The 726,553-nt window shown below is 68.0% G+C and carries 670 protein-coding genes, 9 tRNA genes, 1 rRNA gene, 1 other RNA gene, 3 pseudogenes, 2 riboswitches and 1 other annotated feature (1 of these 687 running past the window's edge); of the genes and pseudogenes, 409 read left to right on the top strand and 275 right to left on the bottom strand.

All coding sequences use genetic code 11. The features are described 5' to 3' along the window. Positions 1-769: a sequence feature (23S ribosomal RNA rRNA prediction is too short), on the top strand. A gap of 144 nt (positions 770-913) precedes the next feature. After that, positions 914-1,030, top strand: a 5S ribosomal RNA gene (rrf, locus tag J4E04_RS22150). 107 nt (positions 1,031-1,137) lie between these two features. Here the strand turns inward: rrf and J4E04_RS22145 are convergent. The 3 genes from J4E04_RS22145 to J4E04_RS22135 form a co-directional block, all read right to left on the bottom strand. Continuing rightward, a complete protein-coding gene (locus tag J4E04_RS22145) occupies positions 1,138-1,662 on the bottom strand; it encodes a gluconokinase (protein WP_490149640.1) in 525 nt (174 codons plus the stop codon). A gap of 1 nt (position 1,663) precedes the next feature. Further along, the gene (locus tag J4E04_RS22140; protein WP_490149639.1) at positions 1,664-3,046 is read right to left on the bottom strand and encodes a GntP family permease; all 1,383 of its coding nucleotides are present in this window, start codon (positions 3,044-3,046) and stop codon (positions 1,664-1,666) included. 111 nt (positions 3,047-3,157) lie between these two features. Then, a complete protein-coding gene (locus J4E04_RS22135) occupies positions 3,158-4,840 on the bottom strand; it encodes an ABC-F family ATP-binding cassette domain-containing protein (protein ID WP_490149638.1) in 1,683 nt (560 codons plus the stop codon). 94 nt (positions 4,841-4,934) lie between these two features. On the opposite strand from J4E04_RS22135, the gene J4E04_RS22130 reads away from it, so the two are divergent. After that, entirely contained in the window at positions 4,935-5,786 is an 852-nt protein-coding gene (locus J4E04_RS22130) for an HAD family hydrolase (RefSeq protein WP_490149637.1), read from the top strand. Between the two features lie 9 nt (positions 5,787-5,795). Here J4E04_RS22130 and J4E04_RS22125 read toward each other — a convergent pair whose 3' ends face one another. Continuing rightward, positions 5,796-7,886, bottom strand: coding sequence for an N-acetylmuramoyl-L-alanine amidase (locus tag J4E04_RS22125; protein WP_222647499.1), 2,091 nt, complete (start codon positions 7,884-7,886; stop codon positions 5,796-5,798). Between the two features lie 223 nt (positions 7,887-8,109). Between J4E04_RS22125 and glf the strand changes: the two genes are divergently transcribed. The 14 genes from glf to J4E04_RS22055 all read left to right on the top strand — a co-directional run bounded on the left by glf (position 8,110) and on the right by J4E04_RS22055 (position 30,897). Then, on the top strand, positions 8,110-9,309 hold the full coding sequence (glf, locus tag J4E04_RS22120; RefSeq protein ID WP_490149636.1) for a UDP-galactopyranose mutase: 1,200 nt from the start codon (positions 8,110-8,112) through the stop codon (positions 9,307-9,309). Continuing rightward, the gene (locus tag J4E04_RS22115; RefSeq protein ID WP_027507271.1) at positions 9,306-11,198 is read left to right on the top strand and encodes a glycosyltransferase; all 1,893 of its coding nucleotides are present in this window, start codon (positions 9,306-9,308) and stop codon (positions 11,196-11,198) included. The genes glf and J4E04_RS22115 overlap by 4 nt, the downstream gene beginning before the upstream one ends. Positions 11,199-11,217: 19 nt before the next feature. Continuing rightward, complete coding sequence (locus J4E04_RS22110; protein ID WP_056444193.1) at positions 11,218-11,763, top strand: phosphatase PAP2 family protein; 546 nt, start codon at positions 11,218-11,220, stop codon at positions 11,761-11,763. Further along, on the top strand, positions 11,760-12,665 hold the full coding sequence (locus J4E04_RS22105; RefSeq protein WP_027507272.1) for a decaprenyl-phosphate phosphoribosyltransferase: 906 nt from the start codon (positions 11,760-11,762) through the stop codon (positions 12,663-12,665). Before J4E04_RS22110 ends, J4E04_RS22105 begins: the two co-directional genes overlap by 4 nt. Positions 12,666-12,714: 49 nt before the next feature. Continuing rightward, positions 12,715-14,535, top strand: a complete 1,821-nt coding sequence (locus J4E04_RS22100; protein WP_490150594.1) for an arabinofuranosyltransferase AftB family protein — start codon at positions 12,715-12,717, stop codon at positions 14,533-14,535. Positions 14,536-14,933: 398 nt separating this feature from the next. Next, complete coding sequence (locus tag J4E04_RS22095; protein ID WP_490149635.1) at positions 14,934-15,890, top strand: alpha/beta hydrolase; 957 nt, start codon at positions 14,934-14,936, stop codon at positions 15,888-15,890. Positions 15,891-16,121: 231 nt separating this feature from the next. Beyond that, positions 16,122-17,981 (top strand): alpha/beta hydrolase-fold protein, encoded by a 1,860-nt coding sequence (locus tag J4E04_RS22090; protein ID WP_490149634.1) that lies wholly within the window; start codon positions 16,122-16,124, stop codon positions 17,979-17,981. 140 nt (positions 17,982-18,121) lie between these two features. Then, complete coding sequence (locus J4E04_RS22085) at positions 18,122-18,667, top strand: DUF732 domain-containing protein (protein ID WP_027507276.1); 546 nt, start codon at positions 18,122-18,124, stop codon at positions 18,665-18,667. Positions 18,668-18,677: 10 nt separating this feature from the next. Beyond that, positions 18,678-19,667 carry a cutinase family protein gene (locus J4E04_RS22080; RefSeq protein WP_490149633.1) on the top strand — a complete coding sequence of 330 codons (990 nt, stop codon included), beginning with the start codon at positions 18,678-18,680 and terminating at the stop codon, positions 19,665-19,667. 113 nt (positions 19,668-19,780) lie between these two features. Continuing rightward, entirely contained in the window at positions 19,781-20,785 is a 1,005-nt protein-coding gene (locus tag J4E04_RS22075) for an LLM class F420-dependent oxidoreductase (RefSeq protein WP_027507278.1), read from the top strand. 196 nt (positions 20,786-20,981) lie between these two features. Next, a complete protein-coding gene (gene fadD32 / locus J4E04_RS22070; RefSeq protein WP_027507279.1) occupies positions 20,982-22,877 on the top strand; it encodes a long-chain-fatty-acid--AMP ligase FadD32 in 1,896 nt (631 codons plus the stop codon). Positions 22,878-22,906: 29 nt separating this feature from the next. Next, positions 22,907-28,075 (top strand): polyketide synthase Pks13, encoded by a 5,169-nt coding sequence (pks13, locus tag J4E04_RS22065; protein ID WP_490149632.1) that lies wholly within the window; start codon positions 22,907-22,909, stop codon positions 28,073-28,075. Next, on the top strand, positions 28,072-29,613 hold the full coding sequence (locus J4E04_RS22060; RefSeq protein WP_056443109.1) for an acyl-CoA carboxylase subunit beta: 1,542 nt from the start codon (positions 28,072-28,074) through the stop codon (positions 29,611-29,613). Before pks13 ends, J4E04_RS22060 begins: the two co-directional genes overlap by 4 nt. A 24-nt stretch (positions 29,614-29,637) precedes the next feature. Next, the gene (locus J4E04_RS22055) at positions 29,638-30,897 is read left to right on the top strand and encodes a lipase family protein (protein WP_328813884.1); all 1,260 of its coding nucleotides are present in this window, start codon (positions 29,638-29,640) and stop codon (positions 30,895-30,897) included. Positions 30,898-30,907: 10 nt separating this feature from the next. Here J4E04_RS22055 and J4E04_RS22050 read toward each other — a convergent pair whose 3' ends face one another. The 6 genes from J4E04_RS22050 to dprE1 are packed head-to-tail and all read right to left on the bottom strand — an operon-like array spanning position 30,908 to position 43,364. Beyond that, positions 30,908-34,219, bottom strand: a complete 3,312-nt coding sequence (locus J4E04_RS22050) for an arabinosyltransferase domain-containing protein (RefSeq protein ID WP_490149631.1) — start codon at positions 34,217-34,219, stop codon at positions 30,908-30,910. Between the two features lie 50 nt (positions 34,220-34,269). Next, entirely contained in the window at positions 34,270-37,539 is a 3,270-nt protein-coding gene (locus J4E04_RS22045) for an arabinosyltransferase domain-containing protein (RefSeq protein WP_490149630.1), read from the bottom strand. Between the two features lie 47 nt (positions 37,540-37,586). Continuing rightward, entirely contained in the window at positions 37,587-39,302 is a 1,716-nt protein-coding gene (locus J4E04_RS22040) for a 6-pyruvoyl-tetrahydropterin synthase-related protein (RefSeq protein WP_490149629.1), read from the bottom strand. Further along, entirely contained in the window at positions 39,299-41,188 is a 1,890-nt protein-coding gene (locus J4E04_RS22035; RefSeq protein WP_490149628.1) for a galactan 5-O-arabinofuranosyltransferase, read from the bottom strand. The genes J4E04_RS22040 and J4E04_RS22035 overlap by 4 nt, the downstream gene beginning before the upstream one ends. Before the next feature lie 8 nt (positions 41,189-41,196). Next, positions 41,197-41,961, bottom strand: coding sequence for a decaprenylphospho-beta-D-erythro-pentofuranosid-2-ulose 2-reductase (dprE2, locus tag J4E04_RS22030; RefSeq protein WP_027507284.1), 765 nt, complete (start codon positions 41,959-41,961; stop codon positions 41,197-41,199). After that, on the bottom strand, positions 41,958-43,364 hold the full coding sequence (dprE1, locus tag J4E04_RS22025; RefSeq protein WP_056443121.1) for a decaprenylphosphoryl-beta-D-ribose oxidase: 1,407 nt from the start codon (positions 43,362-43,364) through the stop codon (positions 41,958-41,960). Before dprE1 ends, dprE2 begins: the two co-directional genes overlap by 4 nt. Before the next feature lie 47 nt (positions 43,365-43,411). Between dprE1 and J4E04_RS22020 the strand changes: the two genes are divergently transcribed. Beyond that, the gene (locus tag J4E04_RS22020; protein ID WP_082544389.1) at positions 43,412-43,873 is read left to right on the top strand and encodes a GtrA family protein; all 462 of its coding nucleotides are present in this window, start codon (positions 43,412-43,414) and stop codon (positions 43,871-43,873) included. Here J4E04_RS22020 and J4E04_RS22015 read toward each other — a convergent pair. Together J4E04_RS22015 and rfbA are read right to left on the bottom strand one after the other, a co-directional pair. Beyond that, complete coding sequence (locus J4E04_RS22015) at positions 43,870-44,427, bottom strand: dTDP-4-dehydrorhamnose 3,5-epimerase family protein (RefSeq protein ID WP_222641408.1); 558 nt, start codon at positions 44,425-44,427, stop codon at positions 43,870-43,872. The two genes, J4E04_RS22020 and J4E04_RS22015, sit on opposite strands and share 4 nt — an antisense overlap. Next, entirely contained in the window at positions 44,424-45,299 is an 876-nt protein-coding gene (gene rfbA / locus J4E04_RS22010) for a glucose-1-phosphate thymidylyltransferase RfbA (RefSeq protein ID WP_056443128.1), read from the bottom strand. Before rfbA ends, J4E04_RS22015 begins: the two co-directional genes overlap by 4 nt. Positions 45,300-45,356: 57 nt before the next feature. Here rfbA and rfbB point away from each other — a divergent pair, with 57 nt between their 5' ends. Further along, the gene (rfbB, locus tag J4E04_RS22005) at positions 45,357-46,361 is read left to right on the top strand and encodes a dTDP-glucose 4,6-dehydratase (RefSeq protein ID WP_056443132.1); all 1,005 of its coding nucleotides are present in this window, start codon (positions 45,357-45,359) and stop codon (positions 46,359-46,361) included. On the opposite strand, the gene J4E04_RS22000 is transcribed toward rfbB, so the two are convergent. From J4E04_RS22000 to J4E04_RS21980, 5 genes are read right to left on the bottom strand one after another with little or no spacing between them, the layout of a single operon-like run. Then, complete coding sequence (locus tag J4E04_RS22000; protein WP_222650539.1) at positions 46,362-47,210, bottom strand: glycosyltransferase family 2 protein; 849 nt, start codon at positions 47,208-47,210, stop codon at positions 46,362-46,364. It lies immediately after the preceding gene. Position 47,211: 1 nt separating this feature from the next. After that, positions 47,212-47,685 (bottom strand): GtrA family protein, encoded by a 474-nt coding sequence (locus tag J4E04_RS21995; RefSeq protein WP_231476428.1) that lies wholly within the window; start codon positions 47,683-47,685, stop codon positions 47,212-47,214. A gap of 60 nt (positions 47,686-47,745) precedes the next feature. Then, positions 47,746-48,687: an NAD-dependent epimerase/dehydratase family protein gene (locus J4E04_RS21990; RefSeq protein ID WP_056443141.1), complete on the bottom strand. Its 942-nt coding sequence runs from the start codon at positions 48,685-48,687 to the stop codon at positions 47,746-47,748. Beyond that, the gene (locus J4E04_RS21985) at positions 48,684-49,709 is read right to left on the bottom strand and encodes a glycosyltransferase (protein ID WP_056444213.1); all 1,026 of its coding nucleotides are present in this window, start codon (positions 49,707-49,709) and stop codon (positions 48,684-48,686) included. Before J4E04_RS21985 ends, J4E04_RS21990 begins: the two co-directional genes overlap by 4 nt. 38 nt (positions 49,710-49,747) lie before the next feature. Next, positions 49,748-51,994, bottom strand: coding sequence for a hypothetical protein (locus J4E04_RS21980; RefSeq protein ID WP_490149627.1), 2,247 nt, complete (start codon positions 51,992-51,994; stop codon positions 49,748-49,750). A gap of 153 nt (positions 51,995-52,147) precedes the next feature. On the opposite strand from J4E04_RS21980, the gene J4E04_RS21975 reads away from it, so the two are divergent. Further along, a complete protein-coding gene (locus J4E04_RS21975; protein WP_490149626.1) occupies positions 52,148-54,016 on the top strand; it encodes a glycosyltransferase in 1,869 nt (622 codons plus the stop codon). On the opposite strand, the gene J4E04_RS21970 is transcribed toward J4E04_RS21975, so the two are convergent. Genes J4E04_RS21970 through J4E04_RS21950 form a run of 5 tightly spaced genes read right to left on the bottom strand, consistent with a single transcriptional unit; the run spans position 54,009 to position 58,089 of the window. After that, positions 54,009-54,815 carry a class I SAM-dependent methyltransferase gene (locus J4E04_RS21970; protein ID WP_027506557.1) on the bottom strand — a complete coding sequence of 269 codons (807 nt, stop codon included), beginning with the start codon at positions 54,813-54,815 and terminating at the stop codon, positions 54,009-54,011. The two genes, J4E04_RS21975 and J4E04_RS21970, sit on opposite strands and share 8 nt — an antisense overlap. 39 nt (positions 54,816-54,854) lie before the next feature. Next, a complete protein-coding gene (gene glfT1 / locus J4E04_RS21965; RefSeq protein WP_056444218.1) occupies positions 54,855-55,742 on the bottom strand; it encodes a galactofuranosyltransferase GlfT1 in 888 nt (295 codons plus the stop codon). Beyond that, positions 55,735-56,559: a galactan export ABC transporter ATP-binding subunit Wzt/RfbE gene (gene wzt / locus J4E04_RS21960; protein WP_056443150.1), complete on the bottom strand. Its 825-nt coding sequence runs from the start codon at positions 56,557-56,559 to the stop codon at positions 55,735-55,737. Before wzt ends, glfT1 begins: the two co-directional genes overlap by 8 nt. Before the next feature lie 15 nt (positions 56,560-56,574). Next, positions 56,575-57,450, bottom strand: coding sequence for a galactan export ABC transporter permease subunit Wzm/RfbD (gene wzm, locus J4E04_RS21955; protein ID WP_027506560.1), 876 nt, complete (start codon positions 57,448-57,450; stop codon positions 56,575-56,577). A gap of 27 nt (positions 57,451-57,477) precedes the next feature. Next, positions 57,478-58,089 (bottom strand): bacterial proteasome activator family protein, encoded by a 612-nt coding sequence (locus tag J4E04_RS21950; RefSeq protein WP_051613544.1) that lies wholly within the window; start codon positions 58,087-58,089, stop codon positions 57,478-57,480. Positions 58,090-58,183: 94 nt separating this feature from the next. Between J4E04_RS21950 and J4E04_RS21945 the strand changes: the two genes are divergently transcribed. Then, the gene (locus J4E04_RS21945; protein ID WP_222647512.1) at positions 58,184-59,386 is read left to right on the top strand and encodes a cysteine desulfurase-like protein; all 1,203 of its coding nucleotides are present in this window, start codon (positions 58,184-58,186) and stop codon (positions 59,384-59,386) included. 10 nt (positions 59,387-59,396) lie between these two features. Here the strand turns inward: J4E04_RS21945 and J4E04_RS21940 are convergent, their stop codons facing one another. Beyond that, the gene (locus tag J4E04_RS21940) at positions 59,397-60,386 is read right to left on the bottom strand and encodes an NAD(P)H-quinone oxidoreductase (protein WP_490149625.1); all 990 of its coding nucleotides are present in this window, start codon (positions 60,384-60,386) and stop codon (positions 59,397-59,399) included. Between the two features lie 57 nt (positions 60,387-60,443). Here J4E04_RS21940 and J4E04_RS21935 point away from each other — a divergent pair, with 57 nt between their 5' ends. Continuing rightward, a complete protein-coding gene (locus J4E04_RS21935) occupies positions 60,444-63,692 on the top strand; it encodes an AfsR/SARP family transcriptional regulator (protein ID WP_490149624.1) in 3,249 nt (1,082 codons plus the stop codon). Here the strand turns inward: J4E04_RS21935 and J4E04_RS21930 are convergent. From J4E04_RS21930 to mgrA, 3 genes and pseudogenes are all read right to left on the bottom strand, one after another. Continuing rightward, complete coding sequence (locus tag J4E04_RS21930) at positions 63,674-64,438, bottom strand: ABC transporter permease (RefSeq protein ID WP_490150593.1); 765 nt, start codon at positions 64,436-64,438, stop codon at positions 63,674-63,676. The genes J4E04_RS21935 and J4E04_RS21930 overlap by 19 nt on opposite strands. 59 nt (positions 64,439-64,497) lie before the next feature. Next, positions 64,498-65,412, bottom strand: a pseudogene (locus J4E04_RS21925) (ATP-binding cassette domain-containing protein); the annotation flags it as partial. 117 nt (positions 65,413-65,529) lie between these two features. After that, the gene (gene mgrA / locus J4E04_RS21920) at positions 65,530-66,576 is read right to left on the bottom strand and encodes an L-glyceraldehyde 3-phosphate reductase (RefSeq protein WP_490149623.1); all 1,047 of its coding nucleotides are present in this window, start codon (positions 66,574-66,576) and stop codon (positions 65,530-65,532) included. A 79-nt stretch (positions 66,577-66,655) separates the two neighbouring features. Here mgrA and J4E04_RS21915 point away from each other — a divergent pair, with 79 nt between their 5' ends. The 3 genes from J4E04_RS21915 (at position 66,656) to J4E04_RS21905 (ending at position 68,488) form a co-directional block, all read left to right on the top strand. Beyond that, positions 66,656-67,831, top strand: a complete 1,176-nt coding sequence (locus J4E04_RS21915; RefSeq protein WP_490149622.1) for an alpha-hydroxy-acid oxidizing protein — start codon at positions 66,656-66,658, stop codon at positions 67,829-67,831. Positions 67,832-67,881: 50 nt separating this feature from the next. After that, positions 67,882-68,388: a MarR family winged helix-turn-helix transcriptional regulator gene (locus J4E04_RS21910; RefSeq protein ID WP_222633270.1), complete on the top strand. Its 507-nt coding sequence runs from the start codon at positions 67,882-67,884 to the stop codon at positions 68,386-68,388. 10 nt (positions 68,389-68,398) lie between these two features. Next, positions 68,399-68,488: transfer RNA gene (locus J4E04_RS21905), tRNA-Ser, on the top strand. Positions 68,489-68,555: 67 nt separating this feature from the next. Here the strand turns inward: J4E04_RS21905 and J4E04_RS21900 are convergent. After that, complete coding sequence (locus tag J4E04_RS21900) at positions 68,556-69,812, bottom strand: PucR family transcriptional regulator (RefSeq protein WP_261776324.1); 1,257 nt, start codon at positions 69,810-69,812, stop codon at positions 68,556-68,558. Positions 69,813-70,356: 544 nt separating this feature from the next. Here J4E04_RS21900 and J4E04_RS21895 point away from each other — a divergent pair. Next, positions 70,357-71,373, top strand: coding sequence for an alpha/beta hydrolase (locus J4E04_RS21895; RefSeq protein WP_056443162.1), 1,017 nt, complete (start codon positions 70,357-70,359; stop codon positions 71,371-71,373). A gap of 250 nt (positions 71,374-71,623) precedes the next feature. On the opposite strand, the gene hisC is transcribed toward J4E04_RS21895, so the two are convergent. Then, entirely contained in the window at positions 71,624-72,697 is a 1,074-nt protein-coding gene (hisC, locus tag J4E04_RS21890) for a histidinol-phosphate transaminase (RefSeq protein WP_490149621.1), read from the bottom strand. A 92-nt stretch (positions 72,698-72,789) separates the two neighbouring features. Between hisC and J4E04_RS21885 the strand changes: the two genes are divergently transcribed. The 7 genes from J4E04_RS21885 (at position 72,790) to J4E04_RS21855 (ending at position 77,278) form a co-directional block, all read left to right on the top strand. Beyond that, a complete protein-coding gene (locus J4E04_RS21885; RefSeq protein ID WP_027506573.1) occupies positions 72,790-73,503 on the top strand; it encodes a dienelactone hydrolase family protein in 714 nt (237 codons plus the stop codon). Between the two features lie 94 nt (positions 73,504-73,597). Continuing rightward, positions 73,598-73,687: transfer RNA gene (locus tag J4E04_RS21880), tRNA-Ser, on the top strand. Positions 73,688-73,730: 43 nt separating this feature from the next. Continuing rightward, positions 73,731-73,806 (top strand) — tRNA-Arg (locus J4E04_RS21875). A 121-nt stretch (positions 73,807-73,927) separates the two neighbouring features. Further along, positions 73,928-74,716: a crotonase/enoyl-CoA hydratase family protein gene (locus tag J4E04_RS21870; protein WP_027506574.1), complete on the top strand. Its 789-nt coding sequence runs from the start codon at positions 73,928-73,930 to the stop codon at positions 74,714-74,716. Positions 74,717-74,750: 34 nt separating this feature from the next. After that, a complete protein-coding gene (locus J4E04_RS21865) occupies positions 74,751-75,089 on the top strand; it encodes a DUF2834 domain-containing protein (protein ID WP_490149620.1) in 339 nt (112 codons plus the stop codon). A 34-nt stretch (positions 75,090-75,123) separates the two neighbouring features. Then, positions 75,124-75,762, top strand: coding sequence for a TetR/AcrR family transcriptional regulator (locus J4E04_RS21860; protein WP_490149619.1), 639 nt, complete (start codon positions 75,124-75,126; stop codon positions 75,760-75,762). Between the two features lie 145 nt (positions 75,763-75,907). Then, positions 75,908-77,278 carry a lipase family protein gene (locus J4E04_RS21855; RefSeq protein WP_490149618.1) on the top strand — a complete coding sequence of 457 codons (1,371 nt, stop codon included), beginning with the start codon at positions 75,908-75,910 and terminating at the stop codon, positions 77,276-77,278. Positions 77,279-77,309: 31 nt separating this feature from the next. On the opposite strand, the gene J4E04_RS21850 is transcribed toward J4E04_RS21855, so the two are convergent. The 3 genes from J4E04_RS21850 to J4E04_RS21840 all read right to left on the bottom strand — a co-directional run bounded on the left by J4E04_RS21850 (position 77,310) and on the right by J4E04_RS21840 (position 79,865). After that, on the bottom strand, positions 77,310-77,942 hold the full coding sequence (locus J4E04_RS21850) for a dihydrofolate reductase family protein (RefSeq protein ID WP_490149617.1): 633 nt from the start codon (positions 77,940-77,942) through the stop codon (positions 77,310-77,312). Between the two features lie 79 nt (positions 77,943-78,021). After that, positions 78,022-78,876, bottom strand: coding sequence for an LLM class flavin-dependent oxidoreductase (locus J4E04_RS21845; protein ID WP_222641225.1), 855 nt, complete (start codon positions 78,874-78,876; stop codon positions 78,022-78,024). After that, positions 78,873-79,865: a helix-turn-helix transcriptional regulator gene (locus J4E04_RS21840; protein ID WP_490149616.1), complete on the bottom strand. Its 993-nt coding sequence runs from the start codon at positions 79,863-79,865 to the stop codon at positions 78,873-78,875. The genes J4E04_RS21845 and J4E04_RS21840 overlap by 4 nt, the downstream gene beginning before the upstream one ends. Before the next feature lie 110 nt (positions 79,866-79,975). Between J4E04_RS21840 and J4E04_RS21835 the strand changes: the two genes are divergently transcribed. Next, positions 79,976-80,386 carry a VOC family protein gene (locus tag J4E04_RS21835; protein WP_490149615.1) on the top strand — a complete coding sequence of 137 codons (411 nt, stop codon included), beginning with the start codon at positions 79,976-79,978 and terminating at the stop codon, positions 80,384-80,386. On the opposite strand, the gene J4E04_RS21830 is transcribed toward J4E04_RS21835, so the two are convergent. Then, entirely contained in the window at positions 80,364-81,257 is an 894-nt protein-coding gene (locus J4E04_RS21830) for an amidohydrolase family protein (RefSeq protein ID WP_269320106.1), read from the bottom strand. The two genes, J4E04_RS21835 and J4E04_RS21830, sit on opposite strands and share 23 nt — an antisense overlap. Positions 81,258-81,342: 85 nt before the next feature. On the opposite strand from J4E04_RS21830, the gene J4E04_RS21825 reads away from it, so the two are divergent. Further along, positions 81,343-82,194 carry an SDR family oxidoreductase gene (locus tag J4E04_RS21825; protein WP_490149614.1) on the top strand — a complete coding sequence of 284 codons (852 nt, stop codon included), beginning with the start codon at positions 81,343-81,345 and terminating at the stop codon, positions 82,192-82,194. On the opposite strand, the gene J4E04_RS21820 is transcribed toward J4E04_RS21825, so the two are convergent. Beyond that, positions 82,191-82,802, bottom strand: a complete 612-nt coding sequence (locus tag J4E04_RS21820) for a TetR/AcrR family transcriptional regulator (protein WP_222626244.1) — start codon at positions 82,800-82,802, stop codon at positions 82,191-82,193. The two genes, J4E04_RS21825 and J4E04_RS21820, sit on opposite strands and share 4 nt — an antisense overlap. A 44-nt stretch (positions 82,803-82,846) precedes the next feature. On the opposite strand from J4E04_RS21820, the gene J4E04_RS21815 reads away from it, so the two are divergent. Genes J4E04_RS21815 through J4E04_RS21805 form a run of 3 tightly spaced genes read left to right on the top strand, consistent with a single transcriptional unit; the run spans position 82,847 to position 85,754 of the window. Next, positions 82,847-84,400: a thiolase C-terminal domain-containing protein gene (locus J4E04_RS21815; protein ID WP_490149613.1), complete on the top strand. Its 1,554-nt coding sequence runs from the start codon at positions 82,847-82,849 to the stop codon at positions 84,398-84,400. Then, a complete protein-coding gene (locus tag J4E04_RS21810; RefSeq protein WP_490149612.1) occupies positions 84,397-85,194 on the top strand; it encodes an enoyl-CoA hydratase-related protein in 798 nt (265 codons plus the stop codon). Before J4E04_RS21815 ends, J4E04_RS21810 begins: the two co-directional genes overlap by 4 nt. Next, positions 85,179-85,754, top strand: a complete 576-nt coding sequence (locus tag J4E04_RS21805) for a DUF6518 family protein (protein ID WP_490149611.1) — start codon at positions 85,179-85,181, stop codon at positions 85,752-85,754. Before J4E04_RS21810 ends, J4E04_RS21805 begins: the two co-directional genes overlap by 16 nt. 6 nt (positions 85,755-85,760) lie before the next feature. Here the strand turns inward: J4E04_RS21805 and J4E04_RS21800 are convergent, their stop codons facing one another. From J4E04_RS21800 to J4E04_RS21785, 4 genes are all read right to left on the bottom strand, one after another. Further along, on the bottom strand, positions 85,761-86,513 hold the full coding sequence (locus tag J4E04_RS21800; protein ID WP_081821384.1) for an NADPH-dependent F420 reductase: 753 nt from the start codon (positions 86,511-86,513) through the stop codon (positions 85,761-85,763). 10 nt (positions 86,514-86,523) lie between these two features. After that, entirely contained in the window at positions 86,524-87,282 is a 759-nt protein-coding gene (modA, locus tag J4E04_RS21795) for a molybdate ABC transporter substrate-binding protein (RefSeq protein ID WP_222626248.1), read from the bottom strand. Positions 87,283-87,350: 68 nt separating this feature from the next. Next, positions 87,351-87,890 carry a thioesterase family protein gene (locus J4E04_RS21790; RefSeq protein WP_051613550.1) on the bottom strand — a complete coding sequence of 180 codons (540 nt, stop codon included), beginning with the start codon at positions 87,888-87,890 and terminating at the stop codon, positions 87,351-87,353. 37 nt (positions 87,891-87,927) lie between these two features. Beyond that, the gene (locus tag J4E04_RS21785; RefSeq protein ID WP_027506590.1) at positions 87,928-88,368 is read right to left on the bottom strand and encodes a MarR family winged helix-turn-helix transcriptional regulator; all 441 of its coding nucleotides are present in this window, start codon (positions 88,366-88,368) and stop codon (positions 87,928-87,930) included. Between the two features lie 77 nt (positions 88,369-88,445). Between J4E04_RS21785 and J4E04_RS21780 the strand changes: the two genes are divergently transcribed. Then, positions 88,446-89,693, top strand: a complete 1,248-nt coding sequence (locus tag J4E04_RS21780) for a multidrug effflux MFS transporter (protein WP_082544391.1) — start codon at positions 88,446-88,448, stop codon at positions 89,691-89,693. Here the strand turns inward: J4E04_RS21780 and J4E04_RS21775 are convergent. Together J4E04_RS21775 and J4E04_RS21770 are read right to left on the bottom strand one after the other, a co-directional pair. Continuing rightward, the gene (locus J4E04_RS21775) at positions 89,677-91,053 is read right to left on the bottom strand and encodes a HAMP domain-containing sensor histidine kinase (protein WP_027506591.1); all 1,377 of its coding nucleotides are present in this window, start codon (positions 91,051-91,053) and stop codon (positions 89,677-89,679) included. The two genes, J4E04_RS21780 and J4E04_RS21775, sit on opposite strands and share 17 nt — an antisense overlap. Then, positions 91,050-91,754: a response regulator transcription factor gene (locus tag J4E04_RS21770; RefSeq protein ID WP_027506592.1), complete on the bottom strand. Its 705-nt coding sequence runs from the start codon at positions 91,752-91,754 to the stop codon at positions 91,050-91,052. Before J4E04_RS21770 ends, J4E04_RS21775 begins: the two co-directional genes overlap by 4 nt. A 158-nt stretch (positions 91,755-91,912) precedes the next feature. Between J4E04_RS21770 and J4E04_RS21765 the strand changes: the two genes are divergently transcribed. From J4E04_RS21765 to J4E04_RS21730, 8 genes are all read left to right on the top strand, one after another. Continuing rightward, the gene (locus J4E04_RS21765; protein WP_490149610.1) at positions 91,913-92,518 is read left to right on the top strand and encodes a hypothetical protein; all 606 of its coding nucleotides are present in this window, start codon (positions 91,913-91,915) and stop codon (positions 92,516-92,518) included. 535 nt (positions 92,519-93,053) lie between these two features. Further along, positions 93,054-93,524, top strand: a complete 471-nt coding sequence (locus tag J4E04_RS21760; protein ID WP_056443208.1) for a MarR family winged helix-turn-helix transcriptional regulator — start codon at positions 93,054-93,056, stop codon at positions 93,522-93,524. Continuing rightward, positions 93,521-93,898: a DUF5313 family protein gene (locus J4E04_RS21755; protein WP_204869587.1), complete on the top strand. Its 378-nt coding sequence runs from the start codon at positions 93,521-93,523 to the stop codon at positions 93,896-93,898. Before J4E04_RS21760 ends, J4E04_RS21755 begins: the two co-directional genes overlap by 4 nt. A gap of 45 nt (positions 93,899-93,943) precedes the next feature. Continuing rightward, positions 93,944-94,297 carry a YidH family protein gene (locus J4E04_RS21750; protein WP_231476430.1) on the top strand — a complete coding sequence of 118 codons (354 nt, stop codon included), beginning with the start codon at positions 93,944-93,946 and terminating at the stop codon, positions 94,295-94,297. Further along, positions 94,294-94,593, top strand: coding sequence for a DUF202 domain-containing protein (locus J4E04_RS21745; RefSeq protein ID WP_307107981.1), 300 nt, complete (start codon positions 94,294-94,296; stop codon positions 94,591-94,593). The genes J4E04_RS21750 and J4E04_RS21745 overlap by 4 nt, the downstream gene beginning before the upstream one ends. Positions 94,594-94,660: 67 nt before the next feature. Next, positions 94,661-95,350 (top strand): ZIP family metal transporter, encoded by a 690-nt coding sequence (locus tag J4E04_RS21740; protein WP_027506597.1) that lies wholly within the window; start codon positions 94,661-94,663, stop codon positions 95,348-95,350. Between the two features lie 108 nt (positions 95,351-95,458). Continuing rightward, positions 95,459-95,629, top strand: a complete 171-nt coding sequence (locus J4E04_RS21735) for a CsbD family protein (protein ID WP_027506598.1) — start codon at positions 95,459-95,461, stop codon at positions 95,627-95,629. Positions 95,630-95,840: 211 nt separating this feature from the next. Next, positions 95,841-96,104 (top strand): lipopolysaccharide assembly protein LapA domain-containing protein, encoded by a 264-nt coding sequence (locus J4E04_RS21730; protein ID WP_490149609.1) that lies wholly within the window; start codon positions 95,841-95,843, stop codon positions 96,102-96,104. A gap of 4 nt (positions 96,105-96,108) precedes the next feature. On the opposite strand, the gene J4E04_RS21725 is transcribed toward J4E04_RS21730, so the two are convergent. From J4E04_RS21725 to J4E04_RS21715, 3 genes are all read right to left on the bottom strand, one after another. Continuing rightward, the gene (locus J4E04_RS21725; protein ID WP_490149608.1) at positions 96,109-98,304 is read right to left on the bottom strand and encodes a putative bifunctional diguanylate cyclase/phosphodiesterase; all 2,196 of its coding nucleotides are present in this window, start codon (positions 98,302-98,304) and stop codon (positions 96,109-96,111) included. Between the two features lie 121 nt (positions 98,305-98,425). Then, positions 98,426-99,841, bottom strand: a complete 1,416-nt coding sequence (locus J4E04_RS21720; protein WP_037186465.1) for a fatty acid desaturase family protein — start codon at positions 99,839-99,841, stop codon at positions 98,426-98,428. A 38-nt stretch (positions 99,842-99,879) separates the two neighbouring features. Continuing rightward, on the bottom strand, positions 99,880-100,977 hold the full coding sequence (locus tag J4E04_RS21715) for a ferredoxin reductase (RefSeq protein WP_082544393.1): 1,098 nt from the start codon (positions 100,975-100,977) through the stop codon (positions 99,880-99,882). Positions 100,978-101,155: 178 nt separating this feature from the next. Between J4E04_RS21715 and corA the strand changes: the two genes are divergently transcribed. Next, positions 101,156-102,172: a magnesium/cobalt transporter CorA gene (corA, locus tag J4E04_RS21710; protein WP_027506603.1), complete on the top strand. Its 1,017-nt coding sequence runs from the start codon at positions 101,156-101,158 to the stop codon at positions 102,170-102,172. An 11-nt stretch (positions 102,173-102,183) separates the two neighbouring features. Here the strand turns inward: corA and J4E04_RS21705 are convergent, their stop codons facing one another. After that, positions 102,184-103,326 carry an NAD(P)/FAD-dependent oxidoreductase gene (locus J4E04_RS21705; protein ID WP_490149607.1) on the bottom strand — a complete coding sequence of 381 codons (1,143 nt, stop codon included), beginning with the start codon at positions 103,324-103,326 and terminating at the stop codon, positions 102,184-102,186. Between the two features lie 95 nt (positions 103,327-103,421). On the opposite strand from J4E04_RS21705, the gene J4E04_RS21700 reads away from it, so the two are divergent. After that, a complete protein-coding gene (locus J4E04_RS21700; RefSeq protein ID WP_222633288.1) occupies positions 103,422-103,961 on the top strand; it encodes a hypothetical protein in 540 nt (179 codons plus the stop codon). Positions 103,962-103,963: 2 nt separating this feature from the next. Here J4E04_RS21700 and J4E04_RS21695 read toward each other — a convergent pair whose 3' ends face one another. From J4E04_RS21695 to J4E04_RS21685, 3 genes are read right to left on the bottom strand one after another with little or no spacing between them, the layout of a single operon-like run. Next, positions 103,964-104,392: a very short patch repair endonuclease gene (locus J4E04_RS21695; protein WP_027506605.1), complete on the bottom strand. Its 429-nt coding sequence runs from the start codon at positions 104,390-104,392 to the stop codon at positions 103,964-103,966. Continuing rightward, on the bottom strand, positions 104,389-105,198 hold the full coding sequence (locus tag J4E04_RS21690) for a hypothetical protein (RefSeq protein WP_490149606.1): 810 nt from the start codon (positions 105,196-105,198) through the stop codon (positions 104,389-104,391). The genes J4E04_RS21695 and J4E04_RS21690 overlap by 4 nt, the downstream gene beginning before the upstream one ends. Further along, a complete protein-coding gene (locus tag J4E04_RS21685) occupies positions 105,198-106,358 on the bottom strand; it encodes a DNA cytosine methyltransferase (protein ID WP_222633431.1) in 1,161 nt (386 codons plus the stop codon). Before J4E04_RS21685 ends, J4E04_RS21690 begins: the two co-directional genes overlap by 1 nt. Before the next feature lie 313 nt (positions 106,359-106,671). Here J4E04_RS21685 and J4E04_RS21680 point away from each other — a divergent pair, with 313 nt between their 5' ends. Further along, positions 106,672-107,280: a putative glycolipid-binding domain-containing protein gene (locus J4E04_RS21680; protein WP_285189678.1), complete on the top strand. Its 609-nt coding sequence runs from the start codon at positions 106,672-106,674 to the stop codon at positions 107,278-107,280. A gap of 11 nt (positions 107,281-107,291) precedes the next feature. Here J4E04_RS21680 and J4E04_RS21675 read toward each other — a convergent pair whose 3' ends face one another. Further along, a complete protein-coding gene (locus J4E04_RS21675; RefSeq protein WP_490149605.1) occupies positions 107,292-108,251 on the bottom strand; it encodes a prephenate dehydrogenase in 960 nt (319 codons plus the stop codon). A 121-nt stretch (positions 108,252-108,372) separates the two neighbouring features. On the opposite strand from J4E04_RS21675, the gene J4E04_RS21670 reads away from it, so the two are divergent. The 6 genes from J4E04_RS21670 (at position 108,373) to J4E04_RS21645 (ending at position 111,715) form a co-directional block, all read left to right on the top strand. Next, positions 108,373-108,930, top strand: a complete 558-nt coding sequence (locus J4E04_RS21670) for a tRNA adenosine deaminase-associated protein (protein WP_027506608.1) — start codon at positions 108,373-108,375, stop codon at positions 108,928-108,930. Between the two features lie 32 nt (positions 108,931-108,962). Next, entirely contained in the window at positions 108,963-109,400 is a 438-nt protein-coding gene (locus J4E04_RS21665) for a nucleoside deaminase (protein WP_027506609.1), read from the top strand. A gap of 117 nt (positions 109,401-109,517) precedes the next feature. Further along, entirely contained in the window at positions 109,518-109,715 is a 198-nt protein-coding gene (locus J4E04_RS21660; protein ID WP_222633433.1) for a CsbD family protein, read from the top strand. Between the two features lie 69 nt (positions 109,716-109,784). Continuing rightward, positions 109,785-109,875, top strand: a tRNA-Ser gene (locus J4E04_RS21655). 67 nt (positions 109,876-109,942) lie between these two features. Next, positions 109,943-110,959, top strand: a complete 1,017-nt coding sequence (locus J4E04_RS21650) for an aldo/keto reductase (RefSeq protein WP_490149604.1) — start codon at positions 109,943-109,945, stop codon at positions 110,957-110,959. Between the two features lie 72 nt (positions 110,960-111,031). After that, a complete protein-coding gene (locus J4E04_RS21645) occupies positions 111,032-111,715 on the top strand; it encodes a YceI family protein (RefSeq protein ID WP_027506612.1) in 684 nt (227 codons plus the stop codon). 52 nt (positions 111,716-111,767) lie between these two features. On the opposite strand, the gene J4E04_RS21640 is transcribed toward J4E04_RS21645, so the two are convergent. After that, positions 111,768-112,649: a sterol desaturase family protein gene (locus J4E04_RS21640; protein ID WP_490149603.1), complete on the bottom strand. Its 882-nt coding sequence runs from the start codon at positions 112,647-112,649 to the stop codon at positions 111,768-111,770. 35 nt (positions 112,650-112,684) lie between these two features. Next, positions 112,685-113,746, bottom strand: a complete 1,062-nt coding sequence (locus J4E04_RS21635) for a fatty acid desaturase family protein (RefSeq protein WP_490149602.1) — start codon at positions 113,744-113,746, stop codon at positions 112,685-112,687. A gap of 351 nt (positions 113,747-114,097) precedes the next feature. Between J4E04_RS21635 and J4E04_RS21630 the strand changes: the two genes are divergently transcribed. The 7 genes from J4E04_RS21630 to tgt all read left to right on the top strand — a co-directional run bounded on the left by J4E04_RS21630 (position 114,098) and on the right by tgt (position 122,900). Continuing rightward, complete coding sequence (locus tag J4E04_RS21630) at positions 114,098-114,235, top strand: hypothetical protein (protein ID WP_155957101.1); 138 nt, start codon at positions 114,098-114,100, stop codon at positions 114,233-114,235. Between the two features lie 19 nt (positions 114,236-114,254). Continuing rightward, positions 114,255-114,836, top strand: a complete 582-nt coding sequence (locus J4E04_RS21625) for an antibiotic biosynthesis monooxygenase (RefSeq protein WP_027506614.1) — start codon at positions 114,255-114,257, stop codon at positions 114,834-114,836. A 93-nt stretch (positions 114,837-114,929) separates the two neighbouring features. Then, positions 114,930-115,568 carry a TetR/AcrR family transcriptional regulator gene (locus tag J4E04_RS21620; RefSeq protein ID WP_051613574.1) on the top strand — a complete coding sequence of 213 codons (639 nt, stop codon included), beginning with the start codon at positions 114,930-114,932 and terminating at the stop codon, positions 115,566-115,568. Between the two features lie 56 nt (positions 115,569-115,624). Beyond that, on the top strand, positions 115,625-117,955 hold the full coding sequence (locus tag J4E04_RS21615) for an MMPL family transporter (protein ID WP_222633292.1): 2,331 nt from the start codon (positions 115,625-115,627) through the stop codon (positions 117,953-117,955). 66 nt (positions 117,956-118,021) lie between these two features. Then, positions 118,022-119,755, top strand: coding sequence for an ABC transporter ATP-binding protein (locus J4E04_RS21610; RefSeq protein WP_490149601.1), 1,734 nt, complete (start codon positions 118,022-118,024; stop codon positions 119,753-119,755). Further along, positions 119,752-121,686 (top strand): ABC transporter ATP-binding protein, encoded by a 1,935-nt coding sequence (locus J4E04_RS21605; RefSeq protein WP_490149600.1) that lies wholly within the window; start codon positions 119,752-119,754, stop codon positions 121,684-121,686. Before J4E04_RS21610 ends, J4E04_RS21605 begins: the two co-directional genes overlap by 4 nt. Next, complete coding sequence (gene tgt, locus J4E04_RS21600; RefSeq protein ID WP_027506617.1) at positions 121,683-122,900, top strand: tRNA guanosine(34) transglycosylase Tgt; 1,218 nt, start codon at positions 121,683-121,685, stop codon at positions 122,898-122,900. Before J4E04_RS21605 ends, tgt begins: the two co-directional genes overlap by 4 nt. Before the next feature lie 89 nt (positions 122,901-122,989). Here tgt and J4E04_RS21595 read toward each other — a convergent pair whose 3' ends face one another. From J4E04_RS21595 to J4E04_RS21580, 4 genes are all read right to left on the bottom strand, one after another. Further along, on the bottom strand, positions 122,990-123,733 hold the full coding sequence (locus J4E04_RS21595) for a queuosine precursor transporter (protein ID WP_204869608.1): 744 nt from the start codon (positions 123,731-123,733) through the stop codon (positions 122,990-122,992). Positions 123,734-123,811: 78 nt separating this feature from the next. Beyond that, complete coding sequence (locus tag J4E04_RS21590; protein WP_027506619.1) at positions 123,812-124,528, bottom strand: RDD family protein; 717 nt, start codon at positions 124,526-124,528, stop codon at positions 123,812-123,814. Positions 124,529-124,632: 104 nt separating this feature from the next. Beyond that, the gene (gluQRS, locus tag J4E04_RS21585; RefSeq protein ID WP_490149599.1) at positions 124,633-125,523 is read right to left on the bottom strand and encodes a tRNA glutamyl-Q(34) synthetase GluQRS; all 891 of its coding nucleotides are present in this window, start codon (positions 125,521-125,523) and stop codon (positions 124,633-124,635) included. Beyond that, entirely contained in the window at positions 125,520-126,473 is a 954-nt protein-coding gene (locus J4E04_RS21580; RefSeq protein ID WP_261770339.1) for a LysR family transcriptional regulator, read from the bottom strand. Before J4E04_RS21580 ends, gluQRS begins: the two co-directional genes overlap by 4 nt. 128 nt (positions 126,474-126,601) lie before the next feature. Here J4E04_RS21580 and J4E04_RS21575 point away from each other — a divergent pair, with 128 nt between their 5' ends. Then, on the top strand, positions 126,602-127,987 hold the full coding sequence (locus J4E04_RS21575; RefSeq protein WP_027506622.1) for an MFS transporter: 1,386 nt from the start codon (positions 126,602-126,604) through the stop codon (positions 127,985-127,987). Positions 127,988-128,047: 60 nt separating this feature from the next. Here the strand turns inward: J4E04_RS21575 and J4E04_RS21570 are convergent, their stop codons facing one another. Together J4E04_RS21570 and J4E04_RS21565 are read right to left on the bottom strand one after the other, a co-directional pair. Continuing rightward, entirely contained in the window at positions 128,048-128,950 is a 903-nt protein-coding gene (locus tag J4E04_RS21570) for an alpha/beta fold hydrolase (RefSeq protein WP_027506623.1), read from the bottom strand. Between the two features lie 140 nt (positions 128,951-129,090). Continuing rightward, a complete protein-coding gene (locus J4E04_RS21565) occupies positions 129,091-129,630 on the bottom strand; it encodes a hypothetical protein (protein ID WP_222650581.1) in 540 nt (179 codons plus the stop codon). Between the two features lie 33 nt (positions 129,631-129,663). Between J4E04_RS21565 and J4E04_RS21560 the strand changes: the two genes are divergently transcribed. After that, positions 129,664-130,572, top strand: coding sequence for a DUF2797 domain-containing protein (locus J4E04_RS21560; RefSeq protein WP_261776328.1), 909 nt, complete (start codon positions 129,664-129,666; stop codon positions 130,570-130,572). Between the two features lie 50 nt (positions 130,573-130,622). Continuing rightward, positions 130,623-130,757, top strand: coding sequence for a hypothetical protein (locus J4E04_RS21555; protein ID WP_261770337.1), 135 nt, complete (start codon positions 130,623-130,625; stop codon positions 130,755-130,757). Between the two features lie 43 nt (positions 130,758-130,800). On the opposite strand, the gene J4E04_RS21550 is transcribed toward J4E04_RS21555, so the two are convergent. After that, positions 130,801-130,885, bottom strand: a tRNA-Ser gene (locus J4E04_RS21550). 82 nt (positions 130,886-130,967) lie between these two features. Between J4E04_RS21550 and ffs the strand changes: the two genes are divergently transcribed. The 7 genes from ffs (at position 130,968) to J4E04_RS21515 (ending at position 139,869) form a co-directional block, all read left to right on the top strand. Then, an RNA gene (gene ffs / locus J4E04_RS21545) (signal recognition particle sRNA small type) lies at positions 130,968-131,062 on the top strand. A gap of 41 nt (positions 131,063-131,103) precedes the next feature. Further along, positions 131,104-132,390 (top strand): aspartate aminotransferase type Ic, encoded by a 1,287-nt coding sequence (locus tag J4E04_RS21540; protein WP_222638984.1) that lies wholly within the window; start codon positions 131,104-131,106, stop codon positions 132,388-132,390. Between the two features lie 223 nt (positions 132,391-132,613). Further along, positions 132,614-133,489 (top strand): hypothetical protein, encoded by an 876-nt coding sequence (locus J4E04_RS21535; protein WP_490149598.1) that lies wholly within the window; start codon positions 132,614-132,616, stop codon positions 133,487-133,489. Positions 133,490-133,501: 12 nt separating this feature from the next. Then, positions 133,502-134,086, top strand: coding sequence for an HhH-GPD-type base excision DNA repair protein (locus J4E04_RS21530; RefSeq protein WP_027506627.1), 585 nt, complete (start codon positions 133,502-133,504; stop codon positions 134,084-134,086). Between the two features lie 46 nt (positions 134,087-134,132). Beyond that, positions 134,133-136,322 (top strand): DNA polymerase III subunits gamma/tau, encoded by a 2,190-nt coding sequence (locus J4E04_RS21525; RefSeq protein WP_490149597.1) that lies wholly within the window; start codon positions 134,133-134,135, stop codon positions 136,320-136,322. A gap of 176 nt (positions 136,323-136,498) precedes the next feature. Continuing rightward, positions 136,499-137,710 carry an acetyl-CoA C-acetyltransferase gene (locus tag J4E04_RS21520; RefSeq protein ID WP_027506628.1) on the top strand — a complete coding sequence of 404 codons (1,212 nt, stop codon included), beginning with the start codon at positions 136,499-136,501 and terminating at the stop codon, positions 137,708-137,710. 8 nt (positions 137,711-137,718) lie between these two features. After that, a complete protein-coding gene (locus J4E04_RS21515; RefSeq protein ID WP_490149596.1) occupies positions 137,719-139,869 on the top strand; it encodes a 3-hydroxyacyl-CoA dehydrogenase NAD-binding domain-containing protein in 2,151 nt (716 codons plus the stop codon). Between the two features lie 50 nt (positions 139,870-139,919). On the opposite strand, the gene J4E04_RS21510 is transcribed toward J4E04_RS21515, so the two are convergent. Next, a complete protein-coding gene (locus tag J4E04_RS21510; RefSeq protein ID WP_328813827.1) occupies positions 139,920-141,059 on the bottom strand; it encodes a lipase family protein in 1,140 nt (379 codons plus the stop codon). Between the two features lie 108 nt (positions 141,060-141,167). Between J4E04_RS21510 and J4E04_RS21505 the strand changes: the two genes are divergently transcribed. Then, the gene (locus J4E04_RS21505; RefSeq protein ID WP_490150604.1) at positions 141,168-141,356 is read left to right on the top strand and encodes a hypothetical protein; all 189 of its coding nucleotides are present in this window, start codon (positions 141,168-141,170) and stop codon (positions 141,354-141,356) included. On the opposite strand, the gene fadD5 is transcribed toward J4E04_RS21505, so the two are convergent. From fadD5 to J4E04_RS21490, 3 genes are all read right to left on the bottom strand, one after another. Beyond that, complete coding sequence (gene fadD5 / locus J4E04_RS21500) at positions 141,353-142,888, bottom strand: fatty-acid--CoA ligase FadD5 (protein ID WP_490149595.1); 1,536 nt, start codon at positions 142,886-142,888, stop codon at positions 141,353-141,355. The two genes, J4E04_RS21505 and fadD5, sit on opposite strands and share 4 nt — an antisense overlap. An 87-nt stretch (positions 142,889-142,975) precedes the next feature. Beyond that, complete coding sequence (locus J4E04_RS21495) at positions 142,976-144,295, bottom strand: class I SAM-dependent methyltransferase (RefSeq protein ID WP_027506633.1); 1,320 nt, start codon at positions 144,293-144,295, stop codon at positions 142,976-142,978. Continuing rightward, entirely contained in the window at positions 144,292-145,704 is a 1,413-nt protein-coding gene (locus J4E04_RS21490) for an FAD-binding oxidoreductase (RefSeq protein ID WP_490150592.1), read from the bottom strand. The genes J4E04_RS21495 and J4E04_RS21490 overlap by 4 nt, the downstream gene beginning before the upstream one ends. A 228-nt stretch (positions 145,705-145,932) precedes the next feature. On the opposite strand from J4E04_RS21490, the gene J4E04_RS21485 reads away from it, so the two are divergent. From J4E04_RS21485 to recR, 3 genes are read left to right on the top strand one after another with little or no spacing between them, the layout of a single operon-like run. After that, on the top strand, positions 145,933-146,367 hold the full coding sequence (locus tag J4E04_RS21485) for an SRPBCC family protein (protein WP_027506635.1): 435 nt from the start codon (positions 145,933-145,935) through the stop codon (positions 146,365-146,367). A 58-nt stretch (positions 146,368-146,425) separates the two neighbouring features. Then, on the top strand, positions 146,426-146,764 hold the full coding sequence (locus tag J4E04_RS21480) for a YbaB/EbfC family nucleoid-associated protein (RefSeq protein ID WP_204869622.1): 339 nt from the start codon (positions 146,426-146,428) through the stop codon (positions 146,762-146,764). A gap of 16 nt (positions 146,765-146,780) precedes the next feature. Next, on the top strand, positions 146,781-147,392 hold the full coding sequence (gene recR / locus J4E04_RS21475) for a recombination mediator RecR (RefSeq protein WP_027506637.1): 612 nt from the start codon (positions 146,781-146,783) through the stop codon (positions 147,390-147,392). Here recR and J4E04_RS21470 read toward each other — a convergent pair. Together J4E04_RS21470 and J4E04_RS21465 are read right to left on the bottom strand one after the other, a co-directional pair. Beyond that, on the bottom strand, positions 147,389-148,057 hold the full coding sequence (locus J4E04_RS21470; RefSeq protein WP_056444251.1) for a response regulator: 669 nt from the start codon (positions 148,055-148,057) through the stop codon (positions 147,389-147,391). The genes recR and J4E04_RS21470 overlap by 4 nt on opposite strands. Beyond that, a complete protein-coding gene (locus J4E04_RS21465; RefSeq protein WP_490149594.1) occupies positions 148,054-149,730 on the bottom strand; it encodes a sensor histidine kinase in 1,677 nt (558 codons plus the stop codon). Before J4E04_RS21465 ends, J4E04_RS21470 begins: the two co-directional genes overlap by 4 nt. 136 nt (positions 149,731-149,866) lie before the next feature. On the opposite strand from J4E04_RS21465, the gene J4E04_RS21460 reads away from it, so the two are divergent. The 4 genes from J4E04_RS21460 to J4E04_RS21445 all read left to right on the top strand — a co-directional run bounded on the left by J4E04_RS21460 (position 149,867) and on the right by J4E04_RS21445 (position 153,894). After that, entirely contained in the window at positions 149,867-150,853 is a 987-nt protein-coding gene (locus J4E04_RS21460) for a Bug family tripartite tricarboxylate transporter substrate binding protein (RefSeq protein ID WP_328814003.1), read from the top strand. A gap of 104 nt (positions 150,854-150,957) precedes the next feature. Further along, entirely contained in the window at positions 150,958-152,364 is a 1,407-nt protein-coding gene (locus J4E04_RS21455; RefSeq protein WP_027506641.1) for a CitMHS family transporter, read from the top strand. Positions 152,365-152,395: 31 nt separating this feature from the next. Beyond that, positions 152,396-152,797 carry a universal stress protein gene (locus tag J4E04_RS21450; protein WP_056443269.1) on the top strand — a complete coding sequence of 134 codons (402 nt, stop codon included), beginning with the start codon at positions 152,396-152,398 and terminating at the stop codon, positions 152,795-152,797. 20 nt (positions 152,798-152,817) lie between these two features. Beyond that, positions 152,818-153,894: an AbrB family transcriptional regulator gene (locus tag J4E04_RS21445; RefSeq protein WP_490149593.1), complete on the top strand. Its 1,077-nt coding sequence runs from the start codon at positions 152,818-152,820 to the stop codon at positions 153,892-153,894. On the opposite strand, the gene J4E04_RS21440 is transcribed toward J4E04_RS21445, so the two are convergent. From J4E04_RS21440 to J4E04_RS21425, 4 genes are read right to left on the bottom strand one after another with little or no spacing between them, the layout of a single operon-like run. After that, positions 153,891-154,592, bottom strand: coding sequence for a type 1 glutamine amidotransferase (locus J4E04_RS21440; protein WP_204869628.1), 702 nt, complete (start codon positions 154,590-154,592; stop codon positions 153,891-153,893). The two genes, J4E04_RS21445 and J4E04_RS21440, sit on opposite strands and share 4 nt — an antisense overlap. Then, on the bottom strand, positions 154,585-155,871 hold the full coding sequence (locus J4E04_RS21435) for a Mur ligase family protein (protein ID WP_027506645.1): 1,287 nt from the start codon (positions 155,869-155,871) through the stop codon (positions 154,585-154,587). Before J4E04_RS21435 ends, J4E04_RS21440 begins: the two co-directional genes overlap by 8 nt. Before the next feature lie 30 nt (positions 155,872-155,901). Further along, complete coding sequence (locus J4E04_RS21430) at positions 155,902-156,813, bottom strand: ABC transporter substrate-binding protein (protein ID WP_490149592.1); 912 nt, start codon at positions 156,811-156,813, stop codon at positions 155,902-155,904. A gap of 38 nt (positions 156,814-156,851) precedes the next feature. Then, on the bottom strand, positions 156,852-157,811 hold the full coding sequence (locus J4E04_RS21425; RefSeq protein WP_490149591.1) for an EamA family transporter: 960 nt from the start codon (positions 157,809-157,811) through the stop codon (positions 156,852-156,854). A 72-nt stretch (positions 157,812-157,883) separates the two neighbouring features. Between J4E04_RS21425 and J4E04_RS21420 the strand changes: the two genes are divergently transcribed. Next, complete coding sequence (locus J4E04_RS21420; protein ID WP_222633309.1) at positions 157,884-158,777, top strand: LysR family transcriptional regulator; 894 nt, start codon at positions 157,884-157,886, stop codon at positions 158,775-158,777. Between the two features lie 48 nt (positions 158,778-158,825). On the opposite strand, the gene leuA is transcribed toward J4E04_RS21420, so the two are convergent. Further along, on the bottom strand, positions 158,826-160,646 hold the full coding sequence (leuA, locus tag J4E04_RS21415; RefSeq protein WP_490149590.1) for a 2-isopropylmalate synthase: 1,821 nt from the start codon (positions 160,644-160,646) through the stop codon (positions 158,826-158,828). Between the two features lie 168 nt (positions 160,647-160,814). Next, positions 160,815-162,491: an FUSC family protein gene (locus J4E04_RS21410; RefSeq protein WP_490149589.1), complete on the bottom strand. Its 1,677-nt coding sequence runs from the start codon at positions 162,489-162,491 to the stop codon at positions 160,815-160,817. Between the two features lie 128 nt (positions 162,492-162,619). Here J4E04_RS21410 and J4E04_RS21405 point away from each other — a divergent pair, with 128 nt between their 5' ends. Both J4E04_RS21405 and J4E04_RS21400 read left to right on the top strand, forming a co-directional pair. Continuing rightward, the gene (locus tag J4E04_RS21405; RefSeq protein ID WP_027506651.1) at positions 162,620-163,885 is read left to right on the top strand and encodes an aspartate kinase; all 1,266 of its coding nucleotides are present in this window, start codon (positions 162,620-162,622) and stop codon (positions 163,883-163,885) included. A gap of 7 nt (positions 163,886-163,892) precedes the next feature. Then, positions 163,893-164,936 carry an aspartate-semialdehyde dehydrogenase gene (locus J4E04_RS21400; RefSeq protein WP_490149588.1) on the top strand — a complete coding sequence of 348 codons (1,044 nt, stop codon included), beginning with the start codon at positions 163,893-163,895 and terminating at the stop codon, positions 164,934-164,936. Between the two features lie 154 nt (positions 164,937-165,090). Here J4E04_RS21400 and J4E04_RS21395 read toward each other — a convergent pair whose 3' ends face one another. Together J4E04_RS21395 and J4E04_RS21390 are read right to left on the bottom strand one after the other, a co-directional pair. Next, the gene (locus J4E04_RS21395) at positions 165,091-165,780 is read right to left on the bottom strand and encodes a hypothetical protein (RefSeq protein WP_056443289.1); all 690 of its coding nucleotides are present in this window, start codon (positions 165,778-165,780) and stop codon (positions 165,091-165,093) included. Between the two features lie 291 nt (positions 165,781-166,071). Beyond that, positions 166,072-166,269 carry a PspC domain-containing protein gene (locus tag J4E04_RS21390; RefSeq protein ID WP_027506653.1) on the bottom strand — a complete coding sequence of 66 codons (198 nt, stop codon included), beginning with the start codon at positions 166,267-166,269 and terminating at the stop codon, positions 166,072-166,074. A 183-nt stretch (positions 166,270-166,452) separates the two neighbouring features. Here J4E04_RS21390 and J4E04_RS21385 point away from each other — a divergent pair, with 183 nt between their 5' ends. The 4 genes from J4E04_RS21385 (at position 166,453) to J4E04_RS21370 (ending at position 171,451) form a co-directional block, all read left to right on the top strand. Beyond that, entirely contained in the window at positions 166,453-167,535 is a 1,083-nt protein-coding gene (locus J4E04_RS21385) for a glycosyltransferase (protein ID WP_490149587.1), read from the top strand. A 69-nt stretch (positions 167,536-167,604) separates the two neighbouring features. Beyond that, complete coding sequence (locus tag J4E04_RS21380; RefSeq protein WP_056443296.1) at positions 167,605-168,216, top strand: TetR/AcrR family transcriptional regulator; 612 nt, start codon at positions 167,605-167,607, stop codon at positions 168,214-168,216. Between the two features lie 56 nt (positions 168,217-168,272). Then, positions 168,273-169,748, top strand: coding sequence for a flavin-containing monooxygenase (locus J4E04_RS21375; RefSeq protein WP_051613577.1), 1,476 nt, complete (start codon positions 168,273-168,275; stop codon positions 169,746-169,748). Continuing rightward, positions 169,745-171,451: a GMC oxidoreductase gene (locus tag J4E04_RS21370; RefSeq protein ID WP_222633313.1), complete on the top strand. Its 1,707-nt coding sequence runs from the start codon at positions 169,745-169,747 to the stop codon at positions 171,449-171,451. Before J4E04_RS21375 ends, J4E04_RS21370 begins: the two co-directional genes overlap by 4 nt. 72 nt (positions 171,452-171,523) lie before the next feature. Here the strand turns inward: J4E04_RS21370 and J4E04_RS21365 are convergent, their stop codons facing one another. Next, complete coding sequence (locus J4E04_RS21365) at positions 171,524-172,672, bottom strand: hypothetical protein (protein WP_027506657.1); 1,149 nt, start codon at positions 172,670-172,672, stop codon at positions 171,524-171,526. Positions 172,673-172,872: 200 nt separating this feature from the next. On the opposite strand from J4E04_RS21365, the gene J4E04_RS21360 reads away from it, so the two are divergent. The 10 genes from J4E04_RS21360 (at position 172,873) to J4E04_RS21315 (ending at position 183,731) form a co-directional block, all read left to right on the top strand. After that, positions 172,873-173,958: an SMP-30/gluconolactonase/LRE family protein gene (locus J4E04_RS21360; protein ID WP_490149586.1), complete on the top strand. Its 1,086-nt coding sequence runs from the start codon at positions 172,873-172,875 to the stop codon at positions 173,956-173,958. Between the two features lie 161 nt (positions 173,959-174,119). Then, entirely contained in the window at positions 174,120-175,643 is a 1,524-nt protein-coding gene (locus J4E04_RS21355; RefSeq protein WP_027506659.1) for a catalase, read from the top strand. Positions 175,644-175,982: 339 nt separating this feature from the next. After that, complete coding sequence (locus tag J4E04_RS21350) at positions 175,983-176,654, top strand: SipW-dependent-type signal peptide-containing protein (protein WP_490149585.1); 672 nt, start codon at positions 175,983-175,985, stop codon at positions 176,652-176,654. Between the two features lie 36 nt (positions 176,655-176,690). Then, positions 176,691-177,365, top strand: a complete 675-nt coding sequence (locus J4E04_RS21345; protein ID WP_490149584.1) for a hypothetical protein — start codon at positions 176,691-176,693, stop codon at positions 177,363-177,365. 48 nt (positions 177,366-177,413) lie between these two features. Further along, complete coding sequence (locus J4E04_RS21340; RefSeq protein WP_490149583.1) at positions 177,414-177,944, top strand: signal peptidase I; 531 nt, start codon at positions 177,414-177,416, stop codon at positions 177,942-177,944. Further along, complete coding sequence (locus J4E04_RS21335; RefSeq protein ID WP_490149582.1) at positions 177,941-179,398, top strand: hypothetical protein; 1,458 nt, start codon at positions 177,941-177,943, stop codon at positions 179,396-179,398. The genes J4E04_RS21340 and J4E04_RS21335 overlap by 4 nt, the downstream gene beginning before the upstream one ends. Before the next feature lie 50 nt (positions 179,399-179,448). Then, positions 179,449-180,114, top strand: a complete 666-nt coding sequence (locus J4E04_RS21330; RefSeq protein ID WP_490149581.1) for an HAD family hydrolase — start codon at positions 179,449-179,451, stop codon at positions 180,112-180,114. After that, the gene (locus J4E04_RS21325; protein WP_222647555.1) at positions 180,111-181,919 is read left to right on the top strand and encodes a glycoside hydrolase family 15 protein; all 1,809 of its coding nucleotides are present in this window, start codon (positions 180,111-180,113) and stop codon (positions 181,917-181,919) included. Before J4E04_RS21330 ends, J4E04_RS21325 begins: the two co-directional genes overlap by 4 nt. A 6-nt stretch (positions 181,920-181,925) precedes the next feature. Beyond that, positions 181,926-182,726: an SDR family NAD(P)-dependent oxidoreductase gene (locus tag J4E04_RS21320; protein ID WP_027506665.1), complete on the top strand. Its 801-nt coding sequence runs from the start codon at positions 181,926-181,928 to the stop codon at positions 182,724-182,726. 15 nt (positions 182,727-182,741) lie between these two features. Beyond that, on the top strand, positions 182,742-183,731 hold the full coding sequence (locus J4E04_RS21315; protein ID WP_490149580.1) for an LLM class F420-dependent oxidoreductase: 990 nt from the start codon (positions 182,742-182,744) through the stop codon (positions 183,729-183,731). Between the two features lie 12 nt (positions 183,732-183,743). On the opposite strand, the gene J4E04_RS21310 is transcribed toward J4E04_RS21315, so the two are convergent. From J4E04_RS21310 to J4E04_RS21290, 5 genes are all read right to left on the bottom strand, one after another. Beyond that, on the bottom strand, positions 183,744-185,135 hold the full coding sequence (locus tag J4E04_RS21310; protein WP_490149579.1) for a nucleobase:cation symporter-2 family protein: 1,392 nt from the start codon (positions 185,133-185,135) through the stop codon (positions 183,744-183,746). Between the two features lie 78 nt (positions 185,136-185,213). After that, positions 185,214-185,492: a hypothetical protein gene (locus tag J4E04_RS21305; protein ID WP_027506667.1), complete on the bottom strand. Its 279-nt coding sequence runs from the start codon at positions 185,490-185,492 to the stop codon at positions 185,214-185,216. A 13-nt stretch (positions 185,493-185,505) separates the two neighbouring features. Next, positions 185,506-187,068 (bottom strand): DUF2207 family protein, encoded by a 1,563-nt coding sequence (locus J4E04_RS21300; RefSeq protein ID WP_490149578.1) that lies wholly within the window; start codon positions 187,066-187,068, stop codon positions 185,506-185,508. Between the two features lie 51 nt (positions 187,069-187,119). Next, entirely contained in the window at positions 187,120-189,387 is a 2,268-nt protein-coding gene (locus tag J4E04_RS21295; protein ID WP_490150591.1) for an FGGY family carbohydrate kinase, read from the bottom strand. Positions 189,388-189,389: 2 nt separating this feature from the next. Then, entirely contained in the window at positions 189,390-190,421 is a 1,032-nt protein-coding gene (locus J4E04_RS21290; RefSeq protein WP_490149577.1) for a LacI family DNA-binding transcriptional regulator, read from the bottom strand. A 75-nt stretch (positions 190,422-190,496) separates the two neighbouring features. Between J4E04_RS21290 and J4E04_RS21285 the strand changes: the two genes are divergently transcribed. After that, positions 190,497-191,714: an HAD-IA family hydrolase gene (locus J4E04_RS21285; RefSeq protein ID WP_490149576.1), complete on the top strand. Its 1,218-nt coding sequence runs from the start codon at positions 190,497-190,499 to the stop codon at positions 191,712-191,714. Here the strand turns inward: J4E04_RS21285 and J4E04_RS21280 are convergent. Beyond that, positions 191,703-192,713, bottom strand: a complete 1,011-nt coding sequence (locus J4E04_RS21280; RefSeq protein ID WP_027506670.1) for a LacI family DNA-binding transcriptional regulator — start codon at positions 192,711-192,713, stop codon at positions 191,703-191,705. The two genes, J4E04_RS21285 and J4E04_RS21280, sit on opposite strands and share 12 nt — an antisense overlap. Positions 192,714-192,753: 40 nt before the next feature. Next, entirely contained in the window at positions 192,754-193,494 is a 741-nt protein-coding gene (locus J4E04_RS21275) for an SDR family oxidoreductase (RefSeq protein WP_490149575.1), read from the bottom strand. A gap of 369 nt (positions 193,495-193,863) precedes the next feature. On the opposite strand from J4E04_RS21275, the gene J4E04_RS21270 reads away from it, so the two are divergent. From J4E04_RS21270 to J4E04_RS21245, 6 genes are all read left to right on the top strand, one after another. Next, positions 193,864-194,622 carry a nucleoside/nucleotide kinase family protein gene (locus tag J4E04_RS21270; RefSeq protein WP_490149574.1) on the top strand — a complete coding sequence of 253 codons (759 nt, stop codon included), beginning with the start codon at positions 193,864-193,866 and terminating at the stop codon, positions 194,620-194,622. Further along, positions 194,619-195,398 (top strand): ATP-binding cassette domain-containing protein, encoded by a 780-nt coding sequence (locus J4E04_RS21265; RefSeq protein WP_490149573.1) that lies wholly within the window; start codon positions 194,619-194,621, stop codon positions 195,396-195,398. The genes J4E04_RS21270 and J4E04_RS21265 overlap by 4 nt, the downstream gene beginning before the upstream one ends. After that, positions 195,395-196,492 carry an ABC transporter permease gene (locus J4E04_RS21260; protein WP_027506673.1) on the top strand — a complete coding sequence of 366 codons (1,098 nt, stop codon included), beginning with the start codon at positions 195,395-195,397 and terminating at the stop codon, positions 196,490-196,492. The genes J4E04_RS21265 and J4E04_RS21260 overlap by 4 nt, the downstream gene beginning before the upstream one ends. Before the next feature lie 72 nt (positions 196,493-196,564). Then, the gene (locus J4E04_RS21255; RefSeq protein ID WP_056443334.1) at positions 196,565-197,533 is read left to right on the top strand and encodes an ABC transporter substrate-binding protein; all 969 of its coding nucleotides are present in this window, start codon (positions 196,565-196,567) and stop codon (positions 197,531-197,533) included. 107 nt (positions 197,534-197,640) lie between these two features. Further along, positions 197,641-199,107 (top strand): mannitol dehydrogenase family protein, encoded by a 1,467-nt coding sequence (locus J4E04_RS21250; protein ID WP_285187064.1) that lies wholly within the window; start codon positions 197,641-197,643, stop codon positions 199,105-199,107. Positions 199,108-199,155: 48 nt separating this feature from the next. Further along, positions 199,156-199,521, top strand: coding sequence for a DUF1330 domain-containing protein (locus tag J4E04_RS21245; protein WP_328810858.1), 366 nt, complete (start codon positions 199,156-199,158; stop codon positions 199,519-199,521). Positions 199,522-199,590: 69 nt separating this feature from the next. Here J4E04_RS21245 and J4E04_RS21240 read toward each other — a convergent pair. After that, positions 199,591-199,664, bottom strand: a tRNA-Pro gene (locus J4E04_RS21240). 36 nt (positions 199,665-199,700) lie between these two features. Then, positions 199,701-200,666 (bottom strand): metallophosphoesterase, encoded by a 966-nt coding sequence (locus J4E04_RS21235; protein WP_051613580.1) that lies wholly within the window; start codon positions 200,664-200,666, stop codon positions 199,701-199,703. Positions 200,667-200,741: 75 nt separating this feature from the next. On the opposite strand from J4E04_RS21235, the gene J4E04_RS21230 reads away from it, so the two are divergent. Further along, positions 200,742-201,215, top strand: coding sequence for a GatB/YqeY domain-containing protein (locus J4E04_RS21230; RefSeq protein WP_027506679.1), 474 nt, complete (start codon positions 200,742-200,744; stop codon positions 201,213-201,215). A 30-nt stretch (positions 201,216-201,245) separates the two neighbouring features. Here the strand turns inward: J4E04_RS21230 and J4E04_RS21225 are convergent, their stop codons facing one another. Then, complete coding sequence (locus J4E04_RS21225; protein WP_027506680.1) at positions 201,246-203,615, bottom strand: penicillin-binding protein; 2,370 nt, start codon at positions 203,613-203,615, stop codon at positions 201,246-201,248. A gap of 285 nt (positions 203,616-203,900) precedes the next feature. Here J4E04_RS21225 and J4E04_RS21220 point away from each other — a divergent pair, with 285 nt between their 5' ends. The 3 genes from J4E04_RS21220 (at position 203,901) to J4E04_RS21210 (ending at position 206,137) form a co-directional block, all read left to right on the top strand. Next, positions 203,901-204,224, top strand: a complete 324-nt coding sequence (locus tag J4E04_RS21220; protein WP_027506681.1) for a WhiB family transcriptional regulator — start codon at positions 203,901-203,903, stop codon at positions 204,222-204,224. 576 nt (positions 204,225-204,800) lie between these two features. Next, on the top strand, positions 204,801-205,469 hold the full coding sequence (locus J4E04_RS21215; protein WP_056443346.1) for a DUF8020 domain-containing protein: 669 nt from the start codon (positions 204,801-204,803) through the stop codon (positions 205,467-205,469). A gap of 8 nt (positions 205,470-205,477) precedes the next feature. Next, complete coding sequence (locus J4E04_RS21210; RefSeq protein ID WP_328810856.1) at positions 205,478-206,137, top strand: chymotrypsin family serine protease; 660 nt, start codon at positions 205,478-205,480, stop codon at positions 206,135-206,137. Between the two features lie 10 nt (positions 206,138-206,147). Here the strand turns inward: J4E04_RS21210 and bagB are convergent, their stop codons facing one another. Both bagB and bagA read right to left on the bottom strand, forming a co-directional pair. Continuing rightward, the gene (gene bagB / locus J4E04_RS21205) at positions 206,148-207,272 is read right to left on the bottom strand and encodes an ATPase BagB (protein ID WP_056443351.1); all 1,125 of its coding nucleotides are present in this window, start codon (positions 207,270-207,272) and stop codon (positions 206,148-206,150) included. Further along, a complete protein-coding gene (gene bagA, locus J4E04_RS21200) occupies positions 207,269-208,315 on the bottom strand; it encodes an ATPase BagA (protein WP_307109624.1) in 1,047 nt (348 codons plus the stop codon). The genes bagB and bagA overlap by 4 nt, the downstream gene beginning before the upstream one ends. Before the next feature lie 41 nt (positions 208,316-208,356). Between bagA and sp36 the strand changes: the two genes are divergently transcribed. Continuing rightward, positions 208,357-208,521, top strand: coding sequence for a Sp36 family protein (gene sp36 / locus J4E04_RS21195; protein WP_197027831.1), 165 nt, complete (start codon positions 208,357-208,359; stop codon positions 208,519-208,521). A gap of 1 nt (position 208,522) precedes the next feature. Then, positions 208,523-208,984: a RidA family protein gene (locus J4E04_RS21190; RefSeq protein WP_490149572.1), complete on the top strand. Its 462-nt coding sequence runs from the start codon at positions 208,523-208,525 to the stop codon at positions 208,982-208,984. A gap of 10 nt (positions 208,985-208,994) precedes the next feature. On the opposite strand, the gene J4E04_RS21185 is transcribed toward J4E04_RS21190, so the two are convergent. Continuing rightward, positions 208,995-209,879 (bottom strand): Gfo/Idh/MocA family protein, encoded by an 885-nt coding sequence (locus J4E04_RS21185; RefSeq protein ID WP_490149571.1) that lies wholly within the window; start codon positions 209,877-209,879, stop codon positions 208,995-208,997. Between the two features lie 62 nt (positions 209,880-209,941). On the opposite strand from J4E04_RS21185, the gene J4E04_RS21180 reads away from it, so the two are divergent. Further along, entirely contained in the window at positions 209,942-210,742 is an 801-nt protein-coding gene (locus J4E04_RS21180; protein ID WP_490149570.1) for an MBL fold metallo-hydrolase, read from the top strand. Here J4E04_RS21180 and J4E04_RS21175 read toward each other — a convergent pair. Then, positions 210,739-211,413 carry a Crp/Fnr family transcriptional regulator gene (locus J4E04_RS21175; protein WP_027506688.1) on the bottom strand — a complete coding sequence of 225 codons (675 nt, stop codon included), beginning with the start codon at positions 211,411-211,413 and terminating at the stop codon, positions 210,739-210,741. The genes J4E04_RS21180 and J4E04_RS21175 overlap by 4 nt on opposite strands. A 150-nt stretch (positions 211,414-211,563) precedes the next feature. Next, the gene (locus J4E04_RS21170; protein ID WP_027506689.1) at positions 211,564-211,836 is read right to left on the bottom strand and encodes a hypothetical protein; all 273 of its coding nucleotides are present in this window, start codon (positions 211,834-211,836) and stop codon (positions 211,564-211,566) included. 184 nt (positions 211,837-212,020) lie between these two features. On the opposite strand from J4E04_RS21170, the gene nth reads away from it, so the two are divergent. From nth to J4E04_RS21140, 6 genes are all read left to right on the top strand, one after another. Beyond that, a complete protein-coding gene (gene nth / locus J4E04_RS21165; protein WP_081821412.1) occupies positions 212,021-212,707 on the top strand; it encodes an endonuclease III in 687 nt (228 codons plus the stop codon). Beyond that, on the top strand, positions 212,704-213,369 hold the full coding sequence (locus J4E04_RS21160) for a TlpA family protein disulfide reductase (RefSeq protein ID WP_490149569.1): 666 nt from the start codon (positions 212,704-212,706) through the stop codon (positions 213,367-213,369). Before nth ends, J4E04_RS21160 begins: the two co-directional genes overlap by 4 nt. Continuing rightward, on the top strand, positions 213,366-214,061 hold the full coding sequence (locus J4E04_RS21155; protein ID WP_374107175.1) for an NUDIX hydrolase: 696 nt from the start codon (positions 213,366-213,368) through the stop codon (positions 214,059-214,061). The genes J4E04_RS21160 and J4E04_RS21155 overlap by 4 nt, the downstream gene beginning before the upstream one ends. Further along, positions 214,058-215,248: a MarP family serine protease gene (locus tag J4E04_RS21150; protein ID WP_490149568.1), complete on the top strand. Its 1,191-nt coding sequence runs from the start codon at positions 214,058-214,060 to the stop codon at positions 215,246-215,248. Before J4E04_RS21155 ends, J4E04_RS21150 begins: the two co-directional genes overlap by 4 nt. A gap of 245 nt (positions 215,249-215,493) precedes the next feature. Further along, on the top strand, positions 215,494-216,627 hold the full coding sequence (locus tag J4E04_RS21145) for a GGDEF domain-containing protein (RefSeq protein WP_222633332.1): 1,134 nt from the start codon (positions 215,494-215,496) through the stop codon (positions 216,625-216,627). Between the two features lie 16 nt (positions 216,628-216,643). Then, on the top strand, positions 216,644-217,669 hold the full coding sequence (locus J4E04_RS21140; RefSeq protein ID WP_328810852.1) for an Rv1355c family protein: 1,026 nt from the start codon (positions 216,644-216,646) through the stop codon (positions 217,667-217,669). On the opposite strand, the gene J4E04_RS21135 is transcribed toward J4E04_RS21140, so the two are convergent. Both J4E04_RS21135 and J4E04_RS21130 read right to left on the bottom strand, forming a co-directional pair. Continuing rightward, positions 217,657-218,631 (bottom strand): alpha/beta fold hydrolase, encoded by a 975-nt coding sequence (locus J4E04_RS21135; RefSeq protein ID WP_222638941.1) that lies wholly within the window; start codon positions 218,629-218,631, stop codon positions 217,657-217,659. The genes J4E04_RS21140 and J4E04_RS21135 overlap by 13 nt on opposite strands. Before the next feature lie 24 nt (positions 218,632-218,655). Next, positions 218,656-219,186 (bottom strand): phage holin family protein, encoded by a 531-nt coding sequence (locus J4E04_RS21130; protein WP_056443376.1) that lies wholly within the window; start codon positions 219,184-219,186, stop codon positions 218,656-218,658. 356 nt (positions 219,187-219,542) lie between these two features. Between J4E04_RS21130 and J4E04_RS21125 the strand changes: the two genes are divergently transcribed. Further along, entirely contained in the window at positions 219,543-220,835 is a 1,293-nt protein-coding gene (locus J4E04_RS21125; protein ID WP_222628740.1) for an MFS transporter, read from the top strand. A 69-nt stretch (positions 220,836-220,904) separates the two neighbouring features. Here the strand turns inward: J4E04_RS21125 and acs are convergent, their stop codons facing one another. After that, positions 220,905-222,872: an acetate--CoA ligase gene (gene acs, locus J4E04_RS21120; protein WP_307096603.1), complete on the bottom strand. Its 1,968-nt coding sequence runs from the start codon at positions 222,870-222,872 to the stop codon at positions 220,905-220,907. 429 nt (positions 222,873-223,301) lie between these two features. Here acs and J4E04_RS21115 point away from each other — a divergent pair, with 429 nt between their 5' ends. From J4E04_RS21115 to J4E04_RS21095, 5 genes are all read left to right on the top strand, one after another. After that, positions 223,302-224,918 carry a peptide ABC transporter substrate-binding protein gene (locus tag J4E04_RS21115; RefSeq protein ID WP_027506698.1) on the top strand — a complete coding sequence of 539 codons (1,617 nt, stop codon included), beginning with the start codon at positions 223,302-223,304 and terminating at the stop codon, positions 224,916-224,918. A gap of 86 nt (positions 224,919-225,004) precedes the next feature. Beyond that, the gene (locus J4E04_RS21110; RefSeq protein ID WP_027506699.1) at positions 225,005-225,928 is read left to right on the top strand and encodes an ABC transporter permease; all 924 of its coding nucleotides are present in this window, start codon (positions 225,005-225,007) and stop codon (positions 225,926-225,928) included. 5 nt (positions 225,929-225,933) lie between these two features. Then, entirely contained in the window at positions 225,934-226,860 is a 927-nt protein-coding gene (locus J4E04_RS21105; RefSeq protein WP_051613564.1) for an ABC transporter permease, read from the top strand. Between the two features lie 5 nt (positions 226,861-226,865). Further along, positions 226,866-228,554 (top strand): ABC transporter ATP-binding protein, encoded by a 1,689-nt coding sequence (locus J4E04_RS21100; RefSeq protein WP_490149567.1) that lies wholly within the window; start codon positions 226,866-226,868, stop codon positions 228,552-228,554. Between the two features lie 21 nt (positions 228,555-228,575). Further along, complete coding sequence (locus J4E04_RS21095) at positions 228,576-229,328, top strand: hypothetical protein (protein ID WP_056443385.1); 753 nt, start codon at positions 228,576-228,578, stop codon at positions 229,326-229,328. A 376-nt stretch (positions 229,329-229,704) separates the two neighbouring features. Here the strand turns inward: J4E04_RS21095 and J4E04_RS21090 are convergent, their stop codons facing one another. Then, the gene (locus J4E04_RS21090) at positions 229,705-230,520 is read right to left on the bottom strand and encodes an HAD-IB family hydrolase (protein WP_027506702.1); all 816 of its coding nucleotides are present in this window, start codon (positions 230,518-230,520) and stop codon (positions 229,705-229,707) included. A gap of 338 nt (positions 230,521-230,858) precedes the next feature. Here J4E04_RS21090 and ssd point away from each other — a divergent pair, with 338 nt between their 5' ends. From ssd to J4E04_RS21055, 7 genes are read left to right on the top strand one after another with little or no spacing between them, the layout of a single operon-like run. Further along, entirely contained in the window at positions 230,859-231,917 is a 1,059-nt protein-coding gene (gene ssd, locus J4E04_RS21085) for a septum site-determining protein Ssd (RefSeq protein WP_490149566.1), read from the top strand. Beyond that, complete coding sequence (locus J4E04_RS21080) at positions 231,914-233,095, top strand: TadA family conjugal transfer-associated ATPase (protein WP_222638938.1); 1,182 nt, start codon at positions 231,914-231,916, stop codon at positions 233,093-233,095. Before ssd ends, J4E04_RS21080 begins: the two co-directional genes overlap by 4 nt. Beyond that, positions 233,095-233,868, top strand: a complete 774-nt coding sequence (locus J4E04_RS21075; RefSeq protein WP_490150590.1) for a type II secretion system F family protein — start codon at positions 233,095-233,097, stop codon at positions 233,866-233,868. Before J4E04_RS21080 ends, J4E04_RS21075 begins: the two co-directional genes overlap by 1 nt. Continuing rightward, a complete protein-coding gene (locus tag J4E04_RS21070) occupies positions 233,865-234,434 on the top strand; it encodes a type II secretion system F family protein (RefSeq protein WP_027506706.1) in 570 nt (189 codons plus the stop codon). Before J4E04_RS21075 ends, J4E04_RS21070 begins: the two co-directional genes overlap by 4 nt. A 57-nt stretch (positions 234,435-234,491) precedes the next feature. Further along, positions 234,492-234,692, top strand: a complete 201-nt coding sequence (locus J4E04_RS21065) for a DUF4244 domain-containing protein (protein ID WP_222633341.1) — start codon at positions 234,492-234,494, stop codon at positions 234,690-234,692. A 35-nt stretch (positions 234,693-234,727) separates the two neighbouring features. Next, positions 234,728-235,033: a TadE family type IV pilus minor pilin gene (locus J4E04_RS21060; RefSeq protein WP_285187117.1), complete on the top strand. Its 306-nt coding sequence runs from the start codon at positions 234,728-234,730 to the stop codon at positions 235,031-235,033. Then, entirely contained in the window at positions 235,026-235,370 is a 345-nt protein-coding gene (locus tag J4E04_RS21055; protein WP_222633342.1) for an Rv3654c family TadE-like protein, read from the top strand. The genes J4E04_RS21060 and J4E04_RS21055 overlap by 8 nt, the downstream gene beginning before the upstream one ends. 151 nt (positions 235,371-235,521) lie before the next feature. Here J4E04_RS21055 and J4E04_RS21050 read toward each other — a convergent pair whose 3' ends face one another. Then, the gene (locus tag J4E04_RS21050) at positions 235,522-236,133 is read right to left on the bottom strand and encodes a DUF998 domain-containing protein (protein WP_222633343.1); all 612 of its coding nucleotides are present in this window, start codon (positions 236,131-236,133) and stop codon (positions 235,522-235,524) included. A 113-nt stretch (positions 236,134-236,246) separates the two neighbouring features. Between J4E04_RS21050 and J4E04_RS21045 the strand changes: the two genes are divergently transcribed. Further along, on the top strand, positions 236,247-237,584 hold the full coding sequence (locus tag J4E04_RS21045) for a cytochrome P450 (RefSeq protein WP_056443404.1): 1,338 nt from the start codon (positions 236,247-236,249) through the stop codon (positions 237,582-237,584). Here J4E04_RS21045 and J4E04_RS21040 read toward each other — a convergent pair. Next, complete coding sequence (locus J4E04_RS21040; RefSeq protein WP_490150589.1) at positions 237,581-239,875, bottom strand: DEAD/DEAH box helicase; 2,295 nt, start codon at positions 239,873-239,875, stop codon at positions 237,581-237,583. The two genes, J4E04_RS21045 and J4E04_RS21040, sit on opposite strands and share 4 nt — an antisense overlap. 344 nt (positions 239,876-240,219) lie before the next feature. Here J4E04_RS21040 and J4E04_RS21035 point away from each other — a divergent pair, with 344 nt between their 5' ends. The 4 genes from J4E04_RS21035 to J4E04_RS21020 all read left to right on the top strand — a co-directional run bounded on the left by J4E04_RS21035 (position 240,220) and on the right by J4E04_RS21020 (position 244,866). Continuing rightward, the gene (locus J4E04_RS21035; RefSeq protein WP_005248460.1) at positions 240,220-240,423 is read left to right on the top strand and encodes a cold-shock protein; all 204 of its coding nucleotides are present in this window, start codon (positions 240,220-240,222) and stop codon (positions 240,421-240,423) included. Positions 240,424-240,551: 128 nt separating this feature from the next. Beyond that, positions 240,552-241,139: a hypothetical protein gene (locus J4E04_RS21030; protein WP_222638935.1), complete on the top strand. Its 588-nt coding sequence runs from the start codon at positions 240,552-240,554 to the stop codon at positions 241,137-241,139. A gap of 167 nt (positions 241,140-241,306) precedes the next feature. Beyond that, positions 241,307-244,255 (top strand): type I DNA topoisomerase, encoded by a 2,949-nt coding sequence (gene topA, locus J4E04_RS21025; RefSeq protein WP_222647573.1) that lies wholly within the window; start codon positions 241,307-241,309, stop codon positions 244,253-244,255. Between the two features lie 62 nt (positions 244,256-244,317). Beyond that, positions 244,318-244,866, top strand: a complete 549-nt coding sequence (locus tag J4E04_RS21020; protein WP_222650620.1) for a mycothiol transferase — start codon at positions 244,318-244,320, stop codon at positions 244,864-244,866. On the opposite strand, the gene J4E04_RS21015 is transcribed toward J4E04_RS21020, so the two are convergent. After that, complete coding sequence (locus J4E04_RS21015; RefSeq protein WP_490149565.1) at positions 244,863-245,168, bottom strand: hypothetical protein; 306 nt, start codon at positions 245,166-245,168, stop codon at positions 244,863-244,865. The two genes, J4E04_RS21020 and J4E04_RS21015, sit on opposite strands and share 4 nt — an antisense overlap. After that, positions 245,135-245,830 carry a type IV toxin-antitoxin system AbiEi family antitoxin domain-containing protein gene (locus J4E04_RS21010; protein ID WP_490149564.1) on the bottom strand — a complete coding sequence of 232 codons (696 nt, stop codon included), beginning with the start codon at positions 245,828-245,830 and terminating at the stop codon, positions 245,135-245,137. The genes J4E04_RS21015 and J4E04_RS21010 overlap by 34 nt, the downstream gene beginning before the upstream one ends. Before the next feature lie 194 nt (positions 245,831-246,024). On the opposite strand from J4E04_RS21010, the gene J4E04_RS21005 reads away from it, so the two are divergent. The 11 genes from J4E04_RS21005 to J4E04_RS20955 all read left to right on the top strand — a co-directional run bounded on the left by J4E04_RS21005 (position 246,025) and on the right by J4E04_RS20955 (position 258,173). After that, positions 246,025-246,978: a DUF808 domain-containing protein gene (locus J4E04_RS21005; protein ID WP_490149563.1), complete on the top strand. Its 954-nt coding sequence runs from the start codon at positions 246,025-246,027 to the stop codon at positions 246,976-246,978. 11 nt (positions 246,979-246,989) lie between these two features. Then, positions 246,990-248,177, top strand: coding sequence for a DNA polymerase III subunit delta' (locus J4E04_RS21000; RefSeq protein WP_027506716.1), 1,188 nt, complete (start codon positions 246,990-246,992; stop codon positions 248,175-248,177). Between the two features lie 62 nt (positions 248,178-248,239). Further along, positions 248,240-248,315, top strand: a tRNA-Thr gene (locus J4E04_RS20995). 304 nt (positions 248,316-248,619) lie between these two features. Beyond that, on the top strand, positions 248,620-249,426 hold the full coding sequence (locus J4E04_RS20990) for a type IV secretory system conjugative DNA transfer family protein (RefSeq protein WP_490149562.1): 807 nt from the start codon (positions 248,620-248,622) through the stop codon (positions 249,424-249,426). Next, positions 249,398-249,910 carry a DUF4913 domain-containing protein gene (locus J4E04_RS20985; RefSeq protein WP_490149561.1) on the top strand — a complete coding sequence of 171 codons (513 nt, stop codon included), beginning with the start codon at positions 249,398-249,400 and terminating at the stop codon, positions 249,908-249,910. Before J4E04_RS20990 ends, J4E04_RS20985 begins: the two co-directional genes overlap by 29 nt. A 51-nt stretch (positions 249,911-249,961) precedes the next feature. Beyond that, positions 249,962-250,711: a hypothetical protein gene (locus J4E04_RS20980; RefSeq protein WP_490149560.1), complete on the top strand. Its 750-nt coding sequence runs from the start codon at positions 249,962-249,964 to the stop codon at positions 250,709-250,711. Between the two features lie 36 nt (positions 250,712-250,747). Continuing rightward, positions 250,748-251,980 carry a type IV toxin-antitoxin system AbiEi family antitoxin domain-containing protein gene (locus tag J4E04_RS20975; protein WP_490149559.1) on the top strand — a complete coding sequence of 411 codons (1,233 nt, stop codon included), beginning with the start codon at positions 250,748-250,750 and terminating at the stop codon, positions 251,978-251,980. A 681-nt stretch (positions 251,981-252,661) separates the two neighbouring features. Then, positions 252,662-253,378 carry an SDR family NAD(P)-dependent oxidoreductase gene (locus J4E04_RS20970; protein ID WP_490149558.1) on the top strand — a complete coding sequence of 239 codons (717 nt, stop codon included), beginning with the start codon at positions 252,662-252,664 and terminating at the stop codon, positions 253,376-253,378. 92 nt (positions 253,379-253,470) lie between these two features. Next, positions 253,471-254,664 carry a sugar ABC transporter substrate-binding protein gene (locus J4E04_RS20965; RefSeq protein WP_490149557.1) on the top strand — a complete coding sequence of 398 codons (1,194 nt, stop codon included), beginning with the start codon at positions 253,471-253,473 and terminating at the stop codon, positions 254,662-254,664. 16 nt (positions 254,665-254,680) lie between these two features. Further along, positions 254,681-256,507: an ABC transporter permease subunit gene (locus J4E04_RS20960; protein ID WP_490149556.1), complete on the top strand. Its 1,827-nt coding sequence runs from the start codon at positions 254,681-254,683 to the stop codon at positions 256,505-256,507. A gap of 22 nt (positions 256,508-256,529) precedes the next feature. Continuing rightward, positions 256,530-258,173 carry a N,N-dimethylformamidase beta subunit family domain-containing protein gene (locus J4E04_RS20955; RefSeq protein ID WP_490149555.1) on the top strand — a complete coding sequence of 548 codons (1,644 nt, stop codon included), beginning with the start codon at positions 256,530-256,532 and terminating at the stop codon, positions 258,171-258,173. Between the two features lie 235 nt (positions 258,174-258,408). Here J4E04_RS20955 and hisD read toward each other — a convergent pair whose 3' ends face one another. From hisD to J4E04_RS20915, 8 genes are all read right to left on the bottom strand, one after another. Continuing rightward, positions 258,409-259,698: a histidinol dehydrogenase gene (gene hisD / locus J4E04_RS20950; protein ID WP_490150588.1), complete on the bottom strand. Its 1,290-nt coding sequence runs from the start codon at positions 259,696-259,698 to the stop codon at positions 258,409-258,411. Positions 259,699-259,805: 107 nt separating this feature from the next. Continuing rightward, positions 259,806-261,005, bottom strand: coding sequence for an MFS transporter (locus tag J4E04_RS20945; protein WP_490149554.1), 1,200 nt, complete (start codon positions 261,003-261,005; stop codon positions 259,806-259,808). Positions 261,006-261,060: 55 nt separating this feature from the next. Further along, positions 261,061-261,579, bottom strand: coding sequence for a VOC family protein (locus tag J4E04_RS20940; protein ID WP_490149553.1), 519 nt, complete (start codon positions 261,577-261,579; stop codon positions 261,061-261,063). Between the two features lie 120 nt (positions 261,580-261,699). Continuing rightward, positions 261,700-262,452, bottom strand: a complete 753-nt coding sequence (locus J4E04_RS20935) for a TetR/AcrR family transcriptional regulator (RefSeq protein ID WP_490149552.1) — start codon at positions 262,450-262,452, stop codon at positions 261,700-261,702. A gap of 16 nt (positions 262,453-262,468) precedes the next feature. Beyond that, positions 262,469-264,022 (bottom strand): NAD-dependent succinate-semialdehyde dehydrogenase, encoded by a 1,554-nt coding sequence (locus J4E04_RS20930; protein WP_490149551.1) that lies wholly within the window; start codon positions 264,020-264,022, stop codon positions 262,469-262,471. 123 nt (positions 264,023-264,145) lie between these two features. Further along, positions 264,146-265,495 carry a cytochrome P450 gene (locus J4E04_RS20925; RefSeq protein WP_490150587.1) on the bottom strand — a complete coding sequence of 450 codons (1,350 nt, stop codon included), beginning with the start codon at positions 265,493-265,495 and terminating at the stop codon, positions 264,146-264,148. Further along, on the bottom strand, positions 265,462-265,806 hold the full coding sequence (locus J4E04_RS20920) for a flavodoxin domain-containing protein (RefSeq protein WP_490149550.1): 345 nt from the start codon (positions 265,804-265,806) through the stop codon (positions 265,462-265,464). The genes J4E04_RS20925 and J4E04_RS20920 overlap by 34 nt, the downstream gene beginning before the upstream one ends. Before the next feature lie 60 nt (positions 265,807-265,866). Then, positions 265,867-267,141: an FAD-dependent oxidoreductase gene (locus J4E04_RS20915; RefSeq protein WP_490149549.1), complete on the bottom strand. Its 1,275-nt coding sequence runs from the start codon at positions 267,139-267,141 to the stop codon at positions 265,867-265,869. 257 nt (positions 267,142-267,398) lie between these two features. Here J4E04_RS20915 and J4E04_RS20910 point away from each other — a divergent pair, with 257 nt between their 5' ends. From J4E04_RS20910 to J4E04_RS20840, 15 genes are all read left to right on the top strand, one after another. After that, positions 267,399-268,907: an APC family permease gene (locus J4E04_RS20910; RefSeq protein WP_490149548.1), complete on the top strand. Its 1,509-nt coding sequence runs from the start codon at positions 267,399-267,401 to the stop codon at positions 268,905-268,907. Positions 268,908-268,998: 91 nt separating this feature from the next. After that, complete coding sequence (locus tag J4E04_RS20905) at positions 268,999-269,874, top strand: Gfo/Idh/MocA family protein (protein WP_490149547.1); 876 nt, start codon at positions 268,999-269,001, stop codon at positions 269,872-269,874. Positions 269,875-269,981: 107 nt separating this feature from the next. Further along, positions 269,982-270,950, top strand: a complete 969-nt coding sequence (locus tag J4E04_RS20900; RefSeq protein WP_490149546.1) for a cyclase family protein — start codon at positions 269,982-269,984, stop codon at positions 270,948-270,950. Beyond that, entirely contained in the window at positions 270,947-271,852 is a 906-nt protein-coding gene (locus J4E04_RS20895) for a hypothetical protein (protein ID WP_490149545.1), read from the top strand. The genes J4E04_RS20900 and J4E04_RS20895 overlap by 4 nt, the downstream gene beginning before the upstream one ends. Beyond that, the gene (gene iolC, locus J4E04_RS20890) at positions 271,849-272,844 is read left to right on the top strand and encodes a 5-dehydro-2-deoxygluconokinase (RefSeq protein WP_490149544.1); all 996 of its coding nucleotides are present in this window, start codon (positions 271,849-271,851) and stop codon (positions 272,842-272,844) included. The genes J4E04_RS20895 and iolC overlap by 4 nt, the downstream gene beginning before the upstream one ends. Positions 272,845-272,925: 81 nt before the next feature. Next, complete coding sequence (locus J4E04_RS20885) at positions 272,926-274,065, top strand: Gfo/Idh/MocA family protein (RefSeq protein WP_490149543.1); 1,140 nt, start codon at positions 272,926-272,928, stop codon at positions 274,063-274,065. Then, on the top strand, positions 274,062-275,069 hold the full coding sequence (locus J4E04_RS20880) for a sugar phosphate isomerase/epimerase family protein (RefSeq protein WP_490149542.1): 1,008 nt from the start codon (positions 274,062-274,064) through the stop codon (positions 275,067-275,069). Before J4E04_RS20885 ends, J4E04_RS20880 begins: the two co-directional genes overlap by 4 nt. 555 nt (positions 275,070-275,624) lie before the next feature. Beyond that, entirely contained in the window at positions 275,625-276,743 is a 1,119-nt protein-coding gene (locus tag J4E04_RS20875) for an NAD(P) transhydrogenase subunit alpha (protein WP_490149541.1), read from the top strand. Beyond that, positions 276,740-276,898, top strand: coding sequence for a hypothetical protein (locus J4E04_RS20870; protein WP_490149540.1), 159 nt, complete (start codon positions 276,740-276,742; stop codon positions 276,896-276,898). The genes J4E04_RS20875 and J4E04_RS20870 overlap by 4 nt, the downstream gene beginning before the upstream one ends. Beyond that, positions 276,898-277,239, top strand: coding sequence for an NAD(P) transhydrogenase subunit alpha part 2 (locus J4E04_RS20865; RefSeq protein ID WP_490149539.1), 342 nt, complete (start codon positions 276,898-276,900; stop codon positions 277,237-277,239). The genes J4E04_RS20870 and J4E04_RS20865 overlap by 1 nt, the downstream gene beginning before the upstream one ends. Then, positions 277,239-278,681, top strand: a complete 1,443-nt coding sequence (locus J4E04_RS20860) for an NAD(P)(+) transhydrogenase (Re/Si-specific) subunit beta (RefSeq protein WP_307091923.1) — start codon at positions 277,239-277,241, stop codon at positions 278,679-278,681. The genes J4E04_RS20865 and J4E04_RS20860 overlap by 1 nt, the downstream gene beginning before the upstream one ends. Before the next feature lie 143 nt (positions 278,682-278,824). After that, on the top strand, positions 278,825-280,291 hold the full coding sequence (gene pyk, locus J4E04_RS20855; RefSeq protein ID WP_490150586.1) for a pyruvate kinase: 1,467 nt from the start codon (positions 278,825-278,827) through the stop codon (positions 280,289-280,291). Between the two features lie 143 nt (positions 280,292-280,434). Further along, positions 280,435-280,755 carry a WhiB family transcriptional regulator gene (locus tag J4E04_RS20850; RefSeq protein WP_490149538.1) on the top strand — a complete coding sequence of 107 codons (321 nt, stop codon included), beginning with the start codon at positions 280,435-280,437 and terminating at the stop codon, positions 280,753-280,755. 9 nt (positions 280,756-280,764) lie between these two features. Beyond that, positions 280,765-280,929 (top strand): hypothetical protein, encoded by a 165-nt coding sequence (locus J4E04_RS20845; RefSeq protein WP_490149537.1) that lies wholly within the window; start codon positions 280,765-280,767, stop codon positions 280,927-280,929. A 236-nt stretch (positions 280,930-281,165) separates the two neighbouring features. Then, a complete protein-coding gene (locus tag J4E04_RS20840) occupies positions 281,166-281,474 on the top strand; it encodes a hypothetical protein (protein ID WP_490149536.1) in 309 nt (102 codons plus the stop codon). A 478-nt stretch (positions 281,475-281,952) separates the two neighbouring features. Here J4E04_RS20840 and J4E04_RS20835 read toward each other — a convergent pair whose 3' ends face one another. Beyond that, the gene (locus J4E04_RS20835; protein ID WP_490149535.1) at positions 281,953-282,522 is read right to left on the bottom strand and encodes a Pycsar system effector family protein; all 570 of its coding nucleotides are present in this window, start codon (positions 282,520-282,522) and stop codon (positions 281,953-281,955) included. Positions 282,523-282,612: 90 nt separating this feature from the next. Between J4E04_RS20835 and J4E04_RS20830 the strand changes: the two genes are divergently transcribed. Beyond that, positions 282,613-283,377 carry an adenylate/guanylate cyclase domain-containing protein gene (locus tag J4E04_RS20830; protein ID WP_490149534.1) on the top strand — a complete coding sequence of 255 codons (765 nt, stop codon included), beginning with the start codon at positions 282,613-282,615 and terminating at the stop codon, positions 283,375-283,377. Between the two features lie 684 nt (positions 283,378-284,061). Here J4E04_RS20830 and J4E04_RS20825 read toward each other — a convergent pair. From J4E04_RS20825 to J4E04_RS20790, 8 genes are all read right to left on the bottom strand, one after another. Next, the gene (locus J4E04_RS20825; RefSeq protein ID WP_490149533.1) at positions 284,062-288,102 is read right to left on the bottom strand and encodes an NACHT domain-containing protein; all 4,041 of its coding nucleotides are present in this window, start codon (positions 288,100-288,102) and stop codon (positions 284,062-284,064) included. A 397-nt stretch (positions 288,103-288,499) separates the two neighbouring features. Beyond that, positions 288,500-289,336, bottom strand: a complete 837-nt coding sequence (locus tag J4E04_RS20820; protein ID WP_490149532.1) for a hypothetical protein — start codon at positions 289,334-289,336, stop codon at positions 288,500-288,502. Positions 289,337-289,849: 513 nt separating this feature from the next. Further along, a complete protein-coding gene (locus J4E04_RS20815) occupies positions 289,850-290,779 on the bottom strand; it encodes a hypothetical protein (RefSeq protein WP_490149531.1) in 930 nt (309 codons plus the stop codon). Positions 290,780-290,851: 72 nt separating this feature from the next. Beyond that, positions 290,852-291,445, bottom strand: a complete 594-nt coding sequence (locus J4E04_RS20810) for a relaxase/mobilization nuclease domain-containing protein (RefSeq protein ID WP_490149530.1) — start codon at positions 291,443-291,445, stop codon at positions 290,852-290,854. Positions 291,446-291,720: 275 nt separating this feature from the next. Continuing rightward, positions 291,721-292,107 carry a VOC family protein gene (locus tag J4E04_RS20805; protein ID WP_490149529.1) on the bottom strand — a complete coding sequence of 129 codons (387 nt, stop codon included), beginning with the start codon at positions 292,105-292,107 and terminating at the stop codon, positions 291,721-291,723. Beyond that, the gene (locus J4E04_RS20800; protein WP_490149528.1) at positions 292,104-292,925 is read right to left on the bottom strand and encodes an alpha/beta fold hydrolase; all 822 of its coding nucleotides are present in this window, start codon (positions 292,923-292,925) and stop codon (positions 292,104-292,106) included. Before J4E04_RS20800 ends, J4E04_RS20805 begins: the two co-directional genes overlap by 4 nt. Positions 292,926-293,020: 95 nt before the next feature. Further along, positions 293,021-294,637: an MFS transporter gene (locus J4E04_RS20795; protein WP_222638929.1), complete on the bottom strand. Its 1,617-nt coding sequence runs from the start codon at positions 294,635-294,637 to the stop codon at positions 293,021-293,023. Positions 294,638-294,789: 152 nt separating this feature from the next. Then, positions 294,790-295,395, bottom strand: coding sequence for a TetR/AcrR family transcriptional regulator (locus J4E04_RS20790; protein ID WP_222633215.1), 606 nt, complete (start codon positions 295,393-295,395; stop codon positions 294,790-294,792). A gap of 153 nt (positions 295,396-295,548) precedes the next feature. Here J4E04_RS20790 and J4E04_RS20785 point away from each other — a divergent pair, with 153 nt between their 5' ends. The 5 genes from J4E04_RS20785 (at position 295,549) to J4E04_RS20765 (ending at position 302,070) form a co-directional block, all read left to right on the top strand. Then, positions 295,549-296,193 (top strand): hypothetical protein, encoded by a 645-nt coding sequence (locus J4E04_RS20785; RefSeq protein ID WP_261781762.1) that lies wholly within the window; start codon positions 295,549-295,551, stop codon positions 296,191-296,193. 38 nt (positions 296,194-296,231) lie between these two features. Then, positions 296,232-297,752, top strand: coding sequence for an alpha/beta hydrolase (locus tag J4E04_RS20780; RefSeq protein ID WP_490149527.1), 1,521 nt, complete (start codon positions 296,232-296,234; stop codon positions 297,750-297,752). A 154-nt stretch (positions 297,753-297,906) separates the two neighbouring features. Beyond that, positions 297,907-298,548: a DUF3159 domain-containing protein gene (locus J4E04_RS20775; protein ID WP_490149526.1), complete on the top strand. Its 642-nt coding sequence runs from the start codon at positions 297,907-297,909 to the stop codon at positions 298,546-298,548. Between the two features lie 55 nt (positions 298,549-298,603). Then, positions 298,604-300,547 carry a S9 family peptidase gene (locus tag J4E04_RS20770; RefSeq protein ID WP_490149525.1) on the top strand — a complete coding sequence of 648 codons (1,944 nt, stop codon included), beginning with the start codon at positions 298,604-298,606 and terminating at the stop codon, positions 300,545-300,547. A gap of 23 nt (positions 300,548-300,570) precedes the next feature. Continuing rightward, a complete protein-coding gene (locus J4E04_RS20765; protein ID WP_490149524.1) occupies positions 300,571-302,070 on the top strand; it encodes an alpha/beta fold hydrolase in 1,500 nt (499 codons plus the stop codon). 8 nt (positions 302,071-302,078) lie between these two features. Here J4E04_RS20765 and J4E04_RS20760 read toward each other — a convergent pair whose 3' ends face one another. The 3 genes from J4E04_RS20760 to J4E04_RS20750 form a co-directional block, all read right to left on the bottom strand. After that, positions 302,079-302,738: a sigma-70 family RNA polymerase sigma factor gene (locus J4E04_RS20760; RefSeq protein WP_490149523.1), complete on the bottom strand. Its 660-nt coding sequence runs from the start codon at positions 302,736-302,738 to the stop codon at positions 302,079-302,081. Positions 302,739-302,976: 238 nt separating this feature from the next. Continuing rightward, positions 302,977-303,489, bottom strand: a complete 513-nt coding sequence (locus tag J4E04_RS20755) for a MarR family winged helix-turn-helix transcriptional regulator (RefSeq protein WP_490149522.1) — start codon at positions 303,487-303,489, stop codon at positions 302,977-302,979. Positions 303,490-303,544: 55 nt separating this feature from the next. Continuing rightward, a complete protein-coding gene (locus tag J4E04_RS20750) occupies positions 303,545-303,901 on the bottom strand; it encodes a nuclear transport factor 2 family protein (protein WP_056443437.1) in 357 nt (118 codons plus the stop codon). Positions 303,902-304,148: 247 nt separating this feature from the next. Here J4E04_RS20750 and J4E04_RS20745 point away from each other — a divergent pair, with 247 nt between their 5' ends. Both J4E04_RS20745 and J4E04_RS20740 read left to right on the top strand, forming a co-directional pair. Beyond that, positions 304,149-304,313 (top strand): hypothetical protein, encoded by a 165-nt coding sequence (locus J4E04_RS20745; RefSeq protein WP_156380590.1) that lies wholly within the window; start codon positions 304,149-304,151, stop codon positions 304,311-304,313. A 45-nt stretch (positions 304,314-304,358) separates the two neighbouring features. Then, a complete protein-coding gene (locus J4E04_RS20740; RefSeq protein WP_200933861.1) occupies positions 304,359-304,517 on the top strand; it encodes a hypothetical protein in 159 nt (52 codons plus the stop codon). Positions 304,518-304,526: 9 nt separating this feature from the next. On the opposite strand, the gene J4E04_RS20735 is transcribed toward J4E04_RS20740, so the two are convergent. The 3 genes from J4E04_RS20735 to J4E04_RS20725 form a co-directional block, all read right to left on the bottom strand. Then, entirely contained in the window at positions 304,527-305,096 is a 570-nt protein-coding gene (locus J4E04_RS20735) for a maleylpyruvate isomerase family mycothiol-dependent enzyme (protein ID WP_490149521.1), read from the bottom strand. A 271-nt stretch (positions 305,097-305,367) separates the two neighbouring features. Continuing rightward, on the bottom strand, positions 305,368-305,757 hold the full coding sequence (locus J4E04_RS20730; protein ID WP_222650631.1) for a transcriptional regulator: 390 nt from the start codon (positions 305,755-305,757) through the stop codon (positions 305,368-305,370). After that, a complete protein-coding gene (locus J4E04_RS20725; RefSeq protein WP_490149520.1) occupies positions 305,754-306,248 on the bottom strand; it encodes a hypothetical protein in 495 nt (164 codons plus the stop codon). Before J4E04_RS20725 ends, J4E04_RS20730 begins: the two co-directional genes overlap by 4 nt. A 74-nt stretch (positions 306,249-306,322) precedes the next feature. Here J4E04_RS20725 and J4E04_RS20720 point away from each other — a divergent pair, with 74 nt between their 5' ends. Next, positions 306,323-306,799: a hypothetical protein gene (locus tag J4E04_RS20720; protein ID WP_490149519.1), complete on the top strand. Its 477-nt coding sequence runs from the start codon at positions 306,323-306,325 to the stop codon at positions 306,797-306,799. Further along, on the top strand, positions 306,796-307,461 hold the full coding sequence (locus J4E04_RS20715) for a hypothetical protein (protein ID WP_490149518.1): 666 nt from the start codon (positions 306,796-306,798) through the stop codon (positions 307,459-307,461). Before J4E04_RS20720 ends, J4E04_RS20715 begins: the two co-directional genes overlap by 4 nt. A 6-nt stretch (positions 307,462-307,467) precedes the next feature. On the opposite strand, the gene J4E04_RS20710 is transcribed toward J4E04_RS20715, so the two are convergent. Beyond that, positions 307,468-307,893, bottom strand: a complete 426-nt coding sequence (locus J4E04_RS20710; protein ID WP_037186314.1) for an SRPBCC family protein — start codon at positions 307,891-307,893, stop codon at positions 307,468-307,470. A gap of 95 nt (positions 307,894-307,988) precedes the next feature. Between J4E04_RS20710 and J4E04_RS20705 the strand changes: the two genes are divergently transcribed. Then, positions 307,989-309,227, top strand: a complete 1,239-nt coding sequence (locus tag J4E04_RS20705) for an AGE family epimerase/isomerase (RefSeq protein ID WP_490149517.1) — start codon at positions 307,989-307,991, stop codon at positions 309,225-309,227. A 130-nt stretch (positions 309,228-309,357) separates the two neighbouring features. Here the strand turns inward: J4E04_RS20705 and J4E04_RS20700 are convergent, their stop codons facing one another. Further along, positions 309,358-310,044, bottom strand: a complete 687-nt coding sequence (locus tag J4E04_RS20700) for a phosphonatase-like hydrolase (RefSeq protein WP_490149516.1) — start codon at positions 310,042-310,044, stop codon at positions 309,358-309,360. After that, entirely contained in the window at positions 310,041-310,799 is a 759-nt protein-coding gene (locus J4E04_RS20695; RefSeq protein WP_490149515.1) for a GntR family transcriptional regulator, read from the bottom strand. Before J4E04_RS20695 ends, J4E04_RS20700 begins: the two co-directional genes overlap by 4 nt. 185 nt (positions 310,800-310,984) lie before the next feature. Here J4E04_RS20695 and J4E04_RS20690 point away from each other — a divergent pair, with 185 nt between their 5' ends. From J4E04_RS20690 to J4E04_RS20670, 5 genes are read left to right on the top strand one after another with little or no spacing between them, the layout of a single operon-like run. Beyond that, the gene (locus J4E04_RS20690) at positions 310,985-312,118 is read left to right on the top strand and encodes a TIGR03364 family FAD-dependent oxidoreductase (RefSeq protein WP_490149514.1); all 1,134 of its coding nucleotides are present in this window, start codon (positions 310,985-310,987) and stop codon (positions 312,116-312,118) included. Between the two features lie 48 nt (positions 312,119-312,166). Then, positions 312,167-313,081: a phosphate/phosphite/phosphonate ABC transporter substrate-binding protein gene (locus tag J4E04_RS20685; RefSeq protein ID WP_490149513.1), complete on the top strand. Its 915-nt coding sequence runs from the start codon at positions 312,167-312,169 to the stop codon at positions 313,079-313,081. Next, entirely contained in the window at positions 313,078-313,878 is an 801-nt protein-coding gene (locus J4E04_RS20680) for a phosphonate ABC transporter ATP-binding protein (RefSeq protein ID WP_490149512.1), read from the top strand. The genes J4E04_RS20685 and J4E04_RS20680 overlap by 4 nt, the downstream gene beginning before the upstream one ends. After that, complete coding sequence (phnE, locus tag J4E04_RS20675; RefSeq protein ID WP_490149511.1) at positions 313,875-314,696, top strand: phosphonate ABC transporter, permease protein PhnE; 822 nt, start codon at positions 313,875-313,877, stop codon at positions 314,694-314,696. Before J4E04_RS20680 ends, phnE begins: the two co-directional genes overlap by 4 nt. Further along, entirely contained in the window at positions 314,693-315,724 is a 1,032-nt protein-coding gene (locus J4E04_RS20670) for a zinc-binding dehydrogenase (protein ID WP_490149510.1), read from the top strand. Before phnE ends, J4E04_RS20670 begins: the two co-directional genes overlap by 4 nt. On the opposite strand, the gene J4E04_RS20665 is transcribed toward J4E04_RS20670, so the two are convergent. The 5 genes from J4E04_RS20665 to J4E04_RS20645 are packed head-to-tail and all read right to left on the bottom strand — an operon-like array spanning position 315,701 to position 322,224. Beyond that, positions 315,701-316,342 (bottom strand): isochorismatase family protein, encoded by a 642-nt coding sequence (locus tag J4E04_RS20665; RefSeq protein WP_490149509.1) that lies wholly within the window; start codon positions 316,340-316,342, stop codon positions 315,701-315,703. The genes J4E04_RS20670 and J4E04_RS20665 overlap by 24 nt on opposite strands. Beyond that, positions 316,339-318,228, bottom strand: coding sequence for a hydantoinase B/oxoprolinase family protein (locus J4E04_RS20660; RefSeq protein ID WP_222650640.1), 1,890 nt, complete (start codon positions 318,226-318,228; stop codon positions 316,339-316,341). The genes J4E04_RS20665 and J4E04_RS20660 overlap by 4 nt, the downstream gene beginning before the upstream one ends. Positions 318,229-318,263: 35 nt before the next feature. Next, positions 318,264-320,318: a hydantoinase/oxoprolinase family protein gene (locus tag J4E04_RS20655; protein ID WP_490149508.1), complete on the bottom strand. Its 2,055-nt coding sequence runs from the start codon at positions 320,316-320,318 to the stop codon at positions 318,264-318,266. Positions 320,319-320,356: 38 nt separating this feature from the next. After that, complete coding sequence (locus tag J4E04_RS20650) at positions 320,357-321,562, bottom strand: CaiB/BaiF CoA transferase family protein (protein ID WP_056443476.1); 1,206 nt, start codon at positions 321,560-321,562, stop codon at positions 320,357-320,359. Next, positions 321,559-322,224, bottom strand: a complete 666-nt coding sequence (locus J4E04_RS20645) for a GntR family transcriptional regulator (protein ID WP_490149507.1) — start codon at positions 322,222-322,224, stop codon at positions 321,559-321,561. The genes J4E04_RS20650 and J4E04_RS20645 overlap by 4 nt, the downstream gene beginning before the upstream one ends. Positions 322,225-322,361: 137 nt before the next feature. Between J4E04_RS20645 and J4E04_RS20640 the strand changes: the two genes are divergently transcribed. Next, the gene (locus tag J4E04_RS20640) at positions 322,362-323,258 is read left to right on the top strand and encodes a hydroxymethylglutaryl-CoA lyase (protein ID WP_490149506.1); all 897 of its coding nucleotides are present in this window, start codon (positions 322,362-322,364) and stop codon (positions 323,256-323,258) included. Between the two features lie 193 nt (positions 323,259-323,451). Here J4E04_RS20640 and J4E04_RS20635 read toward each other — a convergent pair whose 3' ends face one another. The 4 genes from J4E04_RS20635 to J4E04_RS20620 all read right to left on the bottom strand — a co-directional run bounded on the left by J4E04_RS20635 (position 323,452) and on the right by J4E04_RS20620 (position 326,309). Next, positions 323,452-323,853, bottom strand: a complete 402-nt coding sequence (locus J4E04_RS20635) for an ASCH domain-containing protein (protein WP_490149505.1) — start codon at positions 323,851-323,853, stop codon at positions 323,452-323,454. 116 nt (positions 323,854-323,969) lie between these two features. Next, on the bottom strand, positions 323,970-324,479 hold the full coding sequence (locus J4E04_RS20630; RefSeq protein ID WP_490149504.1) for a GNAT family N-acetyltransferase: 510 nt from the start codon (positions 324,477-324,479) through the stop codon (positions 323,970-323,972). After that, a complete protein-coding gene (locus J4E04_RS20625; protein ID WP_328813752.1) occupies positions 324,476-325,687 on the bottom strand; it encodes an MFS transporter in 1,212 nt (403 codons plus the stop codon). The genes J4E04_RS20630 and J4E04_RS20625 overlap by 4 nt, the downstream gene beginning before the upstream one ends. After that, positions 325,665-326,309 (bottom strand): TetR/AcrR family transcriptional regulator, encoded by a 645-nt coding sequence (locus J4E04_RS20620; RefSeq protein ID WP_027506507.1) that lies wholly within the window; start codon positions 326,307-326,309, stop codon positions 325,665-325,667. The genes J4E04_RS20625 and J4E04_RS20620 overlap by 23 nt, the downstream gene beginning before the upstream one ends. Positions 326,310-326,459: 150 nt before the next feature. Here J4E04_RS20620 and J4E04_RS20615 point away from each other — a divergent pair, with 150 nt between their 5' ends. The 9 genes from J4E04_RS20615 to J4E04_RS20575 all read left to right on the top strand — a co-directional run bounded on the left by J4E04_RS20615 (position 326,460) and on the right by J4E04_RS20575 (position 334,433). After that, the gene (locus J4E04_RS20615; RefSeq protein ID WP_042574244.1) at positions 326,460-327,263 is read left to right on the top strand and encodes an SDR family NAD(P)-dependent oxidoreductase; all 804 of its coding nucleotides are present in this window, start codon (positions 326,460-326,462) and stop codon (positions 327,261-327,263) included. Positions 327,264-327,320: 57 nt separating this feature from the next. After that, a complete protein-coding gene (locus J4E04_RS20610) occupies positions 327,321-328,448 on the top strand; it encodes a DUF5938 domain-containing protein (protein WP_056443486.1) in 1,128 nt (375 codons plus the stop codon). A 1-nt stretch (position 328,449) separates the two neighbouring features. Further along, positions 328,450-329,982, top strand: coding sequence for an AMP-binding protein (locus J4E04_RS20605; RefSeq protein ID WP_490149503.1), 1,533 nt, complete (start codon positions 328,450-328,452; stop codon positions 329,980-329,982). A gap of 87 nt (positions 329,983-330,069) precedes the next feature. Next, positions 330,070-330,354, top strand: coding sequence for a hypothetical protein (locus J4E04_RS20600; protein ID WP_490149502.1), 285 nt, complete (start codon positions 330,070-330,072; stop codon positions 330,352-330,354). A gap of 179 nt (positions 330,355-330,533) precedes the next feature. Continuing rightward, positions 330,534-330,815 (top strand): hypothetical protein, encoded by a 282-nt coding sequence (locus tag J4E04_RS20595; protein WP_222638897.1) that lies wholly within the window; start codon positions 330,534-330,536, stop codon positions 330,813-330,815. A gap of 36 nt (positions 330,816-330,851) precedes the next feature. Then, on the top strand, positions 330,852-331,739 hold the full coding sequence (locus tag J4E04_RS20590) for a LysR family transcriptional regulator (RefSeq protein WP_056443500.1): 888 nt from the start codon (positions 330,852-330,854) through the stop codon (positions 331,737-331,739). A gap of 74 nt (positions 331,740-331,813) precedes the next feature. Continuing rightward, positions 331,814-332,941 carry a TDT family transporter gene (locus tag J4E04_RS20585; protein WP_490149501.1) on the top strand — a complete coding sequence of 376 codons (1,128 nt, stop codon included), beginning with the start codon at positions 331,814-331,816 and terminating at the stop codon, positions 332,939-332,941. A 35-nt stretch (positions 332,942-332,976) separates the two neighbouring features. Continuing rightward, positions 332,977-333,546 (top strand): hypothetical protein, encoded by a 570-nt coding sequence (locus J4E04_RS20580; RefSeq protein WP_027506500.1) that lies wholly within the window; start codon positions 332,977-332,979, stop codon positions 333,544-333,546. Then, a complete protein-coding gene (locus tag J4E04_RS20575) occupies positions 333,546-334,433 on the top strand; it encodes a polysaccharide deacetylase family protein (RefSeq protein ID WP_056443505.1) in 888 nt (295 codons plus the stop codon). Before J4E04_RS20580 ends, J4E04_RS20575 begins: the two co-directional genes overlap by 1 nt. Here the strand turns inward: J4E04_RS20575 and J4E04_RS20570 are convergent. The 3 genes from J4E04_RS20570 to J4E04_RS20560 are packed head-to-tail and all read right to left on the bottom strand — an operon-like array spanning position 334,414 to position 335,650. Then, positions 334,414-334,590 (bottom strand): hypothetical protein, encoded by a 177-nt coding sequence (locus tag J4E04_RS20570; RefSeq protein ID WP_155957085.1) that lies wholly within the window; start codon positions 334,588-334,590, stop codon positions 334,414-334,416. The genes J4E04_RS20575 and J4E04_RS20570 overlap by 20 nt on opposite strands. Beyond that, positions 334,587-335,138 carry a DUF2231 domain-containing protein gene (locus tag J4E04_RS20565; protein WP_027506498.1) on the bottom strand — a complete coding sequence of 184 codons (552 nt, stop codon included), beginning with the start codon at positions 335,136-335,138 and terminating at the stop codon, positions 334,587-334,589. Before J4E04_RS20565 ends, J4E04_RS20570 begins: the two co-directional genes overlap by 4 nt. Continuing rightward, the gene (locus J4E04_RS20560) at positions 335,135-335,650 is read right to left on the bottom strand and encodes an SRPBCC family protein (protein ID WP_490149500.1); all 516 of its coding nucleotides are present in this window, start codon (positions 335,648-335,650) and stop codon (positions 335,135-335,137) included. The genes J4E04_RS20565 and J4E04_RS20560 overlap by 4 nt, the downstream gene beginning before the upstream one ends. Positions 335,651-335,731: 81 nt before the next feature. Here J4E04_RS20560 and J4E04_RS20555 point away from each other — a divergent pair, with 81 nt between their 5' ends. Then, the gene (locus J4E04_RS20555) at positions 335,732-336,478 is read left to right on the top strand and encodes a 3-hydroxybutyrate dehydrogenase (RefSeq protein ID WP_490149499.1); all 747 of its coding nucleotides are present in this window, start codon (positions 335,732-335,734) and stop codon (positions 336,476-336,478) included. Here the strand turns inward: J4E04_RS20555 and J4E04_RS20550 are convergent, their stop codons facing one another. Together J4E04_RS20550 and J4E04_RS20545 are read right to left on the bottom strand one after the other, a co-directional pair. Beyond that, positions 336,479-337,291, bottom strand: coding sequence for a GAF and ANTAR domain-containing protein (locus J4E04_RS20550; RefSeq protein WP_056443510.1), 813 nt, complete (start codon positions 337,289-337,291; stop codon positions 336,479-336,481). 200 nt (positions 337,292-337,491) lie between these two features. Then, positions 337,492-337,950, bottom strand: coding sequence for a hypothetical protein (locus tag J4E04_RS20545; RefSeq protein WP_490149498.1), 459 nt, complete (start codon positions 337,948-337,950; stop codon positions 337,492-337,494). Positions 337,951-337,990: 40 nt separating this feature from the next. Between J4E04_RS20545 and J4E04_RS20540 the strand changes: the two genes are divergently transcribed. After that, on the top strand, positions 337,991-338,644 hold the full coding sequence (locus J4E04_RS20540; RefSeq protein WP_051613522.1) for a DedA family protein: 654 nt from the start codon (positions 337,991-337,993) through the stop codon (positions 338,642-338,644). Here J4E04_RS20540 and speB read toward each other — a convergent pair. Continuing rightward, positions 338,608-339,549, bottom strand: a complete 942-nt coding sequence (gene speB, locus J4E04_RS20535) for an agmatinase (protein ID WP_027506493.1) — start codon at positions 339,547-339,549, stop codon at positions 338,608-338,610. The two genes, J4E04_RS20540 and speB, sit on opposite strands and share 37 nt — an antisense overlap. A 75-nt stretch (positions 339,550-339,624) precedes the next feature. Between speB and J4E04_RS20530 the strand changes: the two genes are divergently transcribed. From J4E04_RS20530 to J4E04_RS20490, 9 genes are all read left to right on the top strand, one after another. Continuing rightward, a complete protein-coding gene (locus J4E04_RS20530; RefSeq protein WP_056443515.1) occupies positions 339,625-340,197 on the top strand; it encodes a helix-turn-helix domain-containing protein in 573 nt (190 codons plus the stop codon). Beyond that, on the top strand, positions 340,194-341,909 hold the full coding sequence (locus tag J4E04_RS20525; protein WP_490149497.1) for a flavin monoamine oxidase family protein: 1,716 nt from the start codon (positions 340,194-340,196) through the stop codon (positions 341,907-341,909). The genes J4E04_RS20530 and J4E04_RS20525 overlap by 4 nt, the downstream gene beginning before the upstream one ends. Before the next feature lie 62 nt (positions 341,910-341,971). After that, entirely contained in the window at positions 341,972-342,757 is a 786-nt protein-coding gene (locus tag J4E04_RS20520; RefSeq protein WP_490149496.1) for a M23 family metallopeptidase, read from the top strand. A 47-nt stretch (positions 342,758-342,804) separates the two neighbouring features. Beyond that, positions 342,805-343,656, top strand: a complete 852-nt coding sequence (locus tag J4E04_RS20515) for an esterase/lipase family protein (protein WP_490149495.1) — start codon at positions 342,805-342,807, stop codon at positions 343,654-343,656. Between the two features lie 191 nt (positions 343,657-343,847). Next, a complete protein-coding gene (locus tag J4E04_RS20510; protein ID WP_027506491.1) occupies positions 343,848-344,315 on the top strand; it encodes an RNA polymerase sigma factor in 468 nt (155 codons plus the stop codon). Further along, positions 344,312-344,884, top strand: a complete 573-nt coding sequence (locus J4E04_RS20505) for a methylated-DNA--[protein]-cysteine S-methyltransferase (RefSeq protein WP_027506490.1) — start codon at positions 344,312-344,314, stop codon at positions 344,882-344,884. The genes J4E04_RS20510 and J4E04_RS20505 overlap by 4 nt, the downstream gene beginning before the upstream one ends. 19 nt (positions 344,885-344,903) lie before the next feature. Continuing rightward, positions 344,904-346,682 (top strand): acyl-CoA dehydrogenase, encoded by a 1,779-nt coding sequence (locus J4E04_RS20500; RefSeq protein WP_056443525.1) that lies wholly within the window; start codon positions 344,904-344,906, stop codon positions 346,680-346,682. A 422-nt stretch (positions 346,683-347,104) separates the two neighbouring features. Next, positions 347,105-347,761 carry a GntR family transcriptional regulator gene (locus J4E04_RS20495; protein ID WP_490149494.1) on the top strand — a complete coding sequence of 219 codons (657 nt, stop codon included), beginning with the start codon at positions 347,105-347,107 and terminating at the stop codon, positions 347,759-347,761. A 10-nt stretch (positions 347,762-347,771) separates the two neighbouring features. Then, on the top strand, positions 347,772-348,983 hold the full coding sequence (locus J4E04_RS20490; protein ID WP_027506487.1) for an MFS transporter: 1,212 nt from the start codon (positions 347,772-347,774) through the stop codon (positions 348,981-348,983). Here J4E04_RS20490 and J4E04_RS20485 read toward each other — a convergent pair. Both J4E04_RS20485 and J4E04_RS20480 read right to left on the bottom strand, forming a co-directional pair. Then, the gene (locus tag J4E04_RS20485; protein WP_285187296.1) at positions 348,966-350,264 is read right to left on the bottom strand and encodes a M1 family metallopeptidase; all 1,299 of its coding nucleotides are present in this window, start codon (positions 350,262-350,264) and stop codon (positions 348,966-348,968) included. The two genes, J4E04_RS20490 and J4E04_RS20485, sit on opposite strands and share 18 nt — an antisense overlap. After that, a complete protein-coding gene (locus J4E04_RS20480) occupies positions 350,264-354,124 on the bottom strand; it encodes a Pls/PosA family non-ribosomal peptide synthetase (protein WP_490149493.1) in 3,861 nt (1,286 codons plus the stop codon). The genes J4E04_RS20485 and J4E04_RS20480 overlap by 1 nt, the downstream gene beginning before the upstream one ends. A gap of 163 nt (positions 354,125-354,287) precedes the next feature. Next, positions 354,288-354,403, top strand: a riboswitch (SAM riboswitch). A 63-nt stretch (positions 354,404-354,466) separates the two neighbouring features. On the opposite strand from J4E04_RS20480, the gene J4E04_RS20475 reads away from it, so the two are divergent. Continuing rightward, on the top strand, positions 354,467-355,720 hold the full coding sequence (locus tag J4E04_RS20475) for an aminotransferase class V-fold PLP-dependent enzyme (protein ID WP_490149492.1): 1,254 nt from the start codon (positions 354,467-354,469) through the stop codon (positions 355,718-355,720). A gap of 132 nt (positions 355,721-355,852) precedes the next feature. Beyond that, entirely contained in the window at positions 355,853-356,269 is a 417-nt protein-coding gene (locus J4E04_RS20470; RefSeq protein ID WP_037186306.1) for a hypothetical protein, read from the top strand. A gap of 3 nt (positions 356,270-356,272) precedes the next feature. On the opposite strand, the gene J4E04_RS20465 is transcribed toward J4E04_RS20470, so the two are convergent. Continuing rightward, complete coding sequence (locus tag J4E04_RS20465) at positions 356,273-356,764, bottom strand: YbaK/EbsC family protein (RefSeq protein WP_027506483.1); 492 nt, start codon at positions 356,762-356,764, stop codon at positions 356,273-356,275. A gap of 68 nt (positions 356,765-356,832) precedes the next feature. Here J4E04_RS20465 and J4E04_RS20460 point away from each other — a divergent pair, with 68 nt between their 5' ends. Beyond that, positions 356,833-357,663: a crotonase/enoyl-CoA hydratase family protein gene (locus J4E04_RS20460; protein WP_027506482.1), complete on the top strand. Its 831-nt coding sequence runs from the start codon at positions 356,833-356,835 to the stop codon at positions 357,661-357,663. A gap of 25 nt (positions 357,664-357,688) precedes the next feature. Here the strand turns inward: J4E04_RS20460 and J4E04_RS20455 are convergent, their stop codons facing one another. Both J4E04_RS20455 and J4E04_RS20450 read right to left on the bottom strand, forming a co-directional pair. Then, the gene (locus J4E04_RS20455) at positions 357,689-358,141 is read right to left on the bottom strand and encodes a nitrogen regulation protein NR(II) (protein ID WP_027506481.1); all 453 of its coding nucleotides are present in this window, start codon (positions 358,139-358,141) and stop codon (positions 357,689-357,691) included. Between the two features lie 109 nt (positions 358,142-358,250). Then, on the bottom strand, positions 358,251-358,742 hold the full coding sequence (locus J4E04_RS20450) for an inorganic diphosphatase (protein WP_027506480.1): 492 nt from the start codon (positions 358,740-358,742) through the stop codon (positions 358,251-358,253). A gap of 182 nt (positions 358,743-358,924) precedes the next feature. Between J4E04_RS20450 and dacB the strand changes: the two genes are divergently transcribed. The 23 genes from dacB to J4E04_RS20335 all read left to right on the top strand — a co-directional run bounded on the left by dacB (position 358,925) and on the right by J4E04_RS20335 (position 382,028). Continuing rightward, positions 358,925-360,313, top strand: coding sequence for a D-alanyl-D-alanine carboxypeptidase/D-alanyl-D-alanine endopeptidase (dacB, locus tag J4E04_RS20445; RefSeq protein ID WP_490149491.1), 1,389 nt, complete (start codon positions 358,925-358,927; stop codon positions 360,311-360,313). Positions 360,314-360,347: 34 nt separating this feature from the next. Further along, a complete protein-coding gene (locus J4E04_RS20440; RefSeq protein ID WP_027506478.1) occupies positions 360,348-361,370 on the top strand; it encodes a zinc-dependent metalloprotease in 1,023 nt (340 codons plus the stop codon). Positions 361,371-361,383: 13 nt separating this feature from the next. Further along, on the top strand, positions 361,384-362,379 hold the full coding sequence (gene tilS, locus J4E04_RS20435) for a tRNA lysidine(34) synthetase TilS (RefSeq protein ID WP_285187300.1): 996 nt from the start codon (positions 361,384-361,386) through the stop codon (positions 362,377-362,379). A gap of 10 nt (positions 362,380-362,389) precedes the next feature. Next, positions 362,390-362,944 (top strand): hypoxanthine phosphoribosyltransferase, encoded by a 555-nt coding sequence (gene hpt / locus J4E04_RS20430; protein WP_027506476.1) that lies wholly within the window; start codon positions 362,390-362,392, stop codon positions 362,942-362,944. Positions 362,945-362,948: 4 nt separating this feature from the next. Next, complete coding sequence (locus J4E04_RS20425) at positions 362,949-364,295, top strand: amidase (RefSeq protein ID WP_490149490.1); 1,347 nt, start codon at positions 362,949-362,951, stop codon at positions 364,293-364,295. A 204-nt stretch (positions 364,296-364,499) separates the two neighbouring features. Beyond that, positions 364,500-367,163 carry an ATP-dependent zinc metalloprotease FtsH gene (gene ftsH, locus J4E04_RS20420; RefSeq protein WP_490149489.1) on the top strand — a complete coding sequence of 888 codons (2,664 nt, stop codon included), beginning with the start codon at positions 364,500-364,502 and terminating at the stop codon, positions 367,161-367,163. 104 nt (positions 367,164-367,267) lie between these two features. Further along, the gene (gene folE, locus J4E04_RS20415) at positions 367,268-367,894 is read left to right on the top strand and encodes a GTP cyclohydrolase I FolE (RefSeq protein ID WP_027506473.1); all 627 of its coding nucleotides are present in this window, start codon (positions 367,268-367,270) and stop codon (positions 367,892-367,894) included. Positions 367,895-367,939: 45 nt separating this feature from the next. Further along, positions 367,940-368,767, top strand: coding sequence for a dihydropteroate synthase (gene folP, locus J4E04_RS20410; protein ID WP_490150585.1), 828 nt, complete (start codon positions 367,940-367,942; stop codon positions 368,765-368,767). Further along, a complete protein-coding gene (folB, locus tag J4E04_RS20405) occupies positions 368,764-369,129 on the top strand; it encodes a dihydroneopterin aldolase (RefSeq protein WP_328810809.1) in 366 nt (121 codons plus the stop codon). Before folP ends, folB begins: the two co-directional genes overlap by 4 nt. Continuing rightward, entirely contained in the window at positions 369,126-369,653 is a 528-nt protein-coding gene (gene folK / locus J4E04_RS20400) for a 2-amino-4-hydroxy-6-hydroxymethyldihydropteridine diphosphokinase (RefSeq protein ID WP_027506470.1), read from the top strand. The genes folB and folK overlap by 4 nt, the downstream gene beginning before the upstream one ends. After that, on the top strand, positions 369,650-370,117 hold the full coding sequence (locus tag J4E04_RS20395) for a DUF3180 domain-containing protein (RefSeq protein ID WP_490149488.1): 468 nt from the start codon (positions 369,650-369,652) through the stop codon (positions 370,115-370,117). The genes folK and J4E04_RS20395 overlap by 4 nt, the downstream gene beginning before the upstream one ends. Before the next feature lie 79 nt (positions 370,118-370,196). After that, entirely contained in the window at positions 370,197-371,252 is a 1,056-nt protein-coding gene (locus J4E04_RS20390; RefSeq protein WP_490149487.1) for a DUF6779 domain-containing protein, read from the top strand. Between the two features lie 140 nt (positions 371,253-371,392). Continuing rightward, complete coding sequence (locus J4E04_RS20385; protein WP_222646810.1) at positions 371,393-372,319, top strand: Rossmann-like and DUF2520 domain-containing protein; 927 nt, start codon at positions 371,393-371,395, stop codon at positions 372,317-372,319. Positions 372,320-372,329: 10 nt separating this feature from the next. Next, positions 372,330-373,259, top strand: a complete 930-nt coding sequence (gene panC / locus J4E04_RS20380; RefSeq protein ID WP_490149486.1) for a pantoate--beta-alanine ligase — start codon at positions 372,330-372,332, stop codon at positions 373,257-373,259. Positions 373,260-373,358: 99 nt separating this feature from the next. Further along, on the top strand, positions 373,359-373,799 hold the full coding sequence (panD, locus tag J4E04_RS20375; protein ID WP_027506465.1) for an aspartate 1-decarboxylase: 441 nt from the start codon (positions 373,359-373,361) through the stop codon (positions 373,797-373,799). Further along, complete coding sequence (locus J4E04_RS20370; RefSeq protein WP_490149485.1) at positions 373,799-374,593, top strand: type III pantothenate kinase; 795 nt, start codon at positions 373,799-373,801, stop codon at positions 374,591-374,593. The genes panD and J4E04_RS20370 overlap by 1 nt, the downstream gene beginning before the upstream one ends. Before the next feature lie 139 nt (positions 374,594-374,732). Next, entirely contained in the window at positions 374,733-375,269 is a 537-nt protein-coding gene (locus tag J4E04_RS20365) for a cysteine dioxygenase (protein ID WP_490149484.1), read from the top strand. Beyond that, positions 375,269-375,715: a rhodanese-like domain-containing protein gene (locus J4E04_RS20360; protein WP_027506462.1), complete on the top strand. Its 447-nt coding sequence runs from the start codon at positions 375,269-375,271 to the stop codon at positions 375,713-375,715. Before J4E04_RS20365 ends, J4E04_RS20360 begins: the two co-directional genes overlap by 1 nt. Positions 375,716-375,737: 22 nt before the next feature. Then, positions 375,738-377,270 (top strand): lysine--tRNA ligase, encoded by a 1,533-nt coding sequence (gene lysS / locus J4E04_RS20355; RefSeq protein WP_490149483.1) that lies wholly within the window; start codon positions 375,738-375,740, stop codon positions 377,268-377,270. Between the two features lie 111 nt (positions 377,271-377,381). Then, positions 377,382-377,735 (top strand): histone-like nucleoid-structuring protein Lsr2, encoded by a 354-nt coding sequence (locus J4E04_RS20350; protein WP_222633172.1) that lies wholly within the window; start codon positions 377,382-377,384, stop codon positions 377,733-377,735. 388 nt (positions 377,736-378,123) lie between these two features. Further along, the gene (locus tag J4E04_RS20345) at positions 378,124-380,658 is read left to right on the top strand and encodes an ATP-dependent Clp protease ATP-binding subunit (RefSeq protein ID WP_027506459.1); all 2,535 of its coding nucleotides are present in this window, start codon (positions 378,124-378,126) and stop codon (positions 380,656-380,658) included. A 103-nt stretch (positions 380,659-380,761) separates the two neighbouring features. Beyond that, positions 380,762-381,514, top strand: coding sequence for a VOC family protein (locus tag J4E04_RS20340; RefSeq protein WP_490149482.1), 753 nt, complete (start codon positions 380,762-380,764; stop codon positions 381,512-381,514). Positions 381,515-381,590: 76 nt separating this feature from the next. Beyond that, complete coding sequence (locus tag J4E04_RS20335; protein ID WP_027506457.1) at positions 381,591-382,028, top strand: OsmC family protein; 438 nt, start codon at positions 381,591-381,593, stop codon at positions 382,026-382,028. Here the strand turns inward: J4E04_RS20335 and J4E04_RS20330 are convergent. Together J4E04_RS20330 and J4E04_RS20325 are read right to left on the bottom strand one after the other, a co-directional pair. Next, positions 382,025-383,440: a serine hydrolase gene (locus J4E04_RS20330; RefSeq protein ID WP_490149481.1), complete on the bottom strand. Its 1,416-nt coding sequence runs from the start codon at positions 383,438-383,440 to the stop codon at positions 382,025-382,027. The genes J4E04_RS20335 and J4E04_RS20330 overlap by 4 nt on opposite strands. An 83-nt stretch (positions 383,441-383,523) precedes the next feature. Continuing rightward, the gene (locus J4E04_RS20325) at positions 383,524-383,850 is read right to left on the bottom strand and encodes an antibiotic biosynthesis monooxygenase family protein (protein ID WP_027506456.1); all 327 of its coding nucleotides are present in this window, start codon (positions 383,848-383,850) and stop codon (positions 383,524-383,526) included. Positions 383,851-383,886: 36 nt separating this feature from the next. On the opposite strand from J4E04_RS20325, the gene J4E04_RS20320 reads away from it, so the two are divergent. Then, positions 383,887-384,675 carry an alpha/beta fold hydrolase gene (locus J4E04_RS20320; RefSeq protein WP_490149480.1) on the top strand — a complete coding sequence of 263 codons (789 nt, stop codon included), beginning with the start codon at positions 383,887-383,889 and terminating at the stop codon, positions 384,673-384,675. On the opposite strand, the gene J4E04_RS20315 is transcribed toward J4E04_RS20320, so the two are convergent. Next, entirely contained in the window at positions 384,607-385,479 is an 873-nt protein-coding gene (locus tag J4E04_RS20315; protein ID WP_037186305.1) for an HhH-GPD family protein, read from the bottom strand. The genes J4E04_RS20320 and J4E04_RS20315 overlap by 69 nt on opposite strands. A 69-nt stretch (positions 385,480-385,548) precedes the next feature. Here J4E04_RS20315 and J4E04_RS20310 point away from each other — a divergent pair, with 69 nt between their 5' ends. Both J4E04_RS20310 and J4E04_RS20305 read left to right on the top strand, forming a co-directional pair. Next, on the top strand, positions 385,549-386,241 hold the full coding sequence (locus J4E04_RS20310; protein ID WP_051613514.1) for a carbonic anhydrase: 693 nt from the start codon (positions 385,549-385,551) through the stop codon (positions 386,239-386,241). 42 nt (positions 386,242-386,283) lie between these two features. Beyond that, the gene (locus J4E04_RS20305) at positions 386,284-386,997 is read left to right on the top strand and encodes a hypothetical protein (protein WP_490149479.1); all 714 of its coding nucleotides are present in this window, start codon (positions 386,284-386,286) and stop codon (positions 386,995-386,997) included. 332 nt (positions 386,998-387,329) lie between these two features. On the opposite strand, the gene disA is transcribed toward J4E04_RS20305, so the two are convergent. The 3 genes from disA to J4E04_RS20290 form a co-directional block, all read right to left on the bottom strand. Next, complete coding sequence (gene disA / locus J4E04_RS20300; RefSeq protein ID WP_490150584.1) at positions 387,330-388,421, bottom strand: DNA integrity scanning diadenylate cyclase DisA; 1,092 nt, start codon at positions 388,419-388,421, stop codon at positions 387,330-387,332. Positions 388,422-388,542: 121 nt separating this feature from the next. Continuing rightward, on the bottom strand, positions 388,543-389,964 hold the full coding sequence (gene radA, locus J4E04_RS20295; RefSeq protein WP_307109567.1) for a DNA repair protein RadA: 1,422 nt from the start codon (positions 389,962-389,964) through the stop codon (positions 388,543-388,545). Positions 389,965-390,017: 53 nt separating this feature from the next. Continuing rightward, positions 390,018-390,602 (bottom strand): copper chaperone PCu(A)C domain-containing protein, encoded by a 585-nt coding sequence (locus tag J4E04_RS20290; RefSeq protein WP_056443593.1) that lies wholly within the window; start codon positions 390,600-390,602, stop codon positions 390,018-390,020. A gap of 259 nt (positions 390,603-390,861) precedes the next feature. On the opposite strand from J4E04_RS20290, the gene J4E04_RS20285 reads away from it, so the two are divergent. The 8 genes from J4E04_RS20285 (at position 390,862) to J4E04_RS20250 (ending at position 397,232) form a co-directional block, all read left to right on the top strand. Further along, positions 390,862-391,350 carry a CarD family transcriptional regulator gene (locus tag J4E04_RS20285; RefSeq protein WP_027506450.1) on the top strand — a complete coding sequence of 163 codons (489 nt, stop codon included), beginning with the start codon at positions 390,862-390,864 and terminating at the stop codon, positions 391,348-391,350. Positions 391,351-391,357: 7 nt separating this feature from the next. After that, positions 391,358-392,038 (top strand): 2-C-methyl-D-erythritol 4-phosphate cytidylyltransferase, encoded by a 681-nt coding sequence (gene ispD, locus J4E04_RS20280; RefSeq protein ID WP_222633166.1) that lies wholly within the window; start codon positions 391,358-391,360, stop codon positions 392,036-392,038. A 10-nt stretch (positions 392,039-392,048) separates the two neighbouring features. Beyond that, positions 392,049-392,561, top strand: a complete 513-nt coding sequence (gene ispF / locus J4E04_RS20275; RefSeq protein ID WP_222638871.1) for a 2-C-methyl-D-erythritol 2,4-cyclodiphosphate synthase — start codon at positions 392,049-392,051, stop codon at positions 392,559-392,561. 11 nt (positions 392,562-392,572) lie between these two features. Beyond that, positions 392,573-393,979, top strand: a complete 1,407-nt coding sequence (cysS, locus tag J4E04_RS20270; RefSeq protein ID WP_027506447.1) for a cysteine--tRNA ligase — start codon at positions 392,573-392,575, stop codon at positions 393,977-393,979. Further along, positions 393,979-394,935, top strand: coding sequence for a 23S rRNA (guanosine(2251)-2'-O)-methyltransferase RlmB (rlmB, locus tag J4E04_RS20265; RefSeq protein ID WP_027506446.1), 957 nt, complete (start codon positions 393,979-393,981; stop codon positions 394,933-394,935). The genes cysS and rlmB overlap by 1 nt, the downstream gene beginning before the upstream one ends. A 216-nt stretch (positions 394,936-395,151) precedes the next feature. Continuing rightward, positions 395,152-395,700 (top strand): dihydrofolate reductase family protein, encoded by a 549-nt coding sequence (locus tag J4E04_RS20260; RefSeq protein ID WP_490149478.1) that lies wholly within the window; start codon positions 395,152-395,154, stop codon positions 395,698-395,700. Positions 395,701-395,719: 19 nt separating this feature from the next. Continuing rightward, positions 395,720-396,556, top strand: a complete 837-nt coding sequence (locus tag J4E04_RS20255; protein ID WP_490149477.1) for a DUF4436 family protein — start codon at positions 395,720-395,722, stop codon at positions 396,554-396,556. Positions 396,557-396,602: 46 nt separating this feature from the next. Beyond that, positions 396,603-397,232, top strand: coding sequence for an SOUL family heme-binding protein (locus tag J4E04_RS20250; protein WP_222638868.1), 630 nt, complete (start codon positions 396,603-396,605; stop codon positions 397,230-397,232). Here J4E04_RS20250 and J4E04_RS20245 read toward each other — a convergent pair whose 3' ends face one another. The 6 genes from J4E04_RS20245 to J4E04_RS20220 are packed head-to-tail and all read right to left on the bottom strand — an operon-like array spanning position 397,233 to position 402,024. Beyond that, entirely contained in the window at positions 397,233-398,078 is an 846-nt protein-coding gene (locus J4E04_RS20245) for a 5-oxoprolinase subunit C family protein (RefSeq protein WP_490149476.1), read from the bottom strand. Next, the gene (locus tag J4E04_RS20240) at positions 398,078-398,665 is read right to left on the bottom strand and encodes a 5-oxoprolinase subunit B family protein (RefSeq protein ID WP_374198537.1); all 588 of its coding nucleotides are present in this window, start codon (positions 398,663-398,665) and stop codon (positions 398,078-398,080) included. Before J4E04_RS20240 ends, J4E04_RS20245 begins: the two co-directional genes overlap by 1 nt. Before the next feature lie 2 nt (positions 398,666-398,667). After that, positions 398,668-399,423, bottom strand: a complete 756-nt coding sequence (locus J4E04_RS20235) for a LamB/YcsF family protein (RefSeq protein WP_027506440.1) — start codon at positions 399,421-399,423, stop codon at positions 398,668-398,670. 17 nt (positions 399,424-399,440) lie between these two features. Further along, on the bottom strand, positions 399,441-400,310 hold the full coding sequence (locus tag J4E04_RS20230; RefSeq protein ID WP_027506439.1) for a metal ABC transporter permease: 870 nt from the start codon (positions 400,308-400,310) through the stop codon (positions 399,441-399,443). Positions 400,311-400,312: 2 nt separating this feature from the next. Next, on the bottom strand, positions 400,313-401,116 hold the full coding sequence (locus J4E04_RS20225) for a metal ABC transporter ATP-binding protein (RefSeq protein ID WP_490149475.1): 804 nt from the start codon (positions 401,114-401,116) through the stop codon (positions 400,313-400,315). Then, positions 401,113-402,024, bottom strand: a complete 912-nt coding sequence (locus J4E04_RS20220) for a metal ABC transporter solute-binding protein, Zn/Mn family (protein WP_490150583.1) — start codon at positions 402,022-402,024, stop codon at positions 401,113-401,115. Before J4E04_RS20220 ends, J4E04_RS20225 begins: the two co-directional genes overlap by 4 nt. A 183-nt stretch (positions 402,025-402,207) precedes the next feature. Here J4E04_RS20220 and J4E04_RS20215 point away from each other — a divergent pair, with 183 nt between their 5' ends. Further along, positions 402,208-403,296, top strand: a complete 1,089-nt coding sequence (locus J4E04_RS20215; RefSeq protein ID WP_056444302.1) for a LacI family DNA-binding transcriptional regulator — start codon at positions 402,208-402,210, stop codon at positions 403,294-403,296. On the opposite strand, the gene otsB is transcribed toward J4E04_RS20215, so the two are convergent. Beyond that, the gene (otsB, locus tag J4E04_RS20210) at positions 403,293-405,845 is read right to left on the bottom strand and encodes a trehalose-phosphatase (RefSeq protein ID WP_222633161.1); all 2,553 of its coding nucleotides are present in this window, start codon (positions 405,843-405,845) and stop codon (positions 403,293-403,295) included. The two genes, J4E04_RS20215 and otsB, sit on opposite strands and share 4 nt — an antisense overlap. A gap of 232 nt (positions 405,846-406,077) precedes the next feature. Here otsB and J4E04_RS20205 point away from each other — a divergent pair, with 232 nt between their 5' ends. Both J4E04_RS20205 and J4E04_RS20200 read left to right on the top strand, forming a co-directional pair. Further along, positions 406,078-406,371 carry a WhiB family transcriptional regulator gene (locus J4E04_RS20205; RefSeq protein WP_027506434.1) on the top strand — a complete coding sequence of 98 codons (294 nt, stop codon included), beginning with the start codon at positions 406,078-406,080 and terminating at the stop codon, positions 406,369-406,371. A 130-nt stretch (positions 406,372-406,501) separates the two neighbouring features. Beyond that, a complete protein-coding gene (locus J4E04_RS20200) occupies positions 406,502-406,759 on the top strand; it encodes a DUF2277 domain-containing protein (RefSeq protein ID WP_027506433.1) in 258 nt (85 codons plus the stop codon). Here J4E04_RS20200 and J4E04_RS20195 read toward each other — a convergent pair. Beyond that, complete coding sequence (locus J4E04_RS20195) at positions 406,753-407,916, bottom strand: globin domain-containing protein (RefSeq protein WP_027506432.1); 1,164 nt, start codon at positions 407,914-407,916, stop codon at positions 406,753-406,755. The two genes, J4E04_RS20200 and J4E04_RS20195, sit on opposite strands and share 7 nt — an antisense overlap. 206 nt (positions 407,917-408,122) lie before the next feature. Between J4E04_RS20195 and clpB the strand changes: the two genes are divergently transcribed. After that, positions 408,123-410,669: an ATP-dependent chaperone ClpB gene (clpB, locus tag J4E04_RS20190; protein ID WP_490149474.1), complete on the top strand. Its 2,547-nt coding sequence runs from the start codon at positions 408,123-408,125 to the stop codon at positions 410,667-410,669. 10 nt (positions 410,670-410,679) lie between these two features. Here the strand turns inward: clpB and J4E04_RS20185 are convergent, their stop codons facing one another. From J4E04_RS20185 to J4E04_RS20170, 4 genes are all read right to left on the bottom strand, one after another. Continuing rightward, complete coding sequence (locus J4E04_RS20185) at positions 410,680-411,855, bottom strand: GTP-binding protein (RefSeq protein WP_490149473.1); 1,176 nt, start codon at positions 411,853-411,855, stop codon at positions 410,680-410,682. Positions 411,856-411,877: 22 nt separating this feature from the next. Then, positions 411,878-413,650, bottom strand: coding sequence for an EAL domain-containing protein (locus J4E04_RS20180; RefSeq protein ID WP_056695869.1), 1,773 nt, complete (start codon positions 413,648-413,650; stop codon positions 411,878-411,880). A gap of 65 nt (positions 413,651-413,715) precedes the next feature. Beyond that, positions 413,716-415,311 carry an MFS transporter gene (locus J4E04_RS20175; RefSeq protein WP_490149472.1) on the bottom strand — a complete coding sequence of 532 codons (1,596 nt, stop codon included), beginning with the start codon at positions 415,309-415,311 and terminating at the stop codon, positions 413,716-413,718. 106 nt (positions 415,312-415,417) lie between these two features. Continuing rightward, positions 415,418-415,786, bottom strand: a complete 369-nt coding sequence (locus J4E04_RS20170; RefSeq protein WP_222633156.1) for a VOC family protein — start codon at positions 415,784-415,786, stop codon at positions 415,418-415,420. A 95-nt stretch (positions 415,787-415,881) separates the two neighbouring features. Between J4E04_RS20170 and J4E04_RS20165 the strand changes: the two genes are divergently transcribed. Beyond that, positions 415,882-416,826, top strand: coding sequence for a helix-turn-helix transcriptional regulator (locus J4E04_RS20165; RefSeq protein ID WP_490149471.1), 945 nt, complete (start codon positions 415,882-415,884; stop codon positions 416,824-416,826). 32 nt (positions 416,827-416,858) lie between these two features. Next, complete coding sequence (locus J4E04_RS20160) at positions 416,859-418,391, top strand: HNH endonuclease signature motif containing protein (protein WP_490149470.1); 1,533 nt, start codon at positions 416,859-416,861, stop codon at positions 418,389-418,391. 18 nt (positions 418,392-418,409) lie between these two features. On the opposite strand, the gene J4E04_RS20155 is transcribed toward J4E04_RS20160, so the two are convergent. After that, entirely contained in the window at positions 418,410-419,816 is a 1,407-nt protein-coding gene (locus J4E04_RS20155; RefSeq protein ID WP_027506428.1) for an amino acid permease, read from the bottom strand. Between the two features lie 118 nt (positions 419,817-419,934). Between J4E04_RS20155 and J4E04_RS20150 the strand changes: the two genes are divergently transcribed. Further along, the gene (locus J4E04_RS20150; protein WP_490149469.1) at positions 419,935-420,825 is read left to right on the top strand and encodes a hypothetical protein; all 891 of its coding nucleotides are present in this window, start codon (positions 419,935-419,937) and stop codon (positions 420,823-420,825) included. Between the two features lie 82 nt (positions 420,826-420,907). On the opposite strand, the gene J4E04_RS20145 is transcribed toward J4E04_RS20150, so the two are convergent. Beyond that, the gene (locus tag J4E04_RS20145) at positions 420,908-426,376 is read right to left on the bottom strand and encodes an ATP-binding protein (protein WP_490149468.1); all 5,469 of its coding nucleotides are present in this window, start codon (positions 426,374-426,376) and stop codon (positions 420,908-420,910) included. Positions 426,377-426,590: 214 nt separating this feature from the next. Here J4E04_RS20145 and J4E04_RS20140 point away from each other — a divergent pair, with 214 nt between their 5' ends. The 4 genes from J4E04_RS20140 to pyrE all read left to right on the top strand — a co-directional run bounded on the left by J4E04_RS20140 (position 426,591) and on the right by pyrE (position 429,261). Beyond that, on the top strand, positions 426,591-427,220 hold the full coding sequence (locus J4E04_RS20140; RefSeq protein ID WP_056444305.1) for a type III secretion system chaperone family protein: 630 nt from the start codon (positions 426,591-426,593) through the stop codon (positions 427,218-427,220). A 55-nt stretch (positions 427,221-427,275) separates the two neighbouring features. Further along, positions 427,276-428,064, top strand: a complete 789-nt coding sequence (locus tag J4E04_RS20135; RefSeq protein WP_204869786.1) for an SDR family NAD(P)-dependent oxidoreductase — start codon at positions 427,276-427,278, stop codon at positions 428,062-428,064. Between the two features lie 69 nt (positions 428,065-428,133). Beyond that, entirely contained in the window at positions 428,134-428,700 is a 567-nt protein-coding gene (locus J4E04_RS20130; protein ID WP_222633151.1) for a hypothetical protein, read from the top strand. A gap of 24 nt (positions 428,701-428,724) precedes the next feature. Next, positions 428,725-429,261 carry an orotate phosphoribosyltransferase gene (pyrE, locus tag J4E04_RS20125; protein WP_037186299.1) on the top strand — a complete coding sequence of 179 codons (537 nt, stop codon included), beginning with the start codon at positions 428,725-428,727 and terminating at the stop codon, positions 429,259-429,261. A 3-nt stretch (positions 429,262-429,264) separates the two neighbouring features. Here pyrE and thiD read toward each other — a convergent pair whose 3' ends face one another. The 4 genes from thiD to J4E04_RS20105 all read right to left on the bottom strand — a co-directional run bounded on the left by thiD (position 429,265) and on the right by J4E04_RS20105 (position 433,494). Beyond that, a complete protein-coding gene (gene thiD, locus J4E04_RS20120; protein WP_056443661.1) occupies positions 429,265-430,053 on the bottom strand; it encodes a bifunctional hydroxymethylpyrimidine kinase/phosphomethylpyrimidine kinase in 789 nt (262 codons plus the stop codon). A 75-nt stretch (positions 430,054-430,128) separates the two neighbouring features. Further along, positions 430,129-431,604, bottom strand: coding sequence for a hypothetical protein (locus J4E04_RS20115; protein ID WP_490149467.1), 1,476 nt, complete (start codon positions 431,602-431,604; stop codon positions 430,129-430,131). 205 nt (positions 431,605-431,809) lie between these two features. After that, a complete protein-coding gene (locus tag J4E04_RS20110; protein ID WP_222638856.1) occupies positions 431,810-433,051 on the bottom strand; it encodes an MFS transporter in 1,242 nt (413 codons plus the stop codon). Next, the gene (locus J4E04_RS20105; protein ID WP_222638989.1) at positions 433,048-433,494 is read right to left on the bottom strand and encodes a MarR family winged helix-turn-helix transcriptional regulator; all 447 of its coding nucleotides are present in this window, start codon (positions 433,492-433,494) and stop codon (positions 433,048-433,050) included. Before J4E04_RS20105 ends, J4E04_RS20110 begins: the two co-directional genes overlap by 4 nt. 76 nt (positions 433,495-433,570) lie before the next feature. On the opposite strand from J4E04_RS20105, the gene J4E04_RS20100 reads away from it, so the two are divergent. Continuing rightward, positions 433,571-434,269 (top strand): lysoplasmalogenase family protein, encoded by a 699-nt coding sequence (locus J4E04_RS20100; protein WP_307109549.1) that lies wholly within the window; start codon positions 433,571-433,573, stop codon positions 434,267-434,269. Here the strand turns inward: J4E04_RS20100 and J4E04_RS20095 are convergent. Next, positions 434,190-434,696 carry a methylated-DNA--[protein]-cysteine S-methyltransferase gene (locus J4E04_RS20095; RefSeq protein WP_307109548.1) on the bottom strand — a complete coding sequence of 169 codons (507 nt, stop codon included), beginning with the start codon at positions 434,694-434,696 and terminating at the stop codon, positions 434,190-434,192. The two genes, J4E04_RS20100 and J4E04_RS20095, sit on opposite strands and share 80 nt — an antisense overlap. Continuing rightward, entirely contained in the window at positions 434,693-435,103 is a 411-nt protein-coding gene (locus J4E04_RS20090; protein WP_222646754.1) for a hypothetical protein, read from the bottom strand. The genes J4E04_RS20095 and J4E04_RS20090 overlap by 4 nt, the downstream gene beginning before the upstream one ends. A gap of 110 nt (positions 435,104-435,213) precedes the next feature. Here J4E04_RS20090 and J4E04_RS20085 point away from each other — a divergent pair, with 110 nt between their 5' ends. From J4E04_RS20085 to J4E04_RS20075, 3 genes are read left to right on the top strand one after another with little or no spacing between them, the layout of a single operon-like run. Further along, on the top strand, positions 435,214-436,002 hold the full coding sequence (locus J4E04_RS20085; protein WP_027506419.1) for an SDR family oxidoreductase: 789 nt from the start codon (positions 435,214-435,216) through the stop codon (positions 436,000-436,002). Position 436,003: 1 nt separating this feature from the next. Beyond that, positions 436,004-436,678, top strand: coding sequence for a TrmH family RNA methyltransferase (locus tag J4E04_RS20080; RefSeq protein ID WP_027506418.1), 675 nt, complete (start codon positions 436,004-436,006; stop codon positions 436,676-436,678). Positions 436,679-436,725: 47 nt separating this feature from the next. Continuing rightward, complete coding sequence (locus J4E04_RS20075; RefSeq protein ID WP_027506417.1) at positions 436,726-437,823, top strand: glycoside hydrolase family 76 protein; 1,098 nt, start codon at positions 436,726-436,728, stop codon at positions 437,821-437,823. Positions 437,824-437,849: 26 nt separating this feature from the next. Here J4E04_RS20075 and J4E04_RS20070 read toward each other — a convergent pair whose 3' ends face one another. Beyond that, complete coding sequence (locus tag J4E04_RS20070; RefSeq protein ID WP_051613508.1) at positions 437,850-438,527, bottom strand: DedA family protein; 678 nt, start codon at positions 438,525-438,527, stop codon at positions 437,850-437,852. Positions 438,528-438,542: 15 nt separating this feature from the next. Next, the gene (locus tag J4E04_RS20065; RefSeq protein ID WP_231476412.1) at positions 438,543-439,376 is read right to left on the bottom strand and encodes a DedA family protein; all 834 of its coding nucleotides are present in this window, start codon (positions 439,374-439,376) and stop codon (positions 438,543-438,545) included. Positions 439,377-439,567: 191 nt separating this feature from the next. On the opposite strand from J4E04_RS20065, the gene fbaA reads away from it, so the two are divergent. Beyond that, the gene (gene fbaA, locus J4E04_RS20060) at positions 439,568-440,608 is read left to right on the top strand and encodes a class II fructose-bisphosphate aldolase (RefSeq protein ID WP_027506415.1); all 1,041 of its coding nucleotides are present in this window, start codon (positions 439,568-439,570) and stop codon (positions 440,606-440,608) included. A 53-nt stretch (positions 440,609-440,661) separates the two neighbouring features. Here fbaA and J4E04_RS20055 read toward each other — a convergent pair whose 3' ends face one another. Next, positions 440,662-441,189 (bottom strand): Rv0361 family membrane protein, encoded by a 528-nt coding sequence (locus J4E04_RS20055; RefSeq protein WP_056695874.1) that lies wholly within the window; start codon positions 441,187-441,189, stop codon positions 440,662-440,664. Positions 441,190-441,246: 57 nt separating this feature from the next. Between J4E04_RS20055 and J4E04_RS20050 the strand changes: the two genes are divergently transcribed. From J4E04_RS20050 to J4E04_RS20015, 8 genes are all read left to right on the top strand, one after another. Beyond that, positions 441,247-441,663 carry a DUF3151 domain-containing protein gene (locus J4E04_RS20050; RefSeq protein WP_027506413.1) on the top strand — a complete coding sequence of 139 codons (417 nt, stop codon included), beginning with the start codon at positions 441,247-441,249 and terminating at the stop codon, positions 441,661-441,663. Positions 441,664-441,673: 10 nt separating this feature from the next. Beyond that, positions 441,674-442,846 (top strand): FUSC family protein, encoded by a 1,173-nt coding sequence (locus J4E04_RS20045; protein ID WP_204869801.1) that lies wholly within the window; start codon positions 441,674-441,676, stop codon positions 442,844-442,846. Between the two features lie 153 nt (positions 442,847-442,999). Beyond that, the gene (locus J4E04_RS20040; protein ID WP_328810788.1) at positions 443,000-443,872 is read left to right on the top strand and encodes a type IV toxin-antitoxin system AbiEi family antitoxin domain-containing protein; all 873 of its coding nucleotides are present in this window, start codon (positions 443,000-443,002) and stop codon (positions 443,870-443,872) included. Between the two features lie 129 nt (positions 443,873-444,001). Next, a complete protein-coding gene (locus tag J4E04_RS20035; RefSeq protein WP_056444318.1) occupies positions 444,002-444,916 on the top strand; it encodes a cation diffusion facilitator family transporter in 915 nt (304 codons plus the stop codon). Between the two features lie 57 nt (positions 444,917-444,973). After that, positions 444,974-445,120, top strand: a riboswitch (adenosylcobalamin (AdoCbl) riboswitch). 1 nt (position 445,121) lies between these two features. After that, positions 445,122-445,805: an energy-coupling factor ABC transporter permease gene (locus J4E04_RS20030; protein ID WP_027506410.1), complete on the top strand. Its 684-nt coding sequence runs from the start codon at positions 445,122-445,124 to the stop codon at positions 445,803-445,805. Further along, entirely contained in the window at positions 445,798-446,124 is a 327-nt protein-coding gene (locus J4E04_RS20025) for an energy-coupling factor ABC transporter substrate-binding protein (RefSeq protein WP_027506409.1), read from the top strand. Before J4E04_RS20030 ends, J4E04_RS20025 begins: the two co-directional genes overlap by 8 nt. Continuing rightward, positions 446,125-446,880 carry a cobalt ECF transporter T component CbiQ gene (gene cbiQ / locus J4E04_RS20020; protein WP_222633142.1) on the top strand — a complete coding sequence of 252 codons (756 nt, stop codon included), beginning with the start codon at positions 446,125-446,127 and terminating at the stop codon, positions 446,878-446,880. It abuts the gene before it with no gap. Continuing rightward, positions 446,877-447,719 carry an energy-coupling factor ABC transporter ATP-binding protein gene (locus tag J4E04_RS20015; RefSeq protein ID WP_222638848.1) on the top strand — a complete coding sequence of 281 codons (843 nt, stop codon included), beginning with the start codon at positions 446,877-446,879 and terminating at the stop codon, positions 447,717-447,719. The genes cbiQ and J4E04_RS20015 overlap by 4 nt, the downstream gene beginning before the upstream one ends. On the opposite strand, the gene J4E04_RS20010 is transcribed toward J4E04_RS20015, so the two are convergent. Then, a complete protein-coding gene (locus J4E04_RS20010; RefSeq protein ID WP_027506407.1) occupies positions 447,716-448,378 on the bottom strand; it encodes a hypothetical protein in 663 nt (220 codons plus the stop codon). The genes J4E04_RS20015 and J4E04_RS20010 overlap by 4 nt on opposite strands. Positions 448,379-448,670: 292 nt before the next feature. On the opposite strand from J4E04_RS20010, the gene J4E04_RS20005 reads away from it, so the two are divergent. The 3 genes from J4E04_RS20005 (at position 448,671) to yczR (ending at position 451,958) form a co-directional block, all read left to right on the top strand. Further along, entirely contained in the window at positions 448,671-449,960 is a 1,290-nt protein-coding gene (locus J4E04_RS20005; RefSeq protein ID WP_027506406.1) for an adenylosuccinate synthase, read from the top strand. A gap of 127 nt (positions 449,961-450,087) precedes the next feature. Beyond that, positions 450,088-450,450 carry an LGFP repeat-containing protein gene (locus J4E04_RS20000; RefSeq protein WP_051613506.1) on the top strand — a complete coding sequence of 121 codons (363 nt, stop codon included), beginning with the start codon at positions 450,088-450,090 and terminating at the stop codon, positions 450,448-450,450. Positions 450,451-450,494: 44 nt separating this feature from the next. Then, a complete protein-coding gene (gene yczR, locus J4E04_RS19995; RefSeq protein WP_490149466.1) occupies positions 450,495-451,958 on the top strand; it encodes a MocR-like transcription factor YczR in 1,464 nt (487 codons plus the stop codon). A 32-nt stretch (positions 451,959-451,990) separates the two neighbouring features. Here the strand turns inward: yczR and J4E04_RS19990 are convergent, their stop codons facing one another. Then, positions 451,991-452,152 carry a hypothetical protein gene (locus J4E04_RS19990; RefSeq protein ID WP_155957078.1) on the bottom strand — a complete coding sequence of 54 codons (162 nt, stop codon included), beginning with the start codon at positions 452,150-452,152 and terminating at the stop codon, positions 451,991-451,993. A 167-nt stretch (positions 452,153-452,319) separates the two neighbouring features. Here J4E04_RS19990 and J4E04_RS19985 point away from each other — a divergent pair, with 167 nt between their 5' ends. Further along, positions 452,320-452,553: a DUF3072 domain-containing protein gene (locus tag J4E04_RS19985; protein ID WP_490149465.1), complete on the top strand. Its 234-nt coding sequence runs from the start codon at positions 452,320-452,322 to the stop codon at positions 452,551-452,553. Here J4E04_RS19985 and J4E04_RS19980 read toward each other — a convergent pair. Further along, positions 452,550-452,948 (bottom strand): winged helix-turn-helix transcriptional regulator, encoded by a 399-nt coding sequence (locus tag J4E04_RS19980; RefSeq protein WP_222646749.1) that lies wholly within the window; start codon positions 452,946-452,948, stop codon positions 452,550-452,552. The two genes, J4E04_RS19985 and J4E04_RS19980, sit on opposite strands and share 4 nt — an antisense overlap. 144 nt (positions 452,949-453,092) lie before the next feature. Here J4E04_RS19980 and J4E04_RS19975 point away from each other — a divergent pair, with 144 nt between their 5' ends. After that, the gene (locus J4E04_RS19975) at positions 453,093-453,950 is read left to right on the top strand and encodes an NmrA family NAD(P)-binding protein (protein ID WP_490149464.1); all 858 of its coding nucleotides are present in this window, start codon (positions 453,093-453,095) and stop codon (positions 453,948-453,950) included. Positions 453,951-453,959: 9 nt separating this feature from the next. On the opposite strand, the gene J4E04_RS19970 is transcribed toward J4E04_RS19975, so the two are convergent. Further along, positions 453,960-455,894: an acetoacetate--CoA ligase gene (locus tag J4E04_RS19970; RefSeq protein WP_490149463.1), complete on the bottom strand. Its 1,935-nt coding sequence runs from the start codon at positions 455,892-455,894 to the stop codon at positions 453,960-453,962. A 204-nt stretch (positions 455,895-456,098) separates the two neighbouring features. On the opposite strand from J4E04_RS19970, the gene J4E04_RS19965 reads away from it, so the two are divergent. Continuing rightward, positions 456,099-456,464: an STAS domain-containing protein gene (locus tag J4E04_RS19965; protein ID WP_490149462.1), complete on the top strand. Its 366-nt coding sequence runs from the start codon at positions 456,099-456,101 to the stop codon at positions 456,462-456,464. An 8-nt stretch (positions 456,465-456,472) separates the two neighbouring features. On the opposite strand, the gene J4E04_RS19960 is transcribed toward J4E04_RS19965, so the two are convergent. From J4E04_RS19960 to J4E04_RS19950, 3 genes are read right to left on the bottom strand one after another with little or no spacing between them, the layout of a single operon-like run. Further along, positions 456,473-457,654, bottom strand: a complete 1,182-nt coding sequence (locus tag J4E04_RS19960) for a zinc-dependent alcohol dehydrogenase (protein WP_027506400.1) — start codon at positions 457,652-457,654, stop codon at positions 456,473-456,475. Positions 457,655-457,689: 35 nt separating this feature from the next. Beyond that, positions 457,690-458,604 carry an SDR family oxidoreductase gene (locus J4E04_RS19955; RefSeq protein WP_490149461.1) on the bottom strand — a complete coding sequence of 305 codons (915 nt, stop codon included), beginning with the start codon at positions 458,602-458,604 and terminating at the stop codon, positions 457,690-457,692. 45 nt (positions 458,605-458,649) lie between these two features. Then, entirely contained in the window at positions 458,650-459,711 is a 1,062-nt protein-coding gene (locus J4E04_RS19950) for an NAD(P)H-binding protein (protein ID WP_490149460.1), read from the bottom strand. A 95-nt stretch (positions 459,712-459,806) separates the two neighbouring features. On the opposite strand from J4E04_RS19950, the gene J4E04_RS19945 reads away from it, so the two are divergent. After that, on the top strand, positions 459,807-460,511 hold the full coding sequence (locus J4E04_RS19945; RefSeq protein ID WP_328810784.1) for a GAF and ANTAR domain-containing protein: 705 nt from the start codon (positions 459,807-459,809) through the stop codon (positions 460,509-460,511). Between the two features lie 9 nt (positions 460,512-460,520). On the opposite strand, the gene J4E04_RS19940 is transcribed toward J4E04_RS19945, so the two are convergent. After that, a complete protein-coding gene (locus J4E04_RS19940; RefSeq protein WP_490149459.1) occupies positions 460,521-461,435 on the bottom strand; it encodes a DAPG hydrolase family protein in 915 nt (304 codons plus the stop codon). Positions 461,436-461,662: 227 nt separating this feature from the next. Here J4E04_RS19940 and J4E04_RS19935 point away from each other — a divergent pair, with 227 nt between their 5' ends. The 6 genes from J4E04_RS19935 (at position 461,663) to J4E04_RS19910 (ending at position 464,429) form a co-directional block, all read left to right on the top strand. Continuing rightward, the gene (locus J4E04_RS19935; RefSeq protein WP_027506396.1) at positions 461,663-462,247 is read left to right on the top strand and encodes a TetR/AcrR family transcriptional regulator; all 585 of its coding nucleotides are present in this window, start codon (positions 461,663-461,665) and stop codon (positions 462,245-462,247) included. 101 nt (positions 462,248-462,348) lie between these two features. Beyond that, positions 462,349-463,026 (top strand): methyltransferase, encoded by a 678-nt coding sequence (locus tag J4E04_RS19930; protein WP_027506395.1) that lies wholly within the window; start codon positions 462,349-462,351, stop codon positions 463,024-463,026. 49 nt (positions 463,027-463,075) lie between these two features. Continuing rightward, positions 463,076-463,249, top strand: a complete 174-nt coding sequence (locus J4E04_RS19925; protein ID WP_082544411.1) for a CDGSH iron-sulfur domain-containing protein — start codon at positions 463,076-463,078, stop codon at positions 463,247-463,249. A 46-nt stretch (positions 463,250-463,295) separates the two neighbouring features. Next, positions 463,296-463,754: a Fur family transcriptional regulator gene (locus J4E04_RS19920; RefSeq protein WP_222638840.1), complete on the top strand. Its 459-nt coding sequence runs from the start codon at positions 463,296-463,298 to the stop codon at positions 463,752-463,754. Next, positions 463,751-464,188 (top strand): hypothetical protein, encoded by a 438-nt coding sequence (locus J4E04_RS19915; RefSeq protein ID WP_027506393.1) that lies wholly within the window; start codon positions 463,751-463,753, stop codon positions 464,186-464,188. Before J4E04_RS19920 ends, J4E04_RS19915 begins: the two co-directional genes overlap by 4 nt. Before the next feature lie 16 nt (positions 464,189-464,204). Next, positions 464,205-464,429, top strand: a complete 225-nt coding sequence (locus J4E04_RS19910) for a hypothetical protein (protein WP_056443734.1) — start codon at positions 464,205-464,207, stop codon at positions 464,427-464,429. Between the two features lie 110 nt (positions 464,430-464,539). Here J4E04_RS19910 and J4E04_RS19905 read toward each other — a convergent pair whose 3' ends face one another. The 3 genes from J4E04_RS19905 to J4E04_RS19895 all read right to left on the bottom strand — a co-directional run bounded on the left by J4E04_RS19905 (position 464,540) and on the right by J4E04_RS19895 (position 466,993). Beyond that, entirely contained in the window at positions 464,540-465,868 is a 1,329-nt protein-coding gene (locus J4E04_RS19905; RefSeq protein WP_490149458.1) for a lipase family protein, read from the bottom strand. A gap of 73 nt (positions 465,869-465,941) precedes the next feature. After that, positions 465,942-466,748, bottom strand: a complete 807-nt coding sequence (locus J4E04_RS19900; RefSeq protein WP_490149457.1) for a transglutaminase-like domain-containing protein — start codon at positions 466,746-466,748, stop codon at positions 465,942-465,944. Between the two features lie 171 nt (positions 466,749-466,919). Beyond that, positions 466,920-466,993: transfer RNA gene (locus J4E04_RS19895), tRNA-Gly, on the bottom strand. 72 nt (positions 466,994-467,065) lie between these two features. Here J4E04_RS19895 and dcd point away from each other — a divergent pair. The 4 genes from dcd to J4E04_RS19875 all read left to right on the top strand — a co-directional run bounded on the left by dcd (position 467,066) and on the right by J4E04_RS19875 (position 471,528). Then, positions 467,066-467,632, top strand: coding sequence for a dCTP deaminase (gene dcd, locus J4E04_RS19890; RefSeq protein WP_027506388.1), 567 nt, complete (start codon positions 467,066-467,068; stop codon positions 467,630-467,632). A 98-nt stretch (positions 467,633-467,730) separates the two neighbouring features. Further along, positions 467,731-469,284, top strand: coding sequence for an Hsp70 family protein (locus J4E04_RS19885; RefSeq protein WP_490149456.1), 1,554 nt, complete (start codon positions 467,731-467,733; stop codon positions 469,282-469,284). A 64-nt stretch (positions 469,285-469,348) separates the two neighbouring features. Next, the gene (locus J4E04_RS19880; RefSeq protein ID WP_490149455.1) at positions 469,349-470,470 is read left to right on the top strand and encodes a hypothetical protein; all 1,122 of its coding nucleotides are present in this window, start codon (positions 469,349-469,351) and stop codon (positions 470,468-470,470) included. A gap of 113 nt (positions 470,471-470,583) precedes the next feature. After that, positions 470,584-471,528, top strand: a complete 945-nt coding sequence (locus J4E04_RS19875) for an Hsp70 family protein (RefSeq protein WP_328810775.1) — start codon at positions 470,584-470,586, stop codon at positions 471,526-471,528. Between the two features lie 3 nt (positions 471,529-471,531). On the opposite strand, the gene J4E04_RS19870 is transcribed toward J4E04_RS19875, so the two are convergent. Together J4E04_RS19870 and J4E04_RS19865 are read right to left on the bottom strand one after the other, a co-directional pair. Next, positions 471,532-471,975, bottom strand: a complete 444-nt coding sequence (locus J4E04_RS19870; protein ID WP_051613502.1) for an ATP-binding protein — start codon at positions 471,973-471,975, stop codon at positions 471,532-471,534. A 49-nt stretch (positions 471,976-472,024) separates the two neighbouring features. Continuing rightward, a complete protein-coding gene (locus tag J4E04_RS19865) occupies positions 472,025-472,555 on the bottom strand; it encodes a DUF6328 family protein (protein WP_222633128.1) in 531 nt (176 codons plus the stop codon). Positions 472,556-472,768: 213 nt separating this feature from the next. Between J4E04_RS19865 and J4E04_RS19860 the strand changes: the two genes are divergently transcribed. From J4E04_RS19860 to J4E04_RS19850, 3 genes are all read left to right on the top strand, one after another. After that, positions 472,769-474,043, top strand: a complete 1,275-nt coding sequence (locus J4E04_RS19860) for an EAL domain-containing protein (RefSeq protein ID WP_490149454.1) — start codon at positions 472,769-472,771, stop codon at positions 474,041-474,043. A 76-nt stretch (positions 474,044-474,119) separates the two neighbouring features. Further along, positions 474,120-474,767 carry a phosphate signaling complex PhoU family protein gene (locus J4E04_RS19855; RefSeq protein ID WP_027506381.1) on the top strand — a complete coding sequence of 216 codons (648 nt, stop codon included), beginning with the start codon at positions 474,120-474,122 and terminating at the stop codon, positions 474,765-474,767. A gap of 292 nt (positions 474,768-475,059) precedes the next feature. Beyond that, complete coding sequence (locus J4E04_RS19850) at positions 475,060-476,463, top strand: sugar transferase (RefSeq protein ID WP_037186361.1); 1,404 nt, start codon at positions 475,060-475,062, stop codon at positions 476,461-476,463. A gap of 9 nt (positions 476,464-476,472) precedes the next feature. On the opposite strand, the gene J4E04_RS19845 is transcribed toward J4E04_RS19850, so the two are convergent. Beyond that, on the bottom strand, positions 476,473-476,742 hold the full coding sequence (locus J4E04_RS19845) for an ANTAR domain-containing protein (protein WP_490149453.1): 270 nt from the start codon (positions 476,740-476,742) through the stop codon (positions 476,473-476,475). Positions 476,743-476,926: 184 nt separating this feature from the next. Here J4E04_RS19845 and J4E04_RS19840 point away from each other — a divergent pair, with 184 nt between their 5' ends. The 4 genes from J4E04_RS19840 to J4E04_RS19825 are packed head-to-tail and all read left to right on the top strand — an operon-like array spanning position 476,927 to position 480,587. Beyond that, positions 476,927-477,673, top strand: a complete 747-nt coding sequence (locus tag J4E04_RS19840) for a GAF domain-containing protein (RefSeq protein WP_056443790.1) — start codon at positions 476,927-476,929, stop codon at positions 477,671-477,673. Next, positions 477,670-478,410, top strand: a complete 741-nt coding sequence (locus J4E04_RS19835) for a GAF and ANTAR domain-containing protein (protein WP_490149452.1) — start codon at positions 477,670-477,672, stop codon at positions 478,408-478,410. The genes J4E04_RS19840 and J4E04_RS19835 overlap by 4 nt, the downstream gene beginning before the upstream one ends. A 41-nt stretch (positions 478,411-478,451) precedes the next feature. Then, positions 478,452-479,822, top strand: coding sequence for a cytochrome P450 (locus J4E04_RS19830; protein WP_490149451.1), 1,371 nt, complete (start codon positions 478,452-478,454; stop codon positions 479,820-479,822). A 24-nt stretch (positions 479,823-479,846) separates the two neighbouring features. Next, positions 479,847-480,587, top strand: a complete 741-nt coding sequence (locus tag J4E04_RS19825) for a hemerythrin domain-containing protein (protein WP_490149450.1) — start codon at positions 479,847-479,849, stop codon at positions 480,585-480,587. On the opposite strand, the gene J4E04_RS19820 is transcribed toward J4E04_RS19825, so the two are convergent. Beyond that, positions 480,571-481,395: a GAF and ANTAR domain-containing protein gene (locus J4E04_RS19820; RefSeq protein WP_490149449.1), complete on the bottom strand. Its 825-nt coding sequence runs from the start codon at positions 481,393-481,395 to the stop codon at positions 480,571-480,573. The genes J4E04_RS19825 and J4E04_RS19820 overlap by 17 nt on opposite strands. 226 nt (positions 481,396-481,621) lie before the next feature. Between J4E04_RS19820 and J4E04_RS19815 the strand changes: the two genes are divergently transcribed. Then, the gene (locus J4E04_RS19815; protein WP_490149448.1) at positions 481,622-482,368 is read left to right on the top strand and encodes a GAF and ANTAR domain-containing protein; all 747 of its coding nucleotides are present in this window, start codon (positions 481,622-481,624) and stop codon (positions 482,366-482,368) included. On the opposite strand, the gene J4E04_RS19810 is transcribed toward J4E04_RS19815, so the two are convergent. Beyond that, a complete protein-coding gene (locus J4E04_RS19810; RefSeq protein ID WP_490150582.1) occupies positions 482,353-483,084 on the bottom strand; it encodes a TetR/AcrR family transcriptional regulator in 732 nt (243 codons plus the stop codon). The genes J4E04_RS19815 and J4E04_RS19810 overlap by 16 nt on opposite strands. 79 nt (positions 483,085-483,163) lie before the next feature. Here J4E04_RS19810 and bluB point away from each other — a divergent pair, with 79 nt between their 5' ends. From bluB to atzF, 8 genes are all read left to right on the top strand, one after another. Beyond that, a complete protein-coding gene (gene bluB / locus J4E04_RS19805; RefSeq protein WP_328813685.1) occupies positions 483,164-483,811 on the top strand; it encodes a 5,6-dimethylbenzimidazole synthase in 648 nt (215 codons plus the stop codon). Positions 483,812-483,820: 9 nt separating this feature from the next. After that, positions 483,821-485,167: a putative nucleotidyltransferase substrate binding domain-containing protein gene (locus tag J4E04_RS19800; protein ID WP_490149447.1), complete on the top strand. Its 1,347-nt coding sequence runs from the start codon at positions 483,821-483,823 to the stop codon at positions 485,165-485,167. Further along, positions 485,164-485,988 (top strand): Fic family protein, encoded by an 825-nt coding sequence (locus J4E04_RS19795; RefSeq protein ID WP_490149446.1) that lies wholly within the window; start codon positions 485,164-485,166, stop codon positions 485,986-485,988. Before J4E04_RS19800 ends, J4E04_RS19795 begins: the two co-directional genes overlap by 4 nt. Positions 485,989-486,090: 102 nt before the next feature. Beyond that, complete coding sequence (locus J4E04_RS19790; RefSeq protein WP_490149445.1) at positions 486,091-487,644, top strand: amino acid permease; 1,554 nt, start codon at positions 486,091-486,093, stop codon at positions 487,642-487,644. Next, positions 487,641-488,462 (top strand): urea amidolyase associated protein UAAP1, encoded by an 822-nt coding sequence (locus tag J4E04_RS19785; RefSeq protein WP_490149444.1) that lies wholly within the window; start codon positions 487,641-487,643, stop codon positions 488,460-488,462. Before J4E04_RS19790 ends, J4E04_RS19785 begins: the two co-directional genes overlap by 4 nt. Continuing rightward, on the top strand, positions 488,459-489,103 hold the full coding sequence (locus tag J4E04_RS19780) for an urea amidolyase associated protein UAAP2 (protein WP_222633116.1): 645 nt from the start codon (positions 488,459-488,461) through the stop codon (positions 489,101-489,103). Before J4E04_RS19785 ends, J4E04_RS19780 begins: the two co-directional genes overlap by 4 nt. Then, a complete protein-coding gene (locus tag J4E04_RS19775; RefSeq protein ID WP_490149443.1) occupies positions 489,100-491,091 on the top strand; it encodes a 5-oxoprolinase/urea amidolyase family protein in 1,992 nt (663 codons plus the stop codon). The genes J4E04_RS19780 and J4E04_RS19775 overlap by 4 nt, the downstream gene beginning before the upstream one ends. Next, complete coding sequence (gene atzF, locus J4E04_RS19770; protein WP_490149442.1) at positions 491,088-492,764, top strand: allophanate hydrolase; 1,677 nt, start codon at positions 491,088-491,090, stop codon at positions 492,762-492,764. Before J4E04_RS19775 ends, atzF begins: the two co-directional genes overlap by 4 nt. A 30-nt stretch (positions 492,765-492,794) precedes the next feature. Here the strand turns inward: atzF and J4E04_RS19765 are convergent, their stop codons facing one another. Then, positions 492,795-493,478 carry a TIGR00266 family protein gene (locus J4E04_RS19765; protein ID WP_051613494.1) on the bottom strand — a complete coding sequence of 228 codons (684 nt, stop codon included), beginning with the start codon at positions 493,476-493,478 and terminating at the stop codon, positions 492,795-492,797. Between the two features lie 111 nt (positions 493,479-493,589). On the opposite strand from J4E04_RS19765, the gene J4E04_RS19760 reads away from it, so the two are divergent. From J4E04_RS19760 to J4E04_RS19715, 10 genes are all read left to right on the top strand, one after another. Continuing rightward, positions 493,590-495,509, top strand: a complete 1,920-nt coding sequence (locus J4E04_RS19760; protein WP_490149441.1) for a hypothetical protein — start codon at positions 493,590-493,592, stop codon at positions 495,507-495,509. Next, positions 495,506-495,694: a hypothetical protein gene (locus J4E04_RS19755; RefSeq protein WP_222638821.1), complete on the top strand. Its 189-nt coding sequence runs from the start codon at positions 495,506-495,508 to the stop codon at positions 495,692-495,694. Before J4E04_RS19760 ends, J4E04_RS19755 begins: the two co-directional genes overlap by 4 nt. Positions 495,695-495,726: 32 nt before the next feature. Then, positions 495,727-496,140, top strand: coding sequence for a hypothetical protein (locus J4E04_RS19750; protein ID WP_490149440.1), 414 nt, complete (start codon positions 495,727-495,729; stop codon positions 496,138-496,140). Beyond that, positions 496,137-497,435 carry a hypothetical protein gene (locus tag J4E04_RS19745; RefSeq protein ID WP_490149439.1) on the top strand — a complete coding sequence of 433 codons (1,299 nt, stop codon included), beginning with the start codon at positions 496,137-496,139 and terminating at the stop codon, positions 497,433-497,435. Before J4E04_RS19750 ends, J4E04_RS19745 begins: the two co-directional genes overlap by 4 nt. Before the next feature lie 83 nt (positions 497,436-497,518). Next, positions 497,519-499,543: a CocE/NonD family hydrolase gene (locus J4E04_RS19740; RefSeq protein ID WP_490150581.1), complete on the top strand. Its 2,025-nt coding sequence runs from the start codon at positions 497,519-497,521 to the stop codon at positions 499,541-499,543. 70 nt (positions 499,544-499,613) lie between these two features. Then, positions 499,614-499,772, top strand: a complete 159-nt coding sequence (locus J4E04_RS19735) for a hypothetical protein (RefSeq protein ID WP_490149438.1) — start codon at positions 499,614-499,616, stop codon at positions 499,770-499,772. Between the two features lie 106 nt (positions 499,773-499,878). Next, on the top strand, positions 499,879-500,205 hold the full coding sequence (locus J4E04_RS19730) for a hypothetical protein (RefSeq protein WP_490149437.1): 327 nt from the start codon (positions 499,879-499,881) through the stop codon (positions 500,203-500,205). A 152-nt stretch (positions 500,206-500,357) separates the two neighbouring features. After that, positions 500,358-501,380, top strand: a complete 1,023-nt coding sequence (locus tag J4E04_RS19725) for an ABC transporter substrate-binding protein (protein ID WP_490149436.1) — start codon at positions 500,358-500,360, stop codon at positions 501,378-501,380. Continuing rightward, positions 501,377-502,393, top strand: coding sequence for a FecCD family ABC transporter permease (locus J4E04_RS19720; RefSeq protein WP_222646709.1), 1,017 nt, complete (start codon positions 501,377-501,379; stop codon positions 502,391-502,393). The genes J4E04_RS19725 and J4E04_RS19720 overlap by 4 nt, the downstream gene beginning before the upstream one ends. 96 nt (positions 502,394-502,489) lie before the next feature. Continuing rightward, positions 502,490-503,548 (top strand): acyltransferase family protein, encoded by a 1,059-nt coding sequence (locus tag J4E04_RS19715; protein ID WP_490149435.1) that lies wholly within the window; start codon positions 502,490-502,492, stop codon positions 503,546-503,548. Here the strand turns inward: J4E04_RS19715 and J4E04_RS19710 are convergent, their stop codons facing one another. Beyond that, a complete protein-coding gene (locus J4E04_RS19710; protein ID WP_490149434.1) occupies positions 503,549-504,196 on the bottom strand; it encodes a class I SAM-dependent methyltransferase in 648 nt (215 codons plus the stop codon). It lies immediately after the preceding gene. A gap of 176 nt (positions 504,197-504,372) precedes the next feature. Between J4E04_RS19710 and J4E04_RS19705 the strand changes: the two genes are divergently transcribed. After that, positions 504,373-504,696: a hypothetical protein gene (locus J4E04_RS19705; protein ID WP_222633100.1), complete on the top strand. Its 324-nt coding sequence runs from the start codon at positions 504,373-504,375 to the stop codon at positions 504,694-504,696. Positions 504,697-504,779: 83 nt separating this feature from the next. Continuing rightward, positions 504,780-505,961, top strand: coding sequence for an RtcB family protein (locus J4E04_RS19700; protein ID WP_490149433.1), 1,182 nt, complete (start codon positions 504,780-504,782; stop codon positions 505,959-505,961). 37 nt (positions 505,962-505,998) lie between these two features. On the opposite strand, the gene J4E04_RS19695 is transcribed toward J4E04_RS19700, so the two are convergent. Further along, entirely contained in the window at positions 505,999-506,811 is an 813-nt protein-coding gene (locus tag J4E04_RS19695) for an SDR family oxidoreductase (RefSeq protein WP_222646704.1), read from the bottom strand. Positions 506,812-506,828: 17 nt separating this feature from the next. Beyond that, entirely contained in the window at positions 506,829-508,502 is a 1,674-nt protein-coding gene (locus J4E04_RS19690) for an EAL domain-containing protein (RefSeq protein ID WP_307096291.1), read from the bottom strand. Between the two features lie 376 nt (positions 508,503-508,878). On the opposite strand from J4E04_RS19690, the gene J4E04_RS19685 reads away from it, so the two are divergent. From J4E04_RS19685 to J4E04_RS19675, 3 genes are read left to right on the top strand one after another with little or no spacing between them, the layout of a single operon-like run. Beyond that, positions 508,879-509,850 carry an AurF N-oxygenase family protein gene (locus J4E04_RS19685; RefSeq protein WP_490149432.1) on the top strand — a complete coding sequence of 324 codons (972 nt, stop codon included), beginning with the start codon at positions 508,879-508,881 and terminating at the stop codon, positions 509,848-509,850. Between the two features lie 4 nt (positions 509,851-509,854). Then, positions 509,855-511,507, top strand: coding sequence for an FAD-dependent oxidoreductase (locus tag J4E04_RS19680; protein ID WP_490149431.1), 1,653 nt, complete (start codon positions 509,855-509,857; stop codon positions 511,505-511,507). Between the two features lie 14 nt (positions 511,508-511,521). Next, positions 511,522-512,223 (top strand): TetR/AcrR family transcriptional regulator, encoded by a 702-nt coding sequence (locus tag J4E04_RS19675; protein WP_328813665.1) that lies wholly within the window; start codon positions 511,522-511,524, stop codon positions 512,221-512,223. 51 nt (positions 512,224-512,274) lie between these two features. Here J4E04_RS19675 and J4E04_RS19670 read toward each other — a convergent pair whose 3' ends face one another. Further along, on the bottom strand, positions 512,275-512,583 hold the full coding sequence (locus J4E04_RS19670) for an SRPBCC family protein (RefSeq protein WP_490149430.1): 309 nt from the start codon (positions 512,581-512,583) through the stop codon (positions 512,275-512,277). A gap of 124 nt (positions 512,584-512,707) precedes the next feature. Here J4E04_RS19670 and J4E04_RS19665 point away from each other — a divergent pair, with 124 nt between their 5' ends. The 3 genes from J4E04_RS19665 (at position 512,708) to J4E04_RS19655 (ending at position 514,529) form a co-directional block, all read left to right on the top strand. After that, entirely contained in the window at positions 512,708-512,974 is a 267-nt protein-coding gene (locus J4E04_RS19665) for a hypothetical protein (RefSeq protein ID WP_490149429.1), read from the top strand. A gap of 1 nt (position 512,975) precedes the next feature. After that, on the top strand, positions 512,976-513,614 hold the full coding sequence (locus J4E04_RS19660; RefSeq protein ID WP_490149428.1) for a DUF6226 family protein: 639 nt from the start codon (positions 512,976-512,978) through the stop codon (positions 513,612-513,614). A gap of 75 nt (positions 513,615-513,689) precedes the next feature. Beyond that, a complete protein-coding gene (locus J4E04_RS19655; RefSeq protein ID WP_222633089.1) occupies positions 513,690-514,529 on the top strand; it encodes a DUF72 domain-containing protein in 840 nt (279 codons plus the stop codon). On the opposite strand, the gene J4E04_RS19650 is transcribed toward J4E04_RS19655, so the two are convergent. The 3 genes from J4E04_RS19650 to J4E04_RS19640 all read right to left on the bottom strand — a co-directional run bounded on the left by J4E04_RS19650 (position 514,496) and on the right by J4E04_RS19640 (position 519,285). Beyond that, complete coding sequence (locus J4E04_RS19650) at positions 514,496-515,932, bottom strand: HNH endonuclease signature motif containing protein (protein WP_490149427.1); 1,437 nt, start codon at positions 515,930-515,932, stop codon at positions 514,496-514,498. The two genes, J4E04_RS19655 and J4E04_RS19650, sit on opposite strands and share 34 nt — an antisense overlap. Positions 515,933-517,442: 1,510 nt before the next feature. After that, complete coding sequence (locus J4E04_RS19645) at positions 517,443-517,784, bottom strand: hypothetical protein (RefSeq protein ID WP_490149426.1); 342 nt, start codon at positions 517,782-517,784, stop codon at positions 517,443-517,445. Between the two features lie 1,018 nt (positions 517,785-518,802). Next, the gene (locus tag J4E04_RS19640; RefSeq protein WP_490149425.1) at positions 518,803-519,285 is read right to left on the bottom strand and encodes an SGNH/GDSL hydrolase family protein; all 483 of its coding nucleotides are present in this window, start codon (positions 519,283-519,285) and stop codon (positions 518,803-518,805) included. A gap of 554 nt (positions 519,286-519,839) precedes the next feature. Between J4E04_RS19640 and J4E04_RS19635 the strand changes: the two genes are divergently transcribed. Genes J4E04_RS19635 through J4E04_RS19615 form a run of 5 tightly spaced genes read left to right on the top strand, consistent with a single transcriptional unit; the run spans position 519,840 to position 525,956 of the window. Beyond that, positions 519,840-521,183 (top strand): hypothetical protein, encoded by a 1,344-nt coding sequence (locus J4E04_RS19635; protein ID WP_490149424.1) that lies wholly within the window; start codon positions 519,840-519,842, stop codon positions 521,181-521,183. Next, the gene (locus tag J4E04_RS19630; protein WP_490149423.1) at positions 521,180-522,268 is read left to right on the top strand and encodes a glycosyltransferase family 4 protein; all 1,089 of its coding nucleotides are present in this window, start codon (positions 521,180-521,182) and stop codon (positions 522,266-522,268) included. Before J4E04_RS19635 ends, J4E04_RS19630 begins: the two co-directional genes overlap by 4 nt. Positions 522,269-522,328: 60 nt before the next feature. Then, the gene (locus tag J4E04_RS19625; protein WP_490149422.1) at positions 522,329-523,471 is read left to right on the top strand and encodes a glycosyltransferase; all 1,143 of its coding nucleotides are present in this window, start codon (positions 522,329-522,331) and stop codon (positions 523,469-523,471) included. Next, positions 523,468-524,652, top strand: a complete 1,185-nt coding sequence (locus tag J4E04_RS19620; protein ID WP_490149421.1) for a glycosyltransferase — start codon at positions 523,468-523,470, stop codon at positions 524,650-524,652. Before J4E04_RS19625 ends, J4E04_RS19620 begins: the two co-directional genes overlap by 4 nt. 47 nt (positions 524,653-524,699) lie before the next feature. Beyond that, the gene (locus J4E04_RS19615) at positions 524,700-525,956 is read left to right on the top strand and encodes a polysaccharide pyruvyl transferase family protein (protein ID WP_490149420.1); all 1,257 of its coding nucleotides are present in this window, start codon (positions 524,700-524,702) and stop codon (positions 525,954-525,956) included. 112 nt (positions 525,957-526,068) lie between these two features. Here the strand turns inward: J4E04_RS19615 and J4E04_RS19610 are convergent, their stop codons facing one another. Continuing rightward, complete coding sequence (locus J4E04_RS19610) at positions 526,069-526,860, bottom strand: WecB/TagA/CpsF family glycosyltransferase (protein ID WP_490149419.1); 792 nt, start codon at positions 526,858-526,860, stop codon at positions 526,069-526,071. A 232-nt stretch (positions 526,861-527,092) separates the two neighbouring features. On the opposite strand from J4E04_RS19610, the gene gmd (J4E04_RS19605) reads away from it, so the two are divergent. The 10 genes and pseudogenes from gmd (J4E04_RS19605) (at position 527,093) to J4E04_RS19560 (ending at position 536,996) form a co-directional block, all read left to right on the top strand. Next, a complete protein-coding gene (gene gmd / locus J4E04_RS19605; protein ID WP_222633076.1) occupies positions 527,093-528,115 on the top strand; it encodes a GDP-mannose 4,6-dehydratase in 1,023 nt (340 codons plus the stop codon). Between the two features lie 6 nt (positions 528,116-528,121). After that, a complete protein-coding gene (locus tag J4E04_RS19600; RefSeq protein WP_490149418.1) occupies positions 528,122-529,099 on the top strand; it encodes a GDP-L-fucose synthase family protein in 978 nt (325 codons plus the stop codon). A gap of 483 nt (positions 529,100-529,582) precedes the next feature. After that, a pseudogene (locus J4E04_RS19595) lies at positions 529,583-529,682 on the top strand (DapH/DapD/GlmU-related protein); the annotation flags it as partial. Between the two features lie 362 nt (positions 529,683-530,044). Beyond that, entirely contained in the window at positions 530,045-531,511 is a 1,467-nt protein-coding gene (locus J4E04_RS19590) for a hypothetical protein (protein ID WP_490149417.1), read from the top strand. After that, a complete protein-coding gene (locus J4E04_RS19585; protein WP_490149416.1) occupies positions 531,508-532,407 on the top strand; it encodes a glycosyltransferase family 2 protein in 900 nt (299 codons plus the stop codon). The genes J4E04_RS19590 and J4E04_RS19585 overlap by 4 nt, the downstream gene beginning before the upstream one ends. Next, on the top strand, positions 532,404-533,246 hold the full coding sequence (locus J4E04_RS19580; protein ID WP_490149415.1) for a glycosyltransferase: 843 nt from the start codon (positions 532,404-532,406) through the stop codon (positions 533,244-533,246). The genes J4E04_RS19585 and J4E04_RS19580 overlap by 4 nt, the downstream gene beginning before the upstream one ends. 1 nt (position 533,247) lies before the next feature. Then, positions 533,248-534,594 (top strand): lipopolysaccharide biosynthesis protein, encoded by a 1,347-nt coding sequence (locus J4E04_RS19575; RefSeq protein ID WP_490149414.1) that lies wholly within the window; start codon positions 533,248-533,250, stop codon positions 534,592-534,594. Between the two features lie 140 nt (positions 534,595-534,734). After that, positions 534,735-535,112: an acyltransferase gene (locus J4E04_RS19570; protein ID WP_307096247.1), complete on the top strand. Its 378-nt coding sequence runs from the start codon at positions 534,735-534,737 to the stop codon at positions 535,110-535,112. 2 nt (positions 535,113-535,114) lie between these two features. Beyond that, complete coding sequence (locus tag J4E04_RS19565) at positions 535,115-536,383, top strand: glycosyltransferase family 4 protein (protein ID WP_490149413.1); 1,269 nt, start codon at positions 535,115-535,117, stop codon at positions 536,381-536,383. Between the two features lie 4 nt (positions 536,384-536,387). After that, positions 536,388-536,996, top strand: coding sequence for a serine O-acetyltransferase (locus tag J4E04_RS19560; protein WP_490149412.1), 609 nt, complete (start codon positions 536,388-536,390; stop codon positions 536,994-536,996). Here J4E04_RS19560 and J4E04_RS19555 read toward each other — a convergent pair. Continuing rightward, entirely contained in the window at positions 536,986-537,912 is a 927-nt protein-coding gene (locus J4E04_RS19555; RefSeq protein ID WP_490149411.1) for a cellulase family glycosylhydrolase, read from the bottom strand. The two genes, J4E04_RS19560 and J4E04_RS19555, sit on opposite strands and share 11 nt — an antisense overlap. A 416-nt stretch (positions 537,913-538,328) precedes the next feature. On the opposite strand from J4E04_RS19555, the gene J4E04_RS19550 reads away from it, so the two are divergent. The 6 genes from J4E04_RS19550 to J4E04_RS19525 all read left to right on the top strand — a co-directional run bounded on the left by J4E04_RS19550 (position 538,329) and on the right by J4E04_RS19525 (position 541,936). Continuing rightward, positions 538,329-538,541, top strand: a complete 213-nt coding sequence (locus J4E04_RS19550) for a hypothetical protein (protein WP_490149410.1) — start codon at positions 538,329-538,331, stop codon at positions 538,539-538,541. Continuing rightward, positions 538,538-538,696 carry a hypothetical protein gene (locus J4E04_RS19545; protein ID WP_490149409.1) on the top strand — a complete coding sequence of 53 codons (159 nt, stop codon included), beginning with the start codon at positions 538,538-538,540 and terminating at the stop codon, positions 538,694-538,696. Before J4E04_RS19550 ends, J4E04_RS19545 begins: the two co-directional genes overlap by 4 nt. A gap of 30 nt (positions 538,697-538,726) precedes the next feature. Further along, positions 538,727-539,512, top strand: a complete 786-nt coding sequence (locus J4E04_RS19540; RefSeq protein WP_490149408.1) for a sensor domain-containing diguanylate cyclase — start codon at positions 538,727-538,729, stop codon at positions 539,510-539,512. 54 nt (positions 539,513-539,566) lie between these two features. Further along, positions 539,567-540,310 carry a polyprenol monophosphomannose synthase gene (locus tag J4E04_RS19535; protein WP_204869894.1) on the top strand — a complete coding sequence of 248 codons (744 nt, stop codon included), beginning with the start codon at positions 539,567-539,569 and terminating at the stop codon, positions 540,308-540,310. Positions 540,311-540,398: 88 nt separating this feature from the next. Then, on the top strand, positions 540,399-541,175 hold the full coding sequence (locus tag J4E04_RS19530; RefSeq protein ID WP_307097612.1) for a GAF and ANTAR domain-containing protein: 777 nt from the start codon (positions 540,399-540,401) through the stop codon (positions 541,173-541,175). Beyond that, complete coding sequence (locus tag J4E04_RS19525; RefSeq protein WP_490149407.1) at positions 541,172-541,936, top strand: GAF domain-containing protein; 765 nt, start codon at positions 541,172-541,174, stop codon at positions 541,934-541,936. Before J4E04_RS19530 ends, J4E04_RS19525 begins: the two co-directional genes overlap by 4 nt. A gap of 1 nt (position 541,937) precedes the next feature. Here the strand turns inward: J4E04_RS19525 and J4E04_RS19520 are convergent, their stop codons facing one another. From J4E04_RS19520 to J4E04_RS19510, 3 genes are all read right to left on the bottom strand, one after another. Beyond that, positions 541,938-542,126 carry a DUF2795 domain-containing protein gene (locus tag J4E04_RS19520; protein ID WP_056443925.1) on the bottom strand — a complete coding sequence of 63 codons (189 nt, stop codon included), beginning with the start codon at positions 542,124-542,126 and terminating at the stop codon, positions 541,938-541,940. 76 nt (positions 542,127-542,202) lie between these two features. After that, entirely contained in the window at positions 542,203-543,240 is a 1,038-nt protein-coding gene (locus J4E04_RS19515; protein WP_222633061.1) for a GGDEF domain-containing protein, read from the bottom strand. 149 nt (positions 543,241-543,389) lie between these two features. Continuing rightward, positions 543,390-543,872 carry an Lrp/AsnC family transcriptional regulator gene (locus tag J4E04_RS19510; protein ID WP_027506980.1) on the bottom strand — a complete coding sequence of 161 codons (483 nt, stop codon included), beginning with the start codon at positions 543,870-543,872 and terminating at the stop codon, positions 543,390-543,392. A 240-nt stretch (positions 543,873-544,112) separates the two neighbouring features. Between J4E04_RS19510 and J4E04_RS19505 the strand changes: the two genes are divergently transcribed. Continuing rightward, on the top strand, positions 544,113-545,738 hold the full coding sequence (locus J4E04_RS19505; RefSeq protein ID WP_490149406.1) for a tyrosine-protein kinase domain-containing protein: 1,626 nt from the start codon (positions 544,113-544,115) through the stop codon (positions 545,736-545,738). Positions 545,739-545,975: 237 nt separating this feature from the next. On the opposite strand, the gene J4E04_RS19500 is transcribed toward J4E04_RS19505, so the two are convergent. The 3 genes from J4E04_RS19500 to J4E04_RS19490 form a co-directional block, all read right to left on the bottom strand. Next, the gene (locus J4E04_RS19500; RefSeq protein WP_490149405.1) at positions 545,976-546,350 is read right to left on the bottom strand and encodes a hypothetical protein; all 375 of its coding nucleotides are present in this window, start codon (positions 546,348-546,350) and stop codon (positions 545,976-545,978) included. An 85-nt stretch (positions 546,351-546,435) separates the two neighbouring features. Then, positions 546,436-546,948: an arsenate reductase/protein-tyrosine-phosphatase family protein gene (locus tag J4E04_RS19495; protein ID WP_027506976.1), complete on the bottom strand. Its 513-nt coding sequence runs from the start codon at positions 546,946-546,948 to the stop codon at positions 546,436-546,438. 26 nt (positions 546,949-546,974) lie between these two features. Continuing rightward, positions 546,975-548,087, bottom strand: coding sequence for a GGDEF domain-containing protein (locus tag J4E04_RS19490; RefSeq protein ID WP_222650757.1), 1,113 nt, complete (start codon positions 548,085-548,087; stop codon positions 546,975-546,977). A 112-nt stretch (positions 548,088-548,199) separates the two neighbouring features. On the opposite strand from J4E04_RS19490, the gene J4E04_RS19485 reads away from it, so the two are divergent. The 3 genes from J4E04_RS19485 to J4E04_RS19475 all read left to right on the top strand — a co-directional run bounded on the left by J4E04_RS19485 (position 548,200) and on the right by J4E04_RS19475 (position 552,944). Beyond that, positions 548,200-549,522 carry an NAD(P)/FAD-dependent oxidoreductase gene (locus tag J4E04_RS19485; RefSeq protein ID WP_490149404.1) on the top strand — a complete coding sequence of 441 codons (1,323 nt, stop codon included), beginning with the start codon at positions 548,200-548,202 and terminating at the stop codon, positions 549,520-549,522. A gap of 137 nt (positions 549,523-549,659) precedes the next feature. After that, positions 549,660-551,216 carry a DUF7159 family protein gene (locus J4E04_RS19480; protein WP_056443954.1) on the top strand — a complete coding sequence of 519 codons (1,557 nt, stop codon included), beginning with the start codon at positions 549,660-549,662 and terminating at the stop codon, positions 551,214-551,216. A 255-nt stretch (positions 551,217-551,471) separates the two neighbouring features. After that, on the top strand, positions 551,472-552,944 hold the full coding sequence (locus J4E04_RS19475; protein ID WP_373425246.1) for a sugar transferase: 1,473 nt from the start codon (positions 551,472-551,474) through the stop codon (positions 552,942-552,944). 19 nt (positions 552,945-552,963) lie between these two features. Here J4E04_RS19475 and J4E04_RS19470 read toward each other — a convergent pair whose 3' ends face one another. Genes J4E04_RS19470 through J4E04_RS19445 form a run of 6 tightly spaced genes read right to left on the bottom strand, consistent with a single transcriptional unit; the run spans position 552,964 to position 558,455 of the window. After that, complete coding sequence (locus J4E04_RS19470; RefSeq protein WP_490149403.1) at positions 552,964-553,539, bottom strand: YdcF family protein; 576 nt, start codon at positions 553,537-553,539, stop codon at positions 552,964-552,966. 9 nt (positions 553,540-553,548) lie between these two features. After that, positions 553,549-554,682 carry a glycosyltransferase gene (locus J4E04_RS19465; protein ID WP_222647941.1) on the bottom strand — a complete coding sequence of 378 codons (1,134 nt, stop codon included), beginning with the start codon at positions 554,680-554,682 and terminating at the stop codon, positions 553,549-553,551. Beyond that, the gene (locus tag J4E04_RS19460) at positions 554,679-555,224 is read right to left on the bottom strand and encodes a DapH/DapD/GlmU-related protein (RefSeq protein ID WP_307096214.1); all 546 of its coding nucleotides are present in this window, start codon (positions 555,222-555,224) and stop codon (positions 554,679-554,681) included. The genes J4E04_RS19465 and J4E04_RS19460 overlap by 4 nt, the downstream gene beginning before the upstream one ends. Beyond that, positions 555,221-556,204 (bottom strand): GDP-L-fucose synthase family protein, encoded by a 984-nt coding sequence (locus tag J4E04_RS19455; protein ID WP_490149402.1) that lies wholly within the window; start codon positions 556,202-556,204, stop codon positions 555,221-555,223. The genes J4E04_RS19460 and J4E04_RS19455 overlap by 4 nt, the downstream gene beginning before the upstream one ends. Beyond that, the gene (gene gmd / locus J4E04_RS19450; protein WP_222633051.1) at positions 556,201-557,247 is read right to left on the bottom strand and encodes a GDP-mannose 4,6-dehydratase; all 1,047 of its coding nucleotides are present in this window, start codon (positions 557,245-557,247) and stop codon (positions 556,201-556,203) included. Before gmd (J4E04_RS19450) ends, J4E04_RS19455 begins: the two co-directional genes overlap by 4 nt. After that, a complete protein-coding gene (locus J4E04_RS19445) occupies positions 557,244-558,455 on the bottom strand; it encodes a glycosyltransferase family 4 protein (protein WP_308115514.1) in 1,212 nt (403 codons plus the stop codon). The genes gmd (J4E04_RS19450) and J4E04_RS19445 overlap by 4 nt, the downstream gene beginning before the upstream one ends. Positions 558,456-558,842: 387 nt before the next feature. Here J4E04_RS19445 and J4E04_RS19440 point away from each other — a divergent pair, with 387 nt between their 5' ends. From J4E04_RS19440 to J4E04_RS19405, 8 genes are all read left to right on the top strand, one after another. Further along, positions 558,843-560,132 (top strand): hypothetical protein, encoded by a 1,290-nt coding sequence (locus tag J4E04_RS19440; protein WP_490149401.1) that lies wholly within the window; start codon positions 558,843-558,845, stop codon positions 560,130-560,132. A gap of 122 nt (positions 560,133-560,254) precedes the next feature. Next, positions 560,255-561,535, top strand: a complete 1,281-nt coding sequence (locus tag J4E04_RS19435; RefSeq protein ID WP_222647938.1) for an MATE family efflux transporter — start codon at positions 560,255-560,257, stop codon at positions 561,533-561,535. Next, the gene (locus J4E04_RS19430; protein WP_490149400.1) at positions 561,532-562,959 is read left to right on the top strand and encodes an oligosaccharide repeat unit polymerase; all 1,428 of its coding nucleotides are present in this window, start codon (positions 561,532-561,534) and stop codon (positions 562,957-562,959) included. The genes J4E04_RS19435 and J4E04_RS19430 overlap by 4 nt, the downstream gene beginning before the upstream one ends. Beyond that, complete coding sequence (locus J4E04_RS19425; RefSeq protein ID WP_490149399.1) at positions 562,956-563,732, top strand: SGNH/GDSL hydrolase family protein; 777 nt, start codon at positions 562,956-562,958, stop codon at positions 563,730-563,732. The genes J4E04_RS19430 and J4E04_RS19425 overlap by 4 nt, the downstream gene beginning before the upstream one ends. Then, entirely contained in the window at positions 563,729-565,069 is a 1,341-nt protein-coding gene (locus J4E04_RS19420; protein ID WP_222633046.1) for a tyrosine-protein kinase domain-containing protein, read from the top strand. The genes J4E04_RS19425 and J4E04_RS19420 overlap by 4 nt, the downstream gene beginning before the upstream one ends. Next, complete coding sequence (locus J4E04_RS19415; protein WP_490149398.1) at positions 565,066-567,048, top strand: tyrosine-protein kinase domain-containing protein; 1,983 nt, start codon at positions 565,066-565,068, stop codon at positions 567,046-567,048. The genes J4E04_RS19420 and J4E04_RS19415 overlap by 4 nt, the downstream gene beginning before the upstream one ends. Then, positions 567,045-568,595, top strand: coding sequence for a glycoside hydrolase family 71 protein (locus J4E04_RS19410; protein ID WP_490149397.1), 1,551 nt, complete (start codon positions 567,045-567,047; stop codon positions 568,593-568,595). Before J4E04_RS19415 ends, J4E04_RS19410 begins: the two co-directional genes overlap by 4 nt. A gap of 147 nt (positions 568,596-568,742) precedes the next feature. Continuing rightward, positions 568,743-570,296, top strand: coding sequence for a glycoside hydrolase family 71 protein (locus J4E04_RS19405; RefSeq protein ID WP_490149396.1), 1,554 nt, complete (start codon positions 568,743-568,745; stop codon positions 570,294-570,296). Between the two features lie 2 nt (positions 570,297-570,298). On the opposite strand, the gene J4E04_RS19400 is transcribed toward J4E04_RS19405, so the two are convergent. Together J4E04_RS19400 and J4E04_RS19395 are read right to left on the bottom strand one after the other, a co-directional pair. Continuing rightward, positions 570,299-571,534 (bottom strand): lipase family protein, encoded by a 1,236-nt coding sequence (locus tag J4E04_RS19400; RefSeq protein ID WP_490149395.1) that lies wholly within the window; start codon positions 571,532-571,534, stop codon positions 570,299-570,301. A gap of 1 nt (position 571,535) precedes the next feature. Next, positions 571,536-573,386 (bottom strand): serine aminopeptidase domain-containing protein, encoded by a 1,851-nt coding sequence (locus J4E04_RS19395; protein ID WP_490149394.1) that lies wholly within the window; start codon positions 573,384-573,386, stop codon positions 571,536-571,538. A gap of 432 nt (positions 573,387-573,818) precedes the next feature. Between J4E04_RS19395 and J4E04_RS19390 the strand changes: the two genes are divergently transcribed. The 3 genes from J4E04_RS19390 to J4E04_RS19380 are packed head-to-tail and all read left to right on the top strand — an operon-like array spanning position 573,819 to position 578,713. Then, entirely contained in the window at positions 573,819-575,282 is a 1,464-nt protein-coding gene (locus J4E04_RS19390; RefSeq protein WP_490149393.1) for a DUF7159 family protein, read from the top strand. Positions 575,283-575,319: 37 nt separating this feature from the next. Next, entirely contained in the window at positions 575,320-576,312 is a 993-nt protein-coding gene (locus J4E04_RS19385; RefSeq protein ID WP_490149392.1) for a DUF1839 family protein, read from the top strand. Further along, complete coding sequence (locus tag J4E04_RS19380) at positions 576,305-578,713, top strand: glycosyl hydrolase 2 galactose-binding domain-containing protein (RefSeq protein WP_490149391.1); 2,409 nt, start codon at positions 576,305-576,307, stop codon at positions 578,711-578,713. Before J4E04_RS19385 ends, J4E04_RS19380 begins: the two co-directional genes overlap by 8 nt. 75 nt (positions 578,714-578,788) lie before the next feature. Here J4E04_RS19380 and J4E04_RS19375 read toward each other — a convergent pair whose 3' ends face one another. From J4E04_RS19375 to J4E04_RS19325, 11 genes are all read right to left on the bottom strand, one after another. Then, entirely contained in the window at positions 578,789-579,733 is a 945-nt protein-coding gene (locus J4E04_RS19375) for an amino acid--[acyl-carrier-protein] ligase (protein ID WP_490149390.1), read from the bottom strand. 2 nt (positions 579,734-579,735) lie between these two features. Then, positions 579,736-580,920: an acyl-CoA dehydrogenase family protein gene (locus J4E04_RS19370; RefSeq protein ID WP_307109467.1), complete on the bottom strand. Its 1,185-nt coding sequence runs from the start codon at positions 580,918-580,920 to the stop codon at positions 579,736-579,738. Between the two features lie 5 nt (positions 580,921-580,925). Then, positions 580,926-581,180 (bottom strand): acyl carrier protein, encoded by a 255-nt coding sequence (locus J4E04_RS19365; RefSeq protein ID WP_222647928.1) that lies wholly within the window; start codon positions 581,178-581,180, stop codon positions 580,926-580,928. Positions 581,181-581,323: 143 nt separating this feature from the next. Next, positions 581,324-582,577 carry a YibE/F family protein gene (locus J4E04_RS19360; RefSeq protein ID WP_056443987.1) on the bottom strand — a complete coding sequence of 418 codons (1,254 nt, stop codon included), beginning with the start codon at positions 582,575-582,577 and terminating at the stop codon, positions 581,324-581,326. A gap of 461 nt (positions 582,578-583,038) precedes the next feature. Beyond that, positions 583,039-584,046 (bottom strand): adenosine deaminase, encoded by a 1,008-nt coding sequence (gene add / locus J4E04_RS19355; RefSeq protein ID WP_490149389.1) that lies wholly within the window; start codon positions 584,044-584,046, stop codon positions 583,039-583,041. Beyond that, positions 584,043-585,314 carry a pyridoxal phosphate-dependent aminotransferase gene (locus J4E04_RS19350; protein WP_027506955.1) on the bottom strand — a complete coding sequence of 424 codons (1,272 nt, stop codon included), beginning with the start codon at positions 585,312-585,314 and terminating at the stop codon, positions 584,043-584,045. Before J4E04_RS19350 ends, add begins: the two co-directional genes overlap by 4 nt. An 84-nt stretch (positions 585,315-585,398) precedes the next feature. Beyond that, entirely contained in the window at positions 585,399-586,046 is a 648-nt protein-coding gene (locus J4E04_RS19345) for a hypothetical protein (RefSeq protein WP_222626572.1), read from the bottom strand. Then, positions 586,043-586,621: a hypothetical protein gene (locus J4E04_RS19340; RefSeq protein ID WP_490149388.1), complete on the bottom strand. Its 579-nt coding sequence runs from the start codon at positions 586,619-586,621 to the stop codon at positions 586,043-586,045. Before J4E04_RS19340 ends, J4E04_RS19345 begins: the two co-directional genes overlap by 4 nt. Before the next feature lie 22 nt (positions 586,622-586,643). Then, a complete protein-coding gene (locus J4E04_RS19335) occupies positions 586,644-586,916 on the bottom strand; it encodes a DUF4235 domain-containing protein (RefSeq protein WP_027506952.1) in 273 nt (90 codons plus the stop codon). Next, positions 586,913-587,284 carry a DUF3618 domain-containing protein gene (locus J4E04_RS19330; protein WP_490149387.1) on the bottom strand — a complete coding sequence of 124 codons (372 nt, stop codon included), beginning with the start codon at positions 587,282-587,284 and terminating at the stop codon, positions 586,913-586,915. Before J4E04_RS19330 ends, J4E04_RS19335 begins: the two co-directional genes overlap by 4 nt. Next, entirely contained in the window at positions 587,281-587,721 is a 441-nt protein-coding gene (locus J4E04_RS19325) for a phage holin family protein (protein WP_328813624.1), read from the bottom strand. Before J4E04_RS19325 ends, J4E04_RS19330 begins: the two co-directional genes overlap by 4 nt. Before the next feature lie 147 nt (positions 587,722-587,868). Here J4E04_RS19325 and J4E04_RS19320 point away from each other — a divergent pair, with 147 nt between their 5' ends. After that, positions 587,869-588,048, top strand: coding sequence for a DUF2613 domain-containing protein (locus tag J4E04_RS19320; RefSeq protein ID WP_235579024.1), 180 nt, complete (start codon positions 587,869-587,871; stop codon positions 588,046-588,048). 5 nt (positions 588,049-588,053) lie between these two features. Beyond that, entirely contained in the window at positions 588,054-589,070 is a 1,017-nt protein-coding gene (pgfA, locus tag J4E04_RS19315; protein WP_490149386.1) for a cell envelope lipid trafficking protein PgfA, read from the top strand. Here pgfA and galK read toward each other — a convergent pair. From galK to J4E04_RS19295, 4 genes are read right to left on the bottom strand one after another with little or no spacing between them, the layout of a single operon-like run. Next, on the bottom strand, positions 589,061-590,218 hold the full coding sequence (gene galK, locus J4E04_RS19310) for a galactokinase (RefSeq protein WP_490149385.1): 1,158 nt from the start codon (positions 590,216-590,218) through the stop codon (positions 589,061-589,063). The genes pgfA and galK overlap by 10 nt on opposite strands. Next, positions 590,215-591,360 carry a galactose-1-phosphate uridylyltransferase gene (galT, locus tag J4E04_RS19305; RefSeq protein ID WP_490149384.1) on the bottom strand — a complete coding sequence of 382 codons (1,146 nt, stop codon included), beginning with the start codon at positions 591,358-591,360 and terminating at the stop codon, positions 590,215-590,217. The genes galK and galT overlap by 4 nt, the downstream gene beginning before the upstream one ends. 55 nt (positions 591,361-591,415) lie before the next feature. Further along, positions 591,416-592,963, bottom strand: a complete 1,548-nt coding sequence (locus J4E04_RS19300; protein ID WP_490149383.1) for a hypothetical protein — start codon at positions 592,961-592,963, stop codon at positions 591,416-591,418. Beyond that, positions 592,948-593,721 (bottom strand): ABC transporter ATP-binding protein, encoded by a 774-nt coding sequence (locus tag J4E04_RS19295; protein ID WP_027506946.1) that lies wholly within the window; start codon positions 593,719-593,721, stop codon positions 592,948-592,950. The genes J4E04_RS19300 and J4E04_RS19295 overlap by 16 nt, the downstream gene beginning before the upstream one ends. Before the next feature lie 85 nt (positions 593,722-593,806). Here J4E04_RS19295 and J4E04_RS19290 point away from each other — a divergent pair, with 85 nt between their 5' ends. The 5 genes from J4E04_RS19290 (at position 593,807) to lhgO (ending at position 597,900) form a co-directional block, all read left to right on the top strand. Next, positions 593,807-594,493: an SOS response-associated peptidase gene (locus J4E04_RS19290; RefSeq protein WP_056444003.1), complete on the top strand. Its 687-nt coding sequence runs from the start codon at positions 593,807-593,809 to the stop codon at positions 594,491-594,493. Positions 594,494-594,562: 69 nt separating this feature from the next. Further along, positions 594,563-595,192 carry a nicotinamide riboside transporter PnuC gene (pnuC, locus tag J4E04_RS19285; protein WP_037186937.1) on the top strand — a complete coding sequence of 210 codons (630 nt, stop codon included), beginning with the start codon at positions 594,563-594,565 and terminating at the stop codon, positions 595,190-595,192. Beyond that, entirely contained in the window at positions 595,189-596,241 is a 1,053-nt protein-coding gene (locus J4E04_RS19280; RefSeq protein WP_490149382.1) for an AAA family ATPase, read from the top strand. Before pnuC ends, J4E04_RS19280 begins: the two co-directional genes overlap by 4 nt. Next, complete coding sequence (locus J4E04_RS19275; RefSeq protein ID WP_056444006.1) at positions 596,238-596,705, top strand: SRPBCC family protein; 468 nt, start codon at positions 596,238-596,240, stop codon at positions 596,703-596,705. The genes J4E04_RS19280 and J4E04_RS19275 overlap by 4 nt, the downstream gene beginning before the upstream one ends. 1 nt (position 596,706) lies before the next feature. Beyond that, positions 596,707-597,900: an L-2-hydroxyglutarate oxidase gene (gene lhgO / locus J4E04_RS19270; protein ID WP_490149381.1), complete on the top strand. Its 1,194-nt coding sequence runs from the start codon at positions 596,707-596,709 to the stop codon at positions 597,898-597,900. Between the two features lie 90 nt (positions 597,901-597,990). Here the strand turns inward: lhgO and J4E04_RS19265 are convergent, their stop codons facing one another. Together J4E04_RS19265 and J4E04_RS19260 are read right to left on the bottom strand one after the other, a co-directional pair. Further along, positions 597,991-598,905: a type IV toxin-antitoxin system AbiEi family antitoxin domain-containing protein gene (locus tag J4E04_RS19265; protein WP_490149380.1), complete on the bottom strand. Its 915-nt coding sequence runs from the start codon at positions 598,903-598,905 to the stop codon at positions 597,991-597,993. A gap of 326 nt (positions 598,906-599,231) precedes the next feature. Further along, a complete protein-coding gene (locus J4E04_RS19260; RefSeq protein WP_490149379.1) occupies positions 599,232-602,633 on the bottom strand; it encodes a (Fe-S)-binding protein in 3,402 nt (1,133 codons plus the stop codon). 493 nt (positions 602,634-603,126) lie between these two features. Here J4E04_RS19260 and J4E04_RS19255 point away from each other — a divergent pair, with 493 nt between their 5' ends. Beyond that, the gene (locus tag J4E04_RS19255) at positions 603,127-603,795 is read left to right on the top strand and encodes a DUF8020 domain-containing protein (protein ID WP_307109454.1); all 669 of its coding nucleotides are present in this window, start codon (positions 603,127-603,129) and stop codon (positions 603,793-603,795) included. 67 nt (positions 603,796-603,862) lie between these two features. Here J4E04_RS19255 and J4E04_RS19250 read toward each other — a convergent pair whose 3' ends face one another. The 6 genes from J4E04_RS19250 to J4E04_RS19225 form a co-directional block, all read right to left on the bottom strand. Then, positions 603,863-604,201 carry a hypothetical protein gene (locus J4E04_RS19250; protein ID WP_490149378.1) on the bottom strand — a complete coding sequence of 113 codons (339 nt, stop codon included), beginning with the start codon at positions 604,199-604,201 and terminating at the stop codon, positions 603,863-603,865. Between the two features lie 468 nt (positions 604,202-604,669). Next, positions 604,670-605,941 (bottom strand): S1 family peptidase, encoded by a 1,272-nt coding sequence (locus tag J4E04_RS19245; protein WP_490150580.1) that lies wholly within the window; start codon positions 605,939-605,941, stop codon positions 604,670-604,672. Between the two features lie 201 nt (positions 605,942-606,142). Beyond that, positions 606,143-607,252: a hypothetical protein gene (locus J4E04_RS19240; protein WP_490149377.1), complete on the bottom strand. Its 1,110-nt coding sequence runs from the start codon at positions 607,250-607,252 to the stop codon at positions 606,143-606,145. A 127-nt stretch (positions 607,253-607,379) separates the two neighbouring features. Beyond that, complete coding sequence (locus J4E04_RS19235) at positions 607,380-608,480, bottom strand: hypothetical protein (RefSeq protein WP_490149376.1); 1,101 nt, start codon at positions 608,478-608,480, stop codon at positions 607,380-607,382. Further along, the gene (locus tag J4E04_RS19230; protein WP_222640646.1) at positions 608,477-610,420 is read right to left on the bottom strand and encodes a LuxR C-terminal-related transcriptional regulator; all 1,944 of its coding nucleotides are present in this window, start codon (positions 610,418-610,420) and stop codon (positions 608,477-608,479) included. Before J4E04_RS19230 ends, J4E04_RS19235 begins: the two co-directional genes overlap by 4 nt. After that, complete coding sequence (locus J4E04_RS19225; protein WP_490149375.1) at positions 610,417-612,273, bottom strand: Hsp70 family protein; 1,857 nt, start codon at positions 612,271-612,273, stop codon at positions 610,417-610,419. The genes J4E04_RS19230 and J4E04_RS19225 overlap by 4 nt, the downstream gene beginning before the upstream one ends. A gap of 308 nt (positions 612,274-612,581) precedes the next feature. On the opposite strand from J4E04_RS19225, the gene J4E04_RS19220 reads away from it, so the two are divergent. From J4E04_RS19220 to J4E04_RS19210, 3 genes are all read left to right on the top strand, one after another. Next, positions 612,582-618,227 (top strand): IniB N-terminal domain-containing protein, encoded by a 5,646-nt coding sequence (locus tag J4E04_RS19220; protein ID WP_490149374.1) that lies wholly within the window; start codon positions 612,582-612,584, stop codon positions 618,225-618,227. A gap of 146 nt (positions 618,228-618,373) precedes the next feature. Next, positions 618,374-620,296 (top strand): dynamin family protein, encoded by a 1,923-nt coding sequence (locus tag J4E04_RS19215; RefSeq protein WP_490149373.1) that lies wholly within the window; start codon positions 618,374-618,376, stop codon positions 620,294-620,296. Beyond that, positions 620,293-621,762: a dynamin family protein gene (locus tag J4E04_RS19210; protein ID WP_027506933.1), complete on the top strand. Its 1,470-nt coding sequence runs from the start codon at positions 620,293-620,295 to the stop codon at positions 621,760-621,762. Before J4E04_RS19215 ends, J4E04_RS19210 begins: the two co-directional genes overlap by 4 nt. Positions 621,763-621,764: 2 nt before the next feature. Here J4E04_RS19210 and J4E04_RS19205 read toward each other — a convergent pair whose 3' ends face one another. Further along, a complete protein-coding gene (locus J4E04_RS19205) occupies positions 621,765-622,322 on the bottom strand; it encodes a hypothetical protein (protein WP_051613623.1) in 558 nt (185 codons plus the stop codon). A gap of 181 nt (positions 622,323-622,503) precedes the next feature. Between J4E04_RS19205 and J4E04_RS19200 the strand changes: the two genes are divergently transcribed. Beyond that, positions 622,504-623,799 carry a lipase family protein gene (locus tag J4E04_RS19200; RefSeq protein WP_231476455.1) on the top strand — a complete coding sequence of 432 codons (1,296 nt, stop codon included), beginning with the start codon at positions 622,504-622,506 and terminating at the stop codon, positions 623,797-623,799. 24 nt (positions 623,800-623,823) lie between these two features. On the opposite strand, the gene J4E04_RS19195 is transcribed toward J4E04_RS19200, so the two are convergent. Continuing rightward, positions 623,824-624,669 (bottom strand): hypothetical protein, encoded by an 846-nt coding sequence (locus J4E04_RS19195; protein ID WP_490149372.1) that lies wholly within the window; start codon positions 624,667-624,669, stop codon positions 623,824-623,826. Between the two features lie 151 nt (positions 624,670-624,820). Between J4E04_RS19195 and J4E04_RS19190 the strand changes: the two genes are divergently transcribed. Beyond that, positions 624,821-625,537, top strand: a complete 717-nt coding sequence (locus J4E04_RS19190; protein ID WP_490149371.1) for an SDR family oxidoreductase — start codon at positions 624,821-624,823, stop codon at positions 625,535-625,537. Positions 625,538-625,542: 5 nt separating this feature from the next. On the opposite strand, the gene J4E04_RS19185 is transcribed toward J4E04_RS19190, so the two are convergent. Together J4E04_RS19185 and J4E04_RS19180 are read right to left on the bottom strand one after the other, a co-directional pair. Beyond that, positions 625,543-626,670: an ABC transporter permease gene (locus J4E04_RS19185; RefSeq protein ID WP_490149370.1), complete on the bottom strand. Its 1,128-nt coding sequence runs from the start codon at positions 626,668-626,670 to the stop codon at positions 625,543-625,545. A gap of 1 nt (position 626,671) precedes the next feature. After that, positions 626,672-627,529 (bottom strand): ABC transporter ATP-binding protein, encoded by an 858-nt coding sequence (locus J4E04_RS19180; protein WP_490149369.1) that lies wholly within the window; start codon positions 627,527-627,529, stop codon positions 626,672-626,674. Between the two features lie 452 nt (positions 627,530-627,981). Between J4E04_RS19180 and dnaK the strand changes: the two genes are divergently transcribed. The 4 genes from dnaK to J4E04_RS19160 are packed head-to-tail and all read left to right on the top strand — an operon-like array spanning position 627,982 to position 632,106. Further along, complete coding sequence (gene dnaK / locus J4E04_RS19175) at positions 627,982-629,826, top strand: molecular chaperone DnaK (RefSeq protein WP_027506927.1); 1,845 nt, start codon at positions 627,982-627,984, stop codon at positions 629,824-629,826. Further along, positions 629,823-630,431: a nucleotide exchange factor GrpE gene (gene grpE, locus J4E04_RS19170; protein ID WP_490149368.1), complete on the top strand. Its 609-nt coding sequence runs from the start codon at positions 629,823-629,825 to the stop codon at positions 630,429-630,431. The genes dnaK and grpE overlap by 4 nt, the downstream gene beginning before the upstream one ends. A gap of 43 nt (positions 630,432-630,474) precedes the next feature. Next, on the top strand, positions 630,475-631,656 hold the full coding sequence (gene dnaJ, locus J4E04_RS19165; RefSeq protein WP_027506926.1) for a molecular chaperone DnaJ: 1,182 nt from the start codon (positions 630,475-630,477) through the stop codon (positions 631,654-631,656). Between the two features lie 27 nt (positions 631,657-631,683). Further along, positions 631,684-632,106, top strand: coding sequence for a heat shock protein transcriptional repressor HspR (locus J4E04_RS19160; protein ID WP_490149367.1), 423 nt, complete (start codon positions 631,684-631,686; stop codon positions 632,104-632,106). Between the two features lie 3 nt (positions 632,107-632,109). Here J4E04_RS19160 and J4E04_RS19155 read toward each other — a convergent pair whose 3' ends face one another. The 3 genes from J4E04_RS19155 to J4E04_RS19145 form a co-directional block, all read right to left on the bottom strand. Further along, positions 632,110-632,865 (bottom strand): FAD-binding oxidoreductase, encoded by a 756-nt coding sequence (locus tag J4E04_RS19155; RefSeq protein WP_490149366.1) that lies wholly within the window; start codon positions 632,863-632,865, stop codon positions 632,110-632,112. Between the two features lie 13 nt (positions 632,866-632,878). Further along, positions 632,879-634,354 (bottom strand): alpha,alpha-trehalose-phosphate synthase (UDP-forming), encoded by a 1,476-nt coding sequence (locus J4E04_RS19150; RefSeq protein WP_027506923.1) that lies wholly within the window; start codon positions 634,352-634,354, stop codon positions 632,879-632,881. A 119-nt stretch (positions 634,355-634,473) separates the two neighbouring features. After that, positions 634,474-634,641 carry a hypothetical protein gene (locus tag J4E04_RS19145; protein ID WP_200933864.1) on the bottom strand — a complete coding sequence of 56 codons (168 nt, stop codon included), beginning with the start codon at positions 634,639-634,641 and terminating at the stop codon, positions 634,474-634,476. A 163-nt stretch (positions 634,642-634,804) separates the two neighbouring features. On the opposite strand from J4E04_RS19145, the gene J4E04_RS19140 reads away from it, so the two are divergent. The 4 genes from J4E04_RS19140 (at position 634,805) to J4E04_RS19125 (ending at position 653,448) form a co-directional block, all read left to right on the top strand. After that, positions 634,805-635,617 carry an alpha/beta fold hydrolase gene (locus J4E04_RS19140; RefSeq protein ID WP_027506922.1) on the top strand — a complete coding sequence of 271 codons (813 nt, stop codon included), beginning with the start codon at positions 634,805-634,807 and terminating at the stop codon, positions 635,615-635,617. A 31-nt stretch (positions 635,618-635,648) separates the two neighbouring features. Further along, positions 635,649-651,743: an amino acid adenylation domain-containing protein gene (locus J4E04_RS19135; RefSeq protein WP_490149365.1), complete on the top strand. Its 16,095-nt coding sequence runs from the start codon at positions 635,649-635,651 to the stop codon at positions 651,741-651,743. A gap of 86 nt (positions 651,744-651,829) precedes the next feature. Beyond that, complete coding sequence (locus J4E04_RS19130) at positions 651,830-653,203, top strand: lysine N(6)-hydroxylase/L-ornithine N(5)-oxygenase family protein (protein WP_307109444.1); 1,374 nt, start codon at positions 651,830-651,832, stop codon at positions 653,201-653,203. Then, a complete protein-coding gene (locus tag J4E04_RS19125) occupies positions 653,200-653,448 on the top strand; it encodes an MbtH family protein (protein WP_027506921.1) in 249 nt (82 codons plus the stop codon). The genes J4E04_RS19130 and J4E04_RS19125 overlap by 4 nt, the downstream gene beginning before the upstream one ends. 3 nt (positions 653,449-653,451) lie before the next feature. Here J4E04_RS19125 and J4E04_RS19120 read toward each other — a convergent pair whose 3' ends face one another. After that, entirely contained in the window at positions 653,452-654,921 is a 1,470-nt protein-coding gene (locus J4E04_RS19120; RefSeq protein ID WP_373425300.1) for a threonine/serine exporter family protein, read from the bottom strand. 203 nt (positions 654,922-655,124) lie between these two features. Here J4E04_RS19120 and J4E04_RS19115 point away from each other — a divergent pair, with 203 nt between their 5' ends. The 3 genes from J4E04_RS19115 to J4E04_RS19105 all read left to right on the top strand — a co-directional run bounded on the left by J4E04_RS19115 (position 655,125) and on the right by J4E04_RS19105 (position 657,613). Then, positions 655,125-656,216 (top strand): GGDEF domain-containing protein, encoded by a 1,092-nt coding sequence (locus tag J4E04_RS19115; protein WP_490149364.1) that lies wholly within the window; start codon positions 655,125-655,127, stop codon positions 656,214-656,216. A gap of 160 nt (positions 656,217-656,376) precedes the next feature. Continuing rightward, the gene (locus J4E04_RS19110) at positions 656,377-657,513 is read left to right on the top strand and encodes a GGDEF domain-containing protein (RefSeq protein ID WP_328813596.1); all 1,137 of its coding nucleotides are present in this window, start codon (positions 656,377-656,379) and stop codon (positions 657,511-657,513) included. A 25-nt stretch (positions 657,514-657,538) separates the two neighbouring features. Further along, positions 657,539-657,613 (top strand) — tRNA-Thr (locus tag J4E04_RS19105). Positions 657,614-657,751: 138 nt separating this feature from the next. Here J4E04_RS19105 and J4E04_RS19100 read toward each other — a convergent pair. Continuing rightward, positions 657,752-658,600, bottom strand: a complete 849-nt coding sequence (locus J4E04_RS19100) for a tyrosine-type recombinase/integrase (protein WP_490149363.1) — start codon at positions 658,598-658,600, stop codon at positions 657,752-657,754. Positions 658,601-659,049: 449 nt separating this feature from the next. Then, the gene (locus J4E04_RS19095) at positions 659,050-659,547 is read right to left on the bottom strand and encodes a helix-turn-helix domain-containing protein (protein WP_490149362.1); all 498 of its coding nucleotides are present in this window, start codon (positions 659,545-659,547) and stop codon (positions 659,050-659,052) included. Between the two features lie 273 nt (positions 659,548-659,820). Between J4E04_RS19095 and J4E04_RS19090 the strand changes: the two genes are divergently transcribed. The 5 genes from J4E04_RS19090 (at position 659,821) to J4E04_RS19070 (ending at position 667,086) form a co-directional block, all read left to right on the top strand. Next, on the top strand, positions 659,821-660,018 hold the full coding sequence (locus tag J4E04_RS19090; protein ID WP_027506918.1) for an excisionase family DNA-binding protein: 198 nt from the start codon (positions 659,821-659,823) through the stop codon (positions 660,016-660,018). An 845-nt stretch (positions 660,019-660,863) separates the two neighbouring features. Further along, positions 660,864-661,664, top strand: a complete 801-nt coding sequence (locus tag J4E04_RS19085; RefSeq protein WP_490149361.1) for a ParA family protein — start codon at positions 660,864-660,866, stop codon at positions 661,662-661,664. Further along, positions 661,651-661,992, top strand: a complete 342-nt coding sequence (locus tag J4E04_RS19080; RefSeq protein WP_490149360.1) for a hypothetical protein — start codon at positions 661,651-661,653, stop codon at positions 661,990-661,992. The genes J4E04_RS19085 and J4E04_RS19080 overlap by 14 nt, the downstream gene beginning before the upstream one ends. Positions 661,993-662,155: 163 nt before the next feature. Further along, a complete protein-coding gene (locus tag J4E04_RS19075) occupies positions 662,156-663,289 on the top strand; it encodes a site-specific integrase (RefSeq protein ID WP_490149359.1) in 1,134 nt (377 codons plus the stop codon). 113 nt (positions 663,290-663,402) lie between these two features. Beyond that, positions 663,403-667,086, top strand: coding sequence for an NACHT domain-containing protein (locus J4E04_RS19070; RefSeq protein WP_490149358.1), 3,684 nt, complete (start codon positions 663,403-663,405; stop codon positions 667,084-667,086). 87 nt (positions 667,087-667,173) lie between these two features. On the opposite strand, the gene J4E04_RS19065 is transcribed toward J4E04_RS19070, so the two are convergent. After that, positions 667,174-667,890, bottom strand: coding sequence for a GAF and ANTAR domain-containing protein (locus J4E04_RS19065; protein ID WP_490149357.1), 717 nt, complete (start codon positions 667,888-667,890; stop codon positions 667,174-667,176). A gap of 185 nt (positions 667,891-668,075) precedes the next feature. Between J4E04_RS19065 and J4E04_RS19060 the strand changes: the two genes are divergently transcribed. The 9 genes from J4E04_RS19060 to J4E04_RS19020 all read left to right on the top strand — a co-directional run bounded on the left by J4E04_RS19060 (position 668,076) and on the right by J4E04_RS19020 (position 675,005). Beyond that, positions 668,076-668,315, top strand: a complete 240-nt coding sequence (locus tag J4E04_RS19060) for a hypothetical protein (protein WP_490149356.1) — start codon at positions 668,076-668,078, stop codon at positions 668,313-668,315. Between the two features lie 343 nt (positions 668,316-668,658). Then, on the top strand, positions 668,659-669,456 hold the full coding sequence (locus J4E04_RS19055) for a hypothetical protein (RefSeq protein ID WP_490149355.1): 798 nt from the start codon (positions 668,659-668,661) through the stop codon (positions 669,454-669,456). After that, a complete protein-coding gene (locus J4E04_RS19050) occupies positions 669,386-670,048 on the top strand; it encodes a GAF and ANTAR domain-containing protein (protein ID WP_490149354.1) in 663 nt (220 codons plus the stop codon). Before J4E04_RS19055 ends, J4E04_RS19050 begins: the two co-directional genes overlap by 71 nt. Before the next feature lie 204 nt (positions 670,049-670,252). Beyond that, the gene (locus tag J4E04_RS19045) at positions 670,253-671,083 is read left to right on the top strand and encodes a GAF and ANTAR domain-containing protein (protein WP_490149353.1); all 831 of its coding nucleotides are present in this window, start codon (positions 670,253-670,255) and stop codon (positions 671,081-671,083) included. 215 nt (positions 671,084-671,298) lie between these two features. Beyond that, positions 671,299-672,528, top strand: coding sequence for a molybdopterin-dependent oxidoreductase (locus J4E04_RS19040; protein ID WP_490150579.1), 1,230 nt, complete (start codon positions 671,299-671,301; stop codon positions 672,526-672,528). Then, on the top strand, positions 672,525-673,058 hold the full coding sequence (locus J4E04_RS19035) for a hypothetical protein (RefSeq protein ID WP_490149352.1): 534 nt from the start codon (positions 672,525-672,527) through the stop codon (positions 673,056-673,058). Before J4E04_RS19040 ends, J4E04_RS19035 begins: the two co-directional genes overlap by 4 nt. A gap of 163 nt (positions 673,059-673,221) precedes the next feature. Next, entirely contained in the window at positions 673,222-673,908 is a 687-nt protein-coding gene (locus J4E04_RS19030) for a hypothetical protein (RefSeq protein WP_490149351.1), read from the top strand. A gap of 208 nt (positions 673,909-674,116) precedes the next feature. Next, positions 674,117-674,818 carry a methyltransferase domain-containing protein gene (locus J4E04_RS19025; protein WP_490149350.1) on the top strand — a complete coding sequence of 234 codons (702 nt, stop codon included), beginning with the start codon at positions 674,117-674,119 and terminating at the stop codon, positions 674,816-674,818. 31 nt (positions 674,819-674,849) lie between these two features. Then, complete coding sequence (locus tag J4E04_RS19020; protein WP_490149349.1) at positions 674,850-675,005, top strand: hypothetical protein; 156 nt, start codon at positions 674,850-674,852, stop codon at positions 675,003-675,005. Positions 675,006-675,058: 53 nt separating this feature from the next. Here J4E04_RS19020 and J4E04_RS19015 read toward each other — a convergent pair whose 3' ends face one another. Next, positions 675,059-675,505, bottom strand: coding sequence for an excalibur calcium-binding domain-containing protein (locus J4E04_RS19015; RefSeq protein ID WP_490149348.1), 447 nt, complete (start codon positions 675,503-675,505; stop codon positions 675,059-675,061). Between the two features lie 277 nt (positions 675,506-675,782). Here J4E04_RS19015 and J4E04_RS19010 point away from each other — a divergent pair, with 277 nt between their 5' ends. From J4E04_RS19010 to J4E04_RS19000, 3 genes are all read left to right on the top strand, one after another. Next, the gene (locus J4E04_RS19010) at positions 675,783-676,271 is read left to right on the top strand and encodes a hypothetical protein (RefSeq protein ID WP_490149347.1); all 489 of its coding nucleotides are present in this window, start codon (positions 675,783-675,785) and stop codon (positions 676,269-676,271) included. Positions 676,272-677,151: 880 nt separating this feature from the next. Then, the gene (locus J4E04_RS19005) at positions 677,152-677,478 is read left to right on the top strand and encodes a hypothetical protein (RefSeq protein ID WP_490149346.1); all 327 of its coding nucleotides are present in this window, start codon (positions 677,152-677,154) and stop codon (positions 677,476-677,478) included. A 51-nt stretch (positions 677,479-677,529) separates the two neighbouring features. Then, positions 677,530-678,546, top strand: a complete 1,017-nt coding sequence (locus J4E04_RS19000) for a recombinase (protein ID WP_490149345.1) — start codon at positions 677,530-677,532, stop codon at positions 678,544-678,546. A 105-nt stretch (positions 678,547-678,651) separates the two neighbouring features. Here J4E04_RS19000 and J4E04_RS18995 read toward each other — a convergent pair whose 3' ends face one another. Next, positions 678,652-679,926, bottom strand: a complete 1,275-nt coding sequence (locus tag J4E04_RS18995; RefSeq protein WP_490149344.1) for a glycosyltransferase — start codon at positions 679,924-679,926, stop codon at positions 678,652-678,654. Between the two features lie 545 nt (positions 679,927-680,471). On the opposite strand from J4E04_RS18995, the gene J4E04_RS18990 reads away from it, so the two are divergent. Further along, a complete protein-coding gene (locus tag J4E04_RS18990; protein ID WP_490149343.1) occupies positions 680,472-680,714 on the top strand; it encodes a hypothetical protein in 243 nt (80 codons plus the stop codon). On the opposite strand, the gene J4E04_RS18985 is transcribed toward J4E04_RS18990, so the two are convergent. The 5 genes from J4E04_RS18985 to J4E04_RS18965 form a co-directional block, all read right to left on the bottom strand. Then, positions 680,690-681,964 (bottom strand): hypothetical protein, encoded by a 1,275-nt coding sequence (locus tag J4E04_RS18985; RefSeq protein ID WP_490149342.1) that lies wholly within the window; start codon positions 681,962-681,964, stop codon positions 680,690-680,692. The two genes, J4E04_RS18990 and J4E04_RS18985, sit on opposite strands and share 25 nt — an antisense overlap. A 125-nt stretch (positions 681,965-682,089) precedes the next feature. Beyond that, a complete protein-coding gene (locus J4E04_RS18980; protein WP_490149341.1) occupies positions 682,090-682,437 on the bottom strand; it encodes a helix-turn-helix domain-containing protein in 348 nt (115 codons plus the stop codon). After that, positions 682,437-683,567: a tyrosine-type recombinase/integrase gene (locus J4E04_RS18975; protein WP_490149340.1), complete on the bottom strand. Its 1,131-nt coding sequence runs from the start codon at positions 683,565-683,567 to the stop codon at positions 682,437-682,439. Before J4E04_RS18975 ends, J4E04_RS18980 begins: the two co-directional genes overlap by 1 nt. A gap of 78 nt (positions 683,568-683,645) precedes the next feature. After that, positions 683,646-684,110 (bottom strand): VOC family protein, encoded by a 465-nt coding sequence (locus J4E04_RS18970; RefSeq protein ID WP_490149339.1) that lies wholly within the window; start codon positions 684,108-684,110, stop codon positions 683,646-683,648. Between the two features lie 109 nt (positions 684,111-684,219). Further along, positions 684,220-684,531 (bottom strand): alkylmercury lyase, encoded by a 312-nt coding sequence (locus tag J4E04_RS18965; protein WP_490149338.1) that lies wholly within the window; start codon positions 684,529-684,531, stop codon positions 684,220-684,222. Positions 684,532-684,654: 123 nt separating this feature from the next. On the opposite strand from J4E04_RS18965, the gene J4E04_RS18960 reads away from it, so the two are divergent. Both J4E04_RS18960 and J4E04_RS18955 read left to right on the top strand, forming a co-directional pair. Next, entirely contained in the window at positions 684,655-685,083 is a 429-nt protein-coding gene (locus J4E04_RS18960) for a hypothetical protein (RefSeq protein WP_490149337.1), read from the top strand. Between the two features lie 84 nt (positions 685,084-685,167). Next, a complete protein-coding gene (locus J4E04_RS18955) occupies positions 685,168-685,803 on the top strand; it encodes a DUF305 domain-containing protein (RefSeq protein WP_328813569.1) in 636 nt (211 codons plus the stop codon). A 102-nt stretch (positions 685,804-685,905) separates the two neighbouring features. Here the strand turns inward: J4E04_RS18955 and J4E04_RS18950 are convergent, their stop codons facing one another. Then, on the bottom strand, positions 685,906-688,011 hold the full coding sequence (locus J4E04_RS18950) for a heavy metal translocating P-type ATPase (protein ID WP_490149336.1): 2,106 nt from the start codon (positions 688,009-688,011) through the stop codon (positions 685,906-685,908). A 258-nt stretch (positions 688,012-688,269) separates the two neighbouring features. Between J4E04_RS18950 and J4E04_RS18945 the strand changes: the two are divergent. The 7 genes and pseudogenes from J4E04_RS18945 to J4E04_RS18915 all read left to right on the top strand — a co-directional run. After that, positions 688,270-688,410 (top strand): annotated as a pseudogene (locus J4E04_RS18945) (ArdC-like ssDNA-binding domain-containing protein); the annotation flags it as partial. Positions 688,411-688,576: 166 nt separating this feature from the next. Continuing rightward, positions 688,577-689,002 (top strand): ImmA/IrrE family metallo-endopeptidase, encoded by a 426-nt coding sequence (locus J4E04_RS18940; RefSeq protein WP_490149335.1) that lies wholly within the window; start codon positions 688,577-688,579, stop codon positions 689,000-689,002. A 30-nt stretch (positions 689,003-689,032) separates the two neighbouring features. After that, entirely contained in the window at positions 689,033-689,362 is a 330-nt protein-coding gene (locus tag J4E04_RS18935; protein WP_490149334.1) for a hypothetical protein, read from the top strand. Continuing rightward, entirely contained in the window at positions 689,359-689,529 is a 171-nt protein-coding gene (locus J4E04_RS18930) for a hypothetical protein (RefSeq protein WP_328810612.1), read from the top strand. The genes J4E04_RS18935 and J4E04_RS18930 overlap by 4 nt, the downstream gene beginning before the upstream one ends. 1,465 nt (positions 689,530-690,994) lie before the next feature. After that, positions 690,995-691,291, top strand: a complete 297-nt coding sequence (locus tag J4E04_RS18925; protein ID WP_328810611.1) for a hypothetical protein — start codon at positions 690,995-690,997, stop codon at positions 691,289-691,291. 31 nt (positions 691,292-691,322) lie between these two features. Continuing rightward, a complete protein-coding gene (locus J4E04_RS18920; RefSeq protein ID WP_490149333.1) occupies positions 691,323-691,580 on the top strand; it encodes a hypothetical protein in 258 nt (85 codons plus the stop codon). A 138-nt stretch (positions 691,581-691,718) separates the two neighbouring features. Further along, on the top strand, positions 691,719-693,443 hold the full coding sequence (locus J4E04_RS18915) for a ParB/RepB/Spo0J family partition protein (RefSeq protein WP_490149332.1): 1,725 nt from the start codon (positions 691,719-691,721) through the stop codon (positions 693,441-693,443). 239 nt (positions 693,444-693,682) lie between these two features. Here J4E04_RS18915 and J4E04_RS18910 read toward each other — a convergent pair whose 3' ends face one another. Beyond that, the gene (locus tag J4E04_RS18910) at positions 693,683-694,057 is read right to left on the bottom strand and encodes a histone-like nucleoid-structuring protein Lsr2 (protein ID WP_490150578.1); all 375 of its coding nucleotides are present in this window, start codon (positions 694,055-694,057) and stop codon (positions 693,683-693,685) included. 152 nt (positions 694,058-694,209) lie between these two features. Between J4E04_RS18910 and J4E04_RS18905 the strand changes: the two genes are divergently transcribed. The 3 genes from J4E04_RS18905 (at position 694,210) to J4E04_RS18895 (ending at position 695,073) form a co-directional block, all read left to right on the top strand. Beyond that, on the top strand, positions 694,210-694,413 hold the full coding sequence (locus tag J4E04_RS18905) for a hypothetical protein (RefSeq protein ID WP_490149331.1): 204 nt from the start codon (positions 694,210-694,212) through the stop codon (positions 694,411-694,413). 120 nt (positions 694,414-694,533) lie between these two features. Then, positions 694,534-694,821 (top strand): hypothetical protein, encoded by a 288-nt coding sequence (locus tag J4E04_RS18900; protein ID WP_490149330.1) that lies wholly within the window; start codon positions 694,534-694,536, stop codon positions 694,819-694,821. Between the two features lie 72 nt (positions 694,822-694,893). Then, positions 694,894-695,073, top strand: coding sequence for a hypothetical protein (locus tag J4E04_RS18895; RefSeq protein ID WP_490149329.1), 180 nt, complete (start codon positions 694,894-694,896; stop codon positions 695,071-695,073). A 533-nt stretch (positions 695,074-695,606) separates the two neighbouring features. Here the strand turns inward: J4E04_RS18895 and J4E04_RS18890 are convergent. Next, positions 695,607-696,467, bottom strand: a complete 861-nt coding sequence (locus J4E04_RS18890; RefSeq protein ID WP_490149328.1) for a hypothetical protein — start codon at positions 696,465-696,467, stop codon at positions 695,607-695,609. Positions 696,468-697,537: 1,070 nt separating this feature from the next. Between J4E04_RS18890 and J4E04_RS18885 the strand changes: the two genes are divergently transcribed. After that, entirely contained in the window at positions 697,538-698,494 is a 957-nt protein-coding gene (locus J4E04_RS18885) for a DUF4192 family protein (protein ID WP_490149327.1), read from the top strand. Positions 698,495-698,642: 148 nt separating this feature from the next. Here J4E04_RS18885 and J4E04_RS18880 read toward each other — a convergent pair whose 3' ends face one another. Beyond that, on the bottom strand, positions 698,643-698,822 hold the full coding sequence (locus J4E04_RS18880) for a hypothetical protein (RefSeq protein WP_490149326.1): 180 nt from the start codon (positions 698,820-698,822) through the stop codon (positions 698,643-698,645). A gap of 232 nt (positions 698,823-699,054) precedes the next feature. Between J4E04_RS18880 and nrdH the strand changes: the two genes are divergently transcribed. Genes nrdH through J4E04_RS18860 form a run of 4 tightly spaced genes read left to right on the top strand, consistent with a single transcriptional unit; the run spans position 699,055 to position 700,315 of the window. Further along, on the top strand, positions 699,055-699,291 hold the full coding sequence (nrdH, locus tag J4E04_RS18875; protein ID WP_490149325.1) for a glutaredoxin-like protein NrdH: 237 nt from the start codon (positions 699,055-699,057) through the stop codon (positions 699,289-699,291). Between the two features lie 39 nt (positions 699,292-699,330). Beyond that, entirely contained in the window at positions 699,331-699,480 is a 150-nt protein-coding gene (locus J4E04_RS18870) for a hypothetical protein (RefSeq protein WP_490149324.1), read from the top strand. A gap of 11 nt (positions 699,481-699,491) precedes the next feature. Further along, positions 699,492-700,079, top strand: coding sequence for a DnaB-like helicase N-terminal domain-containing protein (locus J4E04_RS18865; RefSeq protein WP_490149323.1), 588 nt, complete (start codon positions 699,492-699,494; stop codon positions 700,077-700,079). Continuing rightward, positions 700,076-700,315, top strand: coding sequence for a hypothetical protein (locus J4E04_RS18860; RefSeq protein WP_490149322.1), 240 nt, complete (start codon positions 700,076-700,078; stop codon positions 700,313-700,315). The genes J4E04_RS18865 and J4E04_RS18860 overlap by 4 nt, the downstream gene beginning before the upstream one ends. A 129-nt stretch (positions 700,316-700,444) precedes the next feature. Here the strand turns inward: J4E04_RS18860 and J4E04_RS18855 are convergent, their stop codons facing one another. Further along, entirely contained in the window at positions 700,445-700,867 is a 423-nt protein-coding gene (locus J4E04_RS18855) for a DUF2690 domain-containing protein (RefSeq protein WP_490149321.1), read from the bottom strand. A 124-nt stretch (positions 700,868-700,991) separates the two neighbouring features. Between J4E04_RS18855 and J4E04_RS18850 the strand changes: the two genes are divergently transcribed. Beyond that, positions 700,992-701,723 (top strand): NBR1-Ig-like domain-containing protein, encoded by a 732-nt coding sequence (locus J4E04_RS18850; RefSeq protein ID WP_490149320.1) that lies wholly within the window; start codon positions 700,992-700,994, stop codon positions 701,721-701,723. Between the two features lie 25 nt (positions 701,724-701,748). Here the strand turns inward: J4E04_RS18850 and J4E04_RS18845 are convergent, their stop codons facing one another. The 3 genes from J4E04_RS18845 to J4E04_RS18835 all read right to left on the bottom strand — a co-directional run bounded on the left by J4E04_RS18845 (position 701,749) and on the right by J4E04_RS18835 (position 704,590). Continuing rightward, positions 701,749-702,729 (bottom strand): hypothetical protein, encoded by a 981-nt coding sequence (locus J4E04_RS18845; RefSeq protein WP_490149319.1) that lies wholly within the window; start codon positions 702,727-702,729, stop codon positions 701,749-701,751. Next, positions 702,726-703,142 (bottom strand): hypothetical protein, encoded by a 417-nt coding sequence (locus J4E04_RS18840; protein ID WP_490149318.1) that lies wholly within the window; start codon positions 703,140-703,142, stop codon positions 702,726-702,728. The genes J4E04_RS18845 and J4E04_RS18840 overlap by 4 nt, the downstream gene beginning before the upstream one ends. Before the next feature lie 188 nt (positions 703,143-703,330). Beyond that, positions 703,331-704,590: a pentapeptide repeat-containing protein gene (locus J4E04_RS18835; protein ID WP_490149317.1), complete on the bottom strand. Its 1,260-nt coding sequence runs from the start codon at positions 704,588-704,590 to the stop codon at positions 703,331-703,333. Between the two features lie 360 nt (positions 704,591-704,950). Between J4E04_RS18835 and J4E04_RS18830 the strand changes: the two genes are divergently transcribed. Both J4E04_RS18830 and J4E04_RS18825 read left to right on the top strand, forming a co-directional pair. Next, positions 704,951-705,331 carry a plasmid mobilization protein gene (locus tag J4E04_RS18830; protein WP_490149316.1) on the top strand — a complete coding sequence of 127 codons (381 nt, stop codon included), beginning with the start codon at positions 704,951-704,953 and terminating at the stop codon, positions 705,329-705,331. Then, positions 705,328-707,094, top strand: coding sequence for a relaxase/mobilization nuclease domain-containing protein (locus tag J4E04_RS18825; protein WP_490149315.1), 1,767 nt, complete (start codon positions 705,328-705,330; stop codon positions 707,092-707,094). Before J4E04_RS18830 ends, J4E04_RS18825 begins: the two co-directional genes overlap by 4 nt. Before the next feature lie 308 nt (positions 707,095-707,402). On the opposite strand, the gene J4E04_RS18820 is transcribed toward J4E04_RS18825, so the two are convergent. Both J4E04_RS18820 and J4E04_RS18815 read right to left on the bottom strand, forming a co-directional pair. Next, a complete protein-coding gene (locus J4E04_RS18820) occupies positions 707,403-707,822 on the bottom strand; it encodes a nuclear transport factor 2 family protein (protein WP_490149314.1) in 420 nt (139 codons plus the stop codon). Positions 707,823-707,967: 145 nt separating this feature from the next. Beyond that, positions 707,968-708,564, bottom strand: a complete 597-nt coding sequence (locus J4E04_RS18815) for a TetR/AcrR family transcriptional regulator (protein WP_490149313.1) — start codon at positions 708,562-708,564, stop codon at positions 707,968-707,970. Between the two features lie 214 nt (positions 708,565-708,778). On the opposite strand from J4E04_RS18815, the gene J4E04_RS18810 reads away from it, so the two are divergent. Further along, positions 708,779-710,974, top strand: coding sequence for an MMPL family transporter (locus J4E04_RS18810; RefSeq protein ID WP_490149312.1), 2,196 nt, complete (start codon positions 708,779-708,781; stop codon positions 710,972-710,974). 131 nt (positions 710,975-711,105) lie between these two features. On the opposite strand, the gene J4E04_RS18805 is transcribed toward J4E04_RS18810, so the two are convergent. The 15 genes from J4E04_RS18805 to J4E04_RS18735 form a co-directional block, all read right to left on the bottom strand. After that, a complete protein-coding gene (locus J4E04_RS18805) occupies positions 711,106-711,897 on the bottom strand; it encodes a GNAT family N-acetyltransferase (RefSeq protein ID WP_490150577.1) in 792 nt (263 codons plus the stop codon). A 493-nt stretch (positions 711,898-712,390) separates the two neighbouring features. Then, a complete protein-coding gene (locus J4E04_RS18800) occupies positions 712,391-713,947 on the bottom strand; it encodes a hypothetical protein (RefSeq protein ID WP_490149311.1) in 1,557 nt (518 codons plus the stop codon). After that, complete coding sequence (locus tag J4E04_RS18795) at positions 713,947-714,648, bottom strand: DUF4913 domain-containing protein (protein WP_490149310.1); 702 nt, start codon at positions 714,646-714,648, stop codon at positions 713,947-713,949. Before J4E04_RS18795 ends, J4E04_RS18800 begins: the two co-directional genes overlap by 1 nt. Continuing rightward, the gene (locus J4E04_RS18790) at positions 714,645-716,522 is read right to left on the bottom strand and encodes a type IV secretory system conjugative DNA transfer family protein (protein WP_490149309.1); all 1,878 of its coding nucleotides are present in this window, start codon (positions 716,520-716,522) and stop codon (positions 714,645-714,647) included. The genes J4E04_RS18795 and J4E04_RS18790 overlap by 4 nt, the downstream gene beginning before the upstream one ends. A gap of 43 nt (positions 716,523-716,565) precedes the next feature. Then, entirely contained in the window at positions 716,566-717,138 is a 573-nt protein-coding gene (locus J4E04_RS18785; RefSeq protein ID WP_490149308.1) for a hypothetical protein, read from the bottom strand. Further along, entirely contained in the window at positions 717,135-718,790 is a 1,656-nt protein-coding gene (locus J4E04_RS18780) for a peptidoglycan DD-metalloendopeptidase family protein (protein ID WP_490149307.1), read from the bottom strand. Before J4E04_RS18780 ends, J4E04_RS18785 begins: the two co-directional genes overlap by 4 nt. Further along, on the bottom strand, positions 718,787-719,104 hold the full coding sequence (locus J4E04_RS18775; RefSeq protein ID WP_490149306.1) for a hypothetical protein: 318 nt from the start codon (positions 719,102-719,104) through the stop codon (positions 718,787-718,789). The genes J4E04_RS18780 and J4E04_RS18775 overlap by 4 nt, the downstream gene beginning before the upstream one ends. Continuing rightward, positions 719,101-721,002, bottom strand: a complete 1,902-nt coding sequence (locus J4E04_RS18770; protein ID WP_490149305.1) for an ATP-binding protein — start codon at positions 721,000-721,002, stop codon at positions 719,101-719,103. Before J4E04_RS18770 ends, J4E04_RS18775 begins: the two co-directional genes overlap by 4 nt. A 53-nt stretch (positions 721,003-721,055) precedes the next feature. Further along, positions 721,056-722,549, bottom strand: a complete 1,494-nt coding sequence (locus tag J4E04_RS18765; protein ID WP_490149304.1) for an SCO6880 family protein — start codon at positions 722,547-722,549, stop codon at positions 721,056-721,058. Further along, on the bottom strand, positions 722,549-724,162 hold the full coding sequence (locus J4E04_RS18760; protein WP_490149303.1) for a hypothetical protein: 1,614 nt from the start codon (positions 724,160-724,162) through the stop codon (positions 722,549-722,551). The genes J4E04_RS18765 and J4E04_RS18760 overlap by 1 nt, the downstream gene beginning before the upstream one ends. After that, complete coding sequence (locus tag J4E04_RS18755; RefSeq protein WP_490149302.1) at positions 724,153-725,034, bottom strand: DUF8175 domain-containg protein; 882 nt, start codon at positions 725,032-725,034, stop codon at positions 724,153-724,155. The genes J4E04_RS18760 and J4E04_RS18755 overlap by 10 nt, the downstream gene beginning before the upstream one ends. After that, positions 725,031-725,666 (bottom strand): DUF8175 domain-containg protein, encoded by a 636-nt coding sequence (locus tag J4E04_RS18750; protein WP_490149301.1) that lies wholly within the window; start codon positions 725,664-725,666, stop codon positions 725,031-725,033. Before J4E04_RS18750 ends, J4E04_RS18755 begins: the two co-directional genes overlap by 4 nt. Further along, positions 725,663-726,007, bottom strand: coding sequence for a hypothetical protein (locus J4E04_RS18745; protein ID WP_490149300.1), 345 nt, complete (start codon positions 726,005-726,007; stop codon positions 725,663-725,665). The genes J4E04_RS18750 and J4E04_RS18745 overlap by 4 nt, the downstream gene beginning before the upstream one ends. A 40-nt stretch (positions 726,008-726,047) precedes the next feature. Then, complete coding sequence (locus tag J4E04_RS18740) at positions 726,048-726,329, bottom strand: hypothetical protein (RefSeq protein WP_490149299.1); 282 nt, start codon at positions 726,327-726,329, stop codon at positions 726,048-726,050. A gap of 43 nt (positions 726,330-726,372) precedes the next feature. Next, positions 726,373-726,553: the 3' portion of a hypothetical protein gene (locus J4E04_RS18735; RefSeq protein ID WP_490149298.1), read on the bottom strand. Its footprint extends 86 nt past the window's final position; only the last 181 of its 267 coding nucleotides appear in the window; its start codon lies beyond the right edge, outside the window; the stop codon is at positions 726,373-726,375.

The following is a 726,553-nucleotide window of genomic DNA, read 5'->3' as shown; positions in this document are numbered from 1 at the left end:
GAAGCATGCACGCCAGTGTGTGTGGAGTCGTTGTTGAAATACCACTCTGATCGTATTGGATACCTCAACCTCGGACCATGATCTGGTTCAGGGACAGTGCCTGGTGGGTAGTTTAACTGGGGCGGTTGCCTCCCAAAATGTAACGGAGGCGCCCAAAGGTTCCCTCAGCCTGGTTGGCAATCAGGTGTCGAGTGCAAGTGCACAAGGGAGCTTGACTGTGAGACTGACAAGTCGAGCAGGGACGAAAGTCGGGACTAGTGATCCGGCACCGGCAAGTGGAAGCGGTGTCGCTCAACGGATAAAAGGTACCCCGGGGATAACAGGCTGATCTTCCCCAAGAGTCCATATCGACGGGATGGTTTGGCACCTCGATGTCGGCTCGTCGCATCCTGGGGCTGGAGTAGGTCCCAAGGGTTGGGCTGTTCGCCCATTAAAGCGGCACGCGAGCTGGGTTTAGAACGTCGTGAGACAGTTCGGTCTCTATCCGCCGCGCGCGTCAGAAACTTGAGGAAGGCTGTCCCTAGTACGAGAGGACCGGGACGGACGAACCTCTGGTGTGCCAGTTGTTCCACCAGGAGCACCGCTGGTTAGCTACGTTCGGAAGGGATAACCGCTGAAAGCATCTAAGCGGGAAGCCTGTTCCAAGATGAGGTTTCTCACCCCCTCGAGGGGGTAAGGCCCCCGGCAGACCACCGGGTTGATAGGCCAGAACTGGAAGCCCAGCAATGGGTGCAGGTGACTGGTACTAATAGGCCGAGGACTTACCACAAAGAAGCTACGCGTCCACTGTGCAGTATCTGAGACAACACACGAGTTGTTCAGCAGATAACTGAAACCCGCACCACCGAACCGTCACCAGCAGCACCGGTGACAAGGAGACGTGTGTGCCTCGTGCTCTGTTGTTTCACAGAGTTTCGGTGGCCATAGCGGAGGGGAAACGCCCGGACCCATTCCGAACCCGGAAGCTAAGCCCTCCAGCGCCGATGGTACTGCACCCGACAGGGTGTGGGAGAGTAGGACACCGCCGAACAACCCTTCCCAGAAAGCCCCCCGACCACCGGTCGGGGGGCTTTCTGCATTCCCGGGTCATGCACCGCCAGAAGGTCTTTCGCCGTGCCCCCGCCGGCCGGCATGGTGCTACCGGGAGACGCCCACTGCCGTCACGGCAGCTGCGACCACCTTCTCGACGCCGTCGACATCCGGCACTCCCGCGCCGTGCTCGTCCGCCTGGAGGTCCTCCAGGGTGTCGAACTGCGACTGCAGCAGAGACGGGGGCATGAAGTGCTTCCTGCGCGACATGCGGTCGAGAAGCGTGTCGTAGTCCGCTTGCAGATGGACGAAGAACAGATCCGGGTAGCCCCCGCGCAGCCAGTCCCGGTACCGCCGCGTCAGGGCGGAACAGGCCGTCACCGACGTTCCACCCTCGCCTGCCACTCGTCCGATCTCACCTGCCACCGCGGCGAGCCACGGTCGACGGTCGTCGTCGTTCAGCGGGTGGCCTGCAGACATCTTGTCGATGTTGGCCTCGGGATGAAAAGTGTCGCCCTCGATGAAGGTGCTTCCCAGTGTCGTCGCCAGTGCGCTGCCGACGGTGGTCTTCCCGGTCCCCGACACACCCATCACGACGATGTGTCTCGGAATGCCGTCGGCGTGGTCCGTCACGTCAGAACACCACCCAGAGCAGTGAGGCGAGCGCGAAGACCGCGAGTCCCAATGTCGTTTCCATGACCGTCCAAGTCTTCAGAGTCGTCTTCTCGTCCATGCCGAAGAATCGGCTGACGAGCCAGAAACCCGAGTCGTTCACGTGCGAGAGCACGGTGGCTCCCGCAGCGATCGCGAACACGAGCAGTGCGATGTCGAAGTTACCCAACCCGAGCTCGACCACCTGAGCCGAGACCAGGCCGGCAGTGGTCGTCAGCGCGACCGTCGCGCTGCCCTGCGCGACACGGAGAGCCGCCGCGATGAGGAACGCCTGCACGATCAACGAGAACCCGAGATCCGACAGCGACTCCGTCAGAGACGCACCGATGCCGCTGGCGCGAAGAACTCCGCCGAACATTCCGCCGGCGCCCGTGATGAGGATGATCGCGCACACCGGGCCCAGGGCGTCGTCCATGAGCGACGTGGCCTTCGAGACGGAGAACCGTCCGGGTGCCAGGACCACGAGTGACAGGAGCACCGTCAGCAGCAGAGCGACGGGTGTCTGCCCCAGGAGAATGAGTGCGTCCGCCCATCCGGCGTCCTCCGAGACGATTCCGGCGGTCTGCAGCGTCGAGACACCGGTGTTCAGGCAGATGAGTATCAGCGGGAACAGGAGCAGTCCGAGGACGGCCAGGAAGCGCGGTGGCGCGACGGCAGGAGCGTCGGGGTCATCGGCGGCATCCGTGAACAGCGCTGCCGGGCTGGTGACGAACCGGCGACCCAGGCGTGTGCCGACCAGGTAGGAACCGAGGAACCACGCGATGATCGCGACCGGGAGCCCGACGACGAGAGTGACGCCGATGTCTCCGCCCATGAGGTCCGCCGCTGCCACGGGTCCCGGGTGCGGCGGCACGATCGCATGCATGGCCGCGAAGGCGCCGGCTGTCGGCAGCGCGTAGAGCAGGACGGATCCGCCGAAGCGCCGCGCCACCGAGAAGATGATCGGCAGGAAGATGACGAGACCGGCGTCGAAGAAGATCGGGAACCCGAAGATCAAGGCGGCGACGCCGAGCGCGAAGGGAGCGCGCTTCTCACCGAAGCGTGCGATGAGGGTGTCCGCGAGAACCTGGGCCCCACCGGTCTTCTCGAGGAGCCGACCGAGCATCACGCCCAGCGCGACGAGCAACGCGACGTTGCCGAGTGTCCCTCCGAAGCCCGAGAGGAGCGTGTCGGGTACGTCCGCGAGCGGGATGCCTGCGGCGACCGCCGTCACCATGCTCACCAGAACGAGCGACAGGAAGGCGTGGAGCTTCACCTTCATGATGAGGAAGAGCAGGACGGCCACGGCGATGGCCGCGACCGACAGCAGGTAGGCCGTTCCGTGTACCGGTTCCATGATGTCCACGCCGAGTCACCCTTTCGCGTGCCGAGATGTGTCCCGACACTAACGGCGCGACTCGCACGCACGGCGTTGCACGCGCCTCACCGTGTCCGAATCGTCACGTCCGGCGGGGTGTCATCGAGCGCGTGCCACGCGGCCCTCGTCCCACACCGGTTCACCCGACTCGTACACCCGACCGTCCGCCCCGAAGACGAGGAACCGGTCGAAACTCCGAGCGAACCATCGGTCGTGCGTCACCGTGACCACGGTTCCGTCGAACGCGACGATCGCGTCCTGCAGGGAGTCGGCCGACTCGAGGTCGAGGTTGTCGGTGGGTTCGTCGAGGAGAAGCATCGTGGCGCCGGACAGCTCCAACAGCAGGATCTGCAACCGTGCCTGCTGACCACCGGAGAGGTCGTCGTACCTCTGCTCCGCCTGGCGGGAGAGCCCGTAGCGGTCCAGTGCGCGGGACGCGGCCTCCCGTCCCATCCCGTCACGGTGCGAGGTCCCGCGGTGCAGTATGTCCAGCAATGTGTTGCCCTCGAGGTCGGGACGGGTGTGGGTCTGAGCGAACAGTCCCGGGCGGACCCGCGCACCGAGAGTGGCTGTGCCCGTGTGCGGTACGGGTGCCAGGTCGAGTTCGCCGACGGGAAGGTGCTCGAGGTCGGGATCGGTTCCGCCGGCAGCGAGCAGCCGCAGGAAGTGCGATTTGCCGGACCCGTTGGAGCCCAGTACGGCCACGCGGTCGCCGTACCAGATCTCCGTGTCGAAGGGCTGCATGAGTCCGGTCAACTCGAGTGACGTGCACACGAGTGCACGCTTCGCGGTCCGTCCTCCCGTGAGCCGCACAGCGACGTTCTGGCGGAGCGGCACCGCCTCGGGTGGGCCCGCCTCCTCGAACTTCGCGAGCCTCGTCCGGGCCGCCTGATAGCGCGAGGCCACACCGTCGTTGAACTTCGCCTTCTCGCGCAGCCGCAGTACGAGCGCCTGCAGTTTCACCCGCTCCTCGTCCCACCGCGCCTTCAACTCGTCGAGTCGCGCGTTCCGCCTCTCGCGTGCCTCGGTGTAGGTGGAGAAGCCGCCGCCGTGCACCCACGCCGAGGCGCCGTTGATCCCTGGCTCCAGTGTCACGATGCGAGTTGCGGCCGTGGACAACAACTCTCGGTCGTGGCTGATGAACAGTACCGACTTGTCCGACGCGGCGATGGTGCGCTCGAGCCACCGCTTGCCCGGCACGTCGAGGTAGTTGTCGGGCTCGTCGAGCAGCAGCAGCTGATCGTTGCCCGCGAACAGTGCCTCGAGCACGAGCCTCTTCTGCTCGCCGCCACTGAGCGTGGACGCGGCCCGCCATTTCGCGCGTTCGAACGAGGTGCCCATCGCAGACATGGTGACCTCGTCCCAGAACGGCTCGAGGTCGTACCCACCGATGTCGCCCCAGTCGGACAGCGCCTGTGCGTAGGCCATCTGGGTCGCTTCGTCGTCGTGCTCGATCATCGCGTTCTCGGAGTCGTCCAGTCGCCGGGCGGCCGTACGGACGGGCTCGGCGCACACGGACAGCAGGAGGTCACGCACCGTCGACTCGTCGCGCACCTGGCCGACGAACTGCCGCATCACCCCGAGCGTTCCGGAGCGCGTCACGCTCCCCTCGTCCGGCGACACGTCACCGGCGACGATGCGGGTGATGGTGGTCTTGCCGGTCCCGTTGGGTCCGATCAGTGCGGTCTTGGCGCCGTCACCGACCCGGAAGGACACGCCGTCCAGCAATTGGCGGCCGTCGGGCAGGAAGTAGTCGACGTCGGACAGTTCGAGATGGGACACAGGACGTCAGACTACGGCCGGTCGATCGCGTCCTCCACGCCATATTCGTGCGTCGCTGGAGACGTCGCGGAACCCCGTCGGGCAAACTTGACCGATGCAGCCCACACAGCGACCCGTCACTCCCGGCGAGACCGGACGGCCGCGGCTCGTCGCATCGGACGTCGACGGAACGCTCATCGACCACCACGAGCGCGTGACGGCTCGAACGAAGGCCGCGGTGCACGCCGTCGTGGCGGCCGGGGACACCTTCGTGCTGTCGACGGGTCGACCGCCGAGGTGGATCGGGCCCATCGTCGAGCAGCTGGGTCACGCGCCCATGGCCGTGTGCGCCAACGGCGCCGTGATCTACGACAGCGAGAACGACGTGGTCGTGTCGGCGCGGACGTTGAGCGTGACCAGTCTGGCCGAGCTGGCCGCTCTTGCGGAGTCCCTCATCGCCGGGTGCGGCCTCGCGGTGGAGCGGGTCGGCCGCAGCGCGCACGACGCGGCGACGCCGCAGTTCGTGAGCTCCCCCGGCTACGAGCACGCGTGGCTCAACCCCGACAACACCGAGACGTCCTCGGAGGAGGTGCTGTCCGCCCCCGCCGTGAAATTGTTGATCCGGCAGTCGTCGATGACGAGCGGGGACATGGCGGCCGCGCTGACGTCCCATGTGGAGCACCTCGCCGACGTGACCTTCTCGACCGACAACGGGCTGATCGAACTGAGTCCGCCCGGAGTGTCGAAGGCGTCGGGACTGCTGGAGATCGCGCGCACACTCGGCATCGACGCGTCCGAGATGATCGCCTTCGGAGACATGCCGAACGACGTGCCGATGCTGACGATGGTCGGCCACGGCGTCGCGATGGGCAATGCGCACCCTGCTGCGATCGCCGCGGCCGACGAGGTCACCACGAGCAACGCGGACGACGGCGTCGCCCGCGTGCTCGAACGGTGGTGGAGCTAGAGAGAACGATCAGCCGACGGGCGCTGCCTCGGGAGCCGGGGCAGCCTCGGGGGCCGGTGCGGGAGCGTCCACCGGCGCGCCGGCGTTCATCTCCGCGGTGTACGTGTCGGTGAAGGTCTTCACGACCGTCGTCACGATCCCCGTGATCTCGTCGAACGAGAGCGACCCGTTCTCGAAGTCGGACTGCCAACCGTTCGGGATGCGGTACTCGTCGGACGTCGGGAGTCCGAGAGATCCGGACTCCGAGCCCATGGCGACGAACTGCTTGAAGATCTGGCCGAGCACCGAGACCACCTGGCCGGTGGGCGTCGTGTAGATCGATCCGTTGGCGAAGTCCGCACGGGTCTGTCCCTCGGGTGCGGGGAGCAGTCCGGTCAGGGCGGCGCCGAGTCGACCCGACTCACCGCCCTCGGCGACCCACTTCTGCACGATCGGGTTCTGGACGCCCATCGCGAGGAGTTCGGACACGAGCCCGGTCAGCGTGTTGCCGGGTGCCGGTGACGACGCGTCGACACTCGGGGGAGCGGCGACGGGCGGCGCCACCAGGCCCTCGTCGGTCGAGGTCCCGGTACCGGGCTCCGCCGGTGTCGGGGTGCCGGTCCCGTTCAGGTTGGCTGCCGCGATGGACCGGATGTCGTCCATACGTGCGTACGCGGCGTCGCCCGGGCACTCGGTGTTGCCGACGTCGCGGTGCGCGAAGATCACCGGGAGATCGATCGAGCGGCCCTGCTGGACGAACGTGTACTGCGTGCCCTCGGACGTCATCGTGGTGGTCCCCTTCGGGTCCAGGCCGGCCTTGCCGAGACGCCACCCGAGGAACTTGCCGGCAGCGTCGAGCGACTCCTGCGTCGGCTGTTCCGAGCTGTAGTCGCCCATCAGCGCGATGCCCATGGTGTTCTCGTTGAAGCCGCCCGCGTGCGCGCCCTCGACGTTGCGATCGAGGCCACCTGCGCGGCCCTCGAACACCTGGCCGTATTTGTCCACCAGCACGTTGTAACCGATGTCGCACCAGCCGAGGGTCTGCGCGTGGTACGCGTAGATCGCCCGGACGATGCCCGCGGACTCGTCCTTGCTGTAGTTGTTGCTGCCCGCGGTGTGGTGCACCGTGGCGCCGCCGAGAGAGTCGTCGTACGTGGGCGAACCGCAGCGCTTCGACTCGTCCGCTCCCCACTGGGCGCGGGTGATCACGGCGGGGCCGGAGCCGTCGACGGGGGTCGCGATGTCACTCAGCGTGCTGTCGGCCGCCGAGGTGCCGGGCGTGATGAGCACGGCGGTCGCGTCCGCGAGGGCGTTCGCGATCGGCTGGGCCCGTAGCGGGCGGGACGACGACGCCGGGACGTAGCCGAGCTCGGGTGCCGGCGCGACGGGATCGGCCGCGTCGGGAGCGGGAGCCGCCTCGGGTGCCGGTGCCGCCTCGGGAGCGGGTGCCGGCGGCTCGACCGGGAAGGCCGGGTCGGCGGGGTTCAGCACGGCGCCGGCCGGGACGGTGGGGCTCAGCAGGAACTGGACGCGCTTGGTCAGGCCCACGTAGATGGGCTCCGTGCCGTTGGCGACGGCGGGCACGTCCGAATCGGTGCGACCGGTGTCGATGGACTGCGTCTCGTTCCACGGACCCCAGGAACCGTCGTCGAGCTGGGCACGCACACGGGCCACCGCAGAGCCGAGCTGGTCGGCCGTCAGCGCGACCATGCTGAAGGGGGTGTCCTGGGACACCTCCTTGACCACGGCGCCGTCCTGCGAGCCGTCCACCTCGGACGGCGCGGGGGCAGCCGGATCGGTGGGCGACGCGGCGGGCACCTCGGGAACCGTGAGTCCGGGGATGGACGGGATCTCGAAAGAGTCGGGCAGCGACAGATCGCGCAGCGACCCCAGGTCGATGTCCGGCAGATCCAGCCCGGTGAGTTCCTTCACGGGGATGACGATGTCGGGTGCGTTCGCGAGCGCCAGCTTGGCGATCTGCGTGGGAACGACGGTGGTCGTGTCGTTGGCCGCGCGCACTCCGGTGGTGCTGTCCCCGACGGCGTAGACCACGACAGGACTCGTGACCGCGAGTGCGGCGACGACACCCAGAATCAGTGACGGCTTCGGTCGACGGTGCAAGACGATTTCTCCCCTGGTAGACGTTGCCCCGCGATCACCGTCACATGTGACGGATGTGACTCATGTGATAGATGATGCGCAACAAGCGCCACACTAACCACAGAAACACCAACCATCAACCTCAAGTAGAGGGTTCGGCCAGGTGTTCGAACGATTCGCCCGTCGGGAGGGTCGACGTGCGGGTTGCGGGACGACTACACAGCGTCGGATACCCTGGTCACCCGTGACTGATACTTCGCGAGGACGGTACGACCTGATCGTCGTGGGGTCCGGTTTCTACGGCCTCACGATCGCCGAGCGGAGTGCCGCGGAACTGGGAAAACGAGTGCTCGTGCTCGACCGGCGCTCCCACATCGGAGGCAATGCCTACTCCGAACCCGAGCCCGGTACCGGCATCGAGATCCACAAGTACGGCGCCCACCTCTTCCACACGTCGAACGAGAAGGTGTGGGAGTACGTCACTCGCTTCACCGAGTTCACGGGCTACCAGCACCGCGTGTTCGCCCTGCACAAGGGCCAGGCGTACCAGTTCCCGATGGGCCTGGGCCTGGTGTCCCAGTTCTTCGGCCGCTGCTTCACTCCCGCCGAGGCGCGCGCGCTCATCGAGGAGCAGTCCAGCGAGATCTCGGTCGAGGATGCCGCGAATCTCGAGGAGAAGGCCATCGCGCTGATCGGCCGCCCGCTGTACGAGGCGTTCGTCCGCGACTACACCGCCAAGCAGTGGCAGACCGATCCCAAGGATCTGCCCGCGGGCAACATCGCGCGGCTCCCGGTCCGCTACACCTTCGACAACCGCTACTTCAACGACACCCACGAGGGTCTGCCCGTCGACGGCTACACCGCGTGGCTCGAGAACATGGCGAAGAGCGACCTCATCGAGGTCCGGCTGGACACGGACTGGTTCGACGTCCGTGACGAACTCCGGGCCGAGAGCCCGGACGCGCCGATCGTCTACACGGGACCGCTGGACCGGTACTTCGACTACTCCGAGGGCGAACTGGGTTGGCGCACACTCGACTTCGAGACCGAGGTGCTCGACACCGGTGACTTCCAGGGCACCCCGGTGATGAACTACAACGATGCGGACGTGCCCTACACGCGCATCCACGAGTTCCGGCACTTCCATCCCGAGCGCGACTACCCCGCGGACAAGACGGTCATCATGCGCGAGTACTCCCGGTTCGCGGAGTCGGGAGACGAGCCGTACTACCCCATCAACACTCCCGACGACCGCGCGAAGCTGGCGGCCTACCGGGCCCGCGCCAAGCAGGAGACGGCCGAGAACTCCGTCCTGTTCGGCGGCCGACTGGGCACCTACCAGTACCTCGACATGCACATGGCCATCGCCAGTGCGCTCACCACGTTCGAGAACACGTTGCGCCCCCACCTCGAATCCGGTGCTCCACTGGGTGATTCGGCGTGAGCGAGGACCAGTTGCTGGGGCGGTCGCTGCTCCAACGCATTCTGCTCCCGCGCGCCGGTGAGCCGCTCGACGTCCGCACCCTGTACACGGACGAGGCCCGCACCAACCCGCGCCGCGCGCATTCGCTCTCTCGCACCTCGGTGTCCATCGGATCCGAGTCGGAGGTCTCCTTCGGCACGTACTTCAACGCGTTCCCGGCGAGCTACTGGCGACGGTGGAGCACGCTGGATTCCGTCGTCCTGCGGGTCGAGCTGATCGGCCACTGCCGCGTCGACGTCTACCGCTCGAAGGCGGACGGGTCCCGGATCCACGTCCAGGGCGGCGACACCGACGACGCGACGACGGTCGACGGCGACGTCACGACTCTCGAGTTCGTCGTCGAGCTCGGTCCCTTCGAGGACGGCGGATGGATCTGGTTCGACGTCACCACGGACACCGACGTCGAGGTGCGGTCCGCCGGGTGGTTCGCACCCGTCGACGCGCCCGGACGCGCGTCCGTGGCCATCGGCATCCCCACGTTCAACCGGCCGACGGACTGCGTGAAGGCGCTGACGGCGATCGCGTCCGATCCACTGGTCATGGCCGTCGTCGACGCCGTCATCGTGCCCGACCAGGGCACCCGCAAGGTGCGCGACGAGCCCGGATTCGACGACGCCGCGGCCGCGTTCGGCGATCTCCTCAGCATCCACGACCAGGCCAACCTCGGTGGATCCGGCGGATACAGCCGGATCATGTACGAGGCGCTCGAGAACACCGACGCCGAGCACATCCTCTTCATGGACGACGACATCGAGATCGAGCCCGACTCGATCCTGCGGGCGCTCGCCATGGCCCGCTTCGCGAAGGTGCCGACACTCGTCGGTGGCCAGATGCTCAACCTGCAGGCACGAAGTCACCTGCACGTGATGGGCGAGAAGATCGACACCGGCATCTTCATGTGGGGTGGCGCCCAGAACGTCGAGTACGACCACGACTTCGCCGAGAAGCCGCTCCGCGAGTCGACACTGCTGCACCGCCGGATCGACGTCGACTACAACGGCTGGTGGATGTGCCTCATCCCGCGGGTGGTCGCCGAGACGATCGGTCAGCCGCTGCCGCTGTTCATCAAGTGGGACGACGCCGAGTACGGACTGCGAGCCCGCGAGGCCGGGTTCCCCACGGTGACTCTGCCGGGGGCCGCGATCTGGCACATGGCGTGGAGCGACAAGGACGACGCCATCGACTGGCAGGCGTACTTCCACCTGCGCAACCGCCTCGTGGTGGCGGCGTTGCACTCCCCGGGTTCCGCCCGCGGCCTCGTGGTGAACACCGTCAAGGCCACGATGAAGCATCTGCTGTGCCTCGAGTACTCCACGGTCGCGATCCAGAACATGGCGATCCGCGACTTCCTCGCCGGCCCCGAGCACATCATGGACATCCTGCCGACGGCGCTCGCCGAGGTGCACCGGGTACGCAGGCAGTACCCCGACGCCGTGGTCGTCCCGTCGTCGACGTTGCTCCCGCCGGCCAGCGGCGCGGACGTTCCCGCCGTCGCCGAGCCGGTCGGCGCCGTGGCCAAGGTGTCCCGGCTGGCGAAGGGCCTGATCCACAACGCCCGAGGTGCGCAGCGGCAGCACCACGACCGTCCCCAGCTCAACGTGCCCACGCTCGATGCGCGCTGGTACCTGCTCTCGCAGGTCGACGGTGTCACCGTCACCACCGCCGACGGACGCGGCGTCGTGTACCGCAAGCGGGATCCGAAGATCGCCTCCGCGCTGCTCGGAGAGGCGCTCTCGCTGCGCCGCGAGTTGGCGTCGCGCTTCCCCGAGCTGTCCGACCGGTACCGTCGCGCCGTGCCCGAACTCACCAGCAAGGAGCGTTGGGAACGTGTCTTCTCCTATCCGAACTGACAACCTGGTTCGAACCGACCTGCGGGTCCTCACCGCGGTGCAGGGCAGCGTCGGGTCACTGCCGGGCGCCGTGCGTGTCGCTCGGGGGATGTCGCACTTCGGTGAGCACGCCCTCGGGTGGATCGCCATCGGCGGTATCGGTGCCGTGGTCGACTCGGCGCGGCGCGAGCAGTGGGCGTCGGTCGCGGTCGGTGCCGTCGGTGCGCACGCGGCGTCGATCGTCGTCAAGCGCATCTCGCGGCGTCGGCGCCCGACCCATCCGTCCGTGCGCGTCGGCGTCTCCACGCCCAGCCGGTTCAGCTTCCCGTCGTCGCACGCGACGTCCACCACGGCCGCGGCGCTGCTGATCGGCCGCGCGAGCGGTCTGCCCGTGGCACCGGTGCTGGTGCCCGCGATGCTGGTGTCGCGCCTGGTGCTCGGTGTTCACTACCCTTCCGACGTACTCGTGGGCTCCGCGCTCGGCGCGCTGTCCGCGGCGGCGACGGTGCGAGCCGAGAAGAACGCGGCGGTCCGATTCGGCCTGACCGGCGGAGACGCAGCGGCCACGACAGCAGGAGCAGCATGAGCGAGGAACCCGCCGTCGTCGGCGCGCCCCCGAAGAACCTGGCCACGGGCATCGTCAAGGCGGTGCGCCCGCGCCAGTGGGTCAAGAACGTGCTGGTCCTGGCGGCGCCCCTGGCTGCCGGCTCGGTCACCGAGAGCTCGGTGCTCCTGCCGGTCGCGCTCGCGTTCCTCGTCTTCTGCATGGCCGCGTCGGGCATCTATCTGGTCAACGACGCGATGGACGTCGAGGCGGACCGGGCGCACCCCACCAAGCGATTCCGTCCCATCGCGGCGGGTGTCCTCCCGGTCAACCTGGCCTTCGCGATGGCGGTGGTGCTGCTCGGCGGCGCGATCGGGCTCTCGTTCCTGGCCAACTGGAACCTCGCCGTGGTCATGGGCGTCTACATCGCGGTCCAGCTCGCGTACTGCTTCGGCCTGAAGCACCAGGCGGTGCTCGACATCTGCATCGTCTCGTCCGGCTTCCTGCTGCGCGCGATCGCGGGCGGCGTGGCGGCCGACATCCCGCTGTCGCAGTGGTTCCTGCTGATCATGGCCTTCGGATCGCTGTTCATGGCAGCCGGCAAGCGGTACGCCGAACTGCAGCTCGCCGAACGCACCGGCGCCAAGATCCGCAAGTCGCTGGAGAACTACACCACCACCTACCTGCGGTTCGTGTGGACGCTCAGCGCCACGGCCGTCGTCATCTGCTACGGACTGTGGGCCTTCGACCAGGACGCGAAGAACGGCAGTTCCCTCTTCGCCATCTCGATGGTTCCCTTCACTGTCGCTATCCTGCGGTACGCAGTGGACGTGGACGGTGGCGAAGCGGGCGAGCCCGAGGAGATCGCACTCGGGGACCGGGTGCTCCAGATGCTCGCCATCGTGTGGATCGGAGTGGTGGGTGTCGCTGTCTACCTCGCATGAGGAACTGACAGAACGTACCGGCGACGAGCAGTCGCGGGCCGAGGACCGGGTGGGAACGCCCGGGTGGGCCCGAGCGACCGGCGTCGCCGGTATCGCCGTGGTCGCGGTGCTGACCTTCTGGGGCGCCTGGGACCGCCGTTGGATCGCGGACGACGGACTGATCGTGCTGCGCACGGTCCGCAACCTCCTGGCCGGCAACGGGCCGGTGTTCAACGCGGGCGAGCGCGTCGAGACCAACACGAGCGCCGCCTGGACCTATGTCGTGTACGCCTTCTCGTGGCTCAGCGGTGTCCGCCTCGAGTACGTGGTGCTGACCATCGCCCTCGTGCTGACGACGGCGGCCGTCACGGTCGCGATGATCGGCACGGCACGCCTGTACGCCGGGCGCGCGGTGCTCGCGCTCCCCGCAGGAGCGCTCGTCTACATCGCCGTACCGCCGGCACGCGACTTCGCGACGTCCGGCCTCGAGTCGTGCCTGGTCATCTTCTGGATCGCGGTCCTGTGGTGGCTGATGCTCCGGTGGGCGGACCGGCGGGTGGAGAACCCGTCGACGGCACTCGTGCTCGTCATCGCGTTCTGGGGCGGACTGTCGCCCCTCGTCCGCCCGGAACTCGTCATCGTCGGCGGCCTCGCGCTCCTCATGCTCGTCGTCGCGACGTCGGGATGGATCCGCCGCGGAGCCGTCGTCGTGGTCGCCGGTCTGCTCCCGGTGGGCTACCAGATCTGGCGCATGGGCTACTACGCGCTGCCGTACCCGAACACCGCGGTGTCGAAGGACGCCGGCGGCGCCAAGTGGGCGCAGGGTTCGACGTATCTGTGGAACCTCGTGGGGCCCTACGCCCTGTGGGTGCCCGCGGTGCTGGTCGTCGTGGCCGCGGCACTGGCCGCCACCCGGATCAGGCCCGGTGCGGCTCGCCGTGGCGAGGCGCCGCGCGGTCTCGCCGGACTGGTCTCCCGGATCCGGACGCCGAGCGCCGTGGTGATCTTCGCCCTCGTGTCGGGTCTGATCTCCACGGTGTACGCGGTGCGAGTTGGCGGCGACTTCATGCACGGCCGCACTCTGCTCCCCGCGCTGTTCCTGCTGCTGCTCCCGGTCGCCGTGGTGCCGATCCCGCTGCGGCGCGGGATCGTGGTGCTGGTGTCGTGCGTCGCGCTGTGGCTCGGCGTGGTCGTCTGGGCGATCTTCGCGGCCACCACCACCGGCATGCCGCAGGGCACGACGGTCGGGCGTAGCGGCATCGTCGACGAGCGGGCCTTCTACTCCGAGAACACCGGCCACCGCCATCCGATCCTGGCCAGCGACTACCTGGACTACCCGCGCATGCGGGCAATGGTGCAGACCATCGAGAACACGCCGGACGGCGGTCTGTTGCTGCCGTCCGCGCAGTTCACCTACTGGGACGTGGTGCCGCCGCCCCTGCCGATTCCCGAGGGCGGCGACGAGCACGTCGTCTACTTCCTCAACTTGGGAATGACCAGCATGAATGTGGGGCTCGACGTCCGGGTGCTGGATCAGATGGGCCTGGCGTATCCGTTGGCGGCGCACACGGAACGGCTCGACAACGGCCGCATCGGACACGACAAGAACCTGTACACGGACTGGGTGGTCGCGGACACCGGAATGGTGGACGTGCATCCCTTCCTGCCGTTCTATCTGGACGAGGAATGGGTGGAGCAGGCGCAGGTCGCGTTGACCTGTCCGGAGACGCAGGAACTGCTGACGTCCTACCGTTCGGAGCTCACGCGGGCCCGATTCGTGCAGAACTTCAAGCACTCGTTGGATCTCGCGGGGTACCGATTCGACCGGGTGCCGAAGTACGAAATACAACGGTGTAATTTGGAGATGCCCCCGGAGCGGCCCGCATCGTGACGATGTGCCGCAAGTGAGATCCGCGTCACAGTGAGATCACCGGGTCATGGCGTTTCGGTGTCGTGAGTATTCCGATTTCGACGTCCCGGCTGGATTCCGGCATCTCGTTTGTGTAACGCTGTCTCCGTCGGCGGAGATATGTGTAGATGATGTGCGTCGACGTGCAGGATCGCCCGCGGGGCAATCGTGCGCGGAAGACGAGACCGATGGTTCAGGTTCCGAGGTCTTCCTCGGAGCGTGACCGGATATCGATCGACGAAGCGGTGCGGCCGTCCGGCTGCACGGAACTGTGAGAGGCCGAATGTATGCGTGACGGGTCCGTTACCGATGTCGCTGGTGACGACAGCGCTCTGCCGCGTAAGGCTTCACGCCTGCGCACCCCCCGAGTGGGCCGACGTATGCGTCAGGCCCTCGTCTCCGTCGTGATGGCCGCCGCCATCCCCCTCGGCCTCGCGGTCGTGGGCACCGGAGCCACCGCCAACGCCGAGATCCGTGCCGGATTCGACGTCTGGTCCGACTCGTCCATGGGTCCGATCAAGAGTCGCGTCTGGCGCGCCGCCGACGGCAACACGTCGAAGGTCGTGTACCTCCTCGATGGTCTCCGCGCGACGCCGGACATCAGCGGCTGGGAGCACGAGACCAATGCGGGCTCGTTCCTCTCGGACAACAACATCAACGTCGTCCAGCCGGTCGGCGGTGAGTCCAGCTTCTACACCGACTGGTACGCACCGTCGAACTTCAACGGCCAGCAGATCACGTACAAGTGGGAGACGTTCCTGACGCAGGACCTCCCCAACCGTCTCGCAGCGGGTGACCTCGGCTTCTCGCGTCAGAACAACGGCATCGTCGGTCTGTCGATGGGCGGCAGCGCTGCGCTGACGCTCGCCGCGTACCACCCGAACCAGTTCAGCTACGCCGGCTCGCTGTCCGGCTACCTGAACATCTCGGCGCCCGGCATGCGTGAGGCCATCCGCGTCGCGATGCTCGACGCCGGTCGCTACAACGTCGACAGCATGTGGGGACCGCCCTGGAACCCGGCGTGGCTGCGCAACGACCCGTTCGTCTTCGCGCCGCGTCTGCGTGACAACGGCACGCGGGTCTGGGTCTCGGCCGCCAGCGGTCTCCCGGGCAACTACGACCGCCCGGGCTCGCTGCTCGACTACTACAACACCGCCAACGGCATGGGTCTCGAGGCTCTGGCGCTCGCCAACAGCCGCGCGTTCCAGGTCCGCATGGCCTCGATCGGCGCCAGCAACGTCACCTACAGCTTCCCCGCGCAGGGAACGCACCGGTGGGGTTACTGGTTCGATCAGATCGTGCAGATGATGCCCGACCTGAAGGCCAACATCGGCTGAGTCAGCTCGGTAGTCGACAGCCCCGGCCCTCGCTTCGGCGACGGTGTTCGGGGCTGTCGCATGTTCTGAGGCGACTCCAGTAACATTTGCACCACCAGTCACAGCGAGTCTCCCCGAGACCGTCGCCGTGACCGTGTAGAACAAGATCGGCGGCACTCTCGACGGACCGGACCTCTCCGGCACGCCGACGGCCCCGCACAGTCTGATGTTTCGAGGAAGCGAGTCCCACACATGCGAGTTCCGAACGGCCGGAGAGCGCGGATCCTGTCCGCCCTGGCGGTCACGCTGGTTCTTCCGCTCGCAGGGGGCCAGGCCGCCACGGCGGTCGCGTCTCCGGTCCACGCGGCACCGGTCCAGGCAGCGCCGCTGCGCGCGCAGGCGGATGCCGGCGCCACCGTGTCCGCGGTCGACTGGATCACCGACCGCCGTGTCGCGGTGTGGGTGAACTCGCCGTCCATGGGAGTTCCGATCCAGGTGCAGCTGCTGCTCGCGCGCGACTGGAACAAGAACCCGCAGGCCACGTTCCCGTCGGTGTGGATGCTCGACGGCATGCGCGCGACCGACACCGAGAACGGCTGGACCGCCGAGACCGATGCCGAGTCCTGGTTCGCCGACAAGAACGTCAACGTCGTGCTGCCCGTCGGCGGTCAGTCGAGCTTCTACTCCGACTGGGCCGAGCAGAACAACGGCCGGAACTACAAGTGGGAGACGTTCCTGACCAAGGAGCTCCCGCCCATTCTCGAGCGTGACTGGCGCTCCAACCAGACGCGCGCGGTCGCCGGTCTCTCCATGGGCGGCACCGCCGCGATGACGCTCTCGGCGCGGAACCCGGGCTTCTTCCGATTCGCCGGATCGTTTTCCGGCATCCTCAGCACCACGACGCTCGGCATGCCGCAGGCCATCGGGTACGCCATGCAGGACGCGGGCGGCTTCGACGCCGGTGCCATGTGGGGCGTGCCGTCGAGCGAGCTGTGGGCTCAGCACGACCCGTACGTTCTCGCGGAGAAGCTGAAGGGCATGAGCCTGTACGTCTCGAGCGGCAGCGGTACCGCCGGACCGTACGACCAGCAGTCCGACGTCCCCGGCATCAGCACGAACTACGCCGGCATGGGTCTCGAGATCCTGTCGCGGCTCACGTCGCAGACGTTCGCGACCAAGCTCAACAAGCTCGGCATCCCGGCCTCGATCAACTACCGGCCGTCCGGAACCCACTCGTGGCAGTACTGGCAGTTCGAGCTCCGCCAGGCATGGCCGCAGATCGCCACCGCCCTCGGCGTCGAGGTGGACAAGCCCGCGTGCAGCGTCGGCGGGAACATCGGCGGCACCGCGAGCGCCAACGGATGGCTCGGCGACTGCCTCACCTCCGAGTACGACGTCGCGGGTGGGCGCGCACAGGACTTCCGGTTCGGTCGCATCTTCTCCTCCGACGGGGGCACGAACGTGGTCGCCGGTGCGATCGGTGGCGCGTACGCGGCCAACGGTGGTCCGGCCGGTGCACTGGGCATGCCGCTGTCGGGTGAGCTCGGAACCCCGGACGGCCGTGGACGCTACAACTCGTTCCGCAACGGAATGGTCTACTGGACCCCGCAGACCGGTGCGCACGCAGTGCGCGGCGCGATTCTCGACGAGTGGGCCCGCCAGGGCTACGAGGGTGGGCCGCTGGGCTACCCGCTGCGCGACGAGGTGCAGACCCCGAACAAGCCGGGTGCGGTCCAGGGCTTCGAGATCGGTGCGATGTACTTCTCGCCCGACACCGGTACGCACGCCGTGATGGGCAAGATCATGGAGAAGTACGGCCAGCTCGGGTGGGAGAACGGGGCACTCGGCTTCGCGAAGACCAACGAGGTCCCGGTCCGTGACGGCGGTCGCTTCACCGAGTTCCAGGGCGGCAACATCTACTGGTCGCCCGCGACCGGCGCGTGGTCCATCCTCAACGGCCAGATATTCGACGCGTGGAAGAGCGTCGGGTACGAGAACGGTCGCCTGGGATACGTCACCAGCGATCAGTTCGACATCCCCGGCGGTGTCCAGCAGAACTTCCAGAACGGCTTCGTGACGGTGCGGGACGGCGTCGTCCAGATCGTTCCCTGACCCGACACCGGGCGGTGCCGACACGGTGGGACTTCGCCCCGCGGTCGGCCTCCGGCCTTCCCGCACACAGAGTCCTCTCAGACCGTGCCGGTACCGTCCGCTGTCAGTTGCCGTGCCCCGATGACAGTAAGGACGTTTTCGTGACCTCGAGGTTCGCCACCACCGTCGCTCCCGTGATGCTGGCCGTCGCGGCCGGTGCTCTGCTCACCGCGTGCGGCGGCGACGACTCCTCGGCCAGCAGCACGCCGTCCCTCACGTCGAGCGCCACCGCCGCTGCGACCACGACCGAGGCGCCGACCTCCACGTCCGCGTCCGCCACGTCGACCTCGCCTGGTGCGACCACGAGTCCGGGCGCGGCGGCGACCGCTCCCGACGAGGCGGAGCCGGTGCCCAGTGGCTTCCCCGGCCCGACCGAGGTGCCGATCGACGCCCGTGGAACCGCGTTCCTCGACGCTCTGAAGTCCCGCGGCGTCACGGTGGCCGGCAACGGCGACATCGCCATCGGCACGGCGAGCTACATCTGCGCCGCCCAGTCCGAGGGTGTGGCGGACGACCAGGTCCTCACCTTCGTCACCGCGAACGTCGGTGCCGAGGCGTCGGCGTCCGGTGCGACCATCAGCGCCGAGGACGCGTCGCGGACCGCACAGACGTACGTCGACGTCGCGCGCTCGACGTACTGCGGATAGGCGGCGCCTCGTGACACGATCCGGTCGGCCCGGGCCGCCGCGTCGGCGTTCGGTGGCACGCACACTGCTCGTCCTGCTCGCGGTCGCGCTCGTCGTCGTCCTCGTCCTGCTGTTGCTCTGGTACCTGCTCGCGGGTCGACTGACGACACCCGGTCCCGGTGAGCCGCAGGTTCCCGGTGCCGAGCCGCCCACCTCGCAGCCGGCGTCGTGCCCCGACGTGTTCGTGCTCTCGGTGCCGGGCACGTGGGAGTCGAACGCGGCGGACGATCCCTACGCTCCCACCGCCAACCCGATCTCGTTGATGCTGAACGTGACTCAGCCGCTGCAGCAGCAGTTCGGCCCCGAGCGCGCCGAGGTCTACACGGTTCCGTACGTCGCGCAGTTCTCGAATCCCATCGCGTTCCCGCCCGACGGCCAGGCCTCGTACAACGTCAGCCGGTCGGAGGGCGCCGCGAAGGCGAACGAGATCCTGGCGCGGCGGTCCTCGGAGTGCCCGCTCACGTCCTACGTGCTCGCAGGGTTCTCGCAGGGAGCAGTCATCGTCGGCGATCTCGCCGCGTCGATCGGCGCAGGGGCGGGTCCGGTTCCGGCGGAGCGCGTCCTCGGCGTCACCGTCATCGCGGACGGCCGACGCGACGGCACCAGCGCGCAGCAGATCGGCCCGCCGGTGGACGGCGTGGGCGCGGAGGTGGCTCTCGGCGGTCTCGACGTACCCGGAATCACCATGACCGGTGCCCGCCAGGGTGGGTTCGGTGCGCTCGCCGATCGGATTTTCTCGATCTGCGCTCCCGGCGACCTCATCTGCGCGGCGCCGCCCGAGGCCATGTCGCTCCGGAACATCCCGTCGTCGCTGACCGCACTGGCCGGTGCGGCGGGTAATCCGGTGCACGGCAACTACGCTCGGTACGTCGTCGACGACGCCGGCACCACCGCCACACAGTGGACGGCGAACTGGGCGGCGGGGCTCGTCGCGTCGGCTCCGACGCCTGCTCACAGCTGACGGAAGGTGCTGCGCGGGGCAACTTTGGTCTCGAGCCGGTAACGGTTAGAGTGGCGAGTCGGCTTCGACTCCGGCCACCGCACCTTCCCTCGACGCTGCAGGAGAGAAAATTCATGAGTTCTGCCGACGCCGCGGCCACCACTGCGCCACTGCGCACGTTCCGCTTCGCGGCAGGCGGTGAGGGCAACCCGGACGAGGGCGGCGCACGGCGTTTCGTGAAGTTGGCGCAGAAGGCGGAGGAGCTGGGTTTCGACAGCTTCATGATTCCCGACCACCTGGGCAACCAGGTCGGCCCCATCGCCGCGCTCGGCGCGCTGGCCGTCGCCACCGACAAGATCCGCCTCGGGACCGCAGTCCTCGCGAACGGTTTCCGTCACCCGGCGGTGCTGGCGAAGGACGCGACGACCATCGACCAGATCTCCGGCGGACGGCTCGAGCTGGGAATCGGTGCGGGCTGGCTCAAGGAGGAGTACGACAAGGCGGGCATCGCCTACGAGAGCCCCGGTGTGCGCATCGAGAAGCTCGACGAGTCGCTCACCATTCTGGATACCCTGATGCGTGGGCAGGAGTGCCACTTCCAGGGCAAGCACTACCAGGTGAACGGGTTGCAGGGCAGCCCGCGGCCGCGCCAGGGCCCCCGGCCTCCCATCGCCGTGGGCGGCGGCGGCCCGAAGATGCTCGCGATGGCAGCCAAGCACGCCGACATCATCTCCCTGGTCCCCAGCACCACGCGCGAGGGCAAGCTCAAGCTGTCCGAGATCACCATGGAGAAGAGCATCGAGCGCGTCGAGCTCATCCGCGCCGCTGCGGGCGACCGGTTCGCCGACATCGAGCTGAACTGGACCATCACGACCATCCTGATCTCGGACGATCGGGAGCAGACGGCGGAGATGGTCATCGGTGCGCTCGACAACGGCTTCCCGCCCAACATGGAGGTCGACACCCGTCTGACCGTCGAGCAGATCCTGGAGTCGCCGTACATCGCGATCGGGAGCTTCGAGGAGATCGCGGACCAGATCCGGAACGTGCGGGCCCGGACGACGATGTCGTACGTCGGTGTCTTCCCGACGCAGATGGACGCCTTCGCTCCGGTCATTCCGCTGCTGGCGGGAGAATGACGGTCGTCGCTCGGCGGGTCTGTACCATGCTTGTGGTTCTCGCTGTCACGATCGGTGAGCGGGACCGGTGAGACTTACCGGTGAGTAAGATGGCGACGCTCGAGAACGAGCGCGTGCATCCAGCAGACCGCGCCCACATCAGAACTGGGCGGTGTCGTGTAGCCGGCGGTGTCGCACTGCTTCGGAGGAGAGAATGATGAGTAACTCGTTCGACGATTTCGTCGACGACACCGGCAACATCGTGATCCGCGAGGATCTGACGCTGGTCCGCCACGTCGAGCAGAACGTCGCGGACAACGGCGACGACCTGGCCTACCGCTACGTGGACTACTCGCGGGAGCGTGACGGTGAGGTGCACGAGCTCACCTGGTCGCAGTTCGGTGCCCGTCTGCGCGCCGTGGCCGCGCGCCTGCAGCAGGTGACGTCGCCCGGTGACCGCGTGGCGATCCTCGCTCCGCAGGGTCTCGACTACGTCGTGGCGTTCTTCGGTGCCGTCTACGCGGGCACCATCGCGGTACCGCTCTTCGATCCGGACGAGCCCGGACACAGCGACCGCCTGCACGCCGTGCTCGACGACTGCTCGCCGTCGGCGATCCTCACCGCGACCAACTCGGCCGCCGGTGTACGCCAGTTCTTCCGCGCTCTTCCCGCGGCGCAGCGCCCCCGCATCATCGCGGTCGACGCCATCCCGGACAGCGTCGGCGCCACCTGGACCGAGCCGCCCACCGACATCGACGCGATCGCGTACCTGCAGTACACGTCCGGATCGACCCGCGTGCCGGCCGGTGTGGAGATCACGCACCGCGCCGTCGGCGTGAACGCCCTGCAGATGGTCGACGCGATCGAGCTGAACCACGACTCGCGCGGCGTCACGTGGCTGCCGCTGTTCCACGACATGGGCCTGCTCACCGTGATCCTGCCGGCGCTGGGCGGCAAGTACATCACCATCATGAGCCCGCGTGCCTTCGTGCAGCGGCCGTGGCGATGGATCAAGGAACTCGCCGCCGTGTCCGACGGTGCCGGCACGTTCGCGGCTGCACCGAACTTCGCGTTCGAGCACGCGGCACAGCGCGGCCTGCCGAAGAACGGCGAGTCGCTGGACCTGTCCAACGTCATCGGCCTGATCAACGGCAGCGAGCCGGTCACCACCACGTCGATGAAGAAGTTCAACGACGCGTTCATGCCGTACGGACTGCCGAAGACGGCCATCAAGCCGTCGTACGGCATGGCGGAGGCGACACTGTTCGTCTCCTCCACCAAGCACTCGGACGAGGCCAAGGTCATCCACGTCGACCGCACGGAGCTCAACTCCGGACGTGTCGTCCAGGTCGCCGAGGGAACGCCCAACTCCATTCCGCAGGTGTCGTGCGGCTACGTCGCACGCAGCCAGTGGGCCGCCATCGTCGATGCCGACTCCGCGTCCGAGGTTCCCGACGGGCACGTCGGTGAGATCTGGCTGCACGGCGAGAACATCGGCAAGGGCTACTGGGGCCGGGAGAAGGAGACCTCGGAGACCTTCCACAACAAGCTGGTCTCGCGCCAGACGGAGAACAGCCACGCCGACGGTGCGGCCGAGGGCGCGAACTGGATGCGCACCGGCGATTTCGGTGTCTACGTGGACGGCGAGCTCTACATCACCGGTCGCGTGAAGGACCTGGTCATCGTCGACGGCCGCAATCACTACCCGCAGGACCTCGAGGCATCCGCCCAGGACGCGAGCACGGCGCTGCGCCCCGGTTTCGTGGCGGCCTTCGCCGTGCCCGCGAACCAGCTTCCCGACTTCGTCTTCGAGCACGGCGGCGCCGGACTCACCCGAGACCCGGGTGACTCGTCGGAGCAGCTGGTCATCGTGGCCGAGCGGGCGCCGGGCGCCGGCAAGGCGGATCCGCAGCCCATCGCGGACACCGTGCGTGCGGCGATCTCGACTCGCCACGGCGTGACGGCACGCGACATCCTCCTGGTTCCCGCCGGTTCGATCCCGCGTACGTCCAGCGGCAAGATCGCGCGTCGGGCCTGCAAGGCGGCGTACATCGAGGGCACGCTGCGTGGTGGCTACCAGCAGACGGCGTTCCCCGACAATCCCGAAGACTGATCACCCGACGCGGGTAGTTTGGCGAGCTGATGGCTGAAGAAGAGACAACGACGTCCGCACCGGAGCCGACAGGTGACGCCGGGGCCCCGCAGGCGGGCGACATGACCGTCGCGCAGCTGAGGGACTGGCTCCGCGCCTGGGTCGCCGAGGCCACCGGCAAGGACGTCTCGGAGATCTCCGACGACCGTCCGATGGAGGAGTTCGGTCTCGCGTCCCGCGACGCCGTGGCGCTGAGCGGCGACATCGAGGATCTGGTCGGCGTCACGCTGACGGCCACGGTCGCGTACCAGCACCCCACGATCGCCTCGCTCGCGACACGCATCATCGACGGGGAGCCCGAGTCGGAGAGCGGCACCACCGACGACGCGTTCTACCTGTCCGGCACCACCGACGACAGTCACGACATCGCCGTCGTGGGCGTGTCCACCCGCTTCCCGGGTGCCGGCCACACGCCGGACGAGATGTGGGACATGCTGTCCGGCGGACGCGACGGCATCACCGATCTGCCCGAGGGCCGGTGGTCCGAGTTCCTCGGCGACCGTGCCATCGCCGAGGCGGTGGAGAAGACGGTGACCCGCGGCGGGTACCTCGACGACGTCAAGACGTTCGACGCGGAGTTCTTCGCCATGTCGCCGCGCGAGGCGGCCAACGTCGACCCGCAGCAGCGCCTCGCGCTGGAGCTCACGTGGGAAGCGCTGGAGGACGCGCGGATTCCGGCCAACGAACTCAAGGGCGCGCAGGTCGGCGTCTTCATCGGCACGTCGACCAACGACTACCAGATGATCGCCGTCAGCGATCCCGACCCGCACCCCTATGCACTGACCGGCACGTCGACCGCCGTCGTCGCGGGGCGCGTGTCCTACTTCTACGACTTCCGCGGGCCGTCCGTCGCGCTGGACACCGCGTGCTCGTCGTCCCTCGTCGCCGTGCACCAGGCGGTGCGCAGCCTCCGCACCGGCGAGTCGAGCCTGGCCCTGGCCGGCGGCGTGAACATGCTGCTCTCGCCCGCCGCGACGCTCGGATTCGGGCAGACCGGCGTGCTCGCACCCGACGGCCGCATCAAGGCGTTCTCGTCGGACGCCGACGGCATGATCCGCTCGGAGGGCGGCGGCCTGGTGGTGCTCAAGCGTCTCGAGGACGCCGAGCGCGACGGGGACACCGTGCTCGCGGTCATCGCGGGCAGCGCGGTCAACCAGGACGGTCGCTCGAACGGGCTGGCCGCGCCCAACCCGGACGCCCAGGCCGACGTCCTGCGGACCGCCTACCGCGACGCCCGCATCGTGCCCACCACCGTCGACTACATCGAGGCGCACGGCACCGGCACCATCCTCGGCGACCCCATCGAGGCCGATGCACTGGGTCGCGTCGTCGGCCGCGGACGCGACGCGGACAAGCCCGCGCTGCTCGGTTCCGCGAAGACGAACTTCGGCCACCTCGAGAGTGCCGCGGGCGCCGCGGGGCTCATCAAGGTGATCCTCGCGATGCGCGAGAACCAGGTGCCGCCGTCCCTGAACTACGCCGGACCCAACCCCTACATTCCGTTCGACGCGGCCAGGCTCCGCGTCGTCGACACCGCGACGGACTGGCCCCGGTACTCCGGCACCGCCATCGCCGGTGTCTCCGGCTTCGGTTTCGGCGGCACCAACGCGCACGTCGTGGTCCGCGAGTACGTTCCCGCCGCGTCGGCGCCGAGCGTTGCCGGCGCACCCGAGTTCGATTCGCCGGAGTTCGATTCGACAGCGGTCGATCCGGAAGCGCTGATCGGGGAGCCCGTGGGCGTTCCCGAGGAGACGCCGGCGGACATCGAGCGGGTACTCGCGGGTGTGTCGGCGTCTCCGGCCGCGTCCGAGGAGGCGCCGGAGCCGGGACCCGTTCTCCTCGCCGTGTCGGCGAGCATGCCGTCGCGCCGTCGTCGTGCGGCATCGGATCTGGCCGACTGGATCGAGTCCGAGGTCGGCAGCACCACGGACCTCGAGGCTCTCGGTCGGTCCCTCGCCCGTCGTAATCACGGGCGCTCCCGCGCCGTCGTGCTCGCCACGACGCGTGCCGAGGCCGTCGCCGGACTGCGCGCCGTCGCCGACAACAAGCCGGGCCCCGGCGTGTTCTCCGCCGACGCGCCCGCGTCCAACGGCCCGGTGTGGGTGTTCTCCGGCTTCGGTGCGCAGCACCGCACGATGGCGAAGGACTTCTACGCGTCCGAGCCGCTGTTCGCCGCGGCGCTCGATCGCGTCGACGCCCTCATCGAGGACGAGTCCGGGTACTCGATCCGGGCGATCGTCTCGGACGACTCGCTCACGTACGACTTCGAGAACTCGCAGGTCGGGATCTTCGCGATCCAGGTGGCGCTCGTCGAGACCCTGCGTGCGTACGGCGCTGCGCCGACCGCGGTGGTGGGCCACTCGATGGGTGAGGTCGCCGCCGCGTACGCCGCCGGTGGTCTGAACCTCGAGGACGCGGTGCGCATCATCGTGGCGCGTTCGCGACTGCTCGGCGAGGGCCAGGAAGGTCTCGGCGACGCCGAGGCCGGCGCGATGGCGCTGGTGGAGTTCTCCGCGCAGGAGGTCGCCGACCTCACCGACCGCTTCCCCGGGGTGGAGCCCAGCGTGTACGCAGCGCCGACGCACACGACCGTGGGCGGACCGGCCGAGCCGGTGCGACAGCTGGTCGAGTACGCCGAGTCGCTCGGCAAGATGGGCCGCATCCTCGACGTGAAGGGCGCCGGACACACCTCGGCCGTCGATCCGTTGCTGGGCGAGCTCGCGGCCGAACTGATGGGCATCGAGCCCACCCCACTCGCCGTGTCGGTGTTCTCGTCGGTGGACAGGGAAGCGTTCTACCGCGCGGGTCACGAGCCGATCCACGGTGTCGAGTACTGGACCAAGGGCATGCGCCATCCCGTCTGGTTCACCCAGGCGGTCAAGCTGGCCGTGGATGCCGGCTACACCACCTTCGTGGAGTTGTCGCCCAATCCGGTGGCGCTGATGTCCGTCGCCGCCACGGCCTGGGCGACGGGTGTCCCGGACGCGACGCTGATCGCGACGCTCAAGCGCAAGGAGAGCGAGCCCGCGACGTTCCTCGCCGCACTCGCCGACCTCTACGTGCACGGCCATGCCGTGACGATGTCGAGTCTGTTCGGGCCCGGCGAGTACGCGGACCCGCCACGCACCGCCTTCGTGCGCAAACACCACTGGATCGACGCCGCGGTGCACCTGGGCAGCGGCAGCGCCGGGGGCGCGCGAGTCGCGTTGCCCGACGGCCGCGTCGTCTGGGAGACACCGGTGGCCGGTGTGTCCGCCATCGGAGATCTGGTGTCGACACTCGCCGGCGAGGTGCTGGGCGACGTGACGGTCGGCGCCGTGGTCACGCAGCGCCCCGTGCCCACCACCGGTTCGCTCACCACCACGCTCACCCCGCATCCGGGCGGTGCGTCCCTCCAGGTGCACTGGAACGACGGCACCCTCTTCGTGCCGGTCGCCGACGCCGTGGTCACCGCGGCGGGCGGTGTCGGATCACTGGCTCCCGCAGGCGATTCCGCCGCGGCGGCTCCGTTCGTGGAGGAGGAACCCGAGGTCGTCGACGACTTCGGCGATCGCTGGATCCCGAACGGGACCCAGACGATGGAGGATCGTCTCGCGATCATCGTCGCCGAGTCGATGGGGTACGCGCCGGAGGATCTGCCGGCCGAGATCCCGTTGATCGAACTGGGTCTCGACTCACTGATGGCCGTGCGCATCAAGAACCGCGTGGAGTTCGAGTTCGACATCCCCCAGGTGCAGTTGCAGGCCGTGCGCGACGCCAGCCTGCGTGAGGTGGAGAAGTACCTCCGCTACGCGCTGGACAATCGCGAGGAGGTCGCGGCGCTCGCCGAGCAGCAGGAACGCGAGCGCACGGCCGAACAGGCCGCCGATCAGACGCCCGAGCAGGAACCCCCTGTCGCACAGCCGGATCCGGTGATCGCCGAGCCCGAGACGGCGGTCGACGAGACCGTACCGGGATCCGACAGCGGCCAGGCGGGCCCGACCACGGCGACGGCGTTCGAGGCGCCCGTGTCCGACGCGGTGACCGACGTGGGCGACGCACAGTCGTTCGCGGAGGCGACCGGGACGGACGTCGCACCGCGTGACGCCGCGGAGCGCCTCACCTTCGCGACGTGGGCCGTCGTGACGGGGCAGTCCGCCAAAGGCATTTTCAATCCCCTTCCCGTGCTGGACGATCCGACAGCCGAGAAGCTCGCGGAGCGTCTGAGCGAGCGGTCGAAGGGCGAGATCACGTTCGACGACATCCTCGACTCGGAGACGATCGAGCAGCTCGCCGACGTGGTGCGGCCGTTCCTCGAGTCGGGTGACGTCACCGGACTGGTGCGCACGCTGCGCGCTCGCCCGGAGGGCTCCACCGCGGTGCCGGTGTTCGTCTTCCATCCCGCGGGCAGTTCGTGCGTCGTGTACGAGCCGCTGCTCAAGCGACTCCCGGCGGACACGCCGATGTACGGCTTCGAGCGCACGGAGGGACCGATCGAGGATCGCGCCCGCGAGTATCTGCCCCTGCTCCGGGAGATCCAGGGCGACGGGCCATACGTGCTGATGGGCTGGTCCCTCGGCGGTGTGCTCTCGTACGCCGTCGCGACGATGCTCCGCGAGGAGGGCGCCGACGTGCGCTACGTCGGGCTCATCGACACCGTCATGCCGTACGAGCCGATCCCGGACACCGCGGAGGAGATCGAGCTCCGCTGGAAGCGCTACGCGCAGGTGGGCAAGAAGCTCTACAACGTCGACTACCCGCTGCCGTACGAGAAGCTGGCACAGGCCGACGACGACGGCCAGATCAAGATCATCATGGACATGGTCAAGATGAGCAGCGCCAAGATCCCCAGCGGCATCATCGAGCACCAGCGCACGTCCTGGTTGGACAACCGCGCGATCCAGACCGCCCGGCCCCAGCACTACGACGGGGACGTCACGCTCTACATGGCGGACAAGTACCACGACGACGCCATCGCGCTCGAGCCTCGACTCGGCAAGCGGGAGCCGCACGGCGGCTGGGCGCCGTTCGCACCGAATCTGGACATCGTGCACATCGGCGGTGACCACCTCGCGGTGATCGACGAGCCGTACATCCGCGCGATCGCCGCGGATCTGACGGGCAAGATGCGAGACATTTCGGCGTCGATCACGCCGGAGGGAAGCGAGTCGCACACGTGAGCACCACTGCCGCCAAGCTGGCCGAACTGCGCGAGAAGTTGGAGGTGGCGCGGGAACCCGCAGGGGACGTCGCCATCGCCAAGCGCGCGAAGAAGGGCATTCCGAGTGCGCGCGAGCGCATCGACATGCTGCTCGATCCGGGTTCCTTCGTCGAGATCGGCGCCCTCGTCCGCGCGCCCGGCAACCAGGACTCGCTGTACGGCGACGGTGTGGTCACCGGCCACGGCACGGTCGACGGCCGACCGATCGCCGTGTTCTCGCACGACCAGACCGTGTTCGGCGGCACCGTCGGCGAGATGTTCGGCCGCAAGGTCGCGCTCATCATGGAGTTCGCGGCGGACGTCGGTTGCCCGTGCGTCGGTATCAACGACTCGGGCGGCGCGCGTGTGCAGGACGCCGTCACGTCGCTGGCCTGGTACGCGGAGCTCGGTCGTCGGCAGGAACCGTTGTCCGGCATGTGCCCGCAGATCTCGGTGATCCTGGGCAAGTGCGCCGGCGGCGCCGTGTACGCGCCGATCAACACCGACATCATCGTGGCCACCGAAGAGGCCTACATGTTCGTCACCGGCCCGGACGTCATCAAGTCCGTCACCGGCGAGGACGTCAGCCTCCACGATCTCGGGAGTGCCCGGAAGCAGGCCGAGTACGGCAACGTGCACCACGTGGCTCAGGACGAGAAGGCAGCGTTCGAGTGGGTGCGCAAGTACCTGTCGTATCTGCCGTCGAACTGCCACGAGCAGCCGCCGGTCATCAACCCCGGTCTCGAGCCGACCATCACGGACGACGATCGTTCGTTGGACACCTTCATGCCGGACTCGGACAACGCCGGGTACGACATGCACGAGATCCTGCTGCGGATCTTCGACGACGGTGACTTCCACGAACTCACCGCACAGACCGCGTCCAACATCATCGTCGGGTTCGCCCGCGTCGACGGTCGTCCGGTGGGAGTGGTGGCCAACCAGCCGATGCACCTCAGCGGCGCGTTGGACGCGGCGAGCAGCGACAAGGCGTCTCATTTCATCAACATCTGCAACGCCTTCGAGATCCCGCTCGTGTTGGTCACGGACACACCGGGATTCCTGCCGGGGCTCGAGCAGGAGAAGATCGGCGTCATCAAGCGCGGTGGCCGGTTCATCTTCTCGTACGTGTGCGCATCGATCCCCAAGGTCACCGTCGTGATCCGCAAGTCGTACGGCGGCGGATACGCGGTGATGGGGTCGAAGCAGCTCGGCGCCGACATCAACTTCGCCTGGCCCACAGCACGTATCGCGGTGATGGGCGCGGAGGGTGCGGTGTCGATCATGGCGCGCAAGCAGCTGGCCGAGGCGGGCGACAATGCTCCGGCGATCCGTCAGGGATTCATCGACTTCTACAACGAGCACGTGGCGACGCCGTGGGTGGCCGCCGAGCGCGGTTACATCGACGCCGTGATCGAGCCGTCCACCACGCGTCTCGAGATCCGCAAGGCCCTGCACATCCTGCGCGACAAGGCCAAGGAACCGCGACCGAGAAAGCAGCATCTGTTCCCGATCTAGTTCCGCCGGGGCTATCGTGCTGCCATGAGACGGACCGTGGTCGTCCTGGCCTGCGTCGGAGCGGTCGTGGTGCTGGTGGTGGCCGCGGTGGTGGCGGTGGTGATCACGCGGTCGTCCACGACGTCTCGCGACGATGCGCGGTTCCAGGAGTCGATCGCGTCGTTCTACGAGTCACCGGACACGCCTGCCGCGCCGGGTGAGCTGATCCGCATCGAGCCGATCGACGATCTGGACGTGCCCGGCGGCACGGCCTACCGGATGCTCTACGGCACCCAGCGTCCCGACGGGTCGCCCGCCGTCTCGTCCGGAATGCTCATCGTGCCGACGGCACCGGCGCCGCCGGGTGGTCGTCCGGTTCTGGCGTGGTCTCACGGCACGCTCGGCTTCGGAGACGAGTGCACCCCGTCGCGGCGGTACCACCCGACGATGGACACCCTGGACTTCACGAACTGGTTGCCGTCCGTGATGGCGCGCGGGTGGGTCGTCGCGGCGACCGACTACACGGGCCTCGGCACTGCCGGTGACACCTACTATCTCATCGCCCGTAGCGAGGCGCAGGACGTTCTGAACTCGGTGCGGGCGGCGCGCGATCACGCTCCGGCGCAAGCGAGTTCGGTGTACGCCACGTTCGGGCACTCGCAGGGCGGTCACGCGGCGATCGGCACGGCGATGTTCGCCGACTACGCGCCCGAGCTCCGGTCGGTGGGCGCGGCGGCGGCAGCGCCCGCGGCGCTGCTGGGTCCGCTGTTCTCCGAGCAGTGGAACACGTTCGTGGCGTGGGGGATCGGGCCCAGCGTCGCGGTCTCGTGGCCGGTCGTGTATCCCGACCTGCCGCTCGAGGGGGTGCTCGGCGACGCGGCGATGTCGCGCTACCGGTCGCTGGCCGACGGGTGCATCACGGACGAACTGCCCGAACTGCTGCTCGAGCGCGCCGAGGGGGAGCAGTTCTTCGACTCCGACCCCATGCAGAACCCGGACTGGGCTGCCGCCGCAGCGGATCAGGCCATCGACCTCTCGCGCGTCGACGTACCCCTCTTCGTCGTCCAGAGCCTCGCCGACACGGTCGTCCTCCCGAACACGACGGCGCTGCTGGCCCGGACGGCCTGCTCCGCACCGTCTCCCGAGTCCGACGTCGCCTGGATCGGCCAGGTGGCACACCAGGACACGGCGAAGGTCGGCGGGCTGGTGGCGGTCGACTGGTTGCAGGACCGCTTCGACGGCGTCCCCGCGCCGAACTCGTGCTCACACCCGTCGCCGATCGCGCCGGCGGATCCCACAGGGTGACGAACGCTGTCTAGTAGACCCGCAGCGTCCCCGGCGACCACAGCCCGCTCCGGGTCTGCTCGGTGACCTCGACGGTCGCTGCGGACGCGCTCGGATCGAACCTGTCGTAGCGCTCGAGCGAACCCCAGTCGCGTCCCCAGTCGTGGTTCAGGTACGTCGGGACGGTGGTGGGTGTCGCCAGCATCTCGGTGAAGCCCAGCGGGCCACCGTTCTCCGCAGCCTGCCACGTGTCGGTGGACGAGACCGCCAACCCGCGATCGGGCAGGATGCGGAAGTTCGGCACCTCGGCGACGCCGTCGAGATGGTCGAACGGACGCTGGCACGGGAACTGCAGCCCCACGGCCCAGTCCAGCAGGACGGGCTGCGTCGTGCCTATCTCCTCCTGCAGCGGGACGACCACGGGCACGCGGGGCGGCGTGAAGGCCAGCCACTGGTCACCGGTGAGGTTGGGATCGTTGGCGACCACACGCACGGCATCCGCATCGGGGGAGAGCTCGTCGAGCGGGATGCGCAGGTTGCGCCACGACGGTGCCGGGCCGATGTCCTTGGGGAGGTAGTCGCCCTGGACCTGCACCGAGCCGTCCGGCTGCCGGACGCCGTACTCGACGCGGAGCGACTGACCGTACGTGTTCTCGCCGGTCTCCTGGTTCTCGGACCAGATGCGGCCGGCCGCACTGACCACCACCAGGGGCGCGTCGTCACTGCGCGCGGGGAGGCCGTACCAGCTCGACGTCGCGTAGGCCGGTGTCTGCACCCCGGTCTGGTACGAGCCGAGGACCGGTGTCGTGGCGGGGTCGAGCCCGAAGGGCAGGCGCGCGGTGGAGCCGTTGACGCCGGCGGCGCCGACACCACCCGCGGTACCGGAGGACTGGCCCTCCTCGAAGGACGCGCCCACGGACTGCTGGTCGGTGTTGCCCTGTCCGGGCTTGACCTCCACGGCGTCGGCACTGAGGTCGGTGGGGATGCCGTTGGGTGTGAAGCCGACGGGCTCGGCGCCGCCCAGTGGGCCCGTGGCAGTGTCCACCGGTCCCGGAATTGGCGACAGCACACCGGCGTTCGGGTCGGACTCCACGAGGACGTCCCCGGCCAGTCCGCAGCTGTTGCCGGCCAACGCCTGCACGTTGGAGCGACCGAGCGAGTAGGCGGGGTACTGCGAGACGGCACCCTTGAGGAGCGAGAGGATCTCGAACAGGACCAGCAACCCGGCCACCACGGTGAGCGGCGCGGCCGCGAACTTGCGGATGCGCCGCCCGCGTTCGGTTCCGGGCTTCGGTTGCGGCGCAGCGAATCCCTCGCGGAGATAGTGCCATGCCGCGAGTCCGACGGCGGCGAAGAACAGGATCAGCAGCACGGTGTTGGACTGGATCCCCTTGACCGAGACCACCTTGTCGAACCACGGCACGCCGTAACTCGAGACGTACCAGTACCCGTTGATGCCCGAGAACGACAGTGCGAGAACGAAGGCGAGACCGACGACGAAGACGGTGCGGTTGCGCCGCGACCGCAGTGCACTGGCCGAGACCGCGACGGCGGTGAGCGCCGCGAGCGAACCGGCGATGCCGGCGTACACCCCGAAGTGGTGGGTCCACTTCGTCGGGTTGAACATCATGAAGAAGATGGTGCCGAAGACGACACCGATGAGACGCCACGCCGGACCGGACGGGACGCCCGGGATCCGCTTGCGACGCAGCAGGACGAACACCGTGGTGAAGAGGCACAGCAGCATGGTCAGGAAGGCGAAGCGGCGGGCGACCGATCCGTCGACCGTCTGGACGAAGAGGTAGTAGTACCGCAGGAAGTCGTTGTACCAGGGCAGGTTCGGACCGATGAGCGTGCGCACACGCGTCGACTCCTGGACCGCCGCGAAGGTCTGGTCCCCGTAGACGACGATGAGGACCAGCACGCCGGCACTGGCGATGGGTGCCAGCAGCGGCAGCGTCCCGACCATGCGGTGCCGTTTGACGACGATGCGCACCAGCGGCCGGATGCCCGTCAGGATCGCGGCGACACACATGAGGCCGGTGGGTGCGGCGGCGAGGGTGAAGGCGCCGATCAGCGCTGCCATGGCGGCGGGGAGCAGCCGTCCGGTCGCGATGGCGCGCTCGACGGAGCACCACGTGAGCAGGGCACCGAGGGCCACGACGGGCTCGGGACGCAGCCCGTTGTTGTACGGCAGCCAGAAGGCGAGGAAGACCAGTCCGCCGGTCCAGACGGCGACCGAGTTGACGCGCACCGCGCGCCCGAGGCGCGGGACCACCTCGCGGCTGATGACCAGCCAGCACAGGATGCCGGCGATCAGCGCGGGCAGGCGCATCCAGGGGCTCGCCGTCGAGATCTTGGCGAACGCGGCCAGCACGTCGTAGTACCAGCCGAAGGGCGCCTCGGGGACACCGAACCAGCGGAAGTAGTTGGCCATGTAGCCGGCGTTCTCGGAGACGCGGGCCATGGTGAGCAGGTACCCGTCGTCCGCGGTGTTGGCGCCGAAGAAGTGCCAGCCGGCGAGTGCGCCGACCACCACCGCGTCGATACCGGTGACCTTCCACCAGTGCGCGGGGAAGAAGCGGCGGTGGGTGCGGCCGTCGACACCGTCGAGCCTGGCCAGCGCACTCAGTGCGAGCGCCGTGCAGGCGATGGCGGCAGCCATGGCGAGCAGCTTGAGCACGGTGGGCGACGACGAGAAACGGGAGTCGACGGCGATCGACACGTCGAGGCCCGGGTACTGCGCGGCGCTGCCGGCGAGGTCGGAGTAGACGCCGACCACCTGGGGCCGCAGGTCGCCGCCGAGCTGACCCGCGCGGGGATTTCCCTGTGCGTCCACGAGCCCGTCGAACGACGCGGACGTGGCATCGATGGTGGACGTGAAGGTGATCGCCCCGCACGCGGCCGACTGCACCTCGGAGCGTGGGGCGGAGACGATCACGACGTTGCGGTCGAGGACGTCGACCGTGTTCTCGCCGACGCGGACGAACATCGCGTTCAGCGCGGCGCCCTCGCCCTGCGGCGGCGCGGTGGAGAGGAGGATGCCGCCCGCGGCCGGCACGTCCGCGACGGCGCTGCAGGGGATGGAGACCGACATCGAGACCGGCACCTGGGACATCAGGGGTGCATCGACACTGTCGACGGTGCCGTCCTGCGGCCACTGGACGACGGCGTCGTCCTGCGTGACCGGAAGGAACGGGGTCAGAATCGCGAAGAGAACACCGAGAACCCCCGCCACCATCGCCACGAGGCGGGTGGTGCGGTACTGCTGTCGGACGTCCACCGAGCGATCCGGGCCGGCAGGTGTCGGCGCGGTCGGCGAAGAGGTGAGGGCGTCGGGCACGGCTCCCGATGTTATGCGACCGTGATCCGGTTGCTGCACCCGCTGGTTACTTACTGGTACTTGATGTGTCCGGGCGACCAGATGCCCGAACGCGACGACGTGGTCACGTCGGGTTCGACGGCCACCGCGTCCGGGTCGAGGGGCAGATAGCGCTCGAGGGATCCCCAGTCGCGACGGAGGTCGTCCGCCAGGTAGGTCGGTACCGTCTCCGCGCGCAGGACCAGTCCGGTCCAGCCCAGAGGGCCGCCGCCGACGGAGTCCTGCCAGGCGTTGGTCGACTCGGCACCGTTGCGGTCGGGCAGGATGCGCCACTCCGGCAGTTCGGCGACTCCGTAGCGGTGGTCGAACGGCCGCTGGCACGGGAACGCGAGTCCGACGGACCAGTCCAGCAGCACCGGGTCGGTGGACCCGACGACGTCGTTGAGAACGGTGGTCCGCGGTGCGCGCGGCGGGGTGACGGCGAGCCACTGGTCGCCCGCCAGATCCTCGTCGGAGGCGACGAGTCGCACAGCGTTCGCGGTCGGCGGGACCTGGTCGAGGGGGACCCGCAGGTTGCGCCACGACGGTTGCGGGCCGATGTCGATGGGCGCGACGCGTCCGAGGATCTCCTCGGCACCGTCCGCCCCGACCGTGGCGTACTCCACCTCGAGGCTCTGCCCCGGGGTGACGATGCCGTCGGTGTCGACCGAGCGGATACGACCCGCGGCGGTGACGGACAGGAAGTCTCGCTGCGCGGCGTCGGGCAGCGCGTACCAGCCGGACGTGAGGCTCGCCGGTGCGGCGTCACCGGAGCCGAAGCTGCCGAGCACCGGCGTGGTCGCGGGGTCCAGCCCGAACGGCAGCGCGATCCGCGAGCCGTTGACGCCGGTGCCGGCGGTGGTGCCGCCCCCGGTGCCCGCGCTGTTCGCGGTGGCCTGCTGATCGGTGTCCGAGGGGTCGACCGAGTTGGCTCCGCCCGTCGCACCCGAGCTCTCGCGATCGGCGCTCAGATCGCCGGCGACGCCGTTCGGGGTGAAGCCGACGCTGTCGGTCCCGGCGAGCGGGTCGGCGCCCGGCTCGGGGTTCAGCGGCTGGAGCATCGAGGCGTTCGGATCGGTCTCCACCAGGACGTCGCGTGCCAGGCCACACGATTGACCGAGGATCGAGTTCACGTTGGACCGGGCCACCGAGTACGCGGGGTACTGCGACACCGCGCCCTTCAGCAGGGACAACACCTCGAACAGCACCACGAGGCCGGCCACGACGGTGAGCGAGGCCCCGCTGAAACGCCGGGTCCGCGCCGGCTCGGCGCCGACGTAGGGAGCGCGGAAGTGTTGCCATGCGGCGTACGCCAGCGTCAGCACGGTGAGTCCGAGGAGCAGCGTCGCGAAGCCCTTGCCGGCGATGGACGGGGGCTTGTCGAACCACGGCACGCCGTAGCTCGAGACGTACCACCACCCGTTGGACCCGGTGAACGCCAGCGCGGTGAGGAACAGGACGGCGGCCGTGAACAGAGTCCGGTTGCGCGGTGAACGCTCCGTCGCCGACATCACGGCGATGGCGGCGAGCGCGGCGAGAGACCCTGCGAGCCCGGCGTAGACGCCGAAGTGGTGCGTCCACTTGGTCGGCGTGAACATCATGAGGGCGAGGGCTCCGGCGACGATGCCGAGGATGCGGCGGGACGGACCGGTCGACGTTCCCGGGATCCGGCCGCCGCGGCGCAGCATCACGACGAGACAGGTCACGAGGCACAGCAGCATCGCGAAGACGGCGAAGCGGCGGGCGAGCGATCCGTCGGGCGAGATGTTGAGCAGAGCGTCCCAGCGGTACCGCTCGTCGAACCACTTCACGTTGGGTCCGACCGCGGATCGGACACGGGTGGCCTCGAGGACGGAGGCGACGGTCTGGTCGGCGAACACGGCGAACAGCACCACGGTGCCCGCCGCGAGGATCGGGGCCAGCAGCGCGGGCAGTCCGACGGCGTGGCGCCGGCGGACGACGATCTGGATGACCGGGCGCGCGCCGGCCAGCAGCGCGGCGATCGCGATGAGGCCGGTGGGTCCGGCAGCGAGGGAGAAGGCGGCGATCACCACGGCCACGGCCGCGGGCAGCAGGCGCCCGGTGGAGACCGCGCGCTCGATGGAGCACCAGGTGAGCAGAGCGCCGAGCGCGATGATCGGCTCGGGACGCAGGCCGTTGTCGTAGGGCAGCCAGAAGGCCAGGAAGACCAGACCGGCCGTCCACACGGCCACCGGTCGGGTGCGCACCGCGCGACCGAGGCGCGGGATGACCTCCCGAGAGATGACGAGCCAGCACAGGACGGCCGCGATCAGCGCGGGCAGGCGCATCCACGGGCTGGCGGTCGACACCTTGGCCAGTGCGGCCAGCATGTCGTAGTACGGCATGCCGAAGGGCGCCTCGGGCACGCCGAACCACCGGTAGTAGTTGGCCATGTATCCCGAGTGCTCGGAGACCCGCGCCATGTTGAGCAGATATCCGTCGTCCGAGGTGTTGGCGCCGATGACGTGCCACAGCAGCAGCGTCCCCACGACCACGGCATCCACGCCGGTGACCCGGAGCCAGTGCCGGGGGAAGAACCGCCGTGCGCGCCGGCCGTCGGCGTCGTCGAGCCGGTGCAGTGCGACCAGCGACGCGACGACCAGGAGCGACCCCAGCACGATCGCGAGCAGTTTCAGCGTCGACGGTGAGGAGGAGAACCGGGAGTCCACGTCGACGCGTACCGACATGTCGGCCGGTGCGGATCCGGTCAGGTCGCTGAACACCCCGACGGTCTGGGGGCGCACGTCGCTCGGGGCCGTGCCGGTGAGATCGCCGACCGCCGCGGTGGTGCTCTCCGGCGTCGAGGTGAGAGTGAGCGCATCGCAACCGGCCACGGTGTCCGCGGGCACCGAGAGCAGCAGTTGGTCGCGCAGCACGACGGTGACGTCGCCGGCGTCGGTCCGTGTGACCACGAGGCCCACGCGCCGGGCGTCCGGTGACTGCGGCGCGACGGTGGACAGCACCAGGCTGCCCGGCGCGGCGTCGGCGAGAACGGAACACGGGACGGTGGCCGACAGCGAGAGCGGGTTGTACGAGACGAGGGGCGTCTCGACGCTGGTGAACGAGCCGTCCTGCGGCCAGGTGACGGACGCGGCGTCCTGCTCGACGGGCAGGAGCGGGGTGAGGATCGCCAGAAGTGTGCCGAGCAGACCCGTGACGATCGCGACGATGCGCGTGGTGGCGAACTGTCCCGACCGGCCTCCGGCCTTCCCGAAGGCGAATCGACTCGGTCTCGACGCCGGGGCCGGTGGTTCGGTCGTCGTCTCGGCGGTTGTCGGCACGCCACGATGCTAGGCGACGAGACCCGCCCCGCCAGAATCCGCGACCGTCAGCGGACGTCCCACACGTACGTGCCGTCGATCTCGGTGGCGGTGCGACCCAGCAGATCGTCGACGGTGTCGCGCAGTGCGTCCTGGTTCTCGGTCGGGGGCAGCATCACCACGGCGGCATCCCAGAACGCGAGGTCCTCTCGCGCCGTGCGTCGCTGATCGTCGTTCAGTGTCGGGACGACGCCGGTGCGTCCCGCGGTGCCGAGCAGCTTCGCGGTGGGTCGATCGATCGCGCCGTACTTCGCCTCCCCGTCCGGTTGTCCGCTCGGTCCGACGAAGTAGCCACCGGCGATGCGGTACTCGAGCCCGGTGTCCACCTGCCAGCGCAGCGCCGCGGCGGTGCCGGGATTCGGGACCGGCACGGTGACGATCGATCCCGGGTCGTCGGTGTCGACGTACTCGCGCCACGTCCCGTCCGCCAGGAACGACGGGGTCTCTCCCCGGTCGGCCGTCGGCAGCGGTGTCGGTGCGAGGGGGACGAGTGCGACGGCGAGAGCGCCCGTCCACACCACGGCGACGCGGCGCGACGCGGGTGCGGTCAGGACGTGATCGGTGACCATCGCGATCAGCAGCGCCATGGCCGGCACCGCGGCCAGTACGAACCGGGTCTCGAGGACGGACTGCAGGAGCGGGATCCGGTCGAGGTACTCGCCGGGCAGGGCGATGCCGGTCTCCGTCCCGTCGACCACGAGGGCGACGCCCAGTGAGGCGACGCCGAGGATCAGGATCGACACGAAGGCGGCCACCGCGATCGGACGGCGGCGCAGCACCACGGCGGAGACCACGACGAGAAGCAGCAGCGGGATGCCGAAGTACGCGTTCTGCTCGGTGGGGTTCAGGGCGACGTCGTCCATCGGAAACGCTGCACCCCAGAGCGACTGGGGCGGGAACCGGACGAGTGACACCAGATCGTTCCCGGGCAGATTGTGGTCGAGGTAGCTGTAGTGCTGTCGCCCGCGGAACTGCCACCACAGGGGTACCGCGACGAGCACCGCTGTCAGCAGTGCGGCACCCAGCACGGGCAGGGCCGCGTGCCGGACCATGGGGACGAACCGGCGCGGCCGGAACACCCAGTACAGCACCGTGAACAGGGCGACGGCGACCGCGAAGACGAGGAGCGGCTCTTCGCCGAGCATCACCTGCCACGCCACCAGGAGACCCAGGACGACGGCGTGACGGCGACGGCGAGTGTTCTCCGCGTCGGCCATTCGGACGAGCAGATACAGGATGAACGGCAGCACTCCGAGCACGACGAAGTTGGGGTGGGCGTTGGCGTGCGAGATCATGCCCGGCGCGAACCCGCAGAGGAGCCCGCCGAGACCCGCGGCCGCACGTGACCGGATCACGGTGCGAGAGAACAGGAAGTACCACCCGTAAGCGGTGGTCGCCAGCCCGAGCGTCAGGGCGAGGGTGAACGTGGCCGCCGGTCCGAAGGCCAGAGTGATCGGTGTCAGAGGTACCGACAGGCCGAGCATCGCGGTGTTGGCCATCATGTTCACGCCGTCGGGCGCGTTCTGCAGGTCGGAGAAGAACGGGTTGTCGAGATGGGTGACCGAGCGGGCGGTCACGGCGAAGAACCACTCCCACATGGTCTGGTCCTGGCCGCTGAAACGGAGGTACTGCGACTGCAGGTGCTGCCACTGGTTGTGCAGCACCAGCACGGACAGCAGCGTGTAGACGGTGGCAGCGAGGAGGTCCGCCCGGCGGGCGGTCACGTGCGCACGACGAGGACGAACGGACCGATCTCGCGGATCTCGAACCGAGGGTCGTCGAACAGCGACTCGGGGTAGGAGACGGTGTAGCGGCGCACGTTCGGATCGTTGGGGTACACGTCCTCCGCGAGACGCAACGTGTAACCGTCGGCGCCGCGACGGAAGAGGAACGCGTCGGGGGCGCGCCACGGCAGGGCATCGAGGGCGGCGATCAGTTCGTCGCTGCTGCGCAGATCGCTCCACGACTCGATGGCGTCGGCGCGGGCGGCGAACTCGGCGAGCGGGTTCGCGTAGTGCGACGTCAGCCCCTGGAACCCGAAATACGGGTGGTACGCGAGGAACGTCGTGTCCGAGGTGAGCAACACCGTGTCGGTCCGCGGACCGGGCCGCGCCTCCTGGAGTGCCGCGTCGACCTCGCCGTAGTACGACACGGCGCTCGGTGGTCTCTGATCGGCACGGACGCCGTCGCCGTCGGTGTCCGTGTACGCCACCGTGATCTCGTTCTGCAGGACGTGGGGGATGTCCTGGGCGAAGGCGACGGCGCCGACGATCCCGACCGCGACGGAGACGGTTCGGACCCGGGGCGACTCACTCGCCACCAGGTAGAGCGCCCGAGCGCCCTCCAGGAAGCCGAACACGCCCGCGGCGCCGAGGATCAGCACCAGCACCGCCTCGAGTCGGAAGCCGAGCAGGGTGGTACCCGCGACAGTGGCGAGCATCGACAGCAGGCACCACCCGTAGACGGCGACGACGCCGAGACCCAGGGCCTGCGCACGGCGAGAATCACGGACTCGCACCACGATCCACAGAGTGCCGACGAGGCACAGGGCGCCCGTGAGGGTGAACTGCGCCATCGGGAAGGGCAGCTCGGACCCGGACTCCGGCAGGTAGTGCAGAGCGGTACCGCTCTCCGCCGTGCTGCCCGTCAGCGACGCGAGCAGGTACGGCGCCCAGACGGTGAGCGCGAGCAGCCCGGAGATGCCTGCGATGACGACGAGGCGAAGTGCCGGGTCGAGCAGTACTGCGAGGGAACGGTTCTCCCGATAGCGCAGCACCGCCGCGACCACCGCCATGAGCACGACGGTGAAGGCCGCGATACCGAGATAGAGGGTGTAGACCGTCGCGGCGACACCGAGGAACAGGCCGGTGCCGACGACGGCTCCCCATCCTGCGCCGCGTGTCGACCCCGGGCGATGGAGTGCACCCCACGCGAGGATCAGCGCGGGCGGGATCATGACTGCGATCGTGGCGCCGTAGGCCTCGGGTGAACCGTAGGCCAGCATCAGGGCCGTCACGCCGAGCGCGGCCAGTACTGCCAGGTCCGCCCGAACGAGACTGCGCCACAGCACGAGCGAGACCACGGCGGCGACGGCGAGGGACGCGATGGCGTAGGGCTTGTAGGCCTCCCACCCGGCAATACCGAGCGCGTCCGCGACCCGGCCACCGACCCAGAACCACCCCGCGGGGTAGTACGGCGGGAGGTCGGCGTAGGTCATGTCGGCCAGTGCCGGCGAGTCGGTGAGGCGAGTGAGGTACTCGGTGCGGAACTCCTGATCCACCGAGATGCCGAACAGGTACAGCTTCGTGGCGGCCAGCGGCATGCCGAGTGTGACGGTGACGAATCCGGAGAGGCCGATCCACGACAGCAGGGTCGCGACACGGGGGGAGCGGCGCAGCCGGAGCATCACCACCGACGCGGCCAGCACCGCGAGGGCAGCCACCTGCCCGACCGTCGCGACGGCGCGAGTCACGTTGGAGGAGTTGAACGCCGGCCACTGCACCAGGGAGAAGGCGTACAGACCGACGGCCGCCACCGCGGCCGCGACGACTGCCGCGGCGACGGCCTCTGCGCTGGTACTCAGAGCCGTCCGCATGACTCTGTTCGGCATGGCCCTGCTCAGATGGGGAGTTTGCGGAAGATCGGACGCGGGACGTGCCGCAGCGCCATCATGACGAAACGGAAGGGCCCCGGAGCCCACACCAGATCCTTGCCCTTGCGGGACGCGGACACGGCCAGTTTGGCGATGTCCTCCTTGTCCACCGTCAGCGGCGCTTCCTTGACGTGCGCGCTGAACTTGGTGCGCACCATGCCCGGACGGATGACGGTGACGCGAGGACCGAACTCGCGCAGGGCTTCCCCGAGACCGAGGTAGAACCCGTCGAGTCCGGCCTTGGTGGAGCCGTAGACGAAGTTGGAGCGCCGCACGCGCTCGCCCGCGACGGAGGACATGACGATGATGCGACCGAAGGCCTGCGCCTTCATCTTCTCGCCGAGGAGCACACCCACCGACACCGACGCGGTGTAGTTGATGTTGGCCGTGAGCACGGCCTTGTTCTGGTCCTGCCACAGCAGTTCCGGATCGAAGTCCACCGCGAACGCCACGATCGCGACGTCGACGTCGCCCTTCGACCAGGCCTCGTCGATGACCTTCGGGTGCGACGCTGTGTCGAGCGCGTCGAAGTCGATGACCTCCACGGACTTGGCGCCCTTGGCCGTCAGCTGAGCGACGGCCGCGTCACGCAGGGGATCGTTGGGCAACGCCGCCAGAATCACGCGAGCCGACGACGTCGAGAGGTACTCCTCGGTGATCGCGAGGCCGATCTCGCTCGTGCCACCCAGTACGAGAATGGTCTGCGGGTCGCCCACAGCATCGATCGTCACAGCAGTTCCAACCTTCTGGCCATATCCGAGGCGAAGACGCCTGTGGGGTCGACGGATCGCCGAACGGCGATCCACTCGTCGATGCGCGGGTACATCGCGTGGAACGTGTCCGCGGACGTCCGGGAGTCCTTGGCTGTGTAGAGCCGTCCGCCGAACTCGAGCACCCGCCGGTCGAGGTCCGCGACGAACGCGCCGAGACCCTCCTTGATCGGGAAGTCGACGCAGACGTTCCAGCCCTCGATCGGGAAGCTCAGTGGCGCTTGGTTTCCCGGCCCGAAGAGCTTGAAGACGTTGAGGAACGAGTAGTGCCCCGAGCGCTGGATGTCGTGAATGATCTTCTTGAACTCGCCGACGGCCTGCGGCGGCACCACGAACTGGTACTGCAGGAATCCGGCCGGGCCGTAGGCCCTGTTCCACTCCCCGAACATGTCGAGCGGGTGATAGAACTGCGTCAAGTTCTGCACCTTGCCGCGGTAGGTACCCGACTTGCGGTACCAGAGCTCGCCGATGGGTCCGAACGTGTACTTGTTCGCGAGGCCGTTGGGGAACACGTCGGGGAAGGTCAGCAGCGGCTTCGCGCTGAAGCGCAGCGGATCCTTCTGCAGCTTCGCCGGCAGCTGGTCCAGGGTCGCGAGCGATCCGCGCGACAGCGCCGCACGTCCCAGCTTCGGCGGACCCGAGATGGCGTCGAACCAGGCGCTCGAGTAGTCGTACCGGCTCTCGCTGCCGTCGCTGTGGATCGCGATGGTCTCGTCGAGGCTCGCCGTCACGTCGCCGTCGGCGATGAAGTACGCGGTCTCGGTCGGCGTCATCTCGATGGTCGCTCGCAGGATGATGCCGGTCAGGCCGTTTCCGCCCACCGTGGCCCAGAACAGCGGCGCGTCGTCGCCGTCGGGCGTGATGTGGCGGACGGTGCCGTCCGCGAGCAGCAGCTCCATCGAGCGCACGTGATTGCCGAAGCTGCCAGCGCTGTGATGGTTCTTGCCATGGATGTCACACCCGATGGCGCCGCCGATGGTCACCTGACGAGTGCCGGGGAGCACGGGGACCCACAATCCGAACGGCAGTGCCGCACGCATCAGCTGGTCCAGGCTCACTCCACCGTCCACATCGACGATGTGCGTCTCCGCGTCCATCGAGTGGATGCGGTTCAGTGCGCTCATGTCGACGACGAGCCCGCCGCCGTTCTGCGCGTTGTCACCGTACGAGCGGCCGAGTCCGCGGGCGATGACGCCGCGCCGCAGATGGGACGGCTTGCTCTCGTTCTGCTCCGCGACCCGGAGGACGGCGGCGGCCACGATCTCGGGATCGGACGTGGTCAGCACCTGCGCCGTGGTGGGCGAGGTACGTGCCCACCCGGTGAGGGTGCGCGCACTGGTGGGTGGCAATTCGGTGATGGACATCGTTCGTCAGGTTACAGGCAGTGAGAGGGCCAGTACGCTGACGCTCTGTGTCATCAGACGATCACCAGCGCCTTCCTCTGCCCGTCGAGATCCCCGTCACGGAGAACACCGCCGACGACGCGCTGGATCTGCGGACCCAGATCGTCCGGTTCCTCGTCACCGGGGTGCTGTCGGCTGTCGTCGACTTCTCCATCACCATCGCGCTGCAGTACGGCCTGGACGTGCAGCTCTCGCTGGCCAAGGCCGCGGGATTCGTCGTGGGCACCACCGTCGCGTACCTGATCAACCGGCGCTGGACGTTCGCGGCACCGCCGTCGCGGGCGCGGTTCGTGGCCGTCGTCGTCCTGTACGCGGCGACGTTCGGTGTCCAGAACGTGCTGTACACGCTGTTCGGGCACCTGTGGCCCGAGACGATCCTCTACAGCGCCGCGGCGTTCGTCATCGCGCAGGGCACCGCGACGGTGATCAACTTCGTGGTCCAGCGAGCGGTGATCTTCAAGTTGCGCTAGGCCCAGTCCTTGAAGGCGGGTGCCGCGGCGTCCTTGTCGGAGAGTTGGTAGGTCAGGGGTGTGCCGTCGCGGCCGTGGGTGGGCCAGTCGATGGCGAGGTCGGGGTCGAGCGGGTGGATGTCGCGGTCCGCTCCGGGGGTGTACTCGAGGCTGCACAGGTACATCACCGTGGAGTGGTCCTCGAGGGAGAGGATCGCGTGCCCGAGCCCGACGGGCAGGTACACCGCGCGGCGGTCGACGTCGTCGATGAGCACCGAGTCCCAGGTGCCGTACGTCGGTGAGTCCTTGCGGAGGTCGACCACGACGTCGAGGAACGCGCCGCGGGTGCAGGTGACGTACTTGGCCTGCCCGGGTGGGTCGACGGTGACGTGAATCCCGCGGAGCACACCGGCGGCGGAGACCGAGCAGTTGGCCTGCAGCAGTTCCAGGGGGTGCCCGACGGCGGCGGTGAAGGCGGAATCCTTGTGCCATTCGAAGAACACGCCGCGGTCGTCGCCGAACTGGCGGGGAGTGAATTCGAACGCCCCGGGGACGCGCAGTTCGCGGAAGCTCACGGTCGGTGTCCTCTCTCGAGCAGGTCCAGCAGATATGCCCCGTATCCGGACTTGAGCAGTGTCTGCGCGCGGGCGCGCAGGTCGTCGTCGGTGATGAACCCGCGTCGCCACGCCACCTCTTCGGGGGCGCCGATCTTGAGGCCTTGGCGCTGTTCGATGGTGCGCACGTAGTTGGAGGCGTCGAGGAGCGATTCGAAGGTGCCGGTGTCGAGCCAGGCGGTGCCGCGGGGCAGCACCTGCACCTGCAGGGTTCCCGCCTCGAGGTAGTGGCGGTTGACGTCGGTGATCTCGTACTCCCCGCGGGCGGAGGGGGCGAGGTCGCGGGCGATGGCGATGACGTCGTTGTCGTAGAAGTACAGCCCCGGCACCGCGTAGTTCGACCGCGGGTGCGCCGGTTTCTCCTCCAAGGAGAGGGCGGTGCCGCGTTCGTCGAACTCGATGACTCCGTATGCGCTGGGATCGGAGACCTCGTAGGCGAACACCGCGCCGCCGTCGATGTCCCCGAACCGGCTCAGCTGCGTTCCCAGGCCGGGGCCGTAGAAGATGTTGTCCCCCAGCACCAGCGCGGCGCCCTCGGTGCCGATGTGCTCGGCACCCAGCACGAACGCCTGAGCGAGGCCGTTGGGTTCGTGTTGCACCTTGTAGGTCAGCGAGATGCCGAACTGGGAGCCGTCACCGAGCAGCCGCTGGAACTGCTCGGCGTCCTGCGCGGTGGTGATGATCAGGATGTCGCGGATCCCGGCGAGCATCAGCGTGGTCAGCGGGTAGTAGATCATCGGCTTGTCGTAGACGGGCACCAACTGCTTGCTCACGCCCTGAGTGATCGGATGCAGCCGCGACCCCGTGCCACCGGCCAGAATGATTCCTCGCATGATGGTCGAGTCTTTCAGACTGCGCTTCGCGCCGCTCTCCCACGTAAAGTGCCGCCCATGAGAATGCTCGTGACCGGCGGCGCCGGGTTCATCGGCGCGAACTTCGTGCACCTGACCGCCCGCACCCGCCCCGACATCGAGATCACCGTCCTCGACGCCCTCACCTACGCCGGCAACAAGGCCTCCCTCCAGCCTGTCGCCGACCGCATCACCTTCGTCCACGGCGACATCACCGACACCGCCCTCGTGAACCGCCTCGTCGCCGACACCGACCTCGTCGTCCACTTCGCCGCCGAATCCCACAACGACAACTCTCTCGGCGACCCCTGGCCGTTCGTGCACACCAACATCGTCGGCACCACCACCCTCCTCCAAGCGGTCCGCACCCACGACGTCCGCTACCACCACATCTCCACCGACGAGGTCTACGGCGACCTCGAACTGGACGACCCCGCCCGGTTCACCGAGAACACCCCCTACAACCCCTCCTCGCCGTACTCCTCCACCAAGGCCTCCAGCGACCTGCTGGTGCGAGCCTGGACCCGATCCTTCGGCGTCCGCGCCACCATCTCCAACTGCTCCAACAACTACGGGCCCTACCAGCACGTCGAGAAGTTCATCCCCCGCCAGATCACCGGCGTCCTCACCGGCATCCGCCCCAAGCTCTACGGCGCCGGACTCAACGTCCGCGACTGGATCCACGTCGAGGACCACAACACCGCCGTCTGGACCATCATCGACAAGGGCGCCCTCGGCCAGACCTACCTCATCGGCGCCGACGGCGAGGTCGACAACCGCACCGTCGTCGAGACCATCCTCGAACTCTGCGGCCACGACAAGGCCGACTTCGACTTCGTCACCGACCGCCCCGGCCACGACCTGCGCTACGCCATCGACAGCACCCGCCTGCGCACCGAACTCGGCTGGACACCCCGCTACTCCGACTTCCGCAGCGGACTCGCCGCCACCATCGACTGGTACCGCGACAACGAATCCTGGTGGGCGCCGCAGAAAGCCGCGACCGAAGCGGCCTACGCATCGGCCGGCGAACGGACGCTCTGATCAGACGGGTTCCGGCGGCTGGTGCGTGATGCGCCGCCGCAGCAGCACGTACACCGCGCGGCGCAGGAACGACGTCACGAGCGCGCGAGCATTACCGATACGAACGTCGTTCTCGGACAGTAGGTCCGGGTAGGCCGCGCGCAGTTTCCGATGGAATCCCGCGGCCTGCCCCGCCTGTTCCCGCGCCAGGCGCACGCTCCACTGCCCGGCATTGATGCGGAACGCCGCGAGCGACGAGCGGATGGCCACCACGTCACCTGTGAGTGCGACCTCCGTGAAGGTCGCCTGATCGATGAGGAACGGGTGGTCGTTGTCCCACCAGCCGATGTCGGCGAGGGCGTCTCGTCGCATCAGGACGCATCCCGGCTCACCGAAGATGTTGGAGCCGGCGAGCACCGCGGTGCGTGCGGCCGTGCGTCCGTCGACGAGGCCGGACAACTTTCCCAGGCCACGCGTGGCGATGATGGTCTTGCCGGCGGCGTCGACGAGCGTGCGTTGCGACGCCACCAGGACGGCCGACGGGTGCGCGTCGAACGCGGCGACCTGGTCGGCGATCGACGTCTCGGTGATCGTGTCGTCGCCGCACACGAGTTTGATGAGCTCGCCCGTGGCCAGTCGACTCACTCTGTCCCAGTTGCGTTTCGCGCCGCCGCCGGCCTCGGTGTGCTCGACGCGGATGCGATCGTCGTCGTAGCGGGCGATGACGTCGAGGGTGGAGTCGGTCGACGCGTGATCGGCGATCACCAGCTCGAAGTCTCGGTAGGTCTGACTCAGGATCGACTCGATGGTCTCGCCGATGAAGTCGGCGTTGTTGTACGCCGGGACCACGATCGACACGCGGGGTGCCATGTCAGGAACCTTTCACCGAGGACGAGCGCTTGAACGAGAAGTCGCGGTAGCCGAAGAAGCTGATGCAGGCGGTGAGCAAGGTGATGACCAGCTGGGACGGGATGGGTGCGAATCCGAGTACCGAGACGGCGACGGTCATCGCGGCGAGGTTCACCGCGAAGGCCCCGGAGTTGACCACGACGAACCGCCAGAAGTCGCGAAGCACGTGTCCCCGCACCCGGAAGACCAGGTAGCGATTCGTGCAGAACGCAGTCAGCACGTTGCACAGGTACCCGAGCACGATCGCGGCGTGATAACCGAGCGTGTCACCGATCGCGAGCTGCCAGACGATGAACCAGACGGTGCCGAGCACCGTGTTGAAGCCGCCCACCAGGAGAAAGACGAGTCCTTGGTTGCCCATCAGGCGGAGGAGCGGGCCGACCGGCTGCGCGTCCACGACGACACGGTCGTCGTCGGCAGGTTGATCGGCGGTCACCACGGCAGTGTCTCAGCAGCGTTCACCGTGGCACAAACTCGCGGACCCGCTCCGGGTTCGTCACCCGCGGTGGCCGGCGAGGAGCGAGGAGCGGATGGACTCCAGCGTCGAGGCGATGCCGGCGGGCAGCGTGCGGTGAGTCCTGCGATCGATCTCGGGCCAGACGGTGGATCGAAGACGCAGGTCACGGCCCTGGAGCGAGGACAACGGGGAGGCGGCCTGGACGACGAGCGGTCGCCGACGGAAGACGGACCTGCACGCGCCGAGAATGGCGCCGATGGTGACGGCATTCCCCGAGGCGAAGATCTTGGTGACGGGCTCCGTGCGCTCCCGCGCGGCGACGTCCAGGGCGTCCGCCACCATCTCTGCCGCATCGGAGATGTAGAGGTAGTCGCGCAGGGTGTCGATGGGCACATAGATCGAGATGGGTGATGCCAGTAGGTACCCGCGGCACAGGTGGGAGATGAGTCCCTGCGGCTTCGACAGGTTCTGTCCCGGTCCGTACAGGTTGGCGAAGCGGCCGACCACCACCGACGCATCGGTGCGTCGACCGAAGTCCACCGCTCTCTGCTCGGCGCGTAGCTTCGCGTGGCCGTACTCGCCCAGCGGCGCGACCGCGCTCGACTCGTCGTGCGGTGCGTCGGGCGTGCCCGCGTAGACCCCACCGGCGGACGACGCATGAAAGACGGTGACAGGCTCCGGCCTCGGGACCGCATACGACTCGAGCTGTGCCAACGCGTGCGCGAACAGGTCGTTCTCCCGGTCGAAGGCCGCGCGCGGCGTGCCGTTGACGCCTGCGCCCGCACACCACACGACATTGACGCGGCGTGCGTCGGAGGTGGCCACCGCTCGCGCGCGAGAGGTGATCACGGTGCGCGCCGCGTCCTCGTCGAGCCACGGGATCGTCTCGGTCACCACCCGGTGCCCACGACGGGCGAGTTCGGCGGAGACGGCCGAGCCGAGAAGTCCACCACTCCCGACGACCCAGGACAACGTCGTCACGAGAGGTCGGGGTTCTCGGCGTCCCGGTTCTCGGCGTCCGGGCTCGGGGACACCCGGTCGGCCCGACCCAGTGGCCCGGCAGCCGGATCGCCCACGATCAGATAGGGAGGCTTTCCCATCGCGGTCTTCACGTTGACGCCGACGTACTCGGCGACGACGCCGAGAGAGAACAGGGTGGCCCCGAATCCGAACAGCAGGACGACCATGGTGGACGCCCAGCCGCGGACCTCGGTGTCCGGGTCGAAGAACGTGTACACGACGAGGAGATAGGCGACCAGGACGAGGCCGAGAACGGCGAACACCACCCCCAGCACGCTGACCAGACGCAATCCCTTGGTGCCGCTGGAGAGGACCATGCGCCAGAAGTGGGACAGCAGGGTCCGCAGGTTGTAGCCGGAACGCCGTCCCTGTTCCTCGCGCAGCGTCACCGGGCTGGTGGTCACACTGCCGGCGATCCACCCGAGTGCGACGTCGAGGTACGCCTCGGATCCGGCGTAGGCGGCCACCGACCGTCCGACCTCGCCCACGACCATGCGGAAGCTGCTGTACTGCACGGTGTTCTCACCGGCCAACGCCTTGGCGATGAGCCACTTCGAACCCTTGCTCGTCGCGTTTCGCCACAGTCCGTGCGGGGCGGCGTTGGTACCGCGGGCGTAGACGACCGAGGCCTGCTCGTCGAGTGCGGTGTCGAGAAGTCCGCCGATGTCGGCGGGATCGTGCTGCCCGTCCTCGTCCATCGTGACGATCCACTCGCCGCCACTCGAGGCCATGCCCGCGAGCGTCGCGGGGTGCTGCCCGAAGTTGCGACTGAGCCAGATTCCGCGGACGAACGAGTGACGGTCCGCCAGGTCTCGGATGACGGCCGCGGATCCGTCCGGGCCGTGGTCGAACACCAACAGGACCTCCTCGACCACCGCGAGTCGGCGACCGGGGGTCAGAAAGGGCCGGGTGAGGGTCTCGAGCTCGTCGGTCAACGGGCCGAGGGTCCTCTCACCCTGGTAGACGGGAACGATGACCGAGATCCGGTGCGGAAGCTGATCGTCAGTCACGAGAGCCGACCCTATAACGCAGAGGGGCCGGTTGCCGACGAGCGAGCGGCCGACGACTGCGGTCGCGCGGAGAACCGTCGTCGGACGTCGAGCACGACGAGGCCCAGCAGAACGACGATTCCAGCGCCCAAGGCAGCCAGTCCGAGCCGAAACCCGGGCGGGCGGAAAGTCAGCTCGAGATCGGCGTCGGTGGTACCCGGGGGCAGGTCGACGTAGAGGAAGGTGTCGCCCAGCCCCTTGGTCTGCAACGGCTGTCCGTTCAGCGTGGCCGTGTATCCGGGCCAGGCGAGCCTGGCGAAGACCACGCTGCCGCCGGCGGCGGAGCTCACCCGCAGGCTCTCGTCGACGTCGCTCGAGCGCACCGGCTCGACGTCGGCGTTCACCGTCGCGGACACGGTGCCCTCCTGCGTCGACACCGGCCCGTCGACCCGTTCGAGGACGGCGACCTGGTCGGACTGCGGTCGTGGGACGTCGACCCAGCGCCATCCGGGAGGAACCGGCAGCTGCCGCCACATCGGGTACTGCGCCTTCTGGACGACGACGCGGTCGAGCAACATCAGATCCGCCGTGGTCCGCCCGGTGTAGACGTCGGGACGGAACACGTTGCGGTACGCATCGGGGCAGGTGGTGCCCTCGTAGGCGACGCACAACAGTTCCGAGAACGCCTGGTGGCCGACCGGCGTGTAGGCGCTGACGTAGTTCAGGTCGAGCACCTTGGCGTAGTTGCCGTACACCTGCGCACGCCAGCGATCCGTGGCGTCCTCGGGCGATCTGTCGGACAGGGCCCGATCGCCCAGTTGCAGCGTGGTCCCGGTCCAGTCCGGGAACTCCGCACGCGCCTCCTGCTGAGACGACGGAAAGTTCCACTCGCTCAGAACGGGCCGGTAGTTGTGGATCTGGTACAGCGCCACGGGAATGACAGACACCATGAGCAGCGCGGTGGCGGCGGTCGCCCTGCGCGCGCGGAAGACGGCGACGACGAGCCCGCCGAGAACGACGACGAAGAGGACGGACAGCAGGTGTCGGCCGGCCAGTTGCGGTCCGGACGACAGCGCGCGGATCAGCAGGACGCCCGTGATGACGCCGGCGGCGGTCAGTCGGCCGCGCAGACCGCGCAGGGTTCCGAAACGGCTCAGCAGAACTGCGGCGATGATGAGCAGGGCGGCAGCGACGAAGGGCAGCAGTCGTCCGGGCCAACGGATCGGCCCGATGTCGGACGGCCCCGCGGTGTACAGGAGCAGGGCGCCGAGAACGATGAGGGGACCGGACAGTTCGCGCACGACCGTCGGCACACGGCGCCAGTCGACGAATGCCACAGCCGGGACGAGGAACCAGGCGATGTAGGTGACCGGGGCCATGGTGGTCTCGCCACTCCACGACTCCATGCTGGTCACCGCCGACGGCAGGCTCGCGCTGAAGGTCTCCGACCAGGGGACCACGAGGAAGTTGTCGTTGAGGGTTCCCTCGGCGCCCGAGCGCCAGGTGACGCCCGAGGTGAGGACGCCGGGGAGGAACGTGACGGCGCCGCACAGGGCGGCGGCGATCGATACGGCCCCGAGTCGGATCACCGGCATCAGGACGCGCGCACGCAGGTACTCGCCGATCATCACCGCGCCCGCGGCGACTCCGGCCATGAGGGCCGCGTGGACGTACCCCACGCTGATGGCGAGGTAGAGAAACGCGAAGACCGGTAGCGGACCGGAGGTGCCGCGGGCATAGCGCACGGCACTCGCCCAGGCATTGATCACCCAGGCCATGCCGATCAGCGATGTCACCCAGGACGGCTGCTCGAAGAAGAGGGTGAATCCCGCGAACGGCGTGGCAGTCGCAGCGACCGCCGCCCAGGAGGGCCTGGATCCGTACTCGAGAGCCACGCGGTAGACGCCGATCGCCAGCACCACGGCGAAGAAGATCTTGACGACGGCAGCGAGCAGTGCCAGGTCGTCCACCGACGGTGAGATGAGGTTGACGATCATCTGCACGGGATTCCAGAGCCCACCCTGGCCCTCGACCGGGTAGTTGCCGGCCATCCACTGGGTGGTGACGAGGGGGAGGAACTGCCCTTCACGCAGCAGTCGGCCCAGAGCCAGCCAGTTGCCCACCGCGCCCGACTCGGTGTCGTCGAGGTAGAAGAAGCGATGGTCGCTCACGAGGATCGCGACGAATCCCAGCACCACCACCACACCGGATCCGAGACCCCAGGACCAGCGCTCTCGACGGGACGTCTCGACCGAGGTCACGACAGGCGTGTGCGTCACACCGTCCTCGCTTCCTGACCGACACGTCGTTCCCCGCAAGTGTCATGGACGCGACGGAACCCTCCCGGTTGTTATCGTAGGTCACAGACCGGTCTCATTTGTTACGGGGTGCGACGAGCACGCCTGTCTCTACTGTCAGGAGTTGGACAACCGATGCAGTCGACCGCGCCCGCGACGATTCCGCACAGCGGCCACGACAGGTTGGTCCTCCAGCGAGGCGTCTTCCTCGGCCCCTCCACCAGAGTGAATCCCGATCTGTACGTGCAGATCGAGAAGGGCAGCGGGGATCGCAGGCGCCACGACATGACGCTCGCGAAGAACTCTTTCGCTCACACCAACACGTACTTCGGGCGCTTCGCGGCGTCCTACTGGCAGCGGTGGACCACGGTCGGCGCGGTCACGGCGTCTCTGCGCATCGCGACGAGCGGCCGTGTCCGAGTGCGACTGCTGGCCTCGGACATCGCCGGTCACCGCCGCATCGTGTCGGTGCAGGAGACGCGGAGCGACGCCGTGCTGACATTCGAGGCTCCGCTCGACAAGTTCGTCGACGGGGGTGCCCTCTGGCTGGAGTTCGAGACGTTCGGCGAGTCCGCCGTCGTCGACTGCCTCGAGTGGATCCACGCCACCACGGTGCCGAGACGTCCGGTGGCCATTGCCATCTGCACGTTCAACCGCGCCACGGACTGTGCGCACACGGTGGCCGCACTGGCGTCCGACGACGTGGTGTTGTCGCTGATCGACACCGTGCACGTCGTGGATCAGGGCACCGACCTCGTGCAGGATCAGCCGGAGTTCGCCGATGCGCGGGCGCGGATGGGCGACACCCTGGTGTACCTCCGGCAGCCCAATCTCGGTGGTGCGGGCGGCTTCACACGCGGACTGTACGAGGTGACCGCGTCTCGGAGCGGTGTCGACGTCATCCTCATGGACGACGACATCCTGTGTGAGCCGGAGACGGTGCTGCGTCTGAGCGCCTTCGCCAACGTCACGGCGCAGCCGACCCTGGTCGGCGCGCAGATGCTGTTCCTGCTCAATCCCGACTACCTCAACGTCGGCGCGGAGGAGGTGGACTTCCTGCACCTGCAGCACGGCCGCACCGTCGGAAAGGCGTTGTCCAACAAGAGCATGATCAAGAAGAACCAGGAGCGCCGGGTCGATGCCGGCTACAACGCCTGGTGGACGTGCCTGATCCCGTCCGAGGTGGTCGAGGAGATCGGCCTCCCACTTCCCATGTTCTTCCAGTGGGACGACGTGGAGTACGGCGTACGCGCCGGTCGTGCTGGGTTCACGACCGTGACGCTGCCCAACGCCGCCGTGTGGCACGCCGACTTCTACTGGAAGGATTTCGACGACTGGGCGCGGTACTTCAGTACGCGTAACTCGCTGATCGTCGGGTCTCTGCACAGCGACCTGAACACGACGGTGTTGTCGCGAATGTTCCTGCGCCACATCGCCGAGTACGTCGTCGGAATGCAGTACGGTCTCGCCCACACCACGTTGAAGGGTATCGAGGACTGGCTGTCGGGGCCGGACCATCTGGCCGACGGCGGCATGGCGGCGATGGCTCGTATCCGAGCCGACCGCAAGGAGTACCCGGAGACGATCATGCACCCGGCGGCCACCGCGCCGGTGCCCTCCGCGGAGGTGCGGGTCTCGCGAGCGGGCGGGGAGCCGAGCGCGATGCGAGCGGTGTTGGCCAAGCGCGGTGTCGACCAGTTCCTCGGACGCACGATCGGCGGTCTCGTCGGCGTCACGCGCGAGGACGCGCACTGGTGGCACATCGCCAGGTTCGACCACGTCGTGGTCACCGACGCATCGCAGGGCGGCGTTCGAATCCGCAAGCGGGACAAGGCACGCGGGGTCGCGCTGATGGTGCGTGCCGTCAAGGTGATGCGGCGTCTGCGGCGGGAGGCTCCTGCTCTGCAGGAGCAGTACCGCGCGGCCGGTGCCGATCTCATCGCACGCGAGAACTGGGCCCGCCTGTACGACATCGACGATCCCGCAGCCGAATCGGTCAGGTGAGCCGGACCGCCACCTGCTCGTTGTTGGACGTGTAGGCGAGGTACTCGAACGTCACCCCGGTGCGGTGGACGAACTCGGTCCACGCCTTGTACTCGTGCAGGGCCCAGCCGGGGAAGTTGAAGAACTCGTCGAACACGATGACGGTGCCCGGCACCAGCCGTGACTCGAGACGACGCAGGACGAAGTCGGTCGACGAGTACAGGTCGGCGTCGAGGTGCAGGAACGCGACCGGGCCGCGGTTCTTCGACAGGAACGGCCCGAGGGTCTGCTGGAACATGCCCTTCACCAGGTGCGCACCCGGAACGTCCGGTAGAGCGTCCTGAGCGAAGGTCCCGGCCTCGAAGCCGGTGCGCCAGTCCTCCGGCAGGCCCTCGAAGGTGTCGAAGCCGGCGATGACTCCGACGTTGGCGGCGCGGCGCCACTCGTCGACGATGATCGCCAGCGTGGTCCCGGTGGCGACCCCGAACTCGAGTGCCATGCCGTCGATGGACACAGCACCCAGGGCGTGCCGCAACGTGAGGTCGGGACGGGTGAACGACGGCGTCCGCGGGAGGTGGTCCTCCACGAAGTCGGCACTCGAGGCGGTGGCCTCGAGGTCCGAGGCGAACGGGATGTCGCGGCGCATCCGGAACTCCAGCGTGGTGATGGATTCCTGGAGGTCGGCGATCGTCTTCGCCTGACCCGTGATCAGGTCTATCAACTCACTGTGACGACGGTCGGCCTCGGGTGCCACGGCGTCCTGGACTGCCTGCACGACCTTGCCCCGCGCCGAGGCTCTGACGCGTCGGCTCCACCGCATCACCCGCACCGTCCACTCGTCATGGGGACATACCGTAGTTCAGGGTTTGCGGAAGTACTCATCCCGGCCGAGCTTGCGCAGACGCAACCACTCGCGCAGGCCGCGGAGGTCCCGTCGTGTGACCACGAAGTACCACCCGAAGCGCACCCATTCCTGCGGGAGAAGCTTGCGCATGCCGGGTTGAGCCATCAGGTATCCGCGGTTGCGGTAGGTGAAGTAGCGCTTGGTGGCGTCGTCCGGATACTGCGTGTGCATCCGGCCGCCGAGGATCGGCTTGAACTCGTCGGCGCCGTTCGGATGCAGGTACGCGGTCTGCAGGCACGTGCCGAAAGCCAGCCCCGAGCGTGTGAGGCGACGGTGGATCTCGACCTCGTCGCCGCGGACGAAGAGCCGGAGGTCGGGGACACCGACGGCGTCGATCGCAGCGGCCGAGAACAGCGCACCGTTGAACAACGACGCGTAGGACGGCAACAACTCCTCGTCACCGAGTTCGGACCGCCACCGTCGCCACGCGGTGCCGCGTCGCAGCGGGAACGCGAGGTGATCGGGATCGTCGATGTCGCACACGACGGGGGAGACCTCGTCGAGGCCGTGGCGCACCGCGCAGTCGAGGAGCGTGGCGAGGACGTCCGGCCCCTCCGGCCTGCCGTCGTCGTCGGCTAGCCACACCCGCTCGGCACCGAGGGACAGCGCGTGCAGCATCCCCAGCGCGAAGCCGCCGGCCCCACCGAGGTTGTGCTTGCTCCCGAGGTAGGTGGTCGGCACGGCCGCGCTCTCGACGAGCTCGCGGACCGCGGTCTCGTTCGCGTTGTCCACCACGATCAGATGGTCGAGCGGACGGGTCTGCGACGTCAGGACGGCGAGGGACTGGGCCAGCAGCTCGCGGCGCCGGTGGGTGACCACCACGCCGACGATGAACTCAGGCATGCGGGTCGTGATCGGCCTGGCCACGATCCGCGGCCTCCAGCTCACGAATGACGTGCGCGACGTGGTCTCCCGCGTCGTCGCCCTCGTACGACCGCACGACCTCCTCGATGCCGCCCTGCTGCCGCACGTGGCCGTGATCGATCCACATCGCGGAATCGCAGAGCTGGGCGAGGAACTCGTTGGAGTGCGAGGCGAAGACGAGGATTCCCGAGCGCTGCACGAGCTTCTGCAGACGAGTGCGCGCCTTCTTCATGAACTCGGCGTCGACCGCGCCGATGCCCTCGTCGAGCAGCAGGATCTCGGGGTCGATGCTCGTGACGACGCCCATGGCGATGCGCACGCGCATGCCCGTCGAGTAGGTGCGCAGCGGCATGTCGAGGTACTCGCCGAGCTCGGTGAAGTCGGCGATCTCGTCGATCTTCGACATCATCTGCTTGCGTGTCTGGCCGAGGAACAGTCCCCGGATGATGATGTTCTCGTAGCCGGAGATCTCCGGGTCCATGCCGACGCCCAGGTCGAAGACCGGCGCGACGCGACCCCGCACGACGGCACTGCCGCGGGTGGGTTCGTAGATGCCCGCCAGCAGGCGCAGGAGCGTCGACTTGCCCGCACCGTTGTGGCCGACCAGTCCGACGCGGTCGCCCTCCTTCAGTGAGAGCGTGATGTCGCGCAGCGCCTCCACGACGACGACGTCACTGCTGTTGCGTCCGATGGTGCCGCCGGCCTTGCCGAGGAACGCCTTCTTCAGCGACCGGGTCTTGGCGTCGAAGATGGGGAAGTCGACGCACGCGCCGTGCGTCTCGATGCTGACTGTCATGTGTGTCTCGTCCGATCAGACCCAGTAGGGCACGCGGGCCCGGAACGTACGCATCGCCACCATGGTGACGGCCAGGCCGACCACGGTGAACGCCAGCACGATGTACCAGTGGTACGCCTGCTGGTCCTCGCCGATCAGGGGCGCGCGCAGGATGTCGAGGTAGTGGAACAGCGGATTGATCTCCACCAGCCGCGCGCGGTCCGCCGCGGCCCCGCCCATCTTCTGCAGATTCGCCGTGGTCCACACGATCGGCGTCATGAAGAACAGCAGCGTGACGACGCTGCCGAGGATCGGGGCCAGGTCGCGGTAGCGGGTGGCGATGATGCCGAAGAGCAGTGACACCCACACCATGTTGACGACGATCAGGCCGAACGCCGGGATCGCCATGACGATGGTCCAGTGCAGCTCGGGACGGAACACCGCGAGCATGATCAGGTAGATCAGCATGTTGTGGCCGAGGAGCAGCACCTGGCGCCACACGAGCCGATAGATGTGCACGCTCAGTGCCGACGGCAGTTGCTTGATCAGGCCCTCGTTGGCCACGAAGACGTCGGCGCCCTCGAGGATCGACGCGCTGATGAGGTTCCAGATGATGAGCCCGACGGTGACGTGGGGCAGGAACGACTTCAGGTCGATGTCGAGGAGGACCGAGTACAGCAGACCCATCGCGACGGCCTGCACACCCGTGGCGATGGTGATCCAGAACGGGCCGATGACGGAACGCCGGTACCGCTGCTTGATGTCCTGCCATCCGAGGCTCAGCCACAGCTCACGCTGGGCGTAGCCCTGCCGGAGATCGCGGACGGCCCGGCGGAACGTCTGCGAATCGGACGCGGGTGCATCCCCGGAGTTCGAGTCCCCGGTGTTCGAGTCGATCGCTGGTGCTGCCACGACCGACGACCCTACAGACGAGAACCGTCAGAGGTACTGGCCGGTGCCCTGCCCGTGCTGGCCCTGACCGCCGCCGCCGATGGACACACCGGGCGGAAGTGCACCCTGGCGCATCTGCTCGAGCTGGGCGCGCGCTGCCATCTGCTGAGCGAAGAGTGCCGTCTGGATGCCGTGGAACAGTCCCTCCAGCCAGCCCACCAGCTGTGCCTGGGCGATGCGGAGCTCGGCGTCGGACGGCACCGCGTCCTCGCCGAAGGGCAACGCCAGGCGCTGGAGCTCGTCGCGCAACTCCGGCGCGAGTCCCTGCTCGAGCTCACGGATGGAGGAGGTGTGGATCTCCTTGAGGCGGGTGCGGCTGGCGTCGTCCAGCGGTGCCGCGCGCACCTCCTCGAGGAGCTGCTTGATCATGGTGCCGATGCGCATGACCTTGGCGGGTTGCTCGACCATGTCCGCCAGCGATTCCTGGTCGTCGCCGTCCGACGAGTCGCCGGCCCCGGTGACGTTCGCGCGGGCCGCGGCGGCCGCCGCCTCGCGGGGACTGAGCGCGATCGGCTGCCCGTCCGGACCGATGACGACGACGTGGTCGGCGCTGTCGTCCGCGCGGCCGCCGTCCGAGTTCTGCTCGTGTGAAGACGTCATGTCTCCATCTTGACCCGGGTCGCTCACCAGGGTGGGGTCCGGGGCGTGCCCGTGCGTGCCCGCCCTGTCGCCGTCGGCGCCTAGAGTGTGCGGCATGACCTACGACGTCGCCCGCGTACGAGGGCTGTTTCCCTCGCTCGGCGACGGCTGGATCCACCTCGATCCGCAGCTGGGCATGCAGATCCCCGACCGGGTGGCCACGGCCGTGTCCACCACCTTCCGTGGGACCGCATCGACGCACATCGGTCGGCACCCCTACGCGCAGCGCAGCGCGAAGGTCGCCGACGACGCTCGGCAGGCCGTCGCAGATCTGGTCGGTGGAACCCCCGAGGGCGTGGTCCTCGGTCCGGACCACGGCATCCTCCTGACCGCTCTCGCGGAAGCCCTCAGCACGCGTCTCGGCCTCGGTACGGGCATCGTCCTGTCCCGGCTGGACGACGAGGCGAACGTGGCACCGTGGCTGCGCATCGCCAATCGGTACGGCGCCCAGGTGCAGTGGGCCGAGGTGGACATCGAGACGTGCGAGCTCCCCAGTTGGCAGTTCGGGGAACTCATCGCGGCGAACACTCGGCTCGTCGCGCTGACCGCGGCGTCGACGGTGGTGGGGTCGGCCCCCGACGTCCGTGTCGCCGCCGACCTCGTGCACGACGCCGGCGGGCTGCTGGTCGTCGACGCGGTGGGTGCGGCCCCCTACGCGGTGCTCGACATCGAGGAACTCCGGGCGGACGTCGTCGCCGTCAACGCCGCGGCCTGGGGTGGGCCTCGCGTCGGAGCGCTGGTGTTCCGAGACCCCGAGCTGCTCGACCGGTTGCCGTCGCAGGCGCTCGACACTGATGCGAAGGGTCCGGCGCGGCTCGAGGTCGCCGGTCTGCACTACTCACTGCTCGCGGGGATGACCGCGTCCGTCGACTGTCTCGCCGCCCTCGACGAGAACGCGAGCGGGACACGTCGACAGCGTCTCGAGATGTCCATCGGCTCGCTGCAGGACTATCAGGATCGGCTCTTCGCGTACCTGCAGGAACGTGTGGCGGCACTGCCGCACGTCATGGCCATCGGTCAGGCGTCCAGCCGCATCCCGTGCCTGAGCATCAGCGTGGACGGCGTCGACTCCGACAAGGTGGCGGCGCGACTGGCGGACAACAGGATCGACGTGGTCGGTGGCCTGCACGGCGGCAGCCGCCTGCTCGAGTCGCTGGGTGTCGCCGATGCCGGTGGCGCGATCACGGTGGGGCTGGCGCCGTACACGACGCGGCACGAGATCGACCAGCTCGTCACGGTTCTCGAGACGCTGACCTGATCCGCGCCCGTCAGCGGACGCGCAGGATCACCTTGCCCACCGTGGCGTGGTCGTCCAGCATGCGATGAGCCTGCGGTGCGTCCGACACCGGCACCTCCGCGTGCACGACGGGCACGACCGCACCGTCGGCGATCATCGGCCACACGTGCTCGCGCACCTGGCGCACGATGTCGGCCTTGCCGCCCTGGCCGGTGAGGGGGCGCGCCCGCAACCCGGCGCAGTGCACACTGCCGCGCTTGGCCATCAGCGCGCCGAAGTCGAACTCGGCCACCCGGCCGCCCTGCATGCCGATCGTGACCAGGCGGCCGTCCATCGCGAGCGCAGAGATGTTGGGAGAGAGGTACTTCGCGCCCATGTTGTCGAGAATGACGTCGGCTCCGTGCCCGTCCGTCGCGGACCGTAACTCCTCGGTGAAGTCCGAGGTCTTGTAGTCGATGAGGATGTCCGCGCCGAACGACCGGCAGATCTCGAGCTTCTCCGCCGAGCCGGCGGTGACCGCGACGCGCGCGCCGAGGGCCTTCGCCACCTGGATGGCGTGCGTGCCGATGCCGCTGCCACCGCCGTGGATCAACAACGTGTCCCCGGCGGACAAGCCGGCGTACATGACGACGTTGGACCACACCGTGCACGCGACCTCGGGCAGCGATGCGGCCACGTGCAGGTCGAGCCCGTCGGGAACGGGCAGCACCTGTCCGGCCGGCACCACCACCTGCTCGGCGTAGCCGCCACCCGCGAGCAGCGCGCAGACCCGATCGCCGACCTTCAATGCGGTGACGTCGTCGCCGACCTCCGCGATCACACCCGAACATTCGAGCCCGAGCACGTCGGAGGCGCCGGCGGGCGGCGGATAGTTGCCCTGCCGTTGCTGCAGATCGGCGCGGTTGACGGCGGACGCCGCGACGGAGATCAGGACTTCTCCCGGCCCCGGTACGGGATCGGGTACCTCGCTCCAGACCATGACATCGGGGTCGCCGTATTCGGTCAGTGTGATCGCATGCACAGGGTCGATGGTATGCCGCGGGGCGTGAGTTGCGACGAGGTCATACCATTCGACTCGGTGACCGGACGATACGATGCGAACGACGTGCGGCCCGGCATCGGACAACCGGTGGTGGGCCTGCTGGGTGACGTCCGCATCCGCGTCGGTACGCACTTCTCGGGTGTGCCGGGTCTGCGAGCGCGGACACTGCTGGCGCTTCTCGCGATGACTCCCGGCAAGTTCGTCTCGGTGTCGACGATCATCGACGAACTCTGGCCCGACGGCGGACCGGAGTCGCCGAAGTCCGCCGTGCAGACCCAGGTCTCGCGTCTGCGGTCGGTGGCACCGATGATCGAGACAGGACCGGCCGGGTACCGCCTCTCACTCGATTCGAACGACGTCGACCTGTGGCGAGCCCAGCTGCTCGCCGCGTCGGCATCGTCCCTGGAACCTGCGGAAGCACTCGACACGGTTGCCGACGCGGTCGCGCTGTGGCGAGGCGAGCCCGGAGGTGATCTGGGCGACAGCACCGTGGCGGCCGACGTCGCGAAGGCTGCGGCAGACATCCGCGACACGCTGGACTCGATCGCCGTGGCTGCGTCGTCGGATGTCGGTGACCACGCGTCCGCGATCGAGATCGCACGCCGACGCTGGCACCGCGACCGTGCCGACGAGACCGCGGCGTCGTCGATGATGAGTGCGCTGCACGCCGCGGGTCGCACGGCCGATGCGATCGCCGTGTTCGCCGAACTCCGTGAGCTGCTGGCAGATCGGTGGGGCATAGATCCGTCGCCGGTCGTCGCGGCACTGCATGCCGATCTGCTCGGCGCGACAGTTCCGGTCGAGCCGGTCGCGCTGTCGGGCTACCCGGTGGTGGGAGTCCGTCACGCCTCCACCGAGCTCGTGGGCCGGACGGACGACATCGCGGCGGTGGAGAGCCTGCTGTCGAGGGCGCGACTGGTGACCGTCACCGGTCCCGGCGGAAGTGGCAAGACGCGCCTGGCTCACGAGATCGGTCGTCGTGCGACACAACGGGTTCCGGTTGTCGTCGTCGAGTTGGCACCTCTGCGGAGTGGAGACGACGTGGTCGCCGCCATCAGTGGAACCCTGGGACTGAACGAGGCGGACGTCGTGATGGGGTCCTTGCCCATCGGTCCTGTCCATTCCGCGCGTGACCGGCTTCGGGACGCGCTGGCATCGCGTCCTCTGCTGATGATCCTGGACAACTGCGAACACGTGTCGACCGATGTGGCCGGCGTGGTGGACGAAGTGATCGGGGCGAGCGATCTGGTGCGCATCCTGACGACGTCTCGAACGCCGCTGGGTGTCGCTGCTGAGTCGATCTACCCCCTTCCGCCGTTGGTCGTCGATGCGGGCGGTTCACCGGCCACCGATCTGTTCATCGGCCGTGCGCGGGCGGTACGACCGACCGTCGTGATCGACCCGGACAGGATCGCACGGTTGTGCACCCGTCTCGACGGTCTGCCGTTGGCCATCGAATTGGCCGCGGCGCGTGCTCGGTCGATGAGCATCGAGGAGATCGACAACGCGGTGGCCGATCGATTCTCGTTGTTGCGCAGCAAGGATCGGACTCGACCGGAGCGGCATCGGACGCTGCATGCCGTCATCGACTGGAGTTGGCAACTGCTCGACGACGGTCAGCGCCGTGCGCTCCGACGGTTGTGCCGCTTTCCTGCCGGCATCACCTCGCATGCTGCGCGGGCGGTAGCCGAGTTCGAGCCGGGTGACCGCATCGACGACGCGGTGGACGGTCTGGTGGAGCACTCGTTGCTCACGGTGGACGAGTCGGACGGGATGAGATTCCACATGCTCGAGACCGTCCGCGAATTCGGCGAGGAGCACCTGGCACGCGACCCCGCCGAGCGCGACGCGGTCACCGACGCGATGGTCGCGTGGGCCTCGTCCGTCGCACGGCAGGCCCTCGAACTGCATCGGAACGGCAACCGCAACGCGGTCGTTCCGGCGATCGACGCCGAGCACGACAATCTGCTGGCAGTGCTCCGTATCGCGGCGGTCGAACAGCGCTGGTCCGACGTCTTCACGATCTTCCCCGCTCTTGCCTACCTGTGGTCTGTGCGGGGTGCGCACTCGGAAGTCGTCAATTGGTCGGTGCGCCTTCTCGATGCGACCGATGTCGATCCCCGCGGTGTCCCCGACGACATCGTCGTGTTCGCCTACGTCTTCATGGCGTCGCACCTGGGATACGGAGGCTCGCCCCGGCAGGCGGCCCGCGCGCGCACCGCGTTGCGACGCGTTCTGCGGGCCAGACCGGGAACATCTCCGGCCCTGCGGTTCCCGGCGATGCTGCTCCTGCACCGCGCCGACGGCACAGGGCTGGCGAGGGTGCTCGCGGAGGCGGTCAGATCTGCAGACCCGGAGATTCGAGGTACCGCGCTGATGTTGCGCGGATCGCTTCGGGAGAACCGCGGTGACCTGTACGGCGCGGAACGCGATCTTCGCGCCGCGGCGTCCATCTCGCACGATGCCGACGATCTGTGGGGCATGGCTCAGGCTGCTCAGTCACTGGGGAGTATCCACGGACAGACCGGGAGGCACGAGCAGGCCGCCGAGTTCTATCTCCACGGGGCGCAGTTGCTCTGGCGCCTCCACGCGTACGAGGAGAGTGTTCAGACGCGGACCTTCGCCGCTGCGTCTCTCGTCGCCGCGGACCGCGTCGGTGACGGGTTGGCTCTGCTGTCGGATTTCGGGCACGGCGATCGCATCACCACGGGGCTTGCGGTGGTCGCGTCCGACGAGGCGATGAGGCATCAGACGCGAGCCACGGTTTTCGGAACTCGGGCCGAGGCGATGCTGCGTGGAGGAGATGTGTCCACCGGTCTGGCGCTGTATCGGGACGCCGCCGAGCAGTGCCGGTCGGGGTGGGACGACATCGGAGATCCGTACGCCGTGATGTTGGCCTGCGCCTGCGTGGATGCGCATGTGCTGCACGGCGATCATGGCAGGGTGGAGGATCTGGTTCGGTGGATCCGCACCCGCGTCTGCGCTCCCCGCAGTGCTCTGGCGCGAGGGGATCTTCCTCAGCTCGGTGCCGTGGCCTGCGCCGTGGGGTCGTATCTGATCGCCTGCGGGCGATCGCACGAAGGACCGATTCTTCTGGCCGCTGCGACGTCCGTCGCGGCGCGACAGGACTTCCCGTCGATGACGATCGACCTGCATCTGGGTCTGGCGCGCCGAGTGCTCGGCATCGACGCGGTGGAGACGGCCCTGCTGCGGCGGCCCCGCACCCGGGCCGCCGCAGCGGAGTCGATCCTGGCCGCGCTGACGGATCAGGCCTTACGCATGTAGGTGCGCACGGTGAGTGGAGCGACGACCAGAACGATGATCGCCGCGCCCAGCAGCGACCACACCACATGGATTCCGGCGTGGCCGGTTCCGGCGAGTTCGCGCACCGCGGTGACCACTTGGGAAACCGGGTTCACGTTCACGAAGGCCTGAAGCCATCCGGGCATGGTGTCCACCGGGACGAAGGCGTTCGACAGGAAGGTCAACGGGAAGAGGATCAACATCGACACGCCCTGCACGGCGGACGCCTTGCTCATCAGGACACCCATCAAGGCGAAGATCCAGCTGATCGACCATGCGCACACGATCACCAGGCCGCCGGCGAGCGCAACTCCTACCGCACCGCCCTCGGGTCGGTAGCCCATGGCGAAACCTGTGGAGAACGTGATGACGGTGGCGATGACGTACCGGACGACGTCGGCGAGCAGTGCGCCCGCCAGCGGTGAGATACGTGCGATCGGAAGGGCTTTGAACCGGTCGAAGACGCCCTTGTCCATGTCCTCACGGAGTTGCGTGCCGGTGACGATCGACGTGGTGATGACCGTCTGGACCAGGATTCCGGGAATGATGACCGGCAGGTAGCTCGCGATGTCGCCGGAGATGGCACCGCCGAAGATGTAGGTGAACATCAAGGTGAAGACGACCGGAACGAAGACGACGTCGAACAGTTGCTCCGGGTTGTGCTTCAGCTTGAGCAGACCTCGATACGCCATCGTGACGGTGTGGCGAGCGGACATCGAGACGGAGATCCGCTCGACCGGGGCGTCGACGAAGCTGGGCGCCGAGGTGGGGCTGGGCAGGGTGGTGGTCACGCGGCGTTCTCCTCGGATGTGGCGGCCGCGGAGTCGGGCCGACCGGTGATGGACATGAAGACCTCGTCGAGGCTGGGTTTGGCGACGGTGATCTCGGCGACGTCGATCCCGATGTCCCGCAACGAGATCAGAATGTCCGGTGTCGCCGAGGCATCCTTCATTGGCGCCGTGACGCGGCCCGATCCGGTGGCCGCGGACGCGTCGAGACCGAGGCGGGTGCTGACCAGGACACGTGCCTCCTCGGTGCGTCCGGGGTCGGCGATCACCAGAGTCATCGTGGACGTTCCCACCGACGCCTTCAGACTGTCGGCCGTGCCGTCGGCGATGACGCGTCCCCGGTCGATGACGGCGATGCGGTCGCACAGCTGATCGGCCTCGTCGAGGTACTGGGTGGTCAGCAGGACCGTCGTGCCCTCGGACACGAGTCGGCGGATGGTGTCCCACATCTGTACGCGCGTGCGAGGGTCGAGGCCGGTGGTGGGTTCGTCCAGGAACAGCAGCGGAGGTGTCGAGATGAGGCTCGCGGCCAGGTCGAGTCGCCGCCGCATTCCTCCGGAGAAATTCTTCAACGGCTTCGACGCGGCCTCGGTGAGGGCGAACTCCTCGAGAAGGTCGTTCGCACGTCGTCGGCTCTCGGCACGGCCGAGGCCGAGCAGTCGGGAGAACACGACGAGATTCTCCGTTGCGGTGAGGTCTTCGTCGACCGACGCGTACTGGCCCGTCACGCCGACCAGGGAACGCACGGCCGTGGGCTCCGCGACGACGTCGTGGCCGAACACCCGTGCGCTGCCGCCGTCCGGGCGCAGCAGGGTGGCGAGCATGCGGACCGTGGTGGTCTTTCCCGCTCCGTTGGGTCCGAGAACTCCGTAGACCGCGCCGCGGGGAACGGTCAGGCTGACGCCGTCCACCGCGCGCTGTCGGCCGAAGTTCTTGACGAGGTTGTCTGCTTCGATGGCTGGTTGCATGCGCTCAGCGTGCACCGCCCCGCTGTCACGGCACTGTCGTGCCGGTGTCGTGCCGGTGTCGGATCAGATCCGTGACGGCTCTTCCCACAGGTTGATGCCGGACTCCTTGGCGTGTTCGTCGATGCGGCTCAGTTCGTCGTCGTCGAATCGGAGTTGCGCGAGTGCACCCACGTTGTCGTCGAGCTGTTCGACGGACGAGGCGCCGATCAGCACCGTCGTGACCCGCGGGTCCCGCAGCGCCCACGCCAACGACATCTGGGCGAGCGACTGCCCCCGCGCCGCGGCGATGTCGTTCAGCGCGTTCAGATGCCCGCGCATGTCCTCGGTCAGCCACTCGGGATCGAACGACTTCCCCTGTGCCGCGCGCGACTCGTCGGGGATGCCGCCGAGGTACTTGTCGGTCAGCATGCCCTGCGCGAGAGGGGAGAACGCGATCACGCCGACTCCCAGCTCGTCGACGGCCGGCAGCAGATCGGACTCGATCCAGCGATTGAGCATCGAGTAACTCGGCTGGTGGATCAGCAGTGGCACTCCCGCATCGGACAGCAGTGCCGCCATCCGGCGGGTGCGCGCCGCCGAGTACGAGCTGATGCCCACGTAGCGCGCCTTGCCCTGCTCGACGGCACTGACCAGCGCGCCCGCGGTCTCCTCGACGGGTGTGTCCTTGTCGGGGCGGTGGCTGTAGAAGATGTCGACGCTGTCGAGCCCCATGCGCTCGAGTGAGCGGTCCAGTGAGCTCAGCAGGTACTTGCGCGACCCGCCGAAGCCGTAGGGGCCCGGCCACATGTCCCAGCCTGCTTTGGTGGAGATCACCAGCTCGTCGCGGTACGGCCCGAAGTCCTCCCGCAGGATGCGGCCGAAGTTGATCTCCGCGCTGCCGTACGGCGGCCCGTAGTTGTTGGCGAGATCGAAGTGGGTGATGCCGAGGTCGAACGCCCGGCGGAGGACGGCGCGCTGGGTGGCGAGCGGCACGTCGTCACCGAAGTTGTGCCACAGCCCCAGCGAGATGGCGGGCAGCTTCAGTCCGCTCTCACCGGTACGGCGGTAGGGCATCGCGGTCGGGCGGTCGGTGTCGTAGCGGTCGGGGGAGGCGACATAGGGATCCGGCATGGCGCCATCCTGCCGGACATGTGACGCTCACCAGCGTGAAATCGTGTTGCCGGGCGTGCGCGTTCGCTAGCGTTTGCGTGTGAGCACTTTCGGCAACTTCCAGAACGAGATCTACCTGACCGGGCTCGGCGGCACGACCCCCGACCTGCCGATGACGGCCGACGGTCTCGAGGAGCGGGCGCGCGAGACGCTGTCCGCGGCCGCCTTCGCGTACATCGCCGGGAGTGCGTCCACGGAACGCACGGCGCGTGGGAACGTCGACGCGTTCGCTTCCCGCAGGATCGTTCCCCGGATGTGGCGCGGGGCCAGCGCACCGGACGCCCGCGACCTGTCGGTGACCGTGCTGGGGACCACCCTCGCCGCACCGGTGCTCACCGCGCCCATCGGCGTCCTCGGCATGGTGCACCCCGCGGCGGAACCCGCCGTCGGGTCGGCCGCCGCCGAGCTGGGGATCGGCTCGGTGCTGTCCACCGCGTCGTCCACCCCACTTGAGGACGTCGCGGCGGAGTCCGGCGAGAACTGGTGGTACCAGCTGTACTGGCCGTCGGACGACGGCGTCGCGGAGTCACTGGTGCGTCGTGCCACCGCGGCGGGAGCGAAGGTCATCGTCGTCACGGCGGACACCCCCGGCATCGGGTGGCGTCCGCGCGATCTCACGCTCGGTCATCTGCCCTTCCTCCGCGCCGAGGGCATCGCGAACTACCTGTCCGATCCGGTCTTTCGCTCACGCCTGGCGTCGCCTCCCGAGGAGAGTACCGAGGCGCTGCAGATCGCGGTGCTCACCTGGGTCGGCATGTTCGGCAACCACACGCTCCGCCCGTCCGACGTCGCGCGGGTGCGTGAGTGGACGCATCTACCCGTCGTGGTCAAGGGGATCCTGCACCCCGACGACGCCCGTGCCGTCGTCGACGCGGGTGCCGACGGCGTCGTCGTCTCCAATCACGGTGGGCGACAGGTGGACAACTCGATCGCCGCGCTCGACGCGCTCGAACACGTCGCCGCGGCCGTCGGGGATCACGCGACCGTGCTGCTCGATTCCGGTGTCCGCTCCGGCGCCGACGTGGTGGTCGCGCTGGCCCTCGGCGCCGACGCGGTGTTCTACGGGCGGCCGTGGGTGTACGGCCTGGGACTCGCGGGCCGGGAGGGTGTCGTCCATGCGCTGCGGTGCCTGCTGGGCGACCTCGACATCACCATGGGACTGGCCGGGCTGTCGTCGGTCACCGAGGTGGACGGGTCGATTCTGTACCGGTCCTGAAGATGCGCAGGTCGGCACGCGCGGGGGTCACCTCGGTCTAGCCTTCCGTCATGGTCGTTCACAGTGCGCGTCCCGAGGAGTCACAGACCGCGGCCCCGCCGGTGGCCTGGTTGAACGAGGCGGAGGCCCGCGCGTGGCGCGCGTTCATCGATGCCGACTACCGCCTCATGGACACCCTGAACCGCGACCTGCACACGCGAGAAGGTCTGACCCTGGCCGAGTACCGCATCCTGGTGCGACTGAGCGAGGCTCCCGACGGTTCGCTGCGGATGAGTCTGCTCGCCGACGGCGTGCTCTCGTCGAGGAGCCGGCTCACGCACCAGATCCGCCGAATGCAGGAGCAGGGCTTGGTCGTTCGAGACACCTGCGACGAGGATGGCCGTGGTGTCCTGGCCGTCATCACGGACGACGGACGCGCCCGCCTGGCGGCAGCGGCACCGTCGCACGTCGCCGCGGTACGGCGATGCCTGATCGATCTGCTCACGGCCGACGAACTCGCGACGATGGCCGAGGTGTTCGAGAAGGTCGATCGACGACTGCTCACGGGAGACCACTAGTATCGATCGCGGAAGCGTGGCAGAGCGGCCCAATGCACTCGCCTTGAAAGCGAGAGACGTGTGAAAGCGTCCGGGGGTTCAAATCCCTCCGCTTCCGCCAGTGCGCTGTGATCGACGACGAACGCCCCCTCCGTCCGGAGGGGGCGTTCGTGTCGGTCGGTGCCGCGTTACTTCTGCTTCGCGGCGGCGAGTCCGCGGGCCACGATGGCGGCCTGCAGGTAGCGCAGTCCCGAGGGCACGCTGGGATCGATGCCGGTGAGCTGGCCGATGCGCTTGAGGCGGTAGTCGACGGTGTTGGCGTGCACGAACAGGTGTCGCGCGGTGCGCTGGCGGTTGAGTTCGTGACCGATGTACGACGTCAGCGTGTCGAGCAGTTCGGGCGCGTCGTCGAGGGGCTTGAGAGCGCGGAGCAGCTGTTCCCGGCCGCGGCCCGGACGGGTGAGCTGGTATTCGAGCACCAGGTCCTCGGTGCGGTACATCCCGGCCGGTCGGCCGAGTTGCCGTGTGAGCGAGAGCAGTTCGTAGACGTGCTCGGCAGCACCAGGGATGTCCTCGCGCTCGGCCGACGTCATCGTGGCGGTGATCGGGATCTCGCCGGCGCGGGAGAGTCGCTCGACGAGGGTGTCCACCCACTCGCGTTCGCGCGGTGCGGGCAGGAGCACGGTGCCGCCGTCGGTGCTGAGCAGGGCCAGCGGCGACTTGCCGCACATGGTCGCGAGTTCCGCCTGGATGCGGCGCAGCTTGCGCCGTGCGGACACGGTGCGATCGACGACGGGGTTCGCCTCGTCGGGATGCTGCGGGAAGTGCAGCGCGATGACGAGGTACTCGTCGGCGAGGTCGATACCGCACTGCTGAGCGGTGGACAGGGCGTTCTGACCGCCGCTGAGCAACGTGGTCACCAGTGTGTGCGTGGCGGTGTGGTGCTCGGACGCGACGGAGCGGTACTCCTCCACGTACGCCATGGACACCTCGGTGGTGACGGCCTCGAGGAGGCTCACCAGGACGAGCGAGTTGTCGGTGACGTTCTCGATGTTCTGAGCCTTGGCGTCACGGCTGACGAGAGTGAGACCGAAGCGGAATCCGTCGTGATAGGCGCGCAGGATCGAGCGCAGGGGCACCCCCTCGCGAGCCCAGCGAGCGGCCGCGTCATGGACGTTGGCGAGGTCCTTGTCCGACGGCGTCTTGCCCGATTCGAGCATGCGGACGGCGAGACCCAGGCACTTGACGGTGACCTCGGTGACGTCGCCGTGCAGGAGCTCCCCGGGGAGCGTTCCGCAGGGGGTGTTGGCCTGGAAGTGATCGACCAGATGACGCGCCACCCCTCGCAGATCGCTCATCGCCAGAGAGTTTGTACGGGTGCCGGCGATCAGGCCCGCTTCCATGTGTCCCGGAAGCGGCTTCGGAGCTGTCTTCGGTGTGGTCATCGATCCCCCCATGACTGTGTAGTTCATGTCAGTCGTGCATGTTCTCGGGGTACCGTAACAATCATTAACGGGTCCCGAGATTGTTTCGAGATACCTATTCGAGAGCCACGGTATGCGCTCAGGCCCACTGCGGTGTCTGTTCCCGTTGTCAGGCCAACCGCTGTGACCTGCGATGACACCCCTGCATGACGCCTGTTGAGGCAAAACAAGTCGCGTTTTCACCTAGTTCCATCTTGCTTTCACACAATTGACGGTGACCCACTTCATGAAATGTCACACACGTGGGTGATGCCTCCAAGTCCGGTTCACGTGTCGTCCACCGTCTCGCGGTACGCTTTCGGCACGGTTCCCGGTCTCGGTGTCCTCGTCGCCGGTTCTTGTGACCGCAGACAGGACGTCGAGCAGTCTTTTGGACCTGAAGGCGGCGTACCTACCGGCAAGTAAGTTGGTACGCGTTCCCCTGGGCGCGCGGGACGTTCCGCGCGTCGTGTCTCTTTGTTCACCGGTGGCTCCACGCGAGCCACATCGGACGAAAGGTCTGTCGATGCGACGTCCCGCTCTGCTCGCCGCGGGGTGCCTCACCGCGCTGACGCTTCTCGGCTCCGCGCCGGTGGCGGGTGCGCAGCCCGGCGTTCCGACGCCGGCCGTGGACGCGTCGTCACCCACTCGCGTCGTCTCGGTGACCATGGCGACCGATCGCCGGGCCGTCATGTCGGTGTTCTCCTCGTCGATGAACCGCGAGATCCAGGTGCAGGTGTTGCTGCCCGCCGATCGATCGGTACCGCGTCCGTCGCTGTACATGCTGGACGGGGTCAGTGCGGGCGAGGAGTCCGGCTACACGGAGAGCACGTGGACGCAGAAGACGGACGCGGTCTCGTTCTTCTCGGACAAGGCCGCCAACATCGTCCTTCCCGTCGGGGGACGCGGTGCCTACTACGCCGACTGGGCCCAGCCCGATCCCGTGCTCGGAGTCAACAAGTGGGAGACGTTCCTGACGTCGGAACTGCCCCCGTTGATCGATGCCCGCTTCGACGGCAACGGCGTCAACGCGCTGATGGGTCTGTCGATGGGCGCACAGGGCGCGATGAACCTGCTGACCAAGCATCCCGATCTGTACACGGGCATCGCCGGATTCAGCGGCTGCTACGACAACCGCTCCAACGAGACGAAGAACGCGGTACGTGCCACCGTCGGGTCCACCGGGGGCGACGCCACCAACATGTGGGGCACGAACGCGGATCCGCTGTGGGCCGAGAACGATCCGAGTACCCGCGTCGAGACGCTCCGCGGCAAGCAGGTGTACCTGTCGACGGGCAACGGATTCCCCGGACCGTACGAGGCGGGTGGCGGTTTCGGTGAGGAGATCATCGACGCGCTGACCGTCGGCGGCCCCCTCGAGGCCGCCGCGAACATCTGCACCACCGGCTTCGCCGACACGCTGCGCGCGGCGGGGGTCCCGGCGACCATCGTGTTCAAGCCGTACGGCACGCACTCCTGGCGCTACTGGCAGGACGAGATGCACAACTCGTGGCCCGTCGTGGCCAGGGCGCTCGGCTTGTAGCTGTCAGGGGCGTACACCCTCTCCGTCGACCGCACACCCTCTCCCGCCGGCTGCGGAGGGTGTGCGCCTCACGCAAGGGGTGTGCACAGTCTCTGGTGCTCCGCCGTGAAGATCTTTCGGCGTGTGCCCGAGTGGTGCGCGTCGACCCGCCCGGTTGTCGGGGGTGTGCACACCCTCTCCGTCGACCGCACACCCTCTCCCGCCGGCTGCAGAGGGTGTGCGCCTCACGCACCGCGTGCGCACACGGGTCCTATCGCGAGGCCGTGGCCCCGGCGAACTGCTCGGCAGCCGACGCGGCGAACGCGAGGAACGCATCGTTCTCGTGTGGGTCGCCCACGGTCACGCGTACGCCGTCGTCCCCGTACGCCCGCACGATGACACCGGCCTCGGTGGACGCTGCGGAGAAGTCTCCCGACTCCGCCCCCAGCGGGATCCACACGAAGTTCGCGGACGACTCGGGCACCTGGAACCCCATGTCGCGCAACGAGTCACGGAGGCGCGACCGCTCGGCCGTCACGACTACCGTACGTGCGAGGAGTTCGTCCGAGGCCGCCAGCGACGCGACGGCGCCACTCTGCGCGACACTGCTCACGCTGAACGCGGTGTGCACCTTCTTCATCGACGTGATGATCGACGGTGCTCCGACGGCGTACCCCACCCGCAGTCCGGCGAGGCCGTAGGCCTTCGAGAACGTCCGCAGCACCACGACGTTGGGCCGGGTTCGTCCGATCTCCACGCCGTCGATCGCGCGGTCGGTGTACTCGAAGTAGGCCTCGTCCAGCACCACGACGATGTGGTCGGGGATCGCGTCGAGGAACCGTTCGAGGTCGGCGGGGTCCACCACGGTGCCCGTCGGGTTGTTCGGGTTGCACACGAACATGAGACGGGTCTTGTCCGTCACCGCTGCGGCCATCGCGTCGAGGTCGTGCACGTCGTCGTGAGTGAGCGGCACACGCACGGCGGTGGCGCCGGCGACGAGCGTGACGATGGGGTAGGCCTCGAACGAGCGCCAGCCGAAGACGACCTCGTCCCCGGCGTTGCAGGTGACCTGGACCAGCTCCTGGCACAGCGCGACCGATCCGCAGCCGACGGCGATGGTGGTGGCCGGGACGTCGAGGAAGTCCGCGAGCGCCTCGACCAGGACTGTCGACTGGTTGTCGGGATAGCGGTTCACTCCGGCCGCCGCCTCGGCGATGGCCTCGCGAACGCTGGGCAGCGGGCCGGCCGTGGTCTCGTTGCTGGCGAGTTTGATCGCGCCCGGGAACGAACGACCGGGTAGGTAACCGGGGATGGCATCGAGGTCGGGGCGCGTGCGTGGGGTCACGATCACCGATTATGCGCGGCGGTCGGACACAGTGTGGTCGCGGCTCTCGCTCGACCCTCGCTTTCGCCATTGTGTGCCATTACCGTGGAGCCATGTCGGGTCTCATCGAGGACACTGCGCCCATCCGCCCCCGCGACGAGGGTGCGGACACCGCCACGCTCGATCGCGTGCCGCTCACCGCGTTCGAGCCTGACAGCAGGGCTCGCGGCGGCATCGTGGTGTTGCACGAGGCGCGCGAGCTCCCGCAGGCCCTGCTCGAGTTCATGCGGTCCCTCGCCGCCGACGGCTGGTTGGTCGCGGCGCCGCACCTGTTCCACCGGGCAGCGGGCGACGACGAGGTGTTCGGCACGCCGTTGTTCGAGGACTTCGACGCCACCGTCGACTGGCTGCAGAGCCGGGGCGTCCCGACGGACTGCATCGGCGTCATCGGATTCGACGACGCCGGAACCGCAGCCGCCCTGGTGGCCACCGATCGAGCCATCGGTGCGGCGGTGAGTGTCGCGGCTCCCGGCATCGTCGAGGCGCTGACCACGGATGCGCTCGCTCTCGTCGACGCGGCGGCATCCCTCAAGGCGCCCTGGCTCGGTCTCTACGGACGCGACGACGTCCGCACTCCCGTGGAGCACGTGGAGCAGTTGCAGGAGGCCGTGTCGAAGGCGTCCGTCGCCACGCTCGTCGTCAGTTACGCCGGTGTCGAGCATCGTGCGGACGAGGAATCCGCCGTGTCGGAGGAGTCGGCCGGCGAGGAGGCGATCGTCGACGCCCAACGTCGCATCTTCGACTGGTTCGACAGTCATCTCCGATAAGACCGCCCCACCAGCCGTTTTGCGTCTACTCCGGGGCGTGTGTAATCTTCCTTCTCGGCGGTTCGCAAGGACCGGTGCCCTCGAAAGAGGTCCAGGAGGCGTGCCAGAGCGGCCGAATGGGAGTCACTGCTAATGACTTGACCCTTCACCGGGTCCGGAGGTTCAAATCCTCTCGCCTCCGCCACTTTCGACTTCGGTCGGAGGACAACTGAACAGCACCACAGCATGCGCCCGTAGCTCAACGGATAGAGCACCTGACTACGGATCAGGAGGTTAGGGGTTCGAATCCCTTCGGGCGCACCACAGAGAGCCGGTACCAGGATCATCCTGGTGCCGGCTTTCTGCATGTACGGGTCCGGCACCTCTGTGTACTATGCGATGGAACATATAACCGGGTTCCGGCCCGCCACAGGGGGAGTGTGTCGTGACCGAGTTTCAGACCATCACTGTCGAACCGCGTGGGCACGTCCTGCACATCGGGCTGAACAGGCCGTCGAAGCGGAACTCCTTCACCACCGACATGATCCGCGAGCTGTCGACGGCCTACGGAATGGTGGAGGAGGACGACGACCTCCGTGCCGGCGTGCTGTTCGCCCACGGTGAGCACTTCACCGCCGGTCTCGATCTCGTGGACGTCGCCCAGCACCTGACGGGCGATCGCCTGCCGTTCGCCGAGGGTGGGCGAGATCCGTGGCGCCTCGACGGGACGTGGACCACTCCGGTGGTGACGGCGGTGCACGGCTGGTGCATGACGCTCGGCATCGAATTGCTGCTGGCGTCCGACATCCGGGTCGCCGCAGCCGGAACTCGTTTCTCCCAGATGGAAGTTCAGCGCGGTATCTATCCCTTCGGCGGGGCGACCCTGCGCTTCCCTCGCGAGACCGGCTGGGGGAACGCGATGCGGTGGATGCTCACCGGCGACGAGTTCGACGCCGAGGAGGCTCATCGCATCGGGCTCGTGCAGGAGGTCTGCGCGGATCCCGCGGCGACGATCGAGCGCGCGATCGAGCTCGCTCACCGCATCGCGGAGACCGCTGCGCCACTCGGTGTGCGGGCCACGCTCGAGTCCGCGCATCGCAGCCTGATCGAGGGGGACGCGGCCGCGGCTGCGCAGCTGCTCCCCGACATCCGGGCACTGTTCTCGACGTCCGATGCGGCCGAGGGGATGCTGTCGTTCGTCGAGAGACGGCAGGCCACCTTCACCGGCAGGTGATACTCATCAGATCCACACCACGAACGGAGCATCGGTGACGACGTCGGACGAACGCAGACTCATGGCCCTCGCGGCAGTGGCGGGTGTCGCGCAGAACGCGATCGCCCTGCCCTACGTTCGGAAGCACGGGACACGATCGGCCGCCGACTTCTTCGTCGGGAAGATCTGGTCCACCGTGCCCGGACGGTTCGCGATGGTCGACCTGATCCTGGTGGTCGTCGCTTTCCACGTCTGGGCACTGCCGGAGGCGCGGCGACTCGGCATCGTCCGGTGGTGGCTGGTCACCGTGCTCCTCACCTTCGGCGTGGGCATCGGATCTGCGATCCCGTTCTTCCTCGCCGTGCGCGCGCGGACGGTCCGCCTCGCGGGCTGACGATCGACGAGAGCCGCTTCGATAGGGTTCTCACGTGGCAGAGGACGTGGATCGCGTCTACGGCGGACGGTCGATGACGGATCGACGTGCCGACCGGCGACGACGGTTCCTGCAGGCCGGCATCGAGGTGATCGGCGACAAGGGGTACGCCGCGACGTCCGTCGCCGACATCTGCTCGGCCGCGGGTCTGGCACGCAGCCAGTTCTACAGCGAGTTCGCCAATCGCGAGACGCTGCTCGTCGCCGTGTACGACCTCGTGCAGGACGATGCCCTCGCCGCGGTCGTCGCTGCGCTCGCCGACGCGACGGACCGCACCCGACGAGCGCTCGTCGTCGCCGCGATGACCGCGCTGATCGAGTCGTTGGGACGGGACCCACGTCGGGCACGCATCTCGTACCTCGAGATGGTCGGGGTGAGTGACGACGTCGAGCAGCACCGCAGCAGGCGCCGCGCGACCTGGGCCGAGTTCATCGAGGCGACGCTCCGTGCCGAGATCGGCGCCAACTTCGTCCCGCCGGGCGGTCACCGGCTCGCCGCCACCGCCTTCCTCGGGGCGCTCACCGAGTTGGTGTCGGACTGGTCGCGCACCCCGCCGCCCCGGCCACGCGTGGACGGGATCGTCCAGACGATGATCGCCGTCCTCGGCGCGTTCGTTCCTGACCTCGATCGATAGCGGGGATTGTTATCCAGCCCACAACGCTCTACAGTCCTGATCACAATCATGGACACGCGTGTCCAACATGTTGGATGTGCTGAACACTGTTGCCGGGCGCACATGCGACTGCTGTCGAGGCTCGGCGCGAGAAAGAGTGAGATCGATGTCCGCTCGTCGGTTCCGTCCTTCGTACGCACTCGCGGTGGTGGTGGCCGCTGTGGCTGTGTCCGCGACGGTGGTCACGCCCGTGTCCGCGGCGCCCACCTTCCCTGCGATCCCTGAGTTCGACACCGACTTCTACCTGCCGCCCGACGCCGTGGTCGCCGCCGCCGCACCGGGAGAGATCATCGCCGCGCGTCCCGTGGACCTGGCCACGCTGAATCTGATCCCGACGCAGGTCGACGCCTGGCAGTTGTCGTACCGGTCGAACAACGGCCGGGGCGAGCCGATCCCGGCGGTGACCACCGTCATCACCCCGCGCGGCGCCGCCTCGGCTCCGCGTCCGCTGCTCTCGGTGCAGATGGCCGAGGACTCACTGGCCGCGTACTGCGCGCCGTCGTACGTCATGCGCCTGGGTGCGATCCCGTGGCCTCTGACGGGTGCCGTGACGTCCGGCGTGCAGTTCCTCGAAGTGCAGGCAGCGCTGGCCCAGGGCTGGGCGGTGTCGGTTCCGGACCATCAGGGGCCGAACAACGCGTTCGCCGCCGGGCCGGTCGCCGGACGCATCACGCTCGACGGCATCCGGGCGGCGGAGAGTTTCGCTCCGATGGGACTGTCCGGGGTGGACACGAAGGTCGGGATGAGCGGCTACTCGGGCGGAGCGATCGCCACCGGACACGCCGCCGAACTCGCCGGGACCTACGCCCCGGAGCTGAGCATCGTCGGCGCCACGGAGGGCGGCACCCCCGCCGAGCTCGCCGCCCTGGTGAACAACGCGAACAACGCGCTCGGATCCGGCATCGTTGCGGCCGGCATCATCGGCGCCAGCCGTGAGGACCCCGACTTGGCGCGATTCGTGGACGAACACATCGATCCCGCGGGTCGGGCCCTCTTCGCAGCCAAGGACAACCTGTGTGTGGGGTACACCTCTGCCCTCCTGCCGTTCCTGAACCTGAAGGGTTTCCTGCGGACCGAGGGGGATCCGTTGGAGCAGCCGGTGGTGAAGAAGTCCCTGGACGCGCTGAACCTCGGTGGCACGACGCCGACCATGCCGGTCTACGTCTACCACTCGAACCCGGACTGGTTGGTTCCCGTCGGGCCGGTGAACGGGATGGTCGACGCGTACTGCAGTCGGCCCGGAGCGAACGTCACCTACACCCGCGACCACTTCAGCGAACACCTGTCGCTGGAGGTGATCGCGTTCCCGAGTGCCGTTCTGTGGATGCGTGATCGGTTCGCCGGTGTACCTGTGGAGCCCGGTTGCCGTACCGCCGACGTCGGGTCCATGGCACTGGACGAGCGCACCTATCCCGTCTGGGTCGATGCTGTGGGCGAGATCGTCGCGGGTCTGTTCGGGAAGCCGATCGGGGGATGAGGCATCTCGTATGACGCCCGCGACGGGCCGGTCAGAGTCCCCGGTCCGGAGCGCCCATGTCACCGGTCGTCGGCGTGCCGTCCGTCAGCGCGTACTGCAGGAGCACGGTGCCACCGGGGCTCGCCTGCGGTGGGGCCACGAGGGCGAGGCTCGTCGGCAGAGCGCCGGTGTCGAACACCGTCTTGCCGACACCCAGCACGATGGGGTGCAGCCACAGGTCGAGGCGGTCGAACAACCGCTCCCGCAGCAGCGTCTGCACCAGGTCCAGACTGCCCACGACCTTGATGTCCTGATGCCGCTCTCGGATCTCGCGCACTGCGGTCGGTAGATCCGGGCCCAGTACCGAGGATCCGGCCCAGTCGAGCGTGCGCGGATCGCGCGAGGCGACGTACTTGGGAATCCCGTTGAAGAGACTCGCGATGCCGTCGTCCGGTCCGCCCTGCTGGTGCGGCCAGTACGACGCGAAGATGTCGTACGTCCGTCGCCCGAGCAGTAGCGCATCGGTGCCGCGGTAGGCCGCATCGATCTGCGCGCCGGTGACGTCGTCGATCAGCGGCGCCTGCCAGCCGCCGAACGGGAACCCGTCCGGGTCCTCGTCGGGTCCGCCGGGAGCTTGCCCGACGAGGTCGAGCGTCGCGAACATCTCGATGGTGATCGTTCCCATGGCGTCACTCCTCGGTCGTGTGTGACGAGATGGACCACCGAGCGGTGCGGAAGTCATCGCGGAGGGCTGTGGCGACCGGCTACCGGAGTGCCGCAGCCGTCTGACCGAGCACCTCGATCAACCCCTCGAGATCGGGCTCGTCGTCGGTGGGGTGGGCGACGACCGTCGTGATGCCGAGGTGCCCCAGGCGGGCGACCTCGTCCGCCACCTCCGCCGCGCCGCCGGTGACCGCGAGCCCGCTCGTATCGGACTTGCCCCAGCGCGCGACCTCGTCGCGAATGCGGTCGTCCGCGCCGGCGCCCACCGCCACCAGTCGAGGCGCGATGACGCGGTGGTCGGCGGAGCGCCGCGCTGCGCTCACCTCGGCACACGAGGCGGCCAGCTCGTCGTCCGACATCGCGGCCGCGAACAAGGTGCCGTCCGAGTGGGATGCCGCGTAGCGCAGCGTCTTCGGACCGGTACCGCCGAGAAAGAACGGTTCGTCGGGCGCCGGCCACTGCAGCTGCACGGCATCGAGGGTGACGTACCGGCCGTCGACGGTGACCTCCTCCCCGCGCAGCAGCGCCTGTAGAGCGGTCGAGTACTCGTCCAGCAGCGTCATCGGAGACGCGACGCGGGCGCCGACCTGCCCCATCCAGTGCTGCACGCCGTGTCCGGCACCGGCGAGGAACCGGCCGGGGAACAGTCGATGCAGCGACGCGACCTCCATGGCGCACAGCGCGACGTTGCGCAGCGGCGCGGGCATGAGTCCGAGGCCGACCTGGATGCGCTCGGTGCTCGCCAGCACTGTGGCCGCGGTCGTCAGCCCACCGTGGCTGAAACAGTCCTCCCACAGCCAGAACTCGTGGAGTCCCGCCTTTTCCGCGGCGCGTGCGGCCGCGATGAGCCGGGCAGGGTCGTGGGCGGGGGTGAACACGATGCCGAGTCTCGTCACGAGTCAGTCGTAGCAGATCGAGCGCCCGCCGTGGGCGCGTCGGTTCGTTCGAGGCCGAGACGTGCCGCGACCGTGGCCATCGCCGTCACGAGATCGGGCGGGGAGACGTCCTCGAGGTCCGCGTCGAACCGTGCGAGGGACGCGGCCACGGCGACCCACGACCACGAGCCGACCGTCACGCGGCACCGCTCTGCGTCGACGTGTTCCACGGACTCGTCCGACTCGGTGAGGAACGGCCGCAGCGCCTCGACCGGCAGGCGGACGACCGCCTCGCCGACGCAGGGCCAGGTACCCGTCTCCGATCCGCGGAGTCGCGCCTGGAGCAGGCGACCGGCGGATCCGCCCGGGACGGGCCGCGGTGTGAAGCGTCGGCCGGTCGGTGGGCGCAGCTCCATGCGATCGAGTCGGAAGATGCGCCAGTCGTCGCGCGCCAGATCCCATGCCACCAGGTACCACCGCGCCCGCGCGGTCACGACGCCGTAGGGCTCGACGTGTCGCGACGAGGGTTCGGACAAGGGGGACGTGTAGGCGAACCGCAGTGCCTCGGTGCCGACCGCACCGGCGACCGCCAGCAGTGTTCGGCTGTCGACCAGGGGCGCGGACTCGGGCGGAGGCGTCGTCGCCACGCGGTCGAGTCTGTGGCGCAACCTGCTCGGGAGCACCTGACGCACGGTGGCGAGAGCTCGGGCGGCAGGCTCGGCCACGTCCACGCCGAGTGACGTGGCACCGCCGAGGGCGACGGCGAGTGCCACCGCCTGGTCGTCGTCGAAGAGCAGAGGCGGAAGGTCGGCGCCCGCGTCCAGGCGATAGCCCCCGTCGGGCCCCTTCACGGACGACACCGCGTACCCCAGCTCGCGGAGCCGGTCGACGTCCCTCCGGACGGTGCGCGGACTCACCTCGAGTCGCCGAGCCAGTTCCTCGCCCGGCCAGTCCCGTCGGTGCTGCAGCAACGACAGCAGCGTGAGCATGCGTGACGAGGGTGCGGGCATGCCGCCGATACTGCCCGAAGTAGCGGACAGAAACTGGCCGCTTCGACCGACACAGTGGGTCTGCAGGCGGTGATCGCCGCCCGCGAGAGACCACCCACGAGGAGAACCCCATGACCGTGACCAGCACCCTGCATCTGAACTTCGACGGCCACGCGCGCGCCGCGCTCGAGTACTACCACTCGGTGTTCGGCGGCGATCTCGTCGTGGTCCCGTACGGCGACACGAGCCCCGATCAGGCCGACCAGGTGGTGTGGGGCCAGGTCTCCTCGCCGGACGGCTTCCACGTGATGGCCTACGACGTGCAGCACGACCTCGTGCGGGACGCGGGCCGCAACGCCTTCTACTTCTCGTTGCGCAGCACCGACGCCGACGCGATCACCGGCTACTGGACGGCGCTCGCCGCGGGGTCGACCGTCGAGGTGGAACTCGGTCCGTCGGTGTTCTCCCCGCTGTACGGCAAACTCACCGACCGCTTCGGTGTCGTCTGGATCATCGTCGTCATGGTGCCGTACGGCGGCTGAACCGGGCCCAGTTGTCGTGCAGCACAGCGCGGGACCAGTCGTCACCGAGTCCGAGGCCGACCACGCTCTCGACCGCGTGCGCGTACGAGTAGGGGATGTTGGGGAAGTCGCTGCCGAACACGATCTTGTCCTGCAGGTCGCGCAGGCGCGGCAACGCCGATCGCGGGTAGGGCGCGAGCTGTTCGGTGAAATCGGTGAACACCATCGTGGTGTCGAGCCCGACGTTGTCGAACGTCTCGGCCAGGGTGAGGAAGTCCTCGTACTCGGGCATACCCATGTGTGCGATCAGCAGGGTGAGTGTCGGAAAGCGGTGCAGTAGTGCGCGGATCGGGTCCGGTCCGGTGTGGCGACCGGGTTCGGGTCCCGATCCGCAGTGGATGACGACGGGTACGGCGGCGTCGTCGAGAACCGCCCACACGTCGTCCAGGTACGGATCGTGGACGTCGATGTTCCCTACCTGCACATGGCATTTCATCACTCCGACCCCGTCCTCGACGGCGGTACGGACGTACCGAGCAGCGTCCGGTTCGGGGTGAAAGGTGGCGGTGCGTACACAGTCGGGTGTCCGGTCCGCGAACTCCGCGGCCCACCCGTTCAACCACTCCGCCATGCCGGGCTTGTGCGGGTACAGCAGGGACGTGAACGTCCCTACCCGGTACCTGCGCAGCAGGTCGGTGCGTTCGTCCTCGTCCACGCGGTACTCGATCGGCCACGCGGTACCGAGGCGGTCGTCCACGGAGTCGAAGTAGTTCCACACCTTGGCCAGAACGCTGTGCGGCATGAAATGCGTGTGCACGTCCACCAGTGACTCGAGGCGGAGGTCGTCGAGCACTCGGTGGACCCGGCGGATGTCGTCGTCACGGTTCTGCACGGGATCGATCCTCGCATCGCCGGGGCGGCCGCGACGGCACTCCGGACCCTTGACTTTGCGGACACTGCGTGTCTGTAATAAGACGATGACGGGATCACTGCAGGGACGAGTCATCGCCATCACCGGTGGCGCACGGGGAATCGGCCTCGCGACGGCGCGCGCGCTGGTCGCCGCCGGCGCCAGGGTGGCGATCGGGGACGTGGACGCGGACGCCCTCGCCGCCGCGGCCGAGTCCGCGCGGGTGCACCTGCACGGAGCACTGGACGTCACGGACCCGGCGTCCTTCGACGCCTTCCTCGACCGCGTCGAGCGTGAGCTGGGCCCGGTCGACGTCCTGGTCAACAACGCCGGAATCATGCCGGTCGGGGCGCTGACGGACGAGCCGGACGCGGTGGCACGCCGGATCATGGACGTGAACGTGCACGGCGTCATCATCGGCACCAAGTCGGCGCTGCACCGCATGGTGCCGAGACGGCGCGGACACGTCGTCTCCATCGCCTCGATGGCGGGCGAGACGGTGGCGCCAGGCCTGGCCACCTACTGCGCCAGCAAGTCTGCGGTCATCGCGTTCACCGAGGCGGCGAGGGTGGAGTACCGATCCTCCGGCGTCGAGTTCTCCCTGGTCCTGCCGTGGTTCGTCAACACCGAACTCACAGCGGGAACGAGAGACGTGCCCTTCATGAAGAAGGCCGAACCCGAGGACATCGCACAGGCGGTGGTCCGGCTCGTCGAGAAGCCGCGACCCAAGGTGCGCATCCCGGCCTCCGCCGGCGCGATCGTCGTCAGCCAGCGCTTCATGCCGCGCCGACTCGGTGAGTTCGTCAGTCGCCGTTTCGGATCCGAGCAGATCTTCCTCGGCGACGTGGACGCGGAACGGCGTCGCGCGTACGAGGACAGGGCGCGCGGGCAGTCGTCCGCTCCCGAGTCGACGCGCTAGCGGCGCACGCTCGCCAGCACCGCGTCGACCAGTCCGTCGATGTACGTGTCGTCCGCGGTGGCGGCGGACGGCGCCTCGGTCGCATCGTGTGCGAACAACACTCGGCTCAGAACGGCGCCCGTGAGCATCTCGAGCAGCAGTGTGGTCCGCACGTGTTCCGGTAACTCGCCGCGGGACACGGCGCGGCGGACGATGTCTCGGGTCGCGACGAATCTGCTCGTGCTGATGGTGGCGGTCAGCGCCTCGAGCAGATCGGGATACACGCGGGCGTCGAGGGCCACGCGCACGGCGATGAGCCCCGAGGAGTCTCGGTAGCCCCGCAGGAGTTGACGAGCCAGTTCCGTGAGATCGCCTGTCAGGGTGCCGGTGTCGATGGGGTCGACGAGGGGGAGCACGGTCTCCAGAGCCCCGGTGAGGAGTGCCTCCTTGGTGGGCCACCGACGGTAGATCGCCGCGCGGCCCACGCCACCGCTCTTGGCGACGGCATCGATGGTGAATCCCGCCCACCCGGTGCGCCAGTACACGTCCACGACGGCGTCGTACACCCGCGATTCCATGGCGGGGTCGCGTGGCCGCCCCCGTCGCGCCGTGCCGTCGGTCGACTCCATGCCATCAGATTACAGACAACTGGTGTCTGTAATAAGGTGATCCCATGTCACAGGAAGCAGACCGCATCCCGGTCGTCGTGGGCGTGGGCGATGTCGTGTCCGGCAGCGCCGGCGCTGCGGCCGACCCCGTGGAGCCGATGGAGCTCGTGCTGCGCGCGGTCCGTGCTGCGCTCGACGACAGCGGAACGTCGGCGCTCGGCGCCGCGGTGGACGCGATCCACGCCGTGCGCACGACGAGCTGGAACTACGACGATCTCCCGGCTCTGATCGCAGCACGGCTGGGGGCATCCGCGCCGACGCGGTCCACCAGCACCATCGGCGGTCACCACCCCGCGCGCCTGATGGACCGAGTGGGGCACGACATCGCCGCCGGTCGCAGCTCCGTGGCACTCGTCGTCGGCGGCGAGACGCAGGCATCCGTGCGAGCGCTGACGAAAGCCGGAACGGATCCCGTCGAGCTCGGCTGGGCCGTCGCACCGGGCGGCCCGCCGACCTTCGCACCGGACGACCTCGGCAGCGCCGAGATGCAGCGAGCGGGCATCCTCGCCCCCGTCCAGATCTATCCGCTGTTCGACCGCGCTCGGGCCGACCGTCTCGGTCTGCGACCCAGCGAGTCACTGACGGCGTCGGCAGAGCTGTACTCGCGGTTCTCCGCTGTCGCGGCGCGACATCCGGTCGCGTGGAGTCCGGTCGAGCGATCGCCCGACGACATCGCCGGCGTGGACGCGTCGAACCGCGCGGTGTCCGACTGCTATCCCCTCGCCATGAACGCCATGCCGTTCGTCGACCAGGCCGCCGCGGTGCTGGTGTGTTCGCTGGCGGCAGCGCGCGCGGCCGGGGTGGACGAGGACCGCATCGTGTACCTGTGGGGCGGCGCCGGTGCGTCCGATGCCCCGGACATCATGGCGCGCAGCACCTTCGATCATTCACCGGCGCTCCGCGCGGCGGTGCGCACCACCCTCGCCGCGGCGGGTGTCGCGGGTGCCGATCTCTCCTTCGTCGATGCCTACAGCTGCTTTCCCGTCGTCCCTCTCCTGTTGATGGACGAGCTGGGACTGTCGTCGGATGCCACTCCCACGGTCCTGGGCGGCCACTCGTTCTTCGGTGGGCCGCTCAGCAGCTACTCGTTGCACGCGGTCGCGGAATCGACCCGGCTGCTGCGACAGTCCCGCGGCGGACGCGCTCCGGCGGTCGCGATGGTGCATGCGAACGGCGGCTACCTCACCCACCAGCACACCATCCTGTTGTCGACCGATCAACACGAGGCCGGGTACATCGGGAACCCCGATGCGGTGACCGTGTCGGCGACAGCGGTACCCGTGACGCACGGCCACAGCGGTCGCGCGATCATCGAGACGGCGACTGTCATGTTCGGGCGCGGCGGGGAACCGGAACAGGCGCTCGTCATCGCCCGCACACCCGAGGGTGACCGCATCGCCGGTCGTACCGGGGCGGACGCCGCGGCGGCGCTTCATCGAGTGGTCACCGACCGCGACGTCTCACCGGTCGGCCTCACGATCGACGTGGTGGACGAGGGCGGGAACCTGGACATCACCCTCGACTCGATCACGGCGAACGGCAGGGGAGTACGGGCATGAGCGATCAGGACGTGGTTCTCACGGAACGCCGCGGACACGTGCTGATGGTGACGTTGAACCGCCCCGCCGCGGCCAACAGCGTGAACGCAGAGGTGCACACCCTGCTGGGCGAGGCGTGGGAACTGGCGGACGGCGACGAGTCGATCCGTGCCGTCGTGCTCACGGCGGCGGGCTCCGGCACCTTCTGCGGCGGAGCCGATCTGAAGGCACTCGGGACGCGGGGTCCCGACGGCGTGACCCCTCCGGAGACGGCGCACTGGGGCTTCGCCGGAGTCACCAGGCACCCGATCTCCACGCCGATCGTCGTCGCGGTCACCGGGAACGCACTCGGCGGTGGGACCGAGATCGCGCTGTCCGGTGATGTCGTGATCGCCTCCACCACTGCACGATTCGGGCTTCCCGAGGTGCATCGCGGGCTGATCGCGGGAGCGGGCGGACTCTTCCGGCTGGTCGACGCGATCCCGCGAGCGATCGCGATGGAACTGATCCTCACCGGTGAGCCCATGAGTGCGGACGACGCGGCGCGGTGGGGACTCGTCAATCGTGTGGTGGAACCGGACGCCGTTCTCGACACGGCGCTTCGGTTGGCGGAGACCATCGCGGCGGGAGCGCCTCTCGCGATCCGCGCCAGCAAGGTCATCGCCCGGGGCATCGTCGACGGGCGCATCCCGTCCGAAGCGGCCGCATGGGAGGAGACCGACCGCGCGCTCGCGCAGTTGTCCACGTCCTCCGACACGGTCGAGGGGATCATGGCGTTCATGGAGAAGCGCGAACCCCGGTGGACGGGGCGCTGATCGGCGCACGACGTCTCGTCGCGGCGGCCGCGCTCGGGTCCGCTGCGGGTGTGGCCCTCGTGGTTCTGTTCACCATCGTGCCGCCGCCGTGGGATGCGCTCGTGAACACGAGTGCGCTGTGGGGCTTGGTGCCGTTCGCGGTGGCGGCCCGGTCGCCGCACGGACGCGGTGTGGCAGTCGGAGTCGCGTCGATGCTCGCGCTCGTCCTTGTGTGGATCCTGCTGTCGCCGAACGTGATCACCGTGCGGGAAGTGCTGGTCTTCGTCCTCGTCGGACTCGGTGCGGCGGCGGTGTGCGGCGCAGCCGGTGCTGCTGTCGGGCGTGACCGCCGTGTGAGCGGGACGGTGGTTGTGGCGGGGATCGTGCTCGGTGAGGCCGTGTACGGGACTGTCGTGGTCGGCGGTCCGCACTGGTTCGTGGAAGCCGCGCTGGCGGGCATCCTCGTGCCGGCGTGTTGCCGCACCGCGGCGACACGAGTCCGTGCGGGACTCGGTGCCGCCGCGGTGGCGGGTGCGCTGTTCGGCGCCTACTGGGCCTACGACGCGGTGCTCACCACCTGAGGGGTGTCAGGCCTTCCACTCCGCGGTGCGTTCCGGGGTCGCCTGCGCCAGCGCATCGACCGTCGCGTCGACTCCGAAGTCCTTGCCGTACACGGGTGTACCCGGCTGCTGGCGCCAGGAGTCGGCCAACGATCCGGCGTCGACGACGTCGAAGCCGATCTCGTCGATGACGGCGGACACGATCTTCTTGGCGTCGGCATCGTCGCCGGCGATCGGCAGCGCGATGCGGCCCTCGGTGCCGGCCGGGACGCCCTTGTTCAGGAGGTGCTTCCACCAGATTCCGTTGAATGCCTTCACGACCGGCTCGCCCAGCAGTTCCGAGACCCACACGCTCTCCGGCGTGCCGTCCTCGATCGCGTCGATCTTGCCGTCCCGCTGCTGCGGGTAGTAGTTGTTCGTCTCGATCACCGGAGCACCGGGCTTGCGGGCCGAGAGGATGCCGGACGCGAGGTCCGGCGTGTTCTTCTGCGGGATGCTGACGATGACGAGATCCGCGTCGGTCGCGGCGTCCTTCGCCCAGACCGCGGTGGCGCCGGTCTCGGACGCCAGATCCGCGAGGGTCTCCGGATCCCGAGAGTTGGCGACGGCAACCTCGTGGCCCACGGCGCGCAGCCGTCGGGTCAGGGTTCCGCCGATGTCGCCTGCTCCGATGATGCCGATCTTCACGTGCTTCTCCTTCGGTCGTGCAACGAACGTCTCGTTCGGCCAACCCCGTCCGCGCGGGAATGATTCCCCCGTGGCGGCGGATCCTCGGCGCACCGGCGGTCTCTCAGGGCGCGCCGAACCCGGCGTCGGCCAGCACCTTCCGTCCGTCGGGACCGGAGACGAAGTCGACGAAGGCGCTCGCGATGTCCGGTGCGCCGGAGTCGGCCAGTGCGGCGATGGGATAGGAGTTCACCGCGCCCGACGCCTCCGGGAACGGCACGGTGACGACGGCGTCACCGGCGCCGGCCGCGTCGGTGACGTAGACCAGGCCGGCATCGGCCTGACCGGACGTGACCTTGCCCAGAACGTCCGTCACGGACGATTCCTCGCTGGCAGGGGTGAGGCTCACCCCGGCGGCCGTCTCGATCTTCTCGGTGGCGGCACCGCACGGAACCTGCGGCGCGCACACGACGACCGTGGCCCCGGACGTCGCCAGGTCCGAGAACGAGCCGATCCCGGCGGGGTTGCCCGGCGGAGTGACGATCGTCAGAGTGTTGGTCGCGAACGTGACCGGGTCACCGTCGATCAACTCGGCGTCCCGTGCCTTGTCCATGGTGATCGTGTCCGCCGAGGCCAGAACGTCCCCGGGCGCACCCTGCGACAACTGGGACACCAGATCGGACGACCCCGCGAACGTGAACGTCACGGTGGTACCCGGGCGGGTCTGCTCGAACTGCTCACCCAGCTCGGTGAACGACGCCTTCAGCGACGCGGCAGCGAACACGGTGATGCCGTCTTCGGCCGGTCCGGGCGAGGAGCACCCCGTGAGCGACAGTGCCACCACCGCCGCGCACCCCAGCACTGCGATCCTCGTCGTGACCATGTCGGCTCCTTTCGCCGCAGATGCGGTTCGAAGGAGACCATATAGGAGAGCATGCGCGCCCGGAGGGGTCAGACGTCCTCGAATGCGGCGACCACGAGATGCTGAGTGCGTCGGCCGAGCGGAATCTCTGCGTCCGGGCGGCGAAGTGGGGCTGCATCGCCGTCGAACAGGGCGACGATGTCGTCGGTCGGTACCGAGGATCCGCTGTCGTCGAGAAACCTGAGGGCGACGATCGCGGTCGCGTGGACACGTCCGTCGACGTCGAAGATCTGTTCGAGATAGGCGTTCTTCGCGTCGACACCGAGGAAGCGGGTGGACACCGAGAACTTCGTCCACAGGGTGAGGGAGCGGACGTACGTGATGGTCTGTGACGCGACGACGGGATGCCACCCGCGTCCACGCAGGGCTCGCCACAGGCCACCGCGCACGAACATGTCGACTCGACCCGCGTCGAGTACGGACAGGTATCGACCGTTGTTCATGTGCATCAGCACGTCCAGATCGGACGGTGCGACGCGGAACCACGTACGGGTCGGGTCGACCCGTACCGGCCCGCGTCCCGTGCGCCACGGCGCCATCTGTCGGAGCAGGCGGAGCGACATCAGCATGGCGTCACTATGACGGTTCGGTCGCCCCGCGGAGTCGTCAGGGTTCGGTCGGCATGGACGTGAGGTGCGCGAGGAGCGGCGCGGCACGGGTGAGCAGAGCCGCATCCTCCGCTGACATGGCCGCGAGTCGGCGTCCGACGGCGTCGATCCACACGTCGTCGATCATCTCACCGTGTCGACGTGCCGTGGCGGTGGAATGCAGCCGACTCGACCGTCTGTCACCGGGATCGGTGTCCCGCGCGAGCAGCCCCTTGTCGATCAGACGTCGCACCGTCGTGCTGACGTTGCTGCTGTGCAGGCCCAGCATGCGGGCGACGTCCGAGACGGTGGTCCCTTCGTGGCTGACCACCACACGCAGAACCTCGAGTTCGGAATGGGGGAGGGCGGGCAGTCCGGACTGTCGTTCGCCGAATCGGCGCAGCGACCACACGAGAGCCCGCACCTCGCGGGCGATGTCGATCACATCGGACTCGCTCACTGGACTTCCAGACGCCATGACTGACATTCTACTCATGTGAGTATGTATAAAGTTATATCCAATACGGAGGCCACCCGATGAGCGTCGACACTCGGTCCGGCGACACCGTCGACTCGACCGCCGCGCGGCCGGTGGCGTCCGGCGTGATCGCGATGCTGGCGCTCCTTGCCGCCGTCGCGCCCCTGTCCATCGACATGTATCTGCCGGCATTCCCCCGCATGGCCGAGGAGTTCGGTGTCAGCGCCACGGCGATCCAGCTGACCCTCACGACGTTCCTCGTCGGTCTCGCGATCGGCAACCTGGTGATCGGGCCGCTGTCCGACCGCTTCGGTCGACGCCCCTTGCTCCTCGTGGGCACTTTCGTGTCCATCATCGCGACCATCCTGTGCGCGTGGTCTCCGACGGTCGAGTGGCTCACCGTGTTCCGGTTCTTCCAGGGCTTCACCGGCGCCGCCGGCGTCGTTCTCTCCCGCGCCGTCATCAGTGACCGTGCACGCGGCGCGGCGGCCGCGAAACTGTTCAGCCTCCTCGTGCTGGTCAACGGAGTCGCTCCCGTCATCGCCCCGCTGCTCGGCGGTGCGGTCATCGGTCTGACAGGGTGGCGCGGCGTCTTCTGGGTGCTCGCCGGTGTGTCCGTCCTGATGTTCGTGGGTGTGCTCGCACTCCTGCCGGAGAGTCATCCCGCCGAGCTCCGCAGCACGGGCGGACTCTCCACCATGATCGCGGACGCACGGGAGGTGCTGTCCAACAAGCGATTCCTGGGCTATGCGGGCGCGTTCGCCTTCGGCTTCGGCGTCATGTTCGCCTACATCTCTGCATCGCCCTTCGTGCTGCAGGAGGTGCACGGGCTCTCGACCACGTGGTACTCCATCGCCTTCACGGCCAACGCACTCGGCATCGTCGTCACCAGTGGTGCCAACGCCAAGCTCGTCGACCGCGTCCGTCCGGAAGCGCTGTTGCGCATCGGTCTCGTCTCGATGGTCGCGTTCTCGGCACTGCTCGTCGTCGACGCGGTGGTCGGGCCCTACCTGTGGGCGACCCTGGTACTGCTGTGGTTCGCCGTCGCCAGCCTGGGTCTGGTGATCGCCAACGCGACGACTCTCGCACTGGGAGAGGCGCGCCGGGCCGCGGGCACGGGATCGGCCGTCATGGGCGCGGCCCAGTTCGGCCTCGCCGCGGTCATCTCGCCGCTGGTGGGACTCGGCGGCGAAGGCACCGCGGTGCCGATGGCCGTCACCATGCTCGTCAGCGCGATCATCGGCCTCGGCGGGGTGGTGCTCGGAACCCGTTCCCCCACAGAGCAGTCGGTCACCGAGGCACACTGAGGACGAAGGCGGTGCCGTCGTACACGACGTCGCCGCCGTGGGCCCGCGCGTAGGTTCGGGCGATGGTGAGGCCGAGTCCCGATCCCTCCGAGGTGCGAGCGCTGTCCAGCCGCACCATCCGGTCGAAGATCCGCTCGCGATCCTGAGCGCCGATGCCCGGTCCTTCGTCGGACACCCGGATCGTCGCGGTGGTACCGGCGTCGCGCACGTCGACGGTGACGACGCCGTCCGGCGGTCCGTGGCGCAACGCGTTGTCGGTGAGGTTGGCCAGGATTCGAGCGAGTCGTGCGGCGTCGACCGGCGCGACCACGCTCTCGCCGGTCACCACGACGGTCGAGTCCGGTGCGAGCAGCCGCGCCCGGTCGGCGTCGGCACGGGCCAGAGCGAGAAGGTCGTGGTCATGCCGATCCAACTCCACGTCGTCGTCGGTGCGCGCCGACATCAGCAGATCGTCGATCAGCCGGGATGCGCGGCGTGATTCACGAATCATCGACGCCAGCAGTCGTTCCCGCACGTCGCGCTCGGTGTCGACGCCGCCCCGCAGCAGCGTCTCGGCGGCGGCGGAGATCCCGGCGACCGGCGTTCTCAGATCGTGAGCAGCATCGTCGACGAACTGCCGTGTGCGATCGGCGGTGGCACGCTCGCGCGCCTCGGCTCCTTCGAGCTCGTCGAGCATCTCGTCGAATGCCGTTGCGGTCTCACCCAGCTCGGTGTCCGACCGGGTGGGAGCGAGTCGATCACCGCGATTACCCCGGGTGATCGAGCGGGCCAGTGCCGTCATGCTGCGCAACGGTCGGAGCGATGCGCCGACGACCACCGCCATGAGCAGTGCCGCCACCGCCGACGCGACGAGCACCAACGGAATCAGCACCACGAGCAGCTGCCGCTGCACCGCGTCGATCGAGGACGTGTCGACGGCGACCGTGAGAACCGATCCGTCGGTCAGGGTCGTCGTCGAGACCCGCGTCGGCCTCGTCTCCTCCGGGCCCGGTGGGGGTCCCGGCGGGGGACCGTCTCCCGGCGTCGTCGGGGGGCGTAGTGCGGGCGGCGGTGTCGTCGCTCGGAGCGCGAGGTCGCCGACGATACGGCCGTCCGTCGTCACCAGTTGCGCCGCCACGTTCTCTCCCTGTGTGGCGGAGACGATCTCGGTGGGATCGGCACCGTTGTCCAGCAGTTGCTGCGCGGTGGCGGTGCGGCCGGCGAGGCTGTCTCCCGCCGAGGCCTCGAGCTGGCGTTGCAGCAACACCGTCGTCGCCACGACGATGCCGACGAGCAGGACGAGCACCACCGACATCACCGACACCAGCAATCGCAGGCGCAGAGATCCGGTGCGGAGACCGCGACGGGGTGGGGTCGTCATGCTGTCGGACTCACGGTGTCGGCGGCCAACACGTAGCCGATGCCGCGCCGAGTGTGGAGGATGCGCGGGCCGAACTCCTCGAGCTTGCGACGCAGCGCGCTGATGTGGACCTCGACGAGGTTCTCGTCGTATGCGTCGTACCCCCACACCTGCGTCAGGATCTGGGTCTTGGACACCGTTCGCCCGCGCTGAGCTGCGAGGTAGGACAACAGCTTCCACTCCGTGGCTGTCAGGTTGAGTGCGTTGCCGCCCCGACTGGCGTCGCCCGATTCGGTGTCCACCGACACGTCTCCGCATTCGATCGAGGTGGCGACCGCGCCGTGTCGTCGGAGCACCGCGGTGACGCGGGCGAGGAGCTCCGCCATCGCGAACGGTTTCACCAGATAGTCGTCTGCACCGGCGGTGAGCCCGGTGACGCGGTCGGACACCGAGTCGCGCGCCGTGAGCATCAGCACCGCCGCGTCGCTGCTGCGGCGCGCGACCCGCAGGAGCTCGAGTCCGTCCCGGCCGGGAAGCATGATGTCCAGGACCACGAGGTGGGGTCGATGGTTCGCGAGCGCGGCCTCGAACGCGGAACCGTCCGCGTCGGACCGGACGTCGGCACCCAGGTCCGCGATCGCGGTGGACACGGACAGCCGCAACGTCTCGTTGTCCTCGATCACGAGGATTCTCGGGGTCGCTGCGGGTCGCCGTTCGGTCACGACACCACTATGCGGGTCCCGAGCTGAAGACTTGCTGAAGACGAGGCCCTGATCGCCGCGACTTCAGGCAGGCTTCAGGTCCACGATCGAGTGTCGACCTCACGAACGGCGCCGCCCGGTGCCGACGAGAGATGAGGACGACAATGTCGACAAGAGTCATGCGTGTCAGGACAGGCCGACTGATCGCCGGAGCAGTGCTCGCCGGTGGGCTGCTGCTCGGAGCGGTGGGAACCGCGTCCGCCGACGGCCCGGGCGAGGCGCCCCCGGTCTCCGAGAGCGCGGCGCCCGACGCCTCGGCGCCCGCGACTCCCGCACCCGACGCTGCGGCACCCGACGCCGGTGCGACGTGCGCGACGCCTCCGGCTCCGCCGGAGGATGCTCCCACTCCGCCTGAGGGTGCACCGACTCCGCCCGAGGGTGCGCCGACCCCGCCCGAGGGTGCTCCGACCCCGCCTGCTGCGGGCGAGGGTGGTCCGACCCCGCCCGAGGGTGCACCGACCCCGCCTGCTGCGGGCGAGGGTGGTCCGACCCCGCCCGAGGGTGCACCGACTCCGCCTGCTGCGGGTGAGGATGCTCCGACTCCTCCCGAGGGCGCCCCGACCCCGCCTGCGCCCGGTTGCGGTCCTGACGGTGGCCCGGCGGGCCCCGGCCATGGTGGTCCGGCCGGTCACGGGCCTGCAGGTAAGGGTCCGGGCGCAGCTCCGGGCGCTCCGGCGCCCGAGGGTGCTCCCGCACCGGCCGAGTGCGAGGCCCCCACACCCTGATCGTCTCGCGTGGTGTCGGCACGCGTTGCCGGCACCACGCGCACGGGTTCCAGCGCCGTGCACCCCGTTCAGCTGGCTGAAATGGGTGTTCACCTGCAGGAAGGGGTGCGCATCGCCCGGTGCCCAACCCGTTCGCCCGAATCGTGGACTTCTGCCACCGCTCTGCGGGGGTGACCGTCCACGATCACCGCCGTCCTTCGACCCGCACAGGCCCCAGCGCCGTGCACCCCGTTCAGTCGGCCGGAGTGAGTGTTCACCTGCAGTAAGGGGTGCACATCGCCCGGTGCCCAACCCATCCGCCCGAATCGTGGCCTCCCTCTCGGGGGGCCCGCAATCAGCGCCGCACCCGACCCGCACAGGCCCCAGCGCCGTGCACCCCGTTCAACCGGCCGGAGTGGATGTTCACCTGCAGTAAGGGGTGTGCATCGCCTACCGCATAGCCCACAGCGCCCACCCCCCGACCGACAGCACCCCGCCCAGCCAACCGTGAGCTATCGAACAGTACGTACTCTCACTATCAGCGTACGATGGACCCGTGACCACCACCGACCCCCTCGCGCTCGACCGTCAGGTGTGTTTCGCCCTGGCCGTCACCAACCGCGCGGTGCTCTCGGTCTACCGGCCGATTCTCGAACCGCTCGGACTGACGCACCCGCAGTACCTCGTCATGCTCGCCCTCTGGGAGCGGGCACCGATGTCGGCGGGGGAGATCGCGTCGGCTCTGCAACTCGAACCCGCCTCGCTGACGCCGCTGCTCAAGCGGCTCGACGCCGACGGTCTGCTGACCCGGCGCCGGAGCGACACCGACGAGCGCAGGCTGGTGATCGACCTGACCGACGAGGGGCGACAGTTGCGAGGTTCGGCGGAGTCCATACCGGGCGCCGTCATCGAATCTCTGGGTGTCGACGTGAGCGAGCTCGAACAACTTCACGCGGTGCTCACCCGGATCAATACCGCGGCCATCGCGGCCGGTGCACTGTCGACCGAGCGGAGGAGCACACGATGAGCAGGACTCGCCCGGGGCCGCTGCAGTGGATCGGTTATTCGTTCGGCCGCACGTTGCCCCTGTCCATGCAGGCCTGGGTGCGTGAGGACCTGATCGGTGATCGTGCGGTTCCGCGTCATCTGCTGCGCAGCATGGTGCCGTTTCTCCCCATCTTCGCGGCGTTCCTGCTGTTCCCCGGTGAGTTGTGGCTGCGCGGCGCGATGATCCTGCTGGCGGTACTGCTCGCGCTGTTCTACGCCGCCGCGTACATGGAACCCAACCGTCGCCGTCGTCTCAAAGCGCACGGGTTGTCACCGGACCTGCAGAACCCGAAGAAGGTCGCGCGGGACGAGGCGGAACGCCGCGCCTACGAGCGCTGGCACCCCAACCGCTGACACCCGCTGTGGCCCTGCGGGCCGTCGCCGACGAGAGTGGGTGCCGTGCGACTGTGGCCGACCGGACTGCGCGACGGCAGTGACCCCGATCCGAGATTCACGCTCGCGAACGAGCGGACGTTCCTGGCGTGGATCAGGACGTCACTCGGCCTCGTGGCCACGGCCGCGGCACTCGAGGCGTTCGGTGGGGATCTGCTGCCTCCGTGGCTGAGAACCACCCTCGTGCTGGGGCTGCTCACTCTCGCGGCGGTTCTGGCCGTCGGGTCGTTCGTGCGCTGGATCCGTATCGAGACGGCCATGCGCCGGCGGGCGTCACTGCCTCTCCCCGCTGCGGCGGCGCTGCTCGCGGGGGGTCTGGTGATCGCCGTGGTGGCGTTCGCGGTGGGGCTGTACCTGTGACGGAGGCACCGGGCCTGCAGGCCGAGCGCACCACGCTCGCGCGGGTGCGGACCGCACTGGCCATGGCGGTCACGGCCCTGATCGTCGCGCGTGCGGTGCGAGATCATCCACCGCTGGTGGCACTCGCAGTGTTGTGTGCCGTGCTCCCCGTGACGACCGTCGCCTTCTCGACGAGGGCCCATTCCCGACTCGTCGACGGGATGAACCGGGACGTGCTCCCCGGTGCCGCAGGCCGGCTCGTCGTCCTGCCCGTCGTCGTCGTCCTGCTGGCAGTGGTCACCGCGCTGGGTCTGTGAGAGCAGGTCGTCGGATGACTCGACGACGCGGACGGGGGTACTCCCCGCCGGTGACGAGACGATCGAGATGCTGACCGCCGCCCTGTACGGAATCGGCACGGCGCTTCCCCTGGTGATCGGTGCGGCGATCGGGCTGCGGTGGACACTGCCGAAACGGGTGTTGGCCGGTCTCATGGCCTTCGGTGCCGGGACGATGATCGCCGCCGTGTCGTCGGAACTGTTCGAGCCGGCGTTCCGTCAGGCCGGCATCCTCGTCGCGGGCGCGGCGCTGTTCCTGGGCGCGGGTGTGTACGTCGTGGCCAGCCATCTGATCGAGAACAAGCTCGGGCCCGCAGCGATCGGGTGGGCACTGATGCTCGGCACGATCCTCGACGGAGTCCCGGAGAACACCGCGCTGGGTGTCTCCCTGACGTCCGGTGGCGGGCTGGTGCTGCTGGTGGCGGTCGCGGTGGGCAACGTTCCGGAGGCTGTCGGTGGTGCATCGTTGATGCGGGACCGACACGACTTCTCCGCGGCTCGGGCGATGACCCTGTGGACGGCCACGGCGGTCGTGCTCGTGGTGGTCACCGTACTGGGCCACCAGTTGTCCGACGCCGTCCCGGAGGTCGGCATCTCGACGGTCCAGGCGTTCGCGGGCGGTGCCACTCTCGCCGTGCTCGCGGACTCCCTGATGCCCGAGGCCTACAAGGACGGCGGATGGTGGGTGGGCATGTCCACCGCGCTCGGCTTTCTCGTGGCGTTCGCACTCGGCGGATAGCTGTGACCGGGATCACTCTGCATGGACGTGCGCTTTCCGCGCCGGGCCTCGACTCACCTTTCAGAACGCGATGGTCACCCGCCGTCGCTCCGAACGAAAGGTTTCATCATGGGAATCGTCGACAAGGCAAAGAACGCAGCAGAAGACGCCATCGGCAAGGCCAAGGAAGTTGTCGGTGACGCCACCAACAACAAGGACCTCGAGGCCGAGGGCAAGAAGGACCAGGGTTCGGCCGGCGTGAAGAAGGTCGGCGAGAACGTCAAGGACACCTTCAAGTAAGACTGCACCACTCCACACCCGGGCGGCGCCGGACCCTCAGCGGGTCCATCGCCGCCCGTGGTGTGTCCGGACACTGTCGGGTTCGACGCACACCTCGCTCGAACCGACCGAACGGACATGTTTCTTCCGCGGGTCCGCGGACCATCACTCCTTCGAGCATCCGCTCACTCGATCGCCGGCCAGGACCGGCGACATCGCGAAAGGCACCACCATGACCGACACCACCACCCACGCACACACCGGACGTCGCCGTGCCGGAGGCTTCGTCTCGAAGCTGTCTCTCCTGATCGCGCTGCTCCTCACGATCGCACTGGTGATCTTCATCCTGCAGAACACCGTGCACACGACCATCAACTTCGTCGTGTGGAACTTCGATCTGGCACAGGGTGTCGCACTCCTCGGTGCCGCCGTCGTCGGTGCCGTCATCGCCTGGACCATCTCGGGCGCGGTCCGGGTCCGACGCGCCGTCAAGTAGCGCGTCACCGCGGCGATCGGACATCCTCTCGTAGGAGTTGTTCGATCGCCGCAGCGGGCATCGGGCGCGCCAGATGGAAGCCCTGTGCGAGGCGACCGCCGCATGCGCGATACGCCTCGGCCTGCTCGGCGGTCTCGATGCCTTCACCCACCACGTCCACTCCGAATGCAGTGCCCAACAACACGATCGCGGCCACGATGGCGTGTGGTCTCGCACCGGGTAGCGCGTTGACGTACGACCCGTCGATCTTGAGACAGTCGAAGATCGGATAACGGTCCAGATACGCGATGCTGCTGTGGCCGGTTCCCAGATCGTCGAGTGCGAACGACACCCCCATCGCGTGCAGCGCCTCGAGAGTGGTGGCCACGCGGGCGTTCTCCTTCACCCACACGGTCTCGGTGATCTCCAACCCGAGACGCGTCGCCGGCAGGCCGGTCGCGTCGAGAGTGCGTCGGACCGACTGCACGAAGTCCGGATCGTTGAGCTGGTGGGCGCTCACGTTCACGCGTACCGAGACGTCCTCGGGCCAGCGCACTGCATCCGTGCACGCGGTCTGCAGTGCCCACAGGCCGAGGTGTCCGACCACGCCGGTGCGCTCCGCCACCGCGACGAACTCACGAGGCGAGACGCTGCCGAGTGTCGGATGATCCCAGCGAGCCAAGGCCTCGGCGGCGACGACGGCGCCCGTCACGAGGTCGACGATCGGCTGGTAGACGAGCCGCAGTTCGCCGTCCACGAGAGATCGTCGGAGGTCTGCGGCGAGTCGGAACACGCGATCGGCCTCGTAGCGATCGCGCACGTCGTACACGTCCGTGGTCCCGGGAGCCGTGCCCTTGGCGCGGTACATGGCCAGATCCGCGCGGCGCACCATCTCCTGCGCGGAGGGCACATCGTCACCGGCCACGGCGATTCCGATGCTCGCACTGAACGGGATGGGCTGATCGCTCTGCGGATCGACGGTGGCCAGCGCTGTCGAGATGCGCACCGCCCGGCTCCGCGCGTCGGCCTCGTCCACCACGTGGTCGCACACGACGAGAAATTCGTCGCCGCCCAGCCTCGCCACCGTGTCGCCGACCGCCACCGTGCGCTCGAGCTTGCGCGCCAAGGTGATCAGCGCCGCGTCTCCACTCACGTGTCCGAGGCTGTCGTTGACGGTCTTGAAGTCGTCCAGGTCGGCCAGCAGGACCGCGACGGTGGTCTCGCTGTCCGCGGCGCGAGCCACGGCCTCGTCGATACGTCGGTACGCGAGCGCTCGATTGGCCAGACCGGTGAGCGGATCGTGGAGTGATCGGTACCGCAGTTCGTTCTCGAGCTCGATACGCCGGATCGCCGCGACCAGGATGTCCGTGGCCGTCCGCAGGAACGTCACGTCCCGATCCGTGTACTCCCGCGGAGCCGCGCTGTGCACGGCCAGCACCCCGGGCCGAGGCGTGGAGTCGAACGGGACGCAGACGGTGCTGAGCAGTCCGCGCGAGCGCATCGTCGTGGTGTCGAATCGCGACTCGGTCCGCGCGTCGGAACAGATGACCACCGTGCCGGAGGAGAGGGCGAGGCCCGGAGCCGAGCGGGTACCGGTTCCGAACACCTCGGGCCGCTCGCTCACCCCGCTGTAGGCGACGACGCGCAACGCGGTGCGGGTGTCGTCGAGGCGTGCGATCGACGCGCACTCCGTACCCATCAACGACGAGGCGGCGCTGGTCGTCGCGTCCAGAATGGTCGTCAGATCACCGTCGACCGCGAGCCGCCCCAACAGGCCGACAGCACTCTGCTCGCGAGCCCGGTGGGCGGCCGATTCCAGGACGTCGGTGAGGGCGCTCTCGTGACTGGTTCGCAGCCGTCGATCACGCATGATCGACGCGATCACCGGCTCGTCGCGCTCACCCGCGGGAACCAGGAACGTCGAGATGGAGACCGGTACGGGTTCTCCGGTGTCGAGCCGCCGGAGTTCGCCGACACCCTGCCAGTGGCCGGTGGTGTGCAGCGATCGTTCCACGTCGGGCGCAGCGAGCAGACCGACGTCGGAGAAGAAGTTCGCCGTGGTCAGGCGGAGCACGGCGTCGAGTGACGGTGCGCCGACGAGCGCGAGGCCCGCCGGGTTCAGGTGGAGGATGCGGCCGTCCCGTGCGGACAGGGACACCAGCTCGGGCGCGTTCTCGAACACACCCGTCAGAAGGGCGGGGTCCAGGCCGTCGAGCGCCACGAACGACCTCCGAAGTGGGAAACGACCGGCGTCTCCGGCCCGATTCACTCGGGTATCCAGAGAACGCCGGTCGAAACCACTCGTTCGTCAGATCAGTGCTGCCGTCACCGGCAGCGCGTCGTCACTCCCCGCGCGGAGGAAGCTTCGCCTCGACGCCGCCACCGTTGTGCTCGGGGCCCGAGTCGGGATGACCCGCCGGCACGCGGTTGCGGAAACGAGCCGCCTCGCTGGGCTTCGACGAGGAACCCCCGACGCGCTCGCCGCGGTACGGTCCGGGCTTCGGGGCCATCTTGCCGCCGGGGAAGGCGAGTCGAATGATGGTGCGCTGCACCGATCCCCACTGCTTCATCAAGGGGCCCGAGTTGTACGGAAGCTGGTAGCGCTCGCAGATGTCCTTGATCTTCGGCGCGACTTCCTTGTACCGGGTGCTGGGCATGTCCGGGTACAGGTGGTGCTCGACCTGGTAACTGAGGTTGCCACTCATCAGGTGGAACAGCGACGAGCCCTCGATGTTGGCCGCTCCGACGAGCTGGCGGACGTACCAGCCGCCGCGGGTCTCGTTCTCGGTCTCTTCCTTGCTGAACGTGTACGCCTGGTCCGGGAAGTGACCGCAGAAGATGATGCCGTGCGACCACAGGTTGCGGATGATGTTGGCGACGAAGTCCGCCGTCACCGTGGCGACGAAGGTGCGTTCGATGCCGGCACCGTGCTTGTCCAGAACCTTGGCCACGGAGTTGGTCGCCTTCGACGAGCTCAGCGAGCGCAACCGCGCACCCAGCTTCGACTTGCCGGCGCCCGAGACGCGTCCACCCGAGACGACCTGCACCGCGCCGTAGGCGAGCGCGCTGACCGCGGGCCAGCCGATGTAGTCCTTGACGATCTGACGGCGCGCCTTGGTCCCGATACCGCGCAGATCGGTGAGCAGGTCCTTCATGGGCTTCTCGCCCTTGCGGATGGCCTCGATGTCGAGGTCGTGGAGCGCGACGCCCCACTCGAAGAAGGCCATCAGCAGCAGGTTGTAGAACGGCTGCGCGAGGTAGACGGGCGACCACGGCTGGTTCGGGTCGATCCGCATGATCTCGTAGCCGAGATCCTTGTCCTTGCCGCGGATGTTGGTGTACGTGTGGTGCACGTAGTTGTGCGAGTGCTTCCAGGCCTCGGCGGTGGACGCGGTGTCCCAGTCCCACACCGACGAGTGGATGTCCGGATCGTTCATCCAGTCCCACTGGCCGTGCATGACGTTGTGGCCGATCTCCATGTTCTCGAGAATCTTGGCCACACCCAGGCAGGCCGTTCCGGCCACCCAGGCGGTGCGGCTCTTGGAGCCGAAGAGGATCACGCGCCCCGCGACAGCGAGCTGGCGCTGCGCCGCGATGACCGTGGTGATGTAGTTGCGATCGCGCTCACCGAGGTCGGCGTAGACCTCGTCGTGAATGGCGTCGAATTCCTTGGCAAGCTGTTCGATGGTCTCTTCGCTGAGATGTGCGAGCGGACTTTCGATGGACACTTCGGTCTTTTTCCCGGTGTCGATGCTCATGACGAACCCTCCCTGTTACTGCATGTGAATCGGTCTCGTCAGAGATCGATTTCGATATCTCCCTCGGCGGTGTTCACGCAGATGCGTACCGCCTGCCCCGTAGGCTCGGAGACTTCCCCATTACGTAGATCTCTCAAACGTCCCTTCTTCAGGGTTCCGGTGCAGGTGTGGCAGATGCCGATCCTGCAACCGAACTTGAGATCCAGCCCCGCTTCCTCCCCGGCCGCGAGAATGGGTGTGCCTCCGTCGCATTCGACGTCGGTGTCGCTACGGATGAAGCGGACAGTGCCGCCCTCTCCTTCTTCGTCACCGCCACCGATGACGGGTTGGAAACTTTCGTAGTGGAATTTCTCCGGGTCACCCTCGGATTTCCAGTAGTCGCGCAGATCGTCCAACAGGTCGCCGGGACCGGAGCAGAATGCCTCGCGCTCACGCCAGTCGGGGCACAACTCGTCCAGATCGGTGGCTTTCATTCGACCTCGCTCCTCGGTCACCCGAAGGTCGAGACGCAGCGACGAGTGCTTGCGATCGAGGCGCTCGAGGGTCTCGGAGAACATCGTCTGGTCGCGACTGTGCACGGAGTGGATGACCACGACGTCGTGCATGGCGTCGAGGTGGTCGAGTTCGCGCAACATGCTCATGATCGGTGTGATGCCACTGCCCGCGCTGATGTAGAGCAGTTTGGCGGGCACGGGATCGGGGAGGGTGAAGACTCCCTCGATCTCGCTCAGTCGCACGATGTCGCCCGGCTTGATCCCTTGCACCAGGAACGGGGACACCGTGCCCTCGGGGACCAGCTTGGGGCTGACGGAGATCAGGCCGTGGTCGCCGTGCGGGTCGGAGGTGATCGAGTAGGCGCGCCAGTGATAGCGGCCGTCGATGACCACGCCCAGTCGGAGGTACTGGCCGGGCTGGTGCCCACCCCAGTCGTACCCGGGCCTGATGAACACCGACACCGCGTCGGTGCCTTCCCTCTCGACCCGGTCGACCTTCCCGCGGAGCTCCTGGGTGGTCCACAACGGATTGATCATCTCGAAGTAGTCGTCCGGCCTCAGCGGGTTCGACAGATGTTTGAATGCCTTGAGCATGGTTCGGCGGAGTACCGAAACCTGGGGTCGTGCGCCGCGTTCTGCCACAGGTCACACGCTATCGCCACGGCGCGGATCCGCGTCCGTAAACGGACGATTGTGGACAGAAACGAGTCCGTTTCGCTTCCGTCGTCGCGGTGGACGAAGATTCGTGTCCGAGGTTTGGATGCGAGCGTCCTGGTAGCCGCCCGACGGGCGGCGGACGTGCGACGACGAGGGGTGAACTGTGCCGATCGTGGACAACGCCGTGTACGTGCACGGGGCGCGTACCGACGAGCCGGAGAGTCTGGATCGCACGTACGAGCTCCTGCGGGCGTGCGGCGGCATGGCGTGGATCGGGCTGTATCGTCCCGACAAGACCGAGATCGACTCGGTGGCAACCGAATTCGGGCTGCACCGATTGGCGGTCGAGGATGCCGTCCAAGCGCACCAGCGGCCCAAGCTCGAACGCTACGGCGATCAGTTGTTCGTCGTCCTGCACCCCGCGCGCTACATCGACGAGACCGAGAAGGTGGAGTTCGGCGAGCTCCACGTGTTCTGCGGTCCCGATTTCGTCGTCACCATCCGCCATGCCGAGTCACCCGACCTGGGCGTGGTCCGTAAACGGCTCGAAGGTGCGCCGAAGCTGCTCGAACTGGGAACCGAGGCCGTGCTGTACGCGATCCTCGACCAGGTGGTCGACGAGTACGAACCGGTCGTCGCCGGTCTGGAGAACGACATCGACGAGATCGACGACCAGCTGTTCACCGGCGATCCCGACGTCTCCCGTCGCATCTACGAGCTCTCCCGCGAGGTGATCGAGTTCCAGCGCGCGACCCACCCGCTGGTGTCGATGATCGAGGCCCTCGGCCGCGGATCGGAGAAGTACAACGTGGACATCGAGCTGCGGCGCAACCTGCGCGACGTGCTCGACCACGCGATCCGCATCACCGAGCGCGTCGACTCGTTCCGCGCCAATCTGCAGAACGCCCTGTCGGTGCACACCACCCTGGTGGGACAGCGGCAGAACGACGAGATGCGTGCGATGACCCAGGTGAGTCTGGAACAGAACGAGCAGGTCAAGCGGATCTCGTCCTGGGGCGCCATCCTCTTCGCGCCGACTCTCATCGCCGGCATCTACGGTATGAACTTCGAGCACATGCCGGAGCTGAGCTGGACGTTCGGCTATCCCGGAGCCGTCGGCGCGATGCTGCTCGCGTCGTGCGCGCTGTACATCGTGTTCCGGAGACAGAAGTGGCTCTAGCCCCGTGCGGCTCAGCGCAGCCGGCCCGGCGCCAGGTCTTCCGCGGTGACGCCCCGGTCGGTCACGTCGGCCGGTAACGGCTCGCCGCGGACCAGCGCCGCACCGACGCGCGCCAGTGCCGCGCACGTCTGGATGCCGTACCCACCCTGACCCGCGCACCAGAAGAAGCCCTCCACGCTCGGGTCGAACCCCACCACCGGTGTGCGATCGGCGACGAAGGAGCGCAGACCGGCCCACGACGACCGGACACGGCGGCTCGTCACCACGGTCGCCTCCGTGATCTCGTCCAGGGCGCGGGCGATCTCGAGATCGTCGGGCTTCGCGTCACCGGGCGGGCACGGTGTCTCGTCGGCAGGGGAACAGAGCAGACGGACACCCTCCGGCTTGATGTAGAACGACTCGTCCATGTCGCTGATCAGCGGGTGGTGGGTGTCGGCGATCTCGGGCGGCGCGTCCATCACGGCGATGGTGCGTCGTCGCGGCTGCAGGCCGATCCTCGGTACGCCTGCGAGGTCGGCCAGGTCGTCCGCCCAGGCACCCGCCGCGTTCACCACCACCGTGGCGACGAGAGTGTCGCCGGTCGAGAGATCGACCCGCCACTGCTCGCCGACGCGGTCGATCGCGACGACCCGCGCCCCGGTACGAACGGTGCATCCGCGTCGGCGTGCTCCGCGCAGGAAGCCCTGGTGCAGCGCGTCGACGTCCATGTCGAGTGCGCCCGGTTCGACGACGGCCGCCTCGACTGCCGCAGGCCGCAGGAGGGGCGCCCGGTCCACCGCCTCGGCGGTCTCGAGCAGGCGGGCATCGGGAGACAGTGTCCGCAGAGTCGTGAACATCTCCGCGAGAGCGTCGCCCCGACCCGGACGTGCGAACTGCACGAAGGGGCGCGGAGTCATGACCGTTCCGCGCACCATGTCCGGCGGGTCCACGAGGAAGGCCCTGCTCGCCGTCGTCAGGCCACGGATGACGTGGTTGCCGTAGGTCTCGAGGAACATCGCAGCCGACCGCCCGGTCGAGTGCATCGCCAGGGTCGACTCCCCTTCGAGGAGACACACGGTTCGATCGGACGAGAGTTCCCAGGCGAGCGAGGCACCCGCGATACCGCCGCCGATCACCAGTACGTCGAGGGCTCGAGAGGCGACATCGGTGGTCATGGCGGTCGAGGGTAGGCGGCCCGTGTGGAAATCGGGCGCCAGGGGTACCCCGTCCCGCGCGCAACCGTGCGCGCACTCGAACATCGGGAGCCGTCATGAACACAGCTGTCTGGATCGTCATCGCGGTCGTGGTGGTGTTGCTGCTCGTCGCCGTCGGCGTCGCACTGTCGAAGAAGGCGAAGCAGAAGCGCGTCGAGCAGGCCGGTGAGATCCGGGAGCGGGCCGCCGAGCGCAGCGCGGAGGTGGAGCGGTCGGAGGCGCTCGCGCAGAAGTCCGAGGCCGACGCCCGTCGTGCGCAGGCCGAGGCGGACGCCGCGGCAGCGGAGGCCCGCATCGCGCAGCAGCGCGCGCAGGAGCACCAGGGCACTGCCGCCACCGGGCGTGACGAACTGGACCGTGAGTGGGAGCGGGCGAACAAGCTGGACCCGACCGTCCACGACGACGGCACCCCGCGTCGACAGGACGCGAACGCGGCACAGCAGAACCAGAATCCCGCAGACCGGAACGTCACGGACCGGAACGTCACGGACCGGAACGTCACGGACCGGAACGTCACGGACCGCACCACCGGTCTCGGACACGCCGATGCGCCTGTCGTCGGCCCGCACGACACTCCGGGACGCCACGAGCGCTGACGTCAGTCGCCGGGGCGCACTGCCTCGGTGACCCGCTCCGCTGCCACGGCTGGATCCTCGTGCTCCCAGATGCGCACGACGGTCCAGCCGGCCTCGTCCAGTCGACGATCCGTGTCCCGGTCCCGAGCGACGTTGGCAGCCAACTTGTCCGCCCACCACTGGGCGTTGTTGCGCGGGTGGGTGGCGTGCTCCGGGCAGCTGTGCCAGAAGCATCCGTCGACGTACACCGCGACTCGGCGACGCGGGAACACCACGTCGGCCCGTCGTCGCATGCCCTTCAGTGGGGCCTTGTCGACGAAGTACCGCAGTCCCGCTCGGTGCAGTTCCTTCCGCAGGGCCACCTCGGGCTTGGTGTCACGCCGCTTCTGTTTCTTGAACCGGGCACTGGTCGCGGCGTCCGTCGGCGGCGTCGCCCGAGCGTCGGGCGTCATTCGTCGTCGTCGATCTCGGACCAGCTGGGGGCGAACCTGTTGCGCCGCTCCACTTCCGAGTGCACCACCTCGACGAACTCCTCGAACGAGAGTGTGGTGCGGTCCGACGGACGGCCGTTGCGCGGCGGCGCGTCGTCGACGTCGAAGAAGCGCACCTCACCCCGGTACGGACCGTCCGGCTCGTAGAGACCGATGAACACCTTCTCGAACAGGTCGTAGCGCGTGTCCTCGGCCCCGAGGTCGACCCACGCTCGGCCCGGCATGCCGACGACGGGGCGCTTGCCGCGGCCCGACCGCTTGGACAGCGTCGTGACGTGGTGCGCGAACGAACTCTTGCCGATGTCGCTGCTCTTCATGGGATCGCCGTCCTCGCACGTCGACCAGGGCTCGAACATCACGGCGACGAGCACGCTGTACGGCTGGCGCTGGTGCAGCACCATCGCCTCACCCCGCAGTTCGTGGTCGTTGCGCACGATGTTCTTGGTCCAGCGGCCGAGCCGACCGGACGTGGGGCTGTAGTCCTGGAAGCTGTAGGTCTTCACGGACACGCAGAGGATGAGGCCGAGCGTCGGATCGAGTGCCTTGACGTCGAGCCGCTTGCGTCCCTTCGCGACGTCCACCTGCGCTTCCTGGCCCAGGCCGTGCGCGTCGGGCGTGATGGACGGATACCGAGGCCTCAACGCATCGGCGACCACCTGCGCGAGGTTGTTGGACAGGCGCTGCGCGTAGTTCTTCTTCTCCCCGCGGTCGGCATCGGGCGCGGGACGGTCGCCGGCGAAGTCGAGTGCGAACGTCAACGGGAACATCAGGCCACGCGAACGGGTTCGGGGACGACGGGATCGTCGGTCATCCGGTGCAGGTGCGACTCGACCGTGTCGAGGAAGCCGGGGGCGAAGCGCAGCCGACCCGAGCGTGCGCGCTTGAGGAACCCGGCAGTGGCCCTGGCGGACAACAACTTCGACTCCTCCAGGAATCCGCTCAAATCCTCGTAGGGGTGCTGGACCGGCCAGGTGCTCGCGGGTACCCGGAACGCGCGACGGTCACGGCCCCACGCGGCCGACGGCCAGCTCTGGCCGGGTACGAGCTCGGTGTCGGACCCCTCGTCGTAGGGAGTGCGGGTGGCCAGCTGCTCACCGACCCAGGTCGCCATGCGCACGCTCACGGCATTGCCGACCAGCTTCCACCGATGCCCTGCCCGGACACCCGGGGACTCGACGGCGGGGGCGGTCCACCCGGCGTCGAAACCCTGCAGCCGCTCGGCGTCCGAGATGCCCGGGGTGACCAGCTCGCCGGACGGGAGCCGGACGGCCGGGGGACTGGCGATGCCGAGAGTCGATCCGCCCTTGAGCGTGGGCACCGCGTTGATCGCCCAGCCCAGGCCGCGCACCCCCTCGGTCCAGTAGAAGCCGCACGGGAGGACGTCGGCGTCGCCGGCCTCGGGGATGCCCGCGTCGGGTCCGAAGAGCACCTCACGCGGGTCGTCCGTACGTGAGGCGAGCATGACGACGCGCTGACGCCGCTGGGGCAGGCCGAACGAGCGAGCGTCGACGACGCGATACGCCCACATGTAACCGAGATCCTCGAGCGCGTGCGTGATGTGCCGCATCGCCGCGCCGCGGCCGAGCTGCAACATGAAGGGCACGTTCTCGATCAGCAGCCACCGGGGACCACGCTTGCGTGCGACGAGTCGGAAGACCTCGTCGACCAGACCCGATCGCGCGCCCGTGATGCCCGCCGTGCGACCGGCCTGCGAGAGGTCCTGGCACGGGAAACCGGCTGCGACCAGCTCTGTTCCGGCGGGGAGCGCCCGCAGCGTCGCGACGTCGGTGTGCAGCGGCACGTCGGGGAAGCGCGAGCGCAGCACCGCCCCCGCGCCGGCGTCGATCTCGCAGAGCTGAGTGGTGGACCATCCGCTGCGCGCCAGGCCCAGCTCCAGACCGCCGATGCCGGCGAACAGGCCGACCATGGCACCCTGGCTGGACACGCGTACCCCCGCTCACCGTCGTGTGCGACGGCGGCTCCGGACACCGACGTCGATCTCGAGTGAGGCTACTCGAGAACACCGACACGGCGTCCGACCGAGAGGGCGACACCGCTGTGAGCAGCGCCCGCAGACGGGGGCGTGGTGCGCCGACTCACGCCCACCGTCGATGAAAACCCTGCTCGTGACCGTTTCATCTCGCGAGAACGGGGCACTCGGTCGCTGACGGGGACGGGGATTCACAGGCAATTCGCCCGGCTCCGGTACTTGTCGTGCTCGTGTGATCTACCGTGAACGCGTGACCACACCCACCGCCGATTCCCTGTCGTCCGCCGACGTGACGGGCTCGTCGTGGCCGGCCATCCTGACGTGGCGCGCGCACAGCGCCCCGCGTATGGAGTCGGTGCGCGTCCAGCTCAACGGCAAGCGGATCAAGGCCGCCGGCCGGATCATCGGCGGCGAGTGCGACGAACACCCGGCGTTCTCCGCGTCGTACGACCTGGTCACGGACGAATCGGGAGTGACCAAGCGGTTGTCCGTGCGCGCGGCCGTCGCGTCGGGGGAGAAGCAGGTCTCCATCAGTCGCGACTCCGAGGGCTACTGGCTCGTCGACGACGGGTCACCCACCCGCAGCTCGTTCGGCGGTGCACTCGACGTCGAGCTGGTGTGGAGCCCCTTCTTCAACACGCTCGCCATCCGTCGTCTCGGCCTGCAGACGAACCCGTCCGATCATCAGGTGCCCGTCGTGTACGTGGGTCTGCCGGTCCTCACCGCCCGCGCGGAGACACTGTCCTACAGCCGCGGTCCGCACGAGTTCGAGGTGGTCTCGCCCGTCGGGACGTCGGCCGTGAGCGTCGACTCGGACGGGTTCGTCGCCGACTACCGGGGACTCGCCGAGCGCATCTGACGGGCCGACCGTCACGCCCGCCGGGGCAGCCGCTGGACCACACCGCCGCGGCGACCGGCGTCGACGAGGTCGCCCTGCCAGGACGGCGAGCCGACGACGACGTCGGTGATCTCCCACCACTGCAACTGCTCGTCGTAGCGCAACCGCGCCGCATGGCCCGCGGACACCAGTGTCTCGGTCGACGCGTCGGCGACGAGAGCGTCCCTGGCGCTGTGCAATGCGGCGAGCGCCTCGTCGAGCGCGTCGACCAGGGCGGGCGCGTTGGCATCACACATCGCGCTGACAAGTGCCGGAGCTGTTCCTGCCACACGGGTGCCGTCGCGGAACGAGCCGGCTGCCAGCCGCAACGTGAGCTCCCCGCCCTGCGCGCCCACCGCGGCGAGTGCTTCCGCCAGCAGATGCGGGAGATGGGACACGCGGGCGACGGCGCGATCGTGGTCGTCGGCTCGGGCCGGGACGACGACGGATCCGGAGGACAGTGCGAGATCGGCGACCGCGAGCCAGGCGTCGGGGTCGGTGTCGTCGTCCACGGTGACGACCCAGACCGCGTTGCGGAAGAGATCGACGTCGGCCGCGAGCCACCCCGAGGCGGATGTGCCGGCCATGGGATGTCCGCCGACGAACCGAGCGCCGAGTCCGGCACGCGCGACCGCGGCCGCCATCTCCGCCTTCACACTGACGACGTCCGTGAGCACGCAGTGCGGCGCGTGCGCGGCCACCGATTCCAGGACGGTGTCGACCGCCGGCATGGGTACCGCGACGACGACGAGAGCGTCCTCCTCGGCGGCACGCTGGAGGGCGGAGGCGATGTCCGCCGTGACGTCGTACCCGTCGGCGCGAGCGGCGTCCACGGCACCGGTCGATCGGTTCCAACCCCACGCCGGGCGACCCGAGTCGACCACGGCGCGCAGTAACGAGCCCCCGATGAGGCCGAGGCCCAGGACGCAGACGGGACGGTCGGGTGTGTTCACCGGGGGAAGATTTCCACATCGGCACCGTCCGCCGGGTGCACGACACCGAAATCTCCCGCTGTTTCCCCTGAACAGGGAGGTCTGCACGCCGGGGCGACGGTGTGGGACTACGGTTGCGCGCATGGCTGCACAGCGCGGAGGCAGTACCTCGTCCCAGGGTCGAGGTGACAACCGCTCCGACGACTACGACGATCTCGAGGGGTTCGCCATCGCGGTCGTCCGCGAGGAGGGCACGTGGACGTGCCGACCGTTGTCCGCGGACGCCCTGACGAGCCTCAGTGCCGCCGAGACCGAACTTCGTGAACTCCGCAGTGCCGGTGCGGTGTTCGGGCTCCTCGATGTCGACGACGAGTTCTTCGTCGTGCTGCGTCCGGCACCGTCGGGCACGCGGGTCCTGCTGTCGGACGCCACCGCGGCGATCGACTACGACATCGCGGCCGACGTCCTGGACCGACTGAACGTCGATGTGCCCGATCTGGATCCGGACGAGCTCGACGACGTCGAGCCCTGGGACGAGGGCGATCTGGATCTGCTGAGCGACATGGGTCTTCCCGAGCCGGTCCTCGGCGTCATCCTGGCCGAGTCCGACCTCTACCCCGACGAGCAACTCGGCATGATCGCCGCGCGACTGGGATTCGCCGCGGAGTTCGCCGCGGTGCTCGACAAGCTGCCCCGCTGACCGTGGTGCCTCTCCACCTGCGTGACGTCTGGATGCGTCGCGCCCTGGAGGTCGCCCGCACCACGCCGGCGGGCGACGTTCCCGTGGGTGCCGTCGTCGTGAACGCCGACGGTGACGAGATCGCGTCCGCGGTCAACGAACGCGAACGCCGCGGGGACCCGACCGCCCACGCGGAGGTGCTCGCGCTCCGCGCCGCCGCCGAACGGCACGGGGACGGCTGGCGACTCACCGGATGCACTCTCGTCGTCACGCTGGAGCCCTGCACGATGTGTGCGGGCGCGGCGGTGCTCTCGCGAGTCGACGGGCTGCTGTTCGGGGCCTGGGAACCGAAGACGGGCGCCGTCGGCTCGCTGTGGGACGTGGTGCGGGATCGGCGTCTGACGCATCGACCGGAGGTGGTCGGCGGCGTCCTCGAGAGCGACGCGGCCGGTCTGGTTCGGGACTTCTTTCGAACCGCGAACGACGTTTGACGCGATCCGTCGACGGGGTATTACTGCCCGGTAGAACACCAGGCGCGACGTTGCGTCGCCCGCCCCGCCGAAACGGAGGGGTGGATGACATGTTCTTCCGCTTCGAAGGAGCACCACATGGGTCTCGACGACAAGATCGGCAACAAGGCAGAAGACCTCAAGGGCAAGGGCAAGGAAGCCGCGGGCGATGCCACCGGCGACCAGGACCTGAAGGCCGAAGGCCAGGGCGATCAGACTTCCGCAGCGTTCAAGGACGGCGCGGAGAAGGTCAAGGATGCAGCGTCCAACATCAAGGACAAGCTCACCGGCCACTGAGTCACCCGCGTTGTGACTCCTGACGTCGCGATTTCGGTTCCGCGCCACCCATCCGGTAACGTATCCGCCGGTGGCGTGTCCGAGCGGCCTAAGGAGCACGCCTCGAAAGCGTGTGACGGGTAACCCCCGTCCGAGGGTTCAAATCCCTCCGCCACCGCCATGAGCCCCCCACCTGCCTCGGCAGCTGGGGGGCTTTGTCGTTCACCAACTTCGGGTACACCGACGAGATGAGAAACATGAACGCGATGGAGAACCGCACCCTGGGACGCACCGGACGGCAGGTGTCGTGCGTCGGACTCGGCACCTGGCAGTTGGGAGCCGACTGGGGCGACGTGTCCGAGCAGGACGCCGTGGCGGTGCTCGACGCCGCCGTGGACAGCGGCATCACCTTCTTCGACACGGCCGACGTGTACGGCGACGGGCGCAGTGAGCGGGTGATCGGCGGATTCCTGGCCGATCGCGGCCTGCGGGACACCGTCACCGTGGCGACCAAGATGGGTCGACGCGTCGACCAGGTGCCGGAGAACTACACGCTCGCGAACTTCCGCACGTGGGTGGACCGGTCGCGCGGCAACCTCGGTGTCGACACCCTGGAACTGGTGCAGCTGCACTGCCCGCCCTCTGCCGTGTACGGCGACGACCAGGTGTTCGATGCCCTCGACACCCTCGTCGAGGAGCAGGCGATCGCGCACTACGGCGTCAGCGTGGAGACGGTCGCGGAGGCGCTCGAGGCGATCCGCCGACCGAACGTGGCCACCGTGCAGATCATCGTCAACGCCTTCCGGCTCAAGCCCGTCGACGAGGTGCTGTCCGTCGCCGCCGATGCCGGAGTCGGCATCATCGCGCGGGTGCCGCTGGCCTCGGGCCTGCTCTCGGGGAAGTACGACGAGTCGACGACGTTCCCCGAGAACGATCACCGCAACTTCAACCGCAACGGTGAGGCCTTCGACGTCGGCGAGACGTTCTCGGGCGTTCCGTTCGACACGGGCCTTGCGGCGGCTCGTGACTTCTCCGCCCTGGTCGCGGACGCGGCTCCGGAGGGTACGACGCCCGCCGCCGCCGCCATCGCGTGGTTGTGGCAGCACCCGCAGATCTCGACGGTCATCCCGGGAGCCCGCAACGTGGACCAGGCTCGTGCCAACGCCGAGGCGGGGCGCGTCGCGCTTCTCGGGGCCGAGTTCGATACCGGCGTGCAGAGCATCTACGACCGCTACCTCCGGGACGTCGTTCACTCGACGTGGTGACGGACGCTTTCACAGGGGATTCCCAGGCCGCAGCGGTGGCCGCACGTTGAAGCGACAACTAAAGTTCGTCCCATGAAGAAGAAATGGTGGATCACCGGAGCCGTGGTCGTCGTCCTGGCGATCGTGGCGCTCGTCGTCGGACCGCGCATCTACTCGTCGATCGAGAGCAGCGATCCGGCGGCGTCGGTGTCCACCTCCGGTGCCGAGGCGGCGACGGGCGATCTGGACGGTGAGTGGACCGTCACGCCCGGTGACGCAGCGAATCCGACGTCGGCCGGGTACACCGTCGCCGAGGTGCTCAACGGTACCGACGTCACGGTCGTCGGCACCACGCCGGACGTCTCGGGAAGCGCCACGATCGCGAACCAGGAGCTCACTGCCGGTGAGATCGTGGTGCGCACCGAGACCATCACCACCGACAGCGATCGGCGCGACAACCAGTTCCGCGGCAACATCTTCGATGTCGCGAACAACCCCACCGCCACGTTCACGGTGACGTCGCCGGTGGACCTGTCCACCGTGCCCACCGACGGCACCACGGCGACCGTCACCCTCGACGGCACACTGACCCTCAAGGGCCAGACGCGCGACGTGAGCGTCGAGACGCAGGTGCTCCGGTCGGGCGAGACCATCGTCGCCTCGGGCAACATTCCCGCGACGTGGACCGACTACGGCATCGAGCCGCCGTCGCTGGGCTTCGTGACCGTGGATCCGACCGGCTCCGTCGATTTCCTGGTGACGCTCGGGAAGGCCTGAGCCGTAGCGGCCGCGGGAGTCCATCCGGGTAGGCCGGAGGCCGGTCGTCGTGTCAGGGCGGTCCGACGATGTAACCGAGTTTCTGTCGAAGAGTCGCCGCCGTCCGCACGTCCCGTGCGATGGCGGCGTACTCGTGTGTCTGGAGCTTCAGGATGTCGAACGTCTGCACCGGAGTCGTCAGCCCGTAGTGCGGTCGGAACGTCTCGTCGGCGTAGGTCCCGAACAGGCGGTCCCACACGATGAGGATGCCGGCGTAGTTCTTGTCCAGGTACTCCTTGTCGCGGCCGTGATGCACGCGGTGGTGCGACGGCGTGTTGAAGACGAACTCGAACCAGCGCGGCATCCGGTCGATGCGCTCGGTGTGCACCCAGAACTGGTAGACCAGGTTGATCGCGAACCCGGTGAACACCATCCAGGGCGGGACGCCGAGCAGGGGCAGCGGCAACCACATCAGGATCTCGCCGCTGTTGTTCCACTTCTGCCGTAGTGCGGTGCTGAAATTGAAGTACTCGCTCGAGTGGTGCGCCTGATGCGTGGCCCACACGATGCGCGTGCGGTGCGCGATGCGGTGATACCAGTAGAAGAGGACGTCGACGCCGAGCAGCAGGATCACCCACGTGTACCACTGGTCCGAGGGCAGCTGCCACGGTGCGACATACGCGAAGATCAGCGAATAGCCCAGCAGCGCCAGGGTTTTCCATGCGGTGGTGGTGGCGATGGACACCAGCCCCATCGCGATGCTGGCCCGGGCGTCGGCGCGGAGGTAGCTTCCACGGGCCGGTCGGCCGGGTTCGTCCGCGGTCTCGTCGCTGTGGCTCTCGAGGACGATTGCTGCGGTCCACTCGAGCGCGAGCAGAACGAGGAATGCCGGCACCGCGAGGGCGACCGGGTCGCGGAGCGCGGTCGGCAGACTGTTCCAGAGATCGGCGATCACCCGCCGCAGTCTACGTGACCGCGGTCACACCGAGCTCAGGCGCGGTACTCGCGTACCAGCGGGCAGTCGAAGGGGTTGCGCTTCGACAGTCCCACCTGGTTGAGGTAGCGGACGACGATGCCGTAGGACTTCACGAGCGATGTCTCGGTGTAGGTCACCCCGTGCTTGGCGCAGTGCTCGCGCACCATGGGCCGCACCTTCTTGAGGTTCGGCCGCGGCATGCTGGGGAACAGGTGATGCTCGATCTGGTAGTTGAGGCCGCCCATCATGAAGTCGGTGACGGGGCCGCCGTCGACGTTGCGCGACATGAGGACCTGGCGGCGGAGGAAGTCGATCTTCGCATTGGCCGGAACCAGCGGCATCCCCTTGTGGTTGGGCGCGAACGAGCCGCCCAGCAGAACGCCGAAGACGGCGAAGTGCACGAGGATGAAGCCGACCGCGAGCCCCGCCGGCATCGCGAGGAACGGCAGTGCGAACCCGATGGTGAGCCGCAGCGCGATGAGCGACAGCTCCAGCTTGCGGTGCTTGATCTCCTTGGAGCCGATCAGCGTGCGCACGCTGGCGACGTGGAGTGCGGCGCCTTCGAGGGTGAGCAGCGGGAAGAAGAGCCAGCCCTGGCGGCGGGTGAACGCGCCGTAGAAGCCGGTGCGCTGCGCGACGTACTCGGGGACGAAGGCGATGGGCCCGTTCCCGATGTCGGGATCCTTGCCGATCTGGTTCGGAGCGTTGTGGTGCTTGCTGTGCTTGCCCTGCCACCAGTGCAGCGAGAGTCCTGCGAACGTGCCGGACAGGATGCGGGCCGTCCACTCGTTCCACTTGGCCGAATCGAACATCTGGCGGTGGGCCCCGTCGTGTCCGAGGAAGCCGAACTGCGTGCTCACGACGGCGAGGACGACGGCGAGCGCGAGCTGCCACCACGAGTCGCCCAGGAGGAACGCACCGACCCAGACGGCGACGAAGGCCGCCACGGTGCCGATGATGCGGGACCAGTAGAAACCGCGGCGGCGGGACATCAGCCCCGAGGCGCGCACGGCGACGGACAGCTCGGTGTACGAACTGACGAATCGATCTCTGGGGCGTTCGGCGGTGACGGACACTGGTGCCTCTGTTCTGTGGACGGTCTGGCCACGGTGGCTGTCGGTCGTTCTGGCAGTCGATGCAGTGGTGAGAACCGCGGAGAGGGCGGGAAGTGCTCAGGTCACGCCTCTGTCACAAGTGTGACACAGGCAGGGCACGGCGTCGACAGTCCGAGAGTGTCGGTCGTCTTCTCTCAGTGCATCCACAGACGACGGTCGACGTGGCCGGGCGTGGTCGTACCGCGCCAGGTCGGCGCCGTGGCGTAGTGTTCGGATCACGAGCACGCCGCGGTTCTCACCGGCGCCTCGTTCTCCCCCTCGTGACGGACGACTCGTTCTCCTCACCACCGAACTACTGATGAAGGGGTTTCCATGGAACCCGAACTGATCTTTCTCGCACCCGTCACCGCCGACGCGGAGCCCGTCGAGGCTCCCGCGACGTCCGCTGCCAGGGACGTCGTCAACGCGGCGCCGCCCGTCTACACCCAGCTGTTCTCCGAGAAGAACTGACTCCTCTCGAACGCCTGACATGACTGAACCCCGGGACGATCGGTCCACGTCCACGAGTACTGCGGTCACGACCTCGGTGGCGCGGCGCATCACGCCCGGCCGTGAGCAGGACTTCGTCGCCTGGACCGATGCCGGAATCAGTGTGTTGCGCACGTTCGACGGGTTTCTGGGCGGCGGGTGGCTGCGCTCCTCGACCGATCCGTACGAGTACTACGTGCTCTACCGATTCGATTCGGACGCTCATCTGCAGGAGTGGCTCTCGTCGCCCTTCCGGCGTGCCTGGGTCGCGCGTGGTGTGGGTGTGGCGGACGACCATGTGACGCATCGCCTCACCGGGGTCGAAGGGTGGTTCGAGCCGCAGTCGACGCTCACCGACGCGGTCCGCGTCGTGGGCGCTCCGCCGCCTCGGTGGAAGCAGGCCATCGTCATCTGGTCGGCGTTCTTCCCCCTGTCTCTTCTGCTCAACACCCTTGTCTCCGAGTACCTCTCGCTGGGTCTTGTACTCCGGACCCTGCTCGTCACCCTCGTGAGCACACCCCTCATGGTGTACGTCCTGCTGCCGTTCATCACCGCCCGTGTGAAGCGCTGGCTCACTCCCTGACGGTTCGAAACACCGCGCGAGCGTGGTGAGCGTCACAAAAGTGCACACCACTGCAAACTTGCCGAGCCGTGCAAGTTCCGTACTGTGGGATTCGTGAGTTCCGGACTACGCGACCGCAAGAAGGCGGAGACCCGTGCAGCGCTCAGTGCTGCCGCGATCCGTCTCGGGCGGCAACAGGGTTTCGACACCGTGACCGCCGAGGCGATCGCCCGCGACGCGGGGGTGTCGACGCGCACGTTCCACAACTACTTCTCCAGCAAGGAAGAAGCGGCGCTGTACTACCTCGAGCAGGCAGCGTTCGAGTGGGTGGACCTGATCGAACACCGTCCGCAGGACGAGGACTTCTGGGACACGGTGCGCGCCATCGTCTTCGAGATCGTCGACGATCCCGAGCGCGAGTTGACCGAGACTGTCGCGGTCGCGCGGTTCGTCGAGGAGTCGCCGGCTCTGCTGGCGAAGAAGCTCGAGTTCGACCGCTCGCTCTCCGCGGCGTTCAAGAAGGCCGTGGCCCGGCGCACGGGGCTCGATCCCGATCGGGACCTGTACCCCTCGTTGGTCCAGGCCGCGGTGGGCGCCACCGTCAGCGCCGCACTCGGATTCTTCGCCGAGGCATCCGAGAAGGGCTCCACCACAGCAGAATCCGCCGGCGAGGTGGTCCGCCTCGCCATGCAACAACTCGAACGGGGCTTCCGAGCGCCGCTCACCGGTTCCACCCCGCTCCCGCCCGACTGATCGCGCGTCCGTCCGTCACCCGCAGCACGACACCCCCCCGAACGAGGAGAACTCTCATGGCCACCTTCCTGTATCGCATAGGACGGTTCTCGTACCGTCGGAAAGGCATCGTGCTGCCGATCTGGCTCGCCATCCTGGTGTTGGCCGGTATCGGCGCGGCCACGTTGTCCGGCCCGACGAGCACGTCGTTCTCCATCCCGGGAACCCCCGCCCAGGCTGCGCTGGATCTGCAGAAGGAGCGCTTCGGAGGCGGCGAGGATCCGCTCACGTCGGCGTCCGCGCAGTACGTGTTCCAGGCACCCGCGGGCACCACGCTCGACTCGCCCGAGAACACGGCGGCCATCGACGGCGTCATCGCGAACATTCGCGGCATCGCCGCCGTGAAGGACACGGCCAAGGCCGATCCCGCGGCCGGACCGGTGCCCGAGGGTGCCATGCCGCTCCTCGATCCGATCGCCGGCAACCAGGCGATCGTCGATCAGTACGCGGAGGCCGGTCTCGCGCCGGACGTCGCGGCCGCGAACGCCGCGGCCGTGTCGCCGCTCTCACCGGACAAGACCATCGGCATCCTCGACGTGCCCATCACCGGCACCGTCACCGATGTCACGGCCGAGATCCGCACCGAGCTGACCGACGCCGCCCAGCCCGCCCGTGACGCGGGGCTCACCGTCGAGATCGGTGGCAGCGCCATGCAGGCCGCCGAGCCGCCCGGCGGCACCGCCGAGCTGATCGGCCTGGCCGTCGCCGCCGTCGTCCTCGTCGTCATGTTCGGATCGCTCGTCGCCGCCGGACTGCCGCTCATCACGGCCATCGTCGGCATCGGCGTCACCAGTCTGACCATCACCACCGCGTCGGGCTTCGCCGAGCTCACCCAGTTCACGCCGATTCTCGCCATCATGATCGGCCTGGCCGTCGCCATCGACTACTCGCTGTTCATCGTCGCCCGGTTCCGTAACGAGCTGAGCGAGACGGACGACCGTGAGGAAGCCGCGGCACGCGCCGTGGGAACCGCCGGCAGCGCCGTCGTCTTCGCCGGCACCACGGTGCTCATCGCGCTCGTGGCACTGCGCGTCGTCGGCATCCCGTTCCTGTCCCAGATGGGTCTGGCCGCCGGCTTCGGTGTCTTCGTCGCCGTCCTCGTCGCGCTGACCATGCTGCCCGCCGTCCTCGGACTCTTCGGCGCGAAGGCGTTCGCCGGCAAGATCCGCACCGTGCCGGACCCCGAGCACGACGACAAGCCGACCAACGGCTTGCGATGGGTGCGCATGGTGATCAAGCGTCCCGCACTGGTGCTCATCGTCGGTGTCGTGATCCTCGGTGTCATCGCCGGTCCCATGACGTCGCTGCGTCTGGCGCTTCCGTCGGTGGCCACCGCCGAACCGGGTACCCCCGCTCGTGAGGCGTACGACCTGGTCGACCAGGGCTTCGGCCCGGGACGCAACGGTCAGCTGCTGATGGTCGTGGACGCGAGCAACGTCCCCGAGGCCGATCGGACGGCGGCCTTCCAGGCCGTCGTCGACAGGGCGGCGGCGGAACCCGACGTGACCAACGCACAGCAGGCCGGGCTCAACCCGGCGGGCGACACCGCCCTGGTGTCGGTGACTCCCAAGAGCTCACCGATCAGCGAGGACACGCAGAACCTGGTGACCGCGCTGCGCGACGCCCGGGGTGGTCTGGAATCCGAGTACGGCGTCACCTACGGCGTCACCGGCCAGACGGCGCTCGAGATCGATGTGTCGGATCGGCTCCAGAAGGCCCTGATCCCGTACCTCGCAGTCGTCGTCGGATTGGCATTCCTGCTGCTCATGGTGGTGTTCCGATCGATCCTGGTGCCGCTGACGGCGACGCTCGGCTTCCTGCTCAGCGTGCTCGCCACCTTCGGTGCCACCGTCTTCATCTTCCAGGAAGGTGGACTGGGACTGATCTCCAACCCGCAGCCCATCGTGAGCTTCATGCCGATCTTCCTGATCGGTGTGGTCTTCGGACTCGCGATGGACTACCAGGTCTTCCTGGTGTCCCGGATGAGGGAGGCGTACGTCCACGGGGCGACCGCGAGCGATGCCATCGTCACGGGCTTCAAGTACGGCGCCCGCGTCGTCGCTGCCGCGGCGGTCATCATGATCTCGGTGTTCGCGGCGTTCATGCTGGAACCGGACTCGTTCATCAAGTCCATCGGTTTCGCTCTCGCGGCCGCCGTGTTCTTCGACGCCTTCATCGTCCGCATGATCCTGATCCCCGCGGTCATGGCGCTGCTCGGCGACAAGGCCTGGTACCTGCCGAAGTGGCTGGACAAGATTCTGCCGAACGTGGACATCGAAGGTGAGAAACTCGTCCGCAGGACGGACGAGACCGCACCGGCGACCCAGCAGCCGGCGAACCGGAGCTGAGTCGATGAACTGCACCCACCACGCCTGTCGTCCGACGGGTCCTGTCGAGAAGGAAGGATGCACGACGTGTTGATCTCACTTCTCCGCCGGTATCTGGCGCCGTACCGCGGCGCACTGACAGGCGTGGTGGTGCTGCAGTTCGTGGCCACCGTGGCCTCGCTGTACCTGCCCAGCCTCAACGCCGACATCATCGACAACGGCGTGACGACCGGCGACACCGGGTACATCCTGTCGACCGGCTCGATCATGCTGGCCGTCTCCGCCGTGCAGATCGCGTGCTCGATCGGCGGCGTCTACTTCGGAGCACGCGCCGCCATGGCGGCCGGCCGCGACATCCGCGGGGCGCTCCTCGACCGCGTCGGCACTTTCTCGGCGCGCGAAGTCGGGACGTTCGGCGCTCCGTCGCTCATCACCCGCAACACGAACGACGTTCAGCAGGTGCAGATGGTGGTTCTGATGGGCTGCACCATCCTGGTGATGGCGCCCATCATGTGCGTCGGCGGCATCGTCATGGCTCTGCGCGAGGACTTCGGACTGTCGTGGCTCCTCGGTATCGCCGTTCCTGCGCTGGCGCTGAGCATGGGCTTCGTCGTGGTCCGCATGGTTCCGGCGTTCAAGGTCATGCAGAAGCGCATCGACACGGTCAACCGCGTTCTGCGCGAGCAGATCACGGGCATCCGCGTGGTACGCGCCTTCGTGCGCGAGCCGTACGAGGTGGAGCGTTTCGACGACGCGAACACCGCCCTCACCGCCACCGCACTGCAGGTCGGTCGTCTGATGGCGCTCATGTTCCCGGTGGTCATGCTCATCAGCAACGTCACCAGCGTCGCGGTGATCTGGTTCGGTGGTCACGCCGTCGACGAGGGACGCATGGAGATCGGGTCGCTGACGGCCCTGCTGAGCTACATCATGCAGATCCTGATGTCGGTGATCATGGCGTCGTTCATCGCGATGATGATCCCGCGCGCCAGCGTGTGTGCCGAGCGCATCACCGAGGTGCTCGACACGAATTCGTCCGTCGTGCCCTCCGCGAAGCCCGTCGTCTTCGCCTCGGCGCCGTCGACGGTGGAGTTCGACAAGGCCGGTTTCGCGTATCCCGCGGCCGATCACCCGGTGCTCTGCGACGTGTCGTTCCGGGCGACGGCCGGAACCACCACGGCCGTGATCGGCAGCACCGGCTCGGGCAAGACGACGCTGATCAACCTGATCCCGCGTCTCATCGACACGACCGACGGAGTGGTGCGCGTGGGCGGAACCGATGTGCGAGAACTCGATCCGGAGGCGCTGCGAGCGGAGATCGGACTGATCCCCCAGCGGCCCTTCCTGTTCTCCGGCACCATCGCTTCCAATCTTCGCTACGGCAAGGAGGACGCCACGGAGGCCGAGATGTGGGACGCACTCGAGGTGGCGCAGGCCGCCGACTTCGTCCGCGAGATGCCCGAGGGTCTCGAGACCGCCGTCGCCCAGGGCGGCACCACCGTCTCCGGTGGGCAGCGTCAGCGACTGGCCATCGCCCGCGCCATCATCCGGCGGCCGAGCATCTACGTCTTCGACGACGCGTTCTCCGCTCTCGACCTGACGACGGACGCGAATCTCCGAGCGGCCCTGCGCCCCATCACACGTGACGCCTGCGTCATCGTCGTCGCGCAGCGGGTGTCCACCATCCGCGACGCGGACAGCATCGTGGTGCTCGACGACGGCAGGATGGTCGGCCTCGGTACGCACGACGAGCTGCTCGAGACGTGTCCTACCTATGCCGAGATCGTCGACTCGCAGCGCACCGCAGCAGGTGTCGCATGACGCGGCCCGGCGGTCCTCCCGGTCCCGGTGCTCCCGGCACCAAGGCGATGAGCTTCGGACCGTCCGTCAGGCGGCTGCTGCGCCGGCTCCTTCCGCAGCGCATGCTGCTCTCGGTGGTACTCGTGTTCGCCGTCGCCAGCGTCGTTCTCACCGTTCTCGCCCCGAACATCCTGGGCCGAGCCACCAACCTCATCTTCGACGGCATCGTCGGCCGTTCGCTCGACCCCTCGTTGTCCAAGGAGCAGGTCGTCGACGGTCTCCGCGCCTCGGGTGAGGGCACACGCGCCGACATGGTGTCGAGCATGGACGTCGTCCCCGGTCGGGGAGTCGACTTCGACGCCGTCGGCAAGGTCCTGGTCCTCGTCCTGATCCTCTACATCGGGTCCGCACTGCTGTCCTGGGTGCAGGGCTACATCCTGAACATCGCGCTGCAACGCGTCATCAAGCGTCTGCGTACCGACGTCGAGAACAAGATCCACCGGTTGCCGTTGCGCTACTTCGACTCCCACAAGCGCGGCGACGTGCTCTCGCGAGTCACCAACGACATCGACAACGTCTCGCAGAGCCTGCAGCAGACACTCAGCCAGCTCGTGGTCTCGGTGCTCACGGTCTTCGGCATCCTGGGCATGATGCTGTGGATCTCGCCGCTGCTCGCACTGGTCGCGATCCTGACGGTGCCGCTGTCGATCGTGGTGACGGCGATGATCGCCAAGCGCTCGCAGCCGCACTTCATCGCGCAGTGGAAGCAGACCGGCGCGCTCAACGCACAGGTCGAGGAGGCCTACACCGGCCACGAGCTGGTCAAGGCCTACGGCCGCCAGCACGAGACGGCGCGGGTGTTCCACGAGAGCAACGAGGAGCTGTACCAGGCGAGCTTCCGGGCACAGTTCATCTCCGGAATCGTCATGCCCGCCATCATGTTCCTGGGCAACCTCAACTACGTCGCCATCGCCGTGGTGGGCGGACTGCGCGTCGCGTCCGGCACGCTGAGCCTGGGCGAGGTGCAGGCCTTCATCCAGTACTCCCGCCAGTTCACGCAGCCGCTCACGCAGATCGGCTCGATGGTCAACCTGCTCCAGTCGGGTGTCGCCTCGGCGGAGCGCATCTTCGAGATCCTCGACGCCGAGGAGGAGGGCGCCGATCCGTCGGCACCCGTCACCCCCACCACGCGCAGTGGACGCGTCGAGTTCCGGGACGTGTCGTTCCGCTACGAACCGGAGCGTCCGCTCATCGACGGGCTGTCCTTCGTGGCGGAACCCGGCCAGATGGTTGCGATCGTCGGCCCCACCGGCGCCGGCAAGACGACGCTCGTGAACCTCGTGATGCGGTTCTACGACATCGATTCCGGCTCGATCACGCTCGACGGTGTGGACACGCGTGACATGACGCGGGCGACGCTGCGATCGCGCACCGGCATGGTGCTGCAGGACACCTGGCTGTTCGGCGGCAGCATCCGCGACAACATCGCGTACGGCAACAGTGGCGCCACCGAGGAGTCGATCATGGAGGCGGCGCGGGTGAGTTACGTCGACCGTTTCGTGCACTCGCTGCCCGACGGGTACGACACCGTCATCGACGAGGAGGGCAGCAACGTCAGTGCGGGCGAGAAGCAGTTGATCACCATCGCGCGCGCGTTCCTCGCCGACCCGGCCGTGCTGATCCTCGACGAGGCCACCAGCTCCGTCGACACCCGTACCGAGCTGCTGGTGCAGAAGGCCACCGCGGCCCTGCGCAGCGATCGCACGAGTTTCGTGATCGCGCACCGCCTCTCCACGATCCGCGACGCCGATCTGATCCTGGTGATGGAGAACGGGTCCATCGTGGAGAAGGGCACGCACGACGAGCTCATCGCGGCGCGCGGCGCCTACCACCGTCTCAGTGCGTCCGGCCTGCAGGAGCAGCAGTTGGCGTCTGGTTCGATGGGGGCATGACCGACCTCTTCACAGTCGAGACCCGTATCGAGGACCATCTCGGTCGAACCGGCACCCTGCGGACGCCGCACGGCGACATCGAGACCCCCGCGTTCATCGCCGTCGGCACCAAGGCCACCGTGAAGGCGGTGCTGCCGGAGTCGATGAAAGAGCTGGGCGCACAGGCGGTCCTGGCGAACGCCTACCACCTGTACCTGCAGCCGGGGCCCGACATCGTGGACGAGGCCGGGGGACTCGGCACGTTCATGAACTGGGACGGCCCGACGTTCACCGACAGCGGCGGGTTCCAGGTGATGTCGCTCGGCGTCGGGTTCAAGAAGGTCATCTCGATGGACGCCACTCGGGTGGAGTCTGACGACGTCATCGCCGAGGGCAAGGAGCGCCTCGCGCACGTCGACGACGACGGCGTGACGTTCAAGTCCCACCTCGACGGATCGCGGCACCGCTTCACTCCCGAGGTGTCGATGCAGATCCAGCACCAGCTCGGCGCGGACATCATGTTCGCGTTCGACGAGCTGACCACGTTGATGAACACCCGTGCGTACCAGGAACAGTCGCTGGACCGCACGCAGGCGTGGGCGGTGCGGTGCATCGCCGAGCACGAGCGCCTCACGGCCGAGCGCGCCGACAAGCCGTACCAGGCGCTGTTCGGTGTGGTGCAGGGTGCGCAGTACGAGGACCTTCGTCGGAAGGCGGCACACGATCTCGAGACCATCGTCGGCGAGACCGGGCGCGGATTCGACGGCTACGGCATCGGCGGCGCTCTGGAGAAGCAGAACCTCGGCACCATCGTCCGCTGGGTGAACGAGGAACTGCCCGAACACAAACCGCGCCACATGCTCGGGATCAGCGAGCCGGACGACTTCTTCGTCGCCATCGAGAACGGTGCCGACACGTTCGACTGCGTGAATCCGTCACGCGTGGCCCGGAACGCGGCGATCTACACACCGGACGGGCGCTTCAACATCAACACCGCGCGGTTCCGTCGGGACTTCACGCCGATCGACGAGGAGTGCGACTGCTACACCTGCGCGCACTACACGCGGGCGTACATGCATCACCTGTTCAAGGCCAAGGAGATGCTGGCCTCGACCCTCGCCACCATTCACAACGAGCGGTTCACCGTGCGGCTGGTGGACGACATCCGCGCCTCCATCCGCGACGGGCGGTTCCAGGAGTTCAAGAAGGACACGCTGGCGCGCTTCTATTCCTGAGCCGCAACTCCCCGCGAGTACGCCCATAGTGTCGTGATGTCGTGCTCGACAACGACAGTATCGACGTACTCGCGGGGGGCGGGCGGGGGTCAGTCCGGGGAGTAGGTCGGCTCGCGCTTCTTGATGTACGCGATGACGGCGTAGGTGATCGGGAGCACGAGCACCTCGACGAGGGTCTTCCACAGGAAGCCGACGATGACGTAGTTCACGAAGTCGGCGCCCGTCGTGATGCCGATGACGCCGGCCGCGATGCTGCAAAAGATCAGGGTGTCGAAGAACTCGCCGACCACCGTCGACCCGATGAGGCGGGCCCACAGGTGCTTCTCCTTGGTGCGTTCCTTGATCTTCACCAGCACGATGGAGTTCAACAGCTGTCCGACGGTGTAACCGGCGAGACCGGCGAGGACCAGGCGCGGCACGACGCCGACGACGGTCTCGAGTGCGGCCTGGTTCTCGTAGAACGACGCGGCGGGGAGTTCGATGGCGATCCAGAAGCAGACCGATGTGAGCAGGAGAGAGCCGAAGCCCAGGTAGATGGCGCGGCGCGTCGCCTTGAGCCCGTACACCTCGCTGAGGACATCGCCGAGGATGTACGCGAGGGGGAAGAGGAAGAACGCGCCGTCGGTGTTGATGGGGAGGATCTGGAAGGGCCCGAGCGAGACGTCGGACGCGGCGAAGAAGGCGACACCCTTGCTGGCGGCCACGTTCGAGATCAGCAGTGTCGCGACGAAGAGCGCGACGATGGCGGGGTAGTAGCCACGGCTGATGTGGGCGAACGAGGCCTGTCCAGACGGAGTGTCGCCGTCGGTGGCGGTGGAGTTGGTTGCAGTCACCGGTCGATCCAAGCACCGAGACGACGACGGGCGCGAATCCCCGAAGGGATCCGCGCCCGATGTCGGTGTGTGCGGAGGCTACTTCTTGACCACCTGGGTGCCACCGGCGAACTGATCGTGCTTGCCCTGCTTGGTGGGGCTCGAGTTGACCGTGACGGCGATGACGATCACGGCGATGAACGCGAGCAGGCTACCGAGGAACGGGATGATGTTGAGCAGCGTGAACGCGTTGCGGATCGCGGACTGCTGCAGCGTCGGCCGCGGCGTGCCGGCGGGACCGTGCACCTGGAGTCCGAGGATCTTCTTGCCGAGTGTCGCGCCCTGGCTGACCTCGAGGCCGACGAAGTACGCGAACGTCAGGACGCCGGAGAAGAGTCCGGTGACGAGGATGTTGTCGGTCGCACCGAAGATCGCGGCGAGGATCAGCGCGACGATGCCGACGATGATCCCGTCGATGATGCGCGCGCCCAGTCGAATGCCGAGCCCACCGGGCTGACCGCCGCCGGGCACTCCACCGAAGTTCGAGCCACCGTAGTTGGTGGTGTTGTCGAACTGCGGGGGCGTCGGGTAGCCACCCTGCTGGGGGTAGCCGCCCTGCTGGGGGTAGCCACCCTGCTGCGGCGGGACGTTGCCCTGCGGCGGCGGGTAGTTGCCCTGCGAGGGCGGGGGGTAACTGCCCTGCGAGGGCGGCGGGTAGGACCCCTGCGACGGGGGCGGGTAGGAACCCTGCTGCGGCGGCGGGTAGCTGCCGGGGTTCTGCGGATCCTTGCTCGGGTCGAAACCGCCTGTGGTCATGATGTCCTTCTCGTACGGGTTGACGTGTCGGAGTCTTCTCGCGGCCACCTTACGTCCGATACGCCCCGACCGGTGTGCGATGTTCCGTTGCAACGGGGTCTCGATCAGTGACCGAGCACGAACCACGGCTCCCTCGGGAGCAGGTCGAGGGACCAGTGCGAGGCCAGGTCGGACAGCGATTCGTGCGTGCGCTCGGACGGAACCCCGATCGACGACGCGATCTCGGCGCGGACGTCGGACACGGTCTGCCCGGCGGCGAGTCGGTCGCGCAGGGTGACGGCGCCGTCCCGCTTGGCGAGGCGCTTGCCCGTCGGTCCGAGAGCGAGCGGGACGTGCACGTACTTCGGGATCTGCACGCCGAGCAGACCGGCGAGGTAGGCCTGACGCGGCGCCGACGCGAGCAGGTCGTCCGCGCGAACCACCTGGTCGACGCTCTGGAACCCGTCGTCGACGACGACGGCGAGGTTGTAGGCGGGAACGCCGTCCGTGCGCTGGAGGACGAGGTCGTCGACCACGCCCGTGAACTCGCCGACGAGGGCGTCGGTCACGGTGAACGACCGCGTGTCCGAACGCAACCGCAGCGCGGCGCGTCGGCCCTCGGCGCGGCGGGACGCGCGTTGCGCCTCGGTGAGGTTCCGGCAGGTTCCGGGGTACGCACCCTCGGGAGCGTGCGGTGCGGACGCGGCCTGCTGGATCTCGCGGCGGGTGCAGAAACACTCGTAGACACGGCCGTCGGCGGCGAGGGAGGCGATGGCCGCGGCATAGGACTCTCGGCGATCCGATTGCCGCAGCACCGGCCCGTCGACGGTGATGCCGACGGCGGCGAGATCGTCGAGCTGACGGTGTTCGGCTCCCGGTCGCACGCGATCGAGGTCCTCGACGCGCAGGACGAATCCGCGTCCGGTTCCGCGGGCGAGGAGCCACGCGAGCACAGCCGTGCGGAGGTTCCCGATGTGGAGGTCGCCGGAGGGGCTCGGTGCGAAGCGGCCGTTCACTCGCCGCGACCCATGAGCTCGTCCCGTCGGGACGCGACCTCCGTCCGCAGCGCGTCGACCACCACCCCGACCTCGGGGCGGCGCAGCGTCTCGCCGCGCACGACCAGCCAGTAGGCCAGGGTGACCGACACCTCCGAGCGCAGGATGCGCACGAGATCGCGGTGCCGGTCGGCCATGAAGCACGGCAGCAGGCCGATACCGGCGCCCGCCCGCGTGGCCTCGACGTGAACGAAGACGTTGGTCGAGCTCACCGAACTCCGCATCACCGGGACGTCCGACGACGGGGGAGCGTCGCCGACGGCGACCGAGCGCGCGAGATCCAGGTCGTCGACGTGGAGCATCGACTCGACGAAGTAGACGAGGGGATGGCCGGCGAGGTCGCGTCGGGTGGTGATGGTGTCGTGGTGCTCGAGGTACTCCGGAGTGGCGTACAGACCGAGGCAGTACTCGCCGAGGTGCACGGCCTCGGCGCGGTGCACCTGAGGCGTGCCGACGACGATCTCGATGTCCATTCCCGATCGTTGTTGCGAGGCGCGTCGCGTCGCGGCGACCAGTTCCACGGACACCTCGGGGTGCCGTTCCTGCACACTGACGGCGGCGGGCGCCGCGATGTAGGCGCTGAATCCGTCGGTCGCGGAGATGCGGACGACACCGCGCAGCGACGCACCGCCCGGGTCCACCAGGCCGCGCACCACGCTGTCGACCGTCTCGGCCGCGGCGAGTGCGTGTCGGCCCAGGTCGGTGAGTTCCCAGCCGCCCGAGGTGCGGACCAGTACCCGGCCACCGAGTGATTTCTCCAGTGAGGCGATGCGGCGAGACACCGTCGTGTGATTGACACCGAGGCTGTCCGCGGCGGCGGTGAAGCGGCCGCTGCGCCCGACGGCGAGGAGGACGAGAAGATCGTCCGCGCTGGGCGGCGTGTGCGCCGAGGAGCGTCCGGACGAGGTCATGTGTGCATCTTTGCAGTTCGGTCGTGCGCGCGCGGCCATTGTGCGGCGCGGTGATCTGCGTCGATACTCGACTCAGCGTGTGCCGTGGATCACTGTCCCGGCACCGGAGACTCAGCAAGGAGAATGTCATGTCGGTTGTCGACAGGGTGGATCGCGACGAGGAACCGTCGGGTCTGCGGAAGGTGGTCGCCGCATCCATGGCGGGCACCGTGGTCGAGTGGTACGAGTTCTTCCTCTACGGCACGGCGGCGACGCTCGTGTTCAGCAAGATCATGTTCGCGGAGGGAACCAGCGAACTCGACGCCATCCTGGCGGCCTTCGTCACGTACGCGGTCGGCTTCGTCGCACGACCGCTCGGTGGCATCGTCTTCGGTCACTTCGGTGACAAGTACGGACGTAAGAAGCTCCTGCAGTTCTCGCTGGTGCTGGTCGGCGCCGCCACCTTCCTCATGGGCTGCCTGCCGACGTTCAACCAGATCGGGTACTGGGCGCCGGCACTTCTGGTGACGCTGCGCTTCATCCAGGGCTTCGCGGTGGGCGGTGAGTGGGGCGGCGCAGTGCTTCTCGTCGCCGAGCACAGCCCCAACAAGAGCCGCGGCTTCTGGGCCAGTTGGCCGCAGGCCGGTGTCCCCGGCGGCAACCTGCTCGCGACGGTCGTCCTGTTGGTGCTCACCACCGTGCTCTCGGAGGACGCGTTCCTCAGCTGGGGCTGGCGTGTCGCGTTCTGGCTGTCCGCCGTCATCGTCTTCGTCGGCTACTACGTCCGCACCAAGGTCACCGACGCACCCATCTTCGTCGAGGCGCAGAAGCAGGCCGAGGTCATCAAGGCCGCGTCGTACGGCGTCTTCGAGGTCGTGAAGCGTTACCCGCGTGGCGTGTTCACCGCGATGGGCCTGCGCTTCGGCGAGAACGTCATGTACTACCTGGTGGTCACCTTCTCCATCACCTACCTCAAGGTCGAGGTGGGAACCGACACCAGCACCATTCTGTGGTGGATGCTCATCGCGCACGCCGTGCACTTCGCGGTGATCCCGTTGGTCGGTCGCCTGGCGGACACCGTCGGACGCCGTCCGGTGTACCTCGTCGGTGCGGTCACCGCCGGCACGTGGGGCTTCTTCGCCTTCCCCATGATGAACAGCGGCCACAACGTCGTCATCATGCTGGCGATCATCATCGGACTGGTGTTCCACGCCTTCATGTACGCCACGCAGCCGGCGATCATGTCCGAGATGTTCCCGACGCGTATGCGGTATTCCGGTGTGTCCCTGGGCTATCAGGTGACGTCGATCGTCGCCGGGTCGCTCGCGCCGATCATCGCGGTGAAGCTGCTGGACGTCTACGGCTCGTCCGTGCCGATCGCCTGGTACCTTGCCGCCTCCGCGCTCATCACGCTGATCGCCGTCGTGGTGGCTCGTGAGACCAAGGGCATCGCGCTCGAGAGCATCGACATCGCCGACGCGAAGAACCTGGCCACCGAGGCCGAGCTCGCGAAGGCCGGTATCCCGACGAAGTAGTCACGCACACAGCACCGCGCCCTCTCCCGCATCACGGGAGAGGGCGCGTTCGTGTGTGTGTCAGGCCTCGGCGACGAGGTGCGGACGCGAGGCACCGGCCTCGCAGTCACGCATGAACTCGGTGAAGATGCGGTCGAAGCGGTCGGGATTGTCGAGATGCGGGAAATGCCCTGCCCTCTCGAAGATCTCGACGCGGCCGTGCGGCAACTCGGCCCGAGCGTTCTCGGTGTGCGAGTTGGGGATGATGCTGTCGCGCGCACCCCAGACCAGCATCGCCTGGATGTTGGGGAAGTTGGCGAAGTGCGGTGTCGCACTGATGGTCTGACCGCGGAAGCTGATGACGGAGCGGGCGGTCGCGAGGAACGCGCGGCGGGTGCCGGCGTCCTGGACCGACCCGAAGCTGCGCCACGCCTCGGAGGAACTGGCGCTCATCAGGGGGAGTCCCAGCTTGTCGAGCCGATCGATCGCGAGATCGGTGAGGCCCCGCACGGTGCGGTTCGCCATCAGCGGGAGAACGAATTCGCTGCCCGGCAGGGTGGCCGCACGCAGGAGGGGGCTCACCTCGGGGCCGAGTCCGCCGCTGGCGATGAGCACCATGCGCTCGACCAACTCGGGGAACAGGTACAGCGTCTGCATCGCGATGCCACCGCCGAGCGAGTGGCCCACGAACGTCGCCGACGTGATGTCCAGGCTGTGCAGCAGGTCGCGCACCGTCGCGGCGTGGGAACTGATGGAGTAGTCCCCGGCGGGCTTGTCCGATTCACCGTGGCCGAACAGGTCCGGCACGATGACGCGGTACCGCTGCGACAGGGTGTCGATCTGCGGTTCCCAGTTGTGATGGGAGCCCAGCAGTCCGTGGATCAGGATGACCGCGGGGCCGTGTCCGATGTCCAGGTACTTCAGTTCGTTGCCGTGCAGACTGAGTGTCTGCATGTCCGGCTGTGCGGTATCGAGTGCCGCCATGGGAGATCCCTCCGTTGTACTACCGCTCCAGTGTGCACGCTGGTGGGCGGCGGGGAGCCGTTCCGCGAGCATGTGATCCCAGACATTCACTGCCCGGCGGCGGTGTCGGTCACAAGAGGTTTCGGTGGCGAACGACGCGATCAGTGCGTCAGATACACCTTCACCGCCACGACGATCGCGGCCAGCACTGCGGTGGCGATACCGGCCAGGACCAGGCGAAACGACAGTCCGCGGCCGCGCAGACGCTCGGCGACCACCGGGATCGACGCGATACGCAACGTCACCAGACCACCCGCGAGCCCCTGCGCGAGTGCGCCGGGCAGGATCTCGAGCCACGCCAGCGCCAGCAGCAACGACGGCGCGACGCCCGAGGAGGCGATCGGCAGCGAGTCCCGCAACTCCTCGCGCCAGTCGACGGTGTCGTCGTCGACGGTGCCGGCCGCGACGGCGTCCGCGAAGATGTGGGCGAGGAAGGTGGTGAGCGTGGTGCCGATCACCAACAACGCCGCCGTACCGTTCGCGATGGACGACGGACTGGCGGCGACCACCACGGTCATCACCAGGACGTTTCCGTAGACGTAGGCCGAGAGACGTCGGGTGGCGCGGTGCGGAGGCAGCACGCCGGCCCTGCGCGTCGTCACTCGGCGGTAGAGGGATCCGACGGGTCCGGGTGTGCTCATCCCGGGAATGCTGCCAGGTGGAGAGGAGTCGCGATGGCCCTGGTCGTGCGCGGTGTCGGGTGGCCACGCGGGGAGCCGCTGCTCGGAGTCACCGACACGGACACCGGCGAGGTGACGTCCCGGCCGGTGCTGTCGTCCGCACTGCGATACCGCGCGCTCGACGCGCCGGGTGTGCTCTGGTGCATCGGTCGCCGCGCCGAGGACGGCCGTCCCGTGGCCTGCCCGAACGGTGCGCGCGCCACCTCCGGGGTGCACTGCGACGCCTGTGTCGCGGCGGATCCGTACCGGTTCGTCCACATAGTCCACCGGCAGGACTTCCTGTCGAAGGGGCTCGAGAGCGTCGTGATGCAACCGCACTGGCTCTACGTCGCGACCTTCGCCGACGGGACGGACAAGGTGGGAACGGCGGCGGATCCTCGGAAATGGGGACGGCTCACCGAGCAGGGCGCTGTGGTCGGACGCTACGTCGCACGGGCGGTCGACGGACGCGTGGTGCGGCACCTCGAGGACGCGATGACCGACACTGCCGGTCTGCGCCAGGCCGTGCGCGCCGCAGCCAAGGCGGCGGGGTTGACCCGCCCGATCGACCTCGCCCGCCTCGACCGATCGAACGCCGACGCGGCGACACTGGCGCGCGAGGTGCTCGCTGACCTCGGTCCCGACTTCTCCGACGACGACTTCCGTGTCGTCGACGAGCAGTGGGAGCCGCCCGCGGGCCGAGAGGCGGCCTTCACGGGTCGGCGCACGGCCTATCCGCTGGACACTGCCGTCGGTGCGCACGGCCTGACCGTGCAGTGGTGCATCGGTTCCGCCGTCGGCGCCACGGTGTCCGAAGACCCGGACTCGCTCTACGTGGCCGACCTGTCGAGACTGCGCGGGCGGCGTATCGAGAGGGGCGAGTTCGACACCGCGCTGCCCGCCATGCAGGAAGCACTGTTCTGAGTTTGTCCCCGGCCGCCGCGTGGCATTCGTGAGCCATGCCGACCTATCGAGTGAGAGACACCAGCGACGACTCCATCCTGGCCACCGCCGAGCACGAGGACGTGTCGACGGCCGAGGCATGGGCGGCCGGCGTCGTGGAAGGGCTCGACCCGGCTCCCGTGACCTGGGTGCTGGACAGAGAGTGAGAACGAAGAAGACCCCCGTGCAGTGCACGGGGGTCTTTCTCTGCGGAGGATAGGGGATTTGAACCCCTGAGGGCGTTAACCCAACCCGCGTTCCAGGCGAGCGCCATAGGCCACTAGGCGAATCCTCCGTCGGCTACCTTACCGGCGACACCCCCGTTGAGACGAATCGGGTCGGTTCGGTGGTGCGCGGGGGATGTGGCTAGACTCGTCCACGGATCCCGCGCGGCGCGCATCCTGTGAACTCCCCCAGGGCCGGAAGGCAGCAAGGGTCAACGGGCTCTGCCGGGTGCGCGGGGTCCCCTTAACTTCCCGCCACGCGCAGTCGCCTCGAAAGGCCCTCCTCGCCATGACCGGCCAAGCTCAACTCGGACTGATGAACCCCGACGAGCTGGCCGCGGAGCACGAGAAGCGCACCGCCGAGTACGAGGCACTGGTAGCACGCGGACTCTCGCTGGACCTCACCCGCGGCAAGCCGTCCCCCGAGCAGCTCGATCTCGCGGCCGGCCTGCTCACCCTGCCCGGTGAGGACTACCGGGACGGCAAGGGCACCGACTGCCGCAACTACGGCGGACTGCAGGGTCTGCCCGAGCTGCGCGCCATCTTCGGTGAGCTACTGAACATCCCGGCCGCGAACCTGATCGCGGGAAACAACGCGAGCCTCGAGATCATGCACGACCTCGTGGTGTGGGGGCTGCTGCACGGCACCGTCGACTCGGTGCGTCCGTGGTCGGCCGAACCCGTCGTCCGCTTCCTGTGCCCGAGCCCCGGTTACGACCGGCACTTCGCCATCACCGAGAGCTACGGCATCGAGATGATCCCGGTGACGATGAACGAGGACGGCCCCGACGTCGCCGAGGTCGAGCGGCTGGTCTCGGGCGATCCGCAGATCAAGGGCATGTGGTGCGTGCCGAACTACGCGAACCCCACGGGCGCGGTGTACTCGGAGGAGGTCACCCGCGCTCTCGCGACGATGCCCACCGCGGCCGCCGACTATCGGCTGTTCTGGGACAACGCCTACGCGGTGCATCCGCTGGCAGACGAGTTCCCGCCCGCGTACGACGTGCTGAGCCTGGCAGCGGAGGCCGGTCACGCGAACCGTCCGTACGTCTTCGCGTCCACGTCGAAGATCACCTACGCCGGTGCCGGCGTCAGCTTCCTCGGTTCGTCGTCGGCGAACCTCGACTGGTACCTGGGCCACTACGGCAAGAAGAGCATCGGCCCCGACAAGCTCAATCAGCTCCGCCACCTGCGTTTCTTCGGTGATGCCGACGGTGTGCGCGCACACATGGCGAAGCACCGCGAGATCCTCGCGCCGAAGTTCGCACGGGTACAGGAGATCCTCGACGATCGCCTGGGCGCGTCGAAGGTGGCGTCGTGGACCGAGCCCGCGGGCGGGTACTTCATCAGCCTCGACGTGCTCGACGGCACCGCAGCGCGCACCATTTCTCTGGCGAAGGACGCCGGCATCGCCCTCACCGGCGCCGGCTCCGCCTTCCCGTACAAGCGCGATCCCGACGACCGGAACATCCGCCTCGCCCCCAGCTTCCCGTCCACCGACGAGTTGTCCGCGGCGATGGACGGCGTGGCCACCTGCGTGCTGCTGGCCGCGACGGAGAAGCTGCTCGGGTCGTAGTTCGGCCGGTCTCCGCACGGTGCTCCTGTCGTAGCCGGAGCAGGTTGCAGTAGCCGAAGCGGGTTCTGATACCTCGGCCGCCTGTGGACAACGTTGGCTGCACGTGCTCCGTGTCCCGCATCCTGCTCTGGTTGCAACCGGAGCACCTTGCAGAAACCGGAGCAATCAGCGGCCCTGTGGACAGATCAATTCACTGGTCGGCGAGATCGTTCACGATGAGCGCATGGCCGACGACCCACTCATCACCCGACGCGACCTGGTGCACCGCGGTGTCAGCGATTCCGAGATCCGCCGCGCACTCCGGTCCGGTTCGATCTCCTCCGTGCGCCGCGGGTGTTTCGTCGGTTCCCGCGTCATGGCGGACCTGTCTGCGGAAGCGCGCCACCTCCTCAGCGCCAGGGCCGTGCTGTCGGCAGGCGGGTCCGATCTCGTACTCAGCCACGAGTCCGCCGCAGTGCACTGGGGGCTGCCGTTGATCGGCGGGCCACCGCACAAAGTCCATGTCACTGCGACGAGTGGACGACGCGGACGTGTCGACGCGGACAGGTACCTCCACAGCCATTCCCTCAGCCCGGTCGACCTGACCACGCACGACCTGATGTGTGTGACGACGCTTGCGCGTACCGTCGTCGACCTCGCCTGTTCGCTGTCGTTCGAGGCTGCGGTGTGTGCGGGGGACGCCGCGTCGGCTGATGACGCCGACATCCGGGCGGCTCTGCAGCGATGTGGTCGACGCGCAGGTATCGCCCGAGCGCGACGTGTGGCCGACTTCATCGATCGTGCGAGCGAATCGGTCGGTGAGTCGCGGAGCCGGGTCTACCTCGACCGACACGGACTCCCCCGTCCTCGGCTGCAGGTCGAGATCGTCGTCGACGGACGCGTGTATCGGCCCGACTTCCTGTGGGACAACGTGATCGGGGAGTTCGACGGGATGGTGAAGTACACCGGTGGAGGCGAGGCGACCGAGACCGTGATGGTCGCCGAGAAGCTTCGGGAGGACGCTCTGCGTGCCGCCGGGTGGATCGTCGTGCGGTGGACGTGGGCGGACCTCGTCGACGGTCGGCTGGCGCAGCGCATTCGTGCTGCGCTGTCCGCGTGAAAGAATGACGCCATGGCCACGACGCTGCACTTGGTGGGGGATCCCGACGCCGACGCCCTGCTCGCCTCCGACCCGCTCGCGCTGCTGATCGGGATGTTGCTCGATCAGCAGGTACCGATGGAGTCGGCGTTCGCCGGTCCGAAGAAGCTGGTGGACCGCATCGGGTCGCTCGACGTCCGCGCGATCGCCGAGATGCCGGAGGACGACTTCCTCGCGATCTGCTCCACTCCACCCGCGGTGCACCGGTTCCCCGGGTCGATGGGCAAGCGGATCCAGTCGATGTGCTCGTACATCGTCGACGAGTGGGACGGCCGCGCCGACGCCATCTGGACGGACGGCGACCCGGACGGCAGAGAAGTGCTGAAGCGACTGAAGGCGCTGCCCGGGTACGGCGATCAGAAGGCGCGCATCTTCCTGGCTCTGCTGGGCAAGCAGATGGGTGTGGAGCCGGCCGGGTGGCGCGACGCCGCCGGATCGTACGGCGACGACGGCTCCCGACGATCCATCGCCGACGTGGTCGACGCGACCAGTCTGGGCGAGGTGCGCGAGTTCAAGAAGGCGGCCAAGCGGGCCGCCAAGGAGAGCGCAGGATCGTAGGTTCCCGCCGACCGTTCTGTCGGTCGACGTCGGTACTCTCTCTCGCGTGGCCCTGTACCGGAAGTACCGTCCAGCGACGTTCGCGGAAGTGGTCGGGCAGGAGCATGTCACCGAGCCTCTGTCCGTCGCACTGGACTCGAAGCGCATCAATCACGCCTACCTCTTCTCCGGCCCTCGCGGGTGTGGCAAGACGTCGTCCGCACGCATCCTGGCGCGGTCGCTCAACTGCGTCCAGGGTCCGACGTCGACGCCGTGCGGAGTGTGCGGCTCGTGTGTCGCGCTCGCTCCCGGCGGCCCGGGCAACCTCGACGTCATCGAGCTCGACGCGGCCAGCCACGGCGGCGTGGACGACACCCGTGAGCTGCGTGACCGCGCGTTCTACGCGCCTGCGGAATCGCGCTACCGCGTCTTCATCGTGGACGAGGCCCACATGGTCACGACGGCGGGCTTCAATGCGCTGCTCAAGATCGTGGAGGAGCCGCCCGAGCACCTGATCTTCGTGTTCGCGACCACGGAGCCGGAGAAGGTGCTGCCGACCATCCGCAGCCGCACCCATCACTACCCCTTCCGGTTACTGCCTCCGCTCGCCATGCGCGGTCTGATGGAGCGCATCTGTGCGGAGGAGAAGGTCACCGTGCAGGATGCGGTGTACCCGTTGGTCATTCGTGCCGGTGGTGGCTCCCCGCGCGACACCCTCAGCGTGCTGGACCAGCTGCTCGCCGGTGCAGGTGACGAGGGTGTGCAGTACACCCGCGCACTCACTCTGCTCGGCGTCACCGACGTCGCGCTGATCGACGAGGCCGTCGACGCACTGGCCGCCCAGGACGGTGCCGCTCTGTTCGGCACCGTCGAGAAGGTCATGGACGCGGGCCACGATCCCCGCCGGTTCGCGGTGGACCTGCTCGATCGACTCCGCGACCTCATCCTCATGCGTGCAGTCCCCGATGCGGGGGAGCGCGGACTCGTCGACGCCCCCGCCGACATGCTCGAGCGGATGCGCGACGAGGCGGAGCGCATCGGCCCGGCCACGCTGGCCCGATTCGCGGAGACGGTGCACGCCGGACTCGGTGAGATGCGCGGCGCCACGGCTCCCCGGCTGTTGCTGGAGGTCATGTGTGCGCGGATGCTGCTGCCGGCGGCGTCCGATGCGGAAAGTGCTGTGCTGCAACGGTTGGAGCGACTCGAACGGCGCCTCGACGTGACCCTGCCCGCAGGCGAGGCCGCTGCGGTCGAGGCCGAACATCAGCACGACCGCCTCGAGGCGGCGCAGCAGCAGACGTACCGCCGTCCGTCCGAGCGGGCGGCCGAGCCGGCCGCCGCTCCCGCGCCCGTCGTCGACGCCCCCGCAGCCAGAGTCGCTGCACCGGAACCGGTCACACCCGAACCTGCGCGCCCCGAACCTGCGCGCCCCGAACCTGCGCGCCCCGAACCGGTCGCAGCGCAGCCGCCCGCAGCACAGCCGGCCACCCCTGAACCCGAGCCGACCCCGGAGCCCACCCCCGTAGCCGTGGAACCCCCGGCCGCCGAACCGACGGCACCCGAGCCCGCCGAGAGGGCACCCGAGCCCGCCGCGCCGAGTCCCGCCGCGGCGGAGGGTCCGGATGCCGCGGACGTGCGCGCCGTCTGGTCCGAGGTGCGGACGAAGGTGCGGGAGCGCAGCCGCACCGTCGAGGTGATGCTCTCGGGCGCCACCGTGAAGTCTGTCGGGGACGGGGCGATCGTGTTGGCGCACGACTCGGTACCGCTGGCCAAGAGGCTGGTCGAGCCCCGCAACGCCGAGGTCATCAAGGACGCGCTGCGTGACGTCTTCGGCGTCGAGTGGACCGTGGTCTGCGAGGCGGGCGACGGCACCGCCCGGTCGGCGGCACCGGCGCCGGCATCCACCCCGGCCGAGCGCCCGGCGTCCACCGGCCCTCGGTTCTCGCGCCCGAGCAGGTCGGCGCCCACCCCGGAGCCGGCACGGCCGGCGCAGTCCGGCAGCGCCCCGGCGCGGTCGACGCCCTCGCGCCCGTCCGACGACGACATCCCCCCGCCGCCCGAGGAGCCCGACTATCCGGACGACCCGGGTCCCTCGCCGTACGACGGTCCACCTCCCCCGGAGAGCCCGGAGGAGCAGGAAGAGCTCATGAAGCAGGCGAAGGAGCCGGTCGATCCGTCGACGCGTCGCGATCCGGACGAGGTCGCGCTCGAGCTGCTGCAGTCCGAGCTGGGTGCCACCCCGCTCAAAGACGTCTGACCTGCTGCTGACGGTGTGAAACACCGGCAGGAGTGTCACAGTGCGCGCTCGTTTCGGTCCTTTCGGCAGCGCGGCTCCATGCCTAGGGTGAATGGCGTCGAGGTCTGTCCTCGTGGGCGCCGGTGTCTCCAGTGCACCGTGCTGCCCGAGTCTCACGTCGGAAGGAACTGTGTTCAGTGACCACAGAGGCATACATCTACGAAGCCATCAGAACACCGCGAGGTAAGGGCAAGAACGGGTCGCTGCACTCGGTCAAGCCGATCTCGCTGGTCACCGGGTTGATCGACGAGCTCCGCCGTCGTTTCCCCGACATGGACGAGGATCGCATCTCCGATCTGATCCTGGGCGTCGTCTCGCCCGTGGGAGATCAGGGTGCCGACATCGCCCGTACCGCGGTGCTCGCCGCGAAGATGCCCGACACGGTCGGCGGCTTCCAGCTCAACCGTTTCTGCGCGTCCGGCCTCGAAGCCGTCAACCTCGCCGCGCAGAAGGTGCGGTCGGGCTGGGACGAGCTCGTCATCGCCGGTGGCGTGGAGTCGATGTCCCGCGTTCCCATGGGATCGGACGGCGGCGCGTGGGCCATGGACCCGCAGACCAACTACGACACCTACTTCGCCCCCCAGGGCATCGGCGCCGACCTCATCGCGACGATCGAGGGCTTCACCCGTGAGGACGTCGACGCGTACGCCGCGCAGTCCCAGGAGCGCGCTGCAGCCGCATGGTCGGGTGGCTACTTCACCAAGTCCGTCGTGCCGGTCACGGACCAGAACGGTCTGCTGATCCTCGACAGTGACGAGCACATGCGCCCCGGCACCACCGTCGAGTCGCTCGGCAAGCTCAAGCCGGCCTTCGAGGGCATCGCCGCGATGGGCGGGTTCGACGACGTCGCGCTGCAGAAGTACCACTGGATCGAGAAGATCGATCACGTCCACACCGGCGGCAACTCGTCGGGCATCGTCGACGGTGCGGCCCTGGTCGTCGTCGGCAGCGAGGACGCCGGCAAGTCGATGGGCATGACGCCGCGCGCTCGCGTCGTCGCGACCGCCACCAGCGGCGCCGACACCACCATCATGCTGACCGGGCCGACGCCCGCGTCGAAGAAGGTGCTGGCCGCGGCCGGCCTGACGGTCGACGACATCGACCTGTTCGAGCTGAACGAGGCCTTCGCCTCCGTGGTCCTGCGCTTCCAGCGCGACCTGAAGATCCCGGGCGAGAAGCTCAACGTCAACGGTGGCGCCATCGCGATGGGCCACCCCCTCGGTGCCACGGGCGCCATGATCACCGGCACCGTGCTCGACGAGCTCGAGCGTCGGAACGGCCGCTACGCACTGATCACCCTGTGCATCGGCGGCGGCATGGGCGTGGCCACCATCATCGAGCGAGTCTGAGGAACAGCATGAGTGACAACATGATTCAGTGGGACCAGGATGCCGACGGCATCGTCACCCTGACGATGGACGACCCGAACCAGGGCGCCAACACGATGAACGAGCTCTACAAGACCTCGATGGGCGCCACGGTCGACCGCCTCGAGGCCGAGAAGGACTCCATCACCGGTGTCGTCGTCACCTCGGCGAAGAAGACCTTCTTCGCCGGTGGCGATCTCAAGAACATGATCAAGGCCGGCCCCGCCGACGCCCAGCAGATCTTCGACGAGGTGCAGACGGTCAAATCGCAGCTGCGTCGGCTCGAGACGCTCGGCAAGCCCGTCGTGTCCGCGATCAACGGCGCCGCACTCGGTGGCGGCCTGGAGATCACGCTGGCGACGCACCACCGCATCGTCGCGGACGTTCCCGGTGTCCAGCTCGGCCTGCCCGAGGTGTCGCTGGGCCTGCTGCCCGGCGGCGGCGGCGTCACCCGCATCACCCGCATGATGGGTATCCAGAACGGCTTCATGTCGGTGCTGTCCCAGGGCACGCGATTCCGCCCGGCCAAGGCGCTCGAGCTCGGTCTGGTGCACGAGGTCGTCGGCAGCGTCGAGGAACTCGTTCCCGCCGCGAAGGCATGGATCAAGGCCAACCCCGAGGGCGGCGTCGCCCCCTGGGACGTCAAGGGCTACAAGATCCCCGGCGGCACGCCGTCCAATCCCAAGCTCGCGCAGATCCTTCCGGCGTTCCCGTCGAACCTGCGCAAGCAGATCAAGGGCGCGCCGATGCCGGCACCGCTCGCGATCCTGTCCGCCGCGGTGGAGGGTGCGCAGGTCGACTTCGACAACGCGTCCACCATCGAGTCGCGCTACTTCACGTCGCTCGTCACCGGCCAGGTGTCGAAGAACATGATCCAGGCGTTCTTCTTCGACCTGCAGGCGATCAATGCCGGCAAGTCCCGCCCGGACGGCTACGAGCAGACGCAGTTCACCAAGGTCGCCGTGCTCGGCGCCGGCATGATGGGCGCCGGCATCGCCTACGTCTGTGCCAAGGCCGGAATCGACGTCGTCCTCAAGGACGTCGAGCAGGCGTCCGCAGACAAGGGCAAGGCGTACTCCGAGGCCATCGAGGCCAAGGCGCTCTCACGCGGCAAGACCACGCAGGAGAAGTCGGACGCGCTGCTGGCGCGTATCCACCCGACTGCCGATCCGAAGGACGTCGAGGGTGCAGACCTCGTCATCGAGGCGGTCTTCGAGTCGCAGGACCTCAAGCACAAGGTCTTCCAGGAGATCGAGGACCTCGTCGCACCCGATTCGCTGCTCGGCTCGAACACCTCGACGCTGCCCATCACCGGTCTCGCGACGGGTGTCAAGCGCCAGGAAGACTTCATCGGAATCCACTTCTTCTCGCCCGTCGACAAAATGCCGCTGGTCGAGATCATCCGCGGTGACAAGACCTCGGATGCCGCTCTGGCCAAGGCATTCGACCTCGTGCAGGCCATCAAGAAGACTCCGATCGTCGTCAACGACAGCCGTGGCTTCTTCACCTCCCGCGTGATCGGCACCTTCATCAACGAGGCCATCGCCATGCTGGGCGAGGGCGTCGAGCCCGCGACCATCGAGCAGGCCGGTCTGCAGGCGGGCTACCCGGCGCCGCCGTTGCAGCTCTCCGACGAGCTGACGCTGACGCTGATGCAGAAGATCCGCAAGGAGACCTACGACGCGATCGTCGCAGCCGGCGGAACTCCTCCCGAGGATGCCGCGGGCGCGGTCATCGACAAGATGGTCGACGAGTTCGAGCGTCCGTCGAAGGCCAAGGGTGCCGGCTTCTACGAGTACGTCGACGGCAAGCGCACCGGCCTCTGGTCGGGTCTGCGTGACGCCTTCAAGTCGGGTACCTCGGAGTCGTCGTTCGAGGACCTCAAGGAGCGCATGCTCTTCATCGAGGCGATCGAGACGCAGAAGTGCTTCGACGAGGGCGTGCTGAACACGACGGCCGACGCCAACATCGGCTCGATCTTCGGTATCGGCTTCCCGGCGTGGACCGGTGGCGTGCACCAGTACGTCGTCGGCTACGAGGCCGCGGACGGCTCGATCGGCAAGGAGGCGTTCGTCGCCCGTGCCGAGGAGCTGGCCAAGCAGTACGGCGAGCGGTTCACTCCGCCTGCGTCTCTGCGCTAGTCACGAGTACACGACAGCCCCGCACCTCCTGGTGTGGGGCTGTCGTCGTCTCAGCTCAGGACGCGCGCGGCGAAGTCGAGTGATGCGGGCATGGAGGCCATCAGGGTGCCGATGTGATCGGGCGTCGGAAAGGTGACCAGCTGGAAGTCCGTACCGGCAGCGGTCATCCGGGCCGTGTGGACGAACGTGAGCGGAGCCGGAACTGTCTGATCGGAGAGGCTCTGAGTCACGAGGAGCGGCCGGTCGTAGCCACTGACGGGGACGGCCTGCATCTGCTCGAGCACGGGGGCCAGCGGCGTCAACGGGCGCGTGAGAAGCTCCCCGAACTGGGCCGGGTGCGCCGACCGATAATCGCGGAACTCGGTGCCGCACAGCGTGGTCGCAGCGTCGAGATACTCGACGCCCTTCGGCGTCAGGTACTGCCGGACGTCGAGTTCCGGACGCTGGTCCGCCAGTCCGGCGAGAGTGTAGAAGACGTAGCCGAGAAAGCCGCTGGGGACGACCGGCGGGAGAACCGGACCGACCAGCGGGAGCACGGTGTCGAGCCCCGTCGGGCCGGCCACGGACACGGCGCCGCGGAAGTCGAGGTCCGGTGCGCGGGTGGATGCCGCTGCGGCGGTGAAGAAGGACGTGTTGCCGCCCTGGGACAAGCCGGTGGTGATCCATTCCGGCGAGAGCCGATCGCCGAGCATCGTGTGTGCTGCGCGGACGATGTCGATCGCGTTGGCACCGGCGGCGGGTCCGTCCAGATAGGCGTGCACACCCGGAGTCCCCATGCCCGCATAGTCGGTGGCCACCACGGCGTGGCCGGCGGCCAGCCACGCCTCGATCGCCGGACGCTCGTACTGCGCGGTGCCCGTCGCCGACGGTGCACACGAGTCGGCGACACCGGTGGTGCCGTGGGCGTAGGACACGACCGGCCATCCGTCGGCGGGAGCATCGCCTGTCGGCACGAACACCGTGCCCGTCGACTCCCCGGCCTGCTCGGCCGTCCGCAGCGTGGAGTAGCGCACCACATAGCTCTCCGCGGCGCCGGCGGGTGCCAGCGCGGGATCGAGCGCGGTGCTGGAGAGCACCGTGCCCGCGGCCGTCTCGGCGGACGCGGGAGCAGGGACGAGAAGGACGGACGACGCGAGTGCGACGCACGCGACGAGGACCGGTGGACAGAATCGTCGGGGAAGAGAAGTCACGGACAGCAGTCCATCATGTCGAGCGGCGTCCGTGGTGTGTCCCGTCGCGACGATGTGTCTCGTCAGGAGAACGGGCCCGACGCGGCATCAGGGGACTAAGTTCGACAAGTGAAGACTCCCGTTGTCACCGTCATCGGTGCCGTGATCGCCGTCATGGGCCTGCTGTTCAGCCTCCAGGGATTCGGGGTGATCGGTGGCAGTGCGATGAGCAACACGACCACCTGGTCGATCCTCGGCCCCGTCATCCTGATCGTCGGAGTGGCGATCGTGGTGGTGAGCAGGCGCCGACGGGTCTAGTCGGAGAAACGCCTGCGCAGGTCGACCTTCACGACCTTGCCGCCGGCGTTGCGGGGGAGCGCCTCCACCAGCACCAGGTGGCGCGGGTGCTTGTAGTGCGCGAGGCGTCCGTCCAGCCAGCCGACGAGGTCGGGAAGCGTGAGGTCCGGCTCGTCGGTGCCGCGCTGCGCGACGACGGCGACGGGCACCTCACCCCAGCGGTCGTCCGGGCGGCCTATCACTGCTGCTTCGAGGATTCGGGGGTGGGAGAACAGCACGTTCTCGACCTCGGCGCAGTAGATGTTCTCGCCGCCGGAGATGATCATGTCCTTCTTGCGGTCGACGACGAAGACGAAGCCCTCCTCGTCCTGACGCACCAGGTCGCCGGAATGGAACCAGCCGCCGTGGAACGCGTCCGACGTGGCGGCAGGGTTCTCCCAGTACCCGTGCATCAGCGTCGGCCCGCGATAGACGATCTCGCCGATGTCACCTCGCGGGACGTCGACCATGTCGTCGTCGACGACCCGAGCCTCCACCGTGGCGACGACGCGTCCCACGGACCCGAGTTTGCGGAGTGCGTCGCCGCCGTCGAGGACGCAGGTGATCGGCGACATCTCGGTCTGACCGAAGACGGCCACGGTGAGGGCGTCGGGGAAGGTCTGCGACATCGCCCGCAGGACGGTGTCCGACGCCGGCGCCGCACCCCACGAGATCACTCGCAGCGACAACGTCCTGGGGCGGCGCGCCTGTTCCGAGCAGACCGCCTGCCACTGCACCGGCACGAGGAACAGGGTGGTCACCGCCTCGGCCTCGAGGACGTCGAGCAACGCGGCCGGATCGAACGCACCGACGGGGTGGACGACGGTCGGGATGCCGAGCTTGAGGCTGGGGGCGATGCTGCCCAGGGCGGCGATGTGGAACATCGGTGACGCACAGAAGTTGATCTCGTCGACTCCGTACATCTGCAGGGCGCGAATGCAGGTCAGCGCCTGAGCCTGCATGTTGGAATGGGACAGCACAGCACCTTTGGGGCGGCCGGTCGTTCCCGAGGTGTACATGATCAGAGCCGGTGCGTCGTCCGGGACGTCGGTGTCCGGCGCGGGCGCGCCCTCGCGGATCAGAGCCTCGTAGGTGTCCCCGTCTCCGCCCACCACGATCGAGTCCGCGACGCCCACCGCCGCGGCGAGCGGCGCCAGAGCGTCCTCCACGACGATGAGGCCGGCGCCGCTGTTCTGCGCGAGGTAGGTGATCTCCGGGGCGCTCATCCGAAAGTTGACGGGCACGGCGATCGCACCGACGGCATTGATGGCGAGCACCGATTCGATGTACTCGGGCCGGTTGAGCATGAGGATCAGCACCCGGTCCCCGGCCGTCACGCCACGGTGGGACAACCCGCCGGCGAGTGCGTCGACACGATCGCAGAGGCCGCGCCAGGTGTGCGTCGTCCCGCCGAAGCGCAGCGCCACGCCCGCGGGATTCATCAGTGCGTGTCGTCGTACCTGGTTGTTCCAGTTGTCCCGCCGTGCACGTCCGGGCTGCGACTGATCCGCCATCTCGGGTGTCCTCTCGTGGAGTCGCACCCACTCGGGTGTCGACAGTCCCCGTGATTCGACACCCGAGACGGCGTCCGTGTCAGTGGATCAGCCGATCCACCAGGGCCGCAACGGAAGACCCGCGTCGTTGTTCTCGTCGAGCTTGACGGCGAGCACCTGGTGCAGCTGGACCACGTTGCGCTCGAAGCCCAGGCGTGAGCCCGCCATGTAGAGGCCCCACACGCGCGCGGTGCCCTCACCGACCTCCGCGACGCAGGCGTCCCAGTTGTCGACGAGGTTGCGGCACCAGTCCCGGAGCGTCATCGCGTAGTGCTCGCGCAGGTTCTCCTCGTGACGCACCTCGAGGCCCACGTCCTGCATCTCGGTGATGATGCGGCCGGATCCCGTCAGCTCGCCGTCGGGGAAGACGTAGCGGTCGATGAAGCCGCCGGCCCGCGCCGACGAGCGGTTGTCCGGGCGGGTGATGCAGTGGTTCAGGACGCGGCCACCCGGGCGCAGCTTTCCCTTGATGAACTCGAAGTACGCCGGGTAGTTCGAGACGCCGATGTGCTCGGTGAGGCCGATCGACGACACGGCGTCGAAGTCGCCCTCGACGATGTCGCGGTAGTCGCTGTGACGCACCTCCGCGAGATCGCTCAGACCGTCGGCGGCGATGGCGTTCTGCGCCCACTCTGCCTGCTCGCGCGAGAGCGTGGCGCCGATGACGTGGACGCCGCGGCGGGCCGCGTAGCGCACCATCGAACCCCAGCCGCAGCCGATGTCGAGCAGTCGATCGCCCGCCTTCAGGTTCAGCTTCTCGAACACCAGGCGGTACTTGTTCTCCTGCGCCTCCTCGAGCGACGCCTCGAGAGTCGGGTAGGCGGCGCAGGTGTAGGTCATCGACGGGCCGAGCACGTACTCGTAGAACGTGTTCGACACGTCGTAGTGGTGGTGGATGCTCTCGGCGTCCCGAGTCTTGCTGTGCCGCAACCCCTCGGCGATACGACGCCAACGTGGGAGAGATTCCTGGGGCGGGGGAGCGATGGGACGCAGCAACTCCCATCCGAGAGACCGGGTGACGGTCGCCAGTGCGCGCGCGGACGGACGTTTGAAGTGCAGGTCGTCGCCCAGCATCCGGAGCACGTCGTACGGGTCACCCGGGTGGGCGCCCTCGATCTCCAGATCGCCCGAGACGTAGGCGCGAGCCATGCCCAGGTCGCCGGGGGCGGTCGCGAGGTAGGTGGTGCCGCGGGGTGAGGTGAGCCTGAGCCCGTACTCGGAATCTTCGGCACCGGCCGTACTGCCGTCGTACGCCGAGAATCGAACGGGCAGATCACCTTCGGTGAACTGCTCGAGAATCTCGGCGATGGAGAGTTTGGGGGAACCGCCGGACAGGCCGGGGTTCCGTTGATCCTTGAATGTCGTCATCGACGATGCACCGCCTTCGAATACAGATCCAACAACCGCGAATCGGGGTCGTACTTCTCTTTGAGTCGGCGGTAACCGTCACCGCCGTAGAGGGCATCGAACTCGGCCCTGTCGTAGAACGAGTCCGAGTAGAGGGACTTGTGACCGTCGAACTCGGTCACCTTCTTCTCGATCCGACGGTTGGCGGCCCCGTCGGGTTCACCGGGGACCACGGGCACCGACGACCAGAAGCCGACGTTGACGTAGGTGCGGTGAGGTTCGAGCGGATAGAGGGGCCACCCGCGTACTCCGGCGTCGGAGTCCTGCGCGTCGGCGTACCCGTCGGGTTCGCGAAGTCGCAAGGGACACAGCCACAACGGCTCGATCGGGATCTCGTCGAGGAACCACGAGACGAACGCGGCCGTGTTCTCGATCGGCACCTCGATGTCCTGCACGACGCGCTCGCGGATCGGGTTGCCCTTGCGCTTCTCGAGACGGTCGGCGATGTCGTACTTCTGGTCGAGCGCGATCAGCTTCCAGTAGAAGCTGCTGCGCAGATACTTCTTCGGCCAGAGACGTCGGATGCGCGGGTTCTGCGCACCGAAGGCGCGCGAGCACCAGAACCAGTCGGTGTCCCACCGCCACAGGTAGTCGCGCACCGTCAGGCGGTCCGTTCGCGGTGCGGTGCCGTCGTGCTGGATGGACCGGTAGAAGATCGCCGAGTCGGTGTAGTCGCTCACCGGTCCCGGCTCGTCGGTCTGCCGGCCCAGGGTCAGATAGGCCTCGGTCCCGGAGAACACCACCCCGTCGAGGTAGTCGACGCGGTCACCCTCGTACTGCCGCTCCGCGACGATGCGCGCCATGACCGTCTGCACCGACTCGAGGTCGTGGAACCGGACGTGGCGCAGGGCGACGTAGGGAAGGACGGGCTCGAGTTCGATGCGCAACCGTGACGAGTAGCCGAGGGTGCCGTAGGAGTTGGGGAAACCTCGGAAGAGGTCGCTGTACTCGTTGTCGGGAGTGGCCGTGACGACGTCACCCGATCCGGCGAGAATGTCGATCTCGAGGACGGACTCGTGCGGAAGGCCGCTGCGGAACGACGTCGACTCGATGCCGAGGCCGGTGACCGCGCCGCCGAGCGTGATCGTCTTGAGCTGCGGCACCACCAGGGGAGCGAGCCCATACGCCAGGGTGGCGTCGACGAGGTCCTCGTAGGTGCACATTCCCTGCACGTCGGCGGTCATGGCGTCGGGGTCGACCGAGATGACGCCTCCCAACCCGGAGACGTCGAGTCCAGGGGCGGAGTTCTTCGGCCTGGCCCGGAAGAGGTTGGAGGTCTTCTTCACCAGGCGGACGGTCGCGTCCCGGGGAATGGCACGGTAACTGGCCAGAAGCCGTTCCACACCCGCCCGATGTCCCGCTTGTCCGATCTCGTGCGGACGGTTGCCGCCCCCGCCGGGTTCCCGCGCTCCCCCGAGCGCCGCATCGACTGTCTGAGCCACGCGAGAACGCTATACGGAGGTTGTTCGCAACGCTATGGAAGGTGCCTCCCGACGAGGAAACTTCACACGATCGTTGCGCTCGATTCGCCCGGGCGTGGACGTGAAACAATGAATGTCACCGTCCGTCCCACCCCGACATCAGGAGTTCTCCCCGTCATGGCCAAGGTCAGCGCGAGCAGTTCCCTCACCATCAGTGCGGCTCCCGACAAGGTCCTCGCGGCACTGTCCGACTACGAGACGGTGCGTCCGCGCATCCTGCCCGAGCAGTACCGCGACTTCGCGGTCGTCGAGGGTGGGCAGGGCGACGGCACCGTCGCTCGCTGGGTCCTGCAGGCGACCGAGAAGCGCTCGCGGAACGTGCTCGCGACCGTGTCGGTGTCCGGCGCGACCGTCACGGAGAAGGACGCCAACTCGTCGATGGTGACCACGTACCTCGTCGCCCCGAGCGGTAGCGGGTCGTCGGTCACCACCACCACGGAGTGGACGGGCGCCGGCGGTGTCGGCGGCTTCTTCGAGAAGACGTTCGCGCCCCTCGGACTGAAGAAGATTCAGGCGCAGCTCCTGCAGAACCTCTCGCGCCAGGTGGAGTGAGGCACGCGGCTACGCTCGACCGACACGATCTCGTCACCACTTCGGAAGGACACCCGCCGTGCAACCCGGTGAACAGCCCGACATGTCCCAGCTGCTGCAGCAGGCCCAGCAGATGCAGCAGCAGTTGATGGCAGCCCAGGCGGAGATCGCCGCGACGGAGGTCACCGGTCGCGCCGGCAACGGTCTCGTCGTGGCGACGGTGAAGGGCAGCGGCGAGGTGGTCGGTCTGACCATCGACCCCAAGGTCGTGGATCCCGACGACGTCGAGACCCTGCAGGACCTCATCATCGGTGCGATCGCCGACGCGTCCCGCGCCGCGGGTGAGGTCGCGTCGCAGAAGCTCGGTCCCCTCGCCGGCCTGGGCGGCGGCGGACTCCCCGGCCTGCCCGGCTTCTAGAACCGGGTCGAGAAGCGTGTACGAAGGTCCGGTCCAGGATCTGATCGACGAGCTGGGCAAACTTCCCGGTGTCGGACCGAAGAGCGCGCAGCGCATCGCCTTTCATCTGTTGGGGGTCGAGGCGCCCGAGATCGACCGTCTGCAGAAGGCGTTGCAGCGCGTCCGCGACGGGGTGCAGTTCTGCATCGTCTGCGGCACCGTCTCCGACAAGGAACTGTGCCGCATCTGTGCGGACCCGCGCCGTGATCGGACGAAGATCTGCGTCGTCGAGGAACCCAAGGACGTGCAGGCCGTCGAGCGCACCCGCGAGTTCAAGGGCAGATACCACGTGCTGGGCGGCGCGTTGGATCCGCTGAGCGGGGTCGGTCCCGATCAGCTGCGCATCCGGGAGTTGCTCACCCGCATCGGCAATCAGGAGGACGGCGTCGACGTCTCCGAGGTGATCATCGCGACCGACCCCAACACCGAGGGGGAGGCGACGGCCACCTACCTGCTGCGCATGATGCGTGATTTCCCCGGCCTGTCCGTCACCCGGCTGGCCTCCGGACTGCCCATGGGCGGCGACCTCGAGTTCGCGGACGAGCTCACGTTGGGCCGTGCGCTGTCCGGCCGCAACGTGATGAATTAGCGCTCGAGCCGATAGAGGCGCTCGGGTCGCCCCACGTTGCCGTAGTCGAGCGAGACGGTCACCCGGTCGACGTCGCTGAGGTACTCCAGGTAGCGGCGAGCGCTCGACCGCGACATCCCGGTCCTCTCGGCCATCGTGCTCGCCGAGGTCTCGCCGGGATTCTCCCGCAGTTGGTGCTCGACCATGGCCAGCGTCTCGGCGCTCAGGCCCTTGGGGAGCCGCGTCGCGGTCCCGCGCACGCCGAACGCCTTGTCGACGGCGTCCTGCTCCGCCTCGTCGATCGCGGCCAGCGACTCCCGTGTGCGGCGGTAGTGCTCGAGGCGCTCCTGCAGTGCCTGGAACTTGAACGGCTTGATCAGGTAGTGCACGGCGCCCGCGCGCAGTGCCTTGCGCACCGATTCGGCCTCGCGCTCGCTGGTGATCACCAGGACGTCGAGGTCGGGGATGATCTCCCGGAACGGGCCGATGAGATCGAGCCCGGTGACGCCGGGCAGATGGACGTCCAGCAGCACCAGATCGGGACGGGTGGACTCCACCTTCTCCAGCGCTTCCTGCGCCGTGTGCGCCACCCCGCACACCTCGAATCCGGCCACCTTGGTGACGAAACCGGTGTGCACCCGCGCGACCATGAAGTCGTCGTCCACCACCAGCACCCTGAGTGTCATCGCGTCCTCCCCCCGGATCCGGTGACGGCCCGGAAGACCGTCCACCGCCTACCGTCCTCGACTCTGTCACTCACGCCGACCTCACCGCCGCGTCGGCGGCACACGACACGCACGAGGGCGAGGCCGAAACCGTGCCCGTCGAGCGACGTCCCCTTCGTGCTCCACCCCTGCTCGAACACGCGATCGGCATCCTCCGTGCCGATGCCGGGGCCGTTGTCGGCCACCTCGACCTCGATCCCGTCCGCGTCCGCGACGATCCGGACGCGCACCACCGCGTCCACCGACTGCCCCTCGAGGACTGCGTCCACGGCCTGATTCTCGAGGACTGCGTCCACAGCGTTGTCGACGAGGTTGCCGACGACGGTGCAGAGGTCTCGGGAGGCATCGTCGTCGAGTCGCGGGAGGTGTGAGGCGTCGTCGAGTGCCACGGTCACCGAGCGGGCCGCGGCGGCGCCGATCTTGGCGATGAGCAGCGCCGCGACCCCGAGATCGTCGATGCGGTCGGTCACGGTGGACGTGAGGCGCTCACGATGCTCGGTGATGCCGTCGACGTACCGCTCCACCTCGTCGTACTCACCGAGCTGGACCAGTCCCGAGATGGTGTGCAGCTGGTTGTCGAACTCGTGGATGTGCTCCCGCAGTGCCGTCGAGCTGGTGCGGCTGATGTCGAGTTTGCTCTGGACCTCGCTCAGTTCGGTGCGGTCACGGAACGTGGTCACCGTGGCCACCTTCCGTCCGGACGCCTCGATCGGCACCGTGTTGAAGACGAGGATGCGATCTCCGGTGAGGACGAGCTGGTCGCCGTCGTCGCTCGGGTGACGCAGGACGTCGAGGACCCGGTCGTCGAGTCCGAGCTCCTCCACCCGCCGGCCCACACCGTCCTCGTCGAGGCCGAGCATGTCGTGTGCGCTGCGGCTCAGCAGGACCACCCGACCCGACGGATCCAGCGCCACCACGGCCTCCTTGAGGCCCTCGAGCATCGCCTGCCGCTGGCGCACCAGGTCGACGATCTCCCCGGCCTCCATTCCCATGGTCTGCCGCTTGACGCGTCGGGCCAGCAGGATCGACCCGACGGCGCCCAGAACGGAGGCCACGGCAAGGTAGATGACGAGGTCCGGGGTCGCCTGCGCGAGGCGCTCCCACACCGACGGGTACTCGCGGCCGACGATCGCCACACCGACGATGCGGCCGTCGGCATCGAGCACCGGGACCTGTGACTGCACGGACGCGTCGGGGGACACCGCGGTGTTGGCGCTCGTCTCGGCGAGACCGGTCCAGGATCGGCCCGTCCGCGCGCCCGCTCCCTCGGCCGCCGATTCCTGTCCCACCCGCGACGGGTCGGTCGCGACGACGATGATGCCGTCGGGGTCCGTCAGTTGCGCGTAGTCCAGACCTGAGACGGCCCGCACCGACTCGACCGCACCCTGCAGCGCCGTGCGGATTCGGGGCTGGGCGGAGGCGAGCAGTTGTCGCACGGTGGGACTCGCGGCGAGGTTCTCGGCAGCCGACTGGACGCGCAGACCCTGTTCGCGCTGGAAGGTCGCCGACGCCTGGGCCAGCGACAACCCGCTGATGACGACGAGCACCGCGACGATGATGAGAAGCTGCAGTGCGAGCAGTTGCGACGAGAGGGTGCGGCGTGTTCCGAAGATGCGCAGTCGCCGCCCGATCACGAGGTGAACCGTACCGCCGGGCGAGCGCGGAATTCGTGCATCTGCGTGCGCTACGGACGCTCACAATGAACACAATCCCGTTTGTGCACCAAAGGGTGACCACAGTCACAGGATCCGACACAGTGAGACCGTGCCCATGAACCGACGCCTCCGCATCAGCGCTCTCGCAGCGTTGCTCGCGGTGCTCTGCACGGCGACCGCGTGCAGTGCGGGGGTGTCGGCCATGGTGACCGGGGCGGAGGAGCCGGGACTTCGCGTCATCGCTCCGTCGGTCGCCGGTGGCGGTTACGACCTGACCGCTCGCAGTCTGGCCCGAGGTTGGGCCGCGGAGGGCGTCGTGGTGGACGACGTCCTCGTACTACCCGGATCGGGTGGTGTCGTGGGACTCAATCGTCTCGCTCTCGAACAGGGCAACGATCGACTCCTGCTGGTGATGGGGCTGGGTCTGGTGGGCGCACTGTCCACCACCCCGTCCGATCACGAGATCGCGGACGTCACCCCGATCGCCCGACTCGTCACCGAACCCGAGGTCGTCCTGGTGCCGGCAGCATCCCCGCTGCGGACTCTGGACGATCTCACGAACGCCTGGCGACAGGATCCCGCGGCTCTGCAGTTCGCCGGCGGCTCCGCGGAGGGTGGGCCGGACGGGTTGTTCCGGACCCAGCTCGCCCGCACCGTCGGTGTCGACCCGCGAGCATCCGAGTACCGCGTCTTCGACGGCGGCGGCGAGTTGCTGCCGGCCCTGTTGACCGGCGAGGTCGACGTCGCCACCACCGGCGTCAGCGAATATCTGGACCAGATCGCGTCCGGTACGGTCCGGGCGCTCGCCGTCTCGAGCTCCGAGCGCGTCGACGGCATCGACGCGCCCACTCTGCGGGAGCAGGGAGTCGACCTCGACTTCGACAACTGGCGCGGCATCCTCGCCCCGCCGGGACTGCCACCGGAGCGCGTCGACCGCCTGATCGCCGACGTCACAGCACTGGTCGGGTCGCCGCTCTGGCAGGAGATCCTGGCGCAGAACGGGTGGCGGGACGCGCTGCTCACCGGAGACGACTTCGCGTCGTTCCTCCGCGAGCAGGCCGACCTGGTCCGCTCGACCATCGATCCACCCACCGACGGCTGACGCCGCACACCTCCGTACTGCGCCACACCTGTGCCCGCAGCCTGCCTCGACACACCCTGCACTGATCGAACCCTGCACTATTCGAACAACGAGGAGTAGTAACCATGTTGGTGATACTCGGCTTCCTCATGGTTGCCGCTTTCATGTTCCTGATCCTGACCAAACGAGCGACCCCGGTGGTCGCCCTCATCCTGGTCCCGGTCATCTTCGGCCTGTTCGCCGGCGCTGGGCTCGGCATCGGCGACATGATCACGGACGGCATCAAGTCGCTCGCCCCCACGGCAGCGCTGCTGTTCTTCGCGATCATCTTCTTCGGCATCATGATCGACGTGGGTCTGTTCGACCCGCTGGTGCGCGGCATCCTCCGCCTGGTGCGCAACGATCCGATGAAGCTGGTCGTCGGCACCGCGGTGCTCGCCATGGTCGTGTCCCTCGACGGTGACGGCTCCACCACGTTCATCATCGTGACGTCCGCGCTGCTGCCGCTCTACCTGAAACTCGGTGTCTCACCGGTCATCCTGACGGTCGTCGCCGGCCTCGCCAACGGCACCATGAACATCATCCCGTGGGGTGGCCCGACCGTTCGCGCCGCGTCCGCACTGGGCATCTCGCCCTCCGACGTCTTCATCCCGATGGTCCCGTCGATGATCGCCGGCCTGATCATCGTGCTGCTCTTCTCGATCCACCTCGGCCTCATGGAGCGTCGCCGCCTCGGCTCGCTGATCTACGACACGGAGCTGGTGGGCGCCGGCGTCGGCACCGACGGCACCGGAACCGGAAACGGCAAGACCCGTCGCAGTACCGGAAGCGCCGACATCACCACCGGCGACGACGAGAACGACGGCAAGGCCGGCCAGTTCATCGACGGCCTGGACCCCAACCGCGACACTCTGCGTCCGAAGCTGCTGTGGTTCAACGCGATCCTGACCGTCACGCTGCTCGTGATCCTGGTCATGGACATCCTCCCCATCCCGGTGCTGTTCATGATCGCCGCCTCCATCGCGCTCACGTTCAACTTCCCGAAGGTCAAGGAGCAGGGCGAGGCCATCGCACGCCACTCCGCCTCGATCGTCTCCGTCGTCGCCATGGTGCTCGCAGCTGCCGTCCTCACCGGCGTGTTCTCCGGTACCGGAATGGTCGAGGCCATGGCCGAGTGGCTCCTCGGCGTCATCCCCGACGCGATGGGTCCGTTCCTGGCCGTCATCACCGGAATCCTGTCGATCCCGTTGACGTTCTTCATGACCAACGACGCCTTCTACTTCGGCATCCTCCCGGTCCTCACCGAGACCGCCGCCCAGTACGGCATCGAGCCGGTCGAGATGGCCCGCGCCTCCATCACCGGACAGCCGGTGCACCTGCAGAGTCCGCTGGTTCCCGCCATCCTGCTGCTGGTCACCCTGGCCGGCGTCTCGCTCGCCGACCATCACCGCAAGGTTCTGTGGCGCGCGACCGTCGTGTCCCTCACCATGCTCGCCGTGGGTGTTCTCCTCGGCCAGATCCCCTTCGGCTGATCAGCATCCACGAGAGAGAGGAGTCACCGACATGAGTGTCGCCGTCGTGCACAACAGTTCCGAGGAAGGCCGCAAGGCACTCGGATCGGCAGTCCAGCAGGCCCGGTCCGCAGGAACCGAACTGGTCGTCCTCCACGCCTTCTCCGGATCCGCAGATCCCTCCTCGGAGGCGAAGGAGACCACCGCGGTCGAGGACTCGATCCGCGCGTCGCTCGCCGCGCTCGGAGAGTCCGAGGCGCAGTGGACTCTCGCTGCGGCCCAGCCCGATCCGGACGCGACCACCACACTGCTCGCGCTCATCGACAAGGCGGACGCCGAGTTGCTGGTCGTCGGGTCGCGGCATCGGTCGGCCGTCGGCAAGTTCCTGATGGGACAGGCCGTCCAGCGCCTGCTTCTCGAAACACCGGTACCGGTGCTGCTCGTCAAGTCGTGAGCGGAGTTCGTACCGTCGCTGTGAGCGCCACCCGCTGGGTGGCGCTCACAGCCGTGTCCGTGGCCGGATGGTTCGCCCTCGACGCCGTCGGCCTGACGGCGCCGTCGTTGTTCGCGGCACTGGTGGTGGCGGTGGTCTTCGCCCTCACCGGAGTGGGACCGCGCGCCGTCCCGCGCGCGGGATCCATGGCGGCGCAGGGAACGTTGGCCGTCACCATCGGTCTCATGGTGGATGTCGAGACGCTGAGTGCACTGGGGGACAACTGGTTTCCTGCGGTCGCCATCGGGGTCGCGACGCTCGTCGTCAGCGCCGGCTGCGGTGCACTGCTCGCACTGAACAAGGACGTCACCGCGGCCACCGGGATGCTGGCGCTGATCGCGGGCGGGGCCACCGGTCTCGTCGCGACAGCGAGAGAGCTCGGCGGCGACGAACGTGTGGTCGCGGTGGTGCAGTACCTGCGGGTGGCACTGGTGGTGGTGACCATGCCTCTGGTGGTCACGTTCGTGTTCCACGCCGACACCCACTCGGTCGCGGCGGCCGCACCCGACGAGAATGCGCTGCCGTGGTGGGTGGGTCTGCTGTTCCTGCTCGGCGCTGTTCTCGTCGGCATCGCGGTGGGGCGGCTCGCGCGGCTTCCTGCACCGGCCACGCTGGGTCCGCTGATGGTGTCCGGCGCCTGCGCGCTGCTGGGCTGGCCCGTGGGCATCGAGGTTCCCATGATCGTGCTGCCACTCGCGTTCCTGGTCATCGGATGGCAAGCGGGACTGGCGTTCACGATGTCGAGCCTGCGCCTGATCGGTCGACTCTTCCCCTACGCGTTCGCGCTGGTGCTCGGCATCGGCGTGATCTGTGCGCTGCTCGGATGGGCGCTGTCCGCGTGGACCGGGACCAGCCTGCTCACCGGCTACCTGGCGACGACCCCCGGCGGGTTGGCGGCAGTGCTCGCGGTGTCCGCGTCCACCGGGTCCGATGTCACGTTCGTGGCGTGCGTGCAGCTCATCCGGCTGGTCTCGATGCTCGTGGCGGCACCGCTCATCGCCCAGCTCCTGATGCGCCGGGCGGCGCGGAGGCCGGCCGAGGATCCGGTCTCGGTCTAGCGGCGCAGACGCTCGGTGCGCAGTTGCTCGACGTCGGCCAGGTGCAACGGCTCGAGCGGGTGTCCGAGAGCGGTCTCGAGCAGGTGGTCGGCCAGCTCCGGGTTCCGTGCCAGCGCCGGCCCGTGCATGTACGTCCCGATGACCGATCCCTGGACGACCCCCTCGTTGCCGTCGCCCACTCCGTTGCCGATGCCGTGCTCCACTCGGGCGAACGGGGCCGCGTCGGGGCCGAGAGTGGTTCCGCCGCGATGGTTCTCGAAGCCGGTGAGTGTCTGGGTGAGGCGGTCCGACACCGGGCGGGTGATGACCTCGCCGATGGACCGCGTCGCCTGCGGCGCCGTGGTGACGTTCAGCATCGACACACCGTCGACGCGTTCGCCGGAGCTCGTCTCGTACCACTCGCCCAGCACCTGGATCGCCGCGCAGATGGCGAGCACCGGTGCACCGCGCTCGGCGGCGCGCTGCAGTCCGGGGTAGCGCGCGAGGTGCTTCGTCGCGAGTCGCTGCGCCGAGTCCTCCGCTCCGCCGAGCACGTAGACGTCGAGGGACTCGGGCACCGGATCGGCGAGGGTGATCGACACGATCTCGGCGTCGAGTCCGCGCATCAGCATGCGCTGGCGCAGGACGAGCGCGTTGCCGCTGTCGCCGTACGTGCCCATGACGTCGGGCAGGACGAGCCCGATACGGAAATCAGACACCGGGTGCCTCCTTCGCGGTCTCGCGCGCCAGTGCCCGGCCGAGGTCACGGAAGGCCGTGTAGTTCGCCAGGACCTCCACGCGCCCGGGTGGGCAGGAGGCGATGGCCCGCAACGGGTTCGGCACCACGGTGTGGTCGGCTCCGGCGTACGTCAGGCGAACTCCCAGGTCGGTCGCACGTTCACCGGCCGCCACCACCGTGGTGTTCTCGAAGTGCTCGAACCGCACGTCCCACAGCCACGACAGGTCCTCGCCGTCGGGCACCTGGCCGTTGACGGCGATCACCAGGCCGTCGGCGGCCGGGTCGATCATCGACAGTGCTTCCTGCCATCCGGCGGGGTTCTTGGCCAGCAGCATGCGCACGGTGTGGGATCCGTACTGGATCGAGCTGTAGCGGCCCGCCACCTCGTCGACCGCGGACACCGCGGCGACGGCCTGCGCGGGGTCGGCGCCCATCGTGACCGCGGCAGCGACGGCCTGCGCCGCGTTTCCGCGGTTGGCCCGGCCGGGCAGCGTCAAACTCATGGGAAGCACGAGACCGTCCGGGCCGTACAGGTTCTCGTCGTCGAGCCACCACTGCGGCTCCGGCCGCGAGAACTCCCGCCCGCCCTCCAGCAGACCTGTGCTGCGCCAGTGCGTGCCGTTCCACTCGATGGGTTCCCCGGTGCGGGGGCAGCTGACCGAGTCGCCGACCCACCCGCCGCCGGCGGCCACCCACACGGTCCGCGGAGCGTCGTACGCCGCGGACGTCATCAGCACGTCGTCGCAGTTGGCGACGACGACGGTGTCGGGATGGGCGACGATTCCCGCGCGGAGCTTGCGCTCGATCATGTTGATCTCGCCGACGCGGTCGAGCTGATCGCGGCTGAGGTTCAGCAACACCAGGACCTCGGGGTTCACGGCGTCGCACACGTGCGGGACGTGCAGCTCGTCGACCTCGAGGGCCGCCAGCGGCGCGGTGCGCCGTGAGTTCAGCGCGGCGACGATGCCCGCGTCCATGTTGGCGCCGTCGGCCTGCGTCGCCACCTCGCCCAGTGTCGCGAGCGCCGCCGCGGTCATCCGGGTGGTGGTCGACTTGCCGTTGGTACCGGTGATGACGGCCGTGCGTCGATTCGCCCCCAGGCGCGACATGAGGGCCGGGTCGATCTTCAGCGCGACGAGACCGCCGATCATCGATCCCTTGCCGCGACCGGCCTTCTGCGAGGCCCACGCGGCCGCGGAGGCCGCCGACAGTGCCAGGCGTCCGCGGGCTCCGAGGTGCCGTCTGCTGCTGTCGATCATGGTGTCCGATCCTCCCACACGGGAAGGAACTCAGGACGCCCCGAGGATCCGTTCGATGTCGTCGAGCACGGCCTGTCCGCCGCGAGGTCCCACGCCGGTGATCCAGTACGACTGGTCGACGAGGTGCGGATTCGGGAACGCCGTCGTGTTCGACGTGACGGGCGTGGGCATCGACGCCGGATCGTCCGGTGTCGCCGACGTCACGACCACGAGATCGGCGCGGGCCTCCGTCGCCAGTTCGGGGGAGACGTCGACACTGATCTCGTTCGACCACTCCGGGCGGGGCGGCGTGGTGAACCCGGCGCACTCGAGGGTGCTGCCCGCGAAGGACAGCGGTCCGTAGAGCGTGAGCTCCTCGTTGCGTGGCCGGATGAGCTGCGCCGTCGACCCGGCGGTGTCGAACCTGTCGGCGATCTCGTCGCACCGCGCGTCGTACTCGCCCAGCAACGGCTCGGCGTCACGTCCGAGGGCGCGCCCGACGAGGCGGACGTTGTCCTGCCACGGGTCGCTCTGCGACGCCATGAACACCGTCGGAGCGATCGCGGACAACCGCTCGTACAGCTCCGAGTGGCGCGTCTCCGTTCCCAGGATCAGATCCGGCTGCAGAGCCGCGATGGCCTCGACGCGAGGCTCCGCGACGGTGCCGACGGTCTCGATGCGCGACGCCTCGTCGCCCAGATACGGGGGCACCCCCGTCGCCTCGCTCAGCACCGACGTGCCCACCGGAACGACGCCGAGCGCGACACTCGTGTCGAGCTGGACGGGTTCGAGAGTGACGACTCGCAACGGCGACGAGGGCACCTCCGTGTCCCCGCGCGCATGGGTCACGGTCCGGGTGCTGTCCGCGGCGTCCTCGGCTGTCGCATCGGTCGAACACGCCGAGGCCACGAGGGCCGTCGCGGCGAGCAGGGTCGCCAGGACAGTACTTCTTTTTCCGAACACGCTTGCCGAGCCTCCGTCACAGTGATGGTGAGGGGACCCTAACCGACGGTGGCTCCGGACGGGGGAGTCACGATCCGGGGCTCGGTCGGTGTGGTCGTCGCGGATCGCGGCGAGTGGCTCAGACCCCACGTGCAGCCGCCGATCACGACGGCCGCACCGACGAGGGAGAGGACGCTCGGCGTCTCGTCGAGCACGAGCCAGGACGCACCGATGCCGACGACCGGGACCAGCAACGAGAACGGCGCGACGACGCCGGCGGGGTAGCGGCTGATCAGGACGGTCCACAGTCCCGAGCCGGCGATCGTGCCGATGACCACGATGTAGGCGAGCCCGATCAACCCGGAGAACTGCCCGGCCGACACCACGTCGCCGATGGCGGTCCATCCCGTGGTCGGACCCTCGACGACGGCCGACAACGCGAACATCGGCAGCGGGGGAACCACCGTCATCCACAGCATGAGTCGCATCGGCTCGACGGGAACGCCGGAGGCCGGTCGAGATGCTCGAGTCGCCAGTCGGTTTCCGAGATTGCCGAAGGCCCAGCTGAGGCCTGCCAACAGCGTCAGCAGCACGGGCAGGAGGGTGGCGTTGTGGGCACGATCCCACCCGATGAGAATCATGCCCCCGACGGCGATGCCGATCCCGATCCACTGGCGCGGCCCGACCTTCTCCCGCAGCAGCAGCGCGCCGAGAACGACGGTGAACGGCGCCGACGACTGGAGTACCAGCGAGGCCAGGCCGGTGGGCATGCCGGCGTTCATCGCGGCGAAGAGGAACGCGAACTGCAGCAGGCCGAAACCCGTGCCGTACAGCAGGAGCCAGCGCACCGGCACGGTCGGTCGGCGGACGAAGAGGACGACCGGAACGGCAATCACCGCGAACCGCAGCGCAGCGAAGAAGAACGGCGGGAACTGGTCGAGCCCGGCGCGGATGGCGAGGAAGTTCAGTCCCCAGACCACCACGACGATCAGTCCGAGCAGGCGGTCGCGAGTGGTCATGACCTCGAGTGTTCCGGGTGCGACTGCTAAGAACAATCGAATTGTGGTGACCAGTAGCTGTAGCGTTGCTACATGAATGTCGACCGGTTGCGCGTCCTGCGGGCGCTGGCGGACCGCGGCACGGTCGCCGCGGCCGCCGACGCGCTGTCGATGACACCGTCCGCGGTGTCGCAGCAGCTCAAGGTGTTGGCGAGGGAGGCGGGAGTCGCCCTGCTCGAACCCGACGGGCGCCGCGTGCGGCTCACCGCGGCGGGACGCGCGCTGCTTCCTCACGCCGACGACGTGCTCGCCGCCCTCGACCGGGCGTCGGAGGAGATGGCGTCGTACCGCGGCAGCGCACGCGGAACCGTTCGACTGGCGCTCTTCCCCTCGGGCGCCGCACTGTTGCTGCCGGGGGTTCTGGACCGGCTCACCGAGGCGGGTGTGGATGTCGACGCCCGGGACGAGGACGTGCCCGCGTCGGCCGTGCCGGCGTTGCTCGCGGACTACGACGTGGTGCTGACGCATCGGGACGAGCGCGCACCGAGCATCGCGTCCGAGCGGGTGGAGGTGCGTTCGCTGATGCGCGAGCCCATCGACCTGGTGCTGCCGCCGGGGCACCCGCTGGCGGAGCGTGATGCCGTCGACATCGAGGATCTGGCGGACGAGCGGTGGATCAGTGTCCGCGGAGGGTTCCCGGTGGACGACGTGCTGCTCTCCATCGCGACGGTCACCGGGGTGGCGCCGCGAGTGAATCTGCGGATCAACGACTTCCGGCTCATGGAGGAGCTGGTGGCCCACGGCCACGGGATCGCGCTGATGCCGCGCCACGCCTCGACGCACCCGGGTGTCACGCAGCGCCGGTTGGCCGGGGTGCGCGCGGCCCGCATCTACGACCTGGCGACCCGACCCCGCGCCGCGGAGCGTCCGGCCGTGCGGGCCGTGGTGGACGCGTTCGCGGCGCGGGTCGCGGAGGTCACTGCGTGACCCGTGCGCCTTTTGCGTATCCCTGGATGCGCAGAAGGCGCACGAGGGCTACGCCCCGGATCGTGCCGCCCGGTTCACGGCCGAGACCACGGCGCGCAGTGATGCCGTGGTGATGGAGGTGGCGATACCGACACCCCACACGATGGTCTCGCCGCCGCCGGGCAGCCGCACGGCCGCCTCGACGTAGGCCGCGGCCTGGGCGTCGTCGCCGGCGGACATGGCGTGCTCGGAGTAGTCGAGGACGCTGACGTCGTACCCGATGGAGCCCAGCGCGTCGACGAAGGCGGCGAGTGGACCGTTGCCGTCGCCCGTGATCTCCTGCTCGGCGCCGTCGACCTTGACGATCGCGGAGATCGAGTCGATTCCGCCGTCCTCCTCGGCCGCGGTGACGCGCTGCCGGATGCGCTCGAGGGGAACGATCGGGGCCAGGTACTCCTCGGAGAACACGTCCCACATGGCCTTGGGCGACACTTCGCCGCCCTCGCCGTCGGTGACGCGCTGCACGGCCGAGGAGAACTCGATCTGCAGTCGGCGCGGCAGCACCAGACCGTGGTCCGACTTCATGATGTAAGCGACGCCGCCCTTGCCGGACTGCGAGTTGACGCGGATCACGGCCTCGTACGTGCGGCCGACGTCCTTGGGGTCGACGGGCAGGTACGGAACCTGCCACAGCACGTCGTCGACGTCCTGATCCTGTTCGTCCGCAGACACTTTCATCGCGTCGAGGCCCTTGTTCACGGCGTCCTGGTGGCTGCCGGAGAACGCGGTGTAGACCAGGTCGCCGCCGTACGGGTGGCGCTCGTGGACGGGCAGCTGGTTGCAGTACTCGACGGTGCGCCGGATCTCGTCGATGTTGGAGAAGTCGATCTGCGGGTCGACTCCGCGAGTGAAGAGATTCAGGCCCAGCGTGACCAGGCAGACGTTGCCGGTGCGCTCACCGTTGCCGAAGAGGCAACCCTCGATGCGGTCGGCGCCGGCCTGGTAGCCCAGTTCGGCTGCGGCGACGCCGGTCCCGCGGTCGTTGTGCGGGTGCAGGCTCAGCACGATCGAGTCGCGACGTTCGAGATTGCGGTGCATCCACTCGATGGAGTCGGCGTAGACGTTGGGGGTCGCCATCTCGACGGTCGCGGGCAGGTTCAGGATCATCGGGTTCTCCGGTGTGGGAGCGATGATCTCGGTGACCGCGTCACAGACCTTCTTGGCGTACTCGAGCTCCGTGCCGGTGTAGGACTCGGGCGAGTACTCGTAGCGCCAGTGCGTGTCGGGGAACTTCGTCGCCTCCTCGAGCACCTTGCGGGCACCGTCGGTCGCGATCCTCTCGATGGCGTCGCGGTCCGCGCGGAAGACCACGCGGCGCTGCAGGATCGACGTGGAGTTGTAGAAGTGGACGATGACGCTGCGGGCGCCCTCGCACGCGACGAACGTGCGCTCGATCAGTTCCGGCCGGCACTGGGTGAGCACCTGGATGGTGACGTCGTCGGGAATCGCACCGTCCTCGATGATCTCGCGGACGAAGTCGAAGTCGGTCTGGCTCGCGGACGGGAAACCGACCTCGATCTCCTTGTAGCCCATACGAACCAGCAGTTCGAACATGCGGCGCTTGCGCGCGGGGCTCATCGGGTCGATGAGTGCCTGGTTGCCGTCACGCAGGTCCACGGCGCACCACTGGGGTGCGCGATCGATGACCTTGTCCGGCCAGGTGCGGTCGGGGAGGGTGAGCGGTTCGACCTCCTCGGCGAACGACCGGTACCGGAACGTCGGCATCGACGAGTTCTTCTGGGTGTTCCACGAGGGCTGATCGGCGGGCGCAGGCTTGGTGGGGGTAGTGACCGTGCGTGAGCCGGATACGAAAGCGTCGGCGGGTGACATCGATGATCTCCGTTGTGAGGAAGGGGACGACCGGCGCCGAAAAGACCCGCGACAGGGAGCCGGTCTGTGAATCAGACCCCGTCGCGGCGACGAAGGAGGAGGGCGAACCCGGCGCCGAACATGCGGGTCACCCTACTCCGTCGCCCGCGCGGACGACACCGGCACGTCTCACGGGCGCTGTGCCACGTCCGCCCACCGCTCCGGTTCCGCCAGCATGGCGCCGTCTGCGGTGCGCCAGCAGGCGGACAGGAGGTCGTACCCGGCCGCGTCGACTCGCAGGTGCGACTCCCACCTCGCCGACGTCCACTCCCGGTCGTCGCTGACGGCGTGCTCGGCGGCGAAGGCGGCCCCGACGAGCTCGAACTGCACGTCTCGCCGCGCGGTCATGGCGTCCGGATGGGTGGGTGTCACGGTGCGCAGCAGATCCGCCGTCCGGCGACAGGCGTCGAGAACGCGCCCGTCGCACCAGAGCAGGCACCGCCGATGAGCGTGACGAGCGACCACCCACATCGACGCCAGCGCGCACACCACACCGATGCACGTCTCGACGAGACGTTCGGTCGCGAGCGGCCACGCCTGCGCACCCAGATGGGACGCGCCGCCGATGAGCAGCGCCAGGGGCGTGATGAACATGACGGCGATGCCGTAGTTCCGAGCGATGACCAGTTCGATGAGGAACTGCAGTGCCATCAGCAGCAGGACCAGCACGAACCCGCTCGGTGACAGTGAGAAGACGATGGCGAAGAGCACCACTCCGACGGCCGTGCCCACCAGGCGGTGCAGGGCGCGGACGGTACCTCGTGGTCGGTCGAGGCCCTGTTGCAGCACGAGGACCGCACCGATGACAGCCCAGTCGGGCCGCCCGAGCCCGGCGACGACGGCGATCGCGCCCGAGGCCGCGGATGCGCAAAAGACGCGGAGCGCCGTGGTGGTGGCGTGGGAATCGACGTGCAGGGCCCGGACCAGCCGGAACCTGATCGTCGGGCGCGACATCGGGACGGAGGGCGTGTGATCCGGCGTGACGTGCACGGTGTCCGACGCGTGCTCGGGATCGAGCGGTGCGTCCCCGATGATGCGCGCGAAGTCGAAGTGGACTCCCCGTAGTCGCAGGACCAGCGGATCGTCGATCCGGCGAGCCGGTATCCCGGCGTCGTGCAGCGCGGCCCAGGCGCGATCGACCGCGACGGCGGCGCGGTGCCGGGCACCGACCGCGGGATCGCCCGCGGTGCGCGCCTCACCGAAAGCGGTCACGCTCCGCTCGGCGGCTGCCACGGCGTCGCGTTCCGGTTTCGACGCGTCGCGCAGTGCCGGTGCCATCGACACGACCAGGGCCCACAGCGCTCCGAGCGCGACGCAGGCGGAGTTGACCCACGCCGTCACCCCGCTCTGCGGGACGATGGTGGCGATCGCGCAGGTCAGGACGAAGAAGAAGGCACCGGGCGGTCCGAGACGGAGCGCATCCACCACGAAGGTCGCGACGGTGCCCAGGACGGTGAGCACCACGACGACGAGGACGGCGCCCACCACGGAGTTCCGCGGGTCGCCGTACTGGCCCACGAGGCCGCCGACGGTGGCGGACAGCACGAGCGCGAGACCGGCCCACAGGACGACCGACCAGCGGGACCGGAACGGCCGGCCCTCGCCGTAGACGACGGCGAACCCGCCTGCCGCGGTCAGCAGGGCCTCGGTGGGAAAACCGAGCGCGAGCAGCGCGAGTGCCGGAACAACGAACGCGAGCGCGGCGCGGAGGCCGCCGGGCCAGCGCGGCCCCACCGACGGCACCGCGACGAAGAGTCGTCGGCGCCGAGGACGAGGCGGTAGAGCGGACGGGTCCGGGGCTGTCACCACCTGATGGTAGGCACGCGATTCCCCCCGGACCCCCGCAGGTCGGTAGGCTGCTGACCGTTCCGGCGGCACCCGTCGCACCAGTGGATGTCCAGCGGGACGTTCTCGACTCGGGAGGTAGCACCAGCGTGGCACTCGTCGTTCAGAAGTACGGAGGATCCTCGGTGGCGACCGCCGAGCGGATCCGGCGCGTCGCTGAACGGATCGTCGAGACCAAGCGCAAGGGCCACGACGTGGTCGTGGTCGTCTCCGCGATGGGAGACACCACCGACGAACTGCTCGACCTCGCGCAGCAGGTGTGCCCCGCGCCGCCCGCGCGGGAGATGGACATGCTGCTCACGTCGGGCGAACGCATCTCCAACGCGCTCGTCGCCATGGCCATCCACTCCCTCGGCGCCGAGGCCCGGTCCTTCACGGGATCGCAGGCCGGCGTCGTCACCACCAGCGTGCACGGCAACGCCAAGATCATCGACGTGACGCCCGGGCGCGTCCGCGACGCACTCGACGAGGGCTCGATCGTCCTCGTCGCCGGTTTCCAGGGCGTCAGCCAGGACAGCAAGGACGTGACGACGCTCGGGCGCGGTGGCTCCGACACCACCGCCGTCGCGCTCGCGGCAGCACTGAACGCCGACGTCTGCGAGATCTACACCGACGTCGACGGCATCTTCACCGCCGACCCACGGATCGTTCCCGACGCCCGTCACCTCGAGAAGGTTTCTTTCGAGGAGATGCTCGAGATGGCGGCGTGCGGCGCCAAGGTCCTGATGCTGCGGTGCGTGGAATACGCCCGCCGCTACAACGTTCCCGTCCACGTCCGCTCGTCGTACACCACCAAGCCAGGGACCATCGTGTCCGGATCCATGGAGGACATTCCAGTGGAAGAAGCCATTCTGACCGGTGTCGCGCACGACCGGAGCGAAGCGAAGGTCACGGTCGTCGGCCTGTCCGATCAGCCGGGCTTCGCCGCCAAGGTCTTCCGGGCCGTCGCGGACGCCGAGATCAACATCGACATGGTGCTGCAGAACGTCTCGCGCATCGACACCGGCAAGACCGACATCACGTTCACGTGCCCCAAGGCCGACGGACCCACCGCGGTGGAGAAACTGACCAAGCTGCAGGGCGAGATCGGCTTCACCAAGGTGCTGTACGACGACCACATCGGCAAGGTCTCGCTCATCGGCGCCGGCATGAAGTCGCACCCCGGCGTCACCGCGACGTTCTGTGAAGCGCTCGCCGACGCGGGCATCAACATCGACCTCATCAGCACCTCGGAGATCCGTATCTCCGTTCTGACCAAGGACTCCGAACTCGACGAGGCCGTGCGCGTGCTGCACGCCGCCTTCGGCCTCGGCGGCGACGAGATCGCCGTCGTGCACGGCGGAACCGGAAGGTAGGAGCACCATGACCACGAATTCCACCGGCCTCCACATCGGAGTCGTCGGCGCGACCGGCCAGGTCGGCGCCGTCATGCGAACCTTGTTGGCGGAGCGTAAGTTTCCCGTCGCCTCGATCCGTTTCTTCGCGTCCGCCCGGTCCGCCGGCAAGACCCTGCCGTGGGGCGACGGCGAGATCACCGTGGAGGACGCGTCCACCGCGGATCCCACCGGGCTCGACATCGCGCTGTTCTCGGCCGGCGCCACCATGTCCCGCGAGCAGGCGCCGCGCTTCGCCGCCGCCGGCGTCACCGTCATCGACAACTCCTCCGCGTGGCGCAAGGATCCCGACGTCCCGCTCGTGGTCAGCGAGGTGAACCCCGAGGCGACGAAGAATCTCGTCAAGGGCATCATCGCGAACCCCAACTGCACCACCATGGCGGCGATGCCGGTGCTCAAGGTGCTGCACGACGAGGCCAGGCTGCAGCGGCTCATCGTCTCGAGCTACCAGGCCGTGTCCGGCAGCGGTCTCGCCGGTGTCGAGGAACTGGCGACGCAGGCGCGCGCCGTGGTGGCCGACGCCGAGAAGCTGGTGCACGACGGCAGCGCCGTCGCGTACCCCGATCCGACGGTCTACACCGCGCCGATCGCGTTCAACGTCCTGCCGCTCGCGGGCTCTCTCGTCGACGACGGAAGCGGCGAGACGGACGAGGACCAGAAGCTGCGCAACGAGTCCCGCAAGATCCTGGGTCTGCCGGACCTGCTGGTGAGCGGCACGTGCGTCCGCGTTCCCGTGTTCACCGGCCACTCGCTGTCGATCAACGCGGAGTTCGCGAACCCGCTGTCCGTGGAACGGGCGACGGAACTGTTGTCGTCGGCTCCCGGCGTGCGCGTGGTGGCCGTGCCGACGCCTCTGCAGGCGGCCGGCGCCGACGAGTCGCTCGTCGGACGCATCCGGCAGGATCCCGGTGTGCCGGACGGTCGCGGACTCGCGCTGTTCGTGTCCGGCGACAACCTGCGCAAGGGTGCTGCCCTCAACACGATTCAGATCGCCGAACTCTTCGTTCGGTAGTGCGGGAAGGCCGGAAGCCGGTCGGGTTCGGCGGGAAGGCCGGAGGCCGGTCGGGTTCGGCGGGAAGGCCGGAGGCCGGTCGGGTTCGGCGGGAAGGCCGGAGGCCGGTCGGGTTCGGCGGGAAGGCCGGAGGCCGGTCGGGTTCGGCGGGCGCTCAGCTCTCGAGGGCGCGCAGGGTGCGGTGCGTGTCGCGTGACGGCACGTACCCACCCAGGATCGAACTCCAGGTCCACAGGCGTCCGTCGAGTCGGTAGCGCCCGTGGGGGAGACCGGCGTCGAGCGCTGTCGCCTCGCCGCTGACCACGGCCGAGAGCATCACGCTCTCGTCGACGACACCGACCACCATCGCATCGACCGTGGACACCGGCTCGTCGGCATCGCGGCCCGACGAGTCGACCAGCGGCTCCATGACCGCCTCGGTGCCCTCGGGAGCGTGGAGGAAGCCGGAGTCGTGCGAGCACCCGTCGGCCTGACACTGTTCGAATCCGGCGATCACCTCGAGCCGCTCGATCAGTGGCCACAGGTCCTGCGAATGCCAGCGGGACAGTCCGCTCTCGCCGCCGTAGGCCTCGCTCCAGGACGCGAACACGGCGGTGAACTCCTCGACCACCGGTCCGTGCCGGTACCAGCAGCGGGGGATGCGCTCGGTCAGCTCGTAGCGGTCACGCAGCCACCACACCCAGTCGGTCACCTCGTCCCACAGGCGGGCGGCGTCGTCGGTGTCGAGATAGCGCCACGTGTAGCGACCGCGGGCGCGATCGGGACCGGGGAGAGTGCCCGGACGAGGTCGAGCGCCGCGGCCCGAAGGATCACCGTGGTGCGGGAAACCGCCGTGGTAAGACATCGTGTCCTTGCCGGCCGCGCGCCAGGGTGGTGGCGAACAGCCTGCTCGAGAGTGGCCGTGTGGTGCCGGGCGCCCCGGGGCTCGAACGCCTCGCACTTCGACGTGAGCGCACGGTGGACGAGGTGACGACACCGCACGTGCGACGAATCGACTTCGACAGTAGGTGCAGGTCAGTCGTGCCGCAAGTAGACCCTCTCCAACCGTTGGTCAAAGATGTTGTCGGTGATCGGAATACGAACCCGCCACGGGAACGGCGCCCGATGTGCACTCACTCTCGAACTGATCGAACTATCAGTAGGACGACTTGGGGATCGCGATCCACAGGACCAGGTAGATCACGAACTGCGGTCCCGGAAGGATGCACGAGAGGACGAACAGCAGGCGCACGAGTCCTGCGCTCAGACCGAAGCGCTCGGCGAGACCGCCGCACACTCCGGCGATGAGCTTGCTCTGACGTGAACGGGTGAGCCTGCGGGCCGGGCTGGTCATCGTGGGACCTCTTCTTCGTCGGTGACGTGTCGTCGCGGGTCGGACACCACGGCAACGTGCGGCGCCGGTGCCGGGTTCCCGTGCCGCCGTCGTGCGACGACGGGGAATGCTCGACGTGAGTGTTCGTGCGACGTTCTCGGCGCGGTCCTCGTCCGTACACGGCTCACCTCGACACTGGGCCGCATGCGCATCGTGCAGGTGGCCAACTTCTACGGACCTCGTTCGGGCGGTCTGCGGACGGCCGTGGACCAACTCGGAGCCGGCTATGTCGCTCGCGGCCACGAGGTGACGGTCATCGTGCCCGGCGACGTCCACTCCGAGACGATGTCCGCCACCGGGGTGCATCGCATCACCGTCCCGTCCACCCGGCTCCCGATGACCGGTGGCTACCGGGTGGCGAGGCCGTCCGTGACGGCCGACGTCGCGGCGAGTCTGCGACCGGACGTGCTCGAGATCTCGGACCGTCTGACCCTGCGTGGCCTCGGAACGTGGGCGCGCCACAGGGGGATTCGCAGCGTGATGATCTCCCACGAGAGGCTGGACCGACTGCTCGGACAGGTGTTGCCCGTCCCGGTGGCGCGCGCGGCGGCGGACGTCGCCAACAGTCGATCCGTCCTCGGTCACGACGCGGTGGTGTGCACCACCGCGTTCGCGCAGGAGGAGTTCGACCGGATCGGCGCAGACGCACACCGCATCGCACTCGGGGTGGACCTCGAGTTGTTCCACCCGTCGCGTCGCCATCGCAACGAGGGACGGATGATCCGGCTCGTGCACTGTGGACGGCTGTCGGTGGAGAAGCACGCCGAGCGGAGCGTCGACGCCCTGGCACACCTGCGCCGCGAGGGCATCGACGCACGCCTGGTGGTGGTGGGCGACGGTCCGCGGCGGTCCGCGCTCGAGCGGCGCGCCGAGGGTCTGCCCGTGCACTTCGCCGGGTTCGTCTCAGACCGCGAGCGCGTCGCGCGGTTGCTCGCCGAGGCGGACGTCGCGGTCGCTCCCGGACCGCACGAGACGTTCGGGCTGGCGGCCCTGGAGGCACTGGCGTCGGGCACACCCGCGGTGGTGTCGGGAACGTCCGCGCTGGCCGAGATCGTCACCCCGGACTGCGGCGCAGCAGTGGCCAATCGCTCTCGCGACTTCGCCGAGGGCATCGCCGCGACCCTGGCGCTCCCCTCGGGCGGACGGCCGACGGCCAGGGCGAGGGCGGAGCAGTACGGCTGGCCGACGGCGGTGGAATCGATGCTCGAGGTCCTGTCCGGGCGGTGACGGTCGGCCCGCCCTGAACTCCGGCGAACTCACTTACATTCAGTCTGGACTGTTTGTAAGAAAGCCGATATGGTCGCAGATGTGACCGAGACCACCGCCGTGACCGAGCCGGCTGCCCAGCCCGCCCGCCGGACGCAGGCGGAGCGCACCGCCGGCACGCGGGCCAAGCTTCTCGACGCCGCCATCGACACGTTGGTGGACGTCGGATACTCCCGCGCCAGCACTCAGGAGATCGCACGTCGGGCCGGTGTGTCCCGCGGTGCTCAGCTCCACCACTTCCCGACGAAGGAAGCGCTCGTCGTGGCGGCCGTCGAGCGGCTCGTCGAGCGACGCCTCGACGAGCTGGTCGGGGTCCACCGCGGTGGGCCCGTCGGCCCGGCGCTCCTGCTCGACGCCTTCTCCGGCCCGTTGTTCCACGCGGCGCTCGAACTGTGGGTCGCCGCCCGCACGGATGCGGCACTGCACGCCGCGGTGGAACCACTCGAGCGTCGAGTGACCGAGGTGTTGCAGGAAGGCGGCCGAGAGCTCTACGGGGACAGCATGTCTCCCGCTGCCTTCGACCTGAGTATCGAACTCGCACGAGGGATGGCCGTGTCGGCCATCTTCCGAACCCCCGAGGAGGAACACGCGATGCGTGCACGATTGTTGCCGGAGTGGGAGCGGGCGGTGACGGAGCTGTGACGACCACACTGCCCGCGCACGTCGATGTTCTCGTCGTCGGATCGGGATTCGCCGGTATGGGTGTGACGGCGCGGGTGCTCCGCGAGGACCCGTCCGCCGACGTGCTCGTGATCGAGCGTGCCGACGACGTCGGTGGGACCTGGCGCGACAACACGTATCCCGGTGTCGCGTGCGATGTTCCGACGTCGCTGTACTCGTTCTCCTTCGCCCCGCACTCCGACTGGAGCCACACCTTCGCTCGTGGACCGGAGATCCATCGGTACCTGCGCGGGGTGGCCGACGACTTCGGGATCCGAGACCGTCTCGTCACGGGTTGCGCGCTGCTCGGGGCGCAGTGGGACGAGGAACGCTGCGTCTGGGACGTCACCACGGAGAAGGGTGATCTGACCTGCCGAGTGTTGGTCGCGGCCACGGGAACGCTCTCGACGCCGAAGCTGCCCGCTGTGCCGGGCCTCGACACATTCGCCGGCCACACCTTCCACTCCGCGACGTGGGACCACGACTACGACCTGCGCGGCAAGCGTGTCGCCGTCGTGGGCACCGGTGCGTCGGCCATCCAGTTCGTTCCCGAGATCGCCCCGGTCACGTCGCAACTGCACGTCTTCCAGCGCACCCCGGCGTGGGTGATCCCGCGCATGGACCGCACGCGCGGTCCGATCGAGCGATGGTTCTACCGCCGCGCGCCGTGGACACTCGAGGCGCAGCGCGGTGCGATCTACGCGTACCGCGAGATGTACGTCGAGATGATGGCCAAGCGGCCCAAGCTTCTGTCGATCGCGCACACGATAGCCACGGGTTTCCTCCGACTGAAGGTGCGCGACGGCGGACTCCGGAAGCGCCTCACGCCGGGCTACACCATCGGCTGCAAGCGCATGCTGTTGTCCAACGACTGGTACGACACGTTGCAGCGACCGGACGTCGAACTGGTGGACAGCGGTCTGGCCTCGATCACGCCGACAGGTGTGGTGGACGCCGCGGGACGCGAGCGCGAGGTCGACGCCATCGTCTTCGGTACCGGCTTCACCCCCACCGAGCCGCCCGTCGCACATCTGTTGCGCGGCAGCGACGGTCGAACTCTCGCCGAGCGGTGGGGCGGCAGCCCGCGCGCCTACCGAGGTACGACGATGGCCGGCTTCCCGAATCTGTTCCTCATGTACGGGCCGAACACCAACCTGGGACACAGCTCGATCGTCTACATGCTCGAGTCCCAGTCGGCGTACGTCGAATCCGCTCTGCGCGAGATGACGCGTCGCAGCGTCGATGCCGTCGACGTGAGTCCGTCCGCGGTCGACGAGTGGAACGCGTCTCTCGACGCCGACCTGGCCGGCACGGTGTGGAACACCGGTGGGTGTTCGAGTTGGTACCTGGACGCGAGTGGACGGAACTCGGCCATGTGGCCGACCTTCACGTGGAAGTTCCGCAAGGCGACCGCCGCGTTCGACATCGAGAACTACCGCACGATGCGGGCGCGCGGAGGGCCGGACGTCGGCCGAACTGTGGGAAGTACACCGTCGGAGAAGGCAGCAATATGAAGAACACCTACGACGTCATCGTCGTCGGATCGGGTTTCGGCGGCAGCGTCTCCGCCCTGCGTCTGACCGAGAAGGGATACCGAGTCGGTGTCCTGGAATCCGGTCGTCGTTTCGAGGACGACGAGCTGCCCAAGACGAGCTGGCGACTGCGGAAGTATCTGTGGGCGCCCATGATCGGGTGCTACGGACTGCAGCGGATCCACCTGCTCCCCAATGTCCTGGTGATGGCCGGAGCCGGTGTCGGCGGCGGATCGCTGAACTACGCGAACACTCTGTACCAGCCCCCGAGCCGCTTCTTCGAGGATCCGCAGTGGGGTGACATCACCGACTGGGAAGCGGAGATGACGCCGTACTACAAGCAGGCGCGTCGGATGCTGGGCGTCGAGGACAACCCGACCATCACCCCCGCGGACAAGGTCATGCGCGACATCGCCGAGGAGATGGGCGTCGGTGACACGTTCAGCACCACACCGGTCGGCGTGTTCTTCGGTCAGCCGGGGCAGAAGGGTCGCGACGTCCCGGACCCGTTCTTCGGTGGCGTCGGACCCACCCGGACAGGCTGCACCGAGTGCGGTGCGTGCATGACGGGCTGCCGTGTCGGCGCCAAGAACACCCTGGTGAAGAACTACCTCTACCTCGCCGAGAAGGCCGGTGCCATGGTGCATCCGCTGACCACGGTCACCTCGGTGCGTCCCCGCGAGGGCGGTGGATACGAGGTGCGGACGCGTCGCACCGGTGCGAAGCTGCGGCGCAAGGAGACCGTGATGACGGCCGACCACGTCGTCTTCGCCGCCGGCACCTACGGGACCCAGAAGTTGATGCTGGCGATGAAGGAGACCGGAGATCTGCCCCACCTGTCGGACAAGCTCGGGTCCGTGGTGCGCACCAACTCCGAAGCGGTGCTGGCCGCGACGGCGCGTGACCGGCAGATCGACTACACGGAGGGCGTGGCGATCACCTCGTCGTTCCACCCCAACGATCACACGCACATCGAGCCGGTGCGATACGGCAAGGGCAGCAACGCCATCGGACTGTTGCAGACCGTTCTCAGTGACGGCGGCGGCAGGCTGCCGCGACCGCTGAAGACGCTGGGCGTCGCGCTGCGCCACCCGGCCGCCACCGTGCGCAGCCTGTCGGTGAAGAACTGGTCGGAACGCACCGTCATCGCGCTCGTCATGCAGACCGACGACAACTCGCTGGAACTCGGTTCCAGGAAAGGTCGATTCGGTCGGCGTCTGACCTCTCGCCCGGGAGGTGGCAGCCCGCCGCCGAAGTGGATTCCGGAGGGGCACATCGCGATCAGGAAGGCCGCGGACAAGATCGGCGGCGACCCGGGTGGCTCGTTCGCGGACGTGTTCGACATTCCCATGACCGCGCACTTCCTCGGTGGTTGTGTCATCGGTGCGACGCCGGAACGGGGCGTCATCGACGCGTACCACCGGGTGTTCGGGCACGAGGGTCTGCACGTCGTCGACGGATCGGCCGTGAGCGCGAACCTCGGCGTCAATCCGTCGCTCACCATCACCGCCCAGGCTGAGCGGGCGATGGCCCTGTGGCCGAACAAGGGAGAAAACGATCAGCGTCCGCCGGTCGGCACAGGGTACGAACCCCTCGCCCCGGTCCGCCCCGTCGCTCCCGTGGTTCCCGCCGAAGCACCCGGCGCACTGCGACTCCCGCTCACCGTGGTGGGTCGGAACCGCTGACTCGCGCGGGCTCGACCCCGAGACGACACAGGCCCCGACCTCCTCGCGGAGATCGGGGCCTGTCCCGTTCGGTCACTTGCCGGAGATGGGTCCCAGCAGCGAGGTGGTCCAGATCGCCGAGTTGGCGGACCCTGCCGGGTCACCGGCCGGCACCAGTCCGTTGATGGTCACCTGTCCGCCGGCCAGTCCGCGTGCGGGGTTCGGCGGGAGGGTGAGGCCGCAACTCTGCTGCACGTCGGCGATGCCGGGCAGCGAGTTCTGGCGGCACTGACCGCGTCCCTCGACCGTCAGCGGGCCACCGGGCAGGTTGTCGTACGTGACGGTCAGGGCAGCACCGAATTCGGGCTGCGCCGTCGGGGAGTAGCAGACACGCGCCGTCGCGGCCGTGATCTCGCTGGGCGAGGTCGAGGCCGCGCCCGTGGCCGGATCCACACTCGCCGCGTGCAGTTCGGTGGTGCGCTCGCCTCCCGCACAGGACGGCGACGATCCCACCGATCGGGAGTTCACCTCGCGTGTCACGTTGTAGGCGATCGGGCCCGTCGGCTGCGGGATTCCGGCGGGCGGAGCCGAATCGACGGGCGCGGTGCCCTCGCCGAGCGAGTACAGCGTCCACACCGATCCGGTGCGTCCACCGGGCAGACGCAACGGGTTGGCCACCGAGTTGCTGGTGGCGACACCGGCGCTCACACCGGACGCGTTGGGCTGGATGCGGAGAACGCAGTCGACGGCGCCGCGTCCGGGCGATCCGGGGTAGAGCTCGAAGCCGCACGGTCCGCGCATGTCGAGACGGCCGAGGCCGGGAGCATCGAGAGTGCCCCACTGGTCGAGGATCTGGGTTCCGTCGAGCCCCAGCCCGTCGCACACGTAGATAGGTCCGACGTTGCGCGCCGTCTCGGCGGTCAGCACGCCGGACGCGGGGTCCGACTGGAACGTGTACATACGGGCGTCGAGACGTTCGACGAGGAGGTACTGGGCCGGAACGCCGTACTGGGCGTTGCACCGCGCGGTGTCCTCGGCAGTCGGCCGATTGCCGCTGTCCACCGTGCGGAAGACGTGGAACTGGCCGGGGCCGTCGCTGATCGATCCGAGAAGGGTCGACGGTGCTACCGGTCCCGGGTCGGCCGAGGCGGTGCCCGTGAAGGAGGCGACCGCGGTGACGGCCGCAGCGGCGACGAGTCCCGCCCGCCGCAGAAGACCAGATCTGCTCGAACGACTGTGCATTGTTGTATTCCCCCCAGAACTGCTGCCATCTCGACGACCGAAGAGTGCCACACGAATCCCCCATCTCCGACATGTGTGTGACCTGGCACAATGCCCGCTACGCGGCCCTGGACGAGTGGACACGAGGGGACGGTCGGACTGACCGTAGTGTCCACCGGAGCAGCACAGTGCTGCGCAATTCGTGCCGGGGGGCTCCTGACGTGTCGACGTTCTCTCTGACCAGAGTCATGGTCACCGTGGTGGCAGTGGCCGCCATGACCGTGTTCGGGAGTGCCACGGGGAGTGCGGATCCCGCCGTACAACCGTCGCCGGCGCCCGGTGGCGCACGAACGTTCTCCGAGCTTCCGCTGCCCGGACAGCCGGAGGGCATCGCCGTCGATCCGTCCGACGGCAGCGTGTGGACGGGATCGAATCGGCCCCGATCGACGGGAACGGTCTGGCATCACGACGGATCCGGTGCACTGATCGGCACCTACGATCTCGTGGGGCATTCCCCGGACGCCGAGCACGGGGTCAACGGCATCGCGCTGGACGGTGCGGGCCGGGTGTACGCGCTCGACTGGTCGGGTGCGCGTGCGGTACGACTCGATCCTGCATCGGGAGCCCAGTCGGTCTACGCGACGTTCCCCGATCTGCCGTCCTGTGGTCGGGGGATCGTCCCGTGCGAGCCGAGCCCTGTCGATCGACCCGCGTGGCCCAACTACCCGGTGTTCGACGCGGCGGGCAATCTGTACGTGAGCGATCTGAACCAGGCCACCATCTGGAAGGTGCCGGCCGGCGGCGGTGAGGCTCGGATCTGGTACCAGAGTCCAGATTTCGCGTCGCTGTACAGCGTCAACGGCATGCAGTTCGACGCGCAGGGCCGCCTCGTCTTCGTGGTCACGATCTCCCTGACAGCGGACCCGTCGATCTTCCGCGGGAAGCTGTTCCGCCTCGGCGTCGACGGGAACGGTGGTCCGGGTACTCGCGAGGAGATCGCCACGACGTCACAGGGTGACGGCATCGCCATCGGGGAGTCGGGCCGCGTCTACGTGGCGGTCGCGAACCCGATCATCAACGACGTCGAGATCGTGGAGCCCGGACGTGGCGTCGTCGGCGCGCTCCCGTCCCCCGAGGCGAGGGCGGCGCTGGCGGTGCCTCTCGTCACTCCCGCATCGTTGGCCTTCCGCGGCACGTCGGTGTTGGCGACCAACCATTCCCAGTACGCGATCGACCCCCGCGAGTGGTCGATCCAGGAGTTGGGCGTGGGGGAGCGGGGACTGCCCCTCCTGTACCCGTCGCCATGACACCACGAACGTAACTGGACTGATTCCAGAAAAGGGGTCATACTGGAACGGATCGACATTCTGCGTGTGCGCGAGTCGCTGCCCGGGTATGCGGGTACGACGGACGTTCTGCGTCACACCGCGACGCTTCGCGTCTGCCACGAACAGGAGGCACTGGACTCATGACACAGCCGAGGCCCACGACCAACAACGCCGGTATCCCGGTTCCCAGCGACGAGCACTCCCTCACTGCGGGTGCGCAGGGACCGATCCTGCTGCACGATCACTACCTCATCGAGAAGATGGCGCAGTTCAACCGTGAGCGGGTCCCGGAGCGTGTGGTGCACGCCAAGGGTGCAGGCGCCTTCGGCACGTTCGAGGTCACCGGTGACATCTCGCAGTACACGCGGGCGGCGGTGTTCCAGCCCGGCGCGAAGACCGAGATGCTGGCGCGCTTCTCCACCGTCGCGGGCGAGCAGGGCAGCCCCGACACGTGGCGCGACCCCCGCGGTTTCGCGCTGAAGTTCTACACCACCGAAGGCAACTGGGACATGGTCGGCAACAACACGCCGGTGTTCTTCGTGCGCGATCCGTTGAAGTTCCAGGACTTCATCCGCAGCCAGAAGCGCATGCCCGACTCCGGTCTCCGAGACAACAACATGCAGTGGGACTTCTGGACCCTGTCGCCCGAGTCGGCGCACCAGGTGACCTGGCTGATGGGTGACCGCGGAATCCCGAAGTCGTTCCGCCACATGGACGGTTTCGGTTCGCACACGTACCAGTTCATCGCTGCCGACGGCACCAAGTCGTGGGTCAAGTTCCACTTCAAGACGGATCAGGGCATCGACTACCTGACACAGGACAAGGCCGACGAGCTGGCGGGCACGTCGCCCGATCATCATCGTCAGGACCTGTTCGGATCGATCCGCAACGGCGACTTCCCGAGCTGGACCGTCAAGGTGCAGATCATGCCGTACGACGATGCCGAGACGTACAGGTACAACCCGTTCGATCTGACCAAGGTCTGGTCGCAGAAGGACTACCCGTTGATCGAGGTCGGCACGATGACCTTGAACAAGAACCCGGAGAACTTCCACGCCCAGATCGAGCAGAGCTCGTTCGAGCCGTCCAACCTCGTTCCGGGCATCGGTGCGAGCCCGGACAAGATGTTGCTCGGACGCATCTTCAGCTACGCGGACGCGCACCGGTACCGCATCGGCACCAATTACGCGCAGCTGCCGGTCAATCGGGCGAAGGCGGAGATCAACTCCTACTCCAAGGAGGGTGCGATGAACATCCACTACAACTCCGCGGAGACGCCCGTGTACGCCCCGAACTCGTACGGTGGTCCCGCCGCCGACACGAACGCGTACGGCGACGACGGTGCCTGGGACTTCGAGCCCCGATTCGTGCGCACCGGGTACGTGCAGCATCCCGAGGACGGCGACTTCGTCCAGGCCGGCATTCTCGTGCGCGAGATCATGGACGACGACGCCCGCGAGCGTCTCGTGGGCAACATCGTCGGCCACGCGCTGAACGGTGTCACCGAGCCTGTGCTGCAGCGGGTGTTCCAGTACTGGAGCAACGTCGACCCCGAGATCGGCAAGAAGGTCGAGGAGGGTGTGCGCTCCGGACAGGGCGAGACCGCCCCCACGACCGGCGCCGGCGCGGTGGACGACCCGGCCGACGAGGCCGCGAAGGTCTGATCCGCTCCGATTTCCGACGCCGCCCGTCGCACCCTCAGCGGGTGCGGCGGGCGTTGCCGTGTGTGATGTAGATCACGTTTGAAACGTGTGGTCAGAATTCTCTGCCGGCTCGCTGCTTCGGGCACCGAAGCGGCGGTGGCAACGCCGACAGGCTCACGTCCCGGCCCGGTTCATCGAACGGCCTCGTCGTATCGCCCGATCGGTCTGTGTTACCTCGAGTACCTATCAATGGTTCGCGGAAATTGAAGAACGTTCGGTATGTGTGGTTTCGAGAATAGATCTACAGTTCGCTCGCAGCCATTGCGGTAATGGCTCGTCGAAGCGAAACGGGGACCTGCCATGACCACCGATCTCACCGTCGAGACAGAGCGTGACCAGCGCGATGTCCGTCGCCGCAAGGTTCGAGCGCTCCTCGCGGGCGGGCTGGTTCTCGGCGTGGGAGCGGCGGTGACATTGGCTGCATGGAGCGACAACGTGTTCGGCACCGCGCAGTTCACAGCGGAGAACTGGAACGTGCAGGGTGACTTCTCGGCCGCCGGCAGTGGGGCGTGGCAGGAATACAACACCGCCGAGACTGCGGGCACTTTCAACTACACGACGGGCTTCTCCGCGCTGAGCCCCGGCACGACGGTGTACGCGCCGGTTGCCCTGCGCGTCGGCTTGGGAACCAGTGCAGGCGGCGCATACGACGCGGCCGTGACCCTCCGAGGGGCCACGCCGACGACTGGGGCGCTGACACCCCTTCTCACCTATCAGGTCGTCAGCGGCGTCACCGCGGCGAACTGCGCGGCCGGAACGATCACCGGAGGCGCGAGTGTCGTCCCCGTCGGCAGTGCCCTCGGCACGGGAAGCGCCTCCAAGGCCATCACGCTGCCGAAGACCGGCACCGCTCTTCCTCTGTGCTTCGCCGTGACCCTGCCTGCGACCGTGACCGCGGACCAGGCGGCCGGTAAGACCACCAATACGGTCACCTGGCAGTTCCAGGCCGAGGCCGTGGTGCCGACGCCGTAATCGGCTGCTCCTCGTCACCCCATGTCTCGTCACCCCATGTCTCGTCACGCACCATCTCGGCACACTGCGGCGGAACCGCGGACGCACGACGCCGTCGTCGGACGACGGGCTCGGCTCGGTGCCGTGATCGGTCTGGTCGTAGGACTCGCCGTCGCGGCACTCTCGGCCACCGACGTCGCGGCGTCGTGGACCGACCGGGTCCTGGGCGGATCGGCATTCAGCACAACACCGTTCGGCTTCGAGTCGGCGACGCTCGGGGCGCCCTTCGCGACCCACTCGGAGGCCGCGCCTGCCGTGCTCTCTCTGCTTCCGGCTGCGCCGCTGCTCCCGGGTCAGTCGGTCTACGGCGCGATCTCGTTGCGTTCGGTTGCCGGGTCGCCGGCGGTGGCCGTGACCGTCGACGGCACGGCGTCGGTGCCCTCGGGCCTCGCATCGTTGTTGCAGTACGCAGTCGTTCGATCGCCCACGTGCGACAGCACCTCGTTCGGCTCGACGGCATCGTTCGTCGTCGGCTCGGTCACGGGCGGTGTCCCGTTGTCCGCCGATTCGGCGAGCGGGGCCGTCGTACTCCCGGCAGGATCGCCGACGACCACGGGAACCGTTGTGCCTCTGTGCTTCAGGATGACGCTGCCCGACACCCTCGCGGTGTGGACCGCCGGGGCCGCGTCGTCGACCCTTCGGGCCACGTGGACCTTCCTCGGTACCGCCTGAGTCCACGTGTCCGATCACCCCTTCGCGCCACCAGAAAGTGCTCACACCATGTCGACTCGTCACGCAGCGCCCCCTCGGCGTCGTTCGGCCTTCTCCCGCCTGGGTGACGCCGTTCTCAACGTTCTCGCGCTCGGCGGTGTCGTCTGCATCGTGCTGGTGGTTCTGTCGTTCACCCTGAACATCTCGTTGATCATGTTCAAGACGGGATCGATGGCACCGACGATGCCGACGGGGTCACTCGCGGTGGTGCGGGAGGTACCTGCGGACTCCGTCGTTCCCGGGGATGTCGTGACGATCGCACGGGTCGGCGAGCTGCCTGTCACGCACCGTGTGGTCGAGACCTCGCCCGGCCGCGACGGCGCAACGTTCCTCGAGCTGAAGGGCGATGCCAACGAGTACGAAGATCCGGCCGGATACGACGTCACCGAGGTGCGCAAGGTGCTGTGGTCGGTGCCCGGCCTCGCGAAGGTGGTGGTGTGGTTCTCGAGTCCCCTGGTTCTGGCGCTTCTGACCATCTCGATGGCGGCTCTCGTCGTGGCGATGTTCTGGCCGAGAACGCCGAAGCGGCCGGTACCGTGAGCCGCCCGCGCTCGGTGGCACTGGTCCTGATCGCTGCTGTGCTGACGGTCGTGTCGGTGGTCTCGAACACCGATGGCACCGTTGCCGCCTGGCAGGGGCGGGACCACGCAGCGGCCACCGTGTCGATCGGATCATGGCCCAGCACCGGAAGCGCGTACGCGGAGATCGGACGCGTCGGTTCAGCGTCGGGTCTCGCATTCGATCTGCTCGCGGGCGGAACGAACCCGCCGTGGCCCGGACCGGCAGCGACGCGATCGCAAGCGGCTCCGGGAACAGTCACCAGCACCACGGCCGGGCCGTACAGCAGCGCCGGGGTACTCGGGTTGGCCAACGAGCTGACTTCGCGAGGCGCTGCTCCGGGAACACCGATTCAAGGCTCGTCGTGCGCGGCCTACGGATGGGCGCCGAACACGCCGGCACCGTGCACGACGGTCCCGTCGCAGAGAGTGAACGCGCGCGCAACTCTGTCGTCCTACACGCTGTACGCGTCACTGCTGTCGCTTCTCGGCCTGGGGTCGACAGACGTGGTCTCGGTGCCGTCGCCTGTGACATCGGCCGCATCCTGTGACCTGACCACCTCCGGGCCGACCTACACGGCAACCCCTCCGAGTGCGGCAAACGTGACGACGCTGAACCCTCGGGGTTCGATCACCGTTCGAGGCGGAAACGCCGTCGCGATTCCGCCTGCGGGCGGCACGGTGTCGTTCGATTTCCCCCAGAGCGGGTCCACCGTCGTGGTGCCTGGCGTGTCGGGAACACTTCGCAGTGTCGTCGACAACTCGTCGTCTGCGCGCTCGAGCCTCGTGCTGGAGAACGGCCGGATCCTGAGGCTGGGACTGCTCGGGGGCATCCTTCTCGACATCAGGTTCACCCTGGTGCTGGTCGACGCGGCGTGCGGAGGCGGACCGACCGGGCCCGTGTCGATCACCGCCGCATCTGCGCGAGTAGCCGCAGCGGAACCACCGGCTGAGACGACACCGGTCACGACGACACCGGTCACGACGACACCGGTCACGACGACAGCGGCCGCGACGACAGCGGCCGCGACGACAGCGGCCGCGACGACACCGGTCACGACGACCAGCGCTCAGCCGTCGGCGTCCTCGGTGGTGTCACCGACCGACGCGACGACGATTCCTGCATCGTCGAGCACCGCCGCAACGACCACGACGTCTCCGGCGCCGACCACCACCACCACCACCACTCCCGCTGCAGCCTCCGCCACGGTGTTCTCCGGGGCGGGGCCCATCACGTCGATCACGACATCCGACGGGCTCGAATGCTCCGTCGGTCCTGATGCGGTCACCTTCACGTGTTCGGACGGCAGCACCCTCGTCTTCACTTCGGTGGCGCTGTCGCCACCTGGCATCGCCGCTGCCACGACCGACGGGCTCTGGTCGCCGAGGACGCTCACGGGGGAGACGGTGCCGGTGGAGGCGGCCACCCGGTCGTGACGCTGCCCTCCCGCCGTTTGTCGTCCCCCACCCCCGGGTAGTCGAGGGGGGTGACTTCTCCCGCCGTTCTGTTCGACATCGACGGCACGCTCGTCGATTCGAACTACGCCCATGTCCACGCCTGGGCTCGTGCCTTCTCCGACGCCGGTATCGCTGTGGACTCGTGGCGGATTCACCGCTCGATCGGCATGGACGGCACGAAGCTGCTCTCGTCGTTGGCGGGTGACGCACCCGAGGACGCGGCGGAACGCGCGAAGGAACTACACACGCAGTACTACGAGGCGATGTCCTCCCTGCTCTCTCCGCTGCCCGGTGCGCTCGACCTGCTCGGCGCGGTAGCGGACCGCGGGCTGCAGGTCGTACTCGCCACCTCGGCACCGGAGAACGAACTCGCGATCCTTCGCGGACTTCTCGGGGTCGAGGAGATCGTCTCGGAGTTGACGTCGTCGGAGGACGTCGAGACGGCGAAGCCTGAGCCGCGCATCGTCGACATCGCGCTGGACCGTGCCGGCGTCGGTGCCGAGCGCGCCGTCTTCGTCGGGGATTCCGTGTGGGACGTGAAGGCATCCGTCACCGCGGGCGTCCCGTGTATCGGAGTGCGCAGTGGCGGCGTCTCGAGTGCCGAGTTGACCGAGGCCGGCGCCACCGCGGTGTACGACGATCCTGCAGACCTGTTGGCGCACATCGACAGTTCGATGATCGCGCGCCTCGAATGAGAGAGAACGGCTACGCACCGATCGAGAACTACGCGGCGATCGGCGACGGCCGCACCGTCGCGCTCATCGCGGACGACGGGCGCATCGACTGGTTTCCCGTTCCCAATCTCGACACCGCGCCGGTGTTCGCGGCACTGCTCGACGCCGAGTCCGGCGGCTACATCTCGATGCGCCCGGCGGAGGAGTTCACGACCACGCGTCGGTACGCCGACGGCACCAATGTCCTGGTCACGACGTTCACCACCGAGTCGGGCGTCGTGAACGTCACGGACTCGCTGAACACCGGTGTGGCGGGACGCCTTCCGTGGACCGAGCTCGCACGGCGCGTCGAGGGCGTCGAGGGCAGTGTCGACATGGAGTGGTCCGTCGCTCCGGGGACGTGTCTGGGAACGGCGTCGCCGTGGTCGTACGAGACGGTGCACGGTACGGTGCTGCGCGTCGACGGTGTCACTCTGGGCGTGCGCACTCTCAATGCCGACGACATCGAGCTCGAATCTCGTTCCATCAGTGGTCGATTCACCACCGCGGTCGGTTCGCGCTCCCTCGTGGCCGTGGTCGGTACCGAGGTGGAACCGTTGTATCTCCCGGTGCCGGAGGACGTCGATTCGGGCATCGATCGCACGATCGCCAACTGGCAGATGTGGTCCGAGGAGTTCCGGTACGAGGGCCCCTGGCACGACGAGGTCCATCGCAGCGCCCTCGCACTGAAGCTGTTGCTGTACAGCCCGTCCGGTGCCATCGCGGCGGCGGCGACGACCTCGCTGCCGGAGCGGTGGGCCGGCGCCAAGAACTGGGACTACCGCTACGCGTGGGTGCGTGACACCGCGTACACGATCAAGGCGCTGATCCGCTTCGGTCTGCGCGAGGAGGTCCACGCCGCGGTGGCGTGGCTGCTGCGCATCATCCGCAGCAACGAGCAGATCACGCAGGTGTTCTACACCCTGAACGGTGAGATCCCGGGCGGCTCGACATATCCCGACGTGCCGGGGTGGCGCGGGGTCGGTCCGGTGATCAACGGAAACGAGGCGGCAACTCAGTTGCAGCAGGGGATCTTCGGTGACCTGTTCGACATCGTGTCCCTCTACGTCGACGCGGGCAACGTACTCGATGCGCCCACCGGTCGACTTCTCGCGGAGATCGCCGACACGACGTGTGACATCTGGCGCCGCAAGGACGCCGGGATGTGGGAGCTGCCCACGATCCGGCACTACACATCCTCCAAGATGGGCTGCTGGCACGCGCTCGACCGCGCGGTGCACCTCTCCGAGCAGGGCATGATTCCCGGCATCGCGGACAGGTGGGTGACCGAGCGCGACCACATCGCTCAGTGGATCGACGACAACTGCTGGTCCGAGTCGCGCGGCGCCTACGTCTGGTACCCGGGCACGGATGAACTCGACGCCTCCGTGTTGCTGCACGCGGGCAGTCGGTGCGTCGACGACGAGCGGATGTCGAGGACCGTCGACGCTCTGCGCGACGAACTCGGTTCCGGCGACCACCTCTACCGCTACTCCGGCATGCAGATGGTCGAGGGTACGTTCGTCGCCTGCTCGTTCTGGGTCGTCGGCGCCCTCGCCAAGCTCGGCCGCGACGACGAGGCCACCGCACTCATGGATCGACTGGTCACCAGCGGCAACGATGTCGGCCTCTTCGCCGAGATGATCGATCCCGACCGGTCGGCCGAGGACGAACCGTCGACCTTTCTGGGCAACTTCCCGCAGGGGCTCTCCCATCTCGCTCTCATCAACGCTGCGCTCACGCTCGCCAGCGGCCACGACCACACGACCTCCGACACAGGAAAGTAGGACCACATGGACCTCGGAATCACGGGCAGAACTGCTGTCGTCACCGGCGCGGACTCGGGAATCGGGTGGTGCACGGCGCAGATGCTGCTCGACGAGGGTGTCCGGGTCTTCGTCACGGACAAGGACCAGGACAAGCTGGCTGCCGGCGCTGCCGAGCTCACCGGACCGGAGGGTGCCGTCACGGCGTTCGCCGCAGACGTGACAAAGCCCGCCGACGTCGAGGCGATGCACGCGAAGGCGGTCGAGGCGCTCGGCACCGTGGACATCCTGGTGCAGAGCGCCGGCATCACCGGCGCACAGGGCATGTTCCACGAGATCGACGACGACGGGTGGTCGACGACGATCGAGGTCGACCTTCTCGGGCCGGTGCGCGTCGTGCGCGCCTTCCTTCCCGAACTCCGCGCGGGCGGATGGGGACGCATCGTGTTGCTCGCGTCCGAGGACGCGGAGCAGCCCTACATCGACGAGCTGCCCTACTGCGCGGCCAAGGCCGGCATCCTCTCACTGGTCAAGGGACTGTCGAAGACGTATGCGTCCGAGGGTGTCCTGGTGAACGCGGTGTCTCCGGCCTTCATCCACACCCCGATGACGGACGCGATGATGGACAAGCGAGCCGACGAGCGTGGCACCGACCGCGACGAGGCCATCGAGAGCTTCCTGAAGGAGGACCGGCCGTTCATGGAACTCGGCCGACGGGGTACCCCGGAGGAAGTGGCGTCGGTGATCACGTTCCTGTGCTCGGAGCGCGCCAGCTTCGTCAACGGCTCGAACTACCGCGTCGACTCCGGTTCCGTCGCGACCATCTAGAGAGGACCCACGCCCATGACACGTTTCGGCTACACCCTCATGACCGAGCAGAGCGGACCGAAGCAGCTCGTCGACTACGCCGTGAAGGCGGAGGACGTCGGGTTCGACTTCGAGGTGTCCAGCGATCACTACTCACCCTGGTTGTCGTCGCAGGGACACGCGTCCTACGCCTGGACGATGCTCGGCGCGGTGGCGCAGGCGACGTCCCGAGTCGGCCTCTACACGTACGTGACCTGCCCCATCATCAGGTACCACCCGGTGATCGTCGCGCAGAAGGCGGCAACGCTGCAGATCCTCGCCGACGGCCGTTTCACGCTGGGCCTGGGAAGCGGCGAGAACCTGAACGAGCACGTCGTCGGCGAGGGTTGGCCCTCGGTGGACAAGCGTCAGGACATGTTCGAGGAAGCGGTCAAGATCATCCGGCAACTTCAGTCGGGTGAACTGATCACGTGGCAGGGCGAGCACTACCGCGTCGACTCGGCGCGCCTGTGGGACACCCCCGAACACCCGCTCGAGATCGGCATCGCGGTCTCGGGGTCGAAGTCGATCGAGCGGTTCGCGCCGCTCGGCGACCACATGATCTCGACGGAGCCGAAGTCCGAGCTGGTCGAGGGCTGGGACAAGGCCAGGCACATCGGCACGGGCCTGAACCGGGAGTCGAAGAAGATCGGTCAGATCCCCATCTGCTGGGGTCCGGACGAGAAGGCGGCCACCGAGCTCGCGCACGACCAGTTCCGCTGGTTCGCGGGTGGGTGGGCCGTGAACGCGGACCTGCCGACGACGGCCGGTTTCGCGGGTGCGACACAGTTCGTCCGGCCGGAGGACGTGGCCGGAACCATCCCCTGCGGACCGGATCTCGATGCGATCGTCGAGAAGGTGGCGCCCTACTGGGAGGCCGGTTTCACCGACATCGCACTCGTGCAGGTCGGCGACGAGGCCCAGGAGCGCTTCCTTGCCGAGGCCGCCGGGCCACTGCTCGAGAAGCTCCGCGCAGCGTCGTCCTGACCGACGGATCGATCAGAGCGCCGGTCCACGCACAGCGTCGTGGGCCGGCGGATCCGTGTCGGTGGACAGCTTGTCGCGCAACGACTCCGAGTTCAGCAGCATGTTCAGGACCACCGCGCACAGCGCACCCGCGCTGATGCCGGAATGGAAGATGGTCTGGAACCAGTCGGGGAACCGGTCGTAGAGGTCCGGCGACACCGTGGGCAACAGTCCGACGCCCACCGCGACGGCGACCACCAGGATGTTCGTGTTGTTGAACGACACCTGCGCGAGCGTGCGGACGCCACTCGCGGCCACCATGCCGAACAGTGCGATGCCCGCGCCACCGAGCACGGGAAGCGGCACACCCTCCACCACGGCACCGAGTTTCGGCAGCAACCCCAGCAGGATGAGGATGCCGCCGGCGAACGTGGCCACATGGCGGGTCTTGACGCCCGTGATCGCCACCAGCCCCACGTTCTGCGCGAACGCCGTGTACGGGAACGTGTTGAAGATGCCACCGAGCATCGTCGACAGGCCGTCGGCGCGCAGACCGTCGGCCAGACAGCGAGGCGGAACCTTCTTGTCGACGATCTCGCCGACAGCGATGATGTCGCCCGTGGTCTCGGTCATGATGACCAGCGCGACGATGCACATGGTGATGATCGCGCTGACCTCGAACGTCGGGAATCCGAAGTGGAACGGCGTGGTCACGCCGACCCAGTCCTGTTCCCGCACACCACTGAAGTCGGTCATGCCCAGCGGGATCGCGATGACGGTGCCGGCGACGAGTCCGAGCAGGATGCTCAGTCGCTTGGCGGCCGGGGGAGCGAACCGTTCGATCAGCAGGATGATCAGCAACGTGAGTGCGCCCATCCCGATGTACTTCGGATCACCGAAGTCCTCGGATCCCGTTCCGCCGCCGAACCATCCGGCCGCCACCGGCATCAGCGACAGGCCGATGATCAGGATGACCGTGCCCGTGACCAGAGGCGGGAACAGGTGGAGCAGCTTCGCGAACACCGGCGCCAGCGCCATCATGAACACGCCGGACGCGATCACGGAACCGTAGATGGCGGTGACGCCGTACTGCGAGCCGATGGCGATCATCGGTGTCACCGCGGCGAAGGTGCAGCCCTGCATCAGCGGTAGTCGTACCCCGAAGCGCCAGAACCCGACCGCCTGGATCAGTGTCGCTATCCCGGCGACGAACAGGTCGGCCGTGATGAGGTACGGCAGGTCGCTCGACTGCAGTTCCCCCGCAGCGACCAGCGCGCTGCCGACGATGAGAGGGACGGCGACCGCGCCCGCATACATCGCGAGCACGTGCTGCAGGCCGAGTGGAGCCAGCACCGACAGCGGGGGAATGTGGTCGACCGGATGCGTGCCCGCCCGACCGCGAGTGAACCTCGACAACGACACCATGGGACACAGTGTCGGCCCTGCCCGTGTCGTTCGTCGGTCTTCTCGGTTTCCGCGCCGTTACGGCGGCACTCCGTCGGCTCAGAGGGTGGTGGCGGCGAAGGACACGAAGACGACGAACAGTGCGGCGCCGCCCAGCGCGGCTCCGATCATCGCCTCGCGGCCGTTGGTGGCCGTGCCGTCCTCGTCCCGGCCGATACCGACCCATCCGCACACCACCGCGAGGATGCCGGTGGGCACGGCGACGATGTCACCCACGAAGGGCACGAACGCGCAGACCAGCGCGACGATGCCCGCGACCAGCGCGCTGCTGCCCGCGCCGTTGCGATACGCGGGACGTGATGACGGAGTGTCGGTCACACCCGGAATGGTCTCAGGTGCTCCCCGCAGCGCCGCCACCGCCACCCGCGCCGGCCCCGGACACCGTGCCGGCGCTGCTGTTGGTCGAGGTGAACACCGAGGAGAAGACGACCCAGTTCAGCAGTGCCGGGTCCGAGGCGTGCAGTGATCCGGACGGTGAGGCGAAGGCACGCAGCGTCGTTCCGCCGTCCGCGTCCGTGGCCGCCTCGAGGCGCTTCGTGAACGTGGAGCCGAGCCCCAGCGCGACGATGTCGGGCAGTGCGTGGTCCAGATCGAGCGAGGAGTCGTCGTCCTTTCCCGACTGCTTCAACCCGTCACGGTAGGCCTCCCAGGGACGAGCGGTGTCGAGACCGGCAGCCGAGAATCGCGAGTAGGCGACCGTCATGACGAGGCCGGCGATCAGCAGGATCCCGCCGGGAATCGCGGCGACCAGCATGATCGGGGCCCCGGAAGCAGCGACCACGCCTGCGCCCACCATGACTGCACCGCCGAGAAGTGCCAGTCCGACCAGACCCCAGCGTGGTCCGGCCGTGCCGTGGCGCACCCACCCGTTCGCCTCGAGGTGCGCGTCGACGACGGCCTTCGTCGCGCCGTGACCCTGCGCGAGCGTCGTGAGCGCGGCGCTGTCCACCACGTCGCCCTCGGCCTTCTCGGACAGCATGGTCCAGACGGCGTCCTGCACGTCGCCGCGTACCTTGCCGCGGTCGAGCAGTCGGACTCGGAGCGTGTCCTTGCCACGTTTCTTCGACCCGGAACCCGGCTCGGACTCGAGAGCCACTGCGTCGGCCGCCGCGAGCGCCAGCAGCGTGGCCGGCACCGCACTCGCCTGCGCGCTCCGATGGACCAGAGCCGTGACGATCGCGGGATCGGTGGTGTGATCGGGTCGGTAGGTCGTCGGAGGCTGCGCCGACACCGTGGGCCGCGAACGGCGACGGTAGATCTGCGCCGCGCCCGCGGAGCCGACCAGCACGACGGCGAGACCGGTCCACGGGAGCCATGTCGACCCCGGCCCGGCGGCGAACTCGTCGAGCGCCGTCACCGGTGGCCCGACCAGGATGGAGGACTCGAGCCGGTCGATGCCGTTCGTCAGACTGCCCGCGACGTCACCGTCGCGCAGCGGCGGCACCAGGGCGTCCTCGACGATCGCTTCCTGCTCGTCGCGGGGAACATTGCCGTCGTCGAAGGTGGAACCGAGGAAGATCCCGGCCCGAGCCTCGTCGTCGGTACCGGGCTCGCGGTTGATCAGGATGGCACCGGCGACGTCCTGATCGACGTCCGCCGTCGACACCCACGCCTGCTGCAGTGCCTCCACCTGATCGAGGGTGTCGTCCGAGTCGGCGTCCAGCTCGCGGACGTACGCGACGACGTCGGCCCCGGTCTCGGCGCGCAGCGCGTCGAGTCGCTGCTCCAGCGCCTCGACGTCGGCCGGACCCAGCGAGTCCCCGGTGCGGTCGTACACGCGTTGACCGACCGTGAGCCCGTCGAACTGTGTGTCACCGGAGCTGTCGGAGCAACCGGCGAGACCGAGCACTGCTGTCGCCGCGATGAACGCGACCGCGAACCGGAACCGTGTCATGCCGTCATGATAGGCAGACTCGACGGTCCGGTATCGCGTGTCGCGTGTCGGTCAGCGGTTGTCGACGGCCTCGGCCAGCTCGCGCAGGCGCGGCAGCGCGCGGTCCGTCAGCAGCTGCTCGCGGGTGTCGGCCGAGACGGCCATGCTGTCCTTCCAGAGGGAGCGACCCGCCATCGCGCCGCTGGCGCCGTTCGCCACGGCGGTGCGCACCTGCTCGATGAACGTCTCGTGATCCACACCGGCGGACAGGACGGCCCACGGCACGCCGTTCGCGGCGGCGGTCACGGCGGCACAGGCTTCGGCCGATCCGGGGTACTGCAGCTTGAGCACCTTGGCACCGCACTCGACGGAGATGCGGGCGGACTCGGCCACGAGGGACGGGAAGCGCTCCGCGTAGTCGACGGCCGATTCGCCCTCGAGCCGGTACGTGAGGATCTCGACGATCAGCAGCAGACCCTCGGCCGAGCACGCCTTCACCAGTTCGGCGATCTCCTGGCCGACCCGCGAGTCCGCCGTCTGACGGTCGGGGCGCATGTACCACAACATCTTCGCGACATCGCCGCCCAGATCGCGCACCACGCGCGGGGTGACGCCGTCGACGAAGCGGGTGAACTTCAGGCCGTCCACGGTCTCGAATCCCGAGGCGTCCATCCCGACCACGAGCGCGGTGTCCCGCGACAACGTGCCTTCGTCGACGACGCGGGGGAGCGCCACTTCCGGGTCGAGCAGGATGGCGGGAGCGTGGTTGCCGAGGTACTTCACGAGATCGCCCTTGGCATCGGCGAGTTGATCCTTCGAGATGGAGTCCGGACCGTCCGGGGCGTCGTTCATGACGGCCTTCATGCCGTTGCGCTGGTCGCCGGCCACGATCAGCATGTTGCCGTTCGCAGTGGAGATGGCGGCCATGCCGCGTCGTTCCAGTGTGGTGAGGTCGTTCATGTCGGAGCTCCTGTCGGTGGTGCGAGGTGGGGTTCGGTCGCTCGAGTCGAGCAGTCTGGAGGCGAACAGGGCTGCGCCGTAGGCGGTGTCCTGTGTTCGGCCGGAGGTGGTGATGTCGGGCAGGACGGCGGCGCGGGCGTCGCGGACGCAGGCCATGCTCGCCCAGCCACCGGTGAGGATGCTGCGCCGTGCGGGCGGGACCTCACGGTCGAGCGCGGCGACCAGCAGGGCCACCTCGTCGTTCCCGTGGAGCAGCACGGCGCGGAAGAGTTCGGCGGCGTCCACCCCGTCGGTCCGGATGGTCAGTGCGAGCACACCGTCGTCGTTGCGTGCACCGGAGACGGTGACACCACCCTCGGCGACGGATCCCGCGGACGGCAGTGCCTGCACGCGCTGGTCCAGCCCGTCCCGCCCGGCGCGATCGGTGATGTCGCACAACTGCAGTGCGCGGCGCATGAGCAGTCCCGACTTCACACCGGCCACCAGCACGTACTTGCCGGGCACGACGTGGCGGACCGAGTTGATCAGGTGCTCGGCCAGTCGCGCGCGACTGGCCGCGGACGGTGGCGTGTCCAGGACGCGCAACAACACCTCCGCGGTACCCATCGAGACGAGGTAGGTGTCGTCGGCGATGTCGCCGCCGGACACCGCGGACACGAGGTGGTCGTGGCCCGCGACCGTGAGGGCGGCCCCGCGTACGAGCTCGGGAAGCCATGGCGCCGAGGCGAATCCGAGTGCGGTGCCGGCAGCGACGAGCGGCGGGAGGAAGGTGTCGTCGACACCGAGGTGCGCCAGCATGTCCCGCCAGGGGGCGCCGGTGTCCTGGTCGAGCAGCCCCGTTCGCGACGCCAGCGAGTACTCGCTGACAGCCCGTCCGCCGAGAGCGGCGACGACGAACGCGGGCAGATCCAGCCATCGGAGTCCGGTGAGGTCCAGTCCGCCGGACTGCAGATGCAGGATCTTCGCGACCGAGACCTGCACCCCGAGAGGGATTCCCGTGGTCGCTGCGAACGCGGCCCGCAGCGGCTCGGGCAGGGCGGCGACCTGCTCCCCGCCGCGCGGGTCGAACCACGCGAACGACGGCGCCACGACCTCCAGCCCTGCGTCGACGAGGAAGCCCGTCTCGCCCATGCCCGAGACGGCGACGGCATCGAGCCGGGCGTTCGGATCACCGGTGACGTCCGGCAGTCGGCGCGCGACGATCTCCACCAGGTGACGCACGGTGTCGAGGAGATCGTCCGCCGCCATGTCGGTGGTACCGCCGGCCCCGTGCGTCCAGGGAGTGGCGAGTTGCTCGATCAGGACCTCGGAACCCGAGGAGTCGCTGACGAGGATCTTGATTCCGGTGCTGCCGAGGTCGAGACCGGCGACGAGGGACATGCTCACGGGCGGTACCGCTTTCCAGCGCTGGGGGACTGTCGATTCGGGGGAGCGAGATGCGAGCTGCGCTCGACGAGAGTCGTGTCGGCGAGGCCGGCCACGGCGTCGAGGGTGGGATCGTCGAAACGCAGCAGCAGACGGTCGAACGCCGCGGCTCCGATCTCGTACGGGTTCTGGTCGATGCAGGTGACGGGCGGATCGACGGCGTCGGCCAGAGCGAAGCTGCCGAACGACACCATGGCCACGTCCGTGCGGTGGATCTCGTGCAGGACCGACACGACGGCACTGGCGTGGCGGGCGTTGGAGACGAACAGCGCCGTGGGGGGTTCAGGGAGGGCGAGCAGGTCGAGCACCACCGGGCGCACCGCGTCCGGCGACGGCGCCACTTCGGGAATGCCGTCGCCCGGGGCGCTGAGACCGTGCTCGGTGAGGACGTCGACGTACGCGTCTCGTCGACGTTGCGCCGTCTGCAGTCGCGCATCGTGGCCGACGAGGGCGATCCGCCGGTGCCCCGCGTCGACCAGCACCCGGACGGCGCGTCGAGCCGCCGAGTAGTCGTCGACGGTGACGGCGTCGAAACCCGGGATCGAGCGGTCGACGGTCACCACCGGCAGGGTGTGGCGGCGCGGGGTGAGGAACGACGAGTGATCGCCGACGGGGGCGAGCACGATGCCGCGCACGTGTTGACCGGCGAGGCGGGTGAGTTGCGACAGTTCGCGCTCGGGATCGAACCCGGTGCTGCCGACCATGACTCCCATGCCGCGATCGAGCGCACGCTCCTCGATCGCGCGTACCAGGGAGGCGAAGAAGATGTCGTCGATGGAGTCGACCACGATGCCGATGGTGGTGCCGGATCCGGACTTCAGTGATCGTGCGGCGGAGTTGGGAACGTAGTTCAGTTCCGCCACCGCCGCTTCGACGCGCTCGCGCAGCTCGGGGAGCACCGTGTCGACACCGTTGACCACGCGCGAGACAGTCTTGAAGCTGACGCCTGCCAGTGCGGCGACGTCCTTGATGCTGGCGCGGTGGGTCACGGGAGAACTCTCGATCGAGGGTGGGTGACGGTCCGGCATTGCTGCGAGACAACGTTGTCTTCTATGATCGTCATCGTGCACACCTCCTGTCAAGAGATCGCGTGGAACAGCGGCCCGCACGTGGTGATCGCCGGGGTCGCCGGCAGTGGCAAGTCGACCCTCGGAGCAGCGGTCGCCCGTGATCTCGCAGCGCCGTTGCTCGACCTCGACACCCTGACGGCGCCGCTGCTCGACGTGCTGAGTCCGCTGCTGGGCAGTGGACACTGGAACGACTCCGGCGACGCGGCGCCCCTGATCCGTGCCGGTCGATATGCCGTGATGCGTTCCGTCGCAGAAGAACTGACGTCGGTGGGCGTGCGGTCCGTGATGGTCGCGCCGTTCACCCGCGAACTGCAGGGTGGTGACGAGTGGGCGGCTCTTCTCGAGTCCGTGGCCCCTGCGCCGGTGGTCGTCGTCCATGTCGACGGCAGCGAGGCGTTGCTCGCCCGGCGCCGCGCGGACCGCGGTCTGGACCGGGATCGCCACCGCGCCGACACGCCGCACTCGAGCCCCACGGTCCCACATCTGCGCGTCGACGCGTCTCTGACCACCGCGCAGCAACTGTTCCGTGTCCGCCGGGCGCTGGGACTGGTGTCCCCGCCCGCGGACCGGGGTGGTGTCGTCGGGCGGACGTTCGACGCGATGCTGTTCGACCTCGACGGCACTCTCGTCGACTCCACGGCGGCCGTCGCGCGGTGCTGGGCCCAGGTCGGCGACGAGTACGGATTCGCGGTCGCGGACATCGCGCACGGAATGACGGCGGCGGAGTCGATGGCGCTGCTTCTCGGCGACGTGGAGGGGCCGGCAGCGGCGCTGCGGCTCGGTGATCTGGAGACCCGCGACGTGGCCGACGTGGTCCCCACCCCCGGTGCGCTGGAGATGTTCTCGGCACTGCCCGCCTCGCGGGTGGCGATCGTGACGTCGGGTGCACCCCCCGTGGCGCACGCCCGTCTCGCAGCGGCGGGTCTGGCCGCACCCACCGCGATGGTGACCTCTGCGGACGTGGCACACGGCAAGCCGGACCCGGAGCCCTATCTCCTCGCGGCGCGCACGCTCGGGATCGATCCGAGCCGCTGCCTGGTCGTCGAGGACGCGCCCGCCGGAGTGCTGTCGGCACGGGCCGCGGGCTGCACGGTGATCGGTGTGGGAGGCACGCACGACCGAGCCGACCTGGACGCGGACCTGCAGGTCGACACCCTGGATCAGCTGACGGTCACCCTCGCCGAGGGAGGCGTCACCGTGTCACTGCGGTGACGCGGCGCCGTCGGGGAGCGTGCACGATTCCCTCTCGATCAGCTCGACTCCGAGCACGTTACGGCGGCGGTAACGCCGGCGCGGGTTCTCGATGCGTCCGAGAATGCGATCGATCGCTTGGAGCCCGAGTTCGGCTGGGTTCTGGTCGATCACGGTGACGGGCGGGCACAGAGCGTCGGCCAGCGGGAAGTCGCCGAAGCCGACGTACGCGGGGCGCGTCGCTCCGCGCTTCTGCAGTTCGGGCACGCACGCCATCGCGGTGCGGGCGTTGGACAGGAACAGCGCCGTGGGCGGCGCGGAGGAGTCGAGCAGTGTGCGCATCGCCTCCCGTGCCTGATCGCGGCCGAGGACTCCGGTGACGACCAACGTGTCGTCGTACTCGATCCCGTTGCTCTCCAGCGCATCTCGATACCCGGAGAGGCGGTTGAACGCGGTGCTGATGGAGATGTCGTCGCCGACCAGAGCGATGCGGCGGTGGCCCCGATCGAGAAGATGGGTGGTGGCCGTCCAGGCACCGCCGTGATCGTCGTCGACGAACGTGTCGGCGGTGAGCCCGGAGGGCGCGCGGTCCACGAACACGGTGGGGGTGCGCTCGGCCCACCGTTTGAGATAAGCGTGATCGGTACCGATGGGCGCGATCACCAGGCCGCTGAGTTGTCTGCGCAGGAGCGATTCCACCAGTGAGCTCTCGAGGGACGCGTCGTGACCGAGGCTGGTCATGATGACGGCCATGTCGTGCAGCCGGGCTCGGTTCTCCACCGCACGCGCGATCGACGCGAAGAAGGGATCGTCGATGTCCGGAACGGCGACCCCGATGGCACCGGTGTGGCCGGCGCGGAACGACGTCGCGATGGTGTTGGGAACGTAGTTCAACGATTCGAGCGCCGCGTTGACCCGAGCGCGAGTCTCCGGATCGACGTGCGGATCGTCGTTGTAGACACGGGACACCGTCTTCGCGCTGACGTTGGCCAGTGTCGCGACATCCTGCATCGTGGTCATCGGGCCACCTTCTTCGTACGTGCCGGGACAGTATGACGGGTCAGCGGCTGGTGTACCCGCCGTCGACCGGAAGAGACACCCCGGTGATCATCGAGGCGTCGTCGCTGAGCAGGAACGCGATGGGGGCCGCGATCTCGGCCTCGGTGGCCCACCGACCGAGCGGCATCTGCGACAGGAACGGGCCCTCGATCTCCGGGCGCCCCCAGTAGAAGGCGGACATCTCCGTCATGACGACGGTGGGATTGACGCTGTTGACCCGGATGCCGTGCTTCCCGAGTTCCAGTGCCGCGACGCGAGTGATGTTGTCCAGGGCCGCTTTCGAGGATCCGTACGAGATGTGTCCGGGGAGCGCTGCGAGCGATGCCTGGCTCGAGACGTTGACGATGGCCCCGGCTCCGGCGGCGATCATCGCGGGAGCCGCGTACTTGATGACGAGGAGGCTGCCGCGCGCGTTGATGGAGATGACCTTGTCGAAGATGTCGATGTCGGTGTCCTGGGGGGTGGCGATCTCGCCGCCGAAGCCGCCGCAGTTGACCACGCCGTAGAGCTTGAGGCCCGACAGGGCCTCACGGATGCTGTCCTCCGACGTGAGGTCGAACGGCAGCGGACGTGCGCCGGTCTCCTCCTGCAGAGCAGCGAGCGCGGCCTCGTTCCGTCCGGACGCGATGACGTCGGCGCCGTCGGCGACGAGGCGCCGCACTGTGGCGGCGCCGATACCGCCGCTGGCCCCGGTGACGAGGATCGTGCGGCCGCTGAACTTCGACGGGGAACTCTGCGACATGTCGGTTCTGCCTTCTGGGGAGTCGTGGGTGTGGCGGTGATGCGATGTCATCGATGTCATGACCTCCGTTGCGGTGGTCCATGACATCGATGACACGGACCGTACGTCACCGTGTGCAATTCTGCGCCCGATTGCCGAGAAACATCGCTGAACTGCGCTGATCCTTCTCTCGGGAGTGTCCTCCACGAATGGGGGAGGCTCGACCGATCGGCGCCCATGTCACCGGTGACATGAATTTTTGCGAAACGCGTGACACGGCGAGTTGCGTGGGTCACACTGATCCGCATCGCGATGCGGCTCGGGCCGCACGACGACCCGCCCCCACGATGGTCGGGTCGATCGAGTTCCGCGATTCGACGAGGGACGGACATGTACGCAGCTTCGAACGACGCCGGCACGCCGGACGGCCGCGAGGACCGTCGGCGCTACGCGCCGGCCGATCTCACCGAGATGGTGAGCCACCTGGCGTCCGTGCTGCGCGACGGATCCGGCGGTCGCCGGCTGCTGGGTGTCACCGGTGCACCGGGCGCGGGCAAGTCGACCTTCTGCGCACTGCTTCAGGCGGAACTCGGTACCGACTCCACGCTGGTGGGGATGGACGCGTTCCACCTCGCCGACGAGGAGCTGATCCGGCTCGGGCGCCGTGGACGCAAGGGTGCGCCCGACACCTTCGACGTCGACGGATACGTCGCGCTCCTGCGCCGCCTGCGGAACCAGACGGCGGAGACGATCTACGCACCGCGGTTCGAGCGGTCGATCGAGGCCGCGATCGCCGGCGCCGTCCCCGTGCAGCGCGACACCGCGATGGTGATCACCGAGGGCAATTACCTCCTGCTCGACGACGGCGGGTGGGACGCGGTGCGCTCGGAGCTCGACGAGGTCTGGTACCTCGACGTTCCGACGACGGTGCGCGCGGAACGACTCGTGGCCCGACACCGACACCACGGCAAGTCGCGTGCGGACGCCGAGCAGTGGACCCGCGACGTCGACCTCCGCAACGCGGAGATCGTGGCCGCGGTGGCCCGCCGCGCCGACCTGATCATCGAGGTGCCGAACGACCCGCTTCTCGCACCCGCTCACGACACCGACTCATCACGCGACACCGACTCATCCGAGGAGCTCTCATGAGCAACCACCCCAACGGCGCCACGCCCGTCCTCGAGGCACGCGGGCTCTCCCGCAGCTTCGGGAACGTGCGCGCGCTCGACGACGCCGATTTCGACATCTACGCGGGCGAGGTGGTCGCACTCATCGGCGACAACGGCGCCGGCAAGTCGACGATGGTCAAGGCGCTGTCCGGCAGCCTGGCGCTGGACTCCGGCGAGATCCTCTACGACGGCGTGACCGTCGACCTGGACAACCCCACCGCAGCAGCAGATCTGGGCATCGAGACGGTGTTCCAGGACCTGGCGCTCGCTCCGCACCTCAACGCGGCCCAGAACATGTTCCTGGGGCGCGAGATTCCCGCGGCGGGCCTGCTGGGCAAGCTCGGCTTCCTGAACACGGCCGAGATGCGCACGCAGTCGCGTGCGGCGCTCGACGAACTGGGGGCCACCGTCCGCAGCCTCACCGATCCGGTCGGAGCCATGTCCGGTGGCCAGCAGCAGGCCATCGCCATCGCCCGCGCCGTGGCCTGGGCCAAGGGTGTGGTGTTCCTCGACGAACCCACCGCCGCACTCGGCGTGGTCCAGACCCGCAACGTGCTCGACACCATTCGTCGAGTGGCCGACAAGGGCGTCGCCGTGGTGTTCATCAGCCACTCGATGCCGCACGTCATGGAGGTCGCCGACCGCGTCCAGGTATTGCGCCTGGGCAAGCGCGTCGCGACGCTCGATGCCAAGAACACGACCATGGAAGCACTCGTCGGCGCGATGACCGGCGCGACGGTGGGAGCCGCGAGATGAGCAATCAGACCTTGCCGAAATCAGCGGGATCCTCGGCCCCCGAACCGTCGTCGAACGGCAGCTCGTTCGATCTGCGGAGCAGCCTCGCCGGCCTCGCCCGTGTCCAGGTGTTCCAGATCGTCATCGTGCTGCTGGCGATCAGCATCCTGTTCTCGATTCTCGCGCCGAACAGTTTCCCCGAGTGGGGCAACATCCGGCAGATCATCCAGAACGTCTCGATCCTCGCCGTCCTCGGCATCGGGATGACGTTCGTCATCGTCACCAGCGGTATCGATCTCTCCATCGGCTCTGTCCTCGTCTTCTCCGGCGTCGTCGCCGCGAAGGTGATGCGGGCCGTCGGCGGCGAGGGCTGGAGTGTGGCCGTCATCGGCATCCTCGTGGCCGTCGCCTGCGGGCTGGCGTGGGGGCTGCTCAACGGGTTCCTCATCGGTATCGCGAAGGTGCCTCCGTTGATCGCGACGCTGGGTACGCTCGGCGGCGCACTGGGTCTCGCCCAGGTCATCACCGGTGGTGTCGACATCCGCGACGTGCCGCCGGTGCTGGTCGACACGATCGGCTACGGCAACGTGCCCGCGACCACCATCCCGCTCATCTCCTTCATCGCCCTGGTGTTCGTCATCGTGTTCGGTATCGTGCTGCACCGCACAAGGTTCGGCCTGCACACCTTCGCTGTCGGGTCCAAGGAGCAGTCCGCCCGGCGCGTCGGCATCAAGGTCGACCTGCACCTGATCAAGGTCTACGCGCTGTCCGGCACGCTCGCCGGTCTCGCGGGCATCCTGTCGCTCTCGCAGTACGGCACCACGGCCATCGCCGGCCAGTCGCAGACCAACCTCAACGTCATCGCCGCGGTCGTCATCGGCGGCACCAGCCTCTTCGGCGGTGTGGGCACCATGTTCGGCACCGTCATCGGACTCTTCATTCCCGCCGTGCTCCAGAACGGCTTCGTCATCGTCGGTGTGCAGCCCTTCTGGCAGCAGGTCGCCGTCGGTGCCGTGCTCATCGCCGCCGTGTACTTCGATCAACGCCGCCGAGCCGCCGCCACCCGCGGGGCGTCGACGTCTTCACTGAAACGACTGTGGGCTCGAAACCCCTGACGTACCACCGTCGCTCGGCCTCATCGCACACTCCACTCACCACGCTCGGCCTACCGGAAAGATCACTCACCCATGCGTACATCCCGGACCGTCGCCGCCGCTGCGCTGGCAGCCGCGTCACTCTCCACCTTCGTGCTCGCCGGCTGTTCGTCCGACTCGGGCGGCGGTGAGAAGAAGCTCGCGTTCATCCAGGGCGTCAGCGGCGACGAGTTCTACATCAGCATGCAGTGCGGCATCCAGGACGCCGCTCAGGCCGCCGGTTACACGGTCGACGTCCAGGGTCCCGCCAAGTTCGACCCGACCCTGCAGAAGCCGATCGTCGATTCGGTCGTCGCCTCTCGTCCCGCCGCGATTCTCATCGCCCCCACCGACGTGTCCGCGATGCAGGCACCGCTCGACGCCGCCGCGCAGGCCGGAATCAAGGTCGTCCTCGTCGACACGACGCTCGAGGATCCGTCGAAGGCCGTGTCGGCCATCTCGTCGGACAACGAGGGCGGCGGCGCCGAGGCGTTCAACGCGATCGAGGGGTTGAACCCGAACGGCGGTAAGGTCATCGTCATCTCCACCGACCCCGGCGTCTCCACCACCGACGCCCGCGTCAAGGGATTCGAGGACGCGGCCGCGGGCAACTCGGCCTTCCAGTACCTCGGAGTGCAGTACAGCCACAACGATCCGGCCGAGGCCGCTCGTCTGATCTCCGCCGCCATCGCCAAGGATCCCGACATCGTCGGTGTCTTCGCCACCAACACCTTCGCCGCGGAGGGCACCGCGACCGGCGTCCGCCAGACCGGGAAGCAGGAGCAGGTCAAGATCGTCGGCTTCGACGCCGGCCCCGCCCAGGTGAAGCAGCTCCGCGAGGGAACGGTCCAGGCGCTCATCGCCCAGCAGCCGGCCACCATCGGCACCGACGGCGTCGAGCAGGCCGTCGCCTCGCTCGAGGACAAGCCCACCGAGAAGGACATCTCCACCGGATTCCACGTCATCACCGCGGACACGATCGACGGCGACGGCGCGCAGTACGTGTACAAGTCGGCCTGCTGACCGGCCGTCCCCAGCTGCGGTGGCGCTCTTCTGTCTCACCGGCTCGATCCCGGTGAACGGGAGCGCCACCGCGTTCCACGTCGTACCACTCGAAAGGCACCGCTGCCGTGACCATCTCGATCCAGGACGCCCTCACCGCACCGCCTGCGGGCGTGACGGTTCCGCGTCATCGAGTGGACGGCTCGACCCTGGTGTGCGGCATCGTCCACATCGGTGTCGGCGCCTTCCATCGAGCGCACGAGGCGATGTACGTCGACCGGTTGCTCGCCGCGGGGCACCTCGGCTGGGCGATCTGCGGTGTCGGTGTCATGCCCGCCGACGCGGCGGCGCGTGACACCGCCGCTGCCCAGGACCAGCTCTACACCCTCAGCACGGTGCATCCGGACGGCGCGAAGGACACCCGCATCGTGGGGTCCATCGCCCGCTACCTCTACGCGCCGGACGACCCGGATCTCGTCGTCGCGACGCTCGCGGCACCGACCACGCACATCGTCTCGCTCACCATCACCGAGTCGGGCTACGGCATCGACGACGCGACCGGTGCCTTCGATCCTCGGGACGACGCCACGCGCCACGACCTGATGTCTCTCGACGCGCCGGTCAGCGTCCTCGGGTTCCTCACGGTGGCACTCCGCCGTCGCCGCGACGAGGGCACCGCGCCGTTCACCGTCATGTCGTGCGACAACATCGTCGGAAACGGTGCCGTGGCCCGTGCCGCGCTGGTGTCGTTCGCCCGTCACCACGACGGCGCGCTCGCCGACTGGATCGACGACTCCGTCGCGTTCCCGAACTCCATGGTGGACCGGATCACCCCTGCGACGTCGCCGGCCGTGATCGACTCGGTGCGCCGCAGGACGGGCATCGACGACGCCTGGCCGGTGCGGTCCGAATCGTTCGCGCAGTGGGCTCTCGAGGACGACTTCTCCGACGGGCGGCCACCGTTCGAGGACGTGGGCGTCCAGGTGGTCACGGACGTCGTGCCGTTCGAGCGGATGAAGCTCCGACTCCTCAACGCCTCCCATCAGATGCTCGGGTACCTCGGTGTGCTGGCCGGGAAGACGTTCGTGCACGAGGTGATGGCCGACCCCGACCTCGGGGCCTTCGTGGCCTCCTACATGCGCCACGAGGCGGCGCCCACCGTGGGACTCGTTCCCGGCGTGGACCTCGACACGTACATCGACGATCTGCTCGCACGCTTCGGCAGCCCGGCCGTGCAGGACACGGTGGCGCGTCAGGTGGTCGACGCGACGTCGCGCATCCCGAAGTTCGTCCTGCCCGTCGTGCGGGACAGACTGCGCGACGACCGGTCGATCGATCACGCAGCCCTGATGCTCGCGGCGTGGTGCGCATGCATCGAAGGGGGAGTGGCGCTGCCCGACCGGGCGGCGGATCAGCTCCGCGCACTGGCGCGTGCCGACCACGACAGCCCCGGTGCGTTCCTGGCCCAACCCGACGTCTTCGGGGATCTGACGACGAGCGTGCGACTGCGCGTGGCGTACCAGCGCGCGAAGCGTCGGCTGCAGGACGACGGCCCTATCGGGACGGTCCGGCTGCTCGTGGCATCACCGGTCTGACGCCGGGATTCGGCTGTTCCGACGGCGAGTGTCTCTCATACTGGAGACATGGCCATCGATCCTCGTGGAAGAGACCTGAAGCGTTTCCTGGAAGACGATCCCGGGGGACCGGTGGTGATGCTCAACCTCCTCCGCTTCGCGGAGGGTGGTCGGGACTCGTACGCGGACTACGCGCGGGAGCTCGACGAGACCTTTCTCCCCCGCCACGGGGGCGAGGTCCTGTTCGCGGGCGACGGCTCGACACCGCTCGTCGCGGAGACCGGACAGAGCTGGGACGCGGTGCTTCTTGTCCGCTATCCGTCGCGAACGGCATTCAGCGAGATGGTGGCCGATCCGGAGTATCAGAAGGTGACGGAGCTCCGCACGACTGCGCTGCAGGAAGCCGTTCTGCAGGCCACGGTCCCCTGGCCCTGACCCCGACATGACGGAAGGCCCTGTACCGGCATCCCGGTGCAGGGCCTTCCTTCGTGTCTCAACCACGAGTCGGGGTGGCGGGATTCGAACCCACGACCTCTTCGTCCCGAACGAAGCGCGCTACCAAGCTGCGCCACACCCCGTGGCCGTTCACTCCCCGTCAGGGCAGCTCTGCAACTCTATCGCACCATGGCTTCGGAACGCGAAACGCCCTGTTCGGGTGAGGTCCTGGGCGGACGCTTCGCCGGAACGAGAGTGATCAGGGTGGCCTCGGGACGGCAGCAGAAGCGGTACGGCGCATACGGCGACGTCCCGAGTCCGGCCGAGACGTGCAGTCGGGTGTGGGCACCCCAGCGCGAGGGTCCCTTGACGCGAGAGCGGTCGAGCTCGCAGTTGGTCACCAGTGCGCCGTAGAACGGGAGGCACAGTTGGCCGCCGTGGGTGTGTCCCGCGAGCACCAGGTCGTATCCGTCCGCCGCGAAGCGATCGAGCACGCGCGGTTCGGGAGAGTGGGTGATGCCGATGCTCACGTCGGCGATGGGGTTCGGCGCGCCGGCGATGGTGTCGTAGCGATCACGCTTCAGGTGCGGATCGTCCACCCCGGCCGTTGCGATCCGGACGCCGGACACCTCGAGCTCGCGGCGGACGTGGGTGACGTCCATCCACCCGCGCTCGGTGAAGGCCGCCCGCAGGTCCTGCCACGGCAGCGGGTTCCCGAACACCTTCTTGTGATTCTTCGAGAAGTACTTGAGGGGGTTCTTGGGCACGGGCGCGAAGTAGTCGTTCGAGCCGAACACGAACAGCCCTGGCCGACCGAGGAGCGACCCGAGCGACTGCACCACGGCCGGCACCGACCGCTGGTGGGACAGGTTGTCGCCGGTGTTCACGACGAGATCGGGTTCGAGCCGATCGAGCTCACGCACCCAGTTCTGCTTGAGTTTCTGGTCCGGCATCATGTGCAGGTCGCTGATGTGCAGGACACGCAGCGTCGACGACCCCGGGGCGAGCACCGGCATGGTGGTCTCCCGCAGCGCGAAGGCGTTCCGCTCGATGGCCGTGGCGTAGGTCAACCCCACCGCCGCCGATCCCGCGGCGAGAGCCGCGATCCCTCCGGGAGTGGCGAGAGAACGCGCGGCCGACTGCAGACTCGGAAGCGAGTGCGCCGAGCGACGGGGGAACGCTGATGTACCGGACACCTCGTCGACAGTACCGTTTCCGACATGGCCGAGAACTGTGACATGGAAAAGCGCCTGCGGGCGGATCTGACGACATCGATGAAGGCGAAGGACAAGCTCCGGACGGCGACGCTGCGAATGCTGCTGTCGGCGGTACAGACCGAGAAGGTGTCGGGTAAGGAAGCGCACGAGCTCACCGACGAGGACGTGCTGCGCGTGCTGGCCAAGGAATCGAAGAAGCGCGGCGAGTCCGCCGAGATCTACACCCAGAACGGGCGCGGTGAACTCGCCGCCACCGAGCGTGCCGAGGCGCAGATCATCGACGAGTACCTGCCGACGCCGCTGACCGACGCCGAACTGGCCGACGTCGCCGACACGGCCATCGCGCAGGTGGCCGAGGAACTCGGTGAGCGCCCGGCGATGCGACAGATGGGACAGGTCATGAAGGCCGCCACGGCGATCGCCGCCGGCAAGGCCGACGGCTCCCGCATCTCGGCCGCGGTCAAGGCTCGGCTGTAGGGCACTCGCCGCCGCACGGCACTGCCGCAGCTAGCGCGGCGGTGCCGTCAGCCCGGGGATCGCCGGCAGGGTGACCCCGGGCGGCAACGCCGGAAGCTGGATCCCCGGCGCCGGGGCTGCCGGTGCCGCCCGGACGGACCCGTCGCTGATGTAGATCGTGACCGTCGATCCCGGAATGGCGGAACCCGAGGGTGACGTGCTGACCACGGTGCCCCGACCCTCCGACGACGCGGTGGTCGCCACCTGCACGCGGAACCCTGCGGCCTGCAACTGCGAGGTCGCGGAGTTCTGCGTCAGGCCCGTGACGTCGGGAACCTGGCCGTTGGCCGATCCGCGCACGTACTTCTGGTCGACGGCCGGGAGTCCGACGTCGCCGAAGTTCGTGGCCACCGGATCCATCGCGTCGTACCAGGTCCGTGCAGGCTCGTTACCGCCGAACAGGTTGCCCGAACCACACGGGCGCAGCGGGAACGAGCAGATCTCGCTGGGAGTCGGGGAATCGCCGTAGGTGTAGGCGGCGGCCGCGTACCGGTTCGTGAATCCGAGGAACCCCGAGGACCGGTGCGATTCCGTGGTGCCGGTCTTGCCGGACATCGGCAGCGACCAGCCCACCGAGCTCGCGGCGGACGCCGACGTGCCGCCGGGCTGATCGTCCTTGCTCATCGCGTTGGCCAGTGTGTTCGCCAGTCCCGGCTCCACGACCTGCTCGCACGCCTGCTGCGTGACGGGGATCTGCTTGCCGCTGCGATCGAAGACGCTGTCGATCGGGTTGGGCGGGCACCACTTGCCGCCGGACGCGAGGGTCGCGGCCACGTTGGACAGTTCCAGCGGATTGACGTAGGTCGGTCCGAGCGTGAAGGAGCCGAGGTTCGCCTCCTTCTGGTAGTCGGCGAGGCTCTGGTCGGTGCCCTGGCCGGCTGTTCCGGGCAGCGTGTACGAGCGCAGGCCCAGGCGGACGGCCATGTCGACCGTCGGGGTGACGCCGACCGACTCGATCAGCTTCACGAAGGCGGTGTTGGGGGACTGTGCCAGCGCGTCGGTCACCGAGAGCGACTGCGGGTAGTTGCCGGCGTTGGTCACGCAGTACGTCGAGGGAGGGCACCCACGCGCACCGCCGTCGCCGAGTCCCTTGACCTCGACGCGGTTGGGCACCTGCAGGACCGCGGACGTGCCGAGGCCCTTCTCCATCGCGGCGGCGGTGGTGAAGATCTTGAAGATCGACCCGGCACCGCTGCCCACCAGGGAGTACGGCTGCGGCTGGACGGTCTCGTTGGCGTCGCCGTTCAGGCCGTAGCGCCGTGACGACCCCATTGCGAGGATGCGGTGCGAGTCCTGCCCCGGCGCGATGACGTTCATGACCGTCGCGACACCGTCGAGATCCGGGCTGCTGTTCCCGGACAGGGCGGCGCTCGTGGAGGACTGCACGGCCGGGTCGAGAGTGGTCTTGATCAGATAACCGCCCTTGTCCACCTGGTCCTTGCTGATGCCGGCGTCGGCCAGGTACTGCAGCGCGTAGTCACAGAAGAAGCCACGATCACCGGCGGCGATGCAGCCGCGCGGCAACTGGTTGGGCTCCGGCAGCACGCCCAGCGGCTCGGCCTTGGCGGCCTCGATCTCCGCCGCGCGGTCCGGGATGTTCTGGATCATCGTGTCGAGAACGGTGTTCCGTCGCGCCATCACGCCGTCGTAGTTGGTGTACGGGTTGAGGGCGGAGCTGGACTGCACCATGCCCGCGAGCATCGCCGCCTGCGTCAGGCTCAGCTGGCTCGCGTCGATGCCGAAGTACGTCTGTGCCGCGTCCTGGATGCCGTAGGACGAGTTACCGAACGGCACCAGGTTGAGGTAGCGCGTGAGGATCTCGTCCTTGGTCAGCTGCTTGTCCAGCGTCAGCGCCATGCGGATCTCGCGGATCTTGCGCGCGGGAGTGGTCTCGATGGCGGCGCGGCGTTCGGCGTCCGTCTTGGCGACGACGAGCAGTTGGTAATTCTTCACGTACTGCTGATCGAGGGTGGACGCGCCCTGCTCCACCTGTCCGCTGGTGGTGTTGGTCAGGAAGGCGCGCACCGTGCCCTGCCAGTCGACGCCCTCGTGCTCGGCGAACCGGCGGTCCTCGATGGAGACGATGGCGAGCTTCATCTCGTTGGAGATGCGGTCGCTCGGCACCTCGAAGCGTCGTTGCTCGTAGAGCCACGCGATGGGGTTGCCCGCGGAGTCCACCATCGTGGACACGGCGGGCACCGTTCCCTCGACGAGTTCCGCGGAGACGTTGTCCACGGTGTCGGCGGCGCGGTTGGACGCGAATCCGAACCCGCCGGCGAGCGGGAACATGACTCCGGCGAGCAGCGCGCCGGCCAGGGCGGAGCACCCGGCGAGTTTGGCGACAGTCTTGGCGATCGGCACGAACAACAGAGTACGTGGCTCCTCCGGGACACAGCCCGTACCGGACATGTGGACGGCTGACCTGCTCAGATGTGACCGATCGCACGGGCGTACCAGAAAAGTGATCCCCCACCTTGCTTCCCGCGCGGCCTTTCCCCTACATTGATGGACACGATGTGATTCAGATAACAATCACATCAGTTAGTGGGGTGCTCCTCAGTTCGCTGTGCAGCGTGAGCTGCGTCGGCGGGTGGGACGCCCGGAACGCCAGGGAAACGGTGTTCGCCGACGGTAAGGGGTCAACGAATGCACACAGGAACGCCGAATGCAGCGCTCGACATCGGGGAAGCCGAAGCGCGCATCGCATGGGTATCGCAGGCGCGATGCCGGGGAGTGGATCCCGATCAACTGTTCGTCCGCGGCGCCGCGCAGCGCAAGGCCGCAACGATCTGCCGTCACTGCCCCGTGCTCATGCAGTGCGGAGCGGACGCCCTCGACAACCGTGTCGAGTTCGGCGTCTGGGGCGGCATGACAGAGCGTCAGCGCCGGGCCCTGATCAAGCAGCACCCCGAGGTGGACTCCTGGGCCGAGTTCTTCGAGACCCAGCGTCACCACCAGTCGGCCGTCTGACCCATGCCGCCGCCGGGCGACCGGCCACGGTTCCTGTGATCTCCCACCGCGATGTCCGATTCGCGGTGGGAGATCTCTCGTCGCACCGCATGAACTCTTCGTGAACGCCCGACGACGCGTCGGGACCCGTCCGGGGCGCGGGGTGTCTGTCACGCCCGCCCGTGTCGATCGACCACACGCGACAGCGCGGACGAATCGGACCTCCATCGAGTCTGTGTGCGTCACAACGGAATCGGTCGTATCGGAAGAAGCGTGACGCACGGTCGCTCGGCTGCCGCGCCCGCGCGGGAAGGCTTTCCACGCTCTGACCTGCGCCGTCGTCGAAGCGGACCGTGGGGGCGCCCGCTCGCCCGCCGCCGCGCCGGTCGTGCCCGGCACCGAATCGGACCCGGCGTTCGGTGCTCCGGCCGGGCCCGGTCCGTGTGTCGGCCCGTCCCTCGCGGTTCGCTTTCCGTTGTCTCGCACGTCGATTGACACCGTCCCACCGTGACCGTTGAATCCTGCTCGGCACTCGCCGCTTGACGGATCCGACGATCAGCGCGGATTCGCTCCCACTGCGAAAAGGACTCGACGGGCATGAAGATGAACAAGATCGCGGTTGTCGCCGCGATGACGATCGTGTCGCTGGGCACCGCCTCCGCGACCGCGTACGCCGATCCGGCACCCGCCGCTGCTCCCGAGGTGCACTGGAACGCCGTGGCCGCGGGCACCGGGCTGCTCGTGACCACCGACTCGGGAACCCTGAGCAACGAGAACAACCACCTGGTCATCCGCGACGACTCGGGTGTCGTCGTCGATTCGGTGCCGCTGGCTCTCGCCGTCGACGGACTGGCGCATCCCGTGTCCGCTCAGGTCGAGGGCAACACCGCGACCCTCGCGGTCGACGCCGCTGCGCCCGCCGCGCCGGTCTACGACATTCCGGGCCTGAACCAGGTGGACCTGCCCGCCGCGGTCGCCGGCGTCAAGGACAACCTGTCGCTCACCGCCACGGTCGGTGGATTCCTCGGTGCCGCAACCGGTCTCGTCGGCGGCTGCCTCCTCGGTGCGGCCGCGGCCGGCGTCGTCTCCGCTCCCGTCGCGCTCCTCTTCGGTGCGGGCCCGATCGCCGGATGCATCGGTGGCGCCCTGCTGCTCGGCGCCGGTGGATCGCTCGCCGGTACCGCCATCGGTGGTCTCGGTTCCGCCGTGGCCAATGCGCAGCAGTTCGTCACGCTGCTCGAGGCGCCGCCCGCAGTGAAGAAGTAGTCACACCGATGCGAGTACTTCTGGTCGGTCTCGCCGTCCTCTGCTCGCTCGTTCTCGGCGGCGGGGCTCAGGCCTCCGCCGCCGAGCGCGTGGAGCTGGGCGGGGGTTCCGGGCTGGTCCTGACGCAGGACGGACGAGAGACACTGTGCAGTCTCACCGTGATCGGTGCGGACACCGCCGGGCGCACCATCGGGCTCACCGCAGGTCACTGCGGGCGGGTCGGCGACACCGTGGCGAGCGAGAGCGATTCCGCCGCAGGAGATGTGGGCTCCGTCGTCGCGGCTCTGCCCGCGTACGACACGGCGATCATCGAGTTCGACGCGGAGCGGGTGGCCCCGGTGGCCTCCGTCGGCAGCACCACCATCACGGCTGTCGGGGATCCCGCACGGCTGGCCGAGACCGTGTGCAAGCAGGGTCGTACGACCGGTGCGACGTGCGGAGTCTCCTACGGTGACATCCTGAACTCCCAGCAGGTGTTCGCCCAGGTGTGCGTGAATGCCGGGGACTCCGGTGCGCCGGTGGTGCGGGGAACGTCCGTGGTCGGCATGGTGAACGCCTACCTCGTGGCACCCTGCATCGGCCCCGCCGTCGTCACCGACCTGGTGTCGATCCTGCGTGCGATCGACGAGAGCGGCGGCCCCGGCGCGGGCCTGCGGCTCACCGCCTGAGCGCAGAGGCTCAGGCGGTGCCGGTCAACTGATCGGCGACGGCACGCAGTGCGTCGAGATCGGACACCTCGAACGGCAGCGAGGGCACCCCCACGACGGGAACACGGGGGTGAGCGGCGGTGAAACGACGCAGCAGTCCGATCTCGCGCTTCGCGGTGACGGCCCGATGCGCGTGCACGCGAAGCACTCCCGCGGCCAGAGCGGCATCGGGGGTGCCTTCGGCGTCCAACTGGTCGGCGGCCGTGACGGCGTGGTCGGACGGCAGCGAACTCAGCGTCGGGTGCGTGCGGTTGAGCACCAGTCCGGCCAACGGCATGCCGTCCTCGGACAGGCGGGTGACGAAGAAGGATGCCTCCCGCAGCGCGTCGGGCTCCGCGGCCGCGACGACGACGAAATGGGTTCCGTCCTGACGCAGCAGGTCGTACGTGTGGCGCGCACGTTCGCGGAAGCCACCGAACATCGAGTCCAGCGACTGCACGAAAGCGGAAGCGTCGGAGAGCATCTGGCTGCCGACGATGGACGAGACGCCGCGCATCGCGAGACCCACGGCGCCGGTGACCACTCGGCCCAGCCCGCGACCCGGGGCCATCAGCAGCTTGATCATGCGACCGTCGAGGAACGACCCCAGACGCTGTGGGGCGTCGAGGAAGTCCAGCGCGTTGCGCGACGGCGGCGTGTCCACGACCACGAGATCCCAGTCACCGCTGGCGGCGAGCTGCCCCAGCTTCTCCATTGCCATGTACTCCTGCGTCCCCGAGAAGGACGACGCCACAGTCTGATAGAAGGAATTGTTCAGGATCTGCTGTGCCTTCTCCGGCGTCGAGTGCTCCATCACCATCTCGTCGAACGTCCGACGCATGTTGAGCATCATCGCGTGCAGTTCGCCGGTGGCGCCGGGCCCGAGGGCGACCGGCTGCGGAGTGTTGTCCAGCTCGCCGACGCCGAGAGCCTGGGCCAGGCGCCGTGCGGGATCGATCGTCAGCACGACGACCCGGCGCCCGTTCTCGGCTGCCCGCAACGCCATCGACGCCGCGGTGGTGGTCTTGCCGACACCGCCGGAGCCGCAGCACACGACGATCCGCGACGACGGATCGGTCAGGATGGACCCGATGTCGAGAGTGGGAACGGTGCTCATCGCACTCCCTGTTCCGTGAGGTGGTGGGCGAGCTCGTACAGTCCGCCGAGGTCCATGCCGTCGGCCAGAGCCGGGAGCGTCAGGCGCGGCACCGCGAGGTCACCGAGACGCTGTTCGCTCTCGCGCTGGGCCGCGAGCCTCGACGCGTGCTCGATGGACTCGGTCAGCAGGCCGGCGAAGTCGTCCTCCGACAGCGTGATTCCGGCATCGGCGAGTTTCTTCTCGATCGCGGCGGCGTCGAGGTTCCCGGAGGCCGCCTCGGCGAGCGCCTCCGCCGGAAGGAACGACTCCTCGGTGCGGTTGACGACCACGGTGCCCAGTCGGAGATCGGCCGCTGCGAGTTCCGCAGCAGCATCGGCGGTCTCCTGCACCGGCAGCGCCTCGAGCAGCGTCACCAGGTGCACCAGTGTCTGCTCGGAGTGGAGCAGCTTCACCACACCCTCGCTCTGCGATCGCACCGGGCCGGTCTTGGCGAGGTCGCGCATCGCCGTCGTCACGTCCAGGAAGCTCCCGATCCGCCCCGTCGGCGGCGAGTCGACGACGATCTCGTCGTAGAGCAGCCGACCGTTCTTCTCGGTGCGGACCGCACGCTCCTTCACCTTGCCGGTGAGGAGTACGTCGCGCAGACCGGGGGCGATGGTGGTGGCGAACTCGATGGCTCCCACCCGCCGCATCGCCCGGCCGGCGAAGCCGAGGTTGTAGAACATGTCGAGGTACTCGAGGAACGCGGTCTCGATGTCGATGGCCAGCGCGTACACCTCACCACCGCCGTCGGCGGAGGCCACCTTGGTGTCCACCGGGCTCAGCGGGGGGACGTCGAAGAGCTGGGCGATGCCCTGGCGTCCCTCGACCTCGACCAGTAGAACCTTGCGCCCACCTGCGGCGAGGGCCAGGGCGAGCGCGGCGGCGACGGTGCTCTTGCCCGTCCCACCCTTGCCCGAGACGAAGTGCAGTCGAGCGCGGTCCGCTTCGGGCGGCCATCCTCGCTCCGCCTGAGGGGACGATCCGGTGGGGTGCGACGTCGCACCTGCTGTCTCCGACACGTCCTCGACCTTACTGACCCGGTGCGCTATAGGCTCCTGCCATGAGCGCATCGACGACGTGGGAATACTTCACCGCACCCCTGCTGATCCACAACACCAAGGCCATCCTCGACAACTTCGGTGCCGACGGCTGGGAGCTGGTCACGGTCATGCCCGGCCCCACCGGCGAGAACCTGGTCGCCTACTTCAAGCGCCCGAAGAGCTGACATGGGTGTGACGGAGAAGCTCGCCGAGCTCGGGCTGACCCTTCCGCCCGTCGTGCCGCCGGTCGCGTCCTACGTTCCCGCGGTGCGGTCGGGAGATCACGTCTTCACCTCGGGTCAGCTGCCCATGGTGGACGGCGCGCTGACCGCCACCGGCAAGGTCGGGGCCGAGGTGTCGGCCGAGGACGCGACCGCCGCCGCCCGCGTCTGTGCGTTGAACGCACTGGCCGCGATCGACGCGCTGGTCGGCATCGACTCCGTGGTCCGCATCGTCAAGGTCGTCGGATTCGTCGCGTCGGCACCGGGATTCACCGGTCAGCCCGGCGTGATCAACGGTGCGTCGAACCTGCTCGGGGAGCTGTTCGGCGACGCCGGCATCCACGCTCGGTCGGCTGTCGGAGTCGCCGAGCTGCCCCTGGGCGCAGCCGTCGAGGTGGAGATGATCGTCGAGGTCTCACCCGCCTGACGGGTGTGCGTCACCGACCGCTCGCCACGAGGGTCCGGCACTGCTCGATGACGCGCTGCAGAGCGAGTCCGCGATGTGCCGAGCACTCGTGGCGGGTGCCGGTCCGGACGGACTCCAGGAACTCGTCGAGCAGTACCGCGTAACACCGGTCGGGTGGCGTGGTGCGGTCCGACAACTCGACCAGGCCGCCCGGTCCGCTCGCGCCGACCCGCAGCACCGACGGGCGCACAGGCGTCCGCATGGACAGCGTCACCAGGCTCGTCCGGACTCCGGCGGTGCTCCCGTGCTGCAGAGCCAGCGACCACGTGTCGGACGCGTCGTCACGCCTCGCCCACGCCACGGACTCGACCGGTCCGAGCACCTCCATCGCGAGATCGAGAACGTGCGGGCCGACGTCCATGAGGGCGCCGCCCTCCCGCCGCCACGTCGAGCCGGCGTACTCGCCGCCGAGCAGGGCGCCGGACAGCCAGGTCGCCGTCACGGTCGCGACCTCCGTGTCGCGCACGGCGTCGAGGAATGCTCGGGTCTCGGGTGCGAAGCGACGCGTCAGCGTGACCATCGACGAGACCCCGGCCTCGTCGATCGCGGCCACGAGAGTGGCCGCATCCGCCGCAGAACCGGCGATCGGCTTGTCCAACAACACATGTCGACCCGCGGCAGCCGCCCGACGGGCGAGATCGAACTGCACCTCGGGGGGTACCGCGAACGCGACGGCGTCGACGGAGTCGATCAGTGCATCGACGTCGTCGACGTACGGCACCTCGGGAGCCGTCTGTGCCGCGGCGTCGGGACGGCGGGCCCAGATGCCGGCGAACTCGACGTCGGGATGCGCGGTGAGTGCGGGTGCCGCGGCCTGACGAGCCCAGGGTCCGGCACCGATCAGACCGATTCTCATGGTGCGAGCCTAGGTTCTGTCCCGGTCGGCACCGAACCTCCGTCGGCTGGCACAGTGGTCGCATGGCGGAGAAGGATCCCACGGTATCGGAGAAGCACCCCGCGTACGGACGGCTGCGGCGCGTGACGTCGACCGCGTCCGTCCTCCTGGCCGAGAACCCTGGGAAGATGACGCTGGACGGCACGAACACGTGGATTCTGCGAGCCCCGGGGCACGAGCAGTGCATCGTGGTCGATCCGGGCCCGCGCTCCCGGTCGCACGTCGACCGCATCGCGGCGCAGGGACGCGTGGCGCTGATCCTGATCACCCACCGCCATCACGATCACACCGGCGGTATCGCCCGGCTGCACCGGTCGACGTCCGCGCCGGTGCGCGCGGTCACGTCCACGTACCTCCGAGGTGACGCCGCGCCGCTGGTGGACGGCGAGGTGATCGCGGCCGCCGGGGTGGAACTCACCGTCGCGGCGACACCGGGCCACACCGCCGATTCCGTCAGCCTGGTCCTCGACGACGCGGTGCTGACCGGGGACACCATCCTCGGTGCCGGATCGACCGTCCTGGACGGGAAGGACGGGGATCTCGGTGACTACCTGGCCTCACTCGACCGACTGGAACAACTCGGTGAGGGACGCGTCGCGCTGCCCGGCCACGGACCGGACCAGCCCGACACCGCGGTGCTCGCGCGCGCCTACCGGGCCCATCGCGAACAGAGACTCGACCAGGTGCGGGCGGCGCTCGACGTCCTCGGACCCGACGCCACCCCTCTGAAGGTGGTGCGTCACGTCTACGCGGACGTCGACAAGAAGCTGTGGCCCGCGGCGCGGATGTCGGTCAAGGCCCAGCTGACGTATCTGCGCGGTTAGCGTGCGCGCCGGGCGAGTCGCTCGGAGTCGGAGATGAGCACGCTCTTGCCCTCGAGGCGGAGCCAGCCGCGGTGCGCGAAGTCGGCGAGCGCCTTGTTCACGGTCTCGCGAGAGGCGCCGACGAGCTGAGCGATCTCCTCCTGCGTGAGGTCGTGGACGACGCGCAACGAGCCGGCCTCCTGGGTGCCGAAACGCTGTGCGAGCTGCAGCAGTGCCTTGGCGACGCGGCCGGGAACATCGGTGAAGATGAGGTCGGCCAGGCTGTTGTTGGTACGACGCAACCGGCGGGCGAGCACCCGGAGCAGCTGCTCGGCGATCTCGGGGCGCTGATCGATCCAGGCCTTCAGGGCGTCGCGATCCATGCTCACCGCGCGCACCTCGGTGACCGTGGTGGCGGTGGAGGTGCGGGGGCCGGGATCGAAGATCGAGAGCTCACCGAACATGTCGGACGGACCCATGATGGTCAGGAGGTTCTCGCGACCGTCGGGGGAGCGGCGGCCGAGCTTCACCTTGCCGCTGACGATGATGTACAGCCGATCGCCGGGCTCACCCTCGTTGAAGACCACGTGGCCACGCGGGAAATCGACCGGTTGCAGCTGCTTGGTCAGCGCCGACACCGCAGACGGCTCGACCCCCTGGAAGATGCCGGCTCGTGCCAGTACCTCGTCCACGTGTACTCCCTTGCCCTGAAAGATCGGCAGATCTACGAATGTGTCGTCTTCATGTGTCCGGTCGGAGTCTACGTCGCCGGGCGGCCACAGGAGTGATCACAGCCACCCTCGACGCGTCGGCGTCGGACCGGGGGCCGTGTCGGCGGGTGCTCAGCTGGCGCGGCGTGCCCTGTCGTCGAGAAGAGCGACGTCCTCCTCCATGACGTCGCCACCGCGGCGACGTCGGGTGCGGAACCGTGCGAGGGCGTTCGGGAAGCCTTCTGCGGCCAGGGTGGCGACCTCGGCGGAACTGGCGGCGTCCAGGAATTCCTGAACCTCCTGCTCGCGGACTCCTGCGCGGTTCAGCCGCGCCTCGAAGCGCTCCATGGCGAGGGCGAACAGCATCAGCAAGACCGGGAACAGAACCACAGCGAGTGCTTGCATACCGAGGAGTAAACACTGTCGACGTCTCGAAAAGAACACGGCGGGGTCACCGGTGCGGACACGACCGGAGCGTGCTGTCGGGGGCGTTCCGTAGAGTCGTGGCGTGCAGAAATCAGCCGCCGGTCCCTCTCACGTGGGCAAACGAGACGAGTCCGCCCTCGCGCTCACGCGCCGGGCACGCCGGATGAATCGCGACCTCGGCGTGGTCTTTCCGCACGTCTACTGCGAGTTGGACTTCACCACCCCGCTCGAGCTCGCGGTGGCCACCATCCTCTCCGCGCAGTGCACCGACAAGAGGGTCAACGAGACCACGCCGGCACTCTTCGCGAAGTACCGGTCGGCGCGCGACTACGCGGAGGCCGACCGGACGGAGCTCGAGGAGTACATCCGGTCCACCGGCTTCTACCGCAACAAGGCCAACTCCCTCATCGGGCTGGGCCGCGAGCTCCTCGAGCGGTACGACGGTGAGGTTCCCGCCTCGCTGAAGGAGCTGGTGACGCTGCCCGGTATCGGGCGCAAGACGGCCAACGTGGTCCTCGGCAATGCGTTCGACATTCCCGGCATCACCGTCGACACCCACTTCGGCCGACTCGTCCGCCGCTGGGCCTGGACCGAGGAGGAGGATCCGGTCAAGGTCGAGCACGCCATCGGTGCGCTGATCCCGCGCAAGGAGTGGACGATCCTGTCCCACCGCGTGATCTTCCACGGCCGCCGCGTGTGCCATTCGCGGACGCCGGCGTGCGGTGTCTGCCTGCTGGCGAAGGACTGCCCGTCGTACGGGCTGGGGCCGACCGACCCCGTCAAGGCCGCGGCGTTGGTGAAGGGGCCGGAGACGGACCACATCCTCGCCCTGGCCGGCATCGAGACGTGAGCAGGTCGTCCGCGGCGAGGTGGAGCCTGGCCGCGCTCGTGGTGGTCGTCGCCCTCATCGTCGCCATCTGGCCGCGCGGGGACGATCCGACGGGACCGACGAGCTTCGCCGACTACCGCGACACTTTCGGCGCGGCGCCCACCGACGACGCGACGGACACGGAGCTGGCCCCCTTGCGCGCCGAGGCCGCGCTCGCCGCGTGCCCCGTGCCGGCGGCCGGCGCCCCGGCGCCCGCCGGCCCACTGGCGGGTCTGCGCACCACCTGCCTGGCCGACGGAGCGCCGGTCGATCTCGGTGCGGCCGTCGCCGGCACGCCGACTCTGCTCAACCTGTGGGCCTACTGGTGCGGCCCGTGCGCGGAGGAACTGCCGTATCTGCAGCAGTACGCCGAGCGTGCGGGCGGTGCCGTTACCGTGGTGACGGTGCACGAGGATCCCCGCCAGGGCAACGCCCTGACCCGACTGGCCGACTACGGCGTCCGACTACCCGGCGTGCAGGATCCGTCCGCTGCCGTCGCCGCTGCCGTCGGAGCTCCGGCCGTGTTGCCCGTCAGCGTGCTGCTCGCCGCCGACGGATCCGTCGCCGCGGTTCTCCCGCAGCCGTTCCGCTCCGTCGACGAGATCGCGGACGCCGTGCGCACCCACCTCGGAGTCTCGGCGTGACGGATCCCGCGGGCACGCCGCCGTGGCTGTCCCGTCTGGCCGCCGTGCACACCGTGCGCGACGACGCGAGCAACCCGGTGATCGCCCGCCACGCACCGGACGGGGCGACGGGCAGACCGGCCGCGGTGCTGGTGCTCTTCGGCGGGCGGCCCGACGCGGCGGAGTTGCCCACCGACGCCACCGTGCTCCTGACCCAACGCGCGTCCTCGCTGCGGCAACATCGCGGTCAGGTCGCTTTTCCCGGCGGCGCAGCCGATCCCGGCGACGACGGACCCGTCGGCACCGCTCTGCGGGAGGCGCAGGAGGAGACCGGGGTGGACCCGGACGGCGTGGAGCCGCTCACGGTGCTCGACTCCATCTTCGTGCCCCCGTCGGGCTTCGAGGTGACACCGGTGATCGCGTACTGGCGCGTCCCGAGCGAGGTGTCCGTCGTGGACACCGCCGAGACGGAGCGTGTCGTCGCCGTGCCGCTCACCGATCTTCTCGATCCGGTCAACAGATTCGTGGTGCGCCACCCCCTCGGTTATCGGGGCCCGGCGTTCGCAGTGGGAGGAATGCTCGTGTGGGGTTTCACGGCCGGGGTGCTGTCCGGCGTCCTCGAGACGGCGGGCTGGGGTGCCCCCTGGGACACCGAGGACGTCCGGGACCTCGAGACGTCGCTCGCCGCCGTCGGTGAGGAGTTGCACCCGTGACGGGATCGACCTGGCTCGACATCGGTGTGGCACTGGTGGCGTTGCTCGCCGCGTCGTCGGGGTGGCGGCAGGGCGCGGTCGCGTCCGCCTTCGCCTTCTTCGGTGTCGTCCTCGGTGCCGTCGCCGGCATCCTGCTCGCACCGCGCGTCCTCGACCACGTCGAGGAGGGGCGGATGCGCGTGCTCGTCGGCGTCGCCCTCATCGTCGTCATGGTGATCGTCGGCGAGATCGCGGGCATGGTGTTGGGACGAGCGTTGCGCAGCGGGATCCACAGCCCGGCGGCGCGCTCGGTGGACAGCGTCATCGGTGCCGGTCTGCAGGCGGTGGCCGTGCTCGTCGCGGCCTGGTTGCTGGCCGTCCCGCTCACCGCGGCGTCGCAACCGCAGATCGCCGCGGCCGTGCGCGGATCGTCGATCCTCGGCGCCGTGGACGACGTGGCGCCCGAGTGGGTCCGCGAGATCCCCAACGAGTTCTCGGCTCTGCTCGACACGTCGGGTCTCCCCGACGTCATCGGCCCCTTCGGCCGCACTCCCGTGGCCGAGGTCGGTCCGCCGGATCCCAGCGTGCTGGCGTCGCCGATCGCGGCGGACCTCCAGGACAGCGTGCTGCGGATCCGCGGTATCGCCGAGAGCTGCCAGAAGGCGCTCGAGGGCTCCGGTTTCGTCATCGGGCCGGGCCGTGTCATCACCAACGCGCACGTCGTCGCCGGCACCTCGTCGGTGGCCGTCGACACCGCGGACGGCCCGCTCGACGCGGAGGTCGTCCTGTTCGATCCCGCCGTCGACATCGCGGTACTGAACGTGCCGGATCTGACCGCCGACGTCCTGCCGTTCGCGAGGGGGCGCGCGGAATCGGGAACCGACGCGGTGGTGCTCGGGTATCCCGGCGGTGGCCCGTACACGGCATCGTCCGCGCGGGTGCGCGAGACACTGAACCTCACCGGGCCGAACATCTACCGCACCGGGACGGTGGACCGGGAGGTCTACACCGTGCGCGGATCGATCCGTCAGGGCAATTCCGGCGGACCGCTGGTGGCCACCGACGGCACGGTCCTCGGCGTCGTCTTCGGCGCCGCCGTCGACAACTCCGATACCGGATTCGTGTTGACCGCAGCAGAAGTCGCCGACGAGGTGGCAACGGGGCTGCAGAACGGGCAACCTGCCGGTACGGGATCCTGCGTCGGGTGAGGATGCATCGGCTGTCACGCCGAGGAGCGCCCGCACCGCGTACCGTGATCACGAAGGTGGCGAGGAGACGACGTACTCCGCGTCCCCGGCTCGACGGGGGGAGCATCGATGGGGGTACGTCGACGCCGTGACGTGGCGATCACGACACGGGTTGTTCGAGGGGCGCGCGACGTGTGTCCGATTGGTCCGACGGTTCCCGGGGAATCATCCGACGGTCTGCGACGCGCGGACACGGGATGTGACGGGTGACGGTGACGACGGGAGACGAGGCGAGGATGGGCCGCCGCGGCGGTCGGCAGCTGACGGCGGCCGGCAACTACTTCGACACGCGATCGAAGGCGGTCATGGCAAGTGCCTCGGGGGCGCTGCCCCTGCTCGTCATCGCGATTCTCCAGCCAACGTTCCTGCGGCCGGGCACGCTGCCGCTCCTGGCCGTCATCGTGGCGTTCACCGTGGTCACCGTGGGCATCACCCTGCGTGCCGGTCGTCTGTCCGACCGGCAGTTCACGGTGCTGGGGTCGGGTGGCATGGTCGGCGTCGCCATCTCCGCCTATCTGATCGCCGATCCGTCGGGGTCCCGCGCGGTCACGGCGATGCTGGCGGTCGTGCCCGCCATCGCGGCGTCCGGATCGCCGCCCAAGGTCACGATCTCGCTCACCGGCGCCGCGGTGATCATGGCGACGGCACTGAGCATCAACGGCTCCGAGGGCGCGGTGCGGTTCGTCGCGGCCGGCGCCGCGGTCACCACCGTGGTGGTGCCGGCGGTGTTGATCGCCACCATGCGCAGCTCGCTCGAATCGGTGACAGCCCGCCTCGAGACCCTGGCGAACACCGATCCGCTCACCGGCCTGCTCAACCGCCGCGGCATGTTGCCGCGGGTGAGCGCCATGCTCGCGGAGGCATCGGAGAAGTCCGACGCCATCGTCGTCTCGCTCGTCGACGTCGATCACTTCAAGTCCGTCAACGACACTCGCGGTCACGCGGCCGGTGACGTCGTGCTCACCACGGTCGCCGAGGCGATAGCAGCCTACGTTCCCGAGGACGCGGTGGTCGCCCGGCTGGGCGGGGAGGAGTTCCTGGTGCTCGGCCTCAGCAAGTCCGTCGCGGGGCTCGAGGAGAAGGTGCTCGAGAGCGTCCGCTCCGCGTGCGACGTCACCGTCAGCATCGGAGTGGCGCAGGCGAACGTGGTGTTCGACGAGAGGGGCGGTAACGACGTCGAGGCCACCCTCGACCGACTGACCTACGCGGCCGACCGCGCGCTGTACGCGGCGAAGACGGCGGGCCGCGATCGAGTGGCGTTCGCGATGGAGGACGTCGTCCGGTGGTCACCGACCCTGACGCCGGTGCAGCGCCGCGACAAGACGGAACCCCTCCCGTGAGGGCAGAGGAGTGAGCATGCGCGAGCATCGCGTCCTGGACCCGACCGACCTCGGCGATCACGAGGTTCTCGATCGACTGATGTCCGAGATCGGGGACGACGCGATCCTGGACACCACCGCCGAGCAGCTCCAGTCGCTCGACGCACTGCTGCCCACTCCGTCGTCCGAGCTGCTGGACGAGCCGACCCGGTGGGTGCACTACCCCTGGCGTCGCTCGCTCGTGCGGGTGCTCGGTCCGCGCGGGTTCCGGTTGCTGCGCCTGGACCGGAACCGCAACAAGATCACCGTGGACGAGCAGAATGCAGCGCGGCGCCTGCGCGTCGGCGTCGTGGGTCTGAGCGTCGGCCACGCGGTGGCGCACACCCTCGCTCTCGAAGGGCTGTGCGGCGAGCTCCGGTTGGCCGACTTCGACGATCTGGACCTGTCGAACCTCAACCGTGTGCCCGCGTCGGTGTTCGACCTCGGCGTCAACAAGGCGGTGCTGGCGGCTCGCCGCATCGCCGAACTGGATCCGTACCTCGAGGTGACGACGTTCCCGACCGGGATCGACGAGGCGACCACGGACGCCTTTCTCGCCGACCTCGACATCGTCGTCGAGGAGTGCGACTCGATCGACGCGAAGGTGTTGGTGCGGCAGGAGTGCCGTCGCCGCGGGATTCCCGTGATCATGGAGACCAGCGACGGGGGCGTGCTCGACATCGAGCGCTACGACCTCGAGCCCGACCGACCGTACTTCCACGGGTTGCTCGGCGACGTCGACGCCGCGGCGGTCGCGGGGATGACGCCGCGGGAGAAGGCGCCACTGGCGGGGCGCATCCTCGAGATGGAGCGCATCACGCCGCGCATGGCGGCATCGTTGCCGGACATCGGTACGACGTTGTCGACGTGGCCGCAGTTGGGGAGTGACGTGGCGCTGGGCGGCGCGTCGGTGGCCGCTGTGGTGCGGTTGTTCGGGCGCGGGACACCGCCTCCGTCGGGACGCGTCCGTGTCGGTCTCGAGGCGATCATCGAGAGCACCCTCGTCGACCCCTACAGGGGCTGACCGCTCGCTCGAAGATGGCGCAGGAGAACGTCGGTGACCTCGTCCGGGCGTTCCTGGTGCACGTAGTGCCCCGATCCCGTCACGCGATGCTCCACGAGCTGCGGTGCCCAGTGGGAGTCGCGGCGCGCCGTTGTCGGCAGGACGTACGGGTCGGCAGATCCCAGGATCTGCAGCGCCGGTAGATCGACGGTCCGGTCGATCGCGGCGCGGAAGCGGCGACCGTCGGAACGGAACTGGCTGCGGAACGCCCAGCGCTGATACTCCAACGTGCTGTGTGCGACACCGGGGATGCGGACGGCCGACCGCATCCTCGACACGACGTCGCCGAACTCCGTGGACGACTGCCACTGCGCGGACGACCGGGCACGGACGAGTCGCTCCACCTCGGCACCGTCGTCGGCGACGAGCGTCTTTTCGGGTGCGAGCGGAACCTGGTAGCGCAGGAACGACGGCAGCAGCGCCGCGCGTTGCGCCGAGTCCCGGATCGCGGCCCGTCGCAACGAGATCGGATGCGGTGAGGCGAGCAGCGAGATCGAGCGAACAGCGCGAGGGTGCAGCGCTGCGGTCGCCCAGCACACGAGTCCGCCGTCGGCGTGCCCGACCAGATCCGCCTCGGAGTGTCCGAGCGCGCGGACGAGGCCGGAGATATCACCGGCGAGGGTCCAGCCGTCGTAGCCGCGAGGCGGCTTGTCGCTGTCGCCGTAGCCCCGCAGATCCACTGCCACGGCGTGATAGCCGGCGGCGCCGAGAGCGGTCAGCTGGTGGCGCCACGACCACCAGAGGTCGGCGAAGCCGTGGACGAGAACGACCAGCGGCGCCGGCCGACTCGGATCAGGGCGTCCCGGGTCGGCGGACGCCGAGGTGTCCGCCTCGGCGATGTGGAACCGGATGCCGTTGGCGCGGATGTCGCGGTGCTGCCACGGGCCGGGATATCGGACGGTCGACGGGTCGGGTGCGGCCACTGTCGTCGGTACGCGGGCGCGGTGTCAGCGCGAGAGCGGGGCGCGCACGTCGAGCGCGTCCAGCTGCTTCTTCGGCGATGCGCCGTCGCCCTGGCCCGGCAGCACCGAGGAGGCCGCCTTCAGCGAGTCGATGGTCTTCTCGGGCTTGCGCAGCTTCTTCACCCGGAGGTAGCCGAGGAACGCGAGCAGCGCCGTGATGACCACCATGATCAGGAAGACGATGAGGAACGCGAGCCACCGCGTGACCCACACGTTGAGCAGCTCGGCGAGGAAGAAGAAGAAGAAGAACGAGCTGAAGATCAGGACCGCGAGCGCGAGGATGAAGAGGACGCTGCCCTGCAGGCCCTTCTTGATCTCGCCGGTCACCTCGGCCTTGGCCAGTTCGACCTCGGCGCGGACCAACGTGGAGACCTGTGTCGTCGCGTCCTTGACCAGGGTGCCGATGCTGGCCGTGGCGGGGTTGCTGCGACTGTCGACGTCCGTCAGCGGGATCGAGGAGATACTGGCCGGAGCGGTCGTCCGACCGCTCGTGTCGGTGCCTCGGCTGCTGCTCACGTGCAAGTCCCTTCGAAGATGTTCGTCGCGCTCGACAGTGATCGTCCGGCGATACCGGCCAACCCTATGTCCTTACCCGTTCGGGGCTCACACTATCGCCGCCGGACGGGGCCGGTCCCGCCGGACGTCGGTCCCCGCGTGGTGAGCACTCACGAACCGAGTGGCCGGTATCGGCCCTCACGTCACGATGCGTCGGGTAACTTCCTGCTGACGAACCCGCCTCCCAACAGGAGAAACCCGTGACAAGCACTTCCGCGGACCGCGTTCCGAACCCCGACGGTTCGAACATCGCCGGTCCGGACTCCGATCTCGATGCAGTGGACGGCGTACCTCGCAGTCGCATCGTGATCGCCTCGATGGTCGGAACCTCCATCGAGTTCTTCGACTTCTACATCTATGCCACCGCCGCCGTCCTCGTCTTCCCCCGGCTGTTCTTCCCCGCGGGCAACGACACGACGGCCCTGCTCGCGTCGTTCGCGACGTTCGGCCTCGCCTTCGTCGCGCGGCCCATCGGTTCGGTGCTGTTCGGACACTTCGGTGACCGCATCGGCCGGAAGGCGACCCTGGTCGGGTCCCTGCTCACCATGGGCGTCGCGACCTTCCTCATCGGACTGCTGCCGACGTACGACAGCGTGGGCATCATCGCCCCGATGTTGTTGGCGCTCATGCGTTTCACGCAGGGTGTCGGCCTGGGCGGCGAGTGGTCGGGCGCTGCACTGCTCGCCACCGAGACCGCGAAGGAGGGCAAGCGGGCCTGGGCCGCGATGTGGCCGCAGCTCGGTGCCCCTATCGGCTTCCTGATGGCCAACGGGATCTTCCTCATCCTGACGTTGTCGATGGACTACGACTCCAAGACGTCCGGATCGGACCACGCCTTCCTCACGTGGGGATGGCGTGTGCCCTTCCTGCTGAGCGCGATCATGGTGATCATCGGCCTCTACGTGCGACTCAAGCTCGAGGAGACACCGGTGTTCAAGCGCGCCGTGGCCAACGGCCAGCGCGTCAAGACACCGGTGGCGGAGGTCTTCAAGACCAGTTGGCGTCCGCTGATCCTCGGCACGTTCGTCATGCTCGCGACGTACACGCTGTTCTACGTCATGACGACGTGGGTGGTCAGCTACGGCACCGGCAAGGTGGTCGATCACAGCGGTGTCGCCGTGACCATCGCCTACACGGACTTCCTGGGCCTGCAGCTCATCTCGGTGTTGTTCTTCGCCGCGTTCGTCCCGGTCTCCGGCTGGCTCGCGGATCGGTTCGGCCGCCGCATCACACTGATCGTCATCACGACCGCGATCATCCTGTTCGGCCTGTCGTTCAAGTGGTTCGCTGCTCCCGAGTCCGCCACCGAGAGTCGCATGCTGCTGTTCATGTGCGTCGGCCTGGCGCTGATGGGTCTGACCTTCGGACCGATGAGTGCTGTTCTGCCGGAGCTGTTCCCGACCAACGTGCGCTACACCGGATCGGGTATTTCCTACAACACGGCCAGCATCCTGGGAGCGGCCGTGGCGCCGTTCATCGCGACCTGGCTGGTGAACTCCTACGGTGTCGCGTGGGTGGGCGTGTACCTGGCCGTCGCCGCGGCACTGACGCTGTTCGCACTCGTCGTCATGAAGGAGACGCGCGGACGCGATCTCGACACCGTGTCCTGACGGACTGCCGACAGCAGAGAGGGGCTCGTGCACTCGGTGCACGAGCCCCTCTCTCTGCGTGACGCGTGGTTACTTCTGGCCGGCCTTGGCGATCGCGTCGAAGACGGCGGGATCGACGAGGGTCGAGGTGTCGCCCAGATCCCGGCCCTCGGCGACGTCGCGGAGCAGGCGGCGCATGATCTTTCCGCTGCGCGTCTTGGGGAGCTCCGGGACCACCGTGATCTGTCGCGGCTTGGCGATCGGCGAGATCTCCTTCGACACCTGAGCCTTCAGCTCGGCGATCAGCGCGTCGCCGGTGTTCTCGATGCCCTCGCGCAGGATGACGAAGGCGACGATGCCCTGGCCGGTGGTCTCGTCCGCCGCGCCCACGACGGCTGCCTCGGCGACGCCGGGGTGGGTCACCAGAGCCGACTCCACCTCGGAGGTGGAGATGCGGTGACCGGAGACGTTCATGACGTCGTCGACGCGTCCGAGGACCCAGAGGTCGCCGTCGTCGTCGAAGCGCGCACCGTCACCGGCGAAGTACCAACCCTCGGTGGCGTAGCGGGACCAGTAGGTGTCCTTGTAGCGCTCCATGTCGCCCCAGATGCCACGCAGCATCGACGGCCACGGCTCGTCGAGTACGAGGTACCCGTTGCCGCCGGGCCCGAGCATCTTCGCGTCGTCGTCCACGATGGCGGCCGAGATGCCGGGGAGCGGTGTCTGGGCCGATCCCGGCTTGGTGGCGGTGACGCCGGGCAGCGGCGAGACCATGATCGCGCCGGTCTCGGTCTGCCACCAGGTGTCGACGATCGGAGCGCTGCCGGCGCCGATGACGTCGCGGAACCAGCGCCACGCCTCGGGGTTGATGGGTTCGCCGACGCTGCCGAGCAGGCGGATCGAGGAGAGGTCGTGTGCGTCGGGGATCTGTCGTCCCCACTTCATGAACGTGCGCACGAGCGTGGGCGCCGTGTAGTAGATGGTGACGCCGTACTTCTCGACGATGTTCCAGTGCCGGTGCTCGTCGGGAGAGTTGGGCGTGCCCTCGTAGACCACCTGCGTGGCGCCGTTGGCCAGCGGGCCGTAGACGATGTAGCTGTGCCCGGTGACCCAGCCGATGTCGGCCGTGCACCAGTAGACGTCCTTGCCCTGCTTGTGGTCGAAGACGTAGTGGTGCGTGTAGGCGGTCTGCGTCAGGTAGCCGCCGGAGGTGTGGATGATGCCCTTCGGCTTACCGGTGGTTCCCGAGGTGTAGAGGATGAAGAGTGGGTGCTCGGAGTCGAACGCCTGCGCCTCGTGCTCGGGGGAGGCGGATCCGACGGTGTCGTGCCACCAGAGGTCGCGGCCCTCGGTCCACTGCACGTCGATGTCGGTGCGCTTCACCACCAGGACGTGCTCGATCGACGCGGCGCCGTCCACGGCCTCGTCGACCGAGTCCTTGAGCGGCGCGGCCTTGCCGCGGCGCCACTGGCCGTCGGTGGTGACGACGAGCTTGGCCTCGGCGTCGTCGATGCGCGAGCGCAGTGCGGAGGACGAGAAGCCTGCGAAGACGACGCTGTGGGTCAGTCCGAGGCGGGCGCACGCGAGCATCGAGACGATGGCCTCGGGGACCATGGGCATGTAGATGGCGACGCGGTCACCCGAGACGAGCCCGAGATCGGTGAAGGCGTTCGCGGCGCGGCTGACCTCGGCGAGGAGGTCGGAGTAGGTGATCTCGCGGCTGTCCCCGGGCTCGCCCTCCCAGTGGATCGCCACCTGGTCGCCGCGGCCCTCGACCACGTGCCGGTCGACGCAGTTGTAGGCGACGTTCAGTTCACCGCCGACGAACCACTTCGCGACGGGGGCGTCCGACCAGTCGAGCACCTGCTCGAACGGCGTGTGCCAGTGCAACCGGTTCGCCTGCTCGGCCCAGAACGCGAGGCGATCGTCCTTCGCCGCCTGGTAGAGCTCGGATCCGGCGTTGGCCTGCGCGACGAAGTCGTCACTCGGGGGATAGGACACCGGGTGCTCCGATTCCGTGTCCCTGGTCGCGCCGTCGTCGGTCACGGTCTCGGTCATCGTGGTACCTGGCCCCTCTCGGAAAAGCTGGTGTGTCGGTTCGGTGTGTCGCGACTGTGAGGGTAGTCACGTGTGACCGGCGCCGCACCGTTGCAGAGGGCTGCGACCCGGGACGTGCGGCGAGAGGTGCGTTCTGCGCGACGGGCGGTGTGCAGCAGCGATGGATGGTGACGAGACACGAAAATCGCCTCTCATCAGGCTGTCTGACCGGTGAGGTCCAGTCCTGTCAGGTTACGTCCGTATTTCGGGGCGGACCCGGGTCGTTCCGATTTCGGGGGAGTGCACGACAGACCTTTGTGAGTGTGTCTAAAGTCAAGCAAATATCCGGGTCACGCCGGTCATCGCCCGTGGCCCACCCGACACCCGCGGACCACCCGCGGACGGTGCGTGCAGTCGACCCTGTTCGTGCCGGATTCGATGGAGGACATGTTGAGAGTCAAGAAGACGATCGCGGTGGTCTCGGTGGCCATCGCCGCCGTGGGCATGCTCGCGGCGTGTGGTGGCGGGGGTGGGTCCTCGAGCGCCGAGGGCACCTACAGCCTGTACATCGGCCAGCCCGAGAACCCGCTCGTTCCCGGTAACACCACCGAGAGTGAGGGCAACCAGGTCCTCAAGGCCCTGTTCACGCCGTTGGTGAACTACAACGACGAGAGCAGCGAGGTCGAGTACACCGGCGTCGCCGAGTCGGTCGAGTCCGACGACCAGCAGAACTGGACGATCAAGCTCAAGCCGGACTGGACGTTCCACGACGGCACGCCCGTCGACGCGAAGTCCTACGTCGATGCGTGGAACTACACCGCGCTGAGCACCAACGCCTTCGGTGCCTCGTACTTCTTCGAGAACGTCCAGGGCTACGACGATCTGCAGGCCGCCGAGGGCGCTGAGCCCACCGCGACCACGATGACCGGCCTCGAGGCCGTGGACGACACCACGATTCGCGTGGCTCTGAAGGAGCCCTTCGCGATCTACCCGGTGACCCTGGGCTACAGCGCGTTCTCGCCGCTGCCCGAGGCGTTCTTCACCGATCCCGACGCCTTCGGACGTCGCCCGATCGGCAACGGCCCGTTCAAGGCCGACGAGGACTTCGTCGAGGGACAGGGCATCACCCTGACCAAGTACGACGACTACAAGGGTGAGAACCCGGCACAGTCGCAGGGCGTGCAGTTCAAGGTCTACACGGAGCTGAGCACCGGCTACACCGACGTTCAGGCCGGCGGCCTCGACGTCATGCTGGATCTGCCGCCGGATGCCTGGGCGACCGCACGTGACCAGTTCGGTGACCGGTACGGCGAGCGCGCTCGCCCCGACATCACCTCGCTCGCGTTCCCGACCTACGACCCGCGTTTCTCGGATCCCCGTGTGCGTGAGGCGTTCTCGATGGCGATCGACCGTCAGGCCATCACCGAGGCCATCTTCACCAACACCCGCACGCCGGCCACCTCCTTCGGTTCGCCCGTCGTCGACGGCTACCGGGACGATGCCTGCGGCACCAAGTGCGAGCTGAACGCCGCTCAGGCCAACACGCTGCTCGACCAGGCCGGCTTCGACAGGTCGCAGCCGGTGGAGCTGTGGTTCAACGCCGGTGCGGCACACGACACCTGGATGACCGCCGTGGGCAACCAGCTGCGCACCAACCTCGGAGTCGACTACGTGCTCCGCGGCGATCTGCAGTTCGCGCAGTATCTTCCGCTGCAGGACGCACAGGGCATGACCGGTCCGTTCCGTTCGGGCTGGATCATGGACTACCCGTCGCTGTACAACTTCCTGTCGCCGGTCTACAGCTCGGCAGCACTGCCGCCGGCGGGTTCGAATGTCAGCTTCTACTCCAACCCGGAGTTCGACGCCGCCCTCTCGCAGGGCAACAACGCGGAGTCGATCGACGCCGCGACGACCGAGTACCAGCGGGCCGAGGACATCCTGTTCCGCGACCTGCCGGCCACTCCGCTCTTCTACGGTCTGAACCAGGCCGTGTGGAGCGAGCGGGTCGACAACGTCAAGATCGACCTGTTCGGTGACATTGAGGTCGCGGACGTCACGGTCAGCTGACCTCTCTCTCGACTCGGTGGGGCGCCGTGCAGACGCAGGGCGCCCCACCGACGCGTGAACCGTGAGACCCCGAAGAGGAGAACCCAGTGGGTCGCTTCATCACGCGCCGATTGCTGTTGACCATCCCGGTCCTGATCGGCGCCTCGTTCCTGATCTTCGCGATGGTGTACGCCCTTCCCGGTGATCCCATCCGCGCGCTCGCGGGCGATCGCCCGCTCGCCCCGGCCGTCGTCGCGCAGTTGCGTGCGCAGTACAACCTCGACGACCCGTTCCTGGTGCAGTACGTCAAGTACGTCGGCGGGCTCCTGCAGGGTGACTTCGGTACCGACTTCGCCGGGCGCCCGGTGCTCGACACCATCTCCCAGCGTCTTCCGGTGACGGTGCGGCTGACCATCGTGGCCATCGTCTTCGAGGCCGTCATCGGCATCGCGGCCGGTGTGCTCTCCGGTCTGCGCCGCAACTCCTTCTTCGACAACCTCGTGCTGGTGTCGACGACGCTGCTGGTGTCGGTTCCCGTGTTCGTCTTCGGCTTCGTCGCCCAGTACCTCTTCGGCTACAAGTTCGACCTGTTCCCCATCGCGGGTATCAACGATGGGTGGTACAGCTACCTGCTGCCCGGCCTGGTCCTGGCGTCGCTGTCCATGGCGTACGTCGCGCGTCTCACGCGGTCCGCGGTGTCGGAGGCCATGGCGGCGGACTACATCCGCACCGCCCGCGCCAAGGGCGTGGGGTACCGGCGCATCGTCCTGCGTCACGCACTGCGCAACAGCATGATTCCCGTCGTGACGTTCATCGGCGCGGACATCGGTGCGTTGCTGGGCGGCGCCATCGTCACCGAGTCGGTGTTCAACCTGCCGGGCCTCGGACGCGCGATCTTCGACGCCGTGCAGCGTCAGGAAGGCGCGGTGGTCGTCGGCATCGTCACGCTGATGGTCTTCTTCTACATCTTCTTCAACCTCGTCGTGGACGTGCTCTACGCGCTCCTCGATCCCCGAATTCGATACGAGTAGGCGCTATGACCAACGATGCACAGCATGTCGCCGCCGAGGGCGAGCCGGGCAACGTCGTGACCGGTGAGGCACAGGAGCTGGTCGGCCAGGCGAGCCTGTGGGGTAACGCGTGGAAGAAGCTGCGGCGCAGCGTTTTCTTCTGGTTCGGTGCCGTCATCACCGCGGTGCTAGTCCTGATGGCCGTGGTGCCCCAGCTGTTCGCTCGCGGGATCGATCCGCGCGCCTGCGACCTGTCGGACACCCGGCTCTCGCCGAGCTCCGAGCACTGGTTCGGAACGGACCTGCAGGGATGCGACTATTACGCCAACGTCATCTACGGCGCCCGCATCTCGCTGACCATCGGACTGCTCGCCGTCATCGGCGTGCTGATCATCGGCGTCCTGATCGGCGCGCTCGCCGGGTACTTCGGCGGCGTGCTCGACAGCCTGCTCGCCCGCTTCACCGACATCTTCTTCGGCATCCCGCTCCTGCTCGGCGCGTTGGTCCTGCTCACCGTCACCAGTGAGCGGACCGTCACCACGGTGGCGCTGGCTCTCATCGCCTTCGGGTGGATGACGGCCATGCGACTGGTCCGCTCGTCGGTCATCTCGATCAAGCAGAGCGAGTACGTGCAGGCCGCACAGGCACTGGGCGCGAGCACGTTCCGCATCCTGGTCCGCCACATCCTGCCCAACGCCCTCGCACCCGTGCTCGTGTACGCGACCATCGCCGTCGGCACGTTCATCGCGGCCGAGGCCACGCTGTCCTACCTGGGTATCGGGCTGCAGTTGCCGGCGATCTCGTGGGGCCTGCAGATCAACCTCGGCCAGAACTACATCTCCACCTCGCCGCACCTGGTGCTCTTCCCCGCAGGGTTCCTGTCGGTGACCGTGCTGGCCTTCATCCTCATGGGCGATGCGCTGCGAGATGCGCTCGACCCGAAACGGAGCTGACGGACATGAGTGACGACAAGACCGGCCCGATTCTCGGAGTCTCGGATCTGACGATCGACTTCGAAGTCGACAAGACGTGGCGTACAGCCGTACGGAACGTCTCGTTCGACCTCGCTCGCGGTGAAATCCTCGCCATCGTCGGCGAATCGGGCTCGGGTAAGTCCACCACCGCCATGGCGGTGCCCGGCCTGCTGGCCGACAACGCCCGCGTGAGTGGCAGCATCACGCTCAACGGTCGCGAACTGATCGGCCTGAAGGAACGTGAGCTGAACTCGGTGCGCGGCAAGGACATCGCCGTGATCTTCCAGGAGCCGATGACGGCTCTGAACCCCGTCTACACCATCGGGTGGCAGATCACCGAGGCCATCCGCGCGCACAGCGAGCTCAGCAAGGCGCAGGCCAAGGACCGTGTCATCGAGCTGCTGCGGCTCGTCGAGATGCCGGAGCCGGAGAAGCGCGTCAAGTACTACCCCCACCAGTTGTCCGGTGGCCAGCGCCAGCGCGCGATGATCGCCCAGGCGTTGGCATCCGAGCCGTCCGTGCTCATCGCGGACGAGCCGACCACGGCACTCGACGTGACCGTGCAGGCCGAGATACTGCAGCTCATGCGCGACCTCCGCGGTCGGGTCGACGCGGCGATCCTGCTCATCACCCACGACATGGGCGTGGTCGCCGACATGGCCGACCGCATCCTCGTCATGCGCGGTGGCGACATCGTCGAGCAGGGCACCTCCGGCGACATCTTCCATCGTCCCGATCACGCCTACACCCGCGAACTCCTGGCCTCCGTGCCCCACCTCGGTTCCCGGACCGGGCAGGCGGGCACCGACGACACCCCCGACGTGCGGTACGCGCTCGAACTCGTCGACGCCGTCATCGAGTACCCGGGTTCGCGTCGCTCGGGTGGCTTCCGCGCGGTCGACGGTGTCAGCCTCACCATCGAGCCGGGCGAGGTGGTCGGTCTGGTCGGTGAGTCCGGATCGGGCAAGTCGACCATCGGCAAGGCAGCCGTCGGCCTGCTCAAGCTGCATTCGGGGTCGTTGTCCATCGCCGGAACGGACATCACGTCGATGTCGACCCGCGACCTGCGTCCGGTGCGCAGCAAGGTCGGCATCGTGTTCCAGGATCCGGGTTCGTCGCTGAACCCGCGGTGGCCCATCGGCCAGTCGATCGGCGAGCCGATGCTGCTGCACACCGAGATGGACCGTGGTCAGCGCAACACCAAGATCGAGGAGTTGCTCGATCAGGTGCACCTGTCGCGGGACATGCGCAACCGCTACCCGCATCAGCTGTCGGGTGGTCAGCGCCAGCGTGTCGGCATCGCCCGCGCCCTGGCTCTCGAACCCACCCTCCTCGTCGCGGACGAGCCGACGTCCGCGCTCGACGTGTCCGTACAGGCCAAGGTGCTCGAGCTCTTCCAGGAGCTGCAGCGGGAGTACGGCTTCGCATGCCTGTTCATCAGCCACGACCTCGCCGTGGTCGAGGTGCTGGCTCGCCGCATCGCGGTCATGAGTGCGGGCAAGCTGGTGGAGTTCGATCGGACCGACACCATCCTGCGCTCGCCGGCCGACCCGTACACGAAGCGGCTGCTCGCCGCGGTGCCCGTTCCGGACCCGGAGCAGCAGGCCGTCCGGCGCCGCGAGCGTGCCGAGTTGATGGCTGCCGAGCGGAACGCCGGATCCGCCGCGACGTAGGACCACCGATAGCCTGACCGGATGACCAGCTCAGCCACAGATCCCCTCGGCCCGATCCTGGAGCTCGAGGGGGTGCGCGACGCCGCCGAGCGGGCGCGGAACGCGTTGGGCGAGGTGCACCGACACAAGGCCAACCGGCGCGGATGGAAGGCGACGGCAGCCGAGGCGGCGGTCCGGGCCGCGCGGGCCTCCGCCGCGATGGAGGGTTCCTCCACGGCGATGCCCGAGGACGGTGAGGCCGCTCCGCCCCTGCTCGCCGGCGCGCTGCGGGTGGCCCAGGCTCTCGACGGCGACTCCCTGCCGATCATGGTGGGCGTCTGGCAGCGGGCGCCGCTGCAGGCACTCGCGCGGCTGCACCTCCTGGCCGCCGCGGACCTGGCGACGACACAGGACGATCTCGGACGACCCCGTGCGGACGCAGCCGACCGCCTGGCGTTCCTGGCGGATCTCGTGACCGGCGCCACGAAGGCGCCCGCCCCGGTGCTGGCCGCCGTGGTGCACGGAGAACTGTTGGCGCTGAAGCCGTTCGGCACGGCCGACGGCATCGTGGCCCGGGCGGCCTCGCGGCTGGTGGCCGTGTCCACGGGCTTCGACCCCCACAATCTCGGTGTCCCGGAGATCAGTTGGGCGAAGCGGCTCGCCGCGTACCGCACCGGCGCCGACGGTTTCGCCCGCGGCACCGAGCAGGGCGTGGGGAGCTGGGTGCTGTTGTGCTGCGGCACCTTCGAGGCCGGAGCAGCCGAGGCGACCACCATCGCGGACAACTCTGTCTGACGCATGAAACGGGCGACGCTGCCGAGTTCTCACCTCGACGACGTCGCCCGTCAGCACGAACGTCGGTTACCAGGCGTGCAGAGTGGGTTGCGGCGGAGCGGACTCCGCGAGGCCTCGGCGAGAAATCGTGCGCCCGGGACTCGTGTCCGCAACCAGTGCGAAGTTCTCATCCCTGATGCGCGACTTTCGCAGGCCCACAACGCTTGTGCCATCATAGCGGCGCGCTACGCGTGGGTACTGATCGGTCGTGCTGGGGAAAGCCCGGCTGGGAGAGCGATCCTTCTCTTCCGGCCCGCTCTTGGCCTTCCGTCTTCCCGTACGACCATTTGTACTCTGTGACTCGCGCCACAGCAAGGGTTTCGCGAACCCGATCGATTCAGCGTCGCCGACGCAGCAGCGTGTACGTCGCGGCGCCCGCGGCCAGGGCGCCGAACGAGACGGCGGCCATGCCGGCCACCGTGCCCGACGACGGGGCCTGGAACCGGGCACGCAGCGAGACCGGGTCGGAGAACGTGAGGATCGGCCATCCCCTGGCCGACGCCTCGCGGCGCAGGCCTCGATCCGGGTTCACCGCGGTGGGATGTCCGACCGCGTCGAGCATCGGCAGATCGGTGATCGAGTCCGAGTAGGCGTAGGACCGAGACAGGTCGTATCCCTCGCGCTCGGCCAACTCCTCCATGGCGGTGACCTTGCCGGGCCCGTAGCAGTAGAACGAGAGCTCGCCCGTGTACTTGCCGTCCTCGACGGCCATCCGGGTACCCATGTCGTGGTCCACGCCCAGAGCCTCCGCGATGGGCGCCACGACCTCCTCGCCGGAGGCCGAGACGATGACGACGTCGTGGCCGCGCAGCTTGTGGTCGGCGATGAGGTCGGCAGCCTCGGCGAAGACCAGCGGATCGACGATGTCGTGCAACGTCTCGGCGACGATGGCTCGGACCTGCTCGACGTCCCAGCCGGTACACATGTTGGCGATGTGGATGCGCATCCGTTCCATCTGGTCGTGATCCGCGCCCGACACCAGGAACAGGAACTGCGCGTAGCTGCTCTTGAGCACGCTCCGGCGGTTGATGAGACCCCCGTCGAAGAAGGGCTTGCTGAAGGCCAGCGTCGAGGACTTGGCGATGATCGTCTTGTCCAGATCGAAGAACGCGGCGACGCGGCCGGGGGCGTCCGGGCGGAGGGGTGTGCTCACCCCGTCAGCCTAAGGGTGCCCGGAGGTGGATCGCGGGTCACGGTGTCTCCACCTGCTTCGACGGCGCCACGGACCGACGGTCGTCCGTGTCGGTGCGGGTGGTCGGCGGTGTAAGATTTCGACTACCCGGTCTCGAACCGGGCGTGTTCAGCCCGACCCCCCGGGGCTGAACTCCGACGACCCCCGCCTCCTCCCCCCCTGGCGGGGGTCGTCCCCTACTTCCGGTGCGGTAGCACCTTCTCCGCGCTGGTGCAGGCGCCGTCCCCGGGTACCGAGTTGTCCACAGGTTCGGCTCGTCGCCCTGGCGGACCGACCGCGGACGCCGCACGATCGACGGCGTGACCGACCTCGATTCAGCACTCCTGGTGATCGTGCCCGACGCCGCACTCTCCGATCGCGTCCGGCGCATCGCCGCCGCCGCGGGTCGGGAGTCGTCGCACCTCGGCGCGCTGCCGGACCGCGCGCTGTGGCAGTCCTCGGACATCGTCGTGCTGGGAACGGCAGCTGCCGAACGAGCAGTGCGGGAACACCTTCCGAGGCATTCCGGTGTCGTCGTCGTGACCGACGGACCGGCGGACGTCGAGGCCTGGCAGAGCGCGTCGCGGCTCGGCACCTCCCGTGTGCTCGCGCTGCCGGCGCAGGAGGCCGATCTCATGGGGTTGCTGTCCGCGGCCGCACGCGTCCCCGTCGGTGGCGGTGTGGTCGTGACGGTGGTGGGCGGTTGCGGCGGCGCCGGTGCGTCCGTGTTCGCCGCGGCATCGGCCGTCGTCGCGTCCCGGTCCGGGCGCACCGTGTTGATGGACGGAGACGCGGCGGGCGGCGGGATGGACCTCGTCACGGGACTCGACGGCACACCGGGCCTGCGCTGGCCGGAACTGGTGATCGACGGCGGAACCGTCACGGCCGACGCACTGCATCACGCGCTGCCCGGGCGCGGCGATCTGGCGGTGCTCTCGACCCGGCGCGAGCAGACGAACACCATCACGGCAGCGGCCTGGCGCGCCGTCGTCGACGCCGGAGTCACGGCGGGCGAGGTCGTCGTGTGCGACGTACCGCGCGCAGGCCCCATTCACGAGATGTCCGTGCAGGCGGCAGATCTGGTGGTCGTGCTGGTCCCGGCGACGGTGCGGTCGGCCGTGGCGGCGCAGTGTCTCGCCCGGTCGATCACCTCGACATCGGCCAACGTGGGAGTGGTGGTCCGCGGTCCCGCGCCGTCCGGACTGACGGCCGCGGAGGTGGCCGACGTGGTGGGTCTTCCCCTGCTCGCCTCCGTGCGCCCCGAGCGTCGACTCGCCGCGATGCTCGACGGGCGTGGACTGGTCCTCGGCCGCCGATCTCCCCTGGCGCGAGCTGCCGGCGACGTCCTGGCGCTGCTCACCTCGGCGCCCACGACATGACGGGATGGGTGTCGACGGATCTGCTCGATCGCGTCCGGGTGCGCCTCGTCGACGCCGACCGGGATCCGACGCCCGCCCTCATCGCGGAGGCGCTCCGGGCCGAGGCGGGCGGCGTGCTCGGTGACGCGGATCTGCTGCGCGCACTGCATCTCCTGGACACCGAGTTCCGCGGTGCCGGCGTGCTCGACGCCGTCCTGCGCGAGCCCGGCGTGACCGACGTGTTGGTCACCGGACCCGACGACGTGTGGGTGGACCGGGGACAGGGTCTGCGGCGAGCCGGCGTCGGGTTCGGGGACGAGGCCGCCGTGCGCCGCCTCGCCCAGCGGCTGGCGCTGTCGGCCGGGCGGCGGCTCGACGATGCGCAGCCGTGGGTGGACGGTCGTCTGCCCGGAATCGATCCCGGGTCGTTCGGAGTGCGACTGCACGCCGTTCTCGCGCCGGTGGCGCAGGGCGGGACGTGCCTGTCGCTCCGCGTGCTCCGTCCCGCGACGCAGGGTCTGGCAGCGCTCGCCGCGACCGGCGCGTTCGCCGAGGGCGCCGAAGGTCTGTTGCGCCGCATCGTGTCCGGACGCCTGGCCTTCCTCGTGGTCGGTGGCACAGGAACCGGCAAGACGACATTGCTGGCGGCACTCCTCGGCGAGGTGGACGCGGCCGAGCGCATCATCTGTGTCGAGGATGCCGCCGAACTGGCGCCCTCGCACCCCCACGTGGTGCGGCTCGTCGCCCGGCCCGCGAATGTGGAGGGAGTGGGCCAGGTGGGAGTGCGCGATCTGGTGCGTCAGGCCCTGCGCATGCGTCCCGATCGCATCGTGGTGGGCGAGGTCCGCGGTGCCGAGGTCGTCGACCTGCTCACCGCGCTCAACACCGGACACGACGGCGGTGCGGGCACCGTGCACGCCAACTCGCCCGACGAGGTACCCGCACGACTCGAAGCGCTGGCGGCCCTCGGTGGGATGGACCGGGCGGCGTTGCACAGCCAGTTCGCCGCCGCGGTGCAGGTGGTGCTGCACACCGCCCGCACGCCGAGCGGGCAGCGTGTGCTGTCGTCCATCGGCGTGCTCGAACGGGACGACCGCGGGCTGTGCACCGTGGTCGACGCCTGGTCGCGAACGCGGGCACGAGGTCCAGGACTCGACGCTCTCACCGCGATCCTGCGTCGGCGGGAGGGGTCCGCGTGATGCTCGCGGCGGTCGGTCTCGCGGCGGCTCTGCTGGTGCTGCCCTGCACGGACGCGCGCCGGCGCCTCGGACCGGTGCGCCGACGCTGGCTCGTGTCCGTGCGAGTGCCGGCGCCTGCCTGGATACCCGTGGCGGCAGGTGCGGCAGCGCTGGGCCTCGGTGTCGCGGTGGGTGCCGCGGTGGCCGTCGTGCTGGGAACGGTCGCCCTGCGGCGCACCCGAGGCGCTGTGCGGTTGGACCGTCGCCGCGCGGGGGACACACTGGCGGCGGCGCTCGAGACGATGGTGGCCGAACTCCGCGTGGGAGCCCACCCGGCCACGGCCTGCCGCACCGCTGCACGCGAGCACCCCGGGCCGGTCGGCACCGTCTTCGCCGCGGCCGCGGCCCGTGCGGAACTGGGCGGCACGATGTCGGATGCCGTGCGTGTCGGCGGACACGGGCCGGCGTGGGATCGGGTGGGTGCCGTGTGGCGCGTGGCCGAGGTGCACGGGCTGGGTCTCGCGGCACTGCTCGACGCGGTGCGCTCCGATCTGCGCGATCGCGGACGCTCGGCCCGGCGCATCGAGGCGTCCATGGCCGGCCCGCGCGCCACGGCGATGGTCCTCGCCGCGCTGCCCGCCGTCGGCGTCCTGCTCGGCCAGGCCATGGGCGCAGCGCCCCTCGCGGTTCTCACCGGAGGCGGCGCCGGCGGCATCATGCTGGTCGTCGGAGTGGCCCTCGCCTGCGCCGGGCTGCTCTGGACCGACGCCATCGTCGCGAAGGTGGCACCGTGACGATCACTCTCGTGCTCCTCGCCGCCGCGGTGCTCGCGCTCCCGCCCGCCGTCGGTGTGCGCGCCCGGCTCCGGGTGCCGGGCGCGAACGGTTCCGCATCGGTGGGGGTGGCGCCGACGGACCACCACGCCACCGCGGGCGCGTTGGACCTGCTGTCCGCCTGTCTCCGTGGGGGACTCGACATCGGCAGCGCATCCTCGGCGGTGTCCTCCGTCGCGCCCGAACCCATGGCGTCGGCACTGCGCCGCGCCGCCCAGTTGCTCACTCTCGGAGCGGATCCCGATGCGGCCTGGTCGGCGCTGGCGGCGCATCCCGACACCGAGTCGGTGGCACGCGTCATCCTCCGCTCGGCGCGGTCGGGAACCTCGATGGCCGACGCGACCGCCGAGGCGGCAGCCGATCTGCGCGTGCGGGCCGACGATGCTGCCGCTGCCGCGGGCGAACGCGCCGGAGTGATGGTGAGCGGACCGCTGGGGCTGTGCTTCCTGCCCGCGTTCGTCTGCCTCGGCATCGTGCCCGTGGTGATCGGGCTTGCCGGGTCCGTCCTGAACGGCGGGGTGATGTGACCCCCGCCCGAGAACGCCGAGGGGGAACGTCCTCCTCGGAACACGAAGGGGGAGAACATGAGCAAGTTCCTGACCGAGGTGGGCGCGCGCATCCTGACGGTGGCGCGGGAGGACGACGGGATGTCGACGGCCGAGTACGCCATCGGCACCATCGCGGCGGCGGCGTTCGGTGCCGTGCTCTACACGGTGGTGACGGGCGACAGCATCGTGACCGCGTTGACGTCCATCATCGACAAGGCTCTGCAGACGCAGGTCTGACGGGGGACTCGGGTCTCACGGGCGACAGCGGGGCGGTGACGGTCGAGGCGGCGCTGGCGATCTCGTCGATCGTTGCCGTCCTGGTGTTGTGCCTCGGTGCGCTGGTCACCGTCACCGAGCACATCCGGTGCATCGACGCGGCGCGGGAGGGTGCCCGGCTCTCGGCGCTCGGAGACGAGAGCGCGGTGACGTCGGCGACGGCGGTGGCCCCGCCCGGTGCGCGGGTGACGGTGTCGCGCGTCGGCGATCTGGTGACGGTGCGGGTGGAGGCGTCGTCGCCGCTGCCCGGGTTGACGGTGTCGGCGAGTGCGGTGGCGACGGCGGAGCCGACGGGTGGATGACCGCGGTTCGGCGACTGTGCTGGGAGCGTTCGTCACGGCGGCGCTGGTGGTGGTGACCGCGGCGGTGGTCTCGGTGGGTGCCGCCGTCTCGGCCCGTCATCAGGCGCAGTCGGCGGCGGACCTCGCTGCGCTGGCGGGTGCCGCCGCACTGACGTCGGGGTCCGAGGCGGGGTGCGCGGCGGCGACGGCGTCGGCTGCCCGGATGGATGCGGTGCTGGACGGATGCGCGGTGGAGGAGTGGGACGTGCAGGTCCGGGTGCGGGTGCGGATCGCGCTGCTGCGCTTCGGGGAGAGGGATGCGGTGGCCTCTGCGCGGGCGGGGCCGGTGAAGGAGTGAACCAGCACCTCGGTATGTCGGTCAGCGCGACTCGGCGAGCCTGCGTACTTCCGGTGCGACGGGGCGGCCGGTCTTCACACTGGCGGCCACGGCGGCTCGTGCAGCAGCCCGCCTCACAGAGACACGCAACTGGTGTCCCGGTGATCGTGGACTATCGACCCCGGATTCCGGGGCCTGGATTCCAGGATCGCGCCAGCAGGAGCACGCCCATGCCGATGGTCCACACGTTCAGGGTGTCGAGGGCGAGCCGCTCGGTGACACCCGAGCCCAGTCCCCATTTCCCGGGGCTGAGGAAGGCGATGCCGCCCACCACGGCGATCGCACTGCAGGCGTAGGTGAATCGCGAGGCGACTCGACCGACGGATCGCGCGACACACAGCATTCCGGCGAGCTGCAGGCCGAAGTGCACCTGCGCCGCGACGGTGTGGGGGACCGGTGCGACGTCCATCGGGAGGAACCCGACGGCGCACGTCGCGAGACCGGAGAGCGCCACGAGGATCCACCCCGTCCGGGCGATGCCCACCGAGGGACGTACCAGGAGCGCCGCGCCCGCTGCGGTGGCGCCGCCCACGGCCACGAACGTCGCGTTCATGACGACGTGATCGGGCGAGCAGTAGTCGGTGCACGTCGCCGCACCGAGGGCGCTGATGACGTCGTCACGCCAGCTGTACGGGGTGGTCCAGGAACGCGAGACGATCACCTGCATCGGCCAGTAGAGGACTGTGGCGATCCACAAGGAGGCGACGCTCCGACGCAGGGTCATGACACGACGGTAGACACCGGCGTCGTGACCGGCGCATCATGAGGTGAGTCACACGTGTGACGTGCGGTAACGCGCAACCGGGTTATCGCAGGCCGAGCATCGGGGGAATCGGAATGTCGAGAGTGGCGGACGTCAAGGACGAGGCACGATCGCGGCTGCGGTGGTTCGCGGTGCACGGAGTGGTGCGCTTCTTCGCCAAACGCGGCATCAAGATCGGTGACCCGCAGGCCAAGCTCATCGCCGATCCGGTGACTCGCGCGAACCCCGGTGTCGTCTACCAGGAGATTCGCGACCGGGGAAAGATCGTCAAGGGCCGCGTCGCCTACCTCACCGTCGACCACGGGCTGATCTTCGACCTCCTGCGCTCGGACGACTACCGCACCGTCGTCGTGGGCGGCAATCTCCCGAAGCCGCTGCGGGCGATCGAGCGTCGCACCCGAACCGCCGCTCTGCACCCGCTGGCGCCGCCGTCGCTGCTGTCGGTCGAGCCGCCCTCGCACACCCGCTACCGCAAGCTGGTGTCGTCGGTGTTCACCGCGCGCGCCGTCAACGCGATGCGCGACAACGTGCAGCTGGTGGCCGACACGCTTCTCGACGAACTCGTGGCCGCGGGCGGCGGCACGGTCGACATCGTGTCGTCGTACTGCGCCAAGCTTCCGGTCGCCGTCATCGGTGACATCCTCGGCGTGCCGGAGGCGGACCGCGACAAGGTGCTCGAGTTCGGCGAACTCGCGGCGCCCAGTCTCGACGTCGGTCTGACGTGGTCGCAGTTCCGCGAGGTCGAGCAGGGCCTCGAGGGCTTCGACCGGTGGCTCGCCACCCACATCGCGGGATTGCGCGACAACCCGGGCGACGATCTGATGAGTCAGCTCATCGCGGCGTCCGAGGACGGGGTGTACCTGAACGATCGGGAACTCCGCGCCACCGCGGGTCTGGTGTTGGCGGCAGGGTTCGAGACGACGGTCAACCTGCTCGGCAGCGGCATCAATCTGCTGATGAACAACCCCGACCAGCTCGCGCGACTGCAGGACGATCCGTCGCTGTGGGGAACGGCCGTCGACGAGATGCTGCGGCTCGAGTCGCCGGTGCAGATGACGGCCCGCGTCGCGAAGGGTTCCGTCACCCTCGAAGGCATGGACCTCGAGGCCGGCGATCTGGTGGTGTGCGTCCTCGCGGCCGGTAATCGGGACCCGCAGGTCTTCGACGACGCCGACACTTTCGACGTCGGTCGGTCCAACGCCAACAAGCACCTGTCGTTCTCGGGTGGGCGCCACTACTGCCTCGGCGCCGCACTCGCGCGCGCGGAGAGCGAGGTGGGACTGCGCACGCTGTTCGACCGCTTCCCGCATCTGTCGTCCGCCGGCACCGGCGTCAAGCGGGACACCCGTGTGCTGCACGGGTTCCGCACGCTACCGGTGGCGCTCGGCGAACCGGCCACCGTGTCTGCCTAACCCTCCAGACAGGCGAGGACGGCGTCGAGCACGCGCACGGCGCCGTCCTTGTCCAACGGATCGTTTCCGTTGCCGCACTTGGGTGACTGCACGCAGGACGGGCACCCCGAGACACACTCGCACGACGCGATGGCCTCGCGGGTCGCGGAGAGCCAGGTGCCGATGACGGCGTGGCCGCGGTCGGCGAATCCGGCGCCACCGTCGTACCCGTCGTAGACGAAGACCGTCGGCAGACCGGTGTCGGCGTGCAGTGCCGTCGACACGCCGCCGATGTCCCATCGGTCGCATGTCGCGACGAGGGGCAGCAGACCGATGGCCGCGTGCTCCGCCGCGTGGAGCGACCCGGGGACACGTTCGGCGGTCACGCCGGCGGACTCGAGCAACTCCGGCGTGATCGTGTACATGACTGCGCGCGTGTGGAGTTCCTGCATCGGCATGTCGAGTTCCACGGAGTCGAGGATCTCTCCGGACGGCAGTCTGCGGAGGTATCCGACCACCTGGTGGCTCACCTGGACCTGCACCAGCGCGACGTCGACCTCCCCGTACGACTGCTGTTCGTGCACGTCCTCGATCACGATGTCGGTGATCTCGCGCGCCGAGGTGGTCCACTCGGGCTCCTCGGGGTGCACCACCGCGAGGCCTTCCTCGAAGTCGAGCGTGTCCACGACGAACGACTCGCCCTGATGGATGTGGACAGCGCCGGGGTGGGTCGTCGAGGGCGCGCGGCCGGCGTCGACGGTGCCGAGCATGCGTCCGGTGGAGCCGTCGACGATCGCGATCTGCGACCCGATACCGCCCCGGATGTCCACCGCCACATGGGGGGTCGCGTCCGCGGTGATGTACCACCCGTGCGGCCGACGGCGGAGCAGACCCCGGTCCGCGAGGGACTGCGCGACGTCCTGAGCGCCGAGCTCGATCACCTCGTCGTCGGTCAGCGGGAGTTCCATGGCCGCGCAGAGCAGCTGTGGCCCCAGCACGTAGGGGTTGGTGGGATCGGTGACCGTCGCCTCGATGGGCTTGTCCAACAACGCGGCCGGATGGTGCACGAGGTACGTGTCGAGCGGGTCGTCCCGGCCCACCAGGATCACCAGCGATCCCTGGCCGCGGCGACCGGAGCGGCCGGCCTGCTGCCAGAACGACGCGACCGTCCCCGGGAAGCCGGCGACGACGACGGCGTCGAGCCCCGCGATGTCGACGCCGAGCTCGAGTGCGTTGGTGGTGGCCACGCCGAGCAGGGTGCCGTCGGACAGCGACCGCTCTAGTTCGCGGCGGTCGTCGGCGAGGTATCCGGCCCGGTATGCCGCGATGCGCTGCGGCAGATCGGGATCGACGTCCGCGAGCAGCCGCGCGGTACCCAGTGCCGTCAGCTCCGCGCCGCGTCGGGAACGGACGAACGTCAGTGTTCGGGCGCCCTCGACGACGAGGTCGGCCATGATGCGTGCGGCCTCGGAACCGGCGGCGCGCCGGATCGGCGCCCCGTTCTCACCCGTGACGTCCAGAAGCGGTGGCTCCCACAGGGCGACGGTCCGGGGACCGTGGGGAGATCCGTCCTCGGTGATCTCCTCGCACGGTGCACCGACCAGGCGACTGGCAGCAGCCCCGGGATTCGACGCGGTGGCGCTGGCGAGAACGACGACGGGCGCGGCGCCGTAGCGCGCGGCGATGCGCCGGAGTCGTCGCAGGATCAGGGCGACGTTGGAGCCGAACACCCCTCGATACGAATGACATTCGTCAACGACGACGTACGCCAGGTTGCGGAAGAAGTGCGCCCACCGCTGATGGCCCTTGAGCAGCGAGATGTGCAGCATGTCGGGGTTGGTGAAGATCCACCGTGAATTCGCCCGGGCCCACTGGCGCACCTCGAGGGGTGTGTCGCCATCGTACGCACTCGGTGCGATGTCCGGGAAGCCCCGCGCGGCGAGCGAGTCCGTCATGTCCACTGCAGCCCGAAGCTGGTCTGCCCCCAGCGCCTTGGTGGGCGCGAGGTAGAGCGCGGTGGCACGCGCGTCGGTCGACAGACGGGACAGCACGGGCATCCGGTACGCCAGCGACTTGCCCGACGCCGTGCCCGTCGAGACCACCACGTTGCGGCCCGACCACGCGAGCGACGCGGCCTCTGCCTGGTGGGTCCACGGCTGCGGGATCCCGCAGTCCTGGAAGACCTCGACGACCGCGGGCTCGAGCCACTGCGGCCATGCGGCGTACCGGGACTCACGTCCCGGCAGCTCCGCCGCATGGGTCAGCGGAGACTCTCCCGGCGGCGTTCCCGCCAGCGCTCGTCCGAGCAGCATTCCGCCGAACGAGGAGGCCGGTGCGTCGGTCGTCGTGCTCACTGTCTCTCACTCCCTCGGTGCTCGTGTCGATCGTAGAAGAACGGGCGGACAGAGCCCGCGAGGATATTTACGAAGTTGTTGTCTCGTCGACTGTCGCGCCGCCGTCCGACGTGGTTCACTGTTCTCGGTCGCAGCTTCTGTGTTCGTTTTCACGCTCGCAGGATCTAATGTTGCGAGCGCGGTGCGTGAAGCTCTGCCCACGGGGTGACTCTTGGGGGGGATCATCACAGCGGTCGGAACCGGCCCGATGGACTGTAAGTGCCGTTCATCGCATCCGGTGTTCAAGAAAAGGATAGACAAGCATGGCACAGGGAACTGTGAAGTGGTTCAACGCCGAAAAGGGCTTCGGCTTCATCGCACCCGAGGACGGCTCCGCTGACGTCTTCGTCCACTACTCCGAGATCCAGGGCAGCGGCTTCCGCACCCTCGAGGAGAACCAGCGCGTGGAGTTCGAGGTCGGACAGGGCACCAAGGGCCCCCAGGCCACGGGCGTCCGCGCCGTCTGATCTCGATCGGACAGTCTCTACCGACACGTCCCCCGTCGCCTTCCGAGGTGGCGGGGGACGTCTCGTTTCCGTGACACTGCGTCGCGGACACCACGCCGGCGGGGCGTTCGTGGCTTACTGTCGCGATCGTGAGCCAGTTGTCCTTCTTCTCCGCCGAGTCGACGCCGCCCGACGCGGCCGACCTCGCCGGGCTGCTGGCTGCGCAGGGTCAGCCCGTGATCGTGTCCGGGCGCACGCGCATCTCCGTCGTCGTCGACGCCACCTGGCGTGCCCACGCGGTGGCCGACCTGATCGAGTCGTGCGGCTTCGACGCCGAGATCACGACGACCGACGAGGGACGGCCACTGGTCCGGACCGAGCCGGTGCCCGAGCTGGCGTCGCTCGCCGCGGAGTGGGTCCGGGGAGCGGTGAAGGCGGTGCCCGGGGGTTGGGTGCCCGGACCGCGCGCCCTGCGGGCCTGGGTGGTCGCGGCGGGACGGCAGGAGGCAGGCGGCGCCCGGTTCGTCCTCGGACTCGATCCGCACGCCCCCGACACGCATCCGGTGCTCGCCCAGTCGTTGATGCGCGCCGGTGTGGCGCCGACTCTGGTGGGAACCCACGGAGGGACGCCGGCACTCCGGATCACCGGTCGACGTCGGGTGACCAGGCTCATCGAGAACATCGGCGAGCCGCCACCGGGCGCTCTCGCCGCGGGCGGGTGGCCCGTCCTCGTGTAGAGGAAGAGGGGGACTCGGACGGAGGTCACCGATGGTCGATGGGCCGCGGTGTCACATACGAGTTGCACGTGTGTGTCACTCTGTAGTGTGTCGGCTTCGAACGGTTCGGGGTATCGACGCAGGTGAACGGGTTCCCTCTCGCGGGGACCAGGAAGGTTCGGCAGCAGGTGGCAGCAGGAGACAGCACGGGGAACTCGTCGTCCGGCGCGTCCGGGCTTCGGCGTCTCGTGATCGTCGAGTCACCCACCAAGGCCAAGAAGATCGCGCCCTATCTGGGCAAGAACTACGTGGTCGAGGCCTCGGTCGGGCACATCCGAGATCTCCCGCGTGGTGCTGCAGACGTTCCGGCCAAGTACAAGGGCGAGTCCTGGGCTCGTCTCGGTGTCGACGTGGACCACGACTTCGAGGCTCTCTACGTCGTCAGCCCGGAGAAGAAGGGCAAGGTCGCCGAGCTCAAGAGCCTGCTCAAGGACGCCGACGAGCTCTACCTCGCCACCGACCCCGACCGCGAGGGCGAGGCCATCGCGTGGCATCTCCTCGAGACGCTCAAGCCGAAGATTCCGGTTCGACGGATGGTCTTCCACGAGATCACCGAGCCGGCCATCCTCGCCGCCGCCGCCGACACCCGCGAACTGGACACCGACCTCGTCGACGCCCAGGAGACGCGCCGCATCCTCGACCGCCTGTACGGCTACGAGGTCTCGCCGGTGCTGTGGAAGAAGGTCATGCCGAAGCTGTCGGCGGGCCGCGTCCAGTCGGTGGCCACACGTGTCATCGTGCAGCGCGAACGTGAGCGCATGGCGTTCCGATCGGCCGAGTACTGGGACATCTCGGCGCAGCTCGACGCCGGCGCCGAGGCGACGCCGCGGGCGTTCGGTGCGCGCCTGGTCAACGTCGACGGCTCTCGTGTCGCGTCGGGACGCGACTTCGGTGCCGACGGCAAACTCAAGTCCGAGGGCGTCACCGTTCTCGACGAGGCGCGCGCACGCCGGTTGTCCGAGGCTCTGGACGGTGTCGATCTGACCGTCGCGTCGGTCGAGTCCAAGCCGTACACGCGTCGTCCGTACCCCCCGTTCATGACCTCGACCCTGCAGCAGGAGGCCGGGCGCAAGCTCCGTATGTCCTCCGAGCGCACCATGCGTATCGCGCAGCGGTTGTACGAGAACGGCTACATCACCTACATGCGTACCGACTCGACGAACCTGTCGGCGTCAGCGATCGATGCCGCACGTCGCCAGGCCACCGAGTTGTACGGCCCGGAGTACGTGCACGACACTCCGCGGCAGTACACCCGCAAGGTCAAGAACGCCCAGGAGGCGCACGAGGCCATCCGCCCCGCCGGTGATTCCTTCGCGACACCGGGCCAACTGCACAGCTCGCTGGACACCGACGAGTTCCGCCTCTACGAACTCATCTGGCAGCGCACGGTCGCATCCCAGATGGCGGATGCGCGCGGAACCACTCTGTCGCTGCGCATCTCGGGCACCGCGGGTACCGGTGAGGAGTGCACCTTCGCCGCGTCGGGACGCACCATCACGTTCGCCGGCTTCCTCAAGGCTTACGTCGAGAGTGTCGACGACCAGGCCGGGGGACAGTCCGACGACGCCGAGTCCCGGTTGCCGGTTCTCGAGCAGGGACAGGCGGTCACGGCCACCGGTCTCGATCCCGACGGTCACACCACCAACCCGCCGGCCCGCTTCACCGAGGCGTCGCTCATCAAGACGCTCGAGGAACTCGGCATCGGTCGCCCGTCGACGTACTCGTCGATCATCAAGACCATCCTCGACCGCGGATACGTCTACAAGCGCGGCAGCGCCCTGGTGCCGTCGTGGGTGGCGTTCTCCGTGATCGCGTTGCTGGAGGCGCACTTCGGCAGGTTGGTCGACTTCGACTTCACCGCAGGCATGGAGGACGACCTCGACGCCATCGCCGGTGGCCGCGAACGACGTGGAGACTGGTTGTCCGCCTTCTACTTCGGCGGTGAGAACGGCACGGAGGGGTCGGTCGCACGGTCCGGCGGACTGAAGAAGATGGTCGGCCAGAACCTCGAGGACATCGACGCTCGCGTCATCAACTCGATCCACCTGTTCGACGACTCCGAAGGTCGCGACGTACACGTCCGCGTCGGTCGCTACGGCCCGTACCTCGAACGGATGGTGCAGAACCCGGACGATCCCGACGGGGATCCGATCTCGCAGCGCGCCAACCTGCCCGACGACCTTCCGCCGGACGAGCTGACGCTCGAGTTCGCCGAGAAGCTGTTCGCGACTCCGCAGGAGGGTCGCAAGCTCGGTGTCGACCCGCTGTCGGGTCACGAGATCGTCGCCAAGGAAGGACGATTCGGGCCGTACGTCACCGAGGTCATCCCCGAGGAGCCCGAGCCCACCCCGGACATCGTTCCGGTGGAACAGCATTCGTCCGATGGGGGCGGCGGCACCGCCGTGGCCACCAAGGCGGCGAAGAAGGCTCCCGCCAAGAAGGCCGCCAAGAAAGCGACCGCACCGAAGCCGCGAACGGGTTCGTTGCTCAAGTCGATGGATCTCGCGACGGTCACGTTGGACGACGCGCTGAAGCTGCTGTCGTTGCCGCGCGTGGTGGGCGTCGATCCCGAGAGCAAGGAAGAGATCACGGCGCAGAACGGGCGCTACGGTCCCTACCTCAAGAAGGGCACCGACTCCCGCTCGCTGGCCACCGAGGACCAGATCTTCACCGTCTCCCTCGAGGAGGCTCTGAAGATCTACTCCGAGCCCAAGCGTCGCGGACGTCAGGGTGCGGCCACGCCGCCGCTGCGCGAACTCGGTGTGGACACTGTCAGTGGTCAGCCGATGGTGATCAAGGACGGCCGCTTCGGTCCGTACGTCACCGACGGTGAGGCCAACGCCAGCCTGCGCAAGGGCGACGAGGTGGGCACCATCACCGACGAGCGGGCCATGGAACTCCTCGCGGATCGTCGCGCTCGCGGGCCCGTGAAGAAGAAGGCCACCAAGAAGGCGCCGGCGAAGAAGGCTCCCGCCAAGAAGGCGGCAGCGAAGAAGACGCCGGCCAAGAAGGCTCCCGCGAAGAAGGCGGCCGCCAAGAAGACCGCTGCGAAGAAGACGCCGCCCGCCGAGTCCTGAGGACCGCACCTGTCCGCGATTGCCCCTAGCGTTCTCCTCACACACGAGGAGAGGGGCACATCATGGCGGGGACGTACACATCCGTGGGGCCGTCGGTCGACGTCACGGGCGAGAAGCTCGATCTGGTCACCATCCTGGCCGATCAGCGCGGGATGCTCGCGATCACGGCGCGGGGGATCACCGATGAGCAGGCGCGTCGGCGCACGACCGTCAGTGAGTTCACGCTCGCCTCGCTGATCGCGCACGTCGCGTCGGTGATCCGCGGGAACGTGACCATGCTCGAGGAGCGCGACGAGACTTCGACCGTCGACTTCTCGGGATCGGGCGAGCCCGAGGTGCCCGAGTCGATCGAACAGGTGCTGGCCGAACTCGACTCCGCCGGCCGAGCGCTGGAGCAGTGCATCGCCGCGCTCGGCAACCTCGACGACCTGATCCCGCAACCCACCGCACCGTGGGCGCCGGAGCGCATCTGGTGGACGGCGCGGCGCGTACTGCTGCACCTGTTGCGCGAGATCGCCCACCACAGCGGGCACGCCGACATCCTCCGCGAGGCTCTGGACGGGCAGTCGACGATGGGTGTGGTGGCGGGTGACATGGGGTTGGAGTTCTAGGCGCGATTGCCGTCCTGGACGCGCACCTCCCCGCAGTTCGCGACCGTCCCGTGCCTGCGCGTACTGCCGAGGGGTGCGCGTCCTTCTGCTGCTGTGAGCGCTGCCCGGAGACGATCGGCGAGAGCCGACGTCGCCAGGTCGTTCCACGTCCACCGTTCGATCCGCCACTCCAGTGAGCGCAACCGGTCCTCGCGCAGTTTCTCGGCGATCACCACATCCGCTGCATCCCCGTACTCGCGGTACTTCGCGAGCCCGTCGAACTCGCCGATCACTCCGTCGAACAGGAAGTCCGGCCGTCCCACGAAGCGTCCGCTCTCGTCGAGGACGTCGCATTGGAGCGCAGGAGCGGGGAGGCCGTGCCGGTGCAGGTAGACCCGGCTCCGAGACTCACCCACGCTCTCGGCGCCACCGTCCATGAAGGCGATGGCCCGCCGCGCCCTGTCGATCCCGCGACGACCGTGCGCTCGGGCCAGCGTCGCAGCCAGATCGTCCGCCGATGTTCGGCGCAGAGCAGCATCGCCTTTGAGCAGACCGAGGACTCGAACGGCCGACTACAGGCGAGGTCGACGACTGTTCTGGCGAGCGAGGTGACACGCACCCCGTCGACCGTCGTCACGTCGTCCGGGTGCAGTGGCGATGCGTGCACGACGCGCGACGTGCCGGCCCGACCACCGCCGGATCGATTCGCCGTCAGGTGTGCTCGACGATCGATGTCGGGCCACAGGTCGATGCCGTGGACCAGCGCTGCCGAGCTGTGGCTCACCACCAGATCGCTGTCGGAGGAGAGGACGGCGGCGCGTAGCTCGAGCAGTCGGCGGGTGCGGTCGTCGGACAAGTCGGTCGTCGCCGGATCGACGTAGACGCCGCGGCGCACGGGAACGATCGAACCGGACCGGACAGCAGCGCGTACCTCACCGTCGGACACGCCGCGTCGTCGGAGATCGGCTCGGGGGATCAGACACATGCATCGAAGGGTGCGCGATGCGGGCGTCGAGTCGTCGACCGTGATCCACAGGCTGGGGATGGAGAATGTACGCGCACCTCTCGGCAGTTCGCGACGGTCCAGGGCCTGCGCGAACTGCTGCGAGATGCGCGGCCGAGCCCACCCCCGGAGCGGTACTCTCACTCTCGAACCACTGACCTACTTCGGGAGTACTGATGGCCGGCGGACTCGTAGCCCTGCTCGACGACGTGGCAGCGCTTGCCAGGCTGGCGGCGGCGTCGATCGACGACGTCGGTGCCGCGACAGGCAAGGCGACGGCCAAGGCCGCCGGTGTGGTCATCGACGACACCGCCGTGACGCCGCAGTACGTGCGCGGCCTCGCCGCCGAACGCGAGCTCCCCATCGTGCGGCGCATCGCCCTCGGGTCGCTCCGCAACAAGCTGCTCATCATCCTGCCGATCGCGCTGCTGCTGAGCCAGTTCCTGCCGTGGCTGCTGACGCCGATCCTCATGGTCGGCGGTGCCTACCTCAGTTACGAAGCGATGCACAAGATCTGGGGCGCCATCTCCGGACACGGCGCTCACGATCACGAGGAGGACGGACCTCGCGACGAGGACACCGTCGTCGCCGGAGCCGTGCGCACCGACCTCATCCTGTCCGCCGAGATCATGGTCATCGCGCTCGACACCATCGCCGCCGAGGGTTTCTGGAGCCGACTGATCATCCTGGCCGTCGTCGCCGTGGTGATCACCGTCCTCGTCTACGGCGTTGTCGGTCTCATCGTGAAGATGGACGACATCGGTCTCCGGTTGGCCGACACCTCGTCGGGCATCGCGCAGACCGTCGGGCGCGGCCTGGTCAAGGGCATGCCCAAGGTGATGGCGGTGCTGTCCGTGGTGGGCACCGCGGCGATGCTGTGGGTCGGCGGCCACATCCTGCTCAACGGCATTGACGAGCTGGGCTTCCACCCGATCTACGAGTTCGTCCACCACATGGAGGACGCGGTCCACGACGTCGCCGGTATCGGGGGTGTGCTGGCCTGGATCGTCAACACGCTGGCATCCGCGCTGATCGGTCTCGTCGTCGGCTCGATCGTCGTGGCCGTGATGACCGGGGTGTCCTCGTTGCTGGCCAAGCGTCGCGGTGGGGCTGTCGCACAGGAGCACTAAGATCTTCTCCCATGGCGGGAGTGTTCGAACGGCTGGTCGGTCAGCACGAGGTGGTCGCCGAGCTGTCCGACGCGGCGGCGGCTGCGCGTGAGGGTGACATCGGTTCCCGCATGACGCACTCGTGGCTGTTCACCGGGCCTCCCGGGTCCGGCCGCTCCATCGCCGCTGTCTGCTTCGCGGCTGCGCTGCAGTGCACGGATCCGGACGTCATCGGGTGTGGCCACTGCCACGCCTGCACCACCACCATGCACGGCACCCACGGCGACGTGCGCCGCATCGTGCCGCAGGGCCTCAGCATCTCGGTCAAGGAGATGCGCGAGGTGGTGCAGATGGCAGCGCGTCGCCCCACCACGGGGACGTGGCAGATCGTGGTCATCGAGGACGCGGACAGGCTGGGTGAGCGCGCCTACAACGCGCTCCTCAAGGCGGTCGAGGAGCCGCCGGCCCGCACCATCTTCCTGCTCTGCGCACCGTCCGTGGATCCGGAGGACATCGCCGTCACCATCCGCTCGCGCTGTCGGCACGTGGCTCTGGTGACGCCCAAGCCCGACGACATCGCGCGCGTGTTGCGGGAGAACGACGGCCTGGACGAGAAGACCGCCGCGTGGGCCGCCTCGGTGGGCGGCGGACACGTGGGCCGTGCGCGCCGCTTGGCGACGGACCCCGAGGCACGCGAGCGACGGCAGCGGGCACTGGGCATCGCCAAGGCGGCGCTCCGCCCCGCCACCCAGTACGCGGTGGTCGAGGAACTGGTGAAGGCCGCCGAGTCCGACGCGGTGCAGATCAACGCCGACCGCGACGAGCGGGAGACCGACGAACTGCGGACGTCACTCGGCGCCGGCGGCACCGGCAAGGGTGCAGCGGGCGCGCTGCGCGGATCCGCCGGCGTGCTCAAGGAACTGGAACAGCGGCAGAAGTCGAGGCGCACTCGTACCGGTCGAGACTCGCTGGACCGGGCACTCATCGACCTCGCCGGGCTGTACCGCGACGCTCTCGCACAGTCGTACGGCGCCTCGTCGACGATGACGCACCCCGACATGGAGGACCAGGCCCGCGGCCTCGCCTCGGTGTCGACTCCCGAGTCGTTGCTGCAGTGCATCGAGGCGATCCTCCGGTGCCGCGAAGCGCTGGAGATGAACGTCAAGCCCAAGTTCGCGGTCGACGCGATGGTCGCCACACTGGGCGCGGCGGCCCGCTGACCCCCGTTTTGGGTTCGGGCGGGGGGACCGGTTAAACTTGCGATGGCTCCTCAGGGAGCCACGCCGCCTTAGCTCAGTCGGTAGAGCATTTCACTCGTAATGAAAAGGTCAAGAGTTCGATTCTCTTAGGCGGCTCCACAACGTACCCTGATCAGCGGTTATGCGCCTCGCATAGCCGCTTTTTCAGCTTCGCATGCTCCTGAATGAAGTGGCGTGAGTCCTTGGAGTACATGCCAGCACTGCCCTGACCAGCAAGTATTCGAAAACTGACCTTTTCATCCGGACTGTTGAGGTCGCCGGTCCCGGTGGCTCTGACCTGCGCTTTCAGTCTCGGTGACACGAGGGTGACACGATCCGTAACGGGACTAGTTGGTGTGCGGACGTGCGCGGACTCACGGTGGTCCGATGTGGCGGTGCACTGCTGCCGTGCCGGGCCGGATCCGTGCAACGTTCTTCGACAGCGTTCTCCGCCGAGGACGCCCCCACCCTGTTCTGTCTGTCGATGGAGGACGCCGCCCACGAGTGCGGCGCCCTGGTCACCGCATTGACGGTCGCCGTCACCGACGCCCTGGTGTACCGGGCCACCGCCACCCCCGCGAAGGAATCGCTGCCGGCGGGTCGGCTGCGGGTGCCGGCGACCTACGCCCTTGACGAAGCCGCCAACGTGGTGCGGTGGCGTCAGTTGCCGAACCTGTACAGCCACTTCGGCTCCCGCGGCATCACCGTCACCACCATCCTGCAGTCCTGGTCCCAAGGGGAGGAGTGCTTCGGTCAGGGCGGGATGAAGAAACTGTGGGGCGCCTCGACGATCCGCGTCTACGGCGGCGGCGGATCCACCGACGACGGCCGGTTCCTTGAGAACACCTCCGCCGCCCTCGGTGATCACTGGGAGATGAGTCAGACCGTCTCCAGCAACTCGACCGGGCGGTCGAGCTCGCAGCAGCGGCAGAAGATCCGCACCCTCCCCGCGGACGCTCTCGAAGCGATGCCGGCGGGGCGGGCGATCCTGCGCGCCGCGAAATGCCCACCCGCAATGATCGAGACGATGCCCTGGTATACCGGGCCGTTCCGGGCGCCGTCGCCGACGCCCGGGTCCGTGCCGGCAAGGACCCTGTCGCGCATCCCGCTGTTGACGACCCTGATCCAGCGGACGCGTCGCTCCGCCGGTCCCCGACCAAGCATCCGGTCGCAGTGCCGCGGTCGGACGCGGCGGTGGCCTCGTGAGCGACGAGTTCGATCTCGACACTGACACGAACGGCTCCTGGCCGGGTGATGCATCATCAGCCGACGACGACCGAGACGAATTGCAGAACAGTCACACCGACAACGAGGCAGGCACGGCGGGGGAGCAGGCCGACCCCGAGACTCGGGGCCCGTACTACCCGAACGCGTACCAGTTCTTCGCCGAGTTCCTCGCCCCCGCCTACCGGCGCAAGACCATCGACCACCCGGCGATGCGGTGGTGCCCCAGCTGGTTCCTGCACCCCGAAGCCCGCGCCCGCGTCGACGCACTCTGGCGGGCATGGGAGTACCTACGGCTCGACCCGGCCACCGGGATGAGTGTGTGGTGGAAGGACCACGCCGATCACCACATGTCGAGACTGCTGTCCCCGGACGGCACATTCAAGGACTGCACCCCCGACCACCGGCAGGTGCACCCACTGCCGAGCATCACCATCCCCGCCGAACTGTTGGCACTCCACACCGCCGATTCACCTGTGTCGTCCGCCTGACGGCACCCGTACCTGCCAGACACTCGTAACCCCCTGTACCGAGGAGCCATCATGGCCGACGACGAACACGAACAGCTCTCCCGCCAGACCGGCATGGTCCTGCGCACATCGATCCAAGTCGCGATGCAGGTCGTCGAGGCCATCGCCCGCCGGCGCGAGCAGAATCTCCGCACTGCGGCCGCCGCGTCGGAGGCACGCTCACGAGCCCTGGCCGGGCGGCTGAACGCCGAACAACGCTCCGCAGAGGCGTTCCTGCGCCGAACCGGTGACCGGCAGTGGTGGGCCACCGCCCAGGATGCGCAGATCGTCGACGCCGTCCGGATCGCGCACACCTGGAAGGACGCATCCCCGGTCGCCGAGCGGGCAGCGGTCACCATCGAGGACCGCCTACGCACCGACAAAGGCATCGACCTCACCGCGCTACGCGACACCATGAACACCGCAGTCGTCGCAGCTGCCGTCGAACGCGAACTCGCGGACCGCGCCGCACACGAACGCCAGGTCCATCAGAACGACGACCGATCAATTTACGGTACGTCGGAATCGCAGACTACGTCGTCAGCACACCACCTCCCGGCGAGCACCATCGAGTGGGACACCGCGCAGCGCCGAGAACGGCACCGAGCCGAGCTCACCACCGCAGGCCTAGACACCGAAGCGATCGACGCACACCTACTCACCGACATCGCCAACGCCGCCCCACTCGCCAGCGACTCTATGCGCAGGTCGGCAGCGCCTACGGCCACGCCGGGGGACCGAGGACCAGACGTCGATCACTCCATCGACCGAGGCGGTCGATAGGCCGGATAACTCAGTATCAAATGATACTGTTCATGAGTGCCATCAATACTGGAGCGGATCGTCGACCTCGCGGTCGATCACCACGGGTTCGTGACAACGCACCAAGCCCGTGAAATTGGAATCGATCCCGTTCAGCTGAGACTGCTCACAACCCGCGGACAACTGGAACACCGAAGTCGAGGTGTCTACCGAGTTCCCGGTACGCCCACCACTGAGCACGACAACCTTTCGGAAGCGATCGCATGGTCACGACATCGCGGTGTGGTGTCCCACGGATCGGCCCTGCACCTGCACGGACTACGCGCGGAAGACCCGACAAGCGTGCACCTGACAGTTCCCAAGAACGATTTCCCGCGCGCGGCTCACTCGGACCGCTACCTCCTGCATCGGTGCGATCTTCAGTCTTCCGACATCACGGAACGTTCCGGCATCACCGTCACCACGGTCGACCGCACACTGAGGGACTGCGCGAGCGCACAGATCTATACAGATGAGCTGCAGTCGATCATCGCTGCGGCAGTTGCTACGGGAGTGATCGATCGCCGCCGTGCTGACTCGATCCTCAGCGGGGAGGACCTCAGTGAAGAAGTCGGGGGACCCACATCCCGACGCGAGACCGCATTGGCAACGCTTCGTCTTCGCTCCCACGATGCGCCCGCATCGATGTCCCAGTCACGGCTTGCGGTCCTGCAATCCTTCATGAGACTGGTGGTCACGGATGGTTACGGCGGGGTGACCTTGCGGCGCTTGGCGTCCGATCTGGGCATGAAGGCACCTAGTCTGTACAGCCACTTCCCGGGCGGTCGAGACGAGATCGCTGCGGCAGCACTGCGCTGGAATTGCTTCGAATTCGCCCACAGTGCGGTGCGGGCGGTCGACAGCATCTCGGATCCTGACGACTTCTTCGATGCTCTCGTCCGAAACCATGCTGACCAGCAGTTCGGACTCGTTCAAAACGACATGTTCGATCTCATCCTGGCCTCCGACAGGATCAGCAACACGTTGCCTCGAGGTGTGCGCGACGAAGTTCTGGAGCTATCCGACGTGTACAGGAAGACGTTGGTGGCTGCGGCGTTGGATGCAGGATTCGCAGGTCACGTCACCCTCGGCGTCGATATCGCGATCACCGTCCTGGACGGGGTCACTTCATGGACTCGCCAACATCCCGACATGCAGCACAGTGATGTCGCCGAGACAGCCTTACGCACCGTTCGCGCCATCCTCTCGACGTCGCCACAGCCGGCCCGGACGGAACGCGCATTACGCTGAGGCACTCCGTGGCACCGCATCTTGATCCGCAGACCCGGCAGAAGGTCCAGTGTGTGGAGGCCGGACGAGCCGGCCGTCTCCTGCCCACGTGTAAATTCTGCGAAAAAGCTAACGAAAGTTAGTTCATGATCTGCGTCGCAGTGTTACGTTTTGTCCTGCCCGGCAACCCATCGGGTAACGACCCGCTCAGTGCGCACCGAGCGGATCAAGAAGAGCTGGACCACGGGTCGGTCAACAAGCCGTGTGCCCGCAGAAACAGTCTCAGCACGCGTCCGTTCGCTCAGAACTGGAGTTACGAATGACTTCGGAGCACTGCCCGATCGAGAACTAGCCACAGCGGGCGCCGAACGTTGCGGATGCAACCTGAGGCGTTTGATCCCGGGATGAAACCGCCCGATCCAGCAGTATCCGTGCGAGACCACAGCCGATGGTCCGCACTACTCAGGCCGCCCACCCTGACATCGGGACTATCTCGATCGCAGGGTCCATGTGACGTGACAGCTTCGGCTGCGCAACAACAAAGCCCGTCAACGACTGTCGGCGAGACTACGCACTCTCCGTTGACTCACTGGCGCATTCGCCGACCGACCTGACACAACTCTCCGAGAGGTGGCTAGACCTATGTCTACTGCGCTACAACACGATTCACCGACCATCGATCTCCGTGGACGACACGCCCTGGTGACCGGTGCGTCGTCGGGCATCGGCGCCGCTACGGTGACCGCACTCAAGGCTGCGGGAGCAACAGTGGTCGGCCTCGACCTCGGCGCCCCGACATCGACCGACGCCGACGACTTCATCGAAGGTGATGTGACCGATTCGACCGTGCGTGGCCGAGCGCTGGATCTGCTGGCCTCAACACCCGAGCACGCGATTCTCGTCAACAACGCCGGCATCGCACTGCAGAGGACATTCACAGACACAAGCGAGGCAGACACGCGGCGAGTGTTCGAAGTCAACGTCTTTGCGCCACTGCTCTTCACCCAGGAATTCGCAGCGCGTGGCTACGAGGGTTCGGTGGTGAATCTGGGATCCATCATGAGTTTCGGCGCCGAGACCGGCACGGGCGTCTATGCGGTGTCGAAAGCAGCCGTGGCGAACCTGACACGTCTCGCGGCGCTGGAGTATCGCGGACGGATACGCGTGAACGCAGTGTGTCCCGGGTCCATTCGAACCGAGATGGGTCTCGCATCGTGGATCGGTCAACACAGCGAAAGCGAAGTCGAAGCACGTCTGTCTGCCATCTATCCGACTGGTCGTATCGGTCTTCCTACCGAGATCGCACACGTGATCGCGTTTCTGGTCAGCGATCTCGCGACATTCGTCAACGGTGCCGCATGGACCGTCGATGGGGGATTGACCGCCGCGACCGCAGAACGCGGACTCGAGGTGCTCTGACGATGTCGAGCCAAGCCTCATCCTCTGCCACACCGCAACATGCAGCTCGGCTTCGAGCCACCAGGTCCCACCACACGACCGAGAAGAGAGCCATGACCACATCTTCACGCCGTTCGCCCGAGTCCGTCACCGGGCGCCGAGCGCGCAAAGCATTCTTCGCCCTGTCGATGTCCATAGCTGTACTCGCAGTCGCGTCGTGCAGTACCGGAACCGGTGCGGACTCCGACGGAGGAGGACTCGAGGCGCCGGCATCGCTTCCTCCGTTCGTCGCCGACACACAGTCCGGCGGGCCCACCGATCTGCCCCGTGTCATCGGAAATCCGCAGACGACCACGAACGAGTACGACAGCGATATCGTCGTCGGGCTCCGGGCGGGGGCAGCCGACACCGGTATGGAGCTGCAAGCGGCCGTCAGCGACGGAGATCCACAGCGACACACCCAGATCACCGACCAGTTCCGAACCTCGGGTGTCGGATCGATCGTGACCAGCGTGCTGGATCCGGCCGCGCAGGAACCGGGGCTGCTGGCCGCCATCGAGCAGGGCATCGCCGTCCAGACCGTGGTCCTGGGGCCGTCGACGTCGACCGCCAACGCCCCACAGTACGAAACGGGGAAGGCCCTCGCGCTGTCCGCGAAACGATTCGTGGAGAACACACTCGCCGGACAAGCGAAGGTCGCCATTCTCAACATCGACTCGGTCGAGTCCGTACGACCGCGCTACCAGGGCATTCGAGACGTTCTCAGCGAAATGCCCGGAGTCGAGGTCGTCGCCGACGTTGAGCCCGCCACCCAGGACAGTCAAGCCGGGTACGAGACGATGTCCACGCTCCTGCAGAAGAACCCACAAATCGACGTCGTCCTGGGCGAGGACTACTTCGGCCTCGGCGCCCTGGCAGCGATGCAGGCCAGCGGACGCGATCTGGAGAAGACCTTCATCGGTGGCACGAATGCATCCAAGGAAGCCAGGACCGACGTCGCGACGAACACCGCCTACCGCGCGGTCGTCAGTACCTCGCCGGCCATCATGGCGTACTCGATGGCCCGGCACGCCGCCGACTGGGTCGACGGCCGCGCCATCCCGCAAGGAATGTGCATCGTGCCACTCGTACTCGACACCCCAGGGGCAGTCGAAGAGTTCGAACGGGACATGAGTGACCTCAAGGGCACGTACGAAGATCCGGCACGCCTGTCCAAGTACCTCACATTCCAGGGAACGATCTCCTACGCCACCCGAGACCAGTGGTTCTCCGACACATGGACTCCGACCACGTGCACCGAGCAGTGAGAGAGGAAGGATCGTCGTGAGATCACCTTTGGCCAACGGCGCGCTGTCCGCTAGAACAGTGTCACCGGGACCGAACACGCGGAGATTGGGACTGCTGATCGTCGCGGCACTTCTCGTGCTGCTGTTCAGTATTCGGCACGATTCGTTCCTCAGTATGGACAACGCACAGACAACGCTGCTGAACGTCACCAGCATCGCGATCGCTGCCATGGGATCGGCCATGTTGCTGATCAGCGGTCATATCGATCTGTCAATCGGCGGGATGTACGCACTGGTGTCGATGATCGTCGCACTGGTGGCCGTACACGCCGGGATGCTCGCAGCTGTCGCGGCGGGACTGCTGGTGGGCGGCTGTCTGGGTCTCGCCAACGGGGCACTCGTTCGCGTTCTTAAGATCAGCCCGCTCATCGTGACGATCGGACTGATGTCGGTCTACGGAGGTGCAGCGTTCATCGTCGACAGCCGATCGATCTTCGGATTCGGTGACGACTTCCTCGCTGTCGGGCGCGGAAGCCTCGCCTCCATCCCGATCCCGACCGTCGTCGCCGTGATCACCGTCATCGTGATCGGGGTGTATCTGACAAGCACGGTCGGCGGGATGCGTCTCTACGCTGTCGGCGGCGACAAGCTGGCCGCGCAGCGTTCCGGAGTCCGAGTCGGCCGAACAGTTCTTTTGGTGTACGCCGCCAACGGACTGCTCATCGGACTCGCTGCTGTGCTCACCACGGCACAGCTCGGCAGTGCATCGCCCGCACTCGGCGCCAACTTCTCATTCGACGTGCTCACCGCTGTCATCCTGGGAGGTGTCGCGTTCGACGGCGGCGCCGGCAGACCGATCGGCATCGTCGTCGGCGTTCTCACCATCGGAGTCCTCAACGCCGGGCTCGTGTTCGAAGGTCTGCAGTACTGGTGGCAGGAAGTCGCAAAGGGCTCGATCCTGCTGCTCGCCTTGGCCGCAGATCAGGCCAGCGCCGCTCGACGCGCGCGCAATGCTGCCCGCGGCCCGACCGGAGCGGCCGCTCCGTCCGACACCGCTCAAACGCTGGCACCCGACTCGGGTCCGCTGACCCCGGACACCGGCTCGGCCGGCGACGTGGTGTTCGAAGTCAAGAATGTGTCCAAGACATACGGGGCGATGCAGGCGCTCGAACCCATGTCGATGACACTGCGCAGCGGGGAGATCGTCGCACTGCTCGGCGACAACGGAGCCGGAAAGAGCACCCTGACCAAGGTCATCTCCGGCGCTGTGAAGCCGACCACCGGCTCTCTCGTCCTGGTCGGCCGACCCGTCGAGTTCACCGAGCCCGCCGACGCACGCAGGGTCGGCATCGAGACCGTCTACCAGGACCTGGCGTTGTGCCCGAACCTCAACATCGTCCACAACATGACACTGGGGAAAGAGCCCACCAGGCGCAGGTTCGGACTCAAGTTTCGGGACGACCGCGCAGCCATGGCGGACACTGCGACAAAACTCGACAGGCTCGCGACGAGGACGATGTCCCCGCTGACACAGGTCGATGCCCTCTCGGGCGGTCAGCGGCAAGCAGTCGCGATCGCACGCGCGGTCGGCGACAACGTCCGGCTCGTGTGCTTCGACGAGCCGACCGCCGCTCTGGGAGTTTCCCAGACCGAGAACGTGCTGAGGTTGGCACAGGCCACCGCCCGCGAAGGATCAGCGGTGCTGATGGTGACCCACGATGTCGCCTCGGTGAAAAAGATCTGCAATCGGGTCGTCGTCCTCTCCCGCGGCCGGAAAGTGCACGACGGCCCCGTCGAGGACCTGTCCGAACACGAACTGCTCGACCTCATGTCGGGACGTGTGACCACCCTTGCCGCCGACTGACGATCCCGAGAGGAACGCAACAATGACAGACACCGACGACTACGAACGCGCGGCGTGCTATTTCGACTCCATGAGTGTCGCGCCGGGCGACCCGCTGACTGTTCACGCCGCAGTGCGCGGCCTCGACGAGTGGTACCTCGACATCTACCGCATCGTCGGCAATCAGGGCACCACGTTCTACCCGGAGGTCGAGTGGTGCCACCGAACTTCCGTCGATCCCGTTCGCTATTCCGCCACCCAGCCGGGCCCTCCCACGGTCGGCGGAGCCGACGCGAACGGATGCGGATGGCCCGCCCAGGAGGTCCTCTCGTCCGTGCCTGACGATTGGCAATCGGGCCTGTATATGGCGCGCCTGACCACGGAACCGCATGCAGCAGCAACGTTTTCGATGCGCTCGGCCAATCCGCGAGCCGCCGGTGGCCCCGGTGGGTGTTGCGCACTCTTCGTGGTCAGAGCAGGGACACCGAAACACCGGATCCTCCTGCAGCTGGGCGTCGCGACCTGGAATGCCTATCACCTGTGGAACGACCAGAACCTGTACCTCGGCGACGTCGGTGACATCTACGGTGAGGACAGTTACGAACTAAGGACGCCGATCGTGTCCTTCCAGCGGCCGGGAATCGGCTTGTCCGGTCGCAGCCGCATCCACACGTTTCCGCCGATCGCATTTCAGTACACCGTCCCGTTCGTGGAGTTTCTGCGGCAGGAGAAGATCGACATCGACTACTGCACGGGGATCGACATCCACTCCGGTGCAATCGACCTGCACGACTACGACCTGCTGCTGACCGTCGGTCACGACGAGTACTGGTCGGGCCGGCAACGGGATGCTGTGGACGCGTTTCTGGCAGGTGGGGGCAATGCCGCATATTTCGGCGGGAACCTGTGCTTCTGGCAGATCCGCTACGCCGACGACCTCACCAGCTACGAGTGCTACAAGCGGTCCTCGCATCTGTCGGGAGGCGAACCGCTCGATCCGCTGTACCGGGCGCCGGAAGAGAATCCCGATCACGACAACAGTGGTGTGACTGTCGAGTTCTGGACCGACCCGGTCAACCGCTCTCCGATCAGCACCATCGGCACTGAGATGCGCGCATTCGCCACCGACGCGGACGGTGCACGCGTACCCACGGTGGGGGCGGCCTGGTGGTGGGAGAACTATTACGGCCCAGCGCGGCCTCGCAAGGGGTTCACGGTGACTGTTCCAGATCACTGGGCCTTCGAGGGCACCGACTTGGGGAAGGGTGCGGTCTTCGGCGAAGCCCAGAAGATTGTCGGTTTCGAGTGCGACGGTCTCGATGTTCGATGGGTGGACGACGCGACGCCGGTGCCGATGCATCCGGAGATAGCAGCTGACACCACCATCGTCGCCTACGCGGACTGCAGTGACTGGGAGATCACCGCACAGGACCTCGACTCGGTGCCGGTCGGAGTTCAGGGGCGAGACATCGTCGCCTCCGCAGGAGGAATGGTCACCGTCGTGCACGCCAGAAGGGGTCCCGGTCAGATCTTCAACGCCCCGGTCACCGACTGGGCTCACACGCTGATCGACCTCGAGGACTACACCGAGATCTACACGTCGCCGCGGCCGGTGAACCCTGCATGCCAGGAAGCCCGGCGGATCACCCTCAACGTGCTGGACCGACTGGGACAGCGCAGGACCTGAACGGCGCGTCGCGGCCACTCTTACTCGGACGGTTCCATTTTGCTGCTGCCGGACACCCTTGTGGTGTCCGGCAGCAGTATTCGGCACCTCAGTTGGTGCCGGAGCGGGTTGTCTCACCGCACGCGCTATCAGTGCGGAGCCGGTATATCGGCGCTACGGTCCCGTTGACGGCCGCACCTCAATCCCTCAGGGGCGCAGCAAGTGATCGGTGCCGACTACGCCTCGTTGGCACTGCTCACCCGGCTGCGATCGTATTCTCCGCATCGTCGAGAGCGCCGAAACGAATCCGAACGGCGTCTCCGTGCGCTGGAAGGTCCTCGGCGTCGGCCAGTGCGATGACGTGTCTGGCCACATCGCTCAGGGCTTGCTCGGAGTAGTCGACGACGTGAATGCCTCGAAGGAACGACTGAACATTCAAGCCCGACGAGTGCCGCGCGCACGCTGCTGTCGGGAGTACGTGATTCGACCCTGCGCAGTAATCACCCAGGCTCACCGGTGACCAGGCACCGACAAAGATGGCCCCGGCATTGCACACGCGTCCCGCGACCTCTCGTGCGTTCTCGGTCTGAACCGAGAGATGCTCGGGGGCGTAGGTGTCGACCACGACGAGGCCGTGGTCGACATCGTCGACGAGGACGATTCCGGACTGCCGGCCGCTCAACGCGCTGGTGACTCGGTCGCGGTGCCTGGTATGCGCCAGTTGCCGATTCACAGCCTCGTCGACCGCGTCGGCGAGTTCGACTGCATCAGTCACCAGAACACTCGCTGCCATGGTGTCGTGTTCTGCTTGGCTGATGAGGTCGGCCGCGACGTGTACGGGGTCGGCCGTCGCATCGGCGAGTACCAGGATCTCGGTGGGTCCGGCTTCTGCGTCGATTCCCACGTGCCCGCGGCACAACCTCTTGGCCGCGGTGACGTAGATGTTTCCCGGGCCGGTGATCAGATCCACCGGTGCCAATTCGTCGTCGTCGGTGTCTGTTCCGCCGTAGGCGAGTAGGGCGACACCTTGAGCGCCGCCGACCGCCCAGACTTCGTCGACACCGAGCAGGTGCGCCGCGGCGAGGATCGTCGGGTGGGGGAGACCATCGAACTCCGCTTGAGGGGGTGAGGCCACCACGATCGATCTGACGCCGGCGATCTGGGCGGGTACGACGTTCATCACCACCGACGACGGGTACACGGCTCTGCCGCCGGGGACGTACAGCCCGACGCGCTGGACCGGTACCCACCGTTCGGTGACGGTTCCTCCCGGCGCGACCTTGGTGGTGCTGTCTGTAGGGAGCTGATCAGCGTGAACTCGGCGGGTGCGATCGATCGCTACTTCGAGAGCGTCGCGCACGTCGGCAGGAAGCGTGTCGAGCGCCTGCACCAACGCGTCCTGCGGGACCCGCACGCGGTCCGGACGTACTCCGTCGAAGCGTGCACACATTTCGAGCGCTGCGGGGACGCCGCGGTCACGCACCGCGGCGACTACCGGCCGGACCTGGTCCAGAACGCTGTCGACGTCGACAGCGCCGCGCGGCATGGCCTTGCGCAGTTCGGCGGTCGTGGTGATTCGGTGTCGTAGGTCGAGACGTTCGAGTGCGATGCGGGTGGACACGATAACTCCTCGGTGGCAGAGCGGCGCGCGGTCTATGTGGTCGCGTCGGCGGGTGGAGCCAGAACATTGGCTGCGCAGACGCAGACCACCATGGCGATGATCGGGAGCACGAACGCGGTGTTCAGGCCCACGATGTCAGCGAGCCAGCCGACGATGGCGGGGCCGGCGAGCACCGCGAGATATCCGGCGCCCACCACACGAGAGAGTTCCTTGGCGGACGCACCCGGAGTGTTCCCGGTGGCGGTGAAGACCTGAGGAACACAACCCGACAACCCCAGTCCGAGAATCACCCAACCCACGCAGGTCACAGCCAGCATCGGCGAGAGCACCACGATCGCGAGTCCGGTGATCGCGAGCACGGACCCGAGACGCAGGACGCGCACCGGGCCGGTGCGCGCCGCCACTCGGTCGACGGTGAATCTGCCGACCGTCATCGCTGACACGAAGCACGCCAGAGCCAGTGCGCCGGAGCTCGGTGAGCCGGCGAGGTGTTCCTGGGCGTGGAGGCTGCTCCAGTCCATGGCCGATCCCTCGGTCAGCAAGAGGAGAAACGCGAGTGTCCCCAGCAGGACGAGGCGGACTCGTTGCCGCGGTACGGTCGGGGACCCCGGGTCACCCGCGTCCTTCGGTCCGGTCGTGGCGGAGGCAGTTGTCGTTCTTCGGAGCAGTGTGGGTGCGGCCGCGGCGGCCATGATCAAGGCAAGGGCAGAGACGGTCAGAGCTGTTGCGGTGGTGCCGATCCCCACCGCGAAAGCCGCCGCGCCGAAGAGTGCGCCGAGCACGTTCCCGACGGAGAACATCCCGTGGAAGGACGCCATGATGGGTCGCTCGTAGTCGCGCTCGACCTCGACCGCAGCGGCGTTCATGCCTACTTCGCCGATGCCCACAGCAATACCGAGTATCAAGGCCGCGCCTGCGACCGCGGACCACGTCGTCATCAGCAGAGGCGGCAGCAAGGCCAGTGCCATGGCTGCCGCGCCGGCCAGTGCGACACGGCCGCTTCCCCACCTGTCGACCGCGTATCCGCTGGCCTGCATGCCCGCCAATGCGCCCACGCCGAGGATGAGCAGGATGATGCCCATGCTCGACGTCGAGGCGTCGATGGTCGCCTTCACGGACGGCAGGTGAGTGGCCCAGGTGCCCAGGACCAATCCGAAGGCGACGAAGACGCCGAAGACTGCCACTCGTGCGTGCAGCAATCGTCTGTCGGCTGTTGTCGTGGTAGTGCTCATGTGATCAACGGTCCTAGGTGAGGATGCGACCTTTCCCGAAGGTGGTCGCGAGGTGTCAGGCGAATCGGGGGAGTGCCATGCGGTGGGGCGTCTTTCGCTCGTACGGCATGCCGGGCTGCCACTGGATCAGTTCGAGAACAAGACCCCAGGTGGTGCGGAAGTAGGCCCACCTGAGGCCGTCCATGTCGTCTTCCTCACGGATGACCTCGGAGATCGCGTCGGTGTCGTCGCGTGCGGTCAGCTCGGCTCCTGCGGTCTCGATGTCGTCGACGTGCAGGCAGAGGTGCCATCCGCCGGGATCAGCAGGACGGGGTGCGGCGTCGGGGATTCGAACTTGGCGGTTGGTGTATTCGAGCAGCTCGAGGTTGAAGGAGTCGCCCAGCACCAGATTCGCTTGCCGCAGTGTTCCTGCTTCGGGTGCGGTCTCTCCGGGCCAGATGTATCCGAAGTCGTTGTACGGGCCGGCCTCGATGACGACGTCGAATCCGAGGGCGTCGACGAAGAACGCGACGGCTTCCTCGAGGTTGGGGACCGCCAGTCCGACGTGGTCGAAAGCTCGTTTGACAGTGATCACAGTTGCTCCTGGTGTGGTGGTTCGCTCGATGGGTGGCTAACTAACAGAAGTTAGCTACTCGATGATATGGGTTGACCTCGCGATGCCGAGCGTTTCGGGTGCGTAGGTTCGAGCCGGCTGTCAGGTGATGGGGAGCGCCAGAATGTCGCGGGACATCAACACGGCTTGGTCGGCGCCCTGGCGAACCTCGTCGTCCGTGCCATCGGTGCCGAACCAGCGGGTGGCGCCTTCGAGCAGAGTATTGACGATCTTGACGCGGCGTTCGCTGTTCTCGATGCCCATGTCACGAGCAGCGGCGACGTAGAGCGATTCGTACAGATCCACCCAGTGCGTGACCTTCTCGCTCAATTCCGTCGGGAGGATGTGCGCCGTGCGGTCGGTGGCGACGATGAGATCCCACAGGTTGCTTTCGGGCAGGCGTACCTGGCGGGTGAAATGCAGCCGGACCATCGCATCCCAGAACGACGGGGCGTCCGGTGCACGAACGACGGCGTCGACGAGGGCTCCGCAGAACTGATGGAAGTGCCACCTCAGGGACTCCGTGATGATCTCGTCTCGCCCACCGGGGAAGTGCGTGTAGATGCTGGGGGCTTTGATCTCGAGTTCTTTCGCCAAGGTGCGCATGCTGACCGACGCCATACCGTGGATCACGCAGAGTTTGAGAAAAGCTTCGACGACCCGACGTTTCGCCGGGGACATGTCGTCACGGTGAGCGGTGTCGAATTGTCGTGCGAACTCTGTGAGCGCCTGTTGGCGGAACGAGTCGGTGGCAGGGACAGGCGACATCGTCGAGTCGATCGTCGATGCCCCCTGTCCGGTCACGGTGGTCATGGTAGTCGCAGTCCGATACGGAAAGTGCTCAGGTGCGGCCACGGCGGGGGGCGTCATCTCATCGGGCATCGGTGTGAGAGATGCGGACGGTGGCGTCGAGGGGGTTGATGCCGATGTACTTGGTCTCGACGTACTCGGCGATGCCCTCCGGTCCGCCCTCACGCCCGAAGCCGGAGTGTTTCATGCCGCCGAACGGTGCGGCGGCATTCGAGATGATGCCCTGGTTGATGCCGATCATGCCGAAATCGAGCGATTCGGCGACCTTGATGGTGCGCGCCGTGCTTGCGGTGAAGGCGTATGCGGCCAGACCGTATTCGGTGTCGTTCGCACGTGCGATGGCGTCGTCGTCGTCGGTGAAGGTCGCGATCGGCGCCACCGGCCCGAAGATCTCCTCCCGGAGCACCGCGCTGCCGGGCTGCACGTTGGTGAGGACGGTCGGTGTGTAGAAGTAGCCGGGACCGTCGATTCGCTCGCCGCCGACGGTGAGATCGGCACCCCGGTCGACAGCATCGGTGACGAGTTCCGCCACTTTTCTGCGCTGCTTGTCGTCGATCAACGGCCCCACGGTCACTCCGTCGTCGATACCGGCGCCGAGTCGTTCCGCGGTCATCTTCTGTGCGAGCAGGGCCGCGAAGTCGTCGGCGACCGACTGGTGCACGAGGAAGCGGTTGGCGGCGGTGCACGCCTCACCCATGTTCCGCATCTTTGCGAGCATCGCGCCGTCGACTGCGGCCTCGATGTCCGCGTCTTCGAAAACGAGGAAAGGTGCGTTACCGCCGAGCTCCATCGAGACGCGAAGCACCTGCTCGGCGGACTGTCTGATGAGGTCTTTGCCGACAGGGGTCGATCCGGTGAAAGTGAGCTTGCGTAGTCGCGAATCAGCGATCAGGGGTGTCATCACAGCCCCGCTGGTCCTGGTGGGGATGACGTTCAGGACGCCGGCGGGAACGCCGACCTCTGCCATCAGCTCAGCCAACGCGAGCATCGTCAGAGGAGTCTGCGATGCCGGTTTGATCACCATGGTGCAGCCGGCCGCGATGGCCGGGCCGATCTTGCGGGTGCCCATCGCGAGCGGGAAGTTCCACGGGGTGATCATCAGTGTGGGTCCGACGGGCTGGCGCATGGTCATCAGGCGCGAGTGTCCGTCGGGCGAGGTCGACCAGCGGCCGTCGATGCGGACCGATTCCTCGGAGTACCAGCGAAAGAACTCCGCACCGTAGGCCACTTCGCCGCGTGCCTGGGCGAGTGGTTTGCCCATCTCGAGGGTGATGAGGGTGGCGAAGTGCTCTGCGCGTTCGGTCAACAGATCGAAGGCTCTGCGGAGGATCTCTCCCCGGTGACGCGGTGATGTGCGTGCCCAGTCGTCCGCGGCGGCTACCGCCGCATCCAGGGCCGCCGCGCCGTCCGTAGGTGTCGCGGAGGCGATGTCCAGCAGCGTCCGGCCGGTGGCCGGGTTCTCCACTGCGATGGTGGAGGCGTCGGAGGACTCGCGCCACGCTCCGTCGATGTAGAGGCCGGTGGGTACCGAGTGCAGCGCGTCGGTCCGGCCGGACGTGTCGCTCGCCGTGGGGTGCGACGCGGGTGTTGTGGTGTCGGTGACGGAGTGGGGCATGACCATCCTTCGAGGTGGTGCCGAGGCGTGGGAGACGTGGTGCGGTCGAAACGAGCTGTCGCGCCTGGAAACTTCGGTGGTGGGCGCACGTTGTGCGTACCCACCACCGAAGGGTGTGTGGGGTCAGCTCAGGGTGATGGGCATCTTGTCGTAGGCGACGAGACGGTCGGTGATCACGCGCGTCGGGGTGTCGGTCAGCGTGACGCTGCTGAACCGCTCCGCGGTCATGGTGAAGATGACGTCGATCTCCGCGCGCGCGATCAGCTGTCCGGCGCAGCTGTGAGTTCCCAGTCCGAACGTCAGATTCCGGCTGGTCTCCAGGGGACGTGTGTAGTCGAACTCGTGCGGGTTCTCGAAGACAGCCGGGTCGCGATTGACCGCACCGATCGGGAACTTCACCATCGACCCGGCGGGGATGACCGTGCCGGCGATCTCGACGTCTTCGGTCGGGAAGCGGGTCAGGAGCAGCTCGACCGGGTTGAGGCGCGCGATCTCGTTGACGATGCGCTCGCGGACCTCCGGCTTGTCGCGGTAGTCCTTCAGCACATCGGGGCGCTCGGCGAAGATCTCGAATCCGGCTCCGACGAGGTATGCGGGGTTCGGCGCGCCGGACATGTAGAACAACACCATGTTCTCGAGCACTTCGCGTTCGGTGATCTCCCCGCGCTTGCTCGCCGCCAGGAGCTCGTCGGCCAAACCGGTGCCGGGGTTGGCCTCCTTGTCCTTGAGCAGCTTGGCGGTGGTGTCGAACATGTAATCGAGGTTCTCGATGGACTTCTCCCGAGTTCCGGGGGCCGGGTCGGTCGCCTGGATGAGCATCGCGTTCCAGAGCGCCCAAAACAGCGGTTCGACCTCGCCGTCGGGGAAGCCCAGAACCTGGGCCATGGTCGTGTGGGTCGGAAGGACGCCGAGGTCGTAGTGCGCGTCGATGGTCTGGCCGGGCTCGTAGGTCGACAGGATTTCGTTCATCGACGTGCGAGTCGCTTCGACCCATTGCTTGATCAGCTTCGGGGTGAACCAGCGTGAGAAGAGTCGACGGGCGCGGGTGTGCTCCGGCGGGTCCAGCGAGAGCACGGTGTGACCGAACGCGAGCCACGGGTTCTCCTCGACCCAGTCGGGCTCCCGGATGCTCATGTTGGGTTCCTTGACGAACTTCATCGCCTCGTCGTAGCCGAGGATGACGAAGGTGCGCTCGTCCGTCTGGTGAACGGGCCCCATCAGTCGAGCTTTGTCGTACCACGGGTGCGGATTGTTCTGAAAGTCCTTGTTGCTCCACGGGAACAGGTCGTCGTGTGTGTCGGTGGCGTTAACGTGCGTCCTTTCTGCGGCGGGGATCAGGATCGGGAGGGCATCGTTGTGCGCCCAGTCCTGTGCGACCTGCACCGGATCGAGGCCGGTCGTGGCGTCGTGTCTACCGATGCTGCCGATCTGGGTCGCACCTAGTTCGGTGAGCAGGTTCGCCACCGTCTTGATCGCGTTGTTGTAGTTCTCGTAGCTGCTGTCTCCGAGACCGAAAGCGGCGAAGCGCGGAGTCCGCTCAGGTCGGGTCGTTCCTTGGCGAGCGTGTCGTAGAACGGCTCGGTTGTGGCCGGGAGCCCACCCTCGCCGTACGTGGAGGTGATGACGACGGCGAGTTGCGCATCGGCGGCGTCGGCGGCGGTGAGGTCGGGTAGTTCGCTCAGGCGTGTGTCGATACCGGCGCCGGTGAGGGTGGCGACGATTTCGTCGCCGACCATCTCGGCGTTGCCGGATTCGGTGCCGTACCAGACATGGATCAGAGTCATGTCGGTGTCCTTTCGGTGGTGGGTCGTTGCTCGCCGACGGATGCTGGCGGGAGAGGAGGCTTACTTCTTGGAATTGGTGATGATGTCGGCCATGTCGGACCAGGTCGTGAACTTGTGGCGTACGCGGCCGGGTCGGGCGCGTTCGACTTCGGCGTGGTCGATCAGGGTCCAGTCGTAGAACGTCGTCGAGGTGGGCGGGAGGTGTGGTCGCAGACCGTCGAGCCCGGTGCGGCCGACGTCTGGACCCAACCGGCCAGCGATCTCGCGAGCGGCTTCCTTTGCCAGGGTGCGATTTTCGGCCAAATTGCCCAGGAATCCACTGCCGCATCCGCCCACCCGCACGACTCGGTCTCGATCTGCCCATTCGCGCGGGGTGTCGCCCTCCACGAATCCCATGGCGGTGATCACGGTGTCGGCGCGGTGCACGAATGTGCCCCTCTCGTCGCCCGTCGCATCGAGATCACCGTTGAAGCGGGTGCGGACGACGCAGTGTTGCCCCTCGGCGTCCACGCTGATCGGGACCTCACGGAAGCGCACGTCGACTCGGACGTCGCGGCCGTTCTCTCCGCTGGTGTCGGAGATGGCGGAGCGCTCGTCGAGCTGACCGTCGAGGTACACCGTGACGCCCGGGAGTGCGCACAGTTCGGCGAACATGGAGGCGTCCCACCGGACTCGGTCGCGTGGCCCGCGGGAGAGCAGTGTCAGGTGTCTCAGGTCTGCGGTGCCGAGAGTGTCACGCGCCTCGTCGTCGATGTCCGAGTTGTGGAAACCGTCGTCGGCTTTGCACAGGAGTCGGGCGACGTCCATGGCCACGTTTCCGGTGCCCACGATGAGGACCTCCTTTCCCAGCGGCCGGGGAGCGGAGGTCCGGAAGGTGCTGTCCGGGTCACCGTTGAGGAATCGAAGGAGCTGGCCGGCGCCGTGGACGGGGGCTGCCGGGTCGACGGGAACTTCCAACGGGCGATCCGTAGCCAGTCCCGTCGCCAGGACGACGACGTCGAAGTGTTCCTCGAGCAGTTCGAGGGGGAGGTCACCTCCGATGGCCGTGGTGCCGACGAAATCGACGTGGTCGGATGCGAACAGTCGGTCGAACTGGCGACTGACGTTCTTCATGCCCTGATGGTCCGGCGCCACGCCGTAGCGGAGCAGTCCGAAGGGCGTGGGACGGGTGTCGAAGATGGTGATGTGGACGTCGGGCGCCGCACGTCGCAGTGCCAATGCTGTGTAGCACCCGGACGGTCCGCACCCGACGATGGCCACATGACCGGCGGTCCCCTGCGGCGTCGCTGGTTGCCCGGAGCGGTCACCGGCGGGCGAACCTGGATCGAGGGACATGGCATCTCCTGAGAAGTACGGGGGAGTGGCGGCCGGCGTGAAGGGAGCCGGCGAGTGTGACGCACACTACCCTAGCTAACTATCGTTAGTAAGTCGAGGTGTGATTCACTGTCGTTTGTAAACAACGTGTGACTGATCTCGCTCAAAGTCTTCCATAGCTTACGAACGTTAGGTAGCGTCGCCGTCACCGCAGAGTGACCTGTGCAACAGATCACCTTGCGAGACTCGCTCCCACTCCACCTACGAGGGATCTCACCGTGACCGAAGCATCCAATCTTTCCGGGGCGTCCACCGCCGGGTCGACCACATCGTCGACGCGCCTGTCGGGCAATCTGGGCGCGACATCGCTGGTTCTCAGCGTCCTCGCGTTCTCCGCACCCATCGTCACCGTCTCCGGCTACATCGCGTTCGCGATCGGATTCGTCGGCGAATCAGCGCCACTCGCGTGGGTCTTCGCCACCGTGGGTCTGGCCATCTTCGCCGTCGGATACACCACGATGACCCGGCACATCCGCCGGCCCGGCGCCTTCTACGCCTACATCACCCTCGGCCTGGGCAAGACCACCGGAGTCGGCGGGGCCTATCTCGCCACCGTCTCGTACATGCTGATCACGGTCGGTATCTACACCTTCTCCGGCACCATGATCTCCGCTGCCATCGAAGCTCTGGGCGGCCCGTCGATTCCGTGGTGGATCTGCACCGCGGCGGGATGGGTGCTGATCACCGCCCTGGGCCACTTCCAGATCGAACTGTCCGCGAAGGTGCTGGGCACCGTCATGGTCCTCGAAATCATCCTCGTCGCGATCTTCAACGTCTTCGTGCTCGCCAAGGGCGGCGAGGAAGGCCTGTCCGCCGCACCGCTGGACCCGACGACCTTCTTCAACAGCGGTACGGGCCTCGCGCTGCTCTTCGCGTTCGGCAACTTCATCGGCTTCGAGGCCACCGCGCTCTACCGCGACGAAGTTCGCAACCCCCGCAAGACGATCCCCCGTGCGACCTACCTGGCCGTCTTCCTGATCGGCGGCTTCTACGCAATCTCGGCGTACTCGCTGATCATCGCCTACGGCCCCGAGGCCACCACCCTGGCACTCGACGCCCCAACGACCATGTTCGACAACGCCATGGCCACCTACGTCAGTAGCAGCCTCGCCAACATCACTCTCGTCCTCGTCGCCACCTCCGCGCTGGCCTCCGTGCTCTCCACCCACAACGTCGTCGCCCGATACCTGCAGAACCTGGGCGCCGACCACGCTCTGCCCACATATCTCGCCGGCGTGCATCCCACCCACAAGTCCCCGTACCGCGCCTCCGCCGTCAACTCGGCGATCATCGGAGTCCTGCTGATTCTCGGCGCGCTCCTGATCTCCGACGAGACCCTACTCATCGGTACCGGCAGCGGCCTGGGAACTGCCGGCGTCCTGACCCTCATGGCCCTGGTCAGCATCGCGGTCTTCCGCTACTTCGCGCGTACCGGACGACCCGCCTCCGAGACCGCCTGGCGCGTGACCGTCGCTCCCCTGATCGCCGCTGCGATCCTGCTCGTCGTCGTCGTCTTCGCCCTGGTCCGTTTCGACCTGCTGGTCGGCGGAGCGCCCGGAGAACGGCTGTGGCTGTTGCTTATTCCGGTCGTCTTCATCGTGGCCGGCTGCGCCGTCGCGCAGTACATGAAGCGCAACCGACCCGATCTGTACGCCTGCCTCGGGCGCGCGGAAGGCGACAACGCCGACGCCGACCCGACCACGGAGACACCCGTCTCCGCACGATGACGTGGCCCGGCGACGTGCGTGGCAGCTCCACGGTCGACGCACGTCGCCACCTCATGACCACCCGTCACCGCAACAGAAAGAAGAACACGAGATGTCAGCAGTAAAGGTAGGACTGGTAGGAGCCGGACCGTGGGCGAAGATCTTCCACGCGCCGATGATCACCGGCGGCCGCGAGACCGAGCTGACGGCAGTCTGGGCGCGCCGCCCCGAAGCCGCACAGGAGATCGCCGACGAATTCGGCTCCACCGTTGCGACCTCGTTCGAGGCCCTGCTCGACGCGGTCGACGCGTTGGTGTTCGCCGTTCCCCCCTTCATTCAGGCGGAACTCGCGGCGCAGGCAGCGGCAGCAGGTAAGCCCATGCTGCTCGAGAAGCCCCTCGGCGTAGACCTCGCTCAGGCGGAAAAACTGACACAGGCGATCGACGAGGCCGGCGTGGCCACGCAGGTCATGTTCACCAACCGCTTCAGCCCGCGAATCAGGACGTTCCTCGAACAAGCCCGCGCGCAGACTCCGATCGGGGCCGTCGGCTACTACGTCAACCAGGCGGCATTGCCGGGCGGAACGTTTGCAACGCCGTGGCGCGTGGAGAAGGGCGGCCTCCTCGATCTCGGACCGCACGTACTCGACACCCTCGACGCCGCTGTCGGCCCCATCGTCTCCGTGCGCGGCGAGGGCGACCCCCAGCGCTGGTACATCCTCACCGCCACTCACGAGAACGGCGTGATCAGCCAGGCCGCACTGTCGTTGACCAGCCCCGTCGTCGCCGACGTCGCCGGCGTCAAGGTCTACACCGAGCAGGGCGAACTCGAGTGTGAGTTCGTCGGCAAGGACGGAGACCCGGAGGCGCCCAACGTGATCCGACGCGAGTTCGCCGAAGTCGTCAAGTCCGGCGTCTCTCACGAGGTCGACGTTCACCGCGCCCTCTACATCCAGCGTTTGCTCGAACAAGCGGCGTCGTCGAACTGAGTCGAAGCCGCAGCCCGCGACGGCCCAGCCCCAACGAGCCGTCGCGGGCTCGGACACCGGTTCCGGTTTTCATCTGCCGACGTCGACACGCACCGAAGGAGAACACCATGTCGGACGACACCGTCGCGACCACCATCGAACAATTACTCGGCCCCGACAGTCCGAAGAACTGGGGCAAGTGGGGCCCGGACGACGAGGTCGGCAGCCTCAACTACCTCGACGCCGCCCAGGCACTGCGCGGTATCAGCACGGTCAAGACCGGCGAGGTGTTCACTCTGCAGGTCCCCATCGGGGATCCGAACCATCCCGACCCGGTGTGGCCGGGCCGCGAGCCGGCGGTGCGCACACCGGTGATGGACGAGGGGTACTTCGCGCGCGGCGAGGAACCGGAACCGTCGGACGGTCACCACTGGGCGGACGACAGAATCGACATGTTCACCCAAGGGTCGTCGCAGTACGATGCGCTCGCGCACTACTGGTACGGCGACCAGGTCTGGAACGGGTACTCCGCCGACACCACGGTCGGCAGACTCGAACGCGCATCGGTGCTGCCGATCGCAGAGAAAGGTGTCGTCGGACGAGGGGTCCTCATCGACGTGGCGCGTGCACGAGACAAGGACGTACTCGACAGCGGCGAGCGGATCACTCTCGACGACCTTCTCAGCGTAGCCGCGTCGCAGAACGTCACGATCGAGCCGCGGGACATCTTGATGATCCGGACCGGCTGGATCGGCTCGTACTACCGCAGCTCAGCCGACGAGTTCTACGGCGACTGGAACGAGCCCGGCCTGGTCTACAGCCGCGAACTCGTCGAATGGTTCCAGGAGATGGAGATCCCGAATCTCGTCACCGACACCATCGCCAACGAGCTCAGCTTCTACCCGGGCGGACTGCAGCTTCCCCTGCACTGCGCTCTGATGCGCAACCTGGGAGTTGCCTTCACCGAGCTCTGCCAACTCGACGATCTCGCTGATGCCTGCGCCGCCGACTGGCGCTGGAGCTTCCTCTACACCGCAGCCCCCTTGAAAATCTCCGGCGCCAGCGGCGCCCCCGTCAACCCGGTGGTCATCCGATGAACAGTCTTTCCAGTCCTGCTACCGCCGTCGCCGGCGAGTCCGAGCCCACCTCTCCGATCGACGTCTTCAGAGATGCGCGCGGCCTGTTCACGATGGTCGCGGTCGACCAGCGCGGATCGCTGCGCCACATGCTCAGTGCAGGACGTGGCGGCGCCGACGTCACCGACGCCGACCTGATCTCCTTCAAGGCCGACGTCATCGACGCCGTCGGTGATGCCGCGAGCGGTGTGCTGCTCGATCAGGACTTCGGCTTGAAGGCCGCAACCGACTCACGGTGCCCGGTCATCCTCGCCGCCGACATCCTGTCCTCCAGTGTGGCCGGTGGCCCGGTGGACGTCGCTGTCCTCGACGACTCGGTGACCGCCGAGACCGCCGAGCACTTCCACGCCAAGGCTCTGAAATTCCTCCTGCCCTGGCATCCCGCCCGCAGGTCGGAAGCCATCGATCTCGCGCACACCTTCATGGCCCGCTGCCGAGAAATCGGCCTGCCGGGTGTCTTGGAAGGCGTGGTGCGCCCCAGAGAAGGCGACACAGCCACCTCAGAGGGGTTCGCCGACGCGCTGATCATGGCGGCCTCGGACCTGGCGGTGACCCAGCCGGACCTGTACAAGACGGAGGTCGTCTACACCAGCGAGTTCGACCGCGAGCTCGCCGCCGCCACAGCCAGGTCGATCACAGAGCAGCTGCAGTGCCCGTGGGTCGTGCTGTCCTCCGGTGTCAGCGGAGAGAACTTCCCCGCCGCTGCAGCCGCCGCCGTCACCGGGGGCGCCAGCGGATTCCTCGCCGGTCGGGCCGTATGGAGCGAAGCCACCGCGTCACCGGAGCCCGGGGAGTACCTGCGGGCTCACGCAGCCGCGAACCTGCAGAAGATCACCGATCGAGTCTGGGCGAGCCACGCATGAGCACCACGAACACCGCCGCATCCGTACCCGACGTCGTCGCCGTCGGACGAGTCTGCATCGACATCTACCCCGAGCAGTTCGGTGTCGGGCTGGCAGACATCCGCAGCTTCAGCAAGTCCATCGGCGGCAGCGCCACCAACGTGGCAGTCGCCGCGGCGCAGCTGGGAAACTCGGTGCGTCTGGTCACCCGCACCGGCGACGATCCCTTCGGGGACTACGCCCGCACCGAGATCGCACGCCTCGGCGTCGACAACACCGGCATCACTTCCGTGCCCGGAATGAAGTCCGTCCTGACCTTCTGCGAGGTCTTCCCGCCCGACGACTTCCCGCTGTACATCTACCGTGAACCCACCGCACCCGACATGTACCTCGTCGAGAGTGACCTCCCTCTCGACGCCATCGAAAGAGCGCCGATCTTCTGGGCCACGGCGACCGGGCTGTCCCGCGAACCGAGCCGGTCCGCGCACTACGCCGCCTGGCGCACGCGCGGTCGGCGACCGAACACCGTTCTCGACCTGGATTACCGATCGATGTTCTGGGACAACGAAGAACACGCTCACACCGCTGTGTCCGAGGCACTCGACCACGTCACCATCACCGTGGGAAACCTCGAAGAGTGCCGGGTCGCGGTCGGAGAGTCCGACCCCGACCGCGCCGCGGACGCACTCCTCGAACGAGGTGTCGAACTGGCGATCGTGAAGATGGGACCCCACGGCGTCATGGCACGCACACGCACCGAACGAGCAGTCTCCCGGCCCATTCCCGTCGACGTCGTCAACGGTCTGGGCGCGGGAGACGCGTTCGGGGGCGCACTGTGCCACGGTCTGCTTCACGGACTGACACTCCAGGACACTCTCGACCTCGCGAACGCGGCCGGCGCGCTGGTTGCCACACGGCCGCAGTGCTCACTGGCCATGCCGAACTTGGCCGATCTCACCGCATTCGCAGCAGGCGCGGCCGAACAGGCCTCGGGCACCGCTTCGTCCGTATGACCACGTCACAGCCCTAGCTATTCATTTTCGATTCCGCACCGACCCGTCGACCGGCAGGTGCGCTGAAGGAGAACGACAGACATGACCGAGATCAGGGTCGCCATCATCGGCGGCGGCGGATTCATGGGATATGCCCACAGCCTCGGATGGGCACTGGCGCCCATCACTGCCGACACCGGGGCCACCATCCGCAAGGCGGTGCTGGTCGAAGCAGACCAGGACCGAGCCGACGCCGCGGCGAAACGACTCAACTGGGACGAAGGATCAGCTGACTGGCGAGAGGTCATCGCCCGCGACGACATCGATGTAATCGACATCGTCACCCCGCCGGCGTCGCACGCCGAGATCGCCATCGCAGCACTCACCGCCGGCAAGCACGTGTTCGTCGAGAAGCCCATCAGCAACGATCTTGCCGATGCAGAACTCATGCAGGCCGCAGCCGAAGCCAGCACGACCATCAGTCAGGTCGGCTTCAACTACCGGCACGCCGCCGCCATGACGTTCGTCAAGCGGATGCTCGACGACGGCACCCTCGGCCATCCGCTGCAGTTCCGCGCCCACTACACGCAGGACGTCGGCGCACTCGGGCGCGTCCTGAGCGGGTGGCGCGCGAAGAAGGGCGCCGGCGGATCCGGAGTGACCGGCGACATCGGCTCCCACATCATCGACCTGGCCTCCTACCTCGTCGGCGACATCGACTCGGTCACCGCCATCATCGGCGCAAAAGATCCCGCCCCTGATTCCGCCTGGCTCCCTGACGCAGAGCGCAGAGAAGGTGAATACCTCGACGACGCGGCGCTGTGGATGACGAAATTTACCAACGGTGCGATCGGCTCGTTCGCCGCCACCGTGTACGCGTCCGGACGCAAGAACCGCATGTTCTTCGAACTCGAATGCACCCGCGGCACAGTGGAATTCGATTGGAACCATTCCGATCAAATCAAGCTCAGCCTCGTCGGCGACCCCGCCGACCAGCAGGGTTTCCGTACGGTGACGCTGAACGAGAACCACGATGACTACTGGTACCCCCTCGGAGGCATGGGCTCGGGATACGTCGACGACGCCGCCCTGCAACTGCAGAAATTCGTTCGGGCCATCGTCGACGGACGCCCCGGTTCGCCGAGCTTCGCCGACGCCACGCGCACACAGCGAGTCATCGAAGCGGTCATGCGCTCCGCGGACAGCCACCAGTGGGTCAAGGTCGACGAGGTCACCGCATGAGCCTGACGCTGCGGTGGAGCACGGACCTCGTCACCTACTTCGGATCCTCGTTCTGGGGCATGGAGCCCAACCTCCCGCACGACGCGTTCGAGCGTGAGGTCGACGCCGACCCGAGGCCGTACTTCGATCGGATGCTCGACGGCGCCGCCGATGCAGGTCTGAGTGGCATCGAGCTCGCACCCGCCCCCGGCGGATGGGTCAATGCGCTGCGCTCGTACGGAACGGCGGCAGCGTTCAAGAAGGAGCTCGACACCCGCGGTCTGACGATGTCATCGAGCTACGTGCTGCCGGTGCTGCTCAAGGCGGTGCTCGATGCGCCCGACGCACAATCGCGGCGCGACGCCGAGCGCGCACTGCACGAGGACACCGCGGCGCACGCCGACTTCCTGCGCACAGTGGGCTGCCCGACTCTGGTGACGAGCACGATCCCGCGGGCGGAGTTCTCCGACGTCGCCGGTGTCGAGGCTGATGCTGAGAAGTTCGACGCGCCAGCTGACGTCGACTTACTCGACGCGATCGCGGATCAGCTCGACGGCATCGGTGATGTCGCCGCCGCCGCCGGCCTGCACGTCGCAGTGCACACCGACGCGTACTCGCTGGCTTCGCGTACAGCCGACATCGACGCTCTGATGGCTCGGACCGACCCCACGAAGGTGAAGCTGTGCATCGACGCCGGCCACATTGCACTCGACGGCGGTGACCCACTCGCTGTCATCGACAAGCACTCCTCCCGTGCCCCGGTTCTGCACTGGAAGGACTGCGCACTGCATCTACCGCCACACACACTCAGCGGGCCCCCGATGGCCCGCCATGACGAGATGATCAAGTACTTCCGCGTCGTGGGGTCCGAAGACGGGATCGTCGACTGGCATCGGTGGACGCAGATCCTCGACCGGAACGCCTGGAGCGGATGGGCGGTCGCGGAGATCGACATGTCGCCGGATCCGCAGCGCGAGATCCGTCAGGGTATCGACTACTACCTCCGCGAGCTGTCCGGGAACTGACCCGGCGACCCCGAACCTCGCCCGGCTCACCAGCACTCGATGCTCCTGAGCCGGGCGTCCGCGGTGTGCTCGCGACGTCGTAGCGCTACAACGTCGTCGCGCGTATGGGCGTCCCAGTTGCGCTTCCCACCCACGAAGGAGCCCTACCGATGGCTTACGAAGACGCGATCATCGTCACCCTCGTGCGCGCTCTCGAAGCTCGCGATGCACAACAACGCCGGGACACACTCATGAGCGATCGACCCGACGCGACGGTCGAGCATTCATGTTTCGGTCCGGCCGTCCGAGATGTGCCCGCACGACCTGAACGATCCCCGCGTGGAAAACGTCGAAATACTCTGATGCGCAGACTTTCTTGGCGGTGAAAGACGGTCTCAGGTCGATCGGGTAGTCCCGGCACGACTGCTTCGGACGACTTACGAGGCGGTGCTTTCGGAAAGGCACACGTCCGCGAAGCGCAACACCTCACCGCGACCGATGACGTCACGAGACAGCGCGAATGCCGCAGCCGCGTCACTTCCTTCCAGAACGCGAACACAGAAAGTCGAACATCCGGTGGAAAATTCTCGAGAAGCAGGGCCGCTCGTCGGCGTCGTGCGCGAGACGAACGAGGGGGAGCGCCGGGTGGCGCTCGTTCCGAGGGTCGTCTCCGCACTCACGGCCAAGGGCGTACGCGTGGTGGTGGAGGCAGGTGCCGGGCTCGGCGCTCTGATCCCCGATCAGCTGTACGTCGATGCGGGCGCGAGCATCGGTGACCCGTATGCCGCGGACATCGTGGCGAAGGTGGCGCCGCCGTCGTCGGCGGAGGTGCGCAAGCTGCGTCGCGGGTCGACGCTCGTCGGCTTCCTCGCGCCGCGCAACGCGGACACGATCATTCCGGAGTTGACCGCTGCGGGCGTGCAGGCTTTCGCCGTCGAGGCGATTCCGCGTATCTCCCGCGCGCAGGTGATGGATGCGTTGTCCTCGCAGGCCAACGTCGCCGGCTACAAGGCGGTGTTGCTCGCGGCGTCGGAGTCGACGCGGTTCTTCCCGATGCTGACCACCGCGGCGGGCACGGTGAAGCCGGCGACGGTGCTGGTGCTCGGTGTGGGTGTGGCGGGGCTGCAGGCGTTGGCGACGGCGAAGCGTCTCGGTGGCCGCGCCACCGGGTACGACGTGCGTCCCGAGGTGGCCGATCAGGTGCGGTCGGTCGGTGCGCAGTGGCTGGATCTGGGGATCGACGCGGCCGGTGAGGGCGGGTATGCCCGTGAGCTCACCGAGGACGAGCGTGCGCAGCAGCAGGCGGCGCTGGAGAAGGCGATCTCGACGTTCGACGTCGTCATCACCACCGCTCTGGTGCCGGGGCGTCCGGCGCCGAAGCTGGTGACCGCTGCGGCGGCTGCCGGGATGAAGCCGGGCAGTGTCGTCGTCGACCTGGCGGGGGAGACTGGCGGCAACTGCGAGCTCACCGAGCCGGGTCGCACGGTGGTGAAGAACGACGTCATCATCGCCTCGCCGCTGAATCTGCCGGCGACGATGCCCGAGCACGCGAGTGAGCTCTATTCCAAGAACATCTCGGCGCTGATCGAGTTGATGCTCGACGATGCCGGTGCCCTCGCCCCCGATTTCACCGACGAGGTCCTCGCGAAGTCCTGCGTCACCCGCGCCGCAGCCACATCGAAGGTGAGATCGTGATCGGTCACCTGCTGCACGATCTGCTGGTGGTTCCCCTGACCACGATCATCGATCGCATGATGGCGCCACCCGGCAACGGCAGCTACTACCACTACGTCGACCTCTTCGTCGATGACTCGATCGACGAACCCGGCTCCTGGAGGGAAGGTTACTGATGTACACGTCCCTGCTCGCGAACATCGCGATCCTGGTCCTGGCCGGGTTCGTCGGTTTCGCCGTCATCTCCAAGGTGCCGAACACGCTGCACACGCCGCTGATGTCGGGCACCAACGCCATCCACGGCATCGTCGTGCTCGGCGCCCTCATCGTCTTGGGCAGGTTGCCGGAGGACGCGCCGTGGGGCGTGCGGATCATCGCGTTCGTCGCGTTGATCTTCGGCACGCTCAACGTCGTCGGTGGGTTCCTGGTCACCGACCGCATGCTCGGCATGTTCAAGGGCAAGAAGGCGCCCGCTGCTGTGGAGACGGCAACCGGCGAGAAGGGTGCTGATTCCTGATGAACAATCTCGTCAACATCCTCTACATCGTCGCGTTCGCGATGTTCATCTACGGCCTGATGGGTCTGACCGGCCCGAAGACGGCGGTGCGCGGCAACTGGATCGCCGCTGTCGGTATGGGTATCGCCGTGGTGGCAACTCTGATCGAGGTCCGCGACACGGCGGCGATCAACTGGATCCTCATCGCCGCCGGTCTGGCCATCGGTGTCCTGCTGGGTGTCCCGCCGGCCAAGCGCACGAAGATGACGGCGATGCCGCAGCTGGTGGCGTTGTTCAACGGCGTGGGCGGCGGCACGGTCGCATTGATCGCGTGGTCGGAGTTCATCGAGACCGACGGTTTCTCCGCGTTCCAGCACGGTGAAGAGCCGACGGTGCACATCGTCATCGGGTCACTGTTCGCGGCGGTCATCGGGTCGGTGTCGTTCTGGGGTTCGCTGGTGGCGTTCCTGAAGCTGCAGGAGCTGCTGAACAAGAAGGTCGAGAAGGCGTTCGTGAAGAACGCCCGCATCTTCCAGCTCACCAACATCGTGCTGCTGCTCCTCGCGGTGGCGGTGTCGGTCTACATCGGTCTGCGCGCCACCCCGGGTGAGGGCACCTCGCAGTGGTGGATCGTGCTGGTGCTCGTCGCGGCGGCACTGATGGGTCTGTTCGTGGTGTTCCCCATCGGCGGCGCGGATATGCCGGTGGTGATCTCGCTGCTGAACGCGTTGACGGGTCTGTCGGCTGCGGCGGCGGGGTTGGCGCTGAACAACACCGCGATGATCGTGGCGGGCATGATCGTCGGCGCGTCCGGCACCATCCTCACGAATCTGATGGCGACGGCGATGAACCGGTCGATCCCGGCGATCGTGTTCGGGTCCTTCGGTGGCGGCGGCGCGTCCGCGGTCGGTGGCCCGGACGATGCCGGCGGCACGGTGAAGTCCACCTCGGCGGCGGACGCGGCGATCCAGATGGCGTACGCCTCGCAGGTCATCGTGGTGCCCGGCTACGGTCTCGCGGTCGCGCAGGCCCAGCACGCGGTCAAGGACATGGCGTCGATCCTCGAGTCCAAGGGCGTGGAGGTGAAGTACGCGATCCATCCGGTGGCCGGGCGCATGCCGGGTCACATGAACGTGTTGCTCGCCGAGGCGGACGTGGAGTACGAGGCGATGAAGGAGATGGACGACATCAACGGGGAGTTCTCCCGCACCGATGTCACCCTCGTCATCGGCGCGAACGACGTCACCAACCCGGCGGCGCGCAACGATCCGAGTTCGCCGATCCACGGGATGCCGATCCTGAACGTGGACGAGTCGCGGTCGGTGATCGTGCTCAAGCGGTCGATGAGCTCCGGGTACGCCGGCATCGACAATCCGCTGTTCACGGCGGACCGCACGTCGATGCTCTTCGGCGACGCGAAGAAATCCGTCAACGCCGTCATCGAGGAACTCAAAGCCCTCTAGAGACAACGGTACGAACGAACCGCTACACCACAAGCGCGCTGCGCGCAGCGAGCCCACCATGCACCCACTTGCCCCGGTCGTCCGCGACCACGGCAGGTTGACGGTGCAGTGCGCACCATCCGGAAGGAAACAACGTGAGCACCATCCTCAGTGACCGACTAGATATCGTCTCCGGCACCAGCACCTCTCACACCGGACCCACCCAGAAGACGAAGATCGTCTGCACGCTGGGTCCGTCGACGGATCCCGACGGCATCATCGATGAACTCATCGCCAGCGGAATGAACGTGGCACGACTGAATTTCAGCCATGGTGATCATCCCGAGCATGCTGCTCGCTACCTCATGGTGCGTGACGCTGCCGAACGCCGCGACGTCCCCGTTGCTGTCCTTGCCGACCTCCAAGGACCGAAGATTCGGCTGGGCCGGTTCGCGGACGGGCCGACGACATGGTCGTCCGGGGAGATTGTTCGCATCACGGTCGACGACATCGTAGGCACCAGCAGGCGGGTGTCGACGACCTACCGGGAACTCGCCGCCGACGCTCGGCCCGGTGACACCGTTCTCGTCGACGACGGGAAGTTGGAACTGCGTGTCGTGGAGGTCGAAGGCCCCGATGTGGTGTGCCGTGTCGTCCAGGGCGGGCCTATCAGTAACAACAAGGGGCTGTCGCTTCCTGGAATGAATGTCTCGGTTCCTGCAATGTCCGACAAAGACATTCGAGATCTGGAATTCGCCCTGGCCCTCGGCGTCGACATGGTCGCGTTGTCGTTCGTTCGAAGGGCGTCAGACATCGACCAGGTCCATGCCGTGATGGACCGCGTGGGCCGCAGGATCCCGGTGATTGCCAAGATCGAGAAACCCGAGGCCCTCGCAGATATCGAGGCCATCGTCGCCGCCTTCGATGCGGTGATGGTCGCACGCGGCGACCTGGGTGTCGAGATCCCTCTCGAGGACGTACCTTTGGCGCAGAAGCGCACCATCGAACTCGCCCGTGAGAACGCCAAGCCGGTCATCGTAGCTACCCAGATGCTCGACTCCATGATCGACAACGCGCGCCCCACGCGCGCCGAGGCGTCTGACGTCGCCAACGCCGTCCTCGACGGGGCAGACGCCGTGATGTTGTCGGGAGAGACGTCTGTGGGGCAGCACGCGGTGCAAACGGTGCGCACCATGGCACGCATTGTCCGTGCCGCAGAGACGGACCCGGCGAGAGCGTCCGCATTCGCCCACATGCCCAGGACACGCTCAGGGGTTGTGTCCTATGCAGCTCGTGACATCGCCGAACGATTACAAGCTAGAGCGCTGGTGGCATTCACGCAGTCGGGCGACACGGTCAAACGGTTGGCACGCCTGCACCCCTCACTTCCCCTGCTGGGCTTCACCCCTCACGTGAGCATCCGAAACTGCCTTGCACTGAGCTGGGGTACAGATCCGTACCTTGTCGATCATGTCGACACCACCGACGCCACTATCGCTCAAGTCGATCGCGAACTGATCGACCGAGGCCTGTGCACCGTCGGTGACGTCGTCGTCATCATCGCAGGAGTACCCACCGGCACCGAGGGTCTGACGAACATGATCAGAGTTCATCGAGTGGGCGACGTCTGATGGCCACGCACCCTTGCACGAGCAACGCTCGGCGTGAGCTTCCCGCCTCGTCGACTGCGGACGACGCCACAACGAACGCTGACCGCTGCCTCTGAGGGGCGTTTTCCACCGCAAAGGAGCATGGCGCGCCAGTGTCGCAACCCATGATCAACACTCAACAATTCTGCAGAACACTTGTCCGACTGCCCCCACCCCGAATCGAGCATTGGGAGTGGCAGCATCGAAGCACATGTCAACCGCATGACATGGAAACGTTCTACCCCGAAGGGTCGCGAAGCAACCGGGACGCGATCACTCAGGATGCCAAGAAGTTGTGCCAGGTCTGTCCCGTCCGTCAGGATTGCCTTGAACATGCACTACGCACCAGGGAGCCCCACGGCGTTTGGGGCGGGCTGACACCCACTGAGCGAGCAAGGCTCATCAATTCACAGGGGGTCCAATCCACCGCCACGCATTTAGATTAGAGCGTCCGAGTGTTTCAGGAAGCCCCGCTACTGCCCGACACCACCAAGCAGGCCGCGTCGCGAAGGGATAACGGGGAAGTGCCGTCGGCGTTCACCGACACCGCCGCCGCCGACCTGACCGCCATGCTGTCGGAAGTGCTCGGGACTACGACCGCTTCGACACGTATAGGCTGAGTTAGCCGAACGGAGCCCGTCGGGTGCTCAGCGGCACAGCGCGGAACGAGTAGATGTTTCTCTCGCGGAACGAGTCCTGCGTCGCCCGGTGCGCGTTCCTCCCTGTCCATGGACCATTGATGGGGTGTCGCATCGCCGGCACCCGACCGATCCACCGAACTCGCTACTGGTGGAAGCAGCCGCCCGCGGGATCGACGCGTGAGCCGGTGTCGGTGGGGCCGTGCACCATGACGGGTATGCGTATCCGCACGCTCGCCGGCCCGCCGCTTCCACACGAGATCGCGCGCGACGTGCTGCTCGATCGAGTCACCGACTCCGTGATGGGCGTGCCGCCGCCGGGTAGCCCGCAATGGCGCCAGCAATTTCGCAGTTCGGACGAGATCACTCTCGCCGTGCGGAGCACCCGCCGCGCCGAGCTGCGAGCACTCATCGCCGAGCGGTCTGGGGTGTCGGATCCCGCTGCCGCGCCGCACCGCCGTCGGCCCGGCAGCACATCGGGGCATCGACGGTCACGGCTCGATCCGGCGCAACTGTCCATCTTCTAACCGCAGACGGAAGAAGGTTCCACAACGATTGAGGAAGTCAGGATCTTCACCGGCAAGAATGACGCCGACTGATACCCCGATGCTATCTCGATCGAGAGGGAGCGAGGGCAGACGCGGCGGCCCCCAGCGACCGCGGCATGGCCGTCGACGATCATTCGTGGTCGCGTCGGGCGACGCGCGGGGCGAGTTCGGTGACGGTTGTGAGGCATCTCGACCACCTCCTGGAGAACGCCGACCGTGACGCCTTCGCAAGAACGCTCGCATCACACCCTGCCCTCTGCCAAGGCGCACTGTGAGCTGCGCGCCGAGCGCGATCGCCTGTTGTAGAGCTTTAGGCCGCGGCGCCGGGCCGTTGACGGCGGTCGGCCACCTCGTTGCCGCGCCGCCACCTGTCGACCAAGAGGACAACGGTATTCATTGCCGATAATAGGTATTATGACATAAATGCACTTCAAGCGCTTGCACTCCGAGCCGCAGGCTAGTTGCTCACAGACCGTATGGCGAGGTCGACCGCGACGAGCGACAAGGCGCCACCTGCAACGAACAACAACAACAAGGCCCAGCCAGTCGCCCGATACTTCTTACTCGCGACACGCGAATTTGACCAGATCTGCTGGCCGAGCTGGTCCAGCAAATCATTGGGATCGGAGACGAGCTCTCGAAGCTCAGCGGTATATTCGCCCACCGAACTCGGATGCTTTCGCGCAATGTGATCGAAGTAGAGCGCACTCGTGGCGTCCTCTTTCCTGAAAAGGCGTGGCCACAGAGCGCTGATTGCGAACCCTGCGGAGCCGAGAACTAGCAACGCGCAAATCGGGGCTGCCACCATCATGAGCTTGTCGAACATAGTCTGCGACTTGACCAGGTTGTACAGCACACCACCCATGACACCTGCGGCAGCAAGCGTTGCTGTGGCTTTCGTTTCGGCGTGCTTGATCCAGTCGTTGACCAACCCCACCGTTTTCCACGCCTCTGCCACGGCAACCGTTGGGTCAGCGACTTTTCCCTCGGCCCCCGCGACCTGCTCACAATCACCCGAATCGTTCATGTTGCGAGGGTAGTCGACCGCGAATCGGTCCGGAACACGTGACAGTCTCTGCACCATGCTTGACTAGGCCCCGAGAGGGTCCCCTGCTACGTGACGGTGGGGCCGGTAGGCAACCTGGAGGGGCACGTGGACGGAAATTACGAGGAATACGATTGGGTATCCAGTAGCTCTCGCATCAAGGACCTTCTTGACCAGCCTGCGGGCCAGTTCGAGAAGACGGACGCTCTCCCCAACCGTGACAAGCTGACGTATAAGAACGGTTTCTACGGCCGGTGTTCTGCAGTATTCATTGATATCCGAGATTCTTCCGGATTGACGGACGAATACACACGGCCAATCCTCGCGAAGATCTACCGCGCTTTTATTTCGGAGATGGTCGCCGTCCTCAACGGACATTCAAATGTTCGCGAAGTAAACATTGTTGGCGACTGCGTCTGGGCGGTCTACAACACCCCCTTCAAGACGAACATCAACGGCGTCTTCAGTGTTGCCTCTAAGGCCAACACCTTACTGACGCTCCTGAACAAGCACTATGCAAAAAAAGACATCGAGCCGCTGCGGGTGGGCATTGGGGTCGATTGGGGACGGGTGTTAATGATCAAGGCCGGGTATCACGGCAGCGGCATCAACGATGTGATCTACATGGGCGACGTCGTCAATCGGGCTGCGCATCTCGCACACGAGGCCGGGCGCAATGGCGAGAGTCCAATATGGGTAGGGTCCGACTTCCGCGCGAACCTCAACGAGCACAATACTGGCCTGCTTACCCAGCATTATAGTATTGAGGTCGGCACTATCTATACTGGCAATTTTATCAATACGAATATGGATAACTGGATTGGCGAGAACGTTTGAGTTCTTAGGGCGCCTCTGTAGCACTAGACGCGGGTCTTGCAAGGCGTACTTGTCGCCGTTCCCTGCGGCCGTTGTGGTCCAGATCATGCGACTGCGGCATCGTGCTGTTACCCGGTTATGGGTGCGGTGATCGCGGGGTCGACGCGGTTGATCGCACGGAGCAGTCGCTGCTGTTCCGCTCGCTTGCCGGGATTGACGTTGAGGCGGCCGGATGATGTCGGGTTGCGAGCGAGTGACCCCGGCGATGGTGGAGTCCGTATACAGGTCGATACGTGCCCGGCTTTGCGGGGACAGCGTCCGCATACGTTACGATCTCAGTGTTCGACCGTCGATGAGGGTCACGGTCGAGCGTCCATCACCAGCGCGTACGCGGTGTCTACACCTCTGGGTGTCGCGCTCTGCGCGTGCGTGCTGATCGACGCTCCCGAAAGGCCCTTCCTCTAATGCAGGTCTATTCGTTTTCCACGCCATCCTCTGGCGGTTCTCAATTTGCTCTAGTCGCGACGCCCGTCGGTGGAGCGCAGTCGTGACCGGGCGGATGTCATTCTTCGACGACGCCGTCCTCGACCGCAGAGAAGGCTGCAGAACCCTGCGAACGCTACGCCGCTGCACAGCGCGCCAATTGGATGGTCCTTGGGGTTTCATGAATCGAGCTTCCAGGCATACTCGGCCGGGCAGCCTCAGCTACCGCGGGTCTTCTACCGATCGACGGACATCGAGTATCGGCCCAACGAGCTCGTCTGAGCGAGGCTCGGGGGCGATGACTGCCCCATACCAGAAATCTGAGTACGCCATCTTTCGATAGTTGTCATCGTCCATCGGGAGTGCGTGCCTCTCGCCCAGAACGCCGATGACAAGGTCACAGTTGAGCTGCACGAGCCGCTGGCGCAGCCACCCTGAGTCGGCTAAGAGCGCATCCTGGCCGTTCTCGGTGTCGGGAACTTCGAGAGCACGGGCGACGGTCACTCCCCCCTCTGTCCATCGCGCACATACTCCGTCCCAGGCGGCCGATCCGAGAAGCTCGTCCGTCGGCACATAGAAATCGATGCTCTCTTCGATTGAACAGTCGAGCACACTCCCTTCCCACAAGTACTTCTCGATCGCGGGTCGTGGTGCGAGCCCGGCCCCGACCAGTCGCTGGTGGTAGTGGTCGTCTTCCTCGATCGCGGCCTCCGCCTTGGCAACAGGTGACCAAGCAAGTTCTCCTAGGTAGCGTCCATGGGTACGACTGCGGTCGTGCATCCATCGACCTGACAAGCCGTGTTCTCGGAAGAGATCTAGGAGACACTGACCGTCACCTCTGGGCACGAGCCAGGAGAACTGTAGGTAGAAGACGTCACGCTCGCGCTTGGTCATGCCGGTTCGTTGCGCGTTATCGCGGTCCCAACTCGAGTACCGCTGCAACGCGATCCAGGTGAGTCCGTCTCCATCTGTCGGCATGAACACCTGCGTCGCCGGAGCGAGGTCCGCTACTTCCGCGACCCAACTGTCGGGCGTCGCGGCAACGTCGAGGCCTGGGCTTGGGAGGAGCGCCCAGGTCGCACCTGATGCGTGTGTCAACACGAGATGTTGCGGTGGACCGGAAGCCCCGCGAGCCGGGAGACTCGGATCTAGGTCTCGTCCATACCAGGGCCACGGCCCTTCATATCGCTCGTGATCAGGTGACCACGATTCTCGAGCAAGGTGGTAATTGTCTGCCAGGCGCGCGAGCAATTCGTGAAGCGCGATCCATTGGTACTTTTTCCCAAAGCGCTCAGGCTTGTGAGCTTCCCGCCCGCTGTCGGCTCGGTATTCGCGTTCGAACTCCTCGAAACGCTCAGCGGTCCAACCGTGGGCGATAGCGCGGTTCGCGATCCACCGCCCCGCCCAATCTGCCTCGACGGTGCCGAGCGGGTCATCGTGCTTGTCTGAGGGCCGCGGTCCGGTGAGCGGATATCGACTGAACGATCCGACGTCACTTTTCACAACGTATTTGTTGAAGTCGCCCATCCACGTAAGGCAGGACATGAGGATCGTGTTGGCGCGCCAGTCCTTGTAATTGCCGTCCGCGTCCTTGACGCATCCGTAGGCCGCTTCCAGCGCTTCGGCCGTCGGCGGTTCCTCCGGAGGCGCAGATCCGTAAGGCGGGTCGAACGCGACCTTATGTTCATCCGTAAGAATTCCGCGGGCCTCGGCCCAGGCGGCCATACCGCGGGCACTGTCCCGTGCGAGGACGTGCACGGGAAGGCCTGTGCGGAACCATGCTGACAGGGCCTCGATCGTTCCCTGACTTCCGTCACGGTCGGAATCTCCGGCGATCATGAGCGCGCCGTAGCACGAGAGGAGGACTCGCTCTTGAACGTACGGGTCGTCAATTTCACTAGACAACGTGATCAGCGTGCCTGCAACCGGGAGCCGCTTCACCAACAAGCTAGTGAGTGTTCTGGTGACATTGTCCCGCAGGATTCTGTTTGGTGAGGTAAGCAACCACATTAGTGTGATGGCAGCAAGTTCAGGTTCATCAGTCCCGACCTCCTGGCGAAGGCTCTGAGCCCAGCCTTGCAGCCGCGTCAGTGACGGCGAGTACTCGTAGGCGGTGTAGGCCGCGATCGACCAAGAAGCGTCGCGTTCGGCTAGGCCAAGGGCTTTGAGTCTCTCGTGGAGCCATCGTGCGTTGGCTGGGTGTCCCAAGCGGGGCCCCAGCGCGATCATGGCGTCGACACCATCAACCCGCTCATCGAGATCGCCACCGATCTGTTGCTCGAGGAGTTCGAAGGCTCGTTCTCCGAACGCATCAGCCGTTCGATCTAGGAGACTGTCGCGAACGGCCTGTTGAAGGCGGCGGTTCGCAACACACTCAGGGAGGAGGTCAGGAAGCTCAACAGAAACGCGTTCGGGCAAGAGCACTGCTAGCGCCCGCCAGAGCCAGGGGGCGTCGCGCACGCTGCCAGCAAGTTGACTGAGATCACCCAGAGAGTCGAGAAGGCGGTTGGCGAGAACGTGCTCCGAATACGCTTGAAACGGCAGAGTCACAGACTCGCCGGCGGAGAAGGATGGGCGGACCTCGATCAAGCCATCACTTTGCATGCGACCGAACAGTGTTTCCGGCCAGTTTCGGCCTGGGAGCAAGGCATCGACGGCACTTTCGATATCCGCCCGCGGGATAGGCCGACCACCCGTTTCGAGGAGCTTGTCGGCAAGCACGTCCAGAGCGTCGGTGACCACGCGGCTGGATGGGGCAAGGCGGAGCGCGTCGATGACGCGCTCCGCACGGACAGTGGCGAAGCGACCGAACAAGGTCGATCGGGTGAGAGTGTCTGCGGCGCTAGGGCCGTCCGAGGCGAGTACCTCGCAGAACATTCGCAGGAATAGCGGGCTTGAAAACGCTGGGTCGAAGGAAGACCTCACCGGCACCGGAATTTCGAACACTCGGCAGTATGCCGAGAGCGCTTGCCCCTCGCTACCAACGAAACCTCTGTGTGAAACCACTGGTAAGGACTCGGGCGGTTGAATAATTGATGAGTAGTCGCTCCGGTAAGAGACGATAACTGCAACGTTTGGATACGCCGTTGTCCGAGCTAGCAGCGCTTTTAGCTCGGTCCGCCATCTACGCGGGTCCTGAGATTCGTTCAGCGCGTCGACAAGGATAAGAGCGCGTCGCCCCCTTGCCTCCGCAAGCGAGTCGAGCTCTTGCAGGAACACGTCAGCAGAGTCTGCTTCGACACCGAGAACCGCTTTCAGTTCCGGCCACCAGGCGGCGTCGCCGAGTCTCTGTCCAACGATCGCGACAACTGGTGAACCCTCGATTTGCAGCGCAACTGCTGCCCGCATCAAGGCGTGGGTTTTACCGCTGCCAGCTCCACCGACTAACGCCAGCGTGCGGGAGGCATACGCGGCGGCCGCCCTGGAAGCAAGCAGTGCACGCAGTTCGTAGAGCCTCTCTGTTGCGCTCCGCATACGACGATCACTGAACTCGTTGAGTTGTTCGGCGGCTTCGGCAGCACATGCGATCAGTTTGTCGACGGCCTCACGACCTGACTCCATGTCGAAGTCAGTGGTCGACACAAGTGAACCCGGTTCTGCTGCGGTTTTGTTCACCCCAGCGCGAAGCTCCGCGATCCGGTCAAGAAGCTGAAAGGCCTGCTCCGATGTTGACCCCCACATTCCGGAGTCCCGGCGACCGGCGGAAACTGTAATGTCAAGGTGCGAACGCAGGGAGCTGAGAAACCGGTCCCCGGCAGCAGCGGCCTCGATCGCGCCGTTTACAGAAACGTCTGTGTCGGCCGCCGGCGTATATCTATCCCCGACAACAGCGACAGATTCCTCAATTTGCTTCTCGAACCACGCTTGCGAGAGTTCGAAGCTCCCGAACCAGAAGGCACGCCGCCCGCCGTGCCTGGACGTTGCCAACTGTGCCAAGACATCGCCAGCGCGGATCGTTCGAAACGTAATTTGGTCAGCACCGTCTACGGTCTGCTGCCAGCCTGCTACGGCGTCGTCCCATCGGTCTTGGTCGGACTTGGCCGGCCCTGCGCCGCTGTCGGTGAAGTCATAGGGAACTACAAAAGTTAGTTTCGTGAGCTCGGCCCGCTTCGCACAGACTGCAACAACGGATTCCTTCATCCCACTCAGAGCGTCGGCAAGTGAGGCGTGAAATTTTGCCTGGAACCCTTCGGAATGCCCATCCGCATAGACCTCGTACCACTCGACTCCGGCGTCTGGGGCACGCGTCTTGCGAGTCTCCACGTGCCCAGGAGCAACGGGTGGACGCAACTGATACGCCAGTTCCTCCCATGCCCGAGCCTGGCTTCCCTCATGGGACCGAATCTCACTCAGACGGATTGGCATAGGCTGAAACTATCTGCTGGCTTGGCGGTCGCGCGATTCAGCCCGTCGCTCGGCTGGTTCGCCGGCCTCACAATAGCTGTTCAAGGACGCTTCTCAGGCCCGTGAGCCGATAGTCGACCGAAGCAGCGTCGACCCTTCCGCGTACTGGGGCGTATGCAGGCGGCCTAGGCCACGATGAGACCAGGCGCACCGCTTGCTCCGTCTGCTTTCACGAACAGCGGTTGTCCCGACAACCATCTGCTACAACCGCGGCGGCGCCGTCTTAAACGCAGAAAGCCCAATACGTGCATTCGCGTCACGGATCTCGCTCGAACTTCGTAAGAACCAAGGGCCACATCTTTTCGAGGAACTCCATCCGATCTTCGAGATTGTCATTGCGGATGTTTGCCGAACGTCCCCCGACGTGTGCTGCCCGGTACCAATCGGTCACCTCCAACGCCGTGTCGACACTCGCCACGACGGCGGCAGCCACCCGCGCGGCGGCCTGCGACGACACGCACCGGAATTGAGCCAGAACCACCTCACCGTCAGCGTCGATGACCATCGGCGTTGATGTGGGGTCGCTGACCCGGTGACTTTCGATTAGCGACGAGTCGGGTTGATGCACAGTTGCGTTAAACCTACGGATGAGGCCACCGATGCGGGCTCTTCCCCTGTGCCGTTCGATGCGAGCAAGGTCGTGTAGCCAAAGGAGGGCGTCCCCGGCCGCGCCGTACTTCCCGTTGTACGGCTGCATTCGCTCAATCATGTCGATCACCGGCTGGCGGAAACCATGCATGGGGTTCGTGTTAGAAGTGAGCAGCCGCCCGAAATCCGTACGGTCACGAGTGATCGGGAACTGACGCGAGCGCTGACGGGTCGGCGGGTTCTGACCGGTCTCGTACGCTGCAATTTCAAAGAATGTGTAGTCGATAGCGGATCGCACATTTGAGAGCCAGTCGCCGAATATGTAAGAAAGCCGCGGCGAGCACTCATAGTCGCAGATCAGACTGCAGAGCGACCCGTCGACCTCGGTTCTCAGACCCGTCGGCGGCAGATGTGCCTTGTGCTCCGCGCCCATCGCCGTTCGATGCTCAGCAGCTCGCTCGACCTTCGCCCGCGCACTCGTGAAGTCCGGCGCCCTCGCACTCATGGACCCATCCAACAGGCAGCGGCCAGGGGGCGCTCCCGTTAAGCCGTGAGGTGGCCTCGACTCCCCCGCGTCGCGTCGGGCGGGCCGGCCATCCCGATTCGGCTTCGGCGCCCTCTGACGACAATCGCTCCGAAGCAGCTTGCACGCTCTTGTCGAGTAATTCAGCGCTGTCTTCGATGGCTTTAGACACCGTCAACGCAGTCCCTGGCACGGTCATCGCTGCGTCGCGGTAGTCGCCCAGTTCGAGAGCGTAGGCGAGGGTTCCGACTGCGCCGTACGGGCCGGGCGCATCAACAGTGACAGCGAAGCGGGTGGGCGCCGATTCGCCAAGCACTTCGATATGGGCGCCGAGGGTCCACTGCATCTCGCGCCCCGGGGGGAGTGCTTCGAACCGGTACACCCCGGGGTGTTCTGGATCTTCGGTTGCGGGACTACTCTCGGGGTGAGCAGGCGCGGACTCTAGGGAGTGATCAACAACCTACCAACAGATATTTCGCAAGTCGGGCGACGCCGCTAGCGTTCCGGATCGCCCCGATCATGGTCTCGATCAGGCTGCGCCGGACTTGCGCCGTGGGCCCCGTCGCCCGCTCGTCCCCGGCGCATGTGCCGTTCGTCTACCGCGATCGCCCTTTCCCGTTCGAGCGTCGCCAACAACTCGTCTCGTTCCTCCGCGGGCAGACCATTGATAGAAGTCCCGCTTGCGCCCGGTGCCGGCGAATCGGGGACGCTCTCGCCTGCAGCTCGCCGTACCACCTTGTCGATCTCACCTACCTCAGCCTGCACAACGATGCGCCGCGTCTCCCACATTGGCGCAAGATCAGCATGAGCGTCGTCGGTACCGACTCGAACGAGTAGTCGTTCGTGCAGCGTCGTCAGTTCTCGTTCCCGCACGAAGGTCAGAGTGCGCGCCTGGTGGGCGTGGCCGACGGCGCGTTCGGCGTCGGCGAACGCTTCCATCGTCCGCATCATTTGACGCAGCAGCAGTGCGTTCGCGGCGGCACCGCCGGGCGTCGTGAGCACCGTCTGCATCACGATCAGCGCGGCACCGCCCGCGTGCCGACGTTCCGGGTCCGGGGTGGTGCGTTGGTGTGCCGGTATCTGCGCGGACTGCGACAGTGCGGCCGCGGCTTTCGCCAACGGGCCCGGTGTCGGCTCAGTACGGGCGGACCACGCGGCGAACACTCCTGCGGTACGGCCGGCGGCGCGCGCCCACTGCGCGGTGTCCTCGACCGGGATCGACGTCAGGTAGGTGTTCCACTTGCCGATGTCTTCTGCTGCTCGCGCCAACAGTTCCGGGTCGAGTGGTGTGCGTTCGCGCCCGGTGGTGATGGTCACCGCGGCGCCCCGGCGGGCGGCGGACCATTCTGCTGCCGCGTCCTGCGGTGCGGTCCCGCTGGTGTCCCACTCGTCGCGCAGCCGCGGCAGCGTCAGGTCTTTCGCCAACCGTCCGCCGCCGTACCAGACGGGCTTCGTCCCTACTGCTCGTTCGGCGGCCGTAGGAGTCGTAGCGACCGATTACCCGACGGCGGTGCCGGTGGTCCCGGTGTCGTAGCGGGGGCGCAGAAGCACCTTTTGTGCGCGCAGGCGGCGCACGAACTCCGCTTCGGTCTTCGACGCTGTGGCGCATGCCCGCACTGTGCGCTCCAGCAGTGCTCGCGACGTCTCGGGTGCACCGGCTCGGGTGGCGCGAGCTGCTTCCGCCGGCTTGATACCGCGGGCGCCGCGGTTGTTCTCCCGAGACGTCAGCACCACCAGTCCGTGGGTGCGTTCGAGGGTGTTGCACGCGGCCTGGGCGCGTTTGAAGTCGTTCAAGGTGTCGACCTTCGTGCCGTCCTCGCGGACGGCGGATGCGGCGATGTGGATGTGGTCACCGCCCGCGGTGGTCTTGCCGTGCCGGATCGCCACCCACCGCGCAGACGGGCGAGGAGAGTCCGGATCGTCGAAGCCCATCTCACGCATGAAGTCCGCCGCGATGGCGCCCCACTTCTCGTCCGACAACTCCCCCTCGTCGGGGTTGAGTGACAGCGAGCAGTGCCAGACGTTGCGGTCACTGGTGGCGTCGGCGAGCGCCACCGACCGGGGCGTGCCGTCATCGACCGCTGCGTTCATCTGCCGGCGGTTCGTGTACGAACCCAGCGCTCGGGAACCCTCTCGATGCCACGACAGTGACACATGTCGGTACGAACGGCCATGAACCGTCGTGAACCGGCTCGGACGGTTGTCGCAGTTCAGGCGGTGTTTCGCAACCCCAGGCGAACCCGCCTGAACGTCTATCGTCGTTCTCGTAATGAAAAGGTCAAGAGTTCGATTCGCGGCTCCACACAGTTCAGAAAAAGCGGCCACGCGATACGCGTGGCCGCTTTTCCGGTCTCTGATCCCCTGTCCTAGCCGTCGACACTCGTCTGCGCAGGAGCCTGTCGCACCGAGAACAGATTGCCGAACGGATCGATCAGCTGGCACAGCCGTTCACCGGTGAAGACCGTCTTGGGTCCCCGGTGTGCAACCGCTCCGTGGGCTGTCCAGTCCGCGACGATCGCATCCACGTCGGTCACGGTCCAGTAGGCGGAGACTCCTTCCGGCCCGGACGAGTTGTAGTCGTCGTTCTCGTGCAGCGTGAGCCGCACCCCGTCGATGTCGAAGGCCACCAGTGCCCCGCCCCGCTGGATCGGTGTGCGACCCAGCCGGGCGGAGTACCACTCGACTGCGGCCTCGAGATCGTCGACGAAGTAGAAGACGTTGCCGACGGGCCCGAGGGCGAGGGGGGTGGTCATCGGGCGAGGAAGTCGAGAATGTCTGCGTCCAGGGCCTTCTGGTAGTCGCCGTAGATGCCGTGCGGTGCGCCCGGGTACACCTTCAACGTGCCGTCCCGGACGAGGTCGATGGACTTCAGGGCCGCCGCCGCGATGGGGACGATCTGGTCGTCGTCACCCTGGGCGATGAAGATCGGGACCGTCAGCGCCTTCAGATCCTCGGTGAAGTCGGTCTCGGAGAACGCTCTCACGCAGTCGTAGGCGGCAGCGAGGTTGACGAGCATTCCCTGACGCCAGAAGTCGTCGATCGCGCCTTGCGAGACCGCGGCGCCGTCACGGTTGGCGCCGAAGAACGGCTGCGCGAGATCCTGGTAGAACTGCGAGCGGTCGGTCAGCACGCCGTCGCGGATGTCGTTCAGTGCCTCGATCGGGGTGCCCTCCGGGTTGGACTCCGACTTCAGCATGATGGGCGGGACGGCGCCGGCAGTGATGATGCGGGCGACGCGGGATCCGCCGTGCTGGGCGGCGTAGCGGACGACTTCGCCGCCGCCGGTCGAGTGGCCGATCAACGTCAGTTCCTGCAGATCCAGAGCCTCGACGAGCTCGGCGAGGTCACGGGCGTAGGTGTCCATGTCGTTGCCGGTGTAGGTCTTGGACGACCGGCCGTGTCCGCGGCGATCGTGGGCGATGGCTCGGTAGCCGGCGTCGGCGAGCAGCTTGAGCTCGACCTGCCAGGCATCCGACGACAGCGGCCATCCGTGGCTCAGCACCACGGGCTTTCCGGTGCCCTGCTCGGTGTAGTAGATCTCGGTTCCGTCGGTGGTGGTGATGTAAGGCATGGCGACCTCCAGGTTTCGTGGGTTCCGATCAGTGGCTGACGACAACGTTCCTGCTCGCCTGACCGGGGGTCGTCACGTCCGGCCGGGGTCTCGCACTACCGGTCGGCCGGTACGCCGAACAGGTGTTCCTCCTTCTCGGTCGTACCGGTCACCGTGTAGGACAGAGCCTCGGTCATCCGCTGGTGATCCGACTCGGTCCAGCGCTCACGGTGCTGCCGCTCGAGATCGCCCCACGACCGGGCGGTGAACTGCTCGACACGCAGAGACGGGTCCTCGCCGTTCCTGAACAGTGCCCAGGAGTACCCGCCGGTCCGGCGGCGGGCTTTCCCGACGGCCGCCATGGCGCGGTCGAAGTCGGTCGTCGAGTCGGGCCGCACCCGGTACGTCACCGAGACGACGACCGGGCCGTCGTCGGGTTCGGGTTCGAACATCACCATCGGTGTCGGCCACGCCGTCGACACCCCGCGCGGCAGCGTGCCGGTGTCGGCGCGCAGAGGCAGGACCGTGACGCTGGCGGCGGTGACCACCAGCAGCACCGCCGAGATCAGTAGCGCCGCAGCGAAACCGACGTGCGACGCGACCAGACCCCAGACGAACGAGCCCAGCGCCTGGGAGCCCATGAACACCAACAGGTAGATCGACATCCCCCGAGCTCTCACCCAGTGCGCGAGAGAGAGCTGAATCGCCGCGTTGAGTGTGGTCAGGGTGGCGATCCACGCGGCGCCCGACAGCAGCAGCAACGGGACGGCCGCGCCGGCGGGGAGGTAGGCCACGGAGACGACGCCGACGGCATAGGTGACCGCGGACAGTGCCAGCACGGCGTTGCCCGACATCGACTGTCGCAACCGCGGGTAGAGCGCCACGCCGGACACTGCGCCGACACCGAGCATTCCCAGGACGAGCCCGTACCCCGACGCGCCGAAGTGCAGGTGGCGCGACGAGGCCAGGGGCAGCAGGGCCCACAGCGCCGATGCCGGGAAGGCGAACAGGGCCGAGCGCAGCAGGATCCGGCGCACGATCGGTGCGGACTGCATGTAGTGCAGCCCGGTCAGCATGGACCTGCCGAGGCGCTCTCGGTCGACGGACCGGTCGTCTGCGGGCCGACGCCACCACACGAGCGCGCCGATGATGACGACGAACGTCAGGGCGTTGATGGCGAACACCGCGGCGGGTCCGGCCGCAGCCACGATCACGCCGCCGATGGCCGGGCCGACGGCGCGCGCACCGTTCACGGTCACGCCGCCCAGGGCGGATGCTGCCGGGATCTGTTCGGCCGGAACCAGTTCGGGTTGGATGGCCTGCCATGCGGGAGACGACAGCGCAGAGCCGCACCCCAGCAGGAACGTCATCGCCAGCAACATCATCGGGGTCAGCACGTCGGTGAAGGCGAGCACCGCGGTGGCCGTCGCGGCGACGGCGGTGTACGTGCTGATCGCGATCAACAACCTGCGCCGATCGAGCAGATCGGCGAGTCCGCCGGCGAGGAGGGCGAAGAACAAGGTGGGCAGCAGGCTGGCCGTCTGCACGAGGGCGACCACGGTCGCGCTGCTGTTCTGCTCCACCAGGAACCACTGTGATCCCACCGTCTGCATCCACAGGCCGATGTTCGACACCAGCTGAGCGATGAACAGCGTGCGATACACCCTGCCACGCAGCGGCGCCCATGCTGAGGACGAGTGGGTGTCGGGGCCTGCGGCGAGGTCGGCGGTCATGGGTGGACCTTCCGGTCGGTCGATGCGTGCGCGGTGGCGACGATGCCGCCAGGCATATCACGACCACCGGGCGGTGTCGAGACGGCGCAGCACGGGTCGTCCATCCGCCTCCTCGCGGTGAGGATGAAGCCCGAGCCACATCCTCGACGTGGTCACGGCGGCGTGAGGACCGAATCCACTGCATGCTGGAGAATGGCGGTCGCTCGGTGCAGCGTGGCGGGATCGGTGGGCATCGCCCGGTCCCAGAACAGGCCGTCGAGAACCGTGTTGAGGAACGCGGCGTTCAGCGACTGATCACCCTGTGGCGCTGCACCTTCGGCGGCGAGAATGTCGAGCCACTGCTCGACTCTCCGTTGCGCTTCCTCGGCGAAGGACGCGTAGGCGGCTCGGATGTCTGCGGTGGGTTCGGGTACTGCGAACGCCTCGACGGTGCTGATCAACGCGCGCCGCGCCTGCGCACCGACGGCAGGCACCAGGACCTGCTCGAGGCAGCGCACGAGGCGATCCCGAGCCGGTATCGATCGGTCGTGGATGACGTCGGCGTCCGGTGTCACCACGTCGTAGATCGTGGCGAGAACGGCCTCGCGCAGTGCGCGCTGGGTGGGGAAGTGATGACGGAGAGAACCCATGCTCACTCCGGCGCGCGCGGCGACCGATCGCACGCTGAGTGTCGACGCCGGGTCCTCACCGATCATCTCGCAGGCAGCGATGAGTATCCGCGCCCGCGTGTCCGGGCCGGGTTCTTCCGGTGTCGGCATCGCGTCCCCTCTGTTCCTCTGCGCTCGTTCCTGCTCTGAGCAGGACCGATCACGCGACCAGCACAATGTGCTAGCACGGTGTGCTAGCGTCGTGGCCATCGTTCGCGACAGTACAGCGTGCTAGTGGCACGGCCGGCGGAAGAGGAGCGAATCATGTTCGATCGAGTCAGGCGCCGCCGCGCGGCTCGTCGGGTGCGACCCGGCGACGGGCGAGCACTGCAGCCGTTCCGATGGTGGCAGTTGCTGGGACGTGCGCTGTTTCATCTCCCACCGTCGGGCCCCCATGAGCCGGAATGGTCCGTCGACATCAGGCACTGGCAGGACCAGGCCTCCGGTTCTGTCACGGCCGATCTGTACAGAGACGGTCTGTGCGAAGCACGGTCGGCACTGCCCGCCGCGTTCCCCGTCGAGGACGGCCGCATCGAGGTCGCGATGAGTGGTTTCGGTGTCAAGCGGTGCCATCTCGTCTCCGCTGACGGGAGCGAGCGGCAGCTGAGCCCCGACCCTCGCTCGGCCGAAGGGCGCCGGGCCCGATTCGACAGGCGGCACCCCGCGGCGAGTTCGGTCATCGGCGTCGTCTCGATCGCCCTCGTTCTCAGCGGAGTCCTGTCGCTCGCGGTGTATCTCGTCGAGACGGTGTCTCGAATTCCGCCGATCGCCGAGTCGGTCGGTGTCATCGCCGCACCGATCGATCTGCCGACGTGGTCGACGGTCGCCTCCACCGTCGGTGCCGCCGTGGGCAGCACGGAACGCGCTCTGCGACTGCGTTATCACTGGCTCGACGCCGCCGGCAACTGATCGGCCGTCGGCCACCCCTGCTACCGAATGGACATCCCGTGAACCGATACGACACGCGTACTGCTGCGGTGGCCGCGATCAGCCTCGTTCTCGTCGGCTGCTCGACGACCTCCACCGCGTCTCAGCCCGATACTGCAGTGCAGCAACCCTATTTCATGCCCGACCTCGAGTGGGCCTCATGTCCCGACGACGTCGGTGACCCAGCGGAGGAACCGTCGCGCCTGCAGTGCGCGTCGGTGCCCGTGCCGATCGACTACGACGACCCCGACGCTGGACAGATCGACGTCATGATCTCTCGGCTGCCCTCCCAGAAGCCGGAGGAACGGCGAGGGGTGCTGTTGCTCAACCCGGGCGGCCCCGGTGGTACGGGGCTCGACCAACCGACGTTCCTGGTGAATCGGGGCATGCCGCAGTCCGTGCTGGACAGTTACGACCTCATCGGCATGGACACCCGTGGGGTGGGCCATTCCAGTCCCATCAGCTGCGGCTTCACCGACGACCTGCACTACTACGGCGCAGTCCCGCCGTACGCGTACGACCAGGCTGCCTTCGACGAGCAGGTTCGTACTGCGAGAGAAGTCGCGCGCCGGTGCGCCGCCGAGGACGACGGCCTGCTGCGCCACGTGAGCACCGCGAACATGGCGCGGGACCTCGACCGCGTCCGAGCTGCTCTCGGCGAGGACACCGCGAGCTTCCTCGGCTACTCCTACGGCTCGGCGCTGGGCGCGGCCTATGCGTCGATGTTCCCCGAGAGCACCGACCGAATCGTGTTGGACAGCAACATCGGTGACACCCATCTCGATCGAGCCGGGATGCGGCGCTATTCCCGAGGAATGGAAGACACCTTCCCGGATCTCGCCCGGTGGATGGCCGAGCGTCACGACCGATACGGTCTCGGTGCGACCGAGGACGAGGTGCGGGCGACGTACTTCGACATCGCCTCCAGGCTCGATGCCACGCCCGTGAACGGGGTCGACGGTCGCTCGTTCCGGCTCGCCACCTTCGTCACGCTGTACAACCCGGCGACGTACGAGACTGCGGCCGATGCGTGGGTCTCGTACCGGGACGGCCTCGCGGCGGGTCAGGGTGGGGACCTTCCGCAGGGGGCTCCGGTGCCGTCGGCCGGCGACAACTCGTGGTCCGTCTTCCTGGCGGTCACCTGCAACGACGTCGAGTGGCCGCACGACGTGACCACCTACGAGAATGCCGTCGCCACCGACAGGGTCGACTACCCGCTGTTCGGCGCAGCGGCGGCGAACATCATGCCGTGCGCGTTCTGGGCCCATGCCCCGACCGAGCCCCCGGTCTCCATCGACTCCGACGGACCGACGAACATCCTCATCGCGCAGCATCGACGTGATCCGGTCACGCCCTTGCGCGGCGGTGAACTGCTCGACGAGCGCTTCGGAGATCGTTCCCGGCTGCTCACCGTCGACGGCAGTGGGCACGGTGTCTTCGCACTCGGAACCAACCCCTGCGCGCAGGAGGTGGTCACCGACTATCTCGTCGACGGCACCATGCCGGAGAAGGACGCCCAGTGTCCTCGGGCGACGCAGTGAGCACCGGCTGACGCCGTGACATCTGTCATGACCGGTCGATGACAGTGTCACCGTATCCGGTGCACGCAGGCACTGGCAGCGGTCGGTCAGCTCGACGAGTCTGGTTGTCGATGAACGCATTCGACCGGATCGACCGAGGCGCAAGGAGGGCGACATGACGAACCCGCCACACGACAGCACGCAGGACGCACCGACCACCGATGCCTGCGCGAGGGTGGTGGACAGTCTGGGTGGCACCAGCGGAATGATCCGCACCGCGATACCGGTGATCGTGTTCGTCGTCGCGAACGCCGTCTGGACGCTGCCGGTCGCGATCGGCGCCGCGGTGCTCGTCGCACTGGGACTGACCGTCCATCGCGTCCGAGGTGGTGAGTCGATCGCCGGGGCGAGCGGCGGTCTCGTCGGCGTTCTCGCCGCCGGCGCCGTCGCGGCGATGAGTGGCAGTGCGAGCGGCTACTTCCTTCTCGGCATCTGGACCAGCCTGGTGGCCGGCGTCGTGGTACTCGCATCGGTGTTGATCCGCAGACCGGTGACCGGCCTGCTGTGGAACGCGCTGCACGGCAACCGATATGCATGGCGACGGAACTCCTCGGTGCGCCGCGCCCACGACGTCGCCACTCTCACCTTCGCGGTGCTCTTCGGTGCCCGGTACCTCGTGCAGGACTGGCTGTACGACACCGACGCCACCGGCTGGCTCGCCGTCGCGAGAATCGCGATGGGTGCGCCGTTGTTCGCGGTCGCCGTGGTGGTCACCGTCTGGGCGTTCCGGCGTTCGACCACGCACTTCGTCGGTTGAGAGACACCACTGACAGACAGCTCGACACCCGCCCCACCAGAGGAAAGGACCTCCCATGACCACTGCACCCGATCTGATCGCGATCGACGACCTCTTCGGCCCGCCCGCCGCGGTCGGTGCCCGAATCTCTCCGGAAGGCAACAGAATCGCCTTCCTCGCACCGTGGAGGAACAGGCTCAACGTCTGGGTGCAGGACATCGCCCCGGATCTCTCCGCCGTGGGTGATGCACGATGCGTGAGCGCTGACGAGACCCGCAGCGTCATGAACTTCCAGTGGACCGACGACCCCCGGTGGCTGCTGTACCTGCAGGACAGCGGAGGCGACGAGAACCACCACGTGTTCCGTGTCGATCTCGACGATCCCCGCAGTCCCGCCGTCGATCTCACGCCGTTCCCCGGCGCTCGTGCAATCGAACTCCTGCCCGTGCACGGGAGTGCAGGCAGCTACACGGTGATGCTCAACGCGCGGAACCCTGCCGAGTTCGACCTCCACAGGATCGACGTCGCGACGGGTGAGATCACCGTGATCGGACGCAGCGCCGGGACGGACCGGTTGCTGATGCTCGCGGAGGACGACACGCTCGTCGAGCAGGAGATGACCGACGACGGCCACCTGCTCCTGTCCCGGGTCACCCCGTCGGGAACACGGAATCCGATCGCGTCGATCGACGCGACGGACTACCCGATCGGGATCACCCCGACTCAGATGACCCCGGACGGTACAGGCTTGTGGATGGGCTCGACCCGCGGCCGCGACCTGACGCACCTCGTGCGCCTCGACCTCGACACCGGCGAGGAGACCGTCGTCGACTCGCACCCGACGTTGGAACTCGACGCAGCCCGCCGCGCTGTCGAACAGACATCGTCGCCCTTGATCTGCGACGCCGAGACCGGCGGCCTGCTCGGGGTGCGATACCTGGGCGAGCGCCAGGAGATACGGGTCCTCGACGAGCGCTTCGGAGAGATCCTGCGCGCACTCGAACTGCTCTCGGACGGCGATGTCGGCGAACTGTCCTCGGACCGGAGCGGACTGCGCTGGACCGTCAGTTTCGTGCACGATCGGGATCCCGCCGTCACCTATCTCTACGACCACACCACGGGTGTTAGCCGCCAGTTGTTCCGTCCGTATCCGCATCTCGAGCCGACCGCGATGGCGCCGATGGAACCGGTGACCATCGAGGCGCGCGACGGGCGTGCGCTGCCGTCCTTCCTGACGTTGCCTCTCGGCGTCGACCCGACCGCGCTGCCGCTGGTGCTGTTCGTGCACGGCGGCCCCTGGTATCGCGACTCGTGGGGCTTCGATTCCGTAGTGCAGATGCTCGCCAACCGCGGGTATGCCGTGCTGCAGGTCAACTTCCGCGGTTCCACCGGCTACGGGAAGGCTCACACCAACGCCGCGGTGGGGGAATTCGCGGGCGCGATGCACGACGACCTGGTCGACGCGGTGGAGTGGGCCGTACAGCAGGGGTACGCCGATCGTGAGCGCGTCGCGATCATGGGCGGCTCGTACGGCGGGTACGCCGCGTTGGTCGGCGCGACCTTCACCCCCGACGTGTTCACCGCGGCGGTCGATCTGGTCGGCATCTCGGACCTCGCCAACTTCATGAGGACACAACCGTCCTTTCTCCGGGCCAGCCTGGTCAACAACTGGTACCGGTTCGTCGGCGACCCGAGTGACCCGGAGCAGGAAGCGGACATGCTCGCGCGGTCCCCGATCAGCCGTCTCGACGCGTCCACGGCGCCCCTGCTCATCGCGCAGGGAGCCAACGACCCTCGTGTCACCAGAGCCGAGTCCGACAACGTCGTCGCCACCCTCCGCTCGTGTGGGGTCCACGTCGACTACCTCGTCTTCGACGACGAAGGACACGGGTTCGTCAACCCCGAGAACACCATCGCGTTCTACCGCGAGGTCGAGCGGTTCCTCGCCCAGCACCTTGGTGGGCGCGAACATTCCGCGAGTCCCTCCTCCGTCCACGCACCGAGCGGGTCGCTGTCGTGAGCCGCAGAACGGCAGGAGTCACCGTGGCAGTCACTGCGCTGGTGCTCGCCGGGTGTGCGCAACCGCGGACCGAGCCGGATCTGAGCAGTGTTCACGACCAGGACGTGGCCTTCGAATCGTGCGACGGGTACGCGGTGACATCGGCCGATGCCACTGCGTTCGCCGCCGACCCGACCTTCGAGTGCGCTCACGTGACCGTGCCGTTGGACTACGACGATCCCGACGGTCGGACGGCGCAGATCGCCCTGCTGAAGGCACCCGCGCGGGGTGAGCGAATCGGGTCACTGCTGCTCAATCCGGGTGGGCCCGGTGGGCCGGGAATGAGCATGGCCGCCGCGGGTGCGACGACCTTGGCGGACAGTCGCGTGACCGAACACTTCGACCTGATCGGCTTCGATCCTCGCGGGGTCGGTGTGTCGACACCGGCGATCGACTGTTTCACCGATGCCGAGAACGACGCCGGCGAGGCGTACACCACGGTGCTGACCGGCTCGAGAACGCTGACGGAGGACGACTCGCGTCGCCTGGTCGAACGCTGCGCCGAGCGCTCGGGCGGCGACGACGTCCTCTCGGCGGTCGGAACTCGAGATGCCGCGCGGGACATGGACATTCTGCGAGAGGTGCTCGGCGACGAGAAACTGAGCTACCTCGGTCAGAGTTACGGAACGAGACTGGGAGCGGTGTACGCCGAGATGTTCCCTCAGAACGTGCGCGCCATGGTCCTGGACGGCGCCATCGACCCCGCTCAGAGCACGGCCGACCGCAGAGTCGACCAGTTCACCGGCTTCCAGCGCTCGTTCGACGAGATGGCCGCGTCCTGTGCGGCGTCTCCGGACTGTCCGCTGGGCCCCGATCCGAGCAGGGCGGTCGAGAGGTTCCAGGACATCGTCAGGCCTCTCGTCGAGAATCCCATCGTCACCGAGAGCGGTCGGCGCCTCGACTTCGACGCTGCATACGGAGCGGTGGTCGCGGGACTCTACGACTCGACGGTGTGGCCTGTCATCATCCGAGGGATAGCCGAGGTCACTGCGGGACAGGGAGACACGTTGCTGAAGATCCTCGACGTGTTCGGCGGCCGCGACGAGGACGGCACCCACCCCAACTTCAGCGAAGCGCTCTACGCCGTCAATTGCATGGACGAGGACCGCAACACACCGGAGGAGGAAGTCGAGCTCAAACGGAGGATTCAGGAGATCGCGCCGTTCACGGACGCGGGACTCGGTCCGGAGGGGGCTCGTGATCCGTGCGAGTTCTGGCCGGCCGAGCCGACACTCGTAATTCCCTACGCACAGGATGTCGAGGGCGTTCCCGACACTCTGACGATCTCGATCACCGGTGATCCGTCCACGCCCTACGAAGGAGGTGTGAACCTCGCGGACACTCTGGGCGGAACGCTGCTCCCCGTGGACGGCGAGCAGCACACCGTCGCGATCTCCGGTGCGAATGCCTGCGTGAACGACATCGTGGCCGACTATCTCGTGGAGCTGGCCACACCCGAGGCAGGGACTCGCTGCACCCTCTGAGCGCTCGCTCAGGCGGTGCACGCGAGGTGAAGTCGCAAGCGCAGCACGGCGTCTCGCACGCGGGTCTTGACGGTGGCATGCGGTACGCCGAGCCGCTCGGCTGCTTCGCGGCACGACAGGCCCTGGAAGTAGACCAGGTCGACAGCGGTTCTCTGCAGACTGGTCAGTTCGATCAGCGCCTTCGTCAGCAGATCGTTGTCGGCGTTCGTCCACACCGCTTCCCAGACGCCGTCGTGAGCGCGGTCGAAATGCGATGCGGTGTACGCCGTGTCCCGCCTCGCCGACGCCGTGTCGGAGCGCGAACGGTCGATCGCTCGTCGGCGCGCGAGAGTCGCCAACCAGGCGTGAGGTGTCCCTCGGTCGGAGTCGAACGTTCCGGCCGAGGTCCACACCTGGAAGTACGTCTCCTGAGCCGTGTCCTCGGCGCGCGCACGGTCTCCGAGAACTCGCAACGCCGCTGCGAACACCACGGGTCGAGTGACCAGCATCAGTTCGACCATCGCGCGGTCGTCCCCGGAGGCGATCAGGCCGAGCAGGACACCGCATCGGTCGCGAAGGTCTCGGTCCAGCGCAGCGGCCTTCGCCTCGGTCGCTGCACGATCGGACCGATCGACATCGAGAAATGGTGGGCGCGCTCGTCGCGGAGATGCGTACTCCGCCGTGGTCATGGGCTGATTCTGCATCATGCGGGCCCCGACGCTCGCATGAACGGACACCGCGTATCTCGCGTCGTGCGCCGTGCGGTCCGTTTCCTGAGCAGCAGGCGACCAGGAGTTCGTGAATCGCGCCAGTCTCGGTGTCAGGAAGTGTTCGAGGGTCGGTAACCCGTGAGAAGCGCCGTGAGATCGGATGTGTCGTTGCTCTCCCGGGTTCCCGACCGACTCCGACTGATCGGCGTCGGGTGACTCACGGACGGTCGACAGGCCGGGGCAGTGTCCCGTGTCGGATCAACTGGTCGTAGATGCCCTCGAACATCGTCGACATCTCCTGCACCTGAGGGGGAGTGAGGGCATCGAAGAAGACGGACCGCACGAAGTCGATGTGTCGCGGCGAGGCATCGGCGAGGGTGTCGTCACCTCTGTCGGACAGTGCAACTCGGGTCACTCGACGGTCGTCGGGGTCGGTCGCCAGGGTCACGAGTCCCCGTGCGCTCAGGCTGCGGAGCTGATGCGAGACCCTGCTGCGCTCGGAGCCGATGCGGGTGGCGAGGTCGGACACCGAGAGCGTGCGCTCGGGATCGCTGACCAGCGCCACCAGTACGTCGTAGTCGGCCAGGGAGATGCCGTGATCGCCGCGCAGCTGGTGATCCATCTCGTAGCGCAGCCGCAGGTGCACCTTCATGTAGGCGTACCAGGCCCGTGTCTCCTCCTCGCCGAGAAAGGCGTAAGGAGACGCGGATGCCACGTCGTACTCGGTCATCGTCCTGTTGTACCCGGCCGACGACGGACGGCCCGCATCGAGGCGGCCACCGACCTCAGGTGAGGATGACGGTGTAGACCTGTGCCAGGAGGCCGTCGCGAACGATGCCGACATCGGCTCCGCGGACGACGGGATCGGAGCCCTCGGGTCCGAGTGCCCACGCCAGGTAGCCGGCGTCCTGCATGAGGTGAACGCTGCCGTCCGCGGTGAACACGAATCCCGGTGCGTCGTCGAGGATCGCCTGCACCTTGGCATCGAGTGCGTCGTGGCCCTGCACCCGAGCCTCGGCATCGGAGAAGACGACGTCCTCCGTGTACGTCCGCGCGATGGCGGCCCGCCTCGCCGCGGGGTCCCGTTCGCCGAAGACCTGCAGGAGGTTGGCGTGCATCAGCTGCTCGATCGACTCTGCCATCGCTGGGCTCCAGTTCCATATGGGTGAAGGTTCACACAAATTAGGCGCGGCCGGTCTCCACGTCAACCGCGTCGCGAGAGGGTGGCGCCACAATGGAACGGGTGAATGGACCGTCCGTGGGGGATCTGCCATTCATGCCCGAGTCGACCTCCGGTGATGGATCCTGATCGTGGAGATCGAGAGTGTGGTGTGACCTGCCGGGTCACCCTCGCGGTCAGAGCTGAGTCGGGCGATGAACTATGCGGAAATGTCCACCGATCTGTTGCAGGAACGGTACGAGCGGCTGGTGACGGACCGCCGTTCCGCCATTGCCCGCGACGCGCCACCGGACGACGTCGTGTCGGTCTCCAACGAGTGCACCCGGGTGCGCCGCGAGTTGGACCGTCGAGCCGGTCGATCTGTCGCGGGGTGAGATCGTCCGACGTGTGACGGACGGATCTGCGGGTACGCCGCACTCATGACCGATCCACACGACGAACCCACACTCGACGACGTCCTGGTTCCCACGGAGGACGCGCACCCGGACCGCCGGGCTCACGCCAAGACACCGAGCCATCTCGACGACGACGAGCTCGAGCAGAGAACGCAGCACGAGCGAGACGAAGTGCAGGACTGACGGGGCGCCTCAGCGCCCGAGGAAATGCGGATCGCGCCCGATGAATCCGAGAAGCATCGTCTGATCGTCGGCGTCGTCGGGTACTGCGACAGCCGGCCCGTACTGGCCGGACGACCGCATGAGCTCCTCGATCGGCCGCATGCCGTCGACCAGTTCGGCGCAGTAGTCGGCGTCGAGTGACAGGTCCTGCCCGCCGGCCGCGGCGAGATCCCACGAGTGCATGAAGACGTCGCCTACGTAGAACCGGCCGACCGCCGCGGGAAGTGGCATCTCGCCGATCATCGGATGGTGGAACGGGGTCGCGGCGTCCGGCCCGTCCAGCACTCTCTGCACGGCGTCGCTGTGGACACGCCAGGCATCGACCGGGTCCTCGAGTGGTGAGCGCCCACGATCGAGTTTCAGCCCGGTGGCCGTCGTCAGAAACGCCGGAAACCATTCGACGAGGTGCGCCACCACATCACGTACGGTCCAGCCGTCCACGGGCGCCGGGGCATCCCAGGCCGACGTGGACTCGACGAGCGTGGTGAAGGTCGCGGCGACGGCGCGGTGACGGTCGGCGGTCTCGCGCGGCAGTGTCATGCGCGCACTGTGCACCGTCGTCGCCCTCACGTCAATCGTGCGCGAGCGAGCCCGAGCCGAGCAGGGTGCCCGTGTCGGCGGGCGCTCGGATCGTTGCGTCACCGGTCTCCCCGCGCACAGGATGCGACCCGAATTCTGTCTGTGCCGCTGCGCTGTTCGACGGTGACGGGTCATTGATATCGAGCCCCGGTGAACTCGAACGGCGGGTGAGTCGACGTCGGCATGAACAACGTGGATACGACGTGGATCAGGCGACGGCGCCGTGCGGTCGTCAGCCGAATTCGGGTGTCGGTCCGAAGTGGGGAAGTCTCGTCGACAGTGGTTGCCGAGCCGTCGACTGTTCCGGGCGACCGTGCGCGATGAGTCCGAGTTCTGCGATGTGAGAGTCGAAAGCATCGCGACCGACCCGGGTCAGCTCGACCCACGTCACCAGTCGCGAGTCGCCGCGGGAGAGTGACGTCGTCTTCTTCGTCGACACGTAGCCCTCGTCCGACAGAGCTCGGAGATGTTTGGACAGAGACGCATCGCTGATCTCGAGGGTGTCGCGGATGATGGCGAAATCGATCTCGTCGACTCGGCGTAGAAGCCCGCAGATGCGCAGCCGGACCGGTGCGTGGATGACGGCATCGAATCGTGGTTCGGGGCCTCGATCCTCGGTCACGACCGTGGTCCGGAGTGCGCCCGGCCGGACGGGCGTCGGACGTCGTCTGCGTGCAGATGGCGGCGATACTCGCGGTCGAACAGGCGGCCGCCGAACAGCACGAGCACGAAACACAGCGCCTGTGGCACGAGGACCCACCACGCGGACAGAGATGCCACCAGACCGTAGGAGACGCCCAACGATCCGAGCACGGTCACCAGCAGCCCACCGAGAACAGACCACCCGACGGCATCCACGCCTGACGGGCGTACCCCCGTCAGGCGGGGATAGAGCACCGTCGTCACGATCGCGGCCGCGACCAGAACGGACGTCGACACCGAACGCACGTGGCCGTCGGGCAGCGACGGTGTACCGACGTACAGGGCGGTCAGTGCCGCGAAGGTCGGATAGAACCATGTCGGCGCCACGAGACGGTCGGCGAGAACGACTCGGTCGGCATGGATCTCACTCAGCAGGGCGCGAGCATCATCTGGTGACTGATGGCTTTCCATGACGGAAACACTAACACTTTCCGTGCTGGAAAGTGTTACGTTCGACGGGCCGTGCAGTCCACTCGAGGAGGGTCATGAAAAAGCATCCGATCAGCACTCGCGCACTCGTCGTCACCGGCGCCCTGACGGCAGTCGTCACGGCGGGTGGCACCGTGAACGCCGGTGCGCAACCGATGTACTTCTCACCGGAGCAGCGCATCCACACCCTCGCCGAGGTTCCCCAGTGCCTCGCCGGAACGGTCGATGTCAGAGTGACCAGCGGCTACACCCCTGACGAGATTCACGCTGACTTCACGACCCATCTGTACAGCCCCGCGTGGGTGGGGCTGGCCGACTACGAGTGCTACGTGACCATGTACGCGGACTGGCACAATCACGACACCGGCGCTCGCGGTACCGCCGAACACCGAGTGGCGAGCTGGCGTTTCCAGGGCCCCAACGTGACCAACCCCTATCTCGACATCGACACGGGTGCAGGACCGGTCACTGTCACGTTCAGGACGAACACCCCGCACACGCCGAGCCCCACTTTCGAGGTGCCGGCCCGATGACGGCGATGCGGACGTTCGTCGTTCCGATCGCTGCACTGTGTGCGTCGGCTCTGATGGGGTGTTCCGGCGGGGATTCCGCGACGGATGCGGGGACCACGGTGGCCACGTCGACGGTGGAGCCGACCACCACGACACCGGCGGTGGAGACTGCGACGCCTCCTCCACCCGGTGCGGAGGTGTCGGGAGAGTCCACTGCCACCCCGCCGCGGCGAACCCCGGAGGAGGTGTCCGACCTGTTTCCCTGGAATCAGCCGCGTCCGAGCCCCGAGTCGGGAACGGTCGACCCGGCCCTGTTCCAGACCGCCCCTGGCCTGACGAACTTCACGACGCCCAGCGGAAACGTGCAGTGCGGGATCTGGGCCGGTGGCTCACCCGCGGGCCAGGTCGGATGCCAAGCGGTGACGAGTGTGCAGCCGGTCGACGGCCCGATGTGCACAAATGCGCCGAACGACAAGTACGCGGTCCGTGTCGACGATGCCGGCTCACACCATCTGTGCACCACGCAGGGCATCTACACGAGCCCGGCACCTCGAGTGCTCGAGTACGGCGAGGTTCTCTCGACGTCCGGAGTGGTGTGCTCGTCCGACGTCGACTTCGGCGTGACCTGCTGGGGCACCGCCGGTGCATTCATGTTCGCTCGCGACTGGAACGAGACCTTCTGACCCTCGTCAGGGAACGAGGTTGCCGATCTTGGCGGAGATGGTCGAGGTGAGAACCTTCGCGACCACGAGAGCCAAGCCGGGAACGGGCGCGTCGAACCCGATGGTGTAGTCGAGAGCGGTGCCGCCGTCGGTCGTCGGGGTCAGGCGCTGGGTGCCCCAGTGTCCGCGCAGCGGTGAGCCCTTGGTGATCTTGTACTCGATGAGGGTGTTCGGTTCGGAGACGATCGTCGTCTCGTGGAAGGCGGGCAGCGGGCCGAGCTTCAGTGCGCGGGTGGAGCCGACACCGTTGCGCGAGCTGTCTCCGTCACGAACACGCGTGATCTTCGCTCCGAACAGGGGGCCGAGGTTCTCGTGCTCCGACAGGGCTGCGAACACGACATCCGGTGCGGACGTGAACGTGTGGGTGACGTGGACGCGCGTGGGTGCTGCCATCAGAGGGACTCCTGTTCGATGCGGGACCCGATCATGTCAGCACCGGTGCCGCTGTTCCGAGCCGGGAGGCGCCGACGGTCTCGTAGGGTGACGCGGTGTCCTCGAACGAGATGCCTGCGGGTCCCTCCTGGCCGACGCTTCCGTCCCACAGGTCGTGGCTCGACGGCGAATCCGCCCGGTTGCTCGACTTCGGCCGCACTCTCGATCACCCGTCGGGAGGCGCGGCGTGGCTCGACGACACGGGCGAGCCGGATCTGACGCGGCCGGTGTTCACCTGGATCACCGCGCGCATGGTGCACGTGCAGTACCACGGTGCGCTGCTCGGGCATCCGGGCTCTCGCCGCAGAGCCGACCGACTGTTCGACGGACTCCTGACGGTGCTGCGCGACGACCGACACGACGGCTGGGTCGAGTCGACCGACGACGCGACCAAATCGGCCTACACGCACGCCTTCGTCGTTCTCGCGGCGTCGACGGCCACCGCGGCGGGTCACCCTCGCGGACCTGCACTGCTCGCCGAGGCACTCGCCGTCGTCGATGCCCGGTTCTGGGACGACCGCAGTGGCATGTGCGTGGACACCTGGAACGCCGACTGGTCGGAACTGGACGACTATCGCGGGATCAACGCGAACATGCACATGGTGGAGGCGATGCTCGCGGCAGTGGACGCCGGCGCCCCCACGGTGTGGCGCGAGCGGGCCGCTCGCATCTGCGACAGCGTCATCGAGTGGTCCGAGGCCAACGACTGGCGCATCCCCGAACACTTCACCACCGAGTGGGAACCGCTGCTGGAGTACAACTCCGACAGTCCGGCCGATCAGTTCAAGCCCTACGGTGCGACGGTCGGTCACGGTTTCGAGTGGTCGCGCCTGATGCTGCAGGTCTCCCTCGTGGCCACCAGCGCGCGCGGCCACGACCACGTGGACGTCGCTCGATCGCTGTATCGGCGCGCCGCTGCCGACGGATGGCAGGAAGGGTCGACGCCCGGCTTCGTCTACACGACCGACTGGACGGGCCGGCCCGTCGTGACCCAGCGATTGCACTGGGTGCTGTGCGAGGCGATCGCCGCCGCCGCGACCCTGCTGCGGTGGACCGGAGAAGGGCAGTACGAGAACGACTATCGCGCGTGGTGGGATCACGCAGCCGACTGCTACGTCGACCGAGCGCGCGGATCGTGGCACCACGAACTCGACGAGCACAACGCCGTGGCGACGAGTGTGTGGGGCGGGAAGCCCGACGTCTACCACGCAGCCCAGGCGGTGTGGATCAGTCGGTATCCCACGGGATCGAGCCTTGCGGCGGTGCTGAGCGGCGGTATGCCCGGTCCACGGTGACCCGATGCCCGTGCGCGTCGTCGCACGGTTCCCCTACTCGCTCACGCTCGGCGACAGTCGGATCGGAGCGACCGCGATCGATGCCGTGGTGGCAACGACAAGTGCCGTGGATGTGATTTGCCGCAGCGGCCTAGAGCAGGTCCACTGCGCCGACCACGCTGGGCAGCACGTGCGTCGCAGCGGACAGAGCGGCGGCGTCGAACGACCCACTCAGCACTCCGACGACGAACCCGGCGCCCGCATGGTGGCCTGCCAGAACGTCGTTCGGGGTGTCACCGGCGACGAGCACCCGGCGCACGTCGACCACGCCGGTCGCCTCCATGCACCGGAAGATCAGATAGGGAGCGGGGCGACTCGCCGGCACCGTGTCGGAGGTGATCACGGCGTCGACCGTGTCTCGGGGGTCGGTACCGACGGTCCACCCCAGCCCGTCCAGGATCGCCTTCGTGATCCCTGCCGAATAACCGGTCTGCAGCCCTACTTTCACTCCGCGCTCGCGCAACTGCCGTAGGGCGTCGGGCACACCCGGGACGGGCGACGGGGGAGTCTCCCGGTAGGCCTCGGTCAGTCGTGTCGTGAAGTCGTCGAACACGACGTCCACGTGCCGGTCGTCGGTCGACGCTCCGAGGCCGTCGAGCAGACCGACGATGGCCTCGCGCTTTCCGGTTCCCTTCCATCGGGACAGAAGCTCGTTGGACACGGAACTGTTCGTCGCGTCGGACACGGCCGCGGCGAGCACGGTGTACACCAGCCCGCCCTCGTCCACGGTGGTGCCGGCCATGTCGAGGCAGGCGAGGTCGAACGAGCGGGCTGTCATGAGCTCTCCTTGACGATGCGTAGGTCGTGAGCCGCGCCGTGCACGGCGGACTGCGTGTTGTCGATGGTGAAGGCGACGCGGTCCGGCCGATACCGGTCGTCCGCGTACTCGAGGGGGGTGCCCGAGCTGTCCGTCGCCCGGCGCCGCTCGCGGAGAAGTGGTGCTCCGGGATCGGTGTCGAGATGGGCGGCGTCGACGTCGGTGGCGGACACGGCGTCGATGGTGTGTCGGCCGCCGTGCAGGTCCACCCCCTCGCCGATCAGGTAGGCGTAGATGGACCCGGAATCGGGATCGAAGTCGAACAGTCTGCGGCCGACCGATTCCACGAAACTGGATCGCTCGAGAAGAGCGGGTGCCCCGTCGAGGGTTCGCAGGCGCAGGACGTCGATGACCACGGTGCCGGCATCGAGACCGAGCGCGGCCGCGGCGACGGGTCCGGCGGCCCGGCGTGCCACCTCGAGGGTGCGCTGGCCGGGAACCCTGCCGATGGAGTCGGCCCAGGCGGTGAAGGACATGAACGTCTCGAACGGTTGCGCGACGGCGGTCGCGCACACGACGGGAGGACGACCGCGACCGCCGGCGATGAGCCCCTCGTGGCGGAGTGCGGCGAGGGCGGCGCGGACCGTGCCCCGCGACGCGTCGAACAGCGCGCACAGGCGCGCCTCGGACGGGAGCGGCGCACCGACGGGCAACGTTCCGTCGGTGATCTGACCGCGCAGCGCATCGGCGACACGGCCGTGCAGAGGTAGAGACATCGTGCGCACCCTCCGGTGGATCGGGGTATGGGCGACCTGACTGGACAACTGGTCGTACCGATGACGACTATGCCGCATCGCCCACGACTACGGACCCATGAACTGGATGAACGGTCGGTAAACATGTATGTACAAGTTGCGGGAACTCCTTGACCGAGCCGGGCTCGGGGAGCAACGTCGTCGCCGTGACCGAGACCCGAGAACCATCGACACCTCCACCGTCCCGTGCCGACATCGTCATCGTCGGAGCCGGCATCGTCGGATTGGCGCACGCTGCGGAAGCGGTGCTCCGGGGACTGTCGGTCGTGGTCGTCGAACGAGACGATCGCGCGGTGGGGGCGTCGATCCAGAACTTCGGACACATCTGCACGACGGCACAGGCAGGGGACGCGCTGACCTACGCTCTCGCTGCGCGCGAGAGGTGGCTGACGCTGGGAAGCAAGGCCGGGTTCGGAGTCCGCGAGTGCGGAACGCTCGTGGTGGCTCGCGGGGCGGACGAACTCGCGGTGCTCGAGGAGTTCGTTGCCGAACGCGGGACCGAGCAGGTCGACATGGGTGTCTGCGCCGGGCCCTTCGACCGCCCCGGCGTCACCGGTGCCGCGCGGTTCACTCACGATCTTCGAGTCGATCCTCGTGAAGCGATTCCCGCCCTCGCCTCCTGGCTCGCCGCGGAGGGAGTGCAGTTCCGCTGGGCGACGCACGTCACGGCGATCGAGTCGAGCGGTGCCGGCGCGACCATACACACTCCACACGGCGAGATCGTTTGCGACGCAGTGGTTCACGCCGTCGGACACGACGTGGATCGACTGTTCCCTAACATCGCGGTGGGCATCGGAATGGAGCGCTGCCGTCTTCAGATGCTGGAGGTGTCCGCACCCGGCGGTGTCGTGATCGAGCCGGCAGTGCTGACCGGCCTGTCCATGCTGAGATACGCCGGACTGTCGGCGATGCCGTCCGCCGCACTCGTTCGGCGACGGATCGCCGAGGACTCGCCCGAACTTCTCGACGTGGTCATGAATCTCATGCTCACCCAACGTCCGGACGGCGCCGTCGTCCTCGGCGACACCCACCACCATGCCCGGACACACAGCCCGTTCGACGACGAGTTGGACGCCGAGCTTCTTCTCCGTGAGGGCGCGCGCCTGTTCGGCGCTCCCCTCACCGTCCTGCGGCGGTGGCGGGGTGTCTACGCCAGTAGTCCGGACACCGACTTCCTCACCGCTGCACCGTTGCCCGCCGTACGCGTGGTGTCCGTGACCTCGGGCATCGGCATGACCACGGCATTCGGCCTGGCGCCGACCGTTCTCGACTCCTTCTGACCCCGTCCCGCTCGTACCCACGCTTCCCCCAGACCAGGAGACCTTCCCATGCGCGTGTCCCGTTCGACCGCCGCCGTCATCACGGCCGCGGTCACCACTCTCGCTCTCGGCGCCTGCGGTTCGGGTGGTGACGCGGTGGATGCGTCACCGACCTGCCCCGGTGGCACCATCCGCTTCGGCGTGGAGCCTTTCGAGGATCCGGCGAAACTCACCCCGGCCTTCCAGGTGGTCGGAGAAGCCCTGTCGGAGAAGCTGAACTGCCCGGTCGAGGTGACCGTGGTGGACAACTACTCGGCGGAGGTGCTCGCGATGCGCAACGGGCAGCTCGAGCTGGGAGTCTTCGGTCCGCTCGGGTACGTCTTCGCCAGCCAGGAGGCGGATGCGCGGCCGCTGGCGTCGTTCGGAACCGCCGACGGGGTGTTGTCGACCTACACGGCCGGCGTCTGGGTTCCGAAGGACTCCGACATCCAGTCGATCGAGGATCTGCGTGGCCGCAGTCTCGCGTTGTCCGAGCCGGGGTCGACCTCGGGTGATGCGCTTCCGCGGATGGCGCTGCGCGACACTGGCATGCAGGATTCCGACGTCTCGATCACCTACGCGGGTGGTCATCCGGAGGCCCTCCTCGCCCTGGCGAACGGCAAGGTCGACGCAGCGGAGATCAACTCCCAGCAGTTGGCGACGTCCACGGGCGAGGGCCAGTTCGACACCTCGCAATTCCGGCAGGTCTGGGCATCCGATCCGATTCCGAACGACCCCATCACGGTCGCCGGCGGCACGAGTGAGGAATTCCAGAAGGCGGTCGCGGACGCGTTGCTCGATCTGCCCGCCGATGCGGTCGCCGAGGCCGGAGCACTCCTCGACGTCGAACCCGCAGGACAACTCCTCCCGGTCGACAAGAGCACGTATCAGCCGCTGTTCGATCTCGCAACGACGCTGGGTCTGACGTCCGAGGACGCGGGATGAGCGCGCCCACCTCGACATCGGCGCCGGCGGTGACAGTGCCGCCTGCCGCCGCGGGTTCCGGCGGCGCTGCCGCACTGACGGTGCGCGGCGTCAGATCCTCGTTCGGTGACCGGACCGTGTTGCACGGCATCGATCTCGACGTGCACTCGGGCGAGGTCGTGGGCATCCTGGGTTCCAACGGATCCGGGAAGTCCACACTGCTGCGGTGCATCGTCGGTCTCACCGAGATGGACGCGGGAACGGTCACCATCGTGGGAGACGCGACCGCGTCGATGGTGTTCCAGCAGATCCACCTGGTCGGGCGGCGATCAGTGCTCGACAACGTCTGCGCCGGCGCGTTGGGGCGGTTGTCGCTGCGACGATCGTGGTCGACGTTCGCCTTCGGTCGTGAGCTCCGGGAGGAGGCGATGGGCTGTCTCGATCGAGTGGGTCTCGCCGACCGTGCCCACGACAGGGCCGATCGACTGTCCGGCGGCCAGCAGCAACGTGTGGCCATCGCTCGCGCGCTGTGCCAGCGCGCTCCTGTGCTGCTGGCGGATGAGCCTGTGTCCGCGTTGGATCCGGCGTCGGCGATGCAGGTCATGGAACTCCTGCGCTCTCTCGCGTCCGACGGCATCGCTGTCGCGGCCGTCCTGCATCAACCGGATCTCGCCCGCCGCCACTGTCATCGCATCGTCGGAATGGACCAGGGTCGCGTCGGATTCTCCTGCGCCGCCTACGACCTCGACGACGACACGGTCGCGGCACTGTACGGGTCCGGCGCCATCGCACTCGACGAGAAGGACTCGGATCGATGACCACCCTCACTGTCCGGCGTCTGGCCGTCCCGCCGCGTCCCCGCCGCCGACTGGTGGTGCTCGCCACCGCTGCCGTCGTCGTCGGACTGATCTTGCTCCACGCCTGGGCCGTCGAGGAGACCGATGTCTCGGTGTCCGCACTCCTCGGTGGGTGGGAAGGGATAGTCCGCTTCCTCGAATCAGCTGTGCCGCCGGACTTCACGTGGTCGACGGTGGTGCGCCCCGGAATCGAGGCATGCCTGGTGACCCTGGCGATCGGACTCGTCGGGACGACGTTCTCGATTCCGTTCTCGGTCGCACTGGCGGTGCTCGGTGCGCGCACCACCAACCGCAACGCTGTCGTCTACCAGGCCTCGCGGGGAGTGATGTCGTTCCTGCGGGCCGTGCCGGACATCGTGTTCGCTCTGATCTTCGTCACCGCCGTCGGTCTCGGTCCGTTCGCGGGCGTACTCGCGATCATTCTGCACAACACGGGAGTGATGGCGAAGCTGTGGTCCGAGGCGATGGAGGAGATGGACGAGGGCCCGATCGACGCGCTGCGGGTCTCCGGCGCATCGAGCAGCCAGGTGGCGGTGCACGTGGTGCTCCCCACCGTCGTTCCCCAGTTCGTGGGACTTCTGCTGTACCGCTTGGACGTCAACGTCCGTTCGTCGCTCGTGCTCGGACTGGTCGGTGCCGGCGGTATCGGCTTCCTGATCAATCAGTCCATCTCACTGTTCCGCTTCGACGAGATGATGACGTACATCCTCATGGTCCTGGTCCTCGTCGTGGCCGTCGATCTGCTGAGCGGCGCCGTGCGCAAGCGGTTGGGCGCGTGACTCCGATCGCCGCGGTCTGGTCGGGTGACGGATTCTCCATACGCGAACTGCCCCGGCCGGAACTGGATCCCGGGGACGTTCTGGTCGAGGTGGAGATGTCGACCGTGTGCGGAAGCGACCGCCACACCGTCGCTGGGAATCGCCGAACGCCGGTGCCCACGGTGCTGGGCCACGAGTCGGTCGGGCGCGTGATCGAGGTGCGCGGCGATGCCGGCGTCGCCGTCGGGGACCGCATCGTCTGGACGGTGGGGACCGCATGCGGCGCGTGCCGGCCCTGTGCGGGCGGAGTGCCGCAGAAGTGTCGGAACGGACGTAAGTACGGACACGAGCGCATGACCGAGACATGGATGTTGAACGGCGGCTTCGCGTCCCACGTTCATCTGGTGTCCGGAACCGGCACCGTGGTGGTACCCGAGCGCCTTCCCGCCGCACTCGCCGCACCGGCGGGCTGTGCGACCGCGACCGTCGTCAATGCGGCCCGTCGGGTCGGTCTGGGGGAGGGTGACCGTGTCGTCGTGCTCGGGTGCGGGATGCTCGGCCTGACGGCGATCGCCTACGCCCGCGACCGGGGTGCCGCGTCGATCGTCGCGTGCGATCCCGATGCGGACCGACGAGCGGCAGCACGCGAGCTCGGCGCGGACGTCGGATGCGCCCCGGAACATCTGGCGGACGCCGCGGCGACGAACGGGGCCGACGCCGTGTTCGAGATGTCCGGGGCACCGTCGTCGGTGCGTGCCGCACTGGACGTCGTCTCGATGGCCGGGCGAGTCTCGCTGGTCGGGTCGGTGTTCCCGACGTCTCCCGTGTCCGTCGATCCCGAACGCCTGGTGCGCGAACTGATCACCGTGGTGGGAAGCCACAACTACCGACGAGACGACCTCGTGGAAGCGGTCGCCTTCCTGGCACGAACACCCGCCGCCACGCTGCTCGCGGACCTCGTGGGTCCGTGTCTCCCACTGGCCGACGTCGGTCGCGCGTTCCAGGACTCCGGGCCGTCGTCCTCGTTACGCACCGCTCTCGTCGTCTGACCGTCCCCAGTGCCCCACCGCCTCGTCGAGGGTGAGAACGTCCGCGTACTTCGCACGCAGGTCGAGCAGGTTCGACTCGTGCATCCCCGCCTCCCGATCACCACATGCGTCCGCGACCACGAGTGGCCGGAATCCGTGTTGCAGAGCGTCGGTGGCGCTGGCGCGGATGCAGCCACTGGTGGTCAGGCCGCAGATGTAGAGGGTGTCGATACCGCGTGCGGTGAGGGTCGCGGCGAGCGACGTGCCGAAGAAGGCACTCGCGTACTGCTTCGTCACGACGGTCTCGCCCGCGGCGGGCCGCGGGGCCGACGGGAAGTCGCCGAGCTCCGAGCCCTCCTCGAACACGCTCAGCGCCGGGATCTTCCGCATGAACAGCCCACCGTCGGCGCCGCCGGCCTGATAGCTCACGCGAGTGAAGACGACCGGTACCCCGGCGTCGCGGGCTGCCGCGACGAGAGTCGCGGCAGCGGCGACGGCGTCCTCCACGGGAGCGCGCAGGGGCGACCCGTCGACGAGGTACGCCTGCACGACGTCGACCACCAGTACCGCCGCGCTGCGCCCCGGTCCGAGATCGCCGGCGAAACCCGACTCGCGATACGACCCGAGCGTGTCCGTCACGCGCGCACCGCCTTCCGCACGTTGACGGGCGGACGTGGCGCCGGCAGACCGGTCTCCTCCTCGCACCGTTCGAGGATGACCTCGAGGGTCGGACCCTTGTCGAACACCTCGATCTCGCCCCGCTCGGCTGCCATGCTCTCGCGTCGGCCCGCGGATGCGTCGGCATCGATGACACCGTCCGCGTCGCAGACGACGCCGTAGCCGGTCAGAGCGCCGTCGGCGCTGACGAGGCCGCGACGCACCTCGAGCGCCACCAGCTCGGGATCGCGCGTCAGCGGGTCGCCCCAGCCGCCGCCACCCCACGTCACGAAGTGCAGCACATCGCCCCGCGACACCTCGACGTCGTGAATCTTGCTGGGGAGGATCTCCGTCTCACCCGACGCGCGGATCAGCCACTTGCGTCCGCGTGCACCGGGTTTGCCGCCGTTCACACCCCACGGATAGGTGAGCCAGCGATCATCGTGGATCGCGATGGTGCCCGGCTCCTCGAAGTAGTAGGCCACGTCCACGCCGTTGCCGCCGCGATGCAGACCGGCGCCGCCCGTGTCGGTGACCGTCTCCCACCGCTCGATGCGCAGCGGGTAGTACGACTCCAGGTACTCGCAGGGGATGTTGACGAACGACGGCCACAGCGAATGTCCGTCCGGACCGTCACCCATCGGTCGGCCGGGGATGCCACCGAAACCGATGGAGTACAGCTGGAACCACTCACCGTCCCGCGGTCCGCCGTCGTAGTGGCCCGAGTACATGAAGTGGGGTGACGACGAGAACCCGGCGGCGTTGAGGATGTCGGGATTGTTCTTGCCCAGGAGCCCACCGAAGAGGTCGAACACCCGCCCGATGCCGTGGTTGCGGCCGTTGAGCGCCGCGGGATAGCGCGGTTTCCAGAACGAGTCCTCGGGAATGGTGACGTCGATCAGCGGATAGAAGCCGTCGTTCCAGAGGATCTGCGGATCCGCCACGGTGATGACGTAGATCCCGAAGAACATCCGGACGAGGTTCTCGTTGATGAAGTAGTTGATCGGGCCGACCGCCTGCGGCGCCGCCTTGCTGAAGTCGAGGTGGATCTTCTCGCCGTGCCGGGTCAGTGTGATCGCGAGTTCGTAAGGTCCGTAACCACATCCGTCGTCGCAGATGAAGTCGTTGAACTCGATGGTCTCACCGTCGACGAAGAGCATCGCGAGCAGCACCTTCATCGCCTGGTAGTTGCGGTCCAGCAGTGCGTCGAGGGCGGACAGGTAGACGTCGACACCGAATCTGTCGCACAACTCGACGATGCGCCGGGACGCCGTCGAACACGCGGCGACGAGCCCGTTGAGATCGGCTCTGTTCCAGTCGGGCTTGCGGACCTGGTTGAGGATGATGTCGAGCGCGGTCTCGTTGAGCTGCCCCTCGCTGTACAGCTTGAAGGGCGGGATGATGACGCCCTCCTCGAAGATGGTGTGCGCGTCGGTGGGCATCGACGACGGGGTCTTTCCGCCGACGTCGGACATGTGGCCGAACATCGACGACCATCCGACGACGCGGCCGCTGTGGAAGATCGGCAGCACGATGAGCCAGTCGTTGGCGTGGCTGATGGCGGCACCGCACGCGTACGGATCGGAGGTGAGGAGGATGTCGCCCTCACCGACGGTCCCGTTGAAATTGTCGAGGAAGTCGGGCACGGACAGACCGAACTGCCCGACGACCATCTTCCCGCTCGGATCGGCGATGAGCGGGAACTCGTCGTGCTGCTCGCGGATACCGGGTGAGAGTGCGGTACGGAAGAGCACCTCGTCCATCTCGTATCGGGCGTTGCGGAGCGCGTTCTCGATGATGTCGAGCGTGATCGGGTCCACGGGAACCGTGGTGAAGGGCGTGGTCGAGGTCTCGATGATCGTGGCCATCAGGTCTCCTGAGATGAGTTCCGGGCGAGAGGGGATCAGCGGGGAGCGATGAGAAGGCTGGCGCTGGAATGGACCGTCGCGGCGTGACCGGAGAGGACCAACGTGGTCGAGTCCATCTCGGTGATCACGGCGGGTCCCTCGACGACGTTGCCTGCCAGCAACTTCGCCCGGTCGTAGATGCCGGCCTTCGCGTACTCGCCGTCCATCCACACGTCGTTCGTGGACACCAGTGCGGCCGACGGATCCGCACCGCCCTCCTCGAGCGGCTGGAAGGCCACGTCCGGTCGCGGCCCGCTGACCGTGACGCGCAGGTTGATGACCTCGCGTTCGTTCTTCAACAGGAACGAGAAGAGACGCTCGTGCTCGGTGTCGAATGCCGTTCCCAGAGTGGACAGCAGATCGCCGGACTCGAGTGCGCTCGCGTCGAGATCCACGGGGATCTCGAAGCCCTGGCCCTGGTACCGGAGATCCACCTGGTACTTCGCCGTCTGCTGATCCGCGGGCACGCCCTCGGCCGACAGTCGTGCGGCCGCGGACGTCGCGAGTTCCGCCAGGGCGGTGCGCAGCTCGGCGTCGTCGGTGTCGGAGAACGCACGGATCATCGTGCGAGCGCTCTCGTCGCGGACGCAGGTGGTGGCGTCTCCGTAGGCGCAGAGGACGCCGGGCGACGGCGGGACGATGACAGGCCACGCGCCGGTGAGACGCCCGAGTGCGTTGGCGTGCAGCGGACCTGCGCCACCGAACGACACCAGTGCGAAGTCGCGGGGGTCGTAGCCCTGCTGCACGCTCACCAGTCGGAGTGCGCCGAACATGTTCTCGTTGACGATGTCGACGATGCCCGACGCCGCTTCCTCGGGACTGCCGAGCCCGATGGCGTCGGCGATGGTCGCCACTGCCGTCCTGCTCGCGTCGACGTCGAGGCTCACCTCACCGCCCGCGAGGGCGGCAGGCAGGTACCCCAGCACGACGTTGGCGTCGGTCACCGTCGGCTCCCTGCCGCCGTTGCCGTAGGCCGCGGGCCCGGGGTCGGCTCCCGCGGACTGCGGACCCACCCGCAGCGCCTTCGTGAGCTCGGGGACATGGGCGATCGACCCGCCGCCGGCGCCGACCGTCCGGACGTCCACACTGGTGGCGCGCACAGCGAGGTCGCCGACCTTTGTCTCACGACCGATCCGCGGCTCACCGCCGAGGACCAGTGCGACGTCCGTCGACGTGCCGCCCATGTCGAAGGTCAGGAAGTCGGAGTAGCCGGCCTGCTCGGCGAACCACACCGCGCCGGTGACGCCTCCCGCCGGGCCCGACAGCAGCAGGGACACCGGTGACTCGGCCGCCTTGGCCGACTGCACCAGGCCACCGTCACTGCGCAGGATCGACAGCGGCGCCGTGATGCCCTTCTCCTGCAGCGACCGGTCGAGGTTCCGCACGTAGCGGGAGACCTCCGGCTGCACGTAGCTGTTGGCCACCGTCGTCAGAGTGCGCTCGTATTCGCGCATCTCGGGAAGCACCTGGCTCGAGATGGAGACCGGAATGCCGGGCAGTTCGCTCTCCGCCCAGGCCGCGACCTGCTTCTCGTGCGCGTCGTTCGCATACGAGTTGATCAACGAGATGGTCAGCGCCTCGATGCCCGCACCGGCCAGTCGACGCAGTTGCGCGCGGGCCTGCTCCTCGTCGAGAGGAGTGATCTCCGACCCGTCGGCAGCCAGTCGCCCGACCACCTCGACGGTGTTCTCGAGCGCCGCGAGCGGTTCCGGCTTGGGCCAGATGATCCACCCCGCGAGCCCGCCCGGGACGAAGGAGCGCGCGATCTGCAGCACCTGGCGAAACCCGTCCGTGGTGACGAGCCCGACGCGCGCACCACGTCCCTGCAGGATGGCGTTGGTCGCGACCGTGGTGCCGTGCAGAACCTGCCCGATCTCCGACGGCTCGATCTCGGCCTCCGCGCAGACCTTCGCGATGCCGTTGAGCACACCGATCGACTGGTCCGCAGGGGTGGACGGTGTCTTGGCTCTGAAGGTGGTGCCGGTCGTCTCCTCGAGAAGCAAGACGTCGGTGAAGGTGCCGCCGACGTCGACGCCGAGTCGATAACGCATGGTGTTCTCCCGTGCTGTGAGGGTGAGAGGAGCGAAGGTCAGATGATGCCGCGCTCCGCGAGCGCCGCCCGGTCGGATTCCGTGACTCCGAGGAGTCGTCCGTAGATGTCGGAGTTGTGTTCTCCCAGTTCGGGTCCGGCGTGCCGGACCGAGCCGGGACTGTCGCTGAGCTTCGGTGCGACGTTCGCCATGGGGATCTCGCCGAAGTCCGGGTGCGCCAGACGCACGATGGCCTCGCGCGCGGCGAAGTGCGGATCGTCGAACATGTCCCGCGCCGTGTAGATGCGACCGGCGGGAACGCCCGCCTCGTGCAGGAGGTCGAGCACGGTGTCGGTGTCGAGGGCGGACGTCCAGGCCCCGACGATGTCGTCGAGCTCGGTCATGTTCTTCCCGCGCGCCTCGTGGTCGCGGTAGCGGGCGTCCTCGATCAGGTCGGTCCGGTCCATCGCGGTGACCAATCGGCCGAACACCGAATCCTGGTTGGCCGCGACGAGGATCATCTCGCCGCCCAGGGTGGGATAGACGTTGCTGGGCGCGATGTTCGGCAGCACGGAGCCGGTCCGCTCACGCTGGTACCCGCCGATCTCCCACTCGGGCAGCAGGGATTCCATCATGGCGAGCACCGCTTCGTAGATGGCCGAGTCGACGAGTTGCCCCCGTCCGGTGTTCTCCCGGTGATGCAGCGCGGTGAGGACGCCGATCGTGGCGAACACGGCTGCGAGTGAATCACCGAGGGAGATGCCGGTACGAGACGGCGGCATCTCGGGATTGCCGGTGACGTAGCGGATTCCGCCCATGGCCTCGCCGATGGACCCGAAGCCCGCCCGCGGTGCGTAGGGGCCGTTCTGGCCGTACCCGGTGACCCTGGCCATGATGAGGCGCGGATTGATCTCCCGGAGTGCGTCGAACCCGAGGCCCCAACGCTCCATCGTGCCGGGGCGGAAGTTCTCCACCACGATGTCGGCGTCCGCGATGATCCGGCGGGCGAGGTCCTGACCCTCGGCGCTGCGCAGGTTGCAGGTCACGGACTTCTTGCCGCGCGCGACGACGGGCCACCACAGGGACTTGCCGTGCGGCTTCTCCCGACCCCACTGGCGCATCGGATCGCCGGTGCCGGGCGGCTCGAGTTTGATCACCTCGGCGCCGAAGTCGGCCAGCAACTGTCCGCAGAAGGGGCCGGCGAGAAGCTGACCCATCTCCACGACACGCAGATCGGACAGTGGGCCGGTGGGGGCCTCGCTCATGAGGACTCCTTCGTCTCGTCGGTCGTGAGGGCTTGGAGCAGAACATGTTTGGCGGCGCGGACGTGGGCGCGCATCACCGAGTCCGCCCACGTCTCGTCGCCGGCGCGCAGAGCCGCGACCAGGTCGCGATGGTGGGCGTGACTGCGTGCGAGATCGACGGGGGCATAGCGATGGAAGGTGCGCATCACCAACGGCAGCTGGATCACCGCTCCGAGCATCGAGATGAGGCGGGTGCTGGCCGCGGCAGTGCGCACGATGGCGTGGAACTCCTTGTTGAGTTGCGCCATCAGGTCCAGGCGTTGATCTGCTCCCTCCCCGGCCGCGGTTTCCATGAGGTCGCACAGCTCGGCGAGTCGGTCGATGTCCTTCTCGCCGATACGTGAGGCCGCCCGTGCCGCGGCCATGGCCTCGAGCGTCATCCTCAGGTCGTAGATCTCCTCGAGGTCGTCCGCCGTCCACTGGTACACCCGAGCCCCGCGATGCGGCAGAACCTCGACGAGTCCCTCCATCTCGAGCTGTCGCAGCGCCTCACGCACCGGTGTCCGGCTGGTCTCGGTGAGTTCGGCGATCTCGACCTCTCCGAGACGTGCACCGGGCGCATACGTCCCGGACACGATGCTGTCGCGGATGTGCGCGTAGACGCGGTCGACGGCTCTCGCCATGGATGCGACTCCCTGTGGTCGGTGGTGAATTGTTCACAATGTAGGCCCATGACGATGGCGTGTCCCGGTAATCGTCGTTAAATTCTCGTTTCCGATCCGCTATTGCATACAACAGCGTGTCGGCGCAGGATGGGCCCATGACTGCGGTGCAACTTGTCGAGGTGGGTCCCCGTGACGGACTGCAGAACGAGGACGCTGTCCTCTCCGTCGACGACAAGATCGAACTGATCACGCGCAGCGTCGCCTCGGGTGCCACGCGCATCGAGGCGGTGAGCTTCGTGAACCCGAAGCGGGTGCCGCAGATGGCCGGCGCCGAGGAGGTCATGGCAGGCGTCCCGCGTGACGGCTCCGTCTCGTACATCGGGTTGGTGCTCAATCGACGTGGACTCGACCGCGCTCTGGCGTCCGGCGTCGACGAGGTCAACGTCGTGGTCGTCGCGACGGAGGAGTTCAGCAAGCGCAACCAGGGGTGCTCCGTCGACGAGGCGGTGGCGGCGGCGCACGACATCATCACGGATGCGCGTACTGCGGGGGTGCCGGGCACGGTCACCATCGCCGCATCGTTCGGGTGCCCGTTCAGCGGTGAGGTGGATCCGGTGCGAGTCGGCGAACTCGTCGCGCGGATCGCCGAATTCTCACCGGCCGAGATCGCCCTCGCCGACACCATCGGCGTGGGAGTGCCGGCGCAGGTTCGTCGCCTGGCGGAGCTCGCCACCCGGAACGCTCCGAACATCCCGCAGCGCTGGCACTTCCACAACACACGCAACACCGGTTACGCCAACGCGCTGACCGCACTGGAGACGGGGGCGCAGGCCCTCGACGCCAGCATCGGCGGCTTCGGTGGGTGCCCGTTCGCACCCGCCGCCACCGGGAACATCGCATCCGAGGACCTGATCTACGCGCTCGACCGCTCCGGCGTCGAGACGGGAGTGAGCATGGACGTGCTGGTCGACGCCGCGACCTGGCTCGGCTCGGCGCTGGGCAAGGACGTGCCGGGGTTCCTCGGGCGTGCGGGTGGCTTTCCTCCGCGGTGACCTGCGGGAAAGACGGCCGTGACTCGTGTTCCCGCGGGCGTTTCGTGTTCCCGCGGTAGATGCAACGCCTACGGGAACACGAAAGGCCAGCGGGAAGGCCGGAGGCCGGCCGTTTCTCAGCGGGAAGGCCGGAGGCCGGCCGTGACTCGGGAAGGCCGGAGGCCGGCCGTTTCTCAGCGGGAAGGCCGAAGGCTCAGACGACCCGGAACCGTTCGAGGACCACGAGAGTCGAGTCGTCGATGGTGAGGCCGGCCAGCGTGTCCGCCATCTCGTCGGATCGCCAGAAGCGTTCGTGCCCGGCACGCCATGCGGCGATGTCGGCGTGACCCTCACCCTCCGCGACGGCATGCGTATCGTCGACGTCGCCGAGAGCGCTGACGCGTACATCGGTGATCTCGATGACGCAGGCAGTGGCGCCGCCGGAGTCGATCACCCTGTGACGCTCGCCCACTCGGGGCAGCGGCTCGTTCTCATACTCCACCCGCAGTGAGGTGGTCGCCGTCTTGCGGCCTGCGCCTATCGCCGACACGAGGGCATCGCGTAGCGGCCCGGGGAAGGCGAACTCGGCCACGGGGAGAGAGTCGATGTCGGCCATTCCTCGAGTATGGCGCACGCGGGTCGGGGTTCCCGCGGACGTTCCCGGTTGCTGCGGACGCTGCAACACCTACGAGAACCTGTGCGGTCAGCGGGAAGGCCGGAGGCCGGTCGAGGTCAGCGGCTCAGCGAGTACACGAGCGTGTCCGTCCACTCACCCTTGCACCAGCAGTCCTGCAGGCGCAGTTCCTCGTCGCGTAATCCCACGCGCTGGGCGAGACGTGCGGAGGCTGCGTTGCGCGCGTCCATCTCCGCGGTGACGCGCCGGACTCGGTCCAGAGCGAGTACCTCGTCGAGCACTGCCTGCACCGCTTCAGTGGCGTAGCCGTGGCCGGAGACGTCGCGCGCGAAGGTCCACCCGAGTTCGACGGTGTCCTCGGCGACGAACCACGCGGAGACGGTGCCGATCACCCGGCCGTTCAGCTCGACCAGAGCATTCAATGCCCCCGTGTCGAGACTCGTTCGCTCGCACCGTCTCTGCACTGCGATCCGTGCGTCCTCCGCCGTCCACGGCTCGTGCATGAGGTACCGGCAGACCTCGGGATCGGTGTAGAAGTCGAGCCGGTGCTCGTCCTCGGGGGAAAAGGTGCGCAGAGTGAGCCGGGCGGTGACGGCGACGACGGTCACGAGGGCGGCCTCGTCACCGCTGCCAGGACGAGGAGGAGAGCCGCCGCGGCGCCACCGACCAGAAATCCTGTACCGGGAGAACGGGAGTCGACCACCACGCCGATACCCGCGGAGGCGAGAGCAGCGCCCGCGTTCACCGCGGTGTTGATCCAGCTCGACGCCTCGGTGCGCACGTCGGCGGTGGTGAGGTGATCGGACAGCAGGTACCCCGTCACCAGGGCGGGCGCGATGCAGAAGCCCAGCAGGAACAGTCCGACGTGCAGCGGCACCGTGGTCGAGACCAGCGACAGCAGGGAGGTGAGGACGGCCATCATCAGGACCGTCGTCAGAAGTCGACGGGTCAGCGAGCCGGCCCAGCTCCGGCGCCCGTACAGCAGTCCACCGCAGACACTTCCGGCTCCGAGCGCCGCGAGAAGCGTTCCGGCCGATCCGATGGCTCCCTGCTTCGCGGCGAAGGCTGTGGCGGCGATCTCCACGGTTCCCAGGACGGCCCCGACCCCTGCCATCGCTGTCAGGACACCGACGAAGCCGGGCCGGCGGAGTGGGCGCGACGAGGGAGTGGTCCCTGTCGTGCGCGGGCCGTGTCCGCGCGAGTGCCGGCTGGTGGTCATGCCGACCGTGCCGACGACGGCGACGCATCCCGTGGCGGCGAGTGCGATCGACGGGGACAGGGCGGTGACGAGGGTGGCGCCGAGGAGGGGACCGATGGTGAACATCGACTCCTCGCTCACGGCATCGAGACTGTAGGCGCGGGTGCGGGTCGGCCCCGGCGGCGTCAGCGAGCTCCAGACGACACGCATCGAGGCACCGAGTGGGGGAGGGAAGAATCCGGTGACCAGACTGCCGAGCACCAGGGACCAGGCCGGGGCATCGACGTACGTCAGAACGGCCAGAGTGCCCAGGGCCGTGGCGAATCCGACGGCCATCGAGACGAGGGCTCGCCGCTGACCGATGCGGTCGACGAGACGTGCCCGATACGGTGACGCCACCACATTGGCGACACCGAACGCACCCGTCGCGGAACCCGCGACCGCGAACGATCCGGTGGCACGCTGCACCGCCAACAGGATGACCAGTCCGACCATTGCGAAGGCCAGGCGGCCGAGCAGTGCGGGGAGGAAAGCGCGTGCGGCACCGGGTAATCGGACGATGCCGAGATAGCCGAGCGGATCCGCGGCGCGGTCGTCAGTGGGAGGAGGGTACGCCACCGGTCACCATGTCGAAGACGGCGTCGAGTTGAGCCCGGCCCTCGTCGACGTCGGGGTGGCGCTCGGCGATCTGGTTCAGCAGGGCGCGCTGGAAGATGCCGTCGATGGTGATGTAGGCGGTGGCCGGCGTGAGAACAGGCGCCGCTCCGACGAGTTCGCAGTACCGGGCGACGACGCGCCAGATCATCTCCTCGCGCCGGGACTCGATCTCGAGGACGTCGGCGCGGAAGGAGGAATCGAACAGGCTCTGATTGCGCAGGTCGTACCAGAGGCGGTGGATCGCCGCGTCGGCGAGCAGGGTGCCGAAGAAGGTCTCGGTGAACGAGCGTCGCAGCTGCTCGGCGGACTCGGCCCCGGCGACGACGTCGTCGTACCGCGTCACACAGATCTCCTCGTACTGCCGCACGGCATGCGCGATGAGATCGAGCTTGTTGGAGAAGTAGTAGTGCAGGACGCCGTGCGAGTACTCGGAGTTCTGAGCGATCTCGCGGAGGCTGGTGCGGGCGTAACCGAGTTCCGCCAACGTCGCGAGAGTCGCCAGTGCGAGCTCGCTGCGACGCGCCTCGAACTTGTCTCGAGAGCGCTCCTCGACGCGAAGTCGGGGGTCGGTGGTCTGGGTCACCCGGAAAGCATACCGCCGCATCGACGAACTCTTGACAGTCGTCAAGATTTTTCTTGACGACTGTCAAGACATGTCCCTAGTGTTGCCTGCATCACATCGAACAGCGGATGTGATCCCACGCGAAGAACGCTTCGAACAAGGAGAGCGGACATGACGAGTTACGACCTGACCGGACGAACGGCACTGGTCACAGGCGGTGCGCAGGGCCTCGGCGCGGGAATGGCGCAGGCTCTCGCGGCGGCAGGAGCGTCCGTCGCCATCGCCGACATCAATGCCGCCGGTGGTCAGGAGACGGTCGAGGCGCTGCGGGCCACAGGAGCGAAAGCGGAGTTCGTCCAGCTCGACGTCACGGACGACGCGGCCTGGGAGGCGGCGGTCGAGTCGACCATCGGCGCACTGGGCGGCCTCGACATCGTCGTCAACAACGCGGGTATCGAGGTCACCAGTCTCATCGCCGATCTCGACGCCGAGGCGGCGTCCGCGATGCTGCAGGTCAACGTCATCGGCACCGCACTCGGCGTGAAGCACGCGTTCCGCGCGATGCGCCCCGGTGGCAAGGCCGGCAAGGGCGGATCGGTGGTCAACATCGCCTCGGTCGCCGCCACCATCGCGTTCCCCGGAATCAGCCTCTACTCCGCCACGAAATCGGGCATCGACCGACTGACCCGGGTCGCGGCCGCCGAATCGGGAAAGCTCGGCTACGGCGTGCGCGTCAACTGCATCTATCCGGCACTGACCCCGACCGCGATGGGCAACAAGCTCGCGGTCGACACCGCGGAACTCGGCCTGTTCCCGTCCGTCGAGGCGGCAGTGCAGACCGTCGTGGAACTGACGCCCCTCGGTCGACTCGGCCAGGTCGACGACATGGCGGACGCCGTGGTGTTCCTGTCGTCCGACGCCGCGAAGTTCATCACCGGCGCGGGGCTCCCCGTCGACGGCGGCATGGGCATGTGACCTGCCGCCCCACCATCACGGCTCTCGACCACCCCACTTCGAACCAGGAGATCAACCATGCCCACTGACAAGCGCGTCGTCGTCTACGGAGCGTCCGGCTACACGGGTCGTCTCATCTGTGAGTACCTGCGCGAGTACAACATTCCCTTCCTGGCCGCCGGCCGCGATCACGCCCGCCTGAAGGACGCCGTGAGTGCCGTGCCGGGTATCGACACCGTCGAGCACGAGATCGTCGAGGTCGAGCACACCGTGGAGGCGCTGACCGAGGCCTTCCGCGGCGCGACCGTGGTCCTCAACACCGTGGGACCGTTCGCCCGCTACGGCCACGAGGTGGCGCAGGCCTGCCTGGCCATCGGTGCGCACTACACCGACACCAACGGCGAGCAGAACTGGATGATCGACGCCGAGGCGCAGTACAGCGCCGACTTCGCCTCGCAGGGACTGGTTCTCACGCCGGGCCTCGCGCAGATGTACTCCATCGGTGAGATCGCCGCGAACATCTGCCTGGAGAACCCGGGTCTGAACAGCCTCGACATCCAGGTGTTCTGGAAGGGGCACCCCACCGTCGCCTCGACCAACACCATCCTCACCAACGCCGCGTTCTCCAAGGCGTACTACCTGGAGGAGAACGAGTACGTCGAGTGGCCCGCCGACGCCGGGCTCTACACCGTGAGCGTTCCCGGTCAGCACGATCTCGGCCTGGCGTTGCCGTGGGGCGGCACGTCGCATCCGGTCTGGTTCAAGAACGACCCGCGGGTCACCACCGCGAAGGCTCTCGGCGGTGTCTTCAATCCGCCTCTGATGAAGGCGGTTCCGCTGTTGGTGGCCGCCGCGCTCGAACAGATGGAGGGCAAGTCGGACGAGGAGAAGTACCGCATCATCGACGAGCAGTCGTCCGCGATCCGCAGCGAGATGCCGCCCCGGGAGAATCCGCGCCTGAACACCTCGCTGGACTCGGTGTACGCATCGGGTCCGCTGGGCCGCGCGCACTGCGTCATCCACGGTAACTGCAACTACAAGCAGACCGCGCTGCTCAACGCACACGGGGCTGCCGCACTTCTGCAGGGAGCTCCGCGCAAGGTCGGATTCGCCTCCAGCTGTGAGGCGTTCGGTCATCGCGAGTTGCTCGGCACGCTGCGGGCGTTCGGTCTGGTCCTGGACCCGATCGTCTCCGTGCACCGCTGAGATGCGACTCTCCGACTACCTGGACAAGGGCGTCTCGCTCGGCCGTGGGGCACCGTGCCTCACGGCCGGGGGTGACACCTCCACCTACGGTGAGGTGTACGACCGGTCGGTCGAGATCGCCGCGGCGCTGCAACACGACGGTGTCGAGGCCGGCGATCGCGTCGCCGTCCTGTCCGGTAACGACCCGCTGGCGCTGACGTGCGTGTTCGGCATCTCGCGCGCCGGCGCGGTGTGGTGCCCGGTGAATCCGCGGAACGAGGCCGACGAGAACCGCCAGCTGTTCGATCTCTTCGGATGCCGAACTCTGTTCTTCCAGAGCCGATTCACCGATCTGGTCGACCGGATCCGAGGCGATCTGCCGCACCTCGTGCGACTGGTCTGCCTCGACGGTGACACGGAGTGGTCGATCCCGTTCGAGTCGTGGCTCGCCGAACACCGCGGCGAGCTCGACGCGGACAGGCGGCCGCCGCGCGGGCTCGCGATGCTGGCGGGAACGGGCGGCACCACGGGAAAGCCGAAAGGGGTGCGGCTGACCGAGGACAACATGATGACCTCGACGGCGCTCGCGCTGATGAGCTATCCCTTCGGTGTGCGTCCGCGGTATCTCGCGCTGGCGCCGCTCACGCACTCCGCCGGTGTGCTGACGTTCCCGATCCTGAGTCTCGGCGGCGAGGTGGTCATCATGGCGGCCCCCGACATCGGGGAGTTCCTGGCGCTGATCGAACGGCACCGCATCACCCATGCGTTCCTACCTCCGACGGTGATCTACGGCGTGCTCGACCACCCGGATCTGGATCATCGGGACCTGTCGTCTCTCCGCTGCCTCTGGTACGGGGCGGCGCCGATGTCGCCGACGCGGCTCGAGGAAGCGCTCGCGCGCATCGGGCCCGTGCTGGGGCAGCTGTTCGGACAGACCGAGGCGCCCAACATGATCGCCACCCTGGCGCCGGCGGACCACTTTCGTCCGGACGGCACGGTGGCGACGGAACGGCTCACCTCGGCCGGTCGTCCGACACCCTTGACCACGGTCGCGATCATGACCGAGAAGGGCGACCTCGTCGGCACCGGTGAGCGTGGCGAGATCGTCGTGCGCGGTCCCCTGGTCATGGACGGCTATCACGGCAATCCGGCGGCGACGGCAGAGGTGTGCGCTCACGGTTGGCACCACACGGGCGACATCGGATACCTCGACGACGAGGGCTTCCTCTATGTCGTGGACCGCGCGAAGGACATGATCATCACGGGCGGCTTCAACGTCTACTCGGCCGAAGTCGAGCAGGCTCTGCTCGCTCACCCTGCAGTGAAGGAGTCGGCCGTGGTGGGACTTCCCGACGAGAAATGGGGAGAACGGGTGGTGGCCGCGGTCGAACTGCGCGCCGGGCAAGAGGTGGATCCCGCCGCATTGATCGCCTTCGTCAAAGAACGCATCGGCAGTGTGAAGGCGCCGAAGAACATCGAGGTCTGGGATCTTCTGCCCCGGTCGAAGGTCGGAAAGATCCTGAAGAACGAGGTCAGGTACACCATGACGATGTAGTGCGTGGGTCGCTCGACCTCTGTACACGGCGAATGGCCGGGTCTACCGTGAACGGACCGAACGGTGCGTCCAGCCAGGAGGTCCACCATGTCTCGTCGTCTCACCCGCACACTCGTCGGAGCCACAACCGCCGGCGCCGGAGCAGTCGCCATTGCCTTGTCGGGCGGTGCAACGGCGTCGGCGGCACCCGCGCAGGGCCCTATCTATTGGCAATCGTTCGGCGTGCTCGTCATTCCGGCGAGCGAGAACTGTCAGAACACGGCGGAACGGTATCGCGAGCGAGGCGACATCATCCTCGTCGACTGCGCCACCAATCTCGCGTACCCCGGCTACCAGCTCGTCGGAATCCGCACGGATCTTTTCGGGAGCTGATCGCCAGCGAACTCGATCGACGAGTTCCCGCGGTCGATTCGTGTTGCCGCGGGCTCTGCAACCGGCGCGGTACGACGTAGCTCCCGCGGGAAGCGGCACGCAGCTCGACCCATGGACACGGCGTGTGGCCGGGCCTACGGTGAACGGACCGATCGGTACGTCCAGCCAGGAGGTCCACCATGTCTCGTCGAATCACCCGTTCACTCGTCGGTGCCACCGTGGCAGGCGCCGGAGCCGCTGCCATTGCCCTGTCGGGCGGGGCGACGGCGTCTGCAGCACCATCGATCGGCCCGCTCTATTTCCAGACCTTCGGTGAGTTCTACTTCCCGCCTGCGAAGAATTGCCAGGAGACGGCGGCGGAGTACCGCGAACGAGGCGACATCATCCTCGTGAACTGTGCGCCCGGCCTCGCCTTCGGCACGTACCAGCTCGTCGGTATCCGAGCAGGCTTCGGTAGCTGACCCCGAGCCCACCGGCGCAGTCGCTACGGTGGGCGGATGCCATTGTCGCCGCGGGTACCGGACCTCGGAGCCCTCGATGTGATGGTGTCCGTCGCCCGGTTGGGCAGCATGACGGCAGCGGGCCGCGAACACGGGTTGAGTCAGCAGGCGGTCAGCGCGCGAGTGCGTGCTGCGGAACGGGACATCGGTGTCCGCATCTTCGATCGCGGGACGAGCGGTGTCGCCCTGACCCCCGAGGGCGTCGCGGTCATGGAGTGGGCGGGCGGCATCCTCGACTCGGCCGAGAAGTTCGCGACAGGAGTGACATCGCTTCTGCGCGAGGGCAATGCGACGCTCACCATCGCCGCGAGTATGACCGTCGCCGAGCACCTCGTGCCGGCGTGGATGCTGTCGATGCGCAGACAGTCGCCCGACGTCCAGGTGCAGATGCGACTGATGAACTCGGCGGAGGTCGCCGAGCAGGTGCTGGACGGGCGCGCGGACATCGGCTTCGTCGAAGGGCCCGACGTGCCGGCCGGGCTCGGGGTCGCCGTCGTCGCGCACGACGAGTTGATCATCGTCACGGGACCGTCCCACCCGTGGGCGACCAGACGTGCGGCGTCGATGGAGCTGCTGCAGACGACGGCTCTGGTGCAACGGGAGCCGGGGTCGGGAACCCGCACCACGTACGAGAGCGCCGTCCGCCCGACGGTTCCGCCGCTCATCGAGCTCAACTCCGTCACCGCTGTCAAGTCTGCTGCCATATCGGCGAATGCGCCGGCGGTGGTGTCGTCCCTCGCGGTGGAGGGGGAGCTGCGGAGTGGCGCGTTGGTGCGCATCGACGTTCCCGGTCTTTCGATGACGCGTGAGCTGCGCGCGGTCTGGAGCCTGTCTGCAGCACTGCGCGGTCCACGTCGCGACTTCCTCGACATTGCCCGGCAGTAGCCACAAACAGCGTTTGTGGGGTGACAAGAGCACGACCACTACTGATCGTCGCCGTCCCGGCGCACTGTGAAGGCATGACGACCTTCCGGACCGCGACATCGCACGGGCTGCTCCGCGATCTCGACTCGCCCGGCAGCGTGATCGAGCACATCACGCCGAACTGGTTCGCATCGGTGATGGGGACCGGAATCGTCGCCACTGCCGCAGCAACGCTGCCCGTGCAGAATGTCGTGCTCCACATGGCAGCCGTCGTCATGTGGCTGCTCGCCTCGACTGTCCTCGTCGTCGTGTCGACCCTGTTCGCCGCGCACTGGCTCGCGCACCGCCGCGTCGCGCAGGCCCACGCGGCCCACCCGGTCATGATGCAGTTCTACGGCGCGCCGCCCATGGCCCTGCTCACCGTCGGTGCCGGCACGAGCCTCCTCGGCGTGGACATCATCGGGCAGAGCCTGGCCACCTCGATCTTTGTCGTCCTCTGGACGGTGGGTACCGCGCTGGGGCTCGCGACCAGTGTCGTCGTCCCGTACGTGATGATCACCCGCGGCCGCAGTGCCGACACGGTCGCGCTCCCGGCATGGCTGATGCCCGTGGTGCCGCCGATGGTCTCGGCATCCACCGGTGCACTTCTCCTCCCGCACATCGCCGACGGGCAGTGGCGGCTCGCGATGCTCGTCGGCTGCTACGCGCTGTTCGGATTGGCACTCGTGACCGGGCTGATGGTGACGACCGCGGTTCTCGGTCGACTGCTGCACGGCGCCGTCCTCCCGGTCCAGGCTGCACCGACTATATGGATCACTCTCGGCGTCGTCGGCCAGTCCGTCACCGCGGCCAACCTCCTGGGTGCCGATGCGGCGATGGTGTTCACCGGTGACCGGAGCGAGGTGGCGGTGGTCCTGCGTGCGGCGGGAATCCTCTTCGGAATGGTGATGGGCGGCTTCGGAGCGATGATGTTCGCCCTGGCCACGGCGCTGACCGTGCACGCGGCGCGCCGAGGACTGCGCTTCTCGTTGGCATGGTGGTCGTTCACCTTCCCGGTCGGAACATGCGTCACCGGCGCGGCGGCGTTGGGGCGCGCGCTGGAGTCGTCCGTCGTCGAGGCACTGGCGGTCGTGCTGTTCGCCGTGCTGGTGACGGCGTGGACGACGGTGGCGACGAGGACGGTGCGCGAGGCGTATCGCGGCCGGGTGTTTCTTCCGGCGTGAGAGTCGCACGACGGCGAAGTGGGCACACTGGAGGCATGGAGATCACCGGCCACCTCACGCCCGACGAGTTCTGGACCCAGCAACGCGCGATCGAGGATCAGATCCGCGCCGAGTCGACCACCTTCCCGACCTACACGGTGAACGGGTGGAACGGGGTGCGGGTGATGGGCCCGTGGTCGCGGGAGAACGACGTACTGACCAGCGTGACACTGCGGCACGGTGAGGTCGACTGGGACGGCGACGACATCGACGGTCCCTTCGTCGAGGTCACCACCACCACGAAGGACGCGCACCGCACGGCGCTGAAGGCGATGCTGTCGGCGATCGGTCTGACGCCGATGTCGCCCGAGTACAAGCGGCGACGTGAGGCCATCGCGGCGACGGAGGCGCGTCGCGTCGTCGTGCCGGTGAACGGCGCGGACACCGACTTCGAGATGCACGGCGGGCAGGAACGGTGGTGGGCGTCGGCGACGGTGGGCGACCACGGTGTGGTGATCGAGGCGCGGCACCACCCTGTCGAGGCGGTGGCGCTGACGTCGGAGACCGACATGGAGCCCTATCTCGACGGCCTCCGCGCCGCGATCCGTACGAGTCGGGGCGAGTGATGGCACTGCCCTCGCACGGCCGATTCCCGTACTCGCCCATCACGTCCCGTCCGTCGTTCTCGTGGCCGGGCGGCGCGTCCCTCGCGGTGTACGTCGCCGTCAACTGCGAGCACTTCCCGTACGACGACGGAGCTCCCGGGCTGGGATGGACGCCGGGAATGGACCAGCCGAACACCTACAACTGGGGTTGGCGCGAGTACGGCAACAGGGCGGGCGGCTTCGCGTTGGCCGACACGTTGCGCGACAGCGGAATTCGTCCGACTCTGCTCGTCAACGCCGAGATCTACGAGCACGCTCCCGATCTGGTGGCGGCGTATCGCGCACTCGGCGCGGACGTCGTCGCCCACGGCCGCACCAACGCCGAGCAGCCGAACCAGCAGGACGAGGACGCGGAACGTCGCACCATCGAGGCGGTACGACGGGCGATCGAGTCACACGAGGGTTCGCCGCCTCGGGGTTGGATGAGCCCCGGCGCGAACCCGAGCCGGGTGACGGAGGACCTGTTGGCGGAGCAGGGATTCGAGTACACGCTCGACTGGCCGATCGACGACCAGCCGGTGTGGATGGCCACGCGCGGTGGACCTCTACTGAGTGTTCCGTACCCGCACGAGGTCAACGACCTTCCGGTGTTCGTCCATCACCACGGGTCAGCGGAGGATTTCGAGCACATCGTCGTCGACTCGTTCGACGAGCTGAAGGAGCAGTCGCGGCGCGCACCGCGCGTGTTGGCCATCTCCACCCACACGTTCCTCACCGGGCAACCGCACCGGCTCAGACGCTTTCGTCGCGCGCTGGATCACCTGACGTCGCACGCCGACGGTGTCTGGTTCACCACCGCCGGCGACATCGCCGAGCACTATCGGACGGTCACTCCGCCGCCTGCGTGACGTAGTCGTGCAGCTGCGCCTCGGTGAGGTTCGCCTCGGTGAGTGCCGCGAGGGCCTCCGGATCGAGGTTCTCGGCACTGCCGTCCGCGAAGCGCCGTGCACCCTCGGCCGTGACACCGCGTGCTCGCAACTGGGCGAACACCTCGTCGGTACTCACACGCCCGCCGGGAGTGCCCGTGCCGCGACTCCCGCTCCCATGTTGTACCCGAGATGACCGCCGAGAGCGCCGCCCAGACCGGCGACGGCGAATCCGGCGAGTGCGAGCGCCTTCGACGTGGTGTCCGGCGGCGACGACGCGTCCGCTGCCTTCGCGCGCCGGCGATACGACGCCGTGAACAGAGCCAGGGCTACGGCGTTGGTGCTCGCGTGGATCAGACCCACTCGTCGCTGTTCCGCGTTGAGCGTCGACCACGTCGCCCACCCCGTCACCAGTGCGGTGGGGGCGGTCACCAGTCCGGCACCGATGAGGCGCCGCGCTGCCGCGGAGTCTCCACCGGTGACATCGAGAAAGACTGCGCTGGTCCACAATCCGACCGAGGAGTAGGCCATGATGGGATGCATCGGGTGGCCGACGAAGGTCCCACGGAGGAGGCCGTCGACCTTCGTCCCCTCGAGAGCGGATCGGAGCTTCCCGGCGACGGGGTCGCTGACCGGATCGAGGAACGTCGCCTTCTCGAGCGGGTGGAACAGCGGTGTGAGATTCATACCGTGTCGGATACCCGCAGCGGTCGAGGGTAACCGCGACGCACGGTGCGCTCGAGAATGCCGAGGGTCACGCGCAGGGACGATCCGGACACCACGGGGAATATGTCACGCTCCCGCCAGTCGGGATGGATGTCGGACCAGTCGTAGTAGGACGTGACGAGGGTGCCCTCCGTGCCGTCGTCGAAGGAGTGCGGCGCGAGCCGGTACCCGTAGCGGTGACCGATGGGCGGTCGGACCGTGCCGACGATCGTCCACGAGATGTCCCGATCGCGCTCGAAGGTCGCGATGGTGACCTCGACGTCGTAGGTACCCATCGGGAGGTCGCCGAGTGCCTCGCGATCCATGTGCACGACGAAGGTGTCTCCCGCGGACGTCACGGGTGCGCCGTCCGCGCTCATCAACATGCCCGAGCCGTCGATGGCGACGTGGCCGTCGGGATCGCAGAGCACGTCGAAGATGTCCGCCGCGGGCAACGGCATCACGCGCTGAAACTCGAGTCGTTCGTCGGTCATGGGTCCAGTCTGCACTTGTGCAGGAAGCGGGTGCGCAGGTCGTCATTGAAGACGGAGCGCGACGGGCACAGACTCGTGACCATGACGGACCTCACAGGACGATCGGCTCTCATCACCGGTGGTGCCAACGGAATCGGGGCCGCGATCGCCCGCGCCCTCGCGGCGAACGGCGCTCGGGTCACCGTCGCCGACCTCGACGGTGACGCCGCCACGGCGCTGGCACACGAGATCGGGGGAGACGCGTGGCAGGTGGATCTCTCCGACGTCGACGCGCTCGCGGACCTCACCCTCGAGACCGACATCCTGGTGAACAACGCGGGAATCCAGCACGTGTCGCCGATCGAGGACTTCGACCCGGTGATGTTCCGCCGCATCCTGACACTCATGGTGGAGGCACCGTTCCTGCTGGTGCGTGCCGCTCTGCCGCACATGTACGAGTCCGGGTACGGACGCATCGTCAACATGTCGTCCGTGCACGGCATCCGGGCATCGGCCAACAAGTCGGCGTACGTCACGGCGAAGCACGCGCTGGAGGGACTGTCGAAGGTCACCGCTCTCGAAGGCGCCGAGCGGGGCGTCCGCAGCAACTGCGTCAACCCCGGCTACGTGCGAACACCCCTCGTGGAGAAGCAGATCGCCGATCAGGCGCGCGTCCACGGCATCGACGAGTCCGAGGTGCTCGAGAAGGTGCTGCTGACCGAGAGTGCGATCAAGCGGATGGTGGAGCCGGAGGAGGTGGCCGCACTGGTGTCCTTCCTCGTCGGAGACGAGGCGTCGATGATCACCGGCGCGTCGTACACGATGGACGGCGGCTGGAGCGCGAGCTGATCACTCGCCGCGCGAGACGCTCTCCACGAAGTCGCGGGCGATGTCACGGAGCTTGCGGTTGGCACGCTGTGACTCCGCGGACAGCATGCCGAACGCGGTGTCGCTGTCGACGCCGTGCAGCGCCATGAGAATGCCCTTGGCCTGCTCGATGGGGGCGCGGTGCTCGAGTGCGTCCTGCAGGCCCGACGCGACCTCGCGGGCCGACCGCACGCGCGCGTAGTCGCCGATCGCCGTGGACACGGTGGACGTCAGCAGCTCGAGGATCGACTCGTCGATCGACCCGAACGCGTCGGGGGCGGTGCCGTACAGGTTGAACGATCCGAGCTTCATGTCGGCGGTGTGCAGGGGCGCGGCGAGGAACGAGCGCACGCCCTCCTCGCGAGCAGCGTGTACGAACTCCGGCCAGCGCTGCTGCGCCGCATCGACGTCGACGCGCACGATCTCTCCGGTCCGGGCGGCCTCGAGGCACGGACCCTCACCGATCTCGTACTGATGGCGGTCGACCTCGAGCGTGCGGTCGTCGGTGTGCACGGCCGTGTACGTCAGGCCGCCGAACAGGATGCTCACACCGACGCTGGACGCACCGTCGACGGCCTCGTGTGCGATCTCCGCGGTGCGCTTCAGCAGCACCGCCAGATGGTCGTCGTCGCGGACGCTGCCGCCGACCACGCTCAGCATGGCCGCGAGTCGACGGGGAGCGACCGACCCGGTGGCCACCTCGGTGACCAACTCCGCCGCACGCGACGTCGACTCGTCCGCCTCCGCGCGCTCCGAGTCCGCTGTCGCCGCCACGGCGCTGTCCCTGCTCTCCACGGTTGAGAATCATCGCACGACGCGGGGACACCAGCAGCGACTCCGGTTGAGTTCGGTGGCCAGCGGGTATCGCAAGCATCAGGTACTCGTGTTGTCCGGACATCACGAAGTGCCAGAGCCGTCGAGTGAAGAAGCCCGCCGATGTCTCGGAGACCCCCACTGTGTGCCTGCGCACCGGTGGGGTTCTTCGTGTCGTGGGCTCAGCCGCGGCGTGCGTGCTCCTCGATCACGGCGGCATTGAGCGCGGCCGCGGCGCTGACGATCGCGGCGGCGTCGTCCGGGTCGCACTCGCCGTCGGCGACGCGCGCGACGGCATCCTGCATGCGTACGCACAGTGTGGCGACGGAATCGTCGTCGGTCGGCTCGTCCGCCACGGCGCTCGCACCCGCCGATTCGTCGTCGGCCGGCTCGGTCTGACGGACGTCCTCGATCACGTCGTCCCGCCCGGCGTCCGCGAGTCGCTCGAACTCCTCGGCCGGTGTCTCGGGACGGTAGTTGCGAGGGCTGCCGTTCACCACGGTGCGCGTGCCCGGCGACAGCGCCACGAAATTGACCCGAGTCCCGCCGGGATCGCCGCTGACCCGGAAGACCCGATCCGGGCGTGTGACACTGCGCACGATCATGCCGTCCGCGATGGCGTGCGGATTGCGTGGAGCCACATCGAACCTCGATTCACTGGTTGTGGGCCATCATGGTCGTATGACTTCCGTGATGGAGCGCCTGCTGGACATCGCACCGATCTGGGTGTTCCTCATCGTCTTCCTGCTGGTGTTCCTCGAGGACGCGATCTTCGTCGGTTTCGTGATCCCGGGAGAGACGGCCGCGGTCATCGGCGGTGTCGCGGCGAGTCAGGACCACGTGAGTGTCGTGGCGATGGCGGCGGTCGTGGTCGTCGCGGCCGTGGTGGGTGACTCGGTGGGCTTCGAGATCGGCAAGCACTTCGGCCCACGACTGTTGGCCATGAAGATTCTGGACAAGCGTCGCGACAAGCTGGACAAGGCGCGGGACCTGTTGGCGCGCAAGGGCGGGACGGCCGTCTTCCTCGGCCGGTTCGTCGCCTTCTTCCGAGCGGTGATGCCGGCGTTGGCCGGAATGTCGCGCATGCCGTACCCGAAGTTCCTCGCGTACAACGCACTCGGTGGGCTCGTCTGGGGGACGGGGTTCGTGGTGCTCGGATTCGTCGCCGGCAACTCGTACGAACAGGTCGCGAAGACGGTGGGACGGGACGCGGCGATCATCGTGGTCGCGGTGGTGGTGATCGCGCTGATCGTGTGGCGCGTCCGGGCTCATCGCTCCGAGAAGGGCGCGGCGCGGGCCTACGATCCCAGCGCGAGCACCGACAGCAGCTCGTAGGCCACGTGTGACGCGGCGATTCCGGTGATCTCCGCGTGGTCGTACGCGGGCGCGACCTCGACGATGTCCGCACCGACGATGTTCGCTCCCACCAACCCGCGCAGGGTGTTCAGCAGTTCCCGCGACGTCATGCCGCCCGCCTCGGGTGTGCCGGTACCCGGGGCGTGGGCCGGGTCGAGGACGTCGATGTCCACGGAGACGTAGACCGGGCCCGTGTCGAGACGGCGGCGCATCCGCTCGACGATCGAGGCCACCCCGTCCGTCTCGTAGTCGTCGGACCGGATGATCTGAAACCCCAGGACGGCGTCGTCCTCGAGGTCCTTCTTGCCGTACAGCGGACCGCGGATCCCGATGTGCTGCGACCGCTCGAGGTCGATCAGCCCCTCCTCGCTGGCCCGTCGGAACGGTGTCCCGTGCGTGAAGGGTGCACCGAAGTACGTGTCCCACGTGTCGAGGTGCGCGTCGAAGTGCAGCACGGCGATCGGCCCGTGGTCGCGGTGCAGCGCGCGCAGGATCGGCAGCGCGATGGTGTGGTCGCCACCGAGAGTGAGGACCGTGCTGCCGTCCTTGCGCAGATCGGTGATCGCGTGCTCGACCGTCGTCAGTGCCTCGGCGATGTCGAACGGATTGACCGCGATGTCGCCGGCATCGGCCACCTGGCGGTGCGCGAACGGCGACACGTCCAGCGCGGGGTTGTACGGCCGGAGCAGTTTGGACGACGCGCGGATGTGGCCGGGACCGAAGCGCGCGCCCGGCCGGTAGCTCACGCCCGAGTCGAAGGGCACTCCGACGATGCTCACGTCCGCCCGGGAGACCTCGTCGAGTCGCGGCAGCCGCGCGAAGGTCGACGGTTCCATGTACCGCGGGTATCGCGAGCCGTCCAGAGGTCCCCTGATGTCGGTCATGAGCAGTGATGTTTCCTCACTTCAGGCGGTTGGTCAACACTTGTTTCCTGACGCGGAGCAGGGCATGATCGCGGCGTGTCCACCATCGGAAACCGGCTGCGGGAGGCCCGGGCCGCCCGTCGTCTCACTCTCGACGCGCTCGCGTCGACCGTCGGTGTGACCAAGGGCTACCTGTCCAAGGTCGAGAACGACCGCGCGTCCGCGTCCGTCGCCGTCCTGGTGCGCTGGTGCGACGCGCTCGAGATTCCCATGGGGTCGCTGTTCGACGACGTTCCGCACGGCGACGTCGTCCGCGCCGGCGAGTACCCCCCGATCGCCCTCGGGGGTCATGCCCAGACGGAGTACCTGCTGACCCCGGCGGGCGAACAGCGCGTGCAGGTCATCCACGGCAGGATCGAGCGCGGAGGAGGCAGCGGCGACGAGTCGTACGAACTGCCGGCCGAGGTGGGGTTCGTCCTGGTGCTCACCGGTCGGCTGATCCTGACGCTCGACGAGCGCACCGTGCAACTCGACGACGGTGACGCGCTCACCTTCGATCCTCGTCGTCGGCACAGCTTCCGCGCGGAGGTCGACACCACTGTGCTGTGGGTTCTGACGCCGTCCCTGCCCTCCCGCCACGACAGAACCAGAATCGAGACGACCCCATGACCACGCCCGTCACTCCCGACAGCTCGGTCCACGAGCGATCAGCAGGGGACCGTGAGCAGCCGGTCACCATGTTCGGCCCCGACTTCCCCTTCGCCTACGACGATTTCCTCGCGCACCCGGCCGGGCTCGGGTCGGTCCCTCCGGAGCGCCGCGGCACCCGCGTCGCCATCGTCGGGGCCGGTCTCGCCGGCACCGTCGCCGCCCGGGAGCTGCTGCGGATGGGACTCGAACCCGTGGTGTACGAGGCGGGGTGGATCGGCGGCCGCATGCACTCGGTCCCGTTCGAGGGGCACGAGGACACGGTCGCCGAGATGGGCGCGATGCGGTTCCCGCCGTCGTCCACCGCCCTGTTCCACTACCTCGACCACCTCGGCATCGAGACCACCCCGTTCCCCAACCCGCTCGCCGAGGCGACGCCCAGCACCGTCATCGACCTCAAGGGCACCAGTCACTACGCGCGGCAGCTGACCGATCTCCCCGACGAGTACGCCGAGGTGGCCAGGGCGTGGCAGCGCACGCTCGAGGAACAGTCCGAACTCGTCCCTCTCCAGCGCGCCATCCGCGCCCGGGACGCGGCGGCGGTGAAGCGCATCTGGAACGACCTCGTGGTGCGACTCGACGACACGACGTTCTACGGGTTCCTCGTCGGATCCCCCCACTTCGCGTCGTTCGCGCGTCGAGAGTTATTCGGCCAGGTCGGTTTCGGCACCGGTGGCTGGGACACCGACTTCCCGAACTCGATACTCGAGATCCTGCGCGTCGTGGCCACGGAGGCGGACGATCACCACCGCGGCATCGTCGGCGGATCCAGCCGCCTGCCACGTGGTCTGTGGTCGGAGGCCGTGTCGGACGCGGCGCACTGGCCGGCGGGCACCTCGGTCGCGTCGCTGCACGGCGGCACACCCCGCCCGGGTGTCACGGAGATCCGGCGACGGACCGACGACGCCACCGGCGACCACACCTTCGCGGTGACCGACTCCTCGGGCCGGACGGACGAGTTCGCCTCGGTCGTCGTGACCGCGCAGAGCTGGATGCTCCTCAACACCATCGACACCGACGACGACCTGCTGCCCATCGATCACTGGACGGCCGTCGAACGCACCCACTACATGGGGTCGACCAAGGTGTTCGTGCTCGTGGACCGACCGTTCTGGAAGGACGTCGACCCCGAGACGGGGAGGGAACTGGTCAGCATGACCCTCACCGACCGGTTGAGTCGGGGAACGTATCTCCTCGATCACGGCGACGATCGGCCCGGCGTGATCTGTCTGTCGTACACGTGGAGCGACGACTCGCTGAAGCTGCTGCCGCTCTCACCCGACGAGCGGTTGACGCTGATGCTGGGATCGCTCGAGGAGATCTATCCCGGGGTGGACTTCCGCAGCCACATCGTCTCCGATCCGGTGACGCTGTCGTGGGAGACCGAGCGACACTTCATGGGTGCCTTCAAGGCCAACCTGCCCGGCCACTATCGCTATCAGGAACGCCTGTTCTCGCACTTCGTGCAGGACGAGCTCGCCCCCCGGCATCGCGGGATCTTCCTCGCCGGCGACGACATCTCGTGGACGGCGGGATGGGCCGAGGGCGCCATCCAGACCGCGCTCAACGCGGTGTGGGGAGTCATGAACCACCTCGGCGGATCGACACATACGGACAATCCCGGGCCGGGCGACGTCTTCGAGAGCATCGCCCCGCTCCGCCTCGGGGACTGATGCGTCGACCGGCGCGGTGAATCTCGGTCCGGGAGGACTTACCGAGCGGTAGCGTTCCTCCGGTGGTTCAGTTGCTCTCGCGCTCACGGGCGGCCGATCGGCCGCCCGTGACGACGCCTGCGACCGTTCCGGTGCGGACCGTCTCGGCGCAGGCGCTGGCCATCGTGCTCGTGCTCGCCGTCGCGGTGCTCGTGTTCCACCTGACCCGGCCGACGGCCGAGGAACCGGCCGTCGGGGCGGTCGCCGCTCCCGCTGCGGACCTGCGGCCGAGCTTCCTGGCGGAACCGGAGCGCAACCTGGGCCCGCTGCGCCAGATCGCGAAGGTCAACCGCGCCACGGCGGAGGAGGAGTACGCGGCCGCCATCGCCGTGCTCTCGACGGCGGCGAGCGCCGAGGAGAAGGATCGCCGACTGTACGAGCTGCCACCGGCCATGATCGGCGCCCGCATCGGTAGCTACGCCTCACCGGCTCGCGGCACGTACACGTCCGGTTTCGGCCCGCGGTGGGGAACGATGCACAACGGAATCGACATCGCCGGCCCGATCGGCACACCGATCCTGTCGGTGGCGGACGGTCAGGTGATCGAGGCCGGCCCTGCGAGCGGCTTCGGGTTGTGGGTGCGCGTGCGACACGACGACGGCACCGTGTCCATCTACGGTCACGTGGACACCCTGGTCGCGGTGGCCGGTCAGCGGGTCGCGGCGGGGCAGCAGATCGCGACGATGGGGAACCGCGGCGACTCGACCGGGCCGCACCTGCACTTCGAGACCGTCGTCGGGGACAAGCACGTGGATCCCGAACTGTGGTTGATCGGCCGCGGTATCTCGCTCGGACCGGAAGGCGACTGACGAGTCCCATCCGTCACACCAGTAACACGCTCGGATACGATCAGCGCATGAGACGGGCACTTCTGACGGCGGCGACGGCACTCGCCGTGGCCGTGAGCACCGCACCTCTCGGCGCCGGTCCGGCCGCGGCCGACACCGCCGGCTCCTGCTCACCCGAGCATCCCCGTCCCGTCGTGCTGGTGCACGGCACCTGGGTCGACGGTCCGGACACCTGGTCCACCCTCACTCCGCAGCTCGAGGCGGAGGGCTACTGCGTCTTCACTCTCGAGTACGGCTACCGCGCCGAGCCCGGCGAGAACCTGCTGCAGACCTACGGCGGCGACGACATCGCCACGTCCGCGCGAGAGCTGCGTGCCTTCGTCGACGACGTCCGATCACGCACCGGCGCAGCCGACGTGGACGTCGTCGGGCACTCCCAGGGCGGTGTCGTGGCGCGCCAGTACCTGAAGTTCGAAGGTGGAGCCGACGCGGTGCACACCCTCGTCACCCTCGGCGCCACCAATCACGGCACCACGTTCTCGGCGGGGCAGCTCGTCGGATCGCTCGCGCAGCAGTTCGGACTGCCGGTCGGCGAGGTCGCCGCCGCGGCCGTCGGACCGTCGTTCGTCCAGCAGATGGTCGGCTCGTCGTTCCTCGACGTGCTCAACGCGGGCGGCGACACCGTCCCGGGCGTCGACTACACCGTGATCGCCACCCGCGCGGACACCGTCTCCACGCCGCCCGAGAACACCTTCCTCGCCGCGGGCCCGGGCGCGACCGTGGACAACGTCTGGGTGCAGGACGGCTGCCCGAGCAACACCGCCGGGCACATGGAACTGACCACCGACCCCCGCGCACTGTGGATGGTGCAGCGCGGGCTCGACCGGTCCTACGCCGATCGGGTCCCCAGCCCCTGCTGAGTGTCGGGGTGCGCGCGCTGGTGCGGTGGCCGGCTGGAAGGGGTGTGCACACGGCCGGCGTGTGGTGAACACCCGTTGCCGCAGGCTGGAGGGGGTGTGCGGTTGACGCAGGGGGTGTGCACGCAGCTCGGTGCACCTCGCGATCCCGTCGATTCTCACGTTCCGCCGCCCTCACGCGTTTACTGATCGTGATGCTTCCGTTCGAGACCGTCGTGGCCACCCACGGCCCCGTGGTGCTGCGGGTCTGTCGCGCCGTGGTCGGTCCCGTCGACGCCGACGACGCGTGGTCGGAGACCTTCCTCGCCGCACTCAGGGCGTACCCCGACCTGCCCGAGGACGCGAACGTGCAGGCCTGGCTGGTGACCATCGCGCACCGCAAGGCCGTCGACGTTCATCGCGCGGCAGCTCGCCGGCCCGTGCCCACCGACTCCGTTCCGGACGTCGCCACGATGGTGCCCGACGAGAACCACGCCCTGTGGTCCGCGGTCGCGGCCCTGCCCGACACTCAGCGACTGGCCGTCGCGTACCACCACATCGGTGGGCTCCCTCATGCGGACGTCGCTGCGCTGCTGGGTAATTCGACCACCGCCGCCCGGCGTGCCTGTGCCGACGGCATCGCGACGCTACGCCGCACGACCACGAGGAGTGAGCTGCTGTGACCACCGCCGCCGAACTGACCGCGCTCCACGAGCGACTGACGCACCGCGCCGCCGAGGAAGGACTGCTCGACGTCGCGTACCGCACCCTCGACTCACCCGTCGGCACGCTCCTCGTGGCGGCCACCGAGCGAGGTGTCGTGCGCGTGGCCTTCGACGTCGAGAACCACGACACGGTCCTGCAGACGCTGGCCACCCGCATCAGTCCGCGGGTGCTCCGAGCGCCGGCCCGGCTCGACCCGGTGGTCCGGGGGCTCGACGCGTTCTTCGCCGGGACGTCCCGCGTCGTCGACGTCGACCTGGATCTGCGCCTCGCTGCAGGGTTCCGTCGCGACGTCCTGACGCATCTCCAGCGCATCCCCTACGGCGAGACCCGGAGCTACGCCGCCGTGGCCGCGGAGACGGCCAGCCCGAAGGCCGTCCGCGCCGTGGGATCGGCCTGCGCGCGCAATCCGCTGCCCCTGGTCATCCCATGTCATCGCGTGGTGCGGTCGGACGGAACGCCCGGTCGCTACGCCGGCGGTGAGGCCGCCAAGCAGCTTCTGCTCGAGCTCGAGACACAGAACTACTAGGCGGTATTAGTCTCGAAGCATGTCCTCTGCTGCTGATGTTCCCGCGCACCTCGTTCTGTCTCGTCGCGATCTCGAGTTCCTCCTCTACGAATGGCTCGACGTCGAGTCGTTGACCGAGCGGAAGCGCTTCTCCGATCATTCCCGGGAGACGTTCGACGCGGTGATGGAGCTCAGCGAGCAGATCGCGGTGAAGCACTTCGCGCCGCACAACAAGAAGGCGGACGCGAACGAGCCGCACGTCGGCGAGGACGGCAAGGTCGTCCTGATTCCCGAGGTCGAGCAGGCGCTGAAGGTGTTCAACGACGCCGGCCTCATCTCCGGGCAGTTCGACGACTCGCTCGGCGGTATGCAGCTGCCGACCACGGTGTCGAAGGCGTCGCTCGCGTGGTTCCAGGCTGCGAACACCGGCACCGCGACCTATCCCTTCCTCACGATCGGCAACGCCAATCTCCTCATCGAGTACGGCAGCGAGGAGTTGGTCGACGCCTATGTCCGGCCCATGCTCGAAGGCCGTTTCCACGGGACCATGTGCCTGTCCGAGCCCGGTGCCGGATCGTCGCTCGCCTACATCACCACCAAGGCCGTCGAGCAGGGTGACGGCACCTACGCGGTGACCGGAACCAAGATGTGGATTTCGGGCGGCGAGCACGAACTCGGTGAGAACATCGTGCACCTCGTCCTCGCCAAGATCCCCGGCGGTCCGGCGGGCGTGAAGGGCATCTCGCTCTTCGTCGTGCCCAAGACGCTGGTGAACGCGGACGGGTCGCTGGGCGAGCGCAACGACGTGAACCTCGTCGGCCTGAACCACAAGATGGGGTACCGCGGAACCACCAACACGCTCCTCGCGTTCGGCGAGAACGGCGGCGCCACAGGCTATCTCGTCGGCGAGCCGCACAAGGGCCTGTCGTACATGTTCAAGATGATGAACGAGGCGCGCATCGGCGTCGGCATGGGCGCGACCGCGCTGGGCTACACCGGCTACCTGCACTCGGTGGCGTACGCCCGGGACCGTGCACAGGGCCGGCCCGTCGGTGACAAGGATCCGGCTGCCCCGCAGGTGCCGATCATCGACCACTCCGACGTGCGTCGCATGCTGCTCGCGCAGAAGTCCTACGTCGAGGGCGGTCTGGCCCTGGGTCTGTACTGCTCCCGGCTGGTCGACGAGCAGATCACCGGCGAGCAGGACTCGGCGGATCGCGCCGGGTTCCTCCTCGACGTGCTCACCCCCATCGCCAAGGCGTGGCCGTCGCAGTGGTGCCTCGAGGCCAACAACCTCGCGATCCAGGTGCACGGCGGGTACGGCTACACCCGCGACTACAACGTCGAGCAGTTCTACCGCGACAACCGCCTCAACCCCATCCACGAGGGAACGAACGGCATCCAGGGCCTCGACCTCCTCGGACGCAAGGTCGTCGCGCAGGGCGGCCGAGGGCTCCAGCTCCTCGTCGAGACCATCACGGAGACCATCGACGCGATGTCGGGCGAGTACGCCGACGCCCTGCGAGCGGCAGTGGATCGCCTCGTGGCCGTCACCGGCACGCTGTGGGGTCAGGGCGACGCCGAGGTGGCGCTGGCCAACTCGTCCGCGTACCTCGAGGCGACCGGTCACGTGGTCGTCGCGTGGCTCTGGCTCGACCAGCTCCGCGCGATCGGCGACAAGGAAGGCGCCTTCTACGACGGCAAGCGTGTCGCGGCGCAGTACTTCTTCCGGTACGAGCTCCCCAAGACGGGCCCGCAGTTCGACCTGCTCGAGAACCTGGACCGTACGACGCTGGATCTCGACACCGCGGTTCTGTAGCGCTGCTCCCGCGCTCCGCGGATCGTTCGGCGCACCCGCGATCGGAGGTGCGGGTGGCGAACTGCGGTGCGCTCGAGCCTCGCCGGGCGCACCGCTCGTCGCCGCGCGCACCTTCCACAGTGCGCAGAGAACCGGGCGCTGCGCCCGCGCTCCGCGGATCGTTCGGTGCACCCGCGATCGGGGGTGCGGGTGGCGAACTGCGGTGCGCTCGAGCCTCGCCGGGCGCACCGCTCGTCGCCGCGCGCACCTTCCACGGTGCGCAGAGAACCGGGCGCTGCGCCCGGCCGCGCTCCTCGGATCGTTCGGTGCACCCGCGATCAGGGGTGCGGGTGGCGAACTGCGGTGCGGCGAGCAGCGCGTACCGCGTAATGCCCGTCACACACACCTGGCAACGCGGTGTACCGACTGCTTAGATACAAGATGTGCGCAACACAGATGCAACCGAGACGTCGTCCGACCGGGCGTACGCGACGGTCAAGGAGCTCATCGTCTCCGGCGAGCTGCCGGGCGGGGAGCTGATCAGCGAGGGGCAGATCGCCGAGCGCACCGGCACCAGCCGCACCCCGGTCCGCGAGGCCTTCCTCAGGCTCGCGGCCGAAGGATGGATGCGGCTCTACCCCAAGCGCGGGGCCCTCGTGGTTCCCGTCGCCCCCGACGAGGCCACCCATCTCGTCGCCGCCCGTCGACTCGTCGAGACCGGATCGCTCGAGGCGTTCGCACAGGATCCGGGCAGCCGGGCCTCCGCTGCCGCACAGATGCGGGAGAGCCTCGACCGGCAGCGCGTTCTCGCGGAGGCGGGCGACTCCCTCGGCTTCGCTGCCGAGGACGCAGACTTCCACACCATCGTCGTCACGCACGGGGACAACCCGCTGCTGTCGACCTTCTACTCAGGATTGCGCGACCGGCAGCGCCGCATGACCGCGAACTCCGTGGCGCGCAATCCGGACGTGTTGGCGTCGATCATCGGCGACCACGCCCGTCTCACCGCACTCGTCGAGCAGGGCGACGGCGCCGCGTACGACGACGCCCTCTCCCTCCACATGGCAGCCACGCACGCGCTGCCGCGTGGAATCCGCTGAAGGACCCACCATGACCGTTCTCGACCGCACGACCACCACCCGCACCTGGCTGCCCGTGGCGCTCGGCATGCTCGCCGTCGCCTGGGGCGGCAACGAATTCACGCCGCTCCTCGTGATGTACCGCGAGGGTCACGGCTTCTCACCCGTCGTCGTCGACGTGTTCCTCTTCGCCTACGTCGTCGGCATCGTGCCGGCCCTGCTGATCGGGGGCCCGCTCTCGGATCGCTACGGACGGCGGCCGCTCATGGTGCCCGCGCCGGCCGTCGCCGCCGCGGGATCTCTCGTCATCGCCCTCGGCGCGCACTCGGCCCCGATCCTCGCGACCGGCCGCGTGCTCAGCGGCATCGCGTTGGGGCTGGGTATGGCCGTCGGCGGCAGTTGGTTGAAGGAGCTGTCCGCGGACGGCTCGGGTGCCCGCCGTGCCGCCATGTCGCTCACGGGCGGATTCGCCACGGGCGCAGGGGTCGCCGGCGTGCTCGCGCAGTGGGCGCCGTGGCCCGAGGTGCTGCCGTACCTGGTGCACGTCGCGTTGGCAGCACTGGCCACCGTGGCCCTGCTCGGGGTGCCCGAGACGCGAGCGCGTGCGGTGGACGGCGCCTCGCTGCTGTCCGATCTGCGTATCCCGTCGGCAGGTCACCGTCGGTTCGTGTCCGTCGTTCTTCCCATGGCGCCGTGGGTCTTCGGCGCGGCCAGCGTCGCGTACGCAGTGCTGCCCGGTCTGATGGCCGACCACTCCGGCGCGTTCCCCATCGCGTTCTCCGCACTGCTCGGCGTGGTCGCGCTGTCGTCCGGCTTCGCCATCCAGGCCGTCGGCCGACGCATCGACACCGCGTCGAGTGCGCGCGCCGTCCTGGTCGCGCTGGGCATCATCGTCGTCGGCATGGTGCTGGTCTCGGTCGCCGCCGACGTGCTGACGATCCCGATGGCGCTGCTCGCCGCCGCGGTGCTCGGGTGCGGCTACGGCATGGCGATGGTGTCGGGCCTGCAGGAGGTGCAGCGCATCGCGGGACCGCGTGATCTGGCCGGACTCACCGCGGTGTTCTACTCGGTGACCTATCTCGGCTTCGCGGTGCCGGCGATCCTGGCGCTGCTCGTGCAGGAGTTCCCCGACGCGATCACCTACCCCGAACTGTTCACGGCCGGTGCGGTTCTCGCAGCGGTGTCATTGGTGCTCGTCGCGACGAGAACGCGGTCGCACCTGCCGTCAGGGCAGTCGGGGTAGCCGCTTCTTCTCGAGCCAGGACTCCCAGAACTCGTCGGTGCTGCCGTACTGCTTCGCCAACCCGACGAAGTCCGACGTCGCCACGGTGGCGTGGCGGAAGGTCGTGGTCCACTCGCGGATCAGATCGAAGAACGCCGCGTTGCCGATGGTGCGCCGAAGTGCGTGCAGGGCAAGGGCTCCGCGCTTGTACACGCGGTCGTCGAACATGTCCTCCGGTCCTGGATCTCCCAGCACGATGTCCTGCGGCAGGGACGACAGGCGGCTGTGTGCGCGGGTGGCCTCCTGGTGCGCGGACGGTCCGCCCGAGCTCTCCGACCAGATCCACTCGGAGTAGCAGGCGAAGCCCTCGTGCAACCAGATGTCGCTCCACCGCGCGATGGTGAGGCTGTTGCCGAACCACTGGTGCGCCAGTTCGTGGGCGACGAGTCGCTCGTACTCGCGGTCGCCGTCACAGTGATTGGCGCCGAAGATTGACAGCGTCTGTGCCTCGACGGGGATCTCCAACTCGTCGTCGGTGACGACGACGGAGTACGACTCGAACGGATAGGGGCCGAACGACTCGACGAACGTCTCCATCATCTGCTGCTGACGGCCGAAGTCGTGATCGAAGTTCTGGCGCAGATGCGCCGGCAGGATCGCGTCGATCGGCACGGGAGAGTCGCTGACCCGGTGTTTCTCGTACTGGCCGATCTGCACGGTCGCGAGGTACGAAGCCATCGGTTCGGGCTGGTCGTACACCCAGGTGGTGCGCGAGGACTTCACGTACTTCCGCGTCAGTGTGCCGTTCGAGACGACGTGGTACGGGGAATCGGCAGTGATCGAGATGGTGTACGCCGCTTTGGAACTGGGATGGTCGTCGCACGGGAACCACGATGCGGCGCCGTTGGGTTGGCTCGCGACGAGGGCGCCGTCGGTGAGCTCCTCCCACCCGACCTCACCCCACACGCTGCGAATCGGTGCGGGGTTGCCGCTGTAGGCGACGGTGGCCGTGAAGGAGGCGCCCTCGTCGATGGCACGCTGCAGCGTGACCGTCAGCTTGCCGCCCCGATGGGTGAACCGGACACCGCGCATTCCGGCGACACTCACCTTGGACGGGGTGAGGGCCGGACCCATGTCGAGTGAGAACTTGGTGATCGACCGGGTGGCCACCGCATGCACGACGGCCTTGCCGGACAGGCGGTTCGACTGCACCTTGTACTCGAGGTCGAGGGCGTATCGCTCGACCGAGTACCCGCGGTTGCCGTTCTGCGGCAGGTACGGGTCGATGGGAGAGTCCGGCATCACTTCTCGGTCCAGGGTGCGATGGGGTTGCCCTGCCACCGGCTCGACTCGGGGACGGTGTCGCCGCGCATGACCAGCGAGGCCGGTCCGACCGTGGCACCTGCCCCGATTCCCGCTGCGGGCAGTGCGACGCAATGCGGGCCCAGCGTGGCTCCCGCCCCCAAACTCACCGTGTCCATGCTCATGATCCGATCATGGAACAGATGTGTCTGCACGACGCACCCTCTGTTGACGGTGGCACCGTCGCCGAGGGTGATGAGGTCGGCCTCCGGCAGCCAGTAGGTCTCACACCAGACTCCCTTCCCGATGTGGGCGCCGAGCCAGCGCAGCCACAGGTTCAGCACCGGGGTTCCCTCGGCGGCGCGGGCGAACCACGGGGCGGCGACGACCTCGACGAACGTGTCGGCCACTTCGTTGCGCCACACGAACGAACTCCACAGCGGGTGCTCCACCGCACCGATGCGGCCGACGAGCGACCACTTGGCGACGGCGGAGATTCCGGCCGCGACGGCGCCGGCGATCAGCAACACGGCGCCGCTGAGCAGGGCGGCGGCCCAGTAGCCCAGCGTTCCGGCGATCCAGGTCAGGGCGGCGAGCACGCCGAACCCGATGCCGAACGACACGACGACGGGCACGAGTCGACAGGTCTCGACCACGGCGCGGGCGATCTTGAGTCGCCGCGGCGGGTCGAAGGTGCGGGTGGTGTCGGACGAGTTGGGCGCTCGGCGCAGGCGCACCGGCGGGCTGCCGAGCCACGACGATCCCGACTTCGCCTTGGCGGGTGCGGCCGACAGCACGGCGACGAGGCCGTTCTTCGGCACGCGTCGACCCGCGGCCGCCATGCCGGAGTTGCCGAGGAACGCACGCTTGCCCACCTTGGCCTCGCCGAGCAGCATCCAGCCGCCGCCGAGCTCGTAGCTGGCGATCATGGTGTCGTCCGCCAGGAACGCACCGTCGCCGACTGTCGTGAACTTCGGGACCATCAGGACCGTCGACGCCTCCACGTCCTTGCCGATGGTCGCGCCGAGCAGCCGGAGCCATCCCGGAGTGAGCAGACTCGCGTAGAGCGGGAAGAGGAACGTACGGGCCGAGTCCATCAGGCGTTCGGTGGCCCACACCTGCCAGCCGATGCGACTGCGTACCGCGTGGTGGCCGGGAATCAGCCCGATCGACAGCAACCGCACGGACACGAGCGTGACCGCTGCGAAGACGAGCAACGACACCGCGGTGGCGGGAGCGAGCAGCGCCAGCCCGAGGCCGATCGCACCGGGCAGTGTGGTCGCGTGCGCGACTCCGACAGCGACGAGGAGCAGGCCCGCGGCAATGGACAGGAGGGGAAGTCCCGACAGCAACAGCGACGTCACGCCGTAGACGGGCACCCAGCCGCGACCGCGCGGCGGCGCCTCGTCGGGCCACGGGTGCATCGCCTTGCCGACCTTCGCGGCGGGCGAGCCGGACCACTGCTGACCGGCCTTGACCTTGCCGGAGACGGCCGACCCCGCGGTGATCTCGGCGCGGCGGCCGATCCTGGCTCCGGGGAGCAGGGTCGACCGCGCACCCACCGTGGCGCCGGCGCCGACCTCGATCGAGCCGATGTGCACGACGTCGCCGTCGATCCAGTAGCCGGACAGATCGACCTCGGGCTCGAGCGAGCAGCCGTCACCGAGAGTCAGCATGCCGGTCACCGGAGGCAGGGTGTGCAGATCGACGTCGCGGCCGACCGTCGCACCGAGTGCGCGGGCGTAGTAGACCATCCACGGCGCGCCCGACAGGTTCGAGGCACCGCTGGCGTCGGTCAACCGGTTGGCGGTCCACAGCCGGAGGTGCACGCTGCCGCCGCGCGGATGGGCGCCCTCCGTGACGCCGCGCATGAGGAGCCGTGATCCGGCGACGGAGATCGCCATCCGGCCCACGGGCGTCACGAACAGCAGGAACCCGAGCGCGAGCCACCACCAGGACACCGTCGGCAGCCAGGGGCGGGGAGCGAACCAGCTGAACGTGTTCGCCATGATGCCGAGCCAGGTCACCCACTGCAGCCCGGTCAGCGTCGTCAGCGGCAGGGTCGCGAGGACCTGCACCACCTGGGCCGTCCGGGGTGTGGGGACGACGATGCGCTTCTCGGTCACCGGCGGGGGGACGAGCGAGTCGAGCAACGCGACGAGCGAGCCGAGTCGCGGATGGTCGTAGAGCTGAGCGACCGTGATCTCGGGGAAACGCTCGCGCAATCGAGTCACGAGCAGTGCGGCCGACAGCGATCCGCCACCGGCAGCGAAGAAGTCCGCGTCCAGGGATCCGATCTCGGCGCCCAGCACGTCGCTCCACAGCTCGGCCACCCATCCGGCGGTCCCGGCGAGAGAGGTGTCGTCCGGACTCGAACCACGCTTGGGCAGCGGCCACGGCAGAGCCGCGCGGTCGACCTTGCCGGAGGTGCGGGTGGGCAGTTCGTCGACGAGTGCGAGACGCGGAACCATAGCGGCGGGAAGCTGTTCCGCGAGGAGCTCGCGCGCGCGGACGAGGTCGAAGTCCGGGTCGGTGCTGGCGAGATAGCCCACCAGCACGGGTGTTCCGGAGCCGGTGGTCCGCACTGCGGCGGCTGCGCCGCTCACGCCGGGGAGGGCCTGCAGGGCGTTGTCCACCTCACCGAGCTCGATGCGGCGCCCGCCGACCTTCACCTGATCGTCGGCGCGGCCCTGGAAGAGCAGCCCCTCGAGCTCGAGCCGCACGAGATCGCCGCTGCGGTAGGCGCGGTCCCATCCGAGAGTCGCCATGGGAGCGTACTTCTCGGCGTCCTTCACCGGATCGAGGTAACGCGCGAGGCCGACGCCACCGATGACGAGCTCACCCACCTCGCCCACCGCGACCGGCTCCTCGTCCGGGCCCACGACGGCGAGGTCCCATCCGTCGAGCGGCAGCCCGATGCGCACCGGTCCGACACCGTCCATGAGAGCGGCGCAGGCGACGACGGTAGCCTCGGTGGGGCCGTACGTGTTCCAGACCTCGCGGCCCGGAACAGCGAGTCGCTCAGCGAGATCCGGCGGACAGGCCTCGCCGCCGAAGATGAGCAACCGGACGTCCTCGAGCGCTTCGCGAGGCCACAGCGCCGCCAGTGTCGGCACCGTCGACACCACGCTGATGTCACGTGCGACGAGCCAGGGGCCGAGGTCCATGCCACTGCGCACGAGGGAGCGAGGCGCGGGAACGAGGCACGCGCCACTGCGCCAGGCGAGCCACATCTCCTCGCACGACGCGTCGAACGCCACGGAGAGCCCCGCCAGCACTCGATCGCCCGGGCCCATGGGTCGGTCCTGCAGGAACAGTCGTGCCTCGGCGTCCACGAACGCCGCCGCGTTGCGATTGCTCACCGCGACGCCCTTGGGCTTGCCGGTCGAGCCCGAGGTGAAGATGACCCAGGCGTCGTCGTCGGGTGTGGGATGGCCGACCGCGCGCCCGGTCCCCGCGGTGTCGGTTCGGGTGACGCCGCCGTCCGCGATGATCGCGGTGACGCCGGCCTCCGAGAACACCAGCTCGGCCCGCTCGTCCGGGTCGTCGACGTCCACCGGGACGTAGGCCGCACCGGCGGCGATGACCGACAGGATGGCCGCGTAGAGCGAGTAACTGCCCGACGGCATGCGGACCCCGACGCGATCGCCGGCGCAGACGCCGTGTCGGGACAGCCACCGAGCGCCCTCGTCGATGTTGTCGAGCAGTTCGCTGTAACTGATGGTGGTGTCGCCGTCGTCGATGGCCGGCGCATCAGGGAATGCCCGCGCGGTGTCCTCGAGGATGTCGACGAGGGTGCGCACCGGGGCCGCCACGGAGGAACGGAGGTAGGCCTCGGGAACACGGGTCTGCAGTGACAAGACGAACGGCCTCTCGCATCGAACAGGGACGACGGAACGCTGGCGGGTGTGACGACACGTTATTGCACGCCCAGTTTGCGGGTTGGTGAACAACTCCGCCGACCCGGCGCGCGTGCGGCGAACCGGTTGACAACTCGGGCGACCGTTTGCCATCCTGCTTCCAGGTCACGAGTACCAGCATCAAGCCCCGGCTCGCTGGTCGGCAACCCTCCTCCGCGGTGGGGTGCTCCGGGTGACGACCTGGCCGCGCTCCGACGACGGAGGCGGCAAGCGCGGATCGACGCCTCTCGTCAGATCGCGGCCCTCGTGCCGTGCGTCGATCCCTCGACGGAGGGATTCATCATGACCACAGTTCTGCAGCGCCCCATCGCATCCGTGCACGGCCGCGACCAGCAGGTGACGTGTGCCGACGGCCGCACCACTCGCAGCATCGATCTCGACTACGCGGCCAGCGCTCCCGCGCTCGACGCGGTGGTCGAGCGAGTACGAGAGGTGTTGCCGCACTGCGCGAGTGTGCACCGCGGCGCCGGCCACAAGTCGCAGGTCTGCACCCGGGAGTACGAGTCCGCCCGGAACACGGTGCACCGCTTCTGCGGCGCGGATCCCGACGACGTGGTCGTGTTCACGCGGAACACCACCGACGCGCTGAATCTCCTGGCGGGCTGCGTTCCCGGGGACACGGTGGTGCTGGACATCGAGCATCACGCGAATCTGCTGCCGTGGCGGAACCGCCGGGTGGTGCGATCGGCGGACTCGGTCGAGGAGACTCTGATTCGGCTCGGCGACGAACTCGCGTCGAGACCTGCTGCGCTGCTTGCCGTCACGGGTGCCTCCAACGTGACGGGCGAGGTCCTGCCCCTCGATCGACTCGCGGATCTGGCGCACCGACACGGTGCCCGCATCCTCGTCGACGGGGCGCAACTCGTTCCGCACCGCGCCGTGGACATCACCGCGGCGGGCATCGACTACCTGGCTTTCAGTGGTCACAAGCTGTACGCGCCCTTCGGAGCGGGAGTGCTCGTGGGACGGCGTGACTGGCTCGATGTGGCCGAGCCGTACCTCGCTGGCGGTGGAGCCACCCGGCACGTGTCCGTCCTCGGTGCGTCGGTCGACATCGACTGGGCGCCGTCCCCGGCGCGGCACGAGGCCGGCACACCCAATCTCCTCGGCGCCGTCGCGATCGCCGCGGCGTGCGACGAGATCGGCGCGATCGGCCACGGTGCCATCGCCACTCACGATCAGGAGTGCACGGACGCCCTGCTCGGCGGGCTCACCGCTCTGGCCGGTGTGTCGGTCCTCCGCCTGTGGAGCGACTCCGCCGACATCGTCGGCATCGTGTCCTTCACCGTCGACGGTGTCGACGCGGGTGCACTCGCCACCACACTGGCCGACGATCACGGCATCGCGGTGCGGGCCGGGAAGTTCTGCGCCCACCCCCTCCTCTCGCGGGTAGGCGCGGCCGACGGTGCCGTGCGGGCGAGCATCGGGCTGGGGACCACCGCCGACGATGTCGACCGGTTCGTGGAGGCGGTGCGTGTGACGTGCCTCTCACTGCGGGATCGCGTCACCACCGGATCGTTAGCATCAGCATCATGACGAGGAGCAGGTTGTGGGGTCGACGACACGTCGACCTCTGCCGTGCGACCTCGAGCGCCTGTCCGGTCCGGTGATCGTGCGACTCACTTCACCTCACAGCCACCGCTGCACCCACGACTGACTGGACAACTCATGACCACGGTGTCTTCCGACTCCCTCGTCTTCCTCGACGGCGTCTCCGGTACCTCCCCGGACGTCGTCCGGTTCTCCGCCGCCGATCTCTCCGAGGCCCAGAGCCGCTACGCGACCCTCAAGGCCGAGCACCCCGGTGCTCGTGTCGTGGTGGACATCGACGTGCACATCGCCGCCGACGCCCGGACCGCCCGCCGCGAGGTGCTGGCGTCGGACAGCAAGCCTCGCCCCGGCACGCTGCAGTACGTCGGGACCGCGTCGGGTCTCGCAGGCCTTGTCGCCGACATCGTGACGGTCGACGTGGCGGACGGCGTGACCCTGCGTCCGGTGGTGGAGCAGACGCGGGAGTCCGTCGTCCGGGCGATCACCACCGAGGTGGTGCCCGCCCTGGAGGTTCGGCGTCTGCGCGCGTCCTGAGGCTCAGCCCTCGCGGGTCTCGGGGCCCATGTCCACAGCGAGCCCGGCGGTGATGCGCAGCAGTTCGGGGTAGGTCGTGCGGAAGAGGGTCGCGGGGTGACCCGCTGCAGCCCACAGCCGTTCGAAGCGTTCCAGCGCCGTGTCGACGAACGTCGGCAGATTCGTCGGGTGGCCCACGGGAGCGATCCCGCCCACCGGTTGCCCGGTGGCGTGTTCGACCACGTCGATCGGTGCGCGGGTCAGCGTGCCCTCGAGACGTCGACCGGTGGCATCGAGGTCCACGTTGTGTGCACCCGACACCAGCAGCAACACCGGGTCGTCGTCGAGCAGGAACACCAGCGACTTGCAGACGGCACCGAGCGGAACCCCGCTCACCGCCGCGGCCTGACGCGCCGTGTGCGTCGGCTCGGACTGCGTCACGATCACGCCGTGATGACCTCGGGCGATCAGAACGTCCGACACGTGTGCCGCAGCGGGATGGTGGATCCGCGTCATGGTCGCAGGATAGTCAGTCCACGCCGCCGGGACATCCGGTGAGCGGGAGCGCTGGCTATCCTGACCGGATGACACACACGGATGCGTGGAAAGCCTTCACGGTGACGACAGACGCCCATGTCGCGACGGTGACCCTCATCGGCCCGAACAAGGGCAATGCGATGGGTCCCGACTTCTGGTCGGAACTGCCTCTCGTCTTCTCCGCGCTCGACGCGGACCCCGAGGTACGCGCCATCGTGCTCGCCGGCTCGGGCCGCAACTTCAGCTACGGTCTCGACCTGCCCGCCATGGCAGGCGATTTCGGTGCGGTCATGGGGGACAAGGCACAGGCCGGTCCGCGCAGCACGTTCCACGACATGATCAAGCGCATGCAGGCGTCGATCAACGCGGTGGCCGACTGCCGCAAGCCCGTGGTGGCCGCCGTGCAGGGGTGGTGCATCGGCGGTGGGATCGATCTCATCTCGGCCGCCGACATCCGCTACGCCAGCGCGGACGCGAAGTTCAGTGTGCGCGAGGTGAAGGTCGCCATCGTGGCGGACATGGGGTCGTTCGCCCGTCTGCCCGCGATCATCGGCGACGGTCATCTTCGCGAACTCGCGTTGACCGGAAAAGACATCGACAGTGCCCGGGCGCAGCAGATCGGTCTGGTCAACGACGTGTTCGACGACGCGGAGGCCGTGCTCGCCGCAGCGCGTGCCACGGCCACCGAGATCGCGGCGAACCCGCCTCTCGTGGTGCACGGGATCAAGGCGGTTCTCGACCACGGTCGCGTTGCGGCAGTGGAGGATTCGCTGCGCTACGTCGCCGCGTGGAACGCAGCTTTCCTGCCGTCCGAGGATCTGACGGAGGCCATCACCTCGGTGTTCGAGAAGCGCCCCGCGTCGTTCCAGGGCAAGTAGTAGAGACCCTGGTGGAACGGCCCGATCAGCGGAAGGCGCTCTTCGGGTCGTTCCACAGCTGATCGGTGAAGTCCTCGAGGACGACGAGCACCACCGAGTCCTCAGCGCGGCGCAGGATCGACTTGCTCGCCCGGACCTGGAGGATGTCGCCCTTCGAGTCCGTCATGCGCCAGAGCGAGTCGGCGCGGGTGGCGACGGTGGTCAGGAACGTCTCGGCGATGTTGACTCCGAGCGGTTCGTTGGCCGGGAAGATGTCCTGCAGTGTGAGGGTCTCGTTCGACCGGGGGGACTCCTCGTCGAAGCCCATCAGTTCGTCGAAGGCCTCGTTGGCGAAGACGACCGTGCCGCCGGGCTCGACGGCGAGGACGGCCAACGGAATGCGGTCGAGCACGACGGTCACCGGCAGTGACGGGAACTGCGTCGTGGTCGAGACCGCCTCGGACGTGGGATTTCTCCGGTCGCTCACAGCGTCACTCATCGGTGGTACCGCACCCTTACGTCGTGGCTCGTTCGTCCTGACACGGCCCGGGGGACCGCGGATGCGATGCTATCAGCGGACAGCACCGCATCCGGGTTTCCGACGGTCTCTAGTGGTCGCCCTGGTTCTTCAGGCGCTCGACCGATGCCTCGAACTCCGCCTCGGCCTCGGCGCGGCCGACCCAGTTGGATCCGGTGACGTGCTTGTTCGGCTCGAGATCCTTGTAGTGCAGGAAGAAGTGCTCGATCGCGTCGAGCTCGAACTGCGAGACGTCCGAGAGATCCTGGATGTGGTCCCACCGCGGATCGCCCGCCGGGACGCACAGCACCTTGTCGTCGCCGCCGGCCTCGTCGACCATCTTGAACATCGCCACGGGGCGGGCCTCGACGAGGACACCGGGGAACACGGACTCCGGCAGCAGGACGAACGCGTCGAGCGGATCGCCGTCCTCACCGAGGGTGTTCTCGATGAAGCCGTAGTCCGCGGGGTAGCCCATCGCCGTGTAGAGGTAGCGGTCCAGGCGTACTCGCCCGGACTCGTGGTCGACCTCGTACTTGTTGCGCTGACCCTTGGGGATCTCGATGGTCACGTCGAACTTCACGTCCACTGTCCTTTGCTCGGTGGCCCGGCTACCTGCTCGGCGGCCACGTACTGTCGTGCAGTCGTCTGTCGGGCGCATCGAAGGACGCGCCGGTGGTCAGACAGTAACCGGCCGCGTCGATAGGGTGCGAGGAGAGGTGCATCGCCGGAGAACGGCCACGGACCCGCGAGTGGAGGAGAGACGTGAGCTCAGGGAAGCGGCCGTCCGGCACGCCGTTACGCACGCGCGTGCTGCTGATCGGAGCCTCGGTCGTGGTGCTCGTGCTGGCGATCGTCGGCGTCGCGCTGATCACCCCCACGCTCTCCGAGGACTCGACACCCGTGGCGACCTCACCCGAGCCGTCGCCCGTTCTGCCCGCCCCGCAGGTGGTTCCGGTCTCACCCGACGCGCCGAAACCGAGCCCGGCGGGCCTGGAGGCGGTGCTCGCCGCACCCCTGCGCAATCCCGATCTGGGCCGCTTCACCGGATCCGTCGCGGACGCGATCACCGGTGAGGTGCTGTGGAGCGCCGAAGCGGACACCCCCATGACGCCGGCGTCGACCACCAAGATCCTCACGGCCGCGGCCGCCATGATGGCGCTGCCCGCCGACCACCGCGTGACCACCAAGGTCGTGGCGGGCGACGCGGCCGGTCAGGTGGTACTCGTCGGTGACGGCGACCCCACGCTCACGGCGGAGCCGGTCGGGCGACCCGGGTTCTACGACGGGGGAGCCCGCATCGACGACCTCGCCGAACAGATCCGCAGGTCCGGCACGACCGTCACGTCCATCGCCGTGGACGGCGGCGCGTACTCGGGGCCGGAGCAGGCGCAGGGCTGGTTCCCCGGCGACGTGGCCGCCGGATACATCGCACCCATCGAACCGATCACCCTCGACGGGGGTCGCTCGGTGCCGACGGTCGACGAGTCGCCGCGCAGCGCCACTCCCGGTCTCGACGCCGGTAGGGCGTTGGCGCGTGCTCTCGGCCTGGACCCGGCCGTCGTGACGGACGGTCGCGCGCAGTCCGGTGCCGGATCCCTCGCGACGGTGCAGTCCGCGCCTCTGCGGCAGCGGCTCGGGCAGATGCTGGGGTTCTCGGACAACGTGCTCGCGGAGGCCGTCGGTCGCGAGATCGCCGAGGAGGTGGGCCGGCCCGCGTCGTTCGACGGGGCCACGGACGCCGTCCTGGAGACACTGCAGAAGAACGGCGTCGACGTCACCGGAGTCACGCTCGAGGACACCAGCGGACTCTCCGTCGACAATCTCATCCCTGCCCGGGTGCTGGGCGCGCTCGTCACCCGGGCCGCCGGGTCCGGCACCGAGAACCTGCGGCCGATGCTCGACTACCTGCCCGTCGCCGGTGCCACGGGCACGCTCGCCGCCCGCTACGCGTCGGGTGACCGCACGGCCGCGGGGTGGCTGCGCGCCAAGACGGGAACGCTCTCGACCGCCAGTGCGTTGGCCGGATACGTGACCGACGAGAGCGGCCGGGTGTTGACGTTCGCGTTGATGTCCAACGACAGGCCGCCCGAGGTCGGTCGTCCGGCCCTGGACGCACTCGCGTCGACGCTCCGCTCCTGCGGCTGCACCTGACCGGTCGATTTCGAGAGAGAACAGGGGTGAGGGCATGTCCGACACTGGTGTGATCGATTGGGGTCTGGCGGCCCGGACGGGTGCCCGGCTCGCACCACGGGGTCCGAAGACGTCGCGGTACACCGCGGACGCGGCGCTGCGCGAACTGGCCGACGCGTCGGTACGCGCCGAGGGCCCCGTGCGCGAGGTCACGGGCCTCGCCGACGGTCTGCCCGTCCCGGCGGCGCGCGTGCTCGATCGGCCGGAGTGGATCGCCGCCGCGTCCGAGTCGATGCGGCACCTGGTCAGTGATTCCGACGGCGACGACAGTTCGTTCCTCGGCGGCAAGCCCGGCGGCGTGCAGGCGGGCGCGATGCTGGCGTTCCTGTCGACGGCCATTCTCGGGCAGTACGACCCCTTCACCGGTCCGGACGGAACGCTGCTGCTCGTGGCACCCAACATCGTCTCCGTGGAGCGATCGCTTCGCCTGCGGCCCAGCGACTTCCGACTGTGGGTGTGTCTGCACGAGGTGACGCACCGCGTGCAGTTCTCGTCGTCGCCGTGGCTTGCGGGCTACATGAAGGACAACGTCACCACGCTGCAGGGCGGCGCGGACGAGCCCCTGGCCGACGTCGTGGGACGCCTCGCGGCGGCGGTGCGGTCCCGCGGGCAGGACGGCGGCGACGGCGGCATCATCGGTCTGCTCCGGGCGACGCAGGCACCCGCGCAGCAGGAGGCACTCGATCGTCTGCTGGTGCTCGGAACGCTGCTCGAAGGCCATGCCGACCACGTGATGGACGCGGTGGGTCCCGCGGTGGTGCCGTCGGTCTCGGCGATCCGCAAGGCCTTCGACGCCCGTCGCACGCGGAAGCAGAACCCGGTGCAGCGCGTGATCCGCGCGCTGCTCGGGATGGACGCGAAGATGGCGCAGTACGTCCGCGGCAAGGCGTTCGTCGACGCCGTCGTCGGCCAGGTCGGCATGGAGCGTTTCAACACCGTGTGGACCGACGCGGACACGTTGCCGCTGCTCTCCGAGATCGAGGCGCCGGAGAAGTGGACGCAGCGAGTTCTGGGATGACCGGCGTCCCGGCATGACCGGGGCACGCCCGATGCCGGAGGGCCCGCACCTGCTCACGGTGCGGCGGGCGGTGCGCGCCTGGTTCGGGGAGCACTGCCCGGAGCGCGCCGTCGTCGTCGGGCTGTCGGGTGGTGCGGACTCGCTGGCGCTCACCGCCGCCTGTGTGGCCGAGGGCGCACAGGTGCACGCCGTGGTCGTCGACCACGCGCTGCAGGCGGGTTCGGCCGAGGTGGCGCACAGGGCCGCCGAGCAGGCACGAGACCTCGGGTGTTCCCGCGCCGAGGTGAGGACCGTGTCGGTGACCGGGGCGGGTGGACCCGAGGCCGCGGCCCGGCGCGCCCGGTACGCCGCTCTCGACGCGGTCCGCGGTGACCGCCCGATCCTGCTGGGCCACACGCTGGACGACCAGGCCGAGACCGTCCTGCTCGGACTCGGCCGCGGATCCGGGTCCCGATCGCTGCGGGGGATGGCGGCCTGGGACCCGCCGCGAGGTCGGCCGCTGTTGACCGTGCGCCGCGAGTCCACCGTCGGCGCGTGCGCCGAACTGGGTCTCGCCGCGTGGGACGACCCGCACAACCTCGACCCGTCCTTCGTTCGGGTCCGACTCCGCGGCGAGGTGCTCCCGCTGCTGGAGGACGTCCTGCACGGCGGTGTCGCCGCCGCGCTCGCGCGCACCGCCGACCAGCTGCGCGAGGACGGCGCCGTTCTCGACGCACTCGCCGCGGACATCGCCGTGTCCGCCCGCGTCGGCGACGCGCTGGAGGTGTCCGCCCTCGTGGAGGTACCGGGTGCACTCCGTCGGCGGGTGATCCGCGAGTGGCTGGCCGACTGTGGAGTGCCGTTGCGCAACGAGGCGCAGGTGCGCGCCGTGGACGATCTCGTCGGCGCGTGGCGCGGGCAGGGCGGCGTCGCGGTGGCCGGGGGCGGCCCGGTCGAGAGGTTGGTCGTCGAGAGACGACGTGGCAAGCTCGACCTGGTTCGGTGGACCGGCCGGGCCGCGAGCGAGTGAAGGGACACCCGTGTACGAGGGCGACATCGCATCGATCCTGATCTCCCGAGAGGAGATCGACAAGCGTATCGCCGAGCTGGCCGAGGAGATCGCCGCTCGCTATCCGGTGGGGGCTCCCGAGGGTGATCTGCTGCTCGTCGGAGTTCTCAAGGGCGCCATCATGTTCATGACGGATTTCGCACGCGCACTGCCGATCCCGAGCCAGCTCGAGTTCATGGCGGTCAGTTCGTACGGATCGTCCACGTCCTCGTCGGGCGTCGTCCGCATCCTGAAGGACCTCGACCGCGACATCCACGGCCGCCACGTCCTCATCGTGGAGGACATCATCGACTCCGGTCTGACGCTGTCGTGGTTGATGAAGAACCTCGCCACGCGCCAGCCCGCGTCGCTCGAGGTGGTCACCTTGCTCCGCAAGCCCGACGCGGTGAAGGTGGACGTCGACGTCGCGAACGTCGGCTTCGACATCCCGAACGAGTTCGTCGTGGGCTACGGCCTCGACTACGACGAGCGTTACCGCGACCTTCCCTACATCGGACTGCTGGAACCCCGGGTCTACGGAGGCTGATCGAATGTCGCGCGAACAGGTCGGCCCCACCGCCACGTCCATCGCGGACGACGTCCGGAACGGGCGGGTCCAACCTGCCGCGGTAGCCCGAGAAGCATTGGACCGCATCGCCGCTGGGAACGACGACCTGCACGCGTTCGTCGTGGTGCGTCCCGACGAGGTGCTCCGGGAAGCAGACGCGGTCGCCGTCCGAGCGGATCTGCGCGCCCTGCCGCTCGCCGGCGTCCCGGTGGCGATCAAGGACAACGTCCCGGTGACGGGCTACCCGATGCGCAACGGTTCGCTCGCGACGTCCGACACGCCCGCCGCCGCGGATCACCCGGTGGTCGCTCGCCTGCGCGGCGCGGGCGCCGTGGTCGTCGGTCTCACCTCGGTTCCCGAGCTGTGCCTGTGGGGCGCGACGGACGGTGCCGACGGCATCGCCCGCAATCCGTGGAACCGTGACCTCACCCCGGGCGGATCGTCCGGTGGCGCCGCCGCCGCGGTCGCCTCGGGCATGGTGCCCGTCGCCCACGGCAACGACGGCATGGGGTCCATCCGGATCCCCGCCGCGAACTGCGGACTGGTCGGCATCAAGCCGGGGCTCGGCCTCGTCCCGTCCGAACTGGGCAACGGCTCGTGGTTCGGCATGTCGGAGAACGGTCCGTTGACCACGACCGTCGCCGACGCGGCGCTCCTGCTCTCGGTCATGGCGGACGATCCGGATCTCGCCTACGTCGACGCTCCCGAGACCACGCGCATCGGGGTCGCCGTGGAGTCGCCGTCGCCCGTCGTGCGAGTGGATCCCCACTTCCGGCAGGCCGCACTCGACGTCGCCAGGGAGCTCGAGCGGATCGGGCACCGCACCAGCACGGCAGCGCTGCCCTACCCTGCCAGTCCACTCGGGCAGCTCGCCCGCTGGACGGCCGGCGGAGCCGCGGACGCCGCCGGGCTCGACGTGTCGGCGCTGCAGAAGCGAACCCGTCGCCACATCGCGGTGGGTCGGCGAGCGGCACGGTTCGTGCGGCCGTCGCAGACCGAGACGCTCACGCGACGCATGCGCTCGTACTTCGAGAGTGTCGACGTGGTGCTGACGCCGGCACTCGCCGCGCCGCCGATCCGTGCGGACCGGTGGAGCGAGCGCGGGTGGGCAGCCAACATGGCGGCCAACATTCGCTACGCACCCTTCGCGGCACCGTGGAACTTGCTGGGGTGGCCGGCCGTGAGTGTGCCCGCGGGACTCCATCCCGAGTCGAGGACTCCGCTGGCCGTGCAGCTGGCGGGACCTCCCGGGTCCGAGCGTCGACTGCTGGCGCTCGCGGCACAGATCGAACAGCATCGGCCCTGGCCACGCACCGCGGCCGACCGGTAACACTCGTCACGCGCAGCTGGGCGCGGGAACCTCACCGCGTGTCGGCGCGTTGACCGAGATGTGCGCGCCGCCCGGCCGTCCGCATCCGCGGTAACCTGGCTTGTCCGGTGCGCAACCGGCAACGATCGAGAACTGCTGCCGGCCGACCGACGCGAACCATGACCACCTGCCTGTGAGTCCGACTGCCATCGAGGGCGACGCTGTATGAACCGCAAGACTTTGTTCCGCAACCTGGCGATAGTCGCCGGCATCCTGTTGGTGATCTTCGCCTTCAGCTACTTCGGCGACGACACGCGGGGGTGGAAGAGTGTCGACACGTCGGTCGCCGTCGCGCAGCTCGACGACCAGAACGTGCAGACCGCGCAGATCGACGACCGTGAGCAGCAGGTTCGTCTGACGCTGAAGAGCGGCAACGACGCCACCGGCAACGAGACGCAGATCATCTCGCAGTACCCGGACGCCGCGTCGCAGCAGATCTTCGACAAGGTCGCCGCGTCGGGTGCCGAGAGCTACGACACCGAGGTGACGCAGGACAGCTGGTTCACGTCGATCCTGGTGTTCCTGCTCCCCATGATCATCCTGCTGGGCATCTTCATCTTCGTGATGTCGCGCATGCAGGGCGGCGGGCGTGGCGGTGTCATGGGCTTCGGCAAGTCCAAGGCCAAGCAGCTCACCAAGGACATGCCGAAGACGACGTTCGCGGACGTGGCAGGCGCGAACGAAGCGGTCGAAGAGCTGTACGAGATCAAGGACTTCCTGCAGAACCCGGCCCGCTACCAGGCACTCGGCGCGAAGATCCCCCGCGGCGTGCTGCTGTACGGCCCTCCCGGAACCGGCAAGACGCTGCTCGCCCGCGCCGTCGCCGGTGAGGCCGGCGTGCCGTTCTTCACCATCTCCGGTTCCGACTTCGTCGAGATGTTCGTCGGCGTCGGTGCCTCACGTGTGCGCGACCTGTTCGAGCAGGCCAAGCAGAACAGCCCCTGCATCATCTTCGTCGACGAGATCGACGCCGTCGGTCGCCAGCGCGGGGCCGGTCTGGGCGGCGGACACGACGAGCGCGAGCAGACGCTCAACCAGCTGCTCGTCGAGATGGACGGCTTCGGTGAGCGCACCGGCGTCATCCTCATCGCCGCGACCAACCGCCCCGACATCCTCGATCCCGCCCTGCTGCGCCCGGGCCGTTTCGACAGGCAGATCCCGGTCGGCGCCCCCGACCTCGCAGGACGCCGCGCGATTCTCGCGGTGCACTCGAAGGGCAAGCCGATCGCGCAGGACGCCGACCTCGAAGGTCTGGCCAAGCGCACCGTCGGCATGTCGGGCGCGGATCTCGCGAACGTCATCAACGAGGCCGCACTGCTCACGGCGCGGGAGAACGGCACCGTGGTCACCGAGGCCGCCCTCGAGGAGTCGGTGGACCGCGTCATCGGCGGACCTCGACGCAAGAGCCGCATCATCAGCGAGCACGAGCGCAAGATCACCGCGTACCACGAGGGTGGTCACACCCTCGCCGCGTGGGCGATGCCCGACATCGAGCCGATCTACAAGGTCACCATCCTCGCCCGCGGCCGCACCGGTGGTCACGCGATGACGGTGCCGGAGGACGACAAGGGCCTGATGACGCGCTCCGAGATGATCGCGCGCCTCGTCATGGCGATGGGCGGCCGCGCTGCCGAGGAGCTCGTCTTCCACGAGCCGACCACGGGAGCGTCGTCCGACATCGACCAGGCGACCAAGATCGCTCGCGCCATGGTCACCGAGTACGGCATGAGCAGCAAGCTCGGCGCCGTCCGGTACGGCCAGGAGCAGGGCGATCCGTTCCTGGGCCGCTCGATGGGCGTCCAGTCCGACTACTCGCACGAGGTCGCCCGGGAGATCGACGGGGAGGTGCGCAACCTCATCGAGGCCGCGCACACCGAGGCGTGGGCCATCCTGAACGACTACCGCGACGTCCTCGACATCCTGGCCACCGAGCTGCTCGAGCGCGAGACACTCACGCGCAAGGATCTGGAGAAGATCTTCACCGGCGTCGAGAAGCGTCCCCGCATCACCGCGTTCAACGACTTCGGTGATCGAGTTCCGTCGTCCAAGCCCCCGGTGAAGACGCCGCGCGAGCTCGCGACCGAGCGCGGGGAGCCGTGGCCCCCCGTCTCGATCGTCAAGGAGCCGAGCTACGCCGGCCAGGCCCAGAACGGTCAGGCACAGAACGGCCAGAACGGCCACGCCCAGAACGGGCACGGTCAGAACGGTCACGGTCAGAACGGGCAGGGCCAGAACGGGTCGACCCCGAACGGTCAGGGTGGCGCACATCGCGGCGGCCGTTCCGGCTCCTCGATGCCCGACTACGGCGCACCGGCCGGCTGGTCCGCACCGGGATGGCCTCCTCGCGAGAACGAGGCACCTCGGTACCCGGAGCCGCAGGGTTACGGCCAGCCGCAGGGCTACGGCCAGCCGCAGGGCTATGGCCAGCCGCAGGGCTACGGCCAGCCCCAGGGTTACGGGCAGCCTCAGGGTCAGGGTGACCCGCAGGGCTACCAGGGTCCGCGTGGGTACCAGGAACCGCGCGGGTACGACGAGCCCCAGCCCTACCAGGAACCGCAGCCATACCAGGAACCCCAGCCCTATCAGGAGCCGCAGCCCTATCGGGAACCGCAGGCCTACCGGGAACCGCAGCCCTATCAGGAGCCGTACCAGGATCCGCAGCCGTACGGGCAGTACCCCGGTTCGGGTGTGGGGGAGCCGGCTCAGCCCGAGCCGCGTTACCGCAACCCGCAGAACCCGGAGGGGCAGTACCAGCCTCCGCGTGACGAGGCCGAGGATCCCCAGCTGCCGCCGAACACCCAGCGGTGGGAGGGCCCGGACGCGCGCTAGAGTCGCTCGTCCGACCCTCTCGTCCGTGCGGCCGCACCCGCCCGCACATCACTCCGGCTGCTCTGATCCATCGGCAGCGCGTCCGTCAGCGAAGGGACCCTCCCGTGTCCGTCAACCAAGCCGATCAGTCGATCGACGAGCCCGTGTCCGTGGTGTCCGGTCGGACGTTCGATCAGGAGCGCGCCGAGGCGGCCGTTCGCGAGCTGCTGCTCGCGGTGGGTGAGGACCCCGAGCGCGAGGGGCTGAAGGACACGCCCGCTCGAGTGGCGCGTGCATACAGGGAGATGTTCGGCGGACTGTTCGTCGATCCTGACGAGGTGCTGGGAACGACATTCGACGAGGCGCACCGCGAGCTCGTCCTCGTGCGGGACATCCCGATGTACTCGACGTGCGAGCACCACCTGGTGTCCTTCCACGGCGTCGCGCACGTCGGCTACATCCCGGGCAAGTCGGGCCGGGTGACGGGCCTGTCGAAGCTGGCGCGGGTCGTCGACCTGTACGCGAAGCGGCCGCAGGTGCAGGAGCGTCTCACCTCGCAGGTCGCCGACGCGATGATGCGCAAGCTCGAACCGCGCGGAGTCATCGTGGTGATGGAGGCCGAGCACCTCTGCATGGCGATGCGGGGAATCCGTAAGCCGGGCGCCAGCACAACCACCTCCGCCGTGCGCGGTGTGTTCCAGTCCAGCGCGGTGTCCCGGTCCGAGGCGCTGGATCTCATCCTTCGCAAATAGGCGCCGCTCGTGTTCACGCTTTCGCACGCGGACGGGCCCGTGGTGATGGGCGTCGTCAACGTCACGGCCGACTCGTTCTCGGACGGCGGCCGTTACCTGGACGTCGACGCCGCGGTGCGGCACGGCCTCGAACTGCACGCCGCGGGTGTCGACATCGTCGATGTGGGGGGCGAGTCGACACGTCCGGGAGCCGACCGCGTCGACCCGTCCGTCGAGGCGGAGCGCGTCGCACCGGTGATCGCGGAGCTGGTCGCCCACGGCGTGTGCGTCAGCGTCGACACGATGCGGGCATCCGTGGCGACTGCGGCGATCGGTGCGGGCGTGTCCATCGTCAACGACGTCTCCGGTGGCCGCGCCGATCCCGACATGGCGGGTGTCGTCGCCGATGCCGGTGTCGCCTGGGTGCTCATGCACTGGCGTTCCACCGTCGACTGGACCCACCGACCCGGTGCCGCCGAGGAGCACGACTACGGCGACATCGTCGAGGACGTGCGCAGCGGACTGCTCCGTCAGGTCGACGCGGCCGTTGCCGCCGGGGTGGACAGTTCCCGCATCGTCCTCGATCCGGGGCTCGGCTTCGCCAAGAACGCGGAGCACAATTGGGCGTTGCTCCGCCGACTCGATCGTCTCGTCGACACGGGCATTCCCGTGCTGGTGGGTGCGTCCCGCAAACGATTCCTCGGCACTCTGCTCGCCCGCGACGGGCAGCCTCGCCCTCCGCACGGCCGCGACGCTGCGACGGCCGCGATCTCGGTGCTGTCCGCCGTGGCGGGCGTCTGGGGGGTGCGCGTCCACGACGCCGTCGGCACTCTCGACGCTCTCGCCGTGCACCGGCAGTGGCACGGCCCGACCGAACCGAAAGGCACGACATGACCGATCGCATCGAGCTGCGCGGATTGACCGTTCGCGGCAATCACGGTGTCTTCGACCACGAGAAGCGCGACGGGCAGGACTTCCTCGTCGACCTCGTCGTCCACATGGATCTTGCCCCGGCCGCGGCATCGGACGACCTGACGAAGACGGCGCACTACGGCGAGTTGGCCGAGGCCGCCGCCGCGGTCGTCGCGGGGCCGAGTCGCGATCTCATCGAGACGGTCGCGAGCGAGATCGCCGACGGTGTCCTGACGGATCCGCGCGTGGAACGCGTCGAGGTCACCCTGCACAAGCCGTCGGCTCCGATCCCCCTGACCTTCACGGACGTGGCCGTCGTGGTGAGCCGATCGAGGTCTGCGTGACCCGCGCGGTGCTCTCGATCGGGAGCAACATCGGGGACAGCGAACAGCAGTTGCGGGCCGTGGTCGAGGGTCTCGGTGACGCCGTCGTCGCAGTGTCGACCGTGTTCGCCACCGCCCCGTGGGGCGGCATCGACCAGCAGGACTTCCTCAACGCCGTCGTGATCGTGGACGACGAGAACACCGACTGCCGGGGCTGGTTGCGACGGGGACAGCAACTGGAGACGGCCGCTCACCGCGAGCGGGTGCAGCGCTGGGGACCGCGGACCGTCGACGTGGACATCGTCGTGTGCGACGACGTCGTCAGCGACGACCCCGAGCTGATTCTTCCGCACCCACTGGCGCACGAGCGCGCCTTCGTCCTCGCACCGTGGCTGGACGCCGATCCCGACGCCGTGCTGCGTGGCCGATCGGTGCGCGACCTGCTGGCCGAGCTGCCGGAGTCCGAACGTGCCGGTGTGCGTCGCACCGAGACACGGCTGTGGGACCCGGTGCGCTGCGGGCGGGCCGGCGGTGACTCCACGTGAGCCCGACGCGCGTGCGCGACCTCGTCGCGCTCGCGGCGTTCGCCGTGGTGGCCACCTGGATCATTGCCTCCTCGTTCTACGGGTCTGTTCCGCCGATCTCGACGTTCGCCGGAGCGTCGCTGTATCCGGTGGCGGTCGTCCTCGTGGTCGTGGGTCTGCTGGTGCGGTCCCGATTGCGCACCCGGAGGATCGGCCCCGGGCCCGGCCAGCTGCATCCGATCACGGTCGCGCGCGCCGTCGCGCTGGCGAAGGCCGCGGCCCTCGTCGGTGCAGCGGCGGCGGGAGTGTGGGCCGGTCTGCTGATCCATCTGCTGCCCCTGCGGTCCTCGGTGCGCGCGGCGTCGGAGGACACGCCGGGAGCGCTGATCGGCCTCGTCGCCGGGATCGTCGCCGTGGCCGCTGCCCTGTGGCTCGAGCACTGCTGCCGGACACCGGACGACGGAGCCGACGAGCCCGCCCACTGACCCGATCGCGGCCGTCCTCGGACACCCTGTCCGTGCATGGTGAAGTGCGACAGCCGCCCGAGCCGTTACCCTGGGATTCATGACGGACACCGGCAGGAGCAAGGCGAACCGTCGCACGAAACGCGGCGGCAACCACACGGCTCTCGCCGGTCTGGTTCTGCTGGGCGTGGTGGCCAGCGTTCTGATGATCCTCAGCGACAGCGTTCCGCTGCTGCGCGTGGGCATCGTGGCAGCGCTGTGGGCCGCCGTTCTCGGCGCGTTCGCGATGACGAAGTACCGCCGCGACGCCGCGGTGGATCAGATGAAGGCGCGCGATCTGCAGACCGTCTACGAGCTCCAGCTGGAGCGGGAGATCGCCGCGCGCCGCGAGTACGAGCTCGGCGTCGAGTCGCGGGTGCGCGCCGAGATCGGTGCCGACGGAGACGAGATGCGTGCTCTCCGAGCCGAACTCGCGTCGCTGCGCCGCAGCCTCGAGATGCTGTTCGACGGCGAGTTGCCGGACGACCGCGCTGCCATCGCCGGCGAGGCGATGCGGATGCGGGAGCTGGCCGAGCGCTCCTACAGCGGCTACGAGCCGGCGCCGTCCGGTCTGTACGTTCCCGGATCGCGCACCCGCCCGCCGAGCTTCGCCCCCGATCCGACCTACTCCCGGCCCGGATTCGCCACTCCCTTCGACGACCCGGTCACGGCGGAGACATCGGTCATCGGCGGCGAGTTCGATCACGACGGCACCTTCCATCCGGCACCCGCACCGCAGTCGCCGCGCACCCCCGAGTGGAACCCGTCGAGTCACCGCGCCGACAGCATTCCCGTCGCCCCCGAGCCGGAACCCCTTCCCGAGCCGGAACCCGAGCCCGAGCCGGAACCGCTGCCGGAACCCGATCCGCTGCCGACCCTGGACGTCGAGCCCGAACCCGAGCCGGAAGAGCCCGAGCTTCCGGAACCCGCGCCCGTCGCACCCGTGCAGTCGGGCGGTCGACGACGCGCTGCGGATCCGGACGACGAGTCCGACGCACCGGTCGACGCAGGATCGGGAGCACATTCGAGTGGGCGCTCCGTCGCGGACATCCTCGCGGGGATGGGCACCGCGGACGCGTCGACAGGATCGGGTCGCCGGCGCCGCCGTGCCGAGTAGTCGCCCCGCCGAGTGAGATCTGCGCCGCGGGTGTGACCGGCGTCGCATGGCGGTCGGTCGACGCCGGACACTAGTGTGGGCGTCGATGAGTCCGGTACCCGCCGAGCGGGACTGGAACTGTATCCCCGAGAGGACCCTTCTTGTCCCCCGATCGAGTCACGTCCGACCCCGCCCCGGCGCGCCTGTCCGTCGGTGTCGTGTCCGCAGGCCGGGTCGGTACCGCGCTGGGTGAGGCGCTCGAACGCGTCGGCCACGTCGTGTTCGGCTGCGCCGCCGTCTCCGACGCGTCCCGGCGTCGCGCCGAGACCCGCCTCCCCGACGCGGAGATCATGCCGGCCACGGATGTGGCGCGGCGCAGTGAACTGCTGATCCTGGCGGTGCCGGATCAGGAACTGGACGCGCTGGTCCGCGGGTTGGCGCGCACCGATGCGGTGTCGCCCGGAACTCTCGTGCTGCACACGTCCGGCGCCAACGGTGTCGGCATCCTCGCGCCGCTGGCGGGCCGAGGAGTGGTGACGATGGCCGTGCACCCCGCGATGACCTTCAGCGGCAAACCCGAGGACACCGACCGTCTGGCGACCGCATGCTTCGGCATCACGGCGGCCGACGAGATCGGCCTCGCGATCGCGCAGGGACTGGTGCTCGAGATCGGCGGCGAGCCCGTGGGTGTGCCCGAGGAGGCGCGCACGCTGTACCACGCGGCGCTGGCCCACGGGTCGAACCACCTGGTCACTCTGGTCGTCGACGCCCTGGACGCGCTGCGGGACGCGTTGGCCCACGAGGAACTTCCCGGCCAACAGCCGGTGGAACAGCGTCCCGGTGGTGTGGCGGAGCGGGTTCTCGCGCCACTGCTGTCGGCGGCGTTGGACAACGTGCTGCGCAGCGGACAGGGCGCGTTGACCGGTCCGGTGGCGCGCGGCGACGGGGCGACGGTGTCCAGGCATCTCGACGCGTTGACCGATCTCGACCCGCGGATCGCCGCGGGCTATCGCGCGATGTCACTGCGTACGGCCGAGCGGGCCGGCGCGGACGACACCGTGATGAACGTCCTGCGGGACAACGAATGAGGAGGCAGCCGTGAGTGCACTCGACGGCGCGTACACACCGGGTGAACTGACGGTGCATCACGCACCCGATGTGGTCCGGTCGGTCACCCGAGCCCTGCGCTCGGCGGGACGCCGAGTCGCGCTCGTGCCCACCATGGGTGCGTTGCACGCCGGTCACGTCCAGCTCGTGGAGATGGCGAAGCGGAGCGGCGCTGTCGTCGTGGTGTCGATCTTCGTCAACCCGCTGCAGTTCGGGGCGGGGGAGGATCTCGACGCGTACCCGCGCACCCTCGACGCTGACCTGGACGTGCTGCGCGCAGCCGGGGTGGAACTGGCCTTCGTCCCGAGTGTGCAGGACATGTACCCGCACGGTCCGCGGACGACGGTGCACCCCGGTCCGCTCGGTGCCGAACTCGAAGGCGCTTCGCGGCCCGGCCATTTCGCCGGGATGCTGACGGTGGTCGCGAAGGTGCTCGGCATCGTCGCACCCACCACGGCCTACTTCGGGGAGAAGGACTACCAGCAGCTGGTCCTCATCGACCAGATGGTGCGCGACCTGAACATCGACGTCGAGATCCGCGGCGTTCCCATCGTTCGCGAGTCCGACGGTCTCGCCCTGTCCTCGCGCAACCGGTACCTCGACGAGCACCAGCGGTCCCTCGCGGTGGCACTGTCGGCAGCGCTGATCGCCGGCACCCATGCTGCCGAGGGTGGTTCGGATGCCGTTCTGGCGGCGGCACAGTCGGTGCTCGACACGGTGCCGGAGGTGGACGTCGACTACCTCGAGGTACGCGGAGCCGATCTCCGTGACGCACCCGAGGAGGGAGACGGCCGGTTGCTGGTCGCCGCCCGCGTGGGCACCACGCGCCTGCTCGACAACGTGGGCGTCGCTCTCGGTACCGGATTCCAGGGTCGCGATCCGGAATCCGCAGCCGGACAACGCCATCTCGGCCACTCCTGACTCCGCTCCAACCGACCGGCCTCCGGCCTGCCCGCTCCAACCGACCGGCCTCCGGGCTGCCCGCAACTCCGCCCGGCTCCAGACAGGTAAGGACCCACCATGCTCCGCACGATGATGACCTCGAAGATCCACCGCGCCACCGTGACCCACGCCGATCTGCACTACGTGGGGTCGGTGACCATCGATCAGGACCTGCTCGACGCCGCCGCGCTGCTCGAGGGTGAGCAGGTGACCATCGTGGACATCGACAACGGTGCTCGGCTCGAGACCTACGTCATCGCGGGGCAGCGTGGTTCGGGAGTGGTCGGGATCAACGGCGCCGCAGCGCATCTGGTGCATCCGGGTGATCTGGTGATCATCATCGCCTACGGCATCCTCGATCCGGCCGAGGTCGCCGAGTACGCGCCGAACGTGGTGTTCGTCGACGCCGACAACCGCCCCGTCCAGGTGGGCACCGATCCGGCGGACAGCCCGGCCGGCTCCGGACTGATCTCGCCGCGCACACTCACCGCGGACACGCGTGACACGGTCTCGGTCTGATGCTGCTCACCGTCGACGTCCGCAACACCAACATCGTGTTGGGCGTGTTCACCGGCAGCGGTGACCACGCGCGGCTGACGCGGCAACGCCGGATGCGGACGGACGCGTCGATGACGGCGGACGAGCTCGCGTTGACGTTCCGCGGTCTCCTCGGTCCCGACGTGGAGACCATCACGGGTGTCGCGGCGCTGTCGACGGTCCCGTCGGTGCTGCGCGAGATCCGGACGATGCTGGGGCGGTACTGGTCGCACGTTCCCCACGTGGTCGTCGAGCCCGGTGTACGCACGGGAGTGCCTCTGCTGGTGGACAATCCGAAGGAGGTGGGCGCCGACCGCATCGTCAACAGCCTCGCGGCTCACCACCTGTACGACGCCCCGTGCATCATCGTCGACTTCGGGACGTCCACGTGTGTCGACGTCGTGTCGGCGAAGGGGGAGTTCCTGGGCGGATCGATCGCACCCGGACTCGAGATCTCCATGGACGCGCTCGCGTCCCGCTCGGCGGCGCTGCGCAAGGTCGAACTGGTCCGGCCCCGAGGTGTTCTCGGCAAGAACACCGTCGAGGCCATGCAGTCGGGTGCGATCTTCGGGTTCGCCGGCCTTGTCGACGGCATCGTCGACCGGGTGTGCCGCCAGGTGCCCGGCTTCGACGGCGACGACGTCGTCGTGGTGGCCACCGGCGACACGGCGTCGCTCGTCATGGACGACTCCTCGTCGATCGATCGCATCGAGCCGGACCTCACGTTGGCGGGACTGCGGCTGGTCTACGAGCGCAATCAGGCCCGTCGCCGCTGATCGAGGCCACGACGGTCGAGGTGGCGCGCTGCCGAACTGTGTGCCACACTTTCGGGGTGACTGATCGCACGGGTGCTCGGGAGTGTTGTCGGGGCTGACGCCTGCCCTGACTGTCATTACACCTCCCTGGAGTCCTGTCGTGCTCTCGCTCCCTGCTGTCGCCCCCACCTCTCTGCGTCCCGCCGATCTGCTGCGCCTCACCGATCAAGGTGCGGCGGACGTGCTCGACGGTCGCCATGATGCGCTCCTCCCGCCCGGTGGAGTGTTCCCAGCCGGTGAACGGTGGTGTGCCCGTCTGCATTCGGACGATCTGGTCGACCTGTGGCTCATCAGCTGGGTGCCGGACAAGTCCACCGAACTGCACGACCACGCCGGATCGCTCGGCGCGCTGACCGTCCTGAGCGGCTCGCTCAGCGAATACCGTTGGAACGGTGAGGGTCTGCATCACCGCCGCCTGGACGCGGGTGATCAGGCGTCCTTCCCGCTGGGGTGGGTCCACGACGTCACCCACGCACCGGCCCCGACATCGGACCCGGTGACCGTGAGCGGTCCGACACTGAGCGTGCACGCGTACTCGCCGCCGCTGACGGCCATGTCCTACTACGAGATCGGCGAGCGCGGTGCTCTGCGCCGCACCCGGTCCGTCCTGACCGACCTGCCCGAGGGAGACGCGTGATGACGACTCGACCCACCACCCGATCGAGCATCGACGACATGCTCGAGCGCGCACGGTCCACGTACCGCCGCACGGACGTCTCCGAGCTGGCCGATGCCGTCGCCCGCGGCGCGGTGCTCGTCGACATCCGCCCCCAGGCACAGCGCGCGCTGGAGGGGACCATGCCGGGGGCACTGGCCGTCGAGCGCAACGTCCTCGAGTGGCGGTGCGACCCCACGAGCAGCGCACGCCTGGCCATCGCGGTGGATCACGACGTCGAGTGGATCGTGCTGTGCTCCGAGGGCTACACCTCCTCGCTGGCCGCCGCGGCGCTGCAGGAACTGGGGCTCACGCGAGCGTCCGACGTCATCGGTGGGTACCGCGCCATCGTCGACGCCGGGCTCACCGGCGTCGTGGGGAGCGCACGGCACTGCCTGCGCGAAGGGCGCACTCTCGTCGCGCACTGACCTCTCTATAGGCTGGGCAGTCGTGACCGAGACACCACGAGCAGACACCGACCCCGCCGCCGTTCCCACCGACGACACCCCGGAACAGGTGCGCATCCGCCGCGAGAAGCGCGCCCGGCTGCTGGAGTCCGGGCGCGAGGCGTATCCGGTGTCGGTCGCGAGGACGCACTCGCTGGCCGATGTCCGGGCTGCGCATCCCGCGCTCGAGCCGGACACGCACACCGGCGAGCAGGTGGGGGTGGCCGGTCGCGTCATCTTCCTGCGCAACACCGGCAAACTCTGCTTCGCGACGCTGCAGGACGGGGACGGCACGCAGCTCCAGGCCATGATCTCCCTCGCCGGTGTCGGCGAGGACGCGCTGGCGCTGTGGAAGTCGGACGTCGATCTCGGCGACATGATCTTCGTGCACGGCGAGGTGATCAGCTCCCGACGCGGCGAGCTGAGCGTCATGGCGGACGAGTGGCAGATGGCGTCCAAGTCGCTGCGGCCCCTGCCCGTCGCCCACAAGGAGATGAACGAGGAGTCCCGCGTCCGCCAGCGGTACGTCGACCTCATCGTGCGTCCCGAGGCGCGGGAGAACGCCCGCCGCCGCGTCGCCGCGCTGCGCGCACTGCGTGACGGGCTCGAGCGCCGCGGATTCCTGGAGATCGAGACCCCGATGCTCCAGACGCTGCACGGTGGCGCCGCCGCCCGACCGTTCACGACGCACTCGAACGCGCTCGACATCGACCTGTTCCTCCGCATCGCTCCCGAACTGTTCCTCAAGCGGGCGGTCGTGGGCGGTATCGACCGGGTCTTCGAGATCAACCGCAACTTCCGCAACGAGGGCATCGACTCCACGCACTCCCCGGAGTTCGCGATGCTCGAGACGTACGAGGCCTACGGCACGTACGACGACTCCGCGGTGATGACGCGCGAGCTCGTGCAGGAAGTCGTCCAGGCCGTGTACGGGTCGCTCCAGGTCACCCTCGCGGACGGTTCCGCGTACGACTTCGCGGGCGAGTGGACCACCATCGAGATGTACCCGTCGTTGTCGGCCGCCGTCGGTATCGAGGTGACACCGGAGACGAGCCCGGACGACCTGCGTGCGCTGGCCGATCGGGTGGGTCTCGCCGTGCCGACGGACAAGGGGTGGGGCCACGGCAAGCTGGTCGAGGAGCTGTGGGAGCACAGCTGCGGGGACCAGCTCCACACTCCGACGTTCGTCCGCAACTTCCCCGTGGAGACGTCGCCTCTGGTCCGGGCCCATCGCAGCATCCCCGGTGTGGTGGAGAAGTGGGACCTTTACGTGCGGGGCTTCGAGCTCGCCACCGGCTACTCGGAGCTCGTCGATCCCGTCGTGCAGCGCGAGCGCTTCGTCGATCAGGCCCGGCTGGCGTCGGCCGGCGACGACGAGGCCATGGTCCTCGACGAGGACTTCCTCACCGCCATGGAGTACGCGATGCCGCCCACAACGGGTACGGGAATGGGCATCGACCGCCTTCTGATGGCGCTCACAGGGCTGGGTATTCGCGAGACCATCCTCTTTCCATTGGTGCGTCCCGACCGCGGCTGACGCCCGAATGGAACATTCCACTCGGTACGCTGCAAGGCCTCGGTAATGCGCGCTATTATCGATCCTGCTCGGCGAAAAGTGTCGCTGTGTTCGGAGGGGGGAATGCGTCGAATGGTCAAGAAGGTGACGGTCACGCTGGTCGACGACGTCGACAACGTGCCGGCTGACGAGACGGTGTCGATCGGGTTGGACGGCACATGGTTCGAGTTGGATCTGTCCAACTCGAACGCCGATGAGCTGCGGAAAGTCATGGATCAGTGGATCCAGCACGCGCGGCGGGTGTCGACGCGGACGACCGGGGGAGGGTCGGCCGCGAGCTCGTCCGGGGGCACGCGGACACGCGGAGCGGCCGATCGGGCGCGCAGTGCTGCAATACGGGAATGGGCGCGCACGCAAGGTTTCGAGATCAGCGCGCGGGGCCGCATATCGTCCGAGATCGTGCGGGCCTGGGAACTTTCTTCGTGATTCTGTCCTGTCTGTCGGAGTCATTGTCATTCGATTGAATGACAATGACTCCAATGGATGGGCGGAATGTCCGTCACGTCTCATCACGCCGACCCATTGCCGCGGGTGACGATCAGGAGTAGGCCGTTCACTGCGGGCGAAGGCGGGAACGGTGAATCCGCTGTCGCTCGTGGTAACGAATCTCCGGTGCAGTGCGTTGTGACTGCATACAAGGGTGCCGGTGTCGTCCCGATGGACGCGCCGAGGGCGTGGGAGCCACCGTTCGCCGTCGGATGAACTTCCCCGGCGGAGCGGCACTCGAAGGTCACGGCAACTAGAGTGAGAGTCGGGCTCGAGGTTCGGACTAGAGGGTCCGACGCCTGCCCCGTCATCAGTGTGAGGGAGAGCGATGTTCGAGAGGTTCACCGACCGCGCACGGCGCGTCGTCGTCCTGGCCCAAGAAGAGGCCCGGATGCTCAACCACAACTACATCGGCACGGAGCACATCCTGCTGGGTCTCATCCACGAGGGTGAAGGCGTGGCGGCGAAGTCTCTGGAGTCGCTCGGGATCTCCCTCGAAGGTGTACGCAGCCAGGTCGAGGAGATCATCGGCCAGGGCCAGCAGGCACCGTCCGGGCACATCCCGTTCACTCCGCGTGCCAAGAAGGTCCTCGAGCTCAGCCTGCGTGAGGCGCTGCAGCTCGGACACAACTACATCGGCACTGAGCACATCCTGCTCGGCCTCATCCGTGAGGGCGAGGGTGTGGCTGCGCAGGTGCTGGTCAAGCTCGGCGCCGATCTCAACCGCGTGCGCCAGCAGGTCATCCAGCTCCTGTCCGGATACCAGGGCAAGGAGCCCAGCGAGTCCGGCAGCAGCCGCGGCGAGGCGGGCACACCGTCCACGTCGCTGGTGCTCGACCAGTTCGGCCGCAACCTCACGCAGGCCGCACTCGAGGGCAAGCTCGACCCGGTGATCGGACGCGCGAAGGAGATCGAGCGCGTCATGCAGGTGCTGAGCCGCCGTACCAAGAACAACCCGGTGCTCATCGGTGAGCCCGGCGTCGGCAAGACCGCCGTCGTCGAGGGCCTCGCGCAGGCGATCGTCAACGGCGAGGTTCCCGAGACGCTCAAGGACAAGCAGCTCTACACGCTGGACCTGGGCTCGCTCGTCGCCGGCAGCCGGTACCGCGGTGACTTCGAGGAGCGCCTGAAGAAGGTGCTCAAGGAGATCAACACCCGCGGCGACATCATCCTGTTCATCGACGAGCTGCACACGCTCGTCGGAGCCGGTGCTGCCGAGGGCGCGATCGACGCGGCCTCCATCCTGAAGCCGAAGCTCGCTCGTGGTGAGCTCCAGACCATCGGTGCCACCACGCTCGACGAGTACCGCAAGTACATCGAGAAGGACGCGGCCCTCGAGCGTCGCTTCCAGCCGGTGCAGGTCGGCGAGCCGTCGGTCGATCACACGATCGAGATCCTCAAGGGTCTGCGCGACCGGTACGAGGCGCATCACCGCGTCTCGATCACCGACAGCGCGCTCGTGGCGGCCGCGACCCTGGCCGACCGGTACATCAACGACCGCTTCCTGCCGGACAAGGCGATCGACCTCATCGACGAGGCGGGCGCGCGCATGCGCATCCGTCGGATGACGGCGCCGCCGGACCTGCGCGACTTCGACGACAAGATCGCCGATGCTCGTCGGGAGAAGGAGTCCGCGATCGACGCGCAGGACTTCGAGAAGGCCGCCAACCTGCGCGACAAGGAGAAGCAGCTCGTCGCGCAGCGCGCCGAGCGCGAGAAGCAGTGGCGTAGCGGAGACCTCGACGTCATCGCCGAGGTCGACGACAACGAGATCGCCGAGGTCCTGGGCAACTGGACCGGCATCCCCGTGTTCAAGCTGACCGAGGAGGAGACCACGCGTCTCCTGCGCATGGAGGACGAACTCCACAAGCGCATCATCGGCCAGGTCGAGGCGGTCAAGGCGGTCTCGAAGGCCATCCGCCGTACCCGCGCAGGACTGAAGGACCCGAAGCGTCCGTCCGGCTCGTTCATCTTCGCCGGCCCGTCCGGTGTGGGTAAGACGGAGCTGTCGAAAGCTCTGGCGAACTTCCTGTTCGGCGAGGACGACGCGCTCATCCAGATCGACATGGGCGAATTCCACGACCGGTTCACCGCATCGCGTCTGTTCGGTGCGCCCCCCGGATACGTGGGCTACGAAGAAGGTGGCCAGCTCACCGAGAAGGTGCGCCGCAAGCCGTTCTCCGTGGTGCTGTTCGACGAGATCGAGAAGGCTCACCAGGAGATCTACAACACGCTCCTGCAGGTGCTCGAGGACGGCCGTCTCACCGACGGTCAGGGTCGTACGGTCGACTTCAAGAACACCGTGCTGATCTTCACCTCGAACCTCGGTACGTCGGACATCTCCAAGGCCGTCGGGCTGGGCTTCTCCTCGGGTGAGGGCAGTGGCTCCAACTACGAGCGCATGAAGCTCAAGGTGCACGACGAGCTGAAGAAGCACTTCCGCCCCGAGTTCCTGAACCGCATCGACGACATCGTCGTCTTCCACCAGCTCACCAAGGACGAGATCATCCAGATGGTCGATCTCATGCTGGCGCGAGTGGAGGTTGCGCTCAAGAACAAGGACATGGCCATCGAGGTCACGGACAAGGGCAAGGCGCTCCTGGCGAAGCGTGGATTCGACCCGGTGTTGGGTGCGCGTCCGCTGCGTCGCACCATCCAGCGCGAGATCGAGGACCAGCTGTCCGAGAAGATCCTGTTCGGCGAGATCGAGCCGGGTCAGATCGTGCTGGTCGACGTCGACAACTGGGACGGCGAAGGACAGGGCGAGGACGCAGTCTTCACCTTCCGCGGCGAGAAGAAGCCGATCAGCCTTCCCGACGAGTTGACCGTCGACCTGGCGAAGTCGGGCGAGAGCTCCGAGTAGTACGTACGCACGGCAACGGGCGGGACCCTCACGGGTCTCGCCCGTTCTGCGTTCGTGGTGTCTCTCGCGATGAGTTCGGCCGCACCGCCCGGTCTGTACCGGTATGGCTACTGCAACCGTGAACTCGATGCTCCTGTCCAGCCCCGATCCCGAAGCGCTCGCCCGGTGGTACGGGGAGGTGTTCGAGGCGCCGCCGATGTCGATGGGCCCGTACACCGTGATCGACCTCGACGGCTTCTTCGTCATGTTCGACAAGCGTGACGACGTGACGGGCCCGAATCGAGAGGGTGCGCGCGTCGTCCTGAACGTGGAACCGGACGACCCGGAGGCGGTCGCCGGTCGAATCGACGCGCTCGGCGGCGAGTGGGTGAGTCCCCTCGAGAGCCGCGACGGGGACCTGTTCGCCACCGCGAAGGATCCCGACGGCAACTGGATCCAGCTGGTCCGTCTGCGGGACGAGATGGAAGCGCAGATGGGCGCTCCGACGACGCCGTTCTCCGGCATCGCGGTCCGAGACATGGAGGACACCACGCGCTTCTACCGCAATGTCCTGGGCATGCGCGTACTGCCGTCCGAGATGGGTACTTCCTGGATTCGCATCGACCGACGCACCAGCATGCTCGCCTACCCCAAGCCGGATCACGTACCGGCCACGCACACCGTGCTGAACATCCCGACGCGTGACATCGACGCCACGGTCGCCGGCCTCACAGCGCGAGGTGTCGAGTTCGTCCGATACGACGGGGCACCGCAGGACGACAAGGGTGTCATGCGGGGGAACGGCCCGGACATCGCGTGGTTCACCGACCCGTCCGGCAACTTCCTTGCGGTGATTGCCGTCGACCCGAGCGTCTGACCTGGCATCGGTTCGAAGTCGACAGCCGCTGGATACTCTGAACGAGTCAAGAGTTCCCCAGCGACAAGGATGGCTGATGCCTACTCGTACAGCACGGACAGCATGGAACGGTTCACTCGAGGAAGGCTCGGGACAGGTCGAGCTCTCCAGTTCGAAGGTCGGCACGTACGACGTGTCGTTCCCCAAGCGTGCGGCGGACGACGCGGGCGGCACCACCAGCCCCGAGGAGCTCATCGCCGCAGCGCACTCGTCCTGCTACGCCATGCAGCTCTCGGCCGTCATCGCCGAGGCCGGTGGCACTCCGCAGAGCCTCGACGTCACCGCCGAGGTGTCGCTCGGACCGGACGAGGTCGGCTTCAAGCTGACCGGCATCACGATCACGGTGCGCGGTGAGGTCGACGGTCTGGACGCCGACGGCTTCGCGAAGGCAGCGCAGAACGCCAAGGAGACCTGCCCGGTGAGCAAGGCCCTGACAGGCGTCGAGATCACGCTCGACGCCGCTCTCGAGAGCTAACGCAACAGCTCGAACGTCCCCTGGACGACGGCGAACGCGTAGGCGTTGTCCAGGGGGCCGATCGCCTCGTCGGACTGCAGTTGGGTGGCCACCACCCAGTCCTGTCCCCGAGCGTCGGTCAAGAGCCAGGACCCCGCCACGTCGCCCGCGGCGTTGCCGTTCTTGTAGCCCACGTACTGCCAGCGAGCGGGATCGACCTCGGCGCCGGGGTTCAGCGCGAGGACCTGGCGCACGACGTCGCTCTGCGGACCCGTGATCAACGCCGCGTACGCGCGGCAGATGTCGTTCGCGCTGCCGAACCACTCGACTCCGTCCGGCGTACCAGGCCTCGTCGCGATGCCCTGGTAGTCGAGGTCGGCGGTCACCGGATCGACGGGTTCGCTGTCGATGGTGCGATTCTCGATACCGGCCAGGATGTCGCGGCGGGTCTGCGTGTCGGCGTCGCGCCACTGCGCCCGCAGGTCCGGCCGTCCCCACCCGAGCACGAAGAACTCGCGTGTCGTCGGAAAGGGCGTCAGCGCCGCAGGATTCGCGGCGCCCATGATGGTGACCTCGGACTCGACCGCGTCCCGTCCGATGCGATCCATCAGCAGATCGGTGGCCGTGTTGTCGCTGATCGCGATCATCGCGTCGGTCGCCTCGCGCACCGTCACCGGTGTTCCCTCGGGAGCGAACTGCAACTGTCCCGACGGGGCCGACTTGCGTGCGTCGGTGACGGTCAACTGCTCGTCCCACGACAGCGTCCCGTTGTCGACGGCCCGCGCGACCGCGCCGAGCACGTACAGCTTCGCGACGGAGGCGAGCGGCAGGGAGTCGTCCGCGTTCAGGCTGTGGACGGGAGTACAGGTGCCGTCGGTGACGCGGGAGGCGACGTAGGACGTGCGGGCACCGAGAGCGGTGAGCGCAGCGTCCGACGAGGCGAAGGAGTCGACGCCCTCGGTGTCGGGCAGAGCCTGGATCCCGGACAGCAGGCCGTCCTCGGTGGCGCGCAGTCGCAGCGTCACGGGCGCGTTCCGGCCGGTGCTCAGTTGCACGGTGGACTCGAGGCCGTCCTCGGTCCGTTCGCCCACGGTGAGGGGGCCACTCGCCAGGATCTGCGCGACGGGACCGAGCAGCCCGCCGACCTGAGCCAGTGCCTGCGCCAGCTCGGGCGCCGCGAAGGAGTCGATAGCGGCCGGGTCGAGCGTGGTGGGGTCCGGCGTCGTGATCCAACCGAGGACGGTGTCGGTGACCGCCGTGATCGGCGCGCCGGCGGCCGGGGCAGCGGTCGTGTCGGCGGGTTCCGTCGTGGATCCGTCGCCGCGCGCGGCTCCCGACTCGAGCAGCGGATCGACGCCTGCGGAGCATCCGGCGAGCGTGAGAGTCGCGGTGACGGCAGCGGCCAGAATGGCGTACCTGCGTGACGTGGGCATGTGTCGCCGACCTCGTTCCCGCTCGAACTGCTGTGGCTCGAACTGCCGTGAAGAACCGACCTTACCTACAGCCATGTCCGGGTTTACCGGTCGGCCGGTCCGTCTCGACGGGCCGGAACGTCCAGGACGACGTCGAACTCCAGCAACGAGGCACCCGAGGCGACCGGCTTCGCCCGCTCACCGGAATGGGCCTCGCGAGCCGGTCCACCCGACCAGGCCTGGAACGACTCCTCGTCCTCCCACTGCGTGACGACGAAGTAGCGGCTCTCGCCCTTGACCGGGCGGAGCAGCTGGAAACCGAGGAAACCGGGTGAGCCGTCGACCGATCCGGCGCGGGCGGCGAAGCGCTTCTCGAGTTCGGGGCCGGCGCCCTCGGGCACCTCGATGGCGTTGATCTTGACCACTGGCATGGACCCGAGGCTACCTGCGACGGCTACGGTCGAGCGATGCTGGACGACCACGGCGGCTCCGGAGTGCCCCTCGTGCTGCTGCACGGCCTGATGGGCGGCCCGGACACGTGGCGGCGGCAGGTGCCCTGGTTGCGGGAGCACGGCCACGTCCTCGCCGCCCGGGCGGCGGGACACGGGCGTGCTGCTCCGGCGACCCTCACCACCGAGGCGTTCGTCGACGAGCTGCGCGAGGCGCTGGCGCCGTTCGAGTCCGTGATCCTGATCGGTCACTCCATGGGCGCGCTCCACGCGTGGTGCCTCGCGGCGCGCGAACCGGATCGGGTGCGCGGGATCGTCGTCGAGGACATGGCTCCCGACTTCCGCGGTCGCACCTCCGACGGGTGGGCCGCCGTCATCCGTGCGTGGCCCCAGCCGTTCCCCGGCGAGGCCGCGGTTCTGGCGTACTTCGGTGACGTCGCGGGGCAGTACTTCCTCGACTCCTTCGAGCGGACGCCGGACGGGCTGCACCTGCACGGAGACGTGGACACGTTCGCGGCGATCTCGGACGAATGGGGACGACGCGACTTCTGGGACGAGTGGCGAGCAGTGAGTGCTCCCGCGCTGCTGCTCGAGGCGGAGCACACGGTCACTCCAGCGGGTCAGATGGCGAGAATGGCTGCACTGCATCATGACTCGACGTACGAGGTGGTCGCCGGCGCCGGGCATCTGGTGCACGACGATCGGCCGGGGGAGTACCGGCGCGCTGTCGAGTCGTTCCTACGAGCCCTCCCCGGCGAGCGCGAAGGCGCCGGCGGACGTCTGCTCGACGAGCCCGTCGACCAGTAGCGAGTTCAGGGCACGGTCACGTTGGCCGGGATCGGTCGTCCACACCAGATCGAGCTCGGACTTCTCCACCGGACCCATCGTGGAGCGCAGTACGTCCATCAGTTTTCCGCGCACCTGCCGATCGGTTCCGGCGAACTTCTGCACCTTCCTCGGCGGTCCGTCGTGCGCCGGCCGACCGGCCTCGACCCACGCGCACGACGGGAGCGGGCAGTCCGCGCAGGCGGGATTGCGTGCGGTGCAGATGACGGCGCCGAGCTCCATCAGTGCCGCCGACAGAGTGGCCGCGGTGGCGACGTCCTCGGGCAGCAAGGCCTCGGTGTCTGCGAGATCTCGTGTGGTGCTGGGGTTTCCGGGCTCGGCGCGGCCGTGGACCGCACGGGCGACGACGCGCCGCACGTTGGTGTCGACGACGGGGACCCGCTGCCCGTAGGCGAAGCAGGCGACGGCGCGCGCGGTGTACGCCCCGACACCCGGCAGGGTCAGCAGCGTCTCGACATCCGACGGCGTCTCGTCGCCGTGGTGCTCGGCGAGGACGGCGGCGCAGTCGTGCAGGCGTGCGGCGCGACGGGGATAGCCGAGCTTGCCCCAGGCCCGCAGGACGTCGGCCCGCGATGACGCGGCCATGGCGGACGGCACCGGCCAACGCTGTACCCACTCGACCCAGATCGGAGCGACCCGCGCCACCGGAGTCTGCTGCAGCATCACCTCGCTCATCAGGATCTGCCACCCGCTGACACCGCTACGGCGCCACGGCAGATCCCTGGCCTCGCGTCGGTACCACGAGACCAGAACCTCGCTGTCCATGTCTGTGATCCTTCCCGGAAGTCGGGGCCGCCACCGGCGGGTGACTCATGTTTCGGTAACAATGAGTCCATGCCTAATTCGAGTCCCCGCTCAGCATGGAACGCACTCGTCGAGGGTAATCGCCGTTTCGTCGACGGCCGCCCGGAGCATCCCAGCCAGGGGGTGGATCACCGCGCGTCGCTCGTCGACGGTCAACACCCCACCGCGATCGTCTTCGGGTGCTCCGATTCCCGGGTGGCAGCCGAGATCATCTTCGACCAGGGCCTCGGCGACATGTTCGTCGTCCGCACGGCCGGCCAGGTCGTCGACTCGGCTGTTCTGGGTTCCCTGGAGTTCGGCGCCGAGGTCCTCGAAGCGCCCCTGATCGTCATTCTCGGCCACGACAGCTGTGGCGCCGTCAAGGCGACCATCAACGCGCTGGACGAGGGCACCGTCCCCGGTGGCTTCATCCGCGACATCGTCGAGCGGGTCACGCCGTCCGTCCTCAACGCCCACCGGCTGGGGTACACGCGCGCCGACGACGTCGAGGCGCGCCACGTCCTCGAGACCGGAAAGCTGCTGATCGATCGGTCGTCGATCCTCGAGAAGCGCGTCGCCGCGGGAAAACTCGCCATCGTCGGCCTGACGTACAAGCTGGCCGAGGGCAAGGTGGAGTTCCAGGGCGCGCTGGGCGACATCGGACACGTCGAGATGGGGTCGACCGACCGCACCGATGCGAGTGATCTGCTCACCTCGTCAGCGACGGCGAGCGACACGCCGTAGTAGGTGCCGCTCGGTCACCGCGTCGGCACATACGGTTGACCTGTGCTCGAGCCGAACGGACCCTTGCCTCCCGAGATCTACTGGCGACGCCGCGCGCTCGCGATCGGTGGCGCAGTGGTGGTCATCGGACTCGTGGTGTGGCTGGTGGTGTCTCTCGCCGGTGGCGGGTCGCAGGATTCCGAGTCCACCGCGGCGTCCGCCTCGCTCGCACCGTCCGCTGCCACGACGTACCGCCCCGACGCGTCCGCGACCGGAGGCTCCGCTCCGGCAGGAGGTTCCGGTGGTGGCGGCGGAGGCGGAGACGCCGCGTCCTCGTCGTCGGCGACGTCCACGTCCGCCACGACGTCCTCTCCGCCCGTCGCTCCCGGTCAGTGCGCGGATCAGTCTCTCGCCGTGAAGGCCTCGCCCGATCAGCCGTCCTACCCCGCGGGGCAGGAGCCGGCGTTCACCGTCGTCGTCACCAACATCGGAACCTCGGCATGCGAGCGCGATCTGGGTTCGGGTCTGCAGCAGGTGCTGGTCTACACGCTGGAGGGGCAGCGACTCTGGTCGAACGTCGACTGCTTCCCCACCACGACTCCCGACATCCGCACGCTGCAGCCCGGTGAGCAGGCGCCGTTCGCCGTGAAGTGGTCCGCGACCACCTCCGAGCCCGGGTGCGCGGCGCCGCGGAACCCGGTGGGCCCCGGCGGATACAGCGTGGTCGGCCAGCTCGGCCAGCTGCGCAGCGCGCCGGAGACGTTCAACATCACGTAGCGCACGTCCGTTCCGCGTCAGCGAGGTCGGTTCCCGCGGCAGTTCCGCGTTCCGGCAGGTGCTGCAGTCGCAGCGCGAACACGAAACCCCTCCGGGAAGACCGGCCGATTAGTCGAACGGGAAGGCCGGAGGCCGGCCGATTAGTCGAACGGGAAGGCCGGAGGCCGGCCGATTAGTCGAACGGGAAGGCCGGAGGCCGGCCGATTAGTCGAACGGGAAGGCCGGAGGCCGGCCGATCAATCGAACGGGAAGGCCGGAGGCCGGCCGATCAATCGAACGGGAAGGCCGGAGGCCGGCCGATCAATCGAACGGGAAGGCCGGAGGCCGGCCGATTAGTCGAACGGCCCCGAGATGCTGGCCTCGGCCATGCGGGACAGGCCTTCTCTGATGTGCCGGGCCCACAGCCCACCGATGCCCTCGACGGACTGCAGGTCGGCTGCGGTGGCGGCCAGCAGTGTCTGCAGGGTGCCGAAGTGCCCGACCAGTCGGTGGATCTGCGTGAACTGCAGCCGCGGAACGCGGGTGAGCAACCGGTACCCGCGGGGACTCATCGGTGCGTCGAGCGCCTCGATGGTGCCGGGATAGCCGAAGGCACGAGCGATCACCGTGAGGTCGAGCAGGTCGACGTCGGTGAGCCGGTCGAGTGCCGCGAGGGAGCGTTCGACGGCCGCGGTGGTGGGTGTGTCGGTGCCGGCGAGGTAGTCGCGGACGACGAGTTGGCGCGCAGAGTCGTTGTCGCCCACCAGTTCTTCGAGCTGCAGGGCGAGCTGGCGCCCGTCGATACCGAGCTCGAGAACGTTCTGTTCGATCTCGACGGACACGCGCCGGACCATCTCGAGACGCTGCGCGACGGTGAGCGCGTCGCGCAACGTCACCGAGTCCTCGATCTCCGTCACGGACAGTTGGCGGCTGACTTCGTCGAGGCGCGCCTTGTACCGCTCGAGGGTGGCCACGGCCTGGTTGGCGCGGGACAGGATGGTCGCGGAACCCTCGATGACGTGCCGGGTTCCGCCGACGTAGACGCTGAGGATGCTCATCGACTGGCTGACGGACACCACGGGATAGCCGGTGTGGATCGCGGTGCGCTCGGCGGCCCGGTGGCGGGTACCGGACTCGACCGTGGGGATGGTGTGGTCGGGGACGAGCTGCACGTTGGCGCGGACGATGCGCGAACCGTCGGTGGACAACACGACGGCGCCGTCCATCTTGGACAGTTCGCGGAGCCGGGTGGGGGCGAACTCGACATCGAGATCGAAGCCGCCGTCGCAGATGCTCTCGACCTGTTCGTCGTACCCGAGGACGATCAGTCCGCCGGTGCGGCCACGCAGGATGCGCTCGAGACCGTCGCGCAACGTGGTGCCCGGGGCGAGGTCGGCGATGGCGTCACGCAGGGACGACTGGGGTACCGGGAAGCCGAGGGAGATGTCCGGAGTCGTCACGGTGTCGGTCACTGGTCCCCCTCCCACGTCGTTCCCGGTTGCCGGTGGTGCAGAGTCAGGGTACCGGTACTCACCGCACCGGCGTTCCGTCCGCGGGTCGAGTGGTCTACTTCCGTCGTCGCTCGAAGGCTCCCTGCATCGCGCCGGCGACGTCGGTGACCCGGACGACCCGCATGCCCGGTGGATCTCCGGCCGTGTCGTCCTTCACGCCGCGACGCTGGTCGGACGGGACGATCGCGGAGGTGAACCCCAGCCGCGCGGCCTCGGCGAGGCGCCGGTCGACGCCGACCACGCGCCGGACCTCTCCGGCCAGCCCCACCTCGCCGAGCACCACCATTCCCGGGGGCAGGGCGGTGTCACGGGCGGCGGAGGCGACCGCGAGTGCCAACGCGAGATCGACGACGGGCTCGGTGGTCCGCATACCGCCGATGGTGGCGGCGTAGACCTCCCGGCTGCTGAGCTGCACGCCGCAGCGACGTTCGAGGACCGCGAGGATCATCGACACCCGGGCGGCGTCCAGACCGCTGACGGCCCGGCGGGGCGTGGGCATGTGCGACGGCGCGACGAGCGCCTGGACCTCCGCGAGCAGGGCCCGCTTGCCGTCCATCGTGACGGTGACGGCAGTGCCGGGGACCGAGTCGGCGCGGTGGTGCAGGAACAGGCCGGACGGATCGCTGACGCCGTGGATGCCGCCCTCGCGCAGTTCGAAGCAGCCCACCTCGTCGGCGGCGCCGAAGCGGTTCTTGACGCCCCGGACCATGCGCAGGGTGGAGTGCTTGTCGCCCTCGAAGTGCAGGACGACGTCGACGAGGTGCTCGAGCGAGCGCGGCCCGGCGACCGCGCCGTCCTTCGTGACGTGGCCGACGAGGATGACGGCCGTGCCGCTGCCCTTGGCGAGGGACGTCAGCGCCGAGGTGATGGCACGGACCTGGGTGACGCCGCCGATGACGCCGTCCACGTCGGACGCCTGCATGGTCTGCACGGAGTCGACGACGACGAGGGTGGGCGCGACCTGGTCGACGTGGCCGAAGATGGTGGCCAGGTCGTTCTCCGCGGCGAGGAACACGCGCTCGTGCACGGCGCCCGTCCGGTCGGCGCGCAGACGCACCTGCCCCGCCGACTCCTCACCCGTGACGTAGAGCGCGATGTCCTGCGGGCTGCGCTCGGCCCACTGCTTGACCACCTCGAGCAGGAGGGTGGACTTGCCGACGCCCGGTTCACCCGCGAGCAGCACCACCGAGCCGGGCACGATGCCGCCGCCGAGCACGCGGTCGAGCTCGTCGACCCCGGTGGGACGGGCGATGGAGGACGTGCTGGAGACCTGTGTGAGCGGAAGTGCCGGCGACGTCGGGATCATCGACGCGCCGCCCGCCCGAACGGCGCTCGCACCCGCGCGGGACGACACGGAGGCGAGGAGAGTGACCTCGTCCATCGAGCCCCACGTCTCGCACTCGGGGCAGCGGCCGACCCACTTGGCCACGGTGTGCTGACAGGCCGAACAGCGATAACTGGTACGAGTCTTGGCCACTCGCGAAGACTAGAGGTGTCTACCGACAGGAATGCTCGGCCGACGGGGGACCGTCAGCCGTTGGCCTCTTCGTCGAGGCGCGGGGTGACGGGGCCCGGATCGACGGGCACGCTGACGGTGACGTCGCCGGCCTGCTGGAACGTGAAGGTGACCGGGACGGTGAGTCCGGGGCGCACGTTCTCGGAGAGGTCTTCCATCACGGCGGTGATGGACTGCGACCCCTCGGGGGCGGTGGGGTCCTGGTCCGCGGGCACTCCGGACGCGACGGACGCCTGAGCCGGGATCTCGATGGAGGTGCCACCGGTGGCACCGGTGACGACGACCTCGGCGGCACCCTCGGTCTCGATGCCGGTGATGCGGTCCGGTGTGGTCTCGCTGGTGTTGATCGCCGTGAAGATCAGCTCCGCGCGGCCACCGGGCTCGAGCACGAACTCGTCGGAGGAGGGGTAGGCGACGTGCACGTTGCGCAGGGAGACGGTGCCCTGGTCCGCGCCGTTACCGTTGACCGCGGCGACCTGCGTCGCCGTCTGGGAGATCTGCCCGGCGCTGCACGCGGAGAGGCTGATCACCGTGCCGAGAGCGAGCGCGACGCCGGTCGCGACTCGGGCCGGCCGGATCCGGGCGGTAGATGCGGTCACTGGTCGTCCTCCACTGGTCGTCATCGAGAGTTGTGCCGACGGGCGGCCACCACCACGCAGCGTAGTAGTTCGCCGTCCGGACGTGTGGATCGGGTGACGCCAGTCGGTGCCGGAGCGGGCCGAACAGCCTGCTCGATACATGTATCCCGCCCCCTGTCAAGAGCGTCCCCACCAGCCCTGTGCCCCTGACCTGCACCGTTGGAACGACCCCGGATCGGAGGCGTGTTAAACTGGCCATATCGAAAGGGGCACCGAACACATGATTTTCAAGGTCGGAGACACCGTCGTTTACCCGCACCACGGAGCGGCGCTGATCGAAAATATCGAGACACGCACCATCAAGGGCGAGGCCAAGGAATACCTCGTTCTCAAGGTAGCCCAGGGTGATCTCACCGTTCGAGTTCCTGCCGACAACGCCGAGTACGTGGGTGTCCGGGACGTCGTCGGCCAGGAGGGTCTGGACAAGGTGTTCCAGGTTCTCCGCGCGCCGCACACCGAGGAGCCCACCAACTGGTCGCGCCGGTACAAGGCCAACCTGGAGAAGCTCGCGTCGGGTGACGTGAACAAGGTGGCCGAGGTCGTGCGCGATCTGTGGCGTCGTGAGCAGGACCGCGGCCTGTCCGCTGGTGAGAAGCGCATGCTGGCGAAGGCACGTCAGATCCTGGTCGGCGAGCTCGCACTCGCCGAGGGAACCGACGAAGTCAGGGCGGACTCCATGCTGGACGAGGTTCTGGCCGCGGCGTCCTGACGCGCGTGTGACGGACGTCGTCGCGCTCGTTCCGGCAGCCGGATCGGGCGTACGCCTCGGGGAGAACATGCCCAAGGCGTTCGTGGAACTCGCGGGACGCACTCTGCTCGAGTGGGCGCTGGACGGCCTGTCGGCCTCCGGCGCCCTTTCTCGTGTCGTGGTGGTGGTCCCGAACATTCTGCAGGACACGACCTCTCGTCTGGTCGAGTCCTGCGTCCTGCCGGTGGACGTCGTCGTCGGCGGAGCCGAGCGCACCGATTCGGTGCGGGCCGGCCTGGCAGTGGCCGGTGCGGCGGACATCGTGCTCGTGCACGACGCCGCACGCTGCCTGACGCCGCCGAGCCTGATCACCCGCGTCGTCGAGGCGGTCGGCGCCGGTGCGTCGGCCGTGGTGCCGGTGCTGCCCGTCGTCGACACGATGAAGTCCGTCGATGCCGCCGGTGTGGTCACCGGAACGGTCGACCGGGCCACGCTGCGCTCGGTGCAGACGCCGCAGGGATTCGACGGGGTGACCCTGAGGCGTGCCTACGATTCCTTTCCCGAGACGGCCACCGACGACGCCGGCCTGGTCGAACGTCTGGGAGTCGACGTGCACACGGTCGTCGGCGACGCCGAGGCCTTCAAGATCACCACCCCGATGGATCTGGTCCTGGCTCGCGCACTCGTCGCCCGCCGGACACAGTCGTGAGAGGGAGACCATGCGCGTAGGGATCGGTTCCGACGTCCACCCCGTCGAGGTGGGGCGTGAGTGCTGGATCGCCGGACTGTTGTTCGAGGACGCCGACGGCTGTGCCGGGCATTCCGACGGCGACGTCGCGGCGCACGCACTCTGCGACGCGCTGCTGTCCGCGGCCGGTCTGGGAGATCTGGGCTCGGTGTTCGGCACGGGTCGCCCCGAATGGGACGGCGTCAGCGGCGCCACCATGCTCATGCACGTGCGCGAACTGCTCGCGCAGCAGTCGATGCGCGTGGGCAACGCCGCGGTCCAGGTCATCGGCAATCGTCCGCGCGTCGGCCCACGTCGGGTGGAGGCGCAGACACTGCTCACGAACATCCTGGGGGCGCCCGTCTCCGTCTCGGCCACCACGACCGACGGGCTCGGCCTGACCGGCCGCGGCGAGGGTGTGGCCGCGATCGCCACCGCTCTCGTGCTGGAGAGTGCGGTCCCGGACGACGCTCGCGTGGTACAGGGCGAGTCGAATCCCCGGTAGGATCGGCCGTCGTGACCCTGCGCTTCTACGACACCGCGACCAGGGCCGTGCGTGAGTTCACTCCGCTGGCCCCCGGACACGCCTCGGTGTATCTGTGCGGGGCCACGGTCCAGGGACATCCCCACATCGGTCACGTGCGCAGCGGCGTCGCGTTCGACGTCCTTCGGCGGTGGCTGACGGCCGCCGGCTACGACGTCGCCTTCGTCCGCAACGTCACCGACATCGACGACAAGATCCTGAACAAGGCCGCCGACGCCGGCCGTCCGTGGTGGGAGTGGGCGGCGACGTACGAGCGCTCCTTCACCGCGGCCTACGACGCCCTCGGTGTGCTTCCCCCGTCGGCCGAACCGCGCGCCACGGGTCACATCACGCAGATGGTCGAGCTGATCGGTCGGTTGATCGACGCGGGTCACGCGTACGCGGCCGCCGGCGACGTCTACTTCGACGTGCGGAGCTGGGGCGAGTACGGCGCTCTGTCCGGGCACAGGCTCGACGACGTCCACCAGGGTGAGAGCGTCGGTGCGGGCAAGCGCGATCCGCGCGACTTCACGCTGTGGAAGACGGCCAAGCCCGGCGAGCCGTCGTGGCCCACCCCGTGGGGACCCGGCCGGCCCGGGTGGCACATCGAGTGCTCCGCGATGGCGGAGACCTACCTCGGGTCCGCGTTCGACATCCATTGCGGTGGACTGGATCTGGTGTTCCCGCACCACGAGAACGAGCTGGCCCAGTCCCGCGCCGCGGGGGACGGTTTCGCGCAGTACTGGCTGCACAACGGTTGGGTCACCATGAGCGGCGAGAAGATGTCGAAGTCGCTCGGCAACGTCGTCTCCATCCCGACGATGCTCGAGACCGTGCGTCCGCAGGAACTGCGCTACTACCTCGGCAGCGCGCACTACCGGTCGATGCTCGAGTACTCGGCCGAGGCACTGCAGGAAGCGGCATCGGCGTACCGGAGCATCGAGGCGTTCGTGACGAAGACCGCGGAGCGCGCGGGCGAGGTGCCGATCGGTACCTGGACGCCCGCGTTCGCCGAGGCGCTCGACGACGATCTCTCGGTGCCCAAGGCGCTCGCCGAGATCCACGGACTCCGCCGCGAGGGCAACAGTGCGTTGGCCGCGGGGAAGCTGGACGAGGCCGTCGAGGCCGCGTCGTCCGTCCGCGCCATGACGTCGATCCTCGGCGTGGATCCCCTCGATCCGCACTGGGCGTCCGGCTCCGCCGACGCGTCGGCGGAACGGGCGGCGCTCGATCTGCTCATCGCGGACGACCTCGAGCTGCGCAGCGCCGCCAAGGCAGGCAAGGACTGGCCGACGGCCGACCGTATTCGTGACCGCCTCGCCCGCGCGGGCGTGGAGGTCACCGACACCCCGAACGGCCCGGAATGGTCGATCGCACAGCCGGAAGGCACGGAGAAGTAATGGCAGGCAATTCGAGTCGACGCGGAGCGGTGCGCAAGACCGGCACCAAGAAGGGCCAGACCGTCGGGTCCGGCGGCAAGCGCAGCAAGGGCCTCGAGGGCCGCGGCGCGACCCCGCCGGCGGCCGAGCGCACCAAGCACGCCCGGCGCGCACGGCCGACCAGCCGGGACGCGTCCGGTTCGGGTCGCGGCCGTCCGCCGGTCCGCAAGACCGAGGACGGTCCGGAGAACGTGCTGGGCCGCAACCCGGTGCTGGAGTGCCTGCGCGCGGGAGTGCCGGCGACGGCGCTGTACGTCGCGTCGGGCACCGAGGCCGACGATCGGCTGAAGGAGAGCGTCCAGATCGCCGCGGACAAGGGCATCTCGATCCTGGAAGTCTCCCGCACCGATCTCGATCGGATGAGTGCCAACGGCATGCACCAGGGCATCGCGCTCCAGGTGCCGCCGTACCGGTACGCCCACCCCGACGATCTCCTCTCGCAGGCGCGCCAGCGTCAGGAGCCGCCGCTGCTGGTCGCTCTCGACAACATCACCGACCCCCGCAACCTCGGTGCCGTCGTCCGGTCGGTCGCAGCATTCGGTGGACACGGCGTGGTCATCCCGCAGCGACGCAGCGCGAGTGTCACGGCCGTCGCGTGGCGCACCAGTGCCGGAGCGGCAGCGCGTCTCCCCGTCGCCCGTGCGACCAATCTGACTCGGACGCTGAAGGACTGGGCCGACAAGGGTGTGATGGTGGTCGGTCTCGACGCCGACGGTGACACTTCGCTGGACGACTTCGACGGCACCGGGCCGATCGTGGTGGTCGTCGGGTCCGAGGGCAAGGGTCTGTCCCGCCTCGTCCGCGACAACTGCGACAGCATCCTGTCGATCCCCATGGCCGGTCCGGTGGAGTCGCTCAACGCGTCCGTCGCAGCGGGAGTCGTGCTCGCGGGCATCGCGCGGCAGCGCCGGGGCTGAACCCGGCTCAGTGGACGCGGACCGACTCGATGAACGGGGCCGGCAGCTGAGCGCCAGTCTGGGTCGGATGGGGTGCGCACACCCCTTGCCTGAACCGCACACCCTCTGCAGCTGGCAGTGAGGGGTGTGCGCTCACCGGAGAGGGTGTGCACACCCCCCGCAACGTGCCCGGCCGCAAGCTCGATCGGTGTCGGTGGTCGGGTGCAGAATCGCCCTGTGACCCGGAGCACTTACTTCACCGCCAGCACCCTCGACGGCTACCTCGCCGACGAGAACGACTCTCTCGAGTGGCTCTTCCGTCAGGAGATCGACGAGCACGGCCCGATGAACTACGGCGACTTCATCGCGGACATCGGCGCGATCGTCATGGGAGCCACGACCTACGCCTGGGTCCTCGACCACAACGCGTCGACCGGGGAGGCGTGGACGTACGACATGCCGGCGTGGGTGGTGACCCATCGAGACTTCGCGGACTCCGAGCACGACGTTCGATTCGCTGCCGGAGACGTCGCCGACCTCTGGCCGGCGATCGAGGAGTCCGCCGGCGGCAAGGACGTCTGGATCGTGGGGGGCGGTGATCTGGCAGCACAGTTCGCCGAGGCCGGCCACCTGGATCGGATCGTCGTCTCGATCGCGCCGGTCACCCTCGGTGCCGGCAGGCCGCTGTTCCCGCGTCGGTTCGATCTCCGACTCGTGGACTTCGCGCGCAACGGCGCGTTCCTCTGCGCGGAGTACGACGTCGTGGAACCGCACGCGCAGACCTGAGTCCTGTCATCATCTGTCCATGACAGCGGCGGGTCGCAGAGTGCGCGGTGTGGTCCTGGTGGCCGTGGTGATCGCCGCGTACGTCGCGGTGGTGCTCACCTACGCGCTGGGGAGCCCGCCGAACGGCCCCGACCTCCGTGAGTCCGCACCCGACGCCGCGCTCGTCTACCTCGACGTGGACACCGTCTCCGGTGAGAACTTCTCGCTCGACGCCCGCGTGTCCGTGTATCCGGGGACCGAGTTGACCGATGCCGACGGCAACCTGGTCGACGACCTGATCGTCGACGTGACGCCGACCGCGAGCGCCGGCACCCTGACGTTCCCCAGTGGGACCCGTGTGGGCCCGCTCCCGGTCTCCCTGTACGCGGACGGCGACATCAGGCGATGGCCGTTCGACACGTACGACGCGTCGTCGATCCAGGTGCGGGTGTTCTCCGGCACCGGCGCGGACCGGCAGCCCGTACCCGCCGAGATCGTGGTGACCGACTCGCTCACGTCCTGGGCGGTGGAGGCCGTCGACATCGACTCCTCGTCGGCGCAGGCCTTCGACATCCGCGTCGCGCGCACGGTGGGTACCACGATCTTCGACGTCGCGATCTGTGTCGTGCTCGTCGTCCTGCCGTCGTGCACGCTGTTCGTGTCGATCCAGACGCTGCGCCGCCGCAAGCAGTTCCTGCCGCCGATCATGACGTGGTTCGCGGTGACGCTCTTCGCGGTGCTGCCCATCCGCAACCTGTTCCCCGGCGCTCCGCCGATCGGGTCGTGGGTCGACTACACCGTGGTGCTGTGGGTGGTGGCGGGTCTGGTGACGGCGATGGTGCTCTACGTCGTCGCGTGGTGGCGCCAGGGCCCCTAGGTCGAGCGCGACCGGGGTGGGGCTCGTCCGCGCGTACCGTCGAGTCATGATCGAACGGCTGAGGACGACGGTGACACAGGTGGCCGAGGCCGCACTGGGAATCGTGGGGGTTCGGGTGGGTACCGAGGAACCACCCCACACCACCGAGTCGCTCACGGGGGCGGTCGAGATTCGCCGATACGAACCCCGGATCGCGGCGGAGACCGTCGTGGACGCCGACGAGGAACGCGCCCGTAACGAAGGCTTCCGCCGGCTGGCCGGGTACATCTTCGGGGGCAATCAGGGATCCGACAGGATCGCGATGACGGCTCCCGTTGGGCAGTCGGCGTCGCGCGGGCAGACCATCGCGATGACCGCACCCGTGTCGCGCGCCGCGAGCGACGAGGGATGGGTCGTCCGGTTCTTCATGCCGTCGCGATGGACGATGGACACTCTGCCGGCGCCGAAGGACGATCGGGTGCGCCTGGTGGAGGTGCCGGCCGAGACGGTGGCGGTGCTGCGGTTCAGCGGTGACCGCGGTGCGCGGGCCGTGGCCGAGCGCACCACGGAGCTGCTGGAGATCCTGAAGTCCCGCGGCATCGACACGACCGGCGAGCCGATGTCCTGGTTCTACGACCCGCCCTGGACGGTGTCGTTCCGCCGCCGCAACGAGATCGCCGTTCCTGTCTCCCGATGATCAGACACTGAAGCGGATCGTCTGTCCCGGCGCACACTGCGCCGCGGATCCGAGGTCCGCCGACACCACGACGGCGATCACCGGGTAGCCGCCGGTCACCGGATGGTCGACGAGGAACAACACGGGCAGTCCCGACGGCGGTACCTGCAGTGCGCCGGTCACCATGCCCTCGCTCGGGAGTTCGTCCTCCCGCGATCGCGACAGTGGCTCGGCGCCCTGGAGTTTCATGCCGACGCGGTCCGAATCCGTCCGCACCGTCCAAGGTTGGGCGAGCAGCAGGTCGAGCGCGTCGTCGGTGAACCGGTCCGCGCGCGGGCCGGGAATCACCCGCAGGGTCGTACGGTGCTCGAACGGGTAAGGATTCACGTCGACCCCGGGCCAGTCCTCGGCGTCGTGACCGATCGGCAGCACGGCGCCGGGCGCCACTCGCTCGGGTCCGATACCGGACAGGGAGTCGGTCGATCGGCTCCCGAGAACCCGGGGCACGTCGATGCCGCCGCGGACGGCGACGTACGTGCGCAGTCCCACCGGTGCCCAGTCGAGGCGGATCTCGGCGCCCGACCCCACCACGACCACGGCGCCGTGCCCCTGCGGTACGCCGTCCACCGTGAACGGGGTCGGAGCCCCCGTGACCGCCAGAACCACCTCGGTGCGTGCGCGCAGCACCAGTCCGCCGAGCGTCACCTCGAGCGTCGCGGCGTCGATCATGTTCCCCACCAACCGATTCGCTGCGTCGTGCGAGCGTCGATCGGCAGCGCCGGACGTGCCGACGCCCAGCGAGGACCACCCGGTGCGTCCGCGGTCCTGCACCGTGGTGAGCGGCCCGGTCGCCAGTACCTCGAGCATCACGTCACCGCGCGGAACTGCACGCGCGTGCCGGGCGCGAGCAGCGCGGGGTCGTCCCGGTTCACGTCCCACAGCGCCGCGTCGGTGCTGCCGATGATCTGCCACCCGCCGGGCGACGAGGTCGGGTACACCCCGGTGTACTCGCCGGCCAGCGCCACGGATCCCGCCGGCACCGAGGTGCGCGGATCGGCGCGGCGCGGGATCGACAACGGATCGGATCCGACCAGGTACGCGAAGCCGGGGGAGAAGCCGCAGAACGCGGCGGTCCACATCTGACCGGTGTGCACGGCGACGATGTCCAGTCCCGTTGTCGCACAGACCTCGTCGAGATCGGGCCCGTCGTATCGGACGTCGATCGTGATCGTCTCACCGGAGCGGCCGAGCACCTGCGCCGGTGGCGTCTCGCGGAGCCACGCCGTCACCCGTGCGGGTTCCGCGTCCTCGGTGAGGATCACCAGCACGGTGGCGGCGGCGGGGATCATCTCGGCGATTCCCGGGTGCCCGACGGCCCACCCGGCGTGGTGCGCCGCGACTGTGCGGACGTCGTCGAGATCGACCAGCAGGGCGCGGTCGCCCGCCGGGGCGATCCTCACGACACGAACGGGGTCAGGGTGACGCCGTTGCGGGACAACACCGCACGCACGGCCAGGGCCATGTCCACCGCGGCGGGGGTGTCGCCGTGCAGGCACACCGAGTCGGCGTTCACCGGCACCGTCACCCCGTCGACGGAGTCCACGACGCCCTCGGTGACCATCCGCAGCACGCGTCGTGCCACGGCGTCGACGTCGGACAGGACCGCACCGGGGTCGCGGCGGGAGACGAGGGTTCCCGCTGCCGTGTAGCCGCGATCGGCGAACGCCTCGGTGACGGTCCGCAGGCCCGCCCGCGCGGCGATCTCGAGGAATGCCGAGCCGGGCAGCCCCAGGACGGGCAGGCCGGGGTCGTACGCGGCGACGGCGTCGACGACCGCCTGTGCCTGTACTCGGTGGTGCACGATCGTGTTGTACAGCGCTCCATGTGGTTTGACGTACCGCACGCGTCCGCCGACGGAGCGCGCCAGGCCGTCGAGAGCCCCGATCTGGTAGATCACGTCGGCGCGCAGGTCCTCCGCGGTGATGTCGAGGAAGCGCCTGCCGAAGCCGACGAGGTCCCGGTACCCCACCTGGGCGCCGATACGCACGTCGGACCGGACGGCGTCGGCGCACGTCCGCAGCAGCGTGGCCGGATCACCCGCATGGAAGCCGCACGCGATGTTGGCGCTGGTGACCACACGCAGCATCGCCGCGTCGTCACCGAGCGTCCAGGTGCCGAAGCCCTCGCCGAGATCGGAGTTCAGATCGACCATCCACACGAGGGTAACGGTCAGGCGTGGACGACGGTGCGGGACGGTGTGCGTCGACCGACCGCCCGGCAGACGAGGTAGATGACGAACGAGATGGTGGTGACGAAGGTCGAGACCGGCACCCCGGGAGCGAGCGAGAGCAGGATGCCGCCCACGGCCGCGACCTCGGCGAAGAGAATCGAGAGCCACGTCGCCGTGACGGGGTTGGCGGTGACGCGGGACGCCGCTGCCGCGGGCGTGATGAGGAGCGAGAGCACCAGCAGGGCGCCGACGATCTGGACGCCGAGCGCACACGCGACACCGACGAGGATCGCGAACACGATGGACAGCAGTCGCATCGGTACGCCGCGCGCCTCGGCGCCCTCGGGATCGGTGCTGGCGAACAGCAGGGGCCGGTAGACCACGAAGAGCACGACGATGACGACGAGCGCCACCGCGAGCAGCAGGCCGAGACCCGTGCTGCCGACACCGACGATCTGCCCGACCAGCAGCGAGAAGCTGGTGCCGGTGCGGCCGGGATACGCCCACAGGAAGAGCACCGACAGGCCGAGCCCGAAGCTCATGATGACGCCGATGACGGAGTCGCGTTCGCGCGCACGACGGCCCAGCAGGGCGAACAGGACCGCCGCGATGACGGATCCCAGGATGGCGCCGACCCCGACGGCCAACCCCACCAGCAGGGCCGCGGACGCACCGGTGAGGGACAGCTCCGACGAGCCGTGGACGGCGAACGACCACTGTCGACTGACGATGAGGGGGCCGAGCGCCCCGGCGAGCACACCGAGGATCGCCGCGGCGATCAGCGCCTGCTGCACGAAGTCGTAGGTGAGGAGATCGGCCGTCGTACCGAAGTCGAATGCCTTGCTCAGGGCGTCGAGAACCTTGTCCATGCCTACTCCGACTCGTCCACGTGGTGCATGCCGCCGGCGCTCCCGAGGGCGTCCATGGCGTCTCCGGTACCGACGACCACCAGCCGCCCGCGGACGCGCAGGACCTCGACGTCGGTGTCGTACAGCTCGGAGAGCACCTCGGAGGTCATCACCTCCTCGGTGGTGCCGATGCGGAACTTGCCGTCGACGAGGTAGACCACCCGGTCGACGATCGGCAGGATCGGGTTGAGCTCGTGCGTCACGAACACCACCGAGGTGCGGTGCGAGCGCCGACGCTGGTCGATCAGGTGCGCGACGACCTGCTGGTTGGCGAGGTCGAGGCTCAGCAGCGGTTCGTCGCAGAGCAGCACGTCCGGATCGCCGACGAGTGCCTGCGCGACGCGTAGCCGCTGCTGCTCACCGCCGCTCATCTGCCCCAGCGGCGCGTCGGCGAACGCTTCCGCACCGACCGAGGCGACGGCGATGTCGACGGCCTCGCGACGAGCCTGGCGCCCACGGAAGCCGATGCCCCAGCGGTGTCCGTCCCACCCGAGGCCGACGAAGTCGCGCCCGCGCAGCGGAACACCCTCGTCGATGGCCTTCTGCTGGGGGATGTAGCCGACGGAGGATCGACCGCCGGCGATGGTCGCGGTGCCGGCGGTGAGGTGGGCCTGCCCGAGCAGCACCTTGAGGAGCGACGTCTTGCCGGAGCCGTTCGGGCCCAGCACGGCGACGAACTCGCCCGGTGCGACCTCGAGGTCGAGATCGGACCAGAGCACCCGGTCGCCGTAGGCGAGGGTGGCTCCGGTCAGTCGGACAGCGGTCACACGACCCCCAGCGCGTCGGCGAGATCCTGCGCTGCCGTGCGCTGCCAGGAGACGTAGTCCTGCCCTGCGGGCAGGGTCTCGGTGACCTCGACGACGCGGATGCCGTTCTCCTCGGCGATGCGGCGCACGTCCTCGGTCACGGCGTCCTCCGTCTGAATGTTGTAGACCAGTACGTCGACGCCCTTGCCGGTGAACAGGTCACGCGTCGCGGCGACGGCGGCGGGCGAGGGATCGTTGCCCTCCTCGATCGAGTCCTCGAAGTCCTCGGGGGTCTTGTCGTCCACCCCGGCTCCTTCCAGCAGGTAGTGCGCGATCGGCTCCGTCTGAGCGACGGGTGCGCCAGGCTTCTGCTGGGCGATGCGATCCGTGATGTCGGTGATCTCGTGGATGTCGTCGTGGAACGCCTCGGCGTTCTCGGTGTAGTACGCCGCGTTGTCGGGGTCGACCTTACCGAGTTCGGTGGCGATCGCCTCGGCGGTGGCCGCCGCGATCTCCGGGTCGTACCAGACGTGCTCGTTGGTCTCGCCCGAATGGTCGTGGGCACCCGCCTCGTCGGCATGGTCGGCGTCGTCCGCGTGTCCCTCGAGCAGCGAGTACGCGTCGACGGAGGGCACGTCGCCCGCGGAGCCGAGCACGTCGTCGACGAACTCGTCGTAGCCGCCGCCGTTGTACACGACGAGCGAGGCCTCGGACAGTGCCGCGGCGTCGCCGGGGCTGGCCTCGTAGGAGTGCGGATCCGCGGACGGATCGGAGATGATCGCCGTGACGTCCGCTCGGTCTCCGACGACGGCCTCGGCGACCGAGCCCCACACGTTCGTCGACGCGACGACGGTGGGCCGACCGGACTCGGCCGTCGCGGTGTCGTCGGAGCTGCATCCCACCAGGGCGGTCGCCGTCAGGGCGGTCATACCCAGGGCGGTGACGAGCGTGCGGAGGGGAATTCGGGCGGGTGCGTACACGAGGGGTGCTCCTGGGTCGGTCGAACGTTATCGTTAATGGAAACCGTTGTCGTGACCTTACCGCCCCACCACCCCGACGGCGAAACCGTGCCGGAGCCGACGTGCGCGACCCCGACCGGATACCGTCTCTTCATGGCGAGGTCGACGGAACCGCGACGGATGGCCACGCTCGCGTCGCTGGCCGCCGAACTGAACGTCTCGCGCACCACCGTGTCCAACGCCTACAACCGCCCGGACCAGCTCTCACCCGAGATGCGGGAACGTGTGCTCGACGCGGCCAGGGCCCGCGGTTATCCGGGGCCCGACCCGGTCGCCCGCTCGCTGCGCACCCGGCGCGCCGGTGCGGTGGGGCTCGTCCTCACCGAGGCGCTCAGCTACTCGTTCTCCGATCCCGCCGCCGTGCAGTTCCTCACCGGCCTCGCCGAGTCGTGCGAGCGGGCCGGACGCGGTCTGCTGCTCATTCCCGCGGGGCCCGCCTCGACGCCGGAGGACGCCGCGGCCGTCGTGCAGCAGGCGGGGGTCGACGCATTCGTCGTCTACTCGGTGTCCGACGACGATCCGCACCTGACGGCGGTCCGTGACCGTCATCTGCCGACGGTCGTGTGCGACCAGCCTCGGGACGCGGAGGACACCTCGCTCGTCGGAATCGACGACAGGGTGGCGATGCGACGGATGGCCGAGGAGGTGCTCGCGAGGGGCCACACTCGCATCAGCGTGGTCTGCATGCGGCTGCGCCGCGACCGGCACGACGGACTCGTCGATCCGGAACGCCGGAGCGGCATCACCTTCCATGTCCAGCGCGAGCGTCTCGCCGGCATCCGCGACGCGATGATCGCGGCCGGCGTCGATCCCGACATCGTGATCGTCGAGCGCTTCGACCACACGCGGGAGGCCGGACGGTCGGCGGCCGCCGAGGCGCTCCGGGCGGCGCCGGACACCACCGCGCTGGTGTGCACGTCCGACGTGCTGGCTCTGGGTGCGCTCGATCACTGTGCCGCGCAGGGTGTCTCAGTACCCGAACAGATGTCGGTCACCGGTTTCGACGGGGTCGACGAGGCGCGCCGCATCGGCCTGACGTCGGTGCAGCAGCCGGTCCTCGAGAAGGGTCGGCTCGTCGGTGAGATCGTGCTGGGCGTCAGCCATTCCGGGGTGGACCGGACCGAGCACCTCCCGACGCATCTGCTCGCCGGGGTGACGCTCGGCCCGGTGCGGACCGGCTAGCGGGCCAGCAGCTGGGCGCAGCGCAGCAGGCCGAGGTGGCTGTAGGCCTGCGGGTGGTTGCCCAGCGAGCGCTCGGCCACGGGGTCGTACTCCTCGCTCAGCAGGCCCGTCGGGCCTGCCGCGGCGACGAGCTGGGTGAAGAGCGCTTCGGCCGGAAGTCGCTGCCCGATCAGAAGATACGCCTCGACGAGCCAGGCCGCGCACAGGTGGAACCCGCCCTCGCCGCCGGGGAGGCCGTCGTCGTGGTGGTAGCGGTACACCGTGGCGCCGCTGCGCAACTCTGCCTCGGTCGCGGTGACCGTCGCCGCGAAGCGCGGGTCGCTCGGATCGATGAGACCGGACAGGCCGATGTGCAGGGTGGCCGCATCGAGATCGGTTCCGCCGTACGCGGCCGTGAAGGACTGCGCCTCATCGCTCCAGCCCTTGTCGAGCACCTGACGACGGATGACGTCACGCAACGTGCTCCAGCCGAGTTGCGCCTCGCGGCCGTACGCCTCGGCCAGGGTGATGGCGCGATCGACGGTGAGCCAGCACATCACCTTGGAGTAGACGTGGTGGCGTGGGTTGCCGCGGATCTCCCAGATGCCGTTGTCCGGCTCGGACCAGCGTCGCTCGACGGCGTCGACCATGGCGCACACCAGGTCCCAGTCCTGATCGGTGAGCACCTCGGCGTTCGCGGTGACGCCGCTCGCGGTGCGGGCGCGTGCCAGTGTCGCGATGAGATCGACGATGGGTCCGAAGACGTCGAGCTGCACCTGCTGGTTGGCCGCGTTGCCCACCCGCACGGGGCGGGATCCCGCGTACCCGGGCAGGGCGTCGATGACGGCCTCGGGCGGCAGCGACTGCCCCCACAGCGTGTAGAGCGGGTGCAGGCGTTCCGGTCCGGGGACGGTCTCGAGCACGTCGTGCACCCAGTGCAGGTAGTTCTCCGCCTCGGACAGCGAGCCCAGGGACACCAGCGCGGACGCAGTCAGGGCCGCGTCGCGCAGCCAGCAGTAGCGGTAGTCCCAGTTGCGGACACCGCCGATCTCCTCGGGCAGCGACGTCGTGGCCGCGGCCATGATCGACCCGGAGTCGGCGTGCACCAGGCCGCGCAGGGTGAGCGCGGACCGCTTCATCAGATCGGGCTTGAGCTGGGGGAGGGTCAATCCGGCCGCCCAGTCGTGCCAGTAGGACTCGGCCTCGGCGCGACGCTCGGCTTCGGGCACCTCGGACGGGCCCAGATCCGACGTCCCGCAGCGCAATTCGAGGATCACGGGACCGGTGGACGGATCGATCTCCGCCCGCGCGGTCTCCTGGCCGTGCTCGCTGGTGACGGTCCAGGTGATGCCCGGCGCGCGCAGCACCATCGGGTCGTTGGTGCCGAACACGCGGAGGCCGTCGTCCTCGGCCTCGAGCCGGACGCGTGCCTGCCCGAACTCGGGGCGCGGCGCGAACGTGACCACGGCCTTGGCCTTGCCGGTGATCACGCGGGTGAAGTCGGTGCGATCGCTCGGCACGTCGTGCGCGAGGTAGTCGTCGACCTGCAGGCTGGCCCAGCGGGTCTGCACCGTCATGGTGCTGTCGATGTACTGCTGGCTCAGCGGGAGGGACGGACGCAGCGGGCCGACGGTGAAGTGGCCCGCCTCGTCGCCGCCGAGCAGGTGTGCGAAGACGGCGGCGGAGTCGGGTTCGGGGTGACACAGCCACGTAAGGCCGGCCTCGGGCGTCAGGAGTGCCACCGATCGTGGGCTCGCCATCATGGTGAGACGCTCGATGCGCGGGGCGTCCGCACCGGAGAGCCAGGTGCGGCGCTCCTCCAACAGGAACGCGAGCGCCGCGGCCACCTGCTCGAGGGTGTCGACGCGGTAGCCGGCGAGCGACTCACCGTCGCCGACCTTGACGCCGATGTCCGGCCCGTGCAGCCGTCGGAACGCCTTCTCGTCGGTGACGTCGTCGCCGAAGAAGACGGCGGCGGAGGCGCCGCCCTGGTGCCGCAGGATGTCGAGGGCCTGGCCCTTGTCGGTCGCGATGACGGCGAGCTCGATCACGGACTTGCCCTCGGTGACCTGCACGCCGTCCCAGGTGGCTGCGCCCGCACGGACCTCGTCGAGGGCGCGCTGTCCGGCCTCGGGGTCGGCGTTGCGCACATGCAGAGCGGCGCTGGCGGGCTTGGTCTCGACGCTGATGTTCGCGCCGCGGGACGCGACCGTGCGGAGCTCGGCGACCACGCGCTCGAGCAGTGCCGTCGCCTCGCCGCCGAGCTCGGTGACGAAGCCGGCGTCGAACTCGGACCCGTGGCTGCCCACGAGCTGGACCTCGACGGGCAGGCGGGAGAGGATCGCCAGGTCACGCAGCGCGCGCCCCGAGATCACAGCAGCCTGGGTGCCGTCGAGACCGGCGAGAGCGCGGAGTGCGCGGACCGATTCGGGCAGCGGGAACGCCTTCTGCGGGTCGGAGACGAACGGCGCCATGGTGCCGTCGTAGTCGGAGGCGACCAGCAGTCTCGGCACCCGCGCGACGCCGACGAGGGCGCGGCGAAGGTCGAGGGGGAGGTCCACAGCGCTCACAGCGCACGACCTGGACGGTGACCGGGGCTTCTCACTCGGTCAAACCTAGGCGACGGGGGCCCTGCTCGCCTCATCGGGGAGAGAGGTCCGAGGAGCGGCCGCGAGGGTGTCTGTGACTCGCGATGACTGGAAATCGTGTGTCACGACTATTCGCATTAACTTTTTGGACGATTGTTCGTAATGTAATACTGAGAGCGTGACGTCGCATACGAGGCGAACAACGAGGAGCGTCATGTCGAAGCCCGTCCAGTTACCCGAGCCGATTGCCACGACGTGGGAGTGGCAGTTGAACGGATTGTGCCGCGGTATGGATTCTGCCGTCTTCTTCCATCCGGAAGGTGAACGGGGACATAAGAGAACAGCCCGCGAGGAGCAGGCCAAACGGGTCTGCGAGCAGTGCCCCGTGCTGATGCGGTGCCGTGATTACGCGGTGGCCGCCGGTGAGCCGTACGGCGTCTGGGGTGGTTTGTCGGCGCCCGAGCGGATGCTGGGAAATGCGCTTTCCGATCAGCGCGCAATCGGTTGAACAGATGAATTCACGGTGATCGAAAACTGCACGAAGCTTGAATTGGTGGACATTATCCGACGCGGTGCCTGTACAGCGTAAAGCTCTTCGGGTGTTCCCCTCGGACGGTGCCCGGTCTACCGTGATTCGCATGTGCCGAAACATCACCGAACTGCGCGGCCTCGAGCCTGCGGCGACGGACGAGGAGATCGAGGCGGCCGCGCGTCAGTACGTGCGCAAGGTCAGCGGACTCCGCACACTGTCGGACGCGAACCGGGACGCCTTCGAGACCGCCGTGGCCGAGGTCACCGCGTCGACCACCCGGTTGCTGAGCGTGCTCCCGCCCCGCAAGCAGCCGCCACAGACGGTGCCTCCGCTACGCCGCCTGGCGCACGCGCACCCTCACTGACCCAGGGGATCGTGCTGGACGTTCTGCATCGGCGTCCCCACCTTGCGCAGTGCGTACAGAGTGGTGCGCACCATCGACGGTGACCCACACACCTGGATCTGCCGATCGGCCCACGATCCGAACCGCGTGACCACCTGCCCGAGCTTGCCCACCATGGTGTGGTTCATGCCCGGTGGGAACTCGCGTGCCGGACCGGGCCGCCACCACGGCTCCTCGGGCTGCTCCACGACCGGCACGATGGTGAGCCACGGGTTGGTGCGTGCCAGGTTCCACAGCGTGTCCAGGTCGTAGAGGTCGCTCGGATACTCGCCGCCCACGAACAGATGCACCCGCGGATTACGGCTCCGCATCGCCATGTCCATCAGCTGCGCACGCAGGGGGGCGATGCCGGTGCCACCCGCGATCATGAGCACGTCCTCGCTGCCCGGCGACGTGTCCACACTGAGTCCGCCCAGCGGCGGCCCGAGCAGCCAGCGGTCGCCCACTGTGGTCTCCGAGACGATGGCCGGACTCACCCAGCCGGCCGACACTCGCCGGACGTGGAACTCGATGCCGCGGTAGTCGTTGGGTGCGATCGCGGGGGAGAGGTACCGCCACATACGTGGACGCTGCGGGATCTGCACGCTGAGATACTGGCCGGCGGCGAAGGGAATGTCGGCGTCCGTCTGCAGGCGCACGATCGCGAGGTCGTCGAGCACGCGATGGTGCTCGACCACCGTCGCTCCCCAGTACGGCGGCAGGTCCTCGGTGTCGGCCCCGACGGCCATCGAGTTGCAGATCATCGACACCACGCGGCGCCACGCCGCGTCGGTCTCGTCTGTCCAGACGTCCGGGTCCGCCGTGGTGCGGAACGCGTCGACCAGCGCGTTCTGGGCGGCGAGGAAGTGCGCGCCGGTCAGGCCGTGCTTGCGGTGGTCACGCCCGAGTTGATGCAGGAAGGGCAGGAAGTCGCGGTCGTCGAGGTGCCGGACGACGTGGTCGACGGCGCGCAGCAGGCGGTGCCGCTGCTGATCCATGGCGGCGGGGAAGAAGCCGCGGAAATCGGGGTACTCGGCGAACAGCCGAGCGTAGAAGGCGCCGGCCACGGTGTCCGCGCCGTCGTCGGACAGCGCGGAGGCAACTCCGGCGCGCACTCGCGCCAGGGCCTGCGGGTCCAGCAATGGGCACCTTCGATGGTCGTGGCGGGTGACGGGTTCGTGCGCGAGTGGTGTGTCCGAGAGTAGTGGTCGTGTCCGGTCACGGCCAGCGCGCTGGGCGGCGCCCTCCTGCGTGATGCGGCGTCAACAAACTTGAGCGGAATAGACTCAAGTCAACTAAGGTTGTTCTCGTCGACACACCCGTTCGACCCGAAGGAAGGTGACCGGTGGACTCGTTCACTCCCACCACGAAGACCCAGGCAGCGTTGACCGCTGCACTGCAGTCGGCATCCGCAGCGGGCAACCCGGACATCCGGCCGGCTCACCTGCTCGTCGCACTGCTCGACCAGACGGACGGCATCGCCGCGCCGTTGCTGAAGGCTGTCGGCGTCGACCCGAGCGCGATCCGCTCGCAGGCGCAGACTCTGGTGGACCGCATGCCGTCGGCCACCGGCTCCACCACCCAGCCGCAGCTCGGACGTGACGCGCTGGGCGCGATCACCGCCGCTCAACAGCTGGCCACCGAACTCGACGACGAGTACGTCCCGACCGAGCACCTGGTGGTCGGACTCTCGACGGGCGATTCCGATGTCGCGACGCTGCTCCAGAGGAACGGGGCGACACCGGCGGCGCTGCGCGAGGCGTTCACCACCGTGCGTGGCAGTGCCCGCGTCACGAGCCCGGACCCGGAGGCGACGTACCAGGCTCTGGAGAAGTACTCGACCGACCTCACCGAGGCCGCACGCAGCGGCAAGCTCGATCCGGTCATCGGTCGCGACACCGAGATCCGTCGTGTGGTGCAGGTGCTCTCGCGCCGTACCAAGAACAACCCGGTGCTCATCGGTGAGCCCGGCGTCGGCAAGACCGCGATCGTCGAGGGCCTCGCGCAACGCATCGTCGCCGGCGACGTCCCGGAGAGCTTGCGCGGCAAGACCGTCGTGTCGCTCGACCTGGGATCGATGGTCGCGGGCGCCAAGTACCGCGGTGAGTTCGAGGAGCGGCTCAAGGCCGTGCTCGACGACATCAAGAACTCGGCCGGCCAGGTCATCACGTTCATCGACGAGCTGCACACCATCGTCGGTGCGGGCGCGACGGGCGAGTCCGCCATGGACGCGGGCAACATGATCAAGCCGATGCTCGCGCGTGGTGAGCTGCGGTTGGTGGGCGCCACGACGCTCGACGAGTACCGCAAGTACATCGAGAAGGACGCCGCACTCGAGCGCCGGTTCCAGCAGGTGCTGGTCGGTGAGCCGTCCGTGGACGACGCGGTCGGCATCCTGCGCGGCCTCAAGGAGCGGTACGAGGTGCACCACGGTGTGCGCATCACAGACTCCGCCCTGGTCGCCGCCGCCACACTGTCGGATCGCTACATCACCTCACGGTTCCTGCCGGACAAGGCCATCGACCTCGTCGACGAGGCCGCGTCCCGCCTCCGCATGGAGATCGACTCGCGTCCGGTCGAGATCGACGAGATCGAGCGTGTCGTGCGCCGACTCGAGATCGAGGAGATGGCGCTGGCCAAGGAGACCGACGACGCGTCGAAGACCCGTCTCGAGAAGCTGCGCGGTGAGCTGGCGGACAGCAAGGAGAAGCTGGCCGAACTGAGCACGCGCTGGCAGAACGAGAAGAACGCCATCGATTCGGTGCGCGACCTCAAGGAGCAGCTCGAAGCGCTGCGCGGCGAGTCCGAGCGGGCCGAGCGCGACGGTGATCTGGGCAAGGCCGCGGAGCTGCGCTACGGACGCATCCCGTCGCTGGAGAAGGAGCTCGCGGAGAAGACCGCGGCCACCGTTCCCCAGGGTGACGTGATGTTGAAGGAGGAGGTCGGTCCGGACGACGTCGCCGACGTGGTCGCGGCGTGGACCGGTATCCCCGCGGGCCGGATGCTCGAGGGTGAGACGGCGAAGCTCCTCCGCATGGAGGACGAGCTGGGCAAGCGTGTCGTCGGTCAGGACGACGCGGTCCAGGCCGTGTCCGACGCGGTGCGCCGCGCTCGTGCCGGGGTGTCCGATCCGAACCGGCCCACCGGGTCGTTCCTGTTCCTCGGACCGACGGGCGTCGGCAAGACGGAACTCGCGAAGTCGTTGGCGGACTTCCTGTTCGACGACGAGCGCGCCATGATCCGTATCGACATGAGCGAGTACAGCGAGAAGCACTCGGTGGCTCGGCTGGTCGGTGCCCCGCCCGGATACGTCGGGTACGAGGCCGGTGGTCAGCTGACCGAGGCCGTGCGTCGTCGGCCGTACACGGTGGTGCTGTTCGACGAGGTCGAGAAGGCGCACCCGGACGTGTTCGACATCCTGCTCGCCGTGCTCGACGAGGGCCGTCTGACCGACGGTCAGGGCCGAACGGTGGACTTTCGCAACACGATCCTGATCCTCACCTCGAATCTCGGTGCGGGTGGCGACAGGGACCATGTGATGGCGGCGGTGCGCAGCGCGTTCAAGCCGGAGTTCGTGAACAGGCTCGACGACGTGGTCGTCTTCGACGCCCTGAGCGAGGAGCAATTGCAGTCCATCGTCGACATCCAGCTGCTGCAACTACAGCGCCGCCTGTCGGCTCGTCGACTCACGCTGGACGTCACGCCGTCGGCCCGGTTCTGGTTGGCCGTACGGGGTTACGACCCGCAGTACGGCGCCCGGCCGCTGCGTCGGCTCATCCAGCAGGCCATCGGCGATCAGTTGGCCAAGCTGTTGCTGGCGGGCAAGGTCGTCGACGGTGACACGGTCACGGTGGACACGTCGGAGGACGGCGCGACGCTCGAGCTGAGTTGAGATCGACGCGTCAACCGTGCACGTGAACATCGATCGTCCACTCGGGCAACGGGTCCGGATAGCCCCTCCAGGCGTCCGGACCCGCTGTCACCTCCGCGTCTGTCAGCAGTGCGGTGTCGAGAAGGTCACGAACCATGTCCGGGCGTAGTCGTACTCCGATGACGACGATCTCCTGGCCGGCCGGAACGTCGATCTCCGACCACGGTTGCGCACCGTCGATGGTGAGGTTCGGGCCCGCTTGCGACCACACCGCCGCCCGGTCCGGTCGCGACGCGATCCAGCAGAAACCTTTGCTTCGCAACACATCGTGCAACCGGTCGAGTGTTCGGTTCAGGCGCGTGGGGTGGAACGGCCGGTCGGCGGTGTAGACGAAGCTCGAGATGCCGAACTCCTCGCTCTCCGGCACGTGGGTGCCGGTGAGCTCGTCGTCCCAGCCCGGGGCGAGTAGCGCGGCCTCGGGGTCGTAGAGACCGGTGTCGAGGATTCGGGCGGGGTCGATGGCCCCTTTGATCGTGCGCACGACCTCGGCGCGGGGATTGAGCCGTCGCACGGCGGCGTCGGTGGCTCCGGCGAGAGCGTCGGAGACGAGGTCCGTCTTGCTGATCAGCACGATGTCGGCGAACTCCACCTGGTCCACGAGGAGGTCCGAGATGGATCGCTCGTCACCCTCGGCGACATCGAGCTCGCGGTCGTCGAGTGTGTCGCCGCGGGAGATCTCCGTGAGGAAGGTGGAGGCGTCCACTACCGTCACCATCGTGTCCAGGCGGGCCAGGGTGCCGAGGCTGACGGGCGCGTCGCTCTGCGGCTCCAACTCTCGGGGCTCGAAGACCCAGTCGAACGATGCCGCGACGGGCAGGGGCTCGGAGACACCTGTCGATTCGATCAGCAGGTAGTCGATGTCGCCTGCCGACGCCAGCGTGCCCACGGCCTCGATGAGGTCGTCGCGAAGCGTGCAGCAGATGCAGCCGTTGGTGAGTTCGACCAGCCGCTCCTCGGTGCGGACCAGCGTGGTCGACCCGGTGACCGACCCGTCGATGAGCCTCGCGTCGATGTTGATCTCGCTCATGTCGTTCACGATGACCGCGACCCTGAGACCCTGCCGGTTCGCGAGCACGTGTTCCAGGATGGTGGTCTTGCCGGCGCCGAGGAAGCCGGACAGGACGGTGACGGGGAGCAGAGGGGCCATGCCTTGATGATAATCATTGTCATCAAGAAGTCGGGTGGGGGGTGTCCCTCACGAGCAGTTCCGAGGCGGGTGCGGGGCGGCCGAGCAGGTATCCCTGCACCAGATCCGCTCCCACCTCGCGCGCCGTGGCGAGTTCCTCGGCGGTCTCCACGCCCTCGAAGATGCAGACGGCACCGATCTCCCGCGAGAACGTGACGATGCTGACGGCGGCGGCACGACGCATGGGGTCGGTGTCGATGCCGCGCACGATCGAGGCGTCGAGTTTGACCACGCCGGGACGTAGTTCCACCAGTTGGCGCAGACCCGAGTAGCCGGTTCCCACGTCGTCCACCGAGATGAGGACGCCCGCCGAGCGCAACATCTCGACGGCGACGCCCATCCCGTCGTAGTCGTCGATGCGGTCGTGTTCGGTCACCTCCACGATCCAGCGTCTGCCCCTGTCTCCGCGCCCGATCAGGTCCGCGGCGAGATCGCTGGACAGGATGGTGTCCGCCGAGGTGTTGACCGCCACGAAGGCACCCGATGGCAGCACGCTGGACGCGGTGATCGCCGCGTGGATGGCACTGAGTTCGAGGTCCACGCGCAGGCCGACGGTCGACGCGTCGGTGAACCACGTCTGCGGAGAGCCGTACCCGTCGGGGAATCGCGACAACGCCTCGTAGCCGACGACGGCTCCCGTGTCGGTGGTGCAGACGGGCTGGAAGACGATGCTTGGGCCGCCCGACGCGATGAGCGCCGCGATACGGTCGCGCAGGTCCGCCGACGCGGACGCCCGACTGGCGTGGCGACGCTGCATCGTCGCCTCCGCACGCGTCATCAGGTGGTGCAGCGTGGTGCCCACGTCGGCATGCGGGTCGACGGTCTCCGCCACCGAGCCCGTCAGGACCGTGACCGGTGCGCTGCGCAGAGGGGTGCTCTCGAGTCCGGTGGCCAGATCCCGCATCGCGCGATCGGCGGAACCGTCCGGGCCGACGAGAAGCACACACAGGAACTGCGAGGTGCTCAACCGTGCCGCGACGGCGTCCGCCGGAGCCTCGGTGGTGAGCCGCTCGGCGATCTCCTCGAGCACCTCCCGGCCCGAGCCGCGGCCGAAACGCTGCTCGACGTCCGCGAAGTCGGCGATCTCGACGAAGACGCCGAGAGCGGTGCGGCGACTCTGCACGGACTGCGATTGCGACGTCACCCGGTTGTAGAGCCCGCGTCGCGTCAGCAACCCCGTGAGTGGATCGCGTTGCGAGGCCTCGACCTGTCGGCGGAGGTAGGAGACGTACATGCGGATGACGAAGGGCGTGGCGAACATGCTCATCAGCGCGAGCGTGCGTGACAGCACGAGCCAGATCTCCGTGCCCTGCTCGACCGAGACGGCGGCGAGCACGACGAGCAGGCCGCAGGAGAAGGCGACATGCAATGTGAGGGTGAGGGTGTCGGTGAACGCCGCTGCGAACAGGGAGACCAGCACCAGTACGGCGCATGCCGGCATCGACAGGAACGCGGAGTCGTACATCGTCACGACGGTGAGCACGCCCACGTCGGCGTAGACGACGTAGGCGGTCTCGAAGTGCCTCGGACGCGTGGTCGTGAACCAGGCGACCGCGACGGGAACGGTCGTGGCGGAGAACAGAAGTATCCACACCGCGCCGCCCGGTCGGAGGGCGTCGGAGGGCAGGAGCAGCAGGCCGGCGACGCCGACGAGCACCGTGATGCCCGCGATGACGGCGCGAGATCGTTCTGCTGGTCTCGGCGTCAACGCGAGAAACGACAGAACCGGATCAGGACTGATCCGCTGTGATCTCACGACGACTCGTTTCGACGGTCTGCGGCGCCGGAGTGCGCTGGGAATCAGCACGCTCCGACGTCAGACTACCGGCGGCGAGTTCGTGCTGCGGCCAGAACCGAGTCGGCGGCGGGCTTCCACGGCATGCAGATCGCGACGGCCACGGCGCACGCCAGGCACGCGGACACCGTGACGTACGAGGCGAACTGGAATCCCTCGAGGCTTGCGGACTTCATCGCCAGAATCAGTTCCGCCTTCTGCTGTTCGAACAGCGACGGCGTGGGACGCTTCGCCATCTCGATCACCGCGATGACGGTTTCGGACGCGAAACCCTTCTCGCCGTCCGTCATCAGCGACGAGGGCACCGCATCGACCAAGGGGGTGACCCGCGCGGAGTAGACCGAGGCGACGATCGAACCCAGTACCGCCACACCGAGTGTGCCGCCGATCTCGCGTGTCGTGTCGTTGACCGCCGACCCGGCGCCTGCGCCGTCCAGGTCGACCGCGGACATGATGGAGTCGGTCGCGGGTCCCTGGACGACGGCCAGTCCCAGCCCCATGAGGACCATCGACAGCAATACCGGGCCGACGTAGGGCGTGTCCACGGTGGTCTGGCCGGCGATGGCCATCCCCGTGCTGACGATGAGCAGACCCAGCACGATGACGGCGGTGGCACCGAAGCGCTGAGCGATCAGCGTGGCGATCGGTGCGCCCACACCCACGGCCACCGCGAACGGCAGTGAGTGCAGGCCGAACTCGAGCGGTGAGTACTCGCGGACGCCCTGGAAGTACTGGGTGATCATGAACAGGAAGCCGAACATGGAGAAGTAGCCGACGGCGATCGACAGGGCCGGGAGCGAGAAGCGACGGTTCGCGAACAGAGTCAGATCGAGAACCGGAGCGGCTGTGCGCTTCTCCCACGCGAGGAAGCCGGCGATCGCCACGGCGGAGAGCGCGTAGCCGGCGAGCGAGGTGGACGACAGCCATCCGCGATGCGGGGCCTCGATGATCGTCCACACCAGTGCCGTGATCGCCACCAGTGAGGACACAAGTCCGACGACGTCGAAGCGGCCGACGTGCTCGGCGCGCGACTCCGGGACCAGAACCCGAGCGGCGAGGGCCACGACGAGTGCCACGGGCACGTTGATCCAGAAGACCGAGTGCCACGAGAAGTGTTCCAGCAGATAGCCACCCGCGGTCGGACCGATCGCGATGGCGAAACCGGCCATGGCCGTCCAGGCGGCGATGGCCAGTGCCTTCTCGCGGGGGTCGGTGAAGATGGTGATGATCATGGCCAGCGTCGCCGGGAACACTGCCGCCGCGAAGACGCCCATGACGGCGCGTGCCGTGATGACCTGACCGAGGTCACCCGACAGCGCCCCCACCACCGACAGTGCCGCCACCCCGAGCAGGCCGATGATCATGACGCGGCGGCGTCCGTACCGATCGCCGAAGTGCCCGAGCGCCAACAGGAAGCCGGCGAACGTCAGTGTGTAGGCATCGACCACCCACTGCAGGCCGGACATCGAGGTCTGGAGCTCGACGCCGATGGACGGCAGCGCGACGTTGACGATGGTGTTGTCGAGGACCACCAGCAACTCGGCCGCGCAGATGACGAGGAGCGCCAGCGCGCGGCCTCGCCCTGACAGCGAGGTGGTGGGTGGTGCCTGATGCAGTGCCATGGAACCCCGCTCCGTCGGTTCTATGCGATAACGCATAGAAGGTGGACAGAAGGTAACTGTGTCGCTGCGTCACGGTCAATCGAGTGTGGTGGCCGTCACGCTCGGGTCAGTCGACGGGGGCGACTCGGACGAGGTTGCCGTCCGGGTCGGCGACCACGAACGTCCGACCGAACACGTCGTCGTGGGGCGATTCGACGACGACGAGTCCGGCCGTCGTGGACCAGTCCCGGAACACGTCGTCGATCCTCGACGCCGGGCCGGGCAGCATCACCCCGATCTCGGACGTCCGCGGAGTGGCCGAGTGCGCATGGTCGGGGCGCCCGCTCCACAGAGCGAACGTGACGGTTCCGCCCGCGTCGAAGGCGACGTAGCGGGGGCTGCGGAAGGTCGCCTCGATGTCGAACAGCCGACTGTAGAAGTCGGTCGCGCGGTCGATGTCGGTGACGTAGACGAGAAACAGATTGGGTGCGGGCACGAGGACGCTCCTGTGTGAGTGAGGTGGATGACGGACTCCATGAAGCGCGCCATACCTGCCAGAAGCTGTCACCTATTCGGCGCACAATTCCTGTCATGACGTCCTCCCGACTTCTCGCCCTTCTACTGCTGCTGCAGACCCGGCACCGCATCACCACGGGTGAACTCGCGGAACGTCTCGAGGTGAGTCGGCGCACCGTGCTGCGCGATGTCGATGCCCTGTCGGCCGCCGGGGTGCCGGTGTACGCCGAGCGCGGACGGCACGGCGGGATCGTGCTGTTGCCGGGGGCACGACTCAATGCGTCGTACCTCGAGCCGGCAGAGATGGACGCGGTGACGCTCGCCGGTCTCGACGAGGAGCAGCGTGAGCGACTCGGTGTGACCGGGACGCACGATATGGCGATGCGCAAGATCGCGGCGCGTCGAGCAGGCGTCGAGGCGGCGAGCCGCAGTCTCGCGGAGCTGGTCGTCGTCGACAACACGAGCTGGTTCGCACCCGGTCGTGACGTCGTGAACGTCGGGGATCTGGCACTAGACCTTCGTTCCGGCCGCCGACTCCTTCTGCGCTACAGGCGAAGCGGAGCGCTCGAGGCAGAAGCGGTGGTGGTCGATCCGTACGGTCTCGCCGCGAAGGCCGGACGGTGGTATCTGGTCGCCGACGTCGGTGGGCGCGGACGGCTGTTCGCACTGGCGCGGTTGGACGGGTACGAGGTCACGGCCGAGTCGAGTCACCATCGTTCCGTCGGCCTGCGCGGTGTGTGGTCCGAGCTGTCCGCGGCGGTGGAGGCGCCTGGCGACGTGATCGTCACGGCTCGTCTCCGTTCGAACAGAACGGATCTCGCCCACCGTGTGCTCGGATCGCGCATCACCGCGAGCGAGCCCGCCGGAGACGGCTGGACGCAGATGTCGATCAGATACTCGACCATCGAGGGGGTACGGCAACTGCTGCAGTTCGCCGATCATCTCGAGGTGGTGGAGCCGCGCGAGGCGCGGACACGTGTCGCTGAACTCGCGGCAGACCTCGCTCGTCGACATTCCTGACGGTGTCGGTGGCTCCTGTTACCTTCGCACACATGTTCGAGTCGGGATGGGCGCAGCAGAATCCGGAGGCCATGGGCCTTCCGGTGGCTCTGACCGATGCGTCGATCGAGGAGGCTCTGGACACCGTCGTTCACGCGACCGCCGGCCTCGGCTTCCTGGAGTGGACTCGCTACCGGGCGGCCGCGCACCTCCACGCCCTGATCGTCGCGCCGGTCGAGGCCTCGGACCGCCGACGCCTGGACGCGGCGACGCAGTGCGCCGCCCGCATCGCCACCGTGCTGTCCGTCAGTCAGGGTGCCGCCGACGGCATTCTCTTTCGCGCCCTTGTGCTGCGCGATCGCCTGCCGCGTGTCGCAGAGTGTCTGCGGGACGGGCTGCTCGCGCCGAAACACCTGCACACCATCGTCACTCGTACCGATCTGGTGGACGGCCGCGACTACGCCGACGAGGTCGACGCCGAGATCGCTGCCGCCCTTCGGCGTCGCCGTTCGTGGTCCGACACCCGGCTGCGGGACATGGTCGACTGCATCGTTCATCGTCATGATCCTGATGCAGTGCGCGAGAGGCGCATCAAGGCCAAGGAGAATCGCTCCTTCTGGGTCGAGAACGCTCCCGACGGCATGGCGGCCGTCGGTGCCACCCTGGCGGCCGAGGACGCGTTGCTCGTCGCAACCCGTGTCGAGGCTCTTGCTGCGAACGTCTGCTCGCGCGATCCGCGCAGCCGCAATGCTCGCGCGTCCGACGCGCTGTTCGCGCTCGTCACCGGCACCGGATTCGGTTGTCACTGCGGCGATCCCACGTGCACACACACGGAGACCGACCCCGACTCGATCAGCGCGACCACCGTCGTCGTGCACGTGGTCGGTGACGCGGCCACCCTGGATGCGGCCACCCCAGCTGCAACGAGCCCGGAAGGTGCAGCCCCCGACACGTCCGGCCGCTCCGGCTTCCTGCACGGTCACGGTGTCATCTCGCCCGACCACCTGCGGGATCTGGCGAACCGTTCCGATGCCGTGCGTCGACGGATGGACGCGACGCCCGCAGCCCATCAGCCGGCCGACCCGTATCGGCCCAGCGCGGCACTCGAGACGTTCGTCCGTGCCCGCGACCAGTACTGCACGTGGCCTGGATGCAACAACCCGGCGGTGACGGCGGACCTCGACCACGTCACCGAGTACGACCACGACGACCCGGCCGCCGGTGGACAGACCACGGCGGTGAATCTCAACGGCAAGTGCCGCTTTCACCACACTCTGAAGACGTTCACCGACTTCCTCGACGATCAGTACCCCGATCCGGAGCTACCCGGCAGAGTCCTCTCGACCGTCACCACCCCGGAGGGTCGCACCGTTCCCGGTCCGGCTCACAACGGATACGACCTCCACCCGGAACTGGCCGACGTCACCTTCGGCGACCCGGTGGTGCACCCGCCGCCCGGGACCGAGTCGCCACCGACGAGACGACGCACTCGCCTTGCGGCCGTTCATGCGCGGCGACGCGCCGAACGGGCACGCAACCGCCGAGCTCGAGAAGCCGCAGCGATCGACGACCCGCCACCGTTCTGAACGACGGTGGCGGGGCTGTCAGACGCGCGCGGATTCGGCGGCGGTCACGCGTCGCTGACGCAGGACACCGGCCACGACGGTGACCGCTGCCAGCACCGCGGAGAAGCCGATGGCCGTCCGCTGCTCCGGCATGATCACCATCATCACGAGGACGACGACGATGAAGCCGATCGCCAGATACGTCAGCCACGGATACAGCCACATGCGCACCGGAGGTCGGCGACCCTCCCGGTCGAGCGTGCGCCGCAACACCAACTGGCTGGCCGCGATGGCGAGGTACACGAAGAGAGCCACGGCACCGGTGGTCGCGAGCAGGTACCCGAACAGTTTCTCCGGCAGCGCGTAGTTGCCGACGACGGCCACGAATCCGAGTGCGGTGGAGGCCAGTACGGCGACGTAGGGCACGCCGCGGCTCGACACCTTGCGTACCGCCGCGGGGGCGTCCCCACGCTCGGACAGCGAGAACAACATGCGGCTCGCCGTGTACAGCGCGGAATTCAGGCACGATGCGACGGCGGTGAGGATGACGACGTCCATGATGCGGTCAGCGTGCGGAATGTTCATCTGCCCCAACACGAACTGGTACGAGCCGGTCTCGGCGTCGAGCTCCGCGGCCGGCACCAGGGCGACGACGATGAAGATCGAGCCGAGGTAGAAGATCATGATGCGCCAGATCACCGAGTTGACCGCGCGGGTGATGCCCTTCTTCGGATCGGGCGACTCCGCGGCGGCGATGGTGACGATCTCGGTGCCCATGAACGAGAACATCGTCGTGAGCATGGCGGCGATGACCGCACCGAAACCGAAGGGCATGAACCCGCCGTCCGACCACAGGTGCGACACCCCGCTGACGTCGCTGCCCGGCAGCAGACCCAGGATCGCGAGCACGCCGAGCGCGATGAACCCGATGATCGCGACCACCTTGATGAGAGCGAACCAGAACTCGAACTCGCCGTAGTTGCCCACGCTCAGCAGGTTGGTGACGGTGAGGATCAGCGTGATGGCGAGCGCCCAGATCCACTGGTCACCGCCGATCCACGACGACATGATCAGCGCACCGGCCGTGGCCTCGACCGGGATGACCAGCACCCAGAACCACCAGTAGAGCCACCCGACGGAGAACCCGGCCCAGTGGCCGAGCGCGCGGGTCGCATACGTGGAGAACGATCCGGTGTCGGGGTTGGCGGTCGCCATCTCCCCGAGCATGCGCATCACCAGGACGACGAGGATGCCGGCGAACAGATACGACAACAGCACGGCGGGGCCGGCCAGGTTGATCGCGGTCGCGGATCCGACGAACAGTCCGGCGCCGATGACACCGGCGATCGAGATCATGGTGATGTGACGTGGTTTCAGGCTGGTTCCCAGAGCGCCGGGTTGTCCGGTCGCGCTGACTGGGTCCGCGTCCTTGTTGTCGATCGACATGTCAGTTCTCCTCGTGAGATGCGAACCTTCCGAGTCGATCACAACGGTCGGTTCGGTGCCCGGCGCACGGCACATCTCGTCCGATTTGCCCGGTCTTTTCGGGGACTATCCTGAGGTCATGACGACGCCGACCGGACCGCGCGACAACGACGACTCGGCTCGCGACCGCGACCAGCCGACGGAGTACCTCGGCACTCCCGGTCACACGTCGGATCCGGGCCAGGCCTACGGGCAGTCCGGCTACAACCCGACCGAGGCGCTCCCGGCAGGCGACTGGTACGCCCAGCAACCGCCGTACGAGCAGGGCTACCCCCAGCAGCAGCAGTATCCGACTCAGGGCTACCCGACACAGCAGGGTTATCCGCAGCAGCAGGGCTACCCGACACAGGGCTATCCCCAGTACCAGCAGCCCCAGTACCAGCAGCCCCAGTACCAGCAGCCCCCGTACCAGCAGCCCCCGTACCAGCAGAACCAGTACCAGCAGAACCAGTACGGCGAGGCGCCCTTCCTCGAGAACGGCGACAGCAAGCCCCCGCGCGGTCCGAAGACCGCACTCATCGTCGTGGCGGCGCTCGTCGTGATCGCACTCATCGGCACCGGGGCCTATCTGCTGTACGACTCGACGTCGTCCTCGCGCACCGCGGCGCCGGCCATCACGCCGCGCTCCGCCCCGCCCACGACCACGGCGCCGCCGTCGACGAGTGTCCCGCCGCTCGGCTCGCTGCCGGGTCTGGAGCAGATTCCCGGGGGAGTGGGGGAGGCGCTGGGGTCCCAGGGGGCCTCCGTGGGCACGATCATCTCGAACGACGGCACCACCATCGTCATGGACGGGATCGGCGGGTCCACCGTCACCGTGGTGACGAACGCGAACACGCAGATCCTCGCGCTCGGCGCCGCCACGGTCGTGGACCTCGCGCCCGGCACCTCGATCGTGGTGCAGGGCACCCCGCTGGCCGACGGGTCCATCACCGCCGAGGTCATCGTCAGCGCCGGTATCGGCTTCAACTGACGCCGGGGCGTCGACCGACGCCACCGAACGAGAGACACCCTCCCCCGCAGACGCGGGGGAGGGTGTCTCTCTGTCGATCAGGTCAGGCCTGGCGGGCCATTCCGCGCTCGATCGCCGCGACGATCTGCGGGCGCAGTTCGGCGGCCGCCACTATGTGGTGCACCGAACCGACGGTCCGCGCTCGCTCGATGTTGTGCACCGCCTCGAACTCGGACGCCACCTCACCGAGCTTCTCCGAGCGCACCGCGGTGCGGGTGGCCGACAGCTCCACCTGCAACCGGGCCCGCTCCGTGTCGTCCTCGGAGGAGTTCATGCGTGCCTCCAGATCGCGGACGGACGGGTCGGATGCGGTGCGCTTGTTGACGTCTCGCGTGAAGACGACGGCCGCGGCCGGTGCACCACCGAGGACGGACGCGAACGATCCCTCGACGGCCAGCACCTCCATGTTCTCGTTGAGCGCTCCGGAGAACACCACGAACGCGCCGCCGTGATACCGGGAGACCACGCAGAACACGATCGGTCCGTCGAAGTTGACGATGGCACGGCCGATCTCGGCGCCGTACTCGAGCTGCAGGTTGCGCAGCGACTCCGGTGACCCGTCGAAGCCGGACAGGTTGGCCAGCACCACCAGCGGGCGGTTGCCGCTGGCTGCGTTGATCGCACGGGCCGTCTTCTTGGACGAGCGGGGGAACAGCGTTCCCGACGTCCACTGGTCGGGGCCGTCGGACGGGAACCATCCCTTGCGCGAGATGGCACGCGATTCGATGCCGATCACCGACACCGGGTAACCGGCGAGGTGGGCGTCGAAGACGACGGACGTGTCCGCGTCGGCCATGTCGGCCCATCGCTCGAGCACGGCGTGGTCCTGATCGACCACGGCGCGCATGACGGTGCGGATGTCGAACGGCTTCTTGCGCTCGGGGTTGGTGGCCGAGGAGAAGATGTCGCCGACGGTCTTGAAGTCGCTCGACGGGTGGACGTGCGGGTAGGTCCGCACGTCGCGGTCGACCGGGTCGACGGTCGTGGTGCGGCGCGGGAAGCGTTCTCCCGGTGCGCGATACGCATGATCGTAGTGGGCGAAGAGGACGTCGCACGCAGCTCCGAGGTTCGGAGCCCAGTACTGCGCCTGCCCGTTGGGGCCCATGACGCGGTCGTAGCCACCGATGCCGAAGTTGTCCTCCGCGGAGACGCCACCGGAGTAGTCCAGGGACTGCTTGCCGGTGAGCACCATCGCGCTCTCCGGCGTCATCACCAGGATGCCCTTGGTGTGCATGAGCATCGTGGCCTCGGCGTTCCAGTACGGCTGCGCGCCGACGTTGATGCCCGCGACGATCACGTTGATCTCGTGACCGGCCTGCGTGAAGGTGATGATGCGGCGCAGAGCCCGCGACACCCAGTCCATGTTCTCCGTGCCGCTGCCCATGGAGATGGTCGCGCCGGAGGAGAGCGCGAACCACTCGACCGGGACGTTCATCTCCTCGGCCAGGTCGATCGCGGCGACGACGCGCGCACACTCGGCCTCGGCCACCGTGCCCAACGCCTTGGTCGGATCGCCGAACAGGGCGACGCGGGTCATGCCCTCCGGGTGGAGCGCCGTCGGCGTGGACACCAGGCCCACGATGATGCCCGCGGTGTTCTGACCGTACGGACGCGAGATGGGCTGCAGCGCACCGGACTCGTCCAGGTCGTACTCGACGAAGGAACCGTCGCGCTTGGTCAGCACGGGGATCAGCTCGTACGGGTAGACGGTGCCGCGTGCCTGCGAGCGCTGCACGTTCTGCGTGTACGTGTCGAGCGGGCGCATGGGCTCGGTGGGCGGGTCGGTGATCTTGGTGACCACTCCGGTGCCGGGTCGGTACGAGAAGCGCAGGGCCTGCATGGTGGGCTCCGCGCCGGGACGCACCACGACGCGGGCCATCATGGTGATCTCCTCGAGACCGGCGGCCACGGTGAGCGGCGCGAGATGCCGGGCCACGATGCGCAGCTTGTCGAGCGGCAGGTTCAGCACCGGCCACACGTAGAGGACGACGCGATTGTGGTCGAGGCGGCGGTTGCCGCGGCGAGCCTGGGCGCGGCGGATGCCGTCGAGGCACGCGGAGAGCGTGCGCTCGATGGCGGGAACCGAGACCACGTTGCCCTGGGCGTCGAACTGCACTGCGGCGTCGCGGATCTCGGCCAGGGCGACCAGTCGCTCGTCCTTGGGGTTGTCCTTCGCCACCAGATCGAACAGGTACGTGCCGGGTGCGGAGGGGATGCGGGTGCCGTCGAAGTTCTTGAGGCGCCACAGGTCCAGTCGCTGACCGGTGAGCGGATGCAGGTCGCGGAGCGAGACGTCCTCCGTCAGAACGCCTGCCTGCGGCCGGAACGTCACCTGGCGCGAAATGCCGGTGCCGCGTCCGAAGACGGTGACCGTGACGCGACGCCACGACGTGGTCGCCGGGTGTGCGGCGATCTCGGTGCGGAGTTCCTCGACCACCTGGTCGCCGTCCTCGGGAGCGGTCGGCCACGAGAGGTACAGGTCCACCGCGAGGTTCTCGGGTGCCGGCCCCGCGGTCTCGGTGAGCGCCACCAGCGTCGACGAGAGGCCGGCGCGATCGGTCATCGTCGAGAGCAGGTTGACCTTGCCGCCGACGAGGGTGAAGGTGCCCGAGACATAGTGCTGCCCTTCGCGATCGAAGGCCTTCACGTCCTCGAAGTCACGGATCTCGTAGTACTGGCGGGTGATCACCTCGAGCAGGGCGCCCGGGTCGGACATGCGCTGGGAGAGCAGCTCCACGAGCGGCTCCTCCGTGGCGACCAGGGCGTCGATGCGCTCCTGGTGATCGTCGGCGTCGGGCCGCTCGGCCAGGTACTGCAGACTCCCGCGGACACCGTCGTAGACCTGCTCCCGCGCCTTGCGGATCTGCGGCTCGTCGAACAACTGGAAACGGAGGTTGCGGGCGACGTCGCCGATCACCGGGTACCGCACCTGGGTCGCGACGACGAGGCGGTCGAGCACCTCGCCGACGGCGCTGTCCGCGTCGGGGGCGACCGACGGGTCGGCGATCCACCGATCGAGGAGCGCCGCGATGGCCGGCACCTGGTTCTCGATGCGCTGCTGCGCCAGGAAGAGTCGGTAGACGGCCTCCTCGAGATCGGTGCCGCGATCGAGATCGTTCTTGTCGTAGTGCCGCAGTGCGCGAGCCAGCTTGTCGCGGAACTCGTCCGGCAGGCCCTGGACGTCGGCGTCGAGCGACTGCAGGAACGCGTGGAAGTGCTCGCGCGGACTGTGGACGCGCTCGTCGGTGCCCTCTTCGTCCATGGTCGGACGGTTACGCGTCAGCTCGCACATGTCGGCGAAGGTGGTGAGCAGGTCCAGCTCGGCGCGGACCAGCTCGCCGTCCTTGCGCGGGAGTGCCCCGCGCAGAGCGTCGTACTCGGCGATGGTGGCGAGCGCACGGGACGCGCTGACGTCGAATCCGCTGAGGAGAGCCCGCAGTTCGTCGAGACGGGCCAGTGCGTCGATGCGGTCGTCGCGGTCGGCGTCGCCGCACGGCGAGCGGAACTCGACCCGGGCGGTGGTGGAGGCGGCGGCCGTCTCACCGATCGGGTCGACGCGCAGCAACGCCGCGCCGTTGTCGACCTGTGCGTTGACGACGGCGAGCACCTCGCTCACCCGACCGGCAGAGGCGGCGCGCACCGCGGTCTCCATCTTCATGGCCTCGAGGACCACGAGCGTCTGTCCCGCCTCGACCTCGTCGCCCACGGCGACCGGCACGGCGACGACGACGGCGGGGGCAGGTGCGCGCACCAGGCCGGCCTCGTCCTGGCTGATCTGGTGGCTCACGCCGTCGACCTCGACGAGATACCCGGCGGGGCCGGGCACGGTGACGACGGAGTAGCGGGTGCCGTCGATCTCGGCGCGACGCTCGAAGGTGCCGAGCCGCTCGATGTCGATGGTGATCTCGTGGTCGTCGACCGCGACCAGGTAGCGGTGCGGTCCCACCTGGCCGACGGTCAGGCGGTAGCCCTGGCCCTGGTAGTTGAGCTCGACCGTGCGGCCGATGTCGTGGCTGGCGCGGGGACGGCCGCCGCGGGCGGACAGCAGGAACTTGGCGCGCTCACGGGCCTCGTCCGCGTCGTAGGCGTCGACGGCCGCGGCGATCAGTGCGACGTCGGCGACGCGGGTGGGGCCCTCCGCGGTGCCCGCGCCGGTGCGGTCGAGCCAGCCGGTGTCGGCAGTGGCGTCGATGAGCTCCTCGCGGTCGAGCAGGTCGAGCAGGAACGACTTCGTGGTGGTGCCGCCGTCGATGACGACGGTGGTCTCGCGAAGCGCCGTGCGCAGCCGGGCGAGGGCCTCGGAACGGTCACGGCCCCAGGCGATCACCTTCGCGACCATGGAGTCGTAGTCGGGCGGGATGACGTCGCCCTGGGCGATGCCCGTGTCGACGCGCAGGCCCGATCCGAGCGGGAACTTCAGCAACCGGACGGTGCCGGGCGCCGGTGCGAAACCGTTGTCGGCGTCCTCGGCGTTGAGTCGTGCCTCGACGGCGTGACCGAACTCGGTCGGGCAGTCGCCCTCGAGCACGTGGCCGCCCGCGACGAGGATCTGCAGCTTGACCAGGTCGAGGCCCGTCGTCACCTCGGTGATGGGGTGCTCGACCTGCAGGCGCGTGTTGACCTCGAGGAACGTGAAGATCTTCTGCTCGGGCTGGTAGAGGTACTCCACCGTGCCGGCGCCGTGATACCCGGCGGCGCGGACCAGCTCCGCGGAGGCGGCGCGCAGCTCGTCGGCCTGCTCCCGGGTCAGAACGGCCGAACTGGACTCCTCGATGACCTTCTGGTTGCGACGCTGGATCGAGCAGTCGCGGACGCCGGGTGCCCACACGTTGCCGTGGGTGTCGGCGATGACCTGGACCTCGACATGGCGCGCCTCGGTGACGAGCCGCTCGAGGAAGACGACAGGGTCGCCGAACGAGCGCTCGGCCTCACCCTGGGTGCGCTCGAGTGCGAGCTCGAGCTCGTCCTCGGCGAAGACCTTGCGGATACCGCGACCGCCACCGCCGCTGCGCGCCTTGATGATCAGGGGATAACCGATGGCGGCGGCGTGCCGACGTGCATCGGCGCGGGTCTCGACGGGACCACCGCTCCACGGCGCGACCGGGACGCCCACCTTCTCGGCGAGGATCTTGGCCTCGACCTTGTCGCCGAGCAGGCGCATCGAGGCAGCGGACGGGCCGATGAACGTGATGCCCAGGCGAGCGCAGATGTCGGCGAAGGTCGGGTCCTCGGCGACGAAGCCCCAGCCGACCCACACGGCGTCGGCGCGAGCCTCGACGAGTGCGCGCTCGAGTTCTACGTAGTCGAGGTACGGGTTCTGCACGCCCGTCTTGCGGAGCGTGACGGCCTCGTCGGCCTGGCGGACGAACATCGCCTTCCGCTCGGCGTCGGTGTGCAGAGCGATGACGCGCAGAGGCTCGGCGGACCGCGATTCGTTGTTCAGCTCGCGTACCGCTCGGATGAGGCGAACAGCTGCTTCGCCTCGGTTGACTACTGCTATGCGTGTGAACATGCGCTCCGCCGTCTCGAAGGGAAAGTGTCTTCCGAGCCAGTGTGACGGTCCACGAGCGTACTGGCGAGTACATCTCACCAACGCCTGAAAGGGTCGTGATCGGTCACTGACCTGTGGCGATGCGCTACCCACGGGTATACCGGCGGGTAATGACACGATGGGCCGACGACGGCGCCGTGCCTCGGGAAAAGTACAGTGGAGAGCGATGACAGCGATGTGGTTCGGCCTTGCTCTGATCGCACTCCTCGGTGCGGTGGCACTGCTGTACATCGATCGCGCCCGCCGCGGACAGCAGGGCCGGGTGCGTCAGATCTGGGCGAAAGCGCAGGGCTACCACTACGTTCCCGCCGATCCCGACCTGCCGTCGACCTTCTCGCGCGCGGCCATGGCGAACCAGGAGTTCCTCGGTGCCGTCGACGTGGTCGAGGGTGTGCGACGCGGCGAGGAGTTCGTCCTGTTCGACCTCGAGGACGCCGCGACCGTCGTGGCGGTGCGCCGCGAGGTGGGATCCGACGTCGACCTCGATCTGCGGTCCCGCACGACGCCGCCGCCGAAGGAGGCCGACATGCAGCTCCTCGGCTCGCTGGGTCCGCGCATCATCTTCGCGACCGACCTCGACGTGGCACGGCGAGTCTGTGACCAGCGCATGGTCGCATTCACGCACTCGGTGCCCGATGTGGTGCAGCTGCTGTGGAGCGAGGGTCCGTGGACGCTGGGCACCGTTCCGGTGGGCAGTTCGGGACGCGACTGGGACGCCGCGATCGACGCCGTCACCCGCCTGTCCGGCCTTCTGCACGTGTTGCCGCCCTCGCGGCGCCGCGCAGCACCCGGACGCGACGACTGATCGTTTCATCAGCCACGTGCTGCCGTGAGGAACCTCACCCGTTAGTCTCGTGCGCATGTCGACTCCAACACCGCGGCCCATCGCACTCGTCACCGGTCCGACGTCCGGCATCGGCGGCGGGTTCGCCCGCCGTCTCGCCGCCAGTGGCCACGACCTCGTCCTGGTCGCCCGCGACACCGTCAGGCTCGAGGCACTGGCCGACGAGCTACGCGCGTCGTACGGCACCTCGTCGGAGATCCTGGGCGCGGACCTCGCGACCGAGGAGGGCCGCGCTGCCGTGGTCGCCCGACTGCAGGAGGGCGTGCAGGTCCTGATCAACAACGCCGGCTTCGGCACGTCCGGCGAGTTCTGGACGGCGGATCCCGCGCTGCTGCAGTCGCAGCTCGACGTCAACGTCACCGCCGTCATGCAGTTCACCCGCGCGGCGCTGCCGTCGATGATCGCGGGTGCGAAGGGCTCGGTGATCAACGTCGCCAGCGTCGCCGGCCTGATGTCGGGTCGCGGTTCCACGTACTCCGCGTCGAAGGCGTACGTCGTCTCGTTCAGCGAGGGTCTCGCGGGCGGTCTCGCCGGCACCGGCGTCCGCATCCAGGCTCTGTGCCCGGGCTTCGTGCGGACCGAGTTCCACGAGCGCGCCGGCATCGAGATGTCGTCGATTCCGTCGTTCATGTACCTCTCCGTGGACCAGGTCGTCGACGCCTCGCTCGCCGACCTGGAGAAGAACACCGTGCTGAGTGTGCCTGGGCTTCAGTACAAGTCACTGACTTCGGTATCGCGTCTGGTGCCCCGTACCATCGCTCGCCGCGTGGTCTCCCTGGTCGGCAGCGCGCGCGGTCGCACGTAAGCTCCAACGGCCGGGACGAACCCTCGACCTCGGGTCGACGTTCATACTCGACGGCGCTATGTTTCTGGTGTGACTGTTGTGGCCCTGGTGGCGTTCGTGATGATCATCGGTATCGGCTGGATCGTGTCGGTCGTCCGGCGGACACGTCGGTCGGCCGACTCCGTCGCTGCCGGACTGAACCTGCTCGAGATCGAGCTCGATCGACGACGGGCCGTGATCCCCGATCTCGTGCGCGCTGCCGTCGACGCCGATCTCGACCGCGCCGCCGTGAACCAACTCGTCGGAGCGCGGTCGCTGTCGGCCATGATGCGGGATCGGCGCGCCGAGCTCGGGGCCCGGGCCGGCGCCGAGAACGCGCTGTCGGTCGCGCTGCACGAGGTGCTCTTCGACGGTCGGGCCAGTGGGCCTCTCGGGTGGGACTTCAGCTCGCCCGCAACGGAACTCGATCGCATCGAGCATCGCGTCGCCGGGGCCGTCCGCGTGTACAACACGCAGGCCTCGTCGTTGGCCTCGCTCGCCGACTCGCCGCTGTCCGGACCCGTCGTCCGGCTGTTGGGCGTCCGGGCGCCCGCTGTGTTCGCCGAGACCGCGGACGCCGACACGGCGTGGTTGCGGGCGCCGCAGCACGCCGCCTGAGCGCACCCGATAGATTCACTGCTCGTGGCAGCTACCGAGAAGTCCGAACTGGCAGAACTGGTCCGCGAGTTGGCCGTCGTGCACGGGAAGGTGACGCTGTCGTCGGGCACGGAAGCCGACTACTACGTCGACCTCCGCCGTGCGACCCTGCACCACCGCGCCGGTGCGCTCATCGGGCAGCTCATGCGAGAACTGGTGTCGGACTGGGATTTCGACGCCGTTGGCGGACTCACCATGGGTGCCGACCCCGTCGCGTTGGCGGTGATGCACGCGCCGGGCCGTCCCATCGACGCGTTCGTCGTCCGCAAGGCGGCCAAGGCCCACGGCATGCAGCGCCAGATCGAGGGCCCGGACATCGTGGGCAAACGGGTCCTGGTCGTCGAGGACACCACCACCACCGGCAACTCCCCGCTCACGGCCGTCGCGGCTCTGCGTGACGCCGGTGCCGTCGTGGTGGGCGTCGCTACGGTGGTGGACCGCGCCACCGGCGCCGACGCGGTCATCGCGGCCGAGGGTCTCGAGTACCGGTCCCTCCTCGGTCTGGGCGACCTGAACCTCTGAGCTCTACTGCCAGCCGACGGCGGTGAAGGGCGCGTTCGTCGTCACGCGGCCGACGATGCCGGCGTGCGCGAAGTCCTTGGCCGTGGCCACCGCGTCCTGGACCGAGGAACCCTTCGCCAGCTCGGCGGTGATGGCGGCGGCGAAGATGCAGCCGGCTCCGGAGACGCGCTCCTCGCCGATCTTCGGCGCACGGAACACCGAGACGTCGGTACCGTCGAACAGGACGTCGACGGCCTCGTCGCCGGGCAGACCCGCGCCGCCCTTGACCACCACGTAGCGCGGTCCGAGGTCCGCGATGCGGCGGGCGGCCTCCGACAGATCGTCGACGGACTCGATCGAGTCCATTCCCGACAGGGTCTGCGCCTCGAAGAGATTGGGCGTGACGACGGTCGCGAGCGGGAGGATTTCGGCGCGCAGGGCGTTGTCCGTGTCCAGCGCCGCCCCCGGCTCCTGGCCCTTGCAGATGAGGACGGGATCCACGACGACGTGTCGCCACGGCTGCTGACGGAGCGACTCGGCGACGGTGGCAACGGTCTCGGGTGTGCCGAGCATGCCGATCTTCACGACGTCCAGTGAGTGGGCAGCCGTCGCCGCCTCGATCTGGTCGGCGATCACCGGTCCCGCGATGGGGACGAAACGGTGGCCCCACCCGGCCTTCGGATCGAACGAGACGATGCAGGTGATGGTGCCGACGCCGTAGACCCCGAGCCGCTCGAACGTCTTGAGGTCGGCCTGCAGGCCGGCGCCTCCCGTGGCTTCGGATCCGGCGATGACGTAGGCGAGTGTCGGCATGTCTTCATCATCCCAAAACGCCGAGAGCGCGTGGGTGCGGGGCCGAGAGAGCCCCCGCACCCACGCGCTCGGTCGTCAGGAGCGAGTGCCCTTGCGACGCGAGAGTGCGAACGCACCGACACCCGCGACGGCGACGACGGCCACGCCGGTGCCGATCGCGGCGACGGGCAGTCCGCCCTCGTCGTTCGAGGCACTCGCCTGATCCGACCCCGAGAGGCTCGACTCGGACGACACGAGACCGATCTCCGGCAGTTCGCCGGCGACGATGACGTTGCCCTCCTCGTCGTCGGTGAAGTAGTCGACCACCTTGAACGTGCGCGTCGGGCCGTCGACGTAGAAGCCGATGAGACGGATTCCGGAGGCGGTGACCTCGACCGTGGTGGAGTCGATGGTGGCGACCTCGACGTCCTCCTTCTTCTCGTCGCCGACCTCGACCGTGACGGTCTCCTTGGCGGCGTTCTCCGCGGCAGCCTCGTCGGCGGCCTTCTTGTCCGCGGCATCCTTCGCAGCTGCGTCGGCCTCGGCCTTCGCTGCTGCGGCGGCCTCGGCTGCTGCTGCCGCCTCGGCGTCACCGGCTGCTTCGAGCCGCTTCGCGTTCTCCTCGGCGACCGTGGCGGCCACCTGCGTCGTCGCTGCCTTGACGACAGCGGCGAAGAGCGTCGACGCCTTCGCGTACGCGGCCTGGATCGCCGTGGTGACCTTGGCGGCGTCGAGCGTCGCGAACGCGTCACCGACGGCCTTCAACGACTCCTCGGCAGCCTTCGTGGCCTCCTCCGCGGCGGTGCGCGCGGCGGCTGCGGCCTCGGCCTTCGCATCGGCGTCCGCACGCGCGGCCTCTGCCTCGGTCGGATCCGCGGCAGCGTCGCCCTCGAGCTCGTCGGCCTTGTCCTTCGCAGCGTCGGCCTCGGCCTGAGCGGCGTCCGCCTTGCTCTTCTCCTCGTCCGCTGCAGCCTTGGCGGCGTCCGCCTCTTCCTGCGCCTTGGCGGCGACACCGGCGGCGACGATGCTCTCCTGCTCGGCGACCGACGCCGATTCCTCGGCCTTGGATGCCTCGAGCTCGGCCTTCGCTTCGTCGACCTCGGCCTCGGCAGCGGCGTCGCCGCCCTGCGCTGCGGCGATGGCGTCGTCGAGGAATGCCTGCGCCTTCTTGATGGCGTCGACGGCGGCCTTGGTGGCGTCCTTGGCCACCTGCAGTGCCTTCTTCTCGTCCTCGGTCAGCTTCGCGTCGATGTCGACCTTGATGGAGGAGTTGCCCTCGTCGTCGACAACGACGGAACCGGTGACCTGCGGCAGCGGCCGGGCCGGGGGAGCGGTGGTGGGCACGGTGGTGACCGGCGGCGCATCCGTCGCCGAGGGAGCCTGCTCGGTGCTCGACGTGGCGGGAGCCTCGGTGGTGGTGCTCGTGGAGGACTCGCTGCTCTCCGAGCTGTCCGGCTGATCCTGCTGGGCGACGGCCACGGCGGGTGCGGCGACAGCCAGCGACACGGCGAGCACGGCGCCTGCTGCAGCGAGCCGCGTCCTGCGGGCACGGGTGATGGACTTGTCCGACATGAATGGCCTTTCGATACCGAAGACGGCATTCCTGCCGTATCCGAGAAGCGGTGAAGAATGGTGTACGCGTCCCCCGACCGAACAGAACGTACCTTCCGGTCCGCCTAGACCTTTACTTCAGAGTTACTTCGTCATCGAAGTGTGACCTTTGGTGCAGATGGTGTTCATGCGGTGAATGTGACTGGTGTGATTCAGTTTTCCCTGGTCAGTCGCCCACGGTCAGTGCTGTCGCCTCGTCGACGCTGTGCGGTGCCGGGTCGTGATCGTCGACGTGTGCGAGGACCTTCCGGCCGGTCGCCAGGACGCCGATGGCCAGGAAGGTGCAGGCGGCGCCCACCCAGAACGGCACGTGCACATTGGATTCACCGAGCTTGCCGGCGAGGTACGGGGCGGCAGCGCCGCCGGCGAACCGCACGAAGCTGTAGGCCGCCGAGGCGGTGGACCGTTCGACCGGCGCCGAGATCATGACGGTCTCGGTGATGAGGGTGTTGTTGACGCCGAGGAACAGTCCGGCAAGGACGACGCACACGATCAGAACCGGCTTGCTCTCCGTGAACAGAGCCATCGCGGCGAGGTCGGCGGCGAAGAGGAGCAGCGCGAGCATCATCATGTTCAGCGTCCCGAACCGGCGCTGCAGGCGCGGTGCGAGGAACACCGAGGCCACCGCGAGCGCGAGTCCCCAGCCGAAGAAGATGAAGCCGATCGCGTAGGTGCCGAGGTCGAGCGGGAACGGCGTGTAGGCGAGCAGGGTGAAGAATCCGTAGTTGTACAGCAGTGCCGTGATGCCGACCGTGAGCAGCCCGCGGTGCCGCAGTGCGCGGAAGGGGTCCGCGAGAGAGGTTCGGTGCGTGGGCTTCTCGCCCTCCGGCAGCATGACGACGAGCAGCACGACGGCCACGGCCATCAGGACGGCGACGCCGAAGAACGGGCCCCGCCAGCTGATGCTGCCCAGGACGCCGCCGACCAGCGGGCCGGTGGCGATGCCGATGCCCAGTGCGGCCTCGTACAGGATGATGGCCCGCGCGACGCCACCGCTCGCGGCGCCGACGATCGTCGCCAGGGCGGTCGCGATGAAGAGTGCATTGCCCAGTCCCCAGCCGGCGCGGAACCCGACGATCTGGGTGATGGTGCTCGACGAGCCTGCGAGCGCGGCGAACACGATGATGATCGCGAGACCGGCCAGCAGTGTCTTCTTCGGGCCGAAGCGCGACGAGACGACGCCCGTGACGAGCATCGCCACGCCCGTCACCAGCATGTAGGACGTGAACAGGAGAGACACCTGCGACGGTGTCGCGTTCAACTGTTCGCCGATGGGCTTGAGAATGGGATCGACGAGGCCGATCCCCATGAAGGCGATGACACTGGCGAACGCCACTGCCCACACGGCCTTCGGTTGCTGCAGAAGGCTCGGCTGGGACGCGTCCTTCTTCTCCTCGATCGTCGTCACGGGTGTTCCTTTCGTGCTGTGTTCTTGAGTACCGAGCGCAGGTCGTCGAGGCCCTCGACGATGCGTCGGAGTTGGTCGGGATCCGGCTCGCCCAGGTGGCGGAGCAGTCCGTCGCCGATGGCGCGACGCGAGTCGGCGAGCCAGGTGCGTCCGCGGTCCGAGATCGACACGACCACGGCGCGGGAGTCGGTCGGATCCGTCATGCGGTCGACGAGACCGTTCTCGTGGAGCGTGCGCAGCAGGGCTGTCGCCGAGGGTTGCGAGCATCGGTCGAGGCGGGCGAACTCGCTGATCCGGATCGCGCCGTACTCGTCGAGCAGGGAGAGCGCGCGCGACCACGTACGGGGATGCTCCGCGGGCGCGACCGAGGCCGCGAGCCGGGTGAAACGCGAGGTCGTGGTGACCAGTTCGGACAGCAGTGTCCGCAGTTCGTCGGTTCGCATCGCCGTGGTCTGCACTCCCTTAACGTTACATAAGCGAACTATCGAAATCCAGTGTGGGGTCGGCTACGGTGTCCGCATGCCGTCCGGGTCGTCCGCCACGCTGGTCCGCAGGGCCACGACCCTGGCCTACGCCGTCGCTGCGGCGGGCACCATCGTCGGTGCCGCCACGCATCGACCCGTCGTGCAGGCGGTGTGCAAGCCGCTCCTCATGCCGATTCTCGCGGTGCGGTCCGGCGCCCACCGCTCGCCACTGCTGGCTGCGGGGCTCTCGGCGGCGACGCTCGGCGACGTCGCGATGATCGATCCGGACGACGATCGCCGGTTCACTGCGGGGGCGTCGTCGTTCGCCGTCATGCAGGGGTGCTGGTCGGTACTGTTGCATCGCAACGGTTCTCGCGCGCGGCCGCACCATGCTCTGCTTCGAGCGGCGGGATGGGCGGGCGGCGCCGTGCTGGCCACGAGACGCGCCCCGACCATTGCACCGATCTCCATGGCCTACGGCGTCGCCCTCGGTGCCATGTCCGTTCTCGGTGCGGACGGCGACACCCGTGCCGTCGTCGGATCGACGCTGTTCACCGTCTCCGACGGCATGGTGCTCGTGCGGCGGACCACGGCCGACGCGCGCCTGCGCGACGTCCTCGAGGTCGCGGTACTCGCGACCTACATCGGCGCTCAGTACGCGCTCGTCGACTCCCTCACGAGAACAGCGTCGGGGTTCCCGACTCGAGATCGAGCAGCAGGCGTTTGCGCTCGACGCCGCCGGCGAAACCCGTGAGGCTGCCGGACATTCCGATGACGCGGTGGCACGGCACGACGATCGACAACGGGTTCCGGGCGTTGGCCGACGCCACCGCTCGCACCGAGGTGGGCCGGCCGACGGCGACGGCCAGAGCGGAGTACGTCCACGTCTCGCCGTAGGGGATCGTGCGGAGCGCGGCCCACACCTCGTTCTGGAATTCGGTGCCCACCGGGGCCAGCTCGAGATCGAAGCGGCGCCGCCGGCCGCCGAAGTACTCCGCCAACTGATCGCGGATCTCGTCGAACCCGTCCGCCCGGGCGGTGCCGATCCGGCCGGGAGCCGGTGCCGGACGGTGACCGGGAAAGTAGACGCCCGACAGCGCCGTCCCGGTGCGCACGACGGTGAGAGGACCCACCGGGGTGTCGAGAACGGTGTGGTGCCGGGTCGAGTCGGTCGGTGTCACAACCGGATCCGCGTCCGGTCGTCGGGATCGACGACGACGGGAACGGTCGCGCCGACCTCGTACCGAACGGACCCCGTGCGTCGGACGGTGCCCGGGTAGGACCCCGACCCCGGCACGGTGATCGTGAGGTCGACCTCCGTCTCGGCTCCGATCTCCCGTACCTCGTCGACGACGGCCCACCCCTCGAGCCCGTGGTCGCGCATGCGGCGTTCGTCGGCGGTCGGGCGCCCGGCAGCCATCATCGCGAGTCCCAGTGCCGCGCCGAAGCCCGCGACCAGCGCAGCGATCTGATACGGAACGGTGCCGTCCGGGGCCTTGGGCAGGAGCACGAGCGCCCAGACCGCCAGCACGACGACGTAGATGGCGGTGACCACGGCCACCGCCCGACCCACTCTCTCGTGGTCCATCGACTCGGATCCCTCCCGTGACCGCCTCCGAGGGCACCGGAAGCTACTCGGCGGTAAGTTTTCGGCTCACCGCTCTGTTGCAGCTCAGCCCGACCCTTTACTCTTCAGACATGTCTCAACCTACTGTCTTCATCACCGGCGCAGCAGCCGGCATCGGGCGGGCCACCGCACTCACGTTCGCCGCCGCCGGGTACCACGTCGGTGCGTACGACATCGACGAGACGGGACTGGCCTCTCTCGCGAAGGAGATCGCGGCGAAGGGCTCGACGTCGACGACGGGAATCCTCGACGTCACCGACACCGCGCAGTTCACCGAGCGCCTGAAGGAGTTCGACGAGGCGGCGGGCGGGCGACTCGACGTGCTCATCAACAACGCGGGCATCCTCATCGCGGGCCAGTTCGCCGAGCAGGCCATCGAGACGCACCGCAAGCAGTTCGACATCAACGTCGGCGGCGTGCTGAACGGGCTGCTGGAAGCGTTCCCGTACCTGAAGAAGACGCGCGGCGCCCAGGTGGTGAACCTGTGCTCCGCCTCCGCCATCTACGGCCAGCCCGAGCTCGCCACGTACGGCGCGACCAAGTTCGCGGTGCGCGGGCTCACCGAGGCGCTCGACCTCGAGTGGCACAAGCACGACATCGCCGTGAAGGCCATGTGGCCGCTCTTCGTGCAGACCGCCATGACCAAGGGGATCCAGACCGGTACCACCGGTTCGCTGGGCATCAAGTTGACCGCGCAGGACGTCGCCGACGCGATCTTCAAGTCGACGCAGCCCGCCAAGCGGATCTACCACAAGGTGCACTTCCCGGTGGGGCTCCCGTCCAAGGCGCTGTCCATGGGCTCGCGGTTCTCCCCAGTCTGGCTGACCCGCGAGGTCAACCGCCGTCTGTCCCATTCCTGAGTTGACCGAGAACGACCGCAGCGACGAGGCGGGTGCCACCGAGTGGGGTGAGCACCCGCGCGGCGTACCCGCCTGGGACGTCGAGCGTGACGGGCCGCGGCCCACCGATCCCCGCTACGACCCGGAACTCCTCGACGAGGGGGATCGGCGCAACGTCGTCGACGCGTACCGGTACTGGACGCGCGAGGCGATCGTCGCGGACCTGGACACGCGCCGGCATCCGATGCACGTGGCCATCGAGAACTTCGCGCACGACGCCAACATCGGGACGGTCGTCCGCACGGCCAACGCGTTCGGCGCCGCCGCGGTGCACATCGTCGGGCGTCGGCGTTGGAACCGTCGCGGTGCGATGGTCACCGATCGCTACCAACACATCGAGCATCACGAGACCGTCGAGGCGCTGACGGCGTACGCGGCGGAGGCGGGCCTGACGGTGGTGGCCGTCGACAACGTGCCCGGGTCCGTCCCGCTCGAGACTGCCGTTCTCCCGCGGAATGCGCTGCTGCTCTTCGGTCAGGAGGGCCCGGGCGTGACCGACGACGCGCGCGCCGCCGCGTCGATGACGGTGTCCATCGCGCAGTTCGGCTCCACCCGCAGTATCAATGCCGGTGTCGCAGCCGGGATCACGATGCACGCCTGGATCCGGCAGCACGCGGATCCCGACCTGGCCTGGTGACCGTGCCCGACGGCTCCCGAGCCGAGGGGTACTGGCAGGATCGAATCATGCACGACACGTGGTCCTCCAGGGCGGACGCCGCCGAGGAGGCCGTCTTCTCTCGCCACGTCCGCCGTCTGTGGGGACTGCCGGGGACGGCTCTGGGTGTCGTGGCGTGGCCGCCGGTCCGACGGGAGCGGTTGTTCTTCCGCTGGCACTACTGGTGGCAGGCGCACCTCATCGACTGTGTGGTCGACGCCGAGGAGCGGGCGCCGTCGGCGCGCCGCCGACGACGGCTGGCCCGGATCGCGCGCACCCACCGGCTGCGCAACCTCACCGGCTGGACCAACTCGTACTACGACGACATGGCGTGGCTGGGGCTGTCCCTCGAGCGAGCGCAGCGTCTGCACCTCGTCGACAATCGCACCGCGATCGCGGCCCTGGAGTCGGAACTGTTCGACGCCTGGGATCCGGCGCACGGGGGCGGTATCCGCTGGTCCAGGAAGAGCGACTTCTTCAACGTGCCGGCCAACGGCCCGGCGGCGGTGCTGCTCGCACGGACCGGCAAGCTGTGGCGCGCCCAGGCCATGGCCGACTGGATCGACGCGACTCTCGTCGATCCGACGACCCATCTCGTGCTCGACGGCATCCACGCCGACGGCCGCGTCGAGTCGCCGATCTACTCCTACTGCCAGGGTGTCGTGCTCGGGGCCGAGACCGAACTCGCGATCAGCCTCGGTGACGACAAGCACCGCGAGCGCGTGCATCGACTCGTCGCCGCCGTGCAGCAGCACCTCACGAAGGACGGCGTGATCATCGGCGGCGGGGGAGGGGACGGCGGCCTGTTCAACGGGATCCTCGCCCGGTACCTCGCACTGGTGGCGACGTCGCTGCCCGGAGACGACGACGAGGACCACGAGGCGCGCTCGGTCGCCGCCGACATCGTGCTGGCGTCGGCGGAGGCCGCGTGGGACAACTGCCTGTCCATCGAGGGCCTGCCGCTGTTCGGCAGCGACTGGTCCGCCATCGCCAAGCTGCCCTCGTTCGGTGCGTCGATCGCCCGGTTCAGCGCCGGCACCGTCACGTCGTCGTCCGTGCCGGAGCGCGACTTCTCCGTCCAGCTCGGCGGCTGGATGTTGATGGAGGCGGCGCACAGCCTCGGCTGAACGTCAGCCGTCAGAGATCGTGCACGTCAGAGATCGTGCACTTCAGTGGTCTCCACCGGCTTCTTCATCTCCTTGCGGTACTGGTACAGACCGAAGATGGTGCCGACCACGATCGAGACGATCATCAGCGTGAGCACGGTGGGGAACAGCCACGACACCTTGTCGAGCACCGCTCCGAAGTAGAACCCGATCAGCAGCAGCACGGGTGCCCAGATGAGCGCACCCAGCGTGCTGGCGATGGTGTAGCGGCGGTGGTTCATCCCACCGGCACCGGCGACCATCGGGCACAGGGTCCGCACCCACGGGATCCAGCGCGCGACGAGCACCGCCCAGAAGCCGTGTTTCTCGAGAAGTCGGTTGACCTTCTCCAGATTCGCGGTGTTGACGTACTTGCCGTTCTTGCGCGCCACGAGGCGATGACCGGTGCGTTTACCGATCATGTACCCCACCTGATTACCGGCGATGGCGGCCAGGAACGCGCCCGCGGACAGCGCCCACACGTGCGAGGTGCCCGACGCGTGGGCGGCCAGTCCGATACCGGCGGTGATCAGCAGCGAGTCGCCGGGAAGGAAGAGGCCCACGATGACGGCGCACTCGAGGAACACGAAGGACACCACGATGAGCCAGACCAGGGTGGGCCCGGCCGATTCGAGGAATCCCATCGCGCCGCCTTCGGCGAGCACGGTGCTACCGGCGAGAAGCATGAACGGGGGACCGATCTACGAGGACGAGTCGCGCGGAGCGGGCTCGGTGCGCTGGACGGGCTCGGACCACTGAGCTGGTTCCGACCGCTGAGCAGTGTCCGACCTCTGGGCCGGCTCGGACCACTTGGACGGCTCGACCTTGCCGTCGAGCTTGCCGTCGAACGCGTCGACGGCCTCACCGAGCGGGGTGCGGCGCGAGGAGACGATCCGCTTGCCGACCTCCCAGGCGATGGGCAGGACGGAGACGGCGACGATGAGCAGGAAGATGATGTCGACGTTGTCGCGGATGACGGCGATCTGGCCCAGCAGGTAGCCGAGCAGCGTGACGCCCGAGCCCCAGACGATGCCGCCGACGACGTTGTAGGTGATGAACGTGCGATAGCGCATGCCCGAGGCGCCGGCCACGACCGGCGCGAACGTACGCACGATGGGCACGAAGCGCGCCAGGAAGATGGTGATGGGACCGTGCTTCTCGAAGAACGCGTGCGACTCGTCGATGTAGCGCTTCTTCAGGAAGCGGGCGTCGTCCGTGAACAGGCCCGTGCCGGCCTTCTTGCCGATGAGATACCCGGCCTGATCACCCAGCACCGCGGCGATCGGAATGGTCACCAACAGCACCCACAGCGGCGCGAACGGCTCGATCTCCGCGCTCTTCGACGCGGCGATCAGACCGGCCGTGAACAGCAGCGAATCGCCCGGGAGCAGCGGGAACAGCAGGCCCGACTCGATGAACACCACCAGCAGCAGACCGACCAGGACCCAGGTGCCGAACGAGTTCAGCAGGTTGACGGGATCGAGGAACCCCGGCAGCAGGGCGAGGTCGGTCACGGAGGCGGCCACGGTAGTCACAAGCGCCCACAGTACCGGCGAGAGCAGCCGATACCCGCACGCCGAGTGGCGGGTAGTACAACTCACGAGCAACTCTCAGCAACTACCGGCGAGTAGATCGGGCAGGGCGCGACCGGCGTCACCTCGGTTGACATACTGCTAGTGACCGCACCTGATCGGGTGCCCCGTTCGCTCACCGTGGAGGTTTCTTCGTGCCGATCGCAACTCCCGAGGTGTACGCCGAGATGCTCGGCCGCGCCAAGGAACACAAGTTCGCTTTTCCCGCCATCAACTGCGTGGGATCCGAGTCCGTCAACGCGGCCATCAAGGGCTTCGCCGACGCGGGCAGCGACGGCATCATCCAGTTCTCCACCGGTGGCGCGGAGTTCGCGTCCGGCCTCGGTGTGAAGGACATGGTCACCGGCGCCGTCGCGCTCGCCGAGTTCGCCCACGTCGTCGCCGCGAAGTACGACGTCACCATCGCGCTGCACACCGACCACTGCCCCAAGGACAAGCTGGACACCTACGTGCGTCCGCTCCTCGCGGTGTCGCAGGAGCGCGTCGACGCCGGGAAGAACCCCCTCTTCCAGTCGCACATGTGGGACGGCTCCGCGGTGCCGATCGACGAGAACCTCGAGATCGCCAAGGATCTGCTGGCCCGGGCCGCCGCGGCGCGCATCATCCTGGAGATCGAGATCGGCGTGGTCGGCGGCGAGGAGGACGGCGTCGAGGCGGAGATCAACGACAAGCTGTACACCTCGAACGAGGACTTCCTGAAGACGGTCGAGGCGCTCGGTGCCGGCGATGCCGGATCGCGCTACCTGTTGGCCGCGACGTTCGGCAACGTCCACGGCGTCTACAAGCCGGGCAACGTCAAGCTCAAGCCGTCGGTGCTCGCGGACGGCCAGCGCGTCGCCACCGAGAAGCTCGGACTCGCTGCCGGCTCCAAGCCCTTCGACTTCGTCTTCCACGGCGGCTCGGGCTCGGCCAAGAGCGAGATCGAGGAGGCCCTCGAGTACGGCGTCGTGAAGATGAACGTCGACACCGACACCCAGTACGCGTTCAGTCGGCCCATCGCCGGCCACTTCTTCAGCAACTACGACGGCGTGCTGAAGGTCGACGGCGAGGTGGGCAACAAGAAGGCCTACGACCCGCGCAGCTACCTCAAGAAGGCCGAGGCCGGTATGACGGCGCGCGTCGTCGAGGCGTGCAACGACCTGAAGTCCGCCGGTCGGAGTGTGTCAGCGGGCTGACCCCCGTGCGCCTCTTGCGCATCCCCGGATGCGCAAGAGGCGCACGAGCGCGGTCAGGCGCAGACCTTCCAGGTCTCGCCGTCCAGCGCGAGGTCGAACGTGCGCGCCGAGGGCTCCGCGCCCTCGGTGCGCGCGGTGACCTGTGCGATCGCCGTCGTCTGATCCGGCGGTTCCGCTTCGGTGATCTGAATGGTGTCGACGCTCTGTACCACCGGCACCGTTCCGGATGCGACGGCGGCGTCGTGCGTCGCGGCGAAGTCGGCCTCGGAGATGCCGCCGTAGAAGGACGCCAGCGCGCCGCACGTGACGCCGCGCAGAGCGGTCAGGTCGCCGTCACGCAACGCCGCGGTGAAGGTGTCGATCGAGGTGCGGATCTTCTCGTCGTCGCTCGGACCCGTGACGCTCGTGCCGCCCCGCAGCAGTGCGAACGCCACGACACCCGCGATCGCCAGCAGGGCCACGAGGGCCGCCGCGATCCACGGTCCGCGCCGCCGTCCACCGGAGCGCGTCGACACCTTCTTCGGTGCGGCGCTGGGTTCGATGCGGCGCGGTGCGGCGGGGCGCGAGTTATCCGGGGACACGCGTGCACCTTATCCAGCGCCCGACGTCTCCCGCGCGCTCCGTGGGAGACTGTCTTCATGACTTCCTTCGGTGATCTCCTCGGTCCCCAGCCCACCCTGCTGCCCGGCGACGACGAGGCCGAGTCCGCTCTCCTGAACCACACGGCCCCCGAGGAGGTGGCCGCGGCGCACCCCACCGCGTCGATCGCGTGGGCCTACCTCGCCGAGGCCGCCCTGTCCGACGGCCGCACCATCACCGCGTACGCCTACGCACGCACCGGCTACCACCGCGGTCTCGACCAGCTGCGTCGCAACGGCTGGAAGGGCTTCGGACCCGTGCCGTACAGCCACGAGCCCAACCGCGGCTTCCTGCGCTGCGTGGCCGTCCTGGCCCGCGCCGCGCAGTCGATCGGGGAGACGGACGAGTACGCCCGCTGCCTCGACCTGCTCGAGGACTGCGATCCGCGCGCCGCGGACGAACTCGGCGTCGGCTAGCACCAGCTTCATGGGCCGATTCGGGAGCTACCCACGATTCACGGCCCCGCATCTCGGCCTGCGCACCCGCGGCTCCGCGCGGATCGACGCCTCGCTGCGGCGACTGAGTGTCTCCGGGTTGCCGATCATCCAGTGCGCGCTCGCCGCGGGCATAGCGTGGTTCGTGGCGACGGACGTCGTCGGGCACGTCACGCCCTTCTTCGCACCGATCGCGGCCGTCGTCTCGCTCGGTGTGTCCCTCGGGGCGCGGATGCGACGCTCGGCCGAACTCGTCGTCGGCGTCACGGTCGGTATCGGTGTCGGTGACGCGATCATCGCCCTCATCGGGACCGGCCCGTGGCAGATCGCCCTGGTCGTCGCGCTCGCGATGTCGACCGCCGTCTTCCTCGACAGCGGCGCCATCATCGCGATGCAGGCGGGATCGTCGGCCGTGCTGGTGGCGACGCTCATCCCGCCGGGCAACGCCGGCGGACTCAACCGCATGGTCGACGCGTTGATCGGCGGTCTGGTGGGACTCGCCGTCGTCGCCGTCGTGCCGACGCACCCCGTGCGCCGCGCACGCAAGGACGCGGCCACCGTCATCGCCACGTCGGGCCGGGTACTGCAACTCGTCGCGGACGGTCTCCTGGCCAACGACGCGGAACCGATCGCCAAGGCGCTGAAGGCTGCGCGCGCCACACAACCGGCCATCGACGCGATGCGCACCGATCTCAAGGGCGGGCGCGAGATCAGCCGCATCTCCCCGCTGTACTGGAACAGCAAGCAGCGCTTGGCCGAGCTCGCCGCGACGGCGGATCCGCTGGACAACGCGGTGCGCAACATCCGGGTTCTCGCCAGGCGCTCCCTGTCCCTGGTGCGCGACGACGAGATTCTCGACCCCCGACTGGTCGACCTCGTCGAGAAGCTCGCGCAGGCCACCGAGGTGGTGCGGAAGATGATGCTCGCGGATCCCGGCGAGCAACCCGACCGAGCCGAGGCAGCGCGGGTTCTCCGGCACGTGGCAGTCGGTGCGAAGGCGGAGCTCATGCAGGACGCCGGCCTGTCCGCGGTGGTGGTGCTCGCGCAGATACGGTCCATCGTCGTCGACCTGCTCCAGGTGGCGGGGCTCTCGCGGATCTCCGCGCTGGCGACGTTGCCCCCGACCGTCGACCACCCCGCCGTGCCGCCGGAGCTCGACTACTAGGTTCCCGCTGCCGTTCCATGTTCCCGCGGACGCTGCAACCCCTCCTCGAGTACGGAAGCCCTGCGGGAGCTGCCGGTACACAGGACGAGGGTGCTCCACAGGCGGGCGCCAGGAAGGCGTGTCCCCGTCCGCGCGTGATCGACACTCACCGCCATGGACCTGCACCGCCGCGCGACCGGTGACGTGACAGATGCGGCGCTGCGCGGTCTGGTGAGGCGCGGCGAACTGGTCCGCGTGAGCCGCGGTTCCTACGGCCCCGGCTCGGAGTGGGCGTCGGCATCACCAGACGAGCGCTACCGCCTGCGCGTGCTCGGAGTCATGGCGGGACGCACCGCGGTGGCCGTCGCCAGTCACGAGTCCGCGGCGGCGCTGCATCGGCTCCCCCTTCTCGCTCCCGACCGAGACCGGGTGCACGTGAGCGTCGACGGTCGAGGAGGTGGTGCGTCGACGAGGAGGGTCGCCGAGCACCGGGTGCCGCTGTCCCCGCTGGACGTCACCACCGTCGACGGTGTGCAGGTCACGACGCCGACGCGGACGGCGCTCGACATCGCGTGCACGGTGGGACTCGATCGTGCGCTGTGCGCTGTCGAGTCCGCACTCCGCACGGAGGCGCCGGATCTGCAGGAGTGCCTCGCACGGCTCGGGCGCCGTCGCGGCATCGCCACCGCCCGCCGCGCGGTGGACCTCGCGAGCCCTCTCACCGAGAGCATCGGCGAATCGTGGAGCCGAGCCCTGATGATGCAGTGGCCCGAGATTCCCTCGCCGAGGCTGCAGCATCGCTTCCTCGACGATCGTGGTCGCATCGTGGCCCGCACCGATTTCGACTGGGACGGTCGGCTGGTGGGCGAGTTCGACGGGCTGACGAAGTATCGCGGCGGAGCGCAGTCGGTGATCGACGAGAAGCTGCGCGAGGACGCCCTCCGCGCGCTCGGCTGCCATGTGGTGCGGTGGACGTGGGACGACCTGCGTCATCCCGAACGGCTACGGCGTCTGCTCGCGGCCGGGATGGCCATCGCGTTCCGCTGACGCCGGAGGTCTCTGGGTTCCCGCAGCCGTTCCGTGTTCCCGCGGAGGCTGCAACCCCTCCTCGAGTACGGAAGCCCCGCGGGAAGCGTGACTCACCATATGCACACATTCGCATGTATGGTCTCGATCATGGGAGCGGGGCACGGACATGCGCACACACCGGCGGCTGGTGAGGCCGGCACCGGGCGGCTGCGACGCATGGGGATCGCGTGGTTCGTGCTCGTCGCGTTCTTCGCCCTCGAGCTGACCGTCGGCCTCATCATCAACTCGCTGGGCCTGCTCGCCGATGCCGGGCACATGCTCACCGACATCATCGGCATGTCGATGGGCCTCGTCGCGCTCACGATGGCCCGGCGCGGATCGAATTCTGCCGCACGGACATTCGGGTGGCACCGGGCCGAGGTGCTCACCGCTGTCGCCAACGCGGTGCTGCTGCTCGGAGTCGCGGTCTTCATCTTCGTCGAGGCGATCCGCCGCATCGGGGACCAGCCGGACATCCCGGGCCTCGCGATGGTGCTGACGGCCGCCGCGGGACTCGTCGCCAACATCGTCGTCATGCTGCTCATCCGCGCCGACGCGAAGGACTCCATCGCGGTACGCGGGGCCTATCTCGAGGTGCTCGCGGACACCGTGGGCAGCGTCGGGGTGCTCGTCGCCGGTGTGCTGCTCCTGGCGTTCGACTGGACGTGGGCGGACATCGTCGTGGGTATCGCCATCTCGCTGTGGGTGGTGCCGCGGGCACTCTCGCTCGCCGGCCAGTCGTTGCGCATCCTCACGCAGGCCAGCCCGTCGTCGGTGGACATCGGTGCGCTCGAGGCCGATCTGCGGGCGCTGCCCGGAGTCGTCGACGTCCACGACCTGCACGTCTGGACCCTCACCACCGGCATGGACGTCGCCACGGTGCACATCACGTCGGACGGTTCCGGATCGGTGATGCTGGCCCGCGGGAAGGAAGTGCTCTCGGCCTACGGCCTGGACCACGCCACCGTGCAGGTCGAGCCCGCGGTGCACGGTGCCACCTGCCGCGACGAGCTCACCTGGTAGCAGGCCGGTCGGGATGGTGACAGGCATCGGAACACCTGTGCGACCATGACATGGCAGGTCAGTACCTGCGACGTGCTGGCGAGGGGAATCCGGTGAGAATCCGGAACGGTCGCGCCACTGTGAGCGGGCCTCGTCGTCCGTGAGTCAGATCGCCGATCCGGCACGTGAGACTCGAATCGGACGCGCAATCTGAGGAGTTCCACTCGTGCACATCGCCGAGGGTTTTCTGCCACCCGTTCACGCGGCAGTCTGGACGTGCGCCGCGGCGCCGTTCGTCGTTCACGGCGCTCGCGCCGTCGTCGTCCAGGTCCGGGAGAACCCCCGCAGCCGTCTGCTGCTGGGTGCTGCCGGTGCCTTCACCTTCGTTCTCTCCGCCATCAAGCTGCCGTCCGTCACGGGCAGCTCGAGTCATCCCACCGGAACTGGGCTGGGGGCGGTGTTGTTCAAGCCGCCGGTCATGGCGTTCCTCGGCACGGTGGTGTTGCTCTTCCAGGCGTTGCTGCTCGCGCACGGCGGCCTGACGACGCTGGGCGCCAACGCGTTCTCCATGGCGATCGTCGGCCCGTGGGTGGGGTACGCCGCGTTCCGTGTCACCGGCCGGCTGGGCGGTGGTCTGTCGCTGTCGGTGTTCTTCGCGATGATGCTGGCCGACCTGTCGACGTACTGCACGACGTCGGTGCAGATCGCGCTCGCGTTCCCGGATCCGCAGAGCGGCGTACTCGGAGCCGTCACCAAGTTCCTGTCCATCTTCGCTGTCACCCAGATTCCGCTCGCCATCGCGGAGGGCCTGCTGGGTGTGCTGGTGTTCCGCGTCCTGCGGACCGTGGCGACGCCGGAGCTGCGGGACCTCGGAGTGCTCCGCCGCGAGAAGGGTGCCGTCGATGCGTAGGAACGTCGTGATCAACCTGCTGCTCGTCCTCGGGATCGTCCTCATCGTCGGCGCCGCGCTGATGCTCGACGCGGGACGCAGCGGCGACGAGGAGCGGTTCGTCGGTACCGATTCGGCCGCCACGTCGCAGATCGAGGAGGACCACCCGGACTACGTGCCGTGGTTCGAGTCGGTGTTCTCGCCGACGTCGGGCGAGGTGGAGTCGGGACTCTTCGCGCTGCAGGCCGCGCTGGGTGGACTCGTCCTCGGGTACGTGCTGGCGGCGCTGCGCGGTCGGCGCAAGCTCGACGCGCTCCGCACCGAACTCGAACGGACGTAGGTGCAGGGTCTCGCGGTCGACGACGCGGCCTGGGCCAGTCCGTGGCGCACGCGCGCGGTGGGGGACAAGGCAGTACTCTCGCTGGGCCTCGTGCTGTGCGCGCTGCTGCTCCCGCCGTGGCCCGGCGCGCTGATCGTCACGGTGGTCGCGCTCGGTGCGGCCGTCGGGGCTGCCCGCACACCGCTCCGGCCGGTGCTGCGTGCGCTCACCGCACCGGCGGCCTTCATCGCCCTCGGCGCCGTCTCCGTCGCCGTCACGGTGACCGCCACGCCGGACTGGAGTGTCGGGGTCACGGCCGACAGCGCGCGACGAGCGCTGGAGGTGTCCGGTCACGCGATCGCCGGGACGTCGGCCGTGCTCCTGCTGGCCGTCACGACACCGATGATCGACATCCTGTCCGGGCTGCGACGGCTGCGGGTACCGCAGGCATGCATCGACGTCGCCGCCGTGATGTACCGCTTCCTGTTCGTGCTGCTGTCGTCGGTACGCACGATCCGCCAGTCGCAGACCGCCCGCCTCGGCTACTCGTCGCCGCGCCGGTCACTGCATTCCGCGGGTCTGCTGACGGCCGCTGTGCTGATCAAGTCGTGGGACCGGGCCTCGCGGCTCGAGGCGGGGCTGGCGGGTCGCGAGTTCGGCGACGCGGTCTCGGCGGATCCGGTCGACCGGCAGCGCAGTTCGCCGAGCTTCCTGGTGACCGTCGTGGCGGTGCTGGGAGCCGTGGTGGCGCTGTCCCTGTTGGGACATCGCGCATGAGCCACCGCACGCTCACCGCCCGCGACCTCGAGGTGCGGTATCAGGGCGGGCCGCCGGTGCTGGCCGGAGCGAGCCTGAGCGTTCCCGCCGCGGCCAGGGTGGCGCTCCTGGGCGCCAACGGCTCGGGCAAGACGACCCTGCTGCGGTGCCTGTCCGGAGCGATCGTTCCCGACGGCGGACGGGTGGAGATCGACGACGTCGCACTGCGCCACAGCCGGTCGGGCCTGCGGGCACATCGCCAGGAAGTGCAACTGGTGCTGCAGGATCCGGACGATCAGTTGTTCTCGGTCGACGTGTACCGAGACGTCGCCTACGGTCCGGTGAACCTCGGCCTGGGGCCCGACGAGGTGCGCGAGCGCACGGAGGCGGCGCTCGAGGTGATGGGCATCGACCATCTGCGGTCGCGGCCGACGCACCAGCTGTCCTACGGTGAGCGCAAGCGCGTCGCGACGGCCGGCGCCGTGGCCATGCGGCCGTGCATCCTGTTGCTCGACGAACCGACGGCCGGGCTCGATCCGCAGGGCGTCGACGAGATGTTCGCCGCGCTGCACCGCCTGGAGAATCACCACACGACCGTGGTGCTGTCGACACACGACGTGGCCCTGGCGCTGGAGTGGTCGCACTCGGTCGCCGTGGTCGTGGACGGCGCTGTGGTGCAGGGGGATCCGGTGACGTTGCTGTCGGACACCGACCTGCTGGGACGGGCCAGGTTGCGGACACCGTGGCCGTTGGCGCTCGCGGCGGACCTCGTCCGGGACGGCATGCTCGAACCGGGATCGCGACCACGGGACGCGGAAGAACTACGAAAGATGCTGAGCAGCAGTATCAGTCGGCGCTAACGTACGAGCAACCACTGCTTGTCGTGGCGGTAGATGGTGGACCGGGTGGTCTCGCGGGGGATGTCGATGCCGTCCTTCGTCAGACGCGCCGCCGTGGCTCCGAGTTGCATCGCCCGGCCGGTGATCCAGCGGCGGCGGAACAGTCCGCGCTTGCCCTGCACCCGAGCTCGGAGTCCCGGCATCTCGAGCGTCGGGGTGACCTCGATGCCCGGCACCTCACCGGAGAAGAGCTTGGTGTCGTCGACGTAGGCCTCGCCGACGAGGTGGCCCGACGGCCCCGAGACGGTGGCGAGTCCGACGACGGCCGATCCGGCGTCGTCACGGATGAGGGGAGTGGGGGAGGCGGTGCCGGACAGCGCGACCTTGGCGGCGCGCGATCCGGTGCCGACGCGGAAGAGGTGGCTGGCCTCGCTGGCGGTCTCGGCGACGTAGGCGAGCTCGATGTCGAGTCGGTCGCGCCGCATCAACCGGGTGAGGACGGCGGCGAGCGAGGCGTCGGTGCCGAGCACGATCAGCCGGGGGTCGTGTACCGCGTCGAGTTCGGCGAGCAGGGCGTCGCACTCCTCCTTCGACGGCACCTCGGGTACCGCGGTGAGCGGTAGCGAGGACAGCGCGATGGGCAGCAAGGGCCTGCCGCACTGCAAGACGAACGGAGTCACGCGAATTCCTTCTCAGCCGGACGGGTCTGCCCCACCCTAATCAGGACACGGTCGTCGTGGACCCCGGGAAGGCGCTTGCCCGGTCTCGATTTCGCGTCGCTTTGACCGTGCCGCCGCGACAGAAGACCAGGCAGTACGGTGTGCGGTCGGCTGTGAGCGGCACGTGTCGTCTCGGGCGGTACACTGTGTCACCGGTCATGGTCGGTGCGCGTTCCGCACGTCACGAAGTGCGTTCCGACACGTGCCACAGCCCGGGATGGTCCGGCTGTCCACCCGAGTGATGGAGCAACACATGCCGGCAATCGTCCTCATCGGCGCCCAGTGGGGCGACGAGGGCAAGGGCAAGGCCACGGATCTGTTCGGCGAGCGACTGCAGTGGGTGGTGCGCTACCAGGGTGGCAACAACGCCGGCCACACCGTGGTGCTGCCGAACGGCGACAAGTTCGCGCTTCACCTCATCCCGTCGGGCATCCTCTCGCCCGGTGTGAACAACGTGATCGGCAACGGCGTCGTCGTGGATCCAGGTGTGCTGCTCACCGAACTCGACGGCCTCGAGAAGCGCGACGTGGACACGTCGAAACTGCTGCTCAGCGCCGATGCGCACCTGATCATGCCGTACCACGTGGCCATCGACAAGGTCACCGAACGTTTCCTCGGTGCCCGCAAGATCGGCACCACCGGACGCGGCATCGGCCCGTGCTACCAGGACAAGATCGCCCGCGTCGGAGTGCGCGCGGCGGATGTCCTGGACGAGAAGATCCTGACCCAGAAGGTCGAGGCCGCACTGGAATTCAAGAACCAGGTGCTCGCCAAGATCTACAACCGGCGCGCCCTCGAGTCGGAGAAGGTGGTGGAGGAGGTGCTCGGCCAGGCCGAGGGCTTCAAGCACCGCATCGCCGACACCCGGCTCGCGTTGAACCAGGCGCTCGAGCGCGGCGAGACGGTGCTGCTCGAGGGTTCGCAGGGCACGCTCCTCGACGTCGATCACGGCACCTATCCGTTCGTCACGTCGTCCAACCCGACGGCGGGCGGCGCGGCCGTGGGTTCGGGCGTCGGCCCGGGTCGGATCACCACCGTCCTCGGCATCCTGAAGGCGTACACCACGCGCGTCGGCTCCGGCCCGTTCCCGACGGAGCTGTTCGACGAGTCGGGCGAGTACCTGGCCAAGCAGGGCGGCGAGGTGGGTGTCACCACCGGCCGCGCCCGGCGCACCGGCTGGTTCGACGCCGTCATCGCGCGGTACGCCACGCGCGTCAACGGCATCACCGACTACTTCCTCACCAAGCTCGACGTACTGTCCTCGCTCGACACCATCCCGATCTGCGTCGCGTACGACGTGGACGGCGTGCGTCACGACGACATGCCGATGACGCAGACCGGGTTCCATCACGCGAAGCCGATCTACGAGGAGATGCCCGGGTGGTGGGAGGACATCTCGGGGGCGCGGACCTTCGAGGAGTTGCCCGTCAATGCCCAGAGGTACGTGCTGCGTCTCGAGGAGCTCTCGGGGTCGTACATGTCGTACATCGGCGTCGGTCCGGGCCGTGACCAGACCATCGTGCGGCGCGACATCCTGTCCTGACACGGTCGAGATATCACAAATGGCGTGACGATAACGCCAGGATGGCTCATACTGTGGCTCAGGTTCGCTATGAGGTGGAACAAAACGGATCCCCCTCTCGGCGAGAGCAGGTCAGTGGAGGACCGCTATGGACAGCACCTACGTCGGGCTCGAGGTCTTCCAGTGCCAGTTCGAGCGTTTCAGCTTCGAGCACTCGTGGATCGGTGACCGTGTCGGTGAGCTGATGCTGGGGCCGCGCGGCGGTGGGATGCTCGAGTTCCAGCACGCCATGGTCTTCGCGCTCCCCGAGGGCGGCGCGCACGAGGTGCACGGCGACATCCTCGCCTGGTACCTCGCGCACGGCGGCCCGAGTGGATCGCTCGGCTACCCGCTCACCGACGAGAAGCGCACTCCGACGGGCCACGGCCGCTACAACGTGTTCGAGAACGGCACCGTCGGATGGCTCCCGGGTACCGGGGCATTCCTCATGGGATCCGTCCGCACCGCCTGAACTGGACTGCATGCCGGCGTCCACCGAGGTGGATACTGGACCTCATGGTGACTCGCGTGATCGGTGCGTCGACTCTCTCGCGGGACCTCGGGCACTGGCGGCCGTCGGGGCGGCACCGACCGGTCTACCGGGCACTCGCCGACGGGATCCGGCTCCTGGTGCACGACGGCCGCATCCCCCTGGGCGTCGCCCTGCCCAGCGAGCGCGATCTGGCGGGAGCCCTGTCGCTGTCCCGCACCACCGTCACCAACACGTACGCGGCACTGCGTGACGAGGGGTACCTGTTGAGCAGGCAGGGTTCCCGCAGCACGGTCGCACTGCCGCGGACCACCCTGGCGGGGCGGCCGGCCCGCGCGGCCGCGTCGGTGATCGATCTGACCCATGCCGCCGTCACCGCTCCGTCCGACGAGGTGACACAGGCGTACGCCGCTGCGCTGGAGGCACTTCCGGCCTACTACACGGGTCACGGTATCGAGCCGGTCGGGCTCGCCACACTGCGGCAGGCCCTGGCTCGCCGGTACGACGAGCGGGGGCTGCCCACGTCGCCGGACCAGATCATGGTGACGTCCGGCGCGCAGCAGGCCTGGCGGCTGCTGCTCGAGGTGCTGGTGTCGCCAGGTGACCGGGTGGTGGTCGATCACCCGACGTATCCCAATGCGCTGGAGGCGATTCGACGAACTGCGGCGCGCGCGGTGCCCGTTCCATTGAGGCCGCGGGAGTACTCGCCCCCTGGATCGGCGCGCTCGTCGCGGCGGTGGGACCTCGACGCGATTCGTGACGCGACGGTACAGACGGGGGCCCGAATGGCGTACGTGCTGCCCGACTTCCACAATCCGACGGGTGCTCTGCTCGATGTCGCCGGCCGCGCGGAACTGGCGTCGAACGCCCGCCGGACCGGCACCACGCTGGTGGTGGACGAGTCGATGGCCGACCTGTGGCTGGACGAGGCGCCGCCCGCTCCGGTCGCGGCGGTGGGGCATCCCGGCACCGTCGTCACCGTGGGGTCCGCGTCGAAGGCGTATTGGGGTGGTCTGCGGGTCGGCTGGATCAGGGCGTCGCCGTCGCTGATCTCTCGCTTGGCGACATCGCGGGCCGCCGTCGACATCGGCACGCCGATCATGGATCAGCTCGCGTGCGCGGCACTGATCGAGCGGCACGAGGAGATCTTGGTTCCCCGCCGCGCGGAACTCCGTGGTAACCGGGATGCACTGACGGCGGCTCTGGCGCGGCACCTGCCGGACTGGTCGTACGACCCGGCGCCGGGCGGCCTGTCGTTGTGGGTTCAGATGCCTGCCGCGGCGTCCACGGCTCTCGCCGCGATCGCGCCTGCGCACGGGGTGGCGCTGGCGGCGGGGCCGCGGTTCGGGGTGGAGGGGGCGTTCGAGCGCCACGTGCGCCTGCCGTACACGGAGGGTGCCGATCGATTGGAGGCTGCGATCGACCGAATTGCGTTCGCGTACCAATCCCTGAAACCGACCGACGGGGATTATTCCGCCGTCGTGCTGTGAAGTGGGGCGGCCGACGGAGAATGGCCGGACAGTCAGCGGGAGCCGAAGACCTCGTGATCGAGTTCGGCCATGTCCCACTGGAGCTCGGAGCCGAGTTCCTCGTGGTCCGCGCGCGATGCGGCGCGTCCGAGCAGCACTGCGGCACCCGCGGCGACCAGCAGCCACACCACTCCGACGACCACGACGACTATCACGATTCCGTTTGTAGCACCTCGAACTGAAAACATTCTGTGAAACGCGAGACTTGGATCGGTTTCTTACGGAGTAAACCGGAATGAATCTCGATCGGCCCGCTCGGCGGCTGCCCGCTCGCCGATTCGCGTCGGTTTGCGCGGAGGTACTCGTGGGTACAGTCGAACGTATGAGCGATGTGAATGACACCACCAAGACAGGCAATGCTGACGTCGACCAGAGCGCGGAGAAGGATCCGTCCGACTGGGTCACCGGCGACGAGCCGCCCACCGGCCCCCAGTTGAGCTACCTCGAGACGCTGGCCCGCGAGGCCGGCGAAGAGGTGCCGTCGGACCTGACCAAGGCGCAGGCGTCCGAGATGATCGACAAGCTGCAGTCCGAGACGGGCCGCGGAACCAGCTAGACCCCGTCCGTGCCGCGCGCGTCGTACTCGGCGCGCGCGGCCGTCACGGTCGGAAGTGTCGATTCGACGAACTCGATGAGGCCGACGAGCCGGGTCGCCGTCTCGCGCCCGAGGTCGGTGAGTGCGTACTCCACCTTCGGCGGAATCTGTTCGAGCACGGTGCGGGTGATCAGCCCGTCACGCTCCAGCCGCTGCAGTGTCTGCGACAGCATCCTCTCGCTGACCCCGTCCACGCGCCGCCGCAGAGCCCCGAACCGGTACGGCCCCTCGTACAGCGCGGCGAGCGCCAGCAGGCCCCAGCGACTGGTGATGTCCTGCATCGTGTCGCGGGACGAGCAGTGGCGAGAGAACACGTCGGCTTCGAGTGTCGGGTCGGTGTCGGGCACGAGCGCCATCCTACCAGCTGGTCCGTAAGTGGTTACGAGGAATGTTGCACTGCACGAATAGTAAGTGCATAGTGGTGCCGACGGCCGGATCGGTCGCAGCGGCACACCCTCGTGGTGCGCCGGACGACGCTCACTCTCCAGGGAGACATGCTCATGACCACGACAGCGGTGACCGGCGCGACCGGACAACTCGGCAGCGCAGTGATTCGATCGCTCCTCGATCACGGGGTCGCCGCGGGCGACATCGTGGCCGTGGTGCGCGACGAGGCCAAGGCCGCCGACCTGGCGGCGCGCGGTGTCGTCGTCCGCGTCGCCGACTACGCGGATCCCGCTGCGTTGCGCGCCGCTCTCGACGGGGTGGACAAGCTCCTGCTCGTGTCGGGTTCCGAGCCCGGGAAGCGAATCCCGCAGCACACCAACGTCATCGAGGCCGCCGAGGCGGCCGGTGTCTCGCTCATCGCGTACACCAGTGTGCTGAAGGCGCCGACGAGCGGCATCAGTCTCGCGCCCGAGCACGTCGCCACCGAGGAGCGCCTCGCGTCGTCCTCCGTGCCGTCCGTGCTGCTGCGCAACGGGTGGTACTGGGAGAACTACGCGGCGTCGATCGGCCAGGCACAGCACACCGGCGCCATCATCGGGAGCGGCGGGTCGGGTGTCGTGGCCGGTGCTGCTCGGGCCGACTACGCGGCGGCCGCGGCCGCGGTCCTGATCGCCGACGACCAGGCGGGCGCCGTGTACGAGCTGGGCGGCGAGCGTCTGACGTACGAGGGTCTGGCGGGTGCGATCTCCGAGATCATCGGCGCGCCGGTGGAGTACCAGGATCTGAGCACCGACGAGCACATCGGCGCGCTCGAGGGTGCGGGACTGCCCGCGCCCGTCGCGCAGATGCTGGCGAGCGCCGACGCGGGCATCGCCCGCGGCGACCTCGACACCGAGTCGGGCGATCTGACTCGACTGCTCGAGCGTGAGCCGGTCTCGGCCGTCGACGCGCTGCGCGCCACGATGAGCTGAGCCGACAGGTCAGGACCCCGGCGCCAGCGCCGCGAACCAGCGCAGCGCGTCGGGGTCGTCGACCGACTCCGGATCGGCCACCGTCGACGGGTCCGCACCCGACAGGATCTTCTTGACCGGGATCTCGAGCTTCTTGCCGGTCCGCGTGTGCGGCACGGCGCGGATCTCGATGATGTCGTCCGGGACGTGACGCGGCGAGGCCTCCCTCCGCAGCGCCGCCGAGATGCGTTCGCGCAAATCGTCATCGAGCTCCACGTCGTCGGACGTGACGACGAACAGCGGCATCCAGTAGCTGCCGTCCGGGCGTTCGAGACCCACGACGAGACTCTCTGCGATGCCGGGCAGACGCTCGACCACGCCGTAGATGTCGGCGCTGCCCATGCGCACACCGTTGCGGTTGAGCGTGGCGTCCGATCGTCCGTGGATCACCATGCTGCCCCTGCTGGTCACGGTGATCGAGTCGCCGTGCCGCCAGACGCCGGGGAACGTGGAGAAGTACGCGTCGGCGTAGCGGTCACCGCTCGGGTCCTTCCAGAACCCGACGGGCATGGACGGCATCGGCGCGACGATGACCATCTCACCCGGTTCGTCCACCAGCGGGGTCCCGTCGTCGCTCCACGCCTCCAGAGCGACACCGAGATTCACGGCAGGAATCTCGCCGGGGACCACGGGCACCCCGGTGGGCGCTCCCACGAATCCGCTGACGACGTCCGTGCCGCCCGACACCGGCGCGAGGTGCACCGACCGCCCCACGTGCTCCGCCACCCAGCCGTGCGCCGCGGCGGGGAGGACCGACCCGGTGACCCCGAGAATGCGCAGTGCCGAGAGGTCCTGTGCCCGAGCCGGTTCGACCCCGACACTCTCGCAGTGCAGGAGGTACCCGGGACTGGTGCCGAGCACGGTCACGCGGTGCCGCGCCGCGAGCTCCCACAGTGCGCCGGCGTCCGGATGGCCGGGGCTGCCGTCGTAGCAGACGACGGTCGAGCCCACGAGCAGCCCGGCCAGCAGGTAGTTCCACATCATCCAGCTGGGTGAGGTGTACCAGAGGAACACGTCGTCCTCGGTCATGTCCGACTGCAGCGCAGCAGATTTGAGGTGCTCGAGCAGAACACCGCCGTGTCCGTGAACGATGCCCTTGGGGCGCCCGGTGGTGCCGGAGGAGAACAGCACCCACAGTGGGTGGTCGAACGGGACAGGCTCGGGGAGCACCCGTGGGCCACCGCGCCCCTCGTCGAGCAGATCGTCCCATCGGACGGCTCCGGGTACGTCGGTGCCGAGTCGGGAGAAGGCGATCACCGCGCGCAGGGAGGGAATCGAGGCCTGCAGTACCGCCACCTGGTCCCGGCGGTCGCGGTCCAGACCGGCGAAGCGGTAGCCGTCGGCGGTCACCAACACCGTCGGTTCGAGCTGTCCGAGCCGGTCCACCGCGGCGGCCGCGGAGTAGTCCTGCCCGCACGAGGTCCAGACGGCGCCGAGTGCGGCGGTGGCGAGGAACGCGACGGCGGCCTCGGTCGTGTTCGGGACGTAACCGGCCACCCGGTCGCCGCTCCGCACGCCGAGGCGGTGCAGCGCGGCGGCGATCGAGGAGATCTGCTCGGCCAGTTCCGCGTAGGACGATGTGCGGGTGCCGAGCCCGCCCGGCTCGGTGTCGTCGATGATCGCCACGGACTCGGGTGACCGGTCGCACCACGCCAGTACACGATCCACGTAATTCAGGCGGGCACCCCGGAACCACTGCCGCCCGCTGAACACGCGGGGGTCCTCCGAGGGGGACAGGACGGACTCGTGACCGGTGAGCGGCACGTCGAAGAAGGTGCCGACGCCGGCCCAGAACTGTTCCGGCTCGTCGACCGACCAGCGATGCAGCGCGCCGTAGTCGGAAGAAGAGCGTCCCGTGAACGTGGCGACCGAGTCCGAGAACCGGGCGAGAGGGCGGGGGTTCATGAGGACAGTCTGATGAACCCGGTCGGCGAGCCCGGCGCCGTGATCATTCCGTTACCCGCCGTGACCTCATCGTGATGTTCCGGTTCGCCGAATCGCGATGTCGATCGATCAGAGTTGTCTGCAAGGCGGTCCAGCCCAGGGCCCTTCGCTACACCCTCGGTACCGGTGCGAGACACCGCGTCCGAGCAGCGCCGCAGAAGGAACATGATGACCACGGTTGCTCCTTCCCACCACTCCTCCAGCCCGTTCGACGTCGTCGTCCACACAGGCCACGACGGCCGCCGCATCGTCGCCGTCCGTGGCGACGTCGACCTCGTCACCGCGCGCGACCTGACCCGCTGCCTCCGAGCGGCCGTCTCGGACGGCCCCGTCACGGTCGACCTCACCGACGTCCGGTTCTTCAGCTCGGCCGGCGTGACCGCGATCGAGGACGTCCTGTCGGACGCCCCGACCGCGATCGACGTCGTGATCTCGCCGTCACCTCGGGTGCGGCGCACTCTCGGTGTCCTAGGCCTCACCCGTCTCGTGCCGGTCGTGGCTTCGGTGGAACCGGAGCCGCTCGCGAGCTGACCCGCTCGTCACGGACGCAGGATGATCTTCACGGCTCCGTCCTGCTTCTTCTGGAAGATCTCGTAGGCGTGCGGCGCCTGCGTCAACGGCAGGGTGTGGGTCGCGAAATCGTCCACGCCCAACGGATCGTCGTCCGTCAGCAACGGCATGATGTCGTCGACCCACCTCTTGACGTTCGCCTGGCCCATGCGCAGTTGGATCTGCTTGTCGAACATGGTCATCATCGGCATCGGATCCGCCGCGCCGCCGTACACGCCGGACAGTGAGATCGTGCCGCCCCGGCGGACGATGTCGACCGCCGAGTAGACCGCGTCGAGGCGGTCCACTCCGGCCTTTTCCATGAACGGTTTCGCGAGGGCGTCCGGGAGCAGACCCGCCACCTGCTGCGCGGCCTTCGCCACCGGTGAGCCGTGGGCCTCCATTCCGACCGCGTCGACGACCGAGTCGGTACCGCGGCCGTCGGTCAGTTCGCGGACGACGTCTCCGACCTGCCCGCCGTGGGCCCGGAGATCCACCGTCTCGATGCCGCGAGCGCGAGCACGCTCGAGCCGCTCGGGTACGCGGTCGACGCCGATGACGCGGTATCCGAGATGGGTGCCGATGCGTGCCGCCATGTCGCCGATCGGACCGAGGCCCAGCACGGTCAGCGAGCCGCCCTCGGGCACCCCCGCGTACTGCACGGCCTGCCACGCGGTGGGCAGTACGTCGGACAGGTAGACGAATCGCTCGTCGCTCGGGCCCTCCGGGACCTTGATGTGGGTGAAGTCGGCGTGCGGCACCCTCAGGTACTGCGCCTGGCCGCCCGGCACTGATCCGTAGAGCTCGGAGTAGCCGAACAGTGCTGCGCCCATACCGGTCTCGCGTACCTGGGTGGTCTCGCACTGGGTGTACAGCGACTGATCGCACATGAAGCACGAGCCGCACGAGATCTGGAACGGGACGACGATGCGGTCGCCCACCGCCAGCGTCGACACGGCGCTGCCGACCTCGCGCACGATGCCCATCGGTTCGTGGCCGAGGATGTCACCGACGTTCATGAACGGCCCGAGCACCTCGTAGAGGTGCAGATCGGAGCCGCAGATGTTGGTGGACGTCACCTCGATGATGGCGTCCGTCGGATCCTGGATCGTCGGATCCGGGACGTTGTCGACGCGGACGTCGCGCTTGCCGTGCCAGGTCACTGCTCTCATGATGTGCCTTTCGTGTCGTGCGGATGCGGGAATGCTCAGGTGATCGGGGAACCGCCGGTCACGCCGATGACCTGCCCGGTGATGTAGCTGGACTCGCCCGAGGCGAGGAACACGTACGCGGGTGCGAGTTCCGCGGGCTGTCCCGGACGTCCGAGCGGCACCTGGTCGCCGAAACCGTCGACACTGTCCGACGGCATCGTGGCCGGGATCAGCGGTGTCCAGATGGGTCCGGGTGCCACGACGTTCACGCGGATGCCCTGTCGGGCGACGTCGCTCGCGAGCCCCTTGGAGAAATTGATGATGCCGGCCTTGGTGGTGGCGTAGTCGAGCAGTTCGGGTGAGGCGCTCACGCCCTGGACGGAGGAGGTGTTGACGATGGTCGAGCCCGGATCCATCACGGCCACAGCCTTCTTGGACAACCAGAACAACGCGTACAGGTTGGTCTTCAGTACGCGGTCGAACTGCTCGGTGGTGATGTCGGCGATACCGCCGCTCTGGGCCATCTGGAACGCCGCGTTGTTCACGAGAATGTCGAGACCGCCCAGTACGCGCACCGCGGTGTCGATCAGGGCGTCGCAGTGCGCCTCGTCGCGGATGTCACCGGGGACGCTGACGGCCCGGCGGCCGGCCTCCTCGACGAGCCGCACCGTCTCGAGCGCATCGGGCTCCTCGGACTCGAGGTACGACAGCACGACGTCGGCGCCCTCGCGCGCGAACGCCAGGGCGACGGCGCGGCCGATGCCGCTGTCCGCTCCGGTGATCAGTGCCTTCCGGCCGGTGAGCCGCCCTGATCCGCGGTAGGTGGACTCCCCGTGGTCGGGGGTGGTCCGCATGTCCTCGGTCAGCCCGGGATGCGAGATCGGTTGCTGCCCCTCGCGATCCGGCGTCGCGTAGGCGGTACGCGGGTCTCTCTTGGAGTACTGGTCGATCGAGCCGTTCGAAGAAGTCATGCCGGTCGGGTACCCGCGTACCCGACCGGGAATCCTGGTCCCGCCTCAGGAACGCGGGTGCAACAGCGCTCGCGAGAATCGTCCGGACACGTCGTGACGCACCCGTCCGTCTCGGCCGATCGACACGACGCCGCCGGCCCACGAGGGGTCGGTGTCCGCCGCGGACTGCGGGTCGGTGGTGCCCTCGGCGTCGGTGCCGTCGTGCGAGCTGACCGTCAGCGACCGCCTGATGGACTCGTCGATACCCACGAGAGAGTCGACGGCGTGCGCGAACGTGTCCGTGGCCGCGTTGCCGCGACGGACGATCATGTCGTGATGCAGGCTGTCCACCAACGAGATCACGGTGCCGGGCGGCATCTGTGTGATGGAGGCGACGGCTCGCCCGACGATCGGTGTGGGAACCAGCGGCACGCGGAACTGGGGCCGCGACAGTTCGGCGATGGTCGCGTAGCGGGTGAGCAACTCGGGGTAGGTGAGCACCTCGGTCCCGCCGATGTCGTACGACCCCGGAATGGGCTCGTCACCGAGAGCGGCGGCGATGATGTGCAGGACGTCGGTCGTCGCGATCGGCTGCACCTTCTTCACCATCCAGCTCGGCACGGGGGTGACCGGGAGCCGTTCGACCATCCTGCGTACGAGCTCGAACGAGGTGGAGCCGGACCCGAGGATGATGGCCGCCCGGAACACCGTCGCCGGGACGGACGAGTTGAGGAAGACCTCCTCGACCTGCAGGCGGGACGTGATGTGGTCGGAGAGGTCCTCGTCGTCGTCGGGCACGTGGCCGGACAGGTAGACGATGCGGCCCACGCCGTGCTTCTCCGCGGCGCGCGCGACGGCCTGCGCGGCCTCGCGATCCTTGGTCACGAAGTCGCCGTCGTCCATCGAGTGCACGAGGTAGACGACCGCGTCCGCACCCTCGAGCGCGGCGTCGATGGACTTCTCGTCGGTGATGTCGAAGTGGACCGGCGTCACGTCGTCCTCCCAGCTGAAGGAGGACGCCTTGCTGTCGTCGCGCATGGCGGCGAGCACGTCGTGACCGTCGCCCAGCAGGATGGGAACGAGACGTGAGCCGATGTAGCCGGTGGACCCGGTGACCAGGATGCGCAAGACATGCCTTTCGAGTGAGTGGTCCTGGTTTACCCGTCCCCGGTCGCGGTCAATCTGTGCCGAGTGTCATGCCCGCTGCTGCTCGAGGAGGTCGGATGAACGCGTCTCGAGAACGGGAGCCGTCGGACATCGCGTCGGCGCTGGCGGCATTCGCTCGCGACCTGACGGCGCACACCGATCTCGACGACACGTTGCGCAGGGTCACCGAGGCGGCCCTCGATCTGGTTCCCGGAACGGACGCCGCCGACGTGGTGGCGATCTCGGGCAGGTCGTCGTTCACCTCGCACGGGCCCACGTCGTCCCTTCCGCCGCGGCTCGACGCAGCTCAGATCGAGTTCGGGGAGGGCCCGTGCCTGGACGCGGCGACCACCACCGCGGTGGTGCGGGCCGACGATCTGACCACCGACACCCGGTGGCCGAAGTATGCGCCGATCGCCGTGGCGGAGGGCGTGCGGAGCTCGCTCTCCTTCCAGCTCTTCACCCACCGCGACACCTTCGGTGCCCTGAACCTGTTCGCGTTCGAGCCCCGAGCCTTCACCGACGACGCGATCATGGTCGGGGAGGCGCTCGCCACCCACGCCGCGATCGCTCTGACAGCGGGTCGGGTCGAGGATCAACTGCATTCGGCCCTGGCGTCCCGGGACGTCATCGGGCAGGCCAAGGGCATGATCATGGAGCGTTTCGGCGTCGACGCCCAGCAGGCCTTCACCCTGCTGACCAGGCTGTCCCAGGACTCCAACACCCCGATCAGCCGGTTGTCGGTCCACTTGGTGGAGAAGGGGTCGGAGTCGGCTCGCTGAGGTGCCGGGTCACGAGAACTCGGCGTGCAGTTCGGGGAGGAACGCCGCGAGGTGGTTCATCTCCTGCCCGCAGTGCATCAGCAGGTCACGACCGAGGTCGAGGCTCAGCTGCAGATCGGTCGGATCGACCGACGCACCACGGGCCACCGCACACGCGGCCTGCGTCACGTTCGGTACGTGCAGGCCGCGGAGGTTCAGGTGGAACCGGCTGCGCATCTCGGCGCCGCCCTCGATCGGGCGGACCTGGTGGGCGAGCCACCCCAGGTCCACGGGGGCGATGCTGCTCCCGACGCGGCCGAAGACGATGGTCTGATCCGACGGCACGGTGAACCCGTGCGCCACCGGGTCTCGGAAGTTGATCCCGAGCTGCTGCAGTTTCGGCCCCACGTACTCGTCGACGTAGGTGATGTTGCCGATGTACTTCTGCCGGTCCGTGAGGTCGGCGGTGGTGAGGTCGGTGTCCAGGGCAGCGAACTGGTGCGCGTCGGGATGCCACAACTTGTAGCGCGCGGCCTCGCTGGAGTGCCACCCGAACCACCAGTCCCACATGGCCGCAGTGACTCTCGGCATGACGGTGCGCACCGCCACGAAGACCACTCCGTCGGCGCCCTGGCCGTACCCGGTCTCCACGGCGGACGTCCCGGTCGGGCCGAGATCGCGCGTGATGTCCTCGAACCGAGGCACTGCTCCCGCCGGTAGCGCCGGGCCGGCGAAGGCGTCGGCCACGATCTGCGGCGCGGGGGCGGTCCGGGCCTGCATGTAGCGGGCGTACGGGAGCGCGAAGTCGGCGCCGCGGTAGCCGGGATAGCGAACGGCGCAGGCCGCCGAGGGGAGTGTCGGCGCTGCGCGGACGCGCGGGGCGATCCCCACCGTGACCGCTCCCGCGGCGACGGCGGCCGCTCCCAACATCCCGCGACAACTCATGGCCCGATTCCTCAACATCTGTACAGAAAAGACGCCGGCGACCCCGGTGTCAAGCACGAGCGGACGTGCCGAGACGGGTGTACCCTCAACGCCTGTCATGATCGTGACGCGGCAGTCGGGGGACGGTGGAGCGGGCTCGATCAGCCCGTTCCGCCGGCGCGATCATCGTGAGCCGACCGTGACCGGTGATGGTGGTACCGGCACGTCAGGGCCGTAACATCTCACCAATGAGTGATGGTGAGACGGTGGAGAAGCCCAGAAGTCGGCGCTCACTCATCTCTGCCGCCGCGGTGCAGGTACTCGCCGAACGCGGTCCCCGTGGGTTCACTCATCGTGCGGTCGATCAGGCCACCGGTCTCGGTGCCGGCGCCGTCAACTATCACGCGCCCGATCGAGCCACCCTGCTCTCGCTGGCGCTCGACGAGGTGTTCCGGAGAGATCTCGAGGTCGCCGGTCGGCACTTCGCACTCGACACCTGGCATCACGACGCCGTGGTCGACGCCGTCGTCGGGTTCGTCCGCGACATGTGCAGCGAGGAGCATCGCGGCCGCGTCGTCGCACGGCACCACCTTCTCGGCGAGGGTCTGGTGCGGCCCGAACTCAAGGCGGCGTTCGACGCCCAGTTGGCCGCGTTCGTCGGCCTGGTGTCGTCCAAGATGAGCGAGGCGGGCTACCCCGCGACCGTGGCGTCGGCGGAACTGTTCGCCATGTCCGTGGACGGTCTGCTCACCCGCCAGGTGGTCATCGGGGTCGAACCGCTTGCCGACGAGGAGATTCCGCGCATCGTCTCCATCATCGCTCGGAGGTGGTGACGCGCCGGTCCCGCGTTTGAATCGCGTCCGTTCGGGAATGCCATTCCTGAAGAAAGGCGGCAGATGCTGCCAGCGCATCTGCGCCGACGGAAGGTTCTCGTGTGACGACGATTCATCGCGACACGATCAGCATGGTGCGTGCACACCCCGGTGTCTACGCCCCCCAGGACGATTCGAGACTGCTCTGCGAGGTCATGCCGGTGGCGGCGTCGCCCCTGGGTGCGCGTGCCCTCGATCTGTGTACGGGTACCGGAGTGCTCGCGCTCCAGGCTGCGTGTCTCGGTGCACGTGAGGTGCTCGCCTACGACCTGGATGCTCGCGCCGTCGCGTGCGCCCTGGACAACGCCGAGCGCATCGGTGTCGAGGTCGATGCGCGACAGGGCACGCTCATCGACGCCCTCGCCGAGGCGCCGTTCGACCTCGTGGTCTCCAATCCGCCGTACGTGCCGTCGCCGACCGCGCCGGAGGGGCGCGGTGTGCACCGTGCGTGGGACGCCGGCGCCGACGGTCGCATCGTCCTGGACCCGTTGTGCGACAACGCGTTCGATCTCCTCACTCCGGGCGGCACCATGCTGATCGTGCAGTCCGAGTTCGCCGGTGTGGACCGCACGATCGAGCGTCTGATGCGGTCCGGCACCACGGTCGACGTGGTGGCTCGCCGTCGGATCGCGTTCGGTCCCGTCATGCACGCGCGCGCCGAGTGGCTCGAGGCCACGGGCGCCCTGCAGCCGGGTCGGCGCTCCGAGGAACTGGTGGTCGTCCGTGCCCGACGCGCCTGACGCTGCTCCCGCAGCACGGCTCGTCCGTGTTGTTCCGGGCGGGCCGGTGATGGTGGAGGGGCCCGTCGACGTGGAGATGGAGGACGGCACCCGCGTGCGCTCCGACCGCTTCATGGTGGCGCTCTGCGCGTGTCGACGCAGCAAGAACTACCCCTTCTGCGACACCAGCCATCGCCGCAAGATCCGTGCGTCCACCACCGAGGACCGGGGTCGCGACGACTGACACGGCCCGGACGTTTCACGGCGCCCTGCGGGGGCACCCCGGCGTCGTGGACACCAGGGAACAGCCGACGGTCGTCTCGTCGGAAGAGCAGTGGCGTCGGGTACTGCGTGAGCGCGGGCTGCGCGTGACCCGTCCGCGCCTTCGCGTGCTGAACGTCGTGGCGCGGCACCCACACGTCGACGCCGGCTACGTGGCCCGCACGCTGAAGAGCCAGGGGATGTCGCGGCAGACCGTCTACGGCAACCTCGACGCACTCGTGTCGGTGGATCTCCTGCGCCGGATCGAGCCCGCCAATTCGCCCGCGCTGTACGAACTTCGGGTCGACGGCGACGACCACCACCATCTGATGTGCCGGCAGTGCCGCCGAGTGTTCGACACGGCCCTCACCTCCGATGTGCGTCGACGCGCTCCCGAGCCGGAGGACGACGACTTCGACATCGACGGCGTCGACGTCTTCTTCTGGGGTGTGTGTCGTGACTGCCGGACGGGTAACCGGCAGGTATGAGCGATGATCGCGAGAAGATGCTGACGGACCACCACCGTCCGGACGGGTCCGACGATGCCACGGTGTCCGCCGTCGGTTCGGTCTCGGAGGCCCTCGAGTGGGTGGAACGCGCCCGCGGCCACCTGTACACGTTCCACCAGCTGATGGGCCACGCCGATCTCCAGTTCGGCTCAGCCGCGGACGAGCTCCGCGACGCCGGGCACGGTGACGCAGCGGACGCACTGGAGCGAGAGGTGATCGGCCGCAACGTCATCGAGGGTCGGTGGACGTTCCAGATGGTCGAGGACTTCGACGACGGGTACTGGACCACCGCGCGTGAGCACGAACGCCGGATCCGCGACGACCTGATGGACGGCCGCCGTCACGTCTTCGAGGCGGAGATGAAGGAGGACCGGCGCACGCACGGCAAGCGCGGTCACGAGGCAACACCCTGACAGGAGGATCGACACGATGACGATGACGAGCGACACGGTGCGCGGCGTGCTCGACGCACCCGACGGAACGCTGCTGGTGATGCGGGACGGCGAACTGACGATGACCGACGACGATTCGGGTGCCGTTCTGGTGACCACCAAGGCGGCACTCGTCGAGCAACTGGGAGACGACAGGTCACCCGAGCGACTCGAGACGGCGGCCACCGCGCTGAACGACATGGTCGACAAGCTCGGGGCATGATCATGTCGACGTCCGACGAGAAGCACTCGGAGCCCTCCGGTTTCGCGGAGGCGTCGGGGCCACCCGACTTCGGGATCGAGCCGACGCGCCGCGACTCCGGCGACGACCGGCTAGCGGACCCGGCCGAGCAGAGCGCGACCGGTCGAGGCGGTGAGCCCGAGCAGCCCTCGGACACCTGACACCGACAGGGCCGAGGACCACACGGTCTCGGTGGTGTTCGGGGGCACCGGGCGGTCGGCGATGCGATCGGCGAGCCAGTTCAGCGTGGCGGGTGCGGCGATGGGGTGCAGCGACAGGTGCTCGCTGAGCCGGTCGCGCACGTACGTCACGTGGGCGCCGGCGGTGCGGTACCGCTCCACCTGCCCGTCCACGTCGTCGACGGCGATGATGGGGTCGTGCACCGCCTGCATGATGAGGAGCGGGAAGCTCGGTGCGGACTTGCCCGGCTGGATGTCCTGGAAGATCTGCACCAGCTCGGGGGTCGCCATGACGTCGGCGAGCGGGATGTCGGTGTAGCGCTCGAGGTCGTGCATCAGCAGCGTCAGAACGGCGTGCACCGTGGTCTTGCGCTCGAGTGAGGACAGAATGGTCATGCCGGGCTGCGCGACGTGATCGCGGATCGTCCGGTCCAGATCGGGGTAGGTGCGGCGCAGACCCTCGACCACCATGGTGGGCAACGCGGCGAAGATCGTGCCGTTGAGGCGGGAGAACGCCGACGCCGGATCACCGACGGGCGAGCCCAGCGCGGCACCGACGACGTTCAGCTCCGGCGCGTACTCGTCGGCGGCCTCGGCGGCCCACGACGTGGCCAGGCCGCCGCCCGAGTACCCCCACAGTGCGACGGGCGCCGAGTCGTCGAGCTCCAGAGGTGCGAAGGACAGGGCGGCGCGGATGCCGTCGAGAGTGCAGTATCCGGGTTCGATCGGTGCACCCCAGCGGCCGTCCATGCCCTCGTGATCCGGCAGGGACAGCGCCCACCCGCGGCGCAGCGCGTACAGGATGATGAGCAGCTCGAACTGGGGCACGGCGCCGTGGGCGTGTGCTCCGTCCCGCAGCGCGTACGACGGGAAGCAGCGGTCCGAGACGGCGTCGATGGCGCACTGGTAGGACAGCAGCGGCCTGCTCCGACCCGGAACCGCGCCGGCCGGCAGCAGGACCGTGGTGACACCCGTGCGCGGTTCGCCGTGCATGTCGGACGACCGGTAGAGCAGCTGCCATGCCGACACGCGCTGGCGGATGGTGCCGAACAGGGCGATCTCGACACGGCGCGACCGCAGCACGGTCCCCAGCTCGGCCTTCTCGAACCGGGCGGGGGAGCGGTAGAACGGGTCCTTGTTCGGCGTCGTCGTCAGCCGTTCGACGGCATCGTCGGAGTCAGTGCTCCGGTCCGCCGCCGTCCCTCGCCCACCCGTGAACGCTGCATCTCGTTCGATGCTCATGTGCGTCTCGCTTCCTGATTCGTCGAGTCACAGTAACCCGACGACGCAGGAGGCGACCGACGCTTGCGCCGGATCAGGTGAGGGAGACCAGCTCGTGGATGTCGTCCTTCGGCAGGCCGTCGGTCGCCACGGCCGTGACCGTGGAGCTGTTCAGCGTGATCGAACCCTTGTGGTTGTCGAGGAACGCGGTGTCGGCCGCATCGCGTCCGGTCGCGATCCGGACCAGCGTCGATCGAGGTGCGAGACACGTCGCGTCGACGACGTGCCAGGTGTCGTTCACCAGGGCCTCCGCGACGGCGTGGAAGTCCATCGGGTCGCATCCGGGTGCGTAGACGGCGACCAGACGAGCTGGAACGTTCAGCGCGCGCAGCATCGCGACGACCAGGTGCGCGTAGTCACGGCACACGCCGGCACCGGCGAGCAGCGTGTCCGCCGCACCGTCGATGGGATCGCTGCTCCCCGGGACGTAGTGCAGTCGACGGCCGACCCAGTCGGAGACCTCCGACAACAGGACCGCGTCGTCCGACTCGCTGCCGAACTCGGTGGCAGCGAAACCGAAGAACTTGTCGGCCTCCGCGTACCGGCTCGGACGGAGGTAGACCGAGCGATCGAGATCCGTGACGGGGGACGGCTCCGCGTTCCCGGTGACGGTCGCGTCGTAGTAGACCTGCAGGTTGCCCACCGGCGCCTCGAGGACGTGGATCCGGTTGCCGTGGGCTCCGCTGACCTCGCGGGCCTCGACCGTCTCCCCGTCCAGGATGAACGAGAGGGTCTCGGCGACCTGCGCGCCGGGATGCGGGGCCACGGCGATCTGGAACTCCAGGGTGCTGGCGGCCGTGATGTCGACATCGAGGCGTGCGGAGACGACGCGTTCGGTCATGGAGGTGCTCGTTTCCGGGGGAGAGGGGGTGTGCGCGGAGGTGTACCCAGCCTGACCAGGAACGACGCGTGTCGCTGGACACAGTGGGACGACCGCGAGTGTGAACTGTGGAATGTAGGCCCCGGATTCCGGGGTCTGGGTTCCACCATCGCCCGGCGGCGAGGGGAGACGTGGAGCCGATGACGGGAATCGAACCCGCGTATTCAGCTTGGGAAGCTGATGTTCTGCCATTGAACTACATCGGCCGGTGGAACTGCCCCTGAAGATTAGCAGGGCGCCCGGGTGGCCTCGGCGGGCTCGGTCGATAGTCTCTGTGCGTGCTGCTCTCCGATCGCGACATCAAGGCCGAGGTGGATGCCGGAACGCTCGGCATCGAACCGTTCGACGAGGCGATGGTGCAGCCGTCGAGTGTGGACGTGCGCCTGGACGGGCTGTTCCGGGTGTTCGACAACTCGCGCTACACCCACATCGACCCGAAGCTGCAGCAGGACGAGCTGACCACCTTGGTGGAGCCCGCCGAGGGGGAGCCGTTCGTTCTGCATCCGGGCGAGTTCGTGCTCGGGTCGACGCTCGAGCTGACGACCCTGCCGAACGATCTCGCGGGGCGACTGGAGGGCAAGTCGAGTCTGGGCCGGCTGGGACTTCTCACACACTCGACGGCGGGTTTCATCGATCCGGGCTTCAGCGGACACATCACGCTGGAGCTCTCGAATGTCGCCAATCTGCCCATCACGTTGTGGCCGGGCATGAAGATCGGGCAGCTCTGCTTGTTCCGTCTCTCCAGTCCGGCGATCAATCCTTATGGCAGCTCAGCGCTGGGATCGAAGTATCAGGGACAGCGCGGCCCGACCCCGTCGAAGGCTTATTTGAACTTTCTCCAGTAGACCTACGGTCGGTTTTCGCCGTCGTATACGTTGCTATGCCCGGTTTGACGCTCTACTATCGGTCTGTCTGAAACTCCGACAGCCGATGGTGGTGATCCATGATGCGAACCGAGACGGAAACGTTCGGTGTCTCCATGAGCACCGGGTGCGTGCGCGGAGTCGTGATGGACCCGGAGGGCCGGGTCGTCGAGGTGCGCTCGCTCGCCACCGGATCCGACCATCCTCTGTCCGCGGCCGCTGCGACAGCGTTCGAGATGGCCGCGGATCTGTGCGTGGGTCCGGACGCGCCGGTGATCGCCGTGGGGGGAGACCCCGAGAGCACCTACGGTCCCGGCGGAGTCCGACTCGTCGCCGAGTGCGACGCGCTGCTGGCCGCCGCACGGATGGAGGGCTGCGTCGACGCGGCTCGCACCCTCGCGATCGTCGACCTCGGTCGGGTCGGCACGCGCGTGCACGTCCTGGACACACAGACCGGTGACCTGTACTCGAGCGTGGGCATCACCGAGCTGTCCGGTGACGCGATCGACGCCGCGGTCGCCGATCACCTGTCCACCACCTTCGGTGCTGCCGAGAAGATGAGCCCCGCGGCCGTGCGCACCCTGGCCCGAGACAGTCTCGCGGCCAAGGAGATGTTGTCCGACGAGCGTGCGGTCGACCTGTCGGGGCCGTTCGTCACCGACTCGGTTCGCCTGCGCCGCACCGACTTCGAACTTCTCATCGCCCAGCCCACCGCGATGCTCCTCGACCTCGTGGACGACGCCGTGGCCCGGGGAGCCGACGCAGTGCTCCTGGTCGGCGGCGGCGCGCACATCCCGTCGGTGCGCCGCGACATCGCCGCCCGCGTCGCGGTCCCCGTCATCACGCCGCGCTGGCCGCAGTTCTTCGCGGCGATGGGCGCCGCACATCTCTCCACCGTCGTGCCCCCCGCCGTGGACGCCGTGCCGCTGCCCGTCGTCGCCGCGCCGCCGGCGGACGACGAGGTCACGGCCGCCTTCACCACGGTGGCGGAGCCGGCTCACACCCCAGCGGCGGAGCCGGTTCCCACCCCGGAACCCGAGGTGGCACCGGAGCCGGAGACCGCTCGATCACCGCTGCCCACGCCGCGCGTCGTCACCGGTGCGCCTCGACGCGCCCGCTCCACGCGGCGGCGTCGGTCCCGTGCCGGTGTCGTGGTGGGAACCACGGCGCTCGTCGCCGCGGTCACCCTCGGCGCGGCCGCCGGTGCGTCGGGACGGTCGGAGACCGAGGCCGTGCAGGCGACGGATCGCGTCGTCGTCACGTCGTCCGTCGACGCCACGCCCACTGCCACCACCGTGCCCAGCACTGCCGCGCGCGTCGACGCGGCGCCGGCCTCGCCCTCGGCGGCGTCGTCGAGCGCCACCGCCGCGCCGGCACCGTCCACGGAGACGCCCGTCGCAGCACCGTCGAGTGTCACCCCGTCGACCTCGATCTCCCAGCGCCCGACGCTCGCCCCGGCACCCTCCACCGCGGTACAGGACGAGCCGGAGGAGACGCCGGCGCCCACCACGACACGGCGGCCGAACTCGAACACCAGCACGACGACGACATCTGCGGCTCCGTCGCCGACGACCACGACGACTCGGACGACCACGCCCACGGCAACCAGCGCGCAGGCCACCACGACGCCCTGACGTTGCCGGGCGGGACCGTACGAGACCACGCATCATCGAGAACGAACAGGCGGACGACGACGACATGCACATCGTGCTGGGAATCTCGGCGACGAGCGACGAGGTGACGGCGGCTCTCGTCGACGTCGAGCTGCCTCGGCTCGGTCCGGTCGACGAGCGCACCATCCCGATGCAGACCGGGTCGCCGGCCGAGGTGGCCGCGGCGGTCGCGACGTCCATCGGTGTCATGCGGCTCCGGGCTGCCCGCGCCGATCTGCTGCTCACCGGTGCCGCCGTCGTCCTCGAGTCGCCGCATCTGCGTGAGCCCGTCGAGTCCGCGCTGCGCGACGGTCACGTTCGCGACGTGGTCGTCGTCGACGCGGTGGACGTCGATCCGTCCCTCGAACCGGCGGTCGCCGTCGCGCTGTGGGCCTACCACGACGCCGGCGACGCGATCACCGGTCCGATCCCGGTGGTGCTGCCCGAGCCGGTCGACGCGTCCTCACGCGAGACGCGCCGAGGGTTCGCCGTCGTGGGTGCGGGAGTCGCTGCCGCCGTCCTGGCCGGATCGTTCGCGGTCTGGGCCGTGACGGGACCGCGGGCTCCCGAGGCCGCCGGTGTCGCGGAACCCCTGTCCACGTCGGCCACCGACTCGGCCGAGGCGGGCACCGGTATCGCCCCCAATCCCGCAGCGCCCGCCGGATCGAGCTCCACGGCCGTTCCGGCACCCGTGCCCGGCGGCACCACGGCCGCGGACGCACTCACCGGCATCCGCCCCGGTGTCACGCAGCAGAGCGGAGCCGTGTCGGTGCCCGCCGCACCCGGTGCCGCGACCACGCGACCGGGAACCTCGTCGGCGGCGCCGTCCAGCGGCGGATCGACGAGCGGCGGTTCCACGAGCGGTGGATCGACGACGAGTGGTTCCACGAGCGGTGGTTCGACGAGTGGAGGCTCGACCAGCGGTGGTTCGACCAGCGGTGGTTCGACCAGCGGAGGCTCCACCGGTGGCGGATCGACCAGCGGCGGCGGAACCGGCACGGGTGGTACCGACCCCGGCACCGGTACGGGCGGTGGTTCCGGCGGCGGCGAGACACCCGGATCGACGGGAGGCTCGTCGTCCGAGCCGCCGACGGATTCCGAGCCGCCTACCGAGCCGTCCGAGCCCGACCCGACGCCGGACACGTCCGGTACCGCGTCGGTCGAGTGACGTCCCGGTTCCTAGTGAAACCAACCAAACTTTGCCAATAGCCACTGAGAACCGACCTTTTCCCTGTTCGAGCGCCTAGGCTTCGTCGCGGAACACCAGGAACGGGGCGGGTCATGCGAGCAGTGGTAGGAATTTCCCTCGGAGCGTCGGCGATACGAGCCGCGGTGATGGATCCCATGGGCCGTGCGTTGCTCGGTACCGAGTCCGTCACGGTGGCACGCGGTCGCGATCGACTGGAAGCCGCTGTCGACGTGGTGGATTCGGTCTGTGCGCGCCACGGCGCCGATCGTGAGACCGCCGTGCTGGTGGTTCCGGACGAGCCCCGGTCCCGCGTGGGAACCATCTCCCTGTCCGTGCACACCGGCGGATGTGTCCGTCTCGCTTCGGAACTCGGCGCCCAGCTGATGTATCTGAGAATGCGCGGCCTGGTCGAGTCGGGATCCACGATCGCCGTCGTCGACATGGGGAAGAGCGGTACGTCGGTGTCCGTCGTCGACGTGGCCACGGGCTTCGTCAAGGACGCGACGTGGACCGACCGCTACCGGGGCAGTGCCTTCGCGGACAGTGTCCGCGAGCACCTCCTGGCTGCCTACGGCACAGCGGAACCGCTGTCGCCGAACGACTCTCAGCTACTGACCGAGGGCGTCGAGTGGGCGATGGAGATGATCGCCCTGCACCGCGTCGTGCGCGTCGGCGGACCGTTCGTCGGGGGCACCGTGAACGTCTGGCGGACGACGGTGGACCGGCTGATGCTGGACTACGTCACCGAGGCTGCCGACTGGGTGAGCGATGTGGTGCGCCGGGGTGCGCATCGTGTCGACGCCGTGGTGCTGGCCGGCGGACCGGCGAACCTCCCTCTGCTGCGCGGTGTGTTCGCGCGCGAGTGGGGTTCCGCTCTGGTGATGCCGCAGGATCCGCAGTCCATCGCCGCGACGGGGGCTGCCCTTCTCGCCGCACGACGGTCGGAGTCTCCGTTCAGCGCGCCGCTGCCGGTGGTACCGACGCGGCCGGAACCGGTGCCCGCGGTGACGACGCAGTCGCGGCACGCACTGGTCTGACCGTCAGGCCGCGTTCCACCGCATCCGGACGGTCGTGCCGTCCTCCGACGAATCCACCGACGCCTCGTGCGCGAGCGCATGGATGAGGGGAAGCCCTCGACCTCGGCGCGGATCGTTGCCGTTGTCGACCCAGGATCCCCGATCGGTCACGTCGATGGTCACCTCGCCGGCCCGCGGAGTACGCACCTCGAGTCCGACGGTGCGCACCACGGTGTCCGCGGAGCGCTCGTAGGCGTGCTCGACGCTGTTGGCCAGTGCCTCGTACGTGGCCAGGGTGATGTCCTGGCACAGGTCCTCGTCGAGGCCGCGGTCGCGCAGCCACGCGAGCACCGTCGTACGCACACCGGTCAGCGCCCGAGGCTCAGCGGGGATGTCCTGCAGGATCAGATCGCGGGTCGCGTCACCACGGTCGGTGACCGGCATGTCGTCGGCGACGTCGGTGATCATGGTAGCCCTGTACCCACTGCGCGCAGATTTTGCACATCCATGGTCGAGATCACTCGGTCGAATCGGACCGATCGTTCACCGGACCGAGCCGGCGGCGCAGCGAGACGGGCAGTACGAGGCAGACCGAGACGAACAGGGTGGCCGCCACTGCGCACGCGATGATGCCCGCGGTGGGACCCACCACCAGGTCGAAGATGAGCAGCGGTACGCCGGACATCGCGATGCCGAGCAGGACGAAGCCGGCGAGAGCGAACCGGTTCGCGTGGTCGACGAGCTGACGCAGTGCCCGGCGACGGAACAGGATCCTGTGCAGAGCCACCGGCGCGACCAGAAGGATGGTGGCGGTGACCGATGCTCCGAGCGTCACGAGGTACACGGCCTGCTCGTACGTCTCGAGTTCCGGAAACCGGGCCTGGAACGGGAGGGTGAGCAGGAAGCCGGTGAGCAACTGGATACCGGTCTGCACCACGCGCAGCTCCTGCAGGAGGTTCGACCAGTTGCGATCGAGGCGCTCGGTCTCGGTCTCGTGCCGCTCGCGTGCGTTCCAGTCCGACCCGGTCAGGGGCCCGTCCGCTGTCATTCGGTGATACTACGGCGGAACCTCCGATACCCGGCGTCGTGCCTGTTTGACGGCTTGTACGATGACTCGGCTGTGGAATGGACGAAACCTTTTCCCGCCCGTGACCGATACGGGGCTGGAACAGGTACGAATCACTGACGATCCGGGGGGTCACGGTGTCGGGACACGCCACGTCGGAACCATCCGACGGTGGCCTCGTAGAACGGACACGTCATGCAGAGGAGCGCACTCCGGCGCCAGAGTGAGTCGGCGCGGCACTATGTCGACTTCACGGCCACGGACTCCACGCTGCAGACCCTCACAGCTCTCGCGGCGACCACGCTGGGATTCTCCGCCGCGCAGCTCAACATCCTCGACGAGGACGTCCAGTACACCCGTGCTCAGCACGGGGGACCGTTCCCGCACACACTGCCGCGCTCCGTCACCGCCTGTCAGCACGTCGTCGCGTCCGCGGGGCCCGTCGCGGTCTCGAACTCCGGCCTCGACCGGTTCTCGAACGATCCGGTCCGCGCGGCCACCGCTCAGGCTCTGCACGCTCTGTCGCTCGGGTCCTACGTCGGGGTTCCGCTACGCGGACGCGAGGGGCTGATCATCGGCACCCTCTGCGTGCTGGACGCCGAGCCGCACCCCGCGAACGAGTACACGGTCACCACTCTCACCGAGTTCGGTCGGGTGGTCGAAACCCATCTCGAGGCGCTGCGTGGTCACGGCCGCTCGAAGAGCGCCGGGTGCGTCCGCGCTGTCGCGGCCGCGATCGAGCGGGGCGAGATCACTCCCTGGTATCAGCCGATCGTGGACGTGTCGTCCGGCGCCGTCACGGCGGTCGAGGCTCTCGCCCGCTGGACGCGTCCGGGCGACGGCACCACTGCGCCCTCGATGGTGAGCCCCGCGGACTTCCTGCCCACCATCGAGGGCAGCGACCTCGAGATCGACGTCGACCACGCGGTGCTCGTCCGCGCGCTCGTCGACTTCGAGCGGTGGATGGCCGTCGCTCCCGAGATGGACCTGCACGTCAACCTGTCCGCGCGGCATCTCGCGGCCCCCGACGCGGTGCACCACCTGATCGAGATCGTCGCCGCGTCCGCGGTACCGGCGGCGCGCGTGGTCTTCGAACTGACCGAGACCGTGTCGCATGCTCGACCGGCACGGGCACACGAGTTCGTCAGCGCCCTGCAGGCCGTCGGGTTCCGGGTGCTGCTCGACGACATCGGCATCGGCTTCTCGTCGCTCGAACGCCTCGTCGACTTCCCCGTCGACGGATTCAAGATCGACGCGGGCATCGCGCGCACGCTCGGTACAGCCGCGGGCGACTCGTTGGTCCGCGCACTGGCCGGATTCGCGGTCGACACCGGCCGTGCCCTGGTCGTCGAGGGAATCGAAAGCGACCACCAGGTCGCGGCCGCCCGCCATACTGGGTGCACTCGCGTCCAAGGATTTCTCTACTCTCGTGCGGTGCCCGCGCGCGATGTTCGCTCTCTGCTCGATTAAGGGGCGCGCTCGTGGGTACCCCCCAACGTCGCGTACTTCGGGATGCGTCGGCGGGACGGCCAGGATCGGGGACATCATGCGCAACGCGTACACAGCTCAACTCGAGGGATTGAACGACGATCTGTGCGCTCTCGCGCAGGCGGCGGAGACCGCCATGCGCGACGCCAGCATCGCTCTGCTGGACGGCGACCTGCAGGCTGCGGAGTCCGTCATCGCCCGCGGCGAGGCACTCGGAGAACTCGGTGCCCGCTGCGAGGATCAGGCCGTCACCGTACTGGCGCTGCAGGCACCCGTCGCGGCAGATCTCCGGCGAGTGTTCTCGGCCGTGCGCATCAGCAGTGACCTCTCACGGATGGTCGGCCTCGCGGTGCACATCGCCGAAGCCGCACGCCGTCGCTTTCCCGAGCCGATCGTTCCCGATCATCTGATGCCGCAGTTTCGCGAGATGAGCGAATTGTGTCTCGACATGTCCGGTCGAATAGTCGACGCACTGCGTACGAGTGATCTCGGACGTATCGATTGTCTGAGTTCACAGAACGATCGGGTCGATTCTCTCAAGACAACGGTCGTGGACACCGTGTCGGCGGACGATCACGGGCACGACGTGATGAATGCCGTGGACATCGCACTGCTGGGACGGTATTTCGAGCGCTACGCCGACCAGATCATCGATGTCGCGTCGCGGATCGTCTTCTTCGTGAGCGGCCGCAAACAAATGGCCTGAGGGTCCTCTGAAATCGTGTCGTTCGAACACGCTAAATCTGTGTGAACTCACCGTGTGATTCACCGCACTGTGGTTGTCTGAGCGAGCCTTGCGGGAAGGCAATAAGCTACCGACTGCCCTGGTACACGTATCAGCGGTCGAGTCCCAGGCGGATCCAGTCGAACGGAACGAGGTACACGTGTCTGCTCCCAGCCCGGCGGAGAGCGAGTCGGCCGAGCGCCGCGACGTCGCACTGCCGCGGGCTCGGCGATCGCGGAGGGCGACCTCGCGACGCGACTGGGAGCGCGCGTACATGGACCGGCTCCGGGTGACCGACGTGCTCGTCGTCGTCGCCGCCGTCGCCTGCGCACAGGTGGTGCGCTTCGGTCGGCCGGATCTCGAGGTGCCGCGCGCGGCGTTCAACTACACGTTGGTCTCGGTCACCCTCGCGCTGACGTGGATCGCATTCCTCGCGATCTTCCGCACCCGCTCGCCGCGTGTGCTCGGCGGGGGAGCCGAGGAGTACAGGCGTCTGCTGTCCGCCACCTTCCGCCTCTTCGGGCTCGTGGCCATCATCTCGTTGCTCTTCCGCTTCGAACTGGCGCGTGGCTACCTGGCCATCGCACTGCCGGTCGGGCTGATCGGGCTCCTGGTCTCGCGGTGGCTCTTCCGCAAGCACGTGGCTCGCGGACGTCGTCGCGGCGACTATCAGACGTCGGTCGTCATCGTCGGCAGTCACAGCTCGGCCCTCTCCATGGCGCGGTCGTTCAACCGCGACGGGAGTGCCGGATACGCCGTGGTCGGGGTGTGCCTGCCGCGCACCCAGTCGGTCACCGAGGATCAGCTGTCCGTCGACGGTCTCGAGATTCCCGTCCTCGGCAACGAGAACGACGTGCTCGATGCCATCGAGGCCACGGGCGCGGACACCGTCGCCGTCACCGCGACGGACCACATCGGCCACGAGGGCATCCGCCGCATGGTCTGGGACCTCGAGAAGAAGAACGTCGATCTGGTCGTGGCTCCCGGCGTCGTCGACGTCGCCGGCCCGCGCCTGCACATGCGGCCGGTCGCCGGCCTCCCGCTCATCCACGTGGAGAAGCCGCAGTACAACGGTGCGAGCCGCTTCGGGAAGACGGCGTTCGACATGGTGTTCGCCGTGGTCGCCCTCGTCGCCGTGGCCCCGCTGTTCCTCCTCGCCGCCCTTCTCGTCAAGGCCACCAGCAAGGGTCCGGTGTTCTACCGATCCGAGCGCATGGGCCTCGACGGCACACCGTTCCAGATGATCAAGTTCCGCTCGATGGTGCAGGACGCGGACGCTCGGGTGTCGGAGTTGTTGGCGCTCAACGACAGCGAGGGCGGCGTCCTGTTCAAGATGCGCGAGGATCCGCGTGTCACCAAGGTCGGCCGCGTGATGCGGCGGCTGAGCATCGACGAGCTGCCGCAGTTCTTCAACGTGCTGCGCCGCGAGATGTCGATCGTGGGCCCGCGGCCGCCGCTGCGCCGCGAGGTGGAGACCTACGACGGCGACGTGCGCCGCAGGCTGCTGGTCAAACCCGGTCTGACGGGCCTGTGGCAGGTGAGTGGCCGCTCCGACCTGTCCTGGGAGGAATCGGTGCGCCTCGACCTGAGCTACGTCGAGAACTGGTCCATGACAGGTGATCTGCTCATCGTGCTGAAGACCCTCAAGGCCGTCGTCGGCAGCGACGGCGCGTACTGAGTCGACCGCTCATCGGATGGTCGCGAGCACCTCGGCGGCGATCTCGGGCATCGTGGCGGACCGCGACGACGCCGTCGATGCCAGTCGCGCGACCGCGGTAGGTGCCTCGCATCCGTGCCGCACCATCAGTGCACCCACGGCGAGATCGATCGCGGCGCGCGCATCGAGGGACAGCCGGATGCGCTCGGTGACCACGGCCCCGAGTCGCTCGAGCAGTACGAGCTCGTATGCGGCCGCACGGATGCGTTCATGCAACGACTGCTCCGGGTCGCTCGTCATGGGTCTCCGTGTTCTCGGTCGTTCGCCTGTTCGCCCGTTCACGAGTGCAACGGTGCGGGAAAACTCTACGCCGGTCGCCCGCGCGGTCCAGACTTGTCGCTACGGTTGACTCGCGGCATACGGGGCATTCCTCGGGTCGCGGACAACGGTGTGGACGTCGATCGACGAGGAGTGAGTGCAGGTCATGACGACGCGATCGGGTGGTGACGACGACGCGCACGCACCGTTGTCCATCACCGACATCGCCGATCTGTGCCGCAGTGTCGTGCAGTTGGTCGAGGTGGACGGCGCCGCCATCACCGTCATGAGCGGCACCACGCGCGAGTTGGTCTACGCCACCGACGCCGTGTCGCAGTACCTCGACGAACTGCAGTTCACCACCGGTCAGGGTCCCTGCGTCGACGCCTTCCACCGTGGCCGGACCGTGTTCGTCGCCGATCTCGACAGCGAGGCGGAGGAGCACTGGCCCGGATTCGCCGCCGACGCGTCGGACGGGGGCGCGGCCGCTCTGTTCGCCTTCCCGCTGCGCGGCGGCAACACCGTGTTCGGCGTGCTCGAGCTGTATCGCGCATCCGTCGGTGAACTCAGCGACGAGTTCGCCGCTGTCGCCCAGCTGACCGCGGACGCGGCAGCCATCAGCCTGCTGGAAGCCTTCGCGCCCGGCCTCGGCGCGGGACAGTCGCTCGGCGACGCCTCGGACGACTCGCCGCTGGGCGACCATCGCACCCGGCCCTACGTCAATCTGGCCGTCGGCATGATCACGGTGCAGATGCGGGTGTCGCCGACCGAGGCGCTCGCCCGGCTGCGCGCCGCGGCGTACTCGGCCCGACGCCCCGTCGACGACATCGCCCGCGAGGTGGTCGAGCGCAAGGTGCGCTTCTCCACCGACGACACCGCGTCGGACTCGACGACGAAAGGACAGCCGTCGTGACTTTCCCGCCCACTTTCGATCCGCCCGGCACCGGCCCCGTCGGTGACACCGACGTGCCGTCGCCCGTCGTCGTCCTCGCCGAGTTGACGGGCCATCTGGCCGCCGGGGTCGACGCCCCCTATCTGCTCCACCTCCTCGCCACCCGCACCCGCGAGGCCCTGCGGGCCGCCGCGGTGTCGGTGGTGTTCGACGGGTCCGGGTCGGTCGACCTCGACCTGGTCGCTGCGGCCTCGACCGGGTTGCTCGACCGATCGCTGTCCGTGGGCGGACCGGTGGCGATGTGCGTGCGCACCGGCGCGGCCGTGCTGCTCGACGATCTGGAGAACGCTCCGGGGCGCTGGCAGGACCACGCCCGCGAGGCGCGTGCGGCCGGCATCGGCGGTATGCGTGCCTACCCGGCTCGGATCGCGAACCGGGTCATCGGCGCCGTCGTGGTCCACACGTCGGGGCCGTGGCGGGCACCGGGTCACGCGGCGGCGTTTGTTCAGGCCGTCGCGGATCTGGCGGCGTTGGCCGTCAGCGTCGACACCGAGGACGACGTGCGCCTGTCGGTCGAGGCGACGCGTCGACAGCAGGTCCTCGAGGACGCCGCCGTGATCGATCAGGCCATCGGTGTGCTCGCCGAGACCCACGGTCTCGACATCGGCCCCGCGACCGACCTGCTCGTCACCGACGCCCGCCGCTCACGGACCTCGCTCGCAGATCGGGCGCGTGCGGTGATCGATGCCCTGAGCTGACCGGCTCGTTTCACGGCCCCCTGCCGGGGTACCGCAGGTCCATGACCGACACCTCGACCGACGACCGCCCTGCCGTCGCGCCGGCCGTCACCGGCCCACGGGCTCTCGCCTACGCGGCGCGGCTGATGGGACCCTCGATCACCTCGGGGGTGATCCTTCGTCGTCCGGCGGCCATGGCGCTGGCCGAGAAGGTCGACGCCGATGCGGCCACGCTGGCCGCGATGCGGGAGCTGCGACTCCGGTACGGCTCCGCGCCCGTGCAGTTGGCTCTGCCCGGTCGCACCATCGCCGTCGTGCTCGACCCTGCCGATGTCCGGCGCATCCTCGTCGACTCCCCGGAGGACTTCACGGCGGCGAACCGGGAGAAGATCGGCGCGCTGGGACCGTTCCAGCCGCACGGGGTGCTCATCTCCCGTGGCCGGCTGCGCGACGAGCGTCGTGCGTTCAACGAGCAGGTCCTGGACACCCCTCAGCCGCTGCACCATCTCGCGTCGGCGTTCGTGGCCGTGGTGGACGAGGAGGTCGACACTCTGCTGTCCGGTCCCGGTGCGGGAGCGCCGCGCCCGGTGTCGGCGGACGAGTTCCTGCAGCTGTGGTGGCGGGTGGTGCGCCGGGTCGTGCTGGGTGCGTCCGCGCGCGACGACGAGACGGTGACCGACCGTCTGCGCTCCCTGCGCGGGAACGGTAACTGGTCGTACTTCGTACCGCAGCGACGCCGTGCGCGGGATCGCTTCATCGACGACCTGTACTCGTATGTCGATGCGGCGGAGCCGAACTCGCTCGCCGCCGTCGTCGCGCACAGTCGGGTGGGCGGTGCGGTGAACCCGGTGGCTCAGATGCCGCAATGGCTCTTCGCGTTCGACGCGGCCGGTATGGCGACGCTGCGGGCGCTCGCGCTGCTGGCCTCGCATCCCGACCACGAGCGGCGGGCCGTCGAGGAGGCGAGCGCGGGTGACGTCGGCCGTCCGCAAGCACTGCCGTTCCTGCGGGCGTGCATCCTCGAGTCGATTCGTCTGTGGCCGACGACGCCGGCGATCCTGCGGGACTCGACCGTCGACACGGAGTGGGAAAGTTCTTCGAGCACCCGAGTGGTCCGAGCCGGCACGGCGTTCGCCATTCTGGCGTCCGGGTTCCACCGGGACGCGGACGCGCTGCCCTTCGCCGATCGGTTCGCGCCCGACATCTGGCTCGACGGCACCGCGGAGCAGTACCCCCAGCTGGTGCCGTTCAGTGCCGGGCCGGTGGTGTGCCCCGGTCAGAATCTCGTGTCGTTCACCGCGTCGTCGATGCTGGCGTCGATTCTCGCTCGGTCCGGGGTGGCTCTCACGAACCCTGCGCTCGCACCGTCGCGACCACTTCCCCCGACTCTGAACACCTACGGAGTCGAGCTGTCTCTCGAGCCCCGAACCTGAGCCGACCGACCTGAAGGATCAGCTGTGACAGATCAACTGCCGTCCATCGCCACGGCTTCCGTCGCCGAGCTCGGCGGCCGCACCAGCGTGTTGACCCGGCAACGCGACGACCACATCGAGCTCGACCAGTTGCTCCACGAGCTCGGCGAGACGCCGGCCGCAGATCGTGCGGACGTGCTGAACCGCATCTGTCGGCTCGTCTTCCCGCACGCGTTCGCCGAGGAGTCGGTGCTGTGGCCCGCCATCCGGAAGTGGGTGCCGGACGGCGAGTCGCTGACCCTCGAGATCGAGCGCGAGCATCAGGAGATCAACGAGCTGTTCTCCACGCTCGAGGAGAAGGGCCACGGCACCGACGAGGGGAGCGCGCTGCTCGATCGCATCGTCGTCCTGCTGCGTGAGGACGTGCGCGACGAGGAGGACCGGCTGTTCCCGATGCTGCGCCGTGCGATGGACGACGCGCAGCTCCGTCGGCTCGGCCTGGCGTGGATCGCGGTGCGGCGCACGGCCCCGACGAGGCCGCATCCGGTGGTGGCCCGCCGCCCACCGGGCAACGTCGTCGCCGCGCTGCCGCTCACGGTGCTCGACCGGTCGCGGGACGCACTGGACGTGGTGTCGAGGCGGGTGACCACGCCGTCGGCGGTGCAGTTGCTGCAGCGCACCAGCGGACTGCTCGCGACGGTGGCGGGTGCTGTGGAACACGTGCCGCCGCTGACCCGAGGCGAAGACCCGTCGACGCGGTCGGGGCGCACTACTCGGCCGGAGTGACCTGACCCGACGGCACGCGCGTGTGCGCTGTCATCAGTAGCTTGCCGAGTTCGGTGGACAGAGCGTCCGGTGCATCGCCGAGCGAGCCGATGTCGCGGACCAGTTGCTCGGCGAGAGTCCGTACCTTGATGTTCGTGGTCTGCGAGCGCCAGAGCAGCAGGTCGAAGGCCTTGTCGGCCGACACGTTGAGTCCCAGCATCAGGGCGCCCTTGGCCTGTTCGATCGCGGCCCGGGACTCCATCGCGGCGGCATAGGTCTCGACCTGTCTCGCGGCGTGCTCGGAGTTCTCCGCTCCGGTCAGGGCCGACTGGGCGGCCTGCACGAACACCCGCATCGCCGACTCGTCGACGGAATCGAACCGGTGGTCGGTGTGGCTGTAGAGATTGAGGGCGCCGATGTGGGCACCACCCGCGGTGACGGGCGCGGACAGGAAACTCGCGACGTCGAGGTGATCGATCGCCTTCGCGAACACGGGCCAGCGCTGGGACACGTCGTCGAGATCGGCACGCACCACCTCGTGGGTCAACGCCGACTCGATGCACGGTCCCTGCTCGCTGCGGTACTGGGCCTGGTCCACCTCGAGGACGAACGTCTCGGTGCTCGCCGCGGTCTGCGGCCTGCCACGGCGGAAGACCGTGACGCCCGCTGCGTCGGCGTCGGGAATCGCCGTCACGACGCGCGCGCAGATCGTGTCGAGCGCGCCGTCGGCCGTGTGGGAGACGGCGAGCGCACTGTCCAGGTCTGTCAGGGCCTCCGCCAACAGGGCCAACGCTCGTCGTTCGTCCGTGGTGTCCGCGCTGTCGGTCATGCCCGCATCTCCCGCCTTCGCCGATTCATCACTCGACGACTCGTACGCGGAGTGCGAGACCACCGTACCGCTGTCGGGCTGTCCGGTTATAGTTGCGCGGAAGGCGATACCCCGCCCGGCGTCCAGCAGTAGGCGTCGGCACTGGTGGGTGTCGCCTTTTGTCGTCCGGTCTGCGACGACCGAGTGACGACGGATGATGAGAGAACCGAAGGGATCAGCACCACACATGAGCAACGACGGTCGGCCGCCGAGCTCCGAGCACCTCGATCTGGTGCGCACTCTGGCCGAGCTGGCGCGCGAGTTCGCCGGGTCGCGCCAGGTCCGGACGATCGACGAGGTTCTCGATCACGTCCTCGCGGTGTCGGTCGATCTGATCGACGCCGCGGATCACGCGTCGGTGCGGCTCGCGGCCGAGGTGTCGGGGCCTGCGGAGCCCAGCCGCAGGAGCAGCGACATCGCGGCCGCACTCGACCGGGTGCAGAGGCGACCGGGGGACGGACCGACCGTCGATCTCCTGCATCGGTCCTCCGAGGCGGACGTGGACCTCGCTGCCGTCGTCGCCGGTCCGGTGCATCGTTGGCCCGGTCTGGCGGAGGTGGCCGACGCCGTCGGTGTCCGCGCGCTGGCCGCCGTACCGCTGGCGATGCACGAGCGCACGCTGGGAGTGCTCTCGCTGTACTCGTCGTCGACCGCGGCGTTCGACGAGGACAGCCTGACCGTGGCGACGGCGATCGCGGCGCACGCCGCCATCGCGGTGCAGAGTCTGCAGAAGGAAGCGCAGTTCCGGTCCGGTCTCGCGTCCCGCGACATCATCGGTCAGGCCAAGGGCATGCTGATGGAGCGGTTCGAGGTGGACTCGGTCCAGGCGTTCGAGATGCTCTCGAAGCTGTCGCAGAACAACAACCGACCGCTGCACAAGCTTGCCGCGGACATCGTCGAGGCGGGAGCCAAGCTGCGCTACCCGTCCACCTGAGGCAGGGTGGCGGCGAGTCGGTCGAGCAGAGCCTCGAGCGCTTTCTCGAACTCGGGCAGGCCGAGATCGCGCGCCAGTTCCGCCCTCATCCGCACCACGGTGGGGAACTCCGTCGGGTCGACGTCGTCTCCGGGCTGAGCGGTGGCGCGGGGATCGTCGGGATCGTTGGGGTCCGTCGGACCGATCGAGACTCCCTGCGCCGAGACCTCGAGCAACAGCTGTCCGAGCAGGAAACTCGTGTACGAGCGGTACGCGGCAGCCGCGGCCGCGTCGTCGAATCCCCATTCCTTCAGGCTGGAGAGGAAGTTCTCGAGCCACCGCACGCTGCGGAGTGGGGGCCGCACCCACGGCGCGCTGTTCGGCCGGGTCGCGATGAGCGGGAACACCTCGGGATGTTCGAGCGCCATCCGTCGCACGCCGTGCGCCAGCCGCTGTAGGTAGTCCTGCCAGCTCGAGGCGCCCTTCATCAGCACCTGCGGGTCGCTGCCCAGATCGTCGATGACCTGGTCGACGATGCCGTCGAGCAGTTCTTCCTTGCCACCGAAGTAGTGGTAGAGCGCCATCGCCTCGACGCCGAGACGCCCGCCGAGTCGGCGCATCGTCAGATCCCGAGCACCGTTGTCGTCGATGAAGGCGATGCCCGCGCGCAGGATGACGGTGCGGGTGAGCTGACCCCTACCGGGCGGTGGCGTGGTGCCGGGCGTCGAACCCACGATGAATCGACCCCCCCGTTGTCTCGAGACTCGGACGCACCGAGTGGTGTCGACACTAGGCGTGTTCTGGCACGGTCACCACATGAGCACCGAGCATTTGTCCGTCCACGACGCCATCGCCGCACGTCGGGACGTCCGTAGCGAATTCAGCGGTGAGGTGGTCGACGACGCCGTCCTCACCCGTCTTCTCGCCGCCGCCCACCGCGCACCCAGTGTCGGGAACACCCAGCCGTGGGACTTCGTGGTCGTCCGACACCCCGAGACGCTGGGGCGATTCGCCGCGCACGTGGCGCAGTGCCGCGCCGACTTCGCGGCATCACTGCCCGCCGACCGCGCCGAGACCTTCGAGCCGATCCGCGTCGAGGGGATCGAGACCAGTGGCACCGGCGTCGTCGTGACGTACGACGACTCCCGCGGTGGTGAGCACGTCCTGGGCCGGGCCACGGTGCGGGACACGGGCCTGCTCTCCGTGGCCCTCGCCATCGAGAACCTGTGGCTCGCAGCGGTGTCCGAGGGTGTCGGCGTCGGGTGGGTGTCGTTCTACGACGAGGCGGTGCTGCGGGACATCATCGGCCTGACCGGCGACGACGCCGTGCGTCCCGTCGCGTGGCTGTGCGTCGGTCCGGTGACGCAGTTCCAGGAGGTTCCGGACCTCGAGAGGTTCGGGTGGCGTCCGCGTCGGCCCCTGTCCGACGCCGTGCACCGGGAACAGTGGGGCCGTCGGGGTTAACGTGGCCGGGTGACCTCCTCGCGTCGGCGTTCCCCGGTGAGCGCGCTGACGCGTCGCGGTGTCCCGATCGGTCGAGCCGACATCACCGTCGCGGAGGCAGCCGACGCGATGACCCGGGCGAGGTCGAGCACCCTCGTCGTGCAGTGTCCGGGCTCGGCGTGGGGAGTGGTGACCGACGGCGACCTGCGCCGACGCGTGATCGCCGCGGGCCTGAGCACCGCGGCACCGGTGTCGGCCGTCGCGTCCGTTCCTGCCGTCACTGTCGACGCCGAGGTGCCCGTCGCGGAGGCGGCGGCCGTCGCGCTCGCTGCGGGTGTCCGCCGACTGGTGGTGCTGGACGCGAGTGGGGGCGTGCTCGGCATCGCCCTCGAACAGGACCTGCTCTCGCCGGCGCTGCGTGCGGGCACAGCGCTGCGCACCGCGGTGGAGCGCTCGGCGAGTGTCGACGATCTGGTCGAGGCGTGCGGGCGGCTTGCCTCGGTGACGTTGTCGCTGAACGATTCCCGCGTCCCGTCGGCCGACGTGACGGCAGTGCGATCGTCCGTGGTGACGGCCACCGTGCGCCGGGCCGCCGAACTGCTGGGCGACGACGCGTCCACCTGGCTCGTCTCCGGAAGCGTCGCTCGGCGCGAATCGGTCCCGTCGTCCGATGTCGAGACGGCGCGGGTGGGCGGCCCGTCCCCGATGGGGTCGGACGTGCACGCCGTACTCGAACGCTGCGGTCTCGCAGCCGATCCCCATCATGCGAGTGCCGCGTCGCCCCGCTTCGTGCGGACGGTCGACGAGTGGTCCGACGCGGTGGCGGGCTGGGTGGCCGATCCGTACGAGGACACCGGTGTGGTGATGCTCTCGCTCGCGCTCGATACGCGTCCGGTGGTGCCTGGCGGATGGACACCGGCGGAGTCCGCGCGCGCCGCGCTGGCCGACGCCGCTCACTCGCGACTGCTGATGTTGCGTGAGGCGACGACGATCAAGGCGCGGGTGACGCTGCGGGACAAGCTCTTCCGTCGTGCGGACACGATGGACGTGAAGGCGGGGATCCTGACTCCCATCGTGGACATCGCGCGCTGGGCCGGTGTCTCCGCCGGGCACGACGCCGTGGGTACGCCGGCTCGGCTCGAGCACGGTGCTCGCGCGCAGGTGCTGTCCGAGGACGACGCCGCGGTGCTCGCGGAATCGTTCGACGTCGTCCAGCGCATCCGGCTGCGGCACCAGTGCGAGGCACTGCGCGACGGCCGCCCCGTCGACGACCTGGTGCGCCCGTCGGACCTCACGCCCCTCGACCGGAGCCTGCTCGACGCGGCTGCGCGGGAAGTGGCGGGCGTGCAACGCGCCTCGGCGTACCTGGCTCGATGAGGCCGTCCGAGGAACATCCCGACACGTTCGCCGGGCTCACCCCGGAGCAGTGTCACGCCGTCGATCAGGCCGTCGCCGCCGAACGGCTCGAGGGATGGCGTCCCACGCCGGCGGACCTCGCACTCCTCGTCGCCGAGTGTTGCGGCGAGACGGTGCTGCCGTCGGTGCGCGAGGGGCTCGTCGGCGACGGACCGAAGCGTGAATCACGCTGGGCGGCGCTGCGTCCGCGGCACACCCCGTACCTGCTGCCCGGGTCGACGACGCTGCGCAACGTGCTGGGCATCGTCGACGCGGCCGCGTTGCACCGCGCGGAGAGCATCCTCACCGCACTCCGTCTGGTCCGCTGTCACACCGGACGGGCCGACCTCGGGAGCGCCGTCGGTGTGCACCGCCTGCTGAGCGTGCACCGCTACGTCTTCCAGGACGTCTACGTGTGGGCAGGCGACGTGCGCACCGTGGAACTGTCGAAGAACGGCACCGCGTTCGCGAGGTGCTCCGTCGTGTGGGACGGCCTCATGGGCGTGCACGAGACCATCCTGAGCGCCGACTGGGCGGCCGCCGACCGGGGGGAGCTCGCGTACCTCCTGAGCCGCACCTACGCCGACCTCAATCAGGTGCATCCCTTCCGTGAGGGCAACGGACGGGCCGCGACCATGCTGCTGCATCTGCTCGTCGCGCCGACCGGGTTCCGGCTGGATCTGACCGACGTCGAGCGGCGGGACTGGATCGCCGCATCGCAGGACTCGGCACCGTTCCGCCAGGCCGGCGCACCGTCCGCACGCCCCTTCCTCCCCCTCTTCCTGCGCGCCCTGAGCTCGTAACGCACTCGCAACATCTCGATACATCACGGACACCACCGCGGCCGCTGCGTCCGATTAACTATCACTCGACAGATACACCCCTCCCGTCGATGGAGAACACCCATGAGCCAGGCCGTGCTCCCACCCCCGTCGGACCGTCACGCGAACGGCGACTCCGACGATCTCCTCGAGTTCGGGTACGAACAACAGCTGCATCGCAAGCTGGGGAAGTTCGCGTCCTTCGCGGCGGGCTTCTCGTTCGTTTCGATCCTGACGACGATCTTCCAGCTGTTCGGCCTGGGCTTCAGCTTCGCCGGCCCGGCGTTCTTCTGGGCGTGGCCGGTGGTGTTCGTCGGCCAGTTCATGGTGGCGCTGTGCTTCGCCGAACTGGCCGCGCGCTACCCCATCTCCGGGGCCATCTACCAGTGGTCACGCCGCGTCGGCGGTGAGATCACCGGATGGTTCGCCGGATGGTTCATGATCATCGCGCAGATCGTGACGGCCTCCGCCGCCGCCATCGCACTGCAGGTGGTGCTGCCGAACGTCTGGAGCGGCTTCCAGATCGTCGGCACCGACACCGCACTGACCTCGTCGGACGGCGCCACCAACGCCGTCGTGCTGGGCACCGCGCTGCTGGTGATCACCACGACCATCAACTCCATCGGTGTCAATGCCATGGCGCGCATCAACTCGATCGGCGTGACCTGCGAGATCGTCGGTGTCATCGCGGTGATCGGCGTGTTCTTCACTCATGCTCAGCGCGGACCGGACGTCGTGTTCGACACCGGCGGCGTGCCCGTCGATTCCGGCTACATCGGGGCGTGGATCGTCTCGGGACTCATGGCCGCCTACGTCATGGTGGGATTCGGCTCCGCCGGCGAACTGGCCGAGGAGACGAAGAATCCCCGTCGGGTCGCACCGCGCACCATCCGTCTCGCGCTGTCCGTCTCCGCGCTGGGCGGCGGGCTCATGATCATCGGTGCGCTCATGGCGGCACCCAGCCTCACCGACGGTGAACTCGCGACGCAGGGCCTGCCGTACGTGCTGAACTCCGTGCTCTCGTCCCCGTGGGGCACCGTGCTCCTGATCGACGTGGCCATCGCGATCCTCATCTGCACGTTGGCCATTCAGACTGCCGCGTCCCGGCTCATGTTCTCGATGGCCCGTGACGGCCGGCTTCCCGCGTCCCGTGTTCTCGGATCGGTCAACAAGACCACGGGCACGCCCATCGCCCCGGCCGTCGTCATCGGGCTGGGCTGCGTTCTGGTGCTCGTGGTCAACGTCGGCAACTCGGCGATCTTCTCCACCCTCGCCAGCGTGTGCATCGTGCTGATCTACCTCGCCTACATGATGGTCACCGTGCCGCTGCTCCTCCAGCGGCTGAAGGGTTGGCCGCACAACACCACCGGCGCACCGAAGGTCGACTCCGAGGGCAAGCCGCTGTTCACCCTCGGCCGACTCGGCCTGCCCGTCAACCTTCTCGCCGTCGTCTACGGCGCTGCCATGGTGGTCAACCTGTCCTGGCCGCGCCCCGAGATCTACGACCCCTCCGGCGATTTCCCGCTGCTGCGCTGGGCCGCGCCCCTCACCGTGCTGGCCGTCGTCGCCGTCGGTGCGCTGTGCTTCCCGCGCGGCAAGGCCCACCCCAACCCCGTCACCACAGGAGTGTCCGCATGACCGCCACCACCACAGCCGCCCGCGAGCACGCCCGGTCGCAGGCTCGGGAGATCACCGACTCGATGCCGGTGGTCCCACCCTCCCTGTGGCCGCACGAGGTTCCCGGAACCGATGCCGCGTCGCTCGTCTGGGCCGAGACCGTTCCCGGCGGGCGGTACACGACGAAGGTGCTCCAGCGCGGAACCCGAGTCCGGTTGCGCGACATCGACGGAGCGGCCTGCGCGCACGTCCTGCTGCACCGTGCCGACGCACCGTGGGAACGCCTGAACACCGCTGACACCGTCAAGGTGCCGTGGCAGGCGTACATGGGGGTGGGTCATCCGCTGCTGTCCGACCAGGGGCGGGTGCTCGCCACCGTGCTGGCCGACTCGTCCGGACACCACGACGCACTGTGCGGTACGTCGACGCTGCTCACCAACACCGCGAAGTACGGTGACGGCAGCGCGTACTCGGCGTCGCCCGCGGGCCGCGAGTTGCTGATCCTGGCCGCCCTGAAGAACGGCCTCGGTCCCCGCGACGTGCCGCCGACACTCAGCTTCTTCCACGGCGTCACCGTCGATCCCGACGGGGCGCTCCGCAGCACGGGTTCCGCGGGTGCCGGCCGCGAGGTCGACCTGATCCTGCACCTGCCGGTGATCGTGAGCATCGCCAACACGGCGCACCCGATCGATCCGTCGCCCACCTTCGACACCACGTCGCTCGAGGTGCTGGCCTGGCCGTCGCCGCAGGATCTCGAGGCGCTGCCGAACACCGACCCCGAATACCTCCGTGCCGTCGCCAACACGGAGGACACGTACGCAGCAGGAGGCTCGAAATGACCGCAGCAGTACAGGAACTGGCGCTGGTGGCCGGCCGGGTGATCCTCGACGAGGTCGCACCTGCCCGTGGCCCGTGGTCCGCCGTCGTGCGCGCCGGTGACGTCCTCACCATCCTCGACCTGGAGGGCAACCAGGCCGTCGACACCCTGGTCTACGGCGCCGACGACCACACCGTCCGCTACAGCGCACCGGCCACCATGGTGGGCCAGGGCAACGTCTACCTCACCACGGGAACGGTGCTGCGCGACAGCGAGTCCCGGCCGATGATGACCATCGTCGCCGACGAGGTGGGCAATCACGACACGATCGGCGGTGCGTGCTCGCAGGAATCGAACACGCTGCGCTACGGCCACCACACCAAGCACCAGCACGCGTGTGTCGAGAACTTCGTGCTCGAGGGGTCGCGGTGGGGTCTGGGCAAGCGCGACATCGTCTCCAACATCAACTTCTTCATGAACGTCCCGGTCGACGCGGACGGCAGCCTGGGCATCGTCGACGGACTGTCCGCGCCGGGCAAGCGGATCGCGCTGCGCGCGGAGATCGACTCGCTGGTCCTGATCTCGAATTGCCCGCAGATCAACAACCCGTGCAACGGTTTCGACCCGACACCGGTTCGTCTGATCGTGACGCGGCCCGCATGAGCATCCGCGTCGAGCGCCCAGGCATGCTCACCACCATTCAGGACTGGCCCGGCCGGGTGGGGTACTGGAAGGTGGGAGTACCCCCGTCGGGGCCGATGGACGACCTGTCGCTGCGGTTGGCCAACGTCGCCGTCGGCAACCCGGAGGGAGCGCCGGCGCTCGAGACCACGATGAGCGGTCCCGCACTGCGTTTCGACGACGAGACCGTCGTGTGCGTCACCGGTGCGGACGCACCCGTCACGGTGAACGGCGAACCCGCCGAGCGCTGGACGCCGATCACGGTGCCCGCGGGCGGGGTGCTGGACGTGGGTGCGGTGTCCGGGGCCGGTCTGCGGATGTACGTCGCGATCCGCGGCAGCGTCCTGGCCGAGGAGTACCTCGGCAGTGCGTCGACCTTCACGCTCGGGACGTTCGGCGGGCTCGACGGCCGTGTGCTGCAGGCGGGCGACGACCTCGCCCCGGCGGATCGCGCGACCGGCACGCCCGCACCCGTGCCGATGGAACACGTTCCGGCGCTGACGCACTCGTGGCAGCTCGCCGTCACGGAGGGCCCGCACGGAGCACCCGAGTTCTTCACCCGCTCCGACATGGACACCATTCTCGGCACCGACTACGAGGTGCACTTCAACTCCGATCGCACCGGCGTGCGGCTGGTCGGACCCCGCCCGGACTGGGCGCGCACCGACGGGGGAGAGGCGGGTCTGCACCCGTCGAACATCCACGACAACGCGTATTCGGTCGGGGCGCTGGACTTCACGGGCGACACCCCCATCCTGCTCGGTCCCGACGGCCCGAGCCTGGGCGGTTTCGTGTGCCCGGTGACGGTGGTCGCGGCCGATCGCTGGAAGCTCGGTCAGCTGCGCCCCGGCGACACGGTGCGCTTCGTCGCGCTCGAGGCCGCTGCGGCCGCCTCGAAGAACACGCTGGGCGTCGGCCGGCGCGCCGGCCTGCCCGTGGTGTTCTCGCGCGGCGGCGACGGTGACGACGGTGTCATCGCGCGCCGCGACGGTGCCACGCCGGTCACCTATCGACGCTCCGGTGACGACAACATCCTGGTCGAGTACGGCGAGATGTCCCTCGACCTCGCGCTGCGGGCCCGTGCGCACGCCCTGCACGAGGCCGTCGAGGCCATCGCTCCCGCCGGGTTGGTCGATCTGACGCCCGGTATCCGGTCGTTGCAGGTGAAGGTCGACCCCGATGTGCTGCCGACCTCGAAACTCCTGGATCTGCTGCTCGAGGCCGAGGACGCGCTGCCGGACACCTCCGAGCTCACGGTGCCCAGTCGGCAGGTGCGGCTGCCGCTCTCGTGGGACGACCCGTCCACGCGCGAGGCGATCCAGCGCTACATGCACGGGGTACGCTCCGACGCGCCGTGGTGCCCGTGGAACATCGAGTTCATCCGCCGGATGAACGGGCTCGAGTCCGTCGACGACGTGTACGACACGGTCTTCGACGCCGAGTACATGGTGCTGGGCCTGGGCGACGTGTATCTCGGTGCACCGGTGGCGACTCCGCTGGATCCACGGCACCGCCTCGTCACGACGAAGTACAACCCGGCCCGCACGTGGACACCGGAGAACGCCGTGGGGATCGGCGGCGCGTATCTGTGCATCTACGGCATGGAGGGACCCGGCGGCTACCAGTTCGTCGGCCGCACCACCCAGGTCTGGAACCACCGACACCCGTCCGCAGTCAAGGGTTTCGAAGAGGGCACGCCCTGGCTGCTGCGTTTCTTCGACCGCATCTCCTGGTACCCCGTCAGCACCGAGGAACTCGCCGACATACGCGCCGATCTCGCGGCCGGGCGCGGAGCGGGTGTCGAGATCACCGACGGCACCTTCTCTCTGGCCGACCACGACGAGTTCCTGGCCGAGAACGACAGCTCCATCGCCGAGTTCCGCAAGAAGCAGGCCGAGGCGTTCGGCATAGAACGCGATGCCTGGTCCGCGGCCGGCGAGTTCGCCCTCACCCCAGCACAGGGAGCATGATGACGACCGCCACCGACCGAGTGTTGCTCGCGTACGAGCGTATTGCCGAGGTCGACCGCCCCGAGGTGTGGATCACGCTGCGCGACGAGGCGGACGTCCTCTCGGAGGCCGCCGGTCTGGACGAGAGCCTGCCGCTGTACGGGACCGTGCTCGCGGTCAAGGACAACATCGACGTCGCGGGTCTCTCGACGACGGCGGCGTGCCCCGAGTTCGCCCGTACCCCGGACGCCGATGCGACCGTGGTCGCGCGACTCCGCGCCGCCGGCGCTCTGGTGCTGGGCAAGACCAATCTCGACCAGTTCGCCACCGGACTCGTGGGAACGCGCAGCCCGTACGGCGCGGTGCGGCACGCGCACGACCCCGAGAAGATCTCCGGCGGCTCGAGTTCCGGCTCCGCGACCGCGGTCGCGCTGGGCATCGTGGACATCGCCCTCGGAACGGACACGGCAGGGTCGGGCCGAGTTCCTGCGGCCTTCGCGTCCCTGGTGGGCATGAAGCCGACGCTGGGACTGGTGCCGAACACCGGCGTCGTCCCGGCGTGCGTGGACTACGACGCAGTGACGGTCTTCGCCGCCGACATCACCACGGCCACAGCAGCCATGGCGATCATGATCGGTGCGGACTCGGCGGATCCGCGGAGTCGTGCGTGGCCCGCGACGGTGCCGTTGTCGGCCCCGCCGCGCCCCCGTGTCGCCGTTCCGCGCACCGAGGATCTCCGCGCGCTGTGCCCTGAGTACGCGGAGGCGTTCGAGCGCACGGTGTCGGGACTGGACGCTGTGGGGATCGACCACGAGATCGTCGACATCTCTGTGCTGCTGGACGCGGCCGTGCTGTTGTACGACGGGGCGATCGTGGCGCAGCGCTACGCGGCGGTCGGCGAGTTTCTGTCGACATCGCCCGAGCACGCCGACCCGACCGTCTCCCGCATCATGCTGGGCGCGAAGGATCCGGCAGCGCACGCGTACGTCGACGACCTCTCGACGCTGCTGGCGGCGAAGGCGCACGCGGCGTCGATTCTCGACGGGCTCGACGGCCTGGTGCTGCCGACGACCACCGAGCACCCCACCATCGCTGCGGTACAGGCGGATCCGCTCGGCATCAACCGCAGGCTCGGCACGTTCACCAACTTCTGCAACCTCCTCGACATGGCGGCCGTCGCGGTGCCGGGTGCGCGCACGACGGCGGGGGATCCCTTCGGCGTCATGGTCGTGGGCCCCGCGTTCACCGATCAGGTACTGCTCGACATCGGCGCCGCGGTGGCGGATCAGGACACGGCGGTACTCGTGGAGGACGGCGTGGACGTGCTCGTCGTCGGCGCGCACCTGCGAGGGTTCCCGCTGAACGGTCAGCTGGTCGAGCGTGGTGCGCGGTTCGTCGGTGAGGTGAGCACCTCCGCCGACTACCGCCTGGTCGATCTGGGCACCACGCCGCCCAAGCCCGGACTGGTGCGCGGCGGCAGCGCCTCCATCGCGGGCGAGCTGTATCGGATGGCCCCGGCGCACCTCGGCACGTTCCTGGCCGGGCTGCCCGCACCGATGGGCCTGGGATCGGTGACGCTGTCCGACGGTCGGGACGTGGTCGGTTTCATGTGCGCCGCCGATGCGGCGGAGGCGGGCACCGACATCACCGAGTTCGGCGGCTGGCGGGCCTACACCGCGAATCGTGGAGTCTAAACCCCGGATTCCGGGGTCTGAGTTCCACGATCAGCTCGAGCGTGGCCGGTTCTCGTCGATGAGCCGTTCGAGTTCGCGAGGGTTCCTGGTCTGCAGCAGGACGCGGCCCGGACCGGTGAAGTCGAATACCAGCCCCTCGCCGGACTTCAGCGTCTGCATCGTCTTCCCCTGCACCGCTCGACGCACGTCGAACGTCATCGCGAGGTGGTACGCCACCACGTGACCGGTGTCGATGGTGACGCGTTCCCCGGGACCGAGGTCCATGACGTCGATGGCGCCGTACACACCCAGCAGCACGTGCCCGCGTCCCGACGCCTTGTAGCCGAAGGCGCCCTGGCCGCCGAACATCTGCTTCATTCCGCCGAACTGCGGGTCGACGGTGACGTCGGGGGAGTTGCCGAGCCAGGAACCGTGGCCCACGAACCACTCCTGCCCGTCGGCGACGTCGACGGTGATGACGTCGCCGGGGAGCTTGCCGGCCAGGTCGACCCAGCCGCCCTGGTCCGGTGCCGTGTACGTGGTGACGTAGAAGGATCCGGCGCTCAGCGCGCTGCGTTTGAGTCCGCCGAGGAATCCGCCCGGGGTGCTGCTGCGGATGTCCACACCGGCCGAACACGCGAGCATCGCCCCGCCCTCGGTGTTCAGCGATTCCCGTGGCGCGAGGCGGCATCGGGCGACGGTGTTGGAGGGGTTGTGCCGGAGTTCGACGTCCATGCGCAGACGATAGAGCAGCGACGACCGCCGCGCGCGGCACGTGAGAGTGCCCGAGAAATTACTTTCGGGTAGCTCTGGTGTCGACGCCCGGTTACAGACATAATCCGATGCGTGAACAATGTAGGTGTTACCTCGAGTAACCTGATCGCACAGGCGCCGGCCGGTGGCGGCGCCGCGCTCGATCAGGTCTTCGGCATGACCGCGGCAGCCGGTGTCATCTCGCTGTTCCTGCTGTATCTGGCCGTGATGCACCGGACGAGGCGCATCACGTGGCTGCAGCGCCTCGCGGACTACGCGGGCGAGAAGCTGCACCGCCCCGGGTGGGTGGCACTGCCGCTCGTCATGTTCATCTCGACGATCCTCACCGCGTTCTTCGGCTTCATCTGGGACGTCAGCCTGCACATCGGACGTGGTCGCGACGAGGGCCCGTTGGCCAACCCGGCGCACTACTTCATCCTGGTGGGCCTGTTCTTCCTGTTCATCGCCGGTGCGCTGGCGATCATCCTGCCGCGCGACGAGAAGCCCGGTCCGGCAGCCATCAAGATCACCCGGACCTGGTATGCCCCCACCGGCGGGCTGCTCATCGCCGGCTCGGGCCTGTACGCGCTCATCGGCTTCCCGCTCGACGACATCTGGCACCGCATGTTCGGCCAGGACGTGACGCTGTGGGGACCGACGCACCTCATGCTCATCGGCGGGGCCGGGCTCTCGCTCGTCGGCGTGCTGCTGCTCGAGCACGAGGGTCGCGTCGCGATGGCCTCCACCGCCGTGACCACCGCCGCCACCGCCGGTGAGCCCGACGGCGAGACGAAGGCGGACCCGGCGCAGGCCGTCGACTCGCGCAAGCGCTCGATCATCACCTGGTTCATGCGCAGCTCCGCCTTCGGTGGTCTCGTCATCGGCCTGTCCGTCTTCCAGATCGAGTACGACTTCGGCGTCGAGCAGTTCCGCCTCGTCTTCCAGCCGCTGCTCATGACGGCTGCCGGCGCCTTCGCGCTCATCGCCGCCCGCCTCATGGTGGGCCGCGGATCCGCTCTGTTCGCCGTCGCGTTCGCCGCGGTGATCCGCGAGGTCACCGCGCTGATCGTCGGTCCCGTCCTCGGTGAGCCGCACAGCGTGTTCACGCTCTACCTGGGCATGGCCGTGGTCGTCGAGATCATGGGTCTGACCACTCTCGTCCACCGCCGCCTCCTGTTCGGTGCCGTCACCGGTGTCGCCGTGGGCACCGTCGGCCTGTACCTGGAGTCCATGTGGGTCGACGCCGTCTTCCTCTACCCGTGGCCGAACAGCATGTGGGTCGAGGCGCTTGCCACCTGCATCCCGGCCGGCCTCGTCGTCGGTCTCACCGCGGGTCTGTTCGCACAGGCGCTCAGCGGTGACGGACTCCCGCGTCCCGCCGTCCGGCGTTCCGTCGTCGTCGCGATGGTGCTGGTGCTCGGCGGCAGCGTCGCGAACGGCCTGATGATCGACGTTCCGCAGGGCGCGAGCGCGACCGTGAGTCTCACCGACGCTCCCCGCGAGGACGGCTTCCGCATGGTCACCGCCACGGTGAGCATCGACCCGAGCGATCTGGTGTCCGACGATCCCGAGTGGGTCTCCATCCTCGCCTGGCAGGGCGCAGGCGACTCGCTGCACGGACTCGTCGTCGACAACCTCGAGCGCACCGGCCCGGGTGAGTACCGCTCCACGCGTGCCATGCCGGTCGACGGGACGTGGAAGACGTTCCTGCGCATCCAGGACGGCCGCACCATGGCCGGTGCGCCCATCTTCATGGCGGCGGACGAGGGCATCGGCGCCGAGGAGGTCCCCGCGACCACCGAGTTCACCCGCGAATTCCAGTACGAGACCAAGCTGCTGCAGCGTGAGCGCTCGTTCGACCACCCGGCGTGGCTGTTCACGGCGGCGTGCCTCGTGGTGTTGGCCTGCTCGCTGGCCCTCATCTGGTCGCTGTCCTGGGGCGCCGCGCGCATCAGCCTGGCGACCCCCGGCAACACCGCGACGAAGGGCAGCAAGGAGCGCAGTCGCGTATGACGCCCGATCCGAACGTGATCTACCTCGCGGATCACTCTGTCGTGCTGGCACTTCCGGCCGTCATCCCCGCAGTGCTCATCGCTCTCGTGGTGATCGTCATCGTCGTGCGCGACCGGCGGGCCGAGCGGGCGGAGAACGCCGAGAACGACCTGAAGGATGCGAACGAGAGGGAGGGCACGGAGTGAGCGGGAAGGCCGGAGGCCGGTCGGCAATCGGTATGCGCGCTGGGGTTGTTCTGGCTGCGGCGGGCTTGCTGCTGGCGGGGTGCTCGCAGGCGGAGCCGGAGACCGAGGCGACGCCCGAACAGGTCTCCTCGACACCGGCCACGTCCGTAGCGGCGTCCGACGTCCCACGCATCACGCCCACCACCACGCTCGACGTCTCCATCGCGGGCGGTGAGGTCACCCCGGTCGACCAGCGTCTCGAGGGCAGGGTCGGCGAGGAGATCCTCGTGACCGTGTCCAGCGACGCGGAGGACGAGATCCACGTGCATTCCGTTCCGGAGCACAGCTTCCCGGTGGCGGTAGGTGACGATCAGCAGTTCCGCTTCACGGTCGACGTGCCGGGCTCGGTCGACATCGAGTTGCACGAGGTCGACGTCACCGTGGCGACGGTGCTCGTCCGGTCGTGAGCAGCGAGCTCCTCGCGCACGGTCTCGGCGGGTCGACCGACCTGCCGATCCCGGTGACGTACGCCCTCATCGGGGGCGCCTGGGCGTTGGCAGCGTCCTTCGCGGTCCTGTTGTTGGCATGGAAGACTCCGCGTCTGACGCCCGATCGACACCTGGTCCGGACGCCGCTGGCGCGACTCGTGGACGCTGCCGCGTTCCGGGGCGTCGTCGGCACCGCGTCGGTGGCGCTGGCCGTGTGGGTCGGTGCGGCGTCGGTGCTGGGTCCGCAGGATGCATCCAACGCGCTGCTCGGCGTGTTCTACGTGCTGGTGTGGGTCGGGCTGGTTCCGGCATCGCTGGTCTTCGGGCCGGTGTGGCGCATCGTGTCCCCGGTCCGCGCGCTGTATCGCGTTCTGCCGCACGGCCGGCCGCGGACCCTGCCCGACGGCATCGGGGTGGTCCCGGCGGTGCTGGGCCTGTTGGCCTTCGTGTGGCTCGAACTGGCGTCGAGTGATCCCGGTTCGGTCGCCGCCGTGCGTACCTGGTGTCTGCTGTACGTGGTGGTCCTGCTCGGCGGCGCCCTGATCTTCGGCGAGGAATGGTTCGCGCGCGCGGATCCGTTCGAGGTGTTCAGCGACACCGTGGCGCGGTTGTCGATCCTGGCGCGCGACAGGGAGTCTCGCGCCCTCGTGGTGCGCAACCCGCTCGACGGCGCCGCCACCCTCCCTGTACGACGCGGAACCGTCGCCGTGACGGCCACGTTGCTCGGCTCCACCGCGTTCGACTCGCTGGCGCAGACGCCGAGTTGGAAGTCGTTCGCGCGTGACCTCGGTGACCCGGTGCTGATCCGCACGGCCGGCGTGCTGGCGTGTGTCGCACTGGTGGGCACCGTGTTCTGGCTCGCGGCGCGCACCACCGGCGGTGTGACGAGGGAGCGTCGCGCGCAGTTGCCCGGCTTGCTGGCGCACTCGCTGATCCCGATCGTCGTCGGGTACTTCTTCGCCCATTATCTCACCTATCTCGTGGAGAAAGGTCAGCAGAGCGTCTTCACGTTGTACGATCCGTTCGACCGAGGATGGAATCCGCTCGGCATCGCGGACGCGCCGGTGAACTACGCGTTGTCCTCGCACCCGTCGGTGGTCGCATCGATCACGGTGCTGTGCGTGGTGATCGGGCACATCGTCGGAGTGACACTGGCGCACGACGCGGCTCTGCGGCTCCTACCGAAGAAGGATGCGCTGCTCGGCGAACTGGCACTGATGTTGGTGATGGTGCTGTACACCTTCCTCGGTCTCTTCTTGTTGTTCGGCGCATGAATGGTCGTTGACCTTTCCGTGACCGTAGGTTACCGTCCGGTAGGTTAGTGGCGCCCATCACAGGGGAGGGTGCCGATCAGGGCATGGGGGCTCGTGTGCGGCGTCGTTCCACGGTCATCTCGGGCGTTCTCGTCGCCCTCCTCGTCGCATCCTGTACCGCGGTGCCGGCCGCGGCGGATCCCACCGGCGGCGCGGACGCCGTCGCCTGGACCGCCGCGGCCGATGCGCCGCCGCAGTACCCGCAGGTGGCCATCGACTGGGACGTCCCCATCACGATGAGTGACGGAACAGTGTTGCAGGCCAACATCTACCGGCCCGCCGATGCGTCCGGTCGCCCGGTGGAGACCGACCTCCCGACCGTCCTGAACATCACGCCGTACACCAAGCTCGTGGGCAACCTGATCGACTCGGTCCAGCAGATCCCCGGAGTGAGCGAGCCGGTGCTCGACTTCCTGGCGAGCCTGAACTTCGCCGGTACGCCGTTCGACGGCATCACCGATCTCACGCAGGCGGTCGACGGCGGGGGCCTGCGCATCTTCGCCGTCAACCGGAACCTCGTCCAGAACGGCTACGCCCAGGTGGTCGTCGACGCCCGCGGCACCGGGTTCTCGCAGGGCACGTGGGACGTGTTGGGTCCACGCGAGCAACAGGATTCGGCGGAGATCATCGACTGGACGTCACGGCAGTCCTGGTCCGACGGTCAGGTCGGCATGTCGGGCATCTCCTACTCGGCCATCAACTCCGTGCAGGCCGCGGCGCTGCGTCCGCCGGCGCTCAAGGCCATCTTCCCGGTCGAGCCCGGCAACGACCTGCTGCGCGACATCGTGGGTACCGGCGGCGCGTTGGGTGTCGGGTTCATGCCGCTGTGGCTCACGTTGGTCAACGTGCTGAAGTTCGTCCCGAACGTGCAGTCGATCCTGCAGGGGCAGTTCGACATTCGGTGGCTCGCCGATCGATTGGCCGATCCGGCGATCCTGATCCCCGAACTCGCCAACGCCTTCACGGCGCCGACCATTGCCGACATCCGGCCCGAGACACTCGGTGTCGCGCAGGACGGCGAGTTCTACGCCGACCGTTCGGCGGATCTGTCGCAGATCGAGGTGCCCACCATGGTCTACGGCGGCTGGCACGACATCTTCACCAACAGTGAGCCGCGCATCTACAACGACATTCCGGTCGCGCCCGGACGCAAGCAGCTGATCATGGGCGACGGGTACCACGTCAATCCGGGCGCGGGTTTCGGACGCCCGGGCAACCCGCCGCGGCTCGATGCACTCGAACGCGCGTGGTTCGACCACTGGCTCAAGGGCGTCGACAACGGTGTCGAGAGGTACGGCCCCGTGACGCTGTTCCAGCAGGGCGGCGGGTGGACCACCACCGATCAGTTCCCCCGTGCCGGAGCGCAGTCTCAGCGCACCTACCTCTCCGCCGCCCCCAGCGGCACCGCCGGGCACAGCCTCCACGACGGCTCGCTGTCCTCGTCGCCGACGTTTGACACCGCGCGCCTCACCGTCGCGCCGGGCCTTCGCGGGGTCTGTTCCCGCGACGCCGCGGTCGGTACTGCGGGTGCGGCGGCGATCCTGGGGTCCGTGTGCACGAAGGACTCCCAGTTCAACGAGGCCGAGGCGCTGACCTTCACCAGCGCGCCGGCCGAGAAGCCCACTCAGATCTCGGGTGCCACCAACCTGCATCTCAACACGGTGCTCGATCGGCCCGACGGCTTCTGGGCCGCGACGATGAACGACGTCGCGCCGGACGGCACGTCCACCCCGATCAGCCACGGCGCTCTCACCGCATCGCTGCGCCAGATCGACGAGGCGAAGAGCACCCGCTCGGCCAACGGCGACTACGTCGACGCGAAGCCGGCGCTCACGCTCGCGAGCCGGCAGCCGCTCGTGCCCGGCGTCCCGACCACGGTGGACATCAACCTGCTCCCCACGGATGCCGTGATCGCGCCGGGCCACCGGATCCGCATCGACGTCTACGCCGCCAGCGTGCCGCGCTACCTGCCCCTGGGGCCGATGCTCGTCGACTCCGCGCTGGCACCTCAGCACGTGCAACTCGACCCCGCGAACCCCAGCTTCGTGAACATTCCGTATGTGAACTGAGCGGATACCGTGACCATGTCGCGTCCTCGCAGGCGGTTCGGTCGCCGGTATCGGTGGAACACTTCGTGACATGTGGTGGTTCGTCATCGGCTTCGTGGCCGTCTGGATGGTGGTGTCGGTCGCTCTCGGCGTCCGAGTCGGCCATGCCATTCATGTGGCCGACGTCGAGGAAGACGTCGAGCACGCACACGACGTCGACGGTGACGCGCCACTCGCTCCCACGAGGTGATGGGGACCGAGATCGGATTGTGATAAATCCCGACAATCCTCGCCGACATGTGTGACGAAAGCCGGGTGTGAGACTCCCTGGATTCGGTCGCTCCCACTCGGCACCCATGGTCGTTCCGGCTCCCGGTGCCGTGCTCACCTTCACCGGCCCTGTCTCTCTCCTGATCGAGCTCGCGGACTCCAGACCGCGGTTCGTCGACATCGGGTACGTCGATGTCGCAGGCCAGAAGGCTCGGCGGAGCGTTCTGGTCGACACGTTGTGGCCCGAGGAGGACCGGTTTCGCATCGAGTTCTCCGACAGGTCGGTTCCGGACATGGTCGTGGGTGCGGACGAGGACGTCACGTTTTACGTCGTGGACATCGATCGGCCGGACCTCGCGCAGTTCGGCGAGGACGGGTACGTGGTGCGGATGGAGCCGCGCGGAATAGAGTGACCCTCGAACAGTCGTTCAGCGAGGGAACCCGGTGCGATTCCGGGACTGGCGCGCAACGGTGACGAGCTTCGGCTCGAAGTCCGATCGCTTGCTGTCCGGCACCACCCTCGAAGCTCCGCGCACGGGCTCCCAGCAGGACGGCACAACCGAACATGACCCCACGCCTCGCGATCGCCGCTGTCGTCACGACAGTCGGCCTCCTCGCCACAGGATGCTCCACCGGCCCGACCACGACGGCTGCGGCCGAGGCCGGAAGCACCTATCCCGTCACCCTCGAGAACTGCGGCCGCACCGTCACCATCGACGCGCCGCCGCAGCGCGCCGTCTCCCTCAACCAGGGATCCACCGAGATCCTGCTGTCCCTCGGGCTGGAAGATCGGATGGTCGGTACCGCCACCTGGACCGACCCGGTACGGGCCGACCTCGCGGACGCCAACGCGCGGGTTCCTCGGCTGGCGGACAACAAGCCCTCGCTCGAGGTGGTGCTGGACACCGAGCCCGATCTGGTCACCGCGTCGTTCGGCGGAACGCTGGGAGAGGGTGGAGTCGCGGACCGCGACCGGTTCGATGCCCTCGGCGTCCCGACCTACCTGTCGCCGACGGACTGCATCGGCAAGTCGGCCACCAGCGTCAACGCTGACGGTGCCCGGGACGAGCCACTGAGCATCGAGACGGTGTTCGAGGAGGTGCGCGATCTCGCGGCGATCTTCGATGTCCGCGACCGAGGGGATGCTCTCGTCGACGAGCTGCGAACGCGCTACGACGCGGCATCCACGCCGGTGTCGGAGGCGTCGCTCGCGTACTGGTTCGCCGACACCACTGCCCCCTACATGGCCGGGTGCTGCGGAGCGTCCGGTGTCATCTCGAACGCGGTGGGCGTGCGCAACGTCTTCGCGGACACGAAGGACGAATGGCCGCAGGTGAGTTGGGAGAGTGTCGCCGACCGCAACCCCTCCGCACTCGTGCTGGCCGACCTCAGCCGGCGCAGCATCGACGGTGACGCGCTGGCGAGCAAGATCGCATTCCTCGAGAGCAACCCGGTGACGAGTCGCATGCAGGCGGTGATCGACAAGCGCTACGTCGTCGTGAACGGTGCCGACCTCAATCCGTCGATCCGGACCATCGACGGTATCGAGAAAGTGGCTGCGGCACTGCAGGAGTGGTCGAACGGGTGAGGGTGCGACCGGCATTGGCGGTCGTGGCCACGCTGCTGGCGGTCGTCGCGTCGGTGGCGGTGTCCATCGCGCTGGGCCCGGCGAACGTGACGGTGCCCGACGTGGTCGCCGTCGTCGTCGCGCATCTCGGTGGCCCGCCGGCGGACGTCAGCCGCATCCAGGACGGCATCGTCTGGGAACTACGGCTTCCCCGTGCACTTCTCGCGGCGATCTGCGGGTGCGGCCTGGCGCTGTGTGGCGCGATCATGCAGTCGCTGCTGCGTAACCGCTTGGCGGATCCGTTCGTTCTCGGCATCTCGTCCGGTGCCTCGACGGGCGCGGTGTCGGTGGCGGTGCTCGGTGTGGGTGCGGGCGCACTGTCGCTGTCGACCGGCGCCTTCGTCGGTGCTCTCGTGTCCTTCGTGCTGGTGATGATGCTGGCCACCGGCGCCGGCGGTGGAACTGGGCCGGTGATCTTGGCGGGAGTGGCCGGTACGCAGTTGTTCTCGGCCCTCACCTCGTTCATCGTGCTGTCCTCCGCCGACGCCGAGCAGACGCGCGGGGTGCTGTTCTGGCTGCTGGGCTCGCTCGCCGGTGCCGGGTGGAGCGATGTCGCGGTGTGCGCCGGCGCCGTCGGGATCGGGGCGGTGGCGTGCGTGGTGGCGGCGCCGTCGCTCGACGCGGTCACGCTGGGATCGGACACGGCCCGCGCGCTCGGTGTCTCGATGCTCCGCCTGTCCGTCGTCCTGCTCGGAGTCACTGCACTGATGACCGCGACCATCGTGGCGTCGGCGGGAGCCATCGGATTCGTCGGGCTGGTCATCCCGCACGCGGCTCGCATCCTCGTCGGCACCGCCCATCACCGCGTGCTGCCGGTGTCCATGGCGATCGGTGCCGTGTTCATGGTGTGGGCGGACACCCTGGCGCGCAGCGTCTTCGCACCGCAGGAGATTCCGGTGGGGGTCGTGACGGCGCTCGTGGGTGTGCCGGCCTTCGCGGTGATCCTTCTTCGACGAAGAACGCAGCCGGCCTGAAAGACGAGACCGATCAGTGCCTTCTCGAGAGACGCAGATACCGGTCGTGTGGCGGAGGGTGCTGCGAAGGACGGGTTCCTACTGCATGATCTGGTCATGGCCGAACACGCTCGCCCGAAGGATCGTTCGATTCAGACGTTGCGCGGCGTGGCGGTTCTTCTGATGGTGGCGGGCCATGTCATCGGTTCGAGTGGCGGGCGCGGAATGAATGTCGCGGACGATTCGATCTGGCGATGGTTCTATGTCGCTCTCGAGGACATCCGGATGCCCCTGTTCACCGTGATCTCCGGTCATGTCTATGCCATGCGCCCGATCCGGTCTTTCGCCGACTACCCCTCCCTGGCGCGAGGAAAGGCGCGCCGACTCCTGATTCCCCTGGTGACAGTGGGTCTACTGCTGTTCGTTCTGCAGATCTCCGTGCCGGGCACCAACTCGAGGCCGGAACTGAACGAGTTGGCGTGGTTCTTCGTGTTCCCTTTCCACTACGGACATCTGTGGTTCCTGCAGTCGATGTTCTTGATCTTCTTGACGGTGGCGGCGCTCGATGCGTGTGGGGTGACCCGAACCCGTGCCGGATGGGCGATCGCGACTGTGTCGGCGCTGGTCGTCTTCGTCGCCGTTCGAGTTCCGTCGAGTGCCGATGTGTTCTCCGTCAACGGGTACTTCCGGTTGCTGCCCTTCTTCCTCATCGGCTACGGACTGCACCGTTACGGCGTCGAGAAGGGCAGGCGGGTCGCCGTGGGTGTCACCCTCCTCGCGTTCCTGGCTGTCTACAGCGCCAGGACGATCGGCACCGTGAACGAATGGAACCTCGCGCCGCGAGTCGACCGCGTTCTGGAACTCGCAGTGGGGGTTACCGGAGTGGTCTTGATCTATTCGGCACGTCGGCTGGTCGACTGGGCTCCCCTGGCGTGGGTGGGAGGGTTCTCGTTCGGCATCTACCTACTACACGTCTTCGGTTCGGCGGCCTCCCGAATATTCGCGCGAGCAATGGGGATCGACGCCGATGTGGCGCTGTTCGTCATCGGAATGGTGGCGGGTGTGGGGCTGCCCATCATGTTCCAACTGGTCTTCGGACGGTGGAACCTGGTCTGGGTCGGAATACTCGGCGAGAAGCGCCGGCGGTCCGATCGAGCTGCGTCGGTGCACGTCTGATCAACACCCTCGCGGCGGCGGCTCCACGAGGTGATCGCGTGCCCGCGCGACGACGAACGCCTGCGCCGCAGTCTCCGTGCCGTGAGCGGAGCGCACGGCGTCCCGGTGCAGCACGTACCCGCTGTCGATGAGCAGCGACTGCACCTCGTCGACGTCGTGGCGGAGATAGTCGAGGTGCACGTCCCGCCCGAACGCAGTGCGCAGCTCGCGGGTGGGTGCGGCGGTCTGGAATGCCAGCAGCAGCCAGCCGTCCGGGACGGTGACGCGGCGGAACTCGGAGAACAGAGCGGGCAGATCGGCGGTGGGGGTGTGCACGATCGAGTACCAGGCGCACACGCCGTGAACAGAACCGTCGGCCAGGGGGAGCGCGGTCATGTCGCCCACCACCCAGGAGGCCGGCCCCGATGCTGCGGTGATCATGCCCTTCGACGCGTCGAGGCCCAGGACATCGAGGCCGGCACTCGCGAGCTCGCGTGCCGCCTGGCCGGGCCCGCACCCGGCGTCGAGCACCGTCGTGCCGCGCGAGGACCGCACCGAGCGAGCGAACGACGACAGGAATCCGCGGTCGAAGGGGCGCGAGCCGAGCTCGTCCGCGAACGCCGCGGCGTAGTCGGGCGCGATCGCGTCGTAGGGGGATGCCGGGGTCACCTGCTCACCATAGTGAGCGCCACAAACCGGCACGGGGCTGACAAACTGCTGAGATAGTGGCCGAAAGTACTGACATCCATTCACGGCTCTGGTGTCATGGACGTGGCGCCGAGGGCGTCGCCGCTCAGCCAGCCGAGGTGACGACAGTGAAGTTTCGATCCCGAGACAGACGTCCTGTGGCCGTGGTGCCCGCGCCGGGTGCGGTGCTCTCCTTCACGGGTCCGGCCGCCACTCTGTTGACTCTGGACGACGGCCGACCGCGCTTCGTCGACCACGGTACCGAGGACGTCTCGGGTGTCGTGATGCGGCGCAGTTCGTTGGTCGACACCCTGCACGTCGTGGGGGACGAGATCCGCATCGGCTTCAGCGATCCCACGCTTCCGGACCTCGTCGTGCCTCGCGGTGACGCCCTCACCTTCCACGTGGTGGACATCGATCGCCCCGACCTCGGAACACGCGAGATGAAGGACGTGTTCGTGCGACTCGAACGGCGAGCCTAACAGGCACACAACTAAATACGTCGCGATGGTCGTCGACTCCACGTACCGTTCGGACCTCACCGAACACGACGAAGGAGATCACCATGCCACCGACAGGCGCGGGAACGCGGCTGCTCAACTGGGCCTCGGCCATCGAGGACGCCACGTTGGAGCAGGCGCGTCGCACCGCGGCCATGCCGTTCATCCACCCCCACGTCGCCCTGATGCCCGATGCGCACCCTGGAATGGGAAGCGCTGTGGGCACGGTCATTCCGACACTGCGCGCGGTCATCCCCGCCGCGGTCGGCGTCGACATCGGGTGCGGGATGATCGGCGTCGAGACGACGCTGACTCACAGCGACATCACGGACCTCGACCTGGCGCAGCTGCGTCAGGACGTCGAGCGCGTCATCCCCCTCTCGCCCGGCAACTACAACGGGCACCTCGACCGCTTCGAGTTCACCGCTGCCAAGATCGCGGAGCTCGAGGAACTGGCCGAGAAGAGCGGGGTGGACCTGTCGCACTCGCCGAAGTGGCGTCAGCAGCTGGGGTCTCTCGGTGGTGGCAACCACTTCATCGAGCTGTGTCTCGACGAGCGGGACCGGGTGTGGCTGTTCCTGCACTCGGGTTCGCGAGGGGTGGGCAACAAGATCGCCAAGAAGCACATCGCGATCGCGCAGAAGACGTGCGAGAAGTGGTGGATCCAGCTGCCCGACCGTGACCTCGCGTACCTGGCCCAGGGCACGCCCGAGTTCGATCGGTACATCGCGGATCTGACGTGGGCGCAGCGGTTCGCGTACCTCAACCGGGCCGAGATGATGGATCGGTTCCTGCACCAGTTCGTGCATCGGGCCGGTACCGACACGAGTGTCGAGTCGGATCGAATCAACTGTCACCACAACTACACCCGGCCGGAGAAGCATGCCGGCAAGGACGTGTGGCTCACCCGTAAGGGCGCAGTTCACGCGGCCGAGGGTGTGCGGGCCATCATTCCGGGCAGCATGGGAACGCGGTCGTACGTCGTCGAGGGCAAGGGCAGCGCGAGCGGTCTGCACTCGGCTCCGCACGGTGCGGGTCGGCGGTTCTCCCGGGCCGAGGCGCGCAAGCGCTACACGCAGGACGACCTGCGTGAGCGGATGGTGGGGATCGAGTACCGGGATTCGGCCGAGTTCATCGACGAGATCCCCGATGCCTACAAGTCCATCGACGTGGTGATGGAGGATGCTCGCGATCTGGTCACGGTGCTCCACGAGCTCCGCCAGATCATGAACGTCAAGGGCACCTGACGACCCCGATGGCCCTGCAGTGCAGGGCCATCGGACGTCACACGCTCCGCCAGGCGTCGTCCTTCACGAACTGGACGGCCTGCGGCCCCATCAGGGCCATGCCGCCGTCCACGACGAGGGAGGCGCCCGTCATGTACGACGACGTCGGGCCGGCGAGGAACGCGACGACGGAGGCGATCTCCCGTGCGTCGCCGGTACGCCCGAGCGGGACACCCGGCCGGGGGTTGCTCTCGGGGTTCTCGTCGGTCTGACCGGTCATCGGTGTCGAGATTTCGCCCGGCGCAACCGAGTTCACCGTGATGCCGAACTGCGCGAGCTCGATCGCCATCACCTGCGTCAGTCCGCCGAGACCGGCCTTCGCGGCGCAGTACGGTGCCGCACCGACCTTGGGCAGGTGTTCGTGCACGCTGGTGACATTGACGATGCGCCCGCCGTGGCCCTGCTCCACCATCAGCCGTGCGGCGTGCTGTCCACACAGGAACGCGCCGTCGACGTCCACCGACAGCACCGTGCGCCACGAGTCGAAGTCCAGGTCGAGGAATGAGGTGGCGGTCCCCGTGCCGGAGCAGTTCACCAGCACGTCGATCCCGCCGAGCTCACTGGCCAGCGAGTCGACGGCGAACGGGGCGCCCGGGAGGTCGGTCAGGTCCATGTGGGCACTGAACCCGCTGCACCCGAGCGCGCGGATCTCCCCGACGGTGGCCTCGGCGCCCTCGCGGTCGCGGTTGTAGGTCACCCCGACGTCGAGGCCGCCGCCGGCCAATGCGACGGCCACCGCGCGGCCGATGCCGGAGTCGCCGCCGGTCACGACGGCGGTGCGGGGAACGAAGTCGGAACCTGGTGTCGTCATGGCCCGGCCATACCCGCTCAGAGGGCGTTCATGCCGTCCTGACGGCTCAGGATCGGAGTGGAGGTGGGGCGCCCCAGCAGGAACCCTTGCACCATGTCGGCACCGAGGCTGCGCGCCGACTCCAGCTCCTGCGGCGTCTCGATGCCCTCGTACACGCATTCCGCACCGATGGCCGCCGCGAAGGTGGTGAGGGCGCTGGCGGCGGCGCGGCGCATGGGGTCGGTGTCGATGCCGCGGACGATCGAGGCGTCGAGCTTGAGGACGTCGGGCTTGATCTCGACGAGCTGACGGAGACCGGAGTAGCCGGCCCCGACGTCGTCGACGGAGATGGACAGGCCCTCGTCGCGCAGATGATCGAGGGCGGCGCCGAGTGCGGTGTAGTCGCTGACCAGGTCGTGCTCGGTGATCTCGACGACGACGCGTCGGCACTCGGCGGCCTCGTCGAGGATCGGCACCAGGTCGGTGGCGACGATGGTGGTCGCCGAGACGTTGACGGCGAGGAAGACGTCGGTCGGGAGGTCTCGGGACGCCGCGACGGCGCGTCGGACAGCGGCGAGCTCCAGCGGGATCTGCAGGCCGTCGGCGGCCGCGTCGAGGAACCAGCTCTGGGTGGTGCCGTGCCCGGAAGGGAAGCGGGACAACGCTTCGTAGCCCATGACGCGACCCGTCGACACCGACAACACGGGTTGGAAGACGATGGCGGGCCCGCCGTCAGCGATCAGCTCGGCGACGTGGTGGTTGCTGCGCGGAGCCACGGCGTCGCCGTACTGCAGGAACGCGGCGGCGGTGAGGGTCTTGCCGAGCGCGACGGTCACCGTGGTGCGGTAGTCGACCGGCACGGTGGAACTGGTGCACGTCATGCTGACGGTGGCGCTGCGCAGGCGGGTCGACTCCACCAGTGCGCGCGCCGCGGCGAGCCGCTCGGCCACGTCGTCCGCGGAACCGAGCCAGACACAGGCGAATTCGCCCGGTTGGGTCCGGGCCACGATGGCGTCGGGAAACGCGTCCGTGAGGAGACTCGATGTCTCGGCGACCAGGTCGTGGCTCGTGGCGCGGCCGAGGCGTCGCTCGATCTGCACGAAGTCGCGGAGATGGACAACGGCCGTGCCCAGGGTCTGCTCGACTCCGCGGGGGACATCGAACCGGGCGACGGCGCCGTCGAGGCCGCGACGGTTGAGCAGGCCGCTGACGCTGTCGCGTCGGCTGTTCTCGAGCTTGTCGGTGAGGAAGTCGACGTGCATCTTGAGCAGGATCGGCACGATGACCGCGGTGAGCAGGGTGAGCGCTCGAGACAGAACGAGCCAGCCGGGGACTCCGTCGTGTACCGAGAGCACAGACAGCACGACGAGGATCGCTGCGGCGAAGGCCAGTTGGGCCGCCAGGATCCGCCCGGAGACGTACACACCCGCGAACAACGACACCAGCATCAGTAGGACAACGCCGGGAAGGGCGTCGAACGGCGAGCGGGAGGCGAACAGAACGACGGTGATGCCGATGTCGGCGTAGACGACGAAAGGGATCGAGTAGCGGAGGTTCCGCCCGTAGAGGTAGATGAGCAACGCGGACGGAAGAGTGGTCAGCGCCGCCACGGCGACGATGACGAAGGACGTCCTGTCGAACTGCGGTGACAGACCCCAGGTGATCCCGGCCAGGCCCACGATGATGACCAGCGTCAACACGACGAGACGCATCGCAGGCACGCTCGGGTACTCGAGGCGTGCCGCGGCGTGGTCAGCGGTCGGGATCGGACGTACGGGCAACACACACTCTCGTTCGTCGAGCCGCGTCGACCCCCGACGAACGATGCGGCAGTGAGGAGAAGGACAGGTCGAGTTCCCGATATTCGGAGCTGCGGTTCGCAAGGACGGGCAAACGGTACCCGATGATCGAAGAATAGATGCCGAGTGAATGCAACAACCGAGAATGGCCTGATTCCGGCCATGATGACAACGTTCGTTGTACCAATTCGCGACGGCTCACTGCTTGCGTGGTACACCGAGTTGCAGTAACTTTTACTGCAACAGCCTGTCGCACCAAGTCGGCCCGGCACTCACGGAGGTTCACGCCATGACGATCACATCCGACACGCGCTCCGAGTACGAGCAGACGCTGCGCACCCTGTCCGAAGCGTCCGTTCACCAGCACTTCGATGCCTTCCTCGACATCCCCTGGGACGATCCGCACTACGCGATCGTGGCCGGCGATCCCCGCTGGGTGCTCCCGGCAGCCGATCCGCTGGGCAACACCGAGTGGTACCGGTCGCTCCCTCTGGATCGGCAGATCGCGGTCGGCATGTACCGGCAGGCCAATATCCTCAAGGTGGGTCTGCAGTTCGAGCAGGTGCTCATCGCCGGCATCATGAACTACGCGCTGCGGCTCCCGAACGGCTCGCCGGAGTTCCGCTACTCCACGCACGAGGCGACGGAGGAGTGCCACCACACCCAGATGTTCCAGGAGCTGGTGAACCGGATCGGTGTCGCCGTGCCCGGTGGCCCGAGGTGGTTCCGCAAGGCCGGCCCTCTCCTTCCCCTCTTCGCGGGCCCGCTCCCGTTCGGCTTCTTCGTCGGAGTGCTGGCCGGTGAGGAGCCCATCGACCACGCCCAGAAGTCGATCCTCCGCGCCGGTGCATCGCAGCACCCGTTGATGACTCGCATCATGCAGATCCACGTCGCCGAGGAGGCGCGACACATCGGCTTCGCGCACCAGTACCTGGAGCACCGCGCGCCGAAGCTGTCCCGACGTCAGCGGTTCGCGATGTCCATCGCGACGCCGATCATCATGCGCGTGCTGTGCGACGTCATCATGAAGCCCAGCAAGCAGGTGCAGCGCGAGCTCGGAATCCCGCCCGAGGTGGTGCGTGAGGTGTGGTGGGACAACGAGGCCTCCGCGAAGACGTTGCGCGACATGTTCGGTGACGTCCGCAAGCTGTCCGAAGACATGGGCCTGATGAACCGGGTCTCTAAGCGTCTGTGGACGAGTCTGCGTATCGACGGGCGCCCCTCGCGGTTCCGCAGCGAACCCGCCTCCGCCGCGGCCTGATTCGATGCCCCACGTCGTCACCGGGACGTGCTGCGCCGACGCGTCCTGCGTCCTCGCGTGCCCGGTCAACTGCATCCACCCCGCGCCGGGTGAGCCCGGGTTCGGAACCACCGACATGCTGTTCATCGACCCGGCGACATGCGTGGGATGCAGTGCCTGTGTGACGGCGTGCCCGGTGGGCGCGATCGTCCCCGACACGAAGCTGACCATCGAGACGGCTCCGTACGCGGCCCTCAACGCGGAGTACTTCGAGCGGTCTCCGCACGCGGACCGCACTCCGCTGGCTCTCGTTGCGCCGCAACGCCGTCTGCGCCGCGGTGGCCCGTTCCGCGTCGCGGTGATCGGTGCCGGGCCGGCCGGGCTGTACACCGCGGACGAGCTGCTCAAGCATCCCGAGGTGGCGTCGGTCGACGTCTACGACAAGCTCCACACTCCGCACGGCCTGGTGCGGCACGGCGTCGCACCCGACCACGCGACCACCAAGAAGGTCACCGACCTCTTCGAGGCGATCGAGAACGAGCCCGGCTTCCGCTACGTGCTGGGTGCCGAGGTGGGAACGACTGTCACTGTGGCGCAACTGCAGTCGGTCTACCACGCGGTGGTGTTCGCCGTCGGTGCCTCGTCCGACCGCACGCTCGGCATTCCCGGTGAGAATCTGACGGGCTCCGTGGCGGCCACAGACGTCGTCGGCTGGTACAACGGCCATCCCGACCATCGGGACGCCGCCGTCACGCTCGATCACCAGCGCGCCGTCGTCGTCGGCAACGGCAACGTCGCCCTCGACGTCACGCGCATGCTCACCCGCGACACCGAATGGCTCTCGGAGAGAACGGACATCGCGCCGCACGCTCTCGACCAGCTCCGGGGTTCTCGGATCCGAGAGGTGCAGATTCTCGGCCGACGCGGACCGGCCGACGCGGCCTTCACCGTGCCCGAGCTGATGGGGCTCGCCGCGCTCACCGACGTCGACGTCGTCGTCGAGGCGGATCCCGCGCAGCTGCAAGGTGACGATCAGCGGAGTCGCCTGCTCGCGGAGCTGGCTGCTCGGCCGCGATCGACGGACGCCACGCGGCGTCGCATCGTGCTCACGTTCGCGGTGTCTCCGGTGGAGATCCTGGGCCGGGACGGCCGGGTGACCGGCGTCCGCGTCGCTCGGAACGACCTGGTCGAGGGTGCTGACGGTGCCGTCGTCGCCGTCCCGACGTCAGACGAGTACGTCCTCGACGCCGGCTTGGTGGTGCGGTCGGTCGGCTTCCGCGGTGTCGGTCTGCCCGGGCTCCCGTTCGACGAGCGCACGGGCACCGTGCCGAACGATCGCGGGCGGGTGGCGCCGGGTGTGTTCGTCGTCGGGTGGATCAAGCGCGGTCCGCGCGGCTTCATCGGCACGAACAAGACCTGCGCGCAGGAGACTGTGGAGGCAGTGCTCGACCACCTGGACTCCGACATCACCGAGCCGCACCACACACCTGACGACCTGATTGCAGCGACGATCCCGCAAGCGGGTGATCTGGCGGCATGGCGCAGGCTGGATGCTGAGGAGCTCGCTCTCGGTCGACGGATCGGTCGGCCGCGCGTGAAGATCGTCGATCGGCTCGACCAGGAGGCCGTCGCGGCACGTGTGATCGTCAGGGCACCGCGGAGACTGCTGCGTACGTGAGATGCTTCGGTGCGATGAGCACCGAGCGCACCACCTCCGGTGACGGCCGGAGGCGACGGTGGGATCAGCACAACGCCGACCGCCGCCGTCAGGTGATCGCCGCTGCCCTCGACGTGCTCGAGCGGGGCGTGCATCCGGGGGAGTGGGTCACGGCGCAGCAGATCGCCGACGAGGCGCGCATCCATCGCACCGGCATCTACCGCTACTTCGCCGACAGGGCTGACCTCGACGTCGCCATCCAGCGCACCATCTGCGAGCAGCTGGAACACACCCTGACGGCGTCGGTGACACTCGAGGGTCTGCCACGCTCGGTGGTGCAACGGGTGGTCGACTCGTACGTGCGCTGGGTTGTGGCCCACCCCACCTGGACGTACGTCATCGAGCAGAACGTCACCGGATCGTCCGAATCACCGCTGCAGAGCACCATCGCCCGCGTCGCCGAGAAGATCGAGGTGGCCGTCGGCGGATTCCTCGCCCTCGTCGACGCCGATCTGGGCGACGACGACCTGCGCCTGGTCGGACCGTGGGTGTCGAGCCTCATCTCCGGCTGTGTCGGCGCCGTGAGAACGTGGCGCGCACAGGAAGATTCGGTCGATCTCGACACGTTCGCCGCCTTCCTCGCCGACACCATCTGGCTGCAGATCACGGGTCTCGGCGCGTCGCGGGGGATTACGATCCCGAACGTGCCACTCGAGCGGGTGCTGGACAGTCCCTGATCCCTGGCGTCATGGTGGCTCTCGCACGCTCCCATTCACCGCACCGGTCGGTCACTGCCCGTAGGTATGGCGAAGGTTGCCATTGATCAGCCTGTCGATGCGCTTACGCAAGCTGCGAACGGTGTCGTCGTCCGGGCGCGGTGGGTCGAGGAGCAATGTCCACCGGAGGTTCGTCCCAGCGCCATCGTCGGCCAGGTCGAATCGAATGAGGGCATCGGGTCTCGCCGGCCAGAGCGACGACCACACGATCAGCGACGGCGGCTCTGACTCGATGACGCGCGGAAGCGTCTCGTCGTCGAGCAGGTGCAACCACGGTCGTCTGGTCTCTCGACCCGGATGCGCGAGATCGTCGAAGACCACATGACGGGGCGGTGGTTGGTTCTTCCGTCGGGTCACGACCTCGTCCATGCACCGAACCGTACGGTGTCGAGGGGATCGTGAAAAACAGTTTTTCGAGCACCGGAATGCTTGCCACACTGGACCGATGTGGGGCCCCGATCTCGAGTACGTCGACGAATGGACGTTTCCGCTGCTCCCCGACTCCGGAATGGGTGCGCCCACCCAGATGGTCGACGCGTGTGTCGCAGTGGGGTCGGACCTGCACTGGCACCGGTCCGGTGCGCACCTGGACCTCGACCGACTTCGGTGGACCCTCTCGCTCCACGAGACGGGTGTCGCGGTGTGGTGCGATCCCCGCACCGACCGGGCAGTAGCGCCGATCGGACTGCTCGCAGCGAGACAGGATGACTGACGTGAGTTCGTATGTACGACCGACGATCGACGAGCAGGTGTTCCGCGACTCCGACGGCCGGAAGATCGAGTACGGAAACCTGTGGGCCGACTCTCCGCCGGAGAGTGCGTATTCCGTGACCGAACACCCCGAACGCTATGCGCCACTTCATGTGATCGCGGATGCCCTCATCGAGCACCTACGCGACACCTACGACGTCGAGATCGACGAGGGCCCAGAGGCGATTGCGGAGTTGGTTCGGCCGCATCGCGATACGACTCGTGCAGTTCGAATCCGACCGAGCGATCCCGACTGCGCGACACTGACACTGATCTTCACGTCCTACCCCGGGATCGGGATGCACGCTGGTCTGCTGCACGATTTCTACTTCCCGAGCTGCGGGTGCGACGCGTGCGACTCGACCTGGCAGGACGAAGCCGACGGCCTCGAGCGTCAGGTGTTCGCGGTCGTGAACGGCAGCTATCGGGAGAGTGTGAAGCGCGGGTTCCGTCCGATGGTCGGGTACTCATTCACCTTTCCCGACGGCGCGAGCTCGGGGCGGACCGGTTCCGACGGTATCCCCGCAGCGCGTCTCGACGCTGCGGATCCCATTCTCCGTGCACTGCCTGACGGCTGGGCCGCCTGGCCACCGCGACCGTGATCGCACCAGGCCCATGTGTCGCAGCTCGGTGTGCGGGTACCTGCTGACGGAGGCCGAGAGGACGGGAGGTAGCCGATGGAACTGCGCATCGGCATCTCCGGCTGGCGCTACGCGGGCTGGCGGGGCGACTTCTACCCCGCGGGGCTGGCGCAGCGCCGTGAGCTCGAGTACGCCTCCCGTGCACTGACCTCCATCGAGATCAACGGCTCGTTCTACTCCCTGCAGCGGCCGTCGAGTTACCAGCGCTGGCGTGCGGAGACACCCGAGGGCTTCGTGTTCGCGGTGAAGGGGCCGCGCTTCGTCACCCACATGAAGAAGCTGGTGGGGGTGGACGCGGCGCTGGGCAACTTCTTCGCGTCGGGTGTTCTCGCGCTGGGGCCACGGCTCGGGCCGATCCTGTGGCAGCTGCCGGCCACATTCCGTTTCGACGCCACGAGGATGGCCGACTTCTTCGCGCTGCTGCCGCGGTCGACGACGGAGGCCGCTCGGCTGGGGGAGAAGCACGACGACAAGCTCGCCGTCGACCGCGTGTTCCTGGACGTCGACGAGGACCGGCCTCTGCGGCACTGTCTCGAGGTGCGGCATCCAAGCTTCGACTCACCCGAGGCCTACGAGCTGATGCGGGCACACGACATCGGGTGCGTCGTGGCCGACTCGGCCGGGAAGTTCCCGATGCTCACCGAGGTGACCAGCGACGTGGTCTACGTCCGGCTGCACGGCGACACGGAGCTGTACACGAGTGGGTACTCCGACGAGGCGCTCGGCCGGTGGGCCGAGCGCCTCGGTGAGTGGCGCGCTGCGAAGCGAGACGTGTACGTCTACTTCGACAACGACGCGAAGGGCTTCGCGCCGTGGGATGCGTTGCGGCTCATCGAGATGACTCATGCCGCCGGCTCGTCGTCCTCCCACAGATAGTCTTGTGGGTGGTGATAGTGGTTCACCCGGCCCGTCCTCGACGGGTCGATGAGGGCAGGCGGGTGCCACAGAGTGCGCCCGGCGTAGGGATGGCCTGGTGGCGCTGTGGTGGTGGACCATCCGAGCACTCCGTCGTGGACCATCGGATGGTGCATGTCGCACACGAAGGTGAGCGACTCGATGTCGGTGGGCCCGCCGTCCTGCCATTCGTGGATGTGGTGCGCCTGCGTGGCGACGGCGGGGCGATCGCATCCCGGTGCGGTGCACCCACGATCGGTGGCCATGAGGACGAGGCGCTGGTCCTCACTGGCGATGCGGCGGGTGCGGCCGAAGTGGAGTGGTCTGCCGTCGTCGTCGCCGAAGACAGCGAGGTAGTGATCGGCGTGCGACCCCATGCGGATGACGTCGCGGATCGGCATGGTGGAACCCGTTGCGGTGGTGGCCAGTCCGGTGCCTCGGATCAGGTCCTCGAGACGGGCGACGATGATGACCTTGACCGGCACACCGCGGTGCTTGCCGAGATCGTCGGAGGACAGTGTGTCGCGTAGTAGCAGCTTGAGGGCGTCGTGCCGTCGTTGCGGTGTGGTCCGGGTGTCGCGCTGGCGGGTCTCGTCGTCCGGTTCTCCGATGACGGGCGCGCGTGTGTCCTCGGGATTGCCCACTCCGAGCGCCGCGTACTTGCTGTTGTAGGCGTCGAAGTACGCCGCGGTCTCGGGATCGAGAACGAACCTGCCGCTGCGCATCCCGTCGCTGTCCTGCTTGCCCATGAAGATGCCGCGCTTGCGGACGCGCTCCGGCGGGAGCTCGAACTCGCCTTCCTCGACGATGTGCGCGGTGATGCGCTCGGCGAGCGCCGTGAGCTCCGCGGGACGCACCTCGCGCGCCGCGTCGGCCAGGTGACGCTCCGCGTGGGCGCGGGTATCGGCATCCACAGCAGCGGGGAGATTCTTGTCGAACTTCCGGATCACCTTCACGTGGGCCGGGTCGATGGCACCCTCGCGCAGCGCCGCGGCGGTGGCGGGCAGCTCGGGTTCCATGACGTCGCCGAGCAGGGTGGTCCTGTTGCCGAGCTGGGCGGCCACGGACAGTCGCGCCACAGCGGCTGCGCGATCGATGGTGAGGAGTTGGGCCAGCGCATCGGCGTTGTGCGCTCCGGTCTCCTCGAAGCCGCGCTGCTGGACGAGCTCGGCCAGCCACACGTGCGCCTGCGCCTGCCGCGACCGCGTCACCTTCTCGTCCCGCACCAGAAGGGCGAGACGGTCGGCCGTCCCGATGTGCTGAGTGTCGTAGGCCGCGATGCGGCGCGTCAGCTCCTCCTGCGCAGCGACGAGCTGGGCGAGAACGGGGTCGCCGATGGAGCCGTCGTCACGACGACCATCCCCTGCGTTTCCCCCCGAAAACATGCCTCACAGTACCGCGACCCACCGACATAAATCGAACGTGTGTTCGAGTTGCCTACATGCGCGCAAGTGGGCCGAATTCAGAGAAGGCCGTGGCTGATGCAGAGAAACAGCAACACGAGAAAAGCGACGAAGCTGACACCGACGGAACTGACTTGTCCGAGCGTCGGTTTATCGGGCGCAACAATGCGCGAACGTCGTCTGACCGTGCGGAAAGTATGGTCATCCGCTGTTTCTACTGCAAGTCATCCCGCGATCTCATCCGACTCGTCCTCGGCGTCGAAGAACTCGAAACACGCCTGAACAGGCCGGGTGCGCGGAAGCGTCGTCGACCCCGTCCTCCGATCGAATGACAGGTTCTGTGGTGCGGATCGCGTACCGAAGACGCCCGTGGTGGCGCTTCGAACCCCGCCGAGAAACGTTCTCAATGGTTTCATTGCCATTTATGGTCACATTTCCGGATTTCGGTGTCACACTCGTGCGATGTGGTGGATCGTCTACGGCATCGGCGCCGTCTGGGTTGTCGCAGCCCTGGTCATCGGCGTCGTCATGGGCCGTGCCATTCACAATGCGGACATTGAGGATGAGGCTCGTGTTCTCCGGGAGCAGTCCTTGCTCGACCGCACTTCGCTCATGCGGCCTGACTTGAGAAGCGGCCGAAAAAGATCAACTGCGACGACGCGGACTGGGCCCGCGTGGACGTACGTGCAGGGCAGGGCAGTTAGCCGAGAGGTGTCTAGGCGAGCGGGCGTCGAGGTTTTCCTGAGATGTTTGGTAACCAGAGGTCTGGTGTGGTCGCGGACCTGTGACCGACCGAGGCTGCGGAGCGATTGGCGACGCGCCACCTCAGCGTCATCGCTACTCCACAACGCTGATCGATCTGTACCGCTAAGCTTCGGACGCAAGGTCACCACGGGCAGCATTCGCGGAGGTCCGTCGGTGCACTCGATCCAGCGAAGTCGTGGTCGGCACTTTGCTACACGCCATCGTGGTGGCCGAGGCTTGCGCCGCGCCCGCGCCCGCGCGCGTGAGCCGGCCCGCCCGCGAGCCACTGTTCGGATTAGAGGACTACTACCAGAAAACAAGCCTATCAATTTTGAGACCGCCAGACGGAATGGGCTACCCGGTTCGGGCCAGCGGTGAACTGCGGCCCGCCCAAAAGTCGACGTCCTTGGTCGGCGCGTTCGCGGCCAATTTCTGGAGGCCTGCTCTGAGCAGGCCGTGGGCGACGCGCAGGTGAAGCAGAGCCGGCAGCGAGACGGCCCCCTTCTCACCGAACCGAGCTGGCCAGCAATGGGCTTGGCACGGGCATCGATTCGTCGGAGGGATTGCCGATGATCGCGATGATGACAACCCGCGTCGGTTCGTGTGCAACCAATTCTGAGCATTTGATCTGGTCACGAGGAAAAACAAATCTCCGAGTATCGTTCAAACGATGGAATAGCCACGTCCAGCACTTGCTGGTAGGGGTTCGAGAGAGCACCGCCTGCGCACAGGGCAATGGGTCTTGGTTTCAGACCGCCGTGCCTGCACGTGGCGCGCGGGCGCGAACGGCAAAGGTGATGCCTGTTATGGATTTCACACCTGCTCCTAATCCTTGGGCCAGGACGACTCCATACGCACCGAAAAGTAATGCTCCTGGTACGACCATGGCGAGTGTCACCAAAGAACCAACTAAGGCAACCAAGGTCCACCGTGTCGTTTGACCTGCAGTGAATAAGACAGTTGAAGCGCCCATTGCAGCGGAGTCAACAGTTGCGACGAACGATCGGGAAGATCCGAGATGCACGTCGAAGCTACGACCGAATAAATACTCTAGTCGTGACCCGGAAAAATAGACGATCAAGCTGTACACGGCGCCGAGGCTGACTGCTGCGGCGGATATACTCAGAAGTTGCCTTTTGTAGATTGGGTCGTTTCTACTGAAACTGCGTACGGCGGTGGGGACCAGAGAAGTAGCGAGGCCCGTCACCACAACGATGACCGGTGAAGCCGCGACCCGAGCGGTCTCCAAAGCGGCAAGCGCGGAAACGCCTAGGATTTGCGACGCGAGAACGGAGACCAGGTACCCGGCTGACTGGGCAAGAAAGTCGGGTCCCAAGTACGCGATTCGGGTCCTGAGTCGCGCCGGAGAATAAGCATTGATGGTTTGATGCCGGGTAAGGGCGACTCCGACTATAACGCCGGCTATGTTGCCGAGAGCCAGTGCCGCGAAAGGTAAGAACAAATATCCGTCGCTGTATTGCAAGCTTGTTGCCCCAATGGTCACTGCTGACACAACCAGGGTGGTGACGGAAACTATCGATGCAGCCACGTGCAACTCTGAGATGTGGAGCGCACGTCTGACGTGGTCTTGGAACGGAGATGTAACAGTTAGGGCCACCACCGCTAGTGCGCCGAACAAATATTCGTCAGTATCGACCGAGTCGAACAAAGGTAGTCCAGCGCAGGCGACACCGACGCATGCAACGACAGTGGTTGGGCTGCCTTTATACAAATCCCCCCAGAATCTCGGAACGACACGGTTTTGCTTCATATTGCAGCTGAGACGAGAGGGTAGGTAGGCAACCTGCGCAGGCAGTAACTGCATGGTGACCCAGCCGCTGAACATCAAGCTATAAACGGCGAGTGAGTCGGTGCTCAGTCTATTAATCGCATAAAGGCCCGCAATAAAATTAGCACCAGCCGCGAAGCCGCTATCCGCGAGTCCGGCGGTCGCGGCAATTAATTTGCGGTGCGGTCGCTTACCCGTCGGACTCAATTCGTAAGCCGGCAGCTGCTCAGATCAAACGCAGTCCGCACCCACGAATTCGCGAAATTTTGCATATCGTGTGCTGGGTGGGCGCTTGAGCACGAATCAATAGAAGGCCTACTCACTGACCCTCGATTGGCTCGCAGGAGTACATCCTTGGGATGCCCAATTTGTCCAGTTCGAGTTTCAGTCGCGCGGCGTAGGTTTGCTGGCCATCGAGTGACAAATTGATCCCGTCCGGAAGAAAGTTGACCACGGGGTCCGTGAACCAACCATCGCGAATCGGCTCGACTAAGGGGACGGAAAATTGTTCGGCCGAGGCCCTCAGCGCCGTGGTTACGTTCATGGCCACGGCAACGTCGCGAGACGGAGGCGACACTGGTGCGATCGCGATCAGTGACGCGTCCGGAAGCTTCTCGCGCAGCTCGCTGAAGAGTTCGGCAGATGCGGCAGCAACCGCGTCGGGGTCGGTGTCGTTGCTGCTGCCTTGCACGATGACTAAGTCGGGCGACGTAAGAACAGCGGAACCAGATCCATCCAGGTACGTCCTGTTGGTCGAGCCTTGATTCTGAGCGACGAAACCGGATTCCGTTGTCGCGGTCACCGATAACGTCCAACACAGTCGGTTGCGGAGAATAGCTGGCCAGGCACCCCTGCGCGGCGGCAATCCCTCGCCGATTGCGTAAGCATCACCCAGGACAGCGACCCTCAAGTGGTTGTACTGAGCGCCGGCGGCATCGCCAGATCCGGCAGTCGCCGGTTCGACTGCCGGTTTCGGTGAGACCCAAGCGGCGACGGCCACAGTTGCGGACGCGAAAACGGTTACGAACACCAGGAGCCACAGGCGATGTGATGCCGGTCGTGGACCACCCTCTCGACTGAACCCAGTTCGTAGACTCTTCACCCGCGCATTATGCCGCAGCCCAACGTGTGGGTGCACTTCGAAGTTCAGCGAAGCTCACGGAGACAGAGGGTTTTCAACGTTATGCATTGCAGTGGTCGCTGTCCCAGCGCTGACTGCCAGCCTCGAGTCGCCGACGCGGTTCCGAGCACGTAACCTGAGCCGCGCAGCAGAGTGGTCGGAGTGGTTCATGTCCGTGCATGGTTGTTGGCCAGGCCGTCGGAGGCATCGCTGCAGTCGTACGAGGGAGATAAGGCATGGACAGTGTGAGCCTCTCCGTGAGAACCGACGCACGACGCGGAGTCACGGACACAGAGCGAGATCACCGTCTTGCCTTGCGTGGGGCAAAGCTCCTCGTGTTAGGGGCGATGATCGCGGTCGCTTTCGGCAGATGGGGCAGTTATCTGAAAATCCCAGGTCTACCTGTTTACTGGGCTGACCTGGCTGTTTTTGCCGGCGTTGCGTTCTTCGCGTATGGCACATACCACACTGCAGGGGTTCAAGACGCCGCTGGTCGGATGGTTCGATACGCGTCGCTCATGTACGTGCCCGCAGTATTGGCTGGAGTTGCCACGGTTAGCAACTTCTCAATCACCACAATCCGCGACGCCGTTCCGTTTGTGTACCTGAGCATGACTCCAATATTTGCAGCTGCGGTTAATTTGCTGGGTCGAGATCGGGTGTTCTCGTACCTCAGACTCGCCTGCGTTCTCCACACACTCTGGGTCGTGCCTGCAATCTTGGGTCTGTTGCCCACAGTTCCGCTTCCTCTCATCGGCGGTATCGAGGCATTCACGACGCGCGGTGACTTCGACCTTCTCATCTGTGGCCTTTCTATTGCGGTGATCAGTTACGAGCGACGTTGGACGGGCGCCAGCAAAATGTTATTGGTGGCAGCTAATCTGGCAGCGATTCTGTCCAGCGGTAGCCGTGCGGGGCTAATAGGGGCGCTGCTGGTCGTATTGATCGCGTCCGCTTGTAGTAAACCGTTCCACGACCGCTCAAAGGGACCTGTGCGCTTCGCGGCACTGTTCGTAATCGCAGCGGTCGCACTGCTCGTTGTTGTGCTGTTCGCGTCTAGGCCACCGGCGTGGGCGGTCGGGCTGACGAAATTACTTCCAAGCGATAGTGCGACCTACCAAACAGGGCAAAACACCTGGCAGGCACGTCTCGACGCCTGGGAATTGATATATCGGTACACGGGTGGGCCGGATGGGGGATTCGCCCTATTAGGTTCTGGCTTTGGATCGCAACCAATTCGGGACAGTGGTGCGATCCGTTACCTGTCGGGCAACGAGCAAGTACGAGCCGCTCACAACTACGCCGTAACGTGGTACGCATTTTTGGGCGCAGTGGGTGTTTCTCTGGTGCTCGTAGCTTTGATACTCAGCATTGTTGCAATCTTCCGCGGCGGCCTCAATGTCCCGAGAAACGTCGCTATAGGACGAGGCCTATCAGTAGCTATTCTTGCTGTAGGTTTAGGAGGCGTGATCATGGAGTCGCCGTTCGGGTACATAACGATGGCGTTTGCCCTCGCTCTGGGACTATCAGACCGCTCGACAATGCATCGGGACAGATGGCAGTACGGAAAAACAGCGTGAGCGCCGCGATGAAGGTTCTTTTTGTCACTCCTATATTGTCCGACAATTCTACGGGACGCACGTACTCTCTTTGGCTCAACACTATTGCAGCGGGTTGGCAGGCTTCTGTGGTCTCTTACAATGGGGATAAAGTTTGGGAGCCACTTGCAGGGACTGACTTCGCCGAGGCTTGTATCTCCTATTCTTACGTGAAGAGGCAACAACGTCGAGTGCATCTCGCTGAGTTGTCGCGAAATTTCGACGTAGTCGTCGCTGTGAAGCCATTGCCTCAGTCGCTCGGTGTCGCGCTAGATGCGTTTCAGGTGCGTCGCTTTCCGCTTGTTATCGACATAGATGATCCCGACCTCGAGGCGCGGTTGGCGATGCGCCCGTATTTCCGTGGAATCGCGTGGAGGGCCCGGCACTTTCGATTCTGGCTACGAGTTCGGTCCGCAGATGCCATACAACGTCGCGGCACGGTGACGGTCAGCAACCCGGTGTTGAAAGACCAGTACGGAGGCCAAATTGTTGCCCATTCCCGTGTTGATCCAGGCGTTGGCGCCGATCACACAAGCACGACTCCGACAGTTGCTTTTGTTGGTACCGCCCGAGCACACAAAGGAATTAATGAGCTGAGGCAGGCGGTGGCGCTGTGTCAGGGAAACAAGGTCCGGTTGGTAGTGACCGCCGAAGCACCGCCCGACGCGCAGCCCTGGGAATCCTGGATCGGCAGCAGTACGCTCGACGATGGATTGAAAATTGTTCAGGAGTCCGACATTGTAGTGATCCCGTCGCTGCCTGTCGGATTCTCTACCGGTCAGCTTCCCGCCAAGCTGGTGGACGCGATGCTGTGTGGTCGAGCGGTAGTCGTCAGCAATGTAGCTCCTCTGGATTGGGCTGTGGGGGCTTCAGGAATCATTTCCGTTGCTGGCGATGCTCATTCGATTGCTTCAAAAATCACTGCTCTGTGTGATCCTTCGGTCCGTTCTGAGAACGGTGCTGCTATGCGATCGAGGGGTCTAGCCCTGTTCTCAGTAGAATCGGTGGGCAATGATTTCGAAAAGGCGTGTCGACGATCAATAGAGAAAGCAACAGCACATCAATAATTCCAGCACGAGAATCTTCGCAACTGTAGCGCAATTTGTGCGAATCATGGGGGGTGAGTCATGACACGAGTGCTCGTGTTTGCGTACGCCTGCGACTGGTCTAAGGGAAGTGAGCCAGGAGCGGGTGCGACAATCGTCGATGCAATTGCTGAATTTGTCGACGAGGTCGTCGTGATCACTCGACGGGAAGTTGATAGAGTCGTCCCTCGGTTCGTCCGACACAATGTTACCGTTATTGCGTTGCCTGTTCTGCCGCCAAAATTGCCAATATACTTTCGTTATGTAGCCTGGATTCTGATGGCAGCCTTCCGGGCATCTCATCTGCGTAGAATCACGAGATTCAACGTGGTACATCATGCAACCTACGCGTCCGATTGGTTTGTCAATCCTCTCTGTTTTATACGCAAGCGCTCTAACGAACGCTGGGTGTGGGGTCCCGCCGGAGGTTCGACGTACGCCCCAGTCGATGTCAGCGAAATCGTTGCTGGTTCGGCCAAGTCCAATGGTGCGAAGCGAGAAAAACTCACCAAGCTGTTCAGGAAGTATGTTCATAGAAGACTCTCGGCCAGCACGGATTGTGCGCTCGCTTTAAACGAGGACGCGAAGCAATCTTTTAACTCATCTGGTTTCAAGTACGTTCTGACTGTCCCGAATTTTGTCATGGATTACAGTGCACTCGTCAAGCCTGAATCGCGGCTCGACAGAACCATCTTGTGGGCTGCGAGAGGAGTGGACTGGAAGGGGTTGCCGCTGCTCCTCTCAGCCTTCGATCGGCTGCCACCACCCTGGAGGCTGGTGGTTGCTGGCCCCGATACAGACTTGGATCGATACAGGTCAATGGCTGCTGGAAATGGCCGGGTCGAATTCTTGGGCGCACTGTCGCGCACTGAGACTCTGGCCCTCATGGCCAAGGCAACCGCGCTAGCGCTTCCAAGTCTCCATGACTCGGCACCGTGGGCGGCAGCTGAGGCGGCGGCGTTCGGGACGCCGGTCGTGTGCCTCCCCTATGGGGGAGTATCAACGCTTGCTGGGTCGTGCGCTGTGGTCGTACAACCACAGCCTGTGTCGACTCTCGAAAAGCGTTTCGCTGAAGCTCTGCAGTCGTGTTCCGAGACGAGCCGCGTTGTCGAGGAAACACACACTATGGACAATCTGCGGTCGGTGCTTCGTCTTGCTTACGGACTCGAGGTAGAAAACGTATGAAGGTTCTTATGCTGTTCAATGATTACCTTGAACACGGCGGAGAACGGAACTCGGTTTCGGCGGAGGTCACGGCCTTGGTAGCACATGGCGTGAACGTAGAATTGATGACAGTGACGAATGAACAACTAGTCGGCGCGCCGACAACCCAAAAAGTGCGCGAGACATTTCCGAATCGTGTAATGCGGTCCTCGATAGCCGATGCTATCGATAATTTCAAGCCCGATGTGGTACATGCACAGAATCTCTTCCCCCGGATTGGTGCGAGTGGAATCGACGCGTTGCGGCATTCGAACACCCCGTGGGTCCGAACGATTCGGAATTACCGCAAAGGTTGTATCGCGGGCACCTACACAAGGAACGGCGTGGAATGTTTGGAATGCCAGTCGGTGTGCGGTCGTCTTCCAGGTATCGTTCACAGTTGCTACCGCGACAGTAGGGCGCAGTCGATCGGTGCAACTGCGTACAGCCTCTGGGACAACCTTGCGGAACGGCGTCATCCGCCATCTTTTTACATATGCATTAGCGATGCTGCACACCGTCGTATTGAGAGCAATTTGCATCCGAGCGTCCCTGTGCAGATTGTACATAACGCCGTGGTAAACGATGCCTCAGTACCGTATACATCCATGTGCGAGAGGCAATTCGACGCTTGCTATGTCGGTAGGCTGACACACGAGAAGGGGGTATCTCTTTTCCTCGAAGTCGCTAAGCAGAATAGCGATTTGAAATTTGCGATAGCTGGCACTGGAGAACTGCGGCCGGATGTGGAAGCGGCAGCGAAATCAACAAGAAATCTTGTTGATCTGGGCCTCGTAGATAATGCAGTGGCGCTTGGTGTCATGGCAGACAGCCGCTTCACGCTGGTACCCTCCCAATGGGACGAACCATTCGGTCGTGTGGCAGCTGAAGCGATGTCAGTTGGGAGTCTTCCACTCGTGAGCGACAGGGGTGGCCTCCCGGAGGTGGTGTCCACCATGGAGTATGCGGCTGTCGTCGGGTCAGGTGGCTTCCGGCGATGGGCAGGTGCGGTATCCGCTCTCGCGGCGACTCCCGAGCCTGAGCTCGAAAAGTATTCCGTGGCAGCAATGGACAGTTGGAGATCCAGGTTCTCTGCGGAGTCAGTATCGACAGCACTGATCTCCGTTTACGAACGCAGTGTGTTACCCGCTCGCAAGGAGTGAGCAGAACACAGCCGGCGCCGAACACTTCGAATATTGAGGATCAAGCCATGAACGATCGCCTACTTCTTGTCGGCGCGTACGAGCGAGACAATTTTGGTGATCTGCTATTTCTAGAACGGGCGCAGCAGTACCTCGTAGACCATAATTCGCTGGCCACAGTTCCCTTCGATAACGACTGTTTCGACGCATCCACCTACGCGTTGGTTCCATACACTGACGCTTTGAGAGAATGTCCTGCTCGCGGCGTGATCGTGGTTGGCGGAGAGGTCGGCGGTACGAGTGCGACCTCCGCCTACACCATGTCCTGTACCGACGAGTTGTATCGTGAGTTTCTGAAAGCCGGCCGTCTGCGCAAATTAAAGATAGTCCGTTCGAGCACTGAGTTAAGTGTTTTCTGCTCGCCTTACCTGCCGCGCATGTCGCGCGACTCCTCGACGCACGAGGCTGCGGCGGCGTTGAACTCTGTGGGGTTGAGCGGTCTGAGCGGTTTAGTCGGTACGAGGCGCTTCGAAGCGTGGCAGGCAGTAAGGGAATGTAGCTACGTTTCGGTGCGCGACCGACAGTCGAGTGATCTCCTCGCGAAGAATCAGATCTCGCATGTTCTAGCCCCTGACTTCATCCATACGCTTCTGACAAGTCCGACATTCCGTCCAGACGTTCGTCGCAATAGGGCGCTGATTCAGATGAAGGCGAAAGTTTTGGAGCAATTGGGGGTCGAAACTGTTGCATCTGTTCTTAGCGGTTCAAAAGAGTTGAAAAACTTCGATCTGCAATTTTTCAGCGCTGGGTCAGCGCGAGGGCACGACAGCGATGCATTATATTTGGAAGTGAAGCGTCTTTTCGAAAAGATGTCGCCGGGCCGCAGGATCTCGATGCCCGAAGTCGGTTCTGCGCAACAAAAAGCAGAGTCTATTGCCGGGTGCGGTTTATGGGTGGGCACGTCACTTCATGGGTTGATAATTTCATCGGCGTTCGATGTGCCACGTGTGGGTCTGGAGTTGGAAAAATTAGTACGGTACGCGGAAACGTGGGGCGAAGTTATGCCTGTTGGTGTGCCGATCGCCGATGCCGATGCCGCTGTAGCAAGCGCGTTGTCCGCAAGGAGTAGCGCGGCTGGATCCGGTCGTGCCGCCGAGCTTTCGCAACTGGCCCACAACTCGATGACTAACGCGATTGAGGCTGTGACCAACTCCGTCCCGGAGTCTCAAATGGCAGTAAGGGCTCGTCCGAGTTCAGTAAGAGGCGCGATATTACGACGTGGGAGGTCGTTGTTGGCGGATTCGGTGAACTTTTTGAGGCTATGAAGTCGAACTTCTGAGAAGCCGTCGACGGTGCTCTTGGTGCGGAACGAATTCTGAATGTCTGGCCGCTAGCAAAACGGAGGCCAGCTGTTTCTGCCGGAGGCGTTGTGGACTGCTACGGTGCGTCTCTGTGATTCCGAGTAGTCCAAATTGCGGATTTGAGGAATCGAAGGTTGCCGAACAGGTACCTTCGCCAAAGTCGCTTGGGCTCCGAAGCGAATCGGTAGAGCCACTCGAAGTTGCTCTTTTGAACCCAGATCGGTGCTTCCTTGCTTGTCCCGGCGATGAAGTCGAATGCCGCGCCTACTCCGATGCAGGGCTTGTGGACGAGGGGAGCGAGGGCTGCCGCTACGAAGTCCTGCTTGGGCGTTCCCATCGCAATCCACACGATGTCAGACTCCCGAGCGTTCACTTCGTCGGCGATCTCTCGGATCATCTCGTTACTGACCGGTGCGAACTTGGGAGCGTGGGTGCCAGTAATCTCTATTCCGGGATACCTGCGTTGCGCCTCAGACTGCAGCAGCTCGAGAGTGGAAGTTGTCGTCCCGACGAAGAAGTGCTTCACGCCGTGCTCTCGGCCTTCGTCCAAGCACTGAGCGAAGAGTGAGGGTCCCCGGACTCGTCCCGGACGTTGTCCCCCTGCTTTGGTCCGTCGCATGAACCACACCACCGGGGACCCGTCGGGAAAGTTCATACCGGGACCTCGAAGAACATCCATGTACGTGTCGTCACTGTTGGCTGCGGCGACGCAGTATGCGTTAGCTAGGCGAATAGGTTGTGCAGCCTGGTTACGTGCGAGGGTCATCACCGTTGAGGTGGCTTTTGTGAGCGAGGTCACCTCGAAAGGAACGGAGCCGACGGAGACTCGCGCTGTGGCTGTATCTGTATTGCTTTTCGCTGTGGACACTGTCGAACCCCCTGACGCGCAATCGACCTGCACGTTCGATTATCGATGACCTCGTTACTGTGTGACGTGATATTAGTCTGGCTTGTTGTGGGTCGCTACTCGAGGCGCGGTGCACGCTAGCCGCTCGGAAACGGCGGTGCGCAACAGGTTTTCGCCGCTCGAGTCGCCGTAGAGTTGCTGTCGTGATTAAGATTATGTGTCTTATGCCGCTTGAATCAGTAGGAGAACCGTTGTGAAAACTGCTCTTATTACAGGAATCACCGGCCAAGACGGTTCCTACCTCGCGGAGCTGCTGCTGAGCAAGGGTTACGTCGTCCATGGGCTCATTCGGCGGTCGTCTAGTTTCAATACCTCGAGAATCAACCACCTTTATGTGGATCCTCACGATCCGGACGCCAAATTGTTCCTTCATTACGGTGATTTGAGCGACGGTGCCCGGCTGGTGACCTTGATGTCGGAGATTCGCCCGGACGAGGTGTACAACTTGGGCGCTCAGTCCCACGTGCGGGTGAGCTTCGACGAGCCCGAGCACACGGGCGACACCACGGGCATCGGTTCCATCCGCCTCCTCGAAGCGGTCCGTCTGGCCGGCGTGCAGTGCCGCTTCTATCAAGCGTCGAGCTCGGAGATGTTCGGTGCGTCGCCGCCGCCGCAGAACGAGGACACGCTGTTCTACCCGCGGTCGCCCTACGGAGCGGCGAAGGTCTACTCCTACTGGGTGACGCGCAACTACCGCGAGGCGTACGGCTTGTTCGCCGTCAACGGCATCCTGTTCAACCACGAGTCGCCTCGTCGAGGCGAAACGTTCGTCACCCGGAAGATCACGCGTGCGGTCGCCCGCATCAAGGCGGGAACCGAGAAGTACCTCTACATGGGCAACCTCGATGCCATCCGCGACTGGGGCTACGCACCCGAGTACGTCGAGGGCATGTGGCGGATGCTGCAGGCGGACGAGCCGGAGGACTTCGTGCTCGCCACCGGCGGCAACTACAGCGTGCGCGACTTCCTCACCACCGCGTTCGAACATGCCGGCTTGGACTGGGAGAAGCACGTCAAGTTCGACGAGCGCTACCTCCGGCCCACCGAGGTGGACGCGCTCGTGGGAGATGCGAGCAAGGCCGAAAGTAAGCTGGGGTGGAAAGCCTCGGTGCACACGCCCGAACTGGCCAAGATCATGGTGGACGCAGACATTGCCGCTCTGGAGCACGAGGGGCGGCCGTGGATCGACTCACCTGCGCTCCCCGACTGGAAGTGACGACGTATGCCTGAAGAGCCGCTCGACTTCGTGCCGACCGCCCTCGATCGTTCTTCGACGGTGTACATAGCCGGTCATCGGGGGCTGGTGGGATCGTCACTCTGGCGCCACTTCGAGGACCAGGGATTCACCGACCTCGTCGGCCGGACGTCGTCCGAGCTGGATCTGAAGAACCGTCAGGCGGTGTTCGACTTCTTCGCCGAGTCGACGCCGGACGTGGTGATCCTCGCTGCCGCCAAGGTCGGCGGCATCATGGCGAACAGCACGTACCCGGTCGACTTCCTCAGCGAGAACCTGCAGATCCAGGTGAACGTTCTCGACGCCGCGCTCGAGCACAAGGTGCAGAGGGTGCTCTTCCTGGGGTCGTCCTGCATCTACCCCAAGTTCGCCGATCAGCCGATCCGCGAGGATTCTCTGCTGACCGGGCTGCTGGAACCGACGAACGACGCGTACGCCATCGCCAAGATCGCCGGCATCCTGCAGATCCAAGCTGTGAGGCGGCAGCACGGTCTCCCGTGGATCTCGGCGATGCCCACCAATCTCTACGGACCGGGTGACAACTTCTCACCGAAGGGCTCGCACGTGCTGCCGGCAATGATCCGACGGTACGACGAAGCGCGGCGCAATGATGCCGCCGCAGTGACCAACTGGGGGACCGGTAGCCCCCGTCGGGAATTCCTCCACGTGGACGACATGGCATCCGCGTGCCTGCACCTGCTCGAGCACTTCGACGGGCCTCAACAGGTGAACGTCGGCACGGGTGTGGATCACACGATCGAAGAGATTGCCGCGATCGTGGCGGACGCCGTCGGCTACACCGGCGACATCGAGTGGGATACGACGAAGCCGGACGGAACTCCCCGAAAGCTGTTGGATGTCTCGACTCTGACGGCGAGCGGTTGGTCACCCACGGTGGGTCTCGAAGAGGGCATCAGCGCGACCGTCGACTGGTTCCGTGAGCACATGGACACCATTCGCGAGTGAGTCGATGTACCGACGGCCGGTGCGGTCGGTCCTCGAAACGCGCTCTCATGCTGCATGATCGGCCGTGAACTGCCGACCATCGAACTCGAGAGAAGTGTCGCCATGACCGGTCTACCGTCCCGTTCCGCCATTTCAGCGGTTTTCTCCGACGAAGTCGCTCCTCTGCCCCGAGACTTCTACCTGAACACAGTCCTGGCGAGTCCGCTGGTTCCTCGTCGCGCTCGCGTGCAGGGTCTTCGGGTCACCGGACACGACGTGCATTCCAGCGCCATCATCAACCCGGGATGCTTCTTCGGGAGCTGGTCCGGTCTGACGATGGGACCTCGGTGCATCCTCAATTACGGGTGCTTCCTCGACCTCGGTGCACCCATTTCCATCGGTGCCGGATCAGGATTGGGGTACCGCTCGATGCTGGTCACCTGTGGCCACGACATCGGCACAGGCCTCACGCGCTTCGGAGCGGCCCGCAACGAACCGATCGTCATCGGTCGTGGCGTCTGGATCGGCTCCAATGTCACGGTCCTTCCGGGAGTGACGATAGGGGACGGGGCTGTCATCGCGACCGGCAGCGTCGTCACCAGAGACTGCGAGGCGAACACCCTGTACGCGGGGGTTCCCGCAGTCGCCAAGAAAGTCGTCGGACCCCCGCTGCAGGTGTGATTCACACCGATAGCAAAACCGGGCGGTTTGCAGGGCGGAGGTCCTGAGGTGACGCACGACCGCTGATTTATCGGACATTCGATCGGTGTCGAATCGCGTCGCTCACGCTCTTACTCGGTAAGCCGGGCGACCCCGCGGGAAACAGCCCAATACCATTGTTTGCGTTGCCTGTTAATGGAAGACGCCTTTCTGATTCACCTGCACCCCAGACCCTTTGCGGAGGTATGTTTCTCGGCAGGTCGGCTGTGTCCGCCCAGGAGGATCGGACAACGGGGGGTGCACGAAATGACCGCAACGGACACCGCGACTGCCACCCCGATGCCCGTCGTCGAACTGTCCGGCGTCGAGACGATAACCACCGGCACAGCGCAATCGGCCAGCCGGACACGTGTCGGCCGAGTGAGTGACGTGCCCTTGCCCGTCTCGGGGCCGGCGACGCTCCGAGTCGCTGCTCGCTCCCGTGGCGTGTTGATCATGCTGGGTAGTACCGCCGTGTGGCCGCTGGTCAATATCAGTGCGACGGGTTTCTCCGTGGTGTGCATCGCCATTTCCGGTATGTATCTGATGCGGTGGCCGACACCGCGATCCTTCGTTCCGATCGTGCTTGTCGGCTTGGGTAGCGTCGGCTATGCAACGTCCGCAGCAGTCAATGGCACCAGTCCCACCAACCAGACGATGTTGGTATTTCCCGCAGTGGCGTTGTACATCGTGGGCATATCGGTGTTGGCGTCGTCCCTGGACGAGATCCTGGCGCTTCTGGCCGGTATCAGTCTGGGAACCGTCGGCTTCTACGTCGTCCTCGGTACCGATCTCACCACCGGTGGATCGCTGGCCGACATCTGGAAGTACGGCCTTGCACCTCCGATGACAGTTCTGGTTCTCTACGTGATCGCATCGAAAACGATGAGACCGTGGTGGTCCGTCCTGGCCCTCACCGGTCTCGCCGGGGCGAGCGTCCTGCTCAACTACCGTTCCCACGCCTTGATCTGCGTTCTGGCCGCTGTCGTGGTGCTCTGCCGCGGTCGACGAGGCCCGATGTCGCAAGTCCGAACGGCCGCTGCACTTGCAGTGGCGGGTATCGCATTCTCGCTGGTCGTCACGTCCCTGGGTGCGAACGGCACTCTCGGTTCGAAGCTCCAGGAGAAAGTCGAGCTGCAGGCCACTGCGCATGTCTCACCGCTTCTGGCGGGGCGGACCGAGCCGCCGCTGTCACTGACTGCCATCGCGGCGCGACCACTGCTGGGATGGGGCAACGCCGACCAGATCGACTCCACGACCTTCGCCGCCGCGCGTCGCTTCGCGAGTGAACTCGGATTCGCCCGTAGTTACCCCATCGAATATCTCTGGCGACTCCCCAACGGTTCCGTGTCGCTCCACTCGATCATTCTCGGATCATGGGCCGAAGGCGGCGTGCTGGCCGTCCTCTTTCCGGTCTGGTTGCTCTTCGCCGCCATGCTTCTCGCGTCTGGACCACTCGAGGCCGGACGGTGGATGCCTCTCGTCATCACGGTCGGCTTCCAGGCGGCATGGGACCTGGCGTTCTCACCGTGGAGTTACAACCTCGCCGCGGTATGCGCCGTCGTCGCTTGCGTCGCTGTCCGTCTCACCATTCATCGCCGCCGAGTTCGGGTGTCCGCCCCGCCCCACTCCTCGTCGCGACCATCGCCTAGGCGGCCCGCGCGCCCGCATGCACCCACACCGGTGGAGCCCGCTTACACGGGCCGGCATCGACTACTCGAGGAGTCACAGTGACCGTCAGCGTGATAGTTCCGACCATCGGTCGCCCTACCGTCCGTCGCGCGGTGGAGTCCGCTCTCGACCAGACCTGCCCGCCCGACGAGGTCATCGTCGTCATCGCCGACGACGACCGTGTCGCGTTGGACTTGCCGGACCATCCGGCAATCCGCCTCGTGACCGTTCCCGAACGCATCGGCGCTTCCGCGTCTCGGCAGGTCGGGGTTCGGGCGGCCCGGGGAGACATCGTCGCGCTGTTGGACGACGACGATCTGTGGCATCCGTACAAGTTGGAACGTCAAGTTGCAGAGGGACTCGCTACCGGCTCGGATCGGTGGATCGTCGCGTGCCGTGCAGCAGTTCGAGGCGTCGGTCGCCGCGAGAAGGTGTGGCCCAGAACGGTGATCGGACCGGCGCAACCGGTGGCCGACTATCTGTTCCGCCGCTCCACGTTGTTCTTCGGCGACGGAATGCTGCAGTCGTCCACTTTGTGCTTCCCCCGAAACGTTGCGCTCGAGGTGCCGCTGGACTCGGTCGGAGACGCGGTGCACGACGAACCCACGTGGTTGATGACACTCCAGGGGAAGTTCGACGACCTGGTGATTCGACAGATCGCGGAGTGCTACACCATCTACACCGTGACATCGGACTCGGTGTCGCGCTCCTTCGACGACCGCACAGCCGACTACATCGACTGGGGTGACACGTATCTGGGCTCCAGTTCGGCCCGGACCCGAGGGGATTACTTCCTGACCAGCGCAGTGACAGCCGCGGCGTCGGCACATTCGGCCAGCGGTGTCGTCTCGGCCATCGGACACGGGATGACACACGGCCGTCCAGGGCCCATGGCGTACCTGTACGCGATGGCGAAGTTGGCCGTCGTCGTCGCACCGATGGGCAGGCGGGTCGGGTGACCGGACCTCCCGGCGACGCTGTCACGTTCAGTGTCGTCACGATCAGTTACCAGGACGAGGACGGTCTTCGTCGCACCATCGCCAGTACCGCGGAGCAGGACTACCCCCACGTCGAGCACATCGTCGTGGACGGGGGAAGCGGTGCGGGGGTCGCGGCTATGTTGCGGCACAGTGCCGTTCGGCAGTGGAGGTCCGAGCCCGACGGTGGTCGCTACCCGGCCATGAACATCGGATCGGCGCTCGCGAGTGGAGACGTCGTCTGGTTCCTGCACTCGTCGGACACGTTCTCGCATCCCGGTGTGTTGTCCGAGATCGCGTCCGCCCTGGGGTCGGTCGCTCGAGCCCGCTCCTGCTGGGGCTTCGGATCGGCGCGGTTGATACCTCCCCACAGTGGACACGACGTGTGGCGCACGACCTCGTTCGACCGAACCGCATTCGCCCTGGGCACGCGCCCGATTCCCCATCAGGCCAGTTTCTTCGGGCGCGATGTCCTCGCCTCTGTCGGCTCGTACGACGAACAGTTCGGAATCGCGGCCGATCAACTCCTGATGCTCGCCGCGTCGCTGCACACCCCACCGCTGGTGGTCGACGACGTCCTCTGCGACTTCGATACGACCGGGGCGGGGACGGTGCGTGGACTGCGCGAGCACTACGCGGACGTACGTCGTATGTGGGACACCGTCGAGTGGTATCCCATCGGGGGACGCCGTGCATCGCGACTGGTGTCCCGGGTCGTGGAAGCGCGCGCGCGAGTCGGGCTGGCGGCTCGATCGGCCATCACGGCGAATCGTGCGAGCCTCTCGCGTTCCTCCCCGCCGCGCACGGCGTCGGAGATCTGACATGACCAGTGCACGATCCGGAACCGGATCGGCAGGCCTGCTGGAATCCGAGCGCCGATCCCTGGTGTACAGCACGGGGTTCCGTATAGCCGGGACACCGGTCATCGCGGTCTGTGGACTCGTGTCGACCGCGATCGTCGTTCGGTCCACAGGTGAGGCGGTCTACGGACTGGTGTCACTGATCACGACAGTGGGCCTGCTGCTGCCCTTCGCAGACCTCGGCATCGGCGCGGTGGTCACCACTGCGGTGTCGAAGAGCACGAACCTGCCTGACGACGCACATGCTCATGCCGTCGTCCGCCGGGCGTACTCGGTGCTCGCTCTCATCGCAGTCGGACTGACCCTCCTGGCGTGCGTCATCGCTGCCCTCGACGCGTGGGGTTCGCTCCTCGGTATCCGTACAGGGCCCCAGGATCGGTGGGCGATCACGGTCGCCGTCATCGTGTGGGCGTGGACCGTTCCCGCCGCACTGAACCTGAGATTGCTGATCGGTTCCGGACGGAATCACCACTCGGTGGTAGTGACGATGTGTATGTCCGTGACCGGACTGCTCCTCGTCGCGTCGGCTTACGCTGCCGGGGTACGAGGCATCTGGTTTGTCGTGCCACCACTGCTCGGTGCGTTCCTGGTGAATGTGGCAGGCACGGTCTGGGTCTTCCGTCTGTTGGGACGTCGGTCCATCCTGGGTATCGGCGCCGAGGATCGGTCGACACGGCGGCCGAGCACACGGACGCTTCTGCAGGGGTCGTTCTGGCTCTTCGTCATCAGCGTCGGCGTTCCCTTCGGACTGCAGTCACAGCGAGTGGTCCTCGCTCATCTGTCGACACCGATGGAGTTGTCCGCGTATGCACTCGCTGCCCAGCTCTACGGTGTGGTCTGGGCCGTCTTCTCCACCGCGGGAGCCGCCTTGTGGCCCATCTTCGCCTCCCGCACGTCGGTACCCGAACTCGTTGCACTGTGGAAGAAGTGCGTCGCGTTGTTCGCCGTGTCCGCAGTGCTGGCGTCCGTCCCGTTCGTTGCGCTCGCACCGTTCGCCGCCCGTGTCCTGTCGGGTTCCGAGATCGAGGTGTCTGTAAGCCTGGCAACAGCATTCGCCGTCCTCCTGGTCGTCCAGGTCGCACATCTCCCCACCGGTGTCCTGCTCATCCAGGCCAGTGAGGCGCGATGGCAAGCGTGGTGCCTTGTAGCGATGGCGCTCACGACCTCGGCCGCAGCGATCCTGATCGCGCCGAGTGGTGGTGCGCCGGCCGTCGTGATCGTCACCGCAGTGTCGGTGTGCGTATGTCAACTACTGCCGGGGCTCGGCCGAGCCCCGGCTCTGCTCGCACGACGCCCGGAGGTGGTGTGATGGCTTTCCCGCTGACAGTTCTCCCCTTGTTTCGCGGACTCGCGAAGTTCCACCAGTCCGCGTACATGAAACTCGTTGTGCGATTGATGGATCGGGCCGGAGTCGAACACGACGGGCGTCCGCTGTGGATATCGCCGAGCGTGCGTTTCGACATGTTCGGGCCGGGAGCTATTCGCCTGGGCAACCGATGTGTGCTGTCGGAGAACGTCGTCCTGCTGACGCACGACTTCTCGCTCGATCGGGTGTCGGAGCGCCGTGGCATGCTCCCCGAGAATCAGGAGTTGTTCAGTGCGTCACCCATCGTCATCGGTGAGCAGGCTTTCGTCGGGCTCGGCACGGTAGTGCTTCCCGGAGTGACCATCGGGGCCGGAGCCATCGTCGGGGCGGGTTCGGTCGTGACGTGCGACGTCGAACCGGACACCGTCGTCGCGGGGAATCCCGCTCGCCGCATGGCGTCCACAGACGACTTGTGGGAGCGGCGGCGCGGCCGGTTCGACATCAGAGAACGCCGGGGGTGACCGTGCGCATCGCACTCGTCGGAGTCAATTACCGGCCGGAGGTGACGGGTATCGCGCCGTACACCGCCGACGCAGCAGAGCACCTGACGTCCTCCGGCCACGACGTCCGCGTGTGTACCGGTTTTCCGCACTACCCGCGGTGGGCAGCGGACCCGAGATACGGCAGCCCCCGTATTCGCGAAGTGATCAACGGCGTCCAGGTGACCCGCGTCAGACATCACGTTCCGGCGCGCCCGTCGCTCACCGGGCGCAGTCGGCTGGAACTGTCCGTGGGACGCCGACTGGTGATGAACGACGTCCGTGGAGCGTCGGATGCCGACCTGTCGGGCGCAGATCTGGTCATCTGCGTGACACCAGCACTGCTGACATCGGCCTGCGTGGTCGCGTATCTGCGTACCCGGAGCGCGCGCCCGCGGATAGGTGTCTGGGTGCAGGACCTCTACGGGCGTGGGATCGTGCAGACCGGCTCGGGCGGGACGACGGCGGCGGCGGCGATCTCGGCTGTGGAGGGCGCTGTGTTCCGTGCCGCGGACGGTGTGGCGGTGATTCACGAACGTTTCGCCGAGCACGTCGTCGACAGTCTCGGCGTGCACAGAGAGCGCGTGTCCGTCGTACCCAACTGGAACCACCAACGCCACGTCGACCGGCCGTCGCGCGTCGAGGCACGACGCATGCTCGGATGGTCGCAGGACGCCGTGATCGCAGTGCACGCCGGCAACATGGGCGTCAAGCAAGGTCTGCACACCGTCGTGGATGCTGCGCGCGTGGCGCGGGACCGCGGACGGAATGTGCACTTCTACCTGGTCGGCGACGGGAATCAACGAGAGGCGCTGGAACGGAGCGGGGACGGCGTGGACACGATGACATTTCTTCGGCCGCTTCCCGACGACCAATTCCGCGCGTCGCTGGCGGCGGCCGACGTTCTCCTGGTCAACGAACTGCCGACCCTCACGGACATGGCGGTGCCGAGCAAACTGACGACCTACTTCGCCAGCGGCACACCCGTCCTGGCTGCTACATCTGCAGACTCGGTCACCAGTGCGCAGATCGAGTTGTCCGGCGCCGGGAGAAGGATCGACCCGGGGAATCCCGAATCGTTGCTCGCCGCCGTGATCGACATGGCGAGCGACATACCGGGTAGTGCTCGAATGGGTCTGTCGGGCAAAGGGTTCGCAGAGAGCGCTCTGTCGCGCTCGGTCGGAGTATCTCGTATCGGTGAGTGGGCGGACGGCCTACTCGGAATGCGGACGACACAGTCGGAAAGGCGGTAGCGACATGGTCTACACGGAGGACAAGCGCGCGCTCCTCGTCGCCGCCCGGATCTACTCGGCTGCTCTCTGGGCTGCGGTCGACGCGTATGCGCCCGGGGACGTGGTGGCATCGGATGTCGATCGTGCGATCGTCAGCGTGGCCGTACCCTCCCTGCTCGGGTTGACCGCTCGGGATCGTTTCGCGTACCTCGTCGGCGCTCTCCCCGAGTTCCGGTCGGTGGTCCATCTGAGGTTGGCGGCCGCCCCGTTCATCGTCAGGCGGTTACTTCGACGTCTGTACCCCGGTAAGACCGGACTCGTCCTCGTTCCGGGGCCGATCGGTCCTGGACTGTTCGTGCACCACGGAGGATCGACGATCGTCGACGCAGTCTCCATCGGTCGGAACTTCTGGGTGAACCAGAACGTGACGATCGGGCACTCCAGCAATGGGCGGCCCACGATCGGAGACGATGTGACGGTGGCGACCGGGGCGGTCGTTGCCGGTGGCATCACCATCGGTGACGGTGCGTGGATCGGGCCCAATGTGGTGGTCACTCGTGATGTCCCACCCGGAGCAACCCTCGTCGCGGCAAGGCCGGTGGACATCTCCACACCGTCGTCGGTCACCGGGTAGGCAGGGACGCGCTCGGCTTCGGATCGCCGTCCGAACGCAGGATGCCGTAGTTGTATTCGGGGTTCGCCTGGCCACTGTCCAGATCTTGGAAATCGAAGACGAAGGTGGGGCCGGCGAAGTCGAGGGATCGAAGGTACGCGACCCCGTCACCGATGATCTCGGCCTGTCGAGCGTCGGACACACCAGGTGACGACGCTGCGGTCGGTGCGCCGAACTCGGTGAACCAGATACGTGCATCGTCATCACCGTTCTCCACCATGACCGCTCGTACGGCAGCGATATCGGCAGCGGATCCCGACGCGGTGGTGTCACTCAACAGTTTCGGCGTGCTGTAAGGGTGCATCGCAACCGCGTCGAAAGACCCTGCTGCACAGAGATACAACGCGCGAACGAAGGTGGCGGGCGCGAGGGTCGACGTCGAGTCGACCGCCGGAGACAATCCTCCGGCGACGACGGTCGCATCCGGATCGGCGCGTTCGATGGCGTCGTGTGTGGCCGTGAGGATGCGGCAGTATCTCTCCGGATCCACGTTCGGGCCGAAAGCTGCAGAAATATTGGGTTCGTTCCACACCTCCCATGCTTGTACGGAACCCCGAAACCGTTCCGCTGCAAGCGAAGCGAACTGCGCGAACACTGCGGGATCCGACGGAGCGGGATGGGCCGTGGCCCGATAGTCGGGCGGCACTGCCCACGACGGAGCCCACGTGACGACACCGAGTACGGCAAGGCCGCGCTCGCGAGCGGCGTGAATCGTGGCGTCGACGCGCTCCCAATCGAATTCACCTCGGACCGGTTCGACCGATGACCATCGGACCGTGACGCGCACGGCCTCGAACCCGGCATCGGTGATCGAGGTCATCGCGTCGGCGGGTGAGGGCACCGTTGCGGAATCAGCGTCCAAGAAAGCGGCGGTCACGGCTGGTAGGTCGGCGTCGAACACCGGCACCGGTGGCGGGGCGGGATCGGGCGATATCGCCGGGGTGCACGAAGCAGCGAAGAGTACGACGGCGACACTTCCCGCTTTCCACCGTTGCACGCTGTCATCTTAAGTGCAGGTTGCCGTGCGTGCATGTACGGCAACACAGTTCGTGCGCCCGCGTCATGGACTCCCGCCCACCCCGCTGTTCTGCTTGATGTCGCAGGGGGACCGACGGTCGGTTCCCCACGACGTCGGGGGACATCTTGATCACAAGGCGCATTGTCGGCACCACGCTCGTAGCGGTCGCGACAGCGGTTGCGGGGGCGGGAACTGCGAGTGCATCGACCACGTCGAATCCGTTACTGGATGTCGTCGAGTCGTTCGAGACAGCCGTCGACGAGTGCTCTTCCGGGATGCTCACCGGCGCCATGGGCGGAGCGAGCGTGGGTGGAATGCTCGGCGCCGGCGGGGGTCCTCTCGGTGTCGCGGTCGGCGCCGCCATCGGCGGACTGGTGGGCGAGATCGGAGGCGGAGAGACGTCGTGTGACGACCGGGTGGTCACGGGTCGAGCGGTGGCCGACCCCGATCAGGTCACGCGCGGACACAAGGGCAAGGGTCGTAAGTGAGGTCGTCTCGCGTCGACGCGCGGATCTGGGCGGCCCTGTCGGTCCTTCTTTTCTGCACCACGCTGATGCTGATGGTCACCGGTGGCGCACCGGTCGCGATCTGGGGCTTCGTCGGCGCGACCGCTCTGGCGGCCGTCCGGGCGATGAGGACCTGACGACGGCTCTGACCTGCGTACGCTCGTGACATGAGTTCTCGGCAGGTGGACGAGGGCACGTACCAGGCGATGTTCGACGCCAGCACCGTTCCCATGGCGCTGGCGGACGAGTACGGCTTGCTGGTGCTGGCCAACGATGCCTACTGCCGTCTTGTCGGTCGCTCGTGGGACGACATCGCGGGACTGTCCTCACGCGGGTTCACTCATCCTGACGACATCGCCCAGCATGTCGGCATGGAGCAGCTCACGGCCGACGCCGACCGGCGAGGCGAAATCTTGCGGGTGGAGAAGCGGTACCTGCGCCCCGACGGTGAGATCCGGTGGGGATGGGTGTCGACGACCAGTGTCGTCACCGCCGACGGAACCGTCTGGACGATGGCGGTGATCCACGACATCACCGACCGTCGCACCAAGGAAGACGCCCTCGCGCAAGCTGTGATGACCGACGGCCTCACCGGCTTGCTGAACCGTCGAGGATGGCGTGAGCGCGTGCAGCAGCTGGTCGGATTTGCCGACGCCGCGACACGGATGCTCGGTCCTGATGTCGTGCTGGCTCGTTGGGGCGGCGAGGAGTTCGCGATGGCGGTCCCCGGTGGCGGCCCCGACGGCGTCACCGCGATCCTGACCCGGCTGATCGCTGTCATGCCGGAAGAACAGACGTTCTCCGCCGGCTGGGCGATGCTGGGTGTCGACGAGGACATCCACGACTGCCTCGATCGCGCCGATCACCTTCTCTACAGCGCGAAACGGGACGGTGGACGGGGTCGGACGTATGGGGACAGGTCCCTCGGTTCCCCGGTCGACGCCACATGGTGACGACGCGGATGTCCGGTTCTTGCGATCTACCGGCCGATCGATCACCATTCCACAGTGTCCGAAGCCTCCGCTGACCCCCGCATCACCGTCGTCGTACCCACGTACAACGAGCGCGAGAACCTTCCCAAGCTGGTCGGAATGCTCACCGACCTGCAGATGAAGAACCTCGGCGTCCTCGTGGTCGACGACGGATCGCCGGACGGAACGGGCGACGTGGCGGACGGGCTCACCACCTCCGCCGCCATCCCGGTGAGTGTTCTGCATCGCACCACCAAGGACGGGCTGGGCCGCGCGTACGTCGCCGGCATCCTTCGCGCGCTGGAGGAGGGGGCGGACATCGTCGTGCAGATGGACGCCGATCTCTCCCACCCGTGCGAGGCCATTCCACGCATGGTGCAGCGCCTCGAGGAGTCGGACGCCGCCGTGGTGCTCGGATCGCGCTACGTGCCGGGCGGCGCCGTCGCCGAGGACTGGCCGTGGCACCGCAAGGCGCTGTCGAAGTGGGCCAACCTGTACGTCAACGCAATCCTGCGGTTGAAGGTCAAGGACGCGACGGCCGGCTTCAAGGCCTGGCGCGCATCGACGCTGCGCACCATCGACGTCGCGTCCGTCGGCAGCAACGGCTACGCCTTCCAGGTGGAGATGAACTACCGCGTCATCAAGCACGGTCTGCGCATCGCCGAGGTGCCCATCCGCTTCGAGGAGCGCGTCGACGGCACCTCCAAGATGAGCCTCGCGGTGCAGCTCGAGTCCGCCGCCGTCCCGTGGAAGCTGCTGCGCAGCGGGATCGGAAAGTAGGAGGCGCATTCCGCGTCCGGGACACAGCGCGTGGGACACTGGGTGCGAGGCGCACCGGGCGTCCGGAGGAGGTTCGCTCGTGGATTCCATGCCCGACGACCCCACCCCTGACGACGATCGTCGTGCGTCCTCACGTGACGGTGCATCCTCGTTCACCGGTATCCGCCACGTCACCGAGACGTCGGTGCGGCTGACGGGTGTCGACGGGGCCGCGGTCGCGCTTCTCGGCACCTCGCACGACGTGCGCGAACTCGTCTTCGCCACCGACGCCCTCTCGCAGCAGCTCGACGAACTGCAGTTCACCGTCGGCGAAGGCCCGTGCATCGACGCGCATCGCTCCGCAGAACCGGTACGGGTGGGCGACATCCGCTCGCCCGATTCCGCGGCCCGCTGGCCCATCTTCGGACAGGGCGCGGCCACGCTGGGCGCTCGCGGGATGTACGCCTACCCGCTGCTGGGTGGCGCGTCGTCGTTCGGCGTCCTGGAGCTCTACCGCTCGACGCCCGTGGACCTGACCGACGTCGAGCACGACGCGGCCCGCATGTGCGCCGTCGCGATCGCGCGTACGGTGCTCGGGCACTACGTGAACCCGGACGACACCGACGACGCGGCGGCCACCCCGGAGGATGCTCTGGCATCGGAGGACGTCGCCGCCATCGAGGGCGCCGGCCCGTACAGCCGCGCCGACGTCTACGTGGCGGCGGGCATGATCGCGGTGCAACTGGCCGTGACCACCGATGTGGCGATGGACCGTCTGCGCGCGCACGCCTTCGCGCGAGGGCGCAGCGTCACCGAGGTCGCCGCTGACGTCGTGGCCCGTCGGATCAGCATGAGAGACGAACGAGACAACGGAGGTCCCCGGTGAACACGACGCCCACTCGGCTCGCCCTCGCCGACATCACCGCCACGCTGGTCACTCGCTTCGACCTGCCCGCCCTCCTCGAGCGCATCGCGGGCACCGCACTCGCCGGGTTCGACGCACACATCGCTGTCATCTCCCTGCTGGACGGCGATGCCCTGCATGCCGTGGCCACCGCCAGTGTCGGCAGTGCGGCCGCCGACGAGCGGCTCTTCACGTCCGGCCCCGTCCGCACCAGTGCCCGGGAAACGGCCGTGGCCATGATCGGCGACGCCTCGGCGGCGGGAAGCAGCCGGTGGGAGCAGTACCGCGCACTCGCCGAGGAGAGCGGCGTCGGCGCCGTGCGGGCGTATCCGGTCGTCGCCCTGGGCGTCGGACTCGGCGCCCTGGCCGTCTACACCGCCGAGCCGTGGGGGACCCAGCGTCCGGACGAGCTGGGGCAGATGCTCGCCGACCTGACGGCGTTGGCCCTCACCACCGGAGCGTCGGAGATACGACGCGTCGACGCGTCGGCCGCCGTGAAGGCAGTGCTCAGCGGCGCGGCCACCATCTCGGGTGCGACCGGTGTGTTGGCCGAATTCTTCGACGACTCCACGTCGGCGGCACGCACTCGGCTGTCCCGCCTGGCGCGGGCGCACGGCACCACGGACAGCGAGCACGCCGCCGCGATCATCGCCGCGCAGAACGTCGCGCCGGCGGACATCGGATCATCGGAGCTGATCTACCTGCCGACGAGTCCGGTGCCGCCCCGGCGCTTCGACTCCTGACCTACTTCTTGGTGATGGCGGCGCTGACGGCGTCGGGTCCGTCGTAGCTGTCGTCGGGCATGGACGACAGTGCGTCGACCACGTCGTCGTCCGCGCCGTTGCTCTTCGCGAGATCGGCCAGGTCTTTCGGCGACGCCGGGTAGTCGGCGCCGGCCAGGTGCTTCTGCAGTTCGATCGGATTGACGGCCATGGGACGGTCCTCTCGTCGTCGGGTGATGGCTCGCGTGCGAGCTACCCGAGGAGGAGGACGGCAAACCGTGCGGGCGTCAGTCCGTGTAGACCACCACGGTGTTGCGGCCCGCCGCCTTCGCTCGATACATGGCGATGTCCGCGAGGTGCATGCCGTGGTTGATGGTCGACGCGATCGGGGCCGCCGTCATTCGCGTGGTGTCGAGACACGAGACCCCGATGCTCACCGTCACCGGGATGAGGTCGGACGCGTCGGACAGCGCGAGCCGGATCGATTCGGCGAGAGCGTGCAGACCGGTGGACTGCGCGTCGAGCACCACGAGGAACTCCTCGCCGCCGCGTCGGGCGACCACTGCCCGGTCACCCAGGTGATCGCGCAGGCGCTGCGCGGCGAGCGCGAGCACCCCGTCGCCCGCGATGTGCCCGTGATGATCGTTGACCCACTTGAAGTGATCGAGGTCGACGAGCAGGAATCCCACCTGTGACCGTCCGCGGAGCTGCCGCTTCGCTTGCACCTCCAGGCCGCGCAGGTTGAGCAGTCCAGTCAGCGGGTCGGTCCGGGCGCTGTCGATCTGACGCTCGAGGTGCCGGTGCAGGGACATCGAGGTGGTGCTGACGATGGACATGGTCGCGTTGACCGCCAGCCAGATGCTCGTCGCCGCGGCGATGGTGGCCATGGCGCCGATCGGTTGCTCGCGCAGGACCAGTGCTGTCATCCAGCCGATCACGACGGTGGTCAGCACCAGGTGCACCACCACGGTGGCGCGTCCGCCGAAGAAGGCGACGTACGAGCTGATGACCGCGAACAGGGCGCACCCGGCGAGACCCAGAGCGTGACTGCTGCACAGCAGGAGGAAGGTCGACGTCCCCACGTCGGCGTAGACGGTGAAGGCCAGAGCGACGGCGCGCTGGGTGCGCGCCCGGCGCCACCAGGTGAACGACTTGCGAGCGGTGGCGACGATTGCGGCCACGGGAAGAGTGGACAGCAGGACGGCGATGGCTGCGATACGCGGGGCACCGGCGGCCGGGCCGGCGGCGCTGAACATCGTCAGGATGCCGGGGACGGCGAACGTCGGGATCAGCACAGCGATACGGCGACGCACGACGTCGGTCAAGGGTGCCCGGGACCGACCACGACTGCGGCCGCCGGAACCTGGGCGTATCACCTGTCGGACGGTATCAGCGTGGAACCTGCGTCGAGGGGCGGTTGCATGCTTCCGTCGGGCTGAATCCTTGTTTTGCGCGCACGTAACAGGAGCGGAAATCAGGAATTGTCGTTCTCTCGCGCGAGTCGCTCGATCAGCGGGCGTGTGCGATAGGGAATCGCTTCGCGCATCACGACGGAAACCGTCGTGCGTTCGACTCCGGGAACCGCGAGAATGAGCCCGGCGACGCGATACAGATCGTCGGCGTCCGCGGCGGAGACGCCGATCTGTAGATCCGCTCCGCCCGAGACACCGACCACCTCGGTCACCTCGGCGATGTCCCGCAGTCGATCGATGACCGCCTCGAGGCGGTGTTGGTCCGTCACTGCGCCCACGTACGCGCGGAGGGGATAACCCAGGTCCCGAGGGGAGACGAGCCGGTCCATCGGCGCGAGAGTATGTGAGTCGTCCCAACGAGAGAGTCTGGCCTGAACCGTGTTTCGAGCCAGTCCGAGGACCGAGGCGAGGTGGACTCCGGTGGCGCGAGGGATGTCGCAGAGCGCGAGCAACAGGCGAGCATCGGTGCGGTCGAGCTTGGTCACGTGGTGAACTGTGCCACACGGCGAGCGGAGCAGGCCGAAGTATGCAGTGCTCACGAACTCGATCGTGATTTCGGAAATCGGTGTTTCTCACATTTATCGCGTAAAAACCGGAGCGAAGCTTTCGCCCCGTTCTCGAGATGCCCGATGGTCACGACATGGTTAAGGTGAGTCCAGAAGTTTGCCCCAGATGTGTGGTCCGGGTGCTCGGTCCGGCCGTCATCGATGTGAGGAGTCGTCTCGGTGGAGATATCTGATTACGTGAGAATTCTCCGCGCGCGGTGGATCGTGATTGTTCTGACCACGGTGATCGCCGCAGCGGCGTCGCTGGTGTTCTCACTCGTGTCCACGCCCGTGTACGAGGCGTGCACCCGCCTCTACGTCTCCACCGGCTCGTCGTCGTCCTCGGTGACCGAGGTGTACCAGGGCAACCTGGCCTCGCAGCAGCGCGTCGCCTCCTACACGCAGCTCCTCGGCGGCGAGAGCGTCGCGCAGCGCACCATCGACAGCCTCGGCCTCTCCATGAGCCCGTCGACGCTGGCGTCGAAGGTCCGCACGACGTCCTCGCCCGACACCGTGCTGATCGACACGTGTGTCTCCGACGCGAATCCCACCACCGCTCGCGACCTCGCGAACGGCATCGGCGCGACCTTCGTCGGCTTCGTCGACGATCTCGAGACGCCCCCCGGTGGCGGAGCTGCCCTGGCGAAGGTCAGCGTCGTCGAACCTGCCCAGGTTCCTGCGGGTCCCGTGTCACCGAAGACCACGCGCAACCTCGCTCTCGGTGTCGCCGTCGGCCTGCTGCTCGGCATCGCGCTCGCGGTGATCCGCGACCGGCTCGACAACACCATCAAGGACCGCACCGCCCTCGCCGATCTCTCGGGCGTTCCCGTCGTCGGCGTCGTGCCCTTCGACAAGACCATCAAGGAGGAGGCGGCGCTCTCGTTCGCCGAGTCGTCCTCCGGCACCGCCGAGGCGTTCCGTGAACTGCGCACCAACCTCCAGTTCCTCGAGGTGGACTCCCCGCCGCGCGTCATCGTCGTGACGTCCGCCGTGCCCGCCGAGGGCAAGACGACCACGGCCGTCAACCTCGCGCTCGTCCTCGCCGAGGCCGGCCACCACGTGGCGCTCATCGAGGGCGATCTCCGTCGTCCCCGTGTCTCGAAGTACCTCGGCCTTGTCGGGTCCGTTGGCTTCTCCACCGTGCTGTCGGGACAGGCGGATGTACAGGAAGTGCTGCAGCCGACCAAGTTTCACGGTGTCGACGTCCTCGCCTCGGGGCCGTTGCCGCCCAACCCGTCCGAGCTGCTCGGCTCCGAGGCGGCGCGCACCGTCATGGACACGCTCCGCGCGAACTTCGACTACGTCGTCGTCGACGCACCGCCGCTGCTCCCCGTCACCGACGCATCCGTCATCACCGCGCATGCCGACGGCGCCATCGTGGTGACACGCCACGGCCACACCAAGAGGGACGAACTCACCCGTGCGCTGGGCAATCTGACGCAGGTGGGTGCCCCGATCCTGGGTGTCATCCTCACGATGGCTCCGTCGCGCGGCAAGCGGGACTACGACTACCGCCACTACTACGAGACCGACACCACGGTCGCTCGTCAGGACGCTCCGTCCGCCGCGGTGCGGCCGGCAGCACCGGTCGTGGTCCCCGAACCCGCACCGGAGCCCACCCCGGCACCCGCCCCCGAGGCCTACCCCGCGCCTCGCTACGAGCCGACTCGGAGCCATGGCGGTCGAGCGGCTCGACGTCAGGCCGAGAACGCGAACGGCAACGGCAACGGGATCGGGTACGAGGCCGAGCAGGTTCCGAGTCGGTCGACGATGCGTCCGCCGCCTCGCCGTCCGTATCAGTCCTGACAGAGGCGGGTGCTCGAACCCGCACCGTGTGAACGACGAAAGCCGCAGACCAGGGGTCTGCGGCTTTGTCATAGGCGACGGTGCCCGCCAGTGCGCCTCTCGGCAGGTGGCCGCTCGAAGCGGCTGATGGTTGGTACCCGGGGCATTGGGATCGAACACCGTCGGTGAGAGTAACGGCGTCCGTGGCGGAAGTATTCCGGGTGTGCACCACGTTCGTGACCGGGGGACACGGCACCGTCAGTTGTCCCCCGAATCTGTGTCCCCGGACTCGGCGTCGTCCGCGTCGATGGTGGTCGTCGTGGACGTGCGGGTGCGCCTCGTCGTGGTGGTCGGCTCGTCGGCCGTCGTGGCCGCGGTGGTGGTCGGCGGGGGCGTGGTGGTGGGCCGGGGTGTGGTGACGGGCGCGATCTGCCACGTCGGGGACGGCGGCACCTCGATGGTGGGCGCGTAGGTCAGGCTGCCCACGACGGCGACCGTGCCGTCGATGGGTGGGGGAGAGACCCGTCGGACGTCCGCGTCGAACACCCCGCCGGCGGCAGCGACGGTGAGCCCGCCGGCCAGGGCGGCCGCGGCGATGCCCATCACGACGGCGACGGCAGCTCTCTCACGCATGGTCTCCGCGCTCCGTTTCCGCCCGTGTCCTCGAGCCGAGTCATACCGTAGCCGGGGAGACGGCGGGTGGCAGTCCGAACTTCGATCAGCGAGCGCCCCAGATCTCGAACAGCGGACCGAGCGCCTCCGAGATGGCGTCGCCCACCCGCTCGTACACGTCGGTCGACTGACCGATGGGATCCATGATGTCGAGCTGCGTCACCGGGTTCGCTGCTCGCTCGGAGACCCACGCGGACGTGTCGATCACACCGGTGCGCCGCGCGAACTCCGCCGCCTCGAGCAACGTGAACGTGCGGCGGAGGTTGCGCGGCGCCACCGTCAGCACCTCGTCACGGTGCCGCGAGGTCATCGTCAGCACCAGATCCGCCCCGGACGCGATGGTCGGGGTGAGTCTGCGGGCCACGAAACCGGTGGGATCTCCGCCCAGGGACTCGAGAACGCGGGCCGCCTCGGCCTGGACACCGTGCCCGATCACGGCACGAGTGCCGGCGCTGTCGGTGGTCACGTCCAGGTTGAGGTCACGGGCGAACGCGGCGGTCAAGCGTTCCGCGGTGGGGGAGCGGCAGATGTTGCCCGTGCAGACGTAGAGGACATGCATGAGCGGAGTGTAGGTCCGCCCCGGTGTCAGGTGCGCGCGTTGTCCGTCGTGGTGTACGCCTGGTCGTCGAACCGCAGGCTGTCCCCTCCCGCGCGCTTCGCCTCGTACATCAGACGGTCGGCGCGGCGGATCAGCAACTCGACGTCGTCGGCGTCGCGGGTCCACCGGCTGCCGGGGATCCACGCCACTCCGGCACTCGCCGTGACCGGTACCTCGTCGGCGTCGCACCGGACGGCGGCGTGGACGTCGTCGAGACGGTTCCGCATCTCCGCCCACGACACGATCCCGACGACGCAGAACTCCTCGCCGCCGAGACGGGCGACGTACGCCCAGGTGGTCGTACTGGTCTGCAACCGTTCGGAGACCCGTCGCAACACCTCGTCGCCGCCCTCGTGGCCCACGCGGTCGTTGACCGACTTGAACCTGTCGAGGTCGATCACCATCATCGCCACCACCTCGTCGTGACGTGCCGCCGCCAGCAATGGCGCGTGCACCACCGCGCTCAGCCCCCGGCGGTTCAGCGCCCCGGTCAGTGGATCGGTGCCCGACTGGTACGCGTCGTCCCGCAGGTTCGACAGCGGGATCTGCGAGAGCAGCGGTGCGAGAAGGAACAGTGCCAGCTGCACGACCAGCAGGACGGACAGGTACGCCACGTCGCTGTCGCCCTCCGCGGCGGCCGAGCCGAAGAAGTAGAGCGACACGGCCACCGTCAGCGCGATGTGCGCCACGAGCGTGCGGATCGAGTGGAAGTAGCCGCAGTAGATGCCGAGCAGGGCGAACACCACGGACACGGTGAACGAGGCCTGCACGTCGGCCAACATCGACAGCCCCACCACCAGCGCCACGTCGTCGCCGAACAGGAAGACGAGGGATTGCCGACGAGTCGGCCACGTCCCGCGGAGCCACAGCAGCGCCGACACGGCGCCCGTGACCAGGCAGGCGATGAACACCGCGCGGGCGGCAGGTGAGGGGGGTGCCCCGCTGGTGAAGAGCAGCAGGGACCCGGCGAGCACCACCATGAGCACCACTGCGGCCATCATGCGGCGGTAGGGCCGCTGCAGTCCGCGCTGCGCCATGTAGCCGGGCATCGCGGAGTAGTCGAACGGTCGACTCCACCACTCGCCCACAACACGGAACATCGACTGGCAACTCTCGGCTGGGAAGAATGGTGAAAGGTAAACCTACTCACAGGTTCGTGACGACGCCCCGCTTCGTTACAGCACCGAGGCCTCGCGTGGCAGGATTTCGAGCATGGCTGATGAACTCTCACGACAGCGCCCGAGTGTCGTCGTCGTCGGCGGCGGATTCGGTGGGCTGTACGCCGCCCGGCGACTGCGCCACATCGACGGCGACGTCACCGTGATCGACCGCGGCACCTCGCACGTCTTCCAACCGCTGCTCTACCAGTGCGCCACCGGCCTGCTGTCCGAGGGATCCATCACCTCGCCGCTGCGGCACCTCCTGCGTCGACAGAAGAACACCCACGTCGCGCTCGGGGAGGCGTCGGGCATCGATCTCGAGAAGCGCCGGCTCACCGCGTCGCGTATCGACGGGTCGACGTTCGAGCTGCCCTTCGACTACCTCGTGTTCGCCGCCGGCATGCGGCAGAGCTATCACGGCAACGAGGAGTTCGCGAAGTACGCGCCCGGCATGAAGACCGTCGACGACGCGCTCGCGATCCGCCGCAAGCTCATCAGCGCGTTCGAGATGGCCGAGTCGCTGCCCACTCCCGAGGAGCGTCGGCCGTGGCTCACGTTCGCGGTGTCCGGCGGCGGCCCCACCGGCGTGGAGATCGCCGGGCAGATCCGTGAGCTCGCCGTCGGTGCCCTCGAGGACGAGTTCCGCTCGATCGACCCGAGCGAGGCGCGGGTGCTGCTGTTCCACGGTGGTGACCGCGTCCTCGAGTCGTTCGACGCCACGCTGTCGGCGAAGGCTCAGAAGACCCTCGACCACATCGGGGTGGAGACCCACCTCGGGGTCCACGTGACCGACGTGACGGCCGACCACATCGAGGTCACTCGCAAGTCGGACAAGCAGAAGACGACCTACGACACCCACACGGTGCTGTGGACCGCGGGCGTCGAGGCGGTGCCGTTCGCCGGCACTCTGGCGTCGGCACTGGGCGTCACGCAGGCGCGTGGCGGACGCATCCCGGTGGAGAAGGACCTCTCGGTCGCGGGGCACCCCACCGTGTACGTCGTGGGCGACGTGGCCGCTCTCGACGACCTGCCCGGAGTCGCGGAGGTCGCCATGCAGGGTGGCCGCCACGCGGGCGCGATGATCGCGAAGACCATCGAGAACGGGACGCGCGCGTCGTCGCCGTTCAAGTACCACGATCTCGGTAGCGCGGCCTACATCGCTCGTCGGCACGCGCTGCTGCAGGCGGGCCCGATCCAGCTCTCGGGCTTCGCCGGGTGGGCCGCATGGGGCGCGATCCACATCGCGTTCCTCTCGGGTCGACGCAACCGTGCCGGCACCTTGATCAACTGGGCCGCGACCCTCGCTTCGGGAACCAGACGCGAGCGAGCGGTCACGTTCGGCGATCCGGAGACCGCCCGCATGCCCTACGCGTGACCACCCTCCGGACAAAGTGGACGCCTGCCCCGTTTGCAAGGTCGTAACAGCCGATGTGACGGCGATGGCGCAGCCTGGTTACACTCTGTGATCGCACGCGCTCGTCGTGCGGTACATCGGTCCGGACAAGGCGGCTCATGACAGTACTGGGAGTGTCGGTGGGCACCAGTGCCGTGCGCTTGGCCAGGCCCGTTCAGGGGCTGCGCGCCGGCGTCGAGGCCGCCTTCCGTCACCGCGCCATCGACACGACGTTCGACCAGGCCGAGCAGCTCGCGGCCGAGTCCATCGGTGTCATCCTCGCCGACCCCGCCGACCCCGAGTCGATCTCCGCCACCGGCGTCGCCTACCGCGACGACGCCCAGGCCGGCGCCGTCGCCCGGGCCATGGCCCGCCAGCACATCGTCAACTACCGCCTCGTCCCCGAAGTGCATGCGGCCGTGCAGTTCCTGCGGTCCACGGGTGATCTCGACGGGCTCCACGTCGTCGGGTTGTACGACCTGGGCAGCTCGGGTCTCAGCGTCACCGTCGTCGACCTCGACAACGGGCAGGTGCTCGCCTCCGAGCGCAGCTTCGCCGTCAGCGGCAACATGTTCGACGCCACCATCCGCGACAACCAGATCGGCCGCCAGCAGAGTGGCCTGGACGACGTGGACGGACGCGAGTTCGAGCTCCGGTGCCGCGTGGCCAAGGAACAGCTCTCCTCGAGCGGCGCCGTGTGCCTGCCGGGTATCGGCGGGCTCATCCTGCTGTCCCGCGAGGCGTTCGAGTCGATGGTCGCCGTCCCCATCGAGCAGTCCGCGCGGCTCACGCGCGACGTCATCACGCGCGCCGGCCGCCCCGTCGATGCTCTCGTCATGATCGGCGGCGGATCCCGCATACCCCTGGTCCGGGCGACGCTCGCGGGCTGGGTCGGTCTGCCCACCATCACGCCCGCGGAGCCCGAGCTGGTCGCCGCGAAGGGTGCGGCACTGTCCGCGACTCCCGTGGACGGCCAGTCGAACTCCGGTCCCGTCCCGATGGCCGCCCCTCGTCCCGCTGCTCCCGCTCCGACCGTCGCGGCACCGCTGGTGTCCGCTCCCGTGGTCGCCGGGCCGGTCGAGCCGCGCACGCCGGACGCACCGGCGCCGGAGAAGGCGCTCAGCGCACCGTCCGCGGAGACCATGGCCTACAGCGACGTGGAGAGCCGTGAGCACTCTGCGCGCGACATCGACCATGCGGCTCGCGACTCGGAGCATCGCCCCGACGTGGCGGATCCGCGTGCGGCGGAGACTCCCTCGTGGCTCTCCGGGTCCGGTTCCGCAGCGCCGGAACAGCGTTCGTCACGCCCACGGCTGCCGCTCATCGCGGCCGTCGGTCTCGCGGTGATAGCTGCCGTCGGGCTCGCGCTCGGGTACGGCGCGACGCCGTCGCAGTCCACCGCCGACGTCACCCCGGCCGATCAGGCGGGAACGTCGAGTTCGGACGCACCGTCCACGACGACGGCGACCACCACACGGACCACCACCACGGTGCCGCCGACCACCACCACCGTTCCCCCGGTCGCTCCGGCTCCGGTGGAGGCGCCCGCTCCGGCCGCCGAGGTTCCCGACGTGGCGCCTGCTCCCGCGCCCGCTCCGCCGACCATCCCGGGTCTCCCCGGTGTGCAGCTGCCGCCCGGCATCCAGATCCCGCCGGGTCTGATTCCCGGGTTCTGACTCCGAGTCACACCTCTCGGTCGGTTTCTCTGAGGCCTGAAAACAAACCGAAAGTATCTTGCGTGATATGATCTTCGGTATCCGGTCTTCTTCCGACCGGTGGCTGCGCTGCGGGGCGCGTCGGCGGCGGAACTCGAGCCAGAGGCGGTGTCGTGCGTGACCAGCGTTGACGAACGAAGCAGTGTCAGAGGTGTGTCGATCCCTCGTCCTGCCGTGTCGAGAACGACCGACGAGCCGAACTACTCTCGCGTCACCGTGCCTTTCCCTCGGGTCGCACCGTCGTCACGGGCACACTGGCAAGCCGTCTACCGGCGCCGTGTGGCCCTGACCGATCTGGCGGTCATCGTCCTCTCCGTCGCGCTCGCACACGTGGTGCGGTTCGGGGAGAACTCGTCGCTCATGGCCGCGTCCGTCGACATCGACTACGTCACGGTGTCACTGCTTCTGGTGGTCGGTTGGTCCGCCTTCCTGGTGATCTTCGGAGCCAGGTCGACGCAGATCATCGGGACCGGGGCAGAGGAGTATCGACGCATCCTCTCGGCGACCATGCGACTCTTCGGCGTCGTCGCGATCCTGTCTCTGCTGTTCCGCATCGACTTCGCGCGCGGCTACCTGGCCATCGCCCTTCCCTTCGGCGCCGTCGGCCTGCTGATCGGTCGGCACGTCTGGCGGGGGTGGGCACGACGACACAAGGCGTCGGGACTGTTCACGACCTCGGTGCTCGTGGTCGGTTCGCACCGCGCCGCCACATCCATGGCGGCGTCCTTCGAGCGGGACGAGTCGAGTGGCTGCCGGGTCGTGGGTGCCTGTGTGCCCGGGCACGGTGTGGCCACGTCCAGCAATGGAGCCGGGTCCCTCGACGTCGACGGTCACCGCATTCCGGTACTCGGTGACGAGCACGCCGTCATCGCTGCCATGCATTCCACCGGCGCCGACGTCATCGCGGTCACCGCGACCGAGCATCTGGGTGCCGAAGGAATGAAGCGCCTGCTCTGGGAACTCGACCCGTTCGGCGTCGATCTGGTCGTGGCGCCCGGCGTCGCCGACATCGCAGGTCCGCGGCTCACCCTCCAGCCGGTCGCCGACCTTCCACTCCTCCATGTTCAGAAGCCGCGCTATCAGGGAGCCACCCGCTTCACCAAGACCGCCTTCGACATGTGTTTCTCGGCTCTCGCGCTCCTGCTCGTGTCGCCCGTTCTGCTCGCCATCGCGCTCGCCGTGAAGATCGACACTCGCGGCCCCATCTTCTACAAGTCGGAGCGAATGGGACTGGACGGCAACCCCTTCCAGATGATCAAGTTCCGCACCATGGTGGTGGACGCCGACAAGCATCTGGCCACCCTGCTCGCGCGCAACGAGAGCGAGGGGGGAGTGCTGTTCAAGATGAAGCACGACCCGCGAGTGACGCGTGTCGGCCGAGTTCTACGCCGCTACAGCCTCGACGAGTTGCCGCAGTTCGTGAACGTGCTCCGTCGCGAGATGAGCGTCGTCGGTCCGCGTCCGCCGTTGCGCCGTGAGGTGGAGACGTACGACGGAAACGTGCGTCGGCGTCTGCTGGTGCGTCCCGGTGTGACCGGCCTGTGGCAGGTGAGTGGTCGATCCGACCTCACGTGGGAAGAATCTGTGCGCCTGGATCTCTCGTACGTGGAGAACTGGTCCATGACACAGGACATGCTGATCATCGTGAAGACCGTGCGTGCGGTGTTCGGCAGCGAAGGCGCGTACTGACTCCGTGTGCGAAGGGCTGTCAGCAGTCCTCGAACACCGCGCGTGCGAATCCCGCTGTCTGATAGACGTACTGCCACGTCCACGCCCACCAGGGGAGCTCGGTCGGGCTCTCGAGCACGGTCAGGTCACCGTCCCAGCACTTGTCGAGGATGTACCGACTGCGCGACACGTGGGGCCGGAACGTCACGACCAGAACATGTTTCCAATTCTGCTCCTCCGCGAGCCGGCGGATCTCTCGTCCCTCACCGCGGGTGGTCGACGGGTCCGGAACGAAACAGGTGACCGTGAAGTCGTAGGTGCCGTTGCACAGATCGCTCATGTAGTCGGGATCGCCGTAGGAACCGACACCTCGTGCGGTGTACGGATCCGAGAACACCACCTGCGGCGCATAGCCGTCCTCTGCCAACTCGAGGCCGAATTCCTCACGTCCGTCGTGGGCGCCTCCGAGAACGACGATGGCGTCCGCGGCAGTGGGCTGATCGACGCGCGGGCTCACGTAAGGCTCCCAGCCGACGGCGGTGGCCACGGCGACGGCGCCGACAACGGTGAGCGCCACCCGACGGCGACGGCGCCGGGGCGACTTCCTCTGCAGCACCCGGTCAGTCTACGGCGAGGGTGCGGGTGCGCCGTCGCGTGAGTACGCGGCGTCGAGCGTCTGAGCGACGGAGGCCATGCCGGAGGTCTCCCGGACCGTCCGGAAGGCGTTCTCGCCCGCTGTGCGGAGCGTCGGGGGGTCCGCAAGCAGCGCGGACATCGCCGCGGTGAGCTCGGAAACAGTGCCGTTCGTCACTGCGCCGCACGCGTTCTCGGCGATCAGGGGGGCGAGACCACAGGTGTCGGTGACGATCACGGGTACGCCGACGGACATGGCCTCGAGAACCGACATCGGGTAGGGCTCGTCCACGGACGGCAACACGTAGAGGTCGGCCGTGCGCATGGTCTCCAGCGTCTCGTGTGGTGGCAGCGGACCGCGCCACTCGACGGAAGCGCTCACGCCGGCGTCGGTGATGCGCGCGGCGACCGCATCGCCTTCACCCTCATCTGGTCCGACCAGGGTGAAGCGAGCGGTGTGGCCCTCAGCCAGGACGGCGACTGCCGCGTTCACGAAATCGACGGGGCGTTTACGAGCCTGAAGTCGAGCGAGGAAGAGCACATGCGGCGGGGCCTCACCGGATTCCCGTCGACGTTCCGCGGCGGGAACACCATTGGCGAGACGGATGAAGTCGAGGTCGGTGTTCGCCACCGCCTCGACGTCGCGCTTCTCGTGATCCGTCAGGTGAAACACCCCGGAGGCGCGGCGCAGTACCGGACGCGTGAGCAGAGCATCGATCGGCCGCGCCAACATCTTGTCGGTCGGGTCGATCATGCCGTGAGTCTGTGTGAACAGCCGCTGCGATCGGCCGACAGCGATGCGCGCGATCGGCAGCGTGACGAGGTCCCGCGCCAGGTGCACATGGACCACGTCGTAGTCTCGGCCGTGGCGCAGGAACCACGTCACCATGGCTGGGGACGACAGGCCCGCGAAGCCCGCGCCCGGCAGTACCGCACGGACCGGAAAGAGGCGGACCGGCACGCCGTCCTGCTCGGTGGGTGCCACGTCGAAGCCGCGGGTGCCGGCGGCGATGGTGACGTCGTGGCCTAGTGCCCTGAGCTCGCGTGCCTGGTTGACCGCCACTCGCACCGGCCCGCCGTAGGCGCCGTCCGGTGAGATCAGTGTGACGACGTGAAGAATCCTCACGGTCGCATCACCGCGTTCGGTGCCAGGACGACAGCGTCCGCTGCGACGTCCGCGGTGACCAGAGCCGTGGCCCCGACGACGGCGTCGGATCCGATGGTGACTCCGCGTAACACCGTGGCTCGCGCGGCGATCCACGCCCCGTCGCCGATCTCGATCGGCGCGTTGTCGAACTCGAAGGTAGGAGACCGGCGGTCGTGACTACCGGTACACAGCAACACGCCCTGCGAGATGCAGACGTCGGAACCCACCGTGACGGGCTCGAGGTTCAGGATCCAGACGTCCTCGCCGATCCATGAATCGCGCCCCACCGTCAGCTTCCACGGCCAGTGAATGCGAACGCGGTGCCGGATCAACACTCCGTCGGCGATGGTGGCACCGAACGCCCGGAGAACGCGGACCCGGACCGAACCGGGGCACCACCATCGCGTCAGTACCGTCCCGGACACGGCCAGCCAGAGAATCTGCTTCAGCGGTCCTGCGCCCTTGTCGTAGCCTCGGCCGGTGAAGCCGGCCAACGATCGACGCAGAGGTGCCGCACTCACGACCGCACGGCGTCGGCACGGCCCGCGGTGCGGTACCAGTCGACGACGCCGGCGATTCCGTCGGCGAGTCCAACGGACGGCGCCCACCCCGACTCCGTGAGAGTCGTGACGTCCAGCAGCTTGCGCGGTGTGCCGTCCGGCTTCGAAGTGTCCCAGTTCACGTCACCGTTGTACCCGACCGCGGCCGCTACCAGGTCCGAGATCTCGGCGATGGTGTGATCGACGCCCGTGCCGACGTTCACCTGCTGCGGTCCGTCGAAGTGCTCGAGCAGGTGGAGACAGGCCGATGCCATGTCGTCCACGTGCAGGAACTCGCGACGCGGCCTCCCGCTGCCCCAGTTCGTGACCTGTTCGGCCCCCGCGGCGACTGCCTCCTCGAAACGACGCACCAGTGCGGGCATGACGTGCGATCCGGAACGCGAAAAGTTGTCTCCCGGGCCGTAGAGGTTGGTCGGCATGGCGGAGATCCACGGCAACCCGTACTGCTTGCGCACCGACTGCACCTGAAGGATGCCCGCGATCTTGGCGATGGCGTACGCATCGTTGGTCGGTTCCAGCGTGCCGGTGAGCAGATATCCTTCGCGAATCGGCTGTGGCGCCGATCGCGGGTAGATGCACGAGGAACCGAGAAACAGAACCCGTTCGACGTCGTGGGCCAGCGCTGCGTCGAGGACGTTGACCTGGATGCGCAGGTTCTCGGAGAGGAAGTCCACCGGGAACGTGTCGTTGGCGAGGATGCCGCCGACTTTCGCGGCAGCGAGAACGACTGTGCGAGGACGAGTCGCGGAGAAGAACTCGAACACCTGGTCGCGCTCACGAAGATCGAGCTCGGACGACGTCCGTCCGATCAGCGACGTGAAACCCTCACCTTCGAAACGGCGCCAGAGAGCCGATCCGACCAGACCGCGGTGGCCGGCGATGTAGAGCGGTTCGTCGCGATCGAGCGGACCGGGCACGACACTGCTCGGTCCGGTGGTCACGACCTGTTCCAGTCCGGGAGGGACGGGCGATCGATCCACGGCTTGCCCTCGTGCGTGAGTGCTGCGACATCCGCATCGACCATGATGCGGGCCAGTTCGGGGGTGTGCACCGTGGCCTTCCAGCCCAGGTCGCGTTCCGCCTTGCTCGCGTCACCGATGAGGGCGTCGACCTCGGAGGGTCGAAGGTAGCGCTCGTCGAACCTGACGTGCTGCTCCCAGTCGAGACCGACCTGCTCGAACGCGGCGACGAGGAAGTCACGGACCGAGAAGTTACCGCCGGTCGCCAGGACGTAGTCGTCAGGAGTGTCGGCCTGCAGCATGCGCCACATTCCCTCGACGTACTCGGGTGCGTAACCCCAGTCACGGATGGCGTCGAGGTTGCCGAGGTAGAGCTCGTTCTCCATGCCGGCGGCGATGCGAGCTGCTGCGCGGGTGATCTTGCGCGTCACGAAAGTTTCCCCGCGGCGGGGTGACTCGTGATTGAACAGAATGCCGTTGACAGCGAACATCCCGTAGGCCTCGCGATAGTTCCGCGTGACCCAGTAGGAGTAGACCTTCGCGGCACCGTAGGGCGAGCGCGGATGGAACGGCGTGGTCTCGTCCTGCGGAGGCGGTGTGGCACCGAACATCTCGGAGCTCGATGCCTGGTAGAAGCGGCAGTCCAGGCCTGCCAGACGCACTGCCTCGAGCAGTCTGATGGAGCCGATACCCGTGGTGTCACCGGTGTGTTCGGGCTCGTCGAAGCTCACGCGCACGTGGGACTGCGCACCCAGGTTGTAGACCTCGTCGGGACGGATCTGCATGAGCAACGTCACGAGGCGGGCACCGTCGCTGAGGTCGCCGTAGTGCAGGAACATCTTCGCGTCCGGGTTGTGCGGGTCGGCGTAGATGTGATCGATGCGAGAGGTGTTGAAGGAGGACGAGCGACGCACGACTCCGTGCACCTCGTATCCCTTGGCGAGCAGGAGCTCGGCCAGGTAGGAGCCGTCCTGTCCGGTGATGCCCGTGATGAGGGCGCGCTTTCCGGTTCCGATCTTCGTCATGAGCTGATAACACTTTCGGTGCGGGCCGGGGAGCGGCGTGCGGCTGCGAGCCGACGAAGCCACCCCTCGTAGCGGTCGATGGCGTAGTCCTCGGAGAGCACGCGGGTGCAGTACCTGCGCCCGGCGTCTCCGAACCGGCGGGACGACACGTCGTCCGAGCCGATCGCGAGAGCGGTGTCGAGAAGCTCTCGGGGGTCCCCCGACCCGATGTGAACTCCGGCCCCCGACGCACGGATCTCGTGCGCCGTCGTGCTCGTGGGGTCGGTCGCGGCGAGAACAGGATTGCCGCTGGTGAAATAGGACGTCAGTTTGCTGGGAACGGCCATCTCGGCCACGCCCGGCTTCTCGTTGACGAGGAGCACGTCGGCGGCGGCGAGTGCGGACCGGAACTCGAGGTCCGGGAGCGGCCGAACGAACTGGAGACGTGAGACGCCGACGGCGGCGGCCTCGAGCTGGGGGCGCTGATTGCCGTCACCCATGAGGACGAATCGAACACGTCGGCTCTCCGCGTCCGCCAACCGCGCGGCCTCGACGACGTTCTCGAGTCCTTGCTTCGCGCCCATGTTGCCGGAGTGCAGGACGATGGTCTCGTCCTCGGCCCACCCGAACGACCGGCGTACGGCCTCCTTGTCGATGGTGCCCATCGGCTGGATGTGAGTCCAGTTGCGAATCACCTCGACCTTGGCCGGATCGACCTGCAGGTTGCTGGTGACGTGGTCGCGGAAACGGTCGTGGATCACCGACACGCCGTCCGCGGCACGGAGGATCTCGGACTCGAAGCGGGCGGCGGCGCGTGCTCCGCGGCCGTCCATCGCGCCGGTCTCGACGACGCCGAGGCTGTACAGATCCTGGACCCACACACCGACAGCGGGCCGACGCGGCGAGAGGCGCGCACGGGTGATCGCCATGGCGGTCGAGATGAGAGTGGGACTGACACAGAGCAGTACGTCGGGGCTGTTCCAGCCGCTTCGCACGGAGCGGGCTCCGAAGCTCGCCTCCATCTTGACGCGGCCCTTGGGGGTGGGCGGATCCGGAACGAGGTGGCGTCGACGGTGCACGTCGACGCCGTTGATCTGTTCGTCGGACGAGGACTGGTCGTACCCGTCCGCGATCCGCCACTCGGGATAGTGGGGCATGCCGGTGACGACATCGATCCGGTGTCCGCGCGATGCGAGGCCCTCCGCGAGCGCGGTGGTGTAAGGCGCGATTCCCGTCGTCTCGGGCGCGTAGTTGATACCCAGAATCGTGACGCGCAGGGGCTGGGCCTCGAAGGCCTCGGCGCCGTCTCGCGGCTCGGTACGGATGTCGGGGAGTGCTGTCCACTCCCGCTGCGGCGAACTGATACTGCACCTCCGGGTCTAGGTTGCTTGCGAAACCGTCCCCGAGTCGGTTTCGAGCCATTGAACCAGATTATCGGTTTCAGGACAACTGTGAAACCGCCGTACTCAGTTGTTAAAGTGTTTCCATCAGACCCGTCGGTTCGGGAACGCGGGCGCAACACGGCCCGCTGCCTGATATGTGGTCCGTCACGTGAAGGACAGGGGAATCGTCATGACATCTCGGAGTGGGGCGCACGGCACGCCTCGGTGTGCGCGATGACCGCCGATCCGTGGGCCGGCAAATTCTGCTGCCAGGTCGAGACGCTGTACGGAGACGTCGACCTCGGTGCCGTGACGAGTGTCGGCAGGGCGTGGGCGGAGGCGTGTTTCGCTCCCGGCCACCAGCCGGCGGTGCGATGGATGGTCGCCACCGGTGACTTCGACGTTCTGCCCCTGACGGATGCCGTCCACGACGCGCTCGACGCCGGTGAGCTGACGCTGACCCGGGACGGCTTCCGCGAGAGCGCGATCGCTGACTTCGTGCGGCGGGGCGACCGTCCGGACGCCGACGGAGCCTTCGACCACGCGACAGTGCACGTGGTGATCGGCGCCCGGCACGTCCGCGTCGTCTACAGCCACCTCTTCGGAGACGAGACGGTCTTCTTTCCGAAGGTGCGACGGTTGTCTCTCGCGATCGGTGGTCGAACGCTCCCCATTCCGCCGCCTCTCACGGACGAACGTGCGCTCACCGGTCTCCGCCTCCTCGGCGCCGCGGCTCAGGTCGCTGCGTCACGCCCGCGAGCAGTGGCCACGGCGGCGCGAACCATCGTGCGAGGGCGGTCGACCGATGCGGTGATGTCCCCGAGTTCCGTGACGCGACCGGCAGATCCGAACGCGGTCTTCGCGATCTGCGTGACGATCGAGACGGTGTCGGCGCCCAAGATCCCGTCGGTTCTGCTGTACTGCTCGATCCTCCGAGACCTCGCACTTCCGGCGGGCGTCATGAACCACGTCATCGCGGATCTGCGCTCCTACTCGCCCGCCCTGTCCGGCACGGGCGGCAACGCGGTGAGTCATGTGCCGTTCGTCGCGGACTGGTCCCGTGACGACCCGAGCGGCTGCGCGGCCTCGATCGCCGCTCGGTTGCGTGTGGCGGAACCGGTGGTGCGTGCGGCAGCCTCGAGGCTGTTCGGACTCGGCGCGCGGATGACGACGTCGCGGCCGTCCGTGTCGAGCGCCACCCTGGCCACCTCGATGTCCTACTACCGCGTGCCCGCGGGCCAGTCCGTCGTCCGGTCCGACGGGGATGCCGTCCACGTCACGGGGTTGCAGACGCCGGATCTGGGTGTGCTCGCGTTCAACGCGCGGGACTTCGGCGGAACCGCGGATCTGACAGTGTCGCATCGCGGTGGACTCGTCGATCGAGATCGCGTGCTCGCAGCCCTGGTCGTCAATGCTGCTCGAGTGGGGTGTCGGGTCACGTGGTCCTGGTCCTTCGACCGGCGCGACCACGCGTCGTCGAGTTCGCCGATCACGGCTGTGCCGACCGAGGGCAGTTATGCATAGCCATAAACAATCCTGTAGTCTTCTTTCGAGGCAGTGATCAGGTTGCCGGTACGCATCGTCGGGGTGTAGGCGGGTCATCAGTCGGTGATTCGTCGTCCAACACGTCGAGGGGCGGTGTCAACATGGCTGGGCTCAAGTTTCGGGTGATCGCCAGCGCAGGGGACCAGGTCCTCTCCAGCGTCAGCAACGCTGTGATTCTCTTCGCGATGGCCGGTCCGTCCTCGGTCCAGGCATTCGGTGCCGCGGTCCTCGTCTTCTCGATCGTCACTGCTGCCATCGGACTCGTCCGAGGTGCCCTGGGCACACCGTTGTTGCTCATGAGTGGCGAGTCGCGTGAGGACATTCTGCGCGAAGGGTCTCGCGGTCTCGGTTCGGCGCTCCTGTTCGGTGTGGTGGTCGGTGTCGTCGCCCTCGTGGTGTCCATCGCCCTCGACGAGCCCCAGGTCGGAATCGCCTACGCGACAGCCGTTCCACTCGTGCTCGCCCAGGATGTCCTGCGGTTCGTCTCCATGGCCCTGGGGGAACCGGAATCGGCGTTCGTCAGCGACGCGATCTGGGCAGTGGGTGCTGGTGCAGTACTCGTCACGACGTGGATCTCGCCGACCGCTCTGGTCATCCCCGAGATGATCTGGTTCTGGTCCATCGCAGGTGGACTCGCGCTTCTGCAGCTCGCCTGGCGCACAGGTATTCGCCCGACGTTCCGTGGCCTCCGGACGTGGTGGGTCGAATTCTGGCAGCACCGAACGCGTTTCGCGTTCGAGAGCGGTGTGGATCAGATCGCCGCGATCCTCATCGTGTCGGTCTCCACCATCTTCATCGGCACCGTCGCCGCCGCATCACTGCGCGGCGCGGTCACCGTCCTCGGGCCGTTCGCTGTCCTCATCAGTTCGTTGCCTCTCATCGTCATTCCCGAGGCCGTGCGGGCAGGGCACAGCGCCAAGCAGATCTGGCGCACTCTGAGCTACGCCGCGTGGATCACGTCCGCCCTCGCCGCCACCATCGGATTCCTGGCACCGTTCGTCCCCTCGTTCCTGGGTCGCCTGTTGCTGGGTGATTCGTGGGCCGAGGCGACACAGGTGCTGCCGTTCCTCGGGTTGGAATACGCCGCGATCTGCTGGATCGCCGGCGTCTACAACTTCTATCGGTCGCGTGGAGCGTCCGCCGAACTCTTGAAGTACCGCATCGTGCAGAGCCTGCTCGGCATCGTCATCTGCACGGGCGCAGCGGCGATCTTCCGCACTGCCGCCGGCGTGGCGATCGGGCTCGCTCTGTCGGCCACCGTGATGGCCGTGTGTCTGGTCGTCGAGGTGTACCGGAAGCAACTTCGACAGGTCGCCGCAGAGCGTCGCCCCGTGCCTGCGACCGCACTGGCCGCCCGCGGTTACGCGGAGTCGCGGTCATGACCGCCCCGTCCACGCGCCGACTGCGCCCCGCCGTCGCCACGATGTCGAGCGGCCGGCTCGGTGCTCCGCTCCTGGTGTGCTGGGTGGCGGCGTCCATGGTCGTTCTGGTGCCCGTCGTCGTCATCGGCTTCACGCCCACTCCGCATCGCCCGGTGTGGATGGGCGCCCTCGCCGTGACCACGATCGCCGGAGTCCGCTACGCCTGGATCATCGGTGAGGGCCGTCGCCGCCTCATCGAGATGTCCTTCTGGATGTTCACCTACGTCTTCCTGGGGCTGGCCCCTCTTGCGCAGTTGCGACTGGAGCAGAACCCGCCCACCACGCCGCGTCTCGATCCGTCCCTGGACATCAAGGCCATGGTCATCGTCGTCACCGGCCTGGTCTTCTTCTGCGTCGGTCTCGTGGTCGCGCGACTGGTGTGGCCCAAGCTCCCGCCCATCGTGACCGGGGAGCGCGGAGCCGGACGTATCGACCCGCTTCGTGCGGTGGCCCTGGCGGTCGTCGCGCTCGCTCTCAACGCGTACTACATCAGCCGGATCGGCCTCGGCACCTTGTTCACGAGCCGCACCGCCGTGACCGAGCAGGCGGAAGGATCGCTCGGACAGTCGACCACCGCGGTCATCATCGCCGCGGGCGCCATGATGTCGCTGCTGGTCGCGTTCATCGCCGTGGTCAAGTACTACGACACGATGACGGTGAAGGAACGGGCGTTCCTCCCGATCATCATCCTGCTGGGCGCGACTCTGTGCGTCACTCTCAATCCCATCTCCAACGCGCGCTACCTGTTCGGCACCGGGGCGCTCGCGGTCGCAGCGCTGTTCGGACTGTTCGCCACCCGCGCCCGGTTCCGCGTCGTCGCGATCCTGGCAGTGGCCGCGCTCGTGCTCGTCTTCCCCCTGGCCGATGCCTTCCGCTACAGTTCGTCCGCCCAGTTCAAGACATCGAATCCGTTGGAGTCGTTGACGTCTCCGGATTACGATGCTTTCGCGCAGATCAACAACACGGTGCTGTACGTCCAGAACAACGGCGACACCGGAGGCGACCAGGCCCTGGGCGTGCTCTTCTTCTGGGTGCCGCGGTCCGTCTGGGCCGACAAGGCACCCGACACGGGCGTGCTCCTGGCGCAGAGTCGGAACTACCCCGTGGACAATCTGTCGGCGCCACTCTGGGCCGAGTTGTACATCAACGGAGGGTTCCCGATTCTCGTGATCGGGATGCTGCTGTTCGGCCTCGTCGCGGGACTGCAGGATCGCCGTATCGAGATCTCGCTACGTACGGCACGCGCACCGACGGTGCTGGCCTGCATTCTGCCGTTCTACGCCATCATTCTACTCAGAGGCTCACTGCTGCAGGCGATGTCATACCTTCTCGTCATCATCGCGTGTGCCCTGTTCGTCACCGGAACCGGAAGGAACAAGGCATGACGCGGTCGGCCCTTCGGCGCGGCGACGTCCGAGCCGTCGTACTTCTCGCCATCGTCACCGTGGCCGCGGCGGGCGTGCTCTTCGCACGTGGCGCCGCTGAACCGTCCGGGACCGAATCGAGTGCGACGTCGACGTCGACGTCGGCCTCCCTCGTGCCGAGCCGAGCGACGACCGCGCTCTGGGTGGGCGACAGCTACACCGCGGGTGTGGGCAGGATCGACAACGCGTCCTACGCCCGCATCGTCTGCCTGCGCATGGGCTGGGCCTGCAACGTGGACGCCGAGGGCAGCACCGGGTTCCTCGACGACGGCGCCGCCGAGTACCAGGGCGTCACCAGCCGGCTTCCGGCCCGACTCGACTTCGACAAGGCCACCTTCGACGCGGATGCGATCATCGTCGACGCCGGACGAAACGATCTCGAGGTGCCGTTCGACGTCCTCATCGGGGCGATCGACGACTACGTCTCGGATCTTCGCGAAGGCTGGCCGGACGCGAGGATCGTGATCATCGTGCCCACGTTCATGTCCCCCGAGAAGTACGACAACTACGACGAACTCGTCGCCGGCATCGACGCGATCGCGGCGAAGGTCGGCGGGCAGGTCCTCGATCCTGTCGCGCGTGGGTGGTACGCGAACGTCGACATTCCCTCGATGCAGATCGAGGACAGGGTGCATCCCAACGCGGTCGGCAACGCGTATCTCGCGGGCGTGCTCGAGCGCGATCTCCGCGAACTCGGCCTCGGCGACCTCACCGCACCGGAAGGACCCCAGTGAACATCGCTTCGTTCTCCGCCACCGTCGGTAAGCGCTGGACGACCGTCGTCGCCGGAGTGCTTCTCGGGCTCCTGGTCGCCGTCGGAATCCTCCTGACGTCCGACACCGTCTACCGCTCCACGTCGCAGCTCTTCCTCGGTACGCCCGGGTGGGGCGGTCCGACGACCCTGGGCAATTCGGATTCCAGTCCCTACCAGGGTGACGAGTTCACCCGGCAACGTGCGCAGACCTACGTGCGTCTGATCGAGGACATGAACTTCTCTCAGCGCGTGTCGGAACGACTCGGAGGTTCGGTGTCGCCGTCGGCGGTCGCCGCGCATCTCGATGTACGGGTGGTCCCCGACACCGTTCTGCTCGACGTCACCGCCGGTGACGCGTCACCCGACACCGCGCGAGACATGGCCGTCGCAGCCGCGGAGCAACTCACGGAGGACATCGAGACTCTCGAGACCCCAGCCGGCCTCCGCGTGGCCACCGTGCAGCCCGTGGCCGTGGGCAGCGCGACGGTGCCGACGGAACCGTCGTCTCCCCACACGGCACTCACGCTCGTCGCCGGTGTCACGGTGGGTCTGCTCCTGGGTCTGTCGGCGATGGTCGTGCGCGAGCGGTCACGGCGAACCGTGGACGACGCCGAGACGATCGTCGCCGCGACCGGTCGCCCCGTTCTCGCCACCATTCCCCACGTCACCGACGAGGCGGCGTTCGACGAGTTCCGGTACGACCTCGACTACCTGGCGCGGCGTGCGCCGTCCGGTGTCCTGGTGGTCTCCGGACCGGGATCCGGAGTCGGACGTACCGCCACCGTCGCGGGACTGGGCGCCGCGTACAGACGAGCAGGACGATCGGCGGTGATTGTCGACGCCGATTTCCGCAGTACGGGACCGGAAGCCGCGAGCGGCGGTGTGAGCGGAGTGGTGTTGGGGGAGCTCTCTCTCGCACGTGCACTCACCTCCGTCGACGGTGTCGCGCATCTCGTGAGCGGGGTGCACCCGGCCGAACCTGCACGACTTCTCGAGAACCGACGCTTCGCGGAACTGCTGGACGACCTCCGCTCGCGCTACGACGTCGTTCTCGTCGACTCGCCCGACGCCGGCCGCTTCGACGATGCCCGCACCGTCGCTCGCCTCGCGGACACGACGGTGTTGACGGCCGCCGCCGGCAGGACGTCCATCGACGATCTGGTGCGCTCGGTCGCAGACATGCGAGCGGTCGGCGTGGATGTCGCCGGCACTGTTCTCACTCATTCCCGAGGTACCCGAGCACGATTCGGCTACCTCGCTCCGCACGACGACCAGGACGCGCCGACCGCGGTGCAGACAGGAACGGTGACCCGATGAGCACACTCATCAAGAAGCTTCGCGTGAATACGCTCGTCTGGGCTGTGCCGCTGGGTGCAGTCGTCGGCGCGATACTCGCGCTGATGCTCACCGCCACCATGCCGAAGTCCTACACGGCGAGCACGGTGCTCTTCATCGGTTCACCCGCCGCGGGCGATTCGGCCGGTGCCTATCAGGGTGACCTGTTCTCCCAGCAGCGCGCAGGAACGTACGCGCAGTTGTTCACGGGCGACGACCTCGCCGTCAAGGTGAACGACGACCTCTCGCTCGGTCTGACGCCGAGCGAGCTGGCGTCCAAGGTCACCGCGGCCGCAGTCGAGAAGACCGTGCTCCTGCAGGTGGACGTGGTGGACGGCAGTCCCACGCGAGCCGCCGACATCGCCAACGCCTACGCGTCGAACTTCGCGCAGTTCGTCGGCCAGTTGGAGAACCCGACCGGCGGCGGCCAGCCCAGCTCGTTGGTCACCGTCATCACGGCAGCCGAGGCCCCTGCTGCCCCGACGAGTCCGAGCAGCACGACGAATCTCGCTGCAGGCGTCGTGGCGGGCGGTGCCCTCGCCGGCGCTGTCGTGTGGCTGCGCCGCCGCCTCGACAAGCGAGTGAGGTCTGTCGACGCGCTGTCCGAGGCCGCGGGCGCACCGGTCCTGGGACGATTGCCTGCCGACTCGGCCCGCGGCTCGACGCTCATCAGCCTGCCCGAGAACTCGACGGACGGGTACACCGAGAGTGCGCGCAAGCTGCGGACGACCGTGCAGTTCGTCGACGCGGACAAGCAGAAGGAGTCGCTCGTCGTCACCGGTGTCGGTGATTCCGCGGCGTCGCGTGAGGTGGCGGCGACACTGGCGCTTCTGCTCACCGAGACGGGGAGGACGGTGGTACTCGTCGATGCAGATCTGCGCGAGGCGTCACTGCACCGGTACGTCGGAGCACCGGATGCTGCCGTCGGTCTGACCGATGTGCTCGCGGGTGCGATCATGGTCGAGGACGCGGTGACCACCGTTGCCGGTGGACGCCTGTCCTTCCTCGCTGCCGGTTCGGCGTCGTCCACTCCCGGCGAGGACATCGCCGCGAATCTGATGCGCACCGTTCTCGCCGAACTCGCACGCACCTACGACCACGTCGTCGTCGCTGCCGCTGCCGCCGATGCCTATGCCGATGCTGCGGTGCTGTCGCACGACGTGGACGGAACTGTGGTGGTCGTCCGGGAGGGTGCATCGACCGCCGCGCAGGTCTCCACTGCCGCGCGCGCCCTGCGGTCGACGGGTGGCACCCTGTACGGGACGGTGCTGGTCGCGAAGACGGGTTCGTCCGCGACGACCGTGTCGAACGCGCCGACACGAGTCGCCCCTTCTCACACCTCGATTCCGGAACAGTCGCCGGTCGCTGTGAGCCGTACCCGGCGAACGGAGGTCGACCACCACACCCCGGCCGATCGTGTGTTCGGCCGTGACGACGTCGTACGTGACGACGTCCGCCGTTCGGCCGACGGGGTGGCGCGGGAGCGCCGCGACGACGATCGCTGGGTCTCCGATCACGACCGCTTCTCGGCGAATCGCGAGGTCGAGGACGCGATCACCGATCCGTTCCCGGCTGTCACCGCCGAGGAGGCCGGTGCTGTGCCGTCCGCGATGGAGTGGGCGCCGGCGGCCCCGGTGCGGCGCCACGTCCCGTCTCGCCCGTTCCCCCGCGCAGCGCTCCCGGCGGCGTCCGAGGCACCCGCGCCCAGGTCCGCAGATGTCGTCGACAAGGACGTCGTCAGCACGTCGGGCGAACAGGATGTCGCTGTCTCCGCGCCGTCGAGCGACGAGGCGCCGTCGGACACCCTCGGCGACGGACCGGACGACACCCGTGACGAGAACGGCAGCGAGGACGAGACCACGACCACTCGGCAGATCACGCGTCGTGGAGCACCTCGATCCCGCGCAGCGAACGGTCAGCCGGTCGCCGCTTCCGGGCGGGCACGCGGTAGATCGCGGTGACACTCGGCTCCCTCGTGTCCGGACGGCGTCGTCCGGTCGGACGGCGTCTTCTCGTCGTCGCCCTTATCGTCCTGTCCGCGTCGTCGTCGGCATGCTCGACGGCGATCTCGGTCGACGGCCCGGCCGGGCTCGACGGCGCGACCGTGGTCGGTGCGCCGGACGCGACACCGGATCAGACCCTGCCGTTCGACGTCCCCGCCGAGCGAGATTCCCCCAAGAAGGTCTTCGCTCACTACTTTCCGCCGTACCCGATCTCGTTGGACAATGTCGACCCCGCCGAGGACTACTACGCGACGCACTATCTCGATCCGGCCGGTGAGGACGGGAAGTATGCGGACGTCGGCGGTTTCCTCCGGGACCGACCGTTGCCGCGAGCACCCCGTCCCGAGGCCGACTGGGTGAATCAGGATCTCCAGGACGAAGTGCGACAGGCCGTTTCGGCGGGAATAGACGGCTTCTCGGTCGATGTACTCGCGCCGATGGAGACCGGGTCGTTCTCGGTGGCCTCTCGACCCGCTGCATTGCTCGCGGCGGCGAATGCGGTCGACCCGGCGTTCTCGATCATGCTGATGCCCGACATGTCGGGGGTGCTGGCCGACCTCTCTCCTGTGGAGCTGGCGGACGAGATGGCGGCGCTCGCGCTGTATCCGTCGGCCTTCCGAGTCGACGGTTCCATCGTGATCAGTCCGTTCCGGGCGGAGGCGAAGTCGCCGCGGTGGTGGGAAGACTTCGGCGCGGCGATGGCGACCCGACACGGTCAGAAGGTCGCACTCGTTCCGGTGTTCGTGGACTCGAGCACCGATCTCGCCGCGTATTCGTCAGTCTCGTACGGATTGTCGTCGTGGGGTGCCAGAAACCCTGCCTTCAATCCGTCCGACGACGCCGGCCCGCAGTCTCCCTTGGGTCAGGCCGCGGAAGCGCACAGACTGGGCAAACTGTGGATGGCACCCGTGTCCGTGCAGGACGTTCGGCCGAGCCAATCGATCTTCGACGAAGCGTCCAACACCGAGAACCTCCGCGCGACCTGGCAGAACGCGATGGCCGGTGACGCCGAGTGGGTGCAACTGGTGACCTGGAACGATTACAGCGAAGGCACGTCGTTCGCGCCGAGCGTGCGGCACGGGTGGTCGTTCCTCGACATCTCCGAGTACTGGCTGTGGTGGTTCAAGTCAGGTGATCCGCCTGCGATCGTGCGCGACACCGTCTACCTCACCCATCGCACGCAGCTGGTCGGCGCACCGACTCGATCGGCCGAGGCGGCACCGATGGTCCTGCGTTCCGGTGGTACGCCGGCGTCGGACGAGGTGGAAGCTCTCGTGTTCGCGACATCCGAAGCGTCGGTGACCATCCGAACATCCGCGGGGGAGACGACCTGTACGGTCCCCGCGGGCGTGGGGGTCTGCACAGCGGCCCTCGCTCCGGGCGACGTGTCCGTCACCGTCGACCGCGACGGAAATGACGTCGCTCGTGTGGATTCGCCGTTCGTCGTCGAATCTTCGCCCGACGTGCAGTCCCTTGACTACGTCGCGGTATCCAGTCGGCGCTAGTTTCCGCATGGCCGTCTCGTGCAGGCGGTGAAAAAAAGAACTGACGCCTTTTTCGAATTTGTGCGTGTCATTAATGCGCAGCGCTCCTGCGCGCTAAGTTGCATTTCATGAGCACAGTGGCGTGGTTGTTCGACGCAGGTTCCGACGATGCGTGACGAGACCGACCGGAATGTCTCTGCCGGTGGCTCGGCCGTCCGGTGGATGTCGACGCTGCGGCTCACCGTTCCCCTGGTGGTCACAGCGGTACTCGTGTCGGTACTCGTGGTGGCCCCGAGTGAGAGCGTCCGAACCTCGGAGCAGGAGGTGGTCGAGACGGCATACGCAGCGGCACCCGCGATTCCCGTCGACATGCCGACCACTGCCAGTCCGAAGAAAGTGTTTGCGCATTATTTCCCGCCTTATCCGTTGTCGCTGGACAATGCTCAGCCCGCGTCGGACTATTACGCGACGCAGTATTTGAATCCCAATGGTGAGAACAACAAGCATGCCGCCTACGGCGGATTTCTCCGCGATCGTCCGCTTCCGCGTGCGCCCCTCGCGGGGAGCGACTGGAAGATTCAAGACCTCCGGCAGGAAGTCAATGACGCGCGCAGTCGGGGAATCGACGGATTCACCGTCGACATCCTGGTCAGGTCGTCGAGCGCCAATCCGATCGCACCCGTGACGCGTCAGCTGATCGACGTGGCGGGTCAGACGGGCGGGAAGTTCTCCGTGGTGCTGATGCCCGACATGAACGGTGAGCTCGGAGCACTCACGCCCGACGGAATGGCCGACGAGTTGGCTCAATACGCGAAACTGCCGGGAACGTACAAGCTTTCGGACGGCCGCCTCGTGGTGTCGCCGTTCTACGCCGAGCGCAAGCCGGCGAGTTGGTGGTCGAGCTTCCTCACGTCGATGCGGAACCGGTACGGCATCACCGTGGCGTTCGTTCCGACCTTTCTCGACGCCCCGTCCAACATCGACGCCTTCGCATCGATCAGTTACGGCATGTCGAACTGGGGTGGCCGCAACCCTGCGTTCAACCCCACGGCGAACACGAATCCGTACTCCCCGGTGGCGATCGCCAACAGAGTCCGCTCGCTCGGCAAGATCTGGATGCAACCGGTGTCCTTCCAGGACAGTCGGCCGAATCAGAGCATCTACGACGAAGCGCAGAACACGACGAATCTCCGGAACACCTGGGACATCGCCATCTCCACGAACAGCGAGTGGGTTCAGCTCACCACGTGGAACGACTACAGCGAGGGGGCCACTTTCGCACCGTCGGTGCGGCACGCCTGGGGCCCACTCGACATCAGCTCCTACTATGTGGTCCGTTTCAAGTACGGGAGCTATCCGACGGTGAAGCGTATCGGTCTCTACGTGTCGCACCGCACGCAGTTCGCGGCAGCCAAGCCGTCGTTCCCCGAGACACGCTTGATGACACTGCGGCAGGGGAGTAGTCCGGCGAGAGACACGGTGGAAGCCGTGACATTCCTCAACTCACCCGCCCAGCTCACGATCACGGTCGGAACCACGACCACCACGTGCACCGTTCCAGGTGGGGTCGGAGTCTGCACCGCGCCCCTCGCGCCCGGAAACGTGCGCGTGGTCATGAGGCGAAACGGTGTGTCGGTGCAATCGGTGTCGTCAGCCCAGACCGTGACGTCGAAGCCGTACGTGCAAGCGCTGGACTACACCGTGACCAGCAGCTACAAGTGAGGTCAGGCACACACGTCCGCTGCCGGCGGTTCGCCGCGGAACCGTGCTTCGAACCAGATCGCCGTCTCCGCGCCGGGATCGAGATTGTCGTGACCCTGGCCCTGACGGACGATGTGATCCACGGAGTAGCCCATCGCACAGGCCTTGTCGATCGCACCGGCCACCCACTGTGGCTTGACGGTCTCGTCCTGATCGCCGTTGACGACGAGGATGGGACCGGCTGCTGATCGCCTCGGCAGTTCGATCTCGCCGAGCCAGTTCTCGAGGCGATCGGCCGCCTCTGCCGTCGACGGAACCGTGTCCGACGGGTTGATGTACTGGATCTTGTCCGCGCGGCGGGCGAGAGCGGCGGTGTCGGCCATGCATGCCGTCCAGGAGGACGAATCCTGTGCGAGTACGCCATGGAGATAGTCCGCCGGCACTGCGTCCGGCACGGCAGCGGTGAGGCCCGAGACGAGGAAGGGGAACCCGACCTGCTGGTCACGCGTCATGAAGCGTGACGACGCGAGGGTTCCCTGCTCGGTGAGGTCCAGGGCGGGAGCGAGAGCGACGGCGCCGACGAACGACAGTTCGGGGGCGTAGAAGTCGGCGAGTTCGGCCGCTGACCACGCTGCCTGGCCGCCCTGCGACACACCCATCGCAGCCCATTTGTCGGACGCCACCGGTGTCTCTGCGCGTGCTGCGCGCACGCCGTCGATCATGTTGTACGCACTCGTGTTCGGTTCGAGGTAGGGGTGAACGGGGGAGGACCCCGGCCCCTGATATCCGAGCCCTTGGTAGTCCGTCATGACGGCCACGTAACCCAGCTTCATGAGAGGGACGATGGTGGACGCGTATCCCAGAAGATCTGGATAGGCGGACGGTGCACAGTCCGCCGTGACGCCCGTCGTGCCGTGTCCGAAGGAGACCACGGGGCGCGATCCGTTCGGAGCGGGTGCATCCGGCGTGAAGACGATTCCCGACACCGCGGTCGGTCGGCCGTCGAGGCCCGATGTCGACCAGTAGACGATGCGGATGGCCGTTGCGCCCACTGCCGTGATCGACGGATCGATGTCCTCCACCGGCTCGGAGGAGATCACTGTTCCCCGTTGGGCGGCGGTGTCGCCGTCCAGGGTCGGGAGTGGTTGTTGCACAGGCGCTGCTGGTGCGGCCGGCGCCTCGGACGAGCAGGCGGCCGTCGTCGCGGTGAGCATCGCGAGCGCGAGAACCATGAGGGTCCGGTGGGAACGGGGTGTCATATCAGAGTTTCTCGGCGCCCAGCGGCGCCGCGGAGGTGAAAGGGGTGGGGGAAGCGCCGCCGACGGTGTCGCCGACGACGGTCAGAAGATGCTCGAACATGGTCTCTCGGAGATCACGGTGATAGAGCGAGTGGTCCCCACGATCGAAGATCGCCACCTCGGGTCGCAGCCCGCGTCGGCGGAGCCGCTGCAGAGCAGAACGACCGCGACTGGCCTCGAAGAGCGCCGTGTCCTCGGGCGACAACAGCGTGACCGTTCGCGCACCGCCGGCGGCGAGTGGTCCGAGCACGACCTCGGGTGCGTTGACCAGCCCCATGGCACCGAGCGCTCGCCAGCCCGGGTCCGGCAGCGTGTCACGCACGGCATGCACCCTGTTCCGCACTGCGCGGGCGAGGTGGAACAGTCTCGTCACCATCGCGGAATCCAGCGCGTCGACGTGTGCCGCCTTGATGGGCACCCTCGTGTTGCGGAACGACCACTTCGCCATGTTCATCATGACCACCGCGGCGGCGCCGTTCTCACGGGCAGCGAAGGCAGAGTGCCACGAACCGGAACAGATGCCGGCGTGCACCGTGGCCTGCGCCGGTGCTTCCACGCTCTCGGCCACGTGCCGGACGTCGTCGCGCGCGTCGGCCGACGTGGGTGCCGTCGACTCCTCCGACGCGACGTCACCGCTGTCGCCCGTTCCGCGACGGTCGTAGCGCAACGCGCCCACTCCGCGGGACGCGAGCAACCTACCGCCCTCCACCCAGAGTCGAGCGGGACCGATTCGGTGCTCGGCGGCAGTCTGGTGCAGAACGACCACCCCGTCCTCCGCGCGGTGGCCCACCGCGTGAGTGGCGAAGGACAGGAGACGGTCCGGTCCCCGGTACCCGATCGTCTCGATCACCGGCGCACCGTCCGCGGTGAGCCCCACTGCGGCGTCGTGTCGGACCGCCACGTCGACGGGGGCACGAACATTCGATGCTCCGACGGAGACCCACTCCGCGATCTCGGAGAAGACGGTGGTGGGAACCGAGAACACGAAACTGGGCGGGTTGACGAAGGTCTCGAGTCGAGAGGAGGTGATGCAGCTCGCTCCCGATGCAGCGAGGAGTCCGGTCACCGCCTTTCCTGTCCTGTCCGCCTCCCGGACCACGGCGAGAACACGAGGTGCCGCGGCGGCGGCGACGCCGCCGTCGAGCGACATGGACGAGAGTCGATCGACGGTGTCCTGCGCGAACGACCCACCGATGAAGGAGACTCGCCCGTCCGCAGCGACGTCCTCGCCGACCATGACGCTGTACTGAGCCCTCTGCTCCCGCACGTAGCGCCGGCCGGAGATCACCGGGTCCAGAAGGACGAGGGAGGCGAGTGGCTCGATGTCCCGGAGGACCTGAGATGCCAGGAGAGCTCCCGCCCGAACTCCGACGACGGACACCGGGGCGTCGACACAGGACCGAACGTGGTCGACAGCTTCGCGCACGCTGTCGAGCCACCCGTCCATCGCTTCGGGGTCGGACTGCATTCCCGCCGAATCGCCCAGCCCTCGGTAGTCGAATCGTAGGACGAGGAAGCCGGCTCGACCGAGAAGCTGAGCGAGTTGGCGTAGTCCGCGATAGGTAGGAATGTGCTCGCGCGCGATGGGCGAGCAGATGACGACCGCGCCGCGCGCCGTCCCCGATACAGGAATGTGCATGCTGCCGAACAGGGAGCTCTCGGGTGGGCCGAACCACGTGTCGACGGTCCGGACGGCCTGACTGCTCGCCTGTCGCACCGAGGTCGCCTGCACCGCGGTGAGGCCGACAGGGCGGGAAACGTGGTCGGTCGACGATCGCACGGGTTCGTGCGTGGTGAACGCGTGTCGAGTCATCGGTATGCCCTTCGCTCCTGGACCAAGCAGTCTGACGGTATTCTATCGTCAATCAAACATACCGAACGACGATGTTTCTTTCATTATTCCGCGGACGCCACCGGCAATCAGGTGCCGCACGGCACGTCGTCGCCGGTCCGCGCTGGTCCTCCCATGCCCGGATTGGTACTGTCGGGCCGAAACCGCGGGGTGTTCACAGTCGAAAGTCGGCCGAGCAGGGACCACGATCTCGTGACAGGGAAAGGCTGAGGCATGACTGCCGTGTACGGGATCAGTGTGGGAGCCGCCGCGCTTCGTCTCGTGCGGACGGATTCCGATGCGATAGAGGCCGGGACGGTCGCGTTCGAAATGAGGGTCGTCGACACGGTCGAACGCCCGACGGCGAGTGACGTCCGAGACGCTGTTCGCTCTCTGCCGACGGAGGGCGACTGCGTGCGTGCCACGGTCGCGGTTCCCGAAAGTCGGCTGGCCGAGGTGTCCGCTGCGGTCGAGGACTCGACCGTCGCCGTGGTGGACGACACGCGCGCGGCACTCGCTTTCGTCGAGTTCGCTTGGCTGGCCGACGGTTACCGGACTCTCGCACTCGTGGACGCCGGCGCGACGGGCACGTCGGTCACCATCGTCGACACCGAGGCCGGACGTCGCACCGAGACGGAACGATCCTCCGCTGGTGCCGGGCGAGCCCTGGATCGGATCGTGGTCGATCATCTGCTCGACGCCCAGATCGTCGATCGCCCCGGATCCGAGGACGCTGAACGGGAGTTGGTCACCTTCGCTCGATCGGTGAAGGAATCTCTGTCGACGAGCGTGCTCGCGCGTGCGTCCGGCGGTGCGATCGAACTGATGAGCCGAGACCAGCTGAACGCACTCTCGGGCGCGACGATCGCGGCATGCGCCGACATGGTGACGGACGCTGCGTACCGGTGCGGACGCCCGGTCGACGTCGTCGTGTTGATCGGCGGGACCGCGCGTATGCCGGCTCTGCGCGCTGCCCTCGAGAGCCGTGTCGGCGTTCCGGTCGTCGTCCCGGACGAGCCCGAGGCGGTGGTCGCCAAGGGAGCCGGGTTGCTGGCGGGGCTCGGTCCGTCACCCGACGACACCACCGAGCTGAGCGTCGCCGGGTGGTTGGGCGAGGATGCACCGACGATCGAGCCCGGAACGGCACGGCAGTCGTCGTCGCTCGAGCAGCCCCCCACCCCGGGGTCGTCGCGCGAGGAGACCGACACGGTCGACGGAGTCCTCGAGCCGTTGCCGTTCTCTCGATCGGAATCGGACAGCGTCGATACCGAGGCCATCGAACTCGCCCACATCGTCGACGACGTAATCTCCACGGTCCCGTCGGCACCTGCGGGCAGCCCTTACGATTCGCCGACCCGTCCGTTCCACGCCGTCGCCGACCGCCCCGCGTCTCCGATCGGAAACCTGGATCCGCCGGCCGAGGGTGGGGAGACGCCGCCTTCGACGCCGTCCTCGATGCGCCTTCCCCGCGCCGCCGCGATGGTGCTGACCGTTCTCGCCGTGGCCAGCGGTGTGCTGTGGGCCGTGGTTCGCCCAGGCGTCGAGGTCGAGGCCGCGCCCGCCACTGTCGCGGACGCCGTTCCGGCCGTCACCACGACGACGACGGAGCCCACCACGACCACGCCCGCTCCGCGCATCACCACGACCACCACCGAGCCGACGACCACACAGCCCCTGATCGACGACGAGGAGGAGCCCGCGTACGTCCCGCCGCGGACCTTCACGCGGATCCCCACCGTCGACCAGCCTTTCGACCCCACCACGGAATCGGCCGCCCCGAGCGCCGCGGTGCAGGTCCCGACGCCGACCACACGTACGAATCCCTTCGAACTCACGGTCCCGCCGATCTTCGATCAGCTGCCCATTCCGGGGTTCTGAGCGGCTAGAGTGCAGCGACCACCTCAGGAGATCGCCGATGACCGGTAGCACCACGCCTTCCTCGATGTCCGCCTCGTTGGGCGCGGACTCAGCGCAGCACGTTCCGCATCCCGTTCATCGCGGTGATCGGATCTGGTCTCAGACCAACTGTTACGTCGATCTGTGGATCGAGCTGGTGCACGCGCTGAAGGCGGATCCGATTCCTGCCATGGCCGTGGTCCTGAGTACGGACTTCGACGGTCGGCAGTGGGACTTCGTCAAGTTTCAGCCCGAGGACATGCGCGCTCTCCTCGGAATTCGCATCGATGAAATGAATGTCTGGAAGCCGTTCTGGCAGCACATCGTCGAGAACCTCGAGGACGGTGTCCTCTGCACGGTGGAGGTGGACTCCTACTTCCTGCCGGACACGGACGGCATCAACTATCACATCGAGAGTTCCAAGACGACCATCGTTCCGGTCGTCGTCGACACCGATGTGGAGCGCATGGAGTACTTCCACAACAGTGGTTACCACGTCGTGCAGGGCGAGGACTTCCGTCGCGTCCTGTCGCTCGATGCCCCGGTTCCGTTGCCGCCCTACATCGAACGCATCGGCATCGACCGGGATCGCTTGGCACTCGGCGCCACTCACGACGACATCGATCTCGCGGTCGCACGGTCCCACGTCGCGCGTCGGCCCCGCCGGAATCCTGTCGCGGCTCTCGGTGACCGCGTGCAGGCGGACATTCCGTGGATCCAGCAGGCCGGTCCCGAGCAGTTCCACCTCTGGTCGTTCGGAACCCTGCGCCAGTGCGGATTCACGGCAGAACTCGGCGCCGACCTCGCTCGGTACCTCGAGTCCCGAGGCGTGGCCGGCAGCGATGCCGCCGTGGCTCCGTTCCTCGACGTCGCCACCGGGGCGAAGTCGGTGCAGTTCAAGATGGCGCGCGCCGCTCGGGGACGCGCGGTGGACGTGACCGGCGCGCTGCACGAGATGGCGCAGTCGTGGCAGTACGCCACCGACACGCTGGCCTCCGCACTACATGCCTGAGGTGCGGTACGACCCTGTCGCGTCGAGCTCCTGGACCGTGATCGGCTCGGCCGCAGGTGCGTTCGAGGCACCGTCCGCCGTGCTCGGCGATCCCACTCCCGCCGTGGTCCCGGGTACGGTCGCATCCGCTCTGGGGCCCGAGGTCGACGCGGTGCTCGACGCTCGCGACTGGTGGTACGGCACGACCGTCGACCTCCCGGCCGGAACGACCCTGATCACGTTCGACGGTCTCGCGACGCGTGCCGAGGTGTGGGTGGACGGCGAGCTCCATGTCCGGAGCGAGTCGATGTTCGTACCGGTGGACGTCGAGATCCGCTGTGAGGCAGCTCGATCCGTGCGCCTCGATCTGGCGTTCCGAGCTCTCGACGCTGTGAGCACTCCACGGCGGCCCCGTGCCCGGTGGCGATCGTCGATGCTGGACCGGCAGTCTCTGCGCTGGATCAGGACGTCGGCGCTCGGACGGGCGCCCGTGTTCGTGGGTGCGCCCGCACCGGTCGGGCCGTGGCGAGCGGTCCACGTCACCGACCCCGACCGACGAGCGTTACGGGTGACCGGCACCCTCGTTCAGGACGGCGCCGTCCTCCGCGTACGCGGAACAGCACGACCAGGCGAACAGTTCTCGGTGTCCGTCGCGGACACGACCGGATCGGTCACTGCAGGTGCCGACGGAGCGGTCGACACGACGTTCCCGGTCGACGGGGTGACACCGTGGTGGCCGCACACGCACGGTGAGTCGCATCTGTACGAGGTGCGGGTCGACGGTGAGATGCTGTGTCGCACAGGTTTCCGCTCAGTCGCCTTCGATGTCGGATCCGGGGAGCTGACGGTCAACGGTGTGGCGGTCTTCTGTCGTGGCGCGTGCTGGGTGCCGCTCGATGTCCGCAGTCTGCAGAACGATCCCACGACGCTCGAGGCCGCCCTGGACTCCGTGGTGGCGGCAGGGCTGAACATGCTCCGCTGCACGGGCACGATGGTCTACGAGGACGACGCCTTCTTCGACGCGTGTTCACGCCGCGGCATCCTGGTGTGGCAGGACCTGATGGTGACCACCATCGACCCACCGGAGACGGACGAGTTCACCGAACTGGTGACGGAGGAAGTGCGACACCTCCTCCGGTCGACCTCGCATCATCCGTCACTGGCGGTGCTCAGCGGCGGCAGCGAGACGCATCAGCAGCCGACGATGGTGGGTCTCGAGGCCCCGGACTTCGTCATGGTGCTACTGGACGACGTGGTTCCCGGCATCGTGACGGACGAGCGACCGGAGCTGGCGTACGTGCCGTCCACTCCGTACGGGGGTCCGCTGGCCACCCACGTGGGAAGCGGCGTGGCGCACTACTTCGGCGTCGGTGGCTACCTGCAACCGCTGTCGGATCTGCGCCGGGCGGGGGTGCGCTTCGCCGCCGAATCACTCGCGTTCTCCGTGCCACCCGAGCGTCGTGCAGTCGACGACATGTTCGGATCAGCGGCCGTCGCCGGGCATCATCCGGTCTGGAAGGCCGCGGTCCCGCGCGACCGTGGATCGTCGTGGGACTTCGAGGATGTGCGAGACCACTACGTGCGCACGGTGTTCGGTGTGGATCCCGCCTCGATTCGTCGCGACGATCCGGAGTTGTACCTGGACTTCGGGCGTGCGGCGATCTGTGAGGCGGTGAGCGCCGCGTACGAGTTCTGGCGCGGCTCGGCGTCGCAGTGCCACGGGGCCCTCGTACTGACTTACCGCGACACTGCGCCCGGCGCGGGATGGGGACTGACGGACGTGGCCGGTCGTCCCAAGGCCCCGTGGTGGGCTCTGGCGCGCGCGGCCCGGCCGGTGACCATCCTGATGACGGACGAGGGGATGGACGGGCTGCGACTCGAGGCCGTGAACGACAGCGAGTCTGCGCGTGCCCTCACGTTGTCCGTCTCGGCGCACACTCGCAGCGGGGTCGTGGCAGCGGAGGGGCACCGCGAGATCACGGTTCCGGCGCGCGGGAGTGTCGTCGTGAGCGCAGACGAGATGGTGGGTCGTTTCACCGACGCCACCCATGTACATCGCTTCGGAGCGCGCACCTTCGACGCGATCCGTGCGACCCTCTCCGACGGCACGACAGGGCTCGTCGCAGAGAGTGTGCATCTCGTGGGTGGTCCGATGGTGCCGCGGCAGAACGACATCGGACTCGCAGCGACCGCGGACATCGACGATGCCGGCCGGCGACACGTGGAGGTGAGCACACGTTTCGCGGCACAGTACGTGTGCCTGGACATGGACGGATGGCTGCCGCAGGACAATTGGTTCTCGTTGGCGCCGGGAACGACACGGCGCATTCCGCTCACGCCGTCCGGGTCCGGTGACAAGGCACCGTCCGGTCACGTGCGTGCACTCAATGCGGAGGCGAGAGCGCGCATCGAGAATCGGTGACGCGCTCTCGCCTCCGTCGGTTCGGACCTCCCTCAACCCAGGCCCGAACCGGTCAGTGAGCCCCCCCGAGCTCCGTCAGGAGAGGCGGAGGCTGCCCGGCCACCGCGAGGTGTCCAGGCCGTGTGTGCGCACCATCGCGAGGGCGATGCGCTCCATACCGAAACCGACACAGGCACTGTGGGCCTCGTTGCCGTCCGCGGTGCGAATGTCGAAGGTCTGACCGAAGTGGTCGCGGTGGCAGTTGCACGAGACCACCGCGGTGCCGTCGTCCAGGTCGCCGTAGAGGCGGACCACGAGCTCGGTCTTGAGGTTCTCGTTGCGCTGGTTCGCGGCCAGCATGCGTCCCGCGCGACCGAAGAACGGGTCGTTGGCGATGACGGGGGAGGCGTCGAGCCCGAGGTCGGCCAGCACCGTCATGCCGCGCTCGATCCACGACTCGCGGTGTTCGACGGCCTGGTCGGGGGTGCCGACCTGGACGAACTCGTGCATCCGGAACGCCTGCATGCGAGCAGGATCCACGGCGGGCTCGTGCCGGAAGCAGTACCCGTAGACGTCGAGCATGGTGCCGCCGTCGGGAAGCTGACCGGTGAGCATGGAGTAGGACGGGTGGCACGCGGCCGACACCAGCATGGTGCCGGCGGACTCGAGCCAGTGGTCCCAGTCCCTGCCCTCGGACCGTGCCGCGAGCAGCTCGGCGTGGGCCTTGTTGTCGCCGGAGAAGGTGGTGATGGCGCCGGTGAGGTTGGGGAACGAGGCGATGTAGTCGGTCTTCTCGAATGCATCGCGCGGGAACACCGGCGGGAATCGGAAGCGGCGCAGCGTATTTCCGTGTGCGGCGGCGCCTGCGGCCTTCACCTTGGAGTCGATGAGATCGATGATGTCCTCGAACTCGCCCGAGCGGCCGTACAGACCGTCGAGGGAGCTGGGGACGAGGAGACCGGCGCCGACGAGCTGATCGCGGAAATCGGCACGGGCCAGATCGAGATCGGAGACCACGTCGCGGTCGAGTGTGGAGGTCATGGTCAGATCCCCTTGTAGACGAGCGAGAGCTGGGCGTTGTGGCCGAGGATGCGCTCGTTGCTCACCATGATCGCGGAACCGTGCGAGTCGCGGAGGTGGCGGCTCATGCGCAGTTCACTGTCCTCGCGGTAGCCGGCGATGCCGCAGATCAGTAGTGCGCGCGCGACGATGTCGATGAGCAGGTTCGATGCGGTGACCTTGACGTTGTTGATCTGCAGTGCGAAACCGATCGCGCCGAGGGCCTCGGCGTCGTCGGCGATCGCGTCGAAGGTGTCGCCCGCGCGGAACACGGTGTCGGTGAGCTGCTGGTGCACGACGAGCAGTTCGGCCAGACGTGCGGCGGCCGGAGGAGTGACACCCGGAGTCTTGCGCGCGGCTTTCTGCACCGACTTGCGAGCCTTCCGCACAGCGGCGTCGGCGATACCCAGCCAGGCGCCGCCCCACAGGACGTGGGCGGTCGGCAGCATCGTGCGAGCCGAGATGTCACCGTAACTGTCGGGGAGCACCCACTGGGCGTCTCCGGAGGCGTGCAGCATGAAGCCGGGGCTGCAGGTGCCGCGGAAGCCCATGGTGTCCCAGGTGCCGGTCTTCTCGAGCGTGAGGTCCGCTCGCTGACAGGCGACGAGGACCTGGTCGCTCGGAGCACTGTCGACCGAGCGCCGTGCTGTCGCCAGGACGACGTCCGAGTACTCGCCGTACGAGATGACGGGGGCGTTCTTCGTGAGCGTGTAGCGGTCGCCGTCGTACTCCACCGCGCACCCGCTGGTGCGGACGTCGCCACCGATGTTGATCTCGGTGGTGGCCGACGCCACGAGGAGCTGCTCGTCGACGATGCGACGCAGAAGAGAGCGAATGGCATCCGACGTCAGGCCGTGACGCGACAGGCTCATCACCTGGGTGTGGTGCATCGCGAAGATCATGGCCGTCGACGCGCACTCGCCACCGAGCGCGCGCGACACGGCTGCCAGCTCACTGAGCGTGTAGCCGCCGCCGCCGAGCGACGAGGGGATGGACGCGGACAGCAGGCCGCCGGCACGCAGCGCGTCGACCGACTCGGTGGGGAAGCGGGCTTCCCGGTCGATGGCATCGGCGTGCGAACGCACCACCGCGAGTACCTCGTCCAGGGGCAGCGGAGAGGGGGTGGAGTCGACGAGGGCGCCGGCGGGGAAATCCTCGAGTGTCGTCATGGTGATCAGGCCAGCTCGGCGACGGCGTCGGCGATGGACGCGACGCTGGCGAAGGTGGACTTCTGGAGCAGGCGGTCGGGGAACTCGACATCGAACTCGTCCTCGAGCGCGATCATCACGTTCACACTGGCGTGCGAGGTGAGGCCGGCGTCGTACAGATCGTCCTCGTTGCCCACGGACGCGATGGTGACGGGCAGCTTGCCGTACTTGCCCAGAACCTCACGGATGCGGTCGATGTCCTCGACGGTCAGTGTGTTCATTCGATGTTCCTCACATGTGTCGATGTGCCTTGCCTCTGCGATGAACAGACGCGTAGGTTCCCGAACCCAGTGAAAACAATACACGAGAATGTTTTTGTGACAAATACATACCGTGAGACGACCGGAGGTGCTGTGCTGGGGCGTCAGCGCGCGGAGTGCCGACCGCTCACGGGGGCGCGTCCGCGGGGCGGCCGGGCGAGCATCACGGCGATCGCGGTGGTGAGCGGAACGGAGAGCGCGAGCGCCGTGCCGCCCACGCACGAGCGGACGATCTCGATGGCCACCGCGTCTCCGGTCAGGACGTTGCCGAACGAGCGGCCGGCGACACTGAAGAGCAGCAGCAGCGGCAGCGCACCACCCGCATAGGCAAGGACGAGCGTGTACACGGTGCTGGCGATGTGGTCCCGCCCGACGCGCATCGCGGACGTGAAGATCGACCGCCGGGTGGCGTCGGGATCGAGTGCCGCGAGTTCGAAGGCTGCCGACGCCTGGGTGATCGTCACGTCGTTCAGCACGCCGAGCGATCCGATGATGAACCCGGCGAGCAGCAACCCGGTGATGCTGACGTGGTCGAGATAGGCCTGCACGTCGGTGTTCTGTTCCTCCGACAGACCGGTCACCCGGGTCAGCCTGATGGCCGCTTCGGACAGTCCCGCAGCGACGCCCATCGACACCACGGTGCCGAGCAACGCCGAACTGGTCCGCAGATTGGGCCCGTGCGCCAGATACAGCACGCCGTAGAGGATCACGGTGCCGCCGACCAAGGCGACGAGGATGGCGGACCGGCCGTCGAGGATCGCGGGGAGCACGAAACCCACCAGCACTCCGAGCGCGAGACCGAGTCCGAGCAGCGCGCGCAGCCCGCGCCACCGCGCGACCACGCAGATGACGACGGCGAAGACCGCGACCACCAGCAGCAGCGGCGTGGTGCGGGAGTAGTCGTCGAACCCGTAGATCGCGGTCCCGCTGTCGTCGGTGCCGCGGACGAGGCGGATCTCCTCGCCGACGCGCAGATCGGGGGTGCCCGGCCCGGGCGTCACCTCGAGCAGGGTGCGGGTGCCCTCGTTCACGCCGGTGTCGATCGAGACGATGCTCCGGTTGCACTCGAAGCCCGAGACGGTGGGCGGAGTGGGGGCGCCGCTGAAGACGCGACCGTTGGACGAACTGCCGCACGGACCGATGTCCTGCGACACCACGGTGCCGTACTCGGTGGCCACGACGCCGCCGGCCGCGCTCTGGAACGGCGCGGGGACCTCGACGGTGCGATCGCTGGGCCACAGCAGCACCACGCCCACGATCGCGGCGATGCCGACGACGGCGAGGATGCCGAGCACCAGTCTCGCGGCGATCTTCCCGATGGGGGCGGGACCGGAGCTGTGTCCGTGGCCGTGTGTCACGACGCCAACACTATCGGTGGCGCGGAGAAGTAAATGGGGGCGCGAGCGGCGCGGGACGAAAGCGGGTGGCGGGGAAGCAGGGGGGGTGTCCCCCGCCACCGACCGAGCGGCCCACCGGGGGGGTGGGGGGCCGTTCGGCGCTTTCGGAACCCCGAAGGGCTCATGTACGAACATACCCGCGAGCGCACGGTTCGATCATCACGGGGTTGAAAAATGTGCCCGAGACGTTGTGTTGTGTCACACAGCGCGGTGTATGGCACTGCGCGTCACACCAAGTGCAGGTCAGGGAGTGTGCCGGCGCTCCCGTAGGGGTTCCGGGTTCTCGTAGGTGTTGCAGCATCCGCGGGAACCTGGAACGCCCGCGGGAATACCGGCACGCCGTGCTGCGCGGGTTCCGTGAGGCGCACACCCCCTGCAGCCTGCGGGGAGGGGTGTGGGTGGCTGGGGGGCGTGCAGCGCCCCTAGACCTCCGGGAGTTCGACCGCCGCGATCTCCGCCCGCAACTGCTCCTTCAGGTCCGCGTCCGCGTACGACGCGTCCACCCCTGCGAGGGCGAGCGAGCGCAGGGCCGACGCGTCCAGTCCCATGCCGTGCGCGGCGAGGTACTCGGTGGTGAGGTCGGTGCCGAACATCGACGGGTCGTCGCTGTTGAGCGTCACCGTCAGCCCCGCGTCGATCATGGCCGGCAGCGGGTGCACGTCGAGCGACTCGACGACGCGGGTCCGGATGTTGGAGGTGGGGGACACGTCGAGCGGGATCCGGTGCTCGATCAGGTGCGCGACGAGCTCGGGGTCGCCGAGCGCGGCGATGGCGTGGCCGATGCGTTCGGCCCCCAGATCGCGCAGCGCCGACCAGATGCTGTCCGGCCCGCCGGTCTCGCCGGAGTGGGGGAGCGAGTGCAGTCCCGCCGCGCTCGCCCGCGCGAACACGTCGGCGAACTCCGCCCGCGGCACCTCGATGCCCCCGATGCCGAATCCGACGATCGAGTCGACGCGATGCGCCAGCACGGCGTCCAGGGTGCGGTTTGCCGCATCGGTACCGAAGTCACCGGGGAAATCGGGGATCCAGCGCGCGACGATGCCGGTCTCGGCCTCAGCACGCAGCCGGCCCTCCTCGACACCCTCGAACACCGCCGCCGCGTCCACCCCACGCATGAGGTGCCCGAAGAGACTGATGTGCATCTCGGTGTACCGCACGGCGTGCGTCGCCAGCGCGGTGAGGCTGTCGTACGCGAGCCGCGCGAAGTCCTCGGGATCGCGCAGCACGCCGATCGACGTCAGGTACACCTCGATGAAGTGCGGGAAGTCGCGGAACTCGAACCACTCCCGCAGCGCGTCCTCCGTGCGCGGGATGGCCTCGACCTGATGCTTGTCGGCCAGCGCCTTCAGCGTGCTCGGCCACATCGACCCCTCGAGGTGGACGTGCAGCTCCACCTTGGGCAGCGCCTCGACGAACGCCCTGACGGTCACTGTCGGTACGACGACAGGAAATTGCCGAACCGTTCGATCGCCGTGCGCAGATCGCGGGCCCACGGCAGCGTGACGATGCGCAGGTGATCGTGGTCGGGCCAGTTGAAGCCGGTTCCCTGCACCACCAGGATCTTCTCCTGCAGCAGCAGGTCCTGCACCAGCTTCTCGTCGCTGTGGATCTCGTGCACCTCGGGATCGAGGCGCGGGAAGGCGTACAGCGCACCGCGCGGCTTGACGCAGCTCACGCCGGGAATGGCATTGAGTCCCTCCCACGCGACGTCACGCTGTTCGAGCAGCCGCCCACCCGGCAGGATGAGGTCCCCGATGCTCTGGTGGCCACCGAGTGCGACCTGAATGGCATGCTGCGCAGGCACATTGGGGCACAGGCGAGTGGACGCCAGCAGATTGATGCCCTCCAGGAAGCCCGCGGCGTGGTCCTTGGGTCCGGTGATCGCGAGCCAGCCCGCGCGGTATCCGGCCACCCGGTAGGCCTTGGAGAGGCCGTTGAAGGTGAGGCACAGCAGGTCCGGCGCCATCGTCGCCATGGACACGTGCTGGGCGCCGTCGTAGAGGATCTTGTCGTAGATCTCGTCGGCCAGCAGCAACAGGCTGTGCTTGCGTGCCAGCGCCGCGATCCCCCGCAGCACCTCTTTGGAGTACACCGCACCCGTCGGGTTGTTCGGGTTGATGACCAGGAGCGCCTTGGTGCGATCGGTGATCTTCGACTCGATGTCCGCGAGGTCGGGGTTCCAGTCGTTCTCCTCGTCGCAGCGGTAGTGCACCGCCTTGCCACCGGACAGCGTCGTCATCGCCGTCCACAGCGGGTAGTCGGGCGCCGGGATGAGGACCTCGTCGCCGTCGTCGAGCAGCGCCTGCATCGTCATCGTGATCAGCTCGGACACGCCGTTGCCGAGATAGATGTCGTCGACGTCGAGGAACGGGAAGCCGTCGACCAGCTCGTAGCGAGTGACGATGGCGCGGCGGGCCGACATGATGCCCTTGGACTCGGAGTACCCCTGAGCCGTGGGGAGCGCGGCGATCATGTCGCGCACGATCACGTCGGGTGCCTCGAAGCCGAACGGCGCCGGGTTGCCGATGTTGAGCTTCAGAATGCGGTGGCCCTCGGCCTCGAGACGGGCGGCGTGGGCGTGCACGGGTCCACGGATCTCGTAGAGGACGTTCTGCAGCTTGACGGACTGCTCGAGCGGGCGCAGCGTGCGCTGGCCGGCCTGGCGCGGCGTCGTGTCTGATGTGCTCACGTCCGCCATCGTCTCACTGTCGGCCCCGTCGAGTGGTCTGCCCCCGAGCAGTCCAGTGACTGTCGGGGGCAGACGGTGAGTCGACGGGCGGTGTCAGCTGTCCTTCGACGCCTCCGCGACGTCCGCCAGGCGTTCGGCGTCGTCGCGCTTCTCGGCGGCGTCCTCGAGCTTCTCCGCCGCGTCCTCGATCTCCTCGGTGCGCGGAGCCTTGGCCTCGGCCTCGCGGCGTTCGACCTCCGACAGCTTCGCTTCACGCTCGGCCTCGGCCGCCGAGATCCGCTTGTCAGCGATGTCGTCGGCGCGCGACTTGCGGTCCTCGAGTCGTGCGGCGGCCTTCTTGCCCGCGGCCACCTTGTTCTCGATCTCCTGGTCGGCCGCGTCGGTCGCCTTCTCCTCGGCGGTCTCGCGAGCCTTCTTCGCCCGCGTCGTCGCCTCGTCGACCCTGTTCTGCGTCTCGCGCGTCGCCTGTGCACGCTTCTCGCGGGCCTGCGCCTCGAGACGGGTGGCCTTCTCGAGATCCGCGGCCGCGCTGCGCATCTTCTGGCCGCGCCGCGCGAGGTCCTCGTCACCCAGGACGGCACCCGCGGTGGCGTCGATGCTTCCGACGATCTGCTGATACGTCGCACGGACCGGACCCTCGGCGTCGAGCCGACTGATCACGGTGGACTCGAACGCCTGCAACGGAAGTCGTGCGATCGAGTACTGCAGTCGCAGGATCCGGCGGGGCAGGGACAGGCTCACTTGGTCTCCTCGGTGCCGGTCGACGCGGCCTCGCGCTCGGCCCGGGCGGCGCGCTCACGTGCCTGCGCCGCCTCCTGCTCCAGTGCGTCGGCCTCGTCGAGCTTCTCGTCGTATTCGCTTCGCGCAGCGGAGATGTCGTCGGCCGCACGGGCCTCCTCCTGCTGCCGCTCGCTGGTGGCCTCGGCGATGCGCCGCTCCGACTGTGCCTCGGCGGCGACGCGACCCTGCTCGGCGTCACGCATCGCGTCGGCCTCCGCCGTCGTGTGCGCACGGAGCCGGTCGTTCTGTGCCGCAGCCTCGGACGCGTCGGTGCGGTCCTCGACGGACTGCCGTGCGACGTCCGCCTCGGCCTCCGTCTCCGCGATGTCCTGCTGCGCCTCCTCGATCTCGAGGGCGGCGGCGGTCTCGGTGGCCTCGGCCTCGCGGCGGCGTTCCACCTCCGCCTGCTCGAGCCGTCCGCGATCGGCGAGTTCGTCGTTGTTGGTCACGGCGCCGGCCACTTCCTTGGCCCGGCCCTTGATCTTGTCGACGAAGTCGCTGCGCGCCTCGGAGGCTGCACCCTGGTTCTCGGTCACGAAAGGCTCCTTCTGATGATCGTCACTTGGGGTCTTCCTTGGCGAGTGCGCGAAATCCCTTGGCGCCGGCGCGGTCGACCCCGGCCTTGACCAGCCCGTACACGACGCCGTGCAGCGCTGCGGCGATCAGGACCTCACGGTTGGTGCGTGAGAGGTCCTTCGGATCGGGCATCTCGGCGTCGTTCTTGCCGACGCGCTTGTAGATCTGGTTGAAGATCTGCCCGGCGACCAGTCCACCGACGATGCTCGTGGCCAGGGAGAGCGGCTTGTAGAACGCCTTCGACGTGCTGGTCATCGGCCGGCCAGGATGTCGAGGACGGTCTGTCGGCGCAGCGCCGTGCGCGCACGGCGACGGCGGACCAGGGCCACGAGGACCACGGCGGCGACCGCACCGGCGAGCGAGATGCCCGCGACCTGCGGGTTCTCCTTCACCTGCGCGACACCCTCCTGTGCCTTGGCGACGCCCTGCTGAGCTACCTCCTGCACCTTCTCCGTCGACTCGTGGGCCGCGGCGGAGACGCGAGCGGGCACGTCGACCTTGGCCGCGAGCGCCTCGACGGTCTCGGCCAGCTCCTCGCGCTGCTGCTCGACGGACGGCGGCTCGGCATCGGCCTCGGTACGCAGGGCGTGACGCGGTTCGGACGCGTCCTTCGGGTCGGTCATGAGTGAGCCTTTCGGGCGTTCTGGACGGTCTCGACGTCGCGCTGGACGCTGGCGACGGTGGCGGCAGGTGCAGGCGGAACGGCATTCTTCGCCTTGGTCGCGCCGACCTTGGCGAGGATGCCGCCGACGATCAGCAGGACGACGGCGACGATCAGTGCCGCGAGCCACGGGTCGAGGACCGTCGCCAGGCCGAGGACGGCGGTGGCGACGAGGGTCGCGAGGCCCAGGAACAGCAGCAGGGCGCCGGCGCCGGAGACACCGATGCCGACCCCGAGCTTGGTGCCCTTCGACTTGACCTCGTCGAGTGCGCTGCTCACCTCGGTGCGCACCAGCGTGCTCACCTGCTGGGTCAGGCGCTCGACCAATTGCACGGTGGACAGATCGGCCGCGGCCGGCGCGGGGCCGCCCGTATCGCTCGTGTGCCGGGTTTCGTTCATGAGCCGGGTTGTACCCGCGACCCGACCGGGTGAAACGGGAGCCTCCAGAGGTCCGCGCCCAGATCGTGGACTGTTCACAACGTCGGGACGGCCTCGGGCGGTGTCCGAAATGACACAGTTGGACGTCGAGGATCGGATGTGGGGGACGTGGCTGTGAGAAGTGTCGTGGTGCCGGCTGTGGCCAGCCTGCTCGTGGGTGGGGTGTTGTCCGCCGGCGCGGTAGTGGGCCTGACGTGGTCCGCCGAGGAGACCGTCCGGCCGGAGCCGGTGGTCACCGCCGATCCGTCGGCCTCGGTGCTCGGCGACGTGCAGTACGGGAGCAGGTGACCGACGTGGCGCGACCGACCCTCCTGCGCGGCAGCTCGTGTGTCCTGCTCGCTATCGGCAGTGCGGCCGTGGTGGGGGCGATCATGCTGCCCACCTACGTCGAGCATCGACTCGCGGTGACGCCCCTGGACATCCGCACCACGACGGTCGCGGTCACCGATCCGGGAACCGGCGGCGACGTGCTCGACGCGACGTCCATCACGCGTCCCGGCCCGCTGTCCGTGGCCACCGGGGTCCCGCTGGTGGTGCAGCGCTTCATCACCACCGAGGATCCGAGCGACGCGGATCGCGTGACGTTCCAGTCCGGCGCGACCGTGCGCCGTGCGGACCGGGAGGGCGATGCCGGTCTGCTGACCGCGTCGGTCGACCGGGTCACCGTCGATCGACGCACGTCGCAGCCCGTCGATCCGGTGGCGTCGTTGCAGACCACCGTCGGCAAGCCCGCCATCCCGGTGCCGCGGACCGGATATCAGCAGCGCTTCCCGTTCGACACCCAGCCGATCACGTACTCGGTCTACGACGCGACGGCCTGGACGAGCTTCCCTGCCGAGTTCGTCGAGGAGATCTCGATGGACGGGCTCCCGATCTACCACTTCCGCACGCAGGTCACCGGTGCCGATCTCTCCGAGACGACGCAGTCGCCGATCAACTCCGTGACGTTGCCCGCGTCGAAGTGGGGGCTCGAGGGGCTCGGTGAGCAGTCGATCACCATGAAGCGGTACTACTCCACCGTTCGCGACATCTACGTCGAGCCGCGCAGCGGCAGTCTCGTCGGCGGTCGTGAGCAGCCCTACCAGTACTTCGCGCGCGACCCTGCCGTTCCGGAGGTCACCGTGTTCAAGGCGACCCTCGGGCTCGACGAGGACGGGCAGAAGGAGCAGCTCGACCGCGCCCGCGAGTCGGCCACCAAGCTGATGTGGCTCAACGACCGCGGACCTGTGCTGCTGTGGTCCGTCGGGGGTGTCGGTCTGGTTCTGGGTGCGGCGCTACTCGTCGTCTCGGGTCGGCGTTCTCAGCGCTGACGGTGCGCTGCCCTGGACGGGGTGGCGGTGAGGAAGGTGGGGGTGGGCAGCCCGGCTGCCGATGCCGCCTCGGTGACCGCGTCCGCGATCGCCTCGGTGCGCGTCCGGTCGACCAGGGCGATGGCCGAACCGCCGAACCCGCCGCCGGTCATCCGGGCGCCGAACGCGCCGGCGTCCAGCGATGCCCGGACGGCGGAGTCCAGTTCGGGCGAGCTCACCTCGTAGTCGTCACGCAGTGATCGGTGCGATGCGGTCAGCAGCGCCCCCAACGCCGCGAGATCGGGTGTGGCGTTCAGGAGTTCGGCCGCCTGCTCCACGCGGACGATCTCGCTGGTGACGTGCCGGACGCGTGCCGCCGACACCTGGTCGGTCATCGCGGACGCCGCCGCCTCCGGGTCGAGACCGCGCAGCGTCGACACGCCGAGGTCGGCGCACGCCTTCTCGATCGACGCGCGCCGCCGGCCGTACTGACCGTCGACCAGCCGATGCGGTGCGTTCGTGTCGATGACGAGGATCTCCGCGTCCGGGAGATCGAGCGGAATCTGTCGGGAGGAGAAGTCGAGACAGTCCAGCAGCAGCGCGTGGCCCGGTTCCGCGAGCATCGCGATCGACTGATCCATCCCGCCCGTCGATGCGCCGGCGATCTCGTTCTCGGCGCGGATGCACGCGTCGATCAGTGCCCGCCGGTCGGTGTCGAGATCGAACAGGTCCCGGAGTGCCACCGCCACAGCACATTCGAGAGCAGCCGAGCTGGACAGGCCGGAGCCCACGGGGACGGACGAGTGCACCGCGATGTCCGCGCCCATCGTGAGCCCCAGCGCCCACGAGACGCCGGCGACGTACGCGCCCCACCCGTCCGGGCTGCCGGGAGCGATGGCCGACAGTGCGATACCCCAGTGCATGTCGGAGCCTGTCGACGCCGCCCGCAGTACTGCGTCGTCGCGTCGGCGGGCCGCGACCGCGGTGACGTAGGGCAACGCGAAGGGAAGGACGAGCCCGCCCGCGTAGTCCACGTGCTCGCCGATCAGGTTCACCCGTCCCGGCGCGATCCAGACGCCGTCCGGCTCGCCGCCGAAGGTCGTGCGGAACCGTTCGACGGCACCGTCGGCGAGCTCGGCCTCGTCGACGACCGGCAGCCACGCGGTCACGCGAGCACCTCCCGGAACCTGTCCGCGATGGCCTCGGGCGTGGTGTCGTTGATCCACGCGCCCATGGCGGACTCGGATCCGGCCAGGAACTTCATCCGTCCCGGCGATCGCATCATCGAGAACAGCTGCAGGTGCAGACGCCCCAGATCACGGTCCGCACCGACGGGAGCCTGATGCCACGCTGCGATGTACGGCACCTCGTCGACGCCCTCGAAGAAGTCGTCGACGGCACGCAGCAGAGCGCGATACACACCGGCCAACGCGTCGCGTTCGGCCGTCGACAACGCAGCGAGATCGGGAACGGCGCGGCGCGGGGCGAGGTGCACCTCGACGGGCCAGCGGGCGGCCGCCGGCACGTAGGCCACCCAGTACTCGGTGTCGACGACGATGCGGCGGCCGGACCGCAGCTCGGTGTCCAGTACGTCGGACAGCAGTGAGCGACCGGTGCGGTCCCGGTGCAGCCGGGACTGCCGGATCATCGCGTCGGTCCTCTGCGGCAGGTACGGGTAGGCGTAGATCTGCCCGTGCGGGTGAGTGAGGGTCACCCCGATCTCCCGCCCCCGGTTCTCGAAGCAGACCACCTGGCGCACCCCCGGGAGGGCGGACAGTGCCTCGGTGCGGTCGGCCCACACGTCGACGATGGTGCGCACCCGGTGCAGGTCGAGCGAGGCGAAGGAGGCGTCGGGGTCGCTGGCGAAACACACCACCTCGCACCGGCCCGTGCCGGCAGCGAGCGGCCAGAGCTCCTCGCCGTCGACGTGCGACGAAAGGTGCTGCGCCGCTGCCGACTGCGCGAGGGAGGGGAAGCGATTCTCGAAGACCACGACGTCGTAGTCGGCAGCGGGGATCTCGGTGGGTGGGCGTCCCGGGCGGCTCGGCGCGAGCGGGGACGCGTCGGGCGGTGGGAGAAACGTGCGGTCCATCCGCTGCGCGGCGATGACCACCCAGTCGCCGGTGAGCACGTCGAGTCGCATCTGCGACAACGACTCCGACGCGGGGAGGGGACGCGTGTCCACCAGGTCCCGCGTCTTCTCCCCGGACACCCAGGGCTCGGAGTCGTCGAAGTACAGCAACTCTCGACCGTCGGCGAGGGTGGTGCTGGTCTTGCGAACGACGTGCGTCGACGGTTCGTGCATGGTCATGCCTGTGTGTTCCTCGCTCTCGGCTCCCCGGACCACATCGTGCACGGGATCGTGATCAGGCGCTGACGGTTGCGAAGATCTCCGGGCCGCGGCTGGTCACCAGAGCGACGGCTCGACGCCGGGCCACCGCCACGATGCATCCGCCGAGCAGCAGGGAGACGACGGGCGCGAGCCAGACGAGGACGCCCGGGAGGGCCAGCGCGATCAGGACGCCCGGCAGGCACAGGAGGGCACCCCCGGCCATCACAGCGAGCGTCCACCCGATCGCACGGCCGGTCATCGACCCGCGGGAATTGAACGCGCTCCCCGCGGTCTGTCCTGCGACGACGTACGGGCTGGCCGCCGACTGCACGGCGCCGGCCGCGGCGGTGGCCAGGGACGCGGCCACGACGACGGCGGCCGCCACGGGGAGAGTGCGCGGCGACGGATCGCCGACGAGGCGACCGAGGACAGTCCCGACGGCGCCGAACACCACGGCCACCACCGCCGCGATGACGAGACGCGCGTCGATGACGCGTCGCGCCACACCCGGCACCGACGTGACGCGCCACGCCGCTGCGCCGTCGAGGCCGTACGAGTTGGCGAACATGCTGCTCGTCAGCAGGATCACGATCGGTGCGCCGTACTGCAGGCCGTAGATGTCGGTCGAGGTGGCCATGAGCACGACTCCGACGAGCAAGAACACCCCCGGCATCGTCAGCAGTCCCACTCGGCGCGGATCGACCAGCAGCAACCTGCTCTCGGCGGCGATGGCCGTGATCATAGGTCCACGCGCACGGAACGTCGTCGTCCGACGGCGGTCGGTCCGGGAGCGGGGCGGCGTGCTGTCGAGCGCGGCCGACACCGCCGAGGTCCACCACCGCACCACCAGTGCGCCGAGTCCGGCGAGCGCGACGGCGACGAGGACGGGCACCCACCACCTCCCGTCGTCGACTGCCTCGCTCGACACCGCCGCCCATCCCGTCGGCAGGACGCGCACCGCGGTGCGCAGGAAGGTGTTGTCGGCGAACGACGTCGAGACGTTGCCGAGCAGGAGGAAGGCCGCGTACGCGGCCGCGGCGACGACGGTGCCACCGATCGTCGAGAGGATGCGGCCGCGGGGAGTGCGCGATGCCGCATCCAGGCGGAGGACGGCGACACGGGACACGGCGAGCGCGACACCGACGGTGAGCAGGGCGATCACGGCGGTCACGATGCGTGCCACGGGCGAGACGTCCGGAACCGCGACGGGCGTGAGGGCGAGTCCGACGACGAGGAAGACGGTCACCCCGCTGCGCGCACCGATGAGGGCGAGGGCTCTCCGGAGATCGTCGGCACGCACCGGTAGGTGGCGCACGTGTGCCGGGACGAGTCCGCGATCGCCCACTCCGGTCAGCAGGGGAGCGACGACGGTGAGGACTACCACCACCACGGCGCACAGTGCGGCGAGCGTGGCACGCGCCGAGGGCTGTGCGCTCAGCGTGACCGCGTACATCGCCCCGAGCGACGCGATCGCGGTGATCACGATCGCGATGCGGGCACCCGATCCGGTTGCTGCTCTGCGTATCTCGCGATCCAACGACAACAGTGTGCGGACCGGCGCGCTGATCATGAGCCCAGCCATGGCAACTCGGCCGCCTGGTCACCGCCGCCGACCGCGTCGAACAGCGCGCCCTCGAGGGTGCCGCCGGCACGCACGTCGTCGATCGTGCCGGCGGCCAGCAGAGAGCCGCGGGCGAGAATGGCCACGTGCGAGCACATCTGCTCGATGAGCGGCATGGAGTGACTCGACACCATCGCGGTGCCGCCCCGCGCGACGAAACTCTCGAGAAGGTGCCGAATGGTGCGGGCGGACATGGGGTCCACCGCCTCCAGCGGCTCGTCGAGCACGAGGAGCCGCGGCGAGTGGATCATCGCCGCGGCCAGGCCGATCTTCTTCTTCATTCCGGCGCTGTACGTGGAGACCGCGCGGTCACCGGCCTCGGCGATGTCCAGCACCGCGAGCAGTTCCTCGCAGCGTTCGTGCGCCACCGCCGGATCGAGACCGTGCAGCACTCCGACGTAGTGCAGTGCGCGCCGACCGGGCAGGGCCTCGGGGAGGGACGGCCCGTCGGGAAGCAGTCCGACGCGCCCGCGGGCGGCGACCGGGTCGGCCCACACGTCGTGACCGTCGATCCACACCTGCCCGGCGGACGGTCGCACGATGCCCGTCGCCATCGACAGGAACGTGGTCTTGCCTGCTCCGTTGGGTCCCACCAGCCCGTACAGCGTGCCGGCCGGCACGAACAACGACAGGTCGCGCACGGCCGGTGCGCTCCCGTCGTACTGCTTGCTCAGCCCCCACGACTGCAGCGCGCCGGGTGTCTCGTCCACGGTCGACATGCGATCCCCCTCGTCGGTTGCGGTACTTTCCGACACTAACCAGACCGCCTGGCATGTCGCTACCCGAGCGGGGCAGAATCGAGGGATGTGCGGTCGCTACGCCAGTACCCGGTCCGACGACGACCTGTCGTCCATCTTCGATGCCGCCGTGGCGCTGGGGGAGGCGCCGGAACCGTCCTACAACGTGGCGCCCACGGATCCGGTGCGCATCGTGCTCGAGCGTGGGGAGGAAGCGCGCCAGCTGCGGACGGTCCGATGGGGTCTGATCCCGTCGTGGGCGAAGGATCGAAAGATCGCGAGCAGGCTGATCAACGCGCGGTCCGAGACCATCACCGAGAAGCCGGCGTTCCGCAAGGCCGCGGCGAAGCGGCGCTGCCTCGTTCCCGCCGACGGGTACTACGAGTGGGAGAAGCGCGAGGGGAAGAAGATCCCGCACTTCCTGCACACGGACGGTGTTCTCGCGATGGCGGGACTGTACGAGCTGTGGCCGGATCCCGCACTGCCCGAGGATGATCCGGGCAAGTGGGTGTGGACCACGACTGTGCTCACCACGACGGCCACCGACGCGCTGGGGCACATCCACGACCGGTCACCCGTCGTGGTGCCGGCGGACATGCGCGATGCCTGGTTGGACCCGACGCTGACCGATCTCGGCGCGGTGGCGGACCTGGTCCAGTCGATGCCCGAGCCGCACCTGTCTCCGTACGAGGTGAGCACGGCCGTCAACAGCGTGCGCAACAACGGGCCGCAGTTGCTCGAGCCGGTGGCCTGACGAGGGGTCGAGTTGCACTTCGAGCACTTCTGCGCCATGCTTAGCGCATAATCACGCTAAGGAGGCGTCATGACCCTGATCGAGTGGCTCGGATCCACCGCGTTCGTGTCCTTCGGGGCACCCACGTCGTGGGTCGAGGTCGTCGGATTCGTCACGGGCGCCACCTGCGTCGTCCTGGTCGCACGGCAGTCGGTGTGGAACTGGCCCATCGGTATCGCCAACAATCTGGCGTTCGTCCTGCTGTTCTTCGGCGCCGGGCTGTTCGCCGACGCGGCGCTGCAGTTCGTCTACATCGCTCTCGCCGTGTCCGGATGGGTCCTGTGGGTCGGCGGCGGCACGCAGGGTCCGCTGGTGGTCACGTCCACCAGCCGTCGGGAATGGTGGTGGCTCGGCGCCGTCGGCGTGACGGCCACGCTGGCCATGACGTGGTTCCTCGACACCGCGACGACGTCGGTCGTGCCGTTCTGGGACGCGGTGACGACCGTGCTGTCACTGCTGGCGACGTGGGGCCAGGTGACGAAGCGTCGTGAGTCCTGGTTCCTGTGGATCGCCGCGGACGTCGTGTACGTGCCGCTCTACCTCTACAAGGACCTGGTGCTGACCGGTGTTCTCTATCTGGGATTCATCGCGCTGTGCGTTGCCGGGCTGCGAGCGTGGACACGGTCGATGACCCCCGCCGCCGTCGAGGTGCCGGCATGAGGCACGCGCTGATCATCGGCAAGTTCTATCCGCCGCACGTCGGTCACCACGCGATGGTCCGGTTCGCCGCCACGGTGGCCGACCGGGTGACCGTCGTGGTGATGGCAGCCACCGTGGAGTCGGTGTCTCTGCGAGACCGTGTGGCGTGGATGACCGAGTCGCACGCAGGCGAGAAGACGGTCACGATCACCGGCATCGTCTGCGACGCACCGATCGACCACACCTCACGGGCCGTGTGGGCGGCCCAGGTGGCGTGCATGCGCGCGGCCGTCGGGAACGAGCCCGTCGACGTGGTGGTCACCAGCGAGCCGTACGGCGAGGAACTGTCGCGGTGGTTCGACGCTCGACACGTGCCGTTCGATCTGCCGCGCAGCACCTTCCCGGTGTCCGGGACCGCGTGTCGTCGCGACCTCGCCGCCTCGTGGCGCTGCCTCGACGCGCCCGCCAGAGCCGGTCTGGCGACGCGCATCGTCGTGGTGGGTTCGGAGTCGACGGGCACCACCACCGTCGCGGGCGCGCTGGCTGCACACTTTCGACAACGGTGGCCGGACACCGAGTGCGTCCACGAGTTCGGCCGGCAGGACACCCTCGACAAGGTCGCGGAGGTCGGATCGGTCGACGACATCGTGTGGACCGGTGACGACTTCGCCCGCATCGCGCGCACCCAGACTGCCCACGAGGACGCGGCAGCGCGGCGCGGATCGCCTGTGCTGATCTGCGATACCGACGCGTTCGCGACGACGGTGTGGGAGCGGCGTTACCTCGGCCCCGAGTCACACCACGCCGTCGCCGACGATCGCCCCGCCGTGTATCTGGTGACGGATCATCACGGAGTTCCGTTCGTGCAGGACGGTATTCGTGACGGTGAACAAGTGCGGGCGGACATGACCGGGTGGTTCCTCGACGCGCTCACGCGCACCGGCAGGTCCTGGGTGTTGTTGACGGGGAGCCGTGAGGAGCGCCTGCAGTTGGCGATCCGGGTGGCGGAGCAGGAACTTCGGCGACGAACCACCTTCACGGCGCCGCTCGGCGGCATACTCGAGGCATGACCGCACTCGAGCATTCCGACTCCATCGTGATCGCCGCGTCGCCCGACGCCGTGTACGCCCTCGTCTCCGACGTCACCCGGACCGGGGAGTGGAGCCCGATCTGCCAGGAGTGCTGGTGGAACGACGGCGGCAGCGCCGACGTGGTCGGGTCCACCTTCACCGGGCGCAACGTCACCGCCGACCGCACCTGGGAGACGGTCTCGACCGTCGCCGTCGCCATCCCGGGCACCGAGTTCGCCTGGCTCGTCGGCGACTCGTTCGTGCGGTGGGGTTACACCCTCGAGGCGATCGACGAGAACTCGACGCAGCTCACCGAATCGTGGCTGTTCACCGAGCAGGGGATCGAGTACTTCCACACGAAGTTCGGCGATCGCGCGCAGGAGGAGATCGAGATCCGCCGTACCGCCGCACTCGACGGGATTCCCCGCACGCTCGCCGCGATCAAGGCGATCGTCGAGTCCTGACATGCACGGTGGGCACGTGGTGGTGGTCGGGGCCGGCATCGTGGGCCTCGCGACGGGGCGGGCGCTGATACGCCGCGGGTACCGGGTGACGGTGCTGGACAAGGAGTCGGACACCGCGACGCATCAGACGGGCAACAATTCCGGTGTCATCCATTCGGGTCTCTACTACGCGCCCGGCAGCCTCAAGGCCACGCTCGCCGTGTCCGGGTCCGTGTCGATGCGGGACTTCGCCCGCGAGCACGACCTGCCCGTCGACGTCTGCGGCAAGCTCGTGGTCGCCACCACCGAGGCGCAGGTACCGGCACTGCGAGCCCTGGCCGAGCGCGGCGCCGTCAACGGGGTGCCGTGCCGGATGATCACCGCGGACGAGGCTCGAGAGTACGAACCCGCGGTGCGCGCGGTGGCGGCGCTGCGGGTGGAGTCCACCGGCATCGTCGACTACCGGGCGGTGTGTGCCACGCTGCGACGCGAGATCGAGGACGCCGGCAGTGACGTGGTGCTGGGCGCCGAGGTCGTCGCGATCAGTGGATCGGTCGAGGTGCGCTGTCGCACAGGGCAGTCGGAGACGCTGATCGCTGCCGACCTGCTGGTGAACTGCGCCGGACTGCACAGCGACCGCATCGCCCGCATGGCCGGAGTCACCCCGGCCGTCCGCATCCTGCCGTTCCGCGGCGAGTACTTCGAACTGGCACCGCAGTACAGCCACCTGGTGCGCGGGCTCATCTATCCGGTGCCCGACCCGACGCTGCCGTTCCTGGGCGTCCACCTCACCCGCATGATCGACGGCACCGTTCATGCCGGACCGAATGCCGTTCTCGCACTGGCGCGCGAAGGCTATCGGTGGCGCGACATCGCGCCGCGCGACGTGGCCGACGCGCTGACATGGCCCGGGCTGTGGCGACTCGGTCGGCGTTACTGGCGTACCGGGGCGCAGGAGGTGGCCCGGTCGGTGTCGTCCGCGCGCTTCCTCGCCAGTCTGCGCGAGCTGGTGCCGGACCTGCCCTCGGACAGCCTCGTCCCCACCCATGCGGGAGTGCGGGCGCAGGCGATCCACCGCAGCGGTGCACTGGTCGACGACTTCTACTACGAACAGCGGCCCGGCCAGGTGCACGTGCTCAACGCGCCCTCACCCGCCGCCACCGCGGCGCTGGGTATCGCGGAGCACATCGTCGGGCAGTTGGAGGGGGTGCGGTAGGGGCGGTGTGTCTTCGGGTGCTGCTGGTGGCGTCGTGCACCGGTTGCGTTGAGCTGCAACCCGTTCCGCAGGCTGGAGGGGGTGTGGATGTCATGGTCGGCGTGCGGATCGCGCCTCGGCGCGGCGGATCCGCCCGATGATCGACTCGGGGAACTCCAGATCACCCCACGTCCAGCGCGCCATCTCGTACCCCGTGTCTCGGATCTCGTCCTCCCTGAGCTTCTCGCGCCACAGCACGTCAGCGGGAGTGTCACCCGTGGGCACGAGTCGGCCGTACTTGACGCGTCCGTCGAACTCGCCCACCACGTTCGACCCGGGCAGGAAGAAGTCCACGCGATGAGATCGGTTCGCGCAGTGCACCATTCGCTGCACCTCGACGACGAAGCCCGACTCGTGGAGCAGTACGCGGCTCCGTGACTCGCCGACGCTCTCCGCTCCAGCGTTCATGAACCGAGCCACCCGCAGCGCGCGAGCGTGGCCGTTGCGGGTCGGCCGTCGGGCGAGCACCGCCGCCACCTCCGTGCCGAGTACCCCGAGCCGACGCGCGGCATCGTCCGCCGCGCAGACGGCCTGCTCGAACGGGAGGCTGCAGGCCAGGTCCGCGATCGTGCGGGCCACAGTGGTCACGCGGAGGCCCTCCACCTCGGTGATCTCGTCCGGGTCGTAGGGCGACGCGTGCACTGTGCGGAGCTGTCCGCGGCGACCCCCTGTTCTGCGGTTCCGCGTCAGGTGGACGGTGCCCAGCGGCACGTCCCACAGCGTGATCCCGTGCAGCAGGGCGGCACTCGCGTGGCTCGACACGGTGTCGGGGGCGGTCGCGCGCGCCATGGTTGCCCGCACGACGAGGAGGTGCCGATCGGTGTCGGTCAGGTTCTCGACGTCACGCGCACCCGCGTAGGCCCCGCGGCACAGGCGGGTGAGGGTGCCGTCGCGGCAGAGTCGGCGGAGCTCGGAGTCGGTGAATCCGTCGGTCAATGCCTGAGAGCGCGTGATGATGCGAGCCATGCCCCGATCGTTGCCGCACCGGTGGTGCTCGGGCGGGGCTCAGGTTCCGCGCTGGGGATGGCCCGAGGCCTGTGGATGCGTGAGCTGCACAGAGTCCGTGACGCGTACACCCCTCGCAGCACGCCGGACAGGGTGTCTGAGGCGGCAAGTGGTGTGTGGCTCTGGGGGAGCGGAGCCGCGTGCCGGGTGCTGCCTTCTGCGGTGCGGGGCCTGTGGTGCCTTCTGCGGTGCGGGGCCCGTGGTGCCGAGCCCGCACACCGCACACAACGCGAACACCCTCCCCAGCACGCTGGAGAGGGTGTTCGGCTACTGCAACGGGTGTTCGGTCAGGACCTCTTGCCCGGCGCCTTCGCTCCCGACTTGAACCCGAGCCCACCGGCCTTCGGCTGCGGTGGCGCCGGGGTGTCTGCGGGCTCCGCGGCGCCGTTCGACTCGGCAGCACCGTTCGACTCCGCAGCACCGTTCGACTCGGCAGCACCGTTCGACTCCGGCGTAGGAGCGGCCGTCTCCTCGGTGGCCTGCTCTGCGGGTGCCGCCGACTCCGGTGCCTCCGACTCGGCAGTTGCCTCCGGCTCGGGCGCTGCGGCGGGTGCCGCGGAACCCGGTGCCTTGGCGCCCGGCTTCTTGAACCCGGACTTCACGGCGAGACCCTTGGCCTTGACGGTCGGCATCGACTCGGTCGCCTGTGCCGGTGCCTCGGCGGGAGCCTCGGACGGTGCCTCAGCAGAAGCCTCGGCAGGAGCAGAAGCCTCGGCCGGTGCCTCAGCCGCCGGTGCGGCCGCGGAACCCGGTGCCTTGGCGCCGGGCTTCTTGAACCCGGACTTCACGGCGAGACCCTTGGGCTTGACGGTCGGCATCGACTCGGCCGCCTGTGCCGGTGCCTCGGCCGGCGCCGCAGCAGAAGTCTCGGCGGGAGCAGAAGCCTCGGGAGCGGGAGCTGCCGACCCCGGTGCCGTGGCGCCGGGCTTCTTGAACCCGGACTTCACGGCGAGACCCTTGGGCTTGACCGTCGGCAACGACTCGGATGCCTCACTGGCCGTCTCGGCGGGAGCGTCGGTCGGTTCCGGCTTCTCGGCCGGAGCAGCTGAGGCAGATCCCGGTGCCTTCGCGCCCGGAGGACGACCCTTGAGCTGCAGCCCCTTGCCGCCCGGTGCCTTCGCCTTGCCGGCCATCCCCAGGCCCTTCGGCTTGGACGCGTCGGCTGCGTCGTCACCGTCGGCGTTGGGCGACTCGGCGGGCTTGGCCGGAGCCTTCGCACCGGGTGCCTTGGCGCCCGGAGCCTTGGCCAGGCCCTTCATCTTCAGACCCTTGCCGGGCGCGGGGGCAGCGGGATCGCCACCCGCTGCGGCCGTCTCGATCTCTTCGACGCGACCCTTCTCCTCTGCGGCGGCGACGTCCTCGGTGGCGACGGACTCGGCCTTGGGGGTGTCGACGGGCTCCTCGGCAGGGACGACCACGGGCTTGGCCCGCGGCACCACCTTGATGTTCTCGCCGAGCTGTGCGGAGTCCAGGCGCGTGATCGAGCTGAGCAGCATCTGCGAGACGTCGATGACCTCGACGTTGTCGTTGCCACCGGCCTCCTGGCGTGCGGTGACACCGTCGTTGAGCATGACCCGGCAGAAGGGGCAGCCGGTCGCGATCTTCTGCGTCGCGGTGGTGCTGCCACCCAGGGTGTCGAGCGCTTCGTCGACGCGGTCGATGTTGATCCGCTTGCCGATCTTCTCTTCCATCCACATGCGAGCACCACCGGCGCCGCAGCACATGGAGCGCTCGCCGTGACGCGGCATCTCCTTGAGTGTGGAGCCCGACGCCGCCATGAGCTCGCGGGGTGCGTCGTACACCTTGTTGTGGCGTCCCAGGAAGCACGGGTCGTGGTACGTGACGTCCTCTTGCACCGACGCCACCGGCACCAACTTCTTGGCCCGCACGAGGCGGTTGAGCAGCTGGGTGTGGTGCACGACCTCGTACTTGCCGCCCACCTGCGGGTACTCGTTGCCGAGTGCGTTGAAGCAGTGCGCGCACGTGACGACGATCTTGCGACGGCTCTCGTCGACACCCTCGAACACGGAGTTCAGGGTCTCGATGTTCTGCATCGCGAGCTGCTGGAACAGGAACTCGTTGCCCGCGCGGCGAGCGGAGTCGCCGGTGCAGGTCTCCTCGGCGCCGAGCACCATGAACTTCACGCCGGCGGTGGCGAGCAGTTCCGCGACGGCCTTGGTGGTCTTCTTCGCGCGGTCCTCGTAGGCGCCGGCGCAGCCGACCCAGAAGAGGTACTCGAAGTCCTCGAAGCTGTCGGCGTCCTGGCCGAAGACCGGCACGTCGAAGTCGAGCTCCGAGATCCAGTTGGTGCGGTCCTTGGCGTTCTGGCCCCAGGGGTTGCCCTTGTTCTCCAGGTTCTTGAACAGGCCGGCCAGCTCGGAGGGGAACTCCGACTCGATGAGCACCTGGTAGCGACGCATGTCGAGAATGTGGTCGACGTGCTCGATGTCGACGGGGCACTGCTCGACGCAGGCGCCGCAGTTGGTGCAGCTCCACAGCACCTCGGGATCGATGATTCCGCCGAGACCGCCGTCGAGGGTGGTCTCGCCGACCAGCGGGCGCTCGGCCTCGTCACGGGCGGCCTGCGGGATCTTCGCGAGCTTGGCCTCGTCCGGCTTGCCGTCCGCGTCGACCAGGCCGACCTCGTCGCCCGCCATGTCCTTGCGGCCACCGGCGAGCAGGTACGGCGCCTTGGCGTTGCCGTGGTCGCGGAGCGAGGTGATGAGCAGCTTGGGTGAGAGCGGCTTGCCCGTGTTCCACGCCGGACACTGCGACTGGCAGCGGCCGCACTCGGTGCACGTGGTGAAGTCGAGCCAGCCCTTCCAGGTGAAGTCCTCGATCTTGCCGGCACCGAACGCGTCGACGTCGGGGTCGGCCTCCTCCATCTCGAGGACCTTGCCGCCGGACATCATCGGCTTGGCCGCGCCGAGCGCGACTCCGCCGTCGTCCTCACGCTTGAAGTAGATGTTGAAGAACGCGCTGAACCGGTGCCATGCGACACCCCACGTGATGTTGCGGCCGACGATCAGCAGCCAGACCATGCCGGACATGAGCTTGACGAAGGCGAAGATCGAGACCAGGACCGCGCTCGCGGGGAGCAGCTTGGCCAGGTTCATGGTGAAGAAGTCGGTCCACGGGTTGGCGTGCCCGTAGGTGGCGATCTTGCCGGCCTTCACGAAGATCATGCCGAGGCCCTCGAGCAGCACCACGAACTCGACGAAGTAGGCGGCACGGAAGTTGGAGCCGGAGAAGCGGGAGAGGCGCTCGGGGGAGCGAGGGTGGTTCCGCTGCCGGATGATCATCAGCGTCACGATGCCGATGACGGTGCCCAGGCCCAGGATCTCGTCCATGAGGTGGTAGATCGCGAGGTCACCGATGAGTGGCCAGTGGAACTCGGGATTGAACGTCTGCCCGTAGGCCTCGAACCACAGGATGGCGCCGAGCATGAAGCCGACCATCACCAACCAGTGCGCCCAGCCGACGGAGCGGAACTTGTTCATCCGGGTGTGCGCAGCGAACTCGATGCACATCTGCTTGAACCGCGGAACGAACGGTCGCAGACGTGTCCTGTCCGGCTGTCCCAGCGCGATGGATCGCACCATCATCGCGGCACCGCGGAAGAAGTAGGCCCAACACACGATGCTGAGCAGGGCACCGACGGTGCCGAGGGTGATCGTCAGGGCATTCATGACGCTGCCTTTCTTCGGCGACGGCCATTCCGTCGCCCTACGCTTCCGGCCGGCCACAGGGGGCGGTCCGACGGTCAGCCCGGATGCATCTGTCCCACTCGAAGTTACCAGCCGGTAACCACAAGGGTCCTACCGATCGGTAACTTAGCATTTCGGTCGACATCACCGCAGGTCGGACGGAGGGCTGGTCCGTCCTGCACAGGCGATGAGCCCTACCGTATTACGGCACAGCGACAGGCCTCGCGCACAGGTATTCCTAACTTGCCTCGTGGGTAACTTCGGGCAGCCGAGGAAGTCGCCCCTCATCGCGACCATTTTGTTACCCTTCACGAGCAACCTCGTCCGTGGGTGAGGTCACATCGTGGCTGTTCACACGGACAATTCCCGGATCGAGTACTGAAAACGGACCTTATATTCGGTTGTGTCCCTGTCAACCGCTACAGTGCTCGTGTCGGGGTCCGACACCACGAACCTGAACGAACGGAACATCTAGATGACACTGCGTCGACTCGTCGCAACCTCTGCGATCGCGATCGCCTCCCTGGGCGTGGCCACCGGTACTGCGTACGCGCAGCCGGCCACCACCACCCCCTCCGCGACGACCACCGAGAGTGCTCCCGCGGAGAACTCCGAGCTGAACTGGGCATCGCGCGTCGAGGCCGGTGGCGTCGTCACCACCGTCGACGCCGGCATGTTCCGTGCGTCCGACGACGGCAAGACCGTCGACCTGGTGGACGAGGAGGGCAACACGATCCTGAGCCTTCCGCTGTCGTTCAACCTCAACGGCGTCGAGTTCCCCTACGGTGTCGAGTACACCGACGAGGGCCGCACCGTGAAGCTCATCCCGAACCTCGCAGCACCGATGGGCCTCGCCCCGAACGCGCTCGAGAACACGGTGGCATCGCCCGCCGAGAACACCGCTGCCGAGCAGTCCTTCGCTTCGCAGCTCGGTCTCGCCACCTCCATCGGCGGACTGACCGGCACCATCATCGGTGCAGTCATCGGCGGCATCATCGTCCCCGCGATCGGCATCGTGCCGGGCGCCGGTGTCGGTGGCGTCATCGGCACGATCGTCGCGGGTGGACCGACCCTGGTCGTCGCCGGTATCGATCTGCTCAACACGTACAACGCTGCTCCGGGAACCTCCAAGTTCGCCTTGTAAGACTCGGAACACGACGAAGGCCGCCACCCATCGGGTGGCGGCCTTCTTTCGTTCCAGGCGGAGTGGTTCAGAGCCAGGGAACGGCGGCGGCGAGGAAGATGCCACCCGCGATCACACCGACGGCTCCGGTGAGCAGTCCGATGACGGTGTCTGCGCGATCGGAATCGGGAACGCGGGTGGCCAGGACGCCGGCGACGAGCGCGGCGATGCCCAGCAGAACGCCGAAGCCGAAGCTCCAGAAGGCCACCACCGACAGCGCGCCCAACAGCACGGAAGCGTCGGCAAGTCGGGGATCGCGGGCAACGGAACTCAGGGCCGCCCGAGCAGACGACATCTTTGCCGCCGTGTAGATCGCGGCGGGGGATTGAGTCTCGCGGGGGAGTGACGAATCGGCGATGTCGGTCACAGCGATACCTCCTTCGGGGAACGGCCGAAGGTCATCGGGTATCGAACGCAGCGCAGCACAGCGGTACACCGCCTCGTGGGATTAACGGAACGGTCGACACTCGGACGTCACCGACGTTGGTGACGGAGTGGACTGCGCGTGTCCCACGATACCACTGTGACCAGAGTGCGTTACGTGACGGACGCCGAAAAGTGATGTGCCCGTGTCTTTTTGATTCCTCGATACTCACGGAAGCGGCCCCGTCGTCCGAAGACGACGGGGCCGCGACAGTGTGGTGAAGGGGAGGTCAGCTTCCGAAGGCGCCGGCGTTGGTGACGATCCCGATGATGTATCCGAAGACGGTGAGAGCGAGCTGGAGGTATCCCATGTCGGGCCTTCCGTGTGTCGACGACGCACGATCGAGGTGCGGAGGCACCCTGCCTCGACGGGTGACATTACCGCACCAAGGAGACCGAACGTTGTGCTATCTCACGACGTGCGGACGGTCGTTCCGGTGGCCGCGGTGACGGCGTCGACGGGGATGCCCAGGCTGGCGGTTCCGCCGTACCGAGCGAGCGCCAGGTTGGCCTCGCCGCAGCTCGGAGCTGCGCCGCTGTTGGATCCGCTGGTGATGCCGAGCGCGAGTGTTCCGGTGACGATGGCGCCGCCGCTGTCACCCGCGAGAGTGCAGGCGGTACTGGCGAATCCGCGCACCGTGCGGCTGTCGCCGTCGCCCAGGAAGAGCTGCGTCTCGACGCGGTCCGCCGCGACGAGACCACACGTAAAGGACGACGCCTGACCGGACTTGCACACCGGGGCACCGATGACGGGCGAGGCCGTTCCGGTGATCGTGAGGGCGGTGCCATTGGCTCCCCGCACGGTGGGCTGGTCGAGCCCGGCGGCCACGCCGGCGTCGTTCAGCGCGATGACGGAGTAGTCGAGTCCGTCGCTGCCGCCGACATTCGACGTGGTGAAGTCGCCGACGGGAGTACTGGCGCGGATGTCGTCACGATTGGGCAGGTACACCGAGGCGGAGTTGCCCGGATCACAGTGTCCCGCAGACAGACTGACCGGCGTGCCGGCCCTGTCGGTGGCGCTGAACCCGAACGAGCAGATCTCGATGTCCTCGAGCGGCGCGGTGGTGATGTCGCCGGCGGACGTCACGTAGTCGTCGCCGCCCATCACGGCAGGCGGAGGCGTCGGACCGGGAGCGGGTGGGGACAGCTGCACCTGGAGGTTGGCGATGGCGGTCGGCAGATTCAATGCGCGCCCGATCGGACTGTTGGCGATGTCGACGATCACCCGTCCGCCGAGCACGTCGACAGCCGCCGAATTGATCTGTGACGAGACCTCGCGGGGCAGACCCGACACCCAGCGACCGAAGTCGTCGAGGGACTGCTCGAGCGTGTCCGCCGACACGGGGGACTGGCGGCTGCGGTAGCCGTCCTCCGCCACCTGGCTCGCGGCCTCCGAGGTGGTGACCGCGACGACGGGAACGCCGTCGTCGCCGATCCAGGCACCCGCGAAGTCCGCCGGGCGCTGCTGACGGAAGTCGTCGGCGTAGGTACGAAGCTTCTGCGCCTCGGCAGCGCGATCGAGGTACTCCTGCGGCGACATGTGCAGATCGCGCTGCACGGCGTCGACCAACTCGGACGGGAGGCGATCCGCGGACAGTTGCTCGGGAGCCGACGACGCGGGTGCTGCGCCGGCAGTGGCGGTGCCGAGGCTCAGCGTCAACAGCGACGCGCCCACCACCCCCATCACCCGTGCGCTGCGAGATGCGCCGCTCGACTCGGAGTGACTCTGGCCCGTGGCCGCTGTGGCCGCCGAGTTACGCAAGAAGTTCCCTTCGCAGTGGTGACAGTCCGTGGCCCGTCGGGTCCGCACATGGTTTGCAGAGGTACCGATGCCAGCGCACGAGCATAGGGCATCATCCTGAGCGTTTCCGGCGCCCGACGAGCGTCAGGGACGGTTCACAGACAGCATCGGGCCGAGCCGTGGAATCGCGACGGACGGCGCCGTGGACGTGGTCGTGGGAGCGGTCGACGTGGTCGTGGGTGCGGGTGTACTGCTCGCCACGGTCGGCGGCGTCGGCACGGTCACCTCGGGGAACGACGGGAAATCGGGAAAGTCGATGTCCGGTGGCGCGAACGGGAACCGGTCCGTCGGGAGCCCGAGACCGGTGCTCGGTTCCACCGCGGCGGCAGGAGGTGCGGGTGGCACGACGGGGTCGGGCGTGTCGATCTCCGGAGCCGGGGCCTCCTGCACCGGAGCCGGTGCCTGCTCCTGGACGGGCAGCGGCGCGGCGGACGTCGTGGTGCTGTCCAACGACGACGTCACGACGGGAGCGGCGGGCGTGATGGCCTGCTGCGAGTTCAGGGGCGCGACCGAGCTGGAGTCGAGGTCGTGGGTGCCCACGGCGCCGCCGACGGCGAGGAACGCGAGCGCCACCGCGGCGACCGAGACGGCTGCGCGCGTGGGTGTTCTCTTGTGAGTCCGACTGCGGCGCGTCCTGCCGGTGGCCGAGTCCGACACCATCGCCGCGAATGCCTTGTCCGAGGCCGCCGTGGTGGCCGGCGACGACCGATGCGAGGGTGCGGCGCGCACGGCCACCGCCGGGTTCTCCGACGTCGCGGGAGCCAGCGAGCAGTCCTGCAGACCGACGTAGTCGAGGGCGTCTCGTAGTGCGGCGATCGAGTCGGCGGACAGTCCTGCAGGGTGGAGCAGCATGCATCGCGCGTCGGCGGGCAGAGAGTAGAGCTCCGACAGCATGCCCGTCAGAGCGTGGACGAATCCGGCGACGAGGTCCTCGGCGCGCACCACGCGGCCGCCGGCCAGACCGAGTCCGCGGGGGTCTCCCACCGCGTACAGGAATCCGCGAACTCCCTGGTCGGAGTCGTCGAGGCGGATGCGTCCGTCGGAGTCCAGGCCCACCGCCGTCGGGCACTCGAACAGCTCGGTGCCACCGTCGATGTCGACCGACACGGCCGTCTCGGCGTCGGTCAACGCCATGACGAGGTGGATCGTCTTGTCGACCCGGGGGCCGTCGAACCCCTGGCTGCGCGCGCTCATTCGGACTCGACCCCCTCGGCGAGTTGCGGACACGGTGCCACGTCGACCGCGAGCACCCGTCCGATCACCGTACCGGTCGTCACGGTCATGGGATACCGGTTGAGCTCCGCCCCTGCACAGGGGGGATCTAGCCGACCGGCGTGGTGTCGGGTGACGGCGCGGGTGACCCGGGCTCGGCAGGAGTGTCCGGAGTATCCGGAACGTCGGGGTCCGAGTCCGTTCCCTCCGCGGGGTCGACTGGCTCCTCGACGACGGGCGGGTCGCTGGGCACGGGCTCGGGTGCCGGTTCGGGTGCCGGCGCCGGGGCAGGAGCGGGCGCGGGTGCCGGCTCGAGGTCCGGTGCGCGCGGGGGCACCGTCGTGGTGATTCGAGCAGGTGCACGTGTGGCCTCGACGGGCGCGGGTGCGCCGGGGACGACGGTCGGGAAGCCGATGCTGGTGGACGGGGCGGGACGAGTCGTCGTCGGCCGCGCGGTGACACCGGCGGCGTCCTCGACGGCCGGAACCGCGGTGCTGACCGTCCGATCGGACGCGAGGTAGGCGATACCGCCGCCCACGATCAGCAGGGTCGCGACTGCGGCCGCCACGAGGAGGGCGAGGGGGCCGCGCGGTGTCGACCTCGATGCACCGCTGTCGGTGGCTGTCGAGGCGGCAGCGGTCGCGAGCAGCGGTGCCCCCGTCGTCGGCGCGAGCCCGGCGGCGGCACGTGCGGCGGCCGCGGCGGCGGCCAGCCGTTCCTCCGACGCGCCGAGGGTGGCGTGGGGATCGGCCGACTCGGGATGCAGCGTCAGCGCGGTGAGTCCGACGAAGTCGAGCGCGTCCCGCAGCGCGGCGATGCGCTCGGGTGACCAGTCGGCGGGATGGGCAGCGCCGGCGGTGAGGGCGCGGACGTCCTCGCCGGCGTCGACGGTCTCGCTGAGTAGCAAAAACATCATGGTCGCGACGAGGTCCTCGGCGCGCATGGGCACACCGCGGGACGAGACCACGCCGGACGGGTCACCGACGCGAGCCATGAAGCGATCGACGACGTCGATGTCCGCCGTCAGCGCGTCGGGCCGGTGCAGGGTCGTCGTGCCGTCGGGCAGGAGATAGAGAACCGTCTCGGCCGTCACCGGCACGCGGACCAGTTCACCCGAGGTCGTCGACACCACGACGGCCGTCGACGTCAGATCGGTGATGTGGATCCCGGTGGCTCGGGTGATCGGTGCGGCGTCGTGCCCGGTGTTCATGCGTGTACCCGTCGTTCCTTGTCCTGTGCGTAGCCGGCCGCGCGGAGCATCGACAGCATCTGCGAGCGCGACTGCGCTCCCAGACGTCGACGGATCCGTGCGACGTGGTGCTCGACCGTCTTGGCCGAGATGTACATCTGGGCGCCGATCTCGCGGTACGTCAGGCCCAGTACGAGATGATGCGCCACCTCCGCCTCACGCTCGGTCAGCGCCCCCAGCGACGCGGAACCGGGCTCGGTGGGCTCGGCCGTCGCCGCGACGGCACCGATGTCGCGGGCGATCTGCAGCAGGGCGGTGGCGTCGCGGGTGTCGGCGACGCGCAGGGCGGCGTCACTGGCGAGCCGTGCCGCGTCCCAGGCGTGCCCGAACTTCTCCAGGGTGCGAGCGGACGTCTCGACCTCGGCGACGTCGGGCTCGCCCTGCAGGACGCGGAGCCATGCCTTGCCGGCGGAGGCGAGTGCTGCGGCGTGGGGACTGCGGTCGGCGAACGAGCCGAGCGCACGAGCGTGGGGAAGCAGGTCGGCCGGGGCGCCGCCGAGGATGGCGGCCTGTACGCCGTACCAGTGCCACGTGGCCGCCCAGGTCGGTGGTTCGCCGAGCGAGGCGACCAGTGCGGTGGCCGCGGAGACGGAGTGCGCGATGCGTGCCGTGTCCCCGAGACGCACTGCGGCGAGCCACAGTTCACCGAGCGGGATGAGGGAGAAGAGATCGGGCTCGGCCTCCGCGACGGTGCGCCGGGCCTCCTGCCACGCGGACATGAGGGCGCCGGTATCTCCGCGTCGGCGGGCGGTGGCGACGCGAAGTGCGAAGTAGGACAGGGCGTCCCGTTGGGGGAGCGTGGCCGGGTCGACGCCCGAGGTGGGATCGACACCCGTGTCGCCGGCCACGAGGGCCGACCAGGCGAGCAGCAGACGGCACCGCGTGGACACCGCGCACCCCGGATCCGCGGCGATGGTCTCGGTCAGCACCGCTCGGGCCGTGGCGGGGTCGCCGGTGTGCAGAGCGATCAGTGCCGCGATCACCGCGGGATGTTCCGGCTCGGCCCGGGCGCCCACCGCGGTGTCGGCCATCGAGGCGGCGCGCAGCAGCGAACCCGTTGCCACGGTGGCGGGTTCGGTCAGTGAGTCGAGGAGCCCGCGGGCCACCAGCGTCGAGCGGGCGTTCGCCGACGTGGGCGGGACGGGGCGGAGGCCGCCGTGCGCGCGGACGAACGTCGCGGCGCAGTCGGCGTCCCCCACGGCGAGAAGCGTCGTCACCGCGTACGCCGCATCCGGTCCGATGCGGTCCGGCCCGAGCCACCGGTAGAGGTCGGCGGCGTGCGACGCGGTGCCGCGCATCAGTGCGACCGTGGACGCGACGCGAACGGCTCCGCGTACTCCGTCGGGTGACGGCGCCTCGGCGGACAGCACCGCGTCCACCGTGAGCGCCGCAGTGTCGAGATCTCCGCTCGCGAGCAGGGCGTCGGCGTAGGGCACGGAGATGTCGGTGCCCTGCGCGCCCGCCGCGGAGGCCGCGTCCCAGAGTCGTCGTGCGGCGAGACGGTCTGCGGCGGAGGCCAATCCGACCAGGTGCTGTGCGAGATCGGGATCGCGCAGACCCGCATCCGCGAGCGAGACCGCGAGATCACCACCGAGACCGCCACTGTCGAGGTGCACCCGTGCCAGGCGACGCAGCACGCCGAGCATTCCGTGCTCGCCCATCACCACGCGCAGGGCACCGCGCGCGGAGTCCGACAGCAGGCCCTCGTCGGACAGGACCCCGCAGCCCCGGGTGCGCTCCACGGCGGCGGCGGCGTCGGGCATCGGGACGTCGGCGACATCGGCGACGAGATACGGATCCGGGGCCACACCGACCGACGCGAGCGTCACCACCACGAGGGCGGTGTGATCGTGCGCGGACAGCAGAGCGTCGAGGGCCGATCGCTCGTCGGGCGAAGTCACAGTCCGAGGGGACTCGTCAGCGTTCCGACTGCACCGCCCAGACCGGCGCCGACACCGCCCAAGGTGTCACCCACGCCTCCGACGACACCGCCGAGGCCGTCCGTGACGCCGCCGATGACGTTCGGCGGTGTGTACTGCGGCAGCGAGGGTGCTGTGTAGGCCGGAGCCTGGGGCACCTGGGCCGTCGGGACGCTCGGAGCGGTGAACTGCGGCGCCGGTGCGTTCGGCACAGCAGCGTTCGGCGCGGTGGCGCCCGGTACCGCGGCCGATCCGGTCGAGCCGGGCGCGGTCGCGCCGGGAACCGCAGCCCCCGGTGCTGCTGCGGCGCCGCTGGTCGGCGCTCCGGCGGCTCCGGTGGTGCGCGGCTGTCCCGTCACGGGGTCGACGCCGGCGGCGGCGGTGGTCGGGGTCGCGCTCACGGAACCGTCCGCGGCGGCCGGGGCCACCGCGCTGCTGGTGGAGGGGCCGGTGTTCTCCGACGATCCGCCGACGAGGCCGGTGCCGACGGAGAGGCCACCAGCGGCCAGCAGGATCACGGCAGCGGCGACGCCGCCGATGACGGCGGTGCGCTTACCGCGCGACGGGGCGTCCTTGGCGTGTGCAGAGCGCGACACCGGTGCGGGCGTGGAGGTTCGGGCCGAGGCGGGGCGCTCGGTGACCGGAGGGAGCAGGTCGGTCTCGTCGTCGTCGACGGTGGAACCGGCGGCGACGGCAGCGAGTGCCGCTGCGCCCGGGCGGTTCAGTTCTGCGCCGGCAGAAGCGATGTCGGCGGCGAGCAGTGCGGCTCCGGTCGCGGCGGTGGCCGCGGGCTGTTCGCCGACGGTCACCGGCTTGCGCAGCGCGGAGGACACGGTCTCGGTGAGCATGGGGATCGACGCGCCGCCGCCGACCAGCAGCACGCGGTCCACCGCGTCGCCGTCGACACCCGCGGTGCGCAGCGCCTCGCCGAGTACCCGGGTGACGTCGTCGAACGTCTCGCGCAGTAGTTCCTCGATCTCCGACCGCACCAGTCGCACGTCGGTGTCGATGCCGGGCAGGTGCACCGGCACGACCGTCTCGGTGTCGGAGGACAGTGCTTCCTTGGCCGTCGCGCAGTGCGTGCGCAGGGTCGTGAGGGCCTCGACCGTCGCGGGATCGAAGGGATCGAGCGACGAGGAGTCGACGTTGTCGAGCACGTGGGCCAACACGACCTGGTCGATGTGGGCGCCGCTGACGTCCTCGCTGCGCGCACCGCGTCCGAGGATCGCCGAATCGGCACCTGTGCGCACGACCGACACGGTCAGGGCGCTCGCACCCAGGTCCGCGACCAGCACGACGCCGTCCGCCACCGCGTCCGGCGACTGCTGCATCCATGCCGTCGCGGCGAGAGCGTCGGGAACGAAGGTGACGTCGGTGAGGCCGTGGCGGGCAGCCGCGTTGCGAAGCCGATCCACCGTGTACTCGGGCCACGACGTCGGGTAGGTCACCACGATCGCGGCGTCGTCGTCGGCGCCGGCCGTGCGTGCCTCCCGGACGAGGCAGTCCAGCGTCGTCGCGTAGAGCTCGTCGCCGGTGTAGCTGCGTCCGTCCTCGGTGACCAGCGCGACCGGATCGCCGACGCGGCCGGCGAAGCCGGTCAGGGCCGTGGTGTCGACGGTGCCCGGCGCGGCCAGGGCGGGTTCACGGTCGGGCGTGACCGACAGTGCGGTGGACCGCACGATGGTGACGGCGTCACCGAGGTGTCCCGGACCGTCCACGGCGACCGCCGTCGAGGTGCTCGAGCCGACGTCCAGTCCCAGACCTGATGACCGTCCCTGATCCGTTGCCATGGCGCCGACTCCGTTTCCGTGCTCGTCGATATTCGTGCTCGTCAAGGCTGTGTCGGACCTGCTGTCGGGCACGTCGCCGTGACGCCGTAGCTGTCCACCGGCACTGTCGTCCCGATGGTCCGTTTCGTTACAGGTCACAAGAGTAGAGCGGTCCTATCCCCTATGCCCCCTAGTCACCCCGATCTGCCCCGGGGCGACCCCCGGGGTGCAGGAAGGGGGCTGCGCCCCGTTGGGACACCTCACTAGTCGACCTAGTTTTGATCTCAACGTGCCGAGACAGTCGGCCCGACCACCTCGACGCCTGCACACACACCGTCTGCCGACACCGGTTCACACACACCCAGGAGATCCCGATGGCCACGAACGCCGTACTCGACTTCATCCTCAGCCTTCTTCGCGACGACAAGGCCGCCGCCGCCTACTGCGCGAACCCCCAGGCCTCGCTGGACGCTGCCGGCCTGCCCGACGTGTGCCACGCCGACATCGTGGCCGTGGCGCCCATGGTCGCCGAGTCCGGACTGTTCGCCGGCGGATCGCGTCTCGCCTCGATCGTGAACGCGGGCAGCTCCTCCAACGCCGTGAACTCGACCGTCGTGAATGCGGGCAGCGTGAACAACAGCACCGTCTTCGGCGGCAACAACGTCGCCGTCGGCGGCCCCACGTTCGGCAGCAACGCGGTGAACTTCGGAAACAACAACAACAACGGAAATTTCAGCAACAACAACTTCGGGGGCTTCGACCTGGGCGGCTTCACCTTCAGCCCGACCCTCATCGGTGGCGGCCTGGCGATCGGCAGCATCGGCAACATCGGCAACCTGAACCTCGGTGACCTGGATCTGAGCGGCCTGAACCTGGCCTCGCTCGACCTCAGCGGCCTGAACCTCGCCTCGCTGGACCTCGGCGGGATCGGCGACATCGACCTGCTCGGCGGACTCGACCTCAGCCTCATCGACCTGGGCGACCTCGACATCGCGGGCCAGTTCACCACGGTCCTCGCCCTCGTCCTGGCCAACGGACTCTCCCTCGGTGGCGACCTCGCCGCCGAGTTCGGTGCCGCACTGGGCGCGGCGTTCGACGCCTTCCTCGCCCTCGGCGGCGTCCTCGACCTCGACACGCTGGTCGACCTCAGCGCCACCCTGGCCGGTGCGCTCACCGCAGCGCTCGGCCTCGGCGTGGGTGCCGGAGCCCAGCTCACGGCCGCCCTCGACGCCGTGCTCGGCACCGTCGCCGGTCTCGACCTCGACGCCGTCGTCGGTCTGTCCGGCGTTCTCTCCAACGCACTCTCGGTGGGCGGTGTGCTCGGCGCGAATGTCGGCGCCGCACTCGGTGGCGTGCTCGGCGCAGCGGTCACCGCCGGTGGCTCGCTCGGCGCCGATCTGGCCGCCGCCCTCACCGCCGGACTCGATGTCGCCGGATCGCTCGGTGTCGTCGTCGGTGGCGCGCTCGGTGTGACCACCGACATCACCGCTGCTCTCTCGGGTGCACTCGCCGCTGCCGTCGACGTCGCCGGTGATCTCGGCGCGACGCTGACCACCATCCTCGACGCGAACGTCGTCGCCGCGCTCGCAGGCACGCTGACCACCGAGCTCTCCGCGGCTCTCGGCGCAGCCCTCGCTGCCGGCGGAGACGTCGCCGGTGAGTTCGGCGCCTCCCTCGGCGCGCTCCTCGGAGCCGTCACCGGCCTGTCCGGCGCACTCGACCTCGACGCTCTTCTCGGCGTCGGCGGCACCCTCGGCGCGACCCTCGCCGGTCTGCTCGGCCTCGGCGGCGGTATCGGTGCGCAGCTCGGCGCCGCGCTCGACGGTGTTCTGGAGTTGGCCGGTGGACTGGACCTCGCGGCCGCCCTGGCCGGCGGAGCCGACATCGCGGCCACGCTCGGCGCCACTCTCTCCACTGCCCTCAGCGGCGTGCTGGTCGCCGGCGGTACCGTCGCCGGCACGCTCGGCGCGGCCTTCGGTGCCGCCCTCGGCGGCGTCCTGGGGGCCGACCTCGGTGCTCAGCTGGTCGGACTGCTGGCCGGTGAGCTGGACCTCGGTGCGGCACTGGCCACCATCCTCGACGGCGCTCTCGGCCTCGGCGGCCTCCTGGACATCGGCGCTCTCGCCGACCTCGGTGCCCTGCTCGACGTCGACGGCGCACTCGGCCTCGGTGCCGGTGTCCTGGCCATGCTCGGCGGTTCCCTCGAGGCTCTCCTCGGCGCGGGCGGCCTGCTCGGTGGCGATCTGACCGCACTGCTCGGTGCCGATCTCGGTGCTCAGCTCGCTGCCGCGCTGGCCGGCGCTCTCGCCGTCGGCGGCGACCTGGGCGGCGACCTCGGACTCGCCCTCGGCGGCGTGCTCGCCGGACTCGTGGACGTCGCGGGCGGTCTCGACGTCGACGCGGTGGCCGGACTCGGTGCCACCCTCGCCGCAGCCCTCACCGGCGCACTCGGTGTCGGCGCAGGACTCACCGGTGGACTCGCAGCGGGCCTCACCGCTCAGCTCGGTGCCGCTCTCGACGGTGTCCTCGGCCTGGCCGGCGATCTCGACCTGCTCGGCGGACTCGGCGTGCTGGGCGACCTGAACGTGCTGAACGACCTCAGCGTCCTCGGCGACCTGGACCTCGCGGCCACCCTCGGTACCGCACTCTCCGGCGCTCTCGCCGCCGGCGGCGCGGTGGCAGCCAACCTCGGTGCCACGCTCGGCGCGGCCCTCGGCGGTGTCCTGTCCGGCGACCTCGGCGCCGAGCTCGTCGGCCTGCTCGCCGGTGGTCTGGACCTCGGTGCCGGCCTCACCACCCTGCTGGGCGGTGTCCTCGATCCGTCCGGTGCCCTCGGCCTCGGCGGCGACCTCGTCGCCACGCTCGGCACCTCGCTCGCAGCCGTGCTCGGTGCGGGCGGTCTGCTCGACGCCGATCTCGCGGGCCTACTGACCGGCGGCCTCGCCGCGCAGCTCTCCGCCGCACTCGCGACGGCTCTCGCGGCCGGCGGCGACGTGGCGGCGAACGTGGGCCTGGCCCTGGGCGACGTGCTCGGCACGGTCACCGCGGGTCTGGACCTGGACGGCGTCCTCGGCGCCGACCTCGCGGCGGCGCTCACCGCGGCCCTCGGCCTCGACGGCGACCTGACCGGTGGACTCACCGCGCAGCTCGCCGGCGCGCTCGACGCCGCACTCGGTGTGGTCGGAGGCGCCGACATCACGGCTGCGCTCTCGGGCGCACTCGCCGCCGGTGGCGACGTCGCCGCAGGACTGGGCGCGACACTCGGCACCACCCTCGCTGCCGTGCTCGGCGCCGACCTCGGCGCCCAGCTCACCGGACTGCTGGCAGGCGGCGCCGATCTCGGTACCGCACTGACCGCCGTCCTGGGCGGCGCTCTCGACCTCGACGGGGTCTTCGGCATCGGTGCCGACGCGGCCGCCGGCCTGGTAGGCACGCTCGGCACCACGCTCGCCGCCGCACTGAACGTCGGCGGCCTGACCGACGTCGACCTCACCGCACTGCTCGGCGGCGACCTCACCGCCGTTCTGGGTGCCGCACTCTCCGGCGCTCTGGGCGCCGGCGGCGCACTGGGTGGCGACCTCGGCCTGGCACTGGGCGGGCTCGTCGGTGCGGCCACCGACCTCACGGCCGGCGCCGATCTCGGACTGGTCCTCGCCGGTGCACTCGGTGTCACCGGCGATGCCGCCGCCACGCTGTCGGGCGCACTCGACGCGATGCTGGGAGCTGCGGGCGGTCTCGACCTCACCGCGATCCTCGGTGCCGACGCGGACGTCGCCGCCACCGTCGGAGCCGCGCTCAGCGCAGCACTGTCGGCCGGTGGCCCGCTGGCCGCGAACGTGGGCGCCGCCCTCGGCGGCGTGCTCGGGACCGCCCTGTCGGGCGACCTCGGCGCACAGCTCGCAGGTCTGCTGGGCGGCGGCGTCGATCTGGACGCCGCACTCGGCACGGTCCTCGGCGGCGCACTCGGACTCGGCGGGCTGGTCGATCTCGACGGGCTCGCAGATCTGGACGGGCTCGGAGCCGTCGGCGGTCTGCTCGACGCCGACCTGCTGGGCGGCCTGACCGGCGCACTGGACACCGACATCGTCGGTGCGCTCGCCGGTTCGCTCGGCGCTGCCCTCGGCGCCGGCGGGCTGCTCACCGGTGACCTGCAGGCACTGCTCGGCGGCGATGTGGCGGCGCAGCTGTCCACCGCCCTCGGCGTGGCTCTCGGCCTCGGTGGCGACGCTGCCGGTGAACTCGGACTCGCCCTCGGCGGCGTCCTCGCCGGCGTCACCGACCTGACCGCGGGTGCCGATCTGGGTGCCGCCGTCACCGCCGCTCTCGGCATCACCGGTGAGGGTGCGGCCACCCTGGCCGGCGCCCTGAACACGGCGCTCGGACTCGGCGGGGCGCTCGATCTCGACGGCCTGGTCGGCGGAGATCTCGCCGCCACGGTCGGCGCTGCACTCGGCGGTGCTCTGGCCGCCGGCGGCGACGTCGCCGCCACGGTCGGCGCCACCCTCGGTGCCGCTCTCGGGGGCTCCCTGACCGCCGATCTGCAGGCCCAGCTCGGTGCACTGCTGGCCGGTGGGCTGGACCTCGACGCCGCGCTCGGCACGGTGCTCGGTGCGGCTCCGGATCTCGATCTGGACGCCGACCTCGCCGGCCTGCTCGGCGGCGCTGTCTCGACCGGCCTCGGCCTGGTCGCGGGAGTCGGCCTGCCCGACACGGACCTGCCGGACCTCACGGGCAGCCTGGCCGCGGCACTGGGACTGGGCGGCGCAGCCGCAGCAGGACTGGGAACCGCACTGGGCACGGTGCTCGGCGGCACGGTGCTCGCCGATCTGGATGCGAACGGACTGCTCGAGGGTGACCTCGGCGGCATCGTCTCCGCCGCACTCGGCGACGCACTGAACGTCGGCGGTGTCCTCGACCTGGAGACCGACCCGGTCGGCCAGTTCGGCACCGCGCTCAACGGGGCGCTCGGCCTCGTCGGCGGCGTGGACACCGGCGCCCTGGGCGACCTGCCCGCGACGCTGACCGCAGCTTTCGGCGTCGGCGGCACGGCGGGTGCGGAGCTCGGCGGAGCCTTCGGCGCTCTGCTCGACATCGCCGGCGGCGGCGATCCGGTGGCGTCTCTGGGAACGGCACTCGGAGCCACGGGTGACCTCACCACGATGCTCGACGCCGCACTCGACACGGCGGTCTCCGCCGGCGGCGCGCTCGACGCCGAGGGTCTGCCGATCAGCGGACTGCTCGACGCGAACACCGGCCTCGACGGCAGCCTCAGCGCACTGACCACCCTGACCGGTGGCCTCGGCGCCGTGGGTGCGGTCGCCGGCGGACTGGACGGCACCCTCACCGGTGTCGGCGGCGCGGTCACCGATCCCGACGCGGTCACCGGTGCGGTGGCGAGCCTGGGCGGCGGCCTCGCCAGCGGCCTCGGGCTGGGCCTGAACAGCGTCACGCAGGGCGGGCTCGAGCTGGGCTCGGAGCTGCAGGGCGGCCTGACCGGCGCTGCGACCGGCGCGGGCGGCGTCTTCGGCGGCTTTGAGATCTCGCCCGACGGCGAGGTCACCGGCGGACTGGACAACACGTCCGAGTTCACCGGCGCACTCGACGGCGGCATCGACGCCACCGCCGACGCGGTGGGCCAGTTCCAGAACTCCACCGACGCCGTGCTCGGCGGCGTCACCGGAGCGACCGACGGACTGGGCCTGAGCGCGGTCACCGACGTCACCGGCGACGCGCTCGGCGCAGTGACCACGGACGGCGGACTCGGCGGCGACATCGCCGGCGAGGCCACCTCCTGGCAGGACGTCGACGCCGAGGGTGCCTTCGACGGCCCCGCGGCGGCGGTCGACGGAGTCGGCGACGGCCTCACCGACACCGTCTCCGGGCTCGGCGGCGGACTCACCGGTGGCCTGACCGACGGCCTGTCGAACACCCTCGGCGGTGGACTGAGCTCCGCGGACGACGGCCTCGACACCGGCGCTGTGGCCGATGACAACGCGGCCGACGCGGGAGACGCCAACTGATCACCCGCGCTCTGTAACACCGACGACCCCGTACGCGCTTATGCGTACGGGGTCGTCGGCGCTTACCGTGAGGGTCACACCGCCGCAGATGGTGAATGCTCACAGACGCGCTCGACCCGTTGCCACCGCAGACAGATCGGGACCACATGCAGAACGACGCACCACCCGCCGTGCAGACCGGCGCCGGGAAGACCCCCGCGCCGACGCAGGCGACGCAACTGGCCGAGCTCCTGTCCCGGATGGGCGAGGTGGCGTCCGGTGCCGGTCGCCGCGACCTTCTCGACCGGTTGACGGCGGCGCGTGAGCGGGTGCTCGATCCGCGCCTGCGCATCGTCGTGGTCGGACCGCTCAAGCAGGGCAAGAGCCAGTTCGTGAACTCGCTGCTGGGCCTCGACGTGTGTTCGGTGGGCGACGACGAGACCACCGCGGTGCCCACGATGGTCGCGTACGCGGAGACCGAGCGGGCGGAGCTGGTGGTCGGCGAGATCGGCGCCGACCCGGTGCGCATCGACATCCCCATGGCGGACATCCATGCCGTCACACCGACCGACCCGCGCGCGGAGGGTCGCGAGATCCTGCGCCTCGAGATCTCCGTGCCCAGCCCGCTGCTGAAGGACGGGCTCGTCGTCATCGACACCCCCGGCGTCGGCGGCCACGGTAACCCGCACGCCAACAGCACCCTGGGTCTGATCACGTCGGCGGATGCCGTTCTGGTGCTGTCCGATTCGAGTCAGGAGTTCACCGAGCCCGAGGTGGCCTTCCTGCGCCAGGTGGTGACTCTGTGCCCGGCGGTCGCGTGCCTGGTGACCAAGACCGACCTGTACCCGCACTGGCGGCGCATCGTCGAGGCCGATCGCGGGCACCTCGCGCGGCAGGGCATCGACGTTCCGCTGATGCCGATCTCGTCGATGCTCCGCTCGCACGCGCTGCGGCTGAAGGACGATTCGCTCGACAAGGAGGCCGGCTTCCCGGCTCTCTACGACTTCCTCCGCGGTGTGGTGCAGCGTGCCGACGCCACCACTCGCAAGGCCGTCGCTCTCGACGTCCGCTCGGTGTCCGAGCATCTCGCCCTCGCCCTGGGCAGTGAACTCGCGGCGCTTCGCGATCCGGAGACCGCCGCCGCGGCGGTGGCCGGTCTGCAACAGGCGCGGGCCAACGCCGAGGACATGCAGAAGCGCAGCAGTCGGTGGCAGCAGACACTCAACGACGGCATCACCGATCTGGCCGCCGACATCGACCACGACCTGCGAGACCGGCTGCGCGTCATCACCCGTGAGGCGGAGGAGGCGGTCGACGGGGGAGACCCGGGCAAGGACTGGCCGCGCATCGGTGAGTGGCTCGAGGACCAGATCGCCTCCGCCGTGGGGGACAACTTCGTCTGGGCGCACGAGCGGTCCCTGTGGCTCGCCGAGACGGTCGCTCGGCACTTCGCCGAGACGGCCGATGCGCACATCCCGGCGATGAACATCGCGAACGTCGACGGCGTCATGGACCCGGTGACCTCACTGGGGGACCTCGAGTCCGGCCGGATGGGCATCACCTCGAAGGTGCTCGTGGGCATGCGCGGCTCCTACGGCGGCGTGCTCATGTTCGGACTCATCACGACGATGATGGGACTGGCGCTGCTCAATCCGATCTCGCTCGGCGCCGGAGTCCTGTTGGGCAGCAAGGCCTACAAGGACGACAAGGAGGCGCGGGTGCTCAAGCGGCGGGCCGACGCGAAGGTCGCCATCCGCAAGTTCACCGACGACGTCAGCTTCCAGGTGGGCAAGGAGTCCAAGGACCGCCTGCGGCTCGTCCAGCGCCAGCTCCGTGACCACTTCACCGACATGGCCGATCAGACGGTGCGCTCGGTGAGCGACTCGCTGCGGGCCGCGCAGGAGGCGGCGACCGGCGCCTCGTCCGAGCGTGCCGCGCGCACAGCCGAACTGGAGCAGTCACTGAAGAAGATCTCTGCACTGCGCAGCATTGCGCAGAAGCTCGACCCCGAGGCCGTCGAGGCCGCCGAGGCAGACAAGGTCGTCGAGGCGGCTCGTGCGGACCGCACGCAGATCGGTACCGGCTCGTGAGTGTCACGCTCGACCGTGCGCGGGAACTCGTCGCGGCGGCGCAGGCGGAGTACGTGCGGGAGCCGGACGTCCGGGATGCGTTGCGCGTCTGCGCGGACCGGCTCGACGAGCCGCTGCGCGTCGCGCTCGCCGGATCACTCAAGGCCGGCAAGTCGACGCTCCTCAACGCGCTCGTCGGACAGGACATCGCCCCCACCGACGCAACCGAGTGCACCCGCGTGGTCACGTGGTACCGCCGCGGGACGTCTCCCTCGGTGACGGCCCGGTACGACGGGGACCGCTCGATGAGCATCCCGGTGTTGCGACGGGGTGGTCGACTGTCGTTCGACTTCGGCGATCTCACCGCGGACCGCGTGGACCGCCTCGACGTCGAGTGGCCGGCGCGAACCCTGGCCCGCAACACCATCATCGACACCCCCGGCACGTCGTCGCTGTCCCTGGACGTGTCCGAGCGGACGTTGTCGATGTTGACGCCCGAGGACTCCGCGTCCGGCGCCGACGCCGTGGTCTATCTCCTGCGCACCCTGAGCGCGTCCGACACGTCGTTCCTCACCCGCATCAACGACGCGGTCGGTGGCGACTCCGGCCCCCTCGGCGTGGTCGGCGTCGTCTCGCGTGCCGACGAGGTGGGCGCCGGTCGCATGGACGCGATGATGTCGGCCAAGGAAGTGGCGTCCCGCTTTGCGGTGGAGCTCGAGAAGACCGGTCTGTGCCAGGCCGTCGTGCCCGTCGCCGGCCTGCTCGCCCTCGGGGCACGGACGTTGCGGCAGAGCGAGTTCGGCGCGCTCGTCGCGTTGGCCGACGCTCCGCCCGACGACCTCCAACTGGCGATGCTGTCGGCGGACCGCTTCTCCCGCCCGGACATGCCACTCCCCGTCGATGCGGAGACGCGCGCCGGGCTCGTCGACCGTTTCGGGCTCTTCGGCATCCGGATGGCCGTCACGCTCATCCGCATGGGCACGCGCGATTCGCCCTCGCTTGCACGGGAACTCGTCGAGCGCAGTGGACTCGAGGAGCTACGGCACATCATCGACGTTCAGTTCGGCGAGCGAGCCGACCAGCTCAAGGCGCACTCGGCCCTCGTCGCTCTCGATCGCGTGCTGCGCGCCTCACCGGCCGCGGGATCGCGCGCCATCATCGACGAGGTGGGATCCACCCTCGCCGACGTCCACGGGTTCAAGGAACTGCGTCTGCTCGGTCAGCTACGGGCACGCGAGGTGCGGCTGCCCGAGCCGGAGAAGGCGGAGCTCGCTCGACTGGTGGGTGCGCAGGGCACCGAGACGACGACGCGGTTGGGGCTCGATCCCGACGACTCGGTGGAACTGCAGCGCAAGACGGCCTTCGACGCGGTCCGCAGTTGGCGCTCCCGCGCGTCCCATCCGCTGCTCGACCGGTTCACGGCGCGGGCGTGCGACATCGCCGCGCGCAGCGCCGAGGGCATCCTCGCGGAGCTCGACCGCCGCTGAGATCAGCGCCGGACGGGAGCGGCCGCGAGCCATCGCCCGACGGCGGGGACGAACAGCGGAGCGGTGCCCAGCAGAGCGAGGGCCGCGACGACGAACGGCGCATACGTCGTGGGCTGCTCCAGCGCATCGGAGGTCGCGATCCAGAACGCGATCGATCCCGCGGCGGCGACGATGCCGACCAGGGTCAGCGTGGATCGTCCGGTGGGGCGTCGGCCGCGGATCTGCAGGATGCCGGCCAGTCCCACCAGGAGAACAACGGCGCCGACGGCAGCACCGGCGACGAGCGTGATGAGGACCGTCGAGTCGATGTCCTCCGCCGAGGTGCCGGGGGCGTCGGCCGAGAGGACGTCGGCGAGGCGCGACCGTAGTCCCTGGTGGTCGAGTCCCAGCAGCGCGCCGGTGGCCGCCAGGACGACGAGGCACAGACTCCACAGGATCACGGCGGCATCGACGGCGCGTGGGCGCTCGTCGGGAACCGGCTCCCGCATGGGCGTCACGTGCACCGACGGGCGGGGCGGCTTCGGGGGTTGCGAGCCTTCGACACTGTCCGACGCGTTCATGGCTTCAGGCTAGAGGGTCTGTTTCCGCCCGACCCTGTTGTGGTCCGGCCCCGTCCGCTCGGGCTCGGAAAGTGATCGAGCACGAAGTCCGCGGTCGGGGTCACACCGGCTTCTCGGAAGTGGGCCCCATCACTTACGGTCAGGGCGGTAGTGGGCCCGCCAGGGCCCCGTTGTCGATGGGATGAATGTGCGGAAACTGCGGTCTGCCGGCGTCGGTCTGGTGATGTGTCTCGGTCTGTTCGGCGCGGTGGTGCCCACGGCGACCGCCGAACCCCCCGGCCCGGCCTCGAGCTTCTACACGCCGCCCTCGCCGCTTCCCGCCGGGAACGACGGTGACCTCATCCGTACCGGGCCGTCGAATCTCGCACTGTCGCTCCCCTTGCCGCAGGGACCGATTCCTGGCACCGCGACGCGCCTGATGTACCGGTCGCAGGACGCCAACGACGCGCCGGTGGCCGTCACCGGGACGTACATCGACCCGTCGGCCGAGTGGACCGGCCCCGGTCCGCGCCCGCTCGTGGTGATCGCCCCCGGCACCCACGGCCAGGGCGACCAGTGCGCGCCGTCGCACCAGTTGAACAACGTCCTCACCTACACCCCCGTGCTCGGACTCATGGTCGAGTACGAGCTGCTCTCCACCTACGCGTTGCTGGCCCGCGGCTACGGCGTCGTCATCACCGACTACGACGGTCTGGGCACGCCGGGTGCGCACACCTACGTCAACCGCGCCGCCGAAGCGCACGCGGTGCTCGACGCGGCGCGCGCCGCGCAGCAACTCGGCAACACCAAGGTCGGACCCGAATCCCCGGTCGGCCTCTGGGGTTACTCCCAGGGCGGCGGCGCCGTGGCAGCAGCCGTGGAGCTCGCTCCCGAGTACGCACCGGAGCTGGACATCAAGGGCACCTACGCCGGTGCTCCCGTCGCCGATCTGGCAGCGACGCTGGCCCAGGTCGACGGCACCATCCTCACCGGTGTCATCGGCTACACCCTGAACGGTCTGCGCCGGTCCAACCCCGAGTTGGGACCGATCATCGACGCGTCGACCAACCCGGCCGGCAAGGCTGCGCTGGCGGCACTCGAGAATCAGTGCGTCGTGGAAAGTGCACTCACCGTGGGCTTCCACCGCACCAACGAGTGGATCACCACCGGCGAGTCGCTGTCGGACTACCTGAAGCGCATTCCCGAGGCGCAGACGGTTCTCGCCGAGAACAAGATCGGTAACCGCACACCCACCACGCCGGTCTACATCGACACCGGCACGGGCGACGACATCGTGCCGCACGGCCAGGCAGTCGATCTCGCCGCAACCTGGTGTGGAAAGGGCTCGAACGTCCAGCTGAACACGCAGCAGCTGCCGTTCTTCCTCCCCGGGCTCGCGCTCGGCCACGTCCTGCCCGACTTCATCGGACTGGGCGCCGGCACCAATTGGCTCGACGCCCGGTTCCGCGACGTCCCCACAGCGGGCAACTGCGCCTGACCCGTCACCGCCGAAGCGCCTCGATCACAGTCTATCGAGGCGCTTCGTCGCGTTCCGGACCCTCGAGGTCGACGCGTCCTTCTCCGACGCCGCCTCGGAACGCGCGTCCTGCGCCGCCTCCAGGTCCTCGCGGGCCTTCTCGAGTTGCTCGGTGAGGGCGTCGACCGACTCCTGCAGCTCGTCGACGCGATGGTCGGCGTGCTCCAGCGCCTCGGTCGCATCCTGCAGCGCAGCCTCGGCGTCGTCGAGTTCGGCCTGTGCGCGGGCTCGCTGCTCTTGCTTCTCCCGTTCGGCGGTGTCGTCGGGTTCGGGTTCTTGCGCAGGTTTGTCGTCTTCGGCGGGTTCGGGATCGACGGACACCAGCCCCATCGGGCCGAACCCGCTGTACTCGGCGGCCCCCAGCATCCGGCCGCGCCGCACCTCGTCGGCGATGTCCGCATCGGACAGCGCCGCATTCAGGCTCTGGGTCACCTCGCGCCCGACGTCCTCGCCGATCGGGTGACCGCGGTCTTCTGCGATCTTCGCGGCGCGGTTCGCCAGTGCACGCACGGCGCGCTGCCGCTGCTTCGTCAGCGTGCGGAGGGTGGCGCCCGACGGTCGACCGGCCGGCCTCCGGCCTTCCCGCAGATGTTGCTGCGCCTCACGAAGTGCTTCGCCGAGGTCGAGCAGGTCTGTGACGTCGTCCTCCGCGTCGCGCACCGTCACGTTCAGCACCCACCCGACGATCGTCGGTTTGCGCAGCGCACCGATCTGCTTGGCCAGGTCCTTGTCGCCGTCGGAACGCGCCTGCTTCTGCCGTTCCGTGCGGGTGGCGACGAAGTCGGACGGGTCCAGCCCGTACAGCTCGTCGGCCACCTCGTCGAACGTCATGGTGGTCGATTATGCCGCCACGCTGTGGCCATAGAGATTATGAATGGCAAGTCTTGGAACTATCGATAGCGCGATGGGATGATGCTGCGGGCCCGGTGCGCTGAACCTTCCGTGGCCGCGAGAGACAAGGCCGCGGAAGGGACACACCGTCATGAACACCCTGCAGAACACCCGCATCCTTCTCGTCGGCGGCTCGTCGGGCATCGCGCGGCGCATCGCCGAGGACGCGCTCGCCGCCGGCGCGGAGGTCTTCCTCGGCAGTCGACGCCCGGAGGCCCTGGCCGACAGGGTCGCCGAGCTCGGCTCGGGCGCATCGGCGGTGCACCTCGACCTCGACGACGAATCGTCCATCGCCGCCGCCGTCACCACGCTCGGACCTCTCGATCACGTCGTGTCGCTCGCGGCGAACCACGCCAACGGCCCGGTCGCAGACCTCGACCGCGCCGCCGTCGAGGGCGCGTTCGCAGCCAAGGTCGTCGGACCGATCCTGCTGGCCAAGCACTTCGCGCCCACGCTGCGGGACGGCGGCTCGTTCGTGTTCTTCTCCGGTGTCGCCGCATGGAAGCCGGCGCCGGGCCTCGCCGTCATGGCCACGACCAACGGTGCTGTCGCATTCCTCGCGGAAGCGTTGGCCGTCGAACTGGCACCGTTGCGGGTCAACGCCGTGTCGCCCGGCATCGTCGACTCGGGTGCGTGGGACGGCATGGGAGACGGGAAGCAGAAGATGTTCGACGCGACGGCTGCCTCCAATCCCGCACGGCGCGTGGGCCGCCCGGAGGACGTGTCGGCAGCGGTGCTGCTCGCCCTGACCAACACCTTCGTCACCGGAACCACCCTCCACGTCGACGGGGGTGGACGGCTGAGCTGAGCGCCTCAGGCGATCCGCACGCCCCTCGGCAAGGTGCGGGCCGGAACGCGGAGTCGGCGCGCGGCGACCGTGAGTCCGAGAGCTCCCAGGATGACATTGACGGCCAGCCCGAGGTACCAACTGTCGCCGACCTTTCCGGATTCGAACGCGACCTGCTCGTCGTAGAAGCTGCGGTTCGAGGCGCTCACGCGGTAGGTCGACACGGTGTCCGCGCAGGTCGGCTCCGTCAGGTACGGGCCCGTGCGCGCCGTCGAGAGCGTCTCGGCTATCGGGCGCGCCACGCTGGGATCGGGTGGCCGCTCGTCCGACGTCCAGACACGTACGCTCGGATTGTCATGTGCGGCCACCACATCCGGGAGAATGAGAAACGGGTTGGGCGCCAACAGCCACCAGATACGCTCGGTGTGCTCGTAGGAGCGCACCGTGGCCACGTCGCGACAGTCCGGAACGGTGTCGAACGAATCGTCCACGTACGTGTACTCGGCGCCCACCACCTCGTGGTCCTCCGCCGTGGTCGAGTAGAGCAGCCCGAACAGTGCCGGGAGGCCCAACACCAGGAAGAACACGGTGGCCTGCGTCAGGACGGCCGATCCCGCCGGCCGTGCGGTGAGCGCCGAGTACCCGAGCCCGATCCCGCAGTAACACAGGAAGATCAGGCACAGAACGATCACGCCCAGCACAGATACGCCGACGCCGTACGGAGCGGCGACGATGCCCCACACCAGGTACGGCGACGCCACGGCGACGAGGGCAAGGCAGGACACCCACGACCCGAGAAGTTTGCCTACGGCCAACTGCCAGTGGCTGATCGGCGTCGCCTGCACCACGGCGAGCGTCGCGTCCTTGCGGTCACCGTTGATCGACGTCGCCGTCAGGGTGGGGGCGAGGACCACGCCGAGGAACAGCTCGACTCCCAGCACGACCGCGTAGAGATTGCGCGCCCAGCCGTCGTAGTTCGCATCGGCCTCGTCGACGGACAGTGCCAGATACATCGATCCGAACACGGCCAGCGACATGACCGTGAACGTGACGGCCAGGGTGATGCGCCACCGGGTGGTGCGCAGTCGCTGCCGGAGTTCGAGGCCGATGAGGACACCGATCACGGACCACCAGCTGCCCATCCGTGCCGCCATGTCAGGTCCTGTCCGCGTCGAGTGCGAGGTACGCGTCCTCGAGTTCCGAGTCGACGCGGGCGAACTCGGCGACGAGCACCCCCGAGTCGACGACCGTGCGCAGGTGTCGCGCCGCGGCCTCCTCGTCGGGGAAGTGCAGGATGTCGGCCGACGATGCAGGCCGGCCCACCGCGCGTAGTCGCCAGGATCGTTCGGTGGCGGGTGCCGACTCCCGCGTGCGCCCGTCCGTCATCACAAGCACGTCGTCCACCATCTCCGACAGTTCGGTGAGGATGTGGCTCGACACCAGCACTGCGCATCCGTTGTCGGCGAGCCGGCGGACCTCGTCGCGCAGTTCGACTCGCGAGCGCGGGTCCATGCCGGACGCCGGCTCGTCGAGCAGCAGGATGCGCGGTCGGTGGACCAGAGCGCGGGCGAACCCGAGCCGCTGCTTCTGGCCGCGGGACAACTCGTGCGCGGGTCGGTCGGCGCGATCGTCGAGGTGGACCTGCTGCAGCAGTTCGGCGGCGCGGGAACGGGCGTCCTTCGACGACAGGCCGTGCAGCCGTCCGAACGTCGACAGGATCTCGGTCGCGGTGAGGCTGTCCCAGGTGCCGAACACATCCGGCATCCACCCCACGGCCCGCCGGAGTGCGACCGTCTCGACCGGAGACCCATCCAGCTCGAGGGTCCCGGAGTCGGGAGCCAGGAGGCCGGCGAGCATCAGCAGCAGTGTCGTCTTGCCGGCGCCGTTGGGTCCGACAAGGCCGGTGACCGTGCCGGGAGCGAGCGTCACGTCGGCGTGCGCGACGGCAGTGTGTCCGCCGAAGGTTCGGGTGAGGCCGCGTGCCGTCAGGGTCGTGCCGGGAACCGGTGACATGCCGTGGACCCTAACCGTCGGACGTGCGTGTTCAGCCACACTCTCGCGTCGAATTCCGCGGATCTGCAGAAAGCCTCGCGATCGGGTGGGTTCACACGCGCCGACCATGCGTGAGTGCCCTCAACTTGCTGCCGGAGGCGGGATCCCGTCGATCCGGTCGACCTGTGGATGCTGAGGCACGGCCGAGTGCAGGTTTTGCCACATTTTCGCGTCGAATGCTGCCGATCCGCAGAAAGCCTCGCGATCGGGTGGGTCCAGACACGCGGACCACAGCCGGCCGACCACTCCGGGAACAAACTCGTACACCCCTCCGTTGAGCCGTACGACTGCCATTGAGCGTGGGTCACTCAAGTACGACTTGACGGGGCGAGAATCCGACAGGCAGACTTGAGCGCAGTTCGCTCAGGCAGACGCTCGAACGATCACAGCAGCATCTATCAGGAGGTCTTCACATGGCTCGTGCGGTCGGAATCGACCTCGGGACCACCAACTCGGTCGTGTCCGTCCTGGAGGGCGGCGAACCGGTCGTGGTGGCCAACTCCGAGGGTGCACGCACCACCCCGTCCATCGTCGCGTTCGCCAAGAACGGAGAGGTTCTCGTCGGCCAGTCCGCGAAGAACCAGGCCGTCACGAACGTCGACCGGACCATTCGCTCCGTCAAGCGCCACATCGGCACTGACTGGACCGTCGGCATCGACGACAAGAAGTACACGTCGCAGGAGATCAGCGCGCGCACGCTCATGAAGCTCAAGCGTGACGCCGAGGCGTACCTGGGCGAAGAGATCACCGACGCGGTCATCACGGTGCCCGCGTACTTCGAGGACGCACAGCGTCAGGCCACGAAGGAAGCCGGCCAGATCGCCGGCCTCAACGTCCTGCGCATCGTCAACGAGCCCACCGCCGCCGCTCTGGCGTACGGCCTGGACAAGGGCGAGAAGGAACAGACCATCCTCGTGTTCGACCTCGGTGGCGGCACGTTCGACGTGTCCCTGCTCGAGATCGGCGACGGTGTCGTCGAGGTCCGCGCCACGTCCGGCGACAACCACCTCGGTGGCGACGACTGGGACGAGCGCATCGTCACCTGGCTCGTCGACAAGTTCAAGGCTCAGAACGGCATCGATCTGACCAAGGACAAGATGGCTCTCCAGCGCCTGCGTGAGGCTGCGGAGAAGGCCAAGATCGAGCTGTCCTCGAGCCAGAGCACGTCCATCAACCTGCCGTACATCACGGTGGACTCGGACAAGAACCCGCTCTTCCTCGACGAGCAGCTCAGCCGCTCCGAGTTCCAGAAGATCACCGCCGACCTGCTCGACCGCACCCGCGCGCCGTTCCAGGCCGTGGTCAAGGACTCGGGCATCGCGGTCAAGGACATCGACCACGTCGTGCTCGTCGGTGGCTCCACCCGTATGCCGGCAGTCTCCGAGCTGGTCAAGGAGCTCTCCGGTGGACGCGAGCCCAACAAGGGCGTCAACCCGGACGAGGTCGTGGCCGTCGGCGCCGCACTGCAGGCCGGTGTGCTCAAGGGTGAGGTCAAGGACGTTCTGCTCCTCGACGTCACGCCGCTGTCCCTCGGTATCGAGACCAAGGGTGGCGTGATGACCAAGCTCATCGAGCGCAACACCACCATCCCCACCAAGCGGTCCGAGACCTTCACCACGGCGGACGACAATCAGCCGTCGGTGCAGATCCAGGTTTTCCAGGGTGAGCGCGAGATCGCGTCGCACAACAAGCTTCTCGGCTCGTTCGAGCTGACGGAGCTGCCTCCCGCACCGCGCGGTGTGCCCCAGATCGAGGTCACGTTCGACATCGACGCCAACGGCATCGTGCACGTGACGGCGAAGGACAAGGGCACCGGCAAGGAGAACACGATCAAGATCCAGGAGGGCTCCGGCCTCTCCAAGGAGGAGATCGAGCGCATGGTCAAGGACGCCGAGGCTCACGCCGAGGAGGACAAGACCCGTCGCGAGGAGGCCGAGACCCGCAACCAGGCCGAGTCGCTCGTCTACCAGACGGAGAAGTTCGTCAAGGACAACGAGGACAAGGTTCCTGCGGAGACCAAGGAGAAGGTCGAGTCGGCCATCGCCGAGGCTCGCACTGCTCTGAACGGCACCGACATCGCTGCCATCAAGGCAGCGGTGGAGAAGCTGAGCACGGAGTCGCAGGCTCTGGGTCAGGCACTGTACGAGTCGGCAGCAGCCGACGGAGCAGGTGCCGACGGCGCCGCCCCGACCGACGGTAGCGACGATGTCGTCGACGCCGAGGTCGTGGACGAGCCGGTCGACACGGACAAGAAGTGAGTGCTGAGGACACCGGGAAGGTAGACGCACCCGACGTCGACCCCGCCGTGGAGGAGTCCCTCGCGGGCTCCGCCACGGCGCCCCAGCCCGGTGACGTGGAGGACGAAGCAGAGGTTCTCGAGGCAGAGATGTCCGAGGGTTCCGTGGATTCCGAGACTGCACCCGAGAGGGACGAGCTGTCCGAGCGGACGGCCGACCTGCAGCGCCTCAGCGCCGAGTTCGCCAACTACCGGCGACGCGTCGCTCGGGACAAGCAGGTGGACATCGACAACGCCAAGGCGTCGGTGTTGGCCGAGTTGCTGGGTGTGCTCGACGATCTCGATCGGGCGCGCAAGCACGGTGACCTCGAGACGGGGCCGCTGAAGTCGGTGGCGGACAAGCTCGAATCCGTCATCACCGCACAGGGTCTCGTCGCCTTCGGTGACGAGGGCGACGCGTTCGACCCTGCGCTGCACGAGGCCGTGCAGCACGAGGGTGACGGCACCGATCCTGTCGTCGGCAGCGTGTTCCGCAAGGGGTACAAGGTGCGTGATCGAGTTCTGCGCACCGCCATGGTCGCCGTCGTCGACGGTTCGGGCGCCGACGTGGCATCCGACCAGGCATAGTTCGACCACAACGAAGATGTGATGTGAGAGGAGGAGGCGACCGGTGAGCCAACGGGAGTGGATAGAGAAGGACTTCTACAAGGAGCTGGGCGTCTCCTCCTCCGCGTCGCAGGACGAGATCAAGAAGGCGTACCGCAAGCTCGCGCGCGACAACCATCCGGACTCCAATCCGGGGGACGCGAAAGCGGAGGAGCGCTTCAAGGCGGTCAGCGAGGCCAATGCGGTGCTCTCCGACCCCGCGAAGCGCAAGGAGTACGACGAGGCCCGATCACTGTTCGCCAGTGGTGGTTTCGGCCGGGGCGGGTTCTCGCCGGGCGGCGGAACCAACTTCGGCGGCGGGGGTACGGCCGGCGGGTTCGACGTCGGTGACCTCTTCGGAGGTGCCGGTGGCGGAGCCGATCTCGGTGATCTGTTCGGCGGGTTGTTCAACCGTGGCGCGGCCGGTGGTCGTACCCAGGCCGCGTCGTCACGTCCCCGGCGTGGGAGTGATCTCGCGGCCGAGGTGACACTCGACTTCCGTGACGCGGCGGTGGGAACGTCTGTCCCGCTGTCCATCACGAGCCCGTCGTCGTGCACCACCTGCCACGGGAGCGGCGCGAAGCCCGGCACGAGCCCGCGGGTCTGCCCGCGGTGCAACGGTGCCGGTGTGGTCAGCCGCAACCAGGGCGCGTTCGGCTTCAGCGAGCCGTGCGACGACTGCCGGGGCACCGGCTCGATCATCGACGATCCGTGCACCGACTGCCGCGGCACCGGCGTGCAGAACCGCACCCGGTCGGTGACGGTGCGGGTTCCCGCCGGTGTCAGTGACGGGCAACGTGTCCGAGTGGCCGGACGAGGCGAGGCCGGTCTGCGCGGCGCTGCCGCCGGCGATCTGCTGGTGACCGTGCACGTGAAGAGTGACGCCGTGTTCGGCCGCACGGGTGACGATCTCACCCTCACGGTTCCCGTCGCGTACAGCGAACTGGTGCTCGGCACGACGCTGTCGGTGCCGACGCTCGACGGCCGAGTCGGTCTGAAGGTTCCGGCGGGAACGGTCGACGGCCGCACCTTCCGGGTGAAGGGTCGCGGCATTCCCAAGAAGTCGAAGATCGGTGACCTGTTGGTCACGGTGAAGGTGGCCGTGCCGTCCGAATTGGACGACGCGGCACGCGATGCCCTCGAGGCCTACGCTGCGGCGGAGAAGGCGAGTGGTTTCGATCCCCGCTCCGGGTGGCCCGGAGCCTGACGGTTCTGATGCGAGAGGAGAGATGAGATGACTCGGACGTCCAGCGATCCGCAGGATGCGCGCGACGCAGGCGCGGACCCGGATGCCCGGATCTTCGTCATCTCCGTCGCCGCCGAGCTCGCCGGCATGCACGCCCAGACACTGCGCACCTACGACCGTCTCGGACTGGTGACGCCGTTCCGCACCACCGGCGGTGGGCGACGGTACTCTCCGCGCGACGTCGCGCTGCTTCGCGAGGTGCAGCGTCTCTCGCAGGACGAGGGCGTCAATCTGGCGGGTATCAAGCGCATCATCGAACTCACCAATCAGGTGGAGGCGCTGCAGGCCCGCGTCACCGAGATGGCGACCGAGCTGGCCAAGGTTCACGCCGGGTACCGACGCGATCTCGTTCCGGTGCAACGCAGTAACGCGCTCGTCGTGTGGACGCCGCGCAACCCGAAGCAGACCTGACCGTCACCCCGTGCGGATGTTCTCCGCCGGGGTTCCCGTCGTCACCAGGGCACGCGTCGTGAAGCTCGACATCGCCGGTGATCCGCACACCAGCACGCGCTGCGACAGGTACGGCCCGCGCCGCGCCACCACCTCGCCGACGCGGCCGACGAGGTACTCGTGAGGTGCGAAGCCGGAGTCGGGTGCCGTCTGCAGCCGCACGGCCTCGGCGGCATCGAAGAACTCGTCGCGGTACGGCGGGTCCACGGGCTCGTCCACCACCGGGATCACCGTGAGCCATGGCGATGATCGCGCCATCAGGGACAGCATGTCGGCGGCGTAGAGATCGCGGGGGTGCCTGCCTCCCACGTAGAGCCGCACCCGCGGAGGTCGTGGCCGACGTGCCAGGCCCAGCAGCAGTGCGCGCATCGGTGCGAGACCCGTTCCGCCCGCGACCATCACGACGTCGTCGTCGGTGTCGTCGACACGGAGGTCGCCCGCCGGGTCGTCGAGAGTCCAGATGTCGCCCTCACGGGTCTCGCGGACGATGCTGCGACTGACCCAGCCTGCCGGTACCTCGCGAATGTGGAACTCGTACTTGCCGTCTCGCGACGGGGGTAGGGCGGGGGAGTACCGACGAGGCAGGTGCGGCGAGGTGGGCACCGTCACGGCGACGGACTGCCCCGCGGCGAACGGAACCAGCTCGCCGACGAGGCGGACGATCAGAAGATCACGGCGCAGCCGATGGCACTGCACCACTTGCGCTTCGACCACGGTCACCGGTCTTCGCGCATCACATCGTCGCCTGACCGATGTCCCGGTTGGAGATCATCTGGTTGGGCTCCTCGTCGCCGGTGCGTCCCAGCGCGGCGAGGAACGACCGCGCCCAGCGATCGACGTCGTGCGCGAGGACCTGCCGCCGCATCGCCCGGATGTGGCGTCGGCCCGATTCCGGCGTCTGCTCGATCGCGGCCATCATCGCGTCCTTGACGCTGTTCAGATCGTGCGGGTTGCACTGGTACGCCTGGCGCAGTTCGGCTGCGGCGCCGGTGAACTCGCTGAGCACGAGGGAACCGCCCAGGTCGCTGCGGCACGCCACGTACTCCTTGGCGACGAGGTTCATGCCGTCGCGGATGGGCGTCACCAGCATGACGTCGGCGGCCACGTAGTAGGCGATGAGCTCCTCGCGCGGAATGGGGCGGTGCAGGTAGTGCACCACCGGATGCCCGACGCGGCTGAACTCGCCGTTGATGCGCCCGACCATGCCCTCGATCTCACCGCGCATCTGCTTGTAGCTCTCGACGCGCTCGCGGCTCGGTGTGGCCAGCTGGATCATCACGACGTCCTCGGGATCCACCCGGCCCTCGGTCAGCAGTTCCAGGAACGCCTCGAGACGGACGTCGATGCCCTTGGTGTAGTCGAGTCGGTCGACGCCCAGCATGATCGTCTTCGGATTGCCCAGCTCTTCGCGCATCTCTCGTGCACGATCGCGCACCGGCTTACGCCGCGACTTCTCGTCGAGATCGCCCGAGTCGATGGAGATGGGGAAGGCGCCCACGCGCACGGACCGGAAACCCACCTGCACCACACCGAGTTTGGAGCGGACTCCGATGTTGCCGCGCGAGGTCGGCTGGCCGGCGAGACGCCGTGCGAGGTAGAGGAAGTTCTGCGCGCCGCCCGGCAGATGGAAGCCGATGAGATCCGCGCCCAGCAGGCCCTCGACGATCTCGGTGCGCCACGGCATCTGCATGAACAGCTCGACGGGCGGGAACGGGATGTGCAGGAAGAAGCCGATCGTCAGATCGGGGCGCAGCATGCGCAGCATCTTCGGGACCAGCTGGAGTTGGTAGTCCTGGATCCACACGGTGGCGTTCTCGGCGGCCGCCTTGGACGTGGCCTCGGCGAAGCGTCGGTTCACCTCGACGTAGGCGTCCCACCAGCTCCGGTCGTAGACGGGCCGGACGATTACGTCGTGATAGAGCGGCCACAGGGTGGCGTTGGAGAAGCCCTCGTAGTAGTCGGCGACCTCCTGCTGCGAGAGCGGGACCGGGACCAACTCGAGGCCGTCGTCCTCGAACGGGTCGACGTCGACGTCGGGGACACCGGCCCATCCGACCCAGGCGCCGTTGTTGCTCCGCAGGATCGGCTCGAGCGCGGTGACGAGACCACCGGGGCTGCGCTTCCAGACTCGGGAACCGTCGGGCGCCGTGTCGAGGTCGACAGGCAACCTGTTGGCGACGACGACGAAGTCCGAACCTGATGCGGTCACTGCTGATCCTCTGTCTCGACGTCGGGGCGCGCGGTGAGGCCGGCAGCCTGCCGCGACGGTGTCAGCACATGCTTACCCCACTCGCCGAACGCCAATCGGAGTGCAGGAGCGAGCGGCACTCAGGCGCGGACGGGCGGGTTGATCCCCAGCATGGACAGCAGCATGCGGCACTCGTCGGCGTCCGTCGCATAGGCGGCGACGACGCGACGCGCCATGCGGGCGGTCTCGTCGGACAGGGTCTCGATCTCTTCGTCGGCGATGTCGGTCTCGGCGGGCTCGGTGGCCATGCGGGTCTCCTGGGGTCGAACGATGTGGTGGTGCAGCCCGGTGGGGCGCACTCGCGTCCCTGAACTCTACGAGTTCGCGCTCGTTCCCGGCAAAACCGGACGCGCACCGTGACCGGTAGCGTCTGCCCCGAACAGCTGTCGTATCGGAAGAAGGACATCCGCCATGCCCATCGGCACCATCAACGGCATCCGCCTCAACTACACCGTGACGGGCAAGGGTCCGCTCGTCGTGATGGTCATGGGGACGGGCAGCCCCGGCCGGGTGTGGCAGCTGCATCAGGTGCCGGCGCTCACGGCCGCGGGATTCCGGGTGTGCACGTTCGACAACCGCGGCATCGCCCCGACCGACGAGTGCGCGGGCGGCATGACGATGGACGATCTGGTCGCCGACACCGCGGCGCTCATCGAGTACCTGCGGTCCGGCCCCGACGAGAAGGCAGCCGTCGTGGGCACGTCGATGGGTGCGCGCGTGGCGCAGGAACTGGCCTTGACCAGGCCCGACCTGGTGTCGCGAGCGATCTTCGCGGCCGGTCACGCCCGGCTCGACGAGTTCCAGAAGGTGCTCGGCGCCGGCGAGCGCGAGCTGGCGGACAGCTCGGCGACGCTGCCGCCGAAGTACGCGGCCGCAGTGACGGCGGCCCTGAACCTCTCTCCCGCGTCGCTCGCCGACCCCGCGAAGGCACGGGACTGGCTCGACCTGTTCGAGTTCTCCGTGCAGCCGCTGACCCCGGGCCAGCGTGCCCAGCTCTCTCTGGACGAGTCGTTCGACCGCCGGTCCGCCTACCGCGACATCACGGTGCCGTGCCTGGCGATGGGCTTCGCCGACGACCGGATGATTCCCGCCTACCTCTCGCGCGAGGTGGCCGATCTGGTTCCGGGCGGTCGCTACGTGGAGATCGCCGACGCGGGGCACTACGGATACCTGGAGAAGCCCGACGAGGTCAATCAGGCGATTCTCACGTTCCTCCGTGAGTAACGCCGGGCGAGCGTTAGGTTAGCCTACGTTCATGTCTCGGGGATCTGTCGTCACCACCGCTGTGCTGCCGTTGACCGCTGCTCAGACGGAGGTCTGGACCGCGCAGCACCTGCTGGGTGACCGCACCGACTTCGTCATCTCGCTGCTCGTCGAGATCACCGGCCCGCTCGACCTCGACCGTGCGTGTGACGTCATCCGGTCGGTCATCGCCGACGCGGACGCGCTGCACGTGCGATTCGACTTCTCCGGTCCCGAGCCCGTGCAGTACCGCAGTGACGACGAGTGGTCGGTCGGGGTCGTCGACCTACGCACGGCTGCCGACCCGATGGCGGAGGCGAAGGCCTGGATCGCGGCCGACATCGCGTCGGCGGACACCAGCGGCGCCCGCGATCTCTTCGCGACGGCGCTTCTCCGCCTCGGGGACGAGCACGTGCTCTGGCATCAGCGGTATCACCACGGCATCGTCGACGGCTTCGGCATGTCGATCATCTTCAACGAGGTCCGCGCGCGCTATGCGGATCCCGAGCGGGGAGTCGCGACCGCGGGCAGGCCGGAGGCCGGTCGTTCGAACGGAGGTGCGTGGGCTCTCGAGCCGCTGGTGGTGGCCGATGCGGAGTACCGCGCGTCCGAGGGTTTCCGTCGCGACCGCGACTACTGGCTCGACCAGATGGCCGACGCCCCCGAGCCGCCGGTGCTGCTGCCCGACGTGCCCGACACGGGGTCCGCGGTCACCGAGCGGGTCTCGGTGCCGATCGACCGACTCGCCCCGCTGTACGACGTCGCCGAGACGGAGGACGTCCGACGCACCCGCCTCGCGCCGGCGGTGTGGATCGCGTACCTGTCCGCGGTCACCGGCCGTCACGATCTCGTCGTCTCACTGCCGTCGACCGCCCGCGTGGGCCGTCGTGCGCGGACGACGCCGTTCATGGCGTCGACCATCCTTCCCGTGCGACTGCGACTCTCGCCGTCGATGACGGTGGCCGACGTCGCGCGGGAACTGCAGCGGGCATCGATCGGCGCGGTCCGGCACGGGCGCTTCCGCGGGGAGGACATCGCTCGGGAGCTGCGGGACTCCGGCGACCGCATGGTGCACGGGCCGGGCATCAACGTCCTCATGGTGGAGCACGGCATCGACATCGGCGGTTCGCCGGCGCACATGCACAGCCTCCAGACCGGACCGGTGCGCGATATCGACGTCACCGTCACCGGCGGCCGGGACGACGAGCCGCTGGTGTTCGACCTGCGCTCGCGCCCCGGCGCCCACGACGCGCTGATCGGCCACCGGGACCGCTTCGAGTGGGTGCTCGATCAGGTTCTCGCGCAGCCTGATCGGACGCTGTCATCCCTGTCGACGATGTCGGAGCCCGATCTCGATCGCCTGCTGCACACCTTCAACGACACCGCGGAACCGTCCGTGTCGACGTCGGTGCCCGCTCTGTTCGAGGCGCAGGTCGCCGCCACCCCCGATGCGGTGGCCGTGGTACTGGGCGAGCGGACGCTCACGTTCACCGAGCTCTCGCAGCGGGTGCACCAGCTCGCTCATGCACTTCTCGACGCGGGCCTGCCCCGTGAGGGTGTCGTGGCCGTGTCGATGCCGCGCTCGATCGAGATGGTCGTGGGAGTGCTGGCCGCGATGGTGGCGGGCGGTGCGTTCGTCCCGCTCGATCCGGACTGGCCGGCGGATCGCCGCGAGCGGGTGCAGCAGGATGCGGACACCCGCGTCGTTCTCACCGGTGCGGGCCACGAGAAGGGCCGGTGGACGGTCGATCTCGACGACTGGCAGTTCGGGGACAGGCCGACGTCCGCACCGGACATCGTGGTGCACGGCTCGCAGCTCGCCTACGTCATCTTCACCTCCGGCAGTACCGGGACGCCCAAGGGTGCCATGATCCGCCACGAGGCCATCTGTGCCCGCATGGTGTGGCAGCGCGATCGGGTGCTCGGTTTCGGACCGGGCGACGCGTCGTTGTTCAAGGCGCCGTTGTCCTTCGACATCTCGGTGAACGAGATCCTGCTCCCGTTGCTGTCGGGTGGCACCCTCGTGATCGCCGAACCGGGAGGCGAGCGGGACGGTCTGTACCTGCTGGATGTCATCTCGCGTCGCCACGTCACCTTCGTCTACCTGGTGTCGTCCATGCTCGACGCTCTGCTGGCCCTCGACACGGACGGATCGTTGTCCGGCCTGCGGCACGTGTGGTGCGGCGGTGAGGTGCTCACTCCGGAGTTGTTCGCGCGCTTCCGCTCTCGACTCGGCACCACGCTGTACCACGGGTACGGGCCCGCGGAGGCCACCATCGGTGTGTCCCATGTGATCTACACGGGCGACGCTCCTCGCATCGCCACGTCGATCGGCCGCCCCAACCCGAACACGCGCCTCTACGTGCTCGATTCGTTGCTGCGCCCGGTGCCGGTCGGCGTCGGGGGAGAGCTCTACGCGGGCGGGTTCCTCCTCGGTCGTGGCTACGTGGGCGCACCGGACATGACCGCGTCGCGTTTCGTGGCCGATCCGTTCGGCCCCGCCGGCGCCCGGCTGTACCGCACCGGCGACCGCGCCCGCTGGGCGGAGGACGGCACCCTCGACTTCCTCGGCCGGGTGGACAACCAGGTCAAGATCCGCGGCATGCGCCTCGAGCTCGAGGAGGTGGAAGCCGCGCTCGGCTCGTGCCCCGGTGTGCGACGCGCCGCCGTCGACGTGCGCCGAACCGGCGCGGGCGCGGCGTTTCTCGCCGCCTGGATCGTGCCGGACGGCGCCGCGCTGACACCCGAGGTGCTGCGCACGCACTGTGCACGCGTCCTCCCCGAGTACATGGTGCCGTCCACCTACGTGGTGCTCGATGCCTTCCCCACCACCGCGAACGGCAAGGTCGATCGGCGGGCTCTGCCCGATCCGGAGCAGGTGCGCGGCGACGCCGTGGCCCCGCGGACCGAGCGGGAGCGCGTGCTGTGCGAGGTGATGGCGTCGGCGCTCGGTGTGGAGAATGTGGGTGTCACGGACGACTTCTTCGCCCTGGGCGGCGACAGCATCGTGGCGATCACGGTGGTCGCGCAGGCCCGCGAACGAGGGCTGGCGATCGGCCCGCGCGACGTCTTCACCCTGCGTACCGCCGAGGCGATCGCCGGCGCGGCTCCGGCGGAGCTGGTGACCGTCGATGACGATCCTGTCGGCGAGGTGGTGGCCACGCCCATCGTCGCGCGGACACTCGAGCACGGCGGCATCGGCGCCGCGTTCCACCAGACCGCCTCCGTGGCACTGCCTCCGGGCACCGACCCGGCTCTTGTGTGTGCGGCCGTCGAGCTCGTCGTCGCCCACCATCCGGCGCTGCGTGCCGTGTGGAGCGAGGGTCTTACCGTGCCCGCCGACACCGTGTCCCCCGAGTTCGGCACGGGCTCCGTCGCGGACACCGTGGCCCGCCTCGATCCGACGCGGCCGGGCGGCATGGTGGCCGTGTCTCTCGAGGCCGACACGCTGATTCTGTCGGTGCACCATCTCGTCGTCGACGGGGTGTCGTGGCGCATCCTGCTCGGGGATCTACTGACGGCACTGGGTGCGCTGACCGAGGGCCGCACGCCCACGCTGCCACCGGTCACCACGTCGATCCGCCGCTGGGCGAGCCTGATCGCCGATGCTGCGGACGCCGGCCACTTCGACCACGAACTACCCTGGTGGCGTGAGGTTCTGACGACCTCGAGCGACACTGTCGGTGCTCGCACACTCGCCGCGGCCGATCGACTGTCGGCGACGCACACGGTCACCACCCCCGCCGACGTCACGGCGGCTCTGCTGACCGACGTCGCGACCGCCTACCGCACCGGGCCCACCGAGGTGCTCCTCGCAGCACTCGCCCGCACCCTCGCGTCGTGGGACGGGTACTCGGCGCCGTCGGTGGTCGTGGACGTGGAGGGACACGGCCGGGACGTCGAGGTCGTCGAGGCTGCGGGGGTCGAGGCTGCTGGGGTCGATCTGACGCGCACCGTCGGGTGGTTCACCACCGTCCGTCCCGTCGCGCTACCGACCGGTCCGGGCTCGGACGCCGATGTCCTGCTGCAGATTCGGGACTCGCTGCGCTCGGCACCCGCGTCGGGCGTCGGGTACGGCGCGTTGCGGTACCTGCGCCGCGAGCCCGCCCTGGCGGAGGCCGCGGCGCCGAGCGTCCTGTTCAACTACCTCGGCCGCAGTACCGACGTGGGGGTGTCCGTCACCGGCGGCTCCGATCCTGATCAGCCTGCGGCGCACGCGCTGACGATCGACGTGATCGAGACCGGGGGACAGCTCGTCTCGACCCTGCGCTGGGTGCCCGGTGTGGTGGACGACAGCATCGTGGATGCGTGGACCGCCGCACTCGACCGCGTCGCCGCATCTGCGTCGAGCGCCCGCCGTACCCCCGCTGACTTCCCGCTCGCCGCTCTCGGCGCGGACGACGTCGCGGCGCTCCCGGACGACGTCGAGGACGTCCTGCCCCTCACCGCGGTGCAGGACGGCATCTACTTCCGCAGCACTTTCGGAGACACGGACCCGTACGTCGTGGGCCAGGTGGTGGACATCGGTGGCCCGGTCGACAGTGCCGTGCTCCGCACCGCGCTCGAGCACGTGGTGGCTCGACACGCATCGCTGCGCACCAGCTTCCGACCCCTCGCCGACGGGCGCGTGGTCCAGGTGGTGCACCGCACCGTCGATGTCCCGTTCACCGTGTCCGACAGGACCGTCGACGAGGTGCTGGCCGAGCACGCCGGTGCCGGCATGGATCTGGGCACCGCTCCGCTGGTGCGCTACACCCTCGTCCGCCACGACGAGACCCGCTCGTCCCTCGTGCAGTCGATCCACCACATCGTCGCGGACGGGTGGTCGATCCCGATCATGCTGCGCGAGATGCTCGCTCACTACGGGGACACCCCGGCTCTTCCGGCGGTCACCGCGCCCGCGGCGTGGGTCCGCCACCTCGCCGAGCGCGACATCGACGCGTCGGCGCGGGTCTGGCGCGCCGCACTCGAGGGTGTCCGCGAGTCGGTACCCGTCCCGGCGTTCGGCGCCGCCGGCAGCGGTACCGCATCCGTGCGGGTCGACCTCTCCTCCGACGTCACCGCCGTGGTGTCGGGACGTGCGCGCGATGCCGCGGTGACGCAGGGTTCCCTGCTGCACGGAGCCTGGGGTCTCGCGCTCGCACGCGCCACCGGTCGACGCGACGTCGTGTTCGGGTCGACGGTGTCCGGACGGTCGGCACCGGTCGCCGGTATCGAGTCCATGGTGGGGCTCTTCATCGACACCATCCCGGCACGATGGAGACTGCGAGCGGACGACACCGTCGCCTCCGCGGTACAGCGCTGGCAGCAGGAGCAGGCCGATCTGCTCGATCACCACCATGTCGGCGTGCCGACGCTGCGTCGTGTCGCGGGCGTGGACTCGTTGTTCGACTCGCTGGTCGTGGTGGAGAACTACCCGTTGGGCGACACCGCCATCGCCGATCCGTCCGGCACCATCGCGTTGACGGGTATTCGGGTCGAGGAGAACTCGCCGTACCCGTTGACGCTCATGGTGATTCCGGGTGATCGGTTGACGCTGGAGCTGAAGTACGACGCGGCGCTGGTCTCGGCAGCGACGGCGCAGTCGATGCTGGACACCGTCGTCGCCGTCGCGACCGCACCGGCCGACACCCTGGTGTCCGCCGTGATGCCGACGGACCGTCCGGCGGTCGTCGACGCGCCCTCGTCCGACAGTTCGACCACCCTGGTGGATCTCCTCGAGGTGCAGCGCCGGACCACCCCGAACGGCGTCGCCCTCGTCCACGGCGAGGAGTCCCTCACCTACGCCGAGCTGCACTTGCGCGCCGAGCGGGTCGCCGCCGGTCTTCGCGAGCGTGGCGCCGGTCCGGGATCGGTGGTGGCGGTGGCACTTCCGCGCTCGATCGATCTGGTGGTCGCACTGCTCGCGGTCGTCCGGTCGGGCGCGGCGTACCTGCCGCTCGATCCGGGGTACCCGGCCGAGCGTCTGGCCTTCATGATCGAGGACGCGCATCCCGCCGCGGTGATCGACGGCGATCTCGCACCGTTCGAGGCCGAGCCGACGGCAGCACCCGGGCCCGCCCCAGCCGACGCCGCGTACGTCATCTACACCTCGGGATCGACCGGCCGTCCCAAGGGAGTGGTGGTGCCGCACAGCGCCATCGTGCCCCGCCTCGAGTGGATGCGCGATCACACTCCGCTCGCCGTGGGCACCCGAGTGCTGCAGAAGACGCCCTCCAGTTTCGACGTCTCGGTCAGCGAGTTCTTCGGACCGCTGGTGTCCGGAGCGACGCTCGTGCTCGCGGACCCGGATGCGCACCGCGATACCGCCCGTCTCGTCGAGGTGATCCGCGCGCAGCAGATCACCTGGGTGCACTTCGTCCCCTCGATGCTCGACGCGTTCCTCACCGATCCGGACGTCGCGACGTGCACGTCGCTGCGCGTGATCGTCTGCAGCGGTGAGGCACTGTCCGCAGAGTCCGCGCGCCGCGTCGGCGAGCTGCTTCCACACGTGCGCCTGGACAACCTCTACGGCCCGACCGAGGCGGCCGTCGACGTCACCGCCGCACAGGGCGTGCAGAACCACCCCGGCGACGCGGTGCCCATCGGATCTGCGCTGCCCGCCGTCGGGTTCCGCGTACTCGACGGGTGGCTGTCGCCGGTGGGACCGGACGTGCCGGGCGAGCTGTACCTGGCGGGTCCGCAGCTGGCGCGCGGGTATCTTCGCCGCCCCGGTCTCACCTCCACCAGGTTCGTCGCCGGGCCGGACGGGGAGAGGCTCTACCGCACCGGCGACATCGTGCGGTGGCGCGACGGGGCGCTGGACTACCTCGGTCGCGCCGACACCCAGGTCAAAGTGCGGGGCTTCCGTATCGAGCTCGGTGAGATCGACGCGGCGCTGCGCTCGCATCCGTCCGTCGACCGGGCCGCCACGGTGGTGCGCACCGACCGCGGGACCGCGCAGATCGCCGCGTTCGTGGTGGGGTCGGTGGACGAGGCCGCACTGCGGTCGTACCTGGCCGACCGTCTGCCCGGGCACATGGTGCCGACGACGCTGTCCGTGGTGGCTGATCTGCCGACCGGCCCCAGCGGCAAGCTCGACCGGGCAGCGCTGCTGGCCGCCCTACGTGCGGACACTCCGACCACCACGGAGACGGAGTCGGGTCCGGTCGCGCTGCTGTGCACCCACTTCCACACCGTTCTCGGTGGAGCGGCGGTCGGTGAGGACGACGACTTCTTCGCCCGCGGCGGCGACAGCATCCTGGCCATCCGGCTCGTGAACCTGGCGCGGGGCAGCGGTCTCGAGATCAGCGCCCGCGACGTCTTCGAGAAGCGCACTCCGCGTGCGCTCGCGGACGTCGCACGGGTCGAGTCTCCGCAGGCCGCCACGGTCGCGGAGTCCGGTGTCGGGGAGGTGCGCCCGCTCCCCGTGGTGCACCGGCTGTCCGAGTGGTCCGGTAGCACCGATCGGTTCAACCAGTCACTGCTGCTGGTGGTTCCGGCTCCGGTCGACAAGACAACGCCGCAGCGCACCGTCGATGCGCTGGTCCAGCATCACGACAGCCTGCGCCTCGTCCTGACCCGTCACCTCCGCGGTGTCTGGACCACCGCGGTGCGCCCCGACGCCTCGGTCACCGTGCACCGCGTCCACGCGGTCGATCTCGACGAGTCTGCGTTCGCCGACCTCGTCGCGCGCGAATCCGATGCCGCCACCGACCGTCTGGCTCCCGAGGCCGGCGCCGTGCTCGAGGTCGTGTGGTTCGACCGTGGCTCCGGGCCCGGCCGGCTACTGCTCGTCGCGCATCACCTCGTCGTCGACGGGGTCTCGTGGGGCATCCTCGTCGAGGACCTCGCACTGGCGTGGATCGCGCACGACAGCGGCCAGACCCCGACGTTGGACCGCGTGCGGACCTCGTTGCGGGAGTACGGGCGCCTGCTCGACGAGAGCGCCCACAGCCCCGCTCGTCTCGCGGAACTGGACCACTGGACCGCCGTCACCGCGCCGGGCGGCGCGCTCACACCGAGAGACACCGACCACGCCGTGGTCGGTCAGGGCGACGTCCGCACCGTCGACGTGTCGTCCGAGGTCACCGCCGAGGTGCTCGGCAGTGTGCCCTCTCTCGTGCGCGGCGACGTCACCGACGTCGTCGCCGCAGCGCTCCGGCTCGCCCTCACCCGGTGGTCTGTCGACCGCGACGTACTGGTCGACCTCGAGCGCCACGGTCGGTCGGACGCGGCGGATCTCTCGCGCACCACGGGGTGGTTCACGTCCATCGCTCCGGTCCGGCTGCGGCCGGGAACCGATCCCGTCACGGTGCTCGCGGAGACGAAGGAGGCCCTGCGTGCGGCGCCCGACGGTGGCCTCGGATACGGGCTCCTGCGCTACGGGAATGCCCGCACCGCAGCCCTTCTCGCGCGCGGTGAGCAGTCGCAGATCCTGCTGAACTACCTGGGCCGGGTGCCGGCCGCCGGGTCGGCCCCGTTCGACAGGGCTCCGGAGACCGTGCGTACCGATCCCGATGCCGACATGGGCGGTCCCTACCGTCTGGTGATCAACGCGCACGTGACGGACGGTGCACAGCCGACTCTCTCGGCCCAGTTCGCCTGGTCGTCCGCGCACCTGTCGTCCGAGGCGGTCACCTCGCTCACCGACGAGTTCCGCACGGCGCTCGGAGATCTCGCGGAGGCCGCCCGCACACAGGACGGGCCGCCGATCCTCACGCCGTCGGACGTCCCTCTCGTCGACCTCACTCCCGACGAGCTGACGGCGCTGACCGCACAGGGATCCGTCGAGACCGTGTGGCCGTTGACTCCTCTGCAGGAGGGGCTGGTCTTCGAGAGTCTGTCCGCGGGGGAGCGCGACATCTACACGGCGCAGTTCGCGCTGGACTTCGATCACCGCCTCGATCTCGATCGGCTGCGTAGTGCCCTCGCCGGGCTGCAGCGCCGCCACCCACAGCTGCGCGCAGGGTTCACGCAGACGGCCGCCGGTGTGCCGATGCAGGTCGTGTCGTCGTCGTGCGAGGTGCCCGTCCGCGAGGCACACGCCGGAGACGACGACGAGGCCGAGCGGTGGATGCAGGAGGACCGCGACACCCCGTTCGACCTGTCGACACCACCGCTGTGGCGGGTGCTCGTGCTGCATCTCGACGGTGGGCGCGATCGCCTGGTGATCAACCGGCAGTTCCTCGTCTGGGACGGCTGGTCCAACGGTGTGGTGGTGGGAGAGTTGCTCGCCCGCTACGAGAATCCGGGGCTGCCCGCGCCGGCGGACACCGCGTTCGAGCGGTACCTGACGTGGCTCGCGGAACGCGACCGCGTCGCGGCCCGCACCGCGTGGGCGACGGCGATGGCCGGTCTCGACGAGCCGACGCTGGTGGCGCACCGCGCCGCGCCGCCGGTCGGTATCCCGTTGCGTCGACGCGACGAGCTCGACGCGCAGACGACGGCCGCGCTCGTCGCCGCCACCCGTCAGCGCGGTGTCACGCTCAACGCCGTGGTCACCGCCGCTCTGGCACTGGCGATCTCGTCGGCCACCGGCCGCACCGACGTGGTCTTCGGCATCACGGTCGCGGGCCGACCGCCCGAGGTCGAGGGACTCGACACCGCACCAGGGATGTTCCTGTCGACGGTGCCCGTCCGTACCGTGCTCGATCCCCGCGAGAACGTCGACGCCCTGGTCCGCCGTGTCCAGGGCGACCGCGTGGAGGCGATGGAGTTCGATCACCTCGGTCTCGCCGAGATCATCGAGGTGTCGCCGCACCGCACTCTGTTCGACACGCTCTGCGTGGTGCAGAACTTCGTCTCCGAGGACTCGGCGGCGTCCCTGAACGCGGCGCACGGTGTCGCGGGCACCGACAGCATCGACCACACGAACTATCCGCTCACCGTCGTCGTCACGCCGGGCGCTCGGATCGCCGTGACGGTCGAGTACCGGCCGGAGGCGATCGACGTCGAGCGCGTCGACCTGATCGCGGACGAGTTCACCCGCCTGGTGGCCGGATTCGCGACCGAGGGGTCGCGCTCTGTTCTGCCGGCGCTGCCACGCTTCGACCGACAGGTCGACGAGGTTCCCGATCTCACCGTGACCGAGATGCTGCTCCGCACAGCGCAGAAGGATCCCGACGCGATCGCACTCGTCGCCGGGTCCGAGCACCTCACCTACGCCGGGTTGGCCGGCCGGGTGGAAGGTCTGGCGCGCGTCCTGCTGGGCCGCGGTGCGGGACCGGAGACCGTGGTGGCTCTCGCGTTGCCTCGCAGTCTCGACATGGTGGTCGCGCTGTTCGCCGTGTTGCGCACCGGCGCGGCCTATCTGCCCCTCGAACTCGATCATCCCGATGCTCGCATCCATGCTCTGCTCGACGACGCTCGTCCGCTGTGCACCGTGACCACGGATGCGGTCGGTCGCCGACTGAGCGGACGTGACGGCATCGTCGTGCTCGAGCCAATCCGCGACGAGTCACCGCTCACCGCAGCCGAACTGGGGGCGTTCGCGCCCGGAACGCCGCATCGGCTCGATCACCCGGCCTACGTCATCTACACGTCCGGGTCGACCGGGACGCCCAAGGGCGTCGTCACGCCGTACCGCGGACTGACCAACATGCAGCTGAACCACCGGTCCGCGATCTTCGACCCGGTGGTGGATGCGGCACACGGTCGGACACTGCGGATCGCGCACACGGTGTCGTTCGCGTTCGACATGTCGTGGGAAGAACTCCTGTGGCTCGTCGAGGGTCACGAGGTGCACGTCGCCGACGAGGTGCTGCGCCGCGACGCCGATGCCCTGGTCCGCTACATCGACGAGGAGTGCATCGACGTCATCAATGTGACCCCCACGTACGCATCCCTCCTCCTCGAGACAGGTCTGCTCGACGGGCATCGACCGGCACTCGTTCTGCTGGGCGGTGAAGCCGTCGGCGACGACGTGTGGTCCGCACTGCGATCCACCGACGGCGTGCTCGGCTACAACCTGTACGGCCCCACCGAGTACACGATCAACACCCTCGGCGCGGGTACCGACGAGAGCGAGACGCCGACGGTCGGGTTGCCCATCCGCGCCACCGAGGCGCACGTGCTGGACGGCTGGCTGCGGCCCGTACCGGACGGCGTGGCCGGCGAGTTGTACATCGCCGGAGCCGGACTCGCCCGTGGCTACGCGGGACGGTTCGGCCTCACGGCGGACCGCTTCGTCGCCGACCCCTTCGGGACGGGGGAGCGCATGTACCGCACGGGTGACCTCGTGCGTCGCCGCGTCGGAACGGGACTGATCGACTACCTCGGCCGCACCGACGATCAGGTCAAGATCCGCGGTCACCGGGTGGAACTCGGTGAGGTCGCCTCGGTCGTGTCGTCGGTGGCCGGCGTCCGCCGCGCCGCGGTCGTCACCTCGACCGGGCCGGGCGGGCTGGCCCGGTTGATCGCCTACGTCGACACCGATGCGGATGCCGAATCGGTACGGGCGGCCTGCGCCGTGGTCCTGCCGGACTACATGGTGCCCACCGTCGTGCTCGTCTCGTCCTTCCCTATGACCGTCAACGGCAAGCTCGACGTCGCCGCACTGCCGGCGCCGGACGAGAGTGCCGTCGACGCTGTGCCGCCGCGGACCGAGGTCGAACGGCTGCTGTGCAACGTGTTCGACGACGTGCTCGGCCGCCGCGGCACCGGGATCCACGACGACTTCTTCGATCTCGGTGGCCATTCACTTCTGGCGACTCGCGTCGTCGGCCGTGCACGGACCGCGCTCGGCACCGAGCTGAGTGTGCGCGATCTGTTCGCCGCGCCGACCGTGGCGGGTCTCGCCGCGCTAGTCGGATCGCGAGGCGACGACGCTCGGCCGGCTCTGCGTCGGTACGACCGGCCGGATGTCGTGCCCATGTCGGCTGCGCAGCAACGGCTCTGGCTTCTGCATCAGCTGGATCCGGACTCGGCCGCCTACAACTTTCCGATCGTCCTGCCGCTCCCCGAGCAGGTGGACGAGGATGCGTTCCGGCTCGCCCTCGCCGACGTCGTCGAACGGCACGAGTCGCTCCGCACCGTCTTCGGCGATGCGGACGGCGTTTTGGCGCAGCACGTTCTGACGGACGCGTCACCGGAGTACTCGGTTCACGAAGGCGCTGCCGCCGCCGTGGTCGCTGAGATGACGGCGCGGCCGTTCGATCTGCGCCGGGAGATTCCTGTCCGCGCGGCGCTGATCCGGAACGAGGACATGTCGTGCGTCGTCGTGCTCGTCCTGCACCACATCACGACCGACGAGTGGTCGGACCGGCCACTGCTGGCCGACCTGATGGCGGCCTACGCCGCGCGACTGTCCGGTGACACGGATGCCCGTCCTCCGCTGCCCGTGCAGTACGCGGACTACACGCTGTGGCAGGCCGACCTGCTCGGCGACGCCGCAGATCCGGAGTCGCTCGCGGGGCGTCAGCTCGCGTACTGGCAGTCCGCCCTGGCCGGCGCTCCCGACGAGATCGAACTCGCGACCGACCGGCCGCGTCCGCCGCGGCCGAGTCATCGCGGATCGGTGGTGCGTCGCACCGTCGATCCCGAGACCGTGCGCGCCCTGCGGACACTCGCGCGGAGTCTCGACGCGAGTGTCTTCATGACCCTGCACGCGGCGTCTGCGGTGCTGCTGCACCGGATCACCGGGTCCGACGACATCGTGCTCGGCGCCCCGGTGGCCGGGCGCGGTGAGGAGGGGCTCGACCAGCTCGTCGGGTTCTTCGTCAACACGCTGGTTCTGCGCACCGCGGTCGACGGCCGCTCCACGCTGCAGCGGGCGGTGGAGGAGGCGCGCAGCGTCGACCTCGAGGCCTTCGCGCACGCGGATGTGCCGTTCGACGCGGTGGTCGCGCGGGTCGCTCCCGAGCGCAGCATGTCGCGGAACCCGCTGTTCCAGGTCATGATCAGCCATCACACCGGTCCGCTTGGCGACGGTGACGCGGCGCTGATGACACCGGCGAAGTTCGACCTGGTGTTCAACTACACCGAGGATCTCACCTCGGACCGCCTGGTGCTCGAGCTCGAGTACGCCGAGGATCTGTTCGACGCGTCGACCGCCGAGGCCGTCACAGCACGTCAGCTCGCGGTGCTCGACGCACTGGCGACCGACGCCACGGCGGTGGTCGACGACGTCGACATCTTCCTGCCCTCCGAGCGTGACGACGTCCTCCGGCGCTTCAACGACACCGCCCGTGCGGTGCCCGAGGAGTCGCTGTTCGAGTCGTACCTGCGGTGGGTCGAGACCACTCCGGACGCGATCGCTGTGGTCGACGAGACCACGACGTGGACGTACGCGGATCTGCACGAGCACGTCCTCGACATCGCTGCGGAGTTGCAGCGGCGCGGCGTCGGTCCCGAGGCCGTCGTTGCCGTCGCGGTGCCCCGGTCGGTGTGGACCATCGCGGCAACCATGGCAGTGCTCGCGGTGGGCGCGGCGTATCTCCCGCTCGACCTGAAGCATCCTGCGGACCGGCTCGAGTACATGGTCACCGATTCCGGGGCGACCCTCGCCCTGACGTCGGCCACGGCCACCGCGCAGGTGCCGTCCGCGGCCGAACACGTCCTCGTGGAGGACATCCCGCCGTCGACCGGTGTCGAGCTCGTGCGACCCGCCTCGCTCGAACTCGCGGCGTACGTCATCTACACGTCCGGTTCGACCGGCCGCCCCAAGGGTGTCGTGGTGCCGCACGAGGGCATCTCGTCACTCGTGGCCACGGCGGAGGACCGCATGCGACTCACCACCGGATCGGTGGTCCTGCAGTTCGCGTCCGTCGGCTTCGACGTCGCGGTCTTCGAACTCGCCATGGCCCTGTGCACCGGATCGCGACTGGTGATCGTGCCCGACGACTCGCGTGTGGCGGGTCCCGAGCTCACCGACTTCTGCGCCGAGCACGGGGTGACCCACGCGATCATCCCGCCGTCGCTCATGGCGGCGCTCCCGCCGGGATGCGCACTGCCCGAGGGGTGCACCGTGCTCGTCGGTACCGAGACGGTGCCGCCCGCGGTGATCTCCGCCTGGTCCGAGCATCTGAACCTGCTCGCGGCGTACGGACTGACCGAGGCGACGGTCAACAACACCCTGTGGCAGGCCCGTCCGGGCTGGACGTCGTCCGTGCCCATCGGCGTACCCGACCCCAACGAGCGGGCGTACGTGCTCGACGATCGGCTGCGGCCCGTCCCGGTCGGGGTGTCGGGGGAGCTGTACATCGCCGGCCGCGGGTTGGCGCGCGGGTACCTCGGGCAGCCTGGGCTCAGTGCCCACCGCTTCGTGCCCGATGTCGCCGCTCCCGGCGGCAGGATGTACCGCACCGGCGACCGGGCACGCTGGCGTGCCGACGGCAATCTCGACTTTCTCGGCCGCGTCGACGATCAGATCAAGGTGCGGGGGTTCCGGATCGAGCCGGGCGAGATCATGGCCGCGATGGCGTCGTTCGACGGTGTCGATCAGACCGCGGTCGTCGTGCACGAGTCGTCCGGGGTGAGTCGCCTCGTCGGATACGTCACCGGGCGTGACGATCTCACGGGCGACGCGGTGCGGACGCACGCGGCGACGGTGCTGCCGGACTACATGGTGCCCACTCTCGTCGTGGTGGTCGACGGGACGTTGCCGTTGACACCCAACGGCAAGTTGGACCGAGCGGCGTTGCCGCAGCCGGAGTGGTCGTCGGTGGTCGGCGGTCGCGCTCCCACCACGGACGTCGAGCGTGCGCTGGTGCGTAGTGCCGCAGCAGTTCTGGGCCTGGACGAGCTGGGGACGGACGACGACTTCTTCGCTCTCGGCGGTCATTCGATGGCCGCGATGCAGTGGGTGTCGGCCGTCCGCGCCGAACTCGACGTCGACATCTCGGTGCGCGACGTGTTCGAGGCGTCGACCGTCCGCGCCTTGGCGGAGCGACTCGCCGATCGCGGTGGACACGAGGGACCGCACCTGACCACGCACGCGGACAGGCCGGATGTCGTGCCGCTGAGTCCGATGCAGGAGACCAGGCTGCAGAACGGGCACGTGGTGCAGGCCGACCACGCACTGGTTCTCGAGCTGCCCGACGTGGACGCGGCGGTGCTCGCCGCCGCGGTCCGCGATGTCGCAGAGCGGCACGAACCGCTGCACTCGGTTCTGGTGCCGGGCGAGGGGTCCGCCCTCGGCGATCCGGCGGCGCTCGAGACCGTCGACGTCGGGACAGACGACATCCGCCGCCGCGCCTACGAGATCGCACAGGAACCCCTGGATCTCACGCAGCGACCCGGTCTGCGAATCATGCTGCTACAGAACGATTCCAGGGAAACAGTAGTTCTCCTGGTCATGCACTACTGGGCCGTGGACGAGTGGTCGGTCGTCCCGTTGCTCACCGATCTGATGCACGCTGCGCAGGCGCGCTCCGGTGCCGAGGCGCCGGAATTCACGCCGCTACCGCTGCGGTACAGCGACGTCGCGCGCTGGGCCGTCGCCCGACGGGACGCCGACGACTCGGCGATCGCGTCATGGCGCGAGACCCTGGACGGTGTGCCGAGTCGGGTGGGTCTTCCGATCGCGCTGGGAGAGTCGGGGTCCGACGCCGTCGCGATCGACATCGATGTCGACGTGGTGCGAGCACTGCGCAGCATCGAGGGTGCGGGTCTCGTGTCGGTTCTGCACGCTGCCTTCGCGCTCGCTCTCACCGACCTCGGTGCAGGTGAGGACCTGGCGATCGCCACGATGGTCGCCGGCCGCGACGACGAGAGCACGCACGCCATGGTGGGTGCGTTCGCCGACGTCGTGCCGATCCGCACGCGAACAGGATCCGATCTGGCGACGGTGGCTCGTCGGGTGCAGGCGGAGACCGTCGCGGCGCTGAGCCGTTCCGGTCCTTCCTATGTCGACATCGTCGAGGGCGCCGGCGTGCCCGAGATGCACCGTCCGCAGTTCCTGGTGGTGCACCACCACGTCGCAGATCTCGGCGACGTCGGCCCGGCACTCCTGCCGGTACCCGTCGGTCGACCGTGGGCCGACCTGACGCTGAGTGTCCACGAGAGCGAATCGGACCACGACGCTGCACTTTTCGCGCAGCTGCAGTTCGCTGCGGGTGCCGATCGCGGGGCGATCGGTCGGTTCGTGGAACGGCTCACTCTGCACCTGCGATCGGCCGTCGAGGGCTAGTGGACCAGCAAAGGCTAGGCTAAGCTGACCGACGGTCCCGACGTCCACGCGACGATCCGATCCGGGACGGAACGGGTGGGAGAAGCATGAGCAGTCCAGAAGTACTCGACGTCGTGGGTGTCGGTTTCGGACCTGCGAATCTCGCGCTGGCGATCGCGATCGAGGAACACAACGAGACGTGCGCGGAGCACGAGCGCGTCCGGGCGGTGTTCGTGGAACGTCAGGAGAGCTTCGGGTGGCATCCCGGCATGCTGCTCGACGGCGCGACGATGCAGATCGCGTTCCCGAAGGACCTGGTCACGTTCCGCAATCCGCGGAGCGGGTTCACCTTCTTCAACTATCTGTACGAACGCGACCGGCTCGTGGACTTCGTCAATCACCAGACGTTCTTCCCGACGCGGCACGAGTTCCACGACTACCTGTCCTGGGCTGCCGACCGGGTCGACGCCGACGTCCGCTTCGGCACGTCGGTCACGGACATCACGCAGGACGGCGACGTCCTGACCGTCCGGTGCGACGACGGCACAGTCGTGCGCACCCGCAACGTCTCCGTCGGCGCCGGGTTGACCCAGCGGGTCCCCGAGTGGGCATCGCTGTCCGCACGGTGCTTCCACAACCACGACTTCCTGCCACGTATGGCCGAGCTGCCGAAGCCGACCCACGGACGGTTCGTGGTGCTGGGCGCCGGCCAGTCGGCAGCCGAGGTGGTGCAGTACCTGCACGGTCACTACCCGCACGCCGAGGTCCACAGTGTCTTCACGCGGTACGGCTACAGCCCCGCCGACGACAGCCCCTACGCCAACCGCATCTTCGATCCGTCCGCGGTCGACGAACTGCACCGGGCACCGGCCCTCGAGCGGGAGCGGCTCATCGCGCTGCACCGCAGCACCAACTACTCGGTCGTCGACATCGAGCTGATCGAGGAGCTCTACCGCGCGGAGTACGCGGAGCGCGTCAGCGGTCACCGCCGGCTGTTCATGCGCCGCGCGTCCACCATCGACGGCGTGGTCGAGACGGCCGACGGCATCGAGGTGACCATCCGGGACAGCATCGACGGCATCGCCGACACCCTCGACTGCGACGCGCTCGTGCTCGCGACCGGCTTCCGGCCCGCGCCTCTGCGCCCGCTCCTCGGCGAACTGGCGCCCGAGGACGGCGGCCCCCGCGTCGTCACACGCGACTATCGCCTGCTGGCGACACCGGAGGCCGACACCGCCGGTGCACCCGGTGTCTACCTGCAGGGCGGCACCGAGACCACGCACGGCATCACGTCGTCGTTGCTCTCGAATGTCGCGATCAGATCCGGAGAAATCCTGAACTCCATCGTTGCGAGGCGTGCCGGTGGCGCGGTCCTTGCTAGGGTCGACACCGGTTCCACAGGCGCGGCGACCCGCGCCGAGACCGACAAGGCCCGCCGGGAACGCCCGGCATCGACGTTTGCAGTGAGCGAGGCAAGATGAGCACCAACCCGTTCGACGACGAAGACGGACGCTTCTACGTGTTGGTCAACGACGAGGATCAGCACTCGTTGTGGCCCACCTTCGCCGAGGTGCCCCAGGGATGGCGCGTCGTGTTCGGCGAGGAGAGCCGGGCAGCGTGCCTGGAGTACGTCGAGAAGAACTGGACCGACATGCGTCCCCGCAGTCTCCGCGAGGCCATGGAAGAGGACGCCGCGGGTCGTCACCGCGTCGAGAATCCCTCCTGATCTCTACTTCCAGCGCGCCGCGGACCGTCTCCGCGACCTGACCGGAAGCTTCGAGCGCACCGAGTCCGCGCGGCCCAGTCTCATGATGGGTCGACGCAGGGACTCGGTGCGTTCGACTATGCGGGGGCGGCGCAGTGTGCGCGCACCCCATTCGCCCAGCGTGACGCCGCCGGCCAGTGCGCCGCCCGTGCCCACCGCCGCCAGCAGTGCGCTGAGGCCCAGCAACGTCTGATCGTTGAGCAGGGCGAAAAGGCCGCGGTACACCGACAGACCCGGCAACAGCGGGGTGATACCGGCGACCGCGACGATCAGCGGCGGAATCAGGGCGCGACGAGCCATGAGACCACCGGCGAAGCCGACCACCGTCGCGGCGATCGCGGACGAGAGCACCGGCCCGAAGCCGACCTGCTGCGCGATGAGGAATACCAGCGCACCGGCGAAACCACCGGCGAACGCCGCCGTGAGACCTCGGCGCTCCGCGTAGCAGGCCAGTGCGTAGAAGAGGGCCGCGAAGGCGCCGGCCAGCACCTTGGTGGGCACCTGGGCGAGGTCCGGAGGCGCGACGTTGCTCATGACCGGCAGCTCGGCGCCCAGCAGCGCCGCCAGTCGCAGGGTCGTCGCCACGCCCGCGATGATGCCGCCCGTCATCATCAGCAGCTCGAAGAAGCGGGCCGCGGCGGTGATCGGGGCGCCCGTGATGGCGTCCTGCACCGAGCCGACCAGCGAGAGCCCCGACAACAGCACTGTCACGCCGGCCGCGATGACCTGGGACGGCAGGATCGAGATGCCCAGTTGTTCCTGGAAGTTGTACAGCGTGATGGCGGGCGCCGACGCGATGAAACCGCCGACAACCTGCTGGAAGAAGAAGGGCAGACCGGCACGGTTCAGCACTCGGCCGACGCGGTCGATCACCATCGTCGACAGGAAGCTCACGGCGGCCACCAGCACACCGCCGCCGAGCAGCACCGAGATCGCCGCGGCCATGCCCGCCCACGCCAGGGTGGCGATCCACCGGTTGTAGGGGTGCGGTGCCCGGGTGACCTCCTTCAGCTCCGCCAACGCGACCGCCGGTGTCGGCACCTCAAGGCGGATCTTGCGGGCGAGAGCGTCCACGTCGGCCAGGCGCGTGAAGTCCATGGACCGGTAGTGCACGATGCGCATCGTGCTGGCCGGGGGGAGTGTCGGGCCGCGGTAGGCGCTGATGACGATCGAGTTGTAGGTGACGTCCACGTCGCACCGGGCGAGGCCGTACGTCGAGGCGATGAACTGCACCTGATTGGCGGTGTCGATGGCACCGGTCCCGGCGGCCAGGGTCACCTCACCGACACGCACCGCGAGGTCGAGCACCTCCGACACGCTGGCGTCGTCGGTGAGGTCGATGGGCTGGAGCGGACTGGGTGCACCCGCCGGGGTGTCGACGATGGCGCGTCGCTCGCCTGTCATGCGTCGTAACGTCGACGCGAAGCCCTGCAGGTAGGTCATTCCTTCTCTCGGTCCGCTCTGGTGTCCGGTTGTCCCGACGAAGGTACCGGGTCCACCCGGGTGTTCCCTGACCGAGGCGGCTCACGCCCGCACACCGTTTTCGGCGTCCGGATGCGCCCACTCGTGGCACAGTGCTGGAACCACGTCGACCGTCGGGGGGCGACGACGTCCGACCCTGCAAGGACGGCCACACCGTGCGCGTGCTCCCCGGAATCTCGGCGGCCGACGTCGACTACGAGAGCGTCGTGGCGTACCACCGCCACGGCACCGCGATCCGGCGAGCGCCGTACCTCATAGCGTTCGCATGCGTCCTGCTTCTCGTGAAGACCGGTGCGGATCTGGCCACCGTCCGAGGCGACCGGTTCCGTCCGCCGATCCTTCTGGTGTGCGCAGCCGTCACCGCCGCTCTCGCGCTGTGGTGGGTCCGCGGACGAATGCCGCGCCGGTGCGGATCGGTCGCGTTCGTTGCGATCGCCGACATCGTCGTCCTGGACCCTCTGGTGATGCTGCCGCCGTCGTCGGTGATCGTCGTGCAGAGCGTGCTGTTGCTCGCTGTCGGCAACTATGCGAGTGCGTTCCACGGCCTGCGCGTGTACCTCGTGCACAGCATCCTCGTCCTCGGGGCGACGACGGCGCTGGTGCTGCGAGCGCTCGCCGTGGGGTCCGAGAGCCTGGTCGTCGTGGCCGCGACCGCTGTGGTCGTCGCGTTCGTCGTGTACGGCGGATCCACGCTGAACCACGTCTTCTTCACCCAGCTTCGCGACGACGCGGTGCGGGCCTATCACGATCAGCTCACCGGGCTGCGTAATCGTCTGGGCCTGCTCGTCGACGTGGAGAAGCAGATCCATGACGCCGTCGGCACGCCGGTCGCGGTGTCGATCCTGTGCATCGATCTCGACGCGTTCAAGTCGATCAACGATCGGCACGGCCACGCGGCCGGCGACGAGGTGCTCAGACGCGCGGCCGGTCGGATCGCCGCGGTCGCCGGGGACGCCGTCAGCGCGCGGACGGGCGGGGAGGAGTTCGCCCTCGTGGTCGTCGGTGTGGGTGACCCCGGGCCGCAGATGGCGAGCGCCCTTCTCGACGCCATTCACCGCCCCGACGATCCCACCCCCGTCACTGCGTCCATCGGTGTGGCCACCGTTCCCCTGCCGGACGGCCGCGTCGATACTCGGGACCTTCTGGACACGGTCCTCGCCTCTGCTGATCGAGCCATGTACGAGGCGAAACGGTGCGGTGGGCATCGCGCAGCCGTCGCGACGGGCGTCGACGTGCACTGCCTCTGACGACCGGAAACCGTCCTATACCTCGTTCGGTCGGTCTTTTTCGGGCTCTGTTCCCGCAATGACCGTGTCGACCGGGGATCGTGTGCCTACCATTGCGGTCGACGACGGTGTGGGGACCACCGTCGACACTGTTGTCCGTTTCGATGCAAGGCTGGCTCGAGTGCGTGTTCTCCGCGAATGGTGGTCGTCCGACATCGACTACGCGTGGGTCGCCAATTACCACCGGACCCACGCCTACCTGAGGTCGGCGCCGTACTTCATCAGCGTGGCCTGCTTCCTGCTCGCAGTGAAGACGGTCGCGGATCTGATCACAGCCCGTGACGCCGGACTCGGCGCATCCGGGTGGGTGTTCGCCGTGGCCACCGTCGTCTCCATCGCGCTCGGTCTGATGTGGGGGCGCGGCCACTTCCTGTCCCGGACGTGGTCGCTGCGCTTCGTCATCATCGGCGACGTCACCATCGCCGCGGTGCTGTTCGCGTTACCGCCGTCCCAGATCGTCGTCATCTCCGCCGCGCTGTTGGTGACGGTGGGGAACTACGCCAATGCGTTCCACGGCGTGCGCGTCTTCGTCTGCCACGAGGCCTGGGCCATCGGCGTCGCCGGGCTGCTGTTCCTCCGACTGGTGACCACCACGTCGGTGGAGGTGTCCGCTGCCGTGTCGACCCTGGTCACCGTCCTCGTGGTCCTCTTCGCCGCGTCGTCGCTCAATCACCTGTTCTTCACCGCACTGCGTGACGACGCGGCGCGCGCGTTCTACGACCAGCTGACCGGTCTCCGGAACAGACGCGGGTTGCTCGTCGACGTCGAGTCGATGCTCCGCAGCGCGCGACTCGCACCCGCCGACGGCGCCACCGTCGTGTCCGCCGTCTGCCTCGATCTCGACGCCTTCAAGTCCGTCAACGACCGCTTCGGCCACACCATCGGCGACGACGTCCTCCGCAGCGCCGCCGCCCGGATCGGTCGGGTGTCCTTCGACGCCGTCTCCGCGCGCATCGGCGGCGAGGAGTTCCTCGTCGTCGTCGCCGGCGACGAGTCGAGGGGACCGGCCGTCGCCCGCGCGTTGCTGCACGCCATCCATCGAGACGACGACGCGACACCGATCTCCGCATCCATCGGGGTGGCCTCCCTGCCCCTGTCGCAGGCCCGCGGCGACACCGCCGTGATGCTCAACAGCCTGCTCGATCGCGCCGACGCCGCCATGTACCAGGCGAAGCGACAGGGCGGGAACAGGGTCAGCGTCGCCGACCCCGGAACCGACGGGGTGGGCGGGCGCCGGCAGGAGGGGCTCTCGTTATGATGGTGCCGCTCGGTTCGCCGGGCACGCCTCCTTAGCTCAGTGGTAGAGCACTCGCCTTGTAAGCGAAAGGTCGTCAGTTCAATCCTGACAGGAGGCTCCAGCTTTAGGTGCCGTGATCTGCGGTTTCGCGATTCCGCCCACTTCGCGAAAATGGGCGATAAGGCCCCGATGTCACGAGTTGTCACAAGTCGCTCGGAACTGCTCCAGAGAGGGTCGAAATCCGGGCCTGCGGACGTGGTCAGTTTCCGTGAAGGTCTGACATTGTCTGGAGGCTCTGCGCCGCGATCTTGAGGGAGTCGTTCGGGGCGTGAGCGTATGTGCGCATGGTGAAGGCGGAATCCGCGTGGCCCAGCCACGCCGAGATGACGGCAATGGGAACGTTCTGCAGGTGCATCAACGTCGCGCAGGTGTGGCGCGCGTCGTGCAGCCTGATCTGAGGCAGTCCGGCGCGCTTGCACGCCGTCTGCCAGAAGTTGGACAACGTGTCGGGGTGGTAAGCGCGGCCGAGTACGTCGCACACGATATGGGTGCCCGGTCCATAGTTCGCACCGGCAGCGGCGCTCTCGAGGTCCTGACGCCCACGGGCGGCGATCAGGGCGGCGGTCAGCACCGGGGTCAGAGGAAGTTCGCGGTTCGACCGTTCCGTCTTGGTCAGTCCGTCCACAGCCTGACCGGCGACAGACACTCGGTTGTTGCGGATCGACATGATGCCGGCGGTCAGGTCGACGTCGCACCACCGAAGACCGCAGATCTCACCGCGGCGCAGGCCGGACAAAGCCAGGTTCCACGCGTGTCCCACTCGATCGGTCTGCGCGAAGGCCAACATCTTCCGCATCTCGTCCACGGAGAACGTCCGCATCTGTGGCTGCGTGCGCGGCAGTCGGTCCACCAACACCGCGATATTCCTCACCAGCAGGCCTTGTTTCACGAGGTCGGTCAGCACCGCCGAGATGATGTTCAGCATCGGATTAAGAGACTGCGGACTCCACGGTCGACGCACCGAATGAGGTGTCATCGGTGTTCCGCCGGCGGCCAGTGCCGTCACCAGCGAGTCGAGGTGGCCCTTGGTCAACCGCTGTACCGGCATTGCTCCGTGAAACTGTCTCAGCGGTTCGAGCGCATGACGATAGGCATTCTTCGTCGTGGGTCGCACCCGCCGCCCGGCGAGCCATGCCTCGCAGACCTCGTCAACGGACAGTGCGCTACCGGATACGTGAACACCACGGTTGACCTCGTCGGTCACGCGGGCCAAGTATGCGCGAGCGTCTTTTTCGGTATCGAATCGCCGCCGGGACTGTGATCGCGTCGTATGGAGATATGTGGAACCGTCAGGTCGCAGGCGCGGTACCTCTCGCGTTCCAGCGTCGACGGTGACCTGGTATCGGACGACGTCTTTCCCCGTACGGCGATCGGTGACCGAGATCTTGCGGATCTGCGGAGGTAGTTGGTTTCTAGCCATCGACCGACTGAGCCGAACTGGCAGCGAGTCTTCTCTTTGATCCCAGGATTCGCGTCGGTGGCGTACTTGATGAGCGATCAGCCACGGGGGAGTCCATCTCCGACGGTCATGCCGAGTCCGGCCATGGTGTCCCGATGCGCTGCGGTCTGCTTGAGCGCGTTCTCGTAAATGATCTCCAGGGCTTCGATCTGGTCGGACGACTCGTTGTTCTCGAGTGCCTTCTGCAGCTGCTTGCGCGCGCTACGCATCGCGGTGATCGAGCGGTGCCATTCGTGAGTAAGCGTCGTACGGTCTCCGCGGGCATCGAACTGCCGGCGCACGAACACCGCAACCGGCTGCCCGGTTGCTTCGTCGGACCATCCCGAATCCTCGAGCATCAACAGGCCGCTTTCTCCTCCCACCCACCTGACGGCGTCATGGGATTCCTGGGGAACACCAGGGAGCACGTCCACAGTTCCACGGGGAAGATCAGGGAACAGCAGCTGGGCGGGCGCCACTTCGAGCGCTGCGGCCAGTGCGAGGAGATCAGCGACATCGAGCCCCCTCCGCCGCCCTGTCTCCAGGTCGGAGATCACCGCCCTCGATATGTGGTGGCCGAGCTCGGCAGTGCGGTCGGAGAGTGCCTGCCCGGACATCGGCGGGGTCGCCGACGTCCGGAGCCGGCGGACCTCGGCCCCCGTTCGATCCACGATCGCTTGGGCCCAGCTTTGCGTCATGAACACGCACTCTACCGCCTTCTGGTAGTTCTCTTGCGGTGATTACACGCGTCCGCTAGTTTGTGGTGGAACCACGTGGACGCGCCGTATTCAGCGGAACGGATGTGGTGAATCAACGCAGCGGAGGGTGTCATGACGAGACAGCTGTTCAGCGTGCAAGAGGGTATGGACCGCACCGGCTTGGGCCGGTCCAACTTCTTCAACAAGCTCGCATCCGGTGAGATCAAAAGCATCAAGGTAGGCAAGCGCCGCCTCATACCGGATACCGCGATCGACGAGTACATCGAGCGCCTTGAGGCTCAGGCATCTTTGTCGACGGATGTCGCGTGAGCTGAGGTACTGCCTGAACAAAACGACGCCCCCGGCGCATCTCGGTGTTACCAGCACCGAGGCCGAGGGCGTCCAAACCGCCTCACATCAGATCGGAGGTTCTTGCATTCGACCTTAGGTCATTCCTGCTCGTCCTTCAATGATGATTATTGACGGGACGAGCCGCACATCAGCTATTCGGCTGATGGTGCTGAACGCTGGGCGCCTTTTATGCCCGCGTCCGTCGTTCTCTGGCAGAGCCCGACGATAACCAGCCTGCCGCCGTTGACTGTGCACCCTGTAGCGATCCCCGGAGACCGGCCCCGGGCACCATGCCGTCGACTGATCATTGATGACGTGGCGATACCGAAAGCCACGCGCCCATCCGGGTGCGGGGCCAGAGGGCGTGGAGCGGACAACGTGGGTGCGGACATTGGGGGTCACCCCTGGGGGGTCCGGGTGTAGCAGCACGTAGTCCTATGAAGTAGACGGGACCACCCTCCATACCAACAGTTTTCAGGTTCACTGCTCGGAGACCGAATCTGTGGATCCGGCCAACGGTCGACTCCGGCGCGGGTTCGTTGACGACAGTGAGAGTTACCAGTGATTGCAGTATCGGCGGTGTTGTCACCATCGACCACTACCCCAGTGATGGTGGCATTGCTGGTATTACGTCCCGTGCGGGTGTCACGTCCCAGTCAGTCATTACCGGTATCGGACTCTTCACTGGGGTGGCATGTATGGGGGTATGCGCCGCCACTTCTCCGATACAGCCATCGCTTACTTTTCTTCCTTCACCCGTATTGCAGGTCTTGCGGGTACGGGAAGTCTCTTTCTTCGAAATCCCGACACATGAGAGGACACACATGCCACACAACGTGATCGCCTTTTGCAACCAAAAGGGTGGCGTAGGCAAGACGACGACCACCTTCCACATCGTGGATGCCGCTCGTCGCGCCGGCCACCGAGTCCTGGCACTGGATATGGACCCTCAGGGAAACCTGAGCACCGTGCTTAGTGCCGGTGAGCCGGCACCTGGCGACGCAGGGATGGCGGACGCGTTGTCGGACCGGTCAGCCGCCACCCTCGCAGACGTCGTGGCGCCGTCCATCTGGAACGGAGTGGACCTGGTCGCCACCGACCCGAACTCGGAATCCCTCGCCTTCGTGCGGGATGAGCTGATTCTCGGCGGCGCAGGACGCGAACGGCGACTTCGCGATGCGCTGGAGTCACTCGCTCCGAAGTATGGACTGGTGGTGATCGACTGCCCGCCGAGTCTGGACCTGTTAACAATCAACGGCCTGGTGGCAGCCCGGCGAGCGCTCGTGGTCAGTCAGTCCGCGCTGTTCTCCGCGAACGGGCTGGCACGGTTACGACGCACCATCGACGTGGTGCGTCGCAGCTACAACCCGACGCTGGAGCTGGTGGGCGCGATCATCAACCTTCACGAACGCCACACCATCGCTGGTCGTGAACAGCTGGCGGAGATCTCCGAGTGCATCACGATCATCGGCGACCCTGTACCTAAGCGGGTCGTGTTGAAGGACTCCTCCGAGGCGCAGACCAGTTTGCTGGATTGGGGGACCACGGACGCCCGAAACTTGGCGAGCATCTACCGGCGTACATCGGGGCTGCTCATGGAGGGAGTCGGCCATGGTGCGTCCTGAGCGTCTGAAGAGCAGCTTGGGCAACTCGAGCCCGCTCGACCCGGTGTCCGAGGTGGTGTCAGGTACGGCTGCCGCAGCTCCAGCACCGCCGGTGGGGGACAAGCCCACCAAAACCAAGCGGACGTTCTACTTCTACGTCGAGACCAGTGAGCGACTCCTGAATGCGGCCGAGGCCCTGATGGCAACGCCAGGAGCGCCGCGCGGCCCATCCGACCTTGCTGCAGAGGCGGTGGAACGGTACGTCGATTATCTGGAGGCCACCCACAACGAAGGCCAGCCGTTCGCACAGCGAAGTGGGCCGCTTCAGCGGGGGCCGCGCGTTCGGTAGCTCGCTATGGCAACGCCTGTTTTTGGGCTCATTAATTTCACTTAACGCACCATGTGCCGCGAAACAGCAGTTCAGCACAGTTTTGGCCCGCGACCATGTCGGACGAAGGGTTTAGGCTGCGGATATGGAGTCCGGACCTGCCGAAACAGCCCCCGTACGCCCTATGACGGCCGCCTCAGGTCTCTCGGAGGGCACGGCAGCGCCGGCGATCCCCGTGGCGGTGGCCGAACGCATCGCCGCTGCGGTGGAGTCGTCCCGGTCGGCCGGCACCCGCCGCGCCTACGCATCCGGGTGGCGCCGTTTCACCGACTGGTGCGTCCGTAACGGGCACGCCGCGCTGCCGGCGCATCCCGTCACGGTCGCGGCGTACCTCGTCGACGCCGCCGATACCGTCACCGCGGCGGGGGAGAAGGCCTACGCCGCCAGCACCCTGTCGGCGTGGGCATCAGCGATCAACCACTTTCACCAGACCACCGGACACGCCTCGCCCACGAAGCACCACCTCGTCACGGCTGCGCTTGCAGGCATCCGCCGCCAGTACGCCACCGCCGGCGATCGTCCCCGCACCCAACGCGCACCCCTGCTGGTGTCCGACGTTCGGCACCTCGTCGACACCGCCCGCGGCCACTGCGACGGGTGGGCCGACGACGTGTACGAACGCCGAGACACCGCGCTGCTACTCCTCGGGTTCGCCGGAGCGTTCCGCCGCTCCGAGCTCGCCGACCTCGAATGCCGCGACGTCACACTGCACCGCGAAGACGGACTTCACATCCGACTACGCAAGACCAAGACCGACCAAGAAGGCCGCGGCGTCATACGGGCACTCCCGACCACCGACTCTCACGTCACCTGCCCACCCTGCGCGTACGTGCGATGGGTGCAGGTGGTGGCAGCGTTCAACGCCGGCGGTCGTGCCTCCGTCATCCGTCTACTTCGCGAACGCGAGCCGTTCGATCAGCATGTATGCCGCGGGGGAGTGCCTCGCACCGCCGCAAGGGCACCGCTGTTCCGGGCCATCGCCAAGAACGGCAACCTCGGAACTACGCCACTGTCCGGTGCCGCAATCCACAAGACCATCCGACGACGCGCCGAACGAGCCGGCTACGACGCCACCGTTGTGTCCCAGCTCGGCGGGCACTCCCTGCGGTCCGGGTTCGTCACTCAGGCCTTCCGTAACGGCGCGGATGCGCACGCCATCATGCGGCAAACCGGCCACACCACACCCTCCATGCTCGAACAATACGCGCGCGAAAACACGCCGCTAATGGGCAACGCGGTGACCGAGATCGGGCTGTAGGTTACCTACAGGTGCGTTTCGCTGTGGAGTTGAACGCCATCTAACTCGAGCAGTTGAACCGCAGGCCTAACAGGAGCACCCACGCAGGGGTACTCCAAGATGTAAGGATTGCCATGCAATACGACTACGAACGCTTCACGCCGGACCGTTTTCAAGATTTCTGCCAGGCGCTGATCGTGGCTTCTTATCCGGACACGCAATGTTACCCAACTGGTCAAGGAGATGGAGGTCGCGACGGGTACTCGTTGGCCGACGGAGCTGTAGTCTTTCAAGTCAAGTTCCGGCGCGACAGATTGAAAGGAGACGACTCCTTTAAGTTAATTCAAAAAGCCATCGAAAAAGAGTTACCGAAAATTGAGAAATTAAAGAACCGCGGGGCCGAAAAATATATACTGTGCACAAATTTAACAGCTAGCTCTGCGCTCGATGTAGGTGAAATCGACCGAATGCAAACTTACATCGACGCAACATTACCGATCCCCGGCAAAGTCTGGTGGCGCTCAGATATAGATGGACGGTTGAATAATGCTTACGATATAAAATGGCAATTTTCCGAGATTATCACATCTAATGATCTTTTGCGTTATCTAGTTGAAAGTCAACTGGGCGAACAGTTTCGGCGACGCTTAATTGCTATCTCTGGCTATTTGACGGCACAATATGAAGGTGATGAATATGTAAAGTTTAAACAGGCGGACCTGCAAGCAAGCGATTTGCTCGCCTTGTTTATCGATGTACCAATAACATATCGACCGATGGCCAATCCGCGTCGACGCGACGATCGGTCTGTTTATCGTATGATCCGTGAAATCGCTCTGGAAGAATTTTCGGAAACATTTACCGTGTCTCGCAGTGCTGCAATCGGTGGCGCTTCGCTGCTACTGCATCCCAAAGCGCAGCGGAATTTGCACCGAACGATTATCGAAGGTGGGCCAGGGCAAGGCAAGTCTACGCTTGCACAATATGTGTGTCAGACGTACAGGATGAAATTCCTGAATAAGGTCGAACGATTGCAACAGCTACCCGCAAAACACCGACTCGTTCCTGTCAAAGTGCCATTCAAAATTGACTTACGCGATTTGTCGTCCTGGTTGCAGGGTGTAAATCCAATGACTCATGAAGCAGTAGACCGAGGTGTCACTCTAGGCCTGGAGTCATTCATCGCTGCACACATTACATATCTTTCGGGCGGGCAAGCTTTCTCTGTCGACGATCTTGCCCTATTTCTGTCCGCTACTCCAGCGCTGATCTTCCTCGACGGTTTGGATGAGGTCGCATCGATAAGTGAGCGCAAATTGGTCGTGGACGCTGTCAGTGCCACGGCGAACCGGATGTTGGCGCACTCGCCACATGTGCAATTTATTGTAACAAGTCGCCCAGCTGCTGTTCCAAATATGCCTCGATTTGCCTCGGAGGATTGGGACTACCTATCACTTGATTCGATTACGTCGGACCTAATTTACGAGTACACGGACCGATGGAGTGCTGCCCGTAAAATAAGTGCTCACGATACAGACGAGATCAAAGCAATTCTGCAAGACAAGCTGCAGAGTTCGCACATCAAAGAGCTTGCACGCAATGCGATGCAGCTCACGATTCTGCTTAATCTTGTTCACGTTCGTGGACAAGCGCTGCCGGACCATCGGACCCATCTTTATGACAGCTACGTCGACGTATTTTTCAACAGAGAAGCCGACAAGCATCGAGTTGTTAAAGATCATCGACAGCTTCTTATCAATCTGCATGGATATTTGGCCTGGAACATTCACAGTGCGTCTGAAAATAAACAAACAAGCGGGCGCGTTGGGCAGCAAGAGCTGAAAGTGCTGATTACGAAGTTTCTCGAAGCACAAGATTACGATCCGAAAATCGTGGACGACCTGCTGAACGGTGTTGTGCAACGAATTGTGGCACTAGTAAGTCGCATGGAAGGCACGTTCGAGTTCGAGGTTCAGCCTTTGCGAGAGTATTTTGCAGCCCGTCACCTTTACAACACCGCGCCGTACAGTCCGGTTGGTCGCCCACGTCACGGTACGAAACCGGACATTTTCGCTGCGATGGCTCCAAGTCCGTACTGGCTCAACGTGACGCGTTTCTATTCTGGATGCTATTCAGTTGGAGAGCTTTCAGGATTGGCTGAGCAAGTGGAAGATTCGCTCGGTCGGGAATTTGGCTCACGCGGGTCGTTCCCTCGCGTTGTGGCGACGTCACTGTTAGCTGACCGGGTGTTTAGTCAGGCGCCTCGTGTTACTGCAAGGGTTGCGAACGTAGCAGTAGATGAGCTGACACTCCGTTACGCGTTTCGGTCGCGGTTTTCGCCGACGACAACCGTAGAGCTACGGCTTCCCGCGGATTGTGGTCAGGACGTTATTGCAGAACAACTCGGAAACAGGACACGCACGATAGAAAGCGCGGCCGGGCGTGCGGAGGCTGGACTGGTGTGGATATGGGCAGTGCCAGAAGCAAAACGGTACGCGTATTGGAAAAATGTGCAGCCTCCTGAGCAGTGCTCGGATGAAGTGATCTCATCGTGGTTTGAACTCGCGAGGAATGCGCAGGTGCTAACGCAATTGACTGCCGAGGATGCGAGGATAGTTCGAAGTCGGTGGCCACTGCGTTGGCACGCGATGGCGGCATCCGGAAATAGTGCCCTGGTAGCGTCTACTCAGGACGAGATGGAATATGCCCTTGCCCTGGCGGACGGTCGAGTCGAACTAGCGGGGTTCGATGGCACGCCCCTCTCTAGAGTTATGTGGCTTTTCACAAGTGGACTTGTTATCAATGGATCCGAGGCGGCGTTCTTCCTCGATTTTAGTTCGTCCGATGAGTCTGACTACCCGCGTAATGATGCGCTTCGAGCGATGGTTGCGGACATCGTCAGGATCGCGCCCGGCAGCGCAATGGGTGGTTTCCACGAGCGAACCGAAACGCTTGCAGCTTCACTCAAGACATGGTCTTCTATTATTGATTCTTACGACCGCGCCTTAGGGCGCACGTGGCTGTCCTGGGTTAGCGCCAGTCTTTCTGTGGAAGGGGCACAGAGGATCCAAGGTGCTCTCTCAATAAATCCGGAGTACTGCGAGCCGATAAAATTTGTACTCGAAGCGCGAAACCGCAAAGCTGAGAAAACCTGGTGGGCGAATTTATTGAGTTCTTTGGGTACCGACCCTTTGCAGGCTCGAGTTGCGATTTTGCTTATTGCGAAGTACGCAACACCGTCCGTACTGCTGGCTAATGTTCCTGCGATAGACCGTCTGGTCGAATCAATGTCTGGGGACCAATTTGCTGCTATTGCGCACAGAGTCAATCGCTCGCGAGGGCTCACGATACCCACTAAGAAGGGGCGCGATCTTCTTTCTGCGTCTAAATCTGGTAGGACAATGTGCCTCCTTGCAATTCGAATGGTTGAAATCGTCCAGGTTGAAGTATCGGCCCGGTTAGACGATAAATATCTGAGTTGTAATGCTTTTGTGGCGAACCTCTTGCTGGAATGGCTTGTTTCTAGTCGGGTGATATCAGCACAACCGGCGGATTGGGCATTGAGATTAGAAGAGGTCGCACGCGTTTACAAGCACGCAGACGACCCTTTCAGTGGAAGTCTGCTACACGAGTTCGGTGATGCGGGAGCCCCCAACAAGATGCCGGCCCAGGTTGCATACGAGATTCTGCGACGGTCGCAGATTTACCCAAACGGCATTGTTACGATGGCGGATCAAATAGTGACCGCTGCCGAGGTGAAGAAGATTGCAGCGGTGGGCAGTCGTGCGAGACGCGAGAAGTGGGCAGCCAACGGGTAGACAAACTGTCTGAGCGCGCAGTCCGCAACCACCTGTTGTCGGTCCCTCGATCGAGCAGCCGTGACGGTGCGTTAACAGAAGTTCCGGTCAGTCTTGGTCGCGTCGTGCGATGCGCTCGGCGAGGTCGGTGACCGGTGTGTGCCACTCCTGCGACAGGCGCACCAGCATCGCGAACGCGGCGTCGGCACGTAGGTCGTAGCGTTCCATGACGATGCCTTTGGCTTGTCCGATGACATCTCTGGTGGCCAGCGCGGATTCGAGTTTCTTTTCGCGTTCGGCGGCGACGAGGGCTATCGCGGCGTGGGTGGCGAGCATGATGCCGACGTCGTCGTCGGTGTCGTCGAACCCGTGCGCGGTGTCGGAGTACAGATTCAGTGCGCCGAGGTGGTCGCGGTGTGTGTAGAGGCGGAAGGTCAGCATCGACTGAACTCCCTGGTCCGCGGCGGCGGGGGAGAAGGTCGGCCACCGGTCCTCGCTGGCCATGTCGACCACGCGCACGCTGTGGTGCTTCCACACCGTGTCCAGGCACGGTCCTTCCCGGCACCGTTCCTGCAGCTCGTCGATGATGCGGGGAAGGTCGTCGGTGGCGGCGCGGGAGTCGACCTTGTGGTTCTTCGTCACCAGGGTGATGCCGGCGTGGTCGGCGCCGGGGATCAGGTGCGCGGCCTGCACGGTGATCGCGGAGAGGGTTTCGTCGACGCTGTCGTGGTCCTCCTGGATCACTCGGGCCATCTCCGCCATCGCGTGCCCGAGCGACCGGGAGCCGTCCCCGGTGTCGGTGTGCGTGTCCGGGTCGTCGAGCACGGGAACCTCCCTCATTGCCGCTGTACGTGGGCGGCCACGCGCCCATTGGTGAACGTCACCTTGTCACAGCTGTCAGGCGTAGGGTGGCCCGTGTTCGGTACAACCCCTGCCGATCGGATTCTTCTATCCGATCTCGGTCGTGTCCCTTCCTCTCCGCGAAGGGCGCGACGTCAGGAGTGTGCTCCATGGTGCCGAACGACCACCGCCGAACGCGCGACGAGGACCTGCCCAGCCGGCGGGCCCGCTGGGTGCGGTCCGTCCTCGACCGCCGACGTACTCGGGCGATGGCCACGGGCATCGTGATGGCCGTCGACGACGTCGACATCGACACAGCAGATGCGCGGATCACCGCCCACGCCGAGCGCTGCCACCTCGACGTCTCCGCCGTGGCAGCGAGCATCTGCCGCACACACCGATACCCGTGACCACCCGTGCTCGTCCAACGCGCACTCTTACGCAGCGTCGGTCAAGCCGGTCCCATTCCGTAGGAACGCCGCTACGTCTGCGGCGTCACGAGATACGCGTCGCCGGGAGGGCATCCCGCTCACCTGATGCGGAGCTGACTGTCCGGCCGTGGGCCGGTTCAGTCTCGGTGGAACCATTCCGTCTCAGCGGCCCCGGATCGGAGGGCGCACAGCTTCCCTGGCTCTGTCGGCGAGGTGTCTCGATGGGCGGGCGACCGGCGCGGCAGCTTCGGCGTTCCCCACCGCGATCGGTGTGTTTGGGCCGGACCTCGTCGGTGCTGGTGCGAATGTGCAACGGTGGGCCATGACCGACCGCGTCCCGCACGTTCCTCGTTCGTGCGACTTCGTCGACGTCGGGGCATTCGAGCCGACCGGTGTCCACGGACCCGCAGGTGCGGGGGAGCGGTTCCTGGTCTGGTTGGTCGACGATCGGGACACCGTCATCGTGCGGGCGGCGGACGGTCTCGCCGGCGCTGTCGAGGTGGCGCGGGCGTACTGCGCGGCGTGGGGTGCGGTGGTGTTGTTCGTCGAGGACGCCGACGGGGTCATCGTCGAGGAGGACCGGTGGGTGTCGCTGGTGGCGGCGCGTGAACCGTTGCCGTACGTGTACACCGTCGAGTTCCGTTCGCCTCGTTCGGATCTGCGTGATGTGGTGTCGGCGTTGTGGACGACGACGGTGCTCGCGGATGCGCTGCGGTGGCGGGCTGCGATGCCGGAGGCGTTGCGCGCCCGCACCCTGGTGGTCAGCAACGCCCCCGACCGGCTTCCGCGGTCCGGCACTCGCACCAGGACCCCGACCGCGGAGGCGCCGTCGCCCGTCGTCGACGAGGACGACAGCGCGGTCACCCGTTTGACGCGGGCGACAGCGGGCATTCCTGCCCCTCGGCGTTCACCGTCCGGCGTGGTCGCCGCCTCGTCGAGCGCAGAAAGGACCGGGTCGGAGCGGATGCACGACGAGCACGACGACCACAGCAACGGCAATGGGGGGCGGCGGTGGTGGCGGTGGGCTGTCGGCGGCGTTGCTGGCGGAGATGGTGGTGGACGCGGCTGGCGTCGACGGCGCCGGTGTCGCAGTGATCTCGGGGTCCCCGTTGACGCGTGAGTTGGTCTACAGCACCGATTCGGTGGCCACGCGGATCGACGAGTTGCAGTTCACGATCGGCGAGGGGCCGTGTCTGGATGCGTTCCGGAGCCAGGAGCCGCACACGGTGCCCGACCTGAGCGATGCCCCCGCGGCGGTGCGGTGGCCGGTGTTCGCCTCGGCGGTCGTGGAAGAACTCGAGGTGCGGGCGGTGTACGCGTTCCCGCTGTCGGTCGACGGGGTGCCGTTGGGGTCGCTCGAGCTCTACCGTGTCGCCGCGGGGCCGTTGAGTCTCGAGCAGCACGCGGCGGCAGCGGGAATCGCGGCGATGATCGGTCCGGCACTGATCGCCGAGGCGAGCAGCGACCAGGCGGCAGCAGATGCTGCACCGGGATCCGATACCGCCGGTGCGGGCGAGTACCTCAGCGCCGAGTTCTCCCGATCGGAGGTGCACACGGCCATCGGGATGCTCGCCGCCCGGCTGGGGATCCCGGTCGACGACGCGGCGGCCCGACTGCGCGGATACGCCTACGCGCAGTCGGAGCCCGTCACCGCGGTCGCTCGGAGCGTGGTGCATCGCACTCTGGACCCGCGCACGTTCGACGACGCCTGACCGCACGGGACGCGTCGCGACAGTGTCCCCCGAACCCCGCTCAAAACCGGGTTCCGCCGACACCGGAAGTGATGTCCTCGTGTCCCGATAGTCCGGTCGGTTTCCGGTGCTACCGTCGTCTGCGCCAGCGCGGTGAGACCACACCCGGCCCCGAGCTCGGGCTTCGTCCTCGGTGACCCCACCCGAGAACGGGAGCTCCCTCTCATGGACGACACGCACCACCACACCGAGGGCAGCGCGGCGGACGCGGACGACGTCATGGTCACCGTCGCGGACGCGGTGGATCAGATGACGGCGTTCTTGACGTCGCTGTCCGAGGTCGACGCCACCCTGGACCGGATGTGCCGCGACCTGGTCGCCACCGTGGCCGGCGCCGACGCAGCGGGGGTGACGGTGATCCGCCGCGGCAAACCGTTGACCACGTCGTTCACCGACGACGTCGTCCTCACCGTGGACAAGGCCCAGTACCGGACCCATGAGGGCCCCTGCCTGGAGGCTGCCGCCACCCGGACGATGGTGCGCCTGAACGGTACGTCGGCCGCGAACCGGTTCCCCGAGTTCTGGAAGAACAACGCCGACAGTGGGATCCGCAGCTTCCTCTCCGCCCCGGTGGCCGTCGACGATGACCATTACGGCGCATTGAATCTCTACAGTCACGGCGATCATGGATTCAGTCGGCTCGACGAAGCGGCGCTGCGCATCTACGTCACCGTCACCGGATCCGTCCTCGCTGCGGCGCGACGCGCCGCCGACGCGCAACTGCAAGTGGACGGATTCAAGGCGGCGATCGACTCGCGGGCTGCGATCGAGCAGTGCAAAGGCATCGTGATGGCGGTGATGGACGTCAGCGACGAGAAGGCGTTCGAGCTGATCAAGTGGCGGTCGCAGGAGACGAACGTTTCCGTCCGACGGTTGTGCGAGCAGATCCTGCGCGACATCGCCGCGACCCCGTTCGGCGACGACGCCTCCCGCGCCGCATTGGGCACCATTCTGATGACCGCGCACACGAGAGTCGAACCGTCTCCGTTTACCTGACGACGCTGGGGGGTGGGGTCTGCCCGACCCTGTGATCGGAGGGGTTGTTCGGGGCTGTGCGGTATGCAACGGTGAGGGCGACAGTGACAGCGGCATCGGCCACGTCGCCGGCTGATCACCGTTCTGCTTGCGGCGGGGCTGGGGAGCCCACCTGCGTCTCGGTGATCGCCGTGCCATGGTGGTGAGCATCTGCCGTCGGGGTAGTCGAAAGGGTTCTGTTGCCTCAGCTGCCTGAGTTCCGAAGTGCGATTCGCGGTCCCTGGTTGACGTCGGTGTTCGGTGCCGTCCTTCTGGTGGCACTGCCGGTGATCACTGTGACCGGGCTGCTGTCCTACATCGCGTACGGGCCGCAGTTCGGGCAGGCCCGCCCGGGCGACGTGGGGTGGCTGAGATTGCCCCAGTTCGACTGGCCGACCGATCCGTCGTGGATCTACCGGGTGAACCAGGGCCTGCACGTCACGCTCGGCATCGTCATCATTCCGTTGGTGCTCGCGAAGCTGTGGTCGGTGATGCCGAAGCTGGTGCAATGGCCGCCGGTCCGATCCCCGGCGCAGGCGCTCGAGCGGCTCAGCCTGTTGATGCTCGTCGGTGGTGTGCTGTTCGAGATCGTCACCGGTGTGCTCAACATCCAGTACGACTACGTCTTCGGCTTCGACTTCTACACGGCCCACTACTTCGGGGCATGGGTGTTCATTGCCGGATTCCTCGCGCACGTGGCCGTCAAGGTTCCGGTCATGTGGAGGACGTTGCGACAGACGTCGCTGTCCGAGGTGCTCCGGGAGCGCAACCGAGCGGCCGGCGCGGAACCGGAGCACGAGCAGAAGGCGCCGGACGGCATCTCCCGGCGCGGCGCCCTCGCCCTCGTGGCGAGTGGAAGCGGCCTCCTGGCAGTCCTCTCCATCGGTCAGACCATCGACGGGCCACTGCGATCCACCGCTCTGCTGCTGCCCCGCGGCCGCTCCTACGGCGACGGGCCGAACGACTTCCAGATCAATCGCACGGCGGTCGCAGCGGGAATCGATCCGGCGTCCACCGGGGAGTCGTGGCGAGTGGAGTTGTCGGGAACGACACGTGTCGTTCTCGACCGAGCGGCATTGGAGGCGATGGAGCAGCACACTGCAGTACTACCGATCGCGTGCGTCGAGGGGTGGTCGACGACGCAGGAGTGGACCGGGGTACGGCTGCGAGACCTCGCCGGGCTCACCGGCGTGACCGACGGCACCGCCACAGTGGCCTCGCTGGAACAAGGAGGTGCGTTCGCGCAGGCGACGCTGGCACAGAACCAGGTGTGGCATCCGGACTCGCTTCTCGCGTTGACCGTCAACGGTGCGGCGCTGTCGCTCGACCACGGCTACCCCGCACGGGTGATCGTCCCCGGCCTTCCCGGTGTCCACAACACCAAGTGGGTGTCGCGTATCGACTTCGCAGGCAGGGCCGATCGATGAGGCGGCTCTACGGGGCAGGCGCCGCTCACGCGGCCGTCATGGTCGTGTCCTTCGTCCTCGCGGGTGCCGCCGTCCTGACTCTCGGGGTGGACGCACTGTGGAACCCGGACAGGTGGTGGCAGTCGATCGCCGTGTGGTTCATCGGTGCGGCGATCCTGCACGACCTCGTTCTGTATCCGCTGTACTCGCTGGCGGATCGGGCGACGCGGCCGACTCGCAACTGGACGGTTCGACAGGTTTCGGTGCGGCAGCACATCCGGGTGCCGGCCCTCGGCGCCGCGCTGACGCTGCTGGTGTTCTTCCCGGGCATCCTGAACACCGACGACACTGCCATCGTGGCGGCCACGGGCCTGGGCCGTGACCCGTATCTCGAGCGGTGGCTGTGGGTCGTGGCGGCCATGGTCACGATCAGCGTCGCGGTGTTCCTGGTGCGGGTGCTCGCGGCGGCGAGGCGACCGTCACGTGGGGCGTCCCGCAATCATGACCGGACCGAAGCGCACGGCGCGCAGACAGGGCGCACGGCGCGCTGATAGAGCGCGAGAAGTGTTGCGCTGCATCGTGTCACGGTTGATACGGCACTGATTCACTACCGTTGCCGCGCAGTCGACTTCGGAATCGATTGCGGTCGAACACCATCCATGGGCCGTGTCGCGGCGAATGTGGAGTAACCATCATCGACGACAAGGAGCTGCAATGTTCACCATTCGTAAGTCCGTGGCCGCTACCGCGATCGGCGTGATGTCCCTCGTCCCGCTGGCCGCCTGCTCGTCCAGCGACGACGGTGGATCGACGGCGACGTCCAGTTCGTCGTCCGCTGCCGCATCGACGTCCACTCAGCCCGAACCCGCCGCGCAGGTCGATGCTCTGACCGGCGTGGACACCGCCGTTGCGCTCGATACCGGCTTCACGGACGCTCTGACCACGCTCGGGTTGACCCCGGGAACCGTGGGCACGGCGACCCTGGCGGACGGGTCACTTCGATTCCCGATCACCGGCGGCAACGTCAAGTACTGGACGCCGGGCACGGTCGATCCGTACGTGCAGGGCTCCATCGACCACGAGGGCAGCGGATTGTCGCTGACCGCCGGCGGCACCACGGTGGAGCTGACGAACTTCGTCATCGATCCGGGCACCTCACTGCTCATGGGTGATGTGACCGTCAACGGAGAGAGCGCCGCTACCGACGCCGTGCTGTTCGATCTCGACGGCCGCACGCTCGAGCCGCTGGCCACCGGCCCGAACAACACCGCGATCCTGCAGGGCACGACCGTGCATATCTCCGAGACCGCCGCCGGCCTGCTGAACGAGACGTTCAAGACTGACGCCGTCACCCCGGGGCTGCTCGTGGGAGTCGCCACGATCACCGTCAACACGCAGTAACGAACCAGACCTCACGGGCGGCCCACATCGACACCGATGTGGGCCGCTCGTGTGCCGGCACCTTCCGCCGGCGACCACGCGCAGCCGGGCCCACACGTTCGAGGTTTGCCGCCGCCTCTGAACGGGCATCGGGAACCATTCCTGCTGGGGTCGAGCGCACTTCACAGGATGTCGGCGTCGGGGTCGAATGCGTCAAGAAGGGGCACGTGTGACAACGACGTCGGTGGGTGAGGACCCGAACTGTTTCGACGCTCTCTTCCGCTCCGCAGAGACGAATGCGGCATGGTGGGTGCGCCACCGCAACGGATCTCGGAACGCCCTGCCGGTCGGGCGGTGGCTCGGCGGCGAGCACGCAGACGTCGACGACCGCGTCGTGGACGAGACGTTGCTCGCACTCTGCCGGGGGCGCACGATCGACCTCGCGTGCGGGCCGGGCCGGTTGGTCGAGGAACTACGTCGCCGGGGAGCGTCGGCGATGGGCGTGGACACGTCCCCGGCCGCTGTCGCCCTGGTCCGTGAACGCGGCGCCGAGGCCGAGCTGGCCGACATCTTCGACACCGTTCCCCGCGAAGGGCACTGGGACACGGTGCTTCTCGTCGACGGGAACATCGGCATCGGCGGTGATCCCGGCCGTGTCGTCGGTCGCGCGCACGACATCGCCTGCGCGGGCGGAACTGTTCTCGTCGAAGTGGACGCGCCGGGAACAGGATTCGTCGCCGAGTGCCTCCGCGTCGAAGGCGGCGGCATGGTGGGGCCTTGGTACGACTGGGCGCGAATCGACGCCGACGCACTGGCACCCCTCGCTGCGGCACGAGGGTTGATGCTGGTCGGTGTGACCTCCGTCGTGGGTCGACATTTCGTTCACTTCGTCAAACCCCCGTGCGGCTCGCCCCCCGAGGCTGCTGCGTGAGCGACGTCGACGTCGATGAGGTGGAGGCGCAGTGGCTGTCGCCGTCGCGTCGTGTGTATGTCTGCTCGGCCGCGAAGCCGTGGGCCCGCACGACGGCGGCCGCGGCCTGACGCCGTTCTCGATCGAGGCAAAAACGGTAATTGCCCGACGGGTCGAGGAAGATTTCGTATTTGGCGGCTATCGGTGACTTCGGTTCTGTCGGTGCGGTCAGTGGTGCGGATCGGCGGTGAGGACGGATGGTCAGTTCTCGCAGGCGACGCCGTCGCGGTCGCGGTCGAGGTCGGTGCTGTATCCGGGGTCGCCCTTGTATATGGGTGCGGCGCCGGCGGCCTTGACTGCTGAGCAGTTCGCGTAGGACGCGCTCGGTGCCGGTGCCGGTGCCGGCACGAGGGGGAGCGGGGCCACCGGCTCGGGGTCGAACGAGGGGATCGGGTCGGGCATCGGGATCGGTTCGACGTACGTCAGTTCGGTCTCCGTCGGCACCGCCGGTGCGGTGCTGGACACGGGAGACGACGCCGCGGGGGTGGTCGATTGTGTTGTCGCGGTCGTGCGGACGACTGTCGTGGTCGTGCCGGCCGATGTGCTCGTGGTCGTCGCGGCGTCCTCGTCGGAGGAGCAGCCGGCGGCCAGCGCGGCGACGGCGCACAGAGCGGCCGCAGCTCCGGCCGCGGTACGGAGGAACGTCATCGAGAAACCCTTTCGTCGGCAAGACCGACCGGTCTCGACGGACAGGCTAACTCGGGCACACGGTACAAGTGGGGTCGCGGCGGGCAATGTCATTCACTCGACTGATACCGGCATCATCGACAGCGGAACCATCGATGATGCTTGATACTCGGTGCAGGAGCTCGACGGTCGGGCGGTCGCTCGAAGTGATCGGAGGACACGCCGTCCACCGTGTCGGCTCCTGTCACGGGCACCGGCGTCCTCGGTCTCGTTCGCCGACAGAATCGACCGACGCCTGATGTTTCAGCCCGCTCACCCCATGCCGCGGTCCTGCGATCTCCTCGGTCTCGTCCGCGCGGAGTCGACCCCACCGACCGGGGGCGACGCCTCGGCGGATGTCGGTCCGTTCCTGGTGTGGCTGATCGACGACCGGGACACGGTGATCGTGCGGGCGGCGGTGACGCTGTCCGCGGTGATGGAGGCCGCGCGGGCCTACACCGCGGGGTGGGGCGGTGAGGTCCGCTACGTGGAAAGCCCCGACGGTGCGATCCTGCCGCGCGCTCTGTGGGAGCCGTTGATGCAGATCGACGACCCGTTGCCTTACGTGTACACCGTCGAGCTGCGGTCACCGCGCGCGGCAGGCGGCCCAGAGCTCGTCACCGCGCTGTGGACCAGCGCCGACCTCGACGAAGCGCTGCGGTGGCGCACGCTGCTCCCGGCGGCCCTGCGCAGCCGCACGCTCGTCGTCAGCAACGCACCCGACGGGCACTACCCCACGCGCGGTTGACCCGAACCCACCACTCGACACCGTTCGTCCCAAGTCCTAAGTCCCAAGTCCCAAGTCCCAAGTCCCAAGTCCCAAGTCCTAAGTCCCGTGCTGTCGAGGTGCGCGGGCTATCCCAGCTAGCTAGCTCCAGCGGCCTCAGGGACGCGTCGTGATGGTGACGCGCTCGACGTGTGGAACTAACCGTCAGCTCCACACGTTCCCCGACGACCCGGCGAACCGACACCGGCATGGCCCCCTGGGGATACCGGCGGCCGAAAGCGGGACATCCTGGACGTCCTGCGGCAGAGTGGACGTCGATGACAGCGCACGCGTCGACCCGAGTGTTCCCAGAGCCCCTGGTACACATCAGCGATGTCGCCGGGAACGACAGTCGCACCCCGTGCCAGCGTGACCGCAGCGCTGGGACACCGACCAGTCCTACGTCGACAAGATCCGGGGCGCGGCACGCGACTGCCTCGCCCGGTGTCCACTGCTCGAGGCCTGCCGGGCGCGGGTCGCCGACCTGACCCGCAGCAGCGCTGCCCCGCGGGGCGCTGCCGTGGTCGAACTCGCGGGAATGGTCTGGGCGGGACGTGCGTACAGCCAGGGCGGCACCGTGCTCGACCTGAACGACCCCGCCGTACGCACCGGGCGCGGCGAGCGCGACACCCGCCGCGTCACACCTGACGGGCTCGTTTTCGACGGACACACCGGCACGTGGTGCAGACGCCCAGCCAGGGTGCGTCGCCGCGGCGCAGCACCCTTCGTGGATTCGTGATCGCTTCATGTACATCACGAGTCACGGGCAGCCCCGTTGCATCACGTCGCGGTCCGAGTCGGTGACGGTGAGTACGGTGACGTCATGGCGAGATCCGTCGATGGGCAGCAAAGGTCACCTGTGGTGGCCGAAGCAGCTGTCGCGGATGCGGTGCAGGTGCTCCACGACCGGATCGATGTTCTCCTCGACAGGCTCACCGACACCGTCCTCGGCGCCCCGCCGCCGGGGTCCGCCCGGTGGCGGGCCCAGTTCGACACACCCGATGCAGTCACCCGCGCCGTGCGCGGCGACAGCCGCGCCGCGGTGCGCGCGATGATCGCCGCACGCGCAGGCGTATCCGATCCTGCTGCCCCCCAACCATCGCCGCCCCGCCGCGATGTTGCCGCCACCGGCGTCCCCCGGCGTGGGCGCCGGACACGAGTAGACCCGGCGCAGCTGCCCATCTTCTGACCTCTCCGGTGCCACAACGGGTGTCGGAGTGCGGGACTACCGTTCACAGGCATGGGTGGCCCTCAGTCGGTACCGCGCGGGTACCGCAACGAGTGGGCACTGTTCACCGACTGGTGCGACGCTGTCGAACAGCCCGCCCTCCCGGCGTCACCGGTGACGCTGGCCGCGTTCCTCGAAGAGAATCCCGCCGGCGCCGCCGCGCTGCGTCGGCGGGTCGCGGTGATCAACCGCGCACACCGCGACGCCGGGCATCCTCCGCCGGGAACCGTGACGGCGATCCGTCTGCAGCTGCACCGATCCCGCACCGACCGGATCGCCGAACGCCGATCCGCTGCGGCACCGACCATCGCCGCCCTCCCCGCCTCCGGGTGGCCGCACGGCATGTTCGGTCGCCGCGACGCGGTGATCCTCGCCCTGTACGCCGGCGGACTACGACCCACCGACATCTCCGCGCTCGACCGCCGCGACGTCACCGTGACCGGTGACGGTCTGGACATCGGTGCGCGCCACCACCTGCACCTGACGGACACCGGCGGCGCCGCCGCTCCGATTCCGTTCCGGCGGGTGTGGCGGCACTGGGAACAAGTACTGGACGTGGTGAACCGACACCCGTCGACACGTGTGTTGCAGCAGCACATGGCCACAGGAACGTTCCAGGACGACCAGAAAGCGTCCGGTGGGTCGACGTCCGGCCCGGTGGTGATGCCGATCGACCGGTGGGGCGCAGTGCCTCTACCGCCGACCGCGATGTCCCCGGCGGCGGTGGCGCAGGTGCTGTCCGCGCACCTGGCCGGCACCGCCCCGCCGCATCGGATTGTTGCCGTGCGTTCCGGCCCCGGTCGACGATCGACCGGAGGCGCCGGTGTCGTCGGCGCCGGTCACGCCGAGCCGGAGGCCGAGAACCGGGAATCGACGGACATGCGTCTCGATGACACGCACGCGGCCGGTGTCGCTGCCCGGCGCGCCGCACACACCTCGCTCGCCGATGTGGCGCTGGTGTTCGACGACATCGAGGACCGCGCCGACGAGCTTCTCCGTCGTACCCTCGCGCTCCTCGACGAAGAGTGAACAGCCGAACTGATATCGGCCAGCGTCATCGGCCCCGCACCGAGCAAGTCGGTGCCCACTCCCGGAACCGGAGCTGCGCACGCCCGGTCCGATAGGCATTTGTGATCAGGCGCGCTCCGATACCGTTCGCGTGTCACCGACGGCGGTGCCGGCGGCGGCGCGTCCGTTCTCGTCCCGCATCCGGTGCGCCAGTGAGTGTGCGTTCGCGCGAATCGCGGTCGAGAGTGCGGTCCGCACGGCAGCGAGGACGGTGCGGGGGGTCGCTCGGGTGTAGCGCACGCACGTTCCGACACTTCTATCGACGACCATGCGGCCCCAGAACGGCTGGTCCCAGAAGAACGGCATGATCACCTGCGGTTTACCTGCTCGGGCCGCCTCTGCTGTCGTTCCGGCGCCGCCGTGATGGACCACGGCGGCGCACCGCGCCATCAGGCGACTGTGATCGACTTCGTGGACGACCAGGACCCGCGGATCGCCCGCGCGTGAGCTCGCAGCGGACCATCCGGTACACCACACGATGCGGATGTCGAGTCCCTCGGCGAGCATCGACAGCAGTGACAGCAACCGGGCGGGGTCACCGACCGGCATGCTGCCGAATCCCACGTAGACGACGTCGGTGCGCTCGCCGTCGATCCACTCGATCGCGGCGTCGGTGTCGTCGCCTGCCGACAAGCGGCCCCGGAGGTTCTCGGACAGGTGGATGAACCCGACGGGATCGATGCGCGAGTCCCCGCCTCGCGCGCGGTCCGGGATGAGATGCCGACTGTAGGCATCGGTGGTCGTCATCGCAGCAGCTCGAATCAGCCGCGGAGACAACCGATCCGACCATGCGATGTCATCGGCACGCACCACGTCGTCGATCGACGCCGCGGTACGCAGCGCGGTGAACAGGTCGTAGGTTCGTCGGTTGCCGAACGTGCCCAGATCGCGAACGTCGAACAACGAGTGGGGCACCGCGGAGTTCTTGGTGAACGGCGCGAAGTGGATGCTGTGGAGCGCGGCGCCGTGCCGGACGGCGGCGGCGGCTGTCTTCTCCTCCGACAAGGACCCGCCGATGATGACATCGGAGTCGCGCGAGAGTTCGTCGACGGTGTTCGCGATCTCGGCAGCGTGCTGGTTGTTGAGCGCGAACAATTCGCGCATCAACCACGACGTGCGGCCGGAGAGGATGATGCGCTGACCTCGATCGGAATTGAGGAAGCGGCTCACGTCCGGCCCGTATTCGGTGATCGAGGCGTGATCGAGCATTCGAGTCAGGGCGCCCATGCCCGGCGGCGTGGCGAACCGCACGTCGTGCCCGGACGTTTCCAGATCACGAGCGATCTGGACGAACGGTTGAACGTCACCACGAGTGCCCAGCGCGAAGACTGCGATCCTCACGCGGACTCGGCTCGCTCGGTCTGAACAACAAGCCGTTCGCCGACCGAACCCCCAGAATTGCGGGGGCAGAACGATCGACCCGACCCGGCCACGGGCATGTTGTCTGTAACCACGCGTCAACGCTAAACCATGTCCGAGTGCGCCGCGCGTCCAGTCGACTCCCCTTGCTGCGGCACCGAGCGGGCGGGCTCACGCGAGAAAGGTGGCAGCCGCGGGGGAGTGGCCGGCGGTCCCCGGTCCGCGCGCGGCCGGGCGTAGGCCACCCTGCGGGCGTCCACTAGTCGGAACTCCGCTGCGCTCCGTTCTGTCGAAAAGCGTTGTTCTTTCGACCATCTGGCTTCTGAAGATCGTGCGTCACCCGTGCCCGTCTCACCAACACCCGACCTCCGCTGCGCTCCGGCCCCGACGGGTCCGAAAACTTCTCCGAATGCGCCTACGGCTGAGAACTTTTCGCCTCGGGTGCTGAACACCGTTCCCGGGCACCGCCCTTCTCTCCCCACGCCAGATGACGGCGAAAGAACACTGGGAGAGAGGGACCGATCACCATGACCACACGCCGCGCCGCCCGCACCAGCACCAAGTCCGCCGAGGACAAGGCCCAAGCCCGCCGGGAGTTGGCCGAACGCCTGCACAACTCGATCACCGAGCAGGTTGCTGCGCTGGTAGATTCAGCGTCCTGGCGCGCCTACCTCGACCACATGGCCGCGTTCCATTCGTACTCCACTGGCAGGGTTGCCGTATTCGATCATCCGAATAGCGGGACTCAGGAGTGGCGGTCGGCGGCGTAGTTCGCCCATTGGCCGCCGGCTCGGAGCGTGTGCTGCGCGACGGTGTGTGCGTTCAGGCCCAGCATCGTGGCGAGTGCGCTCGGTGGGAGCTCTCGGGTGAGGTGGGCGATGGCGGACAGTCTCAAGGCCTGCGGACTGATACCGATGTGACGCAACCGGTTACCGAGTGCGGTCGCCGTGAGTGGCATGTCAGCACGGTGACCGGGGAAGAGCCACGTCTGAGGTATCTGCTCTGCGGTTCCTGCGCGTCGTGGTCGGGGTAGTTGCAGTGCGATCTGGGCGAACGGGTCCGGTAGGAGGAGCGTGTCGGCGTTGCCGAGTCGCAGTTCGACTCCGGCGTCGGTTTCGGTGACGTGGGCAGTGGTGAGTCCGGCGATACGGGTCAGCGGTTGGGCGAACAGCGCGATCAGAGCGCCGGCGAGCCTGTCGGCGGGGTCCAGCGACTCGTCGTGGACGAGGCGTCGACTGATCTGCCACCTCTCGTCGTCGCCGGTGGGGACTTCCGCTCGGCCTCGGTAGCTCGAGGGGAGGGTGAGTGTGCGGGGCAGGTGTCTGTTGCGTCGGGCCCACGTCAGGAAGGACCGCACCCGCCAGCGGACCGCTCCGGGCGCACTGAACCAGGTGTCGATGTCGTGTTGTGTGCAGTCGCCGAGCTCTGTCGAGCGCTGCTGTAGGAGGTCGAGGAACAGTGCCGTTTGGCGGATCTGTGAGCGAGCGTTCTGGGCGCCGACATGGCCTTCTCGTTTTTCGGTCGTCGCTCGCAGTTTGGGGAGAACAGCCCATTGTGTCCACCTGGTCAGGAGTGCGCGGTGGTTCGGGGTCAGGCTGCTCAGTAGTTGGGGGAGTTGGGCTTCGAGGCGGCGCAGGCTTCGGTCGAGATCGGGACCGAGGATGCCGGTGGCGACGAGGAGCGAGCGCAGGTGCTCGACCGACTTCGGGTGCGGGAGGGTGTCGAACGAGGTGTGTGTGAGGGCTGTGCTGCCGTCCTGGATGGAGAGCAGCAGGGGTGTGGCGCGGATCAGCCACCGACGGGTGGTGACGGGTTCGGCGTGCAGGAGCGGCTGCCGCAGCGGTGCGAGCGGGCTGTCAGCATGAGGAGGGATGATCGCGTCGAGGCGGCGGGTCAGTGTGCACCGGTGACACAGGGTGTCGCCTTCGACGCTGGTGAGAGCTGCTCCTATTGCGTGGCAACAGGTGCAGGTGCGAGGCGCCTTCTGGCGGCACCACCGACAGGTGTCGTCGTCGTCCAACAGTTTGTCCGGCTTTGTGCAGTCGGCGCACGCACCGCGGTGCTGCGTAGCGCGTTTTCTGCAGCGGTCGCACACCGTCTTGCCGCGAACCTCGGCGGTGGTGCAGATGCGACACCGTCCTGCGATCACCGTCGCCGGATGTCAGCGCGTCGGGGTGTGCGGGTCTTGGCGCGGGTGGTCGCGGCCGCGGTGTCGGGGCGGTGTGTCGATGTTCCGGTCGCGGTCCCGCTGGCGGGTTCGGCGATCGGTTCGATCAGGTCGTTGGGGGTGCAGGTGAGGATGTCGCACAGTGCCATCAGGGTGCGCAGGCTCAGACGTTCGGGTGTCCCGGTAACCAGGCGATACACTTGCGCTTCGGAGAGGGTGATGCCCCGTTCTGCGAGGAGAGGTCCGAGTCCGGTGGTCACGAAGATGCCCTGGTCGGCCAGGAGGCGGCGCAAGTGCCACTGGTAGTTCAGCTGCGGGTGCGGCATCAGTTCTCCCCGTCGGTGCTCGCGGTGGTGAACGCCCGGCTCAGTGCTCGTCGTAGGGCGTTGTTCTTGTAGTCGGTGCCGACGCTGGTGTAGATCGCGGTGGTCGATCCCCAGGAGTGTCCGAGTTGTTGCTGGACGAAGAGGTGATCGAAGCCGTCCTCAAGCAGATGTGTCGCATACGAGTGGCGCAGACAATGCGGGCCGAGGTGTTTCTCGAGACCGACGGCGTCGCGGTACTCGGCGAACCGTTGCGAGATCGACACCGCTCCCACCCGTGCGCTGCGCTCGGTGGGCCAGAGGGCGAGTTGGTCGGAGTCGTAGAGGGGCCGGATCTCGGTGACCCACTCGTCGACGGCCTCGGCGGCCCACTCCATGGTGGTCAGGACCGTGCGCCGCCGCGGTGGCCCGCCGGAGTGGGCTTTGCCGTGTCGCACCGACAGCGCCCCGTAGCGGCCGAACTCTGCGGCCGCCGGGTTGGCGGTCCAGTCGACGATGTCGAGCATCGAGGCCTCCCGGCGACGCAGACCCCAGGCGTAGATCACCTTGAACAACGTCGCGTCGCGATAGCTCGCCAACCATCCCTTGCGGCCGGAGGCACCGACCCGGCTCACCCGGGTGTCGCAATAGTCGAAGAACGCCTGCAACTCGTCGCGGGTCAGCGGCCGATTCCCCGGCCGCCCTTCGTAGTCGCTGCGGTGCACGACCATGTTCCACTCGTGGAAGATCTGCACCGGGTGCACCCCGAAGTGCCGCTCACAGACCTCGTGCCACCGGTAGCGGACGTCGGAGATGTAGCTGCAGAACAGCGATGCCGCCATCTGATACAGCCGCACCGTCGAATGCGCGGACCCCGACTCCACCAGATGCGTCGTCCACTCCTCGACGTCCGCCGACGACCACCGCCACGGGTAGTCGTTGGTGAAGACCACCAACCGGCGCACGATCTGTGTCCGCCGCTCGATGGTCAGGTTCGCGAGCATCCGCGAGCGCTGCTGTTGCTCCCAACCTTCGATCATCGCCGCGAGCACGGTCTCCTCGGGCGCGAGCAGCGACAGGCCGTCCCGCATCAGGTGAGCAGCCGACCCCTCGGCGCGAGAAGCGCCGGACCCGACGGTGTCCTTGGCCGACATCGCATGAACGTATCATGCATCCAATGCAAGGGCCATGATGGTGTCGAGGGGATTCGTGGCGATCGGTGGCTCCGCCGGTCAGGAAGTGGTGACAGCGTTTCCGTCACCGTCGACGACTGGGCTTTGGGCCCGAATAGCTTTCGTGGAGAACGTGATCAGGTTTCCGTCGCCGTCGACGGTCGCGAACTCCGTCGTTCCCCAGTCCGTCGCGACGGGGTGGCCGGCGTCTGCCGGGTGCAGGACGCCCGCGCGCGAGAGTTCGTCGTACAGTTCTGTGATCTCGTCGACGGTGATGCGGCAGCTGGCCGTTCCGGCGAGGAAGGTCTCCGCTCCGCTGCACACCGGCCAGGGTGCGGTGTCGGGTCGGCTGTTCCAGCTGTCGTCGTCGGCGGCCCACAGGTGGATCTCGACGTCGTCTCGAGTGAGCTTGGCGAAGGTGGGATCGGAGTACTGCGCCGTGAAGCCGAAGGAGCGGGTGTAGACGGCGATCGCTGTCTCGATGTGTCGTACCGGCAGCGCGGGGACCGCTCTGGACATACCCATGGGCAACCTTAACGCCGACGAGCAGCACGAGGAACGGGTCGAGGCCTCGCCGCACCCGCGGCGCCGTCCGTCCGTCCGACGGTTCAGCAGTGGTGGGTCGGGCCGGTGGTTACGCGACCCTCCTGCGCAGGGACGCAGCCACGTGATCGACGGTCGGAAGGCCGGCTGCGCCGGCTTCGGTCCGGTAGATGCGGCACGCGAGTTCGGTGAGCTGAACCGCATCGTCGAAGGCGTCGACGCCGTCGACGAGGATGGTGGGTGAGCCGGCGAACGCAGACCCGGCGGCCTCGGCGGCCGAGGTGATCGGCCGGAACTCGATCTTTATGTCCGGGAGCCCGATCACGGTAGCCGCCTCGCGGACTCGGTCGGCCGCTTCTCTCCAGTTCGGGCAATCGTCGAAATACAGGATCTCCACCTTCATGGAGACGAGTGTGCCCCTCGCGGGTCCGGATGAGCCGCGATCACGTGGTGGCCACGGCCGGCAGGATCTGCACTCGGGCTGGCGGTGATACCCGTAGGGGGTATGTCTTGGTACGGTGGCAACGTGTCTGACGGTGCTCGGCGACGATCGTCGGCGTCGTCTGCGCTCTCGGTGCTGCGGACGGTGCTGATCGCGCTCGGCGTGGTGCTGATGCACACGACCCTGCCCGTTCCCACCGCCGCGGCCCACGACGCGATGTCCGCACCAGGGCCGGTGAGCAGCGTGGTCGCCCACCACTCTGCTGACACACACACCGTCGACGTCGAGACGGCGGCGGCGCATATGCCGTGCCCGAGCGGCCACGACATGGTGCATCCGTGCATCGGGACGGTCACGTCTTTCCCTGCGATGTCGGTGCCGACCGGGACCGCCGAGCTCATGCCAGTACTCGACACCGTGTCCGACCGCGTTGTCGCGATCGTGGCTCGGGCAGGTCGTGCGCCCCCGTGGGCTGTGCGCTCGCTGGACAAGTCGGTACTTCTTCGGGTGTGACGGGGAGTCCGGGGCCATGGCGCTCCGGCGGATCGCAGGCAGATCCACCTCGTCTTTCGTTCGACACACCTCAGGAGTACTTCCATGCGTATCAACAGAAAAACGACCACTGTCCTCGCCGCCGCGGCGGTCGGCATCACTCTCCTCGCAGGGTGTAGCGACGACGGATCGGACACGTCGATGGAGGGCCACTCGATGGGCTCGTCCACCTCGATGGAGTCTTCGTCGGCGCAGTCCGCGGATCCCGCGGCGACGTTCACCGACGCCGATGTCATGTTCGCGTCGATGATGTATCCGCATCACGCGCAGGCCGTCGAGATGGCCACCATGGTCGACGGGCGCACGACGAACCCGGAGATCGTCGCCCTGGCCGGGGAGATTGCCGCCGCCCAGAAACCCGAGATGGAGCAATTGACGTCGTGGTTGGCGCAGTGGGGTCAGCCGGCGCCGTCGTCGGACGCGAGCTCGATGGAAGGTATGGATCACGGATCGGGCAGCGGGATGATGACCGCGCAGGACATGGACTCGCTGATGTCCGCGTCGGGTGCTGACTTCGACCGGCAGTGGCTGACGATGATGATCGCCCACCACCAGGGCGCGGTCACGATGGCGGAGAAGGAGATCGCTGACGGCTCCAATGCTGACGCGGTCGCGATGGCCCGCACCATCGTCGAGACGCAGAACGCCGAGATCTCGCGTATGCAGCAGCTCCTGGGCTGACCGAGAACCCGGCCGGAACCGCAGTTTCGGGTCCTGTTCGACGAACGACGCAGCCCCGCATCGATGTCGATGCGGGGCTGCGTCGTGTCGGAGGGGTGCAGGTCAGTCCTGCGGGGTAGCAGTGCCGGGCCGGAGGTCGAGTCGGCGGAGCAGTTGGGCGTTGGCGGCGACGATGATCGTCGACAGGGACATCAGTATCGCTCCGACGGACATCGGCAGGACGAACCCGATGGGTGCGAGCACACCGGCGGCCAGCGGCACGGAGAGCAGGTTGTATCCGGCGGCCCACCACAGGTTCTGCGTCATCTTCCGGTACGCAGCGCGGGAGAGGTCGACCACCGACAGCACCGAGCGGGGGTCGTCACTGGCGAGGATCACCCCGGCGGACGCGATCGCGACATCGGTGCCTGCACCGATGGCGATGCCGACGTCGGCGCGGGCGAGGGCGGGGGCGTCGTTGACACCGTCACCGACCATCGCGACCTTCCTGCCTTCGTCCTGCAGGTCCGCCACCCGCTGCGCTTTGTCCTCGGGGCGCACCCCGGCGAAGTAGCGGTCGATACCCAGCTCACCGGCAACCGAGGCGGCGACCGCGTCGGCGTCGCCGGTGATCATGACCACCTGCACCCCACGGGCGTGCAGGTCGGCCACCGCGGCGCGGGACTCGGGACGGATCTCGTCGGCCAGTTTCAGCGCTCCGATCACGGCGCCGTCGCCGAGGACATGCAAGATGATCGCCCCGTCCTGCCGCCACCGATTCGCCACACCGAGCTCGGACCGGTGCTCCTGCTCGAGCATCGCCGGACCACCCACCCGCACGGCGGCGCCGTCGACGACCGCGGACACCCCGACCGCGGGGGAGGACCGGAAGTCCTGCGCAGATCGGATATCGAGCCGACGGCTATCGGCGGCGGCGACGATCGCGCGTGCCAACGGATGCTCGGAGTCCGCTTCCGCGGCCGCAGCCAGCGCCAGAACCTCCTCGACGGTGCGCCCGTCGACCGCTTCGACGTCGGTGACGGCGGGTTCCCCGCGCGTGAGGGTGCCGGTCTTGTCGAACAGCACGGTGTCGACGGTGCGCATCGACTCCAACGCGAGGCGGTCCTTGATCAACACGCCGCCGCGGGCGGCACGTTCGGTCGCGATGGACACCACCAGCGGAATCGCCAACCCCAGCGCGTGAGGGCAGGCGATGACCAGGACGGTGATCGTGCGGATCACCGCGTCGTCGGGGGAGCCGAGGAGAGTCCACGCGGCGGCGGTGAGAACGGCGGCGCCGAGGGCGAACCAGAACAGCCACGCCGCAGCGATGTCCGCGATCCGCTGTGCTCGCGACGTCGAGTTCTGCGCGTCGCTGACCAGTCGGCGGATCCCGGCCAGTGTGGTGTCCTCGCCGATCGCGGACACACGCACGCGCAGGCCCGAATCGGTGGCGACGGTGCCGGCGATGACGGTCTCGCTCTCGCTGCGGCGCACGGTCCGGGACTCGCCGGTGATCATCGACTCGTCCATGCTCGCCGCCCCGGAGACGACGACACCATCAGCAGGCACCCGGCCGCCGGGGCGCACGACCACCACGTCCCCGACCTGCAGTTGCGCCGGATCCACGACGGTCACCTCACCATCGGCGTCGACCCGCTCGGCGGTGTCGGGCAGCAACGCGGCCAGAGAGTCCAGTGCCGACGTCGTCTGCGCGAGCGATCGCATCTCGATCCAGTGCCCCAGCAGCATGATCACGATCAGCAGTGCCAGCTCCCACCAGAAATCGAGCTGGTGATCGAGCAGACCGACGCTCGCACCGAGGGAGGAGACGAACGCGACGGTGATAGCCAACGCGATCAGGAGCATCATTCCTGGTGTGCGACCGCGGATCTCGCCGACCGCGCCCGTGAGAAACGGGGAGCCACCCCACACGAACATGACCGTGCCCAGCACGGGGGACACCCACCCGATCCAGGAGCTGTCCGGCAGTGAGTACCCGAGGATCATCGCGAACATGTCCGACGCCGTGATCACCGGAACCGCCAGGACCGCCATCACCCAGAACAACCTGCGGAACTGCCCTGCATGATCGCCGTGGCCGCCGTGGCCGCCGTGGCCGCCGTGGCCGCCGTGGCCGCCGTGGCCGCCGGGGCCGCCGGCCATGCCGTGATGGTCGTGATCGTGCGAAGTGTCCGTCCGAACGGTGGTCGGTGATGACTCGATCATGTCAACTCCTCGATCTCGAATGTGGTGCTGTGCAATGACTTGGTCGGTCGGCGTGCCCGGACGTGCTGTGGTCCTACCGCATCTCTGCTGACGGCTACCCGCCGTGTCCGGCTTCTTACATACCCCTAGGGGGTATGTAGATCAGACCATACGCCCCTCGGTCGGCTGCGGAAAGGTGCGCTGTCTCACTCGGACTCGATTCCTGCACGCACCGGATCGTGCAGCGAATGCGATTCCGCACCCTTGTTCAACAACGTCATGCTGATCCTGGCTCAGCGGCCGACGGCAACGCAGGTCGCCGGATTCCGGGCGTGGCAGGCCCAGGGACGGCAAGTCCGCAAGGGTGAGAAAGCGATCCGCATCTACGGCTACAGCAGCCGCACCGTCACCGAAACCGACCAGGCCACCGGCGACGAGACCACCCGCAAGGTCCCCACCTTCCCGATTCTGTCCGTCTTCGCCCACGACCAGACCGACCCCATCGACGGCCACCCGGGCCGAGCAGATCGCCCACCGGCTCACCGGCGACGACCCCGCCGCCATCTACGACCGTGTCCACGCCCTCATGACCGCGCGCGGCTGGACCGTCACCCGCGACCTCATCGACGGGGAGACCAACGGGTACACCACCGTCGACGGGAGTCGCCGTATCGTCGTCGACGCCCGCCTCGCACCCGCGCAGGCAGCGAAGACGATGATCCACGAAGCAGCCCACGCCCTCATGCACACCGCCGACACCGTGGAGGACCGGCGTGACCTGCACCGAGGCCGGATGGAGGTCGAAGCCGAATCCGTCGCGTACGTCCTCGCCGGGATCCTCGGACTCGACACCGCCGCCTACAGCGTCGGCTACGTCGCCGGATGGGCCGACGGCAACCTCGACACCGTCACCGACACCGCCCGCGCCGTCCTCGCCACCGTCCACGAGCTCGCCGACGCCCTCGACCCGCAGGCCGACAGCGACACCGGCAGCAGTGACACCGCCGCCTGACCAGCACCACCCACCACCGGAAGGACCGTCATGCCCGCTCAATCGTGGGTGACCCTGATCGTCGGCACGCTCGCCGTCGTCGGGGTCGCCTTCACCGTCCGTCAACGCACCCGCGCCGACAACCGCGCCCAGTCCTGGCAACGCATCACCTGGTGCCTGGAACGCACCGTCAGCAAGGACGACGACGAAGCCGCCCTCGGATGGAAAGTGTTCGGCACCGTCGCGACGACACCGTTCATCGCCGCCACCGACCGCGACACCCTGCAGGCGATCTCGCAGCACACCGCCGGTGACGACCTGGCGGAACCGGACGACACAGGGGACAATGGACCTGAGACCGAGAGGGAGGATCCGCGATGACCACCACCGAACGCCGCACCGTGAGCGGTGGCCGCTCGATGAAAGTCCGATCCGCAGCCGCCGAAGCGTCGATCAAACTACTCGAGTACGACAACAAGCCTGTCCCGCAGTGGCTCCGCGACGTCGCCGCAGGCAAACCGACTACGGTGCCCCCCGAACAGCCCTGACCCTCACACACACGACAGAGAGCCCGTATCCCCACGAAGGGGTGCGGGCTCTCGTCATGATCGGGCTCTGACTGAGGAACGCCCCTGCGGGACGCCGAAATGGAGCTCCGCTGCGCTCCGCCGGCCACCCTGACACCAGCGGTGGCCCGTGCCCTGACGGGCACGGGCCACCAACGACCTACCGCAGATCAGCTTCCGAAGATGTTCCCGAAACCACCGGCAGGCCCAGCAGGCCCGGCAGGTCCCGCAGGTCCCGCAGGCCCGGTAGCACCGGGAATGCCCGGTGTGCCGGCAGGCCCGGCAGGTCCGGGTGTGCCCGGAGCGCCATCAGATCCGGGAGGTCCGGCAGGCCCGGCAGGTCCGGCCGGTCCGGGTGTGCCCGGAGCGCCATCAGATCCGGGAGGTCCGGCAGGCCCGGCAGGCCCGGCAGGCCCGGCAGGCCCGGCGGGCCCGGTGGCGCCGCCGCCGCCGAACGCACCCACGATCACCGGCAGATTCGTCACCGAATACGTCTCACCGATGCCCGGGCACGACACGTCCACCGCATACAACCCATTGACCAACGGCCCCACCGGGAAACTCAAGACGCGCTGTCCTGGAGACAAACCGCCCCCGTTGATGAAGATAATGCCGCCGCTCGAGTACTGCGTCGACACCCCGTCGATCGAGAAGGTGCAGACGGGCGGGACGAAGACAGTGACGACGTTGGCCGTCACCGAGACCTGAATCGCCCCCGACCCGTCTCCCGGGTCGACCTCCACCGCCGTGAACGTCACATCGTTCGGGGCAGCCGACGCCGACCCCGCACCCACCAGACACAACGGGACCACAGCAGCAGCCCCCACAACAGCACGAACAACACTCCTACGCACCACACGACTCCCAACGATCACGGCCCCGAGCCTGCCGAGGAAGTCCCGGCCACCACCGCGAAGTACACCAGCGAACTGCACAAATAATGCAAAAACGCCTGATGACACCTCACAACCGTGACAACGGCACAACACTGCCGCGACCCACGGAACGTGGCCGAACTCCGTCGCTCCCGCACAATCACCACCGAGCCGAACGGGTGGAAGGTGGCAGCCGCGGGGGAGTAGCCGGCGGTTCCCGTTCGCAGGCCGGCCGCGACCGGCCGGGCGTGGGCCACCCTGCGGGCGTCCGCCTAGTGGAGCTCCGCTGCGCTCCGCACCGCGAAAAGAGCATTCGTTCTTTCGACACATCTGGCTACTCCGAATGCTGCGTCACCCGGGCCCGTCTTACCAACACCCGACCTCCGCTGCGCTCCGGCCCCTGCGGGGTCCGGAAACTTCTCACAGCGCCTCCGGCTGAGAACTTTTCGTATCGGGTGCAGGACGCCGTTCCCGTGCGCCGCCTCCTCTGCGCCACGCCAGATGACGGCGAAAGAACGCGGGGAGGGCCAGCAAAGGTCCGAGCCGCCCGAGTCAGGAGGGGGCCACTCACCATGAGCAGCACCGACACCTACTGGACCACCTACGACAACGCGCTCGACGACGCCGCCGGAGCAACCACCACCGGAGAACTCATCGCCGCACTCAACCGGCACTTCGCCCCGTCCGCCGGGGTGGCGTTCTTCCCCAACGGAGCCGACCGCGACCTCCTCGGAACGCTCACCGACGCCGGGCATTTCACGCTCGTCTGGATGCGCGCCGACTACTACTTCGCCATGCGTGACAGCGCAGGCGACGGATTCACCTTCATCGAAGGCGACCTCGTCCACGGCGTCGAACGCCCGCTCTGACCACCCCACACCCACCGAGGAGCACGCAGCCATGACCACAACCGCCGATTTTCAGACCGCGACCCGCGCCGCAGTAGGGGCGGCGGCGGCGACCATCCGCACCCACGCGCTCACCCAGATCACCGCCTACACCGCCAGGGCGCAGAAGGCAGCGGTCGACCCCGAGGCCTCCACCGAGGCCGCGCACCGCGAGCGCGTCGCCTACTGGGCGTGCACCGCACGCGAAGCCGGAGCCACCGAACAGGAGATCGCCGAGGCCGAGAACGCCGCGCCCCGGGTGAACCGATGACCGGCGCCGCGAGGAGCCGGGGACCACCGAGTCGGGGAGCGCACCACCCGATGAGCACCACCACCAGACAGAAAAACACCGGACAGCTGTTACCTGCCCGGTGTCTCACCGAAAACCATATCAGGGAGAGACACCATCATGACCGCAACCATCGACACCGCCACCCCTGCAGCCGAATCCAGTTCCGAGAGCGCCACCGTCGACGCCACGGCGGGGGAGGAGTTCGCTCGCCTCGCACCGACCGTGCTGGTGCTCGGCCCGAACGTCCGCGACGACGTCGACACCGACTCCGACGAGTTCCGGGACGTGGTCGAGTCGATCCGCGAGCACGGTGTGCTGCTGCCGATCCTGGCCCGACGCGACGGCGATCAGGTGATCGTCATCGACGGGCAGGTGCGCACCCTCGCCGCGATCGACGCCGAAGCCGACACCGTCCCGGTGATGATCACCGCCACCGCCGACGGGGTCACGGCGAAGCAGGCCGAGATCGCCCGTCTGTCGCGGCAGGTCGTCGCGAACGACCGCCGTATCGGGCTGACGGTCTCCCAGCGGGTGAAGGCCGTCGCGGACATGCTCGATCTGGGAGTGTCCGCGACGAAGGTCGGCAAGGCCGTGCAGATGCCCCGCGAGCAGGTCAAGACCGCCGCCGCCGCCGGGCGGTCGGACACCGCACGCGCCGCCGTCGAGGCCGGGCAGCTCACCCTCGAGCAGGCCGCGATCCTCGCGGAGTTCGACGCCGACGGCGACACCGACGCGGTCGAGGAACTGCTCGAGCGTGGCCGCTACGGGTTCTCCTACACCGCCGCCCGGCTGGCACGGGAGAAGGCCGAGCGTATCGCCCGCGCCGAGGCCGGTGTCCCCTACGCCGCACGCGGGTTCACCGTCCTGACCGCCGAGCCGCTGTTCGGCAGCGACCTGATCCGCGCCGAGGACCTGGTGACCGTCGACGGCGGCGAGGAGATCACCGCCGAGCACATCGACACCGCGCCGCAGCACTGGTCGGTATGGGTGACCGCCGCCGAGCAGTTCACTGTCGCCGAGACCGGTGAGGTGATCGACGCGGAGCGGATCGACTGGGCCACCGAGGGCGACCCCGACGCTGTCCCCGCCGACGGGTTCGTGCACCACGGAACGCTCACCGAGGGCACGGTGTGGGTGCCGGAGTACTTCACCGCCGACCCCACCGCCGCAGGGGTACAGCCGAACGCGGTGCTCGCCGCCGCGCTGTCCGCACCCGCCGAGGCCGGTGACCCCGACGCGCAGGCACAGGCCAGGGCGCAGGCGGCAGCCGCCGCCGAACTCGCCATGAAGGAGCAGGCTCGGGCAGAGCGTCGACGGACCATCGACCTGAACAAGGCGTCCGCCGCCGCCACGACCGCCCGGGTGGAGTGGCTGGTCAAGTTCCTCGCACGCAAGACCCTGCCGAAGGGTGCCGGGAAGTGGATCGCCGAGACGCTGGTCGACGAGCCGACACTGCTGACGGAGAACAAGGCCCCGCAGTACCTCGCGCAGGTGCTCGGCATCGCCGTGCCGAAGCCGACCGGCCCCGAGGCCGGATACCCCGGCTCCGACGACAAGGCAGCCAGAGCCGCGATAGCCCCGGTAGTCGACAAGGCCAGTGACGCCCGCGCCCAGGTGCTCACCCTCGCCCAAGTGCTCGCCGCCTACGAGGCCCGGATGAGCGGCAAGGGCCATGATTCCTGGCGACGCACCCACTACGGGAACCTCGACAACTACCTCGGATTCCTCAACTCCCACGGCCACGACCTGACCCCCGTCGAGCAGGCCGCAGCCGCGACTATCACCGCCGAGCAGGCCCACCAGGCACTCACCGACGACACCGGAGACGCCACCGCCGAGTGACGAGACGGTGCGGGTGCCCCCACAACCAGGGGCACCCGCACCGCCCACGGCACGGGCCGTTCCTGCGGACGCTGACGCGGCAGCCCCACCAGGTCCGCGAAACCCGCGCGGACCTCGAGGTCCAGCTCGTGACCGAACTGGACCGCACGCCCCCGGTACGGCCGAAGATGTTGAGTTACCTCGACCAGACCATCAGGCGACCCGCCAGGGCTGCGCTACGAGAGGTAGGGGCGGACCGGTCAGTGGGCGGCGTCGAACGCCTCTACGACCGCAGCCGGAATCCGGCCCCGGGCACTGACCTCGTACCCGTTGCCGTTGGCCCACTCACGAATCGCCCGCGTCTGCTCCGGATCACGCTTCGACGACTTCTTCGAGGCGGCCTCAGCGGCGGCGCGGACAGCAGAGGTGTGCCCACTGCGCTTACGGCCGCCGACCTTCGCCGCGTGCTCGATGTAGTAGCCGAGCGTCTTGCGGAACTCTTTCGCGTTCTTGTCCTTCAGGTCGATGGCGTAATCGACGCCGTCGACGGAGAACTCGATCGACTCCCCGGCGCCGTCGGCGATGACGCTCCCGTCGATGTCATCGGTCAGCTCGACGATCAGATTCTTGGCCACGGTGCGGTGTACCCGTCTTTCCTCAATTAAATGGTCGACAAATGCCTGCTCACCGTCCCACAATCACACCATCCGATACCGCGACCGGGCCGGTGTGTCGGCGCGCGGTGCGCCGCGGGAACCACCGGACAACCGAGTGCGTCCAACCCGGCATGAACCACGACGACGACCGTGCCGGCCTCGTCCTCGCCGGCGACGGCCACGGTCCCGAGGATCCCGCTCTGCGGGCCGCACACGACCACGTCACCGCCGTCCTACGAGCGCACCGCCACCTCACCATCGCCCCCGGGCGACTCCGCGACTGGTACCGCACCACCGCCCTCACCAGACTTCAGAGCGCCCCCGATCCGAACTAGAACACATGTTCGATACTTGCTAGCCTGGCGGTGCGGGGCTGAGTGGCGGTCGAACCGACGGTTCGACCCGGGAAGCACTCGGCCCCGCATCACCACCACAGAACAACACCGGGGAGCGCCATGACCCGCGTCTACTGGTCAGAGAACGCCCGCCGCCTGCGAGAACACGCCGCCGCCGACGCCGAACGGCGCACCGCAGACACCGGCGAAGCCCACAAACCCGACCCCGCCGTCATGCGCATCGCCAGCTCCTGCGACGCCGCCACCTACTGCCCCGACCGACCCAACCCCCGCCTCGAAAAGCAGGTCGCCGCCGCGCTCGCCACCCGGCCTGCAGCCAGCCCCCACACCGGGAACTTCGACCTCAGCAGCAGCCCCGGCCACCGACCCGACACACCACGGCCCTGACCGCGCACCTGCTCGCCGACGCCGGCCTCATGGACGAAGACCTGTCGGTCCCCGGCGATAAGATCACCGGCTGTGCAAACAGGCGACCGCGTCAAACTCCACGCCCACGGCGTCACCACCTTCGAGATCACCGAACTTGACGACACCCACTCCACCATCACCCCCAGCGAAACCCACGCAGACGCACCCGGCGCCTACCCCTTCCGCATCCTCCGCGCCGGCCTCGTCCCCGCGAACACCGACGAGCAATGAGCTCGCTCCGCTCGCACCGTGCCACCCATCGCTAGTCCACCAAGAACCCATGGACAACCGGATCGCGGCGGGCTGACCGCAGGAGCTTTGAATGCAGACGCAGTGAGGGGCCGCCTCATACGAGACGGCCCCTCACTGGGTCCACACATTCAAATTGGGCCGCGATCAGGTCGCGCCCGAGCCTCCAGCTCGTCGAGATCGGGAACGTCGGAGCATCACACTGACCAGGGCGATAACAGCAACCACGACACACGCCACCACCAGCGGCCACAGCCCCACCGACGACCACAAGAAGACACTGCCCGCCAGTCCGAGACCGATCAACCCACCGCAGATCAAAAAGATCGGGGACCGGCGAGCTTCCGGAACCGACTCCCCCCGTCTCACGGAGTTCATCGGTGGTAACGACTCAGTCATGACATCCATCCTCACAGATCAGCCGCAGTTGGACGCAGCAACGGTGTAGAAACCCTCGTTCGTTTTGAACAAATCCTTCTGGTAGCACGAATTCGGATCGAAGTTCGGCTGGCTCGTCAACGCATTGTAGATCGCGGCGACTGCTGCTGCTCCACCAAAAGTGCAGCAAGGCCGAGAACTGCATCAGCAATCCTGCCCGGTGCGCCCAAGGCTTTGACACCACTTCGGAATGCCGCCGAGCACCCGACAACGATGCCACCGATCGCGGCAGCATTGAACGCGAAAGCGACAGCATTGGCTTCGTACCCGTACAGATTCAGGTACACGCTGGTTCCGTACGTCAACCTAGGGTCAGCTGTCACGGGATACGCAACACCCGCGCCAGGCGCAACAGTCTGAGTGATCGTCATGCCCTCGAGCGAGTAACTGGTCTCCACATCCACCCCGTTGGCGTCCTTCGCCCACGGCGCAGCGATCCTCCCCGCGACCACATCGACACCCTCCGCCGAGGCGAAGATCTCGACTGCCCCATCAGCTGCCAATCGCGTCGACAACCCCTCTGGGACCGTGAGGTCGAACGCGTACGAAGTGGGTGCTTCCGCATTCGGGATCACGACCGATTGACGCACCTCGGACGGCCCGACCGCCTCGGAAACTACTGTAGCTGCGCCGATATCGGACACCGCTTGATCCGCAACGACGCGCGTACCACTCGAATCGACAGGACTGATGGTGACCGAAGAACCACTGGAACTCGTCGCCGTCGCCGACGCTTCACCTGCCACAGCCACCGAAGCGCCCGATGCGGCGAGACCGACACCCGACGGCTGACCTGCTGCCTCGGTCGCCTCATCCACGGCCGCGACCACCTGCTGATCTTGAAGCTCCGCCGGCTGCGCCTGCGCAGTCGACGCCGCCATCACGACGGCAAACACAGTCGACGCGCTGACCAGCGCGATCGAAGATCTCTTGAACATACGACTCTCTTGAGGATCGGCATCGCAGCACTTCTCACACTTCGTCCGAACCACCAGGCAAGCACCTCAAATGCCAACGAATGGACGCGTACGCAGACGTAGAAGTATGCAAATAACTGCATGATTGAAATGGGGCAACAACAAAAACGTACCCCCATGGGAGTCGCTTGGCATCGTTATTCGCTGAACAATGAACCAACTGAGCAATAGGGCATAAGCACGAAAACGGACACGCGTCAGCTCAGTAACCGGGTAATGGCCAATAAAAATGCTTTATTCGGTGCATCGCCCAGAGGTGTGACTATGCCTTGAGTTCTGACACTTCGCCTTGCTTCATTACAAGCCTCGCGGCCACAGTCATGCAGTGGTGCGCATCGTTGTCGCTGTGCCGTCGTCCGTAACGCGAAGCGACGTCGAGAACATGGAATGCCGGGCTACCGCGACCCGCGGGACGTGGTCCGGCTCCGTCGCTCCCGCACAATCGCCACCCGGCCGCGCCAGTGGAAGGTGGCAGCTCCGGGGAGTGGCCGGCAGTCCTCGGTCGCAGGCCGGCCGTGACCGTCCGGGCGTGGGCCACCCTGCGGGCGTCCACCTGAATGGAGCTCCGCTGCGCTCCGCACCCTGGAAGAGCATTCGTTCTTTCGACACATCTGGCTACTCCGATGCTGCGGCACTCCCTCCCTTACCGCCAACACCCGACCTCCGCTGCGCTCCGGCCCCTGCGGGGTCCGAAAACTTCCCCGAAAACGCCTCCGGCTGAGAACTTTCCGCCTCGAATGCTGGCGCCGGTCACTCGCACCGCCTCCTCTGCGCCACGCCAGATGACGGCGAAAGAACGTGGTGAGGGACAAGAACCGAGCCACATGAGTCCCAGAGAGGAAGCACCAGTCATGCGCGCACAGCACCCGTCCACCGCAGACGAGATCGACATCCTCGTTAACAAGCAGGGCGCCCCCAAGATCCGCCGCACCGTCAAACGAGCCAGCGCCCGCTACGACCGCCGCAGCGCACGCCGCGCACTCCGATCCTGACCGTCCCCCAGCCACACACCACCCGAAAGGTTCACCATCATGACGCAACCCCGCATCACCCTCACCAGCGCAGCCCAGGTCATCGCCGCCATCCCCGCAGCCCTGCGGCACGTCCCCACCGAGTCCATCGTCGTGCTCGCGTTCACCGGCAAGATCCTCACCTTCGCCGCCCGGTTCGACCGCATCGACGTCGCCGCCCAGGCCCACACGATGACCGACGTCCTGCGTCGCCACCACATCGAGGCGGTCGTCATCGTCACCATCGCAGACCGACCCGGCAAGAAAGCGGCCGCCGTCGAGAACCTGGTCGTCGCCGGAATCCTCGCCACCGCCGTCGACGTGATCGGCACCTACTGGGTCCCCACCCTCGCCGAACCGGCCACCGCCCAGGACCTCGACACCCTCGCCACGTTCGACGTCGACCCCATCGCCTCCGAACTGGCCGCCACCACCGTCGAAGCCGGAACGGCCATCGAAGGCAGCCGCACCGCGATCGGCAACCGCTACGCCCAGGCCGAGGAGATCCACCCGGCCGAGCACGCCGACGCCGCGCAGGTACTCGAGGACCTGGCCGCAGTCGTCTACGCCGACGAGCTGCCCGACACCGACCTCATCGCCCGCACCGCCGCCGTCATCACCGCACTGCCCGTCCGCGACGCGATGTTCCGGCTCCCGCTCTACGGCAGCACATCCGCGCACACCGTCATGGCCACCATCGCCCGCCACACCCGCGCAGAAGCCCGCATCCAGGCACTCAGCATCGCCGGGTGGCTCTGCCACCGCGCCGGAGACGGAGCGGCCGCGAACATCGCCTACGACGCGGCAGAAAACGAAGCGACCAGCGCAGGCATCGCCACCCCGTCACTGCTCCGCCTACTCCGTCAGGCACAAGACGCCGCCATGAGCCCCACCGAGATCCGGACCCTCGACGTCGACGCCGAGACTGTCCGCGCCACCACCGGCGCGCACCTGCCCGGGGCACCCGACCGGGAATAGAGCACGGGCCGGGCGGCTCCCGCAGCGAGGGGGGACGCCCGGCCACCGGCGGGGGTAGCCGGCGATCGGGCATCGAGCCCTCACACCGACCTCGACGCACCCACCACCGAGCGAACCTCTCGCCACCGAGCGGGGCCGGCCACCGCGATCACAGGTCGGGCATGTCCTCCGGCACCCACACCAGTTCCACAGCGCCCGGGGCAGCGGCACGGGGCAGCGTCTCCTCGACAGGCACCCCCGACACCATCGCCTCGACCGCCAGATCTGACGGTGCACTCCGATCCAACGCCATCGCCACCAAATCCGACTCCACACGCGAATACGTCATCCCGCGATCCTAGACGAACGCCACGAAAAAACATTGCCGCCGGTGAGAAAGTGCAATCAAATAACCCGCCGAAACGGGACCGAATGACATTCACGAACACCGTCATATCGCTTGCAGCGCAGTAGAAACGACCCGTCTATCGTTACCGAATAAATACCGTACAGCGGTGGAAACAAGCCCGGTCGTGAAATAGAATAGAATCACTCCACCGAATAGTCGAAAGGCGCGAGCCGTGTCCGGAATCACCGTCTACACCAAGCCCAACTGCCAGCAGTGCCGGGCCACGTTCCGGGCACTCGACAAGGCCGGCCTCGACTACACCGCCGTCGACATCAGCATCGACACCGAAGCCCGCGACTACGTCCTCGCCCTCGGATACCTTGCCGCACCCGTCGTGGTCGCCGGACCCGACACCCACTGGTCAGGACATCGGACGAGCCGCATCGAGCAGCTCGTCGCCGCCGCCTGACCGAACGGCACAGTCCACCACCGACCGAAGGAGACTCCCATGGCGCACCTCGCGTTCGATTACCAGCCCGACCACGACTTCATCGCCGCCCAGATCGAAGCGGACCGCGCCGCCGAAACCACCAGTGCCGTCGTCATCCCCGGACCCTGGACCACCCACCCGGCCGCCGACTCCACCGACACCCGGTAAGGCCAGACGTCATGAGCGCACTACGGGCAGTCCCCGAACCCGAACAAAACCCGACCGACCCGGTCCTCGACCTCGCACCCGACGCCGCGGACCCCGGCGCCGACACCAGCGCCGGCCTCGACCCGCGGACCGACCCGGAATCGCTGACCCTCTGCGCGCTCATGTGGTCCACAGACACCGCCTCCGCCGCCCGGGTCACCGACGCCCTCGTGCCGGCCGACTTCGCCGAGCCCGCCTACGCGGAACTGTTCACCGTCATCGCCGACCTCATCACCAGCGGACAGCCGCACGACCCCGCCTCCGTCGCCGCCGTCCTGCACCGAGCCGGGGGAGGGCAGAAGGACGCACCGCTGCGCCGAGCACTCGCGGACGTCGTCACCGCCGACACCACCGGATCCTCCGCCGCCGTGCACTACGCCGACATCGTGCTCTCCCAGTCCTACCGGCGGTCCTTCCACATCACCGGACAACGACTCATCCAGGCCGCCGAACAAGGCCCCGAAGACGAACTGTTCGACTACATGGTCGAACTCGGCACCGCACAGCGCGCAGCGTGGAAGCGGCTCAACACCTTCCGAGCCGGAGGAGCGCACGCATGAACAGCGACGAGCTCGACGCCGCGGGGCCGGACCGGTACCTCACCGCCGACGGGACGCTCACCGCCGACGGTGACGACGCAGGCCGGTGGCTCGACACCGAACACGCACATGGCACCGACTGGAACACCCTCGCCGACACCCTCGAGATGCACCCCCGCGTCGCCCGGCACCTACACACCCTCTGGTGCGCCGCTCGCGACCGGGCTGTCGACGAGGCGCAACACGCTCTGTTTTGAGGGGTCCGACCACGTGAGCGCCCCTCTGTTCCTCGAGTTCTCCGGGCTCGGTGGAAACCCGTTTCGGACTGGTTACGCAAATACGACGAGGCCCCGGATGGCGTGCCATCCGGGGCCTCGTCGATGTATCTAGCAGAGCGTCTTGGTGCCGGTCTGATACAGCGACCCGTTCGTGCTCAACTGGAGCTTGGCGTAGAACTTCACGCATTCGCCGCCTGGCGCCCACACCATCGGGGTCCAATAGGCGTCGGGGCTGCGGCCGTAGGAGGGCGAGTACTGCCAGCCGGTCCGGTTGGACCAGATTCCGGCTTCGCTCGCCCTGTTCGTTGCCCCCGTCACCTTGACCCAGTTGGTCCCGCAGCTCGGGCTGTAGCGGACCTGTACGGTGCCACCACCGAAGACGTAGCTTTCCCACACTGTCTGCGCCCCGTTCGCGCAGCCCGTCGATAGCGGATCACCGCTCGTCGGAGCAGCAGACGCGGGACTTGCCAAACCGAATATCGACGACGCGGCGATTGCCACCGCTGCCAAGCCGATTCTCAACTTTCTCATGATGAGACCCCTCTGTGAACCTCGCGGATGGCCGGCGTCTCGGCCCCCCGTCGTGTTGGTGCAATTAGCATCAGCCCGGGGACAATTGATAGGCGATAGGCAATATCGCGGGGTGGGGGACTCGATGAACGCAGCACGCAGCGGACGTCCGAAAGAGCCACGGCTACACCTGACGTCGAGACAGCGGTTCGGGCATCAGCTGTACCTGTTACGGCGGGCCAAGGGCTGCGCGACGCAACGGCAAGCTGCTCAACTTCTCGACTGTTCGCAACCGACGATCAGCCACGCAGAGCGGGGGCTGACGGTGCCGAGTGAGCGTGTCGTTGTCGAGTGGGACCGCACCCTGGATGCCGACGGACTCCTGCATGCACTCTACGAAGACATCGTGGCGGACGATCGCGAGAAACAGCTTCATCAGACCAGCGCGGCGAGCAGGGGCAACACGGGTGGCGACCAACCGATTCGCCCAATTCCCGGTGATGCGTCCGAGTTCGTCTGTGACGTAACGATCCCTGACGGCACGCTCATGACGCCGTTACAGAAATTCACGAAGATCTGGCGCGTCCGCAACGCGGGAGAGGTGCCGTGGTCTGATCGGTACCTCCAACGGCAAGGCTCCACCGGATCTGTCGGGCAGGTGCACTCACCGCGAGCCACACCTGTGCCCGACACCGACCCCGGAGAGCTCGTCGACCTCACCGTTGACTGTCGGGCACACGTACTCGAGGGATCGTCCATCGCCTACTTCAAATTCGCCGATGCGAAAGGACACTTGTTCTTTCCGGACAGGTACGGAGCAGGGGTGGTTCTGGAGATCCGTGTGCACGGCACCCTCGACGCCTACAAGAACCTTTGAGTCGCACCGGACCGTCGCCGGCACATCACGACGCCACCTGACCGCCGGTGCCGCCCTGCCCGCGCACGCGGTCGCGGTACCCCCGGCCGGCGGTGTGTTCGGCGGTGATGAACGCCTCGACGTCGATACCGCCGTCCGGCGTCCGGTGCGGGAACGTATCGGGGACGTACCCGCACCCGGGCAACGGGGCGAGCGCGAACGCGTGGTCGTAGATCGGTTCGAGATCCCCGTCGTCGAAGAACTCCGTCTCCTCCGTCGACACCACCACCGGCACCGATTCCCGCAGGCCCATCCTCCGCGCCTTCTTCGTCGCCGCCGCGGTCCAGGCGGCGAGGTAGGCGTCGGTGTCCGCGGCGTAGAGCCGGTCGACGGCGACAAGCTCGGCACCGAGCTCGGTCACCGCCGAGGACGGTAGGTCGGCCGGCCGCATCGCCGCCCGGATGCTCGTTCGGTCCCTGTGCCACAGTTCCTGGATCCCGTAGTCGGAGAGCTGTTGGTCGCGGGTCTCGAGGTAGAGCACCACCGGCGCCGTCCGCTTCGCCAACGGCAACTGCGGGTCGGTCCCGAACGCCGCCAGTGCGGCGACGTGCTGCGCCGACTCGGACTGCGGCGACGCCGCCAACAACGTGTCGGTGCCGCCGACGTTCGCCGCCGCCGACGCGGCCAGCTCCAACACGGCGGCGACGTCCACGCTGCGGGTCTGCGCGATGCGGGTGAGGACGGAGGAGATCGCGTGCGCTGCCTGGTCGGGGTGGTCGAGATCCGCGAGTACCGATTCGGTGGACCCGACGATGTTGCGGGTCGGTCGTCCCGGGCCGTTGCCGTCGATGGTGACGAGTTGGATCATCACGTCGTCGACCCCACGGTCGGGGAGCGTCTGCACCTGGTGGCGGATGAACTCGTGCGCGCCGACGTCGTCGACGAACACCCCGTGCGCCAACGGTGTGCGGCCGGGTTCCCCGGCGGGGGTGCGCCGCCACACCGTGGCTTCGATGCCGCCGCTCATGCCGCGCTCGACTCGTCGACAGCGGTCTGCTCGGTGCCGGCCGCCGTGTCGTCGGCGGGAGTGCTGGTGTCCCGAGGCCGGCCGGACGCGGTGTCGGTGCTACGTCCGCGGCCGCCGGTGGTGCGGGCGGCGCGCTTGCTGGGGCGGGCGACGGAGTCCGGGACGGACAGGCCCGCCTTTCGGAGTTCGGCGACGGTCCACCCGCCAGCAACTGCGGTGCGGAACGCTGCGGTCTCAGCGGCCGCGAGCGCAGCTTCCCGTGCTTGCGCCGCGCGGACATCTTCGGCGGCGGCGGCGCGGTCGTTCTGCGCGGTGACGATGGCGTCGATGTGGGCGAGGCGGTCGTTCAGCGCGGCCTCGGCGGCGGCGCGCACGGCGGACGGGTCGACAGGAGTGACAGTGGTGACAGACATGATGCGTGCCTTCCGGGAGCGGTCAGTCCGGGTGAGTCACCGCGATCCGCGTGCTGCGCACGCGTCTGCTCGACTCACCCATGGAGGGGGACTGACCGGGGCGGCCCGCACGGCGTCCCGATCACCAACGACTGTAGGAGGTGGTGCGCTTGCACGTCCACCCGGTCGACACGCTCGACTTGAGCTGGTTAGCGACTGGGCGGTGGACTGAAACCGTCTGGCCACGTGGTGGTGGCGTCGTACTTGATGTCGGCGAGGTTCGAAAAGGGAAGTCCTGACGCCCCGGTGAAGTCGGCGCCAGTGAGCGTGGCCTCTGTGAAGTCGGCGTACGTCGCGTCCGCATAACGGAAGATCGCGCCGGTCAGATCAGCTCGGATGAAGGCTGCGCCGTCAGTCTCGAATCCTTTCGTTGGCGCATCAGGAACAGATTCGTCGGGGAAGTAGAGCCTGGCGCCGGTCAGATCGGCGCCGACCAGAATGGCATCAGTCAGGTTGCATGTACCGAGTGTCGTCTGCCGCAGACATGCCCTAGTCAAGTCAGCTCCAGCGAACGATGTGTAGAGGGGACTACAGCCGACCAAGTCGGCTGCCCTCATGTGCGCCGCATCGAAACTGGTGGCGTGCATATTCGCGCTGGCGATCTTTCCGAGCTGGCGCGGACTGGGGGCCGCGGCGTTCTTGTGGCGCATCGAGTCCTCCAGGTCTTCGTTGAATTTGTTGGGCCGGCTCAGCTCCATCGACAGCACCGCCCCGTTCAGTTCAGTCCCGCGAAACCTTGTGTTGCGTAACTCGGCATTGACAAGATGAATCCCGTCCAGCTGCTGGAGATTTAGCTTCACGCCTTTGAGGTTGAAGTAGCGACCGCGCCATTCGCCGTTCCTCTCGGTTCTAGGCGCAGCGCCGTACTGGGTCCTCTGCTGAATAGACGTCACGATGGCAGCACGCACGTCGCGTTCCTGAGGATCAAGTCTGTGGGTTTTTGCGCGGAGGTAGGCACAAAGCAGGTCGACACACACCTGTTGCTCACGCGTGTGATTCGCACCCAGCCCCCAATCATCGGCCAGTGACGCCAGTGCATAAACCCCGGCGAGCCGGGTTGCGCTCGACTGGTCTCCCAGTTGCTCCGCGGCGGTCGTATATCGCTCGTGCAATGCCTTGACTCGTTCGTCACGCAACGTGTCCTCCGCGGTGGATTGTCTGCGGTAGGCGATCAGAGCTGCGGCGCCGAGTCCCGCAACTCCAAGCAGTGTGGCTGTGGTCCTGGCGGCATCGAAAAACGCGCTTCGATCGGCAGAGACTATGAAATCCCACGCGTGATACGGCTGGTCGGTCTGCAACCACAAGAAGTAGTGGAACGTTGCTGCGACTGCGAGTATCCAGGCCAACGTTCCGCCACCGACCAAGCGCGCGAGTTTCACCGCTTCATCATTGCCGAGAGTTCCGTGCACACGGTTGGCCCCAGCCGTGGACCGACCGTGTTCCTCGTGTGGATGTCCGAGATTTCCCGGTCGCTGTGCTCGATCTCAGGCACCCACAGTCGGGGTCGGACCCACCACCGGGGACAACCGCGGGCCGCGCAGCTCTCGCGGCCCGGTGCGGAACTCGCTGCGCTCGTCCTGAGCGTCTTCCACGGCGACCCGCTCTGCGCGCTCCTCGGCCCACCGTCGTGCCCCAGGCGGAGCAAGCTATTACTTGGGTGCCCTAAACATGGCGGTTTCGGCGGACCCCTGCCACACTGGGCGTGTGGGTCCCCGGTCGGGGTCGCTGCGCTGGGCATTCGGGACGGTTCGAGACGTGAGGAGCGGGTGGTGAGCGAGAGCAGAGCGGACTGGCTGCGCAGCCGCCAGTCCAACGTCGTCGGCGGCCGGGTGCACCGGCATGTGGTGAAGCTGACCGACGAGCAGGAACTCGCCGTGCAGGCCGCTGCTCGGGTGCAGGGTGTGACGGTGGCGCGGTTGCTGGCGGACTCGGCGCTCAAGGCGCCGCGGGCATCGGTCTCGCGTGAGGATCTGACGGAGTTGTTCGCTGTCACCAAGCTCATCGCGGCGCTCGGGCGCAACGTCAACCAGCTCGCGAAGGTCGCCAACGCGACGGGGGAGTTGGCGCCGGAGACGGAGGCGACGCTAGCGTCGGTGCTCCGGGTCTTCGACCGGATCCGCACTCTGCCGCGGGAGCTGACCGGCACGTGATCCCGAACATCACGCGCGGCGCGAAGATGACGGGACTGGTGTCGTACCTCGCCGGTCCCGGACGGTCGAACGAGCACGAGAACCCGCACATCGTCGCCGGCCACGAAAGCGTCATTCTGCGTGCACCGACCGGAGAGCTGTCACACGCCGAGGCGATCGAGCTGGCGCACGAGATCGACACAGCTCGGGTCGTGTTCGGCACCGAGGTCTCGTACACGAACCGCCGCCGGATGAACGCAGCAATCGACGATGGCACGCCCCGGTCGGTCGCGCTCGCTGATGCAACGAGTGACCGCAACGTCTGGCACTGCTCGCTCTCGCTCAATCCCGACGAGGGGGAGTTGTCGGACGAGAAGTGGGGCGCCATCGCGGGCGACTTCATGCGCGAGATGGGCTTCGACGACCCGGACTCTCCCCGCCCGTCTGCGCGGTGGGTGGCGATCCGGCACGGCAAGACCACCGCGGGTGGCGACCACATCCACATCGCCGCATCCGCGGTCCGCGAGGACGGCACGAAGGTCGACACCTTCAACGACTTCACGCGCGCACAGGCCGCGTGCAACACCCTCGAACGCACCCATGGTCTGGTGGTGTTGACGTCTCGGGAGAACGACCGCGGCACCCGCGGCACCAAGCCGGCGGAAGCAGCTCGCGCCACCCGTGCCGGGGCAACGGAGACGTCGCGGGCACTACTGGAACGCACAGTGCGTGCGTGCGCCACAGCGTCGAAGACCGAGGCCGAGTTCGTGCGTCGACTGCGCGCACACAAGATGCTCCTGCGCCCCCGCTACGACACCGGAACCACCGGCACCGTGATCGGGTACTCGGTCGCCACCACGCCTACAGCCGCCGCGCGAGCCGCTGGCACCAAGCCCGTCTGGTACGGCGGCGGCCGCCTGGCGAAAGACCTGACGCTGCCTCGACTGCGCGACGAGTGGGACACCACCGGGACCGCACCGCAAGACGCGGCAGCGGAGTGGTCCGCCGCTCGTCGCGGTTCCGCGGTGACGATCACGGCGGGCCGCGAGCGTGCGACGATCGATCCCGCGTTGGTGGCGCGTGCGGCGCAGGACATCGGCAAGTGGAACACCTACCTGGCGTCGATCCCGGTCGAGGACACCGCACAGTGGGCGCGCGCAGCCGGCCGCACCGCGGGAGTGTTCGCTGCGTGGTCCGCGCGGGTGGAGCCGACACCCGGTCCTCTGGCTGCAGCGTCGCGAACGTTGACCGAGTCGTCGCAAATTCCCGCGCACAAACGCGCGACACCGCCTGCGAAGACCGTGACCGCCAGCGGCGCCGCACTGATCCTATTGCAGATGACGACCGACGACGCGGTGGCGGCAGCATTGCTGTTGCTGCGGCAGTTGACGAAGACTGTCGAAGCGATCGCAGGTGCCCACCGTGCCAGCGGCGATCTCGTCCGTGCGCGCGCCCTCGAAGCGGTGGCGACGACACAACTAACTGCGGTGCACTCCAGACTGCAGCGCGACGCGCGGACTGACTCCGCGGCAGTCTCTGTGGTCACGACGGAACGTGCGAAGCCGTTGACGATGCAGCAGCGGCGGGACGCGTACGACGCACAGATCGACGAGCGGGACGACATCTCCGACGACCTCAAGGACGTCCTGAAGGGGCACTTCGCCGACAACGTCGGAATCCCGGCAGCAGGTGCCCGCCCCGGCCCGACTCGCCCAGCAACGGCTACGTCGGATCGAAACAGCGGCCGCGAAGCCAACGGTCGAGATGAGAGGCTCGAGAGGTGACCGGTCATTGGACCTTGCCAGACTCCGTCTCACCTTGCCTACCCCAACATATAGCGGCGAGCAGCAGCAACTGCTCGTTCGACGTGCTGTGGATGGTGCGCGTGAAGGACGCCGCGTAGCGAAGGCGGTGCCGGATGCGGTGCCGGATGCGGTCACACAAGATGCCACGGATTCACGTCGGTTCCCATCAGTGCGGCACCGCGGAGCCTCGCGGAAGCCTCGGAGTGCGGGCGAATGATGTTCTGCCTTGCCGTTCGTCAGTTGCGCCTCGTTGCGTCACGGCACCAAGATGCAAGTGCTCTCGATTTTCACCCGTGGCCCCCGGACCGCCAGGATGTGCCCGTCTCCTGCTCGAAGACCGCGCGGACATCGACTGTGTCGTAGACGATTCGAAGCGCCGCGATGCGGCCGTCGTCGGCGAGTTCGGCAAGGTCGACCACGTCGAACGGGGCGGCAGCACCTGACGGGAATCGCCAGTCGAAGTGGAACCAGAACGACACCAGTGGCGTGCCGTCGACACCGTGCCCCTCCGTCACACCTCGAAGGCTGAGCTTCGCACTCCCCGTGTCGGCGAAGAGTGCTTGATAGAACTCTCGCGCTGGTCGGGGGCCGTAGAGCGGTGAATGCACCACAGCAGTGGGTGCGAACAGTTGCAATAACGCAGTGAGGTCGGCGCGTTCGAGTGCATCGAGGTAAGACGCGACGAGCTGGGGTGCGGTGGGGTTCATCGGCGAACACTACGTACCTCGGATGGACACATTTGGATGGGCACCCACTCGTGGGTGTCTGAGTGTTTCCCGATCTTTCGAGGGCGAGGGCGTAGTCGTCCCGCATTGCACGGGTCCGGCCGATCGACCTGCGCGGCCGTCGACATCACGGACGCATCGCCGCCAGGACCAGGTCGACATATCGGTACCACACGTCGAGATCTCGGACATCGAGGTCGACCAAGGTGCGCACGCAACCGGCGAAGAGGATTCGCAGATCCACGCCGGTCGCGTCGCTGCGGAACGAGCCCTGTTCGCGGGCGAGCGTCACGATTCTGTCGGCTCGTCGAGCCGTGTCCGTTTCGTCGACGATCACCTCGACCCCCGCGAGCACGTCTACCATCAGTCGGTCGTTGACGAACCGGTCCGAGGCGGACCGGAGGAAGAGCCGCATCGCCTGCCACGCGTCTGTCTCGGCGGTGACTTCGGCCACGGTCAAGAGTTGCTCGAACCACTCGACGTGAAGTTGTGCCAGCGCCTCGACCAGACTGGCCTTTGTGGCGTAGCTGCGGTACACGGTTGCTTTACCGACGCCGGCGCGCTCCGCGATCTCGGGAATGGTCGCGTTGAGCCCGCGCTCTGTGAAGACCTCGATGGCCGCGTGCAGGATGCGTTCGTGGTTGCGGCGCGCGTCGGCACGCTTGCCCGCCCACACCCCGTCACCGTCCGACTCGGCGGCTCCGTGCCGGGTGGTGGGTGCCATGGAGCACTCCTTTCCGTAGATCTGTACAGGGATGCATCGATGCGCGCTCGGTCCAGTGTGGGCCATCACCCCGAACCACATGTGGACCCTTGAGTCCACTTGAGGTAGCCTGACTCTAACCGGACTATGGGGTCCACAACAGTAGGGGGAGTGATCGAGCATGGCCTGGCACCTGTTTCGACTGGGACGGTGGTCGTTCGACCACCGAAGAATCGTGGTCGCTGTCTGGCTCGTTCTGCTGGCGTTGGGGGGCCTCGGAGCGGGCACGCTGTCCGGTGAGCTGAGCAGCAAGTTCGAACTGTCGGGCGTGGAGTCGACCGAGGCATTCACCTTGATCGAAGAGCGGAGCCCGCAGGCAGCACCGGACGGCGCTACTGCTCGGGTGGTGTTCGAAGCACCCGAGGGTCAGACGCTGATCGATGTCCGCAATCAAGCGACCGTGAAGGACGCGTTGTCGCTGCTGCGGTCGGACGCCGTGCAGTCTGTCTCGGATCCGTTCACGACAGGGACCATCTCGGCTGGGCAGCGAGTCGGATACTCCACAGTGACCTACACGGTGCCCGGGGCGGAACTGGCCGAAGCCGATACCGATGCCCTCGAGGCAGTCGCGCGATCTGCAGAGGACGCGGGGCTCGAGGTGGCAATCGGTGGGGATGCGCTGGCCGCCGAATCAGAGTTGCCCTTGGCGGAGATCATCGGGATCGTCGTCGCCTTCGTGGTGCTGACTTTCACTCTGGGGTCGCTCGTCGCTGCCGGTATGCCGCTCATCACGGCTTTAATCGGTGTCGCGTTCGGCTTGACGGGGATCACCATGTTGAGCGGGTTCACGGAACTGAGTTCCGTCACCCCCGCGCTGGGTGCGATGTTGGGCCTCGCCGTGGGTATCGACTACGCCCTGTTCATCATGTCGAGGTTCCAGCAGGAGGTGCGGCGCGGCCATTCGTTCTCCGTGTCCGCTGGTCGTGCAGTGGGCACGGCCGGATCGGCGGTGGTGTTCGCCGGACTGACGGTCATCATCGCGCTCGTGGCGTTGGTGATCTGTCGAATCGGGTTCCTCTCACAGATGGGACTCGCGGCCGCGTTCACCGTTGCCATTGCCGTCGTCATCGCGCTCACCCTGCTTCCCGCGCTCCTCGGGTTCGCCGGTGCTCGCGCAGCAGGTAAAGTCAAGGCCGGCGACGGCGCCGACAAGCAAGAGAAGCGCACCTCCATCTCGAGTCGGTGGGCGAGCTTCTTGATTCGGCGCAAGTGGGTGGTGGTAATCGGCGGAGTCGCGCTCGCCGCTGCCGCTTCCCTCCCACTCACGTCCATCGAGTTGGCCCTCCCCGACGACGGGACGAAGCCGGCAGGGACGGACAGCCGGGTGGCCTACGATCTGATCGCGGACAATTTCGGTCCGGGCGCGAACGGGCCACTGGTGGTGGTGATCGACACCGCCGACGCCGCGGACCCGGTCGATGCCGTGACGCAGGCGACCGACAGACTGCGCGATCTTGCAGCGCAGCCCGATTCCCACATTTCAGCGGTCCTACCCGCCGTGGACGCCGCGGCGCCGGGGGCCGATGTGGCCCTGCAAAGTCAACTCGAGGCAGTGCAGTTCGCGAACGTGAACATCATTCCCACATCGGGTCCGTCCGAGCAGGCGACGAAGGACCTGGTGAGCGATATACGCAGCGGGTTGTCGAACCTGCCGCAGGACACCGGCGCACGCGCTCTCGTCACGGGCTCGACGGCGGTCGGCGTCGACATCTCAGAGGAACTCGCCGAAGTCTTCCCCGTGTATCTCGCCGTCGTCGTACTGCTGGCGATCGTTCTTCTCATCGCCGTGTTCCGCTCGCTGTGGGTTCCGTTGAAAGCTGCGCTCGGATTCCTGCTGTCCCTCGGGGTGTCCCTCGGGGCGACCGTCGCGGTGTTCCAATGGGGGTGGCTCGGTGACGTGCTGGGTATCGACGTCAGATCGCCGGTGCTCTTCCTCCTGCCGATCCTGCTCACCGGCATCCTGTTCGGACTCGCGATGGACTACGAAGTGTTCCTCGTGACTCGAATGCGCGAGGCGTACGTACACGGAGGATCAGCTCGTGAAGCGATCATCGCCGGCTTCGTCAGCAGCGGCCGGGTTGTCGTCGCCGCCGCCGTCATCATGGTCGGGGTCTTCGCCGGCTTCGCCACGAGTTCGGACGTCACACTCAAGACCATCGGATTTGCCCTGGCTGTCGGTGTCCTCGCAGACGCCTTCCTCGTCCGCATGCTGATCGTTCCCGCCGTCATGGCGATCGTCGGCGACCGCATCTGGCACATCCCGAAGTGGATGGACAGAATCGTCCCCGACATCGACATCGAAGGCGAGAACCTCACCAAGCGTCTGGACGACCTCAGCCGTCCGGAGAGTCCGACGGGGATCGGTCAGTAGCACCCGAAAAGTGCGTCACCGCAAAGTGACCGGTCACCGTCGAACTGTCGGTGCCCGGTCGCCGAGCTGGTGACGGAGACGGAGACGGAGCACCACACTGCGGGACCACCGCACGATGCAAGCGCGGGTGGTCAGTTCTCCCGCGGCACCGCGCCGTGAGAGCGAGCCGTCACCGGGGATTCGTATTGGGCTCGCCGTTGCACCTCCACGAACCCCAACCTGTTGTACAACGCGACTGGCGCAGTCGGATTCATCAAGTCGACCTCCAGGCGAACCTCGGTGATCCCAGAGCCGGCGCAGGCTTGCATTGCCTCGGTGAGCAAGGATCCCGCAATTCCCCGTCGGCGATGTCGCCGAGAGACACCCACTCGGGACACCCACCCGTAGGACCTGTTCGGCGGCGCCGGTGTGTCGTCGACCCACTTCTCCATGTGTATGTAACCCACCAGCAAGCTGTCACTGAACGCGAGAAAGGACCATTCGGAGACGAATTCCGGTTTCTCGTCGACGAACAGTGACCAGTCTCGACCGTTCCATGTCGGCGAACCGGGAACGTCGGTGAACACCGAATTGTGCAACGCGATCTGACTGCCGGGATCCCGATTCCTACTGAAGGGTCGCAGGTCTATGTCATGCCCACTGGTGGCGTCCTGTGGGCCGAGTCCGATGTTCGCCGTCATCACACACGCAGTGGCGCGGTGGCGAAAACCCGCGGCTTGCAGCGCAAATCGCGCAGACTCATCGTAAGCAGGCACCGTCACTCGATGAACGGCGTCGGCGCGCGACCGCGTTCGACTGCAATGCTCGGCTGAACAACCGAGGGCGAACGAAAGTAGCGCGGGCATCACATTCGTACCAGTCGGGTCCGCACTCGCCTCCGACTCGACGACGCCGTCCGGCTCACACCGCCCGAAATCCGTCATCACGTACCCGACCATTCGGCGTCCGACAAATGCCCCCGCTGCGACCCGCAGAGGATCACTCACGATGGACGCGAACTCCCGTGATTCCGCATCACGAACCACCGGCTCGTCCGTCCCCCACACAGCTGCCGACTGACGTCTCGCATCAATCCAGGCAAGCAAGTCTCGCTGGTAGAGAATTCGAACATCAATCACGATGAGCCGCGCGGACGTACTCCGATCAAAGTGAACACAAGGTAAGGCTATATTTTCGGCCCAGTCTGGCGAACGTGCGCGTCCTGGAGGGAAGGTACCGGGCGGGGTACGAGATCAGTGACCGCGGCCGGATTCCGGCCGCGGTCACTGAGGATTGAACGGCGCCCGTCAGCCGCTACAGGCTGCTGCTGGTGATCCGGTGGTAGCCAACCCTCCCCGTGGGGCGTGGTCGTCCACAGTGATCGTGGCCTCGTGCCGAGCGCTCGGCGCGGCGACCCGCGACTGTGCGCTTACGAAGTCAGCGGTCGCCACGTTCTTGTCTGACTCCGCGGCCACCGCTGCGATCTCCCTTCGATGCTTTCGTTGCGGCAGGTGCAGTGCTGGTTCCGCCGATGGGATGGGCGTTGTCGCGATCGGCTGCCAGGCGTGCGGTGACGGCGTCGGGTTCGACGCCGGCGGCCTCGAGGTGGGCGCGAAGGTCGGTTCGGCGTTCCTCCGAGTCGTACGCTCGCGCCACCGGCCGGGTGTCCCCGCCAACAGGCATCGTCGCCGCCAGTTCCGTGGTGGGCCGGCCGGCGCTGTCCCACTCACCGACGAGCGCGTCGCGGGCCGCGAGGTAGTCCTCGCGGCTGGGCTTCTTCTCGGTGTCGGCGAGCGCCACCGCCAGCGTCGGTGCCTGGTCGTTCGCCCACTCCTTGGCCTGGGCGAGCTCCCACGCCGCCGTCACGGTCTCACGGGCCGCGTCCTTCCTCTGGCCCGTGCCGTAGACGTACCGTTCGGCATCGCGGGGGATGGCGTGCTTGGCCCAATCGACAGCGGCCGCCAACTCGACCTCCTGCGGCGAGGTCTTCGACGTCTCATGGGTGACGGCGGAAACGGTGGTGCTGCGGGCATCGGTGGCGACGGCGACAGCGGCGGCAGTCCTCTGCGCGTCGACGGTCTGCTCGGTGCGTGTGGCCGCGGTCGCGCGGTCGGCGACCACGGCGGTGAGTTGCGCGTGCAGCTCGTCGGGTAGTCCCGCCAGCGGGCGAGCATCGACGCCGTACCGGCGCGAGATCTCGTCACGGACGCGCGCGACACCGGCTGCGGCGCCCTCACAGACCAGTTGCTCGTGCGCTTCGACTACCTGATGCTCCGCCGCCATCTCCCACCACCAGTCCTCGTGCACGAGATACAGCGGCGGTACGGGACGCTCCAACCCCGCGGCAGCTGGGTCGGTGCAGAAGAACTCCGGCATCAGGTCGCCGTTGTCGTCGCGTCCGAGATGCATCGCCCAGTACTTCGGATCGTTGTCGATCGTCGCTTGCTCGACGGCGGTGCCATCCGCCTGCCGCAGATCCCAGGTCGGAATGAAGCCACGCCCGAAAGGGCGGTCCGCGAGCACGGTGAATCCGCGTTCGCTGTACGGCTGGGCGGCGGTGGCGTTCTCTTCGCGGGCTGCCAGGACGCGCCCGACCTCGGCGGCGACGGCGGCAGGGTCGGCACCGAGCGCACCGGTGTCGATGCGGTGTCGGGTGGCAAGTTGTTCGTCGAGGACCGCGACGGTGCTCTCGGCCAGCGGCGATTCCTGACGCCAGGCGTGAGCGGTGCGGTAGGTGTCGGCGAAAACGCCGGCGGTGGCGGCGTCCCACCACTTCGAGGAATGCACACCCCGGAGCTGGGCCTCGGCAGATCGACGCTCGGCCTGATACCTCGCACGCAGAGCCCGCGCGTTGGCCTCGCTGACCCGGGCAGCGTCGCGGAGACGAGTCTCACGGTCGCGGGCGAACGCTTCGCCCAGGAACAACGCGGCTTGCAGTGCGGTGCGCAGGGAGCGAGACAGGTCGGTTCCCACGGTGTCGTCGGGTTGAGTCATCAGGAGGCTCCTTCAGCTTTGGCGGTGGCGGTGGAGGGGTCGGAGGGGATGTCGAACAGAGCTGCGTTGGGAGCGTCGGCAGGCAGCGGGGGGAGGGTGTCCTTATGGCCGTGTCGGACGCTGCACTTGGCGAAGGTGCCGCTCGGATCGAGGAGTTTGCCCATGTGGTGGTCGGCGTGGTCCCTCCACCACACGCTCATCCCGGTCTGCGGGTCCTTACGGAGGTGCTCCCACGCCCGCCAGAGGGCGTCGAGGCGCCGGAACGCCTCTCCGTGCAGCCACCACTGGGTGCACCAGTTGTGCTCGGGACTGTCGACGGCGCGGCGGTAGTGCGGGCGGATCACGGCATCGACGAACGCCAGCAACGTCGGATACACCTGCACTACCGCCGCGGATTCGGCCGCCGCAGCCTCCTGGTCGGCGGCGTGCGCTCGGGCTGCGAGAATGGCCGCCAGAGTGCGGGCGGTGGCCGATCTCAGCTGCTCGAACAATTCCGGTGTCAACGCTTCCGTGAAGGCGGCGCCGGCGATGGTGCGAACCTCTGCGCGGATACGGCGGTCGACCTCGGCGTCGACGTACTCCTGCATGCTCGTCGACAGGTCGGTGTGTGTCTCGTCCCTGCCGGCATCCGCAGTGTCCGCGTCGAGGTCGATGTCGGGTTCTGACGTGGTTGCGTGGGGATCGAAGTCGTCGTCGGTCACAGCGGAGCCGCTTCGCCCACGTGCGTGACGTCGGCGGTGATACCCGCGCCACTTCCGGCCTTGTCGCAGGCGGCGTCGGCTGCTCGGACCGCCTTCGCATGAGGGCCCTTCATCCACGGAACCGTTTTCACCAGCACCGGGCGGTTGCCGGAGGATCGAATGATCGCTCGGCCGCGGGGCAGGGCTTCGAGGTCCGCTTCGTCGATCGTGCGGATCTTGCTGCGCTGCTGGGACTGTGACGAACCGCCGCGGCCGGTGGAGACCGATCCGGTCAACTCGTAGTGATCGCCGAGTGCGGTGGACATGTTGCGCAGGAACGAGCCGTCGTCTACTGCGACACCGCCGCCGTAGACCTTGACGTTCGCCGCTCCCCAGAGGGCGCTCATACCGTCCTGGCCCCAGCAACGGACTCCTTGCGACCACGACTGAAAGATCGACATGATGATGATGCCGCGGGAGCCGAAATGGCTGTAGAGGCTCGGCAATTCGGTCCACCGGGTGACGTTGGCGACCTCGTCGAGGGCGAACAGGAACGGGGTGCGCAGGCGTCCGCCCCTGATGGTGGCGGCATGGGCAAGGATCTCATCGCACACCGCCACGGTGAGGGCGGTGACAATGGGCCGGACTGACCCGGTGCCCTCCTTGGACAACACGTAGAGGGTGTCGGTGGTCGAGCGGGCGAACGCCGCGGGATCGAACTCGGGGCGGGTATCGCCGGCGGCGGAGCGTTCGATCCAGGCGTGCCGAGAGCGGAACTTGAGGCAGTTGATCATCTTCTTGGCGGTGGTGAAGACGCCGCTGCGTTGCTTGTCGGTGGCGTTGTAGTGGGCGTAGAGACCGTCTGCGATCAGCTCGTATCCGGCGTCGCGTAGTAGATCGATCGATTCGAGGTTGCGGACGTCCGTCACCCACCGGTAGGTCTGAGTGATGGGGCGCCGCGACACGGCGGCGGCGAGGAACAGGGACGCGAGCAGATCCTCACCCTCCGGATCGAAGAACGAGTCCTTCTTCGCGAGCTGGCCGTCGTCACTGTCGGCGAACTGTTTGGCCAGGGCCGCGGCCTTGAGCTCCTGCACCGAGGAGTCTGCGGTGTCGTCCTCGAAGCGGCTGTGGTCCACGACGTCGGAGTCGTCGGTGGTGACGCGCATGGTGGTGGGGGTATCCGAGCGCACCCAGGACAGCGGGTCCCAGAAGAAGGCCGGGTCCTCGTTCGCGAGCTTCTGCGGATCGAACACCCGCACCGTGCCGATGTCGGCGCGGAACGCTCGGGTGGTGTCGACGACATCGCGCTTGTTACTGGTCGTCAGAACGGACCCGAGGGCGCCGAGAACGGCGGGAATGACGCGTGAGGTCGTCTTGCCCGACCGAGGTCCCCAGATGTCGATGTGAGTGGACTCGATGTCGGCGTAGAGCGGGACGTTCGTTCCCACCATCAATCCCAGCGGAACGCCAAGAACAGAACCTTTCTCGATGGGAGTGCCGAGATTGTCGGCAGTCTCCCGGCAGGCCTGCGCGGTCAGCGACCGTACGTCCTTGAGCGAAGCGAGATGCGCGGCGATACCGTCCACGCGTGTGCGGCCGGCACGCAGCCGCGTCACCGCTACGGAGATGACCCCCACCAGGACCAGCAGAAGCAGTGTGAAGAACACCGCGATCACCGTCGCCCAGGTCGACCACACGAGGTCGCCGGTATAGAGCTGGCTGATGACATCGGCGGGATTGACGGGAATCTCCTGTCGAACATCGGACAGGGCGGAGCCCCAGCGCAGCGAAGCCGAGGCGCCCACACCGACGACGATTGCCGCCCCCGCAGCGGCTGCCACCAATTTCAGGGCGGCGGCGTCGTTGGTGGGGTCCTTGACGGTGGTGCTCATGGGTGATCCCTTCGTCCTGTGATCGGGTGTAGTGGGTGGAAAGTCATGTGCGGTAGCTGAAGTCGGTGACGTGCCATCCGTCCGGAGTGGCGGTGACGGTGGTCCGCCAGATCTCGGGTGCGCGAGGTGTGACGGAGCCGGAGGCGTGCAGGACTTGTTGCCGACAGCTGACGTCGACGATCACCGTCCGCATCCCGTCCGGGGAGTTCGGCGTATCGGCGGCGGGCGCGCAGGTGGCGGTGAGCGTGTCACCGGAGCGCGCCCAGGCGTCCCATTCCCGGTCGGGTCGGATTCCGTTAGGGGCGGTGGTATCCGGTGCGTCGACGAGGGCGGCGAGGTCGCCGCCGAGCCAGGGTCGAGCGCGCAATAGGGCATCCGCCTTGGATGCGTCGGTGGCCGGTTGCCAGGACAGGATCGCGTTCATTGCGGCCGCCGCGGCCGGTTCGGGTCCGAGAGTTCGGGGATCGAGAGGGTCGATCAGCACGTAGGCGTCGGTGCCCTCGGGTATCGGGTCCGGCTCGTCGGTGGCGCACCCCGCCAGCAGAGCGGCACCCAGTACGAATGCGGCGCAACCGATCCGGCGGGTGGTTCGCCGCCGCGATGTGGTCGTGGTCATGAGTTCTGCTTCCGGTAGGTGGGTTCGGCGGCGATGATCTTGTCGGCGTACGGGCGGGTCTGGACGATGTAGTCGGTCGAGCCGGTGGGGAAGCCTCCGGAGGAGAGGACAGCGCCTTCGCCGGCGTTGTAGCCCGCGAGGTACAGCTCGTTCGGGCCGTTCGGGGCGCCAACTCGTCCGTCGGCGATCGCGGCGTCGATGATTCCGGCGACGGTGCACATGTAGTGGCCTTGAGCCATCACCGCATCGCCGATCGAGTTGACGTCGACGGCGCCGTTGCCGTCGTAGTCCTTGCCGTAGGTGGCCCACGTACCGGGCATGAACTGAGCCGGCCCCTGTGCGCCGGTGTTCGACACCGGAGCCCCGGCGCCCGCGGCGAACCCGTTCTCCGCGTCGAGCTGAGCCGCGAGGAGTGAGGACTTGATCTGCGGGCAGATGTTTCCGGCCTTGCGGATCCACGGTTCGAACTCCGGTGGCACCGAGCCCCCTGCCAGCTCGTCGCCGAGCACCCCGCCGGCGACTGTGCAGTTCGGCGGGGTGGCCGCTGCCGCGCCGCCTCCGCCGGGCAGTGAGCCCCAGTCGGCGGCGGCGTCGTCGAAACCGGAGGCGTCGACGGTGATGTGGACGTGGTTGAAGTGGTTGTCGTTGTCGGACCCGCGGTCCTCCATCAGCCGGGGTTCCTGGCTGGGGAAGTGAATGGTTTGCCGCCAGATGGCGTACTCGAGGTGGAAGAACTCGGCGTTGCCCATGACGTAGTTCAGGACTTCGTCGCCGAGTGCGACTCCGTCGCCGGAGGAGTAGTCGGGGATCAGCGCGTCGACAGCGCGGCCTTCGGGGTGATCGGTCGCGGCGCCGCCGTCGGCGCGCCAGCCGCCGAGCGAGTCGAGTCGGTCGCCGAATTTCAGCGCCAGCGCCCGCATCACGCGTTTGGTGCCGACCTGCAGATTGGACTCCGACCCCAGCGAGGCGGGCGTGACGGCGGAGAGGTCGGCGCCGCCGGGAGCGCCCGCGAGCCGGCCCACCGGCGGTGCGGGGGCGGGAGCTGCGGGTGGAATGGGCGAGCTCTGGCCGGGTGCAGGGGCGGCTTCGTACTGCGCCGCGGGGTCGACGGCGGTGCCGCCGGTCCGGCCGCCGTCCCAGATCTCGAAATGCAGGTGTGGGCCGGTGGATTCACCGCGGTTGCCGAGGGTGGCGATGGCTTGGCCTGCGCGAACGGGTTGTCCGACGGCGACCGAGAAGGAGTCGATGTGCCCGTAGACGGTGGAGATGGTCTTTCCGCCGAGCTGGTGGTCCAGGACCACCCACTGCCCGAAGCCGGTGGCTGGGCCGGCGTCGTGGACGACGCCGTCGGCCGCGGCGTAGATCGGGGTGCCGATCGGACCGGCGAGGTCGATGCCCTGGTGCACTGTCCCCCATCGTGGGCCGAATCCGCTGGTCAGCGTCACCTGTGCGGGGTCCACCGGTTTGATGAACGACCCGGGTGGGGCGAGCTTATTGCCGGGTGCAACCCCGATCTGTGAGCTGCCGGGGAGGCAGTCGGCGGCGGCCCGTTCCTCTTCCTCCTGGCCCATCATCGCGGCGAGGACCGCCAGTCCGAGAAGTGCTGCCACCGCGGCGGCGAGGACCGAGGTCATCGAGGACTTGGTGTTCATGCCAGTGACGTTCCGGCGCGGGCGGATCGGCTCAGTCGGTGGTTGAGGTCGGCGGCGACGGCGAGCGCGCGGCGCAGCTCGTGGATCTCGTCGATGTCGCCGCGTGGTCGCTGCCCGGAGTTGTTGACCCACCCTCGGACGGTGGTGTCGGCGACGTCGAGGTTGATAGCGACCGCTCGACACGCGGCGGTGAACGAGGTGCCGCTGTCAATGGCGGCGCAGACGGAGGCGATTGCGGCGGCGCGGGTGTCGTCGTCGACGACGTTGTACTTGCGGCGTGCGTTCTCGGCGGCGTCACCGGTGTGGGTGCTCATCGCGTGGCCGCCGCTCGGCGCTGCTCGTCGGCGGCCGCGTCGAGCTTTGCGTCGGTGTTGTGGATGCCGGACGCTTTTTCCGACGGGGTGACCCACACCCGGAACGGCACTCCGGGGCGGCCGCCTTCACCGAGTTTGAGCAGGAAGTGACCCATGCCGCTGGGCCGTTGGGTGTTCTGCTTGGCCGGCTCCGCGACCACGGCGCCGTCGGGAACCTTGTCGAACGGGGACAGTGCCTCGCACGCGGCGGCGTCGCTGTCCTGGTGCACCCACACCTCATCGTCGCCGCCGGCGAGGAAGTACAGGGAGCGATTGCAGTGCGTGCACCGGACCCGGGTGGCGGTGAGCGAGGTGGCGGAGGTGCCGAGGTCGGCGGAGTCCGACCAGTTGGTGAGCATCGTCTTCTCCTGCTCGGTGAACTGCATGACCTGCGAGAGTCGGGCGATCTCCGAGCGGGGGACGGGTCCGATGATGCGGGCGCGGGAGCGTTCGAACGTGCCGATCGCGCCGGCCTTGTCGAGTTCGACGATGGAGTGGGTGACCTTGATGATGCCGACGCCGGTGCGTCGTTGCAGGCGCTCGGCGCCGTCGAGCCGGTCGACCATCGTCGGGCCGCACGAGAGGACCTGCCACAACTCGTCCATCACGATGGAGAACGCCAGGTGCGGTCCGTTTCCGGTGATCGCCCGCAGATGCGCGGCGTCGACGGCGGCGAACGACTCGGACCACCCTGCGATCAGCACCGCAGCCCGCATCAGGGCGTCGCCTTCGGGGACGGCGGACATGTCCAGGCACGTCGAGGGGTTGTCGACGTCGATGCGGACGGTGGTGGCGTTGTCGAAGGTCTCCCCGAACCGGCCTTTGGTCAGTGCCCGCAGCGTGCGCAGCAGCGGCTTGACCTGCGCCCGGTATTCGTCCGGATCGTCGGCGACGACGTCTGCGAGGAGTTCCTCCGACCCGGCCTCGACGAGGCGGAGCAGGTCAGAGATCCGGGCGGGGTCGTCGATGTCGTGGCCGCGCCCACCGTCGGCGACGGGGGTGTAGAGCTGGCGGAGGCCGGAGTCGACGACGGCTTCCTCGAAGTCGCGAAGGGGGGAGCGGCGCACGATCTCGCAGAGGGCGATCATGAGGTTCACCTGCCGGAAGTGCAGGGCGAACTCGTAGCGACGCAGCACGTCGAGCTCCATGTGTGCGCCGTAGCGGGCGAGGGCCACGCCGATCGGCCCGGGGTCGAGCGGGTTCAGTGATCCGGTGCCGTACCCGACTTCGTTGACGCCGGTGTCGCACACCGCTTCGGTGAGCTTGCGGCCGTCCGGCTTGACGTCGCCGGGCCAGATGACCCGGATGCCGGCGGCGATGTCGCCCAGTGCCATTCGGCGCAGCAGCGTGGACTTGCCCATGCCGTTGAGGGCGATGATGGTGCACGACGGCGCACTGATGGTGCCGCGTTCCTTCGCGGCGAGTGGGGAGAACCCGACCGGGGCGCCGGTCTTGAGGTGCGGTCCGAGGATCGGGCCGATCATGGGTGCGGAGGCGCCGAAGATCCACGGGTAGAGACCTGCTACCTGGCGGGTGGAGCCGCGGTACTCCACCGGTGGCAGCACCGTCGACATCCGGCCGCCGCCCGCACCTCTGAACCCGCGGCCGTCGACGTTGTCGTAGGCGGTCGCCGCGGACCCGTCACCGAGCAGTGCCATCGCACGCGCTCGGTTGCGTCGATGGTTGTCGTCCCGGTTGAGCCGCGCTCGCAACCAGAGTGCAACAGCGGGATTCGCTGCGGCGAGGCGTGTTTCGAGGGCTGAGCGTGCGTCCTCGGTCAGGATGTGGAACTTCGCGGCCGGGTCGCTGTGTTTGGCGGGAGCGGCGCGGCCACGACGGCGGGGAGTGGTATCGGACACCGGGAGTGGACCTTTCGTCGGCGGGGACTACGAGCGGGCGAGTGGGGCGCGGGTCAGCCGTCGGCGAGGCGGGGCAGTGAGGTGTGATCGGGTGCGGAGACCCCGACGCCCAGGCACACTGCGAACGCGGCGTCCTGCCAGTGCTTCGACACACGCATCTCGAGAAGCGCCTGGGTGGAGATGTCCCGCAGGATCGCGTTCATGCGGGGAATGACGGCGGTGTCTCCGTCGGGTTCGGTGACGGTGACGAGGACCGCGAACCGGGTCAGGCCGTGCCCGAGAGCCTGCTCCTGTTGGACCAGGTTCGCGGCGCGTTCGTCGTTGATGTCTGCTTGCTTCTGCAGGCCGGTGCGGCCGGTGCGGCGGGCGGCGGCGTTCCGGAAGTCGCTGTCGGCGACATCGGCGCCCTCGGCGGCCTTGTGGGGCCGGTAGACGATCGCCACCCGCTTGTGAGGCAGTTCCGGGTGCGGTCGGATCAGGCGTTCGAGTACCCGTTCCGGGACAGCGCGTTTCGGGGCGACGCGCATCTCCCAGGTCACCGACACCGCGCTCTCGTGGAAGTACCGGTCGGGCTTGCGGAAATGTGTCCGAGGTCCGGCGTCCGCCCACGCCTGACCGGTTCCCTCACCGGAGTACAGCGCCGCCTCCACTGCTTCGAGAGCGGCGGGATCGTAGGAGCGGCGGACGGTGCCGGTGATCTCGTCGGCAGTCATGGGAGTGCAGATCACTCCGGCCGCGGCGGCGGCGCGGGTGATGTCTCCCAGGCGGGTGGCGATCTCCACCGCTTGCTCCGCAGGGTCGCGGCGTCGGTCGGCGGTCTGCGCCTCGAAGGTGACCGACAGCCGTGCGGCCATGCGGATTCCGCGCGTGGAGGTGCCGGTCGCCGTCTCGTACATCGATTGGCGCGCCAGCAGCGGTGCGTCGCGGCGAACCCTGGCGCGCACGGTCTCCATCAGCACCGTTCCGGTGTCGGGGACGGTGTCGAGCACCGCGACCACCAGCGGGATGTCGGAGGTGGTGGTGAACGAGGTCAACTGCTGACCCCAGTTCGCCACTGCCCGGTCGAGGTGGACCTGGTCGAAGTTCTCTCCGCCCTGCGGTTCCGCGGCCAGTGGGACTGTGTAGAGGTGCTTGTCGGGCATGTGGATCATCGCGAACGGGCGGCCGTCCGAGTCGATCGACTCGTAGAGCTCGGTTCCCGCGAGCACCCCCGGCAACCGGAGGAGCCCGCCGGGGACGCGGGAGAACGCCCCGGAGGAGTAGACGTCCTCACCGCGGCGGGCGGACATGATCGAGCTACGCCACCCACTGAACCGGCGGGTGCCCGAGAGGCCGTCGTCGTTCATCAGCATCGGAATCAGCACCACCGCCGAGACGGCGATGACCAGCCCGGTTACCACCAAGGATCGGGTGATCGCGAACGTCAGGATCACCACCACGGCGGCGCCCATCGACAACAGGGTGGCAGCGAAGCTTGCGCCGAACGCTCCACCGGACTGCGGGCGGCGCCACGCACCGTAGGTGGGGGGTCGATTCTGAGTGCTCATCAGGCATTCCCATCGGGTTCGGAAGTGGTGTCGTAGCGGCCGAGCGCCGAGTCCGCGGCACTGTCGGTGGACCCAGCGGCGCCGGACGCGGAGCCCAACGCGCCCAGGGCGCCGGTGCCGAACGACGGTGGGACATCGGAGCTCCCGCTCGAATCGGCGGCCGCCGACGCGGAGTCGCTGCCACGTCCGGCGGCCTGAGCGCCGCTGTCGGCGTTCGACGTACCCGCCGGGGTCGGACCGGCACTGCTCGGACCCGAACCGGTGGGGCCGGAGGAGTCCGACGCGGAGGGGGTACCGGCTCCGGAAGGGCCGACGCCGAACGAGTCCGGCACCGGGCCGGAGGAGGCGGACGGGGCCCACCCGTCGTCACCACCGCCGCTGTCCGCGCCTTGCGTGACAGGAGGCGTCGCGGAGAGCCCTTCCGCACTGCCTCCGCCTCCACCGGAGCCCATCGTGCCGAGCTTGACCGCTCCCGCAGCCAGGCCCGCGGCCGCGGCGAGACCTCCTGCGCCCCCGGCGGTCTGTGGCATCAGCAGTTTCATCAGTGACGGCAGCACGAATGCCGTGCAGGCGAGGAGCATCGCTCCCACGACGGCACCCATCGCGCCGCCGTCGTTGTCCTGTGACGGGGCGGACTGGGCGAAGAGCATCGCCGAGATCCCGATGACGAACGCCGCGACCGGCTTGAACAGCAGGAACGCCAGCGTCCAGGAGATCAACTTGTCGTAGGCGCCGGCTCCGACGCGGGTGCCACCCGCGGCCGCGACGATCGGTAGGAACGCCGACACGACGACGAGCATCCCGTTGCGCATGAGCAGTAGGAACGCCATCATCAATCCACCCAGCAGGCCGATGATGCCGATCGCGAACAGCAGCGCAGTTCCTCCCGGGCTGGTGAAGCTCGCCAGGCGCACCATCGCCTCGACGAGCTTCGCCGGGTCGTCACCGACGGTGGAATCGAGAAACCAGGTGGCGACACCGTCGGAGATGCGAGTGCCCACGACGACGAAGAACCCGATGGACCCGGCCACGACGGTGGCTCGGGCGAGCTGGCGCAGCCCCTCCTCGGAGACCTGCCGGATCATGCCCGACCTGGCGAGAGCGAGTTTGCCGCCGAGCAGGATGATCGACAGGATCAGCGCGGCGGTCTGGATGTCGTAGGTGTACTGCCCGACCTTCGACAGCACGGTCTGATACGCGGCAGCGTCCTGACCGGGAATCGAGATGAACCATCCCAGTGCAAACTTCAGGGCGCTCGATCCGGCCTCGCCGAACGTGAGGCCGGCCTTCTCGAACACACCGTTGGCGGCGTTCTCGACGGCGTCGATGGGCGCCTCCGACACCTCCGCGACGTCGTCGACACAGGTGTCACCGACTGCGGAGCCGGTCACTGCGCCGAGTACCTCAGTCGCCACGGCACCGGTGAGACCACCGGGGGTGGCGCACTGAGCTGCTCCGAGTGCGTCCTCGACGATCGAGCTGTCGTCCTCCGAGGGTGCCGGTTGTGGATCCTGTGCGGCCGCGATACCGGTCCCGCCCAGCAGCACGAGCAGGGTCATGAACGCCGCTGCGCCGCCGCGCACGACAGCGCGTAGCGCCCGGGTCACCACCATGTCATCCACCCCGACTCGAAGGGAATCTCGTCGCGGGTGCCGAGCGCGGTCGGGCCCTGCTCATCCTTCGCGCGGCGGGCCTGGAGCACCCAGCCCCGGTCCTCGCGCCAGAGGACGTCGAGGCGGATACGGCTGTAGGTGGTGCGGGCGTCGGTGGTGGCGCTGTAGCCGAACCACACCCGCGCCAGCGGGTCCGCGTAGTCGACCCGCACCGAAGGAAACGCCGCGGCCGGAGCGCCGTCGGCCTGCCACACTTCGCCGCGCAGATCGTTGGCCATCTTCTTCACCCGCAGGTCCGACTCCGGGTCGTCGACCTGACCGGAGGCAGCGAGCATGTCGACCCGGTCGTTTCCGCCGTAGTAGTACGCCAGGTAGTGCGAGGCAGCCAAGGCCGCCCCTTGCGGGGTGTGGGCGAAACCCGTTGCCACACCGGAGTCGTCGATGGCGGTGGGCCCGTCGGAGGTGGAGAACGGCAGCGTCATGTTGCCGTGGATGCGTTCGAGGATCACCCCGGACGGGGCGGCGGTGTCCGGTCGGCTCGCGGGCGGGGCCGCCTGATCGAGCACAACCCCAGCGGGGTCGCGGGGAACGTAGGACACCCGGCCGAGCGGGTCGAAGACCGGGTCCGGTTCGAACTGACCGGCAGATGGGTCCGGAGCCGCGGCCGGCGCACCCGTCGGGTCGTCGAGCTGGACCAGCGGTGAGTCGTCGCCGCGGACGAGGACGACCAGTGAGACGACCAGGCCGGCGACGAGGAACAGGACCGCGAACCCGGCGCCGACCCATCCGAGGGTGCCGATCTTCTTGCCTTCCGGTTCGGTGTCGGTGACCGGCGCAGGCTGGGGTTCGGGTGCGTTGTACGGCTCGGTCATCTGTCGGCCCCGTCAAGTGCGACCATGTCGGCCGGCTCGGCACCGAGAGCGGTGACCGCGCCGCCGGTGTCCAGCGACAGCTTCCAGTCGCTGCCGGTGTAGCGCACGGTGGTGTTCGACGCGGCCAGTGAGGAGTCGGGGAAGCGTTGCACCACAGAGACATCAGCGGCTGTGTCGGTGTAATCGGTGATCGTGTAGCCGAGGATCTCGGGAGCGGTAGCGGGGTCGGTGCCGCTGACGGTCACCAGCGCCCGGTTCGCGGCGTAGGTGTCGCGGCCGGGACCGGGGACGGTCACGGCGGCCAGCACCGTCGTCCACCGATCGTCGGCCGCCGTCGAGAGCTGCACGGACTGGGCGATCGCTGCGAGTGCCGCACCCTGCGGGGTGTGGGAGTAACCGGTAAACGGGCGCCCCGGGTCCGATGTCGGGCCGTCGATCGAGCCGAGCGGCACCGCGACGCCGCCGACCGTCGTCCACGATGCGATCGCCGGTGCCCGCGCAGGGTCGACGGTCGGTGTCGTCGGACCGGAGGGCGGTGCGTTGGAGCCGGAGCCGCAGGCCACAGCGGCGAGTACCACTGCGGTGGCGGCCACCGCACGAACAGCACGGTGGGCGTGGTGGCGGTGGTTCACGGTTGTCGTCCTTCCCGAGGGGGATTGACCTGTTCGATCTGCTCGACGAGGTTGCCGCCGGGATCGGTGGTGGGGGCGGTGTCGGAGCCGCCGTCGAGCAAGGCGAGGGCGATGCCACCGGCTGCGGACGCAGCGAGGATCCAGCCGATGACGGCGGCGGCGAACTCGGCGGCGACGGGCGATTCCAGCCCGGGGGTGTGCTTGTGATCCCAGGCCATGCGGGCGCCGACGAAGATGATCTTGGCCACGCACAGCGCGGCCACCAGGCCGAGGACCCAGCCGAGGGCGGTGCTGATGTCGGCGGTGACCTGTTCGGGCAGCGCGTACACGGCCGTGGTCATGAGCGGTGGTGCCCGATGTGTGCGAGGCGCCGGGGGCTCATCAGGCAGTGACGGCGTTGAGGATGCCGTTCGCGCCGCCGGCGATGACAGCGCCGGCGAGTGCGCCGAGGAGCATCTTGGGTGCCTGAGTGGCGCCCTGGTTCCACTTCTCCCAGGCCATCTTTCCGCCGGACAGGACGATGGCGGCGACGCACGCGAGAAGTACTCCCCACAGCAGCCAGTTCAGGATGCGAAGGAACCCGTTGGCGCCGGGGGGCACTTCGGGGGTGATGTTGAATTCGATTGCCAGAACAGCGGTGTCGTGGGCGGTGGCGAGCAACATGATGGGTTCTCCTCGATGCAGTGGGCGTTACGTGGGTGGGGAGTCAGCGGTTCAGAACGATGACGATGAGCACGAGAGCCGAGGTGATCGCGACGCCGATCGCGCCGCGGGCCGTGGTTCTCGTGGCGTCAGAGGGAAGGACGTTGTTGTTCCAGGCCAGAAAGATCCGGGTCACGGCGAATGCGGTGGTGGCCACGGCGCCGGTCATCACCACGGCGAGGACG

The organism is Rhodococcus sp. NFXS4, from assembly GCF_058139645.1.
This window is presented reverse-complemented; position numbering and strand designations above follow the sequence as displayed.

Excerpts from the sequence above, each read along its gene's own strand:
- J4E04_RS20680 (WP_490149512.1), top strand. The coding sequence starts at position 313,078 with ATGAGCGCGCCCACCTCGACATCGGCGCCGGCGGTGACAGTGCCGCCT.
- J4E04_RS19905 (WP_490149458.1), bottom strand. The coding sequence starts at position 465,868 with ATGAGCATCGAACGAGATGCAGCGTTCACGGGTGGGCGAGGGACGGCG.
- J4E04_RS21910 (WP_222633270.1), top strand. The coding sequence starts at position 67,882 with ATGGTCGTTCACAGTGCGCGTCCCGAGGAGTCACAGACCGCGGCCCCG.
- J4E04_RS21400 (WP_490149588.1), top strand. The coding sequence starts at position 163,893 with ATGACCACGAATTCCACCGGCCTCCACATCGGAGTCGTCGGCGCGACC.
- J4E04_RS21850 (WP_490149617.1), bottom strand. The coding sequence starts at position 77,942 with ATGGGAACGATCACCATCGAGATGTTCGCGACGCTCGACCTCGTCGGG.
- J4E04_RS21950 (WP_051613544.1), bottom strand. The coding sequence starts at position 58,089 with ATGACGTCTTCACACGAGCAGAACTCGGACGGCGGCCGCGCGGACGAC.
- J4E04_RS19180 (WP_490149369.1), bottom strand. The coding sequence starts at position 627,529 with ATGTCACCGGTTCCCGGCACGACCCTGACGGCACGCGGCCTCACCCGA.
- J4E04_RS21345 (WP_490149584.1), top strand. The coding sequence starts at position 176,691 with ATGTCTCGTCACGCACCATCTCGGCACACTGCGGCGGAACCGCGGACG.
- J4E04_RS21275 (WP_490149575.1), bottom strand. The coding sequence starts at position 193,494 with ATGTCGCAGAGTTCCCCGTCGAAGTTCAGCGGCCGCACGATCCTCGTC.
- J4E04_RS19010 (WP_490149347.1), top strand. The coding sequence starts at position 675,783 with ATGTTTCAGCCCGCTCACCCCATGCCGCGGTCCTGCGATCTCCTCGGT.
- J4E04_RS18975 (WP_490149340.1), bottom strand. The coding sequence starts at position 683,567 with ATGTCGGCCAAGGACACCGTCGGGTCCGGCGCTTCTCGCGCCGAGGGG.
- J4E04_RS21075 (WP_490150590.1), top strand. The coding sequence starts at position 233,095 with ATGCTCGCGGCGGTCGGTCTCGCGGCGGCTCTGCTGGTGCTGCCCTGC.
- J4E04_RS18775 (WP_490149306.1), bottom strand. The coding sequence starts at position 719,104 with ATGAGCACCCACACCGGTGACGCCGCCGAGAACGCACGCCGCAAGTAC.
- J4E04_RS19395 (WP_490149394.1), bottom strand. The coding sequence starts at position 573,386 with ATGACTCGACACGCGTTCACCACGCACGAACCCGTGCGATCGTCGACC.
- J4E04_RS21705 (WP_490149607.1), bottom strand. The coding sequence starts at position 103,326 with ATGACCACCGATGTCGCCTCTCGAGCCCTCGACGTACTGGTGATCGGC.
- J4E04_RS20115 (WP_490149467.1), bottom strand. The coding sequence starts at position 431,604 with ATGTCGGACAAGTCCATCACCCGTGCCCGCAGGACGCGGCTCGCTGCA.
- J4E04_RS19840 (WP_056443790.1), top strand. The coding sequence starts at position 476,927 with ATGACGACGCGATCGGGTGGTGACGACGACGCGCACGCACCGTTGTCC.
- J4E04_RS19655 (WP_222633089.1), top strand. The coding sequence starts at position 513,690 with ATGGAACTGCGCATCGGCATCTCCGGCTGGCGCTACGCGGGCTGGCGG.
- J4E04_RS21630 (WP_155957101.1), top strand. The coding sequence starts at position 114,098 with ATGGAACCCGAACTGATCTTTCTCGCACCCGTCACCGCCGACGCGGAG.
- J4E04_RS20135 (WP_204869786.1), top strand. The coding sequence starts at position 427,276 with ATGTCGACTCCAACACCGCGGCCCATCGCACTCGTCACCGGTCCGACG.
- bluB (WP_328813685.1), top strand. The coding sequence starts at position 483,164 with ATGAGCACCGAGCATTTGTCCGTCCACGACGCCATCGCCGCACGTCGG.
- J4E04_RS19520 (WP_056443925.1), bottom strand. The coding sequence starts at position 542,126 with ATGGCCGTCAATCCGATCGAACTGCAGAAGCACCTGGCCGGCGCCGAC.
- J4E04_RS20740 (WP_200933861.1), top strand. The coding sequence starts at position 304,359 with ATGACCGATCCACACGACGAACCCACACTCGACGACGTCCTGGTTCCC.
- J4E04_RS18760 (WP_490149303.1), bottom strand. The coding sequence starts at position 724,162 with ATGGTGGTGACCCGGGCGCTACGCGCTGTCGTGCGCGGCGGCGCAGCG.
- J4E04_RS21530 (WP_027506627.1), top strand. The coding sequence starts at position 133,502 with ATGGCCACGACGCTGCACTTGGTGGGGGATCCCGACGCCGACGCCCTG.
- J4E04_RS19060 (WP_490149356.1), top strand. The coding sequence starts at position 668,076 with ATGGTGCCGAACGACCACCGCCGAACGCGCGACGAGGACCTGCCCAGC.
- J4E04_RS21565 (WP_222650581.1), bottom strand. The coding sequence starts at position 129,630 with ATGAGCACACCCGGACCCGTCGGATCCCTCTACCGCCGAGTGACGACG.
- J4E04_RS20945 (WP_490149554.1), bottom strand. The coding sequence starts at position 261,005 with ATGAGCACTACCACGACAACAGCCGACAGACGATTGCTGCACGCACGA.
- J4E04_RS21970 (WP_027506557.1), bottom strand. The coding sequence starts at position 54,815 with ATGCGGTGGAGCCGACGCGTCAGAGCCTCGGCGCGGGGCAAGGTCGTG.
- J4E04_RS19235 (WP_490149376.1), bottom strand. The coding sequence starts at position 608,480 with ATGAACACCGGGCACGACGCCGCACCGATCACCCGAGCCACCGGGATC.
- J4E04_RS19075 (WP_490149359.1), top strand. The coding sequence starts at position 662,156 with ATGACGGCCGCCTCAGGTCTCTCGGAGGGCACGGCAGCGCCGGCGATC.
- J4E04_RS20070 (WP_051613508.1), bottom strand. The coding sequence starts at position 438,527 with ATGCTTCTCGCCGGTAGCACCGTGCTCGCCGAAGGCGGCGCGATGGGA.
- J4E04_RS18800 (WP_490149311.1), bottom strand. The coding sequence starts at position 713,947 with ATGACTCAACCCGACGACACCGTGGGAACCGACCTGTCTCGCTCCCTG.
- J4E04_RS19260 (WP_490149379.1), bottom strand. The coding sequence starts at position 602,633 with ATGAATGCCCTGACGATCACCCTCGGCACCGTCGGTGCCCTGCTCAGC.
- J4E04_RS19400 (WP_490149395.1), bottom strand. The coding sequence starts at position 571,534 with ATGACACCCCGTTCCCACCGGACCCTCATGGTTCTCGCGCTCGCGATG.
- J4E04_RS20835 (WP_490149535.1), bottom strand. The coding sequence starts at position 282,522 with ATGAACGATTCGGGTGATTGTGAGCAGGTCGCGGGGGCCGAGGGAAAA.
- J4E04_RS19730 (WP_490149437.1), top strand. The coding sequence starts at position 499,879 with ATGGTCGTTCCGGCTCCCGGTGCCGTGCTCACCTTCACCGGCCCTGTC.
- J4E04_RS21435 (WP_027506645.1), bottom strand. The coding sequence starts at position 155,871 with ATGATCGACAGCAGCAGACGGCACCTCGGAGCCCGCGGACGCCTGGCA.
- J4E04_RS18905 (WP_490149331.1), top strand. The coding sequence starts at position 694,210 with ATGAACCACGACGACGACCGTGCCGGCCTCGTCCTCGCCGGCGACGGC.
- J4E04_RS20510 (WP_027506491.1), top strand. The coding sequence starts at position 343,848 with ATGCTTCCGTTCGAGACCGTCGTGGCCACCCACGGCCCCGTGGTGCTG.
- J4E04_RS19365 (WP_222647928.1), bottom strand. The coding sequence starts at position 581,180 with ATGAACACACTGACCGTCGAGGACATCGACCGCATCCGTGAGGTTCTG.
- J4E04_RS19050 (WP_490149354.1), top strand. The coding sequence starts at position 669,386 with ATGGTGGTGGACGCGGCTGGCGTCGACGGCGCCGGTGTCGCAGTGATC.
- J4E04_RS21170 (WP_027506689.1), bottom strand. The coding sequence starts at position 211,836 with ATGCAAGCACTCGCTGTGGTTCTGTTCCCGGTCTTGCTGATGCTGTTC.
- J4E04_RS20470 (WP_037186306.1), top strand. The coding sequence starts at position 355,853 with ATGACCACGGTGTCTTCCGACTCCCTCGTCTTCCTCGACGGCGTCTCC.
- bagB (WP_056443351.1), bottom strand. The coding sequence starts at position 207,272 with ATGAGCACCGTTCCCACTCTCGACATCGGGTCCATCCTGACCGATCCG.
- J4E04_RS20895 (WP_490149545.1), top strand. The coding sequence starts at position 270,947 with ATGAACAGTCTTTCCAGTCCTGCTACCGCCGTCGCCGGCGAGTCCGAG.
- J4E04_RS21000 (WP_027506716.1), top strand. The coding sequence starts at position 246,990 with ATGGCGGGAGTGTTCGAACGGCTGGTCGGTCAGCACGAGGTGGTCGCC.
- J4E04_RS22090 (WP_490149634.1), top strand. The coding sequence starts at position 16,122 with ATGCGAGTTCCGAACGGCCGGAGAGCGCGGATCCTGTCCGCCCTGGCG.
- J4E04_RS20175 (WP_490149472.1), bottom strand. The coding sequence starts at position 415,311 with ATGGCACTGCATCAGGCACCACCCACCACCTCGCTGTCAGGGCGAGGC.
- J4E04_RS19030 (WP_490149351.1), top strand. The coding sequence starts at position 673,222 with ATGTTCACCATTCGTAAGTCCGTGGCCGCTACCGCGATCGGCGTGATG.
- J4E04_RS21105 (WP_051613564.1), top strand. The coding sequence starts at position 225,934 with ATGACCAACGATGCACAGCATGTCGCCGCCGAGGGCGAGCCGGGCAAC.
- J4E04_RS19550 (WP_490149410.1), top strand. The coding sequence starts at position 538,329 with ATGCTCACCGGCGCCATGGGCGGAGCGAGCGTGGGTGGAATGCTCGGC.
- J4E04_RS19960 (WP_027506400.1), bottom strand. The coding sequence starts at position 457,654 with ATGAGAGCAGTGACCTGGCACGGCAAGCGCGACGTCCGCGTCGACAAC.
- J4E04_RS20710 (WP_037186314.1), bottom strand. The coding sequence starts at position 307,893 with ATGGCAGCACCCACGCGCGTCCACGTCACCCACACGTTCACGTCCGCA.
- J4E04_RS19695 (WP_222646704.1), bottom strand. The coding sequence starts at position 506,811 with ATGACGACACCAGGTTCCGACTTCGTTCCCCGCACCGCCGTCGTGACC.
- J4E04_RS18785 (WP_490149308.1), bottom strand. The coding sequence starts at position 717,138 with ATGACCACGACCACATCGCGGCGGCGAACCACCCGCCGGATCGGTTGC.
- J4E04_RS20165 (WP_490149471.1), top strand. The coding sequence starts at position 415,882 with ATGACGTCCTCCCGACTTCTCGCCCTTCTACTGCTGCTGCAGACCCGG.
- J4E04_RS19850 (WP_037186361.1), top strand. The coding sequence starts at position 475,060 with ATGGACCGGCTCCGGGTGACCGACGTGCTCGTCGTCGTCGCCGCCGTC.
- J4E04_RS20560 (WP_490149500.1), bottom strand. The coding sequence starts at position 335,650 with ATGACCGACGAACGACTCGAGTTTCAGCGCGTGATGCCGTTGCCCGCG.
- phnE (WP_490149511.1), top strand. The coding sequence starts at position 313,875 with ATGACCACCCTCACTGTCCGGCGTCTGGCCGTCCCGCCGCGTCCCCGC.
- J4E04_RS20215 (WP_056444302.1), top strand. The coding sequence starts at position 402,208 with ATGGCGAGGTCGACGGAACCGCGACGGATGGCCACGCTCGCGTCGCTG.
- J4E04_RS18980 (WP_490149341.1), bottom strand. The coding sequence starts at position 682,437 with ATGCCGCACCCGCAGCTGAACTACCAGTGGCACTTGCGCCGCCTCCTG.
- J4E04_RS22130 (WP_490149637.1), top strand. The coding sequence starts at position 4,935 with ATGCAGCCCACACAGCGACCCGTCACTCCCGGCGAGACCGGACGGCCG.
- J4E04_RS22095 (WP_490149635.1), top strand. The coding sequence starts at position 14,934 with ATGCGTCAGGCCCTCGTCTCCGTCGTGATGGCCGCCGCCATCCCCCTC.
- J4E04_RS19055 (WP_490149355.1), top strand. The coding sequence starts at position 668,659 with ATGACCGACCGCGTCCCGCACGTTCCTCGTTCGTGCGACTTCGTCGAC.
- J4E04_RS19910 (WP_056443734.1), top strand. The coding sequence starts at position 464,205 with ATGACGATGACGAGCGACACGGTGCGCGGCGTGCTCGACGCACCCGAC.
- J4E04_RS20200 (WP_027506433.1), top strand. The coding sequence starts at position 406,502 with ATGTGCCGAAACATCACCGAACTGCGCGGCCTCGAGCCTGCGGCGACG.
- J4E04_RS21010 (WP_490149564.1), bottom strand. The coding sequence starts at position 245,830 with ATGTGTCTGATCCCCCGAGCCGATCTCCGACGACGCGGCGTGTCCGAC.
- J4E04_RS20425 (WP_490149490.1), top strand. The coding sequence starts at position 362,949 with ATGTCGCGCGAACAGGTCGGCCCCACCGCCACGTCCATCGCGGACGAC.
- J4E04_RS20455 (WP_027506481.1), bottom strand. The coding sequence starts at position 358,141 with ATGAGTGACGCTGTGAGCGACCGGAGAAATCCCACGTCCGAGGCGGTC.
- J4E04_RS20230 (WP_027506439.1), bottom strand. The coding sequence starts at position 400,310 with ATGGACAAGGTTCTCGACGCCCTGAGCAAGGCATTCGACTTCGGTACG.
- J4E04_RS19480 (WP_056443954.1), top strand. The coding sequence starts at position 549,660 with ATGACAGTACTGGGAGTGTCGGTGGGCACCAGTGCCGTGCGCTTGGCC.
- J4E04_RS19325 (WP_328813624.1), bottom strand. The coding sequence starts at position 587,721 with ATGAACGAAACCCGGCACACGAGCGATACGGGCGGCCCCGCGCCGGCC.
- hisD (WP_490150588.1), bottom strand. The coding sequence starts at position 259,698 with ATGCCGCGCGGCGCTGTCGACGTCGACAGCGTTCTGGACCAGGTCCGG.
- J4E04_RS20440 (WP_027506478.1), top strand. The coding sequence starts at position 360,348 with ATGTCCGACACTGGTGTGATCGATTGGGGTCTGGCGGCCCGGACGGGT.
- J4E04_RS19160 (WP_490149367.1), top strand. The coding sequence starts at position 631,684 with ATGACTCGGACGTCCAGCGATCCGCAGGATGCGCGCGACGCAGGCGCG.
- folB (WP_328810809.1), top strand. The coding sequence starts at position 368,764 with ATGACCGATCGCATCGAGCTGCGCGGATTGACCGTTCGCGGCAATCAC.
- J4E04_RS21040 (WP_490150589.1), bottom strand. The coding sequence starts at position 239,875 with ATGCTGCTCGGACGAGCGCTGGCGGGAACGCCGCCGGGAGAGTCTCCG.
- J4E04_RS19775 (WP_490149443.1), top strand. The coding sequence starts at position 489,100 with ATGAGCATCCGCGTCGAGCGCCCAGGCATGCTCACCACCATTCAGGAC.
- J4E04_RS20370 (WP_490149485.1), top strand. The coding sequence starts at position 373,799 with ATGCTGCTCACCGTCGACGTCCGCAACACCAACATCGTGTTGGGCGTG.
- J4E04_RS20005 (WP_027506406.1), top strand. The coding sequence starts at position 448,671 with ATGCCGGCAATCGTCCTCATCGGCGCCCAGTGGGGCGACGAGGGCAAG.
- J4E04_RS19865 (WP_222633128.1), bottom strand. The coding sequence starts at position 472,555 with ATGACAGCGGACGGGCCCCTGACCGGGTCGGACTGGAACGCACGCGAG.
- J4E04_RS19185 (WP_490149370.1), bottom strand. The coding sequence starts at position 626,670 with ATGGCGGCACGGATGGGCAGCTGGTGGTCCGTGATCGGTGTCCTCATC.
- J4E04_RS20930 (WP_490149551.1), bottom strand. The coding sequence starts at position 264,022 with ATGCCCCACTCCGTCACCGACACCACAACACCCGCGTCGCACCCCACG.
- J4E04_RS19090 (WP_027506918.1), top strand. The coding sequence starts at position 659,821 with ATGACGAGACAGCTGTTCAGCGTGCAAGAGGGTATGGACCGCACCGGC.
- J4E04_RS21380 (WP_056443296.1), top strand. The coding sequence starts at position 167,605 with ATGGTCGCAGATGTGACCGAGACCACCGCCGTGACCGAGCCGGCTGCC.
- J4E04_RS19195 (WP_490149372.1), bottom strand. The coding sequence starts at position 624,669 with ATGACGTTCGACGAGGTGGCCGACGAGCTGTACGGGCTGGACCCGTCC.
- J4E04_RS21730 (WP_490149609.1), top strand. The coding sequence starts at position 95,841 with ATGACCGACACCACCACCCACGCACACACCGGACGTCGCCGTGCCGGA.
- J4E04_RS19725 (WP_490149436.1), top strand. The coding sequence starts at position 500,358 with ATGACCCCACGCCTCGCGATCGCCGCTGTCGTCACGACAGTCGGCCTC.
- J4E04_RS19765 (WP_051613494.1), bottom strand. The coding sequence starts at position 493,478 with ATGGACGTCGAACTCCGGCACAACCCCTCCAACACCGTCGCCCGATGC.
- J4E04_RS21385 (WP_490149587.1), top strand. The coding sequence starts at position 166,453 with ATGCGCATCGTGCAGGTGGCCAACTTCTACGGACCTCGTTCGGGCGGT.
- J4E04_RS21755 (WP_204869587.1), top strand. The coding sequence starts at position 93,521 with ATGAGCAGGACTCGCCCGGGGCCGCTGCAGTGGATCGGTTATTCGTTC.
- J4E04_RS18900 (WP_490149330.1), top strand. The coding sequence starts at position 694,534 with ATGACCCGCGTCTACTGGTCAGAGAACGCCCGCCGCCTGCGAGAACAC.
- J4E04_RS20980 (WP_490149560.1), top strand. The coding sequence starts at position 249,962 with ATGGCCGACGACGAACACGAACAGCTCTCCCGCCAGACCGGCATGGTC.
- J4E04_RS18745 (WP_490149300.1), bottom strand. The coding sequence starts at position 726,007 with ATGACCACGGCCGTGTACGCGCTGCCCGAACAGGTCACCGCCGACATC.
- J4E04_RS21690 (WP_490149606.1), bottom strand. The coding sequence starts at position 105,198 with ATGTTCCCGTTGACGTTCGCACTCGACTTCGCCGGCGACCGTCCCGCG.
- J4E04_RS21895 (WP_056443162.1), top strand. The coding sequence starts at position 70,357 with ATGCGACGTCCCGCTCTGCTCGCCGCGGGGTGCCTCACCGCGCTGACG.
- J4E04_RS20340 (WP_490149482.1), top strand. The coding sequence starts at position 380,762 with ATGGCTACTGCAACCGTGAACTCGATGCTCCTGTCCAGCCCCGATCCC.
- J4E04_RS21615 (WP_222633292.1), top strand. The coding sequence starts at position 115,625 with ATGGCCACCTTCCTGTATCGCATAGGACGGTTCTCGTACCGTCGGAAA.
- J4E04_RS20865 (WP_490149539.1), top strand. The coding sequence starts at position 276,898 with ATGTACACGTCCCTGCTCGCGAACATCGCGATCCTGGTCCTGGCCGGG.
- J4E04_RS19925 (WP_082544411.1), top strand. The coding sequence starts at position 463,076 with ATGGTGGAGGGGCCCGTCGACGTGGAGATGGAGGACGGCACCCGCGTG.
- J4E04_RS21050 (WP_222633343.1), bottom strand. The coding sequence starts at position 236,133 with ATGACCCTGCGTCGGAGCGTCGCCTCCTTGTGGATCGCCACAGTCCTC.
- J4E04_RS19500 (WP_490149405.1), bottom strand. The coding sequence starts at position 546,350 with ATGCGTGAGAGAGCTGCCGTCGCCGTCGTGATGGGCATCGCCGCGGCC.
- J4E04_RS21735 (WP_027506598.1), top strand. The coding sequence starts at position 95,459 with ATGGGAATCGTCGACAAGGCAAAGAACGCAGCAGAAGACGCCATCGGC.
- J4E04_RS21395 (WP_056443289.1), bottom strand. The coding sequence starts at position 165,780 with ATGTCTTACCACGGCGGTTTCCCGCACCACGGTGATCCTTCGGGCCGC.
- J4E04_RS19240 (WP_490149377.1), bottom strand. The coding sequence starts at position 607,252 with ATGAGCGCGCGCAGCCAGGGGTTCGACGGCCCCCGGGTCGACAAGACG.
- J4E04_RS20350 (WP_222633172.1), top strand. The coding sequence starts at position 377,382 with ATGGTCAAGAAGGTGACGGTCACGCTGGTCGACGACGTCGACAACGTG.
- pnuC (WP_037186937.1), top strand. The coding sequence starts at position 594,563 with ATGACCCTGATCGAGTGGCTCGGATCCACCGCGTTCGTGTCCTTCGGG.
- fadD5 (WP_490149595.1), bottom strand. The coding sequence starts at position 142,888 with ATGGCGGATCAGTCGCAGCCCGGACGTGCACGGCGGGACAACTGGAAC.
- J4E04_RS21775 (WP_027506591.1), bottom strand. The coding sequence starts at position 91,053 with ATGACGACCCCACCCCGTCGCGGTCTCCGCACCGGATCTCTGCGCCTG.
- J4E04_RS18885 (WP_490149327.1), top strand. The coding sequence starts at position 697,538 with ATGACGCAACCCCGCATCACCCTCACCAGCGCAGCCCAGGTCATCGCC.
- J4E04_RS21815 (WP_490149613.1), top strand. The coding sequence starts at position 82,847 with ATGTCACAGGAAGCAGACCGCATCCCGGTCGTCGTGGGCGTGGGCGAT.
- J4E04_RS21645 (WP_027506612.1), top strand. The coding sequence starts at position 111,032 with ATGAAGAAGAAATGGTGGATCACCGGAGCCGTGGTCGTCGTCCTGGCG.
- J4E04_RS20460 (WP_027506482.1), top strand. The coding sequence starts at position 356,833 with ATGACACACACGGATGCGTGGAAAGCCTTCACGGTGACGACAGACGCC.
- J4E04_RS20490 (WP_027506487.1), top strand. The coding sequence starts at position 347,772 with ATGACCGTTCTCGACCGCACGACCACCACCCGCACCTGGCTGCCCGTG.
- J4E04_RS19860 (WP_490149454.1), top strand. The coding sequence starts at position 472,769 with ATGCAGAGGAGCGCACTCCGGCGCCAGAGTGAGTCGGCGCGGCACTAT.
- J4E04_RS21945 (WP_222647512.1), top strand. The coding sequence starts at position 58,184 with ATGACCTACGACGTCGCCCGCGTACGAGGGCTGTTTCCCTCGCTCGGC.
- J4E04_RS19440 (WP_490149401.1), top strand. The coding sequence starts at position 558,843 with ATGACCGCCGATCCGTGGGCCGGCAAATTCTGCTGCCAGGTCGAGACG.
- J4E04_RS20800 (WP_490149528.1), bottom strand. The coding sequence starts at position 292,925 with ATGCCTTACATCACCACCACCGACGGAACCGAGATCTACTACACCGAG.
- J4E04_RS20220 (WP_490150583.1), bottom strand. The coding sequence starts at position 402,024 with ATGACCGCCCTGACGGCGACCGCCCTGGTGGGATGCAGCTCCGACGAC.
- J4E04_RS18845 (WP_490149319.1), bottom strand. The coding sequence starts at position 702,729 with ATGAGCGGCGGCATCGAAGCCACGGTGTGGCGGCGCACCCCCGCCGGG.
- J4E04_RS21185 (WP_490149571.1), bottom strand. The coding sequence starts at position 209,879 with ATGAGAATCGGTCTGATCGGTGCCGGACCCTGGGCTCGTCAGGCCGCG.
- J4E04_RS20600 (WP_490149502.1), top strand. The coding sequence starts at position 330,070 with ATGTCTCGTCGTCTCACCCGCACACTCGTCGGAGCCACAACCGCCGGC.
- J4E04_RS19275 (WP_056444006.1), top strand. The coding sequence starts at position 596,238 with ATGACCGCACTCGAGCATTCCGACTCCATCGTGATCGCCGCGTCGCCC.
- J4E04_RS19635 (WP_490149424.1), top strand. The coding sequence starts at position 519,840 with ATGGACAGTGTGAGCCTCTCCGTGAGAACCGACGCACGACGCGGAGTC.
- J4E04_RS19815 (WP_490149448.1), top strand. The coding sequence starts at position 481,622 with ATGAGCAACGACGGTCGGCCGCCGAGCTCCGAGCACCTCGATCTGGTG.
- J4E04_RS21035 (WP_005248460.1), top strand. The coding sequence starts at position 240,220 with ATGGCACAGGGAACTGTGAAGTGGTTCAACGCCGAAAAGGGCTTCGGC.
- J4E04_RS21355 (WP_027506659.1), top strand. The coding sequence starts at position 174,120 with ATGACACAGCCGAGGCCCACGACCAACAACGCCGGTATCCCGGTTCCC.
- J4E04_RS19135 (WP_490149365.1), top strand. The coding sequence starts at position 635,649 with ATGTCTCGGGGATCTGTCGTCACCACCGCTGTGCTGCCGTTGACCGCT.
- rlmB (WP_027506446.1), top strand. The coding sequence starts at position 393,979 with ATGGCAGGCAATTCGAGTCGACGCGGAGCGGTGCGCAAGACCGGCACC.
- J4E04_RS20735 (WP_490149521.1), bottom strand. The coding sequence starts at position 305,096 with ATGACACTGCCGCGCGAGACCGCCGACCGTCACCGCGCCGTCGCCGCG.
- J4E04_RS20850 (WP_490149538.1), top strand. The coding sequence starts at position 280,435 with ATGATCAACACTCAACAATTCTGCAGAACACTTGTCCGACTGCCCCCA.
- J4E04_RS20250 (WP_222638868.1), top strand. The coding sequence starts at position 396,603 with ATGATCGAACGGCTGAGGACGACGGTGACACAGGTGGCCGAGGCCGCA.
- J4E04_RS19125 (WP_027506921.1), top strand. The coding sequence starts at position 653,200 with ATGAGCACCAACCCGTTCGACGACGAAGACGGACGCTTCTACGTGTTG.
- J4E04_RS19035 (WP_490149352.1), top strand. The coding sequence starts at position 672,525 with ATGAGGCGGCTCTACGGGGCAGGCGCCGCTCACGCGGCCGTCATGGTC.
- J4E04_RS20725 (WP_490149520.1), bottom strand. The coding sequence starts at position 306,248 with ATGGAAAGCCATCAGTCACCAGATGATGCTCGCGCCCTGCTGAGTGAG.
- J4E04_RS21695 (WP_027506605.1), bottom strand. The coding sequence starts at position 104,392 with ATGACGCCCGACGCTCGGGCGACGCCGCCGACGGACGCCGCGACCAGT.
- J4E04_RS20160 (WP_490149470.1), top strand. The coding sequence starts at position 416,859 with ATGTTCGAGTCGGGATGGGCGCAGCAGAATCCGGAGGCCATGGGCCTT.
- J4E04_RS19975 (WP_490149464.1), top strand. The coding sequence starts at position 453,093 with ATGACCACGACAGCGGTGACCGGCGCGACCGGACAACTCGGCAGCGCA.
- J4E04_RS19700 (WP_490149433.1), top strand. The coding sequence starts at position 504,780 with ATGCCACCGACAGGCGCGGGAACGCGGCTGCTCAACTGGGCCTCGGCC.
- J4E04_RS19795 (WP_490149446.1), top strand. The coding sequence starts at position 485,164 with ATGAGGCCGTCCGAGGAACATCCCGACACGTTCGCCGGGCTCACCCCG.
- J4E04_RS19735 (WP_490149438.1), top strand. The coding sequence starts at position 499,614 with ATGTGGTGGTTCGTCATCGGCTTCGTGGCCGTCTGGATGGTGGTGTCG.
- J4E04_RS18920 (WP_490149333.1), top strand. The coding sequence starts at position 691,323 with ATGACCACAACCGCCGATTTTCAGACCGCGACCCGCGCCGCAGTAGGG.
- J4E04_RS21020 (WP_222650620.1), top strand. The coding sequence starts at position 244,318 with ATGGCGGGGACGTACACATCCGTGGGGCCGTCGGTCGACGTCACGGGC.
- J4E04_RS18930 (WP_328810612.1), top strand. The coding sequence starts at position 689,359 with ATGACCACCACCGAACGCCGCACCGTGAGCGGTGGCCGCTCGATGAAA.
- J4E04_RS21065 (WP_222633341.1), top strand. The coding sequence starts at position 234,492 with ATGAGCAAGTTCCTGACCGAGGTGGGCGCGCGCATCCTGACGGTGGCG.
- J4E04_RS19485 (WP_490149404.1), top strand. The coding sequence starts at position 548,200 with ATGGCTGATGAACTCTCACGACAGCGCCCGAGTGTCGTCGTCGTCGGC.
- J4E04_RS18970 (WP_490149339.1), bottom strand. The coding sequence starts at position 684,110 with ATGGGTATGTCCAGAGCGGTCCCCGCGCTGCCGGTACGACACATCGAG.
- J4E04_RS20360 (WP_027506462.1), top strand. The coding sequence starts at position 375,269 with ATGACGACTCGACCCACCACCCGATCGAGCATCGACGACATGCTCGAG.
- J4E04_RS20880 (WP_490149542.1), top strand. The coding sequence starts at position 274,062 with ATGAGCCTGACGCTGCGGTGGAGCACGGACCTCGTCACCTACTTCGGA.
- J4E04_RS20900 (WP_490149546.1), top strand. The coding sequence starts at position 269,982 with ATGTCGGACGACACCGTCGCGACCACCATCGAACAATTACTCGGCCCC.
- J4E04_RS21180 (WP_490149570.1), top strand. The coding sequence starts at position 209,942 with ATGGCGGAGAAGGATCCCACGGTATCGGAGAAGCACCCCGCGTACGGA.
- J4E04_RS19600 (WP_490149418.1), top strand. The coding sequence starts at position 528,122 with ATGCCTGAAGAGCCGCTCGACTTCGTGCCGACCGCCCTCGATCGTTCT.
- J4E04_RS21325 (WP_222647555.1), top strand. The coding sequence starts at position 180,111 with ATGAGAGAGAACGGCTACGCACCGATCGAGAACTACGCGGCGATCGGC.
- J4E04_RS19085 (WP_490149361.1), top strand. The coding sequence starts at position 660,864 with ATGCCACACAACGTGATCGCCTTTTGCAACCAAAAGGGTGGCGTAGGC.
- J4E04_RS20645 (WP_490149507.1), bottom strand. The coding sequence starts at position 322,224 with ATGGCGAGAGCCGTCGACCGCGTCTACGCGCACATCCGCGACAGCATC.
- J4E04_RS21045 (WP_056443404.1), top strand. The coding sequence starts at position 236,247 with ATGTCGAGAGTGGCGGACGTCAAGGACGAGGCACGATCGCGGCTGCGG.
- J4E04_RS19685 (WP_490149432.1), top strand. The coding sequence starts at position 508,879 with ATGACGATCACATCCGACACGCGCTCCGAGTACGAGCAGACGCTGCGC.
- J4E04_RS18935 (WP_490149334.1), top strand. The coding sequence starts at position 689,033 with ATGCCCGCTCAATCGTGGGTGACCCTGATCGTCGGCACGCTCGCCGTC.
- J4E04_RS19000 (WP_490149345.1), top strand. The coding sequence starts at position 677,530 with ATGGGTGGCCCTCAGTCGGTACCGCGCGGGTACCGCAACGAGTGGGCA.
- ispF (WP_222638871.1), top strand. The coding sequence starts at position 392,049 with ATGCGCGTAGGGATCGGTTCCGACGTCCACCCCGTCGAGGTGGGGCGT.
- J4E04_RS19940 (WP_490149459.1), bottom strand. The coding sequence starts at position 461,435 with ATGAGTTGTCGCGGGATGTTGGGAGCGGCCGCCGTCGCCGCGGGAGCG.
- J4E04_RS19045 (WP_490149353.1), top strand. The coding sequence starts at position 670,253 with ATGGACGACACGCACCACCACACCGAGGGCAGCGCGGCGGACGCGGAC.
- mgrA (WP_490149623.1), bottom strand. The coding sequence starts at position 66,576 with ATGCCGGATCCCTATGTCGCCTCCCCCGACCGCTACGACACCGACCGC.
- J4E04_RS20605 (WP_490149503.1), top strand. The coding sequence starts at position 328,450 with ATGCGACTCTCCGACTACCTGGACAAGGGCGTCTCGCTCGGCCGTGGG.
- J4E04_RS20595 (WP_222638897.1), top strand. The coding sequence starts at position 330,534 with ATGTCTCGTCGAATCACCCGTTCACTCGTCGGTGCCACCGTGGCAGGC.
- J4E04_RS19380 (WP_490149391.1), top strand. The coding sequence starts at position 576,305 with ATGCCTGAGGTGCGGTACGACCCTGTCGCGTCGAGCTCCTGGACCGTG.
- J4E04_RS21625 (WP_027506614.1), top strand. The coding sequence starts at position 114,255 with ATGACTGAACCCCGGGACGATCGGTCCACGTCCACGAGTACTGCGGTC.
- J4E04_RS20655 (WP_490149508.1), bottom strand. The coding sequence starts at position 320,318 with ATGCGTTATCGACTCGGCGTCGACGTCGGCGGCACCTTCACCGACGTC.
- J4E04_RS19885 (WP_490149456.1), top strand. The coding sequence starts at position 467,731 with ATGATGCGAACCGAGACGGAAACGTTCGGTGTCTCCATGAGCACCGGG.
- J4E04_RS21700 (WP_222633288.1), top strand. The coding sequence starts at position 103,422 with ATGAACACAGCTGTCTGGATCGTCATCGCGGTCGTGGTGGTGTTGCTG.
- J4E04_RS20540 (WP_051613522.1), top strand. The coding sequence starts at position 337,991 with ATGACTTCCGTGATGGAGCGCCTGCTGGACATCGCACCGATCTGGGTG.
- J4E04_RS20955 (WP_490149555.1), top strand. The coding sequence starts at position 256,530 with ATGACAGACACCGACGACTACGAACGCGCGGCGTGCTATTTCGACTCC.
- J4E04_RS19915 (WP_027506393.1), top strand. The coding sequence starts at position 463,751 with ATGAGCGATGATCGCGAGAAGATGCTGACGGACCACCACCGTCCGGAC.
- J4E04_RS21590 (WP_027506619.1), bottom strand. The coding sequence starts at position 124,528 with ATGACCACAGGCGGTTTCGACCCGAGCAAGGATCCGCAGAACCCCGGC.
- J4E04_RS20685 (WP_490149513.1), top strand. The coding sequence starts at position 312,167 with ATGCGCGTGTCCCGTTCGACCGCCGCCGTCATCACGGCCGCGGTCACC.
- J4E04_RS19650 (WP_490149427.1), bottom strand. The coding sequence starts at position 515,932 with ATGTTTTCGGGGGGAAACGCAGGGGATGGTCGTCGTGACGACGGCTCC.
- J4E04_RS19980 (WP_222646749.1), bottom strand. The coding sequence starts at position 452,948 with ATGGCGCTCGTGCCCGACACCGACCCGACACTCGAAGCCGACGTGTTC.
- J4E04_RS22035 (WP_490149628.1), bottom strand. The coding sequence starts at position 41,188 with ATGCCGAACAGAGTCATGCGGACGGCTCTGAGTACCAGCGCAGAGGCC.
- J4E04_RS21825 (WP_490149614.1), top strand. The coding sequence starts at position 81,343 with ATGACGGGATCACTGCAGGGACGAGTCATCGCCATCACCGGTGGCGCA.
- glfT1 (WP_056444218.1), bottom strand. The coding sequence starts at position 55,742 with ATGCCTGAGTTCATCGTCGGCGTGGTGGTCACCCACCGGCGCCGCGAG.
- J4E04_RS21885 (WP_027506573.1), top strand. The coding sequence starts at position 72,790 with ATGTCGGGTCTCATCGAGGACACTGCGCCCATCCGCCCCCGCGACGAG.
- J4E04_RS20255 (WP_490149477.1), top strand. The coding sequence starts at position 395,720 with ATGACAGCGGCGGGTCGCAGAGTGCGCGGTGTGGTCCTGGTGGCCGTG.
- J4E04_RS19715 (WP_490149435.1), top strand. The coding sequence starts at position 502,490 with ATGGCCGAACACGCTCGCCCGAAGGATCGTTCGATTCAGACGTTGCGC.
- J4E04_RS19100 (WP_490149363.1), bottom strand. The coding sequence starts at position 658,600 with ATGCCGGTACAGCGGTTGACCAAGGGCCACCTCGACTCGCTGGTGACG.
- J4E04_RS21210 (WP_328810856.1), top strand. The coding sequence starts at position 205,478 with ATGCGAGTACTTCTGGTCGGTCTCGCCGTCCTCTGCTCGCTCGTTCTC.
- J4E04_RS19690 (WP_307096291.1), bottom strand. The coding sequence starts at position 508,502 with ATGCGTCTCGTCGTGTTGACGCTGGTCATCATCGTGGGCCTGGCCGGG.
- J4E04_RS21300 (WP_490149578.1), bottom strand. The coding sequence starts at position 187,068 with ATGACACGGTTCCGGTTCGCGGTCGCGTTCATCGCGGCGACAGCAGTG.
- J4E04_RS21780 (WP_082544391.1), top strand. The coding sequence starts at position 88,446 with ATGAGCGTCGACACTCGGTCCGGCGACACCGTCGACTCGACCGCCGCG.
- J4E04_RS19740 (WP_490150581.1), top strand. The coding sequence starts at position 497,519 with ATGGGGGCTCGTGTGCGGCGTCGTTCCACGGTCATCTCGGGCGTTCTC.
- J4E04_RS19265 (WP_490149380.1), bottom strand. The coding sequence starts at position 598,905 with ATGGCTCGCATCATCACGCGCTCTCAGGCATTGACCGACGGATTCACC.
- galT (WP_490149384.1), bottom strand. The coding sequence starts at position 591,360 with ATGACCATGCACGAACCGTCGACGCACGTCGTTCGCAAGACCAGCACC.
- J4E04_RS20100 (WP_307109549.1), top strand. The coding sequence starts at position 433,571 with ATGCCGTCCGGGTCGTCCGCCACGCTGGTCCGCAGGGCCACGACCCTG.
- J4E04_RS21350 (WP_490149585.1), top strand. The coding sequence starts at position 175,983 with ATGACCACCGATCTCACCGTCGAGACAGAGCGTGACCAGCGCGATGTC.
- J4E04_RS19220 (WP_490149374.1), top strand. The coding sequence starts at position 612,582 with ATGGCCACGAACGCCGTACTCGACTTCATCCTCAGCCTTCTTCGCGAC.
- J4E04_RS19615 (WP_490149420.1), top strand. The coding sequence starts at position 524,700 with ATGAACGATCGCCTACTTCTTGTCGGCGCGTACGAGCGAGACAATTTT.
- J4E04_RS20575 (WP_056443505.1), top strand. The coding sequence starts at position 333,546 with ATGGCACTGCCCTCGCACGGCCGATTCCCGTACTCGCCCATCACGTCC.
- J4E04_RS20035 (WP_056444318.1), top strand. The coding sequence starts at position 444,002 with ATGGGAGCGGGGCACGGACATGCGCACACACCGGCGGCTGGTGAGGCC.
- J4E04_RS19205 (WP_051613623.1), bottom strand. The coding sequence starts at position 622,322 with ATGAACGCGTCGGACAGTGTCGAAGGCTCGCAACCCCCGAAGCCGCCC.
- iolC (WP_490149544.1), top strand. The coding sequence starts at position 271,849 with ATGAGCACCACGAACACCGCCGCATCCGTACCCGACGTCGTCGCCGTC.
- J4E04_RS21255 (WP_056443334.1), top strand. The coding sequence starts at position 196,565 with ATGCGTACATCCCGGACCGTCGCCGCCGCTGCGCTGGCAGCCGCGTCA.
- J4E04_RS20915 (WP_490149549.1), bottom strand. The coding sequence starts at position 267,141 with ATGTCCCTCGATCCAGGTTCGCCCGCCGGTGACCGCTCCGGGCAACCA.
- J4E04_RS20025 (WP_027506409.1), top strand. The coding sequence starts at position 445,798 with ATGCGTAGGAACGTCGTGATCAACCTGCTGCTCGTCCTCGGGATCGTC.
- J4E04_RS18965 (WP_490149338.1), bottom strand. The coding sequence starts at position 684,531 with ATGAAGGTGGAGATCCTGTATTTCGACGATTGCCCGAACTGGAGAGAA.
- J4E04_RS20090 (WP_222646754.1), bottom strand. The coding sequence starts at position 435,103 with ATGGACCACGAGAGAGTGGGTCGGGCGGTGGCCGTGGTCACCGCCATC.
- J4E04_RS20700 (WP_490149516.1), bottom strand. The coding sequence starts at position 310,044 with ATGACAGCCCGCTCGTTCGACCTCGCCTGCCTCGACATGGCCGGCACC.
- dnaK (WP_027506927.1), top strand. The coding sequence starts at position 627,982 with ATGGCTCGTGCGGTCGGAATCGACCTCGGGACCACCAACTCGGTCGTG.
- J4E04_RS20615 (WP_042574244.1), top strand. The coding sequence starts at position 326,460 with ATGACGAGTTACGACCTGACCGGACGAACGGCACTGGTCACAGGCGGT.
- lhgO (WP_490149381.1), top strand. The coding sequence starts at position 596,707 with ATGCACGGTGGGCACGTGGTGGTGGTCGGGGCCGGCATCGTGGGCCTC.
- J4E04_RS19625 (WP_490149422.1), top strand. The coding sequence starts at position 522,329 with ATGACACGAGTGCTCGTGTTTGCGTACGCCTGCGACTGGTCTAAGGGA.
- J4E04_RS19080 (WP_490149360.1), top strand. The coding sequence starts at position 661,651 with ATGGTGCGTCCTGAGCGTCTGAAGAGCAGCTTGGGCAACTCGAGCCCG.
- tgt (WP_027506617.1), top strand. The coding sequence starts at position 121,683 with ATGACCGACCTCTTCACAGTCGAGACCCGTATCGAGGACCATCTCGGT.
- J4E04_RS20790 (WP_222633215.1), bottom strand. The coding sequence starts at position 295,395 with ATGCCGACACCGGAAGAACCCGGCCCGGACACGCGGGCGCGGATACTC.
- J4E04_RS20795 (WP_222638929.1), bottom strand. The coding sequence starts at position 294,637 with ATGACCGCCGACCTCGCCGCAGGCCCCGACACCCACTCGTCCTCAGCA.
- J4E04_RS21100 (WP_490149567.1), top strand. The coding sequence starts at position 226,866 with ATGAGTGACGACAAGACCGGCCCGATTCTCGGAGTCTCGGATCTGACG.
- J4E04_RS21765 (WP_490149610.1), top strand. The coding sequence starts at position 91,913 with ATGCGTGTCAGGACAGGCCGACTGATCGCCGGAGCAGTGCTCGCCGGT.
- J4E04_RS19575 (WP_490149414.1), top strand. The coding sequence starts at position 533,248 with ATGACCAGTGCACGATCCGGAACCGGATCGGCAGGCCTGCTGGAATCC.
- J4E04_RS21365 (WP_027506657.1), bottom strand. The coding sequence starts at position 172,672 with ATGCACAGTCGTTCGAGCAGATCTGGTCTTCTGCGGCGGGCGGGACTC.
- J4E04_RS19870 (WP_051613502.1), bottom strand. The coding sequence starts at position 471,975 with ATGATCACCGACGTCGCCGACGACATGCCGGTCACCGACCGTGGTGAC.
- J4E04_RS20330 (WP_490149481.1), bottom strand. The coding sequence starts at position 383,440 with ATGCCCACGTCACGCAGGTACGCCATTCTGGCCGCTGCCGTCACCGCG.
- J4E04_RS21575 (WP_027506622.1), top strand. The coding sequence starts at position 126,602 with ATGTCGGTTGTCGACAGGGTGGATCGCGACGAGGAACCGTCGGGTCTG.
- atzF (WP_490149442.1), top strand. The coding sequence starts at position 491,088 with ATGATGACGACCGCCACCGACCGAGTGTTGCTCGCGTACGAGCGTATT.
- J4E04_RS18915 (WP_490149332.1), top strand. The coding sequence starts at position 691,719 with ATGACCGCAACCATCGACACCGCCACCCCTGCAGCCGAATCCAGTTCC.
- J4E04_RS19830 (WP_490149451.1), top strand. The coding sequence starts at position 478,452 with ATGACCGACACCTCGACCGACGACCGCCCTGCCGTCGCGCCGGCCGTC.
- J4E04_RS20820 (WP_490149532.1), bottom strand. The coding sequence starts at position 289,336 with ATGAGTGCGAGGGCGCCGGACTTCACGAGTGCGCGGGCGAAGGTCGAG.
- J4E04_RS20515 (WP_490149495.1), top strand. The coding sequence starts at position 342,805 with ATGAGACGGGCACTTCTGACGGCGGCGACGGCACTCGCCGTGGCCGTG.
- J4E04_RS22105 (WP_027507272.1), top strand. The coding sequence starts at position 11,760 with ATGAGCGAGGAACCCGCCGTCGTCGGCGCGCCCCCGAAGAACCTGGCC.
- J4E04_RS21495 (WP_027506633.1), bottom strand. The coding sequence starts at position 144,295 with ATGACGACATTCAAGGATCAACGGAACCCCGGCCTGTCCGGCGGTTCC.
- J4E04_RS21280 (WP_027506670.1), bottom strand. The coding sequence starts at position 192,713 with ATGACCACGATGCAGGATGTCGCGACACTGGCCAACGTCAGCGCGAAG.
- panD (WP_027506465.1), top strand. The coding sequence starts at position 373,359 with ATGCTCCGCACGATGATGACCTCGAAGATCCACCGCGCCACCGTGACC.
- J4E04_RS21665 (WP_027506609.1), top strand. The coding sequence starts at position 108,963 with ATGCGTCGCGCCCTGGAGGTCGCCCGCACCACGCCGGCGGGCGACGTT.
- J4E04_RS20345 (WP_027506459.1), top strand. The coding sequence starts at position 378,124 with ATGTTCGAGAGGTTCACCGACCGCGCACGGCGCGTCGTCGTCCTGGCC.
- J4E04_RS18925 (WP_328810611.1), top strand. The coding sequence starts at position 690,995 with ATGAGCAGCACCGACACCTACTGGACCACCTACGACAACGCGCTCGAC.
- J4E04_RS20860 (WP_307091923.1), top strand. The coding sequence starts at position 277,239 with ATGAACAATCTCGTCAACATCCTCTACATCGTCGCGTTCGCGATGTTC.
- J4E04_RS19675 (WP_328813665.1), top strand. The coding sequence starts at position 511,522 with ATGAGCACCGAGCGCACCACCTCCGGTGACGGCCGGAGGCGACGGTGG.
- J4E04_RS21425 (WP_490149591.1), bottom strand. The coding sequence starts at position 157,811 with ATGACCACTCGCGACCGCCTGCTCGGACTGATCGTCGTGGTGGTCTGG.
- J4E04_RS18820 (WP_490149314.1), bottom strand. The coding sequence starts at position 707,822 with ATGAACCCCACCGCACCCCAGCTCGTCGCGTCTTACCTCGATGCACTC.
- J4E04_RS20485 (WP_285187296.1), bottom strand. The coding sequence starts at position 350,264 with ATGCCGGACTCTCCCATCGACCCGTACCTGCCGCAGAACGGCAACCGC.
- J4E04_RS21375 (WP_051613577.1), top strand. The coding sequence starts at position 168,273 with ATGGGTGTGACGGCGCGGGTGCTCCGCGAGGACCCGTCCGCCGACGTG.
- J4E04_RS21820 (WP_222626244.1), bottom strand. The coding sequence starts at position 82,802 with ATGGAGTCGACCGACGGCACGGCGCGACGGGGGCGGCCACGCGACCCC.
- J4E04_RS18815 (WP_490149313.1), bottom strand. The coding sequence starts at position 708,564 with ATGGCACCCACCACCCGGCACGGAGCCGCCGAGTCGGACGGTGACGGG.
- J4E04_RS21125 (WP_222628740.1), top strand. The coding sequence starts at position 219,543 with ATGGTCGGAACCTCCATCGAGTTCTTCGACTTCTACATCTATGCCACC.
- J4E04_RS19405 (WP_490149396.1), top strand. The coding sequence starts at position 568,743 with ATGCGTGACGAGACCGACCGGAATGTCTCTGCCGGTGGCTCGGCCGTC.
- J4E04_RS20590 (WP_056443500.1), top strand. The coding sequence starts at position 330,852 with ATGCCATTGTCGCCGCGGGTACCGGACCTCGGAGCCCTCGATGTGATG.
- J4E04_RS20565 (WP_027506498.1), bottom strand. The coding sequence starts at position 335,138 with ATGAATCTCACACCGCTGTTCCACCCGCTCGAGAAGGCGACGTTCCTC.
- J4E04_RS20660 (WP_222650640.1), bottom strand. The coding sequence starts at position 318,228 with ATGGCCACGATCATCGAGACCTCGACCACGCCCTTCACCACGGTTCCC.
- J4E04_RS20500 (WP_056443525.1), top strand. The coding sequence starts at position 344,904 with ATGTCCTCTGCTGCTGATGTTCCCGCGCACCTCGTTCTGTCTCGTCGC.
- J4E04_RS20810 (WP_490149530.1), bottom strand. The coding sequence starts at position 291,445 with ATGAACGCAGCGGTCGATGACGGCACGCCCCGGTCGGTGGCGCTCGCC.
- J4E04_RS21420 (WP_222633309.1), top strand. The coding sequence starts at position 157,884 with ATGAATGTCGACCGGTTGCGCGTCCTGCGGGCGCTGGCGGACCGCGGC.
- J4E04_RS20040 (WP_328810788.1), top strand. The coding sequence starts at position 443,000 with ATGGACCTGCACCGCCGCGCGACCGGTGACGTGACAGATGCGGCGCTG.
- J4E04_RS22055 (WP_328813884.1), top strand. The coding sequence starts at position 29,638 with ATGAGACGGACCGTGGTCGTCCTGGCCTGCGTCGGAGCGGTCGTGGTG.
- J4E04_RS22075 (WP_027507278.1), top strand. The coding sequence starts at position 19,781 with ATGAGTTCTGCCGACGCCGCGGCCACCACTGCGCCACTGCGCACGTTC.
- J4E04_RS21230 (WP_027506679.1), top strand. The coding sequence starts at position 200,742 with ATGGCCGAGAACTGTGACATGGAAAAGCGCCTGCGGGCGGATCTGACG.
- J4E04_RS20640 (WP_490149506.1), top strand. The coding sequence starts at position 322,362 with ATGACTGCGGTGCAACTTGTCGAGGTGGGTCCCCGTGACGGACTGCAG.
- pks13 (WP_490149632.1), top strand. The coding sequence starts at position 22,907 with ATGGCTGAAGAAGAGACAACGACGTCCGCACCGGAGCCGACAGGTGAC.
- J4E04_RS20335 (WP_027506457.1), top strand. The coding sequence starts at position 381,591 with ATGCCTACTCGTACAGCACGGACAGCATGGAACGGTTCACTCGAGGAA.
- J4E04_RS21685 (WP_222633431.1), bottom strand. The coding sequence starts at position 106,358 with ATGGTCGGCCTGTTCGCCGGCATCGGCGGTCTGGAGCTGGGCCTGGCG.
- J4E04_RS21515 (WP_490149596.1), top strand. The coding sequence starts at position 137,719 with ATGAGTGACAACATGATTCAGTGGGACCAGGATGCCGACGGCATCGTC.
- J4E04_RS21840 (WP_490149616.1), bottom strand. The coding sequence starts at position 79,865 with ATGCCCGCACCCTCGTCACGCATGCTCACGCTGCTGTCGTTGCTGCAG.
- J4E04_RS20760 (WP_490149523.1), bottom strand. The coding sequence starts at position 302,738 with ATGACCACGGCGGAGTACGCATCTCCGCGACGAGCGCGCCCACCATTT.
- J4E04_RS20085 (WP_027506419.1), top strand. The coding sequence starts at position 435,214 with ATGTCTCAACCTACTGTCTTCATCACCGGCGCAGCAGCCGGCATCGGG.
- J4E04_RS21570 (WP_027506623.1), bottom strand. The coding sequence starts at position 128,950 with ATGGCGGCACTCGATACCGCACAGCCGGACATGCAGACACTCAGTCTG.
- J4E04_RS19495 (WP_027506976.1), bottom strand. The coding sequence starts at position 546,948 with ATGCATGTCCTCTACGTCTGCACGGGCAACATCTGCCGCTCCCCCACC.
- J4E04_RS20475 (WP_490149492.1), top strand. The coding sequence starts at position 354,467 with ATGACCACAGTTCTGCAGCGCCCCATCGCATCCGTGCACGGCCGCGAC.
- J4E04_RS19935 (WP_027506396.1), top strand. The coding sequence starts at position 461,663 with ATGAGTGATGGTGAGACGGTGGAGAAGCCCAGAAGTCGGCGCTCACTC.
- J4E04_RS21340 (WP_490149583.1), top strand. The coding sequence starts at position 177,414 with ATGTCGACTCGTCACGCAGCGCCCCCTCGGCGTCGTTCGGCCTTCTCC.
- gmd (WP_222633051.1), bottom strand. The coding sequence starts at position 557,247 with ATGACGAAGATCGGAACCGGAAAGCGCGCCCTCATCACGGGCATCACC.
- J4E04_RS20150 (WP_490149469.1), top strand. The coding sequence starts at position 419,935 with ATGACGACGCCGACCGGACCGCGCGACAACGACGACTCGGCTCGCGAC.
- modA (WP_222626248.1), bottom strand. The coding sequence starts at position 87,282 with ATGGTCACGACGAGGATCGCAGTGCTGGGGTGCGCGGCGGTGGTGGCA.
- J4E04_RS20715 (WP_490149518.1), top strand. The coding sequence starts at position 306,796 with ATGACGGCGATGCGGACGTTCGTCGTTCCGATCGCTGCACTGTGTGCG.
- nth (WP_081821412.1), top strand. The coding sequence starts at position 212,021 with ATGAATCGCGACCTCGGCGTGGTCTTTCCGCACGTCTACTGCGAGTTG.
- J4E04_RS20695 (WP_490149515.1), bottom strand. The coding sequence starts at position 310,799 with ATGTCTCTACCTCTGCACGGCCGTGTCGCCGATGCGCTGCGCGGTCAG.
- J4E04_RS20585 (WP_490149501.1), top strand. The coding sequence starts at position 331,814 with ATGACGACCTTCCGGACCGCGACATCGCACGGGCTGCTCCGCGATCTC.
- J4E04_RS20155 (WP_027506428.1), bottom strand. The coding sequence starts at position 419,816 with ATGTCGATCGACAACAAGGACGCGGACCCAGTCAGCGCGACCGGACAA.
- J4E04_RS21245 (WP_328810858.1), top strand. The coding sequence starts at position 199,156 with ATGGCCATCGATCCTCGTGGAAGAGACCTGAAGCGTTTCCTGGAAGAC.
- J4E04_RS20465 (WP_027506483.1), bottom strand. The coding sequence starts at position 356,764 with ATGACGCGGATCCACCATCCCGCTGCGGCACACGTGTCGGACGTTCTG.
- J4E04_RS20840 (WP_490149536.1), top strand. The coding sequence starts at position 281,166 with ATGCGTATCCGCACGCTCGCCGGCCCGCCGCTTCCACACGAGATCGCG.
- sp36 (WP_197027831.1), top strand. The coding sequence starts at position 208,357 with ATGAGCGCATCGACGACGTGGGAATACTTCACCGCACCCCTGCTGATC.
- J4E04_RS19330 (WP_490149387.1), bottom strand. The coding sequence starts at position 587,284 with ATGACCGACCCGAAGGACGCGTCCGAACCGCGTCACGCCCTGCGTACC.
- J4E04_RS21215 (WP_056443346.1), top strand. The coding sequence starts at position 204,801 with ATGAAGATGAACAAGATCGCGGTTGTCGCCGCGATGACGATCGTGTCG.
- J4E04_RS18890 (WP_490149328.1), bottom strand. The coding sequence starts at position 696,467 with ATGTTCAAGAGATCTTCGATCGCGCTGGTCAGCGCGTCGACTGTGTTT.
- J4E04_RS18955 (WP_328813569.1), top strand. The coding sequence starts at position 685,168 with ATGCGTATCAACAGAAAAACGACCACTGTCCTCGCCGCCGCGGCGGTC.
- J4E04_RS18765 (WP_490149304.1), bottom strand. The coding sequence starts at position 722,549 with ATGAGCACTCAGAATCGACCCCCCACCTACGGTGCGTGGCGCCGCCCG.
- J4E04_RS18790 (WP_490149309.1), bottom strand. The coding sequence starts at position 716,522 with ATGAGCACCACCGTCAAGGACCCCACCAACGACGCCGCCGCCCTGAAA.
- J4E04_RS19790 (WP_490149445.1), top strand. The coding sequence starts at position 486,091 with ATGAGCCAGGCCGTGCTCCCACCCCCGTCGGACCGTCACGCGAACGGC.
- J4E04_RS20000 (WP_051613506.1), top strand. The coding sequence starts at position 450,088 with ATGGACAGCACCTACGTCGGGCTCGAGGTCTTCCAGTGCCAGTTCGAG.
- J4E04_RS21140 (WP_328810852.1), top strand. The coding sequence starts at position 216,644 with ATGCGCGAGCATCGCGTCCTGGACCCGACCGACCTCGGCGATCACGAG.
- J4E04_RS20580 (WP_027506500.1), top strand. The coding sequence starts at position 332,977 with ATGGAGATCACCGGCCACCTCACGCCCGACGAGTTCTGGACCCAGCAA.
- J4E04_RS20285 (WP_027506450.1), top strand. The coding sequence starts at position 390,862 with ATGATTTTCAAGGTCGGAGACACCGTCGTTTACCCGCACCACGGAGCG.
- J4E04_RS19375 (WP_490149390.1), bottom strand. The coding sequence starts at position 579,733 with ATGACCTCCACACTCGACCGCGACGTGGTCTCCGATCTCGATCTGGCC.
- J4E04_RS21580 (WP_261770339.1), bottom strand. The coding sequence starts at position 126,473 with ATGACCTCGTCCGGACGCTCCTCGGCGCACACGCCGCCCAGCGCGGAC.
- J4E04_RS21310 (WP_490149579.1), bottom strand. The coding sequence starts at position 185,135 with ATGGTGTCGTTGTCGAGGTTCACTCGCGGTCGGGCGGGCACGCATCCG.
- J4E04_RS20105 (WP_222638989.1), bottom strand. The coding sequence starts at position 433,494 with ATGCGAACCGACGAACTGCGGACACTGCTGTCCGAACTGGTCACCACG.
- ftsH (WP_490149489.1), top strand. The coding sequence starts at position 364,500 with ATGAACCGCAAGACTTTGTTCCGCAACCTGGCGATAGTCGCCGGCATC.
- J4E04_RS19435 (WP_222647938.1), top strand. The coding sequence starts at position 560,255 with ATGGCTGGGCTCAAGTTTCGGGTGATCGCCAGCGCAGGGGACCAGGTC.
- J4E04_RS21485 (WP_027506635.1), top strand. The coding sequence starts at position 145,933 with ATGGCCAAGGTCAGCGCGAGCAGTTCCCTCACCATCAGTGCGGCTCCC.
- J4E04_RS22000 (WP_222650539.1), bottom strand. The coding sequence starts at position 47,210 with ATGGCACCCCGCGTGTCGATCGTGGTCCCGGCGTACAACAACGCCGAC.
- J4E04_RS19785 (WP_490149444.1), top strand. The coding sequence starts at position 487,641 with ATGACCGCCACCACCACAGCCGCCCGCGAGCACGCCCGGTCGCAGGCT.
- J4E04_RS21470 (WP_056444251.1), bottom strand. The coding sequence starts at position 148,057 with ATGACACTCAGGGTGCTGGTGGTGGACGACGACTTCATGGTCGCGCGG.
- J4E04_RS21460 (WP_328814003.1), top strand. The coding sequence starts at position 149,867 with ATGAACCGACGCCTCCGCATCAGCGCTCTCGCAGCGTTGCTCGCGGTG.
- J4E04_RS20635 (WP_490149505.1), bottom strand. The coding sequence starts at position 323,853 with ATGGCCGACATCGACTCTCTCCCCGTGGCCGAGTTCGCCTTCCCCGGG.
- rfbA (WP_056443128.1), bottom strand. The coding sequence starts at position 45,299 with ATGCGAGGAATCATTCTGGCCGGTGGCACGGGGTCGCGGCTGCATCCG.
- J4E04_RS19295 (WP_027506946.1), bottom strand. The coding sequence starts at position 593,721 with ATGTCGACCGTGGACGAGACACCCGGCGCGCTGCAGTCGTGGGGGCTG.
- J4E04_RS20785 (WP_261781762.1), top strand. The coding sequence starts at position 295,549 with ATGTTCGATCGAGTCAGGCGCCGCCGCGCGGCTCGTCGGGTGCGACCC.
- J4E04_RS21095 (WP_056443385.1), top strand. The coding sequence starts at position 228,576 with ATGACCAGCTCAGCCACAGATCCCCTCGGCCCGATCCTGGAGCTCGAG.
- J4E04_RS19200 (WP_231476455.1), top strand. The coding sequence starts at position 622,504 with ATGAATGTGCGGAAACTGCGGTCTGCCGGCGTCGGTCTGGTGATGTGT.
- J4E04_RS19415 (WP_490149398.1), top strand. The coding sequence starts at position 565,066 with ATGAGCACACTCATCAAGAAGCTTCGCGTGAATACGCTCGTCTGGGCT.
- J4E04_RS19070 (WP_490149358.1), top strand. The coding sequence starts at position 663,403 with ATGCAATACGACTACGAACGCTTCACGCCGGACCGTTTTCAAGATTTC.
- J4E04_RS19145 (WP_200933864.1), bottom strand. The coding sequence starts at position 634,641 with ATGGCCACCGAGCCCGCCGAGACCGACATCGCCGACGAAGAGATCGAG.
- J4E04_RS21320 (WP_027506665.1), top strand. The coding sequence starts at position 181,926 with ATGGACCTCGGAATCACGGGCAGAACTGCTGTCGTCACCGGCGCGGAC.
- J4E04_RS19780 (WP_222633116.1), top strand. The coding sequence starts at position 488,459 with ATGACCGCAGCAGTACAGGAACTGGCGCTGGTGGCCGGCCGGGTGATC.
- J4E04_RS21315 (WP_490149580.1), top strand. The coding sequence starts at position 182,742 with ATGACACGTTTCGGCTACACCCTCATGACCGAGCAGAGCGGACCGAAG.
- J4E04_RS18860 (WP_490149322.1), top strand. The coding sequence starts at position 700,076 with ATGAACAGCGACGAGCTCGACGCCGCGGGGCCGGACCGGTACCTCACC.
- J4E04_RS21190 (WP_490149572.1), top strand. The coding sequence starts at position 208,523 with ATGGGTGTGACGGAGAAGCTCGCCGAGCTCGGGCTGACCCTTCCGCCC.
- J4E04_RS21005 (WP_490149563.1), top strand. The coding sequence starts at position 246,025 with ATGGCCGGCGGACTCGTAGCCCTGCTCGACGACGTGGCAGCGCTTGCC.
- J4E04_RS20245 (WP_490149476.1), bottom strand. The coding sequence starts at position 398,078 with ATGCTCGAGGTACTGGCGACCGGGCCGCTCACCACGGTGCAGGACCGC.
- J4E04_RS19245 (WP_490150580.1), bottom strand. The coding sequence starts at position 605,941 with ATGGGGGTGGTGGGCGCGTCGCTGTTGACGCTGAGCCTCGGCACCGCC.
- J4E04_RS19970 (WP_490149463.1), bottom strand. The coding sequence starts at position 455,894 with ATGAACCCCCGCCCTCTCGCCCGGTTCTCGGACTCGGTCGCCACGTTC.
- J4E04_RS21450 (WP_056443269.1), top strand. The coding sequence starts at position 152,396 with ATGAGTGTCGCCGTCGTGCACAACAGTTCCGAGGAAGGCCGCAAGGCA.
- J4E04_RS21455 (WP_027506641.1), top strand. The coding sequence starts at position 150,958 with ATGTTGGTGATACTCGGCTTCCTCATGGTTGCCGCTTTCATGTTCCTG.
- J4E04_RS20610 (WP_056443486.1), top strand. The coding sequence starts at position 327,321 with ATGCCCACTGACAAGCGCGTCGTCGTCTACGGAGCGTCCGGCTACACG.
- J4E04_RS20205 (WP_027506434.1), top strand. The coding sequence starts at position 406,078 with ATGTCGAAGCCCGTCCAGTTACCCGAGCCGATTGCCACGACGTGGGAG.
- J4E04_RS20015 (WP_222638848.1), top strand. The coding sequence starts at position 446,877 with ATGAGCCACCGCACGCTCACCGCCCGCGACCTCGAGGTGCGGTATCAG.
- rfbB (WP_056443132.1), top strand. The coding sequence starts at position 45,357 with ATGAGAATGCTCGTGACCGGCGGCGCCGGGTTCATCGGCGCGAACTTC.
- J4E04_RS21370 (WP_222633313.1), top strand. The coding sequence starts at position 169,745 with ATGAAGAACACCTACGACGTCATCGTCGTCGGATCGGGTTTCGGCGGC.
- J4E04_RS21390 (WP_027506653.1), bottom strand. The coding sequence starts at position 166,269 with ATGACCAGCCCGGCCCGCAGGCTCACCCGTTCACGTCAGAGCAAGCTC.
- J4E04_RS20965 (WP_490149557.1), top strand. The coding sequence starts at position 253,471 with ATGACCACATCTTCACGCCGTTCGCCCGAGTCCGTCACCGGGCGCCGA.
- J4E04_RS18880 (WP_490149326.1), bottom strand. The coding sequence starts at position 698,822 with ATGACGTATTCGCGTGTGGAGTCGGATTTGGTGGCGATGGCGTTGGAT.
- J4E04_RS20525 (WP_490149497.1), top strand. The coding sequence starts at position 340,194 with ATGACCACGCCCGTCACTCCCGACAGCTCGGTCCACGAGCGATCAGCA.
- J4E04_RS20050 (WP_027506413.1), top strand. The coding sequence starts at position 441,247 with ATGACTTCCTTCGGTGATCTCCTCGGTCCCCAGCCCACCCTGCTGCCC.
- J4E04_RS21670 (WP_027506608.1), top strand. The coding sequence starts at position 108,373 with ATGGCTGCACAGCGCGGAGGCAGTACCTCGTCCCAGGGTCGAGGTGAC.
- J4E04_RS19955 (WP_490149461.1), bottom strand. The coding sequence starts at position 458,604 with ATGACTTCTTCGAACGGCTCGATCGACCAGTACTCCAAGAGAGACCCG.
- J4E04_RS19190 (WP_490149371.1), top strand. The coding sequence starts at position 624,821 with ATGAACACCCTGCAGAACACCCGCATCCTTCTCGTCGGCGGCTCGTCG.
- J4E04_RS21560 (WP_261776328.1), top strand. The coding sequence starts at position 129,664 with ATGGCCCTGGTCGTGCGCGGTGTCGGGTGGCCACGCGGGGAGCCGCTG.
- J4E04_RS18755 (WP_490149302.1), bottom strand. The coding sequence starts at position 725,034 with ATGACCGAGCCGTACAACGCACCCGAACCCCAGCCTGCGCCGGTCACC.
- J4E04_RS20325 (WP_027506456.1), bottom strand. The coding sequence starts at position 383,850 with ATGCCAGTGGTCAAGATCAACGCCATCGAGGTGCCCGAGGGCGCCGGC.
- J4E04_RS20775 (WP_490149526.1), top strand. The coding sequence starts at position 297,907 with ATGACGAACCCGCCACACGACAGCACGCAGGACGCACCGACCACCGAT.
- J4E04_RS19255 (WP_307109454.1), top strand. The coding sequence starts at position 603,127 with ATGACACTGCGTCGACTCGTCGCAACCTCTGCGATCGCGATCGCCTCC.
- J4E04_RS20905 (WP_490149547.1), top strand. The coding sequence starts at position 268,999 with ATGTCAGCAGTAAAGGTAGGACTGGTAGGAGCCGGACCGTGGGCGAAG.
- J4E04_RS19750 (WP_490149440.1), top strand. The coding sequence starts at position 495,727 with ATGCGCGCTGGGGTTGTTCTGGCTGCGGCGGGCTTGCTGCTGGCGGGG.
- J4E04_RS20140 (WP_056444305.1), top strand. The coding sequence starts at position 426,591 with ATGTGGTTCGGCCTTGCTCTGATCGCACTCCTCGGTGCGGTGGCACTG.
- J4E04_RS21540 (WP_222638984.1), top strand. The coding sequence starts at position 131,104 with ATGACCGGCCAAGCTCAACTCGGACTGATGAACCCCGACGAGCTGGCC.
- J4E04_RS19490 (WP_222650757.1), bottom strand. The coding sequence starts at position 548,087 with ATGTTCCGTGTTGTGGGCGAGTGGTGGAGTCGACCGTTCGACTACTCC.
- J4E04_RS20045 (WP_204869801.1), top strand. The coding sequence starts at position 441,674 with ATGGGCCGATTCGGGAGCTACCCACGATTCACGGCCCCGCATCTCGGC.
- J4E04_RS20885 (WP_490149543.1), top strand. The coding sequence starts at position 272,926 with ATGACCGAGATCAGGGTCGCCATCATCGGCGGCGGCGGATTCATGGGA.
- J4E04_RS21900 (WP_261776324.1), bottom strand. The coding sequence starts at position 69,812 with ATGACCACACCGAAGACAGCTCCGAAGCCGCTTCCGGGACACATGGAA.
- J4E04_RS19540 (WP_490149408.1), top strand. The coding sequence starts at position 538,727 with ATGAGTTCTCGGCAGGTGGACGAGGGCACGTACCAGGCGATGTTCGAC.
- wzt (WP_056443150.1), bottom strand. The coding sequence starts at position 56,559 with ATGACAGTCAGCATCGAGACGCACGGCGCGTGCGTCGACTTCCCCATC.
- J4E04_RS19280 (WP_490149382.1), top strand. The coding sequence starts at position 595,189 with ATGAGGCACGCGCTGATCATCGGCAAGTTCTATCCGCCGCACGTCGGT.
- J4E04_RS18840 (WP_490149318.1), bottom strand. The coding sequence starts at position 703,142 with ATGTCTGTCACCACTGTCACTCCTGTCGACCCGTCCGCCGTGCGCGCC.
- leuA (WP_490149590.1), bottom strand. The coding sequence starts at position 160,646 with ATGTCACCCGCCGACGCTTTCGTATCCGGCTCACGCACGGTCACTACC.
- J4E04_RS18950 (WP_490149336.1), bottom strand. The coding sequence starts at position 688,011 with ATGATCGAGTCATCACCGACCACCGTTCGGACGGACACTTCGCACGAT.
- J4E04_RS20720 (WP_490149519.1), top strand. The coding sequence starts at position 306,323 with ATGAAAAAGCATCCGATCAGCACTCGCGCACTCGTCGTCACCGGCGCC.
- J4E04_RS18940 (WP_490149335.1), top strand. The coding sequence starts at position 688,577 with ATGACCGCGCGCGGCTGGACCGTCACCCGCGACCTCATCGACGGGGAG.
- J4E04_RS18850 (WP_490149320.1), top strand. The coding sequence starts at position 700,992 with ATGAACGCAGCACGCAGCGGACGTCCGAAAGAGCCACGGCTACACCTG.
- J4E04_RS20310 (WP_051613514.1), top strand. The coding sequence starts at position 385,549 with ATGCCTAATTCGAGTCCCCGCTCAGCATGGAACGCACTCGTCGAGGGT.
- J4E04_RS19620 (WP_490149421.1), top strand. The coding sequence starts at position 523,468 with ATGAAGGTTCTTATGCTGTTCAATGATTACCTTGAACACGGCGGAGAA.
- J4E04_RS20805 (WP_490149529.1), bottom strand. The coding sequence starts at position 292,107 with ATGACCACCCCCCTCGCCCTCGGGCCCGTCGGCAACGTCTTCTACTTC.
- J4E04_RS20755 (WP_490149522.1), bottom strand. The coding sequence starts at position 303,489 with ATGACCGAGTACGACGTGGCATCCGCGTCTCCTTACGCCTTTCTCGGC.
- J4E04_RS19965 (WP_490149462.1), top strand. The coding sequence starts at position 456,099 with ATGATGACCACGGTTGCTCCTTCCCACCACTCCTCCAGCCCGTTCGAC.
- J4E04_RS21535 (WP_490149598.1), top strand. The coding sequence starts at position 132,614 with ATGGCCGACGACCCACTCATCACCCGACGCGACCTGGTGCACCGCGGT.
- J4E04_RS18855 (WP_490149321.1), bottom strand. The coding sequence starts at position 700,867 with ATGAGAAAGTTGAGAATCGGCTTGGCAGCGGTGGCAATCGCCGCGTCG.
- J4E04_RS19130 (WP_307109444.1), top strand. The coding sequence starts at position 651,830 with ATGAGCAGTCCAGAAGTACTCGACGTCGTGGGTGTCGGTTTCGGACCT.
- J4E04_RS19140 (WP_027506922.1), top strand. The coding sequence starts at position 634,805 with ATGCCCATCGGCACCATCAACGGCATCCGCCTCAACTACACCGTGACG.
- J4E04_RS20390 (WP_490149487.1), top strand. The coding sequence starts at position 370,197 with ATGACGGACACCGGCAGGAGCAAGGCGAACCGTCGCACGAAACGCGGC.
- J4E04_RS19945 (WP_328810784.1), top strand. The coding sequence starts at position 459,807 with ATGAACGCGTCTCGAGAACGGGAGCCGTCGGACATCGCGTCGGCGCTG.
- J4E04_RS21220 (WP_027506681.1), top strand. The coding sequence starts at position 203,901 with ATGCACACAGGAACGCCGAATGCAGCGCTCGACATCGGGGAAGCCGAA.
- J4E04_RS21975 (WP_490149626.1), top strand. The coding sequence starts at position 52,148 with ATGCAGTCGACCGCGCCCGCGACGATTCCGCACAGCGGCCACGACAGG.
- J4E04_RS19755 (WP_222638821.1), top strand. The coding sequence starts at position 495,506 with ATGACGCCCGATCCGAACGTGATCTACCTCGCGGATCACTCTGTCGTG.
- J4E04_RS19680 (WP_490149431.1), top strand. The coding sequence starts at position 509,855 with ATGCCCCACGTCGTCACCGGGACGTGCTGCGCCGACGCGTCCTGCGTC.
- J4E04_RS19875 (WP_328810775.1), top strand. The coding sequence starts at position 470,584 with ATGCGAGCAGTGGTAGGAATTTCCCTCGGAGCGTCGGCGATACGAGCC.
- J4E04_RS20145 (WP_490149468.1), bottom strand. The coding sequence starts at position 426,376 with ATGTTCACACGCATAGCAGTAGTCAACCGAGGCGAAGCAGCTGTTCGC.
- J4E04_RS21260 (WP_027506673.1), top strand. The coding sequence starts at position 195,395 with ATGAGCAATCAGACCTTGCCGAAATCAGCGGGATCCTCGGCCCCCGAA.
- J4E04_RS19900 (WP_490149457.1), bottom strand. The coding sequence starts at position 466,748 with ATGACCGAACGCGTCGTCTCCGCACGCCTCGATGTCGACATCACGGCC.
- J4E04_RS20075 (WP_027506417.1), top strand. The coding sequence starts at position 436,726 with ATGCACGACACGTGGTCCTCCAGGGCGGACGCCGCCGAGGAGGCCGTC.
- J4E04_RS18865 (WP_490149323.1), top strand. The coding sequence starts at position 699,492 with ATGAGCGCACTACGGGCAGTCCCCGAACCCGAACAAAACCCGACCGAC.
- J4E04_RS19665 (WP_490149429.1), top strand. The coding sequence starts at position 512,708 with ATGTGGGGCCCCGATCTCGAGTACGTCGACGAATGGACGTTTCCGCTG.
- tilS (WP_285187300.1), top strand. The coding sequence starts at position 361,384 with ATGACCGGGGCACGCCCGATGCCGGAGGGCCCGCACCTGCTCACGGTG.
- J4E04_RS21605 (WP_490149600.1), top strand. The coding sequence starts at position 119,752 with ATGACGCGGCCCGGCGGTCCTCCCGGTCCCGGTGCTCCCGGCACCAAG.
- J4E04_RS19350 (WP_027506955.1), bottom strand. The coding sequence starts at position 585,314 with ATGGCGGACGTGAGCACATCAGACACGACGCCGCGCCAGGCCGGCCAG.
- J4E04_RS19335 (WP_027506952.1), bottom strand. The coding sequence starts at position 586,916 with ATGACCAGCACGTCGAAGGCGTTCTACAAGCCGCTCTCCCTGGCCACG.
- J4E04_RS18990 (WP_490149343.1), top strand. The coding sequence starts at position 680,472 with ATGACCACACGCCGCGCCGCCCGCACCAGCACCAAGTCCGCCGAGGAC.
- J4E04_RS19370 (WP_307109467.1), bottom strand. The coding sequence starts at position 580,920 with ATGACGACACTCGAGGATTTCCCCGCCGGCGCCCTCGTCGACTCCACC.
- J4E04_RS19425 (WP_490149399.1), top strand. The coding sequence starts at position 562,956 with ATGACGCGGTCGGCCCTTCGGCGCGGCGACGTCCGAGCCGTCGTACTT.
- J4E04_RS20555 (WP_490149499.1), top strand. The coding sequence starts at position 335,732 with ATGACGGACCTCACAGGACGATCGGCTCTCATCACCGGTGGTGCCAAC.
- J4E04_RS20235 (WP_027506440.1), bottom strand. The coding sequence starts at position 399,423 with ATGGTCGATCTGAACTCCGATCTCGGCGAGGGCTTCGGCACCTGGACG.
- J4E04_RS20750 (WP_056443437.1), bottom strand. The coding sequence starts at position 303,901 with ATGGCAGAGTCGATCGAGCAGCTGATGCACGCCAACCTCCTGCAGGTC.
- J4E04_RS19855 (WP_027506381.1), top strand. The coding sequence starts at position 474,120 with ATGCGCAACGCGTACACAGCTCAACTCGAGGGATTGAACGACGATCTG.
- J4E04_RS19015 (WP_490149348.1), bottom strand. The coding sequence starts at position 675,505 with ATGACGTTCCTCCGTACCGCGGCCGGAGCTGCGGCCGCTCTGTGCGCC.
- speB (WP_027506493.1), bottom strand. The coding sequence starts at position 339,549 with ATGACCGACATCAGGGGACCTCTGGACGGCTCGCGATACCCGCGGTAC.
- J4E04_RS20920 (WP_490149550.1), bottom strand. The coding sequence starts at position 265,806 with ATGACTCTGATCCATGTCTGGTACGGCACCGAATCCGGCAACGCCGAG.
- J4E04_RS20770 (WP_490149525.1), top strand. The coding sequence starts at position 298,604 with ATGACCACTGCACCCGATCTGATCGCGATCGACGACCTCTTCGGCCCG.
- J4E04_RS19300 (WP_490149383.1), bottom strand. The coding sequence starts at position 592,963 with ATGGCTGGGCTCATGATCAGCGCGCCGGTCCGCACACTGTTGTCGTTG.
- J4E04_RS18740 (WP_490149299.1), bottom strand. The coding sequence starts at position 726,329 with ATGTTGCTCGCCACCGCCCACGACACCGCTGTTCTGGCAATCGAATTC.
- J4E04_RS19385 (WP_490149392.1), top strand. The coding sequence starts at position 575,320 with ATGACCGGTAGCACCACGCCTTCCTCGATGTCCGCCTCGTTGGGCGCG.
- J4E04_RS21855 (WP_490149618.1), top strand. The coding sequence starts at position 75,908 with ATGTCCGCTCGTCGGTTCCGTCCTTCGTACGCACTCGCGGTGGTGGTG.
- J4E04_RS21650 (WP_490149604.1), top strand. The coding sequence starts at position 109,943 with ATGAGAAACATGAACGCGATGGAGAACCGCACCCTGGGACGCACCGGA.
- J4E04_RS21660 (WP_222633433.1), top strand. The coding sequence starts at position 109,518 with ATGGGTCTCGACGACAAGATCGGCAACAAGGCAGAAGACCTCAAGGGC.
- J4E04_RS20185 (WP_490149473.1), bottom strand. The coding sequence starts at position 411,855 with ATGGCCCCTCTGCTCCCCGTCACCGTCCTGTCCGGCTTCCTCGGCGCC.
- J4E04_RS20320 (WP_490149480.1), top strand. The coding sequence starts at position 383,887 with ATGCTGGACGACCACGGCGGCTCCGGAGTGCCCCTCGTGCTGCTGCAC.
- J4E04_RS19530 (WP_307097612.1), top strand. The coding sequence starts at position 540,399 with ATGCCCGACGACCCCACCCCTGACGACGATCGTCGTGCGTCCTCACGT.
- J4E04_RS19560 (WP_490149412.1), top strand. The coding sequence starts at position 536,388 with ATGGTCTACACGGAGGACAAGCGCGCGCTCCTCGTCGCCGCCCGGATC.
- J4E04_RS19430 (WP_490149400.1), top strand. The coding sequence starts at position 561,532 with ATGACCGCCCCGTCCACGCGCCGACTGCGCCCCGCCGTCGCCACGATG.
- J4E04_RS21810 (WP_490149612.1), top strand. The coding sequence starts at position 84,397 with ATGAGCGATCAGGACGTGGTTCTCACGGAACGCCGCGGACACGTGCTG.
- J4E04_RS19845 (WP_490149453.1), bottom strand. The coding sequence starts at position 476,742 with ATGACGAGCGACCCGGAGCAGTCGTTGCATGAACGCATCCGTGCGGCC.
- J4E04_RS21265 (WP_490149573.1), top strand. The coding sequence starts at position 194,619 with ATGAGCAACCACCCCAACGGCGCCACGCCCGTCCTCGAGGCACGCGGG.
- J4E04_RS21740 (WP_027506597.1), top strand. The coding sequence starts at position 94,661 with ATGCTGACCGCCGCCCTGTACGGAATCGGCACGGCGCTTCCCCTGGTG.
- J4E04_RS18780 (WP_490149307.1), bottom strand. The coding sequence starts at position 718,790 with ATGAACACCAAGTCCTCGATGACCTCGGTCCTCGCCGCCGCGGTGGCA.
- thiD (WP_056443661.1), bottom strand. The coding sequence starts at position 430,053 with ATGCCGACACTCGCCTACGTCATCGCCGGATCCGAAGCCACGGGAGGC.
- J4E04_RS21295 (WP_490150591.1), bottom strand. The coding sequence starts at position 189,387 with ATGTCCCTCGTCGCCGGTCTCGACCTCGGCAGCACCGGAATCAAGATC.
- acs (WP_307096603.1), bottom strand. The coding sequence starts at position 222,872 with ATGACCGAGACCGTGACCGACGACGGCGCGACCAGGGACACGGAATCG.
- J4E04_RS21270 (WP_490149574.1), top strand. The coding sequence starts at position 193,864 with ATGTACGCAGCTTCGAACGACGCCGGCACGCCGGACGGCCGCGAGGAC.
- J4E04_RS18805 (WP_490150577.1), bottom strand. The coding sequence starts at position 711,897 with ATGACGGATTTCGGGCGGTGTGAGCCGGACGGCGTCGTCGAGTCGGAG.
- J4E04_RS19215 (WP_490149373.1), top strand. The coding sequence starts at position 618,374 with ATGCAGAACGACGCACCACCCGCCGTGCAGACCGGCGCCGGGAAGACC.
- J4E04_RS18870 (WP_490149324.1), top strand. The coding sequence starts at position 699,331 with ATGGCGCACCTCGCGTTCGATTACCAGCCCGACCACGACTTCATCGCC.
- J4E04_RS21720 (WP_037186465.1), bottom strand. The coding sequence starts at position 99,841 with ATGAGCATCGACACCGGGAAAAAGACCGAAGTGTCCATCGAAAGTCCG.
- fadD32 (WP_027507279.1), top strand. The coding sequence starts at position 20,982 with ATGAGTAACTCGTTCGACGATTTCGTCGACGACACCGGCAACATCGTG.
- J4E04_RS20650 (WP_056443476.1), bottom strand. The coding sequence starts at position 321,562 with ATGAGCGAGGCCCCCACCGGCCCACTGTCCGATCTGCGTGTCGTGGAG.
- J4E04_RS20745 (WP_156380590.1), top strand. The coding sequence starts at position 304,149 with ATGTCCACCGATCTGTTGCAGGAACGGTACGAGCGGCTGGTGACGGAC.
- J4E04_RS19985 (WP_490149465.1), top strand. The coding sequence starts at position 452,320 with ATGAGCGATGTGAATGACACCACCAAGACAGGCAATGCTGACGTCGAC.
- J4E04_RS21790 (WP_051613550.1), bottom strand. The coding sequence starts at position 87,890 with ATGCTGATGTCGCTCCGCCTGCTCCGACAGATGGCGCCGTGGCGCACG.
- J4E04_RS21835 (WP_490149615.1), top strand. The coding sequence starts at position 79,976 with ATGACCGTGACCAGCACCCTGCATCTGAACTTCGACGGCCACGCGCGC.
- J4E04_RS19290 (WP_056444003.1), top strand. The coding sequence starts at position 593,807 with ATGTGCGGTCGCTACGCCAGTACCCGGTCCGACGACGACCTGTCGTCC.
- yczR (WP_490149466.1), top strand. The coding sequence starts at position 450,495 with ATGGTGACTCGCGTGATCGGTGCGTCGACTCTCTCGCGGGACCTCGGG.
- folP (WP_490150585.1), top strand. The coding sequence starts at position 367,940 with ATGGGCGTCGTCAACGTCACGGCCGACTCGTTCTCGGACGGCGGCCGT.
- J4E04_RS19590 (WP_490149417.1), top strand. The coding sequence starts at position 530,045 with ATGACCGCAACGGACACCGCGACTGCCACCCCGATGCCCGTCGTCGAA.
- J4E04_RS19820 (WP_490149449.1), bottom strand. The coding sequence starts at position 481,395 with ATGACCGACAGCGCGGACACCACGGACGAACGACGAGCGTTGGCCCTG.
- J4E04_RS20315 (WP_037186305.1), bottom strand. The coding sequence starts at position 385,479 with ATGGACAGCGAGGTTCTGGTCTCGTGGTACCGACGCGAGGCCAGGGAT.
- dprE1 (WP_056443121.1), bottom strand. The coding sequence starts at position 43,364 with ATGTCCATCACCGAATTGCCACCCACCAGTGCGCGCACCCTCACCGGG.
- J4E04_RS19880 (WP_490149455.1), top strand. The coding sequence starts at position 469,349 with ATGCACATCGTGCTGGGAATCTCGGCGACGAGCGACGAGGTGACGGCG.
- J4E04_RS21080 (WP_222638938.1), top strand. The coding sequence starts at position 231,914 with ATGACGGGATGGGTGTCGACGGATCTGCTCGATCGCGTCCGGGTGCGC.